Annotated in this window: 863 protein-coding genes, 2 tRNA genes, 2 other RNA genes, 13 pseudogenes and 2 riboswitches (2 of these 882 cut by a window edge); of the genes and pseudogenes, 419 read left to right on the plus strand and 461 right to left on the minus strand. The window is 57.5% G+C overall.

Features of this window, described 5'->3' with window-relative positions; translation table 11 throughout:
- A protein-coding gene (locus SIC15_RS14180) for an alpha/beta hydrolase (RefSeq protein ID WP_136631598.1) crosses the window boundary here: on the plus strand, positions 1-264 show its final stretch. Its footprint begins 630 nt before the window's first position; the window shows 264 of its 894 coding nt (coding positions 631-894); its start codon lies beyond the left edge, outside the window; it ends in the stop codon at positions 262-264.
- On the opposite strand, the gene SIC15_RS14185 is transcribed toward SIC15_RS14180, so the two are convergent.
- Positions 242-496: a GIY-YIG nuclease family protein gene (locus SIC15_RS14185; RefSeq protein WP_083231791.1), complete on the minus strand. Its 255-nt coding sequence runs from the start codon at positions 494-496 to the stop codon at positions 242-244. The genes SIC15_RS14180 and SIC15_RS14185 overlap by 23 nt on opposite strands.
- Positions 497-509: 13 nt before the next feature.
- A complete protein-coding gene (locus SIC15_RS14190; RefSeq protein ID WP_136631599.1) occupies positions 510-1,415 on the minus strand; it encodes a DMT family transporter in 906 nt (301 codons plus the stop codon).
- A gap of 168 nt (positions 1,416-1,583) precedes the next feature.
- Between SIC15_RS14190 and dctP (SIC15_RS14195) the strand changes: the two genes are divergently transcribed.
- Entirely contained in the window at positions 1,584-2,663 is a 1,080-nt protein-coding gene (dctP, locus tag SIC15_RS14195) for a TRAP transporter substrate-binding protein DctP (RefSeq protein ID WP_136631600.1), read from the plus strand.
- 9 nt (positions 2,664-2,672) lie between these two features.
- Here dctP (SIC15_RS14195) and SIC15_RS14200 read toward each other — a convergent pair whose 3' ends face one another.
- The gene (locus SIC15_RS14200; protein ID WP_069182973.1) at positions 2,673-3,512 is read right to left on the minus strand and encodes a 23S rRNA (adenine(2030)-N(6))-methyltransferase RlmJ; all 840 of its coding nucleotides are present in this window, start codon (positions 3,510-3,512) and stop codon (positions 2,673-2,675) included.
- A 181-nt stretch (positions 3,513-3,693) separates the two neighbouring features.
- Between SIC15_RS14200 and SIC15_RS14205 the strand changes: the two genes are divergently transcribed.
- From SIC15_RS14205 to SIC15_RS14225, 5 genes are all read left to right on the plus strand, one after another.
- The gene (locus SIC15_RS14205) at positions 3,694-4,989 is read left to right on the plus strand and encodes an imelysin family protein (protein ID WP_412536233.1); all 1,296 of its coding nucleotides are present in this window, start codon (positions 3,694-3,696) and stop codon (positions 4,987-4,989) included.
- Positions 4,990-4,991: 2 nt separating this feature from the next.
- The gene (locus tag SIC15_RS14210; RefSeq protein ID WP_412536234.1) at positions 4,992-6,398 is read left to right on the plus strand and encodes a di-heme oxidoredictase family protein; all 1,407 of its coding nucleotides are present in this window, start codon (positions 4,992-4,994) and stop codon (positions 6,396-6,398) included.
- A gap of 9 nt (positions 6,399-6,407) precedes the next feature.
- Complete coding sequence (locus SIC15_RS14215) at positions 6,408-7,442, plus strand: imelysin family protein (RefSeq protein ID WP_412536235.1); 1,035 nt, start codon at positions 6,408-6,410, stop codon at positions 7,440-7,442.
- Between the two features lie 16 nt (positions 7,443-7,458).
- Positions 7,459-8,553, plus strand: a complete 1,095-nt coding sequence (locus SIC15_RS14220) for a DUF1513 domain-containing protein (RefSeq protein ID WP_412536236.1) — start codon at positions 7,459-7,461, stop codon at positions 8,551-8,553.
- A gap of 83 nt (positions 8,554-8,636) precedes the next feature.
- Positions 8,637-9,950 (plus strand): MFS transporter, encoded by a 1,314-nt coding sequence (locus SIC15_RS14225; protein ID WP_412536237.1) that lies wholly within the window; start codon positions 8,637-8,639, stop codon positions 9,948-9,950.
- Positions 9,951-9,965: 15 nt separating this feature from the next.
- Here SIC15_RS14225 and SIC15_RS14230 read toward each other — a convergent pair whose 3' ends face one another.
- The 5 genes from SIC15_RS14230 to SIC15_RS14250 form a co-directional block, all read right to left on the minus strand.
- Positions 9,966-10,331: a DUF4870 family protein gene (locus tag SIC15_RS14230; RefSeq protein WP_069182968.1), complete on the minus strand. Its 366-nt coding sequence runs from the start codon at positions 10,329-10,331 to the stop codon at positions 9,966-9,968.
- A gap of 68 nt (positions 10,332-10,399) precedes the next feature.
- Positions 10,400-12,040 carry a methyl-accepting chemotaxis protein gene (locus tag SIC15_RS14235; RefSeq protein WP_209400768.1) on the minus strand — a complete coding sequence of 547 codons (1,641 nt, stop codon included), beginning with the start codon at positions 12,038-12,040 and terminating at the stop codon, positions 10,400-10,402.
- 219 nt (positions 12,041-12,259) lie between these two features.
- Positions 12,260-14,263: a PhoX family protein gene (locus tag SIC15_RS14240; protein ID WP_412536238.1), complete on the minus strand. Its 2,004-nt coding sequence runs from the start codon at positions 14,261-14,263 to the stop codon at positions 12,260-12,262.
- A gap of 179 nt (positions 14,264-14,442) precedes the next feature.
- The gene (locus SIC15_RS14245) at positions 14,443-14,739 is read right to left on the minus strand and encodes a hypothetical protein (protein WP_088556673.1); all 297 of its coding nucleotides are present in this window, start codon (positions 14,737-14,739) and stop codon (positions 14,443-14,445) included.
- A 91-nt stretch (positions 14,740-14,830) separates the two neighbouring features.
- A complete protein-coding gene (locus SIC15_RS14250; RefSeq protein WP_412536239.1) occupies positions 14,831-15,082 on the minus strand; it encodes a hypothetical protein in 252 nt (83 codons plus the stop codon).
- 183 nt (positions 15,083-15,265) lie between these two features.
- On the opposite strand from SIC15_RS14250, the gene SIC15_RS14255 reads away from it, so the two are divergent.
- Positions 15,266-16,534, plus strand: a complete 1,269-nt coding sequence (locus SIC15_RS14255; RefSeq protein ID WP_412536240.1) for an alkane 1-monooxygenase — start codon at positions 15,266-15,268, stop codon at positions 16,532-16,534.
- A 231-nt stretch (positions 16,535-16,765) separates the two neighbouring features.
- Here SIC15_RS14255 and SIC15_RS14260 read toward each other — a convergent pair whose 3' ends face one another.
- Both SIC15_RS14260 and SIC15_RS14265 read right to left on the minus strand, forming a co-directional pair.
- On the minus strand, positions 16,766-17,545 hold the full coding sequence (locus SIC15_RS14260) for a crotonase/enoyl-CoA hydratase family protein (RefSeq protein ID WP_412536241.1): 780 nt from the start codon (positions 17,543-17,545) through the stop codon (positions 16,766-16,768).
- A 204-nt stretch (positions 17,546-17,749) separates the two neighbouring features.
- Positions 17,750-19,552 (minus strand): acyl-CoA dehydrogenase, encoded by a 1,803-nt coding sequence (locus SIC15_RS14265; protein ID WP_412536242.1) that lies wholly within the window; start codon positions 19,550-19,552, stop codon positions 17,750-17,752.
- A gap of 256 nt (positions 19,553-19,808) precedes the next feature.
- On the opposite strand from SIC15_RS14265, the gene SIC15_RS14270 reads away from it, so the two are divergent.
- Together SIC15_RS14270 and SIC15_RS14275 are read left to right on the plus strand one after the other, a co-directional pair.
- Positions 19,809-20,804 carry a GlxA family transcriptional regulator gene (locus tag SIC15_RS14270; protein WP_412536243.1) on the plus strand — a complete coding sequence of 332 codons (996 nt, stop codon included), beginning with the start codon at positions 19,809-19,811 and terminating at the stop codon, positions 20,802-20,804.
- A 109-nt stretch (positions 20,805-20,913) separates the two neighbouring features.
- A complete protein-coding gene (locus SIC15_RS14275; protein WP_167352690.1) occupies positions 20,914-21,078 on the plus strand; it encodes a hypothetical protein in 165 nt (54 codons plus the stop codon).
- Positions 21,079-21,093: 15 nt separating this feature from the next.
- Here the strand turns inward: SIC15_RS14275 and SIC15_RS14280 are convergent, their stop codons facing one another.
- Complete coding sequence (locus tag SIC15_RS14280; RefSeq protein WP_069182959.1) at positions 21,094-22,116, minus strand: CNNM domain-containing protein; 1,023 nt, start codon at positions 22,114-22,116, stop codon at positions 21,094-21,096.
- The gene (locus tag SIC15_RS14285; protein ID WP_412536244.1) at positions 22,113-24,167 is read right to left on the minus strand and encodes an FAD-dependent oxidoreductase; all 2,055 of its coding nucleotides are present in this window, start codon (positions 24,165-24,167) and stop codon (positions 22,113-22,115) included. Before SIC15_RS14285 ends, SIC15_RS14280 begins: the two co-directional genes overlap by 4 nt.
- Positions 24,168-24,520: 353 nt before the next feature.
- On the opposite strand from SIC15_RS14285, the gene SIC15_RS14290 reads away from it, so the two are divergent.
- The 8 genes from SIC15_RS14290 to SIC15_RS14325 all read left to right on the plus strand — a co-directional run bounded on the left by SIC15_RS14290 (position 24,521) and on the right by SIC15_RS14325 (position 32,544).
- Positions 24,521-27,322, plus strand: coding sequence for a monovalent cation/H+ antiporter subunit A (locus SIC15_RS14290; RefSeq protein WP_291906085.1), 2,802 nt, complete (start codon positions 24,521-24,523; stop codon positions 27,320-27,322).
- Positions 27,322-27,690, plus strand: a complete 369-nt coding sequence (locus SIC15_RS14295) for a Na+/H+ antiporter subunit C (RefSeq protein WP_069182956.1) — start codon at positions 27,322-27,324, stop codon at positions 27,688-27,690. The genes SIC15_RS14290 and SIC15_RS14295 overlap by 1 nt, the downstream gene beginning before the upstream one ends.
- Positions 27,687-29,204 (plus strand): monovalent cation/H+ antiporter subunit D, encoded by a 1,518-nt coding sequence (locus SIC15_RS14300; protein WP_291906088.1) that lies wholly within the window; start codon positions 27,687-27,689, stop codon positions 29,202-29,204. Before SIC15_RS14295 ends, SIC15_RS14300 begins: the two co-directional genes overlap by 4 nt.
- Positions 29,204-29,692, plus strand: a complete 489-nt coding sequence (locus SIC15_RS14305; protein ID WP_069182954.1) for a Na+/H+ antiporter subunit E — start codon at positions 29,204-29,206, stop codon at positions 29,690-29,692. Before SIC15_RS14300 ends, SIC15_RS14305 begins: the two co-directional genes overlap by 1 nt.
- The gene (locus SIC15_RS14310; protein ID WP_069182953.1) at positions 29,689-29,958 is read left to right on the plus strand and encodes a K+/H+ antiporter subunit F; all 270 of its coding nucleotides are present in this window, start codon (positions 29,689-29,691) and stop codon (positions 29,956-29,958) included. Before SIC15_RS14305 ends, SIC15_RS14310 begins: the two co-directional genes overlap by 4 nt.
- Before the next feature lie 39 nt (positions 29,959-29,997).
- A complete protein-coding gene (locus SIC15_RS14315) occupies positions 29,998-30,330 on the plus strand; it encodes a Na+/H+ antiporter subunit G (protein WP_222465039.1) in 333 nt (110 codons plus the stop codon).
- Positions 30,331-30,414: 84 nt separating this feature from the next.
- Positions 30,415-30,696 carry a pyrimidine/purine nucleoside phosphorylase gene (locus SIC15_RS14320; RefSeq protein WP_412536245.1) on the plus strand — a complete coding sequence of 94 codons (282 nt, stop codon included), beginning with the start codon at positions 30,415-30,417 and terminating at the stop codon, positions 30,694-30,696.
- 204 nt (positions 30,697-30,900) lie between these two features.
- A complete protein-coding gene (locus SIC15_RS14325) occupies positions 30,901-32,544 on the plus strand; it encodes a fatty acid--CoA ligase (RefSeq protein WP_412536246.1) in 1,644 nt (547 codons plus the stop codon).
- A 60-nt stretch (positions 32,545-32,604) separates the two neighbouring features.
- Here SIC15_RS14325 and SIC15_RS14330 read toward each other — a convergent pair whose 3' ends face one another.
- The 4 genes from SIC15_RS14330 to SIC15_RS14345 all read right to left on the minus strand — a co-directional run bounded on the left by SIC15_RS14330 (position 32,605) and on the right by SIC15_RS14345 (position 35,609).
- Positions 32,605-33,858 (minus strand): D-amino acid dehydrogenase, encoded by a 1,254-nt coding sequence (locus SIC15_RS14330; protein ID WP_412536247.1) that lies wholly within the window; start codon positions 33,856-33,858, stop codon positions 32,605-32,607.
- 144 nt (positions 33,859-34,002) lie between these two features.
- The gene (locus SIC15_RS14335; protein ID WP_209400728.1) at positions 34,003-34,359 is read right to left on the minus strand and encodes a translation initiation factor Sui1; all 357 of its coding nucleotides are present in this window, start codon (positions 34,357-34,359) and stop codon (positions 34,003-34,005) included.
- 35 nt (positions 34,360-34,394) lie between these two features.
- Positions 34,395-34,922, minus strand: a complete 528-nt coding sequence (locus SIC15_RS14340) for a DUF4136 domain-containing protein (protein WP_174805033.1) — start codon at positions 34,920-34,922, stop codon at positions 34,395-34,397.
- A gap of 81 nt (positions 34,923-35,003) precedes the next feature.
- Entirely contained in the window at positions 35,004-35,609 is a 606-nt protein-coding gene (locus SIC15_RS14345; RefSeq protein WP_153633775.1) for a YigZ family protein, read from the minus strand.
- A gap of 12 nt (positions 35,610-35,621) precedes the next feature.
- On the opposite strand from SIC15_RS14345, the gene SIC15_RS14350 reads away from it, so the two are divergent.
- Positions 35,622-35,822 carry a hypothetical protein gene (locus SIC15_RS14350; RefSeq protein WP_412536248.1) on the plus strand — a complete coding sequence of 67 codons (201 nt, stop codon included), beginning with the start codon at positions 35,622-35,624 and terminating at the stop codon, positions 35,820-35,822.
- Here SIC15_RS14350 and SIC15_RS14355 read toward each other — a convergent pair.
- Together SIC15_RS14355 and SIC15_RS14360 are read right to left on the minus strand one after the other, a co-directional pair.
- A complete protein-coding gene (locus SIC15_RS14355) occupies positions 35,778-37,100 on the minus strand; it encodes a sensor histidine kinase (RefSeq protein WP_412536249.1) in 1,323 nt (440 codons plus the stop codon). The two genes, SIC15_RS14350 and SIC15_RS14355, sit on opposite strands and share 45 nt — an antisense overlap.
- Positions 37,097-37,783, minus strand: coding sequence for a response regulator transcription factor (locus SIC15_RS14360; protein WP_069182944.1), 687 nt, complete (start codon positions 37,781-37,783; stop codon positions 37,097-37,099). Before SIC15_RS14360 ends, SIC15_RS14355 begins: the two co-directional genes overlap by 4 nt.
- 197 nt (positions 37,784-37,980) lie before the next feature.
- On the opposite strand from SIC15_RS14360, the gene SIC15_RS14365 reads away from it, so the two are divergent.
- Both SIC15_RS14365 and SIC15_RS14370 read left to right on the plus strand, forming a co-directional pair.
- Entirely contained in the window at positions 37,981-39,147 is a 1,167-nt protein-coding gene (locus SIC15_RS14365; protein WP_412536250.1) for a GNAT family N-acetyltransferase, read from the plus strand.
- 48 nt (positions 39,148-39,195) lie between these two features.
- Positions 39,196-39,861, plus strand: a complete 666-nt coding sequence (locus SIC15_RS14370; protein WP_349342732.1) for a hypothetical protein — start codon at positions 39,196-39,198, stop codon at positions 39,859-39,861.
- 13 nt (positions 39,862-39,874) lie between these two features.
- Here SIC15_RS14370 and SIC15_RS14375 read toward each other — a convergent pair whose 3' ends face one another.
- Positions 39,875-40,090, minus strand: coding sequence for a dodecin (locus SIC15_RS14375; RefSeq protein ID WP_069182941.1), 216 nt, complete (start codon positions 40,088-40,090; stop codon positions 39,875-39,877).
- A 193-nt stretch (positions 40,091-40,283) separates the two neighbouring features.
- Here SIC15_RS14375 and SIC15_RS14380 point away from each other — a divergent pair, with 193 nt between their 5' ends.
- Positions 40,284-41,045 carry a DUF3750 domain-containing protein gene (locus tag SIC15_RS14380; RefSeq protein ID WP_412536251.1) on the plus strand — a complete coding sequence of 254 codons (762 nt, stop codon included), beginning with the start codon at positions 40,284-40,286 and terminating at the stop codon, positions 41,043-41,045.
- Positions 41,046-41,197: 152 nt separating this feature from the next.
- On the opposite strand, the gene SIC15_RS14385 is transcribed toward SIC15_RS14380, so the two are convergent.
- From SIC15_RS14385 to SIC15_RS14395, 3 genes are all read right to left on the minus strand, one after another.
- Positions 41,198-42,514 (minus strand): hypothetical protein, encoded by a 1,317-nt coding sequence (locus tag SIC15_RS14385; protein WP_412536252.1) that lies wholly within the window; start codon positions 42,512-42,514, stop codon positions 41,198-41,200.
- An 88-nt stretch (positions 42,515-42,602) separates the two neighbouring features.
- Positions 42,603-42,914 carry an AzlD family protein gene (locus SIC15_RS14390; protein ID WP_412536253.1) on the minus strand — a complete coding sequence of 104 codons (312 nt, stop codon included), beginning with the start codon at positions 42,912-42,914 and terminating at the stop codon, positions 42,603-42,605.
- Complete coding sequence (locus SIC15_RS14395; protein WP_305966006.1) at positions 42,904-43,662, minus strand: AzlC family ABC transporter permease; 759 nt, start codon at positions 43,660-43,662, stop codon at positions 42,904-42,906. The genes SIC15_RS14390 and SIC15_RS14395 overlap by 11 nt, the downstream gene beginning before the upstream one ends.
- Positions 43,663-44,031: 369 nt before the next feature.
- Between SIC15_RS14395 and SIC15_RS14400 the strand changes: the two genes are divergently transcribed.
- Together SIC15_RS14400 and SIC15_RS14405 are read left to right on the plus strand one after the other, a co-directional pair.
- On the plus strand, positions 44,032-45,129 hold the full coding sequence (locus SIC15_RS14400; RefSeq protein ID WP_412536254.1) for a Glu/Leu/Phe/Val family dehydrogenase: 1,098 nt from the start codon (positions 44,032-44,034) through the stop codon (positions 45,127-45,129).
- Between the two features lie 91 nt (positions 45,130-45,220).
- Complete coding sequence (locus SIC15_RS14405) at positions 45,221-46,633, plus strand: sodium-dependent transporter (protein WP_069182935.1); 1,413 nt, start codon at positions 45,221-45,223, stop codon at positions 46,631-46,633.
- Between the two features lie 50 nt (positions 46,634-46,683).
- Here the strand turns inward: SIC15_RS14405 and SIC15_RS14410 are convergent, their stop codons facing one another.
- The 4 genes from SIC15_RS14410 to SIC15_RS14425 all read right to left on the minus strand — a co-directional run bounded on the left by SIC15_RS14410 (position 46,684) and on the right by SIC15_RS14425 (position 50,674).
- Entirely contained in the window at positions 46,684-47,586 is a 903-nt protein-coding gene (locus SIC15_RS14410) for an NAD-dependent protein deacetylase (protein WP_412536255.1), read from the minus strand.
- Positions 47,587-47,600: 14 nt separating this feature from the next.
- The gene (locus SIC15_RS14415; protein WP_412536256.1) at positions 47,601-48,332 is read right to left on the minus strand and encodes a spermidine synthase; all 732 of its coding nucleotides are present in this window, start codon (positions 48,330-48,332) and stop codon (positions 47,601-47,603) included.
- Positions 48,333-48,336: 4 nt separating this feature from the next.
- Positions 48,337-48,897: a DUF1415 domain-containing protein gene (locus tag SIC15_RS14420; protein WP_412536257.1), complete on the minus strand. Its 561-nt coding sequence runs from the start codon at positions 48,895-48,897 to the stop codon at positions 48,337-48,339.
- Positions 48,898-49,087: 190 nt separating this feature from the next.
- Entirely contained in the window at positions 49,088-50,674 is a 1,587-nt protein-coding gene (locus SIC15_RS14425; protein WP_412536258.1) for an ABC-F family ATPase, read from the minus strand.
- A gap of 182 nt (positions 50,675-50,856) precedes the next feature.
- Here SIC15_RS14425 and SIC15_RS14430 point away from each other — a divergent pair, with 182 nt between their 5' ends.
- Both SIC15_RS14430 and SIC15_RS14435 read left to right on the plus strand, forming a co-directional pair.
- Entirely contained in the window at positions 50,857-51,135 is a 279-nt protein-coding gene (locus SIC15_RS14430) for a peptidylprolyl isomerase (protein ID WP_153633784.1), read from the plus strand.
- Between the two features lie 23 nt (positions 51,136-51,158).
- Positions 51,159-52,085: a succinyl-CoA synthetase subunit beta gene (locus tag SIC15_RS14435; protein ID WP_412536259.1), complete on the plus strand. Its 927-nt coding sequence runs from the start codon at positions 51,159-51,161 to the stop codon at positions 52,083-52,085.
- Here the strand turns inward: SIC15_RS14435 and SIC15_RS14440 are convergent.
- On the minus strand, positions 52,082-53,155 hold the full coding sequence (locus SIC15_RS14440) for a M24 family metallopeptidase (RefSeq protein ID WP_412536260.1): 1,074 nt from the start codon (positions 53,153-53,155) through the stop codon (positions 52,082-52,084). The two genes, SIC15_RS14435 and SIC15_RS14440, sit on opposite strands and share 4 nt — an antisense overlap.
- On the opposite strand from SIC15_RS14440, the gene SIC15_RS14445 reads away from it, so the two are divergent.
- The gene (locus SIC15_RS14445; protein ID WP_412537625.1) at positions 53,117-53,230 is read left to right on the plus strand and encodes a hypothetical protein; all 114 of its coding nucleotides are present in this window, start codon (positions 53,117-53,119) and stop codon (positions 53,228-53,230) included. The genes SIC15_RS14440 and SIC15_RS14445 overlap by 39 nt on opposite strands.
- A 130-nt stretch (positions 53,231-53,360) precedes the next feature.
- Entirely contained in the window at positions 53,361-53,867 is a 507-nt protein-coding gene (locus tag SIC15_RS14450; RefSeq protein WP_412536261.1) for an MBL fold metallo-hydrolase, read from the plus strand.
- A gap of 66 nt (positions 53,868-53,933) precedes the next feature.
- Here SIC15_RS14450 and SIC15_RS14455 read toward each other — a convergent pair whose 3' ends face one another.
- Complete coding sequence (locus SIC15_RS14455) at positions 53,934-54,764, minus strand: DUF2059 domain-containing protein (RefSeq protein ID WP_412536262.1); 831 nt, start codon at positions 54,762-54,764, stop codon at positions 53,934-53,936.
- A 201-nt stretch (positions 54,765-54,965) separates the two neighbouring features.
- On the opposite strand from SIC15_RS14455, the gene SIC15_RS14460 reads away from it, so the two are divergent.
- Positions 54,966-55,571 (plus strand): hypothetical protein, encoded by a 606-nt coding sequence (locus SIC15_RS14460; protein ID WP_227549345.1) that lies wholly within the window; start codon positions 54,966-54,968, stop codon positions 55,569-55,571.
- A gap of 6 nt (positions 55,572-55,577) precedes the next feature.
- Here the strand turns inward: SIC15_RS14460 and SIC15_RS14465 are convergent, their stop codons facing one another.
- Positions 55,578-56,477, minus strand: a complete 900-nt coding sequence (locus tag SIC15_RS14465) for a LysR substrate-binding domain-containing protein (protein WP_412536263.1) — start codon at positions 56,475-56,477, stop codon at positions 55,578-55,580.
- A gap of 129 nt (positions 56,478-56,606) precedes the next feature.
- Here SIC15_RS14465 and SIC15_RS14470 point away from each other — a divergent pair, with 129 nt between their 5' ends.
- Positions 56,607-56,801 (plus strand): hypothetical protein, encoded by a 195-nt coding sequence (locus tag SIC15_RS14470; protein ID WP_069182926.1) that lies wholly within the window; start codon positions 56,607-56,609, stop codon positions 56,799-56,801.
- Positions 56,802-56,917: 116 nt separating this feature from the next.
- Here SIC15_RS14470 and SIC15_RS14475 read toward each other — a convergent pair whose 3' ends face one another.
- The gene (locus SIC15_RS14475; protein WP_412536264.1) at positions 56,918-58,600 is read right to left on the minus strand and encodes an AMP-binding protein; all 1,683 of its coding nucleotides are present in this window, start codon (positions 58,598-58,600) and stop codon (positions 56,918-56,920) included.
- 339 nt (positions 58,601-58,939) lie between these two features.
- On the minus strand, positions 58,940-59,368 hold the full coding sequence (locus tag SIC15_RS14480) for an Lrp/AsnC family transcriptional regulator (RefSeq protein ID WP_069182924.1): 429 nt from the start codon (positions 59,366-59,368) through the stop codon (positions 58,940-58,942).
- A gap of 117 nt (positions 59,369-59,485) precedes the next feature.
- Here SIC15_RS14480 and SIC15_RS14485 point away from each other — a divergent pair, with 117 nt between their 5' ends.
- Both SIC15_RS14485 and SIC15_RS14490 read left to right on the plus strand, forming a co-directional pair.
- Complete coding sequence (locus tag SIC15_RS14485) at positions 59,486-60,601, plus strand: arginine N-succinyltransferase (RefSeq protein ID WP_412536265.1); 1,116 nt, start codon at positions 59,486-59,488, stop codon at positions 60,599-60,601.
- Positions 60,591-61,397, plus strand: a complete 807-nt coding sequence (locus SIC15_RS14490) for a DUF1338 domain-containing protein (protein WP_153633792.1) — start codon at positions 60,591-60,593, stop codon at positions 61,395-61,397. The genes SIC15_RS14485 and SIC15_RS14490 overlap by 11 nt, the downstream gene beginning before the upstream one ends.
- A 22-nt stretch (positions 61,398-61,419) precedes the next feature.
- Here SIC15_RS14490 and SIC15_RS14495 read toward each other — a convergent pair whose 3' ends face one another.
- The gene (locus tag SIC15_RS14495; RefSeq protein ID WP_349342715.1) at positions 61,420-62,076 is read right to left on the minus strand and encodes a protein-L-isoaspartate(D-aspartate) O-methyltransferase; all 657 of its coding nucleotides are present in this window, start codon (positions 62,074-62,076) and stop codon (positions 61,420-61,422) included.
- 191 nt (positions 62,077-62,267) lie between these two features.
- Between SIC15_RS14495 and SIC15_RS14500 the strand changes: the two genes are divergently transcribed.
- Positions 62,268-62,933, plus strand: coding sequence for a hypothetical protein (locus tag SIC15_RS14500; RefSeq protein WP_069182920.1), 666 nt, complete (start codon positions 62,268-62,270; stop codon positions 62,931-62,933).
- Between the two features lie 15 nt (positions 62,934-62,948).
- On the opposite strand, the gene SIC15_RS14505 is transcribed toward SIC15_RS14500, so the two are convergent.
- Positions 62,949-63,725 (minus strand): TSUP family transporter, encoded by a 777-nt coding sequence (locus SIC15_RS14505; protein WP_412536266.1) that lies wholly within the window; start codon positions 63,723-63,725, stop codon positions 62,949-62,951.
- Positions 63,726-63,821: 96 nt separating this feature from the next.
- On the opposite strand from SIC15_RS14505, the gene SIC15_RS14510 reads away from it, so the two are divergent.
- The 7 genes from SIC15_RS14510 to SIC15_RS14540 all read left to right on the plus strand — a co-directional run bounded on the left by SIC15_RS14510 (position 63,822) and on the right by SIC15_RS14540 (position 71,478).
- A complete protein-coding gene (locus SIC15_RS14510) occupies positions 63,822-65,699 on the plus strand; it encodes a methyl-accepting chemotaxis protein (RefSeq protein ID WP_412536267.1) in 1,878 nt (625 codons plus the stop codon).
- A gap of 83 nt (positions 65,700-65,782) precedes the next feature.
- Positions 65,783-66,844 carry a PA0069 family radical SAM protein gene (locus tag SIC15_RS14515; protein ID WP_412536268.1) on the plus strand — a complete coding sequence of 354 codons (1,062 nt, stop codon included), beginning with the start codon at positions 65,783-65,785 and terminating at the stop codon, positions 66,842-66,844.
- 66 nt (positions 66,845-66,910) lie between these two features.
- The gene (locus tag SIC15_RS14520) at positions 66,911-68,599 is read left to right on the plus strand and encodes a L,D-transpeptidase family protein (RefSeq protein WP_412536269.1); all 1,689 of its coding nucleotides are present in this window, start codon (positions 66,911-66,913) and stop codon (positions 68,597-68,599) included.
- A 32-nt stretch (positions 68,600-68,631) separates the two neighbouring features.
- Positions 68,632-69,084 carry a hypothetical protein gene (locus tag SIC15_RS14525; protein ID WP_412536270.1) on the plus strand — a complete coding sequence of 151 codons (453 nt, stop codon included), beginning with the start codon at positions 68,632-68,634 and terminating at the stop codon, positions 69,082-69,084.
- A gap of 6 nt (positions 69,085-69,090) precedes the next feature.
- Positions 69,091-69,381, plus strand: coding sequence for a SelT/SelW/SelH family protein (locus tag SIC15_RS14530; protein WP_136629409.1), 291 nt, complete (start codon positions 69,091-69,093; stop codon positions 69,379-69,381).
- 105 nt (positions 69,382-69,486) lie between these two features.
- Positions 69,487-70,587: a tRNA-dihydrouridine synthase gene (locus tag SIC15_RS14535; protein ID WP_412536271.1), complete on the plus strand. Its 1,101-nt coding sequence runs from the start codon at positions 69,487-69,489 to the stop codon at positions 70,585-70,587.
- A gap of 105 nt (positions 70,588-70,692) precedes the next feature.
- Positions 70,693-71,478, plus strand: coding sequence for a ZIP family metal transporter (locus tag SIC15_RS14540; protein WP_069182912.1), 786 nt, complete (start codon positions 70,693-70,695; stop codon positions 71,476-71,478).
- Here the strand turns inward: SIC15_RS14540 and SIC15_RS14545 are convergent.
- Entirely contained in the window at positions 71,465-72,373 is a 909-nt protein-coding gene (locus tag SIC15_RS14545) for a LysR family transcriptional regulator (RefSeq protein WP_153633801.1), read from the minus strand. The two genes, SIC15_RS14540 and SIC15_RS14545, sit on opposite strands and share 14 nt — an antisense overlap.
- A gap of 186 nt (positions 72,374-72,559) precedes the next feature.
- Between SIC15_RS14545 and SIC15_RS14550 the strand changes: the two genes are divergently transcribed.
- The 3 genes from SIC15_RS14550 (at position 72,560) to SIC15_RS14560 (ending at position 76,481) form a co-directional block, all read left to right on the plus strand.
- Complete coding sequence (locus SIC15_RS14550) at positions 72,560-74,071, plus strand: CoA-acylating methylmalonate-semialdehyde dehydrogenase (protein ID WP_412536272.1); 1,512 nt, start codon at positions 72,560-72,562, stop codon at positions 74,069-74,071.
- Positions 74,072-74,099: 28 nt separating this feature from the next.
- The gene (locus tag SIC15_RS14555) at positions 74,100-75,770 is read left to right on the plus strand and encodes a GMC family oxidoreductase (RefSeq protein WP_412536273.1); all 1,671 of its coding nucleotides are present in this window, start codon (positions 74,100-74,102) and stop codon (positions 75,768-75,770) included.
- Positions 75,771-75,860: 90 nt separating this feature from the next.
- A complete protein-coding gene (locus SIC15_RS14560) occupies positions 75,861-76,481 on the plus strand; it encodes a LysE family translocator (protein WP_069182908.1) in 621 nt (206 codons plus the stop codon).
- Positions 76,482-76,486: 5 nt separating this feature from the next.
- On the opposite strand, the gene SIC15_RS14565 is transcribed toward SIC15_RS14560, so the two are convergent.
- A complete protein-coding gene (locus SIC15_RS14565) occupies positions 76,487-77,158 on the minus strand; it encodes an NAD(P)H-binding protein (RefSeq protein ID WP_412536274.1) in 672 nt (223 codons plus the stop codon).
- A 131-nt stretch (positions 77,159-77,289) separates the two neighbouring features.
- Between SIC15_RS14565 and SIC15_RS14570 the strand changes: the two genes are divergently transcribed.
- The 3 genes from SIC15_RS14570 to SIC15_RS14580 all read left to right on the plus strand — a co-directional run bounded on the left by SIC15_RS14570 (position 77,290) and on the right by SIC15_RS14580 (position 79,361).
- Complete coding sequence (locus SIC15_RS14570) at positions 77,290-77,892, plus strand: cysteine hydrolase family protein (RefSeq protein WP_412536275.1); 603 nt, start codon at positions 77,290-77,292, stop codon at positions 77,890-77,892.
- A gap of 95 nt (positions 77,893-77,987) precedes the next feature.
- On the plus strand, positions 77,988-78,779 hold the full coding sequence (locus SIC15_RS14575) for a M48 family metallopeptidase (protein WP_412536276.1): 792 nt from the start codon (positions 77,988-77,990) through the stop codon (positions 78,777-78,779).
- Between the two features lie 69 nt (positions 78,780-78,848).
- Complete coding sequence (locus tag SIC15_RS14580; RefSeq protein WP_291906167.1) at positions 78,849-79,361, plus strand: DUF2244 domain-containing protein; 513 nt, start codon at positions 78,849-78,851, stop codon at positions 79,359-79,361.
- Between the two features lie 23 nt (positions 79,362-79,384).
- On the opposite strand, the gene SIC15_RS14585 is transcribed toward SIC15_RS14580, so the two are convergent.
- Positions 79,385-80,167, minus strand: a complete 783-nt coding sequence (locus tag SIC15_RS14585; RefSeq protein ID WP_209400662.1) for a substrate-binding periplasmic protein — start codon at positions 80,165-80,167, stop codon at positions 79,385-79,387.
- A gap of 222 nt (positions 80,168-80,389) precedes the next feature.
- A complete protein-coding gene (locus SIC15_RS14590) occupies positions 80,390-81,301 on the minus strand; it encodes a diacylglycerol/lipid kinase family protein (RefSeq protein WP_412536277.1) in 912 nt (303 codons plus the stop codon).
- A gap of 79 nt (positions 81,302-81,380) precedes the next feature.
- Here SIC15_RS14590 and SIC15_RS14595 point away from each other — a divergent pair, with 79 nt between their 5' ends.
- Positions 81,381-82,271, plus strand: a complete 891-nt coding sequence (locus tag SIC15_RS14595; protein ID WP_412536278.1) for a haloalkane dehalogenase — start codon at positions 81,381-81,383, stop codon at positions 82,269-82,271.
- A gap of 26 nt (positions 82,272-82,297) precedes the next feature.
- Here the strand turns inward: SIC15_RS14595 and rarD are convergent, their stop codons facing one another.
- The 5 genes from rarD to SIC15_RS14620 form a co-directional block, all read right to left on the minus strand.
- Complete coding sequence (gene rarD / locus SIC15_RS14600; RefSeq protein WP_412536279.1) at positions 82,298-83,188, minus strand: EamA family transporter RarD; 891 nt, start codon at positions 83,186-83,188, stop codon at positions 82,298-82,300.
- 26 nt (positions 83,189-83,214) lie between these two features.
- Positions 83,215-84,102, minus strand: coding sequence for a DMT family transporter (locus SIC15_RS14605; protein WP_136631426.1), 888 nt, complete (start codon positions 84,100-84,102; stop codon positions 83,215-83,217).
- A gap of 102 nt (positions 84,103-84,204) precedes the next feature.
- Positions 84,205-86,151 (minus strand): hypothetical protein, encoded by a 1,947-nt coding sequence (locus SIC15_RS14610; RefSeq protein ID WP_412536280.1) that lies wholly within the window; start codon positions 86,149-86,151, stop codon positions 84,205-84,207.
- A 4-nt stretch (positions 86,152-86,155) separates the two neighbouring features.
- Positions 86,156-86,866 carry a TVP38/TMEM64 family protein gene (locus tag SIC15_RS14615; protein WP_412536281.1) on the minus strand — a complete coding sequence of 237 codons (711 nt, stop codon included), beginning with the start codon at positions 86,864-86,866 and terminating at the stop codon, positions 86,156-86,158.
- 60 nt (positions 86,867-86,926) lie between these two features.
- Positions 86,927-87,166, minus strand: a complete 240-nt coding sequence (locus tag SIC15_RS14620) for a TIGR02647 family protein (RefSeq protein ID WP_069182895.1) — start codon at positions 87,164-87,166, stop codon at positions 86,927-86,929.
- 53 nt (positions 87,167-87,219) lie between these two features.
- Between SIC15_RS14620 and SIC15_RS14625 the strand changes: the two genes are divergently transcribed.
- Both SIC15_RS14625 and SIC15_RS14630 read left to right on the plus strand, forming a co-directional pair.
- Positions 87,220-87,918, plus strand: coding sequence for a pseudouridine synthase (locus tag SIC15_RS14625; protein WP_412536282.1), 699 nt, complete (start codon positions 87,220-87,222; stop codon positions 87,916-87,918).
- Between the two features lie 75 nt (positions 87,919-87,993).
- Positions 87,994-89,340, plus strand: a complete 1,347-nt coding sequence (locus tag SIC15_RS14630; protein ID WP_412536283.1) for a dicarboxylate/amino acid:cation symporter — start codon at positions 87,994-87,996, stop codon at positions 89,338-89,340.
- Positions 89,341-89,378: 38 nt separating this feature from the next.
- Here the strand turns inward: SIC15_RS14630 and SIC15_RS14635 are convergent, their stop codons facing one another.
- Positions 89,379-89,855, minus strand: a complete 477-nt coding sequence (locus tag SIC15_RS14635) for a hypothetical protein (RefSeq protein ID WP_136631430.1) — start codon at positions 89,853-89,855, stop codon at positions 89,379-89,381.
- 81 nt (positions 89,856-89,936) lie between these two features.
- The gene (locus SIC15_RS14640) at positions 89,937-90,461 is read right to left on the minus strand and encodes a shikimate kinase (RefSeq protein ID WP_136631431.1); all 525 of its coding nucleotides are present in this window, start codon (positions 90,459-90,461) and stop codon (positions 89,937-89,939) included.
- A 179-nt stretch (positions 90,462-90,640) separates the two neighbouring features.
- Here SIC15_RS14640 and SIC15_RS14645 point away from each other — a divergent pair, with 179 nt between their 5' ends.
- The 9 genes from SIC15_RS14645 (at position 90,641) to SIC15_RS14685 (ending at position 98,474) form a co-directional block, all read left to right on the plus strand.
- Complete coding sequence (locus tag SIC15_RS14645) at positions 90,641-91,342, plus strand: lytic transglycosylase domain-containing protein (protein WP_069182890.1); 702 nt, start codon at positions 90,641-90,643, stop codon at positions 91,340-91,342.
- 23 nt (positions 91,343-91,365) lie between these two features.
- Positions 91,366-92,298 carry a LysR family transcriptional regulator gene (locus SIC15_RS14650; RefSeq protein WP_412536284.1) on the plus strand — a complete coding sequence of 311 codons (933 nt, stop codon included), beginning with the start codon at positions 91,366-91,368 and terminating at the stop codon, positions 92,296-92,298.
- Positions 92,299-92,366: 68 nt separating this feature from the next.
- Positions 92,367-93,182 carry a putative hydro-lyase gene (locus tag SIC15_RS14655; protein ID WP_412536285.1) on the plus strand — a complete coding sequence of 272 codons (816 nt, stop codon included), beginning with the start codon at positions 92,367-92,369 and terminating at the stop codon, positions 93,180-93,182.
- A gap of 51 nt (positions 93,183-93,233) precedes the next feature.
- Complete coding sequence (locus SIC15_RS14660; RefSeq protein ID WP_136631434.1) at positions 93,234-94,199, plus strand: TRAP transporter substrate-binding protein; 966 nt, start codon at positions 93,234-93,236, stop codon at positions 94,197-94,199.
- A 60-nt stretch (positions 94,200-94,259) separates the two neighbouring features.
- On the plus strand, positions 94,260-94,778 hold the full coding sequence (locus tag SIC15_RS14665; RefSeq protein ID WP_069182886.1) for a TRAP transporter small permease: 519 nt from the start codon (positions 94,260-94,262) through the stop codon (positions 94,776-94,778).
- On the plus strand, positions 94,778-96,085 hold the full coding sequence (locus SIC15_RS14670; protein WP_069182885.1) for a TRAP transporter large permease: 1,308 nt from the start codon (positions 94,778-94,780) through the stop codon (positions 96,083-96,085). The genes SIC15_RS14665 and SIC15_RS14670 overlap by 1 nt, the downstream gene beginning before the upstream one ends.
- A gap of 31 nt (positions 96,086-96,116) precedes the next feature.
- On the plus strand, positions 96,117-96,851 hold the full coding sequence (locus SIC15_RS14675) for a 5-oxoprolinase subunit PxpA (RefSeq protein WP_069182884.1): 735 nt from the start codon (positions 96,117-96,119) through the stop codon (positions 96,849-96,851).
- Entirely contained in the window at positions 96,848-97,540 is a 693-nt protein-coding gene (gene pxpB, locus SIC15_RS14680) for a 5-oxoprolinase subunit PxpB (RefSeq protein WP_412536286.1), read from the plus strand. The genes SIC15_RS14675 and pxpB overlap by 4 nt, the downstream gene beginning before the upstream one ends.
- Positions 97,530-98,474 (plus strand): biotin-dependent carboxyltransferase family protein, encoded by a 945-nt coding sequence (locus tag SIC15_RS14685; protein ID WP_412536287.1) that lies wholly within the window; start codon positions 97,530-97,532, stop codon positions 98,472-98,474. The genes pxpB and SIC15_RS14685 overlap by 11 nt, the downstream gene beginning before the upstream one ends.
- Before the next feature lie 32 nt (positions 98,475-98,506).
- Here SIC15_RS14685 and putA read toward each other — a convergent pair whose 3' ends face one another.
- Both putA and SIC15_RS14695 read right to left on the minus strand, forming a co-directional pair.
- Positions 98,507-102,136 (minus strand): bifunctional proline dehydrogenase/L-glutamate gamma-semialdehyde dehydrogenase PutA, encoded by a 3,630-nt coding sequence (putA, locus tag SIC15_RS14690; protein ID WP_412536288.1) that lies wholly within the window; start codon positions 102,134-102,136, stop codon positions 98,507-98,509.
- Between the two features lie 169 nt (positions 102,137-102,305).
- Positions 102,306-105,800, minus strand: coding sequence for an NAD-glutamate dehydrogenase (locus SIC15_RS14695; RefSeq protein ID WP_412536289.1), 3,495 nt, complete (start codon positions 105,798-105,800; stop codon positions 102,306-102,308).
- Between the two features lie 159 nt (positions 105,801-105,959).
- Between SIC15_RS14695 and SIC15_RS14700 the strand changes: the two genes are divergently transcribed.
- The gene (locus SIC15_RS14700; RefSeq protein ID WP_136632087.1) at positions 105,960-106,412 is read left to right on the plus strand and encodes an Lrp/AsnC ligand binding domain-containing protein; all 453 of its coding nucleotides are present in this window, start codon (positions 105,960-105,962) and stop codon (positions 106,410-106,412) included.
- Between the two features lie 28 nt (positions 106,413-106,440).
- On the opposite strand, the gene paaY is transcribed toward SIC15_RS14700, so the two are convergent.
- Positions 106,441-107,040, minus strand: a complete 600-nt coding sequence (paaY, locus tag SIC15_RS14705; protein WP_291906203.1) for a phenylacetic acid degradation protein PaaY — start codon at positions 107,038-107,040, stop codon at positions 106,441-106,443.
- A 385-nt stretch (positions 107,041-107,425) separates the two neighbouring features.
- On the opposite strand from paaY, the gene paaG reads away from it, so the two are divergent.
- From paaG to paaZ, 11 genes are all read left to right on the plus strand, one after another.
- The gene (gene paaG / locus SIC15_RS14710; protein WP_136632088.1) at positions 107,426-108,217 is read left to right on the plus strand and encodes a 2-(1,2-epoxy-1,2-dihydrophenyl)acetyl-CoA isomerase PaaG; all 792 of its coding nucleotides are present in this window, start codon (positions 107,426-107,428) and stop codon (positions 108,215-108,217) included.
- 3 nt (positions 108,218-108,220) lie between these two features.
- Positions 108,221-109,741, plus strand: coding sequence for a 3-hydroxyacyl-CoA dehydrogenase PaaH (gene paaH / locus SIC15_RS14715; RefSeq protein ID WP_412536290.1), 1,521 nt, complete (start codon positions 108,221-108,223; stop codon positions 109,739-109,741).
- Positions 109,738-110,184, plus strand: coding sequence for a hydroxyphenylacetyl-CoA thioesterase PaaI (gene paaI, locus SIC15_RS14720; protein WP_412536291.1), 447 nt, complete (start codon positions 109,738-109,740; stop codon positions 110,182-110,184). Before paaH ends, paaI begins: the two co-directional genes overlap by 4 nt.
- Positions 110,181-111,428: a 3-oxoadipyl-CoA thiolase gene (pcaF, locus tag SIC15_RS14725; RefSeq protein ID WP_174805010.1), complete on the plus strand. Its 1,248-nt coding sequence runs from the start codon at positions 110,181-110,183 to the stop codon at positions 111,426-111,428. The genes paaI and pcaF overlap by 4 nt, the downstream gene beginning before the upstream one ends.
- 60 nt (positions 111,429-111,488) lie before the next feature.
- Complete coding sequence (gene paaK / locus SIC15_RS14730) at positions 111,489-112,799, plus strand: phenylacetate--CoA ligase PaaK (RefSeq protein ID WP_412536292.1); 1,311 nt, start codon at positions 111,489-111,491, stop codon at positions 112,797-112,799.
- A gap of 328 nt (positions 112,800-113,127) precedes the next feature.
- The gene (paaA, locus tag SIC15_RS14735) at positions 113,128-114,120 is read left to right on the plus strand and encodes a 1,2-phenylacetyl-CoA epoxidase subunit PaaA (protein ID WP_069182873.1); all 993 of its coding nucleotides are present in this window, start codon (positions 113,128-113,130) and stop codon (positions 114,118-114,120) included.
- A 17-nt stretch (positions 114,121-114,137) separates the two neighbouring features.
- Entirely contained in the window at positions 114,138-114,419 is a 282-nt protein-coding gene (gene paaB, locus SIC15_RS14740; RefSeq protein WP_069182872.1) for a 1,2-phenylacetyl-CoA epoxidase subunit PaaB, read from the plus strand.
- A gap of 12 nt (positions 114,420-114,431) precedes the next feature.
- The gene (paaC, locus tag SIC15_RS14745; RefSeq protein ID WP_069182871.1) at positions 114,432-115,196 is read left to right on the plus strand and encodes a 1,2-phenylacetyl-CoA epoxidase subunit PaaC; all 765 of its coding nucleotides are present in this window, start codon (positions 114,432-114,434) and stop codon (positions 115,194-115,196) included.
- Entirely contained in the window at positions 115,180-115,749 is a 570-nt protein-coding gene (gene paaD, locus SIC15_RS14750; RefSeq protein WP_069182870.1) for a 1,2-phenylacetyl-CoA epoxidase subunit PaaD, read from the plus strand. Before paaC ends, paaD begins: the two co-directional genes overlap by 17 nt.
- 13 nt (positions 115,750-115,762) lie before the next feature.
- A complete protein-coding gene (paaE, locus tag SIC15_RS14755) occupies positions 115,763-116,842 on the plus strand; it encodes a 1,2-phenylacetyl-CoA epoxidase subunit PaaE (protein WP_153633831.1) in 1,080 nt (359 codons plus the stop codon).
- Between the two features lie 87 nt (positions 116,843-116,929).
- Complete coding sequence (paaZ, locus tag SIC15_RS14760) at positions 116,930-118,975, plus strand: phenylacetic acid degradation bifunctional protein PaaZ (RefSeq protein ID WP_153633832.1); 2,046 nt, start codon at positions 116,930-116,932, stop codon at positions 118,973-118,975.
- Between the two features lie 121 nt (positions 118,976-119,096).
- Here the strand turns inward: paaZ and SIC15_RS14765 are convergent, their stop codons facing one another.
- The 6 genes and pseudogenes from SIC15_RS14765 to SIC15_RS14790 all read right to left on the minus strand — a co-directional run bounded on the left by SIC15_RS14765 (position 119,097) and on the right by SIC15_RS14790 (position 124,357).
- Positions 119,097-119,801 (minus strand): ABC transporter ATP-binding protein, encoded by a 705-nt coding sequence (locus SIC15_RS14765; protein ID WP_069183653.1) that lies wholly within the window; start codon positions 119,799-119,801, stop codon positions 119,097-119,099.
- Between the two features lie 258 nt (positions 119,802-120,059).
- Positions 120,060-120,461 (minus strand): annotated as a pseudogene (locus SIC15_RS14770) (ABC transporter); the annotation flags it as partial.
- Positions 120,462-120,478: 17 nt separating this feature from the next.
- Positions 120,479-121,237: an ABC transporter ATP-binding protein gene (locus SIC15_RS14775; protein WP_069182867.1), complete on the minus strand. Its 759-nt coding sequence runs from the start codon at positions 121,235-121,237 to the stop codon at positions 120,479-120,481.
- Positions 121,234-122,241 carry a branched-chain amino acid ABC transporter permease gene (locus SIC15_RS14780; RefSeq protein ID WP_305965961.1) on the minus strand — a complete coding sequence of 336 codons (1,008 nt, stop codon included), beginning with the start codon at positions 122,239-122,241 and terminating at the stop codon, positions 121,234-121,236. Before SIC15_RS14780 ends, SIC15_RS14775 begins: the two co-directional genes overlap by 4 nt.
- Entirely contained in the window at positions 122,241-123,116 is an 876-nt protein-coding gene (locus SIC15_RS14785; RefSeq protein ID WP_136630472.1) for a branched-chain amino acid ABC transporter permease, read from the minus strand. The genes SIC15_RS14780 and SIC15_RS14785 overlap by 1 nt, the downstream gene beginning before the upstream one ends.
- Before the next feature lie 83 nt (positions 123,117-123,199).
- Complete coding sequence (locus tag SIC15_RS14790) at positions 123,200-124,357, minus strand: ABC transporter substrate-binding protein (protein WP_412536293.1); 1,158 nt, start codon at positions 124,355-124,357, stop codon at positions 123,200-123,202.
- 274 nt (positions 124,358-124,631) lie between these two features.
- Between SIC15_RS14790 and paaX the strand changes: the two genes are divergently transcribed.
- On the plus strand, positions 124,632-125,600 hold the full coding sequence (paaX, locus tag SIC15_RS14795; RefSeq protein WP_412536294.1) for a phenylacetic acid degradation operon negative regulatory protein PaaX: 969 nt from the start codon (positions 124,632-124,634) through the stop codon (positions 125,598-125,600).
- Positions 125,601-125,607: 7 nt separating this feature from the next.
- Here paaX and SIC15_RS14800 read toward each other — a convergent pair whose 3' ends face one another.
- Positions 125,608-126,117 carry an acyl-CoA thioesterase gene (locus SIC15_RS14800; RefSeq protein WP_153637229.1) on the minus strand — a complete coding sequence of 170 codons (510 nt, stop codon included), beginning with the start codon at positions 126,115-126,117 and terminating at the stop codon, positions 125,608-125,610.
- 212 nt (positions 126,118-126,329) lie between these two features.
- Here SIC15_RS14800 and SIC15_RS14805 point away from each other — a divergent pair, with 212 nt between their 5' ends.
- Positions 126,330-127,484 carry a hypothetical protein gene (locus tag SIC15_RS14805; protein WP_412536295.1) on the plus strand — a complete coding sequence of 385 codons (1,155 nt, stop codon included), beginning with the start codon at positions 126,330-126,332 and terminating at the stop codon, positions 127,482-127,484.
- A 29-nt stretch (positions 127,485-127,513) separates the two neighbouring features.
- Here the strand turns inward: SIC15_RS14805 and SIC15_RS14810 are convergent, their stop codons facing one another.
- From SIC15_RS14810 to SIC15_RS14820, 3 genes are all read right to left on the minus strand, one after another.
- A complete protein-coding gene (locus SIC15_RS14810; protein ID WP_412536296.1) occupies positions 127,514-128,698 on the minus strand; it encodes a YbfB/YjiJ family MFS transporter in 1,185 nt (394 codons plus the stop codon).
- A 30-nt stretch (positions 128,699-128,728) separates the two neighbouring features.
- Complete coding sequence (yeiP, locus tag SIC15_RS14815; RefSeq protein WP_069182860.1) at positions 128,729-129,295, minus strand: elongation factor P-like protein YeiP; 567 nt, start codon at positions 129,293-129,295, stop codon at positions 128,729-128,731.
- 74 nt (positions 129,296-129,369) lie between these two features.
- Entirely contained in the window at positions 129,370-130,401 is a 1,032-nt protein-coding gene (locus SIC15_RS14820) for a threonine aldolase family protein (protein ID WP_291906238.1), read from the minus strand.
- Positions 130,402-130,561: 160 nt separating this feature from the next.
- Here SIC15_RS14820 and SIC15_RS14825 point away from each other — a divergent pair, with 160 nt between their 5' ends.
- Positions 130,562-132,763, plus strand: a complete 2,202-nt coding sequence (locus SIC15_RS14825) for a LemA family protein (RefSeq protein WP_136630482.1) — start codon at positions 130,562-130,564, stop codon at positions 132,761-132,763.
- A gap of 1 nt (position 132,764) precedes the next feature.
- Here the strand turns inward: SIC15_RS14825 and SIC15_RS14830 are convergent, their stop codons facing one another.
- The 6 genes from SIC15_RS14830 to merT form a co-directional block, all read right to left on the minus strand.
- Positions 132,765-133,463: a crotonase/enoyl-CoA hydratase family protein gene (locus tag SIC15_RS14830; protein WP_412536297.1), complete on the minus strand. Its 699-nt coding sequence runs from the start codon at positions 133,461-133,463 to the stop codon at positions 132,765-132,767.
- Between the two features lie 132 nt (positions 133,464-133,595).
- Entirely contained in the window at positions 133,596-134,081 is a 486-nt protein-coding gene (locus SIC15_RS14835; protein WP_291906244.1) for a DUF3592 domain-containing protein, read from the minus strand.
- A gap of 175 nt (positions 134,082-134,256) precedes the next feature.
- Positions 134,257-135,663, minus strand: coding sequence for a mercury(II) reductase (merA, locus tag SIC15_RS14840; RefSeq protein ID WP_412536298.1), 1,407 nt, complete (start codon positions 135,661-135,663; stop codon positions 134,257-134,259).
- On the minus strand, positions 135,653-135,913 hold the full coding sequence (merF, locus tag SIC15_RS14845) for a mercury resistance system transport protein MerF (protein WP_014575810.1): 261 nt from the start codon (positions 135,911-135,913) through the stop codon (positions 135,653-135,655). Before merF ends, merA begins: the two co-directional genes overlap by 11 nt.
- Positions 135,910-136,212 (minus strand): mercury resistance system periplasmic binding protein MerP, encoded by a 303-nt coding sequence (gene merP, locus SIC15_RS14850; RefSeq protein WP_062785075.1) that lies wholly within the window; start codon positions 136,210-136,212, stop codon positions 135,910-135,912. Before merP ends, merF begins: the two co-directional genes overlap by 4 nt.
- A 15-nt stretch (positions 136,213-136,227) precedes the next feature.
- The gene (merT, locus tag SIC15_RS14855) at positions 136,228-136,584 is read right to left on the minus strand and encodes a mercuric ion transporter MerT (protein ID WP_273167695.1); all 357 of its coding nucleotides are present in this window, start codon (positions 136,582-136,584) and stop codon (positions 136,228-136,230) included.
- 73 nt (positions 136,585-136,657) lie between these two features.
- On the opposite strand from merT, the gene merR reads away from it, so the two are divergent.
- Positions 136,658-137,092 (plus strand): Hg(II)-responsive transcriptional regulator, encoded by a 435-nt coding sequence (merR, locus tag SIC15_RS14860; protein ID WP_412536299.1) that lies wholly within the window; start codon positions 136,658-136,660, stop codon positions 137,090-137,092.
- Positions 137,093-137,372: 280 nt separating this feature from the next.
- Here merR and SIC15_RS14865 read toward each other — a convergent pair whose 3' ends face one another.
- Both SIC15_RS14865 and trxC read right to left on the minus strand, forming a co-directional pair.
- Complete coding sequence (locus SIC15_RS14865; RefSeq protein ID WP_412536300.1) at positions 137,373-137,999, minus strand: polar amino acid ABC transporter substrate-binding protein; 627 nt, start codon at positions 137,997-137,999, stop codon at positions 137,373-137,375.
- 348 nt (positions 138,000-138,347) lie between these two features.
- Positions 138,348-138,788 carry a thioredoxin TrxC gene (gene trxC / locus SIC15_RS14870; protein WP_209400588.1) on the minus strand — a complete coding sequence of 147 codons (441 nt, stop codon included), beginning with the start codon at positions 138,786-138,788 and terminating at the stop codon, positions 138,348-138,350.
- 153 nt (positions 138,789-138,941) lie between these two features.
- On the opposite strand from trxC, the gene SIC15_RS14875 reads away from it, so the two are divergent.
- On the plus strand, positions 138,942-139,745 hold the full coding sequence (locus tag SIC15_RS14875; protein WP_291906254.1) for an SDR family oxidoreductase: 804 nt from the start codon (positions 138,942-138,944) through the stop codon (positions 139,743-139,745).
- Positions 139,746-139,754: 9 nt separating this feature from the next.
- On the opposite strand, the gene SIC15_RS14880 is transcribed toward SIC15_RS14875, so the two are convergent.
- From SIC15_RS14880 to SIC15_RS14890, 3 genes are all read right to left on the minus strand, one after another.
- A complete protein-coding gene (locus tag SIC15_RS14880; RefSeq protein ID WP_136630505.1) occupies positions 139,755-140,138 on the minus strand; it encodes a DUF2750 domain-containing protein in 384 nt (127 codons plus the stop codon).
- A gap of 40 nt (positions 140,139-140,178) precedes the next feature.
- On the minus strand, positions 140,179-141,228 hold the full coding sequence (locus SIC15_RS14885; RefSeq protein WP_412536301.1) for a mechanosensitive ion channel family protein: 1,050 nt from the start codon (positions 141,226-141,228) through the stop codon (positions 140,179-140,181).
- Positions 141,229-141,301: 73 nt separating this feature from the next.
- Positions 141,302-142,858, minus strand: a complete 1,557-nt coding sequence (locus SIC15_RS14890; protein WP_412536302.1) for a BCCT family transporter — start codon at positions 142,856-142,858, stop codon at positions 141,302-141,304.
- Positions 142,859-142,997: 139 nt separating this feature from the next.
- Between SIC15_RS14890 and SIC15_RS14895 the strand changes: the two genes are divergently transcribed.
- Entirely contained in the window at positions 142,998-144,191 is a 1,194-nt protein-coding gene (locus SIC15_RS14895; RefSeq protein WP_412536303.1) for a multidrug effflux MFS transporter, read from the plus strand.
- A 220-nt stretch (positions 144,192-144,411) separates the two neighbouring features.
- Positions 144,412-145,350: a GGDEF domain-containing protein gene (locus tag SIC15_RS14900; RefSeq protein ID WP_412536304.1), complete on the plus strand. Its 939-nt coding sequence runs from the start codon at positions 144,412-144,414 to the stop codon at positions 145,348-145,350.
- A 48-nt stretch (positions 145,351-145,398) separates the two neighbouring features.
- On the opposite strand, the gene SIC15_RS14905 is transcribed toward SIC15_RS14900, so the two are convergent.
- Positions 145,399-145,848: a pseudoazurin gene (locus SIC15_RS14905; protein ID WP_412536305.1), complete on the minus strand. Its 450-nt coding sequence runs from the start codon at positions 145,846-145,848 to the stop codon at positions 145,399-145,401.
- Between the two features lie 305 nt (positions 145,849-146,153).
- On the opposite strand from SIC15_RS14905, the gene SIC15_RS14910 reads away from it, so the two are divergent.
- Positions 146,154-146,783, plus strand: coding sequence for a DNA-3-methyladenine glycosylase family protein (locus tag SIC15_RS14910; RefSeq protein ID WP_412536306.1), 630 nt, complete (start codon positions 146,154-146,156; stop codon positions 146,781-146,783).
- A gap of 247 nt (positions 146,784-147,030) precedes the next feature.
- Here SIC15_RS14910 and SIC15_RS14915 read toward each other — a convergent pair whose 3' ends face one another.
- Positions 147,031-147,897, minus strand: coding sequence for a DMT family transporter (locus tag SIC15_RS14915; protein ID WP_412536307.1), 867 nt, complete (start codon positions 147,895-147,897; stop codon positions 147,031-147,033).
- 118 nt (positions 147,898-148,015) lie between these two features.
- Here SIC15_RS14915 and SIC15_RS14920 point away from each other — a divergent pair, with 118 nt between their 5' ends.
- Positions 148,016-148,936 carry a helix-turn-helix domain-containing protein gene (locus SIC15_RS14920; protein WP_412536308.1) on the plus strand — a complete coding sequence of 307 codons (921 nt, stop codon included), beginning with the start codon at positions 148,016-148,018 and terminating at the stop codon, positions 148,934-148,936.
- Here SIC15_RS14920 and SIC15_RS14925 read toward each other — a convergent pair.
- Entirely contained in the window at positions 148,933-149,346 is a 414-nt protein-coding gene (locus SIC15_RS14925; RefSeq protein ID WP_412536309.1) for a hypothetical protein, read from the minus strand. The two genes, SIC15_RS14920 and SIC15_RS14925, sit on opposite strands and share 4 nt — an antisense overlap.
- 125 nt (positions 149,347-149,471) lie before the next feature.
- On the opposite strand from SIC15_RS14925, the gene SIC15_RS14930 reads away from it, so the two are divergent.
- On the plus strand, positions 149,472-150,041 hold the full coding sequence (locus SIC15_RS14930; RefSeq protein WP_412536310.1) for an NnrU family protein: 570 nt from the start codon (positions 149,472-149,474) through the stop codon (positions 150,039-150,041).
- A 20-nt stretch (positions 150,042-150,061) separates the two neighbouring features.
- Here the strand turns inward: SIC15_RS14930 and SIC15_RS14935 are convergent, their stop codons facing one another.
- The 3 genes from SIC15_RS14935 to SIC15_RS14945 all read right to left on the minus strand — a co-directional run bounded on the left by SIC15_RS14935 (position 150,062) and on the right by SIC15_RS14945 (position 152,791).
- Entirely contained in the window at positions 150,062-151,027 is a 966-nt protein-coding gene (locus SIC15_RS14935) for a putative zinc-binding metallopeptidase (protein ID WP_412536311.1), read from the minus strand.
- 116 nt (positions 151,028-151,143) lie between these two features.
- A complete protein-coding gene (locus SIC15_RS14940; RefSeq protein WP_412536312.1) occupies positions 151,144-151,770 on the minus strand; it encodes an NAD(P)H-dependent oxidoreductase in 627 nt (208 codons plus the stop codon).
- A 124-nt stretch (positions 151,771-151,894) separates the two neighbouring features.
- Entirely contained in the window at positions 151,895-152,791 is an 897-nt protein-coding gene (locus SIC15_RS14945; RefSeq protein ID WP_412536313.1) for a LysR substrate-binding domain-containing protein, read from the minus strand.
- A 209-nt stretch (positions 152,792-153,000) separates the two neighbouring features.
- On the opposite strand from SIC15_RS14945, the gene SIC15_RS14950 reads away from it, so the two are divergent.
- Entirely contained in the window at positions 153,001-153,849 is an 849-nt protein-coding gene (locus tag SIC15_RS14950) for a DMT family transporter (protein ID WP_412536314.1), read from the plus strand.
- Here SIC15_RS14950 and SIC15_RS14955 read toward each other — a convergent pair.
- From SIC15_RS14955 to SIC15_RS14965, 3 genes are all read right to left on the minus strand, one after another.
- Positions 153,846-155,543, minus strand: coding sequence for a BamA/TamA family outer membrane protein (locus tag SIC15_RS14955; RefSeq protein WP_412536315.1), 1,698 nt, complete (start codon positions 155,541-155,543; stop codon positions 153,846-153,848). The two genes, SIC15_RS14950 and SIC15_RS14955, sit on opposite strands and share 4 nt — an antisense overlap.
- A 55-nt stretch (positions 155,544-155,598) precedes the next feature.
- Positions 155,599-157,482: a monovalent cation:proton antiporter-2 (CPA2) family protein gene (locus SIC15_RS14960; protein ID WP_412536316.1), complete on the minus strand. Its 1,884-nt coding sequence runs from the start codon at positions 157,480-157,482 to the stop codon at positions 155,599-155,601.
- Positions 157,483-157,548: 66 nt separating this feature from the next.
- A complete protein-coding gene (locus SIC15_RS14965; protein WP_412536317.1) occupies positions 157,549-158,409 on the minus strand; it encodes a LysR family transcriptional regulator in 861 nt (286 codons plus the stop codon).
- 191 nt (positions 158,410-158,600) lie between these two features.
- On the opposite strand from SIC15_RS14965, the gene SIC15_RS14970 reads away from it, so the two are divergent.
- Positions 158,601-158,864, plus strand: a complete 264-nt coding sequence (locus tag SIC15_RS14970; RefSeq protein WP_227549436.1) for a hypothetical protein — start codon at positions 158,601-158,603, stop codon at positions 158,862-158,864.
- Here the strand turns inward: SIC15_RS14970 and SIC15_RS14975 are convergent.
- Together SIC15_RS14975 and SIC15_RS14980 are read right to left on the minus strand one after the other, a co-directional pair.
- On the minus strand, positions 158,861-159,766 hold the full coding sequence (locus tag SIC15_RS14975) for a homocysteine S-methyltransferase family protein (protein ID WP_412536318.1): 906 nt from the start codon (positions 159,764-159,766) through the stop codon (positions 158,861-158,863). The two genes, SIC15_RS14970 and SIC15_RS14975, sit on opposite strands and share 4 nt — an antisense overlap.
- A 36-nt stretch (positions 159,767-159,802) precedes the next feature.
- Positions 159,803-160,126, minus strand: a complete 324-nt coding sequence (locus SIC15_RS14980) for a hypothetical protein (RefSeq protein ID WP_349342641.1) — start codon at positions 160,124-160,126, stop codon at positions 159,803-159,805.
- Between the two features lie 254 nt (positions 160,127-160,380).
- On the opposite strand from SIC15_RS14980, the gene SIC15_RS14985 reads away from it, so the two are divergent.
- From SIC15_RS14985 to SIC15_RS15015, 7 genes are all read left to right on the plus strand, one after another.
- Positions 160,381-161,253: a sugar phosphate isomerase/epimerase family protein gene (locus SIC15_RS14985; RefSeq protein WP_349342640.1), complete on the plus strand. Its 873-nt coding sequence runs from the start codon at positions 160,381-160,383 to the stop codon at positions 161,251-161,253.
- A gap of 23 nt (positions 161,254-161,276) precedes the next feature.
- The gene (locus SIC15_RS14990; RefSeq protein WP_349342639.1) at positions 161,277-162,293 is read left to right on the plus strand and encodes a fatty acid desaturase; all 1,017 of its coding nucleotides are present in this window, start codon (positions 161,277-161,279) and stop codon (positions 162,291-162,293) included.
- A gap of 64 nt (positions 162,294-162,357) precedes the next feature.
- Entirely contained in the window at positions 162,358-163,170 is an 813-nt protein-coding gene (locus SIC15_RS14995; protein WP_349342638.1) for an ABC transporter permease, read from the plus strand.
- Between the two features lie 50 nt (positions 163,171-163,220).
- Entirely contained in the window at positions 163,221-164,243 is a 1,023-nt protein-coding gene (locus SIC15_RS15000; protein ID WP_349342637.1) for an ABC transporter substrate-binding protein, read from the plus strand.
- Positions 164,244-164,269: 26 nt separating this feature from the next.
- Entirely contained in the window at positions 164,270-165,061 is a 792-nt protein-coding gene (locus tag SIC15_RS15005; protein ID WP_349342636.1) for an ABC transporter ATP-binding protein, read from the plus strand.
- Positions 165,051-165,614 carry a hypothetical protein gene (locus SIC15_RS15010; protein ID WP_349342635.1) on the plus strand — a complete coding sequence of 188 codons (564 nt, stop codon included), beginning with the start codon at positions 165,051-165,053 and terminating at the stop codon, positions 165,612-165,614. Before SIC15_RS15005 ends, SIC15_RS15010 begins: the two co-directional genes overlap by 11 nt.
- 115 nt (positions 165,615-165,729) lie before the next feature.
- Positions 165,730-166,206, plus strand: a complete 477-nt coding sequence (locus SIC15_RS15015; RefSeq protein WP_412536319.1) for a hypothetical protein — start codon at positions 165,730-165,732, stop codon at positions 166,204-166,206.
- Here the strand turns inward: SIC15_RS15015 and SIC15_RS15020 are convergent.
- A complete protein-coding gene (locus tag SIC15_RS15020) occupies positions 166,201-166,803 on the minus strand; it encodes a pyridoxamine 5'-phosphate oxidase family protein (RefSeq protein ID WP_069184310.1) in 603 nt (200 codons plus the stop codon). The genes SIC15_RS15015 and SIC15_RS15020 overlap by 6 nt on opposite strands.
- Positions 166,804-166,896: 93 nt before the next feature.
- Here SIC15_RS15020 and SIC15_RS15025 point away from each other — a divergent pair, with 93 nt between their 5' ends.
- Positions 166,897-168,357 carry a PLP-dependent aminotransferase family protein gene (locus tag SIC15_RS15025; protein WP_412536320.1) on the plus strand — a complete coding sequence of 487 codons (1,461 nt, stop codon included), beginning with the start codon at positions 166,897-166,899 and terminating at the stop codon, positions 168,355-168,357.
- Here SIC15_RS15025 and SIC15_RS15030 read toward each other — a convergent pair.
- Positions 168,354-169,259 carry a LysR family transcriptional regulator gene (locus tag SIC15_RS15030; protein WP_412536321.1) on the minus strand — a complete coding sequence of 302 codons (906 nt, stop codon included), beginning with the start codon at positions 169,257-169,259 and terminating at the stop codon, positions 168,354-168,356. The genes SIC15_RS15025 and SIC15_RS15030 overlap by 4 nt on opposite strands.
- 104 nt (positions 169,260-169,363) lie before the next feature.
- Here SIC15_RS15030 and SIC15_RS15035 point away from each other — a divergent pair, with 104 nt between their 5' ends.
- Positions 169,364-169,990, plus strand: a complete 627-nt coding sequence (locus tag SIC15_RS15035; protein WP_412536322.1) for a class I SAM-dependent methyltransferase — start codon at positions 169,364-169,366, stop codon at positions 169,988-169,990.
- 116 nt (positions 169,991-170,106) lie between these two features.
- A complete protein-coding gene (locus SIC15_RS15040; protein WP_069184313.1) occupies positions 170,107-170,310 on the plus strand; it encodes a DUF3185 family protein in 204 nt (67 codons plus the stop codon).
- A gap of 13 nt (positions 170,311-170,323) precedes the next feature.
- On the opposite strand, the gene SIC15_RS15045 is transcribed toward SIC15_RS15040, so the two are convergent.
- On the minus strand, positions 170,324-170,716 hold the full coding sequence (locus SIC15_RS15045; RefSeq protein WP_412536323.1) for a DUF2784 domain-containing protein: 393 nt from the start codon (positions 170,714-170,716) through the stop codon (positions 170,324-170,326).
- Between the two features lie 16 nt (positions 170,717-170,732).
- On the minus strand, positions 170,733-171,812 hold the full coding sequence (locus SIC15_RS15050) for a GGDEF domain-containing protein (RefSeq protein WP_412536324.1): 1,080 nt from the start codon (positions 171,810-171,812) through the stop codon (positions 170,733-170,735).
- A 351-nt stretch (positions 171,813-172,163) separates the two neighbouring features.
- On the opposite strand from SIC15_RS15050, the gene codB reads away from it, so the two are divergent.
- From codB to codA, 3 genes are read left to right on the plus strand one after another with little or no spacing between them, the layout of a single operon-like run.
- A complete protein-coding gene (gene codB, locus SIC15_RS15055) occupies positions 172,164-173,447 on the plus strand; it encodes a cytosine permease (protein WP_412536325.1) in 1,284 nt (427 codons plus the stop codon).
- Positions 173,448-174,071 (plus strand): PucR family transcriptional regulator, encoded by a 624-nt coding sequence (locus tag SIC15_RS15060; protein WP_412536326.1) that lies wholly within the window; start codon positions 173,448-173,450, stop codon positions 174,069-174,071.
- Between the two features lie 29 nt (positions 174,072-174,100).
- Positions 174,101-175,357 (plus strand): cytosine deaminase, encoded by a 1,257-nt coding sequence (gene codA, locus SIC15_RS15065; protein ID WP_412536327.1) that lies wholly within the window; start codon positions 174,101-174,103, stop codon positions 175,355-175,357.
- Between the two features lie 14 nt (positions 175,358-175,371).
- Here the strand turns inward: codA and SIC15_RS15070 are convergent, their stop codons facing one another.
- Positions 175,372-175,827, minus strand: coding sequence for a DUF4112 domain-containing protein (locus SIC15_RS15070; protein ID WP_291906304.1), 456 nt, complete (start codon positions 175,825-175,827; stop codon positions 175,372-175,374).
- Between the two features lie 20 nt (positions 175,828-175,847).
- Positions 175,848-176,495, minus strand: a complete 648-nt coding sequence (locus SIC15_RS15075; RefSeq protein ID WP_412536328.1) for a DsbA family oxidoreductase — start codon at positions 176,493-176,495, stop codon at positions 175,848-175,850.
- 176 nt (positions 176,496-176,671) lie between these two features.
- Between SIC15_RS15075 and SIC15_RS15080 the strand changes: the two genes are divergently transcribed.
- Together SIC15_RS15080 and tenA are read left to right on the plus strand one after the other, a co-directional pair.
- Positions 176,672-176,884 (plus strand): penicillin-binding protein, encoded by a 213-nt coding sequence (locus SIC15_RS15080; protein ID WP_136630549.1) that lies wholly within the window; start codon positions 176,672-176,674, stop codon positions 176,882-176,884.
- Positions 176,885-176,908: 24 nt separating this feature from the next.
- The gene (gene tenA / locus SIC15_RS15085; protein ID WP_412536329.1) at positions 176,909-177,577 is read left to right on the plus strand and encodes a thiaminase II; all 669 of its coding nucleotides are present in this window, start codon (positions 176,909-176,911) and stop codon (positions 177,575-177,577) included.
- A gap of 88 nt (positions 177,578-177,665) precedes the next feature.
- On the opposite strand, the gene SIC15_RS15090 is transcribed toward tenA, so the two are convergent.
- The 3 genes from SIC15_RS15090 to mtgA all read right to left on the minus strand — a co-directional run bounded on the left by SIC15_RS15090 (position 177,666) and on the right by mtgA (position 180,649).
- Positions 177,666-179,186 (minus strand): diguanylate cyclase, encoded by a 1,521-nt coding sequence (locus tag SIC15_RS15090; protein ID WP_412536330.1) that lies wholly within the window; start codon positions 179,184-179,186, stop codon positions 177,666-177,668.
- Between the two features lie 193 nt (positions 179,187-179,379).
- On the minus strand, positions 179,380-179,859 hold the full coding sequence (locus SIC15_RS15095; RefSeq protein WP_412536331.1) for an NADAR family protein: 480 nt from the start codon (positions 179,857-179,859) through the stop codon (positions 179,380-179,382).
- Between the two features lie 97 nt (positions 179,860-179,956).
- The gene (mtgA, locus tag SIC15_RS15100) at positions 179,957-180,649 is read right to left on the minus strand and encodes a monofunctional biosynthetic peptidoglycan transglycosylase (protein ID WP_412536332.1); all 693 of its coding nucleotides are present in this window, start codon (positions 180,647-180,649) and stop codon (positions 179,957-179,959) included.
- A 111-nt stretch (positions 180,650-180,760) separates the two neighbouring features.
- On the opposite strand from mtgA, the gene SIC15_RS15105 reads away from it, so the two are divergent.
- The 4 genes from SIC15_RS15105 to SIC15_RS15120 all read left to right on the plus strand — a co-directional run bounded on the left by SIC15_RS15105 (position 180,761) and on the right by SIC15_RS15120 (position 185,260).
- Positions 180,761-181,090, plus strand: coding sequence for a 2OG-Fe(II) oxygenase (locus SIC15_RS15105; protein WP_136630557.1), 330 nt, complete (start codon positions 180,761-180,763; stop codon positions 181,088-181,090).
- A complete protein-coding gene (locus SIC15_RS15110) occupies positions 181,087-182,304 on the plus strand; it encodes a polyhydroxyalkanoate depolymerase (RefSeq protein WP_412536333.1) in 1,218 nt (405 codons plus the stop codon). The genes SIC15_RS15105 and SIC15_RS15110 overlap by 4 nt, the downstream gene beginning before the upstream one ends.
- A 108-nt stretch (positions 182,305-182,412) precedes the next feature.
- Positions 182,413-183,156, plus strand: coding sequence for a 3-oxoacyl-[acyl-carrier-protein] reductase (fabG, locus tag SIC15_RS15115; protein ID WP_412536334.1), 744 nt, complete (start codon positions 182,413-182,415; stop codon positions 183,154-183,156).
- Between the two features lie 25 nt (positions 183,157-183,181).
- On the plus strand, positions 183,182-185,260 hold the full coding sequence (locus SIC15_RS15120; RefSeq protein WP_412536335.1) for a PHA/PHB synthase family protein: 2,079 nt from the start codon (positions 183,182-183,184) through the stop codon (positions 185,258-185,260).
- On the opposite strand, the gene SIC15_RS15125 is transcribed toward SIC15_RS15120, so the two are convergent.
- The 3 genes from SIC15_RS15125 to SIC15_RS15135 all read right to left on the minus strand — a co-directional run bounded on the left by SIC15_RS15125 (position 185,180) and on the right by SIC15_RS15135 (position 187,544).
- A complete protein-coding gene (locus tag SIC15_RS15125) occupies positions 185,180-185,974 on the minus strand; it encodes an amino acid ABC transporter substrate-binding protein (protein ID WP_412536336.1) in 795 nt (264 codons plus the stop codon). The two genes, SIC15_RS15120 and SIC15_RS15125, sit on opposite strands and share 81 nt — an antisense overlap.
- A 108-nt stretch (positions 185,975-186,082) precedes the next feature.
- Positions 186,083-186,802: a DnaJ domain-containing protein gene (locus tag SIC15_RS15130; protein WP_412536337.1), complete on the minus strand. Its 720-nt coding sequence runs from the start codon at positions 186,800-186,802 to the stop codon at positions 186,083-186,085.
- Between the two features lie 46 nt (positions 186,803-186,848).
- The gene (locus SIC15_RS15135) at positions 186,849-187,544 is read right to left on the minus strand and encodes a VWA domain-containing protein (RefSeq protein ID WP_412536338.1); all 696 of its coding nucleotides are present in this window, start codon (positions 187,542-187,544) and stop codon (positions 186,849-186,851) included.
- A 94-nt stretch (positions 187,545-187,638) separates the two neighbouring features.
- Here SIC15_RS15135 and SIC15_RS15140 point away from each other — a divergent pair, with 94 nt between their 5' ends.
- Complete coding sequence (locus SIC15_RS15140) at positions 187,639-188,508, plus strand: hypothetical protein (protein WP_412536339.1); 870 nt, start codon at positions 187,639-187,641, stop codon at positions 188,506-188,508.
- Positions 188,509-188,547: 39 nt separating this feature from the next.
- Here SIC15_RS15140 and SIC15_RS15145 read toward each other — a convergent pair whose 3' ends face one another.
- Entirely contained in the window at positions 188,548-189,003 is a 456-nt protein-coding gene (locus SIC15_RS15145) for a GatB/YqeY domain-containing protein (RefSeq protein WP_069184333.1), read from the minus strand.
- 144 nt (positions 189,004-189,147) lie between these two features.
- Between SIC15_RS15145 and SIC15_RS15150 the strand changes: the two genes are divergently transcribed.
- Together SIC15_RS15150 and SIC15_RS15155 are read left to right on the plus strand one after the other, a co-directional pair.
- Positions 189,148-190,041: a patatin-like phospholipase family protein gene (locus SIC15_RS15150; RefSeq protein WP_412536340.1), complete on the plus strand. Its 894-nt coding sequence runs from the start codon at positions 189,148-189,150 to the stop codon at positions 190,039-190,041.
- A gap of 90 nt (positions 190,042-190,131) precedes the next feature.
- Positions 190,132-190,800, plus strand: coding sequence for a glutathione S-transferase family protein (locus tag SIC15_RS15155; protein ID WP_412536341.1), 669 nt, complete (start codon positions 190,132-190,134; stop codon positions 190,798-190,800).
- An 80-nt stretch (positions 190,801-190,880) separates the two neighbouring features.
- Here SIC15_RS15155 and SIC15_RS15160 read toward each other — a convergent pair whose 3' ends face one another.
- The gene (locus SIC15_RS15160) at positions 190,881-191,039 is read right to left on the minus strand and encodes a hypothetical protein (RefSeq protein WP_167352711.1); all 159 of its coding nucleotides are present in this window, start codon (positions 191,037-191,039) and stop codon (positions 190,881-190,883) included.
- An 80-nt stretch (positions 191,040-191,119) separates the two neighbouring features.
- Positions 191,120-191,410 carry a rhodanese-like domain-containing protein gene (locus tag SIC15_RS15165; RefSeq protein WP_412536342.1) on the minus strand — a complete coding sequence of 97 codons (291 nt, stop codon included), beginning with the start codon at positions 191,408-191,410 and terminating at the stop codon, positions 191,120-191,122.
- Positions 191,411-191,527: 117 nt separating this feature from the next.
- On the opposite strand from SIC15_RS15165, the gene SIC15_RS15170 reads away from it, so the two are divergent.
- Positions 191,528-191,731, plus strand: coding sequence for a hypothetical protein (locus tag SIC15_RS15170; RefSeq protein ID WP_209400488.1), 204 nt, complete (start codon positions 191,528-191,530; stop codon positions 191,729-191,731).
- 15 nt (positions 191,732-191,746) lie between these two features.
- On the opposite strand, the gene SIC15_RS15175 is transcribed toward SIC15_RS15170, so the two are convergent.
- Positions 191,747-192,124 (minus strand): nuclear transport factor 2 family protein, encoded by a 378-nt coding sequence (locus tag SIC15_RS15175; protein ID WP_412536343.1) that lies wholly within the window; start codon positions 192,122-192,124, stop codon positions 191,747-191,749.
- A 653-nt stretch (positions 192,125-192,777) separates the two neighbouring features.
- Here SIC15_RS15175 and SIC15_RS15180 point away from each other — a divergent pair.
- A complete protein-coding gene (locus SIC15_RS15180) occupies positions 192,778-194,028 on the plus strand; it encodes a fibronectin type III domain-containing protein (protein ID WP_227549439.1) in 1,251 nt (416 codons plus the stop codon).
- Between the two features lie 142 nt (positions 194,029-194,170).
- Here SIC15_RS15180 and SIC15_RS15185 read toward each other — a convergent pair whose 3' ends face one another.
- Positions 194,171-195,475, minus strand: coding sequence for a ferric reductase-like transmembrane domain-containing protein (locus tag SIC15_RS15185; protein ID WP_412536344.1), 1,305 nt, complete (start codon positions 195,473-195,475; stop codon positions 194,171-194,173).
- Between the two features lie 437 nt (positions 195,476-195,912).
- Here SIC15_RS15185 and dctP (SIC15_RS15190) point away from each other — a divergent pair, with 437 nt between their 5' ends.
- The 3 genes from dctP (SIC15_RS15190) to SIC15_RS15200 all read left to right on the plus strand — a co-directional run bounded on the left by dctP (SIC15_RS15190) (position 195,913) and on the right by SIC15_RS15200 (position 199,042).
- Positions 195,913-196,920, plus strand: a complete 1,008-nt coding sequence (dctP, locus tag SIC15_RS15190; RefSeq protein ID WP_412536345.1) for a TRAP transporter substrate-binding protein DctP — start codon at positions 195,913-195,915, stop codon at positions 196,918-196,920.
- Between the two features lie 89 nt (positions 196,921-197,009).
- Positions 197,010-197,636: a TRAP transporter small permease subunit gene (locus SIC15_RS15195; RefSeq protein ID WP_412536346.1), complete on the plus strand. Its 627-nt coding sequence runs from the start codon at positions 197,010-197,012 to the stop codon at positions 197,634-197,636.
- A complete protein-coding gene (locus tag SIC15_RS15200) occupies positions 197,633-199,042 on the plus strand; it encodes a TRAP transporter large permease (RefSeq protein WP_205632669.1) in 1,410 nt (469 codons plus the stop codon). The genes SIC15_RS15195 and SIC15_RS15200 overlap by 4 nt, the downstream gene beginning before the upstream one ends.
- 73 nt (positions 199,043-199,115) lie before the next feature.
- On the opposite strand, the gene SIC15_RS15205 is transcribed toward SIC15_RS15200, so the two are convergent.
- Both SIC15_RS15205 and SIC15_RS15210 read right to left on the minus strand, forming a co-directional pair.
- A complete protein-coding gene (locus SIC15_RS15205) occupies positions 199,116-199,598 on the minus strand; it encodes an FKBP-type peptidyl-prolyl cis-trans isomerase (protein WP_412536347.1) in 483 nt (160 codons plus the stop codon).
- Positions 199,599-199,687: 89 nt separating this feature from the next.
- Positions 199,688-201,457, minus strand: a complete 1,770-nt coding sequence (locus SIC15_RS15210; RefSeq protein WP_412536348.1) for a DEAD/DEAH box helicase family protein — start codon at positions 201,455-201,457, stop codon at positions 199,688-199,690.
- 120 nt (positions 201,458-201,577) lie between these two features.
- Between SIC15_RS15210 and SIC15_RS15215 the strand changes: the two genes are divergently transcribed.
- Genes SIC15_RS15215 through SIC15_RS15225 form a run of 3 tightly spaced genes read left to right on the plus strand, consistent with a single transcriptional unit; the run spans position 201,578 to position 205,861 of the window.
- Positions 201,578-204,238 (plus strand): cation-translocating P-type ATPase, encoded by a 2,661-nt coding sequence (locus tag SIC15_RS15215; protein ID WP_412536349.1) that lies wholly within the window; start codon positions 201,578-201,580, stop codon positions 204,236-204,238.
- A 56-nt stretch (positions 204,239-204,294) separates the two neighbouring features.
- Complete coding sequence (gene ltaE, locus SIC15_RS15220) at positions 204,295-205,305, plus strand: low-specificity L-threonine aldolase (protein ID WP_412536350.1); 1,011 nt, start codon at positions 204,295-204,297, stop codon at positions 205,303-205,305.
- A 10-nt stretch (positions 205,306-205,315) separates the two neighbouring features.
- On the plus strand, positions 205,316-205,861 hold the full coding sequence (locus SIC15_RS15225; RefSeq protein ID WP_412536351.1) for a nucleoside 2-deoxyribosyltransferase: 546 nt from the start codon (positions 205,316-205,318) through the stop codon (positions 205,859-205,861).
- A 2-nt stretch (positions 205,862-205,863) separates the two neighbouring features.
- On the opposite strand, the gene SIC15_RS15230 is transcribed toward SIC15_RS15225, so the two are convergent.
- From SIC15_RS15230 to SIC15_RS15255, 6 genes are all read right to left on the minus strand, one after another.
- Positions 205,864-206,400, minus strand: coding sequence for a flavin reductase family protein (locus SIC15_RS15230; RefSeq protein ID WP_412537626.1), 537 nt, complete (start codon positions 206,398-206,400; stop codon positions 205,864-205,866).
- Positions 206,401-206,414: 14 nt separating this feature from the next.
- Positions 206,415-207,455, minus strand: coding sequence for a methionine synthase (locus SIC15_RS15235; RefSeq protein WP_412536352.1), 1,041 nt, complete (start codon positions 207,453-207,455; stop codon positions 206,415-206,417).
- A 27-nt stretch (positions 207,456-207,482) separates the two neighbouring features.
- Entirely contained in the window at positions 207,483-208,478 is a 996-nt protein-coding gene (locus tag SIC15_RS15240; RefSeq protein WP_412536353.1) for a DUF1852 domain-containing protein, read from the minus strand.
- 208 nt (positions 208,479-208,686) lie between these two features.
- Positions 208,687-209,067 (minus strand): ribbon-helix-helix domain-containing protein, encoded by a 381-nt coding sequence (locus tag SIC15_RS15245; protein WP_153633847.1) that lies wholly within the window; start codon positions 209,065-209,067, stop codon positions 208,687-208,689.
- Positions 209,068-209,117: 50 nt separating this feature from the next.
- A complete protein-coding gene (locus tag SIC15_RS15250) occupies positions 209,118-209,687 on the minus strand; it encodes a DJ-1/PfpI family protein (protein ID WP_153633848.1) in 570 nt (189 codons plus the stop codon).
- 179 nt (positions 209,688-209,866) lie between these two features.
- Complete coding sequence (locus SIC15_RS15255; protein WP_412536354.1) at positions 209,867-210,151, minus strand: hypothetical protein; 285 nt, start codon at positions 210,149-210,151, stop codon at positions 209,867-209,869.
- A 261-nt stretch (positions 210,152-210,412) separates the two neighbouring features.
- Here SIC15_RS15255 and SIC15_RS15260 point away from each other — a divergent pair, with 261 nt between their 5' ends.
- Positions 210,413-210,580, plus strand: coding sequence for a hypothetical protein (locus SIC15_RS15260; protein WP_412536355.1), 168 nt, complete (start codon positions 210,413-210,415; stop codon positions 210,578-210,580).
- A 268-nt stretch (positions 210,581-210,848) separates the two neighbouring features.
- Entirely contained in the window at positions 210,849-211,139 is a 291-nt protein-coding gene (locus SIC15_RS15265) for a helix-turn-helix domain-containing protein (RefSeq protein ID WP_412536356.1), read from the plus strand.
- 44 nt (positions 211,140-211,183) lie between these two features.
- Here the strand turns inward: SIC15_RS15265 and SIC15_RS15270 are convergent, their stop codons facing one another.
- The 4 genes from SIC15_RS15270 to SIC15_RS15285 all read right to left on the minus strand — a co-directional run bounded on the left by SIC15_RS15270 (position 211,184) and on the right by SIC15_RS15285 (position 214,296).
- Complete coding sequence (locus SIC15_RS15270; protein WP_412536357.1) at positions 211,184-212,146, minus strand: 5'-nucleotidase; 963 nt, start codon at positions 212,144-212,146, stop codon at positions 211,184-211,186.
- 70 nt (positions 212,147-212,216) lie between these two features.
- Entirely contained in the window at positions 212,217-212,873 is a 657-nt protein-coding gene (locus tag SIC15_RS15275; RefSeq protein WP_412536358.1) for a hypothetical protein, read from the minus strand.
- A 46-nt stretch (positions 212,874-212,919) separates the two neighbouring features.
- Positions 212,920-213,732: a substrate-binding periplasmic protein gene (locus tag SIC15_RS15280; RefSeq protein WP_412536359.1), complete on the minus strand. Its 813-nt coding sequence runs from the start codon at positions 213,730-213,732 to the stop codon at positions 212,920-212,922.
- 123 nt (positions 213,733-213,855) lie between these two features.
- Positions 213,856-214,296: a DUF4174 domain-containing protein gene (locus SIC15_RS15285; protein ID WP_412536360.1), complete on the minus strand. Its 441-nt coding sequence runs from the start codon at positions 214,294-214,296 to the stop codon at positions 213,856-213,858.
- 176 nt (positions 214,297-214,472) lie between these two features.
- Here SIC15_RS15285 and SIC15_RS15290 point away from each other — a divergent pair, with 176 nt between their 5' ends.
- Together SIC15_RS15290 and SIC15_RS15295 are read left to right on the plus strand one after the other, a co-directional pair.
- On the plus strand, positions 214,473-214,793 hold the full coding sequence (locus SIC15_RS15290; protein WP_412536361.1) for a hypothetical protein: 321 nt from the start codon (positions 214,473-214,475) through the stop codon (positions 214,791-214,793).
- Between the two features lies 1 nt (position 214,794).
- Positions 214,795-215,295, plus strand: coding sequence for a hypothetical protein (locus tag SIC15_RS15295; RefSeq protein ID WP_412536362.1), 501 nt, complete (start codon positions 214,795-214,797; stop codon positions 215,293-215,295).
- 14 nt (positions 215,296-215,309) lie between these two features.
- Here SIC15_RS15295 and SIC15_RS15300 read toward each other — a convergent pair whose 3' ends face one another.
- Positions 215,310-215,744: an SRPBCC family protein gene (locus SIC15_RS15300; protein WP_412536363.1), complete on the minus strand. Its 435-nt coding sequence runs from the start codon at positions 215,742-215,744 to the stop codon at positions 215,310-215,312.
- 137 nt (positions 215,745-215,881) lie between these two features.
- Here SIC15_RS15300 and SIC15_RS15305 point away from each other — a divergent pair, with 137 nt between their 5' ends.
- Complete coding sequence (locus SIC15_RS15305) at positions 215,882-216,373, plus strand: MOSC domain-containing protein (RefSeq protein WP_349342599.1); 492 nt, start codon at positions 215,882-215,884, stop codon at positions 216,371-216,373.
- A gap of 76 nt (positions 216,374-216,449) precedes the next feature.
- Here SIC15_RS15305 and SIC15_RS15310 read toward each other — a convergent pair whose 3' ends face one another.
- Positions 216,450-216,710, minus strand: coding sequence for a hypothetical protein (locus tag SIC15_RS15310; RefSeq protein ID WP_222465213.1), 261 nt, complete (start codon positions 216,708-216,710; stop codon positions 216,450-216,452).
- 81 nt (positions 216,711-216,791) lie between these two features.
- Positions 216,792-218,063 (minus strand): mechanosensitive ion channel family protein, encoded by a 1,272-nt coding sequence (locus SIC15_RS15315; protein WP_412536364.1) that lies wholly within the window; start codon positions 218,061-218,063, stop codon positions 216,792-216,794.
- Positions 218,064-218,296: 233 nt separating this feature from the next.
- On the opposite strand from SIC15_RS15315, the gene SIC15_RS15320 reads away from it, so the two are divergent.
- Together SIC15_RS15320 and SIC15_RS15325 are read left to right on the plus strand one after the other, a co-directional pair.
- Positions 218,297-218,977, plus strand: coding sequence for an arginine N-succinyltransferase (locus SIC15_RS15320; RefSeq protein ID WP_412536365.1), 681 nt, complete (start codon positions 218,297-218,299; stop codon positions 218,975-218,977).
- A 101-nt stretch (positions 218,978-219,078) separates the two neighbouring features.
- Positions 219,079-219,831 carry an SDR family NAD(P)-dependent oxidoreductase gene (locus SIC15_RS15325; RefSeq protein WP_412536366.1) on the plus strand — a complete coding sequence of 251 codons (753 nt, stop codon included), beginning with the start codon at positions 219,079-219,081 and terminating at the stop codon, positions 219,829-219,831.
- A gap of 49 nt (positions 219,832-219,880) precedes the next feature.
- Here SIC15_RS15325 and SIC15_RS15330 read toward each other — a convergent pair.
- From SIC15_RS15330 to SIC15_RS15345, 4 genes and pseudogenes are all read right to left on the minus strand, one after another.
- Positions 219,881-220,057 (minus strand): annotated as a pseudogene (locus tag SIC15_RS15330) (YfcE family phosphodiesterase); the annotation flags it as partial.
- Between the two features lie 48 nt (positions 220,058-220,105).
- Complete coding sequence (locus SIC15_RS15335) at positions 220,106-220,417, minus strand: helix-turn-helix domain-containing protein (RefSeq protein WP_069184364.1); 312 nt, start codon at positions 220,415-220,417, stop codon at positions 220,106-220,108.
- A gap of 14 nt (positions 220,418-220,431) precedes the next feature.
- A complete protein-coding gene (locus tag SIC15_RS15340; protein ID WP_412536367.1) occupies positions 220,432-220,785 on the minus strand; it encodes a type II toxin-antitoxin system RelE/ParE family toxin in 354 nt (117 codons plus the stop codon).
- Between the two features lie 237 nt (positions 220,786-221,022).
- Positions 221,023-221,148: pseudogene (locus SIC15_RS15345) on the minus strand (transposase); the annotation flags it as partial.
- Positions 221,149-221,489: 341 nt separating this feature from the next.
- On the opposite strand from SIC15_RS15345, the gene SIC15_RS15350 reads away from it, so the two are divergent.
- On the plus strand, positions 221,490-221,915 hold the full coding sequence (locus SIC15_RS15350; protein ID WP_412536368.1) for a hypothetical protein: 426 nt from the start codon (positions 221,490-221,492) through the stop codon (positions 221,913-221,915).
- A 34-nt stretch (positions 221,916-221,949) separates the two neighbouring features.
- Here SIC15_RS15350 and SIC15_RS15355 read toward each other — a convergent pair whose 3' ends face one another.
- Positions 221,950-222,825, minus strand: a complete 876-nt coding sequence (locus SIC15_RS15355; RefSeq protein ID WP_153633853.1) for a LysR substrate-binding domain-containing protein — start codon at positions 222,823-222,825, stop codon at positions 221,950-221,952.
- Positions 222,826-222,937: 112 nt separating this feature from the next.
- On the opposite strand from SIC15_RS15355, the gene SIC15_RS15360 reads away from it, so the two are divergent.
- Both SIC15_RS15360 and SIC15_RS15365 read left to right on the plus strand, forming a co-directional pair.
- On the plus strand, positions 222,938-223,150 hold the full coding sequence (locus tag SIC15_RS15360; protein WP_412536369.1) for a DUF1127 domain-containing protein: 213 nt from the start codon (positions 222,938-222,940) through the stop codon (positions 223,148-223,150).
- A 300-nt stretch (positions 223,151-223,450) separates the two neighbouring features.
- The gene (locus SIC15_RS15365) at positions 223,451-224,215 is read left to right on the plus strand and encodes a hypothetical protein (RefSeq protein ID WP_412536370.1); all 765 of its coding nucleotides are present in this window, start codon (positions 223,451-223,453) and stop codon (positions 224,213-224,215) included.
- Between the two features lie 49 nt (positions 224,216-224,264).
- Here the strand turns inward: SIC15_RS15365 and SIC15_RS15370 are convergent, their stop codons facing one another.
- Positions 224,265-224,639, minus strand: coding sequence for a thiol-disulfide oxidoreductase DCC family protein (locus tag SIC15_RS15370; protein WP_136630627.1), 375 nt, complete (start codon positions 224,637-224,639; stop codon positions 224,265-224,267).
- A gap of 196 nt (positions 224,640-224,835) precedes the next feature.
- A complete protein-coding gene (locus SIC15_RS15375; RefSeq protein WP_412536371.1) occupies positions 224,836-225,291 on the minus strand; it encodes a metallophosphoesterase family protein in 456 nt (151 codons plus the stop codon).
- Between the two features lie 147 nt (positions 225,292-225,438).
- Between SIC15_RS15375 and SIC15_RS15380 the strand changes: the two genes are divergently transcribed.
- On the plus strand, positions 225,439-225,870 hold the full coding sequence (locus SIC15_RS15380) for a tautomerase family protein (RefSeq protein ID WP_412536372.1): 432 nt from the start codon (positions 225,439-225,441) through the stop codon (positions 225,868-225,870).
- A gap of 108 nt (positions 225,871-225,978) precedes the next feature.
- Here the strand turns inward: SIC15_RS15380 and SIC15_RS15385 are convergent, their stop codons facing one another.
- Complete coding sequence (locus SIC15_RS15385) at positions 225,979-226,341, minus strand: hypothetical protein (protein ID WP_209400423.1); 363 nt, start codon at positions 226,339-226,341, stop codon at positions 225,979-225,981.
- A 634-nt stretch (positions 226,342-226,975) separates the two neighbouring features.
- Here SIC15_RS15385 and SIC15_RS15390 point away from each other — a divergent pair.
- The 3 genes from SIC15_RS15390 (at position 226,976) to SIC15_RS15400 (ending at position 229,219) form a co-directional block, all read left to right on the plus strand.
- Positions 226,976-227,773 carry a hypothetical protein gene (locus tag SIC15_RS15390; protein ID WP_412536373.1) on the plus strand — a complete coding sequence of 266 codons (798 nt, stop codon included), beginning with the start codon at positions 226,976-226,978 and terminating at the stop codon, positions 227,771-227,773.
- Between the two features lie 40 nt (positions 227,774-227,813).
- Positions 227,814-228,560 (plus strand): NYN domain-containing protein, encoded by a 747-nt coding sequence (locus SIC15_RS15395; RefSeq protein WP_069184377.1) that lies wholly within the window; start codon positions 227,814-227,816, stop codon positions 228,558-228,560.
- Between the two features lie 197 nt (positions 228,561-228,757).
- Positions 228,758-229,219 (plus strand): RDD family protein, encoded by a 462-nt coding sequence (locus SIC15_RS15400; RefSeq protein ID WP_069184378.1) that lies wholly within the window; start codon positions 228,758-228,760, stop codon positions 229,217-229,219.
- A 137-nt stretch (positions 229,220-229,356) separates the two neighbouring features.
- On the opposite strand, the gene SIC15_RS15405 is transcribed toward SIC15_RS15400, so the two are convergent.
- Together SIC15_RS15405 and SIC15_RS15410 are read right to left on the minus strand one after the other, a co-directional pair.
- Positions 229,357-229,851, minus strand: coding sequence for a hypothetical protein (locus SIC15_RS15405; protein ID WP_412536374.1), 495 nt, complete (start codon positions 229,849-229,851; stop codon positions 229,357-229,359).
- A 354-nt stretch (positions 229,852-230,205) separates the two neighbouring features.
- Positions 230,206-230,565: a hypothetical protein gene (locus tag SIC15_RS15410; protein WP_412536375.1), complete on the minus strand. Its 360-nt coding sequence runs from the start codon at positions 230,563-230,565 to the stop codon at positions 230,206-230,208.
- Between SIC15_RS15410 and istA (SIC15_RS15415) the strand changes: the two genes are divergently transcribed.
- Both istA (SIC15_RS15415) and istB (SIC15_RS15420) read left to right on the plus strand, forming a co-directional pair.
- Positions 230,543-232,084, plus strand: coding sequence for an IS21-like element ISSpu5 family transposase (gene istA, locus SIC15_RS15415; RefSeq protein ID WP_053114397.1), 1,542 nt, complete (start codon positions 230,543-230,545; stop codon positions 232,082-232,084). The two genes, SIC15_RS15410 and istA (SIC15_RS15415), sit on opposite strands and share 23 nt — an antisense overlap.
- A gap of 11 nt (positions 232,085-232,095) precedes the next feature.
- On the plus strand, positions 232,096-232,851 hold the full coding sequence (gene istB, locus SIC15_RS15420) for an IS21-like element ISSpu5 family helper ATPase IstB (RefSeq protein ID WP_008170042.1): 756 nt from the start codon (positions 232,096-232,098) through the stop codon (positions 232,849-232,851).
- A gap of 66 nt (positions 232,852-232,917) precedes the next feature.
- On the opposite strand, the gene SIC15_RS15425 is transcribed toward istB (SIC15_RS15420), so the two are convergent.
- The 3 genes from SIC15_RS15425 to SIC15_RS15435 form a co-directional block, all read right to left on the minus strand.
- Entirely contained in the window at positions 232,918-234,159 is a 1,242-nt protein-coding gene (locus SIC15_RS15425; protein ID WP_412536376.1) for a hypothetical protein, read from the minus strand.
- Positions 234,156-234,470 carry a hypothetical protein gene (locus SIC15_RS15430; protein ID WP_412536377.1) on the minus strand — a complete coding sequence of 105 codons (315 nt, stop codon included), beginning with the start codon at positions 234,468-234,470 and terminating at the stop codon, positions 234,156-234,158. The genes SIC15_RS15425 and SIC15_RS15430 overlap by 4 nt, the downstream gene beginning before the upstream one ends.
- A gap of 381 nt (positions 234,471-234,851) precedes the next feature.
- Positions 234,852-235,307, minus strand: coding sequence for a metallophosphoesterase family protein (locus tag SIC15_RS15435; RefSeq protein ID WP_412536378.1), 456 nt, complete (start codon positions 235,305-235,307; stop codon positions 234,852-234,854).
- A 147-nt stretch (positions 235,308-235,454) separates the two neighbouring features.
- Here SIC15_RS15435 and SIC15_RS15440 point away from each other — a divergent pair, with 147 nt between their 5' ends.
- Positions 235,455-235,877, plus strand: coding sequence for a tautomerase family protein (locus tag SIC15_RS15440; protein ID WP_412536379.1), 423 nt, complete (start codon positions 235,455-235,457; stop codon positions 235,875-235,877).
- A gap of 44 nt (positions 235,878-235,921) precedes the next feature.
- On the opposite strand, the gene thpR is transcribed toward SIC15_RS15440, so the two are convergent.
- On the minus strand, positions 235,922-236,416 hold the full coding sequence (thpR, locus tag SIC15_RS15445) for an RNA 2',3'-cyclic phosphodiesterase (protein WP_412536380.1): 495 nt from the start codon (positions 236,414-236,416) through the stop codon (positions 235,922-235,924).
- A gap of 208 nt (positions 236,417-236,624) precedes the next feature.
- Here thpR and SIC15_RS15450 point away from each other — a divergent pair, with 208 nt between their 5' ends.
- The 3 genes from SIC15_RS15450 to SIC15_RS15460 are packed head-to-tail and all read left to right on the plus strand — an operon-like array spanning position 236,625 to position 240,462.
- Complete coding sequence (locus SIC15_RS15450; protein WP_412536381.1) at positions 236,625-237,242, plus strand: hypothetical protein; 618 nt, start codon at positions 236,625-236,627, stop codon at positions 237,240-237,242.
- Positions 237,243-238,271 (plus strand): nucleotidyltransferase domain-containing protein, encoded by a 1,029-nt coding sequence (locus tag SIC15_RS15455; protein WP_412536382.1) that lies wholly within the window; start codon positions 237,243-237,245, stop codon positions 238,269-238,271.
- A 1-nt stretch (position 238,272) separates the two neighbouring features.
- Positions 238,273-240,462: an Eco57I restriction-modification methylase domain-containing protein gene (locus SIC15_RS15460; protein ID WP_412536383.1), complete on the plus strand. Its 2,190-nt coding sequence runs from the start codon at positions 238,273-238,275 to the stop codon at positions 240,460-240,462.
- Between the two features lie 499 nt (positions 240,463-240,961).
- Here the strand turns inward: SIC15_RS15460 and SIC15_RS15465 are convergent, their stop codons facing one another.
- The 13 genes from SIC15_RS15465 to urtA all read right to left on the minus strand — a co-directional run bounded on the left by SIC15_RS15465 (position 240,962) and on the right by urtA (position 252,616).
- Entirely contained in the window at positions 240,962-241,537 is a 576-nt protein-coding gene (locus SIC15_RS15465) for a HupE/UreJ family protein (protein WP_412536384.1), read from the minus strand.
- Between the two features lie 43 nt (positions 241,538-241,580).
- Positions 241,581-242,219, minus strand: a complete 639-nt coding sequence (ureG, locus tag SIC15_RS15470; RefSeq protein WP_412536385.1) for an urease accessory protein UreG — start codon at positions 242,217-242,219, stop codon at positions 241,581-241,583.
- Between the two features lie 22 nt (positions 242,220-242,241).
- A complete protein-coding gene (locus tag SIC15_RS15475) occupies positions 242,242-242,955 on the minus strand; it encodes an urease accessory protein UreF (protein WP_412536386.1) in 714 nt (237 codons plus the stop codon).
- A complete protein-coding gene (gene ureE / locus SIC15_RS15480) occupies positions 242,927-243,481 on the minus strand; it encodes an urease accessory protein UreE (RefSeq protein ID WP_412536387.1) in 555 nt (184 codons plus the stop codon). The genes SIC15_RS15475 and ureE overlap by 29 nt, the downstream gene beginning before the upstream one ends.
- A gap of 38 nt (positions 243,482-243,519) precedes the next feature.
- Positions 243,520-245,223, minus strand: coding sequence for an urease subunit alpha (gene ureC / locus SIC15_RS15485; protein WP_412536388.1), 1,704 nt, complete (start codon positions 245,221-245,223; stop codon positions 243,520-243,522).
- On the minus strand, positions 245,220-245,537 hold the full coding sequence (locus SIC15_RS15490) for an urease subunit beta (protein WP_136631679.1): 318 nt from the start codon (positions 245,535-245,537) through the stop codon (positions 245,220-245,222). Before SIC15_RS15490 ends, ureC begins: the two co-directional genes overlap by 4 nt.
- A 10-nt stretch (positions 245,538-245,547) precedes the next feature.
- Positions 245,548-245,850 (minus strand): urease subunit gamma, encoded by a 303-nt coding sequence (gene ureA, locus SIC15_RS15495; protein WP_412536389.1) that lies wholly within the window; start codon positions 245,848-245,850, stop codon positions 245,548-245,550.
- A gap of 36 nt (positions 245,851-245,886) precedes the next feature.
- A complete protein-coding gene (locus tag SIC15_RS15500; protein WP_412536390.1) occupies positions 245,887-246,783 on the minus strand; it encodes an urease accessory protein UreD in 897 nt (298 codons plus the stop codon).
- Positions 246,780-247,478 (minus strand): urea ABC transporter ATP-binding subunit UrtE, encoded by a 699-nt coding sequence (gene urtE / locus SIC15_RS15505; RefSeq protein ID WP_069184396.1) that lies wholly within the window; start codon positions 247,476-247,478, stop codon positions 246,780-246,782. Before urtE ends, SIC15_RS15500 begins: the two co-directional genes overlap by 4 nt.
- Entirely contained in the window at positions 247,478-248,302 is an 825-nt protein-coding gene (gene urtD / locus SIC15_RS15510; RefSeq protein ID WP_412536391.1) for an urea ABC transporter ATP-binding protein UrtD, read from the minus strand. The genes urtE and urtD overlap by 1 nt, the downstream gene beginning before the upstream one ends.
- On the minus strand, positions 248,299-249,423 hold the full coding sequence (gene urtC, locus SIC15_RS15515; RefSeq protein ID WP_412536392.1) for an urea ABC transporter permease subunit UrtC: 1,125 nt from the start codon (positions 249,421-249,423) through the stop codon (positions 248,299-248,301). The genes urtD and urtC overlap by 4 nt, the downstream gene beginning before the upstream one ends.
- Positions 249,424-249,615: 192 nt before the next feature.
- The gene (gene urtB, locus SIC15_RS15520) at positions 249,616-251,214 is read right to left on the minus strand and encodes an urea ABC transporter permease subunit UrtB (RefSeq protein WP_412536393.1); all 1,599 of its coding nucleotides are present in this window, start codon (positions 251,212-251,214) and stop codon (positions 249,616-249,618) included.
- Between the two features lie 94 nt (positions 251,215-251,308).
- Positions 251,309-252,616: an urea ABC transporter substrate-binding protein gene (gene urtA / locus SIC15_RS15525; protein WP_412536394.1), complete on the minus strand. Its 1,308-nt coding sequence runs from the start codon at positions 252,614-252,616 to the stop codon at positions 251,309-251,311.
- Between the two features lie 352 nt (positions 252,617-252,968).
- Here urtA and atzF point away from each other — a divergent pair, with 352 nt between their 5' ends.
- The 7 genes from atzF (at position 252,969) to SIC15_RS15560 (ending at position 260,229) form a co-directional block, all read left to right on the plus strand.
- Complete coding sequence (gene atzF / locus SIC15_RS15530) at positions 252,969-254,783, plus strand: allophanate hydrolase (RefSeq protein WP_412537627.1); 1,815 nt, start codon at positions 252,969-252,971, stop codon at positions 254,781-254,783.
- A gap of 45 nt (positions 254,784-254,828) precedes the next feature.
- Complete coding sequence (locus tag SIC15_RS15535) at positions 254,829-255,521, plus strand: GntR family transcriptional regulator (protein WP_412536395.1); 693 nt, start codon at positions 254,829-254,831, stop codon at positions 255,519-255,521.
- A 470-nt stretch (positions 255,522-255,991) separates the two neighbouring features.
- Entirely contained in the window at positions 255,992-256,261 is a 270-nt protein-coding gene (locus tag SIC15_RS15540) for a ComEA family DNA-binding protein (protein WP_069184402.1), read from the plus strand.
- A gap of 152 nt (positions 256,262-256,413) precedes the next feature.
- Entirely contained in the window at positions 256,414-257,193 is a 780-nt protein-coding gene (locus SIC15_RS15545; RefSeq protein WP_136630142.1) for a (Fe-S)-binding protein, read from the plus strand.
- The gene (locus tag SIC15_RS15550; RefSeq protein WP_412536396.1) at positions 257,190-258,629 is read left to right on the plus strand and encodes a LutB/LldF family L-lactate oxidation iron-sulfur protein; all 1,440 of its coding nucleotides are present in this window, start codon (positions 257,190-257,192) and stop codon (positions 258,627-258,629) included. Before SIC15_RS15545 ends, SIC15_RS15550 begins: the two co-directional genes overlap by 4 nt.
- Entirely contained in the window at positions 258,626-259,279 is a 654-nt protein-coding gene (locus tag SIC15_RS15555) for a LutC/YkgG family protein (RefSeq protein ID WP_412536397.1), read from the plus strand. The genes SIC15_RS15550 and SIC15_RS15555 overlap by 4 nt, the downstream gene beginning before the upstream one ends.
- A complete protein-coding gene (locus tag SIC15_RS15560; protein WP_222465246.1) occupies positions 259,276-260,229 on the plus strand; it encodes a DMT family transporter in 954 nt (317 codons plus the stop codon). Before SIC15_RS15555 ends, SIC15_RS15560 begins: the two co-directional genes overlap by 4 nt.
- A 6-nt stretch (positions 260,230-260,235) precedes the next feature.
- On the opposite strand, the gene gloA is transcribed toward SIC15_RS15560, so the two are convergent.
- On the minus strand, positions 260,236-260,784 hold the full coding sequence (gene gloA, locus SIC15_RS15565) for a lactoylglutathione lyase (protein WP_412536398.1): 549 nt from the start codon (positions 260,782-260,784) through the stop codon (positions 260,236-260,238).
- A gap of 299 nt (positions 260,785-261,083) precedes the next feature.
- Positions 261,084-262,220 (minus strand): alkane 1-monooxygenase, encoded by a 1,137-nt coding sequence (locus tag SIC15_RS15570; RefSeq protein ID WP_412536399.1) that lies wholly within the window; start codon positions 262,218-262,220, stop codon positions 261,084-261,086.
- A 251-nt stretch (positions 262,221-262,471) separates the two neighbouring features.
- Here SIC15_RS15570 and SIC15_RS15575 point away from each other — a divergent pair, with 251 nt between their 5' ends.
- From SIC15_RS15575 to SIC15_RS15595, 5 genes are all read left to right on the plus strand, one after another.
- Positions 262,472-263,131 (plus strand): GntR family transcriptional regulator, encoded by a 660-nt coding sequence (locus SIC15_RS15575; protein WP_412536400.1) that lies wholly within the window; start codon positions 262,472-262,474, stop codon positions 263,129-263,131.
- A 326-nt stretch (positions 263,132-263,457) separates the two neighbouring features.
- A complete protein-coding gene (locus SIC15_RS15580; protein ID WP_412536401.1) occupies positions 263,458-264,480 on the plus strand; it encodes a DUF6160 family protein in 1,023 nt (340 codons plus the stop codon).
- Between the two features lie 65 nt (positions 264,481-264,545).
- Positions 264,546-265,604, plus strand: a complete 1,059-nt coding sequence (locus SIC15_RS15585) for a lysylphosphatidylglycerol synthase transmembrane domain-containing protein (RefSeq protein ID WP_412536402.1) — start codon at positions 264,546-264,548, stop codon at positions 265,602-265,604.
- A complete protein-coding gene (locus SIC15_RS15590) occupies positions 265,601-267,844 on the plus strand; it encodes a glycosyltransferase (RefSeq protein WP_412536403.1) in 2,244 nt (747 codons plus the stop codon). Before SIC15_RS15585 ends, SIC15_RS15590 begins: the two co-directional genes overlap by 4 nt.
- A gap of 103 nt (positions 267,845-267,947) precedes the next feature.
- On the plus strand, positions 267,948-268,895 hold the full coding sequence (locus tag SIC15_RS15595; RefSeq protein ID WP_069184413.1) for a YbgA family protein: 948 nt from the start codon (positions 267,948-267,950) through the stop codon (positions 268,893-268,895).
- Positions 268,896-268,983: 88 nt separating this feature from the next.
- On the opposite strand, the gene SIC15_RS15600 is transcribed toward SIC15_RS15595, so the two are convergent.
- The 3 genes from SIC15_RS15600 to SIC15_RS15610 form a co-directional block, all read right to left on the minus strand.
- Positions 268,984-269,715: a YdiY family protein gene (locus tag SIC15_RS15600; protein WP_412536404.1), complete on the minus strand. Its 732-nt coding sequence runs from the start codon at positions 269,713-269,715 to the stop codon at positions 268,984-268,986.
- 37 nt (positions 269,716-269,752) lie between these two features.
- Positions 269,753-270,760: a rhodanese-related sulfurtransferase gene (locus SIC15_RS15605; protein WP_412536405.1), complete on the minus strand. Its 1,008-nt coding sequence runs from the start codon at positions 270,758-270,760 to the stop codon at positions 269,753-269,755.
- Positions 270,761-270,904: 144 nt separating this feature from the next.
- Positions 270,905-271,636: a DsbA family protein gene (locus SIC15_RS15610; RefSeq protein ID WP_412536406.1), complete on the minus strand. Its 732-nt coding sequence runs from the start codon at positions 271,634-271,636 to the stop codon at positions 270,905-270,907.
- 126 nt (positions 271,637-271,762) lie between these two features.
- Between SIC15_RS15610 and SIC15_RS15615 the strand changes: the two genes are divergently transcribed.
- Complete coding sequence (locus tag SIC15_RS15615) at positions 271,763-272,737, plus strand: NAD(P)H-dependent flavin oxidoreductase (protein ID WP_412536407.1); 975 nt, start codon at positions 271,763-271,765, stop codon at positions 272,735-272,737.
- On the opposite strand, the gene SIC15_RS15620 is transcribed toward SIC15_RS15615, so the two are convergent.
- The 4 genes from SIC15_RS15620 to SIC15_RS15635 all read right to left on the minus strand — a co-directional run bounded on the left by SIC15_RS15620 (position 272,734) and on the right by SIC15_RS15635 (position 278,788).
- The gene (locus SIC15_RS15620) at positions 272,734-274,674 is read right to left on the minus strand and encodes a methyl-accepting chemotaxis protein (RefSeq protein ID WP_412536408.1); all 1,941 of its coding nucleotides are present in this window, start codon (positions 274,672-274,674) and stop codon (positions 272,734-272,736) included. The two genes, SIC15_RS15615 and SIC15_RS15620, sit on opposite strands and share 4 nt — an antisense overlap.
- A 127-nt stretch (positions 274,675-274,801) precedes the next feature.
- A complete protein-coding gene (locus SIC15_RS15625; RefSeq protein ID WP_412536409.1) occupies positions 274,802-276,319 on the minus strand; it encodes a DUF5666 domain-containing protein in 1,518 nt (505 codons plus the stop codon).
- A gap of 77 nt (positions 276,320-276,396) precedes the next feature.
- Positions 276,397-277,245, minus strand: coding sequence for a DUF6502 family protein (locus tag SIC15_RS15630; RefSeq protein WP_412536410.1), 849 nt, complete (start codon positions 277,243-277,245; stop codon positions 276,397-276,399).
- An 82-nt stretch (positions 277,246-277,327) separates the two neighbouring features.
- Entirely contained in the window at positions 277,328-278,788 is a 1,461-nt protein-coding gene (locus SIC15_RS15635; RefSeq protein WP_412536411.1) for a DUF5666 domain-containing protein, read from the minus strand.
- Between the two features lie 205 nt (positions 278,789-278,993).
- Between SIC15_RS15635 and SIC15_RS15640 the strand changes: the two genes are divergently transcribed.
- Positions 278,994-279,167 (plus strand): DUF6435 family protein, encoded by a 174-nt coding sequence (locus SIC15_RS15640; protein WP_412536412.1) that lies wholly within the window; start codon positions 278,994-278,996, stop codon positions 279,165-279,167.
- A gap of 12 nt (positions 279,168-279,179) precedes the next feature.
- Here SIC15_RS15640 and SIC15_RS15645 read toward each other — a convergent pair whose 3' ends face one another.
- Positions 279,180-279,524, minus strand: a complete 345-nt coding sequence (locus SIC15_RS15645; protein WP_222465263.1) for a chaperone modulator CbpM — start codon at positions 279,522-279,524, stop codon at positions 279,180-279,182.
- Between the two features lie 13 nt (positions 279,525-279,537).
- Positions 279,538-280,509 carry a DnaJ C-terminal domain-containing protein gene (locus tag SIC15_RS15650; RefSeq protein WP_412536413.1) on the minus strand — a complete coding sequence of 324 codons (972 nt, stop codon included), beginning with the start codon at positions 280,507-280,509 and terminating at the stop codon, positions 279,538-279,540.
- A gap of 224 nt (positions 280,510-280,733) precedes the next feature.
- On the opposite strand from SIC15_RS15650, the gene SIC15_RS15655 reads away from it, so the two are divergent.
- Positions 280,734-281,942, plus strand: a complete 1,209-nt coding sequence (locus SIC15_RS15655) for an MFS transporter (protein ID WP_228715154.1) — start codon at positions 280,734-280,736, stop codon at positions 281,940-281,942.
- Between the two features lie 2 nt (positions 281,943-281,944).
- Here the strand turns inward: SIC15_RS15655 and fba are convergent, their stop codons facing one another.
- The 4 genes from fba to tkt all read right to left on the minus strand — a co-directional run bounded on the left by fba (position 281,945) and on the right by tkt (position 287,455).
- Positions 281,945-283,009, minus strand: a complete 1,065-nt coding sequence (gene fba / locus SIC15_RS15660; protein WP_048496096.1) for a class II fructose-bisphosphate aldolase — start codon at positions 283,007-283,009, stop codon at positions 281,945-281,947.
- A gap of 224 nt (positions 283,010-283,233) precedes the next feature.
- Positions 283,234-284,394, minus strand: a complete 1,161-nt coding sequence (locus SIC15_RS15665) for a phosphoglycerate kinase (RefSeq protein WP_222465265.1) — start codon at positions 284,392-284,394, stop codon at positions 283,234-283,236.
- 29 nt (positions 284,395-284,423) lie between these two features.
- Positions 284,424-285,455, minus strand: a complete 1,032-nt coding sequence (gap, locus tag SIC15_RS15670; protein WP_412536414.1) for a type I glyceraldehyde-3-phosphate dehydrogenase — start codon at positions 285,453-285,455, stop codon at positions 284,424-284,426.
- Positions 285,455-287,455, minus strand: a complete 2,001-nt coding sequence (gene tkt, locus SIC15_RS15675) for a transketolase (RefSeq protein ID WP_412536415.1) — start codon at positions 287,453-287,455, stop codon at positions 285,455-285,457. The genes gap and tkt overlap by 1 nt, the downstream gene beginning before the upstream one ends.
- Positions 287,456-287,691: 236 nt before the next feature.
- On the opposite strand from tkt, the gene SIC15_RS15680 reads away from it, so the two are divergent.
- The 11 genes from SIC15_RS15680 to yafN all read left to right on the plus strand — a co-directional run bounded on the left by SIC15_RS15680 (position 287,692) and on the right by yafN (position 299,655).
- Complete coding sequence (locus SIC15_RS15680; protein ID WP_069184428.1) at positions 287,692-288,693, plus strand: metalloregulator ArsR/SmtB family transcription factor; 1,002 nt, start codon at positions 287,692-287,694, stop codon at positions 288,691-288,693.
- Positions 288,694-288,842: 149 nt separating this feature from the next.
- A complete protein-coding gene (metK, locus tag SIC15_RS15685; RefSeq protein ID WP_069184429.1) occupies positions 288,843-290,033 on the plus strand; it encodes a methionine adenosyltransferase in 1,191 nt (396 codons plus the stop codon).
- A gap of 63 nt (positions 290,034-290,096) precedes the next feature.
- Positions 290,097-291,491 (plus strand): adenosylhomocysteinase, encoded by a 1,395-nt coding sequence (ahcY, locus tag SIC15_RS15690; RefSeq protein WP_069184430.1) that lies wholly within the window; start codon positions 290,097-290,099, stop codon positions 291,489-291,491.
- 12 nt (positions 291,492-291,503) lie between these two features.
- A complete protein-coding gene (gene metF, locus SIC15_RS15695) occupies positions 291,504-292,373 on the plus strand; it encodes a methylenetetrahydrofolate reductase [NAD(P)H] (protein ID WP_069184431.1) in 870 nt (289 codons plus the stop codon).
- Positions 292,374-292,669: 296 nt separating this feature from the next.
- Positions 292,670-293,428, plus strand: a complete 759-nt coding sequence (locus SIC15_RS15700) for a transporter substrate-binding domain-containing protein (RefSeq protein ID WP_412536416.1) — start codon at positions 292,670-292,672, stop codon at positions 293,426-293,428.
- A gap of 91 nt (positions 293,429-293,519) precedes the next feature.
- Positions 293,520-294,191 carry an amino acid ABC transporter permease gene (locus SIC15_RS15705; protein ID WP_069184433.1) on the plus strand — a complete coding sequence of 224 codons (672 nt, stop codon included), beginning with the start codon at positions 293,520-293,522 and terminating at the stop codon, positions 294,189-294,191.
- Between the two features lie 13 nt (positions 294,192-294,204).
- Complete coding sequence (locus SIC15_RS15710) at positions 294,205-294,951, plus strand: amino acid ABC transporter ATP-binding protein (protein ID WP_069184434.1); 747 nt, start codon at positions 294,205-294,207, stop codon at positions 294,949-294,951.
- Positions 294,952-295,093: 142 nt separating this feature from the next.
- Positions 295,094-296,665, plus strand: coding sequence for a type I restriction-modification system subunit M (locus SIC15_RS15715; protein WP_412536417.1), 1,572 nt, complete (start codon positions 295,094-295,096; stop codon positions 296,663-296,665).
- Positions 296,655-298,061 carry a restriction endonuclease subunit S gene (locus SIC15_RS15720; protein WP_412536418.1) on the plus strand — a complete coding sequence of 469 codons (1,407 nt, stop codon included), beginning with the start codon at positions 296,655-296,657 and terminating at the stop codon, positions 298,059-298,061. Before SIC15_RS15715 ends, SIC15_RS15720 begins: the two co-directional genes overlap by 11 nt.
- 57 nt (positions 298,062-298,118) lie before the next feature.
- The gene (locus tag SIC15_RS15725) at positions 298,119-299,153 is read left to right on the plus strand and encodes a virulence RhuM family protein (protein ID WP_136630161.1); all 1,035 of its coding nucleotides are present in this window, start codon (positions 298,119-298,121) and stop codon (positions 299,151-299,153) included.
- A gap of 169 nt (positions 299,154-299,322) precedes the next feature.
- A complete protein-coding gene (yafN, locus tag SIC15_RS15730) occupies positions 299,323-299,655 on the plus strand; it encodes a type I toxin-antitoxin system antitoxin YafN (protein WP_136630162.1) in 333 nt (110 codons plus the stop codon).
- Here yafN and SIC15_RS15735 read toward each other — a convergent pair.
- Complete coding sequence (locus SIC15_RS15735) at positions 299,629-300,072, minus strand: DUF3037 domain-containing protein (RefSeq protein WP_136630163.1); 444 nt, start codon at positions 300,070-300,072, stop codon at positions 299,629-299,631. The two genes, yafN and SIC15_RS15735, sit on opposite strands and share 27 nt — an antisense overlap.
- Before the next feature lie 144 nt (positions 300,073-300,216).
- Between SIC15_RS15735 and SIC15_RS15740 the strand changes: the two genes are divergently transcribed.
- Positions 300,217-300,810, plus strand: coding sequence for a DUF6933 domain-containing protein (locus SIC15_RS15740; protein WP_412536419.1), 594 nt, complete (start codon positions 300,217-300,219; stop codon positions 300,808-300,810).
- Here the strand turns inward: SIC15_RS15740 and SIC15_RS15745 are convergent.
- From SIC15_RS15745 to SIC15_RS15760, 4 genes are all read right to left on the minus strand, one after another.
- Positions 300,800-301,333, minus strand: a complete 534-nt coding sequence (locus SIC15_RS15745; protein WP_412536420.1) for a helix-turn-helix transcriptional regulator — start codon at positions 301,331-301,333, stop codon at positions 300,800-300,802. The two genes, SIC15_RS15740 and SIC15_RS15745, sit on opposite strands and share 11 nt — an antisense overlap.
- Positions 301,323-301,592, minus strand: coding sequence for a hypothetical protein (locus SIC15_RS15750; RefSeq protein ID WP_412536421.1), 270 nt, complete (start codon positions 301,590-301,592; stop codon positions 301,323-301,325). The genes SIC15_RS15745 and SIC15_RS15750 overlap by 11 nt, the downstream gene beginning before the upstream one ends.
- 72 nt (positions 301,593-301,664) lie before the next feature.
- Complete coding sequence (locus SIC15_RS15755) at positions 301,665-302,057, minus strand: hypothetical protein (protein ID WP_136630166.1); 393 nt, start codon at positions 302,055-302,057, stop codon at positions 301,665-301,667.
- Positions 302,050-303,543 (minus strand): type VI secretion system PAAR protein, encoded by a 1,494-nt coding sequence (locus SIC15_RS15760; protein ID WP_412536422.1) that lies wholly within the window; start codon positions 303,541-303,543, stop codon positions 302,050-302,052. Before SIC15_RS15760 ends, SIC15_RS15755 begins: the two co-directional genes overlap by 8 nt.
- A gap of 207 nt (positions 303,544-303,750) precedes the next feature.
- Here SIC15_RS15760 and SIC15_RS15765 point away from each other — a divergent pair, with 207 nt between their 5' ends.
- The 5 genes from SIC15_RS15765 to SIC15_RS15785 all read left to right on the plus strand — a co-directional run bounded on the left by SIC15_RS15765 (position 303,751) and on the right by SIC15_RS15785 (position 311,706).
- Positions 303,751-306,990 (plus strand): type I restriction endonuclease subunit R, encoded by a 3,240-nt coding sequence (locus SIC15_RS15765; protein WP_412536423.1) that lies wholly within the window; start codon positions 303,751-303,753, stop codon positions 306,988-306,990.
- Between the two features lie 91 nt (positions 306,991-307,081).
- A complete protein-coding gene (locus SIC15_RS15770; protein ID WP_412536424.1) occupies positions 307,082-308,434 on the plus strand; it encodes an adenosylmethionine--8-amino-7-oxononanoate transaminase in 1,353 nt (450 codons plus the stop codon).
- Between the two features lie 28 nt (positions 308,435-308,462).
- Positions 308,463-309,197 carry a 16S rRNA (uracil(1498)-N(3))-methyltransferase gene (locus SIC15_RS15775; protein WP_412536425.1) on the plus strand — a complete coding sequence of 245 codons (735 nt, stop codon included), beginning with the start codon at positions 308,463-308,465 and terminating at the stop codon, positions 309,195-309,197.
- Positions 309,198-309,316: 119 nt separating this feature from the next.
- Entirely contained in the window at positions 309,317-310,546 is a 1,230-nt protein-coding gene (locus tag SIC15_RS15780) for a DUF445 domain-containing protein (protein ID WP_305965828.1), read from the plus strand.
- A 110-nt stretch (positions 310,547-310,656) separates the two neighbouring features.
- Complete coding sequence (locus SIC15_RS15785; protein WP_412536426.1) at positions 310,657-311,706, plus strand: HDOD domain-containing protein; 1,050 nt, start codon at positions 310,657-310,659, stop codon at positions 311,704-311,706.
- Here SIC15_RS15785 and SIC15_RS15790 read toward each other — a convergent pair.
- Positions 311,689-313,050 carry a YihY/virulence factor BrkB family protein gene (locus SIC15_RS15790; protein ID WP_136630172.1) on the minus strand — a complete coding sequence of 454 codons (1,362 nt, stop codon included), beginning with the start codon at positions 313,048-313,050 and terminating at the stop codon, positions 311,689-311,691. The genes SIC15_RS15785 and SIC15_RS15790 overlap by 18 nt on opposite strands.
- A 139-nt stretch (positions 313,051-313,189) precedes the next feature.
- Positions 313,190-314,125: a D-2-hydroxyacid dehydrogenase gene (locus tag SIC15_RS15795; protein WP_412536427.1), complete on the minus strand. Its 936-nt coding sequence runs from the start codon at positions 314,123-314,125 to the stop codon at positions 313,190-313,192.
- Positions 314,126-314,218: 93 nt separating this feature from the next.
- Here SIC15_RS15795 and tmpT point away from each other — a divergent pair, with 93 nt between their 5' ends.
- The 5 genes from tmpT to SIC15_RS15820 all read left to right on the plus strand — a co-directional run bounded on the left by tmpT (position 314,219) and on the right by SIC15_RS15820 (position 322,009).
- A complete protein-coding gene (gene tmpT, locus SIC15_RS15800; RefSeq protein ID WP_136630174.1) occupies positions 314,219-314,872 on the plus strand; it encodes a thiopurine S-methyltransferase in 654 nt (217 codons plus the stop codon).
- Between the two features lie 401 nt (positions 314,873-315,273).
- On the plus strand, positions 315,274-317,196 hold the full coding sequence (locus tag SIC15_RS15805; RefSeq protein WP_069184449.1) for a PrkA family serine protein kinase: 1,923 nt from the start codon (positions 315,274-315,276) through the stop codon (positions 317,194-317,196).
- 33 nt (positions 317,197-317,229) lie between these two features.
- A complete protein-coding gene (locus SIC15_RS15810) occupies positions 317,230-318,525 on the plus strand; it encodes a YeaH/YhbH family protein (RefSeq protein WP_069184450.1) in 1,296 nt (431 codons plus the stop codon).
- Complete coding sequence (locus SIC15_RS15815; RefSeq protein WP_412536428.1) at positions 318,522-320,081, plus strand: SpoVR family protein; 1,560 nt, start codon at positions 318,522-318,524, stop codon at positions 320,079-320,081. The genes SIC15_RS15810 and SIC15_RS15815 overlap by 4 nt, the downstream gene beginning before the upstream one ends.
- A complete protein-coding gene (locus SIC15_RS15820) occupies positions 320,078-322,009 on the plus strand; it encodes an alkaline phosphatase D family protein (protein ID WP_412537628.1) in 1,932 nt (643 codons plus the stop codon). Before SIC15_RS15815 ends, SIC15_RS15820 begins: the two co-directional genes overlap by 4 nt.
- Here SIC15_RS15820 and SIC15_RS15825 read toward each other — a convergent pair whose 3' ends face one another.
- The 5 genes from SIC15_RS15825 to SIC15_RS15845 form a co-directional block, all read right to left on the minus strand.
- Entirely contained in the window at positions 322,010-323,368 is a 1,359-nt protein-coding gene (locus tag SIC15_RS15825; protein WP_412536429.1) for a TrpB-like pyridoxal phosphate-dependent enzyme, read from the minus strand.
- A gap of 38 nt (positions 323,369-323,406) precedes the next feature.
- Positions 323,407-325,485, minus strand: coding sequence for a TonB-dependent receptor family protein (locus SIC15_RS15830; RefSeq protein WP_412536430.1), 2,079 nt, complete (start codon positions 325,483-325,485; stop codon positions 323,407-323,409).
- Between the two features lie 162 nt (positions 325,486-325,647).
- Positions 325,648-326,385 carry an LrgB family protein gene (locus SIC15_RS15835; RefSeq protein ID WP_209400948.1) on the minus strand — a complete coding sequence of 246 codons (738 nt, stop codon included), beginning with the start codon at positions 326,383-326,385 and terminating at the stop codon, positions 325,648-325,650.
- Entirely contained in the window at positions 326,378-326,758 is a 381-nt protein-coding gene (locus SIC15_RS15840; protein ID WP_153633917.1) for a CidA/LrgA family protein, read from the minus strand. The genes SIC15_RS15835 and SIC15_RS15840 overlap by 8 nt, the downstream gene beginning before the upstream one ends.
- Before the next feature lie 15 nt (positions 326,759-326,773).
- Entirely contained in the window at positions 326,774-327,658 is an 885-nt protein-coding gene (locus SIC15_RS15845; RefSeq protein ID WP_412536431.1) for a bile acid:sodium symporter family protein, read from the minus strand.
- Positions 327,659-327,873: 215 nt separating this feature from the next.
- On the opposite strand from SIC15_RS15845, the gene SIC15_RS15850 reads away from it, so the two are divergent.
- Positions 327,874-329,343 carry a WS/DGAT/MGAT family O-acyltransferase gene (locus SIC15_RS15850; RefSeq protein ID WP_412536432.1) on the plus strand — a complete coding sequence of 490 codons (1,470 nt, stop codon included), beginning with the start codon at positions 327,874-327,876 and terminating at the stop codon, positions 329,341-329,343.
- A gap of 12 nt (positions 329,344-329,355) precedes the next feature.
- On the opposite strand, the gene SIC15_RS15855 is transcribed toward SIC15_RS15850, so the two are convergent.
- On the minus strand, positions 329,356-329,982 hold the full coding sequence (locus SIC15_RS15855) for a TetR family transcriptional regulator (protein WP_062781202.1): 627 nt from the start codon (positions 329,980-329,982) through the stop codon (positions 329,356-329,358).
- A 196-nt stretch (positions 329,983-330,178) separates the two neighbouring features.
- On the opposite strand from SIC15_RS15855, the gene SIC15_RS15860 reads away from it, so the two are divergent.
- Together SIC15_RS15860 and SIC15_RS15865 are read left to right on the plus strand one after the other, a co-directional pair.
- Entirely contained in the window at positions 330,179-331,282 is a 1,104-nt protein-coding gene (locus tag SIC15_RS15860; protein ID WP_412536433.1) for a ferredoxin reductase, read from the plus strand.
- Positions 331,283-331,335: 53 nt separating this feature from the next.
- Positions 331,336-332,409: a fatty acid desaturase family protein gene (locus SIC15_RS15865; protein WP_069184460.1), complete on the plus strand. Its 1,074-nt coding sequence runs from the start codon at positions 331,336-331,338 to the stop codon at positions 332,407-332,409.
- A gap of 41 nt (positions 332,410-332,450) precedes the next feature.
- Here SIC15_RS15865 and SIC15_RS15870 read toward each other — a convergent pair whose 3' ends face one another.
- Genes SIC15_RS15870 through SIC15_RS15880 form a run of 3 tightly spaced genes read right to left on the minus strand, consistent with a single transcriptional unit; the run spans position 332,451 to position 333,557 of the window.
- Complete coding sequence (locus tag SIC15_RS15870) at positions 332,451-332,888, minus strand: RrF2 family transcriptional regulator (protein WP_069184461.1); 438 nt, start codon at positions 332,886-332,888, stop codon at positions 332,451-332,453.
- A gap of 28 nt (positions 332,889-332,916) precedes the next feature.
- Positions 332,917-333,285 carry a YbaN family protein gene (locus tag SIC15_RS15875; RefSeq protein ID WP_069184462.1) on the minus strand — a complete coding sequence of 123 codons (369 nt, stop codon included), beginning with the start codon at positions 333,283-333,285 and terminating at the stop codon, positions 332,917-332,919.
- A gap of 47 nt (positions 333,286-333,332) precedes the next feature.
- Positions 333,333-333,557, minus strand: coding sequence for a hypothetical protein (locus tag SIC15_RS15880; protein ID WP_069184463.1), 225 nt, complete (start codon positions 333,555-333,557; stop codon positions 333,333-333,335).
- 262 nt (positions 333,558-333,819) lie between these two features.
- On the opposite strand from SIC15_RS15880, the gene SIC15_RS15885 reads away from it, so the two are divergent.
- Positions 333,820-336,111, plus strand: a complete 2,292-nt coding sequence (locus SIC15_RS15885; RefSeq protein ID WP_412536434.1) for a nitric-oxide reductase large subunit — start codon at positions 333,820-333,822, stop codon at positions 336,109-336,111.
- A 145-nt stretch (positions 336,112-336,256) separates the two neighbouring features.
- Positions 336,257-337,249, plus strand: coding sequence for a GTP 3',8-cyclase MoaA (gene moaA / locus SIC15_RS15890; RefSeq protein ID WP_136629304.1), 993 nt, complete (start codon positions 336,257-336,259; stop codon positions 337,247-337,249).
- 57 nt (positions 337,250-337,306) lie between these two features.
- On the opposite strand, the gene SIC15_RS15895 is transcribed toward moaA, so the two are convergent.
- The 15 genes from SIC15_RS15895 to SIC15_RS15965 form a co-directional block, all read right to left on the minus strand.
- Positions 337,307-337,843: a nitrous oxide reductase accessory protein NosL gene (locus tag SIC15_RS15895; RefSeq protein WP_136629303.1), complete on the minus strand. Its 537-nt coding sequence runs from the start codon at positions 337,841-337,843 to the stop codon at positions 337,307-337,309.
- A 14-nt stretch (positions 337,844-337,857) separates the two neighbouring features.
- Positions 337,858-338,688 (minus strand): ABC transporter permease, encoded by an 831-nt coding sequence (locus SIC15_RS15900; RefSeq protein ID WP_136631352.1) that lies wholly within the window; start codon positions 338,686-338,688, stop codon positions 337,858-337,860.
- A complete protein-coding gene (locus SIC15_RS15905; protein WP_136629301.1) occupies positions 338,685-339,617 on the minus strand; it encodes an ATP-binding cassette domain-containing protein in 933 nt (310 codons plus the stop codon). The genes SIC15_RS15900 and SIC15_RS15905 overlap by 4 nt, the downstream gene beginning before the upstream one ends.
- A complete protein-coding gene (locus SIC15_RS15910; protein ID WP_412536435.1) occupies positions 339,614-340,882 on the minus strand; it encodes a nitrous oxide reductase family maturation protein NosD in 1,269 nt (422 codons plus the stop codon). The genes SIC15_RS15905 and SIC15_RS15910 overlap by 4 nt, the downstream gene beginning before the upstream one ends.
- A 225-nt stretch (positions 340,883-341,107) precedes the next feature.
- Positions 341,108-343,003 carry a TAT-dependent nitrous-oxide reductase gene (gene nosZ / locus SIC15_RS15915; protein WP_222465290.1) on the minus strand — a complete coding sequence of 632 codons (1,896 nt, stop codon included), beginning with the start codon at positions 343,001-343,003 and terminating at the stop codon, positions 341,108-341,110.
- Between the two features lie 63 nt (positions 343,004-343,066).
- Positions 343,067-345,166 (minus strand): transcriptional regulator NosR, encoded by a 2,100-nt coding sequence (gene nosR / locus SIC15_RS15920; RefSeq protein WP_412537629.1) that lies wholly within the window; start codon positions 345,164-345,166, stop codon positions 343,067-343,069.
- Between the two features lie 157 nt (positions 345,167-345,323).
- On the minus strand, positions 345,324-345,725 hold the full coding sequence (locus SIC15_RS15925; protein WP_069184472.1) for a ribonucleotide reductase subunit alpha: 402 nt from the start codon (positions 345,723-345,725) through the stop codon (positions 345,324-345,326).
- Between the two features lie 36 nt (positions 345,726-345,761).
- On the minus strand, positions 345,762-346,148 hold the full coding sequence (locus SIC15_RS15930; protein ID WP_412536436.1) for a putative zinc-binding protein: 387 nt from the start codon (positions 346,146-346,148) through the stop codon (positions 345,762-345,764).
- Positions 346,149-346,194: 46 nt separating this feature from the next.
- On the minus strand, positions 346,195-346,944 hold the full coding sequence (locus SIC15_RS15935) for a Crp/Fnr family transcriptional regulator (protein ID WP_136629295.1): 750 nt from the start codon (positions 346,942-346,944) through the stop codon (positions 346,195-346,197).
- A gap of 348 nt (positions 346,945-347,292) precedes the next feature.
- Complete coding sequence (locus SIC15_RS15940) at positions 347,293-348,099, minus strand: peptidylprolyl isomerase (protein WP_136631351.1); 807 nt, start codon at positions 348,097-348,099, stop codon at positions 347,293-347,295.
- A 64-nt stretch (positions 348,100-348,163) separates the two neighbouring features.
- Entirely contained in the window at positions 348,164-348,841 is a 678-nt protein-coding gene (gene narI, locus SIC15_RS15945; protein WP_069184500.1) for a respiratory nitrate reductase subunit gamma, read from the minus strand.
- A 23-nt stretch (positions 348,842-348,864) separates the two neighbouring features.
- Positions 348,865-349,605, minus strand: coding sequence for a nitrate reductase molybdenum cofactor assembly chaperone (gene narJ / locus SIC15_RS15950; protein ID WP_069184477.1), 741 nt, complete (start codon positions 349,603-349,605; stop codon positions 348,865-348,867).
- 10 nt (positions 349,606-349,615) lie between these two features.
- A complete protein-coding gene (gene narH, locus SIC15_RS15955; RefSeq protein WP_062781173.1) occupies positions 349,616-351,190 on the minus strand; it encodes a nitrate reductase subunit beta in 1,575 nt (524 codons plus the stop codon).
- Complete coding sequence (locus SIC15_RS15960) at positions 351,187-354,930, minus strand: nitrate reductase subunit alpha (protein ID WP_412536437.1); 3,744 nt, start codon at positions 354,928-354,930, stop codon at positions 351,187-351,189. Before SIC15_RS15960 ends, narH begins: the two co-directional genes overlap by 4 nt.
- A 122-nt stretch (positions 354,931-355,052) precedes the next feature.
- Positions 355,053-356,321, minus strand: a complete 1,269-nt coding sequence (locus SIC15_RS15965) for an MFS transporter (protein WP_412536438.1) — start codon at positions 356,319-356,321, stop codon at positions 355,053-355,055.
- A gap of 182 nt (positions 356,322-356,503) precedes the next feature.
- Between SIC15_RS15965 and SIC15_RS15970 the strand changes: the two genes are divergently transcribed.
- The 3 genes from SIC15_RS15970 to ubiT all read left to right on the plus strand — a co-directional run bounded on the left by SIC15_RS15970 (position 356,504) and on the right by ubiT (position 359,588).
- Positions 356,504-358,363, plus strand: a complete 1,860-nt coding sequence (locus SIC15_RS15970; protein ID WP_412536439.1) for a histidine kinase — start codon at positions 356,504-356,506, stop codon at positions 358,361-358,363.
- Positions 358,364-358,380: 17 nt separating this feature from the next.
- A complete protein-coding gene (gene narL, locus SIC15_RS15975; protein ID WP_209400265.1) occupies positions 358,381-359,040 on the plus strand; it encodes a two-component system response regulator NarL in 660 nt (219 codons plus the stop codon).
- A gap of 68 nt (positions 359,041-359,108) precedes the next feature.
- Complete coding sequence (gene ubiT / locus SIC15_RS15980; RefSeq protein WP_412536440.1) at positions 359,109-359,588, plus strand: ubiquinone anaerobic biosynthesis accessory factor UbiT; 480 nt, start codon at positions 359,109-359,111, stop codon at positions 359,586-359,588.
- 1 nt (position 359,589) lies between these two features.
- Here ubiT and SIC15_RS15985 read toward each other — a convergent pair whose 3' ends face one another.
- The 3 genes from SIC15_RS15985 to hemN all read right to left on the minus strand — a co-directional run bounded on the left by SIC15_RS15985 (position 359,590) and on the right by hemN (position 363,007).
- Positions 359,590-360,486: a U32 family peptidase gene (locus SIC15_RS15985; RefSeq protein ID WP_412536441.1), complete on the minus strand. Its 897-nt coding sequence runs from the start codon at positions 360,484-360,486 to the stop codon at positions 359,590-359,592.
- Between the two features lie 13 nt (positions 360,487-360,499).
- Complete coding sequence (gene ubiU, locus SIC15_RS15990) at positions 360,500-361,495, minus strand: ubiquinone anaerobic biosynthesis protein UbiU (RefSeq protein WP_412536442.1); 996 nt, start codon at positions 361,493-361,495, stop codon at positions 360,500-360,502.
- Between the two features lie 93 nt (positions 361,496-361,588).
- The gene (hemN, locus tag SIC15_RS15995; protein WP_412536443.1) at positions 361,589-363,007 is read right to left on the minus strand and encodes an oxygen-independent coproporphyrinogen III oxidase; all 1,419 of its coding nucleotides are present in this window, start codon (positions 363,005-363,007) and stop codon (positions 361,589-361,591) included.
- Positions 363,008-363,213: 206 nt separating this feature from the next.
- Here hemN and SIC15_RS16000 point away from each other — a divergent pair, with 206 nt between their 5' ends.
- Both SIC15_RS16000 and SIC15_RS16005 read left to right on the plus strand, forming a co-directional pair.
- Positions 363,214-364,746, plus strand: coding sequence for a cryptochrome/photolyase family protein (locus SIC15_RS16000; RefSeq protein ID WP_412536444.1), 1,533 nt, complete (start codon positions 363,214-363,216; stop codon positions 364,744-364,746).
- 126 nt (positions 364,747-364,872) lie between these two features.
- Positions 364,873-366,117, plus strand: coding sequence for a substrate-binding periplasmic protein (locus SIC15_RS16005; protein WP_412536445.1), 1,245 nt, complete (start codon positions 364,873-364,875; stop codon positions 366,115-366,117).
- A 34-nt stretch (positions 366,118-366,151) separates the two neighbouring features.
- Here the strand turns inward: SIC15_RS16005 and SIC15_RS16010 are convergent, their stop codons facing one another.
- Positions 366,152-367,840 (minus strand): HAD family hydrolase, encoded by a 1,689-nt coding sequence (locus SIC15_RS16010; RefSeq protein ID WP_412536446.1) that lies wholly within the window; start codon positions 367,838-367,840, stop codon positions 366,152-366,154.
- A 126-nt stretch (positions 367,841-367,966) separates the two neighbouring features.
- Between SIC15_RS16010 and SIC15_RS16015 the strand changes: the two genes are divergently transcribed.
- From SIC15_RS16015 to SIC15_RS16030, 4 genes and pseudogenes are all read left to right on the plus strand, one after another.
- Positions 367,967-368,806: a cytochrome c oxidase assembly protein gene (locus tag SIC15_RS16015; protein ID WP_412536447.1), complete on the plus strand. Its 840-nt coding sequence runs from the start codon at positions 367,967-367,969 to the stop codon at positions 368,804-368,806.
- Positions 368,803-369,399, plus strand: a complete 597-nt coding sequence (locus tag SIC15_RS16020) for an SCO family protein (RefSeq protein WP_412536448.1) — start codon at positions 368,803-368,805, stop codon at positions 369,397-369,399. The genes SIC15_RS16015 and SIC15_RS16020 overlap by 4 nt, the downstream gene beginning before the upstream one ends.
- 84 nt (positions 369,400-369,483) lie before the next feature.
- Positions 369,484-369,631: pseudogene (locus SIC15_RS16025) on the plus strand (DUF2256 domain-containing protein).
- Positions 369,628-371,145, plus strand: a complete 1,518-nt coding sequence (locus SIC15_RS16030) for an FAD-binding domain-containing protein (protein WP_412536449.1) — start codon at positions 369,628-369,630, stop codon at positions 371,143-371,145. The pseudogene SIC15_RS16025 and the gene SIC15_RS16030 overlap by 4 nt, the downstream one beginning before the upstream one ends.
- Positions 371,146-371,159: 14 nt before the next feature.
- On the opposite strand, the gene SIC15_RS16035 is transcribed toward SIC15_RS16030, so the two are convergent.
- The 8 genes from SIC15_RS16035 to SIC15_RS16070 all read right to left on the minus strand — a co-directional run bounded on the left by SIC15_RS16035 (position 371,160) and on the right by SIC15_RS16070 (position 378,358).
- Entirely contained in the window at positions 371,160-371,648 is a 489-nt protein-coding gene (locus SIC15_RS16035) for a hypothetical protein (RefSeq protein ID WP_227549407.1), read from the minus strand.
- Positions 371,649-371,921: 273 nt separating this feature from the next.
- On the minus strand, positions 371,922-373,052 hold the full coding sequence (locus tag SIC15_RS16040; RefSeq protein ID WP_412536450.1) for a hypothetical protein: 1,131 nt from the start codon (positions 373,050-373,052) through the stop codon (positions 371,922-371,924).
- Positions 373,045-375,552 carry an FtsX-like permease family protein gene (locus SIC15_RS16045; RefSeq protein ID WP_412536451.1) on the minus strand — a complete coding sequence of 836 codons (2,508 nt, stop codon included), beginning with the start codon at positions 375,550-375,552 and terminating at the stop codon, positions 373,045-373,047. Before SIC15_RS16045 ends, SIC15_RS16040 begins: the two co-directional genes overlap by 8 nt.
- Positions 375,549-376,235 carry an ABC transporter ATP-binding protein gene (locus SIC15_RS16050; RefSeq protein ID WP_412536452.1) on the minus strand — a complete coding sequence of 229 codons (687 nt, stop codon included), beginning with the start codon at positions 376,233-376,235 and terminating at the stop codon, positions 375,549-375,551. Before SIC15_RS16050 ends, SIC15_RS16045 begins: the two co-directional genes overlap by 4 nt.
- 9 nt (positions 376,236-376,244) lie before the next feature.
- Complete coding sequence (locus tag SIC15_RS16055; protein ID WP_412536453.1) at positions 376,245-376,991, minus strand: outer membrane lipoprotein-sorting protein; 747 nt, start codon at positions 376,989-376,991, stop codon at positions 376,245-376,247.
- A 41-nt stretch (positions 376,992-377,032) separates the two neighbouring features.
- Entirely contained in the window at positions 377,033-377,452 is a 420-nt protein-coding gene (locus tag SIC15_RS16060) for a c-type cytochrome (RefSeq protein ID WP_136629416.1), read from the minus strand.
- Positions 377,452-378,117 (minus strand): isoprenylcysteine carboxylmethyltransferase family protein, encoded by a 666-nt coding sequence (locus SIC15_RS16065; RefSeq protein ID WP_136629417.1) that lies wholly within the window; start codon positions 378,115-378,117, stop codon positions 377,452-377,454. Before SIC15_RS16065 ends, SIC15_RS16060 begins: the two co-directional genes overlap by 1 nt.
- Positions 378,110-378,358: a DUF2933 domain-containing protein gene (locus tag SIC15_RS16070; RefSeq protein WP_412536454.1), complete on the minus strand. Its 249-nt coding sequence runs from the start codon at positions 378,356-378,358 to the stop codon at positions 378,110-378,112. Before SIC15_RS16070 ends, SIC15_RS16065 begins: the two co-directional genes overlap by 8 nt.
- Before the next feature lie 412 nt (positions 378,359-378,770).
- Here SIC15_RS16070 and SIC15_RS16075 point away from each other — a divergent pair, with 412 nt between their 5' ends.
- Complete coding sequence (locus SIC15_RS16075; protein WP_412536455.1) at positions 378,771-379,847, plus strand: hypothetical protein; 1,077 nt, start codon at positions 378,771-378,773, stop codon at positions 379,845-379,847.
- Positions 379,848-379,905: 58 nt separating this feature from the next.
- Here the strand turns inward: SIC15_RS16075 and SIC15_RS16080 are convergent, their stop codons facing one another.
- The 16 genes from SIC15_RS16080 to SIC15_RS16155 form a co-directional block, all read right to left on the minus strand.
- Positions 379,906-380,364, minus strand: coding sequence for an ATPase (locus SIC15_RS16080; protein ID WP_136629420.1), 459 nt, complete (start codon positions 380,362-380,364; stop codon positions 379,906-379,908).
- An 88-nt stretch (positions 380,365-380,452) separates the two neighbouring features.
- Positions 380,453-381,805, minus strand: coding sequence for an NADH-quinone oxidoreductase subunit N (locus SIC15_RS16085; protein WP_412536456.1), 1,353 nt, complete (start codon positions 381,803-381,805; stop codon positions 380,453-380,455).
- Positions 381,805-383,274: a complex I subunit 4 family protein gene (locus tag SIC15_RS16090; RefSeq protein WP_412536457.1), complete on the minus strand. Its 1,470-nt coding sequence runs from the start codon at positions 383,272-383,274 to the stop codon at positions 381,805-381,807. The genes SIC15_RS16085 and SIC15_RS16090 overlap by 1 nt, the downstream gene beginning before the upstream one ends.
- A gap of 15 nt (positions 383,275-383,289) precedes the next feature.
- Complete coding sequence (locus tag SIC15_RS16095; protein WP_136629423.1) at positions 383,290-385,188, minus strand: NADH-quinone oxidoreductase subunit L; 1,899 nt, start codon at positions 385,186-385,188, stop codon at positions 383,290-383,292.
- Complete coding sequence (nuoK, locus tag SIC15_RS16100) at positions 385,185-385,496, minus strand: NADH-quinone oxidoreductase subunit NuoK (protein ID WP_136629424.1); 312 nt, start codon at positions 385,494-385,496, stop codon at positions 385,185-385,187. Before nuoK ends, SIC15_RS16095 begins: the two co-directional genes overlap by 4 nt.
- The gene (locus SIC15_RS16105; protein WP_136629425.1) at positions 385,493-386,029 is read right to left on the minus strand and encodes an NADH-quinone oxidoreductase subunit J; all 537 of its coding nucleotides are present in this window, start codon (positions 386,027-386,029) and stop codon (positions 385,493-385,495) included. Before SIC15_RS16105 ends, nuoK begins: the two co-directional genes overlap by 4 nt.
- Positions 386,029-386,925, minus strand: a complete 897-nt coding sequence (locus SIC15_RS16110) for a complex I subunit 1/NuoH family protein (RefSeq protein ID WP_136629426.1) — start codon at positions 386,923-386,925, stop codon at positions 386,029-386,031. Before SIC15_RS16110 ends, SIC15_RS16105 begins: the two co-directional genes overlap by 1 nt.
- On the minus strand, positions 386,922-388,667 hold the full coding sequence (locus SIC15_RS16115) for a heavy metal-binding domain-containing protein (RefSeq protein ID WP_412536458.1): 1,746 nt from the start codon (positions 388,665-388,667) through the stop codon (positions 386,922-386,924). Before SIC15_RS16115 ends, SIC15_RS16110 begins: the two co-directional genes overlap by 4 nt.
- Positions 388,664-389,026, minus strand: coding sequence for an NADH-quinone oxidoreductase subunit A (locus SIC15_RS16120; protein WP_136629427.1), 363 nt, complete (start codon positions 389,024-389,026; stop codon positions 388,664-388,666). Before SIC15_RS16120 ends, SIC15_RS16115 begins: the two co-directional genes overlap by 4 nt.
- Before the next feature lie 148 nt (positions 389,027-389,174).
- The gene (locus tag SIC15_RS16125; protein WP_136629428.1) at positions 389,175-389,591 is read right to left on the minus strand and encodes a hypothetical protein; all 417 of its coding nucleotides are present in this window, start codon (positions 389,589-389,591) and stop codon (positions 389,175-389,177) included.
- A 112-nt stretch (positions 389,592-389,703) separates the two neighbouring features.
- Entirely contained in the window at positions 389,704-389,922 is a 219-nt protein-coding gene (locus tag SIC15_RS16130) for a hypothetical protein (RefSeq protein WP_136629516.1), read from the minus strand.
- Between the two features lie 27 nt (positions 389,923-389,949).
- Positions 389,950-391,305, minus strand: a complete 1,356-nt coding sequence (locus SIC15_RS16135; RefSeq protein ID WP_374964502.1) for an APC family permease — start codon at positions 391,303-391,305, stop codon at positions 389,950-389,952.
- 11 nt (positions 391,306-391,316) lie between these two features.
- Positions 391,317-391,673, minus strand: coding sequence for a hypothetical protein (locus SIC15_RS16140; RefSeq protein WP_136629514.1), 357 nt, complete (start codon positions 391,671-391,673; stop codon positions 391,317-391,319).
- Between the two features lie 142 nt (positions 391,674-391,815).
- A complete protein-coding gene (locus tag SIC15_RS16145; RefSeq protein WP_136629513.1) occupies positions 391,816-392,565 on the minus strand; it encodes a copper resistance protein B in 750 nt (249 codons plus the stop codon).
- Positions 392,562-394,310 (minus strand): copper resistance system multicopper oxidase, encoded by a 1,749-nt coding sequence (locus SIC15_RS16150; RefSeq protein ID WP_374964499.1) that lies wholly within the window; start codon positions 394,308-394,310, stop codon positions 392,562-392,564. Before SIC15_RS16150 ends, SIC15_RS16145 begins: the two co-directional genes overlap by 4 nt.
- A gap of 86 nt (positions 394,311-394,396) precedes the next feature.
- Positions 394,397-394,927, minus strand: coding sequence for a cupredoxin domain-containing protein (locus SIC15_RS16155; RefSeq protein ID WP_374964497.1), 531 nt, complete (start codon positions 394,925-394,927; stop codon positions 394,397-394,399).
- Between the two features lie 200 nt (positions 394,928-395,127).
- Between SIC15_RS16155 and SIC15_RS16160 the strand changes: the two genes are divergently transcribed.
- Positions 395,128-395,793 carry a response regulator transcription factor gene (locus SIC15_RS16160; protein ID WP_136630111.1) on the plus strand — a complete coding sequence of 222 codons (666 nt, stop codon included), beginning with the start codon at positions 395,128-395,130 and terminating at the stop codon, positions 395,791-395,793.
- Complete coding sequence (locus SIC15_RS16165) at positions 395,783-397,108, plus strand: ATP-binding protein (RefSeq protein ID WP_136630110.1); 1,326 nt, start codon at positions 395,783-395,785, stop codon at positions 397,106-397,108. Before SIC15_RS16160 ends, SIC15_RS16165 begins: the two co-directional genes overlap by 11 nt.
- Before the next feature lie 272 nt (positions 397,109-397,380).
- Here the strand turns inward: SIC15_RS16165 and SIC15_RS16170 are convergent, their stop codons facing one another.
- Genes SIC15_RS16170 through SIC15_RS16180 form a run of 3 tightly spaced genes read right to left on the minus strand, consistent with a single transcriptional unit; the run spans position 397,381 to position 403,081 of the window.
- Positions 397,381-400,506, minus strand: a complete 3,126-nt coding sequence (locus tag SIC15_RS16170) for an efflux RND transporter permease subunit (protein ID WP_153637246.1) — start codon at positions 400,504-400,506, stop codon at positions 397,381-397,383.
- On the minus strand, positions 400,503-401,849 hold the full coding sequence (locus SIC15_RS16175; RefSeq protein WP_136630109.1) for an efflux RND transporter periplasmic adaptor subunit: 1,347 nt from the start codon (positions 401,847-401,849) through the stop codon (positions 400,503-400,505). Before SIC15_RS16175 ends, SIC15_RS16170 begins: the two co-directional genes overlap by 4 nt.
- Positions 401,850-401,854: 5 nt before the next feature.
- A complete protein-coding gene (locus tag SIC15_RS16180) occupies positions 401,855-403,081 on the minus strand; it encodes a TolC family protein (protein ID WP_374964493.1) in 1,227 nt (408 codons plus the stop codon).
- Positions 403,082-403,604: 523 nt separating this feature from the next.
- On the opposite strand from SIC15_RS16180, the gene SIC15_RS16185 reads away from it, so the two are divergent.
- Positions 403,605-403,811 (plus strand): hypothetical protein, encoded by a 207-nt coding sequence (locus SIC15_RS16185; protein WP_136632540.1) that lies wholly within the window; start codon positions 403,605-403,607, stop codon positions 403,809-403,811.
- 146 nt (positions 403,812-403,957) lie between these two features.
- On the opposite strand, the gene SIC15_RS16190 is transcribed toward SIC15_RS16185, so the two are convergent.
- The 8 genes from SIC15_RS16190 to SIC15_RS16225 all read right to left on the minus strand — a co-directional run bounded on the left by SIC15_RS16190 (position 403,958) and on the right by SIC15_RS16225 (position 414,467).
- A complete protein-coding gene (locus tag SIC15_RS16190; RefSeq protein ID WP_374964489.1) occupies positions 403,958-405,313 on the minus strand; it encodes a hypothetical protein in 1,356 nt (451 codons plus the stop codon).
- An 80-nt stretch (positions 405,314-405,393) separates the two neighbouring features.
- A complete protein-coding gene (locus tag SIC15_RS16195) occupies positions 405,394-406,812 on the minus strand; it encodes a hypothetical protein (RefSeq protein WP_136631492.1) in 1,419 nt (472 codons plus the stop codon).
- 564 nt (positions 406,813-407,376) lie between these two features.
- Positions 407,377-408,297, minus strand: coding sequence for a DMT family transporter (locus tag SIC15_RS16200; protein ID WP_136632123.1), 921 nt, complete (start codon positions 408,295-408,297; stop codon positions 407,377-407,379).
- Positions 408,298-408,340: 43 nt separating this feature from the next.
- Positions 408,341-408,586, minus strand: coding sequence for a methyltransferase family protein (locus tag SIC15_RS16205; RefSeq protein WP_136632125.1), 246 nt, complete (start codon positions 408,584-408,586; stop codon positions 408,341-408,343).
- Between the two features lie 149 nt (positions 408,587-408,735).
- Positions 408,736-410,319, minus strand: coding sequence for a BCCT family transporter (locus SIC15_RS16210; protein WP_136632124.1), 1,584 nt, complete (start codon positions 410,317-410,319; stop codon positions 408,736-408,738).
- A gap of 16 nt (positions 410,320-410,335) precedes the next feature.
- The gene (locus tag SIC15_RS16215) at positions 410,336-411,025 is read right to left on the minus strand and encodes a lycopene cyclase domain-containing protein (RefSeq protein WP_227549446.1); all 690 of its coding nucleotides are present in this window, start codon (positions 411,023-411,025) and stop codon (positions 410,336-410,338) included.
- A gap of 14 nt (positions 411,026-411,039) precedes the next feature.
- The gene (locus SIC15_RS16220) at positions 411,040-412,047 is read right to left on the minus strand and encodes a hydroxyacid dehydrogenase (protein ID WP_136631401.1); all 1,008 of its coding nucleotides are present in this window, start codon (positions 412,045-412,047) and stop codon (positions 411,040-411,042) included.
- A gap of 119 nt (positions 412,048-412,166) precedes the next feature.
- Entirely contained in the window at positions 412,167-414,467 is a 2,301-nt protein-coding gene (locus SIC15_RS16225; RefSeq protein WP_227549457.1) for a copper-transporting P-type ATPase, read from the minus strand.
- Positions 414,468-414,841: 374 nt separating this feature from the next.
- On the opposite strand from SIC15_RS16225, the gene SIC15_RS16230 reads away from it, so the two are divergent.
- Both SIC15_RS16230 and SIC15_RS16235 read left to right on the plus strand, forming a co-directional pair.
- Positions 414,842-415,882, plus strand: coding sequence for a type II glyceraldehyde-3-phosphate dehydrogenase (locus tag SIC15_RS16230; protein ID WP_136631551.1), 1,041 nt, complete (start codon positions 414,842-414,844; stop codon positions 415,880-415,882).
- Between the two features lie 2 nt (positions 415,883-415,884).
- Positions 415,885-417,000, plus strand: coding sequence for a phospholipase D-like domain-containing protein (locus SIC15_RS16235; RefSeq protein ID WP_412536459.1), 1,116 nt, complete (start codon positions 415,885-415,887; stop codon positions 416,998-417,000).
- A 76-nt stretch (positions 417,001-417,076) separates the two neighbouring features.
- Here the strand turns inward: SIC15_RS16235 and SIC15_RS16240 are convergent, their stop codons facing one another.
- The 5 genes from SIC15_RS16240 to SIC15_RS16260 form a co-directional block, all read right to left on the minus strand.
- Positions 417,077-417,463 carry a DUF302 domain-containing protein gene (locus SIC15_RS16240; protein WP_412536460.1) on the minus strand — a complete coding sequence of 129 codons (387 nt, stop codon included), beginning with the start codon at positions 417,461-417,463 and terminating at the stop codon, positions 417,077-417,079.
- A gap of 76 nt (positions 417,464-417,539) precedes the next feature.
- Complete coding sequence (locus tag SIC15_RS16245) at positions 417,540-418,949, minus strand: hypothetical protein (RefSeq protein ID WP_412536461.1); 1,410 nt, start codon at positions 418,947-418,949, stop codon at positions 417,540-417,542.
- A 31-nt stretch (positions 418,950-418,980) separates the two neighbouring features.
- On the minus strand, positions 418,981-419,829 hold the full coding sequence (locus SIC15_RS16250) for an outer membrane lipoprotein-sorting protein (protein ID WP_412536462.1): 849 nt from the start codon (positions 419,827-419,829) through the stop codon (positions 418,981-418,983).
- Positions 419,826-422,288, minus strand: a complete 2,463-nt coding sequence (locus tag SIC15_RS16255) for an efflux RND transporter permease subunit (protein WP_412536463.1) — start codon at positions 422,286-422,288, stop codon at positions 419,826-419,828. Before SIC15_RS16255 ends, SIC15_RS16250 begins: the two co-directional genes overlap by 4 nt.
- Positions 422,289-422,306: 18 nt before the next feature.
- Complete coding sequence (locus SIC15_RS16260; RefSeq protein ID WP_374964480.1) at positions 422,307-422,510, minus strand: DUF2892 domain-containing protein; 204 nt, start codon at positions 422,508-422,510, stop codon at positions 422,307-422,309.
- Positions 422,511-422,782: 272 nt separating this feature from the next.
- On the opposite strand from SIC15_RS16260, the gene SIC15_RS16265 reads away from it, so the two are divergent.
- Positions 422,783-423,007: an ArsR/SmtB family transcription factor gene (locus SIC15_RS16265; protein WP_412536464.1), complete on the plus strand. Its 225-nt coding sequence runs from the start codon at positions 422,783-422,785 to the stop codon at positions 423,005-423,007.
- A 64-nt stretch (positions 423,008-423,071) separates the two neighbouring features.
- Here the strand turns inward: SIC15_RS16265 and SIC15_RS16270 are convergent, their stop codons facing one another.
- Genes SIC15_RS16270 through SIC15_RS16280 form a run of 3 tightly spaced genes read right to left on the minus strand, consistent with a single transcriptional unit; the run spans position 423,072 to position 425,795 of the window.
- Entirely contained in the window at positions 423,072-424,361 is a 1,290-nt protein-coding gene (locus SIC15_RS16270; RefSeq protein WP_412536465.1) for an ISL3-like element ISPpu12 family transposase, read from the minus strand.
- Between the two features lie 21 nt (positions 424,362-424,382).
- Positions 424,383-424,895: a signal peptidase II gene (gene lspA / locus SIC15_RS16275; protein WP_004863699.1), complete on the minus strand. Its 513-nt coding sequence runs from the start codon at positions 424,893-424,895 to the stop codon at positions 424,383-424,385.
- Between the two features lie 3 nt (positions 424,896-424,898).
- Positions 424,899-425,795 carry a cation transporter gene (locus SIC15_RS16280; protein WP_004574643.1) on the minus strand — a complete coding sequence of 299 codons (897 nt, stop codon included), beginning with the start codon at positions 425,793-425,795 and terminating at the stop codon, positions 424,899-424,901.
- A 95-nt stretch (positions 425,796-425,890) separates the two neighbouring features.
- On the opposite strand from SIC15_RS16280, the gene cadR (SIC15_RS16285) reads away from it, so the two are divergent.
- Positions 425,891-426,298, plus strand: coding sequence for a Cd(II)/Pb(II)-responsive transcriptional regulator (cadR, locus tag SIC15_RS16285; protein ID WP_004364961.1), 408 nt, complete (start codon positions 425,891-425,893; stop codon positions 426,296-426,298).
- 135 nt (positions 426,299-426,433) lie between these two features.
- On the opposite strand, the gene SIC15_RS16290 is transcribed toward cadR (SIC15_RS16285), so the two are convergent.
- The 6 genes and pseudogenes from SIC15_RS16290 to SIC15_RS16315 all read right to left on the minus strand — a co-directional run.
- Entirely contained in the window at positions 426,434-426,787 is a 354-nt protein-coding gene (locus SIC15_RS16290) for a c-type cytochrome (protein WP_412536466.1), read from the minus strand.
- Positions 426,784-427,098, minus strand: coding sequence for a cytochrome c (locus tag SIC15_RS16295; protein WP_412536467.1), 315 nt, complete (start codon positions 427,096-427,098; stop codon positions 426,784-426,786). Before SIC15_RS16295 ends, SIC15_RS16290 begins: the two co-directional genes overlap by 4 nt.
- A 12-nt stretch (positions 427,099-427,110) precedes the next feature.
- Positions 427,111-428,292 (minus strand): porin, encoded by a 1,182-nt coding sequence (locus SIC15_RS16300; protein WP_412536468.1) that lies wholly within the window; start codon positions 428,290-428,292, stop codon positions 427,111-427,113.
- A 208-nt stretch (positions 428,293-428,500) separates the two neighbouring features.
- The gene (locus SIC15_RS16305) at positions 428,501-429,169 is read right to left on the minus strand and encodes a methyltransferase family protein (RefSeq protein WP_412536469.1); all 669 of its coding nucleotides are present in this window, start codon (positions 429,167-429,169) and stop codon (positions 428,501-428,503) included.
- A 140-nt stretch (positions 429,170-429,309) separates the two neighbouring features.
- A complete protein-coding gene (locus tag SIC15_RS16310; RefSeq protein ID WP_412536470.1) occupies positions 429,310-431,685 on the minus strand; it encodes a xylulose 5-phosphate 3-epimerase in 2,376 nt (791 codons plus the stop codon).
- Positions 431,686-431,781: 96 nt separating this feature from the next.
- A pseudogene (locus SIC15_RS16315) lies at positions 431,782-431,871 on the minus strand (ATPase); the annotation flags it as partial.
- 198 nt (positions 431,872-432,069) lie between these two features.
- Between SIC15_RS16315 and SIC15_RS16320 the strand changes: the two are divergent.
- Positions 432,070-432,366: pseudogene (locus tag SIC15_RS16320) on the plus strand (transposase); the annotation flags it as partial.
- Between the two features lie 106 nt (positions 432,367-432,472).
- On the opposite strand, the gene SIC15_RS16325 reads toward SIC15_RS16320, so the two are convergent.
- The 8 genes from SIC15_RS16325 to SIC15_RS16360 all read right to left on the minus strand — a co-directional run bounded on the left by SIC15_RS16325 (position 432,473) and on the right by SIC15_RS16360 (position 441,830).
- The gene (locus SIC15_RS16325) at positions 432,473-433,576 is read right to left on the minus strand and encodes an ABC transporter permease (RefSeq protein ID WP_008172526.1); all 1,104 of its coding nucleotides are present in this window, start codon (positions 433,574-433,576) and stop codon (positions 432,473-432,475) included.
- The gene (locus tag SIC15_RS16330) at positions 433,576-434,670 is read right to left on the minus strand and encodes an ABC transporter permease (RefSeq protein ID WP_008172528.1); all 1,095 of its coding nucleotides are present in this window, start codon (positions 434,668-434,670) and stop codon (positions 433,576-433,578) included. Before SIC15_RS16330 ends, SIC15_RS16325 begins: the two co-directional genes overlap by 1 nt.
- The gene (locus SIC15_RS16335; protein WP_058091965.1) at positions 434,667-436,397 is read right to left on the minus strand and encodes an ATP-binding cassette domain-containing protein; all 1,731 of its coding nucleotides are present in this window, start codon (positions 436,395-436,397) and stop codon (positions 434,667-434,669) included. The genes SIC15_RS16330 and SIC15_RS16335 overlap by 4 nt, the downstream gene beginning before the upstream one ends.
- Positions 436,398-436,403: 6 nt before the next feature.
- Positions 436,404-437,366: an HlyD family secretion protein gene (locus tag SIC15_RS16340; RefSeq protein WP_412536471.1), complete on the minus strand. Its 963-nt coding sequence runs from the start codon at positions 437,364-437,366 to the stop codon at positions 436,404-436,406.
- A 175-nt stretch (positions 437,367-437,541) separates the two neighbouring features.
- Positions 437,542-438,897, minus strand: a complete 1,356-nt coding sequence (locus SIC15_RS16345) for an MBL fold metallo-hydrolase RNA specificity domain-containing protein (protein WP_412536472.1) — start codon at positions 438,895-438,897, stop codon at positions 437,542-437,544.
- Entirely contained in the window at positions 438,894-439,814 is a 921-nt protein-coding gene (locus tag SIC15_RS16350; protein ID WP_099615958.1) for a ribose-phosphate diphosphokinase, read from the minus strand. Before SIC15_RS16350 ends, SIC15_RS16345 begins: the two co-directional genes overlap by 4 nt.
- Positions 439,811-441,325 carry a thymidine phosphorylase family protein gene (locus SIC15_RS16355; RefSeq protein WP_412536473.1) on the minus strand — a complete coding sequence of 505 codons (1,515 nt, stop codon included), beginning with the start codon at positions 441,323-441,325 and terminating at the stop codon, positions 439,811-439,813. The genes SIC15_RS16350 and SIC15_RS16355 overlap by 4 nt, the downstream gene beginning before the upstream one ends.
- Positions 441,326-441,371: 46 nt before the next feature.
- Entirely contained in the window at positions 441,372-441,830 is a 459-nt protein-coding gene (locus SIC15_RS16360; RefSeq protein WP_412536474.1) for an ATPase, read from the minus strand.
- A gap of 331 nt (positions 441,831-442,161) precedes the next feature.
- On the opposite strand from SIC15_RS16360, the gene SIC15_RS16365 reads away from it, so the two are divergent.
- Together SIC15_RS16365 and SIC15_RS16370 are read left to right on the plus strand one after the other, a co-directional pair.
- Positions 442,162-442,833, plus strand: a complete 672-nt coding sequence (locus SIC15_RS16365) for a response regulator transcription factor (RefSeq protein WP_153637248.1) — start codon at positions 442,162-442,164, stop codon at positions 442,831-442,833.
- Between the two features lie 297 nt (positions 442,834-443,130).
- The gene (locus SIC15_RS16370) at positions 443,131-444,453 is read left to right on the plus strand and encodes a sensor histidine kinase (RefSeq protein ID WP_153637249.1); all 1,323 of its coding nucleotides are present in this window, start codon (positions 443,131-443,133) and stop codon (positions 444,451-444,453) included.
- A 419-nt stretch (positions 444,454-444,872) separates the two neighbouring features.
- Here SIC15_RS16370 and SIC15_RS16375 read toward each other — a convergent pair whose 3' ends face one another.
- From SIC15_RS16375 to SIC15_RS16385, 3 genes are read right to left on the minus strand one after another with little or no spacing between them, the layout of a single operon-like run.
- Positions 444,873-448,070, minus strand: coding sequence for an efflux RND transporter permease subunit (locus tag SIC15_RS16375; protein WP_136629909.1), 3,198 nt, complete (start codon positions 448,068-448,070; stop codon positions 444,873-444,875).
- 14 nt (positions 448,071-448,084) lie between these two features.
- On the minus strand, positions 448,085-449,332 hold the full coding sequence (locus tag SIC15_RS16380) for an efflux RND transporter periplasmic adaptor subunit (RefSeq protein WP_136629910.1): 1,248 nt from the start codon (positions 449,330-449,332) through the stop codon (positions 448,085-448,087).
- A 24-nt stretch (positions 449,333-449,356) separates the two neighbouring features.
- Positions 449,357-450,493, minus strand: a complete 1,137-nt coding sequence (locus tag SIC15_RS16385) for a TolC family protein (RefSeq protein ID WP_412536475.1) — start codon at positions 450,491-450,493, stop codon at positions 449,357-449,359.
- A gap of 350 nt (positions 450,494-450,843) precedes the next feature.
- On the opposite strand from SIC15_RS16385, the gene SIC15_RS16390 reads away from it, so the two are divergent.
- Entirely contained in the window at positions 450,844-451,575 is a 732-nt protein-coding gene (locus SIC15_RS16390) for a hypothetical protein (RefSeq protein WP_041333833.1), read from the plus strand.
- Positions 451,576-451,625: 50 nt separating this feature from the next.
- On the opposite strand, the gene SIC15_RS16395 is transcribed toward SIC15_RS16390, so the two are convergent.
- The 4 genes from SIC15_RS16395 to SIC15_RS16410 are packed head-to-tail and all read right to left on the minus strand — an operon-like array spanning position 451,626 to position 457,645.
- A complete protein-coding gene (locus tag SIC15_RS16395) occupies positions 451,626-451,970 on the minus strand; it encodes a P-II family nitrogen regulator (RefSeq protein ID WP_412536476.1) in 345 nt (114 codons plus the stop codon).
- A 17-nt stretch (positions 451,971-451,987) separates the two neighbouring features.
- Entirely contained in the window at positions 451,988-455,095 is a 3,108-nt protein-coding gene (locus SIC15_RS16400) for an efflux RND transporter permease subunit (RefSeq protein WP_412536477.1), read from the minus strand.
- 14 nt (positions 455,096-455,109) lie between these two features.
- Positions 455,110-456,294 (minus strand): efflux RND transporter periplasmic adaptor subunit, encoded by a 1,185-nt coding sequence (locus SIC15_RS16405; protein WP_136629913.1) that lies wholly within the window; start codon positions 456,292-456,294, stop codon positions 455,110-455,112.
- A gap of 49 nt (positions 456,295-456,343) precedes the next feature.
- On the minus strand, positions 456,344-457,645 hold the full coding sequence (locus SIC15_RS16410) for a TolC family protein (protein ID WP_136629914.1): 1,302 nt from the start codon (positions 457,643-457,645) through the stop codon (positions 456,344-456,346).
- A 762-nt stretch (positions 457,646-458,407) separates the two neighbouring features.
- Between SIC15_RS16410 and SIC15_RS16415 the strand changes: the two genes are divergently transcribed.
- From SIC15_RS16415 to SIC15_RS16425, 3 genes and pseudogenes are all read left to right on the plus strand, one after another.
- A complete protein-coding gene (locus SIC15_RS16415; protein WP_412536478.1) occupies positions 458,408-458,764 on the plus strand; it encodes a hypothetical protein in 357 nt (118 codons plus the stop codon).
- A 146-nt stretch (positions 458,765-458,910) separates the two neighbouring features.
- Positions 458,911-459,230, plus strand: a pseudogene (lspA, locus tag SIC15_RS16420) (signal peptidase II); the annotation flags it as partial.
- Positions 459,231-459,316: 86 nt separating this feature from the next.
- Complete coding sequence (locus SIC15_RS16425) at positions 459,317-460,225, plus strand: cation diffusion facilitator family transporter (protein WP_136631470.1); 909 nt, start codon at positions 459,317-459,319, stop codon at positions 460,223-460,225.
- A gap of 303 nt (positions 460,226-460,528) precedes the next feature.
- Here the strand turns inward: SIC15_RS16425 and SIC15_RS16430 are convergent, their stop codons facing one another.
- The 6 genes from SIC15_RS16430 to SIC15_RS16455 form a co-directional block, all read right to left on the minus strand.
- The gene (locus SIC15_RS16430) at positions 460,529-462,886 is read right to left on the minus strand and encodes a heavy metal translocating P-type ATPase (RefSeq protein ID WP_412536479.1); all 2,358 of its coding nucleotides are present in this window, start codon (positions 462,884-462,886) and stop codon (positions 460,529-460,531) included.
- Positions 462,883-463,905, minus strand: a complete 1,023-nt coding sequence (locus SIC15_RS16435) for a dihydroorotate dehydrogenase-like protein (RefSeq protein ID WP_008177418.1) — start codon at positions 463,903-463,905, stop codon at positions 462,883-462,885. Before SIC15_RS16435 ends, SIC15_RS16430 begins: the two co-directional genes overlap by 4 nt.
- A 72-nt stretch (positions 463,906-463,977) precedes the next feature.
- A complete protein-coding gene (nifJ, locus tag SIC15_RS16440; RefSeq protein WP_412536480.1) occupies positions 463,978-467,583 on the minus strand; it encodes a pyruvate:ferredoxin (flavodoxin) oxidoreductase in 3,606 nt (1,201 codons plus the stop codon).
- On the minus strand, positions 467,583-469,229 hold the full coding sequence (locus SIC15_RS16445) for an NAD(P)-binding protein (protein WP_008177413.1): 1,647 nt from the start codon (positions 469,227-469,229) through the stop codon (positions 467,583-467,585). Before SIC15_RS16445 ends, nifJ begins: the two co-directional genes overlap by 1 nt.
- Positions 469,226-469,498 carry a DUF5676 family membrane protein gene (locus SIC15_RS16450; protein ID WP_008177412.1) on the minus strand — a complete coding sequence of 91 codons (273 nt, stop codon included), beginning with the start codon at positions 469,496-469,498 and terminating at the stop codon, positions 469,226-469,228. Before SIC15_RS16450 ends, SIC15_RS16445 begins: the two co-directional genes overlap by 4 nt.
- Before the next feature lie 13 nt (positions 469,499-469,511).
- Positions 469,512-469,694, minus strand: coding sequence for a DUF2933 domain-containing protein (locus SIC15_RS16455; RefSeq protein ID WP_136631468.1), 183 nt, complete (start codon positions 469,692-469,694; stop codon positions 469,512-469,514).
- A gap of 480 nt (positions 469,695-470,174) precedes the next feature.
- On the opposite strand from SIC15_RS16455, the gene SIC15_RS16460 reads away from it, so the two are divergent.
- Entirely contained in the window at positions 470,175-470,672 is a 498-nt protein-coding gene (locus tag SIC15_RS16460) for a YHS domain-containing protein (protein WP_136631467.1), read from the plus strand.
- Positions 470,673-471,042: 370 nt separating this feature from the next.
- Here SIC15_RS16460 and SIC15_RS16465 read toward each other — a convergent pair whose 3' ends face one another.
- Together SIC15_RS16465 and SIC15_RS16470 are read right to left on the minus strand one after the other, a co-directional pair.
- Positions 471,043-471,240, minus strand: coding sequence for a hypothetical protein (locus SIC15_RS16465; protein ID WP_136631466.1), 198 nt, complete (start codon positions 471,238-471,240; stop codon positions 471,043-471,045).
- A gap of 172 nt (positions 471,241-471,412) precedes the next feature.
- A complete protein-coding gene (locus SIC15_RS16470) occupies positions 471,413-472,657 on the minus strand; it encodes an alginate export family protein (RefSeq protein WP_227549450.1) in 1,245 nt (414 codons plus the stop codon).
- A gap of 520 nt (positions 472,658-473,177) precedes the next feature.
- On the opposite strand from SIC15_RS16470, the gene SIC15_RS16475 reads away from it, so the two are divergent.
- Positions 473,178-475,319 carry a TonB-dependent receptor family protein gene (locus tag SIC15_RS16475; RefSeq protein ID WP_136631465.1) on the plus strand — a complete coding sequence of 714 codons (2,142 nt, stop codon included), beginning with the start codon at positions 473,178-473,180 and terminating at the stop codon, positions 475,317-475,319.
- A gap of 284 nt (positions 475,320-475,603) precedes the next feature.
- On the opposite strand, the gene SIC15_RS16480 is transcribed toward SIC15_RS16475, so the two are convergent.
- Positions 475,604-476,689: an OprO/OprP family phosphate-selective porin gene (locus SIC15_RS16480; RefSeq protein WP_136631464.1), complete on the minus strand. Its 1,086-nt coding sequence runs from the start codon at positions 476,687-476,689 to the stop codon at positions 475,604-475,606.
- A gap of 277 nt (positions 476,690-476,966) precedes the next feature.
- Between SIC15_RS16480 and SIC15_RS16485 the strand changes: the two genes are divergently transcribed.
- Both SIC15_RS16485 and SIC15_RS16490 read left to right on the plus strand, forming a co-directional pair.
- Positions 476,967-478,802 carry a copper resistance system multicopper oxidase gene (locus SIC15_RS16485; protein WP_412536481.1) on the plus strand — a complete coding sequence of 612 codons (1,836 nt, stop codon included), beginning with the start codon at positions 476,967-476,969 and terminating at the stop codon, positions 478,800-478,802.
- Positions 478,803-478,824: 22 nt separating this feature from the next.
- The gene (locus SIC15_RS16490; protein ID WP_136631463.1) at positions 478,825-479,589 is read left to right on the plus strand and encodes a copper resistance protein B; all 765 of its coding nucleotides are present in this window, start codon (positions 478,825-478,827) and stop codon (positions 479,587-479,589) included.
- A 129-nt stretch (positions 479,590-479,718) separates the two neighbouring features.
- Here SIC15_RS16490 and SIC15_RS16495 read toward each other — a convergent pair whose 3' ends face one another.
- Both SIC15_RS16495 and SIC15_RS16500 read right to left on the minus strand, forming a co-directional pair.
- Positions 479,719-480,447, minus strand: a complete 729-nt coding sequence (locus SIC15_RS16495) for a TorF family putative porin (protein WP_136631462.1) — start codon at positions 480,445-480,447, stop codon at positions 479,719-479,721.
- 319 nt (positions 480,448-480,766) lie between these two features.
- Positions 480,767-482,122 carry a hypothetical protein gene (locus tag SIC15_RS16500; RefSeq protein ID WP_412536482.1) on the minus strand — a complete coding sequence of 452 codons (1,356 nt, stop codon included), beginning with the start codon at positions 482,120-482,122 and terminating at the stop codon, positions 480,767-480,769.
- 411 nt (positions 482,123-482,533) lie between these two features.
- Here SIC15_RS16500 and SIC15_RS16505 point away from each other — a divergent pair, with 411 nt between their 5' ends.
- On the plus strand, positions 482,534-483,034 hold the full coding sequence (locus tag SIC15_RS16505) for a hypothetical protein (RefSeq protein ID WP_227549451.1): 501 nt from the start codon (positions 482,534-482,536) through the stop codon (positions 483,032-483,034).
- Positions 483,035-483,142: 108 nt separating this feature from the next.
- Here the strand turns inward: SIC15_RS16505 and SIC15_RS16510 are convergent, their stop codons facing one another.
- The 3 genes and pseudogenes from SIC15_RS16510 to SIC15_RS16520 all read right to left on the minus strand — a co-directional run bounded on the left by SIC15_RS16510 (position 483,143) and on the right by SIC15_RS16520 (position 487,071).
- Positions 483,143-485,650 (minus strand): heavy metal translocating P-type ATPase, encoded by a 2,508-nt coding sequence (locus SIC15_RS16510; RefSeq protein ID WP_412536483.1) that lies wholly within the window; start codon positions 485,648-485,650, stop codon positions 483,143-483,145.
- Positions 485,651-485,681: 31 nt separating this feature from the next.
- Positions 485,682-486,297: pseudogene (locus SIC15_RS16515) on the minus strand (amino acid permease); the annotation flags it as partial.
- A 246-nt stretch (positions 486,298-486,543) separates the two neighbouring features.
- Positions 486,544-487,071, minus strand: coding sequence for a cupredoxin domain-containing protein (locus tag SIC15_RS16520; RefSeq protein WP_153637250.1), 528 nt, complete (start codon positions 487,069-487,071; stop codon positions 486,544-486,546).
- Positions 487,072-487,234: 163 nt separating this feature from the next.
- Between SIC15_RS16520 and SIC15_RS16525 the strand changes: the two are divergent.
- From SIC15_RS16525 to SIC15_RS16535, 3 genes and pseudogenes are all read left to right on the plus strand, one after another.
- A pseudogene (locus SIC15_RS16525) lies at positions 487,235-487,360 on the plus strand (DNA-binding response regulator); the annotation flags it as partial.
- Positions 487,361-487,488: 128 nt separating this feature from the next.
- Positions 487,489-487,947, plus strand: coding sequence for a Cd(II)/Pb(II)-responsive transcriptional regulator (gene cadR, locus SIC15_RS16530; protein ID WP_136629510.1), 459 nt, complete (start codon positions 487,489-487,491; stop codon positions 487,945-487,947).
- 85 nt (positions 487,948-488,032) lie between these two features.
- Positions 488,033-488,686: a cation transporter gene (locus SIC15_RS16535; RefSeq protein ID WP_412536484.1), complete on the plus strand. Its 654-nt coding sequence runs from the start codon at positions 488,033-488,035 to the stop codon at positions 488,684-488,686.
- Here the strand turns inward: SIC15_RS16535 and SIC15_RS16540 are convergent.
- Complete coding sequence (locus tag SIC15_RS16540) at positions 488,683-489,600, minus strand: AEC family transporter (RefSeq protein WP_136629508.1); 918 nt, start codon at positions 489,598-489,600, stop codon at positions 488,683-488,685. The genes SIC15_RS16535 and SIC15_RS16540 overlap by 4 nt on opposite strands.
- 194 nt (positions 489,601-489,794) lie before the next feature.
- Between SIC15_RS16540 and SIC15_RS16545 the strand changes: the two genes are divergently transcribed.
- The 6 genes from SIC15_RS16545 to SIC15_RS16570 are packed head-to-tail and all read left to right on the plus strand — an operon-like array spanning position 489,795 to position 495,359.
- On the plus strand, positions 489,795-490,244 hold the full coding sequence (locus SIC15_RS16545; protein WP_136629507.1) for a c-type cytochrome: 450 nt from the start codon (positions 489,795-489,797) through the stop codon (positions 490,242-490,244).
- A 10-nt stretch (positions 490,245-490,254) separates the two neighbouring features.
- The gene (locus tag SIC15_RS16550; protein ID WP_136629506.1) at positions 490,255-491,670 is read left to right on the plus strand and encodes a cbb3-type cytochrome c oxidase subunit I; all 1,416 of its coding nucleotides are present in this window, start codon (positions 490,255-490,257) and stop codon (positions 491,668-491,670) included.
- Between the two features lie 57 nt (positions 491,671-491,727).
- Positions 491,728-492,678 carry a 4Fe-4S binding protein gene (locus SIC15_RS16555; RefSeq protein ID WP_136629505.1) on the plus strand — a complete coding sequence of 317 codons (951 nt, stop codon included), beginning with the start codon at positions 491,728-491,730 and terminating at the stop codon, positions 492,676-492,678.
- 15 nt (positions 492,679-492,693) lie between these two features.
- Positions 492,694-494,517 carry a nitric oxide reductase activation protein NorD gene (locus SIC15_RS16560; RefSeq protein ID WP_136629504.1) on the plus strand — a complete coding sequence of 608 codons (1,824 nt, stop codon included), beginning with the start codon at positions 492,694-492,696 and terminating at the stop codon, positions 494,515-494,517.
- Between the two features lie 5 nt (positions 494,518-494,522).
- Complete coding sequence (locus tag SIC15_RS16565; protein WP_136629503.1) at positions 494,523-495,107, plus strand: cytochrome c oxidase subunit 3; 585 nt, start codon at positions 494,523-494,525, stop codon at positions 495,105-495,107.
- Positions 495,108-495,119: 12 nt separating this feature from the next.
- Positions 495,120-495,359 (plus strand): cytochrome C oxidase subunit IV family protein, encoded by a 240-nt coding sequence (locus SIC15_RS16570; RefSeq protein WP_136629502.1) that lies wholly within the window; start codon positions 495,120-495,122, stop codon positions 495,357-495,359.
- Positions 495,360-495,387: 28 nt separating this feature from the next.
- Here the strand turns inward: SIC15_RS16570 and SIC15_RS16575 are convergent, their stop codons facing one another.
- From SIC15_RS16575 to SIC15_RS16595, 5 genes are all read right to left on the minus strand, one after another.
- Positions 495,388-495,762 (minus strand): hypothetical protein, encoded by a 375-nt coding sequence (locus SIC15_RS16575; protein ID WP_136629501.1) that lies wholly within the window; start codon positions 495,760-495,762, stop codon positions 495,388-495,390.
- Positions 495,728-496,516, minus strand: coding sequence for a CbbQ/NirQ/NorQ/GpvN family protein (locus SIC15_RS16580; protein ID WP_136629500.1), 789 nt, complete (start codon positions 496,514-496,516; stop codon positions 495,728-495,730). Before SIC15_RS16580 ends, SIC15_RS16575 begins: the two co-directional genes overlap by 35 nt.
- Complete coding sequence (locus tag SIC15_RS16585) at positions 496,513-497,238, minus strand: PhnD/SsuA/transferrin family substrate-binding protein (RefSeq protein WP_169054487.1); 726 nt, start codon at positions 497,236-497,238, stop codon at positions 496,513-496,515. Before SIC15_RS16585 ends, SIC15_RS16580 begins: the two co-directional genes overlap by 4 nt.
- A gap of 22 nt (positions 497,239-497,260) precedes the next feature.
- A complete protein-coding gene (locus tag SIC15_RS16590) occupies positions 497,261-498,439 on the minus strand; it encodes a cytochrome D1 domain-containing protein (protein ID WP_136629519.1) in 1,179 nt (392 codons plus the stop codon).
- A gap of 74 nt (positions 498,440-498,513) precedes the next feature.
- Complete coding sequence (locus SIC15_RS16595) at positions 498,514-498,852, minus strand: c-type cytochrome (RefSeq protein ID WP_227549455.1); 339 nt, start codon at positions 498,850-498,852, stop codon at positions 498,514-498,516.
- A 242-nt stretch (positions 498,853-499,094) separates the two neighbouring features.
- Here SIC15_RS16595 and SIC15_RS16600 point away from each other — a divergent pair, with 242 nt between their 5' ends.
- The 9 genes and pseudogenes from SIC15_RS16600 (at position 499,095) to SIC15_RS16640 (ending at position 507,196) form a co-directional block, all read left to right on the plus strand.
- Entirely contained in the window at positions 499,095-500,819 is a 1,725-nt protein-coding gene (locus tag SIC15_RS16600; protein WP_136629498.1) for a nitrite reductase, read from the plus strand.
- A 27-nt stretch (positions 500,820-500,846) separates the two neighbouring features.
- Complete coding sequence (locus tag SIC15_RS16605; protein ID WP_136629497.1) at positions 500,847-501,311, plus strand: AsnC family transcriptional regulator; 465 nt, start codon at positions 500,847-500,849, stop codon at positions 501,309-501,311.
- Between the two features lie 32 nt (positions 501,312-501,343).
- The gene (locus SIC15_RS16610) at positions 501,344-501,853 is read left to right on the plus strand and encodes an Lrp/AsnC family transcriptional regulator (protein WP_136629517.1); all 510 of its coding nucleotides are present in this window, start codon (positions 501,344-501,346) and stop codon (positions 501,851-501,853) included.
- The gene (locus SIC15_RS16615) at positions 501,837-502,319 is read left to right on the plus strand and encodes an Lrp/AsnC family transcriptional regulator (protein WP_136629496.1); all 483 of its coding nucleotides are present in this window, start codon (positions 501,837-501,839) and stop codon (positions 502,317-502,319) included. Before SIC15_RS16610 ends, SIC15_RS16615 begins: the two co-directional genes overlap by 17 nt.
- Positions 502,294-502,809: an Lrp/AsnC family transcriptional regulator gene (locus SIC15_RS16620; RefSeq protein WP_136629495.1), complete on the plus strand. Its 516-nt coding sequence runs from the start codon at positions 502,294-502,296 to the stop codon at positions 502,807-502,809. The genes SIC15_RS16615 and SIC15_RS16620 overlap by 26 nt, the downstream gene beginning before the upstream one ends.
- A 13-nt stretch (positions 502,810-502,822) precedes the next feature.
- Positions 502,823-504,019, plus strand: a complete 1,197-nt coding sequence (nirJ, locus tag SIC15_RS16625) for a heme d1 biosynthesis radical SAM protein NirJ (protein WP_412536485.1) — start codon at positions 502,823-502,825, stop codon at positions 504,017-504,019.
- Between the two features lie 38 nt (positions 504,020-504,057).
- Positions 504,058-504,894 (plus strand): annotated as a pseudogene (gene cobA, locus SIC15_RS16630) (uroporphyrinogen-III C-methyltransferase); the annotation flags it as partial.
- Positions 504,891-506,387: a cytochrome D1 domain-containing protein gene (locus SIC15_RS16635; RefSeq protein WP_412536486.1), complete on the plus strand. Its 1,497-nt coding sequence runs from the start codon at positions 504,891-504,893 to the stop codon at positions 506,385-506,387. The pseudogene cobA and the gene SIC15_RS16635, both read left to right, overlap by 4 nt.
- A gap of 101 nt (positions 506,388-506,488) precedes the next feature.
- The gene (locus tag SIC15_RS16640; RefSeq protein WP_412536487.1) at positions 506,489-507,196 is read left to right on the plus strand and encodes a Crp/Fnr family transcriptional regulator; all 708 of its coding nucleotides are present in this window, start codon (positions 506,489-506,491) and stop codon (positions 507,194-507,196) included.
- Positions 507,197-507,290: 94 nt separating this feature from the next.
- On the opposite strand, the gene wrbA is transcribed toward SIC15_RS16640, so the two are convergent.
- On the minus strand, positions 507,291-507,890 hold the full coding sequence (gene wrbA, locus SIC15_RS16645; protein ID WP_069181822.1) for an NAD(P)H:quinone oxidoreductase: 600 nt from the start codon (positions 507,888-507,890) through the stop codon (positions 507,291-507,293).
- A 166-nt stretch (positions 507,891-508,056) separates the two neighbouring features.
- On the opposite strand from wrbA, the gene trhA reads away from it, so the two are divergent.
- Positions 508,057-508,746, plus strand: a complete 690-nt coding sequence (gene trhA, locus SIC15_RS16650) for a PAQR family membrane homeostasis protein TrhA (protein ID WP_136631280.1) — start codon at positions 508,057-508,059, stop codon at positions 508,744-508,746.
- Here trhA and SIC15_RS16655 read toward each other — a convergent pair whose 3' ends face one another.
- A complete protein-coding gene (locus SIC15_RS16655) occupies positions 508,747-509,310 on the minus strand; it encodes a Yip1 family protein (RefSeq protein WP_222465329.1) in 564 nt (187 codons plus the stop codon).
- A 73-nt stretch (positions 509,311-509,383) separates the two neighbouring features.
- Here SIC15_RS16655 and SIC15_RS16660 point away from each other — a divergent pair, with 73 nt between their 5' ends.
- The 3 genes from SIC15_RS16660 (at position 509,384) to SIC15_RS16670 (ending at position 513,006) form a co-directional block, all read left to right on the plus strand.
- Positions 509,384-510,541 carry an NnrS family protein gene (locus SIC15_RS16660; protein ID WP_412536488.1) on the plus strand — a complete coding sequence of 386 codons (1,158 nt, stop codon included), beginning with the start codon at positions 509,384-509,386 and terminating at the stop codon, positions 510,539-510,541.
- A 254-nt stretch (positions 510,542-510,795) separates the two neighbouring features.
- A complete protein-coding gene (locus SIC15_RS16665; protein ID WP_136631283.1) occupies positions 510,796-512,427 on the plus strand; it encodes an antiporter in 1,632 nt (543 codons plus the stop codon).
- A gap of 162 nt (positions 512,428-512,589) precedes the next feature.
- Entirely contained in the window at positions 512,590-513,006 is a 417-nt protein-coding gene (locus SIC15_RS16670) for a globin (protein ID WP_136631284.1), read from the plus strand.
- 93 nt (positions 513,007-513,099) lie between these two features.
- On the opposite strand, the gene SIC15_RS16675 is transcribed toward SIC15_RS16670, so the two are convergent.
- Together SIC15_RS16675 and SIC15_RS16680 are read right to left on the minus strand one after the other, a co-directional pair.
- Positions 513,100-514,602, minus strand: a complete 1,503-nt coding sequence (locus tag SIC15_RS16675; protein WP_412536489.1) for an MFS transporter — start codon at positions 514,600-514,602, stop codon at positions 513,100-513,102.
- A gap of 47 nt (positions 514,603-514,649) precedes the next feature.
- Positions 514,650-515,111 (minus strand): universal stress protein, encoded by a 462-nt coding sequence (locus SIC15_RS16680; RefSeq protein WP_069181828.1) that lies wholly within the window; start codon positions 515,109-515,111, stop codon positions 514,650-514,652.
- A 309-nt stretch (positions 515,112-515,420) separates the two neighbouring features.
- Here SIC15_RS16680 and SIC15_RS16685 point away from each other — a divergent pair, with 309 nt between their 5' ends.
- The 3 genes from SIC15_RS16685 to SIC15_RS16695 all read left to right on the plus strand — a co-directional run bounded on the left by SIC15_RS16685 (position 515,421) and on the right by SIC15_RS16695 (position 518,186).
- Positions 515,421-516,743 (plus strand): MFS transporter, encoded by a 1,323-nt coding sequence (locus SIC15_RS16685; RefSeq protein ID WP_069181829.1) that lies wholly within the window; start codon positions 515,421-515,423, stop codon positions 516,741-516,743.
- An 87-nt stretch (positions 516,744-516,830) separates the two neighbouring features.
- Positions 516,831-517,295: an EVE domain-containing protein gene (locus SIC15_RS16690; protein ID WP_412536490.1), complete on the plus strand. Its 465-nt coding sequence runs from the start codon at positions 516,831-516,833 to the stop codon at positions 517,293-517,295.
- Between the two features lie 69 nt (positions 517,296-517,364).
- Positions 517,365-518,186, plus strand: coding sequence for an ion transporter (locus SIC15_RS16695; RefSeq protein ID WP_069181831.1), 822 nt, complete (start codon positions 517,365-517,367; stop codon positions 518,184-518,186).
- Between the two features lies 1 nt (position 518,187).
- On the opposite strand, the gene SIC15_RS16700 is transcribed toward SIC15_RS16695, so the two are convergent.
- Positions 518,188-518,559, minus strand: a complete 372-nt coding sequence (locus SIC15_RS16700) for a SirB2 family protein (protein WP_104321597.1) — start codon at positions 518,557-518,559, stop codon at positions 518,188-518,190.
- A 123-nt stretch (positions 518,560-518,682) separates the two neighbouring features.
- On the opposite strand from SIC15_RS16700, the gene SIC15_RS16705 reads away from it, so the two are divergent.
- The gene (locus SIC15_RS16705) at positions 518,683-519,867 is read left to right on the plus strand and encodes an NnrS family protein (RefSeq protein WP_291908420.1); all 1,185 of its coding nucleotides are present in this window, start codon (positions 518,683-518,685) and stop codon (positions 519,865-519,867) included.
- A 13-nt stretch (positions 519,868-519,880) separates the two neighbouring features.
- Here the strand turns inward: SIC15_RS16705 and SIC15_RS16710 are convergent, their stop codons facing one another.
- Positions 519,881-520,396 (minus strand): SRPBCC family protein, encoded by a 516-nt coding sequence (locus SIC15_RS16710; RefSeq protein WP_305965769.1) that lies wholly within the window; start codon positions 520,394-520,396, stop codon positions 519,881-519,883.
- Positions 520,397-520,619: 223 nt separating this feature from the next.
- Here SIC15_RS16710 and fabA point away from each other — a divergent pair, with 223 nt between their 5' ends.
- Together fabA and fabB are read left to right on the plus strand one after the other, a co-directional pair.
- Positions 520,620-521,129, plus strand: a complete 510-nt coding sequence (fabA, locus tag SIC15_RS16715) for a bifunctional 3-hydroxydecanoyl-ACP dehydratase/trans-2-decenoyl-ACP isomerase (protein WP_069181834.1) — start codon at positions 520,620-520,622, stop codon at positions 521,127-521,129.
- Between the two features lie 11 nt (positions 521,130-521,140).
- A complete protein-coding gene (gene fabB / locus SIC15_RS16720; RefSeq protein ID WP_069181835.1) occupies positions 521,141-522,352 on the plus strand; it encodes a beta-ketoacyl-ACP synthase I in 1,212 nt (403 codons plus the stop codon).
- A gap of 6 nt (positions 522,353-522,358) precedes the next feature.
- On the opposite strand, the gene SIC15_RS16725 is transcribed toward fabB, so the two are convergent.
- A complete protein-coding gene (locus tag SIC15_RS16725; protein ID WP_014578227.1) occupies positions 522,359-522,715 on the minus strand; it encodes a helix-turn-helix transcriptional regulator in 357 nt (118 codons plus the stop codon).
- A 158-nt stretch (positions 522,716-522,873) separates the two neighbouring features.
- Between SIC15_RS16725 and yegQ the strand changes: the two genes are divergently transcribed.
- From yegQ to SIC15_RS16765, 8 genes are all read left to right on the plus strand, one after another.
- Positions 522,874-524,193 (plus strand): tRNA 5-hydroxyuridine modification protein YegQ, encoded by a 1,320-nt coding sequence (gene yegQ / locus SIC15_RS16730; RefSeq protein WP_412536491.1) that lies wholly within the window; start codon positions 522,874-522,876, stop codon positions 524,191-524,193.
- 476 nt (positions 524,194-524,669) lie between these two features.
- Positions 524,670-526,118 (plus strand): Fe-S cluster assembly protein SufB, encoded by a 1,449-nt coding sequence (sufB, locus tag SIC15_RS16735; RefSeq protein ID WP_069181837.1) that lies wholly within the window; start codon positions 524,670-524,672, stop codon positions 526,116-526,118.
- A 102-nt stretch (positions 526,119-526,220) separates the two neighbouring features.
- On the plus strand, positions 526,221-526,994 hold the full coding sequence (gene sufC, locus SIC15_RS16740) for a Fe-S cluster assembly ATPase SufC (protein WP_069181838.1): 774 nt from the start codon (positions 526,221-526,223) through the stop codon (positions 526,992-526,994).
- Positions 526,995-527,006: 12 nt separating this feature from the next.
- Positions 527,007-528,293: a Fe-S cluster assembly protein SufD gene (gene sufD, locus SIC15_RS16745; protein WP_412536492.1), complete on the plus strand. Its 1,287-nt coding sequence runs from the start codon at positions 527,007-527,009 to the stop codon at positions 528,291-528,293.
- Positions 528,294-528,299: 6 nt separating this feature from the next.
- The gene (locus SIC15_RS16750) at positions 528,300-529,553 is read left to right on the plus strand and encodes an aminotransferase class V-fold PLP-dependent enzyme (protein WP_412536493.1); all 1,254 of its coding nucleotides are present in this window, start codon (positions 528,300-528,302) and stop codon (positions 529,551-529,553) included.
- 13 nt (positions 529,554-529,566) lie between these two features.
- Positions 529,567-529,920, plus strand: a complete 354-nt coding sequence (locus SIC15_RS16755; protein WP_136631294.1) for a HesB/IscA family protein — start codon at positions 529,567-529,569, stop codon at positions 529,918-529,920.
- Positions 529,921-530,000: 80 nt separating this feature from the next.
- Positions 530,001-530,543: a putative Fe-S cluster assembly protein SufT gene (gene sufT / locus SIC15_RS16760; RefSeq protein WP_209400182.1), complete on the plus strand. Its 543-nt coding sequence runs from the start codon at positions 530,001-530,003 to the stop codon at positions 530,541-530,543.
- Positions 530,544-531,014: a SufE family protein gene (locus SIC15_RS16765; protein ID WP_069181843.1), complete on the plus strand. Its 471-nt coding sequence runs from the start codon at positions 530,544-530,546 to the stop codon at positions 531,012-531,014.
- A 12-nt stretch (positions 531,015-531,026) separates the two neighbouring features.
- Here the strand turns inward: SIC15_RS16765 and SIC15_RS16770 are convergent, their stop codons facing one another.
- Both SIC15_RS16770 and SIC15_RS16775 read right to left on the minus strand, forming a co-directional pair.
- Positions 531,027-532,232: a flagellar assembly protein T N-terminal domain-containing protein gene (locus tag SIC15_RS16770; RefSeq protein WP_412536494.1), complete on the minus strand. Its 1,206-nt coding sequence runs from the start codon at positions 532,230-532,232 to the stop codon at positions 531,027-531,029.
- A gap of 18 nt (positions 532,233-532,250) precedes the next feature.
- Complete coding sequence (locus tag SIC15_RS16775) at positions 532,251-532,799, minus strand: LPP20 family lipoprotein (protein ID WP_412536495.1); 549 nt, start codon at positions 532,797-532,799, stop codon at positions 532,251-532,253.
- Positions 532,800-533,047: 248 nt separating this feature from the next.
- On the opposite strand from SIC15_RS16775, the gene traF reads away from it, so the two are divergent.
- From traF to trmL, 5 genes are all read left to right on the plus strand, one after another.
- On the plus strand, positions 533,048-534,349 hold the full coding sequence (gene traF, locus SIC15_RS16780) for a conjugal transfer protein TraF (protein WP_412536496.1): 1,302 nt from the start codon (positions 533,048-533,050) through the stop codon (positions 534,347-534,349).
- A gap of 177 nt (positions 534,350-534,526) precedes the next feature.
- On the plus strand, positions 534,527-535,648 hold the full coding sequence (locus SIC15_RS16785; protein WP_412536497.1) for a multifunctional CCA tRNA nucleotidyl transferase/2'3'-cyclic phosphodiesterase/2'nucleotidase/phosphatase: 1,122 nt from the start codon (positions 534,527-534,529) through the stop codon (positions 535,646-535,648).
- Positions 535,649-535,657: 9 nt separating this feature from the next.
- A complete protein-coding gene (locus tag SIC15_RS16790; RefSeq protein WP_412536498.1) occupies positions 535,658-536,404 on the plus strand; it encodes a pteridine reductase in 747 nt (248 codons plus the stop codon).
- Positions 536,405-536,531: 127 nt separating this feature from the next.
- A complete protein-coding gene (locus SIC15_RS16795; RefSeq protein WP_412536499.1) occupies positions 536,532-537,710 on the plus strand; it encodes an acetyl-CoA C-acetyltransferase in 1,179 nt (392 codons plus the stop codon).
- Positions 537,711-537,715: 5 nt separating this feature from the next.
- The gene (gene trmL, locus SIC15_RS16800; protein ID WP_412536500.1) at positions 537,716-538,180 is read left to right on the plus strand and encodes a tRNA (uridine(34)/cytosine(34)/5-carboxymethylaminomethyluridine(34)-2'-O)-methyltransferase TrmL; all 465 of its coding nucleotides are present in this window, start codon (positions 537,716-537,718) and stop codon (positions 538,178-538,180) included.
- Positions 538,181-538,230: 50 nt separating this feature from the next.
- Here trmL and secB read toward each other — a convergent pair whose 3' ends face one another.
- Positions 538,231-538,734 carry a protein-export chaperone SecB gene (secB, locus tag SIC15_RS16805; protein ID WP_064227537.1) on the minus strand — a complete coding sequence of 168 codons (504 nt, stop codon included), beginning with the start codon at positions 538,732-538,734 and terminating at the stop codon, positions 538,231-538,233.
- Between the two features lie 144 nt (positions 538,735-538,878).
- On the minus strand, positions 538,879-539,295 hold the full coding sequence (locus SIC15_RS16810; RefSeq protein WP_008169323.1) for a rhodanese-like domain-containing protein: 417 nt from the start codon (positions 539,293-539,295) through the stop codon (positions 538,879-538,881).
- A gap of 147 nt (positions 539,296-539,442) precedes the next feature.
- Between SIC15_RS16810 and gpmM the strand changes: the two genes are divergently transcribed.
- The 4 genes from gpmM (at position 539,443) to SIC15_RS16830 (ending at position 544,460) form a co-directional block, all read left to right on the plus strand.
- A complete protein-coding gene (gene gpmM / locus SIC15_RS16815) occupies positions 539,443-540,990 on the plus strand; it encodes a 2,3-bisphosphoglycerate-independent phosphoglycerate mutase (protein ID WP_153634413.1) in 1,548 nt (515 codons plus the stop codon).
- A gap of 20 nt (positions 540,991-541,010) precedes the next feature.
- Positions 541,011-542,144 carry a murein hydrolase activator EnvC family protein gene (locus SIC15_RS16820; protein WP_412536501.1) on the plus strand — a complete coding sequence of 378 codons (1,134 nt, stop codon included), beginning with the start codon at positions 541,011-541,013 and terminating at the stop codon, positions 542,142-542,144.
- Between the two features lie 97 nt (positions 542,145-542,241).
- Complete coding sequence (locus SIC15_RS16825) at positions 542,242-543,648, plus strand: S41 family peptidase (protein WP_412536502.1); 1,407 nt, start codon at positions 542,242-542,244, stop codon at positions 543,646-543,648.
- The gene (locus SIC15_RS16830; RefSeq protein WP_412536503.1) at positions 543,645-544,460 is read left to right on the plus strand and encodes a divergent polysaccharide deacetylase family protein; all 816 of its coding nucleotides are present in this window, start codon (positions 543,645-543,647) and stop codon (positions 544,458-544,460) included. Before SIC15_RS16825 ends, SIC15_RS16830 begins: the two co-directional genes overlap by 4 nt.
- Here SIC15_RS16830 and hisF read toward each other — a convergent pair.
- The 5 genes from hisF to SIC15_RS16855 all read right to left on the minus strand — a co-directional run bounded on the left by hisF (position 544,457) and on the right by SIC15_RS16855 (position 547,877).
- Positions 544,457-545,230, minus strand: coding sequence for an imidazole glycerol phosphate synthase subunit HisF (gene hisF / locus SIC15_RS16835; protein ID WP_069181860.1), 774 nt, complete (start codon positions 545,228-545,230; stop codon positions 544,457-544,459). The two genes, SIC15_RS16830 and hisF, sit on opposite strands and share 4 nt — an antisense overlap.
- 9 nt (positions 545,231-545,239) lie before the next feature.
- The gene (hisA, locus tag SIC15_RS16840) at positions 545,240-545,977 is read right to left on the minus strand and encodes a 1-(5-phosphoribosyl)-5-[(5-phosphoribosylamino)methylideneamino]imidazole-4-carboxamide isomerase (protein WP_412536504.1); all 738 of its coding nucleotides are present in this window, start codon (positions 545,975-545,977) and stop codon (positions 545,240-545,242) included.
- Entirely contained in the window at positions 545,971-546,612 is a 642-nt protein-coding gene (gene hisH, locus SIC15_RS16845; protein WP_412536505.1) for an imidazole glycerol phosphate synthase subunit HisH, read from the minus strand. Before hisH ends, hisA begins: the two co-directional genes overlap by 7 nt.
- Before the next feature lie 71 nt (positions 546,613-546,683).
- Positions 546,684-547,277, minus strand: a complete 594-nt coding sequence (gene hisB, locus SIC15_RS16850; RefSeq protein ID WP_014578250.1) for an imidazoleglycerol-phosphate dehydratase HisB — start codon at positions 547,275-547,277, stop codon at positions 546,684-546,686.
- 138 nt (positions 547,278-547,415) lie between these two features.
- Positions 547,416-547,877, minus strand: a complete 462-nt coding sequence (locus SIC15_RS16855) for an SRPBCC family protein (RefSeq protein ID WP_069181862.1) — start codon at positions 547,875-547,877, stop codon at positions 547,416-547,418.
- A gap of 193 nt (positions 547,878-548,070) precedes the next feature.
- Here SIC15_RS16855 and SIC15_RS16860 point away from each other — a divergent pair, with 193 nt between their 5' ends.
- From SIC15_RS16860 to SIC15_RS16875, 4 genes are all read left to right on the plus strand, one after another.
- Positions 548,071-550,236: an AsmA family protein gene (locus tag SIC15_RS16860; RefSeq protein WP_412536506.1), complete on the plus strand. Its 2,166-nt coding sequence runs from the start codon at positions 548,071-548,073 to the stop codon at positions 550,234-550,236.
- Positions 550,236-551,303: an A/G-specific adenine glycosylase gene (mutY, locus tag SIC15_RS16865; protein ID WP_412536507.1), complete on the plus strand. Its 1,068-nt coding sequence runs from the start codon at positions 550,236-550,238 to the stop codon at positions 551,301-551,303. The genes SIC15_RS16860 and mutY overlap by 1 nt, the downstream gene beginning before the upstream one ends.
- Positions 551,304-551,378: 75 nt before the next feature.
- Complete coding sequence (locus SIC15_RS16870; protein WP_008169302.1) at positions 551,379-551,651, plus strand: oxidative damage protection protein; 273 nt, start codon at positions 551,379-551,381, stop codon at positions 551,649-551,651.
- Positions 551,652-551,771: 120 nt separating this feature from the next.
- Positions 551,772-551,847, plus strand: a tRNA-Phe gene (locus tag SIC15_RS16875).
- Positions 551,848-551,912: 65 nt separating this feature from the next.
- Here the strand turns inward: SIC15_RS16875 and SIC15_RS16880 are convergent.
- From SIC15_RS16880 to SIC15_RS16895, 4 genes are all read right to left on the minus strand, one after another.
- Positions 551,913-552,098, minus strand: a complete 186-nt coding sequence (locus tag SIC15_RS16880) for a hypothetical protein (RefSeq protein ID WP_069181865.1) — start codon at positions 552,096-552,098, stop codon at positions 551,913-551,915.
- A gap of 183 nt (positions 552,099-552,281) precedes the next feature.
- Complete coding sequence (ltrA, locus tag SIC15_RS16885) at positions 552,282-553,673, minus strand: group II intron reverse transcriptase/maturase (RefSeq protein ID WP_412536508.1); 1,392 nt, start codon at positions 553,671-553,673, stop codon at positions 552,282-552,284.
- Between the two features lie 554 nt (positions 553,674-554,227).
- The gene (ltrA, locus tag SIC15_RS16890) at positions 554,228-555,595 is read right to left on the minus strand and encodes a group II intron reverse transcriptase/maturase (RefSeq protein WP_053115127.1); all 1,368 of its coding nucleotides are present in this window, start codon (positions 555,593-555,595) and stop codon (positions 554,228-554,230) included.
- Between the two features lie 430 nt (positions 555,596-556,025).
- Entirely contained in the window at positions 556,026-556,466 is a 441-nt protein-coding gene (locus tag SIC15_RS16895; RefSeq protein ID WP_069181866.1) for a universal stress protein, read from the minus strand.
- Between the two features lie 189 nt (positions 556,467-556,655).
- Here SIC15_RS16895 and SIC15_RS16900 point away from each other — a divergent pair, with 189 nt between their 5' ends.
- Positions 556,656-557,618, plus strand: coding sequence for a calcium/sodium antiporter (locus SIC15_RS16900; protein ID WP_412536509.1), 963 nt, complete (start codon positions 556,656-556,658; stop codon positions 557,616-557,618).
- 3 nt (positions 557,619-557,621) lie between these two features.
- Positions 557,622-558,242: a homoserine/homoserine lactone efflux protein gene (gene rhtB / locus SIC15_RS16905; RefSeq protein ID WP_209400140.1), complete on the plus strand. Its 621-nt coding sequence runs from the start codon at positions 557,622-557,624 to the stop codon at positions 558,240-558,242.
- 12 nt (positions 558,243-558,254) lie between these two features.
- On the opposite strand, the gene SIC15_RS16910 is transcribed toward rhtB, so the two are convergent.
- The 8 genes from SIC15_RS16910 to dctP (SIC15_RS16945) form a co-directional block, all read right to left on the minus strand.
- On the minus strand, positions 558,255-558,695 hold the full coding sequence (locus SIC15_RS16910) for a DUF4124 domain-containing protein (RefSeq protein WP_069181869.1): 441 nt from the start codon (positions 558,693-558,695) through the stop codon (positions 558,255-558,257).
- A gap of 119 nt (positions 558,696-558,814) precedes the next feature.
- Positions 558,815-560,023 (minus strand): glycolate oxidase subunit GlcF, encoded by a 1,209-nt coding sequence (gene glcF, locus SIC15_RS16915; protein WP_069181870.1) that lies wholly within the window; start codon positions 560,021-560,023, stop codon positions 558,815-558,817.
- A gap of 2 nt (positions 560,024-560,025) precedes the next feature.
- The gene (glcE, locus tag SIC15_RS16920; protein ID WP_412536510.1) at positions 560,026-561,093 is read right to left on the minus strand and encodes a glycolate oxidase subunit GlcE; all 1,068 of its coding nucleotides are present in this window, start codon (positions 561,091-561,093) and stop codon (positions 560,026-560,028) included.
- On the minus strand, positions 561,086-562,558 hold the full coding sequence (locus tag SIC15_RS16925; protein ID WP_412536511.1) for an FAD-linked oxidase C-terminal domain-containing protein: 1,473 nt from the start codon (positions 562,556-562,558) through the stop codon (positions 561,086-561,088). The genes glcE and SIC15_RS16925 overlap by 8 nt, the downstream gene beginning before the upstream one ends.
- Before the next feature lie 39 nt (positions 562,559-562,597).
- Complete coding sequence (locus SIC15_RS16930) at positions 562,598-563,023, minus strand: GlcG/HbpS family heme-binding protein (protein ID WP_069181873.1); 426 nt, start codon at positions 563,021-563,023, stop codon at positions 562,598-562,600.
- A 22-nt stretch (positions 563,024-563,045) separates the two neighbouring features.
- On the minus strand, positions 563,046-564,578 hold the full coding sequence (locus SIC15_RS16935) for a TRAP transporter large permease subunit (RefSeq protein ID WP_349342468.1): 1,533 nt from the start codon (positions 564,576-564,578) through the stop codon (positions 563,046-563,048).
- The gene (locus tag SIC15_RS16940) at positions 564,575-565,279 is read right to left on the minus strand and encodes a TRAP transporter small permease subunit (protein ID WP_069181875.1); all 705 of its coding nucleotides are present in this window, start codon (positions 565,277-565,279) and stop codon (positions 564,575-564,577) included. The genes SIC15_RS16935 and SIC15_RS16940 overlap by 4 nt, the downstream gene beginning before the upstream one ends.
- A 99-nt stretch (positions 565,280-565,378) precedes the next feature.
- Positions 565,379-566,428 (minus strand): TRAP transporter substrate-binding protein DctP, encoded by a 1,050-nt coding sequence (gene dctP / locus SIC15_RS16945; RefSeq protein ID WP_205632635.1) that lies wholly within the window; start codon positions 566,426-566,428, stop codon positions 565,379-565,381.
- 343 nt (positions 566,429-566,771) lie between these two features.
- Here dctP (SIC15_RS16945) and SIC15_RS16950 point away from each other — a divergent pair, with 343 nt between their 5' ends.
- The 6 genes from SIC15_RS16950 (at position 566,772) to astE (ending at position 572,006) form a co-directional block, all read left to right on the plus strand.
- Entirely contained in the window at positions 566,772-567,530 is a 759-nt protein-coding gene (locus tag SIC15_RS16950) for an FCD domain-containing protein (protein WP_069181877.1), read from the plus strand.
- A 155-nt stretch (positions 567,531-567,685) separates the two neighbouring features.
- A complete protein-coding gene (locus tag SIC15_RS16955; RefSeq protein ID WP_064230039.1) occupies positions 567,686-568,456 on the plus strand; it encodes an ABC transporter ATP-binding protein in 771 nt (256 codons plus the stop codon).
- Positions 568,457-568,556: 100 nt separating this feature from the next.
- The gene (locus tag SIC15_RS16960; RefSeq protein WP_412536512.1) at positions 568,557-569,309 is read left to right on the plus strand and encodes a transporter substrate-binding domain-containing protein; all 753 of its coding nucleotides are present in this window, start codon (positions 568,557-568,559) and stop codon (positions 569,307-569,309) included.
- A gap of 51 nt (positions 569,310-569,360) precedes the next feature.
- Positions 569,361-570,065, plus strand: a complete 705-nt coding sequence (locus SIC15_RS16965; protein WP_136629966.1) for an ABC transporter permease — start codon at positions 569,361-569,363, stop codon at positions 570,063-570,065.
- A 3-nt stretch (positions 570,066-570,068) separates the two neighbouring features.
- Entirely contained in the window at positions 570,069-570,791 is a 723-nt protein-coding gene (locus tag SIC15_RS16970; protein ID WP_069181880.1) for an ABC transporter permease, read from the plus strand.
- Positions 570,792-570,950: 159 nt separating this feature from the next.
- Positions 570,951-572,006 (plus strand): succinylglutamate desuccinylase, encoded by a 1,056-nt coding sequence (gene astE, locus SIC15_RS16975; RefSeq protein WP_412536513.1) that lies wholly within the window; start codon positions 570,951-570,953, stop codon positions 572,004-572,006.
- Positions 572,007-572,022: 16 nt separating this feature from the next.
- Here the strand turns inward: astE and SIC15_RS16980 are convergent, their stop codons facing one another.
- Together SIC15_RS16980 and SIC15_RS16985 are read right to left on the minus strand one after the other, a co-directional pair.
- Positions 572,023-575,049, minus strand: a complete 3,027-nt coding sequence (locus SIC15_RS16980; protein WP_412536514.1) for an efflux RND transporter permease subunit — start codon at positions 575,047-575,049, stop codon at positions 572,023-572,025.
- Positions 575,049-576,128 (minus strand): efflux RND transporter periplasmic adaptor subunit, encoded by a 1,080-nt coding sequence (locus tag SIC15_RS16985; protein ID WP_349342465.1) that lies wholly within the window; start codon positions 576,126-576,128, stop codon positions 575,049-575,051. The genes SIC15_RS16980 and SIC15_RS16985 overlap by 1 nt, the downstream gene beginning before the upstream one ends.
- A 166-nt stretch (positions 576,129-576,294) precedes the next feature.
- Between SIC15_RS16985 and SIC15_RS16990 the strand changes: the two genes are divergently transcribed.
- Complete coding sequence (locus SIC15_RS16990) at positions 576,295-576,930, plus strand: TetR/AcrR family transcriptional regulator (protein WP_412536515.1); 636 nt, start codon at positions 576,295-576,297, stop codon at positions 576,928-576,930.
- A gap of 22 nt (positions 576,931-576,952) precedes the next feature.
- On the opposite strand, the gene astB is transcribed toward SIC15_RS16990, so the two are convergent.
- The 6 genes from astB to SIC15_RS17020 form a co-directional block, all read right to left on the minus strand.
- On the minus strand, positions 576,953-578,293 hold the full coding sequence (gene astB / locus SIC15_RS16995; protein ID WP_412536516.1) for an N-succinylarginine dihydrolase: 1,341 nt from the start codon (positions 578,291-578,293) through the stop codon (positions 576,953-576,955).
- A gap of 14 nt (positions 578,294-578,307) precedes the next feature.
- Positions 578,308-579,783 carry a succinylglutamate-semialdehyde dehydrogenase gene (gene astD / locus SIC15_RS17000; RefSeq protein WP_412536517.1) on the minus strand — a complete coding sequence of 492 codons (1,476 nt, stop codon included), beginning with the start codon at positions 579,781-579,783 and terminating at the stop codon, positions 578,308-578,310.
- Complete coding sequence (gene astA / locus SIC15_RS17005; RefSeq protein WP_069181887.1) at positions 579,771-580,871, minus strand: arginine N-succinyltransferase; 1,101 nt, start codon at positions 580,869-580,871, stop codon at positions 579,771-579,773. Before astA ends, astD begins: the two co-directional genes overlap by 13 nt.
- 52 nt (positions 580,872-580,923) lie before the next feature.
- Positions 580,924-581,943, minus strand: a complete 1,020-nt coding sequence (locus tag SIC15_RS17010) for an arginine N-succinyltransferase (RefSeq protein WP_412536518.1) — start codon at positions 581,941-581,943, stop codon at positions 580,924-580,926.
- Between the two features lie 9 nt (positions 581,944-581,952).
- Entirely contained in the window at positions 581,953-583,167 is a 1,215-nt protein-coding gene (locus tag SIC15_RS17015) for an aspartate aminotransferase family protein (protein ID WP_412536519.1), read from the minus strand.
- A 99-nt stretch (positions 583,168-583,266) separates the two neighbouring features.
- The gene (locus tag SIC15_RS17020; RefSeq protein WP_412536520.1) at positions 583,267-584,727 is read right to left on the minus strand and encodes an exonuclease domain-containing protein; all 1,461 of its coding nucleotides are present in this window, start codon (positions 584,725-584,727) and stop codon (positions 583,267-583,269) included.
- A gap of 699 nt (positions 584,728-585,426) precedes the next feature.
- On the opposite strand from SIC15_RS17020, the gene SIC15_RS17025 reads away from it, so the two are divergent.
- Positions 585,427-585,927, plus strand: a complete 501-nt coding sequence (locus SIC15_RS17025; protein WP_412536521.1) for a hypothetical protein — start codon at positions 585,427-585,429, stop codon at positions 585,925-585,927.
- A gap of 350 nt (positions 585,928-586,277) precedes the next feature.
- Here the strand turns inward: SIC15_RS17025 and aceF are convergent, their stop codons facing one another.
- Both aceF and aceE read right to left on the minus strand, forming a co-directional pair.
- A complete protein-coding gene (gene aceF / locus SIC15_RS17030) occupies positions 586,278-587,939 on the minus strand; it encodes a dihydrolipoyllysine-residue acetyltransferase (RefSeq protein ID WP_412536522.1) in 1,662 nt (553 codons plus the stop codon).
- A gap of 10 nt (positions 587,940-587,949) precedes the next feature.
- Entirely contained in the window at positions 587,950-590,613 is a 2,664-nt protein-coding gene (aceE, locus tag SIC15_RS17035) for a pyruvate dehydrogenase (acetyl-transferring), homodimeric type (protein ID WP_412536523.1), read from the minus strand.
- Between the two features lie 666 nt (positions 590,614-591,279).
- On the opposite strand from aceE, the gene SIC15_RS17040 reads away from it, so the two are divergent.
- Positions 591,280-592,644, plus strand: a complete 1,365-nt coding sequence (locus tag SIC15_RS17040) for a KamA family radical SAM protein (protein ID WP_008169234.1) — start codon at positions 591,280-591,282, stop codon at positions 592,642-592,644.
- Between the two features lie 48 nt (positions 592,645-592,692).
- On the opposite strand, the gene SIC15_RS17045 is transcribed toward SIC15_RS17040, so the two are convergent.
- The 3 genes from SIC15_RS17045 to trxA form a co-directional block, all read right to left on the minus strand.
- Complete coding sequence (locus tag SIC15_RS17045) at positions 592,693-592,926, minus strand: hypothetical protein (protein WP_291908324.1); 234 nt, start codon at positions 592,924-592,926, stop codon at positions 592,693-592,695.
- A 63-nt stretch (positions 592,927-592,989) separates the two neighbouring features.
- Complete coding sequence (locus tag SIC15_RS17050) at positions 592,990-593,316, minus strand: hypothetical protein (protein WP_222465370.1); 327 nt, start codon at positions 593,314-593,316, stop codon at positions 592,990-592,992.
- Between the two features lie 71 nt (positions 593,317-593,387).
- Positions 593,388-594,251: a thioredoxin gene (trxA, locus tag SIC15_RS17055; RefSeq protein WP_008169221.1), complete on the minus strand. Its 864-nt coding sequence runs from the start codon at positions 594,249-594,251 to the stop codon at positions 593,388-593,390.
- A gap of 207 nt (positions 594,252-594,458) precedes the next feature.
- Between trxA and lon the strand changes: the two genes are divergently transcribed.
- A complete protein-coding gene (gene lon / locus SIC15_RS17060; protein WP_412536524.1) occupies positions 594,459-596,909 on the plus strand; it encodes an endopeptidase La in 2,451 nt (816 codons plus the stop codon).
- Positions 596,910-596,937: 28 nt separating this feature from the next.
- On the opposite strand, the gene SIC15_RS17065 is transcribed toward lon, so the two are convergent.
- The gene (locus SIC15_RS17065; protein ID WP_069181897.1) at positions 596,938-597,432 is read right to left on the minus strand and encodes a MarR family winged helix-turn-helix transcriptional regulator; all 495 of its coding nucleotides are present in this window, start codon (positions 597,430-597,432) and stop codon (positions 596,938-596,940) included.
- 164 nt (positions 597,433-597,596) lie between these two features.
- On the opposite strand from SIC15_RS17065, the gene SIC15_RS17070 reads away from it, so the two are divergent.
- The 9 genes from SIC15_RS17070 (at position 597,597) to SIC15_RS17110 (ending at position 607,105) form a co-directional block, all read left to right on the plus strand.
- Positions 597,597-598,505 carry a tetratricopeptide repeat protein gene (locus tag SIC15_RS17070; protein WP_136631386.1) on the plus strand — a complete coding sequence of 303 codons (909 nt, stop codon included), beginning with the start codon at positions 597,597-597,599 and terminating at the stop codon, positions 598,503-598,505.
- A gap of 152 nt (positions 598,506-598,657) precedes the next feature.
- Entirely contained in the window at positions 598,658-599,770 is a 1,113-nt protein-coding gene (locus SIC15_RS17075; RefSeq protein WP_064230016.1) for a branched-chain amino acid ABC transporter substrate-binding protein, read from the plus strand.
- A gap of 161 nt (positions 599,771-599,931) precedes the next feature.
- A complete protein-coding gene (gene livH / locus SIC15_RS17080) occupies positions 599,932-600,855 on the plus strand; it encodes a high-affinity branched-chain amino acid ABC transporter permease LivH (RefSeq protein ID WP_069181899.1) in 924 nt (307 codons plus the stop codon).
- Positions 600,855-602,126 (plus strand): high-affinity branched-chain amino acid ABC transporter permease LivM, encoded by a 1,272-nt coding sequence (locus tag SIC15_RS17085; protein ID WP_069181900.1) that lies wholly within the window; start codon positions 600,855-600,857, stop codon positions 602,124-602,126. The genes livH and SIC15_RS17085 overlap by 1 nt, the downstream gene beginning before the upstream one ends.
- A 6-nt stretch (positions 602,127-602,132) precedes the next feature.
- Positions 602,133-602,888 carry a high-affinity branched-chain amino acid ABC transporter ATP-binding protein LivG gene (gene livG, locus SIC15_RS17090; RefSeq protein ID WP_069181901.1) on the plus strand — a complete coding sequence of 252 codons (756 nt, stop codon included), beginning with the start codon at positions 602,133-602,135 and terminating at the stop codon, positions 602,886-602,888.
- A 9-nt stretch (positions 602,889-602,897) separates the two neighbouring features.
- Positions 602,898-603,599, plus strand: a complete 702-nt coding sequence (locus SIC15_RS17095) for an ABC transporter ATP-binding protein (RefSeq protein WP_136631388.1) — start codon at positions 602,898-602,900, stop codon at positions 603,597-603,599.
- A 239-nt stretch (positions 603,600-603,838) separates the two neighbouring features.
- Complete coding sequence (locus SIC15_RS17100; protein ID WP_069181903.1) at positions 603,839-604,303, plus strand: DUF3015 domain-containing protein; 465 nt, start codon at positions 603,839-603,841, stop codon at positions 604,301-604,303.
- Between the two features lie 88 nt (positions 604,304-604,391).
- Positions 604,392-606,257: a DUF4105 domain-containing protein gene (locus SIC15_RS17105; protein WP_412536525.1), complete on the plus strand. Its 1,866-nt coding sequence runs from the start codon at positions 604,392-604,394 to the stop codon at positions 606,255-606,257.
- The gene (locus SIC15_RS17110; RefSeq protein ID WP_412536526.1) at positions 606,227-607,105 is read left to right on the plus strand and encodes an alpha/beta hydrolase; all 879 of its coding nucleotides are present in this window, start codon (positions 606,227-606,229) and stop codon (positions 607,103-607,105) included. The genes SIC15_RS17105 and SIC15_RS17110 overlap by 31 nt, the downstream gene beginning before the upstream one ends.
- A gap of 249 nt (positions 607,106-607,354) precedes the next feature.
- On the opposite strand, the gene pnp is transcribed toward SIC15_RS17110, so the two are convergent.
- The 13 genes from pnp to ftsH all read right to left on the minus strand — a co-directional run bounded on the left by pnp (position 607,355) and on the right by ftsH (position 622,004).
- Positions 607,355-609,469 carry a polyribonucleotide nucleotidyltransferase gene (gene pnp, locus SIC15_RS17115; RefSeq protein ID WP_227514458.1) on the minus strand — a complete coding sequence of 705 codons (2,115 nt, stop codon included), beginning with the start codon at positions 609,467-609,469 and terminating at the stop codon, positions 607,355-607,357.
- Between the two features lie 358 nt (positions 609,470-609,827).
- Complete coding sequence (rpsO, locus tag SIC15_RS17120; protein WP_008171539.1) at positions 609,828-610,097, minus strand: 30S ribosomal protein S15; 270 nt, start codon at positions 610,095-610,097, stop codon at positions 609,828-609,830.
- Positions 610,098-610,175: 78 nt separating this feature from the next.
- Positions 610,176-611,117 carry a tRNA pseudouridine(55) synthase TruB gene (gene truB, locus SIC15_RS17125; protein WP_412536527.1) on the minus strand — a complete coding sequence of 314 codons (942 nt, stop codon included), beginning with the start codon at positions 611,115-611,117 and terminating at the stop codon, positions 610,176-610,178.
- A complete protein-coding gene (gene rbfA / locus SIC15_RS17130) occupies positions 611,114-611,539 on the minus strand; it encodes a 30S ribosome-binding factor RbfA (RefSeq protein WP_069181908.1) in 426 nt (141 codons plus the stop codon). Before rbfA ends, truB begins: the two co-directional genes overlap by 4 nt.
- A 25-nt stretch (positions 611,540-611,564) precedes the next feature.
- On the minus strand, positions 611,565-614,114 hold the full coding sequence (gene infB, locus SIC15_RS17135) for a translation initiation factor IF-2 (protein ID WP_222465377.1): 2,550 nt from the start codon (positions 614,112-614,114) through the stop codon (positions 611,565-611,567).
- Between the two features lie 18 nt (positions 614,115-614,132).
- A complete protein-coding gene (nusA, locus tag SIC15_RS17140; protein ID WP_136630326.1) occupies positions 614,133-615,626 on the minus strand; it encodes a transcription termination factor NusA in 1,494 nt (497 codons plus the stop codon).
- Positions 615,627-615,681: 55 nt separating this feature from the next.
- Positions 615,682-616,143 carry a ribosome maturation factor RimP gene (rimP, locus tag SIC15_RS17145; RefSeq protein ID WP_064230003.1) on the minus strand — a complete coding sequence of 154 codons (462 nt, stop codon included), beginning with the start codon at positions 616,141-616,143 and terminating at the stop codon, positions 615,682-615,684.
- 320 nt (positions 616,144-616,463) lie between these two features.
- Positions 616,464-616,548, minus strand: a tRNA-Leu gene (locus SIC15_RS17150).
- A 7-nt stretch (positions 616,549-616,555) separates the two neighbouring features.
- The gene (gene secG / locus SIC15_RS17155; RefSeq protein WP_412536528.1) at positions 616,556-616,936 is read right to left on the minus strand and encodes a preprotein translocase subunit SecG; all 381 of its coding nucleotides are present in this window, start codon (positions 616,934-616,936) and stop codon (positions 616,556-616,558) included.
- Positions 616,937-616,960: 24 nt separating this feature from the next.
- Entirely contained in the window at positions 616,961-617,719 is a 759-nt protein-coding gene (tpiA, locus tag SIC15_RS17160) for a triose-phosphate isomerase (RefSeq protein ID WP_412536529.1), read from the minus strand.
- 75 nt (positions 617,720-617,794) lie between these two features.
- Positions 617,795-619,138, minus strand: coding sequence for a phosphoglucosamine mutase (glmM, locus tag SIC15_RS17165; RefSeq protein WP_412536530.1), 1,344 nt, complete (start codon positions 619,136-619,138; stop codon positions 617,795-617,797).
- Positions 619,138-619,968, minus strand: a complete 831-nt coding sequence (gene folP / locus SIC15_RS17170; protein ID WP_412536531.1) for a dihydropteroate synthase — start codon at positions 619,966-619,968, stop codon at positions 619,138-619,140. Before folP ends, glmM begins: the two co-directional genes overlap by 1 nt.
- Before the next feature lie 92 nt (positions 619,969-620,060).
- Positions 620,061-622,004: an ATP-dependent zinc metalloprotease FtsH gene (gene ftsH, locus SIC15_RS17175; RefSeq protein WP_194839041.1), complete on the minus strand. Its 1,944-nt coding sequence runs from the start codon at positions 622,002-622,004 to the stop codon at positions 620,061-620,063.
- A gap of 389 nt (positions 622,005-622,393) precedes the next feature.
- Here ftsH and yhbY point away from each other — a divergent pair, with 389 nt between their 5' ends.
- On the plus strand, positions 622,394-622,705 hold the full coding sequence (yhbY, locus tag SIC15_RS17180) for a ribosome assembly RNA-binding protein YhbY (protein ID WP_069181917.1): 312 nt from the start codon (positions 622,394-622,396) through the stop codon (positions 622,703-622,705).
- Positions 622,706-622,782: 77 nt separating this feature from the next.
- On the opposite strand, the gene greA is transcribed toward yhbY, so the two are convergent.
- The 7 genes from greA to grpE all read right to left on the minus strand — a co-directional run bounded on the left by greA (position 622,783) and on the right by grpE (position 632,547).
- Positions 622,783-623,262 (minus strand): transcription elongation factor GreA, encoded by a 480-nt coding sequence (gene greA, locus SIC15_RS17185; RefSeq protein ID WP_082905172.1) that lies wholly within the window; start codon positions 623,260-623,262, stop codon positions 622,783-622,785.
- A gap of 4 nt (positions 623,263-623,266) precedes the next feature.
- Positions 623,267-626,485 carry a carbamoyl-phosphate synthase large subunit gene (gene carB, locus SIC15_RS17190; RefSeq protein ID WP_069181918.1) on the minus strand — a complete coding sequence of 1,073 codons (3,219 nt, stop codon included), beginning with the start codon at positions 626,483-626,485 and terminating at the stop codon, positions 623,267-623,269.
- 80 nt (positions 626,486-626,565) lie between these two features.
- Complete coding sequence (gene carA / locus SIC15_RS17195) at positions 626,566-627,696, minus strand: glutamine-hydrolyzing carbamoyl-phosphate synthase small subunit (protein WP_412536532.1); 1,131 nt, start codon at positions 627,694-627,696, stop codon at positions 626,566-626,568.
- A 194-nt stretch (positions 627,697-627,890) separates the two neighbouring features.
- Positions 627,891-628,691, minus strand: coding sequence for a 4-hydroxy-tetrahydrodipicolinate reductase (gene dapB / locus SIC15_RS17200; RefSeq protein ID WP_412536533.1), 801 nt, complete (start codon positions 628,689-628,691; stop codon positions 627,891-627,893).
- A gap of 26 nt (positions 628,692-628,717) precedes the next feature.
- Positions 628,718-629,848 carry a molecular chaperone DnaJ gene (gene dnaJ, locus SIC15_RS17205; protein ID WP_153637481.1) on the minus strand — a complete coding sequence of 377 codons (1,131 nt, stop codon included), beginning with the start codon at positions 629,846-629,848 and terminating at the stop codon, positions 628,718-628,720.
- Between the two features lie 78 nt (positions 629,849-629,926).
- Positions 629,927-631,852: a molecular chaperone DnaK gene (gene dnaK, locus SIC15_RS17210; RefSeq protein ID WP_069181922.1), complete on the minus strand. Its 1,926-nt coding sequence runs from the start codon at positions 631,850-631,852 to the stop codon at positions 629,927-629,929.
- Between the two features lie 92 nt (positions 631,853-631,944).
- A complete protein-coding gene (gene grpE, locus SIC15_RS17215) occupies positions 631,945-632,547 on the minus strand; it encodes a nucleotide exchange factor GrpE (protein ID WP_069181923.1) in 603 nt (200 codons plus the stop codon).
- 255 nt (positions 632,548-632,802) lie between these two features.
- Between grpE and recN the strand changes: the two genes are divergently transcribed.
- Positions 632,803-634,482: a DNA repair protein RecN gene (gene recN, locus SIC15_RS17220; RefSeq protein WP_412536534.1), complete on the plus strand. Its 1,680-nt coding sequence runs from the start codon at positions 632,803-632,805 to the stop codon at positions 634,480-634,482.
- A gap of 94 nt (positions 634,483-634,576) precedes the next feature.
- Here the strand turns inward: recN and fur are convergent, their stop codons facing one another.
- Complete coding sequence (fur, locus tag SIC15_RS17225; RefSeq protein WP_069181924.1) at positions 634,577-634,987, minus strand: ferric iron uptake transcriptional regulator; 411 nt, start codon at positions 634,985-634,987, stop codon at positions 634,577-634,579.
- Between the two features lie 122 nt (positions 634,988-635,109).
- Here fur and SIC15_RS17230 point away from each other — a divergent pair, with 122 nt between their 5' ends.
- A complete protein-coding gene (locus SIC15_RS17230; protein ID WP_069181925.1) occupies positions 635,110-635,436 on the plus strand; it encodes an outer membrane protein assembly factor BamE in 327 nt (108 codons plus the stop codon).
- Here SIC15_RS17230 and SIC15_RS17235 read toward each other — a convergent pair.
- The 3 genes from SIC15_RS17235 to SIC15_RS17245 all read right to left on the minus strand — a co-directional run bounded on the left by SIC15_RS17235 (position 635,430) and on the right by SIC15_RS17245 (position 637,858).
- Positions 635,430-635,720: an RnfH family protein gene (locus SIC15_RS17235; protein WP_291908280.1), complete on the minus strand. Its 291-nt coding sequence runs from the start codon at positions 635,718-635,720 to the stop codon at positions 635,430-635,432. The two genes, SIC15_RS17230 and SIC15_RS17235, sit on opposite strands and share 7 nt — an antisense overlap.
- Positions 635,717-636,163 (minus strand): type II toxin-antitoxin system RatA family toxin, encoded by a 447-nt coding sequence (locus SIC15_RS17240; protein WP_209400075.1) that lies wholly within the window; start codon positions 636,161-636,163, stop codon positions 635,717-635,719. Before SIC15_RS17240 ends, SIC15_RS17235 begins: the two co-directional genes overlap by 4 nt.
- Positions 636,164-636,235: 72 nt before the next feature.
- Positions 636,236-637,858, minus strand: coding sequence for a sodium-dependent transporter (locus SIC15_RS17245; protein WP_412536535.1), 1,623 nt, complete (start codon positions 637,856-637,858; stop codon positions 636,236-636,238).
- A gap of 200 nt (positions 637,859-638,058) precedes the next feature.
- On the opposite strand from SIC15_RS17245, the gene smpB reads away from it, so the two are divergent.
- The 4 genes from smpB (at position 638,059) to SIC15_RS17265 (ending at position 640,907) form a co-directional block, all read left to right on the plus strand.
- Entirely contained in the window at positions 638,059-638,538 is a 480-nt protein-coding gene (gene smpB, locus SIC15_RS17250) for an SsrA-binding protein SmpB (protein WP_064229984.1), read from the plus strand.
- Positions 638,539-638,678: 140 nt separating this feature from the next.
- Positions 638,679-640,097 carry a WS/DGAT/MGAT family O-acyltransferase gene (locus SIC15_RS17255; RefSeq protein ID WP_412536536.1) on the plus strand — a complete coding sequence of 473 codons (1,419 nt, stop codon included), beginning with the start codon at positions 638,679-638,681 and terminating at the stop codon, positions 640,095-640,097.
- Positions 640,098-640,187: 90 nt separating this feature from the next.
- Positions 640,188-640,552, plus strand: a transfer-messenger RNA (tmRNA) gene (ssrA, locus tag SIC15_RS17260).
- 106 nt (positions 640,553-640,658) lie between these two features.
- On the plus strand, positions 640,659-640,907 hold the full coding sequence (locus SIC15_RS17265) for a hypothetical protein (protein ID WP_412536537.1): 249 nt from the start codon (positions 640,659-640,661) through the stop codon (positions 640,905-640,907).
- An 89-nt stretch (positions 640,908-640,996) separates the two neighbouring features.
- On the opposite strand, the gene istB (SIC15_RS17270) is transcribed toward SIC15_RS17265, so the two are convergent.
- On the minus strand, positions 640,997-641,752 hold the full coding sequence (gene istB, locus SIC15_RS17270; protein WP_008170042.1) for an IS21-like element ISSpu5 family helper ATPase IstB: 756 nt from the start codon (positions 641,750-641,752) through the stop codon (positions 640,997-640,999).
- Positions 641,753-641,763: 11 nt separating this feature from the next.
- The gene (gene istA / locus SIC15_RS17275; protein ID WP_053114397.1) at positions 641,764-643,305 is read right to left on the minus strand and encodes an IS21-like element ISSpu5 family transposase; all 1,542 of its coding nucleotides are present in this window, start codon (positions 643,303-643,305) and stop codon (positions 641,764-641,766) included.
- A 96-nt stretch (positions 643,306-643,401) separates the two neighbouring features.
- Here istA (SIC15_RS17275) and SIC15_RS17280 point away from each other — a divergent pair, with 96 nt between their 5' ends.
- Positions 643,402-644,349 (plus strand): hypothetical protein, encoded by a 948-nt coding sequence (locus SIC15_RS17280; RefSeq protein ID WP_412536538.1) that lies wholly within the window; start codon positions 643,402-643,404, stop codon positions 644,347-644,349.
- Positions 644,350-644,353: 4 nt separating this feature from the next.
- Here the strand turns inward: SIC15_RS17280 and SIC15_RS17285 are convergent.
- The 5 genes and pseudogenes from SIC15_RS17285 to SIC15_RS17305 all read right to left on the minus strand — a co-directional run.
- Positions 644,354-644,641, minus strand: a pseudogene (locus SIC15_RS17285) (tyrosine-type recombinase/integrase); the annotation flags it as partial.
- Positions 644,642-645,040: 399 nt separating this feature from the next.
- Complete coding sequence (locus SIC15_RS17290; protein ID WP_412536539.1) at positions 645,041-646,153, minus strand: hypothetical protein; 1,113 nt, start codon at positions 646,151-646,153, stop codon at positions 645,041-645,043.
- Positions 646,153-647,316 (minus strand): hypothetical protein, encoded by a 1,164-nt coding sequence (locus SIC15_RS17295; protein ID WP_412536540.1) that lies wholly within the window; start codon positions 647,314-647,316, stop codon positions 646,153-646,155. The genes SIC15_RS17290 and SIC15_RS17295 overlap by 1 nt, the downstream gene beginning before the upstream one ends.
- An 81-nt stretch (positions 647,317-647,397) precedes the next feature.
- Positions 647,398-648,276: a hypothetical protein gene (locus tag SIC15_RS17300; protein ID WP_412536541.1), complete on the minus strand. Its 879-nt coding sequence runs from the start codon at positions 648,274-648,276 to the stop codon at positions 647,398-647,400.
- Between the two features lie 276 nt (positions 648,277-648,552).
- A complete protein-coding gene (locus SIC15_RS17305; protein ID WP_412536542.1) occupies positions 648,553-649,302 on the minus strand; it encodes a substrate-binding periplasmic protein in 750 nt (249 codons plus the stop codon).
- Positions 649,303-649,620: 318 nt separating this feature from the next.
- On the opposite strand from SIC15_RS17305, the gene SIC15_RS17310 reads away from it, so the two are divergent.
- Both SIC15_RS17310 and SIC15_RS17315 read left to right on the plus strand, forming a co-directional pair.
- Positions 649,621-650,217: an exopolysaccharide biosynthesis protein gene (locus tag SIC15_RS17310; protein WP_069181931.1), complete on the plus strand. Its 597-nt coding sequence runs from the start codon at positions 649,621-649,623 to the stop codon at positions 650,215-650,217.
- Positions 650,218-650,407: 190 nt separating this feature from the next.
- Positions 650,408-651,295: a chemotaxis protein gene (locus SIC15_RS17315; RefSeq protein WP_069181932.1), complete on the plus strand. Its 888-nt coding sequence runs from the start codon at positions 650,408-650,410 to the stop codon at positions 651,293-651,295.
- On the opposite strand, the gene SIC15_RS17320 is transcribed toward SIC15_RS17315, so the two are convergent.
- The 5 genes from SIC15_RS17320 to mqo all read right to left on the minus strand — a co-directional run bounded on the left by SIC15_RS17320 (position 651,292) and on the right by mqo (position 658,871).
- Complete coding sequence (locus SIC15_RS17320) at positions 651,292-652,155, minus strand: hypothetical protein (RefSeq protein WP_412536543.1); 864 nt, start codon at positions 652,153-652,155, stop codon at positions 651,292-651,294. The genes SIC15_RS17315 and SIC15_RS17320 overlap by 4 nt on opposite strands.
- Positions 652,156-652,201: 46 nt before the next feature.
- Positions 652,202-653,872 (minus strand): acetolactate synthase large subunit, encoded by a 1,671-nt coding sequence (locus SIC15_RS17325; protein ID WP_412536544.1) that lies wholly within the window; start codon positions 653,870-653,872, stop codon positions 652,202-652,204.
- Positions 653,873-653,920: 48 nt separating this feature from the next.
- Positions 653,921-655,945, minus strand: a complete 2,025-nt coding sequence (locus SIC15_RS17330) for a hypothetical protein (protein WP_412536545.1) — start codon at positions 655,943-655,945, stop codon at positions 653,921-653,923.
- Between the two features lie 55 nt (positions 655,946-656,000).
- Positions 656,001-657,233, minus strand: a complete 1,233-nt coding sequence (locus SIC15_RS17335; RefSeq protein ID WP_136629244.1) for an ATP-grasp domain-containing protein — start codon at positions 657,231-657,233, stop codon at positions 656,001-656,003.
- A 156-nt stretch (positions 657,234-657,389) separates the two neighbouring features.
- Positions 657,390-658,871, minus strand: coding sequence for a malate dehydrogenase (quinone) (mqo, locus tag SIC15_RS17340; RefSeq protein WP_136629243.1), 1,482 nt, complete (start codon positions 658,869-658,871; stop codon positions 657,390-657,392).
- A 324-nt stretch (positions 658,872-659,195) separates the two neighbouring features.
- On the opposite strand from mqo, the gene nhaD reads away from it, so the two are divergent.
- Positions 659,196-660,446 carry a sodium:proton antiporter NhaD gene (nhaD, locus tag SIC15_RS17345; RefSeq protein ID WP_412536546.1) on the plus strand — a complete coding sequence of 417 codons (1,251 nt, stop codon included), beginning with the start codon at positions 659,196-659,198 and terminating at the stop codon, positions 660,444-660,446.
- Positions 660,447-660,455: 9 nt separating this feature from the next.
- Positions 660,456-661,439 (plus strand): calcium/sodium antiporter, encoded by a 984-nt coding sequence (locus tag SIC15_RS17350; RefSeq protein ID WP_174805015.1) that lies wholly within the window; start codon positions 660,456-660,458, stop codon positions 661,437-661,439.
- A gap of 26 nt (positions 661,440-661,465) precedes the next feature.
- On the opposite strand, the gene SIC15_RS17355 is transcribed toward SIC15_RS17350, so the two are convergent.
- Entirely contained in the window at positions 661,466-662,230 is a 765-nt protein-coding gene (locus SIC15_RS17355) for a lysophospholipid acyltransferase family protein (protein ID WP_412536547.1), read from the minus strand.
- Positions 662,231-662,441: 211 nt separating this feature from the next.
- On the opposite strand from SIC15_RS17355, the gene SIC15_RS17360 reads away from it, so the two are divergent.
- Both SIC15_RS17360 and SIC15_RS17365 read left to right on the plus strand, forming a co-directional pair.
- Positions 662,442-663,668 carry a sulfite oxidase gene (locus SIC15_RS17360; RefSeq protein WP_412536548.1) on the plus strand — a complete coding sequence of 409 codons (1,227 nt, stop codon included), beginning with the start codon at positions 662,442-662,444 and terminating at the stop codon, positions 663,666-663,668.
- A 57-nt stretch (positions 663,669-663,725) separates the two neighbouring features.
- The gene (locus SIC15_RS17365; protein ID WP_377949439.1) at positions 663,726-664,046 is read left to right on the plus strand and encodes a c-type cytochrome; all 321 of its coding nucleotides are present in this window, start codon (positions 663,726-663,728) and stop codon (positions 664,044-664,046) included.
- A 28-nt stretch (positions 664,047-664,074) separates the two neighbouring features.
- Here the strand turns inward: SIC15_RS17365 and msrB are convergent, their stop codons facing one another.
- The 3 genes from msrB to SIC15_RS17380 all read right to left on the minus strand — a co-directional run bounded on the left by msrB (position 664,075) and on the right by SIC15_RS17380 (position 666,006).
- Positions 664,075-664,500: a peptide-methionine (R)-S-oxide reductase MsrB gene (gene msrB / locus SIC15_RS17370; protein WP_069181941.1), complete on the minus strand. Its 426-nt coding sequence runs from the start codon at positions 664,498-664,500 to the stop codon at positions 664,075-664,077.
- Positions 664,501-664,511: 11 nt separating this feature from the next.
- The gene (gene msrA, locus SIC15_RS17375) at positions 664,512-665,165 is read right to left on the minus strand and encodes a peptide-methionine (S)-S-oxide reductase MsrA (protein WP_069182784.1); all 654 of its coding nucleotides are present in this window, start codon (positions 665,163-665,165) and stop codon (positions 664,512-664,514) included.
- Between the two features lie 112 nt (positions 665,166-665,277).
- Positions 665,278-666,006 carry a chromate transporter gene (locus SIC15_RS17380; RefSeq protein ID WP_412537630.1) on the minus strand — a complete coding sequence of 243 codons (729 nt, stop codon included), beginning with the start codon at positions 666,004-666,006 and terminating at the stop codon, positions 665,278-665,280.
- A gap of 124 nt (positions 666,007-666,130) precedes the next feature.
- Here SIC15_RS17380 and SIC15_RS17385 point away from each other — a divergent pair, with 124 nt between their 5' ends.
- Positions 666,131-667,105, plus strand: coding sequence for a metallophosphoesterase (locus SIC15_RS17385; RefSeq protein ID WP_069181943.1), 975 nt, complete (start codon positions 666,131-666,133; stop codon positions 667,103-667,105).
- On the opposite strand, the gene SIC15_RS17390 is transcribed toward SIC15_RS17385, so the two are convergent.
- The 3 genes from SIC15_RS17390 to SIC15_RS17400 all read right to left on the minus strand — a co-directional run bounded on the left by SIC15_RS17390 (position 667,102) and on the right by SIC15_RS17400 (position 669,338).
- A complete protein-coding gene (locus SIC15_RS17390) occupies positions 667,102-667,584 on the minus strand; it encodes a CDP-archaeol synthase (protein WP_222465401.1) in 483 nt (160 codons plus the stop codon). The two genes, SIC15_RS17385 and SIC15_RS17390, sit on opposite strands and share 4 nt — an antisense overlap.
- 27 nt (positions 667,585-667,611) lie before the next feature.
- Positions 667,612-668,988: a class II fumarate hydratase gene (locus SIC15_RS17395; protein WP_069181945.1), complete on the minus strand. Its 1,377-nt coding sequence runs from the start codon at positions 668,986-668,988 to the stop codon at positions 667,612-667,614.
- 65 nt (positions 668,989-669,053) lie between these two features.
- Positions 669,054-669,338, minus strand: a complete 285-nt coding sequence (locus SIC15_RS17400) for a hypothetical protein (protein WP_069182785.1) — start codon at positions 669,336-669,338, stop codon at positions 669,054-669,056.
- 192 nt (positions 669,339-669,530) lie between these two features.
- Here SIC15_RS17400 and SIC15_RS17405 point away from each other — a divergent pair, with 192 nt between their 5' ends.
- From SIC15_RS17405 to SIC15_RS17415, 3 genes are read left to right on the plus strand one after another with little or no spacing between them, the layout of a single operon-like run.
- The gene (locus SIC15_RS17405) at positions 669,531-671,009 is read left to right on the plus strand and encodes a response regulator (protein ID WP_412536549.1); all 1,479 of its coding nucleotides are present in this window, start codon (positions 669,531-669,533) and stop codon (positions 671,007-671,009) included.
- On the plus strand, positions 671,009-671,650 hold the full coding sequence (locus SIC15_RS17410) for a LuxR C-terminal-related transcriptional regulator (RefSeq protein WP_412536550.1): 642 nt from the start codon (positions 671,009-671,011) through the stop codon (positions 671,648-671,650). The genes SIC15_RS17405 and SIC15_RS17410 overlap by 1 nt, the downstream gene beginning before the upstream one ends.
- Complete coding sequence (locus SIC15_RS17415) at positions 671,647-673,017, plus strand: sensor histidine kinase (RefSeq protein WP_412536551.1); 1,371 nt, start codon at positions 671,647-671,649, stop codon at positions 673,015-673,017. The genes SIC15_RS17410 and SIC15_RS17415 overlap by 4 nt, the downstream gene beginning before the upstream one ends.
- Here the strand turns inward: SIC15_RS17415 and SIC15_RS17420 are convergent.
- From SIC15_RS17420 to SIC15_RS17480, 13 genes are all read right to left on the minus strand, one after another.
- Positions 672,989-674,113 carry an OprO/OprP family phosphate-selective porin gene (locus SIC15_RS17420; RefSeq protein WP_412536552.1) on the minus strand — a complete coding sequence of 375 codons (1,125 nt, stop codon included), beginning with the start codon at positions 674,111-674,113 and terminating at the stop codon, positions 672,989-672,991. The two genes, SIC15_RS17415 and SIC15_RS17420, sit on opposite strands and share 29 nt — an antisense overlap.
- Positions 674,103-674,687: a DUF4956 domain-containing protein gene (locus SIC15_RS17425; protein ID WP_069181950.1), complete on the minus strand. Its 585-nt coding sequence runs from the start codon at positions 674,685-674,687 to the stop codon at positions 674,103-674,105. The genes SIC15_RS17420 and SIC15_RS17425 overlap by 11 nt, the downstream gene beginning before the upstream one ends.
- Positions 674,671-675,429, minus strand: coding sequence for a polyphosphate polymerase domain-containing protein (locus SIC15_RS17430; RefSeq protein ID WP_412536553.1), 759 nt, complete (start codon positions 675,427-675,429; stop codon positions 674,671-674,673). The genes SIC15_RS17425 and SIC15_RS17430 overlap by 17 nt, the downstream gene beginning before the upstream one ends.
- A complete protein-coding gene (locus tag SIC15_RS17435; protein ID WP_412536554.1) occupies positions 675,426-677,216 on the minus strand; it encodes a CotH kinase family protein in 1,791 nt (596 codons plus the stop codon). The genes SIC15_RS17430 and SIC15_RS17435 overlap by 4 nt, the downstream gene beginning before the upstream one ends.
- A gap of 106 nt (positions 677,217-677,322) precedes the next feature.
- Positions 677,323-679,089: a NahK/ErcS family hybrid sensor histidine kinase/response regulator gene (locus SIC15_RS17440; RefSeq protein ID WP_412536555.1), complete on the minus strand. Its 1,767-nt coding sequence runs from the start codon at positions 679,087-679,089 to the stop codon at positions 677,323-677,325.
- Positions 679,073-680,236: an alcohol dehydrogenase-like regulatory protein ErcA gene (gene ercA, locus SIC15_RS17445; RefSeq protein WP_412536556.1), complete on the minus strand. Its 1,164-nt coding sequence runs from the start codon at positions 680,234-680,236 to the stop codon at positions 679,073-679,075. The genes SIC15_RS17440 and ercA overlap by 17 nt, the downstream gene beginning before the upstream one ends.
- Before the next feature lie 44 nt (positions 680,237-680,280).
- On the minus strand, positions 680,281-682,092 hold the full coding sequence (locus SIC15_RS17450; protein WP_412536557.1) for a prolyl oligopeptidase family serine peptidase: 1,812 nt from the start codon (positions 682,090-682,092) through the stop codon (positions 680,281-680,283).
- A gap of 97 nt (positions 682,093-682,189) precedes the next feature.
- Entirely contained in the window at positions 682,190-683,347 is a 1,158-nt protein-coding gene (gene pqqE / locus SIC15_RS17455; protein WP_412536558.1) for a pyrroloquinoline quinone biosynthesis protein PqqE, read from the minus strand.
- On the minus strand, positions 683,344-683,622 hold the full coding sequence (gene pqqD / locus SIC15_RS17460) for a pyrroloquinoline quinone biosynthesis peptide chaperone PqqD (RefSeq protein WP_174805016.1): 279 nt from the start codon (positions 683,620-683,622) through the stop codon (positions 683,344-683,346). Before pqqD ends, pqqE begins: the two co-directional genes overlap by 4 nt.
- Positions 683,619-684,374, minus strand: coding sequence for a pyrroloquinoline-quinone synthase PqqC (pqqC, locus tag SIC15_RS17465; RefSeq protein WP_069181957.1), 756 nt, complete (start codon positions 684,372-684,374; stop codon positions 683,619-683,621). The genes pqqD and pqqC overlap by 4 nt, the downstream gene beginning before the upstream one ends.
- Positions 684,371-685,300, minus strand: coding sequence for a pyrroloquinoline quinone biosynthesis protein PqqB (pqqB, locus tag SIC15_RS17470; RefSeq protein ID WP_412536559.1), 930 nt, complete (start codon positions 685,298-685,300; stop codon positions 684,371-684,373). The genes pqqC and pqqB overlap by 4 nt, the downstream gene beginning before the upstream one ends.
- A 53-nt stretch (positions 685,301-685,353) precedes the next feature.
- Positions 685,354-685,425, minus strand: coding sequence for a pyrroloquinoline quinone precursor peptide PqqA (gene pqqA / locus SIC15_RS17475; RefSeq protein ID WP_007153157.1), 72 nt, complete (start codon positions 685,423-685,425; stop codon positions 685,354-685,356).
- Positions 685,426-685,759: 334 nt separating this feature from the next.
- The gene (locus SIC15_RS17480) at positions 685,760-687,280 is read right to left on the minus strand and encodes an aldehyde dehydrogenase family protein (RefSeq protein WP_069181959.1); all 1,521 of its coding nucleotides are present in this window, start codon (positions 687,278-687,280) and stop codon (positions 685,760-685,762) included.
- Between the two features lie 375 nt (positions 687,281-687,655).
- A riboswitch (guanidine-I (ykkC/yxkD leader) is annotated at positions 687,656-687,762 on the plus strand.
- Positions 687,763-687,820: 58 nt separating this feature from the next.
- Between SIC15_RS17480 and SIC15_RS17485 the strand changes: the two genes are divergently transcribed.
- From SIC15_RS17485 to SIC15_RS17515, 7 genes are all read left to right on the plus strand, one after another.
- A complete protein-coding gene (locus SIC15_RS17485) occupies positions 687,821-688,561 on the plus strand; it encodes an urea amidolyase associated protein UAAP1 (RefSeq protein ID WP_412536560.1) in 741 nt (246 codons plus the stop codon).
- A 13-nt stretch (positions 688,562-688,574) separates the two neighbouring features.
- Positions 688,575-689,213: an urea amidolyase associated protein UAAP2 gene (locus SIC15_RS17490; protein WP_412536561.1), complete on the plus strand. Its 639-nt coding sequence runs from the start codon at positions 688,575-688,577 to the stop codon at positions 689,211-689,213.
- A complete protein-coding gene (uca, locus tag SIC15_RS17495) occupies positions 689,204-692,830 on the plus strand; it encodes an urea carboxylase (RefSeq protein ID WP_412536562.1) in 3,627 nt (1,208 codons plus the stop codon). Before SIC15_RS17490 ends, uca begins: the two co-directional genes overlap by 10 nt.
- A gap of 70 nt (positions 692,831-692,900) precedes the next feature.
- Positions 692,901-693,977 (plus strand): putative urea ABC transporter substrate-binding protein, encoded by a 1,077-nt coding sequence (locus tag SIC15_RS17500; protein WP_412536563.1) that lies wholly within the window; start codon positions 692,901-692,903, stop codon positions 693,975-693,977.
- 176 nt (positions 693,978-694,153) lie between these two features.
- Complete coding sequence (locus SIC15_RS17505) at positions 694,154-694,768, plus strand: TetR family transcriptional regulator (RefSeq protein WP_153633947.1); 615 nt, start codon at positions 694,154-694,156, stop codon at positions 694,766-694,768.
- 176 nt (positions 694,769-694,944) lie between these two features.
- Entirely contained in the window at positions 694,945-696,063 is a 1,119-nt protein-coding gene (locus tag SIC15_RS17510) for a helix-turn-helix transcriptional regulator (RefSeq protein ID WP_153633948.1), read from the plus strand.
- Between the two features lie 249 nt (positions 696,064-696,312).
- Positions 696,313-698,013, plus strand: a complete 1,701-nt coding sequence (locus tag SIC15_RS17515; protein ID WP_412536564.1) for a hypothetical protein — start codon at positions 696,313-696,315, stop codon at positions 698,011-698,013.
- Between the two features lie 102 nt (positions 698,014-698,115).
- Here SIC15_RS17515 and SIC15_RS17520 read toward each other — a convergent pair whose 3' ends face one another.
- Entirely contained in the window at positions 698,116-699,009 is an 894-nt protein-coding gene (locus tag SIC15_RS17520) for a bifunctional transcriptional activator/DNA repair enzyme AdaA (RefSeq protein WP_136629852.1), read from the minus strand.
- A 138-nt stretch (positions 699,010-699,147) separates the two neighbouring features.
- Here SIC15_RS17520 and SIC15_RS17525 point away from each other — a divergent pair, with 138 nt between their 5' ends.
- Positions 699,148-699,918, plus strand: coding sequence for a class II aldolase/adducin family protein (locus SIC15_RS17525; RefSeq protein WP_377949395.1), 771 nt, complete (start codon positions 699,148-699,150; stop codon positions 699,916-699,918).
- Positions 699,919-699,936: 18 nt separating this feature from the next.
- On the opposite strand, the gene glnT is transcribed toward SIC15_RS17525, so the two are convergent.
- Positions 699,937-701,295 carry a type III glutamate--ammonia ligase gene (glnT, locus tag SIC15_RS17530; protein WP_412536565.1) on the minus strand — a complete coding sequence of 453 codons (1,359 nt, stop codon included), beginning with the start codon at positions 701,293-701,295 and terminating at the stop codon, positions 699,937-699,939.
- Between the two features lie 154 nt (positions 701,296-701,449).
- Between glnT and SIC15_RS17535 the strand changes: the two genes are divergently transcribed.
- From SIC15_RS17535 to SIC15_RS17545, 3 genes are all read left to right on the plus strand, one after another.
- Complete coding sequence (locus SIC15_RS17535) at positions 701,450-702,481, plus strand: alpha/beta fold hydrolase (protein WP_412536566.1); 1,032 nt, start codon at positions 701,450-701,452, stop codon at positions 702,479-702,481.
- A gap of 193 nt (positions 702,482-702,674) precedes the next feature.
- A riboswitch (guanidine-I (ykkC/yxkD leader) is annotated at positions 702,675-702,782 on the plus strand.
- 66 nt (positions 702,783-702,848) lie between these two features.
- Positions 702,849-703,664 carry an ABC transporter permease gene (locus tag SIC15_RS17540; protein WP_069181970.1) on the plus strand — a complete coding sequence of 272 codons (816 nt, stop codon included), beginning with the start codon at positions 702,849-702,851 and terminating at the stop codon, positions 703,662-703,664.
- Positions 703,664-704,449: an ABC transporter ATP-binding protein gene (locus SIC15_RS17545; RefSeq protein ID WP_305966492.1), complete on the plus strand. Its 786-nt coding sequence runs from the start codon at positions 703,664-703,666 to the stop codon at positions 704,447-704,449. The genes SIC15_RS17540 and SIC15_RS17545 overlap by 1 nt, the downstream gene beginning before the upstream one ends.
- Positions 704,450-704,509: 60 nt before the next feature.
- Here the strand turns inward: SIC15_RS17545 and SIC15_RS17550 are convergent, their stop codons facing one another.
- The 3 genes from SIC15_RS17550 to pedF all read right to left on the minus strand — a co-directional run bounded on the left by SIC15_RS17550 (position 704,510) and on the right by pedF (position 707,941).
- Positions 704,510-706,285 (minus strand): PQQ-dependent methanol/ethanol family dehydrogenase, encoded by a 1,776-nt coding sequence (locus SIC15_RS17550; protein WP_069181972.1) that lies wholly within the window; start codon positions 706,283-706,285, stop codon positions 704,510-704,512.
- 193 nt (positions 706,286-706,478) lie between these two features.
- A complete protein-coding gene (locus SIC15_RS17555; protein WP_412536567.1) occupies positions 706,479-707,435 on the minus strand; it encodes a transporter substrate-binding domain-containing protein in 957 nt (318 codons plus the stop codon).
- A 77-nt stretch (positions 707,436-707,512) separates the two neighbouring features.
- Positions 707,513-707,941 (minus strand): cytochrome c-550 PedF, encoded by a 429-nt coding sequence (gene pedF, locus SIC15_RS17560; protein ID WP_069181974.1) that lies wholly within the window; start codon positions 707,939-707,941, stop codon positions 707,513-707,515.
- Between the two features lie 366 nt (positions 707,942-708,307).
- Here pedF and SIC15_RS17565 point away from each other — a divergent pair, with 366 nt between their 5' ends.
- Both SIC15_RS17565 and SIC15_RS17570 read left to right on the plus strand, forming a co-directional pair.
- Positions 708,308-710,161, plus strand: a complete 1,854-nt coding sequence (locus SIC15_RS17565) for a methanol/ethanol family PQQ-dependent dehydrogenase (RefSeq protein ID WP_412536568.1) — start codon at positions 708,308-708,310, stop codon at positions 710,159-710,161.
- Between the two features lie 66 nt (positions 710,162-710,227).
- Positions 710,228-710,881, plus strand: a complete 654-nt coding sequence (locus tag SIC15_RS17570) for a pentapeptide repeat-containing protein (protein ID WP_069181975.1) — start codon at positions 710,228-710,230, stop codon at positions 710,879-710,881.
- Between the two features lie 12 nt (positions 710,882-710,893).
- Here SIC15_RS17570 and SIC15_RS17575 read toward each other — a convergent pair whose 3' ends face one another.
- Positions 710,894-711,550, minus strand: coding sequence for a response regulator transcription factor (locus tag SIC15_RS17575; protein ID WP_069181976.1), 657 nt, complete (start codon positions 711,548-711,550; stop codon positions 710,894-710,896).
- Positions 711,547-712,770 (minus strand): sensor histidine kinase, encoded by a 1,224-nt coding sequence (locus SIC15_RS17580; protein WP_069181977.1) that lies wholly within the window; start codon positions 712,768-712,770, stop codon positions 711,547-711,549. The genes SIC15_RS17575 and SIC15_RS17580 overlap by 4 nt, the downstream gene beginning before the upstream one ends.
- 163 nt (positions 712,771-712,933) lie before the next feature.
- On the opposite strand from SIC15_RS17580, the gene SIC15_RS17585 reads away from it, so the two are divergent.
- From SIC15_RS17585 to SIC15_RS17600, 4 genes are read left to right on the plus strand one after another with little or no spacing between them, the layout of a single operon-like run.
- The gene (locus tag SIC15_RS17585) at positions 712,934-714,106 is read left to right on the plus strand and encodes an ABC transporter substrate-binding protein (protein WP_412536569.1); all 1,173 of its coding nucleotides are present in this window, start codon (positions 712,934-712,936) and stop codon (positions 714,104-714,106) included.
- 41 nt (positions 714,107-714,147) lie between these two features.
- Positions 714,148-715,122, plus strand: coding sequence for a YVTN family beta-propeller repeat protein (locus tag SIC15_RS17590; RefSeq protein WP_412536570.1), 975 nt, complete (start codon positions 714,148-714,150; stop codon positions 715,120-715,122).
- A complete protein-coding gene (locus SIC15_RS17595; protein ID WP_092030419.1) occupies positions 715,119-715,841 on the plus strand; it encodes an ABC transporter ATP-binding protein in 723 nt (240 codons plus the stop codon). The genes SIC15_RS17590 and SIC15_RS17595 overlap by 4 nt, the downstream gene beginning before the upstream one ends.
- 1 nt (position 715,842) lies before the next feature.
- The gene (locus SIC15_RS17600) at positions 715,843-716,649 is read left to right on the plus strand and encodes an ABC transporter permease (RefSeq protein ID WP_092030421.1); all 807 of its coding nucleotides are present in this window, start codon (positions 715,843-715,845) and stop codon (positions 716,647-716,649) included.
- A 208-nt stretch (positions 716,650-716,857) separates the two neighbouring features.
- Here SIC15_RS17600 and SIC15_RS17605 read toward each other — a convergent pair whose 3' ends face one another.
- Genes SIC15_RS17605 through SIC15_RS17615 form a run of 3 tightly spaced genes read right to left on the minus strand, consistent with a single transcriptional unit; the run spans position 716,858 to position 719,248 of the window.
- On the minus strand, positions 716,858-717,529 hold the full coding sequence (locus tag SIC15_RS17605; protein ID WP_092030423.1) for an ATP-binding cassette domain-containing protein: 672 nt from the start codon (positions 717,527-717,529) through the stop codon (positions 716,858-716,860).
- The gene (locus SIC15_RS17610; RefSeq protein ID WP_092030425.1) at positions 717,522-718,298 is read right to left on the minus strand and encodes an ABC transporter permease; all 777 of its coding nucleotides are present in this window, start codon (positions 718,296-718,298) and stop codon (positions 717,522-717,524) included. The genes SIC15_RS17605 and SIC15_RS17610 overlap by 8 nt, the downstream gene beginning before the upstream one ends.
- Positions 718,295-719,248, minus strand: coding sequence for an ABC transporter substrate-binding protein (locus SIC15_RS17615; RefSeq protein ID WP_412536571.1), 954 nt, complete (start codon positions 719,246-719,248; stop codon positions 718,295-718,297). Before SIC15_RS17615 ends, SIC15_RS17610 begins: the two co-directional genes overlap by 4 nt.
- Positions 719,249-719,618: 370 nt before the next feature.
- Between SIC15_RS17615 and SIC15_RS17620 the strand changes: the two genes are divergently transcribed.
- Positions 719,619-720,296: a response regulator gene (locus SIC15_RS17620; protein WP_062786421.1), complete on the plus strand. Its 678-nt coding sequence runs from the start codon at positions 719,619-719,621 to the stop codon at positions 720,294-720,296.
- A 56-nt stretch (positions 720,297-720,352) separates the two neighbouring features.
- On the opposite strand, the gene SIC15_RS17625 is transcribed toward SIC15_RS17620, so the two are convergent.
- Both SIC15_RS17625 and SIC15_RS17630 read right to left on the minus strand, forming a co-directional pair.
- Complete coding sequence (locus tag SIC15_RS17625; protein WP_412536572.1) at positions 720,353-720,844, minus strand: IS3 family transposase; 492 nt, start codon at positions 720,842-720,844, stop codon at positions 720,353-720,355.
- 72 nt (positions 720,845-720,916) lie between these two features.
- The gene (locus SIC15_RS17630; protein ID WP_273083494.1) at positions 720,917-721,510 is read right to left on the minus strand and encodes a transposase; all 594 of its coding nucleotides are present in this window, start codon (positions 721,508-721,510) and stop codon (positions 720,917-720,919) included.
- A gap of 433 nt (positions 721,511-721,943) precedes the next feature.
- Between SIC15_RS17630 and SIC15_RS17635 the strand changes: the two genes are divergently transcribed.
- Both SIC15_RS17635 and SIC15_RS17640 read left to right on the plus strand, forming a co-directional pair.
- On the plus strand, positions 721,944-723,623 hold the full coding sequence (locus SIC15_RS17635) for a flavin-containing monooxygenase (RefSeq protein ID WP_273083492.1): 1,680 nt from the start codon (positions 721,944-721,946) through the stop codon (positions 723,621-723,623).
- 46 nt (positions 723,624-723,669) lie between these two features.
- The gene (locus SIC15_RS17640; protein ID WP_273083490.1) at positions 723,670-724,860 is read left to right on the plus strand and encodes a serine hydrolase domain-containing protein; all 1,191 of its coding nucleotides are present in this window, start codon (positions 723,670-723,672) and stop codon (positions 724,858-724,860) included.
- A 201-nt stretch (positions 724,861-725,061) separates the two neighbouring features.
- Here the strand turns inward: SIC15_RS17640 and SIC15_RS17645 are convergent, their stop codons facing one another.
- Entirely contained in the window at positions 725,062-725,937 is an 876-nt protein-coding gene (locus SIC15_RS17645) for an AraC family transcriptional regulator (RefSeq protein WP_273083488.1), read from the minus strand.
- Between the two features lie 679 nt (positions 725,938-726,616).
- On the opposite strand from SIC15_RS17645, the pseudogene SIC15_RS17650 reads away from it, so the two are divergent.
- A pseudogene (locus tag SIC15_RS17650) lies at positions 726,617-726,989 on the plus strand (LuxR C-terminal-related transcriptional regulator); the annotation flags it as partial.
- Positions 726,990-727,068: 79 nt separating this feature from the next.
- Here SIC15_RS17650 and SIC15_RS17655 read toward each other — a convergent pair.
- From SIC15_RS17655 to SIC15_RS17670, 4 genes and pseudogenes are all read right to left on the minus strand, one after another.
- Positions 727,069-729,330: a NahK/ErcS family hybrid sensor histidine kinase/response regulator gene (locus SIC15_RS17655; RefSeq protein ID WP_288366993.1), complete on the minus strand. Its 2,262-nt coding sequence runs from the start codon at positions 729,328-729,330 to the stop codon at positions 727,069-727,071.
- Positions 729,308-730,477, minus strand: a complete 1,170-nt coding sequence (gene nosP, locus SIC15_RS17660) for a nitric oxide-sensing protein NosP (protein WP_412536573.1) — start codon at positions 730,475-730,477, stop codon at positions 729,308-729,310. The genes SIC15_RS17655 and nosP overlap by 23 nt, the downstream gene beginning before the upstream one ends.
- A gap of 230 nt (positions 730,478-730,707) precedes the next feature.
- A pseudogene (locus SIC15_RS17665) lies at positions 730,708-731,878 on the minus strand (porin).
- Positions 731,879-732,066: 188 nt separating this feature from the next.
- Entirely contained in the window at positions 732,067-733,473 is a 1,407-nt protein-coding gene (locus SIC15_RS17670; protein WP_273083486.1) for a WS/DGAT domain-containing protein, read from the minus strand.
- 324 nt (positions 733,474-733,797) lie between these two features.
- On the opposite strand from SIC15_RS17670, the gene SIC15_RS17675 reads away from it, so the two are divergent.
- Both SIC15_RS17675 and SIC15_RS17680 read left to right on the plus strand, forming a co-directional pair.
- Positions 733,798-734,721, plus strand: a complete 924-nt coding sequence (locus SIC15_RS17675) for an alpha/beta hydrolase (RefSeq protein WP_069181986.1) — start codon at positions 733,798-733,800, stop codon at positions 734,719-734,721.
- A gap of 81 nt (positions 734,722-734,802) precedes the next feature.
- Positions 734,803-735,552, plus strand: a complete 750-nt coding sequence (locus SIC15_RS17680) for an FFLEELY motif protein (protein WP_412536574.1) — start codon at positions 734,803-734,805, stop codon at positions 735,550-735,552.
- Positions 735,553-735,571: 19 nt separating this feature from the next.
- Here SIC15_RS17680 and SIC15_RS17685 read toward each other — a convergent pair whose 3' ends face one another.
- Positions 735,572-735,850 carry a polyhydroxyalkanoic acid system family protein gene (locus tag SIC15_RS17685; RefSeq protein WP_069181988.1) on the minus strand — a complete coding sequence of 93 codons (279 nt, stop codon included), beginning with the start codon at positions 735,848-735,850 and terminating at the stop codon, positions 735,572-735,574.
- Positions 735,851-735,975: 125 nt separating this feature from the next.
- Here SIC15_RS17685 and ubiE point away from each other — a divergent pair, with 125 nt between their 5' ends.
- From ubiE to SIC15_RS17730, 9 genes are all read left to right on the plus strand, one after another.
- Positions 735,976-736,767: a bifunctional demethylmenaquinone methyltransferase/2-methoxy-6-polyprenyl-1,4-benzoquinol methylase UbiE gene (gene ubiE, locus SIC15_RS17690; RefSeq protein WP_069181989.1), complete on the plus strand. Its 792-nt coding sequence runs from the start codon at positions 735,976-735,978 to the stop codon at positions 736,765-736,767.
- Positions 736,767-737,408, plus strand: coding sequence for an SCP2 domain-containing protein (locus tag SIC15_RS17695; protein ID WP_412536575.1), 642 nt, complete (start codon positions 736,767-736,769; stop codon positions 737,406-737,408). The genes ubiE and SIC15_RS17695 overlap by 1 nt, the downstream gene beginning before the upstream one ends.
- Positions 737,405-739,048: a ubiquinone biosynthesis regulatory protein kinase UbiB gene (gene ubiB / locus SIC15_RS17700; RefSeq protein WP_412536576.1), complete on the plus strand. Its 1,644-nt coding sequence runs from the start codon at positions 737,405-737,407 to the stop codon at positions 739,046-739,048. Before SIC15_RS17695 ends, ubiB begins: the two co-directional genes overlap by 4 nt.
- 27 nt (positions 739,049-739,075) lie before the next feature.
- Positions 739,076-739,492: a phosphoribosyl-AMP cyclohydrolase gene (gene hisI, locus SIC15_RS17705; RefSeq protein ID WP_069181992.1), complete on the plus strand. Its 417-nt coding sequence runs from the start codon at positions 739,076-739,078 to the stop codon at positions 739,490-739,492.
- 12 nt (positions 739,493-739,504) lie between these two features.
- Positions 739,505-739,834 carry a phosphoribosyl-ATP diphosphatase gene (locus tag SIC15_RS17710; RefSeq protein WP_069181993.1) on the plus strand — a complete coding sequence of 110 codons (330 nt, stop codon included), beginning with the start codon at positions 739,505-739,507 and terminating at the stop codon, positions 739,832-739,834.
- An 88-nt stretch (positions 739,835-739,922) separates the two neighbouring features.
- Positions 739,923-740,162 carry a Sec-independent protein translocase subunit TatA gene (gene tatA, locus SIC15_RS17715; protein ID WP_069181994.1) on the plus strand — a complete coding sequence of 80 codons (240 nt, stop codon included), beginning with the start codon at positions 739,923-739,925 and terminating at the stop codon, positions 740,160-740,162.
- 11 nt (positions 740,163-740,173) lie between these two features.
- On the plus strand, positions 740,174-740,647 hold the full coding sequence (gene tatB, locus SIC15_RS17720; RefSeq protein WP_412536577.1) for a Sec-independent protein translocase protein TatB: 474 nt from the start codon (positions 740,174-740,176) through the stop codon (positions 740,645-740,647).
- Positions 740,644-741,429: a twin-arginine translocase subunit TatC gene (tatC, locus tag SIC15_RS17725; protein ID WP_069181996.1), complete on the plus strand. Its 786-nt coding sequence runs from the start codon at positions 740,644-740,646 to the stop codon at positions 741,427-741,429. The genes tatB and tatC overlap by 4 nt, the downstream gene beginning before the upstream one ends.
- Positions 741,426-742,145: a 16S rRNA (uracil(1498)-N(3))-methyltransferase gene (locus SIC15_RS17730; RefSeq protein ID WP_412536578.1), complete on the plus strand. Its 720-nt coding sequence runs from the start codon at positions 741,426-741,428 to the stop codon at positions 742,143-742,145. Before tatC ends, SIC15_RS17730 begins: the two co-directional genes overlap by 4 nt.
- On the opposite strand, the gene SIC15_RS17735 is transcribed toward SIC15_RS17730, so the two are convergent.
- From SIC15_RS17735 to SIC15_RS17755, 5 genes are read right to left on the minus strand one after another with little or no spacing between them, the layout of a single operon-like run.
- A complete protein-coding gene (locus SIC15_RS17735; RefSeq protein ID WP_069181998.1) occupies positions 742,117-743,049 on the minus strand; it encodes a DUF808 domain-containing protein in 933 nt (310 codons plus the stop codon). The two genes, SIC15_RS17730 and SIC15_RS17735, sit on opposite strands and share 29 nt — an antisense overlap.
- Positions 743,050-743,068: 19 nt before the next feature.
- Positions 743,069-744,292, minus strand: coding sequence for an FAD-dependent monooxygenase (locus SIC15_RS17740; RefSeq protein ID WP_412536579.1), 1,224 nt, complete (start codon positions 744,290-744,292; stop codon positions 743,069-743,071).
- Positions 744,285-745,568 carry a 2-octaprenyl-6-methoxyphenyl hydroxylase gene (gene ubiH / locus SIC15_RS17745; RefSeq protein ID WP_412536580.1) on the minus strand — a complete coding sequence of 428 codons (1,284 nt, stop codon included), beginning with the start codon at positions 745,566-745,568 and terminating at the stop codon, positions 744,285-744,287. Before ubiH ends, SIC15_RS17740 begins: the two co-directional genes overlap by 8 nt.
- 6 nt (positions 745,569-745,574) lie before the next feature.
- Entirely contained in the window at positions 745,575-746,894 is a 1,320-nt protein-coding gene (gene pepP / locus SIC15_RS17750; protein ID WP_412536581.1) for a Xaa-Pro aminopeptidase, read from the minus strand.
- A gap of 26 nt (positions 746,895-746,920) precedes the next feature.
- A complete protein-coding gene (locus SIC15_RS17755) occupies positions 746,921-747,520 on the minus strand; it encodes a UPF0149 family protein (protein WP_069182002.1) in 600 nt (199 codons plus the stop codon).
- Positions 747,521-747,656: 136 nt separating this feature from the next.
- On the opposite strand from SIC15_RS17755, the gene SIC15_RS17760 reads away from it, so the two are divergent.
- A complete protein-coding gene (locus tag SIC15_RS17760) occupies positions 747,657-748,256 on the plus strand; it encodes a ZrgA family zinc uptake protein (protein ID WP_412536582.1) in 600 nt (199 codons plus the stop codon).
- 25 nt (positions 748,257-748,281) lie between these two features.
- On the opposite strand, the gene SIC15_RS17765 is transcribed toward SIC15_RS17760, so the two are convergent.
- Positions 748,282-748,803 carry a DUF3299 domain-containing protein gene (locus tag SIC15_RS17765; RefSeq protein WP_136629832.1) on the minus strand — a complete coding sequence of 174 codons (522 nt, stop codon included), beginning with the start codon at positions 748,801-748,803 and terminating at the stop codon, positions 748,282-748,284.
- 67 nt (positions 748,804-748,870) lie between these two features.
- Here SIC15_RS17765 and SIC15_RS17770 point away from each other — a divergent pair, with 67 nt between their 5' ends.
- The 6 genes from SIC15_RS17770 to SIC15_RS17795 all read left to right on the plus strand — a co-directional run bounded on the left by SIC15_RS17770 (position 748,871) and on the right by SIC15_RS17795 (position 752,348).
- A complete protein-coding gene (locus SIC15_RS17770; protein WP_412536583.1) occupies positions 748,871-749,587 on the plus strand; it encodes an ABC transporter ATP-binding protein in 717 nt (238 codons plus the stop codon).
- Positions 749,584-750,858, plus strand: coding sequence for an ABC transporter permease (locus SIC15_RS17775; RefSeq protein WP_291904320.1), 1,275 nt, complete (start codon positions 749,584-749,586; stop codon positions 750,856-750,858). The genes SIC15_RS17770 and SIC15_RS17775 overlap by 4 nt, the downstream gene beginning before the upstream one ends.
- Before the next feature lie 103 nt (positions 750,859-750,961).
- Positions 750,962-751,168, plus strand: a complete 207-nt coding sequence (locus SIC15_RS17780) for a TIGR02449 family protein (protein ID WP_008170964.1) — start codon at positions 750,962-750,964, stop codon at positions 751,166-751,168.
- Complete coding sequence (locus SIC15_RS17785; RefSeq protein WP_069182006.1) at positions 751,168-751,464, plus strand: cell division protein ZapA; 297 nt, start codon at positions 751,168-751,170, stop codon at positions 751,462-751,464. Before SIC15_RS17780 ends, SIC15_RS17785 begins: the two co-directional genes overlap by 1 nt.
- Before the next feature lie 62 nt (positions 751,465-751,526).
- Positions 751,527-751,708: non-coding RNA, 6S RNA (gene ssrS / locus SIC15_RS17790), on the plus strand.
- A 4-nt stretch (positions 751,709-751,712) separates the two neighbouring features.
- Positions 751,713-752,348: a 5-formyltetrahydrofolate cyclo-ligase gene (locus tag SIC15_RS17795; protein ID WP_291904323.1), complete on the plus strand. Its 636-nt coding sequence runs from the start codon at positions 751,713-751,715 to the stop codon at positions 752,346-752,348.
- Here SIC15_RS17795 and SIC15_RS17800 read toward each other — a convergent pair.
- Together SIC15_RS17800 and ilvA are read right to left on the minus strand one after the other, a co-directional pair.
- On the minus strand, positions 752,330-752,491 hold the full coding sequence (locus SIC15_RS17800; protein WP_008170953.1) for a hypothetical protein: 162 nt from the start codon (positions 752,489-752,491) through the stop codon (positions 752,330-752,332). The genes SIC15_RS17795 and SIC15_RS17800 overlap by 19 nt on opposite strands.
- 351 nt (positions 752,492-752,842) lie before the next feature.
- Positions 752,843-754,378: a threonine ammonia-lyase, biosynthetic gene (gene ilvA, locus SIC15_RS17805; RefSeq protein ID WP_222465442.1), complete on the minus strand. Its 1,536-nt coding sequence runs from the start codon at positions 754,376-754,378 to the stop codon at positions 752,843-752,845.
- 147 nt (positions 754,379-754,525) lie between these two features.
- Between ilvA and rpiA the strand changes: the two genes are divergently transcribed.
- From rpiA to ppa, 3 genes are all read left to right on the plus strand, one after another.
- Positions 754,526-755,206 carry a ribose-5-phosphate isomerase RpiA gene (rpiA, locus tag SIC15_RS17810; RefSeq protein WP_305966471.1) on the plus strand — a complete coding sequence of 227 codons (681 nt, stop codon included), beginning with the start codon at positions 754,526-754,528 and terminating at the stop codon, positions 755,204-755,206.
- Between the two features lie 146 nt (positions 755,207-755,352).
- Entirely contained in the window at positions 755,353-756,492 is a 1,140-nt protein-coding gene (locus SIC15_RS17815; protein ID WP_412536584.1) for an acyl-CoA dehydrogenase family protein, read from the plus strand.
- A 504-nt stretch (positions 756,493-756,996) separates the two neighbouring features.
- The gene (gene ppa / locus SIC15_RS17820; protein WP_069182011.1) at positions 756,997-757,524 is read left to right on the plus strand and encodes an inorganic diphosphatase; all 528 of its coding nucleotides are present in this window, start codon (positions 756,997-756,999) and stop codon (positions 757,522-757,524) included.
- A gap of 74 nt (positions 757,525-757,598) precedes the next feature.
- Here the strand turns inward: ppa and SIC15_RS17825 are convergent, their stop codons facing one another.
- Both SIC15_RS17825 and SIC15_RS17830 read right to left on the minus strand, forming a co-directional pair.
- Positions 757,599-758,651 carry a DUF2333 family protein gene (locus SIC15_RS17825; RefSeq protein WP_412536585.1) on the minus strand — a complete coding sequence of 351 codons (1,053 nt, stop codon included), beginning with the start codon at positions 758,649-758,651 and terminating at the stop codon, positions 757,599-757,601.
- A gap of 7 nt (positions 758,652-758,658) precedes the next feature.
- Positions 758,659-760,659, minus strand: a complete 2,001-nt coding sequence (locus tag SIC15_RS17830; protein WP_412536586.1) for an EAL domain-containing protein — start codon at positions 760,657-760,659, stop codon at positions 758,659-758,661.
- A 198-nt stretch (positions 760,660-760,857) separates the two neighbouring features.
- On the opposite strand from SIC15_RS17830, the gene SIC15_RS17835 reads away from it, so the two are divergent.
- The 12 genes from SIC15_RS17835 (at position 760,858) to SIC15_RS17890 (ending at position 774,800) form a co-directional block, all read left to right on the plus strand.
- Positions 760,858-762,471, plus strand: coding sequence for a diguanylate cyclase (locus SIC15_RS17835; protein WP_412536587.1), 1,614 nt, complete (start codon positions 760,858-760,860; stop codon positions 762,469-762,471).
- 317 nt (positions 762,472-762,788) lie between these two features.
- Positions 762,789-763,229, plus strand: coding sequence for a type II 3-dehydroquinate dehydratase (aroQ, locus tag SIC15_RS17840; RefSeq protein ID WP_069182015.1), 441 nt, complete (start codon positions 762,789-762,791; stop codon positions 763,227-763,229).
- Positions 763,230-763,256: 27 nt separating this feature from the next.
- Complete coding sequence (gene accB / locus SIC15_RS17845) at positions 763,257-763,724, plus strand: acetyl-CoA carboxylase biotin carboxyl carrier protein (RefSeq protein WP_377949306.1); 468 nt, start codon at positions 763,257-763,259, stop codon at positions 763,722-763,724.
- A gap of 18 nt (positions 763,725-763,742) precedes the next feature.
- On the plus strand, positions 763,743-765,089 hold the full coding sequence (accC, locus tag SIC15_RS17850) for an acetyl-CoA carboxylase biotin carboxylase subunit (RefSeq protein ID WP_069182017.1): 1,347 nt from the start codon (positions 763,743-763,745) through the stop codon (positions 765,087-765,089).
- A gap of 2 nt (positions 765,090-765,091) precedes the next feature.
- Complete coding sequence (gene prmA / locus SIC15_RS17855) at positions 765,092-765,988, plus strand: 50S ribosomal protein L11 methyltransferase (protein WP_136631360.1); 897 nt, start codon at positions 765,092-765,094, stop codon at positions 765,986-765,988.
- 61 nt (positions 765,989-766,049) lie between these two features.
- Entirely contained in the window at positions 766,050-767,297 is a 1,248-nt protein-coding gene (locus tag SIC15_RS17860; RefSeq protein ID WP_412536588.1) for a DUF3426 domain-containing protein, read from the plus strand.
- Positions 767,298-767,521: 224 nt separating this feature from the next.
- Positions 767,522-768,520, plus strand: a complete 999-nt coding sequence (dusB, locus tag SIC15_RS17865; RefSeq protein ID WP_069182020.1) for a tRNA dihydrouridine synthase DusB — start codon at positions 767,522-767,524, stop codon at positions 768,518-768,520.
- The gene (gene fis / locus SIC15_RS17870; protein WP_008170934.1) at positions 768,517-768,834 is read left to right on the plus strand and encodes a DNA-binding transcriptional regulator Fis; all 318 of its coding nucleotides are present in this window, start codon (positions 768,517-768,519) and stop codon (positions 768,832-768,834) included. Before dusB ends, fis begins: the two co-directional genes overlap by 4 nt.
- Positions 768,835-769,183: 349 nt before the next feature.
- Entirely contained in the window at positions 769,184-770,764 is a 1,581-nt protein-coding gene (purH, locus tag SIC15_RS17875) for a bifunctional phosphoribosylaminoimidazolecarboxamide formyltransferase/IMP cyclohydrolase (protein ID WP_412536589.1), read from the plus strand.
- Positions 770,765-770,776: 12 nt separating this feature from the next.
- Complete coding sequence (purD, locus tag SIC15_RS17880) at positions 770,777-772,063, plus strand: phosphoribosylamine--glycine ligase (protein ID WP_412536590.1); 1,287 nt, start codon at positions 770,777-770,779, stop codon at positions 772,061-772,063.
- A 114-nt stretch (positions 772,064-772,177) separates the two neighbouring features.
- Complete coding sequence (locus SIC15_RS17885) at positions 772,178-773,116, plus strand: alpha/beta fold hydrolase (RefSeq protein ID WP_412536591.1); 939 nt, start codon at positions 772,178-772,180, stop codon at positions 773,114-773,116.
- Positions 773,117-773,225: 109 nt separating this feature from the next.
- Positions 773,226-774,800: a cation:proton antiporter family protein gene (locus SIC15_RS17890; RefSeq protein ID WP_305966464.1), complete on the plus strand. Its 1,575-nt coding sequence runs from the start codon at positions 773,226-773,228 to the stop codon at positions 774,798-774,800.
- 25 nt (positions 774,801-774,825) lie between these two features.
- On the opposite strand, the gene senA is transcribed toward SIC15_RS17890, so the two are convergent.
- Together senA and SIC15_RS17900 are read right to left on the minus strand one after the other, a co-directional pair.
- Positions 774,826-776,193, minus strand: coding sequence for a selenoneine synthase SenA (senA, locus tag SIC15_RS17895; RefSeq protein ID WP_412536592.1), 1,368 nt, complete (start codon positions 776,191-776,193; stop codon positions 774,826-774,828).
- Positions 776,194-776,261: 68 nt separating this feature from the next.
- Positions 776,262-778,076, minus strand: coding sequence for an SLC13 family permease (locus SIC15_RS17900; RefSeq protein WP_412536593.1), 1,815 nt, complete (start codon positions 778,074-778,076; stop codon positions 776,262-776,264).
- Between the two features lie 285 nt (positions 778,077-778,361).
- Here SIC15_RS17900 and SIC15_RS17905 point away from each other — a divergent pair, with 285 nt between their 5' ends.
- Positions 778,362-779,738, plus strand: a complete 1,377-nt coding sequence (locus tag SIC15_RS17905; protein WP_412536594.1) for a sigma 54-interacting transcriptional regulator — start codon at positions 778,362-778,364, stop codon at positions 779,736-779,738.
- Between the two features lie 11 nt (positions 779,739-779,749).
- Positions 779,750-780,823, plus strand: coding sequence for a transporter (locus tag SIC15_RS17910; protein WP_412536595.1), 1,074 nt, complete (start codon positions 779,750-779,752; stop codon positions 780,821-780,823).
- Between the two features lie 18 nt (positions 780,824-780,841).
- Here SIC15_RS17910 and SIC15_RS17915 read toward each other — a convergent pair whose 3' ends face one another.
- The 5 genes from SIC15_RS17915 to SIC15_RS17935 all read right to left on the minus strand — a co-directional run bounded on the left by SIC15_RS17915 (position 780,842) and on the right by SIC15_RS17935 (position 785,484).
- On the minus strand, positions 780,842-781,333 hold the full coding sequence (locus tag SIC15_RS17915; RefSeq protein WP_412536596.1) for a hypothetical protein: 492 nt from the start codon (positions 781,331-781,333) through the stop codon (positions 780,842-780,844).
- 5 nt (positions 781,334-781,338) lie between these two features.
- On the minus strand, positions 781,339-782,031 hold the full coding sequence (locus SIC15_RS17920; RefSeq protein ID WP_412536597.1) for a C39 family peptidase: 693 nt from the start codon (positions 782,029-782,031) through the stop codon (positions 781,339-781,341).
- 12 nt (positions 782,032-782,043) lie between these two features.
- Entirely contained in the window at positions 782,044-782,394 is a 351-nt protein-coding gene (locus SIC15_RS17925; RefSeq protein WP_069182029.1) for a hypothetical protein, read from the minus strand.
- Between the two features lie 54 nt (positions 782,395-782,448).
- Entirely contained in the window at positions 782,449-783,516 is a 1,068-nt protein-coding gene (locus SIC15_RS17930) for a hypothetical protein (RefSeq protein ID WP_377949274.1), read from the minus strand.
- A gap of 375 nt (positions 783,517-783,891) precedes the next feature.
- Positions 783,892-785,484, minus strand: coding sequence for an isocitrate lyase (locus SIC15_RS17935; protein ID WP_069182031.1), 1,593 nt, complete (start codon positions 785,482-785,484; stop codon positions 783,892-783,894).
- A gap of 278 nt (positions 785,485-785,762) precedes the next feature.
- On the opposite strand from SIC15_RS17935, the gene SIC15_RS17940 reads away from it, so the two are divergent.
- From SIC15_RS17940 to SIC15_RS17950, 3 genes are read left to right on the plus strand one after another with little or no spacing between them, the layout of a single operon-like run.
- The gene (locus SIC15_RS17940; protein WP_412536598.1) at positions 785,763-787,256 is read left to right on the plus strand and encodes a DUF1538 domain-containing protein; all 1,494 of its coding nucleotides are present in this window, start codon (positions 785,763-785,765) and stop codon (positions 787,254-787,256) included.
- The gene (locus SIC15_RS17945; protein WP_291904359.1) at positions 787,253-787,603 is read left to right on the plus strand and encodes a P-II family nitrogen regulator; all 351 of its coding nucleotides are present in this window, start codon (positions 787,253-787,255) and stop codon (positions 787,601-787,603) included. Before SIC15_RS17940 ends, SIC15_RS17945 begins: the two co-directional genes overlap by 4 nt.
- Positions 787,604-787,616: 13 nt before the next feature.
- The gene (locus tag SIC15_RS17950; protein WP_069182034.1) at positions 787,617-788,006 is read left to right on the plus strand and encodes a CBS domain-containing protein; all 390 of its coding nucleotides are present in this window, start codon (positions 787,617-787,619) and stop codon (positions 788,004-788,006) included.
- 7 nt (positions 788,007-788,013) lie between these two features.
- Here SIC15_RS17950 and SIC15_RS17955 read toward each other — a convergent pair whose 3' ends face one another.
- Positions 788,014-789,960, minus strand: coding sequence for a CASTOR/POLLUX-related putative ion channel (locus SIC15_RS17955; RefSeq protein WP_412536599.1), 1,947 nt, complete (start codon positions 789,958-789,960; stop codon positions 788,014-788,016).
- Between the two features lie 71 nt (positions 789,961-790,031).
- The gene (gene dauA / locus SIC15_RS17960; protein WP_412536600.1) at positions 790,032-791,771 is read right to left on the minus strand and encodes a C4-dicarboxylic acid transporter DauA; all 1,740 of its coding nucleotides are present in this window, start codon (positions 791,769-791,771) and stop codon (positions 790,032-790,034) included.
- A gap of 112 nt (positions 791,772-791,883) precedes the next feature.
- Here dauA and SIC15_RS17965 point away from each other — a divergent pair, with 112 nt between their 5' ends.
- Both SIC15_RS17965 and SIC15_RS17970 read left to right on the plus strand, forming a co-directional pair.
- Positions 791,884-792,063 carry a CopG family transcriptional regulator gene (locus SIC15_RS17965; RefSeq protein WP_069182795.1) on the plus strand — a complete coding sequence of 60 codons (180 nt, stop codon included), beginning with the start codon at positions 791,884-791,886 and terminating at the stop codon, positions 792,061-792,063.
- 25 nt (positions 792,064-792,088) lie between these two features.
- Positions 792,089-793,096, plus strand: coding sequence for a ChaN family lipoprotein (locus SIC15_RS17970; RefSeq protein ID WP_412536601.1), 1,008 nt, complete (start codon positions 792,089-792,091; stop codon positions 793,094-793,096).
- 8 nt (positions 793,097-793,104) lie between these two features.
- On the opposite strand, the gene SIC15_RS17975 is transcribed toward SIC15_RS17970, so the two are convergent.
- The gene (locus SIC15_RS17975; protein ID WP_412536602.1) at positions 793,105-793,638 is read right to left on the minus strand and encodes a macro domain-containing protein; all 534 of its coding nucleotides are present in this window, start codon (positions 793,636-793,638) and stop codon (positions 793,105-793,107) included.
- A 126-nt stretch (positions 793,639-793,764) separates the two neighbouring features.
- Here SIC15_RS17975 and SIC15_RS17980 point away from each other — a divergent pair, with 126 nt between their 5' ends.
- Positions 793,765-794,475: an SIMPL domain-containing protein gene (locus tag SIC15_RS17980; protein ID WP_069182038.1), complete on the plus strand. Its 711-nt coding sequence runs from the start codon at positions 793,765-793,767 to the stop codon at positions 794,473-794,475.
- Positions 794,476-794,484: 9 nt separating this feature from the next.
- Here the strand turns inward: SIC15_RS17980 and SIC15_RS17985 are convergent, their stop codons facing one another.
- Positions 794,485-795,552: a beta-N-acetylglucosaminidase domain-containing protein gene (locus tag SIC15_RS17985; protein WP_412536603.1), complete on the minus strand. Its 1,068-nt coding sequence runs from the start codon at positions 795,550-795,552 to the stop codon at positions 794,485-794,487.
- Positions 795,553-795,669: 117 nt separating this feature from the next.
- On the opposite strand from SIC15_RS17985, the gene SIC15_RS17990 reads away from it, so the two are divergent.
- The 6 genes from SIC15_RS17990 to SIC15_RS18015 all read left to right on the plus strand — a co-directional run bounded on the left by SIC15_RS17990 (position 795,670) and on the right by SIC15_RS18015 (position 801,960).
- Positions 795,670-796,134: an ATPase gene (locus SIC15_RS17990; RefSeq protein WP_209399851.1), complete on the plus strand. Its 465-nt coding sequence runs from the start codon at positions 795,670-795,672 to the stop codon at positions 796,132-796,134.
- Between the two features lie 144 nt (positions 796,135-796,278).
- Positions 796,279-797,355: a TRAP transporter substrate-binding protein gene (locus tag SIC15_RS17995; protein WP_209399849.1), complete on the plus strand. Its 1,077-nt coding sequence runs from the start codon at positions 796,279-796,281 to the stop codon at positions 797,353-797,355.
- Between the two features lie 102 nt (positions 797,356-797,457).
- Complete coding sequence (locus SIC15_RS18000; protein ID WP_209399847.1) at positions 797,458-798,003, plus strand: TRAP transporter small permease subunit; 546 nt, start codon at positions 797,458-797,460, stop codon at positions 798,001-798,003.
- A complete protein-coding gene (locus tag SIC15_RS18005; protein WP_209399845.1) occupies positions 798,000-799,295 on the plus strand; it encodes a TRAP transporter large permease in 1,296 nt (431 codons plus the stop codon). The genes SIC15_RS18000 and SIC15_RS18005 overlap by 4 nt, the downstream gene beginning before the upstream one ends.
- A 227-nt stretch (positions 799,296-799,522) precedes the next feature.
- Entirely contained in the window at positions 799,523-800,836 is a 1,314-nt protein-coding gene (locus SIC15_RS18010) for an SAM-dependent methyltransferase (protein WP_209399843.1), read from the plus strand.
- The gene (locus tag SIC15_RS18015; protein WP_412536604.1) at positions 800,836-801,960 is read left to right on the plus strand and encodes an NAD(P)/FAD-dependent oxidoreductase; all 1,125 of its coding nucleotides are present in this window, start codon (positions 800,836-800,838) and stop codon (positions 801,958-801,960) included. The genes SIC15_RS18010 and SIC15_RS18015 overlap by 1 nt, the downstream gene beginning before the upstream one ends.
- A 67-nt stretch (positions 801,961-802,027) precedes the next feature.
- On the opposite strand, the gene SIC15_RS18020 is transcribed toward SIC15_RS18015, so the two are convergent.
- The 3 genes from SIC15_RS18020 to SIC15_RS18030 all read right to left on the minus strand — a co-directional run bounded on the left by SIC15_RS18020 (position 802,028) and on the right by SIC15_RS18030 (position 806,167).
- On the minus strand, positions 802,028-803,698 hold the full coding sequence (locus SIC15_RS18020) for a choice-of-anchor I family protein (RefSeq protein WP_412536605.1): 1,671 nt from the start codon (positions 803,696-803,698) through the stop codon (positions 802,028-802,030).
- A gap of 202 nt (positions 803,699-803,900) precedes the next feature.
- The gene (gene ltrA / locus SIC15_RS18025; RefSeq protein WP_053115127.1) at positions 803,901-805,268 is read right to left on the minus strand and encodes a group II intron reverse transcriptase/maturase; all 1,368 of its coding nucleotides are present in this window, start codon (positions 805,266-805,268) and stop codon (positions 803,901-803,903) included.
- 425 nt (positions 805,269-805,693) lie between these two features.
- Positions 805,694-806,167 (minus strand): Dps family protein, encoded by a 474-nt coding sequence (locus SIC15_RS18030; RefSeq protein ID WP_069182047.1) that lies wholly within the window; start codon positions 806,165-806,167, stop codon positions 805,694-805,696.
- Positions 806,168-806,396: 229 nt separating this feature from the next.
- Here SIC15_RS18030 and SIC15_RS18035 point away from each other — a divergent pair, with 229 nt between their 5' ends.
- Positions 806,397-806,672, plus strand: a complete 276-nt coding sequence (locus tag SIC15_RS18035; RefSeq protein ID WP_412536606.1) for a DUF2061 domain-containing protein — start codon at positions 806,397-806,399, stop codon at positions 806,670-806,672.
- An 18-nt stretch (positions 806,673-806,690) separates the two neighbouring features.
- Here SIC15_RS18035 and SIC15_RS18040 read toward each other — a convergent pair whose 3' ends face one another.
- On the minus strand, positions 806,691-808,133 hold the full coding sequence (locus tag SIC15_RS18040; RefSeq protein ID WP_412536607.1) for a dihydrolipoyl dehydrogenase: 1,443 nt from the start codon (positions 808,131-808,133) through the stop codon (positions 806,691-806,693).
- 173 nt (positions 808,134-808,306) lie between these two features.
- Here SIC15_RS18040 and SIC15_RS18045 point away from each other — a divergent pair, with 173 nt between their 5' ends.
- Positions 808,307-808,978 carry a LysE family translocator gene (locus tag SIC15_RS18045; RefSeq protein WP_136630059.1) on the plus strand — a complete coding sequence of 224 codons (672 nt, stop codon included), beginning with the start codon at positions 808,307-808,309 and terminating at the stop codon, positions 808,976-808,978.
- Here the strand turns inward: SIC15_RS18045 and SIC15_RS18050 are convergent.
- Positions 808,923-809,975 carry a 3-deoxy-7-phosphoheptulonate synthase gene (locus SIC15_RS18050; protein WP_412536608.1) on the minus strand — a complete coding sequence of 351 codons (1,053 nt, stop codon included), beginning with the start codon at positions 809,973-809,975 and terminating at the stop codon, positions 808,923-808,925. The genes SIC15_RS18045 and SIC15_RS18050 overlap by 56 nt on opposite strands.
- 356 nt (positions 809,976-810,331) lie before the next feature.
- On the opposite strand from SIC15_RS18050, the gene SIC15_RS18055 reads away from it, so the two are divergent.
- Positions 810,332-811,120 carry a secretin N-terminal domain-containing protein gene (locus tag SIC15_RS18055; protein ID WP_412536609.1) on the plus strand — a complete coding sequence of 263 codons (789 nt, stop codon included), beginning with the start codon at positions 810,332-810,334 and terminating at the stop codon, positions 811,118-811,120.
- Position 811,121: 1 nt separating this feature from the next.
- Here SIC15_RS18055 and SIC15_RS18060 read toward each other — a convergent pair whose 3' ends face one another.
- Entirely contained in the window at positions 811,122-811,628 is a 507-nt protein-coding gene (locus SIC15_RS18060; RefSeq protein ID WP_069182053.1) for a DnaJ domain-containing protein, read from the minus strand.
- 235 nt (positions 811,629-811,863) lie between these two features.
- Between SIC15_RS18060 and SIC15_RS18065 the strand changes: the two genes are divergently transcribed.
- Both SIC15_RS18065 and SIC15_RS18070 read left to right on the plus strand, forming a co-directional pair.
- A complete protein-coding gene (locus SIC15_RS18065; RefSeq protein WP_069182054.1) occupies positions 811,864-812,964 on the plus strand; it encodes an efflux RND transporter periplasmic adaptor subunit in 1,101 nt (366 codons plus the stop codon).
- Positions 812,964-816,053 carry an efflux RND transporter permease subunit gene (locus SIC15_RS18070; RefSeq protein WP_412536610.1) on the plus strand — a complete coding sequence of 1,030 codons (3,090 nt, stop codon included), beginning with the start codon at positions 812,964-812,966 and terminating at the stop codon, positions 816,051-816,053. The genes SIC15_RS18065 and SIC15_RS18070 overlap by 1 nt, the downstream gene beginning before the upstream one ends.
- Positions 816,054-816,114: 61 nt before the next feature.
- Here the strand turns inward: SIC15_RS18070 and SIC15_RS18075 are convergent, their stop codons facing one another.
- Positions 816,115-817,092 carry a helix-turn-helix domain-containing protein gene (locus SIC15_RS18075; RefSeq protein WP_412536611.1) on the minus strand — a complete coding sequence of 326 codons (978 nt, stop codon included), beginning with the start codon at positions 817,090-817,092 and terminating at the stop codon, positions 816,115-816,117.
- 97 nt (positions 817,093-817,189) lie between these two features.
- Positions 817,190-818,869 (minus strand): putative bifunctional diguanylate cyclase/phosphodiesterase, encoded by a 1,680-nt coding sequence (locus tag SIC15_RS18080; RefSeq protein WP_412536612.1) that lies wholly within the window; start codon positions 818,867-818,869, stop codon positions 817,190-817,192.
- Positions 818,870-819,105: 236 nt separating this feature from the next.
- Between SIC15_RS18080 and SIC15_RS18085 the strand changes: the two genes are divergently transcribed.
- The 5 genes from SIC15_RS18085 (at position 819,106) to SIC15_RS18105 (ending at position 824,580) form a co-directional block, all read left to right on the plus strand.
- Positions 819,106-820,587 (plus strand): methyl-accepting chemotaxis protein, encoded by a 1,482-nt coding sequence (locus SIC15_RS18085; RefSeq protein WP_412536613.1) that lies wholly within the window; start codon positions 819,106-819,108, stop codon positions 820,585-820,587.
- Between the two features lie 50 nt (positions 820,588-820,637).
- Positions 820,638-820,952: a DUF3301 domain-containing protein gene (locus SIC15_RS18090; RefSeq protein WP_069182059.1), complete on the plus strand. Its 315-nt coding sequence runs from the start codon at positions 820,638-820,640 to the stop codon at positions 820,950-820,952.
- A gap of 129 nt (positions 820,953-821,081) precedes the next feature.
- Positions 821,082-822,008: an esterase/lipase family protein gene (locus tag SIC15_RS18095; protein ID WP_069182060.1), complete on the plus strand. Its 927-nt coding sequence runs from the start codon at positions 821,082-821,084 to the stop codon at positions 822,006-822,008.
- A 7-nt stretch (positions 822,009-822,015) separates the two neighbouring features.
- Positions 822,016-823,119, plus strand: coding sequence for a lipase secretion chaperone (locus tag SIC15_RS18100; RefSeq protein ID WP_412536614.1), 1,104 nt, complete (start codon positions 822,016-822,018; stop codon positions 823,117-823,119).
- A 78-nt stretch (positions 823,120-823,197) separates the two neighbouring features.
- The gene (locus tag SIC15_RS18105) at positions 823,198-824,580 is read left to right on the plus strand and encodes a sensor histidine kinase (protein WP_412536615.1); all 1,383 of its coding nucleotides are present in this window, start codon (positions 823,198-823,200) and stop codon (positions 824,578-824,580) included.
- Here SIC15_RS18105 and SIC15_RS18110 read toward each other — a convergent pair.
- Positions 824,513-825,172, minus strand: coding sequence for a response regulator transcription factor (locus SIC15_RS18110; RefSeq protein WP_412536616.1), 660 nt, complete (start codon positions 825,170-825,172; stop codon positions 824,513-824,515). The genes SIC15_RS18105 and SIC15_RS18110 overlap by 68 nt on opposite strands.
- Before the next feature lie 210 nt (positions 825,173-825,382).
- Here SIC15_RS18110 and SIC15_RS18115 point away from each other — a divergent pair, with 210 nt between their 5' ends.
- From SIC15_RS18115 to SIC15_RS18125, 3 genes are all read left to right on the plus strand, one after another.
- Positions 825,383-826,699, plus strand: coding sequence for a substrate-binding domain-containing protein (locus SIC15_RS18115; RefSeq protein WP_412536617.1), 1,317 nt, complete (start codon positions 825,383-825,385; stop codon positions 826,697-826,699).
- A 113-nt stretch (positions 826,700-826,812) separates the two neighbouring features.
- Positions 826,813-828,108, plus strand: a complete 1,296-nt coding sequence (locus SIC15_RS18120; protein WP_412536618.1) for a pyridoxal phosphate-dependent aminotransferase — start codon at positions 826,813-826,815, stop codon at positions 828,106-828,108.
- Positions 828,109-828,163: 55 nt separating this feature from the next.
- Complete coding sequence (locus SIC15_RS18125; protein WP_412536619.1) at positions 828,164-828,988, plus strand: inositol monophosphatase family protein; 825 nt, start codon at positions 828,164-828,166, stop codon at positions 828,986-828,988.
- A gap of 285 nt (positions 828,989-829,273) precedes the next feature.
- On the opposite strand, the gene slmA is transcribed toward SIC15_RS18125, so the two are convergent.
- The 9 genes from slmA to SIC15_RS18170 all read right to left on the minus strand — a co-directional run bounded on the left by slmA (position 829,274) and on the right by SIC15_RS18170 (position 837,819).
- Positions 829,274-829,861: a nucleoid occlusion factor SlmA gene (slmA, locus tag SIC15_RS18130; RefSeq protein WP_008173360.1), complete on the minus strand. Its 588-nt coding sequence runs from the start codon at positions 829,859-829,861 to the stop codon at positions 829,274-829,276.
- 90 nt (positions 829,862-829,951) lie between these two features.
- Positions 829,952-830,761, minus strand: a complete 810-nt coding sequence (locus SIC15_RS18135) for a thiazole synthase (protein ID WP_069182068.1) — start codon at positions 830,759-830,761, stop codon at positions 829,952-829,954.
- A 72-nt stretch (positions 830,762-830,833) separates the two neighbouring features.
- The gene (thiS, locus tag SIC15_RS18140; protein WP_069182069.1) at positions 830,834-831,034 is read right to left on the minus strand and encodes a sulfur carrier protein ThiS; all 201 of its coding nucleotides are present in this window, start codon (positions 831,032-831,034) and stop codon (positions 830,834-830,836) included.
- Between the two features lie 25 nt (positions 831,035-831,059).
- Entirely contained in the window at positions 831,060-831,386 is a 327-nt protein-coding gene (locus tag SIC15_RS18145) for a DUF423 domain-containing protein (RefSeq protein ID WP_412537631.1), read from the minus strand.
- A gap of 76 nt (positions 831,387-831,462) precedes the next feature.
- Complete coding sequence (locus SIC15_RS18150; protein WP_069182071.1) at positions 831,463-832,263, minus strand: symmetrical bis(5'-nucleosyl)-tetraphosphatase; 801 nt, start codon at positions 832,261-832,263, stop codon at positions 831,463-831,465.
- Positions 832,256-833,086 carry a 16S rRNA (adenine(1518)-N(6)/adenine(1519)-N(6))-dimethyltransferase RsmA gene (rsmA, locus tag SIC15_RS18155; protein WP_412536620.1) on the minus strand — a complete coding sequence of 277 codons (831 nt, stop codon included), beginning with the start codon at positions 833,084-833,086 and terminating at the stop codon, positions 832,256-832,258. The genes SIC15_RS18150 and rsmA overlap by 8 nt, the downstream gene beginning before the upstream one ends.
- Positions 833,083-834,093, minus strand: a complete 1,011-nt coding sequence (gene pdxA, locus SIC15_RS18160) for a 4-hydroxythreonine-4-phosphate dehydrogenase PdxA (RefSeq protein WP_136630044.1) — start codon at positions 834,091-834,093, stop codon at positions 833,083-833,085. The genes rsmA and pdxA overlap by 4 nt, the downstream gene beginning before the upstream one ends.
- Positions 834,093-835,433 (minus strand): peptidylprolyl isomerase, encoded by a 1,341-nt coding sequence (locus SIC15_RS18165; RefSeq protein WP_209399797.1) that lies wholly within the window; start codon positions 835,431-835,433, stop codon positions 834,093-834,095. Before SIC15_RS18165 ends, pdxA begins: the two co-directional genes overlap by 1 nt.
- 64 nt (positions 835,434-835,497) lie before the next feature.
- Positions 835,498-837,819 (minus strand): LPS-assembly protein LptD, encoded by a 2,322-nt coding sequence (locus tag SIC15_RS18170; protein WP_412537632.1) that lies wholly within the window; start codon positions 837,817-837,819, stop codon positions 835,498-835,500.
- Positions 837,820-838,063: 244 nt separating this feature from the next.
- On the opposite strand from SIC15_RS18170, the gene SIC15_RS18175 reads away from it, so the two are divergent.
- From SIC15_RS18175 to SIC15_RS18185, 3 genes are read left to right on the plus strand one after another with little or no spacing between them, the layout of a single operon-like run.
- The gene (locus tag SIC15_RS18175) at positions 838,064-839,122 is read left to right on the plus strand and encodes an aminoglycoside phosphotransferase family protein (RefSeq protein WP_412536621.1); all 1,059 of its coding nucleotides are present in this window, start codon (positions 838,064-838,066) and stop codon (positions 839,120-839,122) included.
- On the plus strand, positions 839,119-839,817 hold the full coding sequence (gene murU / locus SIC15_RS18180; protein ID WP_305966430.1) for an N-acetylmuramate alpha-1-phosphate uridylyltransferase MurU: 699 nt from the start codon (positions 839,119-839,121) through the stop codon (positions 839,815-839,817). The genes SIC15_RS18175 and murU overlap by 4 nt, the downstream gene beginning before the upstream one ends.
- On the plus strand, positions 839,804-840,556 hold the full coding sequence (locus tag SIC15_RS18185) for a DnaJ domain-containing protein (RefSeq protein WP_069182077.1): 753 nt from the start codon (positions 839,804-839,806) through the stop codon (positions 840,554-840,556). Before murU ends, SIC15_RS18185 begins: the two co-directional genes overlap by 14 nt.
- A 7-nt stretch (positions 840,557-840,563) precedes the next feature.
- On the opposite strand, the gene SIC15_RS18190 is transcribed toward SIC15_RS18185, so the two are convergent.
- Positions 840,564-841,517: a DUF3530 family protein gene (locus SIC15_RS18190; protein WP_412536622.1), complete on the minus strand. Its 954-nt coding sequence runs from the start codon at positions 841,515-841,517 to the stop codon at positions 840,564-840,566.
- A gap of 117 nt (positions 841,518-841,634) precedes the next feature.
- Between SIC15_RS18190 and rpe the strand changes: the two genes are divergently transcribed.
- From rpe to trpC, 6 genes are all read left to right on the plus strand, one after another.
- A complete protein-coding gene (rpe, locus tag SIC15_RS18195) occupies positions 841,635-842,321 on the plus strand; it encodes a ribulose-phosphate 3-epimerase (protein WP_153633980.1) in 687 nt (228 codons plus the stop codon).
- Positions 842,318-843,007, plus strand: a complete 690-nt coding sequence (locus tag SIC15_RS18200) for a phosphoglycolate phosphatase (protein WP_069182080.1) — start codon at positions 842,318-842,320, stop codon at positions 843,005-843,007. The genes rpe and SIC15_RS18200 overlap by 4 nt, the downstream gene beginning before the upstream one ends.
- A gap of 232 nt (positions 843,008-843,239) precedes the next feature.
- Positions 843,240-844,727 carry an anthranilate synthase component I gene (trpE, locus tag SIC15_RS18205; RefSeq protein ID WP_377949208.1) on the plus strand — a complete coding sequence of 496 codons (1,488 nt, stop codon included), beginning with the start codon at positions 843,240-843,242 and terminating at the stop codon, positions 844,725-844,727.
- Positions 844,728-844,743: 16 nt separating this feature from the next.
- Positions 844,744-845,325 (plus strand): aminodeoxychorismate/anthranilate synthase component II, encoded by a 582-nt coding sequence (locus SIC15_RS18210; protein WP_412536623.1) that lies wholly within the window; start codon positions 844,744-844,746, stop codon positions 845,323-845,325.
- Between the two features lie 11 nt (positions 845,326-845,336).
- Complete coding sequence (gene trpD / locus SIC15_RS18215) at positions 845,337-846,365, plus strand: anthranilate phosphoribosyltransferase (RefSeq protein ID WP_222465490.1); 1,029 nt, start codon at positions 845,337-845,339, stop codon at positions 846,363-846,365.
- Positions 846,366-846,529: 164 nt separating this feature from the next.
- Positions 846,530-847,351, plus strand: a complete 822-nt coding sequence (gene trpC, locus SIC15_RS18220) for an indole-3-glycerol phosphate synthase TrpC (protein WP_412536624.1) — start codon at positions 846,530-846,532, stop codon at positions 847,349-847,351.
- On the opposite strand, the gene SIC15_RS18225 is transcribed toward trpC, so the two are convergent.
- The 4 genes from SIC15_RS18225 to SIC15_RS18240 form a co-directional block, all read right to left on the minus strand.
- Positions 847,348-847,965, minus strand: a complete 618-nt coding sequence (locus SIC15_RS18225) for a DUF4202 domain-containing protein (protein WP_412536625.1) — start codon at positions 847,963-847,965, stop codon at positions 847,348-847,350. The genes trpC and SIC15_RS18225 overlap by 4 nt on opposite strands.
- A 25-nt stretch (positions 847,966-847,990) precedes the next feature.
- On the minus strand, positions 847,991-848,608 hold the full coding sequence (locus SIC15_RS18230) for a glutathione S-transferase family protein (RefSeq protein ID WP_222465493.1): 618 nt from the start codon (positions 848,606-848,608) through the stop codon (positions 847,991-847,993).
- Between the two features lie 91 nt (positions 848,609-848,699).
- Positions 848,700-849,434 carry an alpha/beta fold hydrolase gene (locus tag SIC15_RS18235; protein WP_136630031.1) on the minus strand — a complete coding sequence of 245 codons (735 nt, stop codon included), beginning with the start codon at positions 849,432-849,434 and terminating at the stop codon, positions 848,700-848,702.
- Positions 849,435-849,475: 41 nt separating this feature from the next.
- Entirely contained in the window at positions 849,476-850,576 is a 1,101-nt protein-coding gene (locus tag SIC15_RS18240) for a M14 family zinc carboxypeptidase (protein ID WP_412536626.1), read from the minus strand.
- 299 nt (positions 850,577-850,875) lie between these two features.
- On the opposite strand from SIC15_RS18240, the gene SIC15_RS18245 reads away from it, so the two are divergent.
- The 4 genes from SIC15_RS18245 to SIC15_RS18260 all read left to right on the plus strand — a co-directional run bounded on the left by SIC15_RS18245 (position 850,876) and on the right by SIC15_RS18260 (position 854,955).
- Positions 850,876-851,841 (plus strand): ABC transporter substrate-binding protein, encoded by a 966-nt coding sequence (locus SIC15_RS18245; protein WP_305966424.1) that lies wholly within the window; start codon positions 850,876-850,878, stop codon positions 851,839-851,841.
- A 96-nt stretch (positions 851,842-851,937) separates the two neighbouring features.
- Complete coding sequence (locus tag SIC15_RS18250) at positions 851,938-852,972, plus strand: ABC transporter permease (RefSeq protein ID WP_222465497.1); 1,035 nt, start codon at positions 851,938-851,940, stop codon at positions 852,970-852,972.
- 10 nt (positions 852,973-852,982) lie between these two features.
- Positions 852,983-854,041 carry a quaternary amine ABC transporter ATP-binding protein gene (locus tag SIC15_RS18255; protein WP_069182103.1) on the plus strand — a complete coding sequence of 353 codons (1,059 nt, stop codon included), beginning with the start codon at positions 852,983-852,985 and terminating at the stop codon, positions 854,039-854,041.
- 71 nt (positions 854,042-854,112) lie between these two features.
- Positions 854,113-854,955, plus strand: a complete 843-nt coding sequence (locus SIC15_RS18260; RefSeq protein WP_412536627.1) for a substrate-binding periplasmic protein — start codon at positions 854,113-854,115, stop codon at positions 854,953-854,955.
- Here SIC15_RS18260 and SIC15_RS18265 read toward each other — a convergent pair.
- Entirely contained in the window at positions 854,931-855,905 is a 975-nt protein-coding gene (locus tag SIC15_RS18265) for an META domain-containing protein (RefSeq protein ID WP_412536628.1), read from the minus strand. The two genes, SIC15_RS18260 and SIC15_RS18265, sit on opposite strands and share 25 nt — an antisense overlap.
- A 139-nt stretch (positions 855,906-856,044) precedes the next feature.
- On the opposite strand from SIC15_RS18265, the gene SIC15_RS18270 reads away from it, so the two are divergent.
- The 6 genes from SIC15_RS18270 (at position 856,045) to modC (ending at position 861,365) form a co-directional block, all read left to right on the plus strand.
- Complete coding sequence (locus SIC15_RS18270; RefSeq protein ID WP_136630026.1) at positions 856,045-856,791, plus strand: glutathione S-transferase family protein; 747 nt, start codon at positions 856,045-856,047, stop codon at positions 856,789-856,791.
- Between the two features lie 108 nt (positions 856,792-856,899).
- A complete protein-coding gene (locus SIC15_RS18275; RefSeq protein ID WP_349342324.1) occupies positions 856,900-857,886 on the plus strand; it encodes a sterol desaturase family protein in 987 nt (328 codons plus the stop codon).
- Complete coding sequence (locus tag SIC15_RS18280; RefSeq protein WP_412536629.1) at positions 857,846-858,811, plus strand: alpha/beta hydrolase; 966 nt, start codon at positions 857,846-857,848, stop codon at positions 858,809-858,811. The genes SIC15_RS18275 and SIC15_RS18280 overlap by 41 nt, the downstream gene beginning before the upstream one ends.
- 21 nt (positions 858,812-858,832) lie before the next feature.
- Complete coding sequence (modA, locus tag SIC15_RS18285) at positions 858,833-859,606, plus strand: molybdate ABC transporter substrate-binding protein (RefSeq protein WP_412536630.1); 774 nt, start codon at positions 858,833-858,835, stop codon at positions 859,604-859,606.
- A complete protein-coding gene (gene modB, locus SIC15_RS18290) occupies positions 859,606-860,286 on the plus strand; it encodes a molybdate ABC transporter permease subunit (protein WP_412536631.1) in 681 nt (226 codons plus the stop codon). The genes modA and modB overlap by 1 nt, the downstream gene beginning before the upstream one ends.
- Entirely contained in the window at positions 860,283-861,365 is a 1,083-nt protein-coding gene (modC, locus tag SIC15_RS18295) for a molybdenum ABC transporter ATP-binding protein (RefSeq protein ID WP_412536632.1), read from the plus strand. Before modB ends, modC begins: the two co-directional genes overlap by 4 nt.
- Before the next feature lie 98 nt (positions 861,366-861,463).
- On the opposite strand, the gene crp is transcribed toward modC, so the two are convergent.
- Entirely contained in the window at positions 861,464-862,105 is a 642-nt protein-coding gene (crp, locus tag SIC15_RS18300) for a cAMP-activated global transcriptional regulator CRP (protein WP_007153756.1), read from the minus strand.
- A gap of 265 nt (positions 862,106-862,370) precedes the next feature.
- Between crp and SIC15_RS18305 the strand changes: the two genes are divergently transcribed.
- From SIC15_RS18305 to SIC15_RS18315, 3 genes are all read left to right on the plus strand, one after another.
- Positions 862,371-862,793: an OsmC family protein gene (locus SIC15_RS18305; RefSeq protein ID WP_069182110.1), complete on the plus strand. Its 423-nt coding sequence runs from the start codon at positions 862,371-862,373 to the stop codon at positions 862,791-862,793.
- A gap of 248 nt (positions 862,794-863,041) precedes the next feature.
- The gene (speD, locus tag SIC15_RS18310; protein ID WP_069182111.1) at positions 863,042-863,836 is read left to right on the plus strand and encodes an adenosylmethionine decarboxylase; all 795 of its coding nucleotides are present in this window, start codon (positions 863,042-863,044) and stop codon (positions 863,834-863,836) included.
- A gap of 136 nt (positions 863,837-863,972) precedes the next feature.
- Positions 863,973-864,821: a pirin family protein gene (locus SIC15_RS18315; protein WP_291904463.1), complete on the plus strand. Its 849-nt coding sequence runs from the start codon at positions 863,973-863,975 to the stop codon at positions 864,819-864,821.
- A gap of 4 nt (positions 864,822-864,825) precedes the next feature.
- On the opposite strand, the gene SIC15_RS18320 is transcribed toward SIC15_RS18315, so the two are convergent.
- Together SIC15_RS18320 and SIC15_RS18325 are read right to left on the minus strand one after the other, a co-directional pair.
- Positions 864,826-865,692 (minus strand): phosphoribulokinase, encoded by an 867-nt coding sequence (locus SIC15_RS18320; protein WP_069182113.1) that lies wholly within the window; start codon positions 865,690-865,692, stop codon positions 864,826-864,828.
- Between the two features lie 18 nt (positions 865,693-865,710).
- Positions 865,711-869,478, minus strand: coding sequence for a DUF1631 family protein (locus SIC15_RS18325; RefSeq protein ID WP_412536633.1), 3,768 nt, complete (start codon positions 869,476-869,478; stop codon positions 865,711-865,713).
- A gap of 171 nt (positions 869,479-869,649) precedes the next feature.
- Between SIC15_RS18325 and SIC15_RS18330 the strand changes: the two genes are divergently transcribed.
- Positions 869,650-870,720 carry an aminopeptidase gene (locus tag SIC15_RS18330; protein ID WP_412536634.1) on the plus strand — a complete coding sequence of 357 codons (1,071 nt, stop codon included), beginning with the start codon at positions 869,650-869,652 and terminating at the stop codon, positions 870,718-870,720.
- Here SIC15_RS18330 and argA read toward each other — a convergent pair.
- The 7 genes from argA to coaBC form a co-directional block, all read right to left on the minus strand.
- A complete protein-coding gene (gene argA, locus SIC15_RS18335; protein WP_069182116.1) occupies positions 870,694-872,001 on the minus strand; it encodes an amino-acid N-acetyltransferase in 1,308 nt (435 codons plus the stop codon). The genes SIC15_RS18330 and argA overlap by 27 nt on opposite strands.
- Positions 872,002-872,189: 188 nt before the next feature.
- Positions 872,190-873,359: an acetylornithine deacetylase gene (argE, locus tag SIC15_RS18340; protein WP_069182117.1), complete on the minus strand. Its 1,170-nt coding sequence runs from the start codon at positions 873,357-873,359 to the stop codon at positions 872,190-872,192.
- A 26-nt stretch (positions 873,360-873,385) separates the two neighbouring features.
- Positions 873,386-874,636 carry an acetylornithine deacetylase gene (locus SIC15_RS18345; protein WP_412536635.1) on the minus strand — a complete coding sequence of 417 codons (1,251 nt, stop codon included), beginning with the start codon at positions 874,634-874,636 and terminating at the stop codon, positions 873,386-873,388.
- Between the two features lie 24 nt (positions 874,637-874,660).
- Entirely contained in the window at positions 874,661-875,557 is an 897-nt protein-coding gene (gene argB / locus SIC15_RS18350) for an acetylglutamate kinase (RefSeq protein WP_377949169.1), read from the minus strand.
- A gap of 60 nt (positions 875,558-875,617) precedes the next feature.
- Positions 875,618-878,260, minus strand: a complete 2,643-nt coding sequence (locus SIC15_RS18355) for a phosphomannomutase/phosphoglucomutase (protein ID WP_412536636.1) — start codon at positions 878,258-878,260, stop codon at positions 875,618-875,620.
- Between the two features lie 95 nt (positions 878,261-878,355).
- On the minus strand, positions 878,356-878,817 hold the full coding sequence (gene dut / locus SIC15_RS18360) for a dUTP diphosphatase (protein WP_064229788.1): 462 nt from the start codon (positions 878,815-878,817) through the stop codon (positions 878,356-878,358).
- Between the two features lie 41 nt (positions 878,818-878,858).
- Complete coding sequence (gene coaBC, locus SIC15_RS18365) at positions 878,859-880,058, minus strand: bifunctional phosphopantothenoylcysteine decarboxylase/phosphopantothenate--cysteine ligase CoaBC (RefSeq protein WP_153637297.1); 1,200 nt, start codon at positions 880,056-880,058, stop codon at positions 878,859-878,861.
- Positions 880,059-880,245: 187 nt separating this feature from the next.
- Between coaBC and radC the strand changes: the two genes are divergently transcribed.
- From radC to rpmG, 3 genes are all read left to right on the plus strand, one after another.
- Entirely contained in the window at positions 880,246-880,920 is a 675-nt protein-coding gene (gene radC / locus SIC15_RS18370; protein ID WP_069182123.1) for a RadC family protein, read from the plus strand.
- A 228-nt stretch (positions 880,921-881,148) separates the two neighbouring features.
- Complete coding sequence (gene rpmB, locus SIC15_RS18375; protein WP_008173462.1) at positions 881,149-881,385, plus strand: 50S ribosomal protein L28; 237 nt, start codon at positions 881,149-881,151, stop codon at positions 881,383-881,385.
- 11 nt (positions 881,386-881,396) lie between these two features.
- A complete protein-coding gene (gene rpmG / locus SIC15_RS18380) occupies positions 881,397-881,552 on the plus strand; it encodes a 50S ribosomal protein L33 (protein WP_008173465.1) in 156 nt (51 codons plus the stop codon).
- A gap of 66 nt (positions 881,553-881,618) precedes the next feature.
- On the opposite strand, the gene SIC15_RS18385 is transcribed toward rpmG, so the two are convergent.
- The 4 genes from SIC15_RS18385 to SIC15_RS18400 all read right to left on the minus strand — a co-directional run bounded on the left by SIC15_RS18385 (position 881,619) and on the right by SIC15_RS18400 (position 885,912).
- Positions 881,619-882,479, minus strand: coding sequence for an endonuclease/exonuclease/phosphatase family protein (locus tag SIC15_RS18385; RefSeq protein WP_069182124.1), 861 nt, complete (start codon positions 882,477-882,479; stop codon positions 881,619-881,621).
- Between the two features lie 60 nt (positions 882,480-882,539).
- Positions 882,540-883,175, minus strand: a complete 636-nt coding sequence (locus tag SIC15_RS18390) for a thiol:disulfide interchange protein DsbA/DsbL (protein ID WP_136631154.1) — start codon at positions 883,173-883,175, stop codon at positions 882,540-882,542.
- A 225-nt stretch (positions 883,176-883,400) separates the two neighbouring features.
- Positions 883,401-884,792: a group II intron reverse transcriptase/maturase gene (gene ltrA, locus SIC15_RS18395; protein WP_374964994.1), complete on the minus strand. Its 1,392-nt coding sequence runs from the start codon at positions 884,790-884,792 to the stop codon at positions 883,401-883,403.
- A gap of 511 nt (positions 884,793-885,303) precedes the next feature.
- Positions 885,304-885,912 (minus strand): c-type cytochrome, encoded by a 609-nt coding sequence (locus tag SIC15_RS18400; RefSeq protein ID WP_069182126.1) that lies wholly within the window; start codon positions 885,910-885,912, stop codon positions 885,304-885,306.
- Positions 885,913-886,089: 177 nt separating this feature from the next.
- On the opposite strand from SIC15_RS18400, the gene yihA reads away from it, so the two are divergent.
- Positions 886,090-886,737 (plus strand): ribosome biogenesis GTP-binding protein YihA/YsxC, encoded by a 648-nt coding sequence (yihA, locus tag SIC15_RS18405; RefSeq protein ID WP_153633985.1) that lies wholly within the window; start codon positions 886,090-886,092, stop codon positions 886,735-886,737.
- A 215-nt stretch (positions 886,738-886,952) separates the two neighbouring features.
- Here yihA and SIC15_RS18410 read toward each other — a convergent pair whose 3' ends face one another.
- A complete protein-coding gene (locus SIC15_RS18410; protein ID WP_069182131.1) occupies positions 886,953-887,603 on the minus strand; it encodes a TetR/AcrR family transcriptional regulator in 651 nt (216 codons plus the stop codon).
- Positions 887,604-887,795: 192 nt separating this feature from the next.
- Between SIC15_RS18410 and SIC15_RS18415 the strand changes: the two genes are divergently transcribed.
- From SIC15_RS18415 to coaD, 4 genes are all read left to right on the plus strand, one after another.
- Positions 887,796-889,241: a coniferyl aldehyde dehydrogenase gene (locus SIC15_RS18415; protein WP_153633986.1), complete on the plus strand. Its 1,446-nt coding sequence runs from the start codon at positions 887,796-887,798 to the stop codon at positions 889,239-889,241.
- Positions 889,242-889,411: 170 nt separating this feature from the next.
- The gene (locus SIC15_RS18420) at positions 889,412-890,050 is read left to right on the plus strand and encodes a hypothetical protein (RefSeq protein WP_153633987.1); all 639 of its coding nucleotides are present in this window, start codon (positions 889,412-889,414) and stop codon (positions 890,048-890,050) included.
- 28 nt (positions 890,051-890,078) lie between these two features.
- A complete protein-coding gene (locus SIC15_RS18425) occupies positions 890,079-891,668 on the plus strand; it encodes a GMC family oxidoreductase (RefSeq protein ID WP_153633988.1) in 1,590 nt (529 codons plus the stop codon).
- Between the two features lie 257 nt (positions 891,669-891,925).
- Positions 891,926-892,402, plus strand: a complete 477-nt coding sequence (gene coaD, locus SIC15_RS18430; protein WP_008173494.1) for a pantetheine-phosphate adenylyltransferase — start codon at positions 891,926-891,928, stop codon at positions 892,400-892,402.
- Positions 892,403-892,461: 59 nt separating this feature from the next.
- Here coaD and SIC15_RS18435 read toward each other — a convergent pair whose 3' ends face one another.
- From SIC15_RS18435 to SIC15_RS18455, 5 genes are all read right to left on the minus strand, one after another.
- Positions 892,462-893,751 (minus strand): DUF945 family protein, encoded by a 1,290-nt coding sequence (locus tag SIC15_RS18435; protein WP_153633989.1) that lies wholly within the window; start codon positions 893,749-893,751, stop codon positions 892,462-892,464.
- Positions 893,752-893,772: 21 nt separating this feature from the next.
- Positions 893,773-895,914: a polyphosphate kinase 1 gene (gene ppk1 / locus SIC15_RS18440; protein ID WP_153633990.1), complete on the minus strand. Its 2,142-nt coding sequence runs from the start codon at positions 895,912-895,914 to the stop codon at positions 893,773-893,775.
- Positions 895,915-895,965: 51 nt separating this feature from the next.
- The gene (hemB, locus tag SIC15_RS18445; protein ID WP_153633991.1) at positions 895,966-896,985 is read right to left on the minus strand and encodes a porphobilinogen synthase; all 1,020 of its coding nucleotides are present in this window, start codon (positions 896,983-896,985) and stop codon (positions 895,966-895,968) included.
- Between the two features lie 141 nt (positions 896,986-897,126).
- Positions 897,127-898,080 carry a lipase secretion chaperone gene (locus SIC15_RS18450; RefSeq protein ID WP_228715157.1) on the minus strand — a complete coding sequence of 318 codons (954 nt, stop codon included), beginning with the start codon at positions 898,078-898,080 and terminating at the stop codon, positions 897,127-897,129.
- 226 nt (positions 898,081-898,306) lie between these two features.
- Entirely contained in the window at positions 898,307-898,528 is a 222-nt protein-coding gene (locus tag SIC15_RS18455; protein WP_069182139.1) for a hypothetical protein, read from the minus strand.
- 272 nt (positions 898,529-898,800) lie between these two features.
- On the opposite strand from SIC15_RS18455, the gene SIC15_RS18460 reads away from it, so the two are divergent.
- The 4 genes from SIC15_RS18460 (at position 898,801) to panP (ending at position 903,498) form a co-directional block, all read left to right on the plus strand.
- The gene (locus SIC15_RS18460) at positions 898,801-899,433 is read left to right on the plus strand and encodes a TetR/AcrR family transcriptional regulator (RefSeq protein ID WP_136629886.1); all 633 of its coding nucleotides are present in this window, start codon (positions 898,801-898,803) and stop codon (positions 899,431-899,433) included.
- 2 nt (positions 899,434-899,435) lie between these two features.
- Positions 899,436-901,136 carry an isovaleryl-CoA dehydrogenase gene (locus SIC15_RS18465; protein ID WP_153633993.1) on the plus strand — a complete coding sequence of 567 codons (1,701 nt, stop codon included), beginning with the start codon at positions 899,436-899,438 and terminating at the stop codon, positions 901,134-901,136.
- Positions 901,137-901,287: 151 nt separating this feature from the next.
- Positions 901,288-901,632: a DUF503 domain-containing protein gene (locus SIC15_RS18470; RefSeq protein ID WP_014578525.1), complete on the plus strand. Its 345-nt coding sequence runs from the start codon at positions 901,288-901,290 to the stop codon at positions 901,630-901,632.
- Positions 901,633-901,821: 189 nt separating this feature from the next.
- On the plus strand, positions 901,822-903,498 hold the full coding sequence (gene panP / locus SIC15_RS18475; RefSeq protein WP_069182142.1) for a pyridoxal-dependent aspartate 1-decarboxylase PanP: 1,677 nt from the start codon (positions 901,822-901,824) through the stop codon (positions 903,496-903,498).
- 63 nt (positions 903,499-903,561) lie between these two features.
- Here panP and SIC15_RS18480 read toward each other — a convergent pair whose 3' ends face one another.
- Positions 903,562-903,828 carry a hypothetical protein gene (locus tag SIC15_RS18480; protein WP_069182143.1) on the minus strand — a complete coding sequence of 89 codons (267 nt, stop codon included), beginning with the start codon at positions 903,826-903,828 and terminating at the stop codon, positions 903,562-903,564.
- 88 nt (positions 903,829-903,916) lie between these two features.
- On the minus strand, positions 903,917-905,476 hold the full coding sequence (locus tag SIC15_RS18485; RefSeq protein ID WP_069182144.1) for an inorganic phosphate transporter: 1,560 nt from the start codon (positions 905,474-905,476) through the stop codon (positions 903,917-903,919).
- 208 nt (positions 905,477-905,684) lie between these two features.
- On the opposite strand from SIC15_RS18485, the gene SIC15_RS18490 reads away from it, so the two are divergent.
- The 3 genes from SIC15_RS18490 to SIC15_RS18500 all read left to right on the plus strand — a co-directional run bounded on the left by SIC15_RS18490 (position 905,685) and on the right by SIC15_RS18500 (position 909,975).
- On the plus strand, positions 905,685-906,788 hold the full coding sequence (locus tag SIC15_RS18490; protein ID WP_069182145.1) for a GGDEF domain-containing protein: 1,104 nt from the start codon (positions 905,685-905,687) through the stop codon (positions 906,786-906,788).
- 79 nt (positions 906,789-906,867) lie between these two features.
- Positions 906,868-907,314 (plus strand): flavodoxin, encoded by a 447-nt coding sequence (locus tag SIC15_RS18495; RefSeq protein ID WP_069182146.1) that lies wholly within the window; start codon positions 906,868-906,870, stop codon positions 907,312-907,314.
- A 102-nt stretch (positions 907,315-907,416) separates the two neighbouring features.
- Entirely contained in the window at positions 907,417-909,975 is a 2,559-nt protein-coding gene (locus SIC15_RS18500) for an EAL domain-containing protein (protein ID WP_412536637.1), read from the plus strand.
- A 4-nt stretch (positions 909,976-909,979) separates the two neighbouring features.
- Here the strand turns inward: SIC15_RS18500 and SIC15_RS18505 are convergent, their stop codons facing one another.
- The 3 genes from SIC15_RS18505 to SIC15_RS18515 form a co-directional block, all read right to left on the minus strand.
- The gene (locus SIC15_RS18505) at positions 909,980-910,837 is read right to left on the minus strand and encodes an acyl-CoA thioesterase (protein WP_069182148.1); all 858 of its coding nucleotides are present in this window, start codon (positions 910,835-910,837) and stop codon (positions 909,980-909,982) included.
- 133 nt (positions 910,838-910,970) lie between these two features.
- Entirely contained in the window at positions 910,971-912,125 is a 1,155-nt protein-coding gene (locus SIC15_RS18510) for an NAD(P)/FAD-dependent oxidoreductase (protein ID WP_136629881.1), read from the minus strand.
- Between the two features lie 60 nt (positions 912,126-912,185).
- Positions 912,186-912,353: a rubredoxin gene (locus tag SIC15_RS18515; RefSeq protein ID WP_008173532.1), complete on the minus strand. Its 168-nt coding sequence runs from the start codon at positions 912,351-912,353 to the stop codon at positions 912,186-912,188.
- Between the two features lie 266 nt (positions 912,354-912,619).
- Here SIC15_RS18515 and SIC15_RS18520 point away from each other — a divergent pair, with 266 nt between their 5' ends.
- The 5 genes from SIC15_RS18520 to phoR all read left to right on the plus strand — a co-directional run bounded on the left by SIC15_RS18520 (position 912,620) and on the right by phoR (position 916,820).
- A complete protein-coding gene (locus SIC15_RS18520) occupies positions 912,620-913,177 on the plus strand; it encodes a hypoxanthine-guanine phosphoribosyltransferase (RefSeq protein WP_412536638.1) in 558 nt (185 codons plus the stop codon).
- Positions 913,158-913,721 carry a chorismate--pyruvate lyase family protein gene (locus tag SIC15_RS18525; RefSeq protein WP_069182151.1) on the plus strand — a complete coding sequence of 188 codons (564 nt, stop codon included), beginning with the start codon at positions 913,158-913,160 and terminating at the stop codon, positions 913,719-913,721. The genes SIC15_RS18520 and SIC15_RS18525 overlap by 20 nt, the downstream gene beginning before the upstream one ends.
- A gap of 69 nt (positions 913,722-913,790) precedes the next feature.
- The gene (ubiA, locus tag SIC15_RS18530) at positions 913,791-914,678 is read left to right on the plus strand and encodes a 4-hydroxybenzoate octaprenyltransferase (RefSeq protein WP_069182152.1); all 888 of its coding nucleotides are present in this window, start codon (positions 913,791-913,793) and stop codon (positions 914,676-914,678) included.
- Between the two features lie 76 nt (positions 914,679-914,754).
- The gene (gene phoB, locus SIC15_RS18535; RefSeq protein WP_069182153.1) at positions 914,755-915,447 is read left to right on the plus strand and encodes a phosphate regulon transcriptional regulator PhoB; all 693 of its coding nucleotides are present in this window, start codon (positions 914,755-914,757) and stop codon (positions 915,445-915,447) included.
- A gap of 53 nt (positions 915,448-915,500) precedes the next feature.
- The gene (gene phoR / locus SIC15_RS18540) at positions 915,501-916,820 is read left to right on the plus strand and encodes a phosphate regulon sensor histidine kinase PhoR (RefSeq protein ID WP_069182154.1); all 1,320 of its coding nucleotides are present in this window, start codon (positions 915,501-915,503) and stop codon (positions 916,818-916,820) included.
- Here the strand turns inward: phoR and SIC15_RS18545 are convergent.
- Positions 916,817-917,695 (minus strand): response regulator, encoded by an 879-nt coding sequence (locus SIC15_RS18545; RefSeq protein WP_412536639.1) that lies wholly within the window; start codon positions 917,693-917,695, stop codon positions 916,817-916,819. The two genes, phoR and SIC15_RS18545, sit on opposite strands and share 4 nt — an antisense overlap.
- Positions 917,696-917,921: 226 nt before the next feature.
- Between SIC15_RS18545 and SIC15_RS18550 the strand changes: the two genes are divergently transcribed.
- From SIC15_RS18550 to SIC15_RS18560, 3 genes are all read left to right on the plus strand, one after another.
- The gene (locus SIC15_RS18550; protein ID WP_069182156.1) at positions 917,922-919,172 is read left to right on the plus strand and encodes a lytic murein transglycosylase; all 1,251 of its coding nucleotides are present in this window, start codon (positions 917,922-917,924) and stop codon (positions 919,170-919,172) included.
- Between the two features lie 62 nt (positions 919,173-919,234).
- A complete protein-coding gene (locus SIC15_RS18555) occupies positions 919,235-920,263 on the plus strand; it encodes a metal-dependent hydrolase (RefSeq protein WP_069182157.1) in 1,029 nt (342 codons plus the stop codon).
- Between the two features lie 5 nt (positions 920,264-920,268).
- Positions 920,269-920,961 carry a pseudouridine synthase gene (locus SIC15_RS18560; protein ID WP_412537633.1) on the plus strand — a complete coding sequence of 231 codons (693 nt, stop codon included), beginning with the start codon at positions 920,269-920,271 and terminating at the stop codon, positions 920,959-920,961.
- A gap of 3 nt (positions 920,962-920,964) precedes the next feature.
- Here the strand turns inward: SIC15_RS18560 and SIC15_RS18565 are convergent, their stop codons facing one another.
- Complete coding sequence (locus SIC15_RS18565) at positions 920,965-921,444, minus strand: asparaginase domain-containing protein (protein WP_412536640.1); 480 nt, start codon at positions 921,442-921,444, stop codon at positions 920,965-920,967.
- 19 nt (positions 921,445-921,463) lie between these two features.
- On the minus strand, positions 921,464-922,414 hold the full coding sequence (gene pbpG, locus SIC15_RS18570; protein ID WP_083231727.1) for a D-alanyl-D-alanine endopeptidase: 951 nt from the start codon (positions 922,412-922,414) through the stop codon (positions 921,464-921,466).
- A gap of 226 nt (positions 922,415-922,640) precedes the next feature.
- Between pbpG and SIC15_RS18575 the strand changes: the two genes are divergently transcribed.
- On the plus strand, positions 922,641-922,746 hold the 5' portion of the coding sequence (locus SIC15_RS18575; RefSeq protein WP_412536641.1) for an EAL domain-containing protein. 2,498 nt of this gene lie beyond the right edge of the window; the window shows 106 of its 2,604 coding nt (coding positions 1-106); it begins with the start codon at positions 922,641-922,643; its stop codon lies beyond the right edge, outside the window.

Below are 922,746 nucleotides of genomic sequence, written 5' to 3' on the forward strand. Positions count from 1 at the left end.
TCCCTGAGCAATCCGCTGATCTCACCGGTATTCGGCGACCTGAGCGGCCTGCCGCCCCTGCTGATCCAGGTGGGTAGCCAGGAGATTCTGTTGAATGATGCCGAGCGGCTGGCTGAAGCGGCGAACCGTCAGGATGTGGAAACCCGCCTGGAGATATACAACAGCCTCTGGCACGTTTTTCAGGTGCACAGCGGTCAGCTCGACAGGGCCACAAAGGCGATGGAAACCGCTGGCGAACACATCAAACGTCATCTGGCAGGCTGAGTTCACCCCGGGCAAGGGCCTCTTTCCTTAGCCGGGGCCACTGCTTGATGTGCCACTCCAGACGGGAAGCCTGGCTTCTGTCGCCAGCGGCGGCGCTGAAGACCAGTTCCAATGGTCCCTTTCCCCTCAGACTACGGGCGCCCCTGGGCGCGCCCGCCTGATGCTCCCGGAAACGTCGTTCAACGTCGGTCGTGATTCCGGTGTAGAGCGCTCCACTGGCGGTTCGAACCATGTAGACAAACCAGCTAGCCAAGATTTAACGCCTCTTCCCTGTCTTTGACTTTTTTCTGCTGGATCCAGAGCCCCATCATGATAAGAACCAGGCCAATGTAGGTGGAGGGCAGAATATGCTCCCCCAGAATGAAATAGATGAACACCAGTGACAGGAAAGGAGAGATGAAAATCAGATTGCTGACTTTCGACGTGTTCTCTGCCTTTTTCATGGCGTAGGACCAGAGCACAAAGGCAATACCCATCTCAAACACACCAACGTAAACCGCAGCGGCGAGCGACGTTCCCGAGGCAAAGTCCAGACCTTCCGTCCACCAGCAAATCAGCAGAATCACCGGGAGCCCACACAGAAAATTCAGGAACAGGCCAACCACCGGATCGCGGGTATCCCGGGTGGCAATAATCCAGTAGGACGCCCAGACCACGGTACTGCCGAGGGCGAGAGATACACCCAGAGGATCCTCGAAACTCAGCGAAGTCACCGCTCCACGGGTGGCAATGACCACTACGCCGGCGTAACAGATCAGGCCCGCCACAATATCGAGCTTGCGCAGCCGGTGCCCAAGAAAAGGCACCGACATGTAGGCCAATACCAGCGCCCAGGTGTAATTCAGCGGTTGCGCTTCCTGGGCCGGCAACCTGTCAAACGCCCCGAACAACAAAAAATAGTACAGGCAGGGATTGATCAGCCCCATGCCGAACGACTGGGCGTACTGTTTGCGACTGAGAGAAAACACCAGATGCCAGCGCCCCTGCAGCATCAGAATGACGGCCATGACGACCACAGACGCACTGCAGGCAATCAACAGCATCTGAACGGGCGCCAGCTCCCTGAGCGACAGCTTGAAAGCGGTTGCCACTGTTGACCACAATAGCACCGTGCCCAGGCCATAAAGCATCGCCTGCTTCTGGTTTTTCATTCACGGCCTCCTGCCAGCCACTGGAACTCCATCGATTTTCTCCTCTACCCGCGGGATCGTCTGGCCGACAGTGTAATGCAATCGAACCCTGTTACCCACGGCGGGGCGCATTCTTGTGTTACCTTGTCTACCAATGTCGAAAAGGATTGAGAAAACTGGAGCCCCGTTATGCCCGCTGCCCGTATCAGGTTCTGGCCATTAAGCATCGCCTTGGTCATTGCGCTGGCCGGCTGCTCAGACAGCCAAACCGACCATGGGCCGGAGGCCGCCAAGGCACCGGAAGCGCCCGAATACCCCGTCACCTGGCGCTTCGCCCTGGAAGAAATCGAGGGTAGCGTTCAACACGCCTATGCCGAAGCCCTGAAAGAACGCATAGAAGAACGTTCTGAAGGCAAGATTGAAGTCGATATCTTTCCCTACGGCTCTCTCGGCACCTCGGCGCAGCTCACCGAACTCGTCAAGAACGGTTCGGTCAGTCTTGCCTTCGCCTCTCCCGGGCACCTGGCCAACACCATCCCGGAAGTGGGCCTTTTCACTCTGCACTATGTTCTGCCGGACGACGCTGAGGTGACCCGACAGCTTCTGGCGAGTCCGGAACTCCTTAATCTGTTTGAACAGCCCTATGCCGACCAGAACATGAAATTGCTTGGCTTCGTGCCAGAGGGCTGGATGGCCTGGACGGCCAACAAAGCGCTGCGCACACCGGACGATTTCAATGGCCAGCGGATACGCACCATGACATCCGACATGGCCGAGGAAGCCTTTCGAGCCTATGGCGCCGAACCGAGTCAGATCCCCTATTCACAGGTCTACAGCGACCTTCAGCTGCGTAAGATCGATGGCCAGAGCAATCCCGTTTTTGCCATCGAGGAAATGGATTTCTATGAAGTGCAGAGCACCATGACGCTTGCCCGGCCGGCACAGTTCGTTGCCTCCGTGGTCTCAAATCTTGATTGGTACAACGCGTTGCCGGAAAACCAGCAACAATGGCTTGATAACGGTCTCAATGATGTTGCGCAGATTGCCTGGGAGACCCAGGAGGAACTGAATCAGACCCGGCTGGAAAAAATGTTGGAAGAAGGACACCTGAAAGTTGTCCGCCTGACAGATGCAGAGCGGGAGGCATTTCGGCAAGCCAGCATGCCTGTGCGTGACCTCTATCTGGAACGCACCGGCGAGAGCGGACAGCGTATTTTCGAGCGTTTGCAACAACTGATCGAAGAGCTGGACGCCAATAAGCCGGAGTAGACTGCCGGACTATTCCGGCACCAGCCATCCAATATCATGGGTCAGATTCAGAACATCTGGCCCGGCTACATCACTCATCATCGCCGATAAACGGGAATCAAAGCCCCAGGGCGGATTCACCACCAGCATGCCCGATCCGACCATGCCCCGCTCCGGCGGCTTTCTGAGATGCACCTCGCTACACAGCACCTTGCGCACGCCGGTGCGCCCGACAGCCTCTTTCAGTTGCTGCTGCAATCCGCTCGTGAGTATCGGATACCAGACCAGATAAACCCCGTGACGGCACTTTTGCCAAGCCTTTGCCAGGGTTTCAGCGACCTCAACGTAGTCAGATTTAATTTCATAGGAAGGATCAATGAGCGTCAGCAACCGTGGCTGTTTCGGTGGCAGCTGCTTCAGAAGGCCGGCCAGGCCATCCTGTTTGAGCACGCGGACGGGGGCTTCGGCGGCCCATCCCGCCAGCTGTTCGCTCTCGGATGGATGGAGTTCGAACAACGTCAGCGCATCCGCGGGCCGTAGAAAATGCCGGAACCACACCGGAGACCCCGGGTAAACAGAGAGCTCTCCGTCACCGGCATTGAATCCTGCCAGCACGTCCAGAAACGGCTTCCAATCCCCGGACCTTAGCCTATCTCTTCCGCTCCATACCTTTTGAACGCCGTAATCAGCCTCTCCTGTCTTTCGGGCTCGCTCACTGCGCAAATCGTATATGGCGCTGCCGGCGTGGGTGTCGAAACAGGCAATGCCGGATGTTTTCGACTGCATCATCGCAAGGGCAAGCGCCAGTGAACTGTGTTTCTGGACATCGGCAAAATTGCCGGCGTGGAAGGCGTGTAGATAGCTCAACATACAAAAATAGCTCCCTGGTAACGGAGCCATTAAGCCCGATCACAGTTGCCAAGAGCAAGGGACCCGACACGCATCATGGTCACACCCCCTATTCCCGCTTGCCTTTTCATCAGTCGGCAACCATAATCGTGAACGCTAATTTTTCTCATTTTCACCACGATTACCAAAACTGGAGAAAGGAATGAAATCCATGTTTCGTCCGGCCCCACTGGCGCTAACAGTGGCCGCCATGCTAACTGCGGGATGCGCTTATACTCCCTGGGCCTCAGAGAAGCCAGAACCCGCTACCAAGGCTTCCGTAGTTGAACACTATGCCGACCTTGCTCACGCCAACTATGAAGATGCCCTGATTACCGCCCGCGCGCTGGACGACGCTACCGATCGGCTGATTGCCAACCCGACCGAAGAGAACCTTGCAGCCGCAAAAGAAGCCTGGCTCGCCGCGCGAATCCCCTACCAGCAAACTGAAGTATTCCGGTTTGGCAACGCTATTGTCGATGACTGGGAAGGACAACTGAACGCCTGGCCGCTGGATGAGGGCCTGATCGATTACGTCAAGGCTGACGGCTACCAGCACGAGTTGGGCAACTCCGGGGCCACCGCCAATATCATCGCGAGCAAAAGCATCAATGTGGGCGGTGAAACATTGAATGTGGCCTCTCTTTCCCCTGCACTGCTGGCCGATCTGAACGAAGTAGGCGGATCTGAAGCCAACGTGGCTACCGGCTACCATGCAGTTGAATTTTTGCTCTGGGGCCAGGATCTGCACGGTTTCGAAAGCGGCGCCGGTGAGCGCCCGGTTACGGATTACGCCGAGGGCGCTGATTGCACCAATGGCAATTGTGAACGTCGCGGGGAATACCTGGACGCGGTAACCGACCTTCTGGTCTCAGATCTGGAGTGGATGGTGGCCCAGTGGGCACCCGGTGCCAACGACAATTATCGCGCCCAGCTGACTGCCGCCGACGCCAATGAAGGTGTTCAGAAAATGCTGTTCGGAATGGGCTCCCTGTCCCTGGGTGAACTGGCCGGTGAACGGATGAAGGTTGCCCTGGAGGCCAACTCCTACGAAGATGAGCACGACTGCTTCAGCGACAATACCCACAATTCCCACTACTACAACGGCCAGGGCATCCAGAATGTCTATACCGGCACCTACCGTCGTGTCGACGGCAGCCTGGTGACTGGACACTCTCTGTCTGACCTGGTTCAGCAGAGCAACCCTGAACTGGATGCGCGCCTGAACAACCAGTTGGATGCGTCCATGGAAGCCCTTGCCCTGATTAAGGCTCGTGCAGAGAGCAGCGAGAACCCCATGGCATTCGATACTATGATCGCACCGGGGAACGCCGAAGGTACCCGGATCGTCAACGGCGCGATCATGGCGCTGGTCGCCCAGACCGGATCCATTGAGCAGGCTGCGCGGGACCTTGGCATCGAAGCCCTGTCTCCGGATGACGCCGGTCACGCGTTCTGAGCATGATGAGACCGTTCGCCTTGATCGGTGCGCTGGCAATTGCCAGCGCACCCGTCTCCGCCCAAACCCACGCGGGTTACCCTATTCAGACCACTCCCGCCACCGGTGGCGAGGGGACGGTTCAGCAGTCAGATACCAACGCCTATTCGCTGCCCCAGGGCAATCTGTCCATGACCAAGCGTCTGGATTTCAGCGTGGGCAACAGCTTCTTCCGGAACCCCTGGGTCGAGGCACCGGCGAGCACCGATGCCCGTGATGGCCTTGGTCCGCTGTTCAACACCAACTCCTGCCAGGGATGCCACATCAAGGATGGTCGCGGACACCCCCCCGGTGTTGATGAACCGCCAGTCTCCCTGTTTCTGAGGCTGGCAGTGCCTGCTGACCCGGTACGGGACGCCGAACTTCTGCGCAAGCACGGTTTTAAACCGGCACCGGTCTACGGCAGCCAGTTGCAGACCGCTGCACTTCCCGCAGCGAAACCGGAGGCCGACCTCGTCATTGAATGGACGCCGGTAAAAAAGACCCTGGCGGACGGCACTGTTGTGGAATTGCGCAAACCTGTGTATCGCATCGAAAACCCGAACTACGGTCCGTTGCCCAACGAGCTGCTGGTTTCACCCAGGGTAGCACCGCAGATGATCGGAATGGGCCTGCTGGAAGCCATCCCCATCGAAAAACTGCAAGCCCTTCATGACCCTGACGATGCCGACGGCAATGGCATTTCCGGAAAACTCAACCAGGTCTGGGATCTGGCAACGGAACAGACGCGGCCTGGCCGATTTGGCTGGAAGGCGGCGGAGCCGGATGTCCATCAGCAAAGCATGGGTGCCTTCGCCGGCGATATGGGCCTGACCTCGACCCTGAAACCCACAACCGACTGCATGCCCGAGCAGAACTGTGAGCGGTTCGCCCATGGCGGCGAACCGGAAGTAAGCGATAAGGTTGCCAACTTTGTGACCTTCTATGCCAGGAGCCTCGCCGTTCCGGCACGCCGAAATCTTGAGTCCGGTTCGGTTCAACAAGGAGCAAAACTGTTCAACGAAATTGGCTGCGCTGGTTGTCATACTCCCAGACACCAGACGGGTGAGGTAGCCGAACGCCCGGATCTCAGCAATCAGACTATCTGGCCCTACACAGATCTGCTGCTCCATGACATGGGCCCGGCTCTGGCGGATGGACGTGATGAATTCCTGGCCAATGGCAACGAATGGCGAACACCCCCGCTGTGGGGCATTGGACTGGCGCAAGTAGTGAATCCTCAGGCCGGGTTCCTGCACGACGGTCGTGCCCGCACACTGGAAGAAGCCGTGCTCTGGCATGGTGGTGAGGCAGCGACCGCCTCCGATCGCTACCGCCAGATGTCGTCCGGGGATCGTGCGGCCCTGATTGATTTCCTGAATTCACTCTGAGGATCAGCCATGCAACCGATCACCAGACTGCTGTGCACATTTATCCTCGCAGCAACATCGCCCCTGGTGTGGGCAAGCGATGCCATCAGCCAGGCCCGCCAGCAATGGTATGAGGGCATTGCGACTGGCTATCAGTCGCTGAAAAAAGAAACGGGCGCTCTGGCTGACCTCGCCCGGGACTACTGCCGGAATCCTGCCCCGCAAAGCCGGGAACAACTAAAAGCCGCCTGGCTGGATGCCTTCCTGGCCTGGCAGCGGGTGCGCTTTGTCGATTTCGGACCGGTCGGAAACAACAATCTTTCCTGGCAGTTCCAGTTCTGGCCCGACCCGAAGAATCTGGTCGCGCGGAAAGCAGCTTACCTGACCGGCGACGAGGAACCGATCACTCCGCAGGTGATCAGCCAATCCGGCGTGGCCGTTCAGGGCTTCCCGATGATTGAATACCTGCTGTTCGATCAGACATTTAATACCGGGGATAACAAACTGCCCGCCCCCCGGACCTGCGAACTGCTGACCGTCGTGGCTGCCCACGTAGAGAGCAACGGCGACGAATTAGTGACCCGATGGCAGGGCTTCAGGCCTCACTACTTGAAGAGCGAACAGTACTTCGACACTACCGTCCGCGCTGGGATGGCCGCACTGGAGATCCTCGAGGAGCGCCGACTGGCCCAACCAATGGGTCTGCGCGGGAATGGAAAGCGCAATCCCTACATCACGGACGCCTGGCGCAGCGGCGAAACACTGAAGACCATAGAGGCCACAGTCGATGGCCTGGACCAGTTCTTTTTGCCAGGGCTCACGACAGCGCTTGAAGGCAACGAAGAGAAGCACCTTGCTGAGCGCATTCGTAATCAGTTCAACGAAGTTCAGCAAAACTTTCCTGGTGCTTATCTTCCCATGGCAACGGCACTCGACGAAGAAGTCCAATTCCGGGTCCTTCAGGGCCTCTACGTGGACGTTTCGCAGTTGACCATTCTGGTGAATGACCAGGCGGCGGTTGCTCTCAACGTAGTAAGAGGCTTCAACTCGAGCGATGGCGACTGAGGAGGCGACTGTTCCTATGCGTTTGCACCGGCGGACCCTTCTCAAAGTATCCGTTGGCGGTGGTATTGCACTGGCCCTGACCGGCTGTTCAATGCTTCCGCGAAAAGCCTCGGGCGAACCAGACCACTATGCCGGCGCCATCGGCTTGCCGGATGGCAGCTTTGGCGTCAGCGCGTTCGATCGCACCGGTAACGTCCTCTGGCAAACGCCGGTTCAAACACGCTGCCACAGCGGGTGCAACCGGCCTGCCAGGGGCGAAACCCTTTTCTTTGATCGTCGCCCCGGATGGTCGTTTTATGTGTTCGATACAACGACGGGAGCTTTCAAACATCGCATAGACGCGGCAGCCGGCGAGCACTTCGTGGGCCACGGTGTTTTTTCCCTGGATGGCCGCTGGCTATACGTAACCGCCAGCCGATACGAACAGGGCGAAGGCATTATTGCGGTATACGACGCGGAAAAGGAGTACCAGCGAACCGATACCTTCGATCTTAATGGCATTGGTCCCCACGAGCTGACCATGCACCCGGACGGCGAAACCCTGGTGATCGGACTCGGGGGTATCCTGACCCACCCGGACTACGACCGTATAAAGCTGAATCTGGATACCATGGATCCTGCCCTGCTTCTGATGAATCGTCATTCCGGCAAAATCGTTGGCCGTTTCAAGCCGCCCCATCATCAGCAAAGTGCCCGCCATGTAAGCGTCAGCGGGAGTGGCCGAGTGTACGTGGCCTTTCAATATCAGGGACCGCAGTACGAAACGCCGCCCCTACTGGCACGCCTTGAACAGGGAAAACTGCGGGAATACCGATTCGATGCGGACACCCAGAAAGCCATGGCCAACTACATAGCCAGTGTCGTTGCCCATCCAGAGAACGACCTTGTTGCTGCTGCCTCACCTGTTGGTGGCACAGCCATTATCTTCAGGGGCAGTACCGGTGAACTGGTGAACCGCGCCTCCATCGCCGATTGCGCCGGTGTCCAGGCCCTTGCCGGGGGCGACTTCCTGATCTCCTCCGGCCAGGGCAAGCTGGTTCGGATGGGCGCTACCACACCGGCCAGGGAACTGGCAGATCTTCCTGTTTACTGGGATCACCATCTGGTCTGATTAGTGGCAACCACCGTACTCCGGACTTAAGGATACCGGTCCACACTGGTATCCTTCTGACTCATTTTCCGGAGGACAGCGGTTTGCCCGAGAGCAGAAAGGACACCATCGACCAGCTTTACAGCCTGATTGCCAACGAAGAAGACGCACGGGTCTGCAAAGACATTCCGGAGGAAGCCTGTCGCGAGGTGCCCCGAAATTTCTTCCTGATTCTCGCCAGCAACGTACTGACCAAGCTGGGCGATCTCCTCATCAGCCCCAAAACCGTCCTGGCCTGGTTGATGAGCGCCATCGGTGCTCCTGCGCTGGTGGCCTGGCTGGTTCCGATCCGCGAATCCGGCTCTCTCGTTCCACAAATGGTCATCGCAGCCTGGGTGCGCCGCAAACCCGTTCGCAAGTGGTTCTGGACCCTCGGAAGTTTCGGCCAGGCTGCAAGTGTTGTGGCCATGGCGGCGAGCATCTGGTTTTTCGAGGGCTATGTCGCAGGTTCCGGGATCATAGCCGCCCTCATTGTGTTTTCCCTGGCCCGAGGATTCTGCTCGGTATCCATGAAAGATGTTCAGGGCAAATGCATTCCGAAAACCCGCCGGGGGAGACTTGGCGGACTGGCCTCTACCATTGGCGGCACGGCCACCGTTGTGCTGACCGCCCTCCTGTTCTGGGAACGCGGCGACCCGACCATTGCCTTCTATACCGTGCTACTACTTCTCGCCGGTGTTCTCTGGGTCATTGCCGGATTCCTGTTCGCCGGAGTAGAAGAGTTTGAAGGTGAAACCGGAGGTGGCGGTAACGCCATCACCGAAGCGTTCCAGAGTCTTTCCCTGCTCCGCGATGATGCACCGTTCAGACACTTCGTGATCACCCGGGCGCTTTTACTGTGCTCGGCCCTGGCGTCGCCCTACTTCGTGGTGCTTGCAGAGAAAGAATCCGACATTGGCTGGATGCTGGGTATCTTCCTGTTGGCCAGCAGTCTGGCCAGTTCCCTCAGTGCCAGCTTCTGGGGCTGGGCCGCGGACACCTCAAGCCGTAGAGTCATGATCCGTGGCGCTGCAATGGCCAGCGGCGTGTGTCTGCTCGTCGGTTTTACCGCGCTGTTTATCGGGACGGAAATCGGCAGTGTATGGTTCTACCCGGTCGCGTTTTTCGTTCTGAGCATCGCCCACGCAGGCGTCAGGCTGGGGCGCAAAACCTATCTGGTGGATATGGCAGGCGGCAACAAACGCACCGATTACACGGCGGTGAGCAACACGGTCATTGGTGTTCTTCTGCTGGTTACCGGCGGCCTGACCGCCCTCGTATCGATGATCTCAGAGGTAGCAGTCATCATTGTGCTTGGACTGATGGGGCTGGCAGGGATGTTCAGCGCAATCCGCCTGAAGGAAGTCACCGAGGACTGATCAGGGGCACCCTCCTCAGGAGGGTGCCTTGCCATCGTTCAGAGCCAGAGCGCCTTTGACGATCCGGTAGATGATCCAGATAGAAATACCAAGGAGAATGAACCAGCCGATGATAATCGGCGTGGTCACAATGCCAATCACCGTCCAGAGCAGGCCAATCCAGAAGGTGCGGATCTGCCAGCGGAAGTGCTGCTCCACCCAGGTATTGCGAACGTCGTCCAGCTTCACGTAATTGATAATTACACCCACCAGACCGGTAATGCCTCCCACGAAAAAAGACAGTGCCTGAAGGATGTAGACCACCACCGCCAGGTTACGCGCCGGGTCACTGCGGCGGGAAGCGGGATCCGTGTCGGCAGGTATAAACTCCGGTTCAGCCAAGACAACTCTCCTATTGATTGGACAATTGGAGTCTAGCACAGCCTCTAGAGTCGATAATCCCGACCCGGTCAGTGATTATCCGGACGGTAGCCCAGGCGGAAACCGCCCCAATGCTTGCCATTCACATAGATCGGCACCGAGAGATCATGCATGATTTCGCCGGTATCCCGTCGATAGGTCTGCAAAAGCATGTTCTCGGTGTGCTGACCACAGCGGATACCCGTGCGATCGTTGAACAGCCGCTTGCTTCGGCTTTTAACCAGATCCACCTTCGGATCTCCGGTTGGTGCGTGTGCAAAATCCCGGTTGTGGGTCGGTACATACCCGTCGGGCGCAGCCGCTATGGCAAAGACAATGGCCTCATGGGCGTTCTTCACCTGTTCCTGAATGGCCGGCAGGTACTGATCAGTAAACTTGTCAAAGCTGCTGGAGTATTTCGGCGGATGCGTGTTCGGGATGGGAGTCCGCGTCTTGTCGAACAGAGCGCTTTCCGAAAGCTTGCCATCCCGTATAGCCTGCTCGAACATCTGGCCAATCTGGTCAGCGCCGGCTTTTGCCTGATCGAAAAAGGGCCGGTGATAACTTGCTTCGCTGTTCAAGGCGAATGAAGCATTGGCTTTTTCCGCCAGTTCCATCAGCGTCGCAGCCTGCTCTGCCAGTGAAGAAACGCTGGTATCACTCTCCGAGATCTGGTCACGCACCGTTTCAATGGCGGAGAACACCTGGGCCAGACTCTGCTCGTTGTTCTGGTCGATCTCGGCAATTCGGGCTACTTGCTGCTGAACCCGGTCCGACTGGGAACTGATCTGGTCCAATCGCTCGCCCACGCTCTCAACTGAGGCGAGTCCTTCCTCGATGCTGCGGGCAAGGTCTTCAATGCGAGACACGATCAACGTGGTATCGGACCGTATTTCTTCCAGCGTTTCAGCCACTTCCCCCGTCGCCTGGGCTGTTCGGCCCGCCAGTTGGCGCACTTCGTCGGCAACCACCGCGAAACCGCGCCCCTGATCACCTGCCCTGGCGGCCTCGATGGCCGCATTGAGAGCAAGCAGGTTGGTCTGTTCAGCGATTCCCTGGATTGTGGTGGTTACACCCTGGATCTTGTTGGATTTCTCGTTCAGCTCCTGGATCAGCCGCAGATTTTCCCCGGACTGCTGATGCACTGCCCTGACGCTGTCGATGGCGGAGACAAGGGCCTCACGTCCCTCGGTGCTGACCTGTTTGTTCTGCAAAGCCATGGTAGCCGCATCCGTGGCCTGTTCCGAGGACTCCCGGACAGTCTCGGTAATCTGGCCTGCGTAGTCGGCCATTTGAGCGGTTTCTTCAACCTGACGATCAAGCCGGAGCTTCAGTTGATCAGCGGCAAAAGACACCTGGGCAGCCGATATTGCGTTTCTGTCGGCGCTTCCAGACAGGGTTTCCACCAGCGCGCGTCCAGCCCTGGCATCGGCAAGCAATTGGTGACACTGGGCATGCAGCGGATGATTGTCAGACAGGGTGCCGTCATTCAGAGCCTTGAGGCCCCGTTCAGTTGGCTCCAACACCCGGACAATAAGGAAACCGCCAGCGGCCGCAAGGCCGACGACGAGCCCGATCAAAATGGACGCAGGTTCCAGACCTAACAAAGGCGCCACCACTGCACAGACGACCGCAAGAACAACGGCAACCGCCAACCCCCATAGAATTGAAGCCCGATCCAGTAAGCCCATAGAAACCTCTTCTTTTTCGTTGCTTCTGCAAACATTTTGTTATTAAAGGCCATTGTGGAGACTAAAGAATTGACATGAGTTTATAACTCATACTTTAGTGTATTTAATATACATATCGGCGGGGAATAGCATTTCTGAAACAAAAAACCGCAAACCCGACTCACTCTGTTACCGAGCAGGCCGGGCTTGCGGTGTTCAGATTACTACTTCAATGTTGGCTCAGGCGCCAATCACGTCTCCATCGTCCTTGGTGACGATGACGGTTGCGTCACGGGGGCGCGGATCACTGGAATCTGGCCAGTTGCCATCGGGGTGCTGGATGTTGACGAACATGGTCTTCACATCGGGAGTGGAGACAACGCCGGTAACCTCACAACCCACGGGACCGACGAAGAAGCGCCTGATTTCGCGGGTCTCGGGGTTGGCAGCCAGCATCATGTTGTTCTGGTAAGGCGCTGCATCGGAGCCATCGGTCTGGATCCAGAGACGACCGTTGTAGTCGAACCACAGGCCATCCGGGCTGTTGAAGATGTTGTCGTCAGTCAGGGATACGATCACCTCGTCATCCACCACGGTTTCCGTACCCTGCTCACCAGCAAAGACGAAGATGTCCCAATCGAAGCTGGTGGCAGTATGGTCATTGCCTTCTTCACTCCAGCGGATGATATGACCGGTGCGGTTGTTGGCGTTCGGGTTAGCGGCGTTAACCTGCTCTTCCGTCCGGCGGGAGTTGTTGGTCAGCGTGAAATATACCTGGCCCGAATTCGGGTCGACAGCCCCCCACTCCGGGCGGTCCATCGGGGTTGCACCGGCGATATCGGCGGCCAGACGGGTGTTCAGAAGAACGTCAGCCTGGTTTTCGAAACCGTCAAACTGGACATCACCCACCTGAGTGCCCTCGGCTGCAGCAACCTTGGCTGCAAAGTCCGCGTCGTCGAGATCCAGTGACAACCAGTCGCCGGAGCCGTCGTCATTGAACCGGGCTACGTACAGAGTACCTTCATCCAACAGATATCCACCGGCGGTGGCGGCGTAGTAGGGCTTCGACGATACGAACTTGTAGATGTACTCAAAACGGGAGTCATCGCCGGAATAGCAAACCACCGGCTCGCCTTCCTTGGCCGGTGCGAAGATGACGCCCTCGTGACCGAAACGGCCCAACGCAGTGCATTTTTGCGGCTTGCTTTCAGGAGTAAACGGATCGATCTCGACCATATAGCCGTACGTGTTGGCCTCGTTGCGATAGTCATCCGCAGCGGTTGCGCCGATCGTGCTCACGTTGAATCGAACGTACTGGTCCGCGGCGCTATCCGCCAGTTCCCAATCATATCGGCTGGAACTGCCTACACCATGGCGGGTCTGCTCACGTGGCTGCGTGGCATCGCCATTGGCGAAGTAGCCGTGCCAGTTTTCTTCTGCAGCGAGGTAAGTTCCCCAGGGCGTCGGACCCATCGCACAGTTGTTGAGAGTGCCGCGGGTCTCGGTGGCATCCGGGCTGTACTTGGTGATCAGCTTGCTGTAGCCACGAACCGGGCCACGGATATCCATTTCGGTGTTACCGGTAATACGACGGTTGAACGGGCTGCCAAACACGATGTCCCACTTGCCATTGGTGTCGCGTTTGATGTGAACGACAGAAACACCGTGTGCTGCGATTTCCTTGCGCACTTCGTCCGCAGGGCGCATATCGTTTACATAGGTTGCGCCGTTGGCATGCAGAGCGCCCTGGTTGATGTACTCGTGGTTCATCACGAGCAGACCTTCACTGGAGCTGTTGCCGCCCGCTTTCAGATCGATGGGGAAGAAATGCACACCGTCATGGTGCATACCCATTTGCTGTTCCTGCTCGGCGCCGGTATTGGTGCCATCCGGCTTGTAGGCAGGGTAAGACCCTGTAATGGGCGTGCCCCACGGCAGGAATGCCTCAGTAGAGTAACCTTCGGGAACAACTACCTCGTTGGCTGTAGATGTCGGTACCGCCTTGAAGCCGATATCGGTACTTGAAACATTGCTACTGGTGGTGCCGTCGTTGCTGTCGCTGCCACAACCGGCGAGCCCCAGCCCCATAACGCTGGCAAGCGCCGCGCCAACGCTGCCTTTCATCACCGTGCGTCGCTGCATGCGTGCAGACAGGGCCTGGTGGAAGGGGGTGTTTTCAGTGTGGTTGACTACCGGCTCGTAGTTGGGATCCAGGTAATTGGGATCAAGGTCGTGCTTAGCCATGTTATTGCCTCTCTCAAAGAACAGCGGGTCAATGTTGTTGAGAGGCCAGTTTCGGCGGGAAATATGACAGTAAGCGGAAGTTAAAAAGACAAATTCGTTAACATTAGTTTACAAGCGCTCGAACCGGGGGACCGACCGCTCCGTGCAATCTGTTGCGGCGGAGCGGTCAGCTCACTCGGTTATTGCTGAGTGGCTTCTTCGTAGCCTTCCTCAATGGAATCGCCAGCTTCTTCGGCGGCATCAGTCATGGCATCACCAGCTTCCTCTGCGCCTTCCTGCAACTCGCCCATGGCACTTTCATCCTGGCCGGTGGCTTCTTCCAGGGTTTCCTCGGTGGAATCCGCCGCGTCTTCCATCATTTCTCCGGCGTTATCTGCTGCCTGCTCGACATCCACGCCTTCGTTGTCTTCCGAGCTGCAGGCAGCCAGGCCAAGTGTCAACACCATCAAAAGCGCACTCAGTGTGAGCTTGTTCATACCATATCCCTCTGTTGGTAAGTATTTACAACGGAGCACAGGGTACGGCGTGAACTCTGACAAACACAATTACCGGCCGATTACCCTTTCGTTAATCGGCGCTGTCGGAGAGCACCTGGCCATTAATGGTAATCACATGATCAAACGGCAGCATGATTCCCCGCCCGAGCAGAAGAAAATCCTGCCCGGCACGACTGAAAAGATCGCGAATGACATCGTGGACAAGACATACCTGGCCGGCACTATCACGGTAGACCACTTCGGTAAGCCTGCCGGTAGACAGGTATTCGCGAAGCATCCCCTGGACAGAGTATGAAGCAGTGGCAGACGAAGAGTTTGGCATGGCTGATTCTTCCTTGTGATCCAGCTCTTGTTGTCTATGTCAGTCTGGCCCAGAAACGGGGTTTGTGCCAAAGAAAAGCCATTTGTCATTTCGAGCCAAGGTTTGGTCTGGATCTGGACGTCCGTTGCATTGTTCGATTGTCCGACATAAATTGCAGGTACGCGCACCGAACGGGAGAAAACAATGAACACCAAAACCCCAGACAATCTGCAATCACATCAGGTCTCATCGCCTGTCGAAAAGGAAGCCACTGGCAACTGGAAAGACCCGAAACGCTACATGTGGCTGCTCGGCCCTGCCCTGCCGGGAATCGGATTGGCCGCCCTGACCGGCTATGCCCTGGCTCCGAAGAAGCTGAAAGCCCTTGCCTGGACTGGCCCGGCGCTGGTGCACGGAATCATTCCCGCCCTGGACCGCGCTATTGGTGAAGATCAGAGCAACCCTCCGGAATCGGCGGTGAAGACACTGGAGCAGGACAAGTACTACGACCGGATTGTGAAGGCGTTTATTCCCACCCAGTACGCCATGACCTTTATGGGCGCCTGGCTTGCCAGCCGCAAAAGCACGCCCCTGGACGACAAGATAGGGCTGACGCTGACGGTCGGCGCCATCAATGGCGTGGGCATCAACACGGCCCATGAACTTGGCCACAAATCCAACAAACTGAACAAGCTGCTGTCGATGGCGGCGTTGGCCCCCACCGGCTACACCCACTTTGTTGTCGAACACAATTTCGGTCATCACAAACGGGTGGCTACGCCGGAGGATCCCGCCAGCAGCCGCATGGGCGAGAGTTTCTGGAAATTCCTGCCGCGCACGGTGCTGGGAGGCATCAAATCCTCCATCAAGATCGAGAAGGCGAGACTTGCCCGCAAGGGTAAAACCTTCTGGAGCCTGGACAACGAGCTACTGCAGGGCTGGGCCATGAGCGCTGGCTTCTTTGGCGCGACAACCCTGGTTTGCGGACCAAGAGCAGTGCCTTTCCTGGCGGCCCAGGCGGTGTACGGTGCCAGCCTGCTGGAAAGCGTAAACTACATTGAGCACTACGGCTTGTTGCGCCAGAAGGACAAGAGCGGGAAGTACGAGCGGACCCAACCGGAGCACAGCTGGAACAGTAATCACATTGTGACCAACCTGTTCCTGTATCAGTTGCAGCGGCATTCAGATCATCATGCTCATCCACAGCGCAGCTTCCAGGCCCTGAGGCATTTTGAGAAAGCGCCCCAGTTGCCCGGGGGTTATGCTTCAATGCTTTTGCCGGCCTACCTGCCTCAGTGGTGGTATGAAACCATGGATAAGCGGGTGATTGATCACTACGAGGGGGATCTGAGCAAAATCAACTGGGATCCGGATCGGAAAGAGGAACTGATGGCCAAGTATGCGGACTACGCTGCGGAGGTGGCGGCAGAAGCTAAGGCTCGTCACGAATCCAGGAAATCCGAGGCCGCCTGAATTCTTCTTGCGCTTTAGGCCAGGCCCCAGCCTTCGGGGTCTGGTGCATGCAGCCAACCGGGGGATTCCTTCCGGGAGACGCCGTGAACCCATCCATGGGGGCTTGATCGCAGCATCCCTGCTGCTCACACTCCCGGAAGGAATCCCCCGGTTCGCTGCCCACAGTTCTGATGACTTCGCCAGCTTTTTTATAGCTTCCTTAAGCCCGTGTTTCTCGAGGAAATTTAGAAGTCACTTGCCTTTAAAAACAGCTTCGCGCCGTTCCAGGAAAGACTGGATTCCCTCTTTGACATCTTCACTGGCCATTACCGGCTGCAGATCCGGGAACAAACGCTGCTTCGCAGCCTCCTGCCCTTCGCCGACGGCAATTTTTGACGATTTCAGGCTGCCCTGGACACCGAGAGGGGCGGCCTTGGCAATCTTTTCAGCGATTTCCAACGCAACGTCGAATTGCTCGCCCGGTTCCACCAATTCCTGGATCAACCCCCATTGATAGGCCTGATCGGCAGTCCACTCATCGCCAGTCAGCAGGTATCGCTGGGCATTCCCCCAGCCGATTTCCCGCTGCAGGCGGATGGTGGCGCCGCCGCAGGCGAAGATGCCGCGTTTTACTTCCAGCTGGGCAAAGCGGGTGCCTTTAGCGGCGACGCGCACGTCCGTGTTCAACATCATCTCAACGCCGCAAGTAAAGCAAATACCCTGGGCAGCAAAGACGACAGGTTTGCTGAGTGCCTCACCGGTGATGTGGAACGGATCAAGTTCACCTTCGCCCGGCTCAATACCTTTGCCGTTGGCAAAGACACCGGCCCAGTCGTCCAGTTGCAAGCCGCTGGTGAAGTGGTCTCCCTCCGCATACATCAGACCTACCCTTAACTCCGGGTCGTGTTCCAGCTGGTAATAGGCCGCCGCGATCTGGTGGTACATCTCGCGGTTCATGGCGTTCATCTTTTCAGGGCGGTTTAGCCCGATCAGCAGAATGTGATCTTTCTTTTCAACGCTTACCAAAGCCATTTGTCCTACCTTTTAAAACCTTTATTTTCTCTGCAGGCCCTACCCAATTTTGGGCGCGACCAGCGGGTGCGGCTTTCCGGGACCGTCTGTGGCCAAGGATGGCCACAGCCGAGCGCACACGGATGTGCTTGTAGCGTGTCCCGGGAAGCCGCACCCGCTGATCGTGCCTACTCCGATACTGGCAGGCCGGGAGAGCTCCCTAGATCAGAACCAGTCGGCCTTCATGTTCAGGCAGGTATCGTCCTGATTGCGCAGCAGTACCAGATCCTGGGCCACGGTGGGCAGTTCCCAGTGGAAGAAATACTGGGCCGCCTGCAGCTTGCCCTGGTAGAAGTTGCGCTCGTCATCTGTGTTGGCGGAGCCCAGGGCGTGGGCTGCTGCGTTGGCCTGACGTAGCCACATCCAGGCAACGATAATATGCCCGAACAGGTGCAGGTAGCAGGACGCGTTGGCCAGAGTTTTATCGGGGTCGCCTTCCATCAGTGATTTGCCCAGACTCTGGGTAACCTTCACCGCCTGCTGCAGGGTTTCACTCAGGGACAAGGCCCACTGCTGGCACCGATCGGTTGTAGCCGCCTGCAGGTCCACCTGCATTTCCTGCATCAGTAATTGCAGACCATGGCTCTGATCCTGCCAGATCTTCCGGCCCAGCAGATCCAGGGCCTGGATGCCGTTGGTGCCCTCATGAATCGGGTTCAGTCGGTTATCGCGCCAGCATTGCTCCACCGGATATTCGCGGGTATAGCCCGCACCACCGTAGACCTGGATGGCCAGATCGTTGGCCTTGGGGCCGTATTCGGACGGCCAGGCCTTGATCACCGGGGTGAGCAGGTCCAGAAGTTTGCCGGCTTCCTGGCGTTTCTGTTCGTCCGGGTGGGTGTGCTGGTCATCCATCAACCGGGCGCCATAGAGACACAGGGCCAGACCACCCTCACTGTAGGCTTTCTGGGCAAGCAGCATGCGCCTTACATCGGCGTGATCAATGATCGGAACCTGCGGGCTTTCCGGATTCTTTTCACTGGCCTTGCGGCCCTGAAGACGATCTTTGGCGTATTCCAGGCTGTGCATGTAACCGCGATAACCGATTACGGCAGCACCAAAACCAACACCAACCCGCGCTTCGTTCATCATCTGGAACATGTATTTCAAACCCTGATGGGGTTCGCCAACCAGGTAACCCTGACACGGGGCGTCGTCACCGAAGCTCAGTGCCGTTGAGGTGGTACCGCGGTAGCCCAGTTTGTGGATCAAACCGGCCAGGCTTACACCGTTGCGCTCGGTGGGGTTACCTTCGTCATCCACCAGGAACTTGGGCACGATGAACAGGGAGATGCCCTTCACGCCCGCAGGCGCACCTTTGATTTTGGCCAGCACCATGTGAACGATGTTGTCGGTGATGGACTGCTCTCCCCCTGAGATGTAGATCTTGGCACCCTTGATCAGATAGTGCCCTTCGTCGGTGGGCGACGCGGATGTCCGGATATCTGCCAGGGAAGAGCCGGCGTGGGGCTCGGTCAGCGCCATGGTTCCGCTGAACCGGCCACTGAGCATGTTCGGCAGGAAGGTATTTTTCTGCTTTTCGTTGCCGAAGACACGGATGAGGTTGGCGGCAGCCGTGGTAAGGAAGGGGTAGCCGGCGGTGCCCGGGTTGGCGGCGGTGAAGAAGCCGTTGCACGCTGCCATGACGGATTCCGGCAATTGCATGCCGCCCAGTTCATAGTCGTAACGTCCGGCGATGAAGCCAGCCTGGGCGTAGGCGTCGAAGGCTTCTTTTACCTGCGGAAGCATCTCGACCTGGCCGTTGACGAATTTCGGCTCGTCTTTGTCGGCGGCGCTGTTGTGGGTGGCGAATTTCTCCCGGGCCATTTTGTCGGCGGTTTCGATGACGGCATCGAAGGTGTCGCGGTTGTGTTCGCTGAAGCGCTCGCGGGTGGTGAGGTTTTCGGTATCGAGTACTTCGTATAGCTGGAACGCCAGGTCGCGGCGGTCGATCAGGGTGTCGGTCATGCTTGGTCTCCTGTTTGTTGTCGACAGCCTCTCACAACTGGTTTTTCCTGGGAACCGGCGTTTATGACATAATTATGGTCAATATTGCCACCACCTGATCACCTGTCGCTGATTCATTGCTGACCGACCGGCTCTGAGGTGGGTCAGTCTGGCCGGGACACGCCGTGAATACATCCATGTAGGCTTGACTGCAGCATCCATGCTGCAGACAGTCCCGGCCAGACTGACCCACCCCAGAGCCTACCTTGGAGAATGCATGCGAACCGTTTCTGTTATCGGTTTTGACGGGGCACTTGCCAGTGCCATCACCGGGATTATTGACCTTTTCCGTCTTGCCGGCGTTACCTGGGCGCGGATTAACGATGAAACGCCGGTACCCCAATTCACAACCCGACTTCTCACGAAGGACGGAGCGCCTTGCCGCTGCATAAACGGGCTGACCATTCAGCCAGACGGAGCCTGGAACGAATTGCTTCCGGGGGGCGACGACAGTGATTTGGTGGTGATACCGACAATTGGCGGTCCAATTGATGTTGTGCTGGCAGGGAATTCGGAGCTCATTGAGTGGCTCGGCGCCTTTCGGGCGTCAGACGCCGGGCAGGTCCGGGTAGCCAGTAACTGTACCGGGGCGTTCATGCTGGCCGAGGCGGGGCTGTTGGATGGTCGGCAAGCGACGACACATTGGGGGTTCAGCCATCAGTTTCGGCAACGTTTCCCGGCGGTGAACCTGCAGCCGGACAAGCTCGTTACGGTGGACGACGACGTTGCCTGTGCCGGGGGCGGGATGGCCTGGTGGGATCTGGGGATCTATCTGGTGGAAAGGTACGCGGGGGCACAAGTCGCAAGGGAGCTGGCGAAGGCGTTTGTGATTGATGCAGGGCGGACCAGTCAGGCGCCCTACAGTGCACTCCAGGCCCGGCGCTACCATTCCGATGCTGCCATTCTAAAGCTTCAGGACTGGCTGGATAGCCATTACAGTGAACCCGTCACCCTCCACCGCATGGCTTCTTTGGGCGGACTCACCGAGCGCTCCCTGATTCGCCGGTTCAAGACAGCCACCGGCGATACGCCTACAGGGTACCTGCAGCTTCTTCGGATTGAGGTGGCACGTCAGCATTTGGAGAAATCGCGGTTACCGATTGATGAAATCACGCAATTGGTAGGCTATGAGGACGTGAGCTCGTTCACTCGTCTGTTCCGCAAACATACCGGGCTATCCCCGGGTGCTTACCGGCCCCGCTTTGTCAGGTAATGTTGCCACCCCCCGACTGGCCCGGGTTATGCATCGGTTTTCAGCGAAGGCCAACATCCGGTCTTGAACGTAAAGAATACCGACAGGTGTCACTTTGGGGAGGCCCGCCATGAACGCACCGATCAGACAAAGCCAGGCAGATATCTTGAGCAAGCTGTACGACATGAAACGAAAGCAGATCGAGCAGGCGATGCAGCAGGGAAACAGCCTTCGGTGTCAGGTACTTGAAGCAGAAGCCGAAGCAATTTCCAATGCACTGAAAGCCGCCCGTTAAACCTCACATCCCTGTTTATCCGGAGCCATACTTCTTCAGTCGACGGCTCCAGCGCTGCTTCGCGTACCGGCGGAGGTTAGAGACATTATCGGTTTCATCCATGATTTCCGTGCCCAAAAGTGTCTCCAATATGTCCTCCAGCGTCACTATCCCCAACCAGGTCCCCAGTTCGTCATAGACCACGGCCAGGTGTTGCCGTTCTCTCAGCATGTCCGAGAACAGGAATTCGATGTTGGTGTTGCCTTTCACACGCTTGATCTTGCGCATGTGTTCCAGGAGGTCGACGTCGGCATCGAGGTTGATCAGATCGGCCCGGTGCAGGTAGCCGAGTGCCTCCCCGTCTTCGTCTATCACCGGATAACGGGAGAAGGGTGATTTTCTGACCTGGTCGCGGAATTGTTCGTAGGTAACGTCCGGATCGACGTATTTGCAAACCGTCCGCGGTGTCATGACCGAACTGACCTTGATTTCGTGGAAGCGCAGAACGTTGTGAATCATCCGACGCTCATCTTCGTCCAGCGCCTGTTGGTCTTTTCCTATTTCTGCCAGGGCGCTGATCTCGGCGCGGATGTCCGTATCTGCCTCACCCGAGGCAATGCGCCGAGTGACCTGTTTGGACAACCAGATGAACGGCAACAGCGCCTTGATCATGAAGCCCAGAATGGCAGGCAATCGAGGAGCGATGCCCCGCCAATACTTTGCCCCGATGGTTTTGGGAATGATTTCCGAGAAAATCAGGATGGCGAGGGTCATCACGGCAGAGGCGATACCGAGCCAGGCCTCACCAAAGACCACGGTGACCTGGGCGCCGACACCGGTAGCGCCGACGGTGTGGGCAACGGTATTCAGTGTAAGGATTGCAGACAGGGGGTCGTCCACATCGTCTTTGAGTTTGCGCAATCTGGAAAACAGCTGCGGTTTCTCTTTCTTCAATGAGGCGATGTAGCTCGGCGTCACCGACAGCAACGCGGCTTCGAGAATGGAACACAAGAAGGAGAAGCCTATCGAAAGCACTGCGAAGGCAATAAGTAATGTCATAGTTTGGCTGCGACTTCCGTTCCCTGCCGGATGGCCCGTTTTGCGTCGAGTTCTTCGGCAACGTCTGCGCCGCCGATAAGATGTGCGTTAACCCCAGAGTCCGACAACTGATCGAAAAGTTCCCGGAACGGCTCCTGACCGGCGCAAATTATCACATTATCCACCGGCAGCACCCGGCTTTCCGTCACCTTGCCCTCTTTATCGGTGACTGAAATATGCAGTCCCTGGTCGTCGATGCGCTCATAGCGACACCCACGAAGCATTTCCACTTCGCGATGCTTCAGGCTGTTGCGGTGCACCCAGCCCGAGGTCTTGCCCAGGCCCCCACCGACCTTGCCGGTTTTTCGCTGCATCAGATAAATTTTGCGGGGCGAGGGGGTCGGTTGACGTTCCGCCAGGCCGCCGGGGCCATCAAAATGGGGATTAACGCCCCACTCCGCCTGCCAGTCGGCAACGCTGACCTGCTCGCCTTCGGGATGATGGCTGAAATCATGGGTCAGGAATTCGCTGACATCGAAACCGATACCGCCGGCGCCGATAACCGCCACATTCTTGCCAACGGTTTTGTTATGGCGAAGTACATCGAGATAGCCGAGCACCTTGGGATGATCAATGCCGTCAATGGACGGAGTTCTCGGCTTCACACCGGTGGCGATCACGACATCGTCGAAACCCTGCGCCTTAAGTGACTCAGCATCCACACGAGTGCCGAGTTTGAGGTCAACCTCAAGCAGCTCGATCTGGCGCTGGAAATAGCGAAGGGTTTCATAAAATTCTTCCTTGCCCGGGATGCGCTTGGCGTAGTTGAACTGGCCGCCAATCTGGTCATCCGCTTCGAACAGCGTCACTTTATGGCCGCGTTTCGCGGCTGTTGTTGCTGCGGCCAAACCGGCAGGTCCGGCACCTACCACGGCGACCCGGCGCGCAACAGGCGCTACCGTCAATACCAGCTCGGTTTCGTGACAGGCTCGGGGGTTCACCAGGCAGGAAGCCCGCTTGGCCTGGAAGGCATGGTCCAGACAGGCCTGGTTACAGGCAATGCACGTGTTGATTTCATCACTGCGCCCCTGCTCGGCCTTGCGCACAAACTCGCTGTCCGCCAACAGAGGCCGCGCCATGGACACCATATCCGCCTTGCCGGCCGCCAGAATCTCCTCCCCTTTCTCCGGAGTGTTGATTCGGTTGGTGGTGCACACCGGGATATCCACTTCGCCATAGAACTTGGCGGTGACATCGGCGAAGCCGCCACGGGGCACCGAAGTAACAATGGTGGGCACCCGCGCTTCGTGCCAGCCGATGCCGGTGTTGATAATAGTGGCACCTGCCTGCTCGATGGCTTTGCCCAGGGTTACGATCTGATCCCAGGTCTGTCCGCCCTCAACGAGGTCCAGCATGGACAACCGATAGATAATGATGAAGTCGGGCCCCACTGCTTCGCGCATCCGGCGAACAATTTCCACGGGCAGGCGCATACGGTTCTCATACGGCCCGCCCCACTTGTCTGTCCGCTTGTTTGTCCGTTCGCACAAAAACTGGTTAATGAAATAGCCCTCGGAGCCCATCACCTCAACGCCGTCATAACCGGCAAACTTGGCAAGTTTCGCGGCACCGACAAAATCGTTGATCTGCCGCTCAACGCCCTTCGTGGACAGGGCGCGTGCCTTGAATGGGCTGATTGGCGCTTTGGTGGCCGACGCCGAAACAATAAGTGGCTGGTACCCGTAGCGACCGGCGTGCAGGATTTGCATGCAGATCTTTCCGCCCGCCTCATGAACCGCGCCCGTCACATTGCGATGCAGCAAAGCCGTGGCCCGGTTGTTCATGGTTGAAGCAAGTGGAGCCAACTGCCCGACCAGATTGGGCGAAAAGCCACCCGTTACCATGAGCCCGACGCCACCTTCGGCTCGCTCAGCGAAATAGCGGGCAAGCTTGTGAATGTTCCAGAACCGATCTTCAAGGCCCGTATGCATGGACCCCATCAGCACCCGGTTCTTCAGTTCGGTGAAGCCGAGGTCCAGCGGTTTCAGAAGGTTGGGATAGCTATCGGTCATGGGACTCTCTCATAAAATATTTATCGGGAGTATACACTTGATCAATGGCAAGTTGACTTGACCTTCCAGACGGGCCACGTATCATCGGCAAACAAGTTTGACTGACGGAGCAACCATGACCGCAAGGTCCTTCGGCTGCACAAGAGTTACCCGCCCACCTGTTACCGCTGACATCGCGCGGCACCGGGGACGTTTACCGTACTTCCCGGATCCGCCTCGTCTCAGCTGATCCACGCCACCCCCTGTGCCGTAATGGCATCTTTGCCCAATGTGCAGGGTGGCCGGCCTGAGACTAGACTCTGGCAAACATGCCTTCAATACTCACGTAAAAGAAAACCAATAACGAGGTTGCGATGTCGCTACCGCTGGTTGTTTTACTGCCTTTTCTGGGTGCCATAGCCGCACCCCTGTTCGCCCAGGGCGGCAGAACGGCGATAGCCGTTGCATCTTCAGTACCCGCACTGATCGCTCTGGCAGCCCTCTTCCCACACTGGGAAACCCTTGCTGACGGCGGCGTGGTTCTGCACAGCTACGAATGGCTCCCTGCCCTGGGCCTCTCATTCAGTTTCCGGCTGGATGGACTATCGCTGCTGTTCGCCCTGCTGATCCTGATTATCGGGCTGCTGATCATTCTTTACTCTCGCTATTACCTGAAAGCTCACGAGAACGTCGGCAAGTTCTACGCCCTTCTGCTCTGCTTCAAGGGTTCGATGTTGGGCATCGTGCTTTCCAGCAACCTGTTGCTGATGATGATCTTCTGGGAACTGACCAGTCTGACCTCGTTCCTGTTGATCAGCTTCTGGACACACAAGCAGGACGCCCGTCGCGGTGCCCGGATGGCCCTTGCGGTCACTGGTGGCGGTGGCCTCGCGCTACTGGCCGGCATACTGATCATTGGCAATATCGTCGGCAGCTTCGAACTCGATGATGTGCTGGCAGCCGGTGACCAGATCAAGGCCCATGCCATGTACCCGGTCGCCCTGACACTGGTTCTGCTGGGCGCGTTCACCAAATCGGCCCAATTTCCGTTCCATTTTTGGCTACCCCATGCCATGCAGGCGCCTACCCCGGTATCGGCCTACCTGCACTCTGCCACAATGGTGAAAGCCGGCATCTTCCTGATGGCCCGGCTCTATCCGGCGCTGGCAGGCACCGAGCAATGGTTTTATATGGTCAGCTTTACCGGTATGGCTACCCTGCTCATTGGCGCATATGTCGCCATGTTCAAGCATGACCTCAAAGGGCTGCTGGCCCATTCAACGGTCAGCCACCTTGGCTTGATCACGCTGCTGTTCGGTATGGGTACGCAGCTGGCTGCAGTGGCAGCGGTTTTTCATGTGATTAACCACGCTACTTTTAAAGCTTCCCTGTTTATGGCCGCCGGTATCATCGATCATGAAACCGGTACCCGGGACATGCGGCGCATCAACGGGCTGTGGCGTTACATGCCACACACCGCCACCCTGGCCATGGTCGCGGCGTCATCCATGGCCGGTGTTCCGCTGCTGAACGGCTTCCTGAGCAAGGAAATGTTCTTTGCCGAATCCCTGGAACTGAACCTCCCGGGACTCATAGCCTGGCTACCCCCGATTGTCGCGACCCTGGCCGGGATTTTCGCAGTGGCGTATTCAGCGCGTTTTGTCCACGATGTGTTCTTCAATGGCAAACCGGTGGATCTTCCCATCTACCCTCCCCATGAACCACCGCGCTATATGAAATTTCCGGTGGAGATCCTGGTGTTTGCGTGCATCATGGTAGGCGTGTTCCCGGCGGTGTCTGTCGGCCCGCTACTCTATATTGCCGCCTCGGCCACGCTTGGCGGTGATGTGCCGGATTACACCCTGTCTGTCTACCATGGATTCAACCTTCCGTTGCTCATGAGTTTCGTCGCCTTCTTTGGTGGCCTGCTCATGTACAGTCAGCGTCAGCGTTTCTTCGATTTCCACGCCCGATTCAAGGAAATTGACGAAAAGGCTGTTTTCGAAGCGGTGGTCCTGAGGGTCGTCGACCTGGCCAACAGGTTTACCACGCGTATCGAGAACGGTTCGCTTCAACGATACGCATTGCTGCTTTTCGTCAGTGTTATTGCCGTTGCCGCAGCGCCACTTCTTGATTTGGGGATTTTCGTGGGGCAGAACGGATTGAGTCCGATTGATGCACCTACGACGATTGCGGCTGGCATCCTTATTCTTTGCGCCCTGGCAACCGCTACTCTGCACCGGCAGCGTTTTTATGCACTGGTTCTGCTTAGCGTGGTGGGCCTGATTGTGGCCCTGGCCTTCGCCCGATTCTCGGCGCCGGATCTTGCCATGACCCAGCTGTCTGTCGAGGTTGTGACCATCGTTCTTCTGATGCTCGCACTTTTCTACATGCCGTCCTGGACGCCAATAGAAACCCCAATGAAACGGCGTTTGCGGGACATGGTTATTGCAGGAGCTGCAGGTATCGGTATGACGCTGGTCACGCTCGCCATGCTGACCCAGCCATTCAGTTCAATTTCTGAATTTTTCCTGGAGAACAGCAAAACCGGCGGCGGTGGCACCAACGTGGTCAACGTTATTCTGGTGGACTTCCGTGGCTTCGATACCCTCGGGGAAATCGCCGTGTTGGCTATTGCCGCCCTGGGCATTTACGCCATGCTCAAAAACACAGCCCTGACACCACCCCCAAGTGATGGCGAGGGGCACGCGTGGACCCGGGATGCCTATCCGCTGATGCTTCGCCAGATTGCGCGCCCGATGTTACCACTGGCTCTGATGGTATCGGTGTTCATTTTCCTGCGAGGCCACAACCTGCCTGGCGGGGGCTTCATCGCCGGCCTGATCACCTCGGTGGCGCTCATTCTCCAGTACATTGCCAGCGGCATGATCTGGACCCAGGACCGGATTCCATTCCGTTATCACAATGTAATTGGTCTGGGCCTTCTGTTCGCAACGATTGCTGGCGTCGGAAGTTTTGCCTTCGGCTACCCATTCCTGACGTCCACGTTCGGCTACATAACCTGGCCTGTAGTAGGAAAATTCGAGGTTGCTTCCGCCCTGGTTTTTGACCTCGGCGTCTATCTGACGGTTATCGGAGCCACTCTGCTTGCGCTGGTGAGTATTGGACGGCTGTCGCCCCACTCGGCTATCAAGAGTAAAAAGGAGGGTGCGTAATGGAGCTCGTTTTCGCACTGGTTATTGGCGCCCTGACGGCATCCGGCGTTTATCTGATTCTGCGGTCACGCACCTTCCCCGTGGTGGTCGGTCTGACCATGCTTTCCTACGGCGTGAACCTGTTCCTGTTTTCCAGTGGTCGCCTGGCGACGGGCCAGCAGCCAGTGCTCGGCACTGCAGCTACCCACTCAGACCCACTGCCACAGGCGCTGGTACTGACGGCTATCGTGATTGGCTTCGCCATGACGGCATTCGTTGTGGTGTTGTCGCTGCGAAACCTGGCAGACAACGATGACGATCATGTTGATGGCAAGCAGCCCTACAAATCTCCTGCTCCGGAAGAAGAAGAGGAGGTAACCGGTAAATGAACCATTGGCTTACCGCTCCTGTTCTTATTCCGCTGCTTGGTGGCATTCTTCAGGCTTTCATGGGCTATGCGCCTATCAGTCTGCGCCGCACCCTGGCGCTGGCAACAACTGTGTTGATCCTGGTCTCAGCGATCGTGCTTTTGGTTTTGGCAGACGATGGCAGCTATCGGATCTATGCGTTCGGCAACTGGCAGCCGCCCTTCGGGATTGTTCTGGTACTGGATCGCCTCGCTGCGCTGATGCTGGTGATGACAGCCGTGCTGGCCCTGTTTTGCCATATCTATGCCATTGGCGGCGCCGATGAAGGAAACCGCCAGTTCCACGCCTTGTTCCTGTTCCAGATCATGGGCCTGAACATTGCCTTCCTCACCGGTGACCTATTTAACCTTTTCGTTGCCTTCGAGGTGTTACTCATTGCCTCTTACGGCTTGCTGATGCACGGCGGGGGAACCGTCAGAACCGTCCCCGGCCTGCACTACGTGGTCCTGAATCTCGCCGGTTCCGCCATTTTCCTCATCAGTGTCGGGATGATCTACAGTGTCACCGGCACCCTGAACATGGCCGATCTGGCAGTAAAAATTCCCCAGGTCTCGGGCGAGGACGTGAATATCGTCAAGGCTGGAGGGATGATGCTTCTCGTCGTCTTCGGCCTGAAAGCAGCCATTCTGCCCCTGTGCTTCTGGCTACCCAGGGCCTACTCAAAAGCCACGGCTCCGGTCGCCGCATTGTTTGCAGTCATGACCAAGGTTGGAATTTATGCGATTTTGCGCGTGTATTTGCTGATTTTCGGTGACGACGCCGGCGAGTTGGCAAACCTGGGTATGGACTGGCTGTTCCCGATTGCCCTGGCCACACTCGCCATGGGCGTTGTTGGAGCACTGGGTTCTGGCAGCCTGAAAACCCTGGTCGCATGGCAGGTCATCATTTCCGTGGGCACATTACTGGCTCCGATATCGCTCGGCTCCGAAGCCGGGCTGTCCGCTGCCCTCTTCTATCTGCTGAGCACAACCTGGACGGTTGGTGGCCTGTTCCTCGTCTCGGAACTGGTGGCCAACCAGCGAGGTTCTGCTCAGGATCGCATCGTTACGGCCCCCAGAATGCAGAATCGTACCTTCCTGAGCGTGCTGTTCCTGGTCGGAGCCGTTGCCGCGGCAGGGCTACCACCACTGAGTGGATTCTTTGGCAAGTTGCTGATTCTGCAATCCGTTCAGTCGGGAACTGAAATGGCCTGGCTATGGTCTGTACTGCTTATTGGCAGCTTCCTGACCGTTATCGCGTACAGTCGTGCGGGCAGTATTGTTTTCTGGCGGACTGTGGATGGCCATCTGGAAAAGCCTGACCCCCTCAACGGCCGGATTTCCGTCGCAGCCGGCGCCCTGACTGCCCTGGCGGTTGCGATAGTGGTCCTGGCAGGGCCAATAACACGCTACACCGATGAGACGGCGGCCCAACTCTTTAACAACGATGCCTATATCAACATCTTGCAGACCCCCGTGGTCGGGGAGGATGACTGATGCTTGATCGATTGAGTTTTCCGCAACCGTGGTTGAGCCTGATCCTTTTTACGACCTGGCAGTTGCTGAGTGATGGCGTGTCCGGAGCCAGCGTTGTGATGGGGATCATTCTCGCCTGGCTGATCCCCCAAATCACCCAGGGATTCTGGCCTGAGCGACCGGCATTTATTAAATCCTGGAAGATGCCTGCCTATCTGGCCATCGTGTTGAAAGACATTGTGGTGGCCAGTTTCTCTGTGGCACGTCTGATTCTGAGCCCGCGCCAGCCAAGACCGATCTTCGTCTGTTACCCGCTTCAGCTTGAGCATCCGCTGGCCATTTCAATTCTCGCCAGCACAATTTCCCTGACGCCGGGCACCGTATCTGCCGATGTCAGTGATGACCAGAAAACATTGCTGATCCATACTCTGGATGCCGGCAGCGATCAGGAGGTCATTGACGCCATTCACAAGCGCTATGAGAAGCCACTGATGGAGATGTTCCAATGATGACAGCCGCTCTCTACATCACGATCGCCATGGTGACTCTGGCCGCGTTGCTCAACGTCTACCGGCTGATCAAGGGACCCGATGCTCCAGATCGTGTTCTGGCACTGGACACGCTTTACATCAACGCCATCGCTCTGATCATCCTCCTCGGCATCACCCTGGGTACGCGCATGTACCTGGAAGCAGCTCTGCTGATCGCGGTAATGGGCTTTGTCGGGACCGTTGCCATGGCCAAGTATCTCAAGCGAGGCAGTGTCATTGAATAGTCCCGATTTCTATCCTTCACCTGCAGGAGAAATGTCACGATGAGCCTGATTGCGGAATACCTCATATCAGCGCTGCTGCTACTGGGTGGCGCTTTTACACTGATAGGCGCCATAGGTCTTGCAAGACTTCCGGATTTCTTCACCCGCCTGCATGGCCCAACAAAAGCCACAACAGTGGGCGTTGGCGCGATCATGCTGAGCTCCGTGTTTTATTTCAGTGCCAATGGCGCAGGAATCGGTATCTCAGAAATCCTTATCACTGTGTTTCTGTTGATGACAGCCCCGGTAAGTGCAAACATTCTGGCCAAGGCAGCGATGCATATCGGCGTCAAAACCATGGAAAATACCGAGGGTAACCCCTGGGACCAGTGAAAACCCTGATCGAGCATTTTGTCATTGGAGTTCAAGAAAATTGCCGTATAGTAGGCTCCCAAACTTATTCGAGGAGCCCAGCACATGCTGAAAGTAAATGAATATTTCGACGGCAAGGCAAAATCCATCGCCTTCCAGACATCCACCCTGCCTGCCACGGTCGGCGTCATCAGCCCGGGCGAGTATGAGTTCGGCACCAGCAAGAAAGAAACCATGACCGTCATCAGTGGCGCTCTGACCGTCCTGCTGCCAGGCATGGACGAGTGGATGACCTATGGTGCAGGCGAAAGTTTCGATGTCGCGGGCCAGGCCAGTTTCAAGGCCAAAACCGATATCGATACCGCCTATCTTTGCACCTACCAGTAAGTGCGCACCTGCGCGTGATTCGACACCTCTGATTATCACGCCAACGCTGACAGACGTGTCCGCAGAGCGAAACGGGATTTGCATATAAGCCACCGTTCGCTCTGCATTTTTTCACTGTTACCGGTTCCTGTTTCAGCCAAACTGTGTCAGATTTATTCCTGATTCTCGCGATAACACCAACAACTGGGAAAGAGGAAACAGGTAATGGCACAGACCCGCATTCTGCCCCCGGCTGAAAATGCCTACGAGTACCCGCTGCTAATCAAACGACTCCTGCTGTCCGGCCCCAGGTATAATCCGGACCAGGAAATTGTCTACTCCAACCGCAGCAAGTACACCTACACAGATCTGGTTGAGCGCATCCACCGCCTGGCCAACGCACTGACCGATGCCGGCGTGAAGCCGGGTGATACCGTTGCAGTGATGGACTGGGATACGCCCCGGTACCTCGAGTGTTTCTTTGCCATTCCAATGATTGGGGCGATTCTGCACACGGTCAACATCCGGCTGTCTCCGGATCAGATTGTCTACACCATGAACCACGCTGAAGACGATGTGGTACTGGTACACGACGACTTCCTCCCGATCATTGAGGCGGTAAAGTGCGAGATCAAAACCGTCAAGACCTGGATTCAGCTCACCGACGACGATGCCGCGAAACAGGCACCGGTTGAAACCATCGGCGAGTACGAAAATCTACTGGCGAAGGCCAATGATAAGTTCGACTTCCCCGACTTCGACGAAAACAGTGTCGCAACAACCTTCTACACCACAGGCACCACAGGCAATCCCAAGGGCGTTTACTTCAGCCACCGCCAGCTGGTCTTGCACACCCTGGCAATGACAGGCACCGTGGCGTCGTTCGATGAGATGCCGCTGATGCGCTCTTCGTCGGTTTACATGCCGGTCACCCCGATGTTCCACGTACATGCTTGGGGTGTGCCCTACGCCGCCACCATGATGGGCATCAAACAGGTATACCCCGGCCGCTACGAGCCTGAGCTGTTGGTCGACCTTTTGAAGGAGCATAAAGTCACCTTCTCCCACTGCGTGCCAACCATCATGCAGATGATGATGGCCACGGAGTCCATCAAGACCGCTGATTTGAGCAACTGGCACGTGCTAATTGGCGGCAGCGCGCTGACTAAGGGTCTGTGCGATGCCGCGGCCAAGCTTGGCATCAATATGTTCACCGCCTACGGCATGTCCGAGACCTGTCCGCTGCTGTGCGCCTCCCACCTGAAACCCGAAGACCTGGAGTTGCCGCTTGAGGAGCAAACAGCAATCCGCGTGAAGACCGGTATTGCAACGCCCATGGTTGAGCTGGAAATTGTCGATCCTGACGGAAACCCCGTACCCCACGACGGCGAAGCCAAGGGCGAAATCGTGGCCCGCGCCCCCTGGCTGACACAGGGCTACTTCAAGGAGCCCGAGAAAGGCGAGCAGCTGTGGGAAGGCGGTTGGCTACACACCGGCGACGTTGCTTCCATGGAGCCTGACAACACCATTACCATCAAGGATCGCATCAAGGATGTGATCAAGACCGGTGGTGAGTGGCTGTCCTCTCTGGACCTGGAAAACCTGATCAGCCAGCATCCGGCCGTCGCCGGCGCTGCCGTGGTGGGTGTGCCCGATGAAAAATGGGGCGAGCGTCCTCACGCTCTGGTTACCCTCAAGCAAGGAGAACAAGCCAGTGCCGAGGATATCCAGAACCACCTGAAGCAGTTTGTGGAGAGTGGCGAGATCAATAAATGGGCAATCCCCGAGCATATTGATTTTGTCGAGGATATTCCGAAGACCAGTGTTGGCAAGATCAACAAGAAGCTGATTCGGGATCAGTTGCAGTAAACCGGCCGAACGCTGAAGACTGGGGCCAGATGAAGGCTTTCATCTGGCCCCTTTTCATTTCTATAGCCCGGAAAACGTAAAATCCACCTCAGGCTTACGGCCGTCAATAATGTCCGCAAGCGCGGCGGCGGAGCCACAGGAATGGGTCCACCCCAGGGTGCCGTGCCCGGTGTTCAGGTAGAGGTTGGCAAAGTGGCTCTTTCCGATGTAGGGCACATTGGAGGGAGTTGCCGGCCGCAGACCGGTCCAGAATTCGGCCTGGTCCCAGTAGCCCGCCTCTGGCATAACTTCCGCAGTGCGCCGGACGATGGCGCGACAACGGGTGTAATTCAGTTTCCGGCTGTAGCCACTGAGTTCTGCCGTGCCTGCCACACGCATGCGATCGCCCAGGCGTGAGAATACCAGCTTGTACTCATCGTCGGTCAGGCTGACCTGGAACGCCGCCTCTTCGTTTTTCACCGGCACGGTAATCGAATAACCCTTGGCCGGATAGATGTTCAGGAAAATGCCCAGCTGCCGGGCGAGTGCCGCACTGAAACTCCCCATGCTCAGCACGTAGGCGTCTGCACGGAGCGTCTCATGGTGGCCGTCGTGAAGGGTCTGGACGCCAAGCACCCGTTCACCGGCACGCTCGAACGCAAGAATTTCAGTGCCGTACCGGAACTCTACTCCCGCCTCGGCGCAGCGTTTTGCCAGGTTCTGGGTAAACATCCGGGCATCACCGGACTCATCTTCAGAGGTGTAGGTTGCACCCGCGATCCGGTCCTGGATCGGTTTGAGTGCCGGCTCCAGTTCAACTGCGCGGTCAGCGTCGATGATCTGCCGGTCACAGCCAAGATCCTGCATGATTCGGGTAGGCTCGATGGCACCGTCAAATTCGGCCGGATTGGTGTAGAAATGCAGGATACCCTTCTCGAGGTGGTTGTACTCTATACCGGCCTCCTTGCGAAGAGCCTGCAACTGGCTACGGCTGTAGGTGCCAAGGTTCACCATCTGGCGGATATTGTGAGCGGCCCTGGCCGACGTGCATTGTCCCAGGAAGGAAAGCGCCCAGCGCCACTGGTTGGGATCCAGCGTTGGCCGGAACAGCAGAGGCGCATCCGGCTTGGTAAGCCATTTCAACACCTTCAGGGGCGCTGATGGATTGGCCCAGGGTTCGGCATGGGAGACCGAGATCTGCCCCCCGTTGGCATAACTGGTCTCCACGCCGGGCTGGTTCTGGCGATCAACCACGGTTACCTGGTGCCCCTGCTTCTGCAGATACCAGGCTGTGGTAATGCCCACAACGCCTGCGCCCAAAACCAGTATATGCATGCTCGCCTCCGGTCGAACGGAAACCGCCATCCCACAGGATATTCCCGGGGATTTCTGGCCAGATTCCAGTTGATGTGAAACTCGGGATTCGTTCTTCGCAGGGTCTATTGTAACGTGAGCATAAGGGAATTGCGTGTTATACCATCAGCCACCGGCGCGCTTGACGGTCCACCCTTTCTGTTCGAGAAGTGGAACCAGGAGGTCCCGCTGGTCGCCCTGAATCTCGACTACGCCGTCTTTTACCGTACCACCGGTGCCGCATTTGGCTTTCAACACCTTGGCGTAAGCCTTCAGTTCCTTGTCATCCAGTGGAATGCCGGTAATCAGGGTGACACCCTTGCCTTTGCGGCCCTTGGTTTCCCGGCTCACCCGGACAATGCCGTCGCCGGCTGGCCGTGACGCTGTTGCGCAGGTGCACTCGTTCACCGGGTTACGGCAATCGGGGCACATGCGCCCCTGTTCGGTCGAGAAAACCAGGCCGCCCTCAGATCGCTTCTTCATTCCGTCTCCGTGCCATTCCGGTCTTGCCCGGTCTTTCAATCAAGACCGGGAGGATACTTGGTAAACATTTCAGCCACGACCTCGTCGATCAGTTCCCTGCGGGTCTCGGGTGACTGGTTTTCATTGAGGTAGCGGCGACTGGCTGCACGCCAGACAACTTCCTTCGATTTGCTGTCCGCCAGTTCGACCACAAGCTTGCCCTCTTCAATCTCACGCACCGGTGGCGGCGCGGACAGGGCCCAGCCGAAATTTCCGCTACCAAAGCCAAACCCGAGGCCCAGGCCAGTCTGTTCGAGCCTCTCTTCCGGCACAATCTGCCAGCTTACAAGCAAATCCGCTTCCGCCTCAGGCACCTGTCGCAACGCTTTACGATTCAGCTCCCTCTCAACGGCACTGCGTACCCGTGTGCCGTCGAGTGAGGTGAATGACGACTCGTTCGTACCACTGGCAAACGCCCAGGATGAATAATTCCCAAAAACCACAGACGAGTTGTAGTCGGTCACCACATTGCTGGCGCAACCGGTCATGGCCAGTGTGACAAGCGCCAACATCAGAAAACGCATCATGATTTCTGCCCTCGGTTGAGAATTCGCTTTTTCAACAGTATACGCTTAGCGGACGCGGTACGATGCCCCCGGGATCCATCACCTTTCAAAACTGTAATCCAGCTTCTGGGCATCGCAGAAAGCCCCGAACGCTGCAAGTTGGTCCTCCGGAACCAGCACCCGGGCGCGAACGGACGCGCCATAATCAACAGACTCCACCGATGCACCGTTAACGTCGCACCAGTGTCGCAGGGGCTGCTCATCGGCGAAGGACAGGGAGACCAGTGCGTCCGTCATGGGTGTTTGCACCACCCGGTCAACCGCTGACAGCACGCTCTCTGCCGCCCCGGCATAGGCCCGCACCAGTCCGCCGGCACCCAGCTTGATCCCGCCGAAGTAGCGGATAACCATCACCAGGACATCGCCCATATCCTTGTGCTGAATCACGTTGAGAATCGGCTTCCCGGCGGTTCCGGAGGGTTCGCCATCGTCGTTCATGGCGGCCTCAGCGGCAGAACCGGGGCGGCCGATCTGGTAGGCCCAGCAGATATGGCGGGCGTCCGGGTGGTCCTGGTGTGCCTGCTCCAGCCAGTCTTTCACCTCCTCCCGGGAACTCACGGGCGCTACCCGGGCAATGAACCGGCTTTTCTTCACTTCCGTTTCACGCTCAAGGTATCCTGCTGGAACGGGGTAATCTTTTTTCATGGACACCGACCTATGGCCTCTGAAGACGAATACAACAACCCGGGCACTGCCAAACCCGCAAGAATCCGCAAAGCAGCGTGCGGAATTCGCTTTGACGAGGACGAGTTGCAGGAGGGTATCGACTTTTCCGGCGCGGAGAAACTCAAGCCCTCCGATCCGGAGCCAGAATCAGCCACCGCCGAAAAACACTGGAAGGCGAAGCGTCACCCTTAAGCCTCCATGCTCGCCCGCCGCTGCCGCGATCGTTCCATCGTGGGCAGCAACAATGTCTCTGGCGATGGCCAGGCCCAGGCCCCATCCCTTACCGCCGCGGGACTTGTCCGCCCGGAAGAACGGCTCAAAAAGCTGACCAATCATCTCATCCGCTACGCCTGGCCCTTCATCATCAACCGTCAGAGTCAACAAGTCATCGGCCACCGTCACCGCCAGGTGAACAGCTCTGCCTGGTGGTGTGTGATCCAGGGCGTTTTGAAGGATGTTGTCGATTGCTCGCTGCAGAAGCCCCTCATCACCCAATACCGATGCCCGCGAGCTTTCAGGCGACACCACAAGCTTGCAGTCCACCCCCTGGTGTTCGGCATAATCGGCCGCATCCGTGAGCACCTGATTGACTACATGTACCAGCCGGAGGGGCTCACGCTCAATATTGCCGCCGGCCTCCGTAACCCGGTACAGCGTCAGTATCTGCCCGGTCATGGTTTCGAGCCGCTCGTTCTGGCGCAAAATACTCGCCATAAGCTCTTCGTCTGCGCCGGCTTCGTTCGCCAGTTCAATGGCAATACGCTGGCGGGTGAGCGGCGTTCGCAGATCGTGGGAAATATCCCGAAGCAAGTGTTTCTGGCGATCCAGAAGACTGCAAAGCTGCTCTGTCATGGCATTGAAGGCTGTTGCCAGTTGCCCTACCTCATCCCTGCGTTGCGCGATCTTGTCGCTGACCCTGAGTGAATTGTCCCCTCCCGCAATCGCGCGGGCGGTGGTTTCCATATGCCGCAGCGGTCTTGATACCATGCGGGCAATCCACCAGCACGCCAGGGAAATCATTAATAGAGCCAGACCCAGCTCGATAGCCCGGAAGAACCTGGGGTTGAGCCAGCCGGCGCCCTGCACCCGCGGCCAGGCCACCAGGCGGTAATCACCGCCCACATCCAGAACCGCCGGTTTCTGCGGGTACCAGCCGGATTTCATTCGGTCGCGAATGAACGAAGGCAGCTTGCCATCATTTTCATCCTGCTCCAGCAGCACCAGAAACAGTTCAAGACGCTCGCCCTCGTCCCTCAGAAAACGCCAGGCAGCGCTTCGATCACCAGCCTCACGGATAGCGATTGCCTCCTCGGCCACGTCCCTGAGCCCTGCCTGCCGCTCGATCGCTTCCCGTTCGCGATCCAGGAGCATTCTGGTTGCCAGGTTACTGGCCACCACGGTGACCGCCATGGCCAGCCAGATGGAGAGGAAGATCCGCCAGAACAGCGGGAACATGGGCCGCTGCTTCATTCCGGCACCCGATAGCTGTAACCCAGCCCCCGAACGGTCTCAATCCGGGGCGGATCGTCGTTGCCCAGCTTTTTGCGAAGGTTACTGATGTGCATATCCAGGGTTCGGTCGTAGGCCTCGAGCCGGCGTCCCAGGGCCCATTGCATCAGGTCCGTTTTGCGTACGACGCTGCCGGCATGGGCCAGCAGGACCTGGAGAACCTCGTATTCGGTGGCGGTCAGTTCCATGGCTACATCGTTCTGATAAATCCGGCGATGGCCGGGCTCGACTCTCAGATCGCCATAGGTCCGGGCCGCATTGACTTCGGTTTTCTGGTCCCAGGCAATCCGCCGCAACAGCGCCTGCAGCCGGGCCACCAGCTCGCGAGGGTTGCAGGGCTTGGGAATGTAGTCATCAGCACCGACTTCAAAACCCACGATCCGATCGGTTTCATCGCCTCGGGCAGTCAGCAGCACAACCGGCAGATGCGTCTCTGCCCTCAATTCCCGCAGCACCTCAAGACCACTGATGTCGGGCAACATGATGTCGAGCACGACAATATCGCAGTCCTGGCCAAGCGCCAGGGCGAGTCCGTCCCGCCCGTTTGCCGCCTCGCGAACGGTGAAGCCCTGATTGGTCAGGTAACGTGCGAGCAGTTGCCGTAATTCATCATCGTCTTCGACCAGTAACACCCTGTTCTGCATCTTGCCTCTCCAACTGTCGTGCCGGCCACCATAGCTGGATGAAGTCTAACACGCTCGGGGTATAGTGCCGGGCTGGCCCTGCCCGCTTTGCAGAACCTTTACACAGTCACAGACGAGGTTCAGGAGGGCCGCCGAGGGTGATCAAAAGCCATGTTCTGACGTATGGTAACGGGTACACACAGGAGTTTTCCCGCGCCATGCCAGAATCCGGACAAGCGACTCTTACCCTGGAAACCTGCGCCAGCATCAACGACATTCCCGCACGAGAGTGGGAACAACTGGCGGGCTGCACCAATCCTTTTCTTCGCTACGAGTTTTTCCAGGCTCTCGAAGCCTCCGGCTGCACGTCCGAAGCCACCGGTTGGTCTCCCAGCCACCTTGTGTTCAAGTCGGACGACAAAATCGTGGGACTGGCACCGGCTTTCCTTAAAAGCCACTCCATGGGGGAGTATGTTTTCGATTGGGCCTGGGCCGATGCCTATCAGCGACATGGCCTTGCGTACTATCCGAAATTGCTGATCGCCATCCCGTTTACGCCTTCTGCCGGGCCCCGACTGTTGCTGGCCCCGGACCTGCGGGAACAACTGACGCCCGAGCAGATTCATGATCTGCTGGACACGCTGACCGACAAACTGGGCGCCCACTCCTGGCACCTTCTCTTTCCGGACAGCGAGGACCAGAAACTGCTCCAGCACGACCAGGAGCTACACCGCATTGGATGCCAGTTCCACTGGCACAACCACGGTTACGGGAACTTCGAGGATTTCCTGGCAGCTCTGACGTCCCGCAAGCGAAAATCCATACGCAAGGAACGTCGCCAGGTTGCTGAACAGGGCATTTCCTTTGCCCGTTTCCACGGCCGGGATATTCCCGAGCATGTGCTGTCTGCCTTCTATGTGTTTTACCAGGCTACCTACCTGAAACGGGGCCAGCGGCCGTACCTCAACAAGCGCTTCTTTGAGCTGCTTCGGGAACAGTTACCCGAACATGTACACCTCGTGATCGCCCAGCGCGAAGGTGAAATGATTGCCGGGGCGCTGTTCCTGGCAGGCAAAACCACCCTGTACGGGCGTTACTGGGGGTGCCTGGACGAATACAACCACCTGCACTTCGAAACCTGCTATTACCAGGGCATCGAGCTGGCCATGGAGCTGGGGCTCAGCCACATTGACGCCGGCGCCCAGGGCGAGCATAAACTGGTGCGCGGCTTTGAACCGGTGATTACCCATTCCTGGCACGGAATCCTTCACCCCGGCTTCCGCGAGGCGATAGAAAACTTCACCCATGAAGAAGCCGAACACGTCCTCGGTTACTTCAAAGACGCACAATCTGTCCTACCCTTTCGACAGCAGACGCAGGATTAACTTCTATACTGAAAGACCCAGACAGGATTTGCGCAGGGGTCAGATATTATGGATGCAGACCCATTTTGGAGCACGGTATCGGCAGGTGGCCTGCCGCTCCTTCTTGCCGCCGGAGCGCTGGGCCTGGCGCTCATTGCCCTGTTTTTGGGTTCAGGGGCAAGACGCCGATACCAAGAGCAACTGACAGCGCTGCGTGAGCGCTCGGACACCCTATGGCGGGAAGTGGACGATATAAGAGTCGCGCAGTTCAATCGCCCCGGGGAGGCCGGCAACGGAGCGTCAGGCTCGCCGGTTGAAGAAGCCCGTTATCACACAGAAGTGGAAGCCTACAGCAAGATATGGCCCCAGGTATGGCATCTTCATGAACGCCTGGGCATGTTCCTGAGGGCGGTTGAAGCGGGCGAGGCCGCCGGCGAACTCAGACTGGAAGCCCGCAATGCTGCCCTGGAGGCCCGCAACCTGTTGAACCGGAACCGTCCGTTCTGCACCGAATCCGTTGATGAACTGGTTACCCGGCTGATCGATGCGGAAATAAAGGCCCACCTGGCTGCCTGCCAGTATCTGGATCTGCTCAAGGACGTCACCAGCGCCTCATCCAACCACGACCGCCGGGTATTGCAGGAAAAATGTCACAGCCTGCATGAGGGCGAGGCCCGGGAACTGATGAACCAGTTGGTTTCGTCTATCCGGCACCGGACCATTCGAAGCAGCTGAGGACCCGCCAGCCTTAGCTGTCAGCGATACGAAACCCTACTTTCATAACCACCTGATAATGGCCGACCTTGCCATCGACGATGTGGCCGCGGGTCTCGGTTACCTCAAACCACTCCATGTTGCGAACACTTTTGCCGCACTCCTCCAGTGCGTTCTCGATGGCGTCTTCAATGCTCTTCTTGGAAGACCCGACAATTTCCACTTTTTTGTAGACATGATGGTCAGACATGGAACCCTCCTTAAAATCGCAGCTTGTAGTTTTCAGCCTAGAAGACAAGCCTGATGCCAGCAAACTACAGCCCGGCACAGTCCTCATCCGCAACAAGACGAAGGACGTATTTGTTCACTACAATGAATAACGCCATCCGGAACTTTCTGAGCCCCGACGAGTCCCGGATACCCTCACGTTCTGGATTGGATTCATGAAACGATTTCTGAAATACACCAGCTGGTTTGTCGGTGCGGTGCTCCTGCTGCTTTCCGGCCCAATCCTGCTGGCCACCAGCGGCAGCTTGCAGGGAGCGGAGAGCTGGCAGACAGCCACCCGGGAAAGCGCCCGCATTGCGCCCCTGCCAGAACAGGCCGACGAGGCCATCGTCCAGGTTTACGGGGCCCGGGCCTGGAGCTGGCGAGGCTACTTTGCAGTCCATACCTGGATAGCCACAAAGGAAAAAGGCGCCAGCCACTACCGGGTTCATGAGGTTACTGGCTGGCGCAGCTACGTGGTCAATTCCCGCCCGGGCGAACCCGACAGACACTGGTATGGTGCGAAACCGGAACTCTATGCTGATATCCGCGGAGAAGAGGCAGAAAAGCTTATTCCCGACATCTACCGGGCAGTGGAATCCTACCCCTACCCAACCGAATACGAAGCCTGGCCGGGCCCCAACAGCAATACCTTCGTGGCCTGGGTGATACGGGAGGTTCCTGGACTTGATGTCGCTTTGCCCAACCACGCTATTGGCAAGGACTACCTGGGCGATCGGGTGTTCGCAGAGGTTCCGGGTGGCGCTGGTTACCAGGTTTCGCTGGGCGGGTATTTTGGCGTGCTGGCAGGTGTCCGCGAAGGGCTGGAACTGAACCTTTTGGGTCTTTCTTTCGGGATTAACCCGTTGGCACTCGGAGTCAAGCTACCCGGCATTGGGGAACTGGCACTCAGAAATACCAACCCGATGCCCGAATGAGCCGATGAGCCTCATTGAACAGACGGCCAGGTCGGGTGCAGGGCTCCCAAAAAACGCTGTGAATACGTCCCTGTAAGCTTGGCTCCGCCATCCATGGCTCCGCACATTTTTGGGAACCCTGCACCCGACCTGACCTGCCCCGGAGCTAGCCATCAAAGACTAGCAAACTCCAGATACCGACTCGCAGCCTGCTTCTTCTCATCCTGGCTGTTCAGCATTTCCAGCCGCATTTTATCGATGAGCTTCAGGTAATCGACAAGCGGTGATTCCGGCTTGCCGGATTCCTTAGACTCCTCGATAAATGCCTTCTGTTTCTCGCGGATTTCGTTCAGCTTCTCCAGTGCCGAGCGGATCGCCTCCACCCTGGCCTCCACCAGATCACTGCCGCCGCGGTCCGTTAAGCCACGTTCGGTGCCGAGGACCGTCTCGGTAACCGGCGAGTCGGTCGTATTCTGCTCCGCCAGATTAATTTCCTCGAGAGTGCGAACCTCGCCGTCGGTCGTCAGGTAAATGCCGGAGCCCTTGATCTGGCCTAGAGGCACGCCCTGGCTGTTGGCGAGGGTGAAGCGGTCTTCGACATTGTCCACGTAGAGGGCCTGAACCCCGACTTCCTCGAGGGATTTCAGGGCCTGGGCGCCGTCCGCGGTTTGCACCCACACGGACAGCGATTTGAAGATCTCATCATTGGCATCAATCCATCGGTTGCCGTCGTCATCGAACCGGGCCAGCTCGCCGAAGCCGGAACCGCTCCGGGGACCAAACAATTCAGTGCCATCGTCCACCTTGCCGTTGCCGTTGCGATCCAGCACCAGATAGCCGCTGCCACTGCCCAGGGTGGCGAACTGGCCGGTTTCTCCGTCGCCGTTCAGATCGAATTCGAACAGCGTGTCGGTCAGGCGCGCGGTGGCATTGCCAAAGTTAATCACCAGAGGATCGGTGAGCGGCCGTTCCTGGATCTGGACCAGCTCGGAATACTCGTAAGTGCGAGACTGCGACTGCCGTAGGGAGAGCGTGAAATCAATGGTTTCGCCATTCTCCAGGCTGATGGTGCCGGTAGAGGCAAAGCTTCTGGATTCGCTCTCCGAGTAGAACATGTAGCGCCCGGCGGAAACCGAAAGGCTGCCACGATCCTCGACGCCAGCATCACCGCCCAGAGCCGCACGGCTTACGCTCAGCGCCTGCTGGCCCATCAGGAACAGCTCTGAGGTTTTCTCGGCAAGCTGGGCGCTGGTGAACACACTTTGCTGACCCTCACCACTGGTCACTGTACTGCTGCCGCTGAACGCGAGTTGCTCCTGGCTACTGTAACGGTAGGCAGCCTGGCGCATGAGTGTCAGTTCAGAGCCCACCGCATTCCCATTGGACTGGGGCGCTGGCGCTTGCCGGTTGATGCGCAGCTGGGTGCTGTCGAAAGCCGATACCTGGCGGGAACTGTCCTGGAAAAGCGAAATCTGACTGGAGGAAATCATGGCTTCGGGTACCTGTATTCACTACACAGGTATATCGGCCGGGCGGCATCAGACTTGAGCAGTTTTTGATCGCCTCAGGTTCGGGCGTTCAGTTCAGATAGCGCACAATACCGGCAGCGGCGATGCCAGCCGCTATCGCCGGCAGCGGCTTGCGCAGGGCCAGCATGATCACCGCAGTGACAATCAGGGCTGCCACTGCCCCAAGGTTCCCGCTGAAAGCCATGGGCACAATGATGGCAATCAGAACCGAGCTGGCCATGGTGTTGATAAAGCTCTCAATGCGGGGATTGATCTTTACGAACGACATGACGAACGCACCGCCGAAACGGGTCGCCAGGGTTACAAACGTCATGATCGCGATCAGCAGGAGAATGCCCGCGGTGGTGGTTTCAATGGTCATGGTCGCTGGCTTCCCCACCTCTTACATCATTTCCATCCGTAGCAGGCTTTTGTTCCAGCCAGAAAAATCCGATAGCTCCACCTGCCAGGGCGCCGACCACCACATGGGTATTGGGCGGCAGCCACTTCCAGGCCGCCAGTGATGCTAATGCTGCCACTGTCCAGGCCACAAGCACCCTGGGTGATTTCTTGCCGCCCAAAGCCATGGCCAAAAGGAAACAGCCCAGCACCATATCCAGCCCGAGGGCCTTGGGATTCTGTAGCAGCCCACCAAAGTAGACGCCCAGGCCAGTACCGATGATCCACGCCAGCCAAAGGGCCAGACCACCGCCGAGGATCACCTCCAGGTTGCGCCGGCCACTCTGATATTCCTGGGCAGACACCGCCCAGTTGGCGTCTGTCAGCAGCAGCAAAAGGCCATAGCGCTTGCCAGGCGATACATCTCGGAGCATCGGGTACAGGGAAGCGCCCATAAGCAGGTGGCGGGAGTTAATGGCGAAGACCACGGCAATCATTGGGAGGACAGAGACTTGAGCGCCCCACATATCGACGGCGGCAAACTGGGAGGCCCCGGCAAAGACCGTGGCACTCATCAGCACGGCCTGAAGTGGTTCAAGACCTTTCTGGGTAGCGGCCAACCCAAAGGCAGCGCCGAACGCCACCACAAACAAGGAGATGGGAAGTAGCCGGAAAAACTCCACCCGTACCCGGGCCGGCTGGAGCTGATAAGAATAGGAAGCGACAGACATCAGGGGAAACTAGGCCAGTTTCCCCCAAACGCGTATAGGTAGTTCCCGCAGAAACCACCAGATCTGAGACTAATGGACCAGATCCGAGCAGAAAGCGCGAATAGATAAACCCGTGATTACGCCGAAACTTTCCAGGAAAGCCTGTAAACCGAAGAACCACCACCGCACCGAATAGTTCACTTTTGCATGTTGACGTTAACGTTAAATGCGGCTAGTTTGTTTTTCGTCCAGCCCCAAAAGGGCAGTTTCAATGGGTAACCCCCAAGCGAAAAGCGGACACCTGAAATCGAAACGCCGGCCACAAGCCGGTCGACAAGAACAAGATACCCGCTCATGCCGAGATCCGGCCCAGTGGGAGAGGATTTCACAATGCTATTCAGCCATCCCGAGTTCGATAACCACGAACATCTGTCCTTTTTCTGCGATCCCGAAACCGGCCTGAAGGCCATCGTTGCTATCCATAACACCTCCCGCGGCCCCGCACTGGGTGGCTGCCGGATGTTTCCCTATGCCTCCGATGAGGAGGCGGTGCGCGATGTATTGCGGCTTTCACGGGGCATGACCTACAAGTCGGCCCTCGCCAACCTGGATCTCGGTGGCGGCAAGTCGGTGATTATTGGTGACCCGCGCAAACAGAAAACCGAAGCGCTGATGGAGGCCATGGGCCGTCATCTGGAAAGTCTGGGCGGGCAGTACATTGCGGCAGAGGATTCCGGCACCAGCGTACCGGACCTCAAGATCATGGGCCGACACACCGGCCACGTTGCCGGCATCGCCTCGCGCACCGGTTTCGACGGCAATCCCAGCAACGGCGACCCATCACCGGCAACTGCTTACGGGACGTTTATTGGCCTGAAGGCAGCGGTGAAACACAAACTCGGACGGGATAATCTCAACGGCTTGAAGGTGGCCATTCAGGGCATCGGCAATGTTGGTTTCCGGCTGGCCAGACACCTCAAGGACGCTGGCGCTGATCTCTGGGTGTATGACATCCACGAGGACAACATGCAGCGGGCAGTGGATCAGCTGGGAGCCAGACCGGCCGCCGCCGAGGACATTCTTTCCCTGCCGGTCGACGTGGTTGCGCCCTGTGCCATGGGCGCGGTACTGAACGATCACAGCATTCCCCAGCTGCAGGCCCGGATTGTCGCCGGCGCCGCCAATAACCTGCTGGAGCACCCGGAGCATGATGCCATGCTGCGGGACCGGGGCATCCTCTATGCGCCGGATTTTGCCATCAACGCCGGTGGCATCATCGATGTGTTCTACGAGCGCACTGGCGCCACTCCGGAAACCGTTCGGGCCCACGTCGAGACCATCGGGGACACCCTGACCGAAATCTTCAACCGTTCCGACCGCTCAGGGCGCCCCACCGGGGAAATCGCCAACGAACTGGCGGAAGAACGGTTCAAAAAGCACACCGCCGGAGCCAGCCTGGCACCCGAGCGGTTGGCTCGCACCGGCTGAGCTGACACCGGCGCACCCCTCAGGAAGCTGCAGGCAGCTGCGGCTTCCCTCTTAAACCCTGATACAAAAACAAATACTCCGGGAGATAGTTATGTCCGTCACTTCTTCAGATTCCGCCGCCTATTCGGGGGCGCTTGAAGGTTCAAACGCCCAACGCGGGCTCTGGTCATCACGTCTGGCCTTTATTCTTGCCGCTACCGGCTCCGCCGTGGGCCTGGGCAATATCTGGAAATTTCCCTACGTGACCGGCGAAAACGGGGGCGGCGCCTTCGTGCTGGTTTATCTGCTGTGCATCGCAGTTGTGGGTATTCCCATCATGATGGCGGAAGTCATGATCGGTCGTCGCGGCGGTCGAAGCCCCGTCAAGAGCCTGAGCCTGATTGCCGAACGGGACGGCCTCAACCCGGCCTGGAAGCTGGTCGGTGCCATCGGTATTCTGGCGGGTTTCCTTATCCTCTCATTCTATTCGGTGATTGGCGGCTGGGCCATTTCCTACGTGGGCACAACCGCCAGCGGCCAGCTTACCGGCCAGACTGCTGACGCCGTCGGCGCTATCTTCTCGGGTCTGCTGAGTGATCCCACCACCCTGCTCGCCTGGCATACATTGTTCATGGCGCTGGTCATGGTTGTGGTTGTGAGGGGTGTTCGCTCGGGTCTTGAGCGGGCGGTCAGCATCCTGATGCCGGCCCTGTTCGTGCTCCTGCTGATTGTCGTGGGTTATGCAATGACCACCGGGCACTTTGGCCAAGCCGCGGCGTTTCTGTTTCAGCCGGATTTCTCCAAGCTCACAACGTCCGGAATCCTGGTAGCTCTGGGCCATGCGTTCTTCACCCTGAGCCTGGGTATGGCAGTGATGATGGCCTACGGCTCCTACCTGCCCAAGAATATTTCCATCGCCAAGACCTCCATGACCGTGTCGGTCATCGACACCGGTGTGGCGCTGTTGGCCGGTCTGGCCATCTTCCCGATCGTGTTTGCCAACGGCCTTGAGCCGGGTGCCGGCCCGGGCCTGATCTTCCAGACCCTGCCGCTGGCTTTCGGCCAGATGCCCATGGGCTCCCTGTTCGGCACCCTGTTTTTCGTGCTGCTGATCTTCGCCGCCTGGACATCCGGGATCTCGCTGCTGGAGCCTATCGTGGAGTGGCTGGAGGAGCGTAAAGGCATGAACCGCACCGTCAGCACGCTGGGCGCCGGATTTGTCTGCTGGGGACTGGGCATTGCCTCGATTCTGTCCCTGAACCTCTGGTCCGACTTCGCTCCGCTTGGCTTTGTGCCCATGCTGGAAGGCAAGACCATTTTCGACCTGCTGGACTTCTTCACCGCCAACATCATGCTGCCGCTGGGTGGTTTGCTTGTGGCCCTGTTCGCAGGCTGGGTGATGTCGCGCCAGGCCATGGAGAAGGAACTGGCACTGTCTCCAGGCATGTTCAATCTCTGGCTGATCACCGTGCGTTTTGTGACGCCGGTAGCGGTGGCAGTGGTCTTTATCTACAACCTGATGTAAACAGCGTGAACTTGGGGTCAGATGAACGCTTTTATCTGACCCCTTCTTCGTCAGAGTTGCTTGAGGGCCGACGCCAGGGTCTCCCCGATACGGGCATTCAGTTTCAGATCCACCAGATCCTCGGCCCGTGTCCGCCCAAGATTCAGGGTGGCAATGGGCTTGTTCCACTCATTGGCGTACCGGCAGAAACGGAAGCCGGAATACACCATCAACGACGAACCGATCACCAGAAGGCCATCACTGGCTTTCAGCGTATCCAGGGCCGAATACACCCGGTCTTTCGGAACGAAGTCACCAAAGAACACCACATCCGGCTTAAGAATCCCCTCGCATTTCGGACAGTCCGCCAGCCGGAAATCCTCGAAATCGACATCCAGATCGGCATCACCGTCCGGCGCTGTCTCGGCCGTGTATTTCTGGAAGCCCGGGTTCAGATCGGCGCAGCGATCGTGCACCTCATCCCGCGGGCAACGGTAGCCGCAACTCATGCACACAACCTCATCGGCCCGCCCGTGCAAATCCGTTACCGCCCGGGTACCCGCCTTCTGGTGAAGCCGGTCGACATTCTGGGTAACCACCAGGCTGCTGTGGTTCAGCAGTTCGAGATCGGAGATGTAATGATGAGAGGGATTGGGCCTGGCGTTGCGCATCACCGGCCAGCCAATCAGGCTGCGGCCCCAGTAGCGCTGGCGCGTGTAGAAGTCTTCCATGAACGCCTTGTGCTGGACCGGCTGCTTGCGCTTCCAGGCGCCATCGCCGTCCCGGTAATCCGGGATGCCCGAATCGGTACTGACCCCGGCACCGGTCAGAATCAGCAAGCGGGGGTAGCGATGGATAAACTCCGCCAGCAATGCCCCGGCCTCCTCCGGCTCATGCAACACCGGCGGCTGCTCCGGCTCGGGCAGACGCTGGCTGGAACTGAAAGGTCGGCTACGGTGCGTGGTCAAAGACATACAGACTCCGGTTTTCAGCCCGGCTTGCGGGCCACATACACGGTGTTAAACGATTCCCTGTTCTGAAATGGATTAAAGAAAGATACGACATGGCACGCCACATCGGTGAACACTTCGTTGAGAACGGCCATGAATTCGTCGTCCTCGCCTTCGTTCGACCACATGGCAAAAACGCCTCGGGGCTTCAATTGCCGCGCCATCAGGCGCAGGTTATTGGCGGTATAGAAGCTGGCGCTGGAATCATGCAACAGCGCCCGGGGCGAGTGGTCGATATCAAGGAGAATGGCATCGAACTGTTTGCCCGGGTTCTCCGGATCGAAACCGCCCTCGGCTGGATCGGCAATTGCCAGGTCAAAGAAACTGCCATGCACATAGCGGTTCCGGGGATCAGCATTCAGGTCTTTGCCCAGCGGCACCAGCTCCTGCTGATGCCATCCGATAACCGGCTTCAGGTACTCAACCACCAGCAGCTCGGCAACACGCTCGTGTCTGAGCGCCGCGACGGCGGTGTAGCCCAAGCCCAGACCACCGACAACCACACTGAGGTTGTCACCCTCGGTTTGGCCCAGCCCGATATCCGAGAGGGCCACCTCGGCATCCACGAACATGCTGGACATCAGGAACTCCTCGCCCAGCTTCACCTCGTAGATATCCCGGTCGCCAATGGCCGGAATCCGGCGCCTGCGAAGCGTGATCTCACCAATCACCGACGGCTGGCTGTCAATTTGCTCGAAAAGCAGTCCCATCTGTTCAACCCTTGTGGGTGGATTCACCAACACACGAACGCAAGATACTCCGCATCTTCTCCGAGCCCAGTTCGTTCATCAGTTCAATATTTCTCTGAGGGATGCTGTCCACATCCGGATAACTGTCAATCGCCGCTTCCAGACTGGCTTCTCTCAAAAGGTGCAGCATTGGAAACGGCGAACGGTTGGTGTAGTTCTCAGCCGCATCCGGCTCGGTGCCTTCAAACTGATACCCCGGATGAAAACTGGCAATCTGGTATACGCCTTCCATATCCAGATACGCCAACAGACCATCGGCCGCATCCAGAAACTCATTGTAGAGTTCAAAATCCTGCAATACATCCGGGTGTATCAACAGCGTGGTCTCAATCTCCGGTTCGTCTTCCAGCCGCTGCAGCTCCGAGTGAAGGGCCTGCAGCAGCTCGTCCTCGGTTTTTGCTTCCGACACAACAAAACGGACCCGGTTCCGAACCAGTTCCCGTTTGGCGAACGGGCAAAGGTTATAGCCAACGACCACGTCTTCGACCCATTTGCGGGTAGCAGTAATAATCCCGGTCTCATCCATACTGGATTCTCTTTTTTTAGAGGCCCGCACAGAAGTCCGGTCGGGCAGCCGGGGAGGGCTGTCCAAAACTGTGCGGAGCCATGGATGGCGGAGCCCAAGCGTCACATGGACGTGCCGCAAGGAGCGTGTTTTGGACAGCCCTCCCCGGCTGCCCAGCCCCCAAATTTTGGGCTCAAAAAAACTCAGAGACTCAGGCGTATCCCTGACTCCGAAGATAATCATCATAAGAGCCGCTGAAATCAGTAATGCCGTCAGCCTTGAGCTCAATAATCCGGGTCGCAAGGGAAGACACAAACTCCCGATCATGGCTAACGAAAATCAGTGTACCCGGATAGTTCTCCAGCGCCAGGTTCAGCGCCTCGATGGACTCCATATCCAGGTGGTTCGTGGGCTCATCCATCAGCATCACATTGGGCTTCTGCAGAATCAGCTTGCCGAACAGCATCCGCCCCTGCTCGCCGCCTGAAATCACCCGCACCGATTTCCCGATGTCGTCCCCAGAAAACAGCATGCGGCCCAGAGTGCCACGCACTAGCTGTTCACCACCCTTGGTCCACTGCGCCATCCAGTCGGTCAGGGTTTCATCGTCGGCAAAGTCCGCCGTGTGATCCTGGGCGAAGTAGCCCACTTCCGCGCTGTCGGTCCACTTCACCTCGCCGCTGTCGGGGGTGTAGGCGCCGGCCAGGCATTGCAACAGGGTGGTCTTGCCGATGCCATTGGGGCCGATGATGGCGACACGCTCACCGGCTTCGATCTGAAAGTTCAGCTTGGACAGCACACATTCCTCACCGAAGCCTTTGTAGAGATCTTTCACGGTCACGGCCTGGCGGTGTAGCTTCTTGCCCTGCTCGAAACGGATAAACGGGCTCACCCGGCTTGAAAGCTTCACCTCTTCCAGCTGGATCTTGTCGATCTGGCGAGCGCGGGAGGTGGCCTGTTTGGCCTTGGAGGCGTTGGCGGAGAAGCGGCTGACGAACTGCTGCAGCTCGGCAATCTGGGCCTTCTTCTTGGCGTTGTCCGCCAGCATGCGCTCGCGGGCCTGGGTGGCGGCGGTCATGTACTCGTCGTAGTTGCCCGGGAACAGGCGCAGCTCGCCATAGTCCAGGTCCGCCATGTGGGTGCACACACTGTTCAGGAAATGGCGGTCGTGGGAAATGATGATCATGGTGCTGTTACGGGCCACCAGGATGTTTTCCAGCCAGCGGATGGTGTTGATGTCCAGGTGGTTGGTGGGCTCGTCCAGCAGCAGCACGTCCGGATCGGAAAAAAGGGCCTGGGCCAGCAGCACCCTCAGTTTCCAGCCCGGCGCGAGCGCACTCATGGGGCCGTTGTGCTGTTCCAGCGGGATATCGAGGCCCAGCAGTAGTTCACCGGCACGGGATTCAGCCGTATAGCCGTCCATTTCGGCGAACTGCACTTCCAGGTCCGCCACCACCATGCCGTCTTCTTCACTCATTTCCGGCAGGGAATAGATCCGGTCACGCTCTTTTTTGACGTTCCAGAGCTCTTCGTGGCCCATGATCACGGTATCGATGACCGAGCAATCCTCGTAGGCAAACTGGTCCTGTCGCAGTTTACCAAGACGGGTGTTGGGCTCCAGCATGACCTGCCCGGCGGAAGGCTCCAGGTCGCCGCCGAGGATTTTCATCAGCGTGGATTTGCCACAGCCGTTGGCCCCGATCAGGCCATAGCGGTTGCCGTTACCGAATTTGGCGGAGACGTTTTCAAACAGGGGTTTAGCCCCGAACTGCATGGTGATATTGGCGGTGGAGATCAAGAAACAAACCTGTCGATGTGGGGCCGGGCGAACGCCGGCGAAAAGAAAGCCGGCATTGTACAGGTTTGCCCGTTGGACTGTGAGGCCGCAGAAACACGGATAAAAAGGCTTGCCTCCGGCGAGCTGTGCGGGCAGCATTCCCGTTCTGATGTACCCATTCATCCGACACAAGGACATTGATCATGGCACAGGCAACAGCGCGCCACATTCTGGTAGAAAGCGAAGCAAAATGTGAAGAACTGAAGAAGGCGATTGAAGGCGGTCAGGACTTTGCCGAAGTGGCAAAGCAGCACTCCTCATGCCCCTCCGGCCGCAATGGCGGCGACCTGGGCTCCTTCGGCCCGGGCCAGATGGTGCCGGAGTTCGACAAGGCGGTGTTCAACAGCGAACTGAACACGGTTATCGGTCCGGTCAAGACCCAGTTTGGCTATCACCTGCTGGAAGTAACCAGCCGTAGCTGATGATTCCTGGTTTCATACCGGGAATGCCAACCGCCGGCCGGCAACTCCCGTTGCTGGCCAGTTTCGCTTCTCTGCTCATCGCGCCCTTCCTGTTTGTTGGCGGGCCTGACTGGGCCTCGGGGCCGCTCCTCAAGTCGGCCTGGAACCTCGGCCACATCCTTCTTTTTGCACTGCTGACAGTCGCAATAAGGCCCTGGCGCTGGCTGGGCGGCTGGCGGCTGTGGCTGGGCGTAACCGCAGTATTGCTTGCTGTCGGAATTGGAATCGAGCTGATCCAGGGCGACCACAACCGCGACATGGATGGGCGGGATCTGCTACGCAACCTGATTGGCAGTTGGTTGATTATCGCCTGGCGTCCGGTGTTTCTGCCGGGAACACGGGCTTCTGCCCGCCAGTGTCTGCTCGCGGCAACAGCCACCCTGCTATTGTGTTTTGAGTTGGGAGGCACCGGCATCGTAGCGGCCAGACAATGGCAGGTCCATCATCAGCTTCCCCAGCTTTACGACTTCAGTCATCAGAACCCGGAGCCCTTCTGGTCTGGCAATCCGGCAGTCTCTGGCAGCCATTCGGTCAATCACCCGCACAGCCTGAAGATTGCTCTGGGCACGGAAACCTACTCGGGTATCTCGCTCGATAACCTGCCGTCCGACTGGCGGGGTTTCGAGAGGCTGGTCATAACGCTGTTCAACCCCTCAACGGAACCACTGGCACTGACACTCCGAATCAATGACGTCGCCCACGACCGTAGTGAACATGCCTACAATGACCGCTACAACACTCGCCTGATCCTTGAGCCTGGCTTCAACACGTTCACCCGAAATCTGGCTGATATTGAAAACGCACCAGCCGACCGAACCATGGATATGTCGCAGATCAGGCGTATGGGACTCTTTGCCGTTCGCCTGCCCGAGCCGCGCACTGTTTATCTGTCAGACCTGCGGCTGGATTAACCAAGCGTCCAGGGGTTATCCGTGATCGGTTCCGCACCATCTTCGGTAACCAGAATGGTTTCACTACACCCAATGCCCCACTGCCCCGGAATGCGCAAGCAGATGGGAAGATGGAAGACCATGCCGGGTCGGAACTCCATATTGCCGCCCCTGGCGATAAAGCCCGAGCCCTCTACCCAGGAGGGTGGAAATTGTGCGCCCACCGTGTAGCCAAAGACGCCGGAGAAGAACACCTTGCCCGCCAATGGCTGGAGTGCTCTCTCTGCGTCCTGGGCGGCCTGATCGAAGGTTACCCCCGGGCGGACCGATGCCAGCAGAGTGTCGACAACCCGCCGACAGCCGTCATGTACCTTTCTCATTTCAGAAGAGGGCTCTGCCCCGGCCACGACGGTCTGCATCATCGGCGCGGTGTAGCGGTGCCAGGCTGATCCGAATTCCAGAAACACCGGATCGCCTTCCTGCACCACAGTGCGCTTGTGATTGCAGTGGATTACGCTGCTTCGACGCCCGGTCACGACAATCGGCTGCATACTCATAAACTCACTGCCAGCCTCCAGCAATGCCCGGGCACCTTCGGCGGCGATGTCATTGTCAGTGACACCCGGCTGGACCGCGGCCACGGCCGCCCTGAGACCTTCGGCGGTGATCCGCGCGCTTTCTCGCAAAAAACGGATTTCGGCATCCGACTTCACGATCCGGATCTGTTTCAACAGACCGCCGTTGTTCATAAACCTAACGCTTGCCATTCGTGCCTTCAGGCTTTCCAGCACGCCATAGCGCAGGGACCCGTGCCAGGCATCAATGCCCACCGTTTCCACGCCGTCGTTAAGGGCCTGGACCAGTGGTTCGAGCACTTCACCGATGCCTTCCCAGCGGTAGCCGCTGACCCGGGCAACCCGGGTGGTCACCATGGCTGGCCCCATTTCAATGGAAGGCACCTGCAATAGAAGGTCCTCCTGGGTAACCACCAGGGCCACATGCACAGACACCTCAAAGGTGCTGTAACCGGTCAGGTAAAAAATGTCGGAAGGATCAGTCAGCAGCAGCGCACCAAAATCCTCCCGGGCCATCCTGTCCCGGACACGGGCCAGACGCTCTGCAAGTTCCTGCTCTGGAAACGGACATTCCACCCCCCTCAATTGTGAGGACAAGGCTTTCTGATAGGCGTTGAAATCCATAACGGCACTCCTCACTGGCATATACTAGGGAGATTGGACCCTATTCCAGCTTTGCACAAATCCCACTCACCGAATAATTCATCAATCGGGAGACCCCATGGGCCGCAAGCAACAGAGCGATGGTGCTGTCCAGGTCAGCGTCGAGCTGGGCGCCCTGACCAACGTTACCAGCGATCCGCAAGTGGCAGTGCGTGCAGGGCCCGTGGTCGCGTCCCTCGTGAACGGTGTTTGCGGTGACCCTTTATTGCAGCTCAGGCTCCTGCATCAAGCCCGCAGTCTTCTGTTTGATCTGGGCGATACCGGGCGCATGCCACTCCGGTCTGCGCACCAGGTAACTGACGTTTTCATCAGTCATTGCCACGCCGACCATATCGGAGGATTCATGTGGTTTCTGCGCAGCCGGATCGGTCACTTCCCGCCCTGCCGGCTGTTCGGACCACCAGGGTTGGTGCGGCACATCACCGGAATGATCAACGGTATTCTGTGGGATCGCGTGGAGGATCGGGGCCCGAGATTCGTGGTTCACGAATGGCACGGCGAACGCATCACCTTACCACCAGGGCGTGTGCCGACATCGCCAACGAGGCGAACGTTCGGCAACTGATTGCATTCCACTTTTCCCATCGCTATGAGCGCAAACGGGACGACGTCTACAGGGAGCTTGCAGGATTCACTGACCGCCTGGCGATTCCGGACTGAGAAACCGCGACATCTGCTTGCCGATACTCTCCACCGGCTCGGTAATTGCCTGCTGAATGCTGTTGGTCACAACCTTCGAGAAGGCTGAACCGGCCGGACTCTCGAGAAACTCCAGGTACAGGCCCATCTCCTGTGCACCGATGTTCTGGTAGGTGTACAGATAGCTGTCGTAAACCTGCTGGCCAACAACACCCCTGAGCATGCTGCGCTGGCTTTCAATGCGCTGGCGCAGCTGTTCATAATTGGCCGAATCACTGCTGAACGCCGCCATCGCAGTTGCCAGACCGAGCTGGACTGCGATAGTGGTATCTACCGCGCTCTCTGTTGCCCGGGCCGCCCGATCAAACCGATCGAACATGTCCGCTCTGCGAGTACCTTTGTACTGGCTGTTCAGCTCTGCAGCTCTGGCCTGGATTTCCTGCCAGGCAGAGGGCTCGGAAGCCGCAATCTCGGCGGCGGAGATCTTTTTGGCCATGGGGGTTTCGTACCAGTCATGAACGGCCTGAAGCTGCGAGTCGGTGAGGCTGGCTTGCAGATTGTTAACGATCTGCTTCTCGATATCCACCGAGTTGAAGCCGCTGCTGACAATGTTGCCGATGGTATTGGCCATCATCGGAGGGAGCTGACCATTCTGCTTCAGCCCCTCACGGATGCCCTGGCTCATCATGGCCGGGTAGCGGGCCACAATGTCGTCAACAGGCGATACTGCCAGCACCTCCTGGGCATCCGGCGCCGCCTGGGCAGTACCGGTCATCAGCAGGGCTGTGACTAAAAGAGGTTTAATTAGGGGAAATCGCATCATCTACCTATCATCCAGAACGTGTCGTTGATTCCCTTATGCCATGGGTGTGATGCATGCGGCAAGCAATCCCGGGGGGCCGGAGATGACGGTTTGGTAGGAATACGGAAAACACCTCGCCGGCGAAACAGAGGCCGGCGCACAACTCTGGAGATCTGGAAAAGCCGGGCCAGATGGTATGGGCTCCCGATACTCGGTCTGTTGATGGGCACCTGGGCAACCCTTCGCTTCAGCCTTCTGGCACCGGATCCCCCGGCAAATCCCGAAGATGTCTGCGAAATTTTCCGGGAGCACCCCGTCTGGTACGACTACGCCAGCGAATCCGAGCAACGCTGGGGCACCCCCATCGCCACCCAGATGGCGTTCGTCTACTACGAATCCTCATTCCGCAGTCATGCCCGGCCGCCACGAACCTTGCTGTGGGGATTTATCCCCTGGACCAGGCCAACAACAGCCTACGGGTATGCCCAGGCACTAGACCCTGCCTGGCAGGAATATCTCGTAGCCAACGGCGAGGGCTGGTTTACCGTGCGAACCGACATGGAATACGCGCTGGATTTCGTAGGCTGGTACAACCAGCTGAGCCACCAACAGCTGGGTATTCCCTATTCAGCACCCAGGAAGCTGTATCTTGCCTACCATGAGGGCCGTGGAGGGTACGCTCGCAGGAGTTTCGAGCAAAAGCCGGCCGTCATGAACCTGGCGGGACGGGTGCAGAACCGGGCCTTCCGATATGACAATCAGCTCAAAACCTGCGAGCAGGAGTTCCAGTGCTGGCGCTGGTACCAGTTCTGGCCATTTTGCGGCTGATGCGGGCTACAAAGTCGAAGAAATCTCCAGTTGGGACTCCAGAGCCTGAAGTCGTTCAACCAGATATTCCATGACGATGCGAACCCGGGCCATTTGCTGGGTGTCCTGATTGACATGCAGCCACAGATCAACACTCTCACCTTCCAGCGGGTCCGACAAGCGGCGCAGTTCGCGGGTGCTCTCTCCCAGATAGCAGGGCAAAACCGCCAGCCCGGCACCAGCTTTCGCCAGAGCATGCATGGATTGCAAGCTGTTGCAGCGAATGAAAGAAGTGACATTTTTCAGGTGCTTCCTGTACCACCGGCCAGTGGCCAGATGGCTAAAGGTTTCATCCGGCAGGATCCAGAGACAACCTTCCGGGTGATTCTCGATGTCCATATTGCGGTGACGCCGGCAATAACGCGCAGACCCATAAACGGCAGACTCGATAGCCGCAATCCGCTCGCCTTCGAGCGTTGCCTGGGGCTTGTTTTCCGATCGCAGGGTGAGGTCGGCTTCGCGATGACTCAGATTGGCCACGTCGTTGTCGGTCAGGGTTTCCAGTTCTATGTCCGGAAACTCGCGCACCAGCTCGGCGAGGATCGGGCTGAGCAATGCATTCATCATTGCGTCTTCGGCCGCCAACCTCACTTTGCCGACCGGCGCCGAATCCTGCCCAACCAGTTTACGCTCGAGATTTTCCATCTCGATGGCCAGCCGCTCGGCCTCCCGAAACGCGGTTTCGCCCACCGGCGTCAGATGCAATCCATCCCGGCTACGTTCAAAAAACTGCACACCCATCGACTCTTCCATCTGATCGAGTCGACGCAAAACTGTGGTTTGGTGCACACCCAGTAATTCTCCGGCTTTGGCAAGTGTTCCACCCATTGCCAGAGCCCTTATGTATCGAAGATAATCCCAGTCCATAGCTACTGCATATTTGCAACGTGAGTAGGGATTTTAACGTATTTGAGCTGCAAATAAGAACCCTTAGAATCGTCTGTAAATTAAAGGTAGATCGCTAATCAATTCACCAGAAATAAGGAGGAAGGCGCTATGACTCAGAACCATATCGCAACCGTAAACCCGCTGCCGTCCAGTATCCTCCACAACAGTGCTGAGGTCAGGCGCCAGTATACCCGTGCTGCAGCAAAGCAGGCGGTACAGTTTGTCAGTCGTAAGATGCGGAACTTCAACCGGAAAGCAGCGAACGTTGCTCCGGACATGAGCCAGATGCAGGGCGGCCACTAAACGGCAGCTGGGTCTGGCATGAGCGGGGAGATCGCTCAGGCTGAGAACAGAAAGAACATAAGGATTTGAAAACGCCGGTGGTACCCTTGGGGCCACCGGCGTTTTGCGTTAGCGGATCAGAATTCCCAGACGACTTTCCTCTTCTGGCTGAACCAGTCGTCCATCTTTTGGTTGTAGAAGTCCTCAATCACGTTCCGCTTGATCTTCATGGTCGGCGTCAGCATGCCGTTTTCCATGGTCCAGGGCTCCCGGACCACAACCACAAAGGCGACCTTCTCGTGGGACTCGCACTCCGCGTTCACCGCGTCCAGCTCGGCCGCGAGTTCCTGCTCCAGCTCACCGCGATCAGCGCCGGTTTCCAGTTCATCCCGGGCTTCCTCGGAAAGCAGGACCATCAGGCAAGGCTGAGGCTGGTTCGCGCCAGCGACACAGACCACCTCGGCCTTGGGATGATTGAAGCGGTTTTCGATGGGCACCGGAACCACGTACTTGCCCTTGGACGTTTTGAACAGATCTTTTACCCGGCCAGTGATCCGGAGGGTACCGTCCCGGTCAATTTCACCCATATCTCCGGTTTTCAGGAAGCCATCTTCGGTGAGGTCCTCTTTGGTTTTCTCCTCATTCTTGTAATAGCCAAGCATCTGACCTGGGCTTTTCACCTGGACTTCACCGCCCTCGCCGATACGGTGTTCCACTCCAGGGTTAGCCATCCCCACAGAGCCAGCACGGGCCTGCCCGGGCCGGTTGGCATGGGAATACCCGAAGTTTTCCGACATCCCGTACACTTCCAGAAGCTCCAGCCCGAGATTGCGATACCAGTTGACGATATCCGCTGACAGCGGCGCCGCGCCGGTAAGGGCTGCCCGGCAATAGTCCAGTCCCAGCTGTTTCAGAACCTTCTTTTTGACCAGACCGCTGATAATGGGCAGGTTGAAGAGCAGCTTCTGCTTCTTCGGAGGCAATTTGGCGTTAACCCCCAGATAGAACTTCATCCACAGGCGAGGTACCGAGAAAAACAGGGTCGGCCTTGCCCGCTGCAGGTCTTCCTGGAAGGTATCCAGCGAATTCGCAAAGTAGAGATGGAATCCGTAATAGAGGGACTGCGTTTCAACCGCTGCGCGCTCCGCCACATGAGCCAGGGGCAGATAGGACAGCATGCGTTCTTCAGAGGAAACCGGGAACAGCTGCTGCAGGCCATCGGCCACCGAAATCATGGTGCGGAAACTGTGCATGACGCCTTTGGGACGGCCGGTGCTGCCCGAGGTATACACAATGGTGGCCAGGTTGTCCGGATCCGGCAATTTGGGCTCTGCCGGTTGCTGGTCGGTGATGATATCCAGCCATTTCGGGGTGTCGTCCCGTGGCGACATGGGCAGCGAAATGATCGGTAGGTCGTCCGGAATGTGGTTCTTGATGTCGTTCCAGCCGTCCGCAGTGCCATCCAGTTTGCCGAGGAACAATAACTTTGCCTCACTGTGCTCAAGCACGTAAGCGGCCGTGTCACCGTTGAGCGTGGGATAGAGCGGCACGGAAACGTGGCCCGCCGCCCAGATCGCCAGGTCGGCCAGGATCCAGTGCGCACTGTTCTTGCCGAGGATACTGATATTGCTGGGCTCGGGCAGTTCCAGGCTGTTCAGGTAAGCGGCCATCCTGGACACCTGGTCGGCAGCCTGTTTCCAGGTAATATCCTCGACACGGCCATCCGGGTACGGCTGGGTAAGATAAACGTTATCGGGGGTTTCCTCTGCCCAGTAGTACAGGCAATGGAGTGAGGTCTGCTTCCGGGGATCTACCGCCATAAACGGCTCCTTTTTGTTATTTTACTTTATGTTTTGGTTTGCAATTCCTGTTCATACTAGCGTCATTTCAGACCCGCTCAATAGCATTTAGTGCCCGCACGATTGGCAAATTAATCCTCGTCTGAGAGCTGTTCCTCAAAATTTTTCGTAACATTTGTCAAGTTTGAGCTACTGTGAATAGTGTGACTCCACTTTCCGAGCAAATTGGATATGGCCATGAGCAAAGCAAAACGTTCGTTTTTGATCTTTCCCGCCTGGGGCATCATTCTTCTTGGTTCGGGTGCCTTCTTCTACAGTGCCTACGCCGGAATGCTGGGGTCCTGATCGGAGCAGGCTTTTCTAGCGTCGGAACCGGGTTTCGAGGACCACGGCAGAGTTGGTCCTCTCAACCCCTTCCAGATTGCCGATGTCATCCAGCACAGCGCTCAGCTCCTCCAGGGACTGGGCCTGCACGATGGCAATCAGGTCGTACTCTCCGCTCACCGAGAACAGCTGCGAAACCTGGCTGATCCCCTCCAGTGCGGCATTGGTCCGGCTGGTCAGTTTCTGGAAAACCTTGATCGATACATGCGCCTCCACCTGGCTGGCAGAAAACTCCCCACCCAACTGCACCGAGTAGCCGCGGATCACCCCGCTGGCCTCCAACCGGGCGATGCGATTCTGTACCGTTGACCGTGACACATGCATGGCCTTCGCCAGCTCGGTAATACTGGCCCGGGCATTCTGCCTCAGCAGCATCAATAGCTTCTGATCCTGAGAACTGATCATTCTGCCAAAACTCCTTATCAATTTGCCGTTATTGTAGACCATTTCGACCGTTATGCAGCTGCAATCTGGCAGCCTCGCCTTTCATACTGAGCCGAAACAATGCTCAGGATCCTCGCCATGATAATTCGACCAATCGCCCCCAGGGATCTCGATGCCCTGGAACAGATCGCCACTGAATCCGGCCCTGGCTTCACCTCCCTGATGCCGGATCGCGATGCCCTGAGTCGAAAGATCGATCACTCGGTGGAAAGCTTCGCCCGAACGGTAACGAAGCCAGGCGATGAACATTATCTTTTCGTGCTGGAGGACAGCACGACCGGCGATATTATGGGCACCACCGGAATTGAAGCCGCCGCTGGCGTCAACCGCCCTCTCGTCCATTTTCGTCGCAATGCCGTTATTCATCACGCAGAAGATCGACAGAAACGTCAGATTGAGGAAAGCCTGACTCGTTGCCAGCACTACACCGGTTGCACCGAGGTCTGTTCGCTGTACCTTCGGCCTGAATTTCGACGGGCCAATGCCGGCAAACTGCTCTCCAGGGTGCGTTTTCTCTTCATGGCCCTGCACCCGGAGCGGTTCGCAGACACCGTGATCGCAGAAATGCGCGGTGTTTCAGATGCTTCTGGCCAATCTCCGTTCTGGGACTGGCTCAGGCACCAGGTGGCGGATCTGGATTTCATGTCTGCAACACAGCTGGCCTGCTGCGGCCAGAGCGGCTTCATTGACCGCTTCATCCCCGCCACGCCCTTGTATCTCCGGCAGATGACCAGTGAAGCCATCGCGGCTATCGGCCAGGTGCACGAGGATACCCGTGCGGCACGGCATATGCTGGAACGCGAAGGCTTTCGCCACCGGGGGTTCGTGGATCTTCTGGACGGCGGACCGACCCTGGAGTGCCGCAGATCAGACATTGCCAGCGTGCGGGAAACCTTCCTGGCAAACACCGTGACCGGGCAACAGGATCCGGCGGACAATTCGGGAGGAACCGGTAAATCCGCTATAGTTGCCAATGCCAGTTGTTCAGAATTCAGGGCTACGGTGACCGATCAGGTCTGGCCGACCGCATACAGCAATGACCTTGTGGTGGAACCGCAAATCGCAAATCAACTGGACCTTGGCGACGGCAGTCTGGTGTGCTGCCTGCCCCTGGGCCAGACCAGCAAGCAGTCACAGAAGCGCCAACCGCCCCGTCACAAACAGGCTAATGAGGAGATTCGCTATGCATACTGATCCGGACACCCTGTTCGAGAGGCTATGGGAGTCCTATCGGCAGGTGACCCCCTCTGCCGAACGTATACATAAAATCCTGGGCGCCGAAGAGGGGCAGGCCATCGTCAACGATCATATTGCGCTTCGCACCTTCAATCTGGATCCGGTGCGCCTGGACGCCCTGGCCGAGCACTTTCTCAGCCTCGGCTACCGTCAGGGCGGTGAATACCATTTCGAGGCTAAGAAACTCTATGCCAGGCATTATGAGCACCCCTCCCTGGAGCTTCCCAAGGTTTTCATCTCCGAGCTGCTGGTGGAGCAATGTTCGCCGGAGTTACAGTCTGTGGTGAAGCGGCTTGTTGAACAGGTAAGGCCGGAAGCGGTTGCCGCCGATGATTTCCTGTATTCGGGGCGCCACTGGCAAGTCGATTACGGCACCTACCGCGAGTTGATGAAGGAAAGCGAATACGCGGCCTGGATGGCCGCCTGGGGCTATCGCGCCAACCATTTCACGGTCAGCATCAACCATCTGGACCAGTTCCGCTCGGTGCCGGAAATCAACCAGTTGCTGAAAGCTCATGGCTACAAGGTAAATGCATCTGGCGGGGAGGTGAAGGGCTCGCCGGAAGACCTGCTGGAGCAATCATCAACCATGGCTGACCGTGTACCTGTGGCGTTTGCCGACCAGACAGTGACCATACCCAGCTGTTTCTACGAGTTTGCCCTGCGTTATCCGAAACCCGATGGCCAGCTCTACTCGGGTTTCGTGGCGGCATCCGCCGACAAGATCTTCGAAAGCACAAACGCTGGCAGCTGATCCAGCGCGTCAGATCTGACTGTCAAGACCACCCCTGCTCGCCGAGCAGGGGGACAAACCTCACCGCGCCCAGGTTATCGGTCCGGAATCCATCCTCTGCCAGGCGGGTAACGCGCATTAGTGTTTGCACGGAATGCTCCGAGCCCACCGGAATGACCAGGTGCCCGCCAACTGCAAGCTGATGCTTTAACGAATCGGGCACAGCTGGCGCGCCCGCAGCCACGACGATACCGTCGTAAGGCTGGTGCTCCGGCCACCCCATGGTGCCGTCGCCGCAGCAAACCTCGACATTGTCAAACCCCTCGGCGGCAAGCGTACGGGCAGCGCGATCGGCCAGTTCCTCTACCCGTTCAATACTGAACACCTCACCGGCAATGCACCCTAGAACCGCGGCGGCATACCCGGAGCCGGTACCTATGTCGAGAACCCTTTCCCCGCCCTCCAGGTCCAGGGCTTCTGTCATTAACGCTACGATATAAGGCTGAGAAATGGTCTGTCCGGCCCCGATGGGCAGGGGGCTGTCATCGTAGGCGCAGTCCCGCATGCGCTCGGGAACGAAGCGTTCACGTGCCACCCGGCCCATGGCCTCCAGCACCAGCGGCGACTCGATTCCCCGGGCACGAAGCTGATAATCCACCATGGAAGCTCTGCGCGATTCGAAGCCATTATCCCGATTCATTGTCTTGATCCCTTCCCGTGGTCTGGCTGATTACCGGAAGTTACAAAGCAGTAACTTTTTTACAACGGCGCACCCAACATTATCTGACTACTTTTTAGTCACCGGCAATGACAGATACAACTACCGAACGCCAAAAACAACAAACGTGCAACGGGAAGGAACACCGGGAACCCCGTTGTCGAGGAGGAGAAATGTCAACATCCGTGAACCATCTTGACGAGCGCACGCGGGATTCCTCCGATTTGCTCGAAGAGATCATGCCCTCAGCCATCACCCTTGCCATGATGCTTCGCCACCGGAAAATGGCGGCCTGGCTGCGTACCGAATTTGACGGCTACCAGGATGTTGCAGCCGCACCGCCCTACCGGCGTGGTTTGCACGGACACATCGTTGCCAAATCTCCCCAATACGGCTGGATTCCTGCACCGGTAGATGATCAGCAAAAAGAGGAATTCGGTTACATGGATCTGCCCGAGGGGGTAAAAGCCCTTGAGAAAATCTGCGTGAACTGCAAAAAGGGCAACGGCAACCGGGTGCTGCTGGAAAAAGACGAGATGGCGGTGCTGCAGAAGCAGATCAATCTGACGGCCGAACTGGCCATCAATCTGAGCCGCGACGCCTATTGCAGGTTGCTTAGAACCGTTCGCGCCGCGATCTACCTCTGGACCCAGGACCTCATGGCCGAGGGTATTGCCGGAGAACACAATCACTACAGCCCGGATGAGCGGGCTAAAGTGGCCCACCTGGATGAACCCGAGAAATTCTGGCGACGGGCCATGGAGGAAGTCGACAACCTCCCGATTCCGGACGTACGAGAGGTTGGGTTCTTCGAGAGGGTGTTCGGACGCGCGGGCTGAAGCCCGCCACTCCGCTTACCACAAGACGCTGACAATCCCGATGCTGCTCACCAGCAGCAGCACCGTACCCAACAACCGGAAGAAGACCGGAGTCTCTGCCCGGAGAATCCGGTCGTGAGCGTAAAGCCCTATGACATGGCCCACCGCGGCACAGGGCAACAGCCAGAGGTGGTGGATAAGCTGAAGATCGACGCCGGCCCACACGAAAGCGGCCATTTTGATCAGCACCAGAATAAACCACAGGGCAAACAAGGTGTCCCTGAGTTTCTCTTTCGGCAAATGCTGGGCTGCCACGGCTATGATCAGGGGGGCGCCGATCAGGGATGTGCCGCTGATGTAGCCCCCCAGCATCAGGAAGATCGCATCCACCGTTTTGCTGCCACTGCGGAACGGCCGGTTTACGATGTAGGAGACCGAATAAAGCGCCACGATCACGAATATGATGACGCTGAGAATGTCGGACGGCATAGTAATCAGGCCAAACACGCCAATCAGCTTGGGCACGATCATGATGCCGAGAATTCGCCAGAGGTATTGCCAGTCGACGGTTCCCGTTCCCGCCTGACGTTGCTCACCCGACCCTCTGCAGTTGTTCATCCAGATGGTCAGGGAAGAAAACACAAGAAGATGAACCGCAATGATCGGCAAGAAGACCAACGGTTGATCCAGAACCAGCAGCAGGAATGGCAGGGACAGAACGGCACCACCAAATCCCAGCCCGGAACGGACAAAACCACTCCAGACGAAAATCAGTGCAATCAGCAGATATTGGTAAATTGCGAGATCAGACATGGATTCCCGGTTGTCGTCAAAAGGGCCGTCATTTGTCCGGAACTGGTCTAAACTCAGCTATTTGCGAAGAAAAATAACATTGTCCGGAGGATGAGAATGGCCCTGTCATGGAAACAGAAGTTCCTGTTGTTGATTGTTGCCACACTGATTGGCCTGGCCATTGCCACACTGGCATCACTGAGCGGTCTTGGCAGGGTATCGGACGCGTACGAGGCCCAAAGCGAAGCGAGAGCCTACGAATCAGCATCCCTCACCCTGCTGAACGACTGGCTGGGTCTCGAGAGAATGAGCGAAAGCCTGGAGCCAAACCAGGTTGAAACCTATCAGGAGCGGCTGGCGTCACTGGCCACCCAGTCATCGGCACTCAATGAATCAGCGCAAACCCTCCCGGGCGACGCCGTAAAGACCACGGCACAACAAATCCACAAACAGGTTGCGGAGTATACCCGACTTCGCACGCAATGGCTGGCCCTGAGCCAACAACTCGGGCTCACGCCGTCGGATGGCCTGAGAGCAACGATGTTAAGTGCGATTGATGAGAGGCTCCGTCAAATCAGCATCTCGATCTTCAACGACGACATCAACACCATCGCCTCTACCTACCGCGATTACCTGGCAACCTTCGACGCGACCTACGCCCAGACCACACGGGAAGCATTGGAGCGGATGCAGGCCACGGTCACAGAAATGGATTGGCAGGAAATCGACATTGGCAAGGCGGTACAGGCCTTCGACGATGCCTTTTCCGACGCCGAGACGCTGATCGCGGATCTGTCCGCCATCGAGAACCAGCTCGCGAGCGCCGGCACTCGAATCAGGAATCTTATCTCAGAACAGAACACCCTGCTCCGCCGGGAGATTATCGTGGCAACGAGCGAACAGGCTGACGCAGCCAGGACAGCCTCAACATGGCTCATCGTTGCAACCGCCGCAGCGGTCGTCATCATCCTCGTACTCACACTCACGACGGCCTCCAGCACCCTGGTCAGGCGACTCAATGAGACCGTAAACCTGCTGACCCGGGTTGCTGGCGGGGACCTCAGCCAACGCGTCGAGCCGGGCCGCAATCCGAATGATGAATTCAATCGCCTTGGCCAGGCGGCCAACAAAATGCTGGACGATGTCTCGGATGTTATCGGCCAGGTCGTCGAGGGTAATCGGACGCTGTCAGTGCTTCAGACCGAACTGAACGCACTGATCGATCAGATGGGAAAAAACGGCGAACAGGTCGAAGATGAAACCGAGCAAACGGCGACGGCGGTTCAGGAGATCTCCCACACCGCAGTGGATATTGCCCAGTATACCCAATCCGTCAATGACGCCGTTCAGAGCGCCAACGGGGCCGCCCATTCCGGTGCCGAGGTGGTCAGGCGCAGCGCCAAAACCATGACCGAACTTGCCGAGCGGATTCAGAAAACCCACGATCAGGTAAGCCAGCTGAGCAAAACCGGAGAGAAGGTCAACTCTATCGTCGGCGTCATTAACGGTCTCGCTGAGCAGACCAACCTGCTGGCTCTCAATGCCGCTATCGAGGCCGCAAGAGCCGGCGAGGCCGGGCGAGGCTTTTCTGTTGTGGCAGACGAAGTTCGATCCCTGGCAGAAAAAACCGTATCTGCAACTAATGGCATCGCCGACATCGTGGAGTCACTGAACCGTGAAACCCAGGCGATATCCGGACTAATGAAAGAGGGCCTCAAGTCCGCCGGCGAGGGTGAGGAAAGTTCAAAAGAGGCGGCCCATTCGATCGAGCAGATCACCAGCTCCATCCAACAACTGGCGGGGGATATGAACCAGGTGGTGTCGTCGGTTGAGGGGATATCAACCACCACCGAGGAAATCGCCCAGAAAGTTGAGCAGATTCACGGCCACACCCGAGAAACCGCGGATATCCGCCAAAAGCTCAACGCCCACATCGAGCGACTGTCGGCCCAGGTAACAGCCTTGACCCAGGCCTCCCAGGGCTTTCGGCTCTGACTCGCTGAAACAGCGGTTGCGCGGGCGGTTTACAGAGGTTAGCATACCCGATACTGTACATTTAAACAGTATCGGGTATGCCCATGAAAACTCGCGCCACCGCCCTGAATCCCCACAACCGTTTCCAGCCCATTGTTACTGACCGAGAGGTCGACCCCGACTGGTATAACGATCCCGAGGACGACCTCAATCCCGATACCCTGGCCACTGAAGTCATTCAGGAAACCGCAAGATCCATCATCAGCCGCAATACCTCTCCGGATGTGCCATCTGATCAGTCCATAAACCCCTATCGCGGCTGCGAGCACGCGTGTATTTACTGCTTTGCCCGCCCTACCCATGCGTACTGGGACATGTCACCAGGGCTGGATTTCGAGACCCGGCTGATCGCCAAGCCGAACGCTGCAGCGCAGCTGCGAGAAGAATTGGACAAGCCCGGCTACCGGGTTTCGCCGATTGCCCTGGGCGTCAATACCGATGCCTACCAGCCCCTTGAACGGGATCAGAAAATCACCCGCCAGGTGCTGGAAGTTCTTGCCGAGTACCGCCACCCGGTATCGATCATTACCAAGGGTGCTCTCATTCTGAGGGACCTTGATCTTCTCGCCAATATGGCCTCCGAGGGGCTCTGTTCTGTGCGTATCAGCCTCACCAGTCTCAGCAACGATCTGAAACGACGCATGGAGCCAAGGACAGCCGCTCCGGCCACTCGCCTGAAGATGATCAGGCAGCTCTCGGCGGCCGGCATTCCAACCGGGATTATCCTTGGGCCGGTGATCCCCTTCATCAACGATCAAGAAATCGAGTCCATTCTCGAAGCCGCTGCGGACGCGGGCGCTACCCGCGCCAGCTGGATTATGCTCCGATTGCCCCACGAACTGGACGAACTGTTCCAGGACTGGCTGCACCGGCATTTTCCGCAAAGGGCAGAGCATGTGATGAACCGGATGCGCGACCTGCGAGGCGGCAAGAGTTACGACGCCACCTTCGGCCGCAGGATGACCGGCACGGGCCCCTACTCGGATCTGATTCGCCAACGCTTCACCAAAAAGGCACGACGGCTTGGGCTCAACCTCCATGAAGAGGAACCGCTGCGGAAGGATCTTTTCCGGCGACCAGGTGGGGAACAAATGCCACTGTGGTAGCATCAAAGTATCGTCCCTCCGACCACCGCAATTTAATGCCTCTCAAGGATGAGGTGGAGAACATCCATGCATGGAATCAGACGTTGTTACCTCGCCCCGACCTTGTTTGCCCTGTTTGCCACCCTCTGGCAACCCAGCTGTCTTGCCGCAGACGAAGCCATTGTCTCCAGGATTGAAGCCATGGAGGCCGGTTTCCCGGTGCAGGTGCTCGGAAACAGGTTAATGGCCCATCAGGCACTGTCTGCCTTTTATGGCTCCAACGGATACCAGCGAGTATGGCAATCAGCCGAGCTTCGCCGGCAATTGATTGATTCGGTTGAACAAGCCAGCGATGACGGCCTGAACCCGGCTGACTATCACGCGGATATTCTTTCCGGGCTGACGCTCAGACCCATGAGCGATTTCTCTGAGGACCTGAGGGCCGATCTGGATCTGCTTTTCTCTGACGCCTTTCTGATGCTCAGCTCACATATGCTGGTCGGCAAGGTCAACCCAAAAACGGTCCACGCAGAGTGGACGGCCAATCGGCGCCAACGCCAGATGGAATCCGTGCTGCGGGATGCGTTGGAGCGCACGGACATTACCGGCACACTGGATTCGTTGCGGCCATCCGATCCCGCCTACCGAAAGTTGATGACTGCACGACAGGACCTGACCAGATTGCTGGGCCAGCCCTGGCTACCTCTGGCCTCTCGCCCGACCATTCGCCCCGGGGACAGGGATGAGCGGCTGAGTGAAATTCGCCGCAGACTCTCTCTGTTGGGAGAGCTTGCGCAGGGAACTGAAACCGGTACGGATCCTCTTGTCTACGATGCGGAACTTGAAGCCGCAATGATGGGTTTCCAGGCCCGACATGGTCTTGAATCCGATGGTCTTATCGGGCGCGACACCGTAACGGCCCTTAACCTGATGCCGGTGGAACGACTGCGCCAGATTGACGCCACGCTCGAACGTTGGCGCTGGCTGCCGGAAACCCTGGGCGACACTTATGTATTGGTCAATATTGCCGGATTTGAAATGAAGATGGTCGAAAACGGGGAAGAAGTGCTGCGCAAACGGGTGATCGTGGGCCAGCCCTTCCGTCAAACCCCGGTGTTCAGCGACCGCATCCGGTATCTGGTATTTAATCCCACCTGGACCGTACCGCGCACAGTGATGATTCAGGATCAGTTGCCACAAATCGTCCGCGATCCGGACTATCTCTCCCGACTCAATATCAGCGTTTACCGTGGCTGGGGCGCTGACCGGCAAAAGCTGGATCCGCTGGACGTTGACTGGTCATCACTGAACCGGAATAACTTCCCGTACCAATTGGTGCAGGAACCCGGCCCCCAGAATGCCCTGGGCCAGGTTAAGTTCATGTTTCCGAATCAGTACGATGTTTACCTGCACGATACGCCGGGTCGCGGGCTTTTTTCCCGGGCCGAGCGATCGTTCAGTTCAGGCTGTATCCGGGTGGAGCAACCGTTCGATCTCGCAGAGCGGCTTCTGGCATCGGCGCCCGGCTGGTCCAGGGAAAAGATTGACCGGGTGGTTTCCGGGGCAGAACCGGAGACGGTCGTGCTCCCGAAACCCGTGCCTGTGCATATCCAGTACTGGACGTCGTGGGTGGATAACGAGGGACAACTGCAGTTCCGCAATGATTTGTACAATCGCGACTCCCGCCTGATCGACCAGCTCCGGAAAACCGCCGAGGGGGATACGCGCTACACTACACCGGTATCCGTCTCGAATCCGGAACGGGCAAAGCTCTGAAACAGGATACACCCATCAGTTGAGGAGAAATCATGAAACAGATCCCGCTCGTGGCTTTCGTGATACTGATACTCCAGGGGTGCCAGTCGCTGCCCGCCGGCCAGGACGGGATTGAGGCCGACACTGTCTTCGTCAGCGCCAGTCATTGTCTCAACGAATACCTGGATGATCTCGAGAAGGTGCATTACGGCCCCTGTCTCAAGATCATTGCTATCAATGGCGAAGAGCCGGATGTAAGAGAGGATGGCTTTGTTGAGCTACCGGTAGCCACAGCGCTGACCATCGGCGTGAGCTGTGTATATCGCCACGCCGACGGCTCGCCAATTCCGGCAACCATGGAAAATTCGGACTTCTCCGTGAGCAAAACCACATTTGCAGAACCCGGCCAGCGTTGGTATCTCCACGCCCACAAACAGGCCCGAGGCGTCGTCGGCTGTGCCCCTACCCTGTCCCGTTCGGTCTATCCAACCCATGACACGGATTGATTCCTGATGACCAACAAAATCGATATCCATTACTGCACCGGTTGCCGCTGGCTTTTGCGCTCGGCCTGGATGGCACAGGAGCTGCTGACAACCTTCGAAAGTGAAATCAGTGAGCTCAGCCTGCATCCCGGCACTGGCGGGGTTTTCGAGGTATGGGTCAATGACAAACGCATCTGGTCTCGCAAGGAGGACGGTGGCTTCCCGGAAATTACCAGACTCAAACAGCTGGTTCGGGATCAGATTGCGCCGGACCGCTCGCTTGGGCATTCGGACAATAAATCCGCTTCCTCAGAATAATCGTTCAAAAATATTGACAGGCTGCGTCGATATTCTTCGCTTTAAGAGTCCGAGGCGCGGCCCGATAGTAGGTGCCCATCAATTCACTTATATGTGAGGGTATCTATGAGCGACGTGATGCAATCCATAAAGTTCAACACCATTGAGGTACCTAACCGATTCGCCCTGGCACCGATGACGCGGACCAGCGCAGAGCCAGACGGCACTCCGAATGCCCTGATGGCCGATCACTACGAAGGCTATGCAAAAGGCGGCTTCGGACTGGTGATCACTGAAGGCACCTACACCGACGACAAGGCAAGTCAGGGCTATGCCAACCAACCCGGCATCATAAACCAGGAACAGATCGATGGCTGGAAAGCCATTGTCGATAGGGTTCACGCCGCAGGCAGCAAAATGCTTGTTCAGCTTATGCACGCCGGCGCGCAGTTCCAGGCAAACCGTTTCACGGAACAGCCCCAGGGCCCCAGTGAAGTCACACCCAAAGGCGCACCGCTTGGGTTTTACGGTGACCAGACTGAATGGCAAACCCCTGCGGCCATGACCAAGGCCGACATTCAGGCGGCTGTTGATGGTTTCGCACAATCCGCCGCCAATGCGAAGGCCGCCGGGTTTGACGGTATTGAGATTCACGGTGCCAATGGCTACCTGTTGAATCAGTTCCTGAGCACGTATTTCAATCGCCGCGAGGATGAGTACGGCGGAGCACTGGAAAACCGGCTTCGCCTGGTGGTGGAAGTCGTCCGCGCAGTAAGAGAGGCTGTTGGCGAGAAATTTACCGTCGGCATTCGACTGTCCCAGGGCACCGTAACCGACCCCGACTACCAGTTGCCCGAAGGTGCAGCAGGGTTCCGCCAAATTGTGGAGGCCGTGCGTGATGCCGGTGCCGACTTCGTTCACACCACCGACGGTGACGTGAACCGGAAGCACTTTGTGGAAGGAGATGAAAGTCTGGCTAGCGTGGCGGCCAGCGTTGAAGGCATCAACCTGATCCTCAATGGCAGCATTGATGAAACCAATTGCCAGGACGTTGCCAACCAGTTCCCCCACACCCTGCTTGCGGTCGGCAAGAAAGCGCTCGCAAACCCCGACTTCGTGCAGCGACTCAAAGACGGCAAAGAGATAGCAGACATCGATTTCGCGATGCTGCAACCGAAGGCCACGATTACCAACGAACTGGCCTGGCGCAAGCAAAACGCCGCCTGATCGTCTCTCCCTCCCTATCGATGTTGCAGGAGGAACCCAGCTGGGTTTCTCCTGCGTAGCTACTTCGAACTGCTATGCTGACATCACAAGCGAAAGGGAGACTGAATGACCTCTGACATCAGTATTGTCTGGCTGGGAACCATGGCCAGTCTGTTGGCAGGCCTCGCCAGCGGCGTCGGCGCTCTGGGCGTGTTCCTTGTTCGCACCCTGACCCATAAACTGCAGGACGGAATGCTCGCGTCGGCCGCGGGTGTCATGCTCGCAGCTTCATTTTTTTCATTGTTGTTGCCGGGACTGGAGTATGGGGAGCAGATTACCGGCGAAACCTGGACTTCCGCCCTGATCGTCATTTTCGGTCTGCTATCTGGAGCTGCCGCGCTCTATTTCGTTCACCAGAGACTGCCACACCAGCACTTTGAGCTGGGCCGGGAAGGACCGGACGCCTCCTATATTCGCGGCATCTGGCTTTTCATTGTCGCCATCACCCTTCACAACTTTCCCGAGGGCATGGCCGTGGGTGTCGGTTTTGCTGGCGGCGACGTCAATAACGGGTACGTGCTGGCCACCGGCATCGGGCTTCAAAACATCCCGGAAGGGCTGGCAGTGGCATTTTCCCTGCTTGCCATCGATTATTCCCGCACCAAGGCATTCGCCATCGCCCTCATGACCGGCCTTGCCGAACCCCTGGGTGGCCTGTTCGGTGCTACCCTCGTGTGGCTGGCCGAGCCCCTGATGCCCTGGACCCTGGGCTTCGCAGCGGGCGCCATGCTGTTCATCATCAGCAATGAGATCATCCCGGAAACTCACCATCGCCAGTGGAAGATCATGTCCACCTTCTGCCTGATGGTCGGTTTCGCGGTGATGATGTTCCTGGATGCTACGCTGGGCTAACAGCCCAGACGCCCGCAAGGGCTTCCAGCGCCTCGGCTATCAGCGGCTCGTCCTGCCGGTCCCGGTGCCATATAAAACTGAGTGCGCAAGGCAACTGTACCCCATCGACAATTTCCAGACCGGTTTCCTGGCGCTCAGCCATGGCCAGCGCATCCCTGGCGAGGCTGAGGCCCACTCCGGCCCGAACCAGGTCCAGCATGCAGGCCTCCTGATCGACCTGAGCCACGCCACGGGGCATTAAGCCCATGGGATCCAGAGTGCCTTTGAGTAGCCGGTGATGAACGGAGTCCTCGGGCGTCACAATCCAGGGCATGGTGGCCAGATCAGACCATTGCACAGACCGAATTCTCGGCCCCCAGCCCGCGGGGGCAACAACATAATAGTTGAACCGGGTCAGCTCACGATGAGTCACATCGGGTGCCAGTGACCCCGGCCCAACACCCGGCGGAGCCAGAAAAAAGCCGACGTCGAGCCGGCCATCCCGTACCTGCTCCAATACGCTGCCGCTCATGCCCTGCCTTAGTTCGGTCTCCAGTTGAGGCGCCCGTTCGACCAACCGGCGCAGAAACGCACCGAGACGGATGAATTCTGGATCCACAATGGTACCGATGCGCAATCGCCCTCGCAGCGTGCTGTGCATCGCCCGGGCGCTCTGCTCAAAGGCGGCCACGGCTGCCAGCGCTTTCTCTGCCGGCGGGAGCAGAGCCTGGCCATCCGGTGTCAGGACCAGCCCCTGGGGTTTGCGTAGAAACAGTTTCAGCCCTAACTCATCCTGCAATTGCTTAAGCTTCAGGCTAACGGCGGGCTGGGTCAGGTGAAGGCGAATTGCTGCACGGGAAACGCTACCCTCCCGCGCCACGGTAACGAATGCCCGAAGGCTCTGAAGGGGATGCATAGAAGACCTCGCTTACAGGACACGATATAAGATTAACTTATATTGTGCTTTTAAAAATCTCAATTGCTTTACCCAATAGCCACCCCTAACCTATATGGTCAGATATTAATCAACGCTCATTTTAGCCCGCAGAATCAAACATTCTGTCCCATTTTAGAGGCTGAGCACGAACAGACAGAGGCATCCATGACCGAAGCAACCATCCAGCATTATATTAATGGCCAAATATCTCCCGGCACATCCAGCCACTCCCAGGAGGTATTCAACCCGGCTACCGGCCAGGCAACCGGACGGGTGGCCCTGGCCAACCGCGAGGATGTGAACGCTGCTGTCGCTGCCGCCGATGCCGCCTTCCCCGCCTGGGCCGACACCCCGCCCATTCGCCGGGCACGGGTCATGTTCAAGTTTCTGGAGCTGTTGAACACGCACAAGGATGATCTGGCCCGTGCCATCACCGCGGAACACGGCAAGGTGTTCACAGACGCCCAGGGCGAAGTGGCCCGGGGCATCGACATTGTCGAGTTTGCCTGTGGTATTCCCCAGCTTCTGAAAGGCGATTACACCGAGCAGGTCAGCACCGGAATCGACAACTGGACCACCCGCCAGCCCCTGGGCGTGGTCGCCGGCATAACCCCCTTCAACTTCCCGGCCATGGTGCCCATGTGGATGTTTCCGGTAGCGATCGCCGCAGGGAACACCTTCGTTTTGAAGCCCAGCCCGCTGGACCCAAGCGCGTCCCTGATGATTGCCGATCTGCTGAAACAGGCTGGCCTGCCCGATGGCGTATTCAATGTGGTCCAGGGTGACAAAGAGGCGGTGAACGCCCTCATTGAACATCCCGATGTTCAGGCCCTGAGTTTTGTCGGCTCTACACCCATTGCCAACCTGCTCTACGAGAAAGGCGCAAAACACGGCAAGCGCATTCAGGCCCTTGGCGGCGCCAAGAACCACATGGTCGTCATGCCGGATGCCGATCTGGACAAAGCCGTTGACGCGCTGATCGGCGCCGCCTACGGCAGTGCCGGCGAACGCTGCATGGCCATCAGTGTGGCCGTGCTTGTTGGCGATGTTGCCGACAAGATCATGCCCCGGCTTGCCGAAAGAGCCCGCGCCCTGAAAGTAAAAAACGGCGAACAGCTTGATGCCGAGATGGGCCCGATTGTGACTGCCGCCGCACACCAGCGTATTACCGGCTACATTGACAAAGGTGTGGCCGAAGGCGCTGAACTGGTGGTTGATGGCCGTGAGTTCGATGCATCGAACACTGGCGAGGGCTGTGCCGATGGCTTCTGGATGGGCGGTTCACTGTTTGATCATGTCACGCCCGAGATGACGATTTACAAAGAAGAAATCTTTGGCCCGGTTCTGGCCTGTGTCCGGGTGCCGGATATCGCCACCGCCATCCGCCTGATCAATGATCATGAATTTGGTAACGGCGTAAGCTGCTTTACCGAGAGCGGCAGCGTGGCTCGGGAATTTGGCCGCAGGATCCAGGTCGGCATGGTCGGAATCAACGTACCCATCCCGGTACCCATGGCATGGCATGGCTTTGGTGGCTGGAAGCGCTCCATGTTCGGCGATACCCACGCCTACGGCGAAGAGGGCGTAAAGTTCTACACGCGCCAGAAATCCATCATGCAGCGCTGGTCTGATTCCATTGATGCCGGCGCCGAATTTGTGATGCCAACAGCCAAATAACGACTGACGGAGCTGCGGAGAGAGCGCCATGCCCGACAACAATAACGCGACGGGACAGCAGGAATTCGACTATATCGTGGTAGGCGCCGGCTCAGCCGGCTGCCTGCTCGCCAATCGCCTGAGCGCGAACCCGGAGAACCGGGTATTGCTCATTGAGGCAGGTGGGCGGGATAACTACCACTGGATTCACATCCCGGTCGGCTACCTGTACTGCATCGACAACCCACGCACGGATTGGCGCTTCCGCACCGAGCCGGACCCCGGCCTGAATGGCCGTTCCCTGATTTACCCACGGGGCAAGACGCTCGGGGGGTGTTCCAGCATAAACGGGATGCTTTACATTCGCGGTCAGGCACGGGATTACAACCACTGGGCCGAGATGACCGGCGAGGACGCCTGGAACTGGGACAACTGCCTTCCCGATTTCATGCGCCACGAGGACCATTATCGTCTTGATGATGGCGGCGATGCTGACCCGGAGCACCACAAGTATCACGGCCACGGCGGCGAATGGCGTGTGGAGCACCAGCGCCTGAAGTGGAAAGTGCTGGAGGACTTCGCAACCGCCTGCGTTGAGGCTGGCATACCGCGTACGCGGGATTTCAACCGCGGCGACAACGAGGGCGTGGACTACTTTGAAGTAAACCAGCGCTCCGGCTGGCGCTGGAACACATCCAAAGCATTCCTCAGGGACGCCGAAAAGCGACCCAACCTGACCCTGTGGCACTCTACCCAGGTGCTGGGCCTGGAAACAGAGAACTCCGGCTCAGGGCCCCGCTGTGTCGGCGTCCGGGTCGAGCGCTCTGGCGGCGATGACGTCATCGCCCGGGCAAAACGAGAAGTCATCCTGTCCGCGGGCGCCATTGGTTCACCTCAGCTGCTCCAGCTTTCCGGCATTGGCCCTGCCGACCTTCTGAACGAGCACGGAATTGATGTGGTTGCCGACCTTCCTGGCGTTGGGGAGAACCTCCAGGATCACTTGCAGATCCGGTCCGTGTACAAGGTAAAAGGCGCCACAACCCTGAACACTATGGCCAACTCCCTGATCGGAAAGGCCCGTATCGGCCTGGAGTATCTTCTCACCCGTTCCGGCCCCATGAGCATGGCGCCGTCACAGCTGTGCCTGTTCACCCGCAGCTCCGAGGAGTACAAACACGCCAACATCGAATACCACGTTCAGCCCCTGAGCCTGGACGCATTCGGCCAACCACTTCACAATTTCCCGGCCATCACCGCCAGCGTTTGCAACCTGAACCCCACCAGCCGGGGCACCGTGCGCATCCGCAGTAACGATCCAAAGCAGGCGCCGGCCATTTCGCCGAATTACCTGAGTACGCCGGAAGACCGCAAAGTGGCTGCCGACTCTCTGAGGGTGACGCGCCGTATTGCCGAACAACCGGCTTTCCAGCAGTACCAGCCCGAGGAATTCAAACCAGGCCTTGAGTACCAGACCGACGACGAACTGGCCAAGCTGGCGGGCGACATCGGCACTACGATCTTTCATCCGGTGGGAACAACCCGCATGGGGCGGGCCGATGATGACCAGGCAGTAGTTGACCCGCACCTTCGGGTCCGGGGCGTGGCCGGACTGCGCGTGGTGGATGCCGGGGTCATGCCCACCATCACCAGCGGCAACACCAACTCCCCAACCCTGATGATTGCGGAAAAGGCCGCCCGCTGGATTCTGGCCGGTGAGTGAGTATTGAACTGGTTGCAGTTTCCAGGTTTTTGATGGTGATCAGGCTGCTAGACTTGGCAGCCTGTTTCATTTGCAAAGGACTGACTCATCATGACGCTTGCCACCTGGTTGGCCGTTGTCACCATCTGCGTTCTGGGCGCCATGTCGCCGGGCCCGTCATTGGCCCTGGTCCTCAAACAGACGCTTACCGGCGGTCGACGCAACGGCGTCATTACCGCCCTTTCCCACGGCATCGGTGTCGGCATCTATGCCTTCCTGAGCATTCTCGGGCTGGCCGCCATCATCACCGCCTCGCCAACGGCGTTTTCAATCCTGCAGTGGGGCGGCGCCCTGTATCTCGCCTGGCTGGGAATGAAAGGGCTGATGGCAAAACGGCAGCCGGATGACGAACTGCCCGAGCCGCCTACCACCAAGAGTGCCGCCCGCGACGGCTTTCTGATTGCCTTCTTCAACCCGAAAATCGCCGTCTTCTTTCTGGCGCTTTTCAGCCAGGTCGTGGGCACCGACACCAGCCTGATGGCCAAGTTCGGCTACGCCGCAACCGCCCTTGTCATTGATACCAGCTGGTACCTGATTGTTGCCTGGCTTTTCTCCAACCCGAAATGGCTTACCCTGCTCAGGCAGAAGGCCGTGTGGTTCGAGCGTATCTTTGGCGCCATTCTGCTTGGCCTGGCCGGCCGCCTGGTCCTCGGTATTCTGAACGGCAAATAACCGGCTCAACCCGCCAACTGGACAATCTCATCGTACTCGCGAGTCTGAACCACCTGCTCGGCAGCCGGTTGTGAGGCCAGGCTGCAGGCCTCATTGACCATGGCATCGGCTACCGTCTGCGCCTCGATACCGCGGTATTTGTCCAGGGGACCAATCAGCAGTCGGTTGACCAAAGGCATCGCTTTTATGCCCAGGGCCTCGGCGGTGCGCTGTTCTTTTCGGTCGCCCAACAACAGGCTCGGGTGATAAATGGACAGATAGGGATAGTCGAGATCTCTCAGCGCGTCCTCCAGCTCGCCCTTTACCCGGTTATAGAAAATGGTCGACGAGGATGAGGCACCAATGGCGGACATCAGGATAAACGCCCGCACACCCTGGGAGCGACCGAGTTCTCCCGCTTTCAGAGGGTACCCCAGATCCACCTTCCGGAACTGCTCCTGTGAGCCCGCTTTTTTGATGGTGGTACCCAGGCAGCAGATAATCACATCCACATCGAACAGCTCGGCGTGATTCTCCAGTTTGTCGAAATCCACCTCATGCTGGGCCAGCTTGTCATGCAGAGTGGGCAGTTTGTGCCGCACCAGCGCCACCACCTGCGAAACTTCATCCCTGACCAGCAAACCCGGCAGCACCTTGCCACCGGTCAAACCTGTGGCACCCAGCAACATTACCTTCATATCAACCCATCCCCAACGTTATCTGCGACCATCCTACCAAAGACCCATCGAAACGGGTTTATCGTCGTATGTAACACCTGGTCAACCCATGTTGCACTGATTCCTTAGCGACCAACAACAGGAGAACAACCATGACAACAGCCTCCACTACCCTCAGAGACCTTAAAGGCCTTGGCCACACGCCCTCAGGCCTTTCCGAATCCGCCCTGATCATGATCGACTGCCAGAACACCTATCGGGAAGGCATTATGAAACTTGAAGGGGTCGAGAACGCTCTGGAAGAAGGGAAAAAGTTGCTGGAAAGAGCCCGGGCGCTGGGCATCCCGATCTTTCACATCCGGCACGATGCCGGCCCCGGCTCTCCCTATGACATCAATGATCACATCGGGGCCATAGCCGATGTTGTCGCGCCCATCGAGGGCGAGCCGGTGATAACCAAGAACTTCCCGAACTCGTTCGTGCAGACGGATCTTGATGAGCAGCTCAAAGCCAAAGGCGTGAAGAACATCATCCTTGCGGGCTTCATGACCCACATGTGCGTCAACTCGACCGCTCACGGCGGCTTCAATCTGGGATACACGCCGACCGTCGTCGCCAGCGCCACCGCCACCCGTCCTTTGCAGGCTGCCAACGGCAAGGTACTGTCCGCCCAGGAGGTGCACGATGGCGCCCTGGCGTCCACGCGGGATCTTTACGCGGCGGTGGTCGACAGTGTCTCCGATGTGCCCGATTAAAGACGCTGTATTGGCCTACCGGTTAGTGCGAAGAGACGAAAATAACGCTACTGTTGCTGACAGTACAATCTCCAGCAACAGTATCGGAGCGCTGCTTGAAATCGCTTTTGCTTATCCTCGTAACTGTCACATTCCTGACCGGCTGCCAGGAATCTCCCACCGGTCGGAACCGGCTGGCCCTGGTTCCCGACGCCGTTCTGGCGGACATGGGCCAGGACAGCTTCGAGCAGATGAAGCAGCAGAACCCGGTAATCACAAGACCAGATGTCAACCGCCTTGTACAATGCATTACAGAGGCCCTGGTCAGTGCGGCCCAGACAGAATATCCCGGGGCACCGATGCCCCAATCCTGGGAGGTGGCCGTCTTTGAGGACCACACACCTAACGCCTTCGCCCTGCCCGGAGGCAAGATCGGCGTGCATTCAGGGCTACTGCAGCTCGCGGAAAACCAGGCACAGCTGGCGACAGTCATTGGGCATGAAATTGCTCACGTTCTTGCTGACCATGGCAATGAACGTTTAACCCAGCAGCTGGGCCTGCAGGCAGGCATGCTGCTGATCGGCCTGTTCACCGAGAGCGAAATTGCAGAGGACCAGATTCAGCAGGCCCTCGGCATCGGTGCCCAACTGGGCATCACCCTGCCGTTCAGCCGTGCCCATGAGGAGGAGGCGGATCTGATGGGTCTGGAAATCATGGCCCGAGCCGGCTTCGAACCGGACCAGAGTGTTCGCCTCTGGCAGAATATGGCGCGGGCTTCAGGCGCACAACCGCTGGAATTTCTTTCCACCCACCCGAATCACGATACCCGCATTGCCTCGCTGCAGAATCAATTGGCGGCTGCCCGCTCGGTTTTCGAGACCGTTCCGCCGGCCAACTGCCAGATCTGATCAGGTCGCGCTCACCGTATAATTGACTATCATCAAGTCAAGCGGCGCGTTAATACTGAGGCAGATTCCATGGTGGAACGCTTGCCACATCCGGACGGCTTCCGGCTAATTCTCACCCCCAACCGCTCCCTGAGCTGGCATGGCAATGTCAGAATCTGGGCCGCCCTGTTCGTGCTTTCAGCCCTCATAGCCACGGGATTCACGCTCATAGGCGCCTGGGTAATCATCCCGTTTGCCGGGCTGGAACTTGTCGCGCTTGCCTGCGGCATCTACCTCACATCCCGGGCATGCCAGCGGCAGGAGGTTCTCTCCATTAGCCGTGACGACATTCATCTGGAGAAGGGCAGAAAACGCAAGCAGGCAGAATGGACGCTCCCCACCCGCTATGCACGGCTTCGGATCCAATCACCGCCGCATCCGTTCACGCCGGCCAAACTGTCACTCACCCATCGGGATACAGAAGTATCAATTGGCGGCTTCCTGAACATTGAAGACACCGAGAAGCTCATTGGCCTGCTCGAACAGAACGGCCTGATGATCGAACACAAAGAGCCCGATCCGCAGATCGGGCTCTGGTTCTGATATTTCCGCGCAACGCTGGATGTTTACTCGTAGCTGGACGCAATGCGGGCGATCTCTCCGGCTTCACGGGCCTGATCCAGAGCCCGTTGAAGATCTTCGATCACCGCCGGATCGGTATTGTTGCTGAATGCCAGATACATGGGCGTTTCCCGGAACACCAGCACGGGCTTCAGCCCGGTGATCCCGTGCTCCTCTTCCGCCACCAGGGGACCAACCAGACCATCGGTTACCCAGAGATCCGCCTGGCCCAGGGTGAGACGACGGGTATTCACGTCCCCGGAAATACCCATGATTACGTTGAAACCCTGATCGACCAGGTACTCGGACATCACATCGCCCTTGTAGCCTGCGATTCTCAGGTCTTTGGCATCTTCCAGCGAATCCAGTGTGATGTCGGAATCCGGTGCAGCAAAGAGTGTCCACTTGATGGATGCCAGAGGCCCCACCCATTGAAACTGGTCTTCCCGCTCGTCGGTTCGTGCGGTGCAGAAAAGTCCATGATTTTCCCTGTCCTGAACCCAGTTATAGGCGTAGCTCCAGTCCCGCATTTTCATGACATAGTCGTAGTCGACCCGGGAAAGCATGGCTTTCACCATATCCGTGCAGATGCCGGTAATGTCCTCTTCGTTGTGGGCAAAACCTTTTCCGGTTTCAGAGGCGTTATAGGGAGGGTAGTTTTCGGTAAAGATATACAGACGCTCGGCTGCAAGAAGCGGTTGACCGATGGCAGACAGCGTTAGCGCGATGATGCCGGTTTTTATGCCTTTGATTACCTTCGAGGAGAGCGATGCAGTTTCTGTGGGCATTCTCTAGTCCTTTTCGACGATTCAGCTGGAACGGAAGTCAGGCGGCCGCAACGGGAGGCCAGAAATAAGAAATATGGTTGCAAAAGCGACACTCTGGCATTTAATGTCAGCCATTGTGGTTGATTATGCCAGCAAAGCCCATGATTGCGTTTCCTGCGGGAAAAGTCAGTGACAAAACGTATCTGAAAGCCCGCCATTTTTTAGCAACCCTTCAGCAACCCTTCATCCGGTGCCGGGCATACCTAATCGGTCTTCGGTGTTGGCGGCGGTGCTGACGACCTTCGACCCGATCACACGCAGGCTGCCCTGCTTACACACTACGTTGAGAGGGGTGCGGGAGACCACATCACCATCGGCCGTCACCGTTTTTGGTTTGCCGGTATGCACCAGACAGCGCTGGCTTTTGATATGGACCAGGGTGCTGGTCCGTTGCGGAGCCTGCCTGTTCAGGCGGACCATCAGAAACGTGAACAGAAGCTGAAGAATTGGTCGTGGCCGGATGGCGATGATATCCAGCTGACCATCGCTGGCCGACGCCTCGGGAATCTCGTTGCCGCCCCCGAAAAAAGCGCCACTGGCCACTGCAATGGAAAGCCACCGTCCCTTGACCACACCCCGATCGCATCGGATGGTTGCCCGGAAACCTCTTTTTGCGTTCAACCGACGCAGCAATTCCACACCGTAGCTGAAACGCCCGAGGATTTTTTTCTCAGCACCACGGGACTCCCTCGCAGGCAAGGTCCCCATGCCGATATGGGCTACATTCAGGAAGATGCCATCGCCATAGTCTGCAACGTCGACCGTTTGCGTGATGCCGCTGGCAATCAGCTCGCACAGGGCTTGCTGCTGGTCAGGAAGGCCGAGATTCCGCGCAAAGTCGTTAGCGGTTCCAGAGGGCAGAATGGCCAGCGTGGCACCTGTCGCCCGGCAAACAGCAGCCGCACGGTTCACTGAGCCATCACCCCCTGCAACGATAACGGTATCCCGGTAACCCAGATTCTCGGTCCAGTCAGCCTCTTCAAAGTCATGGCAGTGAAGATCCCGGATACCCGCGGATGCCAGGTGCTCCAGCCAGAAGTCCCGGCCTCGCTCACCATCACCCGCTCTGGAATTGCAAATCAGCCAATAAGCCATGGCGCTTGTCTCTGCTCCCCTGCTCCAGCAAAATCCTTGCAACCATTCCCTCACAATAATGAACAACAAGGCAAGCGCGATGGATTTTGTCAGAACCCCGGAGAAACGCTTTGAAAGACTGCTGGACTATCCCTTTGAGCCCCACTACCTGGAGGTGGGCGGTCTGCGAATGCACTACCTGGATGAAGGTTCCTCAGAGGTAAGCCCGATTCTGATGATGCATGGGGAACCTTCCTGGTCCTACCTCTACCGTCACATGATTCCGATCTGCGCGGCGGCCGGACACCGGGTTATCGCACCGGATCTAATCGGTTTCGGCAAATCCGACAAACCCACGGCGATCAACGACTATTCCTACCAGCAACACATGGACTGGATGCAGTCGTTTTTGGATCAACTGGACCTGAACAACATCACTCTGGTCTGCCAGGATTGGGGATCTCTGTTAGGGCTGCGGCTGGCCGCAGAGAATCCCGACCGGTTCCGGGCCATCGTGGTCGGCAACGGCATGCTGCCTACCGGCGACCAGAAAGCGCCGCCAGCGTTCAAAATATGGAAAAACTTCGCCTTGCACAGCCCGTGGTTCCCCATCGCACGGATCATAAACACCGGATCCTTCCGCAAGCTGGGCCCCGATGAAATGCGTGCCTATGATGCGCCCTTTCCGGACAAGAAATACAAAGCCGGCGCCCGGGCCTTTCCCCGACTGGTACCGATGCACCCCAACGACCCCGCCAGCGAGGCCAACCGCAACGCCTGGAAGGTGCTTGAGCGCTGGGAAAAGCCCTTCCTGACCACCTTCAGCAACGGCGATCCGATAACCCGGGGCGGCGATGCGTATATGCAGAAGCGGATCCCGGGCGCAAAGGACCAACCCCACGTGACCCTCAAAGGCGGCCATTTTCTCCAGGAGGATTCACCCGTGGCCTTCGCCCGGGCGATCAATGGTCTGCTCGCTACTCTGTCCTGATAAATACAGTCCTGAAGGTGACGATTTCAGTCCTGGCCAACCGGCACCCGCGGCCGGTAATGCCAGGACGACCAGCTGTACAGGCCCAGTGCGATCCAGATCACTACGAAACTGATCAACTGAACGTCACTCAGTGGCTCGCCGAAAACCAGCAGGGCAATGAAGAACTGCAGGGTCGGGTTGATGTACATCAGAAAGCCGACGGTCGCCAGCCGCAGACGTCGGGCAGCACCGGCAAACAGCAGCAACGGGATGGCAGTCACAATACCGCTGGCCATCAACAGCGCGCCTATATAAGCGCTATCTCCGAAGTTGGACATGCCCTCCCTGGCAAGCCAGCCAAAGGTCAGCAGGCCAACGGGCAGCAGCAACATGGTTTCGACAAACAATCCGGATAATCCATCCAGCATCACCTGCTTTCGAACCAGGCCATAGGTGCCAAAACTGATCGCCAGAGCCAGAGAAATCCAGGGCAGCTCACCGAGGATCACCAACTGGATCAGAATTCCGACGCCGGCAAGCACAACGGCCGCCATCTGCCATGGCCCCATACGCTCACGAAGCACCAGCATACCGAGCGCCACATTCACCAGCGGCGTCAGGAAATAACCCAGACTGGCCTGGAGAACATGGCGGGTTTCTACGGAATAAATGTAGATACCCCAGTTGGCGGCAATGAGCACGGCACAGGCCAGCACTCGCCAGAGCTGGGTGGGATTCGCCAATGCCGCTTTAACCGCCGGCCAGCGACGCAGGCCACTGATAACCACGGCCAGAAAAACGCAGGACCAGATGATCCGGTGAATCAGAATCTCGAAGGCAGGCACGCCCTCGAACAGGGCAAAAAACAGAGGAAAGCAGCCCCAGATGGTGTAGGCGCCCAGTCCATACCAGACGCCTTTGGTCACTTCCGTCATGTGTCAATCACCCCTGGGAACATTGGCTAAGCCGGTTTTTTCTGGGTGACTACCAATGCCACGCCAACGATGGCGATCAGGCCGCCCGTCATGGCGAGCCCGCCCAGACGCTCATCGAACAGCAGATAGGCCTCAAGCGCGGTAACCGGTGGCACCAGATAGAAAAGGCTGGCGACCTGGGAAGCTGCGCCCTGGCGGATCAGCCACATCAACAGAAGAACGGCACCGGTGGACAAACCGATGACAAGCCAGGCCATGGAAAGCTGCAGTTGCAGGCTCCACTCGACTTCCCGGGTTTCGAGGGCAAAGGCTCCAATGGCAAACAGGACGGCCGCTGCCGCAAACTGGATCAGGGTGCCCGCCACCAGATCCGCATTGGTGCCATACCGCTTCTGATAGACGGTCCCCATGGATATACCGGCAAGTGCAAAAACTGCCCAAAGCAGACTCCAGGGGGAATACAACGAGTCTGAACCGTTGACGCCAAATTTTTCCAACAGCACAAGGGCAACGCCGACCAGCCCCAGGGTCAGGCCGACCCACTGCCGGACACTCACGGACTCCTTGAGAATCACAACGGCAGCCGCCGCCGTCACCAGCGGTTGCAAACCAACGATCAACGATACAATCCCGGACGCCATACCATCCTGGATCGCGTAATAGACCCCGCCGAGGTAGCAGCCATGCACCAGCATCCCGGTGACCGCAAGATGCCCGGCTCCCCGCCAGCCCGGCCAACGGGTTTTCATAACCCACGCCAGCGCCCCGAGTACCACCAGCGTCAGCAACATGCGGATCAGCAGAAGCGTAAACGGCTCCGCAAACGGCAGGCCGTACTTGGCGCCGATAAAACCGGTACTCCACAACCAGACAAACAGTGCAGGCACGAAAAACGAGAAGAACAGTGAGCGCATGAACCTCAACCGGATTCGATGTATTTATAAGCCTTCTACTTTATAAGTTAGCAGGCAAACAAAACAGATACAGAAATCCGGTTTCGCGACCAGTACAGTTTGTCAGTCTTCCGCGTCCGGCAGTCTTACCTTGATGTCAGGTTCCGAGTCATGCCAGCGGCCCTCCCAGGACACATCGGGCGAGGCACCGGGCCTCGGCGTAATGGTGATGGATACGGTTCCGAAACTGGTTGGTGCGGGACCAAACCGGATTGGCTTTTCCTGAGCCAGCCAGCGCGGAGGAATACCGGCCCCGAGAATGAGGCGATCACCTTCCTCCCGGACAAAGCAGTTACGCACCATCAACACCCACTCTGCGGACGCCCAGACATGATGGCCATCGCCCATGCAGCCACCGCCGGTCGCAGGATGGATCGCTTCCGGCCACTGCCCCGTTGGTGAGGCCAGCCCGGCCACCGCATCCACCAACTCCAGGAACCGCGGATCACCTGCGCGCAGTAGCACCTGCGCCACATGCAGGGTCAGGTAGGCGTTCAGGCCCGAATGAATCATGTCCTGGTAGAAGGCGCCTTTCACGAAGCATTTTTCGAGCAGAAACTCGACGCAGTCGAGCAATCTGGGATCATCCGGTTCACACAATTGCGTGGGATATCCCATCGCCAGAGAGCCGATGGCGCCGGCATCCAGACGGCGATAGGGCGAAGCTGGCATTCCCGGTCGCTTCAGTCGCTGCTCGCAGGTTGCCAGGCTGCGGTCAACGGTCTGGCTGAACTCACGGGCACCGGCACCGAAATGCTCACTGGTTTCCCGGTCAACCGGGGCAAGCATTGCTTCCGCCGCCTTGAGGCCGGCAATGCCCCAGAAATCGTCCCAGTAGTAATAATCATTGGGCCCCAGGTGCTCGGCACTGAATCCAGCGGGCAGCAGACCGGCATGGGGCTCATCAATAGTGTCGCTGAGACGTTTGTTCTCGATCCAGCGGGCGCCCTTGCGCACGGGCTCCTGCCATTCATGGTGCAGCGGCCGACCGGTCAGTTCATGGAACCGTCTGAGAATCCAGAGCACCTCACCGTTGGCGTCCCACTCCCCTTCCTGAGAGCGGAAATAGCCGCTTTTGAGTTGTCGTGCCGGAAACTGGTAAAGCGCTCGCTCGGCCCGGTCGGTCAGACCTGCGCATAGCAAGGCATGGATGATGAAGGCGGCATCGCGAAACCAGAACCGTTTGTAGGTGTAGGGCCCGGGGTAAACATCTTCGGGAGAATGAAGCACCAGTGAGTGAATAGCCGCCTGATAGAGAAACTGCCAGTTCTCGTCCGGACACTCCAGCCGGGCATACTCCCCAATGGCGCTGTCCCAGCCATCCGAACCGATGGTCGGCGCCGACTCATCCTTCAGCGGAATCCTTACCGTGAGTTCCGACTCTTCCCCTGCCTGAAGCGCGAACAGAGCCGCCGCTGTCACCATTCCGACAGCGCATTCGCCCCGGCTCTGGTCTTCCTTATCCTGCAGGTGAATGCGAACATCGCCCTGGCGATAGTCTGACACGTGATGGCTTTCCGCGGGTCGACTGAAAAACACCGCCTGCCTGCCATCCACGCTCCATGCATCACGTTGCTCTGACAGGCCAACCCGATTGATGAAACTGATCCCCTCGGGGTTGGCCGGACGCAGCGAAAGCACCAGTGACCCGGATGTCTCTGACCGCGCCTTCAGGACCATCTCACACACCGGCCGGCCCTTTTCCACCACCACCCGGGAACGACTGGTCAGGCTCAGACCGTTCAATTCGGATTCGGTCACGACACAGGGGCCATCCTCGAATTCCTGGCGCTGCCGGGCCGCCTTGCTACGTGAAGGTAAAAGACATCGGCCGTCGTCCGCCAGGACCCAGGCATCCAGTGACCAGCCGTCGTGGAACGGCGTCAGCAACCCACGGGGATCCACAACCGGCAATTCATCCACATCCGGCTGGCCAATCGCCGTCCAGTTGCGGTTACTGAGGTTGATATGAGTGATCGAAAATGCGCGGGGAATGAAGGACTGATCCATAGGGTCAAACTGGCGCTCTACCCAGTAGGGCCAGGGCCCGGCGCGCGAGACGATTGAGAAACACCACGGCCAATACCGTGCCTACGAAACCGGCACCGTAAATAGCCCACTCCAGGGGCGTACGACCGGTTTCCCGCACCCCCAGCGTAGAAAGGTCGGCGGCCAGCGAACCCAGGTACACGTTGTGCAAGGAAAAGGGAATCACGCCCAGAAAGGTGCCGGCAACAAACCCGCCGAAGGAGAAGTTGGTAAGACCGAACAGAAAATTGGACAGCTTGCCCGGAAAGAAGGGAATCAGACGGGTGAGCAGCACTATTTTCCACCCATGGGGCGCCATTTCATTGCTCACCACAGACAACCGGGCGCGACTGTGGATATAGACCCGGGCATGCTCGCCCAGAAAATGCCGGGCAAACAGGAAGGCGATGGCCGAGCCCAGGGTGGTACCCACCACCACATACGCTGTGCCTTCCAGCACACCGAACACGAAACCTGCACCGGTGGTCAGCAGCACTCCCGGCAATAGCAGCACCATGGCAAGTACCATGATGCCAATAAACAGGAAAGCCGCCCACGCGCCCTGGGTATCGAACCAGCGCAACAGGTCAACCACCTGCTGATGAACCCCGAACGCATAGAGCAGACCGACTATCAGTCCGACACCGGCTATGCTGCCGCCCATCCACAGGAAGGGCGATTTCTTCCAGCTCCTCATGCCCACACCCTACCCTGTGAAGACGCCCGGGCTCAAAGTGCGGGCAGGCTCATCTCCGGTTCAGGCGCTGCTGAGAATCGACTGAAGCTTCTGAGTCAGGTCTACTGCCTCTGCGCCCAATGGGGTGAGGTAGCCGCCGTCTTTCTGGCTGATCAGCCCCTTGGCGTGCAGGCTTTCGGCCGCCCTCACCGTCTCCGGGGCCGCCGAATGAGCATGTACCTTGAGGCCTTCCTGGGTGGAAGTAGAGGGAAACTGGCCCAGCAAATTGAGTTCGGCAAGATGATCAACAGAGAATGGCATGGCATTTCCTCGTATTATTGTCGGGGTTACCTTCAGCATAGCCGATTCACACCATGAAGCTTTCGAGAATTCTCAGCAACCAGAATGGCGTCAGTCGTCGTCAGGCCAGGCTCCTGATCGCCTCGGGTCGGGTTGCCGTGAATGACGTTGCCTGCGGGGATCCTGCTGCCGAAGTGGACCGCTTTTCCAGTGTGAAGGTCGACGGCGAAATCGTTCAGAAGGCGGAACCCGGCCATTACCTCATGCTGCACAAGCCGGCGGGCTTCCTGAGCGCCACCCTCGATCACACGCACACAACCGTGATGGAACTGATAGCGCCGGAACTGCGCGAAGATTTACACATTGCCGGACGGCTAGACCGGGCCAGCACCGGGCTGTTGATTCTCACCAATGATGGCCGCTGGTCTCGCCAGCTCACCGAACCGCGAATCAAGATCCCGAAAGTCTATCGGGTCCGCACCGCGTATCCGATTTCTCCGGACACGCCTCAACGATTCGCGGAAGGGATCTGGTTCGAGTATGAGCAACTCACCACCTCACCCGCTCAACTCGACCTGTTGGGCCCCTGCGAAGCCAGGGTGACCATCTACGAAGGCCGTTACCACCAGGTAAAGCGGATGTTTCATGCCGCCGGTAACCGCGTAACTGCGCTGCATCGGGAGCGAATGGGGAAGATCCGGTTGGACGATTCCCTGGCACCAGGCCAATACCGCCCTCTTACTCCTGAAGAAATCGACTTGATGCAGGCTTGATCTGTCTCACGAGACTTTCGCACGCATCGACTATCCTTGTATGGCGTTCCAGAGAAACAGGGATGGTTCAGAGTAATGCCAAACCAGACGAACGATTTTTATCCGCGGCCACTTCGTCACCTCAGCAGCTACCTCTCGGGGCTGGTGCAGGGAAAGCTATGGCTGAAGGTTTTGATCGGCATGTTCCTGGGTTTGATCACGGGCACGCTCCTCGGCCCCTCCGTAGGACTGGTGGAACCGGACACCGGCACGCTGATCGGCAACTGGCTGGCATTCCCCGGGCAATTGTTCCTCGCCACGATCCAGATGATTGTGATCCCCCTGGTGATTGCCTCGGTAGTTCGCGGGCTCGCCGCCAGCGAGGACCTGGAACAGTTGCGCAAGCTCGGCCTGAGGGTAACCGGTTTCTTCGTAGTCACCACGGCCATGGCGGCATCGATAGGTCTCTGGATCGGCGACCTGATCAACCCGGGGAGGATGATGACGGGCCTTGGCACTCCGGCGGCAACACCCCAGGACAGCGCGCCGGTTGCCAGCATGCCTGGTGTCGACGAGCTGCCCAAAACCCTGATCGGCCTGTTACCGGGCAACCCACTGGACGCGATGGTTGAGGGCCAGATGCTCCAGGTGGTGATCTTCTCGATCATTGTCGGCATCGCCCTGGTAAGCATGGCCCCGGAAAAATCCAGGCCCATGCTGGACCTGCTCGACTCCCTCCAGCAAATCTGCATGACCGTTGTCCGCTGGGCGATGCGCCTGGCGCCGGTTGCTGTGTTCGGCCTCATGGCCCAACTGACAACCACGCTCGGATTCCGCGCAATGCTGGGCATGGCTTCCTATGTCGCAACCGTTATTGTGGGTTTGCTGGTGTTGCTGGGCGTTTACATGCTGATCCTGAAGCTCCTCGCTGGCCAATCCCCCGTTCGCTTTCTGAAAGACACGCGGGATGTGCTTTTGCTGGCCTTCTCCACATCCAGCTCGGCGGCCGTCATGCCCCTGTCCATCAGAACGGCCGAAGACAAGCTGGGGGTGCGGCCCTCAGTTTCCCAGTTCGTGATTCCCCTGGGTGCCACCATCAACATGAATGGCACCGCACTCTATCAGGCCGTGGCTACCATTTTTCTGGCACAGGTCTATGGTATTGATCTGAGTATGGGAAGCATGGCGCTTGTGGTTGCCATGGCCGTGGGCGCCTCAATCGGCTCCCCGGCCACGCCTGGGGTAGGCATTGTGATCCTTGCGATGGTACTCCAGACCGTAGGCATTCCGCCCAGCGGCATTGCGCTGATCATGGGCGTGGACCGGATTCTGGATATGTGCCGCACCGCGATCAACGTGACGGGAGACCTGGTGACCTGCCGGCTAATGGAAAATCTGGCGGGAAAGCGACTTCCGCCCGAACCAGTTCCCGAGGAAACTTAATGAGCGGACGGAAGTGAAATGCTCGACGTATTTCTGGATCAGATACTTTCAGAGCGCTTTCCGGTGTCCTCATCCAGCTCCTTTTCGGTGCTGTTCCATTGCTCTGAAAGCGCTTCATAGGCCTCGGAGAAACCCTTGCGAGCGCGCTCCCAGGCAGATGCAGAACTCTCTTTCAGTTCCTGGTACCAGTTTTGCACACGCGCCCTCTGTTCACGCAGAGACTCCAGACTCTTCTGGGACCGTTCCCGAGCGGTGTCGCTCATATCGTCCCAGTTTTCGGAAAGCTGTTGTTCCAGTTCCTGGATACGTTTGTCCAGGGCAGACAGTGTTCTATTGATCGAGTCCTCGGCCTGCTCCTTCTGGTCAGAACCATACTCCTGGAGCGCCTCGCCCAACTCCCGGGTTTCCTGTTCAAGCGATTCCACGGAAGAATCCCCCGATGAGGTTTCGGCGAGAGTCGCCGCCGAAAACATGCCGGCAAAAGCAATCGCAAGCGCGTAAATCCAGTTTTTCATCTCTCAGTCCTCCAAATTCATCTCCGGACTGTAGCAGCGAGGTAAAGCCCATTGCACCTTAACTAAACCTAATACTGAGGCTCACCGCTTGCCTGAAAGCAGGCCCTCGACGACCGCATCGCACACCTGATCCTGGTTCAGGCCTTCGCCTTGCACGGTAAGATCCGCATATCGGGAATACAATTCAAACCGCTCTTCGAACAAGGCATCCAGCGATTGATCCGGCCTACGGGAAATACCCCGCATGCTGTGATCCCCTATTCGCTCAACAACCAGCTCGAGCGGGATATCAAGAAACACAATGGTGCCGTTGGCCTTGAGATGTTCCATGGCTCGGGCACTGTAGACCGCACTGCCTCCGGTGCTGATAACCTTGTGCTCCACATCCAGCTTCAGAAGCACCTGCTCTTCAATCCGCCGGAGGGCTTCGTAGCCGTCCTGGTCTACAATAGCCTGGAGGGTACGGCCGGCTTCTTCCTGGATCAGCAGATCGGTATCGACAAACCCGAGACCCAGACGCTTGGCCAGCAGAACACCCACGGTGCTCTTGCCGCTACCGGGCATACCGATGAGAACAAGGTTTCCTGTATCGGTCGGGTTAACCATGATGCTTGTGTGTGACCTCTCCGGAGAATGAGAACTGGCTGGCAATAAAGGCAGAACGTAACATTTTTACGACAGAGAGCGCGCTTTATTCCGGCCCGCAAGCCCGTATAATTCAGGCAACGGCGGTTTTCAGAGAATACCTGAAGCCGGCCACCGACGGCATCTTTCGCGAGTGAGTAATGACCACCGGCAGATCACTTCTGATCCCATCAATAGCAGCTTTGGTGCTTGCTCTGTCAGCATCCGCTCTGGCAGATGGCATCAAACGTATTGTGCATCCCGATGGCACCGTCGAATTCACCAACGTAAAAAATGCCGGCCAGCCCAGAGCCTCCAGCGGTAACGATACCGTCTACCGCTACACCGATGACAATGGCGTGATTGCATACAGCAGCGTCCAGCCAACCGCGGCTGAGTTCGACGTTATCCGTTTTCACTGTTACGCCTGCGACCCGGAGTCCAGCGTCGACTGGCGCAAAACGCCGCTGTTCACCAAACCGTACCGCTCAGAAATTCAGACCGCAGCCCAGGAATACGGAGTTGATCCGGCTCTTGTCCGCGCTGTGATCCATGCCGAATCTGCATTCAATGAAAAAGCCCTGTCCCCGGTCGGTGCCCAGGGCCTGATGCAGTTGATGCCGGGCACGGCCGAAGAGCTGGGTGTTCGGAACGCGTTGGCGGCTGCCGAGAATATCCGTGGCGGCGTCCATTACCTGGCCAAGATGCTCGACCGATTCAATGGCGACATCCGGCTGGCCACCGCCGCCTACAACGCGGGGCCCGGCGCTGTGAGCCGATACAAAGGCGTACCGCCCTATGCCGAAACAAAGGCCTACGTAGAAAGGGTTGGCATCCTTCACGAGCGCTATGCCGCACTGTAGGCCCCTCAGAGGTCCGTTAATCAATGAACTTCAAGCGTCTGGAGACCTTCATCTGGGTTGCGACGCTGGGCAGCTTTCGCAAGGCGGCCGAGCACCAGCACACCACCCAGCCGGCCATTTCCAACCGTATTGCCGCGCTTGAGGACGAGCTTGGCGTCCGGCTGTTCGAGCGCGAATCCGGGCACAGCAAACTTACTAGCAAGGGGCAGGAACTCCTGCCCTACGCCGAGAAGATTGTTTTTATGGCCCAGCAGCTGCGCAAACGCGCAGACCGTGGAGCCTCTCTATCGGGTATTCTCAGGCTCGGGGTTTCGGAAACCATTGTGCACTCCTGGCTGCCGCGTTTTTTCCGGGAACTACACGAAACGGCACCCAACCTGGATGTGGAAATCACCGTAGACGTGTCTGGCAACCTCCGGTCCGGTTTGCTGGACCGGAGCCTGGACCTGGCCTTTTTGATGGGGCCCGTGTCAGAGCCGAAAATTGAGAACCGGGCGCTTTGCAGTTTTCCGCTGATCTGGGTCGCCAGCCCTGAGCTCAACCTTCCGGACCGACTTCTGGCTCTCAAGGATCTCGCCGAATGGCCCATCATTACCTACGCAAGAAACACCAAACCTTTTGCTGAAATCAGTCAGAAATTCAGTGAACTGGATGAAATGCCCACACGGTTTTATTCCTCAAGCTCGCTGGCAGCCTGTCGGCAGCTGACCCTCGATGGCATCGGTATATCCACGCTGCCATTAAGCGTAATCAAACACGAGTTGGAGAGCGGCAGTCTGGTTCAGCTCACCACTTCATGGACGCCCTCTGAACTCGCCTTCACAGCCTCCTATTCCGGGGCACCCTTCAACCCGATTGCAGAGTTGGCAGCCAACCTTGGAGTGATGGTCTCCGACGAATACGACCGAGCCACACATCACGAAAAATTATCGCAAGACCTAAAAAACGATAATTAGACTTTTTCACTAAGCGGTATACCCTGAAATTTAGTTGTAAATGACAATTTCAATCAGGGGTTACCGTCATGCACACCGGTGCGTATTCCGAATTCAAAAACAGCGTGCTTGATCAGGCGTCCGAGTTGCGCGCCCGTATCCGGTCCGGAGCCCATACCGGCACCACAAGCGGCACGGCCAGCAGCCTGCTGCAGGGCAATGTCGTTATCCTGCCGTCCGAATGGGCCGGCGATTTTCTCCTATACTGTCAGAGTAACCCGGTTGCCTGCCCCCTGATTGGCATGTCTCAACCCGGTGACCCCAGCCTTCCCGATCTGGGACATGATCTGGATATCCGGACCGATGTGCCTGAATACCAGGTATTTCGCAATGGCCAGCGTGCAGAGACTGCCACAGACCTCAAGAGTCTCTGGCGGGACGACCTGGTGACCTTTGTTCTGGGTTGTTCATTCTCGTTTGAAGATGCCCTGATCAGAGCCGGTCTCTCGGTGCGGAACGTGGACGAGGCACGGAACGTTTCCATGTTCCGTTCGAATATCGCTACCCGGCCTGCAGGCCCGTTCAGTGGCAACATGGTGGTCTCCATGCGTCCGTTCAACGGTACGGATGCGATTCGCGCGATACAGATTACCACACGCCTGCCCAAGGCCCACGGTGCACCGGTTCACATCGGTGATCCGTCACTTATTGGCATCCAGGACGTTAACACACCCGATTTTGGAGATCCGGTAACGATCAGGCCGGGCGAGCTTCCGCTGTTCTGGGCCTGCGGGGTAACTCCGCAACTGGCTCTGGAGAATGCACGCCTGCCGTTCGCCATAACCCATGTACCGGGAAAGATGCTGCTTACCGAGCGGCTGAATGAAGAACTGGCGGTACTCTGAAGCCGCTGTTCAATTGAAACGATAAAAAAGCAGAAACACGGGAGATTCGTTATGTTCAAAAAACTCGCTACAGCCACCCTGGTTACCGGGGCGCTGCTGACCTCATCCGTTCAGGCCCAGCAATGGCACATGCCAACGCCCTATGGCGATGCCAACCTGCCTACCCAGATCGCCTACGGTTTTGCCGAGGACATCAAAAACGGCACCGATGGCGACATCACCATCACCGTTCATTCTGGTGCTTCCCTGGTAAAGCACCCGGAAATTCCACGTGCCGTGAGAACCGGCCAGGTGCAGTTGGGTGAAATCTTCATCGGCATCATGGGCAACACCCACCCGGTGTTCAAACACGATAACATTCCGTTCCTGGCAACCAGCTTCGAAGACGCCAAGACACTCTGGGAGGCTGCCAAGCCGCAGATCGAAAAGCAGCTGGACAAGGAAGGTATGACTCTCCTGTATACCGTACCCTGGCCTGCCCAGAGCCTGTACACCAAAAAGCCGGTTAATACACTTGCAGACCTCGAAGGGCTGAAGATGCGGGCTTACAGCCCCTCGACCTCGCGCCTCGCCGACCTGATGAACACCACTCCGACAACGGTTCAGGTTCCAGAGATTCCGCAAGCCTTCAGCACCGGCATCATCGACGCCATGATCACCTCACCGTCAACCGGTGCCAACGGCCAGGCCTGGGATTACCTCTCCCATTACACCGACATAAAGGCGTGGATTCCCAAAAACGTCGTCGTTGTTAACAAGCGCGCTTTCCGTCGCCTGAGCGATGAACAGCGCCAGGTCATCCTGGATGCAGCCGCCGCTGCCGAGGCGAAAGGCTGGGAAGGCGTTCGCAAGACCGCCGCGGAAGACACGGCCACGCTGGCTGAAAATGGCATCACCGTTTCAGAGCCCTCTGCTGAACTGATGGCCGAACTGGAGAAAATCGGCGACATCATGGTGAAAGAGTGGGAACAGGAAGCACCGGAGGAAGTCGGCGCTATTCTGTCCAACTACCGCTAAAAAGTTCACTCAACGGAAGCCTCCCGAGTACTCGGGAGGCTGTTCCGGGAGGCATCCGTTATGAACTCTCTTCGAAAGAAATTTTATCTGGCATCCGGCTACGCCGCAGGCTTCTGCATAGCTCTGATCATGGTCATTATTCTGGCCCAGATCGTCGGTCGGCTGTTCGGTTTTATCATCCCCTCAGCGGAAGACGTGTCCGGCTGGGCGCTCGCCGCATCCACTTTTTTCGGTCTGGCCTACACCTTTCATAACGGCGGCCATATTCGGGTAACCCTGGTGATCCAGAAATGGTCCGGGCGGCCACGCTTCTTTCAAGAGCTGATCGTACTGATTTTCGGTTTCGGGCTCGCCTGCTACATGACTTTCTATTGCTGGCACATGGTCTGGGAATCCTACATTTTTGAAGAAGTTTCCCACGGCTATATTCCCATCCCCATCTGGATACCGCAGGTTCCGGTGGCACTCGGAATGACGGCACTCAACATTGCCGTCCTGGATGATCTGGTGGGTATCCTCCGCAAGCGAACGCCCTCTTACCAGCAGCATGAAGACGAACTCAATCTGGAGGAAGTGTAATGGATATTGCGTTTCTCTCCATTGTCCTGGCGGTTTCGATGATTCTGATGCTCGCTGTCGGTGTCTGGGTGTCCCTGACACTCGTTGGCATCGGCGTTCTGGGCCTGTTGCTGTCTGGCAACGATCAGATCGGGCTGCTGTTCGCAACGTCGAGCTGGGGCGCCAGTACCAGTTGGTCCCTGACGGCTCTGCCCATGTTTATCTGGATGGGCGAAGTCCTGTTCCGTACCCGACTGTCCGAGGATCTGTTCAAGGGGCTGGCCCCCTGGATGGGCGGGCTTCCGGGCAAACTTCTTCATGTGAACATTCTGAGCTGTGGCATCTTCGCGGCGGTTTCCGGTTCATCCGCGGCCACTGCCGCAACCATTGGTCGAATGACCCTGCCGGAACTGAAAGCACAGGGTTACAGTGACAAGATGGCGGTGGGCACCCTGGCCGGTTCCGGTACCCTTGGCCTGTTGATTCCGCCCTCCATCATCCTGATCGTTTACGGCGTGGCCGCAGAGGTTTCCATTGGCCGCCTGTTTATCGCCGGCGCCCTGCCCGGGCTGATGCTGGTCGCCATGTTTATGGGCTACACCATGATCTGGGCCAAGCTCAATAAAGACGAACTACCGACCACCAAGAAAGAAAATCTGGCGTTCTCGGTCAAGATCAAAGCGCTTAAGATGCTGCTTCCGATCGTTGGCCTGATCATTTTCGTGCTGGGTTCCATCTATACCGGCTTCGCCACTCCGACCGAGGCAGCCGCCCTGGGCGTTTTTGGCGCCCTTATCATCGCGGCCGCAACCGGCTCTCTGAGCGTTCAGAGTTTCCGCGACAGCCTGCTGGGCGCGGTGAAAAGCTCCTGCATGATCGGCCTGATTCTCGTCGGTGCACACTTCCTGACCCTGGCCATGGGCTTCCTGGGCATTCCACGGGAACTGGCCTCCTGGATCGGCAGCATGTCCCTTTCACCGTTTGAACTTCTGATAGGCCTGACTGTGCTGTTCGTTCTCCTCGGCTGCTTCCTTGATGGGATCTCGGTCGTGGTCCTGACTGTCGCGGTTGTTATGCCGATGGTTCAACAGGCCGGCATTGATTTGCTCTGGTTCGGGATCTTTATTGTACTGGTGGTAGAGATGGCACAGATCACGCCGCCAGTGGGCTTCAACCTGTTCGTCATCCAGGCCCTGACCGGCAAGGACATTCTTTATGTCGCCCGGGCAGCCCTGCCGTTCTTCCTGCTGATCATGGCCGCGCTGTTTTTGATCGGCTGGTTCCCGGAGATTGTCACTTACCTGCCCCAGACCATGAGCCAGGGATAACGCGGGCAACAACGTTTTTTGGAGGTACACAATGAAACTCAACTGCGATATGGGCGAGAGCTTTGGCACCTGGACCAAGGGTATGGATGCCGAAGTCATGCCCTACATTGACATGGCCAGTATTGCCTGCGGGTTTCATGCGTCCGACCCGCTGACCATGGACCATACGGTGAAGCTGGCGCTGGCCCAGAATGTGACCATTGGCGCTCACCCGGGCTACCCGGATCTGCTCGGGTTCGGTCGTCGGGACATGGATTGCCGGCCGGACGAGCTCAAGGCCATTCTGGTTTACCAGATGGCGGCGCTGAACGGGATCTGCCAGGTGCACGGCACCTCCATCTCCTATGTGAAGCCCCATGGCGCGCTGTATAATCGGATGATGGTCGATAACACCACCTTGTCCGTGGTGATGTCGGCGGTTCGTTCCTATGCCCCACAATGCCCCCTGGTGGTCATGGCGACGCCGGACTGGCAGCAGGTCAAGGACCGGGCAGACGAGTACGGTATCGAGGTCTGGTTCGAGGCTTTCTCTGATCGCGCCTACAGCGACGAGGGCAGACTGGTAAAACGGTCAGTGCGCGGTGCCGTTCACGAAACCACGGAAGCCATCGAGGCGCAGGTTACCCAGATTATCCAGGACGGAACGGTCACCTCGATTTCGGGCAAACGCATTCCGATCAAAGCCGATACCATCTGCATTCACGGCGACAGCTACCATGCCGTCGACGCTGCACGGCACATGCGACAGGTTGTGGAAGCGCTATGAGGATCGAGTCGGTCAACGAAAACACCTGCATGGTGTATTTTGGCGACCAGATTGGTGCGGAGTCTGCTGGCCAGGTGAAACAGGCCACCGATCGGCTCCGGCGCGATATGTCCGACCTGATCATCGACCTGGTGCCGTCTTACACGTCGATCCTGCTGACCTGGGATCTGGAGCAGGCCGACCGGTTTGCCATTGCCCGCAGGGTGCGCTCAGCGATCGACTCCGACGACCATGGCTCCACCGGGGAGGGTGCTGCCCGTATTGTCGAGCTGCCAGTCTACTATGATCCGGAAGTGGGTCTGGATCTTGAGGATGTCTGCGAGCATGCCGGCCTGTCACGAGACGAAGTCGTTCGCATTCACAGTGAACAGCTTTACCAGGTTTACGCCATCGGCTTCGCTCCGGGATTTGCCTATCTGGGAAGCACCGACGAACGGATTGCCATTCCCCGGAAATCCACGCCCCGGTTGAAAGTCCCTACCGGCAGCGTTGGCATCGCGGGCACCCAAACTGCCATTTATCCGAGCTGCACGCCCGGTGGCTGGCAGATCATTGGCCGCACACCGCAGAAAATGGTTGATTGGGACAGCGACTCCCTGGCGCTGGTACAGGTCGGTGATCAGGTGCGCTTTCGCGCCATCAGCCGGGACGAATTTCTCGAGCTGGGAGGGAAGGTCGATGAGCTTTGACGTCCTTGAACCCGGAATGCTGGCCCTCGTCCAGGACGCTGGCCGCTACGGCTACCAGCATATGGGGGTGACCACCGGTGGCCCCATGGACGAGTTCGCGTTTTTCTGGGCAAACCGCCTGCTGAACAACGATCTCAATGCCCCCCAGATCGAAATCACTTTTGGCCGGTTCAGCCTGAAGGCAAACCATGATGCGTGTATTGCCATTACCGGCGGCGACCTGGGCGCCAGGATCAATGATCGGGCCATTGCGCCCTGGCGCACCCATCACATCAGCAAAGGCGACCGGTTGGATTTTAGCGCGCCGGTGAGCGGCCTGCGGGCCTACCTGGCGATCAGTGGTGGGTTCAGGCCCGCGTTGAAACTGGGCAGTTGCGCTACCGTGGCCCGGGAGGGCCTGGGAGGTCTCGATGGCAAAGGCGCAAAACTGGCCAAGGGCGATAAGCTGGAGTTCGACCAAAATGCCCCCTTTATTGAGGCGTTTCTTCCCGAGCCGGAAATTCCCGATTATCAACAGCACCTGCGCCTGGGTCTGATTCCCGGCTATCAGTATCGGAGCTTTCCCGCCGTTCAACGGATGAAATTTTTCTCGTGTGAATACGAAATCAGCCAGAACATCGACCGCATGGGCTATCGTCTGAAAGGCGATGCCATTCATTCGGATCTGGACGGGATTGTGTCGGAGGGAATTGCCTATGGCGCCATTCAGGTGCCGAAAGATGGCCAGCCAATTGTTCTGATGAAAGATCGGCAAACCATCGGCGGCTATCCGAAAATCGGCTGCCTGAGCGCACTGGATGCGGGCCTTCTGTCCCAGAGGGGGCCGGGATCATCGGTCAGCTTTTATCTCTCGGATGTTGCCGAGGCCGAAGGCCGCCGAATGCTGTTTAACCAGCGGCTCAAAACAGGCGCGCCCGGCGTCAGCACTACCTGACGCCGGGCGCGATTGGCACCGATTGTCGCCGCTTATTCGGAGGCGGCAATCAGGCTGGCGTTACCGCCCGCTGCGGTTGTGTCGACACACAAGTGGCGTTCGATCACGAAACGCTGATCCAGGGTGTGCTCTGTGATCAGCGGCAGCAAGGCGCCATCGCGCTTGGCCAGTGCCTCGCGATAGGCTTTCAGCAGGGGTTGTTCGCCGCAGCTGACCACCGCCTCGAAGCCATCGACGGATGCCAGTGCGTCTGGCTCCAACAGCCCCTCGGCGCCCACAATCGGCAGCCCGGCCTTGTTCGCCTGATCGACCAGATCCTGAGTGTCCGGTGCGATCACCACCACCTTGTTGCCCTGTGACAACGCGGTGCCGGCTTGCTCCAGCGCGGTTTCCTTGTCCGGTCCCAGACACAGAACGACACCACGCGCATGGTTCGACAGGCGGTTGGTCTCACCCGTTGGTCCGGGCAGTGCCTCAACATGAGCGTCCAGCGGCTCCGGAACATTGCCAAAGATAGGCCGGATTGCCTCCATACGGGCCTCAGGCCTGGACGCCTTCAGTTTGTCCAACTGGCCAATCAACTTCTGCAACTGCTTGGCATCCACCTTCCTGGCGTTCGAATCCGCCTTGCGCTCAACCGTTTCGCCTTTCAGGAAACGGCGGACGTACTGCGGACCACCGGCCTTGGGACCGGTGCCAGACAGGCCTTCACCACCAAATGGCTGGGAGCCCACGATGGCACCGATCTGGTTGCGGTTCACATAGGTGTTACCCACCTTGATCCGGCTGGTAATTCGCTCGACACGGCGATCAACACGGCTGTGGATGCCAAACGTCAGGCCGTAGCCCTTGGCGTTGATATCGTCCACCACCTTGTCGATGTTCTTCGCATCGAACGTGGCCACATGCAGTACCGGGCCGAAGATTTCCTCTTCCAGCTCTTCAATCCCGCTTACGCTGAGAACCGCCGGCGAAACAAACAGCCCTTTCTCGGGTACCTTCATCTTTTTCAACAGCTTGCCGTTGCGCTCGAACTTCTCGCAATGGTCGACGATCTTCTTGCGGGCGTTCTCGTCGATCACCGGGCCCACGTCCGTGGACAGCAACCAGGGGTCGCCGATGCCTAGCTCTTCCATGGCACCGTAGAGCATTTCCAGAAGACCATCGGCAATGTCTTTCTGCACGTAGAGCATGCGCAGGGCCGAACACCGCTGACCGGCACTCTGGAACGAAGACGCCAGCACGTCACGCACAACCTGCTCCGGCAATGCCGTGGAATCCACGATCATCGCGTTCAGGCCACCGGTCTCTGCCACCAGAGGCGCGTCCGGTGCCATGTTCTCGGTCATCACCTTGTTGATGCGCTGGGCGGTAGCAGTAGAACCGGTGAAGCACACGCCGCTCACCCGCGAATCGGAGGTCAGGGCCGCACCCACGGTTGCGCCAGTGCCCGGCACCAGCTGGATAGCATCCTTCGGAATACCCGCCTGATGCATCAGCTCCACCGCGCGAATGGCCAGCAAGGAAGTCTGCTCAGCCGGCTTCGCCACCACGGTGTTACCCGCCGCGAGGTTGGCCAGGATCTGGCCAGTGAAGATCGCCAGCGGGAAGTTCCAGGGCGAGATACAACACATCACGCCGCGGGCATCGCCGCTGTCTTTATAGCGAATAGCTTCGTTGGCGTAGTACTGGGAGAAATCGACCGCCTCACGGATCTCAGCAACCGCATCCAGCAGGGATTTGCCCGCTTCACGGGTAGTGAGGGCAAACAGCTCGGCGTAATTCTCTTCGTAAAGGTCGCCTACCTTACGGACGCAGGCCGCACGCTCTTCAGCCGATTTGGCGGACCAGTTCTCGAACGCAGCAGCCGCTGAGGTAATCGCGGTATCCACATCGGCATCGGAAGCTTGGGTGACGTGGCCCACCAGATCGTCCGGATCGGCCGGGTTGCGCACCACCTGCACCTCGGTGCCGGCTACTTCACCGGCAATTACCGGTCCGCCCTTCCAGCGATAGTCCTTGTAGGCACCACGGCCCTTCTCGATCTCGTTAACCGTGACCGGATCAGTGATGTCCCAGCCCTTGGAGTTGCGACGCTGATCACCAAACAACTTGAACGGATGCACGATCGCCTTACTGGAAATGTTGTTGCCCATTTCCTCAACGCTGACGATCGGATCCTTAGCGATTTCTTCCGGCGTAATGCGCTTGTCGACGATCTGGTTGACGAAGGAACTGTTGGCACCATTTTCCAGCAGACGGCGCACCAGGTACGCCAGCAGATCCTTGTGGGGACCAACCGGCGCGTAAATCCGACAGGGTACACCACTGACCCTCAGAACCTCGTTGTGCAGGGACTCACCCATACCGTGCAGGCGCTGAAACTCGTAGTTGTCGACTCCCTTGGTCTTGGCCATTTCCAGGATGGCCGATACCGAATGGGCGTTGTGGGTCGCGAACTGCGGGTAGATGCGGCTCGTCATATTCAGCAGTTTGGTGGCACAGGACAGATACGAAACGTCACTGCAGGCCTTGCGGGTAAACACAGGGAAGCCGTTCAGCCCCATCACCTGGGCACGCTTGATCTCGGCATCCCAGTAGGCACCTTTCACCAGACGCACCATGAATTTGCGGTCGTACTTCTCGGCCAGCCCATACAGCCAGTCGAGCACGAACGATGAACGTTTGCCGTAAGCCTGGACAACCACGCCAAAACCATCCCAGCCGGCAAGCTCCGGATCGGCGACCAGTTCTTCAATAACATCCAGGGACAGATCCAGCCGATCCTGCTCCTCGGCGTCGATGTTAAAGCCCATGTTCGCGGCCGCCGCCTTCTTGACCAGTTCACGTGCGCGGGGCAGCAACTCGTTCATGACCCGCTCTTTGTTGCCGTACTCGTAACGGGCCAGCAAAGCGGAGAGTTTGACCGAAATGCCCGGGTTCTTGCGTACATCGCCCTTGCTTGCCTTGGCAATGCTGTCAATGGCCGTGGAATAGGCGTCGTAGTAACGCTTGGCGTCATCATCGGTGCGGGCGGCTTCACCCAGCATGTCGTAGGAGTAGGTGTAACCCTTCTCCATGTATTCCTTCGCCTCATCCTGGGCTTCATCGATATCGCGACCCAGAACGAACTGGCGCCCCATTTCCTTCATCGCCTGGTTGGCCACAGTACGGATGACCGGCTCACCGAAGCGCTTGAGCAGTTTGCGCAGGGTTTCACCAACGGTGTTGCGCTCGGAATCTTTCAAGAGGTTGCTGGTCATCAACAAGGCAACGGTGGCGGTGTTGATCAGCCCAGAGGACGCCTTGCCCACGTGGGTGCCCCAGGCACCGGAGGTGATCTTGTCTTCGATCAGTTCGTGGATGGTGGTGTTGTCAGGCACGCGCAGCAGCGCCTCGGCCAGACACATCAGGGCAACGCCTTCCTTGGTGGTCAGGCCGTACTCTGCCAGAAACTTTTCCATGATGGTGGACTTGGCATTCTTGCGAACGCTGCGTACCAGTTCAGCGGCACGGGCGGAAATAGCATCGCGCTCGGCCTGGGACAACTGGGCACCGGCAATCATCTCGTGGATAACCTTGTGCTCGTCAGCGAGATAATAATCACGAATCGCCTGCCGGCTATCGACAAGCTCGGGCGTCTGTGATTGCTGCGGTCTCATAGTTGTACCCTCTTAGTTGTTTGTCTCTCCCGCATTCTACCGAGATCAACAAAGACAATTTCTCTATAAAATTCGGACAAGCACCCCATTACGGCTTTTTTAGATAATGAAAATTTAATAATTTTCTTCCAAAACCTCAAAATTAGGGCATTTTGCCTCTACTGACTCCCTAAGCTGCTTTCATCGCCAGCTCTCTGAGGACACCATGCGCCACCGAGAAAACGGCGCAATCCACGTCATTAGCGGCCTGCATGTCGTTCAGCATCCGCTCCCACCGGCCCAGTAGCATCTGCTTGTCCCTACGCCAGGCCTCCAGGCGTTGTTCCGGCGTTCCTTCGCCTTCGACAGGCTCGGAGAACACGCTGAACGTCAGGTTCCGCAGCTGATGGTCCAGCTCATCCCGGAAATGGATGGTTGCCAGAACCTGCCAGTGGCCATTCGCCCGGAACGCCCGCATCTGCCGGTCAAGCCAGGTCAGATTCAGACTCTCGCCGAGCGTGAAGTAGACCCAGGCCACCGATTCCAGATCCTCCCCCAGCTGACGGGCAATCTCGATCATATCCATCAACCAGTAGCGGCTTTCTGCGGATGCGCACCACGCCGCCAGGTCCTCGGGAACCTTACGCTCACAGTATTCAGCATAGCGGTCAAACCACCGACTTGCAGGGATCACCGATTCAAGACGGCTTCTGGAAGCCAAAACATCGGCCATCGGCGCCCGGTAATGATCAATGCAGGACACCGGGTCCAACGCCTGCCTACGGTTCTGCAACAGCCAGCTGGTACTGCGGGTGACCAGGCGAACCGCGTCGGCGAAAAGATCTGCCTGAACGGCTGCGCTGACATTTCCATCCAGTGATTCCATGGCCTCCCAATGGGCGTCTACGTCATGGATTCGCAGGGAGATCAGGTAGGCCGCGGCGATCCGGCCGGCATCTGCCCCCGTGGCACTGCGAATACGGTCGAACCAGGTAATGCCCATCCGGTTCACCATATCGTTGGCAATTTGCGTGGCCGAGATCTCGGCCCGCAGAGGATGAGACTCGACCGCTTCCGGGAAGGTGGCCAGCAGGGAGGCGGGGAAGGCGGAATGCAGCGCCGAGTTAAAACGCTTGTCTTGCACGATGGGAGACGCGACCAGCGCCTGCTTCAGTTCAATCTTCGCGTAGGAAACCAGCACCGCCAGCTCCGGCCGGGTCAGGCCACCACCCTGATCGCGGCGGGCCTGAAGTTCCTCGTCAGAGGGCAGAAACTCAAGATCACGGTCCAGCTTGCCCTCGGCTTCAAGCCTCCGCATCAGGCGATCATACTGGTCAGCGGTGGCAACCGCCGGATTCTGGGCCAGGCTGAGCGCCATGGCCTGCCGGTAATTGTTACGCAGAACAAGCTCGGCCACTTCCGGCGTCATCGCCCTGAGCATCCGGTTTCGCTCTGGAAGCGACATCAACTGCCGATGCACCAGATCGTTGAGCAGGATCTTGATATTTACCTCGTGGTCCGAGCAGTCAACACCACCGGCATTATCGATAAAATCGCTGTTGACCGAGCCACCGCGTCGGGCGAAGTCGATCCGGGCCTTCTGGGTAACACCCAGGTTGCCGCCCTCCCCGAGGGCTTTGCAGCGCAGTTCGGTACTGTCGATGCGCAAAGCATCATTGGTCTTGTCACCCACATCCTCATGAGACTCCGAGGGCGATTTCACGTAGGTGCCAATGCCACCATTCCAGAGCATGTCCACGGGCGCTTTCAGAAGAGCACTGATCAGGTCCGCTGGCGACAGGGTCCGGGCCTTGATCCCCAGCACCTTGCGCATTTGCGCAGACACAGGAATGGATTTCATGGAGCGCGAAAAAACACCACCGCCGTCACTGATCAGCCCGGTGTCATAATCGGCCCAGGAGGAGCCTGGCAGGCCGAACAGCCGCTGGCGCTCACGAAACGATGCCGCGGCATCCGGATTCGGATCGATAAATATGTGCTGGTGGTTGAACGCACCGACCAGGCGAATCCGGTCCGAGAGCAGCATACCATTGCCAAACACGTCGCCACCCATGTCACCGATCCCGACCACGGTGAACTCATCCGCCTGGGTGTCCGTGCCTTTTTCCAGGAAATGCCGTTTGACCGACTCCCAGGCGCCCCGGGCGGTAATACCCATTTTCTTGTGGTCATAGCCCTCACTGCCGCCGGAGGCGAAGGCATCGCCCAGCCAGAAGCGGTACTCGGCTGCCAATGTGTTAGCTATATCGGAAAAGGTGGCTGTACCTTTGTCGGCGGCGACCACCAGATAGGTATCATCGCCGTCGTATCGAACCACATTTTTCGGCGGCACCACCTGGCCGTTGTCGAGGTTGTCCGTGATGTCCAGCAGCCCCCTGATGAAGGTCTGATAGCAGGCAACGCCTTCCTCCCGCAGAGCCTCCCGTGAGCCGTCCCGTGGCGGCTGCTTCACCACAAAGCCACCTTTGGCACCGGCGGGCACAATCACCGAGTTCTTCACCTGCTGGGCTTTCACCAGACCAAGGATCTCCGTGCGGTAATCCTCTATGCGATCAGACCACCGGAGCCCGCCTCTTGCCACCGGCCCGGAGCGCAGGTGCACGCCTTCAATACGGGGCGAATAGACAAAAATCTCGAATTTCGGGGTGGGGCGCGGGATATCCGGGATGGAGGACGGATCCAGCTTGAGTGACAGGTAGGACGGAAACCCACCGTCCTCCCGGGCCTGAAAATAGTTGGTCCGGAGCGTTGCCCGGATCAGGGTAAAAAAGCGACGTAGAATTCGGTCGTCGTCCAGGCTTGCCACCGCCTCGAGGGCGTCGCGAAGCTCAGTTTCGATTCGCTCCACCTTCCCCTTGCGTCCTTTTATATCCGGCTCGAAACGGCTGAAGAAGAATGCAACAAGCCGCGAGGTGATCTCCGGATTGCGGGCCAGTGTCTCTGCAATAAAGGGCTGACTGAAACCGAACCGAATCTGCTTGATATAGCGGGCATAAGCCCTGATCAACGCGACTTCACGCCAGCTGAGACCGCACAGCATGATCAACTGGTTGAAATCATCGTTTTCAGCAAAGCCGTTCCATATCTCCCGGAATGCCGACTGGATCAATGGCCTGGCGGTGTCGAGATCGGCGGCACGGCACCGATCATGGAGCTCGACGGTAAAATCACTGACACCAAAGGTTTCGCCATCCCGTCGACGGACCCGATAGGGGTGCTCACCCAGAACACGCATTCCCAAGTTTTCCAGAATAGGGATCACGTCTGAAAGAACAACGGGCTGGCCTTCGCTGTAGAGTTTGAAGTGGAATCCGGTTTCGGCCGGGTCCCGCGGCTGGTAGAAGCGCATGGGGACATCGGTGCTCACGGCGATGGACTGGATCTGCTCGATATCAGCGAGTGCTTCCGATACCGGAAATCTTGCCCGGTAAGCCGAAGGGAAACCGCCGCTGAAAACCTGGGCATAGCGCCCGCCAATCGAGTCGCCGAAACTCCGAACCAGTTCACCATGCAAGTCATCGTCCCAGGATCGGGACTCTTCGACCATTCTGGCCACAAGCTCCCGGAGTTCGAGGGAGTCGTCGTTGTCGGCGGCCTGATTCTGGAGGACATCGGCAAGCTGTTCCAGCAGGGTTTGTTTTTGTAATGCGCGGGAATCGGTCATCGAAACTCTCCGGACTTGGTAAACGTTCTTACTGGACTAATGGAACTACCAGTATACGCAAGCCCAGAAAGTCACTTGGACCATATAGTTTCGGAATAGAGGAGTTTCGATTATATTTGCCACATGATTTAGCCGTTAATTCAACCTGGGACAGACAACATGGCCGATTTGGATCGAATAGACCAATCCATTATTCGCGAGCTGCAGAAGAACTCCCGAATCACGGTAACCGAGCTTGCCTCTCGGGTGGGTCTCTCCAAAACGCCGTGCCAGGTGCGGATGCGCCGGCTTGAAGAACACGGATACATCACCGGTTACACAGCCCTGGTGAATCAGACCAAACTCGGCCTCAGCCACATCGCCTTTGCCCAGGTAACCCTGAACGACACCAGCAGCGACGCTCTTACCGCGTTCAACAAAGCCGTTCAAAACGTCTCGGCGGTCGAGCAATGCCACATGATTGCCGGCAACTTCGACTACCTGCTGAAAGTCAGGACCCGCAACATGCAGGAGTACCGGCAGGTTCTGGGGGAGGAAATTTCTGCCCTGCCCCATGTGCTGCAGACCAGTACCTTTGTGGTAATGGAGAACGTGAAAGACGCCGGCCTGTAGAGGATTCCTCAGACGCCGGCGCTGGCAGTCACTCAGACTGCTCGTATTTGGGCTTGTACCCGCTGGCGTCCACACGGGCCCGGTCGGGCTCGGCTTCCTCCAGTGGCTGGACTTCCTGCAGACTGGCGAGGGAACGAAGCGTCAGTCGCTGGTATTCTTCGGTGCCCTTCTTCTTCCAGGCAATCTCCTTGTCGCTGAGCGTCCGCATCACTTTGGCTGGAGAACCAACGATCAGTGAGCCTGGCTCGCAGGTAAACTTTGCCTTCACGAAAGCGCAGGCGCCTACGATAGAGCGCGGCGCAATATGGGCCTCGTCCATTATCACCGCATTCATTCCTACCATGGCATCCTCGCCGACAATGCAGCCGTGGAGAATCGCCCCGTGCCCGACATGGCCATTCTTCTCGACCACCGTGTCCATGCCCGGGAAGGCATGCATCACGCAGGTATCCTGGACATTGGATCCCTGCTTGAGAACGATCCGACCGAAATCCGCACGCAGTGAAGCCGCCGGGCCCACGTAACAATCCGGGCCAATCCACACATCGCCAATCAGAACGGCTGTGGGATGCACATAGGCAGACGGGTGAACGACGGGAACAACGCCTTCTATACTGTAGCTGGGCATAGCGATCTCCTGGTTGGCAGGGCCCTGCAGCGTTCCGGGATACATCGGAGCAAAACGTGGGACCCGAAAAGTCATTGTGATTCATTTTCTGTATCACATTATCCTTTTCCTGGAGCTTTTTCATAGCCTGCAAGCTGTTTCCAGGGCAGGATTCAACGCTATTCTCCGGCCAACACAAAAGATCTTGATAATTTTTATCGACTTTTCAGCAACATAGAAATTCCACGCTGCCACACTGGACTAAAGTGATACAAAACATGGACAGCACAATCCTTGACGAGTATCAATTCTAAGATATACTCATTTTCCACGATCGATAGCACCGTGCCGATCAAGGACACCTTTCACGCTATCCCCCTACAACAAACAACAGGACAACACCGCCATGACTCAGCCGAGCATTCTTCTTGAAATCGATCAGGGCGTGGCTCTGCTTACCCTGAACCGTCCGGACAACCTGAACAGTTTCAATGTCGAAATGCACGAACGCATGCGCGATGCCATCAGCACCGTGCGCAAGGATGAGTCTGTCCGGGTACTGGTCATCACCGGCTCTGGCCGGGGCTTTTGCGCGGGTCAGGACCTCTCCGACCGCAGCGTCTCTCCGGATCAGGAAATGCCGGACCTCGGCGCTTCCCTTGAGAACTACTACAACCCGCTGATGCGCAGCCTGCGGGATCTGCCAATGCCCGTTCTGTGTGCCGTGAACGGTGTAGCTGCTGGCGCAGGCGCCAACATTGCCCTGGCCTGCGACATCACCCTCGCCGCCCGCTCAGCCAATTTTGTTCAGGCCTTCTGCAAACTGGGGCTGGTACCTGATTCCGGCGGCACCTGGACACTGCCCCGCGTGGCGGGCATGGCCCGTGCCAAAGGCATGGCGCTTCTGGGCGACAAGATCAGTGCAGAACAGGCCGAAAACTGGGGCATGATCTGGCGCTGTGTCGACAACGAGCAGCTCATGGACGAAACCATGAAACTGGCCCGTCATTTTGCGACCCAACCGACCAAGGGCCTCGCACTGATAAAACGGGCACTGCATGCCAGCGCCAGCAACACGTTCGAAGAGCAGATCAACCTGGAGCGCGATCTGCAGCGCATGGCTGGACAGACCGAAGACTACCGTGAAGGCGTTGCCGCCTTCATGGAAAAACGCACTCCGAACTTCAAGGGGAAATAAGCCATGCCGGCACTGGACACCCAAACCAAAGTTGCCGTCGTTGGGGCCGGAGCCATGGGCTCTGGCATTGCCCAGGTGGCCGCACAGGCTGGCCATCAGGTTTACCTGCACGATCAGAGAGAAGGCGCAGCCGAAGCCGGACGTGACGGTATCGCCAAACAGCTCCAGCGTCGCGTCGACAAGGGCACGATGCAGCAGCACGAGCTGGATGATGTGATCGGCCGGATTCAACCAGTCGCGAAATTGGATCAAGTAGCCGATGCCGGACTGGTGATCGAGGCCATCATCGAAGACCTTCAGATCAAACGTCAGTTGCTGGCCAATCTTGAAGACCTGTGTGCCGGCGATGCGATCCTGGCCACCAACACCTCCTCCATCTCAGTGACCGCCCTCGGCGCTGAAATGAACAAACCCGAACGCCTGGTGGGTATGCACTTCTTTAATCCGGCGCCCCTTATGGCATTGGTTGAGGTCGTTATGGGTCTGGCCACCAGCAAAGCCGTTGCCGACACCATCCATGCCACGGCAACTGCCTGGGGCAAGAAGCCGGTTTATGCGACATCGACTCCCGGCTTTATCGTCAACCGCGTAGCCCGTCCGTTTTACGCAGAGAGCCTTCGCCTGCTCCAGGAGCAGGCCACCGATGCCGCCACGCTGGATGCCATCATCCGCGAAGCGGGCCAGTTCCGCATGGGTGCGTTTGAGCTGACCGACCTGATCGGACACGACGTCAATTACGCGGTTACCAACTCTGTGTTCAATTCCTATTACCAGGACCCGCGCTTTCTGCCTTCACTGATCCAGAAAGAACTGGTGGAAGCCGGTCGCCTGGGACGCAAGAGCGGCCATGGTTTCTATCCCTATGGCGAGAATGCGGAGAAGCCGCAACCAAAGACCGAGCCTGCACATCAATCCGATGAATCCGTGGTCATCGCCGAAGGCAATCCCGGTGTCGCTGCACCGCTGCTTGAGCGACTGAAGGCTGCCGGCCTGACCATTATCGAGCGCGACGGCCCGGGCCAGATTCGATTCGGCGATGCCGTACTGGCGCTCACCGACGGCAGAATGGCAATCGAGCGCGCGGCCACCGATGGTATCGCCAACCTGGTGCTGTTCGACCTGGCCTTTGATTACAGCAAAGCAACCAGGCTCGCCCTGGCGCCCGCCGACCAGACGTCCGAGGCAGCGGTTTCCTGTGCCTGTGCTTTACTGCAGAAAGCGGGTATCGACGTCAGCCTGATAGCTGATCGTCCCGGTCTGGTAATCATGCGGACCGTTGCCATGCTGGCCAACGAAGCCGCCGATGCCGCCCTGCACGGTGTCGCGACAGTCGCCGATATCGACCTGGCCATGAAAGCTGGCCTGAATTATCCCGACGGTCCCCTGAGCTGGAGCGACCGTCTTGGCGCCGGGCACGTGTTCAAGGTGCTCACCAACATCCAGAACAGCTACGCAGAGGACCGCTATCGCCCTGCCCTGCTGCTCCGTAAGAACGCATTTGCACAAAAGGGGTTTTATTCATGAGCGAGATGGACCCGCAAGTACTCGCCGAAGAATGCGCGAAAGCCATGTTCGCGCGGGACCGCGCCAGCCAGAAGCTGGGCATGAACATTGAATCTATCGGCCCCGGCAAAGCGGTTCTCACCATGACCGTGACCGGTGACATGATCCAGGGCCACGGCTCCTGCCACGGCGGCTATCTGTTTACCCTGGCTGATTCAGCATTTGCCTTTGCCTGTAACAGTTACGACCGGGCCACCGTGGCTTCCGGTTGCAGCATTGATTACATGTACGGCGCCAAAGAGGGCGACCAGCTGACCGCCACCGCCGAAGAACAGGCCCGCGGCGGCCGCTCCGGCGTTTACGACATCACACTCACTAACCAGGACGGCCGCAAGGTTGCCCTATTCCGGGGCCGCTCCTACGAGGTTCGTGGCACCGTTCGCAACTCGGAGGAAACTGCATGAGCACCGACAACACCTTGAAAGACGCTTACATCGTCGATGCCATTCGCACCCCCATCGGTCGTTATGGCGGCGCTCTCTCCGCAGTGCGTGCAGACGACCTGGGCGCCATCCCCATAAAGGCGCTGACCGAGCGTCATCCGGACCTGGACTGGTCGAAAGTTGACGACGTTCTCTACGGCTGTGCCAACCAGGCCGGCGAAGACAACCGCGACGTTGCCCGCATGTCCCTTCTGCTGGCAGGCCTGCCGGTAGACGTGCCGGGCAGCACCATCAACCGCCTCTGCGGTTCCGGCATGGATGCAGTGGGCAGCGCCGCCCGGGCCATCCGTACTGGCGAAACCCAGCTGATGATTGCCGGCGGCGTCGAATCCATGTCTCGGGCTCCCTTCGTTATGGGCAAGGCCGAGTCCGCGTTCAGCCGCAAGGCGGAGATTTTTGACACCACCATCGGCTGGCGCTTTGTGAACCCGGTCCTGAAAAAGCAGTACGGCATTGATTCCATGCCCGAGACAGCGGAAAACGTTGCCGCCGATTTCGGCATTTCCCGGGAAGACCAGGATGCCTTCGCCCTGCGCAGCCAGCAGCGCACAGCGGCCGCCCAAAAGGATGGCCGATTCGCTACGGAGATCACACCGGTCACGATTCCCCGTCGCAAGCAGGACCCGCTCGTGGTGGATACCGACGAGCATCCCCGTGAAACCAGCCTGGAAAAACTGGCCTCACTGCCAACTCCGTTCCGTGAAGGCGGTACGGTCACCGCCGGCAATGCCTCCGGTGTCAACGATGGCGCCTGTGCCCTGCTGCTGGCCGGAGCCGACGCTCTCAAAAAGTACAACCTCAAGCCCCGTGCCCGGATCGTTGCCATGTCAACGGCCGGTGTGGAGCCACGGATCATGGGCTTTGGCCCGGCACCGGCCACCCGCAAGGTCCTGGCCACGGCCGGCCTGGAACTGGCCGATATGGATGTGATCGAGCTGAACGAGGCGTTTGCAGCCCAGGCCCTGGCGGTAACCCGGGATCTCGGTCTGCCGGATGACGCCGAGCACGTTAACCCGAACGGTGGCGCCATTGCCCTAGGCCATCCTCTGGGCATGAGCGGCGCCCGGCTGGTCACTACCGCCCTGAACGAACTGGAACGCCGCCACGCCGCGGGCCAGAAAGCCCGGTATGCCCTGTGCACCATGTGCATCGGTGTTGGCCAGGGAATCGCCCTGATCATTGAGCGGACGGATGCGGTGGCCTGAGGCCACCGTGCGGAACTGAACAAAGACCATTACTCGACAAGAACAACGCAGGACAGACTCATGACCTTACCACTGCAAAAACTTGGCAAACTTGACCGCATGGAAACCGCCAGCATCGATGAGCTGCGCCACGAACAGCTGCAACGCCTGCGCTGGAGCGTGGTCCATGCCTACACTAACGTGCCGTTCTATCGCAAAGCATTTGATGACATCGGCCTGAAACCCATGGACATCAGCTCCCTGGACGATTTGGCCAAGGTGCCATTTACCACCAAGGCGGATCTGCGCGACAACTACCCGTTTGGCATGTTTGCCACACCCATGTCCGACGTGGTTCGCGTGCACGCGTCCAGTGGTACCACCGGCAAGCCAACCGTGGTTGGTTACACCCAGAGCGACATCAACACCTGGGCTGACATTGTCGCCCGCTCCATCCGGGCCGGCGGCGGCTACCGGGGTGACAAGGTACATGTTTCCTACGGCTATGGCCTGTTCACCGGTGGCCTGGGCGCCCATTACGGCGCGGAGCGCCTGGGCTGCACCGTCATCCCCATGTCCGGTGGCCAGACTGAGAAGCAGGTACAACTGATCAAGGACTTCGAGCCAGACATCATCATGGTCACTCCGTCCTACATGCTGAACATTGCCGATGAGATGGAACGCCAGGGTATCGATCCCCACAAGCTGCCTCTGCGCCTTGGTATTTTCGGCGCAGAGCCCTGGACCAACGCCATGCGCACCGAGATCGAAGAGCGCCTTGGCATCGAGGCACTGGATATCTATGGCCTCTCTGAAGTCATGGGTCCCGGTGTGGGCATGGAGTGCATTGAAACGAAAGATGGCCCCACCATCTGGGAAGACCACTTCTACCCGGAAATCATCAACCCGGATACCGGCGAAGTACTGCCAGACGGTGAATACGGCGAGCTGGTCTTTACCTCACTGACCAAGGTGGCCCTGCCGATTCTGCGTTACCGCACCCGGGATCTCACGCGCCTGTTGCCGGGCACCGCCCGCCCGATGCGCCGGATCGACAAGATCACCGGTCGCAGCGACGACATGCTGATTATTCGTGGCGTGAACGTGTTCCCGAGCCAGATCGAGGAGCAGGTACTGAAGTGCGACGCGCTGGCGCCCCACTACGAGATCGAGGTTTACAAGGAAGGCAACCTGGACTGTGTGGATATCCGGGCCGAGCTGCAACCGGGCGCGACGGACACGCCCGAAAGTCGCGCCGCAGCGGCCAAGGAACTGACACACCACATCAAGTCCTACATCGGCATCAGCACCCGTGTTGAAGTGGTGGAAACCAATCGTCTGGCCCGCTCAGAAGGCAAGGCCAAGCGGGTCTTCGACCGCCGGAACAAGTAAGTCCCCAGCCAGACAGAGAGCCAGACCGCAGCCATTGCGGCTGGCTCTCTCGCCCTTTCCTGCCTTCTCCTGCACATAATCGCCGATTTAATTTCACTTTCCGTTCGCTGATCTCAATAGCATTTTCACACGTATCATATTTTTTATTATGCAAATCAGCACTATAGGATTCTTTAAGGAAGCTCTTAGATATAACATGACACACAAAGGCAGTTCTTGATATTTATTCAGTATCATATAATATGGACATATTGACCCTCAGCCGTCACTGAGGTCTCTCTTGTTCACGGACAACAGAACAACAAGCCCGATCCGGAGGTATTTGTTTATGTACGCCCAGCTCGTTGAAACCGGCGCCAAGCGCCTGAAGACCAAAGAAGAGATGTCGCCTGAAGAGCGCGAGTTTCAGGAAAAGGTCGACGCCGAAACCAAAATCGAACCCAAGAACTGGATGCCGGAAGGCTACCGGAAGACCCTCATTCGCCAGATTTCCCAGCACGCCCACTCGGAAGTGGTTGGCATGCTGCCGGAAGGCAACTGGGTAACCCGTGCGCCGACCCTCAAGCGCAAGCTCCAGCTGATGGCCAAGATCCAGGACGAAGCGGGCCACGGCCTGTACCTGTACAGCGCCATGGAAACCCTGGGTGCTGACCGTGACGAAGAGATCGAGAAGCTGCATCAGGGCAAAGCCAAGTACTCCAGCATCTTTAACTACCCGACCCTGAACTGGGCGGATATGGGTGCCGTTGGCTGGCTGGTGGATGGCGCTGCCATCGTTAACCAGGTGGTTCTGCAGCGTACTTCCTATGGCCCGTACTCCCGCGCCATGATCCGCATCTGTAAGGAAGAGAGCTTCCACCAGCGCCAGGGTTACCAGATCCTGCTGGACATGATGCGCGAAGGCACCGAAGAGCAGAAAGCCATGGTTCAGGACGCCATCAACCGTCTGTGGTGGCCGGCCCTGATGATGTTCGGACCACACGATGACGAATCCCCGAACTCGCAGCAGTCTATGGCCTGGAAGATCAAGCGCAAGAGCAACGACGAACTGCGTCAGATGTTCATCGACCAGACCGTTCCGCAGCTCGAGTTCCTTGGTTGCACCGCACCGGATCCGGACCTGAAGTGGAACGAAGAAACCGGCCACTACGATTTCGGTGAAATCAACTGGCAGGAATTCTACGACGTTCTCAAGGGCAATGGTCCCTGCAACCGCGAGCGCATCAAGACTCGCAAGAACGCGATTGATGGAGGCGCATGGGTCCGCGAAGCGGCCGTCGCCTACGCCGAAAAACAAAAACAGCGCGCGCAAGCCGCTTGATACCGGAGGAATAGAACATGGCTGAATGGCGCCTTTACGAAGTTTTCGTGAGATCCAAGCACGGTCTGAACCACAAACACGTTGGCAGCGTTCACGCTGCTGACGCCGAGATGGCCATGGAGAACGCCCGTGACCTGTACACACGCCGCAACGAAGGCGTGAGCATCTGGGTTGTGCCCTCCGACACCATCACGGCGTCCGCGTCCGACGAGAAGGAAGTGCTTTTCGATCCGTCGGAAGACAAGGTCTACCGGCACGCTTCCTTCTACAAGCTGCCCGATGAAGTCGGACACATGTAAGGAGCGGTACCCATGACACAAGCAGAAGCATTACAGGAATACCTGCTGCGCCTGGCAGATTCCGACATGATCCTGGGCCAGCGACTTTGCGAACTGTGCGGCAAGGCCCCGGCACTTGAGGAAGAGATGGCATTGATGAACGTTGCCCTCGACCTCGTCGGCCAGGCCCGCAACTGGTACGAGTACGCAGCCGAGCTGATTGATGATGGTCGCGATGCCGACAAGCTGTGCTTCCGTCGCGATGCCCACGACTACCGTAACCTGCTGCTCACCGAGCAGCCCAACGAGGATTACGCGGTCACCATGGGCCGTCAGTTCTTCTTCGACGTGTACCACTACTTCACGCTCAAGAGCCTGACCGAGTCGAGTGATGAGCGCATTGCCGGCATCGCTGCCAAGTCGCTCAAAGAGGTGACCTATCACCTGCGTCGCTCCTCGGAGTGGGTGAAGCGTCTGGGCGATGGCACCGAAGAAAGCCACCGCCGCATGCAGGATGCCGTTGATATCCTCTGGCGTTTCACCGGTGAGCTGATCACTCCGGACGACACTGATCGTTTGATGGCCGAGGCGGGCATTGGCCCGGATCCTGACCAGCTGGCCAAAGACTGGCGCGGCATGGTCAATGAGGTGCTTACCCAGGCAACCCTGACACCGGGCGCAGAAGACGCCTGGATGTACATGGGCGGCAAGCACGGCGAGCACACCGAGCACCTTGGCTTCATCCTGGCAGAAATGCAGTTCCTGCAGAGGGCCTATCCCGATGCCACAACATGGTGATTCAGACAGCCGGTCAGCTGTCGACATTCTGATTGCCAGCGATCGGGTGCCGGCCAACGCCCGCCCCGATCTGCTGACAGAAGACGACATCTGGGCACTTCTTGAGGAGGTCAAAGACCCCGAAGTGCCGGCAGTCAGTGTCGTGGAGCTCGGCATTGTCCGGGCGGTTCACTGGGATGGCAAAGAGCTGTCCATCGACGTGACCCCGACCTACTCCGGGTGCCCGGCCACTGAACTGATTGAAGAACTGATCGCTGAGGCCCTGCGCGCTGCGGGCTTCCGGGATCCGAAAATCAATCAGGTGCTGACCCCTGCCTGGACCACCGACTGGATCACAGACGAAGGCAAAGAGAAGCTTCGGGCCTTTGGCATCGCGCCACCCGAGGGCAGCTCCAGCAAGATGAGCCTGCTCGGGGAACCGGAGGTGATTGCCTGCCCACACTGCGGCAGCAAGGACACCGAACGGGTCAGCGAGTTCGGATCCACCGCCTGTAAAGCCCTTTACCGTTGCAAGGAATGCCTCGAGCCCTTCGACTATTTCAAATGCATCTAGAGCCGATACGATCATGAACAAATTTTACTCACTGACCCTCAAAGAGGTCAGACCTGAAACAAGAAACGCCGTATCACTAGCTTTTGACGTGCCGGAAGATCTGGCAGACAAATTTCATTACCAGCAGGGCCAGCACCTGATTGTGCGCACCAAGCTGGATGGCGAGGAAGTGCGCCGCTCCTACTCGATCTGCCGCAGCGTCAACGACCAGGAACTGCGCATTGCCGTCAAACAGGTTCCCGGCGGTCGCTTCTCCACCTTCGCCAACGAGCAGCTCAAGCCCGGCCAGACTCTTGAAGTCATGCCTCCTCAGGGGCACTTCTCCATCGATCTGGACCCGGAACGCGAAGGCAATTACCTGGCCGTTGCTGCTGGAAGTGGCATTACCCCGATCCTGTCGATCGTGAAGACCACCCTGGAGACCGAGCCCAAGAGCGAGGTCACCCTGTTCTACGGCAACAAGGCTACCAGCAGCACCATGTTCCGTGACGAACTGCAGGACCTGAAGAACGAGTACATGTCCCGCCTGAACCTGGTGTACATCTTCACCCGTGAAGAGCAGGACATTGACCTCTACAACGGTCGCATTGACCACGAGAAATGCGACAAGCTGTTCGACCACTGGATTGACGCCAAGGAGCTGACCGCAGCGTTTATCTGTGGCCCGCAGATGATGACCGAAACCGTGCGTGACTCACTGCTCAAGCACGGCATGGAAAAGAGCAAGATCCACTTTGAACTGTTCACTCCGGCCGGCGGTGTACCACAGTCCCGGAAAGACCGGGATCCGGCCCACGTCGATCCCCAGTCAATCAGCGAAGTCACCGTGATTGCCGATGGCCGCTCACTGACATTCCCGCTGGTGCGCGATACCAAGAGTATTCTTGATGCCGGAAACGAAGAAGGCGCCGATCTGCCGTACTCGTGCAAGGCCGGCGTCTGCTCCACGTGCCGCGCCAAGGTCGTGGAAGGTGAAGTGGAGATGGACCAGAACTTTGCTCTGGAAGACTACGAGGTGGAAGCCGGTTACGTGCTTTCCTGCCAGTGCTACCCGATCAGTGACAAGGTGGTTCTGGACTACGACGAGATGTAGTTTCCGCCCTCAAAACAAGATACGAGCAAGGCAAGTTCCGCAACAGCGGAGCTTGCCTTCGCGTTTCAGAAACGAATGGAGTTTCCCATGTCAGTCCTGAAAAGTTTCATTGCCGGCCAGTGGGTCGGAGAAAAGCCTGCCAAGGCTTTGCCCAGCGCCGTGAATGGCGAGATCGTCGCCCACACTCACGACGACACCCTCGATTTCAAAAACGCCGTTGAGTATGGCCGCAAGGTTGGCGGTAAAAACCTGATGGCGATGGATTTCCAGGAGCGCGCCCTGGCCCTGAAGGCCATGGCCCTGTACCTCCAGGAGCACAAGAAAGAACTCTACGCCCTGTCGATGCATACCGGTTCCACCAAGGGCGATAACGGTATCGATATTGATGGCGGTTTCGGCACCCTGTTCTCCTACGCCAGTATGGGACGGCGCGAGCTGCCGTCAGGCAACGTAGTTCACGAGGGGCCAGTAACTCCGCTGGGCAAAAACAACCACTTTGCCGGTACCCACATTCTGGTTCCCCGTGGTGGCGTGGCGGTTCACATTGACGCCTACAACTTTCCGGTGTGGGGCATGCTGGAGAAGTTCGCGCCCACCTTCCTGGCGGGCATGCCATCCATCGTGAAGCCGGCTACCTCTACCTCCTACGTGACCGAGCTTGCCGTGCGCCTGATGCACGAATCCGGCGCGCTTCCGGAAGGAAGCCTGCAGTTGATCATCGGCAGCACCGGCGACCTGTTTGACCACCTGGAAGAGCAGGACGTGGTGACCTTCACCGGCTCCGCCGCCACCGCGCGCAAGCTTCGTAACCACCCGAACATCATCAACCGTTCGATTCCGTTCAACGCCGAGGCTGATTCCCTGAACAGTGCAATCCTCGCCCCGGACGTTACCCCCGAGCACGAAGAGTTCGATGTCTTCGTAAAGGAAATCCGCCGCGAGATGACTGCCAAGGCCGGTCAGAAATGTACCGCCATTCGTCGTATCTTCGTACCAAAAGACCAGGTAAACGCGGTCTGCGACAAGCTGAAAGAGCAACTCTCCAAGATCACCGTGGGTGATCCCTCTGTCGAAGGCGTCCGCATGGGCGCACTGGCCTCCATCGACCAGCTGGAAGATGTCAAAGCCAATATCCAGGAACTGCTCAAGACCAGCGAACTGGTTATCGGTGGTGACGGAAACTTCAAGGCCACCGGCGAGGGCACCGAGAAAGGCGCCTTCATCGAGCCGCACCTGCTGCTGTGCCGTAACCCGGAAAACGGCTGTGGTGCTCACGACATTGAGGCGTTCGGCCCCGTGGCCACGGTGATTCCCTACGACACCATCGAGGATGCCGTTGAGCTGTGCTCCAAGGGTCGCGGCTCACTGGTTACCACGCTCACCACCCGCGATCCCGCCATTGCCGGCAAGGTTGCGCCTCTACTGGCTGCGTTCCACGGCCGTCTGCACCTGCTGGATGCCGAAGCGGCGAAAGAGTCCACCGGCCACGGCTCTCCCCTGCCGATGCTCAAGCACGGTGGCCCCGGTCGTGCCGGCGGCGGTGAGGAACTGGGCGGTATCCGTGCGGTACACCATTACCTGCAGCGCACCGCGATCCAGGGCTCCCCGACCATGCTCGCAGCGGTTACCCGTGAGTATGTGCGTGGCGCAGACGTTATCGAAACCGAAGTACACCCGTTCCGTCGCCATTTCGAGGACCTGCAGATCAACGAGTCTCTGCTGACCCATCGTCGTACGGTGACCGAAGCAGACATCGTGAACTTCGGCTGCCTCTCCGGTGACCATTTCTACATGCATTTCGACGAACTTGCCGCCCGGGAATCCCAGTTCGGCAAACGCATCGCCCACGGTTACTTCGTACTGTCGGCCGCGGCCGGCCTGTTCGTTTCCCCGGGCGAAGGTCCGGTACTGGCGAACTATGGCCTGGATACACTGCGGTTCATTGAGCCGGTTGCGCCGGGAGATACCATCCGGGCGAGGCTGACCTGCAAGCGCAAGATCGATCAGGGTCGGACATCCCCCGACGGCCACCCCCAGGGTGTGGTGGTATGGGACGTCCAGGTGACCAACCAGAACGACGAGCTGGTTGCGAGCTACGACATCCTGACACTGGTTGCCAAGAAGCCCGAGTAACACCGGGCTTCCCAGCTTTCTCCCTGTCCTGGACCCCAGGGGGAAAGCCTCAGGCAAATAAAAGGGGGACAGGTCGCAAGACCTGTCCCCCTTTTATTGGTGCTAGGAAAATCCCAGGCGATTACATGCCCAGGTAAGCCTCCCGCACTTTCTCATTGCTGAGCAGCTCACGGCCGGTGCCTTCAATCACCACCTTACCGGTCTCAAGCACATAGCCGCGATCCGCCAGCGCCAGGGCCTGGGAGGCATTCTGCTCCACCAGGAAGATCGTAATGCCCTCTTCCTTGAGCTCCTTGACGATGTTGAAGATTTCTTCAACGATCAGCGGCGCCAGGCCCATGCTCGGTTCATCCAGTAGCAGGAGTCTTGGCTTGGCCATCAGGGCCCGTCCCATCGCCAGCATCTGCTGTTGACCACCGGACAGCTCACCCGCCAGGTTATGACGCTTCTGACGCAGAATAGGGAACTTGGTATACATCCGCTCCAGATCGTCCATCACCTCGGGCGTTTTGCCTCGAGTGTAGGCCCCCAACAGCAGGTTGTCGTGGACGCTCAGGTCCTTGAACACCTGCCGCCCTTCCGGCACCTGTACGATACCGTTAGCCACCCGCTGATCGGCACTGATCTTCGCCAGATCCTTGCCTTCAAAGGTAATGGCACCGCGATCCGTAGGCTGCAGGCCGGAGATGGTCATCAGGAGCGTGGATTTACCCGCGCCGTTGGCACCCACCAGTGACACGATCTCGCCGCTGTTGATGTGGATGTCCACATCGTGCAGAACTTCAATCTGGCCGTAGGAAGTAACCAGTCCCTTGATGGACAGCATTTCCTGTTTGGCATGGGGCGCGGTAACCCGATCCGCGTGTTTCAGCCCCAGCCCACCGAATTTCTCCGGGGTATAGCTGACAATCTGGTGCCGCAACTCCCGGAACTCTTCCCGGACGCGCTCACCGAAAAGGGGATCATTTTCCACGTCCCGGGCTTCGATGATCTGCTGCCAGTCTTCCTCGGTCAGCAGTTTACGGGCCCGCGGGATAACCACGCCCTCTTCCTTGCGGATGTGCTTGCGCAGGGCTTCCGTGAAACGGGCCAGGGCATGACTGAATTCTTCGCGACCTTCCGGCCAGCCTTCTTCGCACTCGGCCAGCAACCGGCGCAGCTCCAAAAGCTTCTCATGGCCGATGACATAGCCCTTGGCCAGCTTTTCCAGAAGGGGCGCCGTCTCCGGAGACTTCTCGCTGAGCCGCTTGTAGAGCTCGATATCAGTCGGCGTACTATGGACACGCTGGGAGAAGTGCTGGATGTAATCGAAAATGGTCGTCAGCAGCCGCTCATCGGGCCGCTGATCGTTGACGTTCATGTCACTCAGCAGCTGATCCAGCAGATCCAGAATCCGCCACAGCGCCTGGTGCTCGTGAACAATAATCCGTACGGCCTGCTCACTGCGTGACTGGGCAGGCGCCATTTCAGTAGTTTGCTCGCTCATGTGAAATGTCTCCTTGCTCAGCCACCCAGATAGGCGGCAATAACATCCGGGTTCTGTCGGATTTCCTCGGGGGTTCCTTCAGCCAGAACACGGCCATAGTTAAGCACCAGCAACCGGTCCGAAATACCCATCACCAGCTTCATATCGTGCTCAACCAGCATTACCGTGGTGCCCTGATCCGCAATCTTCCGGATCAGCTCCTCCAGGGCAGCGGTTTCAACCGCGTTCAAACCGGCCGCCGGCTCGTCCAGGAGTATCACCTTCGGTTCAGCCGCCAGTGCCCGGGCGATTTCAAGGCGCTTGAGGGCGCCATAGGACATGGCGGAGGCTTCCGTATCAAGGTATTCACCGCAGCCGACATATTCCATCAGCTCAGCGGCACGCTTACGGGCTGCAGCTTCATCACGGCGCAGGGACGGCAACCGGAACAGAGTCGTCAGCAGCGTGCTTTTCAGCTTGAGATGACGCCCCAGCATAACGTTCTCTATGGCCGTCATGTTCATACAGATCTGCATCTGCTGGAAGGTACGGCACATGCCCCGTTCAGCGAGGTCATTCGGCTCCAGCTTGGCGGTACTCTCGCCGTTCAGCAGGATCTCGCCCTTGGTTGGTGTGTAAAGCCCCGTGATCAGGTTGAACAGCGTGGTCTTGCCGGCACCATTGGGACCGATAACCGAATAGACCTGCCCTGCCTCTACGGCGAAGCTCACACCTTCCACCGCATGGACGCCACCGAAGGCTTTATCCAGCCCTTTGACTTCTACCAGCGCTGTCATGCCTCACCTCCCGCTTTTTTGCGCATTCTTTTGGAAACAAACGCGGAGAGAGTGGGCAACAGCCCCTTGGGCATAAAGATCATGGTAAGCATCAGTATCAGGCCGAACATGACGTGCTCCAGCTCCTGGAAATCCGCCAGGACCTGGGGCAACAGTTTCAACACCACGGCACCAAGGATCACACCGAAAGTGGACCCCATGCCACCAAGCACGACCATGGTGATGAACAGGATGGAAAATTCGAAACTTGCCACTGCGGGCGTAATAAAGCCCTGGAAATGGGCATAAAGACTGCCCATGAGGCTGGCGTAGATGGCAGAAATCACGAACACCAGGCTTTTGTATTTCGCGGTATTTACACCAACAACACTGGCAGCCACTTCCGAGCCGTGAACCGAACGCAGTGCCCGGCCAATAGGCGATTCAATAAGGTTCAGGGCAAACCAGACCGCCACCAGAAGCACGACACTGGCAAAGATATACCAGGCCTGGAAGCCTTCAATCTCGATGCCAAAGAGTGAATAACTGCCAAACGCACTCAGTTCCCAGCCAAACACCTCGAACGCCGGCACCGGCATGCCATCTGGCCCGCCCGTAAGCGCCCGCTCGTTGTTCAGGATGATGGCGATAATGAAGCCCACGGCAAGGGTTGCCATGGAAAGATAGTGGCCTTTCAGGCGCAAGATCGGACGACCAACAATCCAGGCAATGAAGCCGACAACGATTGCGCCCACCACCAGAGCTGGCACAGAAGACCAGCCATAGGTGCCGGTTGCGATACCGGTGAAATAGGCACCGAGACCAAAGAATCCGGCGTGCCCCAGGCTGATCTGCCCGGCGTAACCAACCAGAAGATTCAGGCCAACGACCGTTGCGGCAATGATCGCTATCTGGGTGACCAGCTCATAATGGAACGGGTTGCCCAGAAAAGCAGGGAGAATGATAAGAATCAGGGCGAGAATAATCAGCCCTCGGAGACGCGACTGCATAAAGGTATTCAACATCAGACGCGCTCCACTACCTTGGCACCAAACAAGCCGCGGGGCAGGAAGAAAAGCACCAGCAGAATCATGGAGAAGGCCACGGCGTCTTTGTAGTCAGACGAGATATAGCCCGCCGCCATGGCTTCAACGATGCCCAGCGACAGACCGCCGACAACCGCGCCCACACCGCTACCGAGGCCGCCAATGGCAGCTGCCACGAACCCTTTCAGCCCGAGAATGATACCGATGTCGTAGGAGGTGAAGGTAATCGGAGCAACGACAATACCCGCCACCGAACCAAGCAGAGCAGACACCATAAAGGCCAGCATCAGAACCATCTGGGTCCGGATACCGACAAGGCGCGCGGCCTCCTTGTTCATTGAAGTCGCCAGAATCGCTTTACCAATCAGAGTCTTGGTGAAGAACAGCACCAGACCGACAACCAGGATCGCACCGATGCCCAGAACCCAGAGGCTCTGGCTGTTCAGCACCGCACCGAACACCTCGATGGGCTGGTCCGTGCTGAAATTCTGCATCACGTGGTATTCCTTTCCCCAGACAATCTGGGCAATACCGCGAATAAAGATCGACGCACCGATGGTGATGATAATAAGAGTCACGACATCCGCCTGCTTGGCCGGCGCAATGGCAAACCGCTGCAGGGCGATACCGAGGATACCGGCCAGGATAACGGCTAGAACGACCGCCAGGATCATGGGCACACCCATGGCCGTGAGGGAAACCGTCGCCATACCTCCAATCATCAGGAATTCGCCCTGGGCAAAGTTGATGACGTGACTGGCGTTATAGATCAGGGTGAAGCCGAGAGCGATCAGCGCGTAGGTTGCGCCAATAGTGACCCCGGTAAACAGGTACTGTAAGAATTCTGCGAACATAGCGGTATTTCCGGTCGAACATCGGCTGGCAGACGCCCAGGGGAGGAGGGACGTCGCCAGCCGCGAGACAGGTTAAAGGAGGATCAGTTAATCAGCTTCCATTCGCCATTCTGGACTTCCAGAATGCGGAAGGACTCCGGATCAAGGCCGTTGTGGTCTTCCGGTGACATATTGAACACACCGGTCACGCCGACATAGCCATTGATGCTTTCCAGCGCGTTACGAACGGCTTCCGGATCGGTAGAACCGGCTTCTTCCATCGCGCGAACTGCCAGCATCAGGCCGTCGTAGGCATAGGCACCGAAAGTGGACACTTTGGAATCCCAACGGGCTTCGTATTCAGCCTTGTAGTTCTGAACCACTTCTTTCTGGGGGTCGCTGTCCGGCAGGGAGTCCGGCACCAGCAGCGGAGAGGCAGGCAGACGCAGGCCTTCTGCAGAAGAGCCAGCCAGTTCCAGGAAGCTGTCAGACGCCACACCGTGGGACTGATAGAACGGAAGCTCCATGCCCAGCTGGGCATAGTTACGGGTCACGATGGCCGGGCCCTGGCCAAAACCGAAGTTAAGAACCGCTTGCACACCACTTGTGTTACGGATATTGGTCAGCTGGGCGGTCATGTCTGTATCAGATCCGCTGTAGGTCTCATCGGCAACAACTTCCATGCCCATCTGCTCGGCCACTTCCAGGGTCTGCGTGCGACCGGAGCTGCCGAATCCACCAGTGCCGGAGATGAGGCCAAACTTGGTGATACCGCGGTCTTTCATGTCTGCAAGGATACGCTCAGCGGCCATGCGATCGGTCTGAGGCGTCTTGAAGACCCACTTCTTGACAGGATTGGTAATAACAACAGCACCGGCCAGGGAGATAAACGGTACGCCCGCCTGCTCTACCAGCGGAACGGCCGCCATGGTTGCGCCTGTGGTACTGCCGCCAACGATGATGTCCACCCGGTCTGAACGGATGAGACGGCTGGCGAAATTACGGGCCGAAGAGGCGTTACCAACGTCGTCATAGTGGATCAGCTCGAGCTGACGACCCAGGACACCACCTTCTTCATTGATTTTTTCAACGTACATTTCGAGCGTTTTCAGCTCGGGATCACCAAGGAAGGACGCCGGGCCTGTCACTGACAGGAACGAACCGATCTTGATGGGTTCAGCCGCCTGAGCGCTCATCATCATGAGACCGGCGGCTGCAACGGCTGCGCATTTTCCTGCGCGACGAATCACTGTTTTAAACATTGTTTTTGTTCTCCCGAATTGTGCAGGGGCTTGAGTTTTTGTGTCTTCGCTCCCGGTATAATTCGATACCATTGACGAATATCAAACGAAGTTATTGTATCATAACTCTCGTGTCAACAGATTTAGGGAGAGCATCGACACAGCTCTTTCAGTAAAGCCGACACTGGCGCAACACGCCAGCACGGCGAATACAAAGACAAACCTTTACCTGACACGTAAGAACCGCATAATACGTGCAACGTGTTTCATTGATTCTTATTTGCGAACTCAGGCCATGACTGCAAAAAGCCAGCTAGAATTGCTCGTCAAGAACTTCCAGAAGAAGCGGCCTCTACGTGCAGGCTCCCTCATCATTACCATCTACGGCGATGCCATCGTTCCCCGCGGCGGCAATGTCTGGCTGGGAAGCCTGATGAAACTGGTTGAGCCCATGGGCATCAGTCAGCGGCTGGTTCGCACCTCCGTGTATCGCCTGGTTCAGGAATCCTGGCTGCAAACTGAGAAAGTCGGTCGTTGCAGTTACTACAGCCTCACCGGCCCTGGACTGCGCCGGTTCGAGCAGGCGTTCCAGCACGTTTACAACCTGGATACCGAGGAATGGAGCGGGAGCTGGTGTCTGGTGTACCTGAACCAGCTGTCCCCGGAGCTGAGACAGAAAGTCCGGGAAGAACTTAAGTGGTTGAGTTTCGGCAGCATGGCGCCGGGTTTGATGGAGCACCCCCGATTCACACGTAGTGAGCTGATCCCGATGCTCCAGGAATGGGGCGCCCTGGAAGACACCATCGTCATGCAGACCATGCCCATGGAGCAGAAGAGCCCAAAGGCGCTGAGACTGCAGGTTCGGGAGAGCTGGAACCTTGAAGAGCTGGGCGGTCGGTACCGTCGATTCCTGAGCCAATTCCGTCCGCTGTGGCGGGAGCTTCAGTCTGAGGACACACTGAGCCCCGAGGAATGCCTTATTCTCCGGGTACTCCTAATCCACGAATACCGCAAGATCCTGCTGCGTGATCCGCTGTTGCCGGATGAACTGCTGCCCGGCGACTGGGAAGGACGCAGTGCCAAACAGCTGTGTCGCAACCTGTACCGGCAGATCTACGCACGCGCCGAGCAGTGGCTCGACGAAAACCTCGAAAACGCCTCTGGCCCCCTTCCCGGTCCTGGCGAAAAGTTCTACAAGCGTTTCGGCGGATTGAGAGACACCGCGCCCACTACAGAAACCAGAACAGAACCGGAAGTGCTATAAACCAGGGCTAATCAGAGGATTGCCCGTCAGCGGACGAGAGCTGTTCTCTGGTTGCCAAACGCCCCTCGCGACGGATTTCCGCATTCTTGAAGCGGCGTTTCTGTTCGGCCGTCTCGGGAATCACTTCTGGCACGTCTACCGGCCTGTCGTTGTCGTCCAGGGCAACAAAGGTGAAAAAGGCCGAAAGAATATGCCGGGTGTCGCCGGTGTAGCTGTTTTCGGCCTCCACCCTCGCACCGATTTCCATGGAAGAGCCCCAGCTCCGGTTCAGCGAAAGACTGAATAACAGCGTATCGTTTCCCTTTGCCGGCGCCCTGAAATGGATTGAATCCACGGCAGCCGTCACACAAACATGTGCGGAATGGCGCTCCGCAACCACCAGAGCCAGCCGGTCGCACTTCGCCATGATCATGCCGCCGAACACCGTGTTGTGGGAATTCATGTCGTTCGGAAACACCTTGTAAACGTGCTTCTCAACAGCGGATGCTGATACGGGCTTTGAAGGCTTGTCAGCCATGAACGATCCTCTTTCCGGTTCTGTTAATCATAATTTGAACATCAGCAAGAAAGTCAGCGTCTACCCGACATCCCCGATACCTCTAAGTGAAACTTCCACATACGGCATTCTCACTCTGTGTCACTGCGCAAAGATAGAACCTGAAATACTGGTTTAGCCCAAATGATGTATTACTATGGCCCCACATTTGTTGACTCAGGGATGATCAAAGCATGGTGAAGCAACATTTCCGTTATTCCGCCAGTATTTTAAAAACCGGCCAGCTACTGGGCGCACTCATTGCGCTGTTCGCCTTCATGCTGGGAAGCCTCCTCCTGCTGGAACTGCCAAACCTCAGCGAAATGGACTTCGCCGAGATATTCAGAGACGACTATGGAAACATCCATCTCGAGTTACAGATTCTGGTTATCGTTTCGCTGATCGGCGCGCTGGTTGCAGCAGCCAACCGAAAAGTGAAAGTGACCCTGGACAGTGAAACCGTCAGCATCAATATTCCCAAACTGACCGGGCTCGGGTTGATGGGACTGACTACTGGCGAGCATCGGATCCCGCTGCACACCATTCGGAAGATCGAGCTGACCCCGGTCACGGGTTTCCGGAATATGGCCCAGGCTATTCAGCAATCGCGGCTCCGCCTGATCACCGACAGTAAAACCTACCTGCTCCAACCCTACAACTTTTTGAAGGTTGGCGCTCCGGATCACCGACTGGGGCTTACCGGAGCCTTCGGAAAACCCAAGGCACGAGTGGAAGCCATAATCAACGAAGCGCCTCTCGTGAGGGCCCTGTCTGAAGCAGCCGGTGAAGCAAGTGTTGCCTCGACACCTGTTGATCGTTCCGGACCGCTGGCCAAACACTTCAACCTCCTCAAGCACCGGGGCATGGTGATCGAACTTGTACTGCTGACCGGCCTGGGCGCCTACGCGCTGATCGATTACCTATTGCTCACCAACTATCTGATTCTTGGAGACCTCCCCCTGTGGCCATTTGTCTCTGCAGGCCTACTCGCGGGCGCACTGGGAATACGACTCGGCAGAGGTGCACCTGGTGCTGAGCGGGTGGGGGTTGCAGCCATGCTCTGTATGGTGGCGATCGCTGCAACGTATCCGGGCATACAACGTTACACCCTGATCGCTTCGCCTGAGCCAATGTCCGTTGCCTATGAAATGACCGGGGCGGCCCACTTTGAGCATTCAGACTATCCTGCGATTGACCAACGGAGCAGTAATATTACGGAATACTGGGAAAGCCTCGAGACAGGCGCGAACGTCGATTTCCGGGTTCACAAACCGGTATTGGGCTTCGCTCTGGTTGATATGTCCCCTGTTTACGAAAAGAGCCGAGCTTTTTACCGGGCCAGGGAGTAACGGGATCCCCGCAGGCACTGCCGCGAAACTCAAGGGGAAAGAGCAGGTTCGGCCTCTCTTTCCTTAGCCCGCCTTGCCAAGTGAAGCATCAAAACGCCTAACGCCATCACCACCAGGGTCAGCCAGAGGCCGTTGGTGTAATTGCCCTCCACGTCGGCGAGATAGCCAACCACCGCCGGCGCCACCATCTGTGCAATGCCATAGCTGAACGTGAGCCGGCTCATGGGGCGTGATGGATTTTCCGGGAACACCCGCCCCACCATTGCCAGCATCATGCTGACAATACCGATAAAGCTCGCGCCGTAAATAACCGAACTGAGCATCACACTGGCGAGGCTGGTGTTCACGATCAGCATCAGGATGCTGACGGAGTTCAGGATGTAAGCGAGATACAAGGCCAGCCACTGCCCCCAGCGGCGGGAGAACACATCCCACAACCAGCAGGCAGGGGTGGCCGCAAGACCGGCGATCAGCCAGACCAGCCAACCCTGCCCCTGAAGCTCGGGCATGGATTCTGCAATTGCTACCAGGAAGGTGGCCGTGACCACATAGCCCACGCCGGCACAGAAATACGCCAGCTGGAGGATCCGTATGAAACGGCTGCGTTCATCACCTGTTTTGGCCGCACCTGTTTTCGGCAAGGCACAGGCCCGATAATCCGGCATCCAGCGCCATGCGGGGACCAGCAGAGCCAGAGCCACCAGGCCGTATATTACCCACTGTTGATCCCAGGTAAACGGATCCTTGATCAGCTCCGCGGTAACGGCGGTCAGGACAATCCCGAGGCCGATACCGGAAAAGAACACCCCAAGCTCGGACTTCTGGTTGTTCTTGATCAGCCAGCTCATCAACAGCCCGGCGCCCAGTAACATTCCCGCTGAGGTGCTCAGACCGGAAATAAAGCGCAGCAGGTACCAGAGCCACACATTGGTGGTGTAGCCCATCAGCACAGTGGAGACCACGGCAACCACCAGGCCAAGCTGGTAAAGCCTGAACTTGAGATCAAGATCGCTGATCCGGGTAATCAGCACTGCCCCGGTCAGGTAGCCCGCGTAATTCACAGTGGCCAGCAGGCCCACCACGGACTTGCTCAGCCCGAGCGCAGCCACCATTTCCGGGATCATCGGCGTGTAGGAGAATCGGGCAATGCCCACCATCACCACCACCGAAATCACGCTGGCGACCAGCACCTTGATTGTTTCTATCGGCTTCACGGAGATTCCTTACTGCGAAACAACTTTAGATCAAGCGCGGCCCAGGAACTTGCGCTCCTCCACGTTAATGCGAATGCGATCTCCTGTGGAAATGTGCTCGGGAACCTGAACAACCAGGCCCGTGGCAAAACGGGCGGGCTTGGTTCTGGCTGTCGCCGAGCCGCCTTTGACAGACGGATCTGTTTCGTCAATCACCAGCTCAACCGTCGGCGGCAGTGCCAGTGCAACCGGAGCATCCTTCAACAGGATGACCATCACGCCCTGAGTGTCCTCGGAGATGAACAACAACTCGTCGGCGATGGCTTCACGATTCAGGCTGTACTGTGTGAAGTCTTCGGTATCCATGAACACATACTCATCGCCATCAGCGTAGGAGAAGGTGACTTCCCGACGGGTGAGATCGGCCAGGTTGAGCATGTCGGAATCCTTGAAGGTCTCGTCAAGCTTCTGGCCGGTGACCACATCATACATGCGCATGCGGTAGAGACTGCCGCCAGCACGGCCCTGAGGCACTGAACGCTCGATATCCTTCACAAAATACACCCGACCATCGTATTCAACGGCGGAATTCTTTTTGATTTCACTGGCTCTGGGCATGTCTTCTGGTTCCGTAAAAATTGGGGTTTCGGGGCTGCTGATATACCACGACTTCGCCCCGGAATCGATAGCTCTTAGCTCACGAAGGCTCGTACATCCGACAGGAAACGGTCGACCTGTTCAGTGCTCGTAGCCCAGGAACACATCAGGCGGGCACTGCCGCCTATAAAGTTATAAAACCGCCAGCCTTTGGCCCGCAGTGCCGCCTGCAAGGGGTCCGGCATTTCCACAAAAACACCGTTCACCTGCCTCGGATAGCGTAACCGGATACCGGGAAGCCCTTCCAAACCCTCGGCAAGACGCTGTGCACAGGCATTGGCATGGCGGGCATTCTCCAACCAAACATCGCCTTCCAGAAGCCCGCACCAGGGTGCCGAGATATAGCGCATCTTCGAGGCCAGCTGGCCGGCCTGCTTGCAGCGCCATTCGAAGTCCTCCGCCAGAGAACGGTTGAAAAACACCACTGCCTCGCCAAGCGCCAGACCATTCTTGGTGCCCGAAAAACAAAGAACGTCGACACCGGCCTTCCAGGTAATCTCGGACGGGTGCACATCCAGCGCTGCCACCGCATTGGCGAAGCGGGCACCGTCCATATGGATATTAAGCCTGTGGCGATCAGCAACCTCTCGAATAACCCTGAGTTCCTCGGGCGTATACACCGTGCCCACTTCCGTGGCTTGAGTGAGACTGAGCGCCTTGGGCTTGGGGTAGTGAATGTCAGTCCGTTTGGTGACCAGGTGTTCGATACTCTCCGGCGTAAGCTTGCCGTTTTCACCCTGCCCCAGAAGCAGCTTGGCACCGTTGGACGCATACTCCGGGCCGCCGCATTCATCGGTCTCGATGTGCGCAAGCTCATGGCAGATCACGCTGTGGAATGACTGGCCAATCGACGCCAGGGCCAGAGAGTTGGCGGCGGTGCCGTTGAACACAAAGTAAACGTCACAGTCGGTATCGAACAGCTTTCTCAGACCATCCGCCGCTTTTTGCGTCCAGCTGTCCTCGCCGTATGCGGGTTCATCCATGCGGTTGGCCGCTTCCATGGCCTTCCAGGCCTGTGGGCAAACACCGCTGTAGTTGTCGCTGGCAAACTGCTCGGACTGGGACACAACCGCTCCTGAAATCTGAAAGGAAAGCCTTTTACGTTATAGCAACCGCCAGCAGTTGCCAACTTGCCGATACCCAGTTGCCACTGGATTGGCAGTATGACGAAGCCGGATACTTTATACTCTTGCCCCTTAAAGCCAGTAGCACAGGGGCACTCCCGCCATGAGGCGCTTCAACATCGCCAGTATTCCCGGCCGGATCATTACCGCCATCATTGCAGTCGTCTGCCTGGCCGGCAGCTACTACGCGATGACGACAGGCCTTAGCCAGCTCACCGAGGCGCGGCAACTGGAACGGCTACCTGAGACACCCATCGGCGGTTTGACCACGGGCCCATACGTGGTCGCAGGCGATGTCACGGACCAGCTGGGAACGCTCAATACGCCCTATTCCAAAACCAAGGCGGTCTACTATCGCTACAAACTGGAGGAAGAATATCGCGATTCCGACGGTGATTTGCGCATCCGCACCCTGGATTCGGGCGCTCGTGGCGGCAATTTCCTGCTCAGGGACCAGACCGGATCGGTCACTGTGGCAGCGGGCGGCAATCTTGGGGCCGCGGAGTGGGTCCTGGAGCGGACCTATCGCCAGCAATCCGGTCGGCGAATCTATTCGGAGTGGGCCCTCGTTCCGGGCCACACAGCGAGAGTAATAGGCCAATACGATAGCAATACTTCGTCCATCAGCTTTGCAGGCCTGGATGATTTCAGTCTGCCCGCTATGGTCTCCAGGAATACCCTGGCCGCAGACAGTGGCGACAGGTTCTTCGAAGCTGCCATCCGCATTTCCATCGCAACCGGCCTGCTGGCGCTGGGCGTTGCGCTACTGCTGCCCCTCGTAAAGATTCACCGATTCTGGGTCTACGTCCTGGTGATGACGTTTGCGGTGTCAGGAACTCTATCAGTGCTTGGCATCAACAAGCTCCGGCAGGAATGGTCGGCCATCGCCGATTTGTATGAAACCCGCTATCAACAGCTGGATGCAGCCAGCTCCGAGCCACTGGTGCTTGCCGACGTGGCCGCACTGCAGCAACTGATCCGCCAGAGCACCAGTGGCTGGCTGGATCGCTGGATGTTCCGGAGCGTGGTCCAGAATCGCCTGCCCGTTCCCGAGCTGGATGAAAGGACATCCAGCATGGCCCAATCCATCGTGGCCAGCCAGCCCGAAGGCCGATATCAGCACGCCTGGACCAGCCGGGGACTGGCAGCAGCCAGCATTATTGCTGCCCTGTTGCTCTTGTGGTTGTCGATCCGGACCGTCAAATTCAAGCGCCTGATTGAGGCGGTTCCCACCAGCAGTACGCGAGGCCTCAGTTTTGGTCTCTCTGAGCTCAAGGCCATGGTGGATGTTGATGATGACCACCCGCCTCTTCGTGACCCACTGAAAAACGAAAAATGCGTGGCCTTCGATTACAAGGTGGAAGAGAAGCGTGGCTCCGGAAAAAACGCCAAGTGGCGTGTGATAGAGCATCGGCAGGAAAGCGTGCCTTTCTGGCTTGAGGACAGCGAGGGGAAAGTTCTCGTACAGCCGAACGGAGCAAAGATCGAATACCCCCAATACCATTCAGAACGCGAGGGCGACAGGCGTTACACCGTGCGCTTCCTCGACACCTTCGTGAATGTCTACTGCTTGGGCTTCGCCGGACTGGACCGCGACAGGCCGGACCGACTCACAATTCAGAAGGATGAAGCGTCACCCTTCCTGATCAGTGGCAACGAAGAAGAGGACATTGTGCTGGACCGCGGCGCACGGGGGTTTGCGGGCATTGCCCTGACCCTCGGCCTGTTCCTGTTCGCCACCACTGCCCTGTTTGCGGCAGACGGCGGTTTCAGCCCGGACAACCTGATTCTGTCAGCGCTGACGGTACCGTTTGTACTGCTAATTTACACCGGCATCCTGCACTACAACGACATTGTTTTTCTGAAAAACCGCGTTGATCGAGCAGCCGCCAATATCGATACCATTCTCCAGCAACGCCATGACCTGTGGCCCAACCTGGAGAAAGTCGTAAAGGCGTCTCTGGCCCATGAAAAACAACTGCTGAAAGCCATTGCCCAGCTGCGTAATGCCGACCCCGCCGAGATGAATTCGAGCGGGCAGGCAGACAAGCTGATCCAGTTCGAGAGGAAGGTAACCAACGCACTTCAGGCCCGGATCGAAGGCTATCCGGACCTGAAGAACAATGAGGTGATTCAGAAATTCATGTCGATCATGGCAGAGACGGAAAACTATCTTTCGCTACTGCGAAACAGCTACACCGAGAGTGCCATGATCTACAACACGCGGATTCAGTCCTTCCCCGACGTAATCCTTACCAAGCTGTTCCGTTTTCGCGAAGCAGCCCAGTTTGGTTCCGAAGCCTGAACTAGCCGTTCAGGCCGAGGTGCTCGGCGTCCTGCTCGATGCAACGATCCAGCAGCGCCAGATAGTCCGCCTTGGCCTTTACCTTGGTTTCACGGTGAGCGCGCATGTTCAGGGTCTTGAAGTGGAGCGCCAGCTCGGTGGCCCGCTCAACCAGCTTGTCCTGGGCAACCACCTCATCCAGGAAGCCCGCCTCTACAGCCCCTTGCGGGTTGTAGATTTCCGCGTTCACGACCGAGCGATAGAAGTGCGCAGGCGCCAGTCGATGGCGGGCAATTTCGATCCCGGCGTGGTGCATGGTCATGCCGATTGCAACCTCGTTCAAGCCGAGTTTGAAGGGCCCCTTAATACCAATGCGGTGATCCACTGACAGCAGAATGAAGGCCCCTTTGGCAATGGCATGGCCACTACAGGCACCAATAATCGGCAAGGGGAACGCCGCCAGTCGACGGGTAAAGGCGGAGCCAGTCTTGACCAGCGTGGCGGCCTCTTTGGGGCCTTTCTGCATTTCTTTCAGATCATAGCCGGCAGAGAAAACGCCTGGCTGGCCAGTCAGGATCACAACGGCCTTGTCCTGCTCTGCCCGATCCAGCGCGGCATTGAGCCCCTCGAACACTTCATGGCTCAGGGCGTTGGCCTTGCCATTGCTGATGGCAATCGTAGCGACTCCGTCTTTCAAGTCATAACTTACCAGCTCAGTCACCTGTACTACCTCTCTACCGGAATTAAAGTGAGTGTTTGTTTACTTCACTGAACCTGATTGTGTGGCACACGAGCCCAAGATTCAACATCAATTAGTCTTCTTAGTTGCAACTGTCAGATCTATTCTCAGGGTTCAATGATAGGAGGCAAGGTAGGTAAGCAGCGGGCCGATCCAAATCGTAAGAGATACGCCGAGTCCGAATTTACCGGGTTTCAACAGCGTGCTTTTCTTGGGATTGTTCGGGTTATAGAAAATCTTAACCAAGTCCCCCTGCCGATCCACGCTTTTAAACTGGTGCTCGAGAATACCCCTGGCGTTTCGATTGGTGACGAAGATCCAAGGTGAAACACGTTTGCCTTGATACCTTTTGCCGTGAACCTCATATTCATAGAGGGCGCTGACAACATAACGCGTATCAGCATCATATCGATCACTTCCACCAAAGGTGCGGGTGCCTCCGTCCAGTAATTTGCCTGTGACTGAAGGCCACTGCCTCATACGCAACTGGCCGAAGAGCGAAATGCTCATGATCAAAAAGCAGTAGAGCGCAATGAAAAACATGACACCCTGCTTTTCACCTGCTCTAGCCAGCTCCCACATCGTAATCAGGTATTCCACGCGGTTTGCTCTTTTGGTTGAGGATGGCCTGCCTATTCTCTTTATCTTTTTGAGGGGGAAGAATAGATTTTTTGATGCTGAGCGTGATTATTTCGCCATGACTAAACTCACGCAACGGTCGCAAAGCGAACGTTCAAATTTTGGACAGTGCTCGCGTTGACCAGAGCCGGAGCGATTAACCGGCACAGCAGGACAACTGCTTTACATCCTTGGTGAACGTTTGCGCACAGAGTTTGAGTCCTTCAACCATGGTCAGATAAGGGAACAAGTCATCGCCGATTTCCTGAACGGTCAAACCTGCTCGTAACGCCATCACTGCCGTTTGGATAATTTCACCGCCTTCCGCTGCGACAACCTGCACCCCGAGCAAACGGCCTGTGCTGCGCTCTGCTACCATTTTAATAAATCCATGGGTGTCAAAGTTTACTAGCGCACGCGGCACGTTTTCCAAGTCGAGCAGCCTGGTGTCCACGCTATAACCCCGAGCAACTGCTTCGGCTTCAGTGAGGCCAACGGTGGCGACTTGAGGATCGGTGAACATGACCCCGGGCATGGCACTGAGGTCGAGTTTGGCCTCGCCTCCCGTCATGTTGACGGCGGCTCGGCTGCCTGCGGCAGCTGCGACATAGACAAACTGCGGTTGATTGGTGCAGTCACCAGCAGCGTATATTCCGGTGACCGTGGTTTGCAGATGCTCATCCACCTGAATTGCGCCGCGTGAAGTTTCCACGCCAATGCTCGCCAGGTTCAGGGCCTCGGTATTGGGCGTTCGACCGGTCGCCACCAGTAGTTGGTCGGCTCGCAAGGTGCCGGCAGGCGTCTCGACGATAAACTCGTTGTCGCTATAGTCCACGTTGCTGGGCGTGGTCTGGCGAAGCACCTCAATCCCTTCCCGTTTAAAAGCCGCCTCTATGGCCTCTCCGATCGTAGGATCTTCGCTGGACAACACACGGCTCCGGGCTAAAACGGTAACCTTGCTGCCGAGTCTGTCGAATGCCTGAGCCAATTCCAAGGAAACGAAACCGGCACCAATCACGATCAGCCGTTTGGGAACGGTATCCAGCGCCAAGGCACTGGTTGATGTCAGGTAAGGAGTGTCTGCCAGCCCCGTTATTGGCGGCTCTGCCGGTCTGGCTCCGGTTCCAATAAAGGCGCGATCAAAATGAACCGGTTTTTCACCACCCTCAGCCAGCGTGACTACCAGGCTATTGGTATCGACAAACCGGGCCTCACCGTTCAGGACTGTGATGTCCTTGTGTTCTCGAAGTATCTTTTCGTACTTGGTGTCACGCAGCTCCTCCACTCGTGCCTGCTGTTGCTGAAGCAGTTTCGCTCGGTCTACCTCAGGAGCCGCAGCACTGATGCCCGCGTCAAAAGGGCTTTCTTTTCGAAGATGCGCGATATGTGCTGCACGAATCATAATCTTCGAGGGCACGCAGCCAACATTTACGCAGGTGCCGCCGACGGTCCCACGTTCAATCAGGGTGACGCGGGCACCGCGCTCTGTTGCCTTCAAGGCAGCCGCCATGGCGGCTCCGCCACTGCCGATTACAGCAATATGCAGTTTTTGGTCATTTTTCACTCGGGAAACTCCTTGGAGCTTTGGAATTGCTCTCGTAGCTGGCGTCATAGTGTTTTTTCCGCCAGAACGCATAGACCGTAAGGCCGATGAATACCGCCAGTGCCGGAAGAAGCACATAGTCGAGATAGCCCGTCAGGGCGGCCAGTCCCACGGTGGACATAAGAATGACCAGAATCGGTGTGAAGCAGCATAGTGCAACCAGAATAGTGCCTACTATGCCAACTCTGAGCAGGTTCTTCGGATTCTTCATTGCCCCTCCGGGGTCGCCTCTGAGGCCGTGGGAGTGGAGGGGTAACCAGCGTCGCTCGTGGCCTCGGTGAGCGCCTCTATGGAAGTGAGCGCATCGTCAAAGGTGACGACGGCTTCTCGATCAGGGTAGCTCACGGAAACTTGCGACACCCCTTCCACCTTACTTAAGGCCAGCTTGACGGTGATCGGACACGCAGAACAGGTCATGTCAGGCACCGAGAGAGTCACTTTTTGAGACGCAGCCCAGGTGGACATGCTGAGCAAAGTGAGGAACATGGCAAGTACAAGCTGTTTACGCATGAGGAAAATCTCCGTTTAGTAGAATAGGGGCAAAATGTAAGGGAACACTAAAGCGACCAGTACCAGAGCCGTAACTACCCAAAAGATCATCTTATAGGTCTTTCGGACTTGAGGGATCGCACACGTTTCACCGGGTGAGCATTGCTCTACAGGGCGATAGATTCGTCGCCAGGCGAGGTACATGGCGACGATGGCCGCGCCAATGAACAGCGGTCGATAGGGCTCCAAAGCTGTCAGATTGCCGATCCAGGCACCGGAAACGCCCAGAGTGATAAGTACCAATGGCCCGAGACAGCAAGCCGAGGCGAGAATTCCAGCAACCCCCCCGACAGCGAGAGAAGCACCTCCGGATTTAGATTTGAATTTCGACATGACGTTTACACCTGTTGCCCATGGACTTGATGAGATAAGGTTACTTCCGTAGTCAAGTACGGAGTCAAGCATCATGTTGGATAAAGCTAATTCACTGACTATTGGCGGCTTGGCCAGGGCGGCCAACGTAAATGTAGAGACGATCCGCTATTACCAGCGGCGTGGTCTGTTATCGGAACCCAAGCGGCCTCCGGGTGGCATTCGACGCTACGGTTTCGCCGATATTGATCGGTTGACCTTTGTGAAAACGGCGCAGCACCTGGGTTTCAGTCTCGATGAGATAAGCGACCTCCTACGGCTGGAAGATGGCACCCACTGTGAGGAAGCCAGTGCGCTCGCCGAGCACAAGCTGAAGGATGTGCGTGAAAAGATCGAAAGGCTGGTCAAAATTGAGAAGGCTCTGAGCGACATGGTCAGTCAATGCCACGCACGGCCGGACAGCATCGCGTGCCCGCTCATTGCATCTCTACATGAGGGAGACATTGGAACAAAAAGCCAAAGGGATTAGCTTCTGAACCAATCGACCTCTTGAGGCTCTACCCCGTCACTGCGGACACTACGAAAAGATAGGCAGATTTATCGAACCGAGGTGCGCGAACGTTCGCTTTTGTTTAGAAGCTGAGGCTCTCGACCGGTCACAGAATGACCGTTCATTGTTGGAATAATGCTATGCGGCTGATTTGTGCCATATGGGGGAGGGACTCATTAGAGCCAGTCTGAGTATGAAAGATAAAAACACCACTCTCTTCACCTCTGTGCTGGACCCACAGCGGCCAGATCTTGCACCATTAAAGGCCTGGCCGTGGCAGTCCGGGTAGCATGGCCTCCACGTCAATCTTGTAGGTAGTAAAAAAAGCTTCCGCCGCTTCAATCAGTGCCGTCTCGGTTTTGAGTATTCCGAGATAGACCGGCCATTCGGCGTCTATCAGTTCGGTTCTGTAACGGTCCGGGTCGATGGACCCCAGCTGCGCCAGGAACCGGAACTCCATTTCGTTCATGACGATGTAATCGCAGCGGTTGCGCAGAAACATTTGCAGCATTTGCTGGGTGTTGTATGTGTCATGGCGCACCAGCTGGCTCCCGATCCGCTCCTCGAGTCGATCACTGTAGACAAACCATCTGCGAAGGCAGATGCCTCCCTCAAGGTCATCGAAGGAGTCCGTTTTAAGGCCTGGTTGCGCGAACACACGATCGCGCCAGGTCAACAGCGGCCCAACGGCGTGCATTCTGTCCGGCAGAGGCATCCATAGCGGGTTAGCAAAAACCGCGTTGGCCAGTCCTCTTTCCAACGCCCAAGCCTGGCGTTTACGAGCCATCGGGAGGAAATCGGCCGAGATACCAGTCTCCATCGTGAAGTCATTGATCACCTCGACCAGAATGCCCTCTTTGAGGTCGCTGCCGTAATAAAACGGCATAAAGCCCTCGTCCGATCCCATAATCTGAAGCGTTTGGGAAGAAACTGGAAGGAGCCAGACTGCCATTACAAAAAACAGAACTACTCTCATTCGGTCCCCGTCGAAGTGATCAATCGGGTAAGGTCGTCGTTTGCCCAACGCTGCCTTACTGGTTAAAGACAGTTTGGCTCGAATTCCGGCCAGATGCCATGACAGAGTCGATATCGCTGCGAAGTCAGCTTTACCCACAAAAACTGTGGATAACTTTGTGGGAAGCGTTCGGATAGGTGCCTTCAGCCCTGCAATGGCAGGGCCTCAGCAATTGTGGCGTTTTAATGACCGGCCAAAGAACAAACAGTCTCGCCAGGGCTATCGAATACCCTTGGACTGCAGCCACTGACTGATTTGCGCCTGATTCATAGCGCCACTCTGGCGGGCCACTTCCCTGCCATTCTGGAACAGGATCATGGTGGGGATGCTACGAATGCCAAACTGGCTGGCGGGGCCCTGGGCCTGTTCGGTATTGAGCTTGGCAAACCGTACCTTGCCCCGCCAGTCCTTCGCGGCCTGTTCAAACTGCGGTGCCATCATTTTGCAGGGGCCACACCAGCTCGCCCAGAAGTCCACCAGCACCGGCAAATCACTGCGCCCGGTATGGGCTGCGAAGCTCTGGTCTGTGAGTTCCAGAACCTGATCCGGCCACAACGGCTGTTTGCAGGCGCCACAATTTCCGCCGGCTGACAATTTCTCCGCCGGTACTCGATTGACCTTATGGCAGTGGGGACAAACCAGGTGTCGGATGTCGGTCATGATTCATTACCCTCAGAGTTTTTACTGGTAAAGATGATCAGGGCAGACGGCAGGAAATCAAGCTGCAGCACTCACCTCGCATCGCCAGACCGGCCGTTTGCGGCCATAATGACCAGCCAGAGTGGGAAAGCACCAGGCAGACAGGGGTTCAGCATGAGAAGACTCGATGGCAAAACGGCTCTGGTTACCGGAGCGGCCAGAGGCATTGGTGAGGCGATCGCCGTTCAATTCGCCAAGCATGGAGCGAAGGTCATCGTGTCAGATATTGACGATCAGCAGGGTCAGGCACTCGTTGATAGCTCAGAATTCGACATGCACTATCTCCATCTGGACGTGAGCGATGAAGCCCAGTGGATCGATTGCGCCAGCTTGATCGAAGAGCAGTTCGGGGGCCTGGACATCCTGGTGAATAACGCCGGCATTACCGGATTTCTGGAGAGTAGCGGGCCTCACGATCCGGAAAACCTCGATCTTGATTCCTGGCAGACCGTTCATGCAACGAACCTTAACGGTGTTGCCTTAGGCTGCAAGTATGGGATCAGGCTGATGAAGACCTCCCGGGCCGCCAGCATCGTCAACATTTCCTCAAGATCGGGGATTGTTGGTATTCCCGGGGCGGCTGCTTACGCGTCCAGCAAGGCCGGCGTCCGGAATCACACCAAGACCGTGGCGCTGTACTGTGCCGAAAAAGGCTACGCGATCCGGTGCAACTCCATTCATCCCGGCGCCATTATGAGTCCGATGTGGGAAGCGATGCTTGGGGAGGGGGAAGCCCGGGACGCTGCAATCGCAGAGGTAGAAGCCGGCGTTCCGATTGGCAGGATGGGAAAGCCCGAGGATGTCGCCTATGCGGCTCTCTATCTTGCCTCAGACGAATCAAACTATGTGACAGGCATCGAGCTGAACATCGACGGCGGCATACTGGCCGGAAGCGCCTCAGCTCCGGCCAGACGCTAAGGCCCGAATTCAGAATTCGGACATCACATCCTGCAGATCCTGCTTGAGCTCTGCAGGCTCGGTGATCCAAACCGTTTTATCGAGGCCGGGAAACACGCCCACATCAAGGCCATCCTTTGTTAAGCCGGGAACCCACTTCCGGAAGAAATCGGGCAATGAAATGCTTCGAGGCGTCAGCTCTTCGCCGCCGCTGGCATACTCGGAAGCAAAGGCCGCAGTGGGCCAAACCGGCAGGTACTCCACATCGCCGTCATCCGAGGCAATCTTCAGGAAGCGGCTGTCGTTGTTGACCAGAATCCAGATTTCCCGGTCCTCGGCCACCTGGCTCAGGAAGTAGTCGTACCGCTCTTCACCATCCATTTCCATTACCTGATTCTGTTCGTTATTGCTCATGTCGGGTACGCCACTCCTATTAAACATTTCCAACCGGGGCTCAGGATTCCACCACACGGGCCCGGAGTCTCGGTAGCTGGGCCGGGTAGTGTTCCTGGATGAAGGTTACTATGCCCTCCCGAACCGCACATCTCAGGTCCCAGTTCTTGCTGGAATCGGCAGCGCTCATCAGAAACCGCACCTGGATCGCCTGATCGCTGGAATCGGTTACCTGTACTGATGAAAATTCGCCATCCCAGAGTCCCGACTCCTTCAGCAGGCGGGCAAACTCTTGTCTGAGCGGTTCAACCGGCATGGTGTAGTCGACCCAGACAAAGACCGTTCCCAGCAGCTCAGAGGTATTCCTGGACCAATTCTGGAACGGATTCTCGATAAACCATTGCAGTGGCACTACAAGGCGGCGCAAATCCCAGACCCGCAACACCACATAGGTGGCTGTTACTTCTTCCACCCAGCACCACTCGCCCTGCACGTGCAGGACATCGTCTATGCGGAAGGGCTGAGTGAGGGCGATCTGCATACCCGCCAGCAGATTGCTCAATACCGGCCGGGCCGCGAAGCCAAGAATCAGGCCGCCAACGCCGGCAGAAGCCAGCAGGCTCGCGCCCATATGCTGAACGGATTCGAAGGTCATCAGGGCCGCGCCCAGGCCGATAATAACGATCAGGATGTTCAGTGCCCGAACGAGAAAACGGGTCTGGGTTTCGACCTTGCGCGCCCGTTTCCACTGCCCTTCCAGCACCGGATTAAGCGCCACAATGACCTCGCCGATGGCTGAGGTCAGTCGAACCGCCGCCCAGGTAATGGCGAGCACAAGCAACAGGGTTGTCACCTGCTGGATCGCCGCCATCAGGGGCAGATCAGGTGGTGCAGTCTGCAGAGAGCCAGCCAGCGCAAGCAGGCAAAAAACCACACCGAGCGCCCGCGCCGCCGCATCCAGGAACAACCGGATAACCGTTCTGGACTCGGAAAAGTGCCGGAACACAGCGAGGGCAAGCCGGTAGACGATATAGGTGACCGCAACCGCCAGAATCGCCGAAAACCCCGGCCACAACCACGCCGTGAAACCGGCCTCAAACGATTCCAGCATCAGCCCTCCAGGAGCTTTCGATCAGAAGAGTCCGCGGCGAGCATGTTTCTGGGTCGCCGCGTTCCATAAAAGCCTAGACCAGGCCCTGCTCTCGCGCCATTGCCATGGCCGCCTTCGGGCCGGTCCAGAGCGAGGGAAGGATAATCAGCGAAACCGGAATCGCCGTCAGCACAATGAACTGCTGCAGCACACCAATCTGGCCGGCGCCCATGTACAGGAGAATTGCCGCCATCAGCGCCATGGCACCACCCCAGAACACACGAATCCACGGGTTTGGTTCGTCATGGCCTGCGCCGACCATGGCAATGGAATAGCTCATGGAGTCGCCGGTGGTGGCGACGAAAATGGTTGTCAGTAGCAGAATCGCAGCCGCCATCCAGGTACCACCGGGCAGGGCCTGTGCCACCGTCAGAGTGGCGACATCAAAGCGGAAGTTATTCAGCGCTTCGGTGAGGTCGAAGGTACCGGCAAGCTGGTGGTAGATACCGGAGCCCCCCAGTAGGGTGAACCAGATGGTGGTGGCGATCGGCGCCAGCACGGCTACCGCCAGGACCATTTCGCGTACCGTCCGGCCCCGGGAAATTCTGGCGACGAAGACCGCCATCAGCGGCGTGTAGCCAATGAACCAGGCGAAGAAGAACACCGTCCACCATTTCATCCACCAGGCCGGCGCCGTCTCGGCAGTCATGGTTGCCATGGCAAAGAAGGAGGTGACGTATTCACCCATAGACTGGGTGTAGGTATTTGCCAGGAACAGAGTTGGCCCGAAAACAAAAATGACACCGGCAATCACCAGCGCCAGTATGACGTTAAAACGGCTCAGCAACTGGATACCCTTGTGCAGACCGGTCATGGCAGATGTCATGTAAACGCCGGCTAATACCACCAGCACGGTCAACTGGGTGCCATAGCCGTCCGCCACGCCAAACAGCTCGTGCAACCCAAAGCTCATCTGGGTGGCGAGAAAACCGATGGGGCCGACGGTTCCGGCCACCACGGCAATCACACAGAAAGCATCAATAACCCCGCCGAGGCGGCCCTGAATCACCTTCTCACCGAAAACCGGGTACAGCAGCGTTCTCGGTTGCAGCGGCTTGCCCTGGCCGTAATGGGCCCGGGTCAGTACCAGCGCGGTAAGGGAACCGAGCACGGCCCAGGCCAGGAACCCCCAGTGAGTAAACGACTGGGCCATGGCCGGGGCGACCGCTGCGGCGGAGCCGGCTTCGGTGTCAAACGCCGGGGGCGTCATGACGAAGTGGTAAACCGGTTCACCGGCGGCAAAGAACACGCCGCCACCGGCCAACAAGGTACACATGATCATCGACAACCACCGGAAACGGCCTATTTCCGGCTTTTCCAGCCCGCCGATCCGTGCGGCGCCAGCGCGGCTCAGGGCTGTACCAATTGCAATGAAAAACGTCAGAAGTAGCAGCAACTGGAAAAAGGATCCCAGGTAGGTGGCGGTCCACGCAAACCCGGCGCCGATCAGGTCGGCCACGTGGCTGCTGTCGATGATTGAAGCACCCACGAACAGAAGAATGAAGCCGATCGTGAGCACCAGAACGACGGGATCACTGTCTGAAAACGGCCCGCTTCTGGCTCGCGGGAGAGATTGGGATTGAACGGTCATCTGGTCTGCCTCCGGAAGAAAAAGCCGCGCAGGCTACAGGAAGTGAAAGCCTCTTGCACGGGGGATTTCTGAAAATACGCATGGTCCGATAAAAAACATCACCGTATTGTTAGGATTCTATCTTTTTAGGAGGATTCTTTTGTCCCACCTGTACCTGGCGATATTGCTTGGCATGACCGTGGCACTCGGGCCCTTGGCACTTGATGCCTACTTGCCTGCGTTTCCGGACATCGCCGATGGCCTGGGCATTGACCATGGGCATGTGGGGCTGACGCTCAGCGCCTATGTCACCACGCTGGGCCTGGCCCAGCTGGTTGGTGGCCCCCTGTCTGACCGATACGGTCGCAAGCCAATTCTTTTCGGAGGACTGCTGATCTTCATGGCCGGAGCCGTCATGGTGTCTATGGCCGACAGTCTGTCCGACATGGTGTTCTGGCGGATAGCCCAGGGGATTGGTGGCGCCTTCTGTGCGGTATCGGTTCCTGCCATTGTTCGCGACGAAGTCAGTGGGCAAGACGCCGCAAGGCTGTTTGGCCTGATTGGTCTGATCATGTTCATAGCCCCGGCTGCGGCTCCCTCGCTGGGGTCACTCATGCTGGCGCTTGGCGAGTGGCAGTGGATCTTTCTCATGCTGGCCGGCTACGCGGCGTTTCTCGTGGTAGTTCTGCAGGTGGCGCTTTTCCCGAAGCTGAAACCAAGAGCCCCCATCAAGACACCGGTTCGATCCCTGGTGACCAACTATCTGCTCGTGCTCCGGCACACAACCACCATGCGGTTCATCGGGATACAGGTCCTCTGTTTCAGCACCATGTTGTTATTTATTACCCATTCCTCGTTCATCTACCAGGAGTGGTACGGTCTCTCCAACAGCACCTTCGCCATCCTGTTCGCCGCCAACATTGGCTTCATGGCTGGCCTCAATTTGCTCAACCGCCCCCTGCTGAGACGATTTTCCTCAGTCCATTTGGTGCGCGCGCAGGTCATCGCCCAATGGCTGGCCCTTGTCGCTCTGGTTACCAGCGTCCAACTCCAGGGACCGCTCTGGTTGGTGGCAGGTTGCATCATTGTTGCCATTGGCTGCCAGGGCGGCATCGTGCCCAACAACATGGCCAACGCCATAAAATTCTTTCCGAACCTCAGCGGCACCGCAGCGGCACTGTTGGGCGCGTCGCAATTTACCATTGCCGGCGCCATCAGCACCCTGTCCTCAATCACGGGTGATCAGACATTGCCCAGCATCACAATGGCTATGCTAGCTTGTTCAACGGGTGCTGTTATTTTAGCGCTGGGCGCGCCCCGCGCGGTGGCTTTGGCGAAAGCATCCGGCGTGTAACAATTTCAAAACAGGGATCTTCTGGAAAGCATTCACGAACCGATCAATGCTCAAAATGACACCTCCTGAAACAACGGGATCATCCCGAAAACCGGCAAGCGCCAAAAGCGGTATTTTTGTTGCGAGGACTGGTTTATCTTAACCATAGAAAGCAATGTGCCTTTTACGTTCATCACGCAGAAACAGAGCTGCTCTGGCTCGGTAATTGGAGAACAATGAATTGAGTGACAACCCCGCTGGACTGGTTGAAGATAGCTCCGTTTACAGAACCTTATTGGAGTCAACCAAAGCGATTCCCTGGAAAATCAACTGGCGAACCATGCGATTCGAGTACATAGGGCCCCAGATTGAAGCCTTGCTCGGCTGGCCCCAGGACAGCTGGCTAACCGTAGACGACTGGGCCACACGCATGCACCCCGAGGATCGGGAGCGGGTCGTCAATTTCTGCGTATCGCAATCCCAGGCCGGGGTCGATCATGAGGCGGACTATCGGGCCCTCACCGAACGAGGAGAATACGTCTGGTTGCGGGATGTGGTGCATGTACTGCGTGACGATAACGGTGATGTCGAGGCTCTGATCGGCTTTATGTTCGACATCAGCGAGCGCAAGAAAACCGAAGACGAAGTGGTCGCTCTGCAGAAGAAATTGGAAGAGTATTCTTACAAGGATGGACTCACCGGCGTCGCAAACCGCCGAATGTTTGATACCGTCATGAACGAGAACTGGAACGACGCCATCCGACACCAGTCTTCTCTGTCAGTCATACTGCTCGATATCGACAATTTTAAAGCGTACAACGATCTTAACGGCCATTTGCAGGGTGATGAATGTCTCAAGCGAATCGCTACGCTACTGGAGAACGCGGCCCAACGGCCCCGCGACTTCGTGGCAAGGTTCGGTGGTGAGGAATTCGTGATCATCCTGCCCGAAACGGACACGCCAGCTGCCATCAGTGTGGCTGAACGTTGCCGTCAGTTGCTTCTCAAGGAACAACTTCCCCAGGGAGGCAGCCCGCACAGTAAACAGGTTACTATGAGCATGGGAATAGGCACTGTGATTCCCTCACGCCACGACCGCATCGCCGATTTCCTGGATCTGGTCGACCAGCGACTCTATAAAGCGAAGCGGGACGGCCGTAATCGAATTGTCTTCGATTAAAATAGAAAAGGCCGCGCAGTAATCTGAGCGGCCTCTATCCCGATTGACTTACTTCTGGACTTGCTCAAAGTAACCGGTCAGACGGTCCTTGTTCGTTGCAGCGGCTGCAGTGAGCTTATCCACGGCGGCTTTCGCAGAGTCGTAGTTGACAGCTTCGCCTACCTGAATGACACCGGCCATGTTCAACGCGGCATGGGGCGTGCATTTATAAACGTATACGCCCTCTTCGTTCAGGGTCACCGTGATGCCCTCATTCATGGCTCCCTGCCAACCTTCAGCACCCTCAGGCACCTCTACGGACACTGAGTTGTGGGCTGGATCGACAAGGACAAATTTGACGGTATCGCCAGGCTCGGCCTTCACAAATCCCGGTTCAAAGACCATGGCGCCGTCAGCGCCGGAGTTTTTCATTTCAACAACGTGTTCGGCCGCCATCGCAACCCCGGAAATCAGAGCGAGCCCGACTGCAGCAATGGTATGCTTAAGCGTTAATTTCATAGTGACTGCACCTCATTGGTTGGTCATTGAAAGCACTGAGTGTTACGCATCCTACCCATACCAGGATCCCTTTCGACTCTAAGGGCATATCCTTATGGGAATGACACCCCTGGTTCGCCAAGGCTCGGCCCTGAGAACCAATGAGGGCCTGTTTCGTACAAATTGGCATCATGTCTTCGGATATTGAATGATGGCGGAACCAAAGATCGACGGCATACACTGCAAGAGCAAGCTCGCTCCTTTGTGCAACAGCAGATCCTGAACGGAGATCGGGAATCGGCGAGCCATTAAGCTAAAAGGGGTTTATGCAACAAAAGACAATTACTGACGAAACCTTGAGAATGGGCGTTGACGTTCTGGCCGAGAGAGATTCCGTTTTATACAGGATCCGGGACCGGCTTGGGTACCCGCCACTCTGGGCCCGAGAGCCGGGGTTTGCCTCACTGGTGCATATCATTCTGGAACAACGGGTCTCGATCAAAGCCGCAGCCACCATGTTTCAGCGGCTCGCGTCGCATCTAGGATCGGTAACCCCGGAATTGGTCCAAAAGGCTGGCGAGTCTGAGCTGAGGCAAGTCGGGCTTACACGGCAAAAAGCCCGGTACTGCGTCGAGCTCGCCAATCGGGTTGCCAGCGGTGCGCTGGAACTCTCAAAGCTTGACACCCTTGACGATGCGCAGGGCCGAAGCCACCTTTTGGATATACCGGGTCTCGGGCCCTGGACCGTCGACGTCTATTACATGATGGCGCTCCGGCGAGCGAATGCCTGGCCTCAGGGAGACCTGGCACTGGCATCCGCGATACAGGACATCAAACAGCTGGAGGCCCGGCCAACCAGAGATGAACAACTTGTTTTTGCAGAACAATGGCAGCCGTGGCGAGCTGTAGCAGCTCGCATGCTCTGGATGCATTACCTGGACGCACGAGGTCAATGAAGGAGGCAACGTGATCTACGAAACCGAAATGAAACACCTGCCCGCTGTGCGCAGCCGCCCATGGCTGGGTGGGGCTCGGCCGCATTGTTTATGCAAGCTCGTCAGAGCAGCTTTCAAGCTGGCTCGACGAGCTGCATGTGGCGCCACCACCCGTGGCAACCTTGCCAATCAATCAGGTGGTGCCGGGTGTTCCTACTGAGGGTCCTTTCCCCGCTCTTGCAGACGCCATCCGCGAGCTACACCAGCGCTACGCCTTGGCGGAGCGGAACAAAACATAGTTCCCCAACAACGCCAGGCATGCTCCCAACACAGCCGTTGCTGTCCATTCGAAGCCCTCGAGCCAGGTCGAAACGCTCAGGGCAACCACAGGGAAAAGCACCGTCGCGTAGCCAGCCTTGTCAGCGCCCAGAGTCTGGATGACCGTGATGTAGCAATAAAACGCAATGATGGAGCCAGGCACCGCCAGGAATACAGTCGCTCCCCAGAATGTCGCTGAAGTGGGCACCACCCATTCCACACCCTGCAACAGGCACCAGATGCCAAGAATCACCGCGCCGTAAACCATGGCCCATGCGTTGGCCTGGAACAGCGGCACCTGTGACATCCGCACCTTGATGCTGACCAGGTTACCCATGGAGAACCAGAAAGTTCCTGCAATGGCGAACAAAATGCTGGTGGCGGTGGCGTTACCCAGCTGCAAATCGTGCCAGAACAGCAGGGCCACACCGGTGATCCCCAGAGAGATTGCCGGATACAGCCGAGCGGTGGGCCGCAATCGCAACCAGAGCCAGCCATTCAGGGCGTTAAACAGCGCGGCCAGGGAGAATACCACCGCCAGCAGACCGCTTGTCATCGATTCTGCCGCACGATAGATAAGAAGGAAGTTGATGCTGTACAAGGTCGCCCCCTGCAGTACCAGCCAGCCGTGCTGTTTCAGGGTAAGCTTTTCCAATCTGCGCACGATGGCAAGAACCACCAGTGTCACCACAGAGGCCATAACGAATCGGTAAAACACGGAGATATCGACAGGGGCTGCTTCAACCTGCAGGCGAATCGCTGTCCAGGTCAGCCCCCAGATCAGTACCGTCAAACCATAGTGAGCAGAGATGGGCATGGCAGTGAATCCTGTTGCAATAGTAACAATCGTTGAGCAGGGATCAGCATACGACTCAAACACCACCAAAACTTGTCAGATCCTGCTGAACCATGGATGATTCTTGCGGAGGCCCCCTATGCAGACCGATTCAGAATCCATGCCCAGACACCCAACGCAATCGCGCCCGGCAAATCGTGACATTGTCGATACCTTGAGAACCGCTGGCGTCGCCCCACAGCGAATGGTGGAACTGGATCAGGGGCGGGCTCTGGCGCAGTGGCAGAATCGTCAGGGCGAGGTGCGCTATGAACGGCCCCGTCACCATGCATTGAGCATTTACATAGACAAGGGCGAGCAAGCCCGAAGGATGTTGAACGGCAAGGTTGTCAGTCAGGGTTTTCCGGGTGCCGTCTGCCTGTTTCCGGCGGGCAGCCGCTCAAGTTGGCAAATCGGCGGCAAGTTCGAATTTTTTCATTTCTATTTCAATGATCTGGACGTCGCCCGGTGCGCCGAAGAGACCTGGGATGCCGATCCCGATAAGCGCCAGCTTTCCGAGCTCTACCACTCGGAGGACGCGGTTCTCGCCCAGGCCGGCAAGCTACTGGCACTCAGCGACTGGCAGGCTCCCGGCCAGACCATGGCCATGGATCACCTGGCACAATGGCTTCTTCTTCAGGTCGTCAGCCGCCATTCCAGTGTTCAGCATGCGCTGCCGGAAGTCACGGGACAGCTGTCAGTTCGATATCGCAGAATGCTGCAAGAGCGCATCCACGCTCATCTGGGCCAGTCATTGACGCTTGCCGACATGGCCAGTTGGGTAAACCTGAGCCCCTATCATTTTGCCAGGCTTTTCCGGGCGACATTCGGCTGCGCGCCCTATCAGTATGTGCAGGAGCAACGATTGATCCGGGCCCGTGACTTGCTCCGCAATAGCCGCAACAAAATTACCGCTATTGCTCTGTCGTGCGGATTCAACGATTCCAGTCAATTCAGCCGGGCGTTCAAATCAAGGTTCGGAGTCACCCCATCAGGCTATCGATCCCACTGCACTGACTAATTTACCAACCCCGACCGAGGCACCAGACACGCCATGGCCGTGAGCGAAACATCCCGAAAAGTCGCCTCTGAAGCAACAACACTCGGGAATCGATCGTAAAGCATCCGACGGCACGTAGAGGTTCGTGCCTCAGCATTTTTGACGCAATCAGCCTGCGCCGTCGCGCCACTACCCTCGCCGGTAACATCCGAGCAAAAGTCCGGAATCTGGGTAAAGATCCAGTCAACCGCGGCGCTGAGTTCAACGGGATTGGCCCGCAAGTTGGAAAGGCGGCTTGCGTCGATGGGGTCGGGCTGTTCGCGGGTCTGGTCCCAGAGAACAAACAGCAGGGCGGCAGATACCAGTACAACAGTCACCTTTGGAAACTTCATAGGGGCCTTTTCAATCCGGTGAATCAGATCGCCGATCATAAACGCTCAGGCAGCTTCTGTCCCGGTTTCCTATACTAGTGGCGATTCAATGTATTAGGGCTGGCGAAGGAAGATAGCCTTACCATTTGATAGCCACTCTTTTTAAGCCACAAGGAGTTTTCCAAATGACCACAATGATTGTTGGTCTGATTCTGTTTCTCGGCGTGCATTCGCTCTCCATCTTTAACGAGCCATTGCGTAACAGGCTGAACGCGTCCATGGGAGAGGGAGCCTTCAAAGGACTTTATTCCGTAGTGTCGCTGATAGGTCTGGTTCTGATCGTCTGGGGTTATGGTGCAGCACGGATGGATCCGACGGTGATCTACGTGCCTCCCGCCTGGCTAAAGCACGTGGCCTTCCTGCTTCTGGTGCCAGTATTTCCGCTACTGTTTGCTACCTACTTCCCGGGGAAGATCAAGGCAAAGCTGGGGCACCCCATGCTCGTTGCCGTCAAACTCTGGGCTCTGGCACACCTTCTCGCAAACGGAATGCTCCACGATCTTCTGCTGTTCGGCTCGTTCCTGGCCTGGGCCGTTGCCGACCGGATCTCCATGAAGCGCAGAACCCAGCGAGCCATTCCAACGCTGCCAGCCACCAAAGCCAATGACGTTATTGCAGTCATCGGCGGCCTTGCAGTGTATGTGGTTATGGTGGTGTGGGCCCACCAGTGGCTGTTTGGTGTGGCGCCAGCCTGATTGGCCGGCGCAAACTCTCACTAGAGGCCCTGGGCGCCCCGGCGCAACCAGTCGTGCACGAACGCGAGTTTGCGTTGCGCCGTTTCTGACAACACAAACGGGTACAGGTCAGAAAGGCCCATGGAGCGGTTCACATGGTTGACCCGAATGGCCAGCGACGCCGCGACGTTAATCAGCATGGCTGTGTCGGGCTCGGCGTAAGGATCCCAGCCCTGTCTGGGCACTTCCGGCGATGTCAGCCCCGATGACACCAGGCTGTCGGTGATGTCTGTCAGGTGCAGCAGGTGCGCGGCAGTCTCTGCCCAGTCCTCGTGAGGGTGTGCCGAGGCGTAACTGGTCAGGTAGAACAGCCTCCAGTCCTCTGGCGGACCGTTGTGATAGTGATGCTCAAGGGCCGCCGGATAATCGGCTCGTTCATCACCAAACATTTCCCGGAACGCATCAAGAAAATCTTCCCGCAAACTCAGACGCCACCAGAGCATATGAGCGATCTCATGGCGCATATGGCCAACCATGGTGCGGTAGGGTTCATCGAGGGCTTGTCGTCGGGTGGTACGAACCACCGGATCCGCCTCTGCAACACTGATGGTAACCACACCATTGGCGTGCCCCATGGCAACAGGAGTCAGTCCCTCCGCCAACATATGAAAAACCGGGCGTGTGCCCGGATCCTCCGGGCGAAACCAGTGCCAACGCCCGAGGTTATCCAGCACCCACCGCTTTGCAGCCTCAGTCTCGGCCCAGTTTGGCATGGCATTGGGAATGTTCGGGTCCGGCGCCAGCGCTGTCATCGCGCAAGACCTGCAGAAAGCCCCTTTCTCAGGCGCAATCCAGTTGCAGCCGATAATGTCCCGATTCACGCAGAAAGGCGGCATGGGGACGAATGCCCTGGCCTGTGGATCGTAAGCGACCGGCGTGCCCTCGGCAGTGGTGAGATTGTCAAACCACAGATTTCCGGAACCAACCGGGTTGGAAAAAACCGTCATAGAGCTGGTGCTCCTTTTATACGGCAGTTTGCTCGAGAATGTGTCGCCGTTCTCCCGAACCTATACCCTATAGCCAAGGAACACCAGCCAGAGTGGCCAATCGGCCCAGCCAAACCTTACATCCTAATAACCAGATCGTCGTAATCAAAACGCACTTTCGGCAAGCCAGAACTCCGGTCACGGGCGCTGCGGTAGCCCAGGGCAACAATGGCCGAACTCTCCAGCCCCAACTCGGCCAACCCCAGCACCTCATCATAGGCGTTGTGGTCAAAACCGGTCATCGGGCAGCTGTCGATCCGCATGGAGGCGGCCGCGGTGAGCAACGTGCCCAGGGCAATATAGGCTTGCTGGTGTGCCCACGCCTGTTTCTCTGCTTGCGACTTGGATGCGAGAGCCTCTTTCATGTGAGTCACATAGCCCGAGATCTCCGCCGCAGGTACGCTCCGGGTTTTCTCAAACTGCGTGACATACCTGTCGACGGTGTGATCACCAATGTCTGTCTGCGCTGCAAAAATAATTAAATGCGAGCAGTCCAAGACCTTCTGCTGGCCATACGAATAAGGCAGCAAATCCTTCCGGACCGGCTTGCTCTCAACAATCAGAATTTTGTATGGCTGCAGTCCATAGGAAGATGCGCTCTTGCGGGCTGCATCCACCAGTGTTTCCACCGTTTGGCCATCAAGCTTTTCTGGTGAAAACTCGCGGACGGCGTAACGCCAGTCCAGGGCTTCGTGTATGTTCATAGGGTTGCCTCCTTCAGTTTGAGGTAACCACTCTATGGAACCGGCGAACCCTAAAAAACGGATGAAATAGAACTACATATTTTCCAAAATGGAAATAGCCAGAAGTTAAGCCACGGGATCAGCGCTATTCCCAATAAGGCTTCTCGCCCAGATGCTGGTCCAGATGGTCAAGCAGCAGACGAACCTTGGTGGGTTGCTTGCGCCCAGGCGGAAACAGGGCGAATACAGTATAGGGCTTGGGCGGGAAATTGGTCAGCAAGGGAACCAGGACGCCCTTTTCAATATCGCCCTGCACCAGAAAGCGCGGTAATAAACCAACGCCAGCTCCCCTCAACAGACTCTGACGGATCGCCAGGCTACTGTCCGTTCGGTAGTTGCCACTGACTCTCACCTCCACATCGCCCAGTTCCCAGACTCCCGGTCTGTCATGCAGTGAAAACGTCAGGCAGTTGTGCCGTGTCAGGTCTTCCGGACCGAGAATATCCGGGGCGTTTTTCAGATAGTCTGGTGATGCGCATACAATATTTCTGGACGTTCTCAGTGGCCTGGCCATGAGGGTTGAATCAGCCAGGGAGCTTCGAACCCTAATAGCGATGTCTACGCCCTGCTCCACCAGATCAACCATTCGATCACTGAGCTGAAGGTCGATATCGATTTCCGGATAGTCGCGCAGAAAACTGTCGATAGCCTCTGTTATGTGGGTCAAGCCGAACGACATGGGTACGTTCAGCCTGATCGTGCCTCGAGGCTCTGCCTGCAACCCCCTTGCCTCAAGCTCTGCCTCTTCCAGATCATCCAACAACGCCTGAGTACGTTGCAGAAAGGCGAGCCCGGCGCCAGTCAGGTTCATGCGGCGGGTTGTACGGTTGATCAGCCTGGTATCCAGATCCCGTTCCAGAAAGGCAATGTGCTTACTCACCGTTGCAGCGGTGATATCCAGGTCATCCGCAGCCCTGGTGAAACTACCGAGCTCTGCAACGCGCCTGAAAATTTTCATTGCCACCAGCTTGTCCGTAGCCACTTAAAACTCCTGATTATTTCTGATTTGGAAGGAGTATTGTTCGCCCAGACCCAATTATCAACCCAATCGATTGCTGCACACTGAGTATCAACAACCCGCCTCACCAACCGGAGCATTCAGTGATGATAGCGACAGCGCAGCGTTCCTTTATCCCTCCCCAAGCCCTGATCTGGGGCCTACTGCTGGCCAACGGATTTCTGATTGCACTGATGCTGGCACTGGCGAAAGCGGCAACATCTCAGGGTATGCCTGCCGTCACCTATGCCTTCTGGCAAACGCTCATTGCAGGAGCCGTTCTACTGTTGTGCTCCCAAAAACGCCGTTCTCTGCTGGAACGTCGCCTGACCCGCTATTTCCTCATCAGCGGCTTGACTGGTATCGCGATCCCGAATGTGATCGGATTTTATCTGGTGACCAAACTCGGAGCCGGTTTCACGGGAATCATGTATGCCCTCCCCCCAATCTTTACGTTCCTGCTCGCCACCAGCATCGGCCTGGAAAAACGAAGCTGGATCAAACTGACCGGGTTATCCATTGCGGTCGTCGCCTGCGCCTGGATTGTGCTGCAACGTCATTCCGAGATCAGCAGCCCGAACATAGTCTGGTTCGCCATGGGCCTGATTATCCCGGCGATGCTATCCATCGGTAACGTCTATCGCTCAGTCGCCTGGCCTGATGATGTAAAACCCATGGTCCTTGCATCGGGTACGCTGCTGGCGTCGGCCTTCACGCTTGCCCTGGTCGCCGGCCTGACGGACACCCCTATTTTTCCGGAGGGCACGGGATCGGATCTAATTGGCATTGTGATTCTGCAGGGACTACTAACGGCGCTGACCTACCTTTGCGCCTTTGAACTCCAGCGTCGCTCCAACCCGGTTTTTTACAGTCAGCTCGGAGCCGTGGCGGCCGTCTTCGGATTGCTCATAGGTGTTTTATGGTTCGAGGAGCACTACTCTGTAACCATCTGGCTGGGTGCATTCCTGGTGATCCTCGGGCTCAGGATAAGCAACAGGAAGAAAGCGCAAACCAGTGTGGCTCAGGCAGAACCTGTGCGCTAGAACTGGCTTCGACCCCGCAACAGTATCTGAAAATCATCAATACTGTCGTCGCCGTCCAGCGGAAAGGCAAAGTCGAGGTGCAGCATCCGTTGCACCTCGATGCGGCTGGACGCCAGCCTCATGCCAAAGCCGACATCTTTCAGCACCCCTTCGTCAGGACCACTATTCCGGTCGTCGGTGAACCAGGCCCGGCCGACGTCGGTAAACACTACGCCGCCCACCCGGAACAACTGGAACGGATGCCAATCCGGGAAGTAACGTCGCTCCAGGGTCCAGAGCACCCGGCGATTGCCCTGCTGGTACTCACTTGGGTAACCGCGCAGCCCGTTCTCGCCGCCGATGAGCAGCTGCTGATCAGCCGTCAGATTGTGTGCTGCGGTGAACGCCAGGTTGGTGTACCAGCTGTTCCAGCGTTCCGAGCCGCCATGAAAGTATTGCACGCTTGCTGTGCCCAGCAGGTTTTCCACCCGATCCTCGTCGAGGCGGTATGTGCCGCTCTGGCTGAGGGTATAGCTGGCATAGTTGGTCTCGGTTACGTGCAGCACATCCCGGAAATCCATATTGAGAACCACACGGTCCTCAGTGGCACCCAGCCCGCTGCCGGAATAACCCAGTTCGGTACGCCACACGAAGCCATCCCGCACATCTTCGACCCTCTGAAGCCGGGTCAGGTTGGTCATTTCCCGGAAGCGATTCTGGCGGTAATCGAAGCCAATCCAGGGATAACTCAGGGTTCTGTCTTCCGGCAGGATGTCGAGATTGGGTTCGTTGGGTAAACGGTCGAATACCAGCGCATCGTAGCGGTAGCCTGCAAGCAATCTCAGTTGCCGGTCGTCCCTCTCAGCGAGGCGCCAGCCTCCATCAATGCTGAAAAATTCGTGGCTGCGCCGATAATCGGCAATGGCCTCCGCCCCTACGTAGCGGGATTCCTCCCGGACATCGTCGATACCACTGAGGCCAAATCGCCAGTTGGTGGTTTCGCTGAAGAAAGGCCGCTCAAGGTAGGCGCCTCGGCCCCGGCCGTCGCTCCGTTCATCGAACGAGAACCCGGCCTGCCAGTGCGAGCCCAGCACGTTGGGATCATCAAAGTAGAGACTTGTTTCTGTACGATCGGGGTCCTTTGCATAGCCTATACCGAGGCTCTTCCCTGACCCGGCAAAGTTGGGATCAGACACCCCGAAGTTGGTGGTGTTCTCACCACCGGATCGCGACACACCAACGCTGGGGAAAAGCGTCCATGTATCCCGCGTCAGAACACTTACCTCAAGTTCGTCCCCACAAACCCGGGTAACGCCCACCCAGGCTGCGGTCAGATACTCCCGCTGGCGCAGCACCCGCTCGGATTCGGAAATAAGCTCGGGCTCGTAGACGTCGCCTTGCTCGAACACCAACTGGGCCCGCAGCGCAGATTCCCAGGTAGGCGTGTTGAGGGCGTTCAGGGTTCGATACAGCGCGTTGTTCTGCTCCGGATCGGTGGTATCAAAGATCGGACGGCGAAGAACGCGGATGCTACCAATGCGCGCGCCCTCCGGAATGACCAGATCGTTCTGCCGGGCGAGTTGGTCCCTCGGTTTGTCCAGATCAATGGCTTCCGGCTGAATGCTGCTGGCAATACAATCGTTTCTATTCGTCTCGGCAGCAGCGCAGGACCCGGCGAAAACCAAGCCTGAAACAACAAGCGTTTTCCTGAACACCACACTCACCTCAACAGCCGTACCGACACTAATCTAGCCCAGCGTTGTTTCACTGTCAGCGGTCGGGCGGTCGCCATACAGGAACATCCTCCTGTTTCGGCTCTTCCCAGTCACGGTGCATGGCGCTACTGAGCGCTTCTTCCAGCTTCATGAACAGTTCACCATAACGCGGGCTGAACCGGATACCTTCCTCGATTTCCTTCCAGGCTTCGAACAACTCATCCTCGTGGGCTTTTTCGTTGTCGAGAAATGCCCAGGTCATCTGGCGGGCACGCATCGGGTGCACACCCATAGCGGTCAAGGCGTGACCGCCGAGCTCAAGTGCCGAATGATAGGTTTCACTCACGACGTCATCGGCACCTGCTTCCCTCAACCGGTAGCCGTGCCCCCGGTCGAAAGCCCGTGCCAACACCCAGACACCGGGGAAAAACTGCTTTACGTGCTCCACCATCTGGACCGAACGGTCCCGATCGTCGATAGCCACCACAAGCAAGCGGGCCTGTTCGATGCCGGCGGTCTCCAGCAAATCCGGCCGGCTGGCGTCACCGAAGAAACTCTTGATATTGATTTGCCGGAGGTTCTCGATCTGTTCAATCTCATGGTCCAGCGCAACAATCGGGACATTGTTGGCCCGCAACAACCGGCAGACTATCTGGCCAAAACGACCAACTCCGGCGACGATAACCGGCGCCTGCTCGTCGATGGTATCCGCCTCCCGCTCATCGTTCTGGGATCGCCGGTAGCGCGGCAACACCAGCCGGTCATAGACAATAAACAGCAACGGTGTCAGGAACATGGACAGCGCGACTACCAGGGACAGAATCTGGGAGGTGTCCACAGGAATCACGTTGTTCTGGACGCTGTAGGTCAGAAGCACAAAGCCAAATTCACCAGCCTGAGCCAGAGATAGCGTGAACAGCCAGCCATTACTGCCATGAACCCTGAACAGCAACGCCAGGCCCAGCAGAATCGCGGCCTTGACGACAATCACGGACACCGCAAGGGACACCACCGTGCCCCATTGCTCAGCCAGAACGTCAAAATTGATGCCCGCGCCCACGGTAATAAAGAACAGGCCCAGAAGCAGTCCCTTGAACGGCTCAATATTCGCTTCCAGCTCATGCCGGAATTCACTGTTAGCCAACACCACACCGGCCAGGAAGGCCCCAAGCGCCGGAGACAGATTCACCAGGCTCATCAGGGCCGCAATTCCGACCACCAGCATCAACGCGGTGGCAGTAAAGACTTCACGCAAACCGGACTGCACCACATACCGAAACAGGGGCCTGCTCAGGTAATGGCCACCCACAACCACGGCGGCGATGGCCCCCACCACAACCAGCCCATGGGCCCAGCCTGGCAGGCTGTCTACCAGGCTCAAGCGGGTTCCATGGTCTTCAGCAGCCCCACCGGCCGCCATCAGTTCCGGCAACGCCAGCAGCGGAATCAGTGCGAGCATGGGAATGACCGCAATATCCTGGAACAGCAATACCGAGAAGGCACTGCGACCGCCTTCAGTTTTAACCAATCCCTTTTCGTTGAGTGTCTGCAGGACAATCGCCGTGGACGACAGGGCGAAAATCAGGCCGACCGCAAGCGCTGTCTGCCACTGAAGCCCGAGCCAGGCAGCCACTGCCATACCGGCGGCCGCAGTCAACACCACCTGCAGTCCGCCAAGACCGACCAGACGGACCCGCATGGCCCACAGCGCCTTGGGGTCGAGCTCCATGCCTACCAGAAACAGCATCATAACGACGCCAAACTCGGCAAAATGCTGGATGGTGTTGGCTTCCTGCCCTACCAGCCCGGTGACAGGACCAATCACCACACCCGCCACCAGGTAGCCGAGGACCGAGCCGAGCCCCAGTCGTTTTGCCAGGGGCACAGCAATTACCGCTGCGACCAGGTAGATAAACGCCTGGACGAAATATACTGTCATCTATAGTTTCCTTGATTGAAAATCGGGGGCCAGGGGTGCGCAACGGTCCATTCGTGGCGCCTTCGTTTAGCGTAGACCCTGGAACGCTTCTTTCACATGAGACGCGAGCGCATCATTCAGGGGGTTTGAACCCCGCCGTACCAAAGCCAGCTGATAGAATCCGATTTGCGGGAGGGTATCACCGGCTACCTCTCTCAGAGGCGGGCGGATCAGGCTTTGCGGAAACGGGGCCACGGCCAAGTCCGCCAGCATTGCCGCCTCCTGGCCGGAACAATGCTCACAGGTGTAGGCAATCCTGTAGGGTATGCCCGCCCTGTCCAGTGCCCTGAGTGTCATGCGCCGCCAGGCACATCCTTCGTGGGCCATGGCAATCGGCAGCGGAGAACGTTGATAGGCCGATGAGCCCTCTCTCCCGGCCCAAACCAGCGGTTCTTCGTGAACCACCTCGCCACGGGGGATTCGTCCCTCATCGGCCACGGTCACCAGGGTCATATCGAGTTCACCGGCATCCAGACGCGCCAGATTCTGTTTGCTAGAGCCAACCACAACGTCAACCAGCACGGCAGGGTAGGATCTGGCAAATTCCGCCAGAACGTCCGGCAGAATCCGGGTGCCAACATCGTCGGAAGTGCCAATACCCACTTTTCCCTCGAGGGTTGGCGCAAGGAAATGCTGCACGGCCTCTTCATTAAGGCGTAACAGCCGGCGCCCGTAATCCAGGAGAACCTCACCTTCCGCCGTCAGAGAGACTCTCCTGGGCTCCCGGATAAAGAGAGTTTTGCCGAGGTTCTGTTCAAGCTGTTTGATCTGCATGCTGAGGGCTGACGGCGTTCGGTGCACAGCCTTGGCGGCACTGGTGAACGTGCCGTGTTCCGCAATGGCAATGAAACTCCTGAGCACGTCGTTATCAAGCAGAGGCATATTCATGTGCGGACCTTTCGGTTGGATTGATGACCGGCAACTCCCTTAAGCATAACTGAACAAGATCTTAAATTCTTTTCGTTTGATTGAAGGCAAAAACAACACCAGAATATTGGTTACAGGCACCCGTTAGCGAGTAACACAACACCTCTAAACGAGCTGCGGCAAGCCATTCACCAACACTCGGGGCCGTAGACATGTTGAAGCACACAGAGCATCACGCAAACGCCGCAATGCAGTGGATTGAAGGGTACGCAAGGCGTCAGAAATTCCGGCGTATGGCGCAGTCACTGCTTAAAGAAAAAGACGATACGCTTTCCGATCTTGGTTACGAACGCCTTGATCTGGAAGGGGCACTGCACCTTCCTATCCGGAATGATGCAATGCAATACATCGAGGCACGCCGCTCCAAACGCGCCATGGAAGCGCGCAGGACGAAAAGCCCTCGACTCGCCGGTTAACGGCGGGCCAGTTCCGAGAACTTTATCAGGCGATACTCGTCTGTCAGCACATCGGCCAGATGGCTGATGTGCTCCGGCGTGATTTCACAACAGCCGCCAACGACGGCTGCGCCGTCCTCCAGCCACTGCTTCACCTGAAGCGCATACAGCCCGGGAGAAACGTCCGGTCTGGCTTCCAGTTCATCCACCAGCGCTCCGCCGGCCATCGGCTCAACCGTTTTGAACGCGTTGGCGTAGCCACCGGTGCATGGGAACAAACCGGCCAGCTCTGGCATTGCCAGCGAAATGACTTCCGGGTCGCAGCAATTGAGCATAATGGCCGTTGGTCCTGACGCCTTCACCGCTTCGACGGCCTCTGCGAGGGTTTCTCCTGACCGGAGCTTGCCATCGGCCTCCAGCCTGAATGCCACGCCGAAAGGCTTACCTGATTCACTGGCGGCAGCACAAGCGGCGCTCGCCTCCAGCGAGTTGGTCATGGTTTCGATAAGGAAAACGTCCGCGCCACCCTGCAATTTCACGAGCACATCGAACTCTGACTTCAAGTCCTCGAACGTCCGGGCAGGTTGTTCACGGTAGCTACCAACCAGCGGTGGCAGACAACCGGCGATATCAACCTCGGCGCCGGTTAACGCGATGGCTCGCTCCAACACCTCGAAAGCGCGCTGATGGATTGCACCAATCTCGTCGCCGAGGCCCTCTCTGGCCAGTCGCGTTGGCGTCGCGGCATAGGTGTTCAGTGTAAGGGTCCGGGCGCCCGCCCTGATGAAGTCAGCGTGGACATCGGTGACAACCTCCGGTTGCTCCCGCATGACCGCCACCGACCACAGCAGTGACGTAACATTCATGGCCCTGCGATAGATTTCCTGGCCCAGGCCGCCGTCGAGAAGTGCAACAGGTTTCATAAAGTCCTCGTCAGGGTGCGTTTTAATTAGCGCCAGTCAGCCAAAATAGTCCTGAATCCACTCGAACAGTTTGGTGGTTGTCATGTCGCCAAGTGCCATCTGTTGAAAGTCATTGCCCACCTCATCCTCGATGGTCACAAACTGATATAGCAGAACGCCAGGCTGTTCATCGTGAAGAATCAGCGTAATTCTTCGCCGGGTTCGCAAACAGTCAATGGTCATCACATCCGCGGGTACACCGGCGTCGCGCATACCCCGGCGAACTTCCACCACCGGATTGATGTGCTGATGGGCTGCCTGGATGCGGGCATGGGCATCGCTGGCCAGGTCGGAAAGAATTTTCAAAGGATCTTCAGACATAAAGTGGTTGCCTTTTGATACCGGATGATCGTCAGGCCGGACATGGTAGCCCAAGCCCGGGCGCAAATAAAAAGCCCCGGGAGTGCACTTGCTGCGTGCAGGCGCACCATTGTTTACCACTCACAGAGCCCTTAAGCACCAATCAAACCCCGCAGCTTACATGCCAGCTTGTATATTTAAAGCCTTTTAGAACTTATGGCACAACGGTTGCAGCGGGTCAGGGGAAATTCTCAAGTGTTGCTCGGGAGACGACTGTGGACCTAAGACAATTCAAAACCCTCTGGGGACACGAGGGTTCTCTGGCAGAAGCCATTGATCAAGTCAGAGAGGCGGGGTTTTCAGGAATCGAAGCGCCGGTACCAGACGCTCCGGCCGAAGCCGCAGTCTTTGGTGAGACCCTCGCCGCAAACGGACTGCTCTGGATTCAGGAAATCTGTACGGCAGGCAGTTATGTGCCAAGACGCCATGCGGCGATAACAGAGCATCTGGAAGACTTTGAAGCGAAGATAATCAGCGCCTCATACACTGGCCTGAAACCCGAATTCGTCAATGTCATGGGGGGGTGCGATGCCTGGCCAATTGACGATTCCGTGCGTTTCTTCTCCGAAGCCCAGAACATTGCGGACAAACACAACGTCCCAGCCAGCTTCGAAACTCATCGCGGACGGAGCTTTTTCAGCCCATGGAACACCGTTGCCATCCTGGAGAAAGTACCGCACATCGATGTGACATGTGACTTCAGCCACTGGGCCGTGGTCAGCGAGCGACTCCCTCACATCGAATGGGACTGCATTGTGCGCACGGCCCAGCAGGCCCGCCATATTCATTCCCGCGTCGGCTACGATCAGGGGCCGCAGGTACCGCACCCGGCCGCGCCTGAATATGCGGATGCTCTCGCCTCACATCAGGCGTGTTGGGAGGCCGTTTGGGAATCCCAAATAGCACGCGGCCTGGAGGTCACCACCATGACTCCGGAGTTCGGTACCGATGGCTACCTGCACCTGTTGCCCTTCACCAAGGCGCCCATCGCAGACCTTTGGTCCCTGAACCGCTGGATTGGAGAGGAAGAACTGGCCCACTTCCAGCGCTGGCAGTCCGCGGCAACCAAAACATCTAAAATCGCTTAAACCTTCTGGGAGAGAACAGGACCATGTTCAATCTGACTCAGCATTTTCGCTATTCAGACGGTGTCTGGCCGCTGACGCTTGTGCTGGCCTACATCCTCACGACCTATATCGGTGGCTGGGTACTTATGGCCCAGCCGGGTTTTCTTCTGCCCATTATCGGCGTCCTGGCCTGCGGCCATGGGATGGTCATCGCCGCCTACCTGATACATGACTGCGGACATAATGCTTTGTTCAAGAAAACCGAGTACAACACCCGCCTTGGCAAGGCGTTGAACTGGCTCACTGGCGGCTGCTACGGCACCTACGAAGACCTCCGTTACAAACACATGCGTCACCATGTGGACAATGCCGACCCCATTTCCTTCGACTACCGGGCATGGCTCAAAGCGCACCCAAGAACCGAGAAAGCCGTCTTTGCCCTCGAGTGGTGTTACTTTCCGGCTGTCGACATTGTGATGCATGCCATGTTGATCATTGCCCCATTCACCAGTATCGGCAACCGCGAGCACCGGAGACGGTCTCTGGCAGTCATCGCGATCAGGACACTACTTCTGCTCGCGCTGGCCTCCTGGAGCCTCAAAGCCGTGTTGTTGTATGCGGTTGCCTATCTGTTGATGCTCACTGTGCTCCGCTTCTTCGATGCCTACCAGCACAACTATGAAATCCTGGTGAACCTGAATGATCCCGATGCTGTGTTTCCCTACAAAGGCAACCGCGAGTACGAGGAAAACAATACCTACAGCAACCTCATCAGCCGTCGATGGCCGGCGCTGAACCTGCTGGTGCTGAACTTCTGCTATCACAACGCGCACCACACCAAACCGACTATGCCCTGGTACAAGCTGCCTGCGTTGCACAGGGAACTCTACGGCGACAACTATACCCGGACAGTAGGGCTGAGAGGACAGCTCAGGAGCTACCACCGGAATCGCCTGGCGGGCATTTACGCGGAAACCTACGGCCAGGTGGAAGTTCCCGAAGCCCTGCGGGATGGCAAAGCAGTCCCCGTTTACGGACTCAGCTTCCTGACCGCTTTCTGAGGCTCACCCCATGACTGCAAAACTCTCCGGACAGGCCACATCGCAACCACTGACCAGGACTACCGTGAGCAAGGTCGGACCGAAGCCGGACAAGTGGTTTGATTTCAATCAGAGCGTGCCCGGTGGTCAGCGACTGGTGCTCGGAGCCGTCGGCTGGGTTGCGTTTCTTGCTCTGTGGCAGGTGACGTCCCAGATGGATCTTGCGCCTGATCGCTTGTATCCCGGCCCAGCCGCTGTCTTCAGCTCCCTTCGGGAATTGTTTCTGGAGAAAGCGTTCTTCAGTGACGTGTTGGCGAGTGTGAGCCGGATTGTTATCAGCTTCGGTATTGCCATCTTGATTGCCCTGCCGTTAGGCCTCCTGATGGGCTCCTTCGCCCGGGTGGACAGTATCCTCAACCCATTGCTCGGAGCCTGGCGCTACCTGCCGGCTCCGGCGTTCATCCCACTGCTTCTGATGTGGCTCGGGACCGGCGACAGCCAGAAAATCACCTTGTTGCTGATGGGCGTGGTGTTTTTCCTGGTCATCATGCTGGCCGACGTCACCCGGCAGACGCCCAGGGTGCTGATCGAAACCGCTAAAACATTGGGCGGCGGCCGGCGCATCATCCTCTGGACCGTGTTGTTCCGGAACTCGCTCCCCGGCTATGTGGACACCTGCCGGCAAATGCTGGCCGTGAGCTGGACCTACCTGGTCATCGCGGAAATTGTCGCGGCGACCGACGGTATCGGGGCGATGATGATGCGGGCCAAACGTTTTGTACACGTGGACGACATCATGGCGGGCATTGTCACCATCGGTGTGCTCGGCCTGCTGTTCGATGTTCTGTTCCGACTGATTTACCGGAAGTGCTTCCCCTATCTCGGACAGGCGAAGTGAAGCATGAAATACCATCTCCGATTCGTTTTCCAACCCAAGAGGTATCAAAAATGAACTGGCTCAAACGTGGAATGCCCCTGGTGCTCCTGGCACTGCTTTCCAGCACGGCTCTATCGGCTGAAAAGGTCAGATTGTCACTGTTCTCCTGGCCTGGTTATGGCTTCTGGTTCATCGCTCAGGAGAAAAACCTGGCACCTGACCTTGAGTTCGAAATTGCGATCATTGAAGACCCTTATGAAAGCTTTGCGCTAATGTCGGCCGACGCGCTGGATGTAACCTCAAGCACCGCAGAATATGCGCCCATTGCGGCCGATAAAGAGGTGCCGGTAAAGATGGTCACCTATACCAACCCCTCCTACGGCACAGACAAGATCGTTCTGGCACCCGGCGTGAACAGTGCTGAAGACCTGAAGGGCCAGTCTGTCGCCGTTCTTGAAGGCGGCCTCACCCAGATTTTTATGGGCATCTGGCTGGAAGAAAATGGCGTCAGCATTGATGAGGTCCAGTTCACCAACCTGATCATGGATGATGCCGTTGGCGCCCTTGTTGGCGGTGACGTGGCGGCCGCTGAATTCTGGGAACCGTTCGGATCCCAGGCACTGGATGCCCTGCCAGGCGCAACGGTTGTCGCTACTTCCGAGGAACCCGGCTGGATCGAGACAGCGTTGCTGGGCGATGCCATGTACATGAGCGACTACTTTCTCAAGGAAAAACCGGAAACAGCTGCCAAGGTCATGCAGGCCTATTTCGATGCTGTAGACTTCTGGAAAGCCAACCCCACCGAAGCCAACAAGATCATCGCCGAAGGCCTAAACTTCCCGGTTGCCGACGTTGAGAAAGTTCTGGGCACAGACGGCGAGATCTACAAAGGCGGGATCTGGATCTTCGACAAGGCGCAGGCTGCCAAGTACATGGGACTGATGCCGGGCGAACTGCCTCTGGGCCTGCCCAATGGCCAGGTTACCAACAACTGGGAGACTGTTACCGATTGGTGGCTCAAATTCGGTCTCATAGAAGAGCGCCATCCAATGGAATCCGGGGTGGATATGACACCGCTTAAATCCACGCTCTGACCCGACCGCAGAAAAGGAGCCACCCCATGTCTTCCAACACAGGTCTTTCTATCACAGGCGTAAGCAAGGTGTTCAAATCTGGCGGGCGGACCGTTCAGGCCATTGAAAACATCTCGCTGTCATTGTCGGCAGGAAAGGTGGGCGTATTGCTGGGCCCCTCAGGTTGTGGCAAATCCACCCTGCTGCGCATGGTTGCAGGCCTTGAGAAACCTTCGGAAGGCGACATTAACCTCAATGGCCGGGCGGTTTCCCAGCCCGGCCGGGACCGGGGCATGGTATTTCAGGACTACACTTCGTTTCCCTGGCTGTCCGTGCGGGAGAACGTGGCCTACGGACTTAAAATCAACGGCGATCGCAGTGCGTTGAATGAGGGAACCGTTGACCACTTCATTCAGGCCGTCGGTCTCGAAAAATTCGCCAGTACCTATCCTCACCAGCTCTCTGGCGGTATGCGACAGCGCGTGGCCATCGCCCGAACGCTGGCCAACTACCCTGAGCTACTATTGATGGATGAACCCTTCGGCGCCTTGGATCCGGAAACCCGCTGGCAAATGCAGGACCTGCTGCTGAACGTGGTTCGCAAGGAACGAAATACCGTGTTGATCGTAACTCATGACATTGAGGAAGCACTTTACCTGGGAGACGTGGTGTACTTCTTGTCACGCCACCCTGGCCGCCTGAAAGAAACGATCCATACGGACTTCAAAGTCGATCTGCCGGAAAACGACCGCGAAGCCTTCCTGCAGTCAGATGAATACCGGCGCCTCGAACTCCAGATTCGTCGACTGATGGGGGAGGAAGGTCGGGATGCTGCCTGATCTGGCTGCCCGCCCAGAGGGATTCCAGCCCCTTTTGCCACAAGGCTTTTCGGTGCCCAAGAGCTGGGAGGGAACCTACGCTCGCCTCATTCCCGCAGGGCCAGAGTGGACAGATTTGGATTTCGAAGCCGTTGTCGCGAGTCGGAGCAAGCTGAAGCACCTCTTTGGCCCCGAAGATGACTGGCCCCCAGGAGATCTTAGCCGAAGCATGGATGAGGCCGACCTCGCATGGCATGCAAATGAGTTCGAACTGGGCAAATCTTTCGCTTACCATCTCCTCGACACGGACCAACGGGAATGTCTTGGATGCCTTTACATCTATCCTACCGCTAGCATGGGCCATGACGCTGAAGCGTACCTGTGGACTCACCTCAACCTCGATAAAAAGGTTGCCGAGCGAATCGAACACGAGATCATTGATTGGCTGGATCTGGCGTGGCCTTTCGAATCGATCGCATGGCCGGGACGATTCATTTCTTTCGAATCATGGGCCGCAGCCGGGCTGAAAAACTACTATAGATGCACCCGAACAACATCCTTTCCCTATTTTTGATCGGGGCGCTTTAACGGGATCAGAGATTACCAAAAAATGAGCAATCCTTAAGCGAAATCTACCTCTGTCATCAGTAGCCTGCGCCTGACTAGATATACGCTGAGGGTTAACCAATATGGTCAATATGCTGGCTGCTATTCCGGTCAGGGCTCTATTCGCCCGATTATTTTCGCTGGTTTTTTTCGTGCTTGCTTTCACATTGGTCAGTGCCACTGTCATGGAAGTGATTGAAGCCCTCCAGTCTGGGCAGCAACTTATGCAGGCCCTGATCAAAGGCGTCAACGGAAGCATCATCGCTCTTGCCGTATACGAGCTGGCAATGGTTATTCGTTCCGAATACAGCGGACGTTCAGAGTCGCACGATGTCATCACCATGATGCGGCGAACACTGCCGCGTTTTATAGGCACGGTTTGTGTTGCGATGTCTTTGGAAGGCCTGATCATGATCATCAAGTACAGCCAGCTGGAGCTGGCTGGAAATCTCTATTATCCGGTCGCTATTATCGCGAGCACTGCTCTGCTCCTTGCATCGTTGGGTGTATTCCTCCGAATGGCTCCTAAAGACCAGACCTCACCCGGAGAGCCTTCATAATCCGGCTGGCAAAGTCCCATGCCACACCGGCAACCCGAGATCTTCCGGATCGTCATTCGGTCCGCCGGTGCGGCTTTTGAACGCCCCCTCTTCAATCGGTATCCGGAATAACGCCGTTGCTTTTCGCTCCTTGTCATTTGGTGACCTGACCTGTTCCCACCGTCCTGGCTCAATCTGGTTGATAATCGCGCGGAACGCGGCATCAAAGTCAGCATCATCAGTTACCGGAACCGCATGGCCAAACAACACCAGTGATTCATAGTTGGCACTGTGATTGAACGCCGATTTGGTCATCACCCATTCGTTTGTCACGGCGAAGGAGATGCAGAGCAATGCGCCCGATTCCAGACGTCGGGACAACCGTCCGCCATTCAGCGTATGCACGAAGAGATCATCACCAAGCCGCCAGGCGGTGATCGGAATGATCCGGGGCTCACCTTCTTCAACAAATCCCAGGTGGGCCGTTTTTAGTCGATCAATCAGTTTGTAGGCTGTTTCCCGATCATAACTGGCTCTCTTGGCTGCCCTCTGCACACTACTGCGCGGACAGGAAGTCAGCGGGGACGCACCAATGCGGGCCACATCAGTCGTTGTCATCAAAAGCTCCTTTCTGGTCTTGCACTTCAAAAAAACGTACTTCTATTGAAAGGCAGTTCTGATACCATCAAAAGATCCAGATTATGAATTTAAATGGGACCAGTTGACGTGATTGACGATCTCCGGCTGGATGGTGAGCATCCACTGCAACACCAGCTGTATCAGCAACTGGCCGAACGGATACTCGACCAACGATATCCGGCCGGGCGCCAAATGCCGCCCAGCCGTCAGATGGCCCAGGACCTGGGCATCAGCCGCAACACGGTGAACGCCGTATACGAACAGCTCAAGGCCGAGGGCTTTCTTCAAAGTCGTGCCGGCAAGGGTATCTTTGTCCACGAAGACATCAAATCAGTCGTCAAACCATCCGGACCAGGCGTGGACAAAGCTGTCGGGGTTGGCATGGAGCTGCCGCCGCTTCCTGCGCGGCCCTCTGGAAAATCAAAACCCGTGGAAGACGCCAGCTTGCCGTTCCAGCCGGGCCTGCCGGACCTGGACGCGTTTCCGATTCGGGCCTGGAATCGCATCATGCATCATCAGGAAAGCCGCCGATCACTGCGGGGATACGACAGCATCCAGGGCTATCAACCCCTGAGACGCGCCATCGCCGCTTACCTGCGAACCTCCCGCGGTGTTCGTTGCCAAGAGCATCAGGTGATCATAACCAACGGCGCCCAGCAGGCGCTCTCGCTGTTAGCGGATGTTTTTCTGCAACCAGGTGACAGCATCCTGTGTGAAAACCCCGGATACCGTGGCGCCCGGAACGCGCTGGGCCGCTTTGGCAATCCACTGATTCCAATCCCTCTCAAAAACCAGGTCCTGGATGTGGAGGCGCTGCCTGGCCTCGAGTCGGCCAGGGCCAGGCTCCTGTTCTGCACACCCACGCACCAGTACCCCATGGGCGGCATCCTGGATCTGTCCCAGCGGATGGCGCTTGTACAGTGGGCCCAGCGAACCGGATGCTGGATCATCGAGGACGACTACGACAGCGAGTTCCACTTCTACAACAAGCCCTTCGCCGCCATTCAGGGCCTGTTCGAGAATGCGCCCGTGCTCTACATGGGCAGTTTCAGCAAGACTCTGCTACCCGCATTGCGCGTCGGGTACCTGGTGGTTCCGGAAGCGGTTGTCGAACCCCTACTCTGGGCAAAGCAGATCAGCGGTGGCGAGACGCCGCTCCTTACCCAGGCTACCATCGCCGAATTCATTGAGAGTGGTCAGTTCACACGTCATCTCAGGCGAATGCGCCAGCTCTACCGGGACAAATGGCAACGCTTCCAGCATGAGGTAATCGAAAAGCTCGGTGGACTTGCCCAACCAGTGGCGGAAAGCGCGGGAATGCATCTGGTGCTGGAAGGGGCTTTTGATGATGTGGCTCTCAGCCAATGGTTGAAAGCCAGAGGCTTTGGCAGCACGCCGCTCAGCGCACACTTCCTGGGGAAAAACGCGAAAACGGGCCTGGTAATGGGCTTTGCCAGTGCCAACGAGCGTGAAATCACAGAATGCGTTACCGACCTGAGGGACAGGCTAGCAAACCAATCTCTCTCGAATTAACGTTCAGACTTCCCAAAGTACCCAGACAGTTCAGCAGCCAGAAAATCAAAGACCGTCCGAACCCGCAGGTTCATCCTGAGTTCCCGATGTGATACCAGCCAGACATCGCCGCCGAACACCTTATCCTCGAAGACTCTCTCAACGTCAGGCTCTGCATCACCCAATTCAACGGGCATCATACCAATACCGATACCCGCCCGAGTCAATTGCCAATGAACCAGATGGCTGTCCGTCCTGGCAACAAATTGCTCATCCTGCAGCTTGAGGCCACGTTGCGCCAAGGCTCCCATGTATCTCTCATTGTTTGAGAGAAAGCCGATGAATGGAGCCTTACAAAGATCCTCGGTCATCGACGATGGCAGATCAGCCAGGATTTTCGGTGTAGCGAAAAGAGTCGCAGAGAATTCACCCACCTTTCGGGCGATAAGATCGGGTTCGGTGGGCCGAAAATTACGGATGGCGATATCTGCTGCGCGCCGGCGAAGATCGCTGGCTTCGTTGGACGCGACAAGATTGACGCGAACGCCCGGATACTGCTGTCGGAGTCTTCGAACAATGGACGGCAGAATGTAGGCTGCAGTGATTTCCGATGCTGAAATCGCAATCTCGCCTTCAATGGATGTTGCCCGACCGGTTGCCGCGAGCGAGAGGCTGCTGGCGGCCTCCCCCATCGCTCGAACGTAGGCAAGCAGATCCAGGCCATTCCGAGTCAGTTCCAGCCCTCGACCACCCCGCTCGAAAAGCGCTGTAGAAAGCTCTTCTTCCAGTGCCGCAACCTGTCTTCCCAGGGTTGGTTGCGAAACGCCCAACGCCTTTGCGGCAGCCGAGAGAGATCCCTCCTCCGCAGTCACCAGGAATGCGCGTGCTCGGTTCCAGTCAAATTTAACGGCTCGCCAATCCATTCAGAAATGCATACCTGAAATAATTTTTTGTCGATATTACCAACAAAAGTGAAGATATAGAATCCGTTCCAGGTATTGAATCAACTACCCTAAGAGCCGAAATCATGAATTCTTCCATCAGTTTCTGGAACCGCAGCGCTGCACGCTACGCCCAACGGCCAATCGCGGACCAGAATGCCTATCTGCGAAAAATCGCCCTCACCCAGAAATATCTCAATCCGGAAATGGATGTTCTGGAGTTCGGCTGCGGTACCGGATCGACGGCACTTATTCATGCTCCCAGGGTGCGTAGCTACCTGGCAACCGATGCCTCGCCCCGGATGATAGACATTGCCCGAAAGCGAAAGACAGAAAAATCCGCCGACAACCTCCGCTTTGTGGTTGCCACACTTGACGACATGCAACATCGACAGCAGGCGTTCGACGCAATTCTGGGGTTGAACATTCTGCACCTGCTCCGAGACCCCGAAGGTGCGATACAACAGGTTTCAAGCATGCTGAAACCTGGCGGAGTATTCATTAGCAACACCGCCTGCCTTCAAGATACCTGCCCCTATTTGAAACCAGTCGCTGCCCTGGCTCGAGTGCTGCGACTCGCGCCCTATGTTAATTTCTTGTCCCGTGCTCAGCTGGAGCGGCATCTGGAGCATGGCGGATTCCAGATTGATTACCGCTGGGTGCCTGAAACCTCGAAAGACGTTTACTTCCTGATTGCCAGAAAACCAGAATAGGACGGGGTTTATCCCCAACAGAGTAATAAGAACGGTTGGAAAAACCGGAATCGGATGGCAAGCTTCCCTGACCCACGGCGCGCTGTATTTCAGCGCCAATCAAAAAGGAGAACAGAATGGGAAGTTCAAAGCTGGTCGGTATCGTTTTACTGGTTGTTGGCATCGGATTGCTTTATTTCGGCTATCAATCAACCCAGTCCCTAGGAAACCAGCTAACCGAGACGGTCACAGGCCGATTTACCGACGACACCATGTGGTACCTGATCGGCGGGGCGGCCGCTGCTGCAGCCGGCGCTTTCCTGACATTCTTCAAGAAATAACCCAGCCTGTTTTTCACCGCTCGGGCCTGACCACAAACCAGCTGGCCAGGACGAGCGCTCCAAACACCGTGTAAGCCACAATAAACACCCAATCCGGAGCGCTGTAATACAGAATGGATTGCAGCCAGTGCTGGATGAACGATCCCTCATAGCCCGCCTCCCCGGCCTTGGCCCGGAGCGCCATTTCCCAGCTTGTGAGCGGGCATAACACGCCCAGCCAGGATTGAAGAACCACAACGGCAATAACCGCCAGGTGGCTCAGGCGAAACCAGAAATTGCGGACCCACCGCCACTGAAGGAAATAACCAGCGAAAGTTGCCACCAGCCCGAGGATCACGAAGGCCACCAGCATCGTGTGCAGGATCAGGAGCGCATCAGCAAAGACCAGGAACCAGGAGGTATCCATCGCTCATCTCCGACCGCTAACCCATCACGTAGCGGGCTCTGCCCTGTCTTTTAGCGCAATACAAGGCTTCGTCGGCCCTTCTGATCATGTCGTCGATTGAATCGAATTCGCTGGCCAGGCCCTGACAGATCCCTATGGAACAGCTGAGTACCTTGCTATTGGGGCTGTCCTCATTTGGCACCGCCCGTTCCTGCCATTGACGGAGTATTTCCGTCGCAAGTCGTTCGAAACGGTCAGCATGGTCGCCTTCGATCACCGCCATGAATTCTTCGCCGCCGTAGCGCCCGAGGATATCCGTCTGCCGCTTGAATACCTGTCTCATGATGTCGGCCTGGATGCGGATGGCTCGGTCGCCCTCCTGGTGGCCATAGCGATCGTTGAACTGCTTGAAATGATCCAGATCCATCATGAACACGGCGAGTCGATGATTGGCACGCCGCTTCAATGCAAACAGGCGTTCAGATTCGCTCATCAGAGCACGCCGGTTGAACAACTCCGTGAGACCATCCACGGTGCTCAGGCCAACCAACTGCTCGTTGGCATCTTCAAGCTGCCCCAGCAATCGATCAATCCTGTGCCTTCCAATAACACCGACAAACAATGAACCAGCCACGAACCCGGCATTCATCCATGTTCGCTCGCCGTAAACTGAATCCAGCAGCATCAACCCGACAAAGCCTGCCGAACTGATCAGCATCGCAGCCAACGCATAATAGAATTTCATTCCGAAAACAAAGAAACCAAAGAAGGCATACAGCAGCGTACCTTCATAGGGAAAACTGAAGGCCGCCTGTTCCCAGGCCACATGGATAAGGTAGTAATTCGCGTAGGTAATGCTGATAACGGTTGCCAGGAATGCTGTCTGGGCAAAGCGCAGAAATTGCGGAGCAAAGGTGAAAACCAGCAGGCCAGCAAGAATCGGAAGTTGGATAAGAGCCCTGTTGGTGATGTAGGCGCCAGACAATTCTGGAGGGATCAGTTGAAGGTCACCAATCATGAACAGGGAGATCAGAATCCCGCCAACCACGATTGAGAGTCGCAGCATAAGCAGATCGCGGGAGGACACGGTATTCAGTTCAACCGAAGGAGTCGGCATAAAAGTAAAATCCACAACGCACTTGATTCCCTGTACATGCCGAGTCTAAACAAATTCTCGCCCTGACCACCAGTAAATAGAAGGTTCAAAAGACGTACCACTGTTAGGTTTTTAGCGCAGGCCTCACTCAACCATCAGCATTTTCACCATTCGACGCACCAAAGGAGCAACTTAGCCACCAAATCGCACCATGTTGAAGCAAAGGGATTCCTGTCAACGGCTCTTCAACAACATTATTGTGCAGCATGCACAATGACTGATCGACCAGGCCACAAGATTCGCCCCGAAAAACCCCTATGGCACAAACGTTGCCAACTCTCCTTGTGTTAACTACGACTCGGAGAGATCGCCATGACCACTGAACCAACACCTAAAGAACAGGATTACCCCTTAAGCCCCGTCCCCATGGATCAGCGTAAAAGCGTCTGGTCCATGGGGCTGGTCCTCCTTGGCTTTACTTTCTTTACCGCCACCATGTGGGCCGGTGGCAGCGTTGGTGTTGCCTTCGACTTTTCCACCATGCTCATGGTGCTGGCGGTCGGCAATCTGCTGCTGGGGCTCTACGCAGCAGGGCTTGGCTATATCGCCGCGAAAACAGGCCTGAACACTGCGCTGATGAGCCGGTTCACCTTCGGCGAGATGGGCAGCAAGCTTTCAGATTTTATTCTGGGCTTCACCCAGATTGGCTGGTACGCCTGGGGCACCGCCACTATGGCAATTCTGCTGGTTAAACTCACGGGGATGCCGGAGGGGATGACAACACCGCTGATGGTGCTGTTCGGTTTCGCCTTCTGTGTTACCGCGTTTATCGGTTATCAAGGCCTCGAGTGGCTATCTCGGGTGGCTGTGCCCGCCATGATCATTCTGGTGGCCGTCAGCATGTCCTTCGCCACGGCCGATGCCGGCGGCCTGTCCGGGCTTCTGGCCATTACCCCGACGGATGAAATGACCGTTGCAGCGGCAATCACGCTGGTGTTCGGCACCTTTGTCAGCGGCGGCACCCAGGCCACCAACTGGACCCGCTTCGCGAAATCCGGCAAAACCGCGGTGATCGCCACATTGCTTGCTTTCTTCCTCGGTAACGGACTGATGACACTGATCGGCGCCTTTGGTGCCCTCGTCTATCAGCAGGCCGACATCGTCGACATCATGGTCGCCCAGGGTCTGGCCACACTCGGTATCCTGATGCTGTTCCTGAATCTCTGGACCACCCAGGACAACACGGTTTACAACTTTGCGGTGGCAGGCTGCAACCTGATCCGTACCCGCCGCCGCAAGTCAGTGACCATTGCTGGTGCCGCGATCGGAACCGTACTGGCGGTGCTGGGTATGTACGAATGGCTGATCCCGTTCCTTGTTCTGCTTGGTACCTTTATCCCGCCGATCGGTGGCGTCATCATGGCCAGCTACTTTGTCGGCTATAAACGCCAGTATCCCGATCTGACCAAGGTCACACTGCCAGCTTTCAACGTCCCGGGGCTCGCGGCCTACGCCATCGGCTCCGCAGCCGCCTATACTTCCCCCTGGATTGCACCCATTGTGGGTGTCCTCGTCGCGGCCTTGAGCTACAGCCTCATTCTGGTGGTCAGCGAAGCTGTCCGTGAGCGCAAAGCACAGGTAATGGGAGCAATCTGAGTGACACTGCGATGCCGGGAGGTGCCACTTCTGCCCGGCCTGGACGCCATTCGGCTCCGGGGCGGGGAGTCCGCCGGGGATAACCCGGTACGCTGGCCCTATGTGGCGGAAAACCGCTCGTTCAAGAACTGGGTCAAAGGTGGCGAGCTGGTGTTCGTTACCGGCATTAGCCGGCATCGCAGCCCCCAGAATCTGGCGGAATGCCTGTATGAAGGTAAAGAATGCAATGTCTCCGGACTCGTCGTCCTGACCGGAGACGCCTATATTGGCCAACTGCCCAACACGCTCTGTCGGCTGGCCGACGAGCTCGCGATACCTCTGTTCGAACAGCCCTATTCGCTGCCCATGGTGGAAGTCACGGAGGCCATCGGCAGAGCCATCGTCTGGTCCGAACATACATCGATTGAGCAGGTGGATCCGTCCATTCTGGCGGAATCTACCGAATTGCTCGACGCCTGGATCGCCTGCCGAGGAAACCAGAGTGCCATGGCAGAAGCATTGGGTTGTCACAGAAACACGATACGCAACCGAATGAACCAACTCAGTGAATCGTTACCAGGACCGAGCAACACCACTGAAAAATTCAGAACACTCTTAAAGGCCCACCTGCTATTGAAACCATAAAGGTTGGTGAGCGACTTACCGGAGACAATATGACCACACCATTGAATGCCATAGCCAACGCGCGTTTACAGGGCCAGGATGGGCTGTACAGGCTCGAGATCACCAACGGACGCTTTTCAGGTATCACGGCCCAACCCGACAACGCCACCACCAGAGACGGCGAACTGGATGCCGGAGGCAATCTGGTCACCGCACCTTTCGTGGAACCGCACATTCACCTGGACGCTGCCATGACGGCCGGCGAGCCCCGATGGAACAAGAGCGGCACCCTGTTTGAAGGCATTGAATGCTGGTCCGAGCGCAAGACAACCCTGAGCCACCAGGATGTCATTAACCGCGCCACCCAGACACTGAAACTGTTTGCCGCTCACGGCATCCAGTACGTCCGTACCCATGTGGACGTAACGGATCCGAGCCTGACGGCCCTCAAGGCCATGCTTGAGGTTCGCGAGAACACCGCAGCCTTTGTAGATATGCAGATCGTCGCATTTCCCCAGGAGGGCATCTGGTCTTTCAAAAACGGGCGTGAGCTAATGGAGGAAGCCGTGCGGCTCGGAGCTGATGTGGTTGGTGGCATCCCCCACTTCGAGTTTACCCGGGACTACGGCGCGGAATCCGTTCGCTGGCTGATGGAGCTGGCCCACAAAAACGACCGGCTGGTGGATGTCCATTGCGACGAAATTGATGATCCGGAATCCCGGTTCCTGGAGGTTCTGGCCGCCGAGGCCCTCAGACTGGATTACGGTTCCCGGGTATCCGCCAGCCACACCTGCGCCATGGGCTCCTATAACGATGCCTACTGCAGCCGCCTGTTCCGATTACTGAAAAAGTCCGGGCTGCGCTTTCTTTCCATGCCTACGGAAAGCCTGCATTTGCAGGGTCGGTTCGACAGCTACCCCAAACGCCGCGGCATCACCCGGGTCCCCGAGCTGCTTGATGCCGGACTGAAGGTTGCCTTCGGCCAGGATTCGATTCGCGACCCCTGGTATCCGATGGGCAATGGCAACATGCTCCGCACCCTCGATGTCGGTCTGCACGCCTGCCATATGCTGGGCATGAGCTGGATCGACCGGTCGCTGGAACTGATTACCGACAATGGCGCGGCAGCGCTGGACCTTGATGAGTATGGCGTTTACGAGGGGATGCCAGCACGGTGCGTGGTGCTTCAGGGAACCACACCCTATGAAGTGCTGCTCGGACAACGACCGGTGCTGGCTTCTGTACGAGACGGGCAAGTGCTGGTCCGGCGGGAGGCATCCCACCCGGAATCCGGCCTGATGCTTTAAGAAAGCTGCCCGGTTCAGAACAAAAGCGTGAGGCCACCGGTCACCACGGCAAACAGAACCGACAACCCGATGACAGTCATCCAGGGGAAGGGCGGTGGAGGTGGCTCAATGGCCAGTTCTTTCTCCAGGTAATTTCGGAGCAGGCGGGTATTCCGCGTGTTGGCTTTGTAGACCGCATCGAACGCATCACCGACCACCGGCAAGAGCCCGCCCAGGAAATCAATGCCCATGTTGCGCAGCATGCGAAGCTTAACTGTCTTACTGGCGCCCGCCCGCTGCGCCTCCACCAGCACGTAGCTTGCCAGCACCAGGCCGGCCATGTCTCCCACCACGGGCAACAGGCCAATCACTGCCTCCGCACCAATCCGTACATTGGTGAACGGAATCGCGATGTTGCTATCGGTAAAGCGGCTGAATTTATCCAGCCGTGCCAGAATGGCCCGCTGCCGGGCTTCGGAAGGTTTCGGCATTTTGGCTCCCGTTAACGCACTCACTCAGGCTTTGCAGCGATTTCCTCAAATGCCTGTACCAGGGTATCGGGTTCTTGCGCACCGGAGATCAGGTATTTCCCGTTCACGATGAATGCCGGCACTGCCGAAACACCGGCCTGTTGATACGTTGCCTCGTCCGCGCGCACCACGTCGGCATATTCGTCGGAATTCAGAATTTGCTCCGCCCTGGCGCGATCAAGCCCCAGATTCTCGACGCAGCTCAACAAGACACTCGGATCGGAGACATCCTCTGCCCTTCCGAAGTAGGCCTCAAAGAGCGCCAGTTTCATCTCAGTCTGCAGTCCCTGCTCTCCTGCCCATTTTACCAGCCGGTGAGCGTCAAACGTATTGGTGGTCAGACGTTCCTGCAGCTTCTCGAAGTTGACGCCCAGATCCTTTGCGATGCTCATCATCTGATTCTGGGTTGCACGCATTTCCTCTTCGCTGCGGCCGTACTTTCTGGCCAGCGCCGGGAGAATAGGCTCGCCCTCTCCGCTGTGGTCCGGGTTCAGTTCAAAGGCATGCCACTGAACGCCGAATTCATACTCAGGCGCCAACTGCTTAATGGCCTGTTCCAGACGCGCATACCCAATGGCACACCAGGGGCAGGCGATGTCGGAAACAATGTCGATGTGAATCTTTTGCATGGGGAATCCTGTCAGCTGGTGGAATACATCATCCCTCAGACTAACACGGACACCGATCAGCAATCTCCCGCAAGATGCCCGGGATCAATTGCTTTTCCATGGCTGCCTGTCGGCCTTTCCCCAATGACTTGCGTATACTCTTCATCTATCAATCAAACCGCATGAGGAGTCTGCCAATGGCCGATGAAGATACACTCACCGCTCTGAAAACCGCCTTTACCTTCATGCCCCAGCCGGTCGAAATTAATCGGTTTGAGTATGGGGATGATGCCGACAGAATTCTGGCTCAGGTGAACTTTGTGCGGGAAGTGTTGACCCGTCACGGCATTGATCCGGAAGAAGTCGCCGGCGAGATCAACCCTGACTCATCCCCCAATTCCTGTTACTGAGCCCACCGCACTTCAGGAGAAAGCATGCCTTATCAGTTCGAAGACCTGAAAAAGAGCTGCCAAGATGAATGGCAGGCCTACATCCAGCACAGCTTCTTGCAGCAACTCGGTAATGGGTCGCTCGCGCCCGAGGCGTTCCAACACTACCTGAAGCAGGACTACCTGTTCCTGATCCAGTTTGCCCGTGCCTTTGCCCTGGCTGCCTACAAAAGCCCGACACTGTCAGACCTCCGCCAGGCCAAGGAGGGTTTACAGGCCATCGTGGATGTGGAGTTGGATCTGCACATCAGCTACTGCAAGGAATGGGGAATTTCTGAACAAGAGCTTGCCGATCTGCCAGAGGCCCGCGCCACACTGGCCTACACCCGCTATGTTCTGGATACCGGCAACCGGGGCGATCTGCTGGACCTGCACGTCGCCCTGTCACCCTGCATGGTGGGCTACGGCGAAATCGCCAACTGGCTGAACAGTCGTGCAGAGACTATTCGGGGCGACAGCAATCCCTATGATGCCTGGATCGAGATGTATGAAAGCGACGAGTTTCAGGAGGCCATGCAGGCTGAAATTGGCTGGCTCAATGAGCGTTTGGCCGACGTCTCCCCTGGCCGTTTCAGAGAATTGACCCGGATTTTCAGCGATGCCACACGTCTCGAGATCGATTTCTGGAAGATGGGCCTGGACCAAAGCGACTGATTCGTCGGCTCGGCTCAGGAATAAAGACTCGGCGCAATAAATCAGGCCTGGCTGACAACCCCGTCGCCAGGAACACTAGTTCGCATCTCTACTCGGTCACCCGCAGTCCGCGCAAGTTGATTTCTACGCGATCTCTGCCTTTGGACTTGGCCCGATAGAGAGCGTCGTCGGCTTCCGAAACCAGCTTGTCAAAGGTGGCGTGGTGCCACTCTGCAACACCGATCGATACTGTCATGCCCACACGTTGATCATCGACAGCGATAATTACCTCTCGAACACATTCCAACACCTTTTCACTGAGCATCAAAAGATCTACATGATCGGAATCCGGCACGATGATCATGAATTCTTCCCCACCCCACCGTCCAAAACGATCAATAGACCGAAGGGAAGGTGCAATCGCCCTGACAAATGCCTTTAGGCATTCGTCGCCAACGGCATGTCCATACTGGTCGTTGACCCGTTTAAAATGATCGATATCCATCAGCATGACGCTAAAGGGACGGCCAGATCGTTCGCTACGCTTCGCCTCTTCCTCTCCCAGCACTCTCATTCGCCTTCGATTAGGGATACCAGTGAGTTCATCAGTCAGTGCAAGGGTCTGTAGTTGTTGATTAGCATCAAATAATTCCTGCGTGCGTTGCCGGACTCTCTCCTCCAGGGCCTGGTTCAGGTGCTGGACCCTTACCAGAGCTTTTTTGAGCTCGCCAGACTTTCGGCGGTTCTGGTCGACGAACGCGGCCACGTATAGTAGCAACACGGTGAAAACGATAATGAACTCTTGAGCGAATAAAGCGCTGAGATCCTGTTTCTCACTAACAAAAGGGCCAACTCCCGAAGCAGTGGCGAGAGCTACGAAAAGCGCCACAGCTGTAGCCAGGGGGAAACCCGCGAGCGGTCCAAAACGGACAGCAACCCATGCCGGAACTACAGCCACTGCCAATGGGGACAGTGCCAGGTAATTTTCTGAGGAAAAGTCAAACACGAAGATCAGGTAACAGACTAAGAGGCCGGCTATCGAGGCGGCGACAAGTTCCATACGTACATGCCAGTTGCTGTTAACCACTTGCTTCAAAAGGCCCGAACTCAAAATCATGTGCAGAAAAGGCGTCAAGATGATCAACCCTGTCGCATCCCCTACCCACCAAAGCCGCCACAACGTGAGAAATGGAGTGTCTCTTTCAAGCAGGAAAGAATAGATCGATGCGCCGCCCAGTGCGGCGAGCGGCGACGCTATGAGAAAGACGGTAACCAGGAAGAGACTCAGGTCCTTGGGCTCACTCCAATCGAGACTTCGATCGAGAAACCACCGAATCAGGCTGGCCGCCAGCACGCACTCGGCGATGTTGATGGCGCCGAACAGCAACGCGTGGAACAGAGAAAATACCGAGATATCGGCTGCAATTTCTGCGGCCAAAACAACGAGAAACAGTGACCACCAACGGCTCCTCGGCTGAACCAGCAGCGCCGCGAGCAATACAGAGTTCGGTGGCCAGAGCACTACTATGCCGCTATCCAGAGCAACGTAGTGAACTCCAATCCAGGCACCCAGATAGTAAAGCAGGCCCACAACAAGCGGAAATAAGACTGGTTGACGAGAAACGTTCAAGGCCTGAGTCTCTGTTACCGTCCGTGCTTGATGGGTTAGAAAAGCCAAATCGTCCCTGCAAGGCTCTTTGTTCGATTGGTGCGAAAGGTCGAGCCCCCACACCTATACTTTATCCCAACTGACCCTCTTCGCAAGAAAACACGTCTAAATTAGCTACATGCAGAATTGCAAAAGGCGAACCGATCTACAGGGATCAGCTCGCAGATTCTTGCTCTTCACGCAGCTTCGCCCGCACTTTCATCAACACCTTCCCGTACCGGTTTTCACCCCGCCGATCCCCGCCACAACCCCAAAAATAATCGAAGTTGCTGTTCTCAACGATTTTCGTGTCGCCGGTATCCAGTAAAGCCTCCGCCAACTTGGGGTGGGTCCGGCAGCGAACGTAGATCCCTCTGGTCATAACGGTTTCGCGCACCTGCTTCCAGTCCCGCCGCAGGCTCTTGTGGCGTTTGCGCCCAAGCTTACCTGCCTTGGCCGGCGTATCGGCGTTGCGCACCTTTTCCTGGCGGTTGTCATCAGTGAATTTCATGCCTTGGAAATAGTGTTCCACGGTTGGCCAGATCTTGCCTTCCAACTCGAAACTGTAGGGGGCATGGGTGCCCAGCGGGTTGTCCGGGTCGGTTCGCGACATGAACAGGTCGTTCTCGCCGTTGTCATCGGGGAAGAGAGACATTGGTACAATCCTTTAACAATAAGTGGTCCTGCAATATCTGCAGTATCAACGAGTCTGCGCCAGGGGTCACGCCAATAAACCTGCTCCTCTTGCAAGACTAGAGATCCTGCAGATATCCAACACCAAGCTGTGCGATCTGCCCCTGAATCCAGACCACTCGCTCCCGCACATAAGTGGACGGTGCGTTGACACGCAAAACCTTCGGATTTGGAAGCACGGCCGCGAGCAGCGCTGCCTGGTACTCAGTGAGGTGACGGGCAGGCTTATCGAAGTAGGCCTGACTTGCCGCTTCGACCCCATAGATACCGGGTCCGAACTCAGCAACGTTCAGGTAAACTTCCAGTATGCGCTGCTTGGGCCAGAGGCCGTCTATGACAACGGCCAAACCTGCCTCAACAGCGTTGCGGACGAAACTGCGCCCGTTCCACAGGAACAGGTTTTTAGCCGTTTGCTGGGTGATGGTGCTGGCCCCTCGAAGCCCCTCGCCCGCCCTGTACTCCGAGAGGGCTTGGCGTATAGCCTCAAAATCCACGCCCGCGTGATGCGGGAAGCGTTGATCCTCGCTGGCAACCACTGCCAGCGGCATCCAGGCAGAGATCTCATTTATGGGCACCCATTCGTGAGCGAGGGATCTGTTCGCGCTTTGAACCTGATACCCCAGCATGAAGGCCGAGGTGGGTGGATTTACGAACCGGAACATCAGCACCACCAACAGGACCAGCACGATAGCGCCAGCGCTTAGCAGCAAAAACCATCGCAAAAGCTTGCTACCACCTGATGCTCTGGACATACGTTCAAATCCTCATCTCTCTACGAGCCAGTTCCCTCGCCATAATTGACCAATGGGACACACAGCGCGCAAACTGCTGATAGTGATTCTGCGAGAGCGTGTGCCACTACCATGCCTGAAAAAGTAAAAACCCGGATTCTCTTTCATTCCAGACGCCTGAATATATACCTGGTCCGATATCCAGAAGGGCACAAGGTAGGGCCGCACGTGGACATGGTTTCCGAGGGCCGGCTTTACAAACTCAATTGCGTTCTGGCCAAGCCCAAGGCGGGCGGCGAATTCATTTGCGAGAAGAACATCTTCAACCTTCTTGGAAGAGTGTACCTCTTTCGCCCGGACCTGTATCAGCATCGGGTATCGAAGATCGAGCGCGGAAATCGATGGCTACTGAGCTTTGCGTTGACTTCCGGCCTCCATAACTCCAGCAGGACAGTGCCATGATGTATTTTGCCCATGAAATGAGCCGCGCAGCGCTGATGCCCTTGCGTATGATGACAGACACACAGAGCAAATTGCTCAGGCATCCTCTCAGCCCCCTGTCCCGCTTGCCGGGCGCTCGCAGTATTGCCTCAGCCTATGGTGTATTTGGCGATTTGACCCGACGCTACCCGAAACCGGCGTTCAATCTGCATTCAACGGTGTGCGATGGCGAGGAAGTAGACGTCAGTGAAGTCATTGTCCAGCGAAAACCCTTTGCCCAGCTCAAGCACTTCCAGCGCAGTGTATCGCGACCTGATGACCCGAAACTCCTGATCGTCGCCCCTTTGTCCGGACACTTTGCCTCGCTGCTGCGGGGTACCGTCAAGGAAATGCTGCCAGATCACGACGTCTACATTACCGACTGGCGCGATGCCTGCCGGGTCCCATTGTCCGCTGGAGATTTTGGACTAGACGAGTATATCGACTACGTCATCGATTTTATTGAACAGCTTGGGCCTGATACCCATGTATTGGCGGTTTGCCAGCCTGTCGTGCCGGTGCTCGCGGCCACCGCCCTCATGGCCGAGGATAAAAACCCGGCGACACCGCGCTCACTAGCCCTAATGAGCGGCCCCATCGACGGACGTATTGATCCCACCGCTCCCTGCGAACTGGCCACCAAACATAACCTCGCCTGGTTCCGACGCAACCTGGTGCACCCGGTACCCGCGCCCTACCCGGGCGCCATGCGCAAGGTTTATCCAGGGTTTCTGCAACTGTCCGGATTCGTGAGCATGAACTTCGACCGGCACGTTGACGCCTACCGGGGCCTGTTCAAGTCCATGCGAGACAGAGAAGTCGACAAGATCAGACGTCATCGTGAATTCTACGACGAATATCTCGCGGTCATGGATCTACCGGCCACCTTTTACTTGGACACGATCCAGCGTGTCTTTCAGGAATTCCACCTTGCCCGCGGTTGCTTCACGCACCGGGGCAGGAAGGTGAACCCCGCCGCTATCGAGAAGACGGCGCTGATGACGATCGAAGGCGAGAAGGACGACATTTCCAGCCCCGGACAAACGCGGGCCGCTCACGACCTCTGCGTGAGTATTCCCGATGCCAAGCGCCTGCACCACCTCCAGGAAGGGGTTGGCCACTACGGCGTCTTCAACGGCAGTCAATGGCGCGAATCCATTGCGCCTCGCCTCAAGACATTCATTAGCCAAGCGTGACAGGCGTCACATTTTCTTGTCGCCACTCAGGTGCTCTGCTAGCTTAAATGAGGTGATGAATAATAAGGAATAACAATCAGAGCGGGCCACCGCTCCAGGGAGGATGTCATGCAGGACCTCGAGGGCAAGGTCGCCCTGGTAACCGGAGCCTCACGAGGCATCGGTCGTCACATCGCACTGCAACTTGCTCAACGCGGCGCTGACGTCGCCATCAACTACCGCTCCCGCCAGTCCGAAGGCGACGAAGTTGCCAGGGAAATCGAGGCAACTGGCGTCCGGGCACTGTCCTTCAAAGCAGACCTTTCCAAGATGCCGGAAGCGCGCAGCCTGGTCCGTCAGGTTCATGATCAGTGGGGCCGCATAGACATTCTGGTGAACAACGCCGGCATCACCAAAGACAAGTCCATGAAGAAGCTTACTGACGATGACTGGAACGACGTCCTGGATACCAACCTGGGCAGCGTCTACGCCACCTGCTCGGAAGTGTTGAAAATAATGATGGACCAGAAGTACGGCCGTATCATCAACATCACATCGTTCGTCGGGCAGGCCGGCAACTTCGGGCAGGCCAATTACGCAGCCAGCAAGGGCGGCATTATCGCCTTTACCAAGACCCTCGCGCTCGAAATGGCCAAATACAACATCACCGTCAATGCCATTGCCCCGGGCTTCACCGAAACCGAAATGCTCGCCGAGGTTCCGGAGAATATCCGGGAGCAGATCATTGCCCGGGTTCCGATGGGGCGTTTCGGCAAACCGGAGGAAATTGCCCGCGCCGTGGTTTTCCTGGCCGCAGAGGGGGATTACATCACTGGCCAGCAGATCAATGTGAACGGCGGCGTCTACATGTGACACGAACAAAGCAGAAGGCGAGAAAATGGCTGATAAACCAATAAAAAAGCAAACAACGCCTGACTTCGAACCCAATGTGGTAAGCCGCTCTCTGGCACGAGTAGGTATTCATGGTGGCCGTCTGCTCAAGCGCTCTGTCATGCGCCGATTACGCGGTGGCCCGCCGAACCCCGCCAGCGTGAGTAGCATGGCCAGGCCCTTCGTTACCCTGACTGGCAAGCTTGCAACCCAACCCGACACACTTCTATTCGCGCAGATGCGACTGCTCAAGGACACCAGTCTGTTCTGGTCCGGCCTTCTCGCCAGCGGTATTGGCAAGAAACCTTTGACCGTAGCAGAACCAGAGCCTGGCGACGGTCGGTTCCGTGACCAGGCCTGGAACGACGTCATCGCCTTCAACGCCCTCAAGCAGGCCTATCTATTAACAACACGCTGGGTAATGGACACCATTGATGATGTCCGGGACATGGACGATCACGAGAGACGGAAAGTCCGCTTTTTCACCAGCCAGATGACCGATGCCCTCGCTCCCAGCAACTTCGTTCTGAGCAATCCGGAAGTGTTGCGAACTACTGTAAAGACACGCGGTAAAAACCTGCTGCGTGGACTGGCGAACCTGTTACGTGATCTGGACGAGGGAAAGGGCCCGATGCCGTTTCGCATGTCCGACCCGGACGCCTTTGAGGTGGGCGACAATCTGGCCAACACACCCGGCGACGTGGTGTTCCAGAACGATCTGATGCAACTCATCCAATACCGGCCTACCACCGAAACTGTACATCGTCGGCCTCTGTTGGTGATTCCGCCCTGGATCAACAAGTACTACATCCTCGATCTTGGCGAGAAAAAATCCTTCATCCGCTATTGGGTAGAGAAGGGACACACTGTGTTTGTGGTTTCCTGGGTCAATCCCGGCCCAGAGCTGGCGCACAAGACCTTTGAAGACTACATGCTCGAAGGTCCGGTCGCCGCCATGGATGCTATTGAGCAGGCAACGGGTGAGCGCGAAGTCAACACCGTGGGTTACTGCATCGGCGGCACCCTGCTGGGTTGCACGCTCGGTTGGCTGGCCGCTCGTGGCGACGACCGGGTCAAAAGCGCGACGTTTCTCAACAGCATGATGGATTTCTCAGATGTTGGCGATCTCGAAGTCTTCATCGACGAGGATTCTATTGCGAAAATAGAAAAGGCTATGAACAAACAGGGCTATCTTGAAGGCGCCTCCATGGCAACGGCCTTCAACATGCTTCGGGCCAACAGTCTGATATGGTCGTTCTTCGTCAACAACTACCTCCTGGGTCGTGACGCTGCGCCCTTTGATCTCCTTTACTGGAACTCGGATGCCACGCGCATGCCTGCGGCCATGCACAGTTTTTACCTGCGCAATATGTATCTGAACAATCGGCTGCGTGAGCCCGGCGGCATTGCCCTGGCGGGCACGCCAATCGACTTGAGAAAGGTGAAGATTCCAAGCTATTTCGCATCCGCCATTGAAGACCACATAGCGCCGTGGGTTTCCTGCTACAAAGGCGCGCGCAACCTGGGCGGGCCACTGCGTTTTGTACTCGGCGGTTCGGGACATATTGCCGGAATCATCAATCCACCCGAGAAGAAAAAGTACGGTTATCGCCTGAACGAAGACAACCCAGCAAACCCGGATGAATGGTTGGAAGGTGCCGAGCAGTTTGAAGGTTCCTGGTGGCCCGATTGGGTGGCGTGGGCGGAACAATTCGGTGGCGGCGAAGTGCAAGCCCGCACTCCGGGAGAGAGAAATCTGCCAGTCATCGAGCCGGCTCCAGGTTCCTATTTGCGGAATGAGCCGGCACCTCCCACGCCAGCAGTCAGGAAGCGACAACCATCACCGCGCAAAAAAAACGGCATCCGGCAAGCAAAAATCCCGGGTAGCCGAAAAAGTCAGCCAGTGAAATGGCTGAGCAATCGAGAACATGAGATAACAAGTTTGCGGAGAAAGTTTGCGGTGAGGCCCCCAGGGGCCTCTCGGGAAAGCCAAACAGATCGGCAGTTACCGTGCCAGATACCTGAAACGCAATACATGCTGGTATTTGTCGATGTATTTCTGATTGATGTCAGCGATCACCTCTGATTGCCGCAGATCATCGAAGCATTGGTCGAATGCAGCGGCAAGGTCAGGGTTCCGAAAAACCATTTTGTGCGGCGCAGGGTTGAATATAGGTGCAAATCGGAAGGTATCAGACTGAGAGGGCCAATTCTCACCACGACGCTTCTCGAGAAATATTCTTCGATTGACCTCAGCTACCACAAATCCATCAGCCAGAATCGCATCGACCCGCCCCATGAAGAGTAGCCGCGAGTGAATAGTCTGATCGGCAATCTCTGTAAGAGAGGCGAATTCCGGGACATTGTTGCTGATCCCCAGAACATCAACACCCTGACGGAAAGTCACCACGTTAAGCCCGGCCAGATCCTTGATACGCTCAATCGGCCCGACACGCGAATGGTTATAGAAGGCTCCGTTCTGATACCAGATGTAGGCAGATGTGGAGTACCCGGGAAGACGCCAGTGCAGAGGCACAGTCATGATGGCATCGAAGTCCTGACGTTCCCGGTAAGTACGCGCATGCCGCTCGTAGGGCTGCATAACGAATTGGGCACTGAAGCCGCACTCCTCGAACGTCGCCAGAACCAGCTCTATATCACGCCCTTCGAGATTTGGCTCGGCTGCGCCCGGGATTTCGGGCGCGAGTACTTTCAGCCTCTTTATTGACTCGGCGAGCCCGGACTGGGGCAAACCAAATATAAAAAGCAAGATCCACGAGACCAACGTTGATGTCTTCAACTGCGGCACTCTCCCCCGGGCCCAGAGAAGTTCAGTTTTTGAACAATATCGCTAACCGTCAGAACAGGCAACCGACTATGGCAAAACGCCTGCGAACCGGGCCGCCCTTCAGCCTAGCAAACACTCCTTGGCCTCATTGATGCGCGCCGCCAGATAATTGCTGCCACCATGATCCGGATGCAGCTTCTGCATCATCCGTCGATGGGCCTTGATAATCTCTTCGCGGCTCGCGCCGGGCTCCAGCCCCAGGATATCCAGCGCTTCGCTTTCGGTCAGAGGACCTCCAGCATTGCCATTTCCGCTTGACTCCGTGCCTTCGGAGGCAGTCTCATCATCCTGTCGCCAGGAATCACCGAACCGGCGGTCCAGATAACTTTCCAAGAGCCGGGCCGAGTCTTCGTCCTGCGCCCGGCAATAGCGCAGCAGTTCCAGGAACTCGCTCTCGCTCAAATCTGACAAATCACGGCCCTCCATGGGCCCTTTTATGATTCTGCCACTCATGTTTCCGGAATCGTGGTCCAGGGTCATCTCCAGGATGTCACTGGACACGTGAGATTGATTGCCGGATTTGGCTTGAGCTCCGCCAGCCATACCACCCAGTCCACCGCGCAATAGTGAGGGCAGCAATCGACGCAAGAGCGGATAAAGAAACGCCAACCCCGCGAACACAAAATGCAGGCGACCGGTTGCGGCGAGAACGACCACGATCCCGATACCGACCAACAAAGCGAGTTTGAGAATGGCGGCATTACGTTGGCTGGCTGGCTGATTGCGCAACCACATCCAGGCAACAACCGCGACCACGATGGCAACAAGAGTTAACGGCACTCAGATACCCCGGGCTCACCGGCCCTCGAATGGATTTCCAGAAGCACTATCGGATCTGTTTTGTCAGGCGCTTCACTTCCGGGGAACTGCGGCTGGAAAAGTCCTGCAGAGCCTTGGCTCCCCCGGAAGCATAGACCGCGACCGCCGCCATAAGATCCTTCAGAACCTGCGGGCTGCTCCGATCAAAGGGCGCGTATGCGCCGCCGGAGAGCTTGCTCACCTGCTGGAAAACCGCCCTGGCGTGGGCGTCACTGCCTTCATGAAACATAAATACCGGCGTGCGCAGCATGCCCAATTCCCCGGAGGTATGGCAGAGCTCGTCTACCGGTTCCTCGCAGCAATCGCCGATAAACACCACCGCCTTGACGGGGTTTGTGCGAGTCTCTTTCACCGCGTGGCCCAGCACCCGGCTGATCTGGGTTCGGCCACCGAGGCAGGACACGCCGTTCATCAGATTCAGCAGTTGCCCCGTCTCGGTCACAAAACCCGTAGCCTTGAATTCACCGAAGCCACGATAGTAGCAAAGCTGAATGGCTAGACCGCCCAGATCCCGGGTTGCCATAAACAGTTCGCTCTGCAGATGGCAAGCCTGATCCCAGGTTGCCTCCCGGCTTGCGGTTGCGTCCAGTGCAAAAATCAGACGCCCCTGGCCGCCACCCTGTTTAGGCAGCGAGCGAACCTCGTTAATAAACTGATCGATCGCCTGTTTGTCGGATCGGATTCGTAAATCTTTATCGGCCATGGGCTCCTGAAAATCGCAGCGATTGCAGAATCTGACGCTAAAATAGTAGGGCATAGATTGCTCAATTCACAGGTTTGGCAAGAGGCGGGGCATCGTGGATGCAGAGCGTTGGTACCGAATCAGGAACCTGGCCAGACTCCGTTTTTGCCTTCTGGCGCCGTTCCTTGTTGCCATCCTCGCAATACCCTGCAAGGCGCAGGCCTCAAACTCTTTTTATCTGCTCTATCGCCAGTGGCAAGCTTACGATTGGCCAGAGGATCTGCCATCTGGCAACGAGGTGACCCGCTCGCAGCGCGGCCTGGGCTGGCAACAGCAGAACTCTGCGAGCACCTTTGGCATCGATTACGATTACCAGCCACTGAGAATCCGCACAGGCGAACCGGCCCACAACGGGCACCTCCATCGGTTGACCTTCGGTGGCGATTGGCAGCATCGGCTTTACCGCGTGGAAGCACGGGCCGGCGTTGCCGGCACTTCCAACATGTTCAAGCACCGGGACTTTCACAGTGACGTGTTGAACGGCCGCATCGCAGTGTTCCGGGCAATGGATGAAACAAGCCCATTGAGCATCGGGATCGGCGGCGACCATCGCTTCGGGTCCTTCCGCTGGCTTCCCAGAATTCGCTGGCAACACAGCAACGAAAACGGGTATTGGCTGCTCGACCTGCCGGTTTTACTAAAATGGCAACCCCCCGAGCAGCGCTGGGAGTTTCGGGTGGAACGAAACGGGGACCGTTGGGCGACGCTTGACCAAACCAGGGAAGTGGAAAGCGCTCTGTATTTGCGGGAGTGGAGAACGGAACTTGAATACCGGGCCTACGACGGGCGCAGGGCTTGGCCGGCGGTGATTCTTGGCGTCGGCGCCAGCGTCGATACCCGTGTCCGGCACAAAGACCTGAACACGGGCACGGTGGATCTGAAACTGGGTGACGCCCTGCTCGCCAGCCTCAGGCTGGATTGGTAACCGGGGCATTAATGCCCGCGAGCAGGCAAACGCCGGCGCTCAACCCGCCAGCGCAGACCTCACCTTCTTGCTCAAATGCCCCATCTCTACCCGGCCAAGTACCTGGGGCTTCAGTTCGTTCATCACTTTGCCCATGTCCTGCATCCCTTGGGCATCGGTTGAACTGATGGCCATTCGGATCAAACCATCCAGATCATCTTCGCTCAGGGCCGCGGGCATGAACTCTTCAATGATCACCATTTCGGCGCGCTCTTTGTCACCCAGTTCCTCGCGGCCGGCGTCATCATACTGACTCGCGGCATCGCGGCGCTGTTTGAGCATCTTGTCGAGCACCTTCAGAACATCTTCATCGTTGAGCTCGCGGCGTTCATCAATCTCGATCTGCTTTACGGCAGACTGGGCCATGCGCAAGGTAACCAGACGGGTTTTATCCTTGTTGCGCATTGCCTCCTTTACCGCGTTGTTCAGTTGTTCCTTCAGAGTTGGTGCCGTCATTTCCGATCTCCTATTGTTTGGGACTTAACGTTTATGGGGACGATTCCGGAATAATACAAAGGGTATGCATTCCATGAAGTCCGCTGCACTGTAGAATGCAGATAACCTTTCGTTTCCGAATCTACGCACCGTGATCATTAAGCTATGAAACTCAACCCGTTTAATACCCGCATCGGTCTGGCTCTGGGAGGTGGCGCTGCCAAGGGCATTGCGCACATAGGTGTGCTCAAAGCCTTCGAGGAAGAGCAAATCAGGATTCACTGTATTTCGGGCACAAGCGCCGGCGCCCTCATCGCGAGCTACTACGCTTTTGGCCGCCCGGCGGAGTCCATCCTTTCCATCTGCTCAACCCTGAACCTCTCGAAAATCATCAACTTTACCTTCGAGCGCGGCGGGCTTTTCAGCACCAATACCGTTCGCGAGATGATCCATCGGGATCTCGGGGATGTCCGGATCGAAGACGCCAAGATTCCACTGGCCATCTGCGCAACGGATATCGAAACCGGCGAACAGTTGATCTTCCGGGAGGGCAACCTGGCAGACGTTGTGTGCGCCTCAATGGCGGTACCCGGCCTGTTTGTACCGGTAGAGATCGATGGGAAAACACTGGTGGACGGCGGGCTGGTAGAAAATGTGCCGATTTCACCACTGGCGAAAATGGGCGCCGGCATCACTGTAGCGGTTGATCTCAGCCATGTGAGCCGATACCCGAAGCCGGATAACACCTTCGATGTGATCACCAACGCCATCAATATTGGCATCGATTTCAACACCCGCAAGCAACTCAAGAATGCCGATATAGCCGTGCCTCTGGACCTGAGCAGCTATAGCCTCACCAATAACGCAGACCGTGTTGAGGAGCTGTACCTGGAGGGCTATCACCCCATGAAGAAAAAGATCCGCCAGGTTCTCTGGTACAAGCGAATGCACGTTGCCATCAGCCTTCTGAAGACAACCCGTACGTTGATGCCCTTCAAGGTTCCCGAGATTCTCAAGGAGCTCAAACGCCACGGCTTTGCCGTACGCAATCGGCATTAGCCCAACAATCACCTTCCGCGGTGAACCAAAACGCTTTTTGAAGCCTACTCTTCACACCCGATCATTTTTCGATGCGAACGGAGCTTGCGCATGATTACCGTCCACCACCTGAATAATTCCCGCTCACAACGCGTTCTCTGGATGCTGGAAGAGCTGGGTGTGCCCTATGAGATCAAGCATTACCAGCGTGATCCCAAAACCATGCTGGCGCCCGAAAGCCTGAAGAAGGTTCACCCGCTGGGCAAATCCCCGGTGATTACCGACGGCGATCTGGTGGTGGCCGAATCCGGCGCCATTATTGAATACCTGGCCTACACCTACGGCAAAGACACCATGCTGCCCGAGAGCGGCGGCCAGACCTGGCTCGACTACACCTACTGGCTGCACTATGCCGAGGGCTCACTGATGCCCCCTCTGGTCATGCGCCTGGTGTTTGAAAAGGTCAAAACCAGTCCGATGCCGTTCTTTATCAAACCGGTCGCCAAGGGCATTTCAGATAAAACCAATGAAACCTTCATCGGCCCGATGATCAAGACCCATCTGGACTTTGTGGAAGGCCACCTCGCGAAGAACACGTGGTTCCTGGGTGACAAACTGAGCGCTGCAGATATCCAGATGAGCTTCCCGCTTGAAGCCTCGGTAGCCAGGGGCATTGTCGGTAAGAACCGGCCTCACATCACCGGCTGGGTGAAACGGGTTCACGCCAGGCCGGCTTATCAGAAAGCACTTGAGAAAGGCGGTGACTACGACTTTGCCTGAAGAGGCAGCACAGTCATGTCGAAACTATTCACACACTGGCGCGCATCGGAGTGAGCTCGTCAATGGGTTTGAGCCGCGCGTTACTTTTTCAGGCTGATCTGCTTTGAACCTGTGGAAGAAACTTGTCCGCTCTGGCCCTTGCCGACATATTCGACAGACCCGCCCGCTTTCAAAAAGGCGGCAGTCTGTTCCTCAATTTCGGCGGAGGTCAGGGTAGCTTTCTCGTTTTTCTTGCTCATGTTGGTATCCAGGTCAAGGTGGCTTGTTTTACAGCATAAGCCTCTCATTATACCCGATGTGGCTAAAAATTGTTCGCTTCCTAAAGGCCGCGTTCCTGGCGCGCCTCTGCCAGGCTGCCCTTGTTTTCCACATTCGTATAGCCCGCGCGTTCAAGTGCCGCCTTCGCCTTGCCTGCCCTGTTACCACTGCGGCAATAAAGATTGATCTCGGTGTCTTTGTCCGGGAACCTCTCGGTGACCTGCGCAACGATCCGGGTGTGCGGAATCAACGGGTCGCCATCAATGTGGCTTTGCCGATGCTCGGCCTCGGTGCGGACATCAATCCACACGGCGTTCGCATGGGCTACTATCGGCGATAGGACCAGTGACAACAGGATTAGCACCGTTTTTACTAAACCAGACACTCTCATTTCTATCTTGCTCCCTGTATTCATTTCAGACTTTCAGCAACAATCTATACGGTGAAACAGAACGGAGGAGTTCATTGCATGGAAACCGCTGACATCTTGCTGGCGCTGCTGTTCGGCTGCATCGGCTTCGGGTATTTCATGTATGGCCGGCGCAGGAAAAACATCGTCACCCGATACTGCGGCATTGCCATGATCATCTATCCTTATCTGGCCAGTAGCGCATGGGAAATGCTGGCCGTAGGGGTCGTACTCATGGTTGTGCCGAGGTTTGTCGAACTCTGAAGTTCGAGGCTTGAATCACCCCGCTGCAGGCAAACTCCCGCCTAGCATGTTTTCAATCACCGCTGCGTTGTAGAAGGTTTCAACGCACCGGATTTTTTGCTCCCTTACGCGACACCAGATTGCCAGGCGCACATCACCAATCGGCTCGAAGTAAGTGCGGTAATCCAGGATCGCAAACACGTGCTCACCGTCGGCACTCAGTTGCCGTAGAACCAGGTCTTTCTGAATGGCAAACATACCGAACTGGTAGGCCAACATGTCGTCCCGGTTCAAGAATCGCATGTTGGGCCCCACGTACTCAAAGCCCTCTTCAGCAAGCAGATCCTTGGCCTCATCTAACCGCTGGGCACGAATGTTTTCAATGAACTGAGCCACAATGTCCTTTGGCTGCATGACCATTCTCCAGAATCAGGAACTCATAATCTAAACTGGCCCCACTTAACTTGGACATTAGCCTATCAGGGCCTGCAGCAACAGAGTCACTCAGTAATGGAAATCAGTGCAGGTGCTGATCAGTTGCCTGGATTAGCAGCAAAACCATCAACCATTAATAAGGTTTAATAAGCTTTCGATATCCACATTGATATTTGTTCATCGTTTTTCGAAGACCTTGCCCGCGGCATAGCACTATCTAATTCACTTTAGCTCGGAAATCTAAATGTTTGTTTCAACATTTCTTCAGAAAATTCTGAGCGAGCTTTCGCAGAGATAGTGCGCCAAAACAGACCCGTTCAGCCGGCAAAAATCACGCGTATTCGCCGCTTTTTCTCATACCTTTGTTAGACATCATTTAACACAATTTGACAAAGCTCCCGGATAGACTCTTCGCTCATTTTTTATTCAACGGAGCTTTCATGGGTTCTCCAAATGTTATGAGGTTGGGCGCGTTTTTTATCACGTGCTTATTCACCCTCACCGGCTGCTCCAGTGACAGCGACAGCGCAGTTGGCAACACCGGCAATTCAGACTCACAAAGTAGCGAATTAATAGAAATCAGCGGCGTTGCCATGAAAGGAGCGATCAGTAACGGATTGATCTCGGCGTCAATGAAACAAGCCGTAACAGATAGGGAACTCACAATACTAACCCACCCCATTCGTACCGAAGAAAACGGAGAATTTACGCTCTCATTCAATGCGCCATCGCACGCGGGCGGCGGCGAAATCGTAGTGCTTGAACTCTCCTCGGATACCGCGACGGAAATGGTTTGCGATGTAAGCGAGGGTTGCCGGCATGCGGGCACCAGTAGTATGGCCGCATTTGGCGAACCATTCTCTCCGGGCAACAACCTGAAGCTTTCAAGTCTCAGCGCAGTAGATGGTGTTCAACGCGCCTATCTCACACCGTTAAGCACGTTGGCAGTGGAACTGGCAAAACGGCAAGACGTTGCACTAACAGCAGAGGGTTTTGATCGGGCAACCACGACCGTAGAGTCCTGGTTCGGTATCCCTGAGGGAACGATGGCAAAGCAACCTTTGAGCCTTACTCATCCGGCGTCGCTGGATGCCAGCCAGCCAGAGCTTGAACTTGCACTGGTAAACGCTGCTTTTCTTTCACTTGCTGCGGATAGCCGTTGGAGCAACGTTGGCGACGTGATCAATGCTGCACTTGAGTCCATTCAGTCGTCTGGCGAGCTTCCAGCTAGCGGCGGCGAGAATGGCATGGGACTCAGCCGCGAGCTACTGTTGCTGGCCGCCAGTGCGCAGGCGAGTGCCCTGGCTGATCAAAAAGGTGTGGGGATTGATGCAGCAACGTTGGCGAACGCGGCCGATTCCCTGGCGCGACGGTCAATGGAGCTTGCGGAGCCCACTCCTGAGCCAGAGCCTACCCCGAAGCCAGAACCTACTCCGGAGCCGGAGCCTGCCCCGGAACCAGAGCCTGCCCCGGAACCAGAGCCAACCCCTGAGCCAACGCCTACCCCTGAGCCAGAGCCCGCCCCGGAACCAGAGCCTGCACCCGAGCCAGAGCCCGCCCCGGAACCAGAGCCTGCCCCGGAACCAGAGCCAACCCCTGAGCCAGAACCTGCTCTCGGCACTGCAACACTGTCATGGAATGCGCCGTTGACCAGAGAGAATGGAGAGAGCATTTCAATGGGCGAGTTGGATGGCTACGAAATCCGATATGGCCAAACCAATAACATTACAGCAATGACCGGCAAAGTTGAGATCAGTTCAGCATCGACCATGAAGTTCACCGTTGAAGGTCTTGAAAACGGTGTATGGTATTTCACGATTCGTACAGTAGATGTGGAAGGCATGTTCAGTGATTGGTCTGCCGTCGTGTCAAAGGAAATATAGCGTTCAACCACGATAGCTATCCGGGAACATAAGGGCAGTAACCCGCGTTTGATAGAGGGGGACGGGACTAGAAAACACCCGTCTCCGCCAATTGCCGTATGATCTGGAAACCCGGCGCCGCAGACTTGCCCGCTTGATGGGATTAGTCATAACTGAAACGCTCCGAAAGGATGTGATGGGAAGGCGTGCCTCGCTTGATCAGGTGATCCTCAACAACATCCATCATGGGTGCAGGCCCGCACATCACAAAGAGCCATTCGCTGAATTCTTCCTCGGAGAAAACCCTGTCGATCAGCGCGCCATCAATGAAGCCGGTCTCACCCTCCCAGTTATCTGGTGGTTCCGACAACACATAGACCACATTCTCCGTCCCGAGCTCCTCCCGGTGAGCGATCTGATCAATCACGCGATTACCGTAGATCAACCTCACCTTGCGGGGATCGTTGGTGGCCCGCATTTGCCTGAGCATACCCAGCAGTGGCGCAAGCCCTACTCCCCCGGCGATGAGGGCAACTCCGGGTCCCGCTCGACCATCAACAGTAAGATTGCCGTAGGGGCCGTCAACGTAGGCAAGGGTTCCCGGCTCTATCTGGCCAACGGTGCGGGTAAAGTCGCCGAGCTCTTTGATCATGAAAGATACCCGTGGCCCCTCGGCAGGTGCCGAACAAATGGAAAAGGGATTTTCTTTCAATGAGAAGGGGCTATGCCCCACATTCAGCCACAGAAACTGACCGGCTTTATAATCCAGCCCCGCATGCCCTTCAGGCTCCACGCTCAATTCCCATTGCTTCGGTGTCAGCTGGTTCACGGAGGCCACACGCCAAGCGCGTGCCTTTTGCTGAAGGGGAACCCACAGGTAAACCATGAGCAATGACCCGACCGCTACTCCAGTCATTGCCAGCCAAATCCAGGTCATCACTGGTTCCGATCCGTAACGTCCTCCGTAGACCGTGTGGTGCAGCAGAAGAAGTGCAATCAAAAGCGCGCCGACCCCGTGCATCAGGCGCCATGTCTCGTATTTATAGTCCAACTGGGTCCGGCCGATGGCGAGGAGCACAAGGCTGGGAAGAAGCAAAAAAGCGCCAATTCCACTTAAAATCGCGGAAAAGTCCGTTGTGAGCGTCAATTCACGGCTGGGATCCCATGGGCGGGGACCACCGGAGGGCGTTTCCTGGTAAAGAAACGGGTGCACAAGCGCAAAAACCAGGGCCGTGCGGGCCATGATCTGGTGAAACCGCATCGTCACATCCATTCCGACGCCATTCGAAATGGCTTTGAAACGGCCGGAGAGGATGAATTCCATAAGGATCATCGAGAAGGCGAGGATGCCAAGACCCGAGGCAAGTTCCTGGTGCCATTCGCGCTGCGGTCCGCCAACCGCAGCGGACAGGATCAACGGCAACGTGACAGCACCAAGGTATACAACAATCAAATAAAACGGTTTCATTTCCAGAACCTATGCCAACTAAGTCGCAACGCAAACACCCTGCTCATCCAGGATATGTTTAACTATAGCCATCAAACATCAAAGGACAGCTTTACGTGCGATCGAAGTCCTGGGTAAGCCATTTGCGCCCCAAAAAAATTCCTTTCCGGCGTCGATTTGCCCGAGCGTCCGTCGCGCTGATCTTTCGGAGAATGGAAGACGGCCACGAGGAACTGCTGTTTATCCAGCGGCACGATGCCGCCTAACTGCAACGGAACCCCGAGAATATGCCCGACATTCCGATTCTCGGCTCTACCCGACCAATATACTACTGCACAAGATGGCCAACGTGACCTAAGCTTTCCAGACGAAATCAGTAGCACTGGTTTTGATCATCAGTGCAACCGCCTTCACCATAATGGCCGAAAACAACAACTTACTGACCAGAAGGAAGCATCATGAAAACCATAAAAACAGCATTGGTCGCATCTGCGGCCGCAGCCAGTTTTATCGCAGCCGATGTTCACGCGGCGACCGAGTGGAACGTATCTTTGTGGGGCAAGCGCCGAGCTTTTACCGAAAACGTCGAGAAACTCGCCGAATTGGTTGAAGCCAAAACCGATGGGGAGTTTACCCTCAACATCTCTTACGGCGGGTTATCCAAGGCAAGGGAAAACCTTGATGGCATTTCATTTGGCGCTTTCGAAATGGCGCAGTTCTGCTCCTTTTACCACACCGACAAAAATCCGACCATCACGGTAACCGAGCTGCCTTTTTCACAAGATGTGTCTCTGTCCCGGATCAGCGACATCTACACGGAAGTGTTCAAGCACCCCGAGGTCAAGAAAGATCTGGCTCGATGGAATGCCACTCTGTTGATGCCCACCCCGCTGCCTCAGTACAACCTCGTCGGTAAAGGCGAGCCGATCGGGACTCTGGAGGATTTTGAAGGCATGCGCATCCGCGGCCCGGGCGGAATAATGGGCGTGTTGGGCAAACTGGGCGCTGTCAAGACAGGGGTGCCTTTCTCTGAAGTACGTCAGGCCATGGATTCCGGAGTTATTGACGCAGCGTCCTTCGCACCCCATGCACACCTGGCCACCACAACTTACAAGGTAGGTCAGTGGGCTACAACTAACCTCAATCTCGGCTCTGCCAATTGCCCGGTAGTCGTCAATACCGACGCCTTGGACATGCTTGAACCGGCCCACCGTGAAGCGCTGCTGGGCTCTGTTGAGGAAGCTCTCGACTATTACGTAGAAAACTACGAGCAGAACACCACGGCCAGGTTCGAGGCTGCCAAGGATGAGACCAACATTACGGAAGTTACCTTTACGGCAGAGCAAACTGCCCGGCTGAACGAACTTGCAGAGTCTGTCCGTCAGGAGTGGATCGAAACCCATAAGGGCGATTTTGATGCAAAGGCTGTTTTCGATTTCACAGCCAAGCTCTTCGCCGAACAATAACCTGACTCGTAAAACCGGAGCCCGATTCTAACTGAACGGGCACCGGTTTATTTCTTGGGAAACCACCCCTTCCCCGACTGGAGGCTGACATGTCTGCAGCAGCATCTGTGCTTGCTGATAACTCAACGCTGAGCCGTCTGGACCGTCTGTTTTTCCGGCTGGAATCCTTACTCACCCTGGCCGGCGGTTTTGCGATTTTTCTGCTGGTTTTGTTGGCAACGGTCAACATACTCGGACGTTGGATTTTTTCATCGCCAATCAGTGGTTACGTTGATTGGGTCGAACAGGCCATGGCATTCATCGCTTTTCTTGGCATTGCCTACACCCAGCGAATGGGTGGCCACATCCGTATGGACATACTGGTTGGACAATTCCGCGGCCGCTATCTGTGGTTTACCGAATTGGTTACAACGCTGTTGATGCTGGCAGTCACCTCTGTACTTATTTACGGCAGCTACATGCATTTCTGGCGAGCCTACACCATTGGTGATTCATCGCTAGACATCAATTTGCCCACCTGGCCCGCCAAACTGGTGGTTCCAATTGCTCTCACCATCCTGGCAATGCGCCTGTTACTTCAGCTCTGGGGCTACATGCGGGCGCTCAAGCAGGGCGGAGATATGCCTGTAGCAGTCCCGCTTGTTGAATCAGCGGCCGACGTTGCCGCCCGTGAAGCCAGTGCCGTCAGTGGCCACGATGAAGAAAAAACAACATGACTGAACTGTTCCAAACCATGGGCAACATGGATTCCATCGACATCGGCCTCTGGGTCACCGGAGCCATGCTGGTTTTTGTTCTGCTGGGCGTTCGAGTCGCTTTCGCAGCTGCCACAGCCGGCTTTCTCGGTCTGGTATGGATTTTCTCCGCCAAGCTCGGTTTCGACCGGGGTTTTCTGGTCGCTGTGAAAATGGCGGGCACCATCCCCCATTCGAAGGTTTCCTCACTTGCCCTGTCATTGATTCCCGCTTTTATATTGATCGGCTTTCTTGCCTATCACGCAGGCCTCACTAAATCTCTATTCGAAGCGGCAAAACGATGGGTCGGCTGGCTTCCCGGCGGCATGGGGGTGGCCACCGTATTCTCCACCGCAGGCTTCGCAGCAGTGTCCGGTGCATCGGTGGCGACGTCTGCCGTTTTCGCCCGGATCGCGGTGCCGGAAATGCTGAAACTGGGATATGACAAGCGCTTCGCCGCGGGTGTTGTCGCTGCCGGCGGCACACTGGCTTCGCTTATCCCCCCCTCTGCCATCCTGGTCATCTACGCCATCATCGTTGAACAGGACGTTGGTGCGCTGCTGATGGCCGGGTTCCTGCCCGGTGCCTTTTCAGCCCTGGTTTACGGGGCACTCGTCATAATCATGGCGGTCACCCGCAAGAACTTTGGCCCGCCTGTTCGTGGCTACACGTGGAAACAGCGCTTTGAGTCAGTACCCGGCGCAATGCCCATCTTCGTGGTGGTTGGAATCATCATGGTCTGCATTTATGGGGGCGTGGGTACACCAACCGAAGCCGGTGCCCTTGGCGCTTTTGTTATTCTCTGCATGGCGCTCTATAACGGAAGCCGATGGCCAGAGCTGAAAGCTTCACTGATGGAAACGGCAAAGCTGTCGGCGATGATCTTTGCCATCATTTGGGGTGTTCTCATCTACGTTCGCTTTCTTGGATTCGCCGACCTGCCCACGGCATTTTCTGACTGGATCGTCAGCCTGGAGCAGAGCCCGCTGCTGACACTCCTTCTCATTCTCTGCGCTTACGCCGTTCTGGGGATGTTTATGGACGCCATCGGCATGCTACTGCTGACTCTGCCCGTGGTGTACCCCGCAGTGATTGCCCTGAATGGGGGCATCGATGTGACTGCCGCCGAATCGGCCTTTGGGGTTTCTGGAACCGGCTGCGCCATCTGGTTTGGCATTATTGTAGTGAAAATGGCAGAGCTCTGCCTGATTACGCCTCCCATAGGGCTGAACTGCTTTGTTGTTGCTGGCGTGCGTCCAGAGTGTTCGGTGCAGGACGTGTTCCGGGGCTGCACCCCCTTCTTTGTGGCGGATGTTTTAACCATCGCCGCCCTGATCGCGCTGCCCGGTATCGTGTTGTGGTTACCAGGCATGATGGGCTACGGCTGACGATGCGCCGGACCTGCTTTGCTATGGGTGTCTGAGATGACAACCATCGGTATGCTCACACCACTATACATTCTCAATGATGGTGCCCACCCGGGCCATGGGCGTGACCGTGGGCTATTTCTTCCGAGGTCGCGGCGCGCACGTCAATCACTTCGATATCAAAGGTCAGGGTTCTGCCCGCCATCGGATGGTTGGTGTCGACATCGGCAAATTTGTGGCCCACCTTGGCAACAACCACATGGCGCGGGCCCTGCTCGGTCCGAACCTGGGCAATCATGCCCGGTTTCCAGCGTTTGGCGCCCATCAAATGCTTGATCGGCACTCGCTGGATGGCATCAGGCTTGCGCGGCCCGTAGGCCTTTTCCGGAGTGACGGTGACGCTGAACGTATCACCCGCATCGCGACCTTCCAGGGCTTCTTCAAGGCCATTGATAATGCCGCCGTAACCATGCAGGTAGGCGTTCGGCTCGCCGCCGTGGGAGTCTTCAATAATGTTGTCTTGTTCGTCGCGCACGCTGTAATGGAACAGGACGACCTGGTTCTTTTCGATTGGCATATATTTCTCAGCGAGGTTGGTTGGACCGCCATTATAGCCAGCTCCGGCGCTGACTGCAGGAATGGAACAACCGAACAGTATGGCAAGGCTCATTCTTCGTTGGCCCTGCGATAACTGCCCTTGTAATCAAAAACCCGCTCCTGCACCTGCCAATAGTGCTTCTGCTTGCGAGCGATCACGAAATCCGGTGCCGGCAACAGGGCCTGACATTCAAATACCGTATCCACTGAGCTGAACACTTTCGGGGCCTGGCCATTGGCAAAACGACGCCCGAAGATCTTGTTGAAAATAGTGCGCTGGCCCGGCTTGCTGAAATCAAACGATTCGTTGAGTTCCTCCCCATCCTCGCCGTGATAGGTAATCCTCAACGTGCTACCGTCAGCGCCCAGCGATATGCCGGCACATCGAATCACCATGGCATCCTTGAGCTTCAAGGCATCCCGGAGCTGATCGTCCGGGTCGATAATGGCTTTGTGGCATTGATGGCAGTTGCGGGCCGCAATGTCATTCTCGGCACCGCAGTGCGAGCACTCCTTGAAACGGAAACGGTAATCGCACTGTTGCGGGCGCCCGTTACCGCCGAAAGATTCATCTCCTTCCTGAGTCTCCAGAAGCCCCTGACACCGGCGGCCGTAATGCTCGATCACACCACCGTCACTGTCGGTTTTGCCCCAGAAGATGTTGGCAAACCCGCATCCCGGGCAAAACACCTGCACCGGCTCACTGTCGGGGTCCGGTTTCGGCTCACCCACTTCCGGGTGATGCAGGTTTACATGGTTGCCGGCATAATCAATCACCAGGCAATCCCGTTTGCCTTCATCCAGCCGAAGACCACGGCCGACAATCTGCTGGTAAAGACTTACTGACTGTGTGGGCCTCAGTATGGCTATGAAGTCCACGTGGGGCGCATCAAAGCCCGTGGTCAGCACGGACACATTCACCAGATACTTGAGCTCCCGCTGTTTGAAGCGCTGAATCAGCAAGTCCCGGTCCTTCAGATCCGTCGCACCTGTCACCAAGGCAGTCTCATGCTCTGGCAGGTAACCGGTAATCTCCCGCGCATGCTCCACCGTGGCCGCGAAGATCATCACTCCCCGGCGGTCGGCGGCCAGCTCCATCACCTGCTCAATAATCGCCCGTGTAACTCGCTTGTGCTTGCTCAGCAACTGGTTAACGTCTTTCTCGGCGTACTCGCCAAAACGGTCCTGAGGCAGCGCCGAGAAATCGTATTGCGCCACAGCTGCGTTCACGAGTTCGGGTTTGGTGAGATAGCCGCGATTGATCATGTAGCTCAACGGCAGCTCATAAATGCAGTGCTGAAAGGGCTTGTCGTCCTCACCACGAACAAAGCCCCGATAGTGGTAGCGATAGATCCAGCCCATCGCCAGGCGATAAGGTGTGGCAGTCAGCCCGAGCACTTTCAGGGACTCATTCTGCTCGCGTAAAAGTTCAATGATTCGTTGATACTGACTGGTTTCCTCACCGCTGACCCGATGGCACTCATCAATGATCAAGAGAGAGTATTCATCCCGGAACTGATCGAGATTCGCCGACACTGACTGCACGCTGGCAAAGGTCACCTGATGGTGGCGTTCCTTGCGCTTCAGCCCAGCTGAAAAAACGCCGCCCTCCAGCCCATAACTCTCATATTTCGCGTGATTCTGCTCGACCAGCTCTTTCACATGGGTCAGCACCAGAATCTTCCGCCGGGCGAGACGAGCCAGCTCGGCAATCACCAGACTTTTGCCGGCGCCGGTTGGCAGCACGATAACGGCGGACTCATCGGACTTTCTGAAATGATTCAGCGTGGCCTCGACCGCGTCCTGCTGGTATGGGCGTAGTTTGAAAGGAGCATTCATGTTGCAGTATCTGGCCGTCTTCTGAACGAAAATTTGGCCATACTAGCAGATGCCATTACCTTTACCCTTGGGCCGACACGAGATCCGCCCCCTTTTCCTGAATGGCCAACTTGGACCGCCATGAACGACGCTGCGCCAGAGCTACCCATCACGCCCAATCCTGCTGAGAGCGGGCTTTCCAGCCAGCAGGCCAGTGCACGGCTGGAGGAGTTCGGTTACAACCGGCTGCCTGCCCCTCCAATGCCAGGTGTTCTGGAGTTGTTTGCCAGGCAGTTCCTCAGCCCTTTCATTTACATCCTCCTGATCGCTTCCGGGGTTTCATTTGCCCTCGGCCAGACCCCGAGCGGGGTTTTTATTCTGATTGTTCTGCTGATAAACGCGATCATCGGCACCGTGCAGGAGTTTTCGGCTCAGAAGGCCGCGGCTGCGCTGAAGCAAATGATGAAAGGGACAGCCCACGTGCTTCGGGACAGCCAGATTGTCACCGTTGACGTCGAGGAGATCGTTCCGGGCGATATTGTTTTGCTTTCCTCGGGCGACAAGGTACCCGCTGATCTTCAGTTACTCAGCGCCAGCAGCCTGGCAGTGGATGAGTCCATGTTGACGGGGGAATCCCTGGCGGTTGCCAAGAATGTCGGTACTACAAGCGATGACAGTACCCCGCTGACTGAGCGCGCTGACCAGTGCTTTGCCGGCAGCATCATCACCCATGGGCGCGGGCGCGGCCGGGTGATCGCTACCGCCTCGGCGACCCAGCTTGGCAAGATTGCACAGGGTGTTACCGGCAAAACCTCGGCCGAGCCGCCGCTGATGATCCGGATCCGCAAGTTCACCTATCAGGTCGCTTTCGGCATTCTGGCGGCTATTGCCGCCCTGGCAGGCCTGATGATCCTGGATGGCGGTTATTCCATCGAGGAGATGATCCTCATGACCATCGGCCTGGCGGTTTCGGTGATCCCCGAGGGCCTGCCTGCCGCACTCACCGTTGCCCTGGCCATTGGCATGTCCCGAATGGCAAAACGCAATGTCATCATTCGCAAGCTTGTCGCCGTGGAGGCACTGGGATCCTGCACTCTCATCTGCTCCGACAAGACCGGCACACTGACCGTTAACGAGCTCACCATTCGCAGGGTGATGCTGCCTGACGGGCGGCAGTTCGAGGTAACTGGCGAGGGCGTGGCACCGGGAGGGGAAATTACTGGGCATGCCGGCACCGAGATGGATGCGACTGGCCAGGAAACACTCAGGGAACTCTGTGTTGCAGGCGTCCTCGCCAATGAAAGCCACCTGGACTACAGCGGCGGCGAGTGGGTTTCCCAGGGAGATATCGTAGACATCGCCTTTCTGGTGATGGCCAAGAAGCTGGGTATGTCCATCACGGACCTGCGAACCCGGCAGGAACAGGTGGCCCTTATCCCTTACGAGTCGGAAAAGGCCTACAGCGGCGTGGTCAACCGGGTTGGTGATCAAACCGTGATTTACGCCAAGGGCAGCCCTGAAAAGATGCTGGCCATGTGTGACCGGATGACCACCGCGGACGGCTCCATAGCCATCGACAAGCCGGCCCTTGAGCGCCAATTCACCGAACTGGCCTCCAGGGGCTACCGGATTATTGCCCTTGCGAAGAGAACTTCCGCGCACGGCGACCATGAAATGGCCGGGATGGTCTTTCTCGGCATGGTCGCCATGATCGATCCACTTCGCCATGAAGCCTTCGACGCGATCGAAAAGTGTCGCACCGGCGGTATTGAGGTCGCCATGGTCACCGGAGACCACCCGGCGACCGCGAAATCGATCGCACAGGAACTGGGCCTGTGTGACGCAGACGCAACCGTCGTAACAGGCCCGATGCTGGATGAAGCCAGCGCTCGTGGCCAGCTGGCGGTGGACAAGCTCATTCGCCCCGCCCGGGTATTCGCCCGCATAGAACCCACCCGAAAAGCCCAGATTGTGGACAGCTTCATGCGGGATGGCCATTTTGTGGCGGTTACCGGGGATGGTGTTAACGATGCCCCCGCCATGCGACAGGCCCATGCCGGAATCGCCATGGGTAAGCGAGGCACCGATGTGGCCAAGGAAACGGCCGACCTGATCGTCACCGACGATAATTTTTCATCGATTGTCGCCGGAATCGAGCAGGGCCGGGTGGTATACAACAACATCCGCAAGGTCATCGGGCTGCTGGTGGCCACCGGTTTCTCCGCAATCCTGCTCTTTTTCCTCTGTGTCATGGCCGGTCTGCCAATGCCGATGATCGCGGTACAGCTCCTGTGGCTGAATCTGGTTGCCAACGGCTTCCAGGACGTGGCCCTCGCCTTCGAACCGAAGGAAGGCGGCGAACTGTCCGTAAAACCGCGCTCACCCCACGAGCCCGTGTTCGATAAGCACATAATTGAGCATGTTCTGGTGGTGGGCTCATGGATGGGCCTTGTTGCTTTCCTCAATTTCCAGTGGACGCTCGACCAGGGCCAAAGCCTTGAGGAAGCCCGCAACCTCACGCTGATGCTGATGGTGCTGTTCGGCAACATTCACGCGCTCAGCAGCCGCTCGGAATTCCGCTCGCTGTTCCGCATTCCTCTGCTCCGCAACCCGTTCCTGATGCTGGCGGTTCCCCTGGCCCAACTGGCGCACATTGGTGCCATGTATGTGCCGGGGCTCTCCGATGTCCTGCAGATTCAACCGATATCCCTGGCGGAATGGCTGCAGTTGCTCGCACTTGCCATGAGTCTTGTCATTGTCGAGGAACTGCACAAGGTATTGATCAGGAAGCGGCGACAGTGAATCTGTGGTGAGATCCCGATAAGCTTGAAACAGGTTTTCTTCAGGACACTGAACACATGATCGATTTTCGCAGCGACACGGTCACCCGCCCTACCCCTGAAATGCGCGAGGCCATGGCCAGCGCCGAGGTGGGCGACGACGTTTATGGCGACGACCCCACCGTGAACAGCCTTCAGGCCTACGCCGCCGAACGGCTGGGCTTCGAGTCGGCCCTGTTTACCGCCACCGGCACCCAGGCCAACCTGCTGGCCATCATGAGCCACTGTGGCCGGGGCGATGAGTACCTCTGTGGTCAGTCGGCTCACAACTACCGCTACGAAGGCGGTGGCGCTGCTGTGCTGGGCAGCGTACAACCACAACCGATCGAGAACGAGCCGGATGGCAGCATCAACCTTGGCAAAGCCAAAGCCGCCATCAAGCCCGACGATTTCCATTTCGCCCCTACCCGCCTGCTCTCGCTGGAAAACACCATCGGTGGCAAAGTGCTGTCGTTGGACTATCAGCGCGAGGCCCGCGCCTTTTGCGACGAACACGGTTTGCTGCTGCACCTTGATGGCGCCCGGGTGTTCAACGCAGCCGTAAAATCCAACTGCGACATTACCGACATCACCAGGTGCTACGATTCAGTGAGCGTTTGCCTTTCAAAAGGGCTGGGTGCACCCGTCGGTTCGCTGCTGCTGGGTTCGAAAGCTTTTATCGAGCGAGCGACACGGCTGCGTAAAATGGTGGGTGGCGGCATGCGCCAGGCTGGCATACTGGCTGCAGCTGGGCGCATCGCTCTGGAGAAAGGGCCGCTTCGGCTGATTGAAGACCACGAGAACGCCGAGTACCTGAGCGCCGGCCTGGCCGACATTCCGCAGCTGGAGATAAACCCCACCAGCACTCAGACCAACATCGTCTACGCCCGCTGCAGGTCCGGCAGAGCCGCGCACCTGCGAGACTACCTGGCTGACCAGGGCATCCTGATCACGGCGGGAGACCCCATTCGCTTCGTGACGCACCTGGACGTCAACCGCCAGGATGTCGACCGGTTGCTGGACGCTATTCGCCGGTTCTACCAGGGTTGAAGGGGGCTCCATGGCAACACCAAAACGCATCTACCTCGCCGGTCCGGAAGTGTTCTTCCCCGCCGAAGAACACCAGGCCATCGTGGCCGAGAAAAAGCGCCTTCTGCTGGAATACGGTTTGGAGGGCGTAGACCCGCTGGACACCGAACTGGCCGCCTCCGACAGCGAGTCGAAATTCAGGCTTGGCCATCGGATCTACCGGGCAAACCGAGAACTGATGGACAGCTGCGATGCCATCATCGCCAACCTCACCCCGTTCCGTGGCATCAGTGCCGACCCGGGTACGGTCTTCGAAGTCGGCTACATGATCGGACAGGGCAAGCGAGCCTTCGGATTTACCCTGGATAACCGCTACTACCGTGAACGGGCAGGCGGCACCGAGCTGGACGATCTGGGACACAGCATTGAAGACTTTGAGATGAGCGACAACCTGATGATTGAGGGCGGCATCTACAGCTCCGGTGGCCAGCTCTTCGTGGCAGACCAGCCAGGCGAGCATTCCTTCTTCTCAGCGGACCTGTTCCGTCTATGCGTGGAGGCGCTGGCGAGAACCTGAGACTATTGGTTTTGCGAAGCAAATGAGTGCGCGCATTGCTCGGCGATATCATGATACTGGCCCCGGAAATACAGCAATGGCCGGGAGGCTGTGGTTTCCTTCACATTCAACGCCCTCACTTCGCCAATCACGATCAGGTGATCCCCTGCCGCGTGTTCAGCGTGGATTTCGCAATCCAGCCAGCCCAGGCTACCGGGAATGATCGGATTGCCCAGCGGCGATGCCTGCCACTGGACGTCCTTCCATTTGTCGGCGCCCTGGCGGGCAAACAGATTGGAAATTGCTTCCTGCTCGGCGGAGAGGATATTGACGGCGAATCGACCGGCGCGGCGAATCCGCGGATAGCTGAAGGAACTGGACTTCACGCTGAATGACACCAGCGGCGGGTTCATCGACACGCTGTAGAACGACTGACACGTAAAACCAACCGGTTCGCCCTCATCGAGGGATGAAATCACCGTGATACCTGAGGCGTAGTGCCCGAGCGCTTCACGAAATCGCGCGGGTTCGATAGCGCTGCTGGTAGACGATAGGGCCATCAAATCCGCACTCATTACAGACTTCCCGTCACCGAAAGCTCGCGCCTGACAATATCAGCGCCGGCACTCAGCGCTCGCAGCTTGCCGCTGGCCACACGGCGGGACAGAGGAGTCATGCCGCAGTTGGTGCAGGGATAGAGTTTGTCGGCATCGACAAACCGGAGCGCCTTTCGGAGCGTCTCGGCCACCTCTTCCGGCGTTTCGATGGTATTGGTGGCGACATCAATCGCACCCACCATCACTTTCTTGCCCCGGATCAGCTCAATCAGCTCCATCGGCACGTGCGAATTCTGGCATTCCAGTGAAATCAGATCGATATTGGAGGTTTGCAGCCTGGGGAAAATCTCTTCGTACTGTCGCCACTCGGAGCCAAGGGTTTTCTTCCAGTCGGTGTTGGCCTTGATGCCATAGCCATAACAGATGTGCACGGCAGTCTCACAGTTAAGCCCTTCAATGGCCTTTTCCAGGGCAGCGATGCCCCAGTCATTCACCTCATCGAAGAACACGTTAAAGGCGGGTTCATCGAACTGGATGATATCCACACCGGCCGCTTGCAGCTCCCTGGCTTCCTTGTTGAGTATCTTGGCGAACTCCCAGGCCAGCTTTTCGCGGCTTTTGTAATGGGCATCGTACAGCGTGTCGATCATCGTCATGGGGCCAGGCAGTGCCCACTTGATCGGTTGATCGGTCTGCTCACGCAAGAACCGGGCGTCGTCCACAAATACAGGCTTCTGGCGACTCACAGCACCGACCACCGTGGGCACGCTGGCATCGTAGCGATCACGAATTCGAACGGTCTCGCGCCTCTCGAAATCAACGCCGTCGAGGTGTTCGATGAAGGTGGTCACGAAGTGCTGGCGCGTCTGCTCGCCATCACTGACGATATCAACGCCAGCCAGTTGCTGGTCCTGCAATGACACCCGCAAGGCGTCCTGCTTGCCCTCAACGAGTTCTTCACCCTGCAGCTTCCAGGGTGACCAGAGTGTCTCGGGCTGAGCAAGCCAGGCCGGCTTTGGCAGACTGCCGGCGGTTGAAGTAGGTAACAGTTTTTTCACGATGGGTAACCTATGGGTTCTTGATGATCAAAGCGCGTAGTCAGGCAAGTAGTTCGCGGACCACTGCTCAAGGAGGGCTCGGTAAGGTTTGATGAGACGCTCCTCAGCAAATCTTCCCTGCTCAACCGCCAGCTCGCTGCGCTCCTCGCGATCGTAAACAACGTCTGTGCGCGAGTGATCACGGTTTTTCAGATCCGGTTGATAACGCTCGCCTGCTGCAGAGTGGGCGTTGTAAATCTCCGGTCGATAGATTCGCTGAAAGGTTTCCATGGTGGCGATGGTGCTGGCCAGCTCAAGGTTGGTGTAATCGTTCAGCAGATCACCGAAGAAATAGAACGCCAGAGGTGCCACGCTTCCTGCAGGCATGAAATACCGAACCTCCAGCCCCATCTTCCGGAAATACAACTCGGTTAAGGAGGAGTCGTTGGGCTGGTATTCAACACCCAGCACAGGGTGCTGATTGCCGGTGCGGTGGTAGGTTTTGCTGTCCGAAACGCTGAGGCAGATAACCGGCGGCTTGCCGAAATTCTGCGTGTAAGCTTTTGAATGCACGAAATGCTGAAAGAGCTTTCCATGCAGATCGCCAAAATCCTCGGGCACGCTGAATCCGGATTGATGCCGGTTGTGCTCCAGCAGCCGCACACTGAAGTCATAATCGCGCAGGTAGGAGGAGAAATTATTGCCGACGACGCCTTCAATGCGCTTGCCAGTTTTGCGATCAACGATGCTCGTTTGCAGCACCTCTATCGCCGGGAAGGTGTCGCTCTGGTGTTCAACACCCACGATCATGTCAACGGAAACGATATCAAGCTGGACTGAATAGCGGTTGCCTTCGGGGTTATCCCAGTGCGCCAGAGCGTTGAAACGATCATCAATCATCGTCAACGCGTTGTGCAAATTCTCCCGGCGCTTCTCTCCCCTGGCCAGATTGGCAAAGTTGGTGGTAATGCGCGTGTTCTGCGATGGACGGTACTTTTCATCAAAACGCAGACGCTTGATGGCGAATGTGAGCTCGTTGTTCATGACGACCCGGTATCCTGATTCCTGAGATAAAACCTGAATTCATTGGCTGCCCCTCACCGTCGCCGTTCAGTCGGCTGCGGTTGAGACTGGAATCTATGCTAGGCGCATGAATCAATGAATAAAAATGATTTAATCTCATTCAACCATTAATCTGAGTCATGGATTGGTGCGAGTCAGGCTGGCCTGTATTTTTGACCTTCCAGAGAATTTAATGCTTCGCCTTGCTCACCACTTCCTGCGCTACCGGCTCACCGGTTTTACCGGCAAGAATCCGGTCGGCATTCAGTGAGGCAATGGGCACCCGGGTATCCCTGGGCACGTCGCCACTCAGCTGCAATTCAAGATAGCGCAGCGCGCAAACCCGCAGGAAGGACGTGAAATTGCCGAGGTCGTGGCCGGCATCAATGGACTCGTGGTAGAGGCGGGTGATCATCTGAGGCAGGTTCATGCCATCGCGCTCGGCCAACTCCGACAGTACCTGCCAGAAGGCATTCTCCATCCGCACGCTGGTGACCATGCCATCAATGCGCAGGGAGTGGGTTCGGCTGACCCAAAGCTCCGGATCGGCGTTGATGAAGAGCTTGCACATAACAGCCTCCCTGGACACGCTGTGGGGCCGGTAGGCCGGCCCCTGCCCTGTTACTGCTCCAGTAACTTGAAGAACTGCGCCAGCCAGGCCGGATGGGCGGGCCACGCGGGCGCTGTTACCAGATTAGCATCGGTGACGGCCTGATCAACCTCGATACCAGCGAAGGTTCCGCCGGCCAGTTCCACCTCCGGCTGGCAAGCCGGGTAAGCCGAGCATTTTCGCCCCTCCAGAACCCCTGCCGCTGCCAACAACTGGGCACCGTGGCAGATCGCCGCAACTGGCTTGTTGGTTTCAAAGAAATGGCGAACCAGCTTCTGCACATCCTTGTTCAGGCGCAGATACTCGGGGGCACGCCCGCCGGGCACCACCAGGGCGTCGTAATCAGCTGGGTTGATCCCTTCAAAGTCCGCATTCAAGGCAAACCGATGACCCGGTTTTTCAGAATAGGTCTGGTCACCCTCGAAGTCGTGGATGGCAGTGGCCACGGTATCGCCCGCCTTCTTATCGGGGCAAACGGCATGCACCGTGTGACCAACGGCCTGCAGCGCCTGGAATGGCACCATGGTTTCGTAGTCTTCGGTGAAATCACCGGTGATCATCAGAATCTTCTTCCCGCTCATGGCTTTTCCTCCGCTCACGGCTGTCTCCTTGTGTTTGTTTTGCCAGGTCCGGAAACAGTAGCAGTGGGGCTAATGGAGCGGGTATTAAGGGGTTACTACAGGTTTCGCCGTTTGTGCCCGTCGCCGAATGCGGAATGTATCCGGGCGACGAAACCTGAGCCTTTTCCCAATCACTGCCATCACATCGAGGTTTTATCCCCGTCGGACATTTCATCTTTTTTCATGGTGTCTTTGTCCATAGGGTCCTTCTTCACTCCCTCATCCATCATGCTATCGGCCTTCATTTCGTCGTGCATGGTATCGGTCTTCATTGAGTCCTTGGCCATGCCGTCATCTTTCATGTCGTCATGCATCATGGTCTCGTCCATACCCTTGCTGTCCTTATCCATGTCGTCTGCGTGGGCGGGCGCCATCAAGGCCAGGGTGGTACCAAGTGCCAAAAGAGTGGCTGTCAGGCTTTTCATTGTGCATTCTCCTTGCTGGAAACAATTTATGTTCGACACTGCCCGGCTCCTGGGTCGGAGCCGGCAGCGTCAGAATGCAGAATAGAAAGGAACGCTTACGTGGCCGTCACGGCCCGGTCAAAAGTCGGTAAAGAAGAGGTCACAAAACCTTCACGGGGAGAACCAATCCAGCACGCAAGGCGTAATGGCCTGCAGCTTTCTAACCCAACGTGGATACGGTAATACCGCGTTAACACCAACAGCCTGCAACGGAGCTTTTTAATGAACTACGAACACGCAGTTTTGGAAGTGAAAGGAGACGTTTCCATCCTGCTCTGCAACGGCTGTGGCATTAAGATCGCAGAAGGCACCAGCCACGAGGACCGCGAGCATTACTGCACCATGTGCATGAGCGGTAACTGCAAAGCGAAATTCAAAAAGGGAGATTAATCCAGACTGGCGTAGTCTGGGCGAGCATCGATGAGAGCGCCCCATATCCTCAACACGGGTTGACGAGTGGTGATCGTGACCAGAATGCAGGCGTCATCAACGCATGCAGACAGGAAGAGGATGATCACTTTTTAAAGCTCCAGTTATCGTATATGATAACCAGATGGAAGAGGAGCACCCATGGATTGGGATATAGAATTCTACAGGAACGTGGACAAAGAGTTCTCCGAGATGCCCCCAAAGAGCGGTTGAAGGAGGTCAGGAAATCATGAATTTCAAAAAGTTTAAGCAGAAAGCACTTAAAAATCCTGAAGTCCGTCGGGAATACGACTTTCTTGAAGACGAATTCAGCCTGATCGATCAACTGATTACGATGAGAACTAAGGCTGGCCTAACCCAAGAAGAGGTTGCCAAGAAACTCGGAACCAACAAGAGCAACATCTCCAGGCTTGAGCGCGGCCGAAGCAACCCGAGCTGGGAAACACTCAACAACTATGCTGCTGCCTGTGGTTTTCGGGTGAAGCTAGAGGCTGTTGAAAACGGTCCGGTTTCGCCATAAATGGTCCGCAATCGTAAACAAATAATCTACAATCCCCAGATTCTTTATTGTTTCTCAGAATCCTTCAAAGGCGAACCGGACCGGTAAGGCACCTTCCCCGCAGGCGTATATCGGGCCGCCGGCTCCAGATGCACATCCTGATCATCGAAAAAAATGTGCGCCTTGAACGCCTTGATGATCTTGGATTTATCCAGGCCACCCAGGAAAAAAATCTCATCCACATATACGCCCCAATGGCGCAGGGTTTTGATCACGCGCATCTCGGCCGGGCTGTTTCTTGCGGTGATAATGGCCACACGAACCGGTGAAAAGTCGACCTTGTGGGGCAGCCGGTCCTGCAAGCGCGAGAGCTTCCGAAGCAGCGTTGCGTAGGGGCCATCGTTCAGGGGATTGTCCTGTTCTCTGTCCTCCGCCGAATGGAATCCTTTCAGGCCCTCGGCCTTGTATACAATTTCACTCTCATCGCTGAACAGCACCGCATCGCCATCAAAGGCTATCCGTACCTGGCCATCTGGGATCGCTTCCATGTTGGCGGGCGGCTCTTTTACCAAAGCCACAGCACAGCTGTCGCTATCAATGACTCGCTGGGCGTCTTTGGTGTTGGTGGTCAGGAAGAGGTCGACATCGTAGGCATCCAGATAGTCCACCACCGACTCACCTCCGGTGAACGCAGAGCGGGTGATATTCAGACCGTATTCACGGATATTGTGAAACACCCGCACTCCGGTTTCCGGGCTGTTGCGAGACATTACCACCACTTCCACCAATGGGGTTTTGTCGCCGGACTGGAACTGGTTCAGGGAGAGAAGCGCCTTAACCAGGTAGAACCCGGTGCCGGGCTTCAGCGATTCAGACTCACGAGCGGCCATGTAATCACGGTACTCCTCGATGGCCTCTTCTCGATTGGATTCGAACTTACGCCGGAATACTGCATCCGCTTCGCTCAAATCAAACAGCGCAGTTGCTGTGATGCCAACCACCAGAGTATCCGACAAATCATAGGCCATAAGCAGTCCTCTCAAACCGGCAATTCGTTAATCTCGCCCACTACACCGTCTTCACTCACTTGTAACCTCCTCAATCGGTCGTCGCAACGAGCGCGGCATCTGCGCGCCATGGCCAATCCGTACTACCAGGTCTGGCCGCCGGTCGCCAATGCCAATGGCGCGGGCGAATTCCGGGCGCAGTGCCGCCACTTCCACAGGCTGATTGATAAACGCCGTGCGCAAATCCAGGGCGGTGGCCTGAAGCGCCAGGCGCTGGTAACACCGACACACCTTCACCCTCGCCGGCACTCTGAAGCAACTCCAGCTCTTCGGGGGTAAGGGGCACACCGTCATACTCTGAGCGGATGCACTGGCGCAGGGGAATTGCCTCGAACAGCGCAGACCGCTCGGCCTCGGCTTCTTCAAAGTCGACCACCAACCCGGATTTGGATGCATCGAATCGGCAGTCCCCCTTCAGCCCGGCCGCCCGCGCTGCCAGCAGCAGATTCTCCGTCGCGCACCCAAGGCTGGCGTAAAGATGGTGATCATCAGGATCGACGGCGGGACAGCGCCTCGACAGATCCGGAAGCACCTGTATCTGGTTGGGTTCGAGCTTGAATATCCAGGGCTGAGTGTTGTGACTGGAGGCCGCCAGAGTGGCATAGCGCACTAGCTCCCTGTAAACGTGTGGAGAGCTGCCGAGCTTACTATGGCGCCAGGTTTCGCTGACCATTTCCGTATAGTTCATAGTGCCTCCAGGCTCCGAAAATACACCTGTCGAGATTCCCGCCGCGTTATCGATATCTTCTGATTAACGTGTTCAGCTCTGATTGAAATTCAGGGTTCTGCGTGACCGCGTCAACCTCATTGATCACATCCATCGCGGAGGGGTGCAGCCGCGAAACACCAATGTGGAAGGTGATCCGGGAGTTCGGAATGAAATGAACCTGGCGAACTCTCAGCTTCTCCGAATAGCCGAGTTGTTGAGCGATGTATCGGGCGTCTTCGGCGGGCTGCACCATGAAATCGCCCGCCTCCCGCAGCATGAGAAGATGCATCATCGCTTTTATGTCCCGGCCCGGCTCGCGTTCCAGATAGCCGGGAATATTGTCCTCTTCCCATCGGGAGCCCCTCTCGACGATCACCGTCAGACTGGACAAATCAGCAAAGCTGGTAGCCGATTCGATCAGGTCACTGTTGGGGTTGTCTGCCGAGTAAACCAGATGACCGAAGTCCTGCGTGAAGAGTGGCTTGTCTGAAAAGACGGCGTATTCCTTTCGCTCCTCCGACGGATAGGTAAGAAGGCCATCGGCAAGGCCGAGTTGCACGTTGTACTGTGCCCTGGCCCAGGGCAGCACAACATGTTCCGTGGTGTAGCCGGGAATAAAACTGAAGGTGAGCTGTACTAAATCCGGAAATAGCCCGACGGCCCTGTCATCGAGCGAGGAGCTATAAGGCGGTGATTTGTCGCCGAACGCGAATGTCAGATTGCTACTTGCTTGCGAGACACCAGGCAAAGCAAGGAAAACAATCATAACCACGCCGCAAAGCGCCGCCGACGTTCTTTCCATACGATGCTTTTTCGCCAAGGTTACCTCTGGGGACATCTGTGCCTCTTACTAGGGATCCATATAGACACCCGGTCGATATCATTGCCCCATTCTATGTCGTTCAATCCTCGGGGGAATAGACCTGTCCCGATTTTCTCTCATTCAAGAGCTGATAGGGTTTCAATCAACACGCATCTCGCGCATTCGCATTGGCATGGCGTCTATGCGGCGGAAGATAGCATCAAGATCGAGGCTCACCTCGCGGCTTTTGATACCGCCGTCCTTGCCGATCAACAAGACCCTCCCATCAGAACGCCCCCCGTCAAGCAGGGTTTTGATATCGCTCTCAAGGCTGTTCGAAAGAGACTGTTGATTTGAAACCACCTCGGAACCAGTGTTCACAAACCAGACAACATCACGATCATCGACCCCGGCCCGAGCACTCCTGAGCATCTCGATCTCGCCGGCATTCTCATCTGAGGCTTGCACAAGAATGAGTCGGTTTTTCCACTGATAGTCGCTCAAACTGTTCATGTCAGCTCCGTGAGTGGTCAGTGTGATGAGCAAAAGCATCAACGCCAGAAAGGTGCGTTTTTTGGTGACGGAAAAATTGAAGCTCATTTTCCTGCTCCCTTTGCGGCTCTCAGAAGAGAGATACGAGAGTTTGTGCTCAGTTGGTCATTCGAACTGCCTTAGTGGAACGTGAAAACAGTTCCGGTCACTTGCCGACAAACAGCAGCCTCTGTATCTTCAGCTTCGTTGCCCAGGAAGGGCCCTGTTTACAAGGAGTGAAAACGATGGAATCTGACCAACGCGAACACATATCTACAGTAATCAATTATTTTTGGGGCGAAGGGACAACCTCGCCGGAATCCGTGAATCAAGGTATGGCTGCCATCGCCTACGAGGCGCTAGAAGAAGCACAAAGTTGCTCCGCCGCTATGGATTTCGTGCCCCGTCCCATCTCAGGCCGCCCAGGAGGCAAGTACGTCATTAAGCAAGTCGCGAAGATTGGAAAGCGGATTGCCTCAGGCGACACTCAGATTTACGAAACCTGCCGACAGCGAGTCGCAGTAAACTTTCGCAACAAAATGGAATTAGCAAAACAAGGATTGTGATATGAAAAGATCCACCCTGCTGGCCGCTTTGGTTTTCGCCTCGCTCTCTGCCTGCGCTCAAACTGACCAATACATCACCGCCGCCTATGCTGGTATGAAATTCCAGGTGCCCGAGTCTCCTGTTATCGTTGGCTCACTGGGCATGAACAACGACATACTGCTTATCAAATATTCCGAAACCAGCGGTAAGCGTTATATCAGTTTTGCCACCGAAAACAGCCTCGATACTGGGGGCTGCGGATGGACGGACTTCTTCGAAGCAACACTGTCGAATGCGCCCAACCACAGCTGTTCACAGGCCAGCGTGGCATCCTTCAGACACGTGTTCGTAGAGGGTACAGACACGGGCAGCTGGAAAATCGAGGGCGACGCATATTATTACTTCCTGTCTGATTCAGACTCCTCGTTCGTCTTCTTTGAGTCCAACAATGGAAACTTGATCAAACTGGAATCTGACTTTCTCGATTCTCATGGTTTTCGAAGAGTGCTTGGGGACATTTAGACCGGCTTTCTGCCCTAAAGGCGCTCAATTGCCTTCAGCAGGGAGCTGAAGGCTTTCGAGAAACTACGCTCAGCCATCCGATCCATCATCCTTCCAATCAAGGGCGCCTTCAAAGAACCCTCGGAAATCCAGATCACACGTGTCTGTTCACCTTCGGGCTTCAAAAAAATCTCCCCCTTCGTGTGCTGAACGCGAAACGGGCTGGATTTCTCGATGCGATAGTCCATACGGTTTGGCCTCTCAAACCGCGTAATTCGTTCAGTCAGTTCAAGCTTGCCGGCGCCGATCACCCGGAGCGCACCGGTGCCATTTTTTTCGTCTTTTCCCTCTTCAACCAGCAAAGACTTGCTCACCCCAGGGAACCGATCGTAACGAGCATGGTCAGCGATGGCCTCAAAGACCGTGTCGATATCCATCCCAAGCACGCGCTCGACGTGAATGCGAAACATAGTTACTCCTCAAAAATGCGCTGACCAGAACGATACGCATACGATTCCTCAAAAGAATGGGTTTTCTTCCATTTTTTGATACCTTCGTGAAAATCGAAAGGCGGAGCTGATTCGCCTCTGTGAACGAGCGAGCACCGATGTCTGAACCATCCCTACTTCAAACCCTGCTGGACACCCTGCCCCAATGTGGCCGCGTGGAATGGATTGGCATCCGACCTGCCCGCGGCGAACCCGTGGAGGCACGCGACAGCGTGGCGGTAACGATTGGCAAGGGCCTGGAGGGCGACCGATTCAAGGGTCGAGAAACCAGCAAACGACAGGTAACCCTGATCCAGCAAGAACACCTGCATGCCATTGCCTCGTGTCTGCAACGCGAGGCCATCGCACCCGAGGTTTTCCGGCGCAACATCGTCGTCTCTGGCCTGAACCTGCTGGCCCTGAAGGGCAAACAGTTCCGAATTGGCAATGTGGTGTTGGAATATACCGGCCTTTGCCATCCCTGCAGCAAGATGGAGACTGCGCTTGGGCCCGGCGGCTACAACGCCATGCGCGGGCACGGCGGAATTACGACGCGGGTGGTTGAAGCGGGTAGCATTGCCCTTGGGGACGATGTCCAGGCCTGTCTGTGAAATAGCTATTCAGAAGAGTACGAGGTCATCGTTTCACAGACCTTCAGCAACCTATAGTGACGACATCCAAGCCCGATCAAGTTCCTGCGGCCTGCTCCACAGCGGCGTCTATTGTCTCGATGGCCTGCCGGAGGACCCGTTCGGACTCCCCATGCTTGCCCTCCTTGTGAAGCGACTCGCCCTTCGCACGGAGTTTCGCAACTTCAGCCTTTGTGCTTGCGTCCAGATCCGCCGACTCCATCTGAGAGTCGACCTCCTTCATTAACGTGGGGCACTGGCCACTGAGAGCCGGTGCGGAAAAAAGCAGCGTTACGAGTAAAACCAGAAGATAGCGCATGATTGTTCTCCCTTCTTTGCACCCATCCTCTTAACAGCATAGTCGGTCCACAGAAAAGCAGGAAGCAATCCTGAGAGTAGCCTATTTCGCCGGCAATTCCTTGATGTAAACGTCTTGCTGTGGAAACGGGATGGTGATGCCTTCCTGCTTGAATCGGCGCCAGATCGCCAGGTTGATGTCCGAGCTTACGCTTCCGAAACCTGCTTGCGGGTCTGCAACCCAGACCCGGGCCTCCAGATGAATGCCGTGGTCGCCGAACATTGTTAACCGGCATACCGGCTCCGGATCCGCAATCACTCGCGGGTGCTCGCGGGCGATATCAAGAATAATGGCCATCGCACGCTCCACGTCATCACTGTAGCTCACCGACACCGGGATCTTCAGGCGCACATTGGGATCTGAATAAGACCAGTTGATCACCTCAGTGGTAATCAGGTTTTCGTTGGGAATGAGCGTATCCACACCATCGCGGTTGCGAACCACCACGTAACGGGCATGCAGCGCGACCACCCAGCCGAACTTCTCTCCAATGCTGATCACATCACCGGGGCGAATCGAGCGGTCGAACACAAGAATAAACCCGCTGATGAAATTGCTGGCGATACGCTGCAGGCCGAAGCCAAGCCCAACACCCAGAGCACCGCCAAACACTGCGAGCGCCGTAAGATCTATGCCGACGAGATTCAGAACAGACAGAGCCGCGACAGTGATCAGCACCAGCTTGGCGACTTTGGAGAAACCCACGGCCGCACCGGCACTCAGATACGGCAACTGGGTCAGTCGCCGATCGATAATACCCGAGAGCCAAATGGCAACCACCAACACCAGGCCCATCAGCAGGATTAGCTTGACGATCGCCAACAGGGAAATGCGCAGCTCACCCACGGAGAAGGCCAGGCTATCCATGGCCTCAAGCAACCCGGGGAGCAAGCCCACGAGATGCAGGCCCACCACCAGCCAGATGAGGGTACTGATGACATTCTCCGAAGCCTTGACCAGGGGGCCGCTTCGCATGCCCTTGCGCAACATATACACCAGGGTGCGGATCAGGGCGAACGAGATCAGCAGCGGGACCGCCAGATCCAGGGCCCAGTAGGCCTGGTTAAGCGCGGCAAGCAACACGCGCCCCAGCAGAACCAACACCAGCATCGAGACTGGAAAGGCAAGGCGCTGGAGGGCACGTTGCGTCAGGTGGCGCACGCCCTGGGAGTCCGCAGCGGTGCGCCGGGCAACAAGGCGATGCAGATAGAACGCAGCCGTCGCCGCAAGCACCAGAACTGCTGCCTGCGGAAGAACATCCAGCAAACTTATTTCCTGTATGGCAACCAGCAAATCGTGCCAGCTTTCCACCATCGCCAACTCCCTGGTAACGAGAACTCAGAGACCAGCCGCCTTTGGCAGCGTTCAGCCTCTCCTCAGTATAGGCCCCCAACAATAAATCTGTTCCGGTCTTCGAACGCCTTCCATGATTGGGATAATCACCCCACCGCGTATAAACTCTCCTTCGGTAACCTGAAAGCCGGCAAGGAGGCGACTGCTCCACCGGCCCTACGGGGAATTCAAAGGGCCATCAGGTGACATTGGCAATGAATGAGACTACCGAAGATAAAACAGCGTCAGCGCCGCCACCTCAAAAGAAAGGCTTCAGTGGCTTGCACGTCTTTGGCATTGTACTGCTCACCATCGTTGCCACCGTAGGCGTGGGTTACTGGTGGCTCAGCCACTATGTCTTTCCCGATAATTTCGAGCCGGTAACCCTGAATGCCAGTGAACAGAATTCACTCAACAGCAAGCTGAATACCCTGGGCATTGATACCCAAGGCGGTGGATCTGGCGGCCCCTTAAAACCGGAGCCCTACAGTGAGGAAGGCGCTAGCCGTGAAGTTCGCTTCAGCGAGCGGGAACTCAACGGTATGCTGGCCAATAACACCGATCTGGCGCAAAGACTGGCCGTGGATCTTTCAGACAATCTTCTGAGCGCCCGGCTTCTCGTACCTCTTGAGGAGGACTTCCCTGTACTCGGTGGCCGAACCCTGCGAGTGAATGCCGGCGTAGAGCTCTCCTTTGCCAACGGTCGCCCCCTCGTGAAGTTAAAGGGTGTCAGCCTGATGGGCGTCCCCATCCCGAATGCCTGGCTGGGCAACCTCAAGAATGTGGACCTGGTTAACGAGTTTGGCGCTAATCCGGGGTTCTGGCAGTCCTTTGCGGCAGGGGTGGACTATATCCAGGTCGAAGATGGGCAGTTGCTTGTTCGGCTCAAGGAATAGTTGAGCAGGTTTAATCGCTGTTGCGCATCGGCATGCCTTCGATACGGCCGAAAACAGCATAAAGGTCGAGACATAACCTTATGGGAAAACAGGAGCCTCCAATGACGTTTGATTTCCACGACCGGCGCGTCATCGTCGCTGGCGGCAGCAAGGGAATTGGTCGGGCAATCGCGTTGGGGTTTGCCCGAGCCGGGGCCAGCGTGTCTGTGTGCGCCCGCGGGCAGGCGTCCCTGGACGCACTGGCAGTAGAAGTGGCAGACGAGGGGCTCTCGGCTCTGCATGTGGCACCCTGCGACATCGGCGACAAGGCCGCGCTGGAAACCTACCTGCAGACAGCCATAGGCGAATTGGGCGGCCTGGACGTGCTGGTCAATTGCGCCTCGGCGTTCGGGCGGGAGGACAACGAAGAAGGCTGGCTGAGCAGTGTTGAAGTGGATCTGATGGGCACGGTTCGCGCCAGCCATATCTGCCTGCCAGCGCTTAAGCAAACCGGGGGCACGATCATCAATATTGCCTCCATCGCCGCCCTGCACGCCTCGACACGCACCGCCCCCTACGCCGCCATCAAGGCCGCGGTCGCCCACTACACCGGCAGCCTTGCTGCGACCATGGCGCCGTATAAAGTGCGCGTTAATGGCATTGCCCCTGGCTCGATCGAATTTCCGGGCGGCGTGTGGGATCAGGCCCGGCAGAACAATCCAGAGCTCTACCAGCGTATTCGCGGAGGGATTCCCTTCGGGCGCCTGGGCACGCCAGAGGAAGTCGCCGACGTGGCGTTATTCCTGGCCTCCGATCTGGCCCGGTGGATAACAGGCCAGACGTTGGTGGTGGACGGCGGCCAGGTTCTGTCCTGAGCCGCCCTACCGTGATCGGCAGCGTAAAACGCCGGGGGCCGGCACCACCCGGATTGAAGTAAAGCACATCGCCAACCCACTCATTGCGTGGTTTGTGGAAATGGCCGGCGATCACCACTCGATAACGTCCCTTCGGAGCGATGGCCTCCAGTGCCTTCAGAACCTCATCCCGCCCCACGTCACCGGCATGCAGGATCAGGTCCGAGCCCTCCAGAGCGGGACGCATCTTGCTGTGGGTGTCTGCGTTACCCCTATTTGCATGTTTATGCCCAGATCAAGCCGCGCGCCCAGATCCATTATCTTCACCAGCCTGCAAAGTCCAGGTCATACCCAGAGCGCGCCCGGCTTTGACAAGCGTTGTGATGGTTACACCAGTGTCCTTCTCATCAAGAAGGCGGTTAACCACTGTTCGGCTGGTATGCATTTTCTGGGCAAGCTGAGACTTGTTCACACCGGTGTGCCCCATAGCCTGTTTGATCTGCCAGACAATTACCCGCTTGAGCGCCTCAGCCTCTACTTGCTCAAGTGAACCGTCAGCTTCAAGCAGATCATCGAGAGCGCTGCCAACGTGTTTGTGCTGTGTCATTTTCTTGCTCCCATTCAGACAAGATTTTTCTTTCGATCTCTCGCCTTTGCCAACTCTTGATCCGGCGTTCTCTGAGTCTTTTTGATAAAGCCGTTCAGCAACACCATATCGCCGCGGAACATCGTGAATATGACTCGTGCAATCCGACCGTTCGAGAGATCGCTGCGGACCTCCCACAGATCTGAGTTAGCCTTCCCAGAGAAGCCCCTAACCAAGGGCATGCCCAGTGGCCATCCATATTCCACCGATTTCAGATCAGTTCCGATCACTGAACGATCCTCTTTATCAAGCGTCAGCAACCAGTCCTTGACCGGCTCTCGACCACTGTCGCTTCTATAAAAAACGACGTTAACCGTTTTCCTTGCCATACAACTCCTCTCCTTGGAGCAAACTAAGTGTACCCATTTAGGTACACCCACGCCATACCTCTATTAACTCATCAACTTCCGCGCAAAATAGCTCGACCACTCATACAACTCAGGTTTATCCACCATCCCTGCTTTAATAGGATTGAGCTCCACATAGCGACAACAAGCCAGCAGGTAGGCATCAGTATCAATCGGGCCAATCTTGTAGCGCCCTTCCCAGAGCGAACCACTGCGTTTCTAGAGGGCGTTCACAAAACGTGTCTGACGACCAGCCAGGCGCTTCATCAATTGAGGAATTGCGGTCACATTGTCGTTTGCCTGCACGACCAGATGAACATGGTTCGTCATCAAGCAGTAGCTGAACGCCTCCCATGATTGGGATAATCATCCACGCCGCATAAACTCTCCTTCGGTAACCTGAAAGCCGGCTAGGAGGCGAGTGCGCCTCGGCCTTCGGAGGCTCAATCTCACCTCGAACTAACTTGTTCGTATGTGCAATTCTGGCTTGCGTGTTTGCGCATTCCCTGTGTTCAGGAGAGCACCTTAAAGTGTTGTGGTGAAAAGCCGCGATAAGCACAAAGCCACAAAGATCATCTTATGTATTACACATCACTGCCTGAGTTAAAAAGAATTGAAAGGCGCAACCAGGCGGCTCGCCGGGATGCCTTCATCCGGCTCTTCAGATCGTTGAGAAAAGGAAGAAAATGATGCTCGAAACCCTGTTAGTAATGAATTTCATCTGGTTTGGGCTGGGGTTTCATGCCTTTTCGCTGCGCAGCCGAGTGTTCGCAAAAATGATGGTTCCGAAGGATTACCGTGATACACCCGCGTTCGAGATTCTAGTTGCGTCCGGACGCTTTCTAGGGGGATTCAACCTCGCCTTTGCACTTCTGTGCTTTCTTCTGGTCTGGAACCTTAACCTTTTCCCGGCGGACGCCCAGCGCGGCCTGCTTTTGTTGGTCATAGCAGTGGCCCATGGAACTCAATTCGCGTTTAACGTGCCCATAGCGCTCCAGAATCGCCACGGGGGTGGTGCCTGGAAGGTTACCGGCAAGATGCTGTTCATCTTCCTGGTCGATCTGATAATGACACTTCTGAATCTAATGGCAGCAATACTCTTGCTTCTCTGATCAACTACTCAGGTGCTAACCAGGTCTAGTACCATTAACCGGAGGAAATCCAGGACACAAAGGCTCTGACCTTTTCGGTTCTGAACTTGGCCTCCGGGGCAACAAGGTAATAGTGATACTCCGCAGGCATAGAGAAATTGATCGGCCGGATCAAGAGCCCGGCCTCCAGCATATCGGCGACCAGAGTGTAGCGGACCAAGGAAATGCCACGCCCTGCAAGTACCGCTTCCACCTGGGCAGTCGCCTCATTTACAACGAGTTTGATAGCGGTGTCGGGAATATCAATGCCCAAGGCCTTCTGAAACTCGGTCCAGGAGCCCTGCATATCAATAGATTCATCAACTAGCCAGGGCAATCCTGCAAGGTCAGAAATCTCGATTTTGCGGTCCCCAACAAGTGCCTCGTGGCAAACCACAACGAGCGATTCTTCCATTAATAATCGGGACTCCAGCCCGGGATAATTTCCCTTCCCGAAACGAACCGCCAAATCAACACCGTCGCCTTGAAAATCCACCAGGCTGAAGCTGGGCATAATACTGAGCTTTATCTGAGGGTATTTTTCCTGAAACCGACTGATTCTGGGCATCAACCAGCGGTTCGCAAACGAGGGCAACGTCGACACTTTCAGATTTGTCGGATCAGAGTTCGGAGCAAAAGTGGCAATACCCCGTTCAATCTCCTGAAAGCCCGTTTCGATGAATCCCGACAAACGACTTCCTTCAGGGGTCAACTTCACCTCCCGAGTCAGCCTCACAAACAGCTTAATTCCGAGGAACTCTTCAAGCCCGCGAATGTGTGAGCTGACCGCCGCATTGGAAATGTTCATTGCTTCAGCCGCAGCTTTGAAGCTGAGGTCTCTGGCCGCATACCGGAAAGCCTGTAGAGCCCGGAGGGGAGGGAGCGCCTGCATACTCACAACCTATGGTTAAGCCTAACTTAATCGTATGTCAGTTTAACCCGTTTGTCCGGCGGCAGTCCAAACGAAACAATAAGCCTGAACTTTACAGTACAGGAGAACCACAATGTCAGCCGCTTCCTCCTCTGCTCACGCAGCCAATTACGTGCACAGCAGTAATATAGTTGAGAGCAGCCTGATTCATAAAATCAGCCGATGGCATGTGAACTGGAGAACTCGTCGACAACTTGCCCGCCTGCCTGACTTCATGCTGCAAGACATCGGCATCTCCAGAATCGATGCCGAACAGGAATCCCGGAAGCCTTTCTGGACTGAGTAACACCAACATCGCTGCCGATGTGGGCACTGAAATTTTAAAGGACGTTATTCAGAAAAAGGGGCGAGGGTCATGGGCAAACACAGGAATCATGATGAGAAGGACTCATCCGCGCGATCGTCGGAAGGACAGAATCCAACACGCTCAATAAACCGTGCCGATCGACTCAAAACACGCCTTGTGGTTCTTTGGAAGACATTTCGAAGCAGACGAAAAGCCACAGATGAGCTTCGCTCTCTCCCAGACCACATACGAAGAGACATTGGCCTGTAGCCTCAGAATTGATTATTGCGGGCAATCTCAATGCGGCGATTATGGTCAGGGCGTTATTCCAAGCGGGTAGTTGACTCAAATTCAAAAAGTGCTGCGGCTAACCGAAGCCCAGGACTAGGGGGCGGCGTACGCGCAGAGCCAACTCTCTCGCTTGACTCAAGCGGCTACGCGGGCAAAGACTGGAACATAGATGAACGCTGGTCGTTCAATGACTGCGTCGTTTCCACCTTTAGCCACGGCGACGTCCTGCTCAATGGCACTTTCCGGTACGTTGATACTCTCACCGGCGAAACGGCGACCAGCGAAAGCTGGAAGGGGTATGAAAGCTATAACATCACCGGTGAGCTTAAAAACAGCGGCGAACCGTTGACCGTAAAAGGTCGCAGCGACTGGGATCAACTATTCCGCTGGGAAAACGACTCGGCAAGCGGCCGTTTTGTTGACACCACCGAAGCCTTCGAGCTGAAAGTCGGCAACCATTACATCGCTCTCACCAATACCGAGACGCGCCTGGAAGGCACGGAGTCTAACCTTGAATACTCAATGGCTGGCACGCTTATCGGCTCTGCAATTCAAGGACATGTTCAGGTATCGACCCCCACTCCGGTGAGCCTCTCTGTCAATGAAGCCTGTCCAACCAGGGGCATCATACGTGTTGCCAGTGATGGATCTGCGGAAGTTCGATATGGCAGCAGTGCGGCTGGCACAGCAGGCGCCGTAGCTTTATGGATAGATGGCCAGATTGTTGAGAGCCATGCCGACTGCAACACCGTTGGCTTTGTACCGATCCTTTGATCAGTGGCGGCGAGGACTATGCTCCTCGCCATCCATTATCACATCCAAATTATGGCATGCGCCCGGTTCTCTCCAACCGCTCACTCACCCATTTGTGATACAGCTTCGCCAGCGCTGGCCGAATCACCGGCAAACCAATCAGCCAGGCAAGCGGTTTCAGCAGCCAGACCCGCGACATCAACAGGATATAGGCATCCAGTTCCCGGTGGATGTTGCCCTGGCCATCCTCCACATGGAGCTCCTGAAGAGCGGCTTGCGGGTCTATACCACGTTCCTTCAACGCCTCGTCACGGCCGGTGATATCCACCCACTCTACCGATTCGCCGGTCCTACCCGCGAGCCGCTCATAGAGCCTGCGATCCTTGACGCAGCTCGGGCAGGCGCCATCGTAAAACACGCGAAGCTGATTGCCTGGTGCCGTCATCGCCCTCTCCCTTGTTTGCATCGCATTCATCTAACTACACGATAAAACAATGTGTGGCTCCCGTTAACCGTTGGGAACCCAATGCATGACCCGCGAGAGGTTGTACCATCGCTCTGAAGTTCCAGGGGCGTTTCGATCATTGTCTGGCTCGCATGCTTGAAGGCCGAGAGCCTCAGGATAGTTCATTGCTTCAGGATCAAACCGGCAGTTCAATAATCTCACCAACCACTTCGTCTTCAGTCACCTGCAACCGCCCTACCGTGATCGGCAGCGTAAAACGCCGGGGCCCGGCGCCACCGGGATTGAAATAAAGAACATCGCCAATCCATTCATTACGGGGTTTGTGGGAATGGCCGGCGATCACCACGCGGTAACGGCCCTGCGGATCGAATTCGAGCGTTTTGACGTCGTGAAGCATGTAGAAGGCATGGCCGCGGAATTCCAGATCCTGAACATCAGGGAGCGTCGCTGCACGGTCCGCCGTATCGATGTTGCCACGAATCGCAACCAAAGGAGCGATGGCCTCCAGTGCTTCCAGAACCTCATGCCGCCCCACATCACCGGCATGCAGGATCACATCGGAGCCTTCCAGAGCCTTAAGGGCTTCGGGACGCATTTTGCTATGGGTGTCTGCGATTACCCCGATTTGCATGTTTACGCCTCGTTCAGCCTCTCAGTCGACCTACCTGGCCCGTGCGCTTGGCCAGGAAGATAAGCGTTGCTACAGTGAAACAAGCCCGCCTCACTCCCATAGTGGCGAGATCCAGTGCAAACGTACAACCCATGGCAGGAGTTTCCCATGCCCACTTACACCGTCACGGTCGCAAATCTGTCTCTGTCGCCGCAGCAGAAATCACAGATCGCAGAGGCCATCACAGCGGCCCACAGCGCCCAGACCGGCGCTCCCCGGTTCTTTGCCCAGGTTCTGTTTTCTGCGGCCAACGAGGGCGACCACTTTGTGGGTGGCAGAGTGAACACCGCGCCTCAGGTGTATGTGCACGGCCAGGTGCGGGAGGGCAGAAGCATCGAGATCAAACAGGCCCTGATGAGCCAGATGCTGGAAGAAATCGCCCACATCGTGGACATCACGGCTGAAGATGTCTGGATCTATCTGCAGGACATTCCGGCCACCCAGATGATCGAGTTTGGTCGGTTTTTGCCAGCGCCGGGCGATGAAGCTGAGTGGGAGAAGGGAATGTCTCCGGAAAAGCGGGCTAGCTTACTCAAATAACCGCGATACTAGATCTATAGCGGTTTTCAGAGTTCTCATGTTCACTGGAAAGGCCGACAGAAACTGTCGGCCAGACTATCTCAGGTTCCTGGCTTGCAGGAATTCAGATTAAGCGCGTGCGCTGCAACCGTCGATTTCTTCGTCAATGATCAGATTCCCTTCTACACGGAATCCTATGCGACCAACCAGAAACGCCTGCTGCAGACTGGTAATGACAAGATCAGACAAACCAACGGCGCACCGATCTTTTTCAATAGCATCATCTACAGCTGTCTTAACATTGGGGATACCAAGCGGAAAGAGAACGACGGGCACGATGTCCTCGCCAGTTACCCGATCACCTTTCAGAAAGCTTGCCGAGTTAATGTTGTAGTTTTTGGTACTACCGACTGTCAGATCAGCGACGCGGTGAGCACAGCCAGACGCCAAAACCGTAGCTGCGATGATTCCAACAATTGCTGCCTTTTTCATTATCTACCTCTTCCTTAGGTTGCTTTATTTTTCGGCGCAAGTTTATGTTTTTATTAAGAAGAGGTGAAAGAGCGAATTGTAGTCAATTGTAAAAGGTTGCTTGAACGGGGCGAAAATCACGCAAATTGGAAGTAAGAGCTGCAGATTTATCTTTAGGTTTGGGCTGCAAATCGCCCCTCATTGGCACCTAGGGTTATTCTCGAACTAAAAAGGGATCCGGAATCAGGACAGCTGGAAAAGTGGGACAATAAATCTGCGCCGGATTCCGAGCGGTCACGACTGGCCTGCCAAAAGCCATAAAAACAGGCAAGCAGCCCCGAAAAAAAGCACTGTAAAATGAACAGCCAGGTTCTTCCGGATCGTTGGGGCGGGCTTGGCGTTGAAACTGAAATATTCCTCACCAAACAGCCCAACGCCGCAGCGCTCACAGTAGTTTTTCGAGTAAGACACCCGGAGCTCATATGGCTCAAACCTTTTTCGGCAACTGTAACAACTGGGTTTAATCACTTCGGGCTCCGGTTTTTCTTATGTGTGAGATGATCGAGTCAAATATAAATCTGTTCAGGATTCCCCTCCTCCACTTCTGCTAACATCACTGATATTAAATACTTTTGACTCATGAATGGTTGTAGCAATGCTTTATCGTATCAGTCGACTCGCAGTTATGGCGCTCGTTTTGAGCATGATATCTGGCTGCGCAACGCAAACGATCAACACCAGCTTCGACGCCCTCCCGTCAGACGATTCAATGGCCTATTTTTCCGAGGGTTGGATAATCCAGAAGCAGGAGTCTGAAGACTTTGTAGTTCAGATGGCTGTCCGCGACGGAAAACAGGCGTGGGAGGCGATAACTGCTCTACTCTTCGTTCAGAACAAGTCTGAAGAACCCGTGAACGTCAGTGTGGAAAACATCTCCTTTCAGCAAGACGAGTACTCGATCGACCTTCTTTCCTACAACGAGCTGACTCAGCAACACATAAGTCGCGCTCAATCCCGAAGAACTGCTCTTGCACTCAGCGCGATGGCCCAGAGCTTCACTGCTGCACAGCCTCAGACCACTACAACCTACGGTTCGGGAACTGCATACGGAAGCGGAGGGACTGCAAGCTACTACGGCACTACTCAGTCATACACCCATGACCCAGCCGCCTCTGCAGCAGCTCAGGCTCAGATTCAAGCCAACGTCCAGGCCGGAGTTTCAAACATCCAGTCAGACCTGCAGCGCAACCTTACTTCAATGGATGGATATCTCCAGAAGACAACTGTTTTTCCGGGCCAGAGTTACAGCGGAAGGTTTCAATCCCAGATGACTCGCTTCGACCAAAGGCCTGAGTCGATATATGCTCTGACAGTAGAACTCGACGGCGAAAGGTTCAGCTTCAAGTTTATCGAGGAGGCAGACATCCAAACGCATCAGCGCAAACTGTTCTGAGAAGGTCAGAACCTCCCGAGACAAGGACAGCTCAAGCACGATGAACAGCAACTACAAAATCGCTCTACTCATCGACTGTGACAACGTCAGTCACCAATCCATCGAAGGGGTACTGCAGGAGCTCGCCAAATACGGGGCTGTAAACGTGCGCCACGCCCACGGAAACTGGAACGGTCCGCAACTAGGTGGCTGGATCGAAAAGCTCCACGCCAACGCCATCCGGCCCGTTCAGCAGTTTGCCTATACCACCGGCAAAAACGCTACCGATGCCTCAATGATCATTGACGCCATGGACCTGCTCTACAGCGGAAACGTTGATGCGTTCGCCCTCATGACCAGCGATTCCGACTTCACGCCCCTGGTCATGCGAATTCTTGAAGCTGGGCTGCCCGTATTTGGCTTTGGCGAGCGCAAAACCCCTATGCCATTCGTGAACGCCTGCTCGCAGTTTATCTACACGGAGAACCTGCGCGAAGAAGCTGATGAGCCCGATAACGTCAACAACGGCGGCACGCCAAAACCGACGGTCGAAACCAAGTGGGAACGGAACAAGCTGAGGGGCGACGCCGTGCTGGTGCGGACTCTACGAACTGCGGTGGAACAGACTGCTGACGATGATGGCTGGGCCCACCTCGGCAAGGTAGGCCAGTACATTTCGAATAACAGTTCCTTCTCACCCGTGAACTACGGGTACAAAAAGCTGAGCGACCTTATCCGAGCCAGTGATCTCTTTGAAATGACAATACGAGATAAGAACGTTCTCTATATCAAAAGCCCGGAAAAATAGAACCCTCCTAGCTTACCCGCGGAAGAAGTCTGGCTGATCAGACTCACCTTTGCAGTAACAATCTGTTTCATTTTTTGAAGCTTGCAAATTGTAGTTAGCTTGGTAACTTATGCTCTGCAATGCCAAATTTCACCGAAGAAGGTCACCTCACAGTAGGCCTGCACGGGAAGCAAACTCATAAACTTAAAGGATGAAGTATGGAATATGATGACCTGGAATACGTCGGCTTTTGGGCTCGAACTGGCGCAACGCTGATCGATTCTATCTTGATAGGTATTATTGTGCTTCCCTTGCTCACCGCGTTCTATGGTGAGTCCTATTGGGATAGTACAAGTTTAATTGTTGGGCCTATGGATTTTCTTTTGTCCTGGATATTTCCCGCTGTAGCAGTGATTCTATTTTGGACATCGAAACAGGCGACACCAGGGAAAATGGCCGTTTCCGCCAAAATTGTTGATGCCAAAACTGGCAATGCTGCAACCACTGGCCAACTGATCGGACGCTACCTCGCCTACTACATATCCTTATTGCCTCTCGGTCTTGGCTATTTCTGGGTGGCCTTTGATTCCCGCAAGCAGGGCTGGCATGACAAGCTAGCGGGGACAGTGGTCGTGCGGAAGAAGCACCGGGCACCGAGACCAGTTTCGTTCGACACCTGAAATACGCATATTGGAAGGTATGCAGAGAATGACGTCTGAATACGCAGAGAAAGGCATAATACTGCCTTCACATGCTTAAAGGACCGAAACCGGGAAAGGTTTATTTCGCGAAGTAATAGACCTGTCCCGGTTTTGCCTTAAGGTTTGCAAGATATGTGGCCTTGTACGTTCGCCGCATTTATTGTTGGCTCAGGAAAGGCATACGTAAGGTTCATAGATTGCCCACTGCCAAAGTTCAATTTTTGTACACGCTCAAAATTACCTTCGGAGGTGGAGATTTTTGCAGTAACTGTGATTTCACCTTGCTCCCCATGATTTTTCACAGTCGCATTGTATCTATAACCGAAGTCGCCTTCTCCGTTTATCAACAGCACATCCTGAGTGAGCCGATTATTCGACAGCTCGCAAACTGCCTTACTCCCTCCAGAATCTAACAAATTAACGACTTCAGAAAGAATGAAGGCAGCTTTCCCACTAAAAATAAGATATACAACCCAAAACGCAATTACCGATTTCCAGAAAACTCCCGCCCAATAATTAGTCGAGTGAGGTGTTTTCACACCACAATGGGGACATTTTTCAGCTTTATTAGAAACCTCTTCACCACACTCTCTACATTTAACAATCGCCATCGATAAAAATCTCCTTCCTATGATTTATTGGAGAAAATAATGCTCCGCACAGGAGCAGACAAATAAGCGCAGCGTTCTGGCTGTCCCAGCGGCCAACAGGAGCGATTGCTGCGGTTTTTTTATGCACCATCATTGGGCAATGAATACCAAATCATCCTACCGGGCCAACCGTCACAAAAGAGATGTGGTGTATGACATTATAAAACGGATTTATTTATCGACGCTGTATCGCGTAATATTTGTATGATTATATTTCATGGCTCAGCAATTCGTGCGTCCAGCGCTTGAATAGCTTTGGCATAGCGCAATTCTGTGCGTTCGATCTTGATCATCTCTCGTCATTCCGGGTCGACGTCACTCTTTAATGATAAGGCTCTCTGCTCTCTTAAGTTTACCTAGTGCAGCATCAAAGACTTGCTCTCCGCTTTTGTTATGCTGCTGGTAGACAGCAATGAGTTGATCGACTTTATTGATGGTGAGATAGGTCAATTGGCTGTTCTGTTGTTTGGTGCGTATTCCAGACCAAGGTTGCCACTGATTCCAGACGAAGCCTGCCACCCATTCCACGCGAAAGCTGCCACTGATTCCACGGCAAAGCTGCCACCCTGGCAGGCTGCCTGATTTCCCCATCAAAACGTCCGGCGCGGGATAACTAACGGTACTCTGCTCCTTTTCATCCGGAGAGGGCCAGATGCCAGCGATGAGGTTATCCATGCGTAAAATCAAAGAAGTCCTTCGCCTCAAGTGGGAGCGAGGGCTGAGTAACCGGCAGGTTGCCGCAGCCTGCGGCATCAGTCGCCCCACTGTGAGCGAGTATCTGCGGCGTGCTGCTGAGGCGGAGCTTGGCTGGCCGCTGCCAGAGGATCTGAGTGAAGCCCAGCTGGAGCAACGGCTGTTCCCGCCACCACCGGATCTGCCGGCACAGGCCCGAGGCATTCCGGATTGGAAGCGAATCCACGATGAACTCCGGGGCAAGAACGTCACCCTGTTCCTGCTCTGGCAGGAGTACCGGGAAGCCAATCCGGATGGCTACCAGTACAGCTGGTTCTGCGAGCACTACCGGGCCTGGCAGGGCAAGCTGGATCTGGTGATGCGTCAGGACCACCGAGCCGGTGAAAAGCTGTTCGTGGACTATGCTGGGCACACGGTGCCCGTCATTGATCGCACCACCGGTGAGATCCATGAGGCGCAAGTCTTTGTGGCGGTGATGGGTGCGTCCAATTACACCTACGCCGAGGCCACCTGGAGCCAGACCCTGCCGGACTGGATCGGCTCTCACATCCGAGCCTTCGAGTTCCTGGGCGGCGTGCCGGAACTGGTGGTTCCGGATAACCTCCGTTCCGGCGTCAGCAAGGCCCATCGCTACGAGCCGGATCTCAATCCGACCTATCAGGATATGGCTAGCCATTATGGCGTGGCCGTTGTCCCCACACGGGTTCGCAAGCCCCGTGACAAGGCCAAGGTGGAAGGTGGCGTATTGATCGTTGAGCGCTGGATCCTGGCGGCCCTGCGCCATCGTCAGCACTTCTCCCTGGGGCAGCTCAACGCCACCATCCGTGAGCTGTTGGAGAAGCTCAATAGCCGCCCCTTCCGCAAGTTGCCCGGGTGCCGGCTTGATCACTTCAAACAGCTGGACCAGCCGGTTCTACAACCGCTACCCGCCGAGCCGTATGTCTACGCCGAGTGGAAAAAAGCCCGGGTACACATCGACTACCACGTGGCCATCGATGGGCACTACTACTCGGTGCCCTACACCCTGATCAAGAAAGAGGTGGAGGTCCGGATCACCCACAACACCATCGAATGCTTCCACCGGGGCAACCGGATCGCCAGCCACCGGCGTTCGGATCAGAAGGGTCGGCATAGCACCATCGCCGCTCACATGCCGGAGTCCCATCGCCAAGCCGGCGAGTGGACCCCAGAGCGACTGACCGCCTGGGCAGCCAAGACTGGACCGGCAACTGAAAAGCTTATCCGTACCGCGCTGGGGGCAAGAAAGCATCCGCAACAGGCCTATCGGTCCTGTCTGGGCATTCTCCGGCTGGGCCAGAGCTACGGCGAGGCACGATTAGAACGTGCCTGCCAACGCGCCCTGATGCTGGGCAGTTGCCGATACAAGAGCATCGAATCCATCCTCAAGCACCGCCTGGATGAGCAGCCCCTGGAAGAGCAACAAGAACTGGCCTTACCCGACACACACGACAACATCCGTGGCCCCGCCTACTACCACTGAAGGAACCTGACATGCTGAAACATCCCACGCTGGATAAGCTCCACGCCCTCAAACTGACCGGCATGGCCGCCGCCCTGGCGGATCAATCGGCCACCCCCGACATTACCGACCTGAGCTTCGAGGAGCGCCTTGGCCTGCTGGTCGACCGGGAAATGACGGAACGGGACAACCGACGCATGAGCAGCCGCCTGCGCCGGGCCAAGCTGCGACACGCCGCCATCCTCGAAGACATTGATTACCGGAACTCACGGGGCCTGGATAAAGGGCTTGTCCAGAGTCTGGCCAGCTGCCAGTGGGTGAAGGAACACCTGAACGTGCTCATCACCGGCCCGACTGGCGTCGGGAAAACCTGGTTGGCCTGTGCTCTGGCACACAAGGCCTGCCGGGAGGGTTACACCGCCCAGTACGTCCGCCTGACCCGGCTGCTACGAGAGCTGACCATCGCCAAGGGCGATGGCCAATACTCAAAGCTCCTGACCAGCCTGGCCAAGGTCGACGTGCTGATCCTGGATGACTGGGGGCTGATGAAGCTGAGCGCGGAGAACCGGCGGGACTTGCTGGAGGTGCTGGAAGACCGACATGGCCGGCGCTCCACCATCGCCACTAGCCAATTACCCATCGAGGAATGGCACGGCATCATCGGTGACGCCACTCTGGCAGATGCCATCCTGGACCGGCTCGTACACAACGCCTACAAGATCAATCTGCGGGGCGAATCCATGCGAAAACAGCAGGCAAAGTTGACGGGCACTGAGACTTCGGAGTAAGAAGAGAAACCCCGCGTCGCTACGCTCCGATGGGTGGCAGCCTTGCTCCGGTCCGGGTGGCAGGCTTCACGTGGAATGGGTGGCAACCTTCAGCGGTTTACGCAGTTTGGCTTGTTTTGCGGCTTCCTCCGCTTTTTGGAACTCATTTCGAGCTGTATCGAAGTCATTCAGCGCATCACGTCTTAGCTGTTTAATCTTTTCAAAATGTCTTTTCAGCGACTTGAACCCTTTCAACTCAAACAGTGATTCGTTGATTTTTATGAGACTAGCGGCAATCTCGGCCTTCATTCCTGCAGATTGAATACCATTCGACAAAAGCCAGTCGTTATCCAACTTGACCATTTGCGTCACTGCACCTTGGACTGAGGCATTTTGCTTCGCGACCAACCAACGCTCGTAAGTCTTGTCACGTAGGAGTTTGACGCCGCCATTGTCGAATACTTGGAAGTTCAGCTTATCAGGATTGATCCGCTCATCGGCGATACGCCCGGTCTTCGGTCTGAACTTGAACACCAGAAGCTGTTTGGCACCCTCGAGAACTTGAGGATAATTGGGGAATTGAGGGCAGATTTGACGGATTTCGGGAATTATTTTTTCTTGCAAATAAACGGCGGGGTGTGAGTTGAGAATCTCCTTTTTGACCGCCTCGTTATCATATTCCGCAATGACGCTGACGTAGGAATGCTGACACCATTTGGGTCCAGGCTGACTAAACCATGAAATAAACTTTAGGCCTTCGCTCTGATGCAACACGTAGTCATTGATCTCGCTGCGAATAAGCTGTTTTTCAACTTCGGCGGCGCTCCGCGGGTCGAGGGCTGCCAATTGCTTGGAATTAAGGTGGTATTGCGCATCAAGGGGGCGGTGACCGGTTACTTCAGCCCCTGCTTTACTGACTTTTACCGTGATGCTATCCCAAGGTGGGGGCTTGTTGCTTTTGAGGGCGGAGACAAGTCCACTTGGGGCCAAATTGCTCGGCTTGCGGTACATGGCCAGAGTGATGTAATCGATCTCGGCTTCGGCACCACAAACACGCTGAATTGAGGGGAGAATGGCATCATACACCCACTGTTGCAGAGGCTTGCCAAGCGCTGCCATTCGTTGCTCGTGAGGAGCGGAATAAAAAACACTGACCGGGATGGCGCGACCGGGAAGGTTGTGATCTTCACACCAACGCTGGTTTGATGACCAAGGAAACGAGAGGACCCAAAGCCCGTCTTGCTGATAAATCACTTTGTCGTCGTTTTGAGCGATTGCTGGCAGAGCAATCAGAAAACCCAGACCGACGGTTATCGCTTTTAAAATCATATTAACCCTCGGTAGCCTAAAATAATCATGACATTGACTAGGCAGCGCGCTTCGTTATTGTGATCATTTGACAGTGTCGTTACTGCAATAACACACCACCAACCATTCTTCGCCACGGCCGCCTTCACATGCTTAACGTGATTTCTGAACTTAGCCATCAGCCGCCCAGATTCAATGGCTTCGATCATCTGCTGAACTTCCACAGCAGCCAACCGCTGCTCGGTTTGGGCCTTGATAAAGTGAAGCGCGGTATCAGGTACCAGAAATAATCGGAGAGGGGCGGTAACGCCGGGGCGTAGTCCATCTGTCATCCTTAACAGCGCCGTTTATCAGTTTCTTAAAACTACACACTAGTCTAATACATGGGAAACTTCCCACTCGGTAGACGAATAATTTAGTAGACCACAAAAAACAAAAGCCGCCCGGTTTCCCGAGCGTCTTTCTCGTCTGCTCTCTGGTCGTCTCGACCTGCGTATCAGGCAGCTGCCAGGTACGCCCCTGCAAGCGCCAGCACACAGCCAACCCCACGACTGAACCGGCTATCCGCCTTCAGCAAGCATCAAAACCGAAACCGGAACAGACCTATCTATTAGATGCATCCACATCGCATGTTGCTAACGGTCGGTTTTCAAAATAAATCTGTCCCGGTTTTCGTTTCTAGTAAATAAGTCCGTCCCGGGTTGCTCGCAGGATCAAACCGGCAGTTCAATAATCTCACCAACCACACCGTCTTCACTCACCTCCAGCCGCCCCACCGTGATCGGCAGCGTAAAACGCCGGGGCCCGGCGCCACCGGGATTGAAGTAAAGCACGTCGCCAATCCATTCATTGCGGGGTTTGTGGGAATGGCCGGCGATCACAACTCGGTAACGGCCTTGCGGATCGAATTCTAGGGTTTTGACGTCGTGAAGCATGTAGAAGGCATGGCCGAGAAATTCCAGATCCTGAGCATTAGGGAGCGTCGCTGCACGGCCTGCCCTATCGATATTGCCGCGGATAGCAACCAGGGGAGCGATGGCCTCCAGTGCTTCCAGAACCTCATCCCTCCCCACGTCACCGGCATGAAGGATCAAATCCGAGCCCTCCAGAGCCTCCAGGGCTTCGGGACGCATCTTGCTGTGGGTGTCTGCGATTACCCCGATTTGCATGTTTACGCCTCGTTCAGTCTCTCAGTCGACCTACCTGGCCCGTGCGCTTGGCCAGGAAGATAAGCGTTGCTACAGTGAAACAAGCCCGCCTCACTCCCATAGTGGCGAGATCCAGTGCAAACGTACAACCCATGGCAGGAGTTTCCCATGCCCACTTACACCGTCACGGTCGCAAATCTGTCTCTGTCGCCGCAGCAGAAATCACAGATCGCCGAGGCCATCACAGCGGCCCACAGCACCCAAACCGGTGCTCCCCGGTTCTTTGCCCAGGTTCTGTTTTCTGCGGCCAATGAGGGCGATCACTTTGTGGGTGGCAGAGTGAACACCACGCCTCAGGTGTATGTGCACGGCCTGGTGCGGGAGGGCAGAAGCATCGAGATCAAACAGGCCCTGATGAGCCAGATGCTGGAAGAAATCGCCCAAATCGTGGACATATCAGATGAAGATGTCTGGATCTATCTGCAGGACATTCCGGCCACCCAGATGATCGAGTTTGGTCGGTTTTTGCCAGCGCCGGGCGATGAAGCTGAGTGGGAGAAGGGAATGTCTTCGAAAAACGGGGCAGCTTAAACCAACTACGCGCAACAATAGATTTATCCCGGTTTTCGCTCAAATCACCTACAGGTTCCACTCAAAGGGAAAGTGTCCAGACAGTGGTAAATTGACTTGAACTTGCCCGGAATGCTCCTAAAAAGTCCGATCTCCGAAACCTCGAAGGATCGGGTGCACAGATCTCGATTACTCTCTAAGAAATCGTCAACACTCCCTGCCGCGCTGGATGCCAGGCGGGCAAGCGTAATATGCGGTTGGTATCTAAAGTGAGCAATGTTGATGCCCAGAGCCTCAACCTGACGCTTGACCAAAGTATGAAGAGCCTCCAGCTCAGCCCTTGGTTGTAGGCCCGCCCATAAATGGACCGCCCCTCCCTCCGAATCAAAAACACCCATTCCTTTAACCGCGACCCTGAATGGAGCGATTGAAATCCTCCCTAACGAAGACCTTAACCTGTCAACGTCCTTATCAGAGACTTCCCCGACATAGCACACTGTGATGTGCAGTTCGCTTCCAGCTTGCCAATGAACCCCATCCACACGAAAATTGGTGGCCATCAATTGCTTCTTAATAGTCTCTGGGGGGCAAATTCCAAAAAAGACCCGCACTGCGTACTCCCACTGTATTTCGGAAACCTAGACTTACCCCGACTAAAACCTACCACACTCTTGTCCCGTTTGCGTTTACTGGTCAGAAAGTTGCAGAATCGGCGAGTACGATTTTAAAAGAAAAAACAATGTGATCTGCAGGGAGCGCACGTTAGCAGTGAACCAACCAAATTCAGCTCGATACGAGCAAAACCTTCAAAGCGACCTCGTGCGCCGGATACGTTTACAGCGAGGCGTGCACGACATCTTGGAGGACCGCACCCAAAGTTTATTGTCATTCCAGAAAGTAGTTAATGTCGGCACCAGCGCTTTTATTACCTTAGTAGTTTTCGCTGATTTCGGACTTGTTGAAAAACTGGCGCCTTCCGTAAGCGGCCTACCTGTCATGCTCGCTGTCGCTGTAATAGCGTTGCTAGTTTTCATAATGAACGCACTTTATGACGTTTATTCTGTCGCCGAAAAAAACGCCACCCATCTCCAGGCCATTCAGCAGTATACTGACCTTCTCTCAGACCTTAAGAAGGCAAAATATTCCAATTCCAGCGAACAAATCGACGACGCAACGTTGATGCAGTGCCTCTCTCGATATCTTCAGATAAGTGCCTCCGCTACCAATGCTGGCGGAAACAAATTTGATAAAGCGCAGGAGAAGTACCTGAAACGGCGAGCACTGCGAAGGGCACGAGAAGAAATACCTTTCGGAAGCAAAGCAGAAATCGTGAAACGCGCCAAATCGCTTACCGAACAATGCAAAAAGGCAGAGGGCGAAATTTGAATGAGCATCAACGAAGGCATTTCGAGTCAACCAGACATCCTCAAAGAAAGAAAAATTTATTCAATCAAAAGGCTTGAGGAACTAAAAGAAAAGCTCTCCAACCTCAGTGAAACTGAGGCATATCCTGGTTTAACAATAATTGCTGCAGGATCACTTGCACGGCACGAAGCAAGCAAGTATTCGGACATTGACATGTTCTTTTTCACTTCCGCAGAGAAAGTCGAGGACCCCCGAACTAAAGAGCTTAGGTTGTTTGGGAAAATGATTGATGTTATTGACGACCTCGGATTCCCAAAGTTCTCAAGAGATTGCAGGTATCTCAATATCATATCCACCAATGAAATGTTCAAAAACCTTGGAAGTCCTACCGACGATCACCAAAATTTCTTCACCGCACGCATGCTTTTACTGCTTGAAAGCAAATGCCTGTACGGAGATAAAGAATACGAAAAGCTTATTAACTCTGTAATTGACTACTATTATAAAGACTTTGACCAACACGAAAAAAACTTTAAGCCGACATTCTTGCTAAATGACATCTGTCGATACTGGAAAACAATCCTTCTAAATTATGAAAACAAACGCGTGCTAGAGAATCGACAGGATCACAATTTAGAGAATCCTCGAGAAAAAACTAAGCGTAAAGTACAAAACTACAAGCTAAAATACAGCAGAGTAACAACGTGCTTCGCTACGGTTTGCGCAATTGGTTCTTTAGAGCCACCAGTAAACTCAGAAAGAATTAAAGAATTAATCCGCATGACTCCAAGAGAGCGACTTGAACAGATACCCAAAAACCTCCCAAATACAATAGACATAGTTGAAAATCTACTCAAAAAATATTCAGTATTTATTGAAAAGACTGGCCTATCGGAGGATTCCATTAATCGCGAGTTCGAAAATAAAGAAAAGGTTGAGGCACTATTTGAGGGCGCCAATGAATTCGGAAACCTCATGTTTGAGCTTCTCGAAAAAATCGACGAAGAGACTTCATCGGATATAAAACTGGTACGTCACCTGGTGATCTAAATTGGCTAAAGTATTGGTTTTAAATATTGACAACCAGGTAATAACGCCTGCGCTTGACCTCATAAGAAAACTATCAAACCCTAGATCCTCCTCTAGGCCTCACATTACTATAAGATACATAGACAAACTGTCAGACAGCAATCTAGATCTTTATGAAAATGCCAGGCCCACTTATATCGACCTTATGGCGCCAGGCTCTTTTGGCACACTTCATCTCGATGGAGACGATTCAAGAAAAACAGTATTCATCAAGTGTTCCTCAGATGAGCTCGAAATGCTCGCTCATAAACCTCACTACCCTGACAGTGTCTTCCACATTACACTTTATGATGGAAAATCCGCTCACTACGCGCGCGAACTTCTAAAAACTTTAAACAAATACTCATGGAACATCAGGGCTGATCTATCAGGAAGTAATGGGCTGACAGAGGTTCTTCTCAAAAGAAAAACTAAAAATTCGACACAAACAACCTTTGATTACCCCGAGGATAGTAAAGCGTTATTTTATTCAATAACTGGAAAAACACTAAGCGCTGAGTCAATAGAGGGGCTATCCGAAGAAGAGAGAATAGATATAGTCGACAAGATTTGTCTACACATTAAAAACCAAACAAAGAGCTACCAGAAAGCTCTAAAAAATATTGAAAGTAGTTTTAGCTTAAAATTTGTAGAGCCCTCGCTGGAAGATCCAGCTTCGTGGAGCAAGTTCAACTCTGAGGAAAATAACAAAACAGGCCTTTATCTCACTCCGCCGGAGTTGGCTACAGAAATCACAAAAAAGGTTATACACCTTGCAAAACAAAGAAATATTGACATTCACTTTGGAGACCCTGCGATTGGAACTGGCGTATTTTTCTCGATTCTTCAGCATTTGCTTAGTGAGAACGAAATAAAGAGTGCAATAGGGATTGAGCTAAATAAAAGCAGAGCAAAAAAAACGGAAGAGCGCTGGGCTCATAAAGGGCTTCAAGTTTTTCCGGGCGACTACCTGCACATCGACAACCTACCCCATCGGTCGGTTATCATAGCCAATCCTCCATATGTAAGGTATCAGCACATAGAGTCGAAATATAGTAGGGCCCTCCGAGAGAAGGCAATTCTCGAAAGTGGAATGAATATAAGCGGTCAATCCGGGCTTTACATTTATTTTATACTGGCGAGTCACGCATGGATGCAAGAAAATGCAATCTCCGCATGGTTAATTCCCTCTGATTTCATGTCATCAAACTATGGGAGCTCGTTGAGAGAATACCTTTTAAGCAGGGTAGACTTAGAATTAATTCATATTTATAGCGATGAATCACCTAAATTTGAAAACGCACAAGTTTCTCCATGCGTTGTCATTTTTACAAATCGTACTCCAAGATCCCGCAAAGCTATCAATTTCAGCTATGGCGGAAGCCTTGAAAACCCAAGCATGAAAAAATTACATAGCGCTGAAGATCTAAGGGCTATGAAAAAATGGACCTTTGGCAATATTTTTGAGGATTTGCCGGTAATGGAAGGCCCTCTTCTCGGGGAGCTGTTCAACGTGACTCGTGGCATAGCGACTGGTGCCAATGATTTCTTTATTATGCAAGAAGAATCTTTGGTTAAGTTAAATATACCAAGAGAACTTACAAAGTCTGTCATTCCAAAAATACGTTACATTAAAGGTGACACAATTGCCGCATTGCCAGACGGCACCCCTGACGTAGAACCTCGGCTTTTTCTTTTTGACACCAATATTGAAGAAAACAAACTTCGCCTTCAATTTCCTGAATTAAAACAATTCTTAGATCTCGCCGATGAGCAGGGTATAAAGCAACGTACCCTGATCAGATCTCGAAAAGTCTGGACGCAGCAAGAGCAACGAAAGCCAGCACCATTCCTGGTAACCTACATGGGCAGAGGAAGCGAAGGAGTGCCGCCCATAAGGTTTCTACGGAATTGTTCCCAGGCTGTCGCAACCAACAACTATCTTCTGATGTATCCGAAACCAAGGCTTGCAGAGTTACTCGAGCGGGATCCAACACGCTATGAGAGTCTGTTTGAGCTCTTAAAGGAACTGGAAACCCAGATTTTGAAGCTTCATTGGCGAAAATACGGGGGCGGTCTCAAAAAGATTGAGCCTAAGGATTTGATGAATGTTCAGCTGCCTAGATGCCCGGAGTGGCTGGAAGGAATTGTCGATTTCAAGCTAGAAATATGATTTCTGTCAATTGGTTAGCCACTTTTGACTCCAATCAAAAGGCTTGATCCGCAAATTTAGAAAGCCGTCCGAAAGCCCGCTGGCCGTTGGATGTGAAGGTTGCAAACACCGCTCACTTTCAGAGCGGTGTTACGCATTCAACCTTCTCCATTCTGCTCGACTTTACAAAGTTTGAGCGAAGCTTATGAATCAATCGAAAACTGCCTATGGATTTAAAAGAGGACTCAGAGAAATCCTTCCTTAGCTATCTGATTCTTTATACAAGTTCTAAATCGATCCGCTTACTTTCCTAAAACGGCAACTTCTGCCTAACCAATCGAACAGTTAGCCAATCCTTATCCGATCAGCCGACGAACACCTTCAGTCTGGATCATATTGTTCGGTTGAATCCCAGCCGTTAAAAAACCGGCTGGGTTTCTTTCTTAATTGATAACGAGAAAACCGCCCTATTTTCCGGGCGGTTTTCCTGTCTGTTTTGTTGGTGGTTTCGAAGTGCGAATCAGGCAGCCGCCAGGTACGCTCCCGCAACCGCCAACACACCACCAACCCCACGACTGAAGCGGCTATCCGCCCTCAGCATCAAGCTACCCAAACCACGGCCAGCGAAGGTGATGGCGAGCGTAGCGATGGAGAAACCAGCCAGGTAAGCGGCGAGAGTGACACCAACAGGCATCTCCGCCCCATGCGCAAAGCCATGGAACAGCATAAACGCACCAACCAGAGCGCCACCGACTGCAGTTGGCAGTTTCGCCAGTGTGGCGATCAGGATGCCGGCCACCAGCACGGAGAAGGTAATCCCTGTTTCCACGCCCGGCAGGCTCAGCCCGCCCCAGGCGAGGGTGGCACCGAGAATCATGCCGCCGATCACGAAGGCGGGGGTGGCGTTTTTCATGAGGTTGCTCTGGCGCACGCTCCAGAAACCGATGGCGGCCATGGCCAGCAGGTGGTCCAGGCCCAGCATGGGGTGCAGCAGGCCGCTAGCGAAACCGCCTTCGGCGTGGCCGGAGTGGGCCATAGCGGTGGCGGAAGCCGTGAGTAGCGCAGCGGCGGTGAGGAGTTTGGCTGTGAATTTCATGGTTTTCTCCTGATGGTTCTCAAATCGTTCGAAGTCGGTTGGCTCAGGCGGGTTCCGCCAGTTTTTCAGGGCGGCGTTCCGGCAGCATGCCCCGCTCCAGGATGAAGCTGATGATCGTCTCCAGCCCTACCCCGTCGTACAGGTTGGTGAACACAAAGGGCCGTTCGCCGCGCATTTTCTTGCTGTCCCGTTCCATTACCTCCAGGGAGGCATGCACCTGTTCGGCGATGTCGATCTTGTTGATGATCAGCAGGTCCGATTTGGTGATGCCGGGGCCGCCTTTGCGGGGGATCTTGTCGCCGGCGGAGACGTCGATCACGTACAGGGTGAGGTCGCTCAATTCCGGGCTGAAGGTGGCGGAGAGGTTGTCACCGCCGGATTCCACCAGTACCAGTTCCAAGTCCGGGTGGCGGCGCTGGAGGTCGTCGATGGCAGCCAGGTTCATGGAGGCGTCTTCGCGGATGGCGGTGTGCGGGCAGCCGCCGGTTTCCACGCCGAGGATGCGGTCTGCGGCCAGGGCTTCGTGGCGCAGGAGGAAGTCGGCGTCTTCCCGGGTGTAGATGTCATTGGTCACCACGGCGATATCGTAGTGGTCCCGCAGGGCTTTGCACAGCTGTCGCAGCAGTGCGGTTTTACCGGAGCCAACCGGGCCGCCGACTCCAACTCTCAGACAATGTGTCATGGCAGATCTCCTCAATTGTTATTCAGCTTCTGAAAAGCCGTGAATACTGTGTTTCATGTAAGGCACTTCCGAGCGCCAGTCCCGGCAGGATGGGCCCGAGTTCGTGATCGTCTCGTTCCAGGGCATTGTCTACTGCCGCCACCAGTTGCGGGCGCAGCTGTTCGATGATGCGTTGCGCGGCGGTGTGCCCCAGGGGCAGCGCCTTGCAGGCGACGGCGAGCTGGTTTTCCAGCCAGGCCCAGGCAAAGCCGAGCAGCGTCTGGCGCACGGGCACAAACCGCTTGTGGGCGGCCCAGGCGAACATGGTGATGTAGCCGGGCTCCTCCGGAATCAGGCTTTGCTCCGGCAGTAGGTCCAGATTGCGCAGCAGGGTGACCAGCGCACCGCCCAGGCGGGTGTCTTCGTCGCTCAGCTCGGCGGTTTCCCGGGTGGCGTGCAGCCAGTCGTTCAAGTGGGCCAGCGTCTCGGCATTGCTTTCCGCCCAGGCGGTCTGCAAACGCGCCAGCAGGGGCAGTTCGCAGCGGCTAAGGCCATCTTCCAGCACGCCTTCAACCCACTCGGCCAGTTCGGCTTCGTTGTTCACCCAGCCCAGTTCGAAGGCGCTTTCCAGGCCCTGGGACCAGGCGAAGGCGCCGATGGGCAGTGCCGGGCTCACCAGTTGCATCAGGCCCAACAGGGCCAGATCGCCAGCCGGGCTCGCGCCGGCCTCAGTGGGTGTGCTTGTGGCTGTGGCCATGGCTGTGCCCGTGGTCGTGATCGTGTGAATGGCTGTGGCCGTGGCTGTGACCGTTTCCATGGGAATACCCGGCCTGGGTGTAGGCGCCGGGTTCCGGGTCGAAGGGGGCGGTGTGGTGAATCAGCGTGGCGCCAAGGCGTTCCGCCAGTTCTTCCAGCACGTGGTCCGGGGTGATGCGCACGAAGGCGCCCTTGTCGTCCATACCGATGGCCAAGGTCACGTGGCGGTTGCCCAGGTGGTAGCACAGGCGCGCCAGGGGCTGGCCGTTTTCGATGCGGGCGGTCACCACCTGCTCTTCGGCCGCTCGGACGCGGATGATCTCGCCGGTTTTGGCCTGCAGCAGGTCACCGTCACGGAGTACCGGGCCGCGGTCGAGAAACAGGCCCACGTCCACTTTTGTTTGAGTGGTGGCGCGCAGGCGGCCACGGATGCGCAGTTCGTAGGGCAGGATCAGGTTGTCGAGAATCTCGGAGCTCTCGATCCCGGCCGCTTCTTGTTCACTCAGTCGTTTTGTCAGTTCCAACATTAGTGTGTTCCTCTCAGAGCAGCCCTGAGCTGTCTTGATTAAAAAAGATGGTAACGCTGGGCCAGGGGCAGTTCGGTGGCGGGCTCACAGGTGAGCAGCTCGCCGTCTGCGTGTACTTCGTAAGTTTGCGGGTCCACGGTGAGGTGTGGGCACGCGTCGTTCAGTTTCATGTCGCCCTTGCGCACTTCCCGCACGCCTTTGCAGGCTGACAGCGGGCTCTCCAGGCCCAGCTCCTTGCCAATACCGGCATCCAACGCGGCCTGGCTGACAAAGGTCAGGCGGGTGGCACTGGCGGCCTTGCCGAAGGCGCCGAACATGGGGCGGTAGTGCACGGGCTGGGGCGTGGGGATGGAGGCGTTCGGGTCGCCCATGGGCGCTGCCGCAATCATGCCGCCTTTGATGATGCAGGCGGGTTTTACGCCGAAAAACGCCGGACTCCAGAGCACCAAGTCGGCCAGCTTGCCCACTTCCACGGAACCCACTTCATGGGCGATGCCGTGGGTGATGGCGGAGTTGATGGTGTACTTGGCGATGTAGCGTTTGGCGCGGAAGTTATCGACGCCCAGCTCTTCATCTTCCGGCAGCAGGCCGCGCTGCACTTTCATCTTGTGGGCGGTTTGCCAGGTTCGGCAGATCACCTCGCCCACCCGGCCCATGGCCTGGGAGTCGGAGGAGATCATGGAGATCACGCCCATGTCGTGCAGGATGTCTTCCGCCGCGATGGTTTCCCGGCGGATGCGGGAATCGGCGAAGGCCACGTCTTCCGGAATGTTCGGATCCAGGTGGTGGCACACCATCAGCATGTCCAGGTGTTCGTCGATGGTATTCACGGTGTAGGGCCGTGTGGGGTTCGTGGACGACGGCAGCACGTAATCCTTCGAGCACGCGGTGATGATGTCCGGGGCGTGTCCGCCGCCCGCGCCTTCGGTGTGGAAGGTGTGGATACAGCGGCCCTTGAAGGCGGCCAGGGTGTCTTCCACGAAGCCAGATTCGTTCAGGGTATCGGTGTGGATGGCCACCTGTATGTCGTACTCATCTGCCACCGTGAGGCAGTTATCGATACTGGCCGGGGTGGTGCCCCAGTCTTCGTGCAGCTTGAGGCCGATCACACCGGCCTTCACCTGCAGCTCCAGCGCTTCCGGCAGGCTGGCGTTGCCCTTGCCCAGGAAGCCGATGTTCATGGGCAGGCTGTCCACGGCCTGGAGCATCTTGCCGATGTGCCAGGGCCCCGGGGTGCAGGTGGTGGCGTTGGTCCCGGTGGCCGGGCCGGTGCCGCCGCCGAGCATGGTGGTGATCCCGCTCATCAGGGCTTCTTCCACCTGCTGGGGGCAGATGAAGTGAATGTGGGGGTCGATGCCGCCGGCCGTGAGGATCTTGCCTTCCCCGGCGATGATTTCCGTGCCCGGGCCGATAACGATGGTCACGTCTGGCTGGGTGTCCGGGTTGCCGGCCTTGCCGATAGCGGCGATGCGGCCTTTCTGGATACCCACGTCCGCCTTCACGATGCCCCACCAGTCGAGGATGAGGGCGTTGGTGATCACTGTGTCCATCACCGCGTCGTCGCAGCGCTGGCTCTGGCCCATGCCGTCTCGAATGACCTTGCCACCGCCGAATTTTACTTCGTCGCCGTAGTGTGTGTGGTCCTTTTCCACCTGGATCCACAGCTCGGTATCGCCGAGGCGAACCCGGTCGCCCACGGTGGGGCCGTACATGTCGGCATACGCCTGTCTGGAAATTTTCATGCCTTACCCTCCAGCTTGCCCATCACTTCCTGGCGGAAGCCGTAGATTTCCCGGTTGCCGGCAAACGGAATCAGGGTGACCGAGCGGGTCTGGCCGGGCTCGAAGCGGATCGCGGTGCCGGCGGCCACATCGAGGCGGTAGCCACGGGCCTTGGCGCGGTCGAAATCCAGGGCCGGATTTGCTTCGGCGAAGTGGTAGTGGGAGCCGATCTGAACCGGGCGGTCGCCCGTGTTGGATACGTCGAGTTCGATGCGTTCGCGACCGGCGCAGAGTTCGATGTCGCCGTCCTGGATCTGGTATTCACCGGGGGTCATGTCGGTCTCCTTACACAATCGGGTTGTGAACGGTGACGAGCTTGGTGCCGTCGGGGAAGGTGGCTTCCACCTGCACCTCGTGCACCATGTCGACCACGCCGTCCATCACGTCGTCACGGGTGAGGATTTCTGTGCCGGCACTCATCAGTTCAGCCACCGTGCGGCCTTCCCGGGCCCCTTCCATGATTTCGGCGCTGATAAGGGCCACGGCTTCCGGGTAGTTCAGCTTCAGGCCCTTGGCCTTGCGGCGTTCCGCCAGCAGGGCGGCGGTGAAGAGCAGCAGCTTGTCTTTGTCTCTTGGGGTGAGTTCCATGGTGACTCCGTTCTCTCTCTGTTGCGGCTAACGCCGTCAGGTAAGCCAGATTCTGGGTGTGTGGGCCGGCACACCGGCCAGCATGGGTCGCAACAGGTGCCACGCCTGTTCGCACAGGGCCCAGGCTTCGTTGCGTTCAGTGCCCAGGTACCGGAACAGCAACACGCCACGGCGCCGGGTGACGGCCCAGCGGTTGTTGTCCGGCAGTTGTTCTCTCAGCAATTCAATGGCGGCGGCCTCATCGTCCAGACCAACCGCCCAGAGGGTGGCCTGCACGGTGGCCCCGCCCTGCCCCCAGTGGCCGGTAAAGCGACGGTGGCTGGGGTCCAGAAGCTGACGCTCCAGCCACAGGGGCTTGCCGTCCAGACTCAGATGGAAGCGCTGCTCCAGGGCGCCGGTGGCAAACGGCAGATTGCTGGCCGGACGACCCAGGGCGAGGACTTCCCAGCCCAGGGTTCGGGCACCACTGGCCAGTTCAATGGTGGTGGTCTGTTCTCCGCGAGAGCCATCGAAGGCTATGGTTTCCTGGGGCAGGTATTCGAGGATCGCGTTTTTCGCCACCTGCAATCGCGTGTGCTGTCCCCAGGCCACGCCGTGGCTGTCGGCCTTGTAGAGTTTGGCAGCGGCCGGGGTAGTAAGCAGGGCGTGCCCGCCTTCGGCTACCGACGCCTCGATACGCAGCTCGTCGCCGCTCACCAGGCCGCCCGGCGGATGCAGCAGATACACATGGCAGCACCCGGTTTTGCCTTCCGGGTAGAACGGGCGCTGTACCCTTAACGGGCCGATGTGCCGGCGGCGTACCAGGCGGGTCACCGGCACAGGATCACCCTCGCTGCGCGCCTCAAACCCCAGATCGATCGCTGCGGCCCAGCGCCGTTCGCCATCAAAACGATGGCCGGACGTGTGGGCGGTGATGGGCTGGTAGGCGGTCATACGGTCAGGTGCTTCTTGATGAGTTCATCGGTCAGCTCGGCAATCTCACCGTCCGCCACGCGGCGGCCCCGGTCGAGGATGGCAAAGCGGTCAGCGTATTTGCGGGCAAACGGAAGCTTTTGCTCCACCAGCAGCACGGTGAGACCGTCTTCCTCGATGAGCTTTCGGATTACCTCGCCAATCTGGGCCACGATGTTGGGCTGGATGCCTTCGCCCGGCTCATCGAGGATCAACAGACGCGGTTCGATCACCAGGGCCCGGCCAATGGCCAGCTGCTGTTGCTGACCGCCTGAGAGGTCACCACCGCGGCGATGCTTCATTTCCTTCAGTACCGGGAACAGCTCGTACACCCGCTCGGGAATTTTCTTGCTGCCGTCCTTGCGCACCGCCAGCCCTGTGCGCAGGTTTTCTTCCACGGTGAGCAGCGGAAAAATCTGGCGGCCCTGGGGCACGTAGCCAATGCCCAGGCGGGAGCGGTCTTCCACTTTCTTTTTGGTGAGTTCCACATCGCCGGCAAATTCAATACTGCCGCTTTTGGTGGTTTCCTCACCCATGATGCATTTCATCAGGGTGGTCTTGCCCACGCCGTTGCGGCCCATCACGCAGGTGCACTGGCCCTGGGGTACGTCCAGGTCCAGATCCCAGAGGGTGTGGCTTTCACCGTAGAACTGGTTGAGCTTTTCAATCTTCAGCATTACGCCTCCTCCCCGAGATACACCTTGATTACTTCCGGATCGTTGGAGACCTGGTCCATGGTGCCTTCGGCCAGCACGCTGCCCTGGTGCAACACGGTCACCTTGCGGGCAATGGAGCGCACGAAGCCCATGTCGTGCTCCACCACCACAACCGACTGTTTGCCAGCCAGGCTGGTGAGCAGTTCGGCGGTGCGCTCCATTTCCTGTTCGGTCATGCCGGCAACCGGTTCGTCCACCAGAAGCAGGCGGGGCTTCTGCATCAGCAACATGCCGATCTCCAGCCACTGCTTCTGCCCGTGGGAGAGGATGCCGGCGAGGCGGTCACGGAGGGATTCCAGGCCGATCATCTCCAGCACTTCGTCGATGCGGTCCCGGTATTCGGCTTTCATCACGGCTGTCAGCGTGGGAAACACCCGCTTGTCCGCCGCCATGGCCAGTTCCAGGTTTTCGAACACGGTGAGGGCTTCGAATACCGTGGGTTTCTGGAACTTGCGCCCGATCCCGAGGGAAGCGATGTCCGGCTCGTTCATTGTGAGCAGGTTGTGACGGCTGCCGAACCACACCGAGCCGGTATCCGGCCGGGTCTTACCGGTGATGATGTCCATCATGGTGGTCTTGCCCGCGCCATTGGGGCCGATAATGCAGCGCAGCTCGCCGTCGTCGATGGTTAGGTTGAGGTTGTTGATGGCCTTGAAGCCGTCAAAACTCACGCTCACGTCTTCCATGTACAGGATAGGGCCGTGGCGCACGTCTACCGGCGATTGCACCTGGGTAAGGAATTCAAACACGTGCTCCCGGTCAGCCAGTTCCTTGAAAATGCTCATGCGGTTGCCTCCTGGCCAGCGGGTGCGTCGTCATCGGTGTTGGCCTTGCGGCGTTTCTGCAGCAGCCCGGCAATGCCCTTGGGCAGGAACACGGTTACCAGCACGAAGAGGCCACCGAGGGCGAACAGCCAGGCGTCCGGCATGATGCCGGTGAACACGGTTTTGGCGTAGTTCACCAGGATGGCGCCTATCACCGCGCCGTAGAGGGTTGCGCGGCCACCCAGGGCCACCCACACCACGATCTCGATGGAGAACAGCGGCGAGAATTCGCTGGGGTTGATAATGCCGACCTGGGGTACGTAGAGCGCGCCGGCCACGCCCGCGAGCATGGCGGACACCACGAACACGAACAGCTGAACCCGTTCCACCCGGTAACCCAGGAAGCGGGTACGGGCCTCGGCATCGCGGCAGGCCACGCTCACCCGGCCCAGTTTGCTGGTCACGATGCCCCGGCAGATCACGTAGCCAATGGCCAGCGCGATGCCGGTGGCGATGAACAGACCTAGGCGGGTCGCATCCGTGCGCAGGTTGAAGCCAAGAATGTCCTTGAAGTCGGTGAGGCCGTTGTTGCCGCCAAAGCCCATTTCGTTGCGGAAGAAGGCCAGCATCAGCGCGAAGGTCAGCGCCTGGGTGATGATAGAGAGGTACACCCCGGTCACCCGCGAGCGGAAGGCCAGGAAGCCAAACACCAGGGCCAACAGGCCCGGCGCCAGCAGCACCATGATGAAGGCGAACCAGGCCATGTCGAACCCGTGCCAGAACCAGGGCAGCTCCTGCCAGTTCAGGAACACCATGAAGTCCGGCAGGATGGGATCGCCATACACGCCGCGATCACCAATCTGGCGCATCAGGTACATGCCCATGGCGTAGCCGCCGAGGGCAAAGAAGGCGCCGTGGCCCAGGCTGAGGATACCGAGGTAACCCCAAACCAGATCCACCGCCACCGCCAGCAGGGCGTAGCACAGGTACTTGCCCAGCAACGTGACGGTAAAGGCGCTGACATGCAGAGCGCTATCCTCAGGCATGAACACGTGGAGGAAGCTCACGACCACCAGGGCCACAAACAGCACCCCCAGAAATACTTGCGTGGATCGCTCTTGTAAGGGTCTTGTTAGCCACATAACTGGTGTCCCTTCTGGCTAATTATTTGATTCACTGAGCCTCTGAACGCCTTGAGAGCAAGGCGCAGTGGCGAAGGTTTGGTGGTTCCAAATCGAGGCGCTGCAACGCGGCTATCAAGGCGTTCAGAGGCTCCCGAAGGGCGAGGCGCTTGCGCCTCGCAGTGGATTAAAGAATTGGCTAGACGGGACACCCTAGCCCTCCGCAGCCCGGCCTTTCTGGGGGAAGAGCCCCTTCGGCCGTTTCTGGATAAACAGGATGATGAACACCAGCACAATGATCTTGGCGAGTACGGCACCGGCCCAGGGTTCGAGCAGCTGGTTGATGGTGCCCAGAGAGAGCCCGGCAATGAGCGTGCCCCAGAGGTTACCGACGCCGCCGAACACCACCACCATGAACGAATCGATGATGTAGTTCTGGCCCAGGTTCGGCCCCACGTTGGTGAGCTGGGACAGCGCCACCCCGGCCAGGCCGGCTACGCCGGAGCCCAGGGCGAACGTCATGATGTCCACCCGGGTGGCTCGGATGCCCATGGATCGGGCCATGGCCCGGTTCTGGGTAACGGCACGCACTTCCAGACCCAGGCGGGTCTTGCGCATGATCAGCATCAGGCCGGCGAACACAATCAGAGCGAATGCCAGCACATAAAGTCTGTTTAGCGTGAGTGACAGGGCGTCGTTGATCACCAGGGAGCCGCTCATCCAGTCCGGGGTTACCACGGTGCGGTTCTGGGGCGAGATCACAGTGCGCACCAGCTGCTGCAGGATCAGGCTGATGCCGAAGGTGGCCAGCAGGGTTTCCAGCGGCCGGCCTTTCAGATACTGGATCACGCTGCGTTCGATGATGATGCCGGCGGTGGCGGCCACCAGAAAGCCGGCGGGAATCGAGAGAATCAGTGCCAGGCCGGGTTGGCCGGGGAACAGCTGCTGCATGCCCCAGGTGGTGTAGGCCCCCAGCATGATCAGTTCGCCGTGGGCCATGTTGATCACGCCCATCACGCCAAAGGTGATGGCCAGGCCGATGGCGGCGAGGACCAGAACCGAACCGAGCGACAGGCCGAAATACAGGGTCTCGGCGGCGCGGTTCAGTTTGAGTTTCTGTTCAATGCTTTCGAGGGCCTTGGCGGCACGTTGAGCCAGAGCCTCGTTGTCACCGCGAACGGCTTCGTTCAGGGCTGCGCGAGCCCGAGGGTGCAGACTGCCGGCGAGCACATCCACGGCCTCCAGGTTGCCCTCGCCCACCCGGTAGATGGCCAGGGCTTCTTCGATGCGGTTGCGTACAGCGGCGTTTTCTTCTTTTGCCAGTTGCGCTTCCAGCGGCGCCACCAGGGAGGCGTCCACTTTGCCCATCATGTCCTGTGCGGACGCTTCGCGCACATCCGGGTCTTTGGCATTCAGATCCAGCATGGCCAATATGCCCTCAAGCTGGCCCCGTATGCGGTTGTTGATGGCGACTCTGTCCAGCTCGCGGCGGGACATTTCACCCATGTTCTCTCCGGTCAGTGGATCTGCGATTTCCCAGTCCCTGCCCCGGTTGTTCAGTACCAGTACCACCTGCCCGGTGTCTTTGATCCGGCTCAGGCGATTGTTTCCATAGGCTTCGAGCCAGCCTCTGGCTCTTTCATCACCGCTGCTGACAATGGCGTTCACCGCCTCTTCCACTTTGCTGGCCGGCGCTTCTGCCAGGTTGATCAGCAGAGCCTTGCCAGGGTCGTCTTCCTGCGCCGCTGCGGGCAGCGATAGCAGGGAAAACAGGGCGATAAGCAGCAGTGTGAGCGATCGGAAGATGCTCATGAGAATGTCCTGTCTGTTTCAAGCGTGTTGCGGGGCAACAACCGGGAGCAGCAATGCCGCTCCCGGTTGTCCATGGTGCTATGCCAACTGAGCCTTACTCGGCTTCAGCAGCCATTTCGCCCGCAGAGGCGCCACAGGTGCCGGTTGCGGTGTTGAAGGTTCCGCAGAACAACGGCTTGCGCCAGTCTGCAATCATGTCGCGGGAACCCGGGAGGTAGTCAGACCAGGCATCGCCGGCAACGGTGGACGGGGTCTCCCAGACGACGGAGAACTGGCCGTTGTCCTGGATCTCGCCAATCAGCACCGGCTTGGTGATGTGGTGGTTGGGCATCATGGCGGCGTAGCCACCGGTGAGGTTAGGCACGGTTACGCCGATGATGGCGTCTTTTACCGCATCAACGTCAGTGGTACCGGCCTTCTTGACCGCCTCAACGTACATGTTGAAGCCGATGTAGTGAGCTTCCATCGGGTCGTTGGTGACCGCTTCTTCATTGCCGGTGTGCTCAATCCACTGGTCGATAAAGTCGTAGTTGGCGTCGCTGTCCACGCTCATGAAGTAGTTCCAGGCGGCCAGGTGGCCAACCAGCGGGCCGGTGTCGATACCGGAGAGCTCCTGCTCACCCACGGAGAAGGCAACAACCGGGATGTCGGAAGCAGAGATGCCCTGGTTACCCAGCTCGCGGTAGAAAGGCACGTTGGCGTCGCCGTTGATGGTAGAGACCACGGCGGTCTTCTTGCCGGCGGAACCGAAGCGCTTGATGTCAGAGACAATGTTCTGCCAGTCGGAGTGACCAAACGGCGTGTAGTTGATCATGATGTCTTCCTTGGCCACACCCATGTCCATCAGGTAGGTCTCAAGGATCTTGTTGGTGGTGCGCGGGTAGACGTAGTCGGTGCCTGCCAGAACCCAGCGCTCTACGCCGATTTCGTTCATCAGGTAGTTAACCGCAGGAATCGCCTGCTGGTTGGGCGCAGCGCCGGTGTAGAAGACGTTTTCGGAGGATTCCTCACCCTCGTACTGAACAGGGTAGAACAGAAGGCCGTTCAGCTCTTCCACCACCGGCAGTACGGATTTACGGGAAACCGAGGTCCAGTTACCGAAGATCACGTCTACTTCTTCCTGGGCCAACAGCTCACGGGCTTTTTCAGCAAACAGCGGCCAGTTGGAAGCCGGGTCGACAACCACCGCTTCCATCTGACGACCGAGCACACCGCCTTTGGCGTTCTGTTGCTCGATCAGCATTTCAACGGTGTCTTTAAGAACGGTTTCACTGATGGCCATGGTGCCGGACAGAGAGTGCAGGATACCCACCTTGATGGGATCTTCCGCCGCCATGGAATTAAAAGAGATGGAAAGTGCGAGTGCAGAGAGGCCAAGTTTCACGTGTTTTTTAATAGTCATTTCAGGCGTCCTTTTCTTAGTTAGGTATGCAGTTCGTCTAAAAACGCAGCAGGGCCTCTGCATCTGCTGTTCCACACACGCCATATATCATTAAAAAACAATTAGTTATCTAGTATACAAGGCAGATTACGCAGTCCAGCACCACTAAACATGCCTCCAGAGCACAGCATTCATGAGCGTTTTTGGTGCGCCCGCACCTGATGCGGGCAGATCTGAATCGTCCTGTGCATCAAAAAAACTCATAACCTTATGTTTTTCAGTCACTATCGATAAAAATCGGCAAATGGCACAGGCATTGCCATTCCTCATGTATACAAGTTGATTACGCACAAGAGGAAGACGAATGCCTTCAATGCTCGGATGGACCATCAAGGACTGGCAGAACGCTTATAAGGAGGGCGCGACGCCCAGTTTACTGCTGGGTGAGTTGCTGACCGGCCTGGATTCAAACGATGCTGCGTGGATCTCGATTCTGGACCAGGAGGGGCTGGGTAAAGCGCTGTCTGAGCTGGATGAGGAGCTCGAGAAGGCTGGTGGCGATATCAGCACGCTGCCTCTTTACGGCGTTCCGTTTGCGGCGAAAGACAACATTGATGTGGCCGGGTTTGAAACAACCGCAGCCTGCCCTGCCTTCGCCTACACGCCGGCGGAAGATGCCCACACCGTGGCCAGACTCAAGGCCGCAGGTGCCGTGGTGATTGGCAAAACCAATCTGGATCAGTTTGCTACTGGCCTGGTAGGAACACGCTCCCCTTATGGTGCAGTCCCGAACACGTTCAAACCGGAAGTTATCAGCGGCGGCTCCAGCTCCGGCTCAGCATCGGTTGTCGCGCGAGGGCTGGTTCCTTTTGCCCTGGGTACCGACACCGCCGGTTCCGGTCGGGTGCCTGCCGGGCTGAACAATCTGGTGGGCCTCAAGCCAACCAAAGGGCTGTTCAGCATTCGAGGCGTGGTGCCGGCCTGTCGTTCGCTGGACTGCGTATCCATTTTTGCGCTCACCGTAAACGACGCCGGCCTGGTGTCGGATGTCATGGCTGGCTTCGACGCCGGCGATGCTTTTTCGCGCAAGTCCCCGGACGCCTTACCGCTTGATGGCGCCGCCCTTCGGCGACCTGGACCCATTAAACGACTCGCCATTCCCGAGCATCCGCACTGGTTTGGCGATCAACAGTCGGAAGCGGCCTGGAACACGGCCATCAGCCAGTGGCGTCAGCAGAACGTGGAACTGATTCCAATGGACTTCAGCCCCCTGCTGGAACTCGCCGCGTTGCTCTACGAAGGCCCCTGGGTGGCAGAGCGCCATGCGGCCGTGGAATCGTTCATGGCCAGCCATGGCGATGAGATGAATCCGGTGGTCAAAAGCATTATCAGCAAGGCTGCGAACTTCAGCGCCACCGAAACGTTCAAGGCCCTTTACCGCAAAGAAGAACTGCTTCGCCAGATCGATGAGCTGCTGGCAGACGTGGATGCCCTGCTGGTACCCACGGCTCCGACCGCGCCCACCATGGAAGCGGTGAATGCAGACCCGGTGACCCTTAACAGCCAACTGGGCACCTACACCAATTTCGTTAACCTGGCCGACATGAGCGCCCTCGCTGTGCCAGCGGGATTCCGGGATGACGGCCTGCCTTTTGGCGTTACCCTGATCAGCGGCGCTTGGAAAGACGCGGAGCTGCAACACCTGGCCTGCCAGTGGCTGAATTCACACCCCACACCGTTGGGTTCTACCGCCCGGGCGCGCCCCGAAGAGACACCCGGGGCCGCCCTTTCCACGCCCACCATCAAGGTGGCGGTTGTTGGCGCCCACCTCAGTGGCATGCCCCTGAACACGCAGCTCGGTGAGCGCCATGCGGTGCTGCTTGAGCAAACCACAACCTCCGCCAACTACCGGCTGTTTGCCCTGCCAAATACCACACCGCCGAAGCCCGGGTTGAAGCGGGCGACCCCGGGCGAGGGGGAGGCGATCATTGTGGAAGTCTGGGAAATGCCCGCCTCTGCCTTCGGTTCCTTTGTGGATCTGATTCCCGCGCCCCTTGGTATTGGCAACGTTGAACTGGCGGATGGTCGATGGGTCAACGGTTTTATCTGCGAAGGCTATGGTTTTGAGGGTGCAGAGGATGTCACGGAATTTGGTGGCTGGCGCGCCTATATCGCCTCCAGATCCTGAGTATGGCGGGTAAATCTGGCGCCTGACGGGGGACAATCGGAGCCAATGGCAAACCAAAGAAGAAAAGAGTCCGTGGCAGACAGGGTGTATGAAGCCCTGAAAGAGGACATCTTCGAGTTCCGGCTACTTCCGGGCGACCGATTCAGCGAAGGAGATATCGGAACCCGCCTGAATGTGAGCCGGACGCCCGTCAGGGAGGCGCTTTACCGCTTGCAGCGTGAGGGTCATGTGGAGGTGCTGTTCCGCAGTGGCTGGCAGGTAAAACCGTTTGATTTCCGGCAGGTGGAAGAGCTCTATGACCTGCGCATCACCCTCGAGCGGGCGGCCGTGCACAAGATCTGTGGCCTGGCTGAGGAACCAGAAGCATTGCGCACACTCACCGCCCTCTGGAATCCGGATCATCCTTCGGAGCGTGCGGTGGGCAGCACGGTCCGGATGCTGGACGAAAGCTTTCACTGCGATCTGGTCGCCGCCGCAGGGAATCGGGAAATGACGCGGATTCATCGGGAGATCACTGACCGGCTCCGGATTGTGAGGCGCCTGGACTTCAGCCGGGAGGAACGGGTGGATGCTACCTACGTTGAGCATGCGGCCATTCTGGAGGCCTTGAGGAGCGGCATGGCCAGCGAGGCCGCCGATCGGCTGACCCGCCATATCCGAGCCAGCCAGAAGGCGGTTCGGGAGATTACGATAGAGCGAATCCGCGAAGCCGCTGAGGCGCACCGCGGCGGGCAATAAATTGCCCTGCAGGCCCCGCAAATACTGAACTCCGGTTCATTTTGCTCGCCTCCGAAATGCTTACAAATCTGTAAGACATATCGCACAACCCCCGGAGCGATTCTCCGATAGGTAGGAATTCTAACCACAGTAGACTGGTCAGTGTCAGGGATGACAAGCCAGCAAGGAATGTTGGCCCAAGGACGAGAGCTTCAAGGATCGAAGCCGCAAGGATGAAAACTCCATGGATATGGAGTTGCCCAAAGGATCAGGGCTTACAGGGATGACCACAGGGAAGACGCGCTCAGGATGAGTCGCACGCCTGAAGGAACAGGCAGGGGTCAGCCACGGAATCGGGGATCACAAGGAATGTGGTCCCGTCCGTGCACTCCCCATCCCCACAGACATTTCTGCTCTCCTTTTACATTTCGCTTCTGCTGCTTTGCGCCCTGGCACAAAACCATAAATGTCAGCCTCAGGAGCACATAGTCATGAAACGCACTCCGCTTTTCGCAACCCTCATTCTGCTGTTCAGCCTGGTTACCGGTTTTGCTTACGCCCAGGAAGCCGCTATCAATATCAACACCGCCGACGTGGCCACCCTCGCCAGCCTGAACGGCATTGGCCAGAGCAAGGCTGAAGCCATCGTTGCCTATCGCGAAGCCAACGGCCCGTTTGCAGTCACTGCAGACCTGGCAAACGTGAAAGGCATTGGCGAGCGCACTATCGAGAAGAACGCCGCGCGCCTGACCGTCAAGTAACACCCCGGGCAGTGGCGGGCTGCCGCTGCCCTTCTTCCCTTCCTGCATCGCTCCATTTTCGATTTCCGGCTGCCCATAAAGTCGTCTGGCAACACTGCGCTCGCCACCCTATTATTGCTGGGTAACAATTCAAAAATGACGAGCGTCGGCCCATGGTTGATCCCATCAAGGTTTATCCATCCAAACCTTCAAAAGTGTATTTCTACGGCACCTGTCTGGTGGACATGTTCTACCCGGATGCAGGCATTGCCGGCGTGGAGCTGCTGGAGCGTGAAGGCATTGAGGTGCTGTTCCCGCAGGACCAGACCTGCTGCGGCCAGCCGGCCTACACCTCCGGTTACCATGACCAGGCCCGATCGGTAGCCAGAGCCCAGCTCGACCTGTTTCCTGGCGACTGGCCCATTGTGGTGCCGTCCGGCTCCTGTGGCGGGATGATGCGCAAGCACTACCCGGATCTGTTCAAGGACACCCCGGATGAAGTCAAAGCCGCCGAGGTGGCTGGCCGGGTCTGGGAACTGACGGATTTTCTGCTGAACGTTTGCCATATCAAACTGGAAGACCTGGGTGAGCCCACCACGGTTGCCATGCACACCTCCTGCTCCGCCCGCCGTGAAATGGGCGTGGCCGAGGTGGGGCCAAAGCTCCTTGGCCAGTTGAAAAACGTGAACCTGGTGGAGCAGGTTCGGCCGGAGGAATGCTGCGGCTTTGGCGGTACCTTTGCGGTTCGCCACCCGGAGATTTCCGGCGCCATGGTGAGCGAGAAAGTAGATGCACTGGTGGAGACCGGCACCAGACAGTTTGTCACCACCGATTGCGGCTGCCTGATGAACATTGCCGGGTACGCCGAGAAGAACCAGAAGCCTGTTGAAGGCCAGCACATTCTCAGTTTCCTGTGGTCGCGCACCCGGGGCAAAGGGGGGCAGCAGTCATGAGCGAGACAGCCGAGCACACTGGCCATCACATCGACGTAAAAGAGTTCCACCCGCGGGCTCAGGCGGCCATTCACAACCCCAAGATCCGCAAGAACTTCCGCAGTGCCATGGACGGGCTGATGTCCAAGCGCAAGACGGCGTTCGAGAGCTGGGACCTGGAAACCCTCCGGGAGTTAGGCGCCAATGTTCGGCTGCGGGCCCTTGCCAACCTGCCCGATTTGCTGGAGCAGCTTGAGAAAAAACTGACGGAAAACGGCATCAAGGTGCACTGGGCGGTGGACGGCGACGAAGCCTGCCGGATCGTACGGGATATCTGCAAGGCCCGGGATGCGAAGACGGTGATCAAGGGCAAATCCATGGTCTCCGAGGAAATGGAGCTGAACCATTACCTGAAAGCAGAGGGAATTGAAGCCCTGGAATCGGATCTTGGCGAGTACATCGTGCAGTTGGCGGATGAGACGCCTTCGCACATCATCATGCCGGCGATTCACAAGAATACCGGTGAGATCTCCGAGCTTATGCACGAGAAAACCGGCACGGATCTCTCCAACGATGTGGAATACCTCACCGCCAGTGCCCGCCAGCAACTGCGGGAAAAGTTCATGAACGCAGATGTCGGCGTTTCCGGCGTCAACTTTGCGGTGGCGGAGACCGGCACGCTCTGTCTGGTGGAAAACGAGGGTAACGGCCGGATGACCACGACGGTGCCAAAGTGCCACATCGCCGTAACCGGCATCGAGAAGGTGGTGCCGAGCATGGAGGACGTCTCTGCCCTGCTCGCCCTGCTGACAAGGTCTGCCACCGGCCAGCACATCACCACTTACTTCAATATGATTTCCGGCCCGCGCAAGGCCGAAGAGCTGGACGGGCCGGAGGAAGTTCATCTGGTGCTGGTGGATAACGGCCGCTCGTCGATCTACCAGGACGATGAGTTGCTGGATACCCTGCGCTGCATCCGCTGCGGCGCCTGCATGAACCATTGCCCGGTGTACACACGAGTGGGCGGCCACGCCTATGGCACCACCTACCCGGGCCCCATCGGCAAAATCCTGATGCCGCATCTGATTGGCCTGGACGAAGGCCGGCATCTGCCGAGCGCCTCCAGCCTGTGTGGTGCCTGTGGCGAGGTTTGCCCGGTGAAGATCCCCATTCCCGATCTGTTGGTTCGCCTGCGCCAGGAATCGGTGGATGGTGACAACCTGCATCCGGCCAAGGTCCGTGGCCATGGCGCCAAGCGAAGCTCAAAAGAGGCACTGATCTGGAAAGGCTGGGCCTGGATGCACGCAAGCCCGGGCATTTACCGCTTTGGCACTAGCGCCGCGACAAAATTCAGGGCGTTGCAGCCCTCGAAAGCCGGCGCCTGGACCGATTACCGCACGGCCCCCAAACTGGCGGCCAAAACTCTGCACCAACGGATGAAGGAGCGTGGCCAATGAGTTCCCGGGAAACGATTCTTCAGCGTTTGCGTAATCGGACGGGTGGCGAACTGACGGTACCGGAATGCGACTTCTCTGTTCTGGTTCGGGACGACTGGTCCACGGCAGAACGCATCGAGCGGTTCGAGAAGATGATCGAATCTGTGCATGGGGAAGTTCACCACTGCACCGAAGACATGTGGATGGATCGACTGGCCGAGGTACTGACCACCCGTGGCGCCAGAAACCTGCTGATCCCAGAGCAGCACGAAATCGGCCAAGCCCTTCGCAATGCCGGTCGTGAGGACCTGCCGGAACTCCTGATCTACGATGAGCCGATCGAAAGCTGGCAGGCCCATCTGTTCAACGAGGTGGACGCCAGCATCACTTCCACCCGAGGCGGTATTGCCGAGACCGGCTCGCTGATCCTGTGGCCGAACAATGATGAGCCACGGCTGATGAGCCTGGTGCCGCCTGTTCATATTGCCGTGCTCAAGGCCTCGGAGCTTTACACCACCTTCCGCGAAGCGATACAGGCCCAGAACTGGGCCGCTGGCATGCCGACCAATGCCCTGCTAATCTCTGGCCCTTCCAAAACCGCCGACATCGAGCAAACCCTTGCCTACGGTGTTCACGGTCCCAAAGAGCTGATTGTGTTGATTATTGAATGATCCAAGGCGCCCTGTTGATCGCCCTGGCTGCCCTGCTATGGGCGACCACGGGCATTGTTGCGAAATTTCTGTTTACCGGTACCGAGCTGCAGGCCATTACGTTGGGCTTCCTGAGACTGGCCGTGGCCTTGCCTTTTTTCTGGCTGCTGATGCGGCGGGAGCAGACACGCCTTGAGCGCGCCAATCCGGGCGCCAGCGTGCCCGGTAGTTCGCTGCGAAGCCTTACGCGCAAGACCCTGATTCCGTTGGCGGCGCTTGGTCTGTTCCAGGCGTTTTACCAGGGCAGCTACCTTCTGGCCGTAGACCTCACCGGTGCGGGCATTGCCACCCTGATCGCGCTGTGTTTGCCTCCGGTGCTGGTGGCCATTCTGGCTGCGCCCCTGCTGGGAGAGAAGCCCAGCCTTTTAACCGTTCTGTCGTTGTTCGCGGCCATTGCAGGCACCGCCATGCTGGTTCTCAGCGATATGGACACCACCGGTACACTCCGGCTCGCAGGCATTCTGGTGGCGTTACTGGCCGCCTGTGTGTACACCGGGTTCACGCTCACCAGCCGTTACAGCTCTGCCGGTACACCGGTGTTCACCACGGCGTTTATCTGTTTCTTTACGGCGGCGCTGATTCTGTTACCGGTGGTGGCGCTGACTGGCGGGTTCGAGGGGCTGGAAACCCTGAACTTCGGCCACTGGCTGATGGTGATCTATGTGGGCGTGGTGCCAACCTGCATCGGGTATGTGTGCTTTTTCACAGGCATGAAAACGACACCGGCAACGCTGTCGAGCATCATCGTGACTCTGGAACCGCTATTTGTGGCGCTGCTGGCCTGGGTATTTCTGGAGGAGATTCTGGGGCCGATTGGCATTGCGGGGGCGCTGATTCTGACCGCAGCGGTGGTGGTGGCCTCCCGCTACGGTCGTAAACCCGCAGCCGGCCAGGAGGCCGGTGCGGAGTAAGGAAGATCAGTCTTCCTTACGCTGCTTCTCGAGCATGTCCGGCTGCAGGATTTCAATCCAGTAGCCGTCCGGGTCCTTGATAAAGGCCAATCCTTTCATTTTGCCGTCGTCCGGCTTTTTCACGAACTCTACACCAAGTTTTTCCAGGCGGTCGCAGGCGGCGTATACGTCGGGTACGGCAACGCCAATGTGGCCAAAGCCCTGGGGCTCGTCGTTACCGTTGTGGTAGCCAAAATCGTTGTCGTCTTCGGTGCCCCAGTTGTGGGTCAGCTCAAGCATGGCTTCGCGGCCGAAGGTGTAGGTGGTGCGGTGGGCGTCGTCCTGGGGCACGAGGCCAGCCTGACGATCATCCAGGTAACCCAGGAAATACAGGGTGAACTTCATTTCGGGGAAGTCCAGTTTGCGAACCAGGCGCATGCCCATCACTCGGGTGTAGAAGTCCATGGAGCGCTCGGGTTCCTTGATGCGCATCATGGTCTGGTTGAATACATAGCCTTCGGTTTCGGGAACGGGCTCTTCGTGCAGACCGGGGGCTTGTTCGAAATGCTTGGGCATTTTGGTTATCCCTTTTTTCCGTGGAGTTCACAGGATATACCTGTGTGCGTTTCAATGGGATTTCAAGGGCACAAAAAAAGACCCCGGGGTCAGAGACGAGCCGCCGGGGTCTTGAGGGCCGGTTTTCACACCGGCGTTTCTTCAGAGACGCTCTGAAGTTTGGTGGCTGGCCGAGGCATAAGGGGTTTGTTTCTTCCGGGAAGCCGAACTCGCTTCGCTCAGACAGTCGTTTCCCTGCAGAAACAAACCCCTCACACCCCGGCCGACCGAACTTTTGGGTCAGCCCGCCGTTTCTCGGGCTAGACCAACTGGTGTTCTTCGCCTTTGTAGTAAGCCTCCACTCTTGGGTTCATGACTCGCCGCCAGAGTGGGGGGAACATTGCCAGGACGATCATTGCGGAGTAGCCGGCTGGGAGTTGGGGGGCAACGTCGTGGTGGCGGAGGATCTGGTATCTGCGCTTGGCCCAGGCGTGGTGGTCGCTGTGGCGTTGGAGGTGGAACAGGAAGACGTTGGTGAGGAAGTAGTTGCTGTTCCAGCTGTGTTCGGGGCCGGTGCGTTCGTAGCGGCCGTTTTCGAGTTTTCTGCGGTGCAAACCGTAGTGTTCTAGGTAGTTGACGATTTCCAGCAGGGTGAAGGCGATAAAGCTCTGCCCCAAAAAGAAGGCGGCGCCGAGCCAGCCGAAGGCGATGGTGAAGGCGGCCAGTACCAGGGCGCTGAGGCTGTACCACCAGATCAGTTCGTTGTGCCAGCTAAAAGCCTTGTGGCCTTTGCGTTGGAGGCGTTCGGCTTCCAGTTTCCAGGCGTTAATGAAGTTGCGTACGTAGGCCTGGGGCAGGAAGTTGTAGAGGGACTGGTTGTATCTGGATGAGGAGGCGTCTTCCGGGGTTGAGACGTGGACGTGATGGCCGCGCAGGTGTTCGACTTTGAAGCCGGCGTAGCAGACCAGTGACAGCAGGAAGCCGCCAGCCCGGGTTTCGAGTTTGTCGTCTTTGTGGATAAGTTCGTGGGCGACGTTGATGCCGAGGCCACCGACGATGCCGATGGAGACGATCCAGCCAATGCTTCCTATCAGGCTGAATGTACCGGAAGCCAGTTCCAGCATGCTCCAGACCAATAAGGCTGCGAAACCGGCGACCCAGCCCAGTGTGATGGCTTTGTAGAAACGCTCGCCGACCATTCTTGGCACGTCGGTTTCTTCATCCGGGTTCAGGGAATCCTTGCCGAGCAGCATGTCCAGCACCGGGATGATCCCGAAGACGACGACGGGGACGCCCCAGGAAAACAGGTTTACCAGATCAGTGGCGTGGCCGGCGGCCAGCAGCAGAGGGGGCAGCACCAGCGGCACCATGGCGATCAGGTAGCTGTACTTCTTGAGGGTAAGCAATATTCGCCGGCGAGTGGCCTCGCGATTTACCGATAACTGCGTCGTGCTCATTGGGTTATCTCCATCAAATGCTTGTTGGTGAAACTCTGATCACCTGTTGTTTTGTGCATTATTGTCCTACAATACATCAGTCGTCAACCGATGGACGGGAGTTTTTTGACAAATGTCAGGAACCCTCGGCGGATCAAGGCGTTGTGACTGTCAGACTCAGAGGCTGTGATAAACTCATGCGCACTCATCCCCACGCCGGCCGGCTTAACGCAGCAGCCGACCGGTTTTTAAGACCTGTTCAGAGAGCCTTTATGGATTTTCAGGTGCCCAACACTCTGGCCGAGCAGATTGCCAATTACCTGGCCGAGCGGATCATGACCGGGCAGATTCGCCCCGGTGAGCGGATTCAGGAGGCGACCCTGGCCGGTGAATTGAAGGTCAGCCGTGCCTCGGTGAAGGAAGCCCTGTACACCCTGGAACGCTGGCATCTGGTGGAGATCACGCCCCGCAAGGGTGCTTCGGCAACCCGGCTGGACGCGGCCCATGCGTCCGAGCTTTACGATGTCTACATGCATCTGCTGATGATGATGGCGGTGCGTTTGTGCGAGCGCTGGCAGGAGAACGATAAGTCTCTGGTGCTTGGGGCAGTGAGCAAGGCTGTTGAAAAGATCAACGAGGGCTCTGCCGACATCTCCGGGGTGGTTGAGGCGAGTTTTGATGTGATGGATGCCTGTTGTGAGGTGGTGGGGAATCCTTATCTCACGGAGGCTTTGTCGAATTTCAAGCCGGCGGTCAGTCGGGCCTATTATCTGAGCGCGGATCGGTATCGGCGGGATCTGGCGCAGACCAGTGAGTTTTTTGCCAATCTGCCACAGGCGGTGCTGGCGCGGGATTCTGATAAGGCGCAGTCGTTGATTCGGGAGTTTGCGGAGCACCAGAAGTCTCTCATTCAGCAGGCTCTCGCTTCTTAGTCCAGGTTTTGCCTGCCGGCTTGAGACGCATGCAAAGCGAGCAGGCAGGCCTCCCAAAACACGCTGTGAATACATCCGTGTACGCTTGGCTCCGCCATCCATGGCTCCGCACAGTTTGGGGAGGCCTGCCTGCCCGCTTCGCCCCATCCTCTGTGGTTACATCTACATGTGACAGGGCTCACAGATCTTTGTCCCTCCCCCGCTTATCGTAACAGTCTGCAACAAAGCAACGTTTTTGCTGCATTGGTTGTGCTGTCCCCCTGCGGCCCGGGGAGTGTTTGAACGCTCTCCCCTAAAAAACAATAAACCAGACTTTTGGGGCCACCATGACTCAGTCACTTGCCTGTCGTCGAAACATCACGTCTTCCACGCTCTCGCTCTGGGTGCTTGCGCTCTCCCTTCCATTACCAGCCATGGCGGAGTTCCGGCCGCTGGATGATGGGGCGCTGTCTGGTGTAACCGGTCAGGCGGGTGTGACGATTGAGCTGGAGACCAAGCTCAGCATTGATCGGTTCAGCTGGATTGATGAGGGTTCGTTGAATGTGAACGGGCTGAGATTGTCCGGGCAGAACGATACGGTGCTGGATAACATGAAGCTGACGATCGATATTGCCGGCGATGGGGAGGTGCTGGAGCACGGGTTTTCGGAGATTGCCCGTCGTGCCGATGCGGGGTTGTTGGACCCAACCGATCCGGATGTGGCCGATGCTCTGACGAAGTATTTCGTCGGGGGCTCTTTTGGCAAGCAGTTCGAAAGCGGTGATCTGGTGATGCACCTGGGTGCTACGGATTATGGCGATCCTGGCAGCCTGAATGATTACCTGCAGGCGGTGGATTTTGAGCTGGCAGTGGACAGTGTGACCACTTCGGGTAGCGAGGGTTCAGCCACACTGTTCTCGGACATCCTGCTGCAAGGGCACATCGGGCCGACGGATCTGGTGATTACCAACGACGGAACCGCTACTCGCACTCTGGCGAACGGCAACGAGGTCTCAGGCTCTGAACTGCAGCTGGATACCCATTTCGAGATTACCAACGGTAGCCTCAACTGGGATGCGGCGGATGTGATTCTGCTGTTCAACTTCGCCGCGGTTGGTATTGAGGGTTTGCAGATTCATAACCGGCGGGGCGATGACACGCTGGGGCATTTCGGCATGGCCAGTGCGACTGCCAAGCTGTCACAGGGCACCAGCGCCGCCTCGGGCAAGGAAGGGCTTTCGGTACATGACGTTGAGTTCCGGGCGGATATTGATATGCCGGTTTTCAAGATGGGCGGCACCAGCATTGGTAGCGTTCAGTTCACGGACTTTGCCATCACCAACACCACCATGATGGTGTATGGCCACTAGCCGGACACTGGACACCCACCACACCCTACCCTGTAAACTGCCCGTCTCACTCTGACGGGCAGCCCATGACTCACTCCACGGACATCGACTATTCGAAACGCGCCTCGGGAAAAAGGCTGGCGATGTTCAGCCTCTTGTTTGTGGCGCTCACCGCTGCCGGGCTGTATGCCGTTTACGACCTGTTTGCCGAACGCACCCTTACTTTTGATGCCAGGCTGATCGCTCCGGGAACCCTGTTATCGGTGGCTGGTCTGTTGCTGGTTTATTTCATCTCTGATGGCCTTCGGCTCTACTTTACCCTGCGGGCGCTGGGGCATCGGCTGCCCCTGCCAGCGATGTTCCGGCTGGTCTTTATCAACCTGTTTTTCTCCAACATCACGCCAATGGCCACCGGGGGCGGTTTCGCCCAGATCTGGTTTCTTAGCCGCCATGGTGTTCCGGTTGGCAGGGCGACGGCAGCCACAACGATTCGCACGGTACTGGCGGTATTGTTTATTTTCTCGCTCACGCCGGTATTCCTGCTCACGCTCAAGTCCCTGGACGGCAATTCGATTGTCGGCGATATCGGCACCGCGCTGGCCTTTCTGATCGTTCTGTATCTCGGCTTTTTCCTGGTGCTGTTGTTCCGGACTCGCTGGCTGATTGGCCCATTGACCCGACTGCTGAGGACTGCACGTCGACTGCACCTGATCAGTGAGCGCCGCCACCGTCGATGGCAGTTCAAGGCACGCAGGGAGATGCTGCGGCTGTCACGGAGCTTTGGCGATTATCTGCGCGGCGCTCCGGTGTTCGTCTGGCTGTCCATCCTGTTCACGGCCATCTTCTTACTCAGTCTGTTCAGTTTCCCGGCGCTTCTGATGCACAGTCTGGACTACAGTGTTGATTACGTGATGTCAGTGGGCCTGCTGGTGGTGACGACCTTCGTTATGTATTTTTCACCCACGCCTGGTGCCTCCGGTATTTCGGAGGGTGTTTTCGGGAGCTTTTTCCGGGATATCCTTTCGGGTAACCACTTGATACTGGTCATCGTCTGCTGGCGCCTGCTCACCATCTACCTGGGCATGATCATCGGGCTGGTGGTGCTGCAGAAGGAACTTGTCGCCAATCGCAGGAGAGCCGGATGATTTTCCGCAACCCCCTCAAGCTTCTGTTCTACCTCTGCCTGCTGGTGGTGTTTCTGCTGGTGGGCTACAAGACCTATCTGAACCTGTTCACAGAGGATTTCGAGGGGATCCATACCGAGCAGGTGGAGCGGATCTATCGTGAGCTTGACCCCGGTGAATCATTCAGCTTTGCGGTGGTGGGTAACATCAACAACTCGGTGGGGGTTTTCGAGGACCGCATCATTCCGGAACTGAACCGGTCCGGGCTCGATTTTCTGGTCTCGGCGGGTAATGCAGTCAGCGGCGGTGGCGAAGACAAGTACCGCGCCCTCTACGGCACTCTGGGTCATCTGGAGATTCCCTACCTGCTGACCTTCGGCGCCCACGAGTTTGAGGATTTTGGCAGTTTCCGTTTCTACGATCACTTCGGCCCGCACTTCTTCAGCATAGAGGCAGGTGCCGCCCGGTTGATTTTCCTCGACAGCACCGGGAAAACCCCCTGGCGCTGGCAGATCCGCTGGCTGAAGGATCTGCTGGCCCAGGACAGCTCAAAGGCCCGAATTCTGTTCATCGGGCATCCTCCCCTGCACCCGGACGAGAACGCCCCGTTCGATCAGAAGGATGATTACCTGGCGCCGCCTGAGTTTCGGGACGCACTGCTCCAGACAATCGAAGAGCATGATGTTGACCGGGTGTTTTCCGCCAACCTGTCGCTCTATTCCGAAAAGACGGTAGGAGACACCACGTTTGTTACCACGGGCGGTGCCGGTGGCCTGGTCATGAACAACGACACCAGTTTCTATCACTATGTGCGGGTGAATGTGGGCGCCGATGGCGAGCTAAGCCACAACCTGGAGCGCCTCGAAGTAGGCCAGCACCCGATTCTGAAGCGGCTGGAGAGTCTCTGGTTCTTTATTTATTCCCTGTTCTACACCGGCTACCTCAATTTCATTCTGATTGTCGCCGTGTTTGCGGCCATTGCCATCAAACTCTACGGCGCCATTTTTATCGGCAAGGATTATTACCCGGACTACGATCTGGACCCGGCCCCCTGGCTCGAAAAACCGATGCGGGTGGCGATGTTTACCAACAACTACCTGCCCTTTATTGGCGGCGTGCCGATTTCCATCGAACGCCTGCGTCGGGGTCTGGAGGCCCTTGGTGATAAACTTCTGATAGTGGCGCCCCGTTACAAAGGACAGCCTGAGGCCGAACCCCACGTACTTCGGGTGCCCTCACTTCTGGCCATGGGAGAAAAACGGGAATTCAGGTTGGCCAATATTTTCCTGGGCCGGATCCGCAAGCGAGTGAGGGCTTTCAAGCCGGATATTATCCATCTGCATCATCCGTTCTGGCTGGGGTCGTTGGGTCTGTTTGTGGCGCGTACCCTGAGTATACCTGCCATCTATACCTACCATACCCGGCTGGAGCACTACGCCCACTTTGTGCCACTTCCGGGCATGCTGTTCCGGAACCTGATCTCCCACGCCCTGATCAAGCGGTTTGCCAACAAGTGCGACGGCGTGATCGTGCCCACCTACTCCACCGAGGAATACCTGCGGATGATCGGGGTGAAAACGCCAACGTTCGTGCAGCCCACAGGCATCGAATACCACAAATTCCAGGACGTTCAGCAGGAAGACATCAAGAAGCTCCGTGACAGGCTGGAACTGAAAGACGAAAAAGTGCTCGTCAGCGTTTCCCGGCTCTCCAATGAGAAGAATATCGACTTCATGATCGAGGCCATTGATGCCCTCAGACGGGAAACCGATGTGCCCTTCCGGTTCCTGATGATCGGCGATGGCCACCAGAAAGACCGGCTGCAGAAGAAGATTGAAGACCTCGGGCTCCAACAACACTTCACCCTGGTCGGCGCCGTTCCGCCGGACGAAATGGCCATCTGGTATCGGCTTGGCGATGCCTTCCTGTTTGCCTCGATATCCGAAACCCAGGGCATGGTCATTCTTGAGGCCATGGCCGCCGGCTTGCCGGTAGTCGCAGTTCGATCCAGCGGTATTGAGGACGTGGTTCGGCACGGGTTCAACGGATTCAAAACGCCGGAGAAACAGGACCAGTGGCGGGCGCAGGTGAAAAAACTGCTGGAAGACGACGAACTTCGCCGGAAGCTTTCCTCCCAGGCCCTGGAGTTTGCCGGGGATTATTCGGTAGAGCAGTTTGCCAGTGACGTTCGCACCATCTACGGCACCACCCTGGCCATGTACGACAAAAAGCGAAAAGGATCGGTGCTTCGACCCGAGTAAGTAGGGTTACGGTTTTCCTGGCGGAGCTGATCGGGCTAGACTCAATTCACGTATTACAAAGACAGTTTTCACCCTCGGACCGACCTGATGAATGGAGAGTAACGTGAGCGGTATCCCTGTCGGAATCAGCACCTGCCTGCTGGGAAAGGAAGTTCGCCATGACGGCGGCCATAAACATTCCCGTTACTGCACCCAAGTGCTTTCAAAGCATTTTGATTTCCGCTCCATCTGCCCCGAGCTGGAAGCGGGCCTGGGCGTTCCACGCCCTGCCATCCACCTGCGCGAGTACAGTGAGGGCCTGCGCCTGATCGAAACCAAGGGGGCTGCGGACCATACCGATGCCATGCAGGGCTTTATCGACCAGGTCATGCCCACCCTGGCTGACCTGCGCGGCTACATCCTGATGGCCAAGTCCCCGAGCTGCGGCATGGAGCGGATCAAGGTCCACAATGAGGATGGCAATGTCATCCGCCGCGATGGCCGGGGCATGTTCGCCGAGGCGCTGCTGAAGGCTTATCCGCTGATGCCGGTGGAGGAAGAAGGACGTCTCAATGACGACATGATCCGGGAAAACTTCATTGAGCGTGTATTTGCCTACGACGACTGGATGCAGAACGTGGCCGGCGACAAGCTTTCCGCTCAGGCGCTGATCGAGTTTCATACCCGCCACAAGTTTCAGCTTCTTGCCCACTCGGAGCGAATCTACCGCCAGCTCGGCCCCATGCTGGGAGACCTGAAATCCGAACCTTTGGAAGCTATTGCGGAGCGCTACATCCACCAGTTTATGGAGGCCATGAGCAAGAAGGTGAGCCGAGGTTCACACATGAACGCCATGCAGCACCTGATGGGCTACCTGAGGGATTCCATGGGTGATGAAGACCGCAAGGTACTGATGGAGCAGATGGAGGCTTACCGCCGGGGCGAGGTGCCGTTGGTGGTTCCGATGACCCTTCTGCGCATGGCTCAGCGAAGGGAGCCGGTGGACTACCTGCATGCCCAGCAGTACCTCACACCCTATCCGGATGAGCTGGGCCTCAGAAACAACGTATGAAGCTTGAAGCTGGGGTCAGATGAAAATGAGGTCAGATGAACTTTTCATCTGACCTCATTTTCATCTGACCCCGAGTTCATGCGCTTACTCAGAATCCATACAGCAGTGACAGCGAGGTTTCGGTGTCGGTGTTTTCAGAACCAGCAGGGGGATCCGACAGGTGCTTCACCCGAAACGCCGCCTTCATTGACAGATTCCCGATCACGTTCGCCTGAAGTGACGTTTCCGATTCGGTGACCGTGTTGCTGTCGTCCAGGCCGATTTCCGTGCTGAGCTTCTGGCGGAACAGGGAACTGGCTGACAGGGCGTAATCAAACTTGCCTGCCAGGCGGGCAATCGCTTCGTTTTCGGTATCATCACCCTCGGCGTTGACCATCTCAAGCCTGTTATAGCGATAACCGCCACCGACGGAGAGATCCAGGAAAGAGCGCTGGCCAGAGGTCCAGACCCGGTTACCGTAACCGGTGGTTGCCGTGGATTCGAAATCGTAGCCGGAGAAACGATCGTCCTCGTAGGATCCCCGCAGAAACCAGTAATGGTTTTTATCAAACTTGTAGTTCGTCTCCAGTGCAGCCAGGTACTCCTCGGCGGTGGTTTCGTCGTCGGTCTCGGAATAATTGGTCCGGAATTCACCGGTGTTACGCCAGGTTTCGACTTCATGGACCAGCCCCAGGCGCCCCTTGATATTGGTCTCTTCGGTGTTGCCCGAGGTGATCAAAACACCCAGCTCGGTTTCGCCCTTCCAGTTGTCTTCCTCTTGCGCACTGGCGAAGGGCGCGATAACAACTGCGGTAATAGCTACGGCCTGTCGTAAATCCATGAAGTCTCCTGTCTGAAAAGGGGGTCAGATGAAAGGTTCATCTGACCCCAAGTTCGCCTTCCAGGCTCTTGCGCGCCTGAAGTTCTCTTTCGGCCTTTTTCCAGGCCTTGCGCTCAGCTATGATGCGCGCCGCCTCGCCGCCAACGTGGGCCTCACCCCGCTCCTCCGCCAGACGCATCTGGCGTTCACGCTCGGCAAACCGGGCCTTCTGCTCTTCGGTCAGCGAATCGATGCACTGGTGGCAGCTCACACCCTGCTCATACTCGGGACGCTGCTTGTCTTCCTCGGTGATCGGCCGGCGGCAGGCATGGCACTGGTCGTATTCTCCGCGCTCCAGCCGATGGTTGACCGTAACCCGGTCATCAAATACAAAGCACTCTCCGTGCCACAGGCTCTGCTCCTCCGGCACCTCTTCGAGATATTTCAGAATTCCACCCTTGAGGTGATACACCTCCTCGAAACCCTGCTCCTTCAGATACGCGGTGGATTTCTCGCATCGAATACCGCCGGTGCAGAACATGGCCACCTTCTTGTGTTTTGAAGGATCCAGGTTCTGGTTCACGTATTCCGGGAACTCCCGAAAGGTATCGGTGGCCGGATTGACAGCATTTTTGAAGGTGCCAATTGCCACTTCGTACTGGTTGCGGGTATCCACCAACACAACCTCAGGATCGGAAATCATATCATTCCATTCCTTCGGATCAACATACGTTCCGACAATCCGCTTCGGATCGATACCCTCCACACCCATGGTGACAATCTCTTTCTTGAGCTTCACTTTGGTGCGTTTGAACGGCTGGATGTCCACAAAAGACTCTTTGTAATCAATGCCGTCGAACCGCTCGTCGCTGGCGATCCAGGCTTTCACGGCATCAATGCCCTCTCGGCTGCCGGCAATAGTGCCATTGATGCCTTCGCGCGCCAGCAGCAAAGTGCCATGCACGTCTTTCTCAAGCATCAGGTCCAGCAGGGGCTGGCGGAGGGATTTGTAATCATTCAGAACTGCGAACTTGTACAGTGCGCAGACAACAACGTTGTTGCTCATCATTTTCTCCTGCGGGCCGGATCGTAAATCCGGAGCATGGTTTGGTAACTGTTAGAAAGTCTCGGAGGCCGGAGCCTGAGAGGGCGCAAATTTTAACCAACTCAGGCTCACGATCAAGTGCGGGGTTACCCTTGGAACAAAGCGTCAGTCCGCCTCATTGGCCAGTTCACGCTCAACCACGGCAGAAAGTTGACCCCAGCCGGGACGAGTCAGGCGGATGTTATCCACCAGAACCGTTGGTGTGCTGGTGACTCTTAGTTGCATGGCCACCTGGCGGCTTTGCTCGACAGCTTCACGGTGCAACTCGGTAGTCATGCACCGGCGGAAGCGCCGTTCCTCCAGGCCCAGATCACCGGCGTAGCGAGAAAAGGTGGCAACCGGATCGTTTGAGCCGCTCCATTCGGTCTGGGAATCGTATAGGCGATCGTGCATGGCCCAGTAAGCGTCCTGATCCCCGGCACACCGGGCAGCCTGGGCCGCTGGCATGGCATTTTGATGCTGCTGCAATGGCAGATCAAAGTAGACGAAGCGAACCTGGCCCGCCTCCACATACTCTTCCTTCAACTGCTTGCTGGCAGAGGAAAAGCTGCCACATGCGGGGCACTGGTAGTCGGCAAATTCACGCACCACTACGGGGGCATCCTCGGGGCCAACAGAGACGCCGTACTGGTCCAGTTGGGCCGGGAAATCATCGGCATTGGGGGCGGCGACGGGCAGTTCGTCAGAGGTCGGCTCGGGTGCGGCGGTCAGGAAAAAGACACCGAGGAGCACGGCGGCCAGAACCAGCAGACCAATACCGGCATACAGCGGCTTATTGGATTTTGCTTTTCGGGGAGGCGGTGCGCCGGTTTCCTTGCGACGTTTTGCTTCACCCATGGAAGGACTCCTTATTCTGTTTGTGGTTTCCGGAATTAATTAGCTCGCGACCGTTTTCAGATCGGGCCAGGCACGCTAAGATCCTTTATATCCTACAAAAGTTCCAACAAAAATTAAGGAATCCTCATGCCGTTGCCCGCGTCCCTGAAAGACTCGCTCTCACTGCCACTGGTGGCCGCCCCCATGTTTTTGATCTCTGGCCCGGAACTGGCGCTTGCCTGCTGCAAGGAGGGCATTGTTGGCAGTTTTCCGGCATTGAACCAACGCACCAGCGAAGGCTTTGAAGACTGGCTCATCCAGATGAATGAGGAGTTGGATACTTTTCGAAGCACGAATCCGGATGTAACAACTGCCCCCTATGCCGTAAACCTGATCGTGCACCGGACCAACCCCCGTTGGCAGGCAGACCTTGAGCTGTGCGTAAAACACAAGGTCCCCATCATCATTACCTCTCTGGGCGCCGCCAGCCAGGTGGTGGAGGCGGTCCACAGCTATGGTGGCGTGGTGTTCCACGACGTGACCAACCAGAAGCATGCCCGCAAGGCTGCAGAAGCGGGCGTCGACGGCATCATCGCCGTGGCAGCGGGTGCCGGTGGCCATGCGGGCACCATCAACCCGTTCGTGCTGGTGCATGAAATCCGGGAAGTCTTTGATGGCACGATTCTGCTGGCTGGCGGGCTATCACATGGTGAGGACCTGCTGGCGGCTCAGGCGCTGGGGGCGGACCTGGCCTATCTGGGCACCCGCTTTATCAACACCTTCGAGTCTCAGGCCGACGAGGCCTATCGGAACATGATCATTGAGGCGGTGTCTGGCGACATTATTCACACACCGGCGGTATCCGGTGTGCCCGCCAGCTTCATGCGCCAGAGTCTGGAGGCGGCTGGCTTCCCCATGGACAAGCTGAACCAGGCCGGCGAGATCAACTACGGGGAAAAGCTGAAGCCCATCGATGATGAAGCCAAGGCCTGGAAAACCGTCTGGTCCGCCGGCCAGGGGGTCAGCCAGATCCACGATGTGCTCACCGTCCCGGACCTGGTGAGCCGCCTGGCCGACGAATACAGAAGCGCCCGGGAACGCCTGCTATCTTCAGGCACCTAAACCTGGAACTGCGAGGCTTTGTCCTTCAGCGAGGTCAGTGTCCGGGCAATCTGGCCGCTGGCCTCGTCGGAGCGCTCAATGGCTTCGACCGTCTGGCGGGAAGAGCCGGCAATATCGCTCACGCTCACACTGACTTCACTGGCGTGCCGGCCCTGCTCTTCCGCCACGGATGAAATGGCCATGGCCCGATCCTGAAGGCTGCTGAGCAACTGGTTGATGCGATCAAAATGCTCATCCGCCCGACGGAACTCTGACGAAGACTCCGCAACCTGCCCCGACACCTCGCCAATGGCGCTCACCGCCTGCCGGCTGCCCTGCTGAAGGCGCTCGATGATGGACTGGATCTCGGTTGTGGATTCCTGGGTGCGGCTCGCCAGGGTGCGGACCTCATCGGCCACCACGGCAAAGCCCCGACCGGATTCACCGGCGCGCGCGGCCTCAATAGCGGCGTTCAGAGCCAGCAAGTTGGTTTGCTCCGCGATGGCACCGATCACTGACAGCACCGATCCGATTTCCTTGCTCTGGTGGTCCAGCTGATTGACCGCTTCCACGGCCTGCTCAACGTTACGAACCACCTGATCCAGCCGGTTCCGAACTTCCCGGGAAATGCCCGCGGTGGCCTCACTCTCGGCACTGACGTTGCTGACCGAACCGGCGATATCCTGGATGTTTTCAGCCACCTCGGAAATACTCCGGGACATTGCATCCATGGTGCCGGACACCTCGGCCACCTCCTGCTCCTGACGATTCACGGCGGCCACCGCACTGCGACTGATATCCCCCTGAGCCTGGGCCTGGCCAGCGGCCGATTCGGCCGACTCCTTGACGTCGGAAACCAGCTCCTGGATACGGGCAATGAACCGGTTTACACCCTGGGCCATTTCGGTGAGCTCATCCTTGCCTTTCATGGATACCCGGCGGGTAAGATCTGCCTCACCGTCGGCAATTCCCCAGATCGCCGAGCTTAGACGGAAGACCCGTGGCAGCAATCCGCCACCCAGGACCAATGCAACGAGCAGGATCAGAACCACCACAGAGCCGATTGCGAGCATGCTCAGGTTGGCCGAAAGGCTTGAGGCTTCGGCATTCAGCGCTTCCACAGTGCTCTGGATTCTGGAGCGGGTATCGGAGTCCATGCCCGCCAGCTGCTGCTGAAGGCGCTGGTTCACCTGCTCGGTTTCCGCCTCCAGGGTGTCGCGAAGAGCGTCTATGCTACCGGTAATCGTGGCACTGAATTCTTCTTCCAGGGCGGCCAGATCCCGGTTAATGCCTTCCAGGGACAAACCCAGCTTAAGCTGACCAATGGCCGACCCCTGGGGAGCAATATCAGCGGTAATGATGACGACGTTGGGGTCACGGCTTGCCGCATCGAGGACCCGATTTGCCGCACCACGACCTTCCCCCTGCTCCATTAAGGTGCGTACCCGATCATCGGTGCGATCCACATAGCGGGTCAGTCGCTCACCGTACTGGTCGTAGTAAACCGCGAAAAGAACCGACTCTCGGGCGTCGGCCAGTTCCACCAGATCAGTCAGGCGGGGGACATCCCGATCCCAGATCAGCGGAGCGGCGACCGCAGCCAGCACATCGGCCAGGCCCTGGGCTTCGGCCATAACAGCGGTTCGAACGTTACCGGCAACGCGTTCCTGCTGGGCGGTTTGCTGGCGGGTGAGCTCGGCGGAGAGTTCTTCGGTGGTCTTCTGCCGCATGGTCTCCAGGCGGGTCCGGACATCCTCGCGGGTATCCCCAAACGAGGCGCTGACCTGCTGACTGCTCGCCTCAAGGGCGGACCCTGCGGTGTTTACCAGGCGTTCCACCTGGCTGGAAATCAGCCACTGGCTGACCAGGACCTGAACCAGACCGGCAACGACCAGAACTATGAATACCGGCCGCAGAAGGCGGCTTGAGATCAGCCGCCTGATAAAACTGAGTGACATACGGACTCCGCTAGCATGTTTGCTTCATGCATCCTGCACAGTCGGCAACAGCGTCCCTGCTTGGCTTGTCCGTATGTATAGCAAAACCCGGGCCTGAATAGCGCGCTTTTATGTACGGGTTTTGTAGTTAATCGTCATCGTTCTCTTCCAGATCAATTTCGTCGGCGATGAGGTCGTTCCCGTTCTTCGAATACTCAACTTCGAGAATCAAAATCTCCCCATCATCGAAACGATCAATGATCTCACTCTGAGGATTACTGTCGTAAGCGCCTGGTCCGGCATCGATCAATACGCCGAGAACAGTGATGGTGCTTGGGGTGATGTTCGTGAGCTTCCCTTCAAGCTCGAAAAGGTTTCGATCATCAAAGTCTGCAACTTCGTTGTCGACTTCTACTTTCAACGCTTCAATGAAGACGTCTACACCCTGCTCTTTCTCAATGCCCTCAACCTCAACGGTTGTGGTGCCAATTGGAAGAGCCTGGAGTGAGGTACCGGAGCCATCCTCAACGGTGAAGACTGTCGTCGAGGAAACCCGAACTTCAACACCACCGATAAAGAAAACATTGTCAGCTGGAGTAGAAACCACTCCCTTCACCTTCGCATTACCGTCCCGAAGTTCAATTTCCTCAGCCTCAACAACCGTATCCGAGAGGAATTGCCCCTCCACCTGAATCAGGAGTCCTTCGGTAAGTTCGTCGAGAGTAATGCTGTCATCCAGTTCGGTCGCATCTGTTACCCGAACGGTCAGGCCTCCCATCGTAAACTCACCCGGCCGAGGGCCAGCTCCGGAAGGTGTGTAGGAAGCATCAATGACTGCCGTGAATTCGATATCGTCGGCACTGTTGCGACTGAAGCGTCGGGCGTCGTCCCGGTCAATCGTAGTTGCAAACAGCGTGGTCCCGTTGAGCTCTCCCTCAACTTCCAAAACAGCACCATTGACCAGATCCGCCTCCGTCAGTCCTGACCCGAAACTGGCGCTGATTTCATCGTATTGAACGGTGATCGTGCCAATAGTGAATTGATTCTGGGATACATCCACCGCTGACAATGTGCCTTCCAGCTCAATATCTGTCAGATCCGGATTAATGACCTCGATGTAGCCAGCCCGATAGGAGCCATCGGCCTGACGCCAGGCGCTGACTTGGACATGACCGGTGATTTGGGATCCGCCAAGCAGGGCGGCGTAGGTTGTACCGCGCACCACCGTCTGCCGATCTACCCGCACTGACTGCCCCATGACCGACAAGGTGACGAACTCACCGGCGCCTGTTGGATCTGCAGTCACCTGGCCGACAGGACCCCGCAACGTGTCGTCGTAACTGAGCGTCTCGGCCGTCCCAGTGCCATCATCGCGCCACTCGCCTTCAACCCTGAGAATCATTCCCTCGCTCAGCAAGCTCTCAGCGGTGATGCCATCGTCGCTTTCGACTTCCCGGTTCGGAATGTCATCGGTGCTGAACTCGACGCCATTAACGAACACACTCCCGAACCCGGAAACCGGCCCAACACTGGACCCGGTGCCCCTTATACCGCCATCGGCAACATCAAGGCCTCCCCCGCCCGCGCCACCACAGGCGGAAATCACCCCGAAGGCCACTGTGCCGGCGGCCAGCTTGAAAACACGATTGCGGAGTTGCCGTTTCATAACTTTTCTCTCCCTGTCCGGCGTTCCCGGCCGGCCTTGATTTCAAAGCATCATCAGAACACCTGCTGGAGATGCCACTAGTCTCCTTTCGGCAATTTCCCGGCGGGCTCTTCAAAGAAGAAGATGCTCACGCCGGTGCGGACCGCCCCCCCGGAGTCACAGCCAGACTTCTGCCCTGATATATCCCGATCATGGGGACCAAGCCAGTTGTCCAGCTGCTCCAGCAATGCCTGGGACTGGGCAGCTGCGTGCTTCCGCCAGCGCTCCATCACTTCCGGAGGTATGTTGTTGTAGGTCAGTGTCCTCTGGAACAGTGGTGGCTGACCGGGCTCGCCACTGACCAGGTTGTGATCGATGGTCGCTATGAGATCGGATACGTCTTCGCCGAAAATCTGCAGCATTTCCTCGCTGTCTCCAGCCGGTACATAGGCCCTTTGCTGCAGAATCAGCCGGCCCGATTCGCCGTCTATCGACACCACACCGACCCGAAGAAGTTCATCCAACACTGCGCGGGGCGGCATATCACCGCTGTAGCGTTTGACCAGTTCACTGAAACTCCCCGCCCCGTCGAAAGGCAGGATGGCTGGCTCTCCGTCTTCGGCCTGAAAGACCGCATCATGGACCCAACCTGATACCACCCGGGACGCCCGGTTGGTATGCAGCACATCGCGGCTCCCGGAATCCTCCCCTGCCAGGATCTCCCGCTGGCGCTTTACTTCCTTACGGGTCAGCCCGGTCATAACCGCAGCCCGCGAATCCGTGGGCTTTCGGCGGCCGTCGGCAAAGTCCTCCAGGGCGGCTTCCACGTAGGCACGTTTCACCAGCTCCGAGAACTCACCGAAGGGGATGCCGTTCCGCAAGAGCAACCTCGCCAGAGGGCGCAGAATGCGGAACAGCGCTTGATGCAGGGGGTTGGTCTTTTTCATGTTTGGGATTGTATTCCCATAGCGACTTCGAAAGCCAGGAGTCGGGCCGACAACTGTCTGGCCCGCACCCTCGGCTCACTGGTCAATCATCATCACTGTCGTTGTCACTATCGTCCTCGACTTCGACATTGTCGGTCAGTTCATACTGACCACCGCTGGTCTGGCGGTACTCGATTTCCACTTCATCACCAACCTGGGCGCCTGAAAAGCTGTAGCCATTGCGGAGCACCTCAAGATTCATGATGGTGATCGACTCGGCGCCGATCGCAGTCACCCGTGCTTCGAGTTCAAAATCGTCATCATCGTCGTCATCCTCACGCTCGATGCTGAGGGCTTCGAGGAATCCGCCCTCACTGCTGCGCTGGCGGCCTTCAATTTCGAGATAGTCACCCACCTGCAGGCTCTGGACGTCCTGAACTCGACTGCGACGGTCATCGTCATCATCATCGTCGTCATCGATCAGGGTATTGCTGGTGAGCTGAACCCGAACGCCACTGACGAGCATGGATTCATTGCCCAGATCAATGGACTCAATGCGGCCATCCAGCTCTGTGTCAGACTCACGGCCTTCGATTTCTTCGGCCACCAGGACACCCTCGCGGAAATCCCCTTCCACTTTCACGAACAGGCCATCGGCCAGACTGCTCTCTCGGAGATCGTCGAACTCGGTGCCGCCGTTAATCTGAACTCGTACCCCATTTATCGAGAACTGACGGCTGGCAGAGTCATAGTCGTAAATGCTTCCGGAGATTTCGACATCATCGTCATCGTCGAATAGGTCGTCCTCGTCGGCGATTTCCTCGGCCATGATGGTATTGCCGTCAAGGTAGCCTTCGACTTCCACCACGATTCCATCTGCCAGATCATCCAGGGAGAAGTCGTCATCGCCGACAGCGCTGGTGTAATCGATCAGGAAACCATTGATGGTGAAAGTTTCTGCGCTTGTATCCAGGTTCGCGACAACGCCTTCTATTTCCACTTCGTTGTCGTCATCGAAATCAAGGCCGATGGCACGAGCGCCAACAAAGCTGGCCCGGAAGCCGCCATCCTCCAGGCGCCATGCGCTGACCCTTACCCGATATCCCTGGGGATTGCCGGCGAGAGCCGTCGGGGTGGCGCCACGAAAGACCGTTTTGCCGTCCAATGAGATAGTCTGGCCCAGCATCGTCAGGCTTCCGGTGCGGGTGACATCGTCCCAGCTCATTCCGGAAATCGGGCCGCGCAGGGTATCGTCATAACTGACCCTGTCGGCCCGGCCCTGGCCACGGTCATCCCAGTCGCCCTCAACTTTAAGGATCATGCCCTTTTCGAGCTGGTCCTCGCGCTCGAGACCGTCGTCGCTGCTAACGCTGCCATTGGTTTCAAAGCGAGTACCGTTAACGTAAACACTGCCGAAGCCGGAAACCGCCCCGACACTGGTGCCCGATGAGGTGCCACTGGTAGAGGTGTCTCCGGAGCCACCGCCGCCACAAGCGGCGAGGGCACCGGCCAGAGCCCCTGTCATGGCCAACTTCACTGCGACTGCTAAAGGTTTGCGATTCATCGTTCTTCTCCAGGCTTGTTATTGCATCCGCGGGCAGTCACCGAGAACCACCCGAATTATTATTGGGATTATTTTCCCAAAACATTAATTGGGAATTTATTCCCATTTTTTTGGGCTGTCCAGTTTTTGATCATGAAAATTTTGTGAACTTTATAGGGCAGAGAGCGTAAAGCTCTGAACAGTCAGCCAAAACAGGGTCATCACCATGCTGGGATTTATGAAAGGCGATCCGAAGAAAAAACTGCAGAAGGAATACGAGGCCAAACTCGCCAAAGCACTGGATGCCCAGCGCAACGGCGATTTGAGAACTCACGGTACGCTTATGGAAGAGGCGGAAAAAATCTACGCCGAGATTCAGGCGCTGGAAGAAAAGAAATGAGCGGGGGAGCGTTTACTCCCCCATCAATTGCCGGATGCGATGATTGAGACGGCCCACTTCCCGACGCATCTCCTCCACCTCGTCGAGCAACTCCAGTGACATGGCCAGACCGGGCAGATTCATTTTCAGGTCCCGCTGCAGCCTCTGAGCCTTACGCAACCGGCTCAGGGCGACGACATCGAACTCCCATTGCCGTGCTTCCGGTGACTCCTCAACCGGGGCAATGATACCGTAGTCCACCAGCTTGATGACAAACTCTGCATGGCACTCGCCGCGCTCGCAGATTTCACGCAGGGTGAAGGTGCTGCCATCCTGATCGAGCACCTCGACCGTCAGAATATGATCTTGCTTGCTCATACCTTACTCCCGCTCACACGTGAAGCTTGCTGCGTGGATTGAAGTTCTTCTCGGCCTCCGCAAGTTGCTCGTAGAGCTTCTCAGCTTCGGCGCTGTGTTTCTCGGGCATGGCGATCTGCAGGATAACAATCTGATCGCCCGGATGTTTGCCCGGAAAGCCCTTGCCTTTGAGCCGAAGCTTCCGGCCACTGGTGGACCCCTTGGGCACTTTCACGTTCACCTTCGAGCCAACAGTCGGCACCGTCACCGTTGCCCCCAGAGCCGCTTCCCACGGCGCTATCGGCACAGTCACCATGACATCCCGGCCCTCCACGGAAAAATGGGGATGCGGCGCAAACTCAACCTCGATGAACAGATCACCTGGCTCCCCGCCGCCAATACCCGGCGAGCCCTGGCCCTTGAGGCGGATGTTCTGGCCCTCGCGCATACCGGCGGGAATCTTCACTTTCAGGGTCTTTTGCCGGGGAATCACCCGGCCATGCTCATCAGGCTCCTGGACCGCGAAAGACACCTGTTTTTCACAGCCGTGAAACGCCTCTTCCAGGAACAGGGCAATCCTGGCGTGCACGTCCTCACCACGCATTCTCATGTTCTGGCGGAAACCGCCACCACCGAAGCCACCGGAAAAGCCGCCGCGACGGCCACCACCGAAGATCTCCTCGAAGAAGTCGCTAAACTGGCGGGCATCGGCCTCGGTGTATCCACCGCCACCGAAGCCGGATGCACTCTGCCAGCCCGGTGGTGGCTCGAAGGAGCCATCCGCCCGGGCGCCGTATTTGCGCAGCTGGTCGTATTCCGCCCGTTTCTCAGGATCTTTCAGTACTTCGTAGGCTTCACCAACATCCTTGAACTTGGTGTCCGCATCTTCCTCCTTGCTGACATCCGGATGGTATTTCCGCGCCAGCTTCCGGTAGGCCTTTTTAATCTCCTCGGCGGAGGCAGACTCACTCACACCGAGTACGGCGTAATAGTCTTTGAAGTCCATGGCACTCCTCGTTACTGATCATCATGGTGATCAACAATTGATCTTTGTTACCTATAGTTGACGCTGGCAGCGAAATTACAAGCACCCGGTGCTGCGCAGTTGCGGTAGATCAAACACGTGAGAGCTTGTGACCCACCCCACTGTGATAACTCGTATGGCATCTCGTTCCGGTAGAGGTGAGAATTACCGGTTTTACTCTTTAAACCAGCGCCAGGGAGAGCTTTTTGAGCAGCGAACCAGCCACAAGACTCCGGATTTTCCTGATTGAATTCGCATTGGCGCTTGGTGGATTTGCCATCGGTACCGGTGAATTCGCCATCATGGGTCTGATGCCCAATGTGTCGCAGGATCTCGGCGTCACGGAACCACAGGTAGGACATCTGATCAGCGCCTATGCGTTGGGGGTTGTCGTGGGCGCGCCGCTGCTGGCCGTGATCGGAGCCCGCTTTTTCCGGCGCCAGCTGCTGATCTGGCTGATGGCCTTTTATGCGGCAGGGAATCTGGCAAGTGCTCTGGCGGCGGACTACACGGGGGTCATGATTGCCCGATTTGTAGCCGGCCTCCCTCACGGGGCGTATTTCGGCGTTGCCTGCCTTGTAGCAGCGTCCCTGGTGCCAGTCCATCAACGGGCAAAAGCGGTCAGCCGCGTCATGATGGGGCTGACCCTGGCGCTGCTGCTGGGCAACCCCATGGCGGCCTGGATGGGGCAGTCTCTGGACTGGCGTTACGTGTACATGTTCGTGGGGCTCATTTCCGTACTCACGCTGACCATGGTGATTTCGGTGTTGCCAACTGATCCGCAGGAACAACGGAAGGGAGCATTCAGCGAGATTCGCGCGTTTAACCGGGCCGGCATCTGGTTCGCCCTGGCCATCGGCGCCATCGGTTTCTCGGGTATGTTTGCCGTGTTCAGCTACCTGGCGCCGACACTGCTGGAAGTCACACAGGTTGAAGAGTACTGGATTCCCCTGGCACTGGCCGTGTTCGGGCTCGGCGGCTTCACCGGCAACCTGCTGGGCGGCTGGTTGTTCGATCGCCTGGGGTTCCGGGCGGTCGGCGTCATCCTGTTGTTGAGCGCCTGCATCCTGGTGGTATTCCCCTCCACCACCGGCACACTTCCGATACTGCTGGTTGCCTGTTTCCTGATCGCCATGATGGGCGCCCTGGGCCCGGCGCTGCAGACCCATCTGATGGATGTGGCGCACGGCGCCCAGAACCTGGCAGCCGCCTCTCACCATGCTGCCTTCAATGTTGCCAACGCCCTTGGGCCCTGGCTGGCGGGCATGGCTATCACCGCTGGTTTCGGCTGGTCTTCGACAGGCTATGTCGGGGCCACGACGGCAACCATCGGTCTGCTTATTTTCCTGGCGGCCTGGCGCCACAAACAAAAAGGCCCCCGCAATGCGGAGGCCGATTCGGTTCCGGTCTCTTAGGCTTACTTTACCTTGGGGTCCAGCTCGCCAGAGGCGTAACGCTCGAACATACGCTCGAGGTTAACCGGCTTGATCTTGCTGGCGTTGCCGGCACAACCGAAGGCTTCGTAGCGTGCGATGCACACTTCGGTCATGGCCTTCATGGTTTCCTTGAGGAATTTGCGAGGGTCGAACTCGGCCGGGTTCTCAGCCAGGAAGCGACGGACGGCACCGGTGCTGGCCAGACGCAGGTCGGTGTCGATGTTGACCTTGCGCACGCCGTGCTTGATGCCCTCTACGATTTCCTCAACCGGCACGCCGTAGGTTTCCGGAATCTCGCCACCGTATTCGTTGATGATCTTCAGCCACTCCTGGGGTACGGAGCTGGAGCCGTGCATAACCAGGTGGGTGTCTGGAATGCGGGCGTGGATGGCTTTGATCTGGTCGATGGCCAGGATGTCACCTGTGGGCGGACGGGTGAACTTGTAAGCGCCGTGGCTGGTGCCGATGGCGATGGCCAGGGCGTCCACGTGGGTTTTCTTGACGAAGTCCGCCGCCTCTTCCGGGTCGGTCAGCATCTGGCTGTGGTCCAGGGTGCCTTCGGCACCGATGCCGTCCTCTTCACCGGCCTGGCCGGTTTCCAGTGAACCCAGGCAACCCAGCTCGCCTTCTACGGAGACACCACAGGCGTGGGCCATTTCAACGGTGCGACGGGTAACGTCTACGTTGTACTCGTAGTCCGTGGGGGTTTTACCATCTTCACCAAGGGACCCGTCCATCATAACGGAGCTGAAGCCCAGCTGGATGGAGCGCTGGCACACGGAGGGGCTGGTGCCATGGTCCTGGTGCATGACCACCGGGATATGCGGGAATTCTTCGATGGCCGCCAGGATCAGGTGGCGCAGGAAGGGGGCGCCAGCGTACTTACGAGCACCGGCGGAGGCTTGGACAATCACCGGGGAATCGGTTTTGTCGGCGGCTTCCATGATGGCGCGCATCTGTTCCAGGTTGTTGACGTTAAAGGCTGGCACACCGTAACCATGCTCGGCGGCGTGATCCAGCATTTGCCGCATCGAAATCAGGGCCATGGGTCGTCTCCTTCATTTGGACTTTGGATGTTTGAATTCTGTTCGTTTCTTGCTTGGGAGTCTGCTGCGGCAGGTGGAGGATCGCTTCCCGGGACACGCTGTGAATACATCCATGTACGCTTGACTGCAGCATCCATGCTGCAGACAGTCCCGGGAAGCGATCCTCCACCTGCCTTGCGATTCTGGTCTTGTTGTAGGGCCCGATCAGAACCGCTTCTGTTTGTTTACTCGCCGCGTTCTTCCAATACCGCTACTGCCGGGAGTGTCTTGCCTTCTACGAATTCCAGGAAAGCGCCACCACCGGTGGAGATATACGAGATTTTGTCAGCAACGCCGTACTTGTCAACGGCGGCGACGGTGTCACCACCGCCGGCGAGGGAGAAGGCGTCACTTTCGGCGATGGCTTCGGCCAGGGCTTTGGTGCCGTTGCCGAACTGGTCGAATTCGAAGACGCCAACCGGGCCATTCCACAGGATGGTTTTGGCGTTTTTCAGCAACTGGGCGAATTCGCCAGCGGTTTCCGGGCCGACGTCGAGGATCATGTCGTCGTCGGTGACGTCGGAGATGTTCTTGACGGTGGCGGTGGCGGTCTCGGCGAATTCGCTGGCAACAACCACGTCGACCGGCAGCGGGATTTCAACGCGGCTGGCGATGTCTTTGGCGGTGTCGATCAGATCGTGCTCACACAGGGATTTACCGACCGGGTGACCGGCCGCGGCCAGGAAGGTGTTGGCGATGCCGCCGCCCACGATGATGGAGTCGCAGACTTTCTCAAGGGCGTTGAGCACGTCCAGTTTGGTAGAGACCTTGGAGCCGCCCACAATGGCAACCACCGGTTTGGCCGGGTTATCCAGGGCTTTGCCCAGGGCTTCCAGTTCCGCCGCCAGCAGGGGGCCGGCGCAGGCTTCGGGGGCGAATTTGGCAACGCCGTGGGTGGAGGCCTGGGCGCGGTGGGCGGTGCCGAAGGCGTCCATCACGTAGACGTCGCACAGGGCCGCGTATTTCTTGGCGAGGTCTTCGTTGTCTTTCTTTTCGCCCTTGTTGAAGCGGACGTTTTCGAACAGGACGACTTCGCCATCGGCCACTTCAACGCCGTCCAGATAGTCCTTGATCAGGCGAACTTCCTGGCCCAGCACCTTGGTCAGGTGGTCGGCGACAGGCTTCATGGAGGAAGCTTCGTCGTACACGCCTTCTTCCGGACGGCCCAGGTGGGACATCAGCATGACTTTGGCGCCGGCGTCTTTGGCGGCCTTGATGGTGGGCAGTGACGCGCGGATGCGGGCGTCGCTGGAGACTTTGCCGTCCTTGACCGGCACGTTCAGGTCTTCGCGGATCAGCACTCGCTTGCCGGCGAGGTTGAGGTCGGTCATTCTTTTGATGGCCATAACGTTCGTCCCTTCAACAAAATTTCAGATTAAGAATGTTTGGTTAACCAGCTTTTGCTGACATCGAGCATCCGGTTCGCGAACCCCCACTCATTGTCGAACCAGCACAGTACTTTCACCATGGTGCCCCCGGTTACCCGGGTCTGGCCGCCGTCCACCACGCCGGAATGGGCGTCGTGGTTGAAATCGGAGCTTGCCAGCAGTTCGTCGGTGTAGCCGAGTATGCTCTTCAACGGGCCATTGGCGGCCTCTTTTAGCAGGCTGTTCACCGCTGCCACATCGGTGCTCTTGCGCACATTCACCACCATGTCGATGGCGGACACGTTCATGGTCGGTACCCGCATGGCCACCGAGCTGAACTTGCCTTCCATGTTGGGCAGCAGCCGCTCGATACCCTTGGCGAGACCAGTTTCCACCGGGACGATGTTGTGCAGGGCACTTCGAGTGCGCCGCAGATCCTGATGGTGGTAGGCATCGATGACCGGCTGGTCGTTCATGGCGGCATGGATAGTTGTGGTGCTGCCCTGCTCCACACCAAACGCGTCGTCCAGCACTTTGATCACCGGAACGAGGCAGTTGGTGGTGCATGAGGCGGCGGCCACGATCACATCATCAGCTGTGAGATCGGCGTGGTTCACACCGTAGACCACGGTGCGGTCTACATCTGACTCGGCCGGCTGCGAGAACAGCAGCTGTTTGGCGCCAGAATCGATATGTTTCTGGGCCGTGGCGCGATCTGAGAAGGCGCCGGAACATTCCAGTACCAGATCGACATCAAGCAGCCGCCAGGGCAGTTCTGCCGGGTCAGCATGACTCAACACGCGGATCGCATCGCCATTGACCATGAGATCCTGGCCCGATACCGAAATATCACCCTGGAACCGGCCATGGGTGGAATCGTATCGGGTCAGGTGTGCAATGGTGTCGATATCCGACAGCTCATTAATCGCGACCACCTGCAGGTGGTCGCGAAAGCCGTTTTCATAAAGCGCGCGCAACACGCACTGGCCGATTCGGCCGTACCCGTTGATGGCGACACGAAAAGGCGCAGAGTCTGCCATCAGGCGTCCAGCAGCTCAGCCGCCACTTCCAGGACATTGTCCACGGTAAAGCCGAATTCCTTGAACAGCTCGCCAGCAGGCGCGGACTCACCGAAGGTGGTCATACCGATGATGCGACCGTCCAGGCCAACGTACTTGTACCAGTAGTCGGCAATGCCGGCTTCGATGGCGATGCGGTTGGTCACGTCCAACGGCAGAACCTGCTGCTTGTACTCAGCGCTCTGGGCGTCGAACACATCGGTGGACGGCATGGAAACAACGCGCACCTTCTTGCCCTGCTCCCGCAGCTTGGCAGCGGCGTCCTGGGCCAGGGCCACTTCGGAACCGGTGGCAATCAGGATCAGATCCGGAGTGCCCTCGCTGTCGGAGAGGATGTAGGCGCCCTTAGCCACGTCAGCCAGTTGCTGGGCGTCGCGATCCTGAGCCGGCAGGCCCTGACGGGAGAACACCATGGCCGTCGGGCCATCTTTGCGCTCCAGAGCGGCTTTCCAGGCCACTGCAGATTCAACGGTGTCGGCCGGGCGCCACATGCTCATATTGGGCGTGGTGCGCAGGCTGGCCATCTGCTCGATCGGCTGGTGTGTCGGGCCGTCTTCGCCCAGGCCGATGGAATCGTGAGTGAACACGAAGATGGAACGCTGCTTCATGAGCGCGGCCATGCGCACGGCGTTACGGCAGTATTCCATGAAGATCAGGAAGGTAGCGCCGTAGGGCACGAAACCGCCGTGCAGGGCGATGCCGTTCATGATGGCGGCCATGCCGAATTCACGAACACCGTAGTAAATGTAGTTACCGCTGGCATCTTCCTTGGTAAGGCCCTTGGTGTCGGACCAGATGGTCAGGTTGGAACCAGCCAGGTCGGCAGAGCCGCCCATCAGTTCCGGCAGCAGCGGGCCGTAGGCATTCAGGGTGTTCTGGGAAGCCTTGCGGGAAGCCACGGTTTCGGCCTTGTCCTGGCACTCCTGGATGTAGGCCTGGGCCTTCTCGGCAAAATCGGCAGGCAGGTCGCCGGCCATGCGGCGCTTGAATTCTGCGGCAAGCTCCGGCTCGGCCTTCTCGTAGGCCGCGAACTTCTGCTCCCACTCGGACTGGGCTACGGCGCCTTTCTCACGGGCATTCCAGGCACTGGCAATGTCGGCCGGGATTTCGAACGGGCCGTACTGCCAGCCCAGTTGCTCGCGGGTCAGGGTGATTTCGTCGTCACCCAGGGGAGCACCGTGACAGCTTTCCTTGCCCTGCTTGTTCGGGGAACCAAAGCCGATGATGGTCTTGCAGCAAATCAGGGTGGGCTGATCGGTATTGGCCCGGGCTGCTTCGATAGCAGCGCGAATGGCGTCGGCGTCGTGGCCGTCGACGGCGGGAATCACCTGCCAGCCGTAGGACTCGAAACGCTGCGGGGTGTTATCGGTGAACCAGCCCTCAACCTCGCCATCGATGGAGATGCCGTTGTCGTCGTAGAAGAACACCAGTTTGCCGAGGCCGAGGGTGCCAGCGAGGGATGCCACTTCGTGGGAGATGCCTTCCATGAGGCAGCCGTCGCCGAGGAATGCGTAGGTGTAGTGGTCAACAATCTCGTGACCTGGGCGGTTGAACTGCGCTGCCAGAGACTTCTCGGCAATGGCAAAGCCAACGGCGTTGGCAATGCCCTGACCGAGGGGGCCGGTGGTGGTTTCAATGCCCGGCGTGTAGCCGTACTCGGGATGCCCCGGGGTCTTGGAGTGCAGCTGACGGAAGTTCTTGATGTCGTCGATGGAAACGTCGTAACCGCTCAGGTGCAGCAGGGAATACTGCAGCATGGAGCCATGACCGTTGGACAGCACAAAGCGGTCACGGTTGGCCCACTGAGGGTTGGCCGGGTTGTGGCTCAGGTAATCGTTCCACAGAACCTCGGCGATATCCGCCATACCCATGGGCGCACCCGGGTGGCCGGACTTGGCTTTCTGAACCGCATCCATGCTCAGCGCGCGAATGGCGTTGGCGAGATCTTTACGAGACGGCATTGACGTTTCTCCAGTGTTTTGCAGGAAAAGAATTCGTAGTGATTAAAGGGCGATCAAAATGAGGCGCGTATTTTCGCCGATTAGTGTGTGCCGGGGCAAATCGGCATACGCCTGTTTCACGATTGTTTGCCTGTGGATTTCCGAAAGGGTCTGATTTCAAAGAACGATAAATCTATATCAAAATTTTTTGATATGCCTATTGATTGACCACCCGAAGCACCCTAAACTTCGTTGCCATGACATCCATGAACGCACACGCCGATAACCTGTCCTCCGTGGACGCACTGGCCCCGATCTTCAAAGCGAGCGGGGATCCTTTGCGCCTGGAGATTTTGCGTGTGTTGAGAAGGGATACCTTCGGGGTACTGGAACTCAGCCAGCTGTTCGATATGCGTCAGTCCGGCATGAGCCACCACCTGAAAGTGATGAACAAGGCCGGTCTGCTGGAGCCACAGCGCGAAGGCAATGCGATCTTCTATCGCCGCCCGCTGCATCTGGACAGCGACAAGCCAACCGACCAGACCATCCGCCAGATATTTGAGGTGGTCGACCGGGTGCCGCTGCCGCCGCACCTGCAGGAACGCATTGAAGCCATTCGCACCCAGCGTGCCGATCAGTCCCAGGCCTTCTTTGCTCGCCATGCAGAGCAGTTCCGGGAACAGCAGGAGCTGATCGCTGCCTTTGACCTTTATGCGGAGCCGGTAGCGGAGATGATCCGCAAGCGGTCCCGCAAGCACCAGTGGCAGTCGGCCCTGGAAATCGGCCCCGGTGAAGGCGCCTTTCTGCCTGTTCTGGCTGAGCTTTGCGGACATGTGGTTGCCCTTGATAACAGCCGGGACATGCTGGCCAAGGCAACCCGCACGTGTATTGAAGAACGGTTGAACAACATCGATCTGATTGAGGGCGTAACCGACACCCTGCTGGCCCGGGGCGACGCCTTCGACCTGGTGGTTGCCAACATGGTGCTGCACCACGTGCCCAGCCCCGCTGACATCTTCCTGGATGCCGCGGCACTGATGAACAACGGCGGCTGCTTTGTGATCAGCGACCTGTGCAGTCACGACCAGGACTGGGCCAAAGAAAACTGCGGTGATCTCTGGCTCGGTTTCGAGCCGGAAGAGCTGACAAGCTGGGCAGCGGACGCTGGCCTGGTAGCCGGGGAACAGCTGTTCATCGGCTTGCGAAACGGTTTCCAGATCCAGGTTCGCGAATTCTGGAAACACAGCGGCCAGATTTGACGACCTGAATCGCAATATCAACAAATTTTGATATACGGATACGTAGTTTTACGTATCCTTACACAGACCACCAAACCGGATACCGGAAAGCGCTTTAAGAAAGCCACTTACCGGCCTGAATTTGAATCGCTCACAGAGGAGCATGCGTTATGGCTGACTACAATATCTTCACTTCCGAATCGGTCTCTGAAGGCCACCCGGACAAACTGGCAGACCAGATCTCTGATGCCGTGCTGGACGCCATCCTGACCGACGATCCTCACGCCCGTGTTGCCTGCGAAACCATGGTAAAAACCGGTGTGGCCATCGTTGGCGGTGAAATCACCACCAGCGCCTGGGTCGACCTGGAAGACCTGGTGCGCGGTGTGATCAAGGACATCGGCTACACCTCCTCGAAAGTGGGCTACGACGGCGACACCTGCGGCATCATCAACATCATCGGCAAGCAGTCGGTGGATATCGCCCAGGGCGTTGACCGCCAGAAGCCGGAAGACCAGGGTGCCGGCGACCAGGGCCTGATGTTCGGCTACGCCAGCAACGAAACCGACGTGCTGATGCCGGCACCGATCACCTTCTCCCACCGTCTGGTGCAGCGCCAGGCCGAGGCCCGCAAGAGCGGCCTGCTGCCGTGGCTGCGTCCGGACGCCAAGAGCCAGGTAACCTGCCGCTACGAGAATGGCCGTGTTGCCGGTATCGACGCGGTGGTTCTGTCCACCCAGCACGATGAAGACGTGACCCAGGAAGACCTGAAAGAAGCGGTGATGGAGCTGATTGTGAAGCATGCGCTGCCCGCTGAACTGCTCCACAAGGACACCCAGTTCCACATCAACCCGACCGGCAAGTTTGTGATCGGCGGCCCGGTGGGCGACTGCGGCCTGACTGGCCGGAAGATCATTGTCGACACCTATGGCGGCATGGCTCGCCACGGTGGTGGAGCCTTCTCCGGCAAGGATCCGTCCAAGGTAGACCGTTCCGCCGCTTACGCCGGCCGCTACGTAGCCAAGAACATTGTTGCCGCCGGCCTGGCCGACAAGTGCGAGATCCAGGTGTCCTACGCCATCGGCGTTGCCCAGCCAACGTCGATTTCCCTGAACACCTTCGGCACCGGCAAGATCAGCGACGACAAGATCATCCAGCTGGTTCGCGAAAACTTCGACCTGCGCCCGTATGCGATCACCAACATGCTCGATCTGCTGCATCCGATGTACCGGGCCACGGCAGCCTACGGCCACTTTGGCCGCGATCCGTACGAGATGACCGTGGGTGGCAAGACCTTTACTGCCTTCCCATGGGAGAAGACCGATCGCGCCGCCGCTCTCAAGGATGCTGCTGGTATCTAAACCGATTTGGGGCGTATGTCACCAGACATATGCCCAAGCCAAACTGACTGACAGGAGAACACCATGAGCACTCCCGCAGAAAAACTGAACAGCTTTGACGACTACAAGGTTCGCGATATTTCCCTGGCCGGCTGGGGCCGGAAGGAAATCAACATCGCCGAAGGCGAAATGCCGGCCCTGATCAAGCTCCGTGAGAAGTACAAAGCCGAGCAGCCGCTGAAAGGCGCCAACATCATGGGCTGTATCCACATGACCATACAGACCGCCGTGCTGATCGAGACCCTGGTGGAACTGGGCGCTAACGTGCGCTGGTCTTCGTGCAACATCTTCTCAACCCAGGATCAAGCTGCAGCGGCCATCGCGGCGCAGGGCATTCCCGTGTTTGCCTGGAAAGGCGAGACCGACGAAGAGTATGACTGGTGCCTGGAGCGCACCGTGGGTGCCGACGTTGACGGCTGGGAGCCGAATATGATCCTGGACGACGGCGGCGACCTGACTGCCCTGCTCCATGAAAAATACCCGGAGATTCTGGCCAAGTGCCACGGCGTGACCGAAGAGACCACCACCGGCGTGCACCGACTGCAGGAAATGCTGCGCGAAGGCACCCTGAAGGTTCCGGCCATCAACGTGAACGACGCGGTCACCAAGTCCAAAAACGACAACAAGTACGGCTGTCGCCACAGCCTGAACGACGCCATCAAGCGCGCGACCGACCACCTGCTTTCCGGCAAGAAGGCCCTGGTCATCGGTTACGGCGACGTAGGCAAGGGCTCTGCCGCCTCGCTGCGTCAGGAAGGCATGATCGTGAAAGTCACCGAAGCCGATCCGATCTGCGCCATGCAGGCGTGCATGGACGGTTTTGAAGTGGTGTCCCCGTACATCGACGGCGTGAACACCGGCACCGAGGCGGGCGTGGACCGTGACCTGCTGCAGAACACCGATCTGCTGGTCACCACCACCGGCAACATGAACGTGTGCGATGCACACATGCTCAAGGCCCTGAAAAGCGGAGCCGTAGTGTGCAACATCGGCCACTTCGATAACGAGATCGATACCGCCTACATGCGCAAGAACTGGGAATGGGACGAGGTGAAGCCACAGGTGCACGTTGTGTACCGCGACAAGGCCACCAACGACCACCTGATCCTGCTCTCCGAAGGCCGCCTGGTGAACCTGGGCAACGCCACCGGTCACCCGTCACGAATCATGGACGGCTCCTTCGCCAACCAGGTTCTGGCCCAGATGTACCTGTTCGAGCGCAAGTTCGCCGACTTGCCGGAAGATGCCCGTGAGAAAGGCGTGTACGTTCAGGTTCTGCCCAAGCACCTGGACGAGGAAGTGGCCCGGGCCATGGTGGAAGGCTTTGGTGGCGTGATCACCAAGATGACGCCGGAGCAGGCCAAATACATCGGTGTACCGGTCGAAGGCCCGTACAAGCCAGAAAGCTACAAGTACTGATCGGGTAAACAGATGCAATCCCAGAAACAGTTCAAGCGCCGTTTCAGCTTTGAGTTTTTCCCGCCCAAGACCGATCAGGGCAAGGAAAAGCTGCAGAACGTGCGCAACCAGCTGGCCGAGGTGAATCCGGACTTTTTCTCGGTCACCTTCGGCGCCGGTGGTTCCACCCGGGACCGCACCATCGAGACCGTGCTCAACCTGCATAGCCAGGGCATTTCCACGGCTCCGCACCTTTCCTGCGTCGGGGGCACCCGCCAGGAAATCGGCGAGCTGCTGGATCTTTACAAAGAGCATGGAATCAACCGGATTGTCGCCCTGCGGGGCGACATGCCCTCTGGTATGGGGGCAGCCGGTGAGCTGCGCTACGCCAACGAGCTGGTGGAATTCATCCGCGAGCACAGCGGCGACACCTTCAACCTGGAAGTGGCAGCGTACCCTGAGTTTCATCCCCAGGCCCGCAACGCCGAAGAAGATCTGAAAAACTTTGCCCGCAAGGTTCAGGCTGGCGCCAACAGTGCCATCACCCAGTACTTCTTCAACGCAGACAGCTACTTCTATTTTATCGACCGTCTGGAGAAGATGGGCGTTACCATTCCGGTGGTGCCGGGCATCATGCCCATCGTCAATTTCTCCAATCTGGTTCGCTTCTCCGACATGTGCGGCGCGGAAATTCCCCGCTGGATTCGCAAGCAGCTCGAGGCCTACGGCGACGACAGTGATTCCATCCGCAAATTCGGTGAGGAAGTGGTCACCGAGATGTGCGAGAAGCTGCTGAAGGCCGGCGCGCCGGGCTTGCATTTCTATACCCTGAACCAGGTGGAACCCAGCATCAGCATCTGGAAGAACCTGGGCATCAGTGAGCGGGAGAAGATTGCTTTCTGATGTGCGTAACCGGTGTCGGATTACGGCCCGTGGGCCTAATCCGACTTACCGTTCTCCCGCAAATTTAAGCCGCTCATCGTAGGTTGGATCAGGTCCAAAGGACCGTAATCCAACAACTCCCGCCAGCCGTACCTACCCGCCAAGCATTTGATTTCCTGTGTCCATCTGCGTAATAGTCTAGAGTGTATGTGATGCAGTTCCATCAACGCTCCCCGGAGATCGCAGTCACCAGCAGTGATTGGTCCGGCTTGCCTTACCGGGCAAATGGAGCCTCATAAGAAAGAAAAGGAGAATGTATGAGCACGAAGTGGCTAAAGACCGTAAGCGCCAGCCTGGCACTCACCGTTGCCGCAGGAACCGTCAGCGCAGAGACCCTGCGCGTCGTCACTGACCCCAGTTTCGTTCCGTTTGAAATGATGGATCAGGAAACCGGCGAGATGATCGGTTTCGACATGGAAATCATCCGCGAGGTGGCCGACCGTGCCGGTTTCGAGATTGATCTGAACACCATGGATTTCAACGGCATCATCCCTGCCCTGCAAACCGGTAACGTCGACATTGCCATTGCCGGCATCACCATTACCGAAGAACGTGAAGAGATCGTCGACTTCTCAGACCCGTACTACGATTCCGGTCTGCGCATTCTTGTTCGCGAGAGCAACGGCGATGTCAGCGAATTCGACGACCTCGAAGGCAAGAAAATCGGCACCAAGATCGGCAGCACCAGTTACGACTACCTGGTCAAGAATCTGGAAGCCGATAACGGCGTAACCCCCTATCCGGGCAGCTCGGACATGTACATGGCGCTGATGTCCCGCTCCATTGATGCTGTCTTCTATGATGCGCCGAACGTTGGCTACTTCGCCCGCACCAAAGGTGAAGGCAAGGTGAAAACCGTTGGCCCGCTCTATGAAGGCCAGCAGTATGGTATCGCCCTGAAGAGCGGCAGTGAGTGGGTTGATGACGTTAACGAGGCCTTGGCCGCCATGAAAGAAGATGGTACCTACAAGACCATCTACGAGAAGTGGTTTGGCCCCATGCCCGAAGACATGTAAGGCCTCCCGGACCCTATCGGTCTGATTCCCTGTGCCGGGGCATCACTGCCCCGGCAATCCGTGACTCCAAAACTCTGCGGAGACTCTCACTGTGGAATTCCAGTTTCAGTTCGACTGGCAGGCAGCCATCGACTCAATCCCTTTTCTGATCAAAGGGATCCCCTACACCCTGCTGATTTCTTTTGGCGGTCTTCTGATCGGTTTTGCTCTGGGCATTGTCTTTGGCCTGCTGAGCATCAACAAGAAGTGGTTCCTGCGGTGGCCGGCAACCGCCTACATTGAAATCTTTCGCGGCACGCCCATCCTGGTTCAGGTGCTGTTCATCTTCTACGGTCTGCCCGACCTTATCGGCGGCCCGATTGATCCCCTGACGGCCGGCATCGCGGCCATCGCCCTGAACTCCGGCGCCTATATATCCGAGGTGGTCCGTGGTGGTGTCCAGTCCATCGACAAGGGCCAGACCGAAGCCGGGCTTTCCCTGGGCCTGTCCCGCACCCAGACCTTCTGGTCTGTGGTCTGGCCGCAGGCGTTCCGCCGGATGATTCCGCCGCTGGGCAACCAGGCCATCGTCAGCATCAAGGACACATCGCTGTTCTCGGTGATTGGCGTTGGTGAACTGGTACGCCAGGGTCAGATCTATATTGCCAACACTTTTACCGCGTTTGAGGTGTACTTTGTGGTCGCGATCCTCTACCTGGCCATTACCCTCTCATTGTCACTGATTCTCCGCTTCGTTGAGCGGCGCGGTCTGGCTTCTGTCTGAAGGAACGTTACACATGACTCAGATTGTAAAAATGAAGGGCATGAACAAGTACTTCGGCAAACTGCATGTCCTGAAAGATATTGATCTTACTGTCGAAAAAGGCGAAGTGGTGGTAATCATCGGTGCCAGTGGCTCCGGTAAATCCACCCTGATCCGCTGTGTAAACGGTCTTGAAGAGTTCGAGTCCGGCACCCTGGAGGTGGATGGCCACCCGCTGGCGCCCAAGAGCGGCAACCCGAAATCCCTCGCGGAAATCCGCAAGGAAGTGGGCATGGTATTCCAGCAGTTCAACCTGTTCCCGCACCTCACGGTCAAGAAGAACATCATGCTGGCACCCCAGAAGGTGAAGAGCACGTCTCAAACCGTAGCCAACGCGACCGCCGAACGACTGCTGAACAGGGTGGGCATTGGCAACCAGGCCGACAAATACCCAAGCCAGCTGTCCGGCGGCCAGCAGCAGCGGGTCGCGATCGCCCGGGCCCTGGCCATGGAACCGCGCCTGATGCTATTCGACGAGCCAACCTCAGCACTGGACCCGGAAATGATCGGCGAAGTGCTGGACGTTATGCGCGAGCTGGCCAAGGAAGGCATGACCATGATGGTCGTGACTCACGAAATGGGCTTCGCCCGTGAAGTGGCCGACCGTGTGATCTACATTCACGAAGGCCAGATTGTGGAACAGGGCAAACCGGACGATGTGTTCGACAACCCGCAGAATGAGCGCACGCAGGCGTTTCTTTCTCGGGTTCTTGCGCACTGAGCCAAACCAGCTCGACAAAGCCTCCGCTCGCGGGGGCTTTTTTCTTGAATGCCCGCCACCAAATCGCAACAATGCTCCACAAAACCGTTTAACCCACCGGCGATGTGAACCCCCTTAGCCGGACAAGGACGCAGTAACCCCCATGGCCAAAGCCCCCAGCAAGAAAACCACCAAAAGCTTCGAACAGACCCTCTGGGACACCGCCGACAAACTGCGCGGCACGGTGGAATCCTCCGAGTACAAACACGTGGTACTCAGCCTGATCTTCCTGAAATTCGTCAGCGACAAGTTCGAGGAGCGCAAACAAGCGCTCATTGACGAAGGCCAGGGCGATTACGTGGACATGGTGGACTTCTACACCATGAAGAACGTGTTCTACCTGCCGCCGGAAGCCCGCTGGAGCCATATCCGCAAACACGCCAAGCAGGACGACATTGCCCTGAAAATCGACACGGCGCTGTCCACCATCGAGAAAACCAACAAATCCCTGCGCGGCGCCCTACCAGACAACTACTTCTCCCGCCTGGGCATCGACGTGAGCAAGCTGGCAGCGCTGATCGACTCCATCGACAACATCGACACGGTGGAAGACCGCGAGCAGGACGTGGTGGGCCGGGTGTACGAATACTTCCTCGGCAAATTTGCCGCCACCGAAGGCAAGGGTGGCGGCGAGTTCTACACGCCCAAGTGCGTGGTCAACCTGCTGGCGGAGATGATCGAGCCGTTTCAGGGCAAGATCTACGACCCCTGCTGCGGCTCCGGCGGCATGTTCGTGCAGTCCATCAAGTTTGTGGAAAGCCACCAGGGCAACCAGAAAGACATCTCGATCTACGGCCAGGAATACACCGCCACCACCTACAAGCTGGCCAAGATGAACCTGGCCATTCGCGGCATTGCCGGCAACCTGGGCGACGTTCCTGCCGACAGCTTCTTCAAGGACCAGCACCCGGACCTGAAGGCGGACTTCATCCTGGCCAACCCGCCGTTCAACATGGACCAGTGGCGCGCCCCGGACGAGCTCACCGACGACCCTCGCTGGGCCGGCTATGAGGTACCGCCCACCGGCAACGCCAACTACGCCTGGATACTGCACATGATCGCCAAGCTGTCCGAACACGGTACCGCCGGGTTCGTGATGGCCAACGGTTCCATGTCCACCAACACCAAGGGCGAAGGCGCCATCCGCCAGAAGATCATTGAGAACGACCTGGTGGACTGCATGATCGCCCTGCCCGGCCAGTTGTTCTACACCACCCAGATCCCCGTGTGCCTGTGGTTCCTCACCAAAAACAAGAAGGCCCAGACCATCCCCGGCCACAGCGACAGCAACCACCGCAACCGGGAAGGCGAAACCCTGTTCATCGACGCCCGCAACCTGGGTAGCATGATCAGCCGCGTACATAAGGAACTCACCCCCGACGACATCGCCCACATCGCCCGCACCTACCACGCCTGGCGCGGGGAGACGAAAGACGGCGATTACGAGGACGTACCCGGCTTCTGCAAAGCCGTCACCATTGAGGACATCAAAGCCAACGACTACGTGCTCACCCCGGGCCGCTACGTGGGCGCCGCGGAGATTGAAGATGACGGTGTTCCGTTTGAGGTGAAGATGGCGGAGCTGAGCCAGACGCTGTATCGGCAGATGGCTGAGGGGGAGAAGCTCGATGCGGTGATTCGAGGGAATCTGGAGGGGTTGGGTTATGGGGAGTGAGTGGCAAACAGGTAGCGTCGGAGACCTATTTGATCTAATCAATGGCTACGCTTTCAAGAGTAGAGAATTTCAGACATCGGGCATTCCAGTAATCAAAATAAAAAATATCAAAGCAGGTCACTTCAGCGAACACGAATTTTCGTATGTGTCCCGAAGCTACTTGGATGAGCGGCCTCAGAAACTGGCAAGAAATGGTGACCTTCTTATCTCCATGTCAGGAAACCGACATGATGGCTCGCCTGAAACTTGGGTAGGTAAAGTAGCCTTCTTTGACAAATCCTCACCCTATTTAATCAACCAACGTGTCGGAGCCTTGAGGGCCCGGGACAACACCGTTGTTGACCCACGATTTATGGGCTATCTGCTCTCCGCATGGGATTATCAGTTTCTTTTCATTTCAATAGCAACAAGCTCTGGCGGACAAGCCAACTTGTCACCCAAACAAATATTAAACGCCAAAATCAAATACCCCTCTCTAGGAATACAGCAAAAAATTGGGCGAATTCTTGGTAGGTTAGATGACAAAATCGCCCTAAACCAACAAATCAACACCACCCTCGAATTCATGGCCCAGGCCCTGTTCAAAAGCTGGTTCGTGGACTTCGACCCGGTGATCGACAACGCCCTGGCCGCCGGCAACCCCATCCCCGAAGCCCTGCAAGCCCGCGCCGACGCCAGAGCCACCCTCGGCGACCAGCGCAAGCCCCTGCCCGACCACATCCGCCAGCAGTTCCCGGACCGATTTGTGCTGACAGAGGAAATGGGGTGGGTGCCGGAGGGGTGGCATATCAGCACCATCGGCGAGCAGGTTGAAACCACCGGCGGCGGCACGCCAAGCACCAAGAATCCGGACTTCTGGGATAACGGGGTACATCCGTTCTGCACGCCGAAAGATATGTCGCAACTGAAATCGCTGGTATTGATGGACACCGAAAGGCACCTGACCGACGCTGGCGTCCGGAAAATTTCGTCAGGCCAGCTTCCCAAAGGCACGGTTCTGATGTCCTCCAGAGCACCGATAGGCTATCTGGCCATCAGCGACATCCCGGTTTCCGTCAACCAGGGCATCATCGCCATGCTGCCCAACCAACATTACGGGCCGGTCTATCTGTTGTGCTGGGCAAAAACCAACATGAACCATATTACCGACCGGGCCAATGGCAGCACGTTTCAGGAAATCAGCAAAAAGAACTTCCGCCCTATTCCTTTTCTGGTGCCCGGAAAAGGCATACTGGAAGCGTTCAACGAGCAGGCGGAGGCGATTTATTCGCGAATCTTGCTCACTTCCGAACAGACGGATGCCCTGACTAGACTCCGCGATACCCTCCTGCCCAAACTCCTATCTGGCGAACTGCGGGTTCCGGAGGCGGAGCGGCCGGTTGCAGAGATCATCTAGGCTACCGACTTTGACAGTGGATATACCAAAGGACGCATGGAATTAAGGAACGGATAGATGCCTGAACAAGAAATGCCCGGCGGCGAGTTTATCGTCTACACCACCGACGATGGCGAGACACGTGTGGAGTGCCGCTTTTCAGAGGGCACGTTATGGCTTAGCCAGGCACTCATGGCTGAGCTGTTCCAGACCACACCCCAGAACATCACTCTGCACCTCAAGGCACTCTTCGAGGATGGCGAACTCGACGAAGAGGCAACTTGTAAGGATTACTTACAAGTTCGTCAGGAGGGCAAGCGGCGCGTTCAAAGGACGGTCAGGCACTACAACCTGGAAGCCATACTGGCGGTGGGCTTTCGCGTACGCTCGCCCCGGGGTGTCCAGTTTCGTCGCTGGGCCAACGCTCAGCTTCAGGAGTATCTCGTCAAGGGGTTTGTCATGGATGACGAGCGCCTGAAAAACCCGCCGGTGCCGGGCGCCAGCCCAGTTCCCGATTACTTTGACGATTTGCTTGAGCGTATCAGGGATATACGTGCCAGTGAACGTCGCATGTACCTGAGGGTGCGGGAGATCTTCAAACTGGCTGCGGATTACGAACCTTCATCCAAGGAAACTGTGCAATTCTTCCGCGTCATTCAGAACAAGCTGCATTACGCCGCAACGGGCCAGACGGCTGCTGAACTGATCGCAACCCGGGCAAATGCCTCGGAACCCAACATGGGGCTAACCGTCTGGAAAGGCGAGATCGTTCGAAAGGCGGATGTAACCGTGGCCAAGAACTACCTTGAGAGCGATGAAATTGATGCGTTGAACAGGATCGTCGTCATGTGGCTCGATTTTGCGGAAGATCAGGCCAAGAGGCGAAAGCAGGTTTTCCTGAAGGACTGGGAGCAAAAGCTGAATGACTTTCTTCGCTTCAACGAGCGAGAGGTTCTGTCGGGAGCCGGAACGATCAGTAAGCGGGACGCAGACCAGAAAGCCGGTCTGGAGTATCAGAAATTCGAACAAAGGCGGCGGGAATCACTGGAGAAGGCGGGTGCTGAGGAAACAATCAGGCAACTCGAGTCGCTGTCAAAACGCGAGACCGATTGAGCCATCGTGAATGAAGCCGTACACCAAATTGCGGAACGGCTCGCACGAACGAGTGCGCTCCTTTTCTGACAGAACCAAATCTCGGCATTATGGTGCGTTAAAAATTGCTCAATCTTTTGTGTAATCATTTCAACGAAATCTTCATGCTTTTCCTTAGAGAGGGCTCGTCATGAAAACTCACGCCATCCTGGCGGAGAAATCCGTCAGCATGTCTGCGTTACGCAACAATCCTGCGCAGTATTTTGGCGATAAGCCCATAGCCGTTCTGAGCCACAACAAGCCCGCAGGCTACGTGCTTGGCGCGGAACTGTTCGAGGAAATGATGAAGCTGATTGGCGACAAGGAAGCCGCCCGCGCATTCCGCGGCCGCTTCCGGCCATCCGAAGCCGAACTTGCGGAGTACTGCAAACGCAGCGCCAAGGCTCTGGAGGAAGCCGAACCTGTGGATCTGGTGGAAAACTTCGGAGAATACAAATCAACGGGACGGCGTGCGCGGAGATAATTTCCTGTCAACGTAATACTCATAGAGCTCGGCCATTGTTCTCTCTGGATTCTCCCCCAGCACGGCCCGCTGCTCACTGAACCGCACAATGGTCTCACGAGGCCGGATCAGCTCCCGGAACAGGCCTTTGTGAAATCCATACTCCCGGTCGTTGTCACCAAACTCGGCGGTCTGGCCTTTGAGCATGCCCTGCACTCTGCACAACTCCGCATCCAGGTTCGCCATCGTTTTGAGGTACACCCCCCGGTCCAGCTCTTCAAAAAACTGGGTGATACGGGCATGTTTTTTCCGAAGCAGTTTAAAGCCCAGGTAGCGGGTTTTCGGCGCCCATAGCAAAATACCGACGTTGGCGAACTCGCCCGTCTCGATATAAGGCATAAACCGTACGATGGCGTATTGGCACGCTATTCTTTTCATCGGTAAGTCCGCTATTCTCGTTTTGAGGAAGTACGGGTTAGATCCTCCATTTTATTTCACTACTGATCCCGCGACCGTGTTCAGTAAGACCTAACCCCATGAAACATAAATTCCGTCTTATTTCATCGCAAATCGAAGGAAGCTATGACGGGGCCTCAGAAAGGGCACAGCCGAAAACCCATGATCCGCCTCCACTGCACCAAGAAACTGCTGGCAAAACTGCCACTTCACGCATCCGGCAGCCTCAAACGCAAGCGACCGCTCCCCCATGCCGCCAATGATGAGTCTGAAAGCCCGCTGAGCGGCTGGCACGCCAACCTGCTCACCATCCAGCGCCGCAACTGCGTGTTGTTTGTTCACGACCGCACCCGCTTTCCGTTGCTGGCCACTTGCCTGACCAAACCGGACTTAGCAGAGCTGGACTGGTGGTTTCAGGATGCATTTATGAACACGCTGCTCAAGTCCGGCGCGAATGAGGCGCAGATGGACGCCGCCGAACGCGCCCTCGCAGAACTGGTTTGCGACTCGGAATGCGACCGTTCCGTGCAGGCAACCATGAATCGGATGGGGCAGGATCTTGAGCATCAGATCTGGTATGACCGTCTTTCGATCAGCGACTTGGCACCCTACAGAACCGGAGCTTGGTTAGCGGACAGGCCCTGCACGATTAAGGGCATCAAAGGCTGGATCTGGCCGCAGCGGGAAATGCTGGCGTTGTTGGATACCGCTAGACGATAGCGCTTTGTTGTCTTAGCTGCGCCTGTAATCGCTGATCAATCCGCCCTGCTTCCCGCACGAGATTAACGCCCATGCTTACTTGAGCCACCTCCATCAAATCCGCCGGAATGGCTCGCTTCTGTTTTTCAGAGAACCAGGCCAGCACATCGCATAAATGCCAGAGTGCCGACGCGCCCTCATGGACCGGCAGTGGAAAACTGGCCAGATGGGTTTGAATCAGTTTGCGCATGTTCTGGCGGGAAAACATCAACAGACTCGCCATGTCGGAAATACCCACAAAATCCGGCCCGGCCTCCACCAGGCGGGCCTCAGGAAGCACCCGCTGCACATCCTGTAGCGCGCTGAGCATGGCTTGTTCTGCTGAAGCCGCTTCGCGTGTGAAGTTCAGAGCAAGCCGGCCCTTTTGACCGAGGCCAATGATGGCGTCATCACATCCCGCTTGAAACAATGAGCTCTCTACCTGGTCCTGCGCCAGATCTGGCGGAACTGAAAATTTAAGTGTGAAGTCGTACTCACGATTCATGGTCTTCACCTTCGACACCTCGGTTCTCGGTGCAGTTATCAACGATGCGGCGAATCTGCCTGGCATGGTTCCGTGGATTCCTGGGGGTGCTCCATATACTGGCAACACAGAACTCTCCACACCGGCAATCCAGGTTATTGAACGGGCAATACATTCGCCCCCAGGCATGGCCATTCCTGTTTTCGATCCGCCAGCCATTCAGTTCCGCGTAGGCCAGCGCCGCTTCAATCTCTTTGCTCGCATGTTTCTTGCGGGGCATTCTTGCCGTTCCTTGGGCAAATATTACACACCCAGGTTGTCACATGACAACCTTAATTGGTCGGAAAGTTTCTTATTCAAACTGCATATATATACCCGCCAGCAGAACAAGCACGAGCGTTCCATACATCGACAACACAGGCACCAAACACCACGCTTGCCAAAGCCTCGGCAGCGGAACGTCAGGGTCACCCAGCATGGATGCACGTTTGTGGCAGAAGCGAGACGAACAATTACGGAAAACAAGAAAGGCAAAGATATGACTGCATCTGACGAGGCGGCCAACGAGCGCTTCTGACCAGATCTGGCTGATACTGGAAAGACTGCCAGAAGGTGTCGAGACTCTTTGTTCTATTTTTCTTGCATAGCGAAAGCCCGTAGTCACGGTCAAAAAAATGAACAACAAGCTCAGCAGAATACCCCCAGCCACCGTATACGCTGCGAAAATCCGCCATTCCTCACTCACGGTTACGCACCTCGTAAATCATTTCTCCCGCAGCTGCGCCCATATCACCGACTGTTTTTCCACCGATGGCGCTGCCCATGCCGGCAGCTATGATTCCGCAAGCTACGCCGCCTACGCCAGCAGTGCCGATGCCTACAGCTACACAGAGTAACGGAGCTGCAAAGGCTCCCGCTGTGCCGCCCGCTGCTGAACCAGCAAATCGCAAAGACTCGGTTAGCCCAACTCGCTCACACTCATTCGCTCGCCCAGTCGAACACGCCTCGTAAATCTTGTACCCAGCCAGCCCGGCATCCAATGCCACAACCAATCGCCCTCCATGCTCCACAAACCGTGCAGCGCCTGCAGCCCTAGAATAGTGGGCTCCGTAGCCCGGAATCGGCCCAACACCCGCCTCTTTCCAGTGGTGAACCGTGCCTTTGGTTGAAAGCCCCAGGGCCCTCTTCAACTTGGGATTGTCATCGAGCGAGAGACCTTTCCGCGCCATATTCCCAAGCGCGAAATCCAGTTTGGTGAATAAGGCTCGGCGTTGCTCGTAAAATTCCGGAACGTTCAGCCTACCGTGTTTTCTGAAGGTATTCTGATACAGCGCCTCAATATCCTTCAGAGTCATATTGATGCTCTTGATCTGCTGGCCAATCATCGCCGCGCCTGCACCCATGCCGGTCGCAGCATTCGCCGTCATCAGTTCCAGAAGGTCGTAATGATCGACGATGAACTGAGCTTCCTGTTCGCTCAGTTGTCGCACCTCCTGATTCACTTGGGCCGCCACGGTCATCAGATCATTTTCTTCGACCGTGCATTCCAGGCTTTCAGGATCGGCAATAACGATCATTTCTCCGGGTAGAACACGATTGCCCAGCCCCGGGTTCAAACGCTCAAAATTATCAGGTTTCGCAGATGCATCACCATAAAGCCGAGACAACAGCTCATTGCGGCTCATGGGTGCGCGAACGACATGGAATCCGGGCTCGCTCAGGTCCCGACTATCGTCGGCGTCAGAGTGAGTTGTGCTGACCGTATTTTTTGCTCCGGGCTCAGCCGCGGAGGCTGAGTTAGTCGGAGAAGCCAAAGATTCAGCCTGGTCTGTGGATTTCAACTTTTCTGGCGTTGCCCGAACTGACTCCCCGGCCGTCGCGGAAGATATCGCTGCTTTGGGGGTAACGGGGGATACCCCCGAAAACGGCGCCAGCGTGTGAGTGTCACCAATCACCACAGACCCGGAACCAATCGTCACGCCACCACAGGAAATCGCACCACCGGTCACCGCGGCCGGTTTGCCATTGATCATGACCGTGGCAGAACCACCGGTGATAGTCCGGGGATGGGGTGGGTGCTTCGGTTTGGAGTGGGGTGCCAGCGGGTCGCCCACGCGGGCAGCGGGCTTGCCGTCAATCAGTACATCCGGGGAGCCGGCAATGACTGGCGTGGGCGGAAAACCTTCGTGGTCGGAGCCGAGGTCTCCGAGCAGAACAATGGCTTTACTCATGTCGCATCCTTTGCGTTTTGCTGAGCCATCCTGGCTCTGTGAGTGAACAGGCGCAGTTTATACGGAAGCGCCCGCCCGGCCAAATTCTACGATTTCAGAGTGCGATGCCGTCGGGCGGGCAAAAAATGGCTACAATCAGGTAACATGCTAATAAACCAAGCGGATTCAGCCGGTCCGGGACGCCAGATCACGCACTAAGGATAGGGAATGCCCAAGTTCACCGAGGACAAACTGGAACAGGCCATTATCGCCCTGTTGGGTGAGCAGGGGTTTCCGCATACGCCGGGCCCTTCCCTGTCGCGCTCACCTAACGACGTTCTCATCCGCGACGACCTGCGATCATTCCTGGCTAGCCGTCACGCCAAAGACGGAATCACCGAGCATGAGATCAGCACCATCATCAACCGGCTGGATGCCCTCTCCGCCTCGGATCTTTACGCCTCCAACAAGACCATCCACAAATGGGTGGCCGACGGCTTCCTGCTCAAGCGGGAGGAGCACACAAAGAAAGATCTCTACATTCAACTCGTGGACTATGAAGGGCTTCCGGAGCAGCGCGAGCCCCGGCCCGGCGAAGTAGATACACTCATCGCGGACGATGCCGGGGGCTACCACACTGGCGGCAATATCTACCGCGTGGTCAACCAGTTAGAGATTGACGGGCTGGAGAAGCGCATTCCCGATGCGATTCTCTACATCAACGGCCTGCCCCTGGTGGTGTTCGAGTTCAAAAGCGCGACCCGTGAGAACGCGACCATCCACGATGCGTGGAAGCAGCTCACCGTCCGCTACGCCCGGGATATTCCAGACCTGATGAAGTACAACGCCCTGTGCGTGATCAGTGATGGGGTCAATTCCCGCCTGGGCTCACTGTTCGCGCCTTACGAGTACTACTATACCTGGCGCAAAGTAACCGGTAACGAAACCATCGAGCAGGACGGAATCAACGCGCTGCACACCATGATTCAGGGTTTGTTTGATCACAACCGGTTGCGGGAGGTGATCCGGCATTTCATCTATTTCCCGGACAAATCCCACCGGGAGGAAAAGATCGTTTGTCGGTACCCGCAGTTCTACGCCGCCGGCAAGCTGTTCCGGAACATTCTGGAACACCGAAAACCGGAGGGTGACGGCAAAGGCGGCACCTACTTCGGGGCCACTGGCTGCGGCAAGAGCTTTACCATGCTCTTCCTCACCCGGCTGCTGATGAAAAGCGTGGACTTTGAAAGCCCCACCATTGTGCTGATTACCGACAGAACCGACCTGGACGACCAGTTATCCGGCCAGTTCACCAATGCCAAAGAATACATTGGCGACCAGACGGTGATCAGCGTGGAGAGCCGAAGCCACCTTCGGGAGCTTTTGAAAGGCCGCACCAGTGGCGGGGTGTTTCTGACCACGATCCACAAGTTCACGGAAGATACAGAGCTGCTGACGGTTCGGTATAACGTGATCTGCATTTCCGACGAGGCCCACCGCAGCCAGGTCAACCTGGACCAGAAAGTCCGGGTGACCGAGAACGGCGTCCGGCGCAGTTTCGGGTTTGCCAAATACCTGCACGATTCCCTGCCCAACGCCACCTACGTCGGCTTCACCGGCACTCCGATCGACGCGACGCTGGATGTGTTTGGCGAGGTAGTGGACAGCTACACCATGACCGAATCAGTCAAGGACGAGATCACCGTTCCCATCGTTTACGAAGGCCGGGCCGCCAAGGTGATCCTGGACAACGAAAAGCTGCAGGACATCGAGGCCTACTACGATCAATGCGCGGAGGACGGCGCCAGCGAGTACCAGATAGAAGAAAGCAAGAAAGCCAGCGCCAACATGAGCATTATCCTGGGCGATCCGGACCGGTTGCGAACGCTGGCGAAGGACTTTGTCCACCACTACGAGCAGCGGGTCGAGGAAGGCGCCACCGTCAAAGGCAAGGCCATGTTCGTGTGCAGCAATCGCTCTATTGCCTACCGGTTCTGGCAGGAACTGATTGAATTACGGCCGCAATGGAACGAGGTGCTGGTGTGTGAACCCGGCGCCCGGCTTTCTGACAAAGACCAGAAAGAGATCAAGCCCATGGAGCGGGTGAAACTAATCATGACCCGTGGCAAGGATGACCCCAAGCCGCTCTGGGACATGCTTGGCACCCAGGACTTCCGCAAGGAGCTGGACCGCCAGTTCAAGAACCCGAAATCCAACTTCAAGATCGCCATTGTGGTGGACATGTGGCTCACCGGCTTCGACGTACCGTTCCTGGACACGCTCTACATCGACAAGCCCATCCAGCGCCACAACCTCATTCAGACCATTTCACGGGTCAACCGCAAATTCGAGGGCAAGCGTAAAGGCCTGGTGGTGGACTACATCGGGATCAAGAAGCAGATGAACCTTGCCCTGGCCCACTACAACAAGGCCGACCAGCAGAACATCGAGGAGATCGAGCAGTCGATCATCGTGGTGAAGGATCACCTCGACCTGCTGGACAAACTGTTTCACAAATTTGACGCACGCGCGTACTTCAAGGGTAGTCCGCTGGAACAACTCAATTGCCTAAACCAGGCCGCCGAGTTCGCCCAGCTTACCGACAAAATTGAAAAGCGCTTTATGGCCCTGGTGAAACGCCTGAAAGCGGCCTACGACATCTGCAGCGGCTCGGAAGGCGTGACGCAGGCCGAGCGGGATCGCATTCACTTTTATCTGGCCGTGCGCTCAATTGTGTTCAAACTGACCCGGGGCCACGCCCCAGACACCGCCCAGATGAACGCAAAAGTGCGGGAGATGATGACCGAAGCCCTGAAAGCCGACGGTGTGGAAGAGGTTTTCAAACTGGGTGAGGACGGCGCCGAGGCACGCAACATCTTCGACGATGACTACCTGGCCAAGATCGAGAAAATCAAACTGCCCAACACCAAGATCAAGCTACTTCAGCAACTGCTGGCGAAAGCCATTGAGGATTTCAAGCGGGTAAACAAGGCCCGGGGCGTCGACTTCAGCAAGCAGTTGCAGAGCCTGGTAGAGAAATACAACGAGCGTAAAGAAGTGGATGTGTTGCGCGGTGAGGTGGTCGAAGATTTTACCGACGAGATCATTGATCGTTACCTGAAAATGATCCGTTCACTGAAGCAGGAAGTGGGCTCATTTGCCGATTTGGGTATCGATCTGGAGGTGAAAGCCTTCTACGACATCCTCAAAGACCTCGCCGCCAAATACGACTTCACCTACCCGGAGGAGAAACTGATCCCCCTGGCGGAAGCCGTCAAATCGGTTGTTGATGACAAAGTGAAGTACACCGACTGGAACCAGCGTGATGATATCAAGGCCGAGCTGAAGGTGGACCTTATTCTCCTTCTCGGCAAGCATGGTTACCCGCCTGTAGACCGGGATGAAGTTTACAAGGAAATCTTCGAACAGGCGGAAAACTTCAAGCAATACCGTGTCAGATCAACCTGAAATCCGGGTGGCCGATATCCGCTGTTAACTGTAATATCCGCACAGGTTAACAGCGACAACCCAGAATCAGACCGTCTGACGGAGAATTACCATGCGCAATGCTGACCTCGTCACCCGTGGCCTCAAGTCCGTGTGGCACCCCTGCACCCAGATGAAAGACCACGAAGGCGCCGTCCCCCTGGTGCCCATCAAGCGGGGCGAGGGTGTCTGGCTGGAGGACTTTGAAGGCAATCGCTTTATCGATGCCGTCAGCTCCTGGTGGGTCAATCTGTTCGGCCACGCCAATCCGAGAATCAACGCGGCGATCCAGAAGCAGATTGGCGAGCTGGAGCACGTTATCCTTGCCGGTTTCACTCACGAGCCGGTAGTCAACCTGTCCGAGCGCCTCATCGAAGTTACTCCACCGGGCCTGAACAAGGTTTTCTACGCCGACAACGGCTCCTCGGCCATCGAAGCCGCTCTGAAGATGAGCTTCCACTACTGGAAGAACCACGGCAAACCGGGCAAGAAAAACTTCGTGAACCTGAGCAACAGCTACCACGGTGAAACCCTGGGCGCTCTGGCCCTCGGCGATGTATCGCTCTACAAGGACACCTACCAGCCATTGCTGATGGAAGTACTGACCGCACCCTCCCCGGACGCCTTCAACAAAGAGCAGGGTGAGACCGATGAGGCCTACGCACTGCGCCAGTTTGAGGCCATGGAAAAGCTGTTGGCAGAAAAGCACGACGAAATCTGCGCCGTGGTGGTGGAACCGTTGATCCAGTGTGCCGGCGGCATGCGGATGCATCACCCCATCTACCACACCAAACTTCGGGAAGCCTGCGACCGCTATGGCGTGCACCTGATTGCGGATGAGATCGCCGTTGGTTTTGGCCGTACCGGCACCCTGTTTGCCTGTGAACAGTCTGGCATCACTCCGGATTTCATGTGCCTGTCCAAAGGACTTACCGCCGGCTACCTGCCACTATCCGTGGTATTGACCACCGATGATGTCTATAACGCCTTCTACGACGACTACGAAACCCTGAAGGCCTTCCTCCACAGCCACAGCTATACCGGCAACCCCATTGGTTGCGCCGTGGCGTTGGCGACCCTGGACATCTTCCGTGATGACAATGTCATCGAGAGCAACCACCGGCTATCTGCCTGCATGGCCGAATCCGTCGCCCATCTTGTGGACCACCCCAATGTCGGCGACATCCGCCAGCATGGCATGACCCTAGCGGTGGAAATGGTGAAAGATAAAGCCTCGAAAACGCCCTTCCCCTGGCAGGAACGCCGTGGCATTCGTGTTTACCAGCATGCATTGACTCGCCAGGCCTTGCTTCGCCCCCTGGGTAATGTGGTTTACTTCATGCCGCCTTACGTGATCACCGAAGAACAGATCCGCCATCTGGGCCAGGTTGCAACGGAAGGCATTGAGATCGCAGTTCGCGACTGACAGCCGACCGGACCTGAGAGACCAGCCCATGCGTATACCCCGCATCTACACCGATTCCGCCCTCACGGAGGGCGGCACCGCAGCACTTGATGACAACGCGGCGCAACACGTCGGGCGGGTATTGCGCATGCAACCGGGGCAGGATCTGCTGCTTTTCAACGGCGATGGCAACGACTACCCCGCCACTATCACCAGCGCCAGCAAGAAGAACGTGGAAGTCCAGGTGGGCACTCCACAGGCAAACGCCACAGAATCCCCCCTCGAAATCGTCCTCGGCCAGACTCTCTCCAAGGGCGACCGCATGGACTACGCGGTGCAGAAAGCCGTGGAAATGGGTGTTACCCGTATCGTGCCGCTGACCACCGAACGATGCGACGTAAAACTGAAGGGCGACCGGGAAGACAAACGCCTGCGCCACTGGCAATCCGTTGCCATCAGCGCCGCCGAACAGTGCGGGCGCGCCCGAGTACCAGAGATACTGCCGGTGATGACGGTTTCCGAGTGGCTGGAACACAGCCGCGATTGCGAAGTCCGCCTGGTTCTCCACCACCGCACCGAACACACCCTGAAGTCCATCATTCCCCCAGAACGGGTGGCTCTGATGATCGGCCCGGAAGGCGGGCTTTCCCCCGAGGAAATCGCCCAGGCCGAAAAAGAAGGTTTCCTGCCGGTAGCCCTTGGCCCCCGGGTGCTGCGCACCGAAACCGCACCGGTTGCGGCCATGGCGCTTTGCCAGTGGTTGTGGGGTGATATCGGCAGCTGATCGATCCCGACCGTGCCGCCGTCTCATGTCGGCACGCAAGTCATTGACATGGAGGGGTGCCAACAACATTATCCCTGTCGACTCCGACATCAAAAAAACGATCACACGCGAGTAACGGGATGACAAGCCTGCTAAGCACCCAAGAATTCTGGCAATACCTCAGTATCCCGGTTATTGCCGCCCTGATCGGCTGGACCACCAACTGGCTGGCCATCAAAATGACTTTCTATCCCCTCGAATTCATTGGCAAACCACCGCTGCTCGGCTGGCAGGGCATCATACCCTCGAAGGCCCGGAAAATGGCGGCTATCAGCGTCGACGCCACCATCTCGAAGATCGGCACCGTTCGGGAAATCTTCCAGCAGATTGACCCCAAGGTTCTGGCCACCCACATCGTTCACTCTGTCGACCCCCGAATCGAGGAGTACGTGGACGAGATGATGCTCAAGGAATACCCCACCTTCTGGGAAAACCTGCCCGCCTCAGCTCGCAAGATGGTCTACGATCGCGTCCGCAAATCCACCCCTCAGCTGGTGGACAACCTGGTGGAAGACGTCTCCGACAACATCGAAGACCTGCTGGACATCAAGGGTATGGTCATTGACCGCCTGGCCAGCGACAAGGAGCTGCTGAACCGGATCTTTATTGAATGCGGTGAGGTCGAATTCCGCTTCATCATCAACTCGGGCCTCTACTTCGGCTTCCTTTTTGGCCTTATCCAGATGGCGGTCTGGTATGTCTACCCGATCTGGTGGGTGCTGCCCTTCTTCGGCCTGCTGGTGGGCTGGGCGACTAACTGGATTGCGCTGAACGTGATTTTCCGGCCGCTGCACGCCAAAAAAGTCGGCCCATTCCGGATTCAGGGCCTGTTCCTGAAACGCCAGCCGGCCGTGGCTGAGTCATTCTGCCACATTGTGACCCACGAGATTCTGACCGTTGGCAACATCATTAACGCAATTCTCGACGGCCCCAAGGGCGACCGCGCCCGCAACATGGTCAAGAAACACATCAAACCGCTGGTGGATGAAACCGCTGGCATGGGCAAGGCGCTGACGCAGATGGCCTTTGGACCCACCGGCTTTGCAACGCTTAAGAACCAGGTGGGCGAAAAAGCCATCGAGATATCCCAGACATCGTTCAACAACCCGGTGTTCGAAAAGGACCGGGCCCAGGCGGTCGAATCAATCATGGTCGAGCGCATGATTGCCCTGTCTTCCGAAGAATTCCAGGACCTTCTCCGACCCTGCTTCCAGGAGGATGAAATCAAACTGATTCTGGTAGGCGCTTTCCTGGGCTTTGGTGCCGGCATCTGCCAACTGGTGTTCGTGTTCGGAGAATCGTTACTGTAAATTTCCGCAGTAATTCACGGGCTTGAAACCTGTGCAAGGATGCGTCGTACATCTATACTCTCGGAAACGGAGGTTCATTACTTCGAACAGGTTCGACCCGGAGGCAACGGATGCCAGGTTTTCTCTCCTGGATTTCAGGATTATTCCCAAGCAAACAATCTGCACCACCCGCTCCGGAAGCGCGGCTGTTCAATCCATCCCCGGAGAAGCCGGCTACCGACACCCCTGACACCAGCCCGGAGCTTGCCCAACAGCTTGAGGAACATCTGTTCTGCTGGCTGCTGGATGCCGAGCCGGCAGCCCTGCGTGTTGATCTTTCTTCCTACGAGGAAGTGCTGAAGGAGCTTTATCAGCGGCTCACCAGCAACAAAATGGAGGAACTGCCCCGCCAACCCATGAGCCTGCCCATGCTCATGCGGGCCCTGTCCGACGAGTCCACAGACCGCCAGCGGCTCACGGAGATCATTCTTGGTGATCCCTCGTTGACCGATCAATTGCTTCAGATTGCCAACAGCCCCTACTTCCGGACCAGCGACCACGCCATTGAATCGGTGGACCAGGCGGTATTTGTACTGGGGGTAGATGGCATCCGGAACGTGATTTCCGCGGCAGTTATGCGCCCCATGATGGCCGCAAGGAACAGCCGGGAAGCGCTGTTTGGTCAGCGTGGCTGGCGCTGGGGGCTGACCTGTGCCCGGGCGGCGGAACTGATCGCCAGAACCCAGGGCGAAGACACCAGTGCCCACTTTATGGTAGGCCTGCTGCCCTCACTGGCGTACATCACGATCCGCCGTGAACTTCAGCGAATCTGCCGGTCGCGCACAGCAATCGGCGAACCGGAGCCAGCGCTTATTCGGCATGCTCTGGCCAGATACCAGTGGGCTACCTGCCAGCTCCTGGCGAACGAATGGAACCTTCCCCCCAAGTACCATGCCTACCTTCTGGCGGCCGAACGGCCGGCGCCGAGGCAGAAGCACACGCCGCTGACGGATGGCATGGTCATTGGTACCCGAGAAGTACTCAGGCATGCGCACCAGCGGAATCTTGCCGAAGAGCAGTTGCCAAAACTGGTGCGTCTAACCCCGGAACAAATCAGTGACGTGCGCAACGCGGTGCAGAAGATGCTCCGGGAAGGCGGGCGCTCAACTGTCAGGAGCTGACACCGGCTCGGGTTCGGCCAATGATGTGGTCGTTTCCTGCTCATCATCAGCTCGCAACAACTCGGCGAATGTTCGCGTTTCCTCAACCTTACGCGAGCCAGTTAATTCAGCCGGGATCACCGCTGGCAGCCGGTCAACGATCCGATCCTCATCGTTGCGAACCACTTTCAAGACTTCCCCTAAGGTGATCAGGTCCAGCGCACGCCCCGGCACGAGTCGATCGCCCTGGCTTCCTGCCAGGCTAAGCAAACCCGCCCGGATCAACTTGTCACTGAGCGCACGGGTCACTTCGCCTGGCACTCTCAACTGGTGCTCCAATACTTCCTGCTGAGGCGCCGGCTTTCCCTCACTGAAAGGTTTGGCCACCAGCCACATGGTTGCAAGCGCCACCTTCTCCTGCAGTTCCGGCGCCAATTGCACCTGGCGTCGTTTGGCCACTGATCCGGGATTCTGCAGATAAAACGCCAGGCTGGCACCGAGTAGCAGAATCATCCAGTTCAGATAAATCCAGATCAGCAGGATGATGCCGATGGCGAAACTGGAATAGATCGCCGCGTACTTGGCAGATCCGGCCACAAAAGAGGCAAACAGCATGCCGCCAGCCTGCCAGGAAACCCCGGCCACCAGACCGCCGATGGCTGCGTAACGCAGTTTGACCCGGGTATTGGGCATGAACACGTAAACAAACGTAAATGCTCCAACAACCAGGAAAAACGGCGTGAAGCGGCTGGCAACCAGAATCACCGAACCGAACGGCTCGATTTCAATCAGTTTCTGGACAATGGTGGAGGAAAAAATGGTCGCGCTCACACCAATGGCTGAAACCATCAGTAGTGGCCCAACCATGATGACGCTCAGGTAGTTGCTGAAGCGCTGTGCCATGGAGCGCATGTCTGGTACGCGCCAGATCATGTTGAAGGAGCGTTCGATTTTCTGCAGCAGGGAAACCACCGTGTAGACCAGCAATGCCAGACCCACAGAGCCGAGCACCCCAACCTTCATGTTATCCACGAACCCGAGGATCTGCTCGGCGAGCTGTATCCCCTGGGGGCCCAGAGGTTCAAAGAACTGGAACAGGAATGGTTCCATCCGCTGATGCACACCCAGCGCCTTGAGAACCGAGAAGCTCAAGGCAAGAAGCGGCACGATACTTAGCAGCGTGGTGTAGACCAAGCTCATGGCATGGAGAGTGAGCTGCCCGCTGAGTACGTCCCGGGCCATGGCATAGGCCGTGCGCCCGACCTTGTACAACCAGGTCCAGGGCCAACTCTGGGGCGGGTTGGGATTTGCCAGAATCCAGCTTTCAGCGGCCTGAAGCCGTTCTTTCAATTGGAATGCAGCCACTTTAGGTCCTGTTGTTCCATGTTTTGTTCAGATTATCAGTCAGATATCCGGTCTAACCAGAGTATGGCCGATTAGCGAGCGTTTGCGATACTCACGTTCACAATCTGGGTACAGGAGACCCGGGACCTTTCACGACTTTTCAGCCAATCGATGTCAGATTGGCTGCAGTAATACCAACAATCCGCTGCCTCGCCTCACGGCTGGCCCAGGCAGAGTGGGGGGTAATAATCAGGTTCGGAATATCGTCCGCCAGCAGGGGATTGCCGTTGCGGGGCGGCTCCTCGGTCAGCACATCGAACCCGGCACCGCCAATCTCGCCGGCGCGCAGCGCGTCTGCCAGCGCCTGCTCGTTCACCAGGCCGCCGCGGCTGGTGTTGATCAGCAACGCGTCCGGCTTCATCATTTTCAGTTCACGGGCACCGATCAGATCCCGGGTTTCATCCGTGAGCAGGCAATGCAGTGAGAGCACATCCACCTGAGGCAAGAGTTCATCCAGGGGGATCCGGGAATACCCGTCCACCTCTCCGGCTTCCTGACCCGGTCGGGCCCCCAACAAGACCCGCATGCCAAAGGCCGCAGCCCGCTCCGCCACGCCTTCACCCAGATCGCCGTAGCCGACAATACCGAGCGTGCGCCCCTCCAGCTCCATAATCGGATGATCCATCAGGCAGAACATATCACTCTTGCCCCAAAGCCCGGACCGCACATCCCGGTCGTAATCGAGCAGCCGGGTGGCCAGCGCCAGCATCAGAGCCATCGTGTGCTGGGCCACCGTCGAGCGACCGTAGTTGGTCACGTTCATCACCTTGATGTCATGATCCTTCGCCGCTGCCTGGTCGATGTTGTTCAGGCCGGTCGCCACCACGGCGATGGTTTTCAGCTCCGGACAGGCCTCGAAGTGTTCGCGGGTGAGCACGACTTTATTGACCAGCACGGTATCGAAGCCCCGGATGCGTTCCAGCACCTCTCCCGGCCCCGTGCGCTCGTACTTTTCCAGTTTGCCTGCCACCGACTCGATGGGCGACAGATCCACATCATCGCCAAGCGTTTTGGCATCAAGGAACACCGCTTTCATACTTTTCTCCTGAATCCAGATGGTCACAGATTAGGGTAGACTGAGGTAAACGTCCAAGACTCAAAATGTCCAAGCAATAACAGGGTGTGAACCATGGAACATGAATTCTGGCACGAACGCTGGGCTAAAAAGGAAATCGGATTCCACGAGGGCACGGTCAACCAGTACCTCCACGACCACTGGCCGGAACTGGCCGGCAAAGGCACTGAGGCCGTTTTCGTACCCCTGTGCGGTAAAGCCCACGACATGTGGTGGCTCCACGACCGCGGCCACCCCATCATCGGCGTGGAACTCAGCGAACTGGCCTGCAAGGACTTCTTCGAAGAAGCCGGCGAAAAAGCCAAGGTCCACCCCGGTGAGCCTTTCATCACCTTCAAACACGACAACCTGCAACTCTGGTGCGGCGACTTCTTCCAGCTGGTTCCCGACGACCTCAAACACGTGCGACTGGTCTACGACCGCGCTGCCCTGATCGCCCTGCCGCCCCACATGCGCAAAGACTATGTAAACCACCTCACCGCCATCATCCCCGACGGCACAAAAATCCTGCTGATCACCCTGGACTACGACACAGAGATCAAAGGCCCCCCGTTTAACGTCAGCGACGAAGAGGTGCGGGAGCTCTACCAGGACGACTACAAAATCGAACACATCCTGACCAACACCCTGGCCAAGGATCATCCGTTTACAAAACGGAAAGGCCTGGAAAATGCCTCGGAAAGCGTGTTCCGTCTAACCAAAATCTAAGATGCCTTCAAGCGGTCGCATCATTAGTCTGATCGGAGTGTACCGGGGGTCTTCCTGAAAGCGAATTTGATGTCTGAGCGCAGCGAGTTGCCAATTCGCTTTCAGGAAGACCCCTGGTGCGCTCCAGCCCCCATAGCGACATGCCAGCCCACCAGAGCTACAAAAACCCCACACCGCTCTAACATAATTTAATGAACCTTAACCACTCACACACTGTCCAACTCCCGAACCGTGAACTAAGCTCAAAGTAACCAAGCCGGCCACGAGTTGATCGTTCACAGGCTTGTAAGTATCCATTCCTTCCACCCATAACTAAACGAACCGCCCGGATGGGCGGAGCCGACTGCAACGGGGAAATTGCGTGAATTGAAAGCTGAAGATACAGCGAGCGAGGGCAATCTATGAGCATACTGCAGCACTTCAAAGACCGGTATGAGAGTACCCAGGAAGAAGAATACAGCCTGGAGGAATACCTGGAGATCTGCAAAAAGGACCCAACGGCCTATGCCACGGCCGCTGAGAGAATGTTAATTGCCATTGGCGAACCAGAGCTCGTCGATACTTCCAAAGATCCGAGGCTTTCAAGGATATTTTCCAACAAGGTCATCAAGCGGTACCCCGAGTTTTCCGAGTTCTATGGCATGGAAGACGCCGTGGAAAACATCGTTTCCTTCTTCCGCCACGCCGCCCAGGGCCTGGAAGAAAAGAAACAGATCCTCTACCTGCTGGGCCCAGTGGGCGGTGGTAAATCGTCCCTGGCGGAAAAACTCAAGTCACTGATGCAGAAAGTGCCCTTCTACGCCATCAAGGGCTCGCCAGTAAACGAATCTCCCCTGGGTCTGTTCGATCCCGCCGAAGACGCCCAGATCCTCGAAGAGGAATATGGGATTCCTGCCCGTTACCTGAAAAACATCATGTCGCCCTGGGCCGTGAAACGCCTGCATGAGTACGGCGGCGACATCAGCCAGTTCCGGGTTGTAAAAATGTACCCCTCGGTACTCGACCAGGTTGCTGTTTCCAAGACCGAGCCCGGTGACGACAACAACCAGGACATTTCCGCCCTCGTCGGGAAGGTCAACATCCGCATGCTGGAGGATTTCTCCCAGGACGATCCGGATGCCTACAGCTTCAGCGGTGGCCTGTGCAAGGCCAACCAGGGGCTGATGGAATTCGTAGAGATGTTCAAGGCACCCATCAAAGTGCTGCACCCATTGCTGACCGCGACCCAGGAAGGCAACTACAACACCACCGAAGGCATGGGCTCTGTCCCGTTCGACGGTGTGATCCTGGCCCACTCCAACGAATCGGAGTGGCAGACCTTCCGCAATAACAAGCACAACGAGGCGTTCCTTGACCGGGTCTATATCGTCAAGGTGCCCTACTGTGTGCGGGTGACCGAAGAAATCGAGATCTACAAGAAACTGCTCAGCAACAGTTCGCTCGAAGGCGCTCCCTGCGCGCCAGACACCCTGGACATGCTGGCCCAGTTCTCGGTGCTCTCGCGCATCAAGGAGCCGGAAAACTCCAGCATCTTCTCCAAGATGCGGGTTTATGACGGCCAGAACATCAAGGATACAGACCCGAAAGCCAAATCCATCCAGGAGTACCGTGACGCCGCTGGCGTGATGGAAGGCATGGACGGGCTCTCTACCCGCTTCGCCTTCAAAATCCTGTCCAAGGTCTTCAACTTCGACACCACCGAAGTGGCGGCGAACCCGGTACATCTGCTCTACGTTCTGGAAAAACAGATCGAACAGGAACAGTTCCCGCCGGAGACCCATGAGAAATACCTGAGGTTCATCAAGGAATTCCTGGCGCCGCACTACGTGCAGTTCATCGGCAAGGAAATCCAGACTGCGTATCTGGAAAGCTACAGCGAATACGGCCAGAACCTGTTCGACCGGTACGTCACCTATGCCGATTTCTGGATCCAGGATCAGGAATACCGGGATCCGGACACCGGCGAAATCCTCGATCGCTCCTCGATCAACGAAGAACTGGAAAAAATCGAGAAGCCCGCGGGCATTTCCAACCCGAAGGATTTCCGGAACGAGGTGGTCAACTTTGTGCTGCGGGCCCGGGCCAACAACGGTGGCAAGAACCCGTCCTGGCTCAGCTACGAAAAGCTGCGCAGCGTGATCGAGAAGAAGATGTTCTCGAACACCGAGGATCTGTTGCCGGTGATTTCGTTCAACCCGAAAGCAAGTCAGGAAGACCAGAACAAGCACAAGCAGTTCGTCGAGCGTATGGTCGATCGAGGCTACACGGAGAAGCAGGTTCGGCTGTTGGCAGAATGGTACCTGCGGGTTCGCAAGTCTCACTAAGTCAGTGACCATTCACTGAGCTGGAGTAACGCCATGGGAATGACCCACATAGTCGACCGGCGACTGAACGGTAAAAACAAAAGCGCGGTGAACCGGGAACGGTTCCTGCGCCGCTACCGCCACCACATCAAGCGTGCGGTGTCGGACGCGGTTCAGAAGCGCTCAATCACCGATATAGAACGGGGCGAGAAGGTCAGTATTCCGTCCCGGGATATTGAAGAACCGATCTTCCACCACGGCCAGGGCGGCAAACGGGAGGTGGTGCACCCCGGCAATCAGGAGTTCGTGGCCGGCGACACCATCCCCAAGCCAGAGGGCGGTGGTGGCCAGGGCTCCGGCCAGGGACAGGCCAGCCCGGACGGCGAGGGCATGGATGAATTCGCCTTCCAGATCACTCAGGAAGAATTCCTCGATTTTCTGTTCGACGATCTCGAACTGCCCAACCTGGCCCGCAAGAAACTCAAGGACACCGAGGCCTTCAAGTATATCCGCTCCGGCTTCAGCACCGAGGGGGTGCCGGCCAAGCTGGATGTCGTACGCTCGTTGCGCGGTGCCCACGCCCGACGCCTGGGCCTGGGAGGCGCGCGCAAGAAGAAGATCCGGGATCTGGAAAAACAGCTGGAAGCACTGAAATCAGCGCCGGAAGACCTGGATCCCGCGTTCAGCCACGAAGACCAGATTCAGGTTCTGGAGGAGGAAATCGCGCGACTGAAGGCGAATGTTCGCCGCATTCCCTTCATTGATGAGATCGACCTGCGCTACCGCCAGCACGTGAAAAAGCCACAGCCGGCCACCAGTGCCGTGATGTTCTGCCTGATGGACGTGTCCGGGTCCATGACCCAGATGCACAAGGACATCGCCAAGCGCTTCTTCATCCTGCTGTATCTGTTTCTGAAGAAGAACTACAAGAAGATTGAAGTGGTCTTCATCCGGCATCACACCAGCGCCAAGGAAGTGGACGAGGAGGAGTTCTTCTATTCCCGGGAAACCGGCGGCACCATCGTCTCCAGCGCCCTCAAGCTGATGCACAAGATTATCGAATCCCGGTATTCCCCGGCCGAGTGGAACATTTACGCTGCCCAGGCATCGGACGGTGATAATTGGAACGATGACTCGCCGGTGTGCGGGAAGATCCTGGCCGACAATATCCTGCCCTTGGTGCAGTATTTTGCCTACGTGGAGATCACACCCCAGGACCACCAGATGCTCTGGTACGAGTACGAGAAGATCCAGGAGCAATTCCCGCAGAGCTTTGCCCTGCAGCAGATCGCCGACCCCGGCGAAATTTACCCGGTATTCCGGCAGTTGTTCGAGAGGAAAGCCGCATGACTAACCTCATGGACCGTCCAAACTCGCCCGAAAGCGATCAGCCCAGAGCCCGGGAGCCGATCTCGACCGGTTCTGAATGGACGTTCGAGCTGATCCAGAAATACGACGACGAGATTGCCAAGTGCGCCGCCGAGTTCGGCCTGGACACCTACCCCAACCAGATTGAGGTGATCAGCGCCGAACAGATGATGGACGCCTACAGCTCCGTGGGCATGCCGGTTGGCTACCATCACTGGTCCTTCGGCAAGCAGTTCCTCAGTACCTCCAAGGGCTATCAGCGCGGTCAGATGGGCCTGGCCTACGAGATCGTGATCAACTCCAACCCCTGCATCGCTTACCTGATGGAAGAGAACACCCTCCCGATGCAGGCGCTGGTTATCGCCCACGCTTCCTACGGCCACAACTCGTTCTTCAAGGGTAACTACCTGTTCCACACCTGGACCGACGCCAGCGCGATCATCGATTACCTGGTGTTTGCCCGCCATTACGTGGCGGAGTGCGAGGAGCGCTATGGCGTGGATGCCGTCGAGGAAATCCTGGATTCCTGCCATGCCCTGATGAACTACGGCGTAGATCGCTACAAGCGCCCTGCACCGATATCGGCTTCAGAAGAAGTGCGGCGCCAGAAGGAGCGTGAGGAGTACCAGCAGCGGCGCATCAACGATCTCTGGCGCACCATTCCGAAAATGGACGACGAGGATGACCCGGTTAGACGCGGCAAGCGCTACCCGGAAGAGCCACAGGAGAACATTCTCTACTTCATCGAGAAGAACGCGCCACTGCTGGAGACCTGGCAGCGGGAAATCATCCGCATCGTGCGGAAGCTGGGCCAGTACTTCTATCCCCAGCGCCAGACCCAGGTCATGAACGAAGGCTGGGCCAGCTTCTGGCACTACACCCTTCTACACCGTATGTACGACAAGGGCCTGGTGACAGACGGTTTCATGCTGGAGTTTCTCCAGAGCCACTCGGCGGTGGTGTATCAGCCACCGTTCAATAGCCCCTGGTACTCCGGCCTGAACCCTTACACCCTGGGATTCTCGATCTTCACGGATCTGCGCAGAATCTGCGAGAACCCCACAGACGAAGACCGGGAGTGGTTCCCGGACATCGCCAGCGGCGACTGGCTGGAAACCCTGCATTTCGCGATGAAGAACTTCAAGGACGAGAGCTTCATCCAGCAGTTCCTCTCACCCAAGGTGATGCGGGACCTGAAACTCTTTGCGATCCAGAACGACGATCAGGAGGACGTCTATCGGGTAACCGCCATCCACGATGAACCCGGTTACCGGGACCTGCGCGAGAAACTGGCGCGACAGTACAATCTCAGTTATCGCGAACCCAACATCCAGGTATGGAATGTGGATGTGCGCGGCGACCGCTCCCTGACCCTGCGCCACATACCGGTAGACCGTGTGCCACTGGGCAAGGAAACCGACGAGGTTCTGCGCCATGTGCACAGGCTCTGGGGCTTTGATGTGCATTTGGAAAGCGTGGACGATGGCACCGTGGTGGAAGACCACCACTGCCCGCCTAGGGAACTTGAGGAGGACTGAATCTGGAGCCTGATGGCAAATTCGGGCCGGTACTGGCCGGCCCGATTCTACGTCATTCCGCGCCGGACTCACTTGTTCTGTGGCTGGTAACCAGCGAACGGACAGCGCTCGCCGTTCAGGTATTCAAAGGCAGAGAGCTCCTGCTGGATCGTCCGCTAGCAGAATCAGAGGTTTCACGGCTTCGAATTGGTACCCGTGCCTGGCTGAACCTTCTGACAATCACACCGGACTCCGCTCTGCCCCGGGACACCCCGCTTGAGTACGACCTGGGGCTCACTGGTGACGGATCCGCCCCACCCCGATGGATCCGCAGCTGGGCTACGCATCTTTGCCCGGAGAGCCGCGATCGCCCTGGCTTTACCCTGAAGTCGAAACTGGATCGCATACTCCATGGCTCCTGCCGGAGACCTCACCATCCCTCGCGAGACGGTTTGGTTCGGGTGGATGAGGAACTGCAGAAGGCACAGAGACTAGAGGACGTTCCGTCTCTGCTGCTGATGACCGGCGACCAGGTCTACGCCGATGATGTGGCCGGTCCGATGTTGCACGCCATCCAGTGCGTTATTCACCAGCTGGGTCTTTACCAGGAAGTGCTGGAAGGCGCCTCGCTTTCACACAGCAAGGAACTGACTTCGGTAGCAAATGCCTATTACCACCGGGATGAACTGCTGCCGGAATCCGAATTTAACGAGGACCTCACCGAGCGTTTCTTTGGTGGCGTCCGCAAGCCAGTGTTCACAACCGCCAACGCCGGCAATCACCTGATCTCGTTCGCCGAGGTGATGGCCATGTACCTGCTGGTGTGGTCGCCGGAGCCCTGGCACCTTGTTACCAGCGCGGAGCCAGTCGAAGATCCGGACGAACTGGCGCGTTATCGGAAAGAACAGGCCGCTATCGACGAGTTTCGCAGAACCCTTCCGCGGGCAGCGCGGGCCATGGCTAACGTGCCCGTCTATATGATCTTTGATGATCATGACGTTACCGACGACTGGAATCTCTCGGCCCTCTGGGAAACCACCGCTTATGAACACCCCTTTTCCCGGCGCATCATCGGCAATGCCCTGCTGGGCTATCTCTTGTGCCAGGGCTGGGGTAACCAACCGGGTAATTTCGGGGACCTGATCGAACAGTGTCAGAAGCTGTTCGATTCCAGTGACGGACAACACGAGCTGGACAAGGCCATCCAGGATGAATTGATCGACCAACTGTTTCACTTCCAGCACTGGCATTACAGCCTGCCCACCTCGCCCAGACTGGTGGTTCTGGACACCCGCACGCACCGCTGGCGCAGTGAGATCCGGCGCAGCCACCCGTCCGGCCTGATGGACTGGGAATCGCTGACCGATTTCCAGCATGAGATCATGGGCGAGGACGCGGTCGTGGTGGTCTCCCCGGCGCCCATGTTCGGGGTGAAGCTCATAGAGATGATCCAGCGGGTGTTTACCTTTTTCGGCAAACCCCTGCTGGTAGACGCTGAAAACTGGATGGCGCATCGAGGCGCCGCCAGTGTACTGCTCAATATTTTCGGCCACCCCCGAACGCCCAGACACTTCGTGATTCTTTCCGGGGATGTCCACTATTCGTTTGCCTATGACGTTAGGCTGCGCCACAAACAGAACGGTCCACATGTCTGGCAGATCACCAGTAGCGGCATCAAAAATGAATTCCCCAACACCCTGCTGGAATGGCTGGACCGGCTCAATCGCTGGCTGTTTGCGCCCTGGTCGCCCCTGAACTGGTTCACCAAGAGACGGCGAATGTGGATCTCTCCCAGGCTACCGGAGGGCCGGGAAGCCGGAGAGCGCTTGTGGAACGGGGCGGGCATCGGGGATGTGAGGCTGGATGAAGAAGGCGAACCCACCGCCATCCGGCAACTGGATGCCGGCGGCGGGGGTACGATTTTTCAGCGACGCGCTAAAGAAAACTGATCAGGCGTTGACCGAGGGCAGCCCGGACAGGGCCATCGCCAGTTCCTGTTCGTCGTATTCGTGGTCGCTCAGTTCACCGGCAAAGTAGGAGGTATAGGCCGCCATATCGAAATGGCCGTGACCGCAGAGGTTGAACAGAATCACCTCTTCCTTGCCTTCCCGCTTACAGCGCAGGGCTTCGTCGATGGCGCCCTTGACCGCATGGTTGGCTTCCGGAGCCGGCACAATACCTTCATTCTTCGCGAACAGCACACCGGCCTCGAAGCACTCCCGCTGGGTATAGGACACTGCATCAAACAGCCCCAGTTCCTTGGCGTGGGAAACAAGCGGGGCCATACCGTGGTAGCGCAGGCCACCGGCGTGGAAGCCGGGCGGGGTGAATCCGGAGCCCAGGGTATGCATCTTGGTGAGCGGGGTCATGTGGGCGGTATCGCCATAATCATAGGCGTATTTGCCCCGGGTCAGGGTGGGACAGGCCGAGGGTTCCACCGCTACAATCCGGGATTTCTCACCGCCTCTCAGGGCGTGGCCCATGAACGGGAAGGCAATACCTGCAAAGTTGGAACCACCGCCGGTGCAACCCACGATCACATCGGGCCAGCAGTCCGCCATTTCCATTTGCTGCATGGCTTCCAGTCCGATGATGCTTTGATGGAGCAGCACATGATTGAGTACCGAACCGAGGGCGTACTTGGTGTTAGGATCCTGGACAGCCAGTTCCACGGCTTCAGAGATGGCGATGCCCAGACTGCCGGTGTGGTCAGGATTTTCGGCCAGCACTTTGCGTCCAAACTCGGTCAGCTCCGAGGGTGAGGCGACACACTTGGCACCGTAGGTTTCCATGACGGCCCGACGATAGGGCTTCTGGTTGTATGAAACCCGGACCTGGAACACGGTCACGTCCATATCAAACAGGGAACCGGCAAAAGACAAAGAGGTGCCCCACTGCCCGGCACCGGTTTCCGTAGTCAGGGTTCGAATGCCCGCTTCCCGGTTGTAGAAGGCTTGCGGAATCGCGGTGTTCGGCTTGTGGCTGCCCGCCGGGCTCACGCCCTCGTACTTGTAGAAGATTTTTGCCGGGGTGCCGAGGGCCTTCTCGAGGCGATGGGCCCGGTACAGAGGCGCTGGACGCCAGAGATTGTAGACGTCACGCACCGGCTCCGGAATCTCGATTTCCCGCTCGGTGGTTACCTCCTGTTCGATCAACGCCATCGGAAACAGCGGCTCAAGATCCGACGGGCCCACCGGCTGCTGGGTGCCGGGGTGCAAGACAGCCGGCAAGGGCTCAGGCAGGTCCGCCTGCAGGTTGTACCAGTATTTGGGCATCTGGCTTTCTTCGAGAAGGAACTTGGTTTGCATGAATAAAAAATTCCTACTGTTTGTGTTGTTATAGGTATTCAGAATACCCATTCCAGGCCCGCATAAAAAGTTCTTCCGGGACCTGGTTCGAAATAGCCCCGGTCTTCCACCGGGCGGTTCGCATTGGCGTTTATGCGTACATTACTGAAATAATCCTGATCCAGCAGGTTGCGAATGCCGGCATACAGGTTCAGGGTCTGATACGCCATGCGAATTGAATCGCCGGCACGCAGACCAGCCAGCCAGTAATCACTGACCAGGGTCTGGTTACTGTTCTCGGCGTAGAACTCGCCCACATACTGCCACTCGAGGGCCGCAAAACGGCCGCCTGTTCCGCGCCACTCCAGTTCGTTCACCCAGAGCTGCTCGGGCAGACCTGCAATGGCATTGCCGCTGGCATCGTTGCCCTGCTCATCGGCAAAGTCCCGTAATTCGTAATCCGCCAGGGTCAGCGCGCTGGTTACCCGCCATGCGTAGGACAGCTCCCAGGCCAGCCCCAGTTCGAAGCCATTGCGACGGGTTTCACCGGCGTTTTCATAGAAGGTCTGATCGCCCACGTTGAAGGGCAGGATCTCGTCCTCCACCCGAATGGAAAACAGCGCCATATCATAGCTCAACCCTGCACCCAGCATGCCGCGCATACCCAGCTCGCGATTCAATGCCTGCTGGGGCTCCAGATCGGGATTGAAGCCACCGCCATTCGGGTTGGCAAACTCGGTGAAGGTGGGGGACTCGAAAGCGGTACCCAGGGTGGCGTATACCTGGTGCCTCGGTGCCAGTTTGTAGCTGATTCCGGCAACACCACTGTACTCCCGGAAGGTCCGGTTGCCCGAATCATCGCTACCGTCCTGCAGCCATTCGTCGTCTATCGCCATATGCAGCCGGTCGAACCGCACGCCCAGGGAGATGTTGAGTACGTCGCTCAGCGCCAGATCGCCCTGGCCAAACACGGCGACATTGGTGGCGCTCTGGTTTTCCGCCTGGGTCTGGCCGGTGATATCACCATCGATCGACACGGAATAACGGCGCCGATCATCGGACTGATGGTGTACATCAAGGCCGGTGACCCAGACCAGAGGCAATCCGGCCAGCATCGATTCCTGCTGGTACTGGGAACTGATGCCGTAAAAATGCCGGTCGTAGGCTATCCGGCTGCTTCCGGGAAACGGCAGTTGCTGCGCGAAATCCCGGTGGGTGTAGAAGGTATCGAGGGTGAGCTGGCCGGGCAGCACGACGGAATCCTCCCATCTTACACCCAGGGTCTGCTGGTTCACGGTCTGGCTACTATCCAGCCTTTTGGCAAGCGCGGTGGCCTGTTCCGGATCCTCTTCGGCCTGGGCCAGGGTAAGCCCGCCGGGGTCTTCGGATTTCGGGTTATGCAGCGCGTTGAACGTTGCGGTCAGACGCCTTCCGGACTCCAGATCCCGCGCGACACAGGCGTTGAACAGCGCCTTTTCCGCCTCACTCTGCTCCCGGTGGCCATCGAATGTCAGCCACGAAAGCGTTGCTATGCCGCTGGTATCGCCATCCACGCCGTTGCCCTGTATGGCAGCCTTGCGATAGTCGTCACTGCCGCCATCCAGCCGCAGACGGCCGCCCGCCGGGAGTTCGTCGCCTAGCGCGGTCGAAATATCGATGACACCGCCGGCAGCGTTTCCGTACTGTACCGAAGCCGGCCCCCGAATAACCTCGATGCGCTGGGCCGAATCCAGATCAATGGCATCAATCTGCGACTGGCCGTCCGGCAGCGTGTAGGGGATGCCGTCCACCTGGATCCGGATACCCCGAATACCGAAAGGCGCCCTGGCCCCGAACCCGCGAGTGGACAGCCGGAGGTTCTGGGCAAAGTTGTAGCGGTTCTGGAAGAACAGGCCGGGGACGGTATCGAGGGATTCGTCCAGCTGCAGGCGCTGCTGTCCCTCACGGATGTCCGGAGCGTTGACCACGGAGACCGCTGCGGGCGTTTCATACAGGTCCCGCACCAGCCTCGGTGACGTAACCTCCAGAACCAACTCTTCCTCTCCCTGGCCTGCAGGTGGTTGGGCCGTCACAACAGGGGAGACTGAAAAGCAGATGGGAACCAGTGCCAGAGTTGCAAGGTAATTATTCTTGTTCAAAGGGCCTCCAGGGGACTCGTTATCAAGAACTTCTCCTGACAACGGGTACGCCAGCAATCGGAAAATGGTGTCATCCCATTCAATCCGTCGGAAAGCCAGTTTTAAATAATCATTTCATCTGTTTTTTTATAGGACTTTGGTTGCAGGTACAAGGCGGCGAAATCAGGCGGGGATCCACGCTTCAAGCAGATCAACCAGCCAGGGCACCAGCAAAGCCGTTGCGAACGCCGAAAGTGCCATCGCCAGACCTGAGAAAGCCCCCATCTGCGAGCTTACCTGAAACGCCCGGGCGGTTCCGATACCGTGGGCTGCAACACCCATGGCGATGCCTTTGGCGGTGTCATCCCTAACCCGGATCCACTCGAAGAGTTTTGTGCCCAGAACGGCGCCGGTGATGCCCGTTATCACGACCAGGACGGCCGTCAGAGACGGGAGCCCGCCAATTTTTTCAGAGATACCCATGGCTACCGGTGCCGTTGCCGATTTCGGGGCCAGGGACATCTGGATCTCCGTAGACCCTCCGAGAACGCGGGCCAGACCAATGGAACTGCCGGCAGCGATGACGACGCCGCAGAGGAGCGAAATCGTCACGGGCAGCCAGAGCTGTCGCAACCGGGAAAACTGCTGGTACAGGGGAACAGCCAACGCCACCGTCGCCGGACCCAGCAGAAAGTGAACAAACTGCCCGCCTTCAAAATAATCACTGTAAGACGTGCCAGTGGCCAGCAACAGGATGATGAGCATGGCGACGGACGTGACGACCGGATTGGCGAGGGGATTGGAGTTGGTTTTCAGGTACAGCCGGTAGGCCAGACCATAGGCCACCAGGGTGATGGTCAGCCCAAGCAGCGGCGATGTGGAAAGGTAGACCCAGATGTCTTTCAGCCCCGGCTCAGTCATCATCTGCCTCCTTTTCCGAAACGGGCGACGCAAACCAGCGCGTGGTTACCTGCATGATCAGGGCCGTGGCAACCATGGTTATGACCGTACTCAGCAGCAGCGCGAGGGTTATTGGAATCCACTCGTCGGCGATGCGGCCGAAATGCGCCATCATGCCCACACCGGCCGGAACGAAAAGAAGCGAAAGATGGCTCAGCAAGGCGGTAGACGCCTGGTCAACGGACTCCGGGGCTTTGCCCCGGATCATCAGGGTAATGAACAGCATCACCATACCCAGCACCGGCCCTGGAATGGGCAGCCCCAGCAATCGAACCGTGATCTCACCCACCAGCTGATACACCAGTAGCAGGGTAATGCCGTTCAGGAACTGCATGACGCAGGACTCCAGTCAGGGTTTGCTTTGTAAGGTCGAAATGGGAATGATACTCCGGCCATACATGGCCAGGACAAAACCGATCGGGAACATCAGCACTCCGTATACCGCTGCCGGAATGGACATGGCGCTGGACTCCAGCAGGGTCAGGGTAACCATCAGGGCAATGGTGCCGTTCTTCACACCCAGCTCCACCGCCACCGCAAGCGATTCTCTCTGGGTCAGCCCCGCCAGGCGACCCGCAGCAAGGCCCAGCCCGATACCGGCCACATTCAACAGAAAAGTAGCCGGCCCTGCCTGCTTCAAAAGCTCCCAGATCTGGTCACGAACCCCGTACACCAGGGCCACAATCAGGACGGCCAGCACAATACCGCCGAAGATGCTAACGATGCTTTCTGCCTTGCGGGCAACCTCAGGGTTGCGGGTACGAACCACCATTCCAATGGCTACCGGGAAGAGCACGATACCAACCAGCATGCCGATGGTTTTCCACACCGGCAGCACAATGTCTTCCTCGGTTCCCATGTAATGCTGAAGGGCAATGTTGGTGAACAGCGGCAGGGTAAGGATGGTGATCAGGCTGGCACTGACCGTCAGCACAATAGACAGTGCAATATTACCCCGTGAGAGCAGCACAAACAGATTCGATGTGGTGCCCCCGGGGCAGGCGGCAATAATTACCAGCCCAACGGCGATGGCCGGTGGAACCGCCAGCAATGTGGCCAGCAAGAAAGCAATGAGGGGCATGACCAGAATCTGGGCAACGGTGCCGACGATCATCCCTTTCGGATACACCGCTACCTGGCGGAAGTCACGTATCGTCAGGGTCATGCCGATACCGATCATGATAATGAACAGAGCAATCGGCAGTCCTGCCGAGATAAGCGGGCTGGATTCCACAACGCCTCCGGATGTTTTTGTTTTTACTGCAACCAACCGATGAAAAGTAGCACACACTGTGCCCTTTCGGGAGCTTTCAACGGCAACAGCGTGTAACGGTTAAACGCTGTAAAACCGGGAACTTTGTGGACGCAAGCATCGTGTCCAGAAGCAGTTGCACGTATACTTGCATCAGACAATTAAAATACCTGGACACTGGTGGAGACACACAAGGAATGAAACGCCTGGGAACCCTGGATGCCTCTTGGCTGGCCGTAGAATCTGAAGACACCCCCATGCACGTGGGCAACCTGCAGATTTTTTCGCTACCGGAGGGCGCCCCTGACACTTTTCTGCGGGACATGGTGACCCGTATGAAGGAGACCGGCGATGTAGCGCCTCCCTGGGGTTACAAGCTTGCCTGGTCCGGTTTGCTGGGCCGGGTTCTGGCGCCGGCATGGAAAGTCGACAAGAAAATAGATCTGGATTATCACGTTCGCCATTCCGCCCTGCCGCGCCCTGGCGGTGAGCGGGAACTAGGTATCCTGGTATCGCGCCTGCACTCCAATCCCCTGGATTTCGCCCGCCCGCTGTGGGAATGCCACGTTATTGAGGGTCTTGAGAACAACCGGTTTGCGCTCTACACCAAGATGCATCATTCCATGATCGATGGCATAAGTGGTATGCGCCTGATGCAACGGGTACTGACCACTGCCCCTGACAAACGGGATATGCCGCCCCCCTGGTCGGTACGTCCGGAGCGTCGCCGCGGCAGCAAATCCGACTCCGAGGCCAGCGTGCCCGGCGCGGTTTCACAGGCCATGGAAGCCCTGAAGCTGCAGGCGGATATGGCGCCACGCCTGTGGCAGGCGGGCAACCGGCTGGTGCATTCGGTGCGTCATCCCGAAGACGGCCTCACCGCGCCATTTACCGGGCCCGTTTCCAAGATCAATCACCGGGTCACCGGGCAGCGCCGGTTCGCCACCCAGCATTACCAGCTTGACCGCATCAAGGAGCTTGCCCACATCTCCGGCGGCTCCCTGAACGACATTGTTCTGTACCTCTGCGGTACCGCCCTCCGACGTTTTCTGGTGGAGCAGGACGAGCTGCCAGACATTCCGCTGACCGCCGGTATCCCGGTGAACATTCGCCCCTCCGATGACCAGGGCACAGGCACGCAGATCAGTTTCATGATCGCATCCCTGGCGACCGACGAGGCGGATCCATTAACGCGGCTGCAGAACATCAAGACATCCACCCGCAGGGCCAAAGAGCACCTGCAAAAGCTGCCCAAAAGCGCCCTGACCCAATACACCATGCTGTTGATGTCACCCTACATCCTGCAATTGATGTCGGGCCTCGGCGGGCGGATGCGACCGGTGTTCAATGTCACGATTTCCAATGTGCCGGGCCCCCAGAAAACCCTCTACTACGAGGGCGCGAAACTGGAAGCCATGTACCCGGTGTCCCTGATCGCACACGGCGGTGCGTTGAACATCACCTGCCTTAGTTATGACGGATCACTGAACTTCGGCTACACCGGCTGCAGGGACACACTGCCAAGCATGCAGAGACTGGCGGTTTACACCGGTGAGGCGCTGGACGAACTGGAAAGCCTGATTCTGCCGCCAAAGGCCAAATCAGAAGCGGCGGCCAAGCCCAAGGCACCACGAAAGCCGGCGACAAAAAAGAGTAAAGCAGACTGATCGAGCGTAAGATCAGCCCGCGCTTTGCCAGTGGGCAGCGCCCACGAAAATCAGCTGAAGGAAGCGGGTGGTCCGCTTCCGGATCTGCTCGATCTGGTAGTCGTCATCGGCCGAGACGCCGAGCAGATCCGTCAGGCTGAAGGCCACACTCCGGACTACCAGATCACAGGTCATGTCCAGATCCTGGTCGGTAAGGTGATCTACCAGCCTCAGCCTGCGCAGGTCGTTGGCAAGCTCACTGGCAAAGAAACGCATCTCGCTCCGGATACCTTCCTGCACCGCCCTGCTTTCACCTGCCAGCCCTTGAGCCATAAACAGGAAAAAGCTCCGGTTCGCCTGGGCGTGACTGATGAAAATGGCCACCGATTCCTCAATCAGTTTATCCGCCTGCGACACGTTGGCCCGGGCCTCTCGCATCATCCTGCGCAACACCAGTCCCAGCTCATCCACGAGCTGAAGCCCCAGATCGTCCATATTGCGGAAATGCCGGTAAAACGAGGTTGGAACCACACCCGCCTGACGGGTTACTTCCCGGATACCAAGACTGGCGAAATGCCGCCCCTTACCGACCAGCGTTAACGCCGCGCTCATCAGTTTTTCGCGGGTTTCGCCGGGCTTTCTGCGTTGTTTTTCCGCCATCTTTTGTCCGTACCGCCTGCCGTCAACGAATGGCTCACAAGTGTACACATCCGAAAAAATAAAAGTACAGAATGCTTGTCATTTCGAGCCATTACCAGCTGATCCATTGTGACTTTAACGCTCCGTGTGTACAGTCGTACACATTAGTGAACACTTGTACACATGGATAACGGAAAGCCTCAGGGAGGCACTCAGCATGTTAGCGAGAAACACCCAGCACAAAGCTCTGCAATGGCTTGGCAGACAGCTGTTCAACCGAAACGATCCAGAGGCATTTTTCGACCCTCTGCTTGAGCGCATCAATCCGATGTGGGTACAAGAGTACACACCGGCCCGAGTAGAGCAGGTTCTCTCTGAAACCCATGACACCAAAACCCTGATGCTGAAACCGGCCCGACGCTGGTCCGGCTTCAGCGCCGGCCAACATTTGAACATCTGTGTTGAAGTGGATGGAGTCCGCCGCAACCGCACGTTCAGCCTCTCAAGTTCCCCCCTGCTCTGGCGGGACCAGGGGCTGGTCACCCTGACCATCAAACGCCTTCCGGGCGGCCTGGTGACCAACTGGCTTCACGATCATCTGCAAACTGGTGCGGTAATCGGTATGGGCGAGGCCTTTGGCGACTTCCTGATACCAGAACCTGCCCGACCGGTCCTGTTCATTGCCGGCGGCAGCGGCATTACGCCAGTCCTGAGCCAGCTTGAGACCATGGCGGCACAGGATTATCGGGCACCGGTGACATTGCTTTATTTCGTTCGAACCCGTGAAGACGTCATCGCCCGGGAAAAACTGCGGGCACTGGAGGCACGCTATAGCGCACTGACGCTGAATATCATTGCCACCAACGAGTCAGAAGAACCCCGCTACCTGCGTGACCGGGATCTGGAAGCGGTGCCGGGCATCAAGGCACGGCAGGTCTATCTGTGCGGACCGAAGGGGCTCATGGATCTGGCCCGGGACCTTCTGTACCGGAGGGGTATTGCTGACTCGGATATCCACAGCACCTTTTTCTCGGTGCCAACGGCGGATCTGGACAGAGCAACGCTTGGTGGCGAGGTTCAGTTTGAAACCAGTCAACTGGAAGTCGGATCCGAGGGCGATGCCACCTTGCTGGAGATCGCCGAGGCCGCAGGCCTAACTCCGCGCCACGGCTGCCGTATGGGCATATGCCACCAATGCAGTTGCCGGAAAACCACGGGCACCGTCATCAACCGCCTGACCGGCCAGGCCTCCGGCCCCGGCGAGGAAAACGTTCAGCTTTGCATCTCGGTACCCCGGGGCCCGGTGTCACTCGACCTTTAAGCCTATCACCCGATTTTATCGCGGAGCCTTGATGCACCGCAGGGAGTATCACCATGAAAAAGATGACCGAAGCGCAACTCGCAGAGCTTGAAACCGATCTGAACGCGATCCGGGACGAGGTTCTCGCAGACCTCGGCGACCGGGACGCGAGCTATATCCGGCGGATGGTCCGCCTGCACCGAAGTCTCGAAGCCGGCGGCCGGCTCATGATGCCGTTTGGCTTTATACCGCCTGTATTCGTTGCCGCGACGGTGACCCTGGGCGTTGCCAAGATCCTGGAGAACATGGAAATCGGCCACAACGTCATGCACGGCCAGTATGACTGGATGAATGACCCGAGCCTCCACTCCCAGACCTACGAGTGGGACACGGTGTGTACATCAGATTCCTGGCGTCGCACCCACAACTACGAGCATCACACCTACACCAACATCATCGGCAAGGACCGTGACTACGGCTACGCCGTGCTGCGACTCACGGATGAGGAGCCCTGGAAACCCTGGCACGCACTTCAGTTCATTAATTACATCCTGCTGAGTGTGTTTTTTCAGTGGGGCGTGGGGCTGCACGAACTCGAAACCGAGAAACTTCGCAGCCGGGAAATCAGCTGGCGTGAAAAGCTTCCGTTTCTCAAAGAGTTTGCTCGTAAGGGTGGCCGGCAGGCGTTCAAGGACTACGTCTTCTTCCCGCTGCTCACGTTTCCGGTGGCCCCGATTGTTCTGGCGGGGAACGTGGGCGCAAATCTGATCCGTAATCTCTGGTCGTCCACGGTAATTTTCTGCGGCCACTTTACGCAGGATGCGGAAACCTTCACGGAAGAGGAGTGCGAGGGTGAAAGCAAGGGCCACTGGTACCTGCGCCAGCTAACAGGGTCCTCAAACTTTACCGGGGGCCGCTGGCTGCACGTTCTGAGCGGGCACCTGAGCTACCAGGTGGAGCACCACGTATTCCCGGACCTGCCCGCCCACCGGTATCCGGAAATTTCCGGGAAGGTTCAGGCTGTGTGTCAAAAGTACGGCATTCACTACAACACGGGTCGCTTTGCGAAGCAGTACGGCACGGTGTTGAAGCGGATACTCCGGCACTCACTGCCTGAAAAGGTGACCGGAATGGCCAGAGCGGCTTGAGCAGGCCCGACCGGCCAGTCTCTTAGATGCGGCTGGCCGGATCAGGCTATCTGAAGCAATCTCAAAAGCTGGGGTCTGTGCTGATCCTGGATAACGTCGGCCAGAGTGTATTTGTCGAGCACTTCCAGAAAAGCCTTCAGAGCTTCACCAAACATCGATTTCAGACCACAAACCGGCGTTATCTTGCAGGCATTCTTGGAGGAAAAGCACTCCACGATGCTCAGATCCTGTTCGGTTTCCCGAACCAGAATACCGATACTGATGTCAGAAGGGGAACGGTGCAGGCGCATGCCTCCTTTCTTGCCCCGGATGGTTTCAATGTATCCCTTCTTGTTCAACTGATGCACCACCTTCATAAGGTGGTTCTTGGAAATGTCGTAGCTATCGGCGATTTCCTGAATGGTGGCCAGACGATCACCCTGAACTGCCAGATATATCAGTACTCGAAGTGAATAATCCGTGTAGCGGGTGATGTGCATTCAATACTCCAGTTATTGTCACAATCGTTCAGTAAGAAGGTCGGGTTAACAGATAGCAGGCTGTACCACACAGAAATACGCCAGAGATACCCAGCACCACTCCGGACGCCCCAAGCGCAAACAGCATTCCCCAACTCAGCGCCATCATGCTGCAGGCCAGCACCTTCGCCCGTGCCGGCACGGCTCTGCGTGTGCGCCACTGATCAATGGCCGGACCAAACCTGGGGTGGTCTTCAAGCCACTTGGCAAAAGCCGGAGACCCCTTGCTAGCGAAAAATGCAGCCAACAGAACAAAAGGCGTCGTGGGCAACAGTGGAAGCACGACACCAGCGGCAGCCAGCGCAACAGACATATACGCAAGAATTCGGAATCCGGTTTTCCCAAAACGGTCGCCCATTGCGGGGTTCTCACCAAGGTTGATAACTGCATCTATTCTACCGGGATTCAATGAACAGGTCTGCCCAAACGGCTCAGAAAAACCAGACGCGCCACATAGGCCACCTTGACACCAACTGCAAAAACCAGGGTTCCGATGTGCGCGGCAATTTGCACAGAGAGCAACAGCGCGTCCGCAAGCGGGTAGGCAAGCAGAATCGTAGCCAGCAAACCGAAGACGGACAGTCCGAGAGCACCGTTTGCTGCGAACAGCCATTTTTCATAGTCAGCCATGACACACCCCTTTAACATTTACTATAAATACATGTTAATGATATGACCACTTCCTCAGAAAATCAAACCGGAGAGGTTCACCTGCTCTTCTCAGGAGCTCTACGGGCAATACCTCATCGGATATACCCATAAATTAAATTTGACACCTGAAATGCACCTAATCAAAATCCCGCCATAAAGATTTATTCTGTATGAATGTTAAAGAGGAGAAGTTTCATGAAGCTCAAAGAAGCCTACTCAAGTCGACTGGAGGGAGCGCACCATGGCTAAATATCGCCGCCTGTGGTTTTTGCTGATCGGAATCCTGGCAGTAACTTTCACGCTACTGGGGTATTTCGGTGCGGAGGTGTATCGCGAAGCACCGCCAATTCCGGAGCGGGTTGTATCCGCCGATGGCGACACCCTGATGACCGGGGAAAGTATTCTTGATGGCCAGACAGCCTGGCAGTCCGTCGGGGGTATGCAGCTTGGCTCAATCTGGGGCCACGGCGCCTACCAGGCACCGGACTGGACCGCCGACTGGCTGCACCGGGAACTGGAGACATGGCTGGAAATCGCCGCCCGGGAAGAGTACGGACAGGACTGGCACAGCCTCAGCGGGCAACAGCAAAACGCCCTGCAGTACGCCCTGAAAACCGAGTACCGCACCAACACCTACGACGCCGAAACCAGCACCCTGCACCTTTCCGAGCGCAGGGTCGAAGCCATTGCCAAAACCGCCGACTACTACAGCCGCCTGTTCAGTGACGCGCCGGAACTACAGTCTACCCGTGATAACTACGCCATGAAGGAAAACACCCTGCCCAGCGCCGAGCGTCGGGAGCGGATGACCGAGTTTTTCTTCTGGACCGCCTGGGCCGCCGCTACCGAGCGCCCGGAGAGTGACGTTACCTACACCAACAACTGGCCCCACGAGCCGCTGATCGACAACCGGCCAAGCGGTGAGAACGTTGTCTGGTCGTTGATCAGCGTGGTTCTTCTTATTGCCGGTGTCGGTGGCCTGATCTGGGCCTGGGCCTTCCTTCGCAAAGAGGACGAGGAGCCTGAGGCGCCAGTCCAGGACCCGCTCACTGCAGTTGGCCTTACGCCCTCCCAGAAAGCACTGGGCAAGTATCTATTACTCGTGGTTGGTCTGTTCACGTTCCAGGTGATGCTTGGTGGCTTTACCGCCCACTATACGGTGGAAGGTCAGGGCTTCTACGGCATCGAGACTTCGGAGTGGTTCCCCTACTCCCTGATGCGCACCTGGCACATTCAGTCGGCCATGTTCTGGATTGCCACCGGCTTCCTGGCAGCCGGCCTGTTCCTCGCGCCCATCATCAATGGCGGCAAGGATCCTAAATACCAGAAGCTGGGTGTTGATGTGCTGTTCTGGGCTCTGGTTGCAGTCGTTGCCGGCTCGTTTATTGGCAATTTCCTGGCCATCAACCAGATCATGCCGGCCAACCTAAGCTTCATGCTGGGCCACCAGGGCTACGAGTATGTCGACCTCGGCCGCCTCTGGCAGATCGGCAAGTTCCTCGGCATCGTGTTCTGGCTGGTGCTGATGCTTCGCGGCATTGTGCCCGCCCTGCGACAGCCCGGTGACAAGAACCTGCTTGCCCTGTTGACTGCGTCGGTCGTTGCCATCGGCCTGTTCTACGGTGCTGGCTTCTTCTACGGCGAGCGTACCCATATCTCGATCATGGAGTACTGGCGCTGGTGGATTGTCCACCTGTGGGTTGAAGGCTTCTTTGAAGTGTTCGCAACCGCGGCCCTGGCGTTCATTTTCTGCAGCATGGGCCTGGTCTCCCGCACCGTGGCGACAGCTGCCAGCCTGGCTTCCGCCAGTCTGTTCATGCTCGGGGGTGTACCCGGCACCTTCCACCACCTGTACTTCTCCGGCACCACCACACCGGTCATGGCAGTGGGCGCCACCTTCAGTGCACTGGAAGTGGTACCGCTGGTGGTACTCGGCTACGAAGCCTGGGAAAACTGGCGCCTGAAATCGCGAGCCCCGTGGATGGAAAATATCCGCTGGCCGCTGACCTTCTTTGTGGCAGTTGCCTTCTGGAACATGCTCGGTGCCGGCGTGCTCGGGTTCATGATCAACCCGCCCATCGCGCTGTATTACATCCAGGGCCTGAACACCACGCCTACCCATGCCCACGCAGCCCTGTTCGGTGTCTACGGCTTCCTGGCCCTGGGCTTCGCACTGATGATCCTGCGATATATCCGCCCGCGCATCGTTTTTGACGAGCGACTGATGAAAGTCGGCTTCTGGTGGCTGAACATTGGCCTGGTTCTGATGCTGTTCACCAGCCTGTTGCCGGTCGGGTTCATCCAGTTCATTGCCAGCGCCAGCGAAGGTCTCTGGTACGCACGCAGCGAAGCCTTCATGCAGAGCGATATTCTGCAGACCCTGCGCTGGGTAAGAACCATTGGCGACGTGGTCTTCATCGTCGGCGCCCTGGCCGTCACCTGGCAGGTGGTGAAAGGGGTCTTCTTCCCGGATCTCGAGCCGGTTGCCCTGGAAACCGATGAAAAGGGCGCTGCCAGCGAGCTAAGCGCCTGATCAAACAGAGGATGGGCCAGGGACGGGCCACTCTGGAATACCGGATGGGAGGCTTACCTCCCGAGGGGTATCGGAATTGGTGATCTGATCTGTAATACTTGGTCTATAATCAGGTTAAAAAACAATCGGCAACAGGACCAACCCGATGCCCCAGAACAAGCTGACAGACCGTTTTGGCCGCACCGTCAACTACGTGCGTCTGTCCGTCACCGACCGGTGTGACTTCCGCTGCGTGTACTGCATGGCCGAGGACATGACTTTCCTGCCCCGTCAGCAGGTTCTGACGCTTGAGGAAATCGCCCGCGTTGCCCGCAACTTTGTTGATCTGGGTACCGAGAAAATACGCCTGACCGGCGGCGAGCCCCTGGTACGCAAGGATATTCTGGAACTGGTCAAGGAAATAGGCACCTACGGGCTGCGCGATTTCGCCATGACCACCAATGGCAGCCAGCTACCCACCATGGCCGAGCCCCTGCGCAAGGCCGGTATGCATCGCCTGAACATCAGCCTGGATTCTCTGGATGCTGAGAAATTCCACAACATTACCCGCACCGGCAAACTCTCCCAGGTGCTGGACGGCATTGATGCTGCCCGGGAGGCCGGCTTCCGCGGCATCAAGATCAATACCGTGGTGATGAAAGGCCGCAACGATGAAGAGGTCCCCGAGCTGGTCGAGTTCGCCCGGAAGAAGAACGTAGACATCACCTTTATCGAAGAAATGCCCCTGGGTGAGATTTCCGAGCATGATCGTGGTCTTGCCCTGTGCACCAGTGAGGAAGTGCGGGACATCATCAGAAAGCACCACGAGCTGGTGCCTGCCACCGAGGATACCGGCGGTCCTGCGCGTTATTACCGCATGGAAGATAGCAAGACCCGGGTCGGTTTCATTTCACCGCATTCCCACAACTTCTGCTCCACCTGCAACCGGGTGCGGGTAACCGTCGAAGGGCGGCTGCTACTGTGCCTGGGCAACGAGCACTCGGTGGATCTGCGCAGGGTTCTGCGGGGCAATCCGGTGACCGATGACAAGCTGCGGGAGACCATCATCAACGCCATGGATCTGAAGCCGGAGCGGCATCACTTCTCCAGTAATGGGGATGTGCAGATTCTCCGGTTCATGAACATGACTGGCGGTTGAACAGCCAGCACAAAAAAGGGGCCAGATGAAGGTTTTCATCTGGCCCCTTTTTCATTTCTAGTGATCCATTCCACCCATACTGTGCATTGCCATGCCGGAATTCAGGTGATCCATCGTGATCTCCGGGAAAGCCATAGTCTCTCCGCCGTATTCCATTGCAAACTTCTCGGCTTCGGCCTTTGCTGCAAAGGAGGCTAGCGTTGGACCCATGGCACCCTTTCGGCTGGAACCAACAACATAGAAGGCGTCTCGGGCGTCGATCAGGGCGGTGTCGTCCGGGCTTGCCCACTCGGTTTCGGCCATGTCGTGTACGTACAGGGTATGATTGCGGTTAACATTCTCTGGCTGAAGCGCCCACGCGAACATGTCCCGGGTGGAGCAGAATTTGCGCACGTGCTGGTCCTTTTCGGTGATCGCCTGTCCTTTGGGACCGGGGAAGTTGGTAATGACCATGCCGCAGACGTGGCATTCATCGCCGGTTGCGAAATTGACCGGGGCGGCTTTGGCAGTCGCTTGTTCTTCGCTACCTGAACAAGCGGTCAATGCGAAGGCTGCCAGGGCGACCAGGAGCCAGTTGGGTTTACTTCTGTTCATCGGGATAACTCCGTTCAGATACGGCGGTTTCGGAAAAGTAACAGAGCGCCTGCCAGCGGGATGGCAAACCACAACACCAGACCAATCCACAGGCCCGCTGCGCCGACGGGCAGATCGGCGCCAAGGCTGAGCACGCCACTGAGCTGGGCGCTGTCGCCAAAGGCAACGATATTGAGCAGGCGGTAGATATCCGTGGGGTTGAGCATCAACAGCCAGGGCAGCAGTTCCGCGCTGAACTGGCCTTCGTTGGCCACCAGGGTACCCAACAGCATCAGGTCGAAGATCAGCACGAAGAAGAACCAGATCGCCAGGGCCAGGCCGGCGGCGATGGGCTTTTCGCTGACCCGGACACTGATCACATAGGCTAGGGCAATAAAGCCCCACCCCAGTAGCACGGTAGAGCCGATGAAGCGCAGCATGGCTGCCGCGAGACTGGCGATGGCCACGTCTTCGACCAATACGGCAATGGCCACGCCCGCTACGCCGAAACCAATTACGGTGGCCAGCGCGAGGGTCAGACCATGGCCCAGAAACTTGCCGAGCAGCAGTTGGCTCCGACTCATTGGGTAGGTCAGCAGCAACAAAAGGGTTCCCCCCTCTTCTTCGCCCACGATGGCGTCGTACGCCAACAACAATGCGATCAGTGGAATGAGGAAAATCCCGAGGCTCGCGAGGCTGGCAATGGTGGCCGGCGTGGAGGCATACCCCACCTGCCCCGACGCTGCGGCACCAAACCAGGCGATGCCCAAAGCCAGGGTCGCAAACACCAGGGAAATGGCCATCAACCAACGATTGCGCAGGCTATCGCTGAGTTCTTTTCGGGCAATGGTCCAGATACTGTTCACTGGCTGCCTCCACGGTGGGCCAGGCCACCCGAACCGATAAAGTGCACGTAGATGTCTTCCAGGCTGGGCTGATGAATGCTGATATCGGCCACTTCACCCGAGGCCATTACGGCATTCAGCAGCGTCATCTTTTCCCTCGGCTGCACATCTACCTGCAGGCGCCCGCTGTCAGTCCTGAGGATCAGGCCACTGTTACTCGATGCCCTGTCAATTACCTTTTCCAGCGCCGAGATACTGTTCGCGGGATCCAGAGACAGGGTTACCGGCATATTGGCCTGCCGCCTCAACGCGGCCAGATCCCCGGCGGCCTTCAGCGCACCATTGGTAAGAATGGCGGCACGATCAATATAGGGCTCGACACCGGGCAGGACGTGGGAACACAGCACGATGCCCGTGCCGCCATTACGCAACTCTCGTAGCAGCCGGTACAGGTCTGCCGTGGCGACCGGATCCAGTCCAACGGTAGGCTCATCCAGCATCAGCAGCTTGGGCTCGCCCAGCAGCGCCTGGGCCAGACCAAGACGCTGGCGCATGCCTTTCGAGTAGGTCTTGGTGCGGGCATTCATGGCATCGCCCAGGCCCACCTGCTCAAGCAGTCGGGGCACTTGCTGCAATGACGCACCTTTCAGCCGGGCAAAATGGGTAAGAATCTCCCGCCCGGTCAGTTGCGGATAAAACATCACATTCTCAGGCAGGTAACCGATGTGCTGGCTCACCTGCGGATCCCCGGCGTGACCACCCAGCACGGAAACCGAGCCCTGATTGGGCGTCATCAACCCCAGAATCAGCTTGATGCAGGTTGTCTTTCCGGCCCCGTTGTGACCAAACAATCCCAGGATCTCGCCCGGCTCCAGGCGCAGATCAATTCCGTGCAGCACCGGGCTCTTGTCGTACCGGTAACTCACATTTTCAAGGTGAAAACAGCTCATCGGATCTCCGGTTGAAGCTCTGCGGGCATCCGCATCAGAGGGTGGGAATCGGTGACACCGGCGGCCTTGACCACCGGAAACGCATCCTGCACCCAGCGCAGGGTATCCACCGCCGGGCTGAACATCAGAACCTTGGCTTCCGGGTATTTCCACAGCAGCCGGTCCACGTTGTCGTTGGGCTCATAGGGCACATCGCCAACGCCATCCTGATTCCGGTCCCAGCCCAGGTAATCACTCCAGAAATTGCCGCTGTTACCTTTCGACCACTCCTGGGTGCGGGTGGCCACATACTTGACCTGCCGCTGATTGTTCACGAACGCGTTGCCAAAAACCTCGTTGTCTTCCGAACCCGCCGTCAGATGAATGCCGATATTACTGTCAGCGAAAACATTGCCCTCAAAGGTGTTGTACAGGGAGTTATAGATAAACACCGCCTTGCCTTCGGCGCCCTCAATGGCAACACCAGCTGTCTGCCCCTGGGACACCCCCGTCACCACATTCCCCCGCAGCTCCGACTGGGTAATGAAATTCATCAGAATCCCGTAGTTCTCATCATTCACCGACCGGTTGTTGATCACCGTCAGACGCTTGCTCTGCATCAGCGCATAACCGGTTCGGGTGTTGCGGGTAACGTTGTTCTCAAGCAGATTATTCATCGAGTACATGTAATGAATGCCATAACGCAGATCCGCCATCTCATTGCCGCGGATCGTATTGTTATTCGCCGTCTCGATGTAGATCGCATCCCGGGTCTGACGAATGTCATTGCCCTCAATCAGGGCCCCGGTCGTGTTGAACAGATGAATCCCGTTACCCCGGTCATTCGGACGCAGCGAGTCATCACCTCGAATCGTATTATTGCGAACCGTCACATCCGGCGTTGCATCCAGCCACACCCCAAAACCCGGCCCATCCAACCGGTTGTTCTCAACCACGGCGCCGCGCGCCTCCCGGGCCACAAAAACTCCCGCATCCAGCTCGTTCAGGTCTAGGCCCCAGTTGCGAACGGCACAGCCGGAAAACCTCACTTCCTCGGCAACAATATCCACTGCATTCCCCAGCCCGCCCGCGTCAATGACCGTGTCGGAATGACAAGACACAGACACCCCGGGCACCCGGATTGCCAGAGACGAAATCTGTTCAGGGGGAAGTTCAAAGCTCGCGCCCGGTTCCAGAGCATCAAGCTGTTCTTGCAGGTCCGCGTTCGCGGTCAGCGATAACAGAGCGACTGTCAGGGCCACTCCATAACGCAAGATTCGATACATCAACGTTTCTCAAAAGTAAGGAAATTGGCGAACTGCACTTTACCTCGAGCAAATCGATGGCAAAGGGCTTTCCGAAACCGTAGAGGGCCATGGATGGCCCGATCCGAGCCCTACAGGGAAGTACTCGCGGGCGTGTTTCGGAAAGCCCTTTGCCATCGGTTTGCCACACCCAAGCAGCAGGCTTACCAGGGCCCGACCATCAGGCCCCGGCAAGACCGACCGAAATCAGGCCTTCTCTACAATCATGCGACCCCGCATCTCCATATGCAGTGCATGACAGAACCAGTTGCAGTAGTACCAGTGCACCCCGGGGCGATCCGCCTTGAAGGTCACTGAAGACGTCTGCTGCGGACTGATCTCCATGCTCACGCCATGGTTCACCATGCAGAAACCGTGGGTAACATCCTCAATGGTGTCCAGGTTGGTCACGTACACCGTCACCTCATCACCCTGCTTCACCTTGAACTCGGTCATCCCGTACTGCGGCGCAATCGAGGTCATGTAAACACGAACCTTGTTGCCATCCCGGATAACCTTGTTGTCGGCTTCCAAAGTCACACCATCCTTCTTGGCCTGCTCAACAGCAGAGGCAAAGAACGGATCGTCGCGCTCATAGATCTTCCGTGTCTTGATCTGATCACGACGTACAAGGATGCAGTCGTGGGGCTCAGCGAAGGTCGGGCCGTCGTGAACCAGCTTCATCTCCTCGCCGGAGATATCGATCAACTGGTCGTTCTCCGCGTGCAGAGGTCCAACCGGGAGGAACCGGTCCTTGGAGAACTTCGACAGTACCACCAGCCACTTGCCATCAGCATCCCGGGATTCGGTCAGGGACGCGTGGTTGTGGCCCGGCTGATAATGGACGTCCAGCTTCTGACGGATGTAGTTCACATCCTCGCCGTTGTAGTGCCTGATGGCATCGGCAATGTTCCACTTGGCCACCTGGCTGTCGATAAACAGAGTGGTGTAGGCATTGCCACGGCCGTCAAAGGTTGTGTGCAGGGGCCCAAGACCCAGTTCCGGCTCGCCCACCACGGTATCCCGCGGCTCGATCTTGCCATCAAACAGATCATCCAGCTTGTCGATCGCAATGATGGATACGGTCGGAGACAGCTTGCCGTTGGCAATGAAGTATTTGCCGTCCGGAGAGGTATTCAGACCGTGCGGGTTCTTCGGAACCGGAATGTAACGGGTCAGCTCCGAGCCGGCACGACCGTCTACCACAGGCACCTTGGAATCACCCAGGGTCTTGTAGTTGCCATTCTTGACCGCCTGCTCAATACGCTCGATGTTGAACACCACCGCCCAGTCGCGATCGTTGCGCATGGTACCGGCCAGATCCAGCGCCTTCTCCGAGTTGTAGCAGGTGGAGCAGGCGTATTTGCCGGTGTAGTCGGCATCGGTGTTATCGAGGTTACCGTCAACAATCACCTGGAAGGCCACCTCCATGGTTTCCGCATCCAGGGCGTTAAACATGGTAAAGCTGCTCTCAAGGCTGGTGTCGCTGCCATCGTTCGGATGGGGAATGACATACTCGGCGTTGCAGAACACATACTTGGTCTTGGGGACCTTCTGCAGCCGGAGGCCATGAATGGCCTGAACGTTCGGAATTGTGGTGATCTTGTCACACTTCATGATATCCAGGCGGATACGGGCAACGCGGGTATTGGCTTTGTCGTTGATGAACAGGTATTTGCCGTCGTAACGACCGTCCGTCATGGAAATGTGGGGGTGGTGGGAATCACCGTTCAGGTGGGTATTGTCATGGCCCAGAACGTCCTTGCTCTCGTTGCTGATACCCCAGCCCGTCGCGGAATCCACGTTGAATACGGGGATACGCATCAGTTCCCGCATGGAGGGTACGCCCAGAACCCGAACCTCACCGGAGTGACCACCACTCCAGAAGCCGTAGTACTCATCAAGCTCTCCCGGATGGATCACGTATTTGTTGCGGGCCTCCTCGGCTGCGGCCGCGAATGCCTCACGGGACATTACCGCGGTGCCGAGCCCTGTTGCACCGGCGACACCCGCCAGAGCAGCAGCCCCCATGAACCGACGGCGACTCTGGCCGCTTTCCGGAAGCTCGTTCAGGTCTTTGGTCAGATCATCTCTTCTTTTCATAACATCCAACTCCGTTATTGGTAATGGCGGTTTACTTCTCATGCTTTCTTTTTTTGGGACTACTCAGGACACCTGAACCACGGGTATTTCCTCCGGGTGGCCCGGTGCATTATGACCACGGCGCTTACCGCGTCGCTTGACGATCAGCGGCGGGCACTTGTGGTCATCGAAATAGGTCATCTGGCAATCCAGGCAGTAATGGCATTCCATGTAGTTGATGTGCCCGTCCGGATGGATCGCCTGGACTTCGCACTCGTGATCGCACAGCCGGCAGGGGTTGCCACACTCCTTGCGCCGCTTGAGCCAGTCGAACACTCTCAATTTGCTGGGCAGCGCCAGGGCTGCACCCAGCGGACACATGTAGCGGCAGAACACCTTGCGGGTGAACAGGTTGACCACCAGCAACAGGACGGCGTAAGTCACGAAAGGCCAGCTACGATCAAACTTGAGGGTGATCGCGGTCTTGAACGGCTCTACCTCGGCCAGGCGCTCGGCGGTTGCCATGGAATCGAGGGACACCCCGAACAGCACCAACAGGATGATGTACTTGATGGCCCAGAGCCGTTCGTGCACTGCAAAGGGCACGGTGTATTGAGGCACCTTCAGCTTCCGGGCAATTTCATTCAGCAATTCCTGGAGTGCACCGAATGGGCACAACCAGCCGCAGTAAACCGCCCGCCCCCAGAGCAGGACGATGGCGGCCACTACGGCCCAGAGGATGAACAACATCGGGTCGATCAGGAACGTGCTCCAACTGAACCCGCTGATCAGGCTATTGGCAAATGTGAGCACGTTGACGATGGACAACTGCCCCATGGCGTACCAGCCGATGAAGAACAGCGTGTAGGTCAGAAAGGCGTGGCGAATCCAGCGCATCATCTTCGGCTTTTTCACCAGCCAGTCCTGGAAAAACAGGATGAACATCAGCACACCGATACCGATACCCAGCACCACAATCTGGAATTCCCGCTGGTACCACACCTGGACCCACATGGGCTGGCTCTCCAGCCATTCTTCCTCGGAGACGACAGGCTCCGGACGGGTGTAATACTGCTCCGGCAGCTGATACTCCAGCGGAAACACCTGGAATTCACTATCCAGGGGACCGGTCTGGCGCTTGACCGTGAGTTCGAGTGTCCAGGGGGTGCCGGGATCGAAGTTGTACTGCTGGCGAATAATGAAGATCGCCATCTCGGTGAATTCCGGCATGCCCTCGGCGTAGACATCGCTCAGCCGGTAGAAATCCAGGTCGCGGAAGTTGAAGGTGTCGCCGAACTGACGGATCTGGATGCGGTCGAAAATGCCACCGCGAACATAACCGGAGCCCTTGAAGGAGTACTCGCCGTTGGCCATGACGGCAATGGCGTGCTCGCCCTCCTCAAGTTCGGATGTCAGCCACTGGTACTGGCTCTCTCCCAGCAGGTTACGACCAATAGTCGGAACATCCAGGTAGGCGGTATACAGATCGATCAGTGGCTCATTTCGTTCTTCGGGCCCTGCGGTATCAACACCCTCGGCTTCCGTACCCTTGAAGGAATCATCCACCTGCCCCTTGGTGAGCAGCAGCCGGCGCACCGAGCCGTCTCCGGTCAGTTCCTCCCAGGTTTTCTGCTCGAAGGCCTGCTTGTCCACGGTAGCCAGCGGCGGACGGGTGCCGTCCTCGCCCTCAACCATACCCAGTTCCACGCCCACCCGATGGGCAGTACGCATGATCACTTCGTTGATGACCATCACGGTGACAGTGGCGCCGGAAAGTCCGTCAACGGCTACCTTGCGCTCCGAGGAGGTTCCACCCACGGTTACCCGCTGGTCGGCTTTCAGGCCCATATACTGATCGGTAAAGGTATGAAGCTTGCTCTCGGGAATACCCACCAGAAGTATGGGTTCGTCGTGGTGGATGACCTTGGCGGCTTTGATCGTTCCTTCGATATCCAGTACGACCATGGCGTTGACGGGTTTGCCCGAGTACGCGGGGGTCTGGACAAAGTCCAGGGACTGATAGGCGTAGCCCACCAGTTCATCGCGGGCATAGAGCTCCTGAATGGCTCGGTTGCCTTTCCGGGGGACAACCCGGGTGACTTCCGGGAAAGCCTGCCCGATGACCTGACGACCGGCAACGGGCTCATACTTGGCCAAAGGCGCTGCATTCAGGGCCATGGCCATGATCGACGCGAAAAAGAGAACAGCGAAGCGGGAAAAAACGGACACAGAAGACTCCCTGAGAAAAAGCGCCTTATTGCTTCAGCCTAGGCAAATTAGAGGAAAATCAAATACCTCTTATTGAATACACCTGGCAGGTAAACTGATCGGATTCTCGCTGTCAGCCCAGGCTGACAGCGTTTCCCTGCGTATCGAGAGGGAGGTAATTATTGATATGACCAAGGCGGATGGACTCCACCATCATGGTCAATGGTTGTTGCGCTTCGTCAGTGGATGGAGGCGTGCCGCCCCGGCCAGACATGGCGGCAACAAACACCACGTCCCAGGACTGGCCCGTGGCCCGGGACTCTTCATGCAGCGTCGCGAAATCCGGGGCTTCATCGGGGGTCTTGTCGACGCAGACTACCGGCGTCAGGGCGCCACCCTCGCCGCGCTCGAAGGCGGCTTTTTCTTCCGGGGACGCCTCATCCGGCAACTCTGCCCGGCAGAACACGAATAGCAGGCGCTGGGGTTCCTGCTGGCTATAAGAGGCCTGAATCAGGTCACTGTAACTGCTGATCATTTTGGTGAATCCTTACTGGTACCGGGCCGCTGCGTTTTACGCCTGGCGGGCAATGAGCTGGTCGTTTGATGTGAGCCTGCGAACTTCATCGCATACTTCTTCCACGGCTTCTTCGCCGTAACTCTGTCCATAATGTTTCTTGAAGCCGAAGTCGTAGAGCCGGACGTGCTCATCAGGCTCAACACCGACGTTCTCGAGGCATGCCCGGGCACAGTGCAACGGACAGCCATCAATCACGGTAATCGGGCGACCAGATCGGGCGGTTTTCACGAGGGACGGCACCTTGCCGCCAACGCCCGAAATGCAGGACATTTCAAATTCACCGGCATGGTCGAGCCGGACCGCCACATTGTTGGCCAGCTGCGCAACATCGGAGCAGCCGGAACATGAGTAAATCAGCGGTCGTTGTTTTCTCGCGATCACTCGTCCTCCCATCCAGAAACCTGGAGGCTTGCAAAAATGTGTTCAGTTACTGACTGATCTCGATCAGGCGCTGGGGATCTGAAATAAACAGTCGGCTACGGTTAACCCGCACCAGTCCGTTGGACTTGAGATCCGCCAGAATCCGGGAGAAGGTTTCCGGCTGCATGGCGAGCCTGGAGGCCACCAGGCACTTGGGCAGTGGCAACTCTACTTCTCCACCCTCCTCTGCACCGTTGGGCAGCAGGTCGATCAGGTAGCGGATCAGGCGGTCACGGGCGTTCTGGACGGTCATGATTTCCAGGTCGTGGAACCGGGAAACGGCGCGTTTGGCGTAATGCCGCAGCGCTGCCTGAGCGTATTTGGGGTTGCTTTCCAGCATGTCCTGGTAGGCCTTGACCGGAATCATCAGTACTTCGCTGGATTTCAGGGCCTCGGCGTAGCAGGCATACCGGGGCGGATCGGCGTAGATCATGACTTCGGCAAAGCAATCACCGGGGGCGATGCTGTCGAGAGTTCGGTCGATACCAGAGGAGTCCAGGCGGTACAGACGCAGGCGGCCGGAAATCACGAAGAAGAAATGGTGCGCCGGCATGTCCTGGCGGTAGAGCAGCTGGTGATGGCCAAGGCGGATTCTTCGGGACTGCTGGATCAGGTGCTGCAGGTCTTTGCCATTGAGTTCCGAGAAAAGTGGATGGCTACGCAGGGCCTGGAGGTCGTCTTCATCATCGAAAGGCTTGTTGACGGCGACGAGCACGGGTTTGGTGTAGCGGGTTTCGGCCGTTTGGGTCATTGCCATTGGTGTATCCTCTCTGCATATTCATGCATTCGAAATCATGTTTTAAATAGTAGAAGGATACTGGGGGAAAATCGCTCCCCCCATGGGGGTAGTCGGGGAGTTATTCGGGAGTAATTGACCTAACTCAAAGTGTTCTGTTGCCAACTAATTTGAGCTCAACAGGAATTCACTGAGCCTTGGTATTGGCGGACTGACTGTAGAGCACAGGTTGGCAGCCAGTAGGGCTTCCCAAAACGCGCTCCTTGCGGCACGTCCCTGTGACGCTTGACTGCAGCCATCCATGGCTGCAGACAGTTTTGGGAAGCCCTACTGACCACCAACCTCCCGACCCCGGAGCCAAACCCTTAATTACTGCATCAGGGGCGAGTCTGGGAGTTCGAGATCGACACCTTCCACACCCGTTTCAGCAGCCAGAACCTGCAAGTACTGACGGAATGCCCGGCGGGTTACACTCTCGCTCAGATACTGCCGGATCTGGGGTTTGACGTGCTCGTACGGGAGCTGCTGGCCGTCGATTCTCTGGTCAACGCGAACGATGTGCCAGCCGTAGCGGGTTTCGATCAGTTCCGGGTTCAGGCCTTCCTGGAGGGCGAGGACCGGGCGCTCGAATTCGTCGACGGTCTGGCCTTTGCTGATCTGGCCGAGGCTGCCTCCCTGGTGACGGGATTCGCAGGCGGAGTATTGTTTGGCCAGTTCGGCGAACTGGGAGCGGCCGTCGATGAGGGACGACAGTAACTGTTGGCCGGCTTCTTCCTGGCGGATGCGTTCCTGGACGTCGTCCGGGGCAGCGGCGAGGAGGATGTGGCTGACAGCCATCAGTGTGGGGCTGCGGAAGCGGGCCGGATTGGCGTTGTAGAAGCGTTCGCAGTCCTGTTCGGTCGGGTCCGGGACGTTGAGTTCGAATTCCAGAACCCGGGCGATGCGGTCTTCTTCGTCGTCGATGTCGTCGAGCTTGAGGCGGCTGGCCTGCTGCAGGAGCAACTCGCGGATGACGAGGCTTTTGGCAGCTTCGTGCCAAGCTTCGGCGACTTCCTCGGCCGGGTGATGCTGCATTTCCCGGGCGATGTCGTCTTCGCCGATGAGGGTTTCACCCACATAGACCGGCGGGAACTGGTTTCTGGGTTTTTCGGCGTCGCCGACGGGGATGAGTTGCATAGCAATAACCTCAGGGAACATGGGGTCAGATGAAGGCTTTCATCTGACCCCGTTTTCATTTACATCAAGCGCGCTTGCGAACCACCTGGTACTTCCGCCCGAAATACTCCACCGGCACGCTGAGCATGTGCACCAGGCGGGTGAAGGGGAAGAGCACGAAGATGGTCAGGCCCAGGAAGATGTGGGTCTTGTAGATCCAGTGCACATCGGCGATGTAGCCGGCCACGCCGCCCTGGAGGGTGACAATGCCCTGGGCCCAGGCCGAAAACTTCAACATGGTGCTGCCATCCAGATGGCCCATGGTGGGCAGGATGGTCAGAAGGCCGAGTGCCAGCTGAACCACCAGAATGACGATGATCATGTTGTCCGCAAAGGTGCTGCTGGCCTTCACGCGGGGGTCGGTCAGCCGGCGCCAGGCGAGCATGCCGCCGCCAATGATCGCCATCACGCCAGCAATACCGCCGACGACGATGGCCATGACCTGCTTGGTGCCAGGTGTCATGAACGGCTCGTAGAAAGCGTGTGGAGTCAGCAGGCCCACCAGGTGGCCGAAGAAGATCACCAGCACACCCACATGGAACAGCACGCTGGCCATCACCATGTTTTTCTTGCGCAGCATCTGGCTGGAATGGGCTTTCCAGGTGAACTGGCCCTGGTCATAGCGTGCCCAGGTACCAATCACCAGAATCGCGAGAGCAATGTAGGGATAAACCCCGAACAGTAGTGTATTCAGATAGGACATCATTTCCGTTTCCTCCTGCGCCCTCAGGCGCGCCCTGCCTGACGGGGTGTTGCATCCGTCATCAGCTGATCACTCAGGTGAATGGTCTGGGTCTGTTCCAGTTCGCGGCGGCGTTGGCCTACAACGCTGCCGGTACTGCAGGAGCTGCCCTGATCATCAACAAATTTCACCATTTCCTCTTCCCAGACCTTGTCCAGAGCCTCCGGGGTATCGTCGCGCTCTTCCGCGGCGACAATCTCCGCAAGCTCCTGGCGGTTCGCGCTTCGACCGGACAGGGTCAGCAGGGAATCCATCACCACGTGATAGAAGCTTTCCCGTTGATACAGTCGCTCGCCCAGCAAACCCAGGATGTGGTGGATGTCCTCCAGCCAGTTCCGGATCTCGTCCCAGGGGCGGGTGGAGAGGTATTCCAGGAACAGCGGCAGGTAATCCGGCAGCTCCCGGGCGTCGATCTCCAGACCGTTGGTACGGTACTCCTCCATCAGGTCCACCATGGCCTGGCCCCGGTCGCGGGATTCCCCGTGCACGTGTTCGAACAGCAGCAGGGATGTCGCCCGGCCCTTGTCGAACATGCCCACGTAGTTCTCCTGCATGTCCAGCAGGTCGCCATCGCAGATCATTTCTACACAGCGCAGCAGTTGCTCCTTGTTCTGCCTCGGCAGCCGGCTGTCCTCAAGGACTGCGGCTACCAGGGCGTCTTTGGAGGCCTGGAGTTCTTCGGTCGGGTACTCAAGCACCCGTGCCAGTACTTTCAAGAGTTGCATCTCGGCCTCCTTATTCCTGCAGCTGTTTCGGGTCAACCTGCTTCACGGTCGACAGCTTCTGAACCATGCTGGTGGTCTGCTTTCGGCCACCGAACATGTTGAACTTGCTGTCGCCGTTGCAACCTTCACCGAAGCTGAAACCACAACCATTGCGCTCGCCGTGGGCGGTGGCATCGGGGAAGGCTTCCTTCGCCAGCTCGCGATGGCTGGTGGGAATCACGAAGCGATCCTCGTAGTTGGCGATGGCCAGGTAGCGATACATTTCGTCCGCCTGGGCCTTGGTCAGACCGGCTTCCTCCAGGGCGCGCAGGTCTTCCTTGCCTTCAACGGTTTCAGCACGCTTATAAAGGCGCATGGCCATGATCCGCTTGAGAGCCAGCACAATCGGCTTCTCATCACCGGCAGTGAGCAGGTTGGCCAGGTACTTCACCGGGATCCGCAGGCTTTCGATCTTCGGCAGTACGCCGTCGAACTCGACTTTGCCGGCCTCCGCCGCAGACTGGATCGGGCTCAGGGGCGGCACGTACCAGACCATGGGCAGGGTGCGGTATTCCGGGTGCAGCGGCAGGGCCAGTTTCCAGTCCACTGCCATCTTGTACACCGGGCTTTGCTGGGCAGCTTCGATCACGTTCATCGGAATGCCGTCCTTCTTCGCCTGCTCGATCACTTTCGGATCGAACGGGTCCAGGAAGATTTCCAGCTGCTTCTCGTAGAGCTCATGCTCGCCCGGGGCGCTGGCCACTTCTTCGATGCGGTCGGCGTCGTACAGCAGCACGCCCAGGTAGCGAATCCGGCCAACACAGGTCTCGGAGCACACGGTGGGCATACCGGCTTCGATCCGCGGGTAGCAGAAAATGCACTTCTCGGATTTGCCGGTTTTCCAGTTGAAGTAGATCTTCTTGTACGGACAGCCGGAGACACACATCCGCCAGCCACGGCACTTGTCCTGGTCGATCAGAACGATGCCGTCTTCCTCACGCTTGTAGATGGCACCGCTCGGGCAGCTGGCAACACACGCCGGGTTCAGGCAGTGCTCGCACAGGCGCGGCAGATACATCATGAAGGTGTTCTCGAACTGGCCGTAGATATCCGCCTGCACCTGGTCAAAGTTCTTGTCCTTGCGGCGCTTGGCGAACTCGGTACCGAGAATCTCTTCCCAGTTCGGACCCCATTCGATTTTCTGCATGCGCTGGCCGGAAATCAGCGAGCGCGGCCGGGCAACCGGCTGGTGCTTGGTATCGCCAGCGGTGTGCAGGTGCTGGTAATCGAAATCGAACGGCTCGTAGTAGTCGTCGATCTGGGGCAGATCCGGGTTGGCGAAGATGTTCGCCAGTACCCGGAAACGGCCACCGATCTTCGGGCGGATCTTGCCGGAGCTGTCGCGCATCCAGCCGCCCTTCCACTTGTCCTGGTTCTCCCACTCTTTCGGGTAACCAATACCGGGCTTGGTCTCGACGTTGTTGAACCAGGCGTATTCCATGCCTTCACGGCTGGTCCAGACGTTTTTGCAGGTGACTGAACAGGTGTGGCAACCAATGCACTTGTCCAGGTTCAGCACCATGCCGACTTGGGAACGGATTTTCATTTTACAGCCTCCTGAACAGTGTCATTGCCTTCACCGTCGAGCCAGTCGACGTTGTGCATCTTGCGGACCACCACGAATTCGTCGCGGTTGGAGCCGACAGTGCCGTAGTAGTTGAACCCGTACGAATACTGGGCGTAACCGCCAATCATGTGGGTCGGTTTCGGGCATACCCGGGTAACCGAGTTATGGATACCGCCCCGGGTGCCGGTGATTTCAGAGCCGGGAACGTTCACGATCCGCTCCTGGGCGTGGTACATCATCACCATGCCTGGCATAACACGCTGGCTGACCACGGCCCGGGCCGCGATGGCGCCGTTGGCGTTGAACAACTCGATCCAGTCGTTGTCTTCAATCGCCAGTTCTTTGGCGTCGTCCTCACTCAGCCACACGATGGGGCCACCGCGGGACAGGGTCAGCATCAGCAGGTTGTCGCTGTAGGTGCTGTGGATACCCCACTTCTGGTGCGGCGTGATCCAGTTCAGCGCTTTCTCGGCGTTGCCGTTGCTGCGCTGGTTGAGCATGCTGCCCACCGCCTTGGTGTTGATGGGCGGGCGGTACACCAGAAGGCTTTCACCGAAGGCACGCATCCACTCATGGTCCTGGTAGAACTGCTGACGACCGGTCAGGGTGCGCCAGGGGATCAGTTCGTGCACGTTGGTGTAGCCGGCGTTGTAGGACACATGCTCGTCTTCCAGGCCAGACCAGGTGGGGCTGGAGATGATCTTGCGCGGCTGCGCCACGATGTCCCGGAAGCGGATCTTTTCCTCTTCCTTGTTGGTCGCCAGGTGGGTGTGGTCCAGACCGGTAATGTCGGACAGCGCCTGCCAGGCCTTCACCGCCACCTGGCCATTGGTTTCCGGAGCCAGGGTCAGGATCACTTCCGCCGCATCAATCGCGCTTTCAATTTTCGGGCGGCCCGCGTTGGCGCCGTCGATGTGCTTGTAGTTCAGGTCACCCAGGAACTTCACTTCTTTCTCGGTGTTCCAGTTGATGCCCTTGCCACCGTTACCCAGCTTGTCCATCAGGGGACCGAGGGAGGTAAAGCGCGCGTAGGTGTTCGGGTAATCCCGCTCAACGGTCATGAAGTTGGGTGCGGTCTTGCCCGGGATCAGGTCGCACTCGCCTTTCTTCCAGTCTTTTACATCAAACGGCTGGCCCAGTTCCGCTGGCGCATCGTGCAACAGCGGCAGTGTGACAACGTCTTTCTCGACACCCAGATGGCCTTCGGTGGCTTTGGAGAACGCCTTGGCGATGCCCTTGTAGATCTCCCAGTCACTGCGCGCTTCCCAGGCCGGATCGGTGGCCGCGGTCAGCGGGTGGATGAACGGGTGCATGTCCGAGGTATTCAGATCATTCTTCTCGTACCAGGTCGCGGTCGGCAGAACGATGTCCGAATACAGACAGGTGGTAGACATGCGGAAGTCCAGGGTGACCAGCAGGTCCAGCTTGCCTTCGGGCGCTTCGTCACGCCATTTCACTTCCTGGGGCTTGGCACCACCTTCGTGGCCCAGGTCCTTGCCCTGCAGGCCGTTCTTGGTGCCCAGCAGGTACTTGAGCATGTACTCGTGGCCCTTACCGGAGGAGCCCAGCAGGTTGGAGCGCCAGATGAACAGGTTGCGCGGGCAGTTCTCCGGCGCTTCCGGGTCCTCGCTGGCAAACGCCAGGGAGCCATCCTTCATGGATTTGGCCACATAGTCGGGCACTTCCATGCCGGCCTTCTCGGCTTCAGCGGCAATGGTCAACGGGTTGCGGTTCAGCTGTGGTGCAGACGGCAACCAGCCCATGCGCTCGGCGCGCACGTTGTAGTCGATCAGGCTGCCACCAAACTTCGACTTGTCAGCCAACGGTGACAGGATCTCGTCCACGCCCAGCTTCTCGTAGCGCCACTGGCCAGAGTGGGCATAGAAGAAGGAGGTGGAGTTCATGTGCCGGGGCGGACGCTGCCAGTCCAGACCAAACGCCAGCGGCTGCCAGCCGGTCTGCGGGCGCAGTTTTTCCTGGCCGACATAGTGGGCCCAGCCACCACCGCTCTGGCCGATACAGCCACACATGATAAGCATGTTGATCAGGCCGCGGTAGTTCATGTCCATGTGGTACCAGTGGTTCATACCGGCACCCACGATAACCATGGAACGGCCCTTGGTTTTGTCGGCGTTGTCGGCGAATTCACGGGCGATGCGGATCACTTTCTCGGCGGGCACGCCGGTGATCTTTTCCTGCCAGGCCGGGGTGTACGGCTTCACTTCGTCATAGGAAGTGGCGCCGTCGTCGTCGCCCAGACCACGACTGATGCCGTAGTTGGCAACCATCAGATCGTAAACGGTGACAACGCGGCCTTCAGAGCCATCCGCCAGCTGTACCTTGCGGGTACCCAGCTTGTGCTTGAGCACATCCTTGATTTCAACGTGCTTGAAGTGGTCATGCTCGATACCACCGAAGTACGGGAAGGCAACGTCCACAACCTCGTCGTGCTTCTCGACCATGGAAAGCTGCAGGTTGACGTCTTTTTCCTTGGCGGTCTGCTTGAGGTTCCACTTGCCCTTCTCGCCCCAGCGGTAGCCGATGGAGCCGTTGGGCGCGGTCAGTTCCCCAGACGCCTCGTCGATGGCAATGGTTTTCCATTCCGGGTTGTTCTCTTCACCCAGTCCGTCCACCAGATCGCTGGCGCGCAGGAAACGGCCCGGCACATAGCTGCCGTCGTCCTTTTCTTCCAGCATGACCAGGTACGGCATGTCGGTGTAACGGCGTACGTAATCGGTGAAGTACTCACTGGGCTTCTCGACGTGGAACTCTTTCAGGATCACGTGGCCCATGGCCATGCCCAGAGCCGCGTCGGTACCCTGCTTGGGGTTCATCCACTCGTCGGACAGCTTGGAGACTTCTGCGTAATCCGGAGTAATGGCGACAGTCTTGGTGCCCTTGTAGCGCACTTCGGTAAAGAAGTGGGCATCCGGGGTACGGGTCTGGGGTACGTTAGAGCCCCAGGCAATGATGTAGCCGGAGTTGTACCAGTCCGCGGACTCGGGCACGTCGGTCTGCTCACCCCAGGTCTGAGGGGAGGCCGGCGGCAGGTCGCAGTACCAGTCGTAGAAACTCATGCAGACGCCACCGATCATGGACAGGTAACGGCTGCCGGCCGCGTAGGAAACCATGGACATGGCGGGAATCGGCGAGAAGCCGATAATGCGGTCCGGGCCATACTTCTTGGCGGTGTAGACGTTGGAAGCCGCAATCAGCTCGTTGACTTCATCCCAGCTGGAGCGAACGAAACCGCCCATGCCGCGACGAGGCTTGTATTCCGCCGTTTTCTTGGGATCTTCAACAATGGACGCCCACGCATCGACGGGATCCTTGTGCTCAACTTTTGCCGCGCGCCAGAGCTTCATCAGGTGCTTGCGCATCAGTGGGTATTTCAGGCGGTTGGCGCTGTACATGTACCAGGAATAGCTGGCACCACGGGGGCAGCCGCGAGGCTCATGGTTGGGCAGGTCCGGACGGGTACGAGGGTAATCGGTTTGCTGGGTTTCCCAGGTTACCAGGCCGTTCTTGACATAAATCTTCCAGCTGCAGGAGCCGGTGCAGTTTACGCCGTGGGTGGAACGCACGATCTTGTCGTGCTGCCAGCGCTGGCGGTAGCTGTCTTCCCACTCGCGACTGACTTCGTGGGTTTCGCCGTGGCCGCCCGCGAACGGTTCGCGCTTCTTCCTGAAGTAATTCAGTTTATCGATCAAATGACTCATGGTCTCTCTCTCCGTCTGCCGGATCGTTGCTCCGATTTGAGACCATTGTGTGTGAGAAAAACCGCGAAATCTGCGTGGTTACTACCTCATAACCCGCTTCTACCACCCTGGGGGTAGGTGGCTTATATCCCCGGGTGGAGTAGGTGTTCACGCTCGTGCCGGCGACTTTCCCTGGCAAAGAGGAAAAGACAGCCCACAAGCAGCAAGAAGAGAATCATGAAGACCGCACTGCGGACGCCCAACCAGTGGTTAACGCTGCTGAAGATCACTGGCAGCACGAAAGCGACAGAACAGGCGCTCACCAGAAGCAGACCGGCAACAAACGCCGCCACCGGACGATTTTCGATGATCACCAACCGCTGGAGGCTACCCATGGTGCAGCCCATGGCAAGACCCAGAATGACGACAAACACACCCTCTATCTCCATAGGCAAGGCAAATTCAACGCGGATTGTGGCATCAACACCCTGGATAAACAGCGTCATGGGTGGGTAGGACAAGACAAACAGCGCAAAAAGGCAGACCAACAGTGCACGGCTGACAACTCTTGCACTGCCGAAGCGATCGGAAAGCCCTCCTCCCACAATCTGTGCCAAGGCCCCGGGAATCACGAACCATTGCGCCAGCCTCGCACCGGAGTCCACTGACAGATCAAACTGGGAAGAAAGGTAGTCCGGCAGCCACAACGCCAGAGCAAAGAAGCTGCCGGCAACAACGCCGAAGTAACCACAAAGCTGACTAGCCCGCCTGGTCTGCATACGGTGCAGCAATACCCTGACCGAAGTTTCGGCGGACGGATCCGCCGCCGCATCTTCCGGATCAGTCAGCATGACCAACAAGGCAATGACCAGAACCAGCACAATAAGATAGGCCAGCGGAACCCCATGCCAGGAAAAGGCTTCATGGAAAAGTGGTACCAGGTAGTAATTGAATCCCGCACCGGTCACACCGGCACCAAACACTCCCAGTACCAGGCCCAGGCGTGATGATTCACAGTGTCCCGTGACGAACTGCAGTCCGGCGCTGTAAAAGCCCCCCGCAAGTCCGAGCCCGCCGGCGGCGATCAGGTAACCCGGGAAGGTATCGGTGGTCAGAAGTATCACCATGCACGCCGCAAGCCCCCCCAGACAGGACAGCATGATCCGGCGCGCACCGAATTTCTGCGCTGCCAGGCCAGCCGGAATTGCCAGAGCCGCTCCTACCGACATCGGCATCGCCAGAAGGAACCCGAACTGAAAATTGCTGAGATCCAGTTCCGAGCGTAAGTGCACGCCGGCCACGGCAAACAAAGTCCAACAGCCGGCGGCGACAACAAAGCCCGCCACCGCCAACGGCAGTACCACTGCCAATGACGCCAGCCGGTCATCTGCACGATCCGTTTCGGACTTCATTACCGTTGCTCTTCTGGAAACCTGTTTTTCAGTTTCATCTTTTGATCATAAAAGGGTCAAAGATTATGATGGGTTACCAACCATTGGGGTAATTGACTATCCTCAAAGAGGTATCGTGGAAGCCCAGTGCGGGGGCATAATTCACGCTGCTCCGCCACATGCATTGATGCGCAAGAGACTGAATGAAATACAGAAGCCCGCTTGTAAACCGAATCGCCATCGTCGTTGGCGCCGTGGTGGTGACAGCCCTTGTCAGCATGGCAACCACGCTTGCGGTCTCGAAAAGCATCGAAGGCAATGCCACCGCAATCAATCTGGCGGGCGCCCTGCGCATGGGGGCCTTCCAGTTGCTTGCCCGGAGCGCGGGCCCTGCTGATCCGGAATTCGGGGAGGACTCCATCGGGCAGATGCTGGAGCGCTACGAGACCAAGTTGCGTGATGCCAGCATTACCAACGCCATCCCCGAGAACCGGGACCATCCACTGGCTGCCCAATACCAGGCCATTCTTCAGTCCTGGGAAACCATGCTGCGGCCAGCCCTGCAGGAACACGATCAGGGCAAACCTGTTTCCGCGGCAATGCTCGCTTCAACGAAGCAGTATGTTGATGACGTTGACCAATTGGTGACGATGCTGGAACAGCGAACCGAAGCCCGCATTGACCTCCTGCACCTTATTCAGATCATCAGCCTGGCCTTCTCTATCCTGATCATTGTGGCGCTGTTCATTGATCTGAAAAACCGCATCCTTCGACCACTGCGAAAGCTGGTCAGCATCGCCATCGCAGTAGGCGATCAGGACTTTTCCCGGAAGGCTAACCTGAGCGGCTCCGACGAGCTGGCACAACTGGGTCAGGCCTTTGACCAGATGACCAGCGAGCTGGCTTTGACCTATTACGAGTTGGAAGAAAGGGCCCGCCAGAAAACGGAAGAGCTCGAAAGAAGCCATGCAGCCCTTCAGCTGTTGCACTCCTCCAGCCGCGACCTGTTTGCCAACCATGACCTGTGCAACGGGGCGATTCCCATGCTCCAGGAGCTTGAGCAGCTACTGGGCATTGGCCCAATTCGCCTCTATCTTCACGACAAACAATCCGCCGAGCCAGTTGAGGCGATCACAACCGCCAGCCGGGAGCGGCCTTTTTACTGTCGTGATCATCACTGCAATGCCTGCCTGGTAACACCAGAGGCGTATGACGAGCTTCCCGTTGAATCGAACGACGGTCGTCGGTTGCTTCTTCCCATCCGCACCCCCGGGCAATTGCTGGGCACCCTGGAGGTCTGGTACCCGGCCGAAGAAGGTTTGTCGAAAACCTCTCGCCGGCTGCTGGAAACCCTCAGCGACCAGCTGGCCACCGCCATTTTCCTGGAACGGCAGATTACCGAGGAGCAGCAGCAGACCCTTGCTGAAGAACGCACCGTGATTGCCCGGGAACTCCATGACTCCCTGGCCCAGTCACTGTCTTACCTGAAGATGCAGGTGGCCCGAATGCGCAGACTTAACATTGAGGGCGACCAGAAAGAGACTCACGAGTCCATTCTCAATGAACTCAGCACGGGTTTGAACAGTGCCTATCGACAGCTCCGGGAGTTGCTGGCCACCTTCCGACTGAAGCTGGACACGCCGGATCTCTTTACCGCTCTGATAAAGACCATTGAAGAGTTTTCCGAACGCCTGGGTAAACCTGTTGAGCTGCAGTACAATCTGCCGCCCCAGACCCTGTCGCCGAATGAAGAGATCCATACCCTGCAGATTGTGAGGGAAGGTCTTGCCAATGCCGTCAAACACGCAGATGCCACGGACATAACCGTGGATGTTCTGTTCGAATCACCGCAAGTTCGGGTCAGGATCCGGGACAACGGCAAGGGCCTGCCCGGCAGCGACCAACCCGTCAACCATTATGGCCTGATCATCATGCAGGACCGCGCTCGAACCCTGGGTGGTAAGGTCGAGGTAAGCAACCGTGATGAAGGCGGGGTGGAAGTCTCCCTGGGCTTCGTCCCGAAAAGCCGGAACCTGATTCCCACAGAAGCATCAAACGCCTGATAAAAAGAGAGAACCCGATGTCTGAGTCACCCGCAAGTATCCTGTTGATCGACGATCACCCGCTTCTTCGCCAGGGCATCAAACAACTGATCGACATGGAAGACGATATGGTCGTGGCCGGGGAGGCCAGCAACGCTGCCGATGGTATTCGAAAGGCGACTGAGCTGGAGCCCGACCTGATCCTGATGGACCTGAACATGCCGGAGATGGACGGCATCGAGGCGCTCAAGAAACTGCGGGAACAGAACATCAGCTCCCGCATCGTGATGTTCACCGTGTCGGACCAGGAAGACGACGTTGTTGCGGCACTCCGGGCCGGTGCCGACGGCTACCTGCTGAAGGACATGGAACCGGAGGACATGATTTCCCAGCTCCATCAGGCAGCAGTCGGAAAAATGGTAATTAGCGATCGATTAACCACACTGCTGGCCGAGGCACTGCGCTCCAACAAACCCCAGCAGGCGTCACGCCCGGATTTCGACAGCCTGACGCCCCGGGAAAAGGACATCCTGCGCCTGATCGCCGAGGGGCTGTCCAACAAGATGATCGGCCGCAAGCTCGACATCAGTGACGGCACTGTCAAGGTTCACGTAAAGCACCTGCTGAAGAAACTGAACCTGCGCTCACGGGTGGAAGTTGCTGTTTGGGCGGTTGAAGAGGGTCTTCACAAAGGCTGAGTTATATCAAATCGTTGCAGAACGCTTTGCTTTACTCTGTGCCGGTTACTGACCGCCCGGAGTAAAGCATGGCTATTCCATTACCTTCCATCGCCTCCCTGAACTCCCCTCTTTTTGCCCAAACGCTCTCGGTATTTCGGGAATACCTGCCTTCCCCCGTGCCCATGCTGGGCACTATTGATCGCAGCATACCGGTACCGCTCAAGCAACTGGTCGCAGAAGCACCACTCAACCGCGTTTTCGCCCAGGCAATTGATGATGGGGAATTCGATGACTTTGAAGGCAGACGTATTCGCCTGGAGGTGAACGGGGGACAACCCGGTATCACCATTGGCTTCTGGTCCGGCCGCCTCAGGGTGATCGACGGCCCCGGCGAGGCGACCATCCGCGGCTCTTTGTCCGCTTTCAGAACACTCGCGGAACGCCAACAGGACCCCGACCAGTTGTTTTTCCAGCGTCAGCTGGTCATCGAGGGCGACACGGAGTTGGGCCTAGGCCTGAAGAACCTGTTGGACAGCCTGGACTGGAACTTTAAAATCCTGCCTTGAACTACTCGCCAGCTACCAGATCCATCCCCGGCTTGCCATACCAGTACCCGTTGCAGGGTGGCGCCTCCACCAACTGCAGCGGGTCAGTGGCGGGCATCCCCCCCCGGCGTACCCTATCAAAACGCCTGATTACTGCCTCCATGCCCTGATGCTCCGGGCTGAGGCGCACAGTACTGACGCCCATACGCTCCATGTCCGGTAGCTCCCGCATCAGGTCGTAACGGGAGCCGGACAAGGTGGAAATGCCGTTGATGCGAAACAGCTCCTGGCTTTCCCGGGATCGCAACTCCATGCCGTCCGGATGCTGCAGGCAGCGGAACTCGCAGTTGTCTTTGGGCAGATTGTAATGGCGGGCGGTAAAACAACGGGAGGACCAGGCCAGGGGCAGGAAACCCCAGGAAAACACCTCGGCGGGGAGATCCAGTCCTTCCTGCTGCAGCTCCTTGATTAGCTTATCGAGAGTTTCTTTGCCCAACTCCACCGGCAGGCTCCATGCTTCCAGGCCCTGTTTGGCGAGGATCTTCAGGGTGGCTGTGTTGTAGATGTTCATTGAGGGGCCGGTAATAAACGGAATCCTGTTCCGGATAGCCACTTGCAAGGCGCTCTGATCGTTGGCCTCCACCAGGAATTCATCCTGCTCGCAGAACTTGCGCAGCCGACGCAAATCGGCCTCCGACTCAATCAGTGTGAGCGTAGAGAGCACTACATTCTTGCCACAGGCTTTCAGGTCACGGGCCAGATCCAGCCAGTCATCCGGTTTCAGTTCCCGCCGGCGAGAGCACACCACCTCGCCCAGATAAATGGTATCCACCGGCCACTCGGCGGCATTGGCGTAGAAATCGAAAACCGTCTGCCTGGACCAGAACCACAGGATCGGCCCCAAGGATAACTTCAGCATGGTTGGTGAAACCTTATTTCCATTTGCGATGGTAGGCGCCCAGTGTGGTCAGGCCGCCTTCGGAAAGACCCGCCAGCGTCTTTTGCCATTGCGGTTCAACAGTAAAGCTCTCGGTGCCATCCTCAAGATTATCCAGGGCATGGCGCCAGGTCCTGGCTACATCTGCGATGTAGGCAGGACTTCGCTGGCGCCCTTCAATCTTCACGGCACTGATACCCAGCGTCTGCAGCTCCGGCAACAGGTCCAGGGTGTTCAGGCTGACTGGCTCCTCAATGGCATGGTAAACGTTACCCTCCACCTCGAAACGGCCTTTGCAGAGCGTGGGATAACCGGCGGATTCACCCGGGCCATAACGGTCAATCAGCACATCGTTGAGACGGGATTCGAGCCCCTGGGATGTTTCCTGCCAGCGCACCGCCTTGGCCGGTGAACAGGCACCGCGGGTATTGGGCGACTCGTCGGTCAGGTAGGAAGAAAGATAGCAACGTCCCTCGGCCATGATGCACAGGCTGCCGAAGGCAAAAACTTCCAGCTCCACCGGGCTTTGTTTGGCCACGCCACGCACCTGGTCCAGCGACAAAACCCGGGGTAGCACGGCCCGGCGAATGTCGAAGTTGTCTTTGTAAAAAGAAAGCGCTTCGTGGCTGGTGGCAGATCCCTGAACCGACAGATGCCGGGGGATATGCGGGTACCGGTTGGCGGCATAATCCAGCAGGCCCATGTCGGCCAGGATAATGGCGTCCACGCCGAGACTCGCGGCGCGGTCTACCGCCCCCTTCCACTGCTCCCAGCCATCTGGCTGGGGGTAGGTGTTGATGGCACAGAAAACTCTCGCGCCCCGGAGGTGAGCGTACTCGATACCCTCGGCAGCGCGTTTATCGTTGAAGTTCAGGCCGGCAAACTGGCGGGCGTTGGTGCTGTCTTTAAAACCGAAATACACGGCGTTGGCGCCATTATCAACGGCGGTTTTCAGGGCCGGGAGGCTGCCGGCCGGACAGACAAGTTCCATAATACGCTCCGCTGAAATCGTTTGGCGCCATAGTAAATGGCGACAAACAGCAATGCCTTGATCATTGTCAGCGGGGCATATCGCAATCTGCGGTCAGATAATCCGGGAGAACCGCTGGCTGGCGCCTTCCTTTCGGTAAAGATCAAAGATCTGGCAGATCGCCCGGATCAGCAGGCGGCCGGCGGGCTGCACCTGAAGCGCATTACCGTCATCAGCAATCAGCTCATCCTGAATCATGGGCTTCAGACGGCTGAGCTCATCGGCAAAATAGCGGTTCAGATCTTCCTGCCAGACATCTGCAAACAGCTGACGATCCAGCCGGAACTGGCAGATCAGCTGGCCGATCACCCAGCGGCGGATCCGGTCGTCGCGAGTCAGGTTCACGCCCTTGGTGATGGCCAACTGACCGGCATCAATGGACGCCTCCCAGGAGGGCAGGTCGTGATTGTTCTGGAAATAGGCATCGTCGGTCTGGCCGATAGCGGAAACACCGAGCGACACCAGGTCGCATTCGGAGTGGGTGGTATAGCCCTGGAAATTCCGGTGCAGGCGGCCTTCGCGCTGTGCCACAGAAAGGCTGTCGTCCGGCTTGGCGAAATGGTCCATGCCGATGTACTCATAACCGGCGTCCAGCAGGCGATTGATGGTGTTGTGCAGGATGGTCAGCTTCTGCTGTGGACTGGGCAAGGTGTCGCCCTGAATCCGGGTCTGCGGATAAAAACGGTCCGGCAGATGGGCATAGCTGAACACCGACAGCCGGTCCGGAGACATCTCGATTACCGCTTCCAGTGTCTCGGCAAAACTTTCCGGCGTCTGGTACGGCAGGCCGTAGATCAGGTCCAGGTTGATGGACCGGAAGCCGATGCGCCGCGATTCGTTGAGCACGGCTTCGGTCATTTCCCGCGGCTGGATACGGTTCACGGCTTTCTGAACCTCAGGGTTGACGTCCTGAACGCCGAGACTGATCCGGTTGAAGCCCAGGTTCCACAGGGTTGGCAGGGTATCCTGGTCCACTTCCCGCGGGTCAATCTCCACACTGTAATCCCGCTCATCGCCGGTTTGCAGGTTGAACAACTCCCCGTATCCCGCCATCAGGTGTTCCATCACATCTTTTGGCAAAAACGTGGGGGTACCGCCGCCCCAATGCAGCTGGGTGACCGGCCGGTCGGCCCCGAACAGTTTTGACTGGATGGCCGCCTCTTTCAGCACCCGCTCCACGTAGGGCATGGCTTTGTCGCGCTTCTTGGTGATCACCTTGTTGCAGGCGCAGTAGTAACAGAGGTGCGCGCAGAACGGCAGGTGGGTATAGAGCGACAGCGGACGATTGCTGGCCTTGCTGCGGGCCGCAGCCTTGACCATCTCTTCCACCGGGTAGTTCTGGTTGAACTCGACGGCCGTGGGATAGGAGGTGTACCTCGGGCCGCTGAGGTCGTAGCGTCGGATCAGGGCATCATCCCAGATGAATTCCGGCAGGGTTGAGTCATGGGCTTTGAGTGCGGATGTGGAGGTCATAATAAGCGCTCTGGGGTATAACGGGGGCATCGAGGATTTGCCGGCATTCTAGGGCAATCCTTTGGCTGGCTTCTTGATTCGGGTCAGGTGACTGATGGTTTGAGTTTACCAGCCCGGAGACTGAACCACCCTTGGGCTCTTGGCGTACTTGGTTTACCCCTTTGTGGGCATAGCCCGCAGCTTACTGACTGGAGGATTCCCCCACCATGGCCAACCTGATTCTGATTCTCGGCGACCAGTTAACGAGAAACATCAGCGCTCTCGACAACGCCGACAAGGATCGGGATCTGGTGGTGATGGCCGAAGTTCATGACGAAGCCAGCTACACCAATCACCACAAGAAGAAGATTGTGCTGCTGTTCAGCGCCATGCGCCATTTTGCCCGGCAACTGGAGAGCGATGGCTGGCAGGTGCACTACCAGCCGTATCACCGGGACAACAAGCACCAGAGCCTCGAAGCGGTGGTTGGCGAGCAGGTGGAGCGTATCAACGCGGAAAAAGTCATCACCACCGAGTGCGGGGAATGGCGGCTGCACGAACAGATCAGTGGCTGGCATGAACGCCTCGGAGTGCCGGTGGAGATCCGCCCGGATACACGGTTCATTGCCACCAAGCAGGAATTTACGGACTGGGCCGAAGGCCGGAAACAGTTGCGGATGGAGTTCTTCTACCGGGAGATGCGGCGCAAGACCGGTTTGTTGATGACCGCCGATGGTGAACCGGAAGGCGGGCAGTGGAATTTCGATTCCGACAACCGCAAGAAGTGGACCGGAAAGCCGCCGGCCCCGGCGACCTTTCGGGTGGAACCGGATGCCATTACCCGGGAGGTGATCGCGCTGGTGGACGAGCATCTTGCCGATCATTTCGGCACCACCGACGACTTCCACTTCGCCGTGACGGCGGAAGACGCACAGGCGGCGCTTGAGCACTTCATTGACTATGCCCTGCCCTGCTTTGGCGATTACCAGGACGCGATCTCCGACACCGAGGACTGGCTGTTCCATTCCATCCTGTCGCCCTACATCAACTCCGGGCTGCTGGATCCGGTGGCGGTTTGCGAAGCGGCGGCCCAGGCCTGGTATTCGGGACGGGCACCGATCAACGCGGTGGAGGGCTTTATCCGGCAGATCCTGGGGTGGCGGGAGTTTGTTCGGGGCATTTACTGGATGAACATGCCGGAGTATGCTCAGGAGAACCGCCTGAGTAACACCCGCGCCCTGCCCTGGTTCTACTGGACCGGCGATACGAAAATGCGTTGCATGCACAAAGCCATTGATGCCACCCGCCGCAACGCCTACGCCCATCATATCCAGAGGCTGATGGTCACCGGCAACTTTGCACTGCTGGCAGGCATCAAACCGGAGGAAATCTGTGACTGGTACCTGGCGGTCTACGCCGATGCCTACGACTGGGTAGAGCTGCCCAACGTGCTGGGCATGGTAATGCACGCTGACGGCGGCTATCTGGGTTCAAAGCCCTACGCCGCCAGCGGCAAGTACATCCAGCGCATGTCGGACCACTGCGCCAACTGTCACTACAAGGTGAACAAGGCCACCGAAGAGGACGCCTGTCCCTTCAACGCCCTGTACTGGCATTTCATCGATCGCCATCGGGACGACTTCGCCAACAACCCGCGAATGGGCATGATGTACCGTAACTGGGACAAGCAGAAACCCGAGAAACGGGAAGCGTTGCTCCAGCGCGCCGAATACCTGCTGGCGAACGTGGAGCAGCTTTAGGCAATTCATACTGGATTAGCTCTGCAAAAATGCCTCCATCATGTGTTCCGAAACTGTGGAGCAAAAGCCCCACATTGGTGCTAGCCTGACACTAGGATTGCTAACATCACGGATGCTGCCTTCACGATGAACCTTCGACTCGCTCTGAGTCTGACAACAATACTGTATTCAACCGTGTGTCAGGCCCAGCCTCCGACACTGAACCTCTACACCTTCGAAAGCCCACCCTACCAGGTGGCAAGCCAGGAAAAGGGTGGAGGCAATCGAATTTCCGGCGAAACCGCGGACACGGTGGTTTGTGCCGCAAACCGCGCTGGCTGGGCAACGCGTATTCGGATTACGCCCCAGAATCGCGCCATACATTCGCTGGAACGCAATATGATCGATGGCTATTTTGCCATTGATCCCTCCGCAGAACTCGACAACATAGCCAGGCGCAGCGATCCGGTGGCTCTGGAGAAATGGTACTTTTTTACCGGGGGCAATAAAGCGTTTACCAATAACCTGCGAATCGGAGTCGTGGCCGGCAGCAACGAAGAAGCCTGGCTGGAAGCCAACGGCTATGCCATTTTCCTGAGCGTGTCTTCGCCGTCGCAGTTGCTTGCGCTGCTCAAACGGGGCCGAATCGATACGGCACTGATGGATGAACGCGTGATGAATCGTTTGCGTTACGAAAACGATTCCGAATCCGTGCAACTGACTGCGAACTTTGTACGTTACGCGCCGCTTTACCTGTACCTGAGCGAAGCTTTCGCTTCCGACTATCCTGATTTTCTTGGCACTTTCAACCGTACTCTGAACAGTTGCATGGCCGGTCAGCTCGCACTGTCCGAAGAGGAAACACGCCGCATCACGGAACTATCGGGGCGCCTGTTCAAAGAAATGAACAGCGTTCTGGACATAAACCAGATCATTGAGGCAGGCCCCAGGCAGGAAAGCTTTACCGATGTCATGACCATCGACAGTCAGTGGCAAGCGCTGGTGCCGGTCACAACGCCGGATCTGGCCGAAAGGATCCTCGCGCTGCCGGGCTCCAGGGCACTTCTGGCCTGGCAGGAGTCTCACAGGGGCCTTGTTACCGAGGTAATGCTGATCAACGACATGGGAACTCTAGCCGCGATGAGCCAGCTAACATCTGACTACTGGCAGGGGGACGAACCCAAGTTCCAGAGGGTAATGGAAAACCGGGTCACCGGCACCGAAGCCGAAAGGCGGCTGTACATATCCCCGATTCGCTATGACACCTCCGCGGCCCGATTTCAGATCACCGCCAGCACGCCAGTGGTATCCGGCCACGGGAAGTCAGCCATCGGCGTGGCTGTAGTCGGTCTCAGCATCGAGGAAGCACTCAGCCAGGTTGAACAGTACTGACCATTCTGGTCGCCTTCCCAGGTTCCGCCCTAATTCAAGGTGGCCCTACCTCGCAGGCCAGCACCAGCGCCCAGAACTCCGAGAAGTCATTAACTACCACGTCCGGTTTATCCGGGTGCTTGTGGGTGCCCGGGAAAATCTTGTTCAGCCAGGGCAGGTCCCACTGGGCGCCGTTGAAAAAAACCGAGGTGAGGCCGGCACGCTTGGCGGCAATCACGTCGGTGGTGCTGTCGCCCACATACCAGACGCTCGGATCCGGCGGATAGTCCAGCTTCTGAACCGCCAGCAGCAGTTGATCGGGGTGCGGCTTTCGCAGGGGCGTGTCGTCGCCGCAGACATCGACATCAAATAGATGAGTCCATCCGGTGTCTTCCACAGCCGCCAGCTCATGCTCGAAAAACTCGCGGTCCCGATTGGTAATAACGCCCACCTGGATACCAAGCCGCCTTAAACCTTCAAGAACCTCCCGAACCTTCGGTTCAAAGGCCTTCACGGTACCGTAGTGCTTTCGATAGTGATGATTGAACGCCTTGTGGGCGACCTGCTTGGCCTCCTGATCATCCCCGAACAGCACCTCAAAGATATCCGTCCTCGAAATCTTCCGGTCCGCCTTCACCTTCGGGTGCAACTTCGCAAACTCCCGCACGTAGGCAACCAGCTTCACGTCTTCCGGGGTCTTGCTGTCTTCCGGCGCCACCATGCGGTCCATCAGTTTTAGTTTGTGGAAATCCGGCAGCATGTCATCCACCGCGTGGTACATGGCGTCAAGGGTATCCACCAGGGTTGCGTGCCAGTCGAACAGGATGACCGCCGGGCGAATGAGCTTGACCACCGCCGGATGCCAGTCCGGCTCGATGCGGGGCTCCGGGCGCTGTGGCGGCGGGAAGGGTCGTGGGCGAACCTCGGCAGGCGTCTGTTCAAAAGCTTCCGGCTGGCTCCGTTCAATCAGGGCCAGCAGGTCCATCAGGTCTTCAAAGCTGTCCAGAATGGCCGCGGGGGCGTCCCGGTGGGAAAACCAGCTGTCGATCCGGCCGGATTCCCAACGGGCCCCGTTGTAGAAAACGCCCGACACGCCCGCTTTGTTGGCGGTGAGCATGTCAACGTAGCTGTCACCCACGTACCAGGCCTTTTCATCGGCCGGAAGATCGAGCTTCTCAAGCGCCTTCAGGATCACCTCGGGGTCGGGTTTGTACTCGGTGACATCATCGGCGCAGACCGTGGCATCAAACAGGTTGCGCCATCGGCCCTCGTCCACCGTCTGTAATTCCCGGTCCAGAAACTCCCGGTTCCGGTTGGTGGAGACCGCCAGTCGGATCCCCATGGCTTTCAGGGCTGAGAGGTACTCGTAGGCGCCAGGCTGGAACGGCTTTACCTGACCGAAGTATCGCCGATAAGCCTCGTTATAGGCCTTGTGGGCGATCAGTTTGGCGTCTTTGTCATCACCAAAGATGGCGTTGAAGATGTCGGTCCTCGACACCCGGCGCTCCGCCAGGATACGTGGATGCAGCCGCCGGAAAATCCGGATGTAGCGCACCAGGCGCGCATCGTCCGATGTTCGGCACTTGTCCTCGGGCAGCAGCCGTTCCACCAGCCCCAGATCCTCCAGCTGCGGCAGCATGTCTTCCATGGCACTGAACATGGCATCGTGAGTGTCTACCAGCGTGCCGTGCCAGTCGAAGATCAACACCGACGGTGCTGAAATGGAATCGCAGAATCGGGCCATGCCCCGTCTCCGTCAGAAGTTTCCTGAAGCCGGCCTTGAAATCCGCCGCCGGGCCGGCAAAACTCGGCGGTACTGACAAGAAAGATAAACCCGGTTTCCAGTGCGTGCACGTATCGAGTCCGATCCATGGCAATATCGAGCTACCTGCTGCCTTATGATTTTTCGCCTCTGACCCTGCTCAGCTACATGCTGGTGCTCGGATTTTATGGTGTCGCGCTACTGAAAATGCCGGAGAAAGACCGGCCGGGATCGGGCCGGATTATCACGTTCACACTCGGGGTCATGCTCTGTTATGCGGTGATGCAGACCCGATTCGACTATTACTCCCAGTACATGTTTTTCGTTCACCGGGGGCAGCATCTGATTCTTCATCACCTGGGGCCAATACTGATCGCGCTGTCCAATCCGCTGCCAGTGATGCGCTTCTGGTACCAGAAGATGTCACCTTCTTTGCGCTACTGGCTACAACCAGTTGGCTGGATTTACCGGGTATTGCAGCAGCCCTTTATAGCCTCGTTCCTATTCGTGGGGCTGATCTATTTCTGGCTCTGGCCGCCCATCCATTTTGACGCCATGCTGAGCCGGCAGTTCTACTGGATTATGAACTGGAGCATGTTGCTGGATGGTCTGCTGTTCTGGTGGCTGATATTCGACCCGCGCTCACCGGCAATCACCAATGCTCTGGGTTACGGCAAGCGTATTCTGCTGCTGGCACTGGTGGCCATTCCCCAGATGGTACTCGGGGCCTGGATCGTCTTTTCCCGGGGCATGGTGTACGACGTGTACGAAGTATGCGGCCGGGCATGGCCCATGCCTCCCGAAACCGATCAGTTATTGGGCGGCCTGCTGACCTGGATCCCCCCGGCCATGATGAGCATTATTGGCATTCTGATCATGCTCCGCCGGGCCATGCATGAAGATGGCAAATTTCCCAGGCGCCGCTCTCTGGCAGGAGGAAACGCATGAACCGAACGCTGCCACTGTGGCCCGTCTTCATTGCCCTGGTACTCGCTGGCTGCGCTGGCGATGAGAAAAGCTGGCATGGCAAGGACATCTCGGGCCTGATGCCCGAGCTCCAGTTCCAGCTGAAGGGCACCGATGGGAAAACCGTGACTCCTGATGACTCACAAGGCAACATCCGGCTGGTGTATTTCGGCTTTACCTCCTGCCCGGATGTCTGCCCAACCACGCTGACCGATCTGCGCCGCTCGGTTCAGCAACTGCCCGAAGAGTATCAGGACGATGTCACCACCCTGTTCGTCAGCGTTGACCCGCGCCGGGATACCCCCGAACGCCTAGCCAGTTACGTAAGCTTTTTCGGGGAAGGAATCGTTGGTCTCACCGCCGAAGAACCCACACTTCGAAAGCTCGCCAAACGCTACCGGACAACCTTTGGTTACGACGAGCCCGACGCCAACGGCAACTACAATGTTTCCCACAGCAGTGCCGTTTATGTGTTCGATCGCAGTGGAAGCGCCCGGCTGCTGCTACGCCCCGGCCTATCGCCTGAGCAGATCAGTAAAGATCTGGCCCAGCTGGCCCGGGAATCACGGTCCTAAGGTCTATTTCCGTCGCCGCCCCGGGGCTGATCCCTGCCTGAAGGGCAGACGTAGAAAGCCATACATTCTGAACGGAACACACCGGTGCCCCACAAGAAACTGAGTCTCCCGGAAAAAATCTGCCCGGTCTGTCAGCGGCCCTTTAAGTGGCGGAAAAAAATGGGCCAAAGACTGGGAAAATGTGCGCTACTGCAGCGAACGTTGCCGGCGCGAGAGGACCGCATCGTCATGACCACTGTGGTGTGGTTCAAGCGCGATCTGCGCACGCGGGATCATGCTCCCCTGGCCGCGGCGGCCACCCTGGGAGAGCCGGTCATACCCTTGTACGTCATCGAAGACGAGTACTGGCAACTGCCGGACACCAGCGGCCGACAATGGGCGTTTATCCGGGATTCTCTGGACGACCTGGACCGGCAGTTGCGCAAGGCCGGCAGTCAGTTGCTGGTGCTGCGAGGGTCGGTGATCGATGTTCTGAAGCAGCTTCGGGCCCATCAGCCAATCAACCGCATCTTCTGCCATCAGGAAACCGGCGGGCAGTGGACCTACGAGCGTGACAGGTCGGTGATTGGCTGGTGTTCGGATAACCAGGTGGAATTCCGGGAGTGGAACCAGTTTGGTGTGGTTCGTCGCCTGAGCGACCGGGATGTCTGGGACAAGGCCTGGACCGAGCTGATGCGGCAACCGTTGCAGGACGCTCCGACTGTAATTCCGACATCGGATACTTTGATGGCCCTTGGCGCTGGCGACAATGGCAAGGCTTTTGAAGTACCTGACGAGTGTCCGGACCGCCAGATAGGTGGCAGCGCGAGAGGCGAAAAGCTTCTGACCTCGTTCCTGGATCGCCGTTGCGTCGGCTACCAGTACAATATCTCCAGCCCGAACACCGCCGTCAGGGCCTGCTCCCGCCTCAGTCCCCACATTGCCTACGGCACCGTCAGCCTGCGGGAGGTCTACCAGCAGGCCAAGGTCACTGGTAACCACCGCAATACCCTGCCACGGAAAAAGAAAAGCCTGACCAGCTTCCGCTCCCGGCTGCACTGGCACTGTCATTTCATCCAGAAGCTGGAGGACGAGCCGGCGCTGGAGTTCCGGGCCATGCACCGGGAAATGGAGGCACTGAAAACCGGGCCTAACGATTCCGAGCGCCTGCAGCGCTGGCAGGAAGGCCAGACCGGCTGGCCCCTCGTGGACGCCAGCATGCGCGCCTTGGCCCATTCGGGCTGGATCAATTTCCGGATGCGCGCCATGTTGATGGCAATCGCCAGCTATCAGCTCTGGCTGCACTGGCGGGACCCGGCCCTTCATCTGGCCCGCCTGTTTACCGATTTCGAGCCGGGCATTCACTACTCACAGACCCAGATGCAGTCTGGCCTGACCGGCATCAACGCCCTGCGCATCTACAACCCGGTGTTGCAGAGCCAGAAACTGGATCCAGAAGGCGAATTCATCCGGCGCTGGATCCCGGAGCTGTCGGGCGTGCCCAGTGAAATGATCCACACGCCCTGGCTGATGACTCCGGCCCAGAAAGAACGCTATGGCGGCAACACCTACATCTCACCGGTGTGTGACCATGAGCAGGCGGCCCGGGTTGCCCGCAAGGCGGTTGGCGACTTTCGCAAGCAGCACGTCAGCAAGGCAGAAACAGACCGGGTGCTGGCCCGCCACGGCAGTCGCAAGGGGCCTGTCCAGAAACGCCCCGGCGTGCCAGCGAAGCAGCAGCCCGATCAACTGTCACTGTTTGACTAGAAGGCAGGAACACATCAGTTGCGGTTCATTTGCCGCTGATGCTCCAGCATTTGCTCCATCATCATCTGCATCTGGTTCATCCGGTTCTCCATCATCTGAAGACGCTGCTCATTGTCCATCCCCGGACCACCAGAACGATTCCCCTGGGCGTTACCGGGCTGCTTCTTGCCCTGATTATTCATCATTCCCTGACCATTCTTCATCCCATGATCATCCCCCATCATCATTCCCTGCCCCATCATGCCACCACGCATCATACCCATGTGTTTCTGCATGGACTCCATGTGCTTTTCCCGGATGCGCTGTCGCTCGGCATCCGATGTGGCATCGCGCATTTCCTGCATCATGGCCTGCATTCGTGCCATATTTTCATTCATCTGCTGCATTTGTTCCTGATTCATCATGCCACCGTGGGGCATTTGCCCGGTGTTACCCTGGGCAAAGGCAATAACAGGTAAAGCAACCATAACGGAACACGCAACCAAATGGTTTAATCTGTTCATGAGATCCTCCTTAAGAGCTGCATCCATTTGCATCCCGTTCAGTAAAGACCATAAAACTGAATCGGAGCTGAAAATTGCGTTTCGATGCAGGCGAATTCATCCGAAATTGATCTGAATCGTGGAAACCGGGTTCATACCGCAACGCTCCGACGTTTCCAGTGATAGAACAGGATTTAAAATGGCCACTCGTGAAACCACTAAACAGGCCTATTGAAAGTAGATAGTCAGCCATTTTTGTAAAATGGCTGACTATCATTATTTATCGCCTCAAAATTAAAAGTACCATTGTAGCTCGAACAATCCCAACATTTCCAAACGCCCATATTCACTGTCGTCATCGCCGCCGAATATCTGTGCTCCCGCCATCAGATATACTTCCTCTGTAACTGGCAATGTCCAGCTGGAGCGGGGATAGAGCACCCAACTGGCGTCGTCGGCGTTACGGATGGCAACCACCCGATACTGCCAGAACGGGTTGATATCCTGCCAGACCAGCACGCCGGTGTAGTGGCGCCCGGCATAAAGCGGTTCTGACGCCACCAGACGACTGAGGTCGAGGGCCTGCAGCGGCACTGGTTGGCCATTGTAAAAGTATTCAACTGCCAGGTTGATGCCACTGCGGAACGACCAATTTACGTCCGCCACCGCCTGCCAGTAGCTGTCGCCCTGCGCCGGCTGGCTCCAGAGAAGTTCCGTGCGCCAGCCGGTGCCCCTCAGCGAGCCGCTGCCACTGAGCCCGGCCTTGGTGACATCCGCGAATTCACCCAGCATCAGCCCGGCGTCCACGCCGGCGACATAGCGCTTTACCCGCGCAGCCGTGCTTCCATCCTCGTCCTCGTGTTGCGGGGCATGCACCGCACTGATCCGCCCTAGCGCCCCCCAGGCTTGGTCCCACAGTATCGCGTCTACGCCGACGCGTTCATCCGGTTCCAACTGCAAGGGGCTGACCGGGTTGAGGATGTCCATGGGGTTCCAGATCAGAGCGGTAGACCAGTTCACCTGCTGGCGCCCCAACCGGAAGTCGCCCATCGGTGACCGCCACTGCACGGTCCCCCGATAGAGTTGGTGGCGAGCGACAAGATCACCGGACTCATAAAACTCGTCTTGCAGGGTCCAGTAACGCGGGTCCGGCGCCCTCTTGAGCAACGCAAATTCCGGTGAATCCAGAAAGTTGCCCGTGAGCAGCTCCAGGTCGTACGCAGCCTCGATAGTCCAGTCGCCCTCGCGGTAGCGCGGCTTCAGGCGCAACCGGGTCAGGTTTGAGAGGTAAGAATCACCGTTCACCAACGAGCGTGAACCCGCTGTCTGGTTCTTGAGGTAGCCAGAATGGCTCACATCCGCCTGGACATCGGCAGCTGAAAGGGCCGCCAGCAGCCCAAGAAGGGCGCGAAACCGCCTAACCATGTCGAATGGCCTCCACCGGGTCGAGGCGGGCTGCCCTTCTCGCGGGGTACAGCGCCACCAGCACGGAGCAGGCGAACAGCAGCACACTGGGCAACCAGACGTGGTCAACAATAAGCACCGGGTACACCTTGTCGGTGATGCCCGGGATCGTCTCGAAGGAGCCAGCAATGGCAGAGAGGTCGATGCCACTGCGATTCAGCCAGGCAACGATCAAACCGCCCAGGGCGGTGCCCGCGACCATGCCCAGCAGCGCCAGGAACAATGCCTCGAAAAGGATCGTCAGCACCAACTGGCTGCCCCGGGTGCCCAGTGCAAGCATGACCCCCAATTCCCGGGTGCGTTCCATCACCGACATCACCATGGTGTTCATCACCCCGATGGCCACCACAACAAACACAACGGACAGGATCAGGTAAAAGTCGATCTGGGTCATCTCGATCATCTGCACCACTACCGGCAACAGGGTTTCCCAGTCCTGGGCTACCAGTTGGGTATCGGTGAGTTCGCGATTGAGGCGTTCGGCCAGCGGCGTACTCTGCGAGCGGTCCAGCAACTTCAGTGCGATGCGCGAGGCCTGATCCGGCGCAAAGCCGGCGAGTTGGCGGGCCTGAGCGATGTTCACGAACACATATTCGCTATCGAACAGGTCACTGCCCGTGCGGTAGATGCCATCAATCGGGTAAGCGCCGGAAGCCAGATCACCACTGGCTTGCTGCACAGTCACCACCAGCTTGTCGTTCAGCCGGGCGTCCAGTTCGTCCGCCAGCTTGCGACCGATGACAATGCCTTTACCATCGTCCTGAACGTACCGGCCCTCCACCATGTAGCGGGCCAGTTCGGTTACCTGCCGTTCCTGTTCTGGTGCCACACCCACCAGTTCCACGGGCTGGCTGGTTTTGGGGTTGGCCACCATGCCTTTGAGCAGGATACGCGGGGCAGCGGCCTGCACGTCGGGTTCATCCGCCAGAGTTTTCAGTCGCTCGCTTACATTGTCGATGCGCAAATTCGGCGCGAGATCCACATCGTGCCCCTTCGCCATCACCTGAACATGGCCGCTGAGCTGCTGGGTGGAGTTACGGACCATCTGCTCGAAGAAGCCGTCGGCAAAGCCGTACAAAAACAGGTAGGCAGCCAGACCGAAAGCCGTGGCCGAGGCGGTAATCAGTGAGCGGCGGGGGTTCCGGAAGAGCGAGCGCAGGGCCATCTGGGCAAAGATCAGAAACCTGCGATCTGAGGTAACCTCAGTGTGGATGCGACGCAAGCGGTTGGTGGCACTGTGGTGCGCATCCATGGCCTCCAGCGGCGTATGGCGGCTGGCAATCCAGGCGGGAACGACGGCCGCCAGCAGGGCGACCACAATGACTACCAGGCCGATGATTGCCCAGCGATCCGGGCTGGTGGTGGGATAGACGATGCCGCTCAGACCCGGCATGGTATCCATGGCTTTGATGTAGGCAGTAAAGTCCAGGCCGCTGCTGGCAAAGTAGGCGGTCACGACCAACCCAAGGACCAGGCCGAGGGCGTAACCTACCAGGGCCATCAAAGACGTTTCCAGCAGCACCAACTGCACGATGCGCGAACCCGAGGTGCCCACCGCCATCATGACACCGAACTCCCGGCCACGCTCTATGACCGACATCAGGATGGTGTTGGCAATTCCTGCAGCCACCACCACAAACACTACAAAGATGACGATGTAGGCCACGGCATTGTGAAAGTCCATCATCTGCACAAGAGACGGCATCAGCTTAGGCCAACCCAGAACTTCTACCTGTCGCGCCTGTAATTGCTCCTGCAGGCGATCAATCACCAATGGCAACTGGTCGGGGTCGTCCACTCGGGCAGCCACTTCGGTGACGCGACCCCAGAGCGCATAAAGCTCCTGAGCCGACTCCAGGGGAATCTGAGCTACCTGGCCATCAATGCGTTTCACACCGGTTTCGAACAAACCGATAACGGTGTACCGGTCAGCACCGATGGAACCGTCCGCGGCCTGCACCACTAGGGCCAATTCATCGCCCACTTCGGCTTCCAGAGCCCCGGCCGCACCGGCACCCAGCAGGATTTCGTTTCCGGTCTGCAAATAGCGGCCCGCCACCAGGGAGTGGTCGAGGCGGGTTACCGTTTTCTCGCCGGCGGGATCAACACCGGTGATCTGCATCGCCCGGGCTTTATCCGCCAGGCTGACCAGAGCGTGGCCGGTCAGGCGGGGCGCAGCAGCAGCCACGCCTTCGGTATCAGCCACCCCGGGTGGCAGATTCCATTGTTCCGGCAAAGCGATGTTCATTTCCCGCTCGTTGTGGAAGCCGCGCGCGTGTACCTTCAGATCACCGGTAACATAGCCGGTCATGTTATTGATCATCTGGGCGTTGATGCCATCGATGAACGCCCACAGAAACACGAGGCCTGCCACACCCACGGTCAGCGACAGCAGGGTAATCCCCGTGCGGCGTCGGTTCGCCCGCAGGTTACCCAACGCCAGCCGCAGCCAGGCCATCATGGCCGGCGCTCCTCGCGTTCGATGCGGCCGTCCTTGAGATGTACCACTCGCCGGGCCCGTTCCATAACCATGGGATCGTGAGTGGAAAACACGAAAGTGACACCTTGTTCGTCGTTAAGCCGGCGCATCATGTCCAACAGAGCGGCACCGGTTTTGGAGTCGAGATTGGCCGTAGGTTCGTCGGCCAATACAATGGCTGGCTTGCTGACGATTGCCCGCGCGACCGCCACGCGCTGCTGCTGGCCGCCAGACAGCTCATTGGGCAGCCGGGTTTCCAGACCCTCCAGCCCCACATCAGCCAGTATCGCCCGGGCTCGCTGGCGACGCTCGCGAAAGGGCACGCCCCGCAACATCAGCACGTATTCCACGTTTTCCTGGGCTGAAAGCACGCCGATCAGATTGTATTCCTGGAACACGAAACCGATCTTCCACAACCGCAGGTCGGTTCGTTTCCTGCGGCTCAGACCGGTGATTTCCTGACCATCGATCTGGATCCTGCCAGCAGACGGCTCGTCCAGTGCGCCGATCTGGTTCAACAACGTGGTCTTGCCAGAGCCGGACGGCCCAACCAGTGTTGTAAACTCGCCGGCCTCAATGGTCATCGACACGTCGTCCAGGGCCTTTACGGCAATACTGTCTTGCCGGTAAACGCGGGAGACGTGGTCAACATTCACAAGTGCCATGGGCAAGCCTCACCGCGGGTTGCGCAGCCGACGCAGGCTAAACAGCTTGTCGTCCAGCGGGACATCAAACTCAATGGACTCGATCTCAATCACCGTTCGGGACTGGGGGTTGTCCGCATCCACCATGGTCCAGCGGGTGGGGATCTGACGTCCGCCACGGGTATCGACGTCGCTGTATGTCATGGTCTTTACGGCCCGGTCCCGTTCACCGAAATAGGTCATGGCAAGGGGGATGTGATCCTCACGGATTGAGAATTCCAGGCGGCTCCAGACCACCGGTGCGTCAGGCCTGGGGGTGGAGACCACTCGATAGACAGTCGTCCCACCCTGCTCTTCGCTGCCCGTCACTTCGTGGGTGTAGTCATCAACAAACGAGCTTTCCTTGACCAGATCGTCGTTGCTGAAATTCGACCCCATCCAGGGTTGCAGCATCATCGAGGGCGGGATCTTGAGGGTGCGGTCCACCTTGGGCAGGTAGTTCCACATGGCATCGCCAATACGCAGTGAACCGATGCCTGCTTCTTTTTTAGGGGCATGAATTCGAATCAGCGTCTTCTCCGGCCGATCCATCCAGGCTTCGAGGTCCAGTTCCCGGGTCCAGTATTCGGTTTCAATGCGCATGGTGAAGCGGCCGTGGTTGGTGTCGGACCAAAGCGTGTCTTCCATCCCGTCTACCAATGATTCCCCTGAGGGCACATCACCGAACACAATGCCCGGAAACGCACTCAATACAGCGATCAACGACACGCCTTTCATACGCTACTTCCTCGAATTAGTCGTCTGATTGCCCGAATAAATCAGAACCCGTTCCTTTCAGACCATGCCTCGTAGATCCGCTTGTCCCATTTGCTCTGAAAATAGGCGATAGCGGCTTTTTGATCATCCGTTGAGAGCTTGCCATCGAAGGCTGGCATTTTTCCGCCCAGGGGAGCTCCTCCTTGCTGAATTGTAGCCATGAGCGTGTCGAACGAATGGTGCCAGGCATGGCCCGTTCCGTTGAGAGGTGGCGGTGGGTAAGAGCCATCATTCAGGGCCTTTTTCCAATTGAAGGCTCCTTGAGCATTGCTGCCATGGCAGCTAGCGCAGTTGTCGTCAAAAACCACGGCACCGCGGTCAACCTGGGCCTGTGTGTACCAGCGGTCATCCACCGTCTGTTCACCGCAACCGCTGATTAGTGCGACCGCAAGAACGCCTACTGAGATAGTTACTACATGCATCAATCTTGTTCCTCTATTTCCTTGCGCCTGACACTTCCCCAGCGCGGAATAAAACGAGGAGTTCTGGCTGCATAGGCCCGCCAATCGGAGCCGAACTGTTTTTCTGTTTCACGCTCCTCGTGCAAAGACAGGCGCGAGTACATCCAGACCAGCACCGGGAACATGGCCAGCGTCAGCAGCGTGGGCCATTGCAGCAAAAAACCGAACATGATGAGCACAAAGCCGGAATACTGGGGGTGGCGAACGTGGGCATAAAGGCCGGTTGTGGCCAACTGCCCCGCCTTTTGCGCAGCATAGAGAGTGCGCCACCCAGCCGCAATCAGATAAAAACCGAGGCCAATAAACACAGTGCTCAAGAGATGAAACGGCCCAAAGTGCGGGGAGCCTTGCCAACCAAACAGCATTTCCAGCAAGTGGCCACTGTCGTGAGCCAACCAGTTCACATCGGGATATTGGCTCTGCAGCCAGCCGGAGAGAAAGTAGAGCGTCAGCGGGAACCCGTACATTTCTGTGAACAGAGCCACCAGAAACGCGCTGAAGGCACCAAACGAACGCCAGTCCCGGCGCGTCTGCGGTTTAAAGAAGCTGAAGGCGAAGAAAATGAAAATCGCCGAATTCAGCACCACCAGGCTCCAAAGGCCATAATCTGATGCGCCATCAGTCATCGCGCTGTTCTCCCCTTTTGCCAGGTTGCTCTCCTTGGTGACCATGCCCTCCATGCCCTCCATGTCCTCCGTGTCCTCCGTGTCCTCCGTGTCCTCCGTGCATAAACATATGGATGAGCGGACAGGCAAGCAGTATCAGCCAGGGCAAGGCCCCAAGCAGGTGAACCTTGTGCTCTCCCCAGAGTAAAACCAGGGCGATAACGGCAAAAATTGCCATAGTGATTGTAAAGCGTCGATCCATGAGCGGCTCCTCCGCCAAAAACAGGTTCAGAACAGGTCGCAGTCAAATTACCCCCGGCGTCTGCGCCGAAAGACAGGCATACTCACTAACACCAGTGCAGCACGCCAAGCTGAAACAAGCCTGAAAATGGTTGCGAAACATGCATCCGTTTGACCAAAATCAACTTTGAACTCTCCAACCTGACTATGGATGCTCAATGCAAGACGTGCCGCGGAAAAATCCAGGGACAAGCCCATCCCATGCCGACCAACTCAACCGACAGTGTTTCTGCATTACTCTCGACCGAAAAGCCCTCTACGAGAGCCTCCAGAGGCAATTTTCGGACACTCGCACAGGGGCGCTTGATGCTCCTGACCTCCAACCGTTCTTCTCAAGCACGCCGGTCTTCGTTCCCCAGGCAGAAATCAGATCGATGGAACTAGTCGTTCAGGCGATCGAAGCCGCTGCAGCGCTTGCGCCCTTCAAAGAACGAACGCTTTCCTGGGCACCGGAGATTGCCGGTTTTGATCCAGGCCCAATCGGGGCCTTCATGGGCTGTGATTTTCACCTGACTCCCGACGGCCCCCGACTGATCGAAATCAACACCAACGCCGGTGGCGCATTTCTGAATGCGGTTCTGGCCCGTGCGCAACATCGATGCTGTACTCCTCCATTGCAGGATGCCAGCACAAACGGGTTACTGGATGGATTTGAAGGGGCGGTGCTTGCCATGTTTCATCAGGAGTGGCAAAGGCAAGGCCGTGATTCAGTGCCTGCGCGTCTGGCCATCGTGGATGACGACCCGCAGTCCCAGTTCATGTTCCCGGAATTCCGGCTGGCGCAACAAATGCTCGAGGCCAGAGGAATCGAAACCGTGATCCTCGACCCATCGGAGCTTGACTACACCAATGGCGTCCTGACCGCCCGGGGCCGGCCCATCGACATGGTGTACAACCGGCTGGTGGATTTCGCCCTGGAGGCCCCAAATCATCGGGCCCTGAGACACGCTTATCTGGACAATGCCGTGGTGGTAACCCCCAACCCCCGGGTGCATGCGTTGATGGCCGACAAGCGCAACCTGATTCTGCTGTCCGATGCCAGGACACTACGCGAATGGGGACTGAATGAAACCGAGGCCGGGTATCTGGAGAAAGCGGTGCCCGATACACGGCTGGTTTCAGCAGAGGACGCGGAAACGCTGTGGAGTAACAGACGCCGACTGTTTTTCAAACCGGTGGCGGGGCATGGCAGCAAGGGCGTCTACCGGGGCGAAAAGCTCACCCGCCGCGTTTTTGAGGACATTCTGAAGGGCGACTACATCGCGCAGAATTTCGTTCCCGCCGGAGAGCGCACCCTCAGAATAGATGGCGAGGTCACCACCCGCAAAGTCGATATCCGCCTCTACACCTATGCCGGACAGCTATTGCTTGCCGCTGCCCGGGTTTACCAGGGCCAGGCCACCAATTTTCGCACTCCGGGCGGTGGCTTCGCGCCGGTTTTTCAGGTGTAAGAATTTACCCTCGGCAAGCACGATGGCAGGCCACACGGTCAGTGAAGGCGAGTGAAGATCAGAGATCTTGCATTCGGCCTACCTGTCTGGCCAACCGCATGGATTCATTTTCTTCCATAGCCAGAAGGGATTCGAAAAGCTCTTTTGCTTCTGGAATTTCAGCCTTTCCAATCAGTGTCTTGTAGAGATCCATGATCTGATCATGAAAGTCGAACACCTCCCGGCAAATGCCGTCGAAATCAAGCTTCGTATACGGCTCGTCGCAGGTTCGATGAGTTTTGATCGGATTATGGGACAGGTAGTCGTACACCCTGGTTTCCAGGGCTTTATTGTCACCTTGGTGCTCAAACTCGTCCACAATCCGCTCTAACTCCGACTCATGAGCAGCCAGATAATCCAACAGCGCACGGGCCCGCTCTTCCTCATGCTTTGTTGCGCAATGGGATAGGCAGCTCGCCAGATGTGAGTGCAGATCCCGCGTCCAGTCGATCAGTTCTTTAAATGTTTTTATATCCATACCGATTTACCTCCCATTAACCCGTTTTTTGCGATGACCTGGCATTGATTGCAATACCCGCAAGCGCACCTTGAACGACTGTACGCACCTACACGAGAAAAATCTGAGCTGCCAGTCCGATTACAAAGGTGGCTGCAGCCGCGGCGAACACCACCGTTCCCAGCCAAATGTTCGGCCCGACAGACACAGTCTCACCCTGCCTGTACATTGGCACAACGATGCGCAGATACACCGCCAGTGACAGTACGCTATTGATGATCGCCACGACGGCCAGCCAGGTGAACTGGACATCAATAGTCGCAGCAAACAGCATGAACTTGCCGACGAAGCCGGCGAATGGCGGAATACCGACCAGCGATAGAAGGAAGATCACCATTGCAATTCCTGTCAGAGGCCGTGAACGCCCCAGTCCGCCAAAATCGTTCAGCGTACGTCCCGTTGCGGCAGCAACGGCAAAAGCACCCAGATTCATCGCGGCATAGGCGGCAGCGAACACGATGATGGATGGTAAGGCAAGCTCACTGGCCCCAATTGCCAAGATACCGAGAAGAAAATAGCCGGATTGGGCAATCGACGAATACGCCAGCAACCGGACGACGTTGTTCTGTACCAGCGCAGCGAGATAGCCGTAGGTCATGCTCAACACCGCCAAGGCCGCGATGACGACAGTCCAACCGCTTTCCGGCGGCAGCTCACGAACGACCTGCGCGAACGCAAACAGCGCACCAACCTTGGGAACCACAGACAGGTAGGCGGCAATCGACAGGGGGCCACCCTCGTAGGCATCGGGTGCCCAGAAATGAAACGGAACCAGCGATGCCTTATAGCCCAGACCAACAACCACTGCTACAAACCCGAGCAGGACGGCCATCGGCATGGCATCCATGCCCGGCAGATCCGCCAACAAGGTGGAACCGGCGGCACCAAACCAGTAGCTCAGGCCGAAAATCATGATGGCACCGGTGACCGAGGCGAACACAAAGAATTTCATGGCGGCTTCGGTGGCCGGGTCGGTGTCCGGATAGGCGACCAGGGCAAAGGTGGCCAACCCCGTCAGCAGTGTGCCCAGCACCAGGAACATGGTATCGCCCGCGCCAGCCAGAGCCAAAGCACCCAGGGTGGCAAAGCACAGCAGGCTGTAGACCGTGCCCTCCCTTGCAGTGCCTCTTACATCCACCCGCGCCAGCAAGATGCTGAGCACTGTAGCGGGCAGCAGGATGAGCTTGGCCCAGACACTGAGCTCGTCAATGCGGAAACTGCCGCCGAACACTGTGGTGTCCGTGCCGATCAGCCGCAGAGTCAGGCCGGTGGCGGCGAGGAGCCCAGTGACCGCGACAAACAGAGAGAATCTCGGCTTGCGCAGCATTTCTGCGATCAGCGCGCCGACAGCCGTCAATAGTACGGCGATCTCTGGAATCAATAGCGCAAGGTCACGAGCCATTACAGTACCAGTGCCGATGTCGTCCGGTGAATGAGATCCAACACCCAGGACGGCGCCACCCCTGTGGCGACGGTGAGCACCAGCAGTGGCGCCACGGCAAGCATTTCGCGCGCGTTCAGGTCTGGCATTTTATTCCAACGCTCCCTGGCCTCACCCAGAAAAATCTCGCGCAGCGCCTTGAGAAAGACACCGGCGATAATGGCAATACCCAGAATCACAACAACCGCAGCGGGCGCACCACTCAACGTGGCAAGAAATATCTGGAACTCAGCCGGAAAATGCGCCAGCCCCGGCAGGCCGAGGGATGCAAAGGCCGCCAACACAAATGACCAGCCAAGCACCGGGACCGTCTTGAGCAAACCCCCGAATTTGCCCATTTCACGGGTATGGGCGCGGTCCTGAATCATGCCAACCAGCAAGAACAGGGCGCCAGTGACCAGGCCATGACTGAACATCTGCAATACGGCACCGTCAAGCGCGGTGGCACGTATGCTTGGGTCCAGTGTCAGAGCCGCAACCGCAACACCGACGATTACATACCCCATGTGGTTGATCGAGGTATAGGCCACCAGGCGCTTTAGATCCGTCTGTGCCAGGGCAGCAAAGGCGCCGTATAGTGCGCTGACAACACCGAAGACCAGAACAACGACTCCGGCTTCACGAAAAGCCTCGGGGGTCATCTGCAACGCGAAGCGCACCAGTCCGTAGGTGCCGAATTTCAACATGATGCCGGCGAGGATGACACTGCCGACTGTCGGCGCCTGGACGTGAGCGGCGGGCAACCAGGTATGCAGCGGCACTGCGGGGATCTTTACCGCAAAGGTAATCAGCATGGCGACCAGGGCCCACATAGCTGCCGCCCCCTCCAGCGGCGGATTCTCGATCCAGGCCCGCATGTCGAAGGTCGGTTCAGGGCTGCCAAGGTAAAGCCCCAGGATGGCGAGCAACAACGGCAGGCTACCCAGCAGCGTGTAAATAAAGAACATAAGGGCGGCGCGCTGCCGGTCCTCGTGTCCCCACCCGGCGATCATGAAATACATTGACACCAGGGAAACTTCAAAGAAGACGTAAAACAAAATCCCGTCGAGGGCGGTAAAGGTACCGATGGCTGCAGTCTCCAGAAGCAGTGCCAGGGCCACGTAGGCACGCGGACGTTCACGAAGTGACGAAGCGTAAATGAACGCAACCAGAAACAGCACGGCACTCAGCAACACCAACGGCAGACTGATACCATCAACACCGACCCGATAGGCAGCACCGATGGCAGGGATCCACTGTAGCTCCTCAACCTGGGAAAAGCCCGCGCCACTGGTGCCCTGCAACCACATGCCCAGAGCACCCAACAGGGTCAGGACAGCACTGGCAATCGCTATGCCGTGCGCCGTCCGCGCCGTCGGCTTTGGCAAACACAGAATCAGCACTGCGCCGGCGAGTGGCAAAAACAGGGTAAGCGAGACAAGTGGCAGCATGAATAGGGGTTTCCTCTAGAAGCTCAGTGAAGCTAACAGCAAAATGGCCAGTATCACGGCGGTGGCTCCCGCGCTGATGGCCAGACTATGGTGGATCAGACCACTTTGCAGGATTCGCGCCCGCGCACCCATGGCGCGCACACCCGCCACCAGGGCAAAGATCAGACCGTCAATACGGCGTTCATCCCCGACCCGCACAAGGTTGGCGACAGCCAGGCTTACACGGCCAGCACCGAGTACAATCCCATACAGGCGCTGTTCCAGGCGATCTCCCCCACGGGCAATGATGAGGCTTCCACGGCCAATGCGAAGCGCGGCCTGATAGAAAAGCCCCTCCAAACGTTCACACGCCCGGGCAACGGCCATTACGGGCTGCGCTATCCAGGCAGTAAGACCGCCCGCCACCACCAGCCCCGATGCCGCCCATTGATGGACAGGGCCTAGCAGACGCTTGGCCGGCACCAGCCAGCCCAGCGCCAGGCCGACCAATGCGGCGACGAGTCCGGACAATATGACGCCGATACCCGCGGTTTCAGGAGCAGGCAGATCAAGCATGGTTTCGAGTGGACCAAAGGCGAGGCCCAGGCCGGCGGCGGGGATCGCCAGCCCCCAGACGCCCGCTCGCATCCAGCCAGTACCGGCGACCGGGCGAGTAACAACGGAGCCCTGCCAGAGCACGCGTAAAGCCCGGGCCATATAGGCGCCGGTCAGCAGAGTCCCTGCCAGGGCCAGGGAGCCTAGCCACACAGCGCCCTGCCCCGACAGAGCAGCTGCAATCACCGCATCCTTGGAGAAGAACCCGCTCAGTGGAGGGATGCCGGCCAGAGCCAGTGCTGCCAGCGCAAAGCCGGCGAAAGCCCAGGGCCTGGCGCGGCCAACACCCTTCAACTGATCGAAACCGGTACTCTCGCGGACATGCTGGAAGTCGCCGGCGGCCAAGAACAGAGTGCTTTTGATGGCGGCATGGGCAAGCAGATGCAACAGCGCGGCCAGAGGAACCCCGGCGCCCACGGCAATCAGCATCAGGCCGTATTGACTGGCCGTGGAAGCCGCGAGCAGGCGCTTGAGATCACGCTCGGCAAGCGCAATCACCCCGGCCGCCACGGTGGTGATACCACCGACAAGCCCGACAGCGAAAAGCGCTTCAGGGGTCAGCAACGGCGCAGTACGGATCAGCAGAATGGCACCCGCCGCCACCAGCGTGGCGGAGTGCAATAGCGCCGAAACCGGTGTCGGCCCCGCCATGGCGCGCATGAGCCAGTCCTGCAAAGGGACCTGTGCAGACTTACCCATGGCAGCGAGCAACAACAGAAGCCCGGCGGCGGTCGATGCACTGTCGCCTGCCTCCAGGGAGGCGCCAATCTCACTGCTACCGGCTGACCCGATCAACATGAATGCCGCCACGTAAAGCCCCAGATCGGCGCTGCGGGTATAGAGAAAGGCACGGCCGGCGGCGTTTGCGGCCTCGGGCCGCTCGAACCAGAAGCCGATCAGCAGATAACTGCACAAACCGATCACCTCCCAGGCCGCCAGCAGCAGAACCCAGTCGCCAGCCAGCACCAACGCCTGCATGGCGGCCAGAAACAGAGACATCACGGCATAAAAACGCGCCTGACCAGACTCCCGCTTCATATAACCGACGGCGTAAATCAGCACAAATGTGCCCACCGTAGCCACCACAACGGCCAGCAGCGCCGTCAGCGGTCCGGCGACCAGTCGAAGCGGCATTTCCGGCAGGCCCGGTAGAAGCAGAGTGTCCGCCTGACCGCCAGCGACCCGGGCCAGGAGCCACAGACTTCCTACAAGGCTTAGCGTTGCGCCGGACAGGGCCAGAGCAGGACTGCCCCGCCGCAGTACCAACACCGCCAAGGCGGCGATCAGCGGCGGTAATGTTGGCAGGAGCACAGCACTCATCCCTTCAGGTCCCCAGCTTCCTCCATTTCTACCGAGCCTTTGGCCCTGAAGCGGGCGATTGCGACGCCGAAGCCGACCGCCATTTCAACCGCCATGACGGTCATCACCACCAGCACGAACATCTGGCCGGAGTAGCTTTCGGGGTGCAGAAAACGCCAGAAGGCCACCAGGTTCACCAGCGCGCCCGCGAGAATCAGTTCCACCCCCATCATGATCATCACCAGGTTGGTCTGGGACAATGCACCATAGACACCGACGCCGAACAGGATTGCGCCGGTCACCAGCGCCACGATCAAGACCAAAGTCATTCCGAACCCTCCTTGGCGGCACTATATTTAGGCGTTTGCACCGGTATCGCCACTGCCGTGGCTGCAATCATGGCGGTCAGGATCGTCACGCCGGCGGTTTCGAAGATCAGCATGGAACGCCCCAGCAGCTCCAGGCCCAGCGCCCGTGTCTGCATCGCCGCATCCGGCGCTTCGACCGTGACCGGCCCCCAGTCGGCCAGAAGCGCGACCGCAATCGCGGCGCCAGCAGCCACCACCCCGGCACCAATAGAGAAGCTCTTCTGGTGGCTCATGTCCATGCCGCCCATTCCTCCTGGGTCCATCATGAACATCACCATGAAGATGGCCATAATACTCATCTCCGTGGCCATCATCATGATCTGGAGCACACCCAGGAATTCCGTCTGCATCACCAGAAACATGCAGCCTATGGCCGTCTGCGAAAACAGTAACGCCAGCGCAGAGCGCATCATGGAGGAGGTGCGAAACACCACCACGCCGAAGCCGATGGCAGCCAGTCCAAAGACAGCGAGAAAAAAAGCCTGAGCGTACATTAGGGCACCACCAGAACCAGTAGACCGACAATAATGATATTCAGCAGAGCCAGGGGAATTCCCAGGGTCCAGCACCACCTCATCAGATCCGCCTCGCGAATGCGCGGCAGATAACGACCAACCAGCAGCATCGACACGGCCACCGCCAGGGTCTTGATCAGGCTCCAGGCCCACGGCGGCAGCAGCGGTCCGTGCCAGCCGCCGAGATAGAACACCGAGGTCGCGGAAGCCAGCGTGACCACCAGCGTCAGCCGGGCAAGGCGCAGAACCGCCAGGCGCACGCCGGTATATTCGGCATCCACACCTCCGCCAAGCTCCCCTTCTGCGGTTGGCAGGTCGAAAGGCGCGCGGAACGCCAGCGCCATGGCGGCAATGAAAAACAGAACAAAACCGAGGGGCTGATAGACAATGTTCCACAAGCCTTCCTGGGAGCCAACGATCACTGTGCTCACCAGGGACTCGGCACGCATGGCCACCGCTGTTATAGGCATCACAATGAGCATGGCGTAAGCGATCAGCTGGCCAAGGAATCGCCAGCCGCCGATCATGGCATAGGCCCCATTAGGGCCCCAACCCGCCATGATCAGCGCGACCAGCACATAGGCAAGTGCTGCGTTAATGAACAGGGCGCCGGTGGCCAGATCCGCGATCACCAGGGCAGGCGCCAGCGGCAGCACCGCGGCACCAAGCACCGCAACCACCAGAAGCAATATCGGCGCCGCCTCGAAAAAGACCCGGTCCGGCGTGCGCGGTACAATGGACTCGCGGCCAAGGTGCGCCAGGCCACTGAGGAGTGGGGCAGTTAGCCGTAGACGACCGGTTGTGGTCCAGGCCTCGATTACGGCGAGCAGCCAGGCACTGCCGAACAACGCAAGCAACACGATGGCAACGTTCACGCGATCACCTCCCAGGGCGACAGGTCCAGTGACCCGACCGCCACCAGCGCGTCGCCAAGCTCCCGCCCCTCGACAAGCTTTGCCACCAGGCCGATATGGTGGCTGCAGGCGGTGTCCAGGTTATAGGATTTCACCTGGCCGTGCTCCAGAGTCACACTCAACTGAGCCTCTCCCCGTGGCGTTTCCACGATTGCCTCACCGACCCCGGATGCATGGCCGATGGTTCGCAGAGTGGGCAACTCCGGTTCTCCATTCGCCTTGATGAATTCGATGCTCGTCGTGATTTCAGCCAGGCGCTGCCACAGGCGCGCCCAGGCATCACCTGCTCCGCCCGCAGCGCGCGCCACGGGGCCACGCAGGCCAGAAGAACTTGCGGGCAATAGCCCAATACCTCTCATCCTCGCCCTAAGCAAAGGCGTCCGTCCGATACGGGTAGCCAGAGCCCTCAGTGCCGGTTCAAGCTCAGTGAGCCGCGCCTGGCTGGCGTGCCGAATTTTCAGTTGCAAGTCCGACGCACGGTGTATCAACCACACAAAGCCAAGCTGACGCCCCAACTGGGCCAGCCAACCCAGATGACTGGCAATCCGCTCCCGCTCCAGGGCACAGGCCCGGGCGGTCGCCGGATCGTCCTCCAGCCCGGCCGCCCGCTCGATAGCCACGCAGGCCAACAGGCGGTAGCTCACCGAGGCCAGAGGCATTGCAGCCGACAGACACTCAATGAAGGTCTCGGCATCCATCGTTTCGGCTTCGGTGGCCATACCCACCAGGGTTGTCGCCTGCCCCTCAGTCACCCCATCGCCGTCGAGCGTCAGCGTCAACTTAAGACCACCCGGTAAGCCGGGGAAGACCGGACCGAAGGGCACCTCAAGCCAGTCCATCGCCAGACCATCGGCACTGCGAGGCAGGTCTTTGGTGACTTCGATCATGGACATGAATCCCGAGGCACCATGATCATGGCCACTGTGATCGCGTCCACCATGATTATGCCCGCCGTGATCGTGTCCACCATGATTATGCCCGCCGTGATCGTGGCCGGCATGCTCATGTTCTGCGCGAGCATCGGATTGATCGTGCTGATGTCCATGATCATGGCAGTGTTCGTGCCCATGGTGCTCATGGCCATGATGCTTGTGTCCGTGATCATGATGCTGTTCGTGTTCATGGTCGTGCCCGTGCTCCGGAGCCGACTCCCCGGCTTCCCGGGCTACCAGGTCCATTCCACACTTGGGGCAACTGCCCGGTTCGTCCTGAACAACTTCCGGGTGCATGGGGCAGACATACTCAATTCTGGTATGCAGAACCGATGATTCGAAGTCCTCAGATGATGCGGCAAAGACGCCTTCGGCCAATGCCCGCTGCAGCCGACCTACGGCGTCCGTCAGGTTCTCCTGCGAAAGGCCTGCGGAAATATCAGCGTTCGGTAAAGATGACGGTGTTTGTCCGCCCAACATGACGACGGCGCGTGGCCGGGGCATCTGCGCGTAGAGCACTGCCACGGCCTCGCCCATTTTCTCTGGCAGCTCTCCGACAATCAGGAGTACGCCCGCGTCGCGCGGCGTCGCGGTTGTACGCATGCCTGCGGCCTTGACATCCAGACCATGCGCCAGGGCCACCTCCGGCCCCGGGACGATCAGACAGCCCAGACTACGCACCAGGGCCCGAGAGACCCACTTCTGCAGTGTTGTGAAACGCTCCCGGTGCTGGCGCGCGCCAGCCCTGGATAATTCTGGATTAGAAGTCATTGCCGCCTCAGAGCACCCTGGCTCCAGCCATAGAGCAGGCCGAGAAAGAGAATGGCAAGGAATACGCCCATATCGTACAAAGCAACCAGCCCTACTTCCTTGTACACAACTGCCCAAGGGTACATAAACGCCATCTCCATATCGAAGGCCAGGAACAGCAAGGCGTAACCGTAGTAGCGTGCATGATAGCGCCCCCATACCGGATCCCGCGACAAGACTCCGGAACTCGCCGGTACATCCTTACCCGGCTCTTGGCGTGTCGGACCTATCGCGCGGGCAAGCCCGTACAGGACAAAAACCGTAGCTGCGATTCCGAGCACCAAGGCAAGCAGCAGACGGTACTGCTCCAAAACACTCATCGTCTAATCCTCAAGTCGCGCAACCAAACATGCCCTCCGCCCCTCACCAGAGACAAGATTAATATGGACTTAACTCGATTCTTGGTTCCGCGTGAGCGAACCGTAATGTCTAAGTGAACAAAGGCTAAGAACTCCCCCTCAGGTATCCTTACTCCAGTCCATGATGCTTGCCTTCGTATACCTTGACGTTCCTGATCTCGCCTCCTTCATTGACCAATTCGTAATTATTGCCGGGTAAAGGCTTTATTCGGTTGCAAGAATAGTCGCGTCCGTACACCGATGTGCAAAATTTGCCATCTTTCACCTCCCATCTTCCTATGTAGTGGGTAAGGTTTCCCTGATGTTCGCGATATTTGGTCATTCCATAGATCGAACCATCAGGATCATAGTACTCATGAAAAGTCCGAGTTCGGAAATCATCCTGAGCATCTCGAAATTCCATTTGCACCGTGTTTCCAACGACTAAACTAGCAACATCTTCGCCAGAAAGAACCTCTTCAGCCTGCGCCAACGGCACTTGCAAAAACAGCAAACATACAAGCAGTTTTAGATTTGTTGCTTTCATTTGGTTATCTCCCGTTTTTATTCAATAATTGTCAGAACATTGACAGTATAACGTAAGCCATATCTTATATTTGTAAAAAGCTCAATGCGCTGGTCAGAGTACAACAACCCATTTAGTTCCCGTTCCGCTCATTAGGCCATTCACTAAAAGCGATAAAGTAGAGGAGAATCAGGTTGACGACGGGGATCAGTATCAAGACGCCCATCCACCCCGGGTAGCCCGTTCGCTGGCAAATACGCCAGGCCGGTATCACCACCACAATGCCAATCACCAGCATCCAGAGCCAGTGACCTGCCCACATTGTGTTGCCAAACATATTGCCTTCCATCATTGTGCTCTCCTCCCTATTGACATCTGATTAGTCGTGATCATGGGCATGGGTTTCATCATGTCCCGAATGTCCGGATTCCCGGAACCTTTTCAGGAAAATCTGCTCCGAGGAGGCGATAACAACCATCGTGACAACCGCAACGCCAATCACAAATGGGTCGGAGTTCAGTTTGACCCAGACAAAACCTCCAAGTACGAGCAAATCCAGGAAGATAGCAACCGCAGGCACCCACGCCTCTGCCTTCACATCGTTACGCAAATAACGAAGGATCCCCCAGTGAATGGCAATATCCATTACCAAGTAGAACACAATACCGAGTGCTGCAATCCGGGAGAGATCAAAGAACGCCGTCAGAACCAGTCCTAGAACCACGGTATACACCAGCGCGTGCTTTTGGATACTGCCGGGCATGCCGAAATGGCGATGGGGAACCAGCTTCATTTCGGTTAACATCGCCAGCATACGGGAGACCGCAAAAATACTGGCGAGAATCCCTCCGGCAGTGGCCATCATGGCAATGGCAACAGTGAACCAGACAGCGAACTCTCCAAGCGCCGGGCGAGCGGCGGCAGCAAGCGAATAGTCCTGCGTTTCGATGATTTCGCTTAGAGACAAATTACTGGCAACAGCGAATCCCACCAAGGTATAAATAACCACGCAGGCAGCGATGGAAATAACGATAGCTCGCCCTACATTTCGCTTAGGATCTATCACTTCAGAACCGCTGTTAGTGATAGTGGTAAAGCCTTTAAAGGCAAGTATTCCAAGTGCCGTTGCCCCAAGGAAGTTTCCCGTTGCCCCCGCCTCCCCCGCGCTCGAGAAATCCACTTCCAAGCTATCAGCAACCCAGACACCCACAATTCCAAAAACCAATATGCCCCCGATCTTTAAGATGCCTATAAAAGAAGCCACACCCTGAATCATTCGGTTGCCCAGAAGGTTGATCAGAAATGCCGCAAGAATCAGGGATACGCCAAGAATCGGCACCATTCGGCCGCTTTCATCGCCACCAAACAATTGCATGGTGTAAGCGCCGAAGGTACGAGCGAGAAAGCTCTGAGCGATCACCATGGAGAAATACATCAGCAGTGCATTGAAAGCCGTAGGTAACCGATTACCGTAGGCTTTATGCAAGTACATACCGATACCACCGGCAGAGGGATAAGCATTCGAAATCTTGATGTAGGAATAAGCACTGAAACTGACGATCACCGCCGCAGCCAGGAATGCCAACGGGAAGAGAACACCCGTCATTTGTGCCATCTGTCCTGTCAGAGCAAAAATACCGGCGCCAATCATGACGCCGGTTCCTAACATGACTGTTCCCGGGAGGGTCAGACTGCCTTCCCTGTAGCGAGTAGTTCGGTCCTGCTCCCTGCTCATTTAACCTCCAGTCATTTTCGTTTCATTGGTGGAATCTTTGAACAGCAAAACGGATCATGTTTTGCGTTGGCACGAACGTTTTCATCCGTAAACCGGTACCACGCCAATTTTCTCTGAGTCCACCACCCTGATTTCAATCGACCACCATGCGCTTCAATAGCCTCTAGCAACTCGTCGGTGGACCAATGAGTTCCATCAAAAGTGACATGTAGCCGATTATTTGGCTTGCGCTCGGCGAAATCGACACATGGGTGATGGTTGAGTTCGTGAATAAAGTCAGGCCACTCACTGTCTTTAAGACCTTCCACAGCAAGTTTCCGTCGCAGCAGGAACTGCTCCTGATTCGATGCTTTATGTGCTTTAGTCATGGTAGGCACCTCTTTGCCTATTCATTTCACAACAATGAAAGCATGCGGACCTGAACTGCGACTGAAAATCGACAAAGGCTGTCGAAGAATTTGACGAGAATCAAAAAAAGAGCCAGGACAAACCCCTGGCTCACTAATCCAGTCAGAAAGCGACACGGGCACCGATAACTGCGAACCAGTCTTCAGTACCTCCGCCCTCAGCTCTTGCAAAATCTGCGCTATCGCCGTATTTACGCTCATGCACAACACCCACATAGGGCGAAAAGGCGCGATCGATCAGATCATAGCGAAGTCTGAGCCCGGTTTCGGTGGAAACCACCCCCTTTCCAACGCCAATTTCCCTATCCTCGCTAAACGCTACTGTCGCATCCAGCGTTGCGGCCAAGATCCAGTAGTTGGTGAACAGCAACTCGTACTCTGCGTCGAGTTCGGCTGAAGTATCTCCTTCCTCGCTCACATATAGATTTGCATCTATCTCAAACCACTGCGGAGCCAACCCCGCGACACCCAGCACTGCATAGGTCCGGTCAGGCCCCTCAGGGGTGTCGAAACGTACGCCCGCTTTAGCGTCAAAGAACTTGGAGATGGGTATCTGCCCGACCAACTGGTTTTCCAATGTTTCGTAGGCCTGTTCCTCAATCTCATATTCCCCAGTAGTGAGCAACCGGACTTTAAAATCATCCGTACCGTAGAAGGCATCCGCGTTCCAGACTCCCAACTCCTCGTCGTCGTCACTGTACCGGTATTCAAACTCCTCAAACTGAACACCCCATGTTGTTAGCGGTTGCTTGCGGGCGGTGGTGTCAGAGATCATTTCCTGAGCCACGACCACCGTCGGGAATACGAAGGACGCAAGCAGGCTGATAGCGACAATGGATCGAATACGGCTCACGCCTCACCTCCTTCTTCACCAATAACGTTTGTTTTGACCTGCGCGGACCCAGGGCCGCCTTCGACAATCACCTTCCGGAACATCCCGGCGGCCGCATGGTAGGACAAGTGACAGTGGAAAGCCCACTGGCCTGGCTCGTCCACCTCTGTTTCCATATACACAGTGGTGCCTGGCTGGACACTGACCGTGTGCTTGATCGGGTTCCACTGGCCTGCACCAACATCGAGAATGGACCACATACCGTGCAGGTGCATGGGGTGAGTCATCATGGTTTCATTCACAAACTTGAAGCGGACCCGCTCACCGTATTTGAGACGAATCGGATCAGCGTCCTCATACTTCACTCCGTTAATGCTCCAGGTATAGCGCTCCATGTTGCCGGTCAATCGAAGCTCGATTTCACGGGTCGGTTCGCGGTCCTCATACAGCGGATCCTGAGCCTTCAAGTCAGCATACGACAAAAACTTGCCGCCATTGGCAGCTTCAGGCACTAGACCACTGCCCCTGGCGTAAAAAGGATCGCTTTTTCCTTCGCTCCCCATCGACATGGAACCATGGTCCATACCAGACATGGCCGAATGATCCATGTTTTTCATAGTCCCATGATTCATACTCCCCATGCTGGAATGCTCCATCCCGTCCGCACTACTCATTTCCATGTTTCCATGATCCATGCCAGACATACTGCCGTGGTCCATACCGGGCATACCGCCCATATCAGCCATGGTCAGTCGGGCGGCTTCACGCAATTGCGGCACGGCTGCTTCCATGCCATCTTCCGGAGCCAGCGTAGCCCTTGCATATCCTGAACGCCCCATGGATTCGGCGAAGATGGTGTAAGCCTGCTCGTCCCTCGGGCGCACGATCACATCGTAGGTTTCCGCCACACCAATCCGGAACTCATCGACACTAACCGGCTGCACGTTGTTGCCATCGGCTTGCACGACCGTCATATCCAGGCCGGGGATCCGGACGTCGAAATAGGTCATTGCCGAGGAGTTGATGAATCGCAGCCGAATGCGTTCGCCCGGCTCAAAGAGTCCCGTCCAGTTCTGGTCCGGGCCTTTGCCGTTGATCAAGCCCGTAAAGCCATGGATATCCTCAACGTCCGCTTTCATCATCCGCATGTCGCCCCAGGCCATCCGGTCCCGGACCGTATTCATCAGGCCGTTCTTGGACACGTCTGTGAAGAATTCACCCACGGTCTGTTGTTTGCGATTGTAATAGTCCGGCATCATTTTCAGGTTGCGCATAATGCGGTCACCGGAATGGGGATGCTTGTCAGTCAGCTGTACCACGTATTCGCGATCATAACGGAACGGCTCACGCTCTTTGGGCTCGATAACAATGGCGCCGTAGGCACCGTCCGGCTCCTGAAAACCAGAGTGGCTGTGAAACCAATAGGTACCAGCCTGCTGGATCGGGAACTCATAGGTGAACGTTTCCCCTGGCTGAATGCCCGGGAAGCTGATACCAGGCACGCCGTCCTGATCAAATGGAAGAATGAGTCCGTGCCAATGGATAGACGTCGTCTCATCCAGGTTGTTGGTCACGTTGATCCTGACGTTTTCTCCTTCTTTAAATCGCAATACCGGCCCTGGGGAGGCACCGTTATACCCAATACCTTCTTTGACGAAATCTCCGGTATCGATTTCGACCCTGTCAACCGTCAAGTTGTACTCGCCAGCTAAAACCAGCCCCGGCAGCAGGAGGCCAAAGACCCCTGCAAGAAAGCGCATATTCATCTGCCTTACCTCAATGCAATCAACGGTGAAGCCGGGTTGTAGACGGGAGCAACAACCCGGACATTCCAGATCTTCATAGCAATGGATTATTCAAAATTAACATCGCCGTACATACCGGCCTGGTAGTGCCCGGGCACGTTGCAGGCAAACTCGATATTGCCTTTATCGGAGAATTTCCAGACAACTTCCTTGCTTTGGCCAGGCTCCAGCAGAACGCTGTTGGGGTCGTCATGCTTCATGGTTTTACCGTTCCCCATATCCATGGTCATCATGTCCCGGTTCAGCTTGCCGCCCTGAATCACGCCATGCTCGACCATCATCATCATTTCTTTCTGGTGAGCCTCATGCATGGAAGGGGTTCCGATGTTGAATTCGTGCACCAGGTTGCCCTTGTTCTTTACAACAAAACGCACGGTTTCACCGGGCTTGACGGTGACTTTCTCAGGGACATAATAGTTGTCGTGCATTTCAACGGTGACAGTGCGCGCAACCTCGGAAACCTTACCGGGCTCTCCGCTGCTAGCCCCATGGTGACCGCCACCATGAACACCACCGGCAAAAGCGCCTGCAGACAAAGAAAGCGCTACACCGACGACCATAAGTTTTGATGCATTCATACCAGCTTCTCCTGTGGAATCATTCAATAACAATCAATCGCATTTCAAGGAAACTTGATCGATGTCCAGAATCGTTCGCTAGCATCGCTTACCAACCTGAATTCTTACTGAAAATTCAAAAAAAATAATTTAGGCTGAATTCACGATCATGAAAGACACTACGTCTAGTTCACAGATATAGCCCAGAAAAAAGGAAAAAAATGCGCTTACTACTGGTAGAAGACGATCAACTACTCTCACGCAGCCTTACGCAACAGCTTGAAAAGTCAGGATTTAGCGTGGACCGAGCTTACACTGCAAAAGAGGCGATGGTTCTGAGCGAACAGGAAGAATATAAGGTGGGTATATTGGACCTGGGACTGCCTGACGGTAACGGTTTGGATATAGTGAAAAAATTGCGCGCCAAAAATATAAATTTCCCCATACTAATCTTGACGGCGCGAGATGACTGGCATGACAAAGTAGCCGGACTGAAGGCTGGAGCAGACGACTACCTTGCGAAGCCCTTCCAGACCGAAGAGTTAATAGCAAGACTAAATGCCATTGTTCGCAGAAGCGAAGGGAGAACTAACGCACTGGTAAAGGCAGGCCGTTTCGTACTGGATGAGAATCGTCAATGCTTGTCGGTGGATGATGGACCTGATCATCTACTAACCGGAACAGAGTTTCGTCTTCTGCGCTGTCTGATGAGCAAGCCGGGCTATGTCTTTTCAAAAGATCAATTACTGGAGCAGCTTTACAGTCTAGAAGATAGTCCGAGTGCGAACGTTATCGAGGCGTACATTCGAAGACTGAGAATACTGGTCGGAAACTCCACCATCTCGACTCGACGCGGCCAAGGCTATATGTTTAACGATGATGTTTAAAAAACCTGCGTCTGTAAAAGGCACCCTGCTTGCGTTACTTCTGCCCGCAAGTGTTACCTTGATGGCAATTGCCTGGTTTGCTCATGGCACCTTGCTGGAAAGGATGGCCCGTGAATTTGTCAAGGACAGGTTAAAAGAAGAGGTTTCGTTCCTAGAACACCAAATTCGAGATAGCGACGGTACTTTCGACGACCTTAAGACTGGCGACTACTTTCAGCGCGTATTCCATCATGCTTTCGTTCAGCACTCCGAATCCGAGACCGTCATTTCTCCTGATTCTTGGGCACCGCTTTTGGCGCCGCTCATCGATTCGGCAAAAGAGGGCATAATTCGGATAAAGAACACGGAAGTGCCAGAGGCTCCATCAGACATTCTGGCTTATCGAAGCTCCTTCATAGCGGGCGAAAAACCGTTTGTGGTTATTGTTGGGGAAGACCTTGGCGCCTTGAAGAATAGTCAGACAGAGCTGCATGCTTGGACGGCGATCGCATCTCTCGTACTTATCTCGTTATTGGTTTGCGCAATCTGGTTCGGCATCAATCTGTCTATGCGGTCTGTCACTCGACTCAAGGCGTCACTTAAGAAACTTCAAGATGGAAGGGTTTCGCGCATTGATATGAGCGTTCCCGAGGAGTTTCTTCCTCTCGTCGAACAGTTGAACCATTTACTTGACTCGCTTGATCAACGACTGGACCGTTCCAGGGATGCACTGGCAAACCTATCACATAGCGTCAAAACGCCGATTGCGGCGGTACAGCAAATTCTTGGAGACACCTCAAGACCACTAGATAGCGAATTAAGGCAACACCTAGCAGTGCGCCTCAGCGACATTGATAAGCAACTTGAAGCGGAAATGCGCCGCAGTCGGTTTGCCGGCCCGCACATCGGAAAAAGCTCTTTTCCAATAGAAAAAGCAAGGGATCTAGTGTGGATGATGGGGAGACTGTATCCCGACAAATCCTTTGAGCTTTCCGCTTCACTTCCGAAGAGTATCCGTTGGCCAATTGAAGAGTACGACTTATCTGAAATACTGGGAATCTTGCTGGACAACGCCGGGAAATGGTCTCACAAAGAGGTTGAGCTATTGCTGGAACAACGCGGCCCCACCAAGCGAATTGTCGTGACAGACGATGGTCCCGGCGTTGACAAATCCGAATTAAGCAAGCTCGGCCAAAGGGGACTAAGGCTGGACCAACAGACCCCAGGCCACGGGCTCGGTCTTGCAATAGTTCAAGACATTGTTAGCCGGTATGGCGGGAAGCTCGTTTTCTCGAATAGCCCCAGTGGAGGACTGCGGGTCGTGATTGAGTTTTAGAGTCCAGTATGCACTGTCGAGCTTGTAGTCGGTCATTCCCTATTATCCCTGAGAATAATAGGGAATGACCTGAATTTGCCTCAATGCCCGAATTTGACCAACCTTATTCTAATCCCACAACCGGTTCCGACTGGTCGGCACGAATCCGGGCGAAAAGCTCGGCACTAACGCTCCTGCCATTGCAGAAGAATAGTGTCACTGACATTGACGCACTTCTACACCATACTCAGTGAACCTTCCACCCCCGGATCAGGCCGCCTCAGTTCGTATTCTCAAGCTTCGTTCAGGCCCCGACTTTTCCACATATAATAAGCCACAGGTATCACAAGCAGCGCCAGGATTACGGCAGTGATCATGCCCCCTACCATTGGTGCTGCGATCCGTCCCATGACCTCGGAACCTGTGCCAGTACCAACCATTATAGGGACCAGCCCTCCGATAATGGCGGCCGCTGTCATCATGATCGGCCGCACCCGCAAACCGGCACCGTGCAATACCGCATGACGAAGGGTTTCCAGCCTGGGTGTCAGCCCCTTCTCCTCACATGTTTCCAACATTTCCTGGTAGGACTGATTTAAATAGACCAACATGATGACACCAATTTCCACGGCTACCCCCGCCAAAGCAATGAAGCCGACGCCAACCGCCACCGAGAAATTATAGCCAAGAAGGTACATTAGCCAGATGGCACCGATCATGGCAAACGGCAGCGTACCCATGATGATGCCCACTTCCGCAAAACGTCGGAAGTTCAGGAACAGCAGAATGACGATAATTGCCAGCGTCAGCGGAACCACATAGGTCAGCTTTTCCTTGGCGCGCAGCATGTATTCGTACTGGCCAGACCATGTAACCGAATAGCCCGCGGGTAAATCAAGCTCCTTGGTCACGGTAGCCATGGCCTCTTCCACGTATGTACCGACATCGACCCCGTCAATATCCACAAAGGTCCAACCGTTGAGGCGGGCGTTTTCGCTCTTGATCGCCGGAGGACCGTCTTCGACCCGGATATCGGCCACATCGGCCAACGCAATTCGCTGCCCCGTCGACGTAACTATCGGGAGCTGCTCCAACTTCTCGGGAGAATCCCGGTAGTCCTGAGGATACCTCAGATTAATCGGGTAACGCTCAAGCCCTTCAATCGTTCGCGATACGTTAATGCCGCCAATCGCTGAAGCTACAACTTGTTGAACATCAGCTATGTTCAATCCATAGCGGGCTGCACGCTCACGATCAATATCTGCCTTGATGTATCGACCACCGGCAACCCGCTCTGAATAAACAGAGGCGGTGCCGGGAATGTCAACCATGATTTCCTCAAGGCGTTTTCCGATGTCTTGGATAACGGCAAGATCAGGCCCTGCCACTTTGATACCGACTGGAGTTTTTATTCCCGTTGCCAGCATATCGATGCGGGTGATGATGGGCATCACCCAGGCGTTCGTTACCCCCGGGAAACGAATCAGGGTATTGAGCTCCTGCTTTAACTTTTCCGTGGTCATCCCTTCCCGCCATTCATCCCTGGGCTTCAATTGAATAAAGGTTTCGATCATCGTCAACGGTGCCGGATCAGTCGCGGTATCCGCCCGACCTACTTTACCGAACACTGTTTTAACTTCCGGTACGGTAGCAATCAACTTGTCGGTTTGTTGAAGGAGCTGCCGGGCCTTGCCAATCGAAATACCCGGGTAGGTAGTAGGCATGTACATCAGATCACCCTCATCCAGTGGTGGAATGAACTCACTCCCGATTTGGGTGGCCGGCCAGAGACCCACAACCAATGCAAGCAGTGCACCCAAAACTGTAGTTTTCGGGAATCGAAGCACCAGCTTCAGGACTGGCATGTAGGCGCCGACTAGCAAACGATTCACGGGATTCTTATGTTCCGGAAGCACTTTTCCACGAATGAAATAACCCATGAGCACGGGGACCAGTGTCACCGCCAAAGCGGCACTCGCTGCCATAGCGTATGTCTTGGTGAAGGCCAGAGGAGCAAACATCCGTCCTTCCTGAGCTTCCAGCGCAAACACCGGCACAAAACTGACAGTGATGATCAGGAGAGAGAAAAACAGGGCTGGGCCGACCTCAGAGGCTGATTTGGCCACGACCTCCCACCGATTCGCAGAGGTTAAGGGAGTTCGCTCCATGTGTTTGTGCATGTTCTCGATCATCACGATGGCGCCATCGATCATCGCCCCGATCGCAATCGCAATCCCGCCGAGGGACATGATATTGGCGTTGATGCCCTGCCAATGCATCACAATAAAGGCAGCCAGAATGCCAACCGGCAGGCTGAGAATCGCCACCAATGACGAACGGACGTGGAACAGAAAGATCATGCACACCAGGCCCACCACCAGGAATTCTTCAAGCAGCTTGAACCCAAGATTATTGACCGCCCGCTCAATCAGGCCTGAGCGATCATAAACCGTGACCACCTCCACACCTTCCGGCAAACTGGATTTCAGTTCCTCCAGCTTCGCCTTTACACCATTGATGGTGGCTTGGGCATTCTCGCCGAAACGCATCACGACAACACCGCCAACCGTTTCCCCTTCCCCATTCAGTTCCGCTATACCGCGCCGCATCTGTGGGCCGACCTCAACACTGGCTACGTCTTTCAGTAGAACAGGGGTGCCGTTGTTATCGAGCCCCAGTGGAATCGACAACAAATCCTCGCGAGACTGGATATAGCCGGACGTGCGCACCATGTATTCCGCCTCGGCCATTTCAATGACAGAGGCGCCCACTTCCTGATTGCCTCTTTTGATGGCGTTCTGGATATGCGCAAGAGGAATTCCCAACGCCCTGAGTTTTTCCGGACTGACCTTGACCTGGTACTGCTTCACCATGCCACCAAGTGCGGCGACTTCCGACACACCCGGCACTGTCTGCAGCTCGTATTTCAGAAACCAGTCCTGCAGGCTTCGTAACTGGCTGAGATCATTGTTCCCGGTGCGATCCACCAAGGCGTAAAGGTAAACCCAGCCAACGCCTGTGGCGTCCGGCCCGAGCTGCGGCCGGGCCGAGTCCGGAAGGCTCGGGGCCACCTGGGAGAGGTACTCCAGCACCCGGGAGCGAGCCCAGTACATGTCGGTATCTTCATCGAAGATCACGTACACATAGGAATCACCGAAAAATGAGTAGCCCCGGACCGTTTTGGCACCCGGCACCGACAGCATGGCCGTGGTCAAAGGATAGGTTACCTGGTCTTCCACCACTTGTGGTGCCTGACCCGGAAAGCTGGTTTTGATGATGACCTGCACATCCGAAAGATCCGGCAGGGCATCTACCGGCGTCTTGTTCAGCGAGTAAAGGCCAAGTCCAGTAATAAGCAAGGTCGCCAGAAGTACCAGAAAACGATTACGCACAGACCAATGAATGATGGCAGCGATCATGATTCGTCTCCGCCGTGATTCATGGAACTATGGTCTATCACCTCAGGTTCGACTTTGGGCTCCGTTTTTTCCGGATCCATAGCGTGCCCCGAATGGTCCATCTGTGAATCCATCGTATTGCTGCCTGGTGTCGACATTCGCTGAAAATCCGAGGTCTTGCTGGACTCGGAATCGATCAGGAACTGCGCAGAGGTCACCACAGTATCGCCCGGTTTGATACCATCCAGTATTTCCGCGTACTTATCACCAATCCGCCCCACAGTGACGTTGACGGATTTGAAAGCACCCTGATCCAGTGCCACCACCAGACGGTCGCTTTGCCCAGTGCGGATGATCGATTCACGCGGCACCAACAGGCGCCTTTGCCCCCGCCCCCCCTGGACCTTCAGGCGAGCAAACATCCCGGGCAACAAGGCACCGTCGGAGTTGTCAAAGCGCATCCGGACCCGGGCTGTCCGAGTTTTCGGATTAACCTCGGGATACACATAGTCCACTTCTCCGAGCCACTGGCGCCCGGGCATATAATCCAGGGTCATCACCACCCGGCTATCGCCTTCTACTGCAGAGAGCTGGCTTTCAAACACCTCGCCAATGACCCAAACCTCGTCCAGCGCCGCAATTGACAAAACCCGGTCCCCGGGTTTTATAAACATGCCCTCGCGAACGTTCAGATTGTCGATCACGCCGGAGCTTGGGGCGTATACGGTCATGGTTCTTTGTACTTCTCGGGTCTGGCGCAGTTGACGGATCAGGCTGACCGGCACGTTCAGAGCAGCCAACCGTTCCTCAGCAGCATTGATCAGTCGCTGATTCCCCCGATTCACGGCCAGAAGCAACTCCTCCTGCGCATTGACCAATGTGGGCGAATAGAGGGTATACAGAGGCTTGCCTTTTTCGACTGGCTCCCCCTCAGCTTTCACGTAGAGCGCTTCGATCCAACCCTCTACTCTGGGGTGTACGTGGGCCATTTCATCTTCGTTATATTGGACGTAGCCGACGGTCGTTATGGTATTTGGCAAACGCCCCTGGATGACGGACTCTGTGCGAACTCCTAAGTTGTTTACCACTGCAGGCGAAATACGAACGGTACCGACCGGGTCCTCAGCCGACCCGGCATCCTCAAACACTGGAATCAGATCCATCCCCATAGGTGACTTTCCGGGTTTGTCGCTTTTAAAATTGGGATCCATGGGTGCCACCCAATAGAGCGGTTCCTTTGCCTCATTATCCCCCCGCTTCGCGATTGGAACGGAGGCCATTTCCGGTGCAAGCCAATAGGCGGCACCCACGCCAGCAATCCCGCCAAGCAATAAGAAGCCCAATGGGCGAACGAAATTAGCCATGATGATTAATCCTGCAAATGGGACATTGAAAAGGAGGGAATGTTTGAGGCCTCCGTGGTCAAATAACGGAAACTTGCCAGAGTTTTGGCCCGCTCGGCCATCATCTGGATCAATTCGACCTCGGCATTGAGTTCGGAAATCCTTGCGCGTACCGCTTCAGCAAAATCACCGTCGTCATTGTTATAGGCGGTCAGCGAGGCACCGGCCTGTTCTTCCATCTGCGGTAGAAGAGTTTGCTGATACAAGTCAATTCGATCATCCAACCGCTCAATGCGGGCTAAAGCCGCGCGCGCCCTCGCCTGAAACGACCTGATTCTCAGAACCCGATCCGTCTTTTCGGCTTCCAGTCTGGCTGCAGAAGCGTTGAGGCGTCGATCTTGCCGGTTTCCCGTGAAGATGGGCAGGTCAAATCCAATACCAATCGAAAACAGGTCTGCCCTGTCCTGGCCGTTCGGAGCTCTGTCCCGATATCCGTATTGTGCGAAGACCGACCACTCAGGTTTGTAAGCTTGCCTGGCAAGATCCACGTCGATGGCTTGGGCATCAACCAGTTGATCTGTGGCACGAATCGATGGGTGACGGATGACAGACTCCACGCTCGTCTCCGACCAGCCGTTGGAAACGTCTTCCAATAACAGAGGAGGAATGTTTTCAGTGACCGAGAGTTGAGCCTGACTGGAACCAATCCATTCACCAAGAGCTTCTCTGCTCGAAGCCAACTGGGTATGCAAAGCAGTCAGTCGATCTTCAAGGCGAGTCAACTCCAGCGAAGCACGAATAACATCTTGTTGTCTGGAGCCCATTGTCGCGGAGGTATATCCAGCTTCAGCAACATCCGCCAATTGCTCGAACAGCCCCCGGTTCTGTTCAATGAGGCGGATGCTTTCCTGGGAGCTCCATAAATCGAGCCATAGGTGAGTGACCGTTTCGGTGACCTGTGCTCGGCGGTTCTGGCGGAGGTAAGGCTGTACACCGGCCATCTCTTCTTTCTTTGCGCTAGCCAACCGGAGGCTATCTCCTCGAGGGATTCGCTGAGTAACGCCAATCGTTCCCTGAGTCATGGGCTCTTGTCTGGTATCAAATGTGTCTAGAGGTAGATTGGCCGCTCCGATCGTTACCCGGGGATCGGGAAGCGCGCCTTCAGCGACAGACTCCTCCATCAACGCATTTTGTTTATAAGAGCTTTGGTCAAGCCAGGGATCGTTTTCAGTCGCTGCTTCGATGACACTCATGAGCTCCAGCCTGGGCTGGGCCCACGCAGAAATGCTACTAAACAGCAACACACCCAAAATAGCTGGCTTTATAAAAAAGGGGCGGATGGACAACTTGAGATCTCCGAGGAAAGCATGTGAGCGCTTATATTAGACACCAAAACTGAAACGAAGCTGAAATTACCCATCAATTGATATTGTTTTGATCTGGCTCAACGATTCTTATGCTCAACAAGAATTATAAAATCGCCAATCAAAATTATTGTTTTTTTTCAGCCAGGTTTCAGGAACCAATGATTTAATAGAATCAATAAGTGAGCCAGGAGATGAAATAGATCCACAAAAGAATGAACAACGATCAAATTAATGAAGGTATTCTGAAAAATAAAGAAATGAAGTAGAAGCTAACGTCCAGAAAATGAGATTAGAAAAACCACTGGTAGTCTTCAGCGGCATTTACTAGAACCCCGGAATTGGGTGAAAACACAGATGACGGTAAGCCCCCAGTTAAATGAGCTTACAGCAACAGAGTAAGGAGTTAGTTATGAAGAGCATCATTACAGCCATCGCAATCACAGCACTGTTTACTTCTTCTGCCTTCGCAGATGGTTTAGCCGACAGGATTAACGAGGCAAGGAGCTATCCAAACAAGACCGTGGAAACAACTGACAGGCAAGAACTCTGCCTGAAGCATCAAAAATTACACGAGCAAATGAAGGAGGCGGGACTAGCAGATTCAATTGACGACTAGTACGTGTCTTTCCTACAGAGCTAACAAGCTAAGCTTGCTTCTCATACAAAGAGTGTTGCCAGTCATGAAATAACATGACTGGCCATATGATAGTTTTACTGGGATTTTGGCGATTAATTTGTTACTGTACTGCAAACCTTAAAAAATCAATAGATGTATATTTGACTTGCGCCTTGACTATCATTTTCTTCATTAGCCAATATTATTAGCCGATATTTCCCTTTAGCTTTCACATATGAAAAATCAATAATAAAGGAACTTAATTCATGCATAGGGAAAACTGCAAACCCCGATTCGGGTTCATCATTATCCCAGCGCGCTCTGATTAACGTATCTGACCCTGAAGCGGGAGCTAACCCAGAAAAACCCGACCTTCTCTTTCTGAGATAGGTCAAAACAGATCCATTATTAACGACCACCTTCCTGGGAATAGACAGATGCTCCTCGTTAACGGAAAAGGCGTAATCAGGTGATGTAGTGATTTCCCTATCCTCCAAGCGTTTAGTTAGCCTTGGCGACGAAACCTTGCCCAAGTCTAGCCGTGGCCAGGACTCCCAGCCACGGTCCCGCAATTCAAGACTGTCTTCATTCACCACAATAGAGACTGTGCTATCAATAGGGAAAATGGAGAAAATCATATTCTCAGCATTAGACAAAAACATTGAATCATCCAGAACATCCTTTCCCTCCTCAGAAGCTGATGTTAGTTTTCCAATGTCACCATGCAAAAAGTCGTATCGCTGGGAGTACAGTCGATTGTTGATAAACCGTAAAGCAGTGTTCTCCGATTTTTTGGTTTCTTCCTGCAACTTTTCCCCAGATATTTCAAAGAGTTGAGAGAAGACCTTCGTATATTGCCCCTTGCCTGAAATATCTCGGTCCTGACCCCATACTACAGCGACCTCCGGATTCGGATCTGAGTCTGACTGACCAACCGACAAGAAAATCGCTTTCGAATTTTTGATGTTAGATGTTAGCGCATCAACTCTTTTTATCCTGTTTTCATCGAAGACGCCGAGCACCAATGTGGAATCTGACAGAAAAACCAGTTCACCGCCTTCGCGGTTCGACGTGGGGAGCGCCTCAACCATTTTCGGATTGAAATCTGCTGGCAAAGGAAGGACGCCGCGAAAATCACCCCCCTCTCGCACTTCACCTCCACTTTGATCGCCCTCGTCAATCAAGACGGAAAGTAAATATCTTTGAGCATCGGTGGACTTAATTGACACTGCAATCTTATCGCTGACCTGAAGAACCTCCAGAATCAGCCCTTCATCGGTGGATCCGGAATCGCCAAACTTAACATCGAATCCCTCAACATTGAGCCGACCCAATAGTGCAAGAAACTCTTTGTCGGTATTCAGGCCATCAATATTCGATACGATCCTGATACTCCTCTCTCCCGCCCATTCCGACAGCGAGTCCAAGGGTAAGTCGTAGCCTTGAGCCTGAGCACCTGACACTGCAAAAAAAACAAGAAAGATCACGGAAATTGGCTTCATAATATGCCCCTCAAAAAAATTGAGGCCCCGTCTCCGGCGCCTCAATCCCATTACCTCCAGTCGCAATTAGTTCCCTGGGATCAGTAATTCCAGTTCAGTTCGAGCATTGCAACATAAGCTGCATCGTCTGCACCAGTTGCGTCCTCAACGCCTTTGCCTGGCAGGAAACTGGAGAGCACCAGTCTTGGAGCAAAATACTGGTTGGCCTGGTATTTTACAGCCACATCCAGTTCGGTACCGGCATAACTATCCACAGACCCACTGGCAGTGCTGAGCGTCTCAAGCCCCCCCGTTTGCTGGAACCACATCGGGAAAATCTGCGCCTGATAAGACAGCTTTGGCGAGATCGACGCCAAATTTCCCGAACTGCCAACTGAGAGCATGATCTGGCCCGGGTTGTTACCAGTACCGGCATTGGAGATACCACCGTACCCTGCGCCACCAGGACCAGCTTGATCAAGAGCGAGACCGAAAAGGCCTGATGCTATCGCTTGGTTTGAGTTGGGCTGCCACCCCAAGAACTGGCCATCAATACCAATCAGGGGCGAGTATCTACCGATGTCTGTAATACCCAGCCAGCCCTCTACATCATTATCGGCAGGGTCGTCATCCCCACTGGCAACTCGTAGTGCAATAAAGGGATTAAAGGATTCACTAAGCGGGTACTCAAGCCCGGCGTAGCCAGCAAAGGCGCTTATGTCATCACCGTTGTCGAAACTCCCGGTCACACCTAGTGCCTCGGCCCGAATCTTCATGGCGCCAATATTCCCGATGTATTCGACACCATAATAGGTTGCTTTCGCACCTTGCTGCTGGTTGTCGCTATAAGTCAGGATCGGAGAAATACGACTACCTCTCCCCAGATCGATATCAAACTTTGAAGCAAACACATCCCAATCCAACTCTCCGTTGGCGGGGTTGGCCCCGGGAGACTGGATGTTCGAAATCAACCCATCAGTTATTGGCATCCAGTAAACATCGTAACTGCCCCAAGAGGTCTTTCCCGTGGCGCCGAATAGGGGATGGTCATCGCCGTATAGAAGCCCGCCGGAGGCAAGGTCCAGGTTTTTGAAGGTCCAGCCGCCCTGAAGGGTAAAAGCCGGATCAAAGGTATAAGTGAAGAACGCCTGCTCCAGACCAAATCTTTCGCCTCGGTATGCGCGATCAACGGAATTCGCATCAAGGGCAAAGTCATTCTCAAGAAGCAGCTTACCGGTCCAATTATCCCCAGTCGCCACTACACCAAGCCTGACCTCAGCCCTGACGTGCTCGTCTCCAACCTGAACAGCACCCGCAGAAGTTCCTGTGGCACCATCATCGACACTGCTGTCCAGATCGAAATTGGAGAAATAGGTTGGCTGGAATTTACCTTGAGTTAGTATATCTAGCTTGATCCCTGAGGCCGTGGGGACCTCAACCGCTATTGCGGCAGGCACTCCATTTGCTGCTATAAGCGCCCCCAGAACACCCTGACTGATTAGTTTTCGTGTTGTTTTCATAGATCCTCCAAAATCTCTGGCGTGAGACTCTTGTTATTGTAGCCCAACAGAATTTGAGCTACTTGACCTTTACCATAGCTCCCTTAAATGAAGCTGAAAAACTAATTAAACCGGAACTGCATTACACCGAAGTAATAGTAAATGATGGCCGTCGTATAAACGCGAGAACACCTGTAATGCGAAAAGGCTTTTTATTTTTCAGATTCATTTCAGGAAAATATGAGCTAATCTCAGGGCTGCTCATCATAGGCTTCTGTCGGAGCCTTCAGTGACGTGCATCTTGCAATAGTCGCTATCGTTCGAATTCGCCGCAACACCGCAGGATGTTGCGGCTTTTTTTCACTCAGTAATTCAATGGGCATTTGCAAAATTAGCCTTCTGGACCTTGAGTGCGAAGGCGTCACAAGACTGGGACCTAAAATAGCAAGCAATTGAGACAGGGGGAACAAACAGGTTACGCCCCTCCCACACCACCCGGCATGCGGGTTCGCTCTCCCACTCCTTCGGCCCGCTCGCCCTGCTTGGCAGCGCCTCGTATCCGGCTCTTGTTCATCGGCTCACGGTTTACACTCCGCGCTTCCTCCCCAGCGACTGGGCCGACCTCTGCTTTCGAGGCGCTTTTACAACGATAATCAAGCCGACAATTGTTATCCCTATCCCAATCATTTCGACTGTATTGAATGTCTCACCAAACAGGAGCATTCCGATAACCAGACCGAAAACCGGCGTCAGAAAAGTAAATGAATTCAGGCTGTTCAAGGGGGCGCTAGCGAGCAAGGCATACCACAACACAACCATCAAAGCAGTCGCAGGGATAGCCAGAACGAAGATTGCGGTGGTAAACGACCAGGTCCAATCTATTTCCATGGGCTCGCCCAGGCTCGCAGATGCTATACCCAAAAATAGTGAACCTATGACAAGCTGAATCCCCATTGACCAGTAAATATCATCACTACCAGCCTGATATTTAAGGAGCACGTTTCCAATGGCGGTCCCGATAGCACCTCCAAGAACATAGACCGCCCCTGAAAATCTGGCGTTCCCAAACTCCATCTCGGGCATCGCAAGCACAACAACACCGATAAAACCGATCAAAAGGCCTATAAACACTCGGCCTGTAACTACCTCTCGGACGATAAAAAACGAGAGAACCGCAGCAAAGAGCGGTTGTGCATTAGCAAGTACAGTGGCAAGTCCTGGTCCCAGTTTGCCAGCGCCAAGAAACATACCCCCAAGCCCCATACCCGTGTAGCTGAAGCCAATTACGGCCAGCATCAGGAGCTGCTGAAGCGAATAACTGGGCCCACTGCCTTTTGTAAAACCGATCAGGATCAGACACAGCCCTGCCAGAAATGCCCGTAAAGCAGCAAAAAGCAAAGGTGGCGCGTCTGGCAACCCCACCACAATAAAAGGGAAGCAGATCGCCCAAAGAAGGGCGACGAGAATCATCCCGGCAACTACACGTATCGACAGTGACTGATTCACCAACCGCTCCTTGATCTACTCGTCGAATGAGTAGAGCTATCGTTCAAGCCTGCCGTCCTACTTTGCGAAACTGTGGCAAAAATCGAGGGGTATTATAGTGTTGCCAGGCGCCCCCGAACGCTTGTTCGGCCTCCAGGCCGTTCTTTAGCGATAACCGTGCATACATCAAAAGCAGAAGCGGAAACATCGCCAAGGTGATAAGTGTTGGCCACTGCAGAAGGAAGCCAAACATAATCAAAACAAATCCTACATATTGTGGATGCCGAACATACGAATATAGCCCGGTCATAGGAGCGGCAAAGACGGCATGCCACTTTGGCACCCAGCCGACTTGCCATAGTTGATGATGCTCCAAAGACCCAGTTTATGTTTCCCGAATTCCAGTTGGCTCAAACAGCTTTTCGATTCTGGAGGATGGGCATATCTCCCAGGTGGCGCTCAAGGTTTATCTGCTCCGGTCCACGGCTCAGCAGCGCGATGTTGCTTACAACCTTCTCTGGGTGCTGCCAGAGGCTCATGATGCAATGCCTTCAAGAGGCCGGCAGTCATAGCAACAATAACCAGTGAGAATGGCAAAGCCGCAAGTATGACCGCATCCTGAAGGACGGCAATACCTCCTGCCACCAGCAATACAGCGGTCAACACCCCGTTGGCAATGGCCCAGCCGGCTCTTGACGCCTTAGGAGGCTCAGGTTGCCCTCCTGACAAAATGATATTGACCACCAATGCACCAGAGTCTGCAGACGTTATAAAGTAAATGCTGATAAGGAGTGTAGCGACCAGCCCCATGGCAAATTTAATGGAGTCAAGCGTTTGCATATGCTCGATCGTTGCAAAAAGCGCGTAGGCGATGTCTTTATTGACCGCCTCGACAATACCTCCGTTACTAAAGAGTTCACTATGGAGAGCAGCGCCCCCCATTACCGAGATCCATACAAACGTCACCAGTGTTGGTAAAAGAAGGACCCCGAAAACAAACTCTCGCAGGGTGCGACCGCGGGATATCCGGGCGATAAACAACCCGACAAAAGGTGACCAGGCCAGCCACCAACCCCAGAAAAACACTGTCCAGGTCGACTGCCAGTTTCCAGGCTCATTGGCCCCCACATAGAAGGTCATGGCCAACAGGCTATCCAGGTAACCGCCGATTTCCTGCACCAACAACCCGGCCATGTAATCAAAGGGTCCTATCAGCATAAAGGCGGCCAGTAAAACCAACGTCAGCCAAAGATTCACCTCACTCAGTATCTTCACACCTCTTCTGACCCCAGACACCACCGAAATCGTCGCGATCACAGTAACCACGGCGACCACCGACAACTCCACCCAAATGGATGCCTCCACGGAAAAAAGCCACTTAAGGCCGGTCCCGGTCTGACGAGCTCCGAGCCCCAGAGTGGTCGCCAGACCAAAAACGGTGGCAAAAACAGCGAGGGCGTCAACCACATGCCCCCAGAACCCATAGATTCTCTCGCCAATCAACGGGAACAACGCCGAACGAGGTGCGAGCGGAAGGTCTTGCCGGTAACTGAAGTATCCGAACGCAATAGCGACCAACGCAAAAATCGCCCAGCCGTTTAGCCCCCAATGGAAAAACGACAGCTGAATTGCGGTGGATGCTGCGGAAGGCGTAAAGCCCTCTGAAGTAAAGGGGTTACCCTGGAAGTGCATAATCGGCTCGGCGATGCTCCAGAACAGGAGCCCTACCCCGGTACCAGCTGCAAACAGCATCGCCAACCAGGGGAAAAGCCGGTATTCGGGTTGCTCATAGTCCTTACCAAGACGGACGTTCTTATAGCGGCCCAGCCCCAACCACAATACAAATGCCGTCAAAAACGCAACCAGTGCCACATACCACCAGCGCAGGAGACCATCGACGAACGAGGATACATAAGCAAGCGCGTATGCAAACTCCGACTGCCAGATCAGTGCGCCAGCGAGGGTCAGACCAATGGCGCCAATGCTGAACAGCGACGGCAGAATAGGGTGTAGGAGATGGCTATTGCCTTTAACGTTCCGCATATAGATTTGCCTTTTGTTATACCCTGCTCTGCCAGTAGCGGTGCTCGTAGAAATTACTCCAGAGAGCGCCTAACGTGGAGGCAAAGAGCAGTTCCTCGATTGGAACCCCAAAAATCCTTAAACCACTGATCGCTGCATTGTTCCAGTAAAGATCAACAAAGTTTGGATGTGACCAGTTCATGGCGCTGAAAAAAACAAAATAAAACAGCGAAAATATGGCCGCACCTTTTATTGCACTGCCGAGAAGATCGACTCGACAAACAACGGTGCTGACGGCTCCGGTCAAGAGCGCCATGGAGGCGGTATATATTGGGTTGAGACTGGTGGTCAGTTCCAGCAAGACAAAGACCAAAACCGGCGAAGTCAATGCCCATGCATGAAACCGATGCTCTCTACCCAGTTTGCGATCTCCCGGCATTGACTTTGTTTTGGCGGTAGAACCGAGTTCATAAAGTGTACTGGCCAGGCCTCCCACAGCGAAAGAGAACAGAATACTCTCCACATCAAAGCCGTAGGCTTCCCCTAACCCGAACAACGTTGGAGGGCTCCAGTACTCCGGGTAAAAAAGTGGCTCCGTTAACCCCAGGGGCGCCGTACCCAGGCTCATTGTCAGCATTTTCTTCTTGTTGCGGGTAAACAAGAAAACCACACCCCACAGCACGACTAACAATGTACTCCAGGTCATATAGGTATAAAGCATCGGCATAACACTATCCTGACTCAGAGTTTGTTCACGAGATTGCGGGGCTCACCCTCAATAAAGCCAACAATGTTTTCACCGGTAGTGGTGAGAATTCTTTCTACAGCCTCTTTCGTATTGAACGCACTGTGCGGTGTGACAATGACGTTTCTCATGTGCTGCAGAACGTGGTTGGCAAACAGCGTTTCCAGATCATGTTTCTTGTCGAAAAAAGAGCGGATCAGTTCCGCCTCTTCCCTGATGGAGGGCTCATCCGGTAACACATCCAGGCCGGCAGCTGACACTTTCCCATCCGCCAGTGCGTGCAGCAGAGCTCGGGTGTCAACAATAGAGCCGCGAGCGGTATTGATCAGGACAACCCCGTCTTTCATCCGGGCGAATTCCCTGTCCGACAGAAGATGCGTGGCCGATTGACTGCCTGGTACGTGCAGCGTCACAATATCGGACTGCTCGAGAAGGCAATTCATATCAACGTAAGACACGTCATGTCGGTCGGCAAATACAGCATCCGGTTTGGGGTCACAGGCCAGAACGTTCAGACGGAATCCTCGTGCTATCTCCACGACCCGCTTCCCGATGGCGCCGGTGCCGATCACTCCAAGGGTTTTGCCTTGCAGGTCGAATCCCTGTAGCCCCCTCTGAGAAAAATCCCCCTTGCGAGTGCGATTGATCGCCTCTGGAATCTTGTGGCTAATGGCAAGGAGCAGCGCAAAGACATGCTCCGCTACCGTTTGATCACCATAGACGGGAACGTTACTGACCGGAATAGAATTTCTGGTGCAATAATCCAGGTCGATATGGTCATAGCCCGTCGACCGGGTAGCGACAAACTCTAAATGCTCAAAGCACTCAAGAACCGAACCATCCAGGGCCGAATGGACGAACGGTGAGATGATATCGGCGTCGCTGTATAGACGAACGTTGTCTATTCCGAGCTCCTCATCCGTGAAAACCACCTCATGGTTGCAGCAGATCCGCTGCAGGATATCGCACTCCCACTTCTCCACCTCAAAGAAAACAATCTTCATTATCTTTCCCTGGCCATACTCACTTTTACTCTGACCTCTCCCACTGTAAGCCAAAGAACAGGGCTATCAGTGCGAGATCCGTCGTTCTATATATCCGTTTCGGGATATCCGTTTCGGGCCTAAACTTTCTCCCGACGCAAACGCAGGGAGTTCATCACCACGGACAGCGAGGAGGCACTCATCGCGAAAGCAGCAAAGATAGGCCCTATCAGGATGCCAAGGAATGGATAGAGCACACCCGCAGCCACCGGTACGCCCGCGCCGTTGTAGACCAGGGCAAAAAACAGGTTCTGTTTGATATTACGCATCGTCGCCTGGGACAGTCGTCTGGCACGGACAATACCGTCGAGATTCCCCTTGACCAGCGTAAAACCAGCGCTCTCAATGGCGACATCCGCGCCGGTCCCCATAGCAATCCCAACATCGGCCTGGGCCAGGGCTGGTGCGTCATTGACTCCGTCCCCAGCCATGGCTACCTTGCGTCCCTGACTCTGAAGTTCGCGAATGATATTTGCCTTATCCTCCGGCAGTACATCGGCACGAATCTCATCAATACCGAGTTTACCCGCCACCGCCTTTGCCGTGCGCTCATTGTCACCCGTTGCCATGATGATGCGGAAACCGGCGGCGTGGAGCGCTCTCAGCGCAGCAGGTGTTGTTTCCTTAACGGGGTCGGCAACACTGACAAGACCCGCTACGGCGCCATCAAGTACCACGAACATGACCGTTTCACCCTCATCGCGCCTGGTATTGGCAACTTCCGTCAGATGGACACCGTCCAGCCCCAGCTCCTGCAGTAGCCTGGCATTACCCAGTGCGACCGGTTTGCCATCAACAACCCCTCTAACCCCTTTGCCTGTGACCGCCTCAAAGTCGTCGGCCTTGCCAAGTGTCACGTTGCGCGCCTCGGCACCAGAGACAATGGCTTCGGCAAGTGGATGCTCCGATCCTTTTTCCAGTGTGGCTGCCAGCCTGAGAACCTCGGTCTCGTCATGCCCCGCTTCCGGCAGCACCGACACAAGTCTCGGCTTACCTTCCGTCAACGTACCGGTTTTATCGACAATCAAGGTGTCTACCTTTGCAAAACGCTCCAGGGCTTCGGCGTTCTTGATCAGCACACCCAACTGGGCACCGCGCCCTGTTGCTGTCATGATCGACATGGGCGTAGCCAGCCCCAGGGCGCAAGGACAAGCGATAATGAGCACCGCAACCGCGGATACGAGTGCATACGACAGAGCTGGCGCCGGCCCCCAGATGGCCCACGCCACAAATGACAAGGCTGCCACGGCAATCACGGCAGGTACGAACTTGCCGGCCACCATATCGGCAAACTTCTGGATAGGCGCACGACTTCGCTGGGCATTGGCGACCATTTCAACGATCTGGCTGAGCATAGTATCCGCCCCGACCCGGGTCGCCTCCATCACCAGGCTTCCGGTACCGTTGATGGTGGCTCCGGTTACCTTGTCACCTTCGACCTTCTCTACCGGAACCGGCTCCCCGGAAATCATTGATTCATCAATGGAAGAGCGGCCTTCAACAACAACTCCGTCCACCGGCACCTTGTCACCGGGGCGTACCCGGAGATGATCACCGACCTTCACGTCCTCCAGAGCGACCTCTTTCTCGGTGCCGTCGGGCCGGATCACACGCGCCGTTTTCGCGGCCATATCCAGCAACGCACGAATGGCTTTGCCGGTGCCCTCACGGGCCCTCAGCTCCATTACCTGGCCCAGCAGGACCAGCGTGACAATAACGGCTGCCGCCTCAAAATAAACGCCAACGTTGCCTTCGGAGTCCCGGAAGCCTGCCGGAAAGATCCCCGGCAGGAGGACCGCCACGATGCTGAAGATGTAGGCCGCCCCGACCCCCATGCCAATAAGACTGAACATGTTCAGGTTCATTGTGCGAAACGAATTGTAACCCCGGACAAAGAAGGGCCAGCCGGACCAAAGAATTACCGGAGTGGCCAGCACCAGCTCAATCCAGAGCGACAAACGCTCACCAAAGAATTCGCGAACGGCCATGATACCGACGTAGGGGGTCATGGTCAGAACCAGCAGGGGAACCGTAAAGACCAGGGCTCCCCAGAAACGGCGGGAGAAGTCCACCAACTCGGGGTTAGGCCCCTCATCGTCAACGGCGGCAGACTCCGCTTCCAGCCCCATACCGCAGATAGGACAGGCGCCGGGCTTGCTCTGGCGCACTTGAGGGTGCATGGGACAGGTGTAGACCACACCCGAATATCCAGGCGGCACACGATCATATTTTCGCTCATCGCCTGACGGTTTTTCATGCTCTCCGGAACAATGGTGGGAGTGGTCCGAATAAGAATTCACGCCTTCTTGTTCCACAGGCACAAGATGCATCCCGCATTTCGGGCAATTCCCAGGCTGATCAGATATCACCTCCGGGTGCATCGGGCAGGTGAACTGCCCCTTCGACTCCGTCCCTACCCGATCTTTGATACCAGAACTGTTTTCTTTCGCAGACATCTTCCGATCATCCTTTCGATGGTTTCATACCACGCGATCCCCTTGAGGTTCGACCTGGTCCCGGCAATGGAGCAGCCATACCGTCGGAGTCTATTCCACTACAGCCGGATGAACTGAACCTGAAAAGCACTTAAACGCCTTGTATTTTTTTGATCAACATCAGATTTTCGCCAAAGCCATTGCACTTCGCTGTAAGTCAACCCGGCTTTCAGTTGGAATTCAGTCTTTGTCTATAATCTGGTCATCTAAATAGTTTTTGAATTCGTTCGCTCTTCTTCAGAAACCGGGAGATTCAAAAGATGTTCAGTCAGAGAATTATTCGCGTGGCGGTCAATGGTTATGGGGTTATCGGCAAGCGAGTGGCCCAGGCCGTTGCGGCACAGAAAGACATGGCCGTGGCAGGCGTAGCTGATGTCGCGCAGGACTGGCGGGTGAGAGCGGCTCTGAGTAGAGGATATGCTCTGTACGGCGCAACTGAAGAGCATGCTGCTGCCATGGGCGCAGCCGGGCTCGATGTTTCCGGCACGCTGGACGACTTACTTGGAGCTGCGGATGTCGTGGTGGACTGCACACCAAAACACATAGCCAGCAAGAATATCGAAACCTACCGGCGACTCGGCCTCAAGTACATTGTCCACGGCGGCGAGACACATGAAAGCACAGGCCATTCATTCGTGGCCGAGGCCAACTACGCCAGTGCTGTTGGTCGTAACTGCACGCGAGTGGTCTCATGCAACACAACGTCGATCATCCGCACCCTGTCAGCGCTCAAGCGCCATGGGCTGTTGGACCGGGCACGGGGAACCCTTCTGCGCCGTGCCACCGATCCCTGGGAGAGTCATCTGGGCGGGATCATGAATACCCTCCTGCCAGAGCCAGAGATCCCCAGCCACCAGGGCCCGGATGCCCAATGTGTCGACCCGGATCTGAATGTGATAACCATGGCGGTCAAGGTTCCGGAGACGCTGGCCCACCTCCACTACTGGTCCGTGCAACTGACACGTAATGCGAGCAAGGACGAAGTGCTCGAAGCCTTCCGCACCTCTTCCCGCATTGCTCTTATCCGAAGCAGCGATGGCCTCGACGCGATCAACAGCGTCAAGGAGTTGATGGCCGATCTTGGCCGGCCCCACGACAGCTTGTATGAAGTCGCACTGTGGGAAGGCATGCTCAAGGTGCAGGGTAACGAGCTGTTCTATGCCTATATGGTCGACAACCAGGCGATTGTTGTTCCGGAAACCATCGATGCCATACGCGCACTTACCGGGGCTGAACGCGATGCGGAAACCTCGATCAGGAACACCAACGACAGCCTGGGTATCGGCTCCCTGGGCCTGTAGAGATGAACACCGGCCCCGGCGGCGACGCCTGTGAACCGGAGGGCGGAGCCGTGAAGAATGTGTTCAGGCTATTCGGCGAGGGAGACGAACTCTATGCGGATATGGCCCGCTCGATCCGTACCGCCACCCGGCGTATCTTTCTCGCTTCGTATATCCTTGCAGCGGACGAGGTGGGGGCGCATCTGCTCGATGAACTGATGAAGCAGTCCCGCCAGGATCTCGACGTGCGCATTCATGTCGATGCGCTGGGCTCAAGCGGCGTGCTTACGCGGCAGCACCGTCGCCAGCTCAGGGCCGCCGGCGTTCGTCTGCAGCGCTTTCACAGCTGGAGCTGGCGGCACCCACTTCGCTATAACCGTCGCGATCATCGTAAACTGCTGGTGGTTGACGGTGAAACGGCGTATGTCGGCGGGTTCAACATTCATCGCGAGGGCTCAAGGCGCTTTTATGGCCCCCAGCGGTGGCGCGATATGCATGTGCGCATTAATGGTCCCCTAGCCAAAGAGGCTGACGCCCTGTTCGACGCCTTTTGGTGCGGCGACACACAATGGAACCCAGACAACCCTACAGTCGGGAACAATCGGATCATCCCCAATACAACTCGCGCCTGTCGCGTTCAGTTGCGGTGTGCCATCAAGGAGCAACTGGCCGGAGCGTCAGACCGAATCTGGCTGGCGACGCCTTATTTCGTGCCGGATCGTGGATTGCGCAAACAACTTGTGCTCGCGGCCCGCCGGGGGATCGACGTGCGGATTCTGACCACCGAAAAGACCGACTCGATTCCCGCGCAGTGGGCTGCCCGCGCCTTTTACCGAGAACTACTGGAACACGGCGTTCGGGTATTCGAGTACACGCCCCGGCTATTGCATTCCAAAGTGCTGCTCGTTGACGATGCCTGGGGGAGCATAGGGACAGCAAACTTCGACTACAGAAGTTTGTTTATTAACTATGAACTGACATTGATCTCCGAAAACGAAGCCCTGAATGGCCAGTTAAGAAACGAGTTCATAACGGACTTGCGCGATGCCCGTGAAATTACTGGCATCGCCTGGAAACACCGCGGATTCATAAAAGGCGCGTATGACACGCTTGGGCTGTTGCTGCGCAGGTGGCTGTAAGCGGGCCGAGCCAAGGGCCCGGCCAAGCGTTGCGGCATGAATTAAAGACACAGCGGGTACGTTGATACTCGTTGAGTCAGACCGCCTTGATAACCTCAGACAGCCTGCCTTTCACCTCAGCGGCAATTTTCCTGAGCTGCTCATTCTCGATCGCTGCCATGGATGAGACGGGATCAACAGCACTGACTTCAACACCCTCCGGAGTCTCGCGCAGGATGACATTGCACGGCAACATAGCACCGACCCGAGGTTCTACGCCAATTGCCTCCCATGCCATGGCTGGATTGCAGGCACCAAGAATTCGGTAGGCGGGCATATCCTTGTCCAGTTTCTTTTTCATGGTCATCTTGACGTCTATTTCCGTCAAAACCCCGAACCCCTGATCGGCCAGGGCCTCGCGGGTTCGCTCGTCCACGGTCTCGAACTCTGCATTCTGAATAATGCGATTCATTGTGTACGACATATACATCTCCTTTTCTCCAGGTAAACCGAGCAGGGCACAACTGAGCCAGCACTCGGATGTCAAAGCCTCGCCTTTTTCAGAACCCATAGCGCACTCCCAGGTACAGGTTATTGTTATCCTGAAACTGACCAAAGAAGGTTTCCTCCCGGGCGCCGAAAAACAGGTTTCCCCCAGCCTCGACAGACAGATGGTCATCAACCTGATAGCCCACCCGGGGGCGCAGGTAGGCGTCCTGGTCCGAGGGCGAGTAAAACAGGAACAACGACCACTCCAGATTCTGGCTGTGTGTCAGCCAGGTCAGCCGCTGGGTGAGGACGTGGCGATTTTCGTCCCGCACCGGGGTACCGGACGGCAAGGTCCGCCGGTAGGCCTCAAACTCGCCCATGCGCTCCAGATAGTACTGCAGACCCAGGGTCAGGTTACGGGCGATCTCCTGTTCATAGCCGAGCAGCAGGCGCAGCTCGCTGTTGCGCACCGTAGGATCGTCGCCATCACGGTCGGCACGGGAGTCATAGTAGCCCAGTTCGACGTTGCCGATGCCCGCTCCCACCGGTCCGCGCAGGCTCGCGCCGAACACCGACAGCGGAGGAAACGTGGCCCTGCCGCTGGCCGGCTCAGCCCCGGCCGGACTCTTCCAGAAGCCGTCGTAGCCGTAGAGCGCGACCTCGTAGGCGCCAAGGTTACGGTACAGCCGGGCGGCCCACTCGTCGTCTTCGAACACCTCTGCCGGGCGCTCCGCCAGTACAACCGCATCGCGCCCGGTCAGCCGCCCTCGCCCCGTGTTGAAGAAAGAGAGACGGCGACCGTCGATGAAGCGATCCGCGTCAAACCGGGGGGTGTAGACAAGGTCAAGATTGGCCCAGCTGGAAAAAGCCGAAACCTTCAGCGCGTCCGAGGGCGCCTTGAGGTACTCCACATCGCGGCCGATAAAAAACGAGACCCAGTCCTTGGGAAACAGATCGTTGATGAACACCAGGTCGCCGGTTCCCCAGGTTAGTATCTGGCGCCCCAGCTTGACATCGGTATCCGCGCTCGGCGAAAACACCAGGCTGGCCTCGCGCAGGTCGAACGCGCCCTCACCCGATTCCAGGTCCACCGACCGATCATCGTCCAGGTCGTCATAGAGAAAATCGCCGGTAAGGCGCAGCGTTACTCCCTTGAAATACTTCTCCGCCTCGAGCTGCAACCGGGTTTCGGCGATGGAGAGATCGCGCTGGTGAGGATCATCGCCCAGCCGGGTTCCGCCGCGGGCCTCCCAGAAGCCGCGCAGACGAAATGGCAGCGCCGCCGCAGCCGATCGGTCGGTGGTCTGTTCTGCTCCGGTCTCACCCCCGAGGCCCGCTGGCAGGGCCGGTTCTGCGGTATCACTGGCTGGCGCACCCAGCCCCTCCGGCAGCTCGGGCGCGGCCGCCCATAGCGCCCCGGGCGCTGCACCGAGAACGATACCCGCCAGCAACATGCCCCAGAGCAGGCTTCTGGTGTTCATCCACGCCCTCCTGCCCTCAGTGCACCGGTGGTCACTGCAAGTACTCCCTCGGTGCCCGGCGCAGATACCGCTCCGAAAACACGTCTTCCGGCAGGCTCAGGTCATAGTCAATGCCGCTGTAGGTCAGCTCCGTAGTGCCACCGTTACGCAGATTCTCCATCCTCGCCTTGACGACCGTGGGGTAACCCTGAATGTTCTCCACCGCCAGCGCGGTGTAACGCCGGTAGAGGTTGTCACTGTCGTCGATATACTCGGTGCGAACCGGCAGGAACGACTGCTTGTGGATATAGACATCGTAGTAGGCGAACTCAACCTCCCCGGGCCTCTTGGGTTTGTTGCGCACTACGTAGTAGTTATCCGTGGTTTCAATCAGCTCATGGCTGTCGGCATCAATACTGCGCCCGGAGATGTCCTCGTAGAAGAAATCCGAGCCGACGAAGCTGGTGCGTTTGTCGGAAGCGGCAATTCGCTTAACCAGATCCAGCGCCGGCAGGTACAGCCAGCGGTCGTCGTCCCGGTCCTGGTGTTTCCAAACCAGCAACGTCATCTGGCTCACATCCGCCGGTCGTCGGAAATAGACATAGTACTTCTGCTCGCCGAGATAGGCGCCCCCCTCAACGGCATCTGTCTCCGGACCGTCTCTCCGCAAAATGGTGAGTTCGCGACTACGGGTACGCCCCTGGCTATCCGTGATGGTCATAGCGACCCTGGCGCGGCCATCACGCCCCTGAAAGTAGGAGACCATATTGGCACGGTTGACAATGCGCTCCACCGAGGGCGCAGCGCCGGCATCCTGGGCCAGGGCAATGGGCGTGATGCCCAGAGCGATCACCACCAGGGCCAGCTTTTGGAACAGGGTAACAGGCCAGTATCTACTCATTGCACGCCTTCCTCTTGGTTTTGCGGATTCGGGGCGGCCCTGCGGGCACCGGGAAACAGCCATCGTTGCAGCAGGGTTACCAGTGCCGGCAGGATCAGCAGTGTGCTCAGGCCGGCGGTCAACAGAATGGCCGCGATAAATACCCCCACCGTCTGGTAGGGCACGAGCGGCGCCGCCAGCAGCGGCAGGAAACCAACGCCAAGCACGATGGCGTTGCGGGTTATTGCTCGTGCAGGCTCACCGAACATCGGTGCCACCGAGCGACGCCAGGAGCCGGTCTCGGCCTGAGTGGCGCGGGTACGGGCCAGGAAGTGGATGGCGTAGTCCACGGCGAGCCCCAGACTCAGGGCGCTCAGCACGGCGACCGGCATATCGTAATTCTTGCCGACAATGCCGATCAGACCGTAGATGGCCCCGATGGTCACGGTCAGGGGGATCATGCACAGCAGGCCCCAGAGCAGAGAGCGGAACAATAGGGCCATCAACAGGAGCACAACAACGAAACTGCCGAACAGGGCCATGGCCATGCCGCTGACCATTTTTTCCTGCCAGACGACATTGATATAGTTCAGACCGAACCAGCGTGCCTGGAGCGATGCAGGCGGAGGGTTAGTTGCGATGAAGTCGTTGAGCGCCTCGACCACCCGGCTCATGTCCCGGTTGTCGCCGCTGGTGAGCTGAACCCAGATGCTGGCACGGCGGTAGTCTGGTGTGACGAAATGCCAGAGATCCTGGGGGCGATGGCCATTCTGGTAGGTGAGCAGGGTCTGCGCAACCGCCGCCGGACTGTCCGGGATGCGAAAGGCCCCGGCATCGCCACCCAGAAGTTCGCGGTGGACGGTCTTGACCACATCGGCGAGCGAGTTGGACTTGCCCACCACACCGGTCTCGCCCAGCCGCTGCTGCAGCCTAGCGATATAGCGCAGGACCTCGGGGCGCTTGAAGGTCTCGTCGGGCCGGGCCGCGTCATCGGCCTCCGGAACCAGCGCCAGATAGGCCATATAGGTGCCGCCGAAATGTTCGTTGAGCACCCGGTCCGCCACCCGGATGGGGTGCTCGGGCTCGAACCACTTGACCGGGTTATCGTTGATACGGATCTGGCTGATGCCATAACCCGCAGCCACCACCACGACCATGGTAACCACTAGCACCGCCCTGGCGTGGCCGACCACACCCTCGCCGAGGCGACGCAGCCAGCGCCCCATGACCGTATCCCGGTCCGGATCCCCGGCGGCGTGGCCGAAGCCAGTGAGCCGCCGTTCCGGCATCAGCATGATGTACGCCGGAATGAAGGTCACCGTGCACAACCAGGCCAGGAACACACCGATCGCGATAAAAATGCCGAACACCTGAACCGGGGGGATCGGGGTGAGTGCCAGTGACGCAAACCCCGCCATCGTGGTCAGGGTGGTGAACAGCATCGGCTTGAACAGTATCCCCATGACCTCCAGGATGGCCCGGCGGCGGTCCCGATGCAGGGGATAGCGATCGAAAAATTCCGAGAGAATATGCACCGCGTCCAGCACCGCAATAGGCATGATGAATACGGGGATCATCGAGCTCATGATGTGGACCGTGTTGCCGCTGATCACCAGCAGCGCCATGGTGCCCGCGGCCGCTACCACGGCCACGATCATCGCCGAGGTAATGAGCCGGACGTGGCGGAAGAACCACCACATCGCCAGGAAGATAACCAGCATTGCCAGTGGCGCAGAGATCGCCATCTGATAGAACATCTGCACACCGAAGGTGTCCTCCGCCACGGGCAGCCCGGTGATGTAGACCTGGTCGCCGGTATCCTTCCAGCCAGCGACTTTGTCAAGCAGGGCTTCGCGCACCCGGTAGCTCATGTCCTTGCTGGTCAGCGGCAGGTAAAGGGCGACAGCCTTGCCATCGGCGCTGACCAGGGTATTGTCGAACAGTGGGATGCGTTGCGCCCGCTGAAGAATAGCGAGCGCCTGTTTGCGGGTATCCGGCGGCTCCGGCATGAGCCAGCTGAAGCGAACCGCGCCGACCCCCTCTTGCTCGATGTTATCGACCCGCGAGAGCGCAAGCATATCCTCCTCGACCACACCCTCCTGCCGGCCGGGATTGTCCGGATCGGGCCACCTGAGCGTGCTGGCAAACTCCGTCAGCTCATAGATGCGTCGCAACGAACCGACATTGAATACCCCGTCAGGGTCGTTTTCGTTGACCACACCCACCACGACCATGTCATAGAGCGAGAATTGCTCCTTCATATCGTCGTGAAACACGCGCACGGGTTCGTCGGCAGAGAGCATGTTCTCGGGGTCGGTATCGATGGTCAGCGGATTAAGCAGACCAAACCGCTCGGGCCAGACGCTTGGCAGCGCCGCCAGCGCCACCAGCGCCAGCGTGACGGCCACCATGGCCCAAACGGTCAGTCGAGGACGGTCAGTTGCAAACTGTAGCCAGGAACCCGCGGTCTTTTCAGCCATTTACAGTGCCTCCGTGGGTCAGTCGAAGGCTGCGCCAGGCTTCTTGCCCACTGCCTTGAGAATCTTCGCCAGTGGGCAGAATCCGCTGAAGGCCGCCTGCAGCATATTGGCGCCCACGAACGCGGTAAACCACAGCCAGTAAGGTGAATGGAGCTGGGAAAGAGCCAGACTTACAAGAATGAAAGATCCCGCGAATGCGAGTACAAGACGGTCAATGGACATATCTCTCTCCTGTTATACTAACGCGCTATAGGTCCAACAGATTGCGCGTCTCGTCAAAAGTGCATGGCATTTAGGTTATCTACTTGGCGAACAAAGGGACGTTGGATCGGGCCAAACGGCAAGCAAAACTCAACGTGTTGACCAAGTCACCTCCAGCAAATTTATCATATTCACGAATTCAGAGCTATGAATATATGAACAGCAATCAGATGTCGGATGCGGCTGACCGTGCTACCAACTTGTTAAAAGCACTCTCTGGAAAGAGCAGATTAATGATTCTCTGCCAACTGGTGGAAGGCGAGCGTGCGGTGAGCGAACTCGCCGATGCACTGGAGATGCGCCAGGCGGCGGTCTCCCAGCAACTCGCCCTGCTGCGCAAGGACGGCCTGGTATCTGCGCGCCGCGAGGCGCGGACCATGCACTACTCCCTGGCGGGAGATGAGGCTCGCCGGATTATAGAAGTACTTTATGACCTGTTTTGCGAGAACGACCTTTGAAAAAAGGGGTATACGGATTTAATGGTTGATGGGGCACCTTCACCCCATCAATCTGATACCACCCTCAGATGGTTGATAGATCGACTCCGTAGTTGAGTTCCTCTGCGAAGTCCGGCAGTCCGTAACCGATGGTTTTCTTGTAGAAAGGAGAGACCTTCGCAGTCGGTGCCTTCTTCTTGTGCTTCGTGGTGTAGAGCATTCGTGCCCGCATCACCTCGAAGGAGTAACCGCGCCCTTCACGGTTCTTGTCCTTGGCCAGTCGGTTGATGGACTCCGTGTAAGCGTTGGTGACGGGCATGTCCGTCTCGAAGTAGGTCATGGTCTCTTCGCGCCAGTTTCCCACTGCCCTGACCAGATCGCTCCAGACTTCCTTTTGGCCCTTCGGGATGGTGGCTATCCACTCGTCCAGGGCGGCTTCTGCCTGGAGCCGTGTGGTGGCGTCCCAGATGCCGTAGAAGCGCTCCTTGTGCTCGTAGGCGGCCAGCAGTTGCGGGAACGCGCCTGTCCAGGTCTCCATGATGAGGCGCTCCCGGTCTGAGACTTCGTGAGCGCGTTTCAGCAGGATTTTCCGGTCTCCCTTGAGATTCCGGCTCTGGGACGGTTTCAGCTCCTTTCTGAGGCCCTTGCGCACTCTCTCTAGGGCATCGTTGGCCATGCGCACCACATGGAACTTATCGACCACGATACGGGCCTGGGGCAGCACAGCCTTGACCGCTGCCCGGTAGGGGTTCCACATGTCCATGCTGACGATCTCGACCTTCTGCCGGTCTTTCAGCTTCATCAGGTAGTTGGTCACCACGTCCTGGCGGCGGGTGGCCAGCAGGTCGAGCAGGGTTCGCTCCTCAATGTTGGTCAGAATGCAGCGGTAGCGCTTGTTCAGGTATAGCTCGTCAATGCCCAGGATGCGGGGCGTCTCGAAGCGGTGCCAGCGCCCCAGGAACTCGGCGCGGGCGTTGAAGATGTCGCGCACCGTCTTCTCGTCCAGGCCGGTCTGTGCCGCCACAAAGGTGTAGGGGTGGTTGAAGGATTCCTTCTCCACGTACTCATGCAGCCGCAGTGTCATACGGAATCCGTCCACCATCTCCGGTAGCTGGGGCCTGAATGTTGTCTTGCAGGCCCGGCAGGTGTATCGGCGGCGGACCACCCAGAGAGTGACCCGCTTGCCGTGGATGGGCAGATCACGATAGGGAACGTCACGCTTGCCGAACCGTACGAACTCACCCTGCACGCCGCATTCCTCGCAGGCGATGGGATCGGGCACGTCCACCTGGAAGTGCATTTCGTCGTCGGTTGATTTGCAGCCCAGTACTTGGTATTGCGGCAGGTGAAGGATGTTGTCGGGAAGTTCGGTCATGGTGTTGTATAGGCGTAGGTGTCAGTCAGATCCATCCGGCTCGGCATTGGTGTTTGCTTTTTTACCCAACAAGCTGCTGGAAACGAAAAGTAAGGCACCGAGGACAATTGCAATATCAGCCAGGTTGAAGGCCGGCCAATGCCAGTCTCGCCAATAGAAATCAAAGGAATCCACAACATAGCCGCGAAAGACCCGGTCAATCAGGTTGCCCATGGCGCCACCGAGGATAAGACTGTAAGCGATGGCTTCTCCTTTATGACGATTTTCAAGGATCAGCTTGATCAGAAAAATCGAGACCACTACCGCGATTCCGATAAAAAAGTAGCGCTGCCAGCCTCCACCATTCGCAAAAAGACTGAATGCGGCACCGGTGTTCCATAGGTGCACCCAGTTAAAGAACGGGGTCACCGAAACATACTCGCCATAGGCCATTGATTGCTGCACCAGCCACTTTACAGCCTGATCAGACGCTGCCAGCAGGCCCGATATGGACAATAGGGCATACGGCGAGAGCTTTTTGCCAATAATGAGCATTATTTAACCCTTCAACGCCAAAATGCGTCTGGCACCGTTAAGTACAATGCCCCCCGCGATGGTGCCGATAATCAGATCCGGATAATTGGAACCGGTCCACGCGACCAGGGCGCCGGCGGTGATGACCCCCAGGTTGATCACCACGTCGTTGGCCGAGAATATCCAGCTTGCCTTCATGTGCGCCCCGCCTTCCCGATGTTTGGATATGAGCAGCAGACAACTGGTATTGGCAATCAATGCGACGAATGCGATAGCCATCATCACCAGCGATTCAGGCTCACTACCGAATACAAAGCGTCTCACCACCTCTACGAGCACGCCCACAGCCAAAATCAGTTGCAGTACACCAGCAAGATGCGCGGCACGTACCTGCATTTTCACGCTATGTCCAACCGCATAAAGGGCAAGCCCGTACACCGCCGCATCGGCAAAATTGTCCAGGGATTCTCCAATCAGGCCGGTGGACTGGGCGATCAGACCGGCAGTCATTTCCACCACGAACAGAAGTGCATTGATGCCGAGCAACCAGCGCAGGGTCCCGGATTCTTGCTTAGCAGAAGCTGCCGAAAACTCGGCGGCCTTGATGGTCTCCGGATTTGCAGCGACGGTTTCCTGAAGCGAGGCGCCTAGCCCCAAGGTCTTCAGTTTCGAGGTGACGGGCTCGACCTCGCCGTCATGCACGACCTTCAGCCGGCGGTTCGACAAGTCGAAGGACAGCGCCCGAATCTCCTCAAAGCCGTTCAGGGCTAGGCGAATCATTCGTTCTTCTGATGGACAGTCCATCTTCGGCACGGCATAAACACTGACCCATCTCCCTGGCGCCTCGGAGGAGGCCTGTATATCGGTATCCGCTGCGGACGTTGCATCACCGCCACAGGCGCCACCACAGGATTTGCTCATGATACGACTCCACTTGAACAATGTTGTGGTACCATTTAAAACTATAAAGCTACTATAAGGTCAATAGAGTAAAGAATCCGTTGGGGAGGAGGCTGATGCGCATTGGTCAGTTGGCGCAGTTGGTAGGGGTCGAAACACAGACGATCCGCTTCTATGAACAGCAGGGCTTGTTGCCGCCGCCTGATCGGCAGGACAACGGTTACCGTGTCTATACCGAGAAGCATGGTGAGGGGCTGGCCTTCATCCGTCGCTGCAGAATCCTGGGCCTGTCACTGGCTGAGATTCACGAACTACAGAGCTATCAGGACGACCCTCATCAGCCTTGTACCGCCGTCAACGCCTTGCTCGATGATCACATCTCTCATGTGCGGTCGCAGATAACCGCTCTGCAAGCGCTTGAGAAACAACTCGTTTCACTGAGAGCGAGTTGCAACGATGACCGGGAAGTTGAGGCGTGTGGGGTTCTTGCTGGAATTAGCGAAGGAAACATGCACCAGCAGTAGGTGAAGCATCAACCAGATAATCCGATGAGATGCCGGTCTGTCTCACTCCTCATGCAAAGGTAAGATCAACCATTTAATCCGCTTACCCGAAAAAAGTAGGACAACACGGAAGCCCGGGCTGTCCTACTTTAACGACTAATCGCTGGTAAAGGCCTGGCGCATGTATTGAACGATGGCCTCCGACTGCTCCATGGTCAATGAACTGATGCCGCCCTTGGCGGGCATCGCCATGGACGAGCCGGGGCTCTTGAAACCCTCCATGATGTGAGTAGCCAGTACGTCATCACCCTTGGACAGCCGGCCATCGCTCTTGGTGAAGTCCGGAACGCCGGGCAGCTTGCCTTTCCCGTCTGCGCCATGGCAGGCGACGCACGTGGTGTTATACAGTTTTTCGCCGGCTTCCACCTGGTCAGACGAAGCCGCGGCTCCGGCTGAGTGCGCAAGGACCCCGGCGGCCAGGCTGGCGATCAGAAAAAACGACCTTTTCATTTATTGCCCCCTTTGCTATCTGCGGGATCATTACTCTTCTGGAGAAAGGTCTGGATATCTCTTGCTTCCTGCCCGGTCAGTCCCGCCCTGATGCGCATGTGAAGCACGGTTGGTTCCCAGACATCGTCGCGGAACTCGGCCGGGTCGCGCATGTTATGGCACCGTGCACAGTTGTCGGCCCATGACTGGGCACCCCGGACGAATGCCATGGGATCGTCAGCATCCTGAGCCGCCGCCGAGCCTATACCACCGATAAAAAGCGCAGCCATGAATGCAGCATTACTGATGAGGTTGCGGTTCACTAATTTCATGTTAATCCCCTCTTAAAATCCGTAAGCCAACTGAACGTTGAAGCGCTTGTCATCGTCAATAGCGTTGTCATCGTAATTATCCACGGTGTAGGCCGCTTTGATGATAACGTGGTTTGCGAACAGGTAATTCACCCCCGCGGACCACTGGGCGCGGTTCGCATCGGCATTCGGGGTGTCCAGGTCACCATAGCGGACAACACCTTCCCATTTGGTATCAGGCAACCGGTACGCCGCCTGCGCATACCAGGCTGTAAAGTCAATCTCCTTGGTCACCGAACCATCAGCAATCGTGCTGTTGGCTTCGCTTCCCACGGTCTGCTGTATGAATTCACCGCGCAGCTGCAGGGTGTCAAGGTTGTAAACGGCGTCCGCACCCAAAACGGTGTAGTCACGGTCCGGCTCTCCCGCGGCCAGGTCAGAGACGTCGTGCCCTTCGGCCACTCCGACTTTGCCCAGAGCACCTGACAGACCCAGTTCCAGCGCGGGCACCGGCAGGAAGCCTACCCGGCCACCGTATACAAAATTGCCATCGGCATTGGACGCGGCAGCCTCGGTTTCCATTTCCAGCTCAACCTCGTCACCATGCCCATCGACCAGGAGTGTCGGTCCGTTCGAGGTAAACAGCGCATAGTTGGCGCGCATCGCCCCGCTCAGGGGAATGCCGCCACGCAACTGAACACCCAGGTCGGAAAGCGGTGCCGCACCCCCGTGACCAAAGCCCACAGGAGCGGTAGGCAGCTTGTTGATCCAGCTTGGGTGAACGTTCTGGCGGAACTGGCCAATAGGGCTCAGAAACTTACCCGCGACCAGCGCCATGTAATCGTTCAGTATGAGATCAATGGTCGCGTATTCCGCTGCGATTTCGGTTTCACCATCGGCATTCGTCTCGATTTCAAGCTCGCCTTCAAACAGCACCCTGTCGGAAAACTGGAAATGGAAGATCGGCGCAAATCGCGCTGCAGTAAAACCGTCTTCCTGTCGATCAGAGCCCGCTATGAAATCAACGTTGCTGTATCCCGCCATATGCAGCTTGGACAGCGTATCAAGATTGTTGCTCTTTACATCTTCCCGCAATGCCGCGATCTGCGACTCAAGGTTGGCAATTTTTGATTCAGTATCTTCGTTTGCGACCGCAGCCCCACTCGCGAATAGGGAGGCGGCTAGTGACATCTTAATAAAATGGAGTTTTTTCATAGGTGCACCCTTCTGGGTTTAGATGAAAAGACGTATTGTCTGTCTCGAAAAAAGGCCTACCAATTAAGCCGTTAATCCAAAACATGAACAATTAGACACCTATGAACTGAAACGAAACTGAAATACCCGATCGTGTTGTCGCGATCTTGATGCAAATCACTTTTTACAATTTTCTGACATCGGGGAAGTCGAGCGGTGTAAGCCTGTGTCATACCGTATCGTTATCACCGCTGTTTTGCGACGCAGCAGCGAGCTGACGCCAACGCCCCCAACGGGGGATGAACATCGGCACCTGCCGCTGGTAGGCACGGTACTCCTCGCCAAACTCCTTCAACACCTGCCGTTCCTCACGTCGAGCCAGCCATGTGTAGACAAGCACGATTACCGGAAAGAGGCCGACGGAGAACAGCGTTGGCCAATGCACCACGCCTTCACCGAACAGAGCGATGAATAGTCCCGTGTACTGCGGATGCCGCACATACGCATACAGCCCGTATGTCACCAGACGATTTTCGCCTCGTGCCTTATGAACCTGGCGCCACCCTTGAATAAAAAGCCCGATCCCGGTAAAGGCAAGCGCATAACCAAGCAGCATTGAAATCACCATGCCGGTTTCGCCCAGACCCACCAGTGTCGACCATAGGCTGGCGCTGACATACTCGCTGTCCAGCCCGAAAAAACGCACCAACAGGTAGATGGTGAGCGGAAAGCCGTACATTTCAGCATAAAGCGCGATTATAAAGGCTTGCACCACCCCAGCGCCGGCCCATTCCCGCCAGTTCTTCGGCGCGAAATAACGGTAAAAGAACCAGGACACCAGAACGATAACGATCAGTGTGATGCCCCAAGCCCCAGCATGATCGAAGGATTCATTCATAGCATGATTTACCTGTATGTGGGACGGTTAGCTGCATCGGTTGCCGCCCAGATTGTTTTAATGTGAGAATCAGAAAGGTGATGGTCAACGCCTCACTTTTCCCATAGAGACTGCCATAAATCGATCCTCGCGCTCTCTCGTTACAATGTCGCGTGATCAGCGGCTGAAGAGCCACGTTTTGCAAGGATCGCTTGCACTATCGAACCTGAATCACATTTGTTAGCCAGCAGCAGCCCCGAAGTATCCAGGGTGCCACCATGGTTTTCATAGCCAAACGCCAGCGTCCTGTCAGGACCGAGATCCAGAGGCCGGCAGATTCCCAGCAGAACCTCCGGGCGCATGTGGCAAACGAACACTCTGAGTTTGCTATCGCGGGGGAACAGCTCCGCCCCTCTCGAGGCATCGCACTGATGCCCGGCCTCCAATGAATCCCGAGGGTCGCGGAAGCGACCGGGTTCGAGAATATAGACAACCCCGCATGAAACCCCGTGCTCAGTCAGTTCCTGCGCGACCTCCTGGCAAACCTGAAGCTGATAGGCACCAACCGCAATTAACTGCACATCCCCTCCACCTCCGAGAGCAATGGCGCCGTCCTGTACCAATTGCAAAGCCTGACGGCGGTCCAAAGCACCAGGGAGCATTGCCTTGGGAACCGTCATAGCCCAGATCTGTCCCTGGGTTTGATAGCACATGTTCAGGCACGCCACGGCACTATTGGCGTCGGCGGGATAAACAACACGGGCGGTGTCGCTCATCTCCCCCATCAAGACCTCGCCACAGGCGGGATCCTGATGAGACTGCTCGTTCTTGCCGTTTTCCCAGAGGTGCGACGTTGCAATGACCGGCACGGATAACCATCGTGCGGGCCGACCGAGACTTTTCTGGTGTCGCGCGAAAATAATTTCCTGCCGAAGCGCGCCAATCATTTTCATGGCGAACGCCTCGTACGACACCACCAGATTCAAGCCCCCCTTGTTACCCAGAGCGGCGCTGACAACCGCCTCCTCGTTCAGGGCTGTGATTACCGAGCCGTGAAGGGATTCGGCAAGGCCGGGCTCAGGCGCCAGGGTGCGATGCTTCAGGAGGTTCAGCGACTGGTTCATCTGATTGCTACGCAGTTCATCCGGGTTTCCCAGGCGAACACGCAGGACCGGGTTGGTCGTTACAACGGCGACAAACTGCGCATCAATCGCCGACATGGGCGACTGCAATTCACCGGTTTGCAACCAGACCGGTTCGGGCACCATTTGCAGCTTGACGTTACGACAACCCAGCGGGTGATCTTTTTCTGCCGGTCGGCTGTCTTCATGATGAGTTGCCAGCACCTCGCGAGCCCGGTGAATCCGGGACTCAGGCATGAACAATTGGGCAACAGATTCGTGAAAATGCCTGCGCGAGATTTCATCAAATTTTGGTATTGCAGGAAGCGGGGTCCCATGCGCCGCGTTCGAGCCGGCACCGTAGAAACCATACCCCTTGACCGTCTCAGCAATCAGATAGGGAAGCTTTACAGGGTAAGTCATGTGGCCGGAGCTGACCTGTTCGCTACACGCCTGGAGCCTCGACTCGGCCTCGAAGATGCCCCAGATAAAGGCCGCAGGATCGCGGCCATCAATGAGTATGGGGTAAAAGCCATTGAGTTCCAGGTGTTGCCGGAACCAGTCCGTCCCCCCTTGCAGAAAAATCGTTGAACGTTGATCGATGCGGCGGCCGTTGGCAATCATCACCGGGGTCACCAGGCCACAGTCCTCGGCTCGCCACCAGCGGCTTGCCCAGTCGCTGCCCCGCTGCTCCTCAAATGCCCCATCACTGAGAAACGCGACCAGACGCTCCCCCGGCAGCGGCATGTGGGTGTATTGCAGTTCAGCGAAGCCCAGATATCCGCCCTCGATCAGCCCGCCGGCAGTGTGGGGGTTGACGTGACTGCCCAGGGGAACCCCCGGTGTGCCATCCGGAGTGACGGCGTAGCTGTAAAAGTCACTCACCAGCCGGGACAGCCCCACCTCGTCGAGCGTGTACCGAGCCTGCTGTTCTGGATGCAGATTGCCGAGCAGTATGTTGACGCTTTCGATAGCCGCCACACAGTGCCCCTGCCCCATCAGCCAGCTACGGGTCAGCCCCGCCAACGCGTTGGCGGCCGTGTAGCCAAGATAGGCAGGCACCATGTTCAGCGAACCACCGGTATGCCCCTGAGGATTTTCCTTGAAGTCATCCGCCGCCAGCGGCTGTCCGGACAGGTCCACTCTGCTGGCATAAGTCATGTGGGCTACCAGCCACATGGCCGCGTTGGTGAGGGTGTCTGCAGCCTCGAAAATAATCAGGGCATCGTCGAGCGAGTCATAACGCCCGGCACAAACGAGTTCCTGGCACAGGTCGAACACGCGCACCTGGGTCAAATCGGTATGTTCGATCACCCCGCGCCCTTTTGCCCAGTTGGCAAACTGGGGGTAACGCTGCCGGTATTGGGCAGCACGCTGCTGGATTCGATGTGAATCCTCAATGGAATAGCCGTTCATGATCTCTCCCTGATAACTCTACTGACGTTAATGGTGGCCTACTAGAAATCCTCGCCGTAAATATCCGGATTACCCCGGGTATTTGCCCGGTCTCACATCATTCTTAGTGGCGCAGTGGGACAGGCATCTTGCAAGATGAGCATGCAGGTCCCGTGTCCAGTTAATAAGTTCTCCGAAGGTTTTAATATCCGTCTTCCCTTTCCCTTATGTTGTTTCGTTTTGCCAATTACGCCAGCAGACAGCCATTACCTACTACTAAAACTCATGAGCCTGAATTCATGCTGAAAAAATCCAACAAAAGATGAAAAAAGAGCCTCTCTATAATGAGGAATTGATACGCATCAAACTTTCCACTTTGGCAATTCTTCAGCACCGGAGAATCCGATGGGAACCACCTTCCGCCCCTATTCACCTGATCAGGAACTGCTTCTTCCCCCGAGCCTGAACGAGTGGCTGCCCGAAGGGCATCTGGCCTATTTCATCAGTGACGTGGTCGAGGAACTGGATCTGAGTGCCTTCTACGCCCGGTATGAAGGGAGCGGTCGGCGCAACTCGCCTTTCGATCCGCGGATGATGTTGAAGGTGTTGATCTATGCGTACGCGACCGGCGTGTTTTCATCACGAAAGATCGCCCGGAAGTTGGAAGAAGATGTCGCCCTTCGGGTCCTGGCGGCTGGCAATGATTCAGGTTACTGATGAAAATGAATAATCACGGTAATCCTGATGCCTATGCGCCGTATCCTCTTGGCCGTGTAGCGACAAACGTCAGGCACTCACCCAACCGATCTCATTGTACCCGGCGTCGAAAGACCCAAAGGGAGAAAATAAACAGCGTGACACCGATTACCAGCAAGGCGAGAGCCTCATCCCAGAGAACCGCCAGGCCGGCGCCTTTGAGGAAAATACCGACGATGATATCCATGTAATAACGCAGTGGACTCAGCAGGGAGAGGCTTTGCAGGAAAGGCGGCATGGCTTCTACCGGCGTCAAACTGCCCGACAGGAACATCAGCGGGAAAAGTCCGAAAAAGGAGAGCAGCAACGCCTGCTGAAGGGTCCGGCTGTAGGCGGCAATCAGTACGCCCAGCGCAATCGCACTGAGCAAAAAGATGGCGGTCAGCACCAGAAATAAAAGCAGACTGCCCTGAAGGGGCACATCAAAGACTCTGACAATCACCAAACTCGGAAAGATGGACAGTACGCCCATGATCAGCGTGGGTGTGACCTTGGCCAGGAACAGTTCCAGGGTGGAAATGGGCGTCACCAGCAGCTGCTCGATAGTGCCTCGCTCCTTTTCCCGGACAATAGAGGCGGCCGGGTGAATAACGCCCACCATCATACCGGCCAGAGCAATCATCGATAACACGATAAAACCCGATGTTGTCAGATCGGGGTTATACCAGATACGGATCAGGGGTACCGCGACCCCCTTCTTCCCGGCAGCAGGGAGCGCTTCGCGCTCCTGGCGCTGGACGATCTGCAGAGCATCATTGACGGCATTGGCGGCAATGTTGGAATTGGTGCCGTCCTGGAGCAACTGGAGCTGAGCACTCTTGCCAGCGAGAAGAGCACCTTCGAACCCGGCGGGAACGACCAACACCATGGTGGCATCGCCTTTCTCCAGGAGGTCAGTGGCGGTTGCCACACGGGTTTCCTGAAATTTCAGGTCGAAGGTTTCGCTCACCGCAAATTTCTGGATCAACGAGCGACTCAAGGCGCTGCGATCCTCGTCCACCACCGCCAGGGGCAGGTGGCTTACATCAAAACTGAGCGCAACGGCACAAATGACGACTTCAATGGTGTAAAGCCAAAGTATCAGGGTCAGTATCAACCGGTCACGAAAGAACTGCACGAGCTCCTTGCGCAACAAACCAAATAAGGCAATTCCCATCAGGCCACCTTCTGCTTCATTCGCCAGGCCGCGAAGACAAATACCAGGACCGTATAGACGATCAACATCATCAGATTTGGCAGAACGGCTTCAAGGCCGGCTGATTTCAGTACGATGCCCCGGGAGATTTCCATAAAATAACCGGCAGGGAAAAGCCAGCTATACAGTTGCAGGGCAAGAGGCATGGTGAACAGAGGGAACAGAAAACCGGAAAACAAAAACGACGGCATCAAGGTGACAATCAGCGTTATCAACATGGCCGCCAACTGGGTACGGACCAGGGATGAGACCAACAGGCCGATACCCACCGTGGTCAGCACATAAACGAAAGCGGACGTCAGCAGCAGTATCGGGCTGCCGGCAATGGGGACCTGAAACCAGGCAAACCCCACCACCATGACCATAAGAATCTCCAGGAAAGCCACCAGACCGTAGGGCACCAGCTTGCCGACAACAAACTCGGTTGAGGTGACCGGCGATGCATAGATCTGCTCAATCGTACCGGTCTCTTTCTCACGCACGATCGCCAGGGCGGTCAGCAGGGGTGGGAACGCCATCAGGATCACGGCAAATAACCCGGGGATGACGAAATTGACGCTGCGCAGGGAGGGATTGAACCAGACCCTGGCCTGGACCCGGACGGCGCTCTGACGCGGGGCGGGGAAATTTGCGATTACCGCCTCGGCATAGGCCGATGCCAATCGACCCAGAACAGGATAGCCTCCGTCCACGATCACCTGGACAGGCGCCTCGTCGCCTCTGAGCAGTTGCCGGGCCAAGCCGGCTGGAATCACCACGCCCATGCTGATGGTCGAGCTTTGCAGTGCCGACTCCAGATCGCGGAGATCGGTCGTTTTCTGCTCTAATTGAAAATACCGCGAGCTGTCGAAACGGGCTGACAGGTCGCGGCTTGCCGGCGTGTTGTCCAGATCGTAAATGCCCACGGCAACCTGTTCCACATCCAGATTGACCGCATAGCCGAACAGAAAAAGCATGATCAGCGGCATGATCACGGCCAACGCAATGGTAACCGGGTCGCGAATCAGCTCGCGACTTTCCTTGACGATGAGGGCGCCAAGCCGATGAGCCTTCATGGTCCCAACGCCCGGGAATTGGCCGTTCCCGCCTGTTCTATGGCCGCCGTGAAGAGCATCTCCACCGTGGCGTCGGCTTCGAGGCCGAGCGAATGATTCAGCGATGATCGGCTACCGTGTGCAAGCAGCCGCCCGTCCAGCATTAACGCCAAACGATCACAATAGGCCGCTTCCTCCAGGTAGTGGGTAGTGACCAGCACGGTCATACCGCTGGCGGCCAGCTCACGGATAACCCGCCAGAAACGGTACCGGGCGACGGGATCGACACCCGAGGTGGGCTCATCAAGGAACAAGACCCGGGGCCGGTGAAGCAGGCTGCAGGCCAGCGCCAGACGCTGGCGCAAGGCACTTGAAAGATCACCGGTGAGCTTGTCGGGAATATCTGTCAGCCCCGTTACTTCCCTGGCCCAGTCGATCGCAGCCCGCGCCGCGCCTCCGGCCAGGCCGTAGGCATTGGCAAAGAAGCGGAGATTCTCCCAGGGGGTCAGTTCCAGATAGAGTGAAAACCGTTGTGACATATAACCAATTTGCCGGCGCAATGCGGTGCTACCCCCGCCGGAGCTCACCCCGGCCACCCGGGCGTTGCCCTCATCGATGGCCACCAGCCCGCACAAGGCCCTGATCAGGGTTGTCTTGCCCGCCCCGTTGGGCCCCAGCAACGCAAGCAGTTCGCCAGATGGCGCCTCGAAACTCACCCGGTCAACGGCCTTGAAATGTCCGAAGCGGACGCTCAGGCCGGTGGCCACCAGCCCTTCCTCTTTTCCCCTGTCTTGCCGGGCCAATTCCGGAAACTGCTGCTCGCCGGCCCTCCTGTCCGTCCGCAGCACAAACAGATCCTCGAGCCGGGGCTCGGCCGCCGCCAGGTGGGTTCCCTCGGGCAATAACTCGGCGAGCTGGTTTTCAGCGATGTCCGCGTTCATCACCAGTCGCAGGTGATCCGGCAACCACTGCACTGAATGGACGCTGTCAATTTGAGCCAGGATGCCGGACAACTCCCGCAAGCCTCGTCCGGTATCTCCAGCATTTACAGTGAACACCCTTCCGGCGGCGGGCCTCAGCAGCTCTTCCAGCGACCCATCCGCAAGAACGCGGCCCTGTTCCAGCAGCAGTATCCTGTCGCAGCGCTCCGCCTCGTCCATGTAGGAGGTAGCCACAACCATGGTCAGGCCCTGCGACCGGAAGCGGTCGAGCATGGTCCAGAGATGGCGCCGGGACAGGGGGTCGACGCCGAGCCCCGGTTCGTCAAGGATCAGCAGCTCCGGTTCATGGACCAGATTGGTACATAGCGACAACTTTTTCTGCATGCCACCGGACAGTTTGGCGGCGGGCCTGTCAGTAAAGCGGCCAAGCCCCGACATGGATAGCAACCTTTCTGAACGCTCCCGATAGAGTTCGTCGGGCACATCCCGGATGCGAGCGGCAAAGCTCAGGTTTTCCTTGACGCTGAGTCGATCGTAAAGCGTAAATCCCTGGGACATATAGCCAATCTGGGCAGCAACCTGCTTGGCCTCACGACGGGTATCGAAGCCCAGGACCCGGCATTCCCCCACAGTGGGGTCCAGGATGCCAGCCAACATCTGTAACAGCGTCGTCTTGCCAGCGCCATCAGCACCGACAATGCCCACTCGTTGGCCGCGATCAACGGAAACATCCAGTGGCTCGATGACAACATTGTCTCCGAATTGGCGGCCAAGGCCTTTGGCGACGATGGGTTCCGGGGAAGACATGACGGCTCAGCGCGCCGGAACCGAGAGGGTCGCTGGCCACTCGGCGTCCGGATCCCAGCGAATCCAGGCATCTGCCGGCATACCCGGTTTCAGAGCATCGGCCGGATTATCCAGCACCAGGGTAACGCCATAGACCATCCGAACTCTCTCGTCGGGCATGTGGACATCGCGGGGGGTGAACTGGGCGAAATCGTCAATCCTGCCGACTTTGGCGGAAAAGTCCCCGGGCAAACCGTCCACGCGGATTCTGGCGGGATCCCCCAAGCTGATCCGGTTGAGGATATCACCGGGGACATAGACCTTGAGTTCGAGCTGCTGCAGATTCACCATCGTGGCCAGCGGCTGGCCGGTATCGACAATCTCTCCCGTCTCCACCGCCCGGATCAGGATGGTTCCGGAGAGCGGCGCGGCAACCTCCGCTTTGTCCAGTTGCGATTCAGCCAGTGCCACCTGCGCCGCCCTTGCAGCCACCTGTTCTTCGGCGGCATCCTTCTGCCGCTGGAGAGACTCAAGTCGGCCCCGGGCCTCACTGACGGCATTTTCCGCCTGATCCAGATCACTCGAGCTGGCCAGATTGCGGGACCGCAAGTCCCGGATCCGCTGCCGTTGTTTCTCGGCATTCTTGAGATGATGACGCCAGGTGGTGATTTGGCTGTCGAAGCCGTCACGGACTTCCCGCGCCGAGGCCAGCTCGGCCTGTGCCGAGCGCAGGCGGTCTCTGGCATCGGCGGGGTCGATCACGGCTACCGTGTCGCCAGCCGAAACCTTGCTGCCTTCCGCGAGATGGTGCTCGATGACCCGACCGGCCACTTCGGCCGCGATCCGCACTTCCCGCCCCTCGATATGGCCATTGCCATAGACGATTCCCTGCGGCAAGGGCTCTTCCCCAAACAGAACAAAAACCCCATAAGAACCGCCGGCGAGCACCAACACCGCTATCAGAGACCAGAGCCAGGATTGGGATTTCACCAAACACTCCTTATGACATTACTGTTCAGGTTGGAGCCGGGATCAGGGCCACTGCCTCTCACTCCAGCCAATGAGATCGCCCACTCTAGCACTCGGCAGCCGCCGCGTCCAAGGTCGTTGCCGGATCTTAAGCGGCTCATTCAGGTCGCCCTCGAAGATGGCCGTCAGGGCATCGTCAAAGACGCAAAATGGATTGGTAGCCTGCCACCTCCACCTCAAACCGGGTATTCTGACGCAAGTGATCCCTCAGCGCCTCCAGCGCCTCCGGATCACCGTGGATCAGGTTGATCGGCGTTTCGGGGGCCAGGTCACTCTGAGCAAGCCACTGTTCAATCTCTGCGAAATCCCCGTGCCCGGAAAGCCCACTCAACACCTCCAGCCGGGCCTTGACCGGAATCCAGTCGCCGTGGATCTTGATCCTTTCCGCTCCATCAACCATTTTGGCGCCTCGTGTCCCCCCTGCCTGATAACCGGCAAAGATAACGGTTGTACGGTGCTGGCCGAGGAGACGCTTGAAGTGATGAAGAATGCGACCGCCCGTTGCCATACCGCTGCCTGCAATAATTACGTGCGGGTAGGCCTGATCAGCCAGCGCCTTGGAGTCCTGGACGCTGCGGCTATAATGAACGGTGCTGCACATTTCGTGGCATTCTGAACTGCTCAACCGATGCTGATCTTCGTAGCGGCAGTAAATCTCAGAAACATCAATCGCCATGGGGCTATCCAGATAAACTGGCAACCTTGGAATTCGTCCCGCCTTCATCAGGTCGGTGAGCATATGCTGCAAGACCTGCGCTCTGCCCACGGCAAAGGCCGGAATCAGTATATTGCCCCCTTTGTCGACGGTTTCATTAACGATGTCTGCCAACTGCGACAACGGGTCCGCATCGTCGTGGCGACGATTGCCATACGTTGACTCCAGCATCAGCATGTCCAGAGCTGGCAGAGGCGCAGGTGGCCTCATGAAAATATCATTGAGGCGGCCCACATCGCCGGAAAAACCGACGCGTTTACCTTCCGCCTCGATGATGACACAGGCCGCCCCGAGAATGTGCCCGACCGGTCGCAGATGAAAGCGTATATCACCGAGCTGGATCACTTGGTGAAAGTCCACCGACTGAAACAGCTCCATGCAGGCTTCTGCATCCTCCTGATCATACAGGGGCTCCGGATTCTCATGCCTGCTCAGCTTATGGCGGCCGAGGTAATGTGCCTCCTCTTCCTGAAGATGGCCGCTATCGGCCAGCAATATGCTGCATAGCTCTCGGGTGGCATGATGGGTATAAACCGCCCCCCGGAAGCCCTGCTTGTACAACACAGGGATGTAGCCTGAATGATCCAGATGGGCATGGGTCAGAAGCACGGCATCCAGCGAGGCAATATCGAGCGGCAACGGTTGCCGGTTGCGCTTTCTCAGCCACTTGTACCCCTGAAACAGGCCGCAATCGACCAATACACGTGTCTGGCCGGTTTCAACCAGGAACTTGGAGCCGGTCACGGTTTCCGTGCCACCCAGAAATGTAATGTTCATCGGCGCTCACCCTCCACCTGATTGAGAAAATGCCTGACCGGCGGCACCAGCAACTCGCTGACATCGATCTCATTGCTGCTGTGTGGAACCGTGTTGGTGGTCACCAGCGTCTGCAGGCCGGTACCCAGAAGGTAGGTGTCCGAGGCCTCCGCAAAAATGCCATGCACCGCCGCACACAGGATGGCCTCCGTGCCTTGCGCCTTAAGTGCCCTGACACACTCGCCAATGGTGCGGCCGCTGGAAATAACGTCATCAATGATGACGGCTTTCCGGCCGTTATACGCCGAGATATCCGGCAAGGTGACTTCAACGCGCCGGTCACCCAGACGCTGCTTGGTGCCAATGACATAAGGATGGTTACTGGCCTGCGCGATACTTGATACCCATTGCTCACTTTCCGCGTCCGGACCTACCAGCAACAGACCGTTTTGCCCCCGTAGCCAATCCGCCAGCGCCGGTGCTCCCTGAACAACTTGCGTGGGTATGCTGTAGATTTCGTCAAGAGACTGGTACCTGTGCAAATGTGGATCAACGGTGATCAGCCAGTCGATATGTAAAGACAAAGACTGGGCAAACACCCTGGAAGTGACCGCCTCCCCTTCTTCGAAGCGTCGATCCTGGCGCATATAGCAAAGATAGGGCGCCACCAACCCAATCGACCTGGCACCGAGTTCCCGGAGAGTTTCAAAGAGAAACAGGAGAGCAAGGTATTTGGTGTCTGGATGCGTTAGGTCGGCCAATATTACGCAGTTCGCACCTTTGACTGATGTGAGCACACGTAAGTAGGACTCACCATCAGGGAACCTCCGCACCTCCAAACTTCCCGGCTCCAAGTTAAGCTGATCACAAAGCTTCTCCTGTAATGGGTGCGGGGTGAGGCTAAACAGCACATTTTTTTCAATAATGTCCACAATCATTCCTCTCGCTTTACAGTGAAGATTGCCGGCCCCATATCGTTAAACGCCAGCGCATAATCCTGCTGCCCCGGACTGTCACTGAGCAATTCATAGAGAGGCTCTCCCTTAGTGACTCTATCACCGACGGTCGCCAGTAGCCGCAGCCCTGCGGTAGAGCTGGCAGGTGCGCCTGCCAGCTTGGCGACACGGGCAAGCCGACGATTGTCGATAGACACGATTGTTCCGGATTCCGAGGACAGAACTGGACGCCGAAAACGGGCTTCACCTAAGCTCTTCAGTCCCCCCTGAGCCTTTGTTATGCGCTTGAACTGCTCCCAGGCAGAGCCGTTTTGAAGTAATCGCTCTGCTTTGATCATCCCCTCTTTCACGCCAAGACCATCGGCCAGATCGAATAAATGGCCAGCCAGCAAGATGGCGCGGCCCCGTAGATCCTCCGGCGCACCCCGCTTTCCCTGCAACACGGCCAAAACATCACGGGCCTCCTCTGTCGGCCCGATCCCTGCACCAACCGGCTTGCTGCCGTCTGTCGCGATGCAGCGTACCTTCAGCCCACAGGCCGCCCCAACGCTTGTGAAAAGAGAGGCCAGCCGGTCGGCATCGGCTGGCGTTCGAACCTTGGCCGTCTCCCCCACCGGAATATCAATCACCGCATGGGTGGAACCGGCAGCAATCTTCTTGGACAGCACCGAGGCCACGAGCTGGCCCTCACCATCAAGGTCCAGCGCTCTCTCGATGCGAATCAACAGGTCATCAGCCGGGCTGAGGTTCATCGCCCCACCCCAGGCGAGACAGGCACCGGTTTCTCTGACCACACGGCGAATCTCGTTCAGCCCAAGCCTCACATTGGTCAGCGCTTCCATGGTGTCCGCTGTTCCCGCCGGTGAGGTGATGGCACGGGAGGAGGTTTTAGGCATTACTAAGCCTGCTGCGCTGACGATCGACACAACCAGCGGCGTGGTCCGGTTGCCCGGCAGGCCTCCAACACAGTGTTTGTCGAACACACGATCCACGCCTGGCCAATCGAGCTGTTGTCCGCAATTCACCATCGCCTGGGTCAAAGCAACAATCTCATCGAAACCTAATCTGCCACCCGCACAAGCGCTCAGGAAACAGGCTATTTCGACATCGCTGTATTTGTGTGCGGAGATATCGGAGACAATGCGGGCCATCTCAGCCGGAAGCAAGCTGTGTCCGAATACTTTCCGACGAACCAGACTCAAGGATTCGATATAGGGCGCATGATGTACTGAAACCAGGTCAGACTGAGCCACCCCGAGCCGCTCTATGGCGATATCTGAAAGCCCCGCATACCCTTTGGGAACCGTTTCATCAGACGAAATATTGAGAGTTGCGATGATGGATCGTCCCTGTGAGGAAATTCCCACCCTGGAACTGGCGGAGAATCCTTCTGAAAGGCACACATCACAATCATCACGCATGTAGACGACAGGCTCCTGATGAGTATTGATACCCATCTTGAAAACCCGTAACTGACTGGAAGACGCCACCATTTTCAACATCCTTTTTCTGCACCGGAGAAAGATTTCAGTATTCTGATCAAAGGTCGTCCATACGCCCTATCTGCCTGGCCAATCGCATAGCCTCGTTTTCTTCCATCGTCAGCAACGATCGCAATAACTCTTTCGCCTCGGGAATTTCAGCTTTGTCTGCCATGGTCCGATAAAGGTCCTCTATCTGATCATGGAAATCGAATATTTCTTTACATATGCCCTCAAAGTCCAGCTGTGCGTACGGCTCATCGCAGGTTCTGTGGGTTTTAATGGGATGGTGGGACAGGTAGTCGTAGACCTTTGTCTCCAATGCTTTGGAATCGCCCTGCGACTTAAACTCGTTCACAATGCGTTCCATTCCCGATTCATGGGTTGCGAGATAGTCCAATAACGCCCGAGCTCGTTCTTCTTCGTTCTTCGTGGCGCAATGTGCCAGGCATCGTGCCAAGTGAGCATGCAGGTCCCTTGTCCAGTTAATAAGCTCTCCGAAGGTTTTTATATCCATCTTCACGCTTCCTTATGTAGTTTCGTTGTTGACAAATGCGTCAGCAGACTGCAATTACCTGCTACTTAAGCTCATCTGCCTGAACTCATGCTGAAAAAATCCAAAAAAGATACAAAAAGAGTCTTTCCGGGCCGGAGACTTGATGAGCATCAAGTATTCCGGAAACATGCGGTTTCTCCGCGAAAACAGCATCGACTGCATTTTCAGACTCAATTCAGCTTGGGCCATTAAGCTACAGTGTGGTCGCAACCGCACTACCGATCTTTTTTGAGTTGCCGACTTGGTGAGCAGCTGCGATAGTCATTAAAAATTAAGAATGTGGCGTCTATAGATGAAAGTTCTAATTGTCGAGGATAACGCTGTGCTCGCAGAAAAAATCTGTGGCTGGCTTACGAAGGAAAACTTTACTGTGGATATAGCCCTAACTGGCAAAGAGGCCGACTCCTTTGTAAAGTCAAGCAGATACCAAGTCATCATACTCGATATCGGGCTACCTGATGAAAACGGACTTTCTCTGATGCAGAAGTGGAGGAGCGATGGCAAAGATGAGGCCATTCTTGTTTTATCTGCCCGATCAAGCTGGACGGAGAGAGTTGAGGGTCTAAATGCCGGGGCAGATGATTATCTTCCCAAACCATTTGAATTTGACGAACTAAAGGCTCGACTTAGCGCTATAATAAGAAGAAAAGACGGACGATTAACCAACGAAATAATTGTTGATGGCTTTCAACTTAATCCAACCTTTAGAACGCTAACAACCCCTGATCGTATCGAGTTCCGACTAACCGCAACAGAATACCGCCTTTTACAATGCTTTCTTCGATCTCCTGACAGAGTATTCTCCCAAGACGAACTTGTTGAATCGGTCTATAACATCGAACGGTGCCCAACCAGAAATGTTATTCAAGTATACATAGCCAGACTCAGGAAGATGCTTGGAAAGAAAAAAATAAAAACACTGAGAGGTCAAGGTTACTTTTTCGCGCGAGACCCTCTTCAATAAAAGTCTTAAAGCCAAACGCATTTCTTTTGAACGCCTAATGAGCCTCCAGATAAAAATTATAGAAGCTAACACCTATACTGCAAACCAATAGATTAAATCCACTTACTTTGCCAAGCAATGGAAACATGCGAACCTTAATCACACTTGAAAATCAGGTACGAAAACTTTTTTTCCAGTGTATTTATCACCTACCCAAAAGCCACTCAGGTCCGTATCAGTTGCGACACCCTTCAATTCTATCTATGCTTCCCAATCATTTCGAATAGCCTCTTTCGTTTGACCTACTGAAGCATCATCATGACAGCGCGCAAAAGCATCCGAACAACGGCATTCCGATATGGCATTATCTTTAGCCTTATTTATCTCGCACTCCTTTTTTTTTCCCACACATACGTGATTCAGCAGCTTTCAAACGAATCCAGAAAACATCGTCTTGAGAAAGAGGTGGAGAGTTTTCAAGCTATCATTGAAAACGAATTACCTGCGAATGACGAGATCAGCAGCATGATTGATCGGTTCCAATTACTACTGGAGCACGCCGTCATCGTCGAAATGAAAGATGGAAGCTTGATTGTCAGTAGCAACGTAAATCAAACAGACTTCCGCATCGTTTCGGATAAGCCTTCTGGTTTTATAGAAGTATCGTTGGGTGCAGATGAGCTTCTCGGACTAAAACGGAACGTCCGAAGTGATAGCCCGCTTTCATCAATCACAATCCTGGAAATGGAAAATGGACTCGCTGAGCAATCCACTGAAGCCCATCTGACCTTGATTATTGCCTCCGCATTATTGCTTGTTGCTCTCTTGGCCCTGGTGGGTACCGCCATTTATTTATCCCTCAAACCGATAGCGCACATCAAGGAGGACATGAGGCGACTTCGATCCGGAAACCAGCCTCGCTTGAACCTTGACGTACCAAAGGAGTTCAGCCCACTGGTACGACAATTCAACAACTTACTTGATTTATCAAGTCGTCGCATTGATCGCCATCGACGCCTTAATTCCGATCTCTCTCACATGGTAAAAACCTCGATCTCTGCTAATCTCGCGATTTTGTCAGACAGTGATTCGTTACCTCCGTCTCGCGAGGATATAGATTTCATGGTTTCAAACTTAAGAGATCTAAACCGGTCCTTGAATTACCGCTTGACCAAGGCAGATATATCCGGCATGCAGATTGGGCAAACGTGTTTGCCGGTCGAAATAGCAAAGAATGTCATTTCGGTCATGGAAAAAATTTTTCCCGACAAGATATTCCGTATCGATACTTCCTTGCCGAATGACTTCAGTTGGCCGATGGAACGTCAGGACCTTTCAGAGTTATTGGGCAACCTGCTGGAAAACGGCGGGAAGTGGGGTCAGAGCGAGGTGGACATTTCAATTAGTCAAACCGATTCAAGGCTCACGATAGAAGTGGCTGACGACGGCCCTGGAATCGCTCCAGAAGCGGCTTCAAAAGTGATGGATAGAGGTTCTCGGCTTGATGAATCCGTTACGGGATTTGGACTAGGGCTTTCGATCGTGTCCGAAATTGTTGAAGACAACTCCGGACAGATGGACATTGGCTCCTCGGAAACAGGTGGCGCAAGAATCACAGTCATGTTTCCTTTATTAGACTGAAGCGCCAAGAGCCCGGCATCTCTCACTTTCGAACTCTATTTCCAGGGTTGTATGGGCAAGTTCATAAGGCCTCAATGCTTCCGCCAATCGTTGCTTCAGGTACCAATAATCTGAAATATTGATGACCGGGTCAGGAATTATGCGGGCCGTTTAAACATGGCGCTCCCCGTCCAGAGACGTTAATGATGTACCTCCTTCACACCGTCAACAGCCAAAAGGGTTGCCCGCATGTCTCCATGCATCCTTTTGTCCGGGGTTTCCTGGAGAAAGACTTTGCCTGCCGCCCATAGATTCCTGATTACATTGACGACAACCCCGAATACCGCCAGCCTCAGCATGCCCTCGGTAACGGGCATAACCGGCCGGTCGGCGACCCAACCGGTCAGTGTCCATGCGGTTGCTATAGCCCCCTTGCCTCCTCAGCGCCGCATATCATCGAGTTTAGCGCTTGAGAAGCGTTTGAATAGAGCCGGTAAAACAAAAAGCGTTAGGAAAGTCGCGGTCACGAGACCACCTACAATCACGCTGGCCAGTGGCTTCTGGATTTCCGCACCCACGCCCGTTGACAATAGCATCGGAATCAAACCAAGCGCCGAGGTTATTGCGGTCATCAAGACAGGACGCAAACGCGAAACGGCACCTTCAAACACCGCCGTATCCACGCTCAATCCATCCTGTATTCGCTGATTGATGCTTTCGACCATAACGACCCCGTTAAGCACCGCCACACCAAACAGTGTGATAAATCCAACGGAACTGGGCACAGAAAGATACTGGCCGGAGATCCAGAGTGAAAAGACGCCACCAATAACGGCAAGGGGCACGTTGACCAGAATCAACAACGCTTGACCGACCGAACTGAAAGCAAAGTACAGCAACAGCGCGATCAGGCCCAGAGATACAGGTACCACAACCGTCAATCGCTTCTGGGCCCGCTGCTGGTTTTCAAACTGACCACCAATGTCAACCGAATAGCCGGGGGGAAGGTTCACTTCTGACGTGATGGCATCCTGAATATCGGCAACCACACTGCCCATGTCACGGCCCTGCACATTGGACTGAATGACCACACGGCGCTGAACGTCATCGCGGCGCACCTGAGGCGGGCCGGACTCAATAGACACATCGGCCACATCACCGAGTCTCACCCAGGCTCCGGATGGCGCCTGTAACCTTAGATCGGCAATGGCATCCCGGTCTTCCCGGAAACGTTTGGCCAGGCGCACATAGATATCGTACCGCTCATTTCCGTTGATGATCTGACCCGCAGCGGCACCACCCAGACCATCCCGAACGACACTCATCACATCAGACACGGCGAGTCCGTACCGGGAGAGTGCCTGACGGTCAGGCTGAACCACCAACTGCGCTTCACCGGCAATCTGCTCCATGGCCACGTCCCGTGTTCCCTGAACGGTTCGGACCGCCGCTTCGATCTGCTGGCCCTTCTCCGCCAGCACGTCAAGATCCGGGCCAAAGAGTTTGATGGCCAACTGCGCACGGACACCTGACAACAATTCATCAACCCGAGTCGCGATAGGCTGAGAAAAGTTAAACAGTAGTCCCGGGTGCTGTTCGAGCTTCTCCTCAAACAGAGCCTGCAATTCATAGCGATTACTGGCGCTGGTCCACTCGGAAGTTGGTTTTAAGCCAATATAGATCTCTATGTTGTTAACTGGCTCCGGGTCGCCGCCTATTTCTGGCCGGCCAGCCCTGGACAAAGCGTAAGTCACTTCTGGAAATTCCATCAACATGGCTTCCAGTTTTGGCGCAACTTCAAGCGCCGTATCAAGGCTTGATGAAGGGGCCAGCGTCACCCGGAGGTTGATCGTCCCTTCTTCCAGCTCAGGAACAAACTCAGTGCCGAGTCGCGGCACAATCAGGGCTGCCAGCATGACAAGAACAGCGGCAGCACCGACAACAGACCGGGTGTGTTTCAGTGACCAGTCAAGGACCTTGCGATACAGTTTCTCAAGAGGTTTTAAAACGAAGCTTTCCCGCTCCCGAATACCCTTGCGAAACATAAACGATGCCAACGCAGGCACAACCACGAGCGCCACGATCACAGCAGACACGATGGCCAGCATGATGCTGATCGCCATTGGCTGGAAAAGCTTGGCTTCCACACCTTCAAAACTGAACAGGGGCATGAAAACGACCAGGATAATTGCCGTCGCGAAAAAGATGGGGCGCGCCACTTCCCGGCCTGCTTCCTGGAGTCGAAGCGCAATGCCATGATCGTCGTGTGACGCGTCTAATGGGTCGGGGTCGTTTTTAATCAACTCATCCCGGTGGGCGTCATGCTCAGCATCGGGATGCGTCAGATGTTTGAACATGTTCTCGACCATAACGACAGAGCCATCCACCAGCATGCCGATTGCCACAGCAATGCCGCCCAGAGACATCAGGTTGGCCGAGAGACCGAACCAGGCCATGATCATCAGTGCAATACCGATGGAAATCGGTATTGAAAGCAGCACCAGCGTTGTTGCCCGCAGATTCATCAGGAACAGGGCAAGCACAATCGCAATAAACACAAAAGCCAACAAAAGCGCATTGGTCACCGTCTCTACGGCCTTGGTCACCAGATCCGCCTGGTTGTAATAGGGCTCAAAACGAACCCCACTCGGAAGCGCCTGATTTATGCGATCAATGCGGGCCTCGATGCCGTCGATGGTGGCTTTTGTGTTGGCCCCCATTCGTTTGAGTACAATGCCAGAAACCACTTCACCCAGTTGTTCAACCTGACCGGCTTCATCCTTCCGGGTCATGGTTACCGCACCCTGGCGAATTTCAGTGCCCAGCGCTACCTCGGCGACATCGTTCACTGTCACTGTAATGCCATCACTGGTTTTAACGGGCACCTGACGGATCTGCTCGAGCCCCTGCTCGCCATTACCCAGCCAGCCCATACCGCGAATAACCAACTGCTCCTGCCCGCGGCCCATATACCAGCCCCCAACATTGGAGTTGTTGTTCTCCAGGGCTTCCATGACATCGTTCTGTGATAAGTCATAGGACAGCATTCGCGCCGGGTTCAGGTTAACCTGGTACTGGCGGACCTCTCCGCCAAACGACAGGATTTCCGTAACCCCTTCAGCCGGTATCAGCAACAGTTTGACCAGCCAGTCGTGCAAGCTGCGCAATTCCATTGCGTCGTACCCCGAATCCGGGTCCGCTATCAGCAAGTACTGGTAGACCTGGCCAAGACCGGACGTATTCGGCCCCATTTCAGGCACCCCGACCCCGTCCGGAATCAGCTCCCGCGCGGCCTGCAACCGCTCGAAAACCAGTTGGCGCGCGAAATAGATATCCGTGCCCTCTTTAAAGACCACGGTGACACCAGACAACCCGGTTTTGGAGATGGACCGAACCTCCTCAACATCCGGCAACGCATACATCACCGCTTCAATGGGATAGGTGATCAGCTGCTCGACTTCCTCAGCCGCAAGTCCGGGCGCCTCTGTATTAACAGCGACCTGGACGTTTGTAACGTCGGGGAAAGCATCAAGATTCAGTTTTGGTATCTGAAACGCGGCCGTGGCGATAAGCACTGCAAGCGCAATAAGAACCAACAGGCGGTTCTGAACCGCCCAGTCGACAACTCGGTTGAACATAATGGCTCCCGGAATCAGTGGTTGTGCGGATCAAAGCCGCCTTTGGCAATCTCAGAGGCCACAAAAAATGCGCCCCGCAAAACGACTCGTTGGCCCGCAGCCAGGCCGGAAACCTCACGGAGCCCGCCAATTGAGCGGCCCAGTTCCACTTCCACGGGTTCATACTCGCCTTCGGCCTCTTCCACATAGACCGTCCAGTCGCCGTCCGCACCACGCATCAATGCAGTCTCCGGCACGGCAAGCACCGGCTCGCTGGTCTTAAAACGAAAATACACATCTGCGAACATTCCTGGATGAAAACGATCTTCAGGATTGTCCAGCTCCAGCCTGACAATCCGCGTGCGGGTCACAGGATCAATGGTGTGGGCTTCCTGGGACACCGTTGCCACGCCCACACGACCCGCTGCCCTGACTTCGGCTTCCGCGCCCTTCTCTAGAACAATGTCGGAGCTTGCTGGCAGATGGGCTTCTACCCAAAGCTCACTCTCATCAGCAAGAGTCACCAGCGGCTGGCCAGCCTCAACTCTTTGTCCTTGCTCAAACTCATCGGTCAGTACTGCACCATCCACGCGAGCCCTGAGCATGTATTCACCGAGACTATCCACCCCGCTGGCCTTCAACGCACCAATGTCATCATCGTTCAGCCCGTAAGCAAGCAGAGTCGCCCTTGCTGCTTCAATGTTGGCTTTCGCTGTATTGAACCGCTGATCGCCAACCACGGAACGACCCAGCCCGCTGATTCGCTTCCATTCAGGAAAAGCTTTCCTGTAATCCGCCTGCGCCTGTGCCACCGTCTCACTGAACAGGGTTACCAGCGGCTGGCCCTTGGTTACGTGCTCACCCAGTTCCACGTGACGCCGCAGCACCACTGAGGCAACCCGGGGGGACACGTGATAGCTGGTATAGCCGTTGGTCAGCAGCTCACCGGGAGCGTAGATTTCATAGTCAACGTGCTTGCTTTCGAGGGTTGCCACTTCAATGCCGGCCAGGTCTTTCTGTTTGGCATTGAGGCTCGCGGTGGCTGTTTCTTCATGGCCACCGTTCTCATCTTCGTGGCCGTGCCCCCCTTCCTCTTCATGCTCACCTTCTTCACCATGCTCTTCCTTATGCTCGACCTCTTCACTGGCGCCTTCTTGATGATCGTCGCCCCCGGCAGCATGATCATGGCCGGTTTCCTGATGAGCGTCTTCCTCTGCCTGTGCGAATGAAAATGGGGCTGTAAGCAACGTCAATACAAATACAGAAATCAGAGTTGTCTTCATAATGAATATCCAGTTTCCAGAATATTATTGAAAGGGGGCAACCAGTTCGCCAGACCGTTGTAAGAGTTCAATCAGACCCAACTGCGCCTGCTTTTCCAGTTCAATACCGGTTTTCAGGCTCTCCGCGCGCTGGCCCAGCGCCTGGAGATACTCAGAGGTGGAGAGGTCGCCGACCTGCCACTGCTTCTCAAGCAAATCGGCACTTCGCTGTACACGCCCCTGGGATAGTTCTTTCCATCGACGAAGTTGCTTGTCGTATCGCTTCCAGGAAGCGCGAGCGCCTGCCAGGTCATATTGTTGTTTCCGGTAGAGCGCCTGAAACCGCGCTTCGGCCTCCAGAGCCCGTCGATTCGCGGCCCGGATTTCAGCGCTGTAGTTATTACGGACGTTCAGAGGGATCGAGAATGTCAGGCCAACCACGTTCTCGCCGCCGTCACGCCCTCCGCTCAGCCCTACTGTCGGCGATGCTGTGGCTTTGCGTCTCGCAACCTCTGCCTCACTTTTCAACACCTGCCACTTGGCTCGAGCGGCTGCAATTGACGGGTGTGCCAACAGATCAGCCTCACCAATCTGGGACTCCAGCGCTGACCAGATATACTCGGGGATCCCCCCATCCTGAGGCCGCCAATCCGGCAGAAGCTCTCTGACCCGGGCTTGCGCCTGATCAACCGCAGCCTTTGCCTGGGCGAGTTCACTGAGCTGCTGAGAAAGGCTTAAAAAAAGCAGCTCTGCATCGGTACTCCCCAGGTCGCCCGCCTGCTGGCGTTGCTCAACCTGCTCCAGCAAGGCATCCAGACGGTGTTGCTGGGATTCCGCAATTTCTTCGGCACGCGTCGCCGCGCGCCACTCGACAAGCGCAAACAGCGACTCGGACGTTTGTGCCAAAACCGCCTCGTTCAAATCAGCTTCAGCGGAAAGCCTGATCAGCTTTGCCTTGTCCTTTAGCGCACCCTGTTGATCAGACCAATCGATCGTTTGTGATAGCCCTGCCTCAAAGTTGTTTTCACTGCCCGTTCTGTCTGCTCCAACAGACAGCTCCGGGTTATACAGCGGTTGTTCGCTTGCCTCAGCATCCGCATCCCGGGCTGCCGCCTGCTCTGTCGCCGCCATAACATCCGGATGTTTGCTTATCTGGCCAGTGAGCCAATTTGTCCAATTCACAGTCTCCGCTTGACCGAACAGAGGAATAGACAATAGTACTGAACACAGCAACGCCCTGGGCGAGTGCTTGCTTGCCTTCATCGACTTTCTCCCGAAGGGGTTGTTAGCCACAATTCATGGGGGCGAGACGCCCATGACAAGGTAGGTGGAGATAGTAAGTGAAAAGGTTGAAATGAACTTGAATTCGAAGCGTCATCCACAAAAGAAACCGCCCTCCAACTCCACCAGCATTCCCGGACTGTCCTTTTGACGGACAAAATGAGTACCAAAGACTTATGTTTCTGTAGCGCTCAGATCAATAGCCTGTCATTCGATGCCCCTTACTTTCCGTCACTTCTTCAAGGTGATCTATGTCTCGAGCAACGAATAACGCAGGCGCACCGCGCCACGGATTCAAACTCAAACTGGCTTTCCTGGTTCTGTTATGGCCCCTCACGGTCAAATCAGAGCTCGCAGTCGATGAAATTTACTCCCCCCGGGTAACTGCGGGGGATCTCGAAATCGGAGTGGTTGGGGCGTTTCTGGACAGTGAGGGGAGCGAAATTGACAACCTTCGTGCCGATCAGTGGGAGGTGGGTTACGGGCTATCTGAACGCCTGAGCGCCGAACTTAACTTCAACGCAATCAAGAGACCGGGGCGAGCGTATTCACTTGAGGAATACGAAATCGAACTGATTGGAAACTTTTTTCAAGACACTGAGAGCGCTGCGGGCTTGTTCATTGAACTGTCAAAAGAACATGGCCAAAAAGCCGGTGGAGTGACCCTTGGGTCACTTTACGAGAGACAGCTATACGCGCATTACAGCATCCTGACGAACCTTCTGGTTAGCCGCTCATTTGGCGAAGACGACGAGCAGCTTGAGCCCACTGGCTCATTACAGTTCGCCTACACGAAGTCTGACACGTTTCAGCCAGGGCTGGAGTATTACGGGGCCGAAAACAACCATTTGATGGGACCTGCCATCCTGGCTGAGTTCAGAATGGGTTCCAGTATTCTGGAACTCCAGGCGGGCGTTGCATTTGGCCTCACTACGGACTCAGACGATATGATCTATCGCTGGGAACTGGAGATAGAACTGTGATGGCGGCCCGCAACCAAAAGCCGCAGAACCGCCATCCAGTTTCCAGAGCACTAGCTTGAAGCAGGCTCCAGTGCACTCTCACCGGTTTCGCCGTCCTCGATACGAACAGCCCGAACCAGGCGGGATACAAGCACCTTGCCGTCACCCGGGTGCCCTTCCTGGGTTCTGCCCGTTCTGACAATGAGTTCCACAACTTCACCAGCGACATCATCGGTCGCTACGTCTATTTCCAGCTTGACCATCTTCACTTTCTCCAGAGGCGACTCATCGCCGACCAGATGACCAAATTCGCCGAGAGACACGACAGCAATACTTGCCACCCCCTTAACTTTGGCCAGAGCATCAACCACATGCTCTGCCATCACTTCTCTGACATACGCTTTTATTTCATACATAAACCGTCTCCTGACTATCAGACTGAAATGTCACGACGTTCAGATGCAAACCACTGGTACACACTGGGCAACACCACCAGCGTCAGCAGCGTTGAAGTGATCAGACCGCCAACCACAACCGTTGCCAGTGGCCGTTGGACATTAGAGCCAATGCCATCGGCCAGCAGCAGGGGAATCAGCCCCAGAATAGCCACAGAGGCGGTCATCAGAACCGGCCGCAAACGGCGTTGAGCACCCAACTTGACTGCTTCAATGACTTCGTAGCCTTCGTCCCGCAACTGATTGATGTAGCTCACCATCACCACACCGTTCAGTACGGCTACGCCGAACACCGCGATGAATCCCACGGCAGCGGGCACAGAGAGGTAAAGCCCAGTCACAAACAGCGCGACAATGCCACCAGTAACCGCAAAGGGCACATTCATGAAGATCAGCGCCGCATAGCGAAGACTACTGAATGCCGAAAAGAGAAGCAGGAAAATAAGCGCCAGGGTAATGGGCACAACGATCGCCAGCCGCGCCATGGCCCTTTCCTGGTTCTCAAACTGACCGCCGAACTCCACGAAATACCCCGGCGGCATGTCCACTTGCTCCTCGATCCGCTTGCGCAAATCCTGAACAACACCGCCCATATCGCGACCACGTACGTTCATCTGCACGTACTGTCTGCGACTGGCATTGGAGCGTGAAATTTTCTTGGGGCCTGCGTACATTTCAACATCAGCCACCCGTGAAAGCGGAATAAGCTCGCCACTGTTGCCCCTCAGGGGAAGCTTCCTGATTTCATCAATCGACCCACGGTAGGACTCTTGCAGTCGGGCAAAAATCTCAAACCGACGGACACCGTCAAAGACAAGTCCGGCGCCTTTGCCGCCAATACCGGTTTCGACCGTACTCATCAAGTTATCAATGCTGATGCCGAACTGCGCCAAAACTTCACGGTCGGGGCGAATAACAATTTGCTTCTTGCCCGCACTCTGCTGAGCGCGGACGTCCGTTGCACCCGGCACCTCTTTGGCTAGGGCCGCCACCTCCCTGCCGATACGGCCCAACTCGCCTAGGTCGTCACCGAAGATGCTGGCGACCAACTGAGCCTGAACGCCCGACAAGAGTTCGTCGGTTCTGAGCTGAATCGGTTGGGACAGATTGTTGGCAAGCCCTGGGACCCGTTCATTCAGCGCTTCTGCGATCTCGCTCTGAAGATCCTCATAGCGCACATCCTCTCTCCACTGATCCAAAGGCTTGAGGTTAACAAGCGTCGCCACTACGTTTACCGGCTCAGGGTCGCCTCCCACCTCGGCTCGACCGATCCGTGCGTAGGTGCCTGTTACCTCGGGAAATTCTTCCACAACGGACTGGACTCGTTTGCCATATTTAATCGCGGACTCCAGGCTGGCTCCCGGCGGCAGTGTTGAGCGGATCTGGAAAGTGCCCTCCCTCAGGGTGGGGACGAATTCGCTCCCAAGATAGGGAAACAGCAGGAGGCTTCCGACAAAGGCCAGCACTGCAACGCCCATCACCACCTTTGGCGCCTTGACGACCACATTGACCACCGGTTTGTAAAGCCGGTTAAGGAATAGAACCAGCTTCGGCTCCTTATGGTGCCCACCCATCCTGAATGAGAGCGAGGCCAGAACCGGCACCAACGTCAACGCGAGCAGCAATGCGCCGATCAGAGCGAAACTGATGGTGTAAGCCATGGGCGAAAACAGCTTGCCCTCGACGCCCTGCAGCGTAAATAGCGGCAGAAAGACAATAATAATGATGCCGATGGCAAAGACGATCGGACGAGCCACTTCCCGTGCGGATTCACCAACAAGCCTGAGCACGCTGATTTTCTCGTCCGATCGCTCTTCAATATGTCGGAAGATGTTCTCTATCATCACCACAGCGCCGTCCACCATCATGCCGATGCCGATAGCCAGCCCGCCCAGACTCATCAGGTTGGCCGACAGGCCCGACATGCGCATAGCAATGAACGCAAAGAGTACAGACAACGGCAACGTCGCCACCACGATCAGTGTGGAACGAATGTTTCCCAGGAACAGATAAAGGAACACCAGCACCAGAACCGAGCCCTCAAGCAACGCTTTCTCGACAGTGCCTATAGCCTTGCCCACCAACTCCGCCTGGGAGTAATACGCTTCGATCTTCAGACCCTCCGGAAGTGACTTGTTCAGGTCGTCGATTTTTGCATTGACGTCCTCAAGCACCTGGCTGGTGTTGGTCCCGATCAACTTCATCACGTAACCGCCAACGGACTCCTCACCCGAGGACACCTCTGCACCACGGCGAATTGCCGGTCCAAGACCAACCTCCGCAACATCCTTGACGTAAATTGGGGACTCCCCCTCACTCTTGGACACAATGATGTTCTGGATGTCTTTGATGCCTTCGGAACCAGAGTTGACCCAGCCGTAACCGCGAACAATGTATTCTTCACCTCCTCTGGTAATGAAAGAGGCGCCGACATTGCGATTGTTCTGGGTAAGGGCACCGCGAACATCCGAGACCGTCAGGCTCCTTGCCTGAAGCTTGTGCGCGTCGATATTGACCTGGTATTGCTTAACCTCGCCTCCGATGGACAGCACACCGGTTACCCCGGGTACGGTTCTGAGCTGCGGCTTAACAATCCAGTCCTGGATCGTGCGAATTTCCTGCAAGCTGTACTGGCTCTCGTCCTCAGCTTTCAGGGAATACATCAGGATACGTCCCAAGCCCGTGGTGATGGGTCCTAGTTCGGGTTCCCCCATGCCCTCCGGGATCTGGCGCTTGGCTTCTGAAAGCCGTTCGTTTACCAGCCGCCTGGCGAAGTATATATCGGTGCCATCTTCGAAATAGATGGTCACCCGGGAAAGCCCGAAAATCGACGTGCTCTGAACCTTCTGCAACTTGGGGATGCCGTACATGCTGATTTCAATGGGATAGGAAATCAGCGTTTCAATATCCACCGGCGACAGACCAGGACTGGCAGTAAAAACCTGAACCATGGTAGGCGTCGCGTCGGGAAATGCGTCCACCGGCAGTTTTTGAAATGAAAATACCCCGGCAACGATCACGGCGATAGCAAAAACAATCGTCATCAGACGGTTGTTCAGCGCATAATTCACAATTGCGTTAACCATGTTCCCCCCGGGTTTTAGTGTCCGTGAGCGGCGCTACGGCCACTGGCGGTAATGGCCGACATCAGATCAAAAGCGCCTACTGAAACCACTTCCGTGCCCGCGCTGATCCCGGACTTGATCTCAATCAAGCCGTTTGCTTCCTTGCCAAGCGTGACGGGAACAGCCTTGTAAGCCCCTTTCTCATCGCCCGGAACAAACACAACAGATTCACCGCTAATGGTTTGAACCGCATCATCCGGAACCAGCGGCAGTGATGCCTCCGCTTCCGTCATGATTCTGGCGGTGGTATAGGTATTCGGGCGAAGGTCGCCCCTGGGAGACTTCAGTACAACGCGAACGGGGATGGTGCGGGTCTTTCCATCCAGCATGCTCGACACCCAGGATACCTGCCCACTGTGAAACCGGTCAGAACCTGAATCCCTGGAGGCAATCTGAACCTCGTCTCCCGTTGAAATCTGGTCAATATCGGATTCCGACACCTGAAGAATGGCCCACAAAACCGAGGTGTCTGCCACGATGAAAGGCGTATCCGATGGACTTAACGTCTGACCCAGCCGGACAGGCATCTGTTCGACACGCCCCTCAATGGGTGAGCGAAGCGCGTATTGCGCCAGCCCCCCACTGTCACCTGGCGACTCACTACCGTATACCGCCAGTTGTTCCCGCACGGAATCGTACTCCGCTTTTGTGGCAAGGTAGATCGCCTTGGCATCAAGAAATTCTTCCTCGCTGGAAATACCTTGGTCCTGCAATTGTCTTTCGCGATTGTAGTCTGACTCGGCTGCTTCTTTACGGGCCTCCAGCGAGATCAACCGGGAGCGAATCCGGGCCAACTCCACACTGTTCAAGGTTGCCAATAGCTGCCCTTTCTTGACGTAATCCCCCAGGTCAACCACCAACCCCGTCAACTTTCCTTCCAACAGCGGACCAACCTCGGCCACGCGATCCGGCACATACTGAATCTCGGCAGGTGCCGTAACAATTGCGCCAGCGCGCCCCTTGGCAGCCGTCACCGTCTCAATGGACAATAACTCTGTCTGCTCCGGCGTCAGATGGATCTGGCGGGACTGGTTCTCCTCTCCGGCATGCTCGACGCTTTCATCACCGTGTTGGTCACCTCCAGCTTCTCCGGCAGCGTATGCTTGCTGCAGGCTCAGAATGCTGGCAACTATTAAAAATATCTTCAGATTGCGAATCATTCATTCACCCTCGCTATTTAAAGAACGGTCAGTTTTGAATTTCGTACCCTCAGGAACCGGCTGACATCGACAGAGCACCTCCTGTGCTTATCTCCAGCGCCCGGACGGCATCGATATAATCATTCTGCGCCTGAACGTATTCCTGCCTTACCGACAGGAGATTGTCCTGTGCTGCCAGAACATCCGAGGCACCGACCTTGCCCGCCCGAAATGCTTTCTGCATCAGTTGTAATGTTTCCTCTGAACGCTCCAGGATCGACTCGTTCATCTGGCGCAGCCGAACGGCGGTGGATTTATACCGGGCCACAGCCGACACAACCTGACGCTCTGTAGCCAGGCGCAAGGCCTCTGCCTCAAGCTCGGAGGTTTTCAGCCGCGCAGCAGCTTGTCTCTGCTCACCGGAATAATCATGGAAAACGGTCAAAGGCATCGACACCCCTGCACCGAAAAGGTTGGAGCCTTCCTCACGATCATAAAATCCGAAGACTTTCAGATTTGGAATCGTCAGGCTTTTCGCAACTTCAAGGCCAGATTCATCCGCTGCAATTCTGGCGGCCGCCGCTTTCAGGTCCGCTCTCTGACTCTGTGCCATCTCGACAAGCTGGCTGGTCGGAGGCAGGTCTTCGAGCGTCACATCAAGCTCGCCGGTCACCCCAACGGCATCGGAGGGGGACACCCCGAGCACTTCGGTAAGGTCAATTTTTGATTGCTCGAGCTTTTGTTCCGCCGAGGCTTTTTGATTCCGGGCCCTGGCAAGCCCAATGACTGCGGTATTGAGATCAATCCGGGTTTGTTTACCCTGTTTTACGGACATTTCAACCAGGTCTTTGGTGCGTTGCATAAGTTCAACGGCACGGGTTGCGGTTTCCAACTCTTTCTGAGCCAGCAGTATCCGGAAATAGGCGGCCCGCACCCGCGCCTTGGTGGCTACCTTCAGGTATTCAAGCTCCTGTTGCCGGGACGTGAGATTACTCCGGGCACGCGACTGCCCAAGGTCGCCGCGATTACCCATCCAGATCTCCTGAGTAACCCTCACCCCATATTCCAGGGACTCGTCGGCCTGATCCGGGGCCTGACGGGCCCCCAACTCAAACTCTGGATTGCTCGGCGCCCAGCGGCTGGCATGATCAAGCCGCCCCTGCTGTATCGAGACCGCAGCCCGCCTCAAAGCCAATACCGGGCTATTCTCAAAAGCCATCACCATGGCCTCGTTCAGGGAAACAGCCTGGCTGGCCCTGGCTCGCTGGAATTCCTTTAGTGAAACGCTCTCCCCGACCGTGACAGCCGCAGAAGGCATGACGGTCAAGACTCCAGGTACTATCAGCACCCAAAACAACAGTCGTTTGTTCATTCAATGTCATCCTGGCTATTTAACTGAGATAAATGAATCAGCGGTTTCGCCGTAAATGCCAGTATGACCCTACAGATAGACCTTGAAATCAGTTTGAATTCGGCGTCATCAAACCTAAACTCGTGCGGAGTTCGAAGAAACTATGGCGAGGTATAGTCAAAAAGTGGTGAAAGAAAGGGACCAAAGAGGAAACACAAAAACAAAAAAAAGCGGGAATGAAGCATCCCCGCCATTAAATAACCTTAGTTAACTCAAACATAGTCTCTCACACGAACCTTAAATGAACTTGAAATCCAGGAAAGATTTCAGATAGATCGGTCTCCCTGTATTCAGCGACCGCGCTCGACGCTACACGGAAAACTTATGCTCGAAGCTCATACCAAATGTGGTGTCTTCAGAGTCGGCCAAGTCAGCCTCTCAGTAACGTCCACTTTACGTGGATGGGAACCCGCAAGGATCATAAGAGAAGCGACAATAAAAGCATGGCAGCCCTTATCTTTCGCCCCATAGCCCCCCCTTTTTTGTCAGATTTATTAACGGTCAACTCTTTAGTTACTAAAGGGTCAAGCCGCAAGCCGTCGAATTGCAGCGGATTCACAGTGTCGCCAAAAAAAAACGACTTAACATTGACTCTGTAGTAACTACAGGGTTTCAAATGATGTCACTTGTTTGAGAACCGGAGTCGCGAAAGTGAGCAACACCTGTGATGGAAAGTGTGGCAGTGAAGAATCTGTCGTCAATAATAGCTTTAAAAGGCCCGCCATGGCATCTTCCGCCCAATCCAGCATTTATAAAGTGCCCAAGATGGATTGCCCTTCGGAAGAACGAATGATTCGAATGGCGCTCACTGGCTTTGACAGCATTCTGTCACTCTCATTCGATCTATCGAATCGAAAGCTGGAAATTATCCATCGAGGCGAAACCGGAGCTATTTCCAGCAAACTGGAAACCATGGGTCTGGGCGCCTCCCTGCAGAGGACGGAAGAGGCCAGCCCTGAATCCGTCAGGGCGACTGAATCGTCGAGTGCCAACGACAGCGTAGCAAACAGTCAAATAAACAATGCGTTAAGAAGGATTCCGGTTGAACGTGAACACCGGTTCCGGGAATGTGAACGCTGATTCCGGCATCGTGAACACCGATGCCGGAAAATCCGGAAAAGCGTTCATCTTCAGCCAGAATGGCTGTTCACGTTGAACCAGAATTGGTGTTCACGTTCGTCCGGACTGGGCGTTCATGATGGGCCGGAATACGCAACACTGAAAGCGGTGGCTGGCAGCGATACTTTTTATCGCAATAGCCGTTGTCGTCTCGGCTGTTCTCGTCAGATTAATCCAGGACAGCCGTCAACGAGCAGAGGCCCTGGCTTACGCAATGGTGCTGGGAGGGGCACTAGGAAATGTCATCGACCGAGTTTTTCGAGGCTACGTTGTCGATTACTTGGATTTCCATTGGCAGTCCTGGCATTGGCCTGCGTTCAACCTTGCCGACATCTTTATAGTCCTGGGCGTGATCATGATTTTGGTCACGGGATTTAGGACTGAAACAAGTCGAGGAAACGAGGCTGAAAACTACCAAAATGAATAGAGCCCAAGAAGTCACCAATCCACGAAGCAACAAGCTGAGCATTGCACCGGCACTTTCACCACAAGCTACTGATCAAGGATTCTCCTATGAGCCACGAACACGTTCATATGTCCCCCGAAACCAAGGATAAACGGGTTGCCGTAGCCATCTGGGCGAATGGGATCCTGACTATCGCCCAGATCGCGGGAGGGATCTTCGCCGGCAGCCTGGCGCTAATCGCCGACGCTATACATAACTTTTCAGACATGGCATCGCTGGTTATCGCTTTTGCGGCCCGAAAAATTGCGCGTCGCCCGGCCGACTCCAAGATGACCTTTGGCTACGGGAGAATTGAGGTCGTTGCGGCACTCATAAACTACACCACCTTGATCATGATAGGTCTTTACCTGATCTACGAAGGTACCATGCGATTTATTGAGCCGACAGAAATCAAGGGATGGTGGGTAATCTGGCTTGGCATTGTCGCACTGGCAGTGGACGCGTTGACCGCGCTGCTGACCTACTCAATGCAGAAAGGCAGCGTTAATATTCGTGCGTTGTTTTTGCATAACTTGTCTGATGCGTTCGCGTCAATCGCAGTCGTTGTAGGCGGAGCCCTGATCCTGCTCTACGACATGCGCTGGGTTGATCCCGCAATCACAATTGGTATCGCCAGCTATATTCTCTACCTGGGCTTGACGGAAATCGGCGGAACCATCAGAACACTTATGCTGGGAAGTCCTGTGGATATTGACACAGATTCGGTCATTGAGGCTGTATCAAACGTAGAAGGGGTTATCGACCTTCACCACGTTCATTTTTGGCAGATGGGTGAGCATGATGCCTCCCTCGACGCCCATGTGGTGGTCGAGATAAGTGCCTGGAATGAGCTTGAGAAAGTCAAAGACGGGATAAAACGGACTTTGGAAAACCAGTTCAGCATAACTCATTCAACATTGGAGTTTGAACATCCTGATCACAGTCACAAAAACGCCCATACTTATGGCCATGGTTGACAGAGCTGCTGAAGAGGGGCCGTATTGACCCTACCCCAGAATTTAGGTCCATTTATAACTGGAAAATCCGGCATAATGGAGCCTTGAGGAGGAGGAAAAGCATTGACTCATGAAGCTCTTTGCTGACCTGAGCCTGAACAACGGAACCGCGTTGCGAGACCCTGCTTTTCAATATCTGGAGATCTGTTTTCTTTGGCCATGTCAGTCTTCCTTCAGTGCGCCAGCAAATAGGCTTGGGCTATTTCGATTTCGAAATCACGAATCAACGTTTAGTGGATGTTTTTCCTCATGTTCGGTATCCGTCTACCCTAAGCCGTCTAGCCGGGTGCGCTTCAGCAGAAGTGCATTCACCGCCACGAGCGCAGAGCTTCCTGACATAGCCACCGCCGCAACTTCTGGGCTTATCACCAACGGATAGAACACGCCTGCCGCCGCGGGAAAGGCGATAACGTTATAGCCCACCGCCCAGAACAGGTTCTGATGCATCTTGCGCAGGGTGGCGCGCGACAGCTCAATGGCCCCGAGCACGTCGTAGGGATCGCTCTTCATCAACACCACATCGGCACTTTCCATGGCCACGTCGGTGCCGGCGCCGATAGCAAAACCCACCTCCGCCTGGGTCAGTGCCGGGGCGTCATTGACACCGTCGCCCACCATGCCAACCTTCTTGCCCTGCGCCTGGAGTTCCTTGATTTTGTCTGCCTTTTGCCCCGGCAGTACATCGGCGATCACCGTGCCGATGCCCAACTCCCCGGCGATGCGCTCGGCGGTGGCCTGGTTGTCGCCGGTGAGCATGGCCACCTCCACGCCGCGTTCCCGCATCTTCCTGACCATCGCAGCAGCGGTGGGTCTCGGCGCATCCGCAATGGCAATGAGGCCGACCAGTTTCCCATCCCGGGCGACATGCACCGCGGTTTGCCCCGCACTCTGAAGACGAGCCGCCTCGTCCTTCAGGCTCGCCATATCGACCGTTTCTTCGTCCATCAGCCGGCGGTTGCCGAGCAGGACAGTCTTGCCGCCAACCTCGGCCCGGGCACCCTTGCCCTCGATGTTGGCGAAACCGGTCAGCGATTCGAGTTGCAGCCCTTCGGCCCGCCTCTGAATGGCCTGGGCCAGGGGGTGGTCCGACCCCTGCTCCACGGTCCCAGCCAGAGCGAGGACCGCCTCCTCGGTGCTGTCCGCCGCCACGACGACTTCGACCACCTGCGGCTCGCCCATGGTCAGGGTGCCGGTCTTGTCGAACACCACGATATCCAGCCGGGTGGCATCCTCAAGTGCCGAGGCGTTCTTGAACAGAATGCCGTTCCTGGCGCCCAGGCCAGTGCCTACCATCACCGCCATGGGCGTGGCAAGACCCAGGGCGTCCGGGCAGGCGATGACGAACACAGTGATGGTCAGCGTCACGGCGAATAGCAGCGTCTGGCCGAGCCACCAGAACCAGACGGCGAAGGTGAGCAGGCCAACTACAATGGCGATCACCACCAACCACTGGGAGGCCTTGTCCGCCAGCAGCTGTGCCGGCGCCTTGGAATTCTGCGCCTCCTGCACCAGCTTGACAATCTGCGCCAGGGCCGTGTCGGAACCCACCTTGGTGGCGCGATACCTGAAGCTGCCACTCTTGTTGATGGTGGCACCGATCACCGTATCGCCAGGTTTCTTCTCCACCGGCATGGACTCGCCGGTGAGCATGGACTCATCCACCAGGGAGTCGCCCTCCAGGACCTCACCGTCCACCGGAATTTTATTGCCGGGGCGGATCACGACGATGTCGTCCTTCAGAACCTCAGCGGTGGGAACCTCTCGTTCCTGGCCATCACGCAGCACCGTCGCCTTGGGTGGTGCCAGGTCCATCAACGACCGGATGGCGTCCGAGGCCCCGGCGCGGGCGCGCATCTCCAGCCAGTGGCCGAGCAGGATGAACACCAGCAGCACCGCCACCGCCTCGAAAAACTGCACACCCGGGAAAAAGAGCGTGGAACCGATGCTGAACAGGTAGCCGGTGCCCACCGACAGCACCACCAGCACCGCCATGTTGAGCACGCCATTTTTCAGCGCGCGCCAGGCGGCAACAAAGAATGGCCAGCTTGGCCAGAGCACCGCGATGCTTGCGAGAATTAACAGCCAGAGGTCAAGCCGCAGCCCGAAGGGCGGCGCCGGCGGGTCGAACAGCCCGCCCATGGGGGAATAAATAAAAATCGGTATGGTGAAGATCAGGCAAACCCAGAAACGGTTGCGCATGTCGCGCACCATCGCCTGCATGCCCATGCCTCCGCCGTGACCCATCTCTTCGGCCATCTCGTCCTTGGCGCCGGTATGCTGGCCGTGTTCAGCAGGGTGGGCCCCATTGTCGTGGGCGGCGGCAGCATGGGAGGTATGGGCATGGCCACGCACCGCCTTATCCCCCGCCTCACCCGACTGGTCCCGCCGGTCGCATACATGCCTGGGTAACTGTTCTCCGGAACAGTGATAGCCGCACTCGTGTATCCGGGCCTTGATGGCCTCAAGATCGACCTTGACCTCATCGTAAGTGACCGTCGCGCTGCCGGCCACATAGTTGACCTCGGCTTTCTTGACGCCAGGCAACCTCAACAACTGCTTCTCCACGCCCTGGGCACTCAGTGCCGATAACAGACCGCCGACTTCCAGTGTGCTGGTCTTCATGGCTTGCCTCCTGCGGCATATTTGTGGGGGATCCTGTAACTTTGCAACATGTGCCTGTAAGCAGCCCGTTCGAAGGCCATTGCGTCCTTCAGGTGCAACTGACTCATGCGGCCACGGATATCGCCGAGCGAGTCAATGCCGCGTGCGGACAGCAAGGCGGTCAAGCCGTCGATGAGAGTCCGCATATGTTCGGGGCCGTGGCGCAGCAAGGCGGCGGTGGTCATGACCACGTCCGCACCGGCCAGCAGATATTTGAACACATCTTCCGCCGACTCCACCCCGGTGCTGGCAGCCAGGGCCGCCGGAATACGTCCATGGAGCACGGCAACCCACAACAGTGGCAGCCGCATCTCCGCCGGCGTGCTGAGCTCAAGATCCAGCGACAGCCGTAGCGTCGCGACATCGATGTCGGGTGGGTAGATCCGGTTAAACAGTACCAATGCGTCCGCACCGGCCTCGGCGAGCGCCCGGGCCATCGCCCCCGGCGCACTGAAGCAGGGGCCGATCTTGACCGCAACCGGGATCGTAACCGCCCCCTTCACCGCCGCCAGGATGTCGAGATGGCGCTGCTCGACGTCGCGACCTGCCATCGCCAGATCGGTCGGGACAAAGTAGATATTGAGCTCTATCGCATCGGCGCCGGCGTCCTGCAGCCCGCGCGCATAGTCGACCCAGCCGGACTGCGAGACACAGTTCAGACTGGCAATCACCGGGATGCCGAGCGCCTCCTTGGCTCGGCGCACCATGTCGAGATAACGCTCCGGCCCAAAGCCGCAGCCACCGTGGCCCGGAAAAAAGCTCAGTGCCTCGGCGCATCCGTCCGCCGTCCCTTCGGTGCGATGTTCAAACTCATCCCGCTCCGCGAGAATCTGCTCCTCGAAGATCGACGGCAGCACGACGGCGCCGGCACCGGCATTTTCAAGCCGGCAGAGCTGGTCGAGATCGCCATTCAGCGGTGATGCCGAAGCGACCAGCGGATTGCGCAGGCGCAGCCCCATGTAATGGGTCGTCAAGTCCATAGGCCATTCTCCATCTTTGGGTTATCCCTGTTCCAGAATGCAAGTATTCACGACCGTTGTGTCACCGTTATGTCACCCTTGTGTCACACCGGGCTCGTCGATGACCGGATGGAAACACTGGCTACCGCGACTGGCCAGTTCCTCGTACTGCCGATATTTCTCGGTCACGACCTGCTGTGCCTTGGCCAGCAGCGCCTCGGCCGCGTCCGGATCCGTATGGGCAAGCGCCCGGTAGCGCAATTCGTTGTAGGCGTACGCCTTGAACGGGATTGTCGGTCGTGGTGAGTCGAGCCGGAATGGCCGTTCGCCAATGGTGTGCATGGCCGGGTTGAAACGGAACAGCGGCCAGTAGCCGCTCGCGGTCGCCAGATCCTGCTGCTGCATACCGTGGCGCAGATCAAAGCCGTGCGCGATGCAGTGGCTGTACGCGATGATCAACGACGGGCCAGGCCAGGCCTCGGCCTCGCGGAAGGCAAGTAGCGTGTGCTGAGGATTGGCGCCCATCGCCACCTGCGCGACATAGACGTCGCCGTAGGCGATTGCCTGTAATGCCAGATCCTTGCGGGCCACGCGCTTGCCGCCGGCGGCAAACTTGGCGACCGCGCCGAGCGGCGTCGCCTTGGACGCCTGGCCGCCGGTATTGGAGTAAACCTCGGTGTCCAGCACCAGCACGTTGACGTCGCGACCACTCGCCAGCACCTGATCGAGTCCGCCGAAACCGATATCATAAGCCCAGCCGTCGCCGCCAACGATCCAGACACTGCGGCGCAGAAGATGGTCGACAACCGATGACAGGTCGGCGGCGGTTTCGTCATCCAGAGTGGCAAGCGTGCGCTTCAGCTCTTCGATACGGCTGCGCTGGGCGCGGAGCTCGGATTCGCGCAGTTGCGGCGCATCGAGGATCGAACGGGCGAGTTCCTCACCCACTTTCGGCGCCAACCGGCGCAACAACGTTCTCGCCAGCTCGAGGTGCTGATCGGCGGCAAGACGGAATCCCAGCCCGAACTCGGCGTTGTCTTCAAACAGGGAGTTCGACCAGGCCGGCCCCCGTCCGCCCTCGTCCCTGGTCCAGGGCGTGACCGGCAGGTTGCCACCGTAGATCGACGAACAGCCGGTGGCATTGGCGATCTGCAGGCGGTCGCCGAAGAGTTGCGACAGGAGTTTGAGGTAGGGTGTCTCGCCGCAGCCGCCGCAGGCGCCGGAGAACTCGAACAGCGGCTGCAGAAACTGAACACCACGGACGTTGGCGAAATCGATGCGCGCGCGGTCATTCACCGGCAGCGCCTCAAAGAAGGCGATGCTTTCGCGCGAGCTTTCGAGGATCGGCGCCTTGGGCCCAAGGTTGATTGCCTTCACCCCGGGGTTGAGCGGGCTGTGCGCCGGGCAGACCTCGACACAGATACCGCAGCCCGTGCAGTCTTCGACGTAGACCTCCAGCGAGAAGCGGACATCGGGATTGCCGCGTGAATTGACCGGTGCCGACTTGAAGTCAGCCGGCGCACCGTCCAGCTCGCTCTGGCCATAGTACTTCGACCGGATCACGCTGTGCGGGCAGGCAAAGCCGCACTGGCCGCACTGAATGCACAAGTCCGGCTCCCACACCGCCACATCATCGGAAATGTTGCGCTTCTCGAACGCCGCGGTGCCGGACGGGAAGGTGCCGTCGGCGGGCAACTGACCGACGCGGAGCTCGTCGCCCAGGCCGAGCATCATCATGGCGGTGACTTCATGCACGAATGGCGGCGCCCGGTCCGGCACGACCGGTGGCCGGTCGAACAGACTGGTCGCCGCGCCCGGAACGGCCACTTCGAACAACTGCGCCAGCGTCTGGTCCACGGCCGCGAAATTCTTTCGCACCACGTCGGCGCCCTTGACGCCATAGCTTTTCTCGATCGACTGCTTGATCCGTTGTATCGCCTCGTCACGGGGCAGCACCCCTGAGATGGCGAAAAAACAGGTTTGCAGCACGGTGTTGATACGCCCGCCCAGACCGGCATCGCGCGCGACTTTCGAGGCGTCGATCACATAAAAGCGCAGCTTCCTGTCCAGAATCTGCCGTTGCAGTGATCGCGGCAGGCTGTTCCATACCGAGTCCGGTCCATGGGGTGTGTTGAGCAGGAAGGTTCCGCCTTCGGCGGCCAGCCGCAGCACATCGATGCGATCAAGAAAACCTGCCTGGTGGCAGGCGATGAAGTTGGCCGATTCGATCAGGTACGGAGCGCGGATCGGCTGTTTTCCAAAACGCAAGTGTGAGACAGTCTGTGCGCCCGATTTGTGCGAATCGTAAACGAAATACCCCTGGGCGTAGCGCCCAGGCGCCGCGGCGAGGATTTTCACGCTGTTTTTGTTGGCACCGACTGTGCCGTCAGCACCCAGGCCATAGAAGAGCGCGCGTACCACGTCGTCGCGCTCAAGCGAGAATGCGGCGTCTACCGGCAGGCTGGTGTGAGCAACATCGTCCTCAATGCCGACCGTGAAGCCGTTCTTCGGTTCAGGCAGCTTCAGCTCGTCAAACACGGCCTTGACCTGGGCCGGGTTGAAGTTCTTTGAGCCCAGGCCGTAGCGCCCGCCGATCACCCGCGGCAGGACTGCGCGCGTGCCGTCGGTGACCGCCCGGGCCAGGGCCGCGACCACATCAAGATAGAGTGGCTCGCCGGGCGCCCCCGGCTCCTTGCTCCTGTCCAGCACCGCGATGGCACGGCAGGTCTCGGGCAAGGCGGCGAGGAAGTGCCCGACGGCGAACGGACGGTAGAGCCGCACCTGCAGCACGCCCACCCTCTCCCCGGCACGCCCCAGGAAATCAGAGGTCTCGCGCGCGGTTTCCGCCGCCGACCCCATCAGTACAATGACCCGCTCGGCGTCGGGTGCCCCCTCATACTCGAACAGGCGGTAGGCTCGGCCGGTGAGCGCAGCAAAGCGATCCATACTGGCCTGCACGATCTCCGGCACTCGCGCATAGTAAGGATTACAGGCCTCGCGCGCCTGGAAAAAGGTGTCGGGATTATGGGACGTGCCACGCACCACCGGATGTTCCGGCGTCAGGGCGCGCGCCCGGTGTGCGCGCACAAGGTCTTCGCGGATCATTGCCCGGATGTGCTCATCAGACACCAGACTCAGGTTGTTCACTTCGTGCGAGGTCCGGAAGCCGTCAAAGAAATGCAGGAAGGGAACCCGCGCCTCGAGCGTTGCCGCCTGCGTAACCAGCGCCATGTCGTGGGCCTCCTGCACCGAGCCGGAGGACAGCAGCGCAAAACCGGTCCCGCGGGCGGCCATGACATCGGAATGGTCACCAAAGATCGACAGCGCGGAGGTCGCCAGTGCGCGGGCCGCCACATGAAATACGGTCGGGGTCAGCTCGCCCGCGATCTTGTACATGTTCGGCAGCATCAGCATCAGCCCCTGGGAGGCCGTGAAGGTGGTCGTCATGGCACCCGACTGCAGCGCGCCGTGAACAGCGCCGGCGGCACCGCCCTCGCTCTGCATTTCCTGCACCACAGGAACGCTGCCCCAAAGGTTGGTCATCCCCCGGGCCGCCCACTCGTCCGCCAGCTCCGCCATGGACGAGGCAGGGGTGATGGGATAAATCGCACACACTTCGTTAGTGCGATAGGCAACGCGGGCAACCGCGCTGTTGCCGTCCAGGGTCTCGGTCCGGAGTCTGTCGGTTTCGTGGTTCATTACTTGTCATCCTCCCGGACCGGTTCGGGAATTATGCTGATCGCGTGGGTTGGGCAGGTCTCGTAGCACACCTCACAGCCAGTGCACCGATCATAAAGAAAGCGATAGCGCCGGCCCGGCCCCAGCTTCTCGATCGCCTGCTCAGGGCAGGCAGCGTAACACTGATCGCACTCGAAACAGTTGCCGCAGGAAAGGCATCGTTGTGCCTCATAGCGCGCCTCGGTGCTGCCCAGCCCTGACAGTACCTCGGTGAAATTGCCGGCACGGGCCTCGACCGGTAGCACCTGCTGCGCCTTCGGTTCGGCGTCGCTGTAGATTGGCAGGTTCAGCATGTCGAACGTGGCGAGCCGGTGTTTCTCGGGGGGCTGGAAGCTGCCCCCGTGCAGCCAGGCATCAATGTGTCGTGCCGCTTTCTTGCCGTGCCCGACCGCGGCCGTCACACTCCGTTCGCCCGGCACCAGGTCGCCGCCGGCGAAAATTCCGGGGTGAGCGGTCATCATGTTTTCCGCAACCACGACCGTGCCGTCGGGCTGGAATTCGACCCCCGGGATCTTGCGGAGGAAGCCACTATCGCTCTGTTGCCCAAGGGCCAGCACGACCGCGTCTGCTTCGAGCGTCTCAAACTGGCCGGTCGGTTGCGGCCGCCCGTCCGGATCCAGCTCCATGCGCTCAACGCGCAGCGATGGCCCGGCGATTTCCTTGATGCTGGTGAGCCATTGAATCCTGACGCCCTCCTCAAGCGCCTCGTCCGCCTCAAAAGCATGGGCAGGCATGTGCGCCCGGTCGCGGTGGTAGACAATTACTGCCTCCTCGGCACCCAGGCGCTTCGCTGTGCGCGCGGCGTCCATCGCCGTGTTGCCGCCGCCATAAACCACCACTCGCCGGCCGAGCTGCAACTGCCCGCCGGCACCAACCTCACGCAGGAGTGTGACGGCATCGAGCACACGGGCAGCATCGCGCGCCGGAATGTCAACATGTTTCGAGGCATGCGCACCGATGGCGACGAACGCCGCATCGAAGCCACCCGACGTCTGCTCCGCAAGCAGGTCCTCAACCTTGTGACCGAGGACAATCTTGACGCCCATCGCCTCAATCCGCCTCACTTCCTGCATGAGCACCTCGCGCGGCAGCCTATAGGCGGGAATGCCGAAGTGCAGCATGCCACCGGGCTGCGAACCGGCGTCGCGGATCTCCACGGCATGCCCCAGCCGCGCGAGGTGATAGGCGGCCGAGAGTCCACTCGGTCCCGCGCCAACCACCAGCACGCGCTTGCCCGAGGCCGGCGCCTCGACTGGCAGTTGCCAGCCTTCCTGTGTGGCAAGGTCGCCCAGAAACCGCTCAACGGCGTGAATGGAGACCGCGCTGTCGAGTGCGCCGCGGTTGCATCGGGTTTCGCACGGGTGATAGCAGACCCGCCCGTGGATCGCCGGAAAGGGGTTGTCCCGGGTAAGAGTGAGCCAGGCTTCACGGTAGCGGCCCGAACGCACCTGCTCGAGCCAACCCTGGATGTTCTCGCCAGCCGGGCAGGCCTGGTTGCAGGGCGGCAAAAGGTCCTCGTAGACGGGCCGCCGCGTACGTGTCGGCCCGGTGCCCCGCTCGGCAAGAAGGTCTATGAGCGGTGTCACGTCGGCGGGAGGCTCAATCATTTTGCCTCCCGCCGGGCGTTGAAGCGGCGATAAAGCCAGTTGTAGATCGGGCAGAACACCAGCCCCGCATAGGCGCCGTATAGAAAACTCTCAACCAAGCCTAGCAGGAATCCCCACCAGGTCAGCCACTTGAATGCCGGCAGTACCTGCTCAAGGAATGTGTGCATGTGCACGCTTTGGGGTGTCACCAGTCCGTAGATAACGCAGACGATGAAGGTGACCGCTGTGAAAAGCCCCAGCGCCCAGGCAACCAGTCTTGTATTAAGCATGCTCTACCCCCCGTCAATGCTGATGGCCCGAAGGCCTGTCCCGGTCGCTGTCCGGCTTGTCCGGTTTGTCCGGCGCGCCATGTCCGCCGTGCCCGCCCCCGCCGTGGCCACCATGCCCTCCGTGCCCGAACATATGCATGGCCACGAAGACGATGCCAATAAGCACCGAGAACCAGTTTTCTGCCAACCATTCCATAAAGACCTCTCCAGTCTGCTGCTGCAACAGCTGCCTTTGCCTTGCTTCAGCCCGGGCATAGCGTTTCCTGACGGAAGTAGACCACATCTGCCTGAATTCAAACTGACTTACCGGACCGAAACAGAGCACACCTTGATCTCGATCAAATTAAAAACAATGCCCTGAAATTGATGACGCCTGCACTTGCCGGTTACTGAATTTACTGGAAACATGTTTTTTAGAAGCACTCTGAGGAGAGAAAGGCATGAGCAACGAATCTTTCTCGGCAAGCATACACCTTGCCCCCCCCCAAAAAGGCAGGGAGCCCCCTTTCGACCAGACGCTCGCAAAAGCGGTGATTGGCCAACCGTGGTCCGCCAGACGGGGGCGGCTGCTAATAGAAGCGGGTGATCGCCCCTTCCACAACAATGGTATTAACCACCGAAACCGAGCTATACCACTTGTTGAATGGTATAAGCCAAAATCCCTGAGGAGGGCTTGATGAGAAAACTGGAGTCCACGATTCATTGCCCCGTATGCCATATGACCAAAATCAATCGCTCGCTGCTATTGAATTATCAGGGTGTCGACCATTATTTCTGTTCGTCTCAGTGCCTTGATCGATTCAAATCCCATCCTCACCTGTTTGTGGGCAATCCTCAACACGGATTGTCGATCAAGCAGAAAAACCAAGTGGCTTTAAAAATACGCCGCATTCGTCTCCGCGGTGCGATCAGCGATGATCTCAAGGCAGATTTGGAAACATCATTGCAGTCGCTGATGGGTATTGAGGCGCTGGACTTTACGGATCAGGAGCTGCATGTGACTTACGATCTGCTGCAGGTATCCCTGGAAGATATCGAAAAAACCATCGAACAGGCGGCAGCCCGGCTTTCAAAAGGTATGGCGGAACAGGTAAAACGCAGGCTGATTCATTACAGCGAGGAGTGTGAGCTCGACAATCTCGCACACCTGACCAAAGGCAGTGACTGTCATTGAGCAAGAAAGCACGGGGGGAGGCATTGCTGTTTAAGAGCTTCTGGGGGCATAACTGTCATCTACAGAGAACTGAGCCACGGCGAGTTCGAACGCTGCCTGAAGCAGGGTTGGTAAAAAGATCTGATGGTTGGCGAATAAACCGCCCGCGACAGCTTAAAGGAACCTTTTGAAAGCAAGAACAATTTTGTCAGCCCAAGGGTCTACATCGATCTGGCGAAAGAGCTTGCTCCCTATAACGTGGATTATAAAGGCGTCATCTCCTATGGACCTCTCGCCACGCTGATCGGCTGGGTAGCCCCGGCTGTTTTAACGTCATGCGAGTAGAGCCAAGGCGAAAGAAGGTGGCTTGAAGATCAGTGTTAACGAGCGTTCACTTATAAGTGACACCGTGTCGGTCAAATATTTCATAGACTTCTCTTGCTTCCTCCGACGGCAACATCACCCGGATCGTTTGCTCATCCTTATCAATATAGATCAGATCCTGTGGGATTTCGCTGCCAATCAGGTCGTCTCGCGTATTGCGTGCCTGATCCATGTTCTCAAACTTGCCATTAATAGCTTTACCCATCGTGTTTCTCCTCGTTGTTTAGCTTCCCCACAAAGCATAGATAACACATCATTATTTGTAAATTAACAACATCGCCACGGGCCCAGCGCATTCCTCGAAGCCATTCACGGCGGGTTAAAAGATCCGCCGGTCTCGGGTTATCGCCGCGCAATCCAACGTCATGGTGAGTAGATCAGAACTTGACCTCCCCCCACAACCAAGCCTTGTCTGTATCCACGCCGCGACCATCCTCGGCATAACTGGCGAACTTGGCGCCCAACGTGTAATGCTTGTCGATCGGGTAGACAGCCAGCAGCCCCAGCTCCGAGCCATAGCTCAGGCTATTGATGTCGCTGCTGTAGTCATGAAATATGGCCAGCAACTTGACTCCCTTAACTGCTGCACCCGCCGATACGTATAGATCCTGCAGGCCGTCGTCCGGCGTGACCAGGAACTGGTCCGCCCAACCGTTCATGGCGTGAAGCGTAGCCAGAGGAGTCTGAAATGGCCGACCGTCGTCCGACTCCAGGGTCTCCACACCCACCTTAAAGGTCAGACCGTAGGCAGCGAGGCCCGCTTCCGCCAACCAATAAGCGGCCTCAAAGCTTTGCGGATTGCCTGCATAGTCTTTCTGGATTGCGTACTCCAGGGTGTACAGGACTTTGAAGCCTTGCGTTACATCGGTACCACCAGTGAATCGCAAGCCAAGATTCTGGGTTGAGTTAGCGTCTACGGTCGTAAAGTCGAACAGATAACCATAGGCGGTCAGGGTTCCGGCGGCCAATCCCTGATACTGAACGTTAAGAATCGGCGCCTGCATGGGAAAATTGCCAATCGAGCTGGCATCCGAGAATATTCGGTTCGCATTGTAAAGATAGCCCGCTGTAATTTTTGTGTCTTTAAGCGACTCGTTGGTGCCGATAAAGGCATCGAAGGTCTGCTCATTCTGGCGCCAGCCAACCGTGCCTATAAACCGATGGTTGTCCAGAGCAAGGCGCTGACGGCCATAGGTCAGGCTGGTATCCGGGAGGCCTTTGTAACGGACGTAAATCTGGTTGACTTCGGTTTCTGTCGGATCAGCAACCACTGAATGATCGGCTTTACCGTTAACGGTGCTATTGTAGTTTTCATTTCCTACAGCGCTCACATCTTCCGCCTCGGCAAACACCTCAAATCCCCGAAAATCATCAGTCCGGTAACCCAGCCGGGTTCGAACGGTCGAAGCATGGGCTTGATCGAGTGGGTTGTCCTGATCCACAAATTCGTAACGGTAGCGCACGTCAAGCGAAACCGCTCCACCGGCCAAGGCTTCGGTAAAGGTCTGAGACAGTGCAGGCGTTGCAGAAGTAACCATGAGTGAACCAATGGCCAAGGCCAGCAAAGACTTCTGGTTTCTTTGGTCCTTCCTGGCAGAGAGTGGCGTCAGCATCATTTTCATCCTAGTGGTACCTTTTTGGCCCTATAAGGGGGTGAAAGGAGTCAATGTTTCATTGATAAGTCGATAATTCAGTGTAGGTTGGTTATGTCAGCGGCAACCTTGATATCTGTCAGATTGAAACTGACACTGAAGGGGTACCTCGAAAAGCTCACAGACAAAGCGAACAGGACAAAGGCGGCGCGCTGGCCGGCCTCAACTCTGCCTCAAGCGGTTCCACTCGGCGTCAGGCTAGAACATCGGCCCCTGGTTCAGGATGTTGACGTCATTAGCATCGGCATACTCGCAAGCTATCGGGACAGTCCTCTGGGTCGACAAAGGAAAAGCAGGTGGTAAATCCGCACTCGAAATCGCCTTGCAGCGAACTCCCGAAGTTGAAGGTTTCCGGCCTGCAGACATCTTCGAGATCCATAAAGATCAGCTATTGACTTAATAGTTACAGAGTCTTAAAGTTCCGGCTAACATGAATACAAATGATTTTTACTTTTATTTAAACCAGCAAATGATAATGGAGATTGGCCCAATGCTTAAACCTTCCCGCCTATCACTGGCCGTAGCTATCAGCCTTGCCCCGGGCGCCAGTTGGGCAGCCGGCGAAGATGAGCCCCAGATGCTTGAACCCATGGAAATCATTGGCGATGCATCCGCAGCCCAGACCTTGCCGGGATCAGGCTATGTCGTTGGTGAGCAGCAGTTGAAAACCGAGGTTGAGAGCGACATCAACCAGGTACTGAAAACCGTCCCGGGTGTCTATGTGCGGGAAGAAGAAGGTCTGGGCCTGCGTCCCAATATTGGCATCCGCGGTGCCACTGCGGAGCGCAGCAGTAATATTACCCTGATGGAAGATGGCGTTCTGATCGCACCGGCGCCCTACTCCAACCCGGCCGCCTATTATTTCCCAACGCTGAAACGCATGTCCTCGCTGGAAGTGCTCAAGGGTGCCCCGCTGCTGCGCTATGGCCCACAAACCACCGGCGGTGTCATCAACCTGATTTCAACACCCATTCCTGATAAGCGGCAGGGCTATATCGAGACAGTCACCAACGACCGCGGCTCCACCGACGTTCATGTAACCCATGGCGACACGGCCGGCGACTGGGGCTACCTGCTTGAGACCGTCCAGCGCTCCGCGAAAGGCTTCAAGGAGATTGACCGCAGTAACCGCGACACCGGCTTTGATATCGAAGACTATGTCGGCAAGCTGCGCTGGCAGGGAGAGCGCCAGAGCGTGACCGCCAAGCTGCAATATTCCGAGGAAACCTCGAACTCCAGTTACCTCGGCCTGACCGATGCGGACTTCAGCCAGGACCCGAACCGGCGCTACGGGTTGTCCAGCATCGACCAGATGAACAATACCCACTCCGGTATCAGTCTGACCCATCAGTTCGACTGGAGTAAAACCGTAAGCAGCACGGCCACCCTCTATCGCAACGACTTCAAGCGGAACTGGTTCAAGCTCAGCGGCGGCGGAAGCATCATCGACTCGGCCAACGGCGGAGACGCCAATGCCCAGGGCATTCTGGACGGCACAATTGACACCAGCGGCCTGGATTACAAAAACAACGCCAGGGACTACCTGTCCGAGGGTGTGCAGGTAAACTTTGATGTCGACATGGGCAGCCACCAGTTTGATTTCGGCGCCCGTTACCACGAAGATGAAATGGATCGCTTCCAGCCGGTCGATGTTTATGATCAGGTCAACGGTTCTCTGGTGTTCCAGAACACGGTCGCCCCCACCGGCAGCAATAATCGCTTTGAGACCGGCGAAGCCCTGAGCTTCTGGGCACTCGACACCTGGCAGGCGACGGACAAGCTCAATATCAACCTAGCTCTGCGCTACGAGGATGTGAAAACCGGTCGCACCCAATACGCGGACCCCGGTCGCACGACCGTCGACAGCACCCGCGCCAATGACAGCGCTGAACTCCTGCCTGGCGCTTCCTTTACCTATGACCTGGCCCGAAGCTGGCAGGTTCTGGGTGGCGTGCACCGGGGTTTTTCCCCTCTCGGGGGTGGCGCCAGGGCAAACGAAGAGCCGGAAACCAGCAAGAACTGGGAGGCCGGCCTCCGGTACTTTGGCAATGCGTTCTTCGCGGAAATGATCGGCTTCTACAGCGACTTCTCCAATAAGGCCGAAAACTGTTCGGTAGGCTCTCCGTGCAGCAATGGCGACACCTCGGGCAGTTTCGTCACCGGTGAGGCTGAAATTTCCGGTATTGAGTTCCAGCTCCAGACCGGTACCCGGGCAGGCGAGTTCTACCTTCCGGTCAGCATTACCTACACCTATACCCAGGCGGAAATCAGCAAGGACAATGCCGCCTCGGGTCTGAAAAAAGGCGAGCAACTCAAGGACGTACCGGAAAACCAGATGAGCTTCCGGACAGGTATGGAACACCCGAGTGGCTGGGACAACTACCTTGTGGCCACCTACGTCGATGAGATGTGTGTGAGCGCGGGGTGCAACAACACCGCCACAAAACTGGACGAAACCGAGTCCCTGTTCCTGGTCGATTTCATCAGCCGCTACGCACTGACCGCCAGTGCGGATGTCTTCCTGAAAGTGGACAATCTGTTCGATGAACAGCAAATTGTTTCACGTTTGCCCGATGGCGCCATGGCGAACCTGCCGCGCACCGCTTCACTGGGGTTAAGCGTCAACTTCTGATCAACAACTCAAAGCCAACTCGACCGGCGGGCGATTTCGCCTTTGCATTCTCTTCGAGTCATAACCCCGGTTTGCAGCCGGGGTTTCTCGCATGAGCGAGACAGGCAAAAAAAAAAGGGCGGATTAGTATCCGCCCTAAAAACCTGAGTACTTCGTTAACTCAATTGAACTGTATCAAGCCAAACTGAACTCTAGCTGAATCGTCCGAAATTTTTTTAATCACAACGATTCCCTCACCAGCGCCCTATCAAGTGGCAAGCTCAATTAAGCCCCCCCCGATTCGCTCAAAATGCATATTGCAATCTTGCACGCACTTCATCTCCACTAGCGCCATTGGCTTCTTCCCCATCCATATAACTCACGCCAAGTCGAACATTATTATTGGCATAATAGTTGACCCCCAGCGTCGTTTGCTCGCCGTCAGTTGTAGCCAGCCCCACATCGCTGTATTTTCCGTCGCCATCTTCAAAACGGGCAACAACTTCCCAGGCTCCTTTGGGCGATGATGGCTTCACTCGCTTGAACACCCCAGCTTTGTATGGACGGCTTTCGCCGGTGACAACCCAGCCCAGCTGCACATAATAACCATCAGCATTCACCTGACCTTCTTCGGAATCAAAGTATTCAGCCTGGGCATGGAATGGCCCGGAAACGCCAGCCAGCTCAAGGTTATAAGTATCAACTTCATCGTCAGTGATGTCGGCATCGCGCGTGGTGTAACCCGCACCAACATGAACAACAGCACTATTCGTTTTGATGGGGGCAAATGTGCCCCGTGCCGTTATCGCCGCGTTATTGAAATCGTCACTGCCATCACCGGCGGCTTCAAAATAGCCGATACCGTAAGTCCAATTATCGCCCTTTCCGCTGAGCTGAATGCCGCCGCTACGACCAGGAGCATAACGCTCTGTCATCGCAGAACGTTCAAGTGCTGGCATGTCTTTTGAGCTGGTTAATTCCTCCAGGCCGAACGGTTCTTTCTGTTTACCTATGGTCAGGTTTGCGGCTGAACCAAATCCCAGGTAGCGAATGTACAGATCTTCAGCGTCGCCTCCCTCAGCGCCATCACTTTCAGCGACGTTGAACTGGGTTTTGTATGCCCAATCGCCGAAGTGACCCTTGGCGTACAGTCGTGCCCGACGCACATCGAAATCGGTTTGATCCACGCCATTGTCATCGGACCGCGTGGCGTCATAATCCCACTGGATACGCCCGCCAAGCTGAAAGGACGCAGAATTGTCAGACGTTTTAACCTTGATTCCGCTATCGGTATCAATCACAAGGTCTTTGCCGCTGGACGTAACCGTTCCGGCCTGTGCGGCAGACGCTGCAGAAATCGCCAAAGCCAAGCCCAAATATTTCTTGCTCATAGTCGTTTTTTCCTTTCGATTTGCCTGTGGGTATTGAACCATCAGGAGAGAGCCTATTCGACAAAGATTACAGGTTGTTTACAAATGATCCACAGTACCTCGCTGATCCTGTTTGGTCATACATCAGATTCGGCGGACCACCTTATTGAGCCATTCGAGGCATGAACTGAAGCAAGTCTTTGCTCAAGCGATGATTGAAGGTCGACCGTCTGTTTCAGGCTTGTTTCAGTTTTGATCTGTAACGTACTGGCTGAAGATTCAAAAAGGAGAATCATCTATGGCTCATTTTCGCTCTCACGTGGGCATGTCCCGGCGTAAATTGCTTCAGGGTGTCGGCGCCATGGGACTGCTCGCAGGATTTGACAGCCTTTTACCTGCTTATGCGAGTGGCAAGCTGGATAACTCCAATGTGTTCCACACCGTGCGTGATGGCGCAGACATTTATGACCTCACCATTGCAAGAACGCCTCTCACGATTGGCTCCCAACTATCAAACCAGCCCATCACAATTAATGGCACATTGCCCGCCCCCCTGATTCGACTTAAACAGGGACGGGAAGCCGTTATGCGGGTCACCAACACCTTGCCTGAGGCAACATCCATTCACTGGCACGGCCTGATACTCCCGTACCAGATGGATGGCGTTCCGGGGGTCAGCTTTCCGGGCATCATGCCGGGCGAAACCTTCGAATACCGTTTTCCGGTCGAACAGCATGGCACCTACTGGTATCACAGCCATTCAGGTTTCCAGGAACAACTCGGTCACTATGGCCCCATTATTATCGACCCGGCCGAACCAGAGCCAGTCGACTATGACCGCGACTACGTAGTGGTCCTGTCCGATTGGACCTTTGATTCTCCGGCCAGCGTGTTCCGCAATCTGAAAGTAGCCGAAGGCTATTACAATTACAACCAGCGTACCGTGGGCGATTTTTTTCATGACGTCGAAACCATGGGCTGGGATGGTGCATGGCGCAAGGCGGGCATGTGGGGCCGTATGCGGATGAGCCCGCGGGACATACTGGATGTCACCGGCTCTGAGTACACTTATCTCTTGAACGGCTCCACATCAGCTGACAACTGGACCGGTTTGTTCCGTCCGGGCGAGAAAGTTCGTCTCCGGTTTATCAACGCGTCGGCCATGACTTTCTTCGATGTTCGAATTCCCGGCCTCCCGATGACCGTCATCTCCGCCGACGGTCAGCCCGTGCAGCCAGTCGACACTGATGAGTTCCGTATTGGTGTGGCTGAAACCTATGACGTCATTGTCGAGCCAACAGACATCGCTCACACGGTGTTTGCTCAGTCCCAGGACCGTTCCGGTTTCGTGCGCGGAACGCTGGCCAGCCGTAAGGGGTTGGAAGCTCCGGTGCCCGACATGTACCCGCGCATGGAAAGAGGCATGGCTGCCATGGGTATGGGCGGCATGGCGATGGGTAGAAATGGCGGCTCGGCCATGAACGGCGACATGCCGATGAACCATGGCGAAATGCCAAAGGGAGCAGGCGGCATGGCAATGAAGCATGGTCAGCACGGCATGGGTGAATCAATGGACGATGGTGCCCTGGCGCCAGTTCCAACGGCCGGAAGACCGGTCTCTCATGGGCCGGAGAATCACGGTCCCGGAGCGGCCATGGTTGCCTCTAACCCACAATCACGCTTGGATGACCCAGGCCCCGGTTTCGAAACGGCAGATCACAGGGTGCTGACGTACTCTCAGCTAAAAAGCGTCGACGGCTGGCCTGACAAGCGCAATGCGGAGCGGGAAATTGAGCTTCATCTCACGGGCAACATGGAACGCTATATGTGGTCGTTCGATGGCAAGAAGTTCTCCGAGGTGGATGGTCCTGTCAGGTTTTACCATGGCGAGCGGCTCCGTTTGATTCTTGTCAACGATTCCATGATGGATCACCCAATCCACCTCCATGGCATGTGGATGGAGCTGGAAACCGGAGCGGGTGAGTATCGCCCGCGCAAACATACTATTTCTGTGAAACCAGGCGAACGAGTGTCCGCATTGATTACAGCGGATGCGCCGGGAGACTGGGCATTTCATTGCCACCTGCTCTACCACATGGATGCAGGCATGTTTCGTGTGGTTTCGGTCGTTTGAGGGCTAAATAGGGGTGGTTACTATGATGAAGCGAATGAAACCGGTTATTGGCCTTTGCGCCTTCACTGTTGCCTCGGGCGCCTTTGCCGCTGGCACTGGAATACAGGCTGAGCAAGATTGGCCTCTACCTGTCCATGATAGCGAGGTATTCGGTCAGATACTGTTCGATCGAATGGAATACCAGCGGGATGGCAGTGATGAAATCGCTCTATGGGATGCTCAAGCCTGGGCCGGTAAGGATCGTAAGCGACTCTGGATCGAGACTGAGGGAGAAACCGATCTCTCCAGTGAAGGTGGCGACATCGAAAATTTCGATGTTCAGTACAGTTATCGTCTTGCCCCCTTCTGGGATCTGCAAGCCGGGTTGGGCGCCCAGGCAACCTTTGGTCCCGGCCCTAATAAGGAGCGTTATTCGGCCATCGTTGGCTTCCAGGGGCTGGCGCCCTATTGGTTCGAGGTAGATACAAATCTCAGAGTGACCGAGGACGGTGACGTGTCCTACGATCTCGAAGCTGAATACGATTGGATGCTTACCCAAAGGCTGATCCTTCAGGGCCGGGGTGAAACAATGGTTGCGTTCAGTGAAGTCGAGGAATGGGGAGTAGGCTCCGGAGTCAATAACGTGGGTCTTGGACTTCGGTTGAGGTATCACTTCGCCAGAGAAATCGCACCTTATATCGGGGTTGCTTACACGCGCTTTTTGGGCGACACCAAAGATCTTCGGGAAGGGGAGGGAGAGGACTCTGAGTCCTCAAGTTTCGTTGCTGGTGTCAGGTGGTGGTTTTGAGCCATCTCAGCCCAGGCTTTGAATTGAGTACGAATCCTGTCGACTTTGTACTTCGCTAAATGAATCGACCCCAGCCCGAGGCTGGGGTCGTTTGGGTCATTCACCTGCGAAGGCTTTTGACTAGCGGACTTAGAAGCTCTTGCTCCAACCGAGCCAAAATCTGGGGTCGTCCGAATTGATGGAGCCGAGTGCATCGCTTTGGTCGATATCCGCATATTCAAGATTGACGCCGAACGATCCGAAATCCCCGGCGTCCTTGGTAACGTTGACCGCAGCGTGACTGTAGTTGGCTTCACCCACAGAGACTTTGCCGTCATCGGTGAAGTCGTAGTAGCCAACAGTAACGCCTGCACTGTAGTCGTTCTGCAGCGGTACACTAGCCGACAGGTAGTAGTAAATGTCGCCTTCCACAAACAGGCCTTCCCCGCTTGCGTCACTGTTGGCAGTGTATGCAAAACCCAGAGCGGCGATGCCATAGCTGAGTTCCCCGTAGATCTCTCCAAAGTCGATCGAATCAGGCGCGTCCGGATACGCATAGTAGACATATCCGACATCATACCCGATGTCGTCAACGGCGCCGGAATACCCTGCGTACAGATCGAGCTCATAGCTCGTCCCATCGCCGAAATCCACATTTGAGCCCCAGCCGCCGGCATAAAATCCTGACGCATGCTCGTAGTCCAGTCCGCCTTGAATCGCGGTGGCTCCGTCGGTTTGGGTCACGCCGCGGAACAGGTAGTTGCTGGCTGCACTCACATTGGCGCTCACCTCTGCGCTGACCATCGAAGGGGTCGCCTGCAAGGCAGCAAGCAGGCCAATGCCGAGGAGTCCGCGTTTTTTCAAGTTATGCTTCTTCATAGTACACCCTGTATTGAATTGATGGCACTGAACGATATGCACTTATGCTGCCATAATTCATAAAAACATTTTAATACATATAGTTATAGAAACATTCGGGTGCGTGAGAGAACAAGGGGTGGCAAGTAGGCCCGAATTTGAGGCAATCATGGAGTGGCACCCTCAAGGGCGCCCATTTTTAGTGCGCTCCGGGGCCTGGAAACTGAACGGGTACGAGCGTTGGAAGATTGGAATCTTCCTGAGGTTAAATGTTTGGCACAAAGAAGAACGGCCGGACAAAAGTCCGGCCGCTCAAGCGGATTATGAAATAGCGCGCTGATCAGTAGCTGATGTTGACCATAGCGACAACCTTATAGGTATCCTCCGGGTCATCTCCGTAGAAGTCTCCCATGAAACCGTAAGAACCGCGGAGGCTGATGTCATACACGCCGGCAAACTTTTTACCAAGCTGAGCAGCGACTTCAGTACCAAGGGTTGAGCCGTTGGCCTGAGCAGCGCTGTCGGGCGCGTCGTCGGCAGCGCGGAAGTAACCGGTGCCGTACTTCAGGTAGTAGTCATTGGCAAGTTCCTGATCACCTGAGACCATCAACCCCATCAGACCATACCCTTGGTAAGCCGCATCCTTAACTGACCTAGCACCCTGGGCACCATTGTTGTAGTAGACGTCTGTTCCGAAGATTTGCAGATTGCTGCTATTCAGCTCCCAGCCCGACTGGTTTGCCGCAAAGCGGTCGGCACCGTTGCTGCTGTCGTCAGCCGGAATATAGATGCCGTGAACCTTGAGATTACCGCCGTCCCAGTGCTTTTTGGCATAAAGGTTCAGCATGTATGTGTCACCATCGGTCGCACTCGAGTCGACTCCAGACGACTTTTTGTACAGTACCGAGCCGCTATAAGCCAAACTATGCGCGGTAAAGTCGGCATAGACGCCAACATAATTATCATCGGTTCGAGCCGCCGTCCCATTCAGGGCAACTTGGCTCTTATTGCTGATCTGGGCCCCGGTCAGACCATAGTGGAACACTTCGCTGGGATGAAGTTCGGCGTTCAACATGTAGAAGTCTACGTCGTCCGCGGAATCTCTATCGTTTTCTTCCCACTTGAACCAGCCGCCTGAGAGTGTGGCCATACCAACATTACCGGCGAAGGAGATGCCGTTCATGTCGTCATTGGTGACAAAACTCTCGTACTTGCCGAAGCCATACCCCTGGATACCCGCTCGCACCTTCCAGTCGCTGTTCGGCACTTTCAGTTCAGCGTAAGCATTCTTGGTCTCGACGCCAACGCCGTCGGCGCTGAGTTTGCCACAGTTGTCACCCTGGCAGCTTCCCGTCTCACCCCAGGGAGAATCGAACTCACCGAACCAGACCAGGCTCACGTTATCATTGAGATCGCCGGTGATCTTTGCCCGCAAGCGCTGATCAACGAAAGAACTACTGTTATCGTTGGTTTCATCAAGGCTTTGTGACGTAGCCTGAAGACGGTAATAACCGCCCACACTAAAGGGCGAATCGCTTTGCTTGAGTTTCTCAACTTCTGCCGTCAGTTGATTGATTTCGGTCTTCAAGTCGTCCACAGAGGGTGATGCACTGCCGACCGGCTCTGCAGCCCATGCCGGTGTTGTTGCAACTGCTATCGCAAGCGGAGCGCCGATTGATTTGAGTAGTCTGCTCACTTGAAACTCCCTATTTTTTGATTTTCGTATAGACCACGATTGTTGTATTTCTTGCTTTTTTAGAAGTTCGCCTGTTTAGCGGCAGTTCATCATGCCCGAGAAACCTGAAACGAACCTGAATTTTCAGCTTCATTTCATTTTCCTACGACTTTTGTATAAGAATAAAGTGCTTCCCGCACTGTGGACCAGTCACCTTTAGAGATGGGCACGCCCTCAAACAGCCATCGGCGACTGACTACTTGAAGGCTTTCGGGGAGGATTCTGATAGCCAAGATATCGATGGCTTTGCCCGACCTTGCTTTCTGGATACTAGCCGTATTTCCAGTACTCGGAGGGCTTGGCTAATATCTGATGTGGAAATGTCGATCTCGAGTTCGACAGCCTGAAATCGTGAGACTAGTTGGGTAGGTTATGATTTGTGCAAGTCGACCATCGTACAGAGCCTGGTTCCTGTTTGTTTTAATCTGGTCTGTCAGTTTTTTGCTGCATTTTTTCTGGGAAATGGCCCAGGTGCCTTTTTTTACGGGGATGATGGATGCGCCCCATGGTGCGGTCGTCTGGCTGTGCACTCGGGCGGCAATCGGTGATGCCAATATTGCACTATTTGCCTATGGCATCGCCGCAGTGGTAACCAGAGACGGCTTCTGGATACAGGGATGGTGGCGCCGCCATACGTTAGGAGCGTATTTTGCCTCTGGCTTATTTATCACAATAGTTTTTGAAGCATGGGCCACGGGCGTAGGCCAGCGCTGGAGCTACAATGATGCGATGCCGCTGCTCCCCTTTCTAGGCACAGGTATCGCCCCCTTAGTACAGTGGGTTATCGTTCCAATAATATCACTCTACAGTCTGCGTTGGCTCTACAGAGGCTGGCTTGATCTCAGACGTCAGGACCATGATCACACCCGGTAATGCAAACCGAAGGCCCAGGGCATCATGTGAGCGGATCTACAAACAACTGCGCGACCACACCAATCGCGTTCGGCGCCAGACAGACTATTCTTCGCTGAACCATCGGGCCTATTGGTGATCTTTCTCGTAACGCCGCCGCAGCAACATTGAATTACCAATGACTGAGAGCGAGCTGACCGTCATGGCCACCACACCAATCATAGGATGCAACAATCCGGCAGCCGCAATTGGAATGGCGGCTGCATTGTACCCACTGGCCCACAACAGATTTTGAACGATCTTTTTGAAGGTGGCACGGGACAAGATCATAGCGTCAACAACCCCGGACAATTCCCCACGGACGAGGGTGACGTCCGCAGCCTCTATGGCCACATCCGCGCCAGCGCCTATGGCAATTCCTACGTTCGCCTGTTTCAGAGCCGGGGCGTCGTTGATCCCGTCACCCACCATTGCAACATGATTACCGTACTTTTCCTGCAGTTCCCGAATGGCGTCCACCTTGCCCTCCGGCAGCACCCCGGCGCGCACCTCGTCAATGCCCACTTCACGGGCAACGGCGTTAGCTGCACGTTCGTTGTCACCAGTAATCATCACCACGTAGAGCCCCTGCTCGTGCATGGCCCGAATGGCTGCCACCGATTCGTCCTTGAGCGTGTCGGCAACCGCAACAATACCGCAGGCGTCACCATCACGGGCGATGATTACGGCGGTTCTACCCTGGCTCTCAAGGTCGAAAAGGCTCTTATCCAGAGCTTCCAGCCCTTTAACGCCTTGTTCTTCCAGCAGGAGACGGTTGCCAATCAACACAGTTTTGTCACCGACCGTGCCCGATACGCCGCGAGCGCCAGTGGAGCGAAAATCCGCAACGCTTCCGGGCTTGACCCCCCGCTCCCTGGCACCGTCCACGATGGCACGGGCGATGGGGTGCTCGGAGGCATTTTCCACGGCGGTGGCAAGCTCCAACAGTTCGGTCTCTGAAACCCCTCCGGCGGTTACTACGTCCGTAAGCTTTGGCTCGCCCCGGGTGATAGTGCCGGTTTTATCCAGCACCATCACCTTGACGTCCTTGAAGGTCTGGATGGCTTCGCCTGAGCGAATCAGGATACCCCGCTCGGCGCCGACGCCTGACCCCACCATCAACGCTGTCGGCGTCGCCAACCCCAATGCGCAGGGGCAGGCAATCACCAACACCGCGATAGCCGCCAGAATGGCCAACACCGGTGTCGCGGCCGTTGGATCTACCCAGGGTAAAAAAACCGAGCCCCATTCAAGAATCGGCCGGAGCGTATCCGCTGCCAATAGCCAGATCGCAAAACTGCCCAGCGCGATAACAATGACCAGCGGCACGAAGCGACCGGTCATGCGGTCTGCAAATTCCTGGATCGGTACCCTGGACCCCTGGGCCTCGTCAATCAGCTTCACCACCTGGGCCAGGAAGGTATCGCCGCCAACCCGGGTGGCTTTGACCCTCAGGCGACCTTCCTTGTTGATGGTGGCACCGATGACGGTGTCTCCTGAGCTTTTATAGACAGGGACCGATTCGCCAGTGGCGATGGATTCATCCAGATGGCTCTCACCGTCCACCACTTCCCCATCGGTGGGCACTTTGTCACCGGGCCTGACAATCATGATGTCGCCTGGTGCCAATTCCTTCACGGGAATTTCAACTTCTTCGCCATCCCGCTCCACACGGGCCGTCTTGGCACCCAGCGTGAGCAACTTGCGGATGGCTTCCGAGGCCTTGCCTTTGGCCTTTGCCTCCAGGTACCGACCAAGCATATGAAAGGTCATGATGGTAACGGCCATTTCGATGAAAGAAGTCATCGGATAGACAAAACCCACCAGACCGATCAGGTAGGGGGGCAGGCTGCCCATGGAAATCAGCACATCCATGTTGAAGGTGCCGTTTTTGAGCGACCGCCAGGACGCCTTGTGGGTAGCGGCACCGCCATAAAGAAACACCACCGGAAAGCCAAGCACGGCTATGATCGCCAGATACCCCGGAATGGGCTGCCAGAACATATGAAACATCATCAACACCATGATCAGTGTTGTCGGTACCGCAGCGATCGAGAACCTGCGCAATGCAAGCTTCAGATAGGCCTCCTCAGCGGCCGAGTCGTCTTCCTGATTGGCATCCTCCTCCTGCGCGATGGTGGCCACATCATAGCCGGCACCCTCGATCAGTTTTTTCAACTCACGCTCTGACGGCCCTTCGGGGCCGACCACCACGCTTACGGTGTGGTTCGCAATATTGGTTGACGTTGTCTGAACGCCGTCGTGCCGGGCCAGCGTGCTTTTAATAATGCCGGCACAATGGTCGGACCCCATTCCGGGCACCGTCACCTTGAAAGTGGTCGCACCAACTTCTCTGACAGACGCCACGTCGTAGCCAGCCCCTTCCACAGCGCGTTTGACGGCATCACTATCAGGCTTGGATGCCGAAGCGCGGACACTCACTCTATGTTTGGCGATGTTAGTCTGTACCCCGTCAATACCTTCCAAACGACCAATCGTCTTGCTGATGATGCCCGCGCAATGGTCTGACCCCATTCCGGGCACAATTAGCTCAAGCTTTCTTTGCCCCTGGGCTGTCTGTTTTATTTCACTGTCCATCAGTAGCTCTCCTCCCAGTGTCGAATTCCACTTACTTGTGATGGTGAGTATGAGATTCCTCATGCCCGGATTCTTCGGCTTTTGCGGTCCTTTGCAGGAATACCCGCTCGGCCACCGCGATAACGATCATGGTGACAAACGCCACGCCAATGACAAACGGGTCGGTACTGAGCTTGACCCAGACAAAGCCACCAAGTAAAAGCAGGTCTAGTAGAATAGCGGTTGCCGGCACCCAGGCGTTGGCCTTTATGTCCTGGCGCAGACAGGGCATTACGCCTCAGTGAATGGCAATACCCATCACCAGGTAGAAAACGATACCCAGTGCGGTAATCCTGGACAGATCAAAGAAGGCCGCCTGCTGGTGCCATCCTGGCAATCGCAACGGTGAACCAGACGGCGTATTCCCCAGGGCCGGGCGTGTAGCGGCGGCATGGGCGTCGTCCTACTTCTTTATAATCTCAGGCGGCGATGGAAATAACAATGGCGCGCCCCAAATTCCGCTTGGGGTCTATTACCTCAGAGCCACTGTTGGTTATCGTGGTGAAGCCATTGAAGGCCAGAATCCCGAGCGCAGTTGCACCCGGTAAGTTGCAAACCGTTCCGGCCTCCCCGGGGTTTGAAAAGTCAACTGATATGGAGTCGGCCAACAGGAATTGCGCCTGAATATATGGCGCATGCATCACCTCCTTTTTGGATGGTCGCGTCCGCCTGCTGGATGTGAAACTGGCAGGTGAAGGGTTCTTCCGGCTTGATGCCCGGAAAACTGACACCTGGCACGCCAGAAGGGTTATCTTCATAGTCGACTACTCCCCACTATTTAACTGTTTCGATTAGTTGCCCGCTACGCCGGCCATGACAGCCGGCGTAACGAACAGGAAACTGACGCGAAACAATCAGTTGAAATTAACGTCACCATACATACCGGCCTGGTAGTGCCCGGGCACGTTGCAGGCAAACTCGATATTGCCTTTATCGGAGAATTTCCAGACAACTTCCTTGCTTTGGCCAGGCTCCAGCAGAACGCTGTTGGGGTCGTCATGCTTCATGGAATGGCCATTGCCCATATCCATGTCCATCATGTGGTGGTTGAGCTTGCCTCCCTGAATAACGCCATGCTCGACCATCATCATCATTTCCTTCTGATGGGTTTCGTGCATTTCCGGGGTCCCGATGTTGAATTCGTGCACCAGGTTACCTTTGTTCTCGACCACAAAGCGCACCGTTTCGCCGGGCTTCACTTCGATCGCTTCCGGCTCGTAGTAGTTGTCGTACATTTCCACCGTGATTGTTCGACCGGCTTCTGACGCCTTACCTGGTTCGCCGCTGCTGGCACCATGCCCACCACCGTGAGCGCCTGCTGCAAGTGCGTTCGCTGACATTGAAAGGGCCACGCCCGCAACCAAAAACTTTGATGTATGCATCCGATCTACTCCTGTCGTGATTTACATTTAAAGCCTGTGGCGCTTGCTCAGAAAATTGAGCAATGCCCAGAATCGTTTGCTAGCATCGCTCACTAACCTGAATTCCTTCTGAAAATGGCAAACTATTTGTTGTTCAGCCTGGATTCAAGTTGGTCAGCGCGGCCTGAAGGCCGGTCGGTGTGAGCTTGATGAGAGTCGCCAGAGCCTGAGACTTTCCGATGGCACCGAACACGGCCTGACCGGCACGGAGTTCCGCCGGCTCCGCTGTTTGAAGAGCCATCCCGGCCATGGCCTCGGCCTGGCCATCGCCCGGGAGATCACCGAACGCTATGGTGGTAGCCTGACGTTCAGTACTGGTTCGCACGGGGAGCTCAAAGCAGTGGCTTGCTTTCCCGACGTCGAAAGAGAGAGGAAACCGTGAAGATTGGTGAACTCGCGAAACGGACGGCAGTTCAAATCGAAACCATCCGTTACTATGAAAAAATCGCTTTGTTGCCCGAACCCGACCGGGACAGCAGTGGCTACCGCTCCTACCGCAATGCCCACCTGGACCGTCTGTTGTTTATCAAACGCTGCCGCAATCTGGACATGGCCCAGGAGGAGATCCGTGAGCTGATCCGGCTGGCTGAGCAACCGGAGGCCGATTGCAGTGAAGTGGACGCCCTGCTGGCGCGCCACCTGAACCACGTTCGGGAACGGTTGAAGGAACTGGCGAGTCTGGAGGAAACCCTGGTTCAGCTTCAGGAAGCCTGCTCGCATGGCCGCACGGTAAGGGAATGCGGCATTCTGGGTGGCCTGAGTTCGGAGCTTGAAACACCGGAACCGGAGGACCGCCACAACCACGTTCCCGGCACCCATGGCCCGGGCCAGAATTGACCACGCAAGAAAACCCGGACGCAACTGTTGACCCTGTAGCTACTAAAGGGTTTTCAATAAGACCATCTGAACACAGGAGGTCTTTATGGCGTGCAGTTGCTCTGCCCCCGAACCCAAATCCCCTGCGCCGGGCTTTCGCCGCGCCTTGTGGATTGCCTTGTGGGTCAACCTGGCCATGTTCTTTGTAGAAGGGCTGGCCAGTCTTTCGTCTGGCTCTGTTTCGCTGATGGCGGATGCCATCGATTTCTTCGGCGACAGCGCCAACTACATTCTCTCTCTCACGGTCCTCTCCATGGGCATGCTCTGGCGCGGGCGCGCGGCCATGGTTAAAGGTATCACCATGACCGTGTTCGGCCTGGTGATCTGGGCCCGGGCGGTCTGGGTGGTTCAGGCAGGTATTACACCGGAGCCGCTGACCATGGGGGCAGTGGGTCTGCTGGCCCTTGCCGCCAACGTGAGCGTGGCCGCCCTGCTGTTCAGATTCCGTGAAGGGGATTCCGACATGCGCTCGGTATGGCTGTGCAGCCGGAACGATGCCGTCAGCAACATCGCCGTTATGGTGGCCGCTCTCGGTGTATTTGGCACCGGATCAGCCTGGCCGGACCTGATTGTTGCCGCAATCATGGGCACGCTGGCCATCACCGCCGGCATCAGCGTGGTGCGCCACGCCCGCAGCGACATCGCGGAAGCCAAAGCCAGCAAAGCGCAACCGGGAGCTGCATCATCAAGCAGCCGCTAAAATGCCAGCGAAATCATCACCGGGATAAACGCCAGGGCAAACAAGGTGGTGAGCAGCACCGTACCCGCCGCCTGCCTTGGCGAGGTATCCAGCAAGGTGGCGATGACCACGGTGTTGGCTGCAATCGGCGTGATTGAAATCAGGAACATGGCTCTGTGCACTGCCGGCTCATAAATACCGAGAAGCGTTGAATCGACCCACCAGAACACAATAGCCACCAGGGGCCAGATAACGAACTTCCCGAAAAACGCCAACGCCGTGAAACGAACGTTGCCTGCCAGCCCGCGAAAACTTGTGATGCTCATACCGATAATCATCATGCCCAGAATGCTGTAAGCCCCCCGCAGGTTATCAAACAGCGGCACGAAAATATCCGGAATTCCGACCCCAGCCAGATTCAGGCCGACTGCCGCCAGAAAGGCGTACACGGAGGGAAGCTTAAGTACCCGCCAGAGCGCATCTCTGATGCTGTAACGTCCCCTCGCGGCAAGATAAAAACCCACGGAATTTTCAAACAGCGTGGTGCCCAGCATGCAGACGATGTAAAGGCCCAGCCCCTCTTCCCCGAACAGCAAAAGGGCCACTGGAACGCCGAAGTAACCAGTATTCCCGGAGCCGACACACAGGGGAATGATGTTGGCACTACCATCGGTGAGAATAGTCTTTGCCAGTTTTAGCTGCACGATCCCCAGAACAGATGAGATTCCAAAAACAATAAACGGCAACAGGATGACTTCCGGCGACAATGGCGCTGCCATTACCCCCGAAAACACCACCGACGGCGTCACGATGTACAGCATGATGCCGGCAATGTGGCGGCCGCTGGCCTCAAGATAGCGACCGGCAATCCAGCCCAATGCAACCGTTACATAGAGCGGGATAAGCTTAAAGAAAAGGGCAAACGCGGCGGCCATCGGCGCTCCGTAACCAAGGAAACATGTCCGGACAAACTGGCTGCGCAGTCTATCACCTACCCCTCCAGAGGTAACTCCCCGGCGCAACGGTGAAATATCCGGGCATGCTTGATAATCATCAACAGCATTTAGCATGCATCTTTATATCCTAGTACGGCAGTCAGGTATTCCACAAAGACTAAGGAGAGAGACCCATGGCCGAGCGCTTTACCAAAAGCATGGCCAGGAACATATACCTGGGAGGAAGTGCATTCTTCGTCCTGCTGTTTCTGGCTTTGACTTTTGATACCCAGGTGCGGGCAATGCCCGAGCGGGATAACCGCGACCAACTCACCGACCAGGTGGTTCGAGGCAAACATGTCTGGGAAAACAACAACTGTGTTGGTTGCCACTCCCTGATGGGTGAAGGTGCGTACTTCGCGCCGGAACTCGCCAACGTATTCGATCGCCGCGGCGGTGGTGACAGCGACGTTTTCAAGGCCTACATGAACGCCTGGATGAACGCCATGCCCACTAATGTGCCCGGCCGCCGCCAGATGCCCCAGTTCAATCTGACCGATCAGGAAATCGAGGATCTCGCCGCCTTCCTGGAGTGGACTTCAAAGATTGACGATAACGATTGGCCACCCAACATCGAAGGCTGAGGGAACCGACATGAAATACGAATCTCAAAGGGTAGCAATGCCCTACTTCATCTTTGCCCTGGTTCTGTTTGCCGGTCAGATTCTGTTCGGCCTGATCCTCGGTCTCCAATACGTAGTCGGTGACTTCCTGTTTCCGGAAATCCCCTTCAACGTTGCCAGAATGGTCCATACCAACCTGCTGATTGTCTGGTTGCTCTTCGGCTTTATGGGAGCAACTTATTACCTGGTTCCGGAAGAGGCACAGACCGAGCTGCACAGCCCGCTACTTGCCTGGATCCTGTTCTGGGTTTTCGCCGTTGCCGGTACCCTGACCATCCTTGGTTACCTGTTCGTGGACTACGCCACCCTGGCGGATGTCACGATGAATAAGTTGTTGCCAACGATGGGCCGTGAATTCCTCGAACAACCCACGATCACCAAAATAGGCATAGCGCTGGTTGTCGTTGGATTTCTCTACAACATCATGATGACAGCTCTGAAGGGGCGCAAAACCGTGGTCAACATTGTGTTGATTACCGGTCTCATTGGCCTGGCCGTGCTGTGGCTGTTTTCTTTCTACAACCCGGGAAACCTCACTCAGGACAAGTACTTCTGGTGGTTCGTGGTGCATCTGTGGGTTGAAGGTGTCTGGGAACTGATCATGGGTGCGATTCTGGCCTATGTGCTGATCAAGCTCACCGGGGTTGACCGGGAAGTCATCGAGAAATGGCTCTATGTGATCATCGCCATGGCGCTGATTACCGGCATCATCGGTACCGGGCACCATTTCTTCTGGATCGGTCCGCCCGAGTACTGGTTGTGGCTGGGCTCTGTGTTTTCCGCCCTTGAGCCGCTTCCGTTCTTCATGATGGTGGTTTTTGCCTTCAACATGATCAACCGTCGGCGTCGCAACCATCCGAACAAGGCTGCCATGCTGTGGGCCATGGGTACTGCCGTGATGGCCTTCCTGGGGGCCGGTGTGTGGGGCTTCCTGCATACCCTTGCGCCGGTAAACTATTACACCCACGGCAGCCAGATTACTGCAGCCCACGGCCACATGGCCTTCTACGGCGCCTACGTGATGATTGTGCTGACCATCATTTCCTACGCCGTGCCCATTATGCGTGGCCGGCCCTATGGCAACAGCAATACCGCGCAGATTGTCGAGATGTGGGGGTTCTGGCTGATGACCATCTCCATGGTATTCATCACGCTGTTCCTGACCGGCGCTGGCGTATTGCAGGTCTGGCTGCAGCGGCTTCCGGAAAGCGGTGAAGCACTGTCGTTCATGGCCACCCAGGACAACATCGCATTGTTCTACTGGATGCGCCTGGTCGCCGGCTGCTTCTTCATGGCCGGTCTGGTGGTGTACTTCGGCAGCTTCTTCATCAAGGGCCAGGCATCCCCGGCAGAAGAAGTCCGCGGTCCTGCCACCCAGGAAGCCTGAAAACCGCAGGCCGGAGCGACCCTCTCCGGCCTGCCCAACCGTAAACGGATAGTTGCCGTGCATGAGCAGAAGCTCCCGAACAAGGACACCCTCCAAAGAAAACGGTTGCTGACACGCGCCGCATTCTTCGGGCTGTTTCTGCTTGCGCCGGTACTCAATATTTTTCGATACGATCTGACGGAAACCCAGTTTGTACTGCTCGGGTTTCCCCTCTCCTTCAATCTTGAGCTGGCCTGGGTCAGCCAGAGTTCGCCGGCAGAAGTGGCCGGACAAATCCTCGTCTGGTTCATACTTCCCATTACACTGCTGGTACCGTTGGTGCTCTGGATCGCCTGGAAATGGGGGCGGATCTATTGTGGCTGGCTGTGCCCGCACTTTTCGGTGGTAGAGACCATCAACCACCTGATGACCCGGGTGACCGGCAGACCAACCCTTTATGAAGCGCTTCGCAAGGGCCGGCGCGGCAAGGTCCTGCACTGGGCCGGGCTGGCTCTGGTGTGTGGACTTATCGGATTCTCCTGGGCGCTGGCCATGCTGTCGTATCTGTTGCCCCCGATCCCGCTGTACACCGACCTGGTTACCGGCAATCTGTCGTTTTACCCCGCCATGTTCCTGGCCGTAGCGACGCTTCTTTTCACCCTGGACTTTCTGTTTGCCCGGCACCTGTTCTGCAAGTATGGCTGCGCCTTTGGCGTGGTCCAGAGCATCGCCTGGATGACCAACGGCAAAGGCCGGGTTGTCACCTTTGATACCAAACGAGCGGCCGCGTGCCGGGATTGCACCAACGCCTGCGATGAAGCCTGCCCGATGAGGTTGCCGACTCGCAGTCACAAACGGGCGAAATTCACCTGCACCCAGTGTCTGCAATGCGTCAGCGCCTGTCGCGATGTGCAGAAAAACAATCCGGAAGGTTCCCTGCTGAGCTGGGAACCCGGTGAACCCGGCAAACAGACCGTTCTGATTCCGGTTCGCCAGGTTGATCCATCACCACACCGGCAAAACGCCTGAAGCTGAGGAGTTCAAATGGAAGAGTGGGTAGGCTTCAAATGGCACGAATACATTACCCGGCAGGCCATGGGCGAGTTCCCGGAGCATGCGGTACACCTGAAAGACGAAGCGCGAACCCTGGGCGTAGTGTTCCGGGCACTGGGGGGCGACCCGGCCCTCAGCCTGGTCACGGCTGAGCCGCGCCATTTTCGTACCCGCCGCCGCTTCCTGCAGAAACTGGCGGGCACCCACAGGAAATTCGAGCTGGCCTGGCGCGATGAGCAAAGTCTGCGGCTGCCGGAACGCCTCGCCCTGTTTCCCTCCAAAGCCGTGAACCGGGATCTTTATCTGTGGCTGGCAGCGCTGGCTTCGCTTGGCGAACTGACCGATTCCGGCTGGCTCACCGGCAACCAGATGATGGTCCAGACCCTGCTCACCAAATGGCCAGGGCTGGAGCCGGTTTACCAGCGTCTGGTGCGCCACACGCTGCAGTGGCGCCCGGATCCGGGCACACTGTCGCCGACCGAGAGTCGCCGCGAAAAAGCCATTCGCCAGGCGCTGATTGATCCCGGCAGCGTTGAGACGCTTCCAGGAGCAGAGTCCGACCCCTGGCCGGTTGTTATCTGGCTTTATCCCACCCTGGCCCAGGGCAAGGTTACCGGGCAGATCATTGGCGATGACAACCTGACCTCAACACCGGGCGGGCTGGCAAAAAAACGCAAGCGCCGGCGCGCGGAACGGGTCGATGCATTCGATAAAGATCAGGGCCTGATGCTGTTCCGCCTCGAGAGCCTGTTTTCCTGGAGCGAGTTCATTCCGGTGGATCGGGCCGGTGACGACACCCAGGAAGACGATGCCGACGCCGTGGCCGATGACATGGATATGATCTCGGTCTCCAAGGACCGTCGGGAAGCGTCGTCTGCCATCAAGTTCGACCTGGACCTGCCGTCCGAAGAGAACGACGATCTGCACCTGGGCCCCGGCATCCACTTGCCAGAATGGGACTGGCGCAGCCAGAGTTATCGGGAAAAGTTCTGCTGCCTGCAGCCCATGCTCAGCAAAGAGTCGGTTCCCACCCGGTTACCGGATCACCTGTCCCGATCTGCCATGAGGCTGCGTCGACAGTTCAGCGCCCTGAAACCGCTCCGGCAATGGGAACGCCGGCAAACCGAAGGCGAGGAGCTGGATCTGGATGCCTGCATGGATCGGGAGGTCCAGCATCGCCGGGGCTCCGGGGTTATCGACCAGAAGCTGTTCCGCCGCTGCAAACAGAACCAGCGGGATCTGGCCTGCCTGATTCTCGCAGACGTTTCCATGTCCACGGATACCTTCATCAATAACAGCCAGCGGGTCATCGACATCGCCCGGGACGGCTTACAGCTGCTCAGCGAAGCCTTGCAGGCCAGCCGCGACCCTTTTGCGATTTTTGCCTTCTCTTCACGCCGTCGGGACCACGTACGATTCCACCACATAAAGTCCTTTGACGAGCCCTACAATGACATCAGCCGGGGCCGCATCCAGGCGCTGGAACCAGGCTACTACACCCGCATGGGCGCTGCGATACGTCAGGCTACCCGTTTGCTGCAGGGGCGTCATGAACACCAGAAAATCCTGCTGCTGCTAACCGACGGCAAACCCAATGATCTGGACTTGTACGAAGGACGCTATGGCGTGGAAGACACCCGAATGGCTGTGCAGGAAGCCCACAAGGCTGGCCTGACGCCCTTCTGCGTCACCATCGACGATGATGCCAACGAATACCTGCCCTATGTCTTCGGAAGCAACCATTTCGTGGTCATCAAGGACCCGACGCAGTTGCCGCTTCAGCTCCCCAAACTCTATATGAACCTGACACGCTGACGCCCATGCAAGCACCCGCTTCAACACGCCAACACCTCCCCGGCGATCTGGCCGTCTGGTTCTTCATATTTGCCGAACTGGCGGTATTCGGCATCCTGTTCATTAGCTTTGGCGTCGCCCGCAGCTTCGACCCGGATACCTTTGCCTCCGGCCGCCAGGTACTGCACCCCTGGACCGGTCTGATCAACACCGTCGGCCTGATCACCGCCAGCTATCTGGTAGCCACCGCCGTTCACCGTCTGCGCAAGCGACAGACCCATGTCACCCTGCTGCTCACGGGCGCCATCGCCGCTTCCACCGTTTATACATTCGGCAAGCTCTGGGAATACGCCGACCTCTACAGCAACGGCTACAACCTGGGTACCGACACCTTCTTCATGTTCTATTTCTTTCTCACCTTCTTTCACTTCATGCATGTGGTGCTGGGCCAGATCATCCTCGTGGTTCTTGCGGTCAAGGCGAATCGGGGTGACTACAACAGTGACTCCAATGGCGACGACATGAACGGCATGGAGTCCGGGGCCTCCTACTGGCACATGGTGGATCTGGTGTGGCTGGTGCTGTTTCCCATGCTTTATGTTCTGGCCTAGGGAGAAGAGCCGATGTTAGCGGTTTACATTGCCCTGATGGTTTGCACCATGACGCCCGTGATTGCCATGCAGGCAGGTGCCGACACTTCCGTTCTGGTATGGCTGGTATTTGCGCTGGTGATCGTGAAGGCGGTGCTGCTGGTGGATCATTTCATGGAAATGCGGAATGCTCCCTGGGGATGGAGACTGGCCTCGCAAGGCTGGGCGGTGATCGTTGTGGCTGCTTTGGCAGCCATTCGCGGAATCCAGTGATCAGGCCAAGCCGCCCACGCTCACAGCTTCAAATATAACGTTTCGGAAAATAGGGCGGCTTGTCACCAATAGCCTGAGCCAGTGCGATCATTCCCCACAGCACAAACGCCGTATGCAGAACAATTGCCCAGACAATGGCGCCAGTCCAGAAGTTACCCGTATTGCCGAACAGCAACCAGAACGCGCCCACGCCAGAGAAAATGCATACTGCACCGATAATCGACATGTAAAAAGCAGCCCTGGTATGGGCCTGGCGCAGGGCTGACCCCCGCTCACTACGCACAAACAGCCACGCCAGTACCGCGAACCCGATCACCGGCAGGGCCAGCAGGTTCAACAGGTACCAGACAACCGGTACGACAGCACCGCTACTGGTTTTCGTCTGACCTCCCGAATACTGCATAGACCACCTCCATAAGCGCGCTTACCGTTGCTTCATCGTCAGACAGCGGTTCTATCATCCCGGCCCGGCAGGCTTCGGTAACCGGCACACCCGCTCGCACCAGGTGCGCGGTATGAATCAGCAGCCGTGTTGACGCCGCCTCTTCCAGATCGTGATCCTTCAGGTTACGGACCGACCGGGCCAGGTTCACCAGTTGCTCCGCCAGGTCCCGGTTGCATCCGGATTCCTCAATCACGATGGATTGTTCCGCCTCTGCCCCCGGATAGTCAAAGCTCATGGATACGAAGCGCTGACGGGTACTGGGCTTCATCCCCTTCAACAGACTCTGATAGCCGGGATTGTACGAAACCACCAGCATGAATCCGGGCGCCGCCGACAACACCTCCCCGGTGCGCTCGATCGGTAATTCACGTCGGTCATCCGCAAGCGGATGCAGAACCACCGTCGTATCTTTACGAGCCTCGACTACCTCATCAAGGTAGCAGATGCCACCTTCGCGCACCGCCCGGGTCAGAGGGCCATCCTGCCAGTAAGTACCCTCCGGCCCGATCAGGTGGCGGCCTACCAGGTCGGCGGCGGTCAGGTCATCATGACAGGCAACGGTATACACTGGCCGCCCAAGCTTCTCGGCCATGAACCGGACGAAACGGGTCTTGCCGCAGCCGGTAGGCCCCTTGATAAGCACGGGCAAGCCGTTGGTTGCCGCCGCCTGAAACAGCTCTATTTCATTGCCAACCGATTGGTAAAACGTCATTGCATTGAATCCTCTGAATACTGTTTTTCGGGCAAGGCAAAGCCAAACACCCATTCAGGAAAGATGACGAATATCTGCGAATCATCTTCCCGCTGTAACTTCAGCAATGCCTGCTCACAGGCCAACGCCGCCTGGCTCCAGTTAGCCTGACGGTACCAGGCTGCTGCCGCTACCGGTTTGCCCTGCCAGCTCACCACCAGGTTGTTCCCGTCCAGAAACGGTCTCACAAACCCCAACTCTGAAACCGACGCGTGGGTGTTGTTATGCAGCAACAACCCCAGCGCAGAGCTGTAGTCACCGGCTTCGTACAACTGCTCCGCCACAGGCATGAAACCTTGTTTTTTCAGTTCCGCCAGCGGCAAGCTGGCGCCCAACGGATCTCTGCCGGCAACCGTGGCAAGATCACGACCCTTCAGGTCCCGGATATGCCTCACACCGGCTGTCCTGCGCGTAACCCAGACAGGAACAGGAAGCTGTCCATTCCGGTTAACCGCCACCAGAATCGGCGCGCGCCCCTCCGGAGTCTCCGACAGGAATGCCAGCGCAAGACCACTAACTTCGGTGTTAAACCGGAGTTCGGCCCGGCAACCCTGATCACGCAGATACTCCGTCAGCCGGTAGCGAGCGACATCGGTAACGCTGGTCGCGGACTCAACCCCGATCAGAATCGGAGCGCCCCCATCGCTCGCATGCGCGGTAAACAACTGGCCAGCCAGCACCATTCCAGACAATATCCGCCACATTTCAGAGGCCCAGGGCATGGGCCCGACTGGTAAAAAAGATGCCACTGGGTTTTTGTGCGCTAAGCGTTGCAACGGGCTCCAGCGACCGAGTGTTGTATACGGTCACCCGATCACTGTCCCTGGCAGATACCCATACCTCTTCACCGCGGGGCGTGAATTCCATGTGCAGAACCGCTTCCCCGGGCTCCAGAGTGCGGACAATTTCATGGGTCTGTGAGTCGATCACCTGCACTACATCGTTGTTCGGGTGGGCAAAGCTCACCCAAATCTGGCGATTGTCCGGACTGGCCATGACAAATACCGGTTGCCCCTGAACCGGAATCCGTTCGCTAAGGGACCAGTCGCTTGAATCCGCCACCAGCACCTGGTGGTGACCAACGGCTGGAACAAAAGCCCGGCCATCGGCGATAGCCCAGCCTTCCAGATGAGGCATCTTGTAAACCGGCAACTTTTGTTCACCCTTGCCATAACCCGGGAGAATCTGCCTAACCCCGTGACCCGGATTCCACAGGTCCAGCATTGACAGGCCGTCTTCACCAAACAGGCCGGCAATGTAGTAACGACCATCCGGCGTAATCAGAGCATCGTATGGCGATTTACCGGCCTCAAAACGGGTGATCTCAGCGGTTTTATCACTCATGTCGAGAGTCCAGATCTCTCCGGCCTCAAACAGGCTGAACACAAACAGATTCCCCGGTGCGTCCACCAGCCCGACCGTTTTCGACTGGCCGGCCTCACTGTGGCCGCTGGTGTAAGTGGCAGGCACATCTGCCACCAGCTCCAGGGTCTGGCTATCAAACACCTTCACGCCACCCGGCTCGTAATTGGATACCGCAACGTAGCGTCCATCCTGAGAAATTGCGCCGCCAATACTATTACCCGACTGGACAACCCGATCGACAATGGTCCGGCTCAACAGATCCACTTTCGTAAGTCCGCCATCGCGCCCGAATACATAGCCATATCGAGCGTCTCTGGAGTAAACAACCGACGCATGGGACAGATCACCCAACCCTTCGACTCGCCCAAGAACCTCGTGGCGGGAAGTGTTAATGACCAGTACTGAGCCGGAAGCGCGCTCAATAACCAGGCCCAGATCACCAGTTCCCATGACCTCAGGGGGAGACTCTGCCCCTGCGAACCCCTGGAACGACTGACACCCTGCCATGCCCACGATCATGGACAGCGCCAGGATCAGTTTTCCAGCCTGCTTAAATCTCGGACTCATGCTTGATCATTCCTCCAGGTTGAACGTCAGGGCGATACCAGTGCACCGGATTTCAATTGATCGCTGATCCAGTGGATATCTTCCGGCGATAACAGTTGCTTCCAGGGTGGCATTGCTGTGCCCGGCACACCCTCCCGGATAAGGGCCGCAATGGCCTCTACCGAAAGGTGTTCGAGATTCTCTGGCCGCAAGGGTGGCCCCAACCCTCCTCTGAGAGTCAGTCCATGACAGGAGCCACAATCCTGAACCACAAGATTGGCAAGACGGTGACGGCTCGCATTCCGGTCCGGGTTGTCGTCGCCCACAACGGTGACGGACATCATGATCAACCCTAGAACCTGGAGTACCGAAAACAGCATTCGCATCTTCGCTTCCCGCCAAAAGCTCTTCACACGCCACACCCTCCCGAGTCCTAGCCACATCGTGAAGACAGCAATAAAACTCATCCTTGATATTGGTTAATAGAGAGATTCAGATCCAGGACTATTTCGGCTTACCTATCATTGGGTATAGCGACACCACATAACATACATATGACATTAATCAATGAGCAGAAGGACAAAGAAGCGAAACCTACAGGGACTCTTAAATCCAAGGAGAGAATCTGATGAGAGTATCAAACCTGCTGTTCAAGCCATTGGCACTGGCCGTCGCCGTTGCCTCTTTCGGAGTGATGACTGTCCAGGCCACGCCCAAGGATCCCGATCCGTCGACATCCGCTTATGAGGGCACCGCCAGCGCGGTTGACCCTGAATCCGCGAGAGTGGTTCGCACGCCCGGCGCACCGGACCTGACCGATGCCGAGTTCGAAAAAGCAAAACAGATTTATTTTGAGCGTTGTGCAGGGTGTCATGGCGTTCTGCGCAAGGGCGCAACGGGCAAGCCACTGACCACTGACATAACCCAGGAAAGGGGGATTGATTACCTGAAGGCCTTTATCAGCTATGGCTCACCAGCGGGCATGCCGAACTGGCTGACCTCCGGCGACCTGACCGAAGAAGAAGTAGAGCTGATGGCCAAGTACGTCATGCACGAACCTCCTCAGCCTCCGGAGTTCAGTCTTGAAGACATGAAGGCCACCTGGGAAGTCGTTGTCCCGCCCGAAGAACGTCCCACCAAGCAGATGAACGATCTGAACCTGAAGAACCTGTTCAGTGTGACACTGCGGGACGCCGGCCAGGTAGCCCTGATTGACGGCGATACCCATGAAATTGTCCACATTATCGACACCGGCTACGCGGTTCATATTTCCCGCATGTCGGCTTCCGGGCGCTATGTCTTCGTTATCGGCCGTGATGCCCTGGTCAACATGATTGACCTGTGGATGGAAGAGCCCAATACCGTGGCCAAGATCAAGGTTGGCATGGAAGCCCGCTCGGTGGAAACGTCCAAGTACAAGGGCTGGGAAGACAAGCTCGCGATTGCAGGCACCTACTGGCCACCACAGTTCGTGATCATGGACGGAAAGACCCTGGAGCCGAAGAAAATCGTTGGCACCCGCGGCATGACAGTGGACACCCAGGAATACCATCCAGAACCCAGGGTGGCAGCCATCGTGGCCTCCCATAAGCATCCAGAGTTCATCGTCAACGTGAAGGAAACCGGCAAGATCATGCTGGTGAACTACGAGGATCTCGATAACCTCTCCGTCACCAATATCGATGCCGCCCGCTTCCTGCACGACGGTGGCTGGGACAGCAGCATGAGGTACTTCCTCACAGCAGCCAACCAGTCTGACAAGATCGCCGTGGTTGACTCCCAGGACCGCAACCTCGAAGCCATGGTAGATGTAGGCAAGATTCCCCATCCTGGCCGCGGCGCCAACTTTGTGGACCCGGAGCATGGTCCGGTCTGGGCGACCAGCCACCTGGGCGATCCGACCATCCAGTTGATCGGCACCGACCCCGAAGGTCATCCGGACAAGGCCTGGAAAGTGGTCAGAACGCTGAACGGCCAGGGCGGCGGGTCGCTGTTTATCAAAACCCACCCGAAATCCACCAACCTCTGGGTTGATACCGCCCTGAACCCGGCCGAAGCCGTGAGTCAGAGCATCGCGGTGTTCGACATCAATAACCTGGATGCCGGCTATGACGTGCTCCCGATCGCCGAATGGGCAAACCTGGGCGAGGGGCCCAAGCGGGTCGTTCAGCCGGAGTACAACGTTGAAGGCGACGAAGTCTGGTTCTCGGTGTGGAATACCCAGGACAAGAAATCCGCCCTGGTGGTCGTCGACGATAAGACACGCAAGCCGAAGAAGGTGATCACCGATGAACGGCTGGTAACACCCACCGGCAAGTTCAACGTCTACAACACCCAGCACGACGTGTACTGATCGGTTCCGGCCCGGAGGAGACCAGAGATGAGACTGGATACAACTGACCAACAGCTGATCAACCTTTTCCAACGGGAACTGCCCGTTGGTCAGAGGCCCTATGAGGCAATGTCCCGACAACTGGGCATCGCTGAAGCGGAGGTCCTTGAACGGCTGCAGTTGCTCAAGGACAGTCAGGTTCTCAGCCGGGTCGGACCGGTTTTCGAACACAGCCGCGCAGGCGCAAGCCTGCTGGCTGCCGTGGCGGCACCGGACGAACAGCTGGATCTGGTCGCCGCCCAGGTAAATCGTGCTCCGGGGGTAAATCACAACTACGCCCGCGAGCACACCTACAATCTCTGGTTCGTCATGACTGCGCCTGATGAAGACACTCTGGAAGAACGGCTCGACGAACTGGAACACCAGCTCAGACTCCCCATGCTTCGGTTACCCATGATAGAGGCCCACCACATTGACCTGGGCTTCGATATTGACTGGGAGGCCCTACCGTGACCCCTCACCACGCTCCGGAATATCTGGTTACGATGCCGGAGGGTACGGGAGCCGGGCCGATCAGTGCCTGGGGATTACTGCGGCTTAGACGGCACCTGGAACTGGGCCTTCCGCTAACACCACGCCCTTACCAGACGCTGGCGGAAAGGACCGGCTTGTCCGAGCAGGAAGTAATGACAGCGATCCGACAGTGGCAGGACCAGGGGCTCATCAAGCGATTCGGACTGGTAGTCCGGCACCGGGCCCTTGGTTACACCGCCAATGCCATGGTGGTTTGGGATATTCCTGACGATCAGGTACAAAACCTGGGCCGGGCACTGGCCCGTGTGCCCCTCGTGACCCTCTGCTATCAGCGCCCACGCCGACTCCCGGACTGGCCCTACAACCTGTTTTGCATGATTCACGGCGTTGACCGGCAACGAGTTCTGCGCCAGCTCAAAGCGCTGATTGAAGATCACGGTCTGGAGCAGGTACCCCATGCGGTGCTGTTCAGCACCAAAGCCTACCGGCAGAGAGGAGGCCGTTATGTCAGCCATGACTGAGAGCCTGGTGACAACGCCCGAATTTACTGAGGTGGAGCGGGCTGTGATTAACCGGCTGCAAACGGGGCTGCCTCTGATGCATTCGCCCTATGCAGCGGTAGCCAATGAGCTCGGCATGGCCGAAGAAGTGGTTATGAACACCCTGCAGGACCTACTGGAGCGTCGCATTTTCACGCGTTTCGGCCCCATGTTCCATGCCGGCGAAATGGGGGGCGGGTTGACTCTGGCCGCCATGCGCATTCCCCAACAGGACTTTGACAGCATCGCCGCGAAGGTTAACGCCTTTGAGGAAGTGGCCCACAACTACCGCCGGGAACATGAACTGAACATGTGGTTTGTCTTGGCAACGGAAGCGCCGGACGATATAGCCCGGGTTATCGCTGCAATTGAATCCGCCACGGGCTATCCCGTTTACAACATGCCCAAGGAGGAAGAGTTCCATGTCCATCTCCACTTCCCGGTCTGACCACAGCTACGTGCTCTGCGCGCTGGACCGGAAACTGATCCTGGCCACCCAGAGCGGTTTGCCTCTGGTACCGGACCCGTGGGGAGCTCTGGGCGAAGAACTGGGATTACCAGCAGACGAGGTCCTGGCCCGTTTTCAGCGCATGCAGACCGCCGGCGTTATCCGGCGGGTGGCCGCGGTGCCCGACCACTACCGACTGGGTTACCGCTTCAATGGCATGACGGTCTGGGATGTCCGCGACGACGCCATCACCGATATGGGCCGGCAAGTGGGTGAACTGCCCTTTGTCAGCCACTGCTACCGACGGCCGCGGCACCTGCCCTACTGGAACTACAACCTGTTTGCGATGGTTCACGGTACCAGCCGTGAAGAAGTCGAAGACAAGGCTTCGCAGATTCAAGACTTGCTCGGAGACACCTGCGAAGGCCACACCATTCTTTACAGCTCGGCCATCCTTAAAAAAACCGGTCTGCGGCTGCGGAAATCATGAGAGAGGGAGCACCATGTTCAGAATGACCCGCTATATCAAGAGCCTGATGAATCCGACGCCTGTGCGCCCGGTTCCGAAACCCACAGGCCCGGTCGTAATCTGGAATCTGATTCGCCGCTGCAACCTGACCTGCAAACACTGCTATTCCATCTCCGCCGATGTGGATTTCAAGGGCGAATTGAGCACAGATGAGGTTTACACAGTAATGGGCGACCTCAAGGCTTTCGGAGTTCCTGTGCTGATTCTTTCAGGCGGCGAGCCGCTGATGCGCCCGGATATCTTTGACATCTCCCGCCGTGCCAAAGCCATGGGGTTTTATGTGGGCCTTTCCACCAACGGCACACTGATTACCGGGGAGAATATTCATCAGATAGCTCAGGCCGGTTACGACTACGTGGGCATCAGCATCGATGGCCTGGAAAAGACCCATGACGAATTCCGCCAGAAAAAAGGCGCCTTCGCTGCCTCCATGAAGGCAGTGGAGCTCTGCAAACGCGCCGGCATAAAGGTGGGCCTTCGTTTCACACTGACTCAGGATAACTTTCCCGAGTTGCCGGACATGCTCAAGATGCTGGATGAGCACGATATCGATAAGTTCTACCTTTCCCATCTGAACTATTCCGGCCGGGGCGGACGCAACCGCAAACGGGACGCCTGGTATGACATGACCCGGGAGGCCATGACCCTGATGTTCGATCACTGCCATGACGAGCTTCAGAGAGGCATCGAACGGGAATACGTAACGGGCAACAACGATGCGGATGGCCCCTTCCTGCTGCAATGGGCAGCAGAGCACTACCCGGACCAGGTCCCGGCACTTCAGCAACGGCTGACCTGGTGGGGCGGCAATGCCTCAGGGGTCAACATTTCCAATATCGACAACCTGGGGGAAGTGCATCCCGATACATTCTGGTGGGACTACAACCTGGGCAATGTCCGGAACACACCGTTCTCCCGGATCTGGTCAGAAGCCAGTGACTCACTGATGACAGGCTTCCGCCAGAACCCCCGTCCCGTCAAGGGCCGCTGCGCCGACTGCCGTTACCTGCCCGTCTGCAACGGCAACACCCGGGTCCGAGCCCACAACATTTCCGGTGACTTCTGGGAAGAGGACCCTGGCTGTTACCTCACTAACGAAGAAATCGGTGTGCTCGACATGCCCCGGCGGGTTGCCGCGCCGGTCATCGAGATTCCGGTTCACAACCTGTAAGGACAAGCATCATGACAACCAGCCAAAGGAAGAAGTGCCTGGTGGAGTTCCAGTTGGCGGAACAACCCTTACGGGCAGGAGAGGTAGCCATCGTTGGGGCAGGTCCGGGAGACCCCGGACTTCTGACCCTGCGGGCCCTGATGCTGATACAGCAAGCCGATGCCATTGTGTACGACCGCCTGGTTTCGCCCCAGATTATGGAACTGGTGAACCCGGCGGCCGAACGCATTCACGTTGGCAAAGCCAGCGGATGCCATTACGTTCCACAGGAAGACACCAATGAATTGCTGGTGCAGCTGGCGGTCAAACAACGCCGTGTGGTTCGACTGAAAGGCGGGGACCCTTACATCTTCGGCCGTGGTGGCGAGGAAGCAGAATTCCTGGCAGATAACCATATCGACTTCCAGGTGGTACCCGGCATAACCTCCGCCGCCGGTTGCGCTTCCTACTGCGGCATACCGCTGACGCACCGGGATTATTCCCAGAGCGTCACCTTTGTAACGGGCCACCGCAAGGCCGACCAGTCCCTGGAACTGAACTGGCGCGTACTGGCGGCGCCGGGCCAGACCCGGGTGTTCTACATGGGGCTCCACAACGCCCCCACCATTGTCAGGGAACTCATTGGACATGGTTTACCGGCTGACACCCCTGTGGCTCTTGTGGAACGGGGAACCACGCCACAACAGCACATGACAGTTACAACGCTGCTGGAACTCGAGGCTACGATCGCTCGTGAAGGCTTCCAGCCTCCAACGCTGATCATTGTTGGTGAAGTTGTCCGACTGGCCGAGAAACTGGCGCAACCAACCGCTGCCGGCTGGTGCATAAGCCAGCCCGAGGCCAGTGCAGCCATTGCGGGAGGTAGGCCGGCATGAGGATTCACAATATCGCCCCACTGGTTATGGCCTTCAGTCTGTTGATGCCAACCTCGTTACAAGCGACGCCCTCACCGGAAACCGAGTTTTTGTACCAGCAACACTGCGCCAGTTGCCATGGCCAGGATCGTCTTGGCGGCATGGGTCCGGCCCTGCTGCCCGATAATCTGTCACGACTGAAAAAGCCGCAGGCCGAAGACGCCATTCGTAACGGCCGGCCCGCCACCCAGATGCCGGCCTTTGCCGATGTTCTCGGCAAGGAATCCATAACAGCACTGGCCGATTTCATTTACCAACCACCCGCCAGCCCGCCGACCTGGGGCCGGGCCGAAATTCTGGGCAGCCATTTACTGCCCCACCCAAAAGGTACTCTGCCCGATAAGCCGGCTTACCAGGCCGACATGATGAACCTGTTTCTGGTGGTGGAAATCGGCGATCATCACGTTACCCTTCTCGACGGCGACAGGATGGAACCCATCCACCGCTTCCCGAGCCGTTACGCCCTTCATGGCGGACCGAAATACAGTCCTGACGGCCGTTACGTCTACTTTGGCTCACGGGACGGCTGGATAACCAAGTACGACTTGTACAACCTGAAAGTGGTCGCGGAAGTACGCGCCGGTATCAACATGCGCAACATCGCCATTTCGGCCGATGGCGACCACGTTATGGCAGCCAATTATCTGCCCCATACTCTGGTTCTGTTCGACGCCGACAATCTCGAACTCATGGACATCATCCCGGTGGAGAACGGCACAGGCGCAAGCTCCCGGGTCAGCGCCGTGTACGCGGCTCCACCGCGGAACAGCTTCATTGCCGCCCTGAAGGACATCCCTGAAGCCTGGGAGATCAGCGTGCAGGATGGCAAAGCCAACGTTCGCCGGATGCAAACCGACACCTGGCTCGATGACTTCTTTTTTGACCCGGGCTACGACCATCTCATCGGGGCCGCCCGGGACGGCAGCCATGGTCTGGTGCTCAATCTGGATACCAGCAAAACCGTCGCCGATCTGCCGCTTCCGGGCATGCCACATCTGGGCTCCGGCATTACCTGGGAGCACCAGGGCAGACGGGTGATGGCCACCCCCCACTTTCGCACCGGCGCCGTTTCCATCATCGATATGGACAGCTGGGAGATCATCAAGACCCTCCAGACCGAGGGGCCGGGCTTCTTTATGCGAAGCCACAAAAACTCCCGCTATGCCTGGGTCGACGTTTTTTTCGGTCCCAACAAGGATAAGGTCCACGTCATCGACAAACAGACCCTGGAAATCGTCAAAACGTTACAGCCCGAACCGGGTAAGGTTGCTGGCCATGTAGAATTCGACCGCTACGGTGAAAAACTCCTGCTGAGCATATGGGACAAGGACGGTGCGGTAGTCGTCTACGACGCAGACACCCTGGAAGAAGAGAAACGGATTCCCATGAACAAACCCTCCGGCAAATATAACGTCTGGAACAAGATCAACTACGAAGAGGGAACCAGTCATTGATCGTTATCGACTCAGTGAAAAAGCCTTAATGATTTAAGTCATTTCATAAGATGTTTCTTTGATACCATAATTGACCTGACACTCATAACAGGGTCAAAGCAATGAACTCATTTTTCAGGCCAGACATAGCCTCCTCGCCCTGCATGCTTGGAGAAGACAATCCAGACATCATCCAGCAAGATGCCGCATCAGATTCCACTGCACTGCTGAACGGCCTGAGTCGGGTTTTCGGAATTCGCCTGGAAGGACATGAAAACGATCCGGACGCTCGGTTTCTGGCAGACCTGGCCCGCCTGTTTCATCTTTGCAGGATTGACCCCGAAACCGCCATGGAAAAGCACGATACGCCTTGGGCAAATGTTTATCTGATTCAGTACGGCATTATGCGGCTGTTCCGGGAAGCACCCAGTGGCAAGGTGTCAGTGCACCATTTCTTTTCTGAGGGCGATATGGTCTGGCCGGTTTTTGGCCGTAGCCGAACCGTCAGAAATACCCTCTGCCTGACTTCAGTAACGCCGGTAACAGCCTGGGTTGCCGACTTCGCTGCCTTCCGGTCTGCAATCCAGTCTCACGGTGAGGGACTCTGGCCCCAGTTCGCCCTTGCCCTGACGGAAGAAATTGCCGAGCTGACCAGCATGAGAGAGTTCCGCAAGCACACCATGCCGGCAAGAGAACGATACAAGTTACTGCTTGAGGAATACCCGGAGCTGGTTAAACGGGTACCGGATAATCAACTGGCATCATGGCTCGGCGTCGTGCCAGCGACCTTTTCCCGGCTGAAAACCGCGAGTGCGAAAATTCGGCCATGAGGCGACACGCCAACCAGGCACAACATAAAAAAAGGGCAGCACGCTCTCGCCTGCTGCCCTGGAAAACGCTCAACGCTTTGGTAATGCTTCAGATTCAGCCGTGCAGTTTTACCGCCAGCTCGGCCACGTGCTTGCCCTGGAAGCGGGCGATGGCCAATTCTTTCTCACTCGGCTGCCGTGAGCCGTCGCCCCCGGCGATGGTTGACGCCCCGTAAGGCGTTCCGCCATTCACTTCCGAGATGTCGAAAAACTCAGGGATACCATAGCCCAGGGGGACGATCACCATGCCGTGATGGGCCAGGGTGGTCCAGAATGAACTGATGGTGTGCTCCTGCCCACCACCGGTGCCTGTAGAGGTAAACACGCTCGCCACCTTGCCGTGGAGTTTGCCCTCAGCCCACAGCCCACCGGTCTGATCGAGGAATGTCCGCATCTGCCCGGCCATATTGCCGAACCGGGTCGGTGTGCCAAATATCACCGCGTCGTATTCGGCCAGTTCTTTCGGGTCGGCTACGGGAGCTTGCTGGTCAGCCTTACCGCCAGCGCCCAGGAACGCCTGATCAGACATGGTTTCCGGCACCCGCTTGATCGTAACTTCGGCGCCATCAACCTCTTTTGCACCTTCGGCAATGGTATTCGCCATCGTCTCGATGTGGCCGTACATGGAGTAATAAAGAACAAGTACTTTTGCCATCTGGAAAACCTCCTCTGTCCGCAATCTGTTATACGCATGCTAACCAGCGGTGGACTCGAGAGAAATCGGAACTTTTCCGACAGGTTGTTCAGTTTTTCTGAACAGCCTCACAAGATGGTCACGATCAGCCATTGCGTACACGTGTACGCTCAAGTATTTTATGGGCATGGCTTACAAGGAAGACCCCTCAGTGACAGCATCTGTATCCCCGACACAGAACATCCATCACCGCATTGAAGAGTGGCTGAACAGTGCCACCCACGGGCTCGGCGCTATATTGAGTGTTGTTGGCACGATTGCGCTGATCGTGGGCGCCAGCCAGGTCGGGGATGCCTGGAAAATCGTGAGCTTCAGTATTTTCGGCGCTTCCCTGATTCTGCTGTACCTGGCGTCCGCCCTGTATCACGGTGCCCGGCGGCCAGAACTGAAAAGGGCATTCAAAACCCTTGATCATTGCGCCATTTTTCTGCTGATCGCCGGAACCTACACGCCGTTTCTGCTTGTGAACATTCGTGGAACGGTGGGCTGGACCCTGTTTGCCGTGATCTGGTCACTGGCGATCACCGGCGTGGTTCTGAAGGTGATTTTCAAGAACCGCTTCAAGCTCGCAAGGGTCGGCATCTATGTGGCCATGGGCTGGCTGATCACGTTCGCCTCTTCCGACCTGGTGGCCAACCTGAGTGAAACAGCCCTGAACCTGACGATCGCCGGCGGCGTTGTCTACACCGCCGGTGTCGCCTTCTATCTGGCCGACCGCATTCCCTACATGCATGCGATCTGGCACCTGTTCGTGATCGGCGGCAGCGCCTGCCACTTCAGTGCCATCTATTTTGGCGTGCTGCCCCACACGGTCTGATCAGAACGCCCAGACCATCGCCATCAGCACGCCCCACGCCAGCAGTGAAGCCGCCATCACGGTGTAGGTGGCGGACATGACCACGACATCGTTATCACTTCGCTCGCAGAATGACCGAACGCCCTGATAGACCAGAGCGCAGGACAGGAACAGTGCGGCAAACATGGCCACAACACTCACCGCCAGCACGGGCACCAGCAACGCTAATGATGACAGCCAGAGCGGCAGCGGTGCGATTGCAGCCAGCAAATAGGCATCCTGATAACTGATTTTCAGTTGGTGGCTGTCCATAACGGCGTGTATCAGCCAGCCCATCACGAAGAACGTGAGCAACTCTGCCAGGAACAGAATGGTAGTGATGAAGCGCCACTCCTTGTCTCCAAAGCCCTGCATAAAGGCGTCTCCATACTGCGTACCAGCATAGTAGAGCAGCACCGGCGGCAGAAACGACATAGGTACTACAACCACCCATGCCAGGAACGGAATGGACAGGTCCAGGCGCCGCAGCTCTGACCAGGCGCCATTGCCGGAAAACGGTAGACGGGCAAGTTGTGTAATATTCATGATGCACCTTTAAAATGTATCCCGCGTTATTTTTACTGATAGTTACGGTACGCCGACGGGTCAAGGACACGAGATGACTTCAGACAACTCGGGCATGCCACGAAAGAACATCCATGCTTTCTGGCTGTTCTTCCCCGCCGCATCACTGTTCGCAGCATTGACGGTTCCCCTGTCGATTTTCAGCGTGCTGTCCGGGACAGGCTGGCCACCTGGATTACTGGGTGCAGGACACGGCCATGAATTGATCTTCGGCTTCGCCCTGGCTCTTGTCGCCGGCTACACGCTTGGTCCTCAACCGTACCGGGTGCTTACCGTACTCTTCGTACTCTGGTTACTCGCGAGGGTGAGCTGGATCCTGGCCCCGGAAAGTCTTGCTGCCCAGCTGTTAAGCCCGGCTTTCGCTCTCTTGCTGGCGCGCCACGCTGTGCCGAGATCTCAGGCAGCCAAAAAGTGGCGCAACCGGATTGCCGGCCCGCTGATTCTACTTCTCTGCCTGTTGTCGGCGGTTTTCTGGCTCGCCGGCAGCACAATGGCCGCAAGCGCATCGGCAATACCGGATAGTCGCCGGGTACTGACGATCGCGATTGTCGGCTTGCTGCTTCTGATGACGTTTATCGGGGGGCGCATCATCGCACCGGCCGTAGCGGGCACGCTGGAGAAGCAAGGCATTGCAATTGAGGCCCGGGTTCAGCCACAGGTTGAGGGAACTCTTCTGGCCACCTTGCTGCTGGCATTGCTGTTGAGTTTTCTGCCAGTCGCGGCCCCGGCCGTTGGGCTTTTATTGCTGGCCGCGGGTTTTCTGATTGTGATTCGCACGGTTCGCTGGAAACTCTGGCATTGCCGGAACCGGCCAGACCTCCTGGTGTTGGCACTTGGCTACCTCTGGCTGGCTGCCGGTGCGGTTTTGAGCGGTATAAGCCTACTGACAAGGAACGATCCTCTTGCTTCCATGCACCTGATTACCATCGGTGGCCTGGGCACGCTTTCCACCAGCGTCATGTTGCGCCTGGCCTGGCAGCGAGCCAGACGAACGGTGCCACCCGCCTGGCAGGTTGCTGGCCTAGCTTCAGGCATGGCCGTTGCTGCTATCGCACGCCTCTACGCAGGAAACACGCCGTTTCTCGAACCGGCTGCTCTCTGGCTCTCAGCGGCGAGCTGGTCCTGCATCTATGGCCTTGTGGCGCTGCAGGTGGCTTTACTGTTCAGACACGTCCAGAACCGGCGGAAATGATTGGCTACCTCTACTGCGCCGACAACCGGTTTGCCTACCCCCTTCGGAATATCACCGCCGCATCTTACTGATTTATATGACTTTTAAAGGGCAAAAACGGCATAAAAATAGCGCCTGAAAATCGACCACTCGCGCCGCATTCTTGTCCTTGAGCAATATCAAGAATTACTCCCCGCACTGCTTTGCACAATGGCTCAAAGCCCTGAAGCCTCTGACCCGAGGCCATGGGTAAAGCAAACCGAGGAGCACACATCATGGCCAACAGTACAGCGAGCGCCGGACAGATAGGCGCGAAGAACAGGACAAACGCTGACATCGAAAACTGGGATGTCGAAAGCGAAGAATTCTGGCAACGGGAAGGCAAGCGCATTGCGTCCCGCAACCTCTGGATTTCCATACCCAGCCTTCTGATGGGCTTTGCCGTCTGGCTGATGTGGGGAATGATCACCACCCAGATGAAAAACCTGGGGTTTCCGTTCAGCATTGAACAGCTGTTTACCCTTTCTGCGATTGCGGGCCTGTCTGGCGCTACTCTGCGGATTCCGGCCTCGTTCATGATCAAGATTGCCGGCGGACGGAACACCGTGTTTCTGACCACCGCCCTGTTGATGATTCCTGCTGCCGGTACCGGCATTGCTCTGATGAATCCGGATACTCCGTTTATTGTCTTCCAGGCTCTTGCCCTGCTCTCCGGAATCGGTGGCGGTAACTTTGCCTGCTCCATGAGCAACATCAGCACCTTCTACCCGAAAAGCAAACAGGGCTATGGCCTCGGCATGAATGCCGGTCTCGGTAATTTCGGTGTTACCACCATGCAGGTGGTCATTCCGCTGGTAATGACCGCAGGTATCTTCGGCGCCCTGGCCGGCGACCCGATGCAGCTGCAAAGCCCCAGCGGAACGCTGATTGGTCGTATTGAGGCGGGAACCGATACCTGGATCCAGAACGCTGGCTTTATCTGGCTGGTTTTCCTGATTCCGCTGGCATTCGCCAGCTGGTTTGGCATGAACAACCTGAAAGTGGTTACTCCGAATCCCGGCAACCCGCTCTCGGCTTTCGGCAAAATTCTGGGGCTCTACGGCGTCGGTATTCTCGCCTCTATCGCTGGCGTCTGGGCCCTCAGCGTTATGAACATGTGGCTGGCTCTGCCGCTGACAATTGTGCTCACGCTGATCCTTCTGCGCCTTATCCCCGGGGACATAAAGCCCAACATCCAGAACCAGTTTGCGATCTTCAGCAACAAGCACACCTGGTCCATGACCGTGCTTTACATCCTCACCTTCGGCTCGTTCATCGGCTTCTCAGCTGCCCTGCCGCTGTCTATCACCGTTATCTTTGGCAACATGATGGAAGTGGCGGCCGATGGCACGGTCACCCGCGTGGTAAATCCGGATGCGCCGAGCGCACTCACCTGGGCCTGGATGGGACCGTTTGTAGGCGCACTGATTCGCCCGGTGGGCGGCTGGATTTCCGACAAGGTAGGCGGCTCCATTGTTACCCAGATCATCTCGGTTGTGATGGTTGCAGCCTCCGTAGCAACCGGTTATGTGATGATGCTGGCCTACAACTCCACCGATCCGAACGCCTACTTTGCGCCGTTCCTGATCCTGTTCATTATCATGTTCGCGGCCAGTGGTATCGGTAACGGCTCTACCTTCCGCAGCATCGGCTTTATCTTCAACCAGCAGCAGAAGGGCCCGGTCCTGGGCTGGACCTCCGCGGTTGCCGCCTACGGCGCATTTATCGCCCCGCGGGTAATGGGCCAGGAAATCCAGGCCGGCACTCCGGAAGTGGCCATGTACGGGTTTGCGGTGTTCTATGCACTCTGCCTGGTGGTTAACTGGTGGTTCTACCTGCGCAAGAACGCGTACATCAAGAATCCCTGATAACAGCCTCTTTTAACAACCGGCGCCCTTCAAAGGCGCCGGTTTTTTTATGCCTGCTTTCCAGCGGGTCCTGTCACCCCATCTGCATCGAATGACGCCCACGCCGGCAAATGCTAGATTCAGGATATTGGATTAATTCCCGACAAAGCCAGGGAGCCAGCCATGTCCTTCGAAGAGCTCTTCGATGCAAGCTATGAACGCGTGCTTCAGCCCCGCCCCGGCTTCCCGGACTTCTTTGAAGCTTTCTACCGCCGGTTCCTGATGGCCTCGCCGGAGGTGCGAGCACTGTTTCGCAATACCGATATGGCGGTTCAGCGGAGCATGCTGAAGAAATCCTTTTTCAGCCTGGTAGCCTTTTACGCCAGCGGCAACGTGGACGATGTCCTCCACCGGATTGCCTGCCTGCACAGTGCCCGCCACCTGAGTATCAAGCCCCACCTCTACGATCTCTGGCTGGACTGCCTGACGGATACAGTAAGAGCTTATGACTGGGAGTGCAGCGACGATATAGAACTGGCCTGGCGTTTGGTGCTGAGCCCTGGAATTACATACATGAAGTTCGGCTACGATCACTTCTGATCGACGGGCGTGAACCTTATTGGGGACGGCTCAAGCAAACGCAAAAAAGCCGCCGGGCAATGCCTCGGCGGCTTTCTCTTTGACAGCTACGGATTAGCTGGTAGCGGCAGCCTGACGGCGACGCTCCTCTTCCTCGATTTGCAGATCCACAGAAGACACGTGGTATTCCTCGGAGAACCCGCTTTCCGGCTCTTTCAGCCACATCATGCACAGCAACCAGCTTATAAACGCACCGCCGGCAATGATGTAGAAGAACTGGGTCGGGGTTACGAAGGTGAAGATAGTCAGGTAAACCACCGCACCCACGTTGCCATAGGCGCCCGCCATGCCGGAAATCTGGCCGGTTAGACGCCGCTTGATGGAGGGGATAATGCCGAAGGTGGCGCCTTCTGCACCCTGCACGAAGAAGGAGGTGAATACAGTAATGCCCACGGCAATGATCAGCGGCCAGTTGGAGTTCATCAGGCCCATGAGTGCGAAGCCGACGGAGATGCCGAACATGTAGCTGAGCATCACGAACCGGCGGTTACCCATTCGATCTGATACCAGGCCACCCATGGGGCGCGCCACCAGGTTCACGAAGGCAAAGGAGGCAGCGATAAGGCCGGCAGCGGTCGCGCTCAGGCTCCAGGTTTCCTCGAAGAACATCGGCAGCATGGAGACTACCGCCAGCTCGGCACCAAAGTTGGCGAAGTAGGTGCTGTTCAGGGCGGCAACGCTGTTGAACGGGTACTTGTCATCTTCGGGCACGCCCTTTTTCAGGATCGGCACGTTCACCCGCAGGATCTGGATAATCTGGTAGGTCACGATGGCCACAATAACCGCGTAGCAGATGGCCGCTCCAGTGGCGCTCAGGTAGCCCATGTTCTCGATGCGCCATACCAGAATGCCGAGAACACCCACCAGGGGAATGGTCCAGAGGATCAGCTTGATCATGTCGCCCCAGCTGCTGACTTCCAGCGCTACGGCCTTGCGGGGCTTGCGGTGGACTGTGCCGGCCGGGCCGTCGGTAATCGCAAACCAGTAATACACGCCATAGGCCGCCATAACGATTGCACTCTGGGCGATGGCCCAGCGCCAGCCGTCCTCACCGCCATACATGTGCAGCGCGATGGTTGGCAGGGTAATGGCCGCAGCGGCAGAACCGAAGTTGCCCCAACCGGCATAGAAGCCCTCGGCAAAACCGATGTCTTTGGGCTTGAACCACATGGCGGTCATGTGGATACCGACCACGAAGCTGGCACCGATAGAGCTGAGTACCAGACGGCTGACCAGCAGTTGCGTCATGGTATTACCAAAGGCAAACACCAGAGCCGGGATGGACATCAGGACCATCAGAACGGAAAACACCCGACGGGGACCAAAACGGTCCAGGGCCATGCCCACGATGATCCGGGCAGGAATGGTTAATGCCACGTTGCAGATGGCAAACAGGCGAAGGTCATCGGCGGTCAGCCAATTGACGCTTTTGAGCATGCTCGATGCCAGCGGCGCCATGTTGAACCACACGTAGAAGGTAATAAAGAATGCAATCCAGGTCAGGTGCAGTGCCCTGACTTCCGGATTCTTGACGTGGAAAACGTCTGCGACTTTCATGTCAGCCTCCCTGGGCTTTCAGATTCAGAAACGGTTGCTGGCCAGACTCAACGGCTGGGCAGAATAAGAAGCGGGCACTGGATGCGGCGGGCAAGGAATGAGCTCACGCTGCCGAAGGTCATGTAATCCAGTTCATCCACGAAATAGGTCAGCGAGCGGGCGATGAAGCCACCGTCGGGCTCATGGCTGTGGCGAGCGATAACCAGCATGTCCGGGTGGACCTTCTTTTCCGCGGCGAACAGCAGCATTTTTCTGGGGTCGCCCTCCAGAAGCATGTTCTCGGCTGAAATCTGTTCCTGATCACATAACTCCATGGCCTCGGCCAGGTGCTTTTTGAGCTCTGATACTTCCTCTTGGAACAGGTCTTCGTTTCCGGAGGTGATGTCCCGGGGATTCTCGGCAACTGCAACCAGGGTGATTACAGGTTTGAGATCGCGAAACATGGTGATGGTCTGAGCCAGTGCCAGCCTGGCATTTCGCGATCCGTCATAGGCAATCATGATTTTCATTTCTGGGTTCTCCCGAGGGCGTTTTGCCCCCCTCTCAAAGGCGATTTCAAAAGGCATCCATTGATATCTGTCAGCATTAGCCCACACTCTGGTGGCGCCCATAATTGACGTATATCAACCCTTTCAACGCGTACCCCACGAGAGAAATCAAGGGCCTATCCCCTTTGCCCGAAAAGCCCCGGATTGCCTACCACCACTGCACCCAGCAGGAGGTACCTCTAATGCCCCGCATGAAAAAACCCTGTTTTTGGTATGGTTTCAGAGACGCTTTCAGACAGCTCTCGATGGAGATGAGAAAGGAGGGGGAACATGGCCACTAGCCCGTCAAAACCCGAGCAATACCGCGCGCTGGGTTTATCCACGTTCGCTTTCACTCTGTGCTTTGCGGTCTGGACCATTTTTTCCATCATCGGGATTCGCATAAGCGAAGATCTCGGGCTCTCGGATACCCAGTTGGGTCTGCTGATGGCGACGCCAATTCTGACCGGCTCGGTAAGCCGGCTATTCCTCGGCATATGGACAGACCGGTATGGCGGTCGCTGGGTATTCGGCATTCTGATGCTGACCACCGCCGCCTGCGTGTATCTGCTCACCTTCGCTACGACCTACCTCATGCTGTTGATCGGTGCCCTGGGTGTGGGCCTGGCAGGCGGGGCTTTTATCGTGGGGGTGGCCTACACGGCGGCCTGGTTTGAACCGGAGCACCAGGGCACAGCGCTGGGCATTTTCGGAGCGGGCAACGTGGGGGCGGCAGTAACCAACTTTGGCGCGCCCTTCCTGCTGGTGGCATTCGGCTGGGAAAGCACGGCACAGATCTATGCCACTGTACTGGCAATCATGGGCGTTGCCTTCATCCTGTTGGCCAAGGAAGATCCCCTGGCCGCAGAGCGGGCCGGCAGCAAGTCCAAGACCTTCCTTGAGCAGATGGAACCCCTGCGGGAACTGAGAGTCTGGCGTTTTGCCCTGTATTATTTCTTCGTGTTCGGCGCCTTTGTGGCTTTGGCACTTTGGCTGCCGCACTTCCTGATTGGCGTATACGGCCTGGACATCAAGACCGCGGGCATCATTGCCGCGCTTTACACCATCCCGGCTTCCCTGTTCCGGATTCTGGGCGGCTGGATGTCAGACCGTTTCGGCGCCCGCCGGGTCATGTACTGGACCTTCGGCGCCTCGGTTCTGTGCACGTTTCTGCTGAGCTACCCGCCCACCGATTACGTGGTCCAGGGCATTGATGGCGATATCCGCTTTACGCTGGCCATGAACCTGCCCATGTTCGTGGCACTGATCTTTATCCTCGGATTCTTCATGTCCCTCGGCAAGGCAGCCGTGTACAAGCACATTCCGGTCTACTACCCCATGCACGTCGGCGCTGTAGGCGGCGTGGTTGGCATGATTGGCGGGCTTGGAGGGTTCATCCTGCCACTGACCTTCGGCGTCCTGAACGACCTTACAGGCATCTGGCAGAGCTGCTTTATGCTGATGTTCGTGATCGTGGCAGCTGCCCTGGCTTGGATGCACTACGCAATCCGCTCTGCCGAGCGTGTGGAGTGGGCCGCAAACGAGGAAAGAACCGACCTCCCGGAACTGGCCTCGCCACAGCTGTTTTATCCGCTTAACCGCAAAAAGCCCTGACCGGGCATGACCCTGCGCCTCTGTGCCCCCTCTCCGGGGGCTTTTTTTGGCTTATAATTCAGGCGAATTCAGTGATGGGAGGACTCAATGGCCAAGTGGCTGGTTAAATCAGAGCCCGCGGAATGCGGCATCGAGGATTTCGCCAAGGCGCCAAACGGGATTATCCCGTGGGACGGCGTGCGCAACTACCAGGCCCGCAACTTTCTGACCCGCATGGCAGAAGGCGACGAAGTCTTCCTGTACCACTCCAGCTGCAAACACATCGGAATTGCCGGTATCGTCATGGTTGTTCGCAGCGCCTATCCCGACCCCACCCAGTTTGACCCGGAATCGCCCTACCACGATGCCAAGAGCACGAAGGAAAAGCCTCGCTGGCAGGCTGTAGACATGAAGTACGTCCGCACGCTGCCAAAGCTAATCCCGCTGGATGAGCTGAAATCCATGGCCGGGCTCGAAAACCTGCCTCTGGTGCGCAAAGGTAACCGGCTTTCCGTCATGCCGGTGAGCGAACGGGAATGGCAGATCATCTTGCAGCAGGTTAATCAGGCCTAGTCTATCCAATTTATTCAAGGCCCTTTAGAATTCGGCCCTTCCCCGAACTATCTGGAGCCGCCGTCTGCCATGTCGTCCCAATTAAGCCCCGCCTCCGGTTTCGAGAGACTCCGCCGTATTGAATCCAGCAAGGTTTTCCAGGGCGCCGTCATTACCATCATCATTTTGTCGGCGCTGACCATTGGCGCCAAAACCTATGATCTGCCGCCCCTGGTGGAGAAGTCGCTCATCGTGATGGACAACGCCATCACCCTCTTCTTCCTGGTGGAAATCCTGTTCCGTTTCGGTGTGTGTGCCAACAAAAAACGCTTTCTGTTCGACGGCTGGAACCTGTTCGACACCCTGGTGGTCATCGGTAGCCTGATTCCGCTCGATAATTCCGAAGCGGTGTTGCTGGGGCGCCTGCTGAGGGTGTTCCGGGTGTTGCGCCTCGTGTCGGTGGTGCCCGAACTCAGGTTCCTGATCAACTCGCTGTTAAAAGCGATCCCGCGCATGGGCTATATCGCCCTGCTGATGTTCATCATCTTCTACATATACGCGGCCATGGGTTCCATGTTTTTCGCCAGCGTGGACGAGGAACTGTGGGGCGACGTGGCCATAGCCATGCTGACGCTGTTCCGGGTGGCCACCTTCGAGGACTGGACGGACGTGATGTACGCCACCATGGAGCAATACCCGCTTAGCTGGATTTTCTACCTCACCTTCATTTTCCTCACAGCGTTTGTGTTCCTGAACATGATGATCGGGGCGATCCTGGAAGTTATGGGCGAGGAGCAGAACGCCAAGCAGGCCCAGAAGGCTCACGATGAGCGGGACGAAATTGCCCGCCAGCTCCAGGCAGTGCAGGTTCAGCTGGCGGAACTGACAAAGCAGGTCAGCGAAAAACGCTGACTCAGAATGGCTTGGTCATCGCCAGATGCAGAATGGCGCTCACCTGTACCAGGGCAAGTACGGCGGCTGAAATTCGAACGGGCTTGCCCAGGGTGGTCTTCAGAGCGAATACGCCGGCAATGATGTAGCCGAACAGCAACACGATCTTGGCAATCAGCCATCCGGGCATGGCCGAGGCGTAGCCGGCGACAAAAACCAGGGAAATGGCCGCCACCAACAGAATCGTGTCGTTGATGTGGGGAATAAACCGCAGCGGGGTCTGGCGCCAGCCAGGCCGACCGACCGCGTCCAGCAGCAGCCGCAGGGCAAACAGCGTGATAGTCAGGTACGCAGTGGTCATGTGCAGGTGCTTCAGGATCATGTACGACGTCATGGAAGTTCCCTTGTAATTGAATGGGTTGCGCCTATTGTACGCAATCTACCTCCAAGCAGGTATGGTTAACAAAGTCGGCAGGGTTTAACATATACACAAAATACATGTATATGGGAGACATCTATGCGGGCCATTCCGACTTCCCCTGATCGGGCGTCTGCCAGCGTCGGTCAGTTATTTTCCTATCCATTCCGGATCTTCTTTCTGTCCATGACCGTTCTGGCTCTCGCCGCCATCCCCCTCTGGGTAATGCAGGTAAACGGAGTTATCAGCCTGCCTCTGGCGATGCCAGGATTATTCTGGCACCAACACGAAATGCTGTTCGGGTTCCTGTCGGCAGCAATCGCTGGGTTCCTGCTGACCGCCGTCTGCGTATGGACCCAGACCGAGCGTACCCACGGATTCAGGTTAGTGCTGCTTTGGGGCGTCTGGCTGGCCGGCCGTCTGTTGTTGGCAACCGGAGCAGACCTGCCGTACTGGCTGGTACAGGGCGTGAACCTCGCTTTCCTGCCTCTGGTTATGGTGGATGCCGGCTGGCGAATCTGGCACGCCCGGCAAAAAAGACAGTTGATGATCATGGTGGTGCTCGGCCTGCTCTGGCTGATGCAGATCGGGTTCGTTACACGTCTGGACATGACCTTCAGTTACGGCGCCCTGATCATGGCCATGGCACTGATCAGCATCATCGGAGGGCGCATCACGCCGGCATTTTCCAGCGGTTGGTTGCGCCAGCGCGGCTTCGACGGCAACGTGGTGAAAACAATTCCCGCCCTCGATATGGCAACGATTTTCAGCCTTATTCTGCTGATGGCTTCCCTTGTCACCGGCTGGGAAACCGTTACCGGTGCGCTGGCGCTGCTGTCCGGTACGCTGATGCTGGTGCGTCTGGCTGGCTGGAAAGGCTGGCTTGTGCGCCGGGAACCCCTACTCTGGATTCTGCACCTGTCCATATTGTGGGTGCCGGTCGCCCTGTTCCTGCTGGCAGGCACATTGTTCGCTGGCTGGCCGTCCAACGCGTGGAGTCACGCTGCCGGAACCGGAGCGGTCGCATGTCTGATTCTGGGAGTTATTGCCCGAGTGGCACTCGGCCACAGCGGCAGACCGCTGGTGTTACCAAGGGGGATGGTGCTTGCGTTCGTCGCGATTCATCTGGCCGCGCTGGTACGTGTGCTCACGGCCTTCGAAATTATCCCATGGCACCCCGGCATTGGCAGCAGCACCCTGCTCTGGCTGTTTGCTTTCGGTATGTTCCTTTACCGCTACACCGGCATCCTGGCCAGCCCCAGACCGGATGGCCGCGAAGGCTGAAACCGCTGGCTGGTCAGGCGGCTAACTCCTGCCTGACCAGCGACTCGAACCTTGCCCTCGCCTGGCGAAACCGGCTCGCCGGGAAGTGGATACTGATCCCTTCCAGGGCCGCCAGTAGCATTTCAAGGTGCGCATCCCAGCCCGCGCACGCAATGGGCACCAGTTCATCATCGGGCAGCAGTAATGTCAGCGACAGACGGGTTCCCTCGTCGATGGGCTCAAGCTCCCATACCAACGGCCGCTCGGCGGAATCGCCGGAACTCCAGGAATAGGCCAGGCGACGATTGGGCTGGCAATCCGTCACGCGGCAATCGATCGGCATACCGCTGTTACCGAAATCAAGCTGAACCCGACCGCCCGGCCGGGCGTCGAGTGTGCCAGGAGCCAACCACTCTGCCAGACACACCGAGTCGGTGAGCATTTCCCAGACGCGTTCCGGCAAATGCCCGGTCTCTCTTTCCAGACATACCATGACCCGGTCACCCTTGCGCCGGATCTTGCCTTCGATGGTTTCCTCATACCCGGACATACGATGTCCTCCTTGCCGGTTTCGACTCTCCGGATTTCGCAAAACGGACTCTGGATGATTGTATTCGCGGGCACGTGCATCCACCTTGATGACCATCAAACGGGTGGGAACAGAAGGAAGGCGGGAATTTCAAACGGGCAATCATCCACTAAAGGTCAATAGCTCCTCGTGAAATTCGAGCTAAAGTATGAGGAAATCATTTTGTAACAGAGACACTGGCACTATGAACCCGGATCATTTTGATAAAGAAGACCTGATCAAATGCGGCCATGGCGAGCTCTTCCCTGGCTCCATGCGTCTGCCCATCAACGAGATGCTGATGTTCGACCGCGTCACGCATATCGCAGACGACGACGGCCTCTACGGCAAGGGCAGCCTGGTAGCGGAGCTCGACATCAATCCGGACCTGTGGTTTTTCAAGGTACACTTCGTTGATGATCCCGTAATGCCCGGTTGTCTTGGCCTGGATGCCATGTGGCAGCTGGTTGGCTTCTTCCTGGCCTGGGGTGGCGGCGAAGGCAAGGGGCGCGCATTGGGCGCCGGTGAAGTGAAATTTACCGGCCAGGTGTTGCCCACAGCCAAGAAGGTCACTTACCACCTGGATCTGAAGCGTGTGATCAGGCGCAAGCTGACCATGGCAATCGCTGATGGCCGGATGGAAGTAGACGGCCGGGAAATCTACACAGCCAAAGACCTGCGGGTTGGCATGTTCACTTCGACCGATGATTTTTAGGAGTTAACAGGATGCGTCGTGTTGTAATCACCGGTATGGGCATCGTTTCCAGCCTTGGTACCAACCAGAAGGAAGTCGCCCAGTCCCTCAAGGAATCCCGTTCCGGCATAGGCTTCAGCGAAGAAGCCCGGGATAACGGTCTGCGCAGCCACATCTGCGGCCAGATCAACCTGAACCTGCCGGAATTGATTGACCGTAAACTGTGGCGCTTCATGTGCCCGGCTTCCGGCTATACCTATCTGGCCATGCGCGAGGCTATCGAACAGGCCGGGCTGACCGACGAACACATCAAGGCCGATACCACCGGCATTATCTTCGGCCAGGGTGGAGCGTCGACGGTTGAGCTGCTGGATTCCATCGATACACATCGCGACCGCGGCATCCGCCGTGTCGGCCCTTATCGCGTGCCGCGCACCATGGGAAGTGCCATCAACGCGTCACTGGCAACCGGTTTTGGTATTCGCGGCATCAACTACGGCATTACCTCTGCCTGCGCCACCAGCGCGCATTCCATTGGCCATGCCGCCGACCTGATTGCGCTCGGGCGTCAGGATGTGATGTTTGCCGGCGGCGGTGAGGATATCCATTGGACCCTGAGCCTGCTGTTCGATGCCATGGGTGCCCTGTCGACGAAATACAACGACACGCCGGAACTGGCTTCACGCACCTATGACGCAAACCGGGATGGCTTTGTCATCTCTGGTGGCGGCGGCGTGCTGGCACTTGAGGCCCTGGAACACGCCGAGGCCCGTGGCGCAAATATCCTGGCGGAACTGGTCGGCTTTGGCGCCACCTCAGACGGCGCGGATATGGTCGCCCCGAGTGGCGAAGGCGCAGTGCGGTGCATGAAGCAGGCCATGAAAAACCTGGATGGCGAGATCAGCTACATCAATACCCACGGCACCAGCACACCGGCCGGTGATGTAACCGAGCTGAAAGCGCTGAAAGAGACGTTTGGCGACAAGATTCCGCCGCTGAGTTCCACCAAGCCCCTGTGTGGTCACGCCCTGGGTGCCGCCGGCGTGCACGAAGCCATTTACAGCCTGATCATGCAGCGTGAAGGTTTCATCGCGCCGTCAGCCAACATCCAGACCCTCGACGAAGGCGCAGAAGGTTATCCGATTGTCCGTGAGCGCATGGACAACCAGAACCTCGACCTGGTGATGAGCAACAGCTTCGGCTTTGGCGGTACCAACGCCACACTGGTGTTCAAGAAAGTCTGAGCCTGATCAGGAAAGCCTGACAGAACGGTATTCAGCCGGGGATGTCCCCATCCAGCGCTTGAAAGCCCGGCTGAATGCACTCAACTCCGAAAACCCGAGCTGCTCGGCAATTTCCACCAGCGGCTTGGTCCTATCCTGCATATAAGTGAGCGCCTGCCGACGCCTAACATCTTCAAGCAGACGTGCGAATGTCAGCCCTTCACGCTTCAGTTTCTTGTGCAGCGTGTAACGGCTCATATGCAGCTGCGACGCCACGACTTCCACACCAACCTTGCCACGAGCAAGCTGAACACTGATCAAGGAACTGACCCTGACACTCAGCGAAGCCCGCGCCACCTCTGGCGTCAGAGGCTTTGATGCCATCTGGAACTCCTCCTTTGCAACGCATCGGCTCGAAATACCGGAACCGTGAGCGTACACATGTTAGCCGAAAACAATCAATACGACCTTTGAGCAGGATCAAGGGAACATCCGACCGCATACGGCAAAATGCCCCGCTTTCAGAATCCCCCGGAGCCACTATGAACACCCCGGAACTGCTCGCCCCCGCGGGCACCCCCGAACACCTGGAAACGGCCTTTGCCTACGGCGCCGACGCGGTCTACGCCGGCCAGCCCCGCTACTCGCTGAGAGTAAGAAACAACAGTTTCAAAGACGTTGCAGCCCTCGGCGCCGGCATTGAACGGGCCCACGAACTGGGCAAACAGTTCTACCTTGTTTCCAACATAGCACCTCACAACGACAAGGTACGCTCCTACCTCAGGGATCTGGAACCGGTACTGGAGCAAAAACCCGATGCCCTGATCATGTCGGATCCCGGCCTGATCATGCTGGTGCGGGAAAAATGGCCAGACCAGCCCATCCATCTCTCGGTACAGGCCAACGCGGTAAACTGGGCTACCGTAGAATTCTGGCGCCGACAGGGCATCAGCCGGGTCATCCTCTCCCGGGAACTGGCACTGAATGAGATTCGCGAGATCCGCGACCGGGTGCCGGACATGGAGCTGGAAGTCTTCGTGCATGGCGCCCTGTGCATGGCCTATTCGGGCCGCTGTCTGCTCTCGGGTTACATGAATCACCGGGACGCCAACCAGGGCGCCTGCACCAACGCCTGCCGCTGGAACTACAAGCAGGTACAGCACGGCCACGACCAGACCGGCGACCTGATCGCCACCTGCGGCAGCGGCGAAGCACAGGAAGTGGCACCAAAAGAAATCCTGCTGGAAGAGCCCAACCGGCCGGGCGGCTTCATACCCGCCTATGAGGACGAGCACGGCACCTACATCATGAACTCAAAGGATTTGAGAGCCGTTCAGCACGTCGCCGAACTGGCAAAGATGGGCGTCCACTCCCTGAAAATCGAAGGGCGAACGAAAAGCACCTACTACGTGGCCCGCACCACCCAGGTCTACCGCCGCGCTATCGACGAAGCCATGCAGGGCAAGCCCTTCGACATGAACCTGATGGACGAACTGGAAGCCCTCTCCAACCGCGGCTATACCGAAGGCTTCCTCCGCCGCCACATGCCCCGCGAGTACCAGACCTACGAACAGGGCTCATCATTCCTTGGCACCCAGCAGGTGGTCGGCACCATCACCGACACCGACGACCAATGGCTGACCATCGACGTGAAAAACAAATTCGCCCCCGGCGATCACCTCGAACTGATCAGCCCGGCCGGCAACATCCGGTTCTCGGCCAGTTTCATGGAAAACCGAAACGGCCAGGCCATGGACTATGCGCCTGGCAGCGGGCATATCGTTCGTATTCCGAAACCGACTGATCTTCCAGAGACTCTGGAGCACAGCTACCTCACCAGAATCCTGGCTACCGGCGACTAGCAATTAGTCTGAGGCGCCAGGCGGGACTGCCTCCCAAAACCGTGCATTGCCATGGATGGCAATGCCGAGCCCCCAGGGATGGGTTCACGGCGTGTTTTGGGAGGCAGTCCAGCCTGGCGCCCACATCAGAATTCTCAGTCCTACAAGAACCAGGCTATCAGCCTCATTACCACCCCCTTAGTGCCCCATAGGCCGATTAAGGTATAATCACCCCACGCACAAATTAATACCTGACTATTTTACTCTGGTATTGTATAATCGCTCGCCAGAAGCGATGGATCCAGGCTGCTTTTTTGCTCAGTTACCGGCGACAGCCTGGGCAATCCGTCATCCAAAAAGCGATTGCAGGGCGTACTCACAGGACGAGCGACCACTGCAACACACAAACTGATGATATCCGATCGGCAACCCATCCTTGAGGCTGCCGGCGACACCAAGGGCGAAAGCCCGCGATGAGAGAATACGGAGCGACGATCATGGCGACCACCGACCAAGAGGTGAACGAGCTGATCAAACGGGAATACGAGCACGGATTCGTAACAGACATCGAATCCGACACGTTCGAGCCCGGACTGAATGAAGACGTTATCGCCCGCCTGTCCGGCATCAAGAAAGAGCCGGAGTGGATGCTGGAGTGGCGTCTGAAAGCCTACCGTCGCTGGCTCGAGATGGAAGAGCCGGACTGGGCCCACGTGGGCTACCCGAAAATCGATTACAACTCGATTTCCTACTATTCCGCGCCCAAGCGCAAGGAAGACATGCCCCAGAGCCTGGATGAAGTGGATCCGGAGCTGCTGAAAACCTACGAGAAGCTGGGCATCCCCCTGCACGAGCGCGAAAAGCTCGCGGGCGTGGCGGTTGACGCGGTGTTCGATTCCGTCTCCGTGGCAACCACCTTCAAGGAACCGCTGGCCAAGGCCGGTGTGATTTTCTGCTCCATTTCCGAGGCGATTCGCGATTACCCGGAACTGGTGCAGAAATACCTCGGTTCGGTTGTCCCCCATGGCGACAACTTCTTCGCCGGACTCAACTCAGCGGTCTTCTCTGACGGCACCTTTGTTTACGTGCCCAAAGGCGTTCGCTGCCCCATGGAGCTGTCCACCTACTTCCGCATCAACGCGGCCAACACCGGCCAGTTCGAGCGCACCCTGATCATCGCCGACGAAGGCAGCTACGTGAGCTACCTTGAAGGCTGCACCGCGCCCATGCGGGATGAAAACCAGCTGCACGCGGCAGTTGTCGAGCTGGTGGCCCTGGACGATGCCCAGATCAAGTACTCAACCGTACAGAACTGGTACCCGGGCGACGAAGAAGGCAAAGGCGGCATCTTCAACTTCGTTACCAAGCGTGGCGCTGCCATTGGCAAGAATTCCAAGATTTCCTGGACCCAGGTTGAAACCGGCTCCGCGGTTACCTGGAAGTACCCCAGCTGCGTCCTGCGTGGCGAGAACAGTGTTGGCGAGTTCTACTCCGTGGCCCTGACCAACAACTTCCAGCAGGCCGACACCGGCACCAAGATGATTCACCTGGGCAAGAACACCTCCAGCACGATCATCTCCAAGGGGATTTCCGCCGGGAAGAGCTCCAACGCCTACCGTGGCCTGGTTAAATTCGGTCCCGGCGCGGAAGGCGCGCGTAACTTCACCCAGTGCGATTCGCTGCTGATCGGCGACCGCTGCGGCGCGCACACCTTCCCGTACATCGAGAGCAAGAACAAGTCGGCCATCGTCGAGCACGAGGCGACCACTTCGAAGGTGAGCGACGAGCAGATGTTCCTTTGCCGCCAGCGCGGCATCGACCCGGAGCAGGCGGTGTCCATGATTGTGAACGGCTTCTGTAAGGAAGTGTTCAAAGAGCTGCCCATGGAGTTCGCGGTCGAGGCCGGCAAGCTGCTCGAGGTCAGCCTCGAAGGGTCCGTCGGTTAAGGGCTCCGCTGGTTAACAGGACGGCAAACGCAAAAGCATAGCGGAAGCCGTCGGCCAGGGTGAACATCAGAATTCAACGGTTAAACGAGAGAGAAGCCACAAATGCTGAGCATCAAGAACCTGCACGCATCCGTTGAGGGCAAAGAAATCCTCAAGGGCATCAACCTGGAAATCAAGGCCGGGGAAGTTCACGCCATCATGGGCCCGAACGGTTCTGGCAAGAGTACCCTGTCGCAGGTGCTTGCAGGCAACGAGGCATTTGAAGTCACCGAGGGTGAGATCAGCCTGAACGGTGAAAACCTGCTTGAACTTGAAACCGAAGAGCGCGCCCGTGAAGGCATCTTTCTGGCATTCCAGTACCCGGTGGAAATCCCCGGGGTAAGCAACCTGCAGTTCCTGCGTACCGCCGTGAACGCCATGCGTCAGCACAAGGGCCAGGACGAGATGAACGCGGCCGAGTTCATGAAGCTCGCCAAAGAGATTTCCAAACAGGTGGATCTGGATCCCTCATTCCTCAAGCGGGGTGTCAACGAAGGCTTCTCCGGTGGCGAGAAGAAGCGTAACGAGATCCTTCAGGCTCTGCTGCTGCAGCCGAAGCTGGCAATTCTCGACGAGACCGATTCTGGCCTTGATATCGACGCCCTGAAGGTTGTTTCTGACGGCGTAAACGCTCTGCGCGCTGAAGACCGCGCCATCCTGATGGTGACCCACTACCAGCGTCTGCTGAACCACATCGTGCCGGATTACGTGCACGTGCTGGCCGGCGGCAAGATCATCAAATCCGGTGGCCGCGAGCTGGCCCTGGAGCTGGAAGAACGCGGCTACGGCTGGCTGGGCATCAAGGATGAAGAAACTGCCGACAGTTCAGCCAATTAAGGAGGTCGCGGAATGAAACCAGCACCCACGCTTTCCACCGCGTTCCTGCATCCGGCCGGTCAGGCACTGCCGGAGCCGCTGCTCGCCCTGCGCAAGCAACGGGGTACCGCCTTGGTCGACATGCCGTTGCCGACCCGAAAAACCGAAAACTGGAAGTACTCCAGCAAGTACCTGAAGCTGACTGACGAGATGGCTATTTCGCTGCCGGCGGAAGGCAAGACCGGCAGCAGTCTGGCAGTTCCCGGTTACAAGGTCGCGTTTCTCAATGGCGTGATGATGCCTGAGGCCTGTGAATACCCGGACCTGGACGGCATCAGCATCCAGAGTTTCGGTGATCTGAGCGACGAGGAGGCCAGTGATCTGGCGGACCGTCTGGACAGCACCCTGGACAACAAAGCCGTCCAGATGGCGCGGCTGAACTCCGCCCGTTTTGAAGACGGTCTGCTGATTCGCCTGAAGCCGGACGCTGTGCTCGACCAGCCGCTGTTCATCGTTCACGAAGTCACAGCTGAGGCCAGCGGTTCGGCCTTCCCGCGTATTTTCGTAGACGCCGGCCGTCACAGCCAGATTACGCTCGTAGAGGAATATATCTCCAGCGGCTCGGCCCCGGTCATGGTTAACACCGTTACCGAGTTCAACGTCGCAGAGGGCGCCAACATCACCAGCATTCGCCTCAACATGGAAGGCGAGAATGTCCAGCACATTGGCTCTACCGGTGTCCTGCAGCAACGCAGCTCCCGGTTCGAGAGCCACACGGTCGGTTTTGGCGGCCCGCTGCGCCGGCACGATCTGCAGGTTCGGCTGGAAGGCGAAGGCGCCGAGTGCAAGCTTAACGGCGTGGTTGTTACCCAGGGAAAACAGCATTACGACAACCACACCACCATTGAGCACGTGGCTGCCCACTGCAACAGCGAGGAAACCTATCGCAATATTGCAGCCGACCAGTCACATGCGGTTTTCAATGGCCGGATTCATATCCATCAGGACGCCCAGAAGTCCAATGCGGATATGAACAACAAGAACCTGCTGCTGTCCAACGGGGCAGAAATCGATACCAAGCCGGAACTCGAAATCTACGCCGACGACGTAAAGTGTGCCCATGGCGCAACCATCGGCCAGCTGGATGAGACCTCTCTGTTCTACCTGGTTTCACGAGGCATCGGACGGCGTGAGGCGAACGTTCTGCTCACCATGGCCTTCATTAATGAGCTGGTGGAGCAGATTCCGGTTGAAGCAGTGCGGGAAACGGTCCAGGGCCGGCTGAACCACTTCTTCGAACAGACATTCCAGGAGGCGTAAGCGGTTATGACCGATCTGTCCGTGGCAAGCACAGCCAAGCGCACCACCTTTGATGTGGACGCCGTTCGCCGGGATTTCCCGATCCTGTCTCAGCAGGTGAACGGCAAGCCCCTGGTGTATCTGGATAATGGTGCCTCGGCCCAGAAGCCTGAGGCCGTGCTGAACGCCATGGATCGGTATTACCGTGAGATGCACTCCAACGTCCATCGTGGCGCCCACACGCTCGGAGACCGGGCGACCGCTGCTTTCGAAGGTGCCCGTGAGACGGTTCGCAGTTTTCTGAATGCGGAAAGCACCCGGGAGATCATCTGGACCCGTGGTACCACCGAGGCCATCAACCTCGTTGCCAACGGCCTGGCTCCTCGCCTGAAGGCCGGAGACGAGATTCTGGTGAGCCACATGGAGCACCACGCCAACATTGTGCCCTGGCAGATGATTGCCGAGCGCACAGGTGCAAAAGTGGTTCCTGTTCAGGTAACCCCGGACGGCGAGCTGGATCTCGAATCCTTCACCAGCCTGCTCAATGAAAAAACCCGGGTACTGGCAATCACCCATGTTTCCAACGTGCTTGGCACCGTAAACCCCGTGGCAGCCCTGATTGAACAGGCAAAAGCGCACGGCATTATTACCCTGGTGGACGGCGCCCAGGCAGTACCCCATTACCAGCCGGATGTGCAGGCACTGGGCTGCGACTTTTACGTGTTCTCGTCGCACAAGCTGTTTGGCCCCACCGGTATTGGCGTGCTTTACGGCAAGGCCCAGTTGCTGGAGGAAATACCGCCCTACCAGGGCGGCGGCGAGATGATTGAGCGGGTGTCCTTCGAGCGGACTACCTGGAACACCCTGCCCTACAAATTCGAGGCCGGCACGCCGGCCATTGCCGAGGCGGTGGGCTTGGGCGCAGCCATCGACTACCTGAACGGTCTGGACCGTGCTGGCATGGAAGCGGCCGAGGCCGCCCTGCTGGAGCGAGCCAACCAGCTGGTGGAAACCGTGCCCGGCATGGAGATCATCGGCACCGCCAAACAGAAAGTGCCGGTCATGTCCTTTAAAATTGCCGGCTTGCACCCCAGTGATATAGGCACGCTGCTGGATCAGCAGGGCATTGCGATCCGCACCGGCCACCATTGCGCCATGCCGCTGATGGATTTCTATGGAGTTCCCGGTACAGCCCGGGCCTCATTCGCGTTCTACAATACACTGGACGAGGTGGATACATTGTTTACCGCCCTGCAGAAAGTCCAGCGTCTGTTTGCCTGATGGAGGTGGAATCATGACAGCCGAAGTCTTCACCCCGACCGTTGCCGTCACCATGACGCCGAGCGCCGTTAAACACGTGCGCAAACAGCTGGAGAAAAAGCCGGAAGCCAAGGGCATCCGGCTGGCCATCAAGAAGAGTGGCTGTTCCGGCTTCAAATACGAAACCCAGTGGGTGGAAGAGGCCTCGGCTGACGACAAGGTGTTTCACATCGATGGTGTCGATGTCTTCGTGAAAGAGGAGCACCTGCCTCTGGTGAACGGCATCGAAATTGATTTTGTCACCGAGGGCGTGAACTCCATGTTCCAGTTCCGCAATCCGAACGCCACCGCGGAATGCGGCTGCGGCGAGAGCTTTACCGTAGCGTAATCCCTCACTGAACGTGTAGGTCGGATTAGCCTAGCGTAATCCGACACCAGAGATTTAAGAAAAGCGAGGCCAGAACAGGCATGCAAGAAAGGGAAGTGGTCCTGACCAAACGCGAGGTGGAAGCCCGCCTTGTTCCTGCCGGAACCGAAATCATGATTCCGTCGGACACCTTTGTGACCATCACACAGTCACTGGGTGGCACTTTCACGGTCGCAGTGAACGGCAATCTTGCCCGGATTGAAGGCCACAACGCAGATGCCCTCGGCAAGAAACCCCTGGAAAGCAGCTTCGAAACTCCCGAAGACGGCACCGTCAACGAAAACCAGGTCTGGGAAGCCATGCGAAACTGCTACGATCCGGAAATTCCGGTAAACGTGGTGGATCTTGGCTTGATTTACGAGTGCAAGATTGAAAATGGCACCGAAGACGGCAACCACGTCTACGTCCTGATGACGCTGACGGCCGCCGGTTGCGGCATGGGCCCGGTGATTACCGAGGATGTGAAAACCAAGCTCGAGCACGTGCCCAACGTGGACAAAGTCACCGTTGAGCTGACTTTCGATCCGCCCTGGAGCAACGACATGCTCACCGACGAAGCCAAACTCGAACTGGGAATGCTGTAAATGACTGCCAGTGAACAGGACTTTCTGAATAACCCCCTTGGCAAAGACACCACCCTGGAAGACGTTCTGGATGGCTTCGAGCTTCTGGACGACTGGGAAGAGCGCTACGCTTTCATCATCGATCTGGGCAAACAGCTTCCTGCCTTCCCGGAGGAATCCCGGGTTGAGGAAAACTATGTTCACGGCTGCCAGAGCCAGGTCTGGCTGATCCACCACTTCGACGAAGACAGCGGCCGGCTTTACCTCTTGATTGATTCAGACGCCATGATTGTACGCGGGCTGGCCGCCATCATTCTGGTTGCCCTGAACGGCAAAACCCCGAGGGATCTGCTGGCAACCGACATCGATGAGTTGTTCGAGCAACTGGACCTGTTCCGCCATATTTCGCCGACCCGGGGCAACGGCCTTCGGGCCATGGTCGGGAAAATCCGGGATATTGCGGCTGCCGAGGCGGCCGGCGCCAGCAACTGATACCTACCCGCCTTACCAGATAATCGCGATATCATCCCTCTGGATATTCACGATGCCGCCGAGTTGCGGCATGGTCCCGCGACTGAAGTGGGGCTGAACGCTATCAAGAGTGACGGAGACCTCTGTGTCATGCAGCTCCGGAGAATCCTCCGGGGCATCCAGATAGCGCTTGCTCCGGTAAAGCTTCAACTCGTCGCCCGGCCTGAGCCCGGCGGTAGCCCCCGATTCCAGCGTCACCCCGTGGCCGTCCACCCGCGCAATCCGGGTAATAAAGGGCTGACACGCCAACGCCTCGGTCACGGCGGCCGCCATTTCCCCAATTAAACCGTTCACTGCCTGTCCATAGGCGGTCTTCTGGAAGCCCGCTGAACCAAATCCGGCAGAACTTCCCGGACCAGCATCCCACTGGGCTGCTGTCGCAAACCTCTGCCGGTAGACAGGCGCACCGCTGAATCCGTCAAATATAATCAGATCAGCCGCGAACCGACGGCGTTGATCCACCACGCCAATGCCCCGTTGCATCCTGTCCAGCACAGAAGTGCCCCAGGCCGACGGGTCTGCCACACCCAGATCCCGAATAACCCCGGTCACGACGAACTGAACGCCCATTTCCCGGGCCAGCTCGAGAACGTTGCTCAACCGGTTATCCCCCTGTTGAACCGTGGGCGCATTCAGCAGATCGGTAAACATCCGCGATGTGGTCGCCCCGAATACCTGCAATCCACCCTGAGCCACCAAACGCTGTTGCAGCTGTTGCGGCAAGATCTCGCCGGCATCGTCAATTCGCCCTACCCTGGCCAGGTCCGGATACAGCATCGGGAAGCCGGTCACCGCGACCCGCTTTTTCAGCCGGCCGGCATCGCCCGCGCCACACTGACTGCGACTCTCGCTGATATCTCCACGAACAGTCACCCGTAACAGGTTACCACTCTGGTACTCATCGATTATCCGCACGTTTCGGGCTCTGGCGCTTGAGGCCAGATCCATCCGGGATTCGGTGATAACGCCATTTTTCATTGTGTCGTGCGTGCTTACCCTGGCCTCATGCTGGAGCGAGAGGTCCCGGATCGCCGCCTTGCGGGCTTCGGCCCGGGCGGCTTCCAGATTTCCGTTGTGGATATTGGCGTGACCAACACCTTCAAGAACAACAGCGTGGGCACCCGAGACCAGAACAAGGGCGAGAATCCCGAATACAGCCAGTGACAGCAAGCGTTTCATAGCATTCAGCACTCTCGATCAATCAAGGTAATACAGGGAATCCACGCCCTTGCTCTGCACATCGCCCACGCTGTCATTCTCCTGCGGCATGGGGATCGGGCAGAGGTCCTGCACCTGATCATCAGCCACCTCGGCGACACAGGCCCGGAAACGGGGCTCAAGTTTCAGTTCCATCACGGTCTCGAACACGCCATCGCTGTGCTCGTTCACGGCAACCAGCTTCGCGCCGCGTATGTAACTGTCGACGTAGGTTCTGAACATATCATTGCGCAAGACAAAATCGTTCACGGTGGAACTGCCGTATACGACGGTACCGTATACGCGTTCCACGAGATTGCGGTAGGCATCCAGCTGGGACGCTCGCCGGGCCATCAGGCGTTTGCGGGTATCCGAACGGTCGGCCGCAACATCCTCATAGGTCCCCAGACCGCTCACCCGCACCGTTATCGGCTCAAGCATCGTATCCTGGCGGGGCTGGCTGCCGTTATCCCCCTGGTGGCTGCCAATCGGCGCACAGGCTGCGACCGTTGCGGCCAACAGAGGCATGAGTATCCAGCGAAGATTCATTGCGTGTCTCCAGAAAACATCATTTCCGCTTGTCCATGAAAAAATCACGCCAGCTTTCCTAAGCCACTGATATTTCGATTAACAACGCCCATTCCTTTCGTTTTGCAATCACTGAGCGGCAAAAAACTGCCTCCGATTACACATCAAAAACAAACCGTTACCCCATGCGTCATGTGCTGGAAAACGTTCTGCATTAACCTTTCTAGTACGTCATATCTATTTTGCTTTTTTACACGACAGGATTCTTCATGACCGGACATCGTCTGACCAAACTCTCTGTGGCCATCGGCCTATCCATTGCCACCTCATCAACACTGGCCAGCCCCCAGTCTTTTATGTCTGCACGCTCATTCGCCATGGGCGGCACAGGGGTGGCGGTTGCAACACCTTCTACAGCGCCCTCGGACAACCCGGCAATGATGGCTGCGGATCACCATAGCTGGCACGATGATTTCGGGCTGATGCTGCCCTCGGTGAACGCCCGGGCAGCCGATGAAGAAGAAACAGTTGATCAGGTAGACGATATTCAGGATGTAATCACGGATCTGGAATCACTGGTTTCCGGCTTTGATCCGAATACAGACGACGAACAGGTAATTAAGGATGGTGCGGCAGATCTGAGCAATCGCCTGACTGAATTTGACAGGGACACCATGAGAGTGAACGCAGGTCTTGGATTGGCTCTGGCTGTGCCCGGACAATCCCTGTCTGTTGGCGTATTCACCAATGGTAATCTGACGGCGACAGTTCGTGGTGATGTCTCTGACCAGGATATTACCGCCCTGGACAACATTGCCAATGCCGCATCGGCCCAGGACGTGCAAATTGCCGTCGACCAGATCAGCACGAATGGCACCCTGGACCTGACATCGCAGGGACAGATACTGGCATCCGCCGTCGGGGAAGTGGGCATCAGCTTTGCCCGTTCCTTTGAGCTGCAGAATGGCAACAGCTTCCAGCTTGGCCTTTCACCGAAATACGTTGAACTGCGCACGTTCCAGTACACCGAGGCGGTTTCCGGTTTCGAAGATGACGAATTCGATGACGACCAGTATCAGACCGAAAAGAGTGGGTTCAACGTGGACGTTGGTGCAGCCTACAGCTTCGGTGACTCCAACCAGTGGAACACCGGTATTGTTGTTAAAAACCTGATCCCCATGGAACTGGACTCCGCCGCCAGCCGGCCGCTGCTGGGAGAGGAAGTTCGTACACTGAAGCTCGACCCGATGGTTACAGCCGGCATTGCTCACAAGAGCGAATACCATGTTGTCACCGCAGAAATTGACCTGACCAAGAAAGAAGCCTTTGGCTTCGAGGACGACACCCAGTGGGCAGCCCTCGGCGCCGAATTCGATGCCTTCCGCTACGCCCAGCTTCGGGTTGGCGTTCGCCACAACCTGGCCAGCAACGATGACAACGACGGCATTGAAGAGAAAACCCAGTTCACCGCCGGTCTTGGCCTGAACATTGTTGGCGTCCGCCTTGATCTCGGCGCCCTCTACAGCGATGCGGATGTGGGCGCAGCCCTGGAGCTTGGCACCGCGTTCTGATCAGAAACTGAAAGAGGAAGCAGATGAAGATTTGATCTGCCTCCAACTTCCGATCAAAGCCCGCCCAGGGCTATCACGGGCGGGCTTTTTATGGCCTGTCGTGTTACAGGTTTGCCTGCCCTGCCCTGGAACCGGATAATCCACCGACACACTCCCCCGAAAGGAATCAGACATTCCATGCAGGCCTATCTGGTTGGCGGTGCCGTTCGTGACGAATTACTGGGCCTTGAGGTCAAGGACCGGGACTGGGTGGTCGTCGGCGCGACACCAAAGGAAATGCTTGCCAAAGGATTCAAACAGGTAGGCGCGGACTTTCCGGTCTTTCTGCACCCCCGTACCCGGGAAGAATATGCCCTGGCTCGCACCGAGCGCAAAGAGGGGCGCGGCTACCACGGTTTTACGGTTTATAGCGCACCGGATGTTACCCTCGAGCAGGACTTGCGGCGACGGGACCTGACCATCAATGCGATAGCCAAAACCGAGGACGGCGCCTTGGTGGACCCATTCAAGGGCCGAAGCGATATACAAGATCGCAAGCTCCGCCATGTCTCGGAAGCCTTCGCCGAAGACCCCCTGAGAATTCTTCGCACCGCCCGGTTCGCAGCCCGCTTTCAGCCACTTGGATTCAGCGTGTGCGATCAGACCATGGGCCTGATGAAGCAAATGGTGGCTAGCGGAGAAGTGGACCACCTGGTTCCTGAACGGGTCTGGCAGGAGTTCCAGCGGGCGCTGCATGAAAAGGCGCCCCGGGCCTTTTTCGAAGTTCTCCAGGACTGCGGGGCCCTGGAGGTACTCATTCCGGAACTGGCACCCGAAAAGCTGTTTCAACTTTCGATGGCGACACTTGGTTGTGTCCACAACCAGTCTGACGCCCAGACGGAAGAACGCTTTGCCGCCCTGCTGTCCCCCATGGATGACTCTGCAGCCATGGCACGAGCCAAGGCGCTGAAAGCCCCCAATGATTGCCAGAACCTGGCGCGACTGGTTACAGCCTTCAAGCCACAAATCAGGAACATCGATGCTCAGCACCCTGAAGCCGAAGCCTTGCTGGACCTGCTGGACCAGGCGGACTTCTGGCGCCGCCCGGAGCGCTTTTCGCAACTGATGAACGTGCTCGAATGCGCCCTTCCCGGCGAGTCGGGCCCACTGAACCTGCTTCGAACCGCCTCTGGGGCCGCTACCGGTGTTGACCCAAAAACTCTCCTCGCCCGGGGCTACAAAGGCAAAGAGCTGGGCAGCGCAATCCGAACCGAACGCTTGAAACGTATCGGCGATGCCATCGCCCCGACCAACTACTGAGGAGTCACCATGCCGTCCACAACACCCGTTGCCCTGGTCACCGGCGCAGCCCACCGTCTTGGCGCACAGACGGCCCGGACACTTCACGAAAGAGGCTGGAACCTGGTGATTCACTACCGGAGCCGAGAAGAGCAGGCGAGGTCACTGATTGAGCAACTGAACCGGCAACGGCCCGACTCTGCCTGCGCCCTTCAGGCGGATCTCAGCCATACAGCCGGCGTGAAAAGATTGGCCGGTGATGCCATCGCACACTGGGGCCGACTGGATGCACTGGTTAACAATGCGTCGGTGTTTTACCCCACCCCGACTGCGGACACCTCCGAAGACGACTGGGACACCATCCTGAACACCAACCTCAGGGCCCCGTTTTTCCTGCTTCAGGAATGCCTGGCCGAACTTCGGCGAAACCGCGGCAGCGTGGTAAATCTGATCGATATTTACAGTGAAAGACCCATCGATGACCATCCACTTTACTGCGCCAGTAAAGCCGGCCTCGCCGCCCTGACACGTTCCTGGGCGAAAGACCTGGCACCGGACGTGCGGGTGAACGGTGTATCACCGGGCGCAATCCTCTGGCCCGAGGGCGAGGCCGAAATGGACGAGACCACGCAGCAGGCGATTCTCCAGAAGACCCCACTGGCCCGCACAGGAAATCCTGATGATATTGCCCATACCATCGCATTCCTGGTCTGCGATGCGCCTTTCATCACCGGTCAGGTTATCGCCGTGGATGGTGGCCGAAGCCTGAACATGTAATCCAGACAGTGACCTCCAGACCTGCCCGTTTTGGCCGGGCGCCGCTTTCCGGATACAATGCCGACAGTTTTCAATCCTGCACGCGCCGGGCCTGATTCCCCGCGTGCCTCTGATCCGGAGATTTCCCATGCGTGATGTCGTTATTGTTGCCGCCCGCCGTACTGCTATCGGAACCTTTGGCGGAGGTCTCTCCAGCCTGAGCGCAGACCAGCTTGGAACCGCTGTGATCAAGGCAATCCTTGAAGAAACCGGCGTCGCCGGCGACCAGATCAACGAAGTGGTTCTCGGCCAGGTGCTTACCGCCGGTTGCGGCCAGAACCCGGCTCGCCAGTCCGCCATCAACGCGGGCATTCCTGCCTCCGTACCTGCAATGACCATCAACAAGGTCTGCGGTTCCGGCCTGAAGGCCGTGCATATGGCGGTACAGGCGATTCGCTGCGGCGACGCTGAACTGATGATTGCCGGCGGCCAGGAAAGCATGAGCCAGGCGCCCCACGTGTTGCCCAACAGCCGCAACGGTCAGCGCATGGGCAACTGGTCCATGGTGGATACCATGATCAAGGACGGCCTTTGGGATGCCTTCAACGATTACCACATGGGCATTACCGCCGAGAACATCGTCGAGAAATACGGTATCAGCCGTGACGAACAGGACGAGTTTGCTGCGGCGTCCCAGCAGAAAGCCGCCGCCGCCCGCAATGCCGGCTACTTCGATGGCCAGATTGTTCCGGTCTCCATCCCCCAGCGCAAAGGTGACCCGATCGTGGTAGACCGCGATGAAGGGCCGCGCGATGGCGTGACCGCCGAGAGCCTGGGTAACCTGCGTGCAGCGTTCAAGAAGGACGGCACGGTGACCGCCGGCAACGCCTCCTCCCTGAACGATGGCGCCGCCGCCGTGATGGTCTGCAGTGCCGATAAAGCAAAAGAGCTGGGACTGACTCCGATTGCCACCATCAAGGCCCATGCCAACGCCGGCGTGGACCCGACCATCATGGGCACCGGCCCGATCCCCGCCAGCCAGCGCTGCCTGAAACTCGCAGGCTGGAGCGTGGATGACCTGGACCTGGTGGAAGCCAACGAAGCCTTTGCCGCCCAGGCCATTTCCGTCAATCGCGACATGGGCTGGGATACCAGCAAGGTAAACGTGAATGGCGGTGCCATTGCCCTGGGCCATCCCATCGGCGCCTCCGGCTGTCGTATCCTGGTCTCGCTGCTGCATGAAATGGTTCGCCGCGACGCTCACAAGGGTCTGGCCACGCTGTGTATCGGTGGCGGCATGGGCGTTGCCCTGGCTGTCGAGCGCTGAGTTTCATGCTCCACGTGGTGCTGTACGAGCCGGAGATACCGCCGAATACCGGCAATATTATCCGGCTGTGCGCCAACACCGGTTGTCAGCTGCATCTGATTGAACCTCTGGGTTTTAACCTGGAAGACAAGCAGATGCGGCGGGCCGGGCTGGATTACAGCGAGTACGCGTCGGTCAGGATTCACCGAAATTACCGGGACTTTCTAGCCAGCGAGCAACCGCAACGCCTGTTCGGTCTGACCACCAAAGGCAGCACTCACTACCATCAGGTGCAGTATCAGGATGGCGACTACCTGATGTTCGGCCCGGAAACCCGTGGCCTCCCTGCTGAGGTTCGCGAAGGCCTGCAGCCCCAGCATCGCCTGCGGGTTCCCATGCAGCCGGAGAGCCGCAGCCTGAACCTTTCCAACACCGCGGCCCTGGTGGTTTACGAGGCCTGGCGGCAACTGGGGTTTAAGGGAGCAACATAAAAAAAACCGGCCGGAGCCGGTTTTTCTATTTCTTTTTCATCTGCCGCAGATCAGTGAGTCTGCTGCTCTTCGTTTGCCTCACCCGCAGCTTCTTCCTGCTTACGCTTGAGCGCCTGGGCATAGATGGCATCGAAATTCACCGGCGCCAACATCAGGGCCGGGAAGCTGCCCTTGTTCACAATGCCGTCGATCGCTTCGCGAGCGTAGGGGAACAGGATAGTCGGGCAGTAGGCGCCCAGCATCTGGCCCAACTGCTGGCCTTCGATGCCCTGAACCAGGAACACACCGCCCTGCTGGATCTCGACGATGTAAGCCACCTTCTCACCCACTTTCGCGGTAACGGTCAGGGAAAGCACAACCTCGTACTGGTTGTCGCTGACTTTGTTGTGGGAGGTATTCAGATCCAGGTTAACCTGCGGCTTCCACTGCTCCTGAAACACAGTTGGAGAGTTGGGCGATTCGAAAGACAGGTCCTTCACATAGATGCGCTGAAGGGCAAACTGGGGTTGGTTCTGGTTGTCACTGCCTGCTGCGGCTTGCTGATTCTCAGCCATTTTCGGTCCTTTCATTCTCAATCGTGGGCTCGGGGCCCGTTGTTATGGGATGCTCTAGAGCTTGCTGCCGGGACATTTTACGTTCAGGCCGGGCCGGCTAATGTGAAACAGTGCGGCAGAATGATCTTCAGATCAAGGGCCAACCTATTTCTTCACGAGCGGAAGGTTGCTTGCCTTCCAGTCAGCCACACCACCGTTCAGGCGAACCACATTGCTGAAGCCTTCCGCGTTCAGCTGCTTGACCGCCATGGCGGAATGCTGGCCCATTTTGTCGGCAACGATAATCTGCTTGTCCTTGAACTTGCTCAGCTCGCCAACGCGACTCTTGAGACTGTTCAGGGGAATGTTGATAGAGCCGGTAATACGCCCCTCACCAAACTCCTTGCGGTCCCGGATGTCCACTACAACGGCTTCATCCTTGTTGATCAGATTGACCGCGCCCTGGGCCGAGATCTTGGCACCGCCACGACGGGACTCCAGAATAAGGATGGCGACCAGAAATGCCACGAACAGCGACACAAGAATGTAGTGGTTAACGACAAATTCAAACAACCGGTCCATGAATTTACCCTGATGATGAGTTTGGCGCGATTATACACAGCCTGCTCCCCGGACAGAAGGTGACGAAACTGGCCAGTAAATGCGAAAATAGATAGACTCGATTTTTGTTTTAGTAAATTTACTAACATTTCACTTCCGGACCGAATGATGACTGCAATGCGCAAGCCGACTGCACTGATTATCCTGGACGGCTGGGGCCACCGTGACCCGGCTGAAGACAATGCCATCAGCAACGCCAGCACCCCGTTCTGGGATCAACTCTGGCAGAGCCAGCCCAAAACCCTCATCAACACGTCAGGGATGTTTGTCGGGCTGCCGCAGGGGCAAATGGGTAACTCGGAAGTTGGCCATATGAACCTGGGCGCAGGGCGCGTGGTCTATCAAAGCCTGACTCGTATCGACAAGGACCTGGAGGAAGGCACTTTCCAGAAGAATGAAGTTCTCTGCTCCGCTATCGACAAAGCCGTTCAGAGCGGCCGCGCCGTCCATCTCATGGGGCTGATGTCTCCCGGTGGTGTGCACAGCCACGAGGACCACATTATTGCGGCCGCGGAGCTGGCTGCTGCCCGCGGCGCGAAGGAAGTCTATATCCATGCCTTCCTTGATGGCCGCGATATGCCGCCTCGCAGCGCCAAACCGTCACTGGAGAAAGCGGCCGCGAAACTCAAGAGCCTGGGTGTTGGCCGGGTTGCGTCGATTGTCGGTCGTTACTATGCCATGGACCGTGACAACCGCTGGGACCGGGTGGAAGCCGCCTATAACTTGATGACCCAGGGAACCGCCGAGTTCGTCGCAGCTGATCCGGTATCCGGGCTGGAACAGGCCTACGAGCGCGGGGAGAACGACGAATTCGTGGCACCAACCCGCATCCACGCCGCGGGCGAGCCGGAAGGCACCATAAACGATGGCGACACGGTGCTGTTCATGAACTTCCGTGCCGACCGTGCCCGGGAGATGACCCGCACCTTCGTGGAAAAGGACTTTGACGGTTTCGAACGCAAGAAGCACCCGGAACTGGCCGATTTTGTCATGTTGACCGAGTACGCGGCCGACATCAAAACGTCCTGCGCCTACCCGCCGGAGCAGCTTACCAATGGCCTTGGCGAGTATATGGCGAAGCAGGGAAAGACCCAGCTGCGAATTGCCGAAACCGAAAAATACGCCCACGTAACCTTCTTCTTCAATGGTGGCCTGGAAACGCCGTTCGAAGGTGAGGACCGGATCCTGGTGCCGTCCCCCAAAGTAGCCACCTACGACCTGCAGCCGGAAATGAGCGCGCCGGAAGTTACGGACAAGCTGGTAGAGGCCATCAAAAGCGGCAAATACGATCTGGTGGTCTGCAACTACGCCAATGGCGACATGGTTGGCCACACCGGCAAGCTGGATGCGGCGATCAAGGCAGCCGAATGCCTGGACGAGTGCGTGAAGCGTGTTGTCGAAGCTCTGGATGAAGTTGGCGGCGAAGCACTGATTACCGCCGACCACGGCAACTGCGAGCAGATGACCGACCCCAACTCCGGTCAGGTCCACACCGCCCATACAATCGGGCCAGTGCCACTGGTATACACCGGCCATCGCAAGGTTGAGCTGAAGAACGACGGAAGCCTGAGCGATGTGGCACCTTCGCTGCTCACCCTGATGGGGCTGGAGCAACCAGAGGAGATGACCGGGCACAGCCTGGTTGAGATCGGCTGATCCGGGAACGGAACCAACCTTTGCGACTGACCGCAACTCTGGCGCTCACCCTTTTTCTGGGTGCAGCGCCGGCACTCGCCAAACAGGATGTTACCCCGGCCCAGATCGAGGAACTCAAGGAACGCATTGAGGACATCGACGATTGGCTGGAGGACGCCGAAGAAGACCGCTCCTCCCTGGAGCGGCAGCTTGCCGCGACCGAAAAGAACATCAGCCGCCTGACCCGCGAGCGGCGATCCCTGCGCCAGCAGGCAGATCAGCAGCAGCAAAGACTCAGGGAACTGGAGAATGAGGCGCAGGAGCTCACACAAACCCTCGACCGCCAGCGGGAGAGCCTCAAGAAGCAGATCCGCGCAGCCTGGATGGAAGGGGACGCGCCAGCGGTAAAAGTCCTGCTCAATGAGATAGATCCGGACAAGATCGCACGGACCATGACCTATTACGAATACCTCAGCAAGGACACCGTCAACCGCCTGGAAGCGTTCAGGCAAAGCCTGCAAGAACTCAGAAACACTCAGGCTGCCGTGCAATCGACGCGGGTCGAACTGGCCAGAACCGAGGAAAACGTCGCCAAACGCCAGCAGGAACTGACCGAATCCAGACAGAAACGCCAGCAGACCCTGGCAGCACTCAAAGCCGACATCCAGAACCGCCTGAGCGAACGGGAAGAGCTGGAATCAGATCGCAAACGGCTGGAAAACCTGCTTGAAGAAGTCCAGCAGGCAATCAACAACATCCCCTCACCTAACGAATCCCAGCCCTTCGCTTCACTGCGCAACAAGCTGCCGTGGCCAGTGGAGGGCAAGGTATTGAGCCGCTATGGTGAACGCTATGCCGATGGCAAACTCCGACGCAACGGCCTTCTTATCGGCACCGGTGATGAAGCGGAAATTCGGGCAATACACTACGGTCGGGTGGTATTCGCCAACTGGCTTCGGGGTTTTGGCCTGATTACCATCATTGATCATGGCGACGGCTACATGACACTGTACGGCCACAGCAGTAGCCTGTTCACCAGTCCCGGGGACTGGGTGGTTGCAGGCGAGCCCATCGCCCAGGCAGGCCGTACCGGTGGCACCGACTCCCCGGCCCTGTATTTTGAGGTTCGCCACAATGGCAAGCCCGATAATCCGGGCCGGTGGCTGGCGAACTGAGGCACTCGTCGAGGGCTGACAAACGCCGCGGGTAACGCCATACTGTCCGGAGTCAGGGAATCCAGTCCAACTATCGGAATAAAAACAGGATATGTGAATGAAACGGGTCAGCAGTACACTTAACGCCTTTCCATTACGCAGCATTGCGCTCGCTACCTGTTTCGCAACCGCCTCCGGACTGGCCTGGGCCCAGGATGAAGACACCACCACCGAACAGCTTCTCGAAGGCATCCAGAATGGTGAACGGGTGGAAATCAGCCTGCCGGACCCCGAGAAACAGCTGCCCCTGGAAGATCTTCGGAAGTTCACCGAGGTATTCAGCCGCATCAAAGACGCCTATGTCGAGGAAGTAAGCGATCGCAAACTCCTCGAAAGCGCGATCAAAGGCATGCTGTCGGACCTCGACCCCCACTCCACTTACCTGGCACCCAAGGACTACGAAGAGCTGGAAGAAAGCACCTCCGGCGAGTTCGGCGGGCTGGGCATTGAAGTGGGCATGGAGAACGGCTTCGTAAAAGTGATTGCGCCCATCGACGACACGCCGGCCCAGAAAGCGGGCGTCCAGGCCGGGGACCTGATCATCAAGCTTGATGAAAAGCCGGTCAAAGGCATGAGCCTGGAAGAAGCCGTCAAACTGATGAGGGGCAAACCCGGCTCTGTGCTGACACTGACGATCATGCGGGAAGGCGAGACCGGCCCCATTGAAATCGAAGTGGAGCGCGACATCATCAAGGTCACCAGCGTGAAATCCCGCATGCTGGAGAATGGCTACGGCTATGTTCGCATTACCCAGTTCCAGGCGGATACCGGTTCACAGTTCAGGGATGCACTCAACGGCCTTGAAGACGAACTGGGGCAGGACCTTGACGGGCTCATCATCGACCTTCGCAATAACCCGGGTGGCGTCTTGCAGGCAGCCGTGGAGTCTGCCGATGCCCTCCTCGATGAAGGACTTATCGTCTACACCGAAGGCCGTATCCAGAGCTCACGCCTGCGCTTCAGCGCAAGGGCCGGCGACATCATGGCAGGCACGCCCATTGTGGTGCTGATCAACGGCGGCTCCGCCTCGGCATCGGAAATCCTGGCCGGTGCACTCCAGGACCATGAACGGGCCGTGGTGATGGGCACCCAATCCTTCGGCAAAGGCAGTGTCCAGACGGTGATTCCACTGGATGAGACCCATGCCATCAAGATGACCACCGCCCGCTATTACACGCCGGATGGCCGTTCCATCCAGGCGACGGGAATCAAGCCGGACATCGTAGTACGCCCGGCGGAGCTGAAGGAACTCGACAGCAAACCCTTCTTTACCGAAGCGGACCTGAGCGGTCACCTTGAAGGCCAGAACGAAGGCCAGGAGAAGGACGGCGAAAGCGAAGCAAACGCCGATTCAGGCTCCCTCGCAGACCGGGATTACCAGCTGCGTTCGGCACTGAACCTTCTTAAAGGCATCCGGATTCTGAACCCGAACAAGAAGGACAAGGCAGAAGGAAGCGATCAGTGACAGTAGCGCGTACCCTGCTGGCACTGGCATTCTGCATTACGGCCGGCGCGGTGTCGGCAGAGCCGACACGAACGGCCCTACCCCCGACCATTGCCATCATCATCGATGACATGGGCCACAGCCTTGCTGAAGGTAAGCGACTGGCAAACCTGGATCAGCCGCTTACGCTGGCCTTCCTGCCCTACCGGCGCCACACCGACAGCCTTGCCCGGCTCGCCCACAAGCAGCACAAAGAAATCATGCTGCACGCGCCCATGGCCAACACCCGCAATTACGGCCTCGGCCCGGGCGGCCTGACCCCGGATATGGATGAACAAAGCATGGTAACCACGCTTCGCCGTGCGTTGCAGTCGATTCCCCATGTGCAGGGTGTCAACAACCACATGGGCAGCCTGCTGACCCAGCAGCTGCAGCCCATGGACTGGGTGATGAAGGAGTTGTTCCGCTACCCGGTGTACTTTATCGATAGCCGCACCATCGCCTCATCCGTTGCTGGTGATGTTGCTGCCGCCTACCGGATTCCAACCATGACCCGGGACGTGTTTCTCGACCATGAGCAAACCGAAGAGTTTGTAGACCGCCAGTTCAAACTGCTGATCAAGCGCGCCCGGGAAAACGGCAGTGCCATCGGCATTGGCCATCCTCACAAGGTCACTGTGGATTATCTGGAGAAGCACCTGCCAACACTGGATGAGCAGGGTATCGCCATAGCCACCGTCAGTGGGCTTTGGGCAATGCGTAACGGTAATCGTGAGATGTTTGCGGAGGGAGAAAAGCAGGCCATTCGACCTGCTTTCGCAAAGAAGGATTAATCGCGGACTTCTATACCCTGGGCCTTCATAAAGGCCTTCGCTTCCGGAATGGTGTGCTGCCCAAAGTGGAAGATAGAGGCCGCCAGTACCGCATCGGCCCCACCCTGGGTAACGCCATCAGCAAGGTGCTGGAGCTCTCCGACGCCGCCTGAGGCAATCACCGGCACAATTACCGCATCGCTGATGGCCTTGGTCAGGCCCAGATCAAAGCCGATCTTGGTGCCGTCCCGATCCATGCTGGTAAGCAGTAACTCACCAGCGCCCATATCTACCATCTTGCGCGCCCATTCAACGGCATCCAGCCCCGTGGGCTTGCGACCACCGTGGGTAAAGATCTCCCAGCGGGGCTCCTCACCCTCTTCACTGACGCGCTTGGCATCAATGGCCACCACAATGCACTGGCTGCCAAAACGTTCAGCCGCTTCCCGCACAAACTCGGGGTTGAACACAGCGGCAGTGTTGATCGACACCTTGTCTGCACCGGCATTCAGCAGCTTACGGATGTCATCCACCGTGCGCACACCGCCGCCCACCGTCAGCGGAATGAAGACTTCCGCTGCCATTCGCTCGACAGTCTCGTAGGTGGTGTCACGGCTTTCATGACTGGCCGTGATGTCGAGGAAGGTGATCTCGTCGGCGCCCTGCTCGTTGTAGCGACGGGCTACCTCCACCGGGTCGCCGGCATCACGGATGTCAACGAAGTTGACGCCTTTCACCACGCGGCCTTTGTCGACATCGAGGCAGGGAATGATGCGTTTTGCCAGAGCCATAAGCCGTCCTTACCCCTTCAGGCCGTCGCAGAAGGCCTGGGCTTCAGCCACGTCCAGCGTGCCTTCATAAATGGCACGCCCCGTGATGGCACCCAGGATACCTTTGTCGGCCACGGTCGCCAGGCGCTTGAGGTCGTCCATGTTGGTGACACCGCCAGAGGCAATCACAGGTATTCCGCCCTCTTCCGCCAGCGCAGCAGTGGCCTCAACATTGACGCCCTGCATCATGCCATCGCGGCTGATGTCGGTGTAAACAATCGCGTCCACACCATCGTTGGCAAAGCGCTTCGCAAGGTCAGTGGCCATCACTTCTGACACTTCTGCCCAGCCATCAGTGGCTACGCGCCCGTCTTTGGCGTCCAGCCCAACGATGATGTGGCCCGGGAATTTCTGGCACATTTCAGTCACAAATTCCGGCTCTTTCACCGCCTTGGTACCGATAATGACCCACTGTACACCGGCTTTCAGATAGGCCTCGATGGTTTCAGCCGAGCGGATGCCGCCACCGATCTGTATCGGCAGATCCGGGTATTTGCGGGCAATAGCCTGGACGATTTCACCGTTGACCGGCTCGCCGGCGAAGGCGCCGTTCAGGTCAACCAGGTGCAGACGGCGGGCGCCGGCCTCCACCCAGCGGGTGGCCATATCGACAGGGTCGTCACCAAACACCGTGGAGTCATCCATACGGCCCTGGCGAAGGCGCACGCATTTGCCGTCTTTGAGATCGATCGCGGGAATTATCAGCATTTTCCAGTCCAGTTTGTAAAATTCTCAAGCAGCTGCAGTCCCGCCCGGGCACTTTTCTCCGGGTGGAATTGCACTGCAAAAATATTGTCTCGCGCGACTGCTGCCGCCAGGTCGACACCGTAATGGGTACGGCCTGCCATATCAGCGTTGCCTTCGGCTTCTGCGTAGAAGCTGTGCACGAAGTAGAAACGGTCTTCGTCGGGAATGTTGTGCCACAGGGGATGATCAATGGTCTGCTGCACCTGGTTCCAGCCCATATGAGGGACCTTCAGGCGCTCACCATTCTCCGTCAGATGGTCACCGAAATAGCGCACTTCCGAGGGAAACAGGCCGATACAGTCAACGCCACCGTTTTCCTCGCTGCGGGACATCAGGGCCTGCATACCCACGCAGATGCCGAGAAACGGGCGATCCTGAGAGACTTCACAAACCAGATCTACCACGCCGAGACGATGCATTTCCGCCATGCAGTCGCGGATGGCGCCGACGCCGGGGAGGATGACACGGTCGGCTTCACGGATTTTCTGGGCGTTGTCAGTGACCAGTACGGTGGTATCCGGGGCAACGTGCTCTACCGCTTTTTTGGCAGAGTGAAGGTTACCCATGCCGTAGTCGATTATGGCAACGGTTTTCATGATTGTTGCGGTGTCCTTGATTGACCGGCCAAAACTGACCGGTTAAAGCGAGCCTTCTGGTGACGAGCCTTTTACAACGAGCCTTTGGTGGACGGCGTAATACCGGCCATGCGCTCGTCCATTTCAATGGCCATGCGCAGGGCACGACCGAAGGCTTTGAACACGGTTTCAATCTGGTGGTGGGTGTTTTTGCCCTTCAGATTGTCGATGTGCAGGGTCACCATGGAGTGGTTCACGAATCCGTGGAAGAACTCCTCGAACAGGTCAACGTCAAAACCGCCGACGGCGCCACGGGTATAGGGCACATCCATCATTAGTCCCGGGCGGCCGGAAAGATCGATAACCACACGGGAAAGAGCCTCATCCAGCGGCACATAGGCGTGGCCATAACGGCGGATACCCTTTTTGTCGCCAACGGCCTGCTTGAAGGCCTGGCCAAGGGTGATACCGATGTCTTCCACGGTATGGTGGTCGTCGATGTGCAGGTCGCCCCTGGAAACGATGTTCAGATCCACCAGGCCATGACGGGCAATCTGATCCATCATGTGCTCCAGAAAGGGCACGCCGGTGTCGAAACTGGATTTACCGGTACCGTCGAGATCAATCTCAACGGTGATCTGGGTTTCAAGGGTATTTCTTTCTACCCGAGCCTTGCGTTCGGCCATGGGGACTCCGTGACAATTGAGCGGCATAACGCCGGAAAAATTCTATCCGGCGATTATACCTTTTATGTCCGCCGGAGTCCCACAACCGGTTTAATCGCTGCAATAGCGAAACGCGGTTATTCAGCAGACCGGGTCTTGTCAGAAAGCCTTTTTGAGGTTGTTCATGTAGGTGTCCACAAGACTGTTGAACTCGTGTTTGATAACCGGGCTGATTGCCAGTTTGAGCAGGCTTGGCAGGGGCACCGTCAGCTCTGCACTGGTCTGGAATTTCACGGCCGTGGCATTGTCGCCCTTGGGTTTAATGGTCCAGGAACCGCTTACAACGCCGTTGCCTTCGCCTTTTACCGGCTCCCAGGTAATCCTTCCGGCGTCTTTGTCCGAATGGTATTTGCAGGCGTAAACGGACTGGATGGCGTGCTTGTCGACACCAACTTTTTCCATTTCCCAGCGGTAGGTGTTGTCGCCGAGGTCGGTCAGTTTGTGAACCTTGGGAAAGTGACTGGCTGAACGTGGCACATCGGCCAGCAGATCAAACACTTCATCATAGCCTCCGGGAATCTCAAGCTCCCGGTTCAGCTCAATAGAGACGGTAATAGCCACGGCCAACTCCTTCTTGTGTTTATAGGTATCAATGTAGTCGGTAAATCAAGGACGTGTATTTTGGCCCAACACTACCGCATTGTCATACTCCTGCGCTGTTAATTTGTTAACCCTGCGTTATCCTTTGGGTCATTGGCGTCGGTATTCGCCGCGAATACTGCAAGCTCCCAACATTAGGAAGGAAGCCTGAATCATGAAAGCCGTCCGTTATGTGCTGATTGGTATCGTTGCACTCATCGTTCTTGCTGTGGCTGCCGTTGCCATCGCCATGGCCGTGATCAACCCCAACGACTATAAGCCTCAGATTGAACAAGCCGTTGAAGATGCAACGAACCTGGACCTCATCCTTGAGGGCGACATTGGCTGGTCTTTTATTCCACTCGGTCTGGAGCTGAATTCCGTAGAAGCCACACTGGAGGGTGATCGCTTTGTGGCCCTGGAGCAGTTGGTTGCCCAGATCGATTTCTGGTCGCTTATTGCCATGTCGCCACGGGTAAACACCTTCGTGCTGGACGGGTTGGACGTCCGGCTGGAAGTGGACGAACAGGGCAACGGCAACTGGACCAGAATCATGCCCGAGGAGTCAGCCGGAGCGGCAACGGAAGAATCAGCCGGCACCCAGGATGAGCAGGCTCAGGAAGGTGAAGGAGCCGGCGGCGAGCCCTTGAACTTCAACGTTGAGAACGTTCAGATCAGTAATGCCCAGGTGCACTACATTGACAAGAGCACCGGCCAATCGGTCACTCTCGAGAACTTCACCGTTAACGCCAGCAATATCACCCTGGGTTCCGAGTTCCCGCTGGAAATCGGATTCCGGGTTGCCACTACCCAGCCCACGTTTGAAGTGGATGGCAGCATAAGCGCCCGCCTCGCTGCCAACGAAGCTCTCAACGAATTCGCCGTATCCAGCCTGAATGCTGTGTTTGACATGACCGGCGAGCCGTTCGGCGGCAAAGAGGTCACTGCTGAACTTGGCGGCTCTGCCCGGGCGAATCTGGAAAACGAAACCGCCACCCTGAGCGGCTTTACCGCCAGCCTGGCCAACCTGAACCTGTCTACCGATCTGGATGTCTCAGGATTCGGCAACAAGCCAACCCTGAGCGGCAAGATCTCCATCGCTGAGTTCTCGCTGAAAGACCTTCTGAACAACCTCGGCCAGCCTGCAGTGGAAACCAGCGATGCGGACGTGCTTGAAGCCATCGCATTCTCCACCGGAATTGGCGGTCCGGCGGGCAAGGTGGAACTCACCGACCTGACCATCAAACTGGATGACACCACGTTCAATGGCTCCGGCAGTTACAACCTGGCCGATTCAGGCATTGTCTTCAACCTGCAGGGTGACCAGTTGAATGCCGACCGCTACCTGCCACCCAAGGCAGAGGGGGAAGCCGAGGAAGCGCCTACTAACCAGGAAACCGCGGCAACTGGACCGGAGGGCGACCTGCTGCCCCTGGAGACCCTTCGTAGCCTGTTGCTGGATATTGATCTGGGTCTCGGACAGCTGATCGTAAGCAACCTGACCATCAACGAAATCAAGGCGAGCACTACCGCGAAAAACGGCCTGCTCAAGATTGATGAGTTCAGCGGCAAACTTTACAAAGGCAGCTTTGGCGCCAATGTGACCATCGACGCCCGCAGCGACAACCCGAAATGGACCGTGGCTTCAGACGTTACCAACGTTCAGACCCTGCCCCTGCTCACCGATCTTGCGGAGGTAGACATGCTTGGCGGCGGTGCGAACCTCAAAGTGAACGCCACCACCACCGGTAACCGAATCTCGTCACTGCGCAGCAATGCTGACGGCCAGATCAGCTTCAACCTGGCAGAGGGCGAGTTCCGTCGCATGAACCTGACCCGCATGGCCTGCCAGGGCATCGCACTGGTCAACCAGGAAGACCTGACAACCACAGACTGGGGCACCAGCACGCCGTTCAACGACATGCGTGGCACCCTGGACATCAACGGCAACACTCTGAATAACACCGATCTGGTCGCCGCACTGGCCGGCATGCGCCTTGAGGGCAACGGTACCGTGGATATGGCCCAGAGCCAGCTGGATTACGAAGTGGGCCTGAGAATCGTCGGTGAGATCCACAGGGACGAGGCCTGCCGTGTCACCGAATACGTGGAAAACGCGGTTATTCCTGTAGAGTGCCGGGGCAACTTCGCCGAGGACCCGGCCGGCCTGTGTTCTTTCGACGGATCCCGCTTCCGGGACACTCTGAAAACCATCGCGGAAAACGCTGCCAAGGCAAAAGCCCGAGAGGAAGTCGACAAGGCAAAAGCCAAGGCGGAGGAAAAGGTGAAAGAAAAGGTTCAGGAGCAACTCGGCGACAAACTGAAAGGTCTGTTCAACTGATGCACGACCGTTTCGCCGACAAGCTGCTGCAATGGTACGACAGCCACGGCCGGCATGACCTGCCGTGGCATCACAACCGGAACGCCTACCGGGTGTGGGTCTCGGAAATCATGTTGCAGCAAACCCAGGTAACCACCGTTATCCCCTACTTCGAAGCGTTCATGAAACGCTTCCCGGACGTCCATGCCCTGGCCGAAGCCCCCGTGGATGATGTGCTCAGCCACTGGTCCGGCCTGGGATACTACGCCCGGGCCCGTAACCTGCAAAAAGCCGCGCAGACTGTTGTTCAGGACTTTGCTGGTGAGTTTCCACAAACCCAGGAAGAACTGGAATCCCTGACCGGCATCGGCCGCTCCACAGCCGCCGCCATCCTGGCCCAGGCCTTCGGCGTTCGCGCCGCCATCCTGGATGGCAACGTCAAACGGGTGCTGGCGCGCTACCATGCGATCCCCGGCTGGCCCGGACAGACCGCCGCCCTCAATCAACTCTGGCAACGGGCGGAAGAGCATACTCCCGAACAGCGGGTGCGTGACTACACCCAGGGCATCATGGACCTGGGCGCCATGGTTTGTACCCGCAGCCGACCGGCCTGCGAGAGCTGCCCGCTGCAAGAAGGCTGTACGGCCTACGCTCAGAATGAAACCTCACTCTATCCCGGCTCCAAACCGAAAAAGGCCAAACCGGAGAAAACCACCTGGATGGTTATCATCGAGGACGGCGAGGGGCGCATCCTGCTGGAGCGTCGCCCTCCCAGTGGCATCTGGGGCGGCCTCTGGAGCCTGCCGGAACTGGACCCGGCTTACGGGGCCGACGAACTTCAGGAGGCCTGCGAGCAGAGCCTGGGGCTGGATTGCGGAGAGCCGGAGCTGATCAGCGGCTTTCGCCATACCTTCTCCCATTACCACCTGCACATTCAGCCGGCCCGCCTGAACGTCACTGGCCGAGCCAACACCGTTGCAGACAGCGATCATCTGAAATGGCTGCACCGCCATGAAGCGCTCAACCTCGGTCTGCCGGCGCCGATCAGGTCGCTACTTACCGAACCGGAGCAAGCTGCCTTGCTTTGATCTGGCCGGCCAACGCCCTCACCCGCAACGATCTGTTATCATCACCGCCAGCAACATTTGCCAACAGGAGCCACCATGAGCCGTACCGTTTTCTGCCGCAAATACCAGAAAGAACTGGAAGGCCTGGACTTCCCGCCCATGCCCGGCGCCAAGGGCCAGGACATCTTCGAAAATATTTCCAAGCAGGCCTGGGAAGAATGGCAGGCCCAGCAGACCATGCTGATCAACGAGAAACATCTGAGCCTGATGGACCCGAACACCCGCAAGTATCTGCAGGCGCAGATGGAACATTTCTTCAATAACGAACCGTTCGACAAGGCTGAAGGCTACGTTCCACCGGAACAATAACGCCGGATTGATCAAAGGCTGAGCATGCCTAAAAAGATTCGGAAATTTTCCGGCTCAGCCTTGACTCAATACATCGAAACCGGTTTAATAGCGCCCCGTTGCACAGCAGTAGCGCAACATGCCCGGATAGCTCAGTTGGTAGAGCAGGGGATTGAAAATCCCCGTGTCGGTGGTTCGATTCCGCCTCCGGGCACCATTAAGAATTCAGACAAAACCCGCCTTGTGCGGGTTTTGTTGTTTTTGACGCCTGAGAAAGACGACTCACGCGACTCTTTGGGCATGACTCGCCCTGGGATCAATGCGCTCTTCCATCAGCCGTCGCTCACTCATGGCTCTTTTCAGTTCCGTGTAATTGGTGGGGCTGGGATCCTCTTCGTAACGCTCCTGGGCCAGTCTCGCCAGGTCACATTTGTCGAGCCATTTCTCAATCAGCTCTGTCGTCTTCATAGCCACCTCGTTTCGTTGAATTCACTCGGTCAGCATAAAGACCTGGCTGCGCCCTATCTCGGTTGTTTTTCGCATGAATTGTGGCGAATCCTGGAGGGCGCGGGGATCAGGATCGAGTAGGAGGGGGAGTTACCTCCCCCGTCCTCTCACACCACCGGGCATACGGTTCCGTACCACGGCGGTTCATGGTTGGCTCGGAAGCCGATTCATCGTATCCAGCAAGCTTACCAGAGACAGACCGTTGAACACCCTCTTGGGCAGCGCCGTATTCATGTGAGAGGCGCCACTGTTCCACCAAGGCCCACGACCATTCGTGGCACCCATCCAGGCCCTCGGTGCTGGCAGACCCAACCGCATTAGACAGCGTGCCCGCGTGCGGGGCCGTTTCCATTGCTGCCACAAGATCAAGCGGAGCCGTCGGCGTATCCAGCCATCCAGCGCTGCCACCGGGCGCTTCGAGGCGGTGAGGCGATAGTAATTCGCCCAGCCCCGTAGGACCGGGTTCAGCTTCTGGATAGTCGTCGTCAGCGACTGCCCGCGAGATCGCTTAAGCAGCGGACGCAGCTTGGTCATGAAGGCCTTCAGGCTCTTCGGTGCAACCCTCAACCGTACCTGCCTTTTATGCCAGCTTACGCTGTACCCCAGGAAGCTCCGACGCCATGGGCGATCCACAGCACTTTTGTCTGTGTTCACGGTTAGGCGCAGGCGCGTTGCCAGGAACTGGGTCATGCTGGCCATCACCCGGTCACCGGCTCTTTTACTGCGAACGTAGATATTACAGTCGTCCGCGTAGCGGCAGAACCGGTGTCCCCGCTGCTCCAGCTCCCGGTCCAGTTCGGTCAGAAGCACGTTGGAGAGCAAGGGTGAGAGAGGGCCACCTTGCGGCGTCCCTTCCCTTCTCGGGCTGACCAGCCCACCTTCGAGCATGCCGGCTCGCAGGTACCGTCGGATCAGAGTGAGTATCCGTCGGTCGGTGATGCGACGGGCCAGCAGGCCCATCAGCACATCGTGGTTGACCCGGTCAAAGAACTGGGCCAAATCCAGATCGACCACCCAACGATGGCCGTCGTTGATATGCCGTTGCATCGCCTTGACCGCCTGATGAGCACTCCGGCCGGGGCGGAACCCGTAGCTGTGGTCCGAGAAGGTCGGCTCCAGCATCGGGCTCAGCGTTTGGTGTAGTGCCTGTTGAATCAAGCGATCCTGTACCGTCGGAATACCCAGCACCCGTTCGCCGCCTTGCGGCTTGGGAATACTGACCCTGCGTACCGGCTGAGGGTAGTAGTCTCCGGCCAACAGCCGCTCGCGCAGCGTTGGCCAATGCTGTTGCAGGTGGCCCTTCAGGGCAGTGACCGGCATCTGATCGACGCCGGCGGCGCCCCTGTTGGACACCACCCGCTGATACGCATGCATCAGGTTCGGGCGCTCAAGCACCTGTTCCATCAGCGTATTCGGCTCCGCGTTCGTCCACGAGTGAGCCCCCGCGCCTGCCTCGACACGGGCTTCAGTCTCTGCCGGATACTGTCCGGCGCCTCCCTGAATACCCTGACCCATTCGGGTCGCTTCTGTCTTCATAAGCACATCACGAGAACTCATCGCCTACTAACGGCTAACCATGTTCGGCCCTTCAGTACGCGGTGACGCATCTACTATGGCCTCTGCTGAGTTCTGGCGCCCCATCCCCACCCCTCACGGGGCAGGTAGCACAGTGGCAGAGAGCCAGACTTCCCAGGGTAAGACGCGTGACCTTCACACTTATGCCTGCCGCATTTACGTCCACACCGTCCGTGCAAGTATGGGGCTTTGACGATCGTTGCCGTCTCACCCGGTGTGACCGCCTCCTATGCGATTCCTGTTCGTCAGGCCAGTGCTTTGCCTGCGGCTTCCTTCAGATTCCACCTCGCGGTGGACACCCTTGCCGTCCGGCTAGTGGTTCCCCTTGCCGGGTCCACAGGGGACTTACACCCCCAAGTCATCCGGTCAGCACCACCTGGACCGGAACAGCGCCGTCGAGGCGCTACGCGCCATGCCTGGCGCACAAATCGGGATAGGGGGGAGCCATGAGGCTCCACCCCTCCCACACCACCCGGCATGCGGGTCCGCACCGGGCGGTTCGAGACGTTGAGGGTTCACGAGAGTCTCGGCACTCCCAACCGGTCGAAGTAGGCAATCGTCAGGACATTGTGGATGGCAGAGCGACTGTTGTGCCACCAGCGGCGACTCAGAGCCGCCACAGATTCAGCCACCCAGGAACTGGCACCCAACCGGACCAGCTCCCGGTAGATCGTCTTACCCCGCCGCCACTGCCGGAGGTGGAGCATTCTCAGACGACGACGTATCCACTCATCCAGTGATCGCCAGATGCGTGGCGTTTGCGCCAGCCTGAAGTACCCTTTCCAGCCGAGCAGGTATCGGCGGAGTTGCTCTACCACCTGTTCAATACTGCGACCCCCTGATCCCCGGGTCAGTTGCCGGATCCGGAGCTTGAACGCCTGTAACGCCCTGGTGGATACCGCGCGTCGAACCTCAGCGTTCCTCCCTTGCCACAGGGCATAGCCGAGGAACTTGCGCCCGAACACGCTGGTCACCGCGCTCTTGGCTTCGTTAATCACCAGACGCAACTTTCCATAACAGCGGCGGAGTAACTGCATGACCCGTTCTCCCGCCTTGTGGCTGCGAACGTAGACGTTGCAGTCATCGGCGTAACGGGCGAAGCAGTGCCCCCGGCGTTCCAGCACTTTATCCACCTCGTCCAGCAGAACGTTGGCCAACAACGGCGACAATGGCCCGCCTTGCGGCGTGCCCTCGTGCCGATCCATGACCACACCACCGTCCATGATGCCCGCGTTCAGGTACGCACGAACCAGCCGGATAACGCCGGGGTCGTTTATGCGTTTCTTCAGGCGGTCGATCAGGATGTCGTGGTTGACCCGGTCGAAGAACTTCGACAGGTCGACGTCCACCACGATATGGCGGCCCTGTTGGGCGTAACGCTGCGCAGCCAACACGGCGTCGTGGGCCCGACGGCCCGGGCGGAAGCCGTAGCTGTGCTCGCTGAAGGTGGGATCAATCAGAGGTTGCAGCACTTGCAACAGTGCCTGTTGAATCAGACGATCAGTGACGGTGGGGATGCCCAGTTCCCGCTCACTGCCGTCCGGCTTCGGGATGCCTACCCGACGGACGGGCTGTGGTTGGTAGGCGCCGCTCAGCAGGTGCTGGCGAAGCTCAGGCCACGCCCATCGCAGGTGTTCCGCGGTTTGGGCAATGTCCAACCCGTCCACACCTGCCGCTCCCTTGTTGGCCTTCACGCGCTTCCATGCCCGCTGCATATTCTCTCGTGCGAACGCCTGCTCAAGCAGGCTTCGCCCTGCGCCTTCCGGTTCTTGTCGCGGGAGTCCTGCTTCATCGCTCATCGCCTTCGGCAAGGCTTCACCTGTCCGTTGCGCGATCCGCCCCGCTGGCGCGGGCATCTGATGCCGTACAGTGCTCATCGACAAGGCGTTTGACGCTCCTTCTCGTTCGGCCCTTCGCCCTGTGTTAGCGGTTACTATGGCCTCTGCTGACTTCTCGCTCCGTGTTGCCACGTCGCCCTTTCAGGCATGAGGCGAGATCTCCCCGGGTAAGAACACACTCCTTCGCCGCACAACCGCCGGATTTACACCACTTCGCCTTGGCCACAAGAGCTTCGCGGCTTTTGGCCCGCTCGCCCTGCTTGGCAGTGCCTCATATCCGATTCTTGTTCATCGGCTCACGGTTTACGCTCCACGCTTCCTCCCCACGGTCGGTCACCCTTCCGCAGTTGCGCTTCACTTCGTTCGCTGTGGCCAGCTCACGGGAGGACTTGCACCTCCAGGAGTGCGCCCGTGCCGGGCGCACCGAAAAAGCCCGCATGATGCGGGCTTTGGAGTGTTTACCGAGCTTTGCCGTTTATTCACTAACAACTGTCACTGGTCTATGAGCATGCCTCACGACTTTTTCACTGACACTACCAAGAGTGAGACTTCTCAGCATTGAGTCGCCGCGCCGACCGAGGAACATGTGGGAGCCGGGATTTTCATCGAGATACTCGACGATTTCCTTAGCTGGGTCCCCTTTAAGCAGAACCTCCTCAGCCGGCTCAACAATCCCGCTTACCGCCTGCTTCGCGGCATCAAATGCCTTGCGTCCGTATTCGCTGGCTTCTTCGTCTATGTCGCTCTGTGGAATACCACTTACGATCATTCTTTCGACCTTGGTGCCGGGGAAGACGGCAAGCAGTTTGAGTGGCTGGCTGGTCGCTTTGGCAAGCTCCGCTGCCATTTTGGCGGCGTGTGACGAATGCTCTGAACCGTCGCATGCGACTACGATGTTCTCAGTTCCTTGTGCCATGTTTCCCCCTCCTTTTCTGATCAATGTTTGACCAACGTAACATTCCTGGGCACGTCCGGGGGTTGACTGAAATCAATTACCTTGAGATCAAGTGATGGAAGGCAGGGCATTTATACCTATTGCAGGAACCTGTGGCACCATCGATTCTTGCGCTGCCGAGAAGGCAATTGATTACAAGGAGTGACTGAAATGCTGATGGCCATTGGGGCGATCATTGCAGGTCTGATTCTGCTGGTGTGGAGTGCAGACAAATTCGTGGAAGGCTCGGCTACCACAGCCAGCCACTTCGGGATGCCACCACTGCTGATTGGCATGGTTGTGGTGGGCTTCGGCACATCGGCGCCGGAGATGGCCGTCTCTGCGCTGGCCGCGTCCCAGGGCAACCCTGGGTTGGCGCTGGGCAATGCTTATGGTTCGAATATCACCAACATAGCCCTGATTCTCGGCATCACGGCGCTACTGGCGCCAATCGCGGTGCATTCCCAGGTCATGCGCAAGGAACTGCCCATCCTGATTCTGGTAACCGCCTTTGCCGGCTGGCAGCTTTGGGACGGCAATCTGAGCCGAATGGATGCAATCGGCCTCATGCTGGTTTTCGTGGTACTGATCGGGTGGAGCATTTACCAAAGCTTCCGGCAACCGGACGATGCCCTGGCGAAAGAGATGACCGAAGAAGTTCACGCCATGCCGTTGCGAAAAGCGCTTTTATGGCTCGTGGTCGGACTACTGCTCTTGATTGTCAGCTCCCGCATTCTGGTATGGGGCGCCGTTGACCTGGCCACCATGTTTGGCATCAGCGATCTGGTTATTGGCCTCACCATCGTGGCCGTTGGCACCTCACTTCCGGAGTTGGCGTCATCCATTATTGCTGCTCGTAAGGGTGAACACGACCTGGCACTGGGCAACATTCTGGGTTCCAACCTGTTCAACACCCTGGGCGTTGTGGGCATTGCAGGGCTGATTGCGCCCATGTCGGTAGCACCTGAGGTGCTTGCCCGGGACTTCCCGGTCATGGGGGCCCTCACCCTGGTTCTGTTTGCAATGTGCTATGGCTTTCCTGGGGCCGGACGCATCAACCGCTTTGAGGGCGGTGCCCTGTTGCTTGCCTTCGTGGCCTATACGGTGTATCTCTTGGCTTTTTCAGGAGCGTAAATCATGTCACTTGCAGCCTGGCTGACCTTCCTTGTTGCGGCCGTACTGATCAGTGTTTCCCCGGGCGCCGGGGCGATCAATACCATGAGCAATGGTATGCGTTACGGTGTCCGCCGTTCGCTGCCAGCCATCATGGGGCTGCAGCTGGGTTTCGGGATCCAGATTCTGCTGGTGGGTGCGGGGCTGGGGGCCATCATTGCCTCCTCGAACATCGCTCTGTCGATCATCAAGTGGCTGGGTGTTGCCTACCTGATCTGGCTGGGTATTTCCAAATGGCGCGAACCGGTCATGGAGTCCATGGACGATGACCGCCAGCCCGTGAGCGGCCACAAACGTTTCTGGAATGCGGTGTTCGTGAACCTGACCAACCCCAAGGCCACGGTCTTTCTCGTGGCCCTGTTCCCGCAGTTTCTGGTTGCAGGTGCACCCCATGGCCCGCAGCTGATCACCATGGGCGTTACCCTGATATTAGTGGATTGCCTGGTGATGCTGGGCTATGCCCTACTCGCCAGCCAGCTGTTCCGATTCATGACCACCGCCCGCCGCCAGCGGCAAATGAACCGGGTATTTGGCGGGCTGTTCGTTACCGCCGCGGTTGCCCTGGCCAGCTTCAAACGCGCCTGATATCGACCTGAATCAACGCAGGATGCACTCACGGCTCAGCTTCTGGCTGAGCGTCCTGCGCTGCTGCCGGAGACTGTTCCCCCTGTCGTTGCTATAGCCTGCCCGCAGCTTGGACTGGATCCGCTCCAGTTTGCTTCTGTAGGTTGCGCAGGTCTTCTCCAGCTCGGCATCGGCCTTTTCTTTTGCCGTTGCTCCGGAGCCCGTCGGGCGACCTGAGGCAAGCAGGCCTTCAACCTCTTTGCGGATTCCTGAAACGCGTTTGCCTTGCCCGAGGTTCTCGGACATCGGCACCGTGACAGGCGCCTGCACGTCAAGCTGCTTATGGGGAATTTCTCCAGGCGGGTAATCGGAAAAGTGCGCTACACCCCGACTGTCTATCCAGGTGTAGACCTCGGCACTGACTGCTGAAGTGAGAAAAAAAGACAAAACGAGACCAGCCATCATCCTTGGCATACGGTTCCACTCCCTGTGGTTCGGTAATTTGGTGGGGCAGTATAGCGGAAAAAGCCGCGAACCTGGGGGGCAAAAGAAAACGGGGTCAGATGAAAAGCTCATCTGACCCCGGATTCAAGCTACTGATCCAGAAGCTCAACCCAGTGCTGTACTGGCACCGGCGACTTGGTCTCCAGGTGCATCTGGCAACCGATGTTGGCGGTTACGATGCGATCCGGATTGTCGACAGTCAGAGCCTTCAGCTTGTTGCCCAGCAGCTTCTGGCTCATCTCCGGCTGGGTCACCGAATAGGTGCCAGCAGAGCCGCAGCAGAGATGCTTGTCTTTGGTGGCAGCCAGGTTGACACCGGCCCGGGTCAGAACCTGTTCCACCACGCCATTCTGCTTCATGGCGTGCTGTAGGGTGCAGGGGCAATGGAACGCCACCTTGCCTGGGTCCTGGCGAACCTTCAGCTTTTCCAGATCCTGCTTCAACAGGAAGGCGCCAAGATCGGTGCACAGCTCACTGACCTTCTGCGCCTTGGCTGCATAGACCGGGTCGTCTTTCAGCAGGTGGCCGTAGTCCTGAACCATGGCGCCGCAGCCGGAAGCCGTCATGATGATGGCTTCTGCACCTGCTTCAATAGCAGGCCACCAGGCATCAATATTCTGGCGCATTCTTTCCAGGCCTTTCTCGTGCTCGGATAGATGGTAGTTTACGGCGCCACAGCAGCCGGCCTCGGGCGCTTCCACCATGGTAATACCAAGGCGATCCAGAACCCGGGCTGCTGCCGCATTAGTGTTGGGCGTCGCAGAAGGCTGCACGCAGCCAGCCAGGGCCAGCACAATGCGGCTGTGGCTGGCGGCCGGCCATGGGCTGGCCTGTTTTCTCGGAGGTACTTTGGTGCGAAGCTTCTCCGGCAAGACGGGCCGGAAGATCTGCCCCATCCGCAGCAGCACGCCGAACAGCTGGCGATTCGGAATCACCCGGGCCAGGGCCCAGCGTAGCCATTTGTCTTTCGGTTTCCGGGGCAGCTCCTTTTCCATCAGGCCACGGCTGATATCGACCAGTCTGCCATACTGAACGCCGGAGGGGCATGTAGTCTCGCAGCTCCGACAGGTCAGGCAACGATCCAGATGCTCCTGGGTTTTCTCGGTGACTTCCGCTCCTTCCAGGAACATTTTCATCAGGTAGATCCGGCCCCGTGGGCCATCCCGCTCGTCGTTCAGCTCCTGATAGGTCGGGCAGGTAGCGGTGCAGAAGCCACAATGCACACAGGCCCGCAGGATGGACTCGGCTTCCTGGCCTTCCTTGGTGTTAGCAAATTGTTGAACCAGATTCGTCTGCATAATTACAACCAGCTGTATAAACGTCCGGGATTGAAGATATTGTCCGGATCGAAGGCATTCTTGATACGGCGCTGAATCCCCTTCAGGGCCTCCGGCTGATGGTGCATCACCTCACCGCTGCGGTCGCCACCACGGAACAGGCTTACCTGGCCACCGGCAGCACGGGCGGCAGGTTCCAGGTCCTTCAGTTCACCGGCGCCCCGGAACCAGCGCTGGGAACCAGCCCAGTCGATAAACCAGTTACCTTCAAGTTTCGGTGCTTCGGCCGTCGAGCCCACCGAAAAACGCCAGAGCGGCACGTCATTACCGGCAAAAAACTCATGGTGCATGTCCTGCACCTGGCGCCAGAACTGGTCGCCCTGCTCCATCACCTCGCCGGTCCATTTTTCAGCCGTGGCTTCCACTCCCGACTTGGCACCGGCCAGGCGCAGGTAAACCTTGCCGTCTACCCAGCAGGCGGCCGTGATCGGCTTGGGCTCGGCGGCGCGGCTGTTCATATAGTGAATCACCTCGTCCATGCCCATATCCTGAACCAGGGTCAGGGAGGCCGCCGGTTTCGGCATCACTTTCATACTGATTTCGGTGATCACACCCAGAGTGCCAAGGGCGCCGGCCTGGAGCCTGGATACGTCATAACCCGCCACGTTTTTCATCACCTGGCCACCAAAGCGAAGGTGTTCGCCCTTGCCATTCAGCAGCCGGATACCCAGCACCTGGTCCCTCACCGAGCCCGCCCAGGGGCGTCCCGGGCCAGAGAGGTTACAGGCCAGGGTGCCGCCGATGGTGGAGGCCTCGCCGAAATGCGGCGGCTCGAAGTGCAGGCACTGGCCTTCTTCGGCCAGAGTGGCTTCGATCTCGCTCAGCGGCGTGCCGGCGCGAACCGTTAGCACCAGCTCTACCGGGTGGTAATCCACGATGCCGGTATGCTCGCCCACGTTGAGGGTTCCGGCATCGGCGTCGGCTTCCCGGCCCATGAAGGCCTTGGTGCCACCGCCGACAATGTTGAGTTTGTGCCCGCTGTCCCGGGCCTGGAGCACCTGCTCCTTCAGTTGTTGGGAAATATCAGCCATGGGCGGCTTCCGTATGCTCGTGCGTGTGTTGTTTGTGCTCGAGTGAGCGGTATTCCTGGCAGAACCGCAAGGCGGGAACACCCTTGCCCGGGTTCAGGATACCGGCAGGGTCAAACGCAGCCTTCACGTCGTGGAACTGTTGCAGCTCCTCGTCGTTGAACTGCACCGCCATCTGGCGGATTTTCTCCACGCCCACACCGTGCTCGCCGGTTATGCAGCCCCCCACTTCCACACACATTTCCAGAATGCGGGAGCCAAAGGCTTCGGTGCGCTCGAATTCGCCAGGTACGTTGGCATCAAAAAGGATCAGGGGGTGCAGGTTGCCATCACCGGCGTGGAACACGTTGGCGACACGCAGACCAAACTCTTCGGACATCTTCTCCATTTCCGTGAGAACGTAGGCGATCTCGCGGCGGGGAATGGTACCGTCCATGCAGTAGTAGTCCGGGGAGATCCGGCCCACCGCCGGGAACGCCGACTTACGGCCTTTCCACAACAGGGCACGTTCTTCCTCACTCTGCGAGGTTCGTACCGACGTGGCACCCAGTTTGCGGAACACTTCCTCGGCTTCGGCAATATGCTCGTGGACCTCTTCCTCGGTACCGTCCACTTCACACAAAAGCAGCGCCTTGGCATCCCTCGGGTAGCCCGCCTGGGCAAAGTCGTCCGCTGCGATAATGGCGTGGCCATCCATCATTTCCAGACCACCGGGGATGATACCGTGGGCGATGATCCCACCCACGGCGTCACCGCCTTTCTGCACGTCATCAAACCCGGCCATGACAACCTGAGCCACTTCCGGTTTCGGCAGCAGCTTCACTTTGACTTCCGTGACTACACCCAGAAGACCTTCCGAGCCGGTCATCAAAGCCAGCAGGTCCATGCCGCAGCTGTCCAGACCATCACTGCCCACAGTCACCACATAACCCTCGGCAGTGACCATGTCCACACTGAGGATGTTGTGCACGGTCAAACCGTACTTGAGGCAATGCACGCCGCCGGAGTTCTCCGCCACATTACCGCCAATGGTGCAGGCAATCTGTGAAGAAGGATCCGGGCCATAGTACAAGCCATACTGGGCCGCCTCCTCGCTGATCGCGAGGTTTCGAACCCCCGGCTGCAGCCTTGCCGTTCGTGCCAGCGGATCGATCTCCACGATGCGATTGAACTTGGCCAGCGACAGCACCACGCCTTCCTTATTGGGCATGGCACCGGCACTGAGCCCGGTTCCGGCACCGCGGGCCACAACCGGCACTGAGTTTTCGTTACAGATGCGCATCACTCGCTGCACCTGCTCTACGGTCTCCGGCAGCACCACCAGCAAGGGCATCTCGCAATACATCGACATGCCGTCGCATTCGTAGGGCTTCATGGTCTCGTCATCGGTGATGACGTAGTCCGGGTCGATAAACGCCCGGAACTGCTCCGCCAGCTCGGCTTTGCTGGCTTTCGGCTTGGTAGTCATAGCATTCTCTGGGTATGAATTACGTCTGTGTGACAGTCATCAACCGCGTTTTGTTTCAAAGTGGTCGAGACCGGCCTGGGCACAGTCCATATCCTGCTGGGGAGTACCGGAACTGATGCCGATACCACCCACCACATCGCCGTCGACGATCACCGGCAGGCCACCGCCGACAGAACTGATACGCCCGCCCACTTCGGTATGGATACCGAAGGCCAGACTGCCGGGCACGTTCACCTTGTTGTAGTCATGGGTGGCCTTCTTGGCCGCAGCCGCGGTAAAGGCCTTGTCCTGGGCAATGGTCACACTGGTGATCTTGCCGCCGTCCATACGCTCGAAGGCCACCAGATTGCCGGATTCGTCCACCACAGCGATGCACATGGGCACACCGATCTCGCGGGCTTTTTCGGCCGCGCCCTCGATGAGGATGCGCGCGTCGGCAAGGTCCAGTCGTTTGATCGTCAACATAAAGCATTACTCCTTGATTTGATTAGCCGTAAACCAGCCCTGGCAGCCAGGTCACGATGCCGGGAATCAGAACACACATGAACAGTCCGAACGCCTGAATCGCCAGGAACACCAGGGATGATTTGAAGATGGTACCCATGGAGATTTCCGGGGGACAAACGCCACGGATGTAGAACAGTGCGTAACCAAACGGCGGACTCAGGAAAGACATCTGCATGTTCACCAGGTACAACACACCGAACCAGAGCACCACGTCGTCACCGGCAACCGGCGGGAAGCCGAACAGGCCGGGGAACTCCAGCGCTTTCACGATCGGAATAAAGATGGGTACCGCGAGCAACAGGATACCAACCCAGTCAAGGAACATACCCAGTACAACCAGCAGCACCATCAACAGGAACAGGATGCCGTAGGCAGACATACCGGTGCCAAGAATCGCGTCCGTTACGAACTGCTGACCACCCTGGAGGATGTAGAAGCCCACGAACACCGAGGCACCGAACATGATCCAGAGAACCATGGCGGATGCTTTTGCGGTGGTCACAGATGCTTCACGCAGACCCGCGATCGAGAATTTCTTGTGCATCATCGCAACAATGATGGCACCGAAGGAGCCGATACCTGCGGCCTCAACCGGGGTAGCAATACCGCCGAACAGCAAACCAAGAACCAGACCAACCAGAGCAAGAGGCGCAATCAGATTGCCCAGAAGCTTAAGCTTTTCTTTCAGGCTGATCCGGTCTTCTACCGGAATCGGCGGCCCAAGCTTCGGATTCAGCCAGCTGCGAACCAGCACGTACGTCAGATACAGGCCGGAGAGCAGCAAACCCGGCATCAGGGAGCCAAGATAAAGCTCGCCCACCGACTGCTGCGCCACAACCGCGTACAGGATGGCCAGAATCGAGGGCGGGATCAGGATACCCAGGGTACCACCGGCCATGATCGAACCGATGGCAATCTTGTGATCGTAATGCCGCTTCAGCATGGCCGGCAGCGCGATGATGCCCATGGTGACAACGGCAGCGCCGATAACACCCACCATCGCCGCCAGAATCGTAGAGGCCACAATCGTTGCAGCGGCAAGACCACCACTGATGCCACCCATCCACTTGTATACCACGCTGAACATCTCTTCGATCAGGCCCGCGCGCTCAAGCATGGATGCCATGAAGATGAACAGGGGAATCGCCGCGATGTCCGGGTTGGCCATCAGCGGGAAGATCCGGCCGGGGACGATATTCAGCATCATGGCGTCACCCACCAGATAGATGAACATGACACCCAGGCCACCGGTCACGAAAGCCAGGGGCAAGCCCATCATCAGGGCGACGGCAAGGGAGCCGAACATCAGATAGGTCAACGGACCGATTTCTACGCCGGAAAGGCTACCCGAGAGCTTGAAGAGAAATTTCTCGTCACTCCACGGGTCATAAAACAGAATGTTGATCAACTCAACACAGATGACAAACGCCAGCGCAACGGTGGCGATGATCATTAACCATGTGCCCAGCTTCCCGGCCATGCCGTTGTTGGGCGCTGCAGTAGTAGAACTCATGATGTGCGCTCCTGACCGAGACGAATGAACAGAACGATGTCTTTAAGCAGTTTGGAAAAACCGGCGAGCAGCAACAGGATTGCGCCCACAAACATCACACCTTTCACGGGGTAGTATTGAATGCCCCAGGTCTCGACAGTGGTCTCCTGCATCATCAGAGAGTCCTGGAAGAAGGTCCAGGAGGTGATGGCCAGAACCGCCGCGAAAATAAAGAAGAACATGGAAGTGAAAATATCCATGCCCACTCGCCCGCGAACCGGCAGGAAGTTGTAGACAACATCCACCCGCACATGAGCGCCATGCAACAGCGCGAAAGCGCCGGCAAGAATGTACTGCATACCGAAAATCAGGAAGCTGGCCTCGTGCACCCAGATCGTTGGCATGTTGAAGAGGTAACGCATTACCACTTCGAAGAAATAGAACAGCACTGCGTTGATGGTCCAGAACGCAACGAAAAGGCCTGACTTCTCGCACATCCAGTCAACGATTTTCGTAAACCAGTTACCCTCATATTCAAACTTAGCAAGCGGATCATCTTCTTCAGACTGTAACTCGGAAACCGTTTTCTCGGGCTCGGCCTCATCCCCGCCATGCTTGCTGCTCCACTTGTCCCAAGCCATCATGAGCAGTGGCATTACGGCAAGCCAGCCCCAGTAGAACCAGTGCGGCATGACAAAGCCAAATGCACTCAGATCAGACATGTTGTTACCACCTAGATCAAAGAGCGGGGAAGGGAGAGTTAATCCAGAATCGGCTAACCCTGCCTTCCCCGTTTATCGCTATTGTTGAATGGTCAGACTTTACTGATAGTCCGCAACGTCTTCTTCCGTGATGTAACCCACCGTCTCGTTCATCATGTAGTCAAGCTGGATATCGAGGATGGCGCGTGCGTCCTCGTTCTTGTTCGCCCAGTTAAACCAGATGGGAATCGCGGCCTTCCGCCAGGTTTCCAGATCTTCCTGGCTCAGGCGGGTAACCGTGTCACCCTCTGCCTTGAACTTCTCCATGGCCTCAATGTTGCGCTCCTGGATAGCCAGATAGTGCTTCTGGGAATAGATGCGCACTTCGTCCTCAACCAGCTGCTGAAGCTCCGGGGAAATAGAGTTCCAGGCACGCATGCTGACAGTCAGGTCCATCAGGTCTACCGGCTGGTAGATGGACATGACCCCGGGAGGTCCGAAGATGATGTAGTCGGTCACCTGGGAGAAGCCCAGTTCGTAGTTAACCGCGGGGCCTACGTAGTCCGCGGCGTCAATGGTGCCCTTCTCCAGTGCCGGGAAGATATCCGAGCCCGGAAGGCTGACGGTAGAAACGCCGAACTGCTGGAACACCTCGGCCACCATGCCACCCGGCACACGGATCTTCATGCCCTTGAGATCTTCAAGGCTGTTAACCGGCTTCTTGGAGTGGATGATGTTGGCGTCGTGCTGGATAGGACCAACGTAGAACAGGCCGAACTTCTTGTAGATTTCCCGGGTCTTTTCGAGCATGCCCATGGAGTAGAACATGGTGTCCCAATGGTGAGGCTGGTCGGGACCTGCAGGGTAGGAGGACAGGAACACGGAAGCAGGAATCTTTCCTGACCAGTACAGCGTGAACGGGTTCATGCCCTGAAGAACACCGTTACGCACCGCGTCAAAGAGTGCGTTGTTGTCGGCGGCGACAGCCTTGGCTGGGAAGCACTGGAACTTCAGCTCGCCGCCAGACTTGGCCTCAATACTTTTGCACCACTCGTCGAACAACGAGTAGCCCACAGTACCGGCGTCCCAAACGGACTGAATCTTCCATGTGGTTGCAGCCTGGGCCTGGCCTGCGCCCATCAGCATTGCGCCCGCCAAAGCAGCGCCCATGGCGGCGGTTTTGAGAAAACTTCTGCGAGGTGGGGTCTCGCCGGTGTCACATGTGGTTCGGATGTTATTCTTCGAATTCATCGAAACGTCTCCGTTGGCTTTGTTGTTATCAACGTTGAAGCAACGCCGGCTCGAGCCGACATTAGAAGAATATTCGTAGGCAATCCGTGTTTAGTCCAGTTCGGGCAGCACTGGTCTGACCAGTTTTTGAGGCATTAAAAATGGACGAAATACGCTGAATCAGCCATATTTAACGGGCTCGGACGCATAGTAGTCAGTAAAGGAAAAATGATTAATCAGAAGCAATCACTGGTCAGACCAGAGAGCGCACACAGGCACTCACATGGCAATCTCCCAGGAAATCTCATACCGGCTTGAGCGCCTTATACTCGATGGTGGGCTGGCTCCCGAGCAGAAGATACCGTCCGAACGACAATTGGCAACGCGTCTGGGTGTGTCCCGTGCGGTCATTCGGGAGGCCTTGCACGAACTTCAGGGTCGTGGTGTCATCGAAACCCGCCACGGCAAGGGCTCGTTTGTTGCGAGCATGGTTCCCGGAGCAGACGAGCTCGGGGAACAAAGCCCGCTGATGCATCTTTTCGAGGGGCACCCTCGAACACTGTTCGATCTCCTGGAAGTACGGGAGCAGTTGGAAGGTCAGGCCGCTTACCTCGCCGCACAACGGGCGACCCGGCTTGATCGCCATCGCATCACCAAGGCCTTCCGCGCCCTGGAAGACACAGACCCCCTCAGCAATGCCCGGCTCGACCACGGGTTTCACCTGGCGATTGTTGAGGCCTCCCACAATCCGGTTCTGGTGCATGTACTCAATAGCCTGAAAAACATGATGTTGTTGACCGTCCAGGCCTCGGTTGCCAACCTGAATCCAAGAGAAGAAATGCGCAAGAAAATCGTCCGCCAGCACCGGCAGCTCTATGAAGCCGTCATTGCCGGAAAGGCTGCCAATGCACAGAAGGTGGCGATGGCTCATGTACGCTTTGTCAGCGAGGCAATGAGAGACATGGAGAAGGATGGCGGCACCCTCATCCGGCTGCCAGTCAACCAGGAAGCGGCTAATGAATATTCCCGGGCCGGCACCTGAGCATGGCAAAAAGCTTGCATTGAACAATCATTCGACCACAATGTCATGCAGCCAACGGCGGTGAATTTCGGTAAAACGCTCTTATTAAGGGATTGATTTCCGGATCCACAGTCCGTAAAACATGCGCCTTTGAATTACAGCCCCAGGAGTCACCCATGGCGGACCAAGCGCCTTTGATCTGCAGGGACATTCACAAAACCTTTGACCAGCTTGAAGTGCTCAAAGGTATTTCACTGGAGACCCGCAAAGGCGATGTGGTTTCCCTGATCGGCAGCTCCGGCTCCGGCAAGAGTACCTTCCTACGTTGCATCAACCTGCTGGAAACACCCACCTCCGGCGACATTATCGTGCACGGCGACCCAATAAGGTTCACAACCAACCGTAAGGGCGAACGTATCCCGGCGGATAACAAACAGGTTGAACTGATCCGTGCCAAGCTCTCCATGGTGTTTCAGAGCTTCAATCTCTGGTCCCACATGACCGTGCTGGAGAACATTATTGAAGCGCCGATTCACGTGCTCAAGGTTCCCAAGAAAGAAGCCATCGAGCGCGCCGAAGCCTACCTGAACAAGGTGGGTATCTACGAACGCAAGGACTACTACCCGGCCCAGATGTCCGGTGGTCAGCAGCAACGCGCAGCCATTGCCCGCGCCCTGGCCATGGAACCGGAAGTCATGCTGTTTGACGAACCCACCTCGGCTCTGGACCCGGAGCTGGTCGGTGAGGTGCTGAAGGTTATGCAAAGCCTGGCCGAGGAAGGCCGAACCATGATCGTGGTCACCCACGAGATGGCATTCGCAAGGGATGTGTCGAGTCAGGTCCTGTTTTTGCATCAGGGCGTGATCGAGGAACAGGGTACCCCCGAGAAAGTGTTTGATCACCCGGATTCGGAACGCATGAAACAGTTCCTGACTCCCAACTTCTGACACTCGGTGCTATCTTGAACCGGTGAAGAAATAAAATGTTGGAACCAAAAACTTCCATCAAAAATAAAGCCCAAAAGGCAAACCACTGGAGAAGTGACACATGAAGAAAATGATTTTTGCAGCAAGCTGCGCCCTCGCCCTGATTGCTGGCAGCGCACAAGCCCAGGAGCGGGATCTCCGCATCGCATTCGACGTGCCCTACGCACCGTTTGAATACAAAGATGAGAACGGAAACCTGACCGGCTTTGAAGTAGAGCTGGCTGAAGCCATGTGCGAAGAGATGAATGCCAACTGCGAATTCGTGATTCAGGCGTGGGACGGGATGATTCCGGGCCTGCTGGCACGTAAATTCGATCTGATCATGTCTTCCATGTCCATTACTCCGGAGCGCGCAGAGCGGGTTCTGTTCTCCGAGCCGTACTACAACACCCCTGGCGGCTGGTTCGGACCTGAGAGCTTCAACACTGACGTCACTGACATGAGCGCGATGGAAGGCAAGACTGTTGGTGTTCAGCGTGGCACTACCATGGACACATACGTGACAGAAAACATGGGCGGCGTTGTTACTATCAAACGCTACACCACTGCTGATGACATGGTTCTGGACCTGGAAGGCCAGCGTCTGGATGTCGTCTTCGTAGACTACCCGGTGGGTGAAGAAACTGTGCTCTCCAAAGACGGCTTCAAGGAAGTCGGTGAGCCGGTCAAGCTGGGTCAGGGCGTGGGTGTTGCCATGCGCCAGCGCGACACCGATCTTGCAGACGAAGTAAACGCTGCCCTTCGCACCCTGAAGGAAGATGGCACCTACGACACCATCATGCAGAAGTACTTCGCTTACGACATCAAGATATAAAACTGCCGAGGGGTGGCCCATCAGGGCCGCCCCTGCTTACCGGACACTCCCATGCTCGATCTGAAAGGCTATGGCCCGGCCCTGTTGGAAGGGGCAGTAGTCACCATTGAACTGGCCTTCCTGTCTCTTGCTCTCTCGGTTGCCCTGGGACTCATTGGCGCGTCTGCCAAATTGTCGCAAAGCCGGGTAGCCAAAGGTATCGCAACCACCTACACCACCCTGATTCGTGGCGTGCCAGACCTTGTGATGATGCTGCTCTTCTATTATGGCGGCCAGGTTGCAGTGAATATGCTCTCGGATTACCTCTGGGCAGCTTACGAAATCGACTTTTTCTTTCAGTTCGACCCGTTCATCTCCGGCGTTGTAACGATCGGGCTGATCTTTGGCGCCTACATGACCGAAACCTTCCGGGGTGCCTTCCTGGCGGTTGAAAAGGGCCAGATTGAAGCGGCACGGGCCTACGGCTTTACCCGGCTTCACACCTTTCGCAGAATCATGCTGCCGCAAATGCTGCGCCATGCCCTGCCCGGCCTGGGTAACAACTGGCAGGTTCTGCTGAAGACGACCGCCCTGGTTTCAATTATCGGACTCACTGATATGGTTCGTGTGGCCGAGGAAGCTGCCAAGGCGGAGCGCATGCCGTTCCACTTCTTTATTCCAGTAGCGGCAGTGTATCTGGCCCTGACGGCGGGATCAGAATTGTTCATCAAGTGGCTCGACAAGCGGGCCAATGTCGGCGTGGTTCAGGGGAGTTAACAGATGCCTGATTTCATTGCCGAGTGGCTGAACCAGAACGAAATCTTTACCGCCATGACCCTGATGGAGTACTGGGATGGCATGGTCACGACCGTGCATCTGGTGTTCCTGTCCCTGGTCATCGGTTTGTTGGTGGCGGTTCCGCTGGCCATCCTGCGGACGGTTCGCAATCCGTTCGTGTCCGGTCCGGTCTGGCTTTACACCTATCTGTTCCGCGGTACGCCCCTGCTGATTCAGCTTTACATCATCTATTACGGCATTGCGCAGATTCCCGGCATCCAGGAGACCTTCTGGTGGGAGATTTTCCGGGAGCCGTTCTACCCGGCCCTTCTGGCGTTCACGCTGAACACGGCGGCTTATACCACGGAGATCATCCGGGGGGCGATTGTCTCCACGCCCAACGGCGAGATTGAAGCGGCCAAAGCCTATGGCATGAACTGGTTTATGCGGATGCGGCGGATTGTGTTGCCGAGTGCAGCGCGACGGGCGGTGCAGGCCTATTCCAACGAGGTGATTTTCATGCTGCATGCCAGTGCGATTGCCAGTGTGGTGACCATCGTGGATCTGACTGGGGCGGCCCGTAACATTTACTCCCGGTTCTATGCGCCGTTTGATGCGTTTATCTTTGTAGCGCTTTGCTATATGGCGCTTACGTTTATTCTGGTGTTCGCGTTCCGCAAACTGGAAAACCATCTGCTGAAGCATCAGCGACCGGTTAGTGGCTAAGTCTGCAAAAATCATACTTCAGTGTCCGGGCAGGCAGGGTATTGCCTCCCGGGAACCGCTACGAGCACATCCATGTGCGCTTGACTGAAGCCATCCATGGCTTCAGACATTCCCGGGAGGCAATACCCTGCCCGCCCCCAGACCTGGTTCGGGGATTCTATGTCAGCAAAACACGATCTGTTTGGAACGCATTCAGACTGGCTCTCCCAGACGCTCGACAACGCCAATGCCTCACTCCCGGAAACAAAGACTTTTCTCCCCGATGGCACCCGTATCAGCCGCAAGGCTGTTGGCGTTCTGGACATTGCACCTCCCACCAACCGCAACAACCCCAATGCCGAAGCCATCATTGTTTCTGCCGGTGTTCATGGCAATGAAACGGCGCCGATTGAGGTTCTGAACGGGCTGGTTTCCGAGCTGATTGCCGGCGAGTGGGAACTTGCTTGTCCGGTATTGCTGATTCTTGGGAACCCACCCGCGATGGTCGCCGGGAAACGGTTTATGGAGGTGAACCTGAACCGGCTGTTCGATGGTGCCCACGGGCGGAGCGAGTATCAGGGGCTGGCCGAGGCTGCGCGGGCGCAGGAGCTTGAGGAGGCGTGCCGGCAGTTTGCGATGGCGAATCCACAGGCGCTTTATCATTATGATCTGCACACGGCGATTCGACCTTCTCACCGTGAGCGGTTTGCGTTGTATCCGTATGTTGAGGGGCGGACCGTTCCGTCAGAGCAGTGCGAATTTCTGTTGGAGGCGGAGGTGGAGACGCTTCTGCTGCAGCACAAAGCGGGTACGACGTTTTCGTCGTTTTCGTCGTCGCTGCTGAAGGCCGAGAGTTTTACCGTGGAGCTGGGTAAGGTGCGGCCGTTCGGGCAGAATGATCTGGGGCGTTTTTCAGGTATCCGGGATGCCTTGCGACGGCGGTTCCGGGGGCTACCCTCACCTGCTCCACAGCCGCCGTTTGATCACCTGACGGTATTCGAGGTGGTGCATGAGATTCTGAATACCGGGAAGAATTTCCGGTTTCATATTCCGGACGATGTGGCCAATTTCACCGACTACCCGCCGGGCAGGGTGATCTGGGAGGATGACGAGACCAGCTATCGGGTTGGGCATTCGCCGGAGGCGATTGTGTTTCCAAATCCGGAGGTGCCGGTCGGCCATCGAGTCGGGCTGTTGATCCGGCCAAAAACGGGGTCAGGTGAGAGCTTCACCTGACCCCAGTTTCAGCGACTCAGGCCGGGGCGTTTTCGGGTTCCGGCACGCTGACTTTGATTAGCTGGGTACACACAGCCGGTATAACCAGCAATGTAAGCACTGTTGAGGCCAGCAGGCCGGAGATGATGGCCCAGGCCATGGGTGGCCAGAGTGTCGAACTGGAGAACGCCAGGGGCAGCAGGCCGGCCACGGTGGTTGCGGTGGTCAGCAGGATTGGTCGGGTACGCTGCTCTACGGCGTTACGCATCGCATCGCGGATGTCTCTTCCTTTCTCCAGTTCCCGATCCATCACGTCCAACAGAACGATAGCGTTGTTCACCACGATCCCCACCAGGGCGATCACGCCCAGCAGAGACTGGAAACCGAAGGGTGAGCCGGACAGCACCAATCCGGGGAAAATACCAACGGTAGCCAACGGCACCGTCAGAAGGATAATGCCGACCCGGCGGAAGGAGTTGAACTGCAGCAGCAGGAAAAACAGCAGCAGCAACATGCCAATAGGGGCTGCGGTGAGCAGAGCTGTGTTGGCTTCACCGGAGCCTTCGGCATCGCCGCCCATGGCCATGCGGGTGCCGGGCGGTAACGGGTTTTTCTCAAGGCCTGCGTAGAGGCCATCCAGGGCCTGGCTGAAGCTGTAGCCGGTTTCGAGGTTCGCGGTGACGGTGTTCATACGCACGCCATCCCGAAGGTATCGGGCCGCCGGCTCCCAGGTGGTATCCACGGTCGCCACGGCTGACAGTGGTACGGCGTCGCCGCGGTCGTTGTAGATGTTGACGGACAACAATCGCGACAGTGACAGGGCCGTGCCCTCACGGGAACGCAGCACCAGGGGAATGGGATCATCTTCCTGGCGATAGCGCTCGGCAACCACACCAAAACTCTGGCCGTACAGGCTCTGGGCCACATCCGCTCGGGTAAGGCCATATCGGGCCGCGGTGGCGTCGTCCACGTTGATGGCGATGCTGGGTACGCCGATGTCCAGGTCGTGGCGTACGTCAACCGTACCTTCAACACCTCGCAGGATGCTGAAAATCTGTTCCACCGCTTCTATTCGCGAGCCGTCGTCAGCGTGGTAGACGCGGATTTCCACCGGGGCAGCTCTGGGGGGCCCCTGCCCGAGGATACCCACGGTGACATCCAGCTCCGGCATCTCGGCTTTCACATGGGCGCGGATCCAGCGAATCATGCCGGTGGTGTCTTCCAGCGTCGGTGTGGTAACCACCAGACGAGCCCGGTTCGGTGCCTGAGGCGCGCGCTGCAGGTTGTAATAAAAAGAAGGTCCGGTGAAGCCTACGAATCGGTGAATCTCAAGCGCATCCGGCTGTGAGCGGATCATTCGCTCCAGACCTTCGGTTGCCTCTGCCGTGCGAGCCTGGTCGGTGCCCTCGGGCATATAGACTTCAACAATCACCCGGGGGCGATCGGCATTCGGGAAGAACTGTTGGGCCATAAAGGGGGTCATCGCAACACTGATAGCAACCAGGATGGCACCGGCGGCAATCAGTCGCCCGGGATAACGGGAAACCAGACTCCCCAGGAAGCGGGCGACGCCAATCAATCGGTCCTGGCCGGCCTTGCGCCGGGGTTTCAGGAATCGGGCCGCCAGCAGCGGAACGGCAGAGATAGCGAGCAGATAGCTGACGGACAGTGTCAGCATGATCATCACCGGCACGCCGCGGGTGAAGTCAGCGGCACCGCCCTTGGCCAGAAGCAGGGGTGCAAAGGCCGCCAGCGTGGTTCCCGTCGAGGCTCCCAGCGGGCCAGCCAGTTCACTGACGGCTTTGCGCAGGGCATCCAGCCGGCGCATGCCCTCATCCAGATGCCCCTGGATGTTTTCGACAATCACGATGGCGTTGTCGATGAGGATGCCCAGGGAGATTACCATGCCGATCACAGCTATCTGGTGCAGCACGCCGCCGCCAAGATCGTAGAGCCCGACACTGATCAGGGCCACCATGGGCAGAATCGAGGCCACCAGCAGCCCCATCCGGATGCCCATGCCGGTGAAGACCACCGCCACGATAATCAGCACCGAGAGCACCAGGCTCCAGGCCAGGTTGTCGAGTCGTTCCTGTACTTTGTCTGGCTGGAAAAACATCTCGCGGATCTCGTAGGGTTCGAAATCTCCGCGAATCTGCTCCAGGCGTTCACGCACCCGCTCACCGAAACGGATCGCATCGGTGGTGCCTTCTTCCATGATGATGGAGACCAGAACAACCCGCTCGCCGTCATACCAGGTTTCCGGCTGTCTCGGTTCCACCGGCCCGCGCCAGACATCCGCCGCCGCAGCCAACGGTACCTGGGAGCCATCCGGAAGTTCGATGGGTGTTGCCCGGATGGCATCGATGTCGGCAAACTCGCTGTTGGGAAGCACCGACAGGCGGCGGCCGTTCACCACGACGAACCCACCGGGAATGGTCTGGTTGCGCCGGGCCAGCGTGTCCAGCACCCGCGCCGGGGATATGCCAAGCCGGTAGAGCGCGGCATCGTCCAGGGCCAGGGTAATCTGTTCGTCGGCATCGCCTTCCAGCTCAATCCGCGACACACCGGGTAGATCCGAGAGATTCTGCTTCAGCCGTTCGGCCACATCGGACAATTCGGTGACCGAGGGTGAACCACCCACGGCCATGACAATGGCGGGAATATCGATCAGGCGATCGTCGAGCACCATCCGCCCCACGTCATCCGGAAAGTCCTGCTTTGCACGCTCCATAGCCTGGCGCACCCGGTCCCACGCGGGGTCGGTGTCGTAGATATCGTCATTGAGGCGCAGACGAACGATGGCTACGCCGGTACGGGCCGTGGATTGCGTATAATCCACCTCCTCCACCTGACGCAGCTCATCCACCAGGGGCCGGAGTACCAGACGCTCGACAGCCTCGGCACTGGCACCCGGATAATTAATGCTGATCAGGCCGGCCCGGTACGGAAAAGACGGATCTTCCTGTCGCGGCATGGTGCTGTAAGCAGCTATACCAAGCAGGCAGAGCATGGTCACAACCATGCCCAGCAGGCGCTGGCAGTTCAGAAGCCGACGGGTCATCAGCGCACCTCCACGGCATCACCGTCCGCCAGCCGTGTCATTCCGGCATAAACCACCTGATCACCGGGAGACAGATCACCGGAGGTAACCACCACTCGTTCCCCGACAACCCGGTCGACTTCTACCGAAACCCGGTTGGCCACACTATCCCGAACCCGAAACACGCTGACGCCCTCGGCGTTGCGAATCACCGAAAGCAGCGGAACCGTGAGAGCGGATTCCCGCACCGGGGTAATCCCCACCTCTACGGGCGCTCCAGGCTCAAGCGTGTCAATCGGAAGGCTCACCAGAACCGGATGCAACTCACCGCGAATGGCGCTTGCCTGGGCGATTTCAACCACCGAACCGGTTTGCGGCGGCTGACTGCGATCCTGCACCGACCAGACGGGCAACGTCTGCTCCAGTTCCACGTGATCCAGCAGGTAGGCGGGTACCCGCACCTCCACTTCGCGCCCTTCTGGAGAGGACAGCCGCATCACCGGCTGACCGGCGGCAACAAATTCATCCTGTTCAACCAGCAGCGCTTCCACCCGCCCGGAAAAAGGTGCCCGGAGTGTACTCTCTTCCAGTAGCTGCGTTGCCTCAGCCAGGGACGCCCGCGCCGTTGCCACGCTGGCTTCCAGGGAATCCCGCCGCGCTGCAAGCTGCTCGAGTGTCTGTTCTGATACAACACCACGCTCATGCAACCGGCTGGAGCGTTCCCATTCCCGTTGGGCCTGCAGATACTGCGTTCGCAATTCTTCCAGCCGGGCCCGGGCAGAATCCCGGGCCGGCTCCAGGCCGGGATTGTAGACCCGGGCGAGAAGATCACCGGCCTGCACTTTCTGGCCCAGCTCCACCGCACGCTCCCTGAGGGTGCCACTGACCTGGAATGTCAGCGTTGCGCGCTGGGTGGCGCGAACAATACCTGAAAACCGCAGGGGCATATCCTGGCGTTCACCGCCGGTAACCTCTGACACACGCACTGAAACCTTCTGCTCCCCGGATTCCGGGGTTACGTCACTGGCTTTGCAGCCCGACAGAAACAGTGAAAAAACCGCAAGCGAAACGATGGCGACGGGGATTCGAAGTGGTGTCATGACTCTTCCTTTCATCCATGCTCGTGTAGTTGGCGGGGTCCAGTCCCTGGAGAAACCCGATGGTTGATTTAGACATCATGTCATTCTTTGACATTTTGTCAATAATCGGGTTTGATTCGTTTTCAGGTATCCTATGCCTGTTGTTGCCAACCAACCGGATGATTGAATGAGCGAACCGCTGAAAACCCGCCGTGAGCGAGAGAAACAGGCCCGTTACGACACCATTCTGGATGCTGCCGAACTGGTGTTCTCCGAGAAGGGCTACGAGCGCACGTCCATGGACGACATCGCCCGAACCGCCAGTCTCAGCCGGGCCTTGCTGTACGTGTACTTCAAGGACAAGGCAGCGATACAGCGGGGCATCATGCTAAGGGCGGGACACAGCCTGTTCCGGCGGTTCGAAGAGGCAAGACAGACCGCCGACAATGGTCTGGCCCAGATAGGGGCAATGGGGGAATCCTATTATCGCTTCTATCTGGAGGAACCGGATTACTTCTCGGCGCTGACCAAGGCATCCACAGCCATGGCCGAGGCCGATGAAAGCCAGGCTGAGGAAATGCTGTGCTCGAAATCAGACCTGATGGAACTGATGGTGGGGGCAATAGAGCTGGGGCTTCAGGACGGCACCATGAACCGGGACCGGATTACCGACCCCGTTCAAACCGCTTTGTATCTGCGCGGTGCCCTGCACGGGGTAATATTGCTATGTCAGTCGGAAATGGGCGAAGGCAACCCGGAATTTCCGGCCGAGCAGTTGATCCGACACACGATGGATATGCTGACGTCGTCGATCTCAGCCTGACGGCCCCGGGGCTCAACAACCTTTAGAGCTGGAAATCATAGATGGAACCCAGGCCCATGATCCCGGTTAACTCATCCAGGGCTTTGCGAACCTCTTCCAGCAACATCGGATCGCCAAGCTCATCCTGGCTGAGCTCATCCCGATAGTGGGCTTCAACCCAGGTGATCAGACGCTCGTAAAGTTCGTCAGTGAGCAGCACGCCCCGATTGATAGCCCTGAGCTCAACGTCATTCAACACCACTCGCAAACGCAGACAGGCAGGCCCACCGCCATTGCGCATGGACTGTTTAACGTCAAAAACTTCGACCGAGGTAATCGGCCCACCGGACTTCACCAGGTTATCCAGATAACGGCTGACAGAAGCCACTTCCCGACACTCGCCGGGCACCGCCAGCAGCATGCCATCCGGCGTGTTCAGTAACTGGCTGTTGAAGAGGTAGGACGCCACCGCATCGTCCAGTGGCACATCGGCACTGCTGACCCGCACCGCTTCCAGCTCGGCGCCAGTCAGGCGCTCACGGATATCCGCCAGCACCTGTTCTTCGTCGAGGAACGCCATGTCATGGTAGAAAAGGGTATTGCCGTTACCGACGGCAATCACATCGTTATGAAAAACACCGCCATCAATGGCCTCCGGGTTCTGCTGGGCAAAGACCACATTACGATCCTTGAGCCCATGCAGTCGCGCCACCGCCTGGGAGGCTTCAAGGGTTTGTCTTGCCGGGTATTTCCTGGGTGCCGGCGCCTGCTCGTTGAATGCAATCTGGCCGTACACAAAAAGCTCCACACCGGGCTCGCCGTATCCGGCGCACAACCGGGTATGGTTGGCGGCACCCTCGTCGCCGAAGTGGCTCACGGATGGCAGCGCCGGATGGTGGGCAAAGTAGCTCTCGTCGGCAAAGATGGCTTTCAGAGAGCGACCGGTCACCGTATGTTCGATGGACCTGTGAAACTTGGCGCTCAGGTTGGCCGGGGTGAAATGCACGCGATGGTCCGACGTGTCGGCACTCGGTGATACCGTGGCGGCATTGGCCGTCCACATCGGCGACGCAGACGAAACCGCCGCCAAAATCGATGGACTGGATTTTGCCGCCTGCGCCAGCACCTGGGCATCCGTACCCTCAAACCCCAGAGCACGAAGCGAGGGAATATGCGGGCGCTCGTGGGGCGGCAGAATGCCCTGCACATAGCCCCGGTCCGCCAGACGTTTCATCTTGGCCAGGCCCTGCAATGCCGCCTCCTTCGGATTGGAAACGGAACTGACATTGGACTTGGAGGCCACATTTCCCCAGGACAGCCCTGCGTAGTTGTGAGTCGGGCCAACCAGGCCATCGAAGTTTGCTTCAACCGCGTGTTTCACCATGGCACTGGGTCCCGTTAATCGAAATTGAGGCCGGGTGCCAGAGACTCTGGCAACTCACTCTTGCCGGCCTCCAGAGACGCCATGGGCCAGGCGCAGTAGTCGGCGGCATAGTAGGCGCTCGGGCGATGGTTACCGCTGGCACCAACACCACCGAAGGGTGCGGCACTGCTGGCGCCGGTCAGTGGCCGATTCCAGTTCACAATGCCGGCACGCACTTCCTCCACCAGCCGTTCATAGAGTTTCCGGTCATCTGTCAGGATACCTGCGGAGAGCCCGTAGCTCGTGTCATTGGCCAGCTCCAGGGCGTCGTCAAAGCTTTTGTAGCGATACACCATCAGCAACGGCCCGAAAAACTCCTCATCGGTGACGTCGAGCCCGGTGGCATCAATGATACCCGGGGACAACAGGCCGGTTCCCTCCTTCAGAGACTTCATTTCCAGCAGGGATTTGCCCCCCTTCTCCAACAGGCTGGCCTGGACCGCCAGGAGTTTGTCAGCGGCTTCCGCGGAAATAACCGATCCCATGAACGGCTGCGGATCGGCATCGAATTCACCAACCTTGATGCGTGCGGAGACTTCCACCAGCCGGTCAAGGAACGCGTCTCCTTTCTTGCCCTTGGGCACCAGCAGTCGCCGTGCACAGGTACAACGCTGGCCGGCAGACAGGAATGCCGACTGCAGTGCGTGATGCACGGCGCCATCCACATCGGCCACGTCCTGCACGATCAGCGGGTTGTTGCCGCCCATCTCCAGGGCCAGGATTTTCTCCGGCTGGCCGCCAAACTGCTTGTGAAGCAGGTGTCCAACGGTTGAACTTCCGGTAAAAAACAGGCCATCGATTCCGGGATGACTGGCCAGGGACTTGCCAGTCGCCGAGTCCCCCTGCAAGAGGTTGACTACTCCATCCGGAATGCCAGCCTTCTCCCAGAGTTTCACCGTCAGCTCGGCGACACCGGGGGTCAGCTCACTCGGTTTGAACACCACCGTGTTACCGGCCAGCAGGGCGGGCACTATGTGGCCGTTCGGCAGGTGCCCCGGGAAGTTATAGGGGCCAAATACCGCAACCACGCCATGGGGCCGGTGTCTGAGCACCGCGTGCCCACCTGCAACATCGGATTCGGATGTGCCAGTGCGGTCGTTGTAGGCTTTCACCGAAATGCCGATCTTGCCGATCATTGCCACTACTTCGGTGCGTGACTCCCACAGGGGTTTGCCGGTTTCCAGCCCGATCTGATGGGCCAGCTCTTCCTTGTGAGCTTCCAGCAACTCACCAAAGGCTTCGACCACGGCCTGTCGTTCGGCAAAGCTTTTGCGCTGCCACTTTACAAAGGCATTGCGGGCCTCACGAACGGCCGCATCCACATCTTCAAGGTTGGCGCTTTCACCATCCCAGATTGTCTCACCGGTGACCGGCTGGACAGATTCGAATATCGGCCCATGGCCCTGCAGCCAGAGCCCGTCGATAAACAGTTCACCTGTCAGCTTTGCCATTTCGATGCACCTCCCGGTACTGAGCTTCTATAAGTATGTTTGGTCAGCATCCCCGAGTCTTTCAAGGGGGCCAGACGAACCGGATCACCAGATTCAATCTGCAACGCCTCGGCCACTTCCGGCGGAAGGCTGACGGTATCCGGCCCTATGCAATCTATCGGCAGGGTGGTCACCCGGAAGTCCCGGAATGAGCGGTTCGACACCATCACCCGCTCGTCGGCAGGCACGTTAAGGTTCACTGGCTTTCGAGTAACCATTGCGTGCCGGTTCATGCCTTCCCTCACCGTGCGGATGTTGTGCACGAAGGCTTCGACCACGGGGCCACCATCGAAAATGTCCACCAGCCCGTTAAAGTTGAACCCCTCTGATTGAAGCATGCGAAGCGCTGGCGCGGTGTTGTCATGAACCCGGCCAATGACCGCCCGGGCCGAATCCGGCAGCATGGGCAGGTAGATCGGGTACTTGGGCATCAGCTCGGCAATAAAGGATTTGTTGCCCAGGCCAGACAGCATGTCCGCCTCGCTGAATTCCATGTCAAAGAACTTGGTCCCCAGCGCGTCCCACAACGGGCTTCGACCCTGGGCATCGGACACGCCGCGCATTTCCGCGAACACTTTTTCCGAAAAATGCTTGCGAAACTCATCCAGATACATGAACCGGCACCGGGAGAGCAGAAGCCCGCTGCCCCCGCCTTTGTATTCATCCGACAGCAGCAGCGAGCAGATTTCGCTGGTGTCGGTCATGTCGTTGGACAGGTGCAACGTGGGTGTCCGTACATGCACACCCAGCTCTTTAGAGGCATTCACCGTAACGCTCAGGCGGTAATTGTAGAACACCTCGTCCAGACCAACCCGGGCTTGAATACCACTGATCCCAACGGTTTTTTTGCGCTCGATATCCTCAAGAGCAAACAGATACAAGCCTGCTTCCGGCGCAATGCGCTGATTGAAGGTCTCACGGGCGTGATTGATTTTTTTCTGGAGCAACTCTCGATCCGCCGGCAAGGTGGTCAGCCCTTTACCGGCACCCTGGGCCATGGCGTACAGGTCATCCAGATCGTTTTCCTGTAACGGGCGAATTACCAGCATAAGGTCGCCTCCCCGAGATCGACAGCTACAAACTTTGCCATTCCCAAGCTTGTCATAGCGGCGCAATCCTTACCCGGTCGCCCGCGGTAATGTTCAGCGCCTTCCAGGTCGAAACCGGAACCTTGAGTTTGTCGTCCAGAGTTTCAGCGACCGGTGTGAGGGTGCAGCGAAACTGCTCCCGCTCGCCAGCAGCGATCAGACAGGTTTCACCCACAGCCTCATTACTGCCATGAAGCTCCTTGGGGTGGCTGGTCACCAGGGTTTTCAGGCTATCGGTGCGCCCCTCCAGAACCGGGCCGGCATCAAAAATGTCCAGAAAACTGCCCGGCTGGAATCCCTCTCGCTGAAGTAGCTCAAAATTAGGGACGGTTATCTGATGCGGCTGCCCCATCGCCTTCTGGGCAGCCTCACTCAGCAGCGTGACATAAATGGGATTCGGGGGCATGAGCTCGGCAATGAAAGTCTTGCTCAACTGACCGGAGTACTGGTCTGCCGTCTCGAAATCCATATCAAAGAAATGCCGGCCAAGACTATCCCAGAAGGGGACGCTGCCATCCTCCAACTGCACCCCCTGGATTTCCACCGCCATCCGCGAGGTAAACCATTCCCGATGATCTGCAATAAACAGAATCCGGGCACGGGATAGTAATTCGAACGCGTCGGTATTCTGGAGTTCGGGCCGTATGGAGAACGAACACAATAGCGAGACATCGGTAAGCGAATGAGAGGGGTAGAGCACCTCCACCCGGCGCGACACCCCCAACTCATGAGAGGCATGGATCAGGGCATCCCGACGGTAACTGTAGAAGGGCTGGCCATTGCCGGCGAGGGCATCAATGCCGGCGGTGCCAGCAATGTCTCCGGTCTTGGTGTTTGCCAGCACGAACAGAAACCTGGGCGGATCGTCTTCGGCGCTGATCCTGCCGGAAAAAGACGCCAGGGATTGCTCGATCTTGTAAGCCAGGGCGTCGCCCTGCTTGGGCAGAGTGGAAGAAAGACGGGCACACTGGGTGCCCGCCATGGCCAGAATCTGGTCCAGATCATCCGGCCGAGCCGGACGTACCAGCCACATAAAATCTCCTTAGACCGCCAGTTTTTTCACCGCCGCTTCAAAACGTTCGAGGGCTTCGTCAATGTCCGATTCGGGGATAATCAGGGACGGCGCCAGACGAATCACATTCGCACCGGCCACAAGTACCATCACGCCCTCTTCCAGGCCGGCATTCAGAAAATCCTTGGCCTTGCCCTGCCATTTTTCGGTCAGCACACAACCGAGCAGCAGACCGGCGCCACGAACCTCACTGAACACACCGTAGCGCTCACCAATATTCATCATACCCTTGCGGAGTTTGTCGGAACGGGCTTTCACGCCCTTGAGAATCTCCGGCTGGCTGACGGTGTCCACCACCCTCTGAGCCACGGCGCAGGCCAGTGCGTTACCACCGTAGGTGCTGCCATGGGTACCCACACCCAGACTGGCGGCAACCTTGGCCGTCGTCAGCATCGCCGCTACCGGGAAGCCACCACCAAGCCCCTTGGCACTGGAGAGAATGTCCGGCACCACGTCGTACATCTGATAAGCGTAGAAGTGGCCACTTCTGCCCACACCAGACTGCACCTCATCAAACACCAGCAACGCGTCATTTTCATCACAAAGCTCGCGAAGCCCCTGGAGGAACGCCTGGTCGCCGGGCATAACGCCGCCCTCACCCTGAATCGGCTCCACCACCACGGCGCAGGTTTTGTCTTTGGAGATCAGCTTCTTCACCGATTCCAGATCGTTGAACTCGGCGTGATGAATACCGCCAGGCGCAGGCTCGAAGCCTTCCAGGTATTTTGGCTGGCCACCTACGCTCACGGTGAACAGGGTTCGCCCGTGGAATGAGTTCTTGAACGAGATGATCTCGTTCTTGTCTTTGCCAAAATGCTCCCAGGCGTAGCGCCGGGCCAGTTTGAAGGCTGCTTCGTTGGCCTCAGCACCGGAATTGGCGAAAAACACACGCTCGGCGAAGGTGAGGTCACACAAAGTCTTTGCCAGGCGCAGGGCCGGCTCGTTGGTCATCACGTTGGACAGGTGCCAGATTTTCTCGGCCTGATCGTGCAACGCACCCACCAGTCCCGGATGGGAATGGCCCAGGCAGGTCACTGCAATGCCGCCCTGGAGATCAATGAACTCGCGGCCTTCCTGATCCCAGATCCGGGAGCCCTCTCCTCGCACCGGAATAATGGAACCGGGAGCGTAGTTGGGCACCATGACTTCATCGAACAGTTCGCGGCTGACGGGGTCTTTATTCATAAATCTCTCTCGGGAAAGCGGCTAAGCACATAAAAATAGTTGAGTGACCACACCAGACAAGTAAGTGGGTATGCGGACTCTTGCACCATAATACGCCACTCACGGCATAAGAACATCCGGTTCCCCGATGGCCGGCAATTCAATCACCCTGTGCGGCATATTCTCACTCTTGTTGCGATCCAACAGCGTGCCGATCAGAAGCTTGTAGGAGTCCAGATCAAAGGTGACCGCCTGGCCGCGGAGAGAAAGATCCTGCAGCTCGTTTTCATCATGCAGGGTGGCCACGTGCATCCAGTTATAAACCACCAGGATATCCGTGCGGCCGGTTCGGGCATTGCGCTCAACAATCCCAACCGGGCCTTTCCAGGGCCAGGTTTTCAGCCGCAGGCTGTGAAAGGCAATCTGTACCCTGAGATTGTAGCGCTCGACATTCTCGAGCTCTTCGCAGGCGCCCTTGCAGCGCCCCAGCGAACGCTGAAAACAAGGCCCTTCGTTTTCAGGCTCCAGCCCGAGCAGTCGATTGCACAGCTCGTTTTTGGCCGCGATGCCGCTCAAGGCACGCTCGGCATCCCGTTTGCTGCGGAACAACCCGAAATAATCCCCCAACCGGTGCGGCTCGATCTCACGAACCAGCCGAGCCTGCAGATACTCTGCCTCGTTTTTCGAAAGCTCGATGCTCACCAGATTCTTGGCGGCCCGGGACCGACGATTGAACAGGGGCTTCAGCGTCTTGATCTGTTTGAGTTCGAGAAGAAGCGCTCCAAGCTCACCTGCCGTTTCTGTGCACTCGACGCGACGGAGGCTCTCGGACATCCGCACACCCCGGGACGAGTTATGATCGCCGGAAAAGTGCGATGCCACCCGCTGGGCAATGTTCGTGCTCTTGCCCACATATAAAAGCACATCGTTCTCACCGTAAAAACGATACACCCCCGGCCCCCGAGGCAGATCCTGAAGGATATCCGTTGGCAGATGAGAGGGTATACTCGGCCGTTGCAGCAGCTCCCGCAGGGCACTTTCGAATCTATCATCCCCCTTCTCTGCACGGGCATGCTCGAAAAACGACAGCATGGCCGAGACATCCCCCATGGCCCGATGCCGCTGAACCTGGGCAAGACCATGACGGGCTATCAGAGCATCCATGTTATGACGCCGGAATTCCGGGTAGAGCCTTCGGGAAAGCTTCACCGTACAGAGCACCTTCGCCGAGAAAAGACGCTCCAATCTGCGAAACTCGGATTTTATAAAACCGTAATCAAAGCGGGCATTGTGAGCGACAAACACCTTGTCATTAAGCTGTTCCTCCAGCTCGTCCGCTACATCCGCAAACAACGGCGCATCCGCCACCATTTCATTGGAGATGCCAGTGAAGTTTTCGATAAACGGGGAAATCCGCGTTTCCGGATTCAGCAGCGTCTGCCACTCGCCCACAACCTCGCCGGCCCGCCAGAACCGGATACCAATCTCGGTAATCCGGTCCCGGGCTGAATTGCCGCCGGTGGTTTCAATATCAAGAAACGCGAACGTCGCTGACTCAAGAACTGTACTTTCGGATGCCATGGAACAACATTACGCCTCGCTGGCAACTGCAGATGCCTGTATATGAACGAAAAGCTGTTATAGACATTCGTCTAATTTCTGCAGGAGTTTATTTGAATTGTCACGAATTCGACTAACTACCTTGTTTTTGGGTCTAACAAAAATAATGTGTGGAGACAACAACGATGCAAAGCAACAAACTGAGATTGGCAATTCGTGTCGTGCGACTGCAGCAACTGCAGTTTTTGGTGTGGCTGGCGCGATAGCATTGAACACTGATGACTACAAGACAAATCTTTACGATTTCGCTCGCGTGGTTGCGGCTTAGATATCGACGAGGACATCTCTAATGGTGGCCGCGCCTGCGCCACGCTTATGGCGAGTACAACAACGTCAGAATCGGTCGGTACTGGTCCAACTATAACTCTTGGGTCGGTAACACTGCCAACGTGGACTTCGATGGCGTTCCAGGTACTGCTGGTGCACAAGACCGGACCGAACAAATCACCTACATGAGCGGCCCGTTCTCCGTTTCACTGGAGAATGCTATCGATTACGGCGGAGTAGTAGGCGTAGCTCCGGTTCGTAAACTTCAATCCGACGGAACGCAACAGCTAGAGCTAACACCGGGCCAAGATAGAGGCACCGTCGCCAGCTCTCCTGCACTGACTACAAAGTTTGAAGATTCACAGGGTGGATTTCTCCTACGCGGCAGCCGTCATGGCCAAGCAAACAAGTTACGACACAGGCACAGCCGATGATTCATCCATCGGTTACGCGGCATTCCTGGCCGGTAAAATTGCCATTACCGACATGATCTCCATTCAGGGCGCGATCAACTTCGCAGATGGTGCCAGCGCCTATGTATATCGTTCGGGCAGCAACTTCGCTGGTGCGGATGCTTACGTAGACGGCAATGGCGATCTGGAAACCATTGAAGCAGTAGGCGGCGCTCTGGGTGCTAGCTTTGGTTTGGGTAATGGACGCTCGGTCAACGTAGGCTACGGCACATCAATGTCAGACATGGACGACGCCGTTCAAAGTGGAGCAGTTGCAGCAACAACGACCGAACAGAACACTTCCATGTATATTAACTACATGTGGAGTCCGGTTGATAGCGTGAGCATGGGTGTACAGTTCGAGAATCTCGAAACTGAAAGCCAAGGCGGAGCCGATGGCGACGCAAATCGTCTCATGTACATAGCTCAATACAACTTCTAATCCTTCCGTTAGAAGTTAGTTGACTCAGCAGAAACCCCGGCTCCGGCCGGGGTTTTTGTTTGTGTGGGCTTTATTCAGACCTCTCCGATTGCTTCTGCCTTGAGGCGCTATTGACCAGCAACACCTCGAAGCTCATTGATTGGTAGGCTAGGCGGAGAGAGATGTACATGCAGAAAAGCGATTAGATAGAAGCCAGAACGAGAAAGGCCGGTACGACTTTTCAGAACTGTAGAGGGCCATGGATGGCCCGAAACAAGCGCACATGGATGTGCTTGTAGCGTGTTCTGAAAAGTCGCACCGGCCTTTGTCGTGCCACCCAACCCTCAGGCTGAGTGACACCAGGCTTCAGATCAAAGCAGAAGGGTACGAATGTCCCCAAGAAGCTGACTGAGCACCGTGGTAAACCGGGCAGCATCAGCCCCATTCACCGCACGGTGATCGTAAGACAGCGACAGCGGCAGCATCAGGCGGGGCTGGAACTCCTTGCCGTCCCAAACCGGCTTCATCGCCGCTTTGGACACCCCAAGGATCGCCACCTCCGGCGTATTCACGATCGGCGTAAATGCCGTGCCGCCAATACCACCGAGACTCGTGATGGTAAAACAGGCACCCTGCATTTCTGCCGGCTTCAGCTGCTTGTCCCGGGCCTTCTGGGCAAGCTCGGCGCTTTCCGCCGCCAGCTCCCACAAGCCCTTCTTGTCCACATCCCTGATCACCGGCACCATCAGCCCATGGGGCGTATCCACCGCAATCCCGATGTGAATGTACTTCTTGCGAACCACCTCCTTGCGCTCCATGTCCAGAGACACATTGAACTGGGGCAGTTCCGCCAGCGCCGTGGCACAGGCCTTCAGCAGGAACGGCAGCGGCGTCATCTTCACGCCCTTCTTCTCGCCGGCCGCTTTCTGGGCCTTGCGGAAATCCTCCATATCGGTGATATCCGCATCCTCGAACTGGGTTACGTGAGGCACGTTCAGCCAGCTGCGCTGCATGTTATTGGCCGTGGCGAACATCATCCGCGACATGGCCTCACGCTTCACTTCACCAAACTGACTGAAGTCCGGCAGCTTGACACCCGGAATACCAGAACCGGTAGCAACGCCAGTACCCTGCTGAGCCTGCTTGAGCTGGCTCTTCACGTAGGCATGGACATCGTCCTTGGTAATCCGGCTCTTCGGGCCTGAGCCCTTGATTCGCGTCAGATCGGCACCCAGCTCACGGGCCAGCTTGCGCACGGCCGGGCCAGCATGGACCTTGGCGCCAGGCGACGGAGGCTCATAAGTGGCGCCCTGTGGCTCAGGCGCAGACTCTGCTTCCTGTTTCGGCTTCTCCTCGGACTTGGGCTCAGGCTTCTCTTCCTTCGCCGGTTCCTCAGACGCGGGCGCCGAGGCTTCTTCCTCTTCGCCACCACCTTCCTGAACCGTCATCTCCAGCAGTTCATCGCCCTCGGAGAGCTTGTCGCCCTCGGATACCAGGATCTTGCCCACTTTGCCCGCATAGGGCGAAGGAATCTCCATGGTGGCCTTGTCCGATTCCACTGTAACCAATGGATCGTCGGCCTCAATGGTATCGCCTTCAGCAACGTTGATTTCTATCACCGGAACATTGTCGAAACCATCCAGCGCAGGAACCTTGACGGTCTCCTTGCGGGAGCCACCAGAAGCCTTCTTCGGCGCTGGCTTGCTCTCTTCGGACTTCTGTTCCTGCTTTGCTTCTTCCTTTTCCTCGGCCTTTTCCTCGGGCTCGTCGCTGCCGGCATCGTCAGAGCCACCGGCGCTGGCTTCCATCATGCCAACAACATCACCTTCTTTTACCTTGTCACCCACCTTTACGGTGATCTTGGTGATCTTGCCGGCACCGGGAGACGGCAGTTCCACCGAGGCTTTGTCTGACTCAACCGTCAGAATCGGATCTTCTTCCTCAACCGAATCCCCTGCGCTGACAATGATTTCGATAACCTCGACCTCATCCGCACCGCCGAGATCCGGAACCTTGATTTCCTGTTCACTCATGGCGGACTCCTTAGCTCAGCACCGGGTTCGTTTTGTTGCGATCGATTCCGTACTTGCGCATGGCTTCGAGAACCACATCGTTCTTCACCTCGCCATCCTGAGCCAGAGCTGACAGCGCCGTGACGGTTACGTAGTAACGGTCCACCTCAAAGAAGCTGCGCAGCTTTTCCCGGGTGTCGCTGCGACCAAAGCCGTCAGTACCCAGGGTCAGGTAGGTTTTGGGGATGAACGCCCGGAGCTGCTCGGAGTGCAGCTTGATGTAATCGGTGGAGGACACCACCGGACCCTGCTGCTTTTCAAGCATCTGGGTGACGTAAGCCTTCTTGGGCTTGTCGTCCGGGTGCAGGCGGTTCCAGCGATCAATATGCTGCCCCTCACGGGCAAGCTCGTTGAAGCTGGTAACACTCCACACGTCGGAAGCAACGCCCCAGTCGTCTTTCAGCATCTGGGCCGCCGCGCGCACCTCGTTAAGGATCGCGCCCGCACCAAGCAGCTGAACCCGAGGCGTTTTCTTGCTGCCCTTGGTTTCCACAGACTCGAACTTGTACATGCCCTTGATGATGCCGTCTTCGCAATCCTTGGGCATGGCAGGCTGTTCGTAGTTCTCGTTTTCGATGGTCAGGTAATAGAAGACGTTCTGGTTGTCCTCGAACATCTCTTTCATACCTTTGCGCAGCACCACGGCCATTTCGTATCCGTAAGCCGGATCGTAGGCCTTGCAGTTCGGGATGGTGTTAGCCAACACATGGCTGTGGCCATCCTGGTGCTGCAGGCCTTCGCCGTTCAGGGTGGTCCGCCCAGCGGTACCGCCAATCAGGAAGCCACGGGCCTGAATGTCACCGGATGCCCACGCCAGATCGCCAACCCGCTGGAAGCCGAACATGGAGTAGAAGATGTAGAACGGAATCAGCGGGAAGTTATTGGTACTGTAGGACGTTGCCGCCGCCATCCAGGCTGCCATGGAGCCGTCTTCGTTGATACCTTCCTCAAGGATCTGGCCCTTTTTGTCTTCCCGGTAGTACATGATCTGATCACGGTCTTCCGGAACGTACTTCTGGCCCTCGGCGGTATAGATGCCGAGCTGACGGAACATGCCTTCCATCCCGAAGGTACGGGCTTCGTCAGGCACGATCGGCACCACGCGCTTACCAATTCGCTTGTCCTTGGTCAGTGCCGTCAGGATGCGAACGAAGGCCATGGTGGTCGAGATCTTCCGGTCGCCGGAACCGTCCAGGACCGCCTTGAAGATGTCCAGGTCGGGAATCTGCAGTGGCTGACAATCCTTCCGACGCTTGGGATAGAAACCACCCAGCTCCTGCCGGCGCTTCTTCATATAGACGATTTCCGGACTATCCGGCGCTGGCCGGTAGTAAGGAACGTCTTTGAGCTCATCATCCCGCAGCGGAACCGCAAAGCGGTCACGGAATGACTTCAATTGCTCGATATCCAGTTTTTTCAGGGAGTGAGCGGTGTTCTGCGCTTCACCGGCCTCACCAAAGCCGTAGCCCTTGATAGTGTGGGCGAGGATAACCGTCGGCCGGCCGCCATTCTTGTGAATGGCATGGTGGAAGGCCGCGTAGATCTTGTACGGATCGTGACCGCCCCGGTTGAGCTTGTTGATCTCCTCGTCGGAAAGCCCCTCGACGAGTTTGGCCGTTTCCGGGTACTTGCCGAAGAAGTGCTTCCGGGTATAAGCCGGGCCGTTGCTCTTGAAGTTCTGAAGGTCGCCATCACAGACCTCGTCCATGACCCGCTGCATCTTGCCGTCCTTGTCCTGCTCGAACAGGGGATCCCAGTGGCGACCCCAGACAACTTTCAGGACATTCCAGCCAGCGCCCCGGAAGACACCTTCAAGCTCCTGAATGATCTTGCCGTTGCCACGCACCGGCCCGTCCAGACGCTGGAGGTTGCAGTTAACAACGAAAATCAGGTTACTGAGGTTTTCCCGGCCGGCCATGGAGATGGAACCCAGGGTTTCCGGCTCGTCGCACTCGCCGTCACCAACAAAGCACCAGACCTTGCGATCGCCCATCTCGATGAGTTCTCGGCTGTCCAGGTACTTCATTACGTGGGCCTGGTAAATCGCCTGAATCGGACCAAGCCCCATGGAAACTGTTGGGAATTGCCAGTAATCCGGCATCAGCCAGGGGTGCGGATAGGAAGAGAGGCCAGTGCCGTCTACTTCCTCACGGTATTTGTCGAGATCTTTCTCGTCGAAACGGCCCTCAAGGAAGGAGCGCGCATAAATGCCCGGGGAAGAGTGACCCTGGAAGTAAACAAGATCGGACTCGCGCTTTTCGTCGCCGCCGTGGAAGAAATAATTGAAGCCAACATCGTAGAGGGTCGCTGCCGAAGAAAACGAGGAAACATGTCCGCCGAGATCACCGGGACGCTGGTTGGCACGCATAACCATGGCCATGGCATTCCAGCGGATCAGGGAGCGGATTCGGCGCTCCATAAAAAGATCGCCAGGCATCGGCGCCTGCTGGGAAACCGGAATACTGTTCCGGAACGGCGTGGTTATGGAATATGGCAGTTCGGTTCCATCGCGGCTCGCCCGCTCGGAAAGCCTCTCAAGAATATATTTGGCTCGGTCTACGCCTTCGTTCTCGATCAGAGATTCCAGCGCATCCAGCCATTCACTGGTTTCAATGGGATCATCGTCCTGGTACATCAAACCCTCCCCTTGGCATCAAAAAGTGCAGCGCCGCCACGATCAGCAGCCGGGCGCGTTGCGGTGTCGATAAGCTGCGATGGAATGCAGTGTTTTGTTATGGGTATTTTCAGCCTGACAGGTGTACCGGCTACCAGTACACAGAACCTGTACAAAGCATAGAACAGCTTTCACACTTTTCCTGCCTGATCACCTCGGTTTCACGGGCTTTTGGCCCCGGGGATGACCGGCATGCCGGCGAAGTGCGTGGATTAGAACACCCGGTTTCGTAGTATTTTTACTACATTTTGACCATCAAATTCAATCAAAGCCCTCCAAACATCCTTTTGTAACGGGCTTCTTTCGGTTACTTACGGAAGAATGACCGTTTTTGGACCAACAGACAACCAGATTGCGACCAATGTCGTAGCATTCGTATCAGGCCGAAAATTGATTATCACGCTAAACGATCTTCTCGCCGCTATTCGCCGATCATTCAGAACATTTAGCGCTTTTTGTTGAATTTTCGACTCTTCGCTCCCGTGCATCCCTCAGATTTATCGCAGCTTTTTAATTAGACCTGAAAATATTTCCGGATTTATGTATACTCGCCTGCCTGATTTTTAACCACCCAGGAAAAAGTGGTCGGACCACTTTTTTGTCATTGGCATCAACAGAGGGCGATCTATGAACTCCATCGTCACCTTCCCGAACCGGATTCCCACTACGGAGTTCGAGGAACGGCGTTTCAAGGTCTACACAGACCGCCAGCTCGACAAGATCGAAGTCATTCAGAATCTCCCTGAAGAGACCCTGTTTGAAATGAAAGTGGTAGCCAGCGTGCTGCCGTTCCGGGTCAACGAGTATGTGATCAATGAACTGATCAACTGGGACAAGGTACCCAACGACCCGATCTATCAGCTTGTTTTCCCCCAGAAAGGGATGTTGAAAGACGAGCATTACGAGCGCATGGCGAAACTGCACCGGGAAGGTGCCGACAAGAAAGAGATTCAGGCCGTCGCCAAGGAAATCCGGGACGAACTCAACCCGCACCCGGCTGGCCAGATGGAAATGAACATGCCGGAGCTCGACGGTGAAGTTCTGGACGGCGTTCAGCACAAGTATCGCGAGACAGTGCTGTTCTTCCCGGCCCAGGGCCAGACCTGCCACTCCTACTGCACCTTCTGTTTCCGCTGGGCGCAGTTCGTGGGTGACAAAGACCTGAAAATGGCCAGCACCGAAGCAGAAAAGCTTCATGGCTACCTGCAGGAGCACACCGAGGTCACTGACCTGCTGGTCACCGGTGGCGACCCCATGGTGATGAAAACCAAGAACCTGGTGCAGTATCTGGAACCGCTGCTACAGCCGGAGTTCGATCATATCCAGACCATTCGCATCGGCACCAAGGCCCTGACTTTCTGGCCCTACCGCTTCGTGACCGACAAGGATGCCGATGAACTGATCGACCTTTTCGCGAAACTTGTCGACGCCGGCAAGCACGTCGCCATCATGGCCCACTACAACCACTGGCAGGAAATCACCACCGAGATTGCCGAAGAGGCCATCCGCCGTATTCGCGCCACCGGTGCCGAGATCCGTGCCCAGGGCCCGCTGATCAAGCACGTCAACGACGATGCCGACGCCTGGGCAAAGCTGTGGAAGAAAGAAGTGCAGCTGGGCATCATCCCCTACTACATGTTTGTAGAGCGGGACACCGGCGCGAAGAACTACTTTGAAGTGCCTCTGGTCGAAGCTTTCCACATCTACAGGGAAGCCATGAAGAAAGTCAGTGGCCTGGCCCGAACCGCCCGCGGCCCCTCCATGAGCGCCGGCCCCGGCAAGGTGGAGATCCAGGGGATTACCGAAATCAACGGCGAGAAGGTGTTTGTACTGCGCTTCCTGCAGGGCCGCAACCCGGACTGGGTTCAGCGCCCATTCTTCGCCAAGTACAGCGAGACGGCCACCTGGTTGCATGAGCTGGAACCGGCCTTTGGAGAAGAGAAATTCTTCTTTGAAGATGAGTATGAAGAAATGAAGAAAGGGAACGGTTAATCGCCAGCCTCTCTGAAGCGGCCCCGTGGAATGGGGCCGCTTGCCTCTTCAGCGATTTGATCGACGCGCCTTCCAGCTGGGGATGACCCGGAACACCAGCGCGCCAAACACCGCTCCGATGATTACGATCAACGCGACCTGAAGGCTTCCATTGTCCATCGCACCCTCATTCAGGGTTTCTGCCGTTACCAGACCTCCGATCAGGAGCCATGGCGTCAGAAGAATCAGCGCGCTCAATGACAGGAAACGTTTGATTCGATGATTGTCTTTTTGCTTAGGCATAGGACCCTCTCCAAAAGAATGAGCTCATAATTACCAACGGAGACGGCCATTGGATCAGGTGCGTTATTTCTGCCGGACAAACTTGGGCACGAACCCCTCCGGCTTGTCGCTCAACCACTCAACAAACGTCCGCAATTCTTCCAGCTCCAGCAGCTTTTCCCGGGTATTGAAGTACAGTCCAAGCTCGTATTCCGAGCGAGCCTTATGAATGGCGTTGTGGCAGGGGCGACACACCCACAGCGTGCGGGTGATCAAATCTTCCTTGGTGAACAGTTTCTGGAACCGCTTTTTTCGGTGCAGGTGCTTGGGTATCAGGTGGTGTCGGGTGAGTTTGGCAACCGGGCGTTCGCAGAGTTCGCAGTTGTCGGGTTGGGGAGGTAGTTTGAGCATTGCGGAAATACCAGTCGGGTTTCGCCTATGGCTCCACCCGACCTACGTTGTATTTGGCCAGCGCCAAAGAATCAGTGCATCAGGGTATAGAGCTTGCGGCGATAAGTCCTTACGTCCGGGTTGTTGTTACCCAGCTTGTCGAACAGTTCGATCAGCGTTGTCTTGGCCACTTCGTCTTTGTACTTGCTGTCCACCTGCATCAGGCGGATCAGCAGGTCCATGGCCTCGGCGTTGTTTTCCTGTAATACGTGATGAAGTGCCAACTGGTGCAGTGCGTTCGGATCCTTCGGGTCCTGCTCCAGCGCCATTTCCAGATCCTTGATCGGAGGCAGTTCGGCCGACTGCTTCAGAAACTTGATTCGTGCTGCCAGCTGTTTGGCCTGGTGCTGCATTTTTTCTTCTGGAGGCAGACTTTCAAGGACCTGCTCGGCCGTTTCCAGATCACCCATTTCCGCCTTCAACTGGGCCAGGTCGATCAGGACTTTGAGATTTTCCGGGTCCTCCTGGTTCATCTGGGACAGGATAGCCAATGCTCCTTCCACATCGCCTTCTTCCCAGATCCGATGTGCCTTTTCATAGGGGTCTTCCTTGGGGGCCTCCACGTGTTTGTCCAGAACCTTGCGGATTTCGCTTTCCGGCAGGGCACCGTTGAAGCCATCCACGGCCTGGCCGTTCTTGACCAGGATGACGGTCGGCAGGCTGCGCACGCCGAGACTGGAGGTAAGCTGTTCCTGCTCGTCGGCGTTCACCTTGGCCAGCATGAACGCACCCTGGTAATCCTCCGCCAGTTTTTCCAGCAGAGGCATCAACTGTTTACAGGGGGCACACCACTCGGCCCAGACATCCACCAGGATGGGCGTGCTTGCAGAGGCTTCCATCACCTTCTGCTGAAAGTTTTCCATGGTGGCATCAAAGATGTAGGGAGAGTTGCTCATGCAAGGCACCTGAAAAGTCGAATGATTTGTTCGGAGTTGCCAGAAACATGGGGCCAACTCCCCGAAATTCAAGCGCCAAACGCGCTAACCCAAGTCCTTGAAATCACCGTATCTGCCGTTACATAGCTACTAAGCAACGCGCCGGGACAATCACTCCGCAGCCTGTCCCGGGCCGATTCACAACCTTTCCGGATGGACACTCGCGGCATGAATGACGAGACGCAAAACGATTCTTTTGAGGAATTCGAAGAGGACGTGACCGAGTACATTGGCAAGGACGAGCATAGCAAGAGCCTTGCCCTGCCCCAGCAGATGATGCCCCGGCGCATGTATGTGCTGCCGGTTTCTAATCGGCCTTTCTTTCCGGCCCAGGTTCAGCCGATAGTGGTAAACCAGAACCCGTGGCAGGAAACCCTGAAAAGGGTCGGTGAGACTGACCACAAGGTCATGGGCATCTGCTTTGTGGAAGAACCGGACGCTGAAGAAGGCGTCCCGGCCAGTGAGCAGCTGGAGACCATTGGCTGCGCGGTGCGTGTGCATCATGCCCAGAATGACAGTGGTAAGGTCCAGTTTATCGCCCAGGGGCTTCAACGCTTCCGGATCGTCCAGTGGCTGCGTCGTAAGCCTCCGTATCTGGTGGAAGTTGAGTATACGGCAGAACCGGAAGAAGACGCCGACGAACTCAAGGCCTACACGCTGGCCATTATCAGCGCCATCAAGGAGTTGCTACGTACCAACCCACTCTATGGCGAGGAGGTAAAACAATACCTGTCCCGATTCGGGCCGGACGACAGTTCACCTCTGGCCGATTTCGGCGCCTCAATGACCAGCGCTCCAGGCAATGAGTTGCAGGATGTGCTCGACACCGTCCCCCTGCTCCGCCGCATGGAGAAGGTTCTTCTGCTGATGCGTAAAGAGCAGGAAGTTGCCCGGCTGCAGTCGGAAATCAGCGAAGAGGTGAACGCGAAAGTCCAGAAGCACCAACGCGAATTCTTCCTGAAGGAACAACTCAAGGTGATCCAGCGCGAGCTGGGCATGGCCAAGGACGACAAGACCGCAGATGTCGAGCGCTTCCAACAGCGGATGGCGGAACTCAACCCGCCCGAGGCCGTGCAAGAGCGCTTCAACGATGAAGTCGAAAAATTGCAGGTGCTGGAGCAGGGCTCGCCGGAATACGGTGTCACCCGTAATTATCTGGACTGGCTGACGCAGGTGCCCTGGGGCATCCATTCCGAGGACCACTTCGACCTGGCGAAAGCCCGCCAGATACTCGACCGGGATCACGACGGCCTGGACGATGTCAAAGACCGCATCATCGAGTTTCTGGCTGAAGGGACCTTCAAGGGCGAGGTGAGCGGCTCCATTCTGCTTTTGGTCGGCCCGCCAGGTGTTGGCAAGACCTCCATCGGTCATTCCGTGGCAGACGCACTGGGGCGGAAATTCTACCGTTTCAGTGTGGGCGGCATGCGCGATGAAGCTGAAATCAAAGGCCACCGCCGCACCTACATCGGCGCCATGCCGGGCAAGTTTGTCCAGGCGCTCAAGGATTCCAAGGTGGCCAATCCGGTGATCATGTTGGATGAAATCGACAAGATCGGTGCGTCCTTCCAGGGCGACCCCGCGTCAGCCCTGCTGGAGACACTGGATCCGGAACAGAACCGCGACTTCCTGGACCACTACCTGGACGTGCGCATGGACCTATCCAAGGTTCTGTTCATCTGCACCGCCAACCAGCTCGACACAATTCCACGGCCACTGCTTGACCGGATGGACGTGATTCGGCTGTCCGGATACATCGCCGAAGAAAAGCTGGCCATCGCCAAGCACTTCCTGCTGCCGAGGCTGCTCAAACGGGCCGGGCTGCTGAAAAAACAGCTCAACATTACCGACGCCGCTATCAAGCAGATTATTGAGGGCTATGCCCGCGAAGCCGGAGTGCGAAGCCTGGAGAAGCTCCTGCACAAGGTGATTCGCAAGGGCATCGTGAAGCTGCTGGAGAACCCGGACCAATCTGTGAAGGTGGGTGTATCGGATCTGCAGAGCTACCTGGGACAGCCATCGTTCAAGAAAGAGAAGTCGCTCAAAGGCATCGGCGTTGTCACCGGACTGGCTTGGACCGCCATGGGCGGGGCCACACTGAGCATCGAAGCATCCAGAATCCACAGCTCTCAGCGCGGCTTCAAACTGACCGGTCAGCTGGGGGATGTGATGAAGGAGTCCGCGGAGATCGCCTACAGTTATGTGTCATCCAACCTCAGACGCTTCAAGGGCGACCCGACTTTCTTCGACAAATCCTTCGTGCACCTGCATGTACCCGAGGGAGCCACGCCCAAAGACGGCCCCAGCGCCGGCGTCACCATGGCCACCGCACTGCTTTCCATCGCCCGCAAGGAAGCGCCACAGCCGAACATCGCCATGACCGGTGAGCTCACGTTGACCGGACAGGTGCTGCCAGTGGGAGGTATTCGCGAGAAGGTTATTGCGGCGCGTCGGCAGAAAATCAGTAACCTGATCCTGCCGGAAGCGAACCGGGGCGACTACGAGGAACTGCCGGAGTATCTCAAGGAAGGGCTGTCGGTGAACTTTGCCAAACACTACAACGATGTGTTTCAGGTGTGTTTTGGCAATAAGCCCAATAGCGGGTCTTCGGTGCATTAATATCAGGAGAAAGCCTGGCTCATTGGAGTCAGGCTTTTTCTTTCCAGCCGTCGTCCTTCAATACCGACCCAACGGTCAGCACCGGCGACGCATCAATATCGTCGGCATCCATCATGTTGGCCACACGCTGGAGCGAGGCCAGAATCATGGTCTGCTCCCACTCGGCCAGACTCTGGAATTTCTGGATGAAATCCTCCTGCAGCGGATTCGGCGCCCGGGCCAGCAAGTCTGCCCCCTCATCGGTCAGGTGGGCATGCACTTTTCGCTTGTCCTGGGTGCTGCGCACGCGATAAACCAGATTCCGGTGCTCCAGACGGTCCAGAATCGTCGTTACCGTTGCCTGGCTAAGACTGACCTTTTCTGCAATGGTGCCGATGGTGACTTCGCCAAGATCCCGAATCGTTCTCATGATCAGCAGCTGAGGCCCGGTCAGCCCGGCATGCTTGCTCAGGCGCTTTGAATGAAGGTCAGTTGCCCGAATGACACGTCGTAAAGCCACCAGCACATCTTCATAACTGTTCACAGCAATGCTCCGATTCGGATTCGCAATTTATTTACACCCCTAAGTATTAGAGGTCTTTGCACCGAGAATTGCAAGTCGGCGAGTTTCCCGGCATTTTTTCGGCCATCCACTATGCTAAGGTTTCGCCTTTGTTCCATTTACGACAGACGGACGGAATACGCCCGATGATCAAGTTTTTCCTGCCTTTTCTTTTCATGATGACATTCGCCGGCACCCTCTACGGTCAGGATGAGCTGGGCCCCGAGAAAGAGCTCACTGCGGAAGACCTGGAAGAGAGCATCAAGACGCTGGAAGAGCCCATGTACACGCCCTTCGTGGAACTTTATCTGCTGGAAGAGAGCAAGGCGCTTCGCAAGGAGATGCAGAACACTCGCGCAGAACTCATTGAAAAGGTGGTCGACAAGGAACTGTCCGTTGCCGACAAAACCATGTCTTACGCGACCGATACGGTTACCTACTTCTTTTACTTGATCGCGGGCGCCACATCCATTCTCGTGGTTATCGGCTGGAACTCCATCCGGGATATGCGCAACCAGCTTACCAGTCTGGCGGAAAAACGGGTCAACGAGCTGGTGGTTGAATACGAGAAGCGCCTCGAATCCATCGAAGAACAGCTGAAGCAGAAATCAGACATCATCCACCAGAACCAGGCGGAGATCGAGCGCACCAACGAAGTGCACTCGCTGTGGCTCAAAGCCAGCCAGGAAACCTCCCAGCAAAACAAGATTGCCGCCTACGATCAGATTCTGGACCTTCGCCCCGACGATGTGGAAGCGCTGAGTTACAAGGCAGACGCTGTTCTGGAAATGCAGGAACCGCTCTGGGCCATCAGTCTTTGCCAACGGGCACTGAAACTTGCACCGGATAATGGCCACGCGCACTATCAGTTGGCATGCGCTTATGCAGAAATCGGCCGTTGGGAAGACGCCGTCAGCACTTTGAAGAAAGCTATTGAAATTTCGGAGGCATACCGCGACGATGCATCCGTAGACGTCAGTTTTGACCAGCTCCGCGAACACGAGAGCTTCCGCGCGCTGGTTTCCCAGGATGAAGAAGACGGCACGGATGCGTGACACCGCTCAGAGCGGCACGGGATTTGCCTTTGCAGACAGGCCCGTGTTCCGGAGCAAGCGCCACCCGTCGGCTTGACAAGCAGCGAGGTGTGGTGTTTGTTTAACTCTCTGAGAACACAAGAATAACCCTGAAATAAAACAGGACAGACTCAATGAGAACTTCAGTAAAAAAACTCGTAACCGCTGTTAGCACTTCCGTAGCCCTGATGGGCGCTGGCCACGCCGCTGCCGAGATCCAGATCGGTATTGCCGGCCCCATGACTGGCCCCGTTGCCCAGTACGGTGACATGCAATTCTCCGGCGCCCGCATGGCGATCGAGCAGATCAACGCCAATGGCGGTGTCATGGGGGAAGAGCTGGTTGCCGTTGAATACGATGACGTGTGTGATCCGAAGCAGGCTGTAACGGTTGCCAACAGTCTGGTTAACGACGGTGTACGCTTCGTGATCGGCCACCTCTGTTCCAGCTCCACCCAGCCCGCCTCTGACATCTACGAGGATGAAGGCATCCTAATGGTAACCCCGGCTTCCACCAGCCCGGAGATCACCGAGCGTGGCTATGAGCTGGTATTCCGTACCATCGGTCTGGACAGCATGCAGGGACCAGTTGCGGCCCGCTACATCGCATCTCAGAGCCCGGAGCGCGTTGCTATCGTTCACGACAAGCAGCAGTACGGTGAAGGTATTGCCACCGCCGTTCGTGACACCCTGAAGGACGCTGGCGTTGAAATCGCCATGTTTGAAGGCATCACCGCCGGCGACAAGGACTTCTCCTCGCTGGTAACCAAGCTCAAGCAGGCCGACGTGGATTACGTCTACTACGGCGGTTACCACCCGGAGCTGGGTCTGATTCTGCGCCAGGCTGACTCCGCTGGCCTGGATGCCCGCTTCATGGGCCCCGAGGGCGTGGGTAACAAGGACATCAACACCATCGCCGGCGAAGCCGCCGAAGGCCTGCTGGTAACCCTGCCACCTGCATTTGACCAGAAAGCTGAAAACCAGGCGCTGGTGAAGGCATTTGAAGACAAGGGCGAGGATCCTTCCGGTCCGTTCGTTCTGACCTCCTACACCGCGGTTCAGCTTGTTGCCGAAGGCATTGAAGCCGCTGGCTCCACCGATCCATTCGATGTTGCCGCTGCTCTTCGCGAGGGCACCTTCCAGACTCCGATCGGCACCGTTGAATACGACAAGGCCGGCGACATGAAGTCATTCGAGTTTGTTGTGTACGAATGGCATTCAGATGGAAGCAAAACTCCGGTAAACTAAGCCAAATCGTTAACAAACGGTAATCATGAGAGCACCTTCTCACCGCGATCCGGGAGAAGGTGTTTTTCTAGGCTCCTGTTGATCCTCCCCCACTTCCTGCACGTTTATCCCGGGCATGGGGTGTGGTAGCGGAGGGAGCAGGCTTTCGGAGTCCCATAACAATGCAAGACCTCCTGTATTTCTTTCAACAGCTCATCAACGGGCTGACGATCGGGAGCACCTATGCCCTGATCGCCATCGGCTACACGATGGTTTACGGCATCATTGGCATGATCAACTTTGCCCATGGTGAAATCTATATGATCGGTGCCTACACGGCGCTGATTGCCATTACCGGTCTGGCTGCCCTGGGCATTGCCTGGCTACCACTGATTCTGATTGTTGCGCTGATTTGCGCCATGATCGTCTCCAGCTCCATGGGCTGGGCCGTGGAACGGGTGGCCTACCGGCCTGTGCGGGGGCGCCATCGCCTGATCCCGCTGATCTCCGCCATCGGCATGTCCATCTTCCTCCAGAACTACGTCCACCTTGCGCAGGGTTCGCGGAACGTCGGTTTCCCGGCGCTGATCGACGGCGGTTTCAACTTCGGTTCCGGTGACGGCTTCCAGATGTCCCTGTCCTACATGCAGATCACCATTTTCATCACCACGCTGATCTGTATGACAGCCCTGTCTCTGTTCATATCCCGCTCACGGACGGGCCGAGCCTGCCGTGCGGTATCACAGGACCTGGGTATGGCCAACCTGCTTGGTATCGACACCAACCGGATCATTTCCGCAACCTTTGTAATTGGTGCGGCTCTGGCGGCGGTTGCCGGCCTGCTTCTGGGCATGTACTACGGTTCGGTTGACCCTCTGTTCGGCTTCATTGCCGGCTTGAAGGCCTTTACCGCGGCGGTACTTGGCGGCATTGGCAGCATTCCCGGCGCGATGCTGGGCGGATTGATACTGGGCGTGGCAGAGAGTATGACTTCCGGCTACCTCAGCGGTGAATACAAGGATGTTATCTCGTTCAGCCTGCTGATCCTGATTCTGCTGTTCAAACCCACCGGCCTGCTCGGCAAACCGGAGGTTGAGAAGATCTGATGGCTGCTAATAACTTCAGACACGCGCTGTTTTGCGCGATCATTACACTGATCATTTCCTACCCGATCATCGGCTTTAACCTTGAGGCCCAGGGCATCAACGTAACCCTGACCGGAGCCGATGCCAGCACCGTTGTCATGGTGTTGCTCGCTGCCGTGATCGTATTCCTGTTCCAGCTGTTCCGGGAACAGATCATGGGTGGCCTGAAAAGCCTCCCGCATCCCCTTCCCCAGGCCAGCAAGGAGCCCATGGCAGAGAACCGCCGGGCCAAGATTGAATCCTGGGTACTGACAGGCATCGTGGTTCTTGCCCTGTTCTGGCCGTTCTTCGTGTCACGGGGTGCGGTGGATCTGGCCACCCTCGTGCTGATCTACATCATGCTGGCCCTGGGCCTGAACGTGGTGGTTGGCCTGGCCGGCCTGCTGGATCTGGGTTACGTGGCGTTCTATGCCGTGGGCGCGTATACCTTTGCGCTGCTCTCCCAGTACATTGGTATTTCCTTCTGGCTGGCGCTGCCTATCGGTGCCCTGCTTGCCGCACTGTTCGGTCTTGTGCTTGGTTTCCCGGTGCTGCGGCTACGGGGCGACTATCTGGCGATCGTGACTCTAGGGTTCGGTGAGATCATCAGGATCCTGCTGAATAACTGGACAACGCTTACCGGTGGCCCCAACGGCATTGGTGGCATTCCCGATCCGACCCTGTTCGGCATGGAGTTTGGTCGCCGGGTGAAGGAGGAAGGCAATACCTCGTTCCACGAAACCTTTGGCATCGCCTACAGCGGTGAGCACAAGGTGATCTTCCTGTACCTGATCGCCCTGGTACTGGCGGTGTTCACAGCTCTGGTCATTCGCCGCTTCATGCGCATGCCCGTTGGTCGTGCCTGGGAGGCACTGCGGGAAGATGAAATCGCTGCCCGCTCCCTGGGCCTCAGCCGCACTGCGGTAAAGCTGTCGGCCTTTACCATCGGCGCGTTCTTCGCCGGTTTCGCCGGTACCGTGTTTGCTTCCAAGCAGGGCTTTATCAGCCCCGAATCGTTTGTCTTCCTGGAATCGGCCATCATCCTTGCCATCGTTGTACTCGGCGGCATGGGCTCCCAGATTGGTGTGGTGCTGGCGGCAATCGCTGTCACCATCCTGCCGGAACTGGCCCGTGAGTTCTCCGAGTACCGGATGCTGATCTTCGGTGCCGCCATGGTGCTGATGATGGTCTGGCGTCCGCAGGGCCTGATGCCCATGCGCCGCATTCACATTGAACTGAAAAAGCAGGAGTGACAGACGATGCTTGAAGTACAGAATCTGTCCATGCGCTTCGGCGGCCTGCTGGCGGTAGACGAAGTGTCTCTGGACGTCCAGGAACACGAGATTGTGTCCATCATCGGCCCCAACGGGGCCGGAAAAACCACCGTTTTCAACTGCATGAGCGGCTTTTACAAGCCGACTGGCGGCAAGATCCTGTTCGAGGGGAAGGAGGTACAGGGCAAGCCTGACTACAAGATCTCCCGACTTGGGATGGTGCGCACCTTCCAGCATGTTCGGCTGTTTAGCCAGATGACCGTGGTGGAAAACCTGCTGGTGGCGCAACACCGCCACCTCAACACCAACCTGATTTCCGGTTTGATCAAAACCCCCAGTTATCGGGCAAAAGAGCAGAAATCCCTGGATCGGGCCGCCTACTGGCTGGATCGGGTAGGCCTGTTGGACCTGGCCAACCGGGAAGCCGGAAACCTGGCCTATGGCCAGCAACGGCGCCTGGAGATTGCCCGCTGCATGGTAACCGAGCCCAAGCTGTTGATGCTCGACGAGCCGGCAGCCGGTCTCAACCCGGCGGAAACCAAGGAACTCAATCAGCTGATCGTCAGCCTGAAAGAGGACTACAACGTTTCCGTGGTGCTGATTGAGCACGACATGAGCCTGGTAATGGATATTTCCGATCGCATCAACGTCATCAACCAGGGGCGCCCCCTGGCCAGTGGCACGCCGGAAGAAATCCGCCAGAACGACGACGTGATCAAAGCCTATCTGGGCGAGGCCTGAGGTAAACACATGCTAGTACTAGAAGATGTCCATACCCATTACGGCAAGATCGAGGCCTTGCACGGCGTGTCTGTCGAGGTCAAAAAGGGTGAGATCGTCTCGCTGATCGGCGCCAACGGCGCGGGCAAGACTACCCTGCTGATGACCGTTTGCGGGAACCCCCAGGCCAGCTCCGGTCGCATTTTCCTGGAGGGCCGTGAGATCACCCGCGAACCCACCGCCCAGATCATGCGCTCCGGCATTGCCATCGTTCCCGAAGGACGGCGGATATTCTCAGGCCTCACCGTTGAGGAAAACCTCCATATGGGCGGTTTTTTCAACACCAAGGCGGAAATCCGCAAGAGTATCGATCACGTCTATGAGCTCTTTCCGCGTCTTCAGGAGCGGGAACATCAGCGTGCCGGCACCATGTCCGGCGGTGAGCAGCAAATGCTCGCCATCGGGCGGGCCCTGATGAGCAAGCCGCGCATGATCATCCTGGACGAGCCCTCCCTGGGCCTGGCACCGCTGGTGATCAAGCAGATTTTCGAGATCATCGGCCAGCTTCGCGAGGAAGGCATCACCGTCTTCCTGGTCGAGCAGAATGCCCACCAGGCGCTGAATCTGGCTGACCGGGGCTACGTGTTGGAAACCGGCAAGATTCGCCTGCACGACACAGGCAAGAATCTGCTGGAAAACCCGGATGTCCAGAACGCCTATCTGGGCGGTTGATTCAAACTCTCCAAAAGCTGCCTGGAACCGGTGCGTGGCGACATGCACCGGTTTTTTTTGGGCCAAATCAAATACTCACCAATCTTTAAACTTGCGTTGGCTGGATATCAACTATACTCAGACCAACGGTCAACCTGTCTCCACAAGACCAGTCAGGGCCGTTTTCGCAATGCTGCTCCACGCTTGGGGCAGCATTGTGTATTGCGACGACAGCTTTAAACCACAGAAAGGAGTGGATAATGAAAAAACTGATCGCAGGTGCAATTCTTCTTGGTGCTTCCTCCATGGCCTTTGCCCAACCGGGTTGTGGTGTAGGCGCCATGATCTGGAAAGGACAGTCCGGTATTGCCCCCCACGTACTGGCTGCAACCACCAACGGAACCTTTGGTAACCAGACCTTCGGTATGACCACAGGCACCCTTGGCTGCCAGACCAACCAGTCTGTTCAGTCCATGGCTATGTACATGGACAGCAACATCGACAAGGTTGCCCGTGACATGTCCCGCGGTTCCGGTGAAAACCTCGATACCCTTGCGGTATTGCTGGGCGTGGACGAAGCTGACCGTGACACCTTCCGCAAGGTGCTGCAGGACAACTTTGCCACCATCTTCCCGAGCTCTGACACCACCTCCGGCGAAGCGGTCGATGCCATCGTCGCGCTGCTGGAGAAAAACGAGTCACTCAGCAAATACGTAGCAGCCTGATCCAGGCTCGCTGAAGGGACGCGCTCTTGCGCCAGGGACGGCGCATCGCTCCACTCTCTACCGTTCAACCCCGGATGCAGCACATTCCATGGGCAACATGCTTCGCATTGGGCCAGCCCTGATCTGGCTCGCAGTCAGCCTGCCAACCCAGGCCGATACCCCTGCAGATACATCCGAGCTCCATCTCGATCCTGCCTGGCTCACACTGATCCATTACCAGCCCGACACCTTCGGCGATGGCTACACCAGCCAGGCCGACGACCCGGCCTTTTTTCTCAGCGAAGACGGCAAGCACTCGCCAAAGTCAGAGCTGCAGGCCACTCTGGAGGCAATACAGAAGCCCGGCGAGGGCGATGACCACGCACGCTGCCAGTTTCCGGCAAGAACCACCTGGCTGCAGCAAGAGCTGAATCTGGCGCTGCCCGAAGTCAGCTGCCCCGGATATCAGGAATGGTCGGAGACACTCAACACTGAAACCGTGACCCTGGTGTTCGCCGCCTCCTACCTGAACAGTCCGTCTTCCATGTTCGGTCACACATTCCTGCGCCTGGACCCGCCCCAGGACGACGAGGAAACCAATCTGCTGCTGGCCAACACGATTTCCTACGCGGCGGATGCTGCCGCTCACGACAGTGAACTGCTGTTCGCCTACAAGGGTATTTTTGGCGGCTATCCCGGAATAACCACCGTCCAGCCCTACTACGAAAAAATACGGCTGTACTCGGATATCGAGCATCGGGACCTGTGGGAGTACAAACTGAACCTCACCCAGGACGAAGTGGACCTGATGATCGCCCACGCCTGGGAAATCAGGGATCGTAACTTTGACTACTATTTCTTCGACGAGAACTGTGCCTACCGCCTGCTCGCACTGATAGACATTGCGCGCCCCGGCACAGACCTTCTGGGCGAAGTAAGCACTCACGCCATTCCCTCGGACACCGTCCGCTGGGTAGTGGACAAGGACCTGGTCAGCGATGTGTATTACCGGCCGTCAGCCGCCACCTCCGTGGCCTACAGCCTCTCCACCCTGCCCGACGATCACCAGACCCTCGCGGCGGCCATTGCCAACGGTTATGTAGACGCCGATGCCAATGAGGTGAGCTCGCTGCCAGCCGAACAGCGAGCCCATATACTGGACGCCACCTACGATTATGTTCGCTATAAAAGCGAGGCCGACGGCTGGCCCCGGGAAATTGCGGCGCCACTCTCCCATGACCTCTTGAGAGAACGCAGCCAAATCAATGACGTTGCCCCACCAGAGGAACCGCCCGAGCCGGTTGTGAGGGACGACGAGGGCCACAACACCTTCCGCATGAGCCTCGGGGCAGGCCAACTGGAACACAGGGAGTTCACTCAACTGACCCTGCGTCCGGCCTACCACGACGTTCTCGATCCTCCAGCCGGCTACCGCACCGGCGCCCAGCTCCAGTTCCTCCGCCTCGACGCACGCCTGTATACCGACAACAACGAGCTGCAACTGGAACAGCTCACCGGCGTGGAAATCCGCTCGTTGAGCCCGCGGAACGCGTTTTTCTCGCCACTGTCATGGCAGGTCGGGTTTGGTGGCCGCCGCACTGACACTGGCAACGACCGGGTTCTTACACCCTATCTCGAAGGCGGGGCAGGCGGCAGCTGGAGCCTTGGGCATCAGACCCAGGCGTTTGCCATCGCTACCGCCGACCTGGAAATCGACGACGACCTGCGCCGAGGCTACGATGCTGCCCCGGGCGCTGACATCGGCCTGCTCCATCAGAACAACCAGTTCAGCCTGCTAGCCGGTGCCAAAACCAAGGCCTGGATCGTCAGCAGCCAGCACCGCCAGGACCAGCTCTACGCCAAAGCCAACTGGCACATCGGCCGCGAGTTCAGTCTGTTTGCCGAGTTCACCCGGGAAGACCACTACGACAGGTACCAGAGCACATGGCACGCCGGAATCCACGCGTATTTCTAAACGCCACCACGGCCCGGTTAAGCGGGCTGTTGGTTGCCCTTCTGCTGTTATCCGGTTGCAGCAGCGTCTTTTTCTACCCGGACCGGGTCACCTACATCACCCCGGACCGGCTGAACCTCGAATACGAAGGCATCTACCTCGACACGGCCGACGGCGAAACCCTCCACGGTTGGTGGCTGCCCGCAGAAGGCCCTGGGAAGAACGCCAGGGGCACGGTCTACTTCCTCCACGGCAATGCCCAGAATATCAGCAGCCACATCCTGAACGTGGCCTGGCTGCCTGAGAAGGGCTACAACGTCTTCACCATCGACTACCGGGGCTACGGCCAGTCGACCGGCGCCCCGGACATCGAAGGCGCCCTGCACGACGTGGAAACCGGCCTGCGTTGGTTGGCTGAGAAGCCCGAGGTAAATGACCGGCCTCTGTACATCCTGGGCCAGAGCCTTGGCGGTGGGCTGGGAATCGCACTGGCAAGTGAGTGGACCCAGAGGAAGGAACAGCCCCGGCTGGATGGTGTCATCCTGGACGGTACCTTCTCCGGCTTTCGTAAGATCGCCCGGGAGAAATTGGGTGGATTCTGGCTCACCTGGCCACTTCAGATTCCACTGAGCTGGACCATTCCGGACGACTATGAGGGGGTAGATCACATTCCCAGGATCAGCCCGGTTCCCGTTATGGTAATCCACAGCGTTCGGGACGGAATTATTCCGTTCCATCATGGCGAAGCACTGTATGAAGCTGCGGAGCAGCCCAGGGAGTTTTTGCAGACGGATACGCCTCACGGGGCGACGTTTGTTATTCCCGGGTACCGGAGGGAAATGATTCGGTTTATGGAAGGTGGAGAATAGAGTTCTGGTTTTGTCGGATTACGCCTTTGGTTAATCCGACCTACGGCGTTTACCTGTGATGCACGGGCGGGTGTTGGGTTTCCCTTTTCAAAAGTGTTGAGGGCCAAGGACGGCCCGAAACAAGCGCACATGGATGTGCTCGTAGCGTCTTTTGAAAAGGGAAACCCAACAGCCGCTTGCTCCAAGCCAAGCAAATAAAAAACCCGCCGATCCAGAGGAAAGGCGGGTTTTTATTAAGCCCGAAAACGATCAGGCAGAGAAATCGGTCGGCTGATCGCCTTCCTTGATTTCCTTCATGGACAGCTTCACGCGACCACGGTTGTCCACATCCAGCACCTTCACCAGAACTTCCTGACCTTCGCTCAGCTCGTCAGTCACGTTCTCGATGCGGCGATCAGAGATCTGGGAAATGTGCACCAGACCATCCTTGCCAGGAAGGATGTTAACAAAGGCACCGAAGTCCACAATGCGCTCAACGCGGCCCTTATAGATAGCACCCACTTCGATCTCGGCCGTGATTTCCTTGACCCGGTTCACCGCCGCCTGGGCAGCTTCCTGGTTGTCGGCGTAGATCTTCACGTTGCCGTCATCATCCAGATCGATGGAAGCACCGGTCTCGTCACAGATCGCACGGATAGTAGAGCCGCCCTTACCGATAACGTCGCGGATCTTCTCCGGGTTGATCTTGATGGTGGTGATGCTCGGAGCGCGGGCAGACAGCTCGGCACGCGGGGTAGCGATAACCTTGTTCATCTCGCCAAGGATGTGCAGACGCGCTGCGTGAGCCTGCTCAAGCGCGATCTCCATGATCTCATCAGTGATGCCGTTGATCTTGATATCCATCTGCAGGGCAGTGACGCCCTCCTGGGTACCGGCAACCTTGAAGTCCATGTCACCCAGGTGATCCTCGTCACCCAGAATGTCGGTCAGAACCGCGAACTTGTCGCCTTCCTTGACCAGGCCCATGGCAATACCGGCAACCGGCGCCTTGATGGGTACGCCCGCGTCCATCAGTGCCAGGCTGGAACCACAGACCGAGGCCATGGAGCTGGAACCGTTGGACTCGGTGATCTCGGAAACCGCACGGATGGCGTACGGGAATTCTTCCAGGGTCGGCATGACCGCCAGAACACCACGCTTGGCCAGACGACCGTGACCCACTTCGCGACGGCCCGGCGAACCGACACGTCCAGCCTCACCTACGGAATAAGGAGGGAAGTTGTAGTGGAACAGGAACGGATCCTTGCGCTCACCTTCCAGAGCATCGATGATCTGCACATCGCGGGAAGTACCCAGCGTGGTGGTCACGATGGCCTGGGTCTCGCCACGGGTAAACAGGGCGGAACCGTGAACGCTGGGCAGAACGCCCACTTCAATTTCGATCGGGCGAACAGTCTTGTTGTCGCGACCGTCGATCCGGGGCTTGCCATCGATAACCTGCTGGCGAACCACGCTCTTCTCGATCTTGCCGAAGTACTTTTTGACTTCGTCTTCGGAAGGCTGGCCTTCCTCTTCACCGGCCAGTTTTTCAACTGCAGCGGCTTTCACCTCGCCCAGACGCTCATAGCGGGCCATCTTGTCACGGATACCGTAGGCTTCCTCAATGGCACCGGCGAACTCGGCCTTGATGGCATTCAGCAGCTCGGTGTTTTCCGGCTCCGGCTGCCAGTCCCAACGGGGCTTGCCAATCTCAGCAGCGAATTCCTTGATAGCGGCAACCGCTGTCTGCATTTCCTGGTGGCCATAGAGCACACCGCCCAGCATCTGGTCTTCGGTCAGGCCCTTGGCTTCGGACTCAACCATCAGCACCGCGTCTTCCGTACCGGCTACGACCATGTCCAGCAGGGAGGTTTCCAGCTCTTCGAAGGTCGGGTTCAGGAAGTAACCGCGCTCGTTGGTGTAACCCACGCGGGATGCGCCGATGGGACCATCGAACGGAATACCTGAAATGGCCAGGGCCGCAGACGCAGCCAGCATCGCGGCAATATCCGGATCCTGGTTCTTGCTGGAGGACATGACCGTGGTGATGACCTGGACTTCGTTCATGAAGCCGTTCGGGAACAGCGGACGAATCGGACGGTCGATCAGGCGGGAAGTCAGGGTTTCCTTCTCGGAAGGACGACCTTCGCGCTTGAAGAAACCACCCGGGATTTTGCCCACGGCGTAGGTCTTCTCGAAGTAGTTTACGGTCAGCGGGAAGAACGGCTGGCCTGGCTTGGCTTCTTTGGCGCCGACAACGGTACCGAGCACGGAAATGTCATCCACGGTTACCAATACAGAACCGGTTGCCTGACGAGCAATACGGCCGGTTTCCAGAGTGACGGTCTTGCCGCCCAGCTCAAATGATTTCTTGAAAGGTTTCAGATCCACAAAAAACTCCTGGTCTATCTGGTCCAGATTGATTCGTTCCGAGCGCCCCTGCGCTCGAAACCATAGTCCTGCAGATGATGTGCTGTGGTCTGAAGAGCAACCCGTCTGAAAGCTAACAGGCTGTTGCAAAACCCCGGTCTGGGAGGCGGCAGTTCCAGAGGCCGCCGGGCCCGGGTTTTTCAACAACCTGCTATCAATTTCGGCTTTCCATTACGACAGGGAATCCTTCGAACACACAGACAATCCAACTGCAGCGGGAGAAAAACACAACCAGCAGACCCCACAAAGGGCCTGCTGGTCGACGGCTGCCACCGAACAAGCCGGCGCAGCCCTCAGGTCGTAGAGACCCGGATTAGCGACGCAGACCCAGACGCTGGATGAGTTCCAGGTAACGGTCGGCGTTCTTGCGCTTGAGGTAGTCCAGCAGCTTACGACGCTGGTTAACCATCCGGATCAGGCCACGGCGGGAATGGTGATCCTGCTTGTTGGCCTTGAAGTGATCCTGCAGCTTGTTAATGTTGGCGCTCAGCAGAGCTACCTGAACCTCAGGGGAACCGGTATCGCCATCACCTTGCTGAAAATCCTTAACGATCTGTGCTTTCTCGTTGGCAGAAAGTGCCATAACTCACCTCATTGTTTGCGATGCTTTCGAATACGGCCGAACCGCGCATCTCTACAGCCCGGCTAAACAGCGGCGCGTCTAACGCTTTCCGCTATTCTTCACCAGTCGGCGCGGGACCAGATTGGTCTGCTCGCCTTCCGGGAATGCTTCTGCCAGCCCCACAAAGCTTTCGTTTGCGCTCTCGTTTGCATAGAGACGCACGAAGCCTTCGTAAGCCTGACCCGGTATTCTAACCGGTTGTCCGTTCAAGATCGATACCAGCGCCTGCCCCGCCAGACGGTGCTCGGGGAACATCGACAGAGCGGCATCCGGTGCCAACAGGAGACCATCGAGGCTCTCACCCCGTTCGCGCATCGCCTCGAGATCACTGACGGCATGGGCATTGGCCAGGGTAAACCCTGACGCCATGGTGCGGCGCAATGCAGTCACATGGGCACCGCAACCGAGAGCTTCACCGATATCCTCAACCAGTGAGCGAATGTACGTACCCTTGGTGCAGCTGACCGCGATATCCAGTTCGTTCTCACGAATGTCCAGCAGCGTCAGTTCGTAGATGGTCACCGGTCTTGCCGGACGCTCAACCTCGATACCCTCGCGGGCATATTCGTAGAGTGGACGCCCCTTGTGTTTGAGCGCCGAATACATGGAGGGAACTTGCTGGATATCACCCCGGAAGCCATCCAGTACCGGCTCAAGCAAGTCTGCGGTCAGACCGTCTGGCACAGGCTTTTCGGCAACGACAGCGCCCTCGCTGTCACCGGTTTCGGTTCGGATCCCGAGCCGGGCAGTGGCAATGTAGGCCTTGTCGCTGTCGAGCATCATCTGGGAGAACTTGGTGGCCTCACCGAAGCATAGCGGCAGAACGCCGGTCGCCAGGGGGTCAAGGGCGCCGGTATGGCCGGCCTTGGCCGCCCCGAACAGGCGCTTGACCTGCTGCAGAATGCCGTTGGAGGTCACACCCTGCCGCTTGTCGATAACCAGAATACCGTTGACGTCACGGCCTTTGCGTCTGCGGCTCAAGCGTTACGCTCCGGATCATCCTGGTCGTCCTCTTCATTCCGTTGCACGGCCGGCTTGTCGCCAACTGCTTCGCGAATGAGGCTGTCCATCTTGCGGCTGTAGCCCTGCAGCGTGTCGAAGTGGAACCGCAGCTGGGGTACGACCCTCAGCTTCATCGCGCGACCTACCTGGCCCCGCAAAAAGCCCGAGGCCTTGTTCAGCACCGCAATCGATTCCTTGACCTCCGGAGACTCCTCCGTCAGTTCCTCGGTGGAAAGCAGGGACACATAAATATCGGCGTAGCCAAGGTCACGACTGACCTTGACCGCGTTTACCGTGACCATGCCCACCCGCGGGTCTTTGACCTCCCGCTGGATGAGCTGGGCCAGTTCCCGTTGCATCTGATCGCCGATGCGATCAATACGACTGAACTCTCTTGGCATCAGGTTTCCTTCAAAATCGGGCGCATCAGGCGCCGGTGGACTCAAGCTTGCGCTCGACCCGGACGCGATCGAAGACCTCGATCTGGTCGCCGACTTTTACGTCGTAACCCTTAACGCCAATACCGCATTCCATGCCGTTACGGACTTCAGGCACGTCGTCCTTGAAGCGGCGCAGGGATTCCAGCTCGCCTTCAAAGATAACCACGTTGTCCCGCAGAACCCGGATCGGCTTGTTACGGTAAACGGTACCTTCAGTAACCATACAGCCGGCCACCTGACCGAACTTCGGCGAACGGAACACGTCACGGACATCGGCAATACCAACGATGTCTTCGCGGAATTCCGGAGCCAGCATACCGGTCAGAGCTGCTTTCACATCATCAATCAGGTTGTAGATGATGCTGTAGTAGCGCAGATCCAGACCTTCCTGCTCGACCAGGCGCTTGGAAGCACTGTCGGCACGCACGTTGAAGCCGAAGATAACCGCGTTGGTTGCCATGGCCAGGCTGACGTCGGTCTCGGCAATGCCACCCACACCGGACGATACGATCTTCACCTGGACCTCGTCGTTACCGAGATCCTGCAGGGCCTTGGTGATGGCTTCCAGAGAACCACGAACGTCGGTCTTGAGCACCACATTGAGGGTTTTGACCTCGTCTTTGCCCATGTTCTCGAACAGGTTCTCGAGTTTGGCCGCCTGCTGACGCTGCAGACGCTGCTCCCGCTCGCGGCTCTGGCGGAATTCAGCCAGCTCTTTGGCCTTCTTCTCGTCGGCAACGGCGAAGAACTCGTCACCGGCATCCGGTGTACCGTTCAAACCAAGGATCTCGACCGGAATCGACGGGCCTGCTTCCTTGACCTGCTTGCCAGCTTCATCGGTCATCGCCCGGACCTTACCGAAGTAGGAGCCGGCCACAACCATGTCGCCCTGACGCAGGGTACCGTTCTGAACCAGTACGGTTGCCACGGAACCACGTCCACGCTCGAGACTGGATTCAACAACCACACCCTTGGCAGGCGCATCAGTGGCTGCCTCAAGTTCCAGTACTTCCGCCTGGAGCAACAGTGCTTCAAGCAGGTCTTCGATACCCTCACCGGTGTGCGCGGAAACTGGCACGAACTGGACATCACCGCCCCAGTCTTCCGGAATCACTTCCATACCGGCCAGTTCGGTCTTGACGCGATCGGGATCGGCTTCTTCCTTGTCCATCTTGTTGATGGCGACGACGATCGGAACGCCGGCAGAGCGCGCGTGATCAACCGCTTCCTTGGTCTGGGGCATGACACCATCATCGGCAGCAACCACCAGAACCACGATGTCAGTACACTGCGCACCGCGGGCACGCATGGCAGTAAAGGCCGCGTGGCCCGGGGTATCCAGGAAGGACACCATGCCGTGATCGGTTTCCACGTGATAGGCACCGATGTGCTGGGTAATGCCACCAGACTCCCCGGAGGCCACCTTGGTACGGCGGATGTAGTCCAGCAGGGAGGTCTTACCGTGGTCAACGTGACCCATTACGCTCACAACCGGAGCGCGCTTGGTTTTTTCGCCACCTTCGAAGGAGAACTCGCTCAGAACCTCTTCCTCGAACGCGTCTTCACTGACCGTCTTGGCTTTATGGCCCAGCTCCTCGGTCACCAGAACCGCAGTTTCCTGGTCCAATGCCTGGTTGATGGTGGCCATGACGCCCATGCCCATCAGGGTCTTGATGACATCCGCCGACTTGACCGCCATACGCTGGGCAAGGTCACCGACAGAAATCGTTTCTGGAATCTCTACTTCTCTGACCATTGGTTTGGTCGGCCTCTCGAAGCCGTGACGCTTCTCTTTGGGTTTCTTTTTCGCACGCAGCGGCTTACGCAGCGTGGTCTCTTCCTCGTCCTCGGAGATAACCAGCGGCTCTTCCACCGGGCGGCTGCGAGGACCACGATGGCCAGCCTGCTTCTTCTTAGGCTTGCCCTCTTCAATCTCGTCGCCACGCTCGCGAACTTTCTCTTTCTTTTTCTTCGGCTTGCGATCCTTGCCTTCGCCCTCGGGCGGCGGCATCGGCATGTCTTCCGGAGCGGGAACCGGCTCGGGCTCAGGCTCTGGCTCTTTCTTCGGCTCTGGTTTTTCTGCCTGTTCCGGCTGCTCGGATGTTGCTGCCTCGGCCGGCTTCTCTGCCTCAGGCTGCGGCGCCTGCTCGGCTGCTACCTTTGGCGCTTCTTCAACCGGTGGTTGCTCCGGCTGCTGCTCTGCTACCGGCTCTTCCGGTTTCGGTGCTTCAGCCTCAGGCTGCAATTCAGCCCGTTTGATGTAGGTACGGCGCTTGCGAACCTCAACATTGACGGTCTTTGCCTTGCCGGCCTTGAGCGTGGTGGTGGTCTTACGCTTAAGGGTGATCTTGCGCGGTTCGGCGTCTGCCTCACCGTGAGTTTTTCTCAAATAGGCCAGCAACTGCTGCTTCTCATCGCTGGAGACAGAATCATTCTCGGAGCGGGCTTTCAGGCCAGCCTCCACAATCTGCTTCAGCAAACGATCCACGGGAGCGCCTACATCTTCGGCCAGTTGTTTTACCGTTACTTCAGCCATACTGGTCCTCCTCCCGAATTAGGCCTGGTCTTCAAACCAGGGGGCACGCGCGGTCATGATAAGCTGACCAGCACGCTCTTCATCCATACCTTCAATCTCGAGCAAGTCGTCTACCGACTGCTCTGCCAGATCTTCCATGGTGCGCACACCCATGCCGGCCAGTTTAAAGGCCAGGCTACGGTCCATGCCGTCCATTCCCAGAAGATCTTCTGCCGGCTCGGCACCCTCGAGCGCTTCCTCGCTTGCCAGGGCCTGGTTCAGCAGAACGTCCTTGGCACGACGGCGCAGCTCGGTGACGGTCTCTTCGTCAAAGCCTTCGATCGCCAGCATCTCTTCCATTGGCACATAGGCCACCTCTTCAATGGAGGTAAACCCTTCCTCGATCAGCACACCGGCAAATTCTTCATCAACGTCCAGATTGCCAGTGAAATGCTCGACAAGCCGGCTGTATTCCTGCTCCTGACGCTCACCGGCTTCTTCCTCGGTCATCACGTTCAGGGTCCAGCCTGTCAGGTCCGTGGCCAGGCGAACGTTCTGTCCGTTCCGGCCGATTGCCTGCGCCAGGTTGTCCTCCGCCACAGCCACTTCCATGGTGTGCCGGTCTTCATCCATAACGATGGACGCAACTTCTGCCGGCGCCATGGCATTGATTACCAGTTGGGCCGGGTTGTCGTCCCACAGCACGATATCAACACGCTCACCGCCCAGCTCATTGGACACTGCCTGAACCCGGGAGCCTCGCATACCAACGCAGGCACCAACGGGATCGATACGCCGATCGTTGGTCTTCACCGCAATCTTGGCCCGGGAACCGGGGTCACGGGCGGCACCACGGATCTCGATCAGCTCTTCAGCAATCTCCGGCACTTCAATGCGGAACAGTTCGATCAGCATCTGCGGAGAGGTGCGGCTCAGAATCAGCTGAGGGCCGCGATGATCGGTGCGAATTTCCAGCAGCAGGGAGCGCACACGGTCGCCCATGCGGAACGTCTCGCGCGGGATCAGGTATTCACGGGGCAACAGCGCCTCTGCGTTGGCACCCAGATCAACAATGACATTGTCCCGGGTCACCTTCTTTACAGTACCCGAAACCAGCTCACCAACGCGGTCGCGGTAGCTGTCCACGATTTTGGTGCGCTCTGCCTCACGAACCTTCTGGAAGATAATCTGCTTGGCGGCCTGGGCTCCGATGCGGCCAAAGGCTTCAGACTCGATCTTCTCCTCGTGGATATCACCGGGCTTCAGGGCCGGGTCGATCTCTTCGGCTTCCTGCAGGGTAAGCTCAGTGCCAAGCGCAGGAACGGCATCGTTATCGACCACGAGCCAACGGCGGAAGGTTTCGTATTCGCCGGTTTTCCGGTCGATTGCTACGCGGATATCCGCCTCTTCGTCTTCAAAGCGCTTTTTGGCAGCGGTGGCCAGTGCCAGCTCGATCGCCTCGAAAATCACATCCTTCTCGACACCTTTCTCGTTCGAGACGGATTCAACCACCAGCAAGATCTCTTTACTCATTGGATTGCCCTGCCCTTTAAATCAACTGTGCGTCCACGGACTTCGTTCAGTTTGTTCATTCAAATACCGGCACGATGTGGGCTTTTTCAATGCTGTCGAATGGCAGCAGGTATTCGTGATCATCAACGACCACAACCACATCATCACCTTCCACGCCTTTGATCAGCCCCTGAAACTTCCGGCGACCTTCAAACGCCATCCGGAGACGAATCTGAACCTGGTGACCAACAAAGGCCTCGTATTGCTCAAGACGAAACAGCGGGCGATCCATCCCCGGGGATGAGACCTCAAGCGTGTATTCGGTCTGGATGGGATCTTCCACATCCATCACACCGCTGATCTGACGACTGACTTTTTCGCAGTCGTCGATGCCGATGCCGTTCTCGGCATCGTCAATAAACACCCGTAACAGGGAATGATGGCCCTGCGAGCGGAATTCAATGCCCCAGAACTCATACCCCAGACCTTCCACGACGGGCTGAAGAATGTCTTCCAGTTGCTTAAGCTTGGCTGACAAGTTGTGCCTTCTCCGTTATCAATTTACCGGCCCCAAAAACAAAAAAAGGGCTGTTTTATCAGCCCTTTTTATGCACCAGGGCCCGTTGCGCCAGGCCCCTTAATCAAAAAGCCCCGAACAATGGGGCCTTTTGTTGCAAGAACTCGCAGGAAACAAACCGGTGTACCATTTCCTGCTGACAGACACCTGGCCTGCCAGAAACCCGCCAGCACCACGCGGCAGGTCCCAATATCCGCCGGAGTATAGAGACGCCGGACAGACTGGTCAAGGACTGACCAAAAAAAACGGCCTGGAAACTCCAAGCCGTTTTTCTTCTAATATGGTGCCCGGGGCCGGACTCGAACCGGCACGGCTTTCGCCACTACCCCCTCAAGATAGCGTGTCTACCAGTTTCACCACCCGGGCAACATTCTTACTCGAGCTCAGGGAGATCAGACTCCCCACCCTCGGCTTCGCTGGCTGCGGATTCGCCGTTATCGGCAGCGGTGTCAGCCGGGGCGGAACTGCTGGATTCCTGAACAACAGGAATACCCGCTTCCCCTGCCACTTCGGCACGCTGCTTGGCAAAAATCGCCAGCGAGAAACTTGTTACAAAAAATACCACTGCGAGCAGGGTCGTAAAGCGGGTCAGAAAGCTGCCGCTGCCCTGGCTACCAAAAACCGTCTGGGAAGCACCACCACCAAAGGCAGCACCAGCGTCGGCGCCTTTGCCCTGCTGGATCAGCACCAGACCCACCAGCGCCACCGCGATAACCACGTGCACAACGACTACCAGTGTTTCTACCCAATCCATAACGACTCTCGCGAACCTTTAAATTCAGGTACTCGCCGGAACACTCCGACAAATACTCACAAAATCTTCTGCTACAAGCGACGCTCCGCCAATTAAACCGCCGTCAATATCCGGCTCGGCAAAAAGAGCGGCTGCATTATCCGCTTTTACGCTGCCCCCGTAAAGCAGGGATATCTCATTCGCCGGCGCGCCCATCTCTGAAAGCACCTGTCGGAGCGACGCATGCATTGCCTGAGCATCTTGCGCCGTCGCGGTTTTGCCTGTGCCAATTGCCCAGACCGGCTCGTAAGCAACAATCACGCGTTGCCACTGATCTTTTGCAACGCCTGCCAGCCCGGCCTTCACCTGAGAAGCGACCACAGACTCGGCTTTTCCCGCCTCGCGCTCTTCCAGAGTCTCACCGACACAGAGCACTGCATGAAGCCCGGCGGCGATGACCCGGCCAACCTTTTCTGCGACCACATCGTCTGACTCACCAAAGAGCTGACGACGCTCGGAGTGCCCGATCAGGGCATACTGACAACCCTGATCCACCGCCATTTCCGCAGAAATCTCGCCGGTGTAGGCACCGGAACTCCACTGCCCCACGTTCTGAACGCCAACCGACAGACTACCACCTGCGTTCGCGACCACGTCTCCGACATAAATTGCGGGAGGAATAATAACAACCTCGACGCCATTATCAAGAGAGGCCGCCTGGGATTGCACATCGCTTACCAGCGTCTGCGCCAGGCCTTTCGACCCGTTCATTTTCCAGTTTCCGGCTACGATCTTTCGACGCATAACAGTTCCCGAACGTGAGGGAGGGCGAACTATACAGCACTCCCTCCCGGCAGACAACCGCCTGAAAACACAAAATTAAGCGGTGGATTTCTCCACGACTTTCGCCAACTCCTCGACCACTCGCAAAATTTCGTTTGCATCCTGGCCTTCCGCCATCACCCTGATCAGCGGTTCGGTTCCGGAGGCCCTGAGCAGAATTCGGCCGGAGCCGCCCAACTCTGTTTCGAATTTACGAACCGCAGCTACGATATCGTCACGACTGAACGGATCGAAACGCTGTTCTACCCGGACATTGATCATTTTCTGGGGCAGTTTGCTCATACCCTGGCGCAGCTCGGAAAGCGTTTTCCCGGACTTCCAGACAGAGAGCAGAACCTGCAGCGCCGAAACGATACCGTCGCCGGTGCTGGTGCAGTCGCGGATAACCATGTGGCCAGAGCCCTCGCCACCCAAAACCCAGTTGTTCGCCAGCAGCCGCTCCATCACGTAACGATCGCCAACTTTCGCGCGCTCGAATTCGATTCCGATTTCATTCAGCGCAAGCTCAACGCCCAGGTTGGTCATCAGCGTACCCACGACGCCGCCTTTAAGGCGATCTTCCGCAAACCGCTGGGAGGCAATGACGTAGAGCAGCTCATCGCCGTCCACTTCAGAGCCGTCACGGTCCACCATCAAAACCCGGTCGCCATCGCCATCGAACGCAATGCCCAGGTCAGCGCGTTTCTCGACCACTGCGGCTTTGAGTGCGTCCAGATGCGTGGAGCCGACGTTCAGATTGATGTTAAGCCCATCCGGATCAGCGCCAATCACCGACACTTTGGCGCCAAGCTCACGAAACACCTTGGGCGCCACGTGGTAGGTGGCACCATGGGCACAATCCAGCACGATGCTCATCCCGTCGAGGGTAAACTCGTTGGGCACGGTGCTCTTGCAGAATTCCACATAACGGCCGGGGGCATCATCCACTCGGGAGGCCTTGCCCAGCTCGGTTGGCCCGCAGACTTCAATGGGCTTATCCAGCCAGCGCTCAATCTCTGCCTCCAGGGCGTCATCAAGCTTGGTACCGGCCGCCGAGAAGAACTTGATACCGTTATCATGATGTGGGTTGTGGGAGGCACTGATTACGATACCCGCCGAGGCACGGAAAGTGCGGGTCAGATAGGCAATGGCGGGCGTCGGCATCGGGCCGAGAAGCTTTACATCGACGCCTGCAGCCGCAAGGCCGGCTTCCAGGGCGGACTCGAACATGTAACCGGAAAGCCGGGTATCCTTGCCGATCAGCACGCTGTTGCGCTGACCATCCCGCTTGAAGGCCTGGCCGGCGGCCCAACCCAGTTTGAGCATGAATTCCGGCGTTATCGGAAACTCACCCACGCGTCCGCGAATACCGTCCGTACCAAAGTACTTTCTCTCGGACATTAACCTGCCTCCTTCACTGCCGCCACCACACGGACGGCGTCTACTGTTTCCCTTACATCGTGCACGCGAATAATGCTCGCACCCTTCATGGCCGCTATTGTCGCGGCCGCAACGCTTGCAGGCAACCTTTCGTTCACGTCCCGGCCGGTGATATGCCCCAGCATGGACTTCCTGGAAACGCCAACCAGTAACGGATGCCCAAGGATATGCATCTGCTCAAGACAGGCAAGCAGCTGCAGATTGTGCTCAAGGCTCTTGCCGAAACCGAAGCCGGGATCGAGAAGGATATTTTCGGGGCGAATACCGGCAAGCTCTGCAACACGCAAACGCTCCGTGAGAAAGGCACTCACCTCGCGCCGCACGTTACGGTATTCGGGGCGATCCTGCATGGTATCCGGCTCCCCCTGGATATGCATGATGCAAACGGGGATACTCGCCTGTGCAGCAACTTCCGGAGCACCGTCACGCTGAAGCGCGCGAACATCATTAATAAGCCCGGCGCCGAGGTTTGCTGTCTCGGCCATGACTTCCGGTGCACTGGTGTCTACCGAAATCACCGCATCCAGCTCCCGGGCAGCGGCTTCCACCACCGGGCATACCCGATCCAGCTCCTCCTGGACGGAGACCGGCGTCGCTCCCGGCCTCGTGGATTCGCCGCCGATATCGATGAAAGTGGCGCCATCAGCAACCATCTGCCTTGCTCTGGCGAGGGCCGCATCAGGCCGGTTGAATTGCCCGCCATCGGAAAACGAATCCGGTGTTACATTCAAGATGCCCATCACATGGCAGCGGGACATATCCAGTTCCCGGCCGGCAAAATTCATTTTCATGGCAAACCTTTTTTCAATGACAAAAACAAACGCCGCCCGGAATCCGGGCGGCGCAGGGAATTACACTATTTCTAACCGGAAGCCACTGACTGTCAGTGCTCTCCAGCCGGTCGACCAACACCGGGATGACGGCCGTCATCCGAGGACTTCGGCTCCGGCGCCGCTTCGGGCTCATCGGCCTTCACGCCTCCAGTGGGGCCACTACCATCCCAACCTTTGGGCGGACGCGGTTCGCGACCTTCCATGATGTCGTCGATCTGGTAACGGTCGATAGTCTCGTATTTCATCAAGGCTTCGGCCATCAGATCGAGCTTTTCCCGGTTGTCGATCAGGATCTGCTTGGCTTTCTCGTAGCAGCTGTCGATGATATTCCGGACTTCCTCATCAATGCGCTGGGCCGTCTCCGGCGAATACACCGTCTGGGACTGGCCCGCAGAGCGGCCGAGGAAAGGCTCTTCACTGTCGGTGTCGTACTGCAAAGGCCCAAGCTTTTCGGACAGACCCCAGCGAGTCACCATGTTCCGCGCCAGGCTGGTCGCCCGCTCAATGTCGTTGGACGCACCGGTGGTAACGCCGTCAAAGCCGAGTGTCAGCTCTTCCGCGATACGACCACCGAACAAGCTGCAGATGGAGCTGATCAGGAAGCGCTTGCTGTGGCTGTACTTGTCCTCTTCGGGGAGGAACATGGTGACACCCAGAGCACGACCGCGAGGGATAATACTCACCTTATAGACCGGATCGTGTTCCGGCATCAACCGGCCGACAATCGCGTGCCCGGACTCGTGATACGCCGTGTTGCGCTTTTCCTTCTCGCTCATCACCATGGACTTGCGCTCGGCGCCCATCATGATTTTGTCTTTGGCGAGTTCGAATTCTTCCATGGACACCAGACGCTGGTTGCGACGGGCCGCAAACAGAGCTGCCTCGTTCACCAGGTTGGCGAGATCCGCACCGGAAAATCCTGGCGTGCCACGAGCAATCAGAACGGGCTCCACGCCATCCGCCAGGGGCACCTTCTTCATGTGCACCTTCAGAATCTGCTCACGGCCAATAATATCCGGCAAACCGACCACCACCTGGCGGTCAAAACGACCCGGACGCAACAGCGCAGGGTCAAGAACATCCGGACGGTTGGTTGCAGCAATGACGATAACGCCTTCGTTACCCTCAAAACCGTCCATCTCAACCAGCAACTGGTTCAGGGTCTGCTCACGCTCGTCGTGACCACCGCCCATGCCGGCACCACGATGGCGGCCGACGGCGTCGATCTCGTCGATAAAGATAATGCACGGGCTCTGCTTCTTCGCCTGCTCGAACATGTCGCGAACCCGGGACGCACCCACACCCACGAACATCTCGACAAAATCGGAGCCCGAGATGGAGAAGAACGGCACCTTGGCCTCGCCGGCAATGGCCTTGGCAAGCAGGGTCTTACCCGTACCAGGCTGGCCGACCATCAGAACGCCCTTCGGAATGCTGCCACCGAGGCGCTGGAACTTGCTCGGATCCCGGAGGAAGTCCACCAGCTCTTTCACGTCTTCCTTGGCCTCATCAACACCGGCCACGTCCGCGAAGGTGGTCTTGATCTGGTCTTCGCTCATCAGGCGCGCCTTGCTCTTGCCGAACGACATGGGGCCTTTGCCGCCACCGCCGCCCTGCATCTGGCGCATGAAGAACACAAACAGTGCGATGATGATCAGTATCGGGAATGCAGCCACCAGCAGCTGAGTCCACAGACTCTGGCGCTCAGGCTCCTTACCAATGACCTCGACGTTGTTTGCGAGCAGATCGTCCATCAGCTTGTTGTCAGACACCTGAGGACGGATTGTCTGGAACTGGGAGCCGTCACCACGGGTACCCTGAACCTGCAACCCATCAATTGTGACCTGACGGACCTGGCCTTGCTGGACCATCTCCACAAACTGGGAATAGTTGACTTGTTGGCCGGTGGTGGTGGGAGAGAAATTCTGAAACACCATCAGCAGCACGGCGGCTATGATTAGCCAGAGAACCAGATTTTTTGCCATATCGTTCAAGGATCATCACCTGTGAATTGAAGGGAATACCTTTCGCAAAGCACCCTTTTCCGACACCTTACACCAATTGTACGCCCGTCCACCAGAAACGGCCCATCCGTATCGGCCACAAACCACGCACAACTCTCTTCGATGAAAAGTACCCTTTAACTCTCATATTGGGTGCCATATCTGAAATTACAACAGTAACCCCGGATATGGCTCAGTTCGTTCGAGCATTTTGACCCGTCGCCCCCGGGTTGGTTCCTTCAGCCTGCAGCAACCACGTTGGTACGTGTTAACGGCCATTTTTACAGCAAGGCGATCTGGTACAATTCGCCAATTATACGTTTGAGTCAGCACTTTCGCCGCTGACCTTTTGTTAATTGCACCGATAAAGAGATTACATCATGAGTCTGTCACCGGAACAGCGCCGGGAATACCGGGCCATTGCCCACAACCTCAAGCCCGTCATCATCGTAGGCGACAAAGGCCTGTCCGAAGGACTCCAGGAAGAACTGGAGCGCGCACTGAACGATCACGAGCTGATCAAGATCAAGGTGGCCAGCCAGGATCGTGAAGCGAGGCAGGAAGCTATTACGGCCCTGTGCGAGTCCTCCGGCGCCGAGTTGGTCCAGACCATCGGAAAGATCGCCGTTATTTTGCGTCGGGCCAAGCAGCCCAACCCCAAGCTTTCCAACCTGTTGCGCCACAAGCACTGACCTGACGCCAGGGGAAGCAGGAACAAAAAAGCCGGCTGGGGAAACCCGAGCCGGCTTTTTGTTACCTGCAGATCGGATCAGACGTATTCGACCTGCTCGATCTCGTATTCCACGGTACCGGAAGGCACGCGAATGGCAACCACATCGCCTTCGCTCTTGCCCACCAGCGCCCGGGCAATGGGAGAAGAGATCGACAGCTTACCCGCCTTGATATCCGCCTCATCCTCACCAACGATCTTGTAGGTTACCTGCTCGTCGGTGTCCATGTTCAGCAGATGCACCGTGGTACCGAAGATCACCTTGCCAGTGTTCTCCATGGTGGTCACGTCGATAACCTGAGCAGCTGAGAGCTTGCCTTCGATTTCCTGAATCCGGCCTTCAATAAAGCTCTGTTGCTCTCGGGCAGCGTGGTATTCGGCGTTCTCTTTCAGGTCGCCGTGTTCACGGGCATCGGCAATCGCCGCAATAACCCGCGGACGGTCCTCGGACTTCAGCTTCTGAAGCTCCTCGCGGAGGCGGGTTTCGCCCGCCTTTGTCATCGGTACTCTGTCAGCCATAGTCTCACTTTCCTGCGTGAAGATCCTGGAGGCGGCGTACAGTGCGCTCCGGGCCAAACTTGATGGCCCGGCAGAAGGCTTCGCCGCCCGCCAGTGTTGTTGTGTAGGTCACCTTGGTCTGCAAGGCCGACTGGCGGATCTGCGCTGAGTCGGAAATAGCCTTACGACCTTCAGTGGTATTGATGATCAGCTGAACCTGACCGTTCTTGATGGCATCCACAATATGCGGACGCCCCTCACGGACCTTGTTCACCCGATCCACCTCGATTCCGGCCTCTTTCAGGGCCTTGGCGGTGCCGGTGGTGGCAATCAGCTTGAATCCGGCTTCCACCAGATCCCGCGCCACCTTGGCGGCGCCCGGCTTGTCCACATCCCGTACAGACATGAAGGCGGTGCCTTTGGCAGGCAGACGCTCGCCCACCGCCAGCGCGGCCTTGGCAAAGGCCTCGTCAAAGCTGTCACCCAGGCCCATGACCTCACCGGTCGACTTCATCTCCGGCCCCAGGATCGGATCCACCGCCGGGAACTTGTTGAACGGGAACACCGATTCTTTCACCGCGTAGTAACGCGGAATAATTTCCTGGGTGAAGCCCAGTTCGGCCAGGGTCTTGCCGGCCATTACCCGGGCGGCGACTTTGGCCAGGGACACACCGATGGCCTTGGAGACGAACGGCACGGTCCGGGAGGCTCGCGGGTTTACCTCGATCACGTAGATCTCGCCATCCTGCCAGGCCAGCTGCACGTTCATCAGGCCGATCACATCCAGCTCGATGGCCATCTTCTTGACCGCATCGCGCATCTCGTCCTGAACCTGCTGGGACAGGGTGTACGGCGGCAGTGAACAGGCGGAATCGCCGGAGTGCACGCCGGCCTGCTCGATGTGCTGCATGATGCCGCCAATCACCACATCCTTACCGTCGGAGATGGCGTCAATGTCCACCTCGATGGCGGCGTTCAGGAAGTGGTCCAGCAGTACGGGGCTGTCGTTGGAGACCAGCACCGCGTTGCGCATGTAGCGCACCAGCTCTTCCTCGTCATAGACGATTTCCATGGCCCGACCGCCCAGCACGTAGGACGGGCGAACCACCAGCGGGTAACCGATTTCCCGGGCCGCCAGAATGCCTTCCTCGTGACTGCGCACGGTGGCGTTCTCCGGCTGCTTCAGCCCCAGGCGCTGGATCATCTGCTGGAACCGTTCCCGGTCCTCGGCGCGGTCGATGGCGTCCGGGCTGGTGCCGATGATGGGTACGCCGGCCGCTTCCAGGCCACGGGCCAGTTTCAGCGGGGTCTGGCCGCCGTACTGGACAATCACGCCCTTGGGCTTCTCGACGTGAATGATTTCCAGCACGTCTTCCAGGGTGATCGGCTCGAAGTACAACCGGTCGGAGGTGTCGTAGTCAGTGGACACGGTCTCCGGGTTGCAGTTGATCATGATGGTTTCGTAGCCGTCTTCACGCATGGCCAGGGCCGCGTGAACACAGCAGTAGTCAAACTCGATGCCCTGCCCGATCCGGTTGGGGCCGCCACCGATGACCACGATTTTCTCGCGGTCGCTGGCGTCGGCCTCGCACTCTTCCTCATAGGTGGAGTACATGTAGGCGGTGTCGGAGGCGAACTCGGCGGCGCAGGTATCCACGCGCTTGTACACCGGGCGGATGCCCAGGTCGTGTCGCAGTTTGCGCAGGCTTACCTCGGAGATGCCCAGCAGTTTGGCCAGGCGGGCGTCGGAGAAGCCCTTGCGCTTGAGGCGGAACAGGGTGGCCTGATCGATGTCGGCCTTGCCGGCGCTCTTAAGGGCCTGCTCTTCCTTGATCAGATCCTCGATCTGCACCAGGTACCAGGGGTCCACCTTGGTATGGGCGAACACGTCCTCGACACTCATGCCGGCCCGGAAGGCATCACCGATGTACCAGACGCGGTCGGCGCCGGGCACGTTCAGTTCCCGGGTCAGGGTTTCCCGGGCGTTTTCCGAGGTCAGCTCTTCCAGCTTTTCATCAAAGCCTTCGGAGCCCACTTCCAGGCCGCGCAGGGCTTTCTGCAGGGATTCCTGGAAGGTGCGGCCGATGGCCATGACCTCACCCACCGATTTCATCTGGGTGGTCAGGCGGGCGTCAGCCTGGGGGAATTTCTCGAAGGTGAACCGCGGGATCTTGGTGACCACGTAGTCGATGGACGGCTCGAACGAGGCCGGGGTGACGCCGCCGGTGATTTCGTTGCGCAGTTCGTCCAGGGTGTAGCCCACGGCCAGTTTGGCGGCGACCTTGGCGATCGGGAAGCCGGTGGCCTTGGAGGCCAGCGCCGAGGAACGGGACACCCGCGGGTTCATCTCGATCACGACCATACGGCCGGTGTCCGGGTTGATGCCGAACTGAACGTTGGAACCGCCGGTTTCCACACCGATCTCACGCAGGACCGCCAGGGAGGCGTTCCGCATGATCTGGTATTCCTTGTCGGTGAGGGTCTGGGCCGGGGCCACGGTGATGGAATCCCCGGTATGCACGCCCATAGCGTCGAAGTTCTCGATGGCGCAGACGATGATGCAGTTGTCGTTCTTGTCGCGAACAACTTCCATCTCGTACTCTTTCCAGCCGATCAGGGATTCGTCGATCAGCAGTTCGTTGGTGGGCGACAGGTCCAGACCGCGTGTACAGATTTCTTCGAATTCGTCGCGGTTGTACGCGATACCACCGCCGGAGCCGCCCATGGTGAAGGAGGGGCGGATGATGCACGGGAAGCCGATGTCGTCGGCCACTTTCCAGGCTTCTTCCATAGAATGGGCGATGGTGGCGCGGGGGCATTCCAGGCCAATCTTCTTCATGGCCTTGTCGAAGCGGTCCCGGTCTTCGGCCTTGTCGATGGTGTCGGCGTTGGCGCCGATCATTTCCACGCCGTGTTTTTCCAGGATGCCGTGGCGCTCCAGATCCAGGGCGCAGTTCAGTGCGGTCTGACCGCCCATGGTCGGCAGCAGCGCATCCGGCTGCTCCTTCTCGATGATCTTCTCGACAGTCTTCCAGGTGATCGGCTCAATGTAAGTGGCATCGGCCATGACCGGGTCGGTCATGATGGTGGCCGGGTTGGAGTTCACCAGGATGACCCGGTAGCCCTCTTCGCGCAGCGCCTTACAGGCCTGGGCTCCGGAGTAATCAAACTCGCACGCCTGCCCGATCACGATGGGGCCGGCGCCCAGGATCAGGATGCTTTGGATGTCGGTACGTTTTGGCATGTCTTGGTAAACCTGTCAGCAACTTTTGAATTCTTGCAGCGCTACATATGGCGCCCGTGAGCTTTCCGTGGCGATCGACCTCAGGCCGATCGCGCTTCCATCAGGCGGATAAACTCGTCAAACAGCGGGGCCACATCATGGGGACCGGGGCTGGCTTCCGGGTGCCCCTGGAAGCTGTAGGCCGGCTTGTCGGTCCGGCGGATGCCCTGCAGGGTACCGTCAAACAGGGACTTGTGAGTCGCCTCGACGTTGGCCGGCAGTGTTGCCTCATCCACGGCAAACCCGTGGTTCTGGCTCGTGATCATCACGGTACCCTTGTCGATATCCTGCACCGGATGGTTGGCGCCGTGGTGGCCATGGCCCATCTTCATGGTTTTCGCACCGCTGGCCAGGGCCAGCAGCTGGTGCCCCAGGCAAATGCCAAACACCGGGATCTCGGTTTCCAGGACTTCCTTGATGGCGGTGATGGCGTAATCGCAGGGCTCGGGGTCACCGGGGCCGTTGGAGAGGAAGATCCCGTCCGGATTCATCGCCAGCACTTCGGAGGCCGGGGTCTGGGCCGGAACCACGGTAATGTCACAGCCGCGGGAGGCGAGCATGCGCAGGATGTTGAGCTTTACACCATAATCCCAGGCAACCACTTTGAACCGGGATTCCTTACGTTCACCGTAGCCCTCGCCCAGGGACCACTCGGTCTCGCTCCAGGACCAGATCTTGTCGGAGGTAACTTCTTTCGCCAGATCCATGCCTTTCAGGCCGGGGAAGGCTTTGGCGAGCTCCAGCGCGCGCTCGGCGGTGGCGTTTTCTCCCGCCACGATGGCACCGTTCTGGGAACCTTTGTCCCGGAGGATGCGAGTAAGGCGACGGGTATCAATGTCAGCGATACCAACAATGTTGTTGCTTCGCAGGTAGTCGTCCAGGCTTCCCTTGCTGCGCCAGTTGCTGGCCAGCAGCGGCAGATCGCGAATAATCAGGCCGGCGGCCTGGATGCGGTCTGACTCGATGTCTTCTTCGTTCACACCGGTGTTACCAATGTGCGGGTAAGTCAGGGTTACGATCTGGCGGGAGTAGGACGGGTCGGTCAGGATTTCCTGGTAGCCGGTCATGGCGGTGTTGAACACCACTTCACCGCTGGTTTCTCCGTCGGCGCCAATGGCGCTGCCGTAGAACAGGCTTCCGTCTGCGAGTGCAAGGATTGCGGGTGTGCTCAAGGCTTGTATCCTCATCGAGTGGCGTATCGGTTCGTCACGAACAGGAACGCAAGCGCAAATTCAGGTTGCAAAAAAGCGAGACGGAGTCTTAACTCGGTCCCGCTTTTTCAGAAACTTTGTGCAAAGGTACGCTTGGTGCAGTCAAACCGCCTTATTGTAAAAAATATGGCGGTTTGTGTCCATGAGAAATGGACTCACTTCAGATCAAGCACATCCTGCATATCATAAAGCCCCGCCGACTTGTCCTTCAGCCACAATGCCGCCCGCATGGCGCCCTTGGCAAAAGTCATCCGGCTGCTGGCCTTGTGAGTCACTTCGATGCGCTCACCCTCGGTGGCGAACAGAACGGTGTGATCGCCCACCACGTCACCGGCACGAATGGTCTCGAAACCGATTTCCTTGCGGGTGCGCTCACCGGTAAAGCCTTCACGGCCATAGACGGCGCATTTTTTCAGGTCGCGACCCAGTGCGTCGGCGACAACTTCGCCCATGCGCAGGGCCGTTCCGGAGGGCGCGTCTTTCTTGTGACGGTGATGTGCTTCGATGATTTCCACATCGTAGTCGTCACCTAGGGTTGCCGCGGCGGTGCGCAGCAGGTTGAGGACTACGTTGACACCCACACTCATGTTCGGGGCGAACACCACTGGCGTTGCTTCGGCGGCCAGAGCCAGCTGCTGTTTTTCGGCGTCAGACATGCCGGTGGTACCAATGACGAGCATCTTGCCGTTGGCCTTGCAGAATTCAGCATTCTCCAGGGTCAGATCCGGAAAGGTGAAGTCGATGAGAACATCGAAATCGTCCTTCACATCGGCCAGGCTTCCGGCCATTTTCACGCCGGTTTTGCCAATACCGGTCATCTCGCCCGCATCGGCGCCGATCAGGCTGCTGCCCGGCTCGACGACCGCAGCGCCCAACTCAAGGCCTTCGGTGCCGTCAACGGCTTCGATCAGGACTTTTCCCATGCGCCCGGCGGCGCCGATGATTGCTACCCTCATGCTCGCGTTCCTTTTTGTCGGGCCGATCAGAATTTCATTTCGTCGAAGAAGCTTTTAACGCCTTCAAACCAGGAGCTCTTCTTCGGGCCATGCTCGGTGCCGTTGCTGCCATCCAGGGTTTTCTGGAACTCTTCCAGCAGTTCTTTCTGGCGCTTGGTGAGGTTCACCGGCGTTTCCACGATCACGCGACACAGCAGGTCACCGGCCGGACCACCCCGAACTGGGCTGACGCCCTTGTTACGCAGACGGAACAGTTTGCCGGTCTGGGTTTCCGCCGGAATCTTCAGCTTCACCCGGCCATCCAGTGTCGGCACTTCGAGCTCCCCACCCAGTGATGCATCAACGATGCTGATGGGCACTTCGCAGTAAAGGTTCCGGCCATCGCGCGTGAAGATGGAGTGTTCGCGCACTGCGATCTGTACATACAGGTCGCCCGGAGGCCCGCCATCGACGCCCATCTCGCCTTCGCCAGAAAGGCGAATGCGGTCGCCGGTGTCCACGCCGGGGGGCACTTTAACCGACAGTGTCTTCTCTTCCTGAACCCGACCCTGGCCATGACAGGCTTTGCACGGGTTCTTGATGATCTGGCCCGAGCCTCGACAGGTCGGACATGCCTGCTGCACCGTGAAGAAACCCTGTTGCATGCGCACCTGACCCATACCCTTACAGGTACTGCAGGTTTCCGGCTGGGAGCCTTTCTCGGCACCGCTACCGTCGCACACTTCGCATTCACGATGCCCCGGAATCTTGATCTGGACCGTCTTGCCTTTTACAGCTTCCTCCAGATCCAACTCCAGGGTGTAGCGCAGGTCGGCGCCACGGGTGTTGCGGCCACGACCACCGCCACCACCGAAGATATCACCGAACACATCGCCGAAAATATCCGAGAAGCTGGCACCGCCGCCTCCGAATCCGCCACCGCCGGCCTGGCCGTCCACGCCGGCATGGCCGAACTGGTCATAGGCAGCCCGCTTGGACGGCTCTGCCAGTACTTCGTAGGCTTCGCTGGCCTCTTTGAACTTGTTCTCGGCTTCGGTGTCGTCCGGGTTACGGTCGGGGTGGTACTTCATGGCGAGCTTTCGGTAGGCTCGCTTGATTTCCTTCTCGTCCGCGTCCCGGGAAATCCCGAGAATCTCGTAATAATCGCGTTTGGCCATGCTTTTAAAACCCTGTTTTTAAACGCGGAAAACGCGGGGAGCTCCCCGCGTTTTCCAACTGCCTGATGTACGTCAGATTTACCGCTTGTCGTCGTCTTTGACTTCTTCGAACTCAGCGTCGACGGCGTCGTCAGACTGCTGGCCCTGGGCCTGCTCCTGCCCACCGGCCTGCTGCGCCTGATCAGCCTGATCTGCATACATCTTCTGGGCCAGCTCGGAAGAGACTTCAGTCAGCTTCTGAGTCTTGGCTTCGATGTCTTCCTTGTCGGAACCTTCCAGAGCTTCTTCCAGCTCTTTGATGGAAGCCTCGATAGACTCTTTCTCGCTGTCGCTGACCTTGTCACCGGCATCTTTCAGGGTCTTGCGAACGGCGTGAACCATTGCATCACCCTGGTTGCGCACCTGAACAAGCTCTTCGAACTTGCGATCTTCCTCGGCGTTGGCTTCGGCATCGCGAACCATCTTCTCGATTTCATCATCGTTCAGACCGGAAGAGGCCTTGATCACGATGGACTGTTCCTTGCCAGTAGCCTTGTCCTTGGCGGACACGTTCAGAATACCGTTGGCGTCGATGTCGAAGGTAACTTCGATCTGCGGTACGCCACGGGGTGCCGGCGGAATGTCTGCCAGGTCGAAGCGGCCCAGAGACTTGTTCTGGTTCGCCTGCTTGCGCTCACCCTGAACCACGTGAATGGTCACGGCAGTCTGGTTGTCGTCCGCTGTGGAGAAGGTCTGCGACTTCTTGGTCGGAATCGTGGTGTTCTTCTCGATCAGCGGAGTGGCCACGCCACCCATGGTTTCGATACCCAGGGTCAGCGGGGTTACGTCCAGCAGCAGCACATCTTTCACGTCGCCAGACAGAACGGCTGCCTGGATAGCAGCACCCATGGCCACGGCTTCGTCCGGGTTAACGTCCTTACGGGCTTCTTTGCCGAAGAACTCTTTAACCTTCTCCTGAACCAGCGGCATACGGGTCTGACCGCCGACCAGGATAACCTCGTCGATTTCACCGGCCTTCATGCCTGCGTCTTCCAGAGCCACCTTACAGGGCTCGAGGCTGCGCTGAACCAGGTCCTCCACCAGGGATTCCAGCTTGGCACGAGTCAGCTTCACGTTCATGTGCTTGGGACCGGATGCATCGGCCGTGATGTACGGCAGGTTCACGTCGGTCTGCTGGCTGCTGGAAAGCTCGATTTTCGCTTTCTCGCCAGCTTCTTTCAGACGCTGCATCGCCAGGGAGTCGCCACGCAGGTCGATGCCGCTGTCTTTCTTGAACTGGTCTGCCAGGTACTCGATGATTTTCAGGTCGAAGTCTTCACCGCCGAGGAAGGTATCACCGTTGGTGGCCAGAACCTCGAACTGGTGCTCACCGTCCACGTCGGCAATTTCGATGATGGACAGGTCGAAAGTACCACCGCCCAGGTCGTATACAGCCACGGTGCGGTCACCGCTCTTTTTGTCCAGGCCATAGGCTAGGGCAGCCGCGGTCGGCTCGTTGATGATCCGCTTTACTTCCAGACCGGCGATCTTGCCTGCATCCTTGGTGGCCTGACGCTGGCTATCGTTGAAGTAGGCCGGAACGGTGATAACCGCTTCGGTCACTTTCTCACCCAGGTAGTCTTCTGCAGTCTTCTTCATTTTCTTGAGAACTTCTGCAGACACCTGCGGCGGCGCCATCTTTTCGCCTTTCACTTCTACCCAGGCGTCACCGTTGTCCGCCTTGGTAATTTTATAAGGCACCATCTTGATGTCTTTCTGAACAACATCGTCTTCGAAACGACGACCGATCAGACGCTTGATGGCGTACAGGGTATTGTTCGGGTTGGTTACCGCCTGACGCTTGGCTGACTGGCCAACCAGGGTTTCACCATCATCGGTGTAGGCGATGATGGACGGGGTGGTGCGATCACCCTCGGCGTTTTCAATTACCTTCACCTTATCGCCATCCATGATGGCAACACAGGAGTTGGTCGTTCCCAGATCGATACCGATAATTTTGCTCATTGAGTCACTCCAATTCTTCTGAATGCTTTCCCGGAGGGGATTAGCCTCCGCTTTCGCTATTTACTAGCTATATTGGCGCTTTAATCGGCTTTTCAAGCCTGCTCATCAATTTTTGGTGCGTCTTCCGCCTTGGCGACCATCACCATGGCCGGCCGCACAACCCGACCATTCAGCAGATAGCCTTTCTGAACCACGGCAACCACACTGTTTGGCTCTGCGTCAGGCGCGGGCACCATGGACATGGCTTCGTGCTGCTGGGGATCGAACGGTTCGCCCACAGGGTTAAGCTGCTCAACGTTGAACTTCTTCAGACTGGACATGAACAGATTCAGTGTCATTTCCACACCTTCACGGATGGACGCAACCAACTCGCCCGATTCCTCGTGCCCTTCAGTGCTCTCGACCGCCTTCTCAAGACTGTCCGCAACCGGCAGCAACTCCTTGACGAACTTTTCAAGGGCAAACTTGTGAGCTTTCTCCACATCAATTTCGGCGCGACGCCGAACGTTCTGCATCTCCGCCTGGGAGCGCAGCATCTGCTCTTGAAACTCCTGAACCTGAGCCTTGAGCGCTTCCACTTCGGAGACTTCGCCGTTTTCTCCAGCCTCGCCTTCGGCAGATTGGGCTTCCTCTTTGGCAGCCTCGAGGGCTTCGTTCAGTTCCTCGTGCTCGTTCCGGTTCTCGTCAGTGCTCATGGCTACTCCTGCTTGTTCGAATGCGGCCCGCTGTCAGTGGCCGGTTAAACATGGGCTCCGGCCGCAGCGAGCCGGAAAATGTCGTTGCGAACGGATATGGGGCCCGCTCTTCAGGTTTCAACCACCAATGCCTGCATTCCAGAAGAAAATCCCATCCGCTGATTTGCAAACAACAAAAACCCTGTATATATTCACAGCAACTGTATACATTCACAGTGTTTTGCCGGTCTCAGGAAAAACGCGGAGGTTATCTGCATGCTGACTCAACTTACGGTTTCCAATTACGCCATCGCCGAACGGGTGGAACTCCAGTTCAACAAGGGCATGACGGCGCTCACCGGCGAGACCGGCGCTGGCAAATCTATCGTACTGGACGCCCTGGGCCTGGCCATGGGCGGGCGCGCAGATGCCGGAGCAGTCCGCCATGGCGCCAAGCGCGCTGATATTACCGCCACCTTCGACGTGTCCGGCATTCCCGAAGCGGGAGACTGGCTCGCCCAGCACGAACTGGATGACGACAACGACTGCATCCTGCGCCGGGTGATCAGCAAGGATGGCCGCTCCCGGGCCTACATCAATGGCCAGCCCTGCCCACTGAACCATTTGAAGGAACTTGGCGGGCTGTTGATGGACATTCACAGCCAGCATCAACATCAGTCGCTGTTACGCAAGGACACCCACCGCAAACTGGTGGACGAGTTTGCCGGCGTTGAAGCCCTGGCCGCCGACACCCGCGAGGCCTGGAAAACCTGGAACCAGATCCGCCAACGGCTGACCGAGCGTCGGCAGAACGCCGACGAAGCGGAGGCCAAGCTGCAACTGCTGCGTTACCAGGTGGAAGAACTGGACCGCCTGGCTCTGGAAGACGGCGAACAGGAACAACTGGAACAAGAGCAGGCGCAACTGAGCCAGGCCGACGCGGTTCTGCACAGCAGCCACCAGGCTGCGCTGCTTTGCACCGAAGATGAGACCAGCGCAGCCGACCTGGTTCGCCAGGCACTGCAACAACTGGAACAGCTTCCCGTGGACGTGCCCGCGCTGGCCGACACCATCCAGATGTTGAACGAAGCCCAGATTCAGATCAGCGAAGCCGGCGACAATCTGCGTCATTTTGTCGAAGATTATGAGGCCGATCCGGCTCGCCTGGCGGAAGTGGAAGAGCGGCTCAGCGCTATTTACCAGATGGCCCGCAAACACCGGATCACACCGGAGGAATTACCGGAATTGCACCAGCGGCTGAGCGCCGAGCTGGCGGAGTTGGACGGCGGCGAAGGCAGCCTGGAACAGCTGGAAGCAGAGCTGGAAAGCCAACGAGCACGTTTCGACGATCTGGCCTGCAAGCTGTCAGAAGCCCGCGCCAAAGCAGCAGCCGAACTCGATCAGCGGGTCGCAGCCGAACTTGCCCAGCTGAGTATGCCCAACATGCAGTTCATTACCCACCTGAATCGCAGCAACGGCGAAGAACCGATGCCCCACGGCCTGGAAGAGATTGAATTCCTGGTTAGCGCCAACCCGGGGCAACCGGCGCGGCCACTGGCCAAAGTGGCTTCCGGCGGCGAACTGTCGCGGATCAGCCTTGCCATCCAGGTGGTGGTAGCCCAGACCTCTACCACGCCTACGCTGGTCTTCGATGAGGTGGACGTGGGCATTGGCGGTGGCACTGCCGAAGTGGTTGGCCGACTGCTCCGGACGCTTGGCAGCAATGGCCAGGTATTGTGCGTTACCCACCTGCCGCAGGTAGCAGCCCAGTGCCATCAGCACCTGTTTGTCAGCAAGTTTACGGAAAAAGACGCCACCTTCTCGAAAATCGAGACGCTGGACGATCACGGCAGAATCAGTGAAGTGGCGAGAATGCTGGGAGGCGTGGACATGACCGAACACACGATCGCTCATGCCCGGGAAATGTTTTCGAAGGGGCAGGCAACCCATCACTGAGCCGCGAGCTACTTTCCACTACCCCTCTCGATCCTGAGAGCTGTTGGGGCGGGCAAAACCCGCCCCTTTTTTCGTCAGGCTGACTGGATCAGGTTCAGGACTTGATGGGCTTTACGTACAAAATCAGGCTGTGATCGACGATTTCGTAACCGTGCTCTTCGGCAATCTTCTTCTGGCGCTCTTCAATGATCTCGTCGACGAACTCGACGACTTCACCAGTCTGGGTGCAAACCATATGGTCGTGGTGATCGTCGCCAGCCATCTCGAACACGGCGTGGCCGCCTTCGAAGTTGTGGCGGAGAACCAGACCCGCCGCCTCAAACTGGGTCAGCACCCGGTAGACTGTTGCCAGCCCCACGTCATCGCCTTGATCCAGAAGCTTCTTGTACACATCTTCGGCACTGAGATGATGCTCTTCCGCAGTCTCCAGGATGTTGAAGATCTTTACGCGTGGTAGCGTCACTTTCAGACCGACTTTTCGTAATTCGGCGTTTTCAGATGACATGTTACTATTCACTCTTTGGTGTGCCTCACGGCTTCCGGTATGATGAAGCCGCCATTGAACGGTCAACCCGTGTCACACCTGCCTCTGGCAGGCGATTTCAAGATAGAGGATTTCCCCCGGCGATGCAAAAGCTCACAGCTCTGATTCTCACTCTCGTTCTATCCGGTTGCGTTTTCCCCGGCGTTTACAAGATCAACGTCCAGCAGGGAAACATCGTTACCGATGAGGAGCTGACGCAGCTGACCGAAGGCATGCCCCGTAGCCAGGTGCACGCCGTGATGGGAACGCCGCTTATGCTTAACCCCGTGGATCCCTCCCGCGAGTACTACGTGTATACGTTCCAGAGAGAGGGTGGAGACATCCAGGAACAAAGAATTATCGTGTACTACGAAGACGACCAGTACGCCTACTACGAGGCCCAACTGCTGGAAGAAACACCGGCTTACTGAGCCTGGTCTTTCTTTTTCGCCCGGTTCAATCGCGCCTGTTTGGGATCGATCTTCAGCGGGCGATACAGCTCCACCCGGTCGCCTTCACGCAGTTCGTGGGCGGCCGGGTCTTTGATCACCTTTCCGAACACACCCATATCGATGGTGTCAGGGTCAATTTCCGGAAAAATATCAGTGATTCCGGACAGCTTGGCGGCCTCAAGAGCACTCGTTCCCTCTGGCACATTCACCGGAATAATTTCCTGCCGGTCAGGCCTCGCATAGGCCACTTCCACCTGAATCATGCACCCTCCTTACGGTACAACTCATCGGCACGACGACAGAATGCATCTACCATGGTATTCGCCGCCTGACTGAATACCGGCCCGAAGGTCATCCTTGAAAGCGATCCGGAAAACTCGAACTCCAACGTAAGGATCACCTTGCAGGCATTCTCATCCAGGGATTTGAAGTGCCAACGGCCCGTCAGGTTTCGAAAAGGGCCGTCCACCAGATTCATCTCGATTGCCTCTGGCATCAGCAGCTGATTTCGGGTCGTCAACTTGTGGCGAACTCCACCCTTGGCGATCTCCAGGGACGCAGTTATCTGCTCTGGCTCCTGCTCGTGAATCTCCGCTCCCGCACACCAGGGCAGAAACTCCGGGTAACGGGCAATATCGTTGACCAGGTGAAACATGCGCTCGGCAGAGTGCATAACCAAAGCTGTTTTATCGATCTGATGGGGCATTGGAACCGGTTGTCCTGCTTGCAAACACGCTGTGAAAAGGTTGCAGACTTCTGGAAAGGAAGACAGCCTCAATCACACGCTATGATAAAGGATATCGTCCTGTTTTGGGGCTTTTTCGCCTGGCTTACCACCGCCTTCGTCCTTTTCAGGCGACTTCTGGTCGGCCGCAGGCGTCGTCCTGTCTCCTTCCGCCTGCTCATCGGATGGCGCTGGTGTCCCAGCAGGCGACCGATCGTTCGATGGCTCCTCTTCAACCTCTGAGAGCAACCTTGCAGGCCGCTCGCACCAGGCCGCCGCATTGCCATTGCTGCACAGATTGGCCAGTGAAAAAGCCGTGTACTGAACGCCTATCCAGGCGACGACCAGAGGCAGTACAAGGCGCATCACCCAGAACCAGATGCCGGTAAACAGCTTCGGTGCAGCGCCCAGCATGGTACCGGAAAGATGCCTGGTCAGGCACCAGCCTGTAAACAGCGCTACCAGGATGGCCACAAGGGGAATCAGCAAACCACCGGTGACCAGTTCAAGCCAGCGGAACAGGGTAGCGCCGCCAATGCGCTGTTCGGCCCAGACATTGAATGAGAGCAGAGAGGCAAGCCCCGCCAGCCACACTGCCAGGCCAATGAGCAACACCGACAGTTTTCTCGGCGCGCCGGTCCACTCCCGGAACCAGCCAACAATCGGCTCAAGCAGATTCAGGGATGTGGTCCAGACAATCAGCACTACCAGCAAAAATACGGCCGCAATCACGAACTGGCTTGCCGGCAAATGGGCCAGAGTGACCGGCATGGAGACGAACAACAGGCTGAAGCCTCGCTCACCGTCAAAGCTGTTGCCGTCGGTCGCAATCGCGAAGATCATCAGGCCTGCCAGGATGGCCACCAGGGTATCCATCAGCACCACCGCCAGAATCGAGCGCTTCAGACGGGTGTGGGAGGTGGTGTAGGAACCCAGTATAGCCCAGACGCCCATGCCGAGACCGAGAGTGAAGAAGGCATGAAACAGCGCCGCCTTGAGGCTCTCCCAGGACAGATCCTCAGGATGCATTGCCAGGATGTGATCGATGGCGCCGTCGACCCGCCCGTGCCAGGCTGCCAGGGCAAAGAGCACAAGCATCAGCACCAGGGCGCCCGGCACCACCACTCGCAGGGCCCGCTCCAACCCTTTCACCACCCCCTGGGCCGAGACCCACAACACCAGCAACAGAAAAAAGACATGCCAACCCATGAAAACCCGGTATGCCTTGGGGTCGGACACCAGGCCGGCCAGAATGCCGGTTGCCTCCGGCTCGCCGGCACCGGAAAACCGGCCGAGCGCCCCGAAAAACACGTAAGCCAGGGCAATGGCGCCGAACACAGCGGTGAAAGAAAGCACCAGGAACGCCGCCAGTATGCTGAGCCGGCCCACCGCCATCCAGGCACGGGACTGCTTGGCACTGCGGATCAGCCCGTCCATAGCGAGGACAATGCCGTGACGGGCATAGCGGCCAATGGCAGCCTCGGTCACCATCAGCGGCAGGGTAACCAGCAGCAGACAGGCAAGGTAAAGCAGGATGAACAGGCCGCCACCATGCAGGCTGGCCAGGTAGGGGAACTGCCACAGATTGGCAAGCCCCACGGTAGCGCCCACCGCGGCCCAGAAGAAGGTTGATTTTCGGGTAAAGGACCCGATATGTGTCTGATACGGCGTAGGCATTCGCTTCCCTTAGGCCACTGAACAGGTCGGGGAGAAGGTCTGGGCCAGTATTGTAGCTGAAGGATCCCATCGCACACGAGCCAGAAACCGCCACAACGCTGAATTCGTGACCGGTCTGGCAGTGTTGGGCTACAATGCGCCTTTTTCCGGCTGCAGCAAGGCCGGCCCGTTCATTCGTCCGACCCCGGATTCATTGATTCATGAGCAAGAAAAAACCCGGAACGCCGAGCAACACGATTGCGCTGAACAAGAAGGCGAAGCACGAGTATCACATCGAGGAACGCTTTGAAGCAGGCCTCGCCCTCCTGGGCTGGGAAGTGAAATCCCTCCGCGCGGGCAAGGCCCAGCTGGTGGACGCCTATGTGCTGCTCAAGGACGGCGAAGCCTGGCTGCTTGGCTCCCACATTACCCCGCTGATCGCGGCATCCACCCACGTAATCGCGGACCCGACGCGTACCCGCAAACTCCTGCTGCACGCCAAGGAAATTGCCAAGATCGTCGGCAAGGTGAACCAGGCCGGTTACACCTGCATTCCGCTGGCGTTGTACTGGAAAAACAACAAGGTGAAGTGCGAAATTGCCCTGGTGAAAGGCAAGAAGCTGTTCGATAAGCGCGCCACCGAGAAAGAGCGCGACTGGAACCGCCAGAAGCAGCGAATCCTGCGCGAAGCCAACGTTTGATTCCATCCCCCACGAATTAGCAAATACCTGACGCCGGTCATGGCCGGCGTTGGCGGGTATGTCGCATACTCACTCTCTTTGTTCAGAATTCCTACAGGCCTATACTCGGGAACTCTGGTGCAGGGCAAAGGGAGCCGCTTATGTCACCCAAACAGATACCAATGTCTGCCGTGGACCGCGCGTGGCTGCGCATGGACTCGCCCCAGAACCCCATGATGATCTGTGGGGTGTGGACTCTGGAGCGCCCGCTTTCAATGAGCCGCTTCCGGCATACGCTGGAGGAGCGATTTCTCTGCTTCGACCGGTTCAGGCAGCGGGTGATAGATACGGGCGACCGGGCCTACTGGCAAGACGACCCACTATTCGATCTGGACAACCACCTACACCGCATCGCCCTGCCGGGCAAGGCCGACAAAGCCGAACTCCAGAAGCTGGTCAGTGACATGAACAGCACCTCGCTGGATTTCCGGCAACCGCTCTGGCAAATGCACTACATCGACAATTACGGCGAGGGTGGCGCCCTGCTGATCCGTATTCACCATTGCATTGCCGATGGCATTTCGCTGGTGCGGGTGATGCTGTCACTCACCGACAAAACGCCGGAACCCAGGCTGGGCAAAGTGGCTCGCAAGCGTCGCTCGAAACACCGCCAGAGATCGACCGTCCAGAACTTCCTGCACCGTGCCGTAGACAGCGCGGAAGCCGCCACCAACCAGGCAAAACTGTTTATCCAGTCTGTTCGGGAAGAGCCCAACTACCCGCTGAAACTGGCGACGACCGCCAGCGGCGTGGCTCTGGACCTTCTCAAACTCGGCCTGGCTCCGGTAGAGCCCAAAACCGGTTTGAAGGAACCACTATCCGGACGCAAGCAAGTGGCCTGGGCAGATCCTCTCGATCTTGCGGAAGTAAAGGCCTGCGCCAAGGCCCTGGGCGGCACCATCAACGATGCCCTGCTCTGCACCGTCACCTTGGCTCTGCAACGACATTTCAAGGCCCACAGGGAAACCATCCCCGAATGCGGAATCCGCGTGGCCGTGCCCTTCAACCTGAGGCCGCTGGATCAACCCATAGAAACCCTCGGCAACAGGTTTGGCCTGGTACTGGTCACGCTGCCGGTGGAGATCAGGGACCCGCTCATGTGCTTCCGCCAGGTGCAGGAGAACATGAACCGGCTCAAGCGCTCCTATCAGGCCCAGGTCACCTACAGCCTGCTTGATATTTTCGGGCGAGGCCCCGATGTTATTGAGCGGCGGGCACTGGATCTGCTGAGTAACAAGGCGTCCGCCGTGCTGACCAACGTGCCCGGCCCCAAAGAGCCTCTGTACCTGGCAGGCAGCAAGGTGACCCAGCCCATGTTCTGGGTGCCCCAGAGCGGCAGTATCGGTATCGGCATGAGTATTCTCAGTTATGCAGGCACCGTGCAGTTCGGCATTACCGTGGACAAAGCCATTCATGCCGACCCGGATGCGGTGATGAGCTACTTCCGGGAAAGCTTCGAGGCCCTGAGCCACGCGGCTCTGGCCGGCCGGCAGGATGCCATTGAACGCAAGGCAAGCTAGGACTGTAGGTACATCTACAACCCTTAGAGCACAAAACTGCAACAAACAAACCTTGAAGTCCGGTAAACCGGACACATATACTGATCATAAGGGGACGACATGGCTTCGACGCCGGTGGCGAACCCTTGAGTGCATGTCGAGATGGCAGCCAATCTCGTTAATCCAAAGCTGCAACGCAATAGTCGCAAACGACGAAAACTACGCACTAGCAGCGTAAGCTGCTAGTCGTCCTGACCGGGTCGCCCGTAGCCCGGAAGCAACATCTCAGGACGTCATCGCTTACGGGATGCTCCGTTACCCAGAGTTCACTGGTTAACGGCTAAGATTTAAAGAACTCGGTTCTTGCACCCTGGCTCTCGGGTCGCTTGAACTTAAATCAATAGAGAGACGCTAAACATGTAGACCTCAAGGCTGAGTACTGGCGGACGCGGGTTCAATTCCCGCCGTCTCCACCAAACACCCAAGAGAAAGCCCCTGATTTCAGGGGCTTTTTTTTGCGCTTTCCTGACGAAAGCGCTCAAGGTGTCAACGGAGCGTCAACGAAAAGGATCTCTCACTGGCATGCCTTCCATAAACCCAATGGTTCGCTTCTTCAAATTTCTCAGGGGTGGATTCGCACCAGATCTCACCCTATTGGAAAACTGGCTTTTCAGACTAGCGGTGATTATTCCAATAGGGGCGGCCGCTTATTTAGTGACCTCTTACGATCTACTTACGCTTGTTAAAGAACAGACCGGAATTTACGAGCAACTTGTCTACCTCTGGCAGCATGAGAAGCTCACAGCATTAATTGCCTGCGTAAACCGCTGAAGGTTGCCACCCATTCCACGTGAAGCCTGCCACCCGGACCGGAGCAAGGCTGCCACCCATCGGAGCGTAGCGACGCGGGGTTTCTCTTCTTACTCCGAAGTCTCAGTGCCCGTCAACTTTGCCTGCTGTTTTCGCATGGATTCGCCCCGCAGATTGATCTTGTAGGCGTTGTGTACGAGCCGGTCCAGGATGGCATCTGCCAGAGTGGCGTCACCGATGATGCCGTGCCATTCCTCGATGGGTAATTGGCTAGTGGCGATGGTGGAGCGCCGGCCATGTCGGTCTTCCAGCACCTCCAGCAAGTCCCGCCGGTTCTCCGCGCTCAGCTTCATCAGCCCCCAGTCATCCAGGATCAGCACGTCGACCTTGGCCAGGCTGGTCAGGAGCTTTGAGTATTGGCCATCGCCCTTGGCGATGGTCAGCTCTCGTAGCAGCCGGGTCAGGCGGACGTACTGGGCGGTGTAACCCTCCCGGCAGGCCTTGTGTGCCAGAGCACAGGCCAACCAGGTTTTCCCGACGCCAGTCGGGCCGGTGATGAGCACGTTCAGGTGTTCCTTCACCCACTGGCAGCTGGCCAGACTCTGGACAAGCCCTTTATCCAGGCCCCGTGAGTTCCGGTAATCAATGTCTTCGAGGATGGCGGCGTGTCGCAGCTTGGCCCGGCGCAGGCGGCTGCTCATGCGTCGGTTGTCCCGTTCCGTCATTTCCCGGTCGACCAGCAGGCCAAGGCGCTCCTCGAAGCTCAGGTCGGTAATGTCGGGGGTGGCCGATTGATCCGCCAGGGCGGCGGCCATGCCGGTCAGTTTGAGGGCGTGGAGCTTATCCAGCGTGGGATGTTTCAGCATGTCAGGTTCCTTCAGTGGTAGTAGGCGGGGCCACGGATGTTGTCGTGTGTGTCGGGTAAGGCCAGTTCTTGTTGCTCTTCCAGGGGCTGCTCATCCAGGCGGTGCTTGAGGATGGATTCGATGCTCTTGTATCGGCAACTGCCCAGCATCAGGGCGCGTTGGCAGGCACGTTCTAATCGTGCCTCGCCGTAGCTCTGGCCCAGCCGGAGAATGCCCAGACAGGACCGATAGGCCTGTTGCGGATGCTTTCTTGCCCCCAGCGCGGTACGGATAAGCTTTTCAGTTGCCGGTCCAGTCTTGGCTGCCCAGGCGGTCAGTCGCTCTGGGGTCCACTCGCCGGCTTGGCGATGGGACTCCGGCATGTGAGCGGCGATGGTGCTATGCCGACCCTTCTGATCCGAACGCCGGTGGCTGGCGATCCGGTTGCCCCGGTGGAAGCATTCGATGGTGTTGTGGGTGATCCGGACCTCCACCTCTTTCTTGATCAGGGTGTAGGGCACCGAGTAGTAGTGCCCATCGATGGCCACGTGGTAGTCGATGTGTACCCGGGCTTTTTTCCACTCGGCGTAGACATACGGCTCGGCGGGTAGCGGTTGTAGAACCGGCTGGTCCAGCTGTTTGAAGTGATCAAGCCGGCACCCGGGCAACTTGCGGAAGGGGCGGCTATTGAGCTTCTCCAACAGCTCACGGATGGTGGCGTTGAGCTGCCCCAGGGAGAAGTGCTGACGATGGCGCAGGGCCGCCAGGATCCAGCGCTCAACGATCAATACGCCACCTTCCACCTTGGCCTTGTCACGGGGCTTGCGAACCCGTGTGGGGACAACGGCCACGCCATAATGGCTAGCCATATCCTGATAGGTCGGATTGAGATCCGGCTCGTAGCGATGGGCCTTGCTGACGCCGGAACGGAGGTTATCCGGAACCACCAGTTCCGGCACGCCGCCCAGGAACTCGAAGGCTCGGATGTGAGAGCCGATCCAGTCCGGCAGGGTCTGGCTCCAGGTGGCCTCGGCGTAGGTGTAATTGGACGCACCCATCACCGCCACAAAGACTTGCGCCTCATGGATCTCACCGGTGGTGCGATCAATGACGGGCACCGTGTGCCCAGCATAGTCCACGAACAGCTTTTCACCGGCTCGGTGGTCCTGACGCATCACCAGATCCAGCTTGCCCTGCCAGGCCCGGTAGTGCTCGCAGAACCAGCTGTACTGGTAGCCATCCGGATTGGCTTCCCGGTACTCCTGCCAGAGCAGGAACAGGGTGACGTTCTTGCCCCGGAGTTCATCGTGGATTCGCTTCCAATCCGGAATGCCTCGGGCCTGTGCCGGCAGATCCGGTGGTGGCGGGAACAGCCGTTGCTCCAGCTGGGCTTCACTCAGATCCTCTGGCAGCGGCCAGCCAAGCTCCGCCTCAGCAGCACGCCGCAGATACTCGCTCACAGTGGGGCGACTGATGCCGCAGGCTGCGGCAACCTGCCGGTTACTCAGCCCTCGCTCCCACTTGAGGCGAAGGACTTCTTTGATTTTACGCATGGATAACCTCATCGCTGGCATCTGGCCCTCTCCGGATGAAAAGGAGCAGAGTACCGTTAGTTATCCCGCGCCGGACGTTTTGATGGGGAAATCAGGCAGCCTGCCAGGGTGGCAGCTTTGCCGTGGAATCAGTGGCAGCTTTCGCGTGGAATGGGTGGCAGGCTTCGTCTGGAATCAGTGGCAACCTTGGTCTGGAATACGCAAATTGCCGGCCTCTCTTTTCCCCTTGGAGCAATTGCAGCATCGCACCTCCGCTCCCTTCAGGCATCAACCCAAATCAAACAGCAAAGAGAGCAAAATATTTTCACGAATCACTTCAAACACCTAGAGGAGTTTGACAATGCTATTGGGATAGCTGATGTTCGCGAGAAGTTCCGAGTAAAAGCACCTACTAATCAGATCCACGCTATTATTTTTCCCAATAGCACTGACGGAGACTACAGCGTTTCTGATAACGTAGTTTCAAACGTGAAGAACTCAATAGAACTAATTACGGAATTCCTGACTATAGCGAAGAAAGCACCGCTAACCCATAGAGTCATCGAAGAATTATCTGAAAATTTAAAAGCTTCTACAAAAGAAATAATTGGAGAGCACTCCATCAACCTTCCCATTGTTGATTTGAACAAGTACGATTACTCAAAGACTCTATGCTTAAGATACCTGAACTTACATAGAAAAATATGTGAGTTTGCATCCTTTTATAGCAGAAACTCAATTATCGAAATAAATGAAAATAACAAGAAATTATCAAACTCAGTTAGTAACACTCTAGACCGATTTATCGATCAAGAAAAAGCAGTGCTCACTAGAATTTCGAGTTCCATCCAGGAACTGAGGAGCGCAAAATCTAGAAACGTTTTAAATTATGCAATAGTATCAAAATGCCATCACGCAATCGTTCAAGAAATAGAGGAGAGAAATCTAGACATCTCTTACTACTATCCCTATGAGGAAATAACGAAGTACGGCCCTAGCGTGAAAAGTGAAATTATCTCTTTCATAGAAGAAACCGCCCCGGAAGACACAAAATCGCTCATAAAGCAAAGCTTTCACCCACAATGAGTGTTTATTCAAGATGGGTTTTTGATAAATGAGAGTAGCGCATTGTCATGTTTATGGAAGAGTGGCCTAGAATTTTTTGAAGGACAAAAATATTGCCACCATTCATGACAAAGCGACTGGCAAAGGTATGCCTTAAAATGTGCGCACATTGCCCTTTGGGAAGCCGAATACCGGAACGCTGAACAGCTCGCCGAAAAGCAGAAATAGATGAAGTGCCAAAGTTGCCGTATTGCTCAAGATGATACCTAATTGCTTTGTATAATCCTTATGAAATGGGTACCGAGCGTTTTTCCTGATGCGCCTCTGCCCTCGACCACCAGGCTCGATATCGACCTGCCATCGTCCCGATGGGAACTTCCTGATCATGGAGCCACCTTTGTCAGTAGTCGTCGCGTGATTAGTCCATCCAGGACGAGCTGGAACAACTCGTTCTGATAGATCTCGCGGCGTCGGTAGTAGGTGCACAGATCCTCCCAGACTCCGGAAGCCGGCCAGATCAGCCCGGAAATGGAGAAAGCACGGAAAGAAAACAGCCTGAAAACAGGATAGGTTTCAGCGTGGCGGCACGAATCGCCAGTTCCTGGTATGGAGACCGACGAGGGGAACGACAAAAACAAAAGGGCTGGCCGTCGTAATGTATGGTGGCGGTTTCAGGCGCTGGTTAAACAGCCAATAATTGGCTGTCTATACTTTATTCGTCCAAGTCTTGCGAAAAGTGCATGTAAATATCTCGTAGCATCATCATTAAGTAATTCACGGACATGCGCCACAATTCAGTCTCATCAGTTAGGTTTTGCCTCCTAATACGGTAATGGACCAGACCGTTTCTAAGCTCGTAAACGCGTAAGCTAATCTTTTCGATCAACTTGTGACTTCTTTCTTGTTCACTCTGCTCAGGTTCATCTATAAAACCTTCGCTTACAGCGTGCTCCAACGTCTCATTTGGAACCACAGAAATCAGACTTTTTAAGGAATCAATCTCCCGTGGGCGCCATCCTAGGTGGTACTCCACCTTCTCAGCGAAATCTAGAACACTACCATCAGCTTGAAGCTCAGCTTTCAACTGCTTTGCCTTTGGGAGCAAGTAAATAGCCTCAATGCACCGGTACAGCTCCAAATAAGAATGCTTCCAATGAGATGATGTGAAAGACTTGAATATACTATCTGGAGGCAAGTACGGGATATCAATAATAAGATTCTTGAAAGAAACCAGAAGCTCATCGAATGGCAGACGAACTAAAGCATTAGAGAATGACAAAGCAAAGTAAGCTTGTGCGGACTTAGAATGCCTCAAAACTGCACTGTTCTCGGATATCTTAAGAACTGTTATCTCGTCAAAGCAATCAATTAACTCCTGAAAATCATGACCAGTATAACCCTCGTCAAGATGCTGACTACTAAGATTCTCCTCTATTTCAAGAAGAGTAACGTGAGAAGAGATAGGAACTTTAAATTCTTTAATAACTCTCAGCGCTAATCCAGTATTTAATACAACAGGTTCGATACCATAGGAGCTTAGCTCTTTGTACTCCGACTCGGAAAACCTTAACCCTGTAAAAACTAAAAAACTCGTTGCATCTTGCCCCTCTGTTTCAGGGATCTTAGCTCTACAAGCTCCCCATTTAATATGGGGTAACGCAAATTCTTGCTCCTCTAATCGAAATGATTGGAAACAATCACGCTCTCTATCGAACGTTTTTCGATCCCCTTTATCAATTCGAACCTTTTTTAATTCACTTTCGGTCAGTATCCCATCAAAAACTTTATTTATGCAATACTGAGCATATTCAATCATGCTTGGCATCAGTGAGCCATCCAGCATGGTGTAAGCGATTCCAGCTCATCTGCATACTCGATCATTGTCTTGAAAGCACTGAAAAAGAATTCACGCTCAAACTCACCAACCTTACCGCTTCTTCTGCTAGTCCTTTCGCTCAAAGTAATTAAGTCTAAATACTCACGCAACTGACTAGCGGTTTGAAGATTCATTGACTCAACCAACGCTGTCATCCTTTGCACATATTCTTCAAATTTATTCTCGACCTTCTCTTTATCGTATTCAAAGCCCGGCGGACCATAAATATAAACTGACGCAGCTGCAACGAAACCATAACCAGTTGTCGTACTGCTAAAAACGTCTTTTCCAATCTTAAATTTTCCCTCACCACCGACAGAATCTTCACAACGAGAAAATTGCTTATCAAACTCCGCCATTAAATTCAAGACTATGGCAAAGTGATCTATAAATCTTTCGTTGGCCGTAGCTTCAGTTGCATGCATTCTTGCAAAGTCTTCGGCAACACGCTCTTTCAAATCAATGTGAACCTTCCGAGAAGAGAATATCAGGAAAGACTCTATGATCTTATCTGCCTGATACTCTCCAAAGCTTTTCCTTCGCTCACCATCATCGACACCTATAGGCTTTACTCGGCTGGCTTTTTCTTTTATTTCATGGAGAATTGGCTTATAAACAGTTTCCAGCTGCCTCCGCATTTCCCATGGCACTTGACCTGTATTCAGAACAAGCATCCTGTAAACCAAACTATTAATCGTTTTCGAAATCCAAATCTCAAGCCTAACCGGGTTTTCATCAATATAATGCTCCTTCCGAGCCTCTAAGATGGCTGTTGTTCTTTGCATTCCGTCTATTATGGACAAACAATCTGAATCAAGCCCGAGAAGTATTGAAATTATATCTTCCTGATTAGATTGATTGGATAAATCCAGAAAATCTTTATCATTAACGACAGCACCAATAACTAAAGGCGGCAGGATTGCTCCCTTGCCGATATCCTGAACCATCCGTTCGCGAATGCGTATCGCGGTTTTAGTTTTTAGCTTCGCTCTTTGGCCCTCTAACCCCCCCTGGTTTTTGTAGACGTGAATGGCCAGGTCGAGATAGTCTTTTATGGGAAGCTCATGAATAACTGATAAACAGCCTGAACACTTATCTTCTAAAACTTGCATATTTCACCTCGGCATCAGTTATCGCAAAATAGAATTTCGAAAGAAATTAGCAGAATAAAGGGACTCAATACAAATATGTTCCTATTCCTTTTCTGTCAATGAATCCAATGCTTCTTGGAAAGTGGTAACTCGATCAAAAATGCTAAACTCGACAGGCAACAACCTGGTGTCTTTCGCCCTTTGATTTATGACGACCCGCAACGCAGTCTCTTTGTCCTGTATCGTTGGAAGATTCTTGATTAGTATGGCTGGGTCCAAGCCAAGGTCCTCAGGAAACCAACGCTTACCAAGCCACGACTCAGTGACTTCCGACTGTAGAAGAGTGCAACCACCAGAATATTTTTCTATAAATTCCTGACTTACGGTTCTGCCCTGGATGTACGCCTTTCTGTTCCAAGCCGCGGTTACGCAAAGCGAGAGATACGCACGCGACTTCCCATAATCAAAATGCCAACCATCCAAAATATGGTATCGCTCTAGAGAAAGACCCTCATGTGTTTCAAAGCTTTCAATTAGCAGTATAAACGTGTCTTGCTCATGAGAGAGGCTATCGCCGTCAGCTGTGAAAACAACGCCCTTCAACCGCGAACCTTTCGAAAGAATGGTGTCCACGTAATCAAGAAACTCAAGGGGATACTTATAGAAGTCTCGCGTCTGATAGACCTGAGAACTTGCACACTCGATCCACTCAGGATTAACTCCGAAAAGCTGTGAAGCGCTGTCGATTAGCCTCTGATCAAGCACCTCAGAAAGCTTTTCATCGCTTTGAACTACAGCAAGCGATAAAGCCTCTGGAAAATATCGTGGAATCTGGTTTCGGTGGATACCGTGAGCTTCGAAAAGCTTTATAAAACGCCCAGCCGGAGTTGAGGGCTGGCTTTTGGACCGACGCTCAGTTATCCATGATTTAACCCTCGCGACAAGATCTATAAACGAATTAATTTCGCTAATTATGGACATCGAAATCCTTTTTCACCAAATAATCAGACGATCAGAGGTTCCTATACCGTTAGAAAGGTGTCAACAAAGTGTCCACGGGGTGGTGGTTTGATGTGGTTCACAGTGAAACGCTATTTTCAGAAGCGACTGAATTGACGAGAATAGTGGTTTACTGTGTTGCTTCGAGCGCGTATAGCGTCGGGTTCAATTCCCGCCGTCTCCACCAAACTCCCAGAGAAAAGCCCCTGATTTCAGGGGCTTTTTTTCGTTATGCGTTCTGGAGGACCTGGCCGAACGTCAACGTATCGCCAACGGGCATGCGCCCGTATCCGCCTGCGCCTCAGCCAGCCAAGAATCCCCGGAAACGCAGACATACCGATTCACAATCGCCGCAAACGTCCCGTCATCCAGCATTTCCTGCAGCACACGATCAAAATCCGCCACAAAGTCGGAACTGACCGATGCTTTGGAGAAAACGAAGAACGCGGGTTTATTGGACACGACCAGTGAGCTGGGCGTAATCCTGCCATTTAGTCCCAACTTCTGAATTTCGTACAGGCCAGTTAGCCTGCTGGCGACCACACCATCCACCCGGTTGCGGGCCAGCATTTTCCAGAGCGACTCCCGGCGGGAAACATACTGTATGTTTTTTTCGTAGTCCGGATTCTGGACAAGGGCACTGTATTCGTCGCTGTAGGACACGTTGATCTGGGCGCCGAGCCGGAAGTCCGATTTCAGCAACTCTCTCAATCCGACCGGGTCGAACCCGGCCTCATCCGACCGCCGGATAAACAGGATATTGGGGGATACCAGGCCCGCCACGTTGGAGTAATAGGCATATTGCTCTCTTTCGGGCGTCCGGTAGGCACCGGAGAGCATATCCACGCGCCCGTCACGCAGCTCCAGAAGCGCTCTCGCCCATGGCAGCTTTTTCAGTGAAAGACCGCACCCCAGCCGCTCCATGGCTTCACGAACCAGGTCGGCATCAATGCCAACGACCTCGCCCTCCTGGACCATGAAATAGGGAGGATCATCATCCCAGCGCAAGGAAATGTCGCAGTCGGCATAGCTTGAAGCTGAAAAACAGAGAACAGAAACTAGGACCAAAGCAAATTGACGCTTGAACGGTCCGAACGAGGGCGAGGGCAAAAACCGTGAGAACGGAACTCCGTTACTCTTGCCTTGATACATCTTTGGTGCCGCCAACAAAGAAAGTTAGCTTCACTATAGACCAATGAGGCCCTCTCTCAAAACCGTCGACAAGACTGGTCCAGGACTAACGCTTCCGTCATCCTGTGGTCATGCAATCAGCATCAAATCAGGGTAGTGTCTGGAGCACACGGTAACGGAGCCCTCACCAACCCCATGAACCAGCCAGACGACCCAGCCAGCCTCACAGAGCTTCTGGAACGCCTCCGCTCGAATACCGCCGGACAGGTTCAGGTGTCTGTGGCCGATATACTGGAAGCCGTCGGTGAGCGCTCATTCGGCCCGCTGGTTCTGATTGCTGGCGTGATCACCCTGGCGCCGCTGATCGGTGACATCCCCGGGGTACCCACCCTGCTAGGGCTGATGGTGCTGCTCACGCTGGGACAACTGGTGTTCCAGCGACATTCAATCTGGATTCCGTCGAAGCTGGCCCGCCGGAACATTGAAAGAGAAAAGCTTGCCAGGGGCCTGGACTGGATGGCCAGGCCAGCCCGCTTTATGGATCGCTGGACGAAACAGCGGCTGCTCTGGCTGGTTCGAGGGCCGGGCCAGTACGTTATCGCCATCATTTGTATGGCCGTTGCCGCTGCCATGCCACTGATGGAGGTAATTCCATTTAGCGCCAACGGTGCCGGCATTGCCCTGATGGCCTTTGGCCTGGCTATTGTGGCGCGGGATGGCCTGCTCGCCCTGGTGGCGATCCTGGCGACCGGTGGCACTGCCTGGTTCGTTTGGAACAACCTTCCCTGGTGACACTCCTGCAATGAGAGGGTCTGTCACCATTTGAAACAATCCTTCTGAATCCCGATTTACGGTAAAGCTGCTACTATTGCTACATACCCTTGGCTTGCGGGCTTCAAAATGCCCGTTATTCAGCCTGCTGAACCCATTTCTTGAAAAGCTCCTGCCTCAGGGGCTTTTGCAGTTGAAAGGATCCGGTTTTATGTCCAGCAAAGCGAAGCAGACCCAGAAACTTCTGCTATTCCGGCTTTCCGGCGAACGTCTGTTCGGGATCGGTACCCTGAAGATCCGGGAAATCCTGCCTTTCATGCGGCTGACCAAACTGCCCCATAGCCATCATGCGGTCATCGGTACGGCCACCTTCCGGGGATCCGCCGTTCCGGTGATTGATATGGCTGCGGCCGTGGGCTACCCACCGCTCGGCAGGGAGGAACAGGAAAAGGCCTCGATTATTATCACGGACATCCAGCGCCAGGAAATTGGCTTTCTGGTGCGCAGCGTTCAGCAGATTATCGAAACCGACTGGAAGCAAGTGATGCCGCCGCCCAAAGCCCTGGGCAACAAGGCCTTTATCACCGGCCTGCTGGACGTGGATGGCGATATCATCCAGCTGCTGGACGTGGAATTGCTGCTGGCCAAGGTTTACCCGGAATCCCTGGATACCCAGGAGGTGGTTCTCACAGATGTGCAGAGTGAGACCCTCAAAGCGCTGAACATACTCATGGTGGACGATTCCCAGGTGGCCCGGAAACAGCTCTCAGATGTGCTGGACAGCAAGGATATCCCCTACCAGGTAACGTCCAATGGCGATGACGCCCTGCAGATCCTGCTGCGCGATCACGAACTGGGCCGGCCCACGGATATTCTGGTCAGCGATATCGAGATGCCAGGGCTGGACGGGTACGAGCTGGCGTTCAATGTGCGGGACAATTCAGCACTGAAGCAGCCCTACATCATTCTGCATACATCATTGAACAGCGAAATGAGCCTGAGCTACGCCAATCAGGTTGGTGCCAACGAAGCCCTGACGAAGTTCGATGCGGAAGAGCTGCTTCAGGCCATGCTCAGAGGCGCCGAACAGGCCCGCTAGGGCCTGAGCTGCTGGATGAATTCCTCAGCATCGGCGCGCATCTCAGCCAACTTTCTCTGCCACTCATCCTGATAACGTTCCTGGGTATCCTCACTCAGGCGGGTGAAGCGTTCGCCGGTTTCCGCCACGGTGCGACTGGCGTTGGCGAGGGATTCCATGGTCGGGTCGTCCAATTCATCGGCCTGGCGATCCAGGTCCCGGGCAGCCTGCTCCAGGATCATCCGGTCATCCTCCGGTGTCGGCTCGCTGTCTTTCAGGGCTTCCTCCACCGACCGCTCAAGTTCCCGCATGGCTTCCTGCAGTTTCTGACCGAATTCATCCATGGCGCTTTCTGCCTGCCGGCCCATTTCGTCAGAATAGGCTTCCAGGTCGCGAGCCAACTGCTCCATTTGCTGCTCAAACTCATCAGAAGATGAGGAGAAACGGGCACTGAGCTCCTCGCCAAGCCGGCTGAGCTCACCCATGATGCTGTTGAACGGTGAGGGATTGAGGATGGCCTCTCCGGTGCGATCGTAATCCACCAGCCATTGCTCCTGGAGGCGCACGAGGTAGGTCACCAACTCCAGCCGTTCGCCCTCAGTACCCGCCTCGGCGGGCAGGCGGGTCACGATGGTGGCTTCCCGATCTTCGATGATGACCCGCCCGAACGAGGGCACGGCATCGGTCCAGCTCCGCTTATAACCGTCGAACGCGGCGGTGCCCGACAGGGTGGAGTATTCCATAACGTCGCCAGCGTCATTCTCGGCCATGGCCTGCCAGAACGCCGCCGCCACTTCCTGGGGCGTCTCGGGTTTACTGCAACCTGCGAGAATAGTGAGTGCAAAAACGGCGATCAGGCCACGGGTAAGGAGAAGGATCATTGCTGTGCTACCTCGGGTTCAATATCCGCAGAGCATGATACACCCCTTACAACCTGCAGGTCAGTTCCGCCAGTTCCTCGTCAAACACCCGCCGGTTTTCACTGTAATCCACCGGCACCTCCACCAGATGGACACCGCCTTCTGCCAGGGCATTTTCCAGGGTTGGCCGCAAATCCTGCGTGCGGGTTATGCGATGGCCTTTGGCACCATAGGACTCGGCATAGGTGACGAAATCCGGATTGCGATAGTCCAGCCCGAAATCGGTATACCCCTCCTGCCCCTGCTTCCACTTGATCATGCCGTAGGCGCTGTCGTTGATAATCAACACCACCAGGTTGAGGTTCAGACGTACCGCGGTTTCCAGCTCCTGGCTGTTCATCATGAACCCGCCGTCGCCACACACCGCCATCACTTTCAGATTCGGATACAGCATGGAGGCCATCATGCCGCTTGGCAGGCCAGCCCCCATGGAAGCCAGAGCGTTGTCGAGCAGCACGGTGTTGTTGTCGTAGGCCGGGTAATTGCGGGCAAACCAGAGTTTGTACATGCCGTTGTCCAGCGTGATGATCCCGTCCTCGGGCATCACCTTCCGGACATCGTGGACAATGCGCTGGGGAATCACGGGGAAGCGGTCGTCCTCGGCCCGTTCCTGCAGGTGGGCGTCCACCGCCTCCTTAACTTCCATCAGGCGAGTGAAATCGTGGTTGGCGCATTGGCCACAGTTTTCGGCCATGTATTCCACGCTGTTGGCGATATCTCCCACCACTTCGTGCTGGGGGAAATAAACCGGGTCGACATCGGCAGCACTGAAGTTCACATGGATGACCTTCTTGCCGCCGGGGGTCATGAAGAAGGGCGGTTTTTCCACGACATCGTGCCCGACGTTGATCACCAGATCGGCGCGGTCGATTGCGCAGTGCACAAAGTCGCCGGCCGAGAGGGCCGCGTTACCCAGGTAACGGGGGTGCCGTTCATCCACCACGCCCTTGCCCATCTGGGTGGTGAAGAAAGGGATGCCGGTGATGTTCACCAGATGCAGCAGCGCCTGTGAGACCCGTTTCCGGTTGGCGCCGGCGCCGATCATGATAAGCGGGTGCCGGGCCTCGCGCAGCATTTCGCAGGCCATCTCCAGACTTTTCGGGCTGGCTGAGGGGCGGCGGGCATCACTGGGCTTGAAGATATGGGTGTCGGATTCAGGGACTTCATCTGCGATGTCTTCCGGCAACTCCAGGTGTACCGCACCGGGACGTTCTTCCGAAGCAAGACGAAAAGCTTCCCGCACCTTGGCGGGAATGGTGTTGGCATTGGTGATCTGCCGGGTGTACTTGGTGAGCGGACGCATCAGGTCCACCACATCCAGAATCTGGAATAGCCCCTGCTTGGAGGATTTGATGGGTTTCTGGCCCGAGATCATCATCATGGGCATACCGCCCAGCTGGGCATAGGCGGCTGCGGTGACGAAGTTGGTGGCGCCGGGCCCGAGTGTGGACAAGCAGACACCTACCCTGCCGGTCAGGCGCCCATAGGTAGCGGCCATGAAACCGGCGGCCTGTTCATGTCGGTTGAGTACCAGCTTGATGCTGGAGGTTCTCAGGGCCTCAAGGAAGGCGAGATTTTCCTCGCCGGGCACCGCGAAAATGTATTCAACGCCTTCATTTTCCAGCGCCCGGATAAACAACTCGGCTCCGTTACGGGCCGGCGAGTGTTCGTTGGCCATGGCCTTCCTCTTGATCGGTGGATTCCGGGTGATCGACAGGTATCGGGATCAATCGGTTCTTGGCGGCTCCGCCTGAAGGGCCTCTGCCGGTACGCGATCCTGACCCCAGCTGCGATACACACCCTCTGTTACGCGCCGGAGGGCGTCTTCGTTCACTTCCGCAGGCTCGCCCCGCTCCAGGGGATCATAATGGAAGATATACAGCCGCGATGTGAACTGCTCGAAAGGCAGCGACGACTCGCCAAAACGCTCGCCGTTGCCGGAGGTACTTACCTTGACGCCGTCGCCCCAGTTCTGGCCACTGTCGTTGTTGGGATTGAAAAAGTAAATCCGCATCTCGCCATCCGGGTCCAGCGCGGCCCGGAGAATGGTAATGGCGTGCCAGCCGATAAACCTCGCGGCACTGTCGGTAACGGCGATGCCCGCAGGCTGCGGGTGAATCAGTGGCTGATTGCCGTTGTAGTAGGGGTGATAGCTGGCGTAGAAATGGCGGATAAAGCCTTCCAGATCGTGCAGTTTGCCAGTAGCCACATCGACGTTGATGGCAAACCCACGCCCGGCGGACCAGCCGTGAAATTCCGGGTTTACCCATTTATGGGGATCACCCTCGCGCCCGACACACAATCGGCCCATCTCCACATAAATGCGATCCAGGTGTGGCACCACCACCAGCGAAACCGGATCCAGATCGAGTGTTACCTCGGAAGCCACGCCACCGACACTCCGGGCCGATGACACTGGCTGGCCCTCGAAGTGCATGACGATCTCGTTATCACGGGCGGCCCAGGCCACCATCTGCAACAGATAGTCCGGATCGTTGTAGGCCCACATAGACAAGGCGCGGGCCGACTGGCAAGTGGGGTTATTGCCCTGCCCTACACCCAGGGGCTGCCCGAGCATGTTCAGCACGCCCTGGATCAGCCAGGCACCGGGTTGTGGCTGGTAGCCATAGGCCAGCTCAAGGCGTTCCCGGGCGTGGGGGCAGAGGGACAGACGGGCCTGACGCCAAAGACCAGGCGCTACCGGAGGTTGATAGAGAATGCCCCGCTCCAGCAGCAGCGCCAGGCCATAAATGCCCTGGGCCGTTTCCGGATAGATGCCTTCGTTAATCAGGGTGTGAACCAGCTCCCGGTAACACATCAGGCAATCTCTGCCGGTACTGGACAGACCCAGCGCCTCGCTCAGCAAGGTGTCCTGATCTGCAAGAATGAATCGGATGAACGCGGCGTGGTAGGGCGACACCAATCCGGTGTCGTGCATGGAACGTGCGAACCCGGTGGCTTCGTTCTGCAGGGCCTGGGCATCCATGGTTTCCAGCCGCTGCTGGTAAACCACGGTTCCGGGATCTTCGCTGCAGGCCCGGGTGGGCCCGTAGAGGCTGGAAATCAGCCGGTCCGCACCCCGGCCAGCACCACCAAGATCGGCCTGCGGATCCGCCCGGCACAAAGCAATCTGGGTGATCATGCGGCGCACGTCGGTCACCTGGATCGGGCGTTGCTCAAGAATCCGCCAGATTTCTTCGATCAGACTGTCGATCACATGCTCGTAGCCGATGTGATCAGCAACGTACTGGACCACAGCCTGACTGATCAGCGCGAGCTTGCCCTGCTCCCGCTCGGCTTCACCGGTCATGCCGAACAACAGGCCCAGGTTGATGGCCAGGACCTGAGTCAGGTAGTGGTGCGCCTGTTCGGCCGATACCGAGGGATGCAGATAGTGGCCTCGGGCCACGGCAAGCAACCGCAGTTCGCTGAAAGCCTCAATGACCACGGTGTCGGCACTCTGGCTTTGCAGCGAATGGGTTGTCAGTGTGGGGAGAAGAATACCGGGTTCGGCCCAGTCCGTACCGGCGAACACGCCGGCCAGTTCGAGGCGTTCGGCGCGCTCCTCGATAACCTGGCAGCCACCAGGCTGCAGCAGGACCCGTCGGGCAGTATCCAGTACGCGCGGAAGCTTGCCGGCCCTTGCGAAGGGCCGGCTCTCTTCCATGGCCTGGATCGCGTCATCCAGCCGTTGCACCAGCTTGTCGAAATTCACAGCTGGCGTTGCGCTGCCCGGTTGGTGATCGTTCAAACGATAATCCTCAGGGCCTGGCACCAAACCCGTTTGTTGTTAATGCTTCTCCTGATTATACATAGAAATCGAGGTCTTCCTGATGTTTCAGGAGGTCCCGCATGACGTAAGGATCCTCACCGAAGAAATACACCAGACCCCAGTGGGTACCGAACGCAGTACGCTTGGTAACGGTTTCTTCCAGCGGCGGCGTCAGCTCGTGAGATTCGAAATACTCGTGATTTTCGGTCTCTTCCGGGATCTCCAGTCTGCTGACCACCCGGCGACGCGGATACACCCCGAAGCAGCCGGCATAACCCTTGGCATCCACCACTTCTTTCGGGAAGAAGGCTTTGATTTCTTCTTCGGTGGTTTTCGGATCGAAGGCCAGAATCAGTCCTTGATAGGCGTTGAAGCCATAGGCCTTCTCCAGCAACTCGAACACCTTGAAGCCCGGCGGACGATAGGCCACCTCGCCAAAGTACATGGTTCGGTCGCTGGTTACGAAATACTCAGGATGGATAAATCCGAACTCGATATCAAAGGTCTTGATCAGCTTCTCGATTTCACCCCGGATCTGGTCCCGGTATTTCTCAAGGTCGGGTGTTGCCGGGACGAACACGGAGTAGCCCAGGGTCACATACTCGGAGATATTCAGGAAGGCGATCTTGCCGTTGTGGATCCAGGCCTCGACCGCAAACTCCCAGCCATCCAGGTGCGACTCCATCAGAACCGGAAATTCTTCTTCCGGGATGGTGTCCACTTCGTCCGGCGTGCGGATCACCCGGTGGCCAAGACAGCCGGCCTTGTCGAACGCCTTGAGGTGGATCGGGTCGTTGGGGTCGCCATCCAGTTTCAGCAGGGTCTGATTTACCCGCTTCAGGAACCGGATAACGTCGCCCTTATCGTGGGCCTCCTCGAAGATACCCACCCGGATGCCACCGAGCTGGGCCCGGCGCTTCATCAGCGCCTTGTCACGCAGCAACATGGCCTGACCGAACAGACGCGGCTTGTCCATCAACACCGAGTTGATGGCACCGGCCCACTCCACGGTTTCCTCAAACAACGGGATGGCAACGTCAACGCCCATCTCCTTGAGGGTCTGTGCAATCTCCACAGAGCGGTCGTTCAGACGCTCAAAATTCCAGGGCACGTAGGGGATGTCATGCTCTTCGCAGTAGGCTTCGGCCCAATCCGGTGCCACGACAACATAGCGACGGTCAAATTTGTCGGCCGCTTCCACCGCATTCAGGCTCCAGCCCAACAGCGCAATATACCCTTTCTCAGGATTGTACTTTTGCTCACTCACAGGCTCTCTCCTTTCATAAGGGTTGCCTTATAACCCTACGCGGTAGCTGTGAAATCGCAAATTTCGCCCCCCTCTAGAACGCGAAAAGCACCGCGATCAGCGGGATAAAACCCAGTGCTCGCAGTGCCTTTCGGTTTCTTAGATCGTTTGGGAATATCAGCCCAATTGCAGGGTAGACAGGGTCCTCTCGCGAACTTTGGTCAGCAGTGCTTCGTCTTCAACCAGGGAGTGGCCGTAGGACGGCACCAGTTCTTTCATTCGCTCCTGCCACTCCGGCGTCTTGATCTTTTCCGGGAAGCAGCGCTCGATTACGTTGATCATGGCGTTGGCTGCTGTTGAGGCCCCGGGTGAGGCACCAAGCAATGCTGCCAGCGTCCCGTCCTTGGCCGCCACGATTTCGGTGCCGAACTCGAGCTTGCCACCGCCGCCATCAACCTGCTTGATGATCTGCACCCGCTGGCCGGCCATACGCAGCTGCCAGTCTTCTTCCATGGCGTCCGGGAAGAAGTTGCGCAGCGAGGCCACCCGGTCACTGTGGGACTGGAACACTTCCCCGATCAGGTAGCGGGTCAGGTCCATGTTGCTCTTGCTCACCGAGAGCATCGGCTTGAGGTTGGTGGATTTCACCGAACCGATCAGGTCAAAGATGGAGCCTTGCTTGAGGAAGCGGGTGGTGAAACCGGCAAAGGGGCCAAACAACAGGGCCGGCTCGCCGTTGATGATACGCGTGTCCAGGTGCGGCACCGACATGGGTGGCGCGCCGATCGGCGCCTTGCCGTACACCTTGGAATCGTGCTGCTGAACGATGTCGGGCTTGCCACACACCAGCCACTGACCACTGACCGGGAAGCCGCCATAGCCCCGGGCTTCTTCGATACCGGATTTCTGCAGCAGCGGCAACGCACCGCCACCGGCCCCGAGGAACACAAAACCGGTTTCCAGCTTGGTCAGCTCGCCGGTCTTCTGGTTCTTTACGCGAAGCTTCCAGCGGCCGTTGTCCCGCTGGTCAATGTAGTGCACCGGCGAGCTGAGCATCAGCTCGAAGTTCGGCTGGGTTTCCAGCCAGCTCACCATGCTGCGGGTGAGAGAACCGAAATCCACATCCGACCCGTGCTTGATCCGGGTCGCGGCAACACGCTGCATCGGGTCCCGGTTATTGACGATCAGGGGCATCCATTCTTCGAGATCCTTCGGGGACTCGGTGTATTCCATGTCGCGGAACAGGTGATGGGCACTCAGGCGCTCATAGCGGCGCTTGAGGAAGGCCACGTCCTTTTCACCCCAGACAAAGCTCTGGTGTGGCGTGCGGTTAATAAAGGTGGATGGCTCCGGCAGAATGCCCTGCTCCACCAGATAGGACCAGAGCTGCAGGGACACCTCAAACTGGGCGTTGATCTGCAGGGCACGATCGATGGTCACGTCGCCATCGTCGGTTTCAGGGGTGTAGTTAAGCTCACAGTATCCGGCGTGTCCGGTACCTGCGTTATTCCATCCGTCTGTGCTCTCATGGGCAACGTGGTCGAGACGCTCCACCATGACGATGTCCAGGGACGGATCAAGCTGCCTGAGCATCATGCCGAGAGTGGCGCTCATGACGCCACCACCGACCAGCACTACGTCTGCCTGTCTAACGGCCATTGGTTTTCACCCTAGCTAGTGTTGAGCCTTTTTGCCCCCTCACGATCAGCAAGGAGGCCTGTCGGAAGCCGGTCGGGCGCGAGGTAAACGGCGCCGCCGTCTGCTTCCGGTCTGAATGTGCGCGCAATTATCCCGATTTTCGCCGGGATAATAAATTGCGATTGTCAATCGTTGCGCCCTTATCAGGCTTTTACTGGTTCCACTTGCCGATACGTGCACTTGCGAACAGTGGTTTGCTTCGGGGCAAAGGTCTAAAATCCGCCCGCACGATCTGTCTGGCCGGCTTCGGCCTCTACTCTGACAAACCAGGACGGGATTTCCCAAATGTCTGCCCTTGATGCGATTCTGATTGTTCTCGCGGTTCTGGCGCTGTTGGGCGTCATATTTGAAGACGTCATCCACATCAACAAGGCCAAGGTAACGCTGTTCTTTGGCACCATGAGCTGGATGCTGCTCTTCCTGTTCAGTGATAGCCCGGATGAAACGTCTGCCATTTCCGCCGGCCTGTCCGAGAGCATTGCCGAAATCGCCGGATTGTGGCTGTTTCTCGTCGCAGCCATGACATTCGTCGCCTACCTGAATAAGAAGGGTATGATCGAAAACGTGATTTACCTGATCATGCCGAAACAGGTAAGCGAGAGGCGGCTACTTTTCCTGACCGGTCTTTTTTGTTTCATTTTCTCCTCTTTGGCAGACAATATCACCGCCACTTTAGTCTCATGCTCCCTGATTCTGTCGCTGGATCTGGAGCTGAAAAAGCGCATCCAGTTCGTCACGCTGGTGGTTTTTGCGGTCAACTCAGGCGGCGTTTCCCTGATCACCGGCGACGTTACCACTCTGATGATTTTCCTCGCGGAAAAGGTGGAAATACTGACTCTGCTGACCCTCGCGATCCCGGCCTCGATTACGGTTTTCATCCTTGCTGTCTTCCTCTCAAGGGGCCTGACAGGTACCGTGACACTTCGTTCCAACACCACCCCGGTGCGACGGGTTGATGCGGTCATCAGCGGACTGTTTTTGTTAACAATCCTGAGCACGATCGCCGGCAATGCCCTGTTCGGAATTCCACCGGTTCTGACCTTTCTGTTCGGCCTGTCCATCATGTTCCTGGTATCGCGATTCATGAGTGACGACTCGGACCTGGACCCGATTCTCGAATACATCCGTATCATCGAGTTTGAAACCCTGCTGTTCTTCCTCGGCATCCTGCTGCTTGTGGGCATGCTCAAGGAGATTCATGCACTGGACTCGCTGGTGGCCATCTACGATGTCCTGCCACCGCTTTACGCAAACTACCTGATGGGTATCTTCTCGGCGGTGATCGATAACGTGCCGCTGACGGCAGCACTGCTGAAGGCCGGCATCGACATGAGTCCCGGCGAATGGATGGGACTGACTTACGCCGTGGGCGTGGGCGGCTCGCTGCTGGTGATCGGTTCGGCCGCCGGCATCGTGGCAATGAGCAAGGTCCCGGGGCTGACCTTTGCGGCCTATATGCGGTATCTTGCACACCTCCTGGCAGCCTACACCCTTGGCTATGCCGGGGTTTTCATGCTCGGACGTTTCATCAACTGAGGTCTATCTATGCTAATGGCATTTGGCGCAATCATCGCCGGCCTGGTACTGCTGGTCTGGAGTGCCGACAAATTTGTCGAGGGCGCTGCGGCGACCGCCAAACATCTGGGCATGCCCACCCTTCTGATCGGCATGGTGATTATCGGTTTCGGCACCTCGGCACCAGAACTGGCGGTCTCCGCCATGGCTGCGTCCGATGGCAACCCTGGCCTAGCCCTGGGTAACGGCTATGGCTCTAACATCACCAACATTGCCCTGATTGTCGGCCTCACCGCCGTTATCGCCCCGATCGCGGTGCACTCCCAGGTTATTCGAAAAGAGTTGCCGCTACTCATCGGGCTCACTCTGATTGCCGGGGTTCAACTGTTGGACGGCCAACTCTCGCGCCTGGATGGCTGGGTGCTTCTGGCAGTCTTCGCGGCAGTCATGGGCTGGTCCATCTACCAGGGCCTGAGAGGCAAGGCCGACCCCCTGGCCGGTGACGCCGATGCTGAGATCATCGCCCATCCCATGCCCCTCAAAACCGCGGTTATCTGGCTGGTAATCGGCCTGGTACTGCTGATTGTCAGTTCCCGCCTGCTGGTGTGGGGTGCAGTCACGATTGCACAGAGCCTGGGTGTTAGCGACCTGGTGATCGGCCTGACCATTGTTGCCATCGGCACCTCCCTTCCCGAGCTTGCCTCGGCCCTGGCGGCGGTCAAGAAGAACGAGCACGACCTCATCCTGGGCAACATTCTGGGATCCGGCATCTTCAACACCCTGGCCGTGGTGGGGCTTGCTGCCGCTATCGAACCCCTGGCGGTGGATCCGGAAGTGCTTTACCGGGACTGGACCCTGATGCTGGCACTTACGGTGGGCCTGTTCCTGATGGGCTACGGCCTGACTGGCTGGCGCAAGCTGGTAAGCCGTGTGGATGGCGGCATCCTGGTACTGGTCTACGTTGCCTATACCGGTTATCTGTTGTCCACGGTGGTGGCTGCAGGCACCGCCTGATATGACCTAACTGTGTGAGGCCGGTGCTAACCGGCTTCACCATCCCCCAGCAATTCCGTCAGCCTTGCGCGCACCTCGGTCATCACCTCATCCAGGTCGGCCTTGGTCTTTCCGGCCGTTTCCAGAGGCTCACCTACCCGGACGTCCACCGGTTGGCCAAGGTTGATTTGCCAGGTCCGGGCCGGCAACACCCGATGAATGCCGCGCACTGCCACCGGCACAATCACCGCCTCAGTATCCAGCGCCAGGTGAAAACAGCCTTTCTTGAAGGGCAGAAGCTTGCCGTCCGGTGAACGGGTCCCCTCAGGTGCGGCCCAGAGCACGATCCCGCTCTCCATCATGGCACGGGCCTTTTCCAGGTCTCGCACGGCACGTTGTCGGTTGGAACGGTCCACCGAGGGGAATTCAGCTGCACGCATGGCCTGCCCCAGCAGTGGAATACTGAACAGTTCCTTCTTCGCCAGCATTCGGATGGAGCCCGGCAACGACACGAAGGTGACCGGGATGTCGTAGTGGCTGGCATGGGTGCACAGGATGATGTAGCGCCGGCCATCACCAAAATCTGGCACCTGCCCTCGCACCGTCAGATTGGCACGAACCAGCCGTAACAGCGACGCCGACCACTCCCGACAGTATTGATCAACGATGGGCCGGTTCAGCCTTCCGAACAGTGCCCGTAGCAACACTAACAGGGAGAAGAGTGCGGTTAGTCCGACACTGCCAAGAACCACACCTGCCCGCCGAAGAAGCGTTGCCGACTCCGTTAGCGGATTCATCTTCAATCGAATCATCACAGCGCCCCTTCTCTGTTTCCCGGTTTCGCTCCCGGCATTGCCGGGAATTTCAATAGCGGCGAATTATAGCGACTGAAAAACCCGTTGGATAACGCACAAAAGCATTGATTAATTTTTGATCATTATCTATAAGATATAAGGATATAACCCCAAAGAATCGAAAGAGCAGTCCCACCGTCCAACGACAACCCTAAAAAGGAGACGGATCATGAAGCAGGAAACAGCTCTGATGCGTGGCCCGAATGACCCGGGCCTCCAGAACCCTACCCGGCGCACCCTGCTGCTTGGCAGCGCCGGCGCCATGGCGGCGGTTTCCGTGCTGGGGTTTACGCCCCTGGCCAAGGCCGATGAGCCAAAATCACTGCCAGATTACGCGGCCTGGAAAGAACGCAACGCCCTAATCGTTCACAGCACCAACACCATGGAAACCCAACGGGGGGCCATCGGCAACGGCGTCATCACCGCCAGTGACCGTTTGTTCGTACGCAACAACCTGCCGGCACCACCGGCCTCTGTGACTGAAAACCCGGATGTCTGGGAGGTGCGGATCGAGGGCGTCAAAAACCCCAGAACCCTGACAGTCGGTGACCTGAAGCAGATGGGCGTAACCACCGTTGCGTCTGTCCTGCAGTGTTCCGGTAACGGCCGGGCGTTTTTCCCTCACGGGGCAGGTGGCACCCAGTGGTCTGTTGGCGCCGCTGGTTGCATCATGTGGACCGGGGTGCCATTGAAGGACGTTGTAGAGGCTCTGGGCGGTCCTGTCGAAGGGGCACGCTACATCACCAGTACCGGCGGCGAGACACTGCCTGACGGTCTGGACCCGAAAACCGTGATCGTCGAGCGCTCCGTTCCCACCCGAGCCATGGAAAGCGCCCTGCTGGCCTGGGAAATGAACGACGAGCCTCTGACCCATACCCACGGTGGCCCGCTGCGCATGGTGGTGCCGGGTTACTACGGCGTGAACAACGTGAAGTACGTCAAGAACGTCGCCTTCACCGAAAACCAGACGGACGCCAAGATCCAGGCCTCCGGTTACCGGATCCGTGATGTTGGTGTGAAAGGCGCCCCGGATCAGCCCTCCATGTGGGAAATGAACGTTAAATCCTGGGTGACTGCTCCCCTGGAAAGCGGTCGGGCCGGCCGAAACATGATTTACGGTGTGGCCTTTGGTGGCACCGTTGCCCTGGAAAAAGTCGACGTTTCCGTGGATGGCGGCAAAACCTGGAAACAGGCTCGCTTCCTGGGCCCGGATCTGGGTCCCTATGCCTGGCGGCCGTTTGTACTGGCAGCCGATCTAACCGCTGGAGAGCATCGGATTGTCAGCCGGGCCACAGACGTGGAGGGCAATACCCAGCCTGAGGGCCGGGTCGAGAATGAACGTGGTTACGGCCACAATGGCTGGAGCGACCACGGAGTTACGGTTGCCATCAGTTGATGACTGGTCGGGTCGGCCGGGAGTAGGTCGACCCCGATCTTTACGGAAAGCAACAACATGAGAAAAACTGCATTATTTTTCGCGGTAGCCCTGATCGGGCCACCTTCACTGGTTGTCGCCAGTGAGCTGGAGAAAGGAAAGCAGGTCTTCACCCAGGAGGCACAACCCTCCTGCACGATATGCCACACACTCGCGGACGCAGGTTCAGCCGGTGCCGTCGGCCCGAACCTGGATGAACTCAAGCCAACCCTGGAACAGGTGGCCAATGCCGTCACCAGCGGGGTTGGTATTATGCCCGCGTTTAACGAGTCGCTGTCCGAGGAACAGATCCAGGCGGTGGCACACTATGTAGCCACTGTGACAGGCGGCAGTAAATAGAATGGGGGCCAGGCGGCCCCATCACTTCTCAGGCGTTTTCCTCAAACACCATGGCAACCGAGTTCAGGCAGTAACGCTGCCCGGTTGGCGGCGGGCCATCGGGAAAAACATGGCCAAGATGGCTGTCACATCTGGGACAGCGGATTTCGGTGCGGGTCATACCCAGGCTGGTGTCCTCGATGTACCGGATGTGTTCCGGATCAAAGGGCTGGAAGAAGCTTGGCCAGCCGGTTCCCGAGTCAAATTTCGAGTCCGAACTGAACAGAGGCAGATCGCAGAGCCGGCAGTGGTAAACTCCGGCTTTCTTGTTATCCAGCAAGGTCCCGCAGAACGGATGCTCGGTACCATGGTCCAGCAATACACGTCGCTCTTCCGATGTCAGATCTGCGGCCTTTTCCTCAACCTGCGCCTCAGTCAATGGCGTCAGGTCATAGCCTGCCTTTGACACTCCCATGGTCTGCCTCCTCAGGCTGTACTGCCTGTGTCGTTGTCTGTAAATTCCGGCTTCAGGCGGTCAGGATAGCTGTCTACGAGCTTTTCCATTTTCGGCGCGGCCACGGCCATGATGTATGGCTGATAGGGGTTCCGGGCCGCAAAATTCTGGTGATATTCCTCGGCGGGATAAAACGCTTCGAGCGGTTCCAGAGTGGTTACTATCGGATCCGGATATACCCCGGCCTGATTGAGCTGATGGATGTAGGCCTCGGCCACTCGCCGCTGTTCCGCCGTTTCATAAAATACCGCCGAGCGGTACTGGGTGCCCCGGTCATTACCCTGGCGATTCAACTGGGTGGGATCATGGGCAACCGAGAAGAATACCTTGAGCAGCTCGCCAAAACTGACCTTGGCAGGATCATAGTGGACATCCACCACTTCGGCGTGGCCGGTAGTACCCGAGCATACGGCCTCGTAATTGGCGGAACTGGCATGACCGCCAGCGTAACCGGATTGGACGCTGGTGACGCCATCCATTGCCAGGAAAACCGCCTCCACACACCAGAAGCAGCCGCCCGCCAGCACAACCCGCTGCTCACCTTCTGCCGCTGGCAGATCCTGCTCGGGGTCGGGAAAGCGGCTGCGCGGAACGTTGAGACCCGGAATACTGCACGATGTCGTCATGATGACCTCTGCGTTCACGTTTTCTGCCTGTAACGGCCCGATTGTGGCTGGAAACCTGCGGATTTGCCAACCCTTGTACCCGCCGGCGTGAGCCGGCTTATATGTACGCTGTTCAAGGCAGCAGGATCACCCCGCCCAGCGCACTCAGCGGCGCCAGCAGCCAGACCGGCACCCGCCATACGGCCAGACACAACCAGAGAACCAGCACCAACGCGCCGGCCCGGTACATTTCCGCAGCGATCCAGCCGAGGCTACCTGTCGCCTGTGGCAGGAAAGAAACCAGCAACAGGACCGCAAAAGCCACGGCAAAAAGCGCAGGCTTCCGGGATTGCAAAGGCACCTGCAGCGGCTCGGATGCCGCACTGCTCCCCAACTGCACAACAGAACCGACAGCTCCGGCGATGGCCAGGGCCAATATCTGCATCCAGGTTTCGCCGATCATCAGGAGACTCACGGCAACCAGCAAAGCCATGGCGATTCGGGGACGGTCCGGACACAGGGTTCGCCCCATCTGCCAGACGGCCTGGGCCACCACCGCCACAACAAACAGTTTGAGGCCGTGTATCCAACCGCCACTGCCGGCCTCGGGCCAGGCGCTCAACCCCAGCGCGAAGCTGATCATGATCAGCGCCGATGGCAGGGTAAATCCCAGCCACGCGGCGAAGGCACCGCGGTAATGGCCGCGCAGGAATCCGATGGTCAGGCCCACCTGGCTGGACGCCGGACCAGGCAACAGCTGGCAAAGGGCCACGACTTCTCCGTAGGCACTGTCCGAGAGCCATCGCCGACGTTTCACGAACTCATCATGGAAGAACCCAAGGTGCGCTGCCGGCCTGCCAATATGTCATCAAACATGAACATTATGTCGTTTTGGTTGCATACCTTCGAGGGCCATCCATAATGAGAGTCAGGGTTTGCCACATTGCATATCGGCCATGCCCCGCTCGGCATACAAAGGAAGAAAAATGACGGCAAGGGCTCGCACACCGGAAAACCAGGACGAACTCCTGGAGTACCGCCTGAGCCTGCGGCTCGGCCCTGTTCACGCCCGCCAGAGGCTCGGCATTGAACGGGAGGCTGAAGCGAAGGTATTCGGGCAGGATCACAGCTCCTTCCATCTGGAAAACTGGGCCACGGCGCCCGGGTTTATACGCACCTGTCTGCGCATGGTTGGTCTCTGGGGCCGCGGCCAGAGCAATAGCCGACGTCTGAACACCGTGCATAATCGCTTCCACCTCCCCGGCCTGCCAGAGGCCTTTGAGGGCTTTCGCATTCTGCACCTGACCGATCTTCACGTGGACATGGACGAAGCCAACCTGCAGGCAGTGCTGCGCCAGATCGAACCACTGGACTATGACCTGTGCGTGTTGACCGGCGATTACCGGAAACTGACCTGGGGCCCGATCGAGGGGGCCCTGGACGGCATGGCAAGGTTGCGGGATGGAATAAAGGGGAAACCCTACGCCGTGCTGGGTAACCACGACAGCGTTCGCATGGTACCGGCGCTGGAAGACATGGGCTACCAGCTGTTAATGAACGAAATGGCACCCATTGAGCGCGACGGCCAGACCCTGTACCTGGCGGGCGTCGACGATGCCCACTTCTTCAAAGTCCACAACCTGCACCAGGCCGGTGACAAGATCCCGGCAGGGGGCACCAGCATTCTGCTCAGCCACACGCCGGAGATCTGGCGCGAGGCCGCCCACGCGGGCTATGACGTCTTTCTCTGTGGTCACACCCACGGCGGGCAGATCTGCCTGCCCGGTGGCATACCGGTGACCCTGGATTCTGACTGCCCGCGAACACTCGGACGAGGCTACTGGCGAATGAACGGTATGCAGGGCTATACCTCCCCCGGTTCGGGCACGTCTGTTGTCAATGTTCGGCTCAACTGCCCACCGGAAGTCACCCTTCACACCCTGACCCGTGGGCCGGATTAATGAGGTTGCCGACGGATCCCGAGGCGGTACAGCAGCGGTGAGCCGAAAATGTTGGACAGGGTAAAAAGCACCACCACAATCAGCACCACCCAGAAACTCACCGGCAGCCAGGCCATGGCCAGCAACATGGGCAGGAGTGCTTCAGGAATCTGATCCAGACCGATGGCCCTTGCGCTGGAGGCCAGACCCAGCCGACGCTTGATAAAGCTGCTCAGCATATCTCCAGCCAGCCCGAGCAGGCCGAACAGAAGCCCGAAAAGGAACCCCAGACCGGTAAACAGCGCAAACACCGCACAGGCGAGTGCGCCGGAAACCACCCCACGCCAGGTTTTGCTTTCCCCGAAGACTGGGCGGCCATCGGACCAGAGTCTTCCGCCATCAACCGGCGCTGACCAGCGGTTTTTCAACAATCCGGCAGCGACCACTGGTGTACCGTTGGCCAGCACCAGCATCAAAAACAGCTCCAGGACGATCAGCAAGCGTTTGCGCCTCTCTGAAACGGCCGATCAGGCGATCCCGCCCCGGGTCAGCTTGAGCGGGTCCATCAACTCCTCAAGCCGTTCCCGGCTGAGGCCGCTGCGCTCCTCCGCCACATCAATGACCGGACGCCCCGTCTTGTAGGCCTCTTTGGCGATGTCTGCCGCCAGGCTGTAACCAATTTCCGGGTTCAGCGCGGTTACCAGCACCGGGTTCTTGCCCACCCCTGCATTGAGGTTGTCGGCATTGACCGTAAAGTCCCTGATCGCTTTGTCTGCCAGCATGATGGCCGCGTTGGAGAGCAAATCGGTCATATCCAGCAGGTTCCCACCCACCAGGGGCAGCATCACGTTGAGCTGGAAATTACCGGACTGGCCGGCGATGGCCACAGCGCTATCCAGCCCCATCACCTGGGCGCCCACCATGGCAACGGATTCCGGGATCACCGGATTGACCTTGCCCGGCATGATGCTGCTCCCCGGCTGCAATGCCGGAAGACTGATTTCAGCCAGACCGTGAATCGGACCACTGTTCATCCAGCGCAGATCGTTGGCGATCTTGGTGAGCACAATGGCTGCACCGCGCAGCTGCGCCGACAGCGCCACCGGGGCGTCCACCGCGCTCTGGCCGATAAACTTGTGATCGAGCGACGTAAACGGATAACCGGTATTGGCCCGCAGGAACTTGACGAACTGACCGGAAAATTCCGGCAGCGCATTGATTCCGGTACCCACTGCCGTACCGCCCTGGGGTACCGCCAACAGTTCATCAGCGGCGGCCTCTACCCGCTTTTCAACGGCCAGAAGCTGTTCGCGCCAGGTCTTCAGCTCCTGGCCCAGCGTCACCGGCATGGCATCCATCAGGTGGGTTCGACCGGTTTTCACCTGGCTGGAGAATGCCGCCTCCTGTTCGTAGATCACACCGCACAGATGCGACAGCGCCGGCAGCAGCTTCTCCTTGGCCGCAATCACTGCACTCACGTGGATGGCCGTCGGAATCACATCGTTCGAGCTCTGGCTCATGTTCACATGATCGTTCGGGTGCACCTCGAAACCTGCATTGCGGGCAATGCTGGCGATCACCTCATTCACATTCATGTTGGTGCTGGTGCCGGAGCCGGTCTGATAGCGGTCCACGGGAAACTGATCGGCGTACTCGCCTTTCACAATATCCTCACAGGCCTGGGCAATGGCATCCCTGAGATCGTTATCGAGCAGACCCAGGCTGGTGTTGGCTTCTGCGGCTGCCCGCTTGATCTGCGCAACAGCGGCAATGAACGCCTGGGGCATTGGCTGACCACTGACCGGAAAATTCTCCACGGCACGCTGGGTTTGCGCGCCCCAGAGCGCATCTGCAGGTACCTGGACGTCCCCGAGGCTGTCCGTTTCCGTTCTAAATTCGCTCATATTCCCTCCTGTCCGTCCATTTGCTCGTGGGCTTTGGGCGTGTACGCTCCAGGGCCGGCCCTGGCTCAACCGCCGCCCTGGGACCTGAGCCGGACATGGTCGCAGATGCCCGTAACCTGTTCAAAATTCAGGATCAGGGTATGAACCGTGTTGGTGTAGGTATCATGCAGATGGAATTTGTAGCGGTGCTGCTTTTCACCCTGCAGGAAGGCGTCGTATTCGCGGACCAGTTCACGCACATCGCCCCCGGAATCCTTGCTCCAGGTGGCATTGAACGGCCCCAGAACGGCACCGCCAGCCAGACAAACTGTCACTTCGTGGTTCGTCAGACCATTTTCCGGAACTGTCATGGTTATCTCCCTTTCGATGAACCTGTGATAAGTGTAGTCGCTCCTGACTTTGAAACAGGCCATAGTGCCAAGGCCGTCACAGAACAACGCTTCCACCATTGGACAGACCCCATTTGTAGGAATTTCCTACACCAATAATTCTCTGCCGTTGCTAGTCTCTTCCAAAACCCATCAGCAGGCCCCCAAACAATAATGGCTACCAGCGCAGTGGCGGAGATCCTTCTCCGATATGACGATGACCAGGAACGGCAGCATTTCGAAACCCTGTTTGGCGACGATTTCGCGATTCAGGCATTCGCCTCTGATCAGACTGCCCTCGATCACCTCGCCTCGGCTTCCACACTACCGGCCGCCATCGTTCTGGTGCCTGACCAGCCTGATGGTCACCTGGAATCGTCCCTGCTATCAGAGGTCCGGGACCGCTACCCCGGGATCCTGAAGATTCTGATAGGGGATGCCATTGCCCTGAACCTCCTGGTGACGCTGCTTGATGATCAGTTGATCGATCGCTGCTTTGAACAACCGGTCGATCTGGATGTCATCCGGTCTCACGTGTTGGCCGCCGCCCTCACCCGGGAAGCGCAATCATCCGCTCCGGATACCCGAGAGGCACCAGAGGGCCCCAGCCCGGCGATTCTGATTGTGGATGACGAACCGACTGCCACCCGTTACCTGTCGAGACAGCTGGCGCACATGCAGACCGAGTTCCGGGTGCAGAGCGCCATCAGTGCCGAAGAGGCCCTGTTGACCCTCCGGGATGACGGCAATGTTGCCGTGGTGATGACCGACCAGAGAATGCCCGGGATGCACGGCAAAGAGCTGCTGGACGAGCTCCGACAGTCGCATCCGACCATTGTCCGTATTCTCACGTCGGCCTGGGGCGAAGTGGATGTGGCGATGGATGCGGTGAACGAAGGCCGGATTTTCAGGTACCAGAGAAAACCCTGGCGCGCCGATGAACTGTTGAACCTTTTCCGCAAGGCACTGGCCCATCATCGTGCCCTGGTTGCAACACGGGACAGCTCCCGCTCAATGGCCGAGCAACAGTTTGCGGAACTGCGCCAACAACGACATGCCCGGCTGCTCGAACACCTGTCTGACAGAGTGGACAGTGTTACCGGCGAACCGACAACCGCCGATTTTCTGGACGCCCTGACAAGCATCCGCACGCTTCCGGCCCAGCCGCCTCACCTGCGGGCGAGCCGGGAAACCGCCCTGGAGCATGATCTGATGAGAGACTTTGTCGGGTTGGTGGGCCGGCAGTTGGACAACCTGGAACCAGACGCACCACCTAACCCCCTGACCAGACGAGCCTTTGCAAGGGCCCTGACCGACGCATTGGACAACCCCGCCGCCGCGAGCGAAACACAAACACCACTTATGATGCTCTGCCATTCACTGGCAACGCTTCTGAATGCGTCGGGCCTGAAGGCCACTGCTTTGGAGATCACTCAGGCCGGGGACCACCTCACTGTAACCAACCCAAATGCGTTTCATATGTACAGCCACCTGCTGGCGCCCATTACCCGGCTTTCACGCCCATTATTGGAACAGCAAACCGCCCTGCTGATGCTGTTCGTAAGTAGCCGGCTGCTGGCAGGCGACATCGATACCGACGGGGGCGACCAGAGTCTCTGGGTCAGCCTGCGACTGCCGGCCAGGGCCGACTGATGGTGGCGGGCCCGCGCAGACTCAGGCTGTACGTCACCATCGGGCAACGCCTGCTCCGTGACAGCCTGCTGTTCCAGATCCTGCTGGACAGCGGGGTCGAACTGGTCGGCGAATCCGAGACCGGCGTTGCAACCCTCAATCACCTGCAGGCGGCCAGGCCGACTGTGCTGTTGATTGAAGAAAACCTCCAGGACAACGACGGGCTGACCATCGCCGAGCATGCACTGACGATGAACCCTTCTCTCTCGGTATTGCTGATTTCAGACACACCGGTCAGCAACGGGCGAATGGCAATCTATCTGGAAGCGGGCATCAAGGCCGTGGTGTCCAAGGACCAGCCAATTCAGGAGTTGATCAAGACCCTGTTCTACATTCGAAACGGGCAGGTTTATATCGGCAATTGGCGGCAGCAGCCCGAACCGGCGGCCATGCTCGCATACCAGGCCCTGTCCGGACGGGAACGGGAAGTGGCGCAGTTAATGGCCAGCCGGCTTCCGGTACGGGACATTGCCGGCCGGCTTGGCGTGTCCTGCAAAACAGTGCACTCCTACAAGGATCGGATATTCGTGAAGCTCGGCTTCGAACGCCTGCCCGAGCTGATACTGTTCATGCAACGACACCAACACGGAGCCGCCGAGTGAAACTGCTTTCCGGCATCGATCAGATCCGCCAACTGCCCGCCTGGCGCCAGCGGCGCTTCGAGCGCTTCTACCACACCCAGTATCGCTACCGGGTGCTGCCGCTGTTCGCGGACGTTTACCTGGTCATTGCCTTCATCGGCACCCTGCTGTTCCTGGGCGGGCTGGCGCTGAACCCGGACGCACCGGATATTTTCGGCACCTACCTGATCTACACAGCGATCCTGACCGCCCTTATTGCCGCTCACCGGTTCACGCGCCTGCGCCGGTCCGCGCCGATGATCGTCTACCTGGTATTTTTCAACATGGCCGTGTTCAGCTACCTGGGTTACATCACCACAGGTGCGACTCTCGCTCCCATCGTGGGACTGTTCTTTTTTATCAGCTCCGTGGGCATCATTACCCTGTCTCTGCTGCACACCAGCCTGATTATCCTGATTAACCTGTCCCTGCTGGTACTTTGCACGTTTTTGGCGGTAGACAGCCACGAGGTTGCCGAGACCCTGATCGGCATTCTGACCAACTGGCTGATTCTGATGTGCCTTGTCGTCGCGCCCCTGTCGGCCTGGTTCCTGTCGCAGTTTCTGCGCAATCTGCTGGCTCTCCAGTTCCTGCTGCGCGACCGGAACCGCCAGCTGTCCCGCACACTGGAGACCCTGAAAGTCACGGAAGAGAGACTGGCCCAGGAGCAGAAACAACAGGCTCTGAGCCATATGGCGAAAGGACTTTTGCACGAAATCATGAACCCGCTGAACTGCGCCAGCCAGGCGGTGGATTTTGCAAGTTCGGTAAACCGGGATTCCGAAGTGGCAGATGCCCTGACGGACGCCAGCACGCACCAGAAACGCATCGCCGATATTGTCTCTGACCTGATCGAATTTTCTCGTCCCGTGCCGGAACACAATCTGGAAACAGCCGATCTGCGCAAACTGGTGGCCACCGCAACCGGGTTTTGCCGGCATCAACTGAGAGGCGTGGAGCTTCACATAAACATTCCGGACCGGACCCTGCTTCCCTGCTATCCATCGGCGCTGACCCAGGTGTTCGTGAACCTGCTGCTCAACGGTGCCTCAGCCGTCAGCAACAGCCATGGGCACGGCAAAATCGAGATAACCGCCGAAAGCACCGACACTGCGCATCGCATCCAAATCCGGGACAACGGCCAGGGCATCGCGCCGGAGGATATCAAGCGCCTCGCTGATCCGTTCTATTCCACCAGCGATACACCGGACAACCTGGGGCTGGGCCTGAGCATCTGCCAGACCATCATGCGACATCACAAAGGCAGCATGTGGATTACCAGCGAGCCCGGGCAATGGACAGAGGTAACCCTCACGCTGCCTAAAACCGCAGCACGGCGCGGAGGGTAACGGCGTCTCCGTCCGGCGCGGCCATCAAGGTATTGCCGCGGATATCCGGTATCAGATAGTTGAGGCGCAGCTGGAACACCTCGCCCAGGTACCAGGCAAAACCCAGTAACGTTACGCTCGCCTCGGCCCCCAGGTTCCTGTCTCGCAGGTCTACCGCACTGTGCCGGGCGACCAGTTCCAGGGCGCCCGCCCGATGCCGGGGCTCAATCCGGTCAAACTCTCCGCGGCTGTAATAGCGTTGATCGTCAGTCAGGAACACACCGGCCTGAAGGTAAGCGCCAGCGAACTGCCAGCGTGACCCGTCGGTTCGCCGCACGTTCTGGGCCATGGCTTCCGCCACGAGGGTCAGGCGATTATACAGCCAGGCGGCTTCAAGGCCCGCCAACCAGGCATCACGGGCTTCGAATCTCGGGCTGCGGATGACATTATCGGCGCTGAACACCTCCCCCTCATCCTTGATCTGGAAACGGCTGTCGCCGAGGTCACGGTAGGAGACCGCCGTGCCAAGATGCACGGTCTGGGTCTCTGAACGAACAGGGGCACGGGTCAGTCTCGCGGTTACGGCGTGAGTGGCGCCGCCATCGGGTTCATCGGTAAACAGACCCAGTGACCAGGTGCCTCGATTGCGATACTGCCCCACCATAATACCGGTAGATCGCCCGGGTGCGAACGCCGAACTCACCAGTGAACGCTCGCTGGTGTTCAGGTTGGTGTAGCTTGCGAGGCGCTCCAGGCCGAAAGGTTCTTTGAAGCGCCCCACCTGGGCTTCGAACCGGCTCGGGCCATCGTAAACAAGGTAGGCATCACCAAGATCCAGCTCTTTCTTGTCGGCTTCGATCTTGTAGCTGCCGTCCAGCTCTGCCTCCCAGCGCTTTCCCCAACTCAGTTCCAGTTCAAGCTTCGCATTGCGCAGTACGCCCCGGGTGGTGCTGCGCTCGCCATCCTCGTCATAAAACGCACCGTAATGGTCGACACCGGCGGCAACATAACCACCCAGTTCGGCTTCCAGCGGTGACGCCATAACAAGCAGGGGTTGCAGGCTAAACGCCAGGGTCAGACCGATAACCAGCAATGCCCATTTCAGCTCAGCGAACATGATCGGGCTCCTGTCGAAAGTGCATGCGCAACAGGGCGGTATCCCGCAGGTAGCTGACCGACACCACATCCACCCGGAACACATCCAGACCGGTGCGATCACGAAGGTCGGCAATGAGCAGTTCCCGACGGTCCCGATGGACGTTCTCGATCTTTTCGTACTCTACCTCTCGCTCGCTGTGCCGTGGCAAAAGCACACGGGTTTCGAGCACCAGCGCCAGGACAATGACCAGCAGATTGAGACACACCAGCTCCAGGTGGTGCATGGTGCCAACCGCCGCCAGCAGGGCCATGGCAATCACCAGAAACAGATAGGTCATTTCCTTGATGCCCAGCGCCTCGGTTCGGTACCGAAGCATAGAAAAGACAGCGAAGAGTCCGAAGGCAAAACCCATGGTGACGGTGACCGAATGCAGCAAGGCGGTCACCAGGAAAACGCCGACCCCGAACAGAATGAACGAGGCGGCGTTCTCCCTATGGCGGGAAAAGGCGTAGTAGCAACGGATCAGCACGAACACCGAGGCCGTATTGATCAAAAGCCGGATCACAAAATGGAAATCAACTGCCGATTCCATGGAGTCTCCTCAACAGCGGTTTGAAGCGATTGGTTTTGCATTCGTGGCCGAACAACAGGCTGGTGCCAACGCAGTACTTGCTGAACTGCACGGGTCGGCAGCCAAGCTGACCAAGCCGGTCAAGCAGGGGGGAGCAGGGGATTTTCCGATCATACTTGACCTCGAAAACCGCAACGTCGGGTAAGCGAATACCGCTCTGGCGGTCGGCCGAATGAAACGCCAGTCCGGTATCCAGGGTGATGCGCTCAGTCCCCAATGGGCTCATCAGGGTCATCCGGCGATAGCTGACAAAAAGAGCCGGCAGCATCCCTGCCACCGGAAGGCCCAATTGCTCTTCCAGAAAATGGTTCACCTGCCCGCTCGAAACGGTTTGCGAGGTGAGCGGTAAACGGTTCTTGATGGTTCGCTCCCGATTGCTCTTTTTCTTCACCTCCAGGAAGCTATCCCCGGATTCGCGGTAGTGGCGGACGCGGAGCTTGAACCGGTTCAGTTTGCCGTTGTGGTGATCCAGGTACAGCTGACGTCCGGGAGTGTCGAAATACAGGGTGTCGTAGGTGAATCGCCGGTTGCCGTCGATCTCCAACATGGAGTAGTGGTGCTCCAATCCACGCAGGCAAGCATCCAGCCGGTGGGCCGGCACCAGGAACTTGGTGTCGACCCGGTTCATCAAACAGGCCTGCATCTGATCAGCCAGGCTGTGCCCGCGGAATCCTTCCCGCGGGCCGGTGACGGCCATGTTCATTGGATGCCCGAATCGTATTCCAGGGTGGCATCCAGGGTCAGTTCCACGTCGCCCTCACTGGCGCCGGTGCCTGCTCGGGTGATGGTCATCGTGCCCTCCGCGCCCAGGGCCAGGGTACGCACATCGCCGGGCTGGCTTTCGTCCACTTCGAACAGCAGAGCGTTGGTGGCAAAGCCGTGGAACTGATGGGTACCGGGCACGTAATCGGATGCCTCGATAAACAGTTGCAGCACGTAGGGCGTGAAATTGTCGTTAACATCCGCGCCAATCAGCAGAAGGCTTATGACGGCCGGCTTCGACTCTCGATCGACCGAGTACACCAGGCTGTCCACCTCAAAGGCAGCAAAAGTCAGGCTCGCATTCACCGACTGACCACCCGGCAGCGTAAAGCGGAAGGCTCCCGTGTCGGCACCGCCCTCGGACTTGATGCTGCCGGTCAGGCTGGTTGTCGCCGGGGCACCGCAGTCAGGCTCTGTATCCGAAAGCCGGTAGACTTCCCCGGTGGGCGTTTCTTCGGCGATGGCCTGTTCAATGACGGCCCTGCGCGCTGGCCGGTAGTCGCCATCGCCCGACTCACCGCGGCCGCTGATGAAGGTTTTCAGGCTGGCTGACGCGTCCGCGGTGGTTCCCGTAAGTTCGCGAATCCGCTCCACTTCCGCCAGTAACGCGGCTTCGTCCCACTGGGTGGCCAGCAGGTCCTCAAGCTCGGCCTCATAGCGCGCCCGGTATTCGGGAATACTGAACAAACGATCCGCCAGCGAGAAATTGCGATAGAGCACCCCCGTCAGGGGCTTGAGGGGATGCGCGCCACGGAATGCCGTATCGGCACCCCAGGGAATAAAATGGAACAGGCCGTCTTCGAGGTCCCGGTAGATGTGGAAGTTGTTGGCGTTGCCCGTGGCGGAATCCCAGGCGCCCAACAGGGTTTCCACCGCCCAGAACCGGATAAATTCATCCACATCCACCAGCTGCGGCAATACATTCACCATCTGCTCGTCGGGCAACGCCAGAGCATCGGTAACCGCCTGCAGGTCAGTACGGTCGTTCTCTTTTTCGTTGGTTTTCTTCTCGAAACGCTGGCTCAGCCAGGTGCCGAAGTCCGCCGTCTGGGCTTCGTACTGGTTACCGTCGTCGTCGCCGAATGCCCGTGCAAGAAAAGGCTTCTTGATCGGCTCGACATTGGTGAACACGCCCAGATCCTCGCCATTGACAGACACTCTGGCGTAATTGCATTTCGGCGCCGCGAGCCCGGCCTGCCGGAACTGGTCATAGGCCAGGCACTGGCGGGCATTGGAGGGGTCCTGACGGTTATTGTTCAGGGTCATCCGGGTCATGTTCTGATAGGTGCGACCTGGCCAGAGATCGTCAAAATCCAGCTTCAGAGAGGGAATACTGGGGCTCAGGGAGCCCATGTAGCCTTTCTTGCGCACAATCACCCGGTCCATGCGGTCACCGTCGATGGTGACACTGGCGGCAAATTCTGTGTAGTCGAACTCGGGGACACATTCCCGGTCGGTGCTGGCCAGGGTGCGGGCTTCCGATTTCAGTTGGCTGAAATCGGCAGGGCTCATGGTGACCGACACGTTTATCAGCCGATCAGGATCGTAAAGTTCGGCATCGCCGCCGATATTCACGGGCTCCGCAGGTGGTTCGAAATCGGAAGGGCTCGAAACCTCGGTGTCTCCACCTCCGCCACCACAGCCGGCCATCAGCGCCATGCCGACAAACGCCAGTGACCAAAGCCCGTGTCCATAGCCGGTTTTCCGGCCAAACGTTGTTATTTTCATCTGTTACTCCCTCAGATGTTCTGAAACCAGCCGGTGTCGAAAACCGGTTGAGGGAGTATTTCGCGAAGGGGTTTGGGCTGTATGTAAGAACGTCTTACAGGAGCTGTCAGACCGGGTCAGACGTCAGCAGGCTGGTCATCAGGGCCCTGAGCCGGTTCGGCTTCACCGGCTTGTTCAGGATCGGCAGGTACTGGGCGCGCAGTATCTTGCGGGTGTCGTCGCTGCGATCTGCGGTGATGATGGCGGCAGGAATATCCTTGCCAAGGAAGCGACGAACACCGTGCACGGCATCGTAGCCGGTTCGCTCATTGTTCAGGTGGTAATCCGCGAGAATGATCGCGGGAATCCGCCCGGTTTGCTCGAGAGTCTGTACAGCTTCAGCCTTGCTGGCGGCCGTCAGTACCTCACAGTCCCACTTCTCAAGCAGCAACTGCATGCTCTCAAGCACCGCCGGCTCGTTATCGATGACCAGCACCGGCACGCCGTCAAATCCATCGGCGAAATTGTTCAGCGAATCGGCGCGAGCCAGATCCGGGCTGGCCTGGGCGGGTTCCAGCGGCAGGGTCAGTACGAACCGGGAACCGCGGCCGGGCCTTGAGGCCACATCGATATCGTACCCCAGTACTCGGACCATCCGTTCCACGATGGCCAGTCCCAGACCCACGCCCTGCCGGCCGCCGGTGCCCTGTGGCAACAGCTGGTGAAACTCGGTGAAAATGTCCCTCAGCTTGTCTTCCTCGATTCCAACACCGGTGTCCCAAACTTCAATCCGAAGACGGTCGCCGCGGGATCTCAAAGCCATGACAACCCCACCCTTGCGGGTGTAGCGGAAGGCATTGCTGAGCAGGTTACGGAGGATACGGGTCAGCATGCGCTGATCCGTTCGTACCGTCGCAGGGATTGTCCGCACCCGGAAGCCGAGGCCGGAATTGGCGGCAACAGCCTCGAACTCCTCCCCGAGGGATCTGGCCAGGGCGGCGACATCGGTGTACACCAGGTCCGGCTTCATCGCCTGTTGGTCAAGCTTGGAAATATCGAGCAGGTCTGCAAGCAGGTCTTCCGCGCCCTCCAGAGCCCGATGCACCTGGTGAACCATGCGGGTTTCCTGCTCGGGGAGCGTGCTGTCTTGAAGCGCGGAGATCATTAGACGGGCGGCGTTCAGGGGCTGGAGCAGGTCATGGCTGGCCGCGGCAAGGTACTTGTCCTTGCTGCGGTTGGCCTCTTTTGCCGCCTCCATGGCAACAAAGAACTCGCGCTCAACCTTCTCGCGCTCCTCAATCTGGTAGCGAAGACCCACGTTGGCATTCTGCAGCTCTTCAGTCCGCTCTTCGACGCGCCGCTCCAGGGTGGCGTTCAATTGCTCCAGCTTTTGCCGGGCCAACACTCGTTCCGTGATGTCCGCCACGAAAGCTTCCACCACTTCCGGACCAAGGTCCGGGCGCCTCAACAGGGTGACCGCAACGTGGACCGGCGTGCGATCAGCACGCTGGAAGCGGGTTTCCCGGGCACTCAGGCTACCCTCGTCGAGGAGCTCCTGACGTATCGCATCGAACTCACTGGAACTGCAGAACAACTGTTCACGAAGCCGGATGACTTTCTCAGTTAACGCCTCGGGGCTGTCATAACCGCAGATTCTGGCCATGGCTGGATTACAGGCCAGAAATCCGCCTCGCAGGTTGGCCTGGAAGATTCCGTGCAGGGCATTCTCGAACAACCACTTGTAGCGGTTACGTTCCTGCTCCAGCTCGTCAATGCGTTCCTGCAGAGCGGGGTAATAGTTCTTACGGACAGACTGGCTGCCCAGCCCCAGAAGATCGCCAATTCCGTAGCCGCTGTCGTTTTCGCCGTCCTTGATGTCAGAGGGCTTCTTCATAGACAACCTGGACATCCCGCAGCGATGACTTACGGGGGTTGGTGAGAATACAGGGGTCCTGCAGGGCAAATCCGGACAAATGCGGTATGTCGGATACCGAAACACCAAGCTGGGCCAGCCGTGCTTCAAGTCCAACCCGACGTTTGAGTTCCACAATGCGGTTCATTAGTCGCTTCTTGATTTCCGGTTTGGCCATGCCACGGGTATCAATATCCATAGCCTCTGCGACCCGCCGGAAACGGTCCTCGGCAGACTGGAAGTTGTAAGCCACCACGTGCTCCAGGAGCAGCGCGTTACACAGGCCATGGGGCAAATCCAGGAACCCGCCCAGGCTGTGGGACATGGCGTGTACCGCCCCGAGAATGGCATTGGAAAACGCCAGCCCCGCCTGCATCGAAGCCAGCATGATCTGTTCCCGGAGGTAAGGATCTGCGGTGTTCTCCACCAGCAGTTCCAGATTCCGATTGATCAGGCGAATGGCCTCCAGAGCATGGGTATCGGTCAGCGGGCCGCTGCCGGTGGACACATAGGCCTCAATGGCATGCACCAGGGCATCCACCCCGGTGCAGGCGGTGAGGTAGGCATCCATGGTCTCGGTGACTTCCGGGTCGATCAGGGATACGTCCGGCACCACGGCCTTGCTGATGATCGAGAACTTGAACCGCCGGTTGGGGTCCGAAATGATCGCGAACTGGGACACATCCGCGGAGGTGCCTGCGGTGGTGGGAATCAGGATCAGGGGTGGCGACGGATTGGTGATGGTGTCCACGCCCTCGAATTCCAGGATACTGCGGCCATGGGTGGCCACGATACCGATCCCCTTGGCGCAGTCCATGGGGCTGCCGCCACCGATGGCGACAATGACATCACATTCACTGGATTTGTAGAGTTCGGCCCCGGTCATCACCTCCTCCACCCTGGGATTGGGCGAAACACCGGTGTAAACGGTCGAGCGGATATTTGCATCCGTCAGCAGAGCCACTATCTCGTCAACCCACCCGGCGGCAGCCACACCCGGATCTGACACCAGGAATACGTGCCTGGCACCGAAATTACTGGCGAAATTTGCCACGGACTTCCGGGAGCCGGCACCAAACACAATTTCCGGTGACACAAACTTTCGCAAGGAAGATATATCGTGACTCATCAGACTGCACCCGACCGCTTATTTTTATAGGAATAGCCGAGAGTTTAACTCAAGTTTTCAGCCTGATCATTGGCCTTTTGGCTATGCTTTCGGTAGAAGCTGAACATCCATTCGAGCATACCGGCCTGGTTGCCCTGGCGCCGGAAACCGTGCCCTTCATCTTCGAACCAGTGCAACTCCGGCGCCCGGCCTGCAGCTTTCATGGCTTCTATCATGGCCCGGGTCTGTTCCGGCACCACCACCTTGTCCTGCCCGCCCTGGAAAAAGATCATGGGCGCGGTGATACGTTCGGCGTGAAACAGGGGCGTTCTATCCCGCCACCGTTCAGGGTATTCGTCTGGCGAGCCCAGTAGCCAATCCAGGTAACCGGACTCGAAGCGATGGGTCATGGCCCGCAAACGCATGGGATCCGTGACACCGAACATGCTGGCCCCTGCGGTGAAGCGCCGGCTCCCTATCATTGCCATCAGAGCCGTGTAACCGCCGGAACTGCGCCCCTGGATAAATACCCTCTGGCCGTCCGCCAGGCCAAAAGAGGCCAGGTGATCCGCTGCGCGCTCCATGTCCTCGACGTCCACTTCGCCCCATCGGCCTTCCAGAGCCATGCGGAAAGCCCGACCGAACCCGCTGCTTCCCCGGTAGTTGATTTCGGCCACTGCAAAGCCCCGCTGGCACCAGTATTGAACCTGGGGATTGAACACCGGGTAGGCCGCCGACGTCGGGCCGCCATGGGCGATCAGAATAAGTGGCGGGAGGTCGGCGGAAGCGAGTTTCGGGGTGTAGAAAAACCCGTGGATGGAGCTTTCACCCGGCTTCAGTGCCGGAACCTCGATATCCAAAGGCAGAGCAGCACGGGCACCTGCCATGGCCTCTTCGCCTCCGGCAATGGTTCGAACCTGCCCGGTCTTTGCATCAATCATCAGAACCGCATCCAGACGGCTGGCAGCTCGTCCGATGCAATAGAGTTGTCCGCCAGCCGACTCCAGGCAGCGAAAGTCACCGAAGTCCCGGGCAACCCGGATTTCTTCACCGGTATCGCCGGAGCTCAACCAGAGCTCGCCGGTGCCATTGCAGTAGCGGACTCTCGCCCAACCACCCTCGCCTGTCGGGCAATGATGGGATTCGCCCAGTTGCCAGGGTGCGTTGGCGTGATCCCGCGCCGGCGCAGCGATAGTCTTCCAACCGCCCTCGCCCGAGGTCTCGATACGCCAGGGTTGCCACCAGCCTTCGTGATCAGACAGGGCCCACAGCTGATCACCATCAAATACCGGCTGCTGAACAGACCCTTCGGTGGGCGTCGGCCAGTCCCGGCATTGGTCCAGAAGACCGTCACTGCCAATATTTGCTGTCCAGAGCCGGGTGCGCACCCAGGGCATATCCGGGAGCTGCCAGCTCGTCCAGGCTATCTCTCGGCCATCGGCAGAAACCGCCGGCGCGCTGTAAAAGTCCTGACCCGAATGGAGCACCGTTCGTTCACCGGCCATGGAAACAGCCACCAGTTGCTGCTGGCCATCGGCCTCCCGCACGGCGAGAACCCGTTCCCGGGATTCGTCGGCCACCAGACCGCCGTAGGCCGCGTCCGGGTCATCGGTCAGGCTGATGCATTGGTCTCCGGTGTGGTTGATGAACCGTATCTGCTGGTCCTCACCCACAACGAAAACACCTTTGTCTGACGCTGCGACGGCGCCGCCACCGTAGCCATTCACCCGGCTGCGAATTGCAAGATGATCGGGGCCAAGACGGACCGGGCCATGATCAGAGAGATGCCAGAGCGTGTTGCAGCCCCTCGACGGGTCGGTCTGCAACCAGAACAGACCGGCCGAAGACACGGTCAATTCCCCACGCTGGATATGCATTGCGCAGGCCTCGTAGGCACTCATCACTGATTTGTTATGAGCAAGGCCTGCAAAAGTAGAAGCTGAAATAGAGCTTTCCAGCCCAGCCAGGGAACCTTCAGCCCCGGAAGAATAACCGTGAATTGTCCGCATTTCGGTAAACCAGTCCAGTCAGGCCGGCCGTGGCGTGATCCGCAGCTTTCCTGGCTGCCAGTATTCGATCATGATACGACGATTTGTTGCATACTGGATCTGCATTATCCGCATTACCGGTCAAAAGATAGGCCTGGCAGCGACAGCCGCCGAAGTCTTTTTCCTTCTCATCGCAGGAACGACAGGGCTCCGGCATCCAGCTGTCGCCGCGGTAATGGTTGAATCCCGGGCTGTCGTACCAGATGCCTTGAAGATCCATGTCTCGGACATTGGGGAAATCGATGGGCAGAAGCCGGGCGCTGTGGCATGGCAATGCTGTGCCATCCGGCGCCACGGTCAGGAACAGATTGCCCCAGCCGTTCATGCAGGCTTTCGGCCGCTTCTCGTAATAGTCGGGAGTCACAAAGATCAGCTTCATGGCGGAGCCAGATTCCTGAAGTCGCTGCCGGTACTGGTTCACTTCCTGTTCCGCCTGCACCAGCTGGGCTTTCGAGGGCATCAATCCTTCCCGGTTTTCAAACGCCCAGCCGTAATACTGGCAGGTGGCCAGCTCAACATAGTCCGCGCCCAGACGTTCACAGAGGGACATGATGTCGTTCATCTGATGGATGTTGTGCCGGTGGATCACAAAGTTGAGCACCATCGGATAGCCCGCTTCCTTCACCGCCCGGGCCATGGCCAGCTTCTGGTCAAAGGCCTTGCGGGAGCCAGCCACGGCATTGTTCAGCTCCGGATCCGAAGCCTGGAAACTGACCTGGATATGGTCCAATCCGGCCTCGGCAAAAGCATCCACCTTGGCCTCCGTCAGGCCCAGCCCTGAGGTAATGAGGTTGGTGTAATACCCCAGGTGCCGCGCTTCGGCGATCAGCTCCACCAGATCCTGCCTTACCAGGGGTTCGCCCCCGGAGAAGCCCAGCTGCGCCGCGCCCATTTTCCGTCCCTGTCGAAGCACACTTACCCACTCCTCGGTGGTCAGTTCCCGTTCAGTCTGGGCAAAATCCAGCGGATTGGAGCAATAGGGGCATTGCAGCGGGCAGCGATAGGTTAATTCCGCCAGCAGCCACAGGGGCGGTCCGGCATCATGCGGGTTATTGGGTTGATTGTGCGCGTGGGAGCAGCTCATGACAGTTCAATCCAGTGTTGTTGCCGGGCGTCCTTCAAGAACTCACTCACGTCTTGGCCAAGGGGGCCCGCGTCCGGGAACTGCTGTTCGAGGCTGGCGACGATGTCGGCCACGGTACGCTGACCGTCCACCTCGTTGAGAATGGCGCCTGCACTGCCGTTGAGCTTTACCATGCCCTCGGGGTACAGCAACACATAACTTTCCTGGGCCGGTTCCCACTGGAACCGGAATCCCCGGCGAAATCTTGGTATCTCCTGCATACCCACCTCCATCACAGACCCCGGTGCCAGACCTGGTCGTCGGTCACGGTGTGGTATGGCGGGGTACGGTGGCCGTAGGCCATGGTCATGGCATCCAGCATGGTCCAGAGAATGTCCAGTTTGAACTGCAGGATCTCCAGGGCCCGGGTCTGCTGGGCCTCGGTGGTGAAGTGGTCCAGGGTGATGGTCAGACCATGCTCCACGTCTCGTCTGGCTTCCGACAGGCGCTTGCGGAAGTAGCTGTAGCCGCTCTCCTCAATCCAGGGATAGTGGGCAGGCCAGCTGTCCAGTCGGGACTGGTGGATTTCCGGGGCAAACAGTTCGGTCAGGGACGAACAGGCCGCCTCCTGCCAGGTCGCCCGGCGGGCGAAGTTCAGGTAGGCGTCCACCGCAAAGCGGACACCGGGCAACACGTGGCGCTGGTCAATCACTTCCTCCCGGCTCAGGCCCACCGCTTCGGCCAGGGATAGCCATGCCTCAATGCCGCCGACGTCGCCGTCGTGGCCATCGTGGTCCAGAATCCGCTGCAGCCAGAGCCGGCGCACACCAGCGTCCGGGCAGTTGGCCATGATGGCGGAGTCTTTCTGGGGAATCTTGATCTGGTAGTAGTACCGATTGGCCACCCAGCCGCGGATCTGTTCGGGCGTGCACTGCCCGCCGTACATGGCTTTATGGTACGGGTGGTGGATGTGGTAGTACTGGCCCTTGGCGCGCAGGGCCTGCTCGAAATCCGTCCGGTTCATGGCGGTGTTGGCTTTGGCGTTCATGGCTGCCCCGACAGGTCGATGTGCATTCCGTCCCAGGACACCTCGATACCATGGCGGGTCAGCTCCGCCCGTTCCGGGGAATCCTCATCCAGGATCGGGTTGGTGTTGTTGATGTGAATCAGGATCTTGCGTTGTGCCGGCAGGCTGTCGAGCACCTCGATCATGCCGCCCGGGCCGCTCTGGGCCAGATGACCCATGGCCTGGCCGGTCTTGGTGCCCACTTCCTGGCGGATCATCTCGTCGTCGTGCCAGACGGTGCCGTCCACCAGCAGCACGTCGGCCTGGCGCATCCAGCCGAGAATACGGTCATCCGGCTCGCCCAGTCCGGGGGCGTAGAGCACAGTCTGGCCGGTACGGGTGTCTTTCAGGAACAGGCCAATGTTATCGCCCGGGTGTGGGTTGTCCCGGCGCGGTGAATACGGGGGCGCATTGCTCAGCAGCGGAATGGCGGTCAGCTCGATCGACGGAGCGCAGGGAATGGTAAAGGGCGCCTGCTCGGACGCCTCGATGCGGCGCCAGTTCAGGCCACCGTTCCAGTGCTTGAGCATGGTGAACAGCGGAAAACCACCGCTGAGGTCTTCATGCACCTGTTCGGTACACCAGACGTCCATCGGCAGTCCCTCGCGCAGGGATAGCAGGCCGGTGGTGTGGTCCACCTGGCTGTCCATCAGCACAATGGCATCAATACCGGTATCCCGCAGAGCACGGGCCGGCTGCATCGCTTCGAAGGAAGCCAACTGGGCGCGAATGTCGGGGGACGCGTTAAACAGGATCCAGTGCTCGCCGTCTTCACTGATGGCGATGGAAGACTGGGTGCGGGCCCGGGCGTTCAGGGTGCCCTTGCGGAAGCCGTCGCAGTTGGCGCAGTTACAGTTCCACTGAGGAAAGCCACCGCCTGCGGCGGAGCCCAGAACGTGAATAAACATGGTGGGTCACTCCACAAGCAAAACGGCCAGCGCAAGGCTGGCCGCTTCAGCACTCAGCGGTTGGCGAAGTACATGGTGACTTCGAAACCGATGCGGAGATCTTCGTAGGCTGGTTTGGTCCACATAATGCTCACCTCTATTGTCATGATTGTTAGCGCATTGCGGGTGAATCAACGACATTGCCGATAACCCAGTTCCCATCCTATCGGCCGGGGCAAGGGGCCAATATGGTACTTTGGAACTGTTTTGGTGCCTCCCTAGGTCGCAAAATCCGGGCGACGGAAGTGACTCCGGCCTGAAACGAAAAAAGGCCCTGGGAAGGGCCAAAAGAGAGTGACAGAAAAACCCGAACTCTCATCAGAGAGTCGCCCCGGCCAATCGCCGGGGAATGAAGGTGCACATCCGCTGTGCTGACTCACAGGCGGGCCCGTGTGGGAGGCCCGCTTACCGCTCACAGATTCAGAAGAAACCCAGCGGGTTGGTGTCGTAGCTGACCAGCATGTTCTTGGTCTGCTGGTAGTGCTCAAGGGCCATCTTGTGGGTTTCACGGCCAACACCGGACTTCTTGTAACCACCGAAGGCTGCGTGGGCCGGGTAGGCGTGGTAGCAGTTCATCCACACACGACCGGCCTGGATGTTACGACCCATCCGGTAGGCGAGGTTGGTGTCGCGGGTCCAGACGCCGGCACCCAGACCAAACTCGGTGTCATTGGCGATGGCCAGTGCCTCTTCCTCGGTTTTGAAGGTGGTCACACCCACCACCGGTCCGAAGATCTCTTCCTGGAACACACGCATCTTGTTGTCGCCCTTGAACAGTGTGGGCTGGATGTAGAAGCCGTTGTTGAACTCTTCATCCAGATGCTCGCGGTCGCCACCAGTCAGGACCACAGCGCCCTCTTCCTTACCAATGGCCAGGTAGGACATGATCTTGTCGAACTGTTCCTTGGACGCCTGGGCGCCAACCTGAACATCGGTGTCCAGCGGGTTGCCGCGCTTGATCGACTTGGTGCGCTGTACCACCTTCTGCATGAACTCTTCGAACATGTCTTCCTGAACCAGCGCACGTGACGGACAGGTGCACACTTCGCCCTGGTTGAAGAACGCCAGAACCAGGCCTTCCACGCACTTGTCGATGAATTCCGGCTCGGCCTTCATCACGTCAGAGAAGTAGATGTTCGGGGATTTGCCACCCAGCTCAACCGTGGACGGGATGATGTTTTCTGCCGCGCATTTGAGGATGTGAGAGCCAACCGGCGTGGAGCCAGTGAAGGCAATTTTGGCAATACGCTTGCTGGTGGCCAGGGCCTGACCGGCCTCGATGCCGTAACCGTTGACGATGTTCAGCACGCCCGGCGGCAGCAGGTCGCCAATAATTTCCATCAGTACCAGGATGCTGGCCGGGGTCTGCTCGGCCGGCTTCAGCACGGTGCAGTTACCAGCCGCCAGGCAAGGGCCCAGTTTCCAGGCCGCCATCAGCAGCGGGAAGTTCCAGGGAATGATCTGACCAACAACGCCCAGGGGCTCGTGGAAATGGTACGCCACGGTGTTGTGGTCGATCTCGCCCATATGGCCTTCCTGGGCACGGATACAACCGGCGAAGTACCGGAAGTGGTCGGCGGCCAGGGGAATGTCGGCGTTCAGGGTTTCACGAACCGCTTTGCCGTTATCCCAGGTTTCGGCAACCGCGAGCTTCTCGAGGTTGGCCTCGATGCGATCGGCAATCTTCAGCAGGATGTTGGAACGCTCGGTTGGTGAGGTCTTGCCCCATGCCGGCGCTGCCTTGTGCGCGGCATCGAGTGCGAGTTCGATGTCCTCAGCGCCGGAACGCGGAATTTCGCAAATCACTTCGCCAGTAACCGGGGTGATGTTCTCGAAATACTGGCCTTTTACCGGGGCAACCCACTCGCCACCGATGTAGTTCTCGTAACGGGATTTGAAAGAAACGACGGAGCCATCCTTTCCTGGTTGTGCGTAGATCATGATCTCGACCTCTTGTTGTGTTTGTCGCAGGGCAACGCGGCCTTTCGCGTTTACTCATTCAATGTAGACCTCAATCTTCGAGGTTTGAATGATGCGATGGAGGCGAAAAACTCCTCCCTTGGTAGTAGATGGCTCGAAGGCCACGCCACCAGTGACCCGGCTCCGAAATCAAACTCCGAAAATAAACGCACGAAAAGCGCACTGATTGATGCACCAAAAAAGTGCACCCGCCCAGACAGGGAGCACCTATACTCCACGCTCGGACCACGACCTCAATGAAATCAAACAGTTGGCGATTGGCATGGACTCTGCAGTGAACAGCGTACGCAGCGAGACGTCGGTTACTGAAACCACAATCAAAGCGCCACAATCTGACCAATGGTCAACTAGGGTTCCGGTCTGCCAACAGTGAAAGCAGACGACTGGTCCGAGAGTTGACGACCTTTTCCAAGGTTACACGGCGGGACAAAAGCCCGGGAGGATCGCTCAGTTACTGACGCCTCTCGCTTTTTTGGATGCCCTAACCAGGAGGAAAAGGCCATGTTGCAAACCGCAGCCTCCCTGTATGCAACACCCCTCTACGACGATCTGATTCCCGGCGGATCCCACTGGTCCTTTATCATGCGCCGCGGCCATGTGCTGCGCCTGATTGACGAAACCGGCGGGGCCAACGTCGGCATGTTGATGTACAACCCCGAGAATCCCCTCGAGCGTTACAACATGCCGGATACCCTGAAGAACCAGCACACCTTTCTGCTCACCAAAGGCCACGTCTTGTTATCCGACATGGGCCGGGTCTTTGCCTCCATCATCCGCGATGACCTCGGCTGGCATGACACCGTCGCCGGCACCTGCAATGCCGACCTGGTGGAACAGCGCTGGGGCAAAAAGACCTACCAGGAAGCCCACAACCACTACCACCGTAATGGCTTCAACAGCTTCCTGAACGAGCTGGCGAAGTACGGCCTGGGCAAGAAAGACCTGACCGCCAACCTGAACTGGTTCAGCAAGGTGAAAACCGATGACGACGGCAACATGACCTTCTCCAAGGGTCACTCCCACGCCGGCGCCACCGTCGACCTGCGCTTCGAGATGGACACCATCGTGGTACTGCACACCTGCCCGCACCCGATGAACCCGGCCAGCGAATACCCCAGCCATCCGCTGCGCTACCAGTTGTTCAAGGCAGCCCCGGTGACCGACGCCGATCCGTGCAAGATCTCGTCACCGGAGGCCACCCGGGCCTTCGCCAACACCGCGCTCTATCACCTGATGCAGTAATGGGAGGCCCGATATGATCAAGCAAAGCAATTTGAAGCCTGAGAACGCTGCCTTCCGCGAAACCGTCCCGGCGGGCGAGTATTTCCTGAAAGTGGTAAAAGCCGGTGAAACCGTCCGCATTCTGGACCTGGAAGGCAACCAGGCCGCCGACACCCTGTTTTACAACGCCCACAACCCGACCGAACGCTATAGCGCCGTCGACACCATCCGCGAGCAGGGCAACGTGTACCTGACCGCCGGTTCGAAGCTGATGTCCTCGGAAAACAACGTGATGCTGGAAATCACCGCCGACACCTGTGGCCGGCACGACACCCTGGGTGGCGCCTGTGCCGCCGAGAGCAACACCACGCGCTACGCCCTCGAGAAAAAGTGCATGCACGCCTGCCGGGACAGCTGGCTGGTGGCCGTCACCGAACACGACGAACTGGGCCTGAGCAAGCGGGACATCACCCACAACATCAACTTCTTCATGAACGTGCCGGTGACTGCAGATGGCGGACTCACCTTCGCCGACGGGATTTCCGATGCCGGCAAATACGTGGAACTGGAAGCAAAGATGGACGTTCTGGTGATGATCTCCAACTGCCCGCAGCTCAACAATCCGTGCAACGGCTGGAACCCGACACCGATCGAGGTGCTGGTATGGAGCTGAGCGGCAGATTCTCAAAGGTTCTGATCGCCAACCGCGGCGCCATCGCCTGCCGGGTTATTGGCACGCTGCGTGACATGGGGCTGACCTCGGTTGCCGTCTACGCCGAAGCGGATTCCGATTCGCTTCACGTGCGCCAGGCGGACGAGGCCTATTCCCTGGGCGAGGGGCCAGCAGCGACCACCTACCTGGATCAGGACAAGCTGTTTGAAGTCATCCGTAAAAGTGGTGCCGGCGCCATTCACCCTGGCTACGGCTTCCTCAGCGAGAATGCCGATTTTGCCCGGCGCTGCGACGCCGAGGGCGTGGTTTTCCTGGGCCCGACTCCGGAGCAGATGGAGCAGTTCGGTCTCAAGCATACGGCCCGGTCGCTGGCCCAAAGCGCCGGCGTACCTCTGTTACCAGGCACCGACTTGCTGACCAATCTGGAGGAAGCACTAAAAGCCGCTGACACCATCGGCTACCCGGTGATGCTGAAAAGCACCGCCGGCGGCGGCGGTATCGGCATGTCCCGCTGCTACGGTCCGGACGATCTGAACAAGAGTTTCGAATCCGTCCAGCGACTGAGCCAGAACAACTTCAGCAACAGCGGCGTGTTCCTGGAAAAATTCGTGGAACATGCACGCCATGTTGAGGTGCAGCTGTTTGGCGATGGCGAAGGTCAGGTCCTGGCCCTGGGCGAGCGGGACTGCTCCGCCCAACGCCGTAACCAGAAGGTAATTGAAGAAGCGCCGGCACCCGGGCTCACCGAAGACGTTCGCACCCGCATGCACGCCACTGCACGTCAGTTGGGCGAGAGCATTGCCTACCGCAGTGCCGGCACCGTGGAATTTATCTACGACCCGGACACCACCGAATTCTACTTCCTGGAAGTGAACACCCGCTTACAGGTGGAACACGGTGTGACCGAGCAGGTGTATAGCGTGGACCTGGTTCGCTGGATGGTGGAATTGGGTGCCGGCACCCTGCCCGACCTTTCAGAACTGGGCAGCAAGCTTGTGCCTTCCGGCCACGCCATACAGGCCCGGATTTATGCGGAAGATCCCAACAAGGATTTCCAGCCCGGAGCCGGTTTGCTCACCAATGTCGCCTGGGCAGACCAGGACGGCCTTCGCGTCGACACCTGGATTCAGCCTGGCACCGAGGTTTCGCCGCTTTACGACCCCATGCTCGCCAAGGTCATCGTGCATGAGGCCGATCGCGAGTCTGCCCGTAAGCGGCTTATGCAGGCCCTGGATGACAGCCAGCTCTATGGCATCGAGACCAACCTCAAGTATGTACGCCAGGTGCTGGACGATCCGCGTTTTGCCGAGGGCCGTCTGTTCACCCGCACTCTGAATGAATTCGATTACCAGCCGGCCACCGTGGATGTAATCAGCGGCGGCACCCTGACGACTGTTCAGGACTACCCCGGTCGCATCGGCTACTGGGAAGTCGGCGTGCCGCCGTCCGGCCCTTTCGACAGCTATTCCTTCCGTCTGGGTAACCGCCTGCTGGGCAATTCCGAAGGGGCTCCGGGCCTGGAAATCACCCTTAAGGGACCCGTGCTCACCTTCAACCGCGCCACCCAGATTGCGCTGACGGGCGCCCAACTGGACGCGACCCTGAACGATGAACCGGTGGCGTTCTGGCAGGTGATCAACGTGCCCGCCGGCGCTACCCTGAAGCTGGGCGCCACCACGGCGGACGGCGCCCGGGCCTACGTGTTGTTCCGTGGAGGGCTGGACTGCCCCGAGTACCTGACCTCCTGCAGCACCTTTACGCTCGGGCAGTTTGGTGGCCACTGTGGCCGCGCCCTACGTGCCGGTGATGTGCTGGCCCTGGCGGATTGCGAGCCAACCGGCCCGGCCGCCCTGCCTGCCGAACTGAAACCAACCATCGGCAAGACCTGGAAGCTGCACGTCACCTATGGGCCCCATGGCGCGCCGGATTATTTTACCGACGAAGACATCAACACCTTCTTCGCCAGCGACTGGGAGATCCACTACAACTCCAGCCGCACCGGCGTCAGGCTGATTGGCCCGAAACCCCAGTGGGCCCGCAGCGACGGTGGCGAGGCCGGCATGCACCCGTCCAATATCCACGACAACGCCTACGCCGTGGGCACCGTGGACTTCACCGGCGATATGCCCGTGATTCTCGGTCCCGACGGCCCCAGCCTGGGCGGTTTTGTCTGCCCGGTAACGGTGATCAGCGCTGACCTCTGGAAGCTTGGACAACTGAAAGCCGGTGACAAGGTGAAGTTTGTTCCGGTCAGCCAGGACCAGGCCGTGGCCCTGCGGGAAGCGCTGGACGAGTCCATCGCCACCCTGACCGCAGCGACCGCCCATATCACACCGATCACGCCAACCTCGCCGATTCTGGCATCACTCAGTGCCGATGACCACGAGACCGGCGTGGTCTACCGGGCCGCCGGCGACAACTATGTGCTGGTCGAATACGGCCCCATGGAGCTGGATATCCGCCTGCGTTTCCGTGCCCACGCACTTATGTTGTGGCTTTGGGAGCAGAACCACGACGCCATTCTGGAGCTGACCCCCGGTATCCGATCCCTTCAGGTGCATTACGACAGCCAGAAGCTGAATCAGCGCGCGCTGCTGGATCTTCTGATTGGCGCCGAAAAGGAACTGGAACAACAGCCCGAGTGGGATGTGCCCGCGCGCATCGTGCATTTGCCCCTGTCCTGGGACGACGGGGCCTGCCAGACCGCCATCGCGAAATACATGCAGTCGGTCCGCAAGGATGCCCCATGGTGCCCTAGCAACCTGGAATTCATTCGCCGCATCAACGGGCTGGACAGCATCGAGGACGTGAAGAAAACGCTTTTCGAGGCGAGCTATCTGGTGATTGGGCTGGGGGACGTCTACCTGGGCGCGCCGGTCGCCACCCCGCTGGACCCGCGCCACCGGCTGGTGACCACAAAATACAATCCGGCCCGGACCTGGACCGCGGAAAACTCCGTGGGCATTGGCGGCGCCTATCTGTGCATCTACGGCATGGAAGGCCCGGGCGGCTACCAGTTCGTTGGCCGCACCCTGCAGATGTGGAACCGGTACCGCACCACCGAGCTGTTCGAGGCTGGCAAACCCTGGCTGCTCCGGTTCTTTGATCAGGTGCGCTTCTACGAAGTCAGTGCCGAAGAACTGCAGCAGATCCGGCGGGACTTTCCCAACGGCGATTACCCGATAAAGGTCGAGGAAACCCGCTTCAACCTGAAGGACTACGAGCAGTTTCTGGCGAACAACGACGACGAAATCCAATCCTTCACAGCCAAGCGCAAACAGGCTTTCGATGAGGAACTGCAGCGCTGGATCGAGTCGGGCCAGATCAATTTCAGTTCCGAAGCACCGATCGAGGATACCGGCGAAGACGACATTGCCAACCTGCCAGCAGGCCAGCACGCGGTGGAAAGCCACGTAGCCGGCAACCTCTGGGAGTGCCTGGTGCAACCCGGCGACACCATCGATGCCCAACGGCCGGTAGCGGTCATTGAGTCCATGAAGATGGAAATCGAGTTACTGAGCCCCGTAACCGGACGCGTAGTGGACGTGCGTCGGGAAGCGGGACAGGCGGTCTCGCCCGGAACCCCGGTCGTGATCGTCGAAGAGATTAACGAGTAATGCCAGCAACCCAAAAAAACTGAAGAAAGACCAAACCTGCAAACACGGGCAAAGCCCGAGGAGAGACACCATGACTACACGCGACATCACCAAACGCCTGGCGGCCGGTCTGTTCACGGCCTCCCTGGGACTGGGATCCATGGGCGCAATGGCCCAGGAAAGGGATTCCTTCAGCATCGCCTGGACCATCTACGCCGGGTGGGTGCCCTGGCAGTATGCCGAGGACTACGGAATCATGAAGAAATGGGCGGACAAGTACGATATCGAAGTGGATATCGTGCAGGTGAACGACTACATCGAATCCATCAACCAGTACACCGCCGGCCAGTTCGATGGCGTGACCGCTACCAGCATGGATGGCCTGTCAATACCGGCCGCTTCCGGCGTGGACACGACTGCACTTATCGTGGGCGACTACTCCAACGGCAACGACGGCCTCGTATCCAAAGATGCGAAGACCATCGAAGAGCTGGAGGGTGAAACCGTTCACCTGGTTGAGCTGTCCGTATCGCACTACCTTCTGGCACGAGCACTGGCGAGCGTTGGTCTCGAAGAGCGTGATCTGAGCGTGGTGAACATTTCCGATGCCGACTTGGTTTCCGCGTTCCAGACCGACGATGTCCGCCATGTGGCTACCTGGAACCCGCTGCTGGCCGAAGTGGAAGCCTACCCGGGTGCGACCAAACTGTTCGATTCCAGCCAGATTCCCGGCCACATCAAGGATCTGACCTTGGTGAACACGGAAACCCTGGCCGACAACCCGAAGCTGGGCAAGGCGCTTGTGGGTGCCTGGTACGAAACCATGAGCATCCTCGCCTCCGATAGTGAAGAAGGTCAGGAAGCGCGAGCATTTCTCGGCGAGCTCTCCGGTACCGACCAGGCCGGCTACGAAGCACAGCTCGCGGGCATGAAAATGTTCTGGGAACCACAGATGTCGGTGGACTTTATTAACAGCAATGAAGCCCTGGACGCGATGGACAGCGTTCGTCAGTTCTCTTTCGAGAAGGGACTGCTTGGGCAGGGTGCGATGAGTCCGGACTTCGTCGGCATCGAGTTTCCCGATGGCTCTATCATGGGTGACACCGGAAATGTGAAGCTTCGGTTTAACGACAGCTACATGCAGATGGCGGCAGACGGGGAGATCTGAACGATCATCCGCTAAAACTCTGCTAGGATCGGGCACGATTAGTCGTGCCCTTTTTTGTGGGCTTGGGAGCATCGTTGGGGGCTAATGACTTCTCCAAAACACGCTCCTTGCGGCACATCCATGTGGCGCTTGGGCTCCGCCCCCTTACCCTAAAAAAAGCCTCGAGAAAGAGATTTATGCGTCGTACCAAGGAAGATGCTGAGAAAACTCGTCAAACTGTCCTGGAAGCAGCTTTAAAGCTGTTCAGTCGAGATGGATATTCCCTTACCACCTTGAGCCGTATTGCCACAGAGGCCGGCTGCAGCCGTGGGCCGATCTACTGGCATTTCGAGAACAAGGACGATCTGTACGAGGCCGTACTTGCCTACTCCCAGGAACCTCTGGAAGCACTGGTTGCGGAGTGTTCTGGGATGCGGGAAACGCCCATTGAGGCCATGGACCATTTCATCGAGCGCTGGCTGGGCCTGCTGGCCAATGATCGTAAATATCGCCAGTCGTTCGAGATTCTGCTGAACAAGACCGAACTGACCGATGCCATGAGCCGGACTCTGAAGCGGGAGCGCGCGTTGACCAGGTCGATTATTGCGATGTTCCGGGATCTGGTGGGCCAGGCTGCTGAACGGGGTATGCTTTCCACTCAGGAAAACCCGGAGGATCTTGGGTTGCTGAGTTACACCTATCTAATGGGCATTACCCAGACCTGGCTGTTTGCACCAAAGCTGTTTTCGCTGAAACAGCAAACACCCTTTTTTCAACGCCAGTTCTGGCGACTACTGGGCAAGTCGAGTTAGATGACCAGCCCTGACGCTTTGGCTGTGCAAGGGCTTGGAAATCGGGAAATTTTACCTTTTTTCACGTTTTAAGGTTTCTGGGTCGGCTAAGATCAAGCCAGCCGAGCTGCATCTTTTATTTTTGATAAAAAGCTGCGGCCTCAGATAGCGCCCATTCTGGTCAGGACCCTGGGGTAATGAAAACAACAACACTTGAACTGCAAAGTGAGCATTCGCTGATCCAATCGCTTTACGGCGCCCTGACCGACCAGGAAGGTTTTCACGGGTTTCTGGAAAAGCTGGTAAACCTGATCAATGGCTGCGCTGCTCAACTGCTCGTTGTGCGCAAGCATCCCTTGCAGATGGATCACCTGTGGTACCACGGCCTCTCCGATGAGTTCCTGGGCTGGTACCTTGAAAACAACATGATTGCCCAGGATGTGGTCACCAATCAGGCCATTAAACAGCCCCCCGGTCTGTTTCAGTCCGCCCTGCCATTGCTCCCGGATTTCCAGCCTGGCGAAGACTATTCCAAGTGGGAAAATGATCAGGATATGCTGGACTCAGCCTGGCTGGTCGTGGATAGCACCCCGACACATACCTTCCTGTTAACTATCCAGCGTACAGTCGCTCAGGGGCCATATCAGGAATCAGAGCTACAATCCCTCAACCGTTTGGTCCCGCACATCCGACAGGCCGTACTGCTGTATCGGCAACTGGAATCACACAGCAAAGCGGCCTCCTCACTGGCTTCCGTGATTGAAGTATTGCCCGATGCCACTTTTGTACTCGACAGTCTTGCTACCGTTCTGTACTCCAACAAAGCAGCCCGCAACCTGATTCAACGGGAACGCTGCCTGGGCATCCGTCATGATCGATTCAGCTTCGCAGAGAAAGACTTGCACTCGGCGTTCTTCCGGGCGTCTGCCCAAGTGGTTCGCTCAAGCATGGGCAAGGAAAACTATTCCTCTGAGACACTCTTTCTCAAACGAGAGGGCCGGACTCCACTGCTTTTTGTGCTACGTCCGATTGAAAGCAGTGAATTGCTCGCCGGGGGCGCTCTGGTCACCGTGTACGACCCCGAGAATCGAGTCCTACCGAGTGCAGAGCACATCGCTGCCTATTTCAATCTGACTCCCGCCGAGGCCCAGGTCTGCGAACACCTGGTTGCAGGGATTGACCCCCAGGGGTGTGCGGACCAGCTTGGACGCAGCGTCGCTACCGTACGTTCGCAGCTAAAACAGATATTTCAGAAGACCGGCTGTTCGCGGCAGGGGGAGCTGATCAGCCGGTTACTGGCGGCCTTGTTACGCTGATCCCTGATCCTTGCGACAAATTTTTCAGAAGCTCCCAGGTTTTTTTCGTTTTTACGACTTCGAAACAAACAATTACAAATCCGAAAAAGCTATTCGCTTAAAGCAGTTACCAGCCTCCTGATGCAATGAAATCTCCTGCGAACGTCGCCGCGCCAGACGTATCCCCCAAATGGGGTATGTATTGATACAAACCCGATGCTAGTTTCCCGATTACCCAATCAATCTGATATTCATCAAAAAGGTGTGGTTATGGGAAAGTTCAAGAAGTTGACTCTGGCGACGGCCATTTCCTCTGCGTTCGTTCTTACCGGTTGTGGTGGTAGCAGCGGCGGTTCTTCCAATGACAGCAACACGGGCGGCACCACCGCCACTGAAACGGGCATCTTCGTTGACGCCGCAGTTGCCGGCATCAATTACACCACCTCACCAAGCGGCACATCCGGCCAAACCAACGCACTGGGCGAGTACAATTACGAAGCCGGCGATACTGTGGTCTTCAGCATCGGCGGCATCGACCTGCCGGCCGTCGAAGCCACCGGCCGCATCACCCCGGCCGACATGGGTAGCGGTTCTACAGACTGGAGCTCTGACCAGACCGTCGTGAACATCCTGCGCCTACTGCAGACCCTGGATTCCGATGGCGATGCCAGCAATGGCATTACCATTTCCGACGCTGTGCATACCGCTTTGCAGGATATGGATCTCGACCCCTCGCTCAGCGAGGCGGACTTCGAAACCCAGGCCAACACGGCCATCAACGCCACCGGCAAGACGCTGATTGCAACAGCAGATGCGGTTGAACACTTCAAAAGCTCCCAATCCGGCGACCTGGTTGGCAGCTGGGTCTTTGAGGAAGCTAATGGCAACGTCAACGTCCTGACTTTCCTGAATGACAGCGAATACCTGATTGCCCATTCCAAGGCTGATGACGGTGACCAGCGGGCCGCAAGTGCGGAGTACGGCACCTACACGTGGGACAGTGCCTCCGGTCAACTCGAGCTGACACTGATTGACGAGTCAGACCTCAGTGGCGGTCTGATCGACAACAATTCCCCCGCAGCCTGGACAATGCAACTGAGCGACGGCGCACTCATGCTGACGTCTGTCGGAGAAAGCGAAGAAGTCAGGTTTGAAGCAGTGCGTAATGCCCAGCAAAGCCTGATCGGTAGCTGGTACCTGGGCGAAGGTTTTAACGAACAGAAGCAAATCGATCGTCACAACGTGCTCACCATTCTTGATGACAGCAACTATGTTGTTGTCCACAATGACAATAGCGAGGTCTACGACGGCGACGTCGTCGAGCCGGTTTCCTCAGAGTGGGGCACCTACAGCTTCGACGGTTCCACGTTTGCGGTAACCTCCGTGTCGGCGGAACTGGACGGCCCGGGAGGCCTGTTTGACGACCCGGCGAAAGACGACGGCGGAAATGGTTTCGTCGATGGTCCGGCAGAACTCCACCCGACAGGACAACTGACCCTTTCCGACAACCTTCCTGTTGCCGAAGGAGGCGAACCATTCACCCTGCGTCGCTTGGGCCGTTATGCGGTCACGCTGAAGGACTTCGAGGGCGATACCCAGCAGGTCTACGTCGAGGCCAGCGGCAACGACTTCATCGGTGGCGTTACCCAGACCCTCAGCTTTGCCGATATCGATGGCCGAACGCCAGCCGAGGCCGGCATCTACAACATGGATGCTCCGGATAGCGCGACCATTGATCTGGTGCTGAACCAGGATGGCAGCGGTTACATGGACTTTGATGTCACTGGCGACCAAAACCAGATCGACAGCAACGGTTGGTCCGTCCTGACTTCCGGCTCCCTCACCTACGTGGAGGGCGGCGCGGAATGGACCTACCTGCCGATTGAAGGTGACAGCCCCTACACCACGCTGGTGTACCAGGGCGACATGGATCTCATGTTCATCACGGAAGTGACCGAGGCCCCCCAGTAAAGCAGGAATCTTCTGCCCAATCAGAGCCCGTAACGTGGGCTCTCGAATGACTGAGGAACCCCGGTTTTCCGGGGTTCGCTTTGTTTGGCGTTACGCTCACGATTACGAACCTTGGCACTCTCTTTCAAGTAATTTCCGTTTGCGATCCAGCCCCCAGCGGTAACCGCCCAGGGAGCCGTCACTGCGCAACACACGATGGCAGGGAATCAGCACGGCGATGCGATTGCGACCGCAAGCCGAGGCCACAGCTCGAACGGCTTTGGGCTCACCCAGTCGCCTTGCCAGTTCCGTATAACTCACGACCTCGCCCTCGCGAACGCTCAAAAGAAGCTTCCAGACCCGTGTCTGGAAAGCAGTGCCACGGATATCCAGAGGAACCTCCGGGCGAGGCGTGTTCTGGCTGAGGTGGTCGTCCAGGGCGACAATCCAGGCATCCAGTTCTGGTGACATCTTTGCCTCGGAGGGGGAGAGTCGTGCCTTCGGGAATTCCTGTTTTAGCTGCTCTCGCAGGGCCACCTCGTCGTCCCCGAATTCGGCAAAACATACACCTTGATCAGTGGCGGCCATCATCAACAAACCAAGTGAGGATTGCCGGCAGGCATAGGTAATGGTTTCACCCTCTCCCCCCTTGCCGTAACGGGACGGCGGCATGCCGACCTGTCGGTCAGCCTTGCCATAGACGCGGCTGATCGAACCAAAACCGGCATCGTAGATTGCCTCAGTCACCGTTTGACCACGCTTCAGGCCCTGCTTGTAGAGGTTCAGGCGCAGCGCGTCCTGATAGGCCTTTGGCGAGACACCGAAGGCTTCCTTGAACACCCGCTGTACCCGCGATGGCGACAACCCAGCGACAGCGCCGAGGTCGGCAAGGCTCAACGATTCATCTGGCCGGCTCTCGATGTATCTGGCCAGAGCAACCATTCGATCGGCAACAGGGATGGATGATTCCGCCTCGCTATCTCTCTCGTCACGCATCGGGATTCGGGAACTTGCCATGCTTTGACTCCTTCATGTGCACACAACCCAGCATCCCTATGATGCGCGTTTGCCTCGCCCCCTTCCATCCGATTCTTGCGGGCGCTAAATTGACCGTTAACCAACAACAAAACCAAACGATTCCGAGGAGTCAGCATTATGTCCGAGCAATTGGCAATTCCATCCAAGAAGGGTGAAGTGAGTGAGGAGGAGTGGCAGCTTCGCATTGACCTGGCCGCCGCCTATCGCCTGATTGCTCTCTACGGCTGGGATGACCTCATCTTCACCCACCTCTCCGCGCGGATTCCCGGTGAAGAACATCATTTCCTGATCAACCCCTACGGCATGATGTTCGAGGAAATTACGGCTTCCAGCCTGGTGCGCATCGACCAGGACGGCAACAAGATCAATCCGGAAGATTTCGACATCAATCCTGCCGGGTTCACCATTCACAGTGCTATCCATGCGGTTCGCGAGGATGCCGCCTGCGTCATGCATACCCACACCACCGCCGGCGTGGCAGTTTCGGCGCAAAAGGAGGGCCTGCTGCCCCTGTCCCAACAAAGCCTGTTCCCATTATCCGGGCTGGCGTACCACGATTACGAAGGTGTGGCGCTGCGGGAAGACGAGAAAGCGCGCCTGCAGGCAGATCTGGGCCAGTCCCGGTTCATGATCCTGCGCAACCACGGACTGCTGACCACAGGCCCCAGCGTTGCCGACGCCTTCCTGAATATGTACATCCTGCAGCGCGCCTGTGAGGTGCAGATCCAGGCCATGTCTGGTGGGCAGCCACTGGTGCGTATTCCGGACACCATCCTGAGCTCGATTCGTGAGCAGGCAAAGAAGGTCACCAGGGGCATGGGCGGCAACCTTGCCTGGCCCGGACTTCTCCGGAAGCTTGACCGCATCGATCCTGGCTTCCGGAGCTGACACCCTCCCGGACAGCTATCAGAACATTCTCAGGTAACGATCCACCTCCCAGGAAGAGACGTGGTTCTGATAGCTCTCCCACTCGGCTTTCTTGAAGTCCACGAAGCTTTCGAACATGGCGTCACCGAAGACTTCTTTGGCCAGCGGATCGGCCTCGAATGCTTCCACCGCCTCGCCCAGGTTCCGGGGCAGATACTCGATGCCCTGTTCGGCGATCTCGGCATCGCTGTAGTTGTACATGTTCTCGTGGTGGGGTGCGCCCGCATCCAGACCTTCCCGGATGCCTTCCAGGCCCGCGGCCAGTATCAGGGCACTGCCAAGGTACGGATTGCAGGCAATGTCGGCCGCACGGCACTCGATGCGCCCACCCATACCGGGGATGCGGATCATGTTGGTGCGGTTGTTGGAGCCATAGCACATGAACACCGGCGCCCAGGTGGAACCGGACATGCTGCCCTGGCGAACGAGCCGTTTGTAGCTGTTCACTGTCGGCGCAATCACGGCACTGATGGCAGCGCCATGTTTCAGTACACCGGCAGTGAAGTGATAGGCAATCTTGCTGATGCCGCAGTTGTGCAGGTCGTCGCCCTTGGGCTCGAACAGGTTTTCGCCGGTCTTCAGGTCCGCCAGCGACATATTATAGTGCGCGCCACTGCCGGTTCGGTCGGCAAAAGGCTTGGGCATGAAGCTGGCGAAAGCGCCGTGTTTGCGGGCAATCTCGTTGGCCATCATCCGGAAGAACACCAGGCGATCGGACATGGTCAGGGCGTCGGCGTATTTGAAGTCGGTCTCGAACTGGCCGTTGGCGTCTTCGTGATCAAACGAGTACACGTCCCAGCCCAGCTCGTTCATGGCATCCACCAATTCATCCATGATCGGCAGGTTGTCCATAAGGGTCCGCGGGTCATAACAGGGCTTGCCCAGGTTGTCGCGGTCGCTCAGTGGCGCAAAGCCACCATCCTCGGTATCCCGGAACAGGAAGAACTCGGTCTCGATGCCCAGGTTGAAGCGATACCCCATATCCGCCGCAGCACTCAGCTGGCGACGGAGGATATTCCGGGAACAGGCCTCGAAGGGTTTGCCATTCAGGAACAGATTGCCGGGGAACCAGGCCAGCTGGCGGTTCCAGGGGCAGACTGCCAGCCCTTCCGGATCCGGCATGGAGGCAACCTCATCGTCGGAGATATCCTGGGGCACGCCATCCAGGGCAGCACCGGTATACAGCTCTGAACCTTCCATCATTTGCCCAAGATGAGCCACGGGGACGAACTTTCCCTTGGTCACACCGTGGATATCCACATAGCTCGCGATGGCATACTTTACGCCGGCCTCGCCGAGTTTCTCTTTCAGGGCCTGGGTGTTGCTCAATTCTGTCATCGTGTTTCTCTCCCGCCCGTCATGCGGGCAATCAGTTTGGGTTCTGGCACGTTTCTTTCTTCGTCTTAGCCATTCAACATACATGCCAGCGTGTATATAAAAGAGCAAAAGCACGAAACTTCAGGCAATCATTCGGTCTGAAAGAGAGGACAAAATGTCGGCCCAGCAATGGCTTGTAGAGGATTTCGAGGGAGGAGACCTGACTCTGGCCTCCGGCGAAACGCTTTACGCCGCACGATTGAGATACCACCGAATCGGCGAGCTGAATGCACCAAAAGACAACCTGATACTGCTGCCCACGTACTATGGTGGTGCAGCGGCGGGCAATCATCCCTGGGTTGGCGACAACAGCCCACTGGACCCGGACCGGTACTGCATTGTTATTCCCTCTCTGTTAGGGGCCGGCGAATCATCCTCGCCATCCAACACCGACGGAAAACAGGCCGGACCAGGCTTTCCCCCATTATCCCTCTACCACAACGTGATGCTGCAGAAACGGTTGGTGGAGCAGGTCTTTGATGACGCCAGTATCGCGCTGGTGATGGGCTGGTCCATGGGCGGAATGCAGGCGCTCCAGTGGGCCTGCCTTTTTCCGAAGCAGGTACGCGCGGTGCTGGCCACCTGCTGCACCGCTAGGTGCTATCCCCATAACCGGGTATTTCTGGAGGGTGTAAAAGCGGCCCTGACCTGCGACCAGACCTTTGAAGGTGGCCGCTACCGCACACCGCCCGAGCGCGGACTGCGAGCCTTCGGGCGGGTTTATGCCGGTTGGGCCTACTCCCAGGCGTTTTTCCGTCACCAGCTCTGGCGCAACCAGGGGTTCAACTCGATTGAAGAGCTGCTGGATTTCTGGGAAAAGGATCATCTGGGCCAGGACGCCAATGATCTGCTCACCGTGCTGAACACCTGGAAGAACGGTGATATCAGCGACAACCCCGTATTCGGAGGAGATTACGAAGCAGCGCTTGCCACCATCGACATGCCCACCCGGATGATGCCCAGCACGACCGATCTCTACTTTACCGAAGAAGACGCCCGCGAGGATGGCAGCCGGATGCCCGGCGCAACCGCGGAGCCGTTGAATTCGGACTGGGGCCACATTGCAGGTGGCGCCGGTCGGGACGCAGACAGCCACGCCCGCATTCTCGCTGCGGCCCGGAACCTGCTGCCGGGAGAAGCGTCATGATCGAGCACCCGAACCTTTATCGCACCAATCCGGTGCGCATATTTGCCAACGCCTTCGCCGGGATGACCCGATTTCGCCAATTCAATGGTTCTGGCATGCCATCTGCACTGTATACGACTGGCGGTTGTGAAACCCCCTATCCGTTTACAGCACTGTTCACAACACCGCAGACAGAGCGGCGAACACAACGGACACAATGGGTGACTAGGGTTCCGGTCCGGGCAGGCAAGATTCCCGGATGGCTGGTCCGAGAGTCACCGACCTCTGGGAGGTTACACGGCGGGACAAAAGCCCGGGAGACTGTATCGCAAGGGACGCTGTTACCCGCGAGAACATTGCCGTGTTGTGTGACCAGAGGAGACGATTCATGCGAATGATCAACCATCACCCCGGGCGAGTGTCCGCCACGCTGCTCGGCTTGCTTCCCTTCCTGTTGATCATGCTCATCTACAGCCTCGCCTCCCAGGAGCGGCTGGCAGAAAACCCCAATGACAAACTCCTTCCCGGCCTTGAGCAGATGACCGCCGCCGTGGAACGCATGGCGTTCCAGGAAGACCGCCGTAGCGGTGATTACCTGATGGTACAGGACACCACTGCCAGCCTGGCACGCCTCGGGATGGGCGTCGGCATCGCCGCCTTGCTGGCGTTGGTGGTCGGCATTCTCAATGGCGTATTGCCACTGGTCAGGGCCAACCTGGCGCCACTGGTTTCGGCACTGTCCATGGTGCCGCCGCTGGCGATATTACCCATCCTTTTCATTGTGTTCGGGCTGGGTGAGCTTTCCAAAGTCATGCTGATCGTAATCGGCACCGCGCCGATCATGATGCGCGATGTGGCCCAGCGGGTTCGCGAACTCCCAGGCGAACAACTGATCAAGATCCAGACGCTGGGGGCAAACTCCTGGCAGGTTATTACCCGAATGGCGCTGCCGCAGGTGTTACCGCGACTGATCGATGCTGTACGCCTGAGCCTGGGCCCGGCCTGGCTGTTCCTGATTGCTGCCGAGGCGATTGCCTCCACCGAAGGCCTGGGTTACCGGATTTTCCTGGTTCGGCGCTACCTGGCCATGGACGTAATCCTGCCCTATGTCATCTGGATCACCATTCTCGCCATCGTCATCGACCAGTGTCTGCGCCTTGCCAATCGCAGACTGTTCCCCTGGTACAACGCAGGAGGCCACTGATGAGCTTTATCACCGTCAACAAACTCTGGAAAGAATACGGCGACCAGGTGGTTCTGGAAAACCTCAGCCTGAGCGTGAAACAGGGGGAGTTCTGCACCCTGGTGGGCGCCTCCGGTTGCGGCAAATCCACCTTTCTGAAAATGCTGCTGGGCCAGGAAACCCAGACCCGTGGCGAACTGCTGCTGGAAGGGGAGGCCTTTCCCGGGGAACCCGACCGCAACCGGGGCATCGTGTTCCAGCGCTACTCGGTATTCCCGCACCTGACCGTGCGCCAGAACGTGCTGATGGGCCTGGAACTGGAACAGAAACCCTGGCTGGGCAAACTGTTCGGAAGCGCCCGCAAGGAGGCGCTTGAAAAGGTGGATGCGATGCTGGAGTCCGTGGGCCTGAGCCCCTCTGCCCACAAGTGGCCACATGAACTCTCCGGCGGCATGCAACAGCGCCTGGCCATCGCCCAGTCCCTGATCATGCGGCCACGGGTACTCCTGCTGGACGAACCTTTTGGTGCGCTGGATCCCGGTATCAGGGGCGACATGCACGACCTGTTGCTGAAGCTGTGGCAGGAAACCGGCACCACCATTTTCATGGTTACCCACGATCTCAAGGAAGGTTTTTACCTGGGTACCCGGCTGCTGGTGTTCGACAAGGTGCGAAACGACCCTCACGATCCGCAGGCGTTTGGTGCAACCATTACCTATGACTTGCCGATCGGGCAGACGGATCGAAAGCTGTTCGAGGACATTCACGAGTCGGTCAGCGAGACAGCCCGGAACCAGGCAGCCTGATGGTGAAGCCAGCCAAATAAAAAAGGTCGCCCGAAGGCGACCTTTTTTGAAGCGTTCGGATCAGTTGCTGGCAACCCGATCCTTCGGCAGTTTGAAAGTCCAGACCATACCGCCCTGGTTGAAGTCCTTCACCACCTTGGCGACTTCGCCACCCCAGAGCGGAACCGCACCGCCCCAGCCGGAAGCTACAGAGACGTACTGTTCGCCGTCCATGGTCCAGGTGACAGGCGTGCCTACCACACCGGAACCGGTGTTGAAGCGGTAAAGTTCTTCGCCCGTCTTGGCGTCGAATGCCTTCAGATGGCCCTCAGGAGTGCCGGTGAATACCAGACCACCGGCCGTGGTCATCACGCCACCCCACAGCGGAGCGGTGTTCTCGTAACGCCACACTTCCTCACCGGTTTTCGGATCCATGGCCCGAAGTACACCAATGTATTCATCGTTGGCCGGCTTGATGGTAAAGCCTGCACCGAGGAACGCAGCGCCTTTCTTGTAGGATACCGGCTCATTCCAGATATCCATGGACCACTCATTGGAGGGCACGTAGAACAGGCCGGTCTGCTGACTGAAGGCCATGGGCATCCAGTTCTTTCCGCCCAGGAACGCGGGCTGCGCTACAACGGTTTCACCTTTTTTGCCGTCCATATCAGCCGGGTTACCCGGACGACCGCCTTCGGTGTATATGGGACGACCGGTCTCGGGATCCAGGCCTTTCGCCCAGGTGATCTTGTCCACGAACGGGAAGCCGCGAATAAAGTCGCCGTTCTCACGGTTCAGAACATAGAAGAAGCCGTTACGGTCCGCCGTGGCCGCCGCTTTGACGGTTTTGCCGTTTTCTTCGTAGTCGAAGGAGATCAGCTCGTTGACACCATCATAATCCCAACCATCGTTCGGCGTGGTCTGGAAGTGCCACTTGATGCTGCCATCGTCCGGATCAATCGCCAGGCGGCTTGAGGAGAACAGGTTGTCACCCGGGCGCAGGTGTGAGTTCCAGGGAGCCGGGTTACCGGTACCGAAGAACAGGGAATCCGTGTCCGGATCGTAGGTGCCACCCAGCCAGGTTGCCGCGCCACCGTTCTTCCACATTTCGCCGGGCCAAGTTACGCCGGCTTTGCCACCGGAAATACCGTTTTCGATCTTCTTGCCGTCCTTGTAGACGTAGCCCATGTGACCTTCAACGGTAGGACGGGTCCAGACCAGATCGCCGGTATTGGCGTCGTAGGCTTCAACCTTGCCGACAATCCCGAATTCACCACCGGAAACGCCGGTAATCACCTTGCCCTTGACGACCAGGGGCGCCGCGGTGATCGCGTAGCCGGCCTGGTAGTCAGCCACCTTCTTGATCCACATCGGCTTGCCGGTGTCCTTGTTCAGGGCCACCAGTTTCGCGTCCAGGGTTCCGAAAATGATTTTGTCGCCGTAGATGGCGGCACCACGGTTAACAACGTCGCAGCAAGGCATGATGCCGTCCGGCAGACGGGCATCGTACTGCCAGATCTCTTCGCCGGTTTTGGCATCGATGGCGTAGATGCGGGAGTAGGAAGCGGTCACGTACATGACGCCGTCCTTAACCAGCGGCTGGGATTCCTGGCCGCGCATTTTTTCGCTGCCGAAGGAGAAAGCCCAGGCCGGTTGCAGATACTGGACGTTGTTGGTGTTCAGATCTTCCAGGATGCTGTAGCGCTGTCCCTGGGTACCCATGCCGTAGCTGACAATGTCCTCAGGGGTCTTGTGATCGTTGATGATGTCTTCGTCGGTTACCGCATGGGCCCCGTAGGATACTGCCATGGCCAGGGCGCTGGCCGCGATGCGAATCCCGAACTTGTTGGTTCTCATGGTTGCGCTCTCCAAGTCTCTTGTTTTCAGTTCTCTTGAGTTCGTTTCAGGCCGAACCGGGAACTTTTCCCGCCTCTGATACGATTCTTGGCTTTGTGGAAAAAACCAACAATTGCTCGCCCGAACAGGTTTTCTAATCACTTGGTAGTACGACTACCCCGGAACTTGAGGCCGGCGCACACCGATCGAACCATCAGAGCTCCCCTTCCGCCCTTGCTATAGCCTGTTCATCCAGAAACGCCCGATAGTAGCCCGGCACGCTGTACCTGAGATTCTGCTCAACCATGAGCTCATTCATTTCACCGGTTTTCACCAACCTGTCGACGATGGCTTCCAGGGCGTAGCCCAGCTGGCGATGGGTGTGTTTGATCGCCATGCCCACATCCCACACCTGCTTGCCGATACCCGGGAAACCGTTACCGGCTGACTTGAAGCCTTCGTTCTCGGGCTTGGCCAGTTCGTGATCAATTTCCGATCGCATACCCATGACCGCACTGATCTCACCATTGCGCATTGCCTCGAACGCCTGGGCGACCTTGTGGTAGTGACGCACCTGATCCCGCATGCGGCCGCCAAAGGCCGACGTCAGGTAGAAATCAGGAAGCGTGTCTATCTCGACGCCAATGCGGTTGTATTGAAAGACCGCCACGGTTTCCACCGCATCAAGCTTCTCGGGGTTATAGGCAATCTGCCAGGTTTCCTGCTGATAGGGGCCGAACAGCACCACCTGCTCGTTGATGTACTCGCCGGTGGAATCCTGCATATAGGCGTAGGTTTTGTCGTAAGGCACCCGCAGCATCACATCGGCGAGTCGCTGCTTGGCGAGGTAATGCCCTTTCCAGACGTTGTTGCGCAGATCGTCTCCGAGGTTTTCATCCGGGGTGATCCAGTGGACTTTGAATTCCACGCCCATTTCCTCGGCAATCCGGCGACCGAGTTCGACGTCGATGCCCCTGGGCTCACCATCCACCTCGTAGGAGTACGGTGGGAAATTCTCGTAGACGCCGACTTTCAGATAGCCGGAGTCCAGAATGATGTCGTAGGTGCGTTCGGCAGGTCGATTCAGGAGTTCGTTGCCGTCGTTAACCTCCTGAGCCAGGACGACCTGGGCAAACAGCAAAAGGGCAAGCATTCGAGTCAGTGTTTTCATTGTTATCTCCCAACGACGAAGGGCCGGCACAAGGCCGACCCGAATTCAGGCATACGTTTTGGTAGACGCCGCAACGGTTATTCCGGCTTAGGCAGCGATTCCACATACGTGCGGATTGCCCACATGGCATTCTGATCCATGCTTTTCTTCCAGGACGGCATGCCACGGTCGGTGCCATTCATCACCCGACCGATGTAGTACTCGTCGTCCCACTCGGTCAGCTCCCGAAGATCCGGCGTCAGACCGCCAGACATCGCCCGGATGCCATGACAGGCTGCACAGTTACCGGCATAAGCGCTTTCGCCGATTTTGGCCGCCTGGGCGTTGAATTCGCCGAACTCATTACCTTCACGGAAGGGGTTTTCGATGCGCACTTCGTCGCCCAGCTCCGGCAGATTGCCCGTATCCACTTCCTGTGGTGTGACATTGCCGTGCGCAATCGCGAAACCGGCCACGCCAGCCATGGCCGCTGCCATGATCGCTTTAAGTGAAAAGGACATTCCCATTGGTCTTACCTCTGTTATTGGATTCCCTGTGGTTGGCTATTGGATTTGTCTGATGCCAACTTGCTGATCCCCAGTCTAGGAATCCAGGAACCCAATCCGAATGCCACTTTGGGGGTTTTGGCTTAGTTCCTTGGTAGTAGACGGTCGGAGCGAAGGCCAAAGCACGAGGCATCCGCCAAAAATCCGGAAACTGACCACTTTTCATGATGAAGGCTGCGTTTCGGGAACTTTTCCCGATTTTTAAGGCTATTTTCCCGCAACCCGGGTGGCTTTTTCCGTCGCCACCAGCACAGGTACGCGCCAATACTCGGAGCGTCGATGCCATGAGCAAGACGATGGTTACAACAAAAACCAAGGGGAAAGATTATGAACATCAAAACACGCAAACATCCGCTGCTTCGCGGGATTGGAATGGCCCTGGCCCTGAGCTCAGCGGCCGGCCTCGCCAGCCAGGTTCACGCCAAAGACGTGACCTGGGACGACATTGCCAATGACGCGCAGACGCCGGAAAACGTCCTGGGCTATGGCATTGGTCCGAAGGCACAGCGTTACAGCCCCATGACCACCATTAACCGGGATAACGTCGAGCGCCTGGTACCGGCCTGGTCGTTTTCGTTTGGCGATGAGAAACAACGGGGCCAGGAATCCCAGGCCCTGGTTCATGATGGTGTGGTCTATATTACCGGCTCTTACTCGCGTCTCTTCGCGCTGGACGCGAAAACCGGTGAACGCCTCTGGGAATACACCCACCGCCTGCCTGAAGGCATCCGCCCCTGTTGCGACGTGGTGAATCGCGGAGCGGCGATTTTTGGCGACAAGGTGTTCTTCGGAACCCTCGATGCCGGCATCGTTGCCCTGAACAAAGACACCGGCAAAGTGGTCTGGCGAGAGAAGTTTGCCGATCATGAAGCCGGCTACACCATGACCGGCGCCCCCACCCTGGTAAAAGATCAAAAAACCGGGAAGGTCCTGCTGATTCACGGCTCCTCGGGGGATGAGTTCGGCGTTGTTGGCAAATTGTTTGCCAGGGACCCGGATACCGGCAAGGAAGTCTGGATGCGACCATTCGTTGAAGGCCACTACGGCCGCCTCAATGGCGAAAAGAGCACGCCGACCGGCGACCCTCGTGCGCCCAGCTGGCCAGATGATCCCAACACCGAAACCGGCAAGGTGGAGGCCTGGAGCCATGGCGGCGGCGCCCCCTGGCAAAGCGCCAGCTTTGACGCGGAAACCAACACCATCATCATTGGTGCCGGCAACCCAGCGCCCTGGAATACCTGGAAACGCACATCCCCCGGCGGTGACCCTGCCGACTACGACAATTTGTACACCTCCGGCCAGGTGGGTGTAGACCCCACTACCGGCGAAGTGAAGTGGTTCTACCAGCACACGCCAAACGATGCCTGGGACTTTTCCGGCAACAACGAGCTGGTGCTGTTTGAGTACGACGAGAACGGCGAAACAGTCAAAGCTACGGCCCATGCCGACCGCAACGGCTTCTTCTACGTGGTCGACCGTGAGAACGGTGAATTCAAGAAAGGTTTTCCGTTTGTGGACAACATTACCTGGGCTGAACGCATTGGAGAGGATGGTCGTCCTGTAGAGCGGAAGGGGCAACGCCCGCCACCGGTTGCTGAAGGCGAAACCCGCGGCGAATCCATCGAGGTGTCTCCGCCATTCCTGGGTGGTAAGAACTGGAATCCCATGGCGTACAGCCAGGATACCGGGCTGTTCTATGTACCCGCCAACCATTGGAAAGAGGATTACTGGACCGAGGAAGTCACCTACAAGAAAGGCGCCGCCTACCTGGGCCAGGGTTTCCGGATCAAGCGCATGTATGACGACCATGTGGGCATCCTTCGCGCCATGAATCCGCTCTCCGGTGAGATCGAGTGGGAGCACAAGGAGCGGCTGCCGCTCTGGGCCGGCGTCCTGACCACCAAGGGTGGCCTGGTGTTCACCGGGACCGGCGACGGTTTCCTGAAAGCCTTCGATGCGGAAACCGGGGAGGAGCTCTGGAAGTTCCAGACCGGCTCCGGAATCATCTCCTCGCCGATTACCTGGGAGATGGACGGTGAGCAGTACATCGGGGTTGCTTCCGGCTACGGCGGCGCGGTTCCTCTGTGGGGTGGCGACATGGCCGAGCTGACCAAGCCCATTTCTCAGGGCGGGTCTTTCTGGGTCTTCAAGATGCCCTCCTGGGCACAGGCCTCCCGCTAATTTTCCTCCGGTTCGGGCCTGGCGTCTCGCCAGGCCCCTTTTTAAGATCGATTCGGGAGTGAACCCATGAGACCCATCATAACAGCCTCACTGATACTCGCGTTTACACCAGCGCTGGCCGGCGATTACATGGCCGACCTTGATCAGGCGCCGGTCATCAACGGCTGCAAACTGGAAAGGGAGACCCGTTGCCCCGGCGCTGACCTTAAGGGCGTGGACCTGTCGAACATGGATCTGCGCTCCGCCAACTTCCGCGGTGCCAACCTGTCGGGCGCCAACCTGAGCCACACCAGCCTGCGAGGTGCCAACCTCGACGGGGCAAACCTCGACAACGTCACCGGATACCGCCTGCAGGTCTACCGGGCCAGCATGCGGGGCGCGTCACTGAGGAATGCCCGGTTACAGGGGATGCAGGGCGAATACCTGTTTGCCCAAGGTGCGGACTTCAGCGGCGCAGATCTGACCGGAGCAAACTTCGACTTCTCCCGCTTTTCAGGTGCCACGCTGGTCAACGCCACCATGCCGTTCAGCAGTTTCGAGATTTCCTGGATGCCGAAGGCGAATCTGGAGGGGGCCAACCTCAGGGGGGCAAACCTTCAGGAAGCCAAGCTGGGGCTGGCGAACCTGGCGGACGCGGACCTGACCGGAAGCCGGATCCACTACGCCACCTTCGAGGGCACCTACATGGAGGGCTGTACCGCCTGCCCCTTTGATTGGTGATCCGGGGCGGGCTCAGACCCGCCTCGCTTCCTCCAGTTGGCCATAGCGAATCAGGCCGGCATCGACCGCCAGGTGAATCAACTCCACGGAGGACGAAACCTGCAGCTTGCTTTTCAGCCCCGCCAGGTGGTTGGACACGGTCTTGCTGCTGACACACAGGCGTTCGGCGATTCCGCCCAGGCTCTCCCCTCTGGCGTACATCAGCAATACTTCCATTTCCCGCTGGGTCATATCCCGGAGGCGGTGATCGACCGGCCGCTCCTGATTCATCGCCAGACGTGTGGCAATCGGATGCTCGATGTACGGTTGGCCCGATGCCACCCGCTTCACAGCTTCCGCGAGTTCCTCGGGCGCGCAGCTCTTGGAGACAAAACCGAGCCCTCCCACATCCAGCGCCTGACGCACCATGGGCAATTCATCGTGCATGGTAAAGAACAGGATCGCCGCCCCCCGCCAGCGCTGGCGCAATCGTCGCCCAACCTCCAGCCCGGAGATATCCGGCAACCCCATATCCAGCAGCACCACATCGGGCCGCAGCTCGCCATAGCGGGCCACGGCATCCTGACCGTTGTCGACCTCGGTGATGGCCACTGCCGGCAGCATGGAGCGCAGCAGATTGGCAATGCCCTGTCGCACGACCTGGTGGTCATCCACAATCATCAGTTTCATGAAACACCTCCGGTACCTGGAGTCAGCGGCACGGCCAGCCGGATTCGGGTTCCCTCGCCCAATCGGCTCAGAAACTTCACTTCGCCCCCCAGGCAGCGGGCTCGCTCGCACATGGAACGCACGCCCAGGCCGGCATTGCCGGGCAGTTGATCATTGCCCACGCCATCATCGCGCAACTCGATGCTCAGCTCGTTATCATTGCGGGCAACGGCCAGCGTGGCGCAGGAAGCTTTTGCATGACGGGAAACATTATTCAGGGCTTCCTGAAGGAAACGATACAGGTGGGTCTGCTGCTCCCCGGTGAAATCGGGCAGGCGCTCGTCCATCGCCAGGCGACATTCAAGCCCGCTGAGCTGTTGCCATTGTTCAGTCAGATGGCGAATGGCACTGCCGAGGCCCAGCTGTTCCATCACCAGGGGATGCAGCTCCTGCAAAAGGTGCCGGAAGTGTTTCTGGACAGTCTCACAGTGTTCCGCCAGATCCCTGGCCTGCTGCTTCTGGCGGTCACCGAGGTCCGGATCGTAGAGCAGACTGCGGGCCTGGGCCCGAATGCCCGTCAGGTACTGGCCGAGATCATCGTGCAGCACCCGGGCGATGTGTTCGCGCTCCCGATCCTGTAATTGCAGGAGTTCGTTAAGCAGTCGGCTCACCGTTTGCTGTTCCGACTCGAGGGCCCCGGCCATGGAATTGAACCGGCAAACCAGCGCGTCCAGTTCCTGTTCGCCCTGACGGGGAAGCCGGGATGTCAGTTGACCTGTCGAAACCGCACCCATGGCCTCTGACAGACTGGCAAGAGTACGTACGCCGCGCCGAATGATGAAAAACAGGGCAAGAAAACAAAGGCCCATACCAATGGCATAGGCGCCCGAAATCAGGAGGAACCCTTCCCAGATTTCCTCCACCTCATCGGCGGGATCAACCTGCCAGCCGTTAATCAACGGCCGCGAGGCATCGCCGGCAATCAGCTCGAAAAACCAGGCCGGCACGTCCCCGCCTTTTCCGGATTCCTCGTTATCAGACGGCCTCAGATGACGAAGACCACTGACAACGGATCCGGGAAGACGTTCGGGGCTATCGAGACTCTGAGCCAGAACGGTAACGCCATCAAGTTCCCGCTGAACATCATGTCGGGCCTGCTGGGTATAGAGCAGCGCTCCAAGCAAGTAGACGAGCAGGAAAACCGCCAGCATCAACAGGGAAATCTTCCGGTATACGGTCATTGTTTTTATCCGTTGCGAGTAAACAGCGTCTCTACATCCATGCTAAGGGCGGGAGAATTCACCGGAATAGTTCTTTAGTACCGCCACTTTCCTACTTTCTGAATATTTTCGCTGCTTTTGCCCTTCTCTAAGCTGGAAGCACAACAACAAACCGGAGAAACCCATGTCTGTTCTTTCCCGGACAACGGCCACTTCACTGATCGCCCTGGTAGCAGCAACACCGTTGAAGGCGGAATCCCTCGATGTGCAGATCGGCTATCTGCAGTGGGTGCCGGATCAGGGACCGGTGCTGTCCAATGTGATCCCGGAACCTGAGGACGCCGGTCTGAGAGGGGCTGAGCTGGCCATCAACGACAACAGCACCACCGGCAGGTTTCTGGGCCAGACTTACTCGATGCAGAGTAACGTGGCGGACTCGGAAGAAGCAGCTATTGCGGCCTTTGATGCCATGCGCGAGAACGGCCTGGAGTTGTTCGTGGTGAATGCGCCGGCGTCAACCCTGAAAACCCTTACCGAAAAAGCCGGTGATAACACCCTGATCTTCAACGCCGGGGCCAAAGACGATGCCCTACGCACCGGCCAGTGCCACGTCAATCTGCTGCACACCATGCCCAGCTATTCCATGCTCACGGACGCCCTCGTCCAGTGGCTGAATCAGCGACGCTGGGATGAGGTGTTTTTGATTACCGGGCCGACCGACGCCGATAAGGGCTGGGCCGATGCCTTCCGCCGCTCTGCCAAGCGCTTCGGACTCGAGATTGTCGAGGACAAGCCCTGGACCTTTGACGCTGATCTCCGCCGCACGGCCTCCAAAGAGCTGCCGCTGTTCACTCAGGCCAGCGATTACGACGCGGTGGTGGTGGCCGATGTGCGGGGCGATTTTGGCGAGTACGTGCCATTCAACACCTGGCTGCCACGCCCGGTGATGGGCACCCAGGGCATGTCGCCGGTCACCTGGCACCGGGTAGTGGAGAGCTGGGGCGCAGCGCAACTGCAGAACCGGTTCCGCGAACTGGCCGATCGGAACATGAACAGCGAAGACTACGCCGCCTGGGCGGCCATTCGCGCCATCGGTACTGCCGTGACCGACCTGAATTCCGCGAAGCCCGGCGAGATCCGGAACTTCCTGTTCAGCGACAAATTCCAGCTGGCCGCGTTCAAGGGCCGCAAACTCACCTTCCGCGACTGGAACGGCCAGCTGAGACAGCCGATTCCACTCGTGCATCCCCGGGGGCTGGTAGCACGAGCTCCTTTTGAAGGCTTCCTGCACCCGAATACCGAAATGGACACCCTCGGCTTCGACAGACCTGAAAGCGAGTGCCGGATTAACGGCTGAGCCCATGCCGGCCAACGTTCAAAACAAAAAGGAGTCACACCATGAAAACCCTGTTCAAACAGACCGCACTGGCCGCCATGATCGGCCTGTCGACACCGGCACTGGCCAGCGTGGCCTATGTGTCCAACGAGAAAGATAACACCCTGTCGGTGATTGATACCGAAACCCAGGAAGTGATTGAGACCATCAGTGTCGGCCAGCGGCCCCGGGGTATCCTGCTGTCCAAAGACTTTACCAAGCTGTACATCTGTGCCAGCGACGACGACACGGTTCAGGTGCTGGATCTGGCCACCCGCAAGATTGTGGACACCCTGCCTTCCGGTGAAGATCCGGAGCAGTTCGCGCTGCACCCGAATAACAAGCACCTCTACATCGCCAACGAGGACGACGCCATCGTGACGGTGGTGGATGTGGATACCAAGGATGTTCTGGCCCAGATCGATGTGGGCATTGAGCCGGAGGGGATGGCGGTGAGCCCGAATGGCAAGTGGGCCGTGAACACCTCCGAAACCACCAGCATGCTGCACTGGATCAACACCGAGACCTTCGAGATCGAGAAGAACATCGTAGTGGGCCAGCGTCCGCGCCACGTGGAGTTCAGCAAGGACAGCAAGACTGCCTGGGCCTCCGCGGAAATTGGCGGCACCGTGCACATCATCGATGTCGAAAACCTGGAGCAGATCCACGAGATGTCCTTCAAGGTGCCCGGTGTGAATCAGGATCGGGTCCAACCGGTAGGTATTGAGCTGACGTCTGACGGCAAGTACGCGTTTGTGGCGCTTGGCCCCTCAAATCATGTGGCGGTAGTCGACGCAAAAACCTATGAGGTTCTGGATTACCTGCTGGTGGGTGCACGCGTCTGGCAGCTGGATCTCGACAAGGACGAGACGCATCTGTACACCACCAATGGCGTTTCCGGGGACGTGTCCGTGATCAATCTGGAGGACATGAAGGTCATTAAATCCATCAAGGTGGGCCGCTACCCCTGGGGTGTGGTCATCGATCCGACGTCATGACCATCGAAGCGAGCAACCTCAGCTTTCGTTACGGCGACAAGCCGGTGCTCCGGGAGGTCAGCTTTGTGCTGACCTCTGGCCGTTTTCACGCCCTGCTCGGGCCAAACGGGGCGGGTAAATCCACCCTTTTTGGTTTGCTCACCCGGCTGCTGGCCCTGCAGCAGGGTGATATTCTGTTGGGTGGCCAATCACTGAAAAAGCAGCCGGCGGAGGCCATGCGCAAGATTGGCGTGGTGTTCCAGCAGAATGCCCTGGATCTGGACCTGACCGTTCGCCAGAACCTGCAATACCACGCGGCGTTACACGGGCTGTCCCGCAAAGAAGCCCGCACCCGCGGTGACCGGGAACTGGAACGCTTCAACTTGCTGGACCGGGCCAACGATGCCGTCCGCCAGCTCAACGGCGGTCACCGCCGGCGCGTGGAAATTGCCCGAGCCCTGTTGCATGAACCCTCGCTGCTGTTACTCGACGAACCCACGGTGGGTTTGGACGTTGCAAGCCGAAAAGCGCTCAACGAGCACGTGCGTACCCTGTGCGAAGAAGACGGCCTGACCGTACTCTGGGCCACCCACCTGATCGAAGAAGTTCGCACTGACGACCGGGTGCTGATCCTGCACCAGGGCCAGTTGCTGGCCGACGGCAATGGCCAGGCCATCTGCGAAGCCGAAGGCACCCGGGATCTGGCCGAAACTTTCCATTCCCTGACCGGAGCCGGCTGATATGAAGGCAGCACACTACTGGCACTGTTTTGTGGGCATCCAGACCCGGGAGTGGCTGCGGTTCTGGCAGCAGCGCACCCGCTTCGCCAGCGCCCTGGTGCGGCCACTGCTCTGGCTGGTGGTGTTCGCCGCCGGGTTCCGGGCAGTGCTGGGTATTTCCATCATCCCGCCCTACGAAACCTACATCACCTACGAGACCTACATCGCCCCGGGGCTGTGCGGCATGATCATCCTCTTCAACAGCATGCAGGGTGCCCTGTCCATGGTGTACGACCGGGAGCTGGGCAGCATGCGGGTGCTTCTGATGAGCCCCCTGCCCCGGCCGTTCCTGCTGGTCACCAAACTGCTGGCCATGGGCGTGGTGTCCATTGGCCAGGTGTATGTGTTCCTGCTGCTGGCACTGCTGGTGGATGTGGAGCCACCGCTATGGGGTTACCTCGCGGTGTTGCCAGCGCTGATTCTGACCAGTCTGATGCTTGGCGCTCTGGGCCTGCTGATCGCCACCTGGATCAAACAGCTGGAGAACTTCGCCGGGGTGATGAACTTTGTCATTTTCCCGATGTTCTTCATGTCCTCGGCGCTCTATCCGCTCTGGCGCATGAACGAGGCCAGCCCCTGGCTGTACTGGATCTGCCAGTTCAATCCGTTCACCCACGCGGTCGAGGCGATCCGCTTCTCGCTGTACCTGGAGTGGAATCCGATGGCTTACGGGATTACCGCCGGTGTGACGGCGGTGCTAGCGCTACTGGCCACGGCAGGCTTCCGGCCCCAACGCACCAGGATAATTGGGGCTTCCAAGCCGGCTTGATTTGGTGCCAGTGGTCAGCGCGGAGAAGGTTTCCAAAACACGCTCCTTACGGCACATCCCTGTGACGCTTGGGCTCCGCCATCCCTGGCTCCGCACAGTTTTGGAAACCTTCTCCCCGCTGACCACCCATACTCCGTGCAAACCGCCAACACAGGTAGGTCGGATTAGCAAAGCGTAATCCGACAGACTGCGGACACCCTCGATCAACCTAAGAGCCCGTCAAATCCAGATCACGAAGGCGCCCAAGAAGCCCATCGACCAGCCCAGGCTCTGCCAATACATCGTCCCACTGCAGTCGCGCAGGCTTGCCGTCGAGATACCACAGGCGGTTCGCCAATATCTCTGCATCACCGCCATCATGGGTAACGCAGATCATCGCCATATCAGGTTGCGAGTTCAGGATTCCGGCGATCAAGGCTTTCAGTTCGCCGGCCATGATGGGGTCCAGCGAGGCAAACGGCTCGTCCAGCAAGAGCAAGTCCGGTTTCACCGCCAGGCAACGGGCCAGGGCGGCTCTTCGGGCCATACCGAGTGACAGTTGGTCCGGGAGATAATGGCCGTATCCGGCCAGGCCAACCTGGCCCAGCAACGTCCCGGCCTCGTCATCGCTGGCACCAACCAGCCTGAGATTGGCGTGTAAAGTCCGCCATGGCAGCAGGCGATGCTCCTGAAACAGGTAGCCCACCCGGAGCTGCTCCCGGCCGATAACGGCGCTCTCTGGCACCGATTTATCGAGACCGGCAATGGCGTTCAGTAACGTGGTCTTGCCGATTCCCGAGGGTCCCAGCAGGCAGATGCGGTCGCCTCGCGAAACGGTTGCGAATACCTCTCCGAGCACCGGCTGGCCGAAATCACGGCCGGCGATTCTGAGTTCAAGCATGAGCGGCCTCCGGCTGGCGCCAGCGGCTGGATCGACGCTCGAGGGGCTGCAGGATGGCCAGCTCGATCAGCTGGACGACGGCTATAAAGGCCAGGCTGTAGGCCAGAATGGCGGCCACGTCGAATACCTGAAACGCCATATGCAGCTGGAAGCCGACGCCACTGGAGCGGCCCAGCAGTTCCACCACAAGGACAATCTTCCAGATCAGGGCAAGACCACCCCGGGTGGCGGCCATGAGGTAGGGAAACAGCTGCGGCACCCACACTTCACGCAACCGTTGCCAGCGGGTGAACTCGTAAACGGTGGCCATTTCCTCAAGCCGGTAGTCGAGGCTGCGGGCGCCTTCGCGAACCGTCACCGCAACGTTGGGCACTTTGTTGATCACGACCGCCATCACGGCAGCCACTTCCACCAGGCCGAACCACACGTACATAAGGATGATGGTGACCAGCGCCGGCAGGTTGAGTAACAACACCAGCAGGGGATCGAACAGGGCATTGGTGGTTTGTGACCGGCCCATCACAATGCCGATGGCGGTGCCAATCGCCATGGCCAGAACAAAGGCGACCACCACGCGGGCCAGGGTCGCCCCCAGGTGATGCCAGAGCTCGCCGGACGCCGACTCCCGAACCATGGTGTCCAGTACGTTCGCCGGCGTTGGTAAAAGGGGCGACTGAAGCAGCCAGGCCGTCAGCGCCCAGAGCACGACAAACGAGGGCAGAACTATCCAGTAGCTCCAGAGCGGCGGGCGGCCGGTAGGGCCTTTCACGGCTGGCTCCGGTAAAACAGATTGGCGGGCATCAGGCGGTCCGGGTCGGCACCTGTGAGGGTCATCAATCGCTGCAGGTCTGCAATACGCTGTTCTGTTTGTGGCGCAGGCGTGCCGGCGACGAAGCCCTCGCGCAATGCCGTGAAGACGCCATCTTCAGGATTACCCATCAGGGGACGCAAGCGTTGCCAGGGTGATTCACTGTCCGCCAGCTCGGCTTTGGCCTCTTGAAGGGAGGCCGCGAAACCATCTATCAACGATCCATGATCGGTCGCCCATTTCGCAGGGAAGACATAACCAAGCACCGGCAGGTTGCGATCCAGGTCCAGCTCAGTGAGCAGGTCAGCCATACCAAACACCGATCGCCAGCCGCCCTCACCTCTCAGGCGGGCCGCAAAATGCCAGTAGGTAACGATAACATCCACCTGCCCGCGCTTTAGCGCCTGGCTCAACAGAGGCGGAGCTGCGAACTGAAGTTCGGCGGATTCCTCCAGATTGATTCCCTGGCGCTGAGCCACCTTCTTGAGCAGCATCCAACCCTTGCTATCCGGCCCGCCGGCAACACCAATGCGCTTGCCCGCCAGATCCTCCACCGAGCGAATCGTTGAGCTGTCAGCGACGACGATATCGCCAATCTGGGAGGAGAACGGCACGTACAGGTAGGGCGTGCCTGCTTGGAATCGCGACTGTGCCCAGAGCAGATCGGCGACGGCACCGTGCACCGAGCCGCTGGTGACCGCCAGTCTGGAGGCCGGCAGGTTGGCAACCGGTTTCAATTCCAATTGGTAGCCATGCTCCCGGTCCAGCTTCCGGTGCAGGAGATGGTCGAGCTCCCAGTGGGCGGTGCCAAACTGCAACACGCTGACAGACAGCACGGGCAGGTCAGGCGCTCCTTCCCGGGCATGGACACTGCCTGCAAGACTCAAAAGAAGACATAGCAGTGCGACCATTCCCTGTTTGATCCAGGGATCGGCAAGCGAGGATTGGGAGACGGTCGTTATTGTTGGTTGTAGGCTCATTGCTCCACGATACGAAGCCCACAGCCTTGCAAGAATAGTACTTTGGTGCCTGTTTTTTGGTGCGATGGTCGCATTCAACCCGAGACCAAGATGGCGTGTAATGAAACCATCACAATAATAAACAGAGGATCGGAACCGATTCCGGCGATTCTCTGCACAGGAGGCCGCCATGCTGAACGAGCTCGAAGCCGCACTCTCTACCGAGAACTACCCTTCCGAAAACTGCCATCATGCTTCTGAAAAACGCTATCATGATTCGGAAGCCATTCCCGACACTGAAAACAAACAGGTAGACCCATCCATGGAGCCGGCTTACAAGATTCTGATTGCCGACGACCACCCACTGTTCCGCGAAGCCATCAGCAGCGTTATCGCCTCTGGCTTTGAGGGCAGCGAGATCATCGAAACCGACGATCTGGACAGCGCCCTCGATATCACTCGTGAGAACGACGATCTGGACCTTATCCTGCTGGACCTCAACATGCCGGGCATGCATGGCCTCAACGGTCTGATCACGTTGCGCAATGAGGCCCCGACCATTCCGGTGGTGATTGTCTCTGCCGAGGAAGACAAGCAGGTGGTACTGCAGGCCATTACCTACGGCGCCTGCGGCTTTATCACCAAGTCCTCGCCCCGGGCCCAGATGACCGAGGCCATCCAGCAGATCCTGAACGGCAATGTTTACCTGCCCTCGGACATCATCCGCACCGGCAAGGAAAGCAACACCCGCCGCAGCCGCAATGAGGATAATCCGATTTCACCGGAGCTGCTGAACTCCCTGACCCGCCGCCAGCTGCTGGTGCTTGAACGCATGTCCAAGGGCGAATCCAACAAGCAGATTGCCTATAACCTGAACATTGCCGAGACCACGGTGAAGGCCCATGTGTCTGCGATATTGCGCAAGCTCGGGGTTCACAACCGGGTGCAGGCGATTCTGTCCGCCAGTGATGTGGATTTCAGTCAGTATTTGAAGCGGTGAGAAAGGGGTCAGATGAAAATTTCATCTGAACGAGCCCCAGTTTTACGGACACCCGGTTAAGAGACAGCGTCTCGTTGCTCATACTCAAAAGGCGTCATGTAATCCAAGTATGAGTGCCGGCGCTGTCGGTTGTAAAAGACCTCTATGTAATCAAATAAGCTTTGCCGAGCCTGTTGGCGGGTGAGGTGCCGGCAATGCCCCACATGCTCCGTCTTCAAGGTGTGGAAGAAGCTCTCCATTGCGGCATTGTCGAGGCAATTTCCTTTACGCCTCGTGCTAGGCTCAATGCCATTACTGGTCAGAAGTGCCTGGTAATTCGCTGTCCGATACTGGACACCCTGGTCGGTATGCAGCATCAGTTTGGCCGGTTTTCCACGGCGTCCCAGGGCCATCTCCAAGGCCTCTGTAGCGAGACTTCGAGTCGGGCTCCCATTCATCGACCAGCCAACGATCATCCTTGAAAACAAGTCCATGATCACTGACAGATACAGCCATCCTTCGGCTGTTGAGATATAGGTGATATCACCCGCCCAACGTTGATTTGGCACTTCTGCCCAGAAGCGTCTCAGAAGTCGATACTCAACGATGTGTTCGAAGGTCCTGCCAACAGATGAGCGTTGTCAGGCTTTGGCCTGTGCCGTGATCAGGCCCGCCTGGCGCTTTAACTTGGTGATACTACGGTTCAGGCCAGCCTTGATGCCCTGACACAGCAGCTCTTTCCTGATCCGCAAAGGCCCATAGGTTTGACGAGTCTGCCGGCGGATCTCCTCGATCCGCTGCAATAGCGTTCTATTGGCCTTGAGTCGGCCTGATTCAGGGCGTGACCGCCAAGCGTAGCAACCGCTTGGAGAGGCACCTACCGAACGACAGAGGGCGCGTTTGGGATATTGCCCTGCGTGATCCCGGATAAAGGCGTACTTCACACAAGGCTCTTGGCATAGTACGCTGTTAAAGGTTTCATTTTCCTGCTTCAGGCGCTCATTTTCCCGCTTGAGTTTGGCCAGTTCGCTTTCAGGTCCGGCAGGCCGGCCAGAGACTGGAAAAGCATCCTCCGGCTTGGCCTCCAGCTCCTTCTTCCATTTGTAGAGCTGGTTTACACGGATGCCAAGATCACGAGCAAGTTGGGTGCAGTGCTTATTGGAGTCCGACATCTGGCGCACAGCTTCGCGCTTGAACTCCGGGGTAAAGAGACGGTATTTGCGTTCGGTTGTCATAGGCCACCTACCTATACTCTGTGTATAGTCACTTTTGAGGTTTCTGTACAACCGGGGCTAGATCAATCTGACCCCTTTCCCACTTTTCCGTAAGTCGGATTAGCTAAGTGTAATCCGACAAACCCTTGGGAACCCGCAAGATCCAGCCCCCGCAACTTTCCCAGCAGCCTATCGATCAGTCCAAGCTCACAAATCCGGTCATCCCACTGCAACCGAGCTGGCCTTGACAGCCCAGCAGCCGGCTGGCTGCCCGAAGTTGAATACGCCAACGACTGCAACCAGAACGCCACTTCACGTTCTCTAAGTAGTCAGCTTGACAGACAAAGAAATCAGAATGTGCCAGAAATGTGCAATAACTTGCCAGCTTCGTCCAATACCAAACTTCACCCGTCACCTCATTATTGGTGTTACCGCGCCACTATCGGTGGTGCGTATGACCGACAAACAAATACAAGAAAGTTTCCTGATAGAGGAAACGAAGGAGTTTGAGATGAATATGTCAAAGAATGTTGATTCTTATGATGCAGTAGTGATCGGCGCAGGTGTAGCTGGCTTATATCAGTTGCACAAACTCCGAGCCCTCGGAATGAGCGTAAGGGTTATAGAAGCCGCCTCGGGGGTAGGGGGCACATGGTACTGGAATCGGTATCCAGGTGCGCGATTCGACTCTCAGGCTGAGATATACCAATACTGGTTCTCAAAAGAGCTTTATGAGAACTGGAAACCATCAGAGCGGTTCCCAGCTCAGCCTGAAAGTGAGCGCTGGCTGAATTATGTGGCCGATAAACTGGATCTTCATCGAGACATTCAGTTTGAAACCCGCGTTGACTCTGCACACTGGAACGAGTCAGGTGGTACCTGGTCGATCACAACAGACAACGGTGACCATCTAGAAGCCCGGTATCTGATCGCTTGTACTGGAATGCTGTCTGCGCCCCTTGAGGATGTCTTTAATGGACAGTCCACCTTTAAAGGGCAGATTTGCCATACTTCTCGCTGGCCCAAAGAGGGGGTAGACCTCAAAAACAAGCGTGTGGCTGTGATCGGCACAGGCGCTACTGGAATTCAAGCCATCCAGACCATTGCGCCAGAGGTGGATACGCTGAAAGTTTTTGTACGCACTCCTCAGTACACAATTCCGATGCGAAATCCGAAATACACAGAGGAGGATTGGAAATCCTGGTCCGGACAGTTTACTTATCTGAAAGATCGCGTGCTCAACACCTTCGCTGGGTTTGACTACGACTTTGATGGCCGGTCTTGGCACTCTGACAGCCCAGAGGAACGCAAAGAAAGACTGGAGAACCTTTACAATGACGGTTCACTCGCCCTCTGGCTCTCCTCATATCCCGAAATGTTCACCGACGAAGCTATAAACGAAGAAATCTCCGAGTTTGTGCGGTCGAAAATGCGGGAACGATTGAACTTCGATCCAGACCTTTGCGACCTTCTTATTCCGACAGACTACGGATTCGGAATCCGGCGTGTTCCACTGGATACAGGTTATCTCGAAACATACCTTCGACCGAATGTCGAAGCACTGAATTGTCGAGAGACTCCGATCGAGGGGATCGTGCCGCAGGGTGTTTTGATGAAGGACGGCACGGTTCATGAGGTGGACGTAATTATTCTGGCCACCGGTTTCGATGCAGGCTCCGGAGCCCTAACGCGAATTGACATACGCGGTAAGGAAGGCCGGAGCTTGAAGGAAGAGTGGGACGATGAAATCCGCACCGCCATGGGTCTGCAAGTATATGGCTACCCTAATTTGTTCACTACCGGCGCACCTCTTGCACCTTCCGCGGCTCTGTGCAACATGACAACTTGCCTGCAACAGCAGGTGGGGTGGATCACCGATATCATTCAGCATGCTAATGAAGAGGGAAAGACAGTAATAGAGCCAACCAAACAGCTCCAGGATGAGTGGGTCCAGCACCACGATGAGGTCACAAATCAAACACTCCTACCACTTGTCGATAGCTGGTACATGGGCACCAACGTTCCAGGCAAGCCCAGAAGACTACTCTCCTACTGTGGTGGGGTGAATGACTATAATCAACGCTGTGTTGAGTTGGCTGAAAACAACTACCCGGGGTTCACATTCAGCGCATGACATACGTAGCTCTCATCTGACCAAAAGAAACAAGAGGTAGTGCCAAATGAGCAATGCAAGAATGAAAGCTGCACTGGACAGTGTGCTTCAACAGACCACAGGACGCCATGGTGGTGCTCCAGGTGTCGTAGCCATGGTCACTGATCAGGACTGCAATATCTACGAAGGAGCTGCGGGGGTACGGGAACTGGGCAAACAAACGCCTATGGATTTAGACACCGTGTTTGCTATCTTCTCAACCACTAAGGCAATTACAAGTGTATGTGCGTTGCAGTTGATTGAAGAGGGACTTCTACGACTTGATGATCCAATCGCGGAGTACCTGCCGGAGATGGATGAACTGCAAGTGCTTGAAGGATTCAGCGCGGATGGGAAGCCGAGACTCAGGCCTCCAAAGCGCAGGGTTACGGTTAGTGATCTTCTGTTGCATACCTCAGGGCTTAGCTATGAGTTTTTCAACGCGGAAGATAAACGCTACCGAGAACTAGAGGATATTCCATCGATCATCACTTGCACCAAAGAGTCGATCCAGACAGTGCTTCAGCACGATCCAGGCGATGCATGGACCTATGGGGTAAATACTGACTGGCTTGGTCTGATCGTGGAGAAGTTGCGAGGGAGACGTCTTGCTGAGGTTATGCATGAGCACGTGTTTCAACCGCTCGACATGACTGACACCGCATTTTCAGTAAACAACGACATGATGAACCGACGAGCGACAATACATTCAAGGGCTGAAGACGGCCAGTTAATACCAGTCCCAGAGTTGGCATTACCGACAGAGCCTGCGATGGATATGGGCGGACACGGCCTCTATGGAACCGTGAGGGACTACATGAAGTTCCTGCGCATGATCCTAAACGACGGAGCGGGCGAGAACGGGAGGGTGCTCAAGCCTGAAACGGCAAGCTTGCTAGCTAAAGACGGCTACGCTGGCACAAGCATTCCAATCGGGTTCTGGAAAACATCCGATCCTAGCCTTGCCAACAGCGGTGAGTTTATGCCCGGGGTCGATAAGGGTTGGTCCCATGCCTTCATGGTTAACCGTGAGAAAGCCCCTACAGGACGCTCACCGGGCTCAATGGCTTGGGCCGGGCTCGCCAATTCCTATCTGTGGATCGATAAAACCAAGGGAATCGGCGGTTACTGGGCAACCCAAATTTTACCATTCTACGATTGCTCATCGTATCCCGGCTTCTATGAATTCGAAGCTACGACTTATCAAAATCTCGACTGAGGCACTGATGCCTAGAGTGGTGGCACGAATGCCGCCACTCTAGGCAATCTTAGGGACGGACCAAAAAGAGCAGATTAATGTAAGCGTCCGGTAATCCCATCTTGAGCATGCCGCTGCCGCCGTCATGACCTGCCCCATAACTGGAACCCGGTTATACCTGACAAGGTGTGATGGGCGGTCACTTACAGATTAATGATCCTGTCATCCTCTTATCTGACCAGGTGTCAGATTCAGCTTACGTCGGAAAGCTCGTGTCATATGAGCTTGGTCCGAGAAGCCACATTCGCTTGCAATAGCTTTGATTGGCTTAGAACTATCCAACAGCATCATCCTCGCCTGCTCAATGCGTTTTTCTAGTAGGTATGCGCAAGGCGTCATTCCATAGCTTTCCTTGAATCGCCGGCAAAAAGTCCAAACACCCAAACCAACGACTGCCGACAGCTGTGCTATGCTAATCTGATGTTGTAAATTTCCGTGGATGTATTCAGTCAGTGCACAGCGCTGGTGTCTTGAAAGGCGAGACTGACTGACCGTCTCCTTGAATTTGACATCCGCATAATTACGTAATAAGTGGATGCTGAGCTGAAGTCCCAGTGCCTCAGCATATGCTGGTCCGCCAATCGCTGAGTTTCGTGTTTCTCCTAAGATGGCATCAGAGATTGAAGTAATGACTGGATCCTCTGCGTTAAGCACATCGTGCAGGCAAATCTCAGATATTGAACGGCCTAGGACATCTTGAGCTACACGCGACATTAAACTCTCGGAGAGGTATACGTGTGATACGTTGATTCTTTGAGTCCAATGCCAGTGCGATGGTTGCGCACGATTTAGCAGAGAAATGTGGCCTGGCACGCAGGTCGTTCGCTTCCAGCGACTCTCAACAAGCCGATCCATGGGGGTCTGCCCCTCAAAGTATCGGACTATCATATAGTGATTCATCGGAGGTATCGGAACATCCAAGCCTGAATACCTATAGGAACGCTGCCCCACATCAAGCCACCCAAGGTCGTCACTAGCAGTCAACACCTCTCCCGGCACCCAAATAGGTAACTCTTCTGGTTCGATGAGATCTACCATTGCAGTTCTCCCTCGACATCTAGTCGACTGTTATTATTAGAGGATAAAAGACGTTTGGGACGCTACTCTAAATAAGCTAACCAGAGCGAAATCAAAAAACTCGACAGCCTCTTAACAAATCTCCCCTTACAACCCGCGTCGTCGCCAATACGAATGAGGCCCATTGTAGTGGTCAACTAATCCCACCCCGCCTGTCTAGGTTTAGCTCTCTACTCCACAGCTTACAGTTTGACTGTTGGACCGATAGCGCAACCTTGAAGGCATAGGCGGGAAGAGGGCATTTCGGGGAATAATCTACCTTTTTGGATACATCTCATAGATCAGCCTATTTCTATACAATTAGTACGAACAATCTTGCTACAGCCACGAAAATATATGCCATGCTGCTTCTTGGGCTTTGTTTGCATACCAGAGCCTCCCCTAACATGATTGAGGCACTCTTAATCTTCCATTTCCTATGGCCGAAGCTCTTTTAATTTTTAGAGTTACCTTTACCATGGAAAAGTGTCAAGCTTGCCTTGGATAAATCCGTCTAAAGAACATGAAGATCTAGTTCGCTAGTCTAAGTTATTTTCTAGTAAAGTGTTGTTCATTCAGCTAACCCAGAAAAAGCCTTCCATAGCTTCTCCCAGTAGTTGCAAATATGCCTGCAATCAACACTACTTACCTACGGCCCTTCGGGTTCATTATCAAATCCTCGCCCCGGGCCCAGATGACCGAAGCCATACAGCAGATACTCAATGACAAATGTCTACCTGCCATCAGACATCATCCGTACCGGTAAGGAAAGCACCAGCAATCGCCGCAGCCGCCACGAGGACGATCCGATTTCTCCAGAGCTGCTGAATTCCCTGACCCGCCGCCAGCTGCTGGTGCTTGAGCGTATGTCCAAGGGCGAATCCAACAAGCAGATTGCCTATAACCTGAACATCGCCGAGACCACGGTGAAGGCCCATGTGTCTGCGATATTGCGCAAGCTCGGGGTTCACAACCGGGTGCAGGCGATTCTGTCTGCCAGCGATGTGGATTTCAGTCAGTATTTGAAGCGTTAAGTTGGCCCGGTTGTCGGATTACCAATTTGGCCTGGTTGTCGGATTACGCCGTTGGCTAATCCGACACCCATCTGCAACCTCAATTCCTGAGCAAATGACTCAACGCACTGCGCAGCTTAAGGGGCTTCACCGGCTTGTTCATCAGCAGGTGCCCCAGCTCGCGGATATGCTGCTTGAGCTCATTGGTGTAGTTGGCGGTGATCATCACCACCGGCGCCGGGCATCTCCGGCGGCCATTGATCTCAGCCACCACGTCCACGCCGTTTTCGTCGTTGTCCAGATGGTAGTCAGCCAGGATCAGGTCCACCGCACTGGTGGCCGGATCCAGCTGACGCTCGAGGTCCTCCAGGGATACCGCCGTGACGACTCGGCACCCCCAACCTTCAAGCAGAGTTTTCATGCCCTCGCAGATCGACTGGTCATTGTCGATCACCCAGATTCGGGCCCCGCCAAGACCGCTATCGAAAGGGATGGCTCGGTTCTGGTCGACCGCCGACTGTTTGGCCTTCAATCGGCCGAGGGGCACACTTACGCTGAATACAGAACCCTTGCCTTCAGTGGACTGGACCGCCACTTCATGGCCAAGCATGCGAGATATTTTATCTACGATAGCCAGCCCGAGGCCAAGGCCTTTATCGGGCTGTGAACCTGCCGGGCGGATGCGTTTGAACTCTTGAAAAATCTCGGTGAGTTTGTCTTCGGGAATACCGGGGCCGGTATCCCATACCTGCAGCAGAACGTGACCCCCCTGTCGCCGGCAGCCCAGCAGGATCCGGCCATTCCCCGTGTAGCGAATGGCATTGGTGAGGAAGTTCCTGAGAATCCGGGCCAGCAGTTGCGAGTCCGATTCAACAATCGCGGAGCTGGCGACGAAGTCCAGACGCAGCCCTTGGGCCATGGCCATCTGACGGAATTCCCGGGCGATGTTATTGAGCAGATCCCGCAGATCAAAGGCGGTGACATCCGGTTTGATCACACCGGCATCGAGCTTGGAAATATCGACCAGGGTACCGAGAAGATTTTCAACATCGTCCAGGGAGGTGCTGACCGAACGAACCAGGCCTTCCGCCTTGGGCCCGAACGACTGCTCCAACAGCGCACTGGTAAAAAGGCGGGCGGCATTCAGGGGCTGCAGCAGATCGTGGCTAACGGCGGCCAGGAACTTGGTTTTGGAGAGATTGGCCCGCTCTGCCTCCAGTTTGGCATCCCGAAGACGGGCTTCCACCGCCGCCCGCTCGGTGATTTCCTGGCGCAGCTGGTTATTCAGGCCAGTCAGCGCTGCGGTACGTTCTTTCACCCGCCGCTCCAGATTGTCATAGGCTTGCTCCAGGGCCAGGGCGGTCTTTCGGCGGTCGGTGATGTCCCGGATCAGCACAAAGAAACCGATGATGTCGCCCTGCTCATCGAAGTTCGGAACGTAGGAGCGAAGCATATACCGCACCTCACCCTGCTCCCCGGTCTCTTCAAACTCAAAGGTGACGTTGTGGCCATCCATGACATCCATAATCTGCGGCAACAGTCGCTGATACAGCTCTGGCGAATGCACATGATCCAGACGCTTGCCCAGGGGCGACTCACCCTTGCGGCCGTACCAGGCCTCGTAAACCTTGTTGCAGAACTGGATGGTCATGTCGGCCCCGACATAGGCAATCAATGCCGGTACATGATCGGTGACCACCCGGATCCAGCGCTCGCTTTCCTCCAGCGCCTTGATCCGCCGAGCCATTTCGCTGTTCTTCACATCGGTGATGTCGGAGTACAACACCACCAAACCGCCTTCGCGAGTCGGCCGCTCGGTCATCTGGACCCAGCGTTCGTTGGAAAGAAGAAACACTACCCCCTCGGAATCCGGATGACTGTGTTCTTCAACGATCAATCCGGAGGTGACGGCCTGCGATTTCACCTCAGCGATCGGAGTGCCCGCTTCGGGTACGTCCAGGCCGGCGTGGCGCCAGTAACTCCGGAACCGGCTGTTGCTCTGGATCAGGCGGTGCTGGTTATCGAACAGCACAAACCCATCAGCAATACTCTCGATGGCATCGCTCAATCTCTGGCGCGTCGTTTCGGCTTCTTCCCGCGCCCGGTTTAGGGCCTTGTTGCTGCCCTTCAATTCCTCCATGGCCTGATTGAGTGCTTCAGTACGCTCCCGTACCTGTTCGGCAAGCACCACCGAATGCTCGAAGGCCGCGTAGGGCTCCGGCTTATGGGCCGAGCCGGACTCAACCCGGACAATCAGGGCATCCCGAATCCGTCGCAGGCGTTCGTTCTCCGCCTCTAGCTCGGCAATCCGCCGGTTCCGCTCATCCCCAGGGGATGGGTCAATCTTGTCCGGAACGGACATCAGGCTGGCCAATCACCACCCCCGTAAACGTCTGGTTGATATGCATGCCGTCGAACTGCTCGCCGTAAGTGTTAAAACCGATCACTTTGTGATGGCGAAGAAATTCAGATACCGCCTCAACTTCCCCTGTCAGCTCAGCTTCCAAGCGCCTCAGGAAACAGTCACATCCGATAGTCACCAGCGGTGGCCCTACCATCTGCTCAGACGCTTCGATTTGAGTTCGCACACTGTCCAGGAGACCTCCGGGCCTCATGGCGGTAATCACAATGCCGGTTTCCACGGCGCAGTAGAAGGTCAGGCTTTTGTCCTGGTTAACCCGCTGAACCGAACGCACGAAGTAATGCCCGCCAATTTTCACGCCCATGGGCCTCAGCGCGAACACCTTGCGGTCCAGGGCCTCTACATTCACGCCAACAGCGCGGGCGTAGACATCAGCCGCGGGTTCGGCGTTGATTTCGTACACGGTGCGGCTTTCAGCGCAGGCATCGGTAACGACCAGTTTATCGCTGGTTTCAACCATGTGATGCGTGGAAAACACCCGGAAATCCAGAGGTGTATTGACCAGCAGAACCGTCGCCGCACCGGTATGAAACTGCCCATCGAAGAATACATGGGTATTAGCCAGGCGTTCATCATCACCCGCTGACCCGCCAAACTGCGGGATAGCACCCAGAGCTGCATTGAGCGTTGCCAGCACCAGCTCCTCACGACTGGAAAGACCGTCCAGTAAGGTAATCGCAAAAGTATTACCCTTCACCGGAGCGAGCTTGGCATCACGGCATGTGGACAGCAGGCCATGAATGACCCCTTGGGCATCCTGCAGGGTAAACCGATCGAGCTCGCGAATCAGAGCGCAATCAATGGAAAAGTAACGATTATCGAAGCCGATGGCGGCAATGCATCCACGGCCATAGCCTTCCGGCGTAATCTCTCCAGCTGAGGTACAGCCATACACACGCACGCCCTGAAACGCATGTTCAAGGGCTATACCGAGACGGCCGAGATCGTATTCTGCGGAACAGAAAAACAACACCCAACCCAGATGCTCATGGTTCAACTGACTGGCCAGATTAGTTGCCGCCAGCATGGGATCGCGAACACTGGAGCTCGATACCCGAACGGCAGGCAGGGTTGTAACTGAGTTCATGTAGGCGGACCTCAAAAACGAATCACGTTCCACTGATTCTACGGCATCCGGAAACGCGGCCAATGCAACTTCAGTACATTTGATTGGCTCGCCAAAATGATCATAAGTCATTGATTGAGCTTCTCCCCGAATTAATATTTGGTCTACGTCGGTTTCCGAGGGGGCAAACCGACACTTTAGTCTTGGACCAAACCAGGTGTTGGCATCCTGCTGTTACGTCTTCATGTTTACTACCAAGTAACAATTGCTCCAACTGCAAAAGTGTCCGATTCTTCCAAGTCTGCCCCCGAAGACTCGACAACACTCTCGTGGCGGGTATATTCTGTTACTAACTTGAGATAGTCGTTAACATCATGGAAAGCTGCTAAAGTTATCGTCTCGCGATTCGTATCGAGGATATCGTCCGTTCCCTCCCCATACGATACAACGAAGCGATTAGAGCCTACGGAATACGATCCTTGGACCAAAAAACCTTCAGTATCTTGCTCTTCAAAAGCTGGCAGAGCACCACCGATGGTGAAATTATTAGTGAATAGAGGATTCAAACCTTCAGCTGTAAATCCAGATGCTGTGAGCGACAAACCTTCGAAGGAAACCTTTACACCATAGCCAATCCCCTTTGAGGTCACGTCCTCACCACCAGCGACCTTGGTTTCAGATTTTTGGTACTGTCCATTTATCCAAGCGGTAAGATTTACAGCACTAACATCCATGTTGTATGTCACTTCGGACTCAATACGCGGCATTTCCTCATATCGTGCTCCGGTACTTGAACTCTCAGCAATCTTATTCGGGTCCAAAATACCTACTGCGACTTTCACCCCCCCCCAAATCCGGTGAACGATAGGTAATTTGTGAGGTTGGAAAAGCATAGGGATAACCACTCCCTATGTTCCCGAAGGAAACACCAGCTGTATCAACCAATCCCAGCACGTCGCTACTGTGGCCGTGCCCCATCAGAACTTCATCTAAGAAAAGATTCGATCTTGCAAATAGACCAAAATCCCTACCAATTAGAATTTCGCCCCAACTGCTCCCAACGGTTCCGTATAACTGCCGTACATTGAGACCAGTTGAAGTACCTGACGTATCAGTGTCGTTAATATTGACCCAAAAAGAGGAACGGGCGCCCAGCTGAAGATCACCCATGTCTCTGCCGACATTAAACCCGAGATAGTTGGGAAAGAAGCCCATTTTCACACGAGATTGCCTACGATCGAGATCATCTCCTGGCCTATCCACATCCGTATTCACATAAAAAGCGTTAATATAACCGTCTGTAGAAAAGCTGGTACCGTCTTTATTGTAAATTTCAATCTCTGCATTGGCTCCGGTGCTGGCACCCATGGCTGCTGCCATGGCAATGGCTAACCCTGACTTTCTGACGTTATTGTTTTTCATAGTTCCCCCCGGTTGTTTTTGGAAATCTGGGATCGGAGATCCGGGTTATCCGGACTCTCCAGGCGCGGTCTGTCGCCTGAATTCCATGGTCGGTGATGCGAGGGAGGGGGAAAATGCTTCCAGGGAGCAGGTTTTCTGCTCATTTGGGAGGCACTTGAATTGAAACTTTGGGAGTACGACCTGGCGGATCAGTCGCCGGGAAACTGGGCCAGTTCCTGCAGGCAGTCGTTGAGAAAGTCTTCGGGATCGGCCATCACCGCCTCATCGGCAACGACGCCAAACTGCACCTGGCCAGCGTAGCTGACAATGCTGATACCCAGACCAATATCCCCGGCCTGGGGCACCCAGAACATCTGCTCGGTAATCCGGCAACCGGCAATGTACCGGGGCTCCGGGGTGCCAGGCACGTTGGACACCACGGCACTGGCCTTGCGATAGAACACCTCGGCCAGAGGCTCCCGCCAGGGCTCCGGAACGACCGTTGCACTGGCCGCCAGCCCCCAGGCAATGCCCGGCTGCCAGCTTTTCTTCAGGCGGCGGGTTTCATGCTTGATCCGGTACAGTCTCTCAAGGGGACTTTCGCCATCCACCGGCAGAGGCACGAACACGGTGCCAAAATAGTTGCCCAGGGCGCCGGGGGCCGGTTTCAGCTCGTCAGGCAAACGGCTACGGATATCAACGGGCACGGCGGCATGCAAAACCGCTTCGTCCAGGTCCTCGCCCTCAATGCCCAGGCGGGTTCGCACAGCCGCGGCCACACAGCTCAGCAACACATCGTTTATTGTCACATTGGTGATTCGGGCAATGTTCCGGAAGCGCTCCAGCGGCACCGGGTCAGACCAGCGACAGTGCCGTCGCCCGAGCAGGGGTCGCCGGAGATCGGTATCAGAGTCCTCCGGCTCCACCAGGAATTCCGAAAACTCATGGACCAGCTTGAGGCTCTTCTGGGCAACCCGCTCCACCAGCCGACCAGCATCCTGCCACTGATTGCCATTGGATTCGTCGACTCCGGCACCGCCATGGACTTCGTCCCGGGAATCCCCGGAAGCCATCAGTTGCCCGAGCCAGACTTTTGCCGCAGCCGTCCAGCGTGACAGTTCCGCGGTCTCGGGTGCGCCGTAGATGGCCGGGTGCTGCTGGGGGGACGGCGGACAGAGGCGATCAAAAATGCCGAGCAAGGACAGGCCATCGGCGTAACAGTGATGAATACGCAACAGGAGCACCGCCCCACCCTCGGCATTAGGCGCCAGCCAGAATTTCCAGCGCGGGCGATACATCGGCAGCGGCTGGTTCAGCCGCACCGACACCCATTCCTGCAGGCTTTCCGGCGTGAAACGATCTACCACCACATCAAGATGGTGGCGGACATCAAACATGGGGTCCGGCTCCCACCACCAGGCGGGCGAGCGTTTCACCGGCATGTACCGGAAACGTTCCCAGGCCATCCAGTACACACGGAGGAACTCCCGGAAACGGGGTGCGGTAAGACCATCAACCCGCAGCATCACGGTGATGGTCATGGGGTTTTCCGGGCGTTCCAGGGCCAGCCAGGCCGAATCCGCAGGTAGCAGGAGATGCGATTGTTCGTGACTCAAACCCGAACGTCCCTGGAAAAGTGGTGGAGGTAAGTAAAAACCGAACTCCGCATTGTGCCAGACAAGCCCCGTCGGCTCCATATGCGGCACCAGCGCACACTGTTACAAAAAATTACACGTGAGTAACTGTTCAGTCCTATACTGGTTATAAGCCTTGGCGCCATGGTTATTACACGCTGCCGATCCGTGATCGATTGGCCCTGAGACATCAAAAACTCTGCACTCAGAGCCAGTAACAAAGCGAGTTGATCGGGGTACAAAAGGCTTACCAGCACACCCTAATTCCAATAACAGGCCATTGCCGTGCTGGAAGGGAGAGCAGTTATGAAAGCGAGCCATGTTCGCAAGCTGATAAAACCGATTGAGAGCGCCTACTCGGAAATGTTCTCCGGGCGGGTGTATCGCGTTGGCAAGGGCGCGGTGTCCGTTCGCAACCACAGTGGCAAGGCCGAACAAACCGTGATCGGCGTGCACGGCTTTCTGGAAAACCACTGCTACTTTACCCAGGCCTACGAAGCACCCACCACTGAGCTAATTCTGCTCACCTGCAGCAATTACCACATTCCGGTGAACGGTGTTACGCCGGAGGCCCCGGACTGGGAAGTGCCGATCAAGCACCTGGAAGGCACCATCGAATACGATGCCTGCATTCTCAACCAGGCGCTTTCCAGCCTGCCCACGACTGACAACATCCGGGTACATGGTCACTCCCGGGGCGGGGCGGTGATCCTCGAGGCCATCAAACAATGGCCCGACCTGTATGAAGACGTTGAAGTGGTGCTTGAAGCGCCCGTACTTCCCGACGGCCGACTCTCGGCGCTGGTGACCACCATTCTGGAGCCGGTAAGCCATGGCATGTGGCCCTGGCTGATTCGTCTGATCAACAGCGCGCCCTCGTCTGCTTACGGACAGACCTTCTTTGGCAAGATGAACCCGCGCAAGAAGCAATTGCTCAGCAAACTGTTCTCTGCCACCAAGGATCATCTGACCATTGTTCGTAACATCGAAAACATCATGGACTGGATGGCGCGAACGGATACCAGCGTCTACAGCCACGTGCGCCACGGCACCTTCCTGATTCCAGCGGTAGACCGCATCCTGGATCGCTCATCCATGCTCGCCAGTGCCCGCCAGAGCCCGACCACCATGCGAATCGTCGAAACCGAGGCGCCGAGCCACTTCATCACCCTGGACAGCAAGGAATGGGTCCCGGGGTTCGAAACGCTGCCCGCAGCCGCACAGGGCTAGCCCGGGCATTGCCCTGCTGCAAGACCGCCGCAGCTCCGCTAGACTACGCTCTTTTCCTGAGGTTTAGTGGAGCCATCGCCCATGTACCGTGAGCGCCTTGTCGCTACCGAAGCCCGCACCGAAAGCGCTCGCCGGCTGCAAACACTGCTGTTGGACTACCATGATTTCAGGCGTCTGAAAGCCGAGCACCCAATGGTGGAGAATGCGTTCCACCTCGCTGACTGGCAGGCGGAACGGCTGAAGGCAACCCATGAAGACCTTTACCACCACCCCGGCTACCATCACGGCCTGGAATTCCTGTTGACCGATCTGTACGCCCCCGCCGGCATGACCCGTAGGGACGACAATATTGATCGAGTGTTCCCGAAGATGGTGAAGTGGCTGCCGGATAATCTGCTGGACACGTTTGCCGGGCTGGTGGAGCTGAACCTGATCACCCAACGGCTGGACCTTGAGCTTGCCGAGCTGTTAGAGCAACAGGGCATCCGGGCCGACTCAATTAACACTGAAGACTATTGTGCCGTCTACCGCCAGAGCCGGATGCTGAGTCAGAGGGAAAGACAGATCTCCCTGGTAGCCGAGGTAGGGCAGCAACTTGATCGCTATGTCCGCAACCGCACTCTGGGGTGGCTGCTGTCGATGACCCGGAGCCCGGCGGAAATGGCCGATCTGACCGATTTGCACAGCTTCCTGCACCGGGGCTACTCCGCCTTCCGCAAGATGGACGATGTGGAACTACTGATCGACCGGCTGGTGTCCCGGGAACAGCAGGTAATGCGCAACATTCTGAACCATCACCCGGACCCGTTCAGCCTGCCGGGCGACCTTTAAGCCGACATGCAGCAACGAATCAGGCCTTGATGATCTGGTCCAGCTGCGAGTGGATTTCCTGCTCGATGCGGGATTTGAAGGGCCGCAACATCAAGCCCAGTTCCAGATGAATGTGCAGATCCGTCGGGGTAATGTTCAGGTGCCCCTTGACGCCGCTTCGTTTGAATTTCAGGTGATCGCCTTCCCACTGGTAATGCACGTCGAACTGGCTGGAAAGGTCTTTGGCCAGGGATTCGGCAGCCTCTCTGGCGTGTTCTTTATCCAGGGCATGCGGGCGGTGTACATCAATGACGGACATGAAAACGTTTTCTCTCGGATTTGGACGAATTTACATTTTAGGGCGCTATTTAACGCACCGCCACCCTTGTAGCAACCCCGTCAGCGGTTAGAATACGGGGTTCAGATTCTGACAGGACATCTCCCATGAGCGAGCAGCAAACGCCAGCCAACCAGGCCGCAAACAATAACGGCCAGGATGACGTCACCCACTTTGGCTTTCGCAATGTACCGAAAAGCCAGAAGGCGAGCCAGGTGGCCGAAGTATTCCACAGCGTGGCGGGCAAGTACGATCTCATGAACGACCTGATGTCCATGGGGATCCACCGGCTCTGGAAACGCTTTACCATTGAGCTTTCCGGGGTACGGCCCGGCCATCAGGTACTGGATATTGCCGGCGGCACCGGCGACCTCACCATGAAGTTTTCAGACCTGGTTGGTCCCTCCGGCAAAGTGGTGCTGGCTGACATTAACGCTTCCATGCTCCAGGTGGGCCGCAGCCGACTGACGGATCGTGGTTACGCCGGCAACATTGAGTACGTACAGGCGGATGCCGAGCACCTGCCATTCCCGGACAACAACTTCAATGCGGTCTCCATCGCGTTCGGTCTGCGCAATGTCACCGACAAGGACCAGGCCCTGCGTGACATGACCCGGGTTCTCAAGCCCGGTGGCAAGCTGATGATACTGGAGTTTTCCAAGCCCACCAATCCGTTGCTGAGCAAAGCCTACGACACCTACTCGTTCTCCGCTCTGCCACTGATGGGTCAGCTGATCGCCGGCGACAGCGAAAGCTACAAGTACCTGGCCGAATCCATCCGCATGCACCCCGACCAGGACACCCTGAAAGGCATGATGGAAGATGCCGGCCTGGTGAACTGCAAGTACTACAACATGACCGGCGGCATTGTTGCCCTGCACGTGGGAATCAAGCCCTGATGTTTCCCGGCCCCACCCTGCTTTCGGCTGTCTCCGCGATCCTGGAAAGTGCCCTGAACCGGGCCCTGGAACTGGATCCGGCGGGGCATCGTGCCCTGATGGAAGCATTGGCGGGCCCGGTGCAGTTTAATGTCACCGATCCGGTTCCCCTGACCTACACGCTGGATAGGGCCGAAGAACGTATCCGGGTGGGCAGCCAACCTGTGGACCAACCGGCTCTTGAGATCACCGGCAAACCCATCGCCTTTGCAGCACTGGCCACCGGTGATGATCGGGTCTTTGCCGACGGTCGCCTGGAAGTGACGGGCGATACAGCGCTGGCCCACCAGCTGCAGCGCGCACTGAACCAGCTTGAGCCGGATTGGGAAGCCGCCATGGCCCAGCACATCGGTGATGTCCCCGCGCACTTTCTGGGCAAACGCATTCGCAGCGCCATCCGGTGGAGCCGGGAGGCCTTTCAGTCGCTGAATGCCAACATCGAAGAATATGTGCATGAAGAAAGTCGTGCCTTGCCCGGGCGACGGGAACTGGAAGCCACGTTCGAGGATATCGACGAACTGAATCTGCGCACCGAAAGACTGGAAGCCCGACTGAACCTGGTTGAGAACCGCGGCAAGACTGACGAACCGGAGAACCTGTGACCCGCCTGCAACGCCTGTTTCGAATTGCCTGGGTATTTTGCCGCTACCGGCTGGACACGTTCCTGCCCATCGCGGAACTGCCAGCGCCCCTGAAGGTGTTCTTCCTGCTTGCGCCATGGCATCTGTTCCCCAAACCCAAACTGGACAGGGGTGATCGACTGCGGCTGGCCCTCGAGGAGCTGGGCCCCGTGTTTGTAAAGTTCGGCCAGATACTCTCGACCCGACGGGATCTGTTGCCGGATGACATGGCCGAATCCCTGAAAAACCTTCAGGACCGTGTGCCGCCGTTTCCGAGCGATGAGGCCCGGGGCATTATCGAAACCTCGCTGGGCGCCCCAGTGTCGGACCTGTTTGCCGAATTCAGCCCGGACCCGCTGGCCTCCGCATCGGTTGCCCAGGTGCATGCAGCCACCCTGCCCAACGGCCAGAAAGTCGTGGTAAAGGTACTGCGCCCGGGTATCGAAAGGGTGATTCGCCAGGACCTTGCCCTGATGTACCTGATGGCCGGCCTGCTGGAAAAATACTGGTCCGAGGGCAAACGCCTGCACCCGGTGGAAGTGGTTGCCGACTACGATTCCACCATTCACGACGAACTGGACCTGCAGCGTGAAGCCGCCAACGCCAGCCAGCTGCGCCGGAATTTCGAGAACTCCTCCCTGATCTATATCCCGTTTATCGACTGGGACTACACCCGCAAATCCGTGCTGGTGATGGAGCGGATTCACGGCATCCCCATTGCAGATACCGCCGCCCTGAAAGCCGCCGGCGTCGATATGAAGGTGCTGGCCGAAAAAGGCGTGGAGATCTTCTTTACCCAGGTGTTCCGGGACAGCTTCTTTCACGCCGACATGCACCCGGGCAACATCTTCGTGGATACCTCCAACCCCTCGGATCCGCGATATATTGCCATCGATTTCGGCATCGTCGGCACCCTGGCACCAGACGACCAGAGCTATCTTGCCCGCAACCTTCTGGCGTTTTTCCGTCGTGACTACCGGCAGGTTGCGCAGTTGCATATTCAGTCCGGCTGGGTGCCGCCGGATACGCCGGTGAACCAGTTTGAAGCGGCCATTCGTACTGTCTGCGAACCGATTTTCGAGAAGCCGTTGAAGGACATCTCCTTCGGCCACTTCCTGTTGCGCCTGTTCCAGACAGCGAGGCGGTTCAACATGGAAGTGCAACCCCAGCTTGTTCTGCTGCAGAAAACCCTGTTGAACGTGGAGGGGCTGGGTCGACAGCTCTACCCGGATCTGGATTTGTGGAGTACCGCGCAACCGTACCTTGAAACCTGGATGCGCAAGCGGATTGGTCCGTCGGGGTTGATCAAATCCCTACAGTCCCACCTTCCGTCCTGGCTGGAACAGTCGCCAGAAATGCCGCAACTGGTGCACGATGCCCTCCTCCAGCTGCGGCAGGCCGGGCCTACCGAGCCACAGAACCGGGCTACACTGGAGTTGCTCCGTGAGCAGCAGGTGCGCACCGAGCGGCGCTGGCGGCGGGTTACACTGGCGGTACCTCTGGTTGCCGGAGGCATTCTGGGCACCCAGCCTGAGGGCCAGCAATGGCTTGAAAGCGTGCCCACCTGGAGCTGGGCCCTGTTTGCAATTGCCGGTGGACTCATGCTCCGCGGCAGCCGATAACCGACAAAGATTTCAGGATTCACAAAAATGCAAAATAGCTCGGATAACGTCGAGACCCCTGACTGGCTGGATGCCATTCGCTGGACAGAGGACGGCCTGGTGCCAGCCATCGCCCAGGATGCCGAAACCGGCGATATCCTGATGATGGCCTGGATGAACCGGGAATCGCTCAGGCTGACCGCCGAAGAAGGCCAGGCCATTTACTGGTCCCGCTCTCGAGGCAAGCTCTGGCGCAAGGGGGAAACCTCAGGACACCAGCAGGTCATTCGGGACATTCGACTGGACTGCGACGAGGACGTCATCCTGCTGAAGGTGGAACAAAAGGGCGGCATCGCTTGCCATACTGGCAGGCGCAGCTGCTTCTACCGGACCCTGGAAGATGGTCAGTGGGTCAGCGTTGACCCGGTGATCAAGGACCCCGGCACTATTTACGGCAGCAACTGAGGAGCACGGACAGTGAGCGATGTACTGGAAAACCTGGCGCGGGTTCTGGAGGCCAGGAAAGAGGCAGACCCGGAAACCTCCTATGTAGCCAGTCTCCACGCCAAGGGTCTGAACAAGATTCTGGAGAAGGTCGGGGAAGAGTGCACCGAAACCCTGCTGGCCGCCAAGGACGCAGAACACTCCGGTGAAACCCGGGATGTGGTTTATGAAACAGCCGACCTGTGGTTCCACAGCTTGGTGATGTTGTCCCGACTGGGCCTTGGCCCGAAGGACATCCTGGATGAGCTGGCCAGCCGGTTCGACCTGTCAGGCCTGGAAGAAAAAGCGTCACGGGAAAAGTGAGCGGTAATACCTCTAAAGGGGTTTCCGCGTAACCGTTCTGGTAACGTACAATGTCATTGAACAGAAACATTAAAACGAGGACCCCGTAATGGGTATCAGCATCTGGCAATTACTTATCGTACTCGGCATTGTCATTCTGTTGTTTGGAACCAAGAAACTGCGCAACATCGGCAGCGATCTGGGTGGCGCCATCCGCGGCTTCAAGAAGTCCATGAACGATGAGGACTCCAAGGCCGAGAACCAGGAATCCCTGGAAGGCAAGGAAAACGAGCAGCCGCAACAACAGGCCGCGGCCGAAGACAAGCCCCGGGACAAGTCCCACAGCTGAGACCAGGCTGAATGTTCGATATCGGCTTTCTTGAGCTGCTGATCTGCGGCGTCATAGCGCTGTTGGTACTCGGCCCCGAGCGCCTGCCCACGGCTGCCCGTGCTGCGGGCCGCTGGGTGGGTGGCGCGCGACGTATGGTCAGCCAGTTCACCTCGGAACTGGACCGGCAATTGAAAGCCGATGAGCTCCGCGAAGAGCTTCGCAAGGCAGGCGATGTTGGTCTGGATGATGTGCAGAAAACCGTGCGTGGCGCCCTCGACGAGGCTAAAAAGTACGAGCACATGATCCTGCCCGATAACGAAACCCAGAAGCCAAGGCCCGCGCCGGCGACACGACGTGTGTCTGGCCAGCCAAAGCCCTCCGAGTCTTCTGACCGGGAGCAGGCTGGTACCAGCGACGCTCCGCAGACGCCGGATACAGGCTCTGCCGGGAACGACCACCCCAAAAACGAAACCCCGCAAAGTCCGCCGGATAACCGTTCATGAATGCAAAACCCGACGGCAACCAGATGCCTCCGGAACACCAGGAAATGCCTCTGATCGAGCACCTGCTCGAACTGCGCAACCGCCTCCTGAAGATGGTTTTAGCGGTGCTGGTGTGCTTCGCGGCCATCTATCCGTTTGCCAACGAGCTCTACCTGTTCCTGTCTGAACCGATCCGCTCCCTGTTGCCGGTTGGCCAGACCATGATCGCAACGGATGTGACCTCGCCCTTCTTCGCGCCGTTGAAGCTGGCGCTGGTACTGGCGGTGTTCGCCGCCATCCCGATCATTCTTTACCAGCTCTGGAGTTTTATTGCACCGGGCCTCTATGCCCACGAGAAGCGGCTGGCCTTTCCTCTGCTGTTTACCTCGGTAATCCTGTTCTATGCCGGCGCGGCATTCGCCTATTTTGTTGTATTCCCCCTGGTGTTCGGCTTCTTTACCGCGATCGGTCCGGAAGGCATCGTCGAATTGCCGGACATCACCAGCTATCTCAATTTCGTGCTCAAGATGTTCTTCGCCTTCGGTGTGGCCTTCGAGATTCCGATCGCCACCGTGCTGTTAATCCTCACCGGGGCCACCACGCCAGCGGATTTGGCGGCCAAGCGCCCCTATGTGGTGGTTGGCTGCTTTATCATCGGCATGCTGCTGACCCCGCCTGACATCATCTCCCAGACGCTGTTGGCTGTTCCCATGTGGATCCTGTTCGAGGTCGGCATCCTGTTCGGGCGACTGGCAAAACGGGAAGTGGCAGACGCGGACAGCGATGAGCCTGCCGGCGAATGAATCTGGCGTTACTGTTTGATGAGGATTTCATAGCACCCGACCGGGCCATATTAAGCGGCCGGCGCCTGGCTCACCTGCACTCGGTGATCAAAATCGTTGCTGGCGATACAGTGCCGGTGGGCCGCGAGGGCGGCCAAATAGGCACCGGAGTAGTCGTCCGACTGACCGATACCGAGGCGGAACTCCAGGTAACCCTGGACCAGCCTCCCCCTGCACCACTGCCGCTCACCCTGGTTCTGGCGATGCCCCGACCGAAGATGTTCCGCCGGATACTGCAGACCTGCGCCGCACTTGGCGTGAAAGACCTGTGGTTGATCAACAGCTACAAGGTGGAAAAAAGCTTCTGGCAAACACCGTGGCTGTCAGACCAGCAAGTGCGGGAAAACCTCACCCTGGGGCTTGAGCAGTCCAAAGACACCCTGATGCCCCGGGTGCAGATCTGCAAGCTGTTCAAACCCTTTGTGGAAGACGAGCTTCCGTCGCTGGTGGCAGGCAGAAAAGCCCTGGTAGCCCACCCCGGCACGAGCACACCCTGCCCGACGCATCTTAATCAGCCGACGGTACTCTGCATTGGCCCCGAGGGTGGTTTTACAGATTACGAAGTAGGCAAACTCGAAGACGCCGGTTGCCAGGGTGTCCACCTCGGCCCCCGCATCCTGAGGGTGGAAACTGCGGTACCAGTGCTGGTTAGCCGGCTGTTCGACGCCTGTCTCTAGCAGCCTGCCACCACCGGGCCAGTGGCGTAATCATGGCCACCAGTAACGCCCCGGCCAACACCCCGAACAGGCCGTTGGCTATCGTCGGCACGAGAGCACCAACCACACCACTGAATCCCTCGGCAAAGTGATGAATGGCGTCGTAGACCGGCGTGAATCCGTGGGTGAGAATGCCACCACCCACCAGGAACATCGCCAGGGTGCCAAGAATGGAGAGCGTCTTCATCAGATAGGGGGCCAGCCATAGAATACCTGCGCCCAGCTTCTGGAGCACGGGGTTGTCCTGCTGACTGAGGTAGAGACCGCCGTCGTCCAGCTTGACGATCCCTGCCACCAGGCCGTACACAAAAACTGTGATCATGATGGCAACCACCGCCAGCACCATGAACTGCATGCCGATCGTCTGGGTTGTTACGGTGCCCAGCGTGATGGCAATAATCTCCGCAGACAGAATGAAATCGGTACGGATGGCGCCCTTGATCTTGTCTTTCTCGATCGCCCGAAGGTCGGTTTCCGGATTCTTCAGGGCTTCACGCAGCTGCCCTTTGCGCTTCTGATCTTCCTCCCGATGCAGAAACTTGTGCACCAGTTTCTCGAAACCCTCGAAACACAGGAAGGCACCGCCAAGCATCAGCAACGGCGTGACCAGCCAGGGCATGAAAAAACTGATCGCAAGGGCCGCCGGCACCAGGATGGCCTTGTTGATCATCGACCCCCTGGCTACAGCCCAGACCACGGGTAACTCCCGCGCAGGTTTCACGCCAGTTACCTGTTGGGCGTTGAGCGCCAGATCGTCACCCAGAACACCCGCCGTTTTCTTGGTGGCGGTCTTGGTCATCAGGGCGACATCGTCCAGCACCGTGGCGATGTCATCGATCAGAACCAGAAGACTGCTTCCTGCCATTACAAAATTCCTTTTCTGTTCAACCGTTAAGACCCATGGCCTCGGCCGCAATGCGGTTTTTCACCGGGCCCAGCTGATTGAGCCAGCGCAAACCGGTGTTGCGCAGCCAGCGTACCGGCAACTCATCACGACCAAACAGCTGCTTGAACCCCTCCATGGCCGCCATCATGGTCAGGTTTTCACCTTTCCTCCGGCGCTGATAGCGCGCCAGAACCAGTTCATCCGCTGGCCCCAGGCCTGCTTTCCTTGCCCGCGAAAGCTCGTCCAACAGAGTGCGTACATCGCCAAAGCCCAGATTGGCGCCTTGCCCCGCCAGCGGGTGAATGGTATGAGCTGCGTCGCCGACCAGGGCGAAACCGGGCGCAATGTAGTCTTTCGCGTGGCGCTGGCGAAGCGGAAAAGCAAACCTTTTGGAGACTGCCTGAACCGTTCCAAGCTCGCGCTCGATCGCCTGCTCAAGCTCGGCCACAAATTTCGTGTCCTCCAGAGCCATCAGGCGCCTGGCTTCGTCGGTATCCTGGGACCAGACAATGGAGCAGAAATGCTCAATGCCCGATTCGGGCAGCAAAGGCAGGAACGCCAGCGGCCCAGTCATTGAAAACCGTTGCCAGGCGGTAAAGCGATGGCTCTGACTGGTTTGCACCGTGCACACGATGGCCTGTTGATCGTAGTCCCATTCGCGGGTTGGCAAACCTACCCACTGACGCAAACGGGAATTGGCACCGTCACACCCCACGACCAATCCGGCCGACAGGGATCGGCCATCCTCCAGCTCAAGGGCGTAACTCCCTGAGGACCGCCTGCAGCCGGTAATACTTGCGCCCTCGATCAGCTCAACCGGGCTTTGCTCCAGGGCGCGGAACAATGCGCGCACAATACTGCGGTTTTCGACGATCGTCCCAAGGGCCCGTGCCTGAAGCTCGGCAGCTTCAAACTGTATTCGCCCAGTGCCATCACCATCCCAGACTGTCATGGTCTGATAAGGACAGTGTCGACCGGCGGTCACCTCGGACCAGACTCCGAGCAGCTCCATCAAGCGTTGGCTCGCCACCGAAATGGCACTGACCCGAGGCTCGAAATCGGCAACGGTGGCGGCAGGCTCCGGTGCCCTGACCAGGGTTTCGTGATCGGAGCCCTCCACCAGCGCCACATGCCAGCCCTGACGTGATAGCCCGAGAGCCAGGGCGGATCCGATCATGCCCCCGCCGGCCACCAGAATATCGAAGGTTTTCACTTCACTCATGGCGAGGCGCCTCCCGGCCCAGATTTCCAGGCCGGTCAATCACCGCCCGGCGCCCTCCCAGGCCCATGGCCTTGCGCGCAAACCAGCGCTTGGCTCCGGGCAACAGATCAAGACCCACCAGGCCCGCATCGCGGGCAGCGGTTACCGGCAACATGGAGTGTCCGAACAGGCGTACAAGAGAATCCGAGAAGCGTACCGTCTGCTGCCAATCCTGGCGATGCAGGGCCTGGTAGCGTTTGAGGACCTCGAGATCCCCGATGGATCTGCCCTGCTCTTCCGCCAGCCGGAACTGCTCCACCAGGGTCATCAACCCTCGCAGGGCCAGATTGAACCCCTGGCCTGCCACCGGATGCAGGGCATGGGCGGCATTGCCCACCAGTGCTACCCCGGGCCGCACCGGCTCGTCCACCGTGGTCAGGGTCAGCGGATAATGGTGGCAGGTACCGATGCGGATAAACCGGCCAAGACGCCAGCCAAACCGGTCCTGGAGCCAGCGGCATTTTTCCTGGTCGGGAAGTTCAAGAACTTCCTGCAATGCCTCGTCGGACAGGGTCCAGACCAGTGCCGACTGGTGCCCTGCACGCGTGGGAGAACCATGGGGCAAAAGCGCCATGGGGCCGGCATCGGTGAATCGTTCAAAGGCAGTGAAACCGTGGCTTTCACTTGTGGAGACATTGGCGATCAGGGCATTCTGGCCATAGCTGTGACGATCCGGCCTGAAGCCAAGCTTCTCACGCAGTCCGGAGCGACCGCCATCCGCCACCACCAGGCAGCGAGCCGTCAGTTCCGGGGCATCTTCGCCATCCTCCGACAGCCGGACCCGAACGCCGCCGGGAATGGGCGTCATATCAGTCACCTCTGCCGGCGCGCGCCACTGGACGTCGGTCTCCAGCAACTCACGCATCAGGCACAACCCCATCCAGCGGTTGTCAGCTACATAACCAAGGGCCTGCTGACCATGTTCGACGGCATGCAACCGGGTGGCGCCGAAATGCCCCCGATCCGACACATGGATATGCTCAATGGGCGTGGCATGCTCGGCGAGACGATGCCACAGCCCAAGCTCTTCAAAAATCAGCCGGGAGCCCCACGCCAGAGCAGTGGAACGTGCGTCGTAGCTGGGCTGGTAACTGTCCGGCAGGGCATCGGGAGAGAGCGGAAAGGCCTCGACTACGGTCACGTGCAGCGACGGCACCATCCGGGCCAGCGCCAGGGCGAGGGTTGCTCCGGCAAGGCCACCACCGGCAATGATCAGATCGGTATCGGGCTTGGTCACAGGGTGTCAGTCCGCCATCAGGGCTTCGATCTCGGCAATGGTTTTCGGCACCGCTTCGGTCAGGACCCGACAGCCGTCTTTGGTCACCACAACGTCGTCTTCGATACGAATACCAATGCCACGCCACTTCTCATCCACATCGGTGTTATCCGGCGCAATATACAGCCCGGGTTCAACCGTCAGGGCCATGCCCGGCTCCAGCTGGCGCCAGGCATCACCGACCTTGTAATCGCCGACATCGTGCACATCCAGGCCCAACCAGTGGCCGGTGCGGTGCATGAAGAAGGGTTTGTAGGCTTCATTGGCAATGGCGTCTTCGAGGGTGCCAGACAACAACCCGAGATCGATCAGGCCCTGGGTCAGCACTTCCAGCGCCGCTTCATGGGGACGGTTCCAGTGGTTTTTCGGCGACACAGCCTCAATGGCCCGATACTGGGCCGCCAACACCACCTCATACAACGCCCGCTGCTCGTTGCTGAACTTTCCGCTGACCGGGAAAGTGCGGGTAATGTCGGAGGCGTAGCACTGGTATTCACAGCCGGCATCAATCAGCACCAGATCGCCGTCTTTCAGCGGTGCGCTGTTCTCGATGTAATGCAGGATGCAGCCATTGGCGCCTCCGCCCACAATCGACGGGTAGGCCGTTGACCGGGCGCCGTGCTCCATAAACGTGTGGATAAGCTCGGCCTCGAGGTTGTACTCGAAGCCACCCTTGCGGGCCCGCTTCATGGCGCGGCAGTGGGCTTCGGCGCTGATCTGGCCCGCCTTGGCCATAATCTTGATCTCGTTGGCGCTCTTGTAGAGCCGCAGGTCATGAAGCAGGTGCTCCAGGGCCACGAATTCGCCGGGCGGATGGGCGCCGCTGCGAACCTTGCTGCGAATCATCTTTACCCAGTCCATCACCCGGGCGTCAAAATGATCGTCCTTGCCCAGGGGATAATAGACCCGGCTGCGCCCCTCGATCATGCCCGGGAGTATGTCGTCGATGTCGGCGATCGGGAACGCATCGTCCAGGCCGTAGCGTTCAATGGCGCCTTCCGGGCCCACCAGGAACCCGTCCCAGAGTTCCTTCTGAGGATCACGCTCTTTGCAGAACAGAACCGATTCCCCGTGTTCACGGCCGGGGATCAGGGCCAGCACGGCCTCCGGCTCGCCAAAACCGGACAGGTAATGAAAATCACTGTCCTGGCGGAACGGGTGCAGCACATCGCGATTGCGAACGCGCTCCGGGGCGGCCGGAATAATCGCAATGCTGTCTGGCGCCATGCGCTCCATCAGCTTTCGACGGCGCTCGGCAAACTCCTTCACGGGGATCATGGAGTTCATAGTCTCTCCTGCAATCAGGACCCTGCTCAGTGCAGGGTCGGCGAATCAGACTTCGGCGGTTCGGGGGCGTTGAATTCGGTAAAGACGGCAAGCGCCCCCAGCCGGATGTACTCGGTAATCTCCAGCAACTGCTGCTCGCTTTCGTCGTCCGCTTCTTCTTCGTCGGACAACTGACTGATGGCGACCATATCCTCGATCAGCTCCCGGATCTCATCCGGTGCCTGGCCCAGCGATTCACCTGCTGACAATGCCATGCCTTCGAGAAACCCACGCACCCAGGAAACCAGGGCCTCGAGGCGCTGCTCAATGGCGTAGTCGTCATCCGGTAACAAAGGATGGAAACTCATGTCTGCTGATTTCAAGAGCTCCAGTGTCTGCTCGTAGGCCCTGTTCATGAACGGAGCGAGATCGTCAGACTCCTCGACTGCGTCTTCAGCCAGGCCCATGTGCTCACATACCATGGCCAGCCACTCCGGCTCATTGATACGGGATCCGGCCGCCAGGCGACCACAAAGCGCACCGTGCAATTCGGATGGGTGGCTAAATGCCTTGTGAGCGGTAAAAACGTTGGCCCAGCGCTCGAATTCTGCGGCGCGGGCAGCACCGGAAGTGTCGGTTTCTGACATGAAACAGGCGAATCCTGTGTTGGTGGATTAGGCGCCTACTTTAGCATTCAGGCGCCCTCAAGGCACTGCCTGTTGATTTTTAACCGGCGAGAGAACAATATGTTATAACATATCAATTAACGTGGAACTTCCTGCCATGAAGCGATCAAAACTCAACGCCGTATTTCTGGCTACCAGCAGTGCTCTGATGGCCCTTAGCGCGAATGCCAGCGACAATCCGGGAGCTCACCAACATGGTCATGCCGAACTGCAGGTAGCACTGGATGGCAATCAGATCGATCTGATTTTCACGTCGCCCGCCTACAACCTGCTCGGATTCGAACACCGCGCCCGGACAGACGACCAGAAGGCCCTGGTCAAGGAAACCGAAGAATGGCTCGAGCGCACACCGCTGATCAACACGCCAGATGCCAGCTGCAAGGTGGCGAGCGCTGAGGTTTATCATGAGGCTGGTGATGGGTCTGGCGACCACCACGACCATGGCCATGACAGTAATGGACACGACCACCACGAGCATAACGAACACGAGCATTCGGAAGGATACGGCCACTCGGATTTCGAAGTGACCCAGGTTCTGAATTGCACCGGACTGGCATCCGCAGAAGCGCTGCTGATTCCCCTCACCGAGCGCTTTCCCGAGATTGAAGATCTCGGTGTCCAGTGGGTGTGGTCAGGAGGTCAGGGATCAACGCGCCTCGAACAGCCAGAAAGCAGTTTCAGCCTGAAGGGCCAATAAGGCAGAGGACAGAGTTTTGCGAGCCCTACTCCGTATAGGGCTCAACATTCGTTGCAACCATCGAATAGGACGAGGTGCCAATGTCATTTTCGGTGCGGTCTATCACCAGCTTGCCTTCGATCCAGACCGGATCGTACAGGGCCTCAAGGGTGAAACCTTCCTTGTACTTCACGTGAATGATCTGGTTCGGCGGTGGTGGCGGCACATGAATACAGGCGCCGTAGTAAGGCACCAGGAAGAACTCTAGGATGCGCATGTCCTCGGTTGTTTTCAGGGGCACCACAAAGCCGGGGATGCGCCCCTCCACGTCGCCCATTTCCGGCACAACCCGGCCGGTCATGATCTCGTCCGGCAGCAGCGGCGGGCCATCGCCCTCGTGTTCAATCTCTGGCATATTCTCCAGCAGCGCCAGGTCCTCGGCAGGCATCAGCTCGAGCCAGTCGATTTCCCTGGTTTCGGCCTGACTGGCTGCCGGGAGCAAGAGCGCCAGGACAAGCGCAGTGATAGAGGGCAGCGCAAAGCGCGAACGCGCCGGGGCAAACATCATTGGACCACAAACTCCTGATACGGAAACTGGGAAACCGCCATCATACACCGGGCAGACAGCAACCAACATGACCAGCAAGACAGACTCAACCAGCAACAGTTCCCGAAGTACGTCAACCGCGATTGACGTCAGCGGGCTTGTGTTTTCCTGGGACCCGGCACAGGCACCCCTCAGTTTTCCGGATATCAACCTCAAGCGCGGCGAGCACCTGTTCCTACACGGCCCCAGCGGCAGCGGCAAAAGCACACTCCTGAGCCTCCTGGCGGGCATGCTTCGGCCCCACGCCGGCTCAGTGCGGATACTGGATACCGACATTCACCGGCTCGGCGCCGGCGCCCGGGACCAATTCCGCGCCGACCATCTGGGTGTTATCTTCCAGCAGTTCAATCTGGTGCCTTACCTGACGACCCGAGCCAACGTCACCTTACCCTGCGGATTGTCTGAACTGCGCAAACAGCACACCGAACCGACGGTCGCAGAGGAAGCTGAGAGATTGCTTGCTGCCCTGTCGATCCCCGAAGATCACTGGCAGCGAAAAGTCACCAGGCTGAGCATTGGCCAGCAACAGCGGATCGCAGCCGCCCGGGCACTGATTGGCGCGCCGGGTCTGATTCTCGCGGACGAGCCCACCTCAGCGCTGGATGCTGACAACCGTGACCGGTTTCTGGAACTGCTTCTGCACCTTGCCCACCGGCATAACACCTCCGTGCTGTTCGTCAGTCACGACCAGGCCCTCGCCCGCCATTTCGGTAATCAGCTGGAACTACGGGGTAACCGGACATGAAAGCACGCCTTGCTTTGACACTGGCCCTGGCCAGCCTGTGGCACCGGAAAAAGGTACTGGCCCTGGTGTGCCTGACGCTTACCCTGAGTGTTTCCTTGCTACTGGGCATCCAGTACCTACGAACCGAAGTCAAACAGTCTTTCACCAGCACCATCAGTGGCACCGACCTGATCGTCGGCGCCCGCAGCGGTCAGCTAAACCTGCTGCTGTACACCGTGTTTCATATTGGCGATGCCACCAACAACATTCGCTGGTCTACCTACCAGAGCCTGAAGGATGATTCTCGCCTCGAGTGGCTGATTCCGATTTCCCTGGGAGACAGCTACCGCGGCAATCGAGTGGTCGCTACCGACGAGAACTTTCTGAAGCACTTCCGTTACGGCCGGGATCTGCCGCTTGAACTGGCAGAGGGCCAGTGGTTTGAAGGGGTCTTTGATGTTGTGTTGGGCGCAGGCGTAGCACGGTCGCTGGCTCATCAGGTGGGCGAAGAAATCATACTGTCCCATGGTGGCGGCAGAACCAGCTTCTCCAACCATGAAGACACGCCGTTTACGGTTACCGGCATACTGGCGCCCACCGGCACGCCGGTGGACCAGGCGGTTTACATTGGTCTGGATGGCATGGAGGCCATGCACGTGGGCTGGGAATCCGGGGTCGCCATTCCGGGCCGGACAATTACCCGGGAGCAGGCGGAAGGCCGTGATTTCACCCCCGATGCCATTACCGCCGCGTTTATCGGCATCGAAAGACAGGTGCTGACCTTCCGGATACAACGGGAAATCAACCAGTTCGCCGGTGAGCCGCTGTCAGCCATACTACCTGGCGTTGCGCTGAGCGAGCTCTGGCGGCTGATGGGCCAGTTCGAGCGGGCGTTGCTGGGCATCACCGTATTCGTCGTGATTACCAGCCTGATTGGACTCATCGCTGTTCTGTTAACCATACAGGCGCAACGGGCCCACGAAATTGCCGTACTCAGAGCTACCGGTGCCTCTCCAGCGCTGATCGCCTCGCTATATATCATTGAATGTGTTGCCCTTGCTGTCGCGGCCTGCGTGCTGGCCCTTGCCATTGGTATGGCAGGCGTCTCACTGGCAAGCCCATGGCTGCTGGCCAACTATGGCCTGCAGATCGCGCTGCGTCCGCTGACTTCCGAGGAATGGGCATTGCTCGCTTCGGTGCCAATCGCAGCCTTCATCGTGGCGCTCGTACCGGCCTTCAGCACCTGGCGCCAGAGCCGCCGGCTGGGCTTTGGCGAACCCGCAGATCAGTGATGCGCATCACGCAGGGAACGCAATGACAAGCCTGTAAATTGACCGACTTAGCGTCCACACTTATAGTTAGTTGCAATTACCTCAAACCACTGCTGGGCACGTCATGGAACAGTCCGAAGTACAGGCATTAGCGGACAAGCTGGACAGGCTGATTGAGCGCTGTCAGAAACTTGAGCGGGACAACGCCACATTGCGGGAGCTGCAAGATGACTGGAACCGGGAACGGGCCCAGCTGGTGCAGAAGAACGATCACGCAAAGCACAAGATCGAAGCTATGATCAGCCGCCTTCGGGCCCTGGAGCATCACTGATGGCACAGCAATCCACCACGGTTGAGGTGAAGATCCTCGACAAGGAATACCTGGTCGCGTGCCCGGAAGAAGAGCAGGAAGCACTGCTGCGGGCTGCCCGCCACCTGGACAGCAAAATGCGCGAAATCCGTGCCAGCGGCAAGGTGTTCGGCACCGAGCGCATTGCCGTTATGGCAGCTCTGAACATTACCCACGAACTGCTCGAGCGGGACACCATGTCGGACGCCACCAGCACGCTGCTGCGTGCCATGGACAGTAAACTCGACGGTGCCCTGGGTGACGGCTCGGGCCGCTGAATCGGCAGAGAATCGGAGACAGGTGTTGCAATCGGCCCCGCCACTGCCCGTATAATAGAACCAACTTCCTGGGCTGTTCGGGATAGTCGGATACGTCCTCGAGCCGATGCGCACTACCCAGGTGGCTACTTCAGGGCATTGTGAGCACGTCCCCGACAGGGGAAAGCCTAATATGTCACAGCGGCCACCGACCTTGAACTCTGGGTTCAAGGGCCACATCCGATAACGGCAGCCCGGGAAGCTTTATTTTGAGCCAGTTTATCGAGCCTCAACCGTTCCAGACCCATCCTGACACCTTCTCACGCAGTGAACTTCGCAAGCACCTGCGAAAGCATCGCCGTGCGCTGAGTTTCGAGCAACAGCAACAGGCCGCCGAGTATCTCGCACTCAACCTGCTGAAGAATCCGGACCTTCACCGCGCCCGGCATATTGCCATTTACCTGCCCAATGACGGCGAGATTGATCCCCACGTCTACCTGGATATCGCCCGCCGCAAAGGCATCCGTTTCTACCTCCCGGTACTGCATCCGATCCATGAAGGCAGGCTGGTTTTCAGCCCCTATTACGACGGCGTGGAGCTCACTGCGAACCGGTTTGGCATACCCGAGCCGGCGTTCAGCAAAGGCCTGCGACGCCCGGCCTGGGCATTGGATGCGGTACTGTTTCCGTTAGTGGGATTTGACGAACAGGGCGGAAGACTGGGAATGGGTGGGGGCTTCTACGACAGAACGTTCGCCTTCAGCCGGATACGACCAAGGCTGGCGCCGAAGCTGATTGGCCTGGCCCATGATTTTCAAAAAGTGGAAAAGCTGCCAACAGAGCCCTGGGACGTGCCCCTGCACAGCGTGGTGACCGATAAACGACGTTACCGGTTCAGCGGCTGATTCATGACCTGAACGGAGCCGACCAGATTGGCCGCTCTTGCGTCTTTGTCTTCAGAGGCGTGGATGGATGTGAAACCAGTAATCACAAGGCCGATGGCAAAAATCAGCACAATGGCTTTGATGATGTCAGGCTTGCCGCCCATGGCTTCAGTTCCTCAAAATGCGCTTTAAAAGTGTCGGGAAATCAGTCAGCTATTCTTGACTTCAAGAATCAGAAGAAAGACTAACACCTATCTGCGCTTTTACAATTTTTGACAGATTAAAATTCAGTAAGCTTTGTGTGCGGCGACCGGCCAGGGTCTGGTGGAGCTTTCCAAAACACGCTGTAAATACCTCCATGTACGCTTGGCTCCGCCCCTCAGCGCTTCTTGCTCCTGCGTCGCGCTGAGGGTCCTGGGAAGGCCATCCATGGCCTACCCGTGAAGCGCTTTCGCGCTCCACCCATGGCTCCGCACAGTTTTGGAAAGCTCCACCAGACCCTGGCCTACTCTGCGTTAATTCGATCGGGCATTTCCTTGCCCAAGAAACAGCTGATAGGCCTCGTTATCCGTCATGTTTTCATAGCGGAAACCGACCTTATCGAGCATCTTCTCGAAGTCCTGAACTTCATCGTCATCTACCTGGGCTCCCAGCAGAACACGGCTGTAGGCCGCACCGTGGTTGCGGTAGTGGAACATGGAGATATTCCAGCGGGTACCCAGCGACATCAGGAACTTCAGCAACGCCCCCGGGCGCTCCGGGAATTCGAACTGGAACACTTTTTCGTTGGTGATAGTCGGCGCATGACCGCCCACCATGTGGCGAATGTGCTGCTTGGCCAGATCGCTGTCAGTCAGATCGACGACCGAATAGCCGTTCTCCCGCAGATCCTGCACCAGGTCTTCACGGCCGTGGCCGCCCGCTGCGATCTGGATGCCCACGAAAATGGTGGCATTGGTGGCGTCCGCGTAGCGGTAATTAAATTCGGTGATGCTGCGCTTGTGCAGGGCGTTGATAAAGGTTTTGAAGGCCCCCGGCTTTTCCGGGATGGTCACTGCCAGGATTGCCTCGCGCTTCTCGCCCACTTCCGTACGCTCGGAAATGTAGCGAAGGCGGTCAAAGTTCATGTTGGCACCGCTGAGGGTGGCAATCAGGTTTTCGCCCTCCACTTTCTCCCGCTCGATGTACTTCTTGATGCCCGCCACACCCAGGGCACCGGCCGGCTCGGCAATGGAGCGGGTGTCCTCGAACACATCCTTGATGGCGGCGCAGATTTCGTCGGTGGATACGGTGATCACCTCGTCCACGTAGTCTTTACAGATTTCCCAGGGATGCTTGCCGATCTGCTTGACCGCCACGCCATCGGCAAAGATGCCCACCTCGTCCAGCACTACCCGCTTGCCGGCCTTCATGGCTGCCTGCAGACAGTTGGAGTCCTCCGGCTCAACGCCGATCACCTTGATTTCCGGACGCAGGTACTTGATGTAAGCAGCCATGCCAGCGATGAGACCGCCGCCACCAACGCAAATAAAGATCGCGTGAATCGGCTTGCTGAACTGCCACATGATCTCCATGGCCACCGTACCCTGACCGGCAATGACATCCGGATCATCGTAGGGCGGGATGTAGGTGTAGCCGTGTTTCTCGATCAGCTCCTGGGCGTGAGCAGCGGCTTCGTCAAAGGCGTCGCCTTTCAGGACCACTTTGGCACCATGGTCACGCACCGAACGCACCTTGATCTCCGGCGTGGTCTGCGGCATTACAATTACCGCCTTGATACCCAGGTTCTTGGCCGCCAGCGCCACACCCTGGGCATGATTGCCAGCAGATGCACAGATCACGCCTTTGGCCTTCTGCTCTTCGGAAAGCTGCGCAATCCGGTTATAGGCACCGCGAATCTTGAAGGAAAACACCGGCTGAAGATCTTCACGCTTGAGCAGAATATTGTTGCCAAAGCGCTTGGACAGACTACGGGCTTCAGTCAGGGGTGTTTCGATGGCCACGTCATAGACGCGCGCATCGAGAATCTTCTTGATGTAGCGTTGCGGCATAGCAGTTCCGGCTTTTGGTTGGTGTGTGATGGCTGGCTGAGAAAAACCCACAGTGTAGAAAGTTTGCACGGCAGCCGTCTATAAGCAGAGGGTGCTTAAGCGTTATAATCCGCCTAAATCCAACCTGATTTGCAGCCGGAGCCCCAGATGACCCAGGACGAACTGAAAAAAGCCGTCGCCAAAGCCGCCATTGACTACATTGCCCCCCGCCTGGATAGCGACAGCGTGATCGGTGTGGGCACAGGGAGCACGGCCAATTTCTTCATCGACATGCTCGCGGAACTGAAGAACGAATTCGACGGCGCCGTCGCCAGCTCGGAAGCGACCGCCGAGCGCCTGAAAAGCCACGGCATCCCGGTTTATGATCTCAACAGCGTCAGTGGGCTGGAGTTCTACGTGGATGGCGCTGATGAAACCAACGAACGCCTGGAACTGATCAAGGGTGGCGGCGCCGCACTGACCCGGGAAAAGATCGTGGCAGCGGTGGCCAAGACGTTCATCTGCATTGCCGACGACTCCAAAATGGTTGGTATTCTTGGCGCCTTTCCCCTGCCCGTGGAAGTCATTCCCATGGCCCGAAGCCATGTTGGCCGGGAGATTGTGAGACTGGGCGGCGACCCGGTTTACCGTGAGGGGGTTGTCACCGATAACGGCAACATCATCATTGATGTCCACAACATGGATATTTCCCAGCCGATCCGGGTGGAAGAGCAGCTCAACAACATTGTTGGCGTGGTCACCAACGGCCTGTTCGCCCGCCGGCGCGCAGATCTGTTACTGCTCGGTACCAAAGACGGCGTGAAAAGTATCTCCAGCGAGGGCGCCTGACCGGTTTCTATCGCTGCTCGATTGTCGAAGCTGGCCTTTCGGGCCAGCTTTTTTATTGCCTGGAAAATCACATACCAAGCGCTTGCTTGGTATGTGATTTTCGGCGACACTGCTCTGCATTGATTCCGATCAGAGGGAGCTCCACCGTGTCCGACTACTTCAACGAAACCCACCAGCAGGTCCGTGCGACCGCCCGCAAGTTCATCGAAACCCAGGTACTACCCCACATCGACGACTGGGAAGAAGCGGGCGAATTTCCCCGGGATCTCTACAAAAAAGCCGGGGATGCAGGCCTGCTTGGAATTGGTTTTCCCGAAGCATTGGGCGGCATCGGGGAAGGCGACATTTTCCTTAAAGTGGCTGTCTCCGAAGAACTGATGCGCTCCACCTCCGGCGGCCTGGTGGCCGGCCTGGGCTCCCTGGATATCGGCCTGCCGCCGGTCGCCAAATGGGCGAAAAAGGAAGTCCGGGAACAAATCGTGCCGCCGGTTCTGCGCGGCGAGAAAATCGCCGCCCTGGCAGTGACCGAACCCGGCGGGGGTTCCGATGTTGCCAGCCTGAAAACCCGAGCGGTCCGTGATGGCGACCATTACATCGTCAACGGCAGCAAAACCTTCATAACCAGCGGCGTGCGCGCCGACCATTACACGGTTGCCGTGCGCACCGGCGGCGAGGGCCACGGTGGCATCAGTCTGTTACTCATCGACCGCGACATGCCCGGCTTCTCCACCGGCAAGAAACTGCGCAAAATGGGCTGGTGGGCCAGCGACACCGCCGAGCTGTTTTTCGAGGACTGCCGGGTCCCTGCAGACCGCCTGATCGGCGCCGAAAACGCCGGCTTCATCGCTATCATGAGCAACTTCCTGTTCGAGCGTCTCAGCCTGGCCATCATGGCCTATATGACCGCCCAACTCGCCTACGAGGCAGCACTGGAATACACCCAGCAACGCAAGGCATTCGGCCGCAACATTGCCGGCTTCCAGGTAACCCGCCACAAACTGGTGGATATGGCCACCCAGATCGACGTAGCCCGTGAATACACCTACCGCTGTGCCGCCCTGATGCAGGCAGGCAAGAACCCCATCAAGCAAGTGGCCATGGCCAAGAATTTCTCGGTGGATGTCTGCGAAAAGGTCACCCGGGAAGCGGTGCAGCTGTTCGGTGGCATGGGGTACATGCGGGAAACCGTCGTCGAGCGCCTCTACCGTGACTCCAAGATTCTCTCCATCGGCGGCGGCACCACCGAAATCATGAAGGAGCTCATTGCCAAGCAGATCAAGCTCTAGACCGCTGGCGTCGATCGTGCCTTCAGGTTCTGCCCCAGCCTGCCAGATTGGGGGCGGGCTCCTGTCGGCGGCCTTTCCAAAACACGCTACGAGCACATCCATGTGCGCTTGTTTCGGGCCATCCTTGGCCCTCTACAGTTTTGGAAAGGCCACCGACAGGACCCGTTCAAGCAATGTGCAATCCACCTGTTGTTGGCCTCTGTCATCAGGGTTCGCTTTTGAGTGCTGCTCAATGGTTCGGGCAGCTATCTGGAAGGGCCTTCCGAAAACGTGGAGCGCCAAGGATGGCGCGACCGAGCCCTACATGGACGTATTCACGGGCGTTTTTCGGAAGGCCCTTCCAGATAGCTGCGTGCGCCAGAATGAAAGACCTACCAAGACCCGCAACCAAGCCAAAAACCAACGACCAAGGTTTAGTTTCGAACTGCAGGATACTCCCGTATAATTGCGCCCACTTTTTAACCGCAGTTAAACGTACCGTTAACGTACCAGGAAGGATCGCACATGCAATTCGACAACATCCCCGCAGGCAAGAACCCGCCGGAAGACATCTACGTTGCCATCGAAATCCCGGCCAACAGCTCCCCGGTGAAGTACGAACTGGACAAAGACATGGGCGCCCTGCTGGTAGACCGTTTCATGGCCACCCCCATGTTCTACCCGGCCAACTATGGCTTCATCCCGCACACCCTGGCCGACGACGGTGACCCCCTCGACGTGCTGGTGGTCACACCCTACCCGGTGCAAGCCGGCTCTGTGATCCGCGCCCGTCCGGTGGGTGTTCTGAACATGGAAGACGAAGCCGGTGGTGATGCCAAGCTGGTAGCCGTACCCCACGACAAGCTGACCACCACCTACCACGATGTGAAGGAAATCACCGATCTGCCGGAGCTGCTGCGCGACCAGATCAAGCACTTCTTCGAGAACTACAAGACTCTCGAGCCGGGCAAATGGGTGAAGGTACAAGGCTGGGATAACGCAGAAGCCGCCAGGAAAGCCATCGTAGATTCCGTGAACGCCTACAAAGGCTGAGCCGGACTTTTCGTGGCATCAAAAAACCGGGCTTTGCGCCCGGTTTTTTATGTCTGGCTGATCGCCAATTGACATCAGCCCCGGGACAGCAGATCCCGCATATCACTGATTGCCGAGTTCGCCCGTGAAAGGTAAGCGGCCATCGTGAGAGAGTGATTGGCCAGCACGCCGAAGCCACTGCCATTCAGAATGACCGGGCTCCACATTTCGCCCTGGGCACCCTCAAGCTCGATAATGACCTGCCGTACGCTGGCCATGGCGTTCTTGTCCTGGAGAACTTTGCGGAAATCCACTTCGATCGCCCGGAAGATGTGCAGTAGCGCCCAGGAACTGCCTCGGGCTTCATAGAACACATCGTCAATCTTGGTCCATGGCGTTTTGATATCTTCTCCCGTGGTTTCTTCAGCCAGAGGATCTCCCGCATCCATATTCACCACGGCATCGGAAACGGAAGCTTTGCCCACACTTTCCCCCAGAGTCCGGGAGAGGCTGCCCAACCGGGTTTCCAGGTCTGCCAGCCAGTTACTCAGGTTGTCTGCACGCGCGAAAAACTGGGCATCAGCCTGTTCCGGGTTCGACAGACGATCAAGATAGCGTTTCAGAGCGGTGATGCCCCGGCGGTACTCAGCCTCTGTTGAGGGAATGGCCCAGCTCTCGCTGTCGAAGTGGAACTGGGGCTCGGCAATGACCAGATCCTGGTCTTCGGCCGACTGACTCTGGGAGCGGCTGATGTCTTTGCGCATGGCACGCGAGAGGTCACGGAGCTGAACCAGCACGCCATATTCCCAGTTGGGCATGTTGTCCAGCCAAAGCCCGGGAGGGAAAACGTCGTTGGAGATGTAGCCACCAGGCTTGTCCAGCAGGGTTTCGCCAATTCGAATCATGGTCACCGTGGTGGCGAAGCCGGTAATGGGTTCCCTTTCCATGGCGTTGGCCACCGACCGGGTATGCTCGCGCACCGAGAAAGTTTCCGGCTCGCTGCTCCAGAACATGCCAAGCACCAATGCCACCAGCAGGTAGACCACAACCAGCGCAAGAATCAGTTTGCCGATCACGCCGCTGCCACCGGCATAATCCTGAACATCGTCTTTCTTGTCCTTGAAGTACTGTCTGATTTTGCCTGGCATATGACTCTTAATCCCCTGTCTGTTGATTATCAGCGGCAAACGGCCGACCAAGATGGTAACCCATGGCTCCGTCGACACCCAGCTTACAGAGTACCGAGTATTCCGCGGCTGTTTCCACTCCTGTAGCGAACACTTTCACGCCGCGGCTGTGTGCGATGGCCACAACGGACTCTATGTAGAAGCGGTTATCCTCGTGGGTGTCGATGTCATGGATGAAACTGTTATCGATACGCAGGCCCTGAAACCTCAGATTTCTGAGATAACTGAAGGGCACGCCACCAACGCCGAAGCGGTCTACCAGTACCGGCACCCCCAGGCGCCCCAGCGCCCTGACCAGCAAGCCCACTGCCGTGCGGTGATGGTGAATGGTCTGTTCGGAGATACCTATCCAGAGATTTCGGGCCAGAGAACCGGCCTGCCCCAGTTGTTCAAGCAAGTCCGTACGAAACGCCTCGCTGGCCACGGACGCATTGCCAAGCGAGACGGCCAGTGGCTGATCGGGCAGGTCTTTCAAACGATCCAGTACCCGCTGGACCAACAGCCGATCAATATCGGAAATCAGACCGAAGCGCTCGGCCATGGGCACAAAGGTACCTGCCTTCAGAGCCCCTTCAACGGAATCAATGCGGGAGAACACCTGGTGATAAACCGGCATGAGACGACCTTCGTGGACCATGGGCTGGAGCCAGAGCGAAAGTGTCTGTCGACGGATCGCCTCACTGATGATTACCCGCCAGGTCTCCAGATTGTGATGGCCATCCTTCTCCGGATCCGCCAGGTGACAGCCCGTGCCGTTGCTACTCTGGGCGGTCCGCAGGGCTTCGTCCGCAGCAGCCATGAGATCGCGGGCCCCGCGGCCCTCAAGCGTTCTCGCCAGCCCGGCATGCACGGCTGTATCCATGGGTGAGGCAAGATCCGAATACACCCCGTCGAGATCATTTACCAGTTGCCGACACCAGACACCGGCGTCGGCCGGCATGACACCAGGCAGAAAAATGGCAAACTCGGCACCGGTTCGTCGACCGGCAAACGATCCGGCATGCTGCCTGACGAACTCTGCAATCACGGTGGCCACCCTCAGCAGCAGCCGATCCGCTTCGCTCCGGCCATAGGCCTGGTTATACCCGGAAAAATCCGCCAGCTGAATCAGCATGAGAACCCCGGGCGCGGCCTTCTCCTCGGATTCCACTTCGACTTTCAGGCGCTGGTCAAAGGCACCCCGACTGGCCAGCCCGGTGACCGAATCCTCGTTATTGACCCGGCGCAGGTGCTGGATGAGTTTGGCCTGGCCCTCAAAAAGCTGGCCCAGATCACCCGCCATCTGGTTCATGGCGTCCGTGACCTGGTTGATTTCACGGGTCGACTTGATCGACACCCGTTTCCTGAAATCCCTCTGGCCCAGGGCCCTGGCCTGATCCTCAAGAGCATGCAGCGGCCGCAGGGTCCGGCGAAGCAGCAGGAAAACCGCAAATAGTCCAATACCCCCAATAACCGCGGTACTGGCAGTCAGACCAATGGTGATTCGCCAAAGGTCTTCGTAGGCCCGACCGGGGTGGCTGATTACCTGAACCGTGCCTAGTCGGCTCCAGCCGCGGACCACTTCTGCCTCGGCGATCGGCAGGGGAAGATCCGCAAAAGTGCGGAACCAGGCCGGCACAGCCACCTTGTTCAGAGTCATTGCGCGCCCGGCAACCTGCTCGCCCTGATGATTCAGGTAGCTGACGGACAGGTATCGCCCACTGTCGAACACCGCATCAATCAATGACGCGGAAGCCACCGGGTCACGGCCATCGATGGCGTTGGAGAGTGACAATCCGATGGCCGTAGCCCCGTCACGGGCGTGGCCGGCCAACTGATCGGAGACATAATTCCGGAAGTACCCGAAGCTGGTAATGAAAACCGCAACCAGCAGGGTTACCAGCAAACCTCCGGTCAACACCAGAAGCATTGTTCGCAGGGTAACCACACCCTGCTGCCTACGTTTCAAGAGGATTTGCTTCCGTGCCATGGGGAGCTTCTCCGGATTGGCTGTGAGCCAGCCGGCCAGGTGTTTGTGACTTGCACCGCAGAGTTGACAAACATTTACATAGCGCAACCTACGCCGACAACATTAAACACTATAGACTCTGCAAAAGGACTAAGGTTGAAAAATCGTCCGCACCGGGGAAGGACGACCAATAACGAAAAAGAGACAGGCCCGAGCCACATGAACGACGAAAGCCAGAAAGAAAAACTCAGGCAGCATTTCGCACGCCGTGTAACAACCCAGGCCCGGGTTGTTCTGGACACCTGGCAGAAAATTCACGAAGACCGGGACAAGGCCGCCGCCCATCGCAACGAGTTTGCCGCTGCCACCGACAAGCTGGTGCGTTACGCCCAGCGCTTCGAAATGGAAAGTCACGCCAAGGCCGGGCAAACCACGCTGGAGCTGATCAACCAGTGGGAGCCGGGTTCGGCACTGGACGAAGGCCTTGAGCGACAGCTCCAGGATGCCATCGAAACCCTGTCCCAGAGCACCCTGCGCAGGACGGACCGCAATAGTTCCGAGGCGCCTCACCAGTTTCGCCGCACCCCGGTCTACATTGCTCTGGCCAACCAGGAAATGGCAAGCCGCCTCATCCGGCAACTGGAGTTTTTCGGCTTTCGGGCTTCGGCCTTTGCCAACGCCGATGAACTGACCGAAGCCTGTGCACTCCACAAGCCCGAGACCATCCTGGTGGACGTCAATTTCGGCGGTTCTCCCAACGCCGGCATTACCACCATCGAGCATCTGCAGGAACGTCACGATACGCCCATCCCGATCATCTTCATGAGCGATGAGGATGGCTCCATTGAAACCCGTCTGCAGGCCTCACGGTGCGGCGGGGAAGAGTTCTTCTATCCGGCCGTCGATCCGGGCCAGTTGATCGAGAAGATCGAAACCTATACCCACGGCAATACCGTGGAGCCTTACAAGGTTCTTGTTCTGGACGACTCCCGGGCCCAGGCCAAGTACATGGAAACGGTGTTGAAAAAGGCGGGCATGACCGCCCACATCATCACCGACCCGATGCAGATCATCCACGCGCTGGAAGAGTTCTCCCCGGAGATCATCATCCTCGACATGTATATGCCGGGCTGCACCGGGATGGAGATCGCCCGTGTCATCCGTCAACAGGATCGCTTCCACAGCGTCCCCATTATTTACCTGTCGGCAGAGGAAGACGTCAGCAAACAGCTCCATGCCATGAGTCTGGGGGGCGACGATTTCCTGACCAAGCCCATCGACCCGAAACACCTGATAGCCACCATCCACAACCGTGGCCGCCGTGCCCGCTCTCTACTGGCACTGATGATCCGTGACAGCCTGACTGGCCTGTTCAATCACACCCACACGCTCCACCTGCTGGACCAGGAAATTGTGCGGGCTCGCCAGAAAGAACAGCCACTGTGCTTTGCGATGATCGACATCGATTACTTCAAGAAGGTAAACGACACCTTTGGCCATCCGATCGGCGACCGTGTGTTGCGAAGCCTGTCGATGTTCCTCAAACAGCGCCTGCGCAAAACCGATCACATCGGCCGGTATGGCGGTGAGGAATTCGCCATTATTCTGCCCAACACCCGCCCGAGCGATGCCCGGAACGTTCTCAATGAAATCCGGGAGCGGTTCTCGGAGCTCCAGCAGCCCGCCGGCGACCGGGAATTCAACGTCACCTTCAGTTGCGGAATCGCAGCCTGGGATGACGACACTTCCCAGGCATTGTGCGAGCGGGCAGACCGGGCGCTCTACAGCTCCAAGGAACTGGGCCGCAACTGCGTGACTCTGGCCGACACCTGATTCCGGGCCGTTCCGGCCCGCATCCCCCCCGCGCAGACCTTCCAGAACAAATTTCGGTCGGGCATGGCTGAGTCCCTGCCCGGCTGCTACCTTTTATGAAACCAACGTCGTATAGAAGTTAGATCCTCCGTTCACGACAATGATTGTCATCAGCGGAAAGATCCCGTTTCGATTCATTTGCCGTCTTTTTTACGACCAATGGACAACAGGGAAGATTGTCAAAAAGTGTTGATCTGAACAAAACAAGCACGCACCATTGGGGGAACATGCCGTTAAATTCGGCGATCCTGTAAAAAGACACCAAGGCAGACAGAACCATGTCGACAATTCTCGTACTCCATGGACCCAACCTGAACATGCTCGGCACACGCGAGCCAGAGGTCTATGGCTACGAGACGCTGGCAAACATCGACGACCGGTTGCGTTCACAGGCGGCGGAGCACGGGCACCATCTGCTGCATCTGCAATCGAACGCCGAATACGAACTGATTGAACGGGTTCACGAGGCCCGGGCAGAAGGCGTGGACTTTATCATCATCAATCCAGCCGCTTTCACCCACACCAGCGTTGCCCTTCGGGATGCCATGCTGGCTTCGGGAATTCCTTTTATTGAAGTGCATCTTTCCAACGTGCATGCACGGGAACCGTTCCGGCATCACTCCTATTTCTCGGATATCGCCGAAGGCGTTATCTGTGGGCTGGGCAGCCAGGGGTACGATCTTGCACTCCAGGCGGCCCTGACACGCATTCACCGATAGACCTGACAAAACGGGACTGGACTGACTATGGATATTCGTAAAATCAAGAAACTGATCGAGCTGCTCGAGGAATCCGACGTCGAGGAGCTGGAGATTCACGAGGCGGACGATTCGGTACGTATCTCCCGCCGCCGTGAGCCGGCCGCCGGCGCCCAGTACGTGAGTCATTACCCGGCCCCAGCGCCTGCACAACAGCCAGCTCCGGCCCCTGCGGCGTCTGCCCCGGAGGCTGAAGAGCCGTCAGCGCCAGCGGGTCCGTCCGGACACACCGTGAAATCCCCCATGGTAGGTACGTTCTATCGCTCACCGTCGCCCACCGCCAAAGCGTTTGTGGAAGTTGGCCAGACGGTCAACGTGGGTGATGTCATCTGTATCGTGGAAGCCATGAAGATGATGAACCAGATTGAGGCCGACAAGAGCGGCACGATCCAGGACATCCTGGTCGAGAATGGCCAGCCGGTTGAGTTTGACCAGCCCCTGGTCGTCATTTCCTGAACGCGGTGATAGCTACTCATGGCCATGTTAGAGAAAGTTCTGATCGCAAACCGGGGTGAAATTGCCCTCCGGATTCTGCGCGCGTGCAAGGAGTTGGGTATCAAGACCGTGGCAGTGCATTCCCAGGTCGATCGCGACCTGATGCATGTGCGCCTCGCTGACGAGTCGGTCTGCATTGGCCCCAACAGCGCCACCGACAGCTACCTGAACATCCCGACCATCATCAGCGCCGCCGAGGTAACCGATTCCGTGGGTATTCACCCCGGCTACGGCTTCCTTGCCGAGAACGCCGATTTTGCCGAACAGGTTGAAAAGAGCGGCTTCCGCTTCATCGGCCCCAAGGCCGATACCATTCGGCTGATGGGCAACAAGGTGTCTGCCATCAACGCCATGATCAAGGCCGGTGTTCCGACTGTGCCGGGATCGGATGGCCCGCTGGATGACGACGAAGAGCGGACCCTGAGAATTGCCCGCGAAATCGGCTATCCAGTGATGATCAAGGCCGCCTCTGGCGGCGGCGGACGCGGCATGCAGGTGGTGCACTCGGAGGCGGCCCTGTTGAAAGGTGTCCAGATCACCCAGAGTGAAGCCAAGAATGCCTTCGGCGACCCGACGGTGTACCTGGAGAAATTCCTGGAAGCCCCACGGCACGTGGAAGTACAGGTTCTTGCCGACATGCACGGCAACTGCATCCATCTGGGCGACCGCGACTGCTCCATGCAGCGCCGGAACCAGAAGGTTATCGAAGAAGCCCCGGCCCCGAACATCAACCAGGAATCCCGGGAGCGCACCCTGAAGGCCTGCGTCGATGCCTGCAAGGAAATCGGCTACGTGGGCGCTGGCACCTTCGAGTTCCTGTACCAGGACGGCGAGTTCTATTTCATCGAAATGAACACCCGGGTCCAGGTGGAACATCCCGTCTCCGAGATGGTCACCGGCGTGGACATCGTGCGTGAGCAGCTGCGCATCGCCAGCGGCCTGCCACTGCAGTACACCCAGGACGACATCCGGATCTCCGGGCACGCCATGGAGTGCCGGATCAACGCCGAAGATCCGAAAACTTTCATCCCCAGCCCTGGAAAGGTCAAGCATTTCCATGCGCCTGGCGGGAATGGAGTGCGGGTGGATTCCCACCTGTATAGCGGCTACACGGTTCCGCCCTATTACGATTCCCTGGTGGCCAAACTGATCACCTGGGGCGACGACCGAGACATTGCCCGGCGCCGGATGAAGAACGCGCTGGACGAACTGGTGGTCGAGGGAATCAAGACCAACCAGCCTCTGCATCGGAAACTGGTACGCGATGGTGGCTTTAAACAGGTAGACTTCACCATCCACTACCTTGAGAAACTGATGCGGGATTAAACATGCCCTGGATACAACTCCAGATCCCGGCTGATCCGGACAACGCGGATCAGCTGGAAGATCTGCTCATGGAGATGGGCTCCGACGCCGTCTCCATGGAGGATGCCGCCGACCAGCCCCTGTACGAGCCCGACCCGGGCACCACCCCTCTCTGGAGCCAGACCACCGTCACCGGATTATTCGACTCCGATCGGGATATCGAACAGCTATGCGCCGATATCCGGGATGCCTGGCACCAGCGAACCCAGCAGGCGCTTCCCGAAATCGAAGTAACGCTGGTTGAGGACAAGGACTGGGAGCGGGCCTGGATGGACGATTTTCAGCCCCTGAAATTCGGCGAGCGACTCTGGATCGTGCCGAGCTGGCATGACGCTCCGGACCCGGATGCCGCGAATCTGATGCTGGACCCCGGCCTGGCCTTCGGTACCGGAACCCATCCGACCACAGCGCTCTGTCTGGAATGGCTCGATGGCCAGGACGCCCAGGGTAAGCAGGTCATCGATTATGGCTGCGGCTCCGGCATTCTTGGCCTGGCAGCCCTGCTGCTTGGCGCAGACCATGTTATTGGCGTCGATACTGACCCACAGGCCCTTGAAGCCAGCCGGGAAAACGCCCGGCGTAATGGTGTCGAAGACAGCAAGCTGGACCTGTTTCTGCCAGAAGACGAACCCGAGACCAAAGCGGACATCATGCTCGCCAATATCCTGGCCCAGCCTCTGATCGGCCTTGCCTCTCACCTTGCTTCCCGGACCAGACCCGGCGGCGACCTCGTGCTATCGGGCATTTTGTCCAGCCAGGCCCGGGAAGTGATGGCCGCCTACGAGCCCTGGTTCGTGATGGACGAGCCCGAACAGCGGGAAGAGTGGATACGCCTCACAGGACGGCGCAACGACAGATGACGAAACCGGTCTTAACGACTAAACTCCGACACTCGTAGCCCAGTCGCTTTCAGGAAGAAGCATGACCCAGAGCAGCCTGCAGACACAGTGCCCCAATTGCCAGACCCGGTTCCGGGTAACCGAAGAACAGCTTGGCATTGCCAAGGGCAAGGTACGCTGCGGGAACTGCATGAAAGTGTTCAACGCCATCGAACACCAGGTTATTCCCGGCGGCGATAAACCACGAACCCAACCCAGCCCCGAGCAACCGGCGGGCACCCAATCACCGGCCGGCTCCGGCGTCAGCGAGGAAGATTTTGTCTTTGCTGACAACCCGGAAGAGGATGCGGCGGAAGGCCGGTACGCCGGCACAAAGCTGACCTTTTCCGATGACGAGCTCAGCGACAGCTTCCGCAGCTTCGACGAGCGCGACGAAGCAGACTACAAAGACGCTGAGACTGACAGTTCCGACGAGAATGTGGATGAAAGCTGGGCCGAAGCCATTCTGCAGGATGACGAGCCAGCGCAACGGAAACCGTCTGCTGCAGAGCGGCCAGAACCGGAGCCCGAACCCGAGCCCGAGCCGGAAGAGCCAGCGTTCGAGCCACAAACCAGACAGGAACCCGACCGCGAGCTAAGCCTCGAGGAAGAACCGGTGTTCGAGCAGACCCAAACACCCGCTTCCCGGGGCGACCGGACCGCCAAAGAGCCTGATCCTTTCGATGACTTTGTGGAGGAATCCGGTTTCGATTTCGATGAGCCGGATCGACCGGCCGACACCTTCCATGCCGACCCACCCTTCCGGGACCTGCGTCGCGACCCCGTTGCCGTCGATTCGGGCGGGAGCGGCATTCGAACCATCGTATGGAGTGTCATTGTGCTGGGCCTGATCGGTGTTCTGATCGCCCAGGTCACCTGGTTCCAGTTCGACCGCCTGTCGGCCATTCCCGAGTTGCGGCCGTTTTATGAAAAAGGGTGTGAACTGGCCGGATGCGAGCTCAAACCGCTGATCAATGTTGAGGCGATACAGAGCCGGAAACTGGTGGTTCGGACCGATCCGGATAACCGCTCGCAACTGGTGGTCGATGCCGTCATCATCAACCGGGCCGATTTCGAGCAGCCGTTCCCCGCCATTGCCCTGACCTTTTCCAACCTGAACGGCGATGTGGTTGCACAAAGCCTGTTCACGCCCGACGAATACCTGGCCGGCGAGGGTCGAGAGCTGGAAGCCATGCCCACGGATACCCCCGTGCGCATTGCCATCAACATTCGGGATCCGGGCCGTGACGCAGTGAATTACAACATCCTCTTCCGCCCCCACACTCCCTGATCGAGTCAGGAAGTATTTACTCGACAGCGATGGCCGACGGCCATCGCACAGAACAAAAGTCAACCAGAAAGGGCGAAAAATAATCAGTTTTTTCACCGCCCAGCCCCTTCAATCATGGTTCACCCGGCGGTATCATTACCGCCCTTCGGATGCTGGATCGGTTACTTATTGAACAACCGCTCAGCCCGACCTTTGCTTAACCCGCTGTGACACGGACTCAGATCATGCTGCCAACGGCAAAAATCGGGCCGTACACCTTGCCCAACCCCTTGATTGTTGCGCCCATGGCTGGCGTAACAGACCGCCCTTTCCGTCTGCTTTGCCGGAGGTTGGGCGCCGGTCTGGCGGTGTCGGAGATGGTCATAGCGGACAGCAAACTCTGGCATACGCGCAAGTCCCGGACACGTCTGAATCATCAGGGTGAGCCGGAGCCCCGTTCGGTGCAAATCGCCGGCGGTGATCCGCAGATGCTCGCCGACGCCGCACGTCAGAATGCGGAATTCGGTGCCCAGATCATCGACATCAATATGGGTTGTCCGGCCAAGAAAGTCTGCAACAAGGCCGCCGGCTCCGCACTGATGAAAGATGAAGCCCTGGTGCGCGACATTCTTGAGGCTGTGGTTCAGGCGGTTGATATTCCCGTCACCCTCAAGATGCGTACCGGATGGGACAGGGACAATCGCAATGCACTGGTCGTTGCCCGAATGGCGGAGGATGCCGGTATTCAGGCGGTTGCCATTCATGGCCGGACCCGTGCGGACAAGTACGAGGGCAACGCCGAGTACGACACCATCGCCGATGTGAAGTCGCGCATCAGCATTCCGGTGTTTGCCAATGGGGATATTACATCACCGGAGAAAGCCCGGGACGTGCTTCGCCACACCGGTGCCGATGGCTTGCTGATAGGCCGTGCCGCCCAGGGTAGCCCCTGGATTTTTCGGGAAATCCGGCATTTCCTGGAAACCGGCAGCCACATGGCCGCACCGGAGCTGGACGAGGTCGAAGATATTCTGACCGAGCACCTCCAGGCACTGCACGCCTTCTATGGCGAGACCATGGGTGTGCGCATTGCCAGAAAACACGTGGGCTGGTACCTGCAGTCCCACGATCCGGGTAAACAGTTCCGCAAACGCTTCAACGCCATCGACGATGCGCTGGAGCAGAGAGACACGATTCAACGGTATTTTGCAGGCTTACGAAATGGAGAGGTATTCGCAGCATGAGCGCTGAGACTTTGGCAAACGATAACCTGAGCACCCCGGCCAACGATGATATTCATCAGTTGCAGACGGTGAACAGCAGCGGCAACACCGTCACCCTGCGTGACAGCGTGGAGGTTGCCCTGAAAAACTACTTCGCCCAACTGGACGGCGCTCCGGTGACCGAGGTCTACCAGCTGGTACTGTCCGAGGTGGAAGCTCCGCTGCTGGAGCAGGTGATGAAATACACCCGCAACAACCAGACCAAGGCCTCCACCATGCTGGGCCTGAACCGCGGCACCCTGCGCAAGAAGCTGAAGCAGTACGGTCTGCTATAATCCAGACACCCTGATTTAAGGAGCCTCTGAACAACTTCTCAATCACCTCTGGCCTTCAGAGCCAATTACAGTCAAGACGCGACTTTGCAGCAATGTCGGGACATTGCAAAAAGTCGCAACACAGAGTGTAAATGGCTCTGAAGGCCCCGAAGGGCGCGCTCTGAAGGCCGCATCTGCGGCGTTGCGACTCTTGCCAAGGACTACGGCCATTGCCGGCGAGCCGCGCCTTGCATCTACGGCCTTCAGAGCACGCAGAGGGGATTGAGAAGTTGTTCAGAGGCTCCCTGTGGCCTCCCGGACACCATTCGCGAGGCCCTTATTCGTTCATCTCCAGCGAAGAAAGTGACCCATGGCAAACCAGGCTAACACCTCCGTCCGTCGCGCCCTGATCAGCGTGAGTGATAAAACCGGCATCGTCGATTTCGGACGTGCCCTGACCGAACGCGGCGTTGAGCTGCTCTCCACCGGTGGCACCTTCCGGCTCCTGAAAGAAAACAACATCCCGGTTACCGAAGTCTCCGACTACACCGGTTTTCCCGAGATGATGGATGGCCGGGTAAAAACCCTTCACCCGAAGATTCACGGCGGGATACTTGGCCGTCGGGGCACTGATGATGCGGTCATGTCCGAGCATGGCATCAACCCCATCGACATGGTCGTGGTCAATCTCTACCCCTTCGAGGAGACGGTTGCCAAACCCGACTGTGATCTGGCGACTGCCATTGAGAACATTGATATCGGTGGTCCGACCATGGTTCGCGCTGCGGCCAAGAACCACAACGACGTTGCCATCGTGGTGAACGCCTCTGACTACAGCCGGATCCTTAAAGAGCTGGACGCCAACGATGGTCAACTGAGCTACAGCACCCGGTTTGATCTTGCGGTCAAGGCATTTGAGCACACTGCGGGCTACGATGGCGCCATCGCCAACTACCTGGGCGGCCGTACGCCGGATAACGACAATGCCGATTTCCCCCGTACCTTTAACGCCCAGTTCGTGAAGGTCCAGGACATGCGCTATGGCGAAAACCCGCATCAGCGCGCGGCCTTCTACGCCGAGCGTAACCCGAAGGAAGCCTGCGTAGCCACGGCCAAACAGCTCCAGGGCAAAGAGCTCAGCTACAACAACGTAGCCGACACCGATGCCGCCCTGGAATGCGTGAAGCCCTTCGCCGACCCGGCCTGTGTGATCGTCAAACACGCCAACCCCTGTGGCGTAGCCATCGGTGCAGATATCCGTCAGGCCTACGACCTGGCCTTCGCCACCGACCCCACCTCGGCGTTTGGTGGCATCATTGCCTTCAACCGGGAGCTCGATGCAGAGACGGCCAAAGCCATCATTGACCGCCAGTTTGTGGAAGTGATCATCGCCCCCACCGTCGCTCCGGAAGCGGTGGAACTGGTCGCCGCCAAGAAGAACGTGCGCCTGCTGGCCTGCGGCGAGTTTGATGGTGAACGTGCACGCTCCATGGACTACAAACGGGTAACCGGTGGCCTGTTGGTTCAGGACCGGGATCTGGGCATGGTGGCCATGGAAGACGTCAAAGTGGTCACCGAGCGCCAGCCCTCGGAGCAGGAGCTCAATGATCTGCTGTTTGCCTGGGAAGTAGCCAAGTACGTTAAATCCAACGCCATTGTCTATGCCAAGGCCGGCCGCACCATTGGCGTGGGCGCCGGCCAGATGAGCCGGGTCTACAGTGCCAAGATTGCCGGCATCAAGGCCGCTGATGAAGGTCTGGAAGTGAAAGGGTCAGTGATGGCCTCTGACGCCTTCTTCCCGTTCCGGGATGGCATCGACGCGGCTGCCGCAGCCGGCATTACCGCTGTTATCCAGCCTGGTGGTTCCATGCGCGATCAGGAAGTGATTGATGCGGCCAACGAGCACGGCATCGCCATGGTCTTCACCGGCATGCGCCACTTCCGGCACTGAGGGATACGCAACATGAATATTCTCGTTATTGGCTCCGGCGGCCGCGAACATGCCCTGGCCTGGAAAGCCGCCCAGTCACCCAAGGCAGACCGTGTTTTTGTGGCGCCCGGCAACGCCGGCACGGCACGGGAAGCCGGCCTGGAAAATGTCGACATCGACGTGATGGACCTGGACGGACTGGCCAACTTCGCCGCCACCAACCACGTTGGACTGACCATCGTCGGCCCGGAAGCACCGCTGGTGGCAGGCATCGTGGACAAGTTCGAACAGCGTGGCCTGCGGGTATTCGGCCCGAGTGCCGGCGCCGCGCAGTTGGAAGGCTCCAAGGCCTTTACCAAGGATTTTCTGGCACGCCACAAGATTCCGACGGCCGGCTATGGCAACTTCACCGACGTGGATGAAGCTCTGGCCTATGTCCGCCAGCAGGGCGCCCCTATCGTGGTCAAGGCTGACGGCCTGGCCGCCGGCAAAGGCGTGATCGTGGCCATGACCCTGGAAGAAGCCGAGGACGCCATTCGCGACATGTTGGCCGGCAACGCGTTCGGTGATGCCGGTAGCCGCGTGGTCATCGAGGAATTCCTTGACGGCGAGGAAGCCAGCTTCATCGTGATGGTGGATGGCGAGCATGTACTGGCCATGGCCACCTCCCAGGATCATAAACGGGTGGGCGATGGCGACACCGGCCCCAATACCGGGGGCATGGGCGCCTACTCCCCCGCTCCGGTGGTTACCGCCGATGTGCACCAGCGCATCATGGATGAGGTCATTTACCCGACTGTGCGTGGCATGGCATCTGAGGGCCATCCCTACAAGGGTTTCCTTTACGCTGGCCTGATGATCGACAACAGCGGCGCCCCGAAAGTGATCGAATTCAACTGCCGCTTTGGCGACCCGGAAACCCAGCCGATCATGCTGCGGATGAAGTCTGATCTGGTGGAACTGTGCGATGCCGCTATCGACGGCAAGCTGGACCAGTGCCCCTCGGAGTGGGACGACCGGGCCTCCGTCGGTATCGTACTGGCAGCCGGTGGTTACCCGGGCAGCTATAACAAGGGCGATGCCATCTCCGGCCTGCCGGACACCGAAACCGAGGGCGAGAAGGTGTTTCACGCCGGCACTCGCCTGAACGGAGACCAGGTCGTCACCAACGGTGGCCGTGTACTTTGCGCCACCGCACTGGGCAACACCGTTACCGAGGCTCAGAAACGGGCTTATGAACTGGCCTCACGGATCCAGTGGGACGGCGCTTTCTATCGCAAGGACATCGCTTTTCGGGCCATTGCCCGCGAACAGTCCTGAGCCCTGGCAGAACCAGTCGGCGAAAACACAGCCCGGTCATTGACCGGGCTTTTTTATGGAGTAATGTAAACGCCTCGCAACGGATGCCGACAAGCCAACCGAAAGGAGCCCCTGATGCCACGCCCGCTAACCCTCAATCTGTTCCTGATTCTGACTGTCTCGCTGGTTCTGAGCGCCTGCTCACGCCAGGGCATCTACGAGACGGCCATCGGGCTCGAACGGTCCTCGGCGGGCCTGGAAGCAGATACCGTGACTGTCGATAGCCTGGATATCGCCTACCTGCGGAATCACGAGGCGGTGGATGGCGACACCATCGTTATGATCCACGGGTTCGGGGCCAACAAAGACAACTGGACCCGCCTCGCCGGCCACCTGACCGGCGATTTCAATGTCTACGCGATCGATCTGCCCGGGCATGGTGAGAGCAGCAAACCCCTCGATATCGGCTATCGCCTGGAAGACCAGGCCGGTTACGTCGCACAGATTCTCGACGCGCTTTCCGTCGATGACGCCCACATTATGGGCAACTCCATGGGGGGTGCGATTACGGCTCTCTATGCCGCCAACCATCCCGGTAAAGTAAAATCGGCGGTGTTGTTCGACCCGGCGGGTATTCTCGAGTATGAAAGCGAGCTGGTGGATCTGGTGATGGAGGGAGACAACCCCCTGATCCCCAGGAAACCCGGTGATTTCGAGCGACTCATGGAATTTGCACTTGAGAAAGAGCCCTTTGTACCCTGGCCGATCATGGGTGTAATGGAAGAGCGGGCCATTGCCAATCGGGAAGTGAACGAAGTCATTTTTGCGGCCATCCGGGACGCCGGTTTCGAGTCGGACTTCCGCGACGCCATCACAGAGATTCAGGCGCCGGTCCTGATCATCTGGGGCAAAGAGGACCGGGTTATAAACTACCGCAACGGCGAGGTGTTTGCGGAAGCAATACCGGGTAGCCGCCTGGAGCTGATGGAAGGCATTGGTCACGCCCCCATGGTGGAGGCCCCCGCAGAATCGGCAGAACTGTTCCGAACCTTTATCGGGCAACCAGCAGAATGAAGCCTTTGGGGGTTGCTTTGCCTGCCTTCCACCTTCTGCGAGTACACGAGCAGAGGAAAACAGGGTAGCCTAGCAACTATTGTGTTTTTGACATCCGAATTGATACCCCATGCCTGAAGCGATCTGGATTACCTTTGCCTTCGGCCTTGGCCTGCTGGTCAAGCTTGTTGGACTCCCTCCGCTTGTTGGCTATCTGGCCGCAGGCTTCGTGCTCAGTGGCATCGCCGAGGCAACCGGTGTTGTGATCGAGGAGACCAACGTTCTCCAACACATCGCGCACCTTGGGGTACTCCTGCTGCTATTCACTGTCGGGCTTAAACTGAAGCTCCGTTCCATCGTCAGCCCGGAAGTGATTGGCGGCAGTTTGCTTCATTTCGGAATTACCTGCGCGGTCTTTACGCCCGGGCTGTACCTGCTCATGGATATCGAATGGTCGACAGCCTTGATGCTGGCCATTGCCCTGTCCTTCTCGAGCACCGTACTGGCGGCGAAGGTGCTTGAATCCAAACGGGAGCTACGGGCATTCCACGGTCGGGTCGCCATCGGCATCCTCATCATGCAGGACCTGATTGCCCTGGTCGTCATGAGTCTCGCGGCCGGGAAGACACCTTCCGAGTGGGCGCTGATTGTGTTCGGGTTGCCGCTACTTCGACCTCTTCTGTTCAGGTTGCTCGATGCCAGCGGCCACGATGAACTGCTGGTACTCCTGGGACTGCTGCTCGCGCTTGTGGTCGGCGGACTTGGCTTCGAAGCGGTTGGTCTGAGTTCCGAGCTTGGCGCACTTGTTTTCGGCGCCATGCTGGCCAATCACCCTCGCTCCCAGGAGCTTTCCAAATCGCTCTGGAGCGTCAAGGAAGTGTTCCTCGTGGGCTTCTTCCTGCAAATCGGCATTGGCGGGCTGCCCGATGGCGACGCGCTCCTCTTTGCCGTGATTGCCGGCCTGGTCCTTCCGCTGAAAGGCATTCTGTTCTTTTTCCTGCTACTGGCCTTCCGCCTGCGGGCCCGCAGCGGCTTCCTGAGTGCGCTGGCACTGACCAACTACAGCGAATTCGGCCTCATTGTCGCCAGCGTTGCCTTGCCTGAATGGCTGGTACCTCTGGCCATTTCCGTGTCTCTGTCGTTCCTGGTATCAGCCCCCATCAACCGGTTCGCGCACGGCCTTTACGAACGCTACGCCCAGGGGCTCAGCCGGTATGAGGGCAGCAAGCATCATCCGGACGAACAACCGCTGTCATTGGGCGACACCCGGGTGCTGATCATGGGCATGGGGCGGACAGGCACCGCTGCCTACGACTGGCTGATCGATGACCAGCCCAAACTGATGGGGCTCGACTCTGACCCGGCTAAGGCCCAACAACACCAGAAAGAGGGCCGCAACGTGGTCTTTGCTGACGCGGAGGACGCTTCTTTCTGGAATGGTTTGCACATGCCGGCGGTGCAATCGGTGATCCTTGCCATGGGTGATATCGAGGGCAAGCTCATCGCCGCGCGCATGCTTCGCAAGATGGGGTTCAAGGGTTTTATCGTGGCACACACCATGTATGAGGACGAAGCAAAGCAGATCCGGGAAGCTGGCGCCGACGAGGCCTATCTGACCATGAGCGAGACCGGCGTTGCGCTGGCCAGCCACCTGATCGACGAGACACCGGCGAAACCGTCCCTGGTGACGGGCAATCCGGAGTAATCGAATCGGCCCGAGCGCCTAACGTTTACTCTCGCTCAAGTGCACAGGTCCTGAAGCCGGTATAGACATCATTGCGCTGGGGCAGATAAGCCTGACGATAGGTGCCGCGGATCAGACAGGATGATGTCGCGCACCCACCGCCTTTGGTGACCTTGTGATCGCCGAACTGCAAGGTGGACATGAAAGGGTACATGTCCACCTTGAAGCCGTCGTAAGGGAGAAACTGATCACTGGTCCACTCCCAGACCGTTCCGGTCATCTGGCGGCAGCCAAAGGGACTGTCACCTTCTGGAAAATCAAACACCGGGTTCTGGGCCATGGCTCTCCCGTCCAGATCCGCGAGCTGACTGGTCGGCGCCTCATTCCCCCATGGGAAACGCCGGAACGGCTCGCCCGGACGATTCCCCAGAGCGGCAACTTCCCATTCGTGTTCTGTCGGCAGCCGACGCCCCGCCCAACGACAATACGCCTCTGCTTCCCAGAACGTCACATGGGTAACCGGAGCGTCCGGATTCAGGGGCTGCCACCGGTCGAACACTCGCTCCTGCCACTGCTCATCATGCCAGCGCCAGTACAGCGGGTGACGTGGAGCACGGAACAGGGGTTCCCGACTGCCATGAACAAGGGCCACGTCGGTTTCGGTCTGAAGCCATTTGCGTCCGCCAAATGACCAGAGGTCAGGGCGCCGATAGCCGCCGTCTTCCACGAACTCCAGGAACTGGCGGTTACTGACCAGGCATTTCGAAATGGCGAAAGCATCCAGCTTCACTTTGAAGCGCGGCTTTTCATTGTCAAAGGCGAAGTCGTCACTGGCATAACTTTGGGATTCGCCCGGCATCCCGATCAGCCACTCTCCTGCCGGAACCAACGCATCTCCGTGATGCGGCTCACCCGGTGCAGGCCGGTACAGATCGGTGTCTGGAGGCGCCGGGTAACCGACGGTCTGACGGCACCAGATCATCGACTCGATGTGCATGTTCTGGTGGTAGATCGCGTAGCGGTAAAGGTAACGAGCCTGATCGGTCAAAGGCTCTTTTTCGATCCGTTCGGCCACGCGGTCATAGATAAGATTGAAGTAGTCGAGGGTCTTCTGGCGCCCGGGAAACAGCTCCCGGTTCCAGCGATCCCGGTGCTCGATATGGAACGAATCCCAGAGATCGTCCATGGATGGATCGTGGCTGGGTGTGCCATCCAGCAGATTGAATACAAACACCTCGTAGAAGAAGGCTGCATGCCCCACCTCCCAGAGCGGCGGATTCACGCCCGGATGGTAGGGAACATCCAGCGCGCTTTCCGGCAGAGAACCTACAAGGGTTTCAGTATGCTTGCGTGTCCATTCAAGCTGATCCAGCAATTCCGCCTTTGCCGCATCGATTTGTTCAATCGCTGTCATCTGGCCAACCACTTATCATCAACGGTTTTGTCAGCATACCAGAGAGTGCCAAACGGCGTTAAACAGACTCACCCCCAGACTGCCAGAATGACAGGGACTGCCACCAGGGCCACCAGTAAAGACAGCGGAAGTCCCAGGCGCCAGTAATCGCCAAACCGGTAGCCGCCGGGTTCCATAACGAGCGCGTTGGACTGGTGCCCCACGGGCGTCAGAAAGGCGCAGGAGGCGCCAATAGCCACTGCCATCAACATGGCGTCTGCGGCAATGCCCAACTGGCCCGAAAGACTCAGGGCGATGGGCGCGACCAGAATGGCCGCCGCCGCATTGTTCACGACGTTCGACAGCAGCATGGTCCCCATCAGTACAATCGTAACGACCACCCAGGCCTCGCCCCCGGAGCCAAGCATCAGCATCCAGGACGCTATCAGCTCCGCTCCACCGGTGGTTTCGAGGGCCTGACCCACCGGAATCATAGCCGCCAGCAAAACGATGACCGGCCAGTCGATCGCACGGTAGGCTTCCTGATTGCTGAGCACGCCACTGAGAACCATGGCGACGGCACAGGCAACCAGGGCAACAGGCGGCGACAACCAGCCCACAACGATTCCTGCGATGGCAGCCACAAACAGCCCACCGGCCAGTAAGGCGTTGCGTTCGCGGCCGAACCGGAGTCCTCGTTCTGCCAGCGGAAGGCACCCGAGCTCCTGAAGGGTAACGCGCAGGGTGTCCTCCTCACCTTGCACCAGGAGAATATCACCAGCCTGAAAGCGAATGTCCCCCAGGCGGCGCTGCAACCGCTGCCCCTGGCGTGCAACCGCCACAATATTGAGGCCATTCTGCTCGCGAAGATTCAGCCTGTTGGCGGTTTTCCCGATCAGGCCTGATTCCGGCGTGATGACCGCTTCCAGCAATCGGACATCACCCTCGGACAGAGACTTTTCGCGCGGTTTTTCCGGTGCACTCTCCTGCTCGTCAGACTCTTTGGAGGAGGACTCCTCTACATTCGCCAACTCAAGAGCAGTGCTGTCGAGAAATTCCTGCAAAGCATCGGTATCCGCCTCCACCAATAGCAGATCGCCACCACGCAAAACGGAAAACGTCGATGGTGCCAGAGACCGCTTGTCATCCCGGATCAACGCCAGCACCACCACATCCTTGTCGGCGTCAGCCCGGGTCAGCAGGCCATGGAGTGTGGCGCCAACATGCGAGGAATCGTCGGGAACCCGGAGTTCGGTCACATAATCCCCGACACTGAACAGCTTGCCGCCATCATCGGGTTTGCCTCGTCTTGGCGTCAGGCGCCACCCGACCAGCGTGATAAAGGCAATGCCTGCCAGGGTAATCGCCAGGCCTACCGGCGCGAAATCAAACATGCCAAAGGACCCCGTTTCCCGATAACTGGCAATGATGATGTTCGGGGGCGTGCCAATCAGCGTCATGGTTCCCCCCAGCAGAGAACCAAATGCCAGTGGCATGAGCAGCAGCGACGGAGAGCGCCCCGCTTCCCGGGACATCCAGATTGCCACCGGCATAAGAAGCGCAAGCGCACCGACGTTGTTGATGAAGCCCGAGCACAGGGCCACCACCGACGTCAGCATCAGCACCTGCAGGGTCGGCCGGTGCCCCACCTTACCGAGCAGGCGCGCCAGGCGGTCAACCACGCCGCCATTGACCAGCCCCTGGCTGATCACCAGAACCGCAGCCACGGTCACAACAGCCGGATGGCCGAAGCCATCGAATAGCTGATCTGCCGGCACGATCCCGGCGATGGCAACGGCGAGAAGCGCCATCAGGGCGACCAGGTCAAACCGGATTCGATTCCAGACGAACAGCACCAGGGCGATGCCCAGTATCGAAAAAACAATAGCCTGACTGACGCTCACTGTAACTCCATGCTTTCAGTCCCTGCCCGTCTGGTTTGCAGTCTGTGTCGGCAAACTTTACAGGGAGCCAGGAATGACAGAACCCTCTCTCTTTAAGCTCCTGAAAGGCCTACAAGTGTATAAACTGGCATACAAACTGAATGTCCGCCAGCAGGAGTTGTTTGCCTGTTTCCCCAGCCGTATGCGGTCACAGGGCAGTGATCGGATCCAGCAGTTCCGGTATTACCAACATTTACTGAACGTCCAGCAGTTCGTTTTCCAGGCAAAGTCTCAGGGAGAGTCGCCATGAAGGAAAAACGACCGCTCGTTTGGTTGTCGGCGGTGTACCCGTGCCCTTCTGCCATCGGACCCTTGTTCAGGGACTGGCAGCTTGTTCACATTCCCATTTCAGACAAACCCACGGCAGGAGAGACGCCCGTCCATGGGGCCAGAGTCGGCGTATTTGATCTTGGCTCGTTGAGCGCGGATCAACTGACCCACCTGCCCGAGTGGCTGGACACGATTCCGGTCCAGCACTGGATTGCCACGCTGGAGCCTCACCAGATCCAGAGCCCGGACGCCTGTGCCCTCACTAACCGTTACTGCACGGACTATCACACGAGGCCTCTGCAGGCCGAACGCCTCAATGCCATTCTTGGCCACCTTTGGGGTATGTCTGAACTTCAGGCGGAGGCATCACGGACCAAGCCCGCCTGTTATCACGACGTTGCTCTTGAGGGTGACTCGGTGGCGATCCGGCATGTCAGAGCGTTATTGCAGAAATTTGCCCGCACGGAGGAATCCGTACTGATCTATGGCGAGAACGGGACCGGCAAAGAAGCCGCAGCCCGTTTCATACACGATCATTCACCACGTAAAAACAAGCCACTGATCGCCGTGAACTGTGCAGCCCTGCCCCGCTCACTGACCCAAAACGAGCTCTTCGGCCACGAAAAAGGCGCTTTTACCCATGCCATGAGCGTCCAGAAAGGGCGCATTGAAGCCGCCAATGGCGGCACTTTGCTATTGATCGGTGTCGACGAGCTTGAATCAGAGCAACAATCCGCCATTCTGCGCTTCCTCCAGGAAGGCCTGATCGAGCGCCTGGGCTCCAACCATCCCATCAGTGTCGACACTCGACTGATTGCAACAAGCACCAAGCCGCTTGAACAGCTGGTCAAGACCGGGGCCTTCCGCAGCGACGTATTTTACCGGCTTGGAAGCCTGCATGTGTTGTTACCACCGTTGCGGGAACGCAAGGAAGACATTCCCATCCTGGCCAGCCGGATACTGTCGGCCACACCCTCAGCCAGAGGCACCAGGCGCCTCACGGACGATGCAATGATTTGCCTGGCCGGGCACCCCTGGCCCGGCAACCTCAGGGAACTGCAGAACCGTTTGCGTCAGGCATTATTGCTGGGAGAAAGCCCACAGATCGGGGCCGAAGACATGGGGTTTTCCACCAACCCGGCGGATAACCACGACCGAAACCGAGACCTCTCACTGGACGCTTTCCGCTCCAGAGCCGATCGGCAGGCGATCTCGGTAAGTCTCGCGCTTGCCCACAACAACGTGTCGGCAGCTGCCCGGCTGCTGAATATTTCACGGGTTTCGTTCTACCGGCTGATGGACAAGCACCACGTGCCCCATGGCCCCTCAACCCGACTTCAGAAAGACAGCTGAAGGAGTTTCCCATGAACAAAAACACACTATGGCTCATCCCGCTTGTTTCTCTGGGTCCGGCGATGCTGGTTGAAGCCGCTCAGGCAGACCGGGATGACGCTCCCCTGGCCACCGAAATCCGGACAACCTCTGACGAGGGTCACGACCCGGCGACCGATATCGCCTCCATAACCGCCGACCGCGGTATCGTCACCCGGCCGGGCCGGTTTTCCATTGAGCCATCCTTTTCCCATGCCCACAGCAACTCGACGGCAGTCGCGATCGAAGGCTACACCGTCATCCCTGCGCTGTTGATCGGACTGATCAACATTTCAGAAATCCAGCGCGATATTTTCGTCGGCGCCGTGTCACTCAAATACGGATTTACCAGCAAGTTTGAAGCGGCGGTCCGCGTGCCTTACCTGAGCATCAACGAGGACCTGAGAGAGCGTGAGGTTTTCCAGGGCACACCGGTGGATACCCTGCGTGAGTCTTCTGGCGAGGGTCTCGGTGATGTTGAAGTATCAGCTCGCTATCAACTGACTGATGGCCTCGGGGGCTGGCCCTACGTAATCGGTGCGCTGCGTGTCAGGGCGCCAACCGGTGAAGGCCCCTACGATGTTGACCAGCGGGTCATCGAGGATAACCAGGGCAACCCGATTGGCGTCGAGCTGGAGAGCCGGCCAACAGGTTCAGGCTTCTGGGCATTCGAACCCGGACTCTCTTTCATCTACCCCACAGACCCGGCCGTGTTGTTCGGCAATCTGAGCTATGTCTGGACCCTCAAAGAGGAGCAGGGCTTTGAAAATGGCGGCACCGTTGACCCCGGCGACATCGTGCGCTTCGGCTTCGGGATGGGATTCGCGTTTAACGATCGCACGTCATTCAGCCTCGGCTACGATCACTCGATCATTCGAAAAACCACATTCGAGAGAGACATTGATCTCTTCGAATCCAATTTCGACCGAATTCAGATCGGGTCTCTGTCATTCGGGCTGTCCCAGCGCCTGTCGCGATCCACATCTCTTAACCTGACGGTAAGCATTGGCGTTACGGAAAACGCGCCCAACAGCGAGATTACACTCAAGCTTCCAATCAGTCTCTAGCGTGGGATCGGGGTTCTGTCAGCGGCCGAGCAACTGAATCAGTTGATCACTGAACCGGGCCGGGAACTGATTCCCCGCACCCAGGTTATTCAGCTCGATATTCAACTGATGCATATTCTGTATGACAGTGCTGTCCAGGCTGTTCTGAACCACCGTCATCCAGCCACTGGGACCTGCCATATGGCTGGCCACCCGCGCACCACCACTACGGTTGGCACTGATCACTTCCAGTACTGTTTCCATCTGGTGGTCCAGCAAACGGTCATTGACGGGCTGGTTGAGGTTGGGAATGGTCAATCGGTTGATTACCAGGGTGTCACCATTAATACCAACAACCTGTTCCAGGCCAATGCTGATCTCCAGGTTATCCATCAGGAAGCCGCCCCGGTACTCCGAAAGCTCCCCGTCACTGATGGGCTCAACTCCGGGGTTCAGTTCCGCGCGAGCCACTGGCGTCAGGGCCGAACAGGCAAAAACGAGTAATGCGACCGCGGGCATCCTGCCCTTCATGATCATCACCATTCCCTCGTGGAGGGCCAGTAGGGCAGCGTGTGCCCGAGAGATGGCCCCCCGAGCCCTTTTTGCAACGGGGCCCTGGCCACCTGTGGCCAATGGCCGTTATCAAGAAAGTGGTCACGCCCCTGATCAAGGTGACTACGGATAACGAAGGCAGTGCCATCCCAGTATTCGCTGAATGTTTCGTGGGGGTAGACTCTCAGACCCCGGGCGGGATCGCCTATCAGTACCTCGTCATCGCTGATGCCCTTAATCAGCACGAAATGACGGAAACCCTCGATGTTCAGCAAGACAATCATCGGCAGGCGCACCTTCTCCCTCAGCCCTTCCAATGGCAAGCGAAACCCATCGGCCTGATACCCTCTGGACGCCAGGTAACGTTTCATATCCAGCATGGAGAACCCATGCCGGCGCACCTTCTCTTCATCTGCCAAGGCCAACATGTCGATAAAGACTTCGTGCTCGGTGACCTGGTCCTCGTAATGAAACGACAATAACGAGGCCACTGCCGCCGAGCCGCAACTGAAGTCGTACTGCTGGCGCAGGACACTGTCGAAGCGGCGGCTTTCAAAACTCTTTACGCTAAGACGGAAGTCCCCGCCAATACCGGGAACCATGACCGATCCGGCAAATGCGGTGGACCATAACAGCCCGGCACTCGCGCAAACCGCGACAAGAACCTTCCTGGTCATGGCCCACCTCCGTCAGTGATTGATCAGTATGTTGATCTGGGTACTGTCCTGAATAACCACCTGGTTACCCGTGTTCTGGATAACCGTGGCGACTCCGCTCATGTTGCCGAAGGCGTTGTCGGAAATACTGTTATTGCCAGTGACAACGTTTCCGGACAGCAGGTTATCGGAGACGTTCGCGTTCTGCTGGTTATTGTTGATTTGCCATTGCAGCGGGATTCCCTGGCGACCGCTGGCATCTTCCAGTTGATCTTCCGACAGGGAATGGGCGTCCATCCACTCCTCGGCCGAAGCATATCCCGCTCCTGTAACCAATAGCGCCAGCAAGGCAGCCTTCAGTTTCCATCTGATGACGTAACCCATGGCAGTTCTCCCGGAATAACCGGGCCGCACCCGCCAAGGTGCGGCCTGGATTCCTTACTGGCCGCCACCACCGGTGGACAGGTTGGACATTACACTGACATTTGCCTGTGTAACGCTGCCGTTGCCGGCATTCTGGGCAAAGGCGCCAACGCCGGTGTAGTTCGCTGAACCGCCGGCGATTTCGTTGCGGTTGCGAGCCTCGGTGTAAGATGCCCTGCCGTTGGCATCGCCATAGGAGGTTGAAGAGCCCGACACACTGCCGTCCAGATCAGCGTTGTTCAGGAACACGTCCAGATCCAGTGCCAATGAGTTATCGGAACTGTCGTTACCGCTGTCGGAGACAGTCGTATTCCCGCTATCGGCAATGTTAGTGGAATTGTCGGAACTGTCATTGCCACTATCCGAGACGGTGGTATTACCGCTGTCCGCTACGTTGGTGGAGTTGTCGGAATTGTCGTTTCCGCTATCCGCAACGTTGGTGGAATTATCGGAACTGTCATTCCCGCTGTCTGCCACATTGGTAGAGTTGTCGGAATTGTCGTTTCCGCTGTCCGCAACATTGGTGGAATTGTCGGAACTGTCATTTCCACTGTCGGCGACATTGGTGGAGTTGTCCGAACTGTCATTGCCGCTGTCCGCGACATTGATGGAATTATCGGAACTGTCGTTTGCGCTGTCTGCCACATTAGTGGAATTGTCGGAGTTATCATTTCCGCTATCGGCCACAGCTGTATTTCCGCTGTCAGCTACGTTGGTGGAATTGTCCGAATTGTCATTTCCACTGTCGGAAATCTTGAACGAATCGGCCACGTCGGTGCTGTTGTCGGAATTGTCGTTGCCACTGTCCGCAACATTGGTTGAGTTATCGGAACTGTCCGTGGAGTTGTCGTTGCCACTGTCGGCAATCTTGAACGAATCAGCCACGTTGGTGCTGTTGTCCGAGCTGTCAGTGGAATTGTCGTTACCGGAGTCAGTATTGCCGGATTGGTCGTTGTTAGCGGTGGAGGTGTTGTCCGCATTGGTATTCGGATCACCGTCCCCGCCCTGATCGGCATAGGCAAAACCGGAAACGCCCATTGCCATCGCGATGGCAGCTGCTAGCAGTGTTTTTTTAGTATTCATGATGTCATTTCCTTTGAGTTGTTGGCTTTTAAGGGATCCGACCCAACCCGCTAGCCTTCGGGTAAGCCAAGGTTCAGACCCGCCAGAACAAAGGAGCGATTCCCGTGCCAATACCGAAAATTCGCATTCATAGCATTGTTTTTAATGGTTTTTCCTTTGAGCGCCTGAAATCCATCCGGTCTTGGTGATGACGAAACTGTTTCAGCGATGAAACAGCGAGTGCAAATGAAAAGGGGGATATGGGAGTTTTATGCGGTCGTTTCAGACACATACAGAAGAAATGAGGTGTCAGAAAAACAAAACCCCGCACAAGGCGGGGTTTTGTGGTTTGAAGCGAACCGGTCAGGCCCGCCTCAGCAACATCCGAACCGTCGATTAACCGAACTGGTTCATGGTGTTGTCTTTACCACCGGCCTTCAGGGCCGCATCACCAGCGAAGAATTCCTTGTGGTCGTCACCGATGTTGGAACCAGCCATGTCCTGGTGCTTAACGGTAGCGATACCCTGACGGATTTCCTTGCGCTGTACACCGGCAACGTAAGCCAGCATGCCTTCGTCACCGAAGTAGCCCTTGGCCAGGTTGTCGGTAGACAGGGCCGCAGTGTGGTAAGTCGGCAGGGTGATCAGGTGGTGGAAGATACCCGCTTCGCGAGACGCGTCACGCTGGAAGTTCTGGCACCACTGGTCAGCCAGCTGACCCAGCTCAGTGTTGTCGTACTCTTCGCTCATCAGCTTGTCACGGTCGTAGGCAGATACGTCCTTGCCTTCTTCCTTCCAGGCGTCGAATACCTGCTGACGGAAGTTCAGGGTCCAGTTGAAGGACGGGCTGTTGTTGTAGACCAGCTTGGCATCGGGCACTACTTCACGGATGCGGTTAACCATGCCGGCGATCTGGCCAACGTGCGGCTTCTCGGTTTCAATCCACAGCAGGTCAGCGCCGTTCTGCAGGCTGGTGATGCAGTCCAGAACAACACGGTCTTCGCCAGTGCCCGGACGGAACTGGAACAGACCGGAGGCCAAACGCTTGGGCTTCATCAGCTTGCCGTCAGACTTGATGACCACGTCGCCGTTGTTGATCTCGGAAGCGTCCTCGATGTAGTCGCCGTCGAGGAAGCTGTTGTACTGGTCGCCCAGGTCGCCCGGCTCGTCGGTAACAGCCAGCTTCTGGGTCAGGCCAGCGCCCAGGGAGTCGGTACGGGCTACGATAACACCGTCATCCACGCCCAGCTCGAGGAACGCCAGACGAACGGCGTTGATCTTGGACAGGAAGTCGGCGTGCGGAACGGTAACCTTGCCGTCCTGGTGGCCACACTGCTTCTCGTCAGACACCTGGTTCTCGATCTGGATGCAGCAGGCACCGGCTTCGATCATCTGCTTGGCCAGCAGGTAAGTGGCTTCGGCGTTACCAAAACCGGCGTCGATGTCGGCAATGATCGGCACAACGTGAGTTTCGTGGTTGTCGATCTGTTTGATCAGCTCTTCAGCCTTGGCGTTGTCACCAGCTTTCTCGGCTTCTTCCAGAGCACGGAACAGGTGGTTCAGTTCCCAGGCATCTGCCTGACGCAGGAAGGTGTACAGCTCTTCGATCAGGCCGGATACAGCCGTCTTCTCGTGCATGGACTGGTCAGGCAGCGGACCAAACTCGGAGCGCAGGGCGGCAACCATCCAGCCGGAGAGGTACAGGTAACGACGCTTGGTGGTACCGAAGTGCTTCTTGATGGACAGCAGCTTCTGCTGACCGATGAAGCCGTGCCAGCAGCCCAGGGACTGGGTGTACTGGGACGTGTCCTTGTCGTAGTTCGCCATGTCTTCGCGCATGATCTTGGCGGTGTACTTGGCGATGTCCAGACCAGTCTTGAACTTGTTCTGGGCGCGCATGCGAGCGGCGTGCTTCGGGTTGATAGCGTTCCAGGTCGGGTGCTGCTTCAACAGGGAAGCAATCTGGTCAACGTCTTGTGCGTAGGGCATGGTCTCAATCCTTTCTACGTTGGTTTTCTAAGTCGTTAGGGAGAAGCGTACAGCAACTTCCGAAGCCAACAACCTGCTCACTTTTTGAGCAAAGCGATGACGTTGAGGGTTACTTTAGTGGTTTCAAATTTATAATTGAAATTTATATGATCTATTTTCGGCATTTTCCTGGTGAATAGTGAATTGACGCCGGTCTTGAGCTGGATCAACACGGGAACCATGGCTATTGTTACGGTGTCCAACCAGCACTTTTAACCGGAACCCACCAGGCGCAAACAGTGTTCTATCTGCAAGCTTTCAGTCATTCCTTGCTGCATGCCCTGAAAAATCTGTTTCCGATCATCGCCGTCGTTGTCTTCTTCCAGCTTCTGATTCTCCAGCAAATACCCGAGAACATCTTCGTGATGGCGGCAGGCCTGCTGATTGTGGCAGTGGGTGTCGCCCTGTTTCTTCAGGGTCTGGAGCTAAGCATTTTTCCGGTCGGGAAAAGCCTGTCCAATCAGTTTGCCCGAAAGGGCTCGGTACCGGTGCTGTTGTCGTTCGGCTTCGCCATGGGTTTTTCCGCCGTGGTCGCCGAGCCGGCGCTCATTGCGGTAGCCCAGCAGGCCGAGGAAATCAGCGAGGGCAAGATCAAGGCCCTGACACTCAGGATACTGGTGGCCGTTTCTGTCGGGCTGGTGGTGGCCCTGGGCGTGTTCAGAACCATCTTCGGTTACCCGCTGCAGTGGTTCATGATCATCGGCTACATCGTTGTGGTGATCATCACCTGGTTCGCACCGCCCGAGATTGTTGGCCTTGCCTACGATTCCGGTGGCGTTACCACCAACATCGTTACCGTTCCCCTGATTGCCGCTCTGGGTATTGGCCTGGCAGCCTCCATTCGGGGGCGCAATCCGCTACTGGACGGCTTCGGTCTGGTAGCCCTCGCCGTCATGGTTCCGATGATCACCGTTCAGCTGTACGGGATTGTTGTGTATTCCGGTGCCCCCGCAGACCCGGTCGCTTTGCCAACGGCGGCCCAGAATGGAACAGTCGACCAGACACCCGTTGTGCTGGGCATGCTGCTCGATCTTGCCGGGATGGTCCGCGACGTCCTTCCCATCATCATTACCATCCTGTTTTTCCAGTATCTGGTTCTGTGCCGTGGGCTGACCAATCCCCGCAAGATCCTGTTCGGATTTGCGCTGGTGGTGCTGGGGCTGTATGCCTTCGTAGTCGGGCTCAAGCTTGGCCTGTTTCCCATCGGAACAAGCATGGCCCGACAGTTGATGGGGATGGAGGAGTATCTGTTCGTCTACCTCTTCGCCTTCATGATCGGCTTTGCCACCACCATGGCCGAACCCGCGTTGATCGCGATCGGACACCAGGCGGAGCAGGCGGCCGCCGGCACCATCAACGGCAACGCCATCCGGATTATCGTGGCGGTCGGCGTCGCGGTGGGTATCACCCTTGGCGTTCACCGGATTATCAGCGGCGATTCCATTCACCATTACATCATTGGCGGCTATATTCTGGTCATCGTCCTGACCGCGCTGGCCCCCAGGTACATCATCCCCCTGGCATACGATCTTGGTGGGGTAACCACCTCAGAGGTGACCGTACCTCTGGTGACCGCACTGGGTATTGGCCTGGCAAGCAGCATCGAAGGCCGCAACGTGCTCATCGACGGTTTCGGCCTGATCGCCTTCGCCTCCATCTTTCCGATTGTGACGGTGATGAGCTACGCCATCATTGTTGAAATGCTCGCAAAGCAGAGGAAAACAGACCCATGAAATTTTCGGTACTGGTAGCAATCGTTCCCGAGGATCAGGAGCAGGACTGCGTTGATGCCGCAAGGGATCTTGGTGCCGGCGGCATCACGGTGCTTTCTGGTCGCGGTATCAGCAATACCGCCAAGAAAACCTTCTTCGGTCTGACCTACGATGGCAGCCAGAGCATTCTGCTGATGGTCCTGGAAAAGAGCCTTTCGCTCGATATTCTCAAAGCCATCCAGAAGATACTCATGCCTGACCATAGCGATTCGAAGGGGCTTGTATTCACACTTCCCCTGGAACATCTGGGTGGGATCGACATGTCACAAGTCGAAAAATTCGAACAACACCTGAAAGATTCACTGTAACCGGAGAACACCCATGAAACTGGTCAAAGATGTGATGGTTCGGGACGTGATCACCATCTCTCCGTTTGCCAGCATCCGCGAGGCGCTATCAAAGATGAAGCAGCATTCTTTGAAGTCGCTGGTGGTGGAAAAGACAAGCGAACACGATGCCTGGGGCCTGATCACCTACACCAATGTACTGAAAACCGTCATCGCCGAAGACGGCGATATCGATCTTCTCAACGTTTATGACGCCTGCGCCAAGCCGGTGATCAGCGTCGGCGAGAACCTGAACGTTCGGCATGCGGCAAGCCTGATGAGCAAATACCGGGTAAAGCGCCTGCTGGTGCTGGCCGACAATGACCTCAAGGGCTTCGTGGTCATGGACGACATCATGGCGGCCCTGCTCGACAGCATCGACTGATGTGTCATCAGGTCAGGCACAGCACCACCAGGCGGTCACCCGGCTGCAACTCCAGGTAGTCCTTCCTGGGCGGGTTCAGTTGCAGGTGGCGCCCACGTTCGTTGGCGTTGTTGCGAAAGACACCCAGGGCAAGCTCACCCTCTGAGGCCACCGTTTTTTCCAGGACCTGAAAGGTCGCACTGGCGGGCAAGGGGTAATCCGCCGGGTCCCGGAACTGGATCTCGGCACCGCCCACAGTAAACAGTTCATCCAGCACGATCCGAAGCTCCCGCCGCAGGGCCACCTGGGCCAGTACGTGACTCAGAATCATGGGACTGATCAACATTTCACTCTGGTGCCCATACAAGAGGTGGCGGTTGTCCGGGTCACTCAACTCCATGATCAGCTGGGGCCTTCGGGCAAAATCGGCCAGGATGTCCTCGAGCTGGAGATACCCCACCATCGCACGGGCATCGGCCTCTTCGCCGGAGGCCAGTCGGTCGCTGCTGAGCAGGATCACCGTATCGTAGCCCGCTGGCCCGATCCGGCGCAGTTCTCCCTCCACCATGTAATCCGCTTCGATATGCCGGCAGTTCAGGCGATCGGCATTCTCCACGTACTGGGCAATCGCCTGTTCCCGCTCGGCTTTCGGAACCACGGATACCAGGTCCACCTCGAAATGACGGTGTCCGTAACTGAGGAATTCCGCAATCAGGCTGGGCACCCGCCGGTTCCAGCCCAGCACCAGAACCCGGTGGTTGGCCTGGTCAGAAGGCCGGTCGACGCGCACCGCCTGCCCCCTTTCCAGCTCCGGCAAAGGTGTCTTTTTGGGATCGGGCTCGGTCTCGGAGTAGTCCCGGGCCATGATGACCACCCGATCGGCCGGATCAATTCGTGAGTCTGAGGGTGCTAGCAGCTGCACGTCCCAGCCTGCACCGCGCTGTTTCAACAGGCCCAGCACGATAACCTCGGGCCGGGCCGCGGCCAGCTCACCAAGCGTTATTCCGCCCAGCGACTCTCCGCCCCGGATGTAGATCTCGTTTCCCTCACCGGCCGTGAGCAATTCGTTGTATACCTCCGATAGCCCGGGATGAAGAATATTCTGAACCATCAGACGACTGATCGTGGCATCGCCCGCTACCACTTCCACCGCGCCTGGATAGGCCCGCTCAATCACCGGAAGCTTGCGAACGTCCTGGATCTCGGCCACAACGAAAGGCAAGGAAGACTTGAGCTGTCTGGCCTGGGCCGCAATGGAGAGCAGTGCCTTGACGGTTTCCACATCCGAGGTCACCAGGCTTCCGGCCTCATGGGCGGCGCTGGGGACGATAACCGCCGCGGCATCCAGACAGGCCACCCGATGCAGGGCGTCCGGCTGGATTGCCGAGCCAGAACGCAGGATGATCTGCCGGGCCCTGCGACCGATGCCCGGTTCACTCCGCAGCTCGTGAACCTGGGCCGCCGAAGCCTCCTCCGACAGCACAACAAGATTCAGTTTCTGGGCATCGTGCTTTTCCAGAAAGCGGCGCATCCGGCCACTGGAGCCCAGCAATTCAGAAAGCAAGGGCAGGGTCTGGCTGGTCCAGCCCAGCACCACGACATGGTTTTTAAGCGTTACCGGTGTGAGACCGCGTTCCAGGTCCGCCATCTTGGCTATCAGCCATCGGGTCAGGATGGCCACCAGGGTGCCCATGAACACCACGTACCCCAGAACTGTCAGCAGCGTCGAGACGATTCGCTGCCAGGTGCCGACATCATCCCCCAGATATCCGGGATCGGTCAGCCGAAGGAAAGCCCACCAGATGGCTGAGCCCGGCTCCTCGAAGTCTCCGCCCTGGGGCACCACCAGAAGGCCGCCAATCAGGGAAATCAGGCCGATGAACACACCGACCACAAGAAGCTGGAACCCCGCCCCCTTTACCAGTTGGCGTTCCAGTATGAATTTCACTCGGTCGATCAGCCGGAAAGGCAGCATGGCATTCCTTCTTTTGCGCGTAGTCTTATCGCCTAAGGGTAAACCATTCCGGGACTTCGGGAATCAATGTTTTATCCGGCGGGCTGGCCAGGTTCAGCAATCAGCCGCAAGGCTTCGTCCAGGGAGGACGTGTAGCGGCTCACACCAGGCACCGGCATGACACCGGCGCGAGAGAGGGTTCGCAACGGCTGGAACTGAAGATCGGCGATCACAATTTGCGTACCGTCCCGCTCACAGGTGGCAATCAGTTTGTTCAGGGCAGACAGCCCTCCGGCATCGAGAATGGTGACGCCGTCCATATAAAGGACGAACCCGCGCGCGTTTCTGGCCATCAGCGCCAGCTCTCCGAAAATCCGGTCAGCGGCGGCAAAGAACAAGGGACCATTGATCTTGAAGACCTGCCAGCCCTCGGGCACTCGAGCTTCCGCAATCCGTTTGCTCAGTGTGATATCCGTGACCTTGGTCATCTGGGCCATTTCCCGCATGAACAGGACGGCCGCCAACAAGACTCCGGTGGTGATGGCAATTACCATGTCCAGCAGCACCGTAAGCGAAAAACAGGTGATAAAAACCAGGATATCGCTGCGCGGCGCGGTTTTCAGTAGATGCAGTGACTTGGGCGCCTCACTCATGTTCCAGGCCACCATAATCAGCAGGGCCGCCATGGCCGGCATAGGCAGATAGGCCAGAAGGCCCGCCAGAGAAACCAGGGCAAGCAGCACCACCAGAGAGTGCACCATGGCCGATACAGGGGACTCGGCGCCAGCGCGGTAATTGGCGGCAGAGCGGGCGATAGCGGCGGTCGCGGTAATGCCTCCGAAAAACGGCGTGATGATGTTGCCAAGCCCCTGCCCCATCAGCTCGCTGTTGGCGCTGTGGCGTTTTCCGGTCATGCCATCCAGTACCACGGCACAGAGCAGGGATTCGATGGCGCCGAGCATCGCAATGGCAAACGCGGCAGGTAGCAGGTCACGAACCAGCGACCATGACAAGCCAATTGGCTCGCCCGATGCCCCCGTCTGCTGCCAGGGCCAGGCAAACTCTGGCAGGAAAGGCGGAATACCCGCCCCCATCGAGCCATCGGGCAGCAGATAGCTGAACCTTGAACCAATGGTTTCGACAGCAGCGCCTCGTGTATTCAACCACAGTGCCAGAAGACTCCCGATCACCACAGCCGGCAGATGCGGCGGCACCGGGGTTTTAAGTCTTGGCCAGAGCAACATTACAGTCAGGGTGACACCGGCCACGAGCGTGCTCATGGCATCAAACTTCGGCAACGCGCTTGCCAGCAACGCCAGTTTATCCCAGTAGTGCTCGGGCATATCGCCAACCGGCAGACCCAGAAAATCCCGGACCTGCAAAGTGGCAATCACCACCGCAATGCCTCCGGTGAACCCCAGGGTGACAGACTCCGGAATGTACTCGATGAATCGCCCCAGCCGCATCAGAGCCATGATCATCAGCAAAACGCCGGACATCAGGGTAGCCAGCAGCAAACCACCCAGACCATAGCTCTGGGCGATCGGATAGAGAATAACAACGAAGGCAGCCGTAGGCCCGGAGATACTGAACCGGCTGCCACCAGTCAGTGCAATTACAAACCCGGCAATAATGGCGGTGTAGAGCCCGAACTGTGGCGCAACACCACTGGCAATCGCCAACGCCATGGCCAGAGGTATGGCAATAATGCCCACCGTTACACCGGCCATCAGATCCCGTAGAAAACGCCTTCCGCGATAGGGCTCATCGATGCAGGCTTCTCGGAATGCGTGGGCTATCCGGAGTGAAAACAGGTGGGCGCGATGCGGCATAAAAGACTCGTTAATTGCAACTGATGCCTGTAAATTATATGCTCATAAAATATTCATTCAATGTTAATATGATTAACATACTTAGCAATCACCAAAGGTTATGAACAACTCCATGGAAAAGCGCACTGCCCGTCTGACGTTGCTGATCGACCCGGAAAAAAAGGCCGCCTTTGAAGAACTGTGCAAGCAGGAAGACGTAACCCCGTCCCAGAGGGTGCGCCAATTCATCCGGGAATACGTGGAAGAAAGGCTGGGCCCCGACTGGCGAGAAGAACGCGAAAAAAGATCCTGAATGTGATCAAAACGTAAGGACTGTCATGAACGTTTTTGCGCCAGCCCTGCTCATTGCCACACTGTCCGCCCTGAACGGATGTACTGCCATGCCTTCATCAAAAGACCCTGATGCGGTTCTGACAGCACCGCAGACCCAGTACGATGCCCGCATCATTCAGCCTGAAAACAACACCGTTCTGACGCCTGAACAGCTGGCGCAGAAGCTGATCGACACAGATGTGGTCATTGTTGGCGAATACCATGGGCACCACGGCTCACATCTTCTTCAATCCCGGCTTCAGACCACCCTGTTCCAGCAACGGCCAGAGCAGATTCTCAGCATGGAACAGTTCAACCTGGACCGTCAGGACCAGCTGAACCGCTACCTGGAGGGAGAAACCGGCGAAACCGAGATGATTGAAGATGCCGATGCCTGGGATAACTACCGGGCCTCCTACCGGCCACTGGTGGAATTTGCCCGCAGGCATAATCTGCCGGTGATCGCGGCGAATGCGCCGGCAGACGTCGTGCGCTGTGTCGGCCGGAAAGGTCCGGAATACCTCGAGCGTGTCTCGGACAGCCTGAAACAGAAGTTGCCCTCCGCCCCCTTCATGGACACCCCGGCTTACCGGGAAAAGTTCATGGCAGCCATTGGTGCGAGCCATCAGGCAGACGACACCATGAGCGAGCGCATGGAAAACACCTACAAGGCTCAGCTACTTCGCGACAACACCATGGCTGCCCGCATTCTGCAGGCCCGGGCAGAGCATCCGGGGCACCAGGTGCTGCACCTGACCGGCACGTTTCACAGTGAAGACGGCCTGGGAACCGTGGCGCTGTTGAAGCAACGTGCTCCGGAGCTGTCTGTCGCAGTAATCAGTCCAGTGTTCTGGCCATCGGACATCAACCAACCACCACTGGACAGCAATCGCACGAAAGGTGACTTCGTTTACTTTATCCAGCCCCTGCCAGACGAATTCCGGGATTCCGAGCGGGAACGCGAAGCCATGAGGGCCCGTTTCAGCCGATCAACCGACAGGTCCTGTGACTAAGGTGACCTCTACCTACCGGAAAGGTCCGGTTCCAGCTTGAGGGCCTCATCGAATATGGAAAGATCCTGATCGCTGAAGAGAACAAACCGGACCAGGCGAACAGAGTTGAGATCTGCCAGGGTGTCGGCGACCGTTTTCATGGCCACAGCCGCTGCGTCTCTCAACGGGTAACCGAAAACCCCGGTTGAAATGGCTGGAAAGGCAATGGAGGACAGGCCGCGCTGGTCCGCCAGGCACAGAGCGTTCCGGAAACAGTCCGCGAGCAGACGGTCTGACGGCTCATCCACCCCATAAACCGGGCCCAGGCAATGGATGACATGCCGGTTCGGAAGGTTGTGGGCGGAGCTGATCACCGCCTCGCCAGGACTGATGGGCGCCAAAGTCCGGCACTCCTCTGCCAGACCGGTGCCTGCGGCACCGTGAATGGCACCGGCCACGCCACTGCCGGGCAGAAGTTCTGCATTGGCCGCATTCACGATGACATCGATATCCGGTTGCGCGGCAATATTGCCTTTGACGCACTCAACTTTCACAGCCGTCATGATTCCTCCCTTCCAGCTTTTGGGGTGAAGCGCTAATCTTGTTCCTGATATTCAGGATAGCAGCCATCAGCCGGACGCTTTCCGGGACTTTCCGGAGCTCTCCGGTAATGCCAACAGGGACACTCCATGAAGCTTCTTGCCTCGCTGATTCTCGGCATCAGCGCCATCATCTCCGCCGCCCTGATCAGTGACGGCCTGACTGACCTGAAAACCGGCGACCGCTATGTCACCGTCAAGGGTGTGGCTGAACGGCAAGTAACTGCAGATCTTGCCTTGTGGCCCATTCGCTTTGTTGCAACAGGGGCGTCGCTGAGTGAGGCCCAGGACAAGGCCAGAAGCAGCCGGGATGCAATCATTGCCTTCCTGAAACTGCAGGCCATTGACCAGGATGCGGTCGAACTCCAGCGCCTGGATGTCACCGATACCCGGGCCAACCCCTACCAGGCCAATAACGGCGAGCAGAAATTCATCATCAGCCAGACCCTGATGGTCCGTAGCACCGATATCGCCCGGATCCGCCAGGCCGCACAGGGGGTCAGTGAACTGGTGGACTCGGGAGTGGTGCTCTCTTCGGACTACGGCCCATCGGGGCCTACCTATCTGTTTAACGGACTCAACGATATCAAGCCCGAGATGATCGCCGAAGCCACGGCATCAGCGCGGGAAGCGGCAGCCCAGTTTGCCCAGGATGCCAAGGCGGAACTCGGGGGTCTGCGACGCGCCAATCAGGGTGTGTTCCAGATTCTGGCCCGGGATCAGGCACCGGGCATCATGGAAGGACAGCAACCCGTCAAAACCGTTCGCGTGGTCTCGACCGTTGAATATTACCTTCGCTAGCCGCGCGGGTTACTGGGTAGCCACCATCTCATCGGTAACCTGATATTCACCCGCCAGCCAGCGCAGAACCTCGTTGGCTGCAGGGTGGTCGAAGGCATCGTAGGTGTGCTGCAGACTCTGCCGCTTTTCAGCACTGATCCGGCCCAGGCCGGCGTCCTGAAGCACCAGCAAATCCGCCTCCAACTGCGCCGCCAACTCCCGGCCCAGCACCTCCCGGGCCGCGTGGCGGAACGCCTGGCCGTATTGATAGGAGGGTCCCAGGCGATAGGATTCTGCCAGCGTGATGGCCGGCACTGCCGTTAACGTCGGCTGCAGTGCCGGATTGATCCCGTGGGCTGCCAGATGCGCGGCATTGGCCGCCGGTCGCCCGGTGAACGCGCGAAGGTGCAGATGTTGCGACATCCGGTCACCGTCATTGACCGGGTAATTGTCCCAGAGTACCGGCTTGCGCCCGAGCAGATCCCCGATCCTCTTCAGGTGCCCGGGCGATACTTCCCGGGAGCACACCTCCTCCCCGGTCCAGAAGACATTCACCGAATGGTCCAGCTTGCGTCCGAGAGTTTCCAGATAATCTGCCGGACGCTCTCCAAACACCCGATCCAGTACGGGGTCGTCAGAATAGTAACTGGGACAGACGCTCAGAAACTTGATGGCAGTTTGCTCACGAACCCAGTGCACTATGTCAGCCTGAGTACCGGCAAGGTCCGGGGTATCGGCACGCATGTCGTCAAACAGGATCGCCAGTTCGTCAATACCGATACGTTCCAGCAGCGCGAGTTTGTCTGCCAACGCCGTGCGGGCCTCGTCGTCGAACCGGTTGAATATCTCGAACGGGCTCAGACCCACCCCGAAACGCACGCCCTCACGTCGGCAGAAGCGCGAGAACTCGGCCAGCTCCGAGGCCATGGCTGGCGGGTGTGGCTGCTGCCATTTGCGCCGGAGGAAGGCATCGGCCTTGGGAGCATAGAGATAAAACCTGTAACCGTGGGGTGCCAGGGTGCGGACCAGGTGTCGACGTTCCTGCCAGGTCCACATGGGGCCGTAGAATCCTTCAATGATGCCTAGTGTCGTTGTCATGGCCTATTTCCGTTTCGCTGACGTCGGAGCCCGGCGGGTACCCCATAACCCTCAATTTTGACTAGACTTAACGCTAATGCCAACTACAAACGACCCGCCCCGGTAAGGAGCAAAGCAATGGAGATAACAACTTTCGAGGACCTGATTGACTGGACACGTCAGTTGCACGCGCATCTGTCCCGTAGCCTTCATGAATCGGCCAAACTGAACAATGACGAGAGAGCCTCCGCGTTGCTCGATTACCTGTCGCGCCATGAGTCGCTGCTGGAGAAAGCCGTGCGTGAATTCGAGAGCCAGGCCGAACCAAAGGCCATGAGCACACGCCTCTACGATTACCTGAACAACCAGCACAAGCCGATTGGCCCCAGCGCCGACTCCTACACCCATTACGCGTCCATGTCTTTCGAGGACATCACCCGGGAGGTCTTCCAGTTTCACGACCAGGTCATGGACCTCTACGATTCACTGATCGGCAAGGCGGAAATCCCCGAAGCCAAGTCGCTGCTGGAAGACCTCCTGGCGCTGGAAGAACACGAGGCGATGCGTCTCGCCAGCCAGATTGGCAGGATGCAAGATCTCTGATCCACCCTACGACCAAGGTCGTACATCCACCGGTTTTTGATTTCGTTTGTTAACGATAATTGCTAACGTGAACTAGCATCAAGAGTAGTTTTCCCCAAAAGGGGGACGCTCGACCCACAAAAAAGATAAGAGGATAGAAGAGCAATGAAGATCCGTTCTGTTCTTTCCGCGGCTGTGCTGGCTGTGGCAACTACCTTTGCCTCCTCGCAGGCGCTCGCCCAAGACACGTTCACCCTCCGCCTTGCGGAAACCTGGGGACCAAACTTTCCGATTTTCGGTGACACCACCAAGCGTTTCGCCGAAACCGTAGAAAAAATGTCTGACGGCCGCCTCAAGGTCCGCATTGATTCATCCAACAAGCACAAAGCGCCCCTCGGCATTTTTGACATGGTCAAGGCCGGCCAATACGACATGGGCCACTCTGCTTCCTACTACTGGAAGGGCAAGGTTCCCGAGACCCTGTTCTTCACCAGCATGCCGTTTGGCATGAATGCGATGGAACAGTATGCGTGGTTCTATCACGGTGGCGGCATGGAGCTGATGCAGGAAGTCTACGAGCCCCATAACATGCTGTCCTTCCCGGGCGGTAACACCGGCGTTCAGATGGGCGGCTGGTTCCGCAAGGAAATCAATTCGCTGGAAGACCTTCAGGGTCTGAAGATGCGTATTCCCGGATTCGCCGGTGAAGTGTTCGCGGAAGTTGGCGTTAACCCGACCAACATCGCTCCGGGCGAGCTTTACACCGCTCTGGAACGCAACACCATCGATGCCGTTGAGTGGGTAGGTCCGGCACTGGATCTCCGTCTGGGTTTCCAGCAGATTGCCGACTACTACTACACCGGCTGGCATGAGCCTGCGACCGAACTTCAGTTCCTGGTGAACAAGCGCGTCTGGGACAAGCTCCCGGCTGACCTGCAGGAAATCATGCGTGTTGCCATGCGCACCGCCTCCTATGACATGCTGGTTCATTCCCAGCACGCCAACGCGGAAGCCTGGGCCAATATTCGCGAGGAATATCCGAATGTCCAGATCAAGCGTTTCCCGGACGAAATCTTTGATGCCATGTATGAAGCCAACAACAAGCTGCTGAAAGAAGCCGCTGCTGAGAGTGACATGGCTGCCAAGATTATCGACTCCCAGGCGAACTACCTTGAGCAGAGCCGCGCTTATTCCAACATTTCCGAGCGCGCCTACCTCAACACGATGGCCGAAGTCGAGTAAGATATAGGCTTTAACGGAGCCGGGATCTCTCTCCGAGTGATCCCGGTTTTGTCGTTTATAGCAACGGATAAAAACGCCAGCTCTCCTGGCGGGGGATCATCAATGCGGTGGATCATCAAACTGGACGACGGGCTTGCCCGGCTGTCCATCTTCTGTGGGTGGGTTGCCTGTGTCGCAATGATACTGATGGCAGCCAACGTCTTTTACGACGTGGTAGCCCGCTACGCGTTCAACAACGTTTCAATCGGCATGCAGGAAATGGAGTGGCACCTCTATTCAGTGGTGTTCCTGCTGGGTATTCCCTACGCATTACGCACGGATGGTCATGTTCGGGTCGACGTTTTTTACACCAAATGGAGCAACAAGGCCAAGGCCTGGGTCAACCTGATTGGCGCCCTGATCTTTGTCATTCCATTTGCCTATCTGATTGGCATCTACGGTTACGATTTCGCGCTGGACTCCTACAACATGGGAGAAGGCAGCGGTGATCCTGGCGGCCTCCCGCACCGCTGGATCATCAAATCCGTTATCCCTGTCAGTGCCCTCTTCATCGGGATTGCGGGGCTGAACATGGCGACCTACGCCCTGCGAGTCATGGCAGGAGACAAGGAGTACGAAGGTGAGCACAGCGCAGGAGGCCTCGCATGATCGGTATGATTATGTTCGGCGTCGCCCTGTTGATGCTGATGCTGGGCTTCCCCGTCGCATTCACCTTCGGGGGCGTTGCACTGTTCTTCGGAATCTTCGCCGAGGGCATGGATCTCTTTGCGTTCATGCCCTATCGCATCATGAGCGTAATGCAGAATACCGTTCTGATGGCCGTGCCGCTCTTTATTTTCATGGGCGTCGTACTTCAGCGCACCCGTTTGGCTGAACAGTTGCTGACCTCCATGGGTCGACTTTTTGGCGGCCTGCCGGGTGGCCTGGCCATTTCGACCATTCTGGTCGGTGCCCTGCTCGCCGCTTCCACCGGCGTCGTTGGCGCCAGCGTGGTAGCCATGGGCCTGATTTCCCTGCCGGTCATGTTGGCCCACAAATACGACAAACGGCTCGCTACCGGAACCATCTGTGCGTCCGGTACGCTCGGCCAGATCGTTCCGCCCTCGATCATCCTGATCATTCTCGGTGACGTGCTTGGTCTTCCCGTCGGCGACCTGTTCAAGGCAGCAGTCTGGCCCGGCATTGTGCTGGTGGGGCTGTACATCGCCTATATCCTGGTCCTGACCAGGCTGCGGCCCGAGACGGCTCCGGCCATGCCGGATGAGCCTGGCGTCTCCCGGAAGAAGGAGATCTTTAACGCACTGCTGGCAATCATTCCGCCGCTGGCGCTGATCGTTGTGGTGCTGGGTTCGATCTTCACCGGTATTGCGACACCCACGGAATCGTCCGCACTGGGCGGCGTTGGCGCTATTGTCCTGGCCATCATCTACCGTCAGTTCTCGTTCAAGATGGTATGGGATGCGTCCAAGGACACGGTGAAGGTGACCGCCATGGTCTTCGCGATCCTGATCGGTGCCACCGCTTTCTCCATGGTGTTCAGCTACACCGGCGGCGACTATCTGCTGGAGGAGTGGCTGCTTCAGCTACCCGGCGAAAAGTGGGGCTTCATCATTCTGGCCATGGTGGTCATTCTGGTACTGGGTTTCTTCATCGATTTCGTGGAGATTTCCTTCATCATCGTGCCCATCCTTGCGCCGGTGGCTGAAGCTCTGGGCATCAACATGCTCTGGTTCGCGATTCTGATCGCAATGAACCTGCAAACCAGCTTCCTGACGCCACCGTTCGGGTTCTCGTTGTTCTACCTGAAGGGGGTAGCACCGCCGGAGGTGCGAACAACGGACATCTACAAAGGCGTGCTGCCCTTCATCCTGATACAGATGTTTGTGCTGGCACTGATAGTCATTTTCCCAGAATGGTTTGGTATGAGTTCCTCATACTGATTCGAAAAATACCGGGCCTGAGGGCCCGGTATTTTTTTCTGTCCCTCTCATTTCCTGCGACTCTATTCTCACGATAGTTTTCTTCTTCATACGCCTCACCTGACAAAATCTGACTGTTTTCTATACTGAACGGACAAGCGGTGATTCTCAGACTGGTATTCGGGAACCCTGGAACACGCACGTCGACAAAACATTGATGTTGAGGTTATGAAGGGAGATTGGAGTCCATGAACCAGAGCACTGCCCAGAAACCCCGTGACCACGGGCAAGAACCCAAAAGCCATGTTCTGACCCTGCCATTGGAAAGCACCCACGTGGACCGGTCACCGCACACGTACGAGCGCTGGCTGATTGCCAAGTTGATGCGCATGGCCGGCTCACCGCCACTCCGGTTCCGACTCTGGAACGGCGATGTCATCGAACCGGATGGCCAACAGGCACAGTTCACTCTGCACCTCACCGACCCCAAGGCCCTGTACGCACTGGTGACCAACCCTAACCTGGCGTTCGGCGATCTCTACAGCGCAGGTCGCCTGGAGGTAGAAGGCGACCTTCCTGACCTGATGGAAACCCTCTACCGCTCAGTTCATCAGGCGCGCCAGAAGTGGCCGAAATGGCTGGAAGCACTCTGGCGCAATCACAACCCCCGGTCCACCGGGATCTCCGAAGCCAAAGAAAACATTAACCATCACTACGACCTGGGCAACGAATTCTACCAGCTCTGGCTGGACAGCGCTGAAATGCAGTACACCTGCGCCTATTACGAGAGCCCCGACCTGACCCTGGAACAGGCTCAACTGGCCAAGCTGGAGCATGTCTGCCGCAAGCTCCGTCTCAAACCCGGCATGACCGTAGTCGAGGCCGGCTGCGGCTGGGGTGGGCTGGCCCGTTACATGGCCCGTAACTACGGCGTCAAGGTTCACTCCTACAACATCTCAAAAGAGCAGCTGGCCTTTGCCCGGGAGGAAGCACGCAAGCAGGGGCTGGATCATCTGGTGGAATACGTCGAGGACGACTACCGCAACATCAGCGGCCAGTACGATGCCTTTGTCTCCATCGGCATGCTGGAACACGTGGGAAAAGAAAACTACGAAGCGTTGTCCGAACTCATCAAGCGGAGCCTGAAACCCGACGGGATTGCCCTGCTCCACAGTATTGGCCGCAATCGCCCGATGCTGATGAACGCCTGGATCGAAAAACGCATCTTCCCCGGCGCCTATCCGCCCAGCATCGGCGAATTCATGGAAATCTGCGAACACGGCGATTTCTCGGTGCTGGATGTGGAGAACCTGCGCCTGCATTACGCCCAGACCCTGAGCCATTGGATGGATCGTTTCAACGAGAACGAAGACAAGGTAACGGCCATGTACGATGGCCACTTTACCCGGGCCTGGCGCATGTATCTGGCGGGCTCCATCGCTGCGTTCCGCGCCGGCTCCCTGCAGCTGTTCCAGGTGGTTTTCACCCACGGCGACAACAACAGTCTGCCGCAGAACCGCCGGGACCTGTATGAGTTTCCAGCGGCACCAGAGGAGGCCTGATGGATTATTACGACCTGATCATCGTGGGTGCCGGCCCAGCCGGCTCCACCCTGGCCAGTGCCCTTGAGACCAGCGGCAAAAAAGTACTGATCATCGACAAACAGGATTTTCCCCGGGATAAAACCTGCGCGGGCTGGGTGACTCCTGCCGTCATGGAAACCCTGAAGATTGATCTCGACGAGTACGCCAACGGACGGACACTCCAGCCCATTCGCCGGTTTCGCATCGGCATGATGGGGCAGCCGGCCGTGGAAAACGACCACGGCGATGTGGTCAGCTATGGCATTCGCCGGTGTGAATTCGACGATTATCTGCTCAGCCGTGTCACCGGTCCGAAACAGCTCGCCACGCCGGTCAAGTCCATCGTCCGGAAAGACGGCAACTGGGTCATCAACGACACCTGGGAAGCCCCCCTTATCGTGGGTGCCGGCGGGCACTTCTGCCCGGTTGCACGGTTGCTTGGCGACGGCCCGGGTAGCCACGAGACCGTTGTCGCCGCCAAGGAGGTGGAATTCGAAATGACACCCGAGCAGGCTTCCGCCTGCGAGGCCCGGGGCGACACCCCGGAGCTCTGGTTCTGCCGCGATCTCAAGGGTTATGCCTGGGTGTTTCGCAAGGGCAATTACCTGAATATCGGGCTGGGCCGGGAGGATAACCACAAGCTGAGCGGTCATCTAGAGGCTTTTGTCGATGAGATGAAGTCCGCCGGGCGCATTCCGGAGGACCTGCCCGGGCGCTTCAAAGGCCACGCCTACCTGCTTTATGCCCATGCCGAGCGGCCACTGGTGGACGACGGTATTCTGTTGATTGGCGATTCCGCCGGCCTGGCTTACACCCAGAGCGGTGAAGGCATCCGGCCCGCCATTGAGTCAGCGCTGCTGGCGGCAGATGTGATACGGGACGCGCCGGATTATTCGGCCTCCTCATTGCAGATCTACGGCGATGCCATTGCCGAACGCTTTGGCAATCGGGCGGCAGACACGGATCAGGGCTGGCAGGTCCCGGACTGGATCAAGACGCCACTGGCCAGCAGCCTGATGCGCTCGCACTGGTTTACAAGAAAGGTGGTTACGGAGAAGTGGTTCCTCCATCAGGAAGTGCCGCCGCTGAAAGCCGCTGTCTGAGGCGGAAAACAAAAAAACCCGGGAGGATCGATAACGATGCCGCCCGGGTTTCTTTCAGGCCCTGAACTCAGTTCGCCGTCAGTTCAATCACGTCAATACCGTACAGGGTGGTGGTTCCGCTGATTTCATTTCCCACTGCCAGCAAGGGCTGCCCATTCGGGCTGTCCTCGGCGGCGATGAAGGCAATGCCCTCCGGCCCGAGATCTTTGGCCATACCGGCCTGCAGGTCTGCATCCGACACTGAGAAATCCCGATTATTCAGGTACTGGACGAATTCCGGATTCTGGGGATTGGTCACGTCGTAAACCATGATTCCGCCAATTCGCTCAAGACCGATAAACGCGAAGGTCTGGCCGTTGATTGTGCCAACCGTGACGGCTTCCGGCTCAGGACCTTTGTCATCAGATCGGTTGTCGAAATTGTTCTCGTCATTGGTGGCATTGAAGTTCTCAGGCAACAGACTGGCGGTGATCCGCTCGAATTCGCTGCCGCTGTCAAAGACCCTCTGGCCATCGGCAGACCAGATAGAGAAGGATCGTGCGCCGTAGGTGTAGATTTCGCTGTATTCGCAGTCTACTTCCGGATCTGTCGCCGGGTCAGAGGGATCGCAGCCATTGCTGACGCCCAGGGTCGAGGTCACGTTGATCCGACCCAGGTTCTCCTCCAGCTGAAGATCGGCCGCATTTGGGAAGGCCGTGGCATCCAGGGTCAGATCCCCAAGCCGGAACTCTTCGGAGAAGCCATCGTAGTCCCGGGAATCACCCTCGTTGGCGGTGATGTAGTACGTCTTGCCGTTGTAGCCGTAGCTGGTGATCGCGTCCGGCATATACATACCTTTTACCGGCCAGTTGCGAATGTTGATGCCGCTATCCCGATTGCTGACGTCCAGCTCGTTTCCTATCACGCTGTGGTCCTTGAAACCGAGGGGCAGGATCGCATTGATCACCCCGGCCTCGATATCCAGCTCGGCTACGGCGTTGTTCTCCTGCAGGGCGACCCAGGCGGTCTTGTTGTCGAGGGAGACCGCAATGTACTCCGGCTCCATATCCTGGGCGACGGTTGCTCCCGGCCCAAACACCCGCACACCGCTGGCTTTCAGGGCCACCTCATCGGCATTGAAGGCTTCGAATCCTGCGGTGGTTACCGTTGCACCGGCAACGCCCGCTGACAGATCAATAATGCTGACGGATCCCACCGGATCGTTGGTGTAGTCGTCGCTGGGTTCACCCTCGTTGGCGACCAGCACTTTCATGCCGTCCCGGGTAAAGGTAACCATATCGGGCAGCGCCCCTACCGTAACTTCACCAACCTTGCCAAGGTCAGTGGTGTTGTAGAAAACGACCTTGCCGTTGTCCTGCTTGACGTCGGCTTCGATGGCCACCGCCACCAGGCTGCCGAAGACAGCCACACTGTTGGCGGAAGCACCCTCGGCGGTCGCATCGATGGTCTGCAAGAGAACCGGTTGGGAGGGGTCCTGGATATCAAGCACGTCTACCTTGGAGGCACCGGCGTTTACAACGAACAATCGCTGGTTGGCAGCATCGTGGGCAACAATTTCGGCAGCTCCCACGTCGAACACATCGCCCGGGGCCTGATAGGTGCCCAGGACATTAAGTTCGATCAGTGATTTACTGGTGCCGTTGATACCATCAGCGCCATCGTCACCATCATTGGTACAGGCGCTCAGGCCCAAGAGGGAAGACAGGATGGTTGCGGAAAGCAGGGTCTTACGGAACATGACATTGTGCCTCTGGCATTGCTTGGTGTAGGGAATTCCTACACACGCTAGGCCACAGGCGTGACAGTTCAGCGTCAATTCCGAGTCATTACCATGACGAATTGCTGACAGGAAATCGGGATAGGGGGGAGCCATGAGGCTCCACCCCTCCCACACCACCCGGCATGCGGGTCCGCACCGGGCGGTTCGAGACGTTGAGGGTTCACGAGAGTCTCGGCACTCCCAACCGGTCGAAGTAGGCAATCGTCAGGACATTGTGGATGGCAGAGCGACTGTTGTGCCACCAGCGGCGACTCAGAGCCGCCACAGATTCAGCCACCCAGGAACTGGCACCCAACCGGACCAGCTCCCGGTAGATCGTCTTACCCCGCCGCCACTGCCGGAGGTGGAGCATTCTCAGACGACGACGTATCCACTCATCCAGTGATCGCCAGATGCGTGGCGTTTGCGCCAGCCTGAAGTACCCTTTCCAGCCGAGCAGGTATCGGCGGAGTTGCTCTACCACCTGTTCAATACTGCGACCCCCTGATCCCCGGGTCAGTTGCCGGATCCGGAGCTTGAACGCCTGTAACGCCCTGGTGGATACCGCGCGTCGAACCTCAGCGTTCCTCCCTTGCCACAGGGCATAGCCGAGGAACTTGCGCCCGAACACGCTGGTCACCGCGCTCTTGGCTTCGTTAATCACCAGACGCAACTTTCCATAACAGCGGCGGAGTAACTGCATGACCCGTTCTCCCGCCTTGTGGCTGCGAACGTAGACGTTGCAGTCATCGGCGTAACGGGCGAAGCAGTGCCCCCGGCGTTCCAGCACTTTATCCACCTCGTCCAGCAGAACGTTGGCCAACAACGGCGACAATGGCCCGCCTTGCGGCGTGCCCTCGTGCCGATCCATGACCACACCACCGTCCATGATGCCCGCGTTCAGGTACGCACGAACCAGCCGGATAACGCCGGGGTCGTTTATGCGTTTCTTCAGGCGGTCGATCAGGATGTCGTGGTTGACCCGGTCGAAGAACTTCGACAGGTCGACGTCCACCACGATATGGCGGCCCTGTTGGGCGTAACGCTGCGCAGCCAACACGGCGTCGTGGGCCCGACGGCCCGGGCGGAAGCCGTAGCTGTGCTCGCTGAAGGTGGGATCAATCAGAGGTTGCAGCACTTGCAACAGTGCCTGTTGAATCAGACGATCAGTGACGGTGGGGATGCCCAGTTCCCGCTCACTGCCGTCCGGCTTCGGGATGCCTACCCGACGGACGGGCTGTGGTTGGTAGGCGCCGCTCAGCAGGTGCTGGCGAAGCTCAGGCCACGCCCATCGCAGGTGTTCCGCGGTTTGGGCAATGTCCAACCCGTCCACACCTGCCGCTCCCTTGTTGGCCTTCACGCGCTTCCATGCCCGCTGCATATTCTCTCGTGCGAACGCCTGCTCAAGCAGGCTTCGCCCTGCGCCTTCCGGTTCTTGTCGCGGGAGTCCTGCTTCATCGCTCATCGCCTTCGGCAAGGCTTCACCTGTCCGTTGCGCGATCCGCCCCGCTGGCGCGGGCATCTGATGCCGTACAGTGCTCATCGACAAGGCGTTTGACGCTCCTTCTCGTTCGGCCCTTCGCCCTGTGTTAGCGGTTACTATGGCCTCTGCTGACTTCTCGCTCCGTGTTGCCACGTCGCCCTTTCAGGCATGAGGCGAGATCTCCCCGGGTAAGAACACACTCCTTCGCCGCACAACCGCCGGATTTACACCACTTCGCCTTGGCCACAAGAGCTTCGCGGCTTTTGGCCCGCTCGCCCTGCTTGGCAGTGCCTCATATCCGATTCTTGTTCATCGGCTCACGGTTTACGCTCCACGCTTCCTCCCCACGGTCGGTCACCCTTCCGCAGTTGCGCTTCACTTCGTTCGCTGTGGCCAGCTCACGGGAGGACTTGCACCTCCAGGAGTGCGCCCGTGCCGGGCGCACCAAAAAATGGCGACCCGAAGGTCGCCATTCCGTAACTTCAATCGACTCAATGGCCGAGGTAACTCCGATACATCCAGACAGTCTTTTCCTGCTGAGAGATGTAGTCACTCATAAGGGCAACTGTGCCCTCATCTTCCGCGTCACCCGCCAGACTGAGCAACGCACGCTGTTTGCCGATCAGTTTGGCAAAGCTTTCCACGATGTTCTCCATCGCTTCCTTGCCGTCTGATACATCTTTGCGCTCGGGCACTTCAGACCGCTCAATATAGGTGCTGTAGGCGTGAGCCGGCCGATGGCCAAGCGTCAGCACGCGTTCTGCAATCTCATCAATCTTGAGCAACAGATCATCGTACAGCTCTTCGAATTTCACGTGCAGCTCGAAGAAGTTGTCGCCCTTGATGTTCCAGTGGTAGCCACGGACATTCATGTAGAAGATCTGATAGTTGGACAAAAGATCATTCAGGGAATCAGCAAGTTGTGCTGTTTTTTCAGTATCAAGACCAATAAAGTTCTTACCCATAACGCATCTCCTTGGCAGTTATGTATGACGTTTCAAAAAGTATACGACCGACCAAACACGGTCGGGAAGTTTAGTTTGCTAATCTCGTTAATAGCGACGCTGAATAATGCTATGAAAGGAGTCAAATAAATAGCCCGAAGCTATCCTCATTCTCAATACAATTCATTTAACAATCATTCTCACCCGGTCTTAAATAAGCAATGAACCACGAGCGAAACCGGAGATGACCATGAGCACGTTAAAACTGTTTGTCCATAACCATGGCACGAATGGCGACCAGTCGCTGATCAAAACGGTAACGTTCGCCCTCACCCATTTTACAGTGGCCTTCACCGTGGCATATCTGCTCACGGGTGACATCCTGATTGGCAGTTTGATCGCCATGGTGGAGCCGGCCATCAACACCGTTGCCTATTTCTTCCATGAAAAGATCTGGGCCCGCCGCCAGCGGAACGCAAGGACAGCAACCGGAACTTTATCCCAGACTCAGCCCCACACCTGTTGATTCTGATCAAGGGCCGGCTCAAACACCCGGCCCACAATCGGTGCAGCCCTCTTCTGGCACCGGTCCGATACTGAGATTCCGGTTGAGGTCTTTCAGGGCCGTCCGCAAGCCTTCCTCGATAACCGGATGGTAAAATGGCATTTCCAGCATTTCGCTGACGGTCAGTCGTCGCTGGGCCGACCATGCGAGCAGATGGGCAATATGTTCCGCCGCAGGGCCGAACATCTCGGCTCCCATGAACAGGCCACTGCCATGCTCACCATAAACCCTCAGTAGCCCCCGGTTTTTGCCAATCACCCGACTGCGCCCCTGATCCTCGAACGATACTTCACCCACGGCGAAACAACCGCGACACCGCTCGTCCACCTGGTGAATGGTCAGGCCTACGGTCGCAATCTGCGGATCGGTGAATACCACCGCCAACGGGGTACGGCGAAGTCCCGTCCGAACATCCGGGTAAGACGCCGCGTTGTCGCCCGCGATACGGCCCTCGTCGGCCGCCTCATGCAACAGCGGCAGGCTGTTATTGGCATCACCGGCGATGAATATGTGGCTGTCGCCACATCGCAGGGTATGGGGATCAAACAGGGGGAGGCCCTTGTCATCGAGCTCAATACCGGCGTTCTGGATATCCAGCCCGTCCACATTCGGACGACGGCCGGTAGCTGCTAACAGGTAATCAAAGGTTTCGGTCTTTTCACCGGCATCCCCATCCACAAACGTAATGGCAACACCCTTATCAACCCGCTCAACGTTCTTGACCTCCGCATCGGGATCCAGCGGGAACTCTTCGTTAAAGATTTTAAGGGCGTAGTCCCGGATGGAGTCATCCTGGATGGGACCGACGGCCCCGCCAACCCCGAACATTCGCACCCGGACCCCAAGCCGGCTCAAGGCTTGCCCGAGCTCCAGGCCAATCACGCCCGGACCAAATACCGCCACCGAGTCCGGCAGATCCTGCCACTCGAAAATATCATCATTCACCACCAGCCGGTCTTTGGCCTCTTTCAGAAACCCGGGAATGTTGGGCCGTGAACCGGTAGCGATAATGATCCGGCCGGCCTGCACCTCAAGGTTGTTGCCAACGACCAGATGATTCGGGCCGACAAACCGGGCGTGACCTCTCAACCGGTGCGCCTCCGGAAACTTCTCGACCGAGTTAATCACGCCAGAAACGAAACGGTCCCGCTCGGTTCTCACCCGTTCCATAACCCGTTTGCCATCAACTCTGATCGCTCCGGCAGACACGCCAAACAGGTCGCCAAGCTGCATCTGATGCGCGTTTTCGGCGGCCGCAATCAAAAGCTTGCTGGGCATACACCCGACCCTGGCGCAGGTGGTCCCATACTGGTCGCCCTCAATCAGTACTACTCTTTCGGTCGCCTTGCGCACACGCTGATACGCCACCATTCCTGCGGTACCGGCTCCGATAATGGCAACGTCGACGGCTCGCTTTTCCATACAAGGTCTCCTGACAGGCGTTCCCGGCATCGGGGAACACGGAAGGTTGGAACGGGTGAGACCTCAGTATAGAAGTCATGGCAAGTTTCACCCATACCGTGAAAAAAGACCGGATTCGGCCTATGCTGTCAGACTTTTCAGACCTTGGCAGGCTCAGGAGAGGAGTTGGAACTATGCAGAGTTACTGGCCGGAATTTCTGACGGTGGCCCTCGTCCACTTGCTGGCAGTGGCAAGCCCCGGCCCGGATTTTGCCGTGATGCTCAGACAGGCGCTCTGCCAGAGCCGAAGGAACGCGCTGCTGACAGCCATCGGTATCGGCGGGGGCATTCTGGTGCATGTCTGCTATTCCTTGCTCGGAATCGGCCTGCTGATCCAGCAATCGATCATGCTGTTCAATGTTCTCAAGGTGCTGGGGGCACTCTACCTTGCCTGGATTGCCGTTCAGTGTTTGAGGGCCCGGGCCGGTGGCGTTCATGTAGAACAGGCCCCGACGGGAGGGCAATCCGGTCTTGCCGCCCTGCGACTGGGTTTCCTGACCAATGCCCTGAATCCCAAGGCAACGCTGTTTTTTGTCTCCCTGTTCTCTGTTGTGATCAGCCCGGGCACGCCCATTGCGCTCCAGGCCGGCTACGGCATTTACATGGCTTTGGCCACGGGGCTGTGGTTTGCCATGGTCGCTGTTTTCTTCACCCTGCCCCGGATCCGCCGCGGGTTTAACCGGTTTGGCCACTGGCTGGACCGGCTGATGGGCGGTGTTCTGCTGTTACTGGCAGGCCAGCTGCTACTGTCTACAGTGAGCGGATCAGAGCCTCCGTCTGCGCCCATCCCAGACAAGGATCGGTAATCGAGCAGCCGTAGCGCAGGTCTTCACCATCGTCCTGGCGGCCCGGTTCCAGGAAACTTTCCAGCATCAAACCACGGATGTGCTGGTTGCCGGCACGGCGCTGTGCCATTACTTCCCGGGCAATATCCAGCTGTCGCTCGGCCTGCTTGCAGGCATTGTCATGGCTGCAGTCCACCATCACCGCAGTCGACAATCCGGCTTCTGCCAGGGCTCTAACGGCCTGTTCAATACTTGCAGCATCATAGTTGGTAATACCGCGGCCACCGCGCAACACCAGATGGGTATCAGGGTTGCCCCGGGTGGTAATCATGACCGGCGCCCCGGTCGCGGACACCCCAAGGTGGTGATGAGGATGGGATGCCGACTTCATGGCGTTGGTTGCCACGGCAATACCGCCATCGGTGCCGTTCTTGAAGCCGGTGGGCATCGGCAGGCCACTGACCATTTCACGATGTACCTGGGATTCGGTGGTTCGGGCACCAATGGCAGTCCAACTTACCAGGTCACCCAGGTAATCCATGGCGAACGGGCTCAGGGCCTCGGTGGCCAGCGGCAAACCCATGGCCGCCAGATTCAATAGCAGGCGGCGGGAGCGGCGCAGCCCCTCATTCAGATCGCCTTCTCCTGTGCGCTCCGGGTCGTACAGCAGCCCTTTCCAGCCGACCGTGGTCCGGGGCTTCTCCAGATACGCCCGCATAACGATGAGGAAGCGGTCGCTGACGTCGTCCGCCAGGGCCTTCAGCTTCTTCCCGTATTCCAGGGCCGCCACCTCATCGTGTATGGAACACGGCCCCATTACGATCAGGGTTCTGCTGTCCTCGCCCTGTAGAATGTCCCGGATGGCCTGCCTCTGATCTTCTACCTGTTGGACGACAGCGGCACTGGCCGGCATCTCAAGTCTCAGCTCCGCGGGCGTCGGCAGAACCACTTCCTGTCGGTGCCGCGCCTGAGTCTCCGCATCCTGGTGTGTCAGTTCAGTGTTCAAGGGCATGTTCATGTCAGTGTTCCCGTTTCCCTGCGTCAGAATCAAAAAAGCCCCGGCTGGGCTACCAGTCGGGGCTTTTTGAGTCCGGTGGCAGCCTGGGTTTTCTGCCGGGCTGCCTTCCTCGTTATTCGTTCGATGAAGATCCTATGGGCGGCCCCGGCTCTGGCTAAAATAAAAGCCATAACCAAACCACCAGAAAAACACAGCAGCGACGGCAGCCGCCGGCTTGGCGCCGAAAGCTTGCAAAACATTCAATTGACAGGTCGCGTGTGTCGTCTTCATGCTTTTCAATATATACCCCTGGTTTTCACCTTGGCAACCCGTGTGTCGGAGTTTTTTCGACTCCGACAGAAGGATTGGAGCACTGAATGGTCGTTTTTGTCCGAGGATACCCCCTGCAGCTTTTTCTTGTTCTGCTGCTGGGACTTTGTTCCAGCCAGGCTCTGGCCCAGGCGGAATCTCGCGTGTACCAGCTCAATAACCGACCAGGCGACGATGTGGCGGTGCAGATCCGCGAGCTTTACCAGGGCTCGCCGGTAACCGTGACCGCCCGGGGCCAACAACTGGTGGTACGCGGTGAACCCGACCTGCTGGACGAAATCGGACGGCTTGTCGAAACGCTTGATGTAGCGCCCGTTCAGGTCAGGATCACTGTTCGGTCCAGAACGGATAGCGGCGGCAAGCGCTCAGGTGCCGGCATTTCCGCGTCTAACGGCCGGGCCGAACTCTCAGCCGAACGCCGTGTTACCACGACCGGCAGCGCCCAGGAGCGAACCATCGTGATGCAGGATGGCCAGTCGGCACACATTACGTCGGGCCAGGTCCGGACGATTCCAGTCGCCATTCGCGGCGGTCGTAATCCCGCGGCTTTCCTGCAACAGGTCGAAACCCGCAGCGGGTTCCTGGTCAGTCCCCAGGTCATTTCCGATCAGGCGGTCGAACTGAGCATTGTCTCGTTCGAGGAGGAACCGGCAAATATGGACGGATATGAAACGGAAGCGGTCGTTACCATTCGCCGAGTTGAGCCGGGACAGTGGGTGTCACTGGGTAGCACAGCAACCCATTCCAGCCAGGAGCGCAGTGGAATTACCTATCAGGTGAACAGTAGCCGCTCCGACAATCGCAGTTTTGAAGTCCGAGTCGATATTCTGCCCTGAATCAGGCCTGTCGCTTGCCGAGAAGTACCTGTTTGGCTTCGTTCAGTTTGGCTGCCAGGTAATCGTTTCCGCCCCGGTCGGGGTGAAGTTTCTGCATGAGCCGGCGATGCGCCATCACGATTTCCTCTTCAGAGCAGCCGGCTTTTACCCCGAGAATATCGCAGGCCTCTCGTTCTGACATCTGCCCAGCCAGATCAGTGCCCGAGCCAGAATGATCACTCGCCTGCTCACGGCTTTCTTGCCCCGGCTTCCTCCCCATGAACCGGTTGATTTCCGGAGCAAATTTCAACAAGGCGGGAAGCTTGCGCAAGAGGGGAATCACAGCCGCAACTGCCGCTGTGAGCACATGCACGCGTCCGGTCAGGACCATGAACACCAGCAAGGCTCCACCGACCACGAGGATCACCTTCCAGGTGGCCGCCTTTTTCTTTTCCGCGGACAACGCGCCCCACTGTTTCAGAATCACAAAAACGGCGGCTGCCAACGCAAGCCCCAGAATCCACTGCATTATTGATCCTCACCCTGAATACCGTCGTAATTCTGTCATCGACGCGAGCTACATTACCAGCACCCTGCAGGGAAAGCCGCCCCTCATGAAAACACCCAGACAGCCTTGATGCTTGTCAAATCCGGCAAACCCGGAGTCTAGATAGAAATACTTACAACCCGGTGACAATAGCGACCCTGATTTTGTAGCATGCTATGATTCCCAAAATCTGACACAGATCCCCAGGACCCGAACCATGCGCACTGCTTCCCGCTTTATAATCGTCATTATTTTTCTCGGCGTAGTGCTCGGAGGCATCTTCGGCTACAAGTTCTACCAGTTTGGCCAGATGCAAGAGCAGATGTCCCAGCCTCAGCCACCCGCCCAGATTTCCGCGGTTGAGGCCCAGAAAGAAGCCTGGACGCCCGCCATCAAGGCTGTCGGCAGTGTTGAAGCCATCAACGGCATCCAGGTGGCCAACGAAGTGCCCGGCGTCATTGAGACCATCAATTTCGAATCCGGTGACCAGGTCAGCCGTGGTGATGTATTGATCCGGATTGATTCAGCAATCGATGAAGCCGCCCTGCGCACACGTCGCGCCGAGGCACAGTTGGCCGAGCAGGAGTTCAAGCGGGTGTCCGACCTGCTCCCCAAGCGCGCAGTGTCCCAGTCTCAGTACGATGAAGCCAAGGCCAATTTCGACGCGGCCCGCGCAAGGGTGAATGAAGCCGAAGCACAACTGAGCAAAAAAATCATTCGGGCGCCCTTTGATGGCACGCTGGGTATCCGGATGGTCGACCAGGGTGAGTATATTGCCACCGGCACCCCGATTGTCGAGATCAACATGCTGGATCCGATCTACGTCGACTATACCCTTTCCGAGAAAAACCTGCCGAACGTGAAGACCAGCTATCCGGTAGTCGCCACTGTCGCTGCCGTTCCGGAGCAGGATTTTGAAGGGTCCGTCAGCGCCATCAACACCTCGGTCAACCCGGAAACCCGGACGGTCCGTGTCCGCGCCACGCTCTCCAACCCGGACAACCTGCTGCGCCCCGGCATGTTTGCCACCGTTCTGACACAGCAGCCGGAAGACAACGAGGTTGTGACCGTGCCACGCACTGCAATCTCCTACAACACCTATGGCGATTTCGTGTTTGTGGTTGAGGAGAACGACGAGGGCAATCTGGTCGTTAGCCGCCGCACGGTAACCACCGGCGAAACCCGTAACACCCGTGTTGCCGTTCTGTCCGGCCTGGAGGCCGGCGAAACCGTCGTCGAGAAGGGTTTGCTGCGTCTGCGCGCTGGCCAGCAGGTGGCCATACAGGAAGAAGACCAGAAGCAGGGGGCGTCTGAGTAATGCGCTTCACTGACATATTTATTCACCGTCCCGTCCTGGCGACGGTGGTCAGCCTGCTGATCCTGCTCCTGGGCGCCCGGGCGGCCATGGAAATGGAGATCCGGCAATACCCCGAGCTCGAGAGCACCACCGTGACGGTCACTACGGCCTACCCCGGTGCCAGCTCAGACCTGATCAAGGGCTTTATCACCACGCCGCTGCAGCAGGCAATCGCTGAAGCCAGCGGCATCGACTATCTGACATCCACCAGTTCCCAGGGCACCTCCACCATCGAAGCAAAGATGGTGCTGAATTATGACGCCAACGCGGCCCTGGCGGAAATACAGGCCAAGGTGGCAAGCCAGCGGAACGTCCTGCCGGCCGAAGCCCAGGATCCGGTGATAACCTCCACCACCGGTGATTCGACGGCGCTGATGTACATTGCCTTTTACAGTAACGAGCTGGCCGTACCCCAGATCACCGATTACCTCACCCGCGTGGTCCAGCCCAGACTCCAGGCGCTCTCAGGAGTGGGCAAAGCGGAACTGCTGGGCCGCAAATTCGCCCTGCGGGTGTGGCTGGATCCGGAACGCCTGGCGGCGGTGGACATGACACCCCAGGAGGTGGTGGCCAGACTCAGGGCCAATAACTACCAGGCTGCCGTCGGTAACACCAAGGGCACCTACACCGAAATCAGTATGACCAGCGACACCGATGTGGGTGATCCGGATGCGTTCCGCAATCTGGTGGTCAAGCAATCCAATGGCACTCAGATCCGCCTGCAGGACATCGCCCGGGTTGAGCTGGGTTCTGAAACCTACGATCAACTGGCTCTGTACAAAGGCCAGCCGGCCACCTATGTCGCTATTGAGCTGGCTCCCGGGGCCAACCCTCTGACGGTCGCCGGTCTGGTAAAAGACCAGTTACCGGATATCGAAAGCCAGTTGCCTTCCGGTCTGGATGTGCGCCTGGCGTACGATGCCTCGGACTTCATCGAGGATTCCATCAACGAGGTTATCCAGACACTGCTGGAAGCCATGATCATCGTTCTGGTGGTGGTATTCCTGTGCCTCGGTTCCATCCGGGCGTCGATTGTTCCCTCCGTCGCCGTGCCACTGTCGCTGGTTGGCGGTGCGTTCATCATGCTGATGTTTGGTTTCTCGCTGAACCTGCTCACCCTGCTCTCCATGGTGCTGGCCATCGGCCTGGTGGTGGATGACGCCATTATCATGGTAGAGAACGTGCACCGACACATTGAACAGGGCGAATCGCGCTTCGATGCCGCCATAAACGGTGCCCGTGAAATGGCGGTGCCTATCATCGCCATGACCACAACGCTGGTGGCCGTCTATGCACCCATTGGTTTCATGGGCGGACTGGTGGGCTCGCTCTTTACGGAGTTTGCCTTCACGCTCGCCGGCACGGTCGTTATTTCAGGTATCGTGGCGCTGACCCTCTCACCAATGCTCTCGGGCATGGTTCTCAAGCCTCACGGCAACCCGGGGAAATTCGAAAATCTGGTAGAACGGTCTTTCAATGGAATCGCTTCGGGGTACAAATCAGCCCTGTCGTCCCTGATGCAAACCAAATCAGTGGTGATCTTCTTTGCTCTTGTAGTGCTTGGCTCGATCTACTTCATGGTCATGATGAGCCAGAACGAGCTCGCGCCCACTGAAGACCAGGGGATTCTCTTCTATCAAGGGCTTGGACCTCAGACTTCAACGCTTGATTATCTGACCGAGCATGGTGATGAGATACAGGAGCGCATGTCGACCGTTCCTGGTTACAATGAAGACTTCATGATCATCGGCATTACCGGACCGAACGCCGTGTTTGGTGGCTTCAAGATGGCTCCATGGAGCGAGCGTGACATCAGCCAGTTCGAAGCTCAGCCTTTGCTGGATGCGGAGCTCAAAAATGTCACCGGTCTTCAGACGGCGGTCTTCCCAAGGCCCTCACTTCCCGGTTCCGGCGGTGGCCTGCCGTTCCAGTTCGTGATTACCACCGGCAGCAGTTATGAGCAGCTGGACCAGGTTGCGGATGAGCTGCTGGGCAAGGCCATGGGCAGTGGCAACTTCATGTTCCTGCAGAAGTCCATCAACTTCGATCGACCAATTACCCGCATCAACGTTGACCGGGACCGGGTTGCCGACCTGGGCCTGTCCATGCAGGACGTTGGCCAGAGCCTGTCGAGCATGCTTGGTGGCGGCTACATCAACCGGTTCAGCATGGAAGGTCGTTCCTACCAGGTGATTCCACAGGTTGACCAGCAGTTCCGGCTGGACGCCCAGGCGCTCAATGAGTACTACATTCGTGCCGACAATGGCGAACTGGTACCACTGGGCAGCGTGGTGAGCTTCAGCCAGGATGTTGAACCGTCCAACCGGACCCAGTTCAACCAGCAGAACTCCCTGACACTTCAGGGCGTGGTTATGCCGGGGATTGCCGCCGGCACTGCCATGGACTTCATGGAGCAGACCGCAGCTGAGGTTTTCCCCCAGGGCTTCAGCTACGACTACACCGGTCAGAGCCGACAGTTGGCGACCCAGGGTAGCGCCCTGATGGTGACCTTCTTCCTGTCGCTGCTGGTGATTTACCTGGTGCTGGCGGCCCAGTTCGAAAGCTGGCGGGATCCGTTCATCATCCTGGTTTCGGTGCCCATGTCGGTTGCCGGCGCCATGGCGTTCATCGTGCTTGGCTTCGCCACCATGAACATCTACACCCAGGTGGGGCTGATAACGCTGATCGGAGTGGTCTCCAAGAACGGCATCCTGATTGTCGAGTTTGCCAACCAGTTGCAGAAGGAGCGCGGACTTAACAAGGTGGATGCAGTGATCGAGGCGGCGGCGATTCGCCTGCGGCCAATCATCATGACATCACTGGCGCTGATCTTTGCGATGGTACCGCTGCTGATTGCCATTGGCCCGGGCGCGGAAAGCCGCTTTGCCATCGGCCTGACGATCAGCGCAGGTCTTGGTATCGGCACCCTGTTCACCATCTTTGTGTTGCCGGCGTTCTACATCCTGCTGGGCCGTGATCATCACGGTTCAGCCTCCGATGAGTACGGCAACGGGTCCGAATCCGAAGGTAAATCGGCCCCCGCCCACTGACCCGGAGTAAGGCATCAGGCCCGGCCACGGCAACGTGAGCCGGGCTTTTTTGTGAATCACCTCAGGACATCAACAGGTCCGGCTCTTCCACAATCGGTTTGCCAGCTCCACTGCCCTGAAGGTTTCGCCGCCATTGAACCGTTTCGCTGGGCAATTCCCCGAAGTGTTCCCGGTACAGGGCCGCGAACCGCCCCAGGTGGGAAAAGCCTGCATCGGCGGCATACCATGAGATGTGCGGCACGTCGCACTGGCAGTCCACCAGACGCTGACGCACTCTTAGCAGCCGGTTTCGCTGGTACAACCGGTAAGGTGTCATACCGGTTTCCCGTTTCATCAGATAGTAGAGGTTACGTTCGCTGACGCCGGAATGGCTGGCCAGTTCCTGAAGGTTGAAGTCCCAGCCCGGCTCGTATCTGATTTTTTCGATGGCCCGGAGTAACCGACGATCGAGTTTCGGGCACTGACAGGCAAAATCCGATTTCACCGGGAGGCGTGTCAGGTTGCAGAAAAGCTCATTCGTGAGCCTGATGGCATCCGAATCATCCCGAAAGAAAGCTGCCCGATGAAGATAACAGGTGATGAGCTCTTCGTAGTTTGACAGACAGACGTCACTTGCATCGGGAACAACCGGCGCCGAAAAGTCCGGTTCCAGCCTGACAATCAATACCCTCGATCTCGGCGTCAGACGCAATCGAAACCGGTCTTCCGGCCATGCCAGGGCCAGCCCGCTCAGGTATTGCCAGGGTTCATCACGTGTTGCGATCTCGGGGTTGCCGGCCCTCGGTAACAGGAAAACAGGCTCAGTCGCCCGGCAGCCTGTAATTTCCATGCCCTCCGCTGCATACAGACAGATCAGGCGGCCACGCTCGGTGGTCAGCGTCGTCAAGGCACCTACCTGGTGGCCACTGCCCTCAAACAGGGAGCAGTCGATGTCGTCACACCCGGACAACTCGCGAATCGCGGCCAGCCACTCAGCGATGGAGGCACGATTAAGTCGAAGATAGGCATCGAGTTCCAGTTCTGGCGCAGTATTTGGCATAGAGATCCGGGATGAGAGTTTGCCCCTTATTAAAATAATCGGGGTGTCCGACCTAGCCAAATCTTGCAAAATGCCCGTGGAAAGGCATCGAACTGACCTAATCTTGATTTCGATCAAAAAATAAGGGAATCAGTTTCTGCCAGGGCGCTGGCCTGGCCATCAGGAAACCCTGCCCACGGTGGCAGTTCAACTCCCGCAGTTTGTTGTGCTGCTCCTCGGTCTCGATACCTTCGGCAACCACTTCCAGATCGAGGGCCTCGGCAATTCCCAGGATCGCCGAGACGATTCGGGAATCGCGGGATTTTCCGCCAAGACGCCATATAAACTGACGATCAATCTTCAAGACCTGCACAGGAAGCGCATGCAAATAGGCGAGAGAAGAGTAGCCGGTCCCGAAATCGTCGATCGCAACCACCACGCCCTGCTCGCCGAATTCCTGCAGCCGGTTCAGACATTGTCGCGACAAATTCATCAGATGGGTTTCAGTAATCTCGATTTCCGGTACCCAGCCCACACCAAGAATGCGTTCAAACAGCGGCGTCAGCAAGGCCTCCAAACGGGAATCGGTAATCTGACGCGCCGAAATATTGATCGCCAGACCGAGCCCTTCAGGTAACCTTGCCGTCTTGTCTGAGAGATCGGCTAACACACACCGCACCAGATGCTCGGTCAGCTCATGGATGTGGCCCCGCTGTTCGGCAATGGCAACAAAATCCCCCGGTGATACCGGGCCGAATTCCGGATGATTCCAGCGCAGCAGCGCCTCCACCACAGCGACCTCACCAGTCGCGAGGTGGTACTGGGGTTGATAGACCACACTGAATTCCTCTGGGGCGGTCTTCACCGATGCGATCAACGCCTCGGAAAGACGCTGCCTGTACCGCCCCCTCTCGGTATCCACAGCACTGTAAATCCGGTAGCAGGACCGCCCCGCCATCTTGGCCGAGTACATTGCCCGATCTGCATTTTGCAACAGCTCAGCACCGGTTCGGCCATGACCCGGGTAGACGGCAGCGCCAACCGATGCCGACAGAAAGTACTCCCGCGCACCTAAGATGATCGGCGCCTGGAAAATCTGCGTCATGCGCTGACATACACTCTCCAGGTCCTCATCATTCTGCAGTTCGATGATAACCGCGAACTCATCGCCGGAAAGCCGTGCAACCACATCGCCCTTTCGCAGAACACTCTTTATACACTGGGCAGCCTGCTGCAGCACCTGATCGCCACATTCATGTCCGTGCAAGTCGTTTATAGACTTGAAGAAGTCGAGATCGACGTACAGCACCGCAAAACATCCGCCGTCACGCTCCCGCTGAGCCACACGAGCTTTTAGAAACTCCTGGAACAGCGAACGGTTGGGCAGCTCCGTCAGCGGATCGTAATAGGCCAGCGAGGCCAGACGTTCATCGCCGGCAGCAATGTCGCCAACATCGGTAAAGACACCGGCAAAGAACTGTCGCCCGTCGCGGATCACAGGATAAATCGTCAACCATTGGGGGTAAGTCTCGCCATTCTTGCGACGATTCCAGATCACCCCTTCCCAACGCCCGTAATCACTCAGGCTTTTCCACATGGCCTGATAGAACTCCGGCGAATGAAGCCCGGAGCTGAGCATCGACGGCGCCTGACCAACCACCTCCTCCGCCTGGTACCCGGTTACAGACCGGAACATCCGATTCACATAGGCAATTCTGGGCTCCGTCGTCGACAGCATGATTGCCCTGGGGTGGTTATCCACCAGCGCCCTGAAATCTTGTTGTTGTAATACCTGCATGCACTGCTCACTCCCTTCGTGCAGCCCTGAACCTGGTCAGACCAGTTGCAGTCACCAGCATAATCAGTATCTGTCGCCAACCTAGCCACATATTGCAAAAACACAATTGCTACGACCAAAGCAGGAGAAAACATGAAGAAACGTTCAATTTTTGCAATAACCGGATATCGAACAGACAGAAGGCGGCCGATAGTTAGTCAACGTCACGAGAACCGATACCGAGGCAAGAATACTTCATGCGAATCAACGAACCCGTCAGCCAAAAAGAACGGGGATACCCGGACCACTATCACCTGATCACCACCACCGACCTTCGCGGCAAGATCACCGCCGCCAATGAAGAGTTCGCCGAAGTGGCCGGCTACACAGTGGACGCCTTTGTCACCCCGATCCGCAAAGACGGTGAAATTGTTGAATTCCAGTCGGTTCGCACCCGTCCCCGGCCAGACCAGATTGCCCGGGCCGAAAAACTGTACGCAGCCTGGAACCGGGGCAAGGTGCCACGCCGATACCTGGCGATCAGCCCGCCGTTGTCACTGAAAATCGGCTGTCTCTATGGACTGCTCGCTTTCGCGCTTGCCTGGTTTGGCCTGTCCGAGCTGACGCTGCCTCACCTGCTGTTGTTGCAAGGGCTCGTGTTGTCGGTATTCATTGTCTTTTTCTGGCTGGCGCTACCGATGATGCGCAGTGCCAGGGCGGCCTGCTGCGAAGCGCATCCGGCCATGCCCTGGGTCTATACCGGCCGTCGGGATGAAGGCGCATGGATCGAATTCGATCGTCAGAAACGGGACGCGGTACTCAGGGCGGTTTCCGCCCGCATGCATGCCAACGTCGGCAAGCTCCATGGCCGGAAACAGCGCACCGTCGAGTGGGTTGCCAACTCGGTGGCCAGCATTCGCAGCCAGCAGGATGATATCCAGGACATAACCCGGGCCTTCGAGGAACTGGCAGAGAGCGTTCGTCGGGTCAGTGAGCTGACCGCCCGTACTCACGAGGCAACAGACGATGCACGCCAGTCAGCGGGCCAGTGTCGTGGTCAGATGACCTCCATGAACCAGTCATTGTCGGATTTGAAGGAACAGCTCACCGTTGCCAATGGACGCATGAAGACGCTGTCTGAAAAAAGCGACGCCATCGGCATGGTTCTGGACGTCATCTCGGACATCGCCGAGCAAACCAATCTGCTGGCATTGAATGCCGCCATCGAGGCCGCCCGCGCTGGCGAGTCAGGACGCGGCTTTGCCGTCGTTGCCGATGAGGTGCGAGGCCTGGCCCAGAGAACCCACGAATCCACCCGAAAGATCGAAGAGATGATCGGCGCCCTGCAAACCGAAACCCACGAAGTGGTCGAGGTGATCAACAGCGGCACCCACTGCTGCCAGCAGACGGCGGGCATCGCCAGTGAAGCCAGTGAAACCCTGGAGGCAACACTGAAAGATGTCGATGTCATAACCACCTGCACCCACGAAGTGGCGGGTGCCACCGAGCAACAGGCCGCGTTGAGCGTTCAGGTGGAACGCCAGGCGGCACGACTGCTGGAGCTGGGTAACCGCTCGGTCCAGAGCAGTGAAAACGCCCGGGAAGAATCCGAAAACCTGGGCAATAACGTGGATCAGGCCCAGCTACTTACCAGCCATTTCCTGCAGATGCTGGTCGATCGACTGTTACCGGCACCCGTGTCTGAAAGCGGTAAGCGATTCCCCGAGCCGACACAATAGGGTAGGCTGGCGATCAACCCTCTGACCAACCGTGGAAGATCGCTGCAACCGTGACCCTTGGAACCCTGTTCTGGCTGTTCGTGGCCGGATTCGCTGTCTGGTACTGGTGGCGCGCCAAAGCCATCAAGGATTTCGTGCTGCAGGCGGCGCATCGCTACTGCAAAAGCATGGACGTGATGCTGCTGGATGATGCGGTATTCCTCCGTGGTCTCTGGTTCAAGCGCGACGACCAGGGAAAGATCCGCGTGTGGCGCCGTTTCCTGTTCGATTTCACGTCTACCGGCGAGGAACGCTACACCGGGCGTATCATCATGCTGGGCCAACGCATCCAGCATATGGAACTGGAACCCCACCGGTTTTCCTGAATACGCAGCCTCCCTGTCCTCACCCATTTGGGCGATTCCTGATCGTTCCTTAGACACCAATAATCGACAACGCATCGACGACCGTCGGCTGCCTGATGCAGCCGTCAACAAAAACAACAGGAGTCACACATGCGTATTCGATTTACCACAGCAGTTCTGCTGGGGCTGGCCTTGCTGTCCGCCTCGTTCACAAGCTTCGCCGGCTATACCCAGACCCGCCATCCGATCGTTCTGGTTCATGGTGTCACCGGGTTCAACACCATTGGCGGTCTTGTAAACTATTTCCATACCATCCCCTGGAATCTTGAGCGCAGTGGCGCACGGGTCTATTCCGCCAGCGTTTCTTTCGTCAACAGCAGTGAACAGCGCGGCCAGCAACTGGCGAACTACGTGAACAGCCTCGGGCATTCAAAAGTCAACCTGATGGCCCACAGCCAGGGCGCGCCAACCTCCCGGGTAACCGCAGCCCTGATTCCTCACCGTATTGCCTCGATCACCTCCATCGATGGCGTCAACAAGGGCTCCAAAGTAGCCGATGTGGTTCGGGGCATCCTGCCACCCGGCAGCTACGTCGAGGGCGGCGCCAATGCCATAGCCAACGCCCTGGGGGACCTGGTGAATGCATTGTCCGGTGCGGACAATCCGCAGAACGGGCTGGCAGCTCTGGAAACCCTCACCACACCCGGAACAACCAGCCTCAACGACGCCCTTGGCTGGAAAGGCGTCAACAGGAATAGCTGCGCCGGCACCAGTGAAGATGTCTGGATCGACGGCAACCGCATCAAGTTCTTTTCCTGGACCGGACGGGGCGTGTGGACCAATGTGTTCGACATTACCGACCCCTTCCTGGGCGTGACCGCCCTGGCTTTCGGTAGCGAGCCCAACGACGGTCTTGTGGGCGTCTGCTCCACCATGATGGGCCGGGTGATCGGCACCCACTACGACATGAACCATGTGGATGCCATCAACCACCTCCTGGGTGCGCGTTCTCTGTGGACCAACCCGGTCACCCTTTACCGCACCCAGGCCAACCGGCTTAAAAACCGCGGTCTGTGAGGTAACCATGAAACGGACATCCATCGAAGCCCGTCGATGGCTGTTTCCCGGTGCCCTGTCGGCCATTCTGGCCGGCAGTGGTCTCTGGTACGGCCTCACCGATACCGCACCGACACAAGCCAGCAGCGCGGTTTCAAAGCCAACGCAATCCGCCATCCTGGCCGACTCAACAAGACCTTCGCAGGAGTCTGGCGAGCAAGGGCGCTTAGAAAACCTCAGTCAGGAGTCCGGGCCTGCCACGACACCCGATTCGCTCGGACCGCAACCCTTTGCCGCCTCACTTTCAGGCACGGAAATCGACGGTGCGCTGACCGCCGATGACAACGGTGAGCTTGTCATCAACCTCCAGGTCCGCGACTTCTTCGATTACTTCCTGAGCACAGTCGGCGAAGTCGCTCCGGAGACAGCCATTCAACAGATCGAGACGATGGCCAGGACTCACTTGCCAGAGCCCGCATCTGCTCAGGCAATGGCGTTGCTGGACGAATACCTCGCCTATAAGCAGGCATCCCTTCAGGTCATGCAGACGCGCCTCGATCCTGCACGGGCAGGCGAGCCGGCCTATCAGCTGGCTGCGCTGGGCGACGCTCTGGCACAGCTCAAGCAGCTGAGGTCTGCCACCTTCAGTCCCGAGTCCCACCGGGCTTTCTTCGGGCTCGAAGAGGCCTACAGTGAATACACCCTGGCGACCCTTGCCATTCAGCAACGCACGGACCTCAGCGAGCAGGGCAAACAGGCGCTCGTCCAATGGCACCGCAACCAGCTGCCAGAGCAACTGAGAACGACGGAACAACACCTGCATGCCAGCACCCGGCAGCAGCAAGCCCGAACTGCAGCCATCGAATCGGCGTCTTCGGCCGAGGAAGCCGGACGGCAACTGGCCGAGCTGGGCGTGAACCAGCAAGGCGTTGAGAGCGTCGTGAATTACCTGAAGCAACGGGAACACTTTGACCAGCGTTTCGAAGACTTCCGGGAAGCGGTGGACCGGGAAGCCTCGTCAGGACTGGCTGACGCTGATCTGGAGAAACAGCGGGAGGCATTACTGGAGCGACATTTCCCGCAGCAGCAGGACAGAACCTGGGCACGACTGAAAATGCTGGGCAACGGCTGACCAGAATGTGCCCGGGTTCCCGAAGACGTGGGCCGTGCCAGATACAATCCGGAGACCCACGCGATACTGGACACGGCCATGACGACCGAGCAGATCGAACAGCAGCAGACCGCCGGATTCCGCAACCTGCGCTTCACGCCAGACCTCGAAGAGGCCTTCCGGCGATCACGAGCCGGCCTGATCAGGCATCGGGCCAGGCCAGTCTCGATCGCCGGGCTGATCCTGTTTTTGATCTACGCGGTGATGGATGCACTGACCCTCCCTGCCGAGTTGGCCCAGGTCACAGTATCCATCCGGCTCGCGATTACCTGCCCTGTAATTGCCATTGTGATCTGGCTCGCCTACCGTCCAGTTCCTTCCGACATCAACTTTGAACGCATCTATACCCTCGCCTATCTCATGGGCGGCCTGAGCGTGGTGGCGATCATCGCGGCGGCGCGGCAGGCCGGGTATCCACTGCCCTACGAGGGCATGATCCTGATGCTCATGTTCGGATACTTCGCCATGGGGCTGCCGTTTTTCAACGCGTCCCTGGTGTCACTGGTACTGGTGATCAGCTACCTGATGATCGAGCTGTTGAACGGCATGTCCGGCGCCGCCCTCGCCACCAATCTGTTCTTTCTGACCACGGCCAACATCATTGGCATGGTGGGCGCCTGGACCAGCGAGTACCGTCACCGTGCACACTTCCTGGATCGTCAACTGCTGGATCGACTGCACCAGGCAACCAGGGATGAAAGCCGGCGAAAAACCGAACTGATCACCGCGGCCAGCCATGACCTTCGCCAGCCCCTGAACGTGATCGACATAACGCTGGAGAACCTTTCGCCTGGCCAGGACGGCTCCACCACCCGGCAGTTGAAGGATATGGTCCGACATCTTCGCCGCCTTCTCGGCACCGTCTTTGACAGCGCCAGACTGAATGAGGGCATGGTGCAGGCTGATATCCGGCCCACCTCACTGGCGCCGATTTTCCGGGATCTGAATGATCTGATGGCTGATTCATCGGGCAACAGTGACGTGACAGTGAAAATCGACCAGGGCACTGGCAACCTCAAGGTCATGGCCGATCCGTCCCTGCTGTCCCGGGTCCTCCAGAATCTGCTGTTCAATGCGGTGCAACATAGCGGTGGCAATCGTATTCACCTGTCTGCACGCAGCGTGGGTACGCAAGTTCTGTTGGAGGTCTCGGATAACGGAACCGGCGTGCCCCCCGAGCTGAACGATTCCCTGTTCTCACCCTACGTCAGGGGCCAGGGCCAGACAGACTACCCCGGCCTGGGTCTGGGCCTGACTATCGTAAAGGAATTCGTTGCCCTGATGCAGGGAACCTGTGGCGTCGAAACAGGGACCGGACGGGGGTCTGTGTTTTGGGTGCGGTTACCGGCGGCCCTCACAGCCAACCGCGTGCACGAGCCAGATTCACGCACTCCGTCCGGTTATGAACACCAAGCTGGGTGAAGATGGCCTTGAGGTGGGTTTTTACCGTGTGTTCCGTCAGGTTCAGACTCTGGCAGATGCGTTTATTGGGGAAGCCCTGTGCCAGGAGGAGAAGCACATCCATTTGCCGTGGCGTCAATGACAGATCCTGCGCCACGGGTTCCAGGCCGCCCGGGAAATAACCCTCACCACGACTAACAGACCGAACCATACTCACCAGAGCCGACCGACCGGCAGATTTCGCCAGAAAACCACTGGCACCGGCCGCCCTTGCTGCCCGCACCGTCGCCTCATCTTCACTACTTGAAATGATAACCACCGGAGGTGGGTCCCGGTGGACTGCCAGTCTCGGTAACAAGGCCAGCCCCGTCTCGCCCTGGAGTGCAATATCGAGCAGGATAAGCTGAAAATCGTCCTGGCGGGCCAGGAGACTTGAGGCAACCTCAACCGAGCTGGCCGTTATAACAGATTCGGCCAGCCCCTCCTGCCGGATTAAACCGGCCAACCCCTGGGCAAACAGGGCATGATCATCAACCAGCAACACCTTGTTCAAAGGAAGCGGCTGAGTGCGACAGGCAACAGACTGCCCCGTTTCTGATGTGATGGCATCCATGGATGAGCCTCTGCCCGCTGTGTTTATTTTTGTTACGGCGGATGACTCACTATAGGCCAGCGCGCCCTTGCTCTCCGCGTACTGCTTAACATTTTTTTACAGCCCCCGCCCGGGCACCTCCATTACGTGGGACCGATGAAACACAACTGTCATATTCCTGAAGCATCCTTCTCGGCTCCAACCAACTGACTGGTAAAGGCTTTTATCAAAATGCCGCGATTTACACGGATGACCTCAAAACTGCCGGGGCTGCTACTGCCAACGATAATGGCGTTCCAGGCCCAGGCCTATGATCTGGAAATTCATGGTTCCAATACCGTCGGCGCTACCCTGGCACCCATGCTGGTCACCGGCTACCTGGAAGAGCACGGCGGCGGGCAGGTTACGTCCAGGGGCACGGGCGTGGAGAACGAAAAAGTTCTGCGCACACCGGTGAACAACCGGGCGACGGAGGTGCTGGTGGCAGCGCACGGTTCAAGCACCGGCTTCAAGGCCCTGGCCGCCGGCAAAGCCCACATCTGGGCCTCTTCCCGGCCGGTAAAACCACAGGAGGCCGAGCAATTTCGTGCCAGGGCCGACCTCAATGCGCCAGAGAGCGAGCACGTCATTGCCATCGATGGACTGGCGATTCTGGTTCATCCCTCCAATCCCGTCAGCAAAATGAGTATCGAGACCCTGGGCCGGGTATTCTCCGGACAGATCCGGAACTGGTCAGAGCTGGGCGGCCCGGATCGCCCCATTCAACTCTACGCCAGGGACGACCGTTCCGGGACCTGGGACACCTTCAAATCCCTGGTACTGGGGAAAGAGTTCGAACTGGACAACACCGCCAGGCGCTACGAATCCAACGACCAGCTATCCGATGACGTTAGCCGGGATCCCTCCGGCATCGGCTTCTCCGGCCTGGCTTCGGTTCGAGACAGCAAACTGCTGGCCATCTCGGAAGGCAAAGCGCCAGCTCTGCGCCCCAATCAGCTCACCGTCGCCAGTGAGGACTACCCGCTGTCACGTCGATTGTTCATGTACACGCCGGGAAGTGATGTCCCGCCGCTCTCCGCCGGCCTGATCGGATTCGCCCTCGGCCAGCAGGGGCAGGCACTGGTGGCCGAATCCGGGTTCATTTCACAGAACCCCATCGCGGTGAAGCCGGAGTTCGACGACTCGACGCCCGAGAGCTTTCGCCGACTGACCGGTAACTACCATCGTCTGACCGTCAATTTCCGCTTCTCCGAAGGTCGAACCAAGCTCGATAACAAGGCGCGCCGCGACCTGCTGCGGGTTCAGCAGTACCTGCTCCAGAACGGTCGATCCGCTGATGACCTGTTATTGATCGGATTTGCCGACACCCAGAGCCACGAGCTGCGAGCCCAGATGATCTCCGAGCTTCGGGCCCTGTCGGTCCGCAAGGCCCTGCAGGAAGTGAACGTGCCGGAGGTTGCCTACACGGGTTATGGCCAGTACATGCCAGTGGGCGGCAGCGGCAACTCTCGCAACGGGCGCGTGGAAGTCTGGATCAAATCCCGTTAGCCGCGACCAAAGTCTGATGCCAAACTGCGGCAATCACCTATCCGCTGCGGCATCACACCTATGTTTGGGTTTTCTATACTGTTGGGGTCATTTCCAACCAACAGACAGGGACAATGGACATCCAAAACGACCACCGTTACGCGATCAACCTGAACGTTCGGGGCATTCAGCCCTCAGCCACCCTTCGCATCAATGAGCTGAGCAATCACCTCAAATCCGAAGGCAAGGACATTATCAAACTCGGGCTGGGGCAATCCCCCTTCCCGGTGCCCGATCGCGTGGTGGAGGCGCTGAAAGAGCACGCCCACGAAAAGGACTACCTGCCGGTCAAGGGCCTCAAAGGCCTGCGTGAGGCCATCGCCGGTTACATCCGCCGGAGCGAACGCATGCACTGTACCTGGGAGGACGTGCTCATCGGCCCGGGTTCCAAGGAGCTGCTGTTCATGCTCCAGCTGGCCTACTACGGGGACCTCCTGATCCCCAGCCCGAGCTGGGTTTCCTATGCGCCGCAAGCCCGGATCATCGGGCGCTCCGTACACTGGCTGCCGACCCATGCCGAAAACAACTGGCAACTGACCGCCGAAGAGCTGGATATCATCTGTCGCGATGATCCCTCGCGGCCCCGGATCCTGATCCTGAACTACCCGTCCAACCCCACGGGTTGCACCTACACCGACGACCAGCTGCTGGCCATCGCCAACGTGGCCCGCAAATACAAGCTGATTCTGCTGTCGGACGAAATCTACGGCGAAGTGCATTTCGAGGGCAGGCACAAATCCATCGCCCGCTATTACCCCGAAGGCACCATCATCAGTACGGGTCTGAGCAAGTGGGCCGGTGCCGGTGGCTGGCGCCTGGGCACATTTATTTTCCCCCGGGAATTGAGGCCGCTGCAGGACGCCATGGCGATCATCGCCAGCGAGACCTATACCGCCACCAGCGCACCAATCCAGCACGCAGCGATCGCGGCGTTCAACGGCGGTGAGGACATTGATGAATACCTGAAACAGTCCCGCCGTGTGTTGAAGGTTGTGGGCGAGTACATGCATCGCCGCCTGACCGAGATGGGCGCCGTGGTCCAGAAACCGGAAGGTGCGTTCTACCTGTTCCCCGACTTCTCCGGGTTCCGGGAGCAACTGGCCAGGAAAGACATCAAAACCAGCCAGGCCTTCTGCCAGGCTCTGCTGGAAAACACCGGCGTCGCCATCCTGCCCGCCAGCGACTTCGGCTTTGTGCCGGATCATCTTGGGGCCCGACTGGCCTTTGTTGACTTCGATGGAACCGAATCCCTGCACCTCGCCGGCACTGACTATGCCGAACAGGAGCTGGGCGACGATTTCGTCAAGCAGGCGTGTCCAAGACTGGTTCTGGCCATGGACAAGATGGAGCAGTGGCTGAACAGCCTCTGATTCTGCCGTGTTAGACTGGCGTCCTCATTCCTAGGGGATATTAACGGGGGGCGCCATGTCTGATTCTGTTTCTCTGCTCGAGATTACCGACTTTGCCGAAAACCTGGCCCGCGAAGCCGGCGAACTGATTCGCCGCGAGCGGGACAAAAACGCCCTGCGCACCGACTACAAACACCAGACCGAACTGGTCACCCACGCCGACGTGATGGCCGACGAATTCATTACCGGCGCCATCCGCAAGCGTTTCCCAGACCATCGAATCCTCTCCGAAGAAACCATGCCGGACCTGAGCCAGGCGGAAGAACTGGACACTCCTCTCTGGATCGTGGACCCCATCGACGGCACAGTGAACTACGCCTACGGCCATCCCCAGGTAGCCGTCTCAATTGCCTACGCCGAAAAAGGTCGCGTTCAGGTGGGTGTCGTGCATGCGCCTTTCCCCGGCGAAACCTTCCGGGCGACCCGCTCAGAAGGCGCGACGCTGAATGGCCGCCCCATCCGGCACAGCGGAGCAACCGTTCCGCGTGACTCCCTGTTCGCCACCGGCTTTCCCTATACCAAGGACGCCCTCGAGCCGTTGGTCAAACGCCTGGATGCGATGATTCACCAATGCCGAGACCTGCGCCGTATTGGCTCGGCGGCCCTGGATATCTGCTGGGTGGCCTGTGGTCGACTGGATATCTACTACGAGAACGTCAGCCCCTGGGACTTCGCCGCCGCCCGCCTGATCGCCCTGGAAGCCGGAGCCACAGCGGGCCACTTCAGCGAAGTACCTGAAGGCTATCCGGCGGACCTCTGGGGCCGCGATATCCTGATCTCGGCGCCGGCTGTCTGGGAGCCTGTTCGGTCTATTCTCCGGTCTGCCTCTGGGTACGACTGAGTGTGCAGGTAGGATTGAGGAGATATATCTCAAGAGTCTGATAGGCGGGGGCAGGAAGGGCTTTCCCGAAATGTCGGCGGCCATGGATGGCCGACGCCAAGCGCACATGGGTGAGGCGGAGCGTTTATGAAGCGAAGCTTCATGCGACAGACGAACGGCAGCAATCTGTGATTGCTGACTGGACCCCGAAGGGGTGCTCGTAGCGGTTTCGGGAAAGCCCTTTCTGCCCTCGCCTAAACTCCAGACCAAGCAGGCTAGGAAATCTTTAAGAGGCGAACGAAAAGGTCAGCCCCAAACACCCTCAGCAACCAGACCCCAACTCTCGTCGAAGTCGGTCGAGGGCAACCGCGAGAACGAAGACCGGATAAATCGCTGAATCCGGCCTTCAACGAACACCAGTACAAAATCCGCACCGCGGGCAGACGTGGTTCTGGGCCGTAAACCCTGGCGGATTTCACCTTCCTTGAGGGTCTGGCGAACCTGGGTTTCCAGGCGCTCGAAAAACTGGGAGGCACGCTTGCGCAAAGTGTCGTTTTCGCCCATCAGGGCGTCTCCGGTCAGCACGCAGCACAGGCCGGGATTACGTTCTGCGAAAACCAGCACCAGATGTACCAGCTGTTGAAGGCGAACCCGCACATCCTCCTGCTCCTGCAGGATCACCTGGCAGCGGGAGAACACCGCCTCCTCGGCGAACTCGATGAGCGCCTCGAACATCTTCCGCTTGCTGGGAAAGTGTCGGTACAGGGCCGCCTCGGTAACACCCACGGATTTTGCAAGGCCGGCGGTGGTGATGCGGGCTCCCGGATCCGTCTCCAGGAGTTCCACAAGGGCATGAAGAATCGCCTCGCGGCGACTGGGTTTCTGATCAGTCATGGCAGGACAGCAGCGCTCTGATTTATCGTTGTCGGGGCCGGTCGTTTTGCGCCGGCCCTCGGTTATCGTTAGTCAGGATTGTGCCCGAGATCAGAAGAAGGTGCCATCAATGGGCGAGGATGCACTGGCATAGAGTTTCTTAGGCATCCGGCCTGCCAGGTAGGCTTCCCGGCCAGCCTCGATGGCGAGGCGCATGGCATTGGCCATCTTGATCGGGTCTTTGGCCTGGGCGATGGCGGTATTCATCAATACGCCGTCGCAACCCAGCTCCATGGCGATGGTAGCGTCTGACGCAGTGCCGACGCCGGCGTCAACCAGTACGGGTACCTTCGCGTTTTCCACGATCAACCGGATGTTGTACCGGTTCTGGATACCCAGTCCGGAACCGATTGGCGCGCCCAGCGGCATGATGGCCACGCAACCCATATCTTCCAGGCGCTTGGCCAGCAGCGGGTCGTCCGAGCAGTAGACCATCACCTTGAAGCCATCCTTGATCAGCTCCTCAGCGGCCACCAGCGTTTCGGTCATGTTCGGATAGAGGGTCTTCTCCTCGCCGAGGACTTCCAGTTTCACCAGATCATGGCCATCCAGGAGCTCCCGGGCCAGCTTACAGGTGCGCACGGCATCCTTGGCGGTGTAGCAACCGGCGGTGTTCGGCAAAATGGTGTAATGATCCGGGGAAACCACATCCAGCAGGTTCGGCTCATCCGGATTCTGGCCGAGGTTGGTGCGGCGAACGGCAACGGTAACAATTTCTGCACCGCTCGACTCGATGGCATGACCGGTTTCCATCATGTCACGGTATTTCCCGGTGCCAACGAGCAGACGGGACTGGTAAACCCGCCCGGCAATTTCTAGCGGTCTGTCTTCTGGAAGCTGGATTTCGGATGTCTCTGTCATAAAGTTCCTGAATAATTTGAATACGGGAGGACGGAAACCGCTGTGGTTGCCGGGTCGGGCGGACCGGCCAGTTTAACCGCCGCCAATCGCGTGAACGACTTCCACACGGTCGCCATCGCTCAGGGTAAATTCCGGGTGTTGGCTGCGTGGCACGATGTCCTCGTTTACCTCGACCGCCAGCCGCTTGCCCGCGAGAGCCATCTTTTCAATCAGCGTGGCAACGGTTGCGCCTTTCGGCAGCTCCATTGCATCGCCATTCACCTGAACCTGCATCGTGACTCTTGCACCTCTGTATTCATCAATTGTTCCGGCGGAGACCGGAGGTTATTAACAGCGCCCAGCCCACCATGAAAGACATGCCGCCCAGAGGCGTAATCGGGCCGATCCAGCGGATGTCCGTAAGCACCAACAGGTAAAGACTGCCACTGAACAGCAGAATGCCAACGAGGAAAAATCCTGCCGACCAACCAAGCCATTTCCGGGGAAGCCCCTGCCCGCTGAGCAAAGCCAACAGAACCAGCGCAATGGAATGATACATCTGGTATGTGACGGCGGTCTGGAAAACTTCAAGTCCCCGGTCACTGACCAGGCCGCGCAGGCCGTGTGCGCCGAAGGCGCCTGCCATTACCGCCAGAAGCGCCAGAAAAGCTCCCGCGACCAGGGGCCATACAAGGACCCGCCCCGGGGTTTGATGTACGGGCTCAGCAGTCACAGTGGATCTTTTCTCCGGTATCCAGATTCATCATGGTCAAGGCACCGCCCCAGACACAGCCGGTATCCAGGCCGATAAACCGGTCGCTGCCGGTTTTTCCTTCCAGGGCTGCCCAGTGGCCAAACACCACTCGGACATCGTCATTGCGCGGAAAATAAAACCAGGGCTCGAAGCCTTCCGGGGCACTGTCAACGGTTTCCTTGGCCGCCAGCTCGAGGGTGCCGTCCTCGGCAATGAAGCGCATGCGGGTAAAATAGTTGGTAATAACACGCCAGCGATCCATACCCTGCAACCTATCGTCCCAGCGCTCGGGTTGGTTGCCGTACATATGGGTGAAGTATTCCTCGGCGGCATCGCCCTGGATCACAGCTTCCACTTCACGGGCGCAGTCCATGGCCTGACTGACCGACCAGACATGGGGCAAACCGGCGTGGGTCATCACCAGATTCCGGGCCGCATCGTGAACACAGAGTTTCTGTTGCCTTAGCCAATACACAAGCCGGTCGTGATCGGGCGCGTCGAGGATATCCGACAGAGTGTCTTTGCGACGGGTCTGGTGGCCGCCCATCGACACCGCAAGCAGATGCAAATCGTGGTTGCCAAGCACCACAACCGCAGAATCCCCGAGGCTCTCGATATACCTGAGAGTTGCCAGCGAGGACGGGCCACGGTTGATCAGGTCGCCGGCCACCCACAAACGGTCTCGGGAGGGGGAGAAATCCACCTTGTCCAGGACGTCTCTCAGGCGTTCGTAACAGCCCTGAATATCGCCAATGGCGTAATCAGTCATCACTTACCTCGTTTGCGGTGCTGGCTGCACCCTTCTCTTCGAAAAGCAGATCCGCGATGGCCACGTAATCGGCCAACCCCAGATTCTCCGGGCGCAGACCGTCATTGATTCCCAGGCTCTGGAGCTGTTCAACCGAGACCATGCCGCCCAGGGCCTTGCGCAGCGTTTTACGGCGCGCATTAAACGCCGTGCGCACCACTGCCTGGAGCGTCGCCAGATCCTTCACGGGATGGGGCAATGTTTTATGAGGCACCAGCCGGACGATGGCAGAATCCACTTTCGGCGCCGGGCGGAACGCGCCGGGTCCCACCTCGAACAGCGGCTGCACCCTGCAAAAATACTGGGTCATGATGCCAAGGCGACCGTAGTTGTTGTCGCCGGGCACCGCGGCCATCCTCTGAACCACTTCTTTTTGCAGCATGAAGTGCATGTCCTGCACCACGTCGGCCTGGGACAGCAGGTGGAAAATCAGGGGCGTGGATATATTGTACGGCAGGTTACCGATGATCCGCAGGGGACGATCCACCATAAGCTGGCTGAAATCGAACTTGAGCGCGTCCGCTTCGTGAATCCGGAACTCGGGATAGTTGAAGAACTTGGTGCGCAGCACCGGAATCAGGTCGCGATCCAGCTCCACTACCTGAAGCCGTGGATTCACGGCCAGTATCTCTTCGGTCAGCGCGCCCAGACCGGGACCAATTTCCACGATGGCGTCATCGGGTTTCGGATTGATCGCGCGGATGATCCGCTCGATGGTCCCTGGATCATGGAGGAAATTCTGGCCAAACCGTTTTCTGGCCTGGTGGCCGGCTTTGTTGCTCACGAACGGGTCTCTTCAATTGCAGATTTACGACAACGAGCCATTTGCTCGCCCACCTTCAAGGCCGTATGCAGGCTGCCGGCATCAGCCCGGCCGGTGCCAGCGAGATCCAGGGCCGTGCCATGGTCCACCGAGGTTCGGACAATGGGCAGGCCCAGGGTAATGTTTACGGCGCGCCCGAAGCCCTGAAACTTCAGTACCGGCAGTCCCTGATCATGGTACATGGCCAGAACCGCGTCGGCCTGGTCCAGCCAGTGCGGCGTGAAGAGGGTGTCGGCCGGCAGCGGTCCGGTCAGCGAAAGGCCTTCCGTGCGCAGACTCTCCAGGGTGGGCTCGATGGTGTCGATCTCTTCCCTGCCAAGGTGGCCGCCTTCCCCGGCATGGGGATTCAGGCCGGCGACCAGAATTCGGGGCCGCGCAATGCCAAAGAACTTTTTCAGATCGGTATCGAGAATCCGCGTCACCTGAGTCAGGCGCTCGGGGGTAATGGCGGCGGAAACATCCTTGAGCGGTAAGTGGGTGGTTACCAGCGCAACGCGCAGCTCTTCGGTCGCCAGCATCATAACCACTCGCTCCACGCCGCAGAGCTCCTGCAGGAATTCGGTGTGGCCGCTGAACAAAATGCCGGCATCATTGATCACGCCTTTGTGGACAGGCGCCGTTACCATGCCATCAAACTCGCCATCCAGGCAGCCATTGGCGGCAACCTCCAGCGTCCTGACCACATAGGCACTGCTGCCGGTATCCAGCGAGCCAGGCTGGTCATTGGCGCAACCTTCCACGTGCAGCACCGACAGCAGGCCCGCCTTCATTTCCGGCGCCTCTCCGGGCTGCCAGGGACGCAGTTCAACCGCCAGATTCATTTGCTTCGCGCGGGCCTCCAGCAGCGGCCTACTGGCAACCACCACGACACCACAGGTTCTGGACTCCAGCGCCAGCTGGAGGCACAACTCCGGACCAATTCCGGCAGGCTCGCCGGCGGTGAGCGCCAGAACCACAGGATTACTCATCAGGAGACCGGCTCTTGTTCTGCAGGTTCGTCCTTCGCGTACTCGCCCTTGAACTCGATAAAGGCCTCGTCGCGGATCTCCTGAAGCCAGTTTTGCAATTCGGTCTCGAACTTGCGCCGGTAGATGGCCTGGCGCGCCTCGGCGTCGCGCACATCACCGCTGATGTCTTTCTGACGGCGCTCCTGAACCTGCAGGATGTGCCAGCCAAACTGGGAGCGGAACGGCCCTTGGAACTCACCGATATCGGCATTCAGCATGGCCTGCTCGAACGCGGGCACCATCTGACCGGGACTCACCCAACCCAGATTGCCGCCATCGGAACCGGACACCGGGTCATCCGAATACTCCTTGGCCAGGGCACTGAAGCTGGCACCGTTCTGCAGTTGCTGATACAGATCCCGGATCATGGTTTCCGCCTGGCTGTCGGTGGTTGCTTCGGAAGGCCGCACCAGAATATGGCGAACGCGATGCTGCCGGATCAATTGCTGCTGCTCGCCCCCGCGTTTATCCATGACCATAACCAGGTGGAAGCCGCTGTTGTTTTCAAGAACTTCCGACGGTTGACCCACCGGCAGCTCCGGTACCACCGGGGCAACGAGAGACGGCAGCTGGCCTTCGGCACGCCAGCCCATATCGCCGCCTTCCAGGGCATTACTGGCATCGGACTCGGCAACAGCCACCTCGCGGAAATCACGGCCGCTGGCAATCTCATTGCGCAGACGCTGGGCCTTTTCCCGGGCCGCATCGACCTCCGCCTCGTCGGACGGATCATCAACGCTGACAAAAATATACGCCAGCCGGTACTGGGCGTTATTGCCACCACGGGCCTCCAGGCTCTCCAGATAGTTTTCCACTTCCCTGTCGGTTACCCGTACCCGGTTGCCAACCTGGCGCTGCTGAACGCGGCTGGTCAGCATCTCCCTTCGAATCTGCTCGCGGGCCTGGTTGTAGCTCACGCCTTCGGCCGCCAGCTGGTTTTCAAACTGGGCCAGGCTCATGCCGTTGCGCTCGGCAATGTTGGCCATGGTTTCGTTCAGCTCGTTATCGCTGATACGCATACCTGCGCGATCCGCCATCTGCATCTGGATGGATTCGGTGATCAGTTGATCAAGCACCCGCTCTTCCAGGATCTGCCGCGGCGGCAACGCCGTGCCCTGGGCGCTGAGACGACTGGTGATGGTACTGATTCGCGCTTCCAGCTCGGTCTGCAGGATGACATCCTCGTCGACAATGGCCACCACCTGATCCAGCAGCTTGCGCTCGGCCTGAACAGACAGCGGAGCCAGAACGGCAAGAAGAACCAGTAACGCTTGTACACCATGGCGAAGGGTCGCCTTCATAATCACCTCTGCAAATAGAATTTGAGCTTTTCTGGCGTTTTGGGGGCCTTAGTCCGGGATCCACTCAGGGAGTTCCAAAACGACGACGCTCCCTTTCATCGAAACCGTAAATGGCCTCGGAAATACTCGATGAAGCCCCATCACTGCCACCAAGGCCCTTCAGCTGGATCTGGAACAGTATACGGCTATCGAGCTCCCGGTCGTCGGTCAGATAGTTCTGGTGAACAACCTGAACACTCCAGCAGCAGTTATTGTATTCCAGTCCGGCCAGGGATCCGACGGTCCGGTCAAGGTCGGAATCATAGACCCAGCGGCCGATCAGACTAACACGGTCCGATACCGGGAAAACCGCCGCAATGTCCGACTGTTCCAGTTCGTCCCGGCTGTAGGTGTGCCCAACACTGGCCAGGTAGCGATAATCACTGGAGTGAAAGAGCAACTGACTCCGGCCTTCCTCCGTGTTACCGGTATCCGGATCCCACAGCCCGGAAGAACGGATCTCGAGAGTATCCAGCGGGTTTAGCACCACCTCGCCCGCGAGGGGAGAACGACTCCGGGTACCGGCACCCTCACCAAACAGGGTGACCTCGCGATCTTCAAAATACTGCACCTGACCGATACTGAACCGGGCACGCTCGGCGCCGGTGAGCAGATCATTGAAACGGCTGGTCAGGGCCACGGTCAACTGGTTGGCATCGCCTACGCGGTCGCCGCCGGTGAAGCGGTCCGGACGAAACAACTGCTCGAAGCGAAAGGTCTGGAGGTCAGTGTCGAAATCCGGGATGTCGTTCTGGTCCGGATCGGCATCGGCCCAGGCGTAATAGAGGCGGGGCTCAAGGGTCTGGTTATAGGGCACATAGAACAGGCTGCTCTGCCGGTCGAAATACAACCCGTTATCCCATTCGGCAACTGGCACGGTGCGATCGAAGGCGCCATCGCCCAGGGTGTAGTCATCCAGATCGTAGCGAGTGTAATCCACGCTCACCGAGGGCCGGCTGAATCCCCACAAGGCCCGCATCGGCAACGCCAGCTCCGGTCGCGCCCGGAAGCGCTGGCCGTTGGCACGATCGAGACCGGTCAGGGCCTCGTTATCCCGATAGAAGACCGTGTACTGGCTTTCCACATTGGCTTCCACAACACCGGCATCGGTCTGCCCCGCGTAGATTATTTCAGGCAGTTGGGCATAGGGTTTGTCGACATCGGCGATGCGGTCGCTGATGGTTTGGTAGTCATTGAGGTAGGCGTCAAAGTACTGCTGGTCGCTCCGGAAAGTCACCCCGCCCTTTCTCTGCAGGTGGGTGGCCTGGTTGATCTCCAGGCTGCGGTTAAGGTCGCTGAGATAGTCCTCGTCGCTTACCACGGAAAAATCCCCGTAGCCTCGCCAGCCACCGCCAAAGGCAGCCCGGGTGGTGGCATCCAGGGCCCAGCGCTCTCCGGACTCACCGGGATTCTCCTCCTCGAACGCCGAATCATTGCCGATATATCCAAGCTGCAGGGTGGTTTCCCCGAGCGAACTGAGGTACCGACCTTCAACTTCGTTGAACAGACCCCGGCCATGAATGTACTGGGGCGTCAGGGTTGCATCGTAGTGGGGTGCCAGATTGAAGTAGTAGGGGACAGCGATGAAAGCGCCACTGCCAGCACTGGAGGAGCCGAACTGAGGGTACAGGAAGCCGGATTTGCGGCGATCATCAATGGGGAAGCTGGCCCAGGGCCAGTAAAAGACCGGTACATCCAGGACTTCCAGCCGAACATGCTTGGCAGTGCCAAACCCCTCCGCCCGATCCAGGCGAATGTCCGAGGCGACGATGGCCCAGTCATTCTGTCTGGGGCCGCAGGTGGTGAGCAAACCATCTTGAATGACCACCTGCTCCTCGCTGATACGCGACAGGCTGCCGGCATTGCCACGCATTTCCGGCCCATGCAGCAGAAAGGTCGCCGTATTGATGTCTAGGCGACCGGTTTCCACATCATAATTAGCGTCCTCACCAGTCAGTAAAAAGCCTTCACCTCGACTGACCAGTGGCCCCTGGACCGAGACGGCGCCGCGCTCCTGGCTGTAACGGGCTTCCGAACCGGTTACCTGGAAGCCGCCCTGGCGAATCCGGACGTCGCCCTGGAGAAACAGCTCGCGATCGATCTCATACCGCGCACTCAGGCCACTGGCTTCCAGCGGTTGTTCGGCATCGCTGCCATTGGCAAACGCACCGCCAACGCCGTCGGCACCGCCAGAAGGCATGTAGCCTCCGTCGCAGAACAGGGGCAGCGAAGACCGAACCTCGGCGGGCAGTTCCGCCCTGGGGCGCCAGTCAATTTCCGCCGCCGACGGCGCTGCCTGGGCATAACCTGCGGAACTTCCACCCCCCAGAAACGCGGCCAGTAGCAAATGGCCATACCGGCTCTGCCACCGGCTTTGCGGTGATTGCAGTGGGCGTTCGGGACATGGCACGGTGGCTGGATCCTGTTCCGGGTGAATTGGAGGACGGGCGATAATAACCGCCGACTAGTTTACACGTGCCCTCCGGGGTTGTTAACGGAAACTCCGCTGCAAAACCGATTTACCCTCTTTATACTCCTCTGCTAACTTTCGCTGTCAGCGACAACTTATTTTCAGGATCGCAACCCGAGTTATGGATACCCGCCTGCAGTTGCTGACCAACTGGGTCAGACAGTTCCCCGGCTTCGAACAGAGCGAAGCCGAACCGGTCTCCGGCGATGCCAGTTTTCGCCGCTATTTTCGGGTCTGGCAGCACGCCGGTCAGGCGAAGACCAACGGTGGCGATGTTCCGTTTATTGTTATGGATGCGCCCCCGGAACACGAAGACTGCGAACCCTTCGTGGCCATCGCACGGCACTGGCATCAGCAGGGCATTGCCGTGCCCGAAATCGTCCAGGCTGATCTGGAACAGGGCTTCCTGTTGCTGGAGGATTTTGGCGACCGGCTGATGCTTGGCCAACTGAACGAGAAGTCTGCAGACCGGCTGTACCGGAATGCCCTTGAGGAACTCACTCTCATTGCCCGCCAGCCCTCTCCCGAGGCGCACCCACTGCCTCCCTACGACGCCACCCTCCTGGAGCGAGAGATGGCGCTGTTTCCGGACTGGCTACTGGAACAGCATCTGGGCATGCAGCTGGAAAACAGTGAGCGGGCGCTGCTGGACACCACGTTTTCCATGCTTCGGGAAAGTGCGCTGGCGCAACCGGAAGTAACGGTTCACCGGGACTACCATTCCCGCAACCTGCTGGTCCGCCCCGGCGAACCACGCCCCGGTGTCATCGATTTCCAGGATGCCGTCACCGGGCCGGTCACCTACGACGTCGTGTCCCTGCTGAAAGATTGCTACATCCAGTGGCCGGAGGCACGGATCTGCGACTGGCTGGAGGTGTTTCGACAGGGCAGCCGGGACGCAGGGCTGCATCGGGCCGATCCGGAAACCTTCCGTCAGTGGTTTGAACTGATGGGCATGCAGCGCCACCTGAAGGCCGCCGGGATTTTCGCCCGGCTGTCGATCCGCGATGGCAAACACGGTTACCTCAAGGACATTCCGCGCACCGTGCAGTACCTGATCGTTGCCAGCAGCCGGCAGCCGGCCCTGCGCCATTTCCACGAATGGCTCAGCGATACGGTTATGCCGCGCATCGAGGCGAGCATTGGCCCGACCCCCGGCCAGGAGCATTCGCACCAGTGAAAGCCATGATTCTCGCCGCCGGCAAAGGTGAACGCATGCGGCCGCTGACCCTGGCCACACCAAAGCCCCTGCTCAAGGCCGCCGGCAAGCCTCTGATCAGCTATCACCTGGACCACCTGCGGCGAGCGGGATTCCGCGAGGTGGTCATCAACCACGCGTGGCTGGGCGACCAGATTGAGGAAACGCTGGGCAATGGCGATCAGTTCGGCCTGTCAATTCAATACTCCCGCGAGGGCGAGCCCCTGGAGACTGCCGGCGGCATAGTGCGCGCCCTGCCCCTGCTGGCCGATGATGAATCAGACTGGTTCCTGGTGATCAATGGCGACATCTGGAGCGATTTCGACCTGGCCCAACTGATACCGCCGGCCGACGCCGACGCGCTGCTGGTGGTCACCCACAACCCGCCACACCATCCCGAGGGAGACTTTCACCTGACCGACCAGGGATTGCTCATGGACGATGGGTCGGACAAGTTGACCTTCACCGGCATCAGCCTGCTGCGCAGGTGCCTGTTCGACGGCCTGACAGACCGGGCGGGAAAGCTCGGGCCGGTGCTGCGCAACGCCATGAGCGATGGCCGTGTGAGAGGCCTTTACCATTCGGGACAATGGGTAGACGTGGGCACCCCGGAACGGCTGCAAGCGCTGGACAGCCAACTGGGCAGAACGGAATCCGAAAACCATGGCAGGCAGTAACAGACAACCGGTATTGCCGGCCCGGATGGAAGCCGAGTTTTCCAGCCTGATGCAGGAACTCTCGGCTTGCGGCCACCAGGCTCCAGCGCTGATCGAGCGCGCCCGCCTGCCCCGCTGGTGCAGGCGCCCCCTGTTTTTCTTTCTGGGCTACATTGCCAAATCAGAGGGTCGTGTGACCGAAGCCGACATCGGCTATGCCGAATCTCTGATAAAGGCCATGAAGCTGTCGAAGCGTCAACGACGGCGCGCCATTGGTTGGTTCCAGGACGGCAAGTCAGCCGGGCAACTGCCCTTCATCCGCGGCCTGGCCATGCGCCTGTCCCGCCGCCTGTGGCCAGCACCGGCCCTGAAAACCGCCATCTGCCTGTGCCACGCCAGTCAGCTTAACGGCCGGCCCGGCAAGCCCAGACGCTACCGCTGCGAGGATGCCATTGATCAGATTGGTCTGCCGGTCAGCGTCACCGAGGACATCTTTGACAGCTACGCCAGCAAAGTCTGGACCCGGCACAGCGAGAACCTCTCCAGACCTACCAGTTATCAGCAAGCCTGTGAGATTCTAGGGGTTACCCGACGGGATTCTCTGGAGGTGATAAAACGGGCCTACCGCAAGAAGGTATCCGAGTGCCATCCGGACAAACTGGCCCAGCAGCAGATAAGCGTCCGTGACCAGAACCTCGCCAAAGAACGTCTGCTTCACTATCAGCAGGCCTGGGAGCTGATCAAACGTCACAACACCTAGGCCACCCCTAGCGGGACTCAAGCCAGGCGGCAACGCGGCTGGCAACCGTATCGCCCAGAGTTCCGGGTGCGGGTGTGAGCCAGGGCACCGGCTGTCGCTCAAAGCCACTCATCCCGGCCCGGCGCAACCTCATGCCAACACTCCAACCTGATCGATCATCAACGTCTCCGGAGGGATACAGCTCCAGCAATTCCGTGCCCAGCGACTCGAGACGTTCCGGCAGATCTGGCCTGTCGACCGGGTAAAACTGCGGAGCCACCCAGACAAGCGCAGAAGCATTGCCACCCTCCAACACCTGGTTGGTCACGTGTATGCTGGCCCGCCCGACTCCCAGAACAGCCGGAGCCTCATAGCCCCGCTCCACCAGAAGAGCCAGTCCGGCCGCGAGCATCTGGTTGATTCGACTTCTGTAGCGCGCCTCGAGATCGTCGGCGCTCTCTGAGGCCATGACGTCAATCATGACCGATTCTGATGCTTGCTGCTCCTCTGCATCCGCTTCAGCCGCCGGTTTCTCTGACACCGGCCGCATCAGGATCTCACTCAGTACCGGTGAAGGCGATTCCAGGCCCAGCGTGAGCACGGTCCATCCCCGCGAAGCCAGCCCCGCCGCCAGCGCTCCGGTCACCCCGGAGGCGGCGGTTTCGCCCTCGTCCGACAGAACCAGCACGGCACCACGGGCCGGTAACCGGGCTTCCGGATAGAACAGCCCCAGCGCCCGGTCGCCCTCCTCAAGCGCCAACCATACCGCCGCCTCGGGAAAGCTCTGGTTCAGGGAGCGCTCCCCGGTGCCCGTCCAGACCAGGGCCCGGCTTGCAGACTCCGTAGCCGGCGCCGCCGAGCCCTCAGTCTCACCGGCCTGTTCACCCTGTTCCTGGCCGAGGGTGATGGAGGGCACCGCAAACATCAGTGCCAGGAAGACAAACCGGAACACGACCGGCCGGTAAAACTCGAATCTCTGCACAGATACTGATCCTTTGACTGCGAAAAAACGCGACTGAGCTGTTAGACTAGCAGCCATCCTGAATGTGCGGCAGGGACCGCTGACCACGCCATTATCCATTGTTGTGAGAGAGCCGTCATGAACCCTTACCTGATTGCCCCATCCATCCTGTCCGCCGATTTTGCCCGCCTTGGCGAGGAAGTCGACAACGTGCTGGCCGCTGGCGCGGATGTTGTGCACTTCGATGTCATGGACAATCACTACGTGCCCAATCTCACCATTGGCCCCATGGTCTGCGAGGCCCTGCGCAAGCATGGCGTGACCGCCCCCATCGATGTCCACCTGATGGTATCGCCGGTGGACGACCTGATCCGTATGTTTATCGACGCCGGCGCCAGTTACATTACTTTCCACCCGGAAGCGACCAACCACATTGACCGGTCACTGCAACTGATCCGCGATGGTGGCTGCCAGGCCGGCCTGGTGTTCAACCCTGCCACGCCCCTGCATTACATGGATCATGTGATGGACAAGCTGGACATGGTACTGCTGATGTCCGTGAACCCCGGTTTCGGCGGCCAGAAGTTTATACCGGGCACCCTCGACAAGCTCCGGGAAGCCCGCAAACGCATCGATGCCAGCAACTACAACATCCGCCTGGAAATCGACGGCGGCGTAAAGACCGAGAACATTCGGGAAATCGCCGAGGCCGGTGCCGACACCTTCGTGGCCGGTTCAGCCATCTTCAATACGGACGACTACAAGGCCACCATCGACGCCATGCGCGAAGAGCTGGAGCAGGCCCGCAGGGTGATCAGCCAATGAGCCTGGCGGGTTTGTTCAACGCCCGCTGGCCAGGGGTTGCCCTGTTCGATCTGGACGGCACCCTGGTGGACAGCGCGCCGGATCTTGCGGCAGCGATTGATCAGATGCTCGAACATCTTGGCCGCTCTCCGGCCGGCATCGACCGGGTGCGGAATTGGGTCGGCAACGGCGCCAGCGTGCTTGTGCGCCGGGCCCTGGCAGGCCAGGTGGACTGGGAACCGGCGCGGCCGAAAGACGACGCCCTGTTCAACGATGCCCTGGCAATCTTCTATCACGCCTATGGCACCATCAATGGTCGGCATTCGGTGGTCTATGCCGGCGTCGAGGCCTGTCTCACACATCTGAAAAACCAGGGCTGCCGGCTGGGCATTGTCACGAACAAGCCGGAACAGTTTGTAGCGCCGCTGCTTGAACAGATGGGGCTGGACCACTGGTTTGATCTGACCGTGGGTGGTGACACCCTGCCGGTCAAGAAACCGGACCCGACGCCCCTGCTTCATGCCATGGAGACGCTGGGGGGAACCCGGGGAACCACGGTAATGGTGGGCGACTCCGGGGCGGATATTAACGCCGCACTGGCAGCGGGCATTCCCTGCGTGGCGGTCCGCTACGGCTACAATTATGGGCCAGCCGTAGATACCCTGGGCGCCGATGCGGTTGTTGATTCGCTGGCCGAGCTTTTGTAATCTCACAAGGAACTTACATTGAGCACTTCTTTACGGGAGATTCCTGCCGTGCAGGGACTGAATCTGACTGCAGCGCGAGGCATCCTGACAACCCGCGCAACACGATGGTGGCGATGGCGCACCGGCTGAGCAAGCCCGGCGGCCGACCGGCTCCTGCCCGTCGAGCCCGCAGCACCTGATGGAAGCACTGGCTTCCGTCCACAATGCAGATCAGATTTCAGGAAACCGTACCATGACACCCGAGCAATTCTCCGAGCTCGCCAACGCCGGCTTTAACCGCATCCCTGTGTACCGCGAGGTTCTGGCCGACCTCGATACGCCTCTGAGCACCTACCTCAAGCTCGCCAGCGGGCCGTATTCCTATCTGTTCGAGTCCGTTCAGGGCGGCGAGAAATGGGGCCGTTATTCCATCATCGGCCTGCCCAGTCATGAAGTGCTAAAGGTTTTTGACCACCGGGTGGAGATCAGCCGCGGCGGCGAGATCGTCGAAACCGAAGAAGTCGAAGACCCTCTGGCGTTTGTCGAGGCCTACCAGAAGCGCTTCCACGCGCCCGACCTGGACGAACTACCCAGGTTCAACGGTGGCCTGGTGGGCTACTTCGGCTACGACACCGTGCGCTACATCGAAAAGCGCCTGCGCCAAAGTTGTCCACCGGACAAGATCGGCACGCCGGACATTCTGCTAATGGTGTCCAACGAGATCGTGGTGTTCGACAACCTGCGTGGCAAACTGCACCTGATTGTCCATGCTGACCCGGCCGTTGAGGGCGCCTTCGAGAAGGCACACAGCCGCATTGATGAGTTGGAGAAGCACCTGCATCGGCAAACCGCCGACGCGCCGCGCACGCCTCAACACCTTCGCGGCAAAGCCGTGGACGAGAGCGACTTCGTCTCCGGCTTTACCCAGGACAAATTCGAAGCGGCCGTGGACAAGATCAAGGGCTACGTGCTCGACGGCGATGTCATGCAGACGGTGATTTCCCAGCGCATGTCGATTCCCTTCGAAGCACCGCCGCTCAACCTGTACCGCTCACTTCGGGTGCTGAACCCGTCACCGTACATGTACTTCCTGGATCTGGAGGACTTCCACATCGTTGGCTCCTCCCCGGAAATCCTGGCCCGGGTGGAGGACGAGGAAGTCACCGTTCGCCCCATCGCCGGTACCCGCAAGCGCGGCGCCACCGATGCCGAGGACAAGGCCCTGGAAGCGGAACTGCTTGCCGACCCGAAAGAGATTGCCGAGCACCTGATGCTGATCGACCTGGGCCGCAACGACGCCGGCCGGGTATCGGAAACCGGCACGGTCCGGCTCACCGATAAAATGATTGTCGAGCGCTACTCTCACGTGATGCACATTGTTTCGAACGTCACCGGCCGGCTGAAAGACAACACCAGCTGCCTGGACGTGCTTCGGGCCACCCTGCCCGCCGGCACCCTCAGTGGCGCGCCCAAGATCCGGGCCATGGAAATCATCGATGAACTGGAGCCGGTGAAGCGTGGGGTCTACGGTGGCGCCGTGGGCTATCTGTCGTTCAACGGCAACATGGACACGGCTATCGCCATCCGTACCGCCGTAATCAAGGACAACACCCTGCACATCCAGGCCGGCGCCGGCGTGGTGGCCGATTCGGTGCCCCGCCTTGAGTGGAAGGAAACCATGAACAAGGGCCGCGCCATTTTCCGGGCAGTGGCCATGACTTACAACGATTTCGACCACTGAGGCGGAGGAACGGATTATGTTGCTGATGATCGATAACTACGATTCCTTCACCTACAACGTGGTGCAGTATCTGGCCGAACTGGGTGCCGACGTACAGGTGCACCGCAACGATGAAATTACCATCGAACAGATTGAAGCCCTGAACCCGGAACGGCTGGTGATTTCCCCCGGTCCCTGCACCCCGAACGAGGCTGGCATCTCCATGGCGGCCATCCGGCATTTCGCCGGCAAGCTGCCGATCCTGGGCATTTGCCTGGGCCACCAGGCTATCGGCCAGGTCTACGGCGGTGACGTTATCCGGGCCGGCCGGGTCATGCACGGGAAGGTGTCCCCGGTCTTTCACAAGGACACCGGCGTATTTCGGGGCTTGAGCAACCCGCTGCAGGCCACCCGCTACCACAGCCTGGTCATCGACAAGACCACCCTGCCGGACTGCCTGGAAGTGACCGCCTGGACCCGCAACGACGACGGCTCCATCGAGGAAATCATGGGGGTTCGCCACAAGACACTGCCGATTGAAGGGGTGCAGTTCCATCCGGAGTCTATTATGACGGAACAGGGGCACGAACTGCTGCGCAACTTTTTGAGAACACAATAAGAGGCCGACACATGGACATGAAAGAAGCTCTCAATCGCATTGCCTCCAACCTGGACCTGTCCCGGGAAGAGATGAAGGACGTGATGCGCATCGTCATGAAGGGCGAGGCCACCGACGCCCAGATTGGCGCGTTTCTCATGGGGTTGCGCCTGAAGAGCGAAACCATTGATGAAATCACTGGCGCCACCGAGGTGATGCGCGAGCTGGCCACCGGAGTAACGGTGAAGGCTGAGCCGCTGATCGATATCGTCGGCACCGGCGGCGACGGCGCCAACCTCTTCAACGTGTCTTCCGCTGCCTCGTTTGTGGTAGCCGCTGCCGGCGGCTTTGTGGCCAAGCATGGTAACCGGGCGGTCTCGTCCAAGAGCGGCAGTGCCGACTTGCTGGAAAAGCTGGGTATCAACCTGAGCATGAAACCGGAGGAAGTGGCCCGCTGCGTCGAGGAAATCGGTGTCGGCTTCATGTTCGCTCCCGCTCACCACGGCGCCATGAAACACGCCATCGGCCCCCGCAAAGAGTTGGGTTGCCGGACCATTTTCAACATCCTGGGACCCATGACCAACCCGGCGGGCGTCAAGCGCCAACTGGTGGGCGTGTTCAACCGGGAACTCTGCCGCCCCATGGCGGAGGTGCTGCATCGCCTTGGGGCCGAGCACATCATGGTGGTTTGCTCCAAAGACGGCCTGGATGAGATCAGCCTGGCCAGCGCCACCCACGTGGCGGAACTGAAAGACGGCAAGGTCACCGAATACGACATCACCCCGGAGGATCTTGGCATCAAGAGCCAGGCTCTGGTGGGCCTGACCGTGGACACCGCCGACGATTCCTTAAAGCTGATCAAGGCAGCTTTCGGTCGTGGCCACGATGAAATGGCCGAGAAAGCCCGGGACCTGATTGCCCTGAACGCCGGCGCAGCCATCTACGTCGCTGGTTTGGCCAAGACGCCGAAAGAAGGTGTCGATATGGCCCTGGACGCCATGGGCTCTGGCCTCGCTGCCGGCAAGATGTCGGAGCTGGCTGATTTTTCTCAGTGCTTTTGATCCTGGTCTGCTGACTTCGCAGCCGGACGAGCCGGAGCGGAGGGAGCTTCCAAAACACGCCCGTGAATACGTCCATGTAGGGCTTGGCTGCAGCCATCCATGGCTGCAGACAGTTTTGGAAGCTCCCTCCGCTCCGACTCTCGCTAACTTTGTACAGGCCCGTTATGACTGAACGACATTTGGACAAGACTCCCACCATTCTTCGCAAGATCGTTGACCGTAAGTGGGAAGAAATTGACGAGCGGAAACCAAAAGTTTCGCTTGCTGACCTTAAGGCCATGGCTGGGGATCAACCGGCAGCCAGAGGTTTTGCCAACGCTTTGCGCAGCCGGATTGAACAGCAGACTCCCGCTGTTATCGCCGAGATCAAGAAAGCCTCACCAAGCAAAGGTATTTTGCGGGATCCGTTCGAGCCGGCAGTGATCGCCGAGAGCTATGAAAACGGCGGAGCGGCCTGTCTGTCCGTGCTCACCGATCACGACTTCTTCCAGGGGCATGAGGATTATCTGGTTGCCGCCCGCAATGCCTGCAGTCTGCCGGTAATCCGCAAGGATTTCATGGTGGCGCCCTACCAGGTCTACGAAAGCCGGGCCATAGGCGCCGACTGCATCCTCCTGATTGCAGCCTGCCTGACCAAAGACCAGATGCAGGAACTCGAAGGTATTGCCCATGAGATTGGCCTTGATGTGCTGGTAGAAGTCCACGACGGCGAGGAACTGGACGATGCGTTGACGCTGACGACTCCCCTGGTCGGCATCAACAACCGCAATCTGCATACCTTCGATGTGTCTCTGGACACCACGTTTGATTTGCACGAGCGGATCTCACAGGACCGGCTGACAATTACCGAGAGCGGCATCATGACGCGCAGCGACGTAGAAGCGATGACTGCTCGCGGGATTTACGGTTTCCTTGTGGGGGAATCGTTTATGCGAGCGGAGGAGCCTGGTTCAAAATTAAGGGAGCTGTTTTTCCCTGCAGGCTAACTCTCAGGCTCTGCCAAGGCCTCCTGCAAAAGTTCCAGAAGATGCGCCGGCATGCCCTCGGCCAGCTTGAGTGCTGCCTCGTGCCCACGGGGCGACATCTTGCCCCAGGTCCGGCGGACAATGCGTAACCACTTTTCCCGGTCGTAGTCCGCCTTTTCCTCATAGAAATCCGCGAAGTACTTCTCCAGGAACACCATGCAGGCCACGTCCTCCAGGAGTTGCGTATCGGCATCCTGCCTCAGTTCCCGCTTGGTAAGAATGGTCTCCACCCGCTCGCACTCCTCCTGCGGATAACCGCACTCCGCCATGATCTCAGCCGCCCGCCGGCCATGCATCCGGCCACAGGCCTGGCGCCATTGATAATAGGCTTTACGGCCTTCCGGATAGTCCTTCCGGGGCATGGTCCAGCGCTCAATGTGCTGGGCCCGGCAGGCGATCTGCATGCGTTCGGAAGGGTCGGATTCAAGCTCGAACAGCCAGCGGGTCATGTGCAGACTGTAAGCGTATTCCTTCGGCAGGTGTTCGTCGCCAAAGGGTTCCAGGTTGGGATCGGCCTGGTTCGCTGTATCGATCGCCGCCAGCGCGCACTGGAGTCTTGAATCCGTTGTGGTCATTTACGTCTCTCTTTCGGTTACGAGCTCAGGCCTGGGCCGAGGGGCGGGCCTTGATTCGGTCGTACCAGGCCTGCAGATTAGTCTGCTCTGGCTGGATCCGGATACCTACTACACGGGCGAAGGCCACTGTTGTGAAGGCGTTGATATCAGCAGCTGTAAATCGATCGCAGCAGATGTATTCCTTGCCAGCCAGTTGCTTGTCGAGGAAATGCATGAACTTCTCGACGCTCTTGCCGCACTCTTCTCCCCACTCCTTGATCGGGTTCATCCGGTCCTTGAAGTAGCCGGTGGTGTGCTGGAAGCACATGCCGGTAGGCATGAAGAAGAACAGCTCAATCCACCGCAGCCATTGCTCAAGCTGCGCCTTTTCGAGCGGAGTATCGCCGAGAAGGCTCGGTGTATCCGGGTAACTTTCCTCGAAATAACGGCAGATGGCCATGGTCTCGGCGATGCAGGTGCCGTCATCGAGCTCCATTACCGGCACTTTCTTCATCGGGTTTCGAGCAACAAATTCGGGGGTCAGGTTTTCACCCTTCTGCAGGTCGATTTCGATGAATTCGGCCTTGTCCAGCAACCCCTTCTCAGCCATGAACATACGGACACGACGCGGGTTGGGGGCGGTTTTGGTTTCGAAGATTTTCATTATTATGGGCTCCGTTCCTTATCAATGACGGCTTTGGCGGTTCAAAACGAGAAGACTGACGGGAAAGAAGAGTTGCGTCAAGCAACCGGCGTTACCGGGGCAGCCAGTTGCGGAGCTGCTGGATAATCCACTCCGGGTCGTCCAGCGGGAGATCATGCCCGGCATCAGGATGCAGTTTCATGGTCCATTGCCAGCGTTCTTCCAGCGCGGCACTGCAGCGCCAGTGAACAATGCGATCACCCCGACTGGCCAGCAAGAGAGCGTCTGGCATCGGTCGTTTTTCATCAGGCTTGTAGCGAGCGGCCGCCGTCAACTGGTTGAGGGCGTTCCGGGGATTGACAGGGCGTCGTCGCTGAATGCTGTACCACTGCTTTGCCAGTGACAATGGGACCTCTCGATTGGAAGTAAGTCTGAGGATGTCCCGCTCGCGATCAAACAGCTCCCTGCGCCCCAGGAGTCGTAGCACCCGAGGCCAGGCGCCCGGCCGCATGCGCTGCCAGGGTGGACTGAAACCCGAACTGGTATTGATCAGCACCAGGTTCTGAATCTGACCCTCGGGGACATGCTGGGCCCAATCAAGGGCCACCATGCCGCCCATCGAGAGTGCCAGGACGCTGAAGGGTCCGGGAATATGACTGACCTGCCTGGAGACCTTCTGCCGGATAGCGGCCACGGTTGACGGGCTGTTTTCCAGATAGTGCACTCCCGTTCCGGGCAGATCCACCGTGTGGAAAAGTTGATCGGGAAACGCCTCACGCAGACGGGACGGAAAGTTTCCCCAGTGCGCGTGTTCCCGCGTCAGCCCCCGCAACAGAATCCAGTGCATACAAGTGTTCCGTTTGATGAGTGCCCGGGCCTACCGATTCGCTAATTCGAATCGCGATACCAGTGCATGATCGCGGCTTCTCTCAGCATGGACTCCTCTTCCCGAACCGGCAACCAGTTCTCATGGCTGGCCGCAGCATTAACCAGAAAATCCATCCAGGCCAGGTGGCTGCGTAAAACCCGCTTGTGGCGATGGGGAACCAGGGGGTTGAAAAAGCCATCCAGTCGAAGCAACTGACGCGGGCGCTTGCGGATCCATCGCCAGGACCCCATTTCCAGGGTGAGAGGCAGAAAAACACCGGCATTTTCACGATTGACCTGCTTGTAGAAGTAGTCCCATAAATCACCGTGTGTCAGGTAATGCCGGGATTGGGGCTCAAACCGGTAATCGTGGTTGGGATAAGCCTGCTCCCAGATCAGTTTCAGCGCCATAACCGAAGCAATCCGGCGCATCGGTCGCCGCCGGTAGGCATAAGGAAACCAGATCTGGTCCTGCATACCGAAACCGGAATGACAGTCCAGCGCCACGCTAAACGGTCGGCCGGGCAATAATTCCTCTATCACGGCCTCCAGCGCCTGGTTTTCAGGCTCCATGCCCTGCTCCGGATCGCCGGTGTACCACGGCAGGCGGGGGGAGATGCGCTGCCCCCCGAGCAGGAACGCACTGCGGTCCTGGGCAGTAATCGGCGCGTTGCGCATCAGATCCACACCATTGGGATTGCTGCGCTGATTCAGGTACATGCCGCCCGGATTGAGAATCGGCAACAGGGTAATGCGTACTTTCTGCAGTAGCCCGGCCAGATGCTCGTCCCAGGTTACCCGGGCGAGCAGCGACTTCAGCCACGCCATCACCACCTGACTGCCAATGCGCTCCAGCCCATGCACGCCCCCCACAATCAATACCGCCGGCACATCCGCTCGGGATGAGCCGATATCGACCCGGTAGATGGGTAGCGACAAATCCTTCAGGGCAATGCGCTCAACCACTCGCGTGGCTACGAGTTCCGGTGCTTCTGCCAGCAGACGTTCAAGACCGATCAGCTCCGGGAGAAAGGTTCGTAACAGTCTCCGCTGGCGACCATCACGGCTGCCCTGCTCCTGGGTAATCGACGTGTGAGGCGTCAGGTCGCGCAGCTCTGTCATGGCAATCTCCGGTATCAGTTCCGCGGAGTGTAGCCGCTGATTGCTACAGCTTATTGACAGCTATCGGAACGCATAATCTGTCTGATTTATAGATACATTTGGAATACGCCCTTGTAACTAAGCTGAGGTTCGTTATCCTAATATTAGGTATTAACCGAGATGTTCTGATTTGTTCGACCATAACAGCGACCATAAAACGGCTGTTCTCCCGATCCGTCCGGATCGCGGCACCCCTGTATCGGAACTAACACCGACCACACCCTTCAAAAATCACAAACCCTGAAGAAGGAGAAGTGACTATGCGAAAGCTAAAGTCTGCTGCACTGCTTTGCGCGCTATCCGTACCCGTCGCCGCCCAGGCTGATTGCGGCGAAGTATCCATCACCGAAATGGGCTGGGCATCCAACACGGTCGTCACCAACGTGGCCACCTTTATCATGGAGCAGGGTTACGGCTGTGACGTCACCATTGTCCCTTCCGATACCGTCCCGGCTGTCACCTCGGTTGCCGAGAATGGCGAGCCCGACATCGTCACCGAGCTGTGGCTCAACTCCGCGGGCGAGGCCTACCTGCGCCTTGAAGAGCAGGGCAAGGTCGAGCGCCTCGGCAAAGTCCTGGATCCGGGCGGCGTTGAAGGCTGGTGGATTCCGACTTACCTTGCGGAAGAGCACCCGGAACTGAAAACCATCGAAGGCGTGATGGCTAATCCCGAGCTCGTTGGTGGCCGGTTCAACAACTGCCCGGACGGCTGGGGCTGCCGTGTTGTCAGTGACAACCTGATCCGCGCCCTGGATCTGGAAGAGTCCGGCATTGAGGTATTCAACCATGGTTCCGGCGAGACCCTCGCATCCTCCATGGCGTCTGCTGTCCAGAATGAGGAACCCTGGTTCGGCTACTACTGGGGCCCCACCGTTCCTCTCGGCAAGTACGACATGACCCGGGTTGACCTGGGCGAGATCAAACCGGACGTGCACCAGAAAAACCAGACACCGGATGTCGATAACCCGGGTGTTTCAGACTTCCCTGCGGCCACAATCCTGACGTCAGTAACCACTGACTTCAAAGACCGCGAGCCGGAAGTGGCCGAGATGCTCAGCAAGCTGACCTTCAAAACCGAGACCATGAGCGGCATTCTGGCCTGGATGGACGCGAACAATGCCTCCGGCGAAGAAGCTGCGGTTTATTACCTCAGCAACAACAGCGACGAGTGGTCAACCTGGCTGAACGACTCCGCCCGTGAGCGTCTGGCCAACGTTCTCAACTGATTGACCTGCCCCTCCCGGGGCATCCTCAGGGATGCCCCGGGCCGTTTCCCGAAAACCGTTCTGATTGCAGACGTGCGCAGGAGAGACTGACCGCCCATGGCAACCTACGACCCCCTTTTTTCATCGCTTGGCCTTGAGCAATGGTGCTCGGAAGGTCAGAGCAGCGGCCCGATGTCGATGGCCGATCTGCTGAACAAAACCAAGGGAGAGAGCGCCGAGCCGGCCTCTGTGTGGGAACTCCCGTTTCCGTCCATGGACGCCCTGAACGAATCCTGTGCCGCTTTCCCCCAGTCCAGGGAGCTTACCAAGGGCCTGGAACAGGGCTTTCTGGCCATCAAGGACAGCCTGAGCCTGGTTCTGGACCCGCTTACCCAACCGCTTAGCTGGTTCCTCGACGGCGCGCTGTACGCCATGCTCAATACCCCCTGGTGGATCGTGATTCCACTGTTATTGGCGGTTGTTTACCTGGTCACCAAATCCTGGAAACTTGTGCTGTTCGTCGGCGGCAGTATCGTGCTGCTGGCATTTATCGACCATTATGATTACGCCATGCAAACCCTTGCGATCATCTTTGTATGCGCCTTCCTGTGCGTATTACTGGGTGTTCCCATAGGCATTGCCATGGCGCGAAGCAACCCCCTGCAGCGCATGATCGTGCCGATTCTGGACATGCTGCAGACACTGCCACCCTTCGTATACCTGATCCCGCTGATCTTCCTGTTCAGTGTCACCGAATCGAAGCTTTACGGTATCGCGATCATCCTCTACGCCATCGTTCCGGTGATCCGGCTGACGAATCTGGGCATCCGCCTGGTGGATAAAGACGTGATTGAGGCTGCAGACGCCTTTGGCATGACGCCCCGACAGAAGCTCTACAAGGTGCAGATCCCGTTGGCGCTGCCCAACATCATGGCCGGGGTCAACCAGACCATCATGATGAGTCTTGCCATGGTCGTCATCGCATCCCTGGTATCGGCGCCCGGGCTTGGCGTTCTGGTCCTTCGGGGTATCCGCAACCTGGAACTGGGTGTTGGCCTGGTATCCGGCCTTGGCATCGTTATCCTGGCGGTTATTCTCGACCGGGTAACCAAGGCGTCCCTGGCACGAATCAACGTCTCCCAGAAGCAGTGAGGAACGCCCCATGGCAAAAGACATCAAGATTTCGATCCGAAACCTTTACAAGATCTTCGGCCCGACCCCGGATGTTGCCCTGGAGCACGTTCGCAAGGGCATGGGCAAAGCCGAGTTGCTGGAACAGCAGCGACACGTCCTCGGCCTTCGAGATATCAACGTCGATATGCACGATGGCGAGATCACCGTCATCATGGGCCTGTCCGGCTCCGGAAAATCCACTCTGATCCGCCACCTGAACCGGCTGATCGACCCCACCGCTGGCGAAATCCATGTCGACGGTGAAGACATCATGAGCTACACCGAGGAGCAGCTTCGAAAGCTGCGTCGTGAGCGGATGTCGATGGTATTCCAGAAGTTTGCACTGCTGCCCCACAAAACCGTGCTCGAGAACGCCGGCATGGCCAAGGACATTCGCGGCTACACAACCGCGGATTTTGAGGCCGATGCCCGGAAATGGCTCGCGCGGGTTGGCCTGGAAGGCAATGAATACCAGTATCCGCACCAGTTGTCAGGTGGCATGCAGCAGCGCGTGGGTATCGCCCGGGCCCTGGTGTCCGATGCCCCGATCATGCTGATGGACGAAGCCTTCTCGGCACTGGACCCGCTGATTCGCTCCGACATGCAGGATCTGTTACTGGAGCTGCAGGAAGAGTTGCAGAAAACCATCGTATTTATCACCCACGATCTGGATGAAGCCCTGAAGCTGGCGGACCACCTGGTCATTCTGAAAGACGGTGAGGTGGTACAACAGGGCGATCCCCAGGAGATTCTGCTCAATCCCGGCGACCCCTACATTGTCGACTTCATCAGCGATATCAACCGGGCGCGGGTGCTCAGGGTTCGTTCTGTGATGAGCCCGCCGGACGACGCTGACTCAGAGTTTGCCGGCGATATCTCGGAAAAAGACAATCTTGAGTCGATTCTGCTGAAATCGGATGGTGACATGTCCCTGAATTTCCGGGTTGTGCGGGACGGGCAGCACGTTGGCACCCTGCACATGAAGGATCTGGCCAAGGCGCTCGTGCCAACCGCGGCATCTGCCGAACGGGACAAAACCGCGGCCTAGCATTACAAAACGACATCCAGGGTCTATGCTTCAGGGAAAGCCGACGGTATCGGCATCCCGGTTTTATTACCATGGCAAAAACCCTGGCTCTTTTCATTGCGTTCTTTCTTGTCGCCTGCTCGCAGCCAGAGGACCCGCCACCACTGGTTCCTGAAACAGCAGCAAAGGCAACGAAGACCGCTCCCGCGGCACCGGCACCCTCAAATCCCCGCCAGCGCGTTGTCATCGCCGCCGATCCGTGGTGCCCCCATAATTGTGAGGCCGGTTCCGAGCACGAAGGCTACATGATCGATATCGCCAGGGAAGCGTTCGGCCTGGCAGGTATCGATGTGGAGTATGTCAACATGAGTTGGGCTCGGGCCCTGCAACAGGCCAGGGACGGCTATATTGACGCTGTTGTCGGGGCCCTTCCGGGGGACGCACCGGACTTTGTATTCCCGGACGCCGCAACCGGCTACTCAACGATTGCGCTTTACACCCACCCGGACAACGATTGGCAGTACGGTGGCATAGAGTCGCTCAGCGAGCTCACACTGCTTGCAATCAATGGCTATGCCTATTCGCCGGTATTGGACCGATATATCGAGCGCCACCAGGATGACCCGGAACGGGTCTGGGTACTGTCGGGCCCGGCGCCACTCAGCAGGGCAATAGAACTCCTGCATCAGCAGCGGTCTGACGTATTCCCGGAGGATCGGTACGTGATGAATTGGCAGCTGCAGCAGGGAGGCGACACCGAGAGCCTGAGAATGGCTGCGGTAATCCACGAGTCACCGATCTACGTGGCGTTTTCACCGGTAGGCCGTGATTCCACCCAGCTCGCAGCACTCCTGTCTGAAGGAGCAAGAGCACTGCAAAGAAGCGGGCGGGTATCAGAGATCCTGGCCCGCTACGGCGTATCGTGGTCGGATTGAAACGCCTTGACTGTCTTGCCGTCGGCCGTCGACAGCAGCAGCTCACCATGTTTCCCGATACGCACTGAACTCACCTGATCCAGCAGGCTGAGGAACCGATCCTCCTGGTTCATCAGCGCGGGCGCGCAGGCCATGCGGGTCGATGCGACGGGTCCGACTGCGATGCCCTCGCCCCTGAGCTGGTAGCTGCCGGTGTACCGGTTGCACGAGGCTCGACCGGCCATCCGGTTGTCCTCAAGAAACTCAATGGTGATCCGCGACCGATCGATGATGCCGGCGCCAGCAAGATCCTCGACAACCCACACCGCACCGCGCAAGAGCCGTTGCCGATCCCCGCCACACCCGGTGTATTCATCATCGCCGACCGTCAGGCGCACCTGTGCCGGGTATTGCGCTCCGGACATACTGTCTTCGCAAAGCTGCCGGGCCACCGTGAGCGTGATGGGCAGGTCATCCAGTGTTGCCGTAAATTCCCGCCCATGGCGGTTGGCTGTTTTCACTTCAACCGGAACACGGCGGGTGCCCTGTTCCTCGAAAGGGCGTGTTAACAAAAGCTCGCCGCCCTCAATCGTCGCGTGCCAGAAAGGCTCATTGCCCCTCGCCTCGAATGGCATTTCCAGATCACCCGGCTGCAGGCACTCCGGGTAAGTCTGCCCACGTATGGTCAGGGTCGCTTTTTCACCTTTGTTCCAGAAACGGGTCTGGTCATCACCCGGGGCAACATACAAGGCCCCCGACGCGCTCACTTCCGGCTTGAGCAAAATCCGCCGATCCAGATAGTCCACACTGATCAGATCGCTGTCCTCGCTCCCGGATACCGCGATATCAAGTTGCCCGCAGGCATAGCTTCCGGAAACCGGCTGACTGGTTTCGGGTAGAGAAGAGCAGGCGGAAAGAGCAAGGCCCGAGGCCGTAACGACGGACAACATCAATACTCGTCGTGAGTGCATGGTCAGTTCCCTTGTAGGCATGTTTTCGGGCTACATTCTAGAACCCAACGACTGGCGAGGCCACCGCGAGTATTCGACGAGGCTTCTTCTCGCGCCTCACCGACAGTATGCTAGAACGCTGAACCGAGGAGACAAGCCCATGGCACTGAAACTGTACCAATTTGCCATTTCCCACTACTGCGAGAAAATTCGCTGGGCCCTGGAATACAAGGGGCTGAACTACGAAACGGTAAACCTGCTGCCCGGACAGCATGTAAAAACCATCCGGAAGCTGACCGGCCAGGCTTCTTCGGTCCCGGTGCTGGAGCACGATGGTCAGGTGGTCCAGGGCTCGGCGGCCATCCTGGATTACCTGGATCAGGCCTTTCCCGAGCATTCCCTGACACCGGAGGATCCGGACCTTCGCGAGCAGGCGCTGGCCTGGGAACGGCGACTGGACGAAGAAGCGGGCCCCGCCATTCGCTGCTACTCCTACCACCACTTCCTGCAGCGACCCAAAATCGTAGTGCCCATGCTGGCTGCCGGCACGCCCTTCTATAACAGGATTCTGCTCAGCCTGGCGTTCAGCCGGGTTGATGAAGTGATGCGTCAGTGGATGAAGATCAACGAGAAAACTTCAGAAAAATCCAGGCAGGTCATGGAGGATCTTCTCACTGAGCTGGCAGCGATCTATGCCGAGCGCCCGTTCCTGGTTGGCAATCAGTTCACCCGCGCCGACCTCACGGCCGCCGCCCTGTTTGCACCCATGTTCCAGCCAGCGCAGTACCCGGTTCCCTGGCCGAAACCTGCCCGGATTCCCAAAGACATCAAGACCTGGCTGGACCAGTGGCAACCTCAGATCCGGGCTCTGGAGAAAGTCTACAGTGATAATCGCCGGCCAGACTGAATCGGATCCTGTCGGAAATCGCCAGCCAATCTGGCGTGAACCGACATTCCGTTGGCCCAGCTGCGTGCGAGAATGGTCCTGTTACCAATGGAACCCGGCAGGAATTCGATGGCTCTGACCGACATGATGCTGGCCGTACTGGAAGAAAGCGGCCTGCTTGCCCTCTGGAAGGCGGCCTCTCCCTGGCTGGCGCTGGATGAACGGCAGCTGATCTTTGTGATCGCCACCCCCGTCTTCGTGGCCGTCACACTTTGGGAATACCTGAAGATTCGCCACGATCCGCGGCTGATGGATACCCGTGAAGCGATCCGCAACTTCGCCCTGGGTGCCGGCTATCAGGTTACAGAGCTGCTCTTCGCCGGGCTGATTGCGTTTCCTGTCTACGCCCTGTGCTATCACTATCGGCTATTTGACCTGGAGCTGAACGGGTTCACGGTCCTGCTGACCTTTGTGGGCGTGGATTTCTGTTTCTACTGGATGCACCGGGCCAGTCACAGGGTACGCTGGTTCTGGGCCGCCCATGTGGTGCACCATTCCTCCGAACGGATGAACTTCTCCACCGCCATGCGCCAGAATGCCACCAACATTTTCAACGGCATGTGGATTTTCTATCTGCCCCTGGCACTGCTGGGGCTCAACCCTGTCTGGATCGGTGTGGCCTATGCACTGTCACTGGTGTACCAGTTCTTCATTCACACCACACTGGTCGGGAAGCTGCCCCGCTGGCTTGAACTTGTTTTCAACACCCCGAGTCACCACCGGGTTCATCATGGCCGCAATCCCGGCTATATCGACCGTAATTACGGCGGCACCCTGATCCTGTGGGATCGGCTGTTCGGCACCTTTGTTGACGAAGACGCCCAGCATCCGCCCGAGTATGGCATCACTCGGCCCATCCGCTCCAACAACCTGATTGTGCTCTGGACCCACGAATACGTGGACCTGTTCCGCGACATGGCACAGCCAGGCGGATTATTGTCTCGCCTCACCCACCTATGGAAACCGCCGGAGTGGCAACGCCCGGCCACAGTGAAAAATAACAAGGAAACGGGCCGTGACAATCAACGAACATCCCCTGACGCTGAACGCCGGTGATGACCACACGATAACCGGGACAGTCTTTACCCCGGCGACACCAAGCGCCATTCTCATCATCAGCCATGGCATGGCCGAACACGGCGACCGTTACCAACCACTGGCCCACTGGCTTGGCGAAAACGGCATTGCGGTCATCACCTACCACCACCGCGGCCATGGTCGGAGTTGCCCTCCCGAGGGCCTTGGACACTATGCCGACCAGGGTGGCTGGGCCTGCGTGCTTGCCGACCTGCACCTGGTGGTTCAACACGCCCGTGCGCAATTCCCACGGCTGCCAGTCAACCTGCTGGGCCACAGCATGGGTTCCTTTATCGCCCAGGCCTATGCCCAGACCCATGGCGACCAGCTGGACGCTCTGATTCTCAGCGCCACCAACCGGATTGACCGGGGCCACCTCCTGGCGTCCAGGACTCTGATCGGCCTGATTCGACTGGTTCGTGGCAAGCGGCACCGCAGCCGCCTGGTGGCCCGAATGACCTTTGAGCAGTTCAACCGCAAGTTCCACCCGAACCGGACCGGGGCCGACTGGCTCAGCCGCGATCCGGACCAGGTGGACCGCTACGTTGCCGACCCCCTGTGCGGTTTCGATTGCACGGTTGGCCTCTGGTGGGACTTTATTGGTGGTATGCTAGCGCTTGCGCCGTCTGCCTTCCGGAAAGATCTTCCCGTGCACCTGTTTTCCGGTACCGCGGATGCGGTTGGTGAGATGGGGCGTGGCGTACGCCGACATTTCCAGACAATCCGCGAAGCGGGGGTGGAGCATGTGACCCTGCGATTGTTTGAAGGCGGGCGTCATGAGATGCTCAACGAAACCAACCGGGAGGAGGTCTGGGAGTATCTCCGGTCCCTGTGCCTGACCTCGGAGTCGCCGTGGACGTCAGAGCAACCAGGGATGTCACTCCCGGACACTTGCCATCAATGATTGAACGAATAAGGATGTTGTGTGGGTTATCCTCGAGGCCGCAGGATCTTCCGTACCCTGATACTGTTTGTGCTGTCCGGCTCCGCGATTGCCGGAGCAGTGGCGGGCGAGGTCAGTCTCGGCGTCGCCGCCAACTTTACCGACACCACCCGGGAACTGGCCAAGCGCTTTGAAACCGAAACCGGTCATACCGTTTCAGCAAGCTACGGCTCCACGGGCAAGCTTTACGCCCAGATCAAAAACGGCGCCCCGTTTGATGTTTTCATGGCCGCAGACGCTCTGCGACCGGCACTGATTGAGGAAGAACAGGCGGGCGTTCCCGGCACCCGCTTCACCTACGCCCGGGGCAAACTGGCGCTGTGGAGCCCCACGGTCGCCGCCTTTGACAATGCCGAAGACTATCTTGCCCGCCAGCCGTTTTCGCGGCTGGCCATTGCCAACCCGAAGACCGCTCCCTATGGTCTTGCTGCACAACAGGTTCTGGAGCACCTGAATCACTGGGAGGCCCTGCAACCCAAACTGGTCCGCGGGGACTCCATCGCCCAGACTTTCCAGTTTGTGGTCAGCCGCAACGCCCAGGCAGGCTTCGTGGCCCTGTCCCAAATCAAGGCCTGGCACGAAGATGATGGCACACTGTGGCACATACCCCAGGCCTATTATCAGCCGATTGACCAACAGGCCATCCTGTTGCAACACGGTGCAGACAAAGCCGCGGCCAAGGCCTGGATGGATTTCCTGAAATCAGACACCGCAACCACCATCATCCGAAACTACGGGTACGACACGGCCAACTGATGCTTGAAACCTACTGGGACCCGGTCTGGCTGACACTCAGGCTGGCCACGACGACAACCCTGCTGCTTTTACTGATCGGCACCCCCATTGCCTGGTGGCTGGCGCGAACCCGACACTGGCTTCGTCAACCGATTGCGGCCGTCGTAGCACTGCCCCTGGTTCTTCCGCCCACTGTGCTGGGGTTCTATCTGTTACTGGTCATGGGGCCGGAAGGCTGGGTTGGCCAACTGACCCAGTCGTTGGGTATCGGTCTGCTGCCGTTTACCTTCGAGGGTCTGGTGGTCGCGTCGGTCATCTATTCCCTGCCCTTCACCGTCCAGCCCCTTCAGAACGCGTTCGAGGCCATCGGGGAGGGTTTCCTGGAGGTCGCTTCCACTCTCCGCGCAGCGCCCTGGGACCGGTTTCTGTTCGTTGCCGTGCCCCTGGCCCGGAACGGCTTCCTGACCGCCGCCGTATTAACCTTCGCCCATACCATTGGCGAGTTCGGGGTGATCCTGATGATCGGCGGCAACATTCCGGGTGAAACCAAGGTACTGTCGGTTGCCATCTACGACCATGTGGAGTCGCTGGAATACACCGAGGCCCATTGGCTGTCCGCCGGCATGGTGGTGTTTTCATTCGTGGTTCTGGTAACGCTCTACGCGCTGAACGGCAAAGCCCGCTCCGGAGCGATCAGATGACCGCCTCCAGCACCATCGACGCCCGCTTCCAATGCACCTTCCCCGGCTTCAGCCTGGACGTTGACATAACCCTGCCAGGCACAGGCATCTCCGCGCTGTTCGGGCACTCCGGGTGTGGCAAAACCACCCTGCTACGGTGCATGGCGGGCCTGCAAAGTGCCCCGGGTTCCATGACCGTTCTCGGCGAACCCTGGCAAACCGAGACGTTCGTTCGACCAGTCCATAAACGGCCTCTGGCTTATGTATTCCAGGAAACCCACCTGTTCCCTCACCTGAACGTGCGCAGGAACCTGGAATTCGGGTACCGGCGCATCCCGGCTGGCGACCGGCAGATCAGGTTCGACGAGGCAGTACGTTGGCTTGGCCTGGAATCACACCTGGACCGCATGCCTGTCGGCCTCTCTGGAGGTGAACGCCAGCGGGTGGCAATCGCCAGGGCTCTGCTGACCAGTCCCCGGCTGTTGCTGATGGATGAGCCGTTGTCCGCCCTGGACCTCAACAGCAAACAGGAAATTCTCCCGTATCTCGAACGACTGCACGATACGCTGGCCATTCCGATCATCTACGTTTCCCATTCAACCGAAGAAGTTGCCCGGTTGGCGGATCATATTGTGATGCTGGAGGAAGGTCGTGTGGTTGCCCAGGGGCCACTGCGAGAAACCCTGGCAGGCATCGATAATCCTTTTCGCGTTCAGGACGACGCTGGTGCCTTGCTGGAAGGCCAGATTATCGATCTTGACGATCACTGGCACCTGGCACTGTTCCGGTTCGAGGGCGGCCAGCTCTGGTTACGGTGTGAGCATCGCGTAAAGCCGGGAGACCGGGTTCGGGTTCGAGTGTTGGCCCGGGACGTCAGTCTGGCCCTGAGCGAAAATTCCGACCAGAGCATCCAGAACCTGGTGCCTGCGGTCATCGACCAGATCGACCCGGATATTGCTCCTGGCATAAGCCTGGTGCGACTTCTGGCCGGACCGACGCCAATATTGTCCAGACTGACCTCCAGGGCCGTCGCCCAGTTCGGTCTTGAGCCAGGCATGAACATCTGGTTGCAGATCAAATCCGTTGCCGTGATAGGGTAGCGCTGGCGGTCACAGCCGGCCAGGATGGTGGCTGCCAAACGCAAAAAGACCGCTGTTGATAGCGGTCTTTTCAAAAACAGGATGAACGGTAAAAACGCTCAGCGCGTGCCGTAGACCACCATGGTCTTGCCCTTGACGCGCACCAGTCCCTGATCCTCCAGCGTTTTCAGCACCCGACCAACCATCTCCCGGGAACAGCCGACGATCCGCCCGATTTCCTGGCGCGTGATCTTGATCTGCATTCCATCCGGGTGAGTCATGGCATCCGGTTCCTTGCACAGGTCCAGCAGTGTACGGGCAACACGGCCGGTGACATCCAGGAACGCCAGGTCGCCGACCTTACGGGTAGTCTGGCGCAGTCGCGAGGCCATCTGTTCGCCAATGAAGTACAGGACCCTTGGATCCTGCTGGGCGATTTCCCGGAATTTGGTGTAGCTGATCTCCGCCACCTCGCACTCGGTTTTGGCCTTCACCCAGGCACTGCGGGAATCCATGTTGTCAAACAGGCCCATCTCACCGAAGAAGTCGCCGGCGTTCAGATAGGCCATGATCATCTCGCGACCATCATCATCCTCAATGATGACGGTTACTGATCCCTTGACGATGTAGAACAGTGAATCGCTCTTGTCACCGGCATAGATAATCGTGCTCTTGGCTGGGTAACGACGACGATGACACTGCGAAAGGAAATAGTCGAGATGCTTGGTTTTCTGCTCAACCGGCTTGACGATAGTGGCCATAATGCGAGTCGTGCCTCCTCAGATACTGGCGGGTCCCAATGTTTTTTATGCACCCGGCTTTCCTTGCGGGTTCGTTCTTTTTTACTGCAAAACTGCGCAACTTATAACAAGAAGGTCTGTTGCGGGCAACCGGAAAGAGTATACAACATGTATCCGGGATCAGCCTGCCTGGCGAGGCCGGTTGTGCTAGCATCCCGTCACAGATCATTTTCATCCGGGCCACCGCAAGTGTTGGTCCCGTCTTATTACAACGGAGAGTCGTCCCATGAAAGCAACCATTGACTGGACCGGCAACGCCAGTTTTAAAGCCACCAGCGGCAGCGGCCACAGTGTCCAGCTGGATGGTCCACCGGACCACGGCGGCCAGAACCTGGGTCCGCGCCCGATGGAAATGCTGCTGATGGGTCTGGGAGGCTGCTCTGCGTTTGATGTCATGAGCATCCTGAAGAAAAGCCGCCAGGACGTGACCACCTGCCATGCCGAACTTGAGGCAGAGCGTGCCGACGCGGTGCCCGCCGTGTTTACCCGCATTCACCTGCATTTCGTGGTAACCGGCAAAAACCTCAAGGAGAACCTGGTCAAGCGGGCCGTCAGCCTGTCGGCAGAAAAGTATTGCTCAGCTTCCATCATGCTGGAAAAGGCGGGCGTTGAGATCAGTCACACCTATGAGGTGCATGAGGCAGAATAGCAGGCCTGACAAGGCGCTTCGACACCATCCATGGGCCAGATTCCGTGGGTCGAATGCAGCGGAAATCACGGATGCTAAAATGTCATTGCAAATACTATTCAACGTCACTTGCGGTGTGCATAATACGCACCCTCTCCGCCGGTCTGCGCAAAAGGTGAACAACCCGGTCAGTAGTCGGTGGCGGCCTCGGCAGAGCGCAGCAATGCAGCTCTGCAGTCATTCATCTCCACGATCCGGAGGGGCTGAGCATGGAATCAAAACTCCAGCTGCATGGTTTTAACAACCTGACCAAATCCCTGAGCTTTAACATCTACGACATCTGTTATGCGCAGACCGAAGAGCAACGCAAGGCCTACATTGACTACATCGATGAGATGTACAACGCCGAGCGTCTCACCCAGATTCTGACCGACGTGGTCAAAATCATTGGCGCCAACGTCCTGAACATTGCGCGCCAGGATTACGAGCCACACGGCGCTTCGGTCACCATGCTGATTGCCGAGCATGAACTGACCAATGGCGAAGAACCGGACAACGAGGAATCCCCGGGGCCGCTGCCGGATACCATCGTTGCACACCTGGACAAGAGCCACGTCACCGTGCACACCTACCCGGAAAGCCACCCCCATGATGGCGTAAGCACCTTCCGGGCTGACATCGATGTCTCCACCTGTGGTCTGATCTCACCGCTGAAAGTGCTGAACTACCTGATCCACAGCTTCGATTCTGATGTCGTCACTGTGGACTACCGGGTTCGCGGCTTTACCCGCGATGTGGACGGTACCAAACACTACATTGATCACGACATCAATTCGATCCAGAACTATCTGACCGAGGATACCCAGAACGCGTATCAGATGATCGATGTGAACGTTTACCAGGAAAACCTGTTCCACACCAAGATGATGCTGAAAAACTTCAATCTCGATAACTATGTCTTCGGGGTAAACGCCAGTGATCTCGACCCGGCGGAAGCACAGTCCATCGAAGACCGCCTGCGCCGTGAGATGCTTGAGATTTTCTATTCCCGCAACGTCGAATGATCGCCTCCCGTGACGCTCCGCCCCGGGGCGTCACGGGTCCTTCAGTTTTTTTGATGTCACCCGCCAGAATTCTGCGTTTTATTCTCCCCTCGTCTGCCGTTTTAATGGAGTCATGAGCTAACGAGAGGAGGACACCATGACCCTGCGCTCCCTGAAACAGATTATTCCAGCCCTGGAAACTTCCGACGGTGCCGGCGTGCGCATCAAGCGCTCCATCGGCCAGCAACAGAATATCCGCCTGGATCCGTTCCTGATGCTGGACGAGTTCGGCTCCGCCGAGGCCGCCGACTATATCGCCGGTTTTCCATCGCACCCTCACCGGGGTTTCGAGACGGTGACCTATATGATCGAGGGGCACATGCTGCACGAGGATCACCTGGGGAACCGCGGCGACCTGCGCAATGGCGGCGTTCAGTGGATGACCGCCGGCCGTGGGATCATTCACTCGGAAATGCCGCAGCAGGAAGAAGGCGTGATGCGGGGTTTCCAGCTCTGGCTGAATCTGCCCGCGGCAGAGAAAATGACAGAAGCGGGTTACCGCGATATCCAGCCGGAAGAGATCCCTGAGATCGTCTTTGAAGGCGGCAAGGTGAAGCTCATCGCCGGCAACATGGAGATCGAGGGCCAGCTTCACGAGGGCTCAGTAGCGGATCGAAGCACCCAGCCAATCTACGCTGACATCCACCTCGAATCGGGTGCAAGTGTGACGCTGCCGGTTCCGGAGGGTCACAATGCCATGCTGTACCTGTACGAGGGCACCGCCAACCTGGCCGATCGCGCACTTCAACGCAGCGCTGCCAACATTCTGGGTGACAACGGAGACCGGATTGCTCTCACTGCCGGAGAATCCGGGGCGCGCCTGCTGCTGATCGCCGGCAAGCCCATTGGTGAACCTGTGGTCCAGTACGGCCCGTTCGTGATGAATACCCGGGAGGAAATTGAGCAGACGCTTCGGGATTACCGGGACGGCCGACTGACGGCCTGACGGATCAGGCGAATGGCTTTCTTGCCATCAGCCGCTGCACCATGGGCCTGACAATCAGGTCCATGGCCAGCGGCATTTTTGTGCCCGGAATCACGAGGGTGTCGTGTCGGGAAAGGCTGCTGCCAGAGATCACCTGCAGCAGGTAAGGAAAATCCACTTCAGATTGATCGCGGAACCGGATAACCAGCATGCTCTCGTCCTCGGTCGGAACGTCCCGGACAACAAAGGGATTGGACGTGTCCACCAGTGGAATGCGCTGGAAGTTGATGTGGGTATGAGAAAACTGGGGAACGATATCGTGAACATAGTCATCCATGCGGTTGATGATGGTTTCCACCACCGCTTCCTGGCTGTATCCCCGCTTGTGGGTGTCCCGGTGGATCTTCTGGATCCATTCGAGGTTCACAATGGGCACCACTCCGATCAACAGGTCCACGTACTGGGCAATATTGCAGGTTTCGCTGACGACGCCGCCATGCAGCCCCTCGTAAAACAGCAAATCCGTGTCCGGGGGTAAGGGCCCCCAGGGCGTGAAGGTTCCGGGCTTGTGTCCGGCTTCCACCAGCCGTCGGTCCTCGTCGTGGACATATTGCCGGTAACGGCCGTTACCGGTGTGACCGTAATCGTAGAAAAGGGCTTCAAGCTTGTCGATGTGATTGGCCGCCAGCGCAAAGTGGTTACGCTCACCGAACTGGCCCTTCGCAGCGAGCCTGGCCATCTGTTCACGGTTGTAACGGTGGAAGCTGTCCCCGCTGACCATGGCAGCGTTCAGCCCTTCACTGGCGAACATCCGGCTGAAAATCTGGCCGGTGGTGGTGGTTCCAGCACCGGATGAACCGGTTACCGCTATGATCGGATGGCGTTTTGACATAGGGGCAGATTGCCGGAATCAGGTGAGACTGTCGAGTAAACGGGGCTTCTCGACCACGAAGCCCTGGGCATAGTCGACACCCAGCTGCCTGAGCATGTCCAGCACGTCCCGGGACTCAACCTGGGAAGCAATCACTTCCCGACGCATGTAATGGGCCATATCCACCATAGAGCGCACCATTGCCCGATCGGTCTCGCTGGTTGCCAGCTGGCCGGTAAAGGCACTGTCAATCTTGATCAGATCCACGGGCAGGGAGCGCATGAACTCGAACGAACTTGGGCCACTACCGAAGTTGCCCAGACAGAACCGGCATCCGAGTTCTTTCATCTCGATAATGAAATCGGCGACTGACTGGACGTCGTTGATCGCCGAAGCTTCGGTCAGCTCGAACCACAACCGCTCTATGGGCGCGTCCTTCTCACTCAGCTTCTCGTAGATGAACTCCAGCAGCGATTGATCGTTCATGGAGTAACCGGACAGGTTGATGCAGACACCGCCAAAATGCCGCGGGTCCGGTGCCTGCTCCCTGAGCCAGTCCAGCATGTGGCCGACCACCCAGCGATCCACCGCCTGCATACGGTCATAACGCTCGGCCATCCGAACAAAGTCCCGACCGGTAATGAGGTTGCCGTCGTCATCGTACATGCTGATCAGCACCTCGTACTGCGCCGCCATGGAGGCTTTGGCGTGCAGAGGTATGATCTTCTGGCAACGCAGCAACATGCGTTCCTCATTCAAATCACTGAGACTGGCAACCTTGGCGGCAATCTGTTCCTGGCGGGCCTGATCCCCGGCATCCAGCGCATACTCCGACACTTTCCCATGACCCTGCTGCCGGGAAGCTGCCAGGGCCTCTTCAGAAGCCCGCAACCAGCGTTCGGCACTGACCAGTGCCGGCAAGGTGGGAACGACGCCGGCGCTGGCCGAAAGCCGATAATCCCTGCCACCAAATCTGAACTCGGCGGCCTCCACCGCCTTGACCAGATCCCTGGCCGCATCACTTGCACTCTCTGAGGGCACCAGCATGGCAAACTCATTGCCCGCCAGCCTGGCCACGGGCATACCATCCCCCACGTGACTGCGCAGAATATCCGCCACCCGTTTGAGGGTCTCATCGCCGGCCTGGTAGCCGGCAGTATCGTTCAGCAGGCGGAAACGGCGGAGATCCAGGCGCACCAGGGAGCGCTCGTCTTCCCGGCGGGCCAGTTGCTGATCCAGCATCCGTTCGAACTCCCGGCGCCCCAGAAGTCCCGTCAGCTCATCATGGGTGGAAGCCCAGGACAGCTGGTCGTAAACCTTGCGAACCATGCGGTCGATACTCTCATCCACCAGTGGTCGCTCGTACTGACTATCGGGGACGATAATCCCCTTGCGCATCTGACGGGCCAGGGCCTCAAGCTCGAGCTCCACCACCCGCATGCCCTGATGATTAACAAACACGAACCGGCTGAACCCGCGGGCAATCCAGACCAGACGGATGTACTGGGGCTCCTTGGGGTTTTCCTGGTCCCGCAGCCAGTCACCGGTGCGCAGTTGCTGGGCCCGATTGATCCAGCGCTGAAGGCTGCGCTGTTCACGATCGGACAGTTTTTTCGTGTCCGGCTGCTCCGGCTTGGCCGGCGGGACCTCAACCAGCTCGGGGCTTTTTTCCGGGCTGCGAACCAGGAACTGCTTGAGCTCGTCACGGATCTGGGATGAGGGCATATGGTTACTGGAAATGGAAGCCAGGCCATCCTGAATGACCCGCAGCAATTCAGGCAGGTTAATCGTGCTGTTGGGGTCGTCGGCGAACGACAGCAGGGAATCAATCACCGCCAGGTAATCCTGCCAGAGCTGGCTGTCAGGCCCCTGTCGGATCCAGGTCAGCGAGAGCAGATCACGCCATCCGCCGTCCAACAGGCTCAGCACCGCCCTGGGCACCTTGCGCCCGCCCAGTTTCTGGTCCAGCACGTCGGCCACGGCCTTCTTGGATTCCGCTACCTTCTGGGCGCCTTCTGCTGCGGCCGTCACACGCTCCACATTCCTGCGATAGACAAGATTCTGGCGATCAATGAGGGTGTCCAGCTCCTGGACCGTGTGCTCAAATACTCCGGTATCCTGCTCAAAATCCGTGGTAATCCGCTGCACCAGCTCATCAACCCGACGCTGGACCACCGGATTGATCCGGCCACCCTTGACACCCAATTGGGCCAGGCGGTTCATCACCCCACGAACCGGGCTATCCTGGTCATCAAAGAACGCAGGGTCCCTCATGACCACTTTCAGAACGGGCACTTCCAGCTGCCGCATGCGCTGCTGGGCATATTCACTGAGTTTGGGGCTTTCCACCACCGACTTGAAAAAGCGGTCGACCACATCAACCGTTTCCTGCTGCTCTTCATCCAGCCTGTTGTCACCGCTAGCCTTGACCTTCTCGACCACCCGGTCTTTTAACGGCGCGAGCTCTTCCCCGGCTTCGACGGCCTGTGACTGCAACTGCTGGAGTTCTCGCTGGAGCTCTCCGGACGACAATGGTCTGGCGTTTGGCTGGAACGGCATGGGTTCCGGATCGCCCCGGGCCACACGGCTCGCACTCAAGGTATTGAGCAGATTGCGAACGGTGGCGAATGCAGTCTGCGCGGCCTGGGCATAGCCCCTGAATTCGCCACCCAGCATTCCGGGTTTGCGGCGAGGTTGCGCCGATCTGGCGCTGTCCTGTTCCGCCTTTGGGGTTGGTTCCGATGCGTCAGGAGCACTCTCCGCCGAAACCGGCTCTGGCTGAACCTGCTCCTTCTTTTGCTCCGGCTTCGCCCCGGCCTGCTCGCTCAGATACTTGCTGAGATCCAGGTCCGGCAAAACGCCGTGTCGAATCAGGATATCGTTGAGTTCCTTGTAAAGAGGCCCCAACTGCTGCAGCACGGTCTGCTCGAAGACCCGCAGGCAGACTTTCTCCACCTCCCGGGAAGCCTTGAGCTGATTGAGTCCATTATGGAAGGCTTCGCAGACCAGGGATGGTCCAAGGGGGTTGTGGTGGCCCGTGGCATTGGCGATGCCAAGTTTGTCCAGCCGGAGCTTGAGCTGCAGAAGGTCGCCGCGGTACTGGGTATCCGCCTTGGTCACCATCACCCGAATGGTCAGCCAGTCCTCGAACTCGCCCTTGTCCACCACCGAGAGCTCGGAGCCGGGAAAGCCTTTTGGGGCGGGCTTCAAGGGCGATTCCAGGCTTCGCGCCATCTGGTGCCAGATGACCCGTTGCCGGGCCTGGATCTGCCCCGAGGCATCCATGTATTCATTCGCCTGCTGATCGTTTGAGGCTTTCTGGGCCGCCTGTTTCAGGCCCTCCACCATCTGCACAAAACAGGCGTCCATCAACGGCTCGATAAACTGGATCACCGCCTTGGCGGACTGATGCAGAACAAACTGGATCCGGTCGCTGGGGGCCCGGAGAGAGGAGCGATCCTGTCGGCGGGAGCCACCGCACTGCTGCAGCATGGCATCAACCGCTTCCGGGTTCGGGCGGCTGAAATTGACTCCCATGGCGCCATCAATCCGCCGGACAATACTGACGTGCAGTTCATGGCGGCGGGCGCCATCCAGGCCACGAAAACGAACCACCAGTTCCGGCGGCGTGCCGGACGCCAACGCCCGATCCAGCTTCTTCGAGGTTTCACTCGAATAGCGAACGAAAAGGCCCTCTGCACAAAAATCGGCGATCTGGCACGGCCACGCCTCACCGGCTCCCAAATCAATCTGAGCGGCAAGCTTGATAGGTTGGCGGGGGCTGCTACGACGTTCTCTCGGATCCATGAACTACCTGATATCTCGCAAAGCCGGGACAGTCACCGGAGACACTGCCCGGTACCGACTCACGTCCCTGAAACGATGGCGGATGCCACCGGCTGCTACTATAGAGACCATGATTGTACTATAGCGGCCTGGCCCCCACAGGCAAACCAATCCACTATAACATCCTGACCCATGAAACAGCTTAGTCAGATCTATCTACTTTTGCTACTGGTAACAATGCTTAACGGCTGTTCGACCATTGGCTACTATTCGCAAGCTGTCAGTGGGCATCTATCCTTGATGATGGCCGGGGAACCGGTGGAGAAGATCCTCGCAAATAATGAAACCCCACTGGAGTTGCGAGGAAAACTCTCGCTGACACAGCAGGCCCGGCACTTCGCCGCCCAACGACTGGCCCTGCCGGTAGGAGACGCCTTCAGCGACTACGTGGAGATCAACAGACCCTGGGTAGTGGTCAATCTGGTGGCCGTGCCCGAATTCTCGCTGGAGCCACACCGCTGGTGCTACCCCGTTCTCGGCTGCCAGGCCTACCGGGGGTACTTCACTTTGGAAGATGCGCGTGCCGAGGAGGCGCAATTCCGGGACAGAGGTTTCGACACCTTCATTGGTGGTGTGACGGCCTATTCCACCCTTGGCTGGTTTGATGACCCGCTGCACACTGGCTTTACCCGCTTGGCGGCGGACCGCATGGTCGCCCTGATGTTCCATGAACTGGCCCACCGGGTGGTCTACATTGCCGATGACACGGCCTTTAACGAAAGCTTCGCCACCGCCGTGGAGCTGGAGGGACTGAGACTCTGGCTCTCGGAGCAGGGCAACCCCGGTCAGTTCCGGCAAGCCCTGGACCGTCTCGCCCGCCGCAACCAGACACTGGCCCTGGTGGAGGACTTCAGCGCCCGCCTGCAGGCACTGTACGCCGAACAGGACCGCTTGTCTGATGACCAACTGCGAAACCGGAAAACGGCCATTTTCGAAGACCTGGCGCTAGCCTATCAGGAGCTTTCCGCAGACTGGCCCGAGCCGGGCCCTTTCGGACCCGCACCGGTCAGTCTGAACAATGCCAACGTTGCGCTGTTTCGCCAGTACAACCAGCATGTACCGGCATTCCGGCAGATGCTTCGAAATGCAGACTACGACTTTGCGAGCTTTTACAAGGCCGTCGAGACGCTGTCGGAGCAACCGGAACCCCAGAGGTCTGAACACCTGGCGGCCCTGTCACAGCGGTTTGAAGAACACCTTTGAGTTCCGCTGGGTATTGTAGGAGGCCAGCTTCGGCCCGGGCAGGGCCTGCACGGTGGAAGGCTGGAAGCCCCGCTCCCGGAACCAGTGCTCCGTCTGGGTGGTGAGCACAAACAGCTTCTGGATGCCCTGCCCCCTGGCCAGCTTCTCCACCATCGCCAGAATCTCATCACCTCGGCCGGCCCGGCGATAGTTTGGATCCACGGCAAAACAGGACAGCTCGCCGGCACCTTCCTCGGGGTAACTGTAAAGAGCGGCACAGCCCACGATGGTCCCGTCTCGCTCTGCCACGACAAACCGGTCAATTTCGGTTTCCAGCATCTCCCGGGAACGGCGCACAAGAATGCCCTGCTCCTCCAATGGCTGAATCAGTTCCAGAATCCCGCCAATATCCTCAACCCTGGCCTGGCGGAACTGTTCGTAGTGATCGCCGCTCACCAGCGTGCCGGCACCGTCCCGAGTGAACAGTTCTTTCAGCAACGCCCCGTCGTCCACATAGCTAATGATGTGAGCACGCCGTACGCCCTTCACACAGGCATCACAGGCCGCCCTGAGCAGATCCGCATCGTGACCGGTTACCGCACCGGAAGCCAGACGTTCGGACGCCTGACGCGCTGACAGCTCCCTGATCAGGCTGCCGTCCTCTTCCTGCAAGCCGGGATCATCAATAAACACCATCAGCTTTTCGGCCTGCAGCGCCGCCGCTACCTGACTACCAACATCCTCGTAGGAGAGATTAAAGGCGTCCCCGGTGGGCGAATAACCCATCGGCGGTAATAGAACAATGTGCCCCAACTCCAGCAGTTTCTCGATGCCGGCCACATCCACCCGGCGCACCTTGCCGGTGTGGCCAAAATCAATACCATCCAGCACACCCACGGGCTTGGCGGCCACATAATTACCCCCACTCACCCGAATACGGGCATTGTGCATCGGCGAATTCACCAGCCCCATGGAAAGGTGGCTTTCCAGGTAAGCTCTCAGGCCACCGATGGCCTCCATCACCATGCCAAGGTGCTCTTGCGGTGTAATCCGCAGCCCTTTGGCAAACGACGATTCCACCCCGGCGCCATCCAGCCGCGCCTGGATTTGCGGGCGGGCACCGAAGGCAACGACCAGCCGCACGCCAAGGCTGCTCAGCAGCGCAATGTCATGGATGATGTTGATAAAATTCCCGTGTTCAATCGCATCCCCCGGTATGGTCAGCACCACCGTACGCCCGCGGTGGGCGTTGATGTAGGGGGATGAATGGCGGAATCCATGCAGCCAGTCGTTTGATTTCAATTCGAATACTCCAAGCTTTTTTCTTTACGCGGCCTGCAACCCAGCTTGACGAACACTGTCGGGAGCCCTCTCCAAAACCGTGGAGCGCCGGGGATGGCGCGACCGAGCCCTACAGGGACGTATTTACGGGCGTGTTTTGGAGAGGGCTCCCGACAGTGTTCAGCCCCCTATTTGACCCGGACTCCGTCTTAAAGGCAAAACTGTCGGATAAGCCCTCGCAGTACTTTAACGGTTGGCTCCAGCTGGGACAGCTCTATAAATTCATCCGGTTGGTGCGCCTGATCGATGGATCCGGGGCCCATGACCAGGGTTTCCAGGCCGAGTTTCTGTAACCAGGGCGCTTCTGTGGCGAAAGCGACTGCGTGGGCCGTGTGACCGGTGAGCTTTTCACAGGCTTTGACCAGGGCCGCATCGGCCGGGGTTTCGAAGGGTGGCACGCCGTCGAAGAGTGGCTCGAATTCCAGCGACAGCTCCCGACGCTCCGCAATCGGCTGGACCTTGCTCAGGATGGTCTGGCGCAGCGTTTCCATGTTCATGCCCGGCAGTGGACGCAAGTCAAAGTGCAGCTCGCACTGGGCGCAGATGCGGTTGGGGTTGTCACCGCCGTGGATGCAGCCCAGATTCAGGGTTGGAAACTGCACTTCAAAGTTCGGGTTCCGGTATTTTTCCTGCCAGCCTGACCGGAGTGCCAGCAATTCTGTGAGCGCTTCGTGCATTCCTTCCATGGCATTGCGGCCGAGGGCCGGGTTGGAGGAGTGGCCGGACTGGCCCTCGAATTTCAGGCGCTCCATCATGATGCCCTTGTGCATGCGCACCGGTTTCAGGCTGGTGGGCTCGCCGATGACCGCGTAGCGGGCCTTGGGCTTGCCGGCTTCGGCCAGGGCCCGGGCGCCATCCATCGAACTCTCTTCGTCGGCCGTGGCCAGTATGATCAAGGGCTGCTTGAGATCTTCGTTCACAAAGGCCCTGGCCGCCTCGATGGCCAACGGAAAAAAACCTTTCATGTCACAGGTGCCCAGCCCGTACCAGCGGTTGTCCCGCTCGGTCAGGGTAAAGGGATCGCTCTGCCAGCGTTTGTCATCAAAGGGCACTGTGTCGGTGTGGCCGGACAGCACCAGACCACCCGGGCCGCTGCCGAGGGTTCCGATCAGATTGTACTTTCCGGGCATCCCCGGCACTTCCAGGATTTCCACAGAAAACCCGAGAGCCTCGAGCCATTCGGCCAGCGTTCGCACCACGGGCTCATTGCTGTGATCCCACTTCGCCGACGCGCTGCTGATGGAAGGCAGCGATATCAGGCGGGCAAGCATGTCACGAATGCCCGGCACCGTTGCGGATTTGCTATCGGACTGCGACATAGTTTCCTCTCAGATTCCCACTGGAATCATTGTGCACGGCCACGACGCCAGACTTCAAAGTTGACGATCGCCCTGGTCAACATCGGATAGGCGACTTCACCACCGGCAACCACGCGGGCCACTTCCAGCTCACGCTCGCTGACGCTCACCAGACGACCCTCCACAACATTATCGTTGGACAGGGTTACCCGAACCTGCCGGTCAATCCATTGTTCGGCGCTCTCCAGTTCCGCCGGGTACCAGCTTTCGGTCTCAGGATCTTCTCTTGGCACCACTGGCTCAACCGCCACTTCTGGTGTTTCCTGAACAACAGGCTCGGCCTCGGTCAGAAAGACGTCCGGTACGCCGGCACCATTGTAGCGAACTGGCCAGCTTGGGCCCTGGCCACCGTTGTCATCCACTCTGACAGGAACACCAAACATGGGCTGATCCGGTTGCAGGTTCACGGTAAGCTCACCGCCCTCAAGCAGCCACTGCCGGTAAAGCGCTTTCAACTGGTCGCTGGCGGCCACCCCCCGGGCTTCAAGTCCAGCAACCAGCGCGGCCACCGCCCGGCCGGCCCATTCGCCGGTTTCAATGCCGGCTTCGCGGGCACAGTAGGCGGCGATTCGGCGCATCAGGCCGCCATCGCGCAAGGTCAAACGCATAGGCTCGGCACCGTCCAAAACGGACAGTTCGGAATCCTGAACCCGGATTCGGGCATCAGGCCAGTCCAGCTCGAGACTACCGGTGCTGATGGTATTCAGCTCCGCGTGGAGATTGCCTTGGGTCTGGCGCACGAAACCATCGCCGGCCAGCGCAGTGATGCCCATGCGGATCAGATCGCCGCTCCCCAGTTGCTGCCGCGGATCTGGCGCACATGACAGGACAAACAGCGCCGGATCTCCCTCACTGTTAACGCCCTCTGCGGTGACCCAGTTCCGGAGCATGGTCGGGTCCAGAGTCAGGCCAAGGCCATCAAGTCTCAGGGTCCACTGGGCCGGCAGACTGGTCGGATCGGCAAGAGCAGACAGCAGGTCAACGGGTGAACCAGTATCAAACTCCGCCCGGGCGATATCCAGCGGCTGGGTAAGCTCGAAATCCTGCCAACTGGCATTGTTGAGAACCAGCCGGCCCTCAATACCGGAACTGATGCTGCCTCGATGCAGCACACCGTAGGATTCCAGCGCCTGTCTTGCTTCAGCCATGCGCTGGTCTGCCAGCCACCAGACACCTGCCTTGAACGCGGCAAAGCCGATCAGAACCAGTACTACCAGCGTCGCAAGCAGGCGCTTCATCCGGAGACTCCTTGTCGGGTGCCGTCAGTTACGTGAAATCAGGGTGCCGACACCCTCATCGGTGAAGATCTCCAGCAAGCACGCATGAGCGACCCTGCCGTCGATGATATGGGACGTGCGTACACCATTCTCCACTGCACTGAGGGCGCACCGGATCTTCGGCAGCATGCCGCCATGAATCGTACCGTCTTCGATAAGCTCGTTAACCTGCTTGGCCGTGAGCCCGGTAAGCACCTTGTCGTCCTTGCTCTTGAGTCCGGCCACATTGGTCAGCAGGATCAGCTTTTCGGCTTTCATGGCCTCGGCCACCTTGCCCGCCACCAGGTCGGCATTGATGTTGTAGGAAGCGCCATCGGGCCCCACGCCAATTGGTGCAATCACCGGAATCAGGTTGCTGCGGGTAAGCATGTCGATAACGTCTACGTTCACACTGGCAACCTCGCCAACATGGCCGATGTCGATAATTTCGGGCCGCTCCAGTTCGGGAGAACGGTTGACCACCTCCAGCTTGCGGGCCCGGATCAGGTTCGCATCTTTCCCGGTGAGCCCTACCGCCATGCCGCCGTGGGAATTGATCAGGGAAACGATTTCCTTGTTCACCTGGCCACCGAGCACCATTTCCACCACATCCATGGTTTCTGAATCGGTGACCCGCATGCCATTGACGAACCGGGACTGGATGCTCAATCGTTCCAGCAACTCTCCGATCTGGGGCCCACCGCCGTGGACAACGATCGGGTTGATACCTACCAGTTTCATCAACACCACATCACGGGCAAAACTGCTCTTCAGGTCTTCGTTTTCCATGGCGTTACCGCCATACTTGATGACCACGGTCTTGCCGGTAAACCTTTGAATATAGGGCAGGCCCCGGCTCAGTACCGAAGCCACCTGCATTGCTGTTTCACGATCCAGCGCCATGTTTTCGCCTTGTTAATCCTGAGTTGTTATCGATCTGCAAATCGTCAGTGAGCTTTCAAATCAAAACTCTGCCACCAGATCCGGCGCTGCCTTCTGCAGCTGATCCCGGAACACAGACTTGATACGTTCCAGTGCGTCCTCGGTCTCCGCCTCGAAGCGCAGTACCAGCACTGGCGTGGTATTGGATGCCCGACACAGCCCCCAGCCGTCGGCGTAGTCCACCCGGATGCCATCAATGGTGCTTATGTTGCCGTCACCAAAGTCACCGTCCTCGCCGAGCCGTTCTATGATGTCGAACTTGGAGCTTTCGGTCACTTCGACATTCAGCTCCGGGGTGCTGATATCGTCCGGGAAATCCTCGAAGACCTCATCGCTGTGCCGGTCTTCAATACCCAGGATTTCCAGCAGGCGGGCGGCGGAATAGAGCCCGTCATCAAAACCGTACCAGCGCTCGCCAAAGAAGATATGACCGCTCATTTCCCCGGCCAGGAGCGCGCCAGTCTCTTTCATTTTTGCTTTCATCAGTGAATGACCGGTTTTCCACATGATGGGTCGGCCGCCCGCTTCGGATATGACACCGGCCAGCCTGCGGCTGCACTTCACGTCATAGAGAACGTCAGCACCCGGATTGCGGGACACCACATCCCGGGCGAACAACATCATCAGGCGATCTGGCCAGATGATCTTTCCGGAATTGGTGACCACGCCGAGTCGATCGCCATCGCCGTCGAAAGCCAGTCCGATGTCGGCGCCTTCCGATTCGACACGGGCAATCAGATCCGCAAGGTTTACCGGTTTGCCGGGATCCGGATGATGGTTCGGAAAGTCACCATCCACCTCGCAGTAAAGTGGAATCACCTCACAGCCCAACTCTTCAATGAGCATGGGTGCGAGTTCGCCGGCAATGCCATTGCCGGCATCAACGACGACCTTGAGCGGTGCCGCTACCGCAATATCGCCAACAATCCGGTCCAGATAGGCACGGCGGACATCCTCGGTGCTCTGACTGCCCCGACCACTGGCAAACTCGCCGGTCTGAATTCGCTGATACAGTTTCTGGATGGCTTCCCCCGAGAGGGTTTCTCCACCCAGCATGATTTTCAGGCCGTTGTAATTGGAGGGGTTGTGACTGCCAGTCACCATGACGCCAGAGCCGGTCTGGAGTTCGTGGGTGGCAAAATAGAGTACCGGTGTGGGCACGGCGCCCACATGAATCACGTTGCACCCGGTGGCCATCACTCCACGAGCAAGGGCATCCGCAAGATCCGGGCTCGAATGGCGACCGTCATAACCAATGCAGAGGCTGTCGACACCACGCTCCAGGGCTTCGGAACCAATGGCCCGGCCGATCACCTCAACGCCCTCGGCAGTCAGGGTTTCGCCGACAATGCCTCGAATGTCATAGGCCCGGAAAATATCCCGGGACAGCTCTACCTGAGGCAGTGCCACCTCTTCTACATCCGGGGTGTCGCCGGAACCAAAGACGGTATCTTCGCCACTGTTAAAACCGAGAACGTCCTCATCGCCATCAAGCATGTCGATATCGAGCATGTCCTTTTCCTGGAACAGGGGTTCATCGCTGCCCTTGGCGGTACCTGCACCGGCCTTCCCGGCAGCAGCCTGCTTTGGCTTCGCCGCTTCGCCAGCCTTGGCGACCCGCTTATCGACAACCTGTGACAACCGGTACAGCACCTCACCGGTTGACGCCACCATATCCCAGCGGAAGGTTGGCAATTTCACCCGCTCTCCGCCAAATACCTTGTGAGCCCACTGGATCAAAGCGGTCACATCCTGGCGCAGACCTTTCTGGGCTCCGCCCAGCAGGACCCAGACAATAATGGCTGCGATCAGCGCGGGAACCCCAACCAGAATAGCGATCATCAACGTATCCACCGGCGCTACGGAGGATCTGGCGGGGGTATAGGTTACCGTCCAGTCAGGATTGCCGAGCGTCCGGGATTCGGCGCTTCCGGATCCGTTGCCATTGCTGACTACGGTGCGGGACGAACCTGACACCGTCTGGACCAGCGCCAACTGGCCGCCGAGGCTGGAATTGACCACTTGCAGCAACGGCTGGATCTGGGCGGAGTCGAAGATGATCAGCAGGCTTCCGATGACCGCATTGCTTGTCGGGTTCCGCACCGGGGTGGCCATCTGGAAAAACCAGCGATCATCCCTTGGGAAGGCATCCGGGAAGAGCCGCTGGCCGGTTTCAGCGCGCCGGGCCAGTTCAAGGCCCGAGAACCCCAACAGTCCCTCATTGCTTGAAGTACGGGGAATGTCACGGTAGGGAAACAGATGGACTGCCTCTATACCGGGCAGTGAATCCGCCAGCTGCACTTCGGTTGGCGGTATCTCGTTCGGGCTGCCCAGCGCCTGAACCACATGCGGCTGAGTGGAGAGACCATTGACGCTTTTCTGGACCTGGTCGAAATACTGGTTCAGTCGAAGCGCTGCGGCATCGGCCTCGAGCGCTTTCAACGAGCCAAATCGTTCCGTTGCCGAAGGCTGGACCACCAGAAAATGAAGCAATGCAACGGCAATTACGCTCGCCAGAACCACGACCAGTGACTGGTTTACTGCCACGGTATTCAGCCGCTTGAGCTTGGGGCCCGAGGCATTGGCCTTTTCCTTTTTTACCGCCTTCTTCGACGGTTTTTCATCAACGGACGCGTCGGCATCTTTCTTTTTACCCAGCTTCATAGTCCATCCTGCACTTGTAATTTTATCGTCCTGGACAAGCAGTTACCCGCAAAGTATAGACGCCGGCGCGTGGTTCTGCGTGGCCGGCCTCCTGGTCACCGCGTACCGGTGGAGCCAAAGCCGCCGTCACCACGGGCACTGGCGTCAAATTCCGAAACCACCTCAAAATCCGCCTGGACAACGGGCACCAGTACCAACTGGGCCAGGCGTTCGCCTACATCCACGGTAAAGCTGGTGCGCCCACGGTTCCAGCAGGACACCATCAACTCGCCCTGGTAATCCGAATCGATCAACCCCACCAGATTGCCAAGGACAATGCCGTGTTTGTGGCCGAGCCCGCTTCTGGGCAGGATCATGGCCGCCAGGGAAGGATCTGCAATGTGGATCGACAAGCCGGTCCGGATCAGTTGGGTATCGCCCGGTTCCAAGGTCAGCGGCTCATCCAGGCAGGCTCTCAGATCAAGGCCGGCGGAGCCTTCGGTGGCATATTCGGGAAAGGGAATCTGGTTACCGATACGGTCATCCAGAATACGTACCTGAAGATTTTTCCTGCTCATGAGGTGTCCTGTCGATTGTGGTACAGGAACGCTTCGCTGAATTAGCGGGCGGCCTGGTCGAGATGTTCGCTTATCATTGCCACCAGTTCCCGGGCAATGTTCGTTTTGCTGTTCGGGCCGATAGACGTCTGACCACCTGGCCAGAACACGGTTACAGCATTATTGTCGCTGTTGAAACCAAGGCCCGGCGCCGATACGTCGTTGGCCACGATCATGTTCAGCTTCTTGCGCTGCATTTTGTCGATGGCATAGCTGGCCACGTCAGTGGTCTCCGCTGCGAACCCCACTGTAAAGGGCGCGTCGTCACGCCCGGCAATGGTTGCCAGCGTATCCGGGTTGCGCACCAGCGAGAGTGCCATGGCCTCACTGGATTTCTTGATCTTGTCTCCGGCGCAGGTTTCCGGACGGTAATCCGCCACCGCCGCCGTCGCAATAAAAAGATCGCAACCCTCATCCACGGCATTCGAGGCTTCTCGCAACATGTCCTCGGCCGTTAGAACCTGGCGCACTTCAACACCGATCGGAGGCGCCAGGGCCACCGGTCCGCTGACAAGAATCACCCGGGCGCCCGCCTTGCTCGCTGCACTGGCCAGGGCGTAGCCCATTTTCCCGGAACTGTGGTTACTGATATAGCGAACCGGGTCGATGGGCTCTCGGGTCGGACCTGCCGTAATCACCACGGTCTTACCGGAGAGCACCCCCTCGCTACCCCGATCAATAAGGCCGAAAATGGCCTCTGGCTCCAGCATTCTCCCGGGACCGGTATCACCACAGGCCTGGGCGCCCTGGTCGGGCCCCCACAATTCGATTTGGGGATCTTCTTCCAAAAGCCGGATATTTCTCTGGGTACGGGCGTTGCTCCACATGGCCTGATTCATGGCCGGCACCACGGCGATGGGCGCCTCGGTTGCACAGCAGACAGTGGTTAGCAGATCGTCTGCCATCCCCTGGGCCAGACGGGCGATGAAATCCGCCGACGCCGGCGCTATCACCACCTGATCGGCCCATTTGGCCAACTCGATATGCCCCATGCCCGCTTCCGCCTCCGGGTCCAGCAAGGAGCTCCGAACTGGCTCGCCACTCAGAGCCTGAAAGGTCAGTGGTGCCACAAAAGCTTCTGCTCCACGGGTCATCACAACCCGCACCTCATGGCCGGCCTTTTTCAGCTGACGCACGAGTTCGGCGCTTTTATAGGCTGCAATACCACCGGTCACTCCCAACAGGATTCGTCTGGCGGCCATAGGGGCTCCGTTTCCGCATAAAATGAAAGGCTTATAAGATAGCATGCTCAGGCCACAGCGACAGCCTGCCAGGCCAGGCATACGTTTACCGATTGTTACTTTTTGAAGTAACCTTTGTAACCCTGAGATGCCCGTCGCGGCGCAGGAAGCGCCCGGGGCCGGACTTGACCATCGCAAGGAAGCCAAGATGACAGATTCCACCTGGCCCACGGACGAACGTCCGCGGGAACGCCTGCTCGCCCACGGGGCGCCAACCCTCTCCGACGCCGAACTGCTTGCCATATTCCTGCGCACGGGCACCACTGGCATGCCGGTGATGGCACTGGCGCGCCACCTGATTGAGGAATTTTCGGGGCTCCGGGGGCTACTGACCGCCTCCCAGCGCCAGTTCTGCAATGTCAAAGGCCTGGGAACCGCCAAATACGCCCAGGTTCAGGCGGCCATGGAAATGGCACGCCGGGTCATGGAGGAACCACTACGCCAGGGGGACCCCCTGCGATCTCCCGAGGATACCCGGCGCTTCCTCACCAGCCGACTGGGCACCTATCCCCACGAGGTGTTCGCAGGCCTGTTCCTGGACAATCGTCATCGCGTCATCCAGTACCGTGAGTTGTTCCGGGGCACCATTGACGGCGCGGCCGTCTACCCAAGAGAAGTGGTGCGACAGGCCCTGGAAGACAATGCCGCGGCAGTGATCTTCGCACATAACCATCCCTCGGGCGTGGCAGAGCCCAGCCAGGCCGACATTTCACTGACCCGTCGGCTGAAAGAGGCGCTGGGTCTGGTGGATATCAGGGTTCTTGACCATATGGTTGTTGGCCATGGTGAGGTAATATCCCTCGCTGAACGGGGTCTGCTGTAAAACCGTCTTTACGATGGTGAACGCCAATGCCGGAAAACTGGCCAAATTCCCAACAATTTTTTGCGTTGGGGTGCGAGTTCTGGTATAAAAGCGTCCCTTTCTGGCGGCGTCTGGCGAGCAGCGTTCAGTTTAGAGGCGCGAACGGGGGCGTGATGGCTCCTTTGCAACCAGAGACGCATTAAAAACGAATTCGTATTATTAAGACCATTGCTCAGGTCGGAGGCAAGTATGTCCAGAGTTTGTCAGGTTACCGGTAAGCGTCCGGTATCCGGTAACAACGTTTCCCACGCGATGAACCACACTCGTCGTCGTTTTCTGCCGAATCTGCAGAACCACCGTTTCTGGGTTGAGTCCGAGAAGCGTTTCGTGAAGCTGCGCGTTTCCACCAAGGGCATGCGCATCATCGATAAAAAAGGCATTGACGCTGTGCTGGCCGATCTTCGTGCCCGCGGCGAGAAATTTTAAGGAGCCGCATCATGCGCGAGAAAATCAAGCTGGTTTCATCAGCAGGTACTGGTCACTTCTACACGACCAAGAAGAACAAGCGTAACACGCCGGAAAAAATCGAGATCAAAAAGTACGATCCGGTTGTCCGTAAGCATGTTGCCTACAAGGAAGCCAAGATCAAGTAATTCCTGATCCGGCATCCACAAAAAAGCCCGGCCAATGCGCCGGGCTTTTTTGTGGCTCTCTGACACTCAGAACTTCTCCAGATAACCCTCGGGTAACGCCACGTCCATGGCAATAGGAAGGTGATCTGACATCGGATAGCTGACCACTTCTGACCGTCGGATTTCCAATGAGGGACTCACCAGAATATGGTCGAGGGCCTTCTCGGGCCGCCAGCTTGGAAAACTGTGGGCTGTGTCTGGCAAGGGCACCAGATCGGTTTCCTTGAGGGGTGTCTGGGTAAGCAGCTGCTCCGCATGAGCGTTCATGTCTCCCATCAGAACCACATGCTGGTAATCAGCGATCAACTCCCGGATGTAGCCTAACTGGCGTTGCTGGGCCGTCTTGCTCAGGGAAAGATGCATCAGTACCAGCACCAGCGGATCATGCTCGGTTCCGTATCGTGCAATGATGGCACCCCGCCCCGGAATCAGACCCGGCAATTTATGCTCGGTAACATCAAGGGGCCGGTACCGGCTCAACAGACCATTGCTGTGCTGAGCGATCTGGCCAAGATTCCGGTTCAGCTGCTGGTACCAATAGGGAATGCCGGCCGCTTCGGCCAGGTATTGCACCTGGTTGATGTAGCCGCTGCGCAAACTGCCGCCGTCGCACTCCTGCAAGGCCACCACGTCGTAGCTGCGCAGCAGGGAGGCAATCCGGTCCAGATTCTCGATGCGATTGCGATGGGGCAGTATGTGCTGCCAGCTTCGCGTGAGATAGTGACGGTAGGAAGAGGTATTGATACCCACCTGAATGTTGAAGGTGAGCAGGCGAATGTGTCTTTGCGGCTCGAACTCGGGGACATGCTCGGTCCCTGAGCAGGCACCCCTCGGCCCGCCGGCCGGCTTCAGGATGCCATTCAACTGCTTTCTTATATGCTTGTACATAGTGGCGGTCTCAACCGGCCGGCTGCTTGTTGAACTCGGTTGTGGCTCTTTGGCGCTCCCTTACTCCACCTCGCCCCGCTCTTTGGCGACAAGGTAGTCCACCACTTCCAGAACGGCCTCGTGGCTGCCGGCCATGGATGCACTGACAGTGTACTTGCCATTAACCAGCATAGTCGGAGTTCCGGTGATCCGCGCGCCACGGATTTTCGACTGGGCTTTCTGCATGCGGGCATTCACACCGAAGCTTTTATAGGTGCTGACAAATTCATCCGGATCCACGCCATAATCTGCAACGAAGTCCGCCAGGGCTTCCGGCGAATTCAGGGGGCGGCGCTCGCCAGCAAGCGCATCGAACAGCGCATCATGGACCTTGTCCAACTCACCCATGGCTTCCAGGGCGTAAAAGGCGTAGGCATGGGGCTCCCAGTTTCTGCCGAGCGCCGCAGGAATCTTCACATAGTTGACGTAATCCGGTGCATCGGCCGCCCAGGCCTCAACCAGGGGCTTGAAGTTGTAGCAATGGGGACAGCCATACCAGAAGACTTCGGCTACTTCGACACCAGAATCGCTATCGGTTCTTACCGGGTTATCCAGACGATTGTAATGAGTCCCTTCTTTCCACTCTGCGGCGTTGGCCAGGCCAGAAACCGACAGTGCCAACAGGAGCAGGAAAACCATTCTGAAGGATCGAAACATGAAACATCTCCGGTTATTTGAATATCGTTTTGGGAGGATTATGACCCAGCGTACCTGAAAAGTTCCACAGGTCGGCAGTTACAGAAACGAAAGGATCGAGTAGGAGGGGGAGTTACCTCCCCCGTCCTCTCACACCACCGGGCATACGGTTCCGTACCACGGCGGTTCATGGATGGCTCTGAAGCCGGTGTCAACAACGGTGAGTATTGACCCCTTTACGGACCGTTAGCACTGTTGCTGACACCGGGTCATCGTATCCAGCAAGCTGACCAGGGACAGACGGTCGAATACCTTCCTGGGCAGCGCCGCATTCATGTGTGGTGCACCACTGTTCCACCAGGGACCGCGACCGTTAGTGGCACTCGCCCATGCTCTCAGCTCGGTAAGACCCAGCCGTATCAGGTAGCGAGCCCGCGTACTGGCTCGCTTCCACTGTCGCCACAGGATCAGACGGAGTCGCCTTCTTATCCAGCCGTCCAGGGCCTCCACCGGGCGCTTCGAAGCGGTCAGGCGGTAGTAGTTCGCCCAGCCTCTGAGCATCGGGTTCAGCGTCCGGATGGTCGTGGCCAGTGATTGGCCCCGTGACCGCTTGAACAGCGGACGCAGCTTGGTCATGAAGGCCTTCAAGCTCTTAGGAGCGACCCTCAACTGCACCTGCCGTTTGTGCCAGCTTACGCTGTATCCCAGGAAGTTCCGACGCCAGGGGCGATCCACGTCGCTTTTCGTCGTGTTCACCTTCAGGCGAAGGCGCGTTTCCAGGAAGCGGGTAATACTGGCCATGACCCGGTGGCCAGCCCTTTCGCTTCGGACGTAGATATTACAGTCGTCAGCGTAACGGCAGAACCGGTGTCCCCGCCGCTCCAGCTCCCGATCCAGTTCGGTCAGGAGCACATTGGAGAGCAGGGGTGACAGGGGGCCGCCTTGAGGCGTCCCCTCCCGCTTCGGGCTGACCAACCCACCTTCGAGCATGCCGGCTTGCAGGTAACGCCGGACCAGGGCAAGAACCCGCCGGTCGGGGATGCGACGAGCCAATAGGCTCATCAGCACATCGTGATTGACCCGGTCAAAGAACTGAGCCAGGTCCAGATCGACCACCCAACGGTGGCCATCATTGATGTGTTGCCGCATCGCCTTAACCGCCTGATGGGCACTCCGACCGGGACGGAACCCGTAACTGTGATCCGAGAACGTCGGCTCCAGCATCGGGCTCAGTGTTTGGTGAAGCGCTTGTTGGATCAGGCGATCCTGTACCGTCGGGATGCCCAACGTCCGTTCGCCGCCTTGCGGCTTGGGGATGCTGACCCGGCGTACCAGTTGAGGATGGTAGTCTCCGGCCAACAGCCGCTGACGCAGCGTTGGCCAGTGCTGTTGCAGGTGGCCTTTCAGGGCTGCCACCGGCATCTGATCGACACCGGCAGCTCCCTTGTTGGACACCACCCGCTGATACGCACGCATCAGGTTCTGGCGCTCAAGCACCTGTTCCATCAGCGTGTTCGGCTCCGCGTTCGTCCACGAGTGAGCCCCCGCGTCTGCCTCGACACGGACTTCAGTCTCGACCGGATACTGTCCGGCCTCTCCCTGAATGCCCTGACCCATCCGGGTCGCTTCTGTCTTCATAAGCACATCACGAGAACTCACCGCCTACTGGCGGCCAACCATGTTCGGCCCTTCAGTACGCGGTAACGCACCTACTATGGCCTCGGCTGAGTTCTGGCTCCCCATCCCAGCCCCTCACGGGGCAGGTAGCACAGTGGCAGAGAACCAGACTTCCCAGGGTAAGACGCGTGACCTTCACACTTATGCTCGCCGCATCTACGTCCACACCTTCCGTGCAAGTACTGGGCTTTGACGATATTGGCCGCCTTGCCCGGTGTGACCGCCTTATACGATTCCTGTTCGTCGGGCCAGTGCTTTGCCTGCGGCTTCCTTCAGATTCCACCTCGCAATGGACACCCTTGCCGTCCGGCTAGTGGTTCCCCTTGCCGGGCCCACAGGGGACTTGCACCCCCAAGTCATCCGGCCAGCACCACCTGTACCGGAACAGCGCCGTCAAGGCGCTACGCGCCATGCCTGGCGCACCAACAAAAAACCCCGCACCAGGCGGGGTTTTCGGTACAGTCCGGCGATTTCAGTTCAGGCCGGAGATGTAGCTGGAAACCGCTTCGATCTCGGCATCGGTCAGCTTCGAGGCGACATCCATCATGATCGATGCGTTCGTGCCGGCATCCCGGGAACCATCGCGATAGGCATTCAGCTGCTTGATCAGATACTCTGCGTTCTGACCACCGAGAGCCGGGTAACCGGCCGGCTCGTTGCCAACACCTTGCGGGTTGTGACAGCCTGCACAGGCCGGTACGCCCGTTGCCATGTTACCGCCACGGTAAAGTGCCGCACCCTGATCGACCAGATCCGGATCAGCCTGACCAACCACCATGTCCTGGGCGTTGAAGTAGGCAGCCAGGTCCTGCAGATCCTGGTCGTTCATGTTGTCCAGAATACCGGTCATTTCCGCGATATTCCGCTCTTTGTCCTTGATCAACACCAGTTGGCGATACAGGTATTTTTCGCCCAGACCGGACAGCTTGGGATAAGACCCCATAATGGGCTTGGCACCATTCTGGCCGTGACAACCGGCACATACCGCTGCGTTCTGTTCGCCTGCTTGAGGATCTCCCGCCCCGTGCGCCATCGCCGTGAGGCCAACACCGAGAACTACTCCTGCGATCAGTTTTTTCATGCTCGCTCCGCTTCTCTCATCTTTTAAGGGTATTCTTCGCTATGCAGCCGGTAGGCGCTGACCAGTTCAGGCTCAAAACCGGGGCTGACAGCGGTCGCGCGCAGCGCGCCGCCCGGAATTGGTGTAGCATTATACATTAATCCCTGATAACTGAAATCCAAAGGAAAGCCAACCGCTGTGGACCCTGATCTGACTCAAAAAAGCCTCTCTTTCAACAGCGCCCGATTTCTCATCAGCGCTTCCCGTCTGGATGAGTGCCCGCCGGATTTCGGTGCCGAGGTCGCCTTCGCCGGCCGCTCCAACGCCGGAAAATCCAGCGCCCTGAACGCAATCACCGCCAACGGCAAGCTGGCCCGGACCAGTAAGACTCCCGGGCGTACCCGGCTCATCAACTTCTTCTCTCTCAACCGCGAGAACTGCCGAATGGTCGATCTTCCCGGATACGGCTACGCCAAAGTATCCAGGGACATGAAAGACGACTGGCAGCAACACCTCGGTCACTACCTGAATGACCGGCGCTGTCTGCGTGGCCTGGTTCTGGTGATGGACATTCGTCATCCGCTGACCGATTTCGACCAAATGATGGTGGAATGGTGCGAGCATAACAACCTGCCGCTGATGATTCTGGCCACCAAAGCCGACAAACTGAAGTTCGGCCAGGCCAAAACGGCCATGCTCGGCATCGCAAAGGATCTGAAAGCGTACACCTGCGTGGAACACCTGATCATGTTCTCTGCAACGTCAAAACGGGGCGTGGAGGAGTGTCGGGAGGCGTTGATCGACTGGCTGGAATGCCATCCCGGGGACGAAGGCGCCAGCCTCTGATGACATAAAAAAAAACCGGCCTACCGAAAAGCAGACCGGTGAAACGTCAGGGTTTGCGACGTGCTAAAACCTGAGATCGCACTCAGGAGACGCAAGGAATGTCCGAATTCCCAACGTCACCCTTCTGACTCTGATCTTCGCGCAAAGTTCCAGGTTAGATCATTTTTTGACCAGCTTTTCGGGTTTCACTTACACACTGCGGAACCCGGAACATCTCAGTCGTGCAATGCAGGGCGGTATTTTTCTCTCAGGGCCATCACGCGCTCCCGATACGCCGGTGTCAGATAGGGAATTTCGAGTGTCAGCACCTGATAGATGCCCTGCTTCAACTCGGTGAGGGTAAGGCAGGCGGATTCCTCGGCTGCATGGGCTGTTTTCAGGAACGCCATCCAGTTGGTAATCACCAGCCACACATTGAGCGACATCGCCGACCGCAGGTCCTCCTCCTGGGGCTCAATAATGCCGGCTTCCGCCAGTTTCTCGAAGATGCGACTGATGGATGCCAGGCAGCGGTTGGTAAAATCGCGATAGTCCTGCCGCAACCTCTGATCGCTGTCCAGAAGGTATTCCAGATCCCGGTGGAAGAATCGGTAACTCCAGAGACCGTCAAAGACCGACTCCAGATAAAAGGTCATGTCGTCCAGGGTCATGGCCCTGTCTTCCGGAATATCCAGGTAGAAATCCACCAGCTTTTCGTATTCCAGGAAGATCTCGTAAATGATGTCCGACTTGTTGCGAAAGTGGTAATAGAGGTTGCCCGGCGAAATGGCCAGGTGCGCTGCAATGTGATTCGTGGTGACGTTGCGCTCGCCCCGTTCGTTGAACAGCTCCAGGCTGGAGAGCAGTATTTTGTCTCTTGTCTTCATAGACCCGTCGGCGTTTGGTGTTGTACAGCTCACAGATGGCCTGATTCGCCATCCGGCCCCGCTTGACTCACTAGAGTATATACTCTAATAATACCCCCAGACGCAAACTGAACACTTTTTCGCCAATCGTTCAGTATCCGAAATGCCAGGCCGCGAACCAACTCTGGTTGCCGCCACAGAGGAGCAAGCATCATGGGAGCCACTGTCGTTCAGCTCACCGAGAGCAAGAAACAGATCCAGCACACCCACCGGGTGTTCGAAGATCAGAAAAAGGCGTTCCGTAACAACCCCATGCCTTCCCTGGCGGAGCGGCAGGAGAACCTGAAGCGCCTGAAACGGGTACTGCTGAGTAACCAGGACCGACTACTGGATGCCATTGACCGGGATTTCAGTTGCCGCTCGAAGGACGAATCCCTGATTGCCGAGGTCATGCCGTCAATCCAGGGCATCAACTACACGCTCAGGAACCTCAGTGGCTGGATGAAGCCATCCAAACGCCACGTATCCGTGCTGTTCCAGCCTGCCAGCAACAAGGTCCACTACCAGCCCAAGGGCGTGGTAGGTGTGATCGTGCCCTGGAACTATCCCCTGTATCTGGCGGTGGGTCCTCTGATCGCATCCCTGGCCGCAGGTAACCGGACCATGATCAAGATGTCGGAATACACACCCCATACCTCGGCCCTGTTCAAGGAACTGATCGAAGCCAGCTTCCCGGAAGACCTTGTCTCGGTGATTACCGGGGAGGCTGACGTGGCTGCGGACTTCTCGTCGCGCCCGTTTGATCACCTGCTGTTCACCGGCTCCACGTCAGTAGGCAAGCTGGTCATGAAGGCAGCGGCTGAGAACCTGACGCCGGTTACCCTGGAGCTGGGTGGCAAATCCCCGGCCGTGGTCTCGCCGGATGTACCGATGGAAGACGCTGCGCAGCGTATTGCCTTTGGCAAGGCGTTCAACGCAGGGCAGACCTGCGTGGCGCCAGACTACGTGCTTTGTCCCGCCGACCGGGTGCAGTCGTTTGTCGACGAATTCCGGGCCCGCTTTTCCGAGATGTACCCGAGCCTGCGGGACAACGACGATTTCACCGCCATCATCAATGAGCGGCAGTACGATCGCCTGCAAAGCTACCTGGAGGACGCCCGGGAGAAAGGCGCCGAGCTGGTGGAAATCAATCCGGCCCGGGAAAATCTCAAGGATGGCACCCGCAAAATTCCTCTGACACTGGTCCTGAAAACCACGCCGGACATGAAGGTGATGCAGGATGAGATCTTTGGTCCGATTCTGCCGGTCGTCAGCTATGGTGGGCTGGATGAAGCCATCCATTACATCAATGACCGTCCACGGCCCCTTGCCCTGTACTTCTTCGGATACGACAAGACTCAGCAGCAGCATGTGGTAGACAACACCCACTCTGGTGGCATGTGCATCAACGATTCACTGATGCACGTTGCCCAGGACGACCTGCCGTTTGGTGGCATCGGCGATTCCGGCATGGGGCACTACCATGGCCGCGAAGGGTTCCTGACCTTCTCTCATCACCGCGCCATTTTCACCAAGCAGAAATTCAACAGCGGCAAATTTGTCTATGCGCCCCACGGGACGACGGCGCACAAGATGGTTTACAAGTTCTTTATCCGCTGAGAACGCGGAGTCTGTCGAGGGCTGGTAGCCCCTTCCAAAACACGCCGTGAATACGTCCGTGTAGGCTTGAGCAAAACATCCCTGTTTTGCACAGTTTTGGAAGGCAGAACTGGCCCTCGACGATCAGACAACGTCAGTGCCTTAAATAAAACAATAACGAGAACCCGCCCATGCAGAAACAGATCCCTGATCCGTCAGGACACCCTCAATTTAACGATCTCAACCGCCGAAGCTTTCTCAAAACCGGACTGGGCGGCGCTCTTTTTCTTGGTACCGTCAGTGTCACCGCCGGGCTGAGCGGTTGCGCGACGCAGCCAGCGGGCAGACTCAGTGCCGTTGGCACCCGTATGGATGCCAGTTACCAGTTCCGGTTTTTGACCGAGGATGACATAGCGCTGTTCGAGGCCCTGCTGCCCGCCATGGTTGGTCCGGGTTTGCCAGAGCAGCCCCAGGCCAGAAACATGGCAATTGCCGGGACGATCGAGCGAATTGACGCCGGCATCCACAAGTTCGGACCGGCCAACCAGAAGGAACTGCGGCGACTGTTTGATCTGTTGAACTTCGGGCTCACCCGCGTGACCGTTGCCCGGGTCTGGTCCAGTTGGCCGAATGTAACCACAGAGGAAGCGGATGCGTTTCTGGAACGCTGGCGCACCAGCCGTATCGGGCTGTTCAACAATGGCTACATAGCGCTGACCAAGATCAGCAACGTGGCGTTTTATGGCTATCGCGATTTCTGGCACCTGTCCGGCTACCCCGGACCGCCCCAGTATGCTGTCGACGCACTACCACAATTCCAAAACGCCTGATTGCCAGCTGATCTGACGGAGCAAAAGCATGTCATTAACCGATCGTATTGCCCGGGGCCTGGAATCGGGCTGGAAAGTCACCGATGGTGCTCGACTGACGGAAAACCTGACCACGGAAGCCGACGTTGTTGTTATCGGAACCGGCGCCGGTGGTGGCACCACCGCCGAGATTCTCGCTCGCAGCGGATTGTCCGTAATCCTCGTTGAAGAAGGCCGGCTGTATTACCAGAAAGACTTCAAGATGGACGAGCAGACCTCCTATGCCAACCTCTATCAGGAAGGCATGAGCCGGGTTACCCGGGACGGAGCGATCGCCATTCTTCAGGGCCGCTGTGTTGGCGGTTCCACCACGGTGAACTGGACCAGCAGTTTCCGTACACCAGAGCCGACCCTGAACTATTGGGCCGACCAGTTTGGACTGAAAGACCTCCGCCCGGAGGCCATGGCGCCCTGGTTCGACGGGCGGGAAGAACGGCATTCCATGTCGCCCTGGCAGGTAGCCCCCAACGTCAACAATGACATCCTGCGCCAGGGCTGTGAGAAATTGGGCTACAGTTGGCAGATCATTCCCCGCAACGTCAAAGGTTGCTGGAACCTGGGTTATTGCGGCATCGGCTGCCCGACCAACGCCAAGCAGGGCGCTCTCATGACCACCATCCCCGGTGCACTCGACAACAACGCCCGCCTGTTCCACAGCCTGCGCGCCGACCGCCTGGTCATGAACCAGGACAAGATCGACCACCTGGAAGCCTCTGCCTTTGCGGATGATGGTGTCACCCCGACCGGGATCAAGGTCAAGCTCAAAGCCCGACACTTCGTGGTCGCCGCCAGCGCCATCGGCAGCCCCGGCCTGCTGCTCCGCTCCGACATCCCGGACCCGAACCAGCGCATCGGCAAGCGCTCATTCATCCATCCGGTCAACGCCACAGTCGCCCAGATGCCTCAGCGCGTCGACCCGTATTACGGCGCGCCCCAATCCATCTACTCCGACGAATTCAACTTCCGCGACGGCGTCGACGGCCCGGTTGGCTACAAGCTCGAAGTACCGCCCTTGCATCCCGGCATGTCCAGCGGCGTGATCCCCGGCCACGGCGAAACCCAGATCAACAACATGGCCGGTCTGCCCCACATGCAGTCCGTCATCGCCCTGCTCCGGGACGGCTTCCACCCCGAAAGCCCCGGCGGCACAGTATCCCTACGCGACGACGGCAGCCCGGTACTGGATTACCCGGTCACCGACTACCTCTGGGAGGGCCTCCGCAAGGCCTTCCACACCATGGCCGAAATCCAGTTCGCCGCCGGCGCCGAAAAAGTCCGCCTCATGCACCTGGATTCCGACTGGTACACCAACTGGACCGACGCAAAAGCCGCCATCGACCAACTCCCCATGGCACCCCACCGCGTCCGCCTGTTCACCGCCCACCAGATGGGCGGCTGCGCCATGGGCGCGGACCCGGCAACCTCGGTTGTCAACGGCTTCGGCGAGCACCACCACGTCAGCAACCTCAGCGTGCACGATGCCTCGATTTTCCCCACCAGCATTGGGGCCAACCCGCAGCTGTCGGTTTATGCTTTAGCGGCCAGAAACAGCACCAGACTTGCACAAAGACTGTCTTGATCAGTGGGCTAACACTGCCCATCGGGGAGACTCGCACGGGGATAACAGGGCCGGCTGGAAGGGCTGATCCGGGAATGTGAGAAGCCAGGGATGGCTTCGCTCAAGCGCACATGGATGTGCTCGTAGCGTTTCCCGGATCAGCCCTTCCAGCTGGCACTACCGCATAGCCGACATGCATCCTCCATTGTCCCGGCCGCCAACTACAGGTAGCCAAAAAATGCTGCTATCCTAGGCCCTTGCAAAGAAAGGAGCTGTGCATGTCCAAAGTCATCTACCCGGGCACCTTCGATCCCATCACCAACGGCCACACCGACCTTATCGAACGTGCCGGCCGAATGTTTGATGAAATCGTCGTCGCCATCGCCTACAACCCCAAGAAACAGCCACTTCTCGACCTCGAAGAACGCTGCGAACTGGTCCGCCAGGCAACTGCGCATCTCCCCAATGTCAGCGTCACCGGCTTCAGCAACCTGCTGGCCGATTTTGTCCGTGAACAGGGCGCCACCGTGATCCTCCGGGGACTCCGGGCGGTATCGGATTTCGAATACGAATTCCAGCTGGCCGACATGAACCGCCGTCTGGCTCCGGAAGTGGAAAGCGTTTTCCTGACACCCGCCAATCACCTGTCCTACATCTCCTCCACCCTGATCCGGGAAATTGCCTCCCTGGGCGGCGATGTATCGGAATTTGTCGATCCGGCGGTAGAGGCTGCACTCAAAAAGAAATTCAGCTGAATTTGAAGCCGTAAAAAAGCCCCGATCAACGGGGCTTTTTTACGACAGGGAACCAGGCCTCAGAGCAACGGCGGCAAAGGGATCTCCACCCCGTTCACCTCGAGCATGAGGTCTCTCATACTGGCATCAAGCACCAGTCGATCGTCTTGCTGGACCAGCAACCCTTGTTTGATAAGGGGTGCCAGCTGCAACCGGAACTCCGGATATTCCTCCGCGAGCGCAACCGGCAGACTCAGATCCATTTCCCCGGTCAGTTTCTGCATCACCATCAGCATCTCGCCTTTCTTATCGGCTGTCAGCTCCGGATGGGAAATACTGGCGCTGCCCTCCACCACACCTTCCGGCGTGGTTACGGTCAGTTCCGGAAAACCAACGGAGAAGCCGGCAGCTGCAAGGTCACGCAGGGCTGTGTTTACCTCCTGCATGGCATTCATCTGCTGCTCGAACTGCTGAGGACCACCGGAAGCCTGGTTAAGCGCAAGGGCCTGCAGTGATGACAGGCTTTCCGTCAGCCCGCTCCAGGCCGCCACGTCCAGCCCTGACAGTTCGAACACCAGCCGCTGGGGGCCATACGTCTCATCGGCCGTTGCAACTCTGGCAACCTCGAAAGCCATCCGCGAATCCAGACGCTCGCCATCACTCACCGGCTCACTGCTGCTGCGGATCGAAATCTCCTCGAGCCTGACGGGCGCTTCCGCAACCGGTGTCACCGCAACCGAGTCCACCATCACTTCGCCAGAGCCGGTCCAGACCTCACCAGACAGATGGGTCATTGTCTGCTCCAGGTGGAAGTCGCTGACCCGAATATCCAGGTCCGGGCCAGACAGAGTCAGAGCCGGCCAGACCATCAAAGCATCCGCCTGCGAGCCCGAATCGCTGATTTCGATTCTTGCCAACCCGCCGCTGGAGGCAACGGTCTCGCCGGTGCTCGCATCAGTTACGCTCATCTGGGGCGCTTCGAGCTCAATCACTGCGGTGCCCCAGAGCCGGGTTTCCAGGGTCAGCCTCGGCTCCTCGCCAGAAAACCAGTCCGTGCCTCCTGATGACCAACCTCCTTCGGGTTCGAAATCCATCAGGCTGCCGGTTACCCCGTGAGTTACATCGGCACGATAGGAGAACTGCTGGGACTCTCCGGTTTCCGGGTTCGTGAGGTTGATCGAACCAGTGAACCGGGCACCGAGAATACCTCGGTCGTAGTTATCGGTTTCCATGCGAAGGAACGGTTGGGCACTGTTCACCTCCGCCGTTGCCTGCTGCCACTGCTGTTCAGTCACGTACCCCACGACCCAGGGCAGGCCACCGGCTACAGCCAGTACACCGGCACCAGCAATCATCCATTTTGCATTCAAAGGTTTTCTCCAGTTCGGGAATCAGGTTTTTCCGGTCAGCCGTTCCAGCAGTACCAGTTGGGAGGCCAGGCGCTCTTCGTCCTCGCCAGGCTGGTTCTGGATATAGCTGCCGTCCGGTTGCAGCACCCAGGACTGGCAATTGTCGGCGAGGTAGGTGTCCAGATCTTCCCTGACTCTGGCGACCAGCTCGGGATCATCCAGCGGGAAGGCGGTTTCCACCCGGCTGAGCAGATTACGCTCCATGCCGTCGGCGCTGGAACAATAGACATCCGGGCGGCCGTTGTTGCCGAAGTAGTACACCCGGGTATGCTCAAGGAAACGTCCGATGATGGACCTGACCCGAATATTCTCGGAAAGCCCTGGCACCTCTGGGCGCAGGCAGCAGATACCGCGGATAATCAGATCGATCTTCACACCGGCCTGGGAGGCGCGGTAAAGCGCCTTGATCAGCTGGATTTCCGTGAGCGCATTGAACTTGAAGATAATCCGGCCTTTCTCGCCATAGCCGGCTTCGCGCTCGATCAGGCTGAGCAGGCGCGAGTGCAGTGTGAATGGCGAGTGGAACAGCTTCTTGATCTTCAGGGCCTTGCCCATGCCCGTGAGCTGCTGGAACAGCTTGTTGACGTCGTCACCGATAGACTCGTCACAGGTCATGAAGCTGTAATCAGTATACAGGCGGGCATTGCCGGCGTGATAGTTACCGGTGCCCAGGTGAACATAACGACGCAGGCGCCCCTCTTCGCGACGGACAATCAGGATCATCTTGGCGTGGGTCTTGTAGCCGACCACACCGTACACCACGATCACCCCGGCCTCCTGCAGCCGGCTGGCCAGCTCCAGGTTCTCCGCCTCACTGAAACGGGCCCGCAGCTCGATAACAGCGGTAACCTCTTTGCCACGACGCGCGGCGTCCGCCAGGGCTTCAACAATTTCTGAATCGGCGCCGGTGCGGTAGAGAGTTTGTCGAATCGCCAGAACCTGGGGGTCCTTGGCGGCCTGGCGCAGCAGATCCACTACCGGGCTGAAATTCTCATAGGGATGCAGCAGCAGGATTGGACGCTTGCGGATGGCGTCGAACATTGATTCCTTGCTGCGAATCTGCCTGGGAATGGACGGTGAAAACCCGGAATAGGTCAGATCCTGACGGTCTACCAGCCCACCGACTGCCATGAGCCGCGTCAGGTTGACCGGGCCATGCACCTGATACAGATCCCGCTCGGTCAGACCAAACTCCTTGAGCAGGAACTGAACCAGCTCTTCCGGGCAGTTGTCGGCAACCTCAAGACGCACACCATCACCGAACCGGCGGCTGAGCAGCTCACCACGAAGGGCCGAGGCCAGGTCTTCCAGGTCATCCTCCAGCTCAAGGTCAGCGTTTCGGGTCAGCCGGAACTGATAGCAGCCTTTCACCTCCATTCCGGGAAAGAGCTCATCGGCATGGGCGTGGATCATGGACGACAGGAACACCAGGTTGTCGCCACCGTTACAGACATCATCAGGAAGCCGGACCAGACGTGGAAGCGAACGGGGTGCAGGCACGATCGCCATACCGGTTTCCCGGCCGAAGGCATCCTTGCCGTCCAGCTCCACAATAAAGTTCAGGCTTTTGTTGACCAGGCGTGGAAACGGGTGCGACGGATCCAGCCCGATGGGGCTGACCACCGGAAGGATCTCCTCTTCGAAGTAAGTGCGCACCCACTCCGCCTGCTCCGGCGTCCACTCCCGGCGACGGACAAAATGAATGTTCTCCTGTTCCATTTCCGGAATCAGAACATTGTTGAGGATGTCGTACTGTTCGCGAATGTACTCGTGGGCAACACGGCTGATTTCCGCCAGCGCCTGCTCGGGCATCATGCCGTCGGCACCAACGGTTTCCCGGCCGTACTTCATCTGCTGCCGCAGGCCGGCAACACGGATCTCGAAGAACTCGTCCATGTTGCTGCTGAAGATGCAGCAGAAAATCAGACGGTTGATCAGTGGGTGGGTCGTATCCAGTGCCTGCTTGAGAACCCGGTAATTAAACTGGAGCTGGCTCAGTTCACGGTTGAAGTAGTTTTCGTTGGCGTCCAGGTTGATTTCCTCACCAACCGGGGGCACGTTCACCGGAGCAGGCACACTCCGCTCATCCCCTGCCGTCTGATTCTTCGCCGTATCCGTTGTCATGATTCCTCGATTCCAGTTTGCTCGCCGCTACCGGCGAATGACTTGCTTGACCTATCCGTGTTTTCGATCCCGCATCAGTCGGGCCGCGCGCACCGCAAAGTAGGTCAGGATTCCATCGGCCCCTGCCCTTCGCATGGCCATCAGGCTCTCCATCATTACCGCATCGCCATCCAGCCAGCCGTTCTGGGCTGCCGCCATGTGCATGGCATACTCACCGCTGACCTGATAGACAAATGTCGGCACCCGCAATTCCGTCTTCACCCGATGCACGATATCGAGATACGGCATGCCGGGCTTGATCATCACCATATCCGCGCCTTCGGCCAAATCCATGGCAACCTCATGCAATGCCTCATCGCCGTTGGCAGGATCCATCTGATAGGTGGACTTGTTGCCCTTGCCGAGATTGGCCGCAGACCCCACCGCATCCCGGAAAGGTCCGTAATAACTCGAGGCGTATTTGGCAGAATAGGCCAGGATTTTCGTATTCACATGACCGCCGTTTTCCAGGGCTTCGCGAATGGCACCTATCCGCCCATCCATCATGTCTGACGGTGCCACCACATCGGCACCGGCGTCGGCATGGGAAAGCGCCTGATTGACCAGCGCCTCGACGGTGACGTCATTCAGCACATAGCCGTCGTTGTCGATGATGCCGTCCTGGCCATGGGTGGTGAAAGGGTCCAAGGCTACATCGGTAATCACACCGAGTTCCGGATGCGCTGCCTTCAGGGCGCGAACCGCCCTCTGCGCCAGCCCCTCAGAATCCCAGGCCCCGGAGCCGGACAGATTCTTGTTTTCGGACGGAACAACAGGGAACAGCGCAATCGCCGGGATACCCAATTCCACCAGCTCCGCCGCCTGCTCAACCAGCAGATCAATACTCAGGCGCTCCACCCCTGGCATGGAAGGTACCTGTTCCCGCTGTCCCTCGCCCTCCAGCACAAACACCGGATAGATCAGGTTGTCCGGCGTGAGCTGGTTTTCCCGAACCAGGCGACGGGAAAAGTCGCTGGCCCGGTTACGGCGCAGGCGGGTGGCGGGAAACGCACGGGGAGTCGGAATCGGCACTGACAACCTCCTGAATGGCTGAACAAATAATCTGATGGGCCAGCGCGGCATCGGCCGGGCGCCCTTTGCGTCATCATACACGGCCAGCGCCGCTGGTTGCAGACTCCCTCAGCAGGATAAGGCGATTAAATGACAGGCTGATTACCGGATCGAATCCAACGCCCGGGCACGGATCCGTTCGGTTTCATTGAAGTGGCTGGCTCTGAGTCGCTCCAGCGCTTCCCTGCGTTCCGGTTCGGCCAGCCCGGAGGACAACAACCGGTCCCGCTCCCCGGCATAGGCCTGCCAGCGGCGGTCCCAATCCTGTTGTTCCGCCTCAAGCCGGGCCAGCCTTTCCGCTGCTGCATCACCAAAAGCTTCCCGGCGCCAGGCCTCAAGAGCCCTGGGGTCATCCGACAGCTCCTGACGAACCTGCTCATAGTCCGCAAACCGGCGTGTTTCCTCCCGGGCCTTGCGGAGGGGTTCCGGAAGGGAGGACTCAGCCTGGCGCAGGGCTTCGGCTTTCTGCTCGTCGGTCAGACTGTCATCGCTTGCAATCCTGAGTTTCTCGACCTGGAAACGATCCACCGCTTCATCGTCGGCAAAAAAAGCGTTGGCCGTGTCGGCGTCCAGCCAGGTACGGCGCAGAGCCTGGATCTCTGCCATCCTGCGCTGCAGCTCCCCGGCCCCGAGCCCGGAAACCTCTCCGTAGCTCTGTTCCAGTTCCGAAACTGCCAGCTTGTAGTCCAGATAGGCGCCAAGGGTTACCAGGGCCTGGGCTCTCGCCGGCTCATCGAGAACCGACAGGGCCCTCTGTATGCGAGCCACCAACTGCGGCAGGGATTCCTCGCCCAGGGCAGAGAGAAAATACTCAAACAGCTGTCGCAGTTGCGGGGTTGGTATGAGATTGCCCAGCCGGTCCGTTCGGGCCCAACCGTCCGGCACTGACGTACCCGCCAGCGAGGCTGGTAACTGCTCAGGAACAGGAACCGAGGACGCGTTGTTCACCAACTTCGATGGTGCGGCAGTAACATCCTCCCGGGCCACTGATATCGGCGGTTCCCCGGTGGTCTGCGGCGCATTCGAGTCGCCATGGCTGGCAAGATCTGCTCTCATCAACCAGAAGCTGACAACAGCTGCTATTATCAGTAGCAAAACAAGCAAAAGACGGAAATGGGACTTCATTGCCACAGGAATTCCGGGTCTTCGGGTGACTGACGGCTTGCCCAGGTTACCGGCGCAAAACCACAGAGAATGAGGATAAACGAGGCTGGCCAGTCATACCGAGACAGGGATCAAAAATGGAGCCGGGGCGGAGCGCCCCGGACTGCCGTGCCAGCGTTCAGAGGGAGCGGTTGTTAAAACCCACATCCACCTTTCGCGGCGTGTCAGAGCGGAAGGAGGTATCCACCTCCTGAATTTTTCCGCCCTGGCTCAGGAAGGCTTCGATGTCTGCCTGCAACTGTGCACGAACACGTGCACGGCCGGCTATGGAATGGTTGTCGTCACTGTCGCTGGTCCAGCCTCCGGACTGCTCCAGGTTGCTTTCGTCGAATTCACTCATGATCTTTTCTCCATCAACGAAAACAGATGGTCGAGTGCTGCGACCCCGCAGGGGACCTCACTCCGTATCGACGAAGTCCGCCTGCGGCCTCGCCTTGGCGTCTTTATAATCTGCTTTTGGTGACCACGCTATTTCTTGGCAACGTCTTTTTTGTAATTTTTTGTAAGCATTGACAACCAATTGAATTGCATGCGGAAATTTTACATTCGTCAGTAGATCAAAAAAATTGACACAAAGAATGAATAATGATTCACTACTTGTAGGGAGCCGGAATGGCCTATCGAGAAACAGAGAAAATGCGCCAGCGTAAAGCCGAGGCGCGAAAACGAATCGTGGAGTGCACTTATCAGTGCGTGGCCGAGGGCGGCTTCAGAAGCGCCCGCATTACCCGGATAGCCGGTTTGGCCGGCGTTGCCACAGGAACTATTTACCGGCATTTCGAGTCCAGAGAGGACCTGTTCGCGGAAATTTTCCGGTTGGCAACCCAGCGGGAAGTCGACAAGGTTGCCGAGGCCCTTGGCTCCCCCGGGAACGCAGCTGAACGACTGGAACGGGCACTCAGACAATTCGCCGAGCGGGCACTGAAAGGCCCGCAAATGGCCTGGTCGCTGATTGCCGAGCCGGTGGACCCGAAAGTCGAGGAAGAAAGGCTGGCGTATCGCAAGGCCTACGCCAACCTGTTTGAGAAAGCGATCCGCGAAGGCATTGAAGAAGGATGCATCCCGGATCAGGACGCTCTCCAGAGCAGTACATGCCTGGTCGGCGCCATCGCGGAAAGCCTGGTTGGCCCACTGTCACCCACACAAACCAGCCAGGCGAACAGCGCAAAAGAAGACAACAATGACCCGCTGGTCAATTCCATCATTCGCTTTTGTATGCAGGGGTTGACCGGCACCAGGAGGTAGCTATGAACGCGCGGCAGCCCCAGCCAGAGATGCCATTAAAAGACCAGGAAGATCGCTATCTGGCCAGCACCCACGAGGTCTTCAACCAGCCTCCGGCTCTGGAGAACTACAACCTGTTCGAGCAGGATATCGCCCTGCAGGAAGCAGCCCTCCGTGAAGGGGCCGGCAAGGCAGCCGAGGATCTCAAGGCATTCGGGGCTCTGGCCGGAGCAGCGGAAACCATCGACCTGGGGTTTCGCGCCAACGCCAACAAACCGGTGTTCAATACCCACGACCGCTACGGCCACCGCATTGATGAAGTGGACTTCCATCCGGCCTACCACGAGCTGATGCGCATCGCCTTCGACAACGGCCTGCACAGCAGCCCCTGGAGCCATCCAGGACAGGGTGCACATGTTGCCCGCGCTGCCAAGTACTACATGCACTCCCAGGTAGAGGCCGCCCACTGCTGCCCCGTGACCATGACCTTCGCCGCCATTCCGTCGATCCGGAAACAACCGGAGCTGGCGGCGGACTGGGAAGCCCGGATACTGGCCGACAGCTATGATCCCCGCAACCGGCCGGACAGCCAGAAATCCTCGGTTACCATTGGCATGGCCATGACCGAGAAGCAGGGCGGCAGCGACGTTCGCGCCAACAGCACCAGAGCCTACCCGATCGGCACTGGCGGCCCCGGCCAGGCCTATGAGCTGGTGGGCCACAAATGGTTCGTTTCTGCCCCGATGTGCGACGCCTTTCTGGTGCTGGCCCAGACACAGGGAGGCCTGTCCTGCTTCCTGATGCCCCGCTGGCGCCCGGACGGCACCAAGAATCCCTGGCAGGTCCAGCGTCTGAAGAACAAGATGGGCAACGTCGCCAACGCCTCCAGCGAAGCCGAACTGCGCGGCGCACTGGCCTGGATGGTTGGCGAGGAAGGCCGTGGTGTACCCACCATCATTGAAATGGTCGCCATGACCCGCTTCGACTGCATGATCGGCAGCTCCGCCGGCATGCGCCAGGCCATCGCCCAGGCCAGCCACCACTGCCGACACCGCAGCGCCTTTGGCGCCCGCCTGGTCGACCAGCCCCTGATGCAGAACGTCCTGGCCGACCTGGCCCTGGAAAGCGAAGCGGCGCTGGCCTACACCATGCGCATCGCCCGCGCCCTGGACAACCAGGACAAGGAACACGAACGTCTGCTGGCGCGCCTGGCCACCCCCGTCGGCAAATACTGGATCTGCAAGCGCACACCGAACCATGCCTACGAGGCCATGGAATGCATCGGCGGCAGCGGCGTGATGGAAGACTGCATCATGCCCCGGCTGTTCCGGGAATCGCCGGTCAACGCCATCTGGGAAGGCAGCGGCAACGTCCAGTGCCTCGACACCCTGCGCGCCCTGCAAAAAGAGCCCGACACCCTCGACGCATTCTTCAAGGAAACCGCCGAAGCCAAAGGCGCCGACCGCCGCTTCGACCAGTTCCTGGCCCAGCTACAACACGACTTCGCCGACATCAGCGATTTCCAGTACCGCGCCCGAAACCTCGTCGACCGCATGGCCCTGGCCCTGCAGGGCTCCCTGCTGCTGCGACACTCGGATGCCGCCGTCGCCGACGCCTTCTGCGCCTCTCGCCTGCAGTCCAATGGCGGGATGAACTACGGCAACCTGCCCTCGGGCACCGATCCGGCATCCATTATCAAACGGGCGACGCCTGTAGTAGGCTAGACACAACAGAATCCAACTGAGAGATCGAGAACCGGCGGGGAACTCCTTTCCAAAACCTTGCGGAGCCATGGATGGCGGAGCAGAGCGTACAAGGACGTATTCACAGCGTGTTTTGGAAAGGAGTTCCCCGCCGGTTCCTGCACCCAAGTCTATGTCTGAAGCACTCAGAAAACTCCTGCGGGAAGGCCACGCTCCCCAGCAGCCAGTCATCACCCCCCACGTGGGCGTGCTGACCCTGCACTTCCAGCTTTACGGCTGCGACGACCTCAAAGCCAAGCGCAAAGTCTTCACCGCCCTGAAGGCCGTCTGGGGCAAAGAACCCGACCTGGCCGTCGCCGAAACCGCCGACCAGGAGGCCCTCGACTGCGCCACCTGGACCATTGCGGCCCTTGGCACCTCATCCCAGCAGATCACCCAACGCCTCGACCAGATCGAAAAAGCCATCGAAGAACGCGTGGATGCTGCCATACTGGATATACACCGGGAGATACTCTGACCGGAAAATCCCGGGCAGCAGCCGTGTGGCGTAACCCGTTGTCAGGCCGTATACTACGCCCCCTCAGGGATGCCAGTGCGCCTGCCAGCGGCGGGTGACCAGAAACCAATGCCGGACATGAATGCCGGCCGTATCCGCAGGGCATCCGGAACCGGCCCTTCGGATGACCACTGAGTGTGAGTGGCACCTATGACCGGAAAGAAAAAATCCGCCCAGGCTTCGGTAGAGGCCATGTATCGCGTATTCACGGTGCCTGAGGCGCCGGAATCGACGCTGAGCCGGATTGACCAGAACATCTCCAGCAATCTTGCAGGCTTTCTGCAGGAGCACATCGTAGCGGTTGAGCGGGATCTCTCGGATGTGGAGAAAGACTTCTCCGATTACAGCATCCCCGAGAAGCCTGTCTTCGTGTCTGAACAGGCCCAGTTCCTGCTCGACAAACTGGTGGCCAACTCCGTTCACACTGCGTCGCCGGCCTTTATCGGGCACATGACCTCAGCGCTGCCGTACTTCATGCTGCCGCTGTCGAAAATCATGATTGCCCTGAACCAGAACCTGGTCAAAACCGAAACCTCCAAGGCCTTCACGCCCATGGAGCGCCAGGTACTGGGCATGATCCACCGACTGGTATACCAGGAAGACGGCGCTTTCTACCGAAAGTGGATGCACGACCCCCGTTACGCCCTGGGGGCCATGTGCTCGGGCGGCACCGTCGCCAACCTCACCGCCCTGTGGGTTGCCCGCAACCGGGCGTTCCCCGCAGAAGGCAGCTTCCGGGGTCTGCACCAGGAAGGCCTGTTCCGCGCGCTGAAATACTACGGCTACGAAGGCGCCGCCATCGTCGTCTCCCGCCGCGGACACTACTCCCTGCGCAAGGCTGCCGACGTGCTCGGACTGGGCCGCGAGTCCCTGATACCGGTGGATACCGACGACGAAAACCGCATCAATACCGATGCCCTGCGGGACAAATGCCTGGAACTGCAGCGTCAGAAGATCAAAGTCATGGCCATCTGCGGCGTGGCCGGCACCACCGAAACCGGCAACGTCGACCCTCTGGACGCCATGGCCGACATCGCCCGGGAATTCGGCGCCCACTTCCACGTGGATGCCGCCTGGGGCGGGCCCACCCTGTTCTCCCGCACCTACAAACACCTGCTGCGCGGCATCGAAAAGGCAGACTCCGTCACTTTCGACGCCCACAAACAGCTCTATGTCCCCATGGGCGTAGGCCTCGTGGTCTTCCGAGACCCCAGCTTGGCCAGCGCCGTGGAACACCACGCCCAGTACATCATCCGGAAAGGCTCCCGGGATCTCGGCAGCACCACCCTTGAGGGCTCGCGGCCGGGCATGTCCATGCTGATCCACTCCGGCCTGAAAATCCTGGCCCGGGAAGGCTACGAGATCCTGATCGATCAGGGCATCGACAAAGCCAAGACCTTCGCGGACATGATCGAAGCCGAATCGGATTTCGAACTGGTCACCAGGCCCGAACTGAACATCCTGACCTACCGCTACTGCCCGGAAAACGTCCAGGAAGCCCTGGCCATTGCCGACCCCCTACAGGCGGAAAAGCTCAACACCTGCCTGAACCGGATCACCAAGTTCATCCAGAAAACCCAGCGGGAACGGGGCAAGGCATTCGTGTCACGGACGCGCCTGGAACCGGCCCGTTACTTCAACTTCCCGTGCATCGTGTTCCGGGTGGTACTGGCCAACCCGCTGACCACCAAAGAAATCCTGGCGGACATCCTTTCGGAACAGAGAGAGTTGTCCCGGGATGAGGGTATCGAGGATGAGATCAGCATCCTGCACCAGATGGCGGATGCGGTATTGAAGCAGGCAACGCCAAACGCCAAACAGGCTTGAGTACGGCGGGAAACACTGGAGCCGACTCCTCCCCGAGCTTTCAGGCCAAGAGCCTGGATTAGATCAGTAAAGCGCCTCTTCATCATCCAGCACATCGTGGATGATATCCAGGAACATCTTGTCCGCTTCACTCCAGTTCTCCGGAATCCGGATGTTGGTGCTGGCACTGATCTCCTGCGCAATCAGCTCCTCGGCATTCGGCTGACCGCGATGCTTGCGAGCGATTTCCATGGATTTTACGGCAATAGTCGGATCGCTCAGAACCTTCTTGATAAAGGTCCTCAGCTCATCAATCATCTTCGCCTGACGGCTCTCAACGGATGAACTCATACTTCACTCCATGGACAAATAGGCTTGCGGGGTGAAACACCCCTTTTAAAGATAGTATGACCAAACTCGGTTTATACAACCAGCCCGGTCAGATCAACAAGCCCCGGAGCGTAAAGAACAGCGTCGCCGCCATGATGGCAGATGCAGGCACCGTAATGATCCAGGCTGCAGCAATTCGCACAAGGTGCGAACGCTTGACCATCTCTTCGCGGTAAATCTTCTTCAGGCGCTTGCGCTCCGACTTGGACAGGGGTACCTGCTTTTTCTTCTTCGCCTGTTTCAGCAGATTCTCCATCTCCTCAACCGAGGCATTGCGAAAATCATCCAGGAAAGGCTTGAGACGCTCCTGCTCTGCCGGATCATGGTGCTCCATGATCTTGTGCAACTGGGTTGCATAGTTGGACTTCAGGTACTCGCGAAGGAAGCCAACGCCGAACACGCCACCGATTGCGATATGGGTGGAGCTGACCGGCAGGCCCAACTGGGACGCAAGAATCACCGTGAGTGCCGCCGACAGGGCAATACAGAAGGCCCGGGTCTTATCCAGTTCGGTGATCTCACTGCCAACGGTCTTGATCAGTCGCGGCCCAAACAGCATCAGGCCAACGGCCAGACCCAGGGCGCCTACCATCATCACCCACATCGGGATACTGGCGGAAGTCACCACAGAATTCGCGGACAGGGCATCGTTGATCGCCGCCAGCGGACCAATGGCATTGGCAACGTCGTTGGCGCCATGGGCAAAGCTCAGCAATGCCGCAGCAAAAATCAAAGGCCAAGTGAAGAGGGTATTCACGCCTGCTGAACTGTTCTCCATGGTCGATGCCATGCGCCCCACCAGGGTACGCATGATGAAAAAGACCACGGCAGCCGCGGCAAGGCCGATGAGCGTAGCCTCAAGAAAATCGACTTTCACGATCTTCTTGACGCCCTTGATCATCAGATAGGTGCCAAAAGCCCACGCCATAATTGCGACCAGCCAGGGCACGAACGTGCGGGCGGCCGGAATGACTTCCTTGCGATAAAGCACGGTCTTCTTGATCGCGAACAGGAAGAGGGCCGCCAGAGCACCACCAAGAACCGGGGAAATCACCCAGCTGGCGGCAATCTTGCCCATCACCGCCCAGTCAGCGATCCCCCAGCCACCGGCGGCAATACCGGCGCCCAGAACGCCGCCAACGATGGAGTGAGTGGTGGACACCGGTGCACCCATCCAGGTGGCCAGGTTCAGCCAGAGCGCGCCCGCCAGCAAGGCGGCTGTCATCAGCCAGACAAAAGCCCGACTGTCTTCCAGATTGGAAGGATCGATGATGCCGCCCTTGATGGTGGACACCACGTCACCGCCGGCGATAATCGCACCACCGGCTTCAAAAATTGCGGCGATAACAACAGCCGCGCCCAGGGACAAGGCCCCGGAGCCCACGGCAGGGCCCACATTATTGGCAACGTCATTGGCGCCGATATTGATCGCCATGTATCCGCCAATGACCGCAGCGGCCATCAGCAGCATACTGTTGGGCATTCCCTGACTGAATGATCCGACAGTCAACCATACGCCAAGTAAGAAAAGCAGGCTGATGCCGACCCTGTATCGTTCCGTGGTAGGGCTGGTAAGAAGGGTATCCAGGTATCCGCTCGAACGGGCCATAACAGATCAGGTCTCGTTTAGTCTGTGAGGATTGGGGGCGACCTCAGTCGCGCGGCAACTATAAAATTTTTGACATGAAAATGAAATAAAACGGTCACAATTCGCACAGACTAAACACATCACAGACTGGAGTGCAAAAACCCATTAAATTGACTCATAATTCCAAAAATAAGCGTCAAAATTACAAAAACAGCAGAATAAGGTCCCCATGCCCCATTCACCCTCCTCCGGACAGCTGGCTGCCGGCGAGCGGGAAGACGGCCAGGTTTCGCGACTGCTTACCTGGCTCTCGGCAACCGCTATCGTTTTTCTTATTGGCATCGGAACCAAGGCCTGGTTTGCCGGGCACTTGACCCATGCCTGGGTGCTCTGGTCATTCATCGGCCTGATCGCGCTGAATATGCTGTACTTCGCCAGCACCGGAAACCGTGCGCGCCAGAAAGCCGGGATGATCGTGATTGTGGGGCTGCTGTTCACCTACCTGATCGCCTCCGGCGGTGAGAGCAACACCGGGCCACTCTGGTTTTATGTCTTCCCTCCTCTGCTGTTTTATCTGACCGATCTCAAAACCGGCACGGCCGTTCTGCTGTTCTGTTACCTGATTGCCGTCGTGGTATTCCAGTTTCCGGGGTTGCCCCTGGTCTCCGCGGAATACAGTATGGATTTCAAGATCCGTTTTTTTGCAGCCCTGACCTTCGAATCGATTTTCTGTTTTGTCCTTGAAGCCAGCCGACTGAAAGCACGCAACGAACTTCTGATCCTTGCCGAAACCCACGAGCACGCCGCCCGCACCGATGAGCTCACCGGGCTGGCCAATCGCCGTGAAATGCAGAACCGCCTCAACATGGAGTTTTCCCGTTACCAGCGTTCCGGCCACCATTTTTCCATTGCCCTGATCGATCTGGACCTTTTCAAACAGATCAACGACCGATTCGGACACGACGCTGGCGACCATGTCCTGCGGGAGTTCGCCGCATTGATGCGAACCGTGATTCGCCAGGCGGATGTCGCGGCCCGATGGGGAGGTGAAGAGTTTCTGGTCTTGTTGCCGGACACTTCCCTGCTCCAGGCCCTCACGCTGGCTGAGCGATTACGGTCCCAGGTTGCCCGCCATCCGTTCCGGTTCAGTGATCAGGCCTTGCCGGTGACCATCAGTGCCGGTGTCTGCTCCATTGCCAAGGCCCGCTCCCTCGACGATCTGCTCAAGCAGGCCGACCTGAACCTCTATAACGCCAAGGAAGCCGGGCGCAACCAGATAGCACCGCGGGTTCGAAGCCAGGAAAGCGGGACCTCCGCCAGTCTCTCGCCTTGAGGCAGCAAATTACTACCGCTATGATCGTGCGCCACTGAACAACCGTAACGTCATTTCCATGGCAGCGAACAGGTAACCTATGACATCACTCAGAATCCTGGTGGGCAGCGTCTACGGTGGCGCACTCCTGACGGCCAGAACCATCAAAAAGGAGCTGGAAAAAGAGGGGCACCACGTGACCGTGCTGGAAAATCCGGCGCTGGATGACATCACCTCGAACGATGATCCACTTCTGGTGTGCACCTCCACAACCGGGCAGGGCGAACTGCCGGCGAACCTGTTGCCCTTCTACCTGGACCTTCGGGATCAACTGCCCCAGCAGCCAGGCCGGCCGTTTGGCATTATCGTGCTGGGCGACAGCTCTTACGGTGATACCTTCTGTGGCGCCGGCGACCTGATTGAGGAAGCTCTGTACGAGACTGCCGCCCGCAAGGTTGGAGACACGCTTCGGATTGATGCACTCGAAACCATGGAACCGGAAACCGAAGCACTGCCCTGGGTCCGGTCATGGCTGGAGCAGGTATGAGCCACAGCTACAAAAATTTGCCAAACAGGACCCGCCGGTGACTTGAGCCGCCAAAGGCGACACGCCATACTCGTCTGGACAACGACAATTAAACGGTACGACGTGGCATCCATTTACTGGCTTCGTTTACTGATAACGCTTCTGCTGTTATCGGGTCTGGCCGCCCCATCCCTCGGGGCTGAGGTTTCCTATGTTCCGCAGATCGAGTATCTGCGCACCGCCACCGATAACAAGCTCACAGCCAGTGAAGCCCTGGCTTCCGACGACTGGCAAACGCTCGAGGAAGAAAGCCCGAATTTTGGCTATATCCAGGACATCGTCTGGCTCCGGTTTCCGGTGGGCCACCCTGCGACGATCAATCTGCTGGAAGTTCGTTACTCACAACTGGACGAGCTGACCTTTTTCCTGCTTGAGAACGATCGGATCGCACAGCGCGTGGAAACCGGCGATCACGTTCCCTTTGACCAGCGCCCGATACTGCACCGCCATTTCCTGTTCCCTTTTGAACAGAGCATTGCCAGCGAGTATGAGATATTGCTTGAGGTGCGCACAGACGGTGCCATGCAGATTCCGGTGCGACTCTGGAACGCCCAGGCGTTTTTCGAGCACTCATCCACGGAAGACCAGATGCATGCGGTCTATTACGGCATCCTGATCACCGTCATTTTCTTCAATCTGTTTATTTTTGCCGCTCTACGAGAGCCGGTATACCTTCTCTACGTTCTTTCAACACTGGGCTACCTCCTGCTGATTGGCAGCCTGAACGGGACTACCTTTCAGTTTCTCTGGCCCCAGAGCCCCGCACTACAGAATCAGATCATGTTGCTGGCGGTGCCCTTCTCTCTGCTGTTCACGCTCATTTTTTCCCGTTCATTCCTGAAGCTTGAAGCCACCGGCCCCGTTCTGAACCGGCTTGTGGTGTTCATGGTTTCCGTGAATGCAGTGGTCGGGCTTATGACATTCTTCCTGGACTACAGCACGGGTAGTCGCCTGACCGTGGCCCTGGCAATACCCAGTTGTCTGCTGCTCACTGTGCTGGGGCCGGTGCAATGGTGGAAGGGCAACCCGCAGGCCGGCTATTACACCGTGGCCTGGGCCGCATTGACTCTGGGCAGCGCGATTACGGCGGCTAACAAATACGGTTTGCTGCCCAACAATTTTGTGACCACTTACGGTATGCAGATCGGATCGGCACTGGAAGCCATTCTGCTAACCCTGGCCCTGGCGGCACGGCTTTATCAGGAACGGCAGGACAAGGTTGAGGCGCGGGAAGCGGAACTGAAGGCTCTGGCGGCACGTCGGTCAGCAGAACTGAAGCTGATGGATCATGCATTGCACAACCCCCTCACCGGCCTTCCCAACCGGGGCAGTCTGGAGATGATGCTGAATGATCTGATGATTCGCAGCCCGGAGCGACGCTATGGCATTGCGGTCATCCACCTGAACAACTTGCAGTCGGTCACCAAAACCCTGGGGCATCGCAACAGTGACCGGATTCTGGAACTGGCATCCAAGCACTACAACGCCGTGGCGCGGGAGCTGCCGGGCACCCTGCCGGTGGAACAGAGTGACCAGCGTAATTTCTACCTGGCATCACTGGATCCTCAGACCTTTGCGTTCATTGTCGACGCCGATGCCACAGGCGCCGTACCCAGGGCCATTCTCAAGGCTCTGGAAGGCATACGCTACCCGATAGACTATCTGGGCATGCAGATTCCACTGGACCCAAGGCTTGGGGTGGCCATCTTTCCGGAACACGGCACGGATGCCAACACCCTGATACGCCGTGCCGTGATCGCCGAAGGCTCGGATTCCGCGCGCGAGCGAGGTATTGCCTATTACAAATCCAAAAAAGACTCTTACAGTGCCGACCGGCTCACCATGGTGTCGGAGCTGCGACACGCCCTGAACACCAACGAGCTTGTCCTGTTCATGCAGCCCAAGCAGAGCCTGAAGACAGGTCGGATTGTCGGAGTTGAGGTTCTGATTCGCTGGCCTGGCCGGGCGAAACCGATCCGCGCGGATGAGATAATTACCCTTGCGGAACAGACGGGCCTGATCAAACCGCTGACCCGGTGGGTACTCGAGCAATCACTGGAGCTGCGTTCACGGTTGCTGGATCGTGGCTGGCCTATGAACATATCCATCAACATCTCGCCCAACAACCTGCGGGAACCGGACTTTCCCATTTTCGTTCAACGTTTGATGAACAGCTATCACAGCCATCAGGGCGCCATTATTTTCGAAGTAACCGAAACCTCCATGATGCAGGACCCGGGCAACTCTCTGAAAGCCCTCAACTCTCTGAGCGCCACGGGTATCCCGGTATCAATCGATGACTTCGGCTCCGGGTATTCCTCCCTGTCCTATATCAAGCAGTTGCCCGCAAGCGAGATCAAGATCGATCGTTCACTGGTTACCGAGCTCACCACCGAGGCGGAAGACCGTGTGATTGTCCAGACCACCATTGAAATGTGCCACAGCCTGGGCTACCAGGTGGTGGCAGAAGGCGTGGAGGATGACGTCACAGCCAATCTGCTCCGGGACATGGGCTGCGACATGATCCAGGGCTATCTGCTGACGCCGCCGCTGCTGTTTGATGAACTGTTGGAGTGGCTGGAGCGCAGTCAACAACAGCCCGAGCGGCGCAAGCTGGGGTGACTGGCTAGGACCTCTGTCGGATCAGCGCTTCCTGGGTGGTGGATGCCACCAGCACCCCCTCCTGATTGAAGAAATTACCGCGATTGAAACCCCGCCCGGCCGACGCGCTGGGGCTGTCCTTGTCGTACAGCAGCCATTCGTCCATGCGGAAATCCCGGTGGAACCAGATCGCGTGATCCAGGCTGGCCACCTGCAGCCCCTTACTCATGAAGGTCAGGCCGTGTGGGTTCAGTGAAGTGCCGAGAAACTGGAAATCCGATGCATAGGTCAGCAGGCAGCGGTGCAGCACGGGATCGTCGGGAAGATGCCCCTGTGCGCGGAACCAGCTCTGTTTATGGGGCGGGCGCTTCTCCGGTTTCAGGGGGTTGACCGGGTTCACCGGCCGAATCTCGATTGGGCGGTCGCGGGTCAGGATCGGCCGCATTTTTTCCGGCACCTGGGGGGCCAGCAGTTCGCCCCACTCCTGTTCCGAGCGCAGTGTTTCCGGGTCCGGCGCATCCGGCATGGTCAGCTGATGCTCGAAACCCTCCTCGGCCACCTGAAAGGACATCGACCCGGTCAGGATTTCCTTGCCATCCTGACGGGCAATCACCCGACGTACCGAGAAACTGCCACCATCGCGGACGCGCTGGACCTCGTAGTCGATGGGCATGCTCTGGTTACCAGGGCGCAGAAAATAGGCATGGAGGGAGTGACACAGGCGACCTTCGACCGTCCGGCTGGCCGCCATCAACGCCTGGCCGAGCACCTGGCCGCCAAACACGTTGGGAAAGCCCAGATCCTCACTGTCACCCTGGAAATGATCGTCACCGATGGGCGAGAGATCCAGCAACTCCACCAGTCTCTTGGTTACCTCAAGCATGCCTGCTCCTGTGATTTCGTTAGCACACGAAGGAGTTTTCTACCGCAAGCGGCGAAATTTCGCAACGGAAAGCCGTGATCGGTCATTATAAAACAGCCCCGTGGGAACGGGGCTGTCGCATGGAACGGGAGAGTCAGCCGTGTATCGGTGGCACTTCCTTCGAGAGGGCCTGCTTTTCCATGGCAAAGCTGCCGGTCACCGCAAATCCAAGGACATCGCCACCGGGGCTCTTGAACAGTGCCTTGACGCTGGTGCCATCCTGCTCCACCTCCCAGCTGCCCTCGGCCTCCGAGGGTGGCGGGCAAACCGCCGTGGGACAACAGGGGGTTTTGATCATCACCGGCATGGTGCCGTAGCTCACTTCAGTGCGCTCACCCAGCAGCGTTTTGGCAAGCGCCCGGGAACAGGCCATCAGCGGCAACACATACAGCAGGACGTGTCCGTCCACTTCGGCGCAGTCGCCGAGTGCGTAGACATCCGGTGCCGAGGTCTCCAGAGCGCGATTGACGACGATGCCACGGGACGTCTCGAGCCCGGCAGCCCGGGCCAGATCGGTCCTGGGACGCAGGCCGACGGCGGACAGTACCAGATCTGCCTCGATAACTTCGCCATTGGCCAGGGTAAGACTGACACCATTACCCTGGTGGTCCACCCGTTCAACCACGGTACCCAGGTGAAAGCCAACCCCCAGATTCTCCAGCTCCTGCTGGACAGCGCTGGCCGCAGCCTCCGGTAGCAATCCGGGCATCACCTCCTCGGAGGGTGCAATTACCTCAACGTCATAACCGCCGTTGCGAAGGTCGTTGGCAAACTCACAACCGATCAGACCGGCCCCCATGATCGCCACCCGCTTACCCTCGCCCAGGGCTTCCCGGAAGGCGCGATAATCCATCAGGTCATTGATAGAGAACACATGCTCCTGAGCATCCCCGTCAAGGCTAAGCCGGATTACATCGGCACCCCAGGCGAGGACCAGCTTGCTGTAGGCAAGGCGTTCATCACCGAGAATCAGTTCGTGGGCGTCGGTATCAATGCCGGTAACCGTGGCAAAGGTGCGGATCCGGACGTTCAACTGCTCTGCCATGGCGTCGGTCGCGCCCTGGGCCAGCCCGTCAGCATCCTTCCCCTTGGTAAAGCCGGTGGACAACATGGGCTTTGAATAACTCACGCCATCGTCGGCGGTCACCATCAGAACCGGTGACTCCTTGTCCTGCTTGCGGATTTCCCGTGCCAGCGAATAGCCGGACAACCCGGTACCAACGATGATGATGGGGGCCTGTTCAGTCATAACCGCATTCCTGTATTTAACGAACCCTGGCAGATTTCACCTGCCGCGCGCCGGTCAAGATCAGCCGATCTCGATCATCTCGAAGTCTTCCTTACCGACACCGCAATCGGGACATACCCAGTCTTCCGGTACATCTTCCCACTTGGTACCAGGCTCAATGCCGTCCTCGGGCCAGCCCTCGGCCTCATCGTAAATCAGGCCACAAACCACGCACTGCCACTTCTTCATAGGTTTTCTCCAAAAAATCAGTCGGGCGCAATAATAATTGTCGGACAATCATGCACGCAAGTGTTTAGTTCGCATAACAGATACGAACAACTGTCGAATCAGGCCATCATACCCATCGCTCCGGAATTGACCAATGCCAATACCGACGGCCCCGCCGGGGGTTTTCTGCCAATAGCCACAATTACAGATCTGACAACAGAAGCCGCCCCTCCCTTCTGCCGCCCCTCTCCGGTATAATCGCCGGTTTTACGACAGGACCGACCGATATGACCGATACCGTCGCCGAAATGAACCAGGTAATGGCCGAGGCCGACTGCTTGGTCGATGAACAGCAGGTACAGACTGCAATCGGCAACCTGGCCGACGATATTACCGCCCGCCTGAAAGACAGCAACCCCCTGCTATTCTGTGTGATGAATGGCGGACTTATCCTTACCGGACAACTGCTTCCCAGACTCCGGTTTCCGATCCAGGCCGAATACCTGCACGCCACCCGTTATCGTCAGGAAACCACAGGCGGCATCCTTGAGTGGAAGTTACAGCCCGAGGCCGACATGAACGGCCGTACCATCCTGATTGTCGATGACATTCTTGATGAGGGCACCACCCTGTGCGCCATCGCCGACTACTGCCGCGCCCACGGCGCCCGTGAAGTACTCACGGCGGTTCTTGTCGACAAGCAACACGACCGCAAAGCCCGCCCGGATCTGAAAGCCGATTTCACCGGCCTGGAAGTGGAAGACCGCTTCCTGTTCGGCTACGGCATGGACTACAAGGGCTACTGGCGTAACGCGCCCGGCATCTATGCTGTCAAGGGACTCTGACATCGACAGCCGCCTGACCATACCTCCGACGGACTGGTACCAATCGCTGACGGCTGCCGGCCTCCGAAACCCGAAAGTTCATGGGCCCGCCCGGTACTGGCTGCAGGTGGAGGGCTCATTTACCCGGGCCCTGCAGAAACAATGCAGCTGCTCCTTTCACGTTGAGGTCCGCCGCGAGGGTTTTGCAACGCCCACACAGGAAGAGGCCCGACATCTTGGCATTCCACACCGGCAGTTCGCGTGGATACGGGAAGTCAGCCTGTGTGGTGATAACCAGCCCTGGGTTTTGGCCAGAACGGTCATTCCCCTGAACTGCCTGGAAGGTGAGGGCCGACGACTGCTGCACCTGGGAAACCGGCCGTTGGGCGCCTACCTGTTCACAAGCCCCCATTGGCAACGGGGACCACTGGAAACCGGGCTCTGCAACCCGGCACTGCCCGGCCAGCCGGAACTGGCCCGTCGCTCCCTGTTCAGCGGCCACAACAGCTCCCTGCTGGTTGGTGAATACCTGCTGCCAGCCCTGTTTCAGCGAAGCACGCTTTAACCGGCCTCCTGCGACTGGCTATAATCGCTGTTCTCATTCAATTCCCAGAACACCAGACGGACGCCCGCCATGCTGCCTGATGTTGTGCCAGAACCTATCCAGCGCCGGTTGGCCGATTATGCCAGCCTGCTGAGAATCGACCGCCCGATCGGCACCCTGCTCCTGCTGTGGCCAACCTACTGGGCGCTCTGGCTGGCCGGTGATGGTAGCCCTGGGCTTGGCAACGTTATTGTGTTCACCCTGGGCGTCTTCTTCATGCGTGCGGCCGGCTGCGCCATCAACGATTTCGCCGACCGGGACTGGGACAAGCACGTCAAACGCACCAAGGATCGCCCCCTGACCGCCGGCCGGGTCAAACCCTGGGAAGCGGTGGCGCTGTTCGCCGGCTTGTGCCTGGTTTCCTTCCTGATGGTGGTTCTGTTCACCAACCCGCTGACTCTGTATCTCTCCTTCGGCGGTGCGCTGCTGGCGTTTATCTACCCGTTCATGAAGCGCTACACCCATTTACCCCAGCTGTTCCTCGGCGCAGCTTTTTCCTGGGCCATTCCCATGGCCTGGGCGGCGGAAGCGGGGGAGCTGAGCCAGCTCACGTGGCTGCTCTTCACCGCGAACGTGCTCTGGACCGTGGCCTACGACACGCTCTATGCCATGGTGGACCGTGACGACGACCTGAAAGTGGGCATCAAATCCACGGCCATCCTGTTTGGCGATGCCGATAAAGCGATCATTGCCATGCTGCAGGGCATGGTGGTGCTGATACTGATCATGGTAGGCCACCGCGCTGAACTGGGCACTTTCTATTACCTGGGTGTTGTGGCCATGGCCTGCCTGTTCGTGTACCACCAGTACCTGGCGCGGGAACGGGAACGTGAGGATTGCTTCAAGGCGTTTCTCAATAATAACTGGGCCGGCTTTGCGGTTTTTGTGGGCCTGGTGATTGATCTCATGGTCAACTGAACCTGTCATATACTTGTAACACTTGAGCGTTGTAATGAGGCAGCAACAAATCAAGGTCTGACACAGGTTAACGCCCATGAATGGAAAAACTGTCCTGATCGTCGATGACGAGGCACCGATTCGCGAGATGATCGCCGTGGCCCTCGAAATGGCAGATTATGACTATCTGGAGGCAGAGGATGCCCGGGAAGCCCATGCCCTGATTGTCGACAAACAACCGGATCTCGTGCTCCTCGACTGGATGCTACCCGGCACCAGTGGCGTGGAACTGGCACGTCGCCTGAAGAAAGAGGAAGCGACGGCCGATATTCCCATTATCATGCTCACCGCCAAGGTTGAGGAAGACAACAAGATCCAGGGTCTGGAGGTGGGTGCCGACGATTACATCACCAAACCCTTCAGCCCTCGGGAACTGGTTGCCCGTCTGAAAGCGGTCCTGCGTCGTGCAACGCCACCGGGCGTAGACAGCCCGATTGAAGTGGAAGGCCTGACCCTGGACCCGGTCGGTCATCGCGTCACCACCCAGGAGGGTGCCCTTACCATGGGCCCCACCGAATACAGACTGCTACAGTTCTTCATGACCCACCAGGAACGGGTATATACTCGCTCCCAGCTTCTGGACCAGGTCTGGGGTGGCAACGTCTATGTTGAGGAACGGACAGTTGATGTTCACATCCGCCGGCTCCGCAAGGCGCTTGGCGACAAGTACGACCACCTGATCCAGACGGTACGGGGAACCGGCTATCGTTTCTCGACCAGAGCCGCGTAAGTAACTCCGGCCAGCTGAGCATCGGCCCCGGAACGGACACAAGGCAGTTTTTGATGCAGCACAACTGGTCGCGATACCTGCGCTACATTATCGGGGGCCTGATTGGCTCCACCCTGGTTGGCCTTTACTTCGGAGAGCCTGTCTACGGCCTGACCTTTGGTCTGATTGTCTACCTGTGGTGGACGCTGCTTCAGGCCCGGCGCCTTTACCAGTGGCTGACCAACCCCAGCGCCACCGACGAAGCACCCCAGAGTATCGGGCTCTGGGGCGACATCTTCGACAATCTCCACAAACTGCATCAGACCCACCTGAGAACCCAGGACCGGTTGAGAGCCCAGATAAACCGGGTGCAGGAGTCCACCAACGCCATGCGCGATGGTGTGATCATGACTGACTCCCGGGGAGCCATGGAATGGTGGAACGGCTCCGCGGAATACCTGCTGGGCTTTAGGCGAAATACCGACCAGGGGCAGTACATCCATAATCTGATCCGTACGCCAGCGTTCAAAACCTACTTCGATTCGCGGGATTACCGGGACCCCCTGGAAATACATTCGCCGGCCAAGCCTCACATCCACCTGCAGATTCAGATCAGCCTGTTCGGTGATGACGATCGCCTGATCGTCGCCAAGGATGTAACCCGCCTGTACCAGCTCGAACAGATGCGCCGGGACTTCGTCGGTAACGTTTCCCACGAGATGCGCACGCCTTTGACCGTCATCAGCGGTTACCTGGAAACCCTGGTGGACAACGCTGAAGACCTGCCCCCGAAGTGGCGCCGCGCCATCAACACCATGGCCGCCCAGTCATCCCGAATGGAAGCCCTGATAACCGACCTGATCCTGCTATCGCGGATCGAAACCGGGGAACAGACGGTGAACGACACGCTCACGGACGTGGACCAACTGCTGACTCAGATCTGCCATGACGCCCGGGCACTCAGTGGCGAAAAACAGCACGAGATTTCCGTGCATATCGGCGACCACCGGTTGCTCAAAGGCGATGAAAGCCAGCTACGCAGTGCGTTTTCGAATCTGATTTTCAATGCCGTGAAGTACACGCCTGCAAACGGCCAGATCAGCGTATCCTGGTCGACAAACCGGGAAGGCGCTCACCTGTCCGTGAAGGACACCGGCATCGGCATTGATCCGGTTCACATACCTCGCCTGACGGAACGCTTCTACCGGGCCGATCCCAGTCGCCATAAGGATACCGGCGGCACTGGCCTTGGCCTGGCAATCGTCAAACACGTATTGCTCAACCACGATGGCAACCTGGAAATTCGCAGCCGGATTGGCGAGGGCAGTGAATTTATCTGCCATTTCCCCCGGGAACGACTGGTCGAACGCATCCCGGAGAGTGCGGAAGGCTAGCGCATACCCGCACGGAAACGGGCGACAAACCTCGATAAGTCCTCAAGCTTTTTCGGGTCTTCATCGACAAAACGGATGGTGACGCTGACAAAATCCGTGTCCTGGCGTTTATCCACCGCCTGCAACTGGTGCACGTAACCATTGAGGCGGGCCATCTGGCCTTCGCCGGTCTCGATATCGACCACCGCCTGATCGAGAATGCCCGGAAACACCTGATCCCGCTTGGCAATCACCCGCACCTCGGTCAGGTTGATATCCTTGACCACCGATTTCAGGGTGCTTTCCGCAAAGCGTACCGAAGCCATGCTCATGGAACCGCGGGACGGGGTCTGTTTGGGCGTTGCGGCAGGGACTACCTGCGCAGGTGACGAAGGAGATGCAGCAGCTTGGCTATCCGCCACGGTGTCCGGCTTGCGGGTGAGCAGATTAGCCGACTCCTTGAACGCTTCGGCCGGACTGGCCATGGACTTGCCACTGCGATCCATGGCGTCTTTCAGTTTGCGGCCCATCACCTTGATGATCTTTTTGCTCAAGCCATCGGGACTGAACGGCTTGCCCAGGTATTCGGAAACGCCCCCCTTGACCGCTTCAATTACGTGATCCTTGTCGCCGCGACTGGTGATCATGATAAACGGGACGTTTTCGTATTGCGGCTGTTGGCGCATCCACTGCAACAACTCCAGTCCCGACATTTCGGGCATCTCCCAATCGCACAGGATCAGGTCAAACGCCGTCCGCGACATCAGCGACTGGGCCCGACGGCCATTCTGGGCATCGGTTGTCTCAATCACCGGAAAACGCTGGCGCACGGTTCGTTTAACCAGATCACGTACAAAGCTGGCATCATCAACGACCAGCGCTTTCAGCATTGCCATGGTTCAGACCTTCCCCTAGCTACAACCCGAATCTATGGTCCAACTATAGAACAAAGACTCGCGCCAGAAACCTGCCGGCAACAAAAAGACGACAATCAACAGAGTCCGGGAACCCGCAGGTTAAAGAATTGTCACTCCACCGGGCCCCGGACAGTGTTTCTCCGGCTGGAAAACGCGCTAACATGGGCTCAGGATCATTCCACCATCAGCCTGATAGAGGTTTTGTGTGCTGACCAGACCTGCAAGGATTCTTCGCCAGGGCTGCCTGACCAGCGGCTTGTTGTTTTCCGGTTTTCTCTCTTTCCTCTCACTGCCTGTTCTCGCCCAGGACGGCGCTTATTCCGAGCCGGCAGGCTTTGCTGAATGCAAAGCACGGCTCCAGGAGCAGGCCATTACTGCCGGCGTCAGCAGCAAGACCGCCAGCGAGGTGATGTCCGAGGTCAGGCACCTTGCCCGGGTGATCGAGCTGGATCGGCGTCAACCGGAGTTCACCACCACATTTGCCGATTACCTGAACCGGCGCGTGAACGACGCCCGGGTCAGCAAAGGCCGTGAGCTTCTGAAGGAACACCAGGAGCTTCTGGCCAGAGTCACGCGGGAAACCGGCGTGCCTGCGCCCTATCTGGTAGCCTTCTGGGGCCTGGAAACCAATTTTGGCAGCTATTTCGGCAAGATGCCGGTGCCCAGCTCCCTGACAACACTGGCCTGCGATCCGCGCCGCAGCACCTTCTTCACCGAGCAGCTGATCGCCGCCCTGCGCATTATCGACGAGGGCGCCATTCCGGCCGACCAGATGGAAGGCTCCTGGGCCGGCGCCATGGGCCATGTCCAGTTCATGCCCACCGTCTTCCTGAAACACGCGGTGGATGCCGACGGCGATGGCCGGAGGGATCTCTGGAACAGCCTGCCGGACGCCATGATGTCGGCCGGCAGGTTCCTGGAATCGATGAACTGGAATGGCGACTATCGTTGGGGTCGTGAGGTGCTGCTGCCAGAGAATTTCGACTATTCCCTGGCAGATGGGCGTCGCCTGCCACTGAAAGAATGGCGAGAAATGGGGATCACCGATGCCTTTGGCAATGCGCTGGCCCGTGAACCGATTGATGCCGCCCTGGTGGTACCCGCAGGACACCGCGGTCCGGCCTTCCTTGCCTATGACAACTTCCGCGTGATCATGGGCTGGAACCGCTCCGAGTTCTACGCCATAGCCGTTGGTCATCTGGCGGACCGGATTGCCGGTGCCGGCAAGTTGCAGAACCCTCCGCCCGTGGATGCTCCAGCGCTGTCCCGCGACAACATCATCAGCCTGCAGAAAGCCCTTCAGCAAAAGGGCTATGAGCCCGGCAAGCCCGATGGGATCATGGGCCCGGCAACCAGGTCTGCGATCCGGCAGTTTCAGGCCGCTAACAACCTGGTGGCCGATGGCTATCCGGGAGAAGCGGTTCTGGCGCAGCTGGGAATACCGGCAGGCCAGTGATCCACGGGAGAGCCTTGGGCCTACTACTGCAGGTACCTTTCTTGACGCGAGACTGATCTGATATGGACTCCATAACGCAGGCTGCCCTGGGCGCCTCCCTGGCCGGCGCCGTAGCCGGCAAGACCCTTGGCCGCTCGGTTTTGCTGACGGGCGCCGTGCTGGGCACCCTGCCGGATCTGGATGTGGTCATCGACTACGGAACAGCGGTGGCTAACTTCACCCAGCATCGGGGGTTCAGCCACTCTCTCTTCATTCTCGCCCCTCTGGCGGTGGTGCTTGCCTGGCTGCTCTGGCGCTGGAAACCGCAACTGAGTTTCCAGCGATGGCTAGCGCTGACTGGCCTGATCCTGATCACGCACCCACTGCTGGACTCCTTTACCACCTACGGCACCCAGCTGTTCTGGCCCATCGGCCCTCCGGTGGCCATCAGCAGCATTTTTATCATCGACCCGCTCTATACCCTGCCCCTGCTGGCCGGCTGTCTGTTTTTCCTGGCCCGGCCGCCTGCCAAATCGGCGGTCATCGCGGGGCTGGCCGTCTCCACCCTCTACCTTGGCTGGAGCCTGATTGCGCAACAGGTCATTACCCAAAGGGTGCAACCCGCGCTCGCGGAAGCCGGGCTGGACGACCCCGAGCTGCTGGTTCAACCCATGCCTTTCAACACTCTGTTGTGGCGCGCCACGGCTCTGCAGGGTGACCAGCGGGTAGAGATTGTTACCGGCTTTCTGGACGGCGATACCCCTCTGAATCTTGAATATTTTCCGCGCCGCATGGATCTGCAGGAGGCAGTGTCGGATCTGCCCGAGGCCCAGCGCCTGGAATGGTTCACCCGTGGCTTCCTGGATTACGACCAGGTTGGTGACCGCATTATGGCCACCGACATCCGGCTGGGAATTCCCGGCGCGCACCCCTTTACCTTTGTTCTGGCAACCCGGAATGGCAGCGGTATCGACCCGACGGCAAGCTTCCGGACTCCCCGACCCGATGTGAACACCGAAGCCCTGGGGCTGCTCTGGTCCCGGATGACGGGAGAAACCCCGGTGCTTTGCCTAGCCAGTCTGAGCTCGCCAGCACCGGGACAGCGCTGTTGAATCGCATGCGACTCGACCAGTTTATTGCCACCAGTACCGAACTCTCCCGAAAAGACGCCAAACGGGCTATTAGCCGAGGTGAGGTAACCGTCAATGAACAGATCTGTAAGGGCGCCAATACCCGGTTGGCGGGCCATGAACGGGTGGCATTGTCCGGCACACTCCTGAACCTGCCGGGAGAGCGCTACCTGATGATGAACAAGCCAGCAGGGGTGGTGAGCGCAACAACCGACAGTGACCACCCAACGGCACTCGACCTGTTGCCTTCAGACATCACCCGGAACCTGCACATCGCCGGCCGCCTGGACGCAGACACCACCGGCTTGCTGCTGCTGACCACTGATGGCAAGTGGTCCCATCGGGTCACCTCACCACGAACCGATTGCCCCAAAACCTACCGGGTAACGCTGAGCGAACCGCTGACCGACGCAGCGGCACAACAACTGGAGCGTGGGGTGGAGTTGCACAACGACCCGAAGCCAACGCGACCGGCCGGGGTAAAGGTTCTGGAAGAACGAATCTTCGAGCTCACGATTTCGGAAGGGCGCTACCATCAGGTCAAGCGTATGCTGGCAGCGGTTGGCAACCACGTCGACGCGCTGCATCGACTGAGGATCGGGAAGGTTGAACTGGACACAGCGTTAGGACCGGGTGAATACCGGGAACTGACCCCAGAGGAAAAAGACAGCCTGGCGTGACATTCAGGTGCGCTCGAAACGCTGCGCCTTCAGGTTCTTGCGCACGGCTCCGGCCTCGAACACCTCGCCATTCATCGCGATATAGACTCCCGGTGGCAACAACTGCACTGCGGCCCAGGCAAACCCGATATTGAATACGGCATCGGTTCGACGCATGCGGGCCGGCTGCATGGCGCCGGTCAATACAATGGTCTTGTCCTTGAGGCGGGCCAACGCTGCGGCCGTATCGGCCATGGTATCAGTGCCGTGGGTGATCACGATCCGGTCACAGTCACATTCCGTCGCCGCCGCCAGCACCAGTTGGCGGTCCTCATCGGTCATTTCCAGGCTGTCCTTGCGCAGCAGTTCCCGCAGGCGATAGCCCTCGTGGATGTTGGATTCCGACAGCAGCTCCGGCAGCATGCTGTGCCCCACCTCGAACTCGCTGTTGGCATCGAAGTACACCTTGTCGATGGTGCCACCGGTCGTGAAGATCTGGATCATGGCGGAGTTCCTTTCAGGATCAGTTCACACTGACCGTGCTGTTACCTGCGGTCGCATAGGCCGCATTCTTTTCCTGTTCATAGCGTCTGGCCGCCGCAGCCACCGAACCCCGGGCTCCGGTATCGAGCCAGCGCTTGATGCGCCCGGCATCGCCCATGGGCGAGCGCGTACCCAACGAATCCAGCAAAACGGTCACAACCTCTTTCCCGTTCATCTTCGAGATCATGACCAGACAACGCCCGGCCTCGGAGAGGTAGCCAGTCTTGCTCAATCCCACACCCCAGCTGTCGCGATGAACCAGGGCGTTGGTGTTTCCAAACGACAGGCTGTAACGGGGCTGGCGGAACTGGCCACGGAAGTAACCGGTGGTGGAGTATTCCCGGATTTCCGGATATTCAGCCGCGGCGTTTACCAGCTTCACAAGGTCCGCAGCGGTTGAAAGATTCTCGGACGACAGTCCGGTCGGATCGACAAACCGGGTGCCGGTCATGCCCAGGGCCAAGGCCTTGGCGTTCATCGCCTCGATAAAGGCATCGAATCCACCGGGGTGGCTGCGGGCCAGGGTGTAGGCGGCAAAATTTTCAGAGGACATCAGTGCTATGCGCAATACATCTTTACGACGCATCTCCGAGTCGATACGGATCCGACTGTAAGCATTCGCGGCGGCGGGCGTGTGCCGCTCCCGGAAAACCAGCCACTCATCCAGCGGCTCTCCGGATTCCAGGACAACCAGGGCGGTCATGACCTTGGTGACCGAGGCAATGGGTACGGATCGGTCCGCATTCTTGCCGAAAATGAGTTCGTTATCGCCGGCCACCGCGACCGCCGCATTCACCGAAGCGAGCCTGGGGCCATTTTCTGTTTCCGCCTCCCGCTCCTGGGATTCGCCCCCCGTTTGATGTGCCACAAGCACCCCGGGCAGCCAGAGCAGCATCAAGATCACGATAGGAGAAAAGCCGGCAAGTCTCATTTGTACAGATCCTGTGATTTATTCATGCGTAACACTACCGGTCCGGAAACAGACTTCTACAGATATGGCAGTCAGGTCTAACTATAACAGCGAATACCTTGTTTGATCAGGTGAAAAGTTTCTTGCGCCAATTTCACACAGCGAATGCACGTGCGTTTAGAATCCATTAAAATTCTGCCTGATTCATTGAGTTAGAAAACACCACTCAGCGGGAATTGCACTTCATATGGACGACGGCACACAACAGACTGAAAAGGCCGTGCTGTCAGAACTCCGAGCCCAGTCAGGGCTGACACCATTCCGACGCTGGCTGCCCTTTCTGTTTCTTTTCG

Origin of the sequence: Marinobacter sp. MIT932201, assembly GCF_047123295.1 — a bacterium.
In the GTDB taxonomy this organism is placed as follows: Bacteria; Pseudomonadota; Gammaproteobacteria; order Pseudomonadales; family Oleiphilaceae; genus Marinobacter; species Marinobacter salsuginis.

Bases quoted from the DNA above. Each gene is read 5' to 3' on its own strand.
- SIC15_RS16400 (WP_412536477.1), bottom strand. From the start codon at position 455,095: ATGGTTAACGCAATTGTGAATTATGCGCTGAACAACCGTCTGATGACG.
- SIC15_RS17320 (WP_412536543.1), bottom strand. From the start codon at position 652,155: ATGATCCTTCTCCTTACCCGTGGCCTGATCGCCGTTTTTGCACTCACT.
- SIC15_RS15395 (WP_069184377.1), top strand. From the start codon at position 227,814: ATGAACAGCAACTACAAAATCGCTCTACTCATCGACTGTGACAACGTC.
- SIC15_RS15225 (WP_412536351.1), top strand. From the start codon at position 205,316: ATGGCAACACCAAAACGCATCTACCTCGCCGGTCCGGAAGTGTTCTTC.
- SIC15_RS15600 (WP_412536404.1), bottom strand. From the start codon at position 269,715: ATGGATTTACGACAGGCCGTAGCTATTACCGCAGTTGTTATCGCGCCC.
- SIC15_RS18320 (WP_069182113.1), bottom strand. From the start codon at position 865,692: ATGTCAAAACGCCATCCGATCATAGCGGTAACCGGTTCATCCGGTGCT.
- SIC15_RS15275 (WP_412536358.1), bottom strand. From the start codon at position 212,873: ATGAACTATACGGAAATGGTCAGCGAAACCTGGCGCCATAGTAAGCTC.
- SIC15_RS16090 (WP_412536457.1), bottom strand. From the start codon at position 383,274: ATGCTGCCACTTGTCTCGCTTACCCTGTTTTTGCCACTCGCCGGCGCA.
- pqqE (WP_412536558.1), bottom strand. From the start codon at position 683,347: ATGAGCTGCTCCCACGCGCACAATCAACCCAATAACCCGCATGATGCC.
- SIC15_RS15850 (WP_412536432.1), top strand. From the start codon at position 327,874: ATGAAACGCCTGGGAACCCTGGATGCCTCTTGGCTGGCCGTAGAATCT.
- SIC15_RS16930 (WP_069181873.1), bottom strand. From the start codon at position 563,023: ATGTTGACGATCAAACGACTGGACCTTGCCGACGCGCGCATCCTCATC.
- SIC15_RS16575 (WP_136629501.1), bottom strand. From the start codon at position 495,762: ATGCAGTATTCGGGAGGTCAGACGAAAACCAGTAGCGGTGCTGTCGTA.
- SIC15_RS14540 (WP_069182912.1), top strand. From the start codon at position 70,693: ATGACCTCTGACATCAGTATTGTCTGGCTGGGAACCATGGCCAGTCTG.
- SIC15_RS16585 (WP_169054487.1), bottom strand. From the start codon at position 497,238: ATGGTGCTGGCTGGCCAGTTGTTTACCGCGCATGCGAGCGATGGGGGC.
- SIC15_RS14465 (WP_412536263.1), bottom strand. From the start codon at position 56,477: ATGGACTGGGATTATCTTCGATACATAAGGGCTCTGGCAATGGGTGGA.
- SIC15_RS14415 (WP_412536256.1), bottom strand. From the start codon at position 48,332: ATGGGACTGCTTTTCGAGCAAATTGACAGCCAGCCGTCGGTGATTGGT.
- ureA (WP_412536389.1), bottom strand. From the start codon at position 245,850: ATGGAACTCACCCCAAGAGACAAAGACAAGCTGCTGCTCTTCACCGCC.
- SIC15_RS15865 (WP_069184460.1), top strand. From the start codon at position 331,336: ATGAAAAAGATGACCGAAGCGCAACTCGCAGAGCTTGAAACCGATCTG.
- SIC15_RS15005 (WP_349342636.1), top strand. From the start codon at position 164,270: ATGTCTTCCAACACAGGTCTTTCTATCACAGGCGTAAGCAAGGTGTTC.
- SIC15_RS16220 (WP_136631401.1), bottom strand. From the start codon at position 412,047: ATGAAGATTGTTTTCTTTGAGGTGGAGAAGTGGGAGTGCGATATCCTG.
- SIC15_RS18110 (WP_412536616.1), bottom strand. From the start codon at position 825,172: ATGGATGCCATCACATCAGAAACGGGGCAGTCTGTTGCCTGTCGCACT.
- SIC15_RS15935 (WP_136629295.1), bottom strand. From the start codon at position 346,944: ATGGCAATGACCCAAACGGCCGAAACCCGCTACACCAAACCCGTGCTC.
- SIC15_RS15180 (WP_227549439.1), top strand. From the start codon at position 192,778: ATGAAACAAGCCGTAACAGATAGGGAACTCACAATACTAACCCACCCC.
- SIC15_RS14700 (WP_136632087.1), top strand. From the start codon at position 105,960: ATGGCCGATTTGGATCGAATAGACCAATCCATTATTCGCGAGCTGCAG.
- SIC15_RS15405 (WP_412536374.1), bottom strand. From the start codon at position 229,851: ATGGCGATTGTTAAATGTAGAGAGTGTGGTGAAGAGGTTTCTAATAAA.
- SIC15_RS15985 (WP_412536441.1), bottom strand. From the start codon at position 360,486: ATGCTGAAGTTATCCTTGGGGCCGATCCTGTGGTTCTGGTCCAGGCAG.
- SIC15_RS14595 (WP_412536278.1), top strand. From the start codon at position 81,381: ATGGATTTTGTCAGAACCCCGGAGAAACGCTTTGAAAGACTGCTGGAC.
- SIC15_RS14210 (WP_412536234.1), top strand. From the start codon at position 4,992: ATGATGAGACCGTTCGCCTTGATCGGTGCGCTGGCAATTGCCAGCGCA.
- SIC15_RS16260 (WP_374964480.1), bottom strand. From the start codon at position 422,510: ATGTCCATTGACCGTCTTGTACTCGCATTCGCGGGATCTTTCATTCTT.
- purH (WP_412536589.1), top strand. From the start codon at position 769,184: ATGGCAAACCAGGCTAACACCTCCGTCCGTCGCGCCCTGATCAGCGTG.
- SIC15_RS15700 (WP_412536416.1), top strand. From the start codon at position 292,670: ATGAGCACGAAGTGGCTAAAGACCGTAAGCGCCAGCCTGGCACTCACC.
- thpR (WP_412536380.1), bottom strand. From the start codon at position 236,416: ATGGCCACCAATTTTCGTGTGGATGGGGTTCATTGGCAAGCTGGAAGC.
- SIC15_RS16620 (WP_136629495.1), top strand. From the start codon at position 502,294: ATGTCCATCTCCACTTCCCGGTCTGACCACAGCTACGTGCTCTGCGCG.
- SIC15_RS15075 (WP_412536328.1), bottom strand. From the start codon at position 176,495: ATGCAAAAGATTCACATCGACATTGTTTCCGACATCGCCTGCCCCTGG.
- SIC15_RS16305 (WP_412536469.1), bottom strand. From the start codon at position 429,169: ATGAATGAATCCTTCGATCATGCTGGGGCTTGGGGCATCACACTGATC.
- dusB (WP_069182020.1), top strand. From the start codon at position 767,522: ATGCTGCCAACGGCAAAAATCGGGCCGTACACCTTGCCCAACCCCTTG.
- SIC15_RS16225 (WP_227549457.1), bottom strand. From the start codon at position 414,467: ATGCACCCGGAGGTGATATCTGATCAGCCTGGGAATTGCCCGAAATGC.
- SIC15_RS18095 (WP_069182060.1), top strand. From the start codon at position 821,082: ATGCGTATTCGATTTACCACAGCAGTTCTGCTGGGGCTGGCCTTGCTG.
- panP (WP_069182142.1), top strand. From the start codon at position 901,822: ATGACCGGAAAGAAAAAATCCGCCCAGGCTTCGGTAGAGGCCATGTAT.
- wrbA (WP_069181822.1), bottom strand. From the start codon at position 507,890: ATGGCAAAAGTACTTGTTCTTTATTACTCCATGTACGGCCACATCGAG.
- nirJ (WP_412536485.1), top strand. From the start codon at position 502,823: ATGTTCAGAATGACCCGCTATATCAAGAGCCTGATGAATCCGACGCCT.
- slmA (WP_008173360.1), bottom strand. From the start codon at position 829,861: ATGACTGATCAGAAACCCAGTCGCCGCGAGGCGATTCTTCATGCCCTT.
- SIC15_RS16065 (WP_136629417.1), bottom strand. From the start codon at position 378,117: ATGACTGATGGCGCATCAGATTATGGCCTTTGGAGCCTGGTGGTGCTG.
- SIC15_RS16925 (WP_412536511.1), bottom strand. From the start codon at position 562,558: ATGACTACCAAGCCGAAAGCCAGCAAAGCCGAGCTGGCGGAGCAGTTC.
- SIC15_RS14965 (WP_412536317.1), bottom strand. From the start codon at position 158,409: ATGAATATGCCTCTGCTTGATAACGACGTGCTCAGGAGTTTCATTGCC.
- SIC15_RS16490 (WP_136631463.1), top strand. From the start codon at position 478,825: ATGATGAAGCGAATGAAACCGGTTATTGGCCTTTGCGCCTTCACTGTT.
- SIC15_RS17590 (WP_412536570.1), top strand. From the start codon at position 714,148: ATGAAAACCCTGTTCAAACAGACCGCACTGGCCGCCATGATCGGCCTG.
- phoB (WP_069182153.1), top strand. From the start codon at position 914,755: ATGAATGGAAAAACTGTCCTGATCGTCGATGACGAGGCACCGATTCGC.
- SIC15_RS17505 (WP_153633947.1), top strand. From the start codon at position 694,154: ATGCGTCGTACCAAGGAAGATGCTGAGAAAACTCGTCAAACTGTCCTG.
- urtC (WP_412536392.1), bottom strand. From the start codon at position 249,423: ATGTGGCTAACAAGACCCTTACAAGAGCGATCCACGCAAGTATTTCTG.
- SIC15_RS15095 (WP_412536331.1), bottom strand. From the start codon at position 179,859: ATGTCTCTCTTCCCCGATGACAACGGCGAGAACGACCTGTTCATGTCG.
- paaD (WP_069182870.1), top strand. From the start codon at position 115,180: ATGCCACAACATGGTGATTCAGACAGCCGGTCAGCTGTCGACATTCTG.
- urtD (WP_412536391.1), bottom strand. From the start codon at position 248,302: ATGAGCATTTTCAAGGAACTGGCTGACCGGGAGCACGTGTTTGAATTC.
- SIC15_RS15150 (WP_412536340.1), top strand. From the start codon at position 189,148: ATGAAACTCAACCCGTTTAATACCCGCATCGGTCTGGCTCTGGGAGGT.
- aroQ (WP_069182015.1), top strand. From the start codon at position 762,789: ATGTCGACAATTCTCGTACTCCATGGACCCAACCTGAACATGCTCGGC.
- SIC15_RS16240 (WP_412536460.1), bottom strand. From the start codon at position 417,463: ATGTCGTACACAATGAATCGCATTATTCAGAATGCAGAGTTCGAGACC.
- SIC15_RS16290 (WP_412536466.1), bottom strand. From the start codon at position 426,787: ATGAAAAGGTCGTTTTTTCTGATCGCCAGCCTGGCCGCCGGGGTCCTT.
- SIC15_RS17230 (WP_069181925.1), top strand. From the start codon at position 635,110: ATGCAAAAGCTCACAGCTCTGATTCTCACTCTCGTTCTATCCGGTTGC.
- pepP (WP_412536581.1), bottom strand. From the start codon at position 746,894: ATGAACTCCATGATCCCCGTGAAGGAGTTTGCCGAGCGCCGTCGAAAG.
- ureG (WP_412536385.1), bottom strand. From the start codon at position 242,219: ATGACACATTGTCTGAGAGTTGGAGTCGGCGGCCCGGTTGGCTCCGGT.
- SIC15_RS14535 (WP_412536271.1), top strand. From the start codon at position 69,487: ATGAGCGACGTGATGCAATCCATAAAGTTCAACACCATTGAGGTACCT.
- SIC15_RS14970 (WP_227549436.1), top strand. From the start codon at position 158,601: ATGTTGAAGCACACAGAGCATCACGCAAACGCCGCAATGCAGTGGATT.
- SIC15_RS14500 (WP_069182920.1), top strand. From the start codon at position 62,268: ATGTCAACATCCGTGAACCATCTTGACGAGCGCACGCGGGATTCCTCC.
- paaK (WP_412536292.1), top strand. From the start codon at position 111,489: ATGACCTTACCACTGCAAAAACTTGGCAAACTTGACCGCATGGAAACC.
- SIC15_RS15465 (WP_412536384.1), bottom strand. From the start codon at position 241,537: ATGAAATTCACAGCCAAACTCCTCACCGCCGCTGCGCTACTCACGGCT.
- SIC15_RS15680 (WP_069184428.1), top strand. From the start codon at position 287,692: ATGACATCCATGAACGCACACGCCGATAACCTGTCCTCCGTGGACGCA.
- SIC15_RS17910 (WP_412536595.1), top strand. From the start codon at position 779,750: ATGAACAAAAACACACTATGGCTCATCCCGCTTGTTTCTCTGGGTCCG.
- SIC15_RS18490 (WP_069182145.1), top strand. From the start codon at position 905,685: ATGCCCCATTCACCCTCCTCCGGACAGCTGGCTGCCGGCGAGCGGGAA.
- SIC15_RS14890 (WP_412536302.1), bottom strand. From the start codon at position 142,858: ATGACCGTTCAATCCCAATCTCTCCCGCGAGCCAGAAGCGGGCCGTTT.
- SIC15_RS16675 (WP_412536489.1), bottom strand. From the start codon at position 514,602: ATGAAAGTCGCAGACGTTTTCCACGTCAAGAATCCGGAAGTCAGGGCA.
- SIC15_RS17785 (WP_069182006.1), top strand. From the start codon at position 751,168: ATGGCACAGCAATCCACCACGGTTGAGGTGAAGATCCTCGACAAGGAA.
- SIC15_RS18465 (WP_153633993.1), top strand. From the start codon at position 899,436: ATGAACGCGCGGCAGCCCCAGCCAGAGATGCCATTAAAAGACCAGGAA.
- SIC15_RS16335 (WP_058091965.1), bottom strand. From the start codon at position 436,397: ATGTCTTCCCCGGAACCCATCGTCGCCAAAGGCCTTGGCCGCCAATTC.
- SIC15_RS18390 (WP_136631154.1), bottom strand. From the start codon at position 883,175: ATGTTTCGATCCTTCAGAATGGTTTTCCTGCTCCTGTTGGCACTGTCG.
- SIC15_RS18145 (WP_412537631.1), bottom strand. From the start codon at position 831,386: ATGGCAGGCGCCTTCGGCGCACACGGCCTGCGCGGCCTGGTCAGTGAC.
- SIC15_RS15750 (WP_412536421.1), bottom strand. From the start codon at position 301,592: ATGCCCCGCAAGAAACATGCGAGCAAAGAGATTGAAGCGGCGCTGGCC.
- SIC15_RS16005 (WP_412536445.1), top strand. From the start codon at position 364,873: ATGAACCTTCGACTCGCTCTGAGTCTGACAACAATACTGTATTCAACC.
- SIC15_RS14935 (WP_412536311.1), bottom strand. From the start codon at position 151,027: ATGACGGTTTTTTCCAACCCGGTTGGTTCCGGAAATCTGTGGTTTGAC.
- SIC15_RS15360 (WP_412536369.1), top strand. From the start codon at position 222,938: ATGTCAGCCGCTTCCTCCTCTGCTCACGCAGCCAATTACGTGCACAGC.
- SIC15_RS18480 (WP_069182143.1), bottom strand. From the start codon at position 903,828: ATGAGTTCATCCGTTGAGAGCCGTCAGGCGAAGATGATTGATGAGCTG.
- sufT (WP_209400182.1), top strand. From the start codon at position 530,001: ATGCAAGAAAGGGAAGTGGTCCTGACCAAACGCGAGGTGGAAGCCCGC.
- SIC15_RS14920 (WP_412536308.1), top strand. From the start codon at position 148,016: ATGCAGACCGATTCAGAATCCATGCCCAGACACCCAACGCAATCGCGC.
- recN (WP_412536534.1), top strand. From the start codon at position 632,803: ATGCTGACTCAACTTACGGTTTCCAATTACGCCATCGCCGAACGGGTG.
- SIC15_RS15715 (WP_412536417.1), top strand. From the start codon at position 295,094: ATGGCCAAAGCCCCCAGCAAGAAAACCACCAAAAGCTTCGAACAGACC.
- SIC15_RS16020 (WP_412536448.1), top strand. From the start codon at position 368,803: ATGAACCGAACGCTGCCACTGTGGCCCGTCTTCATTGCCCTGGTACTC.
- SIC15_RS15425 (WP_412536376.1), bottom strand. From the start codon at position 234,159: ATGATTTTAAAAGCGATAACCGTCGGTCTGGGTTTTCTGATTGCTCTG.
- SIC15_RS14665 (WP_069182886.1), top strand. From the start codon at position 94,260: ATGAACTCTCTTCGAAAGAAATTTTATCTGGCATCCGGCTACGCCGCA.
- SIC15_RS14185 (WP_083231791.1), bottom strand. From the start codon at position 496: ATGGTTCGAACCGCCAGTGGAGCGCTCTACACCGGAATCACGACCGAC.
- SIC15_RS16360 (WP_412536474.1), bottom strand. From the start codon at position 441,830: ATGGATATAAAAACCTTCGGAGAGCTTATTAACTGGACAAGGGACCTG.
- SIC15_RS16580 (WP_136629500.1), bottom strand. From the start codon at position 496,516: ATGACGTTTTACCAATCGGTTGGCAATGAAATAGAGCTGTTTCAGGCG.
- SIC15_RS17635 (WP_273083492.1), top strand. From the start codon at position 721,944: ATGACCGACAAACAAATACAAGAAAGTTTCCTGATAGAGGAAACGAAG.
- SIC15_RS14390 (WP_412536253.1), bottom strand. From the start codon at position 42,914: ATGACCATTGAAACCACCACCGCGGGCATTCTCCTGCTGATCGCGATC.
- SIC15_RS16755 (WP_136631294.1), top strand. From the start codon at position 529,567: ATGACAGCCGAAGTCTTCACCCCGACCGTTGCCGTCACCATGACGCCG.
- infB (WP_222465377.1), bottom strand. From the start codon at position 614,114: ATGGCTGAAGTAACGGTAAAACAACTGGCCGAAGATGTAGGCGCTCCC.
- SIC15_RS14515 (WP_412536268.1), top strand. From the start codon at position 65,783: ATGAAAACTCGCGCCACCGCCCTGAATCCCCACAACCGTTTCCAGCCC.
- fabA (WP_069181834.1), top strand. From the start codon at position 520,620: ATGAACCCGGATCATTTTGATAAAGAAGACCTGATCAAATGCGGCCAT.
- phoR (WP_069182154.1), top strand. From the start codon at position 915,501: ATGCAGCACAACTGGTCGCGATACCTGCGCTACATTATCGGGGGCCTG.
- SIC15_RS17385 (WP_069181943.1), top strand. From the start codon at position 666,131: ATGACGGCAAGGGCTCGCACACCGGAAAACCAGGACGAACTCCTGGAG.
- SIC15_RS18175 (WP_412536621.1), top strand. From the start codon at position 838,064: ATGGATACCCGCCTGCAGTTGCTGACCAACTGGGTCAGACAGTTCCCC.
- SIC15_RS15045 (WP_412536323.1), bottom strand. From the start codon at position 170,716: ATGGATACCTCCTGGTTCCTGGTCTTTGCTGATGCGCTCCTGATCCTG.
- SIC15_RS18240 (WP_412536626.1), bottom strand. From the start codon at position 850,576: ATGACAGAGCTGCGCGACCTGACGCCTCACACGTCGATTACCCAGGAG.
- SIC15_RS15070 (WP_291906304.1), bottom strand. From the start codon at position 175,827: ATGCCGAAACCTTCCGAAGCCCGGCAGCGGGCCATTCTGGCACGGCTG.
- SIC15_RS17575 (WP_069181976.1), bottom strand. From the start codon at position 711,550: ATGAAACTGATGATTGTGGATGACCACCAGGTCGTGCGACAGGGCATT.
- SIC15_RS15300 (WP_412536363.1), bottom strand. From the start codon at position 215,744: ATGTTTCGCATTCACGTCGAGCGCGTGCTTGGGATGGATATCGACACG.
- hisI (WP_069181992.1), top strand. From the start codon at position 739,076: ATGCAAAATAGCTCGGATAACGTCGAGACCCCTGACTGGCTGGATGCC.
- SIC15_RS14800 (WP_153637229.1), bottom strand. From the start codon at position 126,117: ATGGCTGACAAGCCTTCAAAGCCCGTATCAGCATCCGCTGTTGAGAAG.
- SIC15_RS18385 (WP_069182124.1), bottom strand. From the start codon at position 882,479: ATGTACAAGCATATAAGAAAGCAGTTGAATGGCATCCTGAAGCCGGCC.
- SIC15_RS18120 (WP_412536618.1), top strand. From the start codon at position 826,813: ATGGACATCCAAAACGACCACCGTTACGCGATCAACCTGAACGTTCGG.
- SIC15_RS16150 (WP_374964499.1), bottom strand. From the start codon at position 394,310: ATGAATATGCGCTTTCTTGCAGGGGTCTTTGGCCTCCTGCTGCCGGGG.
- pxpB (WP_412536286.1), top strand. From the start codon at position 96,848: ATGAGGATCGAGTCGGTCAACGAAAACACCTGCATGGTGTATTTTGGC.
- SIC15_RS15280 (WP_412536359.1), bottom strand. From the start codon at position 213,732: ATGTCCCCAGAGGTAACCTTGGCGAAAAAGCATCGTATGGAAAGAACG.
- rpiA (WP_305966471.1), top strand. From the start codon at position 754,526: ATGACCCAGGACGAACTGAAAAAAGCCGTCGCCAAAGCCGCCATTGAC.
- rbfA (WP_069181908.1), bottom strand. From the start codon at position 611,539: ATGCCAAGAGAGTTCAGTCGTATTGATCGCATCGGCGATCAGATGCAA.
- SIC15_RS18425 (WP_153633988.1), top strand. From the start codon at position 890,079: ATGTCATTAACCGATCGTATTGCCCGGGGCCTGGAATCGGGCTGGAAA.
- SIC15_RS15775 (WP_412536425.1), top strand. From the start codon at position 308,463: ATGCGTATACCCCGCATCTACACCGATTCCGCCCTCACGGAGGGCGGC.
- SIC15_RS14950 (WP_412536314.1), top strand. From the start codon at position 153,001: ATGCTGGCACTGGCGAAAGCGGCAACATCTCAGGGTATGCCTGCCGTC.
- SIC15_RS16325 (WP_008172526.1), bottom strand. From the start codon at position 433,576: ATGGGAATTGCCTTATTTGGTTTGTTGCGCAAGGAGCTCGTGCAGTTC.
- SIC15_RS14505 (WP_412536266.1), bottom strand. From the start codon at position 63,725: ATGTCTGATCTCGCAATTTACCAATATCTGCTGATTGCACTGATTTTC.
- SIC15_RS14435 (WP_412536259.1), top strand. From the start codon at position 51,159: ATGCCAACCGCCGGCCGGCAACTCCCGTTGCTGGCCAGTTTCGCTTCT.
- SIC15_RS18415 (WP_153633986.1), top strand. From the start codon at position 887,796: ATGGGAGCCACTGTCGTTCAGCTCACCGAGAGCAAGAAACAGATCCAG.
- argE (WP_069182117.1), bottom strand. From the start codon at position 873,359: ATGTCGCAGTCCGATAGCAAATCCGCAACGGTGCCGGGCATTCGTGAC.
- SIC15_RS14785 (WP_136630472.1), bottom strand. From the start codon at position 123,116: ATGTTCGCAGAATTCTTACAGTACCTGTTTACCGGGGTCACTATTGGC.
- SIC15_RS14245 (WP_088556673.1), bottom strand. From the start codon at position 14,739: ATGAACAAGCTCACACTGAGTGCGCTTTTGATGGTGTTGACACTTGGC.
- yhbY (WP_069181917.1), top strand. From the start codon at position 622,394: ATGAGTCTGTCACCGGAACAGCGCCGGGAATACCGGGCCATTGCCCAC.
- SIC15_RS16560 (WP_136629504.1), top strand. From the start codon at position 492,694: ATGGAAGAGTGGGTAGGCTTCAAATGGCACGAATACATTACCCGGCAG.
- SIC15_RS14880 (WP_136630505.1), bottom strand. From the start codon at position 140,138: ATGAGCAATAACGAACAGAATCAGGTAATGGAAATGGATGGTGAAGAG.
- paaE (WP_153633831.1), top strand. From the start codon at position 115,763: ATGAACAAATTTTACTCACTGACCCTCAAAGAGGTCAGACCTGAAACA.
- SIC15_RS14775 (WP_069182867.1), bottom strand. From the start codon at position 121,237: ATGACAGCGCTGGTAGAAGTCAAAGGGCTGGATAAAGCCTTCGGTGGC.
- SIC15_RS16795 (WP_412536499.1), top strand. From the start codon at position 536,532: ATGCGTGATGTCGTTATTGTTGCCGCCCGCCGTACTGCTATCGGAACC.
- SIC15_RS15110 (WP_412536333.1), top strand. From the start codon at position 181,087: ATGATGTATTTTGCCCATGAAATGAGCCGCGCAGCGCTGATGCCCTTG.
- SIC15_RS17680 (WP_412536574.1), top strand. From the start codon at position 734,803: ATGTACCGTGAGCGCCTTGTCGCTACCGAAGCCCGCACCGAAAGCGCT.
- astA (WP_069181887.1), bottom strand. From the start codon at position 580,871: ATGCTGGTAATTCGCCCGTTACAGGAAAACGATCTGGATGACCTGTAC.
- SIC15_RS14450 (WP_412536261.1), top strand. From the start codon at position 53,361: ATGGGCCGCAAGCAACAGAGCGATGGTGCTGTCCAGGTCAGCGTCGAG.
- SIC15_RS18010 (WP_209399843.1), top strand. From the start codon at position 799,523: ATGAACCAGAGCACTGCCCAGAAACCCCGTGACCACGGGCAAGAACCC.
- yeiP (WP_069182860.1), bottom strand. From the start codon at position 129,295: ATGCCCAGAGCCAGTGAAATCAAAAAGAATTCCGCCGTTGAATACGAT.
- gpmM (WP_153634413.1), top strand. From the start codon at position 539,443: ATGACTGCAATGCGCAAGCCGACTGCACTGATTATCCTGGACGGCTGG.
- SIC15_RS15320 (WP_412536365.1), top strand. From the start codon at position 218,297: ATGAATGAGACTACCGAAGATAAAACAGCGTCAGCGCCGCCACCTCAA.
- SIC15_RS17775 (WP_291904320.1), top strand. From the start codon at position 749,584: ATGAAAGCACGCCTTGCTTTGACACTGGCCCTGGCCAGCCTGTGGCAC.
- SIC15_RS15795 (WP_412536427.1), bottom strand. From the start codon at position 314,125: ATGAAAGCGGTGTTCCTTGATGCCAAAACGCTTGGCGATGATGTGGAT.
- SIC15_RS15050 (WP_412536324.1), bottom strand. From the start codon at position 171,812: ATGCCGACTCCTTCGGTTGAACTGAATACCGTGTCCTCCCGCGATCTG.
- SIC15_RS15885 (WP_412536434.1), top strand. From the start codon at position 333,820: ATGGCTAAATATCGCCGCCTGTGGTTTTTGCTGATCGGAATCCTGGCA.
- SIC15_RS14335 (WP_209400728.1), bottom strand. From the start codon at position 34,359: ATGAAGAAGCGATCTGAGGGCGGCCTGGTTTTCTCGACCGAACAGGGG.
- SIC15_RS17825 (WP_412536585.1), bottom strand. From the start codon at position 758,651: ATGCCAGGCAAAATCAGACAGTACTTCAAGGACAAGAAAGACGATGTT.
- SIC15_RS16635 (WP_412536486.1), top strand. From the start codon at position 504,891: ATGAGGATTCACAATATCGCCCCACTGGTTATGGCCTTCAGTCTGTTG.
- carB (WP_069181918.1), bottom strand. From the start codon at position 626,485: ATGCCAAAACGTACCGACATCCAAAGCATCCTGATCCTGGGCGCCGGC.
- SIC15_RS14325 (WP_412536246.1), top strand. From the start codon at position 30,901: ATGGCACAGACCCGCATTCTGCCCCCGGCTGAAAATGCCTACGAGTAC.
- SIC15_RS14440 (WP_412536260.1), bottom strand. From the start codon at position 53,155: ATGGCCCGGGAGGATTTTGGTGCGCTGCTGCTGACTGATCCTTCCGAC.
- SIC15_RS17980 (WP_069182038.1), top strand. From the start codon at position 793,765: ATGAAGCTTCTTGCCTCGCTGATTCTCGGCATCAGCGCCATCATCTCC.
- SIC15_RS14580 (WP_291906167.1), top strand. From the start codon at position 78,849: ATGGTGGAACGCTTGCCACATCCGGACGGCTTCCGGCTAATTCTCACC.
- SIC15_RS15665 (WP_222465265.1), bottom strand. From the start codon at position 284,394: ATGGCCATCAAAAGAATGACCGACCTCAACCTCGCCGGCAAGCGAGTG.
- SIC15_RS17325 (WP_412536544.1), bottom strand. From the start codon at position 653,872: ATGGCCAACGAACACTCGCCGGCCCGTAACGGAGCCGAGTTGTTTATC.
- cadR (WP_004364961.1), top strand. From the start codon at position 425,891: ATGCGCATTGGTCAGTTGGCGCAGTTGGTAGGGGTCGAAACACAGACG.
- SIC15_RS16370 (WP_153637249.1), top strand. From the start codon at position 443,131: ATGACAGCGCGCAAAAGCATCCGAACAACGGCATTCCGATATGGCATT.
- SIC15_RS16185 (WP_136632540.1), top strand. From the start codon at position 403,605: ATGAAGAGCATCATTACAGCCATCGCAATCACAGCACTGTTTACTTCT.
- accB (WP_377949306.1), top strand. From the start codon at position 763,257: ATGGATATTCGTAAAATCAAGAAACTGATCGAGCTGCTCGAGGAATCC.
- SIC15_RS16430 (WP_412536479.1), bottom strand. From the start codon at position 462,886: ATGAAGACCAGCACACTGGAAGTCGGCGGTCTGTTATCGGCACTGAGT.
- SIC15_RS15490 (WP_136631679.1), bottom strand. From the start codon at position 245,537: ATGACCCCCGGTGAATACCAGATCCAGGACGGCGACATCGAACTCTGC.
- SIC15_RS15355 (WP_153633853.1), bottom strand. From the start codon at position 222,825: ATGCAGGCGCTCCCTCCCCTCCGGGCTCTACAGGCTTTCCGGTATGCG.
- SIC15_RS18450 (WP_228715157.1), bottom strand. From the start codon at position 898,080: ATGAGAGCAGATCTTGCCAGCCATGGCGACTCGAATGCGCCGCAGACC.
- SIC15_RS16655 (WP_222465329.1), bottom strand. From the start codon at position 509,310: ATGAATATTACACAACTTGCCCGTCTACCGTTTTCCGGCAATGGCGCC.
- SIC15_RS18185 (WP_069182077.1), top strand. From the start codon at position 839,804: ATGGCAGGCAGTAACAGACAACCGGTATTGCCGGCCCGGATGGAAGCC.
- SIC15_RS15805 (WP_069184449.1), top strand. From the start codon at position 315,274: ATGAGCATACTGCAGCACTTCAAAGACCGGTATGAGAGTACCCAGGAA.
- SIC15_RS17580 (WP_069181977.1), bottom strand. From the start codon at position 712,770: ATGACCGTATACCGGAAGATTTCCCTGTTGATGCTGGCGGTTTTCCTG.
- SIC15_RS17890 (WP_305966464.1), top strand. From the start codon at position 773,226: ATGCCTGAAGCGATCTGGATTACCTTTGCCTTCGGCCTTGGCCTGCTG.
- SIC15_RS14960 (WP_412536316.1), bottom strand. From the start codon at position 157,482: ATGACAGTATATTTCGTCCAGGCGTTTATCTACCTGGTCGCAGCGGTA.
- ppa (WP_069182011.1), top strand. From the start codon at position 756,997: ATGCAATTCGACAACATCCCCGCAGGCAAGAACCCGCCGGAAGACATC.
- SIC15_RS15880 (WP_069184463.1), bottom strand. From the start codon at position 333,557: ATGGCTGACTATGAAAAATGGCTGTTCGCAGCAAACGGTGCTCTCGGA.
- SIC15_RS16765 (WP_069181843.1), top strand. From the start codon at position 530,544: ATGACTGCCAGTGAACAGGACTTTCTGAATAACCCCCTTGGCAAAGAC.
- msrB (WP_069181941.1), bottom strand. From the start codon at position 664,500: ATGGGAGTGTCAAAGGCAGGCTATGACCTGACGCCATTGACTGAGGCG.
- SIC15_RS16615 (WP_136629496.1), top strand. From the start codon at position 501,837: ATGTCAGCCATGACTGAGAGCCTGGTGACAACGCCCGAATTTACTGAG.
- SIC15_RS15145 (WP_069184333.1), bottom strand. From the start codon at position 189,003: ATGACGGCACCAACTCTGAAGGAACAACTGAACAACGCGGTAAAGGAG.
- glnT (WP_412536565.1), bottom strand. From the start codon at position 701,295: ATGACAGAATTGAGCAACACCCAGGCCCTGAAAGAGAAACTCGGCGAG.
- astD (WP_412536517.1), bottom strand. From the start codon at position 579,783: ATGGCAAAGCTGACAGGTGAACTGTTTATCGACGGGCTCTGGCTGCAG.
- rpmB (WP_008173462.1), top strand. From the start codon at position 881,149: ATGTCCAGAGTTTGTCAGGTTACCGGTAAGCGTCCGGTATCCGGTAAC.
- SIC15_RS16435 (WP_008177418.1), bottom strand. From the start codon at position 463,905: ATGGACTTGACGACCCATTACATGGGGCTGCGCCTGCGCAATCCGCTG.
- secG (WP_412536528.1), bottom strand. From the start codon at position 616,936: ATGGATTGGGTAGAAACACTGGTAGTCGTTGTGCACGTGGTTATCGCG.
- SIC15_RS15640 (WP_412536412.1), top strand. From the start codon at position 278,994: ATGCTGGGATTTATGAAAGGCGATCCGAAGAAAAAACTGCAGAAGGAA.
- SIC15_RS18070 (WP_412536610.1), top strand. From the start codon at position 812,964: ATGCGCTTCACTGACATATTTATTCACCGTCCCGTCCTGGCGACGGTG.
- ltrA (WP_374964994.1), bottom strand. From the start codon at position 884,792: ATGAAGACAGAAGCGACCCGGATGGGTCAGGGCATTCAGGGAGAGGCC.
- SIC15_RS18565 (WP_412536640.1), bottom strand. From the start codon at position 921,444: ATGATCCAGATCTTCACGACCGGTGGCACCATCGACAAGGTGTACTTC.
- SIC15_RS16520 (WP_153637250.1), bottom strand. From the start codon at position 487,071: ATGCATACATCAAAGTTTTTGGTTGCGGGCGTGGCCCTTTCAATGTCA.
- mtgA (WP_412536332.1), bottom strand. From the start codon at position 180,649: ATGTCCAGAGCATCAGGTGGTAGCAAGCTTTTGCGATGGTTTTTGCTG.
- SIC15_RS16030 (WP_412536449.1), top strand. From the start codon at position 369,628: ATGACCACTGTGGTGTGGTTCAAGCGCGATCTGCGCACGCGGGATCAT.
- SIC15_RS17995 (WP_209399849.1), top strand. From the start codon at position 796,279: ATGAAGATCCGTTCTGTTCTTTCCGCGGCTGTGCTGGCTGTGGCAACT.
- SIC15_RS18265 (WP_412536628.1), bottom strand. From the start codon at position 855,905: ATGCACTCACGACGAGTATTGATGTTGTCCGTCGTTACGGCCTCGGGC.
- SIC15_RS16810 (WP_008169323.1), bottom strand. From the start codon at position 539,295: ATGGACCGGTTGTTTGAATTTGTCGTTAACCACTACATTCTTGTGTCG.
- SIC15_RS16210 (WP_136632124.1), bottom strand. From the start codon at position 410,319: ATGCGGAACGTTAAAGGCAATAGCCATCTCCTACACCCTATTCTGCCG.
- SIC15_RS16685 (WP_069181829.1), top strand. From the start codon at position 515,421: ATGGCCACTAGCCCGTCAAAACCCGAGCAATACCGCGCGCTGGGTTTA.
- SIC15_RS17105 (WP_412536525.1), top strand. From the start codon at position 604,392: ATGGGCAACATGCTTCGCATTGGGCCAGCCCTGATCTGGCTCGCAGTC.
- SIC15_RS16670 (WP_136631284.1), top strand. From the start codon at position 512,590: ATGTCCTTCGAAGAGCTCTTCGATGCAAGCTATGAACGCGTGCTTCAG.
- SIC15_RS14370 (WP_349342732.1), top strand. From the start codon at position 39,196: ATGGATGCAGACCCATTTTGGAGCACGGTATCGGCAGGTGGCCTGCCG.
- SIC15_RS16205 (WP_136632125.1), bottom strand. From the start codon at position 408,586: ATGACCGGGCTATATTCGTATGTTCGGCATCCACAATATGTAGGATTT.
- SIC15_RS17290 (WP_412536539.1), bottom strand. From the start codon at position 646,153: ATGCCAAGCATGATTGAATATGCTCAGTATTGCATAAATAAAGTTTTT.
- SIC15_RS14310 (WP_069182953.1), top strand. From the start codon at position 29,689: ATGATGACAGCCGCTCTCTACATCACGATCGCCATGGTGACTCTGGCC.
- SIC15_RS16955 (WP_064230039.1), top strand. From the start codon at position 567,686: ATGGCGGACCAAGCGCCTTTGATCTGCAGGGACATTCACAAAACCTTT.
- trpC (WP_412536624.1), top strand. From the start codon at position 846,530: ATGACTGAACGACATTTGGACAAGACTCCCACCATTCTTCGCAAGATC.
- SIC15_RS18510 (WP_136629881.1), bottom strand. From the start codon at position 912,125: ATGACTGAACAGGCCCCCATCATCATCGTTGGTACCGGGTTGTCCGGC.
- SIC15_RS17675 (WP_069181986.1), top strand. From the start codon at position 733,798: ATGAAAGCGAGCCATGTTCGCAAGCTGATAAAACCGATTGAGAGCGCC.
- SIC15_RS17020 (WP_412536520.1), bottom strand. From the start codon at position 584,727: ATGGCATCCGAAAGTACAGTTCTTGAGTCAGCGACGTTCGCGTTTCTT.
- SIC15_RS17490 (WP_412536561.1), top strand. From the start codon at position 688,575: ATGATCAAGCAAAGCAATTTGAAGCCTGAGAACGCTGCCTTCCGCGAA.
- SIC15_RS15620 (WP_412536408.1), bottom strand. From the start codon at position 274,674: ATGTCACTCAGTTTTATCAGGCGGCTGATCTCAAGCCGCCTTCTGCGG.
- pedF (WP_069181974.1), bottom strand. From the start codon at position 707,941: ATGGGAATGTCCTTTTCACTTAAAGCGATCATGGCAGCGGCCATGGCT.
- SIC15_RS15540 (WP_069184402.1), top strand. From the start codon at position 255,992: ATGAAACGCACTCCGCTTTTCGCAACCCTCATTCTGCTGTTCAGCCTG.
- SIC15_RS16375 (WP_136629909.1), bottom strand. From the start codon at position 448,070: ATGTTCAACCGAGTTGTCGACTGGGCGGTTCAGAACCGCCTGTTGGTT.
- SIC15_RS15650 (WP_412536413.1), bottom strand. From the start codon at position 280,509: ATGGACTTCAAAGACTATTACGCCGTACTCGGTGTGAGTGAGTCTGCC.
- narJ (WP_069184477.1), bottom strand. From the start codon at position 349,605: ATGCAACTCTTGAAAGTACTGGCACGGGTGCTTGAGTACCCGACCGAA.
- SIC15_RS16095 (WP_136629423.1), bottom strand. From the start codon at position 385,188: ATGAGTGCTGTGCTCCTGCCAACATTACCGCCGCTGATCGCCGCCTTG.
- SIC15_RS16330 (WP_008172528.1), bottom strand. From the start codon at position 434,670: ATGAAGGCTCATCGGCTTGGCGCCCTCATCGTCAAGGAAAGTCGCGAG.
- SIC15_RS16600 (WP_136629498.1), top strand. From the start codon at position 499,095: ATGAGAGTATCAAACCTGCTGTTCAAGCCATTGGCACTGGCCGTCGCC.
- paaX (WP_412536294.1), top strand. From the start codon at position 124,632: ATGACTGCAAAAAGCCAGCTAGAATTGCTCGTCAAGAACTTCCAGAAG.
- SIC15_RS16355 (WP_412536473.1), bottom strand. From the start codon at position 441,325: ATGGTGGCGTCTTCCAGTCAGTTACGGGTTTTCAAGATGGGTATCAAT.
- SIC15_RS15475 (WP_412536386.1), bottom strand. From the start codon at position 242,955: ATGGCCACAGCCACAAGCACACCCACTGAGGCCGGCGCGAGCCCGGCT.
- SIC15_RS15255 (WP_412536354.1), bottom strand. From the start codon at position 210,151: ATGAAAAGCCTGACAGCCACTCTTTTGGCACTTGGTACCACCCTGGCC.
- SIC15_RS18250 (WP_222465497.1), top strand. From the start codon at position 851,938: ATGGCAACCTACGACCCCCTTTTTTCATCGCTTGGCCTTGAGCAATGG.
- SIC15_RS14470 (WP_069182926.1), top strand. From the start codon at position 56,607: ATGACTCAGAACCATATCGCAACCGTAAACCCGCTGCCGTCCAGTATC.
- SIC15_RS14420 (WP_412536257.1), bottom strand. From the start codon at position 48,897: ATGGATGAGACCGGGATTATTACTGCTACCCGCAAATGGGTCGAAGAC.
- thiS (WP_069182069.1), bottom strand. From the start codon at position 831,034: ATGCAGGTTCAGGTGAATGGCGATGCAATGGAGCTGCCGAAAGGCGCA.
- SIC15_RS16825 (WP_412536502.1), top strand. From the start codon at position 542,242: ATGAAACGGGTCAGCAGTACACTTAACGCCTTTCCATTACGCAGCATT.
- SIC15_RS17740 (WP_412536579.1), bottom strand. From the start codon at position 744,292: ATGAGTGAAGTGAAAACCTTCGATATTCTGGTGGCCGGCGGGGGCATG.
- SIC15_RS14260 (WP_412536241.1), bottom strand. From the start codon at position 17,545: ATGGCTTTGGTAAGCGTTGAAAAGAAAGATCACATTCTGCTGATCGGG.
- SIC15_RS16405 (WP_136629913.1), bottom strand. From the start codon at position 456,294: ATGATTCGCAATCTGAAGATATTTTTAATAGTTGCCAGCATTCTGAGC.
- SIC15_RS17905 (WP_412536594.1), top strand. From the start codon at position 778,362: ATGAAGGAAAAACGACCGCTCGTTTGGTTGTCGGCGGTGTACCCGTGC.
- SIC15_RS15760 (WP_412536422.1), bottom strand. From the start codon at position 303,543: ATGAGTAAAGCCATTGTTCTGCTCGGAGACCTCGGCTCCGACCACGAA.
- SIC15_RS16725 (WP_014578227.1), bottom strand. From the start codon at position 522,715: ATGGCATCAAAGCCTCTGACGCCAGAGGTGGCGCGGGCTTCGCTGAGT.
- dnaK (WP_069181922.1), bottom strand. From the start codon at position 631,852: ATGAGCAAAATTATCGGTATCGATCTGGGAACGACCAACTCCTGTGTT.
- SIC15_RS16480 (WP_136631464.1), bottom strand. From the start codon at position 476,689: ATGAGCAAGAAATATTTGGGCTTGGCTTTGGCGATTTCTGCAGCGTCT.
- SIC15_RS14240 (WP_412536238.1), bottom strand. From the start codon at position 14,263: ATGGCTAAGCACGACCTTGATCCCAATTACCTGGATCCCAACTACGAG.
- SIC15_RS15555 (WP_412536397.1), top strand. From the start codon at position 258,626: ATGAGTTCCCGGGAAACGATTCTTCAGCGTTTGCGTAATCGGACGGGT.
- SIC15_RS16060 (WP_136629416.1), bottom strand. From the start codon at position 377,452: ATGCATGTAGTAACTATCTCAGTAGGCGTTCTTGCGGTCGCACTAATC.
- SIC15_RS18345 (WP_412536635.1), bottom strand. From the start codon at position 874,636: ATGAAGCGCCTGCTTGCGACGCTGGTAGTACTGGTTCTGATCGGCTTT.
- SIC15_RS17735 (WP_069181998.1), bottom strand. From the start codon at position 743,049: ATGGCAGGAAGCAGTCTTCTGGTTCTGATCGATGACATCGCCACGGTG.
- nosP (WP_412536573.1), bottom strand. From the start codon at position 730,477: ATGAACTCAGTTACAACCCTGCCTGCCGTTCGGGTATCGAGCTCCAGT.
- SIC15_RS17420 (WP_412536552.1), bottom strand. From the start codon at position 674,113: ATGTTCGCTGAGCTGAAATGGGCATTGCTGGTTATCGGTCTGACCCTG.
- fba (WP_048496096.1), bottom strand. From the start codon at position 283,009: ATGGCCCTGATTTCGATGCGGCAAATGCTGGATCACGCCGCCGAGCAT.
- SIC15_RS15815 (WP_412536428.1), top strand. From the start codon at position 318,522: ATGACTAACCTCATGGACCGTCCAAACTCGCCCGAAAGCGATCAGCCC.
- SIC15_RS16535 (WP_412536484.1), top strand. From the start codon at position 488,033: ATGGCGTGCAGTTGCTCTGCCCCCGAACCCAAATCCCCTGCGCCGGGC.
- trhA (WP_136631280.1), top strand. From the start codon at position 508,057: ATGGCTTACAAGGAAGACCCCTCAGTGACAGCATCTGTATCCCCGACA.
- istB (WP_008170042.1), bottom strand. From the start codon at position 641,752: ATGCTGAAACATCCCACGCTGGATAAGCTCCACGCCCTCAAACTGACC.
- SIC15_RS16105 (WP_136629425.1), bottom strand. From the start codon at position 386,029: ATGTACGCTCAGGCTTTTTTTCTCGCTGTCTTTGGACTGGCTGCCATC.
- SIC15_RS17955 (WP_412536599.1), bottom strand. From the start codon at position 789,960: ATGCTGCCTTTCCGGCTGATCGACCGAGTGAAATTCATACTGGAACGC.
- mutY (WP_412536507.1), top strand. From the start codon at position 550,236: ATGCACGACCGTTTCGCCGACAAGCTGCTGCAATGGTACGACAGCCAC.
- ltaE (WP_412536350.1), top strand. From the start codon at position 204,295: ATGATCGATTTTCGCAGCGACACGGTCACCCGCCCTACCCCTGAAATG.
- dctP (WP_205632635.1), bottom strand. From the start codon at position 566,428: ATGGGCGCTGCTTTGGCGGGCGCAATGCTGATGGGCGCAGGCCAGGCC.
- SIC15_RS17645 (WP_273083488.1), bottom strand. From the start codon at position 725,937: ATGGTAGATCTCATCGAACCAGAAGAGTTACCTATTTGGGTGCCGGGA.
- narI (WP_069184500.1), bottom strand. From the start codon at position 348,841: ATGTCCTATCTGAATACACTACTGTTCGGGGTTTATCCCTACATTGCT.
- nosR (WP_412537629.1), bottom strand. From the start codon at position 345,166: ATGGCCATGGCCCTGAATGCAGCGCCTTTGGCCAAGTATGAGCCCGTT.
- SIC15_RS16035 (WP_227549407.1), bottom strand. From the start codon at position 371,648: ATGAACAGATTAAACCATTTGGTTGCGTGTTCCGTTATGGTTGCTTTA.
- dauA (WP_412536600.1), bottom strand. From the start codon at position 791,771: ATGCCGCATCGCGCCCACCTGTTTTCACTCCGGATAGCCCACGCATTC.
- SIC15_RS17835 (WP_412536587.1), top strand. From the start codon at position 760,858: ATGAACGACGAAAGCCAGAAAGAAAAACTCAGGCAGCATTTCGCACGC.
- aceF (WP_412536522.1), bottom strand. From the start codon at position 587,939: ATGAGTGAACAGGAAATCAAGGTTCCGGATCTCGGCGGTGCGGATGAG.
- ureE (WP_412536387.1), bottom strand. From the start codon at position 243,481: ATGTTGGAACTGACAAAACGACTGAGTGAACAAGAAGCGGCCGGGATC.
- SIC15_RS17245 (WP_412536535.1), bottom strand. From the start codon at position 637,858: ATGCCTACGCCGTATCAGACACATATCGGGTCCTTTACCCGAAAATCA.
- purD (WP_412536590.1), top strand. From the start codon at position 770,777: ATGAATATTCTCGTTATTGGCTCCGGCGGCCGCGAACATGCCCTGGCC.
- SIC15_RS17240 (WP_209400075.1), bottom strand. From the start codon at position 636,163: ATGCCCCATCAGATCGATAAAACAGCTTTGGTTATGCACTCTGCCGAG.
- paaA (WP_069182873.1), top strand. From the start codon at position 113,128: ATGTACGCCCAGCTCGTTGAAACCGGCGCCAAGCGCCTGAAGACCAAA.
- SIC15_RS14280 (WP_069182959.1), bottom strand. From the start codon at position 22,116: ATGACATTACTTATTGCCTTCGCAGTGCTTTCGATAGGCTTCTCCTTC.
- SIC15_RS14190 (WP_136631599.1), bottom strand. From the start codon at position 1,415: ATGAAAAACCAGAAGCAGGCGATGCTTTATGGCCTGGGCACGGTGCTA.
- SIC15_RS15315 (WP_412536364.1), bottom strand. From the start codon at position 218,063: ATGGTGGAAAGCTGGCACGATTTGCTGGTTGCCATACAGGAAATAAGT.
- dapB (WP_412536533.1), bottom strand. From the start codon at position 628,691: ATGAGGGTAGCAATCATCGGCGCCGCCGGGCGCATGGGAAAAGTCCTG.
- codA (WP_412536327.1), top strand. From the start codon at position 174,101: ATGACCACACCATTGAATGCCATAGCCAACGCGCGTTTACAGGGCCAG.
- tkt (WP_412536415.1), bottom strand. From the start codon at position 287,455: ATGCCGTCTCGTAAAGATCTCGCCAACGCCATTCGCGCGCTGAGCATG.
- ubiT (WP_412536440.1), top strand. From the start codon at position 359,109: ATGGCTATTCCATTACCTTCCATCGCCTCCCTGAACTCCCCTCTTTTT.
- SIC15_RS15000 (WP_349342637.1), top strand. From the start codon at position 163,221: ATGAACTGGCTCAAACGTGGAATGCCCCTGGTGCTCCTGGCACTGCTT.
- SIC15_RS16595 (WP_227549455.1), bottom strand. From the start codon at position 498,852: ATGCGAATGCTGTTTTCGGTACTCCAGGTTCTAGGGTTGATCATGATG.
- SIC15_RS16455 (WP_136631468.1), bottom strand. From the start codon at position 469,694: ATGGAATGGTTGGCAGAAAACTGGTTCTCGGTGCTTATTGGCATCGTC.
- SIC15_RS15080 (WP_136630549.1), top strand. From the start codon at position 176,672: ATGGCCGATGAAGATACACTCACCGCTCTGAAAACCGCCTTTACCTTC.
- metK (WP_069184429.1), top strand. From the start codon at position 288,843: ATGGCTGACTACAATATCTTCACTTCCGAATCGGTCTCTGAAGGCCAC.
- SIC15_RS16160 (WP_136630111.1), top strand. From the start codon at position 395,128: ATGCGCTTACTACTGGTAGAAGACGATCAACTACTCTCACGCAGCCTT.
- SIC15_RS16870 (WP_008169302.1), top strand. From the start codon at position 551,379: ATGAGCCGTACCGTTTTCTGCCGCAAATACCAGAAAGAACTGGAAGGC.
- tpiA (WP_412536529.1), bottom strand. From the start codon at position 617,719: ATGCGTCGAAAGATCGTAGCCGGAAACTGGAAAATGAACGGGTCGAAA.
- SIC15_RS16195 (WP_136631492.1), bottom strand. From the start codon at position 406,812: ATGAAAACAACACGAAAACTAATCAGTCAGGGTGTTCTGGGGGCGCTT.
- SIC15_RS16785 (WP_412536497.1), top strand. From the start codon at position 534,527: ATGCAGGCCTATCTGGTTGGCGGTGCCGTTCGTGACGAATTACTGGGC.
- SIC15_RS18125 (WP_412536619.1), top strand. From the start codon at position 828,164: ATGTCTGATTCTGTTTCTCTGCTCGAGATTACCGACTTTGCCGAAAAC.
- SIC15_RS16950 (WP_069181877.1), top strand. From the start codon at position 566,772: ATGGCAATCTCCCAGGAAATCTCATACCGGCTTGAGCGCCTTATACTC.
- SIC15_RS18000 (WP_209399847.1), top strand. From the start codon at position 797,458: ATGCGGTGGATCATCAAACTGGACGACGGGCTTGCCCGGCTGTCCATC.
- SIC15_RS17695 (WP_412536575.1), top strand. From the start codon at position 736,767: ATGTTTCCCGGCCCCACCCTGCTTTCGGCTGTCTCCGCGATCCTGGAA.
- SIC15_RS16380 (WP_136629910.1), bottom strand. From the start codon at position 449,332: ATGAAGACAACTCTGATTTCTGTATTTGTATTGACGTTGCTTACAGCC.
- SIC15_RS17010 (WP_412536518.1), bottom strand. From the start codon at position 581,943: ATGTGGCTGGTACGTCCGGCTCGGCCGGATGATCTGGACCAGATTCTG.
- SIC15_RS15170 (WP_209400488.1), top strand. From the start codon at position 191,528: ATGGAAACCGCTGACATCTTGCTGGCGCTGCTGTTCGGCTGCATCGGC.
- SIC15_RS15870 (WP_069184461.1), bottom strand. From the start codon at position 332,888: ATGCACATCACCCGCTACACGGATTATTCACTTCGAGTACTGATATAT.
- SIC15_RS17920 (WP_412536597.1), bottom strand. From the start codon at position 782,031: ATGACCAGGAAGGTTCTTGTCGCGGTTTGCGCGAGTGCCGGGCTGTTA.
- SIC15_RS14475 (WP_412536264.1), bottom strand. From the start codon at position 58,600: ATGGCGGTAGATCCCCGGAAGCAGACCTCACTCCATTGCCTGTACTAC.
- istA (WP_053114397.1), top strand. From the start codon at position 230,543: ATGCCAGCGATGAGGTTATCCATGCGTAAAATCAAAGAAGTCCTTCGC.
- SIC15_RS17015 (WP_412536519.1), bottom strand. From the start codon at position 583,167: ATGAATAAAGACCCCGTCAGCCGCGAACTGTTCGATGAAGTCATGGTG.
- SIC15_RS14555 (WP_412536273.1), top strand. From the start codon at position 74,100: ATGCCCGACAACAATAACGCGACGGGACAGCAGGAATTCGACTATATC.
- SIC15_RS16010 (WP_412536446.1), bottom strand. From the start codon at position 367,840: ATGGCCCGATTCTGCGATTCCATTTCAGCACCGTCGGTGTTGATCTTC.
- SIC15_RS15590 (WP_412536403.1), top strand. From the start codon at position 265,601: ATGATTTTCCGCAACCCCCTCAAGCTTCTGTTCTACCTCTGCCTGCTG.
- SIC15_RS18100 (WP_412536614.1), top strand. From the start codon at position 822,016: ATGAAACGGACATCCATCGAAGCCCGTCGATGGCTGTTTCCCGGTGCC.
- SIC15_RS14545 (WP_153633801.1), bottom strand. From the start codon at position 72,373: ATGCATCCCCTTCAGAGCCTTCGGGCATTCGTTACCGTGGCGCGGGAG.
- SIC15_RS17545 (WP_305966492.1), top strand. From the start codon at position 703,664: ATGAGCTTTATCACCGTCAACAAACTCTGGAAAGAATACGGCGACCAG.
- argB (WP_377949169.1), bottom strand. From the start codon at position 875,557: ATGGCGCTGGATCGTGAAACAGCAATGCAGGTGGCTTCGGTACTGAGC.
- nusA (WP_136630326.1), bottom strand. From the start codon at position 615,626: ATGAGTAAAGAGATCTTGCTGGTGGTTGAATCCGTCTCGAACGAGAAA.
- paaY (WP_291906203.1), bottom strand. From the start codon at position 107,040: ATGCCCAGCTACAGTATAGAAGGCGTTGTTCCCGTCGTTCACCCGTCT.
- SIC15_RS16270 (WP_412536465.1), bottom strand. From the start codon at position 424,361: ATGACCGAACTTCCCGACAACATCCTTCACCTGCCGCAATACCAAGTA.
- SIC15_RS17025 (WP_412536521.1), top strand. From the start codon at position 585,427: ATGGCCAAGCAAACAAGTTACGACACAGGCACAGCCGATGATTCATCC.
- SIC15_RS15440 (WP_412536379.1), top strand. From the start codon at position 235,455: ATGCCCACTTACACCGTCACGGTCGCAAATCTGTCTCTGTCGCCGCAG.
- SIC15_RS17520 (WP_136629852.1), bottom strand. From the start codon at position 699,009: ATGGCAAGTTCCCGAATCCCGATGCGTGACGAGAGAGATAGCGAGGCG.
- nhaD (WP_412536546.1), top strand. From the start codon at position 659,196: ATGTCTGCCCTTGATGCGATTCTGATTGTTCTCGCGGTTCTGGCGCTG.
- speD (WP_069182111.1), top strand. From the start codon at position 863,042: ATGGAATCAAAACTCCAGCTGCATGGTTTTAACAACCTGACCAAATCC.
- SIC15_RS15385 (WP_209400423.1), bottom strand. From the start codon at position 226,341: ATGAAAAAGGCAGCAATTGTTGGAATCATCGCAGCTACGGTTTTGGCG.
- SIC15_RS18245 (WP_305966424.1), top strand. From the start codon at position 850,876: ATGCGAAAGCTAAAGTCTGCTGCACTGCTTTGCGCGCTATCCGTACCC.
- SIC15_RS18260 (WP_412536627.1), top strand. From the start codon at position 854,113: ATGGCAAAAACCCTGGCTCTTTTCATTGCGTTCTTTCTTGTCGCCTGC.
- SIC15_RS18085 (WP_412536613.1), top strand. From the start codon at position 819,106: ATGCGAATCAACGAACCCGTCAGCCAAAAAGAACGGGGATACCCGGAC.
- SIC15_RS17950 (WP_069182034.1), top strand. From the start codon at position 787,617: ATGAAACTGGTCAAAGATGTGATGGTTCGGGACGTGATCACCATCTCT.
- SIC15_RS14355 (WP_412536249.1), bottom strand. From the start codon at position 37,100: ATGAAGCAGCGGCCCATGTTCCCGCTGTTCTGGCGGATCTTCCTCTCC.
- SIC15_RS15745 (WP_412536420.1), bottom strand. From the start codon at position 301,333: ATGAATCGTGAGTACGACTTCACACTTAAATTTTCAGTTCCGCCAGAT.
- SIC15_RS16965 (WP_136629966.1), top strand. From the start codon at position 569,361: ATGCTCGATCTGAAAGGCTATGGCCCGGCCCTGTTGGAAGGGGCAGTA.
- SIC15_RS18060 (WP_069182053.1), bottom strand. From the start codon at position 811,628: ATGCAGTGGATTCTGGGGCTTGCGTTGGCAGCCGCCGTTTTTGTGATT.
- tenA (WP_412536329.1), top strand. From the start codon at position 176,909: ATGCCTTATCAGTTCGAAGACCTGAAAAAGAGCTGCCAAGATGAATGG.
- SIC15_RS18485 (WP_069182144.1), bottom strand. From the start codon at position 905,476: ATGGCCCGTTCGAGCGGATACCTGGATACCCTTCTTACCAGCCCTACC.
- SIC15_RS17780 (WP_008170964.1), top strand. From the start codon at position 750,962: ATGGAACAGTCCGAAGTACAGGCATTAGCGGACAAGCTGGACAGGCTG.
- SIC15_RS15860 (WP_412536433.1), top strand. From the start codon at position 330,179: ATGTTAGCGAGAAACACCCAGCACAAAGCTCTGCAATGGCTTGGCAGA.
- SIC15_RS15895 (WP_136629303.1), bottom strand. From the start codon at position 337,843: ATGAACAGAAGTAAACCCAACTGGCTCCTGGTCGCCCTGGCAGCCTTC.
- SIC15_RS15200 (WP_205632669.1), top strand. From the start codon at position 197,633: ATGACTGAACTGTTCCAAACCATGGGCAACATGGATTCCATCGACATC.
- SIC15_RS16475 (WP_136631465.1), top strand. From the start codon at position 473,178: ATGCTTAAACCTTCCCGCCTATCACTGGCCGTAGCTATCAGCCTTGCC.
- SIC15_RS18460 (WP_136629886.1), top strand. From the start codon at position 898,801: ATGGCCTATCGAGAAACAGAGAAAATGCGCCAGCGTAAAGCCGAGGCG.
- senA (WP_412536592.1), bottom strand. From the start codon at position 776,193: ATGACAGCGATTGAACAAATCGATGCGGCAAAGGCGGAATTGCTGGAT.
- SIC15_RS14625 (WP_412536282.1), top strand. From the start codon at position 87,220: ATGAAGCTTTCGAGAATTCTCAGCAACCAGAATGGCGTCAGTCGTCGT.
- SIC15_RS16910 (WP_069181869.1), bottom strand. From the start codon at position 558,695: ATGCCAAGGATGATGGCTGGTCTCGTTTTGTCTTTTTTTCTCACTTCA.
- SIC15_RS15270 (WP_412536357.1), bottom strand. From the start codon at position 212,146: ATGGCCTATGATTTGTCGGATACTCTGGTGGTTGGCATCACAGCAACT.
- SIC15_RS17525 (WP_377949395.1), top strand. From the start codon at position 699,148: ATGTCCGAGCAATTGGCAATTCCATCCAAGAAGGGTGAAGTGAGTGAG.
- SIC15_RS17425 (WP_069181950.1), bottom strand. From the start codon at position 674,687: ATGGAATCGGCAGTTGATTTCCATTTTGTGATCCGGCTTTTGATCAAT.
- trxA (WP_008169221.1), bottom strand. From the start codon at position 594,251: ATGAGCAACTCTCCCTACATCTTTGATGCCACCATGGAAAACTTTCAG.
- SIC15_RS14765 (WP_069183653.1), bottom strand. From the start codon at position 119,801: ATGCTGTCCATCAAGGGACTGGTTACTTCCTACGGCCAGATTGAAGTT.
- SIC15_RS18210 (WP_412536623.1), top strand. From the start codon at position 844,744: ATGTTGCTGATGATCGATAACTACGATTCCTTCACCTACAACGTGGTG.
- SIC15_RS14630 (WP_412536283.1), top strand. From the start codon at position 87,994: ATGCCAAACCAGACGAACGATTTTTATCCGCGGCCACTTCGTCACCTC.
- SIC15_RS14490 (WP_153633792.1), top strand. From the start codon at position 60,591: ATGCATACTGATCCGGACACCCTGTTCGAGAGGCTATGGGAGTCCTAT.
- SIC15_RS18005 (WP_209399845.1), top strand. From the start codon at position 798,000: ATGATCGGTATGATTATGTTCGGCGTCGCCCTGTTGATGCTGATGCTG.
- SIC15_RS14640 (WP_136631431.1), bottom strand. From the start codon at position 90,461: ATGGTTAACCCGACCGATACAGGAAACCTTGTTCTCATCGGTATGCCC.
- SIC15_RS14570 (WP_412536275.1), top strand. From the start codon at position 77,290: ATGACAACAGCCTCCACTACCCTCAGAGACCTTAAAGGCCTTGGCCAC.
- mqo (WP_136629243.1), bottom strand. From the start codon at position 658,871: ATGGCCGTTAGACAGGCAGACGTAGTGCTGGTCGGTGGTGGCGTCATG.
- SIC15_RS16750 (WP_412536493.1), top strand. From the start codon at position 528,300: ATGACCGATCTGTCCGTGGCAAGCACAGCCAAGCGCACCACCTTTGAT.
- SIC15_RS14350 (WP_412536248.1), top strand. From the start codon at position 35,622: ATGGCCTCTGAAGACGAATACAACAACCCGGGCACTGCCAAACCCGCA.
- SIC15_RS17595 (WP_092030419.1), top strand. From the start codon at position 715,119: ATGACCATCGAAGCGAGCAACCTCAGCTTTCGTTACGGCGACAAGCCG.
- urtA (WP_412536394.1), bottom strand. From the start codon at position 252,616: ATGACTATTAAAAAACACGTGAAACTTGGCCTCTCTGCACTCGCACTT.
- SIC15_RS14940 (WP_412536312.1), bottom strand. From the start codon at position 151,770: ATGAACATACACGAAGCCCTGGACTGGCGTTACGCCGTCCGCGAGTTT.
- SIC15_RS16350 (WP_099615958.1), bottom strand. From the start codon at position 439,814: ATGATTGTGGACATTATTGAAAAAAATGTGCTGTTTAGCCTCACCCCG.
- SIC15_RS18135 (WP_069182068.1), bottom strand. From the start codon at position 830,761: ATGACAGAGACATCCGAAATCCAGCTTCCAGAAGACAGACCGCTAGAA.
- SIC15_RS15500 (WP_412536390.1), bottom strand. From the start codon at position 246,783: ATGACCGCCTACCAGCCCATCACCGCCCACACGTCCGGCCATCGTTTT.
- SIC15_RS16175 (WP_136630109.1), bottom strand. From the start codon at position 401,849: ATGGCTAATTTCGTTCGCCCATTGGGCTTCTTATTGCTTGGCGGGATT.
- SIC15_RS14215 (WP_412536235.1), top strand. From the start codon at position 6,408: ATGCAACCGATCACCAGACTGCTGTGCACATTTATCCTCGCAGCAACA.
- SIC15_RS18225 (WP_412536625.1), bottom strand. From the start codon at position 847,965: ATGACCACAACGGATTCAAGACTCCAGTGCGCGCTGGCGGCGATCGAT.
- SIC15_RS17605 (WP_092030423.1), bottom strand. From the start codon at position 717,529: ATGCTTGAACTCAGAATCGCCGGCCGTGATTTCGGCCAGCCGGTGCTC.
- tatB (WP_412536577.1), top strand. From the start codon at position 740,174: ATGTTCGATATCGGCTTTCTTGAGCTGCTGATCTGCGGCGTCATAGCG.
- SIC15_RS15605 (WP_412536405.1), bottom strand. From the start codon at position 270,760: ATGAGCAACAACGTTGTTGTCTGCGCACTGTACAAGTTCGCAGTTCTG.
- SIC15_RS14865 (WP_412536300.1), bottom strand. From the start codon at position 137,999: ATGCCGTTTTATTACGGCAGCGACCTCAAAGAGGGCATTCTGGTCGAG.
- SIC15_RS16190 (WP_374964489.1), bottom strand. From the start codon at position 405,313: ATGAAGCCAATTTCCGTGATCTTTCTTGTTTTTTTTGCAGTGTCAGGT.
- SIC15_RS14410 (WP_412536255.1), bottom strand. From the start codon at position 47,586: ATGTCTTTGACCACGCACCGTAGCCGACCTTTCAGTTCCAGCCAGCGT.
- SIC15_RS16770 (WP_412536494.1), bottom strand. From the start codon at position 532,232: ATGAAACGCTTGCTGTCACTGGCTGTATTCGGGATTCTCGCCCTTGTT.
- SIC15_RS17310 (WP_069181931.1), top strand. From the start codon at position 649,621: ATGAACCAGCCAGACGACCCAGCCAGCCTCACAGAGCTTCTGGAACGC.
- SIC15_RS16705 (WP_291908420.1), top strand. From the start codon at position 518,683: ATGCGGGCCATTCCGACTTCCCCTGATCGGGCGTCTGCCAGCGTCGGT.
- SIC15_RS18420 (WP_153633987.1), top strand. From the start codon at position 889,412: ATGCAGAAACAGATCCCTGATCCGTCAGGACACCCTCAATTTAACGAT.
- SIC15_RS15780 (WP_305965828.1), top strand. From the start codon at position 309,317: ATGACAAGCCTGCTAAGCACCCAAGAATTCTGGCAATACCTCAGTATC.
- SIC15_RS17600 (WP_092030421.1), top strand. From the start codon at position 715,843: ATGAAGGCAGCACACTACTGGCACTGTTTTGTGGGCATCCAGACCCGG.
- pcaF (WP_174805010.1), top strand. From the start codon at position 110,181: ATGAGCACCGACAACACCTTGAAAGACGCTTACATCGTCGATGCCATT.
- nifJ (WP_412536480.1), bottom strand. From the start codon at position 467,583: ATGAACCACGAAACCGACAGACTCCGGACCGAGACCCTGGACGGCAAC.
- SIC15_RS15350 (WP_412536368.1), top strand. From the start codon at position 221,490: ATGATGCTCGAAACCCTGTTAGTAATGAATTTCATCTGGTTTGGGCTG.
- SIC15_RS15725 (WP_136630161.1), top strand. From the start codon at position 298,119: ATGCCTGAACAAGAAATGCCCGGCGGCGAGTTTATCGTCTACACCACC.
- SIC15_RS17515 (WP_412536564.1), top strand. From the start codon at position 696,313: ATGGGAAAGTTCAAGAAGTTGACTCTGGCGACGGCCATTTCCTCTGCG.
- SIC15_RS18080 (WP_412536612.1), bottom strand. From the start codon at position 818,869: ATGCAGGTATTACAACAACAAGATTTCAGGGCGCTGGTGGATAACCAC.
- SIC15_RS17450 (WP_412536557.1), bottom strand. From the start codon at position 682,092: ATGCATATCCAGCGTGGGGAATTGACCGTGTCTTCGGCCGGTCTGTTC.
- nosZ (WP_222465290.1), bottom strand. From the start codon at position 343,003: ATGAAAAGAAGAGATGATCTGACCAAAGACCTGAACGAGCTTCCGGAA.
- SIC15_RS16565 (WP_136629503.1), top strand. From the start codon at position 494,523: ATGCAAGCACCCGCTTCAACACGCCAACACCTCCCCGGCGATCTGGCC.
- ubiA (WP_069182152.1), top strand. From the start codon at position 913,791: ATGCTGCCTGATGTTGTGCCAGAACCTATCCAGCGCCGGTTGGCCGAT.
- SIC15_RS16505 (WP_227549451.1), top strand. From the start codon at position 482,534: ATGATTTGTGCAAGTCGACCATCGTACAGAGCCTGGTTCCTGTTTGTT.
- SIC15_RS15035 (WP_412536322.1), top strand. From the start codon at position 169,364: ATGAATTCTTCCATCAGTTTCTGGAACCGCAGCGCTGCACGCTACGCC.
- ercA (WP_412536556.1), bottom strand. From the start codon at position 680,236: ATGAGTCACGATATATCTTCCTTGCGAAAGTTTGTGTCACCGGAAATT.
- SIC15_RS18200 (WP_069182080.1), top strand. From the start codon at position 842,318: ATGAGCCTGGCGGGTTTGTTCAACGCCCGCTGGCCAGGGGTTGCCCTG.
- SIC15_RS14255 (WP_412536240.1), top strand. From the start codon at position 15,266: ATGAACACCAAAACCCCAGACAATCTGCAATCACATCAGGTCTCATCG.
- SIC15_RS14520 (WP_412536269.1), top strand. From the start codon at position 66,911: ATGCATGGAATCAGACGTTGTTACCTCGCCCCGACCTTGTTTGCCCTG.
- SIC15_RS14655 (WP_412536285.1), top strand. From the start codon at position 92,367: ATGCACACCGGTGCGTATTCCGAATTCAAAAACAGCGTGCTTGATCAG.
- SIC15_RS16310 (WP_412536470.1), bottom strand. From the start codon at position 431,685: ATGAACGGCTATTCCATTGAGGATTCACATCGAATCCAGCAGCGTGCT.
- coaD (WP_008173494.1), top strand. From the start codon at position 891,926: ATGTCCAAAGTCATCTACCCGGGCACCTTCGATCCCATCACCAACGGC.
- SIC15_RS15940 (WP_136631351.1), bottom strand. From the start codon at position 348,099: ATGCAACTCATCCCCGTCGGCGACGCCGAAAAACCCAGAAACCAGTTC.
- SIC15_RS16690 (WP_412536490.1), top strand. From the start codon at position 516,831: ATGGCCAAGTGGCTGGTTAAATCAGAGCCCGCGGAATGCGGCATCGAG.
- ureC (WP_412536388.1), bottom strand. From the start codon at position 245,223: ATGAAAATTTCCAGACAGGCGTATGCCGACATGTACGGCCCCACCGTG.
- SIC15_RS16230 (WP_136631551.1), top strand. From the start codon at position 414,842: ATGTTCAGTCAGAGAATTATTCGCGTGGCGGTCAATGGTTATGGGGTT.
- SIC15_RS14905 (WP_412536305.1), bottom strand. From the start codon at position 145,848: ATGAAATTAACGCTTAAGCATACCATTGCTGCAGTCGGGCTCGCTCTG.
- SIC15_RS16070 (WP_412536454.1), bottom strand. From the start codon at position 378,358: ATGGATCGACGCTTTACAATCACTATGGCAATTTTTGCCGTTATCGCC.
- SIC15_RS15570 (WP_412536399.1), bottom strand. From the start codon at position 262,220: ATGAGCACGACGCAGTTATCGGTAAATCGCGAGGCCACTCGCCGGCGA.
- SIC15_RS16415 (WP_412536478.1), top strand. From the start codon at position 458,408: ATGGCATCTTCCGCCCAATCCAGCATTTATAAAGTGCCCAAGATGGAT.
- SIC15_RS16135 (WP_374964502.1), bottom strand. From the start codon at position 391,305: ATGAGCAGGGAGCAGGACCGAACTACTCGCTACAGGGAAGGCAGTCTG.
- SIC15_RS17685 (WP_069181988.1), bottom strand. From the start codon at position 735,850: ATGTCCGTCATTGATGTACACCGCCCGCATGCCCTGGATAAAGAACAC.
- SIC15_RS17555 (WP_412536567.1), bottom strand. From the start codon at position 707,435: ATGAAAACACTGACTCGAATGCTTGCCCTTTTGCTGTTTGCCCAGGTC.
- SIC15_RS15770 (WP_412536424.1), top strand. From the start codon at position 307,082: ATGCGCAATGCTGACCTCGTCACCCGTGGCCTCAAGTCCGTGTGGCAC.
- SIC15_RS14200 (WP_069182973.1), bottom strand. From the start codon at position 3,512: ATGTTGAGCTATCTACACGCCTTCCACGCCGGCAATTTTGCCGATGTC.
- SIC15_RS18165 (WP_209399797.1), bottom strand. From the start codon at position 835,433: ATGAAGGCGACCCTTCGCCATGGTGTACAAGCGTTACTGGTTCTTCTT.
- SIC15_RS16935 (WP_349342468.1), bottom strand. From the start codon at position 564,578: ATGAGTTCTACTACTGCAGCGCCCAACAACGGCATGGCCGGGAAGCTG.
- SIC15_RS17315 (WP_069181932.1), top strand. From the start codon at position 650,408: ATGTCCAGCAAAGCGAAGCAGACCCAGAAACTTCTGCTATTCCGGCTT.
- SIC15_RS14345 (WP_153633775.1), bottom strand. From the start codon at position 35,609: ATGAAAAAAGATTACCCCGTTCCAGCAGGATACCTTGAGCGTGAAACG.
- SIC15_RS14585 (WP_209400662.1), bottom strand. From the start codon at position 80,167: ATGCCCACAGAAACTGCATCGCTCTCCTCGAAGGTAATCAAAGGCATA.
- SIC15_RS15215 (WP_412536349.1), top strand. From the start codon at position 201,578: ATGAACGACGCTGCGCCAGAGCTACCCATCACGCCCAATCCTGCTGAG.
- hemN (WP_412536443.1), bottom strand. From the start codon at position 363,007: ATGACCTCCACATCCGCACTCAAAGCCCATGACTCAACCCTGCCGGAA.
- glcE (WP_412536510.1), bottom strand. From the start codon at position 561,093: ATGGCTGATATTTCCCAACAACTGAAGGAGCAGGTGCTCCAGGCCCGG.
- dctP (WP_412536345.1), top strand. From the start codon at position 195,913: ATGAAAACCATAAAAACAGCATTGGTCGCATCTGCGGCCGCAGCCAGT.
- SIC15_RS17435 (WP_412536554.1), bottom strand. From the start codon at position 677,216: ATGAAAATAACAACGTTTGGCCGGAAAACCGGCTATGGACACGGGCTT.
- SIC15_RS18470 (WP_014578525.1), top strand. From the start codon at position 901,288: ATGTCTGAAGCACTCAGAAAACTCCTGCGGGAAGGCCACGCTCCCCAG.
- SIC15_RS15015 (WP_412536319.1), top strand. From the start codon at position 165,730: ATGGTCAATATGCTGGCTGCTATTCCGGTCAGGGCTCTATTCGCCCGA.
- SIC15_RS15265 (WP_412536356.1), top strand. From the start codon at position 210,849: ATGAATTTCAAAAAGTTTAAGCAGAAAGCACTTAAAAATCCTGAAGTC.
- SIC15_RS14695 (WP_412536289.1), bottom strand. From the start codon at position 105,800: ATGACCGATTCCCGCGCATTACAAAAACAAACCCTGCTGGAACAGCTT.
- SIC15_RS16470 (WP_227549450.1), bottom strand. From the start codon at position 472,657: ATGAAAATGATGCTGACGCCACTCTCTGCCAGGAAGGACCAAAGAAAC.
- grpE (WP_069181923.1), bottom strand. From the start codon at position 632,547: ATGAGCACTGACGAGAACCGGAACGAGCACGAGGAACTGAACGAAGCC.
- SIC15_RS15310 (WP_222465213.1), bottom strand. From the start codon at position 216,710: ATGCGCTATCTTCTGGTTTTACTCGTAACGCTGCTTTTTTCCGCACCG.
- SIC15_RS17765 (WP_136629832.1), bottom strand. From the start codon at position 748,803: ATGATGTTTGCCCCGGCGCGTTCGCGCTTTGCGCTGCCCTCTATCACT.
- SIC15_RS15875 (WP_069184462.1), bottom strand. From the start codon at position 333,285: ATGGGCGACCGTTTTGGGAAAACCGGATTCCGAATTCTTGCGTATATG.
- uca (WP_412536562.1), top strand. From the start codon at position 689,204: ATGGAGCTGAGCGGCAGATTCTCAAAGGTTCTGATCGCCAACCGCGGC.
- livH (WP_069181899.1), top strand. From the start codon at position 599,932: ATGCAAGACCTCCTGTATTTCTTTCAACAGCTCATCAACGGGCTGACG.
- SIC15_RS16410 (WP_136629914.1), bottom strand. From the start codon at position 457,645: ATGAACAAACGACTGTTGTTTTGGGTGCTGATAGTACCTGGAGTCTTG.
- msrA (WP_069182784.1), bottom strand. From the start codon at position 665,165: ATGACGACATCGTGCAGTATTCCGGGTCTCAACGTTCCGCGCAGCCGC.
- SIC15_RS17110 (WP_412536526.1), top strand. From the start codon at position 606,227: ATGGCACGCCGGAATCCACGCGTATTTCTAAACGCCACCACGGCCCGG.
- SIC15_RS17930 (WP_377949274.1), bottom strand. From the start codon at position 783,516: ATGAATACTAAAAAAACACTGCTAGCAGCTGCCATCGCGATGGCAATG.
- SIC15_RS16255 (WP_412536463.1), bottom strand. From the start codon at position 422,288: ATGGCTGAAAAGACCGCGGGTTCCTGGCTACAGTTTGCAACTGACCGT.
- gap (WP_412536414.1), bottom strand. From the start codon at position 285,455: ATGGCAGACTCTGCGCCTTTTCGTGTCGCCATCAACGGGTACGGCCGA.
- radC (WP_069182123.1), top strand. From the start codon at position 880,246: ATGACAGATTCCACCTGGCCCACGGACGAACGTCCGCGGGAACGCCTG.
- SIC15_RS16115 (WP_412536458.1), bottom strand. From the start codon at position 388,667: ATGACTTCTAATCCAGAATTATCCAGGGCTGGCGCGCGCCAGCACCGG.
- SIC15_RS14265 (WP_412536242.1), bottom strand. From the start codon at position 19,552: ATGACCGACACCCTGATCGACCGCCGCGACCTGGCGTTCCAGCTATAC.
- SIC15_RS14615 (WP_412536281.1), bottom strand. From the start codon at position 86,866: ATGAGGAGCTGGAAGAAATCGCCCTTCCTGTGGATGGGCGGCAGCATA.
- SIC15_RS16170 (WP_153637246.1), bottom strand. From the start codon at position 400,506: ATGATCGCTGCCATCATTCATTGGTCTGTGCGTAATCGTTTTCTGGTA.
- SIC15_RS14590 (WP_412536277.1), bottom strand. From the start codon at position 81,301: ATGGCTTATTGGCTGATTTGCAATTCCAGAGCGGGTGATGGTGAGCGA.
- prmA (WP_136631360.1), top strand. From the start codon at position 765,092: ATGCCCTGGATACAACTCCAGATCCCGGCTGATCCGGACAACGCGGAT.
- SIC15_RS17365 (WP_377949439.1), top strand. From the start codon at position 663,726: ATGAGAAAAACTGCATTATTTTTCGCGGTAGCCCTGATCGGGCCACCT.
- SIC15_RS18495 (WP_069182146.1), top strand. From the start codon at position 906,868: ATGACATCACTCAGAATCCTGGTGGGCAGCGTCTACGGTGGCGCACTC.
- SIC15_RS17295 (WP_412536540.1), bottom strand. From the start codon at position 647,316: ATGCAAGTTTTAGAAGATAAGTGTTCAGGCTGTTTATCAGTTATTCAT.
- SIC15_RS17350 (WP_174805015.1), top strand. From the start codon at position 660,456: ATGCTAATGGCATTTGGCGCAATCATCGCCGGCCTGGTACTGCTGGTC.
- SIC15_RS17730 (WP_412536578.1), top strand. From the start codon at position 741,426: ATGAATCTGGCGTTACTGTTTGATGAGGATTTCATAGCACCCGACCGG.
- narH (WP_062781173.1), bottom strand. From the start codon at position 351,190: ATGAAAATCCGTTCCCAAGTCGGCATGGTGCTGAACCTGGACAAGTGC.
- SIC15_RS14330 (WP_412536247.1), bottom strand. From the start codon at position 33,858: ATGCATATACTGGTTTTGGGCGCAGGCGTTGTGGGCATTACCACAGCC.
- SIC15_RS18545 (WP_412536639.1), bottom strand. From the start codon at position 917,695: ATGGCAATGCTGAAAGCGCTGGTCGTTGATGATGCCAGCTTTGTACGT.
- SIC15_RS17265 (WP_412536537.1), top strand. From the start codon at position 640,659: ATGCCTTCCATAAACCCAATGGTTCGCTTCTTCAAATTTCTCAGGGGT.
- SIC15_RS17040 (WP_008169234.1), top strand. From the start codon at position 591,280: ATGAACTCCATCGTCACCTTCCCGAACCGGATTCCCACTACGGAGTTC.
- SIC15_RS15905 (WP_136629301.1), bottom strand. From the start codon at position 339,617: ATGAGCTGTTTTCACCTTGAAAATGTGAGTTACCGGTACGACAAGAGC.
- SIC15_RS15635 (WP_412536411.1), bottom strand. From the start codon at position 278,788: ATGAATCGCAAACCTTTAGCAGTCGCAGTGAAGTTGGCCATGACAGGG.
- SIC15_RS16080 (WP_136629420.1), bottom strand. From the start codon at position 380,364: ATGGATATAAAAACATTTAAAGAACTGATCGACTGGACGCGGGATCTG.
- SIC15_RS14275 (WP_167352690.1), top strand. From the start codon at position 20,914: ATGAACGCACCGATCAGACAAAGCCAGGCAGATATCTTGAGCAAGCTG.
- SIC15_RS17945 (WP_291904359.1), top strand. From the start codon at position 787,253: ATGAAATTTTCGGTACTGGTAGCAATCGTTCCCGAGGATCAGGAGCAG.
- paaB (WP_069182872.1), top strand. From the start codon at position 114,138: ATGGCTGAATGGCGCCTTTACGAAGTTTTCGTGAGATCCAAGCACGGT.
- tatC (WP_069181996.1), top strand. From the start codon at position 740,644: ATGAATGCAAAACCCGACGGCAACCAGATGCCTCCGGAACACCAGGAA.
- SIC15_RS14675 (WP_069182884.1), top strand. From the start codon at position 96,117: ATGAAACTCAACTGCGATATGGGCGAGAGCTTTGGCACCTGGACCAAG.
- sufB (WP_069181837.1), top strand. From the start codon at position 524,670: ATGGCGACCACCGACCAAGAGGTGAACGAGCTGATCAAACGGGAATAC.
- SIC15_RS17440 (WP_412536555.1), bottom strand. From the start codon at position 679,089: ATGAAGAAGCCCTCTGACATCAAGGACGGCGAAAACGACAGCGGCTAC.
- livG (WP_069181901.1), top strand. From the start codon at position 602,133: ATGCTTGAAGTACAGAATCTGTCCATGCGCTTCGGCGGCCTGCTGGCG.
- astB (WP_412536516.1), bottom strand. From the start codon at position 578,293: ATGGTGAAACACGCGGTTGAAGCAAACTTCGATGGCCTGGTTGGCCCG.
- ppk1 (WP_153633990.1), bottom strand. From the start codon at position 895,914: ATGACAACGGATACGGCGAAGAATCAGACGGCAGGGGATGAGCGGAGT.
- fis (WP_008170934.1), top strand. From the start codon at position 768,517: ATGAGCGCTGAGACTTTGGCAAACGATAACCTGAGCACCCCGGCCAAC.
- SIC15_RS16245 (WP_412536461.1), bottom strand. From the start codon at position 418,949: ATGAACACCAGAAGCCTGCTCTGGGGCATGTTGCTGGCGGGTATCGTT.
- SIC15_RS15400 (WP_069184378.1), top strand. From the start codon at position 228,758: ATGGAATATGATGACCTGGAATACGTCGGCTTTTGGGCTCGAACTGGC.
- SIC15_RS17360 (WP_412536548.1), top strand. From the start codon at position 662,442: ATGAAGCAGGAAACAGCTCTGATGCGTGGCCCGAATGACCCGGGCCTC.
- SIC15_RS17405 (WP_412536549.1), top strand. From the start codon at position 669,531: ATGGCTACCAGCGCAGTGGCGGAGATCCTTCTCCGATATGACGATGAC.
- SIC15_RS16465 (WP_136631466.1), bottom strand. From the start codon at position 471,240: ATGGGTAAAGCTATTAATGGCAAGTTTGAGAACATGGATCAGGCACGC.
- SIC15_RS14250 (WP_412536239.1), bottom strand. From the start codon at position 15,082: ATGCCAAACTCTTCGTCTGCCACTGCTTCATACTCTGTCCAGGGGATG.
- SIC15_RS18520 (WP_412536638.1), top strand. From the start codon at position 912,620: ATGACCGATACCGTCGCCGAAATGAACCAGGTAATGGCCGAGGCCGAC.
- SIC15_RS17430 (WP_412536553.1), bottom strand. From the start codon at position 675,429: ATGAACATGGCCGTCACCGGCCCGCGGGAAGGATTCCGCGGGCACAGC.
- SIC15_RS18330 (WP_412536634.1), top strand. From the start codon at position 869,650: ATGAAACAGCTTAGTCAGATCTATCTACTTTTGCTACTGGTAACAATG.
- SIC15_RS16345 (WP_412536472.1), bottom strand. From the start codon at position 438,897: ATGAACATTACATTTCTGGGTGGCACGGAAACCGTGACCGGCTCCAAG.
- SIC15_RS14320 (WP_412536245.1), top strand. From the start codon at position 30,415: ATGCTGAAAGTAAATGAATATTTCGACGGCAAGGCAAAATCCATCGCC.
- trmL (WP_412536500.1), top strand. From the start codon at position 537,716: ATGCTCCACGTGGTGCTGTACGAGCCGGAGATACCGCCGAATACCGGC.
- SIC15_RS17630 (WP_273083494.1), bottom strand. From the start codon at position 721,510: ATGACAACCGAACGCAAATACCGTCTCTTTACCCCGGAGTTCAAGCGC.
- SIC15_RS17985 (WP_412536603.1), bottom strand. From the start codon at position 795,552: ATGACAACGACACTAGGCATCATTGAAGGATTCTACGGCCCCATGTGG.
- SIC15_RS16155 (WP_374964497.1), bottom strand. From the start codon at position 394,927: ATGAATGCATCAAAACTTATGGTCGTCGGTGTAGCGCTTTCTTTGTCT.
- SIC15_RS15135 (WP_412536338.1), bottom strand. From the start codon at position 187,544: ATGGCCGATAAAGATTTACGAATCCGATCCGACAAACAGGCGATCGAT.
- SIC15_RS14635 (WP_136631430.1), bottom strand. From the start codon at position 89,855: ATGAAAAACTGGATTTACGCGCTTGCGATTGCTTTTGCCGGCATGTTT.
- SIC15_RS15560 (WP_222465246.1), top strand. From the start codon at position 259,276: ATGATCCAAGGCGCCCTGTTGATCGCCCTGGCTGCCCTGCTATGGGCG.
- SIC15_RS15240 (WP_412536353.1), bottom strand. From the start codon at position 208,478: ATGAACAACGAGCTCACATTCGCCATCAAGCGTCTGCGTTTTGATGAA.
- pbpG (WP_083231727.1), bottom strand. From the start codon at position 922,414: ATGAGACTTGCCGGCTTTTCTCCTATCGTGATCTTGATGCTGCTCTGG.
- SIC15_RS15840 (WP_153633917.1), bottom strand. From the start codon at position 326,758: ATGCAGTTCCTGAACGGCATTACCCTGCTACTGGTGTATCAGCTGGTG.
- SIC15_RS18355 (WP_412536636.1), bottom strand. From the start codon at position 878,260: ATGAAGCTGGGTAAAAAGAAAGATGCCGACGCGTCCGTTGATGAAAAA.
- hisB (WP_014578250.1), bottom strand. From the start codon at position 547,277: ATGGCCGAACGCAAGGCTCGGGTAGAAAGAAATACCCTTGAAACCCAG.
- SIC15_RS17095 (WP_136631388.1), top strand. From the start codon at position 602,898: ATGCTAGTACTAGAAGATGTCCATACCCATTACGGCAAGATCGAGGCC.
- SIC15_RS15625 (WP_412536409.1), bottom strand. From the start codon at position 276,319: ATGAAACGGCAACTCCGCAATCGTGTTTTCAAGCTGGCCGCCGGCACA.
- paaC (WP_069182871.1), top strand. From the start codon at position 114,432: ATGACACAAGCAGAAGCATTACAGGAATACCTGCTGCGCCTGGCAGAT.
- SIC15_RS17965 (WP_069182795.1), top strand. From the start codon at position 791,884: ATGGAAAAGCGCACTGCCCGTCTGACGTTGCTGATCGACCCGGAAAAA.
- SIC15_RS17970 (WP_412536601.1), top strand. From the start codon at position 792,089: ATGAACGTTTTTGCGCCAGCCCTGCTCATTGCCACACTGTCCGCCCTG.
- SIC15_RS18555 (WP_069182157.1), top strand. From the start codon at position 919,235: ATGGACTCCATAACGCAGGCTGCCCTGGGCGCCTCCCTGGCCGGCGCC.
- SIC15_RS15585 (WP_412536402.1), top strand. From the start codon at position 264,546: ATGACTCACTCCACGGACATCGACTATTCGAAACGCGCCTCGGGAAAA.
- SIC15_RS17585 (WP_412536569.1), top strand. From the start codon at position 712,934: ATGTCTGTTCTTTCCCGGACAACGGCCACTTCACTGATCGCCCTGGTA.
- SIC15_RS15205 (WP_412536347.1), bottom strand. From the start codon at position 199,598: ATGCCAATCGAAAAGAACCAGGTCGTCCTGTTCCATTACAGCGTGCGC.
- putA (WP_412536288.1), bottom strand. From the start codon at position 102,136: ATGAGACCGCAGCAATCACAGACGCCCGAGCTTGTCGATAGCCGGCAG.
- SIC15_RS17355 (WP_412536547.1), bottom strand. From the start codon at position 662,230: ATGATTCGATTGAAGATGAATCCGCTAACGGAGTCGGCAACGCTTCTT.
- SIC15_RS14510 (WP_412536267.1), top strand. From the start codon at position 63,822: ATGGCCCTGTCATGGAAACAGAAGTTCCTGTTGTTGATTGTTGCCACA.
- SIC15_RS18325 (WP_412536633.1), bottom strand. From the start codon at position 869,478: ATGGATCCGAGAGAACGTCGTAGCAGCCCCCGCCAACCTATCAAGCTT.
- metF (WP_069184431.1), top strand. From the start codon at position 291,504: ATGCAATCCCAGAAACAGTTCAAGCGCCGTTTCAGCTTTGAGTTTTTC.
- SIC15_RS16040 (WP_412536450.1), bottom strand. From the start codon at position 373,052: ATGGTTAGGCGGTTTCGCGCCCTTCTTGGGCTGCTGGCGGCCCTTTCA.
- hisF (WP_069181860.1), bottom strand. From the start codon at position 545,230: ATGGCTCTGGCAAAACGCATCATTCCCTGCCTCGATGTCGACAAAGGC.
- SIC15_RS14550 (WP_412536272.1), top strand. From the start codon at position 72,560: ATGACCGAAGCAACCATCCAGCATTATATTAATGGCCAAATATCTCCC.
- dnaJ (WP_153637481.1), bottom strand. From the start codon at position 629,848: ATGGCCAAACGCGATTATTACGAGATTCTCGGGATTTCCCGGGACGCG.
- SIC15_RS16860 (WP_412536506.1), top strand. From the start codon at position 548,071: ATGAAAGCCGTCCGTTATGTGCTGATTGGTATCGTTGCACTCATCGTT.
- SIC15_RS17570 (WP_069181975.1), top strand. From the start codon at position 710,228: ATGAGACCCATCATAACAGCCTCACTGATACTCGCGTTTACACCAGCG.
- merR (WP_412536299.1), top strand. From the start codon at position 136,658: ATGTTGGATAAAGCTAATTCACTGACTATTGGCGGCTTGGCCAGGGCG.
- SIC15_RS15195 (WP_412536346.1), top strand. From the start codon at position 197,010: ATGTCTGCAGCAGCATCTGTGCTTGCTGATAACTCAACGCTGAGCCGT.
- SIC15_RS18525 (WP_069182151.1), top strand. From the start codon at position 913,158: ATGCTGTCAAGGGACTCTGACATCGACAGCCGCCTGACCATACCTCCG.
- SIC15_RS18020 (WP_412536605.1), bottom strand. From the start codon at position 803,698: ATGTTCCGTAAGACCCTGCTTTCCGCAACCATCCTGTCTTCCCTCTTG.
- SIC15_RS17885 (WP_412536591.1), top strand. From the start codon at position 772,178: ATGCCACGCCCGCTAACCCTCAATCTGTTCCTGATTCTGACTGTCTCG.
- SIC15_RS18040 (WP_412536607.1), bottom strand. From the start codon at position 808,133: ATGGAAAAGCGAGCCGTCGACGTTGCCATTATCGGAGCCGGTACCGCA.
- SIC15_RS14645 (WP_069182890.1), top strand. From the start codon at position 90,641: ATGACCACCGGCAGATCACTTCTGATCCCATCAATAGCAGCTTTGGTG.
- secB (WP_064227537.1), bottom strand. From the start codon at position 538,734: ATGGCTGAGAATCAGCAAGCCGCAGCAGGCAGTGACAACCAGAACCAA.
- SIC15_RS16605 (WP_136629497.1), top strand. From the start codon at position 500,847: ATGAGACTGGATACAACTGACCAACAGCTGATCAACCTTTTCCAACGG.
- SIC15_RS16165 (WP_136630110.1), top strand. From the start codon at position 395,783: ATGATGTTTAAAAAACCTGCGTCTGTAAAAGGCACCCTGCTTGCGTTA.
- fabB (WP_069181835.1), top strand. From the start codon at position 521,141: ATGCGTCGTGTTGTAATCACCGGTATGGGCATCGTTTCCAGCCTTGGT.
- tmpT (WP_136630174.1), top strand. From the start codon at position 314,219: ATGGAACATGAATTCTGGCACGAACGCTGGGCTAAAAAGGAAATCGGA.
- SIC15_RS14405 (WP_069182935.1), top strand. From the start codon at position 45,221: ATGTCCGTCACTTCTTCAGATTCCGCCGCCTATTCGGGGGCGCTTGAA.
- SIC15_RS16000 (WP_412536444.1), top strand. From the start codon at position 363,214: ATGGCCAACCTGATTCTGATTCTCGGCGACCAGTTAACGAGAAACATC.
- SIC15_RS14360 (WP_069182944.1), bottom strand. From the start codon at position 37,783: ATGCAGAACAGGGTGTTACTGGTCGAAGACGATGATGAATTACGGCAA.
- SIC15_RS14910 (WP_412536306.1), top strand. From the start codon at position 146,154: ATGCAACAAAAGACAATTACTGACGAAACCTTGAGAATGGGCGTTGAC.
- SIC15_RS16300 (WP_412536468.1), bottom strand. From the start codon at position 428,292: ATGAAAAAACTCCATTTTATTAAGATGTCACTAGCCGCCTCCCTATTC.
- SIC15_RS16550 (WP_136629506.1), top strand. From the start codon at position 490,255: ATGAAATACGAATCTCAAAGGGTAGCAATGCCCTACTTCATCTTTGCC.
- SIC15_RS18115 (WP_412536617.1), top strand. From the start codon at position 825,383: ATGCCGCGATTTACACGGATGACCTCAAAACTGCCGGGGCTGCTACTG.
- SIC15_RS15230 (WP_412537626.1), bottom strand. From the start codon at position 206,400: ATGGCCCTATCGTCTACCAGCAGCGCTATCGAACCCGCGCGATTTCGT.
- SIC15_RS17915 (WP_412536596.1), bottom strand. From the start codon at position 781,333: ATGAAGGGCAGGATGCCCGCGGTCGCATTACTCGTTTTTGCCTGTTCG.
- SIC15_RS17500 (WP_412536563.1), top strand. From the start codon at position 692,901: ATGACTACACGCGACATCACCAAACGCCTGGCGGCCGGTCTGTTCACG.
- folP (WP_412536531.1), bottom strand. From the start codon at position 619,968: ATGAAAATGAATTTTGCCGGCCGGGAACTGGATATGTCCCGCTGCCAT.
- SIC15_RS14780 (WP_305965961.1), bottom strand. From the start codon at position 122,241: ATGTTGAATACCTTTATGCAGTCGCGTCTCCGAGGGCTGATTATTCTC.
- SIC15_RS15380 (WP_412536372.1), top strand. From the start codon at position 225,439: ATGCCCACTTACACCGTCACGGTCGCAAATCTGTCTCTGTCGCCGCAG.
- SIC15_RS14530 (WP_136629409.1), top strand. From the start codon at position 69,091: ATGACCAACAAAATCGATATCCATTACTGCACCGGTTGCCGCTGGCTT.
- SIC15_RS15550 (WP_412536396.1), top strand. From the start codon at position 257,190: ATGAGCGAGACAGCCGAGCACACTGGCCATCACATCGACGTAAAAGAG.
- SIC15_RS18030 (WP_069182047.1), bottom strand. From the start codon at position 806,167: ATGGGTAAGAACTTTATTGGTCTTGATACTGAAAAAACAGCACAACTT.
- SIC15_RS15810 (WP_069184450.1), top strand. From the start codon at position 317,230: ATGGGAATGACCCACATAGTCGACCGGCGACTGAACGGTAAAAACAAA.
- SIC15_RS16940 (WP_069181875.1), bottom strand. From the start codon at position 565,279: ATGTCTGATCTGAGTGCATTTGGCTTTGTCATGCCGCACTGGTTCTAC.
- SIC15_RS15105 (WP_136630557.1), top strand. From the start codon at position 180,761: ATGCCTGAAAAAGTAAAAACCCGGATTCTCTTTCATTCCAGACGCCTG.
- fabG (WP_412536334.1), top strand. From the start codon at position 182,413: ATGCAGGACCTCGAGGGCAAGGTCGCCCTGGTAACCGGAGCCTCACGA.
- SIC15_RS16180 (WP_374964493.1), bottom strand. From the start codon at position 403,081: ATGAGTGTCATCGAAGCAGCGACTGAAAACGATCCCTGGCTTGACCAA.
- smpB (WP_064229984.1), top strand. From the start codon at position 638,059: ATGAGCAAGAAAAAACCCGGAACGCCGAGCAACACGATTGCGCTGAAC.
- istA (WP_053114397.1), bottom strand. From the start codon at position 643,305: ATGCCAGCGATGAGGTTATCCATGCGTAAAATCAAAGAAGTCCTTCGC.
- SIC15_RS15580 (WP_412536401.1), top strand. From the start codon at position 263,458: ATGACTCAGTCACTTGCCTGTCGTCGAAACATCACGTCTTCCACGCTC.
- SIC15_RS15645 (WP_222465263.1), bottom strand. From the start codon at position 279,524: ATGAGCAAGCAAGATCATATTCTGACGGTCGAGGTGCTCGATCAGGAT.
- SIC15_RS17535 (WP_412536566.1), top strand. From the start codon at position 701,450: ATGTCGGCCCAGCAATGGCTTGTAGAGGATTTCGAGGGAGGAGACCTG.
- SIC15_RS14395 (WP_305966006.1), bottom strand. From the start codon at position 43,662: ATGTCTGTCGCTTCCTATTCTTATCAGCTCCAGCCGGCCCGGGTACGG.
- sufC (WP_069181838.1), top strand. From the start codon at position 526,221: ATGCTGAGCATCAAGAACCTGCACGCATCCGTTGAGGGCAAAGAAATC.
- SIC15_RS17615 (WP_412536571.1), bottom strand. From the start codon at position 719,248: ATGGTCGCACTGCTATGTCTTCTTTTGAGTCTTGCAGGCAGTGTCCAT.
- pqqB (WP_412536559.1), bottom strand. From the start codon at position 685,300: ATGTTTATTCACGTTCTGGGCTCCGCCGCAGGCGGTGGCTTTCCTCAG.
- SIC15_RS15630 (WP_412536410.1), bottom strand. From the start codon at position 277,245: ATGAAAAAGACCAACCCCCTGCATCAAGCGCTGTTCCGCATTCTGCGC.
- SIC15_RS18270 (WP_136630026.1), top strand. From the start codon at position 856,045: ATGGCACTGAAACTGTACCAATTTGCCATTTCCCACTACTGCGAGAAA.
- SIC15_RS15610 (WP_412536406.1), bottom strand. From the start codon at position 271,636: ATGGGTGAAGCAAAACGTCGCAAGGAAACCGGCGCACCGCCTCCCCGA.
- sufD (WP_412536492.1), top strand. From the start codon at position 527,007: ATGAAACCAGCACCCACGCTTTCCACCGCGTTCCTGCATCCGGCCGGT.
- SIC15_RS14685 (WP_412536287.1), top strand. From the start codon at position 97,530: ATGAGCTTTGACGTCCTTGAACCCGGAATGCTGGCCCTCGTCCAGGAC.
- rpe (WP_153633980.1), top strand. From the start codon at position 841,635: ATGAACCCTTACCTGATTGCCCCATCCATCCTGTCCGCCGATTTTGCC.
- SIC15_RS16140 (WP_136629514.1), bottom strand. From the start codon at position 391,673: ATGACTAAAGCACATAAAGCATCGAATCAGGAGCAGTTCCTGCTGCGA.
- SIC15_RS15020 (WP_069184310.1), bottom strand. From the start codon at position 166,803: ATGACAACGACTGATGTGGCCCGCATTGGTGCGTCCCCGCTGACTTCC.
- crp (WP_007153756.1), bottom strand. From the start codon at position 862,105: ATGGCCACTATCGTCAAGCCGGTTGAGCAGAAAACCAAGCATCTCGAC.
- SIC15_RS17410 (WP_412536550.1), top strand. From the start codon at position 671,009: ATGGTGGCGGGCCCGCGCAGACTCAGGCTGTACGTCACCATCGGGCAA.
- atzF (WP_412537627.1), top strand. From the start codon at position 252,969: ATGCTCGGATGGACCATCAAGGACTGGCAGAACGCTTATAAGGAGGGC.
- SIC15_RS18105 (WP_412536615.1), top strand. From the start codon at position 823,198: ATGACGACCGAGCAGATCGAACAGCAGCAGACCGCCGGATTCCGCAAC.
- astE (WP_412536513.1), top strand. From the start codon at position 570,951: ATGTCAGCAAAACACGATCTGTTTGGAACGCATTCAGACTGGCTCTCC.
- SIC15_RS15575 (WP_412536400.1), top strand. From the start codon at position 262,472: ATGGATTTTCAGGTGCCCAACACTCTGGCCGAGCAGATTGCCAATTAC.
- SIC15_RS17050 (WP_222465370.1), bottom strand. From the start codon at position 593,316: ATGCTCAAACTACCTCCCCAACCCGACAACTGCGAACTCTGCGAACGC.
- SIC15_RS15740 (WP_412536419.1), top strand. From the start codon at position 300,217: ATGACGGGGCCTCAGAAAGGGCACAGCCGAAAACCCATGATCCGCCTC.
- SIC15_RS15785 (WP_412536426.1), top strand. From the start codon at position 310,657: ATGCCAGGTTTTCTCTCCTGGATTTCAGGATTATTCCCAAGCAAACAA.
- SIC15_RS17990 (WP_209399851.1), top strand. From the start codon at position 795,670: ATGGAGATAACAACTTTCGAGGACCTGATTGACTGGACACGTCAGTTG.
- istB (WP_008170042.1), top strand. From the start codon at position 232,096: ATGCTGAAACATCCCACGCTGGATAAGCTCCACGCCCTCAAACTGACC.
- SIC15_RS17480 (WP_069181959.1), bottom strand. From the start codon at position 687,280: ATGATCTACGCACAACCAGGAAAGGATGGCTCCGTCGTTTCTTTCAAA.
- SIC15_RS15210 (WP_412536348.1), bottom strand. From the start codon at position 201,457: ATGAATGCTCCTTTCAAACTACGCCCATACCAGCAGGACGCGGTCGAG.
- SIC15_RS16900 (WP_412536509.1), top strand. From the start codon at position 556,656: ATGCTGATGGCCATTGGGGCGATCATTGCAGGTCTGATTCTGCTGGTG.
- lon (WP_412536524.1), top strand. From the start codon at position 594,459: ATGAATGACGAGACGCAAAACGATTCTTTTGAGGAATTCGAAGAGGAC.
- SIC15_RS14295 (WP_069182956.1), top strand. From the start codon at position 27,322: ATGGAGCTCGTTTTCGCACTGGTTATTGGCGCCCTGACGGCATCCGGC.
- SIC15_RS14460 (WP_227549345.1), top strand. From the start codon at position 54,966: ATGGGCACCTGGGCAACCCTTCGCTTCAGCCTTCTGGCACCGGATCCC.
- SIC15_RS14805 (WP_412536295.1), top strand. From the start codon at position 126,330: ATGGTGAAGCAACATTTCCGTTATTCCGCCAGTATTTTAAAAACCGGC.
- SIC15_RS14365 (WP_412536250.1), top strand. From the start codon at position 37,981: ATGCCAGAATCCGGACAAGCGACTCTTACCCTGGAAACCTGCGCCAGC.
- SIC15_RS18505 (WP_069182148.1), bottom strand. From the start codon at position 910,837: ATGCTTGAGGTAACCAAGAGACTGGTGGAGTTGCTGGATCTCTCGCCC.
- SIC15_RS16695 (WP_069181831.1), top strand. From the start codon at position 517,365: ATGTCGTCCCAATTAAGCCCCGCCTCCGGTTTCGAGAGACTCCGCCGT.
- SIC15_RS16700 (WP_104321597.1), bottom strand. From the start codon at position 518,559: ATGACGTCGTACATGATCCTGAAGCACCTGCACATGACCACTGCGTAC.
- SIC15_RS15960 (WP_412536437.1), bottom strand. From the start codon at position 354,930: ATGAGTCATTTGATCGATAAACTGAATTACTTCAGGAAGAAGCGCGAA.
- SIC15_RS16050 (WP_412536452.1), bottom strand. From the start codon at position 376,235: ATGGCACTTGTGAATGTTGACCACGTCTCCCGCGTTTACCGGCAAGAC.
- SIC15_RS15245 (WP_153633847.1), bottom strand. From the start codon at position 209,067: ATGTGCAAGCTCTTCATCAACGCCGATCCGGAGCTTTGGGTCAGCCGA.
- SIC15_RS16970 (WP_069181880.1), top strand. From the start codon at position 570,069: ATGCCTGATTTCATTGCCGAGTGGCTGAACCAGAACGAAATCTTTACC.
- paaH (WP_412536290.1), top strand. From the start codon at position 108,221: ATGCCGGCACTGGACACCCAAACCAAAGTTGCCGTCGTTGGGGCCGGA.
- SIC15_RS16985 (WP_349342465.1), bottom strand. From the start codon at position 576,128: ATGACACCACTTCGAATCCCCGTCGCCATCGTTTCGCTTGCGGTTTTT.
- rpmG (WP_008173465.1), top strand. From the start codon at position 881,397: ATGCGCGAGAAAATCAAGCTGGTTTCATCAGCAGGTACTGGTCACTTC.
- SIC15_RS17070 (WP_136631386.1), top strand. From the start codon at position 597,597: ATGATCAAGTTTTTCCTGCCTTTTCTTTTCATGATGACATTCGCCGGC.
- SIC15_RS15430 (WP_412536377.1), bottom strand. From the start codon at position 234,470: ATGACAGATGGACTACGCCCCGGCGTTACCGCCCCTCTCCGATTATTT.
- SIC15_RS17100 (WP_069181903.1), top strand. From the start codon at position 603,839: ATGAAAAAACTGATCGCAGGTGCAATTCTTCTTGGTGCTTCCTCCATG.
- SIC15_RS16015 (WP_412536447.1), top strand. From the start codon at position 367,967: ATGGCAATATCGAGCTACCTGCTGCCTTATGATTTTTCGCCTCTGACC.
- SIC15_RS14235 (WP_209400768.1), bottom strand. From the start codon at position 12,040: ATGGGCTTACTGGATCGGGCTTCAATTCTATGGGGGTTGGCGGTTGCC.
- SIC15_RS17565 (WP_412536568.1), top strand. From the start codon at position 708,308: ATGAACATCAAAACACGCAAACATCCGCTGCTTCGCGGGATTGGAATG.
- SIC15_RS14875 (WP_291906254.1), top strand. From the start codon at position 138,942: ATGAGAAGACTCGATGGCAAAACGGCTCTGGTTACCGGAGCGGCCAGA.
- SIC15_RS14375 (WP_069182941.1), bottom strand. From the start codon at position 40,090: ATGTCTGACCATCATGTCTACAAAAAAGTGGAAATTGTCGGGTCTTCC.
- SIC15_RS16295 (WP_412536467.1), bottom strand. From the start codon at position 427,098: ATGAAATTAGTGAACCGCAACCTCATCAGTAATGCTGCATTCATGGCT.
- SIC15_RS15175 (WP_412536343.1), bottom strand. From the start codon at position 192,124: ATGCAGCCAAAGGACATTGTGGCTCAGTTCATTGAAAACATTCGTGCC.
- SIC15_RS15025 (WP_412536320.1), top strand. From the start codon at position 166,897: ATGGGACCAGTTGACGTGATTGACGATCTCCGGCTGGATGGTGAGCAT.
- SIC15_RS16445 (WP_008177413.1), bottom strand. From the start codon at position 469,229: ATGATTGAGCCTCCCGCCGACGTGACACCGCTCATAGACCTTCTTGCC.
- SIC15_RS17510 (WP_153633948.1), top strand. From the start codon at position 694,945: ATGAAAACAACAACACTTGAACTGCAAAGTGAGCATTCGCTGATCCAA.
- SIC15_RS18045 (WP_136630059.1), top strand. From the start codon at position 808,307: ATGCAGAGTTACTGGCCGGAATTTCTGACGGTGGCCCTCGTCCACTTG.
- SIC15_RS18515 (WP_008173532.1), bottom strand. From the start codon at position 912,353: ATGAAGAAGTGGCAGTGCGTGGTTTGTGGCCTGATTTACGATGAGGCC.
- merF (WP_014575810.1), bottom strand. From the start codon at position 135,913: ATGAAGAATCCGAAGAACCTGCTCAGAGTTGGCATAGTAGGCACTATT.
- SIC15_RS18305 (WP_069182110.1), top strand. From the start codon at position 862,371: ATGAAAGCAACCATTGACTGGACCGGCAACGCCAGTTTTAAAGCCACC.
- SIC15_RS14495 (WP_349342715.1), bottom strand. From the start codon at position 62,076: ATGAATCGGGATAATGGCTTCGAATCGCGCAGAGCTTCCATGGTGGAT.
- SIC15_RS18560 (WP_412537633.1), top strand. From the start codon at position 920,269: ATGCGACTCGACCAGTTTATTGCCACCAGTACCGAACTCTCCCGAAAA.
- SIC15_RS15365 (WP_412536370.1), top strand. From the start codon at position 223,451: ATGCGGCGATTATGGTCAGGGCGTTATTCCAAGCGGGTAGTTGACTCA.
- modB (WP_412536631.1), top strand. From the start codon at position 859,606: ATGCTTGAAACCTACTGGGACCCGGTCTGGCTGACACTCAGGCTGGCC.
- coaBC (WP_153637297.1), bottom strand. From the start codon at position 880,058: ATGGCCGCCAGACGAATCCTGTTGGGAGTGACCGGTGGTATTGCAGCC.
- SIC15_RS16590 (WP_136629519.1), bottom strand. From the start codon at position 498,439: ATGATCGTGGGCATGGCAGGGTGTCAGTCGTTCCAGGGGTTCGCAGGG.
- modC (WP_412536632.1), top strand. From the start codon at position 860,283: ATGACCGCCTCCAGCACCATCGACGCCCGCTTCCAATGCACCTTCCCC.
- SIC15_RS15455 (WP_412536382.1), top strand. From the start codon at position 237,243: ATGAGCATCAACGAAGGCATTTCGAGTCAACCAGACATCCTCAAAGAA.
- yegQ (WP_412536491.1), top strand. From the start codon at position 522,874: ATGAACACCCCGGAACTGCTCGCCCCCGCGGGCACCCCCGAACACCTG.
- SIC15_RS15735 (WP_136630163.1), bottom strand. From the start codon at position 300,072: ATGAAAAGAATAGCGTGCCAATACGCCATCGTACGGTTTATGCCTTAT.
- glcF (WP_069181870.1), bottom strand. From the start codon at position 560,023: ATGCAGACGAATCTGGTTCAACAATTTGCTAACACCAAGGAAGGCCAG.
- pqqC (WP_069181957.1), bottom strand. From the start codon at position 684,374: ATGAACGCCAAAGCCAACACCGCCATGAACCGGACGGATTTCGAGCAG.
- rpsO (WP_008171539.1), bottom strand. From the start codon at position 610,097: ATGGCACTTTCTGCCAACGAGAAAGCACAGATCGTTAAGGATTTTCAG.
- trpD (WP_222465490.1), top strand. From the start codon at position 845,337: ATGGACATGAAAGAAGCTCTCAATCGCATTGCCTCCAACCTGGACCTG.
- SIC15_RS16790 (WP_412536498.1), top strand. From the start codon at position 535,658: ATGCCGTCCACAACACCCGTTGCCCTGGTCACCGGCGCAGCCCACCGT.
- urtB (WP_412536393.1), bottom strand. From the start codon at position 251,214: ATGAGCATCTTCCGATCGCTCACACTGCTGCTTATCGCCCTGTTTTCC.
- SIC15_RS14285 (WP_412536244.1), bottom strand. From the start codon at position 24,167: ATGACCGATAGCTATCCCAACCTTCTGAAACCGCTGGACCTCGGCTTC.
- SIC15_RS16365 (WP_153637248.1), top strand. From the start codon at position 442,162: ATGAAAGTTCTAATTGTCGAGGATAACGCTGTGCTCGCAGAAAAAATC.
- SIC15_RS16880 (WP_069181865.1), bottom strand. From the start codon at position 552,098: ATGAAGACGACAGAGCTGATTGAGAAATGGCTCGACAAATGTGACCTG.
- SIC15_RS18075 (WP_412536611.1), bottom strand. From the start codon at position 817,092: ATGCCAAATACTGCGCCAGAACTGGAACTCGATGCCTATCTTCGACTT.
- SIC15_RS14385 (WP_412536252.1), bottom strand. From the start codon at position 42,514: ATGATTTCCTCCAGTCAGATTTCGCTTTTCCAGGACAGTTCCCGCCAG.
- SIC15_RS14925 (WP_412536309.1), bottom strand. From the start codon at position 149,346: ATGATCGGCGATCTGATTCACCGGATTGAAAAGGCCCCTATGAAGTTT.
- SIC15_RS17770 (WP_412536583.1), top strand. From the start codon at position 748,871: ATGACCAGCAAGACAGACTCAACCAGCAACAGTTCCCGAAGTACGTCA.
- SIC15_RS14610 (WP_412536280.1), bottom strand. From the start codon at position 86,151: ATGGATCAGTCCTTCATTCCCCGCGCATTTTCGATCACTCATATCAAC.
- SIC15_RS14430 (WP_153633784.1), top strand. From the start codon at position 50,857: ATGGCACAGGCAACAGCGCGCCACATTCTGGTAGAAAGCGAAGCAAAA.
- codB (WP_412536325.1), top strand. From the start codon at position 172,164: ATGACCACTGAACCAACACCTAAAGAACAGGATTACCCCTTAAGCCCC.
- nuoK (WP_136629424.1), bottom strand. From the start codon at position 385,496: ATGACTTTGGTCTTGATCGTGGCGCTGGTGACCGGCGCAATCCTGTTC.
- SIC15_RS14400 (WP_412536254.1), top strand. From the start codon at position 44,032: ATGCTATTCAGCCATCCCGAGTTCGATAACCACGAACATCTGTCCTTT.
- SIC15_RS15030 (WP_412536321.1), bottom strand. From the start codon at position 169,259: ATGGATTGGCGAGCCGTTAAATTTGACTGGAACCGAGCACGCGCATTC.
- SIC15_RS15970 (WP_412536439.1), top strand. From the start codon at position 356,504: ATGAAATACAGAAGCCCGCTTGTAAACCGAATCGCCATCGTCGTTGGC.
- trxC (WP_209400588.1), bottom strand. From the start codon at position 138,788: ATGACCGACATCCGACACCTGGTTTGTCCCCACTGCCATAAGGTCAAT.
- lspA (WP_004863699.1), bottom strand. From the start codon at position 424,895: ATGCTCATTATTGGCAAAAAGCTCTCGCCGTATGCCCTATTGTCCATA.
- paaI (WP_412536291.1), top strand. From the start codon at position 109,738: ATGAGCGAGATGGACCCGCAAGTACTCGCCGAAGAATGCGCGAAAGCC.
- SIC15_RS14825 (WP_136630482.1), top strand. From the start codon at position 130,562: ATGAGGCGCTTCAACATCGCCAGTATTCCCGGCCGGATCATTACCGCC.
- SIC15_RS16130 (WP_136629516.1), bottom strand. From the start codon at position 389,922: ATGATGGAAGGCAATATGTTTGGCAACACAATGTGGGCAGGTCACTGG.
- SIC15_RS15160 (WP_167352711.1), bottom strand. From the start codon at position 191,039: ATGAGCAAGAAAAACGAGAAAGCTACCCTGACCTCCGCCGAAATTGAG.
- SIC15_RS18400 (WP_069182126.1), bottom strand. From the start codon at position 885,912: ATGAAAAAACTGATCGCAGGAGTAGTTCTCGGTGTTGGCCTCACGGCG.
- SIC15_RS16120 (WP_136629427.1), bottom strand. From the start codon at position 389,026: ATGAGTGTTTTGGAGCAGTACCGTCTGCTGCTTGCCTTGGTGCTCGGA.
- SIC15_RS18455 (WP_069182139.1), bottom strand. From the start codon at position 898,528: ATGAGTGAATTCGACGAAAGCAACCTGGAGCAGTCCGGAGGCTGGACC.
- SIC15_RS18050 (WP_412536608.1), bottom strand. From the start codon at position 809,975: ATGAACATGCCCTTGAACACTGAACTGACACACCAGGATGCGGAGACT.
- SIC15_RS16610 (WP_136629517.1), top strand. From the start codon at position 501,344: ATGCCGGAGGGTACGGGAGCCGGGCCGATCAGTGCCTGGGGATTACTG.
- SIC15_RS15710 (WP_069184434.1), top strand. From the start codon at position 294,205: ATGACTCAGATTGTAAAAATGAAGGGCATGAACAAGTACTTCGGCAAA.
- merP (WP_062785075.1), bottom strand. From the start codon at position 136,212: ATGCGTAAACAGCTTGTACTTGCCATGTTCCTCACTTTGCTCAGCATG.
- SIC15_RS16085 (WP_412536456.1), bottom strand. From the start codon at position 381,805: ATGGCTCGTGACCTTGCGCTATTGATTCCAGAGATCGCCGTACTATTG.
- SIC15_RS16540 (WP_136629508.1), bottom strand. From the start codon at position 489,600: ATGGCCGCCGCGTTTGCCCTTTTCTTTAAGCTTATCCCGCTCTATGTA.
- greA (WP_082905172.1), bottom strand. From the start codon at position 623,262: ATGGCTGACAGAGTACCGATGACAAAGGCGGGCGAAACCCGCCTCCGC.
- SIC15_RS16990 (WP_412536515.1), top strand. From the start codon at position 576,295: ATGAGCGAACCGCTGAAAACCCGCCGTGAGCGAGAGAAACAGGCCCGT.
- SIC15_RS16775 (WP_412536495.1), bottom strand. From the start codon at position 532,799: ATGAATCTTCGCTGGATACTCATGCCTCTGTTGGCCGCAACGGTCGCA.
- SIC15_RS17540 (WP_069181970.1), top strand. From the start codon at position 702,849: ATGCGAATGATCAACCATCACCCCGGGCGAGTGTCCGCCACGCTGCTC.
- SIC15_RS16570 (WP_136629502.1), top strand. From the start codon at position 495,120: ATGTTAGCGGTTTACATTGCCCTGATGGTTTGCACCATGACGCCCGTG.
- SIC15_RS15910 (WP_412536435.1), bottom strand. From the start codon at position 340,882: ATGTATCGAATCTTGCGTTATGGAGTGGCCCTGACAGTCGCTCTGTTA.
- SIC15_RS15925 (WP_069184472.1), bottom strand. From the start codon at position 345,725: ATGATCAGCAGTTACAGTGACCTGATTCAGGCCTCTTATAGCCAGCAG.
- SIC15_RS16960 (WP_412536512.1), top strand. From the start codon at position 568,557: ATGAAGAAAATGATTTTTGCAGCAAGCTGCGCCCTCGCCCTGATTGCT.
- SIC15_RS17860 (WP_412536588.1), top strand. From the start codon at position 766,050: ATGACCCAGAGCAGCCTGCAGACACAGTGCCCCAATTGCCAGACCCGG.
- hisA (WP_412536504.1), bottom strand. From the start codon at position 545,977: ATGCTGATAATTCCCGCGATCGATCTCAAAGACGGCAAATGCGTGCGC.
- ltrA (WP_412536508.1), bottom strand. From the start codon at position 553,673: ATGAAGACAGAAGCGACCCGAATGGGTCAGGGTATTCAGGGAGGCGCC.
- SIC15_RS17235 (WP_291908280.1), bottom strand. From the start codon at position 635,720: ATGATTCAGGTGGAAGTGGCCTATGCGAGGCCTGACCGGCAGGAAATT.
- urtE (WP_069184396.1), bottom strand. From the start codon at position 247,478: ATGCTGAAGATTGAAAAGCTCAACCAGTTCTACGGTGAAAGCCACACC.
- SIC15_RS14220 (WP_412536236.1), top strand. From the start codon at position 7,459: ATGCGTTTGCACCGGCGGACCCTTCTCAAAGTATCCGTTGGCGGTGGT.
- SIC15_RS15615 (WP_412536407.1), top strand. From the start codon at position 271,763: ATGCCGTTGCCCGCGTCCCTGAAAGACTCGCTCTCACTGCCACTGGTG.
- rarD (WP_412536279.1), bottom strand. From the start codon at position 83,188: ATGACGGAAGTGACCAAAGGCGTCTGGTATGGACTGGGCGCCTACACC.
- SIC15_RS14455 (WP_412536262.1), bottom strand. From the start codon at position 54,764: ATGATGCGATTTCCCCTAATTAAACCTCTTTTAGTCACAGCCCTGCTG.
- SIC15_RS14930 (WP_412536310.1), top strand. From the start codon at position 149,472: ATGACCACAATGATTGTTGGTCTGATTCTGTTTCTCGGCGTGCATTCG.
- SIC15_RS16125 (WP_136629428.1), bottom strand. From the start codon at position 389,591: ATGAAAGCAACAAATCTAAAACTGCTTGTATGTTTGCTGTTTTTGCAA.
- SIC15_RS17485 (WP_412536560.1), top strand. From the start codon at position 687,821: ATGTTGCAAACCGCAGCCTCCCTGTATGCAACACCCCTCTACGACGAT.
- SIC15_RS17655 (WP_288366993.1), bottom strand. From the start codon at position 729,330: ATGTCCGTTCCGGACAAGATTGACCCATCCCCTGGGGATGAGCGGAAC.
- hisH (WP_412536505.1), bottom strand. From the start codon at position 546,612: ATGAAAACCGTTGCCATAATCGACTACGGCATGGGTAACCTTCACTCT.
- SIC15_RS16235 (WP_412536459.1), top strand. From the start codon at position 415,885: ATGAACACCGGCCCCGGCGGCGACGCCTGTGAACCGGAGGGCGGAGCC.
- SIC15_RS18410 (WP_069182131.1), bottom strand. From the start codon at position 887,603: ATGAAGACAAGAGACAAAATACTGCTCTCCAGCCTGGAGCTGTTCAAC.
- paaG (WP_136632088.1), top strand. From the start codon at position 107,426: ATGACTCAGCCGAGCATTCTTCTTGAAATCGATCAGGGCGTGGCTCTG.
- SIC15_RS14975 (WP_412536318.1), bottom strand. From the start codon at position 159,766: ATGAAACCTGTTGCACTTCTCGACGGCGGCCTGGGCCAGGAAATCTAT.
- SIC15_RS16215 (WP_227549446.1), bottom strand. From the start codon at position 411,025: ATGCCGATGCTTTATACCTATATGACCTGGAGTACATTGTTAGTCGTG.
- paaZ (WP_153633832.1), top strand. From the start codon at position 116,930: ATGTCAGTCCTGAAAAGTTTCATTGCCGGCCAGTGGGTCGGAGAAAAG.
- SIC15_RS14885 (WP_412536301.1), bottom strand. From the start codon at position 141,228: ATGCTGGAATCGTTTGAGGCCGGTTTCACGGCGTGGTTGTGGCCGGGG.
- SIC15_RS18055 (WP_412536609.1), top strand. From the start codon at position 810,332: ATGGTCGTTTTTGTCCGAGGATACCCCCTGCAGCTTTTTCTTGTTCTG.
- SIC15_RS15285 (WP_412536360.1), bottom strand. From the start codon at position 214,296: ATGAGCTTCAATTTTTCCGTCACCAAAAAACGCACCTTTCTGGCGTTG.
- SIC15_RS17400 (WP_069182785.1), bottom strand. From the start codon at position 669,338: ATGACAGTTCCGGAAAATGGTCTGACGAACCACGAAGTGACAGTTTGT.
- SIC15_RS15295 (WP_412536362.1), top strand. From the start codon at position 214,795: ATGAAAAGATCCACCCTGCTGGCCGCTTTGGTTTTCGCCTCGCTCTCT.
- SIC15_RS15855 (WP_062781202.1), bottom strand. From the start codon at position 329,982: ATGGCGGAAAAACAACGCAGAAAGCCCGGCGAAACCCGCGAAAAACTG.
- trpE (WP_377949208.1), top strand. From the start codon at position 843,240: ATGACACCCGAGCAATTCTCCGAGCTCGCCAACGCCGGCTTTAACCGC.
- yafN (WP_136630162.1), top strand. From the start codon at position 299,323: ATGAAAACTCACGCCATCCTGGCGGAGAAATCCGTCAGCATGTCTGCG.
- SIC15_RS15835 (WP_209400948.1), bottom strand. From the start codon at position 326,385: ATGACTGAGCCGGGGCTGAAAGACATCTGGGTCTACCTTTCCACATCG.
- SIC15_RS14650 (WP_412536284.1), top strand. From the start codon at position 91,366: ATGAACTTCAAGCGTCTGGAGACCTTCATCTGGGTTGCGACGCTGGGC.
- SIC15_RS15010 (WP_349342635.1), top strand. From the start codon at position 165,051: ATGCTGCCTGATCTGGCTGCCCGCCCAGAGGGATTCCAGCCCCTTTTG.
- SIC15_RS17075 (WP_064230016.1), top strand. From the start codon at position 598,658: ATGAGAACTTCAGTAAAAAAACTCGTAACCGCTGTTAGCACTTCCGTA.
- SIC15_RS16460 (WP_136631467.1), top strand. From the start codon at position 470,175: ATGAGAAAACTGGAGTCCACGATTCATTGCCCCGTATGCCATATGACC.
- SIC15_RS17755 (WP_069182002.1), bottom strand. From the start codon at position 747,520: ATGTCAGAAACCGACACTTCCGGTGCTGCCCGCGCCGCAGAATTCGAG.
- SIC15_RS14605 (WP_136631426.1), bottom strand. From the start codon at position 84,102: ATGCGCTCACTGTTCTTCTCGTTTTTCGTGCCTGCACTGTTTGTCTGG.
- rhtB (WP_209400140.1), top strand. From the start codon at position 557,622: ATGTCACTTGCAGCCTGGCTGACCTTCCTTGTTGCGGCCGTACTGATC.
- SIC15_RS16045 (WP_412536451.1), bottom strand. From the start codon at position 375,552: ATGATGGCCTGGCTGCGGCTGGCGTTGGGTAACCTGCGGGCGAACCGA.
- SIC15_RS18015 (WP_412536604.1), top strand. From the start codon at position 800,836: ATGGATTATTACGACCTGATCATCGTGGGTGCCGGCCCAGCCGGCTCC.
- SIC15_RS15390 (WP_412536373.1), top strand. From the start codon at position 226,976: ATGCTTTATCGTATCAGTCGACTCGCAGTTATGGCGCTCGTTTTGAGC.
- SIC15_RS15720 (WP_412536418.1), top strand. From the start codon at position 296,655: ATGGGGAGTGAGTGGCAAACAGGTAGCGTCGGAGACCTATTTGATCTA.
- SIC15_RS14915 (WP_412536307.1), bottom strand. From the start codon at position 147,897: ATGCCCATCTCTGCTCACTATGGTTTGACGGTACTGATCTGGGGGCTG.
- aceE (WP_412536523.1), bottom strand. From the start codon at position 590,613: ATGTACCAGGACGATGATCCCATTGAAACCAGTGAATGGCTGGATGCG.
- SIC15_RS14620 (WP_069182895.1), bottom strand. From the start codon at position 87,166: ATGCCATTCTCTGTTGATCATCTTGCCGAACTCAATTTGCTGGGCCAG.
- SIC15_RS17395 (WP_069181945.1), bottom strand. From the start codon at position 668,988: ATGAGCGAATTTAGAACGGAAACGGACAGCCTCGGGGACGTCCAGGTA.
- SIC15_RS18255 (WP_069182103.1), top strand. From the start codon at position 852,983: ATGGCAAAAGACATCAAGATTTCGATCCGAAACCTTTACAAGATCTTC.
- SIC15_RS14565 (WP_412536274.1), bottom strand. From the start codon at position 77,158: ATGAAGGTAATGTTGCTGGGTGCCACAGGTTTGACCGGTGGCAAGGTG.
- SIC15_RS18035 (WP_412536606.1), top strand. From the start codon at position 806,397: ATGAGCACGTTAAAACTGTTTGTCCATAACCATGGCACGAATGGCGAC.
- SIC15_RS15155 (WP_412536341.1), top strand. From the start codon at position 190,132: ATGATTACCGTCCACCACCTGAATAATTCCCGCTCACAACGCGTTCTC.
- SIC15_RS14660 (WP_136631434.1), top strand. From the start codon at position 93,234: ATGTTCAAAAAACTCGCTACAGCCACCCTGGTTACCGGGGCGCTGCTG.
- SIC15_RS17925 (WP_069182029.1), bottom strand. From the start codon at position 782,394: ATGGGTTACGTCATCAGATGGAAACTGAAGGCTGCCTTGCTGGCGCTA.
- glmM (WP_412536530.1), bottom strand. From the start codon at position 619,138: ATGTCCGAGAGAAAGTACTTTGGTACGGACGGTATTCGCGGACGCGTG.
- accC (WP_069182017.1), top strand. From the start codon at position 763,743: ATGGCCATGTTAGAGAAAGTTCTGATCGCAAACCGGGGTGAAATTGCC.
- SIC15_RS16280 (WP_004574643.1), bottom strand. From the start codon at position 425,795: ATGAGCAAATCCTGTGGTGGCGCCTGTGGCGGTGATGCAACGTCCGCA.
- SIC15_RS14315 (WP_222465039.1), top strand. From the start codon at position 29,998: ATGAGCCTGATTGCGGAATACCTCATATCAGCGCTGCTGCTACTGGGT.
- SIC15_RS14980 (WP_349342641.1), bottom strand. From the start codon at position 160,126: ATGTCTGAAGATCCTTTGAAAATTCTTTCCGACCTGGCCAGCGATGCC.
- SIC15_RS16980 (WP_412536514.1), bottom strand. From the start codon at position 575,049: ATGACCCGTCGGCTTCTGAACTGCCAGCGCCTGCTGGGCATGGTTGTG.
- SIC15_RS14480 (WP_069182924.1), bottom strand. From the start codon at position 59,368: ATGATCAGTTCTCAGGATCAGAAGCTATTGATGCTGCTGAGGCAGAAT.
- ubiE (WP_069181989.1), top strand. From the start codon at position 735,976: ATGAGCGAGCAGCAAACGCCAGCCAACCAGGCCGCAAACAATAACGGC.
- SIC15_RS17045 (WP_291908324.1), bottom strand. From the start codon at position 592,926: ATGCCTAAGCAAAAAGACAATCATCGAATCAAACGTTTCCTGTCATTG.
- SIC15_RS18230 (WP_222465493.1), bottom strand. From the start codon at position 848,608: ATGAAAATCTTCGAAACCAAAACCGCCCCCAACCCGCGTCGTGTCCGT.
- SIC15_RS15290 (WP_412536361.1), top strand. From the start codon at position 214,473: ATGGAATCTGACCAACGCGAACACATATCTACAGTAATCAATTATTTT.
- gloA (WP_412536398.1), bottom strand. From the start codon at position 260,784: ATGCCCAAGCATTTCGAACAAGCCCCCGGTCTGCACGAAGAGCCCGTT.
- SIC15_RS18315 (WP_291904463.1), top strand. From the start codon at position 863,973: ATGACCCTGCGCTCCCTGAAACAGATTATTCCAGCCCTGGAAACTTCC.
- SIC15_RS14525 (WP_412536270.1), top strand. From the start codon at position 68,632: ATGAAACAGATCCCGCTCGTGGCTTTCGTGATACTGATACTCCAGGGG.
- SIC15_RS16640 (WP_412536487.1), top strand. From the start codon at position 506,489: ATGAACTCATTTTTCAGGCCAGACATAGCCTCCTCGCCCTGCATGCTT.
- traF (WP_412536496.1), top strand. From the start codon at position 533,048: ATGACCGGACATCGTCTGACCAAACTCTCTGTGGCCATCGGCCTATCC.
- SIC15_RS15410 (WP_412536375.1), bottom strand. From the start codon at position 230,565: ATGGATAACCTCATCGCTGGCATCTGGCCCTCTCCGGATGAAAAGGAG.
- SIC15_RS16660 (WP_412536488.1), top strand. From the start codon at position 509,384: ATGACTTCAGACAACTCGGGCATGCCACGAAAGAACATCCATGCTTTC.
- SIC15_RS14270 (WP_412536243.1), top strand. From the start codon at position 19,809: ATGCGAACCGTTTCTGTTATCGGTTTTGACGGGGCACTTGCCAGTGCC.
- SIC15_RS14205 (WP_412536233.1), top strand. From the start codon at position 3,694: ATGAAATCCATGTTTCGTCCGGCCCCACTGGCGCTAACAGTGGCCGCC.
- SIC15_RS17830 (WP_412536586.1), bottom strand. From the start codon at position 760,659: ATGGCACGGAAGCAAATCCTCTTGAAACGTAGGCAGCAGGGTGTGGTT.
- SIC15_RS16250 (WP_412536462.1), bottom strand. From the start codon at position 419,829: ATGAGTAGATACTGGCCTGTTACCCTGTTCCAAAAGCTGGCCCTGGTG.
- SIC15_RS15825 (WP_412536429.1), bottom strand. From the start codon at position 323,368: ATGCAAACCAAGTTCCTTCTCGAAGAAAGCCAGATGCCCAAATACTGG.
- SIC15_RS15260 (WP_412536355.1), top strand. From the start codon at position 210,413: ATGAACTACGAACACGCAGTTTTGGAAGTGAAAGGAGACGTTTCCATC.
- SIC15_RS16485 (WP_412536481.1), top strand. From the start codon at position 476,967: ATGGCTCATTTTCGCTCTCACGTGGGCATGTCCCGGCGTAAATTGCTT.
- SIC15_RS15185 (WP_412536344.1), bottom strand. From the start codon at position 195,475: ATGAAACCGTTTTATTTGATTGTTGTATACCTTGGTGCTGTCACGTTG.
- SIC15_RS16665 (WP_136631283.1), top strand. From the start codon at position 510,796: ATGGCCAACAGTACAGCGAGCGCCGGACAGATAGGCGCGAAGAACAGG.
- SIC15_RS16895 (WP_069181866.1), bottom strand. From the start codon at position 556,466: ATGGCACAAGGAACTGAGAACATCGTAGTCGCATGCGACGGTTCAGAG.
- SIC15_RS15965 (WP_412536438.1), bottom strand. From the start codon at position 356,321: ATGAAGTCCGAAACGGATCGTGCAGATGACCGGCTGGCGTCATTGGCA.
- ilvA (WP_222465442.1), bottom strand. From the start codon at position 754,378: ATGCCGCAACGCTACATCAAGAAGATTCTCGATGCGCGCGTCTATGAC.
- SIC15_RS15305 (WP_349342599.1), top strand. From the start codon at position 215,882: ATGTCTGAACCATCCCTACTTCAAACCCTGCTGGACACCCTGCCCCAA.
- SIC15_RS17640 (WP_273083490.1), top strand. From the start codon at position 723,670: ATGAGCAATGCAAGAATGAAAGCTGCACTGGACAGTGTGCTTCAACAG.
- SIC15_RS17760 (WP_412536582.1), top strand. From the start codon at position 747,657: ATGAAGCGATCAAAACTCAACGCCGTATTTCTGGCTACCAGCAGTGCT.
- SIC15_RS16710 (WP_305965769.1), bottom strand. From the start codon at position 520,396: ATGTCCGGGTATGAGGAAACCATCGAAGGCAAGATCCGGCGCAAGGGT.
- SIC15_RS14380 (WP_412536251.1), top strand. From the start codon at position 40,284: ATGAAACGATTTCTGAAATACACCAGCTGGTTTGTCGGTGCGGTGCTC.
- SIC15_RS16450 (WP_008177412.1), bottom strand. From the start codon at position 469,498: ATGCTTAATACAAGACTGGTTGCCTGGGCGCTGGGGCTTTTCACAGCG.
- SIC15_RS16390 (WP_041333833.1), top strand. From the start codon at position 450,844: ATGTCTCGAGCAACGAATAACGCAGGCGCACCGCGCCACGGATTCAAA.
- dut (WP_064229788.1), bottom strand. From the start codon at position 878,817: ATGAGCAGGAAAAATCTTCAGGTACGTATTCTGGATGACCGTATCGGT.
- SIC15_RS14790 (WP_412536293.1), bottom strand. From the start codon at position 124,357: ATGTTTAAAACAGTGATTCGTCGCGCAGGAAAATGCGCAGCCGTTGCA.
- SIC15_RS14340 (WP_174805033.1), bottom strand. From the start codon at position 34,922: ATGCGTTTTCTGATGTTGGCGCTTGTCACACTGGCCATGACCGGTTGC.
- SIC15_RS15040 (WP_069184313.1), top strand. From the start codon at position 170,107: ATGGGAAGTTCAAAGCTGGTCGGTATCGTTTTACTGGTTGTTGGCATC.
- SIC15_RS17550 (WP_069181972.1), bottom strand. From the start codon at position 706,285: ATGAGAACCAACAAGTTCGGGATTCGCATCGCGGCCAGCGCCCTGGCC.
- SIC15_RS14305 (WP_069182954.1), top strand. From the start codon at position 29,204: ATGCTTGATCGATTGAGTTTTCCGCAACCGTGGTTGAGCCTGATCCTT.
- SIC15_RS16075 (WP_412536455.1), top strand. From the start codon at position 378,771: ATGGAACTAGTCGTTCAGGCGATCGAAGCCGCTGCAGCGCTTGCGCCC.
- SIC15_RS18275 (WP_349342324.1), top strand. From the start codon at position 856,900: ATGGCTCTGACCGACATGATGCTGGCCGTACTGGAAGAAAGCGGCCTG.
- SIC15_RS18065 (WP_069182054.1), top strand. From the start codon at position 811,864: ATGCGCACTGCTTCCCGCTTTATAATCGTCATTATTTTTCTCGGCGTA.
- SIC15_RS15250 (WP_153633848.1), bottom strand. From the start codon at position 209,687: ATGAGCGGGAAGAAGATTCTGATGATCACCGGTGATTTCACCGAAGAC.
- SIC15_RS15545 (WP_136630142.1), top strand. From the start codon at position 256,414: ATGGTTGATCCCATCAAGGTTTATCCATCCAAACCTTCAAAAGTGTAT.
- pdxA (WP_136630044.1), bottom strand. From the start codon at position 834,093: ATGAGTAATCCTGTGGTTCTGGCGCTCACCGCCGGCGAGCCTGCCGGA.
- SIC15_RS17255 (WP_412536536.1), top strand. From the start codon at position 638,679: ATGTCACCCAAACAGATACCAATGTCTGCCGTGGACCGCGCGTGGCTG.
- SIC15_RS15375 (WP_412536371.1), bottom strand. From the start codon at position 225,291: ATGCAAATCGGGGTAATCGCAGACACCCATAGCAAAATGCGTCCCGAA.
- SIC15_RS14485 (WP_412536265.1), top strand. From the start codon at position 59,486: ATGATAATTCGACCAATCGCCCCCAGGGATCTCGATGCCCTGGAACAG.
- tatA (WP_069181994.1), top strand. From the start codon at position 739,923: ATGGGTATCAGCATCTGGCAATTACTTATCGTACTCGGCATTGTCATT.
- SIC15_RS16510 (WP_412536483.1), bottom strand. From the start codon at position 485,650: ATGGACAGTGAAATAAAACAGACAGCCCAGGGGCAAAGAAAGCTTGAG.
- SIC15_RS16680 (WP_069181828.1), bottom strand. From the start codon at position 515,111: ATGAAAATCATGATTGCCTATGACGGATCGCGAAATGCCAGGCTGGCA.
- SIC15_RS16425 (WP_136631470.1), top strand. From the start codon at position 459,317: ATGAGCCACGAACACGTTCATATGTCCCCCGAAACCAAGGATAAACGG.
- ahcY (WP_069184430.1), top strand. From the start codon at position 290,097: ATGAGCACTCCCGCAGAAAAACTGAACAGCTTTGACGACTACAAGGTT.
- SIC15_RS14290 (WP_291906085.1), top strand. From the start codon at position 24,521: ATGTCGCTACCGCTGGTTGTTTTACTGCCTTTTCTGGGTGCCATAGCC.
- SIC15_RS17620 (WP_062786421.1), top strand. From the start codon at position 719,619: ATGGAGCCGGCTTACAAGATTCTGATTGCCGACGACCACCCACTGTTC.
- moaA (WP_136629304.1), top strand. From the start codon at position 336,257: ATGCCCCAGAACAAGCTGACAGACCGTTTTGGCCGCACCGTCAACTAC.
- SIC15_RS15335 (WP_069184364.1), bottom strand. From the start codon at position 220,417: ATGACACAGCACAAACACGTTGGCAGCGCTCTCGATGATCTGCTTGAA.
- fur (WP_069181924.1), bottom strand. From the start codon at position 634,987: ATGTCATCTGAAAACGCCGAATTACGAAAAGTCGGTCTGAAAGTGACG.
- SIC15_RS15765 (WP_412536423.1), top strand. From the start codon at position 303,751: ATGCCCAAGTTCACCGAGGACAAACTGGAACAGGCCATTATCGCCCTG.
- SIC15_RS15370 (WP_136630627.1), bottom strand. From the start codon at position 224,639: ATGACGGCACCAGGCAATCAGCTTCGCGTGTTTTACGATGGCGCCTGC.
- SIC15_RS16055 (WP_412536453.1), bottom strand. From the start codon at position 376,991: ATGAAAGGCGTGTCGTTGATCGCTGTATTGAGTGCGTTTCCGGGCATT.
- SIC15_RS17085 (WP_069181900.1), top strand. From the start codon at position 600,855: ATGGCTGCTAATAACTTCAGACACGCGCTGTTTTGCGCGATCATTACA.
- SIC15_RS16265 (WP_412536464.1), top strand. From the start codon at position 422,783: ATGATTCTCTGCCAACTGGTGGAAGGCGAGCGTGCGGTGAGCGAACTC.
- SIC15_RS14670 (WP_069182885.1), top strand. From the start codon at position 94,778: ATGGATATTGCGTTTCTCTCCATTGTCCTGGCGGTTTCGATGATTCTG.
- SIC15_RS16395 (WP_412536476.1), bottom strand. From the start codon at position 451,970: ATGTATGAAATAAAAGCGTATGTCAGAGAAGTGATGGCAGAGCATGTG.
- dctP (WP_136631600.1), top strand. From the start codon at position 1,584: ATGCCCGCTGCCCGTATCAGGTTCTGGCCATTAAGCATCGCCTTGGTC.
- SIC15_RS14990 (WP_349342639.1), top strand. From the start codon at position 161,277: ATGTTCAATCTGACTCAGCATTTTCGCTATTCAGACGGTGTCTGGCCG.
- SIC15_RS15340 (WP_412536367.1), bottom strand. From the start codon at position 220,785: ATGGCAAGGAAAACGGTTAACGTCGTTTTTTATAGAAGCGACAGTGGT.
- SIC15_RS17300 (WP_412536541.1), bottom strand. From the start codon at position 648,276: ATGTCCATAATTAGCGAAATTAATTCGTTTATAGATCTTGTCGCGAGG.
- SIC15_RS15325 (WP_412536366.1), top strand. From the start codon at position 219,079: ATGACGTTTGATTTCCACGACCGGCGCGTCATCGTCGCTGGCGGCAGC.
- SIC15_RS14560 (WP_069182908.1), top strand. From the start codon at position 75,861: ATGACGCTTGCCACCTGGTTGGCCGTTGTCACCATCTGCGTTCTGGGC.
- SIC15_RS17800 (WP_008170953.1), bottom strand. From the start codon at position 752,491: ATGGGCGGCAAGCCTGACATCATCAAAGCCATTGTGCTGATTTTTGCC.
- SIC15_RS15120 (WP_412536335.1), top strand. From the start codon at position 183,182: ATGGCTGATAAACCAATAAAAAAGCAAACAACGCCTGACTTCGAACCC.
- SIC15_RS16495 (WP_136631462.1), bottom strand. From the start codon at position 480,447: ATGAAGAAGCATAACTTGAAAAAACGCGGACTCCTCGGCATTGGCCTG.
- SIC15_RS14300 (WP_291906088.1), top strand. From the start codon at position 27,687: ATGAACCATTGGCTTACCGCTCCTGTTCTTATTCCGCTGCTTGGTGGC.
- SIC15_RS15435 (WP_412536378.1), bottom strand. From the start codon at position 235,307: ATGCAAATCGGGGTAATCGCAGACACCCACAGCAAGATGCGTCCCGAA.
- narL (WP_209400265.1), top strand. From the start codon at position 358,381: ATGTCTGAGTCACCCGCAAGTATCCTGTTGATCGACGATCACCCGCTT.
- SIC15_RS15535 (WP_412536395.1), top strand. From the start codon at position 254,829: ATGGCAAACCAAAGAAGAAAAGAGTCCGTGGCAGACAGGGTGTATGAA.
- ubiU (WP_412536442.1), bottom strand. From the start codon at position 361,495: ATGGAACTTGTCTGTCCGGCCGGCAGCCTCCCGGCCCTGAAAACCGCC.
- SIC15_RS18235 (WP_136630031.1), bottom strand. From the start codon at position 849,434: ATGCACTGGATTCTGTTGCGGGGGCTGACGCGGGAACACGCGCACTGG.
- merT (WP_273167695.1), bottom strand. From the start codon at position 136,584: ATGTCGAAATTCAAATCTAAATCCGGAGGTGCTTCTCTCGCTGTCGGG.
- SIC15_RS17935 (WP_069182031.1), bottom strand. From the start codon at position 785,484: ATGCCCTACGCACAAGACGTTGACCAGATTGCTTCCCTGTTGAAGCAG.
- SIC15_RS17975 (WP_412536602.1), bottom strand. From the start codon at position 793,638: ATGACGGCTGTGAAAGTTGAGTGCGTCAAAGGCAATATTGCCGCGCAA.
- SIC15_RS18150 (WP_069182071.1), bottom strand. From the start codon at position 832,263: ATGACTGATTACGCCATTGGCGATATTCAGGGCTGTTACGAACGCCTG.
- SIC15_RS16545 (WP_136629507.1), top strand. From the start codon at position 489,795: ATGGCCGAGCGCTTTACCAAAAGCATGGCCAGGAACATATACCTGGGA.